Here is a 900,810-nt window from a genome sequence, read left to right as displayed (position 1 = left end):
GGGCCTTCGTGGTCAACGACTTCTCCGTCCAGTACGTGGCGATGCATTCCAATTCGGCGACGCCGCTCGCCTACCGCATCACCGCGGTGTGGGGCAGCCATGAGGGTTCGCTGCTGCTGTGGGGGCTGACACTCGCTTTGTGGACGGTGGCGGTCACCGTGTTCTCGCGCCATCTGCCGGAAGCCTTCGTCGCCCGCGTGCTCGGCGTGCTGGGCTGCATCAGCGTCGGCTTTCTCGCGTTCACGCTGATTACTTCCAACCCGTTCGAACGCCTGCTGCCGGGCGCGCCGGAAGGCCGCGACCTCAATCCGCTGCTGCAGGATCCGGGCATGATCATCCACCCGCCGTTGCTCTACATGGGCTATGTCGGCTTCTCGGTGGCCTTCGCCTTCGCCATCGCCGCGCTGCTTACCGGCCGGCTCGATGCCGCCTGGGCGCGCTGGTCGCGGCCGTGGACCACGGTGGCGTGGGTCTTCCTCACCGCCGGCATCGCCGTGGGTTCGGGCTGGGCCTATTACGAGCTCGGCTGGGGCGGCTGGTGGTTCTGGGATCCGGTGGAAAACGCCTCCTTCATGCCCTGGCTGCTCGGCACTGCGCTGATCCACTCGCTCGCGGTCACCGAAAAGCGCGGCGCCTTCCGCAGCTGGACGGTGCTGCTGGCGATCGGCGCCTTCTCGCTGTCGCTGCTGGGCACCTTCCTGGTCCGCTCCGGCGTGCTCACCAGCGTGCATGCCTTCGCCACCGATCCGCGCCGCGGCCTCTTCGTGCTCGCCTTCCTCGTCACCGTGATCGGCGTGTCGCTGCTGCTCTATGCCTGGCGCGCGCCCAAGCTGGCGGGCGGTGGCCGCTTCGGCCTGGTGTCGCGCGACACCTCGCTGCTCGGCAACAACGTGCTGCTCTCGGTGGTGTCCGCCTCGGTGCTGCTCGGCACGCTCTATCCGCTCTTCCTCGACGCGCTCGGTCTCGGCAAGATCTCGGTCGGCCCGCCGTACTTCGAGGCGGTGTTCGTACCGCTGATGACACCGGTGGTGGTGCTGATGATGTTCGGCCCCTTCCTGCGCTGGAAGAACGACGACCTCGGCGCGGCGGTGCGCAAGGTGGCGCCGGCTTTCGTCGCCAGCGCGGCGATCGGGCTGGGCAGCGCCTTCGCGCTCGGCCATGTTACCTGGCGGACCGTGCTGGGCCTGGCGCTGGCCGCCTGGGTGGTGCTCGCCAGCCTGCAGCTGTTGGCGGCGCGCCTCAGGGAGCGGGCCGGGGCGGCGATGACCTCGCGCCTGGCGACCATCCCGACGGCCTGGTGGGGGATGTGGCTGGCCCACCTCGGCGTTGGCGTGTTCATCATTGGCGTCACCCTGGTCGGCAGCCTCGAGCAGAATCTCGACCTCAAGATGAAGGCGGGCGAGAAGGCCGAATTCGTCGGCTACACGCTGGCCTTCCGCGGCGTGCAGGATGCGCCCGGCCCCAATTACGATGCCTCTCGCGCCACCATTGAGCTGTCGCGCGGCGGCGTGCCGCTGTCCACGCTGGAGCCGGAGAAGCGGCTCTACCTCGCCCAGCAGATGCCGATGACCGAGGCCGCGCTAGACGTCGGCCTGTTCCGCGACATCTACGTCTCGCTCGGCGAGCAGCTGAAGGATGGCAGCTGGATCGTCAGCCTGCATTACAAGCCTTTCATCAGCTGGATCTGGGCGGGCTGCGTGCTGATGGTGCTGGGCGGCATCTGCGCCGCGGCCGACCGCCGCTACCGCAAGCTGGCCGAACGCCACGCCGCAGCGGCCGCTGCCGGTCAGCCGGCTTGAAGAACCCCCTGCTGGAATCCCGATGAAAGCGAAGTTCCTCGTTCCCCTGATCCTGTTCCTGGTACTGGCCGGCTTCCTCGCCTTCGGCCTCACCCTCAATCCGCGTGAAGTGCCGTCGCCGCTGCTCGACAAGCCGGCGCCTGCCTTCCGCCTTGCCCGCCTCGACCAGCCGGCGCAGAGCTTCGCACTGGAGGAGATGCGCGGCCAGGTGTGGCTGCTCAATGTGTGGGCGTCGTGGTGCGTAGCCTGTCGCCAGGAGCACCCGGTGCTGGTCGATCTCGCCAAACGCAACATCGCCCCCATCGTCGGCCTCAACTACAAGGAGGTGCGCGGCGACGGCGAGATCGATGCGCGCGACATGCCGCTCGACACCGAGACCGGCATGGCGATCGAGCGCGCGCGCGGCTGGCTCGCGGCCCACGGCGATCCCTACACCCTGTCGGTGCTCGACATCGACGGGCGCGTCGGCATCGACTTCGGCGTCTATGGCGTGCCCGAGACCTTCCTGATCGATCAGCGCGGCAACATCCGCTACAAGCACATCGGTCCGATCACCCCGGAAAGCGTGGAGAAGATCTTCGCGCCGCGCATCGAGGAGCTGAAGCGTGCCGGCTGATTTCCTGGTGTTGCCGCTGCGCGCCCGCCGCGCGCTGACGATCTGCGCCACCGTTCTCGGCGTTGCCGGCGGCGTGCCGGCGCAGGCCGAGGCCGAGGCGCCCGCCGCCCGTCCGGTGGTCGAAGACCCGGTGCTGGAAGCGCGCGTGCTGGAGCTGTCGCACAAGCTGCGCTGTCTGGTGTGCCAGAACCAGTCGATCGCCGAATCGCACGCGCCGCTGGCGGTGGACCTGCGCAACCAGGTGCGCGAGCAGTTCGTCGCCGGCCGCGACGAGAACCAGATTGTCGATTACCTCGTCGCCCGCTACGGCGATTTCGTGCTCTACGAGCCACCCTTCAAGCTCACCACCCTGGTGCTGTGGCTGGGGCCGCTGCTGCTGCTGGTCGCCGGCGCCGGCTGGCTCGCCTTCCGCCTGCGCCGCCGTGCCGCCGAAGCCGTCACCACCTTGTCCGAGGCGGAGCACGCCCGTGCCCGCGCGCTGCTCGAAGGCGGCGCACCGTCATCATCCGAGGAAAACCGTTCGTGAGTGTCTATCTGCCTTTCGTGGTGCTGGCCGGGCTATTGGTCGCCGCCGCCCTGCTGCTGGTGCTGCCGCCCCTGTTCGGCGCCGGCCTGCAGCGCCGCCGCCGCGCCATCGACGTGAGCGCCGATGCCGGTCAGGCGGCGACCGCGCTGACGGTGCTGCGCGAGCAGCTCGCCGATCTCGACGCCGACCATGCTGCCGGCCGTATCGATGCCGACACCTATGCGCGCAGCCGCGACGAGCTCGAGCGACGCGCGTTGGACGAGGGCGAGGCGGCCAGCGAGCGCGTCGAAGCGCACCCGGCGCGCAGCTGGGCGGTGGCGGTCGCGGTCTCGGTACCGCTGCTGGCGCTCGGCATCTACCTGGTGCTCGGCAATCCTGACGGGCTGGATCCGCAGAAGGTGGCCGGCCAGCAGGGCTTCAGCCGCGAACAGGTGGCCGAGATGGTCGGCGGGCTCGCCGACCGCCTGGAGAAGGAACCGGACAATGCCGAAGGCTGGATGATGCTGGCGCGGTCCTACCTGGTGCTGGAGGATTTCCCCAAGGCCGCGGCCGCTTACGAGCGACTTTCCGCACTGCGCCCCGACGACGCCGACATCCTCGCCGACTGGGCCGACGCGGTCGCTGCCCAGCACGGCAGCGTGTCCGGTCCGGCCGAGCTCATCGTCGCCAAGGTGCTGGCGGTTGATCCCGAACATGTGAAGGGTCTGCTGCTGGCCGGCAGCGCCGCCTTCGAGCGCAAGGACTACGCCGCCGCGTCGGCGCAATGGGAGCGCATCCTCGTTCGCATTCCGCCGCAGGAAGAAGCGGCGAGCGCACTGCGCGCCGGCATCAACGAGGCGCGTGCCAAGGGCGGTCTGCCGCCGCTGGCCGAAGCCCCGGCGGCCCCGCCGATGTCACAGGCGGTCGCAGCGGCCGACGGTGGCCTGACGCTGAGCGGTCGGCTCGAACTCGCGCCCGCGCTGCGCGAACGCCTGGGCGCCGACGACACCGTGTTCGTCTTCGTGCGCGGCGGCGCCGGCGGTCCGCCGCTGGCCGCACTGCGTTTCAAGGGTAGCGAGCTGCCGCGCGAATTCAGCTTCGACGGTGTGCCGCGCATGGGCGGCGACGGTCCGCTGCCGTCCCAGGTGACGCTGGCGGCGCGGGTATCGAAGAGCGGCGAGGTGAACGCCCGCGCGGGCGACCTGGAAGGCCGCGTCGACGGCCTGGCGCCGGGCGCCAACGGCGTGGCGCTGGTGATAGACAAGGTGCGCGAGTAAGCGGGGCTGCCGTCTGGCGCCATGAACGCGGAGTCCGAAGGCCGGAATGCGGCGGTGCCGGACTGCAATCGCTGCGCCGCCTACTTCATCACCCACGACCCGGCCTTTCCCTACGGTTGCCGGGCGATGGGTTTCAGCAGCCGCCGTCTGCCCTGCCGCGAGGTGCTGGCGGCCTCGGGCGTCGCCTGCCGCTACTACCGGCCCAGGGCGGCGGGTGTTCAGCCGAGGTAGTCGACCTTCACCCGCTTGACGTTGCACAGCAGCTCGTAGGCGATGGTGCCGGCCGCGGCGGCGACGCGGTTGACCGGCACCTGCCTGCCCCACAGTTCGACCCGGCTGCCGATGCCGGCTTCGGGCAGGTCGGTGAGGTCGACGGTCAGCATGTCCATCGACACCCGTCCCACCAGGCGGCTGGGCCGGCCATCCACCGCGACCGGCGTGCCGTCCGGCGCGCTGCGCGGGTAGCCGTCGGCATAACCCATCGCCACCAGGCCGATGCGGCTCGGCCGCTGCGCCATGAAGCGGGCGCCGTAGCCGAGCGGCGCGCCTGCGGCGAGTTCGCGTACCGCGATCACCGCGCTTTCCAGTGTCATGACCGGCTGCAGGCCGTTGCCTTCGTCCGGCATCGGGTCGGCGCCGTAGAGCAGGATGCCGGGCCGTGCCCAGTCGCGGTGGGCATCGGGCCAGCCCAGCACAGCGGCGGAGTTGGCCAGGCTGCGTGGGCCGGGCAGATCGCGGGTGGCGGCGTCGAAGTCGGCCAGCTGGTCGGCGGTAGCGATGACCTGGGGCTCGTCGGCGCGGGCGAAGTGCGTCATCAGCGTGATTTCGCCGACCTTGCCGCTGTCGCGCAGGCGCTGCCAGGCGGCGCCGACCGCGTCGCCGACGAAACCGGCGCGGTTCATGCCGCTGTTCACCTTCAGCCAGACGTCGAGCGGACGCGTGAGCTGCGCCTGCTCGATCATCTCGACCTGGGCGGCATGATGCACCACCGGCCACAGCGCGTATTGCTCCGCCTGCGCCAGCTCGGCGGCGTCGAACACGCCCTCGAGCAGCACGATGGGTTGGGTGATGCCGGCCGCGCGCAGCTCCAGCGCTTCGTCGAGGAAGGCCACCGCGAAGCCGTCGGCCTCGGCCGCCAGCGCGTGGGCGCAACGCACCGCGCCGTGACCGTAGGCATTGGCCTTGACCACGGCGAGGGCGCGGCCGCCGTGGCGGCTGCGGGCGAGACGATAGTTGTGGCGGAGGGCTTGGAGGTCGATCAGGGCGGTGGCGGGACGCATGCGGATTCGGTCGGGTGGGGCGAAGTAAGGTGGCGGCGGGCGATGAATGCCAGCCGTCCGGGTCAGGCGGCCGGCGACAGGTCCAGCCCGGCGGCGCGGCCGGATGCCACTTTGCCATAACGCGCCAGCGCGAGGTCGTCGTGGCGGATGGCCGGCTGCTTGCCGGTGACGAGATCGGCGAGCAGCTGGCCGGTGCCGCAGGCCATGGTCCAGCCCAGCGTGCCGTGGCCGGTGTTGATGAAGAGTTCCGGGTAGGGCGTGGCGCCGACGATGGGCGTGCCGTCCGGCGTCATCGGCCGCAGCCCGGTCCAGAACTCGGCGCGGGCGAGGTCGCCGCTGCCGGGGAAGAGATCATTGGTAACCATTTCCAGGGTGGCGCGGCGGCGCGGATCGAGGCGCAGGTCGAAACCGCCGATCTCCGCCATGCCGCCGACGCGGATGCGGTCGTCGAAGCGGGTGACGGCAATCTTGTAGGTTTCGTCGAGCACGGTGGACACCGGTGCCGCGGCGGCATCGACCAGCGGCACCGTGAGCGAGTAACCCTTGAGCGGATAGACCGGGAGGTCGAGACCGAGCGCGCCCGCCATCCGGCGCGAATAGCTGCCGAAGGCGAGCACGTAGCGGTCCGCCGTCAGCACCTGCGCCCCGGCTCCGTCGCCGACCCGGATGCCGCTGACGCGGCCGTTGCCGGCCAGGATTTCGCGCACATCCACGCCGAAGCGGAAATCGACGCCGAGGGCGCGCGCCTGCTCGGCCAGCCGGTTGGTGAACAGGTGGCAGTCGCCGGTTTCGTCGTTGGGCAGGCGCAGACCGCCAGCGAGCGTGTCGCGGCGGCCTGCGAGCGCGGGTTCCGCCTCGGCCAGACGGGCACGGTCGAGCAGCTCGAAGGGCACACCGCACTCGTCCAATACCGCAATGTCGCGCGCGGCAGCGTCGAACTGGGCCTGGCTGCGGAACAGCTGCAGGGTGCCGCGGCTGCGCTCCTCATAGGCGATACCGGTGTCGGCGCGCAGCTGGCGCAGACAGTCGCGGCTGTACTCGGCCAGCCGCATCATGCGGCCCTTGTTCTCGGCGTAGCGGTCGGCACGGCAGTGCGACAGCATCGCCAGCATCCAGCGCAGCTGGAACAGCGTGCCGTCGGGCCGGATGGCCAGCGGCGCATGGCGCTGGAACAGCCATTTCAGCGCCTTCAGCGGAATGCCCGGCGCCGCCCACGGTGTGGAGTAGCCCGGCGAGACCTGACCGGCGTTGGCGTAGCTGGTTTCGAGCGCCGGCGCAGGCTGGCGGTCGAGCACCGTGACCTGGGCGCCGTTGCGGGCGAGGTACCAGGCCGTGGTGGTGCCGATGACGCCGCTACCGAGTACGATGATGTGCATGACGGGCTCCGAGCTGAATCGTAGTGATTAGGTGAACTCTAGCCTGCAATAAGTAGTATTTTTCACTTAATGAGATCGTAGTAATGGTGAAAAACTTTGAAGTGAGTGCTGACGAGCGGGTTTCCCGGCGAAATCGCCGATATCGTTGCCGTAAGCCTGCTGAGCATCGCCCGGCGGGCGGAGGGCGGTCATGAAATCCGGTACTGACCTTACCCCCGTGCTCGACCGCCTCGACTACCGCATTCTCGACATCCTGCAGAAGGAAGGCCGCCTGCCGATGACGGAACTCGCCCAGCGCGTCGGGCTGTCGGCCACGCCCTGCACCGAGCGCGTGCGCCGGCTGGAACGCAGCGGCGTCATCACCGGCTATCACGCACGGGTCAATCCCCACGCCCTCGGCAAGAGCCTGCTGGTGTTCGTCGAGATCAAGCTGTCGGCCAAGTCGGGCGATGTCTTCGACCGGGTGAAGAAGGAGATGCTGTTCGTGCCGGAGGTGATGGAGTGCCATCTGGTGTCGGGCGACTTCGACTACCTGATCAAGGCCCGCATCGGTGAGATGGCCGAATACCGCCGCCTGCTCGGCGACATCCTGCTCAAGCTGCCCTCCGCGGCCGAGTCCCGCAGCTACGTGGTGATGGAGGAGGTCAAGGAAAGTCTCTACATCCCCGTGGACGGCTGACCGGACTGGCCCCCTCTGGCGGCTGTTCGCATAGCGGGCGGGGGCACAAGCAGTCCCCGGCGCCGGGCCGTCCCAAGGCGGGGACTGGCCCCCTCGGGGGGCTGCTCGCGTGGCGGGTGGGGGCACAAGCAGTCCCCGGTGCCGGGCCGTCCCAAGGCGGGGACTGGCCCCCTCGGGGGGCTGCTCGCGTGGCGGGTGGGGGCACAAGCAGTCCCCGGCGCCGGGCCGTCCCAAGGCGGGGACTGGCCCCCTCGGGGGGCTGCTCGCGTAGCGGGTGGGGGCACAAGCAGTCCCCGGCGCCGGGCCGTCCCAAGGCGGGGACTGGCCCCCTCGGGGGGCTGCTCGCGCAGCGGGTGGGGGCACAAGCAGTCCCCGGCGCCGGGCCGTCCCAAGGCGGGGACTGGCCCCCTCGGGGGGCTGCTCGCGCAGCGGGCGGGGGCACAACATTCCGCTGTATTGAGCCCTGCGGTATAGTTCCGCGGCTTGAACACACTGCTGCCGGAGGGGGCATGATGAAGCCGATCACCGCAATCCAGCCCTCCCTTGCCGGGACGCTGCGCGCCAGCCTGATAGCGGTTGCGGCCGTTCTTGCGCTGGGCGCCTGCAAGACTACCGAGACGACGCTCGCCAGCCCGTTGCAGCAGGGCTATACCTGCTGCAACCTGCGCTACGACGGCGATTGGATCAGCGACTCCAACTACGCCAACCTGCCGATGATTCCCGCCGGCACGCCGATCAAGGTGCTGAGCTATGGCCGCGACCGCGCCCACGTCGATCTCGGCGGCAAACCTTTCCGCCTCGGTCACGACTACGGCCGGGCGGAGGAGAGCACCGAGCGCTGGGTGTCGAAGCTCGTCGTCACTGCCGATCCGAAGCTGCAGCTGGCGGCCTATCCGCGGCAGATCCAGGCGGCCATCCGCGCCGGGCAGGTGATGAAGGGCATGACGCGCGAGCAGGTCATCATGTCGGTGGGCTATCCGCTGACGAGCGAGAACCGCAGTCTCGATGCCCCGGTGTGGCGCCTGTGGTGGTCCAGCTTCGGCGAGTACCAGGTCGAGTGGGACAAGCAGGGCCGGGTGAAGGACATCACCGGCCATCCTGAAACCTTGAAGATGATGGTGTACAAGCCGTGAATACCGCGCACGAAGCAATCGATAAGCCGTTTTCCCGCGTTGCCGGCGACGCATCCGCCGTAGTGGCCGAGCGCAACTGCGACGTGCTGGTGATCGGCGGCGGTCCGGCGGGCTCCACCGTGGCCACCCTGCTGGCCGAGCGTGGCCACCGCGTCACCCTGCTGGAGAAGGATCACCATCCCCGCTTCCACATCGGCGAATCGCTGCTGCCGGCCAACCTCCGCCTGTTCGAGCAGCTCGGCGTGGCCGACGAGATGCGGGCGATCGGCATCGAGAAGCACGCTGCCGAATTCGTTTCGCCCCACCACGAAGGCACGCAGCGCTTCAGCTTCGCCGAAGCCTGGGACAAGTCCATGCCCTACGCCTACCAGGTGCGGCGCTCGGAGTTCGATCATATCTTGATCCGCAACGCGGCCAGGAAGGGGGCCGAGGTGATCGAGGGCTGCAAGGTCAAGGAGGTGGAGTTCCACGCCGACGGCGCCAGTGTGCTCGCCGAAGGCGAGGACGGCGGCCTGGAGCGCTGGCAGGCGCGCTTCGTGGTCGATGCCTCCGGCCGTGACACCTTCCTCGCCAACCGCATGCGCGCCAAGCAGCGCAACCCGCATCACAACAGTTCGGCGCTGTACGGCCATTTCGCCGGTGCCCGGCGCCACTGCGGCACCGCCGAGGGCAACATCAGCATCTACTGGTTCGAGCACGGCTGGTTCTGGTTCATCCCGCTGGCCGACGGTACCACCAGCGTCGGCGCCGTGACCTGGCCCTACTACATGAAGCAGCGCAAGGGGCGCAGCCTCGAGGCCTTCCTGCAGGACACCATCGCGCTGTGCCCGCCGCTCGCCGAGCGGCTGAAGGATTCCAGTCTGGTAGCCGAAGTGCACGCCACCGGCAACTTCTCCTACACCACCGATCACACCCACGGCGACCACTACATCCTGCTCGGCGACGCCTACGCCTTCATCGACCCGGTGTTCTCCTCCGGCGTGATGCTGGCCATGCAGAGCGCCTTTTTCGGTGCCGATGCGGTCGATACCTGCCTGCGCCAGCCGGCGCAGAAGCGCGCCGCGCTCGCCCGCTTCGACAAGGGCGTGCGGCACGGCCCGCGCGAGTTCTCGTGGTTCATCTACCGCATGACCAACCCGACCATGCGCGATCTCTTCATGGGGCCGCGCAACCCGCTGCGGGTCAAGGACGCGCTGATCTCGCTGCTGGCTGGCGACATCTACGGCAAGACACCGATCTGGGCTTCGCTCGCCGCGTTCAAGGTGATCTACTACGCTTCGGCACTGCGCCACCTGCCGCGCACGCTGGCCGCCCTGCGCCGCCGCAAGCAGAATATCCGTCCGGTCGACGACCAGGAAATGGCGCCCCACGCATGACGCTTGCTGCAGGGCTGGAGCTTTACTGGCAGGCGCCCGCGGATGCGATGGCCGGCGCGCAATGCCTGGGGGTGATGCGCTTCGGCGGTGCCGGCGCCGTGCTGCCCGCCAATCTGCCCTGCCTGCAGGTCGACACGCCGACCCTGCAGCCGGTGCCGTGCTGGCAGGCGGCGTGGACCACCGATGCCGCGCTCGAATCGGGCATTCACGGCGAGGTGCGTTACCGCCGGGGCGGCGGCCTGCTGTTCGGCGTGCTGCGGGTGCGGGAAGCGGAATTCGCCGGCGAGGATGTCGCCGGTGCGCTGCAGCGCGCGGCGGCCCACGCCTATCGCCAGCTTTTCGCCGCGGTCGATGCGCTGGGCCATCCGGGTCTGCTGCGGGTGTGGAACTACCTGCCGCGCATCAACGCGATCGAGCACGGCAGCGAGCGCTATCGCCAGTTCAACGCCGGTCGCCAGGATGCCTTCGCCGCTTGCGGTCGCGCGCTCAGCGGCGAGGTGCCGGCGGCCTGTGCGCTCGGCAGCGCCGGCGGCGATCTCGTCCTCGCCTTCCTGGCCAGCACCGGGCGGCCGCGCGCGGTGGAAAATCCGCGCCAGGTCAGCGCCTACGACTACCCTGTCGACTACGGCCCCCGCAGCCCGACCTTCTCGCGCGCCGCACTCCTGCAACACGGCGGCGCTACACTGCTGTTCGTGTCGGGCACCGCCAGCATCGTCGGCCACCGCACGGTGCACCTGGGCGACGTGCGCGCGCAGACGCGCGAAACGCTCGCCAACATCGAAGCGGTACTCGACGAGGCCGCCCGCGTCGGCGGCGGTCCGCGCCTGCCGGCGGCCGCGCTTGGCTACATCGCGTATGTGCGCCATACGGCCGACCTGCCGGCGGTGCGCGCCGAGGTCGACACACATCTGGGTGAGCAGGCCCGCGTCGTTTACGTGCAGGCCGATGTTTGTCGCGCCGACCTGCTCGTCGAGATCGAGGCGAGTGGCGGCCACCCCATCCAAGGATGCGATTGATGATTTTCCGTGATCCGCTGCGGCGCCTTGCCGTTCTTGCCGCTGTCGTCACCGGCCTGTGCGGTGCAAGCGCCGCCCGGGCCGAGGAGAAACCGCTGTGGGAGCTCGGCGTCGGCGTCGGTGCGCTGTCCTTCCCCGACTACCGCGGTTCCGATCGCCAGCGCATGCACGCGATCGCGGTGCCGTACTTCATCTACCGTGGCGAATTCCTGCGCGCCGACCGCGACGGCATCCGCGGTGTGTTCTTCGATACCGACCGGGTCGAACTCAACCTCAGCCTGGCGGCCTCGCTGCCGGTGGACAGCAGCGGCAACAGTGCCCGCCGCGGCATGCCCGACCTCCAGCCGACGGTGGAGATCGGCCCGTCGCTCGAGATCAACCTGTGGCGCGCGGCCGACCACAACGCCCGAGTTGACCTGCGCATGCCGCTGCGCGTCGGCTACGCGGTGAAGGGCTCGGTGAAGCCGGTGGGCGTCACCTTCTCGCCCTTCATCAACCTCGACGTCGACCCCTTCGGCAACTCCGGCTGGAACCTCGGCATGATGGCCGGGCCGATCTACGCCAATGCCCGCCAGCACCGCTATTTCTACGACGTCGATCCCGAGTACGCCCTGCCCGATCGCCCGGCCTACAAGGCTTCGGGCGGCTACTCCGGCACCCAGTTCATCGCGGCGCTGTCCAAGCGCTTCAACGGCTACTGGGTGGGCAGCTTCGTGCGTTACGACACCCTGCGCGGCGCAGCCTTCGCCGACAGCCCGCTGGTCGAGCGCGAACGCGCCTGGGCGGCCGGCCTGGCGATTGCCTGGGTGCTCGGTGAGTCGTCGCAGAAGGTCGAGGTGAAGGACTGAGTCCCGGAGCGTTGCCGATGCGTCGCAGGCTTCCTGTCGTCTACGAGTATTTCTGTCTCTATGCCGGACTCGGCAGCCTGGGGCTGATGTGTCTCGCCTGGTCGCCCTTCGCCGCGTTGCTTTACCTGCTGCTGCCGGAGGCGACCGGGCGTCGTGTCGGCCGCCTCGCGATCACCCTGGTATTCCGCAGCTACATCTGGCAGCTGTCGGCGCTCGGCGCCTGCCGTTTCGACATCCGCGAGCTTGATGCGCTACGCGACCAGGGGCCGATGATCCTGGCGCCCAACCACCCCTGCCTGCTCGACGCGGTGATGGTGATCTCGCGTCTGCCCAACGTCGCCTGCATCATGAAGGCCGCGCTGCTGAAGAACATCTTCCTCGGAGGCGGGGCGCGGCTGGCGCGCTACATTCCCAACGAAAAACCGCTGCAGATGGTCTATGCCGCCTGCGACGACCTCGCCCGCGGCAGCCAGCTGCTGATTTTCCCGGAAGGCACGCGCACGGTGCGGGCGCCGGTCAATCCCATCCTGCCCAGCGTGGCGCTGATCGCGCGCCGCGCCAAGGTGCCGGTGCAGACCATCATCATCGAGACCGATTCGGCCTATCTCGCCAAGGGCTGGCCGCTGTTCCGCCGCCCGGCAATGCCCATCCACTACCGCATCCGCCTCGGCCGCCGGTTCGATCCACCCAAGGACGCGAGCGTGTTCAGCGCCGAGCTCGAAAGCTATTTCGCCGAAGAGCTCGCACGGGCACAATTCGTCCCCCCGCCGTTCCCGGCGGCTGCCGCCGACGCTTCCGCGGCCTGATTCCGACCGACCGCTGCCGCATGCCCTCTTCGCTGTCTTCCGCGCCTTCCGCCACCCACGCGGTGCTGATCCCGAGCTACAACCCCGGGCCCAAGGTCTTCGACACGGTGCGTGCCGCGCGCGCGCAGTGGAATCCGGTGTGGGTGGTGGTCGACGGCAGCACCGACGGCACCGCCGCGCAACTGCTCGACCAGGCGAAGACCGATGCCGGCCTGCGCGTTTTCGTGCTGCCGGAGAACCGCGGCAAGGGCGCGGCGGTGCTGTTCGGCCTCGACGAAGCCGCGCGCGCCGGCTACACCCACGTGCTGACGATGGACTCCGACGGCCAACACCCGGCCGAACTCATTCCGCGCTTCATGCAGGCATCGGCTGCCGAACCGGCGGCGATGATCCTCGGCAAGCCGGTGTTCGACGCCAGCGCACCGTTGCTGCGGGTGCGCGGCCGCAAGGTGTCCAACGCCTGGGCCAATCTCGAGACGCTGTGGATGGGCATCGGCGATTCGCTCTACGGCTTCCGGGTCTATCCGGTGGCGCCCCTGCGCCGGGTAATGCGCGGCCAGCGCTGGATGCGCCGCTTCGACTTCGACCCGGAGGCGGTGGTGCGGCTGGCCTGGCGCGGCGTGCGGCCGGTCAATCTCGATGCGCCGGTGAAGTACTTCCGTGCCGACGAGGGCGGCGTGTCGCACTTCAACTACTGGCGCGACAACGTCTTGCTGACCTGGATGCACAGCCGGCTGTTCGCCGGCTTCGTGCTGCGCCTGCCGCTGCTGATGTGGCGGCGACTGACGCGCGGTCATCGACCGGGCTGCTGAAGACGTCGGCGCCAGGTCCGCGGCGGAAGTGAGCCGAGGACCGTGGCGCCTGTTTCAGCGCCGGCTCAAAGCCCCAGCATCAGCTTGAGGTTCTGCACCGCGGCCCCGCTCGCGCCCTTGCCGAGGTTGTCCAGCCGCGCGATCAGCACCGCGTGGCGGTATTTCTCGTTGGCGAAGACGCGGATCTCGAGCTTGTTGGTGTCGTTGAGCGCGAGCGCGTCGAGTTTGCCGTCCGCGGTGGCGGGCAGGACCTGCACGAAGCGTTCCGGCGTGTTGCTCTTCGCGTAGTGCGCTTCGTAGGCCGCCTGCAGGTCAGCGGCGCGCGGCTTGCCGGGCAGGGCGTCGAGGTGCAGGGGCAGGTTCACCAGCATGCCTTGCTTGAAGTTGCCGACCGCGGGCATGAACAGCGGGCGGCAGTCGAGGCCGGTGTACTTCATGATCTCGGGGACGTGCTTGTGCTCGAGGCCGAGCGCATAGGCCTCGTGCAGCGGCGCGGTGCCGGCCTCGTAGGCCTCGATCATGCTGCGCCCGCCGCCGGAGTAGCCGCTGACCGAAGGCAGCGATAGCGCGAAATCCGCCGGCAGCAGACCGGCGTCGATCAGCGGGCGGATCAGCGCGATGGCACCGGTGGCGTAGCAGCCGGGGTTGGCGACGCGCTCGGCACGGGCCACGGCTTCGGCCTGGCCGGCAGCGAGTTCGGGAAAGCCGTACACCCAGCCCGGCACCACCCGGTGCGCGGTGGAAGCGTCGATGATGCGCGGCCGTTTGCCCGGCAGCGCGTCGATCAGCGCCACCGATGCGCGCGCGGCGTCGTCGTGCAGGCAGAGAATGACCAGATCGACGCCGGCCATCAGTTCGCGCTTGGCGGCGATGTCCTTGCGCAGCTCGGGTGCGATGGACACGAGTTCGACCTGCGGCATCTGCTGCAGCCGTTCGCGGATCTGCAGACCGGTGGTACCGGCTTCTCCGTCGATGAAGACCTTGGGCATGTCTGTTCCTGAAAGAAGGGGCCGGCCGACGCCCGTGGGCCGGGCGTCGTTCAAGCCGTATGTTGTGGGTCGTCGGGATCTATCATTCTAGCCGCTGCGGGGCCGGCCCGAGCTTCACTCCCGCACCACGCCGGGTAGCTGGTGGCCGATCTTCGGCAGCCACCAGCGCAGGCAGGGCGTCGTGACCACCGTGCTGAAGATCGCCATGATCACCAGCATGGTGAACATCTCCCTGGAAATCACGCCGAGGTCGTAGCCGACGTTGATTACCACCAGTTCCATCAGCGCGCGGGTGTTCATCATCACGCCGAGGATGCCCGCTTCGTGGTGGCCCAGCCCGCAGCGCCGCGCCGCGAGGTAGGAGCCGCCGAACTTGCCGACGGTGGCGAGCGCGATCACCAGCGCGCACCAAGCCCAGTCGGCGAGGCTGTCGAGGCTGCCGACATCGGTGCGCAGGCCGGTGTAGGTGAAGAAGATGGGCAGGAAGAACACCGTGACGAAATGGCCGACGCGGGTATTCCAGGCTTCACGCAGGCCGTGCTCGTCGTGCAGGATCACGCCCATCATGAAGCCGCCGAAGATGGCGAAGATGCCGAGCTGGTAGGTGGTCATGCCGGCGGCGAAGATGAGTGCCAGCACTGCGCCCATCAGGTTGGGCGACAGCCGTCCGCGCCCCGGCTGAGTGAGGCGGACCATGCGCTTGGCGAGCGGGCGCACGACCAGCCAGCTGAAGATGAAGAAGGCGATCACCAGCACCACCTTGCCGGCGAAGGCCATCGGCTCGAAGTGCGCCACCGCCAACGTCGATACCAGCGCCAGCAGCAGCCAGCCGACCACGTCGTTGATCGCCGCGGCGCTGATCGCGATCACGCCGATCGCCGTCCGGGTGAGCTGGAACTCGATCATGATGCGGCCGAGGATGGGCAGTGCGGTGATGGAGAACGCGGTGGCGACGAACAACCCGCTGGCGAGCGGTTCGATGCCGGCCGGCATCAGCGGTGTGGCGTACCAGCCGAGGCCGAAACCGAAGGCGAAGGGCAGAGCGAGCCCGGCGCTCGCCACCCAGGCCACGGTGCGGCGGTGCTTGCGGTCGGTGAGGTGGCCGAAGTCGAATTCGAGGCCGATCTGGAACATCAGCAGCAACAGACCGATCTGCGACAGGATCTGCATCGGCTCGGGTGGGGCGCTGCGGAACACCTGGCCAAAGAGGTCGGGCGCGAGCCAACCGAACAGCGAGGGTCCGAGCAGGATGCCGGTTACGATCTCACCGACTGCCGAGGATTGCCCCATGCGGGTGGCGATCTCACCGCCGGCACGCGCGGCGAGGATGATGATGGCGAGCTGCAGCAGGGTGAAAAAGAGCAGCGCCTCGGTCTTGTGCACGCTGACCGCGTGCAGGGCATTGGCCGAAGTGCTCATCAGATCATGCCGCCATTGATCGAGATCACCTGGCCAGTGATGTAGCCGGCCTGTTCCGAGGCGAGGAAGCCGACCAGGTCGGCCACTTCCTGCGGCCGCCCGGCACGCTTCATCGGCACCAGCCGGGCGATCGCCTCCTTGTCGAACACGCCGTCGCTCATCGCGGTGTCGATCAGGCCGGGCGCCACCGCGTTTACCGTGATGCCGCGGCTGGCGAGTTCCAGCGCCAGCGCCTTGGTGGCCGAGTGCAGCGCGCCCTTGGCCGCCGCGTAGTTTACCTGGCCACGGTTACCGGCCAGCGCCGCCACCGAGCTGATGTTGATGATGCGCCCCCAGCGGCTGCGGATCATCGGCAGCGTCAGTGGCTGGGTGACGTTGAAGAAACCGTTGAGGTTCACGTCGATCACCCGCTGCCATTGCAGCGCGGTCATGCCGGGAAAGACCGCGTCGTCATGGACGCCGGCATTGTTGACCAGCACCTGCAGCGGGCCGGCGGCGAGGATGGCATCCAGCGCGGTTGAGGTAGCGGCGGCGTCAGTGATGTCGAAGGCGATCGCAGTCGCCTTGCCGCCGGCGCTGCAGATCTCGGCGGCGACCGCTGCGGCGGTGTCGAGGTGGCGGTTGGCGTGCACCAGCATGTCGTAGCCGTCGGCAGCCAGGCGCTGGCAGATGGCACGGCCGATCCCGCCGCTGCCGCCGGTAACCAGAGCGCGTTTGTTCATCGTCGGAAGATCCTTCAGGGAGATTCGGTAGGGGCGGCGCCGAGCACCACCGAGACGCGGCCGGACAGCAGGCGGCAGTCGCCGGCGGACAGGGTGAAGGCGTAGAGCAGGGTGCGGTCGTCGCCGGACAGGCGCTCGGCGTCCACGACGAGATCGGCGGCGATGTCGTCGAGCCGGCCCACCTGGCAGGCCACGCCGCGGGCACTGCCGAGGAAGCCGGGTGCGGGTGCGCTATCGGCATCCGCCAGCAGCGCGCCGTGCACGGCAACCGCCTGCGCGGCGTACTCGATGCCGGTGAGTGCGCCCAGCCGGCCGCCGCTGCGCAGCGGGTTGTCGGCAGCTCGATGGCTCTTGGCGATGCAGCGGATGCGCTCGGCATCCCAGCTGGCGACCGCGTCGAGCAGGCACATGCTGCCCTGGTGCGGGATGCGCGCGGCGATCCAGGCGTGGTCGAGCGCCGCCGCGCTCACTGCGCACTCTTCGCGCTACGCGCTGTCCCGCCAGGCGGGAGCGAGCCCTCCTTGGGGCGGCCTTGCGGAGTGCTCATGGCGTGACGTCGAGCGCCAGCTGCAGCGCGTCGAGGTATTCCAGGGTGCAGCGGCCCGGGCCGGCGCGGGCGATGCGTTCGAGCAGGGGCAGCGCGCGGGCGCCGGGCACGCCGGTGCGCAGCGCCTCCAGGCCGGGGTCGGCGAGCCGGTCGGCGGGGGCATCGGTGAAGCCGCCCAGGGCGACGCGCGGGCCCTTGCCGGCGGCGGTATCCGGCACCAGCAGCAGGGCCAGGCCGAAGGCGTCGACCATGGGGCGTGCGGCATCGAGTGGCGCCGGATAGGGGTGATCGTAGACGATGAGCAGCACCGGCCCGGCGCCGCAGGCAAGCTGGGCGAGCGCTTCGAGCAGGCCGGCGGCAAAGCTGCCGTCGTAGGCGGAGACGATGGTCGAGGCCGCCATCGCGCCGGTGGCGATGCCCCAGTAGCCGGAGGCGGCGTTGTTCACCGAGTTGTGGAAGCGGGTTGGCGAGATCGCGCGGTCGTCGGACGCCAGCACTTCGCAGATCGCATGGCAGTTGGCGCCGTCGCCACCGGACGACGCGAACACCGTGGCGAGCGTGGCGGCGTCCGCACCTGCGGCTTCGACCGCCTGCAGGCCGACGCCGATGGCGAGCTTGACCACGTTGCCGACACGGCGGCGTTCTGCCGGCGGCAGCAGGGACGGGCTGGGAATGCGGGTGGGCGCGCTGGTCCAGGCGGCCTCGCCGGCGAGCACGGTGCGGGCGCCGGCCCAGTCGTCGAAACCGGGGCCGATCAGGCCGATGCCGGCAATGCGGGCGGCGAGCGGGGGCAGGGAAGAGGAAGCGGTCATGGGGTTCATCCGGCGCGCGACAGCACCAGGCTGCAGTTGGTACCGCCGAAGCCGAGCGCGTTGCTCAGCACATGGCGCAGTGGCGCCGGCCGCGGGCGCACTTGGTAGGCGAGGCCGATGGCGGGGTCGAGCGCCTCGGTGCCGGGGCTGCCCGGCATCAGTCCGTCGGCGAGGGCGATCGCACAGAACACCGCCTCCAGACCGCCGGCGGCGCCCAGCGTGTGGCCGGTGGCACCCTTGGTGGAACTGGCCGGCGTGGCACTGCCGAACAGCTCCTGCACCGCCTGGCCCTCGGCGGCATCGTTGCTCGGCGTGGCGGTGCCGTGCAGGTTGATGTAGTCGATGTCGGCAGCCTGCAGCCCGGCACCGGCAAGCGCCTGCTCCATCGCCATGCGCGCCCCCAGACCTTGCGGATGCGGTGAGGACATATGGTGGGCGTCGCTCGATTCGCCGCTGCCGGTCAGCAGTACCGCGTCCGCATCGAGGCTGGCCGGGGCGCGTTCGAGCAGGGCGAAGGCTGCCGCCTCGCCGACCGAGATCCCGCTGCGCGCAGCATCGTAGGGGCGACAGGGCGTCTTCGACACCAGTTCGAGCGAGTTGAAACCGTACAGGGTGGTGAGGCAGAGCGAGTCGACCCCGCCGACCACGGCGGCGTCGATCACGCCGGTTTCGATCAGCCGCGCCGCGCTGGCAAAGACCTTGGCGCTCGACGAGCAGGCGGTGGAAGTCACCCAGGCCGGGCCATTGGCGCCGACCACATGGCGCACGAACTCGGCGACCGAGAAGATGTTGTGGCTGCCGCGATAGTGGAAGGCGGCAGGCAGCGCGCCGGTGTGCGGGTCGCGCGCGCGGTAGGCGAGTTCGGTTTCGAGGATGCCGGAGGTGCTGGTGCCCAGCAGCACTGCCACCCGGTGGGCGCCGTAGCGTGCCACGGCGTCGAGCGCGGCATCGACGAAGCCGTCCTGCAGCAGGCCGAGCAGGGCCAGCCGGTTGTTGCGGCAATCGTAGTCGGCCAGCACCGGCGACAGCACCACCTCTTCGAGATGGGGGACGCGACCGATCCAGGTGTCCAGCGCCACCGTTTCGAAGTCGCACGGCGTCAGTCCGCTGCGGCCGGCAGCGAGCGCTTCGCGCGTGGCGGCGAGGCCGGTGCCGATGCAGCTGGTCGCGGTGTAGCGGGAGATCAGGAGAGGCTGCAGACGAGGCTTCAAACGCACGTATCCAGTGAAATTTCACCGGATTCTAACAAACTTGGCACGGCGCCCCGGCTATGCGGTTTGACAGTTTTCCGGCGGGCACCCTAGTATCCTGCGCGTTCGACGGGGTTTTTTGCCATTGTCCTTGCGGCCGTGTTTCCGGCGCCCTGTCCTGCCTCTCCAGCAAGCCCTTCCCACGCCACCTTCACGCCACCGGTCATGCTCCTCCGCGCCTGCATCCTGCTTGCTGCCCTGATCCCGCTGGCTCCGGTCCATGCCCAGTCGACCGCCCGGCTTACCTATCTGGAAGGCCAGGTGCACGTGATCCGCGACACGCGCGTGCTGGCAGCTGCGCCAGGGCTGGCGGTGGCCGAAGCGGACATGGTGGAGACGGCGCCCGGCGCCTATGCGCTGCTGGAGTTTCCCGACGGACTGCGGCTAGGCGTCGGTGCCGGCTCCCGCCTGATGTTGCGTACCCTGACGCCGCGCGGCAAGGACGGCGTGCGCGAGCTGGCGCTGCTGGGCGGCTGGATCAAGGCGCAGTCCACGTTGCCCGCCGGGGCGCGCGACTACCGTGTGGCCGGCCCGGCCTTGGCGCTGCAGTGGCGCGAGGCGAGCTTCATCCTGCAGGTGGGCGCCAGCGAGAGCGCCGCCTTCGTCGAGACCGGTAGGCTGCGGGCGACGGCGTTCGACGCCCGTGGGCGCGCCGCGGCGCCCACCGAAGTCGGCGGCGGCCGCTTCATCGCCCTGGGCAGCGATCGCAGCCTGGCGAGCCGTGAGCGACCGGGTGCCGCCTTCGTCGAGGCAATGCCGCGCCCCTTTCGCGATCCGCTGCCGCCCTTGCTGGCCCGGTTCGGCGATCGCCAGATCGATGGCCGCAATCTGGGCGAAGCCGATTACGCCATGGTGGCGCCCTGGCTGCAGGGGCCGCAGACCTGGCGCAGCGGCCTGGTGGCGCGTTTCACCCCGCGCGTCCGCGATCCGGCCTTCCGCCAGGGCTTGATCGACAATCTGAAAGCGCATCCCGAGTGGGAGCGGGTGCTGTTTCCCGAGCGCTTCCTGCCACGTGCTCAGCATGCGCCGCCCGCCCGTCCCTAGACCGGCTCGCCGGCCCATGCCGCGCGCCGCCACCGCACAACGACACTTCGAGGTTCCTGCATGAAACTGATCGTCAAGTTCAATCTGGCGCTGAGCCTGGTCATCCTGATCGGCCTCGCCGCCGCCGGCTACGTATCGCACGAGCTGCTGCAGCGCAATGCGCGCGAGGAGATCCTGCAGAACGCCCGCATCATGATGCAGGGTTCGCTGGCGGCGCGCGGCTACACCATCAGCCAGATCAACCCGCTGCTGCAGAACCAGCTCAATTACGAGTTCCTGCCGCAAACGGTGGCAGCCTACGCGGCCACCGAGTACTTCAACGAGCTGCGCAAGGAGTACCCCGACTACACCTACAAGGAAGCCACGCTCAACCCGACCAATCCGCGCGACCGTGCCGCGGACTGGGAGGCCGACATCGTGAACACCTTCCGCAACAACAGCAGCCAGACCGAGATCATGGGCGAGCGCGATACGCCTTCCGGGCGCACACTCTTTCTCGCGCGGCCGATCCAGATCAAGGACCCTGCCTGCCTGCGCTGCCACAGCGTGCCCGATGCCGCGCCGGCTTCGATGATCTCCCGCTACGGCACCGCCAATGGCTTCGGCTGGCAGCACAACGAGATCGTCGGCGCGCAGGTGGTGTCCGTGCCGATGGCCCTGCCCATCCAGCGTGCCGACGCCACCTTCCGCGTCTTCATGACCCTGCTGGTGGCGCTGGTGGCCTTCATCTTCGTGCTGCTCAACATCCTGCTGATCACCCTGGTGGTGCGACCGGTCAAGCGTCTGGCCAGCATCGCCGACCGTGTCAGCCTGGGCGAGATGGATGTCGAGGAATTCCCGGTCAGGGGCCGCGACGAGATTTCCACCCTGGCCGAATCCTTCGGGCGCATGCGCAAGAGCCTGGTGCATGCGCTGAAGATGCTGGAATCCTGAGGCCTCTTCGATGAACGCACCGCGCCGCCTCGGCAAGTACGAAATCCTTGGCGTCCTCGGCAGGGGCGGCATGGGCACGGTCTACAAGGCGCACGATCCTTCCATCGACCGCAGCGTGGCGCTGAAGACCATACGCCGCGAACTGATGGAGGGCGGCAGTGCCGGCATGGTCGAACGCTTCCGCAACGAGGCGCGCGCCGCCGGCCGGCTCAATCATCCCGGCATCGTGGCGATCTACGATTTCGGCGAGGACGCCGACGTCGCCTACATCGCCATGGAATATGTCGACGGCTGCGGCCTCGGCCAGTTCATGAAGCACGACGCGCGCATGCCCATCGGCGACGTGGTCAGCATCATGGTGCAGCTGCTCGAGGCGCTGGACTACGTGCACCAGCGCGGCGTGATCCATCGCGACATCAAGGCCGCAAACCTGCTGATCACCGGCAGCGGCAAGCTTAAGATCACCGACTTCGGCATCGCCCGCATCGACACCACCAACCTGACCCAGGTCGGCTCCATCATCGGCACCCCGAATGCCATGGCGCCGGAGCAGTTCCTCGGCCTGGCGGTGGACCACCGCGCCGATCTGTTCGCCGCCGGCGTGGTGTTCTACGAACTGCTCACCGGCAAGCGCCCCTTCAGCGGCAGCATGGACGCGATGGCCTATCAGGTGTGCAACGTGCTGCAGCCGCCGCCATCCTCGCATGTGGCGGGCCTGTCCACCTTGTTCGACGTCATTTGCGCACGGGCGCTGGCCAAGCGTGCCGACGACCGCTACGCCGATGCCGCGGCCTTCCGGGCCGCGCTGAGCGAGGCCTATGAGCAGACCTTCCGCACCCCGCCCAGCCCGGTGGTGTCCGAGGAGACCGTGGTGATGACCGCCGAGGCGCTGCGGGCCAGCCTGGCGGCCATGCAGCAGGGGCAGGCGGCCGGGCCGGCTGCGACCCCGGTGCCGGCCACCGCTGCAGTCGGCAGTCCGACGCAGTGGCAGGAAGACACGCTGAAGACGGTGGAACGTCAGCTTGCGGCCTATATCGGTCCGCTGGCGCGGGTGATCGTGCGCAAGGCGGCCAATACCGCCGCCGACCTCGGCGAGCTCTACAGCCAGATCGCCGACAAGCTCGACACCGACGAGGCGCGCCGCGGTTTCCGCGACGGCCTGACGCGCCTCGGGCTCAGGTCGCCGGCCGCCAGCCCGACGACCGCGGCAAGCAGCCCGGCAACCAGCGCCAGCCCGGCGCCTGCCACGCGTGTCGGCGTCACCGCCGGGGACATCGAGCAGGCCACGCGGGCCCTCGCCCGCCAGCTCGGCCCTATCGCCGGCGTGCTGGTCAAGAAGGCGGCGCGCGACGCCGCAGACCTTGCCGCGCTGCACGCGACGCTGGCCGGCCACATAGACGACGCGGCGGCGCGCAGCCGTTTTCTCGCCGATCTCGCCAAGCGCTAGCGACGGAGCTCAATCGCTCCGGGGTGTGGGCCAAGGACGGCGGGGCCGGCTCGATCGCACCGCCGGGGCTTCTCTGCCGGGGGCGTCTTCGGAAGCGCCGGCCTCAGTGGCCGCGCGCCTTGACCGCAGTACACAGCAAACCGGGGACGGGCTTGCCGCCTTCGGTGCGCAACTCCACCTCGGCGCCGGCGATCTCGCCGAAGCCCGCCTCGGCGAGCGCGCGGGTGACGTAGGCCGGGCGGTGGACGTAGCGCCCGTGGGGCGCGAGCAGGTAGCCGCGGCCGTCGTCAGCGCTGGCGTCGGCCGCCATCTCGACGGTGAAGACCAGTGCGCCGCCGGCCCTCAAGGCCTGCAGGGCGCCGGCGAAGACAGCTTCGAGCGCACCGAAGTAGCACAGGGTGTCGGCCGACACGATCAGGTCGTAGCTGCCGGCGGGGGCCTGCTGCAGGAAGGCGGTCAGTTCGGCTTTCAGTAACTGGTCGTAGACGCCGCGGCCTTCGGCCTTGAACAGCATGGGCTGCGACAGGTCGATGCCGATCAGGCTGCGCGCGTGGGACGCGAGCAGCGGTCCGCACAGGCCGGTGCCGCAGCCGGCGTCGAGTACGTCGAGCTGGCGGCCGCCTTCGCCGTACAGGGCGGCGACCGCGTCCGCCACCAGTTGCGGAGCGCGGTAGGTGAGCGCCGCGAGCTTGGCGTCGAAACTGTCGGCAAAACCGTCGAACACGCTTTCCACGTAGATGTCGGCGGCGCGCTCGGGCACGTCCTGGCCGGTGCAGGCGGCGAGGTGGTGACGCGCGGTGGGGTTGTCCGGTTCCTCGGCCAGCCAGGCGCGGTAGAAGTCGGCCGCCTCCTCGTAGCGGCCGAGCATGTAGTAGGCGTAGCCGAGCATCTTGCGCGCCGCCGGGTTGGCCGGCATCAGCGCGATGGTCTCGCAGTAGTGGCGCACCGCTTCCTCGACGCGGCCGAGGCCGGCGAGCAGGTTGCCGAGGTTGTTGTGGGCGTCGATGTTCTTCGGGTCGCGCGCCAGCACCTGGCGGTAGGCGGCTTCCGCCTCCGCCACGCGGCCCTGCGAACGGCGCAGCACGCCGAGGTTGTTGCGCACCAGCGGTTCGTCCGGCGCGAGGCGGATGCATTGCTCGTAGGCTTCGCCGGCGTCGTCGAAGTAGCCGAGGTCGAGCAGGATGTTGCCGAGGTTGTTCCACACGCCCGGCGCATCCGGTCGCAGCGCCAGGCTGCGCCGCATCAGCGCGATCGATTCCTCGATGTGGCCACGCTGGTGGCGGGCGATGCCGAGGAAGTTGAGCGCATCGGGGTGGTCGGGCGCAACTTCGAGCACGCGGCGGTACAGGGTCTCGGCGGCGTCGAGCTCGCCGATGCGGTGCAGGCGGGTGGCGTAGGCGACGGCGTCGTCTATCGTCATCTCGGTGGGCATGGGCTGCTGGTCGGAGGTGTCTGTCATGGTGTGTTCTGTGCGGCGGAGGAGGTCAGCGGCGCCGGACCTGGCGGGTGGCAAGGTCCAGGCTGTAGCGGCGGTCGAGTTCGTCGACGATCTCCAGCGTCCTGCCACCCGCGCCGGCCTTCATGCGGAGGATGAAGATGTCCTGGACGTCCTCTTCCAGACGGGGTTCGTACTGCGTTTCGTAGATGCGCTGCAGCCACAGCTCGCTGCCGGTCCTGATGTCGATGGCGGCGACGTAGCCGCCTTCCTGCGGCAGACCGCGGGCGCGGGTGGCGAGCACCGCTTCGTAGCGGATGCCGGCCACCGTCACCGGCCGCACCGGGGCCGGCGCGACGCGCTTGGCAGCCGGTGCGTCGGCGGCCGCGAGCGGACTGGCGCCGACGCCGGCCAGCAGGCACAGCAGCAGGGCAAGGCCGAGGGCTGGGCGGGTAGGGTGCATGGGGGCTCAGCGTTGCGTCACGCTGCGGGTGGCCGGGTCTACGGCGAAGCGGCGGCCCTGCTCGTCGAGCACCGTCAGCTTGCCGCGCGGCCCGGCCTTGAGTTCCTCGATGAAGAGATCCTGCACGTCCTCTTCGAGGTCGTCGCGGTAGTCGATGGCGTAGATGCGCAGCAGCCACAGTGCCGCACCGGTAGCGGCGTCGAAGGCCTCGATGTAGCCGCCGTTCTGGCCGAGGCCGCGCTCCCGTCCCCAGTGCACGGCCTCGAAGCGCAGGCCGCCCAACGTGACCGGTTCCACCTCGGGAGGGCCGACCCGCTTGGGGGCGGGCAGGCCGGATTCGTCGTCGATCATGTTGCGGTCTCCTTACCTTTGCCTACTTCAGCACCTTGCTGCGGTCGGACGTCGACAGGTAGCCGGCGAGGTCGAGCGCGAAGTAGCCCCAGCTGTCGGCATTCTCTATCGCCTTGGCGTAGGGCAGGGTCGTCTTGGACGGTTTGAGGCCGCTGCTGTCGTAGCGGTGGTCGCGGGTGCTGACCTCGTGGTGGGAGAATTCGTGGATGATGGTTTCCGCGCACAGCCACATCTTGCCGGTGTTGCCGGTGAGGCGGGTGAAGGCGCCCTCCAGGTAGATGACCGGGAAGCCGCCGCCCTCGCCACCGCGGAAGGCCGCGCCGAAGTACTTGTTGCGGGTCTTGATCCAGTCTACGTAGTCGGTGAAGACCAGCTTGTCCGACGCGCAGGCCACCGCGATCTTCTGGAAACCGGCGAGCAGCTTGGCTCGCGCGCTGGCCAGTTCGGCGTCGCCGCTGTCCTCGTCGAGGAACCAGCGCTTCACCATGGCATCGGTGTCGGCGGCCTTGCCGGTGGTGCCGCTCAGCTTGGCCTTGGCGTCCTCGGAGATCTTCAGCGCCACCGCCAGCGCGGAGGCCATCCACTGCATCTCGGTGGAGGAGAAGATCTTGCGCTCGTTGTTGAGCTTGGCCTCGACCGCCTTGGCGTCGCCTGCGATCTCGTCGAAGATGCCCTTGGTGTAGGCCTTGGGCGGCGAATAGACCCACACGCTCTGCGCACCCTTCTTGCTGATGCGATAGACGTGGCGGACCATCTTCAGCGCGGCGGCGCGCTCGGCCAGCGTGCCGGCCGAGGCCGGGTTGGTGGCCGCTTCGACGATCACCGCGCCGATCCGCTTGTTCCACTTCGACAGCTCGCGCAGCCGCTTGCGGACCCGTTCCGGATCCTGCGCGCGGGCCACGTCGAAGCCGTCGGCGCCGAACAAGGCCTTCACCTTGCATTCCGAGTTGAGGAAGGCTTGCCAGTCCTTGTCGAAGTCCTGGTTGGCGAGAACGTCCTTCGCCTTGGTATAGATCTCGGTGAACTTGCCCACCGGTTGTCTCCTGGAGCCCGGCTCAGCCGAACACGTAGTGGAAGTCGGCGTTGTCGACGCCGACGCTGACGCGCGCGATCGGCTCGCCGCCTATCATCCGCTCGAGGAAGGCGCGCGACAGGTCGGGCAGCATGGTGTTGGTGAGGATGGCGTCGATCATGCGGCCACCGGATTCGGTCTCGGTGCAGCGGCTGACCACCAGCTTGACCACTTCGTCGCTGTACTCGAAGGGCACCTTGTGGTGCTCCTCGATGCGCTTCTTGATGCGGCCCAGCTGCAGCTGCACGATCTTGCCCAGCATCTCGTCGGACAGCGGGTAGTAGGGGATCGTGACGAGGCGGCCGAGCAGCGCCGGCGGGAAGATCTTCAGCAGCGGTTCGCGCAGGGCCTTGGCCAGACCGTCCGGTTCGGGCAGCAGGTCCGGGTCCTTGCACATGCCGGCGATCAGGTCGGTGCCGGCGTTGGTGGTGAGCAGGATCAGGGTGTTCTTGAAGTTGATGTAGCGGCCTTCGCCGTCTTCCATGAAGCCCTTGTCGAAGACCTGGAAGAAGATCTCGTGCACGTCCGGGTGGGCCTTCTCGACCTCGTCGAGCAGTACCACGCTGTAGGGCTTGCGCCGCACCGCTTCGGTCAGCACGCCGCCTTCGCCGTAGCCGACGTAGCCCGGCGGCGCCCCCTTGAGCGTAGACACCGTGTGTGCTTCCTGGAACTCGCTCATGTTGATGGTGATGAGGTTCTGCTCGCCGCCGTAGAGCGCTTCGGCCAGCGCCAGCGCGGTTTCGGTCTTGCCGACGCCGGATGTGCCGGCCAGCATGAACACCCCGATCGGCTTGTTGGGGTTGTCCAGCCCGGCGCGCGAGGTCTGGATGCGCTTGGCGATCATCTCCATGGCGTGGTCCTGGCCGATGACGCGCTTGCCGAGGTTGTCGGCGAGCTTGAGGATGGTCTCGACCTCGTTGCGGGCCATGCGTCCGACCGGGATGCCGGTCCAGTCGGCTACCACCGAGGCCACGGCCTGGTAATCCACCGTGGGCAGGATCAGCGGGTCTTCACCCTGCAGCGCGGCGAGCCGGCCTTGCACATCGACCAGCTCGGCCAGCAGCTGCTCGCGGCTTTCCTCCGGCTGGGCAGCGACCGCTTCGCCGCCGGCCGGCGCGGCGGCGTCCGCGGCGGCCTCCAGCTTGCTGCCGGTGCCTTCCACCGGCTTGTTGCCGGCGCGCAGCTTGCCGCGCAGCGCCAGCAGGCGGTCGACCAGGGCCTTTTCTTCCTGCCAGCGCTGTTCGAGCGCGGCCAGGCGTTCGCGTTCGGCCGCGAGCAGGCTGTTGCAGTGCGCCTCGCGCTCGGCGGTGTCGAAACCGATTGCTTTCTCGCGGTCTATGATCGCCAGCTCGGTTTCCAGCGATTCGATGCGGCGCTGACTGTCGTCCACCTCGGCCGGGGTCGCGTGCAGGCTGATCGCCACCCGTGCGCAGGCGGTGTCGAGCAGGCTCACCGCCTTGTCCGGCAGCTGGCGCGCCGGGATGTATCGGTGCGACAGCTTGACCGCGGCTTCCAGCGCCTCGTCGAGGATCTGCACCTTGTGGTGCTTCTCCATCATGGTGGCGACGCCGCGCAGCATCAGCACGCCCTTTTCCTCGGACGGCTCGTCGACCTGCACCACCTGGAAGCGGCGGGTGAGTGCCGGGTCCTTTTCGAAGTACTTCTTGTACTCGGCGAAGGTGGTGGCGGCCACGGTGCGCAGGGTGCCGCGTGCCAGCGCCGGCTTGAGCAGGTTGGCGGCATCGCCGGTGCCGGCCGCGCCGCCGGCGCCAACCAGGGTGTGGGCTTCGTCGATGAACAGGATGATGGGCTTGGGCGAGGCCTGGACTTCCTCGATCACCGAGCGCAGGCGCTGTTCGAATTCGCCCTTCATGCTGGCGCCGGCCTGCAGCAGGCCGATGTCCAGCGTCAGCAGGCTGACGTCCTTGAGCGCCGGCGGCACGTCGCCCTTGACGATGCGCTGGGCGAAGCCCTCCACCACCGCGGTCTTGCCGACGCCGGCCTCGCCGGTGAGGATGGGGTTGTTCTGGCGGCGGCGCATCAGGATGTCGATGACCTGGCGGATCTCCTCGTCGCGGCCGACGATGGGGTCCATCTTGCCGGAGCGGGCCTGCTCGGTGAGGTCCACGGTGAACTTCTTCAGCGCCTCCTGCTTGCCCATCTGCGCCGGTGCGATCGCGCCGCTTTCTTCGCCGGGCTGGCTGCCGGAGCCGTCGCGCGCGGCGAGCTGGTCTTCCGGCGAGCCGGCGACGATCTTGGGAAACTCGTCGGTGAGCACGTCGGGGCGCACGCGTTCGAACTGGCGCGAGATCGCCATCAGCGCATTGCGCAGCGAGGGCGTCTTGAGCATGCCGACCAGCAGGTAGCCGCTGCGGATCTGGCGGTCGCCGAACATCAGCGAGCCATATACCCAGCCGCGCTCGACCGCGGTGTCGAGATTGGCGGACAGGTCGGAGATCGAGGTCGAGCCGCGCGGCAGGCGGTCGAGCGCCGTGGTCATGTCTGCGGCGAGTCGTGCGGCGTCGATCTCGAAATGGCGCACGATGCGATGCAGGTCGGTGTCTTCATTCTGCAGCAGCTGCTGCAGCCAGTGCTCCAGCTCCACATAGGGATTGCCGCGCAGCTTGCAGAACACCGTGGCGCCTTCCATCGCCTTGTAGGCCAGGCTGTTGAGTTTGCCGAACGAGGCTACCCGACTGATTTCGCTCATGCGTGTCTCTCTCTTCGTAGGTGGCCGTTGTCGGCCGCGGGTGGTGTCAGGACGTGTGAATAAATCTACTGCGCGGGTCGATTGCTGCGTTGCTCATTCGCTCACTCCTCGCCTATCTGTCTGATATGTCTCGTCGTTCGCGAACTCGCGCCTTGCACTCGACCCTGCTCGCTACGATTCCTTCACACGTTCTCAGGCATGCGGGTGTGCTCCCGCACGGGTATCGCTTGCGCGGCCGGCAACCAGGCGTTCGGCATCGAGCACCAGGTCGTCGGCATCGCGGTCGGTCTTGCGCGTGCCCAGCCAGCTGGTCCAGCCCAGGCGGGCGCCGCGGGCGAGCCGCAGGGCTGGCACGTCGTCGTGTTTCAGCTTGAGGCGGACGTCCCAGCCGAGCTCGCCGTTGGTGTAGAAGCGCACCCAGTCGGCCAGCCGCGGCAGTGCATCGCCGCCGGGCAGGAAGGCCTCGTACTGCAGCAGGGTCATCGGGCCGATGTGCAGGCGGAACTTGCTCTGCCTGTCCCACACCCGGCGGCCGAGCACGGTGTCGGTGCCGAGCCGGTTGCGGCCGAGGCGCGAGTGATCGCGTTCGCGCAGCGGCATCCAGTGACCGACATACTGCTCGACCTCCACCGGCAACTCGAAATAGCTCCCCAGCACCGCATGCAGGCCCTCGGCGTTGCGCACCTGGCGGGCGAGCAGGCCGGCATGGAAGCGCTTGGCGTTGTCCGGCACGTGGTCGCGCTGCTGCAGGCCGGGCTGGCCGATGCCGATCAGCGAGCCGACGTAGGCGGCGAAGCGGTCCTGCTGCGGGCGGTCGAGGCTGACCGTGGGCTGGGCCTGCGCCCAGGCACGGTAGAACAGCGCCAGGAAACGGTGGTGGATGAGGTCGAGGAAGCGGGCGAAGGTCTCGTCGCCGTGGTGCAGCTGGCGGTGGCGGGCGTACTCGGTGAGGTGTAGCGGCAGCGGGCCGTTGGGGCCGAGCAGGCCGAAGAAGCGCACTTCCAGCCGGGGCGGCGCGCCTTCCCTGCCGGTCTTGAAGGCCGACAGGCTGGCCGGTGCGAACGACAGCGAGGGGTCCTGGCCGAGCCGCACCGGTTCGTCCTGCGGCCGCAGTGCGCCCGCCCAGCGCGGTTTGTCCGGAAAGGCGCATTCGATGCGGCGCATCGCCTGCAGGAAGTCGAAGGCCCAGGGCTCGCGTGCGAGCGCGTCGAACAGGGCTACAGGATCGCGCGTTTGCCGCATCGCGGTTCCCAACGCATGATGAGGCCGCGCGTCAGCGAGCGCAGCGCGGTCTGGGTGAAGCTGTTGAGCGAGGCGTGGCGCGCCAGGAAGTGTTCCATGACGCTGCCGAACACGAAGGCGCCGCCGCCCTCGAAGGCGGTCTCATCCACCTCCAGCGCGATCTCCAGGCCGCGGCCGAAGCAGATCGGGCCGGGGAAGGGCAGGCGGGCCACCACCGGCAGCACCCGGACCGACTTCAGGCCCTCGACCTGGCGGCGCATGCCGGCGTCGGCGCTGGTGGCATAGAGCTCCAGCATCTCGCGCAGCGCGCCGGCGCCCTCGTGCGCGTCGGCATCGACCAGCGAGAAATGGTTGAGCGCGAGGTGGCTGATCAGCCGCCAGGCGGTCGAGCCTTCGGCCAGCATGCCGTAAGGCCGCGACGGGCCGCGCACGCAACGGATGGCCTCGACCGGCGCGGCGATGTCGAGCGAGAAGTCGGTCTGGCCGCCGCCCAGGGGCATCAGGATGGGCAGGTCGCGGTTGGTGCACATGGCCTGTATCGACAGCTGTCGCAGGTCGGCGCGGTAGGGTGCTTCGCGCGGGTCGACCAGCGACAGGAAGACCTCGCTGCCGATGTAGCCGGTGCGCGGACCGTTGCGCTTCTGTTTTTCCGACAGCAGGCGCGGCTCGCGCCGGCAGCTGTAGTAGGCCTGGCCGTTGCCAACGTCGGAGTGGAAATCGGCGTAGAAGGGCAGGAAGCGCTGCTCCTCGCGCGAGCCGTGGAAGTGGCCGAGCACCTCGGTCAGTTCGTAGATCTCGTAGTCCATCGGCCGGGTGCGGTCGGCGACGACGTGGAACTCGTGGCTGCTGTCGTTGATGTGGATGCGGTCGGCACGCTTGGGGAAGAGGTTGATCGCCGGCGTGCAGTGGAGCAGGAAATTGGCGGCATCGACCACGCTCTCCAGCACCGCGTCGCCCTGTCCGAACAGCAGGATCAGTTCGATTTCCTCGTCGGCCTGGGCGAGCGCCGGGGCGAGCCCGCCGACATCGAAGAACAGGAAGCGCTCGGGGAAGGAGAAATACTCCTGTACCAGCCGGTAGCCGCCGAAGCCGCGGTTGCCGGTGGGCAGCAGCGCCTGATTGTCGTCGTAGCCGGTGAGGCGGACCTGGTCGGGTGGGATGAAGTGCTGCCAGGGCGCCTTGCCGCCGGTGGGCTGCACCAGTGCGCCGAGCATAGCGGTGCCGATCAGCTCGCACAGCCGGTAGGCGACCTCCTGGGCACCGCCGAGGTGCAGGTTGAGGGTGTCGAGCGAGAGCTGGCTGAATTTCAGCCCGCCGGTGGTCCGCAAGGTGAACCGCACGCCGCCACGCACCCGGCCGGCCAGCGGCAGCTTAGCCAGCGGCAGGTCGGCGGCGAAGCTGAAGTAGCGCGCCTGGGTGAGTTCGATCGGCCACAGCTGGATTTCGTGCGCGGTGCGGAATTCGCAGGCGGCGCTGTCGCCCTTGCCGAGCGGGCTGCGGAAGGGGGCGCCCCGCGGCAGGGTGAAGCCGCGTGCGAGGTTGGTTTCGCCCGGCACAGGTCGGAATTGCGCCACCAGCATGGCTGGCGTCGGTGCCAGGTAGTGCGGGTGCAGCATCTCCAGCAGGCGCTGGGTGAAGCGAGGGAATTCGGCATCGAGCTTGAGCTGGACGCGTGCGGCCAGGAAACCGGCGCCTTCGAGCAGGCGCTCGACGTAGGGGTCGGCCACCTCGATGCCGTCCATGCCGAGGCGGGCGGCGATCTTGGGGAACTGGCGTGCGAACTCCGCACCCATCTCGCGCAGGTGCTGGAGTTCGAGGTTGTAGTAGCGCAGCAGCCGCGGGTCCATGTCAGTAAGCGCCGTGCCGCCCCAAGCGTACCGACGCCCCCTTGGGCAGGAGCGAACGTAGTGAGCGTGGGGCTTGTTTCATATGGCCTCAGTAGCCGCCGAGGTCGCGCACTTCGACCAGGCCGCTTTCGAGGTCGAGTTCTGTCCGCAGCAGCAGCTCCAGCGGCACCGGCTGCGCCCAGATCTGCGCCGAGATGCGCACGCTGATGACGTTGTGCCAGTCGAGCACGTTCTCCAGCTGCTCGGTGCTCACCTGCAGGGTGCCGGGGATGATGCGCGGCTCGAACCGGATCAGCGAGTCGCGGATGGCGCGCTCGAGGTCGGTGATGTCGAGCGAGGACGCGGTTTCGCCCGAAAAGCAGGGCATGCCGTAGTTCACCACCGAGTTCTCGACTTCCGGCCAGGCAGCGATGCCGTCGCGCGCCGGCGGGCGCATTGCGTTGAGCAGCCAGCTGAGGTCGCGCAGCACCGCCTCGCGCAGCTGGTGGCGGTTGAGTACGCGGGCCTCCTTCGCTTCGGTGCGCTGGTCGGGGGCGTCGTCGCGCAGGCGGTCGAGCAGCGCTGGCTGCAGGCGGTCGAGTGGCAGCAGGTCAGCCATCGAGTGCGGCCGGCATCGTATCGGCGTTGTCGCCAGCGTTGAACTCGATGCGGCGGATGTCGAGCAGCGCGAACTCGCCGGCGTCGGTGGTGAGCAGGCGCTGGCCGATACCGCGGTAGTCGCCGTCGTGCTCCAGCCATTCGGTCCGGCGGGCGAGCTTGATGGCGCCGTCGGCCACGCTCTCGGAGCCCGGATAGCGCGTCGGAATCACGCCGACGGCCTCGCCGCCGTTGGTGAACAGGAAGTGCGCGGGTGCCCACACGAAGTCGCGCAGGTCGGCCGGCGCCTCGATGTCGACGCTGGCGAGGCGCGAGAACGGGATCCAGTAGTAGCGGCCGTTGATGACCGCCTCGCACACCGGTCCGAGGCGGGCGTCGGCATCGGCCAGCCACTCGAAGGGGGCACCGTCGAGGCGGCCGGCACTGGCCGGCGCCAGTTCGAAGGCCTGTTCGCGCAGGCGCAGCGCGGCGGCGTGGTCGCCGCGGCCGGCGGTGAGCAGCGATTCGAGCAGCAGCGCCAGCCATTGCTCCGGCTCGCCGAACAGCAGCGGCACCCGTTTGCCGGCGAAGACCTCGGCACGCAGCAACTCGCAGCGCAGGGTTTCGCGGTACATCTGGGCCATCGCCAGGGTCGAGGCGTCGAGTTCGGTGGCGACGTTGAGCTGGTTGAGCGCGCGTTCCCACTGGCCGAGCACGGCCAGCAGCTGGAACAGGAACACGCGCAGCTTGGCGTCGGCCGGCTGGGCGCGGATGGCAGCCTGCAGCTGGCTGAGCGCGGTATCCGGGTCGCCGGCGCGCAGGCTGGCTTCGGCGTCGGCGACGTTCTTGGCGGTGACGGACATGCCGGCGGTCTCCTGGTCGTGGGTTCAGCTATTGGGGGTGACGTCGGTCTCGAAGCGCGACACTGCATTACCGCCGCCGCTGCTTTCCTGGCCGCGGTATTCGATGGCGATCTTCTGGAAGGAGATGGCTACCTGTTCGCGCACCGGATCGTCACCGCCGCCGGTGCCGGACAGCTCGACCGAGCGGATACGGGCGTTTTCCATGGTGATGACGAGGAATTCGACGGCCTTGGCGCCGCCGGCCTTGCGCGCGGTGAGTACCGCGCGCTTGATCTGTTCGTTGGACCGCAGGGCCACCAGCAGCGCGGTGCTGGCGCGGTCGAAGCTCTTGGAGACGATGAGTTCGCTGACGGAAACCTGGCTGGCGCCGCCGGTGCGCCCGCCCGCGGTGGCGGTGGCGCTGGCGTTGCCCTGCATGCCCCAGGTCCAGGAATGGATGTCGATCTCGTCCTTGTGCTGCGTGTCCTGGGCCTCGCCCTTGATCGGGCCCATGCGCGCACCTTCGATTTTCAGAAACATGTCGCCGGAGGCCATGACGGATTCCTGTCGCGGGGATGGTCAGCGGGAAAGCGGGAATGCGGAAAAACCGGATGAAGCCGCGGCGCGGCGCCTTGCGGGCCGCGCCGCCGGTCGGCATCAGCCGACTTCGCCGTGGTTCTCGGCGATGTTCCAGCTGGCGGTCTTGGTGGTGCCCTTGCCGCCGGTCGGGGACTGCTCGGTGTACTCGTACTTGAACTCGGCGAAGTTCAGCGTGACGTTCTCGGTCAGGCGATCCTCGCCGCCGCTGCCGCCGGTGCTGACGGAAGTGATGATGACTTCCTTCATCGTGATCTTGATGTACTCGAGCGGGGTCTTGCCGGCCTTGCGCACGGTCAGCACGGCCTGGTCGAAATGTTCGCCGCTGCAGCAGGCCTGGATCATGGCGTGGCTGGAGGCATCGATGTACTTGGTGAAGGAAATGTCCTGCACGCTCACCTTGCCCGAGCCGCCGCCGCCGCCGATGTGGGTAGTACCGGACTGGCTCAGGCCCCAGCTCCAGGCGAGGACGTCGACAGACTCCTTGTGGGTCTTGTCAACGGACTCGCCCTTGATGCTGCCGAGCTTCAGAAACATATCGACTGCCATGGTGATCTCCTATCTGTCTTGGATGGTGCGGGTAACGCCGGGCGGGGCCCGGCGGGTTGGTACGTTCTTGGTGGCGGATCATGCGCCCTTGGTGGAGGGCAGCTTGGATACCAGACGCAGCGACACGGTGAGGCCTTCGAGCTGGTAGTGCGGACGCAGGAAGAACTTCGACGAGTAGAAGCCCGGGTTGCCTTCGACTTCCTCGACCACGACCTCGGCCGCGGCCAGTGGACGGCGGGCCTTGGTGGCTTCGGAGGAGTGGGCCGGATCGCCGTCGACGTAGTTCATGATCCAGTCCTGCAGCCAGCGCTGCATGTCGTCGCGCTCCTTGAAGGAGCCGATCTTGTCGCGGACGATGCACTTCAGGTAATGGGCGAAGCGGCAGGTGGCGAACAGGTAGGGCAGGCGGGCGCCGAGGTTGGCGTTGGCAGTGGCGTCGGGATCGTCATACTCGGCCGGCTTGTGCAGCGACTGGGCACCGATGAAGGCGGCGAAGTCGGAATTCTTCTTGTGCACCAGCGGCATGAAGCCGTTCTTGGCGAGTTCGGCCTCGCGGCGGTCGGAGATGGCGATCTCGGTCGGGCACTTCATGTCCACGCCGCCGTCGTCGGTCGGGAAGCTGTGCACCGGCAGGCCTTCGACCGCGCCGCCGGACTCGATGCCGCGGATGCGCGAACACCAGCCGTATTCCTTGAACGAGCGGTTGATGTTCACCGCCATCGCATAGGCGGCGTTGGCCCAGGTGTACTTGCTGTGGTCGGCGGCGCCGGTGTCTTCCTCGAAGTCGAACTCCTCGACCGGGTTGGTCTTGGCGCCGTAGGGCACGCGGCTGAGGAAGCGCGGCATCGCCAGACCGATGTACTTGGAATCGTCGGACTCGCGCAGCGAGCGCCACGCGGCGTATTCCGGCGTGGTGAAGATCTTGGTCAGGTCGCGCGGGTTGGCGAGTTCCTGCCACGAATCCATCTGCATGATGGTGGGCGAGGCGCCGGTGATGAAGGGGGTGTGCGCGGCGGCGCTGACCTTGGCCATTTCGCCCAGCAGCTCGACATCGGGCGGGCTCTGGTCGAAGTGGTAGTCGCCCACCAGGCAGCCATAGGGTTCGCCGCCGAACTGGCCGTATTCTTCTTCATAGACGCGCTTGAACAGCGGCGACTGATCCCAGGCGGTGCCCTTGTAGCGCTTCAGCGTCTTGCCGAGTTCGCTCTTGGTGATGTTGAAGACGCGGATCTTCAGCATCTCGTCGGTTTCGGTGTTGTTCACCAGGTAGTGCAGGCCGCGCCAGGCACCTTCCAGCTTCTGAAAGTCTTCGTGGTGCATGATCTGGTTGATCTGCTCGGTGAGCTTCTGGTCGAGCGCAGCGATGATGGCCTCGATCGACTTGACCACGTCCGCGCCGATCAGCGTGGTCTGCGCCAGGGCCTGTTCGGCCAGCGTGCGCACCGCGCTCTCGACGGCACTGCGGGCTTCGTCGGTCTTGGGCTTGAATTCCTGGCGCAGCAGCGATTCGAATTCGCCGCCTTCAATTGCCAGGCCGGCGGCCTGGGCTTCGTTCTGGGCTTGCGTGTCAGCCATGCTGGACTCCTCGACTTCGAGTGTGGGCTGGTGATGGGGCAGGTTGGGGTGAGGGCGGACGGCTTATTCGGCCGCCTTGTCCTCGGGCTTGGGCGCGGCGGCCAGGGTCTGCAGCAGGGCCGGGTCCTGCAGCACCTTGGCGATCAGTTCCTCGGCGCCGGTCTTGCCGTCCATGTAGGTGATCAGGTTGGAGAGCTGCTGGCGGGCGGTGAGCAGCTTGTTGAGCGCATCGACCTTGCGCGCGACGGCGGCCGGCGAGAAGTCGTCCATGCTCTCGAAGGTGAGTTCGACGCTGAGGTTGCCTTCGCCGGTCAGCGTGTTCGGCACCTGGAATGCGGCGCGCGGCTTCATCGACTTCATGCGGCTGTCGAAGTTGTCGACGTCGATCTCGAGAAACTTGCGGTCGGCGACCGGGGCCAGCGGCTCGGCCGGCTTGCCGGAAAGGTCGGACAGCACACCCATGACGAAGGGAAGCTGAACCTTCTTTTCGGCGCCGTAGAGTTCGACGTCGTACTCGATCTGGACGCGCGGGGCGCGGTTGCGCGCAATGAATTTCTGACTGCTGCTCGACATGGTGATCCTCCGTCAGGAAAGGGTGGAGTCCGTGACTGCGTGTGGCGGGTCGTGTTGGAAGGGCGGATTGCCCGGGGTCTTATTGTTCCTGCTCGGGGTGGAGCTGGCCGCCGACCATGCGTTCGGCCTGATCGAGGGCGTCCGGCGCGAGTTCGACGATGGCTTCGAGGAAGTTCATGTTCATCACTCGCTGGGCGCGACGCAGCAGCCACTGCGCCGGATTGGTCGGCTCGGTACGTTCAAGATAGGCGACAAGTCGGTCGATTGTTGCAATCACGTCGGCGCGCGAGCGGATTTCGCCGGGCGCCGACGGTCCCGCAGCCGTGGCCGCGGCGGCCGGGCTGCCGTCTTCGGCGGACTCGCCGCCCGCATCCGCCGCGGCTTCGGCCGGCGCGACGGTGGCGAGGGCCTGCTGCACCGCGTACAGGATGTTCTGCAGCGGCTTGAAGTCGATGCTGGCGCTCGCGCCGACCTGGTCCTGCAGGTAGCCGGACAGCTGGCGCACCAGGGCGAGGCTTTCGGTGATGGCAAGGGCGAGGCCGGGGTCGGCGCCGATCGCTTCGGCCAGCATGCCGCTGACCTGCGATTCGGAATACACCTGTTCGCCGTCGCGGGCGCCGAGCTTGCCCTGGGCGACCTCGATGTCGCGCACCGTCAGCACGCCCGACTGGCGCGAGCGCAGCAGCCAGCTGGCGCGCAGGTCGGCAACGAGCGCCTCGTTGGCGACCAGCGGCGCGAGGGCATTGACCCGCATCGTCGGATCGTCGTTGTCGTCGGCGTCGAGTTCGGGATGGACGTGCGCCCAGTGCTGTTCCAGCAGGCCGACGATGAGCCGCAGGCCGAGGTGGATGCCGCCGAAACCCTCGGTGCGCAACAGTGCACGGGTGTAGTAGACCGCCACGCGGACGTCGCGGCTGCGTTCGAGCAGGCCTTCGGCGAGGCGGCGTACCTCGGGCCAGTCGGGCCCCTGGCCTTCGATCGTGACGCGGTTGCCGCTGTCGCCGGTGAATTCCTGTCCGGCTTGCTGGCGCGCCGCTTCTTCGAGCTGCAGGAAGTCGGCGTCGTATTCGAGGTTGGGGCCGCAGGGCTGGTCGTCGCCCAGCGGGGTCAGCAGCGTGTCGAGATCGATATCCAGCGACATGTTCGAGGTTCCGGGGTTGCGGGCAGCGCAGCGGCCGGAGGGGCGGCTGTCCGAAATGGATCGATATAGTAAATGAATAAACCGATGCTTCATCCGGTCGCGCCAAAAAATCTAGCGGATGGCGGGCGGGGCGCGGTATCGGGTATTCCCCGCGCCCCGCAACGGTGCATCCGGCGATACTGCAAAGCGGTTGCCCGGAAATGCCGGCTTGATTGACAATCCTGCACCGAATAGAAAGTCGGCAAGGAGATCCAACTTGAATGTCCACGCCCCCCTGTTGCGCGCGAGCGCCGTTGCGCTCGTGTCGGCGTGCCTGCTTGCCGCCTGTTCCAAGGCCGCGGTGGCGCCGCCCAAGCCGGACCCCACCCTGGTGGGCGTCGGCCTGAGCGCGGCGGCGCGGGTCAACGTCGATGCGCGCGGCCGCGCCACCCCGGTGGTGGTGCGCACCTACGTGCTGAAGAACGCTTCCGCCTTCGAGGCGGCCGATTTCTTCTCGCTCTACGAGCGCGACCAGCAGGTGCTGGGCGATGCCGTGATCTCGCGCGAGGAAGTGGTGCTCAAACCGGGCGAGACGCGCACACTGGATATCCGCGAAGCCGAAGGCGGCAAGGTGGTGGCCGTGCTCGCTGCCTTCCGCGAGGTCGACCGCGCGGTGTGGCGTGCGAGCGCGCCCATCGTCGCCAACCGGACCAACCGGATCGCCGTCAGCCTGCAGGACAACCGCGTGACCGTCGCCGCCACGCTCGCGCCGCCCGCGACGCCCGCCAAGAAAGCCGACTAATACCGAATAGACGCGCATCGCCGCGCAGCCGAGGAATACACCGTCCATGTCCTGGTTCAGCAAGGTAGTCTGGTCCGAGGGGCTGTTCCTGCGCCCGCAGCATTTCCAGCAGCAGGACAGGCATGCCGAATGGCGTGCCGAAGCGCATCGCCGCCAGCTCCAGCCCAATGGCTGGGGTTTCTCCAGCCTCGAAATCGACGACGCCGCGCTGGCCATCGGCAAGGTGGTGCTGCGTGCGGCCAGCGGCATCCTGCCGGACGGCACGCCCTTCGACTTCCCCACGGCCCACGAAGGGCCGCTCGCGTTCGACTTCCCGGCCGACGCCAAGGATGCGCTGGTGGTGCTGACCTTGCCGCTGCAGCGTCCGCTGATGCCCGAGTACGACATCAACGGCGACGACGACGCGCTGGCGCGCTATGGCGTGACCGACGCCGCGCTGCCGGATGCGGCGGGGGGCGGCGGTGCGGCCGAGATCGTGCAGGTCGGCCGGCCGCGGCTGGCACTCGGGCTGGCCAACGAATTTTCCGACGCCTTCGTGCGGGTCGGCGTGCTGCGGGTCACCGAACGGCGCCCCGACGGCAGCCTGCTGATCGACCGCGGCTACATTCCGCCAGTGCTGGCCTGCGCTGCCGCGCCGCAGCTCACGTCCATGCTGCGCGAAGTGCTCGGCCTGCTCGGTCAGCGCGGCGAGGCGCTCGCCGGCCGCATGAGCCAGGCCGGCACCGGCGGCGTCGCGGAGATCGCCGATTTCCTCTTCCTGCTGGCGGTCAATCGCCACCTGCCGGTGGTGGCGCACCTCGAGCAGCTGCGCCCGTTGCACCCCGAGCGCCTCTACAGCCAGTTGCTCACGCTGATGGGCGAACTGGCCAGTCTCACGGCGTCCGGCCGCAGGCCGCCGGCCTTGCCGGCCTACCGCCACGATGCGCTGCAGGACAGTTTCGATCCGCTGATGCGCGAGATCCGCCGCAGCCTGTCGGCCATCCTCGAACAGAATGCGGTGCAGATCCCGCTGCAGGACCACAAGCAGGGGCGCTACGTCGGCATCGTCGCCGACCGCGGCCTGCTGCGGCAGGCCGGTTTCGTGCTCGCGGTGGGCGCGCAGATGCCGGCCGAGGCGGTGCGCACCCGCTTCCCGACCCAGGCCAAGCTCGGCCCGGTGGAAAAGATCCGCGAACTGGTCAACCTGCAGCTGCCGGGCATCGCGCTGCGGCCGCTACCGGTGGCGCCGCGGCAGATTCCCTTCCACGCCGGCTTCACCTACTTCGAACTCGACAACAGCGGCGACCTGTGGAAACAGCTCGACAGTTCCGGCGGCCTGGGCATGTACGTGACTGGCGATTTCCCCGGGCTGGAAGTGTCGCTGTGGGCGATCCGCGCATGAGCCCGCGAACCGACCGTGCGCCCTTGTGTGCGACGCCGGGCCGCTGCCCGTGCCTGCTTTGAAGGCGGAATGAACGATGACGAATGACGATCCTTTCGGCCAGCCGCCGGGCGACCGCACGCTGGTGATTCCCAACCCGGGCGCGCGCGCCGCAAGGCCGGCGCCGGCGGCGCCCGCCCAGGGTTTCAGCTTCGAGCGGGTCGAACTGTCGGCGCTGGACTGGACGGCCGGCCTCAACCCGCTGGTGGCAGCGGCCAATCCGCTGCTCAACCTGGTGCCGCAGCTGCGCCAGGCCCACCACCCCGATCCTGCCGGCCTGCGCGAAACCCTGGCGCGGGCGGTGCAGGCTTTCGAGGCCAAGGCGCGCGAGGTGGGCGTGCTCAACGAACACGTCGTCGGCGCCCGTTACGCCTTGTGCACCTTCCTCGACGAGACCGCCGCCAATACGCCCTGGGGTGAGAAGATCTGGGCCCAGAAGAGCCTGCTGGTCCAGTTCCACAACGAGGCCTGGGGCGGCGAGAAGTTCTTCCAGTTGCTGGGCAAGCTGGCCGAGCAGCCGGGCAGCCACCGCAATCTGCTCGAACTCTTCTACATCATCCTCGCGCTCGGCTTCGAAGGCCGCTACCGCGTGCTGCAGAACGGCCGCGCCCAGCTCGACGCGGTGCGCGAGCGGCTTGCCCAGATGATCGTCAAGGAACGCGGCGAGCCGGTGCGCGAGCTGTCGCCGCAATGGCAGACCACCGCGACCACTGCGCGGCCCTTGCGCGATTCGGTGCCGATCTGGGCGGTGGCGGCGATCGCCGCGCTGCTGCTGGCGCTGGTCTACCTCGGCGCGTCGTATGCGCTCAACCGCCATTCCGATCCGGCCTTCGCGCAGATCCTCGGCCTCAAGGTGCCGCCGCCGGCGCCACTTGCCCAGCCCGCCGTCGCCGCCGCGCCGGCCCGGGTGCCCGACCGGTTGCAGGGTTTCCTTGCCGCCGAGATCCGCGAAGGCCTCGTGGTGGTGCGGGATCTGCCTGACCGCAGCGTGGTGCTGATCCAGGGCGACGGCCTGTTCGAACCGGCCAGCGCGACGCTGGCGCCACGGGTGCTGCCGCTGATGGGGCGCATCGGCGAGGCGGTGGCGCGGGTCAAGGGCTCGGTGCTGGTGCGCGGCCATTCGGACGACCGCCCGATCCGCTCGGCGCGCTTCCCGTCCAACTGGCATCTGTCGCAGGCGCGGGCGGATTCGGTCGCCGCGGTGCTGGCGCCCAGGCTGGGCGGCGCGCGTGTCGAGACCGAGGGCCGCGCCGAGAGCGAACCGGTGGCGCCGAACGACACCCCGGAAGGGCGCGCGCGCAACCGCCGCGTCGAGATCATCGTGTTCCCGGCCGCGGGCAACTGAGCGCCGCGGCGCCATCGATACAGGGCTACGCATGAAAGCCGTCTTCAAGTTCCTCTTCCACCCGGTGCTGCTCGGCCTCCTCGGGCTGATCGCGCTGGCGCTGGTGATCTGGTTCGTCGGGCCGTTGATCGCGGTGGCCGGCTGGGCGCCGCTGGAATCCGCGCTGGCGCGCCTGATCCTGATCGGCCTGGTGCTCGCCTTCGTGGTGTTCCGCCTGGTGTGGGGCAAGCTCAAGGCGAAGAAGCAGAACGCCCAGCTGGTCGAAGGCCTGGTCAAGGCCGACGACGGCGGTGCCGGCAAATCGGCCACGCCGGACGAGGTGGACACCCTGCGCAAGCGCTTCGAAGAGGCGCTGCGGGTGCTGAAGGACAGCCAGGCCGCGGCGCATGCGAAACAGGGCGGGCTGGCGCGGCTGCTGTCGGCCGGCTCCGGGCGCTACCTGTACGAGCTGCCCTGGTACGTCTTCATCGGTGCGCCCGGTTCGGGCAAGACCACCGCGCTGATCAACTCCGGCCTGCATTTCCCGCTCGCCGAGAAGCTTGGCATCCACCAGCTCAAGGGTGTGGGCGGCACGCGCAACTGCGACTGGTGGTTCACCGACGACGCGGTGTTGATCGATACCGCCGGCCGCTATACCACCCAGGATTCCGACCAGAGCAGCGACCGCGGCGCCTGGCAGGGCTTCCTCGGCCTGTTGAAGCGCCACCGCCCGCGCCAGCCGCTCAACGGCGTGCTGCTCACCGTCAGCCTGGGCGATCTGCTGTCGCAGGATGCCGATGCCGCCGAACGTCATGCCGCCGCGCTGCGCGCCCGCGTGCAGGAGCTGTACGAGCAGCTCAACGTGCGCCTGCCGATCTACGTGCTGGTCACCAAGGCCGACCTGATCGCCGGCTTCAACGAGTTCTTCAACGATTTCGGCAAGGAGGCGCGTGACCAGGTATGGGGCGTCACCTTCCCGCAGCAGGGCGATTCCGCCGGCGCGCTGCAGGCGCTGCCGGGCGAACTCGGCCGCCTGCGCGAGCGGGTGCTCAACCTGTTGCCGGTGCGCCTGCGCGATGAGCGCGATCTCGCCCGCCGTGGCGCGATTGCTGCTTTCGACCAGCAGCTTGCCGCCGCCAACCGCCTGCTCGGCGCCTTCCTCGGCAAGGTGTTCGCGCCTTCCGGTTTCGACCACGCGCTGATGCTGCGCGGCGTGTATTTCACCAGCGGAACCCAGGAAGGCAGCCCGATCGACCGCGTGATGTCCTCGCTCGGCGCCGCCTTTGGCTTGGAGCGCCGGCTGATCCCGCCGCAGACCGGCAGCGGCAAGAGCTACTTCATCACCCGGCTGCTGCGCGAGGTGGTGTTCGCCGAGCAGCGCCTGGGCGGTACCAACCTCAAGTGGGAGCGGCGCCGTGGCCTGGTGCGGTTGGCGGCCTTCGCCGGCATCGGCGTGCTGACCGTCGGCCTGGCGGTGGCGTGGGCGTTGAGCTATCACAACAACGACGCCTACATCGACGCCGTCGGCGAGCGCGTCAAGGTGGTCCAGCCCATGGTGGCCGATGCCCGCGTCGCCGCCTCGGACGACGTGGTCGGCATCCTGCCGGTGCTGGACGCGGTGCGCACCGTATCGCATACCGACGCGCGACCGCAGGGCGAGGCGCCGCTGGCCATGACCTTCGGCCTCTACCAGGGCGACAAGCTCGACGCCGCTGCGCAGCAGGCCTACCGTGGCATGCTGCGCGACGTGCTGCTGCCGCGCATCGCACTGCGGGTGGAGAAGCAGCTGCGCAACCTCGATGCCAGCAATCTCGAATTCGCCTACGAGGCGCTCAAGAGCTACATCATGCTGCACGAGGCCGCGCACTTCGACGCCGAGGCGCTCAAGGCCTGGATCAGCCTGGACTGGGAACTCAACCTGCCGCGCGACACCACGACCGAGCAGCGTGCCGCGCTCGCGGGCTACCTCGACGCCCTGTTCAAGGACGGCGCCGTGGTGTCGCCACTGCCTGCCGATGCCGAGCTGATCGCACGCGTGCGCAACCAGCTGCTGCGCTACACCCTGCCCGACCGCATCTACAGCCGCCTGAAGCGCCAGGGCGTGGGCAGCGAGTTCCCCGAGTTCACCATCGAGCGCGCGGTCGGTCCGTCGGCGACGCTGGTCTTCGTCAGGAAGAGCGGCCAGCCGCTGACCCGCGGCGTGCCCGGTCTCTACAGCTTCGACGGTTATCACAAGGGCTTCGATCCGCAGGTCGAGCGCGTCTCGCGCCATCTCGCCGAGGAAGAACCCTGGGTGCTCGGCACCACGTCGGCCAAGGCGGACGCCGCCGGCGCCAAGCAGGTGGCGGACGAGGTGCGCCGGCTCTATCTCACCGACTACGCCCGGGTGTGGGAAGCCTTCATCGACGACGTTGCGGTGCAGCGTGCGGGCAGCCTGCAGCAGAGCATCCAGGTGGCGCGGGTGCTGTCGGCGGCCGATTCGCCGCTGCCCAAGCTGATGAAGGCGATGTCGCGCGAGACCACGCTGATCGTCGCCACCGACGACAAGTCGGTGATCGACAAGGCCCAACAGCGTGTTGCCGAGGCCAGGACGGAACTTGGCCGCATGATCTTCGGCGCCAACCAGCCCGGCCAGGCGGTGGTGCCGGCAGGCGGCATCGAGCGCATCGTGGACGACCGCTTCGTGCCCTTGCGCCAGCTCGTCACCGGCGACGGCAGTGCGGCGCCGATCAACGCGGTGGTGCAGTTGCTGAACGACGTCTATGTGAACCTTTCGGCCACCGAGACCGCGCTGCGCGACAAGGTGGCTCCGCCGCCGTCCGACGCCTCGGCGCGGGTCAAGGCGGAAAGCGCGCGCATGCCGGAGCCGGTGCGTTCCATGCTGCAGCAGCTTTCCGCCGCGGGTACCGGTCAGGCGCTGAGTTCGCTGCGCGAGTCCTTGTCCTCGGCGGTGGCGACCCAGGTCGGCCAGTTCTGCAGCCAGGCGACCGACGGCCGCTACCCCTTCGTGCGTAGCAGCGCACGCGACGTCACCCGCGACGACTTCGCTGCGTTGTTCGCGCCCGGCGGCAAGTTCGACGCCTTCTTCAACCAGAACCTGGCGCAGTACGTCGATACCGGCACGTCGCCGTGGAGCTTCCGCAAGGTCCAGGAACAGTCGCTCGGCGCGCCCGGCAACCTGGCTCAGTTCCAGCGCGCCGCGGTGATCCGCGACGTCTTCTTCCGCAGCGGCAGCAACCTGCGGCTGGAGTTCAAGGCGGTCGAGATGGACCCGGCGATCACTCACTTCACCCTCGATGTCGACGGCCAGCTGGTGAACTACGCCCACGGCCCGCAGGTGCCGCAGTCGGTGCAGTGGCCGGGGCCCAAGGGTGGCCTGCAGGTGCGGGTGCAGATCACCCCGCCGGGGCAGAGCGGCACCTCCGGCATCGCCACCGACGGCCCCTGGGCGCTGTTCCGCATGCTCGACAAGGCCAACATCACACCCACCGCGCTGCCCGAGAAGTTCCGCGCCACCTTCGTCATCGACGGCCGGGCGGCGGTGTTCGAGGTGACCACCAACAGCGTGCAGAACCCCTTCCGCCTGCGCGAGCTGGTGGACTTCCGCTGCCCGGGCGGGCTCTGATCGTGCTGCCCGGCGATAGCGCTCCAGGCTGGTATGGCAAGCTGCCGGCGCTCGGCGATTTCGCCAGCCGGCGTTTGCCTCAGGCTTTCGTCGCCGCCTGGGATGCCTGGCTGCAGCGCGGCATGGCCTACAGCCAGGAACATCTCGGCAGCGCCTGGCTGGATGCTTTCCTCACCGCCCCGGTGTGGGGGTTCGTGCTTGGCGAGCGCACACTGGAGACCCAGACCTGGGCCGGTATTGTGTTGCCCTCGGTGGATCGCGTCGGCCGCTATTTCCCCCTGACCCTGTGCGCCCCGCTGCCTGGTTTCAGCTTCGGCAGCGATGCGCTGACCGCGCTGGAGCGCTGGATGGATTCGCTCGAGGAGGCAGCGCGCGGCGGCCTCGATCCGCAGGCGACGGTCGACGGCTTCGAGGCCGGGCTGGTAGCTTGTCCGCCACCGCTCTTTCCGGCGCCGCAGGCTTGCGGCCTCGGCGAGGCTCTGCTGCGCGGCGACGCCTTCGTTCGCCTGGAGCGGCCCGGTGCGCGCGGCCTGCGCGATCTCGGCGGCGATGCCGCGGCGCGTACCATGGACATGCTGTTTGCACCCTATACCCTGTGGTGGTGCCGGGGCGGCGACGGCACTGCGGGCGGTTTTGCCTGCCACGGCATGCCGAGCGCCGCGGTGTTCGCCCGCATGCTGCAGTACGCACCTGGCCAGGTGTGACCCAACGACAGGAATCCAAGACCGGTGTCCGACACGAAAGACGATGACAAGACGGTGGTGCTGGGCGGCGCGAGTGCCGCCGCAGCGGCGCCCCAGGCCCAGGAAAACCCGCATAACGCGCTGCCGGTGGGCGCGCGCCTGGGCGAATTCGAGATCATCGGTCTGGTGGGCGAGGGCGGTTTCGGCATCGTCTACCTCGCCCAGGACCACTCGCTGGAACGCAAGGTCGCGCTCAAGGAATACATGCCGGCCTCGCTGGCGGCGCGCACCGCCAGCGCCACCGTGTCGGTGCGCTCCGAGCGTCACCGCGAGACCTTCGAGATCGGCCGCCGCAGCTTCGTGAACGAGGCCCGCCTGCTCGCCCAGTTCGACCACCCCGCGCTGGTCAAGGTCTACCGCTTCTGGGAGGCCAACGGCACCGCCTACATGGCCATGCCCTACTACGACGGCCGCACCCTGCGCGATGCGCTCAAGGCGCGCGGCGAGGTGCCCGACGAGAGCTGGATACGCAAGATCCTGGCGCCGGTGATCGACGCGCTCGAACTGATCCACCGCGAAAGCTGCTTCCATCGCGACGTTGCCCCCGACAACATCATGCTGCTGCGCGACGACCGCCCGGTGCTGCTCGACTTCGGCGCGGCGCGGCGGGTGATCGGCGACATGACCCAGGCGCTCACGGTCATCCTCAAGCCGGGCTACGCGCCGATCGAGCAGTACGCAGAGATGCCCGGTATGCAGCAGGGGCCGTGGACCGACGTCTATGCGCTGGCAGCGGTGATCTACTTCATGATCACCGGCAAGACGCCGCCGCCCTCGGTCGGCCGCATGATGCAGGACAGCTACCAGCCGCTCGCCACCCTGGCCGCAGGCCGCTACAGCGACCGCTTCCTGCGCGGCGTCGATCGTTGTCTCGCGGTCAAGGCGGAGGATAGGCCGCAGAGCATGGCGGAGATGCGGGAGGCGCTGGGCTGGGGCCTGGATTCGCCCCTGTTCGCACCGCCCGGCGCGACCACCGCGGCGGCGTCGACCGTCGTCGCCGGCACCGCGCGTCCGGCCGCCGCCGCTTCACCGGCGGTCGGCAAACCCGGCAGCGGTACCCGCAATCTGGTGATCGGCGGTGCCGCGGTGGCCCTGGCGGCAACCGTCGGCGGCGCTTACTGGCTGCTGCGCGGCAGTGCGCCGGCACCGGAGCCGACGCCGGTAGTCGCGCCCCAGGCGCCGGTGGCGGCGGCCCCGTCCCCACCGCCGCCCGTGCAGGCGACCGCGCCGACGCTGCCGCGGCCGGCCGCGCCGACGCTGGCGGAAACCTTCCAGGCGGTGCTGGCCCATGCCGACCCCGGTATGACGCCGCGCCTGGAGGCGCCCGCCACCGTCACTGTCGGCCAGGATCAGCTCAAGCTCTCGCTCGACAGCAAGATCGCCGGCCATCTCTATCTGTTCCTGTGGGACAGCGGCGACGACATGGTGTATCGCCTCTTCCCCAACGATGCCGACGCCGACAGCACGCTGGGCGTGGGCAGCACCTTCCATGTGCCGCGGCCGCATCTGCGCATGCCGTGGGTCTTTCCGGCACAGGAGCCGGCGGGCGAATGGCGGGTGCTGGCGGTAGTGTCGGAGCAGTTGCGGGATTTCGACCGTGCCGCGCTCAAGCGCGACGGCGACCTGCTGTCGTCCAGCCGGGCGGAGTTCGAGGCAGTGCTGGCGGGTGGCGGTGATATCGGCGCCTTGCTCGGCACGCCGCGTTGCGTGGCAGGGGAGCCCTGCTCCGGTCGCTACGGCGCCAAGCTCGCAACCATCCGCGAGTTGCTGCCGCCCGCACCCAAGCCCGAAGTCGCCAAACCGGCGCCCCGTGCACCGGCGCCTGCCCAGGCGGCCGATGCCGGTCGCGCCGAACCGGTGCCGCAGCGCCCCTCGGCGCCTGCGGCCAAGCCCGCGCCCAAGGACAGCGACACGCTCAAGGCAGAGCGCGAATACATGCAGCAGCTCAACAAGGACCTGGACCGCCTGCTGCAGGGGCAGCCTGCCAACTGAGGTGGTCGCTGCGGCAGCCGGGGCCGGCCGCCGCGTCCGGGCGTCAGAACCAGTAGCTGCCGGACAGGGTGATGCTGTTGGTTTCGCGCCCGTGCAGGTAGCGCAGGCCGAAGCGGGCGTAGCTCTTGGCCACGTCGCCGCCGCGGTTGGTGCCGATCGAGATGCCGATCTCCTGGGTGTTGTCGACGAAGAACTCGGTGCCGCCGGTGTAGCGCGTATCGACCAGCGAGTACTCCAGGGATAGCGGCAGGCCCATGAGCTTGACCGGCTGCGCCAGCATCACGCCGTTGCGCAGCGACCAGGTCTTGATCTTGGGGTCGAAGGAGTAATCGCCGACCGAGAGCTTGGTGGTCTTGTAGTAGCCGGCCATGTTGCCGATCACCAGATCGAGGCCGTCGAGCGGGATGTGATAGGTGCTGGATACGCCTACCGAATACATGCCGGCGACCGAGGCGAGGTCGGCCGAACCCGTCACCGCGTAGCGCAGGCTGGGGGTCAGGGCCCAGCGGCTGGTGACCGGCATGCGGAAGGCCGCGCCGACCCCGCCGTGATAGGCCTCTGCGCCGCCTATCTTCACCAGTGTGAGCGATCCGGACAGCGTGAACATCTGGCCCGGCGTCGAATCGGATCGCCACACCCGCGAGAACGGCAGGTTGGTCACCTCGCCGTCCCGGCCGTCCACCGTCATGCTGCCGTAGGAGGCCCCGATCGAGAAGGTCGGGCTGTCGGCGTTGCTGCCGCCGATTTCGCGCAGGGTGTCGGACATCGCCGCGTCGAAGTCGGCCGCCGCCGCGCTCGGGATCAGGCCGCCGGGGCCGGCGATCGGACTGGTGGCGGAATGCTCGGCCTGGTACTTGATGATCTCCGACATGACTCCGCTCTTCTTCAGGTACTCCACCAGCAGGTCGGCCGACTCGTCGCGGGTGGTGCCGGCAAAGGCCTCGCTGATGCCCAGTGCCGGAATGCTGAAGTTCAGCACGGTACTCTCGAAATCGAACTGCAGCGTGACCGGGACGCCGTTGAAGTCGATATTCGCCTCGGCGAAGGCGATGTCCGTGTAGCTCGGCACCAGTTGCTGGAAGGTGGCGTCGTTGAGCAGGTCGAAGAAATCCTCGGCCGTGTCTTCGCAGCGCTGGCCGGTATCGGTGCCACTGGTGGAAATCACATTCAGGGACAGGCCGAAGTTCTTGTCCGAGCAGGCGGCGTGGCCGGCGGCGGGCAGAATGGCCGCGGCGGCCAGGGCGGAGGCGACGAGCAGGCGGGTCGGAGGTGTCATGGCGGGCCTTCGTGGCTGGCGAAAAAAAGCCCGGTCTGCGGGGGACCGGGCGGTTTGGGGGGCGGAACCGGTCAGACTTCGACGCGGCTCTGGTTCTTGGCTTCGATGGTGATGCGCTGGACGTTGGCCGGCACACGCGGATCGGCCACGCGGCTGTGGCGCACCTTGCCCTTGCCGGAGCTTTCCATGGTTTCCATCAGCGTCACCTTGGCGGCGCTGGCGTCGCCCTTGCCGGGCGCGGTGGCCACCGTCATGTCTATGGTCTCGCCGCGCTCGCTGGCCGTCTTGCGGGCGTATTCCTCCAGCTTGCGCACCGCCTCGCGCCCTTCCGGCGTGTCGACCTGACTGAGGGGGATATCGACCGAAACCGACTTGAACGCGGCCACCGTGTCGGTCTTGTTGGCCTTGGTGTCGACCACCTTCACCTGCTGGGTCTCGACCGGCGACACCGTGGCGCCCTTGACCATGGTGGTGGCTTCGGTGGCGCGCTTGGCCTCCTCGATTTCGGCGTTGCGCGCCTTCATGTAGCCGACGATGCCGCCCACCAGCGCGCCGGCGGCGCAGCCACTGCCGGCATCGTTGTTGGTGAGGGACGCCAGCGCGGCGCCGGCGGCGCAGCCGATCGCGGCGCCGATGCCGGCGCTCTGGGTCTTGTCGTCCAGGGTGGCGCAGCCGTTCAGCATCAGTGCTGCGCACAGGGGAAGCAATGCAATCCGGGTATTCATGGTGTTTGTCCTGTCGTGCTCAAGGGTGATTCAGGGCAGCAATACGGTGACTTCGTGTTCCGCCTTGTGCACCTGCACCGCGATCGCAGTGTAGTTGTCGCTGTGTTGATTGTCATGCGCTTCGACTATCGCGGCCATCCGCTCCAGCCAGTCGGAGCACGAGCTCGCGGTGCCGAGCTCGGCGGCCATGCGCGGCTCGTCCACGTACTCCCACCAGCCGTCGCTGCAGATCAGGAAGGCGTCGCCCGGGCCGATCGCGACCGGCGCGCCCGAAACGCTGAGGGCGAGGTCGTCGGCATTGCCGATGGCCGAGGTCAGCAGGCTGCGCTGCGGATGGCTGCGGATCATGTCCACGCTGCCGTAGCCGGCGTCGATCATGCTCTGCACCAGGCTGTGATCGCGCGTCTGGTGCACCAGCTCGCGGTTGCGGAAGAGGTAGATGCGGGTGTCGCCCACGTGCGACCACACCGCTTCGCCGCGCGTGGCGTCGATCAGCAGCACGGCGGCGGTGGCGTGCATGTTGTCGCCTTCCGGGTTGGCGTTCTTCTCGGCCATGACCGCGGCCTGGGCGGTCTCGAGCAGGGCGACGGCTTCGGTCTCGCCGACCGCGGGATGGCTGGAGAAGCGCTCCAGCACGGTGCTGACCACGATCTGGGCGGCACGGTCGCCGCTGCCGTGGCCGCCGGCGCCGTCCGAGACGACCCAGCAGCAGCCCTCCTCGGAAGTCCAGTAGCCGCAGGCGTCCTCATTGCGCTTGCGGCGGCCGATGCGGGAAATGTAGGCGGTGTGGAGGTCGAGCATGGTGTTCTCGTTGTGGGCTCGCTGGGGGCGGCCGATCAGCCGCGGTCGCGCTGCAGTTGGTCGATCTGGGCCTCGTAGGCCTTGAGGAACTCGCGGCCGAACAGGGAGTGGAAGTCGTCCTCCGCCTCGCGCGAGATGTCGCTGTAGCGCTGCTCGTAGAGATCCCACAGCTTGGCCTTGCGGTTGGCCGGCAGCACGCTGTCGAGCAGGCTCTTGCTGGTGAGGCGGGCTTCGAGTTCGGCCGGGGTGAAGCGGCCGAGCACGCTGGCGAGTGCGGCGCGCATGCCGGCGATGAAGCCGATCTGGTGCGCGCGCAGGTCGTCGTAGGCATCGCGCATGGCCTCGTCCGGCTGCATGAAGCCGCTGCCCTGCGGCAGCAGCAGCTGCATCAGGGCGAAATCGACGTCGGGGGAGAACTTCAGCGGATTGTTGTTCTTGCTGACGATCATGGTGACGTCGGCACGCACCTCGCGCTTGGTGGCGGCGCGCGCGATCAGCAGCTCCACCGTGCCCTGCACTGCCTCGCGCAGCATGCGGCCGATGTGCTCCATCAGTTCCGGCGTCAGTCCGCCGGCCGGGCTGAGCCGGGGCAGGCCGATGCCGCGGGCGAAGGCGGCGAGCAGCGCGTCGCCGTCGGCCGACGGCGCGTAGGCGGGTGGGGTCGGCGATGGTGCAGGCGGGGGCGTTGGCGTCGCCGCGGCCGCCGGTGGATTGATGCTGACGCTGGCGCGTGGTGCCGGGGGCGGCACAAGCTGGGTCAGCGCCTCGCGTACTTCGGGCGCGGCTGGGCTGGGGGCCGGCGCCGACTGCACCGGCGCTGCGGGTGTTGCCCACGACACGACGCCGCCCTGCGGTGCCGCGGGCGTCTTCGGCGGCAGCGGTGCGGCGGCCGGATTCACCGTCGTCGGCGGGCCATCGTCGATCAGGCGCGGTGGCGTGAAGGCGTCGCGCAGCAAGGGCGAGTCGTTGCGCACCGCATCCTGGCCGGGGGCGGGTGCCACGCCGCCGAGTAGGGCGAGCGGATCTTCGCTGCCGCCGGCGATCGGTGCCGGGGCATGGGCCGGGTCGGCCAGCGGCGAACCGGCAAAGGGGTCGTGTCCGGCGCCGGCCTGATCGAGACCGAACAGCGCGTCGAGCGAGCTGGCCTCGGCTGGCTGGGCGAGGCCGCCGATGCCAAGCGGATCGGCCGGATTGTTGTCCGGCGCCCGGGGAGCAGGGCGGGCAGGCGGTGGCGGCGCGAAGGCGGCGAAGGGGTCGTCATGCGCCGCGGCAGGCGGCGTCGCGGGTGCCGGTGTCGGCGCCGTCACCGGCGCGGCCGGCACAAAGACGGCGAAGGGGTCGTCGTCGCGTGCTGCCGGCGCGGGGCTGAAGGGTGCCGGGGCGGGAGGCGTGCCGAACTCGGCGGGCGGTGCGCCGGCTGGCAGCGACAGGTCGAGTTCCAGGCCGAGGCCGAGCGGATCGCCCTGCGGCGGGAGGTTGGGATGGGTTTCGTTGCCGAAGCGCGAGGTTTCGCGCAGCACTTCCACGCGCAGGGTGTAGTCGGCAATGCCGATCTCGTCGCCGTCGCGCAGGGTGGCGCTGGCACCCTTGCCGAGCGGCCGGCCGTTGAGCTGGGTGGGATTGCCGCCATGGTCGACGAGTACGTAGCGGGTACCGTCGTATTGCACCTGCGCCTGCATCCGCGAAATGTGGCGGCCGGGGTCGGGCAGGGTCAGTGCGTTGCTGTCGTCGCGGCCTATGGTGCCGCCGCGCTCGTCGAAATCTTGGGCGAGGGGGCTGGCCGGCGGAAAGCCGTTCACCTGGATCACACTGATGCGTAACACTGCTTTCTCCATTCGTTCAGATGACCGGCGGCGGGGCCATCAGGCGTGCGCCGGCGAGGGCGGCGCGCATGCCGAAATCCCAGCGCGCGGCCAGATCCATGGTGGCCTGTGCGGCCGAGGACAGCGTGGCCGACACTTCATGGCCCCGGCACCAGCGGCGTCCGGCCGACCACTGTTCGCGGTGCCGGCTCCACAGCTGGCGGGCGCGTTCGGCATCGGGCAGCCAGACGTCGTCGGCGAACTCGCGTTCGAAATCGTCGGCGTCGGCGCTGATCGGCAGCGTCTGGCGTTGCGCGTCGACCTCCAGCCCGGTGAGGCGGCTGAAGGCGGTGCCGGCCGCGGCGGCGGTGAGCGGTTCGGCGGCGGCCATCATTGTGATCAGCGGCTCTATCCCGTCCGGATGGCCGGCGCGGCCGAGCAGGGCGCAGCGGCGCGGCGCGGTCTGGGCGGCCAGCAGCGCGGTCCAGGGCGCTGTCGCAGCGGTGTCGCCGACCGCCGCCCAGAAATCGAGCCCGACCGGATCGCCGGCTTCGGCCAGCTGGCGTGCCGCCTGCGCGACCCAGGCTTCGCCGCGCCAGCTGGCGGCGGCGAGGACGGCGCCGCGCAGCTCGGCCTGCGGTCGGCGCAGGGCTTCGCGATAGGGTGGCGGCGAGCTGGTGGCGGAGTCGATCAGTGTCAGTGCGCGCCAGGCGAGGCCGGCGACGGCCGGTGCTTCGGCCTGCAGCAGCCGGGCCAGCGCGGCGTCGTCGGCGGCGAGACGGCGCTGGGTCGCGAGCGCGGCGGCCGCGGCGGCCGCACGCGCCGGATCGTCACCGGTCAGGGCGCTGCGCAGGGCGGCTTCGGTGTGGGTCTGGGGGGCCGCACCGAGCGCGTCGCGCAGGCCGTCGAGCCGGCTGCCGGTGGCGCTGCGGAAGCTGTCGACCACCATGGCGGCCTGTGCCGGTTCGCCGCCGCGCAGCAGGGCGCAGGCGATGGCGAAGACCTCGTCGCGGTCGTCGGATGCGAGCCACTCGCCGAGCAGCGCCGGCAGTTCGCGGCCGGCGACCAGCATGCCCTGCAGGTGGGCGTCGATGCGTTCGTGCAGGTGCTGGAGGTCGCGCAGCGTCAGCGTCTCGGAATGCACCGCGGCACGGCGTCGGCTCCACAGGTAGGCGAGTTCTTCGGCGTGGGTGAGCGCGAGTTCCGGCATGAAGTGCCGGTGGCGGTGCAGTGGAGCGATTGCGACCATGGGCGTCAGTTGATGGCGACGTTGCCGGCGCGGATACGCTGGGTGCCCCTGGCGCGCAGCAGCACGTCGTCGCCGCGCAGCATCAGTTTGCCGTCGGCGGCGCGCAGGTCGATGGAGACATCGCCGCACTTGAGTGTCAGCACCTCGGTGGCTTCCAGCGTCAGGCGCGCCTGCGGTTGCGCGTCGCGATAGGGGCCGATGCGGCCGAGCACCACGCCCGGCCCGGCGCCGCCCGGCGGCAGCACCAGCACGCTGTCGCCGACGTCGAGCGGCTTGCCTTCCAGGCACAGGCAGCGCCAGGGGTCGCGGCCGGCGACCGCGACCAGCAGCCAGCCGTCGCTTTCGATGGCGAGCAGTTGCCCGCGCACGGGGCCGGCGGCCGGGTCGGCGCCGGCGGTGGGCTGGTTGTCGGCCAGCAGGGCAACTCGGTGCGTGCTCATCGCGGGTCTCCCGGGGGCGTGATCAGAATGTCCATTCGTCGGCGGGGACGAAGCGCAAGGTGTCGATGTTGGCGGCCATGAGCGTGGTGCCGAGCGTGGCTGTCATCACCGAGCCGCCGGCGTTGGCGCCGGGATTGCCGGCGCGCGGGCCGGACAGCGGTGTGTAGGACCACCGGTCGCTGCCCCTGCCGCGTACCACCTTCTTGCGGCCGACGTCGTCCTTGTCGGGCAGGCTGGTCGATGCCGAGCCCCACAGGTTGAGACCGTTGCCGTCCACCGGGAGCTTGCCCGGCAGCCACACGCCGTTGTCGAGTTCCTTGATCAGGCCGATTGCAACCAGTTCGCCCAGCTGAGTCATCGTGTCACCCGCAGATGTTCTTCTTGTTGTGCCACAGCGGGTCGCCCATGCGGCAGACGTTCTTGCCGTCCAGCATGACGTCGAAGGAGTACATCAGGAACTCGCACTCCTGCTTGAAGGTGCCGGAGATCACGCCACCTGCGGTGCCCGGCTCGTCGCCCGCGCTCATCATGTACTTGGCGCCCTTCACCATCACCATGCTGCCGTCGGCCTTGACGGTGGTGGTGCCGGCGGTGGTGTCCGACGACTTGCCGATGTTGGGGTAGGGGATGGGAATGGGGCCGCCGGGCGAGGGCGTGTTGCAGACGTCGGGGAAGACCATGCTCACGCCGTTGCTGGTCTTGTGCGCGAATCCCTTGATGTTGTGGACGGTGCAGGGCATGGCGGGCTCCGGTGGGGTCAGCCGGCGACGGCGGCGAGCAGGGCCGCGGCGCGGTCGCCGCGGTCGGACGAAGCATAGACCAGGCAGGGGCCCGGTCGGTAGCCGCCGGCCAGTCCGTGGGCGGCAAGCGCCGCCAGCAGCGGGCCGTGGGCGGCGCCGAGATCGCCGCAGCATTCGGCCGGGTGCTCCATCAGCATGGCGTCGGCGAAGTGCGCCGCATTGCGCAGGCGCGCGACGCTGAATTCACGCGCCCAGTAGCGCTCGCCGTTGAAGGACGAATAGGTACATGCCACCGGCGCCGGGGGCGTGATCTGCGCGAACAGGCCGCCGACTGTTGCCGCCAGCCCTTCGCCGAGGTAGGGCGCTTCGGCGTAGAGGTGGCCCGGCTCGAAACCGTTTGCCGCACCGGCGACCGTAGCCAGCGCCTTTCCACCGCAGCCGGGCGCGGCGAGCAGCAGGAAGGCCGCGCCTTCGCCCGGGCGGAATCCGTCGCCGTTGGCGGTGCTGCCGATGCGGCCGTCCATGGCCAGGGTGTCGAGCACGTAGAGGTCGAGCAGGCTGTCCACGCCGCCCACCAGGATGTAGCGGGTTTCGCCTGCTGCCAGCCGTGCGGCTGCCTGTCGCAGCGCCATCAGCCCGGCGGCGCGGCCGCGGGTGACGGCGACGCTGTGCGCGAGGTCCAGCGGAGCCGCGCTTTGCAGCGCCAGGCGGCGGAGGAAGTCGGCGGGTGCGATGGCTTGCAGCGCGTGGTGCTCGGGCAGGCCCAGCAGCAGCGGCACCGGGCCGGTATCGTCCGGCAGGACGGCCAGCGTCTCCGCCAGTGCGGCGTGGGCGAGCCGCAGCATGCGTGCCTCGCGCGGCTGCAGACCGGCCGCGGCCAGCGCCGGTGCGAGCGCGGGCAGGCCGTCGTCGGGCACGCTGCCGGCGACGAAGGCCTCGCCGCGGCGGTCGCGCATGGCGATTTCGCGCAGGCGGGCGACGCGCGCCCGTGCCGCCGCGGCGGTCTCGGCCAGGCCGAGTCCGATCGGGGTGATGCAGCCGGCGCCGAGGATCACGATCGTCATGGTGCCGGTATGGCGCTAGTCGAGCGATTCGAAACGGATGTCGCCGTAGCCGGCGGCGGCGATGTGGCGCTGCAGACGTTCGCTGACGATCATGCAGTCGGTGTCCTCATCGGCGACGAAGAGGTCGAGGTCGGGCACGCGGGCGGGGTCGATGACCAGCCTGTCTATGATGTTCATGCCGTCGCCGAGCGAGCGGATCTCCGACCTCGCCATGTCCACGCAGGCGACGCGGCCGACGATGTTGAGCAGCAGGTAATCGTGGATGACCCGGTTGTTCACATCGTCGTGCATCTCGACCGGACTGGCCTCGACGTTGGCGACGCCGGCGGCAAGCAGGGTGGCGTGGAAGGAGCGGGTGCCGATCCAGGCGGGCGACTCGAAAAAGGTGGGCAGCTTGCCGTTCGGCAGCTCGGGGTCGAGCTGGACCACCAGCGGCGGCACGAAGTCGGCGTCGAAGCGGTGGCCGGTCTTGAACTCGGTCATGAAGTGGCTGACCGCGTAGAGCCCCGCCCCGTTGGGGTCGATGAGGCGGCTCATTCTGAAGTACGTCACGTCGGGTCCTCGTATGCTCACGCGGTAAAGCCGCCGGCCTGGGCGAATTCGGCCGCGATGCGCGACACGAAGATCCGGCAGCAGTTGATGTCCTGTTCCAGCAAGGCCGAGGCCTTGTCGACGTAGCGCACCATGTTGTCGCGCGGGGGCAGCTTGTCGGCCTGCTTCTTACCCTTGCAGTCCTCGCAGGGTGGCTGCTTCTTGTAGTGCGAAACGGCGTGGTTCGCGATCTTGTCCAGGTACTTCTTGACGCATTCCTTGTAGGCGCATTCGCCGATGCCATAGGTGTTCGAGCTGCTGTGCTTGCCCTGGTGCATCTGGATTTGCGCGAGCTGCATGACCTTGAACATCAGCGAGCGGTTGTGGCCGATCTGCGCTGGCGTGGCGGCGGCGGTATGCCATTCGGCCAGGCTGGAGGCGTAGGGCATCCACTTGCCGTTGTTGCGGTGGTCGACGTCGTAGCGGGTGTCGCCGTAGATCACGCTACCTTCCTTGAGCCACTGCGCCACGCGGTGGCTCTTCAGCGTGAGGTGCGGGATCAGGTGGTGGGCTTGCGAGGGCCAGCAGGAGGCGGAAAGATCCGCTTCCCGGGCGGCGTTCTTCGGCTGGTTGCCCATGTTACGACCGAGCGTCGCGGCGTCGCCGTCGAGATTGGCCTTCCACTGCTTCTGGTCGGGCTGGAATTCGCACTTGCCGTCCTTCTCGTCGGCCGACAGCATGGCGACCAGCACGGCCTCACCGACCTGGGTCATCGGCCTGCTCCTTGTCGAGTCTGGCAGCCACCGTAACCTGGCGCAGCCGCGGGAGTTTCTTGTCCACCGCCAGTCGGGCCCGCCATACCATCTGCAGGCGGCCTTGGTCGGGCTCGATCAGCACGGTGTCGAGCAGCGGTCGCGCGGGGATCTGGCGGCCGTCGAAATCCCACTGCAGCGCGATCACCAGCCGCGGCAGCGTGAAGCGCAGCGGCGCGCCGGCGGTGCAGCCGGTGATGTCCACCGCTTCGCCGCCGACGAGGTGTTCCGGCGCGACCAGGCCGGGCGCGGCGACGTTGAAGAAGCGGGGGTCGAAGTCCTGCGGCAGGTAGGGCGCGCGCCCGGCCTGCCAGGCTGCGTCATAGGTGCCCGCCCAGCCGAGGCGCGGCTGCCAGCCAGCCGCAACCGGCGCGCAGCCGGCGGGCGGCGGACGGTCCGCCGGGGTGACGATCAGTGCGTCCGGGTCTTCGATGTTGGGCAGCGCCCGGCCGGCGATGTCGGTCTCGGCGCTACCGACGAAACCGCGGCCGACGGGGTTGCGCGGGTCGTATTCCGGCGCCGCGCCGTCGGCCGCCGCGGCGCAGCCGCCGAACGCCAGTTCCCAGCGCAGCGGCATGCGCTCGAAGGGCTCCGCGGCGGAGATCGCCCAGCCCTGTTCGGTGCGCACCCAGCGACGGTCGCCGAACACCTGCAGCTGGCGCCGCAGCGGACCGACGCGGATATCCACCGCCATGCTGCGCACCGGCCCCGACGGCGCGACGGCACGGCCGAGCAGCAGCACGTCGGTGCCCGGCTTGGCGAGGGTGAGGTCGGCGGCGGCGCGCACGCTGCTGGTGTCCGGGTCGCCCCAATAGACATCCGCGGCGAGGAAGTTGGCCTGGCGCCCGGCCAGCCGCGGCACGCCCGACGAAAGGTCGAAGCTGGCCTTGACGGCGGCATAGGCGCACTCCACGCCATCCGGGTCGGCGAAGACCGAGAGCACGGCGGGAAGGGGTGTGGGGTTGACGACCTGCAGCATGGCGGCGATCAGTTCTGGGCGATCTTGGCGCCCTTGATCACCACGTCGGCGGCAGCCTTGATGCCGATCTTGCCGCTGCCGTCGATGGTGATGTCCTTGCCCTTGATGGTGATCGTGCCGTTCTTCTTCATCGTGATGCTGGCGTTGCCGGTCTTGATGGTGATCTCGTCGCCGGCCTCGATCACCAGGGTCTTGCCGATCTGCAGCTTGTCGTCGGTGCCGATACTGGTATTGCGCCCCTTGCCCACATCGAGCTGCTGGTTGGCGCCGACGGTGACGGTGTGGTCCTTGCCGATGTCGTAGACCTCGTTGCCACCCACCGCCATGTCGCGGTCTGCACCAACCGATACCGATTCGTTCTGGCCCACGCTCTCGGCGCGGTTGCCACCCACCGAGACGGTTTCGTTGGCGCCCACCGATTCGGTGCGGTTGTTGCCGATGCTGATGGTTTCGTTGTTGCCGACCGATTCCTTGCGGTCGTTGCCGACGGTGACCGTCTCGTTGTGGTCGATGTTCTTGGTGCGATCGTTGCCCACCCAGTGGGTCTCGTCGTTCTCGACCTCGATGTCCTGGTTCTTCTCGGCGTGGATGAAGAGCTGTTCATCGCCCTTCTTGTCCTCGAAGCGGATCTCGTTGAAGTTCTCGGTGCCGCCGGCGAGCGTGGAGCGCGTCTTGATGCCGGTCTGGGTCATGTTGGCCGGCAGCTCGTAGGGCGGCATCTGCTCGGCGTTGTACACCCGGCCGGTGATGATGGGCTGGTCGGGGTCGCCTTCGAGGAATTCGACGATCACTTCCTGGCCGATGCGCGGGATGGCGATGAAGCCCCAGTTCTTGCCGGCCCACGGGTGCGACACGCGGATCCAGCACGAGCTGTGTTCGTCCTTCTTGCCGTAGCGGTCCCAGTGGAACTGCACCTTCACCCGGCCGTACTGGTCGGTGTGGATCTCGTCGCCGGCTGGGCCGACTACCACCGCGGTCTGCGGCCCCTTGACCCGCGGCCGCGGGGTGAGCCGTGGCGGGCGGTAGTCCTGACGGCTGCTGAGCGCGGTGAAGCGGCAGTCGAACAGGCTGCCGGCGGCGGCGGTGGATTCGTGGCCTTCGGCGACGACGCGCAACTGGGCGGCGGTGATGAGGTATTCGCGGTTCTGGTCACGCCGCACGTGGCCGGCGAGCTTGAACAGGTGGCCGACCGCCAACCCGCGTGCGCTGGTCTGCGCCTGGGCCAGCTCGAACTGGGCGTGCTGTTCGTCGATACGCACCTGCGCGTAGTGGCGGCCGTCGCCGGCCTGGTCGAATTCGCCGGGGTAATCGAACACCTCGTGCTTGCCTTCGTCGTGTTCGCGCGGCACCACCGCCGAGGCTTCCAGCCGCACCGAGGGCTTGGTGAAGTCGTAGTCGCGCAGCATGACCTTGCCGGGCATCACCTGACGCTCGAAGGCCCAGCTGCTGACGAAGCCCAGCTCGTCGGCGCCGCCCTGGCGGTTCTCGACGAATTCGATTTCAGCGTAGTCGGCGACGCTGCTGTGGGCGGCGTAGGCGTCGGCCAGCACCAGCGTGTTCTTGTTCTCGTCGTGCTCGAAGAAGTAGTAGATGCCTTCTTCTTCCAGCAGTCGGCTGACGAAGTCGAGGTCGGTCTCGCGGTACTGCACGCAGTAGTCGCGCTTGCGGTACTGGCCGCTCAGGGCGATGCGGAAGTCGGCGACGCCGTGGTCGGCGAAGACCTGCTTGACGATGTCGGGCACCGTCATCGCCTGGAAGATGCGGCAGTCGGCGGTGCGGCTGAGGAACCACGGCCATGGGCGCAGGCTGGCGCGGTAGGTCTGGAAGCGGCCCAGCGTGCCGGTGTGGGCGAAGCGGATGACGTAGCCGCTGAAGAAGCGCTTGCCGCCGGTGGGCAGCATCAGGCGCAGGCTGACCTGCTTGCCCAGGATGGCGTCGAGGTCGATGTCGGTCTTGTCCGACAGGCAGTCGATCTCGTATTCACTGACGCGCGACAGGGCTTCGGCGGCTTCCAGCGCATGGAATACCAGCACGTTGTCGCCCAGCGGGGTGATCAGCTCGAATTGGGTTTGATCTGCCACGGTCGTCGCCTGATAGGGTGGGCCGCGCCGCCGCGGCCGAAATGACGTTGCATTTTATGGCAGATCGGCAAGGCCGGGGGCATGCGGATTGCGGCTGCCCGGCGCGGGTGCCCACGCGCGGCGCCGGCAGCAGCCGGCGACGCATGCTCAGAGCAGGTGTGGCGGGACGATGCCGTGGCGCTTCATCTGGCGATAGACGGTGGCGCGGCAGATGCCGAGCTCGGCGGCTGCCGCGGTGATGTTCCAGTGATGGCGGCGCAGTGCGCTTTCCAGTTCGCTGCGGGCGGCGTCCCTGGCTGGCGCGGCGGGGGCTGCGACGGGCTCTTGGGCGGTCGCCGGACGCGACGGCGGTTCGGCGGCCGGTGTCGCCGCCATCAGCTCGGCGGGCAGATCCTGCGGCAGGATGCGTTCGCCGTCGCACACCGCCAGCGCGAAGCGCAGCACGTTGCGCAGCTGGCGCACGTTGCCCGGCCAGTCGTAGGCGAGCAGCAAGCCGCGCGCGGCGGGGTCGAGCGCGGCGGTGGTGCCCATCTCGGCACCTTCGGCGGCGAGCAGGCGGGCGATCAGGTAGTCGCGATCGCGCCGTTCGCGCAGCGGCGGCAGGTAGAGGATGGCGCCGCACAGGCGGTAGTAGAGATCTTCGCGGAAGCTGCCTTCGGCAATCAGCTTGCGCAGGTCGCGGTGCGAGGCGGCGACCACGGTGAGGTTCACCGGCACCGGTTTCTCGGCGCCCAGCGGCAGCACCTCGCGCTCGGCCAGCACGCGCAGCAGCCGGGTCTGCAGGTGCAGCGGCATGTCGCCGATCTCGTCGAGGAACAGCGTGCCGCCGTCGGCCTGCTGGATCAGCCCGCGCATGCCCTTGCTGCGGCCGCCGGTGAAGGTGCCGGCGGTGTAGCCGAAGAGTTCGCTCTCGATCAGCGACTCCGGAATCGCCGCGCAATTGACCGCGACGAAGGGTCGGGCGGCGCGGCTGCTCGATTCGTGCAGCGCCTTGGCCAGCACCTCCTTGCCGGTGCCGGTTTCGCCGTGCACCAGGATGTTCACCGGCCGGTTCACCAGGCGTGCGGCCTGGCCGATCAGGCGCTGCATCTGCGGATCGTCGCCGGCCAGGCGTTCGAGCGCCGGCGCCGCCGGGGTGGCGACCGCGGCGGGCATGGCGTGCTGCGGTGTCACCCGCGGCGGCAGCACCGCGCCGTAATAGACCTCGCCGCTGCTGGTGGACAGCGCGGTGCGGTCGGCGGAAAAACCGGCGCGGGCGATGCGCCAGATGGCGTCCATGCCCTCGCGGAAGACCTCGCCCAGCGGCCGGCCGATCAGGGTGTCGGCGGCGGCGCCGTCGAGCGGCCGCAGTGCGCGGCGGGCGCCGCTGTTGGTGCCGACGATGAGGCCGTCGGCATCGAAGGCGAGCATGATCTCGCCCGACACGTCCACCATGGACCAGGCCGAACCCAGCCGCAGCACCCAGCGGTCGCGGAAGTAGCGCAGGAAGTTGGCGTCTTCGACCATCTGCGCAAACATCGTGGTCAGCTGCAGCGCCAGGTGCTGGCTGTCGCGCGGCGAGGGCGAGGTCAGCGCCGAGACGTCGAGCACGCCGAGGAAGCCGCCGGTCGGGTCGAACAGCGGTGCGGCGTTGCAGGTCAGGCTGATGTGGGTGGCGTCGAAGTGGTCGGCGTGGTGTACGGTGATGGGCGCCTTCTCGACGATGCAGGTGCCGACCGCGCAGGTGCCGGCACGGGCCTCGCTCCAGTCGGCGCCGAGATAGAGCCCGGACTGCTTGAGTTCGCGCGCCCAGGCGTCGTTGCCGATGAAGTCCACGGCGATGCCGTGCGCATCGGTCAGCAGCAGCACGTAGCCGATGCCGGCCATGCGCTTGTAGAGCTGTTCCATGCCGGTGCGGGCGACGCCGAGGAATTCCTCGATCTGGTCCTGGTGCTCGCGCAGGCGTGCATGCTCGACGATGTGGGCGCGCGTCGGACGGCAGGGGTCGAGCCCGTAGTCGCGGATGCAGCGCACCCAGGAACTCTGGATTCGGTCGGTGGCGGGAGCGCCCGCCTGCGATACGGCGAGCACATGGTCGATGTGTTCCCGCTGGGATTGCGCCAGCATCTCGTCTCCTCCTGCCGGTTGGCCGCCATCGCCGGATGTCGATGTAGCGATGCCGCGCGGACGCGGACCGTGTGTCGGTCTCTGCATGTCTTGGTCGAAGGTTAATCCACCCTGGCCGCCGGCTCAATCGAAAAGGGCGGGGTGGCCCTTCGGCACACCCCGCAAAGCGCCTGGAGGAGGGAGTCAGGCAAGGCGGGACGGCGGGTGAGCGCCGTCCGATACTTTCAGCTTATTTGTCGGGAAAGCGCGGGTCCCACAGCTTGCGCTTCAGGTCCTTCTCGTGCGCCATGCCCTTGGGCGCGCTCACGAGTTCCAGCTGCATGCCCCAGGGCGCGAGGAAGTACACCCAGGTGAGGCCGGCGGCGGGGCCTTCGGTGAAGGTGCTGGGCTTATCCAGCACCTGCACGCCCTTGGCCTTGAGGTAGGCCACCGCGGCGTCCATGTCGTCCACGTAGAAGGCGAGGTGGTGGCCGCCGATGTCGCTGTTGCGCGGGCCGCGGCGGTTCTGGTCGGGTGCGGTGTATTCGAACACTTCCAGGTTGGTGCCGTTGCCGCAGCGGACCATCTGGAAGTCGCTGATGGCGGCGCGCGGATGGACGTTGAGATGGCGCGCCATCCAGTCGTCCTCGAACTTGAAGGCACCGAAGGTGAAGGACGGTTCGCAGGCCAGCACGTCCTTGAAGAAGGCCACCGCCTCCTTCATGTTCGGCACGGTGATGCCGATGTGCTGCATGCCGCGCATGCCGGGAATCGGGGCGGCCTGGGCGGGCGCCGCGGCCGTCGCCAGGGTGGCGGCGCAGACGGTGGTGGCGAGCAGGCGGTGGAGCAGGGGGCGTAGCGTCATGGGTGTCTCCTTTGTTGTCGTGTGTGGCGGATCAGAGTTCGCGGCGCTGCATTGCGCCGGCGATGTATTCGGCCTGGCGCACCGCCAGCGCGACGATGGTCAGCGTCGGGTTGGCGGCCGAGCTGGACGTGAACTGGCTGCCGTCGGACACGAACAGGTTCTTGATGTCGTGCGCCTGGCCCCACTTGTTGAGCACTCCGTCGCGGGCGTTGGCGCTCATGCGGTTGGTGCCCATGTTGTGGCTGGCCGGGTAGGGCGGCATGTCGATCACCCGGGTCGCGCCTACTGCTTCCGAAACCTTGCGCCACTGCGCCAGGCCGTGGCGGCGCATCGCCGCGTCGTTGGTGTGGTCGGTCTTGGTGACGATGGGGATGGGCAGGCCGTACTGGTCCTTCTCGGTCGGGTGCAGGGTGATGCCGTTCTCTTCCTGCGGCATGTCCTCGCCGCACACCCACACGCAGCTCATGTGGTCGTACTGCTCCAGCGCCGAGGTCACCTCGCGGCCCCAGCCGCCGGGCTTCATGAAGGCGGCGGTGAAGGGCAGGTGCAGCGCCAGGCCTTCGAGGTGGTAGCCGCCGAGGAAGCCGCGGTCCGGGTTCAATTGCGCCTCGTCGGAGATCACCGCGGCGATGTCGAAGCCGCGGTACATGTACACCGGCCCCTTGTGGATCGCGATCGCGGCGGCGGTGGTGTGGTTCATGTAGTTCTTGCCGACCTGGCCGGAGGAGTTCGCCAGGCCGTTGGGGAACATGCTGGAGGCGGAGTTGAGCAGCAGCCGCGGCGACTCGATTGAGTTGCCGGCGACGCACACCACCCGCGCCTTCTGCAGGTGCTGGCGGCCGTCCTTGTCGGCATACAGCACGCCGCTGACCTTGCCCGACTTGTCGTGCTCGATCTTCAGCACCATGCTCTGCGGCCGCAGCTCGGCGCGGCCGGTCTCGATGGCGCGCGGAATCTCCGAGTACAGCGTCGACCACTTGGCGCCGATCTTGCAGCCCTGCATGCAGAAACCGATCTGCTGACAGGCCGGGCGGCCGTCATTGACGCGGGTGTTGGAGGCGACCGGGCGGCTGATGTCGGTGTAGCCCACCTTCTTCGCGCCGGCGGCGATCACCTTGTAGTGGTTGTTGGGCGGCATCTCCGGCAGGCCGCTGGCCTTGGTGCCGGCCACGCCCATCTTGCGTTCGGCGATGTCGTAATAAGGCGCCAGTTCCTCGTAGCTGATCGGCCAGTCGAGCACGTTGGCGCCCTTGACCTCGCCGTAGGTGCTCTTGATGCGGAAGTCGTGCGGCAGGAAGCGCAGCGCCAGCCCCGAGAAGTGCATGGTCGAGCCGCCCACGCCCTTGACGATCCAGGCCGGCAGGTTGGGATAGGTCTCGGTGTGGTGCCAGCCGCCGGCGGAAATCCGCTTGTCCAGCCACGAGATCTTCTTGAACATCGCCCATTCGTCGTTCTCGAAATCGGCCTGGGTGTAGTGCTTGCCGGCTTCGAGGATGACCACGTTCACGCCGCGTTTGGTCAGTTCGTCGGCCAGCGTGCCGCCACCGGCGCCGGAGCCGACGATCACCACCACGCTGTCGTCGTCCAGCGAGAATTTCGCGCTCATGTTTGTCTCCTAGATGTTCTTGTGCGTTGGCGAGGCGGCTCAGGCGCCTTCCAGCCAGTCGATGTCGTCGAAGCCGCGGTTGATGTAGCCACCCTTCTCCCAGGACGAGCCCTCGTAGCCGAACAGCGGCCACACCGCCTTGTTGTCGTAGAAGCCGGTCACCAGGTGGCCCTTCACCTTCTGGAAGAAGGCGCCGTGCTCGATCACGTAGAGCAGGCTGAGGCGGTCGCTTTCCTTGTCGAGATCGGCGTAGGCCTTCTTGAAGCGCAGCTTCGCCAGGCGGTCGAGCGCGGCCGTGCCCTCGGTCAGTAGGGCCTTCAGTTTGTCGTCCTGGGCGGCCTGCGCCTCCAGCGGTTCGAGCGCCTGCAGGTAGTAGCGGTCGGAGATGCGGTCGTGCGGGAAGATGTCGCGCGCCAGCACCAGCAGGGTCTTGCCGGTGGCGGCACCGAGCACCTTGAAGCTGGCGGCCAGCGCCTCGCGCGCCGGGGTCATCAGGGTGGCGGTGGACAGTGCGCCGACGCCGAGGGCGGCCATGCCGCCGCCCTTGAGGAAGCCGCGGCGGCTCAGCGTGATGCGCTTCTCGACGACGCGCATCGGCGCGCGCGGGGTTTCGTTGCTCATGGTTGTCTCCTTGCTGTTATGGCGGCCGTGCGGCCTTTCTCTGTGCGGGATCGGGAATGCGGTGTTCAGGCGCGGTCGTCCTCCTCCAGCTCGCCGAGCACGTCGGCCAGCATCTGCTGCAGGCCGTCGGCCAGGGTTTCGATGTGCATCGCGGTGCCGAGCAGTTCGGCGCACGATGTGGTGGCGGCGTCCAGCCGGGCGATGTCGTCCGTCGGGCGGCCCAGCGCATCGCACAGCAGCGACCATTCCGGGCGGTAGAGCAGGGTGCCGGTGGTGAGCAGCACGCCGTGCTGGCGCCGCAGCTGGGCCAGCCCGACCAGCTTGCGGCCGTCGGCGATCACCTCCCACGGCGACAGGCCGCCGAAGCAGGCCCAGCCGAGCGCCGGGTCGCTGGTGCGGCGGGCGAGTTCGTCCGGCGCCAGCGCGTGCGCCGGTACGCCGCAGTCGCGCAGCAGGCCGGCGTGCAGCACGCCCAGCCAGCGGTAGCTGCTGACGGTGCCGCCGGCGAGCAGGCGGTGGTCCGGCGGCAGCACCACCGAGGACGACAGCATCCACGGCCCGGTCAGCACCGCGCCGCCGCCGGCGCGGCGCTGGACCAGCTCGCAGTCGGTGCGCGCCGCCCGCGCCGCTTCCTCGTGCAGCGCCGCCTGCGCGCAGCCGAACACCACGCCCGGCGCCGGGTAGGTCCACACCCGTACCCGCGGCGCCGTCACCGGCGCGGCGAGCTGGCGGGTGTTCCAGTCCTGCTCGGCGGCGGCGCGCGCCAGCGTCAGCGCGCTGCCGCCGGCCACTGGGCGGCGGCCATGGATCGAAGGGGCGAGGGCGGCGGCGGGCATCAGTCGAACTCCGCCTGTTCCAGCCGGCGTGCGATCTCGCCGAGGAAGAGCGCCGCCGGGTAGCCGTCCACCGCGCGGTGGTCGAACACCAGCGTCAGGTTGACCACCGGCGCGGCGACGATGGCGCCGTCCTTCACCACCGCCTGCTGGCGGGTGCGGCCGACGCCGAGGATGGCCACCTGCGGCGGGTTGATGATGGGGCTGAAGCGGTCCACCGGCGTGCTGCCGAGATTGGTCACGGTGAAGGTGCCGCGCTGGTAGGCGCCGCCGGTAAGCGCGCCGGCGCGGGCGCCCTCGGCGAGCTGGCGGGTTTCCGCCGCCAGCGCCGCCACCGGTTTGGTATCCGCCTGGCGGATCACCGGCACCATCAGGCCGTCGTCGAGCGCCACCGCGACGCCGATATTGATGTCGTCGACCAGCTCGACTTCCTTCTCGCGCATCAGTGCGTTCAGCCGCGGATGGGCGCGCAGCGCCTGCGCCACCGCATGCAGCACGAAGGCATTGACGCTGAGCTTGTCGCCGGCGGCGGCGCGCTCGGCGCGCAGCGCTTCGACGCGGCTCAGATCCACGTCCACCGAGTGCGCCACCCGCGGCACCTGCCAGCCCTGGCCCATGTTGCGGGCGATGGCGCCGCGCAGGCCGGTGAGCAGCACGGTGCGGCGTTCCGGCGCCGCCGCGGCGGAGGCGGCTGCGGCCGCCACGCTCGCAGCCATGGCTCAGGCCTCCAGCAGCGCGATCACCGCGCCGCGGCCGAAGGTGTCCTGCTCGGCCACGTTGAGCTTGGCGATGCGGCCGGCGGACGGCGCGAAGATCTCGTGGCTGGTCTTCACCAGCTCGGCCACCGCCAGCACCTGGCCCGCGGCCACGCTGTCGCCTTCCTTCACCTGCCATTCCTGCAGCAGGGCTTCGGTGCCTTCATCGACATCGGCCCACACCGCGTCGTCGAGGATGATTTCGGTCATGTTGTGTCTCCTGGGGAGTGATGGATTTGGGGTAATTCGGTTGGGGGCGCGCTGGTTTGTGCTCCCTCCCCTTCAAGGGGGTGAAGCAGGGGTTTCGGCAAGCGTCGCTTGCCGCCTGCGGAACGACGGAGCGAAGCGGAGGCTCCCGGGCTGGCCTGTCTTGCTCCGCCCCCCTTGAAGGGGGAGGAACAAAACGCGGCCTGCGCCTACTGGTCGAGCTTGAAAGTCATCAGCCCGCGCACGCTGGCCACGATGTTCTCCACCTGCGGGATCGCGAAGTTCTCCAGCGGGCGGCTGAAGGGGATCGGCACGTCGGGCACCGCGAGGCGGCGGACCGGGGCCTTGAGGCGGACGGTGTCGATGTTCTCGGCCACCAGCGCGGCGATCTCGCCGGAGAGGCCGTAGCTCAGGTAGTCCTCGTCAGCGACCAGCAGGCGGCCGGTGCGCTTGACGGACTTCAGCACCGCGGCGCGGTCGAGCGGAACCAGGGTGCGCAGGTCGAGCACCTCGGCGGAGATGCCCTCCTCGGCCAGCTTGTCGGCTGCCAGCACCGACTTCTGCACCATCTGCGACAGGGTCACGATGGTGACGTCGCTGCCTTCGCGCACCACCCGCGCCTGGCCGAAGGGGATGGTGTATTGCTCCTCCGGCACCTCGTTGGTGCTGCCCTCGAAGTAGGACATCCAGCTCAAGCCCATGATGCCCTTGTGGTACAGGAAGACCACCGGGTTGTCGTCGCGGATCGCGCTCGTCATCAGGCCCTTGGCGTCATAGGCGTTGGACGGCACCACCACCTTGAGGCCGGGGACGTGGGCGAAGATCGAGTACAGGCACTGCGAGTGCTGGGCGGCGTCGTTGTAGCCGCCGCCGATGCCGGTGGTGATGACCAGCGGGTACTTGCAGGCGCCGCCCGACATGTAGTGGTTCTTGGCGATGTGGTTGTAGATCTGGTCGAAGCAGACGCCGAAGAAATCGACGAACATCAGCTCCGAGATCGGCCGCAGGCCCTCGGCGGCGGCACCCAGTGCGGCGCCCATGAAGCCGGTTTCCGAGATCGGCGTGTCCATCACCCGCTCCGGGCCGAACTTGTCGAGCAGCCCGGTGGTGGCGCTGAAGATGCCGCCGTACTTGCCGACGTCCTCGCCCATGACGAAGACGCGCGGGTCGCGCTCCATCTCCTGCGCGGTCGCTTCCGAGATCGCCTGCGCCATGGTCAGGCGGCGGGTGGTCGTTGTCGTGCTCATGCGTGTCTCCTTGTTCTCATTCGGCGAAGACGTGCAGCAGCGCGTCCTGCGGTTCCGGATAGGGGCTGTTGCGGCCGAAGTCGTAGGCGGCCTGGACGCGCGCCGAAACCCGGGCGCGCAGCGCGGCGTCGGCTTCGTCGTCGAGCAGGTCGCGGCTGCGCAGCAGCGCGCCGAGCGCCGGGATGGGATCGTGCTGGCGCAGCTCCTTGGCCTCGCCCTTGGGGCGGTAGGTTTCCGGGTCGCCCTGGAAGTGGCCGAAGTAGCGGTCGGTCTTGACCTCGATCAGGGTCGGGCCCTCGCCGCGGCGGGCGCGCGCCACTGCCACGCCCGCGGCTTCGAACACCGCCACCGCGTCGTTCTTTTCCACCAGCACGCCGGGCATGCCGTAGGCGACGGCACGGTCGGCGTTCGACGCGATGGCGGTCGAGGCGGACTTCTCCACCGAAATGCCGTACTTGTTGTCCTCGACCACGAACACCACCGGCAGCTTCCACAACGCGGCGAGGTTGAGCGCCTCGTGGAAGGCGCCCTGGTTGGCCGCGCCCTCGCCGAAGAAGGCGATCGCCACCGCGTCGGTGCCCAGCTTCTTCGCCGCCAGCGCGGCGCCGCAGGCCTGCGGCGCGCCGGCGCCGACGATGCCGCTGCAGGAGAACTTCACCGCGGGGTCGAACAGGTGCATGTGGCCGCCCTTGCCGCGGCCCAGGCCGGTGGCCTTGCCGTACATCTCGGCGGTCATCGCGTTCAGGTCGACATCCTTGGCGATGGCGAAGTGGTGCGGGCGGTGGGCGCCGACCACGGTGTCGTCGCGGCGCAGGTGAGCGCACACGCCGACCGCCACCGGTTCCTGGCCGGCGGCCAGGTGCATCTCGCCCGGCACCGGCCCGGCGCCGATGTCGAAGGCCAGCCCCTTCTGGACCTTGGGCGGGAGCTTGGCCTCGAGATAGACCTTGGCCATGGTTTCCTCGTACTCCCGGATCTCGACCATCTTTTCGTACATCCACAGCAGCTGTTCGGCTGTCGCTTCCATCGCTGGATTCCTCCTCGTTCATGGGGTGGCACCTGCCGCCCGCCGGCGGCTGTTGCCCGGTCTTACGCGGCGGCGGTGCTCGCAGTCCTCATCGCAAGAGCGGTGCCATGTGCGGCGAAATGCCGCGGATCGGGAAAATAATGTTTCGGAACAGTAGCTTGGCGATATGCCCGGGGGTGAGGGACGGTGCCGGCGGGCGTTGCAGCGGCCGCTGCGACTGTCGCAGCGCGAGCGACAGCTGTCGCAGGGCGCGCGCAACAGCTGCGCGCCGGCCGCGACACGACGAAAGTCATAAGTCATTGATTTGGAACGGTGCCCCGTGGTGGCACCGAAAGTGCAATGGAGCTGCCTCGAGGAGCCGCGGGCAGATTCCGACCGGACCGGCGCGCGGCCCCCTCGATCTCAAACAAATGCAGGGACAAGAGGAGACATTCCATGCACAACAACACCCCTCGTCCGCGTGGTGCCGCACCGCGCGTCCTTCCGCTGGCCGCGCTGTGTGCCGGGCTGGCGCTGGCGCAGCCGGCACTGGCCCAGGTCACGCTCGACGTGATCGGCCCGCACGAGTACGACCTGCCGGTCGGCTTCAAGCCCTTCAACGTGTTCGTGCAGTACGCCACCTTCCAGGACGGCCGCAAGGCCTGGGACGGTAGCGGCGACAAGCGCAGCGCGGCGGCCAAGACGCAGACCATCGTCGGCCTGTCGAAGTACGTGCGCTTCTGGTCGCCGGAATCGCGGCCGGACATCGGTCTTGCCTACGAGGTGATCCTGCCCGAGGTCGGCATCCGCAACGACGCCACCAACAGCTCCAACAGCGGCCTCGGCGACCCGCTCACCGGCCCGGCGATCTGGTACAAGCCGACGCCCAATTCCACCCTCGGTTTCCAGACCTTCTTCCAGATCCCGGTGGGCAACAAGGATGTCGGCGGCGGCGACGTGTGGAAGAACCTCTCCAGCCTGTTCTGGGACATCCAGTTCGAGCGCTTCAGCTACACCGCGGATGCCGGCTTCGTGTTCTTCGGCGAATCGAATGCGGCCGATGCCCGCCCGGCGACGCTGTTCCACACCAACCAGCGCCTCGGCTACAAGCTCAACGACAGCATCGAGCCCTTCATCGCGCTCGACTACGAGCGCCAGGGTTCGTGGACCAACCGCGCCACCGGCGTGAAGGTGGCCGCCAGCCGCGAGACCACCGCCGGCATCGGCGTGATGTTCAGCTACTTCGGCAACCAGTCGCTCACCCTGCGCTACTCGCGCGGCATCAGCGGCGAGGACCACGGCGCCACCGACAGCTTCAACCTGAAGTACGCCTACGCGTGGTGATGCGCGCCCTCCCGAACCGTCATCAGGAAAACACCATGAACAAGATGTCGACCGCCAGCGCGCTGCTGGCCACGTTCGCCGCGGCCCTGCTGCAGGCTGTCCCCGCCCAGGCCCAGAGCGGCCCCGGCTACGAAGACCCGGACAACTGGCCGCAGTACCACCGCAGCTACAACGCCTGGCGCTTCAGCCCGCTCAGCGCCATCAACAAGGACAACGTCAAGCGCCTCAAGGTGGCCTGGGTGCACCAGCCGGGCAACATCACCCACGGCCTGCAGGCCACGCCCATCGTCATCGACGGCGTGCTGTACTACGTGTCGGCCAACAACAACGTGTGGGCGGTGGATGCCGCGACCGGGGCCACGCTGTGGCACTACGAGCCCAAGCTCAGCCCGCTCGCCAAGCAGAGCTTCTACGCGGCCGCGAGCCGCGGCGTCACCGTCGGCCGCGGCAAGGTCTACCTCGGCACGCTCGACGGCCGCTTCGTCGCACTCGACCAGAAGACCGGCAAGGAACTGTGGTCCACCCAGCTGTCCGACCTCAAGACCCAGTACGGCGCGCTGTTCTCGGCGCCGCCGCAGCTCGCCGGCAACGTGCTGTTCGGCGGCACCACCGGCGGCGACCAGCCGATCATGGGCAAGATCTACGCGGTGGATGCCGACAGCGGCAAGCCGGTGTGGACCTTCGACATCCTCAAGGACGACCCCGCGAGCTGGCCGGGCGACAGCCGCAAGGCCGGCGGCGGCAGCGCCTGGATGCCGGGCACCTACGATCCGCGCAGCGACACCATCTACATCGGCACCTCCAACGCTGCGCCCGACTACTTCAACGCCGAGCGCAAGGGCGACAACAAGTACACCGCCAGCCTGCTCGCGCTCGACCCCAAGAGCGGCAAGCTGAAGTGGGCACGCCAGGAAGTGCCGCACGACTCGTGGGATTTCGATTCCGCCTACGAGGCGCTGATGGTGAAGAAGGACGGCAAGGACGTGATCGTGCACCTCAACAAGGGCGGCTTCGTCTTCGTCATGGACAAGGACGACGGCAACCTGCACAACGTCTGGCAGTTCGCCCAGAACGTGAATTGGGTCAAGGGCATCGACCCCAAGAGCGGCAAGCTGATCGACCCGGTCTACCCGGAGGCCGGCAAGCGCAAGCTGTTCTGCCCCAACCTGCTCGGCGCGCGCAGCTGGAACCACGGCGCCTACAACCCGGAGACCGGGCTGTGGTACTCGCATGCGATGGAGGTGTGCAACGAGGTGGTAGCGGGCAAGGACGACCCCGCCAACCTGGTGGCGATGTCCGCGTTGTCGCTCGGCATCGAGGAGATCAAGCTGGTGCCGCCGCCGGCTGACAAGCCGCACGGCCGGCTCGATGCGCGCGACCCGCTGACCGGCAAGGTGAAGTGGAGCCTGCGTTACGACATACCGCCGCTGTCCAGCGTACTGACCACCGCCGGCGGGCTGGTGTTCACCGGCGACCTGCACGGCCACATCTACGCCTACGACGCCGACGACGGCAAGGAGCTGTGGCGCTTCAACGCCGGTTCCGGCCTGCGTGGCGGGCCGGTGAGCTACGCCGCCGGCGGCCGCCAGTACATCGTCGTGCCGACCGGGCTGGGCTCGCACGCGCCGGGCTTCCTCGCCGGCGCCTTCCCCGAGATCAAGGACCTGCCCGGCGGCGCGGCGCTGATCGCCTTCTCCGTCGATTGATCCTGACCGCCGCCGCGCTGCGGGGAGGTGGCGCGGCGGCGGCGCACTGGAGTTCCATCATGAAGATCGCTCATATCCTGCCGGCCGCGCTGTTGTTCGCCGCCGGCCTCTGCCACGCGGTGGCGCCGCCGCCCAAGCCGGCCGGCGCAGCGACCGCCGCTGCCGCCGCACCCTTCGATCTGGCCGACGCGGCCCGCATCACCGCCGGCGGCAAGCGCTTCAACAAGACCTGCGCCGGCTACTGCCATGGCTTCGAGGGCGTCGGCGGCCGCGCGCCCGACTTCAAGGGCCGTGACGACCTGGTGCCGGCGCAGGTGTTCGAGACCATCAGCCAGGGCCGCGAAGGCGCCGAGGTGATGCCGCCGTGGGGCGAGGCTTTCAGCGCCGAGCAGATCTGGGAGCTGGTCGCCTACCTGATGCACCTGGGGCGGCAGCAGCCGTGACAGCGTTCAGGCTGGCGGGCCGAGCAGGGCCGCCGCGCGGTTCGACGTCACCAGGATCAGCTTCATCGTCGCCCGCGTCGCGCCGACGAAGAGCTTGCGCATCGTCAGTTCGTCGAGGGTGTCGAAGTCGATCTCGGTGAAGATCACGCAGGGCGCAGCCTGGCCCTTGAAGCGGTAGACCGAGTCGAGCAGCAGGTCGCCCTCGCTGTACTCGGCCTCGCCGAACAGGTCGTAGCGGCCGTGGAAGGCGCGCAGCCGGTGCGGGCCGAGGTGGCCGAGGTTGCTGAAGCGCGAATGCTCGCGGCCGCGGAAGGTCAGCAGCACGATCATGTCGCGGCGAAAACCGAGGCCGATGGCGCGGGTGATCGCGCGGCGGGTGGCGTCGAGCAGGCCGGCATCGCCAGCCTCGTCGTCCCAGCTGAGCAGCTCGGGCTCGCTGTCGGTCAGCGGGCTGCCGGCGCGCACCGGTGCCGGCAGCGGCAGCCGGGCGTTGAGCAGCGCGAGTACGTCGGCGGGGGTACGGTAGTTGGTGTCGGCAGTGAGCCCGACCCAGCCGGGCAGCGCCACCGGCTCGCGGCCGTAGAGGTTCTGCAGTGGGTCTTCCAGCCACCAGGCGCGGCCGTCCGGCTTGAGCAACGCGAGCAGGGTGTCGCGCCAGCTCTCGAAGAAGTCCTGGCCCTCGTCCACGATCAATTCGTCGAAGCCGGCAGCGGGGGCACCGCCGCCTGCCACCAGCGCGGCGAAGTCGGTCTCCATGCGGCGGAAGCGGTCGGACGCGGAGAAATCCGGCGGCCGTCCGGCGGCGCGCAGGCTGCGGTCGCACAGCTGGTGGTAGGTGGCGACCTCGCCGCCGGCCGGCACGATGCGGGCGATATGGTCGGCCAGCGGCCGGTTGTAGCAGACGTAGAGCGGCCGCCGCCCGGCCTCGAGCGCATCGACGAAGGCGGCGAGCGCGAGCTGGGTCTTGCCGCTGCCGGCGGTGGCGGTGATGCGCAAGCGGTGCGGCGTGACCGTGATGCGCCGCGCCCATTCCGCCAGCCCGCCCGACAGTCGGGTGGTGAGGTCGTCGGCTTGGCCCGCCAGCGCCTGCACGTCGGGCACCAGTTCCAGCAGGTCGGCGAAGAAGCGCTGCAGCGCCGCCAGCCGCGCGGGCGGCGCCGGCGCGTCGTCGGCCGGGCCGGCGAGTGCGCGCACGATGTCGACCAGTTCGCTGCGGCGGCCGGCGTCCACGATGCGCGCCGGATCGAGGCCGGCGGTGCCGGGCTGGCGCACCGTGTAGTCGGGGCAGTAAAAGAGGGTGTCGAGTTGCGGCTCACCGCCGTCGAGCAGCGGCCGCAGGCGGGCGCGCAGCGCCTCGGCATCGTGCGCCAGCGCCACCGCCACCTCGCGATTGCGGCGCTTGCCCGGCCGCAGCAGGCCGGCGGGGGTCTCGTCGAGAAAGCCGGAATGCTGCTCAATCAGCAGCACCCGTCCGCCGGGGCCGAGCACCGCGAAGCCGATCTCGCCGAACACGGTGCGGTTGCCTTCGGCGCGCGTCCAGTGCAGGCCGTGATAGACCGCGTAGTCGTCGGGCAGGCCTTCGGCCAGGCGCGCCAGCGTGGCGAGTTCGCGCTGCTGCGCGCCGCTCGCCTGCAGTTGTCGCCAGCCTTCGGGGTGGATGCGGGCCATGGGAATGTTGCACTGCGGCTGTCGGGAGATGCGCCGCAGTTCTACGGCAAAGTGGCGCAATTCGCAATTCATGCGCACATCCTGGCGCATGAGCAGGCTGCGACCGCCTGCCTCGATGCGCTATGCTCGCCAGCCCAGGAGCGCGCCGGAGGGCCGGCCGTCCTGCGGTCCGGAACCCTTCGCATGGAAACCCTGAAGGCCTTCGTCACCCTGCTCGCGCTGATCAACCCGGCCGGGGCGATTCCGCTCTTCCTCAGCCTCACCGCCAGCCAGAGCCCGGGCCAGGTGAAGCGCACGGTGAAGACCGCCTCCATCGCCACCGCGGTGGTGATCGCGATCGCGGCGCTGTTCGGCGAGATCCTGCTGCGCATCCTCGGCATCTCGATCGCCTCGCTGCAGGTGGGCGGCGGCATCCTGCTGTTCGGCATCGCGCTCAAGATGTTCAACGCCGAACTCGGCGGCGCCCGCAGCACGCCGGAGGAGGCCGACGAGGCCGCAGAGCGCAACAGCATCGCAGTGGTGCCGCTGACCATCCCGATGCTGGCGGGGCCGGGCACGGTGAGCACCGTCATCATCTACGCCGAACGCGCGCGCGAGTGGTGGGAGGTCGTGGCGCTGCTGGCGATCGGCGCGGTAATCGGTGCGGTCGTGTGGGTGACGCTGAACCTGGCCGGGCCGATCAGCCGTCTCGCCGGCAAGACCGGCATCAACATCATGACCCGGGTGATGGGCCTGTTGCTGGCGGCGCTGGCGGTGGAGTTCATCGCGGTGGGCGTGCGCACGCTGGTGGCGGCATGAACCCCGACGACCTCGAAAAGCTGGTGCGCATGGAGATGCCCTACGGCAAGTACAAGGGCCGGCTGCTCGCCGATCTGCCGGGCCACTACCTCAACTGGTTCGCACGCGAGGGTTTTCCGCGCGGCGAACTCGGCCGCCTGCTGGCGCTGATGCACGAGATCGACCACAACGGCCTGTCGGCGCTGCTGGTGCCGTTGCGTGCCGGAGGTCGCGGGCGGGGCTGAGTCAGTGCGGCGAGTGCGCCCGTCCGGCGAGGCTCGCACTGGCGGCGCCGCCCCACAGCAGCGCCGGCAGCAGCGGCAGCAGCACCGCCCAGTCGGGCTGTTGGGGCAGGCCGGCGGCGTTGATGCCGATGCGGGTCAGGGTGGCGACGGCAAGCATCGCGTAGAGGCCGCCGGCCATCAGCGCGCGACGATCCTGGCCGCCGTGCCCCGGGCTGCGGCCGAGGCTGTCGGCGATGCCGAAGGCCAGCGTCAGCGCCACGCCCCAGCCGATGCCGCCGGTGGCCTGGCCGAACATCGCGCTGGCACTGCCGGGCAGCATGGCGTGGATCATCGCGGCGGCGGCCGCCACGGCGCAGCCAGCCAGCCACGCCCGGCGTGGGCCGAGCGCCCGGCGTAGCGGCGCGGCGAGCACGCAGCCGACGGCAACCCCGATCCAGAACAGCGGCATCAGCCAGACCAGATCGGCGGCGGGATGGTCGGCGAGGTAGCGCGGCGCGGCGGCGAGGTGGAAATGGAGCTGCGCCGCCAGCGCGGCGAACAGCAGCAGGGCGAAGAAGCGCGGTGCGCCGAAGGCTGGTGCCGGCGCGTCGGCGGTCGCGGTGGTGGCGGGCCGCAGCCGTTCCGCCCAGGCCAGTGGGAGCACCAGCGCCGCCAGCACCAGGCTGGAGAGCGCGAAGGGCAGTGCCGGCGTCACGCTCTTCAGGATGCTGCCCAGCCAGGGCGCGATGGCGCCTGCCAGGGCCATGCCCACCGTCGTCGCGGCGGCGATCCAGCCGACCTGCGACTGGGTCGCATGGCGCGACAGCATCGCGAACAGTGGTGCGCGCAGCGCGGCCGAACTCACCACCCACAGGGCGGTGAGCGCGAGCAGCAGACCGGCATGGGCCGCGCCCCACGGCAGGGCGACGAAGGCCGCGCAGGACAGCAGCGCCACGCCCGACAGCGCCGGCGCGATGCGCCCGTAGGCGGCAAGCCCGCGCGCCGCGGCGGCGCCGAAGACGAGGTCGAACACCGCGAACAGCGCCTGATCGGCGATCAGCACCCAGGGCACCGCCGCCTTGCCGATGCCGGCGGTTTCCAGCAGGCCGGGCAGGTAGATCGCATAGATCGTCCAGCTCGACGCGAACACGAACTGCATCAGCGCAAGATAGCCGCCAAGCGCTCGCGGCGTGGCGGTGCCGGTCATGCCGGCTTACTGCGGCGGGGCGGGTTCATGGCGGGCGGTTTCCTCTGGCGGCGGGGCGCCGGCGAGTGTAGCGGAAGCCGCCCGCCGGGCGCAGGCTCAGATCGCCGCGGCGACCGCCTTGCCGACTTCGGTGGTGTTCGCCGTGCCGCCCATGTCGGGCGTGCGCGGGCCTTCCACCAACACCGTCTCGATCGCCTTGACCATGGCGTCGTGGGCAGCGGTGTAGCGCGCGTCGCCGTTGCCGAGGAAGTCCAGCATCATCGCGCCCGACCAGATCATCGCCACCGGGTTGGCGATGTTGCGGCCATAGATGTCCGGCGCGGAACCATGCACCGGCTCGAACAGCGAGGGGAAGGTCCGGTCCGGATTGAGGTTGGCCGAGGGGGCGATGCCGATGGTGCCGGCGCAGGCCGGGCCGAGGTCGGAGAGGATGTCGCCGAACAGGTTGGAGGCCACCACCACGTCGAAGCGTTCCGGGCTGAGCACGAAGCGCGCGGTGAGGATGTCGATGTGGTACTGGTCCCACTTCACATCCGGGTAGGCCGCGCCCATCTGCTTAACCCGCTCGTCCCAGTAGGGCATGCTGATGGCGATGCCGTTGGACTTGGTGGCCGAGGTCAGGTGCTTCTTCGGCCGGCTCTGCGCCAGCTCGAAGGCGTACTTGAGGATGCGGTCCACGCCCTTGCGGGTGAAGATGGATTCCTGCAGCACGGTCTCGCGCTCGGTGCCTTCGTACATCTTGCCGCCCACCGCGGAATACTCGCCCTCGGTGTTCTCGCGCACCACGTAGAAGTCGATGTCGCCCACCTTCTTGTTGGCCAGCGGGCAGGGCACGCCGGGCATCAGCCGCACCGGGCGCAGGTTTACATACTGGTCGAAGTCGCGGCGGAACTTCAGCAGCGAGCCCCACAGCGAGACGTGATCCGGCACCAGTTCGGGCCAGCCGACCGCGCCGAAGAAGATGGCGTCGAAGCCTTTCAGCTGCTCGAACCAGTCGTCCGGCATCATCTTGCCGTGCTGCAGGTAGTAGTCGCAGTGGGCCCAGTCGAAGGCGGTGAATTCCAGCGCGATGTCGAATTTCGCGGCGGCCGCCTGCACGGCGCGCAGGCCTTCCGGCATCACTTCCTGGCCGATGCCGTCGCCGGCGATGACTGCGATGCGATGGGGGGTGGTCATGGGGCGTTCTCCTGGAGGGAGCGATTGACGAGCCGTCAGGATAGCGGACCGTTAAAACCTATAATCAGTCTATCCATGCATCAATAAACCATGATTCGTGAACAATAAGCCGCTGCTCGAAGACCTGCGCCTCTACTGCACCGTCGTCCGCCGTCGCGGCTTTGCTGCCAGCGCGCGCGAACTCGGCGTCTCCAATGCCTACGTCAGCAAGCGCATCGCGCTGCTCGAAGACGCACTCGGGGCGAAGCTGCTGCACCGGACAACCCGCAGCGTCAGCCTCACCGAGCAGGGCGAGGTGGTGCTGCAGTGGGCGCAGCGCATCGTCGACGACGTCGACCGGCTGGCCGAGGCGGTGTCGGCCGAGAAGATGGCGCCCGCCGGCTTGCTGCGGGTGTGCACGAGCTCCGGCTTCGGCCGCAACCGGGTCGGGCCGGCGCTGGCGGCGCTGGCCGAGCGCTATCCGGCGCTGGAGATTCAGCTTGAACTGCTGGACCGGCCGGTGGACCTGGTGGGCGAGGGCTTCCAGCTCGACATCCGCGTCGGCGCGGTGCGCGAGCCGGATCTGATCTCGCGCCGCATCGCCTGCAACGAACGCGTGCTGTGCGCGGCGCCGGCCTATCTCGCCCGCCACGGCACGCCGGCCCGCCTGGCCGAACTCGCGCAGCATCGCTGCATCGTCATCCGCGAACGCGACCAGGACTTCGGCCGGTGGACGCTGAGCGGGCCGGACGGGCCGGAGACGGTCAAGGTCGGCGGCCCGCTGTCGGCCAACAACGGCGAGGTGGTGCGCCAGTGGGCGCTGGCCGGCCACGGCATCATCCTGCGGTCGCGGTGGGACGTCGGCCCGGCGCTGGCGCGCGGCGAGCTGGCGCAGGTGCTGCCCGCCTACCGGCAGGAAGCCGACGTCTGGGCGGTGTATCCGTCGCGGTTGTCGAGTTCGGCCAAGGTCAGGGTGTGCGTGGAATTTCTGGAGGCGTGGCTGGGGACGGTCAGCGGTCCGGCGCCAGCGCCGTGAGTGCGGCTTGTGCGCGGGCTGCCAGCGCGGCGAGATCGCCGGCCATGCCGGGCATGCCGCGTGCAGCCGTCTGGTAGCGGGCGTGCACGGTGTCCCAGTGACGGGCGGGCAGTACGGCGCCAGCCGGGTGCAGGCCGAAGTGCGCAGCGAGCTCGCGGCCGAGCGCCAGTGCGGAGTCCAGCGCCGCGCCCGGCATGCTGTCGTGGACGCTGCAGTCCACCGTGTCCCTGCCGTGGCGGCGCATCAGCAGTTGCAGGGAGGCACCCGCCTGCAGGGCGAGGTAGCGCGCCAGCATCGCGTCGAGAAAGCGCGCGGTGGCGGCGGGTTGCGTGGGCGCGGCGGTGAGCTGGAAGCGGGCGATCAGCAGCGGCGGGCGCTGCTGTTCGAGCAGGGCGGTGGCGATCGCATGCAGCGAGATCAGTGCGGCCAGCGCCGCATGCGCCTGCGGGGTGGCGGCATAGCCCAGCCCGGCCAGCGCGGCCGGATCGAGTTCGTCCGGCTGCAGGCGCAGCGCGGCGAGCGGCCGGCACCAGTGGTCCGGCCACACCCGGTCGGGCAGCGGTGCGCCGGGTGCAGTGCCATCGCACTGGACGAATTCCGGCGTGACCACGCAGGCGCCGCGGCTGCCGCGGCTCCATGGCAGGCCGACCGCGATCGCGCCGGCCACGCTTTCCCACAGCGGCGGCTGCAGCAGGCGGTGGCGTGGCGCCGGGCGCAGCGCCTGGCCGTCCGGCGTCGGTTCCATGCTGTTGATCGCACCGTGGCGGTCGGTCGCGGTGGCGGTGAGCAGGCTGGCGAGCATGGCGTCGGCCAGCGCCGACGGCTCCTGCCAGGCGCCGCGCGGCTGCAGTGCGCCGGTCGTCGGGATGACCTCCGCGGGCAGATCCAGGATCAGCAGCAATCGTGTGCTCATGGCGCCGTCCGCAGCAGCAGGTCGTGGCGGCGGACCAGCGGCCGGGCGTCGATCCGGCGGGCGATGTCGACGATGCCGTGGTTGTCTTCCGGATAGCTAAAAGTCATGGTGTCGGCGTGCAGCGGCCAGCGCGCGGTGCATTCGGCCAGCAGCCAGGACAGCGCGCGATGGGCGCGCCAGCGCGGATGGCAGACCAGCCCCTGGATGTCGATATGGCGGTCGATGCGGCGGGCGATGAGGGCGCCGACCGGGTGGCCGTCGCGCCGCAGCACGCTCGATTCGTCCCAGGCGCGGGCTTCTGCCGGCGCGTCGCCGAGGTGCGTCAGCTGCGGCGGGATGTGGCCGAGCTCCTTGAGGAAGATGGCCGCCAGCAGCGGCAGTTCGCCGTCGCGCGGCGGACCGACCTGCCAGCCGCCGGCTTCCAGCGCCGCACCCCGTACGCCGAGGCCGAGGCCGCGCAGCGCGGCGAGCGTGCTGGTATGTACCGTGCGGTAGCTGCGCAGCGGCGTGAAGCCGCGGGCGCGAAGAGCGAAGTCGAAGGGCGCTTCCAGGGCGATCGCGTCGGTCAGCAGCGCCGGGCAGTCGAGCGCGGCGGCGCGCGCCGCGAGCGCGTCGACCAGCGGCCCGACCAAGGTGGCGTCGGCTTCGCCGCGCAGCCGCAGACCCCAGCAGGCGGGCAGCGCCGCCTGCGCTCGCGTCGGCTCCGGCCACAGCGTGGCGATCAGCCAGCGCGGGCTGGCTTCGGCGCTGTGGGCGCCGAGATACCAGGTCTGGCGGCTGCGCGACACCGGCGAGGCGAGCAGGCGCAGTATGCCTTCCGGAATATCCGGTTCGGCCAGGATCTCGACCGTCATCGGGCGGGCGGCAGCGCGGCGCTGCCGGCTCGGTCAGTGGAGGCGGGCGGCGCGGCGCTTGCGCAGGCTGGCGAGGCCGGTGGCGCCGAGCGCCAGCAGCGCCAGGCTGCCCGGTTCGGGTACGCCCTGCACATCCTGCGCGCTCGCCAGCGACAGCCGGCTGCCCGCTTCCACGCCCACGCCGGCGACCGACTCGTAGGCCCAGTCGCCGATGTCGAAGCTGCCGTCCGACACCGTGAGCTCGGCCCAGCCGTAGTGCCAGCCGTCGTCGAGGAAGCGGAAACCGAGATAGCCGGAGGTATCGCCGAGCCAGGCGCCGCCGCTGCCCGAGCCGGTCACCACCGGGTAGGAATAGCCGGGATAGGTCCAGCAACTGTAGCGCCCGCAACTGGTGTAGCCGGGCGTGTAGCCCATGTAGCCGCTCTGCCAGCGCTGGTAGAGCGTCTCGGTGCCGCTGCCGTAGCTTTCGCTGGCGTCGATCAGGGTACCGGCGGCAAGCGCCGCGCCGAAGATCAGCTCGGTCCCGGCACCGGTGCTCACCGCGGTCTGGTAGTCGTAGGCGGGGTAGTTGGTGTAGGAAGTGCCGTTGAAACCGAGATCGGCGTAGCCGATCTCGAGCAGGAAGCTGCCGGTGCGGAAGCCGGCGGCGTCGTTGCCGGTGATCAGCCCGGCGGTGGCGAGTTGGGGAAGGGCGAGCCCGCCGAGCGCTAGGCCGGCGGAGGCGATACGGGACAGCGGGACGGAAGAGTTCATCGGGTGCTCGGTAATTCGAAACAGGTAATGTTGGATGACGCAGGCAATTTCGAAGCTGAGGGTGTCATCCGCACCGGACCGCGTAAAGCGCTTGTTCGGCCGTGTGGTCGAATATTTCACACTCGGTCTTTCGATGTAGGCGCTGCAGCGGTGGCGGCCGCGGCGGATGACATCCGCGCCCCGCTCCGCCATCATTCACCGGCCTTCTTCCGCGCGCCGTCCATGTTCTCCATCGTCTTCTCCAACCGCTACGAAATCCTGCAGGCCATGCTGCTCGACCGGCTTGCCGCCGAGCGCCCCGGGCCGTTCGGCAGGCGCCAGGTGGTGGTGCCGAGCAGCGCGCTGCGGCGCCAGGTGGAGCTGGCGGTGGCCGATCATGAAGGCGTCTGCGCCAACGTCGATTTCGCCTACCTCGCGCAATGGCTGTGGACCCAGATCGGCCATGTGGTCGAGGTGCCGGCGCGCTCGCCCTTCGCGCCGGCGCTGCTGGCCTGGCGGATCCATGCCTTGATCGACCCGGCCGCCGACTGGCTGGCGATGCATCCGCGGCTGGCCAACTATCTCGCCGGGGCGGATGCGCGCATGCGCTTCGAGCTGGCCGAGCGCATCGCCCGCGTCTTCGACCACTACCTGACCTACCGGCCGCGCTGGCTGGAAAGCTGGGCGGCGGGCGAGCGCGCGCTGTCGGGCCAGGTCAGCGAGGCGGAAGGTGCCGACGAAGCCTGGCAGGCCGAGCTGTGGCGGCGTATCCGCGCCGGGCTGGACATCCGCCAGGAACATCCGGCGGCGTTGTTCCTGCGCCGGGTGGCGTCGATGAGCGAGGCCGAACTCGCCGCCACCGGGCTGCCGAAGACGGTGCACGTGTTCGGCCTGCCGGCGCTGCCGCCGCTCTATCTCGAGATCCTGCGCGAGCTGGCGCGGGTGGTGGATGTGCGGCTGTACTGCCTCAATCCCTGCCGCGAGTTCTGGTTCGAGATCGTCGATCCGCGCCGGCTGTCGTGGCTGGCCGCGCGCCAGGCCGACATGTTCCATGAGACCGGCAACCGCCTGCTCGCCGCCTGGGGCCAGCAGACCCAGGCCCACATCGGCCTGCTGTTCGAGGGCGAGCGCGAGGTGGTGGAGGAGGCGGTGTTCGCGCCCGACCCCGGTCGTCACCTGCTCGCCCGCCTGCACAACGCCATCCTCGACATGGTCGAGCTGGAGCCGGGCAGCGTCGAACTCGCCGCCAACGACCGCAGCATCGAGCTGCACGTCTGCCATTCGCGCACACGCGAGCTCGAAGTGCTGCACGACCGCCTGCTCGACCTGATGAAGGCGGCCGCCCGGCGCGGCGAACCGCTGCGGCCGGACGAAATCGTCGTGCTCACGCCCGACCTCGAAGCCACCGCGCCGCTGATCGAGGCGGTGTTCGGCACCGCCGCCCCCGCGCGCCGCATTCCCTGGCGCATCACCGGGCTGGGCGGCACCCGCGAGAACCCGGTGGCGGCGGCGCTCGACCGTCTGCTAACTCTGGTCGCCGGCCGCTTTCCCGCCAGCCGGGTGTTCGACCTGCTGCAGCAGCCGGTGGTGGCGGCGCGCTTCGGGCTGGGCGACAGCGAGCTGGAAACGGTGCATGAATGGATGCGCGCGGCCGGCATGCGCTGGGGGCTGGATGCGGCGCAGGTGGAGGACGAAAGCGGGGTGGCGGCGGAGGTCGAGCCGGTGCACACGCTCGAAGCCGGCCTCGACCGTCTCTTCCTTGCCTGGGCGGCGGGCGAGGCCGCCGATGCCGCGCCTTTCGCCGGCCGCATCGGTGCCGGCGCGCCGGAGGGCAACGGCGCGTTCGCGCTCGGCCGCTTCTGGCGCTATGTCGACACCCTGCGCAGCCTGCGCGACGGCCTGTTGCGGCCCCAGGATGCCGCCGGCTGGCGGCGCAATCTCGACGACGCGCTCGATCGCCTGGTCGGCGACGATCCCGCCTGGACGGAAGACCTGCGCGAGGTGCGCGAGGCGGTGGCCGCGCTCACCGCGGCGATGGCGGCCGCCGAACCCGCCACCGCTGCAACCGGGGGCGAGGCGCTGGCGATTCCGCTGGCGGTGGTGCACCCGGCGCTCGCTGGCCTGCTCGACGATCCGGCGCGCGGTGGCGTGCCCGGCGGCACCGTCACCTTCTCGGCGCTGTCCTCGCTGCGCGGCCTGCCTTACCGGGTGGTGTGCGTCATCGGGCTGGACCAGGGCCTCTTCCCCGGCAGCGAACGTCCGGCCGAGTTCGACCTGATGGCCGCGCGGCCGCAGCGCGGCGACCGCCAGCGCCGCCACGACGACCGCAACCTCTTCCTCGACGTGCTGCTGTCGGCGCGCGAGGTGCTGCACCTGTCCCACGTCGGGCGCAGCGTGCGCGACGGCTCGGCGCTGCCGCCTTCGGTGCTGGTGGACGAACTCTTCGACGTGCTGGCCGCGGCCTGCGCCGCAGACCCCGGCCAGCCGGACGCGCTGGCCGCCGCGCGGCGCCGGCTGACGGTGCAGCATCCGCTGCAGGCCTTCTCCGCCGACTACTTCCTGCCGACACCGGGCCGCGATCCGCGGCTGGTCAGCTACCACGAGGAATACGCCAGCGCGCTCGCCGCCCGGCTGGGCGCGCCCCTGCTCGGCACCGAGGACGAAGCGCCGCTGGCGCCGCCGGACGACGAAGCCGGCGATGGCGATGACGCCGCCGAGGCCAGCCACACGCCCTTCTTCGATGCACCGCTGCCGCGGCCGGGCGAGGAGTGGCGCGACGTCGGCCTGGCCCAGCTGATCCGCTTTTTCCGCAATCCGTGCCGCTACCTGCTGCGCGAACGCCTCGGCCTCGACCTGCCGGAAGGCGAGGAGGAACTGGAAGACGTCGAAGCCTTCGTGCCGGATTTCCTCACCCGCCAGGCTTTGGCCGGGCGGCTGCTGCCGGCCCTGCTGGCGGACGACGGCCTGACCGCGGATGCGCCCGGGCTGCTGGTCCTTGCCCGCGCCGGCGGCGAATACCCGGCCGGGGCGCTCGGCGAGGGCGCGCTGCAGCGCGAGCTCGGACAGCTGGCCGGCTTTGCCGCCGCCGTGCGCAGCGAGATCCCGGCCGAACCGCTGCCGCCGCATGTACCGCGCCTGGCATTCGACCTGGACGGCGAAGCGTGGACGCTCACCGCCGCCTTCGGCGACCTGCGCCCGCAGGGCCTGCTGCGCCACCGCTACGACGACAGCCGCCCGGTCGATTACCTCGCCGGCTGGCTGGCCCACCTCGCGCTGTGCGCCGCACCGGCCGCGGGCGTGGCCTGCGAGACCACCCTGCTGGCGCGCGACGGCCGCTGCCGTTACGTCTCCGTGCCGGCCGACCGCGCCCGTGCGCTGCTGGCCGACTGCCTGCGGCTCTACCGCGACGGCCTGTGCAGGCCGCTGCACTTCTTCCCGAAATCGGCCTGGGCCTATGCCGTCAATGGCGAGAGCCTCGGCAAGGCTTACGCCAGGTGGACCGGCGGCAACCGCCCTACCTTCGGCGAAGGCGCCGACCCGGCCTACCGGCTGGCCTTGCGCAGCGTGGCCGATCCGCTGGCCGAGGGCTTCGTCGAGCTGGCCGAGCGCGTGCTGCGGCCGCTGCTAGAGCACCTCGACGACGACCGTCTCGAGCACGCCGCCGCCGACAGTGTGAGCCCGGAGCCCGTATGAGCGCAGCGCCAGGAGCTTAGCCCAATGAGCGACAGCCGCACCGACACCGATTACTGCTGCCTGCGTTTGCGCATCGAGCAGGGCGTGGCCTTCGTCACCTTAGACCACCCGCCGCTCAACCTGCTGGACGCCGCGCTCACCCGCGAACTCGGCCGGCTGGGTAAGCAGCTCGCCGCCGACGACGCGGTACGGGTGATCGTGTTCGACAGCGCCGATCCGGATTTCTTCATCGCCCACTCCGACGTCACCGAGCTGCGTGCGCCCGATACCCCTGCGCCGCCGGAACGCGCTGCGGCGCCCGGGCCCTTCCACCGCATCGTCGACCGCTTCCGCAGCATGCCCAAGGTGACGATAGGCAAGCTCGAAGGCATCGCGCGCGGCGGCGGCAGCGAATTCCTGCTCGCGCTCGACATGCGTTTCGCCGCGCTCGGCAAGGCGGTGCTGGCGCAACCGGAAGTGGCCGCAGGGCTGCTGCCGGGTGGCGGCGGCACCCAGCGCCTGCCGCGGCTGATCGGCCGCGGCCGTGCGCTGGAGGTCATCCTCGGCTGCGCGGACTTCCCGGCCGAGCTGGCCGAACGCTGGGGCTATGTGAATCGCGCGCTGCCGCCGGCCGAACTCGGTCCCTTCGTCGACGCGCTGGCCCGGCGCATCGCGTCCTTCCCGCCCGAGGCGCTGGCGCTGGCCAAGGCCGCGGTGGATGCCGCCGGGCTGCCGCTGGACGCCGGCCTGGTGGAGGAGGAATACCTGTTCCGCCGGCTGCTGACGGGCGACGAGGCGAAGCAGCGCGCGGCGCGCTTCCTCGAACTCGGCGGCCAGACACGGGCGGTGGAGGCTGGCGACTTCGACGCGGTGCTGCTGGGGCAGGGCGAGCGCCCCGCGCGCTGAGTCCGCCGCCCGCGCCTGCCTCAGTGGTGGTGCAGGTCGCCGCCCGGAATCTGAGCCTGGACGCGCAGCACGAAAGGATCGCGCTCGCGGTCGCCGAGGTCGGCGAAATCGATCACTTCGTAGTCCGACTGGTCTTGCCGCGCCCACGGCGAGGCCGCGAGGGCGTGCGCCGCCTTCAGCACCGTCCGCTCGCGGTAGTCGGCGCGTTCGCGTTCCAGCACCGCCGGCAGGTTCAGATCCACCCGCCAGACCACGTCCAGCTTTTCGCCATTGGCGACGCCGCGGTAACGGCGGTAGGGATAGCCGTCGCGCCAGCCGGTCTCCTCCAGCGTCAGCGACTGCAGCACCGCGGGGTCGATCAGCAGCGCATGCTGCTGCCAGGACAGCGCGGCGTTGATCACCTTGAGGTCGTCGCTGCGGTATTCGATGCTGCGGCGGTCGGCGTGGAAGACCTTGAAGAAGAACTGCGTCCTGCCGTCGCGCTGCCAGCGTTCGCCGGTGCGCGCCTGCAGGTTCTCGATCTCGATGCGGTCGGCTTCGCGGAAGAAACGCCATTCGGCTTCGCCCGCCGGCGGATGCTCGTGGGCGTGGCCGCCTTCCTCGACGACGCGGCTGGTCACATAGCTGGCGGCGACGTCCGGCAGCGGCGCCGACAGGTTCAGCGGCGGCACTTCGCGGCCGATGGCGGCGGCGATGGCCGCAGCGCTGGCGGCGGGCGTCGCGCGCTCATGCGCATGGCCCGCGAGCGGGAGCAGCGCCGAACCGGCGAGCAGAAGGAGGAGCGGGGATTTCGGATTCATGGGCGGATGGGATGCGAGGAATGGGTTAGGGGTAGAAGCGGAAAAGGGAGGGGCACGCCGTGCCCCTCCCCGTGGCGGCGGGCGACCCCGGCTGCCGGGGCCACCCTTCCTGCCGTGGTCTGCGTTTAGCGACGGTCGTGGCCGTGGCCGTGACCGTGGCCGCGACCGCGTTCCTTGTCGAGGCCCAGCGCGTCGGCCATCACGTGGTAGATCACGTTCTGTTCCTGCGGGCCGCGGAACAGGTAGGCATTCGGGCCGCTGGCGTAGATCGCGACGTCTTCGCCGGCATGGGTTTCCGAGCCCATCGGCACGGTGGCTTCCTGCAGGTAGTTCGGGTTGGTGGTGTCCACCATCGACAGGTCGGGCCGCAGCGCGCTGCCGTCGTAGTGCGCCGCCACCGTGCCTTCGGTCGCCGCGACGAACTCCTTGCGCTGGAAGCCGCCGGTCCAGCCCGGGCCGTTGGCGTAGGACAGGGTGGTGTAGCTCAGGCCCAGCGCATCCTTGGAGGCGACGCCATCGACCGCGCTCTTGCCCAGGATGGGGTTGCCGCGCGACGGGTAGCCGGCGATGGTGAACACATGGCTGTGGTCGGCGGTGACGACGATCAGGGTGTCCTGGTCGTTGGTCAGGCGCTTGGCGACTTCGACGGCGTCGGACAGCGCCACGGTGTCGGTCAGCGCGCGATAGGCGTTGCCGGCGTGGTGGGCGTGGTCGATGCGGCCGGCTTCGACCATCAGGTAGAAACCCTTGTTGTTGTTGCGCAGCACCTTGATCGCCTTCTCGGTCATCTCGGCGAGCGAGGGTTCGCCGGCGACGTCATCCTTGCGGTCGGCTTCATAGCGCATGTGCGAGCGTTCGAAGAGGCCGAGCAGGTGCTTGGTCTGCTGCGGATTGACTGCGTCGAAGGCGGCCTTGTCCCAGACGTAGGCGGATTGCGCGTACTTCTTCGTCCATTCGGCGGTCAGGTCGCGGCCGTCCTTGCGGCGGCCCTTCTGGCTGGGGTATTCCGGGTCGGTCGCGGTGTTCGGCATGAAGTAGCTGCGGCCGCCGCCGAGCGCCACTTCCAGGCCGTCGCCGTAGGGGAATTCGAGCAGCTGACGGGCGATGTCGGCGACGGTGGCGCCGGCCGGCAGGTTGCTGTCGGCTTCCCAGTCGCGGTTGCCGACGTGGGCGTAGTTCACCGCCGGGGTGGCGTGGGTGATGCGGGCGGTGCTGACGATGCCGGTGGACATGCCGCGTTCCTCGGCCTGCTCGAGGATGGTCTTGACGCTCTTGGCGCGGGTCACCGCGGCGCTCGGCTCGTTGCGGTCTATGGATTGGTCGACCGAGATCGCGCCGTCGTTCGTCTTGATGCCGGCAACCATCGCGGTGGCGGTCGGCGCGGAATCCGAGGTCTGCTGGTTGGCGCTGGCGGTGACCGAGCTGCCCATGTGATCCAGCTTCTCGAAGCTGAGGCGGTTGAATTCGCCGTCGGTGTTGCGCATCTGGCCGTCGAGGATGCGGGCGGCGGTGACGGTGGACACGCCCATGCCGTCGCCGACGAAGAGGATCACGTTCTTGGCGCGGGCGCGGTTGGGCACGACGCGCTTGGAGCTTTCCACCGCGGCGCGGCCGGCGGCGAACCACTCGTCGGCGCTGGTCGGAACGGCATTGGTTTCGGCGGCGTGCGCCTGGGCGGTGCACAGGGCCAGCGCGATGCTGGCGGCGAGGATCTTGGGTTGCATGGTATGTGTTCTCCCTGAGGCGGATGGCGTTACATGAGCAGTGGTGCAGCCTGCAAGGGTGCCCTGTGCGCATGACGGCACGATGATGCTTTTGTTGCCGGTGGGCAGGCGACTATGCTCAAACCATCCCAAGCTCATCGGTCTGCCGCCATGATCCATCCCGCCCGCAGCCTCAGCGTCGCGATCGCACGCCCGCTGGCCGAAGTCGCCGCCTTTCTCGCCGAGCCGCGCAATTTCACGCAATGGGCCAGCGGCCTCGCGGGCGGCCTGCAGCCGCCATCCGCCAGTGCCGACGGCGACTGGCGGATGAACACGCCGGACGGCGAGCTGCGCATCCGCTTCAGTCCGCCCAATCCCTATGGTGTGGCCGACCACTGGGTGCAGCGGCCGGATGGCGGCATCGTCTACGTTCCGCTGCGCGTGGTGGCCAACGGCGACGGCAGCGAGGTCACGCTGACGCTGTTCCGCCTGCCCGGCATGGACGACGCCCGCTTCGCGGCCGACAGCGATTGGGTGCGGCGCGACCTCGACAGTCTCAGGCGGGTGCTGGAGGCGTAGCGGGTTCGGGAAGACAGCGACAGGGATAGTGCGCCAGCACCTGGTAGGCGCCATCCGTCCGGCTTTCCACCAGTGCATAGCCGTCGATGCGCCAGGCGATTGCCGGTGCCTGCGTCGGGACGCCGGCCTGCTGTGCGTGGCGGGCCAGCGTGACGTGCGGGCGGAAGGGGCGCGCTTCGGTGGGCAGGCCGAGGCGGTGCAACGCGTCGGCCAGCGCGGCGTGCAATGCCGGCAAGGCGCCCGGCACGGCAAGCGGTTCGATCACCGCGATGCCGCGCGGCCACAGCGCCGGCTGGCCGAAGGCGAGTTCGAAGCCGGTACAGGGCACCGCCAGCCCGGCCTGCAGTTGGGGCAGGCGCTCGCGCGCGACGTTGCCGATGAAGTGCAGGGTGAGGTGCAGCTTGTCGGTGCGGACCACGGCGGTGGGCCGCCCGCCCGCGCCACCATGCCACTGCCAGCCGTCGCGGTGGCGGGCGAGCAGGCGGCGCACGCCGGCGTCCGGCCACAGTGCAAGGAAGAGCCGCGCCTGAGCGGCGGCGTTCACCGTGGCGCCAGTCGCCATAGCGAAGTCAGCTCGGCGGCGCGCGCCGCGTGCAGCGGGTCGTCGGCGTCGGCGGCGCGCGGATGGCGCGGCCGGATGTCGAGGCGGTCGATCACCGTCAGACCGGCGGCCTCGAACAGCGCCAGCAGTTCGGCGCGGGAACGCAGGCCGAGGTGTTCGGCGAAGTCGGAGAGGATGAGCCAGCCCTCGCCGCCGGGCTCCAGGTGGGCCGCCAGCCCGGCGAGGAAACCGCGCAGCATGCGGCTGTCCGGATCGTAGATCGCGTACTCCACCGCGGCCGACGGCTTGCCCGGCAACCAGGGCGGGTTGCACACCACGAGCGGCGCGCGCCCCGGCGGGAAGAGGTCGGCCTGCAGCAGTTCGACGCGGTGGGCCAGCCCGAGGCGGCCGAGGTTGTCGGCGGCGCAGGCGAGCGCGCGCGGATCCTGGTCGGTGGCGATCACCCGGGCGACGCCGCGGCGGGCGAGCAGGGCCGCGATCACGCCGGTGCCGGTGCCGATGTCGAAGGCCAGCGTCTTCGCCGGCAGCGGCGCCTGCGCGACCAGATCGAGGTATTCGCCGCGCACCGGCGAGAACACGCCGTAGTGCGGATGGATGGTGGCGTCGAGGGCGGGAATCGGCACGCCCTTCTTGCGCCATTCGTGCGCGCCGACCAGCCCCAGCAGCTCGCGCAGCGACACCACGAAGGGCCCGGCGGCCGCGCCGTAGGCCTCGCTGCAGGCGGCGGCGAGATCGGGTGCGCGCCGCAGCGGGATGCGGTAGCCGTCGTCCACCGGGATCAGCAGCATGCCCAGGCTGCGGGCGCGCTGGGCCTGGGCGAGGCGATGCAGGTGGAAGGCCTCGGTGATCGGGGGCGCCGGCTTCGCGGCCTTGGCCGGTTTGGCCTTGCCCGGCTTGCGCACGACGCGCCGGCCCATCGCCTGAAGCAGCTGGCGGGCGTTGTTGAAATCGCCGCGCCACAGCAGCGCGGTGCCCTCGCAGGCCAGCCGCCAGGCGGCGTCGGCGGAAATGGTGTCGTCGGCAATCACCACCCGCCGGGGCGGCGGCGCGCCGTTTTCCGATTGCCAGGGCGCACTGCGCGCTTCGCCGTCCTCGGTCCAGTGCAGCAGGGGGCGGGCGGACGGCGGCGTGGCCGTGCCGGGGCAGGCGGTAAGCGACATGAAGGTGGGGCGCCGGAGCGGCGTAGCGGGATCGAGTGCGGATTCTACGGCGCGGGCCGGTGAAAGCCCACGCCGTCTGCGCTTACAGGTCGATGCGCAGCGACACCCAGTGGCGCAGTTCGACCACGCGGTCGGCGGGGTCGCCGCTGGCCTTGAATTCGCCGTGCTTGCCGTTGATCGACTGCGCGGTGTAGGCGATCTCGCCGCGCTGGCCGCCGATGTCGAAAGGGTAGCCGAGGCGCATGTCGAAGCGGCGGTAGAAGTCGACCGCAGAATTGCGCGTCCATTTCATGTGGTCGACCCAGTAGCCGGCCAGCGAGAAGTCGAGATTGCCGGGCAGCTTCTGCATCAGCAGCAGCGAAGTCGAGCGCTCCGGCGCCGACTGTTCGGTGTGGGCGTCGATGCGGCCGGCCTGCCTGGGGTCGTCGAGCGTGGTGATGCCGGGATAGTTGAGCGCGTCGGCCAGGTAGTCGGCCTTGATCCGTATCCACGACTGGCCGAGCAGGATGCGCGTGGTGTTGAAGGGCTGCCAGCGCCACTGGTATTCCACGCCTTCGATCTTCACCCGCTGGATGGGCGTGGTGTAGTAGGGGAAGGTGCAATGGTCCGGCGTCGGGATGTCGCACAGCGCCGGGTCGTCCAGCGTGCGGCGGATGGCCTGCATGCGGTTGGGAATGCGCTCGCGGAACAGACGCACGTCGAGGCTGCTGCGCAGCGCGGCCCACTCGCCGAGGTAGCCGAGTTCGACCGTGGTGATCTTCTCCTGCGGCATGTCGGCGTCGCCGTACAGGTCGAGGTAGCGGAAGCTCGGCAGCGGGCTGCCGTCGCTGGTGGCGTAGGGCGAGGCCTGGGTCTTGCCGACGTAATCCACCGTGGCGCCGCTGCGGTAGGCGCGCGAGGCACCGATGCGGATGGTGTTTTCCGGATTGAGGTGGAAGCTGGTGCTGATCCGGGGCGAGAAATTGCGCCCGGCCATCGAATCGTATTCGGTCGCGGCGCCGAGGTTGGTGGTAAGCCAGGTCGCCGGCTTCCATTCCAGGTTGCCGAAGATGCGCGCCACCCGGCGGTACACCGTGTCGCGGTCGGCCAGGTAGTGGTCGGAGCTCAGGCTGTCGAGCCGGTAGCTGCCGCCCCATACCAGGCGGGTCGACGCGCCCGGGGCGAAGCTGTGCTGGGCTTCGAGTTCGTGGCGGGTGCCGAGATCGCCCATCTCGTCGATGTCGAACAGCAGGGTGTCGTAGCGTTCGGTATGCGCATCCGAGCCACGGCTTTCGGTATAGGAGTAGCGCAGCTGGAAATCGGCGCCTTCCTCGAGCGCATGGCGCCACAGCGCCTGCAGGTAGGTGTCGGACTGGGTGAAGTCGCGCAGCGGATTCTCGGGGTCGTCGCCGCCGGTGAGCACGTCGTCCTCGCGCGCCAGCCGGCCGCGCTCGACTACCGCATCGACATGGCCCAGGCTCAGCTGCAGCTGGTCGCGGTTGGTCAGCCAGAGGTCGGTGCGCAGGTCCAGGAGCCTGGACTGGAAGGAGTCCTTCCAGTCGAACTGGTCGCGCAGGCCGTCGTCCTTCTTCGACTGGTAGGTCAGCCGGTAGTCGCCGGCCTCGCCCAGGCGGCCGCCGCGGCGCAGGGTGAGGTCGCGCACGCCCTGGTTGCCGATGTTGGTGCTGATCGAGGTGCCGCGCACCAGCGCCGGATCGACGGTGATGATGTTGATGACGCCGAGAAAGGCGTTGGAGCCGTAGGACACCGCGTTGCTGCCGCGTACTACCTCGATGCGTTCGATGTCTTCCAGCGCCACCGGCAGCGTCGCCCAGTTCACCCCGTTACGGAACAGCGGCGAATACTGCGAGCGGCCGTCGATCAGCACCTGCACCCGCGGCGAGAAGTCCTCGTCGGTGAGACCGTGGTAGGTGACGCGGGCGGCGTCGGTGTTGTTCGGATAGGTCTGGAAGCCGGGCACCAGGCGGAACACGTCGTTGAGGTCGCGCGCGCCGCTGGCCTTGATCATGTCGCGGTCGATCACGGTGACCGAGGCGGAGGCGTCGGCCAGGCGCTGCGGCAGGCGGCTGACGGTGGCGACGATGGGCAGTTCGCTGAAGAAGATGTCGTCGCTGCCGGCGGCCGCTGCGGCCCCCGGCAAGGCACCGAGCGATGCCAGCAGCAAGCCTGCCGGCGCAGCATGTTTGGACAGACCATGCCCGATTTTCGGGCGGCGACGGCGTGCGGCCACTGGCTGCATGGGATACCTGCTTGTTCTTATGACTAAAGTAAAAGCCGTGAGGGCCGGCCCGCACGGAAGTATCGGTGGCGCGCGGACGGTCGTCAATTGTCATTTTGCGGAGCAGGACCGGTCCCGCCCGACGCTTTTGTGCGGCCGCAACACGGTCAGTCCGGGACGTCGATGCGATCGCGGACGAGGTGTCGAAGCGTGGCGGCAAGGCCGTCCGTCAGGCGCCGAGGATGCGCCTGGCGGCCAGGTCGCCCCACCAGGCGGCCTCCTCGAACACCGAGTAGCCGGAAAGGTCGGAATGGGCGAACAGGATGGCGCCGTCGGCCTCGCGCAGGCGGGCGAGGCCGGGATCGGACAGGAAACCCGGCCGCGGCACCGCCATGCCGTGGCCGCGCACGGTGATCTCCAGCGCCACCGCGCGGCGCCACAGCTCGACCGGGTCGTATACCCGGTCGAGGTCGGTCATGACGGCTTCGAACAGGCTGCTCGCATCGGCAGCCTGCAGCCAGCGGCGCGCTTCGACCGCCGGCTGGTCGGCCAGGGCCCGGTAGAGCGTGAACACCGTGTGCACCGGCCGTGCCGCGCGCAGATCCTGATGGGTGGATACCACCCAGCCCAGCCCCCGGCCGCCGTGCACCACGTTGTCCCAGGCCAGCGGCACGCTGCCCTGCTCGCGCGGGAAACCCTTCAGCAGCAGGTTGCCCACCAGCCAAGGGGCCTGCTCCGGCAGCAGGGCGGGATCGAGGCCCGGCGTGTCGAGGTCGGGCAGCACCCGTGCCGCCACGTGCAGCGGCATGGCGCAGATCGCGCGCCGGGCGCGCAGCAGGAAGGCATGGCCCTGCGCATCCCGGCACAGCACTTCCACGCCCTTGGCATGCTGCCGCACCCGCAGGGCGGAAGCAGCCAGCGTCCGCCCGGCAGGCAGTCGCCCGCGCAGGCCGGCCGCCAGGCGCCCCAGACCCTCCGGCCAGGTCAGTACCGCGCCGTCCTCGCCGTTGGCGGCATGGCCGTCGCGGGCGGCGAAGTAGTGCAGGCCTATCCAGGCCGACACGGTGTCGATACCGGCGCCGAAATCGTCGCGGCAGACGTAGTCGAGGTAGGTCAGCAGGCTGGGCGCGGTGTAGCCCTCGGCCGCCAGCCAGGCGGCGAAGGTGTGGCGGTCGAGCGCGCGGGTGGCGGGGTCGGCCGAGGACAGCGCCATCGGCATCGCGAACAGGCGCCGGCCGTCGGCGCCGCGGGCGGCGCGCAACCGCGCGATGGTCGCCTCGAAGCGGTGGTGCTGGACGACTTCGGCGGCGGGGGCGGCGCTGCTCGGCAGCAGTTCCTCGTGCCAGGCGCCGTCGAACCACACCCGCTCGGCCGGCGCGTGCACCAGCGCGGCCTCGTCGTACTCCGGCCGTTCGGCCGCGGGATCGCCGCGCAGGAACCCGAGGTCGGCGAGGATCTCGCGCACGTGCATGGATTCGCGCGAGGGCAGTGGCAGGTAGTGGGCGCCGCGCGGCGCGCGCAGGATCTCGCCGCCGGCCTCGAAGTGGGTGCTGGCGGCGTTGCCGTCGGGTTCGGGGCCGGAGAGCAGCAGGAAATCGTGCCAGCCCTCGCGCGCCAGCCGCCAGGCGGCGGTCAGGCCGGCGATGCCGCCACCGAGGATGGCCACCTCGGTGTGGCGCACGTCCGTCGGTTCGGGCAGCGCTGCCCGGTCGCGCAGCGCATGGCCGAAATCCATGCCCGGGCGCAGCACGCGGATGTCCAGCCCCAGCGTGCGCAGGCGCGTCGGCGGCTGGCAGGCGGCCAGCGCGGGCAGGGCGAGCGCCGCGCTGCCCAGCCGCAGGAAGCTGCGTCGACGCATCAGCGGATCACCCGTCCCCAGTCCTGCTCGAAGTAATGCACCAGCGACTGCGAGTTGAGCCGGTTGGGCTCCACCGGCGGCGCGTCCATGTCGGGCGGGAAGCGGAACAGGTCGGCCATGGTGTCGGCATTCAGGTAACGGGTAGGCACTGGCAGCCGGCGCGGCGGGTTGAAGGCCGGCCGCTTGCCGGCGAGGATGAAGCCCCATTCGCCGAAGGAGGGCACGTAGGCGTGATAGGGCCAGGTGTTGAAGCCGGCCTCGCGCAGGGTGGCGTCCACGCACCAGAAGGCGTGCGGCGCGAAGTAGGGCGAGGTCGACTGCACCACCAGCAGCCCGCCTTCAGCGAGATGGCGCGACATCAGCCGGTACACCGGCACCGAGTACAGCTTGCCGAGGGCGAAATTGGACGGGTCGGGAAAGTCGGCGACGATCAGGTCGAAGACGCCGACATCGCCTTCCAGCCACTGCCCGGCGTCGGCATTGACCACGCTGACGCGGGCATCGCGCAGGGCGCCGCGGTTGAGCGCCGCCAGCGGCTCGGCGCTGGAGAACAGCCGGGTCATGTCCGGGTCGAGGTCCACCAGGGTGACCGCTTCCACCTGCGGATACTTCAGGATCTCGCGCACCGCCAAGCCGTCGCCGCCGCCCAGCACCAGCACCCGGCGCGCGCCCGGCAGGCTGGCCAGCGCCGGATGTACCAGGGCTTCGTGGTAGCGGTGCTCGTCCTGCGAGGAAAACTGCAGGTTGCCGTTGAGGTAGAGGCGGATGTCGTCCTTCCAGCGCGTCACCACCATGCGCTGGTAGTCGCTGCTGTGGGCATAGACCACGGTGTCGCCGTACAGGCCCTGCTCGGCGAAGCGGGTGATGCGGTCGGACAGCGCCAGCCCGCCGGCCAGCAGGATCATCAGCACGCCGCCGCGCAGCACCCGCCCCGACACCGCGCGCGGCGAACCATCCGCCAGTTCGCGGCGGAAGTGCCAGGTGGTCCACAAGGCCACCGCGACGTTGAGCAGGCCGAACAGGAAGGCGGTGCGCGCCAGCCCCAGGCGCGGCGCCAGCACCAGCGGGAACAGCAGCGACACCGCGAGCGCGCCGAGGTAGTCGAAGGTCAGCACCCGGCTGACCAGTTCGGCGAAGCTGGCGCGGCGGGCGTTGAGCACCCGCATCACCAGCGGGATCTCCATGCCGACGAAGACGCCGACCAGGAACACCACCACGTAGAGCACGCCGCGGAAGGGCGCGCTCATCCAGGTGAATACCAGGAACAGCAGGGTCGCCGACACCCCGCCGAGCAGGCCCACCGCCAGCTCGATGTCGATGAAGCGCGCCAGCACCGCCTCGTCCTTCACATAGCGCGACAGGTGGGCGCCTACGCCCATGGCGAACAGGTAGCAGCCGATGATGGAGGAGAACTGCAGCACGCTGTCGCCGAGCAGGTAGCTGGCAAGCGCGCCGGCCACCAGTTCGTAGGCCAGCCCGCAGGAGGCGACCACGAAGACCGACAGGATGAGGATGCGATCGTGCATGAATTGGCAACTGCGCTGGAAATCCGCCCCGCCGGCGGCGGATCTGCTTGAGGCGCGGGCGCGAATGCTGGCTAAATACCGCCTTTCCCGCCCAGACGGAAAAGGCCGCCCATGTTACCGTTCCTCAACTACGCCGCTTACCTACTTTCGGCCTTCGCGCTGCTCGGCGTTTTCGCCGTGGCCTATACGCGGCTCACGCCCTACGACGAGATCGGCCTGATCCGTGCGGGCAAGCTGGCGCCGGCGATCAGCCTGGGGGGCGCGCTGATCGGCTTTTCGCTGACGCTCGCCTCCAGCATCCAGCACAACGACACGCTGCTGATGTTCGCGGTGTGGGCGGCCAGCGCCATGGTGGTGCAGGCGCTGGCCTACGCCCTGCTGGCCCGCGCCATCCCGCGCATGGCCGAATGCCTGGCCGACGACAACGTCGCCATGGGCGCGCTGATGGGCTGCGTGTCGCTGGTCGTGGGCCTGATCAACGCCGCCTGCCTGTCCTGAGCCGTCCCCCCTTTACCGCCGCGCCCCGCCGGGCGCGCTTGTCCGCAGAGGAAACCGAGCCATGAGTCTCTCGTCCTTCATCAAGAAGCAGTTCATCGACATCCTGCACTGGACCGAGGAATCCGACGGCGTGCTGGCATGGCGCTTTCCGATGCAGGATTTCGAGATCCAGTACGGCGCCAGCCTGACGGTGCGCGAATCGCAGATGGCGGTGTTCGTGAACGAAGGCCAGATCGCCGACGTGTTCGGCCCCGGCATGTACAAGCTCACCACCCAGACGCTGCCGGTGCTGACCTACCTGAAGAACTGGGACAAGCTGTTCGAGTCGCCCTTCAAGTCCGACGTGTATTTCTTCAGCACCCGCCTGCAGCTCGGCCGCAAGTGGGGCACGCCGCAGCCGATCACCATCCGCGACCAGGATTTCGGCATGGTGCGGCTGCGCGCCTTCGGCATGTATTCCTACAAGCTGGCCGATCCGAAGAAGTTCTACAGCGAGATCTCCGGCACCCGCGAAAGCTATACCGTCGACGAGCTGGAGCAGCAGCTGCGCAACCTGGTGGTGGCCTCGATGAGCGCCACGCTGGGCGGTTCGGACCTGCCCTTCCTCGACATGGCGGCCAACCAGGTGCTGCTGGCCGACAGCATGAAGGCGCAGATGCTGCCCACCTTCGAACGCTACGGCCTGGCGCTGGACAACTTCGCGGTGGAGAACATCTCGCTGCCGGAAGAGCTGCAGAAGGCCATCGACACCCGCATCTCGATGGGCATGATGGGCGACCTCGGCAAATACACCCAGTACCAGGCGGCGAGTTCCATCCCGCTGGCGGCGCAGAACGAGGGCGGGCTGGCCGGCATCGGCGCCGGGCTGGCGGCCGGCGTCGGCGTGGGGCAGATGATGAGCGACGCCATGCGCCAGGCGATGCAGCCCGACGCGGCCGCCGCGCCCGCTCCCGCCCAGCCGCCTGCCGCCGCCGCGCCGGTGGCGGACGATCCCGCCGCCCGCCTGGAGAAGCTCAAGGGCCTGCTCGACAAGGGGCTGATCTCCGCCGCCGACTACGACAGCGCCAAGGCCGAGATCCTCAAGAAACTGATCGGCTGATTGCGCGCTACTTTCCGCCCATGCACCTGCCGACGCGCGCCCGCGGGCGCGCTGCCCTGAACCCGTTCGCGCCGCGCGCGCGCCACCACCGGCCGCGCGCCGACTGACACGCCCATGTATTCCACCGCCTGCCCGAGTTGCGGCGCCCCCGTCAGCTTCAAGTCCGCCGCCTCGGTGATGGCGGTGTGCGAGTACTGCCGCGCCACCCTGGTCCGCGAGGCCGACGCAGTGCGCGACATCGGCAAGATGTCGGCGGTGCTGGAAGACTATTCGCCGATACGCATCACCACCCAGGGCGTGTTCGAAGGGCGCAGTTTCGCCGTCGTCGGCCGCATCCAGCTGCGCTACGAGGCCGGCTACTGGAACGAATGGTACGTGCTGTTCGACGACGGTCAGGGCGGCTGGCTGTCGGACGCCAGCGGCCAGTACACCCTCACCGTGGATATCGGGCCGGCGTCCGATGCGCCGGTCTTCGAAGTGCTCAAGCCCGGCCAGCCCTACCTCCACGACGGCGAGGTCTTCACCGCCGCCGATATCCGCAGTGCGCAGTGCACCGGCGGCGAGGGCGAGCTGCCCTTCCGCGTCGGCGAAGGCTGGGAGGCGCGGGTGGCCGACTTCCGCCAGCGCCGCCGCTTCCTCACCCTCGACTACTCCGACGGCCTCACGCCGCTGCGCTACCTCGGCACGGCGGTGGATCTCGACAGCCTCAAATGCCAGCTGCTGCGCAGCGACGAGGAAATCGTGCATCGCGCCGGCCGCCTGCGCGGCCGGATCGCCAGCCTGGAATGCCCGGGCTGTGGCGGCCCGCTGGCCTATCCGGCGGGGGTCGCCACCCAGCTGGTGTGCCCCGCCTGCGGCACCCGCAGCGATCTCACCGGCGACCAGGCGGTGGTGCTCGGCAAGCAGCGCGAACTCAAGTCCCACACCGTCTCGCTGGAACTCGGCGCCCAGGCGCGCATCGGCGGCCAGTCCTACACCCTGATCGGCATGATGCGCTGCCAGGAGGCGGGCGAAACCGGGTTCTGGACCGAGTACCTGCTGTACAGCCCGCGCAAGGGCTTCCTGTGGCTGGTGGAAAGCGAGGACGGCTGGGAACGCGTGCAGGTGCTGGACGACTGGCCGGTGCCCGCGCCCAGCTCCAACAGCGCGGTGCGGCTGGGCGGTCAGAACTTCCAGAAGAAGGTCTCTTACCGCTCGGTGGTGCGCTATGCGGCCGGCGCCTTCAACTGGCAGGTCAAGGCCGGCGACACCGTCGGCATCACGGATTGGCAGGCCGGCCGCGACAAGCTCACCCAGGAGTTCAGCGACGCCGAACTGGTGTGGTCGCGCGCGGTGCCGGTCAGCCAGGGCGAGATCGACGGCTGGTTCGGCCGCACGTCGAAATCCGCCACCGGCGCCGCCAAGGCCGGGCCCAAGGGCGAAAGTGGCGGTGGCCTGGGCGTCATGGCCAAGTACTTCAGCGGCGCCTACCTGTTCTTCAACCTGCCGATCACCCTCTTCGCCGATGGCAGCTGGATTCTCACGCTCATCGGCCTCGCGCTGCTGTGGTGGCCGGTCATCTCCAACGCCAGCGGGAACGACTGAATGAAGCCCTGGCACTACTTCATCTACGGCACCGTGGTGCTTATCGTCACCACCCTGATCAACCTGGGCACAGCGGACGATACCGGCGGCAGCTCGGCGCGCGCCTGGAGCGGCGGCAGCGGTTCGTCCGGCTGGTCGTCCGGCGGTTCGCACAAATGAGCACGCCGCCCCGTCATCCGCACGGCCGTCATCTGCTGCTGGACCTCGCCGGCATCGTCCCGGCGCGCCTGACCGATCCGGCGCAGCTGGAGGCGGCTTTGCGCGACGCGGCGCGCCTGGCCGGCGCCACCGTCCTTTCCGCCCACTTCCACCATTTCGGCGAGGGCGGCGGCGTCACCGGCGTGCTGCTGCTGAGCGAATCCCACATCAGCATCCACACCTGGCCGGAACACGGCTTCGCCGCGGTGGACATCTTCATGTGCGGCGGCACCCGGCCGGAGCGGGCGGCGGAATCCATCGCCGCGGCGCTGGAAGCCGGGCACGCCCGGCAGCACGACATGCCCCGGGGCAAGCGCCCCGATGGCGCCGGCGATGGTGCGTAGCGCGCCGCCCCGCTAAGATCCGCGCCATGTCCGCCACGCCTGCCGTCGCCATCGAACCGCTGGACGTCTTCGCCTGCCCGCTCGATGGCGTGCGCTTGGTCGAGGCCTCGGCCGGCACCGGCAAGACCTGGAACATCTGCGGGCTCTACCTGCGGCTGCTGCTGGAGCACGATCTGGCGGTGGAATCGGTGCTGGTGGTCACCTTCACCAAGGCCGCCACCGCCGAGCTGTCCACCCGCATCCGCGACCGCATCGTCGATTGCCTGCGGGTGCTCGACGGCGCCGATCCCGGCGGCGATCCCTTCGTGCCCGGCCTGATCGCCTGCGTCGAGGCGGCCGGCGTCGGCGCGGATGTCATGGCCGAGCGTCTGCGCCGCGCGCTGCAGACCTTCGACGAGGCGGCGATCTTCACCATCCACGGCTTCTGCCAGCGCGCACTCGCCGACACGCCCTTCGCCGCCGGCCTGCCCTATGCGCTGGAGCTGGCCGAGGACGACAGCGCGCTGCGGCGTGAGGTGGCGCAGGACTTCTGGCGGCGCGAGATCGTCGGCGGCGCGGTGTCGCCGCTGCTTGCCGAGCTGTTGATCGAATACGGCGACAGCCCCGACGCCTGGGCGGAGCACCTCGGCCGCGACATGGGCAGGCCGCTCGCCGAGCGGCGCTGGGACGAGGCCGATGCGGCCGACCTCGCCGCGCTGCAGGCGGCACTGGCGGCGGCCTATGCCGAAGCGGTGCGCCACTGGCAGGGCGGCGAACGGGCTTGCGGCGCGGTGATGGATGCGCTCGATGTCCTCAACAAGACCAGCTACAAGCCGGACGCGGTGAGCAAGGCCCGCCGCCAGTGGCAGGATTGGCTGGGCTGCGCCGACCCGCGCCGGCCGCTGCCGGGCGACAAGGACAGCAAGCTCAGGCTGCTCGCGGCGGAAAACCTCGCCGGCCGGACCAGGAAGGGCAGCACGCCGCCGGCCGACCCCTTCTTCGCCGCTGCCGACGCGCTGCTCGCCGCGCGCGCGGCGGTGGACGGCGCGCTCGATGCCGCCCGCCTGCAGCTGCTGCGCCGCTTCCTGGAGGAAGGCGCGGACGAGCTGCGGCGCAGGAAGCGCGAGCGCCGCCAGATCGCCTTCGACGACATCCTGTGGAACGCCTACGCGGCGCTGACCGCCGGCGAGCAGCCCTGGCTCGCCGCGGCCCTGCACCAGCGCTACCCGGCGGCGCTGATCGACGAGTTCCAGGATACCGACCCGCTGCAGTTCGCCATCTTCGACCGCGTCTACAACGCCGAGGGCCGCCACGGCCGCCTCTTCCTGGTGGGCGACCCGAAGCAGGCCATCTACAGCTTCCGCAGCGCCGACCTGCACACCTACCTGATGGCGCGTGGCCGCGCCGATGCGCGCTACACCCTGGCCAGGAACCAGCGCTCGTCGCCGGCGCTGATCGAGGCCTGCAACCGCCTGTTCGGCGCCAATCCGGCGGTGTTCATGCTGGACGGGCTCGACTACCAGAAGGTCGGCGCCGGCGAACGGGTGCGCGCGCCGCTTGCCGACGCCACCGACGCCAGCGCGGCGGCGCTGCGGCTGTGGCGCATTCCCAAGGACGAGGCGCTGGAAGCCGCCGCCGAGGAAAGCGGCGAAGGCGGCGGCCACCGCCTGCCGCGCGCCCAGGCGCTGCAGCGCGCGGCGCTGGCGAGCGCGGCCGAGATCGCCCGTCTGCTCGCCGCCGGGGCGGCGGGCGAGATCCGCATCGGCGAGCGCGCGCTGGCGCCGGCCGACATCGCGGTGCTGGTGCGCAGCCACGGCCAGGGCGCACGCATGCGCCGCGCGCTGGCGGCCTTCGGCGTCGGCAGCGTCGAGCTGTCGCAGGCCAGCGTGTTCCATACCGAGGACGCCGAAGAGCTGGAGCGGGTGCTGATCGCCATCGCCGAGCCGGCGCGCGAACGCCGGGTGATGGCGGCGCTGGCCACCGCGGCGATGGGCCGCAGCGCCGCCGATCTCGCCGCGCTGGCCGCCGACGAGGCGGCCTTGCTCGGCGTGCTCGACCGCTTCGCCCACTGGCGCGAAACCTGGCTGGCACGCGGCTTCGGCGTGATGCTGCGGCGCTGGATGAACGACGAGGGCGTGGCTGCGCGCCTGCTCGCCCGGGCCGACGGCGAGCGCCGGCTGACCAATCTGATGCATCTGGCCGAACTGCTGCAGCAGGCCGCCGGCACCGCCTCGCCCGAGGTCCTGCTGCGCCTCCTCGCCACCCGCCGCGCCGGGGAGGGCGGCGGCGAGGCGGCGCAGCTGCGGCTGGAATCCGACCGCAACCTGGTGCAGATCGTCACCATCCACCGCGCCAAGGGCCTGGAATACGGCATCGTTTTCTGCCCCTTCCTGTTCGACGGCCATCCGCCGCGCGAGGCCGGCGGCCCGATGCGCGCCTGGCACGACGACCACGGCACGCTGGTGCTGGACTACCGGCCCGCGGCCGCCGGCGACGCCGCCATCGGCGCCCGTATCCGCGCCGAGCGCATGGCCGAGGATCTGCGGCTGGCCTACGTTGCGCTGACCCGCGCCGTCTATCGCTGCTACCTGGTGGTGGGCTGTTACGCCAAGCTCGCCTTCGGCAAGCCGGGCTACAGCGAAAGCGGCCGCAGCCTGCTCAACTGGATGGTGGCCGGCGCTGGCATGGACGCGGCGGCCTGGCGCGAGCACAAGATGAAGCCGGCCGAGATCGACGCGCGCTGGCGCACCCTGGTGGCGGCGAGCGGCGGCAACATGGTCCTGTCCGACCTGCCCGATGGCAGCGGTGTGCCGCTGCCATCGGCCGACAGCGGCGAGCTTGCGCCGCGCGTCGCCCGTCCGCCGCAGATCCCGGCGGGCTGGCGCATCGGGAGCTTTTCGGCGCTGATCTTCGGCGCCAGCCACGAGCAGGCGGCGCGCGACCACGACGCCCGCCAGTTGCCGGTCGAGGCCGACCTTGCCACCGAGCCGGTGCAGCCGCCGGCGGCCGACGACATCCTGCGCTTTCCGCGCGGTCCGGTGGCGGGCGACTGCCTGCACGCGGTGTTCGAGCGCATCGACTTCACCGACCCCGCCGGCTGGGACGCCGCCATCGATGCCGCGCTCGCCGACCATCCGCAGCGCGGCACCAGCATCGAACGCGACGGCCCGCGGCTGAAGGCGATGCTGCGCCGCATGCTGGCCGACGTGCTCAACACCCCGCTCACCGGCGGCAGCACGCCGGTGGCGCTGGCCGGGCTGCCGCTGGCGCGCCGGCTCACCGAACTCGGCTTCCACCTGCCGGCCCCGCAGCTCGGCGCCGATGCGCTCAACGCCTGGCTCGCCGCCCAGGGCTATCACGTGCCGCGGCTGGCCTTCGCCGAACTCGGCGGCTATCTCAAGGGTTACGTCGACCTGGTGTTCGAACACGACGGCCGCTACTGGGTGCTGGACTGGAAGTCCAACCACCTCGGCGAGTCGCCGGCCGACTACGCGCCGGACCGGCTCGAGGCGGCGATGCAGGCGCATGGTTACCACCTGCAGCACCTGCTCTACACCGTGGCGCTACACCGCTACCTGGCGCGCTGCCTGCCCGATTACGACTACGAGCGCCATTTCGGCGGCGTGCTCTACCTCTTCGTGCGCGGCGTGCGGCCGGACTGGCAGGCCGAGGGCATACCGGCCGGCGTCTTCCACCATCGCGCCGGCCGTGAAGTGGTGACGGCGCTGGACCGCCTGCTCGCCGGGGAGGGCGCGCAATGAAGGAACCGATGCGCACGCCGCGCGGGGGCGCGGCCGAACTGCCGCCGCAGCTCGATCTTGCGCTTGGTTTCGCCGAGCACCTGCAAGCCTGGGCGCAAGGGCTCGCGGCGCCGGCCGAGGCGCTGGCCGCCCTGCGCCACGCCGGGCGCCAGCTCGCGCTCGCCACCTCGGCCGGGCACGTCTGCCTGCCGCTGGCGATGCTGGAATCCGACGACGGGCCCATGGCACCGGCCGAAGACCTGCTGCCCGACTGGGCCGACGACGCGATGCCCGCACCCGGCGGCTTGCGCGCACGCCTGCTGGCCAGCGGCGTGGTGGTGGAAGCCGCGGCGCTGGCCGCGTCTGCGCGGGTTGCGCATCCGCTGGTGCTGGACGCGGCCGACCGGCTCTACCTGCGCCGCCATTACGATCTCGAAGCCAGGCTGGCCCGTGCGCTGCATGACCGCGCGGCGCCGCTGCCGGCGGTGGCGGACGACGCCCGCCTCGCCGCGGTGCTCGGCCCGCTCTTTCCCGCGCCGCCCGCGGCGGGCCGCCCCGACTGGCAGCGCATCGCCGTGGCCCTGGCCCTGCAACGCCGGCTGACGGTGATCAGCGGCGGCCCCGGCACCGGCAAGACCACCACCGTGGCCGCGCTGCTCGGCGCCCTGCTCGGCCTCCAGCCGGGGCTGCGCATCGCGCTCGCCGCGCCTACCGGCAAGGCGGCGGCGCGCATGCTGGAAGCGCTGCGCGGCCGCGCCGCCGGGCTGCCGCCGGCCCTGCGTGCCGGCCTGCCCGACCAGGCCCACACGGTGCACCGCCTGCTCGGCGTCACCGGCGAGGCCGGCCGCTTCCGCCATCACGCCGGCAACCCGCTGCCGGTCGATGTGCTGGTGGTGGACGAGGCTTCGATGCTGGATCTCGCGCTCGCCGCGCGTCTGGTCGACGCCCTGCCGCCCGAGGCCCGGCTGGTGTTGCTGGGCGACAAGGACCAGCTCGCCGCGGTGGAGGCGGGCGCGGTGTTCGCCGAACTGTCGGCCTCGCGGCGGTTGGTGCGCGCCGACATCGAGCGTCTCGCCGCGCTCACCGGCTGCGCGGCCGATGCGATGGCGGCCAGCCTGGCCGGCGACGCCGACCATGCCGGCGAGGCCAATCCGCTCGCCGGCAGCGTGGTGTGGCTGACCGAAAGCCACCGTTTTGCCGCCGACTCCGGCATCGGCCGCCTCGCCGCCGACATCAACGCCGGCCGCGGCGAGGCAGCGCTGGCCTGGCTGCGTGCCGGCGACGATGCTTCCGCCTGCTGGCTGGAGGACGCCGGGGCGAAGCCGGGGCCGGCCCTGTGGCAGGCGATGGAGGCCGGCTATGCCGACTATCTCGCGGTGCTGCGCGCGCCCGAGCCGAGGCCCGGCGGCCGCGCCGAGGTCCGTGCCGAGGCGCGCGTCGCCGCGGCCTTCGCCGCCTTCGACCGCTTCCGCGTGCTGGCGGCGGTGCACGAGGGGCCGCGCGGCCTCGCTGCGCTCAACGCCCATCTGGCGCGCTGGCTGCGCGCCGAACTGGCCCATCCGCTCGACCGCGGCGCCGCCTCGAAGTGGTATCCGGGGCGGCCGGTGATCGTGCTGCGCAACGATTACCTGCTCGGCCTCTACAACGGCGACATCGGGCTGTGCCTGCCCGACGCCGAGGGCGCGCTGGCGGTGTGGTTTCCGCTGCAGGGCGGCGGTTTCCGCGCCTTGCCGCCGCAGCGCCTGCCGGCCCACGACAGCGCCTTCGCGCTGACGGTGCACAAGAGCCAGGGCTCGGAATTCGACGCGGTGCTGGTGGTGCTGCCGGCGCAGTCTTCCCGGGTGCTGAGCCGCGAGCTGCTCTACACCGGCGTCACCCGCGCGGCCGGCCGCGTCATGCTGGCCGGCGACGGCGCGGTGTTTGCCGCGGCCTGCGCCCGGCCGACACGGCGTTTTTCCGGGCTGGGCGCGCGTCTGCGCGAATGCGCCGGGGCCGTCGTCGCCTCACCGTGAAATCCGTCGGGCGCAGCCGGAGCGCTGCCGCTAGAATCCTTTCACTTATAACGAAAGGACTATTCGTGGCATGCACATCCCGGCGTCGGACGACTCGCGCCTGAGCGCACAGCAGCTGTCGCTGTTCCCCTTGCCGGTGTTGCTCTTCGAGCCGCAGGGCTTGCGGATACGCGAAGTCAACGACGTCGCCCTGAGCTGGCTGGGTCATGATCGTGCGGCACTGCTGGAGCGAAGCATTCTCGACCTGCTTCGGCCGGACTACGTCGAACGTATGTTGTCCTACGCTGCCCGCTTCGCCGCGCAGGCGTGGACTTCGGGCGAATGGGTGGTGCTGCGCGCCGACGGTTCCAGTTTCGAGGCCCGCTCCTTCAGCCGTAGCGTGCTGTGGAACGGCGAGCCGCTGCGCCTGGCGGTGCTGGAGGATATTTCCGAGCCGCGCCGGCATCTGCGCGCGCTGCAGGAGAGCGAGCAGCAGTACCGCGCCACCATGGGCGCCGCGCTGGTGGGCGTGTTCGTGCTGCAGGATTTCCGCTTCCGCTACGTGAATCCGGCGCTGTGCCGCTACTTCGGCTACAGCGCGGAAGAGCTGGTCGGCTACCTCGGGCCGCTCGACCTGGTGGTGCCGGAAGAGCACGACTTCCTGCGTGACCAGATGCGCCGCCGCGCCGCGGGCGAACCCGGCGAGCCCTACGAGCTGACCGGCCTGCGCCGCGACGGCTCGCGTTTTCCGCTGATGATCTTCGGCGCGCCGTCCACCTGGCATGGTGAGCCGGCCTCGGTGGGCACGGTGTTCGATCTCAGCGAGATCAAGGCGGCCGAGGACCGCATCCGCCAGCTGGCCTATTTCGATCCGCTCACCGGCCTGCCCAACCGCAGCCTGCTGGAAGACCGCGCCGGCCAGGTGCTGCTGCGCGCCGGGCGCGACCGCCGGCCGGCGACCCTGATGTTCATCGATCTCGACCGCTTCAAGACGGTGAACGATTCGCTCGGCCACCTGATGGGCGACGCCCTGCTGCGCCAGGCCGGCCAGCGCCTGCGCGACAGCGTGCGCCAGTCCGACACGGTGGCGCGGCTGGGCGGCGACGAGTTCATCGTGCTGGCACCCGATACCGGGGCCGAGGGCGCGGTGCGGCTGGCCGAGAAGATCCTCGAGGTCTTTGCCGCCGCCTTCGACCTCGACGAGCGCGAGATCACCATCTCGCCCAGCATAGGCATCGCCCGCTACCCGGAGGACGGCAAGGATTTCCCCGGCCTGCTGCAGAGCGCGGACATTGCGATGTACCAGGCCAAGCGCGAGGGCCGCAACGCCTTCCGCCTGTTCTCGATCGAGATGAACGCGCCCATCCTCGAGACGCTGCTGCTCGAAACCCAGTTGCGGCGCGCGCTCGAATACGGCCAGCTGTCGCTCGCCTTCCAGCCTATGGTGGACATCGCCAGCGGCCGCATCGTCGGCGCCGAGGCGCTGCTGCGCTGGCAGCATCCGCAGCACGGCGAAATCTCGCCAGCCCGCTTCATCCCGGTGGCGGAAGAGTCCGGCCTCATCGTGCCGATCGGCGAATGGGTGCTGGAGCAGGCGGTGGCGCAGGCCCGGCGCTGGCGCGACGAAGGCCACCACAACCTGGTGATGGCGGTGAACCTGTCGGCGCTGCAGTTCGAGCGCCTTGACATCAGCGGCACCGTGCTCGATCTGCTCGACCGCCACGGCCTGCCGGGCGCGGCGCTCGAACTGGAGCTGACCGAGAGCGTGCTGATGCAGGATGCCGAGCGCGCGGTCGCGGCGATGGTGGATCTGGCCGCGCGTGGCGTGCGCCTGTCGGTGGACGATTTCGGCACCGGCTATTCCAGCCTCGCCTATCTCACCCGGCTGCCGCTCGCCAAGCTCAAGATCGACCGCTCTTTCATCCGCAATATCCCTTCCGATACCAGCGCCCGCAGCGTTGCCCGCACCATCCTCGATCTGGCCCGCTCGCTGGAGCTGGAGGTGATTGCCGAAGGCGTGGAGAACGAGGCCCAGCTGATGCTGCTGCAGGACTGGGGATGCGATCAGGCGCAGGGCTTCCTCTACAGCAGGCCGGTGGCGGCGCGCGCTTTCGAACGCCTGCTGAGGGACGGACAGGTGGCGCCGGCGCTCTGAGGCCGGTTCCGCATCAGCGCCGTGCGCGGCCCTGGGCCTGGCGCAGCAGGGCCGCGCAGGGGCTGGCGTCGTCGCCGCTCGGCACGACCAGCGCGAGCAGGCCGGCCACCGGCGCCACCGCGGCACCCAGCGCGAGCACGCCGGCGCTGCGCGCGATCAGCGGGCCGGGCTGCACGCCGGCGTCGGGCCGGGCGAAGCTGCCGCGCACGTAGAGCGGCGAGCGCAGCGACAACAGCCGTATGCCCCTGGACTGCGGCTGGATCTCGAGATCCAGCCGCTCGCTGGCGAAGTTGGCGGTGCCGGTGATGTCCACCCGCGCGTTTTCGGTGTCGAACAGGGCCAGGCGCGAGCGCGCCAGGCCGTCGCGCACGCCGAAATCCGCCAGCGCGCAGTTGATCTTCACCGTTTCGTCGCCGAACAGCTTGCCGATGATGTAGTTGCCGAGGTTGAGGCCGGCGATCTCCATCAGGCCGCGGCTGATCTGGCCCCGGCCGAGGACGAGGCGCAGGTCGCCGTCGGCGCTGCCGAGCAGGGCGGCGACCGAGCTGCCGTGGCCGGCCAGGGCGATCTCGCCGTGCAGTTCGCCCAGGCTGGTCTGCATCGGTTCGACGCCGGGCAGGAGCTGCTTGAGGTCGAGCCGCTGCGCCTTCATCTTCACCTCGCCCCGCAGCGGCGAGCTGCGCCCGTCCAGCCGCAGCTCGCCTTGCAGCGCTCCGCCGGCCATGCCGAGCTGCAGCGGTGCCAGGCTGAGCTGGCCGTCGCTGAGTTGCAGGTGGGTCTGCAGGCCGCTGAGCGGCAGGGCGTCCGGCCGTTCGATCTGTTCGCCGATCAGTCGCAGGTCGGCGTCCATCCGGCGCCAGCGTTCGGTGCGGAAGGGCGTGGCCGGCAGCACCCGGCCGGCGGGAGGCTTCACCGCAGCGGGGCCGTTGGCGCCGATCAGCGGCCCGAGGTCGGCCAGGCGCAGCAGGCGCGAGTGCAGCTCGCCGCTCAGCAGCGGTCGGGGCGAGGTGGCGGTGTAGCTCAGCGTGCCGCGGAGGTCGCTGCGGCCGATGCGTCCGCGGAAGTCGCGGTAGTGGAAGTGGGCGCCGCCCGCTTCGTGCAGTTGCGCGAGCAACTGGCCGCGGGTGCTGTAGGGGGGCGTGTCGGGTAGCGGCAGGCCGGTGAGTGCGTGGAGGTCGGCCAGGTTGGCGCCGCTCAGGTTCAGGTGCAGGTCGAGCGCGGCGAGCTTGCGCGGATCGACCAGGGTGCCGGCCACTGCGATGCGGGTGCGCCCGGCGCGTATGTCGGCCTGCAGCGGAAAGGCTTGGTCGCGGTCGTGCAGCGCGAGCAGCCCGCCCAGCTTGCCCTCGCCGGCAAAGGCCTGGTCGCGCAGGCGGCCGCTGGCCTGCCAGCCGAAGGCATAGGGCGCCGCCGCGCTGCCCGCATCCGCTTCGCCCTCGCGCGGCCCGATGATGTCGTCGAAGGAAAACGCGGTGGTGAGCGGGGTGATGGTGGCGTCCAGCGTCAGCGCATGCATGGCGTCGTTCAGCCGCAGGCGGCCCTGGTCGAAGGCGATCTCGCCGATGTCCAGCGTCCAGCGGCGGGCTTCCGGCTCGTCGTCCTGGTCCAGCTGCCAGGTGGCACGGCCGTCGGCGCGCCGCTCCAGCCAGGCCTCCGGCCGGTTCACGGTGATGCGGGCGATGCGGACCTGCCGCTGCAGCAACGGCAGCAGGTCGAGGCGGAAGCTCACCTGGCCGAAGCGGGCCAGTTCCGGGTCGGCGGCCCAGGCCGGGTTGCCGATGCGCAGTTGCGCCGCGTCCACCTGCAGGCCGGGCAGCCACCCGCGCCAACCGGCCAGGCCGGCATCGCGGCCCCAGTTCACTGCCAGCGCGCCGTCGATGGAAACGGGGCGGCCCAACGCCGCGGAGATCTGTTCGCCGAGCGCGGGGCGCAGCCGGTTCCAGTCCAGGGTCGCCACCACGGTCGCGGCGCCGCCCATCAGCATCAGCGGGGCCAGCAGCGCAGCGGCCAGCCATTTCGTTGTCCGGTTCAAATCGGCACGCTCCCTTCGCCGCCTTGCGGCGCCCGCGGGCGCCCGCTGGTCGGCGCGCCCATGCGTTTTCAATCGACTGGCCCTGCCGTCAATGATTCCCGCCGGGAGGTAAGCGGATGTGGCCAGGGTGCCGGCATTATTGTTGCTTTGAATATATAACGGTGTGCTTCGCCGCTTCGTCGCCGAGCGCTCCGCATCGATGCCAATGCCGGCTTTCATAAACAGATTGAACGAACGGGCCTGCGTCCGTTTGTCCGGAGGTTCGCGACGTGTTGTATACAAACAGACATAAAACAATCCAGGCAGGGCGTGCCCGGCGCCAGGCCGACGAGCCGCCCTGGCGCGATCGCCTGCCCGCGGACTGGCGCGAGATGGTGACGGTGCCGATCGCCTTCGAGGTGTTCCGCGATGCCGAGCTCGCCGCCGAGCGCTGCTTCGGCTACGACGCCGACCGCCAGCCTTGCTATTACGCCCATCGCTACCGCATCGACGAGCCGCGCTCCGACGATGGCGAGGAGTTCTACGCCAGCACCCTGCACGACGAATCGGTCGCTGCCTGGCTGCTGCGCGACGGCCGCTGGCTGATCCACCGCATCGTCCGCACCGACGAGCACGGCGACGGCCGCGCCTTCTATGGCTTCAGCGAAACCATGCCGCGCTGAGCGCGCCCTTCAACCGTGATGGAGTCCTTTGCCATGTTCCAAGCCCTGACTTTCCGACTCGCTCCCCGTCCGTTCCTGCCGCGGCCGCCGGCCTGGCGGCTGTGGCTGGCTGCGCTGCTGCTGTGCGCCGGCTGCGTCGTCCAGGCGATCGCAGCCGACAGCCTGATGATCGCCGCCGGTGCCGGCTACAAGCGTCCGGTCGGCGAACTCGCCGCTGCCTTCGAGCGTGCGTCCGGCCGCAAGGTCGAGCCCTTCTTCGGCAACATGGGCCAGGTGTTGAGCCAGGCGGCGCAGAGCGACAAGGTGGCGGTGGTGTTCGGCGACCTCGCCTTCCTCGAAGGCGCAACTCAGGTTGGCTTCGCCCGCTTCCTGCCGGCAGGCACCGGCAAGCTGGTGCTGGCCTGGCCCACCGGCCGGCAGGTCGCCAGCGCGGCAGCGATCGCCGATCCCTCCTTCGCCCGCATTGCGCTGCCGGACGTGCGCCACGCGGTGTATGGCAAGGCCGGCAGCGAATTCCTGCAGCACAGCGGGCTGGCCGACAGGCTGAAGGAGCGTCTGGTGACCGTCGCCACCGTGCCGCAGGTGTCGGCCTACCTGGTGAGCGGCGAGGTCGACGCCGGCTTCATCAACCTCACCGATGCGCTCGGAGTGCGCGATCGCATCGGCGGCTACATCGAGATCGATCCGGCGCTGTACGGCGAAATCCGCATCGTCGGCGGGGTGGTGGCGGGGCGTGAGTCACTGCCCGGGGTGGGCGAACTGGCCGCCTTCCTGCAGACCGCGGAGGCGCGCGCCATCCTGGCGAAGCACGGCCTGTGATGCTGTCGTCCGCCGACTTCGCCGCGGTGCTGGCCGAGCCGGTCGTGGCCCATGCGCTGCGCCTGACTGCCGAGGTGGCGCTGGCCACGCTGGCGCTGCACCTGGTGGCCGGGCTGGCGCTCGGTTACGCGCTGTCGCGGCCGCGCTGGTTCGGCCGCGGCGCGGTCGATGCGCTGGTGACGCTGCCGCTGGTGTTTCCGCCGGTGGCCACCGGCTTCGTGCTGTTGATGCTGCTCGGCCGCCGCGGCCCGGTCGGTGCCTGGCTGGCCGAGCGCTGGGCGGTGGAGGTGGTGTTCTCGTTCTGGGGCGTGTTGATCGCCTCCGTGCTGGCGGGCCTGCCGTTGGTGGTGAAGCCGGTGCAGTCGGCGCTGGAGGCGGTGTCCGCGCGGCTGGCCGAGGCGGCGCGGGTGTTGGGCAAGGGCGAAGTCGAGATCTTCCTGCGGGTGCTGCTGCCCAACATCCGCGGTGCGCTCGCCGCCGGACTGGTGCTGGGGCTGGGGCGCTCGCTCGGCGAGGTCGGCATCACCCTGATGCTGGGCGGCAATGTCGGCGGGCGGACCACCACGGTGTCGTTGGAGATCTTCAACGCGGTGAGCGGCGGCGAGTTCGAGCGCGCCGCGGTGCTGTCGCTGCTGCTCGGGCTGGTGTCGCTCGGCCTGTTCGGGCTGTTGAAGCGGCTGGGGGCGCTGTAGGGGGCCGCGGGTTCACGCCTCATGCGCGCTGTCACGGCCCGTGTGCGCCGGCGGGCCGGCCGGGGCCGTCGGTCGTGGCGGGTACAGGTAGCGCAGTGCGGGGGCCGCGGCCGCCCGGCCATGCAGCAGCCGCAGGCTGAGGATTTCGAACCAGCGCCACAACGCCATGTGTTCGGTGGTGCCCAGCCTGGCGTGATTCAGCGCCGCGCCGGCGCAATCCAGCCAAGCCTTGCGTTCCTTCTCGCCGCAGCGCCGGGCGTAGCCGTCGAGCAGCGGCCGCAGCAGGGCGGGGTTGGCTGCCGAGCCGTTGGCGAGCCGGATCAGGCTGGCGGCGCAGTCGCGCACTCTGGTCAGGCGACCGGCCGCGCTGTCTGGCAGGCCGGCGGCGAGCGGCCCGGCGGCCAGGCGCAGGTGCAGGTGACGCGCCAGCAGGATGAGCCGCGCGTGGTCGACCCGGTCGAGCGAGAGCGCGGGCAGGCGCGGCAGGGCGCTGTCGTCGGCCGCGCGGCGGCCGGGCAGGGGGCCGTGGTACTCACACATGCATGACTCCCGAAGTGTCGAAGGGGGGCCCTGAAATGCAAGGGGAATGCCATTCGGCCGGCTGCGTCCCGGCGCTTGCCGCCGCTGGGTCCGGACCGGGCGGGATGGCGGATTTGTGTCCAAGCTGACATTTATTATGTAGTTAAGTAAACAAAATGTCGTATTGAACTGAACTTGATTGCCTCGTTAAATCAGGGTTATCTGGAAGCATCCTCTTTTTATTAATGTAGGTATATATATTGCGATAGCAGCGCAGCGCCTGGTGGCGTCTTCCGGCGGGGCATGCAGCCCCGTCCTTTCAACCCAGGAGATCCTGTCCATGATTCAAGCGCCGACGCGCGCCGCGCAGTTGCAGTCCTGCCTTTCGACGTATCCGTCCGTCCCCGCCCGCCGTCATCCTGCACCGGCCGTGCTCGCCGTGCTGCTGGTCACGCTTTGCGGCGGCGCCCTGGCGGAGCAGACGCTGACCCCGGTGGTGGTCAGCGACACCGCCGAATCGCCGCAGTCGGCCTGGTTCGCACCCGGGTCCGGCACGCCGGCCACCGAGTACGTGGTGGGTGAGGAGGGCATTGCACTGTTCGGCGGCAAGGGGGCGAGCAATCCCTACTCGATGATCCAGGCGCTGCCCGGCGTGCAGATGCAGAGCATCGACGCCTGGGGGCTGGTCAACCAGCAAGGCGGCAACAAGGGCCTGCGGGTACGCGGCGAAACGGCTTCGCACGGTGCCAACGGTACGGTGGAAGGCGTGCCGCTCAACGGTCCCGGACCGGGGCCGGGCTATCTTTTCCTGCTCGACGCCGAGAACATCGCCAGCGTGTCGTTGATGCAGGGCGCGGTGCCGCCCGACCGCTTCAGCCTCTACGACGCCGTCGGCCAGCTCGACACCCGCATCCTGTGGCCCAGGGCGCAGTTCGGCGGCACGGTGTCGGTCGGCGTCGGCCAGGACAATTACCGCCGGCTCTTTGCCCGCGTCGACAGCGGCGCGCTGCCGGGCGGCACCGCCTTCTTCCTGTCGGCGTCGACCACCTCGGCCGACAAGTGGCGCGGCAGCGGCGAGTCGCCGGAACGGCGCGAAACCTTCGCCGCCGGCCTCACCCGGCAGCTGGGCGCACTCGACGTCAAGCTCCTCCTCGCCCACAACGAGATGGCGGCGGACAACTACAAGGGCCTGACTTACGCGCAGTCCAAGGACGAATCGCTGTTCGACGACATCGACTACGATCCGGTGCCCACCGGCAGCAGCGCCGCCGCCCGCACCAACTGGCAGGGATACAACCGCCAGTCCTTCAAGACCACCGCCTTTCTTGCCGAGATCGGCTACCCGCTGGGCGAGGACTCCCGTCTCGTCGCCAAACCCTTCTATGCGGAAGAGGAGGGCAGCTACTGGTACGCCAGCGGCAACGTGGTGCGCAAATGGATGATCGACCACAGCACCTATGGGCTGACCACCGAGCTGCAGACCAGGGCAGCCGATACCGCGCTGAAGTTCGGCTATGGCTTCGTGTCGATGGCGCCGCCGGGGCCGCCGACGCTGTGGAAGCAATACACCCCGACCGCGAGCGGCGGGTTGAACTTCGCCGGCTGGGCGATGCTCACCGACGTCACCCGCCGCCACGATCTGCACAACCTCTTCGCCGTCGCCGACCGCGACTTCGGCCCGCTGCATGTGAAGGTCGGGCTGCGCTACGTGAAGGACATCCTGCCCTCGATCGAGTACTACAACACCACCGGCGTCGGCGACGTGTCGCCCGGCGCTGCGCGCGACCAGTCGTCGGGCGTGATCGCCGCGCGCAGCGTGAAGAGTGCAGCCATCGAGGAATGGGCGCCCTATCTCGGCCTGCGCTACGCGCTGTCGCCCCATGTGGATATTAAGGCCTCGATCGGCAGCAATCTCGGCACGCCCGCTTTCGATGCCTTCCAGTCGGCGCCGGTCGCCGGGCTGTCCAAGCAGCAGGTGTGGGACAACAACGAACTGGAGATCGCCGACACCGTCGACCTCGGCGCACGGGTGCGCTTCGGGCGCGGCTACGTCGAGCCGGTGCTCTACTACACCCGCTATGACAACAAGGGCGTGGCCATCTACGACCCGCTGCTGAAGGCGTCTTACATCCAGAACGTCGGCAAGGCGCGGCAGTACGGCCTGCTGCTGGCGGGGGGTTGGGAAGTGCAGCGCGGCTTCAATCTCTTCGGCAGCCTGAGCTGGCTGCGCTCCGAGTTCACCGAAGACCTGCGCACCGCGGCGACCACCTACCGCAACACCCAGGGCAAGCAGCTACCCGATGTGCCGACGCTGACAGCCAGCCTCGGTGCGGCCTGGAGCTGGGGCAAGTTCACCCTGTCGCCGGTGGTGCATCACATGGGTACGCGCTATGCCAACGTCGAGCACACCCAGACCATGTCGGCCTACACCGTGACCAACGTCGACCTGTCCTGGCGCGACACCACGCCGTGGGGGGCGCTGAAGGCGACGCTGGCGGTGGTCAATCTCTTCGACGTGCGCTACATCGGCTACAACAACGCCAACGAAACCTCGGACGGCAGCAGCTTCTACCCCGGCGCGCCGCGCACGCTGATGGGCAAGCTGAGCGTCGACTTCTGAGGCCGCAGCTCATGGACAAGGTGATGACGAGGTGTCTGGCCCGGCTGCTGCCCGCGCTGGTGCTGCTGTGCGCGGCCGCAGCAGCGCAGGCGGCCGGGGCGGTGAAGGTGGTCGTGGTCGGCGGCATCCACATGAGCGGGGTGTGGGACGCCCTGCAGCCCCGGCTGGAGGCCGGCACCGGCCTGAAGATCGAGCTGGTCGGCGCTGCCAACAAGGAAGGCATCATCCCCGCTTTCGAGCGCGGCGACGCCGAACTGCTGCTGGTGCACGGCGGCAGCCAGACCTTCGCGCTGCAGGCGGCCGGCATCGGCGGTGCGATGCGGGTGTGGGGCTATAACGAGCATGCCGTCGTCGGGCCGGCGGAGGATCCGGCCGGCGTGCGCGAGGCGCCGGATGCGGTCGCCGCCTTCCGCCGCATTGCCGCGGCGCGGGTGCCTTTCGTCGCCTCGCGCGATCCGGGCAGTCACGAGATCGTGCAGCGCCTGTGGAAGGAGGCCGGCATCCGTGCCGATGCGATGTGGGTTCGGCTGGACGACAGCCTGCGGCCGCAGCAGGTGGTCGAACTGGCGGGGCGGCAGCGGGCCTACGTGGTGGTCGGTGCGATCCCGGTGGCCTTCGGCAAGATGCGGGGCGAGGGCATGGAGATCCTGCTGCGTGGCGATCCGCGCATGCGTCGGGCCTACGTGGCGCTGGAGCCGGGGTCGGCGCACCCGGCTTCGGCCGCGGCGCGCAAGCGCGCCCGCAGGCTGGCGGATTTCCTGGTGTCGCCTGCCGGCCAGGCCGCGCTGGCGGCGGCCGATGCGCAGGCCGGCGGGCCGTGGATCTACGGTCTTGCCGGTGCGCCGGCTGCGCTCAGCCTGCCTGCCGAATGAGCGTGGGGTCTGCGTCCGCGGGCGTTGCGATCCATTCGCCTGGCCGCAGTCGTACGGTCTCGCCCGGGGTCAGCGGCCGACCGCCTTCGGTGCGCACCAGTAAGGGCTGCCCGCCGCAGTCCACCCGGTAGCGCGCCTCGCCGTCGGTGCCAGTGACGCGGGCGAGCACGCGCGCGCTGAGGGCGGGGCCGCGCCCATCGCCGGTGGCGGCGGACTCGCCGCTGCTGCCGGACAGGCCGGCCGGCAGTGTGTCAGCAACGATGCGGCCGCCTTCCAGCACGACGGCGCGGTCGGCGAGCTTCTGCGCCTCGGCCGGGTCGTGGGTGACGAGCAGGGTGGTGGTGCCGTGGCGGGCGCGCAGCGCCAGCAGGGCGTCCTGCAGTTCCCGCCGCAAGCGGGTGTCCAGCGCCGACAGCGGTTCGTCGAGCAACAGCAGTTCCGGTTCGGCAGCGAGCGCACGGGCAAGCGCCAGGCGTTGCTGCTGTCCGCCCGACAGTTGTGCGGGGTGGCGGTCGGCGAGGCCGGCGAGGCCGACGAGATCGAGCAGGTCGTCGGCGCGGGCGGGTGGCCTGCCGCGCGGCAGCGCAAAGCGGAGATTGCCGCGCGCGCTCATGTTGGGAAATAGCGCGTAATCCTGGAACACCAGCCCGGCGCGGCGCTTGCGCGGCGGCAGCGCGATGCCGCGGGCGCTGTCCAGCCAGACGGTGCCGAAGGCCTGGATATGGCCGCTGTCGGCCGGAGCCAGGCCGGCGAGCATGCGCAGCAGGGTGGTCTTGCCACTGCCGGAAGGGCCGAGCAGCGCCACGCTTTCGCCCCTGGCGATGCGCAGGGAGACGTCCAGCGTCAGCTTGCCGTCGGCGCTGGCGAGCGCCTTGGTGAGGTGCAGCTGCAGGCAGTCGGACGCGGCATCGGCCGTGCCGCGATGGTCCGGCGCGCGGCCGAGCAGGCGGCGTAAGGCCAGGGCGGACTGCTGCAGCGGGAGCGGAAGGCTGTTGCGGATCGGCATGGGGCGGGGAGGGGGTTGCGCGTCCCGCCCTCATGCAGGGCCTGTGCCATCCCGGCAGACGCCGGGGCCGGGATCAGGTCAGGCCGACACGCCCAGGATGACGTTGGACGACTTGATCACGGCGGTGGCGGCGACGCCCGGCTTCAGGCCGAGTTCGGCAACCGCTTCCTTGGTGACCACCGACGAGATCTCGGTGCCGCCCGGCAGGACGAGGGTGACCTCGGCGTTCACCGCGCCGGGCTCGACCGACTTCACCGTTCCCGACAGGCAGTTGCGCGCCGACAGGCGGATGTCGTGGCTGTCGGTCATCAGCATCACCCAGGGGGCCTTGACCAGTGCGACCACGTCCTTGCCGGCGGTGAGCTCGAGCGTCTTCACGCTTTCCATGGTGACGATCGCCACCAGTTTGTCGCCGCCGCCGAGGGCGATGTCGACCTCGGCATTGACTGCGCCGGCCTGCAGCTTGCTGATGGTGCCTTTGAAGACGTTGCGGGCGCTGACTTTCATCGGGGTTCTCCAGAGAGTTGAATGCAGGGATTGGTACACGCTGTGTTGTTGACTACATATATTTGTGAGAAGACCTACAATCGTCTCCGGTGGAAACTATATCCGCCGTACTTCTATTGCTACAACCACAAGAAACTCGCTTCTGGCATAGAACTGGCTTTATATAAACGAGAGAACATAATGCCGACCCGAACCATGACTGCCACCCGTTTCCTCGCCCGCATGTCGCTCGAAACCGACGTCGGCACGGCGCTTTCCGACACACGCATCCGCCTGCTGGAAGAGATCGAGCGCAAGGGCTCGATCAACCAGGCGGCCAAGGCGGTACCGCTTTCGTACAAGGCGGCGTGGGACGCGGTCGACACCATGAACAACCTGGCGCCGGAGCCGCTGGTGATGCGGGTCACCGGTGGCCGCCAGGGCGGCGGCACCCAGCTCACCGAGTACGGCCGCCGCATCGTGGCGATGTACCGCGCGTTGGAAATCGAATACCAGGCCGCGCTCGACCGCCTGTCCGAGCGGCTCAACGACGTCGGCGCCGGCGACATCCACAGTTTCCAGAAACTGATGCACCGCATGAGCATGAAGACCAGCGCGCGCAACCAGTTTTCCGGCCCGATCACCGGCCTGCGCGACGGCGGCGTCGATTACGAGGTGCGCATCCGGCTCGACGCGCAGACCGAAATCGTCGCCATCATCACCAAGGCCAGCGCGGAGAACCTCGACCTCACCATCGGCAAGGAGGTGTTCGCGCTGGTGAAGTCGTCATCGGTGATGCTGGCGGTGGACCGCTCCATGAAGCTCACCGCACGCAACCAGTTGTGGGGTGAAGTTGCCGTCATTCACGAGGGGCCGGTGAACAACGAAGTCACGCTGGCGCTGCCCTCGGGGCGCAGCGTCACCTGCGTGGTCACCGGCGACAGCTGCGCCGCGCTCGGCATAGCGCCGGGCGTCGAGGCCTGCGCCTTCTTCAAGTCGTCGAGCGTGATCCTGGCCGCCTACGACTGAGCAAGCACTTTTCCACCTCACTTTGCTGGAGTGTCGCCATGCGCTGTTCGCTGTCCCGTCTGTTCCTTGTCCTCGGCGCCGGCTTCGTTGCCTGCACCGCGCAGGCTGCCGAAGTACAGGTCGCCGTTGCCGCCAACTTCACCGCACCGATGCAGGCCATTGCTGCAGCGTTCGAAAAGGACACCGGGCACAAGGCGGTGGTGGCCTTCGGCGCCACCGGCAAGTTCTACGCCCAGATCGTCAATGGCGCACCGTTCGAGGTCTTCCTCGCCGCGGACGACAACACGCCCGCCAAGCTCGAAGGCGAGGGCGGCACGGTGGCGGGCAGCCGCTTCACCTATGCGATCGGCAAGCTGGTGCTGTGGTCGGCGAAGGAGGGCTATGTCGATGCCGGCGGAGAGGTGCTGAAAAATGGCGGGTTCAAGCATCTGTCGCTCGCCAATCCCAAGACCGCACCCTACGGCGCGGCGGCGATGAGCACGCTGGCCAGGCTCGGCCTCGGCGACGGTCTGCAGGGCCGCATCGTGCAGGGCGAGAACATCACCCAGGCCCATCAGTTCGTTGCCACCGGCAACGCCGAGCTCGGCTTCGTCGCCTTGTCGCAGGTCTACAAGGACGGCAAGGTCAGCAGCGGTTCGGCCTGGATCGTGCCCGGCGAATACTACGAGCCGATCCGCCAGGACGCGGTGATTCTCGCCAAGGGCAAGGACAACCCGGCGGCGGCGGCGCTGGTGGCCTACCTGAAGGGGCCGAAGGCGGCGGCGGTGATCAAGTCCTACGGTTACGGGCTCTGAGCTTCCACAGGGGGCGCGCATGCAACTCGATGGTGTCGGACTCGATAGCGTCGACCTCGCGGCGATCTGGCTCACGCTCAAGCTTGCCACGGTGACGACGGTGTTGCTGCTGCTGATCGGTACGCCGATCGCGTGGTGGCTGGCGCGCACCCGGTCGCGGCTGAAAGGGCCGATCGGCGCGTTGGTGGCGCTGCCCCTGGTGCTGCCGCCCACCGTGCTCGGTTTCTACCTGCTGGTGGCGATGGGGCCCAACGGCTTCGTCGGCCAGCTCACCCAGAGCCTCGGCCTCGGTACGCTGCCCTTCACCTTCGCCGGCCTGGTGGTGGCTTCGGTGTTCTACTCGATGCCCTTCGTCGTCCAGCCGCTGCAGAACGCCTTCGAGGCGATCGGCGAGCGTCCGCTGGAGGCCGCCGCCACGTTGCGCGCGGGGCCGTGGGACAGCTTCTTCAGCGTGGTGCTGCCGCTGGCGCGGCCGGGTTTCGTCACCGCCGGCATCCTCGGGTTCGCCCACACCGTGGGCGAATTCGGCGTGGTGCTGATGATAGGCGGCAACATCCCCGAGAAGACGCGGGTGGTGTCGGTGCAGATCTACGATCACGTCGAAGCGCTGGAGTACGCGCAGGCACACTGGCTGGCCGGCGGCATGCTGGTGTTCTCCTTCCTGGTGTTGCTGGCGCTCTATACCAGCCGGCTCAAGCAGGGCTGGCGCGGATGACGACGAGCGGCGAGATCGACTTGATGAATGCGATGAGCGAACCTCTTGCACCAGCCACCGCGGAAGCGGCGGCGAGCGGCGGGATCCGGGCCTGCTTCCGGCTGGCCTACCCGGGCTTCACGCTGGACGTCGACCTGTCACTGCCCGGGCGCGGCGTGACCGCGCTGTTCGGCCACTCCGGCTCGGGCAAGACCACCTGCCTGCGCTGCGTCGCCGGGCTGGAGCGCGCCGGCAAGGGCCTGCTGGCGATCAACGGCGAGGTCTGGCAGGACTCCGCGCACGATGTGTTCGTGCCCACCCACAAGCGCGCGCTCGGTTACGTCTTCCAGGAGGCCAGCCTGTTCCCGCACCTGTCGGTGCGGCGCAACCTGGAATTCGGCCAGAAACGCATCGCCGCCGCCAGCCGGCGGGTGGCCTGGGATCAGGCGGTGGAGCTGCTCGGCATCTGCCATCTGCTAGACCGCATGCCGGATCGCTTGTCGGGCGGCGAGCGCCAGCGCGTCGGCATCGCCCGCGCGCTGCTCACCAGCCCGCGCCTGCTGCTGATGGACGAGCCGCTGGCCGCGCTCGATCTCAAGCGCAAGAACGAGATCCTGCCCTACCTCGAACGCCTGCACGACGAGCTCGACATCCCGGTGCTCTACGTCAGCCACGCGCCGGACGAAGTTGCGCGGCTGGCCGATCATGTCGTGCTGCTCGACCAGGGCAGGGTGGTCGCCCAGGGCGGCCTGCAACAGACCCTGGCGCGGCTGGACCTGCCGACCGCCTTCACCGAGGACGCCGGCGTGGTCATCGAGTCGGTGGTCGCCGAGCACGACGACGCCTACCACCTCACCCGGCTCGATTTCCCCGGCGGCGACGTGCTGGTGGCGCGGCGGCCCGAGCCGCCCGGCCACCGGCTGCGCTTCCGGGTGCACGCCCGCGACGTCAGCCTGGCCACCACCCGGGTCGAGGGCAGCAGCATCACCAATGCCCTGCTCGCCACGGTGCAGGAGGTGGCGGACGCCGACACGCCCGCCCACGTGCTGGTGCGGCTGGATGCCGACGGCACCCCGCTGATCGCGCGCATCACCCGGCGTTCGAGCGACCAGATCGGGGTGGTGCCGGGGCGCCGGATGTGGGCCCAGATCAAGGCGGTGGCGCTATTGGGTTAGGCCGCTGAACCCGGTCGTCCGGGCCGGGATGCATCGGTAAAGCGCGGCAGGTTTTCACCCGGGAAGCATCTCCGGGGTGTTCGGCCGTCTATCGTTATATAAACAAGTAAATAAAAGTGGAATAGAAAAGAAGACAACATGAAGCCTACCCCCATCCTCGCGGGCCTGCTGCTGGCCTGGGGCGGTGCCGCCGGTGCCGCCGAAACCGCTTCCTTCACGCTGGGCGAGATCAACGTGGTCGCGCCGGCCGAGGACGACAAGCTGCCCGGCACCAGCGTCATCGACAGCGCAGCGATGCGCGCCAACGACCGCGAAACCGTCGGAGCCGCGCTGGAGATGGCGCCCGGCGTCAATCTCAGCCGCGTCGGCGCGCGCAACGAACAGATGGTCCAGGTGCGCGGCTTCGACCTGCGTCAGGTGCCGGTCTTCGTCGACGGCATCCCGGTGTACGTGCCCTACGACGGCTATGTGGACCTCGGCCGCTTCACCACCTTCGATCTCGCCCGCATCGAGGTGGCCAAGGGCTTCAGCTCGCTGATCTACGGGCCCAACACCCTGGGCGGGGCGATCAACCTGATCAGCCGGCGGCCGTCCAGAGCTTTCGAAGGCGAGATCGGCGGCGGCATCGGGCTGGACCCGGACGGTGCGCGCAACAGCTATCGCCTCTACGGCAACGTCGGCCTGCTGCGCGAGACCTGGTACCTGCAGGCTGGCGCCTCGCTGCTCGACGAGGACTGGTTCCGTCTGCCGGACGGTTTCGATCCGGTATCGACCGAGGACGGCGGCAAGCGCGACAACAGCTACCGGCGCGACAGCAAGTTCAGCTTCAAGCTCGGCCTCACCCCCAACGCCACCGACGAGTATGTGCTCGGCTACGTCCGGCAGGACGGCAAGAAGGGCAATCCGCCCTATGCCGGCACGCTGTCCACCGCGCGTTACTGGCAATGGCCGTACTGGGACAAGACCAGCCTCTTCGTCGCCACCCACACCCAGTTCGGCGACCACGCGCTCAAGCTGCGCGCCTACCACGACACCTACGAGAACTCGCTGTTCGCCTACGACGACGCCAGCTACACCACGCAGAAGAAGAAATCCGCCTTCCGCAGCCGGTACGACGACTACACCAACGGCCTGTCGGTCGAGGGCGATCTCGCGCTCGGCACCGCCAACCGTTTGCGCCTGGCCTACCACTACAAGGAAGACGTGCATCGCGAGCACGACGCCGGCGAACCGGAGCAAAGCAATCGCGACGTCACGCAGTCGTTCGCGCTGGAAGACAGCTTCGCGCTGACCCGGCAGCTGACCCTGGTCGGCGGCCTCTCCTACGATTACCGCGAGGCCACCCGTGCCGAAAGTTACGACAGCTCGACCGGCCTGGTACGCCAGCCGGAAGGCGACAACGATGCGGTGAACGCGCTGTTCGGCGCCTTCTACACCCTGGACGACGGCGCCAGGCTGCGCGCTACGGTGGCGCGCAAGAGCCGCTTCGCCACCATCAAGGACCGCTATTCCTTCCGCTTCGGCACCGCGCTGCCCAATCCGGACCTCAAGACCGAGCGCGCCACCCACTACGAACTCGGCTACTCGGCGGCATTGGCGCCGGACTGGAAGTTCGACGCGGCGCTGTTCCGCAGCAACATCACCGACCTGATCCAGTCGGTGCGGGTCGATGCCGGCCTGTGCAGCAGCCCGCCGTGCTCGCAGATGCAGAACGTGGCGCGCGCCCGCGCCACCGGGCTGGAGTTCGCGGTCGATGGCCGCGTCGGCGCACTCAAGCTCGATGCCAACTACACCTGGCTCCACCGCGAGAACCTGGAGGATGCGACGGTCAAGCTCACCGACACGCCGCGCCACAAGTTCTTCGCCGCCGCCAGCTGGACGCAGGGCGCCTGGCAGTTCGGCGCCAGCCTGGAGGCCGCCTCGCGCCGCTACACCTCGAGCGACGGCAAGCAGGAAGCGGCCGGCTATGCGGTGGTCAATGCCAAGGCGGGCTACCGGCTGGCCAGCGGTCCGCTGATCGAAGCCGGCGTGCACAACCTCTTCGACCGTCTCTACGAGTACAGCGAAGGCTTCCCGGAGCCGGGCCGCAGCTATTTCGTGAATTTCAACCTGCCGCTTTGAGGAGTGCGCCATGACTGCCGAGCTGGATGACAAGGGCTACGGACGCCGCCGTTTGCTGCGGGGTATCGCGCGGGGCACCGCCCTGCTCGCGGTCGGGCGGCAGGCGCTGGCGGCCGCCCCGGCCCGGGTGACGGTGATGACCGCCTATCCGGAAGAAGTGATGGCGCGGGTCGAGGCGGCCTTCGAGCGCGCCCATCCGCAGTACCGGCTGCACCTGCTGTGGCGCATGCCGCACGACGCGCTCCCCTATCTGCGCCAGCCGGGGCAGGGCGGGGTGGATGTGTACTGGTCGGCGTCGCCGCGCACCTTCGACCAGCTGAAGGCCGCAGGCGCCTTCCAGCCGCTCGGCATCACTACCGCCGGCCTGCCGGACCGCATCGGCGGCAGCCTGCTGGCCGACCCCGACGGCTACTACCGCGCGACCGAGATGGCCGGCTTCGGCTTCGTCGCCAACCCGGACGCGCTCGCGGCGCTGGGCGTCGCGCCGCCGGACGATTGGCCAGCGCTGGCCGATCCGCGCCTGGCCGGCCGCATCGCCCTGCCCAATCCGGCGCGCGTCGGCTTCGCTCCGGTTCTGGTCGACATCGTGCTGCAGGCGTACGGCTGGGAGCGCGGCTGGGCGCTGTGGAGCGAGATCGCCGGCCTGTCGAACTGGGTGGGCCGCGGCGGCACATCGGTGAGCGACGAGGTGGTGAGCGGGCGCGCCGCAGTCGGCGTGTCGATCGACTTCTTCGTCGCGTCGGCGATGGCCAATGGCGCGCCGCTGCGCTTCATCTACCCGGCGCACGGCGGTATCAATCCGGCGCACGTTGCGATCACCGCTTCGTCCGCCAACCCCGAGGGCGCGCGCGCCTTCGCGGCCTTCGTGCTGTCCGGCCAAGGTCAGCGCATCCTCACCCATCCCGACATCCGCAAGCTGCCGGTGCGGCCCGAGGCCTACGCCGGCCTGCCGGCCGACTACCACCGGCCGTTCGAGGCGGCGGCGCGCGGCGCCTACGACTACGACAACAGTGCCGGCCGCGACCTGCTGGCGCTGGTGGCTTCGCTGTTCGAGCAGCAGTTCGTGATCGGTCACGAGACGCGCGCTGCGCTGTGGCGGCGGCTGCATGCCGCCGAGGGTGCGGGCAGGGAACTCGGCGTGGTGCGGCGGCAGCTGTGCGCACCGGCGTTGAGCGAAGCCGAAGCGGCGTCGCCCGCGCTGCTGGCCCGGTTCCGCGAACGACTCGAAGGCGCCGACGAAGCACCGCGTCAGGTGGAGATCGGCTGGCAGTTCGCCGCCGCCAGGGCGCAGGGCGCAGCGGCACGCCTGCTCGACGAGGCTGGCGCATGAGGCGGATGTGGGCCGTAGCGGCGCTGTTGATGGCGGGCGCAGGCGTACAGGCCGAGGTCACCGTGGCCGACCGCAGCCGGGACGCCTTCTCGCAGCCTCTGCCCGGCCTCGGCGCCGCAGAGCTGGAGCGCTTTGCCCGCGGTCGTGCCCTGTTCCGCCAGGCCTGGGTGATCGCGCCCTCGCGCGACGAGGCGGTCGATGGCCTCGGTCCGCTCTACAACCGCATCACCTGCGTCTCCTGCCACGCCCGCAACGGCCGCGGGCGCGCGCCCGACGGCCCGGACGAGCGCATGCAGTCGATGCTGCTGCGGCTCTCGGTGCCGGGCAAGGACGCCCACGGCGGGCCGCGGCCACACCCGCTGTATGGCGAACAGCTCAACGAGGAAGGCGTGCCCGGCGTGCCGGGCGAGGGCCGCGCCGCGGTGAGCTGGCGCGAACGCGAGGTGGTGCTGGCCGGGGGCGAGAAGGTGAGCCTGCGCAGCCCGCGCGTTGCGCTGCGCGAACTCGCTTACGGCGAGATCGGCAAGGTGGGGGGCGAGGTGCTGAGCTCGCTGCGCGTCGGTCCGCCGGTGTTCGGCCTTGGCCTGCTCGAAGCGGTGCCGGCGCAGACGCTGGAAGGACTGGCGCGGCAGGCCAAGCCGGACGGGGTCAAGGGCAGGGTGAACCGGGCGTGGAGCGTCGAGCGCCGGCGACTGGAGGCCGGCCGCTTCGGCCTCAAGGCCAACCAGCCCGACCTGCGCCAGCAGGTCGCCGGTGCCATGATAGGCGACCTGGGCATCACCTCCAGCCTGTTTCCTCAGCCGAACTGCATGCCGGCGCAGAGTGCGTGCAGCCAGGCGCCGGACGGCGGCCGGCCGGAACTGAGCGATGTGCAACTCGATGAACTGGAGTTCTATTTCGCCCATCTCGCGGTGCCGGCCCGGCGTGACATCGCCGACCCCGCCGTGCAGCAGGGCGAGGCGCTGTTCGGCCGTCTCGGTTGCGGCAACTGCCATCGGCCGACGCTGGAAACCGGCGTCCATCCCCGTTTTCCGCGGCTGTCGGGACGGACCATCGCGCCCTATACCGACCTGCTGGTGCACGACATGGGCGCGGGCCTGGCCGACGGCCGCCCCGACTACGCCGCCGGCGGACGCGACTGGCGTACGCCGCCGCTGTGGGGCATCGGCCTGGTGGAGTCGATCAACGAACACAGCCACTTCCTGCACGACGGCCGCGCCCGCAATCTCGCCGAGGCCATCCTGTGGCACGGCGGCGAGGCGCAGACGGCGCGCGATCGTTATGCGCGCCTGCCTCGGGCCGGGCGCGAGGCTGTGCTGGCCTTCCTGCGTTCGCTGTGACACATGTCGACACCGGGCCGAGCGCGTGGAATCGCGCGGTGGAGATCTACAATTGAAGCGAAATCGTCGTGAGGCTCGCCGCCATGTCCCGTTCTTCCCTGCTGGCGCTGTTCGCGTCCGCTGCCGTACTGTCCGCCTGTTCGACCGTAAACGAGCCGGGTATCGTCCAGAAATCCGAGGTGCCGAGCGTGTCCCGCAACGGGCAGTTCGATTTCACCCTTGCAAGCGGCAAGTACAACTGCGAGCACGGTTTGAGCGTCCACCTCGAGCGGGAAGTGCGCGACCGTGTGAATAGCCGCATCCAATTGGGCTGGAAGGGCGGGCGCTACCAGCTCGAACGCGATCCCTCGCACTCGGGCCTGCCCCGTTTCGAGGACAGCGCGAGCGGCCTGGTGTGGATAGACCTGCCGTGGAAGGGCTTGCTGCTGGACGGCAGAACGCACAAACCGCTCGCCAACGAGTGCCGCGCCGCCTGAAGCGGGCGCTGCACGGCGAGCCCGCAGGGCCGGTCCGATGTGCCGGCCCTTTCCGTTTCATGGCCAGCGTCGCGCCCGGCCTGCGGCAGGCTCGAACAGGGACAAGAGCACAGCTCAATGCTTGGGTTTGCGGAAGGTCCACCACGGCAGCAACTGGCGCATCGCCTGTACTTCGCCGCTCTGGGCCGGCCGGTAGCCGGGCAGGGCGGCGAGGCGCTGCTGCCATTCCGCGCTCCGCAGCACCTGCAGCAATGCGGCCACCGCCGGCTCGTCGAGCGCGGACTTGAGGCAGGCGAGGTGGTAGCGCTCTTCCACCAGCGGGACGAAGTCGAGGCCGTGGGCGAGCGCGGTGGCCTGGATGCCGAGGCCGGCATCGGCCTCGCCCGCCGCCACCGCCTGCGCGACCGCGGCGTGGGAAGGTTCGTCGCGGTCGTAGCCGGCCAGATCGGCCGGCGCCAAGCCTGCGCGGCGCAGCAATTCGTCGAGCAGTACCCGTGTGCCGGTGCCGAGCGCGCGGTTGGCGTAGCGTGCGCGTCGCTTGCAAACGTCTTCCAGACTGTACAGATGCAATGGATTGCCGCGCGCGAGGATGAGGCCCTGGCTGCGCCGCGCGAAGCCGATCAGCTTGTGCAGGCCGGGCTGCAGCAGCGGCTTGTAGGCGCGCTGGATCAGCGTGCCGGGGGCGGCGTCCTCCAGGGTGTGGAAGCCGGCCATCTGGCAGCGGCCCTCGTTGAGCGCGCGGATCGCATCGACGCTGCCGGTGAAGCGGATGTCCAGGTGCAGCGGCTGCGGCTGCGCGCGGGCATGTTCGCGCAGCGCGGCCAGCGCGTCGTCGTGGCTGGCGTAGAAGGTGAGCACATGGGCGCTGTCGTCGAAGGCGACGGCGAAGGCGCGATCGAGTTCGGCGCGCAAGGCTTCGATCTGCGGCTGCAGCCGTGCCTGGGCCTGGCGCTCTGCCCACAAAAGCTTGGTGCCGAACTCGGTCAGGCGGGCGGCCTGGCCCTTTTCCCACACCACCAGGGTATGGCCGAGTTCGCCCTCCCAGCGCTTGAGCTCCCCCCACACATGGCGGTAGGACAAGCCGAGTTCGCGCGCTGCCGCCGAGATCGAGCCCTGGTGGGCGAGTGCGTGCAGCAGATCGAGCAGGGGGTTGCGGATCAGCGCCTGGCCGCCGTCGCGCCCCAGCGTGTAGTGGAAATGGACCCTATGCACGGTGCTTCATATTGATGGATGTCGGTCGGGTCCGTACGTTACCGCACTTCCGGTGCGGCGGCCGAACTCTGCCGGGGCGGCCCGCCCGGACGCTTCCTCATGTGCCGCAGCAGCCGCGGCGCGCACTTACCGCCAGGAGTCCGCATGAAACTCACCGCCGTCGTCCCCACCCGTTCCATTCGCGGCTGGCTGCTTGCCGCCGCGCTGTCCTGCGCTTCGCTCGGTGCCGCCGCGCAGTCCATCGTGATGGCCTCGACCACCTCGACCGAGCAGTCCGGCCTGTTCTCGCATCTGCTGCCGGCCTTCACCAAGGCCACCGGCGTCGACGTGAAGGTGGTGGCGCTCGGCACCGGCCAGGCGCTCGATGTTGGCCGTCGCGGCGATGCCGACGTGCTGTTCGTACACGATGTCGCCGCCGAGGAGAAGTTCGTTGCCGAAGGCTACGGCGTGAAGCGCTTTCCGGTGATGTACAACGATTTCGTGCTGGTCGGCCCGGCCAGCGACCCGGCCGGCGTGGCCGGCAAGGACATCGTCGCCGGCCTCAGGAAACTGGCGGCGGGCAACGCGCTCTTCATCTCCCGTGGCGACAAGAGCGGCACCCACGCCGCCGAACTGCGCTACTGGAAGGCGGCTGGCCTGGAGGGCGACAAAGGCAGCGGCTACAAGGAATGCGGCTGCGGCATGGGGCCGGCGCTCAACATCGCCGCATCGTCCAACGGCGCCTATGTGCTGGCCGACCGTGGCACCTGGCTCAGCTTCAAGAACCGCGCCGACCTCAAGATCCTGGTCGAGGGCGACCGCCGCCTTTTCAACCAGTACGGCGTGATGGTGGTGAATCCGGCCAAGCACCCGCACGTGAAGGCTGCGGATGCGCAGAAGTTCGTGGACTGGGTCATCTCGCCGGCAGGCCAGAGCGCGATCGCCGCCTACAAGATCGGTGGCGAGCAGCTGTTCTTCCCCAACGCCAACGAGTGAGTCGGCGTGGCGGGCGGAAGCGTCCGGTTGGGCTCGGTTAAACTGGCGACTGCCCATCAAATCCGAGCGTTTCCGCCATGCTTCAGATCCACATCGTTCCTGTCACCCCTTTCGAACAGAACTGCAGCATCGTCTGGTGCGACCAGACGATGAAGGCCGCGGTGGTCGATCCCGGCGGCAATCTCGAGCGTATCCACGCGGCCGCCGAGAAGCTCGGCGTCACCATCGAGAAGATCCTGATCACCCACGGCCACATCGATCACGCCGGCGGCACCGCCAGGCTGGCGCGCGAGCTCGGCGTGCCGGTGGAAGGGCCGCAGCAGGAGGACCGCTTCTGGATCGTCGGCATGCCGCAGCAGAGCAAGATGTTCGGCTTCCCCGACGTCGAGGCCTTCGAGCCCGACCGCTGGCTGGCCGACGGCGATGTCGTGACGGTGGGCGGGGAAAGCCTGCAGGTCATCCATGCGCCCGGCCACACCCCCGGCCATGTGGTGTTCTTCCAGCCGGATGCGCGCCTGGCCATCGTCGGCGACGTGCTCTTCGCTGGCTCCATCGGCCGCACCGATTTCCCGCGCGGCAACCACGCCGAGCTGATTTCGTCGATCCGCGACAAGCTCTTCCCGCTCGGCGACGACGTCACCTTCATCCCCGGCCACGGCCCGACTTCGACCTTCGGCGACGAGCGCGCCACCAATCCCTACGTCGGCGACCACGCCTGACCGGGGCGCCGATACGCCCCGGGCGGCCGCGCTCAGCGCTGCTTGAGCGCGTCGCGGATTTCGCGCAGCAGCTTGACGTCTTCCGGTTCGGGCGCGGGTTCGGGCGCCGGCGCCGGCGGTTCGTCGCGCTTGAGCTTGTTGATGGCCTTGATGGCCACGAAGATCGCCAGGGCGATGATCAGGAAGTCGATGGTGGTGTTGATGAAGGCGCCGTATTTCACCAGCGGGGCACCGGCCTTCTCGGCCGCTTCCAGCGTGTCGTAACTCTGGCTGCCGAGATTGAGGTAGAGGTGGCGGAAATCGACGCCGCCGACCAGCCGGCCGACGACTGGCATCACGATGTCTTTGACCAGCGAATCGACGATCTTGCCGAAGGCGCCGCCGATGATGACACCGACCGCGAGGTCGATGACATTGCCACGCATGGCGAATTCCTTGAATTCCTTGATGAAGCTCATCGCATTCTCCTTGTTTTGAGGGGTGGGCCGGCATCGCCGCAGGACAGCCGCCTAGGCCTTCGTCGTGCTCGCCATGGTATCGGGATGCATCGGGCGCTGTCACCCGCAAAGCGCGGCTTTGCGCAGAATTAAAACGACCGTTTGAATCGTGTCGGTGACGTGCTAGATTTCCGGCGGTCGGTACCCGCCCGGTGCCTATCATCACGACAGAATCCGCCAGGAGACAGCATGCCCATCCCCACCGCCTTCCGCGGCCGCCTGCGGGTGCCCGCCATTGCCGCGCCGATGTTCCTCGTCTCCGGCCCCGAGCTGGTGATCGCCACCTGCAAGGCCGGTGTGGCCGGCAGCTTTCCGGCGCTCAACGCGCGTCCCGCCGCGCAACTCGACCAGTGGCTGGGCGAGATCGACGCCGCGCTCGCCGCGCATCGCGCGGAGCACCCCGACGCCGCCTGCGCGCCCTACGGCGTGAACCTCATCCTGCACCCGACCAACAAGCGCCTGGACGAAGACCTTGCGCTGCTGGTAAAGCACCGCGTGCCCTTCGTCATCACCAGCCTCGGCCATCCGGGCGAGGTGGTGAAGGCGGTGCACGGCTACGGCGGCCTGGTGTTCTCCGACGTGGTCCACGCCTACCACGCCAAGAAGGCGGCCGCCGCCGGCGTAGACGGCATCATCGCGGTGTGCGGCGGCGCCGGCGGCCATGCCGGCACCCAGAGCATGGTCAGCCTGATCCGCGAGATCCGCAGCTTCTGGGATGGCGTGCTGATCGCCGCCGGCAGCATCTCCGACGGTGCCGCCATCCGTGCTGCCGAGGTGCTGGGGGCGGACTTCGCCTACATGGGCACCCGCTTCATCGCCACCCGCGAGGCGCTGGCGCAGCCGGAATACAAGCAGATGCTGGTCGATTGCGGCGCGGCCGACATCGTCTATACCGACGCCATCTCCGGCACCAACGCCAACTTCATGTGGCCCAGCCTGGAGAAGGCGGGCTTCGAGCGCGCCCAGCTGGCCGCCGGTCACGGCAAGGGCAAGATCCACGACATGTCGGACGAGGCCCGCGCCTGGCGCGACGTGTGGAGCGCCGGCCACGGCGTGGCGAGCATCCACGACGTACCGGCGGTGGCAGACTTGGTGGACCGCCTCGCCGCCGAGTACCGCGCGGCTTGCGCCTTGCCGCCGAGCGCCGCGCTGGCGGGCTGAACTTCCGGGCCATGCTCGCCTTTCTCCAGGTGTTCACCAGCGGCGTCGCCACCGGCTGCGTCTACGGCCTGGTGGCCCTGTCCTTCGTCCTGATCTACAAGGCCACCGCGACGGTGAGCTTCATGCAGGGTGAATTGCTCATGGTGGGCGCCTTCGCCGCGGTGGCGCTGCATGCGCTGGGCTTGCCGCTGGCGCCGGCCGCGGTGCTGGCGGTGTGCGCCGTCGCCCTGCTCGGCGCCGGGCTGGAACGCGTCGCGCTGCGGCGTGCGCTCGGCCAGCCCCACCTTGTGGCGGTGCTGCTGACCTTCGGCCTCGGCCTGATGATGCGCGGCGCCGTCGCCACCGTGCCGGCGGCGACCCACGACATGTACCGCCTGCCGTGGGCGGATGCGGTGATCGACATCGGTCCGCTGGCGCTGGCGGCGAGCCATCTGCTGGTGATCGCCGCCACCGTGCTGCTCGCCGGCCTGCTCGCCGTCTTCTTCCGTTACAGCCGTGCCGGCCTGGCGCTGCGCGCCTGCGCCGAGGATGCCCGCATCGCCGCGCTGATGGGCGTGCCGGTGGCGGGCATGCACACGCTGGCGTGGGCGCTGGGTGCCGCTCTCGCGGCGGTGGCCGGCCTGCTGCTGGCGCCGATCACCTTCGTTCATCTCAACATGGGCCTGGTCGCGCTCAAGGCCTTTCCGGCGGCGGTACTGGGCGGGCTGGTGAGCCTGCCGGGCGCGCTCGCGGGCGGCGTCTTCCTCGGCGTGGTCGAGGCATGGGCCGGGCTGGTGCTGCCGGAGGGGGCCAAGGACGTGGTGCCCTACGTGCTGCTGATGCTGGCGCTGCTGTTCTTTCCCGAGGGCTTGGCCGCGGGGCGGCGGCGATGAAGCCGCTGGCTGCCACCGGCCTGTGGCTGGCGCTCGGCGGCGCGGCGCTGGCGATCCTGGGTGCCGACTACGCTTTGGGCCAGGCCACGCTGGTGGCGACCTATGCGATCGCGGGGCTGGGCGTGGTGATCGTCGTCGGTCAGGCGGGGCAGATAACGCTGGGCCAGGGCGCGCTGGTGGCACTCGGCGCCTATGCCGAGACCCTGCTCGCGATGCATGGCCTGCCGCCGTGGGCCTCGCTGCCGCTGGCGGTGGCGGCGGGCGTGGCCGGCGGCGCGCTCGCCGGCCTGCCGGCGCGGCGTCTTGGCGGGCTTTACCTCGGCATGAGCACGCTGGCTTTCGCCCTGATCGTCGAGGAAGTGCTGGTGCGCTGGGAGGCGCTCACCCGCGGCAGTGCCGGGCTGGCGGTGCCGGCGCTGGCCTGGGGCGGTTGGTCGGCCGACGATACGGCGGCGCAGCTGGGCGTCAGCCTGGCCGCGCTTGCGCTCGCCTGGCTGGCCTGCGCGCGCTGGCTGCACGGGCGCATCGGCCGGGCGTGGCGGGCGCTGCGCGAGGACGAGGAGGCGGCGGCGGCCTGCGGCATCGACCCGGCACCGGCCAAGATGCTGGCCTTTGCCGTCGGCGGCGGGCTGTCCGGCCTGGCCGGCGGGCTCTACGCGCACTGGATCGGCTACATCAGCCCGGAGCAGTTCGGCCTGCTGTTCTCGTTCGAGCTGCTGATGCTGGCCTTCATCGGCGGCGCGCGGCGGCTCGCCGGCGCCGCCTGGGGTGCGCTCGTGATCGTGGCGCTGCCGCAGGCGATCGCGGTGGCGCGCGACACGCTGCCGGGCGAATGGGGGCGCAGCGCCGGCGCCGAGACCGTGCTGTTCGGCGCGGTGATCGTCGCGGTGGTGCTGCTGCGACCGAACGGACTGGCCGGCGGCGGTCGCAGCACCTGAGCCGCGCCACGAGCGATCCGCTGCGGCCTGCCGGCGATTTGGCGGATAATTCCGCGCCTTCGATGTTGTCGTCCTTGCCGGAGGTTTCCATGCGCCTGTTCCGCCACCTGTTCAGCCTTGCCCTGTCGGGTTTCGTCGGCCTGGCGGCTGCCGCCACGCCAGGCGTGAGCGAGCGCGAGATCGTGCTCGGCAGCATCCAGGACCTGTCCGGCCCGATCGCGCTGCTCGGCACGCCGGTGCGCGACGGCATGCTGATGCGCATCGACGAGGTCAATGCGGCGGGCGGCGTGCATGGCCGCAAGCTGCGCCTGGTGGTGGAGGATGCCGGCTACGATCCCAAGCGCGGCGTGCTGGCGGCGCGCAAGCTGATCCAGCGCGACCGCGCCTTCGCCTTCCTCGCCGACATGGGCACGCCGGTGGTGATGGCGACCATGCCGCTGATCGTCGATGCCGGCCGGCTGCACCTTTTCCCCTTCTCGCCGCACGAATCCACCTACAGCCCGCTCCATCCGCTCAAGTTCCAGCTCTTCGCGCCCTACCAGGACTACATGGAGGCGGCGGTGCGCCACATGGTGAAGGAACGCGGCTACCAGCGCGCCTGCCTGCTCTACCAGGACGACGACTACGGCCTGGAAGTGTTGAAGGGTGTCGATGCCGGGCTGGCAAAGCTTGGCCGCAAGCTGGTCGAGAAAACCAGCTACAAGCGCGGCGCCAGCGACCTTTCCAGCCAGGTGGCGCGGCTGCGTGCGGCCGACTGCGACCTCGTGGTGCTCGCCACCGTGGTGCGCGAGACGATCGCGGCGATGAGCGAGGCGCGCAAGACCGGCTGGAAGGTGGACATGCTGGTCACCGCCTCGGGCTACTCGGCGCAGACCCACGAACTCGGCGGCGCCGCGGTCGAGGGTCTGTACGGCGTCAGCGTGCTGCCGCACCCCTACGCCGACGGCGCCGGTCGCGTGCTCGGGGACTGGATCGCCCGCTACCGCCAGCGCTACGGCGCCGAGCCCAACGTGTGGAGCGCGATGGGCTATTCCATCGCCGATCTCTTCATCCAGGCGGCGCAGGCGGCCGGTCGCGAGCTCACCACCGAGCGCTTCGTCGCCGCCATGGAAAAGCTCAACACCACGCGCGATTTCTTCGGCAGCCCGGAATACCGCTTCAGCGCCACCGACCACCTCGGCAACCGTCACGGCCGGCTGGCGCAGATCCGCGACGGTCGCTGGGTGATCCTGTCCGACTACCTGAAGTGATTGGCAGGGGCGGCCGACCCGACGCCGTTTCCGCTCAGTGGCCGAAGGCGGTGCAGATCGCCTCGACGTGGCGGTGGTCGGTGCCGCAGCAGCCGCCCACCACCGCCAGCGCCGGTAAGCGTGCGCGCAGGCCGCGGTAGCGCGCGCCGAGATCCTGCGGATCGCCTTCGTCCAACTCGGTGGCGGCGTCCAGCTCGGCATGGCTGCGACATGAGGCGTTGGCGCGCAGGCCGCGGATGCGCGTCGTCCAGCGCGCGTCGTCGGCGCCCTGGGTGTCGAGCACATGCTCGAAATGCGTCGGGTGGGCGCAGTTGATCATGTAGTAGTGCGGCCCGCCGGCGGTGGCGGCATCGGTCTCGCGGATGGCCTCGGCCAGCGGCTGGCCGGAGGGCAGATGGCCGTCGGTCTCCAGCGTGAAGGAGATCACCACCGGCATGGCGTGGGCCTGGGCGGCGCGCACCACACCGATCGCCTCTTCCACGTAGTTGAGCGTGAATGCCGACACCATGTCGGCGGCGGTGCCGGCGAAGGTGGCGATCTGGGCTGCGTGGTAGTCGGCGGCTTCGGCCGCGCTCATGCGGCTGTCGGCGATGTAGCCGTCGCCGCGCGGGCCGACGCAGGCGCTGATCACCATCGGCGAGTGCGGTGTCTCGTAGCGGGCGCGGATCTCTTCCATCAGGCCCACGCCGTCGCGGTTGATCGCCGCCAGCGCGGCGGCGTCGTAGCCCAGCCGCGCGCCCCAGTCGGCATTGGCCCGCCAGGTCGGGCTTTCCAGGACGAGGCCGCGCCGGTGGCGACCGGCCATCTCGGCGTAGCCGCGGTAGTAGTCGAACAGCTCGCGGCGGCCTTCTTCGTCGTCGATCAGCACGAAGGCGGCGAACAGCGGCAGTTCGACACCGCGGTGGTAGATCAGGGTCGTCTCCAGCCCGCCGTCGCTGATGAAGGCGGCGCCGGCGAGTTGGGGCAAGGCGTTGCGGTAGCGGCTCATGATGTCTCCTCGGTCGGGGTGAAATGCGCGGCGAGGCCGGTGCCGGCGTCGTCTAAGATGGGTGCCAGGGGCCTTTGCTTTCCGCCGCGCATGGCCACGAAGATAGGCCTTGTCGCGCGGGGCGACCAAAGCCGTTCCGGCAACAAGGTGGACGAATCTGCCATGACACCCGTCGAACCGATCCGCATCGCGATCCTGGCCATGGCCGAGACCACCGCGTCTACGGTCTACGGCATGTTCGACCTCTTCATGTCGGCCGGGCGCGACTGGCCGCTGGTGACGACGGGGCGTGCCGGAACGCCGCTGTTCGTGCCGGTGGTGGTGTCGCAGGACGGCCGGCCGATACGCGCCGCCAATGGCGTGACGATCGTGCCCGATCTCGCCTTTGCCGACTGCGCGGCGCCGGCGCTGGTGTGCGTGCCGGAACTCGCGGTGGCGCCGGGCGAGCCCATTGCCGGCCGCTTCACCGTGGAGCTGGCCTGGCTGCGCGCCTGCCATGCGCACGGCAGCCTGCTTGCCACCGCCTGCTCGGGCGCGGTGATGCTGGCCGAGGCGGGGTTGCTGGACGGCGAGAATGCGACCACCCACTGGGGCTTCTGCGAACATCTCGCCCGCCACTACCCGGCGGTGAAGGTGCATCCGCAGCGTGCGCTGGTCGCGGCGGGCGCGGGCCAGCGCCTGGTGATGGCCGGCGGCGGCACGTCCTGGCTGGATCTCGCGCTCTACCTGATCGCGCGGCTGGCGAGCGTGGACGAGGCGATGCATGTGGCGCGCCTCAACCTGATCGACTGGCATCACAGCGGCCAGCAACCCTTCGCCCGGCTGGCGCGTTCGCGCCAGGCCGAGGACGCGCTGATCGCCGACTGCCAGGCCTGGATCGCGGACAACTACCAGCGCCCCTCGCCGGTCGCGGCGATGGTGGCGCGCAGCGGCCTGCCGGAGCGTTCGTTCAAGCGCCGCTTCCAGCTCGCCACCGGCATGTCGCCGATCGAATACGTGCACACCCTGCGGCTGGAGGAAGCCAAGCAGATGCTGGAGGCGAGTGCGCTGGCGGTGGAGGCGGTGGCGCTGGAACTCGGCTACGAAGACGCCAGCTTCTTCAACCGGCTGTTCCGCCGCAGCGTCGGCCTGACGCCGGCGGCCTACCGCCGCCGCTTCGGCGGCATGCGCCAGGCCCTGCAGGCGGCGCCCCGCGTCTGATGTGGCGGCCGTAAACGGCAACGGGGCCGCACATGGCGACCCCGTTGTCGGCGGGCGGACGCAGGGCCTGGGCCCGGCGCCGCCCTGTGAGGCGAATCAGGCCGCCTGCTTGTTCAGACGGATGACCTTGGCGGCGGCGTCGGTCGCCGCGCTGACGTTGGCCTGGGCCAGCACGGCGGCCTGCTTGGCAGCCTCGCTGAGCTTGTCATAGGCGCTGCTGTTGGCGGCCAGCACCGACTTGATCGTTGCGAACACGCCTTCGGTGCCGGCCGGCGCCGACTTGGCGGCCTGTTCCAGCGAGCTGGCAACGGCCTTCTGCAGTTCGACGATCTGGCCTTCGGCCAGGGTGGCGACTTCCTTCTGGCCTTCGAGGGCGATCTCGTAGGCATTGCGGGCCAGCGCCACGCCGGCTTCGACGGCGGGCTGCAGCAGGGTGGCCTGGGCGTCGGCCAGTTCCTGCGGGGTCTTGGCGGCGAGCAGCGCGCGGGTGCTGGCGATGCTGTCTTCGAAGATGGCGCGGCTGGTGCCGATGTTGAGCGCGACCAGACGTTCGGCGCGCACCAGGGCGCTGGTGGCCAGCTTGGAGAAGAGCTCGAGGTTGGCCTTGGTGGTGGCGGCGAAGGATTCGGCGGTGAAGTATTGGTTCATGATCTTTGTCCGGGGTAGGCGATGCGGTGATGGAAGCGGAAGGGGTTTCGGGGTTTGTTGCAATGCAGCATTAAGGGCGATTGTACCGGGCAGCTGATCGTTGTCAATGATTTTGTGCAGTGCAGCATAAGATGGCGCAAGCTGGCATCGACGAAGGCCGGAAATGCGCTGCGCCAACGCGCCCGGCACTATCGGTTACCCTTGCGGCTTCGACAGCTTCCTGGTGTTTCTTCGCCGATGAGCGCTCCCAAGACCATCACCGTTGCCTTCACCGGCGCTTCCGGCCTGCCCTACGGCGTGCGCCTGGTGGAATGCCTGCTCGCCGCCGGCTGCCGGGTCTGGCTGCTGTACTCGCAGGTGGCGCAGATCGTCGCGCGCCAGGAGATGGGCTGGACCCTGCCGGGCCGCCCGGCCGAGGTCGAGGCCGAACTGGCCGTCCGCTTCAGCGCCACGCCCGGCCAGCTGCGGGTGTTCGGGCGCGAGGAATGGTTCGCACCGCCGGCTTCCGGCTCCAATCCGCCGGACGCGATGGTGGTCTGTCCCTGCACCATGGCGACGCTCGCGGCGGTGGCCGCCGGGCTGAGCCAGAGCCTGATCGAGCGCGCCGCCGACGTCGTCATCAAGGAAGGCCGCAAGCTGGTGCTGGTGCCGCGCGAGACGCCGTACTCGGCCATCCACCTCGAGAACATGCTCAAGCTGGCCCGCCTCGGGGTCTGCATCCTGCCGCCCAATCCGGGTTTCTATCATCACCCGCAGAAGGTGGAAGACCTGGTCGATTTCGTCGTCGCCCGCATTCTCGACCAGCTCGGCGTGGCGCACAGCCTGATGGCGCGCTGGGGCGAAGCGCCGGCCGATGGCATAGACTGAAACCGCGCCGACTGCGCACCGAACAATCCCGCCCCGACCCGCCGACATGACCGACGCCGTCCGCCTGCCGCTCTTCCCGCTCAATACCGTGCTTTTTCCCGATGGCCTGCTGCCGCTGCGGGTGTTCGAGGCGCGTTACATGGACATGGTGACGCGCTGTCTGCGCGAGGGCGCGAGCTTCGGCGTATGCCTGATCGCTGCCGGCCCGGAAGTGGGTGACGCCGCCATCCCCCACCCGGTGGGCACCGAGGCGCGCATCGAGCAGTGGGACATGACCGAACCGGGCGTGCTGTCCATCATGGTGCGCGGCGGCCGCCGCTTCCGCGTCGAAGACCACGAGGTCGAGCGCGACGGTCTGCTCAACGGCACGGTGCGTTGGTTGGCGGCGTTGCCGAGCGAGCCGGTGCCGGCCGATCAGGCCGAACTGCTGCCGCTGCTGCGGGCCATCGTCGGCGACCTCGGCGACCGCCTGCCCGAACCCCACCATTTCGACGATGCCGCCTGGGTCGGCGCGCGTTACGCCGAGCTGCTGCCCATCCCCATGGTGGCGCGGCAGAAGCTGCTGGAGCTGGACGACGTGGTGAGCCGGCTGGAGATCATCCAGCAGTTCCTGCAGCAGCGGGGCCTGCTCAAAACCATCAACTGAAGCGGCCGGCGCGGCGCTCAGCCGCCAAACAGGTCCGGCGCGACGAGGCCCTCGAGGATGCGCCGCACCGGCGTGGGCAGGGCCGCGCCGGCGATGTCGGCCAGGGCCAGCCAGCATTGCGCGCCGTCGTCCCGCGCGAGCGCCGTGTCGTCTTCGATGTCGATGCGCAGCGGCGCGATCTCCAGCACGAAGTGGGTGAACACATGGGTGAGCGGCGGCAGCGGCGCCATCGTGGCGGCCCGCAGGCCCAGTGTGCCGTGCATCCAGCTGCCGATGTTGGTGGCGTCCTGCGGAATCTCCGGCAGCGCCAGCAGGCCGCCCCAGATGCCGCTGGGCGGGCGGCGTTCCAGCAGCACCCTGCCGTTGCTCACCACCACCGCCATGCGGCTCTGCCGCCGCGGCACCGCCTTCTTCGGCCGTGCCACCGGCAGCTCGGCGATCCGGCCGGTGCTGCGCGCGACGCAGTCGGCCTCGAAAGGACAGCGCACGCAGGCTGGTTTGCCGCGGGTGCACACGGTGGCGCCGAGGTCCATCTGGGCCTGGATGTAGCGGCCGACTCCGGTGGCCGGCAGCAGGGATTCGGCCAGCGCCCATAGGCGGTTCTCCACCGCCTTCTCGCCGGGAAAGCCATCGATGCCGAAGGCGCGGCACAGCACCCGCTTGACGTTGCCGTCGAGAATGGCGGCACGCTCGCCGTAGGCGAAGGCGGCGATCGCGGCGGCGGTGGAGCGGCCGATGCCGGGCAGCTCGGCAATGGCCGCCGCGCTGCGCGGGAAGCTGCCGCCGTGGCGGCTGGCGATCTCGACGGCGGCGCGGTGCAGGTTGCGGGCACGGGCGTAGTAGCCCAGCCCGCTCCACAGCGCCATCACGTCTTCCACCGGCGCGGCGGCCAGGTCGGCGAGCGCCGGGAAGCGCTCGAGAAAGCGCTGGTAGTAGGGGATGACGGTGTCGACCTGGGTCTGCTGCAGCATGATCTCCGACAGCCAGATGCGATAGGGGTCGGAGCCGCCCTGCCAGGGCAGGTCGTGGCGGCCGTGGGCGCGCTGCCAGCGGATCAGGCGGTGGGCGAAGTCCTGCGGGCCGGTGTCGGGGGTGGTGTCGGGCTTGGGCGTGTTCATGTTTGGGGGCGGCAATTCAGGCTCGACGTTCGCCGCCTTCGCAGCGATAATCCGGCGCTATCCCGATTCTCGGCAATGTGCGGCTGCAGCATCCGGCTGCGTACCTGGCAGAACGATCCCATGTCCCACCAGAAATCGTCCCCCGCGGACTTCAGCCGCAACTTCCGCAACGCGCTCGGCATGTTCGCCACCGGCATCGCGGTGGTGACGACGCGCACGCCCGAGGGCGATCCGATCGGGCTGACGATCAACTCCTTCAACTCGGTGTCGCTCGAGCCGCCGCTGATCGTCTGGAGCCTGGCCAACCAGCTGCCCAGCCGGGCAATCTTCGAAAACTGCGAATACTACGCGATCAACGTGCTCGCCGAAGACCAGGAACCCTTGTCGCGCCTGTTCTCGACCCGTTCGGACGACAAGTTCGGCAGTCTCGACGTCGATACCGGCGTGGGCGGGATTCCGCTGCTGAAGGGCTGCTGCGCCCGCTTCGAATGCCGCAACACGGTGCGCCATCCGGGCGGCGACCACGTGGTGTTCCTGAGCGAAGTGCTGAATTTCGACCGTCAGTCGCTGCCGCCGCTGATCTACCACGGTGGCGCCTACCGCCGCCTGGCCTGATCCGCGCTGCCCGGCAGCGGCAGCTCGACGATGAAGATCGCGCCGCCCGCCGGATGGTTGCCGGCGGTGATGCGTCCGCCGTGGCGTTCGATGATGCCGTAGCTGATCGACAGCCCCAGCCCGGTACCCTTGCCCACCTGCTTGGTGGAGAAGAAGGGGTCGAAGACGTGGGCGAGATGCTTGTCGTCGATGCCGGGGCCGTTGTCGTGGAAGCTCACCCGCAGCAGGCCGGCGTTGCCGTCCGGCTCGGCGACGATATCCAGCCACTGTTCGGGCTGGTCGGCGGTGGCATCCCAGGCGTTCTGCACCAGGTTCATCATCACCTGCTGCATCTGGCCGGCCGAGCCCGTCATCGGGATCTTGCGCGGCATGCTGAAGCGCACGTGGAAGCTGTCGCGCGCACCGCGCTTCACCCAGCTCACCGCGCGCTCGATCACCGCGGCGAGGTCGAAGGACTCGTTCACCTCGCGGTCTATCGCCGAGAAACGCTTGAGGCCGTCGACGATGTCGCGGGTGCGCTCGGCGCCCTCGATGGTGCCGTCGATCAGCGCAGGGAGGTCGCCGAGCAGGCGGTCGATGCGTAGCCGCGCGCGCAATTGCGCGATGTGGTCGGCGCTGTCGCCGCCGTGGATGGCGCCCAGGTAGCTTTCCAGCCGGCCGGCGTAGCGCTTCAGGGCATGGACGTTGCCGAGGATGAAGCTGATCGGGTTGTTCAGCTCGTGGGCGACGCCCGCCACCAGGCGGCCGAGCGAGGCCATCTTCTCGGAATGCAGCAGTTGCTGCTGGGTGCGCTTGAGGTCGTCGTGGGCCTGGCGCAGCGCCTGGTAGGCGCGCCTGAGTTCGCCCACCGGGCGGCCAGTGACCACCATGCCCATCGACTTGCCGACGGCGTTGAAGCGCGGCGTGCAGTTGAGCGACACCGGCACCGCGCTGCCGTCGCGCGCGCGCAGCGGCAGCTCGCAGTCGTGCAGGGCCTGATCGCCGAAGACCGCGAACAGGTGGCGCAGCTGGGCACGCGCCTGGTCGTCGGCGAGCAGTTCGAATACCGAGGTGCCGCGCAGCGCGGCCAGGTCGCGGCCGGTGAAGTCCTCCAGCGAGCGGTTGACCTCCTCGATCGCGCCGTTACGGTCGCACACCACCAGTATGTCGGAGATCGAGGTCAGCACCGACAGGATGAACTGCTGGGATTCCTCCAGTTTGGCGTTTTTCTCCTCCAGCGCCACCTCGTACTGCAGCAAATCGGAATAGACCTCGTCCATCTTGTGGATGACGTCCATCCACACGTCCTCGCCGACGCCGACGAGCTCGCCGGGATGGCCGGTGTGCTGCAGCGGAGGGAGCGGATCGTGAGACTTGGGCTGGTCGGGCATGGCCGCGGAGCGGTGCTGAGCTGGCGTCAACCTAGCACAGGCGGGCGCTCGCGGGCGACCACTCGAGGCGGTCGCGACCGCCTTCCTTGGCGCGGTAGAGCGCGGCGTCGGCACGGTGCAGGAGCGCTTCGAGGTCGCGGTCGGTCGACTCGCGCACGCTCAAGCCGATGGAAACGGTGAAGTGCAGCGTCTGTCCGTCGTGCTCGACCGCGCAGTCGCGGAAGGCAGCGAGCAGCCGGTTGCCGACCTCGATCGCACCGTCGCGGCTCGTCTCCGGCAGCACGATGGCGAATTCCTCGCCGCCGAGACGGGCAAAGAGGTCGGAGCCGCGCAGCACCGCCTGTGGCACGGTGGCCAGCGCACGCAACACGGCATCGCCGCCGGCATGGCCGTAGCGGTCGTTGATCGCCTTGAAACGGTCCACGTCGAGCACCATCACCGCGAGGTCGCGCTGGTGGCGATGGGCCAGCGCGAACAGCGCGTCGCCCTCGCTCATGAAGGCGCGCCGGTTGCGCGCCCCGGTGAGCACATCGGTGTGGGCCAGCTGGTGCAGTTCCCGGGTACGCTCGCGCACGCGGTTTTCAAGGTTGCGGTTGGCGCTGGCGAGCGCTTCGAGCGCCTGGCGCCGGCGCTGCGCCTGCCGATAGGCGAACAGGCCGAGCACCGCCAGCGCGATGTTGCCGCCGAAGGCGATGACCATGAAGATCGGCAGATTGGTGTGCCAGGCCGCGAGCAGCGGCTTGGTCGGCAGGTCGGCGACGACGAAGAACTGGCCGTCCTTGGAGGCGGCGTAGGCGGCGATGCCCTTGCCGGGGCCGAGCAGGCGGCGATCGGTGACGGTGGCCCTGGCATCGTGATGGTCGTGATCGATCAGCTCCATGACCGGCAAGGGCGCATCCGGGCACGCCGCACGCGAAGGCAGGCAGGCGAGCGCGTGGCCGTCATTGCGGAAGATGCCGAGGACGAGGCCGTCCTGCGGTGCGGTGTCGGTCACCAGCTCCTGCAGGAAGCCGATGTCCAGTCCGCCGGCGATGACACCGATGAAGCGGCCGCCGTCATTGACGATGCGCCGGCTGATCGGCACCACCGCTTCGCCGGTCGTGCGGGTGGCGACCGGGCTGCCGATGAAGAGTTCGTGGTCCCAGTGCTCGGTCTGGGCGATGACGTAGTCGCGGTCGCCCAGTTCCAGTCGCGGCGGCGGATACAGGCGCGAACTCGTCATCAGCTGGCCTTCCGGGTTGAGGATGCTGAGCCAGACCAGGGTGGGCGTGATCGCCTGGCGGCGCAGCAGCAGGCGATGCAGGTAGAGGTCTTCGCGGCTCGGCGGCCGCTCGCGGGCGGCGACCACCTCGCTGACGCCGGACAGGGTGCGATCGAGCAGTTCGAACAGGTTGTCGGCACGGCGCAGCGCCACCGTGGCGGCCTGGGCGGCAGTTTCGCGGCCACGCTCCAGGGTGCGTTCGCGTTCGTTCCACAGCACCCAGGCGAGCAGGAGGTCGGTGACGAAGAGCAGAAAGGCGCCGGCCACCGCCCAACGCACTGCACTCAGTCCCCAGTTCGAAGCCGTCTTCTCCACCCGCCCCCCACTCCTGTCCATGCGCGAAAAACGGTGAACCTTAGCCAATCACCGGTACGGGGCCAAGGCAGTTTGACACGGACGACTATTGCGTAAGACATACTCTTAATGCACGGTGCATACCATGCACGGGTCGAATGAACGCACCACATGCTGCACTGCGAGCGGCTCCTCGTCGCCCCCGGCCGGCAGGCCGACCAGCGCCTGTTCCAGCGCACCTGGCGTTCCGGCCGCGTCACGCGGCGAAAAGTTCCAGGTGGTGGGGGCGATGATCTGATAGTTGGCGATGCGGCCATGGCGCACCACCAGCCAGTGGCCAAGTGCGCCGCGCGCAGCTTCCACCAGACCGACGCCCTGCGCCTCGTCCGGCAGTTCGCCCTGGGCGCAGAACGGGGCGCCCGGCTCGAACGCCCGCACCCAGGCTTCCATCGCCGGCAGCACGCGGGCGAACTCCAGCAGGCGGCCGAGTACGCGGGCGTAGACACTGCCGCCGTCGCGCACCACGAGCTCGCGCAGCAGCGGCTGGCCGTCCACCAGCTGGCGGGCCAGCGCGCCGCATTCCACCACTTCGCCGCCCAGCCGCGGCGCCTTGCACCAGCTGTAGGCGTCGGTCTTGTCGGCGTCCGGCCAGGTATGGCCCTGCCAGGGGTGACGGGCGGCGTCGGCGCGCAGCCAGGCGTGGCTGACGTCCTCGACGATCAGCGCCGGGTCGAACGCAGCGGGCTCGGCACCGGGCCGCCAGACGCCGCGGGCGAACAGTGCCTTATCGCCTTCGCCATAGGCACCGTAACTGAGGAAGACATCGGTGGCGCGCCCGATCCGCTGCAGTCCGAGGTCGCGCGCGATCTCGATGAAGAGGCGGAAGTCCGAGTGCTGTGGGGCGCGTGCGTCGGCCCAGGCATCGAGCGCGGCAACCGAGTCGAGCGCAGCGACGGCCTCCAGACTGTCACCGAACAGCCGGCGCTCCAGCCAGCCGCGGAACTCGCGCAGCAGCGCGAACAGGCGGATCTTCTCCGCTGCCGATACCGCCTTGGCCGAGCCGCCCGGTTGCAGCGACAGCGTGTGCGGCCATTTGCCGGCGAGCACGCCCATCAGCTGCAGGAAGGCGGCGCGCGCCGGCAGCGCGTCGGCCGCGGCGCTGCCCTCTACCGCCTTGAAGCGGGCATGTGCGGTGTCGAACCAGGGCCGGCCGCGGTAGGCGTCGCGGGCGAAGTCCGGCATGAAAAACAGGTAGAAATGGGTGAAGTGGTCGGCCAGGTTCTCGGCCGCCAGCACCACGTTGGCGGCGCGCTCGCCGTTGGCCGGCACCGTCAGCCCCATCACCTCGCGCAGCGCGGCCGCAGCCGCGGCCGATTGCGATACCGAGCAGATGCCGCAGATGCGCGGCACGAACACCAGCGCGTCGCGCGGATCCTTGCCGCCAAGGATCTGCTCGAAGCCGCGGAACAGCGGCGAATTCACCCGTGCCGCGGCCACGCGTCCGTCAGCGACGTCGAGCGTTACCTCGAGATCGCCCTCGACGCGATTGAAGGGGCCGACGACAACGCGCGTCATGACCACCTCGTCGTCGCCATGCGCCGGGCCGTCCCAAGTATGGCGAAGCCCCCTTGGGGGGGCGAGACCGGGGTTTCGCGGCGCACTGCGCCGTGCCGGTAGAGCGGGTCGGCAGTGCAAAGCCGACCCTCCGCGAACGCGGTGAGCGTGGGGGCTGTCGTCGCCATGCGCCGGGCCGTCCCAAGCATGGCGAAGCCCCCTTGGGGGGGCGAGACCGGGGTTTCGCGGCGCACTGCGCCGTGCCGGTAGAGCGGGTCGGCAGTGCAAAGCCGACCCTTCGCGAACGCGGTGAGCGTGGGGGCTGTCGTCGCCATGCGCCGGGCCGCCCCAAGCATGGCGAAGCCCCCTTGGGGGGGCGAGACCGGGGTTTCGCGGCGCACTGCGCCGTGCCGGTAGAGCGGGTCGGCAGTGCAAAGCCGACCCTTCGCGAACGCGGTGAGCGTGGGGGCTGTCGTCGCCATGCGCCGGGCCGTCCCAAGCATGGCGAAGCCCCCTTGGGGGGGCGAGACCGGGGTTTCGCGGCGCACTGCGCCGTGCCGGTAGAGCGGGTCGGCAGTGCAAAGCCGACCCTTCGCGAACGCGGTGAGCGTGGGGGCTGTCGTCGCCATGCGCCGGGCCGTCCCAAGTATGGCGAAGCCCCCTTGGGGGGCAGCGAACGCAGTGAGCGTGGGGGCTGTCATTTCAGCCCGGTGCGGCGGATCGCCGGGGTGATCTGCGGATGGTCGGCGGTGGCGTTCTCGCGCACCCGGCGCGGCGTCGCCGACTTGGACAGCGCGGCGAGCGCCACGAACCAGGCCTTGGGCATGTCCGACGGCAGTCCGATCGGGATGCCGGCGACCTTGGGCGTCTGCGCAAAGGGATGGCCGGGCGACTCGAAGCCCGGCTCGGTGCAGGAGATGCAGGCGTAGCCGCCGCTGGTGCACGAGCCGCTGCCGTTCCACGGCCGGATATTGCAGTCGGCGTGGGCCTGGGTGCCCTTGCAGCCCAGGTGTTCCATCATGCAGCCGAGGTCCGAGGCCTTCTCGGCGCTGGCCTTGAACTCGTAGAACTCGTTGCGGCTGCAGCCGTGGTGCACCAGCTGGTCGGCGTAGAAGCGCGGCCGGCCGAGGGCGTCGAGTTCGGCCGCGCCGAATTCGCCCAGTGCCAGTGCGAGCAGGGTGTCGACTACCCAGCCGGGGTGGGTCGGGCAGCCGGCGACGTTGATCACCGGCAGGCCGGCGGCGGAGCGGTAGTCGCGGCCGAGCAGACCGCCGGGCGTGTCGCCTTCGTACTGCAGGCCGCAGGCCTCGGTCGGGTTGATGCCACCGGCGCTGATCCCGCCCCAGGCTGCGCACGAGCCTATCGCCAGGGTGTGGCGGGCGCGCGCGGCAAGCGCATCCACCCAGTGGATCATCGGCTTGCCGCTGCCGGCCAGCACGTGGAAACGGCCGCTGCCATTGGGGCCGCGCAGCATCGCGCCTTCGATGCACAGCAGGTCGAGCGGGATGTCGCCGCGCGCGCAGGCGTCGAGCACCGCCAGCGCCTCGCCGCCGGTCTCCTCCGACAGCGAGGGGTGCCACAGGATGTGGATGCCGGCGTCGCGCAGCAGGCCGAGCAGGTCGCGCGCGTCGGAACACAGCAGCGACATGGTGCAGCCGCCGCAGCCGCCGGACTGGAGCCAGATCAGGTTCATGGGCGAGATTGAAGCACGGAAGCGTGGCTGGGGCGATCCCTCGATATGGTCGAGCGATGTTGCGCTGCAATACCCGATCCTGCACAGTGATGCACGTTTGCTTGTGCCCACCGGAGATTCGACATGACCGGCCTACCGCATTTCGAGCAGGATCTCGGCGACATCATCCACGAGCTCGCCGCCATGGCCGAGCTGTGCGGTGTCCGACTGCGCGATCCCGGCGTGATGGACGCGGTGCTGCAGAACGATGCGCTGATGCGGCACCAGAACGAGGTCGCCTTCGACAAAATGCGCGGCCTGCTGGTGCTGGCCTTCAGCACGGTGGAACGTTCCGCTGCCACCGAAGGCATTCACCTGACGGCGGAGTTCGTCCGCCGCGCGCTGGCCGAGATCGACGAGCGGCGCGATCGGCTCGGCGGTTGAACCGGGGCTTCAATCCCGTTCCAGCCCGTAGCGTGCCAGCTTGCTGCGCAGGCCGACACGTGACAGGCCGAGCTCCTTGGCAGCATGGGTCTTGTTCCAGCGGTGGCGGATCAGGCTTTCCTTGACGATGCGGGCTTCCAGCGCCTCCAGCCGGGTCTTGAGGTCGCCATCCAGGCCGGACAGCATGGACAGGGCCGGTTCGTCGCCGGCGTCGGCGGCGCGCAGTACCCGCGGGCTGAGGTGGGCGGCGGACAGGCGGTCGTCGTCGGCGAGCGCGATCATGCGCAGCACTTCGTTGCGCAATTCGCGCACGTTGCCCGGCCAGCGCCAGGTCTGCAGGCAGGCGATGACCTCGGCCGACAAGGGCTCGAAGCGGCGGCCGAGCGCGGCCTGGGTTTCGTCCAGCAGGGTTTGCGCGATCAGCGGGATGTCCATGGGGCGCTCGCGCAGCGGCGGCACCGCGATGGTAAGCGCCGCTAGCCGGTAGTACAGATCCTCGCGGAAACGGCCGTTGCGCACTTCTGCTTCGAGGTCGCGGTTGGTGGCGGCGATCACCCGCGCGTCCACCGGTATCGGCCGCGCCGCGCCCACCGGCCGCAGTTCGCCTTCCTGCAGCACGCGCAGCAGCTTCACCTGGAAGGCAGCGGAGGTTTCGCCGATCTCGTCGAGCAGCATGGTGCCGCCGTCGGCCTGCTTGAAGAGGCCGACGCGGTCTTCGAAGGCACCCGTGAAGGCGCCGCGCTTGTGGCCGAAGAGTTCGGATTCCAGCAGCTGGTCGGGCAGCGCGCCGCAGTTCTCCACCACGAAGGCCTCGCCGGCACGCGGGCTGTCGTAGTGCAGTGCGCGCGCGAGCAGTTCCTTGCCGGTGCCGGATTCGCCGGTGAGCAGCACCGGGATGTCGAGCGCGGCGAGCTTTTTCACCAGCGCGCACACCGCGTTCATCGGCGAGCCGGGCGCGCGCAGCACGGCGTCGAGCGCGAACTGCTGGCGCACGCTGGCGCGCCGGTGGCTGACCTGTTTTTCGAGCACCGGCGCGGCGGTGCGCAACTCCACCGCCAGGCGCTGGTTCTCGGCATGCAGCCGGGCCATCTCGGCTGCGGATTTCAGTGTCAACAGCAGCTGTTCCGGCTGCCAGGGCTTGAGCAGGTATTGGTAGATGCCGGCTTCGTTGATGCCGGCGATGATGTCTTCGGAATCGGTGTAGCCGGAGATGATGATGCGCACCGCGTCCGGCCAGCGCTCGCGCACCTGGCGCAGCAGGGCGACGCCGGAGCTGCCCGGCATGCGCTGGTCGCACAGCACGATCTGTATCCACTCGCGCTCGAGGATGGCGAGCGCGTCGTCGGCGCTGGACGCGGTGAAGACTTCGAAGTCTTCCTCCAGCGTGCGGCGCAGGGCTTCCTGCGAGCGGATCTCGTCGTCGACGACGAGGATGGACGGCAGTTCGGGCGGCAGCGGTGGCGTCATCGGTCGGCGCGGCTCAGCAGATGCGCGGCAGCGGTTCGCCCGACAGCCAGTCGAGCATGCGCATGCCGCCGAGCGCGGTGCGCAGCTGGACGAAGTGGTGCTCGTCGGCCGTCACCGTGCCGATACGGGCAGCGCCGGCACCGAGCGGATGGGCGCGCAGCGCGGCGAGTGCGGCGCCGGCGTGTTCCGGGTCGCATACCACGATGAGCTTGCCTTCGTTGGCGAGGTAGAGCGGGTCCAGGCCGAGCAGTTCGCAGGCCGCCTCGACCTGCGGATGTACCGGGATGGCGGCTTCCTCGATCAGCATGCCGGCGCCGGACTGGCGGGCGATCTCGTTGAGCGTGGTGGCCAGCCCGCCGCGGGTCGGGTCGCGCAGCACCCGGACCGCCTCGGCCGGCACCGCGCCGAACAGGCTTTCGACCAGGCAGGCGAGCGGGGCGCTGTCGGAACGGATCTCGCTGTCGAAGGCGAGCGATTCGCGCACAGCCAGGATGGCCATGCCGTGGTCGCCCATGCTGCCCGACACCAGCACCACGTCGCCCGGCCGCGCGCGGGCGCCGCCGGGAGCCCGGCCGGCCGGCAGCGCGCCGACGCCGGTGGTGGCGATGAAGACGCCGTCGCCCTTGCCCTGCTCGACCACCTTGGTGTCGCCGGTGACCACGGGCACGCCCACGGCGCGGCTGGCCGCGGCCATGGAGTCGACGATGCGCTTGAGCTCGGCGAGCGGATAGCCTTCTTCCAGGATGAAACTGGCCGAGAGATAGAGCGGACGCGCGCCCATCACCGCGAGGTCGTTCACCGTGCCGTGCACCGCCAGGCTGCCGATGTCGCCGCCGGGGAAAAACAGCGGCGAGACGACGTGGCCGTCGGCCGCCATCACCAAGCGTTCGCCCGGCGCCGGCGCGGGCAGTACCGCGCCGTCGTCGCCCTGGGCGAGCCAGGGATTGTCGAAGGCGCGGGCGAAGAGTTCGGACACGAGCTGCGCGGTGGCGCGGCCGCCGGCGCCGTGGTTCATGTCGACGCGGCCGCTCTTGAGGTCGAGCGGGCGGGTGTAGTTGGCTTTCATCGGATGCGTGTGGAGTGCGTCAGGCAGCAACGACCGCGACGTCGCGGAAGCGGCCGTAATTGTAGTGGGCGGCGCAGGCGCCTTCCGAGGACACCATGCACGAACCCATCGGCGTTTCCGGCGTGCACACCGTGCCGAACAGCTTGCAGTCGGCCGGGCGCTTCTCGCCGCGCAGGATGGTGCCGCACTCGCAGGCCTTGTGGTCGGCCACCGGGGCGTAGCTGAGGCCGAACTTCGCTTCGGCATCCCAGGCAGCAAATTCCGGACGGATCTGCAGCGCGGATTGCGGCAGGCTGCCCAGCCCGCGCCATTCGTAGCTGTCGCGCAGGCCGAACACCTCGGCCACCAGGGCCTGCGCCTTGCGGTTGCCGTCGCGGGTGACGGCGCGGGTGAATTCGTTCTCGATCTCGAAGCGGCCGTCGTTTACCTGGCGCACCAGCATCAGGATGGACTGCATCACGTCCAGCGGCTCGAAGCCGGCGATCACCACCGGCTTCTTGTATTGCGCGGCGACGAAGTCGTAGGGCCGGCTGCCGATCACGGTGGACACGTGCGCCGGGCCGACGAAGCCGTCGAGCTGCACGCCGTTGCCCTCAGGATGTTCGAGGATGGCGACGATCGCGGCCGGGGTCAGCACGTGGTTGCACAGCACGCTGAAGTTCTTCAGCCCGAGCGCCTGCGCCTGCTTGAGCACCAGCGCGGTGGGCGGCGTGGTGGTCTCGAAGCCGATGGCGAGGAATACCACCTCGCGCTGCGGTTCGCGCTGGGCCAGCGCCAGCGCGTCGGCGGCGGAATACACCATGCGGATGTCGGCACGGGATTTGTCCAGCCGGGCGCGCGCCTTCAGCAGCGACAGGCCGTCGGAGGCGGGCACGCGCAGGCAGTCGCCGTAGGTGCAGATCGTCACCGACTGCTTCATCGCCAGCCCGATCGCCATGTCGATGCGGCCCACCGGCAGCACGCAGACCGGGCAGCCGGGGCCGTGGATCATGCGCACGTTCTGCGGCAGCAGGTCGATCACGCCGTAGCGCGAGATGGCGTGGGTGTGGCCGCCGCAGAACTCCATGAAGGCGTAGTCGCGCGCCGGGTTGGCCTCGCGCCGGATCGCCTTGCCGATGCCGCGGGCGAGTTCGCCGTCGCGGAATTCGTCCACGTATTTCATGCCGTGCCCTCCAGCGAGGGCGTCAGGCCGGCCTCGGCGAACAGCGCCAGGGTGGCTTCGGCTTCCTCGCGGTCGAGCTTGGAGAGCGCGTAGCCGACATGGACGATGACGTAGTCGCCGACGGCGACCTCATCGACCAGGGCCAGCGAGATTTCCTTGGTGACGCCGCCGAGTTCGACGCGGGCGGTGTCGTTGGGCAGCAGTTCCGCCACGCGGGCGGGGACGGCGAGGCACATGCGTTCAGATTCCTTCGTTCAGCAGGTGGCGGGCGATGCGGGCCTGACCCAGCGCCAGGCCGCCGTCGTTGGGCGGTGCCTGGCGCGCTTCCAGCACCGTCAGGCCGCGCGCGGCCAGGCGGCGCGACAGGTCGCGCGACATCAGGCGGTTGAGGAAACAGCCGCCGGACAGCGCCACGGTGTGCACGCCGGCAATGTCGGCCGCGCGCAGGGTCCAGGCTTCGAGCGCGGCCGCCAGCGTGGCGTGGAACAGCGCCGCGCCGCGTGCGGCGTCGGTCTCGTCGGCCAGGGTGGCGAGCAGCGGCAGCAGGTCCAGCGTGCCGCCGTCGGTCCCGCCTTCGGCGATGCGCCAGCCGCCGGGCAGCGGCAGCACCGGGCCGAACCCGGCGGCGAGGCTTTCCAGCCGCATCGCCGCCTCGCCTTCGTAGCCCATCCGGCGGCAGACGCCGAGCAGGCCGGCGGCGGCGTCGAACCAGCGGCCGAGGCTGGTGGTCGGTGGGCAGCGGGTGCCGGCGGCGAGCAGATCAGCCATGCGCCAGGCGGCCGACTCGTCGTGGAAGCGGCTGGCGATCTCGTCGCCGCGGCCGAGGCGGTGGAGCACCGCCGCGGCCATGCGCCAGGGTTCGCGCGCGGCCTTGTCGGCGCCGGGCAGCGGCAGCGCGGCGAGGTGGCCGAGACGCTGGAAGCGCGGACCTTCCACCCGCAGCAGTTCGCCGCCCCAGGCATTGCCGTCGGTGCCGAGGCCGACACCGTCCAGCGCCAGGCCGAGCACCGGACCGTGGTGGTGGTGTTCGGCCTCCACCGCGGCGACGTGGGCGTGGTGGTGCTGGATGGCGAAGGCGGGGATGCCGAGCCGTTCGGCCAGCGCTTCGGCGGCGCGGGTGGACGGGAAATCCGGGTGCAGGTCGTGGGCAACGGCTTGCGGCGACAGGGCGAGGATGCGCTGCATGTGCTCGGCCACTTCGTCCAGCGCCTGACAGGCGCTCGCCGATTCGAGGTCGCCGATGTGCTGCGACAGGAAAGCCTCGTCGCCACGGGTGAGACAGAGCGTGTTCTTGAGCAGGCCGCCGAAAGCCAGCACCGCCGGCCCCTTGCAGCTGAGCTTGAGTGCGCGCGGCGTGTAGCCGCGCGAGCGGCGGATGAACTGCACGCCGCTGTCGTCGTAACGGGTGGCGGGCAGGCTGCGCATCACCGAGTCATCGCAGCGCACGACGATGTCGCGGTCGTGGATGAGGTAGGCGTCGGCGATGCCCATGAGCCGGCGGGTGGCCTCGCGGTTGCCGGTGACGAGCGGCTCGCCGCCGGGGTTGGCCGAGGTGCACACCAGCGCCAGATCGAGCGCCTTGTCCAGCCAGCCGGTGCCCGCCGGGCGGCCGGCGTAGTCGTGGAACAGCAGGTAGTGCAGCGGCGCGTAGGGCAGCATCAGCCCGACCGAGGACAGCGCCGGCGCCACGCCCCACAGTTCGCTGTCGACGCTGGCGCGCTTGTCGCACAGCACCACCGGGCGTTCGGCGCTGGCGAGCAGCTGCTCGTCGGCGCCGCTGAGCTTGGCCCAGTGGCGAGCGGATTCCAGGTTGGCGACCATCAGCGCGAAGGGCTTGTTCTCGCGCGACTTGCGCTCGCGCAGGCGCGACACCGCCTCCGGGTTGCGCGCGTCGCACATCAGGTGGAAGCCGCCCAGGCCCTTGACCGCGACGATCTCGCCGCACAGCAGGCGCAGCAGGGTGTCGGCCACCGGGTCGCGGGTGGCGACGGTGATGCCGAAGCCTTCCAGCAGGGTCAGCCGCGGGCCGCACACCGGACAGGCGTTGGGTTCGGCATGGAAGCGGCGGTCGGTCGGCGCGCTGTACTCGTCGGCGCAGTCGTCGCACAGCGCGAACGCCGCCATGCTGGTGTTCACCCTGTCGTAGGGCAGGCCGCGCGTCAGCGTATAGCGCGGGCCGCAGTGCGTACAGTTGATGAAGGGGTAGCGCCAGCGCCGTCCGGCGGGGTCGAACATCTCGTCGAGACAGGCCGGGCATACCGTGCTGTCGTGGCCGATGGCGGTGGTGACCTCGCCGCTGCGCGAGGCGGTGATGGTGAAGCCGCGGTCGGCCGGGTCGAACTCGCGCAGTTCGGATTCGAGGTGGTCGATGCGGGCGAGCGGCGGTGCTTCGCCGCGCAGGCGGGCGGCGAGCGCGGACAGGTTGCCGGGCGAGCCCTGGACTTCGATCTCGACGCCGCCGCCGTCGTTGCGCACCCAGCCGGAGAGGTCGAGTTCCTGCGCCAGCCGATAGACGAAGGGGCGGAAACCCACGCCCTGGACCACGCCGCGCACACGGAGGCGGCGCCGTTCGTGGCGGGAATGCTGGCGGGGGGAAGTGCCGGTGTCGTCGCTCATGATGGGCTCTCCGCGGGGCTGGCCGGCGCGCCGGCCTGGTGGTTGAGACCGGTCTGTATCCAGCCCAGCCAGTCTTCGAATCCGTGTTCGGTGGTGGACGACACCTGCAGCACCTGCAGCCGCGGATTGACGCGGCGGGCGTAGGCGATGGCGCGGTCGACATCGAAACTGAGGTAGGGCAGCAGGTCGACCTTGGAGAGCAGCATCAGGTCGGCGGCGGCGAACATGTCGGGGTACTTGAGCGGCTTGTCCTCGCCCTCGGTGACCGAGAGGATGACCACCTTGTGCGCTTCGCCGAGGTCGAAGGCGGCCGGGCAGACGAGGTTGCCGACGTTTTCGATCAGCAGCAGGCTGCGTTCGGCGATGGGCAGGCGCGCGAAGGCCTCGCCCACCATGTGGGCGTCGAGGTGGCAGCCCTTGCCGGTGTTGATCTGCAGCGCCGGGGCGCCGGTGGCGCGGATGCGTTCGGCGTCGAACTCGGTCTGCTGGTCGCCCTCGATCACCGCCACTGGCACGCGGCCGGCCAGGCGCTCTATGGTCTTCACCAGCAGCGTGGTCTTGCCCGAGCCGGGGCTGGAGACGAGGTTGAGCGCGAACACGCCGCGCGCGGCCAGCCAGCGGCGGTTGGCGGCGGCGAGCGCGTCGTTCTTGCCGAGGATGTCGCGTTCTATCTTCACCATCTGCTGCTGCGACAGGCCGGGAGCATGGGCGTGGGCCGGGCCCTGGCCGTAGTCGAGCGCGCCGGCGTTCGCGGCCGGCTGGTGGGCGTGGTGGTCGTGTTGCGGGTGATCGTGCGGTGGCGTGGCCGCGTCCAGCGGGCGGAAGGCGCGGGTGGCCGCGGCGTCGGCGGGCTTGCCCGTGCCGGCGCGTCGGGCCGGCTGGCCGTTGTATCGCAATTCGCCGCTGCCGCAGCCGCAGACCGTGCACATCTCGTTCCTTCTCCTCGTCAGGGCGCGGGCCGGTCGTCGGCCAGCGCCAGTTCCTTCACGCGCATCTCGGTGCCGCCGGTCGGCTGCACCTGGTAGCTGCCGCACTGCGGGCAGGCGTCGTAGCGCTGCGCGATCGGCACGGTGGCGGCGCACTGCATGCACCAGCCGGTGCCGGGCACCGTCTCGATGTCGATGCCGGCGCCGTCGGCCACGCTGTCCTTCAGGACCACGTCGAGGCAGAAGCGCAGCGCTTCGACCTCCACCGCGGCCAGCTCGCCGATTTCCAGCACCACCTTGTCGACCCGGCCGGCGCGGTGTTCGCGCGCGGCGTCCTCGACGATGCTGCGTATGCCTTCGGCGAGCGACATCTCATGCATGGGTGCTTTCCTCCAGCTCGACGCGGAAGCCGACGCAGGGGTCGAGCGCCAGGGCCAGTGCCTGCAGGCGCAGCCGGGCGGTGTCGGCCGAGGCCGTGCGCCAGCCGCCGCCTTCGCGCACGAAGGCACCACCGGGATGGAAATTCCATTCGGTGGGGGCGCAGATCGCGTAATCGGCGATGCGGTCGTTCTCGATACGCACCGCGTGCAGCAGCACGCCGCGGGCGGTCTCGACGCAGGCCAGGCCGAGGCCGGGTGCCGGCGAGACCGCATCGGCCAGCGCCGGCACTTCGGCAGCGAGCGGGCGCCGCAGCCGGCTGCCGCAGTCGGCGACGTCGAGCACCTTGGCGAACAGCCGGGCCGAGATGCGGTGGCCTTGGCCGAGCAGCAGCGCGACCAGCGGCGAGGCGGCGTGGCGGGCCAGCGGGCCGGTTTCGGCGGGGGCGTCGTCCAGCATCGGCTGGCGGCAGAATGCGGCGTCGGGCAGACCGCCGAGGTGTTCGATCCACTGTGCGGCGGTGAGCGCGGGCAGCAGCGGGCAGACGCCGCCGGCCGGCGCTTCCGCGGCGCCGATGCCTATCATCTCGGCGAGGATGGAGCCGAGGTCGCCGCCGGCCGCCGCATGGTCGACGAATTCGGCCAGGTTGCGCGGTTCGCGCAGGGCGCGGAAGAAGCCGGCCAGCAGTTCGCGCGCAACCAGGTCGAGCAGGTCGCCGCCGAGCGCGTAGGCGCTGTCGGCATCGAGCGGCCGGACCAGGCGGCGGTGCAGTTCGGCGTAGCGGTTGCGGCGCGGCTGCAGGCCGAACAGCGGCGGCCAGTCGAGCAGCAGGCGCCACAAGTGCTCGTGGGCGGCCTCCGCGGCGAGTTCGCGTTCGGTCGCGGCAGCGTCCGCTGCGCCCGGTTCGCCGAGCGCCGCCGCACAGGCGAGCCGGGCGGCAGTGCCTTGCGCGCAGCCGCACAGGGCGAACAGGCGCGGCACCAGCGCCACCGCTTCGGCCGGGCTGCGGCCTACCAGCAGTTGAGCCGCCTGCGGGCGGCGGTTGTCGGCGACTACGCGGCCGACCTGGCCACCGTCGAGGGTGGCGTGCAGCAGCAGGGCGGGATCGGCGGCGGCACCCATCAGCGCGCGCCGAACAGCGCACCGCGCAGGAAGGCGCGGCGGGACAGCGGTTGCGGGGCGGGCGCCGGGGTGGGCCGGCCTTCGAGACGGGCTGCCTCGCGATCCTCGCGGCCCTGGGCGGCGAGGCGCCCGGCGTCCGCTTCCAGCAGGGCGGCGAGTGCGGCGCGCGCAAAGGCGTCGGCCTCGTCCTGACTGGCGAACTCGAACACCGGCGAGGCCAGCGAACAGCTCTGGTAGGCGCCGAGCCCTTCTTCCCGGTTGCCGAGGAATTCATAGGTGCCGGACGGGAAGGCCCATTCCTGCGACTCGCCCACGCCGATCTCGCGGAAGCGTCCGCCGGGGCCGGGCAGCAAGACCAGGCTGATCGCCCACGGCGTCACCAGTACGCCCAGCCATTCGCCTTCCCAGACCTGCATCGCCGGCACTGCCACCGCCAGCGCCGGATTGCACAGCGGCAGGCCGGCCATGCGGGTGGCGGCGATGGCGGCGAAGCAGTCGTGCAAGGCCGCGACCCGGTCGGCGGGCGGCAGGGCGGGGGCGAAGGGGCGGGGCGCGGTGGCCGTGGCGTGGTTCATCGGTCGTCGGCGAGCACCATGAACTTGTGGCGGGGCGCGTCGCAGTTGGGGCAGTGCCAGTGCGCCGGCAGCGCCGCGAAGGGCGTGGCTGGCGGCACCTGGCCGAACTCGTCACCCGCGGCGGGATCGTAGACCCACCAGCAGATGCCGCACTCCAGCCGTGCGGCGGGATCGAGCTGGGCGTCGTTGCCCAGGTAGGAGCCTTCGAACATGACGGGCTGCCTCGGTCGGTTTATGTCTTAAAGGATAGCGCGGGGCTCACGCCTCGCACAGTGCCGCGGTCCATTCGGCCAGCCGCGCGATGCTGTCGGCGAAGTCGTCGGCCGCTGCCGGGGCCACGTCGGGCAGGGCGGTGACTTCGATGGTGTTGAGGATGAGCGTGTCGGCGCTGTTGAAATACTGCACCCACCAGGTGTTGGCGAGCGCGGTGGCGGTGATGCGGCAATTGCCGTAACCGCGCGACAGGATCACCGTGGGGCCGACGCCGAGCACCTCGACCAGCCAGGTGAGGTCGGCCGGGTTCATCGGCAGCAGGGTGAGGTTGACGATGTGGGCGGCGCTGCCGGCGCGGTGCTTGTCCACCGCGTGCAGCAGCTCGGCCAGCACCGCCGGCGCGTTCATCACGCCGACGGGCGGCGGCGGGGGCGTCAGCGCGGCGCGGGCGGCGGCGCGGCTGCGGGCGGCGACTTCGGCCGGCATCGCACAGGCCTCGATGCGGTCGGCCAGGCGGCGACCGGCGGCGTCGGTTTCGATCACCCGCCAGATGCCGGCGAACACGGTTTCCTGGATGCGCAGGGCGGGACTGCCGTCCACCCGCGCGCTGACCTCGCCCTGGCCGAGCGCGTCGTTGATCAGGGCCAGGCTGGTGCTGTCGAGCCCGCCGAGGTCGACGACCGGATGACCGGCGCTGCCGAAGGACCAGGCCCGCATCGCGGCCAGCAGGCCTTCGAGCGTGGCGACCGCGGTGGCGCGGGCGGCGGGGTCGATCTGGTCGGGCAGGCGCGGCGGCGCGAAGGTGTCCATGCCGCTGGGCATGGGCAGGTAGTCGAAATCCTCGTCCTCGGCGGGCTGCGAGCCGGCGCCGACGGCGACGACGGGAATGGGGAAGGCGTTGGCGGACCAGGCTTTCATGCGCGGCTCCGGGTCAGTGGCAGGTGGAGGAGGCGCCGGTGCCGCGCACCGGGATGCCGATGCCGGGCCGGCGGCCGGCGGGCGCATGGCGCATGGCGGCAACGGCTTCGACCAGCGGTTGCCAGTCGCGCATGCCCTCGATGGCACCGACGTAGTCGTGGTTGCCGCCGGCATTGTCGTCGCCGCGCAGGAAGAGCAGTGCCGGGTAGCGGCTGATGCCGAAGGTCGCGGCGATGTCGCGGCTCGCGTCCGGCGCGGCGACGCCGGCGCGCAGGCCGGGCACCGACTTCAGCACTTCCGGCAGCACCACCAGCATGTCCCAGGCTTCGGGGCAGCGCACCGGGTCGTCGGTGAGCAGCAGCACGCCGATGTCGGCGGCCCTGGCGAAGTCGACCAGGGTGTCGGTGGTAACGCGGCGGAAGCCGTCGCGCTCCACCAGGCGTTGCATGCCCTGCTCCAGGGCCGTGGCGGTCGTCATGTTTTTTGCGCCTTGAGGAAATCGGGGAGTTCGGGTTCGCGGTTCACCAGGTCGGCGAAGGCGGCGTCGAGATCGGGCGTTTCTCCCGCCATCAGCGCATCGAGCGCAGCCAGCGCAGCCAGCGACTGGCGCGCGCTGTCGGCGTCGATCACCTCGCGGGCGGCGCCGAGAAAGCTCATCAGCCAGGTGCCCGGCGGCTGCGCGCCGACCAGCAGCAGGTCGATCCAGACCTCGCTACCGTTGCGGTCGCGGCACAGCGCACGGCTGTCTTCGCTGCGCACGACCTGAACGGGGATGCCGACGCACATGGCTAGCGCTCCGGCATGAAGCGGACGTCGCCGATGCGGCAGGCGAGTTCCTCGGACGGACGGCCGTCTTCGTAACGGGCGAGTTCCAGCGCGGCGTCGGTGAGGCCGCCGCCGCTGGCGCTGCGCGGCGCCAGCGCAAAGCCCCATTGGCGCAGGCGTTCGGCGGCGATTGCCACTGCTTCGCCCACCCGCGCGCGCACTACCGGACGCAGGCTGCCGCCGAAATCTTCCAGTTCGACCGGCTGCACGCCGATCAGCAGCATGGATTGCGGGCACTGGCCGAGCAGGGCGGCGGAGGCGATCACTTCCTGGAAGCCGGTCTGGTGCAGGCTCATCTTCTTGGCGCCCATGAAGCGGGGCACCTCGTCGTCTTCCACCAGGCGCAGGCTGCCCGGTTCGAGGCCGTAATCGACCGCGTCGAACACGATCAGCCGGCGTGCGGCGGTGACATAGGGCAGCAGGTAGAGGCCCTGGGTGCCGCCGTCCATCACGGTGACCTGCGGCGGGACCGCCCAGGCGGCATCGAAGGCCTCGACGCAGCGCACGCCGAAACCCTCGTCGGCCCAGAGCAGGTTGCCGATGCCGAGGACGAGTGCGGAGTCGGAGGAGGAGGTCATGGCGTGGCGGGAAAGGTGTTACGGACCGCGTAACAGCAGCAGATAGCGTGCCAGTCGCCGGCGGTCTTTCCCGGGCTGTGTCGTATCAGTGCTTTGGCGCTGGATGCGCTTTGCCGAAAGCAATAGAGGTGGCTGGGCAGCGGATGATTTCCGTTTGCCGCTGGAAAGTTGATTTCCACCGCGGCCGTGGGGCTGCGCTGCGGCGCTGTGGTGCCGCGGCGTTCGTCCCGGAGGCGCGGGTGGCAGGACATTGGCGTGAATCGCGCAAGCCGGCTGTACGGCTTGCGACAAGTCCGCCCCGGGTTCGCCATCGAAAATTACTAAGGATCTGATAAAGCACAGGATTCATTGACCGCGTTCGACCCTGCGCAGCCTGGCACCAAATCTGCTGCATTGCGGAAATCGCGCCGTTCCGGCGTTCCCCGACGATGTGGAGGAAGCGGTGAAGCTGCAAATCGAACGCAATCACGTCGAGGCCATGGTCAAGGCCTTTCCGCGCCTGGCCTGGCTGCAGGATCAGTTGCGCCTGGGCAGCCGGGCCGAGGTGCCTTTCGCCCAGCTCGAGCATGCCGAGGTGCGCTTCCTCGGCGATCTCTACGGCGCCGGCGGCCCCACCCAGCGCGCCCGCGCCGCCCAGCTGGAAACCCTGCAGCAGGCCTTCAACGACGAGGGCTACCGCTTCGAGGACGACGATCTCGAAAGGGTGGTGCCGGAGGTGATCCGCTACCTCGCCGCCGGTGCCATCCGAGGCTGGCTGTTCACCGCGGCGCTCACCGGCAAGCCGCTGGCCTGGGCGGTGACGCGCATCGACTACACGCCGCCGGGCGGCGAGGAAAGCGCCAAGGTGCTGGTGGAACTGAAGTCCAACGCCAAGGCCAAGCTCGCCACCGCCAACATCCGCATCAACCCGAGCGACATCCCGGGGCGCACGATCTCGGAGATCTTCGCCACCAAGGGCTTCGTGCGCGAGACGCCGGCGCTGATCGCCGCCTACGATGAAGCCGCCGCCCGCTACTTCGACTGGCGTGCGCGCTGCGGCGAGCAGTTCTCCGGCAGCGGCGTTGGCTACTACGCCGAGAACCCCACCGCGACCCACCGCGACACCGACTGGTCGCGCAAGGACGTGATCGTGCTGTCCTCGGGTGGCGGCAAGGCCCGCCTGGTGAACGACGAGAGCATCCTCGCCGACCGCGTGCTGACGCTGGACACCCCGGGCGACATCCTCGAACGCTACCTGCGGCGCGCGTCCAAGAACGGCGACTTCAAGGTCGAGGCCGAGGTGCAGGCCATCCAGGAGAAGCTGCCCAAGGGCATGTTCACCCAGCTGCCGGTGCACTTCTACATCCTGATGTTCCACCTCGACCTGCATCACTACGTGTGGGTGCACGTCGATGATCTCGAACCCTACGAGTACAGCCCGGCGCTGAAACAGAAGCTGATCCTGCCGGAGGAGCAGACCGACCTGATCGACATCCTCACCGCCGAGATGGACGTGCTGATGGACGACATCGTCGCCGGCAAGTCGGGCGGCACCACGGTGCTGTGCGCCGGGCCTCCGGGGGTGGGCAAGACGCTGACCGCCGAGGTCTATTCCGAGATCATCCGGCGGCCGCTGTACCGGGTGCATTCCGGCCAGCTCGGCCTCAACGTCGCGGCGATGGAAACCGCGCTGAAGGAAGTGCTGACGCGCGCCCAGCGCTGGGGCGCGATCATGCTGATCGACGAGGCCGACGTGTATATCAAGCGCCGCGACGACAACATCTCGATGAATGCGGTGGTGGGCGTGTTCCTGCGCGTGCTGGAGTACTTCAACGGCCTGCTCTTCCTCACCACCAACCGGGTGGACGACATCGACGAGGCCATCGTCTCGCGCTGCATCGCGCTGATCCGCTACGAGCAGCCGGACGCCGAGGCGCGCGCGCGCATCTGGAAGGTGATGGCGGGGCAGTTCGCGCTCGCGCTCGACGACGGCATCATCGCCCGGCTGGTGGCGCGCTACCCGCAGGCTTCCGGGCGCGACATCAAGGGCCTGGCCAAGCTGGTGGCGAAGTACTGCAGCCGCAAGGCGGTGCCGCCCGACATGGCCGCCTTCGACCGCTGTGCGATGTTCCGTGCGCTGACGCCGGTCGAGTCCTGAGTCGGCGGTGGCGCCGGTGTGCCGCGAGGTGCGCCGGCGCTCAGCGGCCGCTCGCGATCGCCTGCTCGATCGCGGCGACGACCTCGGGTGCGTCCGGCTTGACCGAGCTCTCGAAGCTCGCGATCACCTGGCCCCTGCGGTCGACCACGTACTTGAAGAAGTTCCAGCGCGGCGCCTGCGACTGGCGGGCGAGCTCGCGGAACAGCGGGTGGGCTTCGCCGCCGCGCACATGGATGGGCGCGAACATGTCGAAGCTGACACCGAAGTTAACGAAGCAGACGTTCGCCGCCTTGGCTTCGTTGTCGGCCTCCTGGTTGAAGTCGTCCGACGAGAATCCGAGCACTTTCAGCCCCTTGCCGCGGTAGCGCTGGTGCATCGCCTCCAGCTCCTTGAACTGGCCGGTGTAGCCGCAGTGGCTGGCGGTGTTGACGATGAGCAGGGGCTGGCCGGCGTAGCGTTCGCGCAGATTGAGCGTTTCGGCGGCGTGCAGGCGGCGGAAGCTGTGGTCGAGCAGCGGACCGGCCGATGGCGCGGCTTGCGTGGCCGCCGCCGCGGCGGCATCGTTCGCCGCGCCGGCGGGCAGGGCGGCGCCCAGAGCGATCAGGCCGAGGGCAAGCAGGGTGGGCGTGTGCACGTCGAATCTCCGGCAGTGCCGCGCAAGCGGCGGGATGTGGCGGAGACAGGCCGGACGTGGCGAAAGTTCGCGCGGGGGTATGCTTCAGCCGGCGCTGCGCATCGCCTCGAAAGTGTCCCACTCGGCCTGCAGGGCGGTCCAGAAGCGGGGGTCGGTGCCGAAGAAGCGGCCGAGGCGGACCGCGGTGTCGGGCGAGATCGCGCGGCGCCCGCGCACCAGTTCATTGACGCGGCGGCGCGAGATGCCGAGGGCGCGCGCCAGTGCGTCCTGCGAGATGGCGGCGGGAATCAGGAAGCGGGTTTCGAGGAAGCGGCCGGGATGGATGGGGTGGCGGGTGCCGGCGGGCGGTGCCGTTGCGCGCCAGCGCGCCCGCCCCGGCACTTCGCCCGCCGGGGCGGGCGGCGCAGCCTGCGGCCGGGGCAGGGCCATGAGGCGTCAGTCCTTGAACATCCGCCAGCCGCTGACCATGGTGCTGATCAGGCTCTGGCGGCTCATGATGTCTTCGCGGATCGCCGCATACACATGCACGATCACGAAGCACAGCGTCACCCACATGCCCAGCCGGTGCAGGCTGTGCACCTGCATGCTGTTGCCGCCGAGCACGCCGATCACCCAGCCGAACATCGTGTCGGCCCAGCTGCCGACACCCAGGCCTTCGCCGTACAGCGCGAAGCCGGTGAGGATCATGTACACCGCGCCGATGGTGAAGAACAGGAACATCATCAGTTGCGCCAGCGGGTTGTGGCCGACGTACTTGTTGGGCTCCTTGACCAGGAACAGGTACCAGCGCAGTTCGTAGAACACCTCGCTCCACCATTTGCCGTCGAAGATGGGCAGCAGGAAGATCTGGCGGGCGTGGTGGTTGCCGACGATGGCCCAGTAGATGCGGCCGAGGAAGCCGATCGCGAACACGTAGGCGGCACTGAAGTGCAGGAAGCGGATCCAGCCCATCAGGTATTGCGCGCTGGTGTCGCCCGACAGCGCCGGCAGGGGTTTGCCGATGAAGTAGCCGGTGATGGCGAGTACGGTGATGGCGAGCGCGTTCACCCAGTGCCACAGGCGCAGCGGCGCTTCGTACACGTACACCGCCTTCACCATGCGCGCGCTGCGCTCGGCTTCGAATGCGTCTTGTTGAGCAAGCATTTGTATTACCTCCGAGGTGGCGGAAGGATGTGTGCGGATGAAGAGCGGCTGAAAAAGGAGGCGAGGTGGCAGGGGGCCGACGGCGGCCCATGAGGAGTGGGGAGGGAGGACGCTCCGCCTGTCGTAGGGGGTGCCGCCCTGCCTGTCCTCGCCCCGTCAATCAGCGCACTTTCACCTGGGCCATCTCCTGTCCGTCGGGGCTCATCACGTGGGTGGAGCAGGCCAGGCAGGGATCGAAGGAGTGCAGGGTGCGCAGGATCTCCAGCGGTTCGTCGGCCTTGGCCACCGGGGTGTTCATCAGGCTGGCCTCGAAGGCGCCGATCTGGCCCTTGTGGTCGCGCGGGCTGCCGTTCCAGGTGGTCGGTACCACCGCCTGGTAGTTGTCGATCTTGCCGTCCTTGATCTTGATCCAGTGGCCGAGCGCACCGCGCGGCGCTTCGGTGAAGCCCACGCCCTTGACCTCCTTCGGCCAGGTGGAGGGTTCCCACTTGTCGATGTTGGCGGTGGCGCTGTCGCCAGCCTTGATGTTGGCGATCAGCTTGTCGTAGAAGTAGGACATCTTGTGCGCCGCCCACGAGGCTTCCAGGCCGCGCGCCGCGGTGCGGCCCAGCGTGGAGAAGATCGCCTGCAGCGGCAGGCCGAGGTCCTTGAGCAGCTTGTCGACCGGCTCCTTGAATTCCGGATTGCCCTGCACGTAGCCGATGACGTAGCGCGCCAGCGGGCCGACTTCCATGGCGTGGCCGCGCCAGCGCGGCGACTTGATCCAGGAATACTTGCCTTCCTCGTCGAAGGACTGGACGTTGGTCTTGGTACCCTTGGTGTTCTTGCCGAGCACGAAGTTGGGTTCGGTGACGCCGTCCCAGGGGTGCAGGCCGCGGGTCTCGTCGGCGTACTTGTACCAGGAGTGGGAGACGAATTCCTGGATCTCCTCCGGATCGCGCAGGTCCACCTCGTGGATCTTGCTCAGGTCGCCGTTGATGATCGCGCCGCGCGGCAGCAGCAGGTTGGAGGCGCCGTAGTCGTTGGCGCGGTCCGGGATGTCGCCGTAGGACAGCAGTGACAGCGAGGAGATGCCGCCGCCGTAGGTCCAGTCCTTGTAGAAGGATGCGATGGCAACGAGGTCGGGCAGGTAGACCTGGTCGATGAACTCGATCGAGCGGTCGATGATGCTCTTGACCAGGTTGAGCCGCTCCATGTTGATCGCACCCACGGCGCCGACGCCGTCGAGGTTGATCGCGCACGGCATGCCGCCCACCAGCCAGTTCGGGTGCGGGTTCTTGCCGCCGAAGATGGTGTGGATCTTGACGATGTCCTTCTGGAAGTCGAGCGCTTCCAGGTAGTGGGTCACCGCCATCAGGTTGGCTTCCGGCGGCAGCTTGTAGGCCGGGTTGCCCCAGTAGCCGTTCATGAAGGGGCCGAGCTGGCCGGATTCGACGAACTTCTTCAGCCGGTTCTGGATGTCGCGGAAGTAACCGGGCGAGGAGTTCGGCCAGCTCGAGATGCTCTGCGCGAGTTCGGAGGTCTTCTTGGGGTCGGCCTTCAGCGCGCTGACCACGTCCACCCAGTCGAGCGCATGCAGGTGGTAGAAGTGCACCAGGTGGTCGTGCACCTGCAGCGTGAGCTGCATCAGGTTGCGGATGGAGTTGGCGTTTTCCGGGATGTCGATGCCGAGCGCGTCTTCCACCGCGCGCACGCTGGTCAGCGCGTGGGTGCCGGTGCACACGCCGCAGATGCGCTCGGTGAAGGCCCAGGCGTCGCGCGGGTCGCGGCCCTTGAGGATGACTTCGAGGCCGCGCCACATGGTGCCGGTGGACACCGCGTTGCGGATCACGTTGTTGCTGTCGAGGTTCACCTCGACGCGCATGTGGCCCTCGATCCGTGTGACCGGATCGACGACGACGCGCTTGCCGGTGTTGTCGAGCTTGAAGCCCTGAGTCTCGTACACGCCCATGATTACTGTTCCCCTTGCTTCACGTCGATGCCGGTCTTGCTGCGCGCGCGCGCCAGCGCGGTGACGGCCGCATGCGCGGCCACGCTCGCGCCGACCACCCCGGCGGCGGTGGCGCCGACCTTGTCGGCGTTGGCTTCGATGCCGAATTGCTTGATGTCGGTGACGCGGTCGTAGAAACCGCCCTTGTCCCAGAAACCATCTTCCGAGCAGCCGATGCAGCCGTGGCCCGACTGGATCGGGAAGGACACGCCCTCGTTCCAGCGCACGGTGGAGCAGGCGTTATAGGTGGTCGGACCCTTGCAGCCCATCTTGTAGAGGCAGTAGCCCTTGCGCGAGCCTTCGTCGTCCCAGGCCTCGGCGAACTGGCCGGCGTCGAAGTGGGGGCGGCGGTAGCATTTGTCGTGGATGCGCTGGCCGTAGAACATCTTCGGCCGGCCCATGCGGTCCAGCTCCGGCAGCTTGTCGAAGGTCAGCATGTAGGTGACCACCGCCGTCATCACCTCCGCGATCGGCGGGCAGCCCGGCACTTTGACGATGGGTTTGTCGGTGATGACCTTGTGCACCGGCGTGGCGCGGGTCGGGTTGGGCTTGGCGGCCTGCACGCAGCCCCACGAGGCACAGGAGCCCCAGGAAATGATCGCCTTGCAGTCGGCAGCGGTCTCGCGCAGCTTCTCGACGAAGGGGCGGCCGCCCTGGATGGCGAACATGCCGTCTTCGTTCAGCGGCGGGTTGCCTTCCACCGCGAGGATGTAGTTGCCTTTGTACTTCTTGCGGATCTCGTCGAGGATCGCCTCAGCCTGGTGGCCGGCGGCGGCCATCAGGGTGTCGTCGTAGTCGAGCGACAGCATCGACAGCACCACGTCCTTGGTCAGCGGGTGCGCCGAGCGGATGAAGGATTCCGAGCAACAGGTGCATTCCAGCCCGTGCAGCCACAGCACCGGGGTGCGCGGCTTGGTTTCCAGCGCATGGGCGATCTGCGGCGCAGCGGCCGAACCCAGGCCGAGCGAGGTGGCGGTGAGGCTGCAGAACTTGAGGAAGCTGCGCCGGGTGATACCCTGGCGGCGTAGTACGTCGTAAAAGGTTTCGGTCATTGTTGTACCCCCCTGCTTTCGTGCGTCCGCCGCTTCGTTGCGGCGGGCGTGGTGAGGGTCACAACAAGTTCCGTGCCACCGTGCGGTCTGCTCTTAAAGCGATGTTTTTTATGACTTATCGCATAGGGTCGAGATGCGGGGTGATAAGCGGCTTACCGGCCTGCTTGCCGGCTGGAAGGCGGCAAGCCGCCCGCAGGGCTCAGGCCGCGGTCAGTTCGGCAGCCAGCACGCGCACCAGCTCGGCCGCTGGCAGGGTGCGCGCCATCCCGGCGCCCTGGCCGGCCCACAGCGACATGTAGTCGGCCCTGCCCTGGCGGGCGGCGGCCTGACGCAGTTCGCCGGTCAGGGCGTTCTGCACCGGGTAGGGCGGCAGCTCGCTTTCCACGCCGCGCAGCTTCTCCATATAGGCATTGACCACGCCACGGGCGTGGCGGCCGGAGAAGGCTCGGGTCAACCGGGTGCCGTCGTCGTGCGCGGTGCGTACCGCGTCTTTCCAGACCTCTGGAATGCCGGATTCCGGGCAGCACAGGAAAGCGGTGCCCAACTGCGCAGCCTGGGCGCCGAGCAGCAGCGACGCGGCGATGGCGCGGCCGTCCATGATGCCGCCGGCGGCGATCACCGGGATGCGAACCGCGCGCGCGATCTGCGGCAGCAGTGCCATCAGGCCGATGCCGGACTGCTCCATGTCGCCGAGGAAGGTGCCGCGATGGCCGCCGGCTTCGTAGCCCTGCGCGCACACGTAGTCGGCGCCGGCCGCTTCCCAGGCGAGCGCCTCGGCAACGGTGGTGGCGGTGCCGATCACCTTGCTGCCGGCACGATGGAAGCGGGCCACGGTGGCGGTATCGAGGATGCCGAAGGTGAAGCTCACCACCGGCGGGGCGAGTTGGAGCGTCGCTTCGAGCTGGGTCTGCGGGTCTTCGCAGAAGCGTGCCGGTGTGTTGCCCGGCGGCAGGCCGAGTTCGGCGCGCAGCGGATCGAGCAGGGCGTGGGCGCGGGCGAGCTGGGCGGCGCTGACGGCCGGGGTGTCGAGCACGAAGAGGTTTACGTTGAAAGGACGGTCGGTGAGCGCGCGGATGCGCCCGACGGCATCCGCGATGGCCGAGGGTGCAAGGATGGCGGCAGCGAACGAACCGAGCGCGCCGGCATTGGACACCGCGGCGACCAGCTCCGGCGTGGTGGCCCCGCCGGCCATCGGTGCCTGGATGATCGGGTGCTCGATGCCGAGTGCGGCGGTGAAGGGCGTGGTGGCCTGCATGCGAATCTCCTGTTGGCGGCGGGCGCGGGCAGTGTAGGCTGTCGGGCCCCCTGACAACAACGGCGCTGCCGCCGTGGCCCGTGCATGAAGCTCTCCCGGATCTACCAGCCTCGCAATCCCCGTTTCTGGTTGATGGTGACGCTGAACCTGTTGTCGTCCCTGCTGGCCTGGGTGCTGCGCAGCTACCCGCTGTTGCCTTCGGTAACGCTGGTGGTGGCCGGATTCGCGCTGGCCAATGCGTTCATCGGTATCCGCCTGGCGGTGGCGCTGATGCGCGATCCCGATCCCGATCCGAACGCGGAGACGCAGGGCGAGCGCTGAGCTTTCCGGCAGGCAGGCGGGTGTGAACTAGAATGGAACTGCCTCGCCTGCGCCGCCAATACCGGGCACGTCAGCGCGTTGGCGCGGACCGCCGTGCGTCGGCATGGCGGCTTTCCAAGGCAGGGATGGGCGGACCATGGCGTGTCGCCGCATCCTCACCGGCCGGAAGCACTGCTCCTCGTCAGACGTTCCGGGTGCAGGCAAGCGATCGGAGGGCTGCCCCTTAACCTGTGTCGGCAGTGTGGTTTCAGTAGTCCGGCTGTAAGAATCAGGCGCGTTCTCCGACGAAGGCTGTACAGGCAAACCGCCTGTCGCCCCAGCAGACTCTCTCAGGAGAACGACCATGAAACACCTCAACCACACCCTGATGTCGACGGTTGCAGCCAGCGTCCTGCTCGGCATGTCTTTCGGCGCTGCGGCGGGCGACGCCGCGATGGGCGGTGCGACGAGCACGGCACCGGGTCTGTCGCAGGACCTGCGCGACAGCGTGTATCAGCTGGCACGCGACCATGAGGCCGACCGGACGATGGCGATGTCGGGCGAAAGCCGCATGGGCCAGGCCGGACGCGCCGGTCCCGAGCAGGTGCCGATGGGCAAGACGCACGCTGCGAATGCGGGCGATATCCGCTTCAGCATCTACGACCAGCCGCAGAGCGCGTCCTGGTAAGTGATGTGGCGACCCCGCCGCGTGCCGTTCAGTCGCGTCCCGCGATCGCGACCGGCGGCGCGGCAGGGGAGGCCAGCGCCAGCGCCGTGTTCGGCCAGGGCTGACCGAACATCGCCATGATGTCCAGGACCACCTTCCGGTGCCGCTCCGGGCAGGCGTCCAGCCAGGCTGCGAGATAGTCGCCGAAACGCTTGCCGGCGTCGTCGGCGTGGGCGTTGAGGAATCCGATTGCACCGAGCGCGTCGGGCGTCTGCTCGAACAGCGGCAGCAGCCGGTTGGCGATCACCTCGTTCTTGTCGCGCAGGTAGGGATCCGTCTCCAGCATCGCGTGGTTGGTCCTGAACCAGCTTGCCAGCGAGGTCGATGACGTCAGTTGGCGATGGGGTTCATTCACCAGGTAGGCGAGCAAGGCCTTGAGCGTGGCGTCGTAGCCGGCGAACTGCGGCGCGGGCGGTTGCCGCTCCCATCGCGTGGCGAGTTCGTTCAGGGTGTAGAGCGCGGCTGCCTCACAGACGCTTTCCTCGAACCACTGGTTGCGGTTCTCGACTTGGCCGTCGTGCGTGGGCGGCTTTTCATCGAAGTTGGAGTAGACGTGGCAGAGTTCGTGCGAGAACTGATAGACGAACTGGTGCCAGCGCGAATGGCGTGCGCTTAGCTGGATGACGTATTCGCCGTCGGAACCCTTGTCGTAGAAGGCCATCGGCCCGCCTTCACCGGGCACCACCCGTATTGCACCGAGCTGACGTTCGGGAAAGTGCGACGCGATGACCTCCGCCACGGCATCCAGTACCTGCTGCAGATCGGCCAGCGTGGTATTGCCCCAGCCGTGGGGCGCGATGCGTATCGGCGGATGAGCGCCGTGAGGCTGCCCCTGATCGGGATGGGCGCGGGCCGGCTTGGCCACGAGGATGAATGTCAGCAGAACGAGCAGATAGAACAGCCGCAACACGCCGCGCCGGCACACCAGGTACGCAGCAGCCAGGCTGCCGGGGATCGAGGGGTTTGGCCGCATGTGCCGGTACTCCGCCGAGGGTTGTCGAGCCATGGATGGCAACCCGGGTGGCCAGGCGGTGGAATACGCGTCCGGCTGCGGTGCTCAACGGCTATGTGCCGGATTCTACAGGGCGAATCCGCCTTGTAAAGCCCCTGCCGGAGGCCGGATCTGCCCGAAAATGCAGCTGGAAAGTGCGGGGAATGCGGTCTGGATGGAGCGGGCGAAGGGAACAGCACCCGGTCGCTAACTCGCTTATTACGAACGTCTTTTCCGATCCAAGCGTCACGGAATGGACTCGATTGTGGACTCAAGTCTTCGGCCTGGTCAACGCAGGCCGTTGCGGGTGATCCAAAGCGAGCCAAGCACATCCACCAACAGCCAGAGCATCGGATTTCATTCCGAAGTCTATCTGTCTACTGGCACACCGCGCCACAGGTCGCAACGGACAGGTGAGCTGCGTCCTCAAAGGACTGGCTCATCATCGACCGGCGCGGCCTCGTCTTTCACCCGCTCGATGAACCGCTTCATGGGCTCCGAGGGTTCGCCCTGGCGGCGCAGCAGGTAGGTGGAGAGCGTCGGTGGAATGCCGGCCAGGGGACGAATGGAGATGTCCGGGCGCTGTAGCGTCTGCACTTGCGAGGCGATGGCGAAGCCGATGCCGTAGCCGGCGCCGACCAGGGTCAGCATCACGCCCAGGCTGGTCACTTCATCGACCAGCTTGAGCGGCGTGCTCGCGTCCTGCAGCATCGTTTGAATCTGATGGCGGCAGCCCGATCCCGATTCGGGATGGCACAGAACCAGCGGGAATTTCAAGGCTTCGGCCAGTGGCACCTGCACGTGTGCCAGCAAGGGATGGCGTGCGGGCACGATCACCGACAGCGGATCGGTCCACACCGGCTCGGCGACGAGGCCATCATGCACCGCGTTTGACAACGCAAAGCCGATGTCCAGCAGATCGTTGTGCAGCATCTTGATCTGCTGCGCGAACGGCAGCTCGAAGACGCGAATCTCCAGCTCGGGCTCATCCTCGCGGCTGCGTGCCAGCAAGGTGGCAATGCGGGGCTGCGCCAGGCTGTCGCAGATGGCGATGCGCAGACTGCCCTGGTAGCCCTGTGCCGCCGCCTTGGCGCTCTTGACTGCCTGCTCCACGGTAGCCTGCACGCGCCGGCATTCGCCGAGGAACACTTGGCCGGCCCAGGTCAGCCGCGTCAGACGTGTGCTGCGGTCGAACAACTGTACGCCAAGCTGGTTTTCCAGGTCGCGCATCGCACGCGACACAGCCGATTGCTCGATGCCCAGACGCTCGGCTGCACGGGCCAGATGCAGTTCTTCCGCAACCGCGACGAAGTAACGCAGCAATCTGAAATCCAAGGCCGCCTCCTGCCTGTCTTGTTCTGGTTCGGCCGCTCCGGCGCCAGCACCTCCATCCACATCCCGTCAGCACCTCGTTTGTCGTTTTCAGAAGGCAAATGCACGGAAGTTGCGGAGTGGACTTCACGGGACCAGTTGGAGCCGGGGTAAGGGGGGGTGTGACGGGCGTCGAGGGTTGGAATCACATTGTCTCGTTCGGACTGTTCCGGACGTGGCGATTCGTGTGCCGGGCTCGAGGCCCCTCCAGGATGGCGACGATGTCCTGCCGCCCCAAAGTCTGCGCGAGCCAGAGTTCGTCATGTCCCTCCGCATCGAGCTGGTTCCGCTTCGCACCGCCGACGAGGAGATGCCGGACCACCGACGTGTGGCCCTTGTAGACGGCCCAAAACAAGGGCCACTCCCCGTCCTCGTTTCGCGCATCGGGACTGGCGCCGCGGCCGATCAGGAACGACACGATGTCGGCATGACCGTTGAAGGCGGCCCAGAAGAAGGGGGTCCATCCCCGACGATCGGGCAGGTCGACCGATGCACCACCTGCCAGTAGGCAGTCGACGACCGCCCATTGGCGATGATATGCCGCCAGGAAGATCAGGCTGCACCCCTCGACGTCCTGCCAGTTGGCGGGCAATCCGTCAGCCAGCCACCTCCGCACTTCCGCGACGTCGCCTTCTCGAACGGCGTCGAGCAGTGCAGGGACGACTCGGTCGCGCCAGGCTTCGTGATGGATGTCGTCATGCATCGTATCGGCCCTGACGAGACGAACCAAGGCTCCCCGGCCGTTGATCCATCGCAACGCCCGCCTGCGCCCTTCGAGACAAGCGCATCAATTGAATTCCATCCGGTCGAATGTTCATGAGTTGCGCTTCGGGATCGGTGCGTTGCAGTCCTTGAAGTTCACATACACTTTGTCACCGACCTGCAATTGCGCATCTGCAGGCAACTTTGCGGCGCGCGCGTACGGGTGGCCATTGCGCAGAAACGCAACCATCACGTACGGCGTGTCGCCTTCCGCGTCGGACGCCTCGGCCCTGCAGTCATAGAACGAAGGCCGCTTCAAGCTAGTCGCCAGCCCGATTTCGACAACAGTTCCTTTGCGCCACCCGTCCGCCTCGGAGTATTTCCCTTCCAGCACGGTGGGGCTCGCACATCCAGCCAGTCCACCGAGGGCCACGACGACCATTCCTGCAGCAAGAGTTTTCATTGAGTCACCTTTAGATCGCATGGGATGGCCACCCGCAGCGACGTGCTGCGGGCAGCCGGACGGCGTCACTTCAGCGTGAAGCGCGCGGTGGTGGAGGGTTTGCCCGGCAGCGTGACGACGGCCACCAGCTTGGTGCCGGCGCCCACCTTGAAGCTCCCCTTGGACTCCAACCGGTCGCCGGCAGGCTTGAGTTCGACTTCCTGCTTTTCGGTGCCGGTCAGGAGCGTGAGCTTCGCGCTGCCGTTGGCCACATCGACCGGCTTGCCGTGATCGCGCAGGTGCAGTTGGATGACGTCAGGCTTGGCGACGAGCTCGAGGTCGATATCCTTGACCTCGACCACCAGACCACCGTGCAGGGATTCATGTCCGTGGGCATGATCGTGCTTGTCCGCCGCGAAGGCAGGACCGACGGCCACCAGGGCAGCCAGGGCGATGAGCTTCGAGAGTTTCATGTTTTCTCCTTTCAGGATTCGATTGTGTAAGCGGATCAGCGTTAGAACGCTTCGGCATTGCGGTCGTTGAGCAGGCGCTCGACGTCGCGGCGGCCGAAGAGCCAGAACATCGCGGGGGTGAGGAAGGTATCGAGGAGCGTCGAGCTGATGAGCCCCGAGAAGATCACCACGGCGACCGGATGCAGGATCTCGGTACCGGGGCGCTCGGCCTCGAACAGCAACGGCGCCAGCGCAAAGGCGGTCACCAGCGCGGTCATCAGCACCGGCGATAGGCGTTCGAGTGAGCCGCGCAGGATCATCTTGTGATCGAAGTCTTCGCCTTCGATGCGCATCAGGTTGATGTAGTGGCTGACTTTCAGGATGCCGTTGCGCACCGAAATGCCCGCGAGCGTGATGAAGCCAATGAGCGCCGCGACCGACAGCGGCTGGCCTGAGATCCATAGGCCGATGACCGCCCCGACCAGCGCGAGCGGAATGTTGGCCATGATCAGCGCCGAGAGCCGTACCGACTTGTAGCGGCTGTAGAGCACGACGAACATCAGCACGAGCGACACGATTGAGAGCAGTCCCACGAGGCGCGACGCCTCTTCCTGCGCCTGGAACTGGCCACCGAGCGTGATGAAGTAGCCCTCCGGCAGCTTCATGTCGGCCACCACGGCGCGGATGTCCTCGACGATCTCCGAGAGCGGACGCTGCTGGGCGTTGGCCGACAGCACGATGCGGCGCTTGCCGTCGTCGCGGCTCACCTGGTTCGGCCCGTCGCCGTCCTCGATGGCGGCGACCTTCGACAGCGGGATGTGCCCGGTCGGCGTTTCGATGAGGATCTGCGCGAGCCCGTCGACCGAACGCGCCGATTCGGGCAGCCGCACGACCAGCGCGAAGCGCCGCCCACCTTCGACGATCTGCGTGACTTTCTCGCCTTCGACGAGGTTCTGCAGCGCGGCCAAGATCTGCGGCGCTGGCACCCCATAGCGGGCCGCCGCCGCATAGTCGACGCGCACCTTGATCTGCGGCGCGAGCACCTGCTTCTCGATTTCCAGGTCCGCGAGACCGGGAATACCGGCCAGCCGCGCCCGCAGCGCATCGGCCTGACCGCGCAGTGTGTCGAGATCCTCGCCGAAAATCTTGATCGCGATCTGCGAGCGCACGCCCGAGAGCATGTGATCGATGCGGTGCGAGATCGGCTGGCCGATCGCGATCGCAGCGGGCAGGTTAACGAGCCGGGCGCGGATGTCGGCGGCGATCTCCCCCATCGAACGGGTGAGTTCTGACGCCGGCTTGAGCCCGACATCGAGTTCGCTGACATGCACGCCTTCAGCATGTTCATCGAGTTCCGCACGTCCGCTGCGGCGACCAACGTGCGTGACCTCGGGCACCTGTTTCACCAGCACCTCCGCCTGTTGTGCAAGCGCGGTGGACTCGGCGAGCGTCACCCCCGGGTTGAGCCGCATGCCGATCAGCAGGGTGCCTTCGTTGAAGGGCGGCAGAAACGTGGTCGGAAAGAAGGGCACGGCGGCGGCCGCGACGATCACCGCGACTGTGCCGGCGAACACGGCAGCCCTGGGCCGCTCGAGGACAGCCTGCAGACCGTTGCGATAGCGCGCCTTGAGCCAGGCAAGTACGCGCGTGTCGCCATGGTCGAGGGACTTCATGCGCGGCAGCAGATAGAACGACAGCACCGGCGTGACCGTCACCGACACGACCAGCGACGCCAACGTCGAGACGATGAATGCCACGCCGAGCGGCACGAACAGCCGCCCCTCCATCCCGGGCAGCGCGAACAACGGCAGGAACACCAGCACGATGATGATCGTCGCGTAGAGGATGGCCGAGCGCACTTCCATCGTCGCATGCGCGACGAGCTCGATCGGGTGCAGGCGGTGATCGTGATGTTTCGTGCGATCCTCCTTCAACCGGCGCAACACATTCTCGACGCCCACCACCGCGTCGTCGACCAGACCACCGATCGCGATGGCGAGGCCGCCCAGCGTCATCGTGTTGATCGACAGGCCGAAATACTTGAACACCAGCGCCGTCATGAAGATCGACACCGGGATCGCAGTGAGCGCGATCACCGTCGGGCGCAGCGTCCCGAGGAAGAAGAACAGGATCGCCGCGACGAACACCGAGGCGCCGATCAGTTTGCCCTGCAGCGTGCCGATCGACGCCTCGATGAAGCTCGCCTGCCGGAAAGTCACCTGCGGCGCCTCCATGCCGGCAGGCAGCGATTTCTTCATCTCGTCGAGCGCGGCCTCGATCGAGCGGGTGAGGTGGATGGTGTCCGCGGTCGGCTGCTTCTGGATGCCGAGGATCACTGCCGGTTTGCCCTCGAAACCCGCGTCGCCGCGTCGCAGCGCCGGCGCGAAGGTCACGGCCGCGATCTGGCGCAGCAGGATCGGCTGACCGTCGCGCGCGGTAATCGCGAGATTCTTCAGATCCTCCAGGTTCGAGGTGCGTCCGAGGTTGCGGATCAGGTATTCGCGCCCGGTGAGTTCGAGGAAGCCCCCCGAGGTGTTCGACGAGAACCCGCGGATCGCCGCCTCCAGCTGTTCCAGCGAGATCTCCAGCTCCGCCATGCGACGCGTATCCGGCTGGACTTGGAACTGCCTCACTTCACCGCCGATCGGGATGACCTGCGCGATGCCGGGGATGGCCATCAGGCGCGGGCGCAGCACCCAGTCGGCGTATTCGCGCACCTGCATCGGCGAGATTTTCGCGGTGTCGATCGGGATCGCGATCTGCATGATCTCGCCCATCACGGAGCTGATCGGCCCCATGCGTGGAATCACGTCCGCCGGCAGTCCTTCTTCCATCGCCGACAGGCGCTCCGAGACCATCTGGCGGGCCCGGAAAATCTCCGTACTCCAGTCGAAGGTCACATAGACGAAGGACAGCCCAGCGCTGGAGATCGAGCGCACCGACTCCACGCCGGGCAGGCCGTTCATCGTCGTTTCGAGCGGGAAGGTGATGAGCTGTTCGACTTCCTCCGCCGCCATGCCGCCGGATTCGGTCATGATCGTGACCGTCGGCTTGTTGAGGTCCGGGAACACATCCACGGGCGTGCGCGTGAGCGTGAACGCGCCGTAGGCCATCAGAACCAAGCTGGCGATGATCACCAGCAGCCGGTTGCCGAGACTATTGTCGAGGAGCCACTTGAACATCGGTCGGGCTCCCCGTCAGCGGATCTGGTTGATCAGGGTGGCCGCGTTTGTGGCGACGCGCTCCCCGGCCGCGAGACCCGACGTCACGGCCACATTCGCCCCATCGAGCGGCGCGGTCGTGACGGTGCGCGGCTCGAAGCGCTCGGGCGCGGTCTTGACCCACACGATGGTCTGGTTCGCCGGATTCTTCAGCACCGATCCTGCAGGCACGCTGACGCCCTGCAGTGTGCTGCGCGTTTGCACGAACACCTCGACCGGTTGCCCGACAGCGAAACGCGCCAGGGAATCGCCCGCGGCGCCGAAAGCGAGCGGCAGCGCCTGCTCGCGCAGACTGCGCGCGGCGCCGAGGAAGTCGAGCGTCACACGTTGCTCGCCCACCGCGAGGCTCGCACCGGCGACATCGACGGCGGTGTCGGCATCGTAGGCCAGCGCCTCGACGCGCAGCCGCTTGGGGTCAACGATCTCGAACACCAGTTCGCGCGCGTCGACGACCTGGCCGGCGACCGCGTTGCTCGACGCGATCACGCCCGCGACAGGCGCCACGAGCGCATCGCGATTGCTGAGCCCCCCTCCCACCACCGTCACGCGGGCTGCGAGACTCGCGAGTTCGCTCTCGGCCGCTTCGATTTCCTTGCGCGGAACCGTATCGGCGAGCTCCTTGAGCCGCGTCACGCGCTTCTCCGCAAGCGCCTTGGCGGCCTGCAACTCGGCGAGCTGCGCCATCTGGTTCGAGCGCTCGATCTGTCCCGCCGACGGCACGACGTACGCGAGCACCTCGCCCTTCTTCACCGCCTGTCCGATCCCGGGCAAGCCGCGCGGTCCGGCTTCGAGACGGCCGGCGACCAGCGCCTGCACTTTTCCGCCCGCATTGGGGTCCATGACCACTTTGCCGGCGAGCGCTATTGTGCGCGGGAGCTCCCCCGCTTCGGTGACCAGCGTGCGCACGCCGATCTGGCGTTGTGCCGGCTTGGGCAGGAATACGCTGCCATCGGGCAAGCGTCGCGGACCGTTGCCTCCAACGGGCGCCGGGCCCTCGTCGCCGTGGTCGTGCCCGTCGCCGGCGAATGCGTTCCACGATGCACCCGCAGTGACGAGGCACAGCATGACCAGCAGAACTCTCGGCTTCATGCGACACCTCCGGCCGAACGATTACGAGCACTTCCCTTGCGCAGCACGAAGAAGCCGACGAGTCCGAGCGCGAGGACGCCGGCGCCCAGCCACCCTGCGTAGGGTGGCAAACCGGGCCCGGCCGTTTGGTCGTGCGCATCGGCGCCTTCGTCATGCAGATCCAGCTCGCCGGCAAGGAGGTCGGTGTCCTGTCCGGCCATGACCGTGGCCGTCACGGACACGACGCCCGGCTGGAGTGCTTCCTGCAGCGTGGCTTCAAATTCGCCGTCGGCATGGGCTTCGAGGGGGATCGCCTTGCCGTCGAGTTGCAGCTCCAGCGTCGCGTCCTTGACCGGGCTGTTGTCGGTGAAGCGGTCGAGATAGAGCGTGATGTTCTTGCCGTCGACGACGCCGACCAGTTCGAAGAGATCCGAGACGGCGGTGAATCGCGGCAGCGCCGGGCCTGCCACGGGTGCCGGGGCGTCACCGTGGTCGTGGCCTTCGCCGGCCAAGGCCAGGGGCGTGAAGCCCGCAAGGACGGCGGCAAGGCTCCACGCCGCCAAGGTAGGGGAAGCATTCATATTCGGGATCCTGGTGTTCATTCGGGAAGAAGGCCCATGGCCTGGCGCAGCGCGGACACGGCCGCGGCCAGTTCGATGCGGGTGCGCGCCACCTGACGCTCGGCTTCGGCGGCTTCGAGTTCGATGCGCAGGCGGGTCGGCAGATCGGTTTCGCCGAGGCGGAACGCCTTCTCGAAGAAGCCGCGCGCCTCGCGGGCCAACTGTGCGCGCTGTTCGGCTGAGGCGACCAGGGTGCGCGCCGATTCCACCCGGACGCGCGCCGTATCCACGTCGCTCGTCAGGCGTTCGCGTTCCAGCCGAAGCTGGGCTTCGGCTTCGATCGCTTCGGCACTGGCACTGGCGACGCGGGCGCGGTTGCGGGAATCGGACCCGAACGGAATACGCAGGCCGAGCGTCACCGTCTGTTGCCAGGATTCGCCGGATGCGCCGCGCTCGCGTGTCGTCGCCAGGTTCAGCTCGGGATTGGCCCGTCCCTGAATGCCGGCGAGCCTCATGCTGCGTTGTGCAACCTCGGCCCGATCACGCAGTTCGGCGACCGCCGGATGCCCCGCTTCCACGGTGGCGGGGGCGCCGGAAGGGGCGGGTTCCGGTTCCGCGACGGCGAGCCCTTCAGCGGCAAGCGCAGGAGTCACGCCTGTCAGGGCGCGCAACTGCTGCTCCGCACCCGCGAGCGCACCGCTGGCTTCGGCGAGCGACGCTTCGGCGGTCGCGAACGCTCCGTCCGCCTGATGCTGGTCGGCCCGTGCGAGATCGCCGGCCCGAACCCGTTTCGACACATCCGCAGCGAGTTCGCGGGCGCTGGCAAGCCGCTCGCGGGCGACCAGGACGTCGATCCGCGCACGCTGCCAATCCCAGTACGCGGTCCGCACCCCGGCGGCCGTGCGCAGTTGTGCCGCAAGCGCGCGGCTCGTACTCGCGCGCACTTCGGCATCGGCAAGGGCTGCGGTCGATGCGCGTTCGCCGGGCAACCACAGCGGCACCGCGAGGCCGATCTCGTATTCGCGGCTGCCGTCGTTGCGGTGGAGTTGGTCGGTCTTGCCCGACACTTCGAGTGCCGGCGGTTCGGCCGACCAGCTGTCCGCGCTCTCGCGTCGCGCCAGCGCCGCCGTCTGGCGCATGTCGAGCGACCGGGCTTCAGGCTGACGCGCCCACGCGGCGTCGAACGCCTGCCTGAGCGTCGCTACGACCGGTGATGCAGGGGGCGTGACCTGTGCCCACGCCCCGCCGGCCGCGAGTCCGAGCAGCAGCCCCGGCAGCCAGGTGATGCAAATTCTTCGAAACATCCAATTCTCCGTTGATGACGAGACACGGAAAATCGGCAAGGCGCGATCAGCTCGATCGCAATGGACGCACGGCAATACCGTTCAGAACGGTGAACTTGCCGGAAAGAAAGTGAAAGCGACCACCCTGCCGATCAGGCAGGGAGGCCCCATTTCGGGCGTTCGGGCTCGGAGGGATGTCCTGCGAGAAGCCCCATCGGAGTGGAGGCGATGGCGGGGGGCGTCAGAATGCCGTCCGAGGACGATCCAGCGTCGCTCGGCAGTGCGGTGCAACTCGCTGCCTGACAGAAGCTGCAATCGAAATCGGTTCCCGCTGCCTTCGATCCGGGCTCGTCGCCAGCCGCGGCCTGGTGCTGGTGGTCATGATGCCCCAGGTGGTTCGCCGCCGCGCCCGACTCGTGCTGGCAATAGGCGCTCACCGCGGCCCAACCCAGTTGGAGCGGCAGGAATACCATGAAGAGAATCGCAAGCCAGCGGCGCATGCGGCGAATTGTAGCGGCAAGAAGGTCGAAATAGAAAATGGGGCTGGACTGCAGAGGCCTCATGTCGAGACGGTGCGGGGCCTTGCCATGTCATGTGTTGCATGACATCCGGCCCGCGCGCATATCTCCAGCGTGTCAATTGTCCCCATAGAGTTCGTCCATGCGCGCCCGCTCCTCGGGCGTCATATTCACGAGTTCGTTGATCACCTCCTCACGCGTCTTGCCCGGGCCGGTGTCCCGGGCGGGAACCGGTAGGCCGCGCTGTAGATAGTCGTAGCTTCCATCCGCTTTCGCCTTCTCCAGTTCCTTCAGCACTTCGGCGCGCGTCTTGGTACTTGTGGAGTGGTCGGGATGAAAGGTGAAACCGGCTTCGTTGTTGGCGGGGTGCCACAGCGAACCGGCCAGGGCCGCGGTCGGCGCGGCGAGGACGGCGGCGAGCAAGGGCACGAGGGTGGCAGTACGGATCTTGGGCATGATGAGCTTCCTTTCGTCGATGCAAGGGACGGTCCGGCTCGGGCAACGGCCGTTGCAGTCCGGCCGGACACGGGGCGTACTGTAGAAAACCGTCCACGTCGAATCGCGAACAGCCCGATTACGAATTCGTAATGTCGCCGCACTGCGCTCTTCGCGATAATTCGCGCATGAAGATCCTGGTCGTCGAAGACGAGCCGAAGCTCGCCGAATACCTGCGCAAGGCGCTGACCGAAAACAGCTACGTTGTCGATGTCGCCCACAGTGGCACCGAGGGACGCTACCTGGCGATCGAGGGGCATTACGACCTCGTCCTGCTCGATGTCATGCTGCCGGGCCTGGACGGCTTCGCCGTCCTGCGCGAACTGCGACGCGACAAGCACGTACCTGTGCTGATGCTCACCGCGCGGGACAAGGTGGAGGATCGCGTGCAGGGGCTGCAGGCGGGTGCGGACGACTATCTGGTAAAACCTTTCGCTCTGTCCGAGCTGCTCGCACGGGTACAGGCGCTGTTACGGCGCGGCGCCATTCCGACGGCCGGTCAGGACCGCACGGTCCTCAGGCTGGCCGACCTCGAACTCGATCTGGTGCGGCGCAAGGCGTCGCGCTCCGGGCAGCGGCTCGATCTGACGGCCAAGGAATTCACACTCCTGACCTTGCTGTTGCGCCGGCACGGGCAGGTGCTGTCGCGCACCGCGCTGGCCGAGCAGGTGTGGGACATGAACTTCGAGAGCAACACGAACGTCGTGGAGGTTGCGGTACGCCGCTTGCGCAGCAAGCTCGACGACCCCTTCGCGAAGAAGTTGCTCCATACCGTGCGCGGCATGGGCTACGTCCTGGAAGACCGGGAACCCTGAGGATGCGCAATCCGCGTTCGCTCGGCCGCTGGCTGTCGTGGTGGCTCGCAGTGCAGACTTTCATCGGGCTCGGGGTCGTCTGCGTCGTCGTGTACGTGGCCACCAGCCTCAACTTCTCGGCGAAGCAGACCGAGGAGCTGCGGCACAAGCAGGACGTGATCCGCCACCTTGTCCGCGAGATCACGACGCCGGAGGAACTGCCGAGCCTGCGTCACAAACTCGACGATTTCTTCATCGGCCATGCCGATCTCAAACTGCGGCTGACCGTGGATGCCGAGGCGCTCCTCTACATGACGCCACCGGCCCCCGAGCCCGCCGCGAACCTGCGTCGGGTTGAATTCGAGATCCCTTCGCCGTGGTCGGGCACGACCGTGCTGCGTGCCGAATTGGCGCTCGACAGCAGTTCCGATGCCCGGCTGCTGAGGCAACTGGCGTGGACGCTACTGGCGAGTGCGTTGGCCGGCGCGGTGGTCGTCTCCGCGGGCGGTGCGTGGCTCGTGCGACGCGCACTGTTGCCCGTTCGCGACCTGGTTCGACAAGCCGCGGCACTCAGTCCGGAAAACGTCGGACAGCCGCTAGATGGTTCCGCGCAGGCACAGGAGCTGCAGCCGCTGGTCGCGCAGTTCAACGCGCTGCTCGTACGGCTGGATAACGCATACCGGCAACTGGAAGGCTTCAATGCGGACGTCGCCCATGAACTGCGCACGCCGCTGGCGACACTGATCGGCGAGACCGAACTCGCCCTGAGCCGCGAGCGCAGCATTCCCGAGCTACGGGACGTGCTGGGATCCAATCTCGAGGACCTGCACCGCCTGGCGGGTCTCGTCAATGACATGCTGTTCCTGTCGAAGGCCGATCGCGGCGAGCGAGCGCGCCGAAGCCCGGTCGGCAGCCTCGCTGCGCTTGCGGTCGAGGTCATCGAGTTCCACGATGCGGCACTGCAGGAGGCTGGCGTGAGCGTTCGCGTTTCCGGGGACAGCGGCGGCGACTTCGATGCGGGTTTGTTGCGGCGGGCGATATCGAACCTCCTCGCCAACGCAACGCGGTTTGCAGAGCGCGGGTCAATGATCGATCTGGACATCGGAGCGGACCCGTCGCGCCTCGTCCGCGTGTCCGTCAGCAACGTCGGCCCGGAGATTCCTGCGGAACATCTTCCACGCCTGTTCGACCGCTTCTATCGGGCGGATGGGGCACGCGAACACGGGAGCACCAATCACGGACTTGGATTGTCGATCGTCGCAGCAATCGCGCGCATGCATGGCGGCACCCCGTTTGTCCGCTCCACCGGTGGCACGACGACCGTCGGTTTCAGTATTTCCGTTTCGGGCGAAAGGCATTGACCCGTCCCCACGTGGCGGGTAGCGTGGGCAAGTTGGATCGTGGCTACGCCGATGGTGTGCGTGGCGCCCGCAGGGGACGAGTCCATCCGCGCGAGCGGCATCGCCGATACCTCGCGAGTCAGCCCCTGATACCTGCTCTACTCTTGGGAGATCCAAGTCGATGAACATCCACGAGCGCCCATCGGCGGATGACCTTTTCGGCATCAGCTGGATGCTGGTTTTGGTGGGTTGGTCGATCGCCGCCCTGTCGATGATCCGCGCGCTTTACCTGAGTGAATACCTACGAATTGAGCCCTGCGTCATTTGCTGGTATCTGCGCCTCTTCATGTTTCCGCTAACTCCGGTCCTCATGGTGGGGCTGTTCCTCTTCGACCGGCACGTCGTGTTCTATGCACTGCCTCTGGCGAGCGCCGGATGGCTCATCTCCGTTATCCATCTGCTGCAGACCTCAGTAACGACGCCGGTCGAGGCGGCCTCTTGCTCGCCGATCATGCCGTGTAGCGAGACGCAGATCATGTGGATGGGTTTCGTTGCGGTTCCGCTGCTGTGGGTGGCCGTCTTTTCGGTCATCAATGTGCTCCTGATCGCGGCACACTTCAGCCGCGCAACTTCCCGGGAGTATGCTGCCTAGTGCTCTCTTCGCCGAGCCTGCGATCGTTGGGCTGTCTGTCACGCGGTTCGACTACAGCCAACGTCAAGTTGTCTGCTGCGGATGTTGAGACCACGCGCGTCGGCCCCAGCAGAGTTCGTCGGCTCCGGGGAAATAGGCCCGACCGGAAACGATCGGGTTGAAGACGCGGCCGGCAGACTTCCCGCCACTCTCGCATCCTCACCGAGTCGGCTGCATCCACATGTAGTTCTGATGCTGCATCATATGGTCCATCATCTGCTGCTGCATGCCCATGTACCGATCCATCATGTACTGGCGCTGCTTCATCTGATCCGGGGTGAGCTTCGAATAGTAGTCCCCCATCCCGCGCCATCCCATCATGTGACCGCCCCTCATTGCGCCGCCCATCATCGGACCGCCCGCACAGCAACCCAACATGCCCGGCCCCCACATGCCGTGCATTGTTCCCATGCCGTTGCGCATCGTTTCCCAGTGCTCCTGAAGCAGCTTCTGTCGCTCCTGCGGATCCTGGGTCTGGCGGATCATCTCCATCTGCTCCTGCATCCGCTGCATGGTCTGCTGCATCTGCGCCATCTGCTTGTCGAACTCGGCGACTTCAGGCGCCTGCTGCTGCATTTGAGCGTCTTTCGCGGGCGGGGCCGCTGTCGGCTGCGCCATGCCCGGCGCGGCCGGAAGCACGGCGGCCATTATGGCTGCAATCAAGATCGTCTTTTTCATTTCGCATCCTCCTCGTCGACAGAAAGAACACCTTCGCACGTCTTCGCTCCGATCGCCGCAACACGCGGAGCCCATTTGCCATGCCCGGTATCGGCACGAAGCCGAACTTCGAAGCTTTCTTGCGTAATCATTCCAGATCTGATGCAGGAGGCTTTCCAAGCCCGCCTCATCGTCCGTCTTGCCGGGTTCGTGAGGCTTCCGTCAGCGCACTGTTTACCAACTGCTTGAGCGGTTCGTATCCAAAGCGCGGCAACGGCTGCCCATTCACGAAGAACTCAGGTGTCTTCGTGACGTTAAGCGCCTGCGCGTCAGCAAGATCCTGCTCGATGACGCGTGCGATTTCTGGCGCGGCCATATCCGCGCGCATTCGCGCAAGATCGAGCCCCAACCCTTCGAGATGCTTCCAAACGAGATCCACCTGCGCCGTATGATGGGGTGCCCACTCTGCCTGCGACGCGAGCAGTGCCTCGAGTGCCGGCCAGAGTTTGCCCTGCTTGCGCGCAGCCTCGAGCACGGCAACAACGTCTTCCGATCCCTCATGGAACGGCGCGTAACGCAGGACAAGGCGAATGTCGTTCGGGTTCGCCGCCATCATTTGCTTCACCAACGGATAGAAACTACGACAGGTTTCGCACGCGGGATCGAGAAATTCAACGATGACGACCTTCGCCTGCATGTTGCCAAGCGTCGGCGAATGCATCCGAATCAGGCGGTCTCGATTGCGATCGACCACTTGCTCCGTTTGCTCGGCCGTTTCAGCCTTGTGGTTCATCGTTGCGACGGCGAACACAAGCAGCAGTAGTACGACGGCGCCAAGAAACACGGTCTTTTGCTTCATTTAGAACTCCGAAGATAGGCCCAGATTAGCAAAGTGATGATGATCGAGAAGGCGATGACCGACAGCAGCGGGATCGTCAGGAAGCCGAACCATTCGATGACCGTCTGCGAGCACGGGACACCCTGCGCGCAGGGACGGACATCCTCAGGGATCACACCGGCGACGAGAAGTTGATGGAACACCGCGACCAATCCGCCAATGACGGCCAGCGGCAGGGAATAGCGAATAACTTTCCAGTCGAACGGAAACAGCCCCATTGGAAGAATCAGTGCGAGCGGAAACATGAAAATGCGTTGGTACCAGCACAGCGAGCAAGTCGGAAGCTTCATGATTTCACCGAAAAACAAGGCTCCAAGCGTCGATGCACTCGCGATTAGCCACGCGACGAAAATGATCGTCCAACCTGTTGTGGTTTCAGTGCTCGTCGAGTTGATTTCGGTTGTAGCCATTGATTGGTGACTCGGTGTAAAAGCAGTGGCGAGAGTGCCGCGCAAGTAAACGTCGGCCTGATATCTCGATCAGCCTGGTAGCGCGGTATGCGCGCTGTCAGTGCATACCCCCAAAGGGTGCCCCAAGACAGATCTACCCTGATTGAAGAGGCAAGGTCGATCGAGCGTAAAACCCATCGGAGGAAGTTTTCATCGTCGGCGAGTGAGATCAGGATGCCAGCGATGAGAACAGGATTACTCGCGTATCCGGTCAATCACGACCGCAACCGCTGTGGCGTTGGGCGCCACAGCGACAGTGCGGCCTTCCAGGTCGCCCGATCGGGGCGCAGCCTCGCTTAGCTTGGAGACGCGAGCACCAATCGAAACCCGATCGGGCACCGGCCCGTCCGACATCCGCTCCGCTTTCTCGAAGCTGAATTCCGCAGGAAGATCCGCCACGCGGTAGCGCAACGCCGCGAGCGGTTTCCCGCCCTGCGCCGGACGCACGAGAACAAAGACGGCATCATCGGCGGCAGCGCGCGAGGCAATCTCGGGCGCCAGAGTGACGCGTCCCTTGACCGTGAGTCCGGGTAGGGGAGTGCCGGCGGCGGCCTCTTTGCCCGCGCCGGCCTGCGGCAGGGCCTCGTGGTCGAGCGCAGGCATACCGCCCTTGATCCGCGCCTCGTTGATGCTCGCCCGGATCGAACGGGCGAACTCCTCGGCCGGTGGCACCTGCGCCAGGACCTGCTCCCAGTAAGCGGACGCCTTGACGAAATCCTGTTGCTGGAAAGCAGCAGTGCCAGCAAGCGCCAGCGCCTTCATGTGGTTCGGATCGAGCGCCAGCGCCCGCTTCACAAGCCGCTCGGCCTCGCCCGACACCTTGCGGCCCTGAGCCCCTGCGATCAGGTCACCCCACTCGGCGAACACGTCCGGATGCTCAGGCATGTTATGGCCGATCTTCTGATAGGTCGCCGTGGCCGTCCGGAAGTCCTGCATCATCGCGTAGGACCGCGCGAGCATCACCCAGCCCTCGGGGTTGTTCGGTTCACGCTCCAGCCGGATCGCGAGCTGCGAAACCATTTGCGCGATCTGCGCGGGCGTGATCTCGTGACCGCCTTCCGGCGCAGCAGTCTGAACCGGATCCAGTCCGTTCGGCTCCCCGAGTGTCAGGTAGATACCGGTCGCCAGCACTGGCACGGCAAGTGCCGATAGCAGCGCCCAAACCCGCGATGGACGTAGGTCCGTATGCGCTTCCGCAGCCTCGCCCTCCTCAAGCGCACGCTGCTCCAGCTCGCTGCGTGCCCGGTTGTATTCGGCTTCGTCGATATCACCCGCGGCGAATGCGTTCTCGATCTCGACGAGTTGTTCACGCAACACTACCAGTACGGTTTCGGCCTGGCGTTGCGCTTGTTGCGCATGCGCATGGATACGACCTGCCCCGAGCATAGGCGGCAGGACGAGCAGCAGGGCACCAGCGACCAGCGCGGCGGCCAGAATCAGGAAGACAGTCACGAGCGGGGCTCCTCGGGAGGCAATGGTGCGCCGTCGAGCAAAGCGCGGGCGCGGTTGCGTTGGTCGTTGTTGAGCGCGGCGGCTGCAGGCTCGTCGGCGCGCCTGCGCAGGCGCAGCGCGAGCCAGCCGGCACCGCTGAACAGCAGCAGGCCGGGGCCTACCCATAGCAGCAGGGTGATGCCGTTTACGGGAGGAAGATAAAGAACGAAATCGCCGTAGCGAGCCACCAGGTAATCGATCACCTGATCTTCGTTTTTCCCAGCCGCGAGCTGTTCACGCACCTGGTTGCGCAGGTCCACCGCCAGCGGCGCATTCGATTCGGCGATGGACTGGTTCTGACACACCAGGCAGCGAAGCTTGTGCGACAACTCGGTCACCCTCTCCTCAAGCACGGGGTCGGCTGCGAGGAGTTCCGCCGCTCCGCCGCGCTGCGGCGCTTGGGCGAGCACGCCCGGCGCCGCAGCGACCAGAAGGGCAAGGGACAAAAAAGTTCTGGTGTCAAGTCCTTCGTGCAAATCACGCAGAGCTTGAAACCGTATATGGGACAGTAGGTTAGCTCGTTTTCAGGCCACTTTGCGGAAGTGCGGCCTTGTGGGCTAGGAGCCACATAGGAGCGTCGGGAGGGAAAGCCGGATCGCGCTGGAGCGTGCGGGATTGCCGAGGAACGGCGGGCCTGTCGCACCATCATAGCCCAAGAGGCTTTGCGTGCGGCATCCAGAGAATGAAGAACGCGCAGCCTGGGGCTGCGCGTTCGACGGATGCCATTGGTACGCGACGCCATCATGTCGGCTTCGTTGGCGCGCTCCGTGTCGCCGTGCCCTTCCTGAATCCCCGATCCCCCGCCATGAACGCCTCCAGCATGTGCGGGATAAGCGTCGTTGCATCGACGGTCTCGCCATATGCCTGCGCGTGCAGCGCGGCATAGCGGTCGAGGGTGGCCCTCAGGCTGGCCGGGCAAGCGAAGGTCAGCTTGACGCTCTCGGTCTTGGGCAGTGGCCCGAGCCGCAGTTTCTTGGTCGTGCTCATTGCATCGCTCCCCGCTGGAAGAACATTGGCTGGTACGGACGCAGCACCAGATCGCGGTTGGCGATGATCCGCACCGGCAGGCCGGGCCGCTCGGTCAGCGTCGGCTGGATGTTCATGTTGCGCCGGGTCATCTCCTGCCCGACCTGGTTGATGCTGTCCTGTGCGCTGTCGCGCCCGGCGATCACGATGCGGTTGCCGTCCTGCCGGTTCTCCGGCGCGGCCAACTCGGCGCCGATGCCCAGCAGCGTCGTCAGCGCCGCACCGGCGACGATGCGGCTCCAGTGGTAGTCCACACCGTCTTCCAGGCCCGAATAGCCGGCCGGATCGGTGCCGACGAGGTTGTCCAGCGTCAGCGAGGACGTGTCCGGCAGGATGATGCGGTTCCAAACCACCTGCACCCGGCTCTGTCCATAGCTGACCTGGCTGTTGTAGCGGCCCAGGATGCGCGAGCCCTGCGGAATCAGCAGGAACTTGCCCGTGGCCGTGTCGTAGACCGGCTCCGTCACCGTGGCGATCACGTCGCCCGGAAGATCGGACTTGATGCCTGTCACCAGCGCGCCAGCGATCACCGTCCCGGCCATCACCTGATACGGCGAGGACGGCATTTTCAGATTCCCGGAATTGCGGGTTTCCGTAGAGCCGCCTTTCAGGAACGCCTCTTTCTGGTCTTGTCGATTCTGCACAGCGGTCGGGTCGGCGGGCTGGGCCGCCGTCGAGGCCGGCCCGGCGGCGAGCGGGTCGAAGCCCGCCAAGGCCGATGCTTGGCCAGCCGCAGCGACTTGCGCAGCCGCTGGCGCGGCGGTCTTGCCAGGCGTGCCCGAGCGGAAGAACACCGAGGAAGCTGCTGCCGCTTCAGCTTCCTTGCGCCGTGCATCCTCCGGGTCGTGGCCCGGCGGCGCGTAGGTGGGCGTCACCGGCTGCTGCGCCTTCACGATGGCCGGGCCAAGGTCGCCCGGCAGCGGCGGCCCCAGCTCGGGCACCTTTCGCGGCAGCTTGGAGTAATCCGAAGGCAGGCCATCCAGCCCCTCGGACTTCGAGACGCGATCGACGTTGTAAAGCTCGGTCTGCTCGCCTGCGCCGCGCCGGTGCGGCTGCAATGACCAGATCGTGGCCCCGAGCACGGCGACCGACAGGCCACCGGTGAGCATGGCCAGCGTGCGCCGGTTCAGGCGTGTGACCGGGCGCGGCTGGGCGCGCAGCGCCACCGCCTCGGGCGCGACCTTGCCCGCCTGCGGCGCAAAGTCAGGGGAATCGTCCTGGCTCATGCTCAGTTCCTCCGCGTGCCATCGGTACGTTCGATCCGCACCACATCGCCCTTGTCCCCGCCCAGGCGTAGTTCGGCGGCGCCGAACAGGCGATCCACGATGTAGTACGGCGGCCGGAAGCGGTAATTGACGAGTTGCCCATCGCCCTGGGCGCCGATGACGAACAGCGGCGGCAGTTCGCCTTGGGCGATGCCCGGCGGAAACTGGATATAGACCTTCTCGCCGTCATCGAAGGCGCGCAGCGGCTTCCAAGGCGGATTGCTGCCGCTGACCGCATAGCGGAACCGGATCTTCTCCAACGACAGCCCGGCATCGACCGGCGCGGCGGCGCTGGCCGCCTGCGCCTGGCGCTGCAAGGCCAGCATCTTGTCCTTCGGGTACTCCCAGGACACCGACGCCATCCACGTCTTTTCGGTAGACGTCAGCTCCAGCAGATAGGTGCGCCGGCTGGTCGTGATGACGAGATTGGTCTTCAGGCCCGAGCGGATCGGTTTGACCATCACATTGACGCGCAGCGCGTCAGCGCTGCCGCTCGATGTGTCCCCGACGATCCAGCGCACGGTATCGCCAGCGGCCACCGTCACCAGTTCCTCGCCGGGCTGGAGCGCGATCACCGTCACGCGGCCCACGGCCGCATAGACCTGATACAGCGCGCCATCGGTGAAGGGCCAGACCTGGATCGCGTTGACGTAGCCCTCGCGCGTGGGCGCAATGCGCGCCTCGGCGTTGGCGCGGGACACACGCACGGTTTCATCGGCGGGTTCCGGCGTGGGCTTGGCATCCGGCACAGGTTTCATCTGCGCCGGCATCGGCAGCACCTGCGGCACGGCCACCACTTCCACAGGCGCAGGCGGCTCCGGCAGCGGCTGCGCCTGCGCCGGCTCATCGAGCGAAATGGACGGCGGCGGCTTGCCCTGCGTGGCGCAGCCCGCGAGGGCAAGCAACATGATCGGCAAGGCGGATTTACGGAAAAGATCATTCATGGCTTTGCTCCTTCGTTTCCTTCCAGTTCGCGGCTCCACGACAGCCCGTTGACGTAGATACCCAGAGGGTTCTTGCGCACGCGCTGCTCGGTGCGCGGCGTCTGCTGCACGATGGAAACCACGGCGTTCCAGCGTTCGGTGCGATCCAGCGCGCCATTGACAAAGCGCGTCTCCGTCCAGCGCACGTTGAAAGACGTGTCGCTGGCGCGGGTCACGCTGGTGATCTGCACCGTCACCGACTCCTTGCCGATGCGCGCGAACGGATCGTTCACGCGGGCGTACTCGTTGAGCACCACGGCGCCCTTGTCAGTGGTGTAGTCGTAGGCATCCAGCCAGTTCTGCCGCACCACGATGGGGTCGATGGACAGCGAGCGCACCAGGCCGATGAAGCGGCCCAGGTGATAGGCCACCTGGGCATCGCTGGGCCGATACGGCGTAGCGGCTTCACCGACCGCGCGCACCTGGCCCGCGTTGTCCACCTCGATAACGTAGGGCGTGACGATGGACTGCGCCGAGCGCCAGACCAGCCCGCCCGCCATCAGCACGGCCAACGTGAGGCAGCCAAAGGCCATGAAGCGCCAGTTCTTGGCCTGCACGCGGGCCGAGCCGATACGGTCGTCCCAGACCTGCGCGGCGGATTGGTAGGGGGTGGCAGGCTGCGGCGTATCGGCGTAGCGCACCTGCGGTCTTTTGAATCGCATGAGGGTTCTCCTTGAAGATCAGGAATCGGAATCACGCAGGCTTGGCCCCTGGCTGGAGCTGCCGCCGTCGCCGCCGCGCAGCGTGTGGGCGGCGGTCGTGGCGGCATGGGTGAGCTGCTGCCTGCGGTGCAGGCGCTTGGCCCAAGCGGGTTGTGCGGTGGATGGGGCTGTGACGGGAGATTCGCTCGCAGCCCGTGCGGCACTGTCCCCCGACGCCGATCCGGCGTCATCAGGCCGGAAGGCGGCGGCGACGCGCTCCTTCATCGAGCGTGCGCCTTGGGCCACCTTCTGCCCGGCTGCCTGCGCGCCAGTCTTGGCGACATTGCCCACACCGGCGGCGGCGCCCTGGAGGCCGCCACCGGCCGAAGCGGAGCCCGCCTGATAGGCCGACTTGGCGCTGCTGGCGGTCGATGCCATCGAACGGGCGCCACTGACCCCTGCTTTGGCGGCTGCGGGCGCCATACGCGCTCCGGCCGCCACGGCGCCGCCGACACCCGTAGCAGCAGCGCCGACCGCAACGGCGGTTCCGGCTGCGCCGATGGCAGCACCGGCCATCGCGCCCGCGCCAAGCTGCGGGCCGCCGGACACCAGCCCGGTCGCAATGCCCGGCCCGAAGATGCCCAGGGCCAGCATGGACAGCGAGACCAGCATGATGACCAGCGCCCGGTCGATCGAAGGCTCCGAACCTGCCGGGATGTTGAACTCGGAGAACAGCCCCGAGCCGATACCGACGATGACGGCCAGTACCAGCACCTTGATGCCCGACGACACCACGTTGCCCAAGACCTTCTCGGCCAGGAATGCCGTCTTGTTCCAGAGGGCGAACGGCACCAGCACGAAGCCCGCCAGCGTGGTCAGCTTGAACTCGATCAGCGTCACGAAAAGCTGCACCGCCAGCACGAAGAAGCTGACGATGACCACCATCCATGCGAAGAACAGCACGACGATGGGCATGATGTGAATGAACACCTCGGGGAAGCCCGCCATCTCCTTGATCTGCTCAAGAATGGGCGCCCCGGCGTCGATGCCCACTTTGGCGAGCCGTCCCGGCTGCAAGAAGTTACCCATGCTCAGGGTCGAGCCGCTGGCCGTCAGGCCCAGCCCGGCGAACGAGCGGAACACGATGCTCGCCAAGGTGTTGAAGTTGCCGATGATGTAGGCGAAGGCACCGACGTACAGCACCTTGCGGATCAGCTTGGCGATCACGTCCTCGCCCTGGCCGCTGGCATGGCTCATGGCCCAGAACAGCCCGGCGAGCGTCATGTCGATGACGATCAGCGTGGCTGTGAGGAACGCCACCTCCCCGTGCAGCAGGCCGAAGCCCGAGTCGATGTAGCGCGAGAACACATCGAGGAAGCGATCAATGATCGAAATGTCATTCATGGCGAGTCCTCCTGCCCCGGCAAGGCCGCTGCCACCGCCTCGCCGTCTTCGGTGGGTTCATCGAAGCTGGCCGGAATCGGCGGCAATTCGGCCAGCGTCCGGTACTCATCAGGCCCGGCCTTGCCGGAGAAAAAGCGGCGCAGGTCGGCCTTGACCACCTGCGCGCATAACGCGCCGTCGAGCTGACCCGCGCGGCATTGCTCCTTGAGCAAGCGCAGCCGCGCCGGATGGGCCGAGAGTGCATCGACCGAAGGCACCTCCTGCTGGCCGCAACCGGCCAGCAAGAGCACGAGACCGCAGAAAGCAGGCGCGCGGGTCATGGCAACACCTGTCACCGGCCGTAGAAATCGACGGTCTGCGGCGTGTACGGCGTACCTTCACCCAGGAAACGCCGGTTCACCTCGCGGCCTCGCTCCACGGCGGCAGCCTGCCGCGCCAACTCCAGCGACGCGGCGCGATCCTGGGTGATGCTCAGGCGTTGCGTTTGGATGGACTGCTTGGCCTGCAAAGCCAGAAGCTGATTGGTGGCTTGCATGGCCTGCAAGGCGCCCACGGCCGATTGGCTCTTGCCCACGAGGTCGGCCAGCACGCCTTCGTCGTCGCTCAGGTTCTGCGACGCCTGGGCCTGCATCTGCATGGTGGTCTGCAAGCCGTTGAGCGTGTTCTTCCAGCGCTCCTGCGCGTCGCGGTACATCTGGTTGCCGCTGACGGTGGCGGCATATTGCTCGGGATACAGGCGCTGGAACTCCCGATCCAGATTCGTCACGTCGTAGGCCAGTCCTCTGGCCTGGGCGATCAGCCGCTGTGTGGTCGCCAGATTGGCGCGCAACTGGCCGACCACGCTGGACGGCAGGCTGGCGAGGTTGCGCGCCTGGTTCATCAGCATCTGCGCTTCGTTCTGGAGCTGCTGGATCTGGTTGTTGATCTGCTCCAGCGTGCGGATCGCGGTCAGCGTGTTCTGCACGAGGTTCGTGGGGTCGATCACGACCCATTGCGCATGGGCGGTGGCGGTGCAAAGCATGGCCGCGATGGCGGCGGCGATGAGACGTTTCTTCATGGCTGGTTCTCCAGGGGTTGGTCAGCGAGGGAACCCGGCGCGAGGCCGGGGAACGAGGGCAGCAGGTCGGCCGCCCAATCGAGGCCGCGATGGCGCAGCCAGGCGCCCGCGAAGCCGGGCACGCCGGCGTCGGCCAGCACCGCGTCCATGTCGCGCTGGTCTTGCGGCGTGGACGCGCCCGCGAAGGCCAGCGCCGCCGGCCCCAGGTCGAGGTCGAACAGGCGATTGCCGAGGCGCGATTGGTAGTAGTAGTCGCGCTTGGGCTGCGCGGTGGCGACGATCTCGATCTGCCGCCTGTTGAGGCCGAAGCCCTCGTAGATCGTGCGAATCTGCGGCTCGGTGGCCTGCGGGTTCGGCAGGAAGATGCGACTCGCGCAGCTCTCGATGATCGCGGGCGCGATGCTCGAATCCTTGATGTCGGCAAGGCTCTGCGTGGCGAAGATGACGCTGACGTTCTTTTTCCTGAGCGTCTTGAGCCACTGGCGGATACGCGCGGCAAACACCGGGTCATCGAGGAACAGCCACGCTTCATCGAGGATCAGCAGCGTGGGCGCCCCGTCGAAGCGTTCATCGAAGCGCGCAAAGAGGTAATGCAGCACCGCCATGACGGCGGCCTTGCTGTGCATCAGCTCCTCCATCTCGAAGCACTGCACGTCGGCCATGCCGAGCCGGTCATGGTCGGCGTCCAGCAGCTTGCCGTGGGCACCGCCCAGCACATAAGGCGACAACGCCTGCCGCAGCGTGTTCGATTGCAGCAGCACGGACAGCCCCGTCATCGTGCGCTGCTCCACCGGCGCACCGGCGAGGCTGCCGAGCGCCGACCAGATGGCGGCCTTCTCTTCGGGGCCGACGACCACGCCCTCATGCCGCAAGCGGCCTTCGATCCACTCTGCCACCCAGGTGCGGTAGCCCTCGCGGTCGATACGAGCCAAGGGCTGGAAAGCGATTTCGCCATCCATCCCGAGGTCGTAGTGCTCGCCGCCCAGGCCCAGGATGGTGGCGCGCATCGAGCGGCCCATGTCGAAGGCGAAGATGCGCGAGCCGCGATAGCGACGGAATTGCATCGCCAGGGTGGCGAGCAAGACCGACTTGCCCATGCCGGTCGGGCCTGCGACCAACGTGTGGCCCACGTCGCCGATGTGCGTCACCAGCCGGAACGGCGTGGCGCCATCGGTGCGCGTGACGATCAGCGGCGGGCCGTCAAGATGGGCATTGCGTTCGGGGCCGGCCCATACCGCCGACACCGGCATCATGTGCGCCAGGTTCAGCGTCGAGACGATGGGCTGGCGCACATTGGCGTAGGCATTGCCGGGGAGCGAGGACAGCCACGCATCCACGGCGTTCAAGGTTTCAGGGATCGTCACGAACCCGCGCCCTTGGATGGCCCGCTCCACCATCCGCAACTTCTCGTCGGCCACGGCCGGGTCGGCATCGAGCACTGTAACCGTGGCGGTGAGATAGCCGAAGGCGACTTGATCGCTGCCCAGCTCCTGCAAGGCGGCATCGGCGTCGGTGGCCTTGTTGCTCGCGTCGGTATCGACCAGCGGGCTTTCTTGCTGGAAGATCGTTTCGCGCAGCAGCGCGATGACGTTCTTCCTTTTCGCAAACCACTGGCGACGCAGGCGGACGAGTTCCTTTTCCGCTTCGGCTTTGTCGAGGCACAGGAACCGGGTTGACCAGCGATAGGCAAATCCAAGCCGGTTGAGGTCGTCCAGAATCCCCGGCCAGGTCGAGGGCGGAAATCCCCGCACCGACACCACGCGCAGGTGCCGGTCGCCCAGCATGGGCGCCAAGCCACCGACAAGTGCGGAGTCGGTCAGCAGCGCGTCGATGTGGAACGGCACTTCGGGCACGCCGACGCGGTAGCGCCGCGTCGAAATGGTGGCGTGCAGGTAGGTCAGCGTCTGGCTGTCATCCAGCCAGGCGATTTCCGGCATCACGCCGTCGAGCAGGTCAAAGATGCGATCCGTTTCTGCGGCGAAAGCTTGCAGCCGCTCGCGCCAGTCCACGCCGTCGGTAGGCCGGTTCTCGTACAGCATCCCCGCCGCGCGGGCGTGCGATTCCTCGGGCGGCAGGTACACCAGCGTCAGGTGATAGCCGCTCTCGAAGTGATTGCCCGAGTCCTCGAATGTGGCCCGGCGTTCCTCGTCCACCAGCCACGACAGCGGCTCGGGGAACGCCGAGTGCGGATAGTCGGCGGCGGCGCGGCGCTCGGCCTCGATGAACAGTGCCCAGCCCGAACCCAGGCGGCGCAGCGCGTTGTTCAAGCGCGCCGACGTGGCGATCAACTCGCCTTGCGTCGCGCTGTCGAGGTCAGGCCCGCGAAACCGGGCCGTGCGCTGGAAACTGCCGTCCTTGTTCAAGACGACGCCCGGTGCGATCAGCCCGGCCCAGGGCAACCAGTCAGCCAGCAAGGCCGGGCGCTGGCGATATTCGGCAAGGTTCAGCATGGCATTCCCCTCACACGTCCAGCAGCGGCCGGTGCTTGATATGGCGCGCGAACACGGCCATGAACTGCGGATCGACACGCGCACCCCAGACCGCCAGCGAATGGCCGACGATCCAGAGCACCACGCCTGGAATCCACATCTGTAAGCCCAGCCCGACAGCAGCGGCCAAGGTGCCGTTAGTGATGGCCACGGTGCGCGGCGCACCGCCCATCAGGATCGGCTCGGTCAACGACCGATGCAGCGGCACCTCGAAGCCGGGTATTCCATCGTGTGGGCCGTTCATACGACGGCCCCACCGGAGAAGCTGAAGAACGACAGGAAGAAGCTCGAAGCGGCGAACGCGATGGACAGGCCAAACACGATCTGGATCAGCTTGCGGAACCCGCCCGAGGTATCACCGAAGGCCAGCGCCAAGCCCGTAGCGATGATGATGATGACCGCGACGATGCGCGCCACCGGCCCCTGGATGGATTCGAGGATGGATTGCAGCGGCCCTTCCCAGGGCATCGAGGAACCGGCGGCCTGCGCAGTACCTGCGAGCAGCAGCATGAAGGCAGCGAGCATCAAGCCCTGCATGGCCGGGCGAGCCAGGCCATCCAGCCGTGCGGGCCGAGGAAGCGGATTTGCGGAAATACGGAAAGCATCAGCGTGCGTCATGGAAGTTCTCCAGAGTGGTCAGGGGACGGGGAGGAAAGGTCGGACTGCGACAGCAGCTCCGGGAATGGAGCCTCCAGCGCATCCGCCAGGTGGTAGCCCACGCCATCGAAGCCGATGACGCGGACGATGCTCTCGATGCGGCGCTTGCGCCCGCGCCCAGCGATGTGGATGACCACATTGACCGCTTCCGCGATCAGCGCACGGGGCGGGTTCACCGCCACTTCGAGGATCAGTTGCTCCAAACGCAGCAGCGCGCCCAGCGCGGAGCCGGCATGGATCGTGGCAATGCCGCCCGGATGGCCTGTACCCCACACCTTGATGAGATCCAGCGCTTCGGCGCCGCGTACCTCGCCGACGACGACGCGATCCGGGCGCAGGCGCATGGACGAGCGCACCAGCTCGGTCATCGACACCACGCCTGCGCGCGTGCGCAGCGGTACGTGGTCGCAGGCCGCGCATTGCAGCTCCACCGTGTCTTCAAGCACCAGCACGCGGTCGCCAGTGGCGGCGATCTCGGCGAGCAAGGCATTGGCGAGCGTGGTCTTGCCCGTGCTGGTGCCACCGGCAATCAGGATGTTCTGGCGCTCGCGCACGGCGCGCACCAGCAAGCCCGCCTGCGCGGCGGTCATCATTTCGTCCTCGATGTAGCGCGACAGCGGGATCACGCCAAAGGCGCGCTTGCGCAAAGCGAAGGCCGGCCCCGGCGCAGCGGGCGGCAGGATGCCCTCGAAGCGCTCGCCCGTCTCGGGCAGCTCCGCCGTCAGGAGCGGCTGGCCGCGATGCACCTCGGCGCCGACGTGGGCCGCGACCAGCCGGATGATTCGTTCGCCGTCGGCCTCGGACAGCTCCACACCCATCGGCGCGCGGCCCGACGAAAGCCGGTCGATCCACAAGGTGCGATCCGGGTTCAGCATGACTTCCACTACGTCGGGGTCTTCCAGCGCGGCGGCGATCAGTGGCCCCATCGCCGTGCGCAGCATCTGGATGCGGCGATCCAGTGAAACGGCGGTGAAGGAAGGAACGGCGCTCATGACGCGCGCTCCTGCGCGTCGTCCATGCGTGCCGGGTCTGGATGCAGTTCTTCCACCACGTCTCGCACCAGACTGCGACCGCGCAGCAAATGCCGCCCGAGTTGTTCGACGAACTGCTCGAAGCGCGCCTTGCCCTGGGCGCGCGCTGCGTCCTGATGCGCTTCGGGCACGGGCGTGCTCACCGTGAGGAAGTAGCGGATGAACAGTGCCAGCGTCTCGATCTGGATGTTCTGGTCGCGCTCCATGCGTTCGGCCTGCCGCGACAGGCGATCAAGCCGCTTGGCAATGGCCGCCTCGCGCTGGTCGGCGGCATCGGGCGACAGCCACGATGCGAGCGCCGCCGCGACGATGGACGACTTGGACACGCCCTTCTTGGCGGCCAGCTCATCGAGCCGCTTGGCGTGCTCCGGCTGGATGAACACGTTGAGGCGGTGTTGGGTCATAGGTCGATTCCGTCATCAGGGTCGAGGGATGCCAGCCGGGCCGTGCGTTGCAGGGCAGGGTCGAGCTGGCGAGGAAGGGGAAGCGGCAGGTCGTCGTCATCGAGCAACCCAAGGTCGGCCGCAGGCGCGGCCAGCTCGGGGTCGTAGGCGGCGATTTCGGAGAGTTCGGGCTGGCGACGCGGGCCGCCGTCATCGGCGCTGCCAAGGTCGCCAACGGTCTCCGCGACGAGAGGTGCCGGCACCGCAGGAATTGCCAGCCCGCTCCAGTCATCGGCGCGGGCCGGCGGCGCGTCGGCGTACTGCCCGTCCGCCAGCGTGGGCGGCGGCAGCACGCGGCGCTTGAAATTGGCGTCCGCGTAGTAGCGCAGCTTCTTCGCCTTGATGGGCGCCACGCTGGACACCATTACCACGGCCTCATCAGGCGGAAGCTGCATGACTTCGCCCGGCGTCAGCAGCGGACGCGCGGTTTCCTGGCGCGACACCATGAGGTGGCCCAGCCACGGCGCGAGCCGGTGGCCCGCGTAGTTGCGCTGCGCGCGCAGCTCGGTGGCGGTGCCCAGCGTCTCGGAGATCCGTTTGGCGGTGCGCTCGTCGTTCGTGGCGAACGTCACGCGCACATGGCAGTTGTCGAGGATGGAGTGGTTTTGCCCATACGCCTTGTCGATCTGGTTGAGCGACTGCGCGATGAGGAAGCTGCGGATGCCATAGCCCGCCATGAAGGCCAGCGCCGTCTCGAAGAAGTCCAGGCGCCCCAGCGCAGGGAACTCATCGAGCATCAGCAGCAGCTTGTGGCGGCGCTCGATGCCATCGGAGCCATCGAGCGACTCGGTGAGGCGCCGCCCGATCTGGTTGAGGATCAGGCGAATGAGCGGCTTCGTCCGCGATATGTCCGAAGGCGGCACCACCAGATACAGCGTAAGCGTCCGGTGCCAACCGTCTTGCGCAGCGCTCAGTCCGATGCGTTGATCTCGTCGGTGACCTCGCCGTCGCGCAATGCGCGGACGATGGCGGCATCGAGCCGGGTCAGGAGTTCGTAGAGGGTTTCGCCGTCGCGGCGCTGGAGCATGGCCAGGCAGTTGTGGTCGTCGTTGGCGATGGCGACGCAGCCGACGGGGTACAACTGCCCGAGGGTGATTTGCCCTTCGGTCTCGATCAGTGTGGTGACGTTGGGGAGGCCGGCCAGCGGATCGTCCGCCGGGACCGGTGCTATGCGGCTTCCCGGTTTGCTTCGACCGGGGCGAGTTCGACGTTCCATGGCAGCAATTCCTCGATGCGGTTGACCGGGTGCTCGGCGATGCGCGCGAGCACGTGGCGCAGGTAGGCCTCCGGATCCAGGTCGTTGAGCTTGGCCGTGCCGATCAGGCTGTAGATCGTAGCCGCGCGCTTGCCCCCGGCGTCCGAGCCGGCAAAGAGGTAGTTCTTGCGGCCGATCGCCACGGTACGCAAGGCCCGTTCGGCGGCATTGTTGTCGATCTCGATGCGCCCGTCGTCGGCGTAGCGGGTAAGCGCCGGCCAGCGCGTGAGCGCATAGCGGATCGCCTCGGCGAGCGCCGAGCGCTTCGAGATCTTGGTCAGCGTCTCCTCGAGCCACTCCTTGAGTGACGCGAGTAGCGGTGCGGTGCGCGCCTGGCGCACCTCGCGTCGCACGTCGGGCGGCTGGCCGCGGATGGCGGCCTCGACCTCGTAGAGCGCGCCGATGCGCGTGAGCGCCTCGGTGGCGATCGGCGAGGCATGCGCCTTGGCGAGCTCGTAGAACTTGCGACGGGCATGCGCCCAGCACGCGGCCTCGGCGATGTCTCCGTGGGCATACAGCGGCCCGTAGCCTGCGAAGGCGTCGGCTTGCAGGATGCCGCGGAACGCTTTCAGGTGCGCCTGGGGATGTTCGCCCCGCCGGTTCGGCGAGTAGGCGAACCACACGGCGGGTGCCGCTCGATCACCGGCCGGGCGATCGTCGCGCACGTAGGTCCATAGCCGCCCGTTGCGGGTCTTGCCCTCGCCGGGGGCGAGCACCGGCACCGGGGTGTCGTCGGCGTGGACCTTGGCGGCCGCGAGCACGTAACGGTTGAGCGCTTCGACCAGCGGGCGTAGCAGCGCGCTGCACTGGCCAACCCAGTCGGCGAGCGTCGAGCGTTCGAGCGTGACGCCCGCCCGGGCGTAGATGTCGCTCTGGCGGTAGAGCGGCAGGTGGTCGCAGTACTTGGCGGTGAGGACATGGGCGAGCAGTCCCGCCCCGGCCCGGCCGCGGGCAATCGGGCGGCTCGGTGCCGGCGCCTGGACGATCGCGTCGCAGTGAGCGCAGGCAAGCTTGGGTCGAACGTGGCGAACCACCCGGAAGTAGTCAGGCACGTACTCGAGCATTTCGCTCACGTCCTCGCCGAGCCGCTTCAACACGCCGCCGCAGTCCGGGCAGCAGGTCGCCTGCGGCGCATGCTCGAGCTGCTCGCGCGGCAGGCGCGCCGGCAGCGGCTCGCGCGCGGCGCGTTCGGATTCGGTGTCGGGGGTAATCGGGGAAACGGCGACGGCGCGCTCGGCGCGCACCGCCTCGAGCTCTTCGAGCGAGAGTTCCAGCTGGCCGATGGTCTCGTCGAGCTGCTCCGAGCGGCGGCCGAACTGCGCCCGGCGCAGCTTCGCGATGATGAAGTTCAGGCGCTCGATCTCGGCCTGCTGCGCCGCGACCATCGCCTTGAGCAGCGTGGCATCATCGGGCAGGGGCGAGGTCGAGTTCATGACGCGAGTCTACGCGAGTCCGCCCCGTGTGAACAGCCCTCTTGGCGCCCCTCCTATGCCGCGCATTCGGGTTGCCAGCTTCGCCGGGGGCGACGCCAGTCGATGCCTTCGAGCAGCATCGACAATTGCGCCGCGGTGAGATGGACTGCGCCTTCGGTGGCCTGCGGCCACACGAAGCGGCCGTGTTCGAGCCGCTTGGCGAACAGGCACACCCCGTCGCCGCTCCACCACAAGAGCTTCACCAGGTGGCCACGCTGGCCTCGGAAGATGAACACGTGCCCCGAGAACGGATTCTCACCCAGCGCGCCTTGCACCAGCGCGGCCAAGCCGTCCATGCCGCGGCGCATGTCGGTGACGCCGGCCACCAGCCAGATCCGGGTGCCGGCCGGCAGTCCGATCATGCCCGCGCGGCCAGACAGTCGAGCACCATCGCCAGCGTGCTACGGCGGACCGCGCCGCGCACGCGCACCGTGGCGCCGTTCAGGACGATCTCGATCTCCGTCGTCAGGCCGCTGGCGCCGGATGTTGCCTCCTGCGGTAGCGCCGGGGCGGTGGTGAGTACCGGCAACAGCAGGGGCAGTTCGGTCACAGCGTGTTCGTGCAGCGGCGTGCCAAACTTGCCAGCCCGGTAGTGGCGACGCCATTTGAACAGCAGATTGGCATTGACGCCGTGCTCCAGCGCGAGTTTGGCCACCGAGATGCCCGGCTCACACGCCAGGCCCGCGAGCCGCCGCTTGAAATCAACCGGATGATTCGGACATCCCTTACGGGTCACCCGGACTCTGCCGTTCGTAGCCACTTTGGTCCCCACCACTTCTTTGGTGGGCACCACTTTGGGCGACCTCAGTCAGCAGGGGAAGACGGTACAGAACGGACGCTTACGATACAGCGATACCGGATGCTCGGCCGCGATCAGGTCGGCGATGCGCCAATCGCACCGCGACGTGACTTGGGCCACCGTGGGATCGCGGTACAGGCCGAGGAACGACATGGCGGTGCTCAACACGCCGGAACGCTCGTTGTCCGATTTGTTGAGCACTTCGCGCGCAGCCGAGGCCACCACCGGATGAGGCCCATCGCCGAGGTGCGGCGTGGTCATCATCCGGTGCAGCGTCAACTCGAAGGGGCTGGCCGGGTCGGAGAGGAAGTTGGCGACGCCGCGCAGCGTCTTGTCTTCGCCCGCGTAGAGCACATGCAGGATGGCCCCGACCAGCAGCGCGTGCGAAGTCTTTTCCCAGTGATTGCGCTTCTCCAGCGCACCTTCGGGATCAACCAGAATGTCCGCGATGTTCTGCACGTCGCGCACCTCATGCGCGCCGTGTCGTACCTCCAGCAGCGGGTTGTAGGCCGCTGACTTCGCATCGGTGGGGTTGAACAGCAGGCAATGCGAGAAGCGCGAGCGCCAACCGGCGGTGATCTGCCAGTTCTCGCCTTTGATGTCGTGGATGACGGCGGATGCAGGCCAGGAAAGCAGCGTCGGCACCACGAGGCCCACGCCCTTGCCCGAGCGCGTAGGCGCGAAGGTCAGGACGTGTTCCGGGCCTTCATGCCGCAGGTACTGTTGGCGATGCAGGCCGAGGAACACGCCCGCAGGGTGGTCAAGGCCCGCCTTGTGAATGTCCTCCACATTGGCCCAGCGGGCCGAGCCATAGGTCGTGACCAGGCGCGACTGGCGCGAGCGCCAGATCGACATGCCGATGGCGACCACAACCGCCAGTAGGCCACTGCCGCCCGCGATGGCGCCGCCGGTATCGAACACGCGCGGCGCGTAGGCATCGAAGAAGAACCACCACTCGAACAACCGCCACGGGTGATAGACCGGTGTGTCCAGGAAATCGAACCACGGCGAGCCCAGGCGTAGTTGGTAGCCCAGGGCCGCCGCTGTCCATTGCGTGGCGCTCCACACCCCAGCGATCACGATGCCGAACACCACGGCAATCTGACCGAACAGCACGTTCGTTCCCTGCATCATCCAGCCTCCGATCGCAGCACAGGCATGTGCCGCCCTCGTGAGGATCAGTGCCGCTGGGCGTGCCGGTCAAAGACCGTTATCGGCAGGTTGATGCCGCAAAAAACATGGTTTCCGGCAGGGAAGAACTGGGGCGAAAGACCGCCACAATGAGCGCGCTGCTGCGCAGCGCGCAAAAAGGCGCAGGCACGCGCAGGTGCGTTGCGGCAAGCCGACCATCAGAACTTCGGCGGTTCCTTCGGTGGCGTATAAGGCACCTTGCCGTCGCCCAGGAAACGTCGGTTCGTCGCCTCGGCCACTCGGTTGCACAGCACGTCGCCCATCGTCGGACGATCCGTCTTGCACTGCTGGCGCAGTTCTCGCAAACGCACGGGGTCAGCAGCCAGTTCCTCCACGCTGGGCACGGCAGCGGGCTTGGACGGCTCAGACTTGCCGCAGGCGACCAGCAGAACTGCTAGCGACGACATAGCGATGATCTTGGATAGGTTCATGGCTTGAATCCTCCGAAGTGAAACGGGGCCAATGGCTAAGCGTCTCCCGGTCCCAGGGCTTCGACCCGCTCGATAAAGCGGGCTAGCGCCTGCGACGGCTCGGCGTCGCGGCGCAGCAGATAGGTAGTGAGCATGGGCGACTTTCCCGCGAGCGGTCGGCCCACCACGCCCGGCTCGCGGCTGGAAGCGATGTGCGCGGCGCCTGCGAGCCCTAGCGCCAAGCCGGCCGACACGAAAGTCATCATCACGTCGAACGTGGCGACGTACTGTTCGATCAAGGGCTCCCGGTCCTGCTTGCGCAGGATGCGGTCGATCTGCTTGGCATGGCCTTCGCAAACTGCCGGGTCGCCCAGCACCAGGGGATGTTGCAGCACTTCATCCAGCGGTACCCGCTTGTGGGCCAGTAGTTCATGGCGCGCGGGCATGGCGACCATCAGCTCATCCTCCCAGGCGGGTTCGATGATGATGCCGTCGCCCACCTCGTCGGCCATCGAGAAGCCCACGTCGTATAGATCGTCACGCAGGCCGCTGAGCTGCTGGGCCAGCGGCACCTCGAACAGGCGGATCTCGATCTCCGGGTCTTCCTCGCGGCAGCGCGCCAGCAGCGCCGGCAAGCGCGAGGGGGTGATGCCGTCGGACAGCGCCACGCGCAACCGGCCGTGAAAGCCATTGGCCGCTGCCTTCACGCTCTCACGCGCCTGGTCCAGCGCCAACAGCACGCGAGGCGCGTTCTCCATCAGCAGCTTGCCCGCAAGCGTCAGGCGCGTGCTGCGGCTGGTACGCACGAACAGTTGTGCGCCCAACTCTTCTTCCAATTCCCTGATGGCGCGCGACAGTGGTGACTGTTCGATATGCAGCCGCTCCGCAGCGCGGGCGAAGTGCAGCTCCTCGGCAACGGCCAGAAAGTACCGAAGGTGACGAAATTCCATGAGTCGATGTCCCTGTAAAGCTCGAAGGAGTCTGTCGTGGTGCCGTAACGGCGTTCATCGTTGTTCCTTTCAAGCGGTTACGCCCTCATGTGCGGGCTCTGCCGTGACATCCTCTTCTTGCTCGTCCGGGCGATGGGCCAGCCGATACAGAATCGGTAGCACCAGCAGCGTCAGCACGGTGGAAGACAAGATGCCTCCGATCACTACGGTAGCCAGCGGGCGTTGCACTTCCGCGCCTGTTCCCGTGGCAATCGCCATCGGGATGAAACCCAGCGACGCCACTAGGGCCGTCATCAGCACCGGCCGCAAGCGTGTCAGCGCGCCCTCGCGGATGGCTTCATCCAGCGGCGTTCCGTCCTCGCGCAAGCTGCGGATGTAGGAAATCATCACTAGGCCATTGAGCACGGCCACACCTGACAGCGCGATGAAGCCCACGGCAGCGGAAATCGACAGAGGAATGTCGCGCAGCCACAGCGCCAAGATGCCGCCGGTCAGCGCGAACGGAATGCCAGTAAAGACCAGCAAGCCGTCCTTGACGTTGCCGAACATGGCGAACAACAGCAGGAAGACCAGCAGCAGCGACACCGGCACGACGATCTGCAAACGCTGCGTGGCTGATTGCAGATTCTCGAAAGTGCCGCCCCAACTCGTCCAGTAGCCCGTGGGAATCTTGACCTGTGCCAGCGCCGCCTCGGCGTCGGCCACGAACGAGCCCACGTCACGGCCACGCACGTTGGCGCTCACCACGATGCGGCGCTTGCCGTTTTCGCGGCTGACCTGGTTGGGGCCGGGTGCCAGCTCGAAGCTCGCCACCTCGGCCAATTGGATGAAGTTCGTCCGTCCTTCGGCACTGCCGGTGCCACCCGTTCCGCGCGGCAGCGGAATCGGCAGGCGCTTCATGCTTTCCACGTCGTTGCGCAAGGACTCTGGCAGGCGAACCAGGATGTCGAAGCGGCGGTCGCCCTCGAACAGTGTGCCAGCCTCACGCCCGCCGATGGCGGTGGCCACGGCATCTTGGATGTCGGCCACGTTCAGCCCATAGCGCGAGGCTTTTTGGCGGTCGATATTCACGGTCAGCATGGGCAAACCGGTGGTTTGCTCCACCTTGACCTCGGACGCGCCGGGAATCTTCTGCAACATGGACGAGATCTCTTCACCCGTCTTATTCAGGACATCCATGTCGTCGCCAAAAATCTTCACCGCCACATCGCTACGGACCCCTGAAATGAGTTCGTTGAAGCGCAATTGGATAGGCTGCGAGAACTCGTAGTTGTTGCCCGGCACCTTGCCCACGACCTCCTGAATGGCCGCCAGCAATTCGTCGCGCGACTTGCGCGGCTCCGGCCACTCGGACACCGGCTTGAGCATGATGTAGCCGTCGGAAATGTTCGGCGGCATGGGGTCGGACGCGATTTCCGCCGTGCCGGTGCGCGCGAAAACGCGGTCGATCTCGGGGAACTTGGCCTTCAGCGTGGCTTCCAGTTGCTGCTGCATCGCAACCGATTGCGAAAGGCTGGTGCCCGGAATGCGCAGCGCCTGGATGGCGAAATCGCCTTCGTTCAGGCTGGGCACGAACTCGCTGCCCATTCGGGTGGCGATCAGGCCGCACAGCACCACTGCCACGGCGGCTGCCGCCAGCATCACTGCTTTGGCCGCCATCACGCGATCCAGCAGCGGGCCATACCAGCGCTTGGCCTGCACGACCAGGAAGTTTTCCGTCTCGCTGACCCGATGGCCGATGAACAGGGCGACCGCTGCCGGGATGAAAGTCACCGACAGGATCATGGCCCCCACGAGTGCAGCCACCACCGTGAACGCCATCGGGTGGAACATCTTCCCTTCCACCCCCGTCAGGGCGAAGATGGGCAGGTAGACCACCATGATGATGAGTTGCCCGAACAGCAGCGCGCGGCGTGATTCCTTCGATGCCAGGAACACCTCGTGAAAGCGTTCCGCCCGCGTCAACGGCCTGCCGTAGTGCGCCTGTGCATGGGCCAGGCGTCGCACGCAGTTCTCGACGATCACCACCGCTCCGTCGATGATGATGCCGAAGTCCAGCGCCCCGAGGCTCATCAGGTTGGCGCTCACCTTGTAATGCACCATGCCAGTGAAGGTGAACAGCATCGACAAAGGAATCACCGTCGCCGTGATGATGGCCGCGCGGATGTTGCCCAGGAACAGAAACAGGATCACGATCACCAGGATCGCGCCTTCCAGCAGATTCTTCTTCACCGTGGCGATAGCCTTGTCCACCAGCACGGTGCGGTCGTAGACCGTCACCGCATGCACGCCCTCGGGCAAGCTGCGGTTGATCTCCACCATCTTCTTGTCCACGGCCTGCGAAACCGTACGGCTGTTCTGACCGATGAGCATGAACACAGTGCCCAGCACCACCTCGCGACCGTTATCCGTGGCCGCGCCGGTGCGCAGTTCACGCCCCAGCCCCACGTCCGCCACGTCACGCACCCGTATCGGCACGCCGCCCGCACTGCTGAGGATAACGTTGCCAATGTCTTCCAGGGTCTTGACTTGTCCGGGCGCACGGATCAGGTACTGTTCGCCGCGCTTCTCGATATAGCCCGCACCCACGTTGCCGTTATTGCGATCCAGTGCCGTCACGATGTCTTGCAGGGTAACGCCGAGCGAAGCCAGGCGAGCGGGTATAGGTGCGATCTGATACTCCTTGGCATAACCGCCAATCGAGTTGATTTCAGTCACACCGGGCACGTTGCGCAACTGCGGCTTGATGATCCAATCCTGAATCTCGCGCAGGTCTGTTGCCGTGTAGGGCATCCCGTCGGGTTTCTTCGCACCGTCCTTCGCCTCGACCGTCCACAGGTAAATCTCCCCCAGGCCGGTGGAGATCGGCCCCAGCGCAGGCGTGATGCCGACCGGCAATTTATCCCGTGCTTCCTGGATGCGCTCGTTGACCAACTGGCGCGCAAAGTAAATGTCGGTGCCGTCCTTGAAGATCACGGTCACTTGCGAGAGGCCGTAGCGCGAAAGAGAGCGGGTTTGCTCCAGGTTGGGCAGGCCCGCCATCACGGTTTCAATGGGATAAGTCACCCGTTGCTCGGTCTCCAACGGTGAATAGCCCGGCGCCTGGGTATTGATCTGCACTTGGACGTTGGTGATGTCGGGTACGGCGTCGATGGGCAACTTCTGGTAGCTGAACACGCCGACGGCGGCCATGCCAATGGCGGCTAACAACACTAGCCATCGGTGCTCGATGGCCGCGCGAATAAGTTTTTCAAACATGGGCATAGCTCCGGCATCAATGGGTGTGCTCGGCAGAGGCTTTGCCGAGTTCAGACTTCACGACGAAACTGCCTGCGGCCGCATATGCCGCCCCTGCTTGAAGACCTTGCAGTACCTCGACCCGCTTGCCATCGCTGCGACCCAACTGCACAGGCTGGGCCACAAAGCCGTCCTTCACCTTGACGAAAACGACCGGCTTGTCCCTCACGCTCTGAATAGCGTCGCTAGCCACGCTGACTGGCACGGCGGTTTCGGACGCGATCACTTCCACATTGACGAACAGGCCGGGACGCCACGCGCCCTGGGGATTGGCCAAGACCACACGAGCCTTGGCCATGCGGGTTTGTTCGCCGATCAGCGCACCCACGAAAGTGATGGTCCCTTGCGCGCTGGCATCGAATGCCGTGGCTTTGATGCTGACCTTTTCACCCACTCTGACCAGCGGCAAATCCTTGGCGGGCACGTTGATCTCTGCCCAGACCTGGCCCAGGTCGGACACCGTGAACACGGCGGCGTCTTCCTTGACGGCCTCGCCCAGGCTGAGGTGCTTTTCAATCACCACGCCATCGAAGGGCGCACGCAGCTCGAAGCGGTTCAGCCCGCCCGAGGAACCTGGGGCCAAGCCCACGGCCGACAGCTTCTGCTGCGCGTTGGCCACGGCGACCTGCGCCTCGTTCAGCGCCTGGCCGGCTTGCAGGTAGTCCTGCTCGGCGGAAATCTTCTGTTCCCACAGCCGCTTCTCGCGTTCAAAAGTTGTCTGGGCCAATGCCCGCCGCTTTTGCGCCGTCTGCAACTCGCTGCGCTGCTCGGATGCGGCAGGGCTGGCGATAACGGCGAGCACCTGTCCCTTCTTGACCGTTTGCCCCAAACTGGCCTGCACACTTTCGACAACACCCGCAATGCGCGGAACAACGTGCGAGGTGCGGTCTTCATTCAGCCTAATCTCACCCGGCAATTGCAGGGCAGACTTGATGCTTGCAGCCCCTGCGGTGTCAATGCCGATGGATGCAGCCTTGATTTGCGCATCGCTGAGTTCGACTTTTCCTTCCTCCTGGCTGAAGCTGAACGTGAAAGGCGCGTTGGCCGTCTGAGCCACGATGCTGATCTCGAACGCATGAGGTTCCGGGACAATCTCTCGACTCAACAGGCTGTCCTTGTCGGGCGTGAAGTTGAGCGCCTGCTTCTCCCCAGTCAGGCGTGTAACGGTAGCGCTGACCTTGGCGGCGCTGCTGGCTAGCGCCTTTTCCTTTTCGTAGAGCCAGATTCGCAGGCGTGGTTCGCCGCCGTCCTCAGCGAGTAAGGCTTCCAATCCGAAATCCCCTTCTTTGAACAGCTTGCCGCCATGCGGCCCCTTGCTTGACCCCTCGTGGTGCTCGCCGTCCGCATGGCCTTTGTCGTCCTCGTGGGAGTCTGCGCCCGTCTTGCCATGATGCTCACCATCACTGTGGGCCTTGGCTTCAACGTGGCTGCCGTGACCCTCGCCCTCGGCGCTCTTATCCGTCTTGCCGCCGAGAATGGCGCTGCCCAGTCCTATGCCCACTGCGGCGATCACGGCGATGGCAAACCACTGCTTCTTGCCGACGTTCAGTTTGTTCGTTTCGGGTTTCATGTTCATTCCTTGTTTGCAGGCAGGGTGGTCGTGGATTCGGATGCGCCGATCACGCGATCCATGTCCGCCGCCGCGCGGTGCGCATCGGCGAGCGCCTTGAGGTACTGGGACTTGGCGGCAAAGTAGGTGCGTTGCGCGTCCAGCACTTCCAGGTAGTTGAACTTGCCGTAACCAAAGCCCACGGTGGCCGCGTCATAGGCGCTCTTGGCCCCTGGCAGCACCTCTCGCTGCAATATGTCGATCTCGCCGCGAACCGACGCCAGCCGCTCGCGGGCTTGCAACAGCTCTGTGTTGAGGCGCAGATTCAACGCCTGGAGTTCATCCCTCGCCTTGTCTTCACGCTTCAACGCTTCCAACAGATTGCCCTGATTGCGGTCGAACAAAGGCAGCGGCACGGAAATGCCGAGCATTAACTGATTGCGCGCTAACTCGTTCGGACGCTTCACGCCCAGGCTGACCGTGACATCGGGCGTCTGCTTGCTGCGCTCCACGTCGGCCAGCGACCGACGGCGTTCGATCTCCAACTGCGCCCGGCGCAATGCCGATGAGGCCGACAAGCGCTGCTGGATGTCATCCAGCGAAGGGACGTTGGGAAGATCGTCCACGCTGCCCGCTACCTGGGTGAAACGCGGCGGGTTGGCCCCGAGCAAACTGGCCAGCCGCGCGCGGGCACTGCGTTGTTCGCTCTGCGCCTGTGCCAGTTCAACCCGCACGCCGGCCTCGGCCACCCGAGCCTTGGTTTCTTCGACCGGGGACACCTTGCCCGCCGTCACGCGCTTGGCAACGGCATCCGTCGCTTGCCTGGCCAGGTCAACGCTGTCCTGGGCCAAGGCCGTGCGATCCTGGGCGGCCAGCGCCTCAAAGAAGGCGGCAACCACAGCGGCGCGAATTTCAACGCGCCGCGTGTTCAGTTCTTCAACTGCGACGTCACGCCCTCGCTCTGCCGCGGCAATGCGGGCAGCGCGCTTGCCCCCCAGCTCGATGGGCAGATTGATCTGGACGCTTTGCGTGCGGGTTGGCGTGCGTTGGTCTTCGAGCGAGTACGCCAGCTCGGGATTAGGACGTACTCGTCCCTGAATTACCTGGCCCTCCACCGCCTCGATTTCCCGTTGGGCGACAGTTAGGTCAAGATTCGCCTCCAAAGCCAGCGCGACGGCCTTTTGCAGAGTCAGGGGCGTTGCTGCTTCAATCTGCTCTACGCCGTTGGCGCTCTGCCCAAGAGCTGGTGCCGTCGGCAATAACTGAGCGAAAGCCGTCCCCGTCATGAGCGCAAGGAGCAAGCCTGCCGCAACCGCCCTCGCGTTGTAATTGTGAATATCCTTCAGCATCCGATTCTCCAGTGATTTGAAATACACAAGGGAATCGGCGGGGGGGCGATCCAGATGATCGCCAGCAACGTCATCACATCAGCCGCGCGAAGCCGGCTGGATACCGTAGCGCGCCATGCGCGACGGCAGGGGTGAGGACGAAGGGAAAGGAACGCGCTCCCCGCCGATCAGGCGAGGACACGCCACTGAGGGCGCTCTAAACGTTCAGGTGGAGGCGCAGCAAGGTGCTCCGGGGGATACCCCGTATCCAGGGACGGGCTGACCGGCGACGCCAGCTTGACATCCCCTGACAAGACCGAGAAGCACCCGGCATGACAGGACGCGCAATCAGGATCGCCACCCAGGGTCTTGGCCGGATCAGGGCTGGCATCCTGGCCGTCGGCCGCCTTGTGCTGATGCGCATGGTGGCCGAAGTGCTTGGCCGCAGCTCCGGTTTCATGCTGGCAATAACTGGCCACTGCCGCCCAACTGAATTGAAGCGGCAAGAACACCAGCAAGACGATGGCCAGCCATTTGCGCATAGGCGTAACAGTGTAGCAGCTACATGCTTTACTTTGCCACTCCTCGCTGCTTGGGTTTTCTCAGAGCCCCGTGCGCGTAGCGTGCCTCCTCTCAGGTTCATCCTGCATCAAATCAGAGCCGCTTCGATATTCGGCGAGTTGTGGCCGCTTTGACGACTGAGGCGACACGAGGGGGCGCCACAGCGCAGGGTACGGGCAACTGGAAGCCTTCAATGCTGATGTTGCGCATGAACTGTTCACGCCGTTGGCGACGTTGATGGGGGGCACTGAAGTTGCTTTGCGCAAAGCACGCGATGCCGACACGTTGCGAGATGTGTTGGGCTCGCACCTCGAAGATCTCCAGCGCATGTCGATGATCGTGCAGGACATGCTCTTTCTGTCGCAAGCCGACCGTGGGGCTGAGGCCCGCCGCGAGCATGTCGCCAGTCTGGCCGGCGTTGCGCGCGCGGTGGTGGAATTGCACGAGGCGGCCATTGAAGAGGCCGGGCTGAAGGTTCGTATCGACGGCGATGCCACCGGCTTGGCCGATGTGCGCCTGTTGCAGCGCGCGCTATCCAACCTGATCGGCAACGCAACCCGACACGCGCATCCGCACAGCACCGTTGTCGTGCAAATCGACCGGCTGGACGGCGAGATCGCCCTGCGGGTGGTGAACGAGGGGCAGACGATTTCAGCCGAGCATTTGCCCAATCTGTTCAACCGCTTCTACCGGGCAGATGCGGCGCGGTCGGATGCCGCCCGCAATCATGGACTGGGCTTGGCCATCGTGGCTGCCATCGCCCGCATGCACGGAGGGCGGACGATGGTCGATTCGAGCAACGGCATCACGTCTATCGGGCTCATGGTGCCCACCCCGCGCGCGCAATAGTCAACGGATCGGGCACCACCAACAGACTGGCTCCACTCGCCAATTACTTCTTCCAGCAGGAGAAGCGCCAGAAAGCCGACAAAGAACATCGCCGTCACCCAGGGGCGATCTGGCGTTTCGTGTGCTTCGATCAGCAGTTCTTCGGTCACGAGGTAGAGCAACGCAATCAGACCAAACGCGAAGAAGCCAGTCAGAAGAGGGTTGGGCAACAGCGCCACCGGCGCTCCAAGCAAGGCCCCGATCGGCAGCAAGAGCACGAGCGCGGCCGTGATCCAGACGACCCTGGCACGGGAGCGAACGCTCTCGCCGAGTTCCGTGGCCACTGTCAATCCCAGGAACAGAACCTCGATGGTCAGGGCGATGGTCAGAAGCAAGCCGACCTTTGGGCCAGCCGCAAACCCGATACCAAGCACCAAGCCATCAATCAGGATGTCGATGCCGATCACGGTCAGGAGACCGGCCGGCCCCTTCGCCAACGCTTCCAGATGCTTCACCAGCAGCATGGTGGCGACGCCGATTCCGCCGCCGATCATCGTCGCCCAAGGCGAGGCCCGGTGCATGATGTCGGGCAAGATTTCGCCGGCCGCCGCCGCGAACACGACGCCAGCGGCGAAATGCTGAATCGCGCTGACCAGTGTTGGCCCCGGCCGCACGTTCACCGCGACCGCAGCTCCGATGATGGCGGCCGCTGCCGGGATCAAGGTGTAGATCCAGGCCGAGATCACCATGACTTAAGTTACCGCGTTGCCGCACTGAGCACAGAATTTCGCGCCGATCGGAATGACGCTACTGCACTTCGTGCACGACGCTGGCACCAGCGATGTCCCGCACTGGCCGCAAAAGCGAGCGCCGTTCGGATTGATCGCTTTGCATTGCGGGCAAGTGATGCCGCTGGCCGAAGGCGCCGGATTGCGCCCCCAGTCGTGACTGCTGGGGCCACCGTGGCCATGGCTACTGCCATGCCCGTGGGAGCCGCCATGCCCCCCGCCGTGGCCGCCGCCATGCCCACCAAAAATTCGATCCAGGATTCCCATTTTCAACACTCCATATTCGGTTTTACTGACCCGCCTGCTGCCTGAGCAGCCTCAGCCCGTTGAAGACCACCAGCAAGCTCGCCCCCATGTCGGCGAACACGGCCATCCACATGGAGGCATCGTCGAAGATCGCCAGCAGCAGGAACACTAGCTTGATGCCCAGCGCGAGCGCGATGTTCTGCCATAGCACGGCGTGGGTGCGCCTGGACAGCCGGATCGTTTCGGGCAGGCGGCGTAGGTCGTCGTTCATGACCACCACGTCGGCGGCCTCCATCGCGGTGTGGGTGCCCGCGCCGCCCATAGCGAAGCCGATGTCAGCCTTCGCCAGCGCGGGGGCGTCGTTGATGCCGTCGCCGGTCATCGCCGTGACGCCCATGCGCTGCTGAAGCTCGCCGATGGCCTGCAACTTGTCCTCGGGCAGCAGGTTGCCACGCACCTCGGCGATGCCCGCCTGGGTGCCGACGGTTTGCGCCGTCGCCAGGTTATCGCCCGTCAACATCACCGGCGTCACGCCCAATGCCTTCAGGTCGGCCACGGCCTGCGCGGATGAGGATTTGATGGTGTCGGCTACTGCACAGATGGCCATGACCCGTTCGCTGCTGGCCAACAACGTGACGGTGCGGCCAGCTTGCTCATGCACTGCAAGGCGGGCTTCGAGGTCAGCCGAACACTGCCCGCGCTCTTCAATCCAGCGGTGGTTAGCCAGCACATAGGTATGGCCGTCGATCACCCCCTGCACGCCGCGCCCGGCAACAGCCTGAAACTCATCCACTTCTTGCGTGGCGGACGACACGCCATCTGCGATGGCCTTGGACACTGGATGATCCGACCGCGCTGCGAGGCTCTTGGCCAGCCCCTCCAGGGCTTGTTGGCCGAGTCCTGTGTCCACGGGCTCGAAGGCCACCAGCTTGGGCTTGCCTTCGGTGATGGTGCCGGTCTTGTCCAGCGCCACGGCCTTGATCTTGCGCGCCTCTTCCAGGTACACACCACCTTTGATCAGGATGCCTCGCCGCGCCCCAGCGGCCAAACCGCTGACGACGGTGACGGGCGTGGAAATCACCAAGGCGCAAGGGCAGGCGATGACCAGCAGCACCAGGGCCTTGTAGGCGGCCTGCATCCAGGTCAGCCCCATGAGCCAGGGCGCCAACAACGCAACGGCAACGGCCAGGACGAACACCGCAGGCGTGTAGACGGCGGCAAAGCGATCCACGAAACGCTGCGTGGGCGCACGGGAAGACTGGGCCTGCTCAACGGCGTGGATGATGCGCGCCAGCGTGCTGTCGGACGCGGGGGCCGTGACACGGATTTCCAACGCCGCAGCCTGATTGATGGTGCCGGCGAAGACTTCATCGCCGGGGCTCTTGTCCACCGGCAAGCTTTCGCCGGTCACGGGGGACTGGTCAATAGCGCTCTGACCTAGGCTCACGATGCCATCCAGCGGAACGCGCTCGCCAGGGCGAATACGCACGGTCATGCCCACAGTGACTTCCTTGACTCCCATGCGCACCCAATTGCCATCGTCTTGACGCACTTCAGCTTGCTCCGGCGCGAGCGCCAGCAGGCTCTTGATGGCGCCGCGCGCCCGATCCACGGCGCGGGCCTCGATGGCTTCCGCAATCGCATATAGGGCCATCACCATCGCCGCTTCGGGCCACTGGCCGATCAGGAAAGCGCCGGTCACGGCCACGGTCATCAGGGCATTGATGTTCAAGCGGCCCTGCCGCAGTGCAGCCAGCCCCTTGCCGTAAACCGAGAAACCCGACAGCGCGATGGCCGCCGCGGCCAGCGCCATTCCCAGCGCCTTGACAGGTACGCTGTCTGGAAAGGCGAATGCCAAGCCCTCGGCCGCCACAGCCAACCCCAGGGCGCCCAGCGACTTGCCCCATGTCGTCCAGAAGCCCGTTGGCGAGGCAACCGCAGCAGCCGACGAGCCTGTGTCGCCAAGAGGTTCCGGCTTGAAGCCTGCCTTGCGGATTGCGTCTAGCGCCTGCTGCAAGACAGGATCATCGGCGGCAATGGCCAACTCGCGTTCGCCCAGATTGAATTGCAGGCTACGAATTCCCGCCATGCCGTCCAACGCCCGGCGGATTTCCGACTCCTCCGAGGCACAGTCCATATTCGCAATGCGGAAGCGCTGGACATTCTTCGCGCCGAGGGGTTCTGGCTTGAAACCCGCTTTGCGGATCGCTTCTAGGGCCTCGGGCAGCGCGTGGTCATCGGCGGCAATGGCAAGCTCTCGATCCCCCAGGTTGAATCGCAGGCTGCGAATCCCCGCCATGCCTTCCAGCGCCCGGCGGATTTCCGACTCCTCTGAGGCACAGTCCATGTTTTCTATGCGAAAGCGTTGCGGCCCAATAGTCGTTGCATCAGACGCTGTTGGCTCGGGCGCCACAGGCACTGTTGCACAGCCACTCCCGCAGCAGGCAGCGTCGGCGTGTTGGCGTTGGTGGGCAGAGTTCATGAAATTCTCCTTTTCAGTCAGATTGGAAACCCTGTACCCACTACAGAGTCAAGCGCCTACAATGAGCCTTGGAGAAAAACCCGCGACCGCTGAAGATGAACTCATGAAAATCGGCGAACTGGCTAAGGCCGCACATACCCAGGTAGAGACGATCCGGTACTACGAGCGTGAAGGCTTGCTACCCGAAACGGCCCGTACGGATGGCAACTACCGCATGTACGCAGAAGAACACGTTGACCGGCTGTCCTTCATCCGGCACTGCCGGGGGTTGGACATGACGCTGGATGAAATCCGGGTTCTGTTGCGCTTCAAGGATGCACCGCACGAGAACTGCGCCCAGGTGAACGACCTGCTCGACGAGCACATCGACCATGTGGCTACCCGCATCAAGGAATTGAAAGCGTTGGAACGACAGCTCAAGACCTTGCGGGAACGCTGCCGTGAATCCCAGCAGGCCAGCCAGTGCGGCATCTTGACCGAGCTGTCCTCAGCATCGCGCCATCTGCACGAACCGGCGACGCGCAGGGGCCATGTTCATGGGGCACATAGCCTCAAGTGACTAGCCCAAAGAAACCCCAAGCCGACGCCCGATTTCCCATGAGGTCGTTCCGCCACGCACTGTCGCCGCAAGCGGCTGCCCCAACCGCTGCTCGATCACTGGCCTCCACGGTACCAGGCTGAAGCCCATGCCGTCGTCCAGCATCGCATACCGACCGCTGGCGAGCATGAGGCTGCGGCGGTAGATGCCGGCCACGCGCTGGCCGTCGGCCACCGGGCGGTGCTCCAGGCCGGTTTCGGCGGCGATGTCCTTGGCGGCCTGCGCCAGCTCGCGGCTGCGCAGCGTGCCCAGCAGGTTTCGGGCGAGGATCACGCGCTGCCCGCGCCGCTCGGCCAGTCCCTGTTCGGCCAGGAAGTCGGCGCGCTGCTGCATCGCCTGCTTGGCCTCGCCGCCAAAGCCGAGGTCGCCCAGGCCCGAGCCGCCGCCGATCAGTTGCTGGTCGAGCCAGGTAGCCCCGATGACGCGGGCCTGCCGCTCGATGGGCAGGTGCGATTTCAGTTCCACGGCCACGCCGCCCAGGCGCTGCGCGTCGTACTGATGGCCACGCTCGGGCAGATCGTCCGGCACCTTCCATAGCCCTTCGGCCACGCGCTCCACGATGCCGGCGCGGCGCAGGGCTTCGAGTCGGCGGATGTGGGCCGCGACGACTTCCTGCGGATCACGGCCCGGCACGGCCTGACCCTGCGCGACGGCCAGGTGATGGTCGGTGCGGTATAGGCCGCCGCTCGCCAGTGCGGTGATGTTCTTGTCGGCTGCGCGCACGTCGGCCGATCCCTTCACCTCCACTACGGCGCCGGCCGGATAGTTCGCCAGTTCATCGTGTGCGTTGAGCGCGACGTAGTGGGCCTTGCCGTCCACGCCGTCGATGACCAGATAGCCCCGGTCGCGCAGCTCGTCGGCCAGCCCCTTCGCTGCCACGCGGCCGAGAATGGTTCGGCCACCTCCATCAGCATCTTGGCCCGGCTCGAACACCGCCAGCTCGCGCGGCTCGCCGCGCATGGCCCGCTGCATGGTGCGGATGATGTCGCCACGCTCGCCCAGGGCGCGCAGGGTCTTTTCGGCATCGGCATGGACAGCCCAGGTGCCCGGCTGCATCTCGTCAGCCAGGCCCAGGAGCTGCAAGCGTTGCAGGCGGCCGATCAGCAGCAAGCGCTGGCGTTGCAGTCGGGGTTCATTGAGCCGTTCGACATGCACCAGGCCATCATCGCCGGCCTCGCGCTTCAAGGTGCGATCCAGGCTCGTCCACCGCTCCTGATCCACCTCGCGTCGCAAGGTCTGCTGGATCTCCAGTTCGGTGCGCGGCCCCAGCCGTTCGGTCGCCAGTTCGGCGGCACGATGGCGGAACCCGTCGGCGATGTAGTCGCCCGCGATGATGAGGTCTTTGCCGGTGTCGTCGCGCCCGCGCACGACGATGTGCGTATGCGGGTTGTCGGTGTTCCAGTGGTTGACGGCTACCCAATCGAGGCCCGTGCCCAGGTCGGCTTCCATGCGGCCCATCAGGTGCCGCGTGTAGGTGCGCAGGTCTTCCAGCTCCGCGCCGTCCTCCGGCGAGAGGATGAAGCGGAAATGGTGCCGATCGTCGGCGCAGCGTTCCTTGAAGGCGTCGAGGTCGGCGGCATCGGTCAGCGGCCCGTAGGCTTGGCCCGGCTCGCCATCGCGGCCCACGCCGTCGCGCTCGATGTAGCGCAGGTGCTTGGCGAGTGATTGCGGGCTGGCCCGTTGCTGGTTGACCAGCAACGTCTTGATGGTCACGCGCCGCGACATAGGCGTGAGCTTCGCGCCTGCGAAGCGTGCCGCCGTATGCCCGCGCCCTAGTCGAGAGCCGGGCCGCTGGCCAGCGCGTGCGCTGCTGCCGCCGGCTGCGGGACGGCGCATCGACGACTTGCCACTGCTGGCCTTGCCTGCCTGCTTGAGCACCCTGGAGACGAAGCCCTGGCCCCGGTTCTTCGGGGCACTGGGTCGGATGCGGAAATCGTCATCGCGGCGGTCGGTCATGGCTGCGCTCCCTGCAAGCTCTGGCGTGTCCGGGCGTGCGAAGCACGCGGGCACGCCTGCATCGGCGCGGGCCTCGCGCCCCACGCGGCACGGCGGCGAAGCCGCTCCGTGCCGCGCCACCCCCACGTGCAGACAGGCTTTCGACGCGGCCCCGTGCCGCGTCCTTTTGTCTTGCCTTCCGCCTTTGCCCCTCGCTGGCGCTCAGGGCAGCGGCGGCCCGGCGGCGCTGCTGCGCGAGCAGCCTGCGCGCCGGCGAACGCAGACACGGCCGCAGGCCGGGCGCGTTCGAGGCAAGACGCCTGCACGTTGGACTGCCGCACCGGAGGCAGCGCGAAGTGCGGTGCGAATGCACCCGCACTGCACGCGCGACGACACGGGGACGAACAGCAGAACGACACGCCCGATGGCACGATGATGCGCAGCGAATCGGCGGCGATCATGGGCGTGACTCCAGCCAGACCGGACGTGCAACGCCGATCACGGCGGCGGCGCTGACCGGCCCGAAATACCGGCTGTCGAATGACGCCGGGTTAGTCGCACTGAGCAAAAACAGCTCGCCAGGCCGAAGGCGGCGGCACTGCGGCCAGGATGGCAGCGGCCGGCCCCAGCGATCGGCAGACAGCACGGCGGCCGAAGGCACGCCGTCGATGCGGACTTTGCCGTCAGCGATGCACACCTCCTGCGGCGCGACCGCGCCCACGCGCTTGAGCAACGGGATGCGCGTCGGTAGGTAGCCGCGCTGCGCAGCGAGCGCGGCGGCCTCTGCGGGCAGCGGCACCAGCACGATGCTGCCCACGGACAACGGACGTGGCAGCGAGCTGGTGCGATGGTCAAGTGGATCGACGCGATACCAACCGACCGCCACGCTGTCGGACGGGTTGTAGGTCAGGCGCGGCAGTGGATGCACGAAAGACGCCCAGGCCAGCGCAGCGAGGCCGCAGGCGGACAGGCCCGCCAGCACGAGGCGAGCGCGCAGGCGCGAGCGAGAACGCGGCGTTGTGCCGGCGGTGGAAACAGCGGTCATGGCAGCGCCCTCCCGACCAGCCAGGCGGCGTGCCGCTCGGCGCTGTATTCGGGCAACGGCAAGCGCGCAGCGAGCCGGTTGCCCAGCGTGCGCCAGTACGCGGGCGAGGCGGTAGCGGGCGCGATGCCCAGCGCCTCGATAGCGGCGATGCGTTCCAGCACGGCGCGCACCTGGTTGTCGCCCTCGACGTGCAGCAGCAGGCGTGCACTCGGCTGAACGCCGGGGATGCGCTGCGCCGCATCGAGCGGCGTGCAAGCCTGCATCACCATGAGCTGCCAGCGGATCGTGCCGTAGTCGTTGGCCTGCCAGCGAATGCGGCAGAACATGGCGCCCGGCAGGAACACGGCGCAGCGCCGCCAGCGGTCGAGCTGGTGCGTGCGCGCAGGTTCGCCGAAGCGCAGGTAGAGCTTGAAGCGCGGTTCGATGTAGGCCAGCGCCACGCGCGTCAGCGGCGCGCTGGCAGGCTGGCCGGAAGGTGCTGCGAGCGCAGCCGTGGCCGCGAAGGCAACAGGCGCGGGGGCAGACGAAGCGGATGCAGTCATGGCGTGTTCTCCCTGCGGTGTTCTGGAAACTCCCGCTCCAGCAGGCCGCGCAGCAGGTCGGCCACGGTCACGCCCTGCGTGAAGGCCGACACCTTGATGCGCGCCCGCATGGCGGGCGTGATGTCGAGCGTGAGGCGGGCCGTATAGAGGTCGCCCTTGCCCAGCGCATCGGCGTCGCCCTGGCGAATCCACGCCTCGGCGTGCGGATTCGCGGGCGGACGCGCGCCGATGCCGACGCGCTTTACCGTGCGTTTGCTGTTCGGTGGCGGCTTCGCAGTCATGTCGGCCACCGCAGCAGTTCGTCCACCAGCGCAGTGATTTCGCGCGCGGCGGCGCTGTCCGGTGCCGTCTCGCGTGCCAGCCGGCCAGCGGCCACGCTGTCGGCGAACACGATGCGTTGATGTACTTCCGCGCGCAGCGCAGGAAGCGGCTGCTCAGCCAGCGCGCCGCGTGCTTCGCGTCCGATGACGGTGGTACTGACGCGCCGGTTGATGACGAAGGCCGCGCGCAGCGTAGGCCGAAAGACTTGCGCCTCGCGGATCAGCGCCACCATCTCAGCGCTGGCCCACAGGTCGTAGGGGCTGGGCTGCACCGGGATCAGCACGCGCTCGGCCGCCAGCAGCGCGGAGCGTGCCAAGGCGGCGATGCGCGGCGGGCCGTCGATGACGACGTGATCGGCCCGCCTGGCGAGTTCTGGTGCCTCCTGGTGCAGGGTTTCGCGTGCGAGGCCCACGGCGCTGAACAGCCTTGGCAAACCTTGCTGGCTGCGGCGCTGCGTCCAGTCCAGCGCGGAGCTTTGGGGGTCGGCGTCCAGCAGCACGACATGCTGGCCGCGCATCGCCAGCTCGCCGGCGATGTGGGTGGCGAGCGTGGTCTTGCCCACGCCGCCTTTCTGATTGAGCAGCGCGACGATCATGGCGCAGCCCTCCTTGCTGGAAAACCTGCCTTTGATCGGCCTGCAAAACCGGCTTGCCGGTGGCAAAAATCACTGGCCCGCGCGTGCCGTTTGGTGGTTGTCCACCGAAACGCCGCACTGCTACTACTAATGTTAGGAATTAAGTTAGATAAGTTAAGAGAGGCCGAAACCCGCGCCAGCATTGGGTTTGCGGCCGATTTTGTTGCCTGATAGCACGAGGATTCGTTGCCTGATAGCACGATACTTCTGTTGCCTGATAGCACGAGCCCGTCCACAGGCTTTGCCGCAGTTATCCCCGTGCCGTGGGCGGCACGGGCCGAAACGTCAGCAGCGGCGCGGCAGCAGTGCTGAGGTATTCGATGCCCAGGCGATAGCCGGGCAAGGCTTGCCGAGCCACCAGCGCCCGCAGGTCGGCGGCGAAGTCGTAGTACCGCGCCACGCTGCCCGATTTGCGGTACAGGTGCTGGAAGTCGAATTGCCAGCCCCCCGGCTGTCGCCCACCGTGCTTTCGCACCAGCCGGTACAGCCACCGCTCGATGCCGCCCGTGAGCCGGAAATACGCTGGGTCGATGGTCAGCACCAGGGCGGCATCCATCACGCCGGCATAGAACCAGTCTGGCAGGATCAGCTCCAGCCCCAAGGGCGTGCCCTTGGCATCGGCCAGTTCCTTCCACTCGTTGATCCACGAGAAGCGGTGCAGCCGCCTTCCTGTGGTCTCCCGAATGGATGTGGCCACCGTGGTCGACTGCAGCCGATCCAGCGCGGCCTTGAGACGCTGGTAATCGCGCAGCGACGTACCGCGCCCGATGAAGCGCAGGATCTCGTAGGGTGTGGCCTGCATCAGCCGCGACGGGCGCAGGCCCGCGTCGCGCGCTTCCACAATCTGGCTCGCAGCCCAGATCAGGATGTCCGCATCCCAGATCGTGGCGATGCCGTGCTCCTGTGTACCCTCCACGCGGATCGTCACCCCACTGGCTTGGAAGTCGATAGGCGCTACGCGCCGCGACTTCGCCAGCGAGAAGAACGGAAAGGCCATCAAGTCCTGGCTGTCGCGCGGTGCCATGTCGCCCGGCAGGGCGCGGAACAGGTCGAGCTGTTCGCGCTCTGGCACGGGCCGCTGCCGGGACGGCAGCGCAGGGCTGGACATGGCGAAGGCCACCCGCTCGCCAACGATCAGCGCGCACGGCTGTCCGCCGAGTGCTGCTCGGCGTATTCGGGATCGGACGTAGTTTCGTAGCTGCGCTCGGCGGCCCAGGCATCGAGGTCGGCCACGGCGTACATGACGCGGCGGCCGAACTTGCGGAACTTGGGGCCGCCACCCAGCACGCGCTGCTTTTCCAGTGTGCGCGGCGACAGCCGCAGGTAGTCGGCAGCTTCGTCGTTGGTGAGATAACGCTGCGGTTGCGCGGTAGCGGTCGAGGTGGTTGCGGGAGCGGCGGCAGGCCGCAAGGGAGCGGGACGCATGGTGAGAACCTCCATAGCTTTCAAAGCTCCGGCCACACAGCGCAACCGGATGGAGGCAGTCTCAGAAAACGAAGCTCTCCTGCTCAGGGTCGTTTTGCGTGGCCTTCAAAACGACCCTTCTCAAGCGGAGCAAGCTGTGCTAGGCGGCGATAGCCGCCGCGCATCAGCGCATCGCCGCGCCGCGTCAGGCGGCGCACCTTGGAGCGCAGGCCGCCGTCGCTGTACCAACCAGCCGCGGCATCCACGCCGAACAAACCTTCGGCCACGTCGCGCAAGGACGCGCCCGTCAGGGCCGCGTCGAGCGCCTGCAAGGTGTGCAGTTCCAGCAAGGCCGAATGCGATGGCCGGGGCCGCGCATCGGCCAGCGCCGCACCGGGCGCATGGCCGCGTGCAGGTGCGGCAGCACCGCCGTGATGGGCATAGGCGACAGCCATGCCGTCCTCCAGGCCGGGCGCCAGCGCGAAGCGCAGGCACTGGCCGGGGCTGCGCGCGATCAGCGCCAGTCGCTTGCCGTCGTGGAGCAGGTGTTTGTGGCCGGGGATGTTCCAGAAGTCGAATGCGGCGGCGTCGGGCGGCGGATCAGCATCAGGGTAGAGCTGCACCACACCAGTGTGGCCGGGCAGCCAGGCCGGGTGCGCGTCACGCGCATCCAGCGCCGGGTCTTCCAGCAGGCGCAAGCCCCAGCGATGCCCAGCATCAGAGCGACGCGCACGGCGCAGCCAGTCGAGCCGGTAATCAGGATGGCGGCGCAGGTACTCCCAGGCCAGTGCGAGCGTGTCCAGCCCCAGGACGTAGAGGTAAGCGGCCGTGGGATACCAGTGCGCGAAATGGTGAGGGCTGACCATGACGAAAGCTCCTGTCGAACAGCAGGAACGTCGCCACGGCGGCGAACATGCGGGAGCCTCAAATCAAGGTGGAAATCCGGTTAAGCTGTAACTTCTGGTGTCAAGACCGATAGGCTCCGGCGAGTTGCGAAATCCGTCTGAATGCGACGGCCGCCTGACCCAAAAATGTCACGCGGCATAAAACACCGTGCCGCAAGCCGCGCGAAAGATCGTGACTGTTTCAGTCACAGATATTCGGGTTTGAAGCAGAGTGCGAATTCAGATCGAAAAGGTCTGGAGCAAGACCGAAATAGTCTGAATGCGCCCGGCTTGGCCGGAGCGCGAACGGTTCAATCAACGATGGAACCGTTCTCCTGGGCCAGCCGCAGGTATTCCGACAACGGGCGCACTGCCTGGAAATACAAATCCCGCATCACGGGCTGTTTGTTCGGGCCGACGATGGAGGCCAGGTCGGACAGCTTGATGCGGCCCAGCTCTGGCATACCAATGCCCACGTCCATGATGCCGGTCGCCGTATCGTCATCGGCAGGATCGAGCGAGGCCAGCAGCCAGATGGCGTGCGCGTCGGGGGTGAACAGCCGCACGACCGGCAACGGGTCGTGCGGTTCACCGGCGGCGGCCCGCCGCCCGTTCTCCAGCAGCGCGGCGCGCTGCGCATCGGTGACGAGGGGAGCGTTCATCGTGGTGCTCCTGTTCCAACATGGATTGCCGGTTTTGCGCTTCCGCGCCGAAGCACGGATGCGTGTTCCACCAAAGCCTTGGAAACACGAAAGCGCAAAAACAGAATTGTAGAAATCTGGAAAGGCACGTAGGCGGTTCTCCGGTTCTGTCGGAATCCGCAAAAGCGGATTTCCGTAAAAGCACGAATAAGGCCAGAGCCGTGAAAGAGTTAAAGATAACGTGGTTTTAATTGTGCTGCGACTTGACGCTTCTGTCCATGCAGAAGCGATCCATCCAGCGCGGCCGGCCAGCGGGCGCCACCACCTTCGATGCCGAACTGGCGCAAGCCTTCGGCGCGGCGGTGCGCGCGTTGCGGACGGAGCGCGGCATCGCGCAGGAGTCGCTGGCGCACCTCGCGGGCATCGAGCGTTCGCACATGGGCAAGGTCGAGCGTGGCGAGCACATGCCCACGCTGGCGATCATCTTCAAGATCGCCAGCGCACTCGAATGCAGCACGGCAGTGCTGATGAGCAAGGCCGAAGAACTGCTGGCGGTAGCCCAGGCATAGCCGCCGAAGCCCCGCCATCATGGCGGGGCGTGCCAGGCCGATCCGGTGCCAGCCGGTTCGGCGGTATCGAGGGGCGCCAAGCACCGCGCGGCGGGGATGGGCCTGGCGCCGATCCCTTGGAGGCAAGCGAAGCGCGCAGCGCCGCAGGCGCGAAGGCGGCAGGGATTGGAGCCGAATGGCCGTGACGGCGTAGTCGGCACGGGGCGGAGCCCGCAAAGCCCGGTGGTGCGCAGCACCGACCCGCCCCGCATGTACCTCTACCAATTCAAGCCATTGCTTGGTAGCCAGGCAAGACACATCCCGCACACTGCCAAGCCATTCTGCTTGCCGATACAGCGCAGCATTCGCAACACAGCGCCCCGCCGCGTGGGCGGGGCGCTGGCGGCCGTCAGGCCGCCTGGGGCTTGCTGCGCGACCAGATCAGGTCGTGCGTGCCGTCCTCGTCTTCGATCAGGCGGGCGTAGACCGTGGCCGGGAACGAAGGATCGTCGAGGGTCACGGAGATGTACTCCCGCCCGGCCTCGCTGGTCTTCTTCCACGCCGCGCCGATGTCGTGGCTGGCGGCCTGCAGGCGGAAGTCAGGGGCCTTCTCGTTGTCGCCCTTGTCGTTGGGCACCAGCTTGACCTTGACGTTGAGCGTCAGGGTGCGAAGCGTGCCGGTGAAGCCGTCTTTGTCTGCGGTGAAGGTGCCGATGTTGGCCATGATGGATCTCCTTTTGGTGGAACAAGGTTCGCGCCCATCGCGTCCTTGTTGTGATCCGGCCGGCGGGGGACGGGCGGGCTGCACCGCTTGCGGTCGCAACGCAGTGGAGAGCCGGGAGGCGAAAAGAATTTGTCCCGCGAGGAATCTGCGCAGCAGAGGGGAAATTGTTTTCGCTGGACGGTTGCAGCCAGGAAGCCCGAGGCGCAGCCGCGCCCCCGCCAGGATTCACAACAACACAAGGACGCTTTGGGCCGAACCGCACCGAAAGGAGACAGGGCCGGCTCGGCATTCCCGCACGAAGGCTGCACCGGCTCGCTCCCAGACGCGGGCCAGGTCAATACCCCAACGACGGGCGAGAACGCCCCTGCCGCACTTTGCGGCGCTGGTCTTGAGGCGTGGCGTGGAAGTTCCATGGCGATGCCGGGCGGGATGTCCGTGAGCCGTCCTTCATGACGTGATGGGCACGAACCGCCAGCGTTGAGGACGGCACGCATTCGCACAACCTGCCGCAGCAAGTCTCAGCGTGTTCGCCAACGTACCGTCCACTGCGGCGGGGCGCTGGCCAAGCCGATCCGGCTTCGCCGGTTCGGCAGCATTGAGGGGCGCCAAGCATCGCGCGGCGGGGATAGCCCGCTGGGCTTTCTCCTGGAGGCAAGCGCAGCGCGCAGCGCCGCAGGCGCGAAGGCGTGAGGGATTGACGCCGAATGGCCGTGACGGCGAAGTCGGCACGGGGCGCAGCCCGAAAGCCCGGCGGCGCATTGCGCCGACACGCCCAGCCCATTCAGTACGCCATCATGAACAGCCTACAGATGCGGCTTGAGCCAGAGCCACAACGCCACCCCCATCGCCAGCCACAGCATCAAGATCATCACGGCCCCGAATCGGCTCCTTGGCTTGGCCCCTTCTGTTCGCATCCATTCATCGGCCTGCACACGGCACTCCGCCAGCACCTCGGACGGCAACAGCTTCACGGTCAGCCAGATCAGCACGGGCAACAGAATCACATCGTCCAGATAGCCCAGCACCGGGATGAAGTCTGGAATTAGGTCGATGGGACTCAGGGCATAGGCCACCACGAACAACCCCAGCGCCTTGGCATACCAAGGCGTGCGGGGATGCTTGCCGGCAAACCACAGCGTCACGCCATCGCGTTTGATGCGCTTGGCCCAAGTCTTCATGGTGGTGCTGATACTCATGCCGGAAAGTGTGGCATAGCAGAAATAGCCGATTGACCCGATCGGCACATACTGGCATCGCGCACCACCGCGATGCCTGCAACGCCGCCGCCCGAGCCAGAGCGAGGGCGGCGGCGTGATGTTCCGGCTGTTCGGCTTCAACACCGCGCCCAGGACGGAACGGCCTGGGCGCGGTGCTGACGATGGTTATTCCTTCGTCTCGATGATCCACCACACGGCGCGAGCCAAGGCGCGACCCGTGATGGGATGAATGTCGGTGAGGTCAGCGCGGGCCGACCAGCCCGAGGGCGGGCGGTAGCCGCGCACGTCGCCATCGCCGTGCCAGCGGCGGGCGCGTGTTGTGCCGGGGGCGTAGATCGCCGCCATGCGCTGGCGGCTGCTGGTGATGCGGGTCATGGGGGCTTCTCCTTTCGGCGAAGCGCCCCGGTCGAAGCCGGGGCGCTTGCCTTCGGCGCGGGTCAAGCGGCCAGCGCCTCGGCGGTTTCATCCGCCATTGCCTCGGCATCCTCCGGGGCGTCCTGCTCCGGGCCTTCCTCCTGCGCGCTTTCCTGCACTGCCTGCTGCGGGCCTGCGGCCTTGAAGATGGCAGGCATCCAGCCCGTGCCATCGGCCAGCCGCTCGGCTTCGCTGGCAATGTCGGCCTTCTTGAGCTTACCCAGCCGGGTGACGGATTCCGGCGCGAACTCGCCCACGGCCTCCAGAATCACGGCCTTGGAAACATGCTTGAAGTAGCCTTCGGCGGTCGGCTGCCACCATGCGGCCATGTCGAGGCCCACGGCCTGCGCCAGTTCTTCGCCGGGCTGGTGCGGCGTGGCGCGAGGCGTCACCACGTCCACCGTGGAAGCCACGCACACGGCCAGCAGCTTGACCAGCTCGTCTTGCGGCTTCGTCAGCAGCACGGCGAACAATTCGGCGCTGTCGTCCGGCAAGGCTTCGCCCGCTACCTGTTGCAGTTCGCGCAGCGCCACGGCGGCAGGCGATCCCGGCCAGTCCGGGGCCATGCCTTCCAGCCGGTCTTGCACTTTCAGGCCGACGCCCAGCGGCAGAGAATCACGGCTGCGGCCGTAGCGGCTTTCCTGCAAGGCGGTCTGCACCATGCCATGCACCACAGCTGCCAGCGCAGCTTGCGGATGCCGTGCGACTTCGATTTGCAGCGCGGCGGTGCGGTGGGCGCTCAAGCGTTGCGCCAGCCGGTCGGACATGGCGGCGGTCTTGGGCTGCCTGTCGTCGTCTCCGTCCTCGCCCTCGTCATCGTTCGCGGCGTCCGGGTCGCTGAAACCCTGGCGCAGCTTTTCCAGCGTGCGCAGCGCCTTGGCTTCGGCCTCGCGCATCAGGCCGCGATGAATCACGGCCTCGCCGTTGCGGTCGATGGTGACGATGGCACCGGCTGCGGCCTTCACGTTCGCGCCGTAGTCCTGCAAGCCATCTTCCAGCGCCTGCAACTGTTCGCCCACGGCTTCGCCTTCCTCCTGCAAGGCGTCGGCGTCGGCCTTGTCCTCGTCGTCGGCGTCCAGCGCGGCATCCACGGCTTCGGCCAGTTGGTGCATCCGGGCTTGCAGCTTCTCGATGCGTGCGGCTTCGCGCTTGTTCGGCTCGCGCCGCTCTCTCGGCGCACGCTGGAAAGCGTGCAGGTCGGCATGGGTCACGCCCGGCGTGGCATCCACCCAGGCCCAACCCTCGGCGCGGACAGTGGCGGCGATGCCCGCCAGCTTGTCTTGCGCCAGCCGTTCCAGCAGCGCGGCATCGGTCAGATACACACCCGCATCATCTTCCGCGAACAGGTCACGGCGCACGCCACCGCCTGCGGCCTCGTAGCTGTCCAGCCCGACAAAGCGCACCAGCGGATGCCGGCAGGCGTCGATTTCCCTTTCGGTCAGGCGTTCGCGCAAGTGGGATGGGTGGCGCTGCCACTGCGGTGCATCGTAGAACGCGGCTTCCTGCGCGGCGTGGTCATCGGTGATGGCAAGGGCCATCAACTGATCGAGCGTGACGGCATCGGCCCGGTAGTCGGCCATCAGGCGCGGCGAGACATTCGCCAGCTTCAAACGGCGCTGCACCACCAGCGGCGTAACGGAGAAATCCGCCGCAATGTCCTCGATGGGTCGGCCTTCGGCCACCAGCGCCGCGAAGGCTTCAAACTGGTCTGCCGGGTGCATGGCTTCGCGCTGCACGTTCTCGGTGAGGCTGGCCGTGCGGGCCGTGCCATCGGCCACCAGCAGGCAAGGCACCTCCCAATCCTTGGCGATGCGGTGTTTCTTCGCCAGCAGCTTCAACGCGGCGAGGCGACGGCCACCGGCCACAACTTCGTAATGCTCGCCATCGGCGGATGCGATCACGATCAGGTTTTGCAGCAGACCCACACGCTGGATGGATGCGGCCAGTTCGGGAATGGACATGCGCGGGGTCTTGCGCACGTTGCGGCCAGCGGGGCGCAGCACCAGCCGCGACAGCGGAACCAGAATCAGGTTCTTGGTCGGGTCGGCAGCTTCCAGCGGAATAGCTGCGGCGGTATTGACGGCGCGGGCTTCGGTTTGGGTGATGGCGTTCATGGTGACTCTCCAATCGAGTGAAACAAGGGAATGGAGGGGAAGCCGCCCCTCCGGCGGGGGAACGGTTCAGGCTTTCAACTGGCGCAGGCCATCGGCCAACATCCAGAGGGCGCGATTCAGGCGCACATCGGAATCAATGCCCTGCACGGGTCGGGTCTGCTGGCGGCGTCCGTTGGCGCTGCGGCCATGCAATCCGCCCTTGGTCAAGTTCTCCTGCGTGCGGTTGAACACGCTCCACAGGTCGGGGCGTCGGTCATCAAACCGGCGCGGCATCAGGATTTGCGACTCCGTGATGGGCGCGGGCTTGTTGTCCGTGGGGTCGTACTTGAGGGCCAGCGCGGAACGGGCGAACACTTCGGCTTCGCCTTCATCCAGCGTGATAGCGCGCATGGCATCGCGGGATTCCTTCACCCGCTCGAAGCCGCTCAACACCTCGAAAGCGCCTTCGATGACGGAACCGGCCACGTCGCCCTTATGGGGTACGCGCACGTCCGCCACGGTGTCGCCGCACACAAGGCCATTGCTGCACACGAACCGGAACATTCCGGCCAGCATCTGATAGCTGCTGGTGCCATCATGGGAGTTCAGCAGCACGATTTCGTTAGCCTCCGCGCCGTTGATCTGGCTGGCATGGCGCAGGCGCAGCATGTGCTTGGTGTGCTCGCGCTTGCCTTCATCGCGCACGCGGGTCTGCGTCACCATGAAGGGTTGAAACCCCTCCTTGCGAAGCTCGGTCAGAACTGCCGCCGTGGGGATATAGGCGTACCGCTCGGAGCGGCTTTGGTGCGGGGCATCCGCGAAGATGGACGGGGCTACCCTGCGAATCTGGTCATCGGACAGCGGGCAGTCGCTGCGCAGCGAAGGGGAACGGGAAGCGAAACGGGATGCGAGTTGCATGTCTTTCTCCTGAACAAAAAGGCCGTTGAAGAAAACCGCACACCGGATTCCTAGATTCGGAGCCCAGCCTTTCGGCTGTTCGGTGCGGTCGGCACGAGGAACCCGGTTGGCCCTGTTGCCACCGTCTTTCCTGAGTTCATCGCCCGCGACGGAAGGGAGCCCGTGGACGGGGGCCGTCAAGGAAACCAGCGCAGGGTTGGTGCGGCCCGCAGGCGCAGCCGAGGACACGGCCCTGCGCGCCTTGACGGCACCAGGCCGCGGGCTACAGTCGCGGACAAGGTGATGAAGTCAGGGAAGACGGCTGGACATGGCAACGGCCATCCCTGTGTGCCGACCGCACGCAAGCGAAGCGCGCAGGCCCGAAGCTGGAAGCCGGGCCGGAGGCGTCAGCCGAGCGGAGCGAGGGAACGATGGAAGCCCGACAGGGGCGAAACCCCGCAGGGGGTTCGATGCGAAGCACGACAGCGCGCCCGGCCTTCTCCCAGGTGGCCGGGGACGCCCAGCCTTCAAAGCCGAAGAAACAACAGAATCAGGACGAGCACACGCAAGGCATCGTGGATCTGCTGCGAATGCGGTCTGGCCGATCCGGCGCAGCCGGGTCGGCGGTCTTCGAGGGGCGCCAAGCCTGCGCGGCGGGGATAGCCCGCAGGGCTTTCCCCTGGAGTGCAAGCGCAGCGCGCAGCGCCGCAGGCGCGAAGGTATCGGCACCGGGCGCAGCAAGAAGAAAGGTGCGCCGCTCCCGAAGGAACGACGCACCGAAGGCAGCGCGGCGCGATCAGCTCGCCGCCGGCGCCGTCATCGACTGCAACTGCTCGATCACGCCAGGCTCAACGAACACGCAAGCCTGCTCGTCCGCGATCGGTACGTTGAACATCCGCGCGAACACCGTGCGCCGCAGATGGGCCAGTCGGCCCGTCCGATACGCCTGCTCGGGCTTCATGCGCCCGCCGGCCTGCGAACCGCTGCGCTGCGGATCGCATTCGACCAGCGCCACAAAGCCATCGTCGGCCAGCTTCTGATGCTTGGGGCACAGGCCCCAGCCGGTCGCCGTATGGCGCTCCATGCTCGCGCGCAGGCGCTTGTCCAGCAGGATGGCGCCGGTATCGAACGCCGTGCCGCAAACGAGGCAAACATGCTGTTCGAGTGAAACGTGTGATTTGTCGTTCATGACGGTCTCCGGTTGCACGGGCGGAATTGCCCGGAACCGTCGCCCTCACGGCGCAGCGCAAGCAGTCAAAGATCGAAGACGGCCGCCAGGCCGCAAGCGTGCCTGCACGCGCAGTCATTGACGGCGAGAACGCCGTGATACGGTGAAGGGACACAGCAAGACCGCTCCCTCAAACCACCCACGCACCCGGCTTTCGGCAAGCGGAGCGCGCAGGCCCGAGAGGGCCGGAGGCGTCAGGGATCAAAGCCGGATGGCCGCGATTCGGCACGAAGCGCGGGGCGCAGCCCGCGAGCCCGACGGCGGCACGCCGGGACGCCCGGTTATTGCTTGCGCTTCTTGGGAGGCACCGTCACGCGAGATTCGATCAGCCGCCGCGTGTTCTCCAGTTCCTTTTGCAGCACCTCGGCATCCGGCAGCACCATCTTGTAGTTCGCCGCCATCACCTTGTTGGGCAAGCCTTCCAGCGCGTACCGCGCCAAGGCGTGCCCCTTGTCGGCGCAGAGAATCAGGCCCACGGGCGGATTTTCCTCGGGGAACGTCCAGTGTTCCTTCGCATAGTTGCAATACAAGTGCATCTGGCCCACATCAGCATGGGTCAAAGCACCGAGCTTCAAGTCGATGATGACCAGGCAGCGCAAGCGCCGATGGAAAAACAGCAGATCGACGCGATACCACGTCTGGTCGATGCGCAAGCGGCGCTGCCGCCCGACGAAGGTGAAGCCGTCGCCCAACTCCAGCAGGAAATCTTCCAGCCGTCGAATCAAGGCTTGTTCGAGATCGGATTCCGAATACTCGTCCTTGAGATCAAGGAACTCCAGCACGAGCGGGTCTTTGATCGCATCATCGACCGTCACGGCATCATCCGGCTTCGGCACGGCGCTCTTGACCAGCATCGCCGCCTTGTTCTTCGACAGCGCCGTGCGCTCGTAGAACTGGCTGCCGATCTGCCGGTCGAGCTGGCGCACGCTCCAGCCGCCGCGCAGGGCTTCGGCTTCGTAGAACTGGCGCGCGTGGTCGTCCTTGACCATCAGCAGCCGCACATAGGCCGACCACGGCAAGGGGAAGACATGGGCCAGTTCGTCCAGCCGCCCAGGGCGGCCCTGCGCCAGCAGGAAATGCCCTTGCGACGGCGCTAGAGAAGATTCGCTAGACACTGTCTGGCGAATTGGCCGGGTCAGGAAGAACGACCGCATCTGCTGCAAGTTCGGGCGGCTGAACCCACGCCCGAACTGCGCAGTCAAGTCGGCAGACAGCCGTTCGATCAACTGCTCGCCGTACCCTGCGCGGCGCTTGCCCTGCTGCTCGGCCTCCACGATGCGGCGGCCGATTTCCCAATAGCTGGCCGTCATCAGCGCATTGACGCTGCGCGCTGTTGCACGGCGTGCAGCGTCAAGCAGTTCTACGATGCCGCCGTGGATGCCGGCGTAGCCGGCAGGCAAGGCGGCAGCCTTGGCCGCCACTGCGGGCGATTTTGTGCTGTTCATGCTGTCGCCTCCGCAGGCTGGCGCGCACCCGTGATGGCCTGCCGCCGGCTGGCCACCAGCTCGGCCGCATCGCGCACTGGCTTGTCCTCGGTGTGGACATAGTGCATGAACATCGCCACGGTCTTGTGGCCTGTCAGCTTCATGCCCACCTTGGTCGGCACGCCCGAATTGGCAATGTCGGTCGTCGATCGGTGGCGGATACCGTGTGTGCCGACATGAGCCACGCCCGTGGCCTTGAGCACCCGGCACCAGCCACCGTAGTGCTCGCCAAAGGTCAAATGCTTGTCCGGGTCGTTGGGCGACGGCAGGACGTAAGGGCAGCCTTCCCGGCGTGGTGCCGTCGCAAGCAGCCGATAGGCTTCCGCGCTCATGGGCTTGGAGAGGCCACCGGTCTTGCTGTCCGGCCACACCACGCGCCGGTTCTCCAAATCAACCCACTTCCATTCGAGGGTGCAGATTTCGGAGCGGCGGCCCGCGAACTCGAATTGCAGGCGAATCGCCAGCGGAATGACGTAGTTCTCCAGTCCTTCCGCCTCCAATTTCTCCAGATGGCGGAAGATCAGCGCCAGTTCGTCGTCCACGATGAGCCGGGTTTCCTTGCCGGGCGGGAACATCGGAACGTGGCGGCACGGGTTCGTGCCGTCGGGGCGGTAGCCCCACACCTCGGCCAGGTTGAACATCTTGCGCAGCACGCCGAATGTGTTGTTCGCCTCGGCGGGTTTGTAGGCCAACTTCTCCATCAGCCCGGCAACGTCAGGCCGCTTCACGTCCTGCACCTTCTTGCGCCCGAGCAGCGGAACAATGCAGCGATCAATAACGGCCTGGTAGCCGCGCCGCGTGCTGGGCTTGTTGCGCTTCTTGGAGTAGTCCTCCATGAACTTCTGGCACAGCGCCTCCACCGTGGGCGCCTTGCGCGCCTCGGCCTTGGCGCCGCCGGGATCGCCGCCCCGGCGAACTTCAGCCAGCCAGTCCTGCGCCATGACGCGGGCCTGCTCGACGGTCAGTTCCCCGAACAGGCCCAAGGCAGGTTTGCGACGCTCGCCCGCGTTCGTGCGGTACTGGAGCATGAATACCCGGCGGCCCGCCGGGGTAATCTTGCACAGGAAGCCGGGCACCACGGTGTCCCGCAGTTCGATGTCCTGCGCCTGGGGTTGCGCCGTCTCCACGGCGGTCTTGGTGAGCTTGATCTTGGCCACGATGACTCCTCGGAAAGACCCGGTTTCCAAGAGCCACATAGGGGCCGCGAGAGCGGAAGCCGGGTCAGGTTTCGGAAAGCACCGGCATATGATGGACGCGCGTAAGTTATTGATAAACCTGCTGTATCGGGCTTCAGCGCAGTCCAGCGAAATGTCGGGCTGGGGTCATCGTCAAACAAAAAAAGCGCCGGCACAGCAGAAACCGTCACTCGATGCATCAGATCAACCCGCACGCTTCAACTCCGCAATCTTGGGCAGGATCAGATCGCGCACCGCCTCGGGCGTCACAGGGCCGATGTGCTTGTAACGGATCATGCCCGCCTGGTCGATGAGAAAGGTTTCGGGCACGCCATATACGCCATAGTCGATGCCCACACGCCCGTCGGCATCCATTACCGACGTCGTGTACGGATCTCCGTGCTTACGCAACCAGCCGGTGGAGTCGTCGCGGCCGTCCTTGTAGTTAAGCCCAACGATCGGCACGACCTGTTGGCGCGCCAGGTCGAGCAGCACCGGGTGCTCTTGCAGACAGGCTGCACACCAGGACGCCCAGACGTTAAGGAGCCAAACTTTTCCGCGCATGTCGGCAAGGCTGATGTAACTGTCAGGGTTTTCAAGTTGCGGCAGGCGAAACTCGGGCGCCGGCTTGTCGATGAGCGGCGAAGGGACTAGACGCGGGTTCAGGGCGAGGCCTAACCCGAGAAAGCCAGCTAGCACTAGGAACAGCACCAGGGGAACGAGAAACTTGGCTTTCATGACGCGATTCAGGCTGTCTGACCGACGGCGGCGGACGACGCACTTCTCTCGGCCAGGCGGCGATAGCGGCCATCACTGGCGGCGAGGACTCCCCCCACTGCCATGAGAATGCAGCCGAGCCAGATCCAGCTGATGAAGGGTTTGTAGAAGAGATGGACGATCCAAGCGCCGTCCTCGAGTCGCTCACCGAGGGATATATACACATCCCGGAACGGACCAACGTCAATTGACACTTCGCTCATTGGCATCTGCTGCGCGTGATAGAGACGCTTTTCCGGGCGCAGTGTGGCGACGGGAGATGCGCCGCGGGTCAGTTCGACGGTGGCACGCGCAGCCGCATAGTTTGGCCCTGTCGCATCGACCACCTCGCGCAAAGTGAAGGTGTAGCCGGCAAGTAATGCGTGCTGCCCCGGATGCATCTTGAGGTCGGCACTCTGCTGAAGACCGCCCACCATCGTCACACCGACAATGAATACGCCAATCCCAAGGTGTGACATCCACATCCCCCACCACGCACGAGGAATCCCGCGCAGACGGACGGACGTAGCTGTACCCGGGCGATCAGCCAGCCGGCGCACAAGGATTTGAACGCTGCCGATGACCACCCACGCCGCCAACGACAGCCCGAGCACGGTGCGCCAGGTGGCGGGGCCAATGAGGAACGCGGCCACCGCACCAGCTACCACGCTCGCAACGAGCCCCGGCACGACCTGGTGCGCGACGCGCGAGCCCTCGTCGGTCTTCCAGCGGATGAAGGGACCGATCATCATCAGGATCACGACTGGCGCCATCAGCGGCACGAACACGGCCTCGAAATACGGCGGCCCGACGGAGATCTTGCCCAGGTTCAGCGCGTCGAGGAACAGCGGGTAGAGCGTACCCAGCAGCACCGAGGCGCACACCACCGACAACAGAACGTTGTTGCCCAGGAGCGAAGTGTCGCGCGAGACGAACGCGAAACTGCCCCCGCCGGCAAGCCGCGGCGCCCGCCATGCATAAAGGGTGAGCGAGATGCCGATCACCAGCACCAGAAGCGCGAGGATGAAAAGACCGCGCTTCGGATCGGTTGCGAACGCATGCACCGAGGTCAGCACCCCGGAGCGCACCAGGAAGGTACCCAGCAGCGACAGCGTAAAGGTTCCGATCGCCAACAGCACCGTCCAGCTGCGGAAGGCGCCACGCTTTTCGGTCACCGCCAACGAATGCATCAGCGCGGTGCCGAGCAGCCACGGCATGAAGGAGGAGTTCTCCACCGGATCCCAGAACCACCAGCCGCCCCAGCCGAGTTCATAGTAGGCCCAGCCCGAACCGACCGCGATGCCGGCGGTGAGGAACACCCAGGCAACGGTGGTCCAAGGACGCGACCAGACCGCCCAGGCGGCATCGAGGCGGCCGGTCAGCAGCGCCGCGATGGCGAAGGCGAAGGCGACCGAAAAGCCGACGTAGCCCATGTAGAGGAGCGGCGGATGGATGATCATCCCCGGGTCCTGCAGCAGCGGATTGAGGTCGCGCCCCTCGGGCACCGCCGGCAGCAGGCGGTCGAACGGGTTCGAGGTGATGAGGGTAAAGGAAAGGAAACCTACGCTCACCCAGCCCAGCACGCTCAAGACCCGCGCCATGAACGCTTCCGGCAGCTTGCTGCTAAAGATGGTCGCAGCGACGGTCCACAACGACAGGGTCAGCGCCCACAGCAGAAGCGAGCCCTCGTGGCTGCCCCACACGCCGGTGATGCGATAGATCATCGGCGTAGCCGTATTCGAATGCATCGCCACGTACTGCACCGAGAAATCGTTCTGCACGAACGCCCAGGGTAATCCCCCCGGCAAATAGGGGCGCTCAGAAGTAGAATTTTCTCGGATCGAGGGAGTTCTACAAGATGAAGACATCGAGGTTTTCAGACAGCCAGATCATCGCTGTGCTCAAGCAGGCGGAGGCTGGCAAGCCGGTTCCGGAGCTGTGCCGGGAGCACGGCATCAGCTCGGCGACGTTCTACAAGTGGCGGGCCAGGTTTGGTGGCATGGATGCGTCGCTGATGGCGCGGCTCAAGGAGCTCGAAGTGGAGAACGCTCGGCTCAAGAAGATGTATGCAGAAGAACGGCTCAAGGCGGAGATCGTGAAGGAGGCCCTCGAAAAAAAGTGGTGAAGCCATCTCGCCGGCGTGAGATGGCTTACCAGGCCGTGCAGCAGCGCGGCGCGAGCATACGCGTGGCGTGTGCGGCATTCGGGATCAGCGAAACCTGCTACCACTACCAGGCAAAGTGCTCGGCCGAGAATGCCGAGATCGCCGATCACTTGATCCGCCTGACCCACAACCAGCGCAACTGGGGCTTTGGCCTGTGCTTCTTGTACCTGCGAAACGTGAAGGGCTACCGCTGGAATCACAAGCGGGTGTATCGGATCTATCGCGAGCTCGAGCTCAATCTGCGCATCAAGCCGCGAAAGCGGATCGTGCGCGAGAAACCCGAACCGCTGGCGGTACCCAAGGCGATCAATCAGTGCTGGTCGATGGACTTCATGCACGATCAGCTGGCCGATGGGCGCAGTTTCCGACTGCTCAACATCATCGATGACTTCAACCGCGAAGCGCTCGCCATGGACATCGATCTGTCCTTGCCCGCCGAGCGGGTCGTGCGCGCGCTCGAACAGGTGATCGAATGGCGAGGCAAGCCAACGGCGATCCGCAGCGACAACGGACCGGAATATGTCGGCAAGACGCTGACCGAGTGGGCACAGAAGAACGGTGTTCAGCTCAATCACATCCAGCCCGGAAAGCCGCAGCAAAATGCCTACGTCGAGCGCTTTAACCGCACCGTACGCTACGACTGGCTCGGTCACTACCTGTTCGAGTCGATCGATGAGGTCCAGGATTACGCCACCCGCTGGCTCTGGCTCTACAATCACGAGCGCCCCAACATGGCCTTGGGCGGTATCACCCCAAAGCAGCGGCTGGCCATCGCCGCATAGCTCTACTTCTGGCTGCCCCTGAAAATGGGGGGATTACCGTGTGGCGCCGCTATTTCCCAGCAGGATAAGCAGGACGCCCATCACAATCGCCGAGTCGGCGAGGTTGAACGCTGGCCAGTGCAAGCTGCCCACGTAAAGGTCGAGATAATCGACCACTGCACCGCGCAATATCCGGTCGACCGCATTCCCCATGGCCCCCCCGAGGATCAAGCTGTAGCCGAGCGCAGTGCGCCCAGTGTCTTCCCCCCGCAGCAGTAGAAAGACCAAGCCAGCCGAGACAACAAGGGCCACGACCGTTAGGAAGTAGCGTTGCTCACCACCGGCATCGGCGAACAGACTGAACGCGGCGCCTTCGTTCAAGAGATGCACGAGATTGACGAACGGTGCGGCCGCCGCGCTTGCACCGTAGGGCAACCAGCTGGTGATCCATGCCTTGGCACCCTGATCGGCAAGGACAATGCCCGTGGCAAGGGCAAGCCAGCCCCACCGCGGGCCGCCGAAGGCAGCGGCGAGCCTTCCGTAATACTTCCTGGCACTCATTTACGCAGTAACCTTAAGCCGTTGAACACCACCAACAGACTTGCGCCCATGTCGGCGAATACGGCCATCCACATCGTGGCGTCCCCCGTGAAGGTCATCATGAGAAACACCGCCTTGACGCCGAGTGCGAGAACGATGTTCTGCGTCAACACTGCAGCAGTGGCGCGCGACAAGCGCACGAAGGTAGGGATCTTGCGCAGGTCGTCGTCCATCAGCGCCACGTCGGCCGTCTCGATAGCCGTGTCCGTACCGGCCGCCCCCATCGCGAATCCGATGTCCGCACGGGCCAACGCAGGGGCATCGTTGATGCCGTCGCCGACCATGCCGACCTTGCCACCCTTCCGGTGCGTCAGCAACGATTCGACAGTGCTGAGTTTGTCTTCGGGCAGCAGGTTGCCCCTCGCCTCGTCGATACCCACAGCGCTCGCGATCGATTCGGCGGTATGGACGTTATCGCCGGTGAGCATCAGCGTCTTGACGCCCAGGGAATGCAGATCGGCGATCGCCTGACGGCTCGTCTCGCGCAGCGTGTCGGCGACTGCGAAGATCGCCAGCACTCCGGTCTGGTCCGCCAACAACACCGCCGTCTTGCCCTGGCGCTCGAGTACGTCCAGCGTCTTTTCGATCTCGGGCGAGCACAGCCCGAGTTCCTCGACCAGTCGATGGTTGCCAAGTTGATAGATATGACCATCAATGCCGCCACGCACGCCACGGCCCGGAATGGCGGCGAAATCGGCGACCTCGCGCAACACCCATCCCATTTCAACCGCGGCACGGGCGATCGCCAGCGAGACCGGATGATCCGAGCGTGCGGCGAGACTTCCCGCCAGGATATGGGCCTCGTTCGCGTCGCCGCTCAGCACCATGAAGTCCGTCTGGGCGGGCTTGCCGTGCGTAATCGTGCCGGTCTTGTCGAGCGCCAGCGTGGCGAGCTTGCGCCCCTCTTCGAGATACACCCCGCCTTTCACCAGAATGCCCTTGCGGGCGGCCGCGGCGAGACCGCTGACGATCGTGACCGGCGTCGAGATCACCAAGGCACACGGACAGGCAATCACCAGCAGCACCAGCGCCTTGTAGATCCAGTCCATCCACGCGCCGTCGAATGCTAGCGGTGGCGCGATGGCCACCAGCAGCGCGACGGCGAACACGGCCGGCGTGTAAATCCGGGCGAACTGGTCGACGAAGCGCTGGGTGGGCGCGCGGCTGCCCTGGGCCGATTCGACTGCATGGATGATGCGGGCCAAGGTGGAATGGTTCGCCTCGGCCGTCACCTTGTATTCGAACGATCCCGCCTCGTTCACCGTGCCCGCGAACACGTTTTCGCCTTCGGACTTGTCCACCGGGAGGCTCTCGCCAGTGATGGGCGCCTGATTGACCGTCGAGCGTCCGTTGATCACCACGCCATCGAGCGCAATCCGCTCACCAGGGCGCACGCGCACCACTGCGTTCAAAGGCACCGCCTTGGCGGGCATGGTTACCCAGCTTCCATCGCCCTGACGGACGGTCGCAGTGTCGGGCGCGAGTTCCAGCAGGCCGCGAATCGCGTTGCGGGCCCGATCGAGCGATTTCGCTTCGATCATCTCGGCCAGCGTGAAGAGGAACATCACCATGGCCGCTTCCGGCCAGTGTCCGATGAGCATCGCGCCCGTCACGGCAATCGACATGAGCGCGTTGATGTTGAGATTGCGATGCCTGAGCGCGATCCAGCCTTTCTTGTAGGTCGCCAGACCGCCACTGAGAATCGACACCAGCGCGAGCGCCAGGACGGTCCAGTGGTCGCCGCCGTTGAGCCAATACACACCCTCGGCCAGCGTCGCAGTGATTCCGGCCAGCGCCATCGGCCACCAGTGGGTCTTCGGTGCGGGTTTGGTCGGCGGTACAGCGTTCTCCGTATCCCCCGTTTCGACCTTCGCTTCGAGACCAATGGCACTCAGGGCGCCGAGGACTGCGTCCAACGCCCCCGGACGATGCGTCACGCTCAGGCGACGCTGCATCAGGTTGAAGTCCAGCGCCGCCACTCCGGGCATGCCGGCGAGCGCGTTCCGGATCAACGCCTCCTCGGTCGGACAGTCCATGCCGGCGATCGTGAGCGTGGTGCGCAGCGGGGCACCGGTCACATCGATGCGTTGTGCCGACCCGCCGGCGGCTGGCAAGACTGCATCGACCGAGGCCGGCGAGTGGGGGCGATCGCTCACGTCCAACGTACGCCCGGTCTGAACGGGGTCGAGTCCCGTCACGCCGTCGAGGGGCTCCAGATTGTTGCGGATCAGCGCGGCATCGGTGGGGCAGTCCGCGCTGTCGATGCGGTATAGCTTCGCGTGGAGGGCGTCGGGGGAGGACTCACCGGACGGCTGGGGCACGGCGGAACACCCGCAACTGCCAACACTGCATTTACTCATGCTCGATTCTCTTGTCTGGACCTAACATCATTTAACAATCTGTAGTCACTACAGAGTCAAGCGCCTAAAATGCAGGCACGATCGTTGTCCCGGCCTGGAGGGCACGCAAGATGAAAATCGGTGAGCTGGCGAGAGTCACAGGCACCCCGGTGGAGACCATCCGCTACTACGAGCGCGAGGGGTTGCTGGCTGCCCCTCCACGTACTGAAGGGAACTTCCGCATTTACGACGAGAGTCACTTGGAGCGCTTGTCGTTCATCCGCCATTGCCGATCGCTGGACATGGCATTGGACGAGGTTCGCATCTTGCTGCGCTTCAAGGACGCGCCCGCCGAGAACTGTGGAGACGTAAATACGCTGCTCGACGCGCACATCGGTCACGTTACCGCCCGCATTAGCGAGCTTCGAGCGCTGGAGCGACAGCTCAAGAGCTTGCGCGAAAGGTGTAACGAGGCGCGGGACGCAGCCCACTGCGGCATTCTGAACGAATTGTCACAGCGCCCGCCTCAGGGGACGGCTATCGAGGGTGGGCACGTGCATGGTGTGCATGGAGGCACTCCGGCACGCAATGCCGAAAAATGATATTTGGATGGGCGCATGGAACCAATGGCACCGACCATACCGTCAAGCGGACAGATGAACTCGATTCGTAAGCGGATTGACCGAACTGGCTATACGTTTCTCGCGCTGGACACGGGCAACACGATGCAAGCAGACGGTCACCGGGATTGCAAATAGCACCAATTCGCACGTCGGGTTGGAAAGGGAGTCCGTGCCGCCGCAAAAGTCAAGAGCCGCCTGCACACTTGGTGTTACGCCCCATCAATTGGTGCAGTCGTCTCCTGAAATCGACATCCTTCGATGGTATCTCTTCAAAGCCTCATGCCCGTTCGGAACAGGCCCGTCGCCGACACCCGCGGAGCAGGCCGGCGCACATCCCCGGCATTGAATGCTGAGGGTCAGTGCCTGCTGCTGCCGTGCCAAGGCGGGCAGACCGGCGACGTGGCACAGGCGGTCCTCGGGTCTCCGTTGGGCGCGGCGCGCAGGTGCTCGCGCGTGCTGAAATCCGCGAGCGGTGCAGCCGACGACGACGCGCCGGCGTCAGGGCGTGCGTGCCGACGCAGTTTCATGGGGGTGTCTTTCGACTCACCCCGGTCGCCGCCCGGGTCGGTCATGAAGCCCAGTTCCAACGCCCCGGACTTCTGCGCAGCCGCCATCACCTGGGCGACGCGCTGGTGGGTCCACCCGGCGGTCGCCGCGGATGAAGTCCTCGGGCTGGGGCTGGCGCGACGCGGAGGCCTGCAGCCGCTGCGCGATCTGCTCGTCGCTCATGCGTTCGTCGTTCCAGAACACTCTGCCGTGGGGGGGACAGGTTCGCCACCTCGAGCTTGATCGGCTTGACTCCATTTAGACTCGGATGTTAATGCGAATTATTATTAATTGTCGGTGGTTTTGCCTGATAAGGCAACACCGATGGAATAACCCGGTCTTGTTTGGACACTCGGCGCCTTGTGCCGGCGGCGGAAGGCCGGATGGCGGCGACTGGTAAGCCTCTGTGACCGGTATCGTCACCGGGAAGCACTCATGCGGTTCCCTACGGTCAGAGGAATGGACTCCATCTTCTGGGGAAATACATGAACTTACGCCATCTTCGCTGTTTCATCGCCGTGGCCGAGGAGTTGCACTTTGGCCGGGCGGCGCGGCGACTGCATGTGGAGCAGTCGCCCCTGTCGCGCACGATTCGCCAACTTGAGGCGGACCTGGGCGTGACGCTGCTGGAGCGCACGCCGCGCGGCGTGCACCTGACCCCGCCCGGGCAGGTGTTCCTGGAGGAGGCCCGGCGCGTGCTGCTGACCCTTGAGCAAGCCCAGACCAAGGCGCGGGCGGTGGCGGCGGGACACCGGGGCACCTTGCGCATCGCCTTGGCCGGCGGCGTCGGGCGGACCCGCCTGTCGGCACTGCTCGCGCTGTGCCGGGAGGAGGCGCCGGAAGTGGGCATCCGGCTGTTCGAGGCGCGGCTGTCGGAGGTGGTGGGCGGACTGGGCAACGACCTGTACGACGCGGCCTTTGCGATGACCGGCGAGATGGAGGCCGGGATGGTCGCCAAGCCGGTGTGGCAAGATCCGCTGCTGGTGGCCGTACCCGCGCGGCACCCCTTGCTGGCGCACAAGCGGGTACCGCTGGAAGAGGTGGTGGGCTACCCGCTGGTGCTGTGTCACCCGCAGGTTGGTCAGGAGTGCAGCCGGCAATGCGAGCGCCTGCTGCGCCTGGTGGAGACACCGCCGGTCGTGGCCGAGTACGTGACGACCCACTCGCTGATGCTGGCCCTGGTGGCGGCCGGCTATGGCGTGGGATTTTCCACCGCGGCGCACGTGGTGGCATGCCGGCAGGCGGACGTGATCGTCCGGCCGCTGGATGAAGACTCGGCGGCGCTGACGACCTACCTGCTACATCCCGAGGGCGCGATGTCGGAGCCACTGCGCCACTTCATTGACCGTGCGCAGCGTGTCGGCCATATGCCATTGGATACGCAATGACTCGCATAAGGACTGCTTCAGGCGGGTTGGCCGATTCCATTTTGGTCAAAGCGCCAGACCTGTTTTGCTACAGCGGGACTCCATTGCCGCGGTGCCCTGGCGCGCTGCAGTCAGGCCTTGACTGTGCTTGCGATTGGCATTTGAAGATGAAAATCGCATGACCAGCGTGGCGCGTCACAGCGAAGACGCGCGGCGCAACAGTGCTTGCCGTATGCGCATCGGTTTTTGTGTATTGAGTTGATCGCGCTTTACTGGGCCCATTTCCTTGCAAAGACTTTGGCCTAGTTCTCCGGGGCAAGCGTGGCGCCCGCGAATGACGTTGGTGACGGCATGTTTCGCGACTTACGAATTGTGAGTGATGGGACCATGCCCGACAAGGCGCACATCTCGCAACGGTAAAGGCGGCATCACCGATGCCACGGTCTTCGCCGCCTCGCCACCTGCTCGTTTCGCCCGGAGGCTCCTGGACATCCGCGCACGCCGCCTGTACGGCGGGTGCGCGTGTGTGGACTCGGTGCGATGACGAATGGAGGCGCGCGATATGCCGAAGTCGAGCAGCCTGGCCGATGGCGCCAAGACCTACTACCGCCCGATCGAGGCGGCAATCCGCTGGAGCGGATTGCTGCGCTTCGAGCGGCGCATCCTGGCGACATTGGGACAGCGGCCGCTGCCGCAGCCAACGGAGTTTCCGCGCTGGCCGACGCTGCGGTTGAACGCCGAAAGAATCTTCGATGCGCTGGCTCACGGCGAGATGCCGTATGGCAAGGAGGGCTTGGTGCGGGACACGCAGGGCCTGGCGATGGACGACCCGTCGCTGACGGTGCGGCACGTCGATCTGAAAGCCTGGATGGCGCACTACTACCCCGGCGAGAAACCGGCGTTTCTGTTCGATGAGATCGAGCGTGCGCTTCACCCGGCGATCAGCCTGGACACAGTGGGCGCATTGCTGGTCGAGCGGGAAGCGATCAAGGCGCGGCTGGCGGAACACTTGGGCGTGCACGAGACGCTGCGCGCCGAGCATGAGGCGCTGCTGAAAACGCACGCCACCTGCGCGGCCGACACGGAGCGTGCGAACAGGCTGGGGCCGCGCAGCGAATCGACCTACCTGAACATCGTTGGCGGGTTACTGACGCTGCTGCTGGGCAAGTCGCCCAGCGGCATGCCGTATTCCAGCTTCCTGACGCAGGAGGCCATCATCAGCGCGATGGTGGCGCACCACGGCAACGCGATGGGCATCACCGAGCGCACCCTGCAGGCCAAGTTCGCACTGGCTCGGCGCAATCTGCAGAGCACGACTTCCTGAGCGATGCCAGACCGTATCTGCGGTCGCGGAAACCGCATTTGCGGTGTCTTTCTTCAACGCGGCGTTCTTAATTCGAGTCACGCCAATCAGCGCCACTGAGCGTTAAGGAGTGACCCTCATGCCTTCGCAGACCACCGCCACGGCGGCACCGACCGAGCACCGCATCCTGCGCCGCGCCGAGGTCGAAGCCAAGACCGGCTTCAAGCGCGCGCACATCTACAGCCTGATGAAGGAAGGCAAGTTCCCCAAGGCGCTGCGCCTGGGCGTGCGCGCGGTGGGCTGGGACTCGGTGGAGATCGAACAGTGGATCGCTGATCGCCTCAAAGAACGCGCCTGACGCTTCTTCTCGGTTCATGCCATTCGACGAGGAGAAGCTCATGCAGGTGGTGTCCATCATTTCGACCAAGGGCGGCGTGGGCAAGACCACGACGGCGGCCAACCTGGGCGGCTTCATCGCCGATGCCGGGCTGCGCGTGCTGCTGCTGGACCTGGACGTGCAGCCCACGCTGTCGAGCTACTTCACGCTGGACGTGCGCGCGCCCGGCGGCATCTACGAGATGCTGGCCTTCAACGAGCGGCGCATCGAGCAACTGGTGTCGCGCACCGCGATCGCGGGCCTGGACCTGGTGCTCTCCAACGACGACCGCGGCGAACTGAACACGCTGCTGCTGCACGCACCGGATGGGCGCCTGCGACTGCGCCATTTGCTTCCCGTCTTCCGCACGCAATATGACTTGCTGCTGATCGACACCCAGGGCGCGCGCAGCGTGTTGCTGGAGATGGCGGTGCTGGCGTCCGACCTGGCGCTGTCGCCGGTGACACCGGAAATCCTCGCGGCGCGCGAGCTGCGGCGCGGCACGCTGCAACTGATCGAGGACATCGCGCCGTATCGGCACCTGGGCATCGAACCGCCGCCGCTGCGCCTGCTCATCAACCGTGTGCATCCGGTGTCGTCGAACGCGCGGCTGGTCCAGCAGGCGCTGCGACAGGTGTTCCAAGAACAGGCCGGCGTGCAGGTCCTGGACATCGACGTGCCGGCTATCGAAGCCTATCCGCGCGCTGCGACACGAGGATTGCCGGTGCATCGGGTGGAGTACCGGCGGCCGGCTGGGCGCACGGCGCCCGCGGCGCTCGACACCATGCGCACGCTGGCCGGCGAGCTGTTCCCCGCGTGGCGGGAGCGCTTCGCGCTGGTCACCGGCCGGGCCGATGCGGGAGGGGCCAGCCATGGCGAGCGCACATGAACTGGCGCGCGGCCGTGAACGGCTACGCGCGCTGATCGAGTTCGCGCTGGGCGAAGGCTGGCGCGTGGTGCGCACCTCCGGCGGGCACCTGAAATTCACGAAACAAGGCTGCGCGTCGATCTACACCAGCTCGACTGCGAGCGACCACCGTGCCGACCGCAATGCCCGCGCGCAACTTCGCCGCGCCGACCGGCAGGCGCAGGAGAACGGCCGTGGCTGAGCTGACGCCGCAGGACATGGCTGCCAAGCTGCTGGCCACCGGCTTCGAGCGCAGCGGCCCTTCGGCCGCGACCTTGAGCGACCCCATCGCCGACACGCCGATGGTGGTGACGCTGGACCAGTTGCGGCCCTACGACCACGACCCGCGCGTGACGCGCAACCCGGCCTATGCGGAGATCAAGGCGTCCATCCGCGAACGCGGGCTGGACGCGCCCCCCGCGATCACGCGCAGGCCGGGCGAGGCGCACTACATCATTCGCAACGGCGGCAACACGCGGCTGGCGATCCTGCGCGAGTTGTGGAGCGAGACCAAGGAGGAACGCTTCTTCCGCATTGCGTGCCTGTTCCGCCCGTGGCCGGCGCGCGGCGAAATCGTGGCGCTGACCGGGCATCTGGCCGAGAACGAGCTGCGCGGCGGGCTGACCTTCATCGAGCGGGCGTTGGGCATCGAGAAGGCGCGCGAGTTCTACGAGCAGGAATGCGGCCAGGCGCTGTCACAGAGCGAACTCGCGCGGCGGCTGACGGCCGACGGCTATCCAGTGCCGCAGTCACACATCAGCCGCATGAACGATGCGGTGCGCTATCTGCTTCCGGCGATCCCGACGCTGTTGTACGGCGGATTGGGCCGGCATCAGGTGGACCGGCTCGCGGTGCTGCGCAAGGCGTGCGAGCGCACCTGGGAGCGGCGTGCGCTGGGCCGCACCGTGGCCGTGGACTTCGCCACCTTGTTTCAGGACGTGCTGACGCAGTTCGACACACAGCCAGACGACTTCTCGCCGCAGCGGGTGCAGGACGAGCTAGTGGGTCAGATGGCCGAGCTGCTGGAGGCGGACTACGACACGCTGGCGCTGGAGATCAACGACAGCGAAAGCCGCCAGCGTGCGCTGACCAGCGAACCGGCGGCGCCGACTCCACCTGCAGCGTCTGTCGTTCCTGCTGCTCCTCCCCCGCAGGTCTCCGCGTCTCAGCAGCCTCCCGTCTCATCTGTGCCGCGAGGCACCACGCCGGCCACGCCTTCGGCGCCAGCAGCGACACCGTCTGCATCGCCCGGAGCACCGGAGGAACAGCACGGGCAACACGACGAGCGCTTGCAGGGGCACATCGTGTCACCGGCCCCGACCACCGAGCGCCTGCAATCCATCCAGCGGATGGTCGCGGACCAGCTCGGCGACAAGCTGCCCGACTTCGAGGCCGATGCGCTGCGTGCGATCCCCGTGCAGGCCGGCGGGCTCTATCCCATCTCGGACGTCTGGTACATCGAGCCGGGGCTGGACGTGCCGGATCGTCTGCGTGTGCACATCGTGCAGTTCGCGCGCGAGATCGCCGGGGAAGCGGCGGTATCCGATCACATCGAGGCCAGCGATGGCGGCATCGGCTTCGTCTGCGTGGCGCCGGCCGTGGGCCAGGCGAAAGCGCTGCCGGCGTTCGCGCGGGCGGTGCTGACCCTGCTGCATGCGCTGAGTGCGGCGCCGCCCTCCACAAACGGATTGGACCGCGCGCGGCTGGCCGACGAGCTGGCTGCGTTGCTGCATGGCCACGGCGGCGCGGCCACACGCCTGAGCGATGCTGCGCTGGTGAAGCTGTTCCGTCTGCTGCGCCTGGCGCGCCGGCTGCTGGACCTGCAAGCCGGCGAACCGGGCCAGGAATCCTGAGCGCAGGAGGCTCCCGTATGTCGGCACCGCACCCGCTCAACCAGGCCGTGATCGCCCAGGCCCTGCATGACCTGCGCAACGGGCAGTTGCGCCGCTGCAAGGCGATGGGCTTCGGCGAGGAGGAGCTGGATGCGCTGAAGCACCCCGAACTCGTGAGCATGCTGGTGAATGCCACGGTGTCGTGGTGCTCGGTGTCGGTGAACCGGGAAGTGTTGAAGCGGCTGCTGAGCCAGGTGCACGACGTGGAGCGGGAGATCGCCACGGTGGACCGCATGCTGCGCCTGGGGGCGAGCACGGAGATGGTCAGCAAGTTCTACGGCCTCACGCATCAAGAAGTGGCGCTGCGCCGCGACATCCTCGGACTGCCCAAGCGCAAGGGCCGGCATCCGGTGCTCGACGAGGCGCAGGACGTGGCCCTGTGGGAACGCTGGAAGGCCGGCATCACGGAGCGGCACATCGCACTGAACGACGACATGGCGATGCTGGCGCTGACCATGGACCTGGCCGAGGCCATGACCCTGCCCATGTCGGTGATCTGGTCGGCGATACGGAACTGGGTCGACCAGGGGCTGGTGTAGGTCATGACGACGGGCGACGCTCCACGGCGTGATGGCCCGGTTGCGCTGTCGGCGTTGTTCGACGAGGCGCTGCGGCACCTTGAGCCGAAGGAACCGGCGCAGGGCACGGCGCCGAGCCAGGACGGTTTTCTCTACAGCGGCAACCGGCACGAGAGCGTGCCGCGCGCGCTGTTCCTCGACCGACGCCTGACGCCGCTGGAGCGCAATGCCTGGCAGGTGTTCCGCCTGCAGCTCAACGACGACGGCGTGACCGCCTTTCCCACCTACGACCAACTCCGCCCCTATCTGGCGTCCATGCCCTGTGCGGCGCAAGCCTCGCACGAGACCGTGGCGCGCGCCTTGACGCTGCTGCGGCTGACGCGCTGGCTCAGCCTGGTGCGGCGGCGGCGCGATCCCAAGACCGGCCGCATCCAGGGGAACCTCTACGTGCTGCACGACGAACCGCTGTCGCCCTTCGAGGCGATGCAGCTCGACCCCGACTATCTGGGCCTGGTGAGCCAAGCGCTCACGCACGCGGCGAAGGCGGTGCAGGTCGTGGGCATGAACACGCTGCGGGAGATCGCCGAAGACCCGCTGCTCAGCGGGCGCACGCTGCCGACCCGCCTGCAGGTGCTCGCGCAGCGCATGGCGCGGCATGGCTGGACGACGCCAGGTTATCCACAGAAGGGTGCGGACCACGAATCCGAAGAAGGCCAGGAAGCCCTGCTTCGGAATGGCGCGCGCCCGTCTTCGGAATCCGAAGCAGGGCCGAAACCCGCGCCGGACGGCTCTCTTCGGATTCCGAAGGAGGACCGTACAGTACGTAATGATCGTATAAATGAAGTACGTACAGTACCGCGCGCGAGGGCCTTGCAGAACCTGCGGCTGCCCGAGCGTTTCCTGCGCTTGAAGGACGAGCAGCAGGCCGGCGCGCTGGTGGCGCTGCAGCAGGTGGACGAGGCGCAGAGGCAGGCCGTTCTCGACGAGTGGGCGGCACGCTGCCACAACAGCGCGGTACGCAACCCGGCCGGCTACCTGTTTGGCATCATCCAGAAGGCGATCCGCGGGGAGTTCAAGGCCTGGGCCGGAGAAAGTGCATCGGCGGCGCCAGCGTCCCCGCCATCGTCACCACCGGCATCCCGTGCGGCTGACCCCGAGGTGGCACGTGCCTACCTGGCACAGCTCCGAGAAGCCTTGCGTGATCGCTGATGTTGACTATCCCCAGGGGATAGCTGGAACAGACACCTTTCCGCCGCGCTCGATTGTCGCCCGCCGAACGACAGGCGAAACTGTCGCCTGTGAATCAGACGAGGACAGCCACGCACGAGCCCGGCCGATGATGGACATGACGACTTCCCCCGTCACAAACGTACTGCAACCACTGCAGCGAGACGTTCAGCGCTTGCTGGGCAGATGCCTGTTGCGCCTTCAACAATACGAGCGCCTCATGAAAGCCATCGTGGCGCACCACGAGATTTCAGGCCCGGCGCATTCGCTGGAGGCCATTCGCACAGCGCGGATCGAAGATGCCGCGACCAAGACCCTGGGCACGTTGGTCGGACAACTGTTTGGTTCGTATGTGGTCACCGATGGAAATGGTGGCAAGGAACGCGACAACGATCTTCCCGGCGACGTGATTTCCTTTCGCACGCGCGTGCAACTGAGCCTGTCTGCGCAGGACTACGCCAAAACCCAGGCCGACCTCAAAGACCTGGTATCGCTGCGCAACACCCTGGTGCACCACTTCATCGACCAGCACGATCTATGGACCGTGGACGGGTGTCGCGCTGCACAGGACGAACTCGGTTCCGCCTACACGCGCATCGATCAACACTTTGAGCAGCTGCGCGGCTGGGCCGAGCACATGGATCAGGCGCGGCGCCTGGCAGCGGAGTTCGTCCAGTCGGATGTGTTCCAAGACCTGGTGGTCAATGGCATCGCGCCGGACGGCACGGTGGACTGGCCGGCCGCCGGCATCGTTCGCGCGCTGCGCGAGGCCGCCGCGCAGTTGGCCGTCGAGGGCTGGACACCCATTGCCGCCGCTGGCCGCTGGATCGCGGACCAGCATCCCGAGCAGCTTCCAGCCAAGTACGGCTGCAGCAGTTGGCGGCAGGTGGTGCACGAGTGCCGCCTGTTCGAGCTTCGCTACCGTGAGGTGGAGGGGCAACGGGCCGCCTGGTACAGACCTCGCGAGGCATAGCCCCGCAACGCGGTCTCACCTCCGCGCGAGCCGCGAACAACTCCGCCGAGCTATCCCCAGGGGATAGCCGGCACACACAGCCTTCCGTGCGGAACAAACCGGGCGCGCATGGGCTGCGGTTTGTTGACTGACAGCCTTCCGGCCGATGCCGATGCTGGCGACTCGCCCCTTCACCGCGAGTCGCTCCCATGGCCAACGAACGCACAGAACCCCTGCAACTGAATCTCGGATCGCTGCGCAGCGCGATGTCGCTGACGCTGCACACGCACCACGCTTCGCGCATCTGGCACGGCCGCGCGCCGACCGAGGGGCGCCCCGGCATCATCGGTCTCAACGGCTTCATCGGCGCCATGAACAAGATGAAGCGCGGCGCCGAGCAGGACGACCCGTACTCGGATTGGTGGATGTTGCGGATCGAGGACAAGCTCGCCGACACCAAGACCCGCCTGCAGACCCTGCGCGAACAGGTCGACCAGGCCCTGGCCGACGTGCCACCGGCGCTGTCGCTGGGCGAGAACATGAATGTGCAGCCGGTGAAGCTGCCGCTGTTCGTGAATGCACAGCTCGGCTTCATGGCGGTGTACCTGCTGGCTGACTACGACGACCTGGCGCGCAAACTCATCCTGGCGCACCACACGGCGCTGATCGACCGCAGCACCTTGGAGCGCTGGCTCAATGATGGCGCGCACGCGCTGCGCAGCCTGTTCTCGCTCGCCCAGCAGTACCGCTACTCGGGCACGACGCGCGACGACTTCGCGGCGAAGAACGCCGCGGCGCGAGCGGCGCTGGAGAAGTTCGGCGAGCTGCCGCAAGACGTGCTGGAAGGCACGCGCCGCTCGCGCTTCGCGCCACCGATCGCGCGGCGGACGACCAAGCCCGGCACGCCGCCTGCTGCGCCCGCCATCGAGCCCGATGCGCCGGCTCACACGGATGGCGCAGCCAATCCAGCGACGGGTAATGAGGGTGCTGACGCATGACGGCATCGCCCCCCATCGGTCACTCCACGCGCTTCGTGGCGCTGGAACAGGCGGACTTCCAGCGGCTGGAACAGGCAGGCTACCTAAAAGGCCTTTTACAGCCTTTTAAGGGTAAGGGGAGTCTGGAGACCTGGGCCAGCCAGTGCGCAGCGCTGCGCGACGACGTGATTGGCCTGGCGCAGCGGCGTGTGCTGCCCCAGGCACGCGCCTACCCCTTCAGCCTGCTCGACGTGCAACTGGCCCAGCAGGCCACTGGCGCAGGGACGACCTTCCTGCGCTGGCGCAACCTCGACCGTTCCTCCATGGGTGTGGCGTTGTGGGAGGCCCTGCTGGCCAACCCCGCGACGCCGGCCTCGCTGATCGACGAGCTGTACGCGATCGAACTGCAGCGCATCGTGCTGAACATGCAGATCAGCCTGATCCACAGCATCGCTCGCCAAGCCCTGGAATGCGCCAGCAAGGCCGCCCAGGCCGAAGCGGCTTACCTGCGGCGTGTCCACGGGCATACCGCGGCCGTTCCACCCACCACCAAGGAGTCACCATGAGCACGCACTTCGTCGGCGAGGGCAACATCGGTTCTGCGCCGGACTACCGCGAATTTCCGAACGGCAACGACGAGCCGCGCCGGCTGCTTCGCCTGAACGTCTACTTCGACAACCCGATCCCGAAGAAGGACGGCGAGTACGAAGATCGCGGCGGCTTCTGGGCGCCCGTGGAGCTGTGGCACCGCGACGCCGAGCACTGGAAGACGCTGTACCAGAAAGGTATGCGGGTGCTGGTCGAGGGCCGCACCGTGCGCGACGAATGGGAGGACGCCGACGAGAACGAGCGCGTGACGTTCAAGGTCGAGGCGCGGCGCGTGGGCATCCTGCCGTACCGCATCGAGTCGGTGGCGCTCAGCACCAAGCCGGCCGGCGGACAGTAATTCGCCCATCGCCGTTCCCCCGAGGGCGACTGTAGCAACCGTCATACGCCCGCGATGCACCAGCGAGCTATCCCCAGGGGATAGCTCCAAGGTCGTCCACGGAGTTCCAGCCGCCCTCCCGAAACGACGCTCTTGCTGCGCCAGCTCCTGCGATCTATGCACACCGCTGCGGCAACGGACCGCCTGCCGATCACAAAGCGGTGTCTGCATCAATCGGCTTCCTTGCTGCCGGCATCTCGTGGCCCCGCCAAGCTGACGCCCATCCGATGAACCGCACATTTCCAAGGAGGCTTCATGCGCGTGTTCCTGTGCGAGAAGCCGTCCCAGGGCAAGGACATCGCCCGTGTGCTGGGTGCCGGTCAACGCGGCAACGGCTGCTACAGCGGCGCGGGTGTCGTCGTGACCTGGTGCATCGGTCATCTGGTGGAAGCGGTTCCGCCCGAAGGCTACGGCGAACAATACAAGCGCTGGGCCATCGAGCAACTGCCCATTCTTCCTGAGCGTTGGCGTGTCGAGCCCAAGGCGGCGACCGCAGCGCAATTCAAGGTCGTGCAGCAGCTCGTCGCCAAGGCGGGCGAGCTGGTGATAGCGACCGACGCCGACCGCGAGGGCGAGATGATCGCCCGCGAGATCATCGACCTATGCGGCTACCGCGGGCCGATTCAGCGCCTGTGGCTGTCGGCGCTCAACGATGCGTCGATCCGCAAAGCGCTGGGTGCGCTCAAGCCGTCCGCCGAGACGCTGCCGCTGTACTTCTCCGCACTCGCCCGATCGCGCGCCGACTGGCTGATCGGGATGAACCTGAGCCGCTTGTTCACACTGCTGGGGCGCCAGGCCGGCTATACCGGCGTGCTGTCGGTGGGGCGCGTGCAGACGCCGACGCTGAAGCTGGTGGTGGATCGTGATCGCGAGATCGCGCGATTCGTCTCCATGCCGTATTGGGCCGTGGATGTGCTGCTATCCCATGCCGGCCAATCCTTCACCGCGAGCTGGATACCGCCCGAAGGCAGTACGGATGCAGCGGGTCGCTGCCTTCAGCAGCCGGTGGCGCAGCAGGCTGCGGATCGCATTCGCGCGGCACGCGATGCGCAGGTCGTGTCGGTGGACACCGAGCGCGTGCGCGAGGCACCGCCGCTGCCGTTCGACCTGGGCACGCTGCAGGAGGTGTGCTCCAAGCAGTTGGGCCTCGACGTGCAGGAGACGCTGGACATTGCCCAGGCGCTGTACGAGACGCACAAGGCGACAACGTATCCGCGCTCGGATTCGGGCTACCTGCCCGAGAGCATGCTGGCTGAGGTACCGACCGTACTCGACGGCCTGGTCAAGACCGACCCCAGCTTGCGGCCGCTGATCGAGCGCCTGGATCGCCAACAGCGTTCGCGTGCATGGAACGACGGCAAGGTGTCGGCTCACCACGGCATCATCCCGACGCTGGAGCCCACCAACCTATCGGCCATGAACGAGAAGGAACTCGCCGTCTACCGGCTGATCCGCGCCCATTACCTCGCGCAGTTCCTCCCGCACCATGAGTTCGACCGGACGGTAGCGCAGTTCTCGTGCAGCAGTCAGTCGCTGGCGGCCGTGGGCAAGCAGATCGCCGTCACCGGCTGGCGCGAGGTGCTGGCGACGCCAGGGCCGGACGATGCCGATGGCGAGGATGCGCAGCGCAGCCAGGTGCTGCCCGCCCTGCATGCGGGCTTGTCCTGCCCGGTCGGCAAGGTGGATCTCAAGGCGCTGAAGACGCTGCCGCCCAAGCCCTACACGCAGGGCGAGCTGATCAAGGCCATGAAGACCGTCGCCAAGTTCGTGACCGACCCGCGGCTGAAACAGAAGCTGCGAGATACCACCGGCATTGGCACCGAGGCGACACGCGCCAACATCATCAACGGTCTGATCGGTCGCGGCTACCTGGTCAAGAAAGGCCGCGCCGTCCGCGCTTCCAACGCGGCATTCACGCTCATCGACGCGGTGCCCTCGGCCATCGCCGACCCCGGCACCACGGCGGTGTGGGAGCAGGCGCTCGACATGATCGAGGCCGGCCAGATGGCGCTGGACACCTTCATCGAGAAGCAGTCCGTGTGGGTCGGCCAGCTCGTGCAGCAGTACCGCGGCGCAACGCTCTCGCTCAAGCTGCCGCCGGCGCCGGCCTGCCCGCAGTGCGGCGCACCGATGCAGCAGCGCACGGGCAAAAGCGGCGCGTTCTGGTCCTGCTCGCGCTACCCGGACTGCAAGGGCACGTTGCCGATCGAGTCCCCGACGGGCCGGCGCAGCGCACCGCGCAAGCGGCGCGCTGCCTCCAAGGCGTCCTGATCCTCGCTTCCCCCTGCCGCGCCGGCCCTTCACTGGCGGCGAGGCAAACGTCCCGCACCGCGCGGGACTCCAAAGCGCGCGTCTCCTTCTGCAACGGTGTGCGCGCCCCGTCTGCCCACCATCGGGCGACGGGGCGAGAAGGTCATTGCTCCACGAATCGCGCCCGCCGCCATTCCCTTGATCGGTGTGCCTTGCCTCGGCCACGAGGGGCTTCCTGACGCCTTGCCGCCGCGCGAGCCGTGAGGAGGCCCCTTGGGCCGAGGGTATTCCGTGCCGGTGCCCGCCGGCGGAACAACGGGCTCCCTTTGTGTGTGGATGCACGCCAGAGGTTTCCGGCCCCAGCCACGAAACGGGCCGGGTGCGATTGCTGACGCAGCGAACGGCTTTGACGACGGCCTGCGCTGACGCAGCCCACAGGTGGTTTTCCTTCCTCTCCAGCCGAAGGCCCGCGTGGCCTTCGGCGCCCTGGTCCTTGCCTTGTCCCGTGACGCGGGCCTGCCCTAAAGCGGGCCGTCCGCGATTCGGTTTTCCCTGCGACGGCAGCCATGCCTCGCGCCCATCCTCACGCCATGCGTTGCTGACAGTCGTCAGCGGCATGCCCTGGCAGTCTCGGTCTTCAAGACTGCAACGCGGTTCGCCGCGTTGACCGATCCAGTCCGCTTCGCATCGCCCACCGCGGACGCTCGCCGGCCTGGCGACGATGCACTTTTCTCAACCACCCGAGGGGAACCCCATCCCCTGCGGGATGCGTGCTCCCCGACCCACCAAGGAGCACGGCATGTCTGAACCTTCCGCATCTTCCTCTGCAACCGCAGTGCGCAGTGGTGCGCTGGCGCTGGCCTGGACCGGCAAGCGTTTGCCGCTACAGGTGCTGCGCAGCGCGGCCGGCCACTACATCGGCACGCAAGACGACGAAGGCCCGGTATCGCGGGAGTCCGTCGAGTATTTCCCGAACCACCTCGCAGCACAGCGCGCCCTGGATACCCATGCCTGGACACAGCGCGCTCACCCCTGATTCCCACCCTTCAAGGAGTTCTCTCATGAATCTGTCTTTACCCGAAGACGTGCTCGATCAGATGGCGCTGGAACAGGCGCACTTCGACGCTGCACCGCAGGCCTTCTTCGAGGCCTGGAAGCGCGGCGCGCAGATCGCCGGCCACGAGTGGTTCGGCGACGGCACACGCGAAGGTCTGCAGCGTGCCACCACTAAGTGGGACCTGCGGCCCAACATGCTGATGCTCAACGACGCCTTGGGCGTGCTGAGCAGCGGTCAACGCATGTTCCTGTCCGCGATGGTGAGCTTCTACAACTCCCGCGAGGGCGGCGCGATGCTCAAGCGTTGCGGCTTCGAGGGGCTGTCCGACTTCGGCGGCCTCGATCTGGAACGGCGCCAGGTCATCGCCGACCTCACGCTGCACTACAACGGCTGGTGAGCCGCGCCTGGCAACCCACCGTCTTTTCATCCCACCCCACGAGGGACATGCGTCCCCGTTCGGGGCTATGTCCCTCCTTCCTTTCGCAGGAGCGGCCATGTCCCGAATCAGCATCTTCCACTGAACTGCACCGCCCGCCATCAGGGCGGCCCGATGCCGCGGCCGGCTGACCGGCTGCCACTTCATCCACCTACTGGGGTTCAATCCCCGGCAGGGGATTGCCTCGGCCATCCTCTGCTGGAGGAATCCCATGTCTCATTCCAAAAACCCCTTCGTCCGCGGCTACGATGGCCTGTCCGTGCAGCGGCTGCTGGCGATTTCCTACGACGACGACTGCCCGCTGAGCTATCTGCCGCTGCACGTCTCGCAGTCGCACCTGCCGGACAGCCAGGTCGAGCGCCATGCCTGCGTCTTCTGCGACGACTTCGCGCTGATCACCGAGGGCCAGAACGTGCCGCCCGAGCTGGACGCGCAGTGCCCCAGCCACGGCATCGCCCGAAACCTCGTCTACGCCGTCATGGCCGAAGAAGCCGGCCAGCCGCTGCACGTCAGCGATACCTACTCCGAGGAAGCCGCGCGCGAGGTGGTACGCCGCCTGCGCTTCGAGACCGGGTTCTACAGCCGTGCTTGGGAAATCAGTTCGGCGCACATCACCGAGGAGGCCGGCCGCTATCTGGCCAACCTGGCGGACATCGCCACGCCTAGCGGTTTTCTGTTCGTCGCCTTCCGCATCCCGTACAGCCCAGCGATCGGTGTGAAGCTGATCGCCACCCCCTGGACGGATGCGAACCTGCAGCTTGTCGAGGACATTACTGCTGAAGAGCTGCGGCAGGAGCACTGGACCAGGGGCATGCCGGAGTCCCTCATGGAGGTATTGCACCTAGCTGCGCTCGCCGACGTTCGCATGCTGGTGTTCGATGCCGATGCGCCGGTGCTGGACGGATTGCCCTTGTATGACGACGAGTAGCACCTTCGAGCCCCATCCGGGGCTCTTCCTTTCATGGAAGGCGGTAACGACGTGTTGCCGATTTCCGGACGACGGACGTCCACGCGTGTCGCACGCTTCCCGCATGTTCGCTGGCGTTGCCCGCAGCATGCCCAGGCAGTCGAGACCTTCGAGACTGCGGTGCGGTTCGCCGCGCTGGTCGTTTCTTTCGCCGGACGCATGCCGCGTCCATCCACCTCACCCTCAAGGGACATACCTCCCTTGCGGGCGGGAGTCCCTTGGTTGCCACAAGGAGTCTCCCATGGATACCCAAGCCATCCGCGCACAGATGCCGACGCTCGTTAGCGGCCATGTGCCTTCCAACGTCCGCACCTTCAAGTTCAACATCTTCGACGGCCAGCCCAAGGTTTCGACGCTGGGCTTCCACATCGATCCCAAGCCCTTCGAGGGCAAGGTCATCGCCACCACCGACGAGGCCATCGTCGTCAAGACGGGGCGCGCTGAGTTCGCGGTGCTCGACCGGGCGCTCGTGACCGAGGTGCCCGACGAAGGCGCCAAGGTACAGGTCGAACCCTACGCCAGACGCCGCTTCGACGGCCTGCGCGCGGACACGCCCGAGGAAGAAACCGCATTCACTGCCGACGGCAAGCCGTACACGGTGCAGCGGTTCGTGCTCGGTTCCGCACCGGCGAAGCTGCCGATCCCCGAGCCCCGCTGCCCCGAGCTGCAGGAGCTGGTCGACCAACTTGAGCAGTTGCCCGCTCCCGATGGTTTCCGGCGCATCACCCACATGCTGGTGGATGCCGGTGCGCGGGACATCACCTGGGTCGATCCGGCGCCCGCCGACATCATCCGCACGCCGCCGGCCATCGGCTTTACCGTCGCCACGATGAAGTTCCAGGGTCGCGTCACCGTGCTGTATGAGCGTGGCCTCGACCTCTACGCGGTGGAGCTGCACCGCGACGGCGAGTTGATCGAACGGGTCGATGAGGTGTTCTTCGACACCCTCGGCGAGACGCTGGAACGGCTGATCGACGACGGGAGCTGGAGACGCATCCGCGTGCAGTGCCTGTCGGGTCGCAAGGCTGTCCGGCACTGACCTCCCAGCAGCTTCCCGCCCTCGCGGCGGGAAGCCTCTCTTTCTGCCTCCCTGGAGATCACACCCATGACTGTTCGATTCAAAGGCACGGAGCTGCGGCCCGTGCTCGCCGAAGCGGTGGCGAATCAATGCCGCGTCATCCTGGTCAAGGATCAGGGCGTGTACTTCCTGGCCGAACGCGGCGAGCGCCGGCTCGATGGTCGCCAGAAGACCATCGCCTATGCCGCCGGCTGCAACCCGGATGTCGATGCCTTCGACGACTGGTGGGAGTTGGCGCGCGCCGCGTTCGGCGGCGATGACTTTGGCGAGTTCTTCGATCCGCAGGAGGGCGTGTTTGCGCGCATCCTGCACAGCGAGGATGACCTCGACGTGTCCGCCACCGCGACACACCTGTCGCTGCAGGCGGTTCCTTCCACGCCCAGCGGTAACTGACCGCCCATCCCTGGCCCCCGCTCCCGGGGGCCTCTTTCTTCACGGCAATGCGGACAGCCGCGAGTGCCGATTGCCGCTCGCATGCGCACCGTCCTGGCGCCACGCTTCCGGCCATGTTCCGCTGACGTCCGTCAGCGACATGCCCAGGCAGCCACGATCTTCAAGGCTGCGACGCGGTTCCGACCGCGTTGATCACACCAGTTCGCACCGGCATCCATGCGCGAACAGCCATTGGTTCTCGATGGCGATGCCACCAAGCTGTTCCATCAACCCACGCGGGGGTTCCACACCTTCCCCGCCTGGGTCGGGTGTGTCTCCGCCTCATTGTTCCCAGGAGATTCACCATGACCACTTCCACCGAAAAATCCTACTTCGATCTGCACATCACCGGCCTCGGGTATCTCAATCGCATCCGCGAAGTGAAGCCCAAGAAAGGCGATGCGTTCCTGGCCTGCGACATCGCGGCCCTGAACGGTCCCAGCGATGACGTCTCGTACGTGCGTTTCGACACGCGCGTATCGGGATCGGAAGCGCAGCACCTGGTGCGCCGCTGCATTCAGGCGGTCGACGCCGAGAAGAAGGTGATGATCGGCTTCCGCCTGGGCGACCTGTGGACCGACACCTTCACCTACTCCAAGGGCAAGCGTGCCGGCGAGCAGGGTGTGAGCCTCAAGGCCCGCCTGCTGTTCGTCAGTTGGATCAAGGTCGACGGCAAGCTCGTCTACAAGGCCGAACCCAAGCCGACCGAGACCGACGAGCGGGACCCGGAAGTCCCTGTGACGTCCGACGCGCCCGCCGCGCAGCAAGCCTCGGCACTGGAGCCTTCCAAGCCCGTCGCCGATGCTGCCGACGACGCTGCCGATGCCCCCGCATTGGCCGTTGCCGAGTCGTTCTGATCCGCAAGGCCCCATCCCCGGGGCCTTGTCTTCTCTTCGTCAGCAGGAGACCTTCATGATCACCATCCCCGGCCAACTGGCCATCAAGACCATCCACGGCAGGAACGGCGACTTCAACGTCGGCCGCCTGGCGACCTCGATCGGCGAGTTCGTCGTGAAGAACGCCGAACTCGATCAGTACCGCGAGGGCAAGTATGACGGTGATTTCGTCATCGCCGAGATCCGTCCCTCCACGTACAACGCCAACGGTCGCATGGTCATCGAAATCCGCGCCCATCTGGGCGGGATGACGCTGTCCAACATCGACGCCCTGAGCCGCGACGAAGTCCGCCGGCTGAGTCCGCAGGAAGTCGATCCGATCGACGAGGAAGCGCAGACGCCCGCGCCGGCCGCGCCCAAGGTGCCGGCCAAGCCGAAGTCCCGCAACCCGCGCGATCCCCTGGTCGACACCACGCCGTTCGGCAGCGAGCCGGCCGCCGCATTCTCCGAGGCCTCGGCCGAGGCGGACGACGCGGCGCTGTTCGGTGCGCTCTGGCCGCTGGGCGAGATCGTCAAGCTCGACGCCACCGTCGATCGCCGCGTCCTGCGTCAGCAGCGCGACCGTCTTGGTGCATTGGGCTACGAGTTCGCTCCGCTGTCCCAGGACTGGCATCTCGCCCAAGGCTGATTCCAACCGCCGCGTCAGCGGCGTTCCACCACCCGCCGGGGCTCATCCCCGGTGGGGCGGGGCTCCGGTCTCTTATCCAAGGAGATCATAATGCAACTCGCGTCCCGCTTCGCCCATCGCTCCCCGGTGCTGCGGTCGAATCACCCGTTGTCGGATGACCAGATCCGCACCGTCGCACCCTCCATCTTCGCGGACACCCCGCACGAAAGCCGATCCGAGCGGTACAGCTACATCCCAACGGCGGCTGTGCTGACCGAACTGCGCAAGGAGGGCTTCCAGCCATTCATGGTGTGCCAGCCCCGCGTGCGCCAGGAGGACCGCCGCGACTACACCAAGCACATGCTGCGCCTTCGCCACGCAAGTCAGATCAACGGCGCCGAGGTGAACGAGATCATCCTGCTCAACTCGCACGACGGCACCAGCAGCTACCAGATGCTGGCCGGCATGTTCCGCTTCGTCTGCCAGAACGGTCTGGTGTGCGGCGACACTTTCGCCGACGTGCGCGTACCCCACAAGGGCAATGTCACCGACCACGTGATCGAGGGTGCCTACGAGGTGCTGCATGGATTCGAGCAGGTGCAGGATTCTCGCGACGCCATGCGTGCCATCACGCTCGACGATGGCGAGGCCGAGATCTTCGCCAGATCGGCCCTGGTCCTCAAGTACGACGAACCTGGCAAGACCCTGCCGATCACGGAAAGCCAGGTCCTGCACCCCCGTCGCTTCGACGACAACCTTGCGGACCTGTGGTCCACGTTCAACCGGGTCCAGGAGAACATCGTCAAAGGCGGCCTGACTGGCCGCAGTGCCAACGGGCGCCAGCAGCGCACCCGGCATGTCCAGGGCATCGACCAGAACGTCCGGCTCAACCGGGCACTCTGGCTGCTCGCGGAAGGCCTGCGCAAGCTGAAAGCCTGACCCCCAAGCGGATCGTGCCCGTCGCGGCAAGATCCGCTCGTTTTCTTTGCCGATTTGCGGGGTGGGCTCACGGTCTCAAAACGACCCAATCCAGCCGTCGGGCTCTTCGTGGTGCGAACGGCAAGTAACCGAGTGAAGCCGTCACCTCGCATGACATGTTGGGGGACGTGAAATTGGTGCTTCGTTCACGCGTCTGCCGTTCGGTCAAGGCCTTGGACTGACGAAACCCGGCCCGCCAACCCTGACCGTACCCTTTCATTCTTATGACTTAAACGTAATTGCAGGGTCACTGCCCTGTCAGTCGCTGGCTCCTATGATCGAGTCCATGGTTGCTCAAGCATGAGCAGCCAATCTGGACAAGGAGCCCATCATGAAAAAGTCGATCATCGCCGTTCTCGCCGTCTCGGCCATCAGCACCCTTGGATCTTCCGCTGCGTTCGCACACGAGGACTATTCCGAGGGCGGTGCGCTGCACTGGCTCGAGCATGTCCAGGCACGCGCTTCGAGCCCGACTGAGCGAGAGCTGGCCACATATGGCTACGCGAGCAACGCCACGCCCTCCCGCACCGTGATCGTCAATGCGGACACGCGCTACATCAACGTCACGCGGCTCGAGACGGTTGCCCTGAAGGTCGGTGACAAGACGATCAACTGGACCTTCGACACCCTCGGCACAAACAGCTTTCCGCTTTCGAAGGTGGTCCAAGGGGGCGACAAGGTGACTGTCTATCTCGAAGAAAGCCCCCTTTACCGCAGCGGCTCCTGATAGCACCAAGCTTCCCCAGGAACCAAGGCGGGTAAGGCATCGGGCAATCTTCTATGGAAGAGGCCTGATGCAATGTTCAGCAATTATTTGTAGTTGATTCAAGGAGACGAGCATGTTGAAGAAAGCACTGATGGTCGCGGCACTTGGGATTGCCACCACATCGGCCTTCGCGGTCGATGTCGAGCGGGTCGAAAAGTCCATTCCCCTGAAAGATGGTTCGACTGTCTACATATTCAAGGACGGGAAAATGGGGATGGAGGACAAGCTGGGACGTGCGGTGAGGATGAAGCAAGGCGAGGTCATGGAGACCAAGGATGGTCAGAAGATCATGATGCACGGCGACGAGGTCATGCGCCTCGACAGCGTTCTCCACAAGGATCACCGTAACTAAAGCTACCGGGTGATCGATTTCCGAAACGGCTCCTGCGGAGCCGTTTCTTTTTTGAAGCAGCGAAGCCACAAGGGGCGGATTGCGCGGTGCAGGTCGGCCTCGGTTGCCCGGGCTACCTCGCCATGCAATGAGAGAGCAATCCGATTGAAGGCGTTGACCACATCCGCATCAAAATGCTGCATGGCCTCTCGCTCAAGAATTGCGAGTGCCTCCGAGGGCGAAATCGCCGCCTTGTAGGGCCGAGCCGAGACCAGGGCGTCAAACACGTCCACAACCGCGAATATGCGTGCATGGAGCGATATTTCCTCGCCAGCAAGGCGGTCGGGATACCCCTTCCCGTCAATCCGCTCGTGATGATGACGAATGACCTCCGCTGCGCCCTCAAGCCAATGAATCCCGGCAATGATCTCGAGACCCATCAAGGTATGGGTCTTCATCACTTCGAACTCCTCAGCGGAAAGCCGCCCCGGCTTCTGGAGAATATGATCCGGAATGCCAATCTTTCCAACGTCGTGCAAGAAGGCACCGATGACGAGATGCGGGATCTCGTTCGGGGATACCCCCATCTCCTCCGCAAGCGCCGCTGCGTAGAGCGTGACCCGATAATTGTGGGCGTCCGTGTCGATGTCGCGCTTGGCGATTGACTTTCCCAACGCATGTACGAGGGAGAAGTTTGCATTCATGAGACGGTCGGACAAGGCCGTCGCATGCCCGAACATTGAGAGTAAAAGTGGGTACAAGGCGACCCCGGTCGCAAGCGCCGATACCGCTGCCATCAAGACCCCATTGCGGATCTGTTCCCGCTGATGCAACAGGACTTCCGGGGCGAGACGATAGAAACCCTCAATGTAGCCGACCAATCGGCCGTCGCCGCCTGCCAGTGGCAGAACCACCTGAATCAGGCCGTCCTGCGCTACGCTTATCCAGGTGCGACGGTAATCCCCCCGGCAAATAGGGGCGCTCAGAAGTAGAATTTTCTCGGATCGAGGGAGTTCTACAAGATGAAGACATCGAGGTTTTCAGACAGCCAGATCATCGCTGTGCTCAAGCAGGCGGAGGCTGGCAAGCCGGTTCCGGAGCTGTGCCGGGAGCACGGCATCAGCTCGGCGACGTTCTACAAGTGGCGGGCCAGGTTTGGTGGCATGGATGCGTCGCTGATGGCGCGGCTCAAGGAGCTCGAAGTGGAGAACGCTCGGCTCAAGAAGATGTATGCAGAAGAACGGCTCAAGGCGGAGATCGTGAAGGAGGCCCTCGAAAAAAAGTGGTGAAGCCATCTCGCCGGCGTGAGATGGCTTACCAGGCCGTGCAGCAGCGCGGCGCGAGCATACGCGTGGCGTGTGCGGCATTCGGGATCAGCGAAACCTGCTACCACTACCAGGCAAAGTGCTCGGCCGAGAATGCCGAGATCGCCGATCACTTGATCCGCCTGACCCACAACCAGCGCAACTGGGGCTTTGGCCTGTGCTTCTTGTACCTGCGAAACGTGAAGGGCTACCGCTGGAATCACAAGCGGGTGTATCGGATCTATCGCGAGCTCGAGCTCAATCTGCGCATCAAGCCGCGAAAGCGGATCGTGCGCGAGAAACCCGAACCGCTGGCGGTACCCAAGGCGATCAATCAGTGCTGGTCGATGGACTTCATGCACGATCAGCTGGCCGATGGGCGCAGTTTCCGACTGCTCAACATCATCGATGACTTCAACCGCGAAGCGCTCGCCATGGACATCGATCTGTCCTTGCCCGCCGAGCGGGTCGTGCGCGCGCTCGAACAGGTGATCGAATGGCGAGGCAAGCCAACGGCGATCCGCAGCGACAACGGACCGGAATATGTCGGCAAGACGCTGACCGAGTGGGCACAGAAGAACGGTGTTCAGCTCAATCACATCCAGCCCGGAAAGCCGCAGCAAAATGCCTACGTCGAGCGCTTTAACCGCACCGTACGCTACGACTGGCTCGGTCACTACCTGTTCGAGTCGATCGATGAGGTCCAGGATTACGCCACCCGCTGGCTCTGGCTCTACAATCACGAGCGCCCCAACATGGCCTTGGGCGGTATCACCCCAAAGCAGCGGCTGGCCATCGCCGCATAGCTCTACTTCTGGCTGCCCCTGAAAATGGGGGGATTACCCGACGACTTTCCCCCATCGGCGGCCATGTGGGTCGGGAAGGTAAGGTCGTCGTCGCGATGCGGTTCGAAGACTCGTCCCAGACCTCGTAAGCCCAATTTCCGCTTTGGTCGAACACGCGAATGCCGATGAAGTGACTGCCGTCGAGGAGGTCCCGCAAGTGCTTGTGCCCGGACTCTCCGGGCGACATTGCCTGCATTGCCGGTGACACAAAATGAGCGGCCGCCGCCTCAGCCGTCTCCAGCGCCGCCTGTTCCGCACGGCGTGCCTCGAACATGAAGGCAGCAGCCCCCGCCAGCAAGCAGATGACGAGCACTGCTGCGCCGAGCCGGCGGGCGAGGAGCCAACGCATCTGTTGTGCGGAATTGGGTAGCGGGTCCGTCACGCGCACTTCAAGGGCGCCTTTGTTGATGGGATGGACTCCCCCTCCTTTTCGGCGCCCAATTGGCGCCACCGGTGCTCATGGGGATGGGGATCGGTCTTCAGAAGGAGGAGTCCGTCATGGATGCTACTACCGTTGCCGTCGACTTGGCCAAGAGCGTCTTTCAACTCGCCGTCGCCGATTCTTCCTGGCGCGTGATCGAGAATCATCGGCTCACCCGAATCCAGTTCGAGCGCTGGTTCGCCAACCGCAATGTCTCGCTCGTCATCATCGAGGCCTGCGGTTCGGCGCATCACTGGGCACGCTGGCTCAATTCGCTCGGCATCGAGGTGCGGCTGCTGCCCGCAGCCTATATCCGCGCCTATGTCCGGCGTAACAAGACCGATGCGGCCGATGCCCGCGCCTTGCTCGAAGCGGCCCGCACGGCCGATATCGATCCGGTGCGCGTGAAGTCGGTCGAACAGCAGGCGCTGCAGGGGCTGCACCGGATTCGCTCGCTGTGGATGAGTACCCGCACTTCGCGCATCAACGCGCTGCGCGGCTTCTGCCGGGAGTTCGGCCTGAGCATCCCGCAAGGTGCGCGCACCGGTGTGGAGGCGATCAGCCGGGTGCTGGCCGATCCGCGTTCGCCAGTGCCGGCGCTCATTCGCGAAACCATGCGATTGCTGATCGAGGAGATCCGTTTGCTCGAACAGCGCATCGCGCAACTGGAGCGCGAATTCACCGCGCTGGTGCGGCAGAGTCCGGCGTGCACACAACTGATGTCGGTGCCGGGCATTGGCTTGCTGACCGCCACCGCGATGGTGGCCGCTACCGGCGGCGACGTGACCCACTTCAGGGATGCCCGCCATTTCGCGAGTTGGTTCGGACTGACCCCGAAGGAATATTCCTCGGGCAGCACCCGCAAGCTCGGCCGTATCTCGAAACGGGGCGATCGCTATTTGAGGATGCTGCTCACCCATGGCGCCCGCGCGGTGCTGAGGGCCGCAGCGCTGGCCCGCGACGCGAGCCGCCCCCTGGACGGCCTGCGCACCTGGGCGACCGAGGTGCAGCGCCGCAGCAATCACAACAAGGCCGCCTGCGCGCTCGCCAACAAGCTTGCCCGCATCTGCTACGCGGTCCTGCGCGACCACGCGGCCTACGGCAATCCGCAGCCGCGCCCCAACAAGAAGCTCGAACGCACCGCCTTCGCCATCGCCGCCTGATCGATCCACCCTTACTCCTCACCCTTGCGCCGAGACTGATCGCTCATCATGGCAAACCGGGTCACACCCACGCGACAGAACGCCGATAACTCTTCCGGCTCTCCTGCAGCCGCTTGTACCGATTGGCGCTTCGCGGGCAGATTCAATGTCGGCACGGGTCATTCAGAACCCACCACAGATGCCGGATATACGACTGCAGGTGATTCACCCCGGAAAGTCAAAAACACGGTCTGTCTTGATTTACGGGGGAGTCCATATAGGAGGGTTAGATGAAATTTCGGCAGAACCGTGGAACCACAACACCGTTACATGCGCGAAAAATGGCTACTCATTCTTGATCAGAATCGCCTTGACGGTGTCGATAGGTCCACCTCCCGCCATATGCCGGCCCGCGCGGGCCTCCACCGAGCCACCGCGGCAACCGTGGTTGCATGTCATGGCCCATCGCTTCATCAATACAGACCGGCAATAGCTGAACGGTATCGTCTTGATGTCGCATCCAACCGCCGCAGTAAGCAGACGGCAAGTGCAACGATCACCGTGTACATCAGAAATGCGTGGAGTCACAGCAACAAACGCCCCCCCGAATGTGCCACGCCACTTTGCACGGGGTCATTTCCCGTCCCGCGGGTGGTAGTGCTTGGGCTTGGCTTTCGCGGCCATGCCGTCATCGCCCTTGGCCTCCGCAGCTTTCGGCCGCACGCCGACTTTCTCCTGTACGTGGGAATGCCGCTTGGCGTCCGTCGAGTCAGCCTTTTCGACTTGTTCGGATTTGGCTTGGGACTCTTCCTCCGCAGTCGCCGCGATGGAATTGAACGAGAGCATGGCAAACGCCGCCAGGACCGCAAGAAGGGATTTCGATTTCATGGCATTTCTCCAATGAGCCGCAAAGAGTGACGGCAGGAACGTTGCGAGGGGATTCGTACAGAATTCTCTCGATGAATGTCCGTCTTAACGAGACCACGACCATGGTCTTTCGTATCTGTCAGATACCGTCGGGCCGGGATCGGTAGGCCGGGCACGCTACTTGAAGGTGAAGGATTTTCTTACCGCCTCACGCTGGAATCCGATGACGCACGCAGTCATCGACGCCCAACTGTCCAGACCGATTCGGCCAGCTGCGTTGATGAATCCAATGGTTTCGCCACGCAGGAGGGCGTCAAAGTCGGACTCGACCTGCGCGAGAAGCGCACGGGCAGAACGCATGCTCTCTTCGGTGAGCCGCTCACAGCACCCCAAGACAAGATTGGAGTGTTGCATGATCGCGTCAAACTGCTGTTGGCCAGTGATTATCATTTGATCTGCTGTGAGCATCTTCCTCTCCCTCTTTCGCGTCGCCCGCGTCCTTCAGCTAGTTTCAGAACGCTACGATGGGAAAAGTATAGTATTGTCACGCTGACGCGAGCATATCCGTGCGATTACATTGACGTAATCTACGAGTCACGAAAGCTATCAGTTTGAACGGGGCAGATCAGTCGAGCTAACCAATCAGCTGAAGTCGTGCAAGCAGATGCGTCCATCGGCAAACGCTAACAGGTCGATCATGCCTGCCCGCGGATTCATCGCCATCCCGTTGCTCGGCCTGCCGAGCCGGAGCGAGGGGTATGGAGGTCCGCACTCGGCCGCCTTGTCCTGACGAGTGTTGCATCGACCAGCAGGAACATTTCGTCGGTGCAAGCTACAGCTTCGGCATAATCAAGGTTCTTGGCTCGTGGCAGAACGCAAAGGTCGATCCGGTCGTCGGCAGTGCCCAGACCAACAAGCTGTGGAGCATCGGCGCCCAGATCGACGTTGGCCCCTCGAGCCACAGCTCGATCGGATATGCGAAGGCGGACGTCGGGCGGCGACGGCAAGGGCTATATCATCGCCTATGAGCACTCCCTGTCGAAGCGCACCCACCTCTACGCGGGGTACGTCCACGTCTTCAACGGTGATACGACGACGCGGTTCAACTTCCGCGAGAATCTGGCCATCACCGCCGGTAAGTCGGTGTCCACCGTCGAGTTTGGTGTGAGCCACATGTTCTGAGTTCCCTCGCCTGAACGATGCGGTCGTCGCAGCGACTGCATCGTTCAGCCCCACGGCAGCTCCACGCAGCCGCCGTGGGCGCATCCTCGGCCGGGTCGTGCATGGGGTCGTGAAGGTGCTCAAGGGCGAATGCTGGTCGCTCAGTGGCCCGCCGACTGAAGTCGGCCGGTCGGAAGGAGGCGCCGTCGAGGGTTGATATTCCGACTCATCCAACCCTGATAATCGGATTACATCATCATGACCGAGCTGTAATTGCCGGGTCACCGACCTGTCAGTAGTCGGCTCCTATGATGGGGTCCATGGTTACTCAAGCACGAGCAGCCAATCTGGACAACCGGACAAGGAGCCATCATGAAAAAGTCGATCATCGCCGTCCTCGCCGTCTCGGCCATCAGCACCCTTGGATCTTCCGCTGCGTTCGCACACGAGGACTATTCCGAGGGCGGTGCGCTGCACTGGCTCGAGCATGTCCAGGCACGCGCTTCGAGCCCGACTGAGCGAGAGCTGGCCACATATGGCTACGCGAGCAACGCCACGCCCTCCCGCACCGTGATCGTCAATGCGGACACGCGCTACATCAACGTCACGCGGCTCGAGACGGTTGCCCTGAAGGTCGGTGACAAGACGATCAACTGGACCTTCGACACCCTCGGCACAAACAGCTTTCCGCTTTCGAAGGTGGTCCAAGGGGGCGACAAGGTGACTGTCTATCTCGAAGAAAGCCCCCTTTACCGCAGCGGCTCCTGATAGCACCAAGCTTCCCCAGGAACCAAGGCGGGTAAGGCATCGGGCAATCTTCTATGGAAGAGGCCTGATGCAATGTTCAGCAATTATTTGTAGTTGATTCAAGGAGACGAGCATGTTGAAGAAAGCACTGATGGTCGCGGCACTTGGGATTGCCACCACATCGGCCTTCGCGGTCGATGTCGAGCGGGTCGAAAAGTCCATCCCCATGAAGGATGGCTCGACGGTCTACATCTTCAAGGATGGGAAAATGGGCATGGAGGACAAGATGGGCCGTGCGGTGAGGATGAAACACGGCGAAGTGATGGAGACCAAGGATGGACAGAAGATCATGATGCACGGCGACGAGGTCATGCGTCTCGACAGCATCCTTCGCCACGACACCCGTAACTGATTCGCACGTTTCAGGATGAACTTGCCCCCGGTGTCGATCCCGGGGGCTTTTCTGTCGACCTTTTTCAGGATCGGCGGGTTTGATTGATCAAACTCACTCTGCCCCGCGCGCATGCATGGTGCCCCAAACTCAAAGGCGCCTTGCTTGCAGGCAATGAGGAATCTGCGCGTCGGCATCTCCCTCTACTTCGCAAGCGGCGCTCTGGACCAAACGATCCGTCGAACTACCGCAGGCGAGGAATGAACGCCGGCGTGCGGTCGCGGTATGAGCGATAGGCATCACCGAATGCCTCGATCGCATCGAGTTCTTCCCGGCGGGCGAGCCTGGCGTACACGATCAACAGAACCGGGAACATGATCAGCGTGATCAAGGTCGGCCATTGCAGCAAAAAGCCGAACATGACCAGAACGAAAGCGACGTATTGCGGGTGTCGAATGCGTGCGTACGGGCCACTGTCGGCGACGCGGCGGGTGCGCTGAGCCTCGAGGAGTACGGGCCAGGCCTTTGCCAAGAGCCAGAAGCCACCGACGATGAACACCGTGCTCAAGAGGTGAAACGGGCCGAAGTGCGGGTTACTGCTCCATCCGAACATCACCTCCAAGAGGTGCCCCGAGTCGTGGGCAAAAAAATCGATTCCCGGAAATTTCGAAGACAGCCACCCCGAGAGCAGGTAGATCGTCAACGGAAAGCCGTACATCTCGGTGAAGAGCGCGAGGATGAAGGCCGAGTAAGCGCCCAAGGATCGCCAGTCCTGGCTTGTGCGGGGACGCGTGAAGCTGAATGCGAAGGCGATGAAGAACAGCGAGTTGATGATAACCAGTGACCACAAGCCGTAACTCGACGTCTCACTCATCTCGATCTCCCGTGGCATCACGCATCATGGTTACCTTGGTCTTCAGCCGGCGTTCGTTTTCTCTTGTGGCCGTGATCGCGATGCATGAAGACGTGCATCAGGGGGCACGCAAGCAAGATGAGCCACGGTAGGTAGCCGAGCACATGGAGCCGGTGCTCGGCGATAAGGAGAACGGCCGCCAGTACGACGAAGACCGGAAATACGCGGCGAACCCTTAAGTTCGATTCAGCCCGACCGGATGGACGGGGCTCGGCTTCCGTCTCGGCTTTCATGAGACAGCTCCTTGTGCGCAAACATCGACACGCTGACGCCGGCATGCCTCCCAACGAACGAAGTACCCGTCACGCAGTTCGTCTGCCCAGCTTTCCGTGCGGGCGGATTGAGGTCGATCAGATCCTTTTCCGTCCGAGGCGCAACGCGTTGCCGACCACGGACGCCGAACTGAAGCTCATCGCCAGGGCGGCAATCAGCGGTGAAAGAAGCAGCCCGAACGCTGGATAGAGCACCCCGGCTGCGATCGGCACACCCGCTGCGTTGTACAGGAAGGCGAACACGAGGTTCTGGTGCATGTTGCGCACGGTGGCGACGGAGATGCTGCGTGCGGTGGCGATGCCCCGGAGATCACCCTTGACCAAAGTCAGATGGGCACTGTTCATCGCGACGTCGGTCCCCGTGCCCATCGCGATACCCACATTCGCGCGCGCGAGCGCCGGCGCGTCGTTGATGCCGTCGCCGGCCATGGCGACGATGTGCCCCTCGGCCTGCAGTTTGCCGACGAGCTCATTCTTGTCGGCGGGCTTCACTTCGCCATAGACCTCGTCGATGCCCAGGCGGGCACCGACCGCACGCGCCGTGGTGAGCCCATCGCCCGTGGCCATGATGATCCTGAGCCCGCTCGCGCGCAGCGCATCGAGCGCTTCCGGGGTCGAAGCCTTGATCGGGTCGGCAACGGCGATGAGGCCGACGAGCACGCCGTCTGCGGCGAGGTACATCACGCTTGCGCCCTCCAAGCGCAAAGCCTCGGCGCGCTCCGCGAGCCCGCGCCAATCGATGCGCTCATCGTCCATCAGGGCGGTGTTCCCCAGAACCACACGTTGGCCATCGACTGTACCGCGCACGCCGATGCCGGAAGAGGATTCGAAGGTGTCCGGTGTGCTGAGCGCCAGACCGCGCGCGCGGGCCTCGGTCACGATGGCCTGGGCGAGTGGGTGCTCGCTGCCCTGATCGAGGCTGGCTGCGATGCGAAGCACGTCGGCCTCCGTCCCGCCCGGCGCCGACACCACGCTGTGGAAGGCGGGGCGCCCTTCGGTCAGCGTGCCGGTCTTGTCCACGATCAGGGTGTCGACCTTGCGCAGCGACTCGATCGCCGCCGCATCGCGAAACAGCACGCCCTGGGTGGCGGCCTTGCCAGTCGCCACCATCACCGACATCGGCGTGGCTAGGCCCAGTGCGCAGGGGCAGGCGATGATCAGCACCGCCACCGCGTTGATGAGGCCGTAGGCCCAGCTCGGCTGGGGTCCGAAGAGCCCCCACACCACGAAAGTCGTAAGGGCGATGAGCACGACGACGATGACGAACCAGCCCGCGACGACATCCGCCAGGCGTTGCATCGGCGCGCGCGAGCGCTGGGCCTGCGCGACCATCTGCACGATCTGCGACAGCATGGTCTGTGAGCCGATTTTCTCGGCGATCATGACCAGCGCCCCGCTGGTGTTGAGCGTCGCGCCGATCACCTTGTCGCCGGGGCGCTTGGTCACCGGGATCGGCTCGCCGGTCAGCATCGATTCATCGACCGCGCTCTCGCCTTCGGCAACGGAACCGTCGACCGGCACCTTTTCACCCGGACGAATGCGCAGCCGGTCGCCAGGATGGACGTGGGTCAGCGGGATATCCTCTTCAGTGCCATCCGCGCGAATGCGCCGCGCGGTCTTGGGCGCGAGGCCGAGCAGCGCCTTGATCGCGGCGCCCGTCTCCGATCGCGCCTTGAGCTCCAGCACCTGGCCCAAGAGCGTCAGCGAGATGATCACCGCTGCTGCCTCGAAGTACACCGCGACGTGTTCGCCCATGCGGAAAGAGGCCGGAAACACCTCCGGCGCAACCGTGGCGACGACGCTATACACATAGGCTGCCCCCGTCCCCAGCCCGATCAAGGTCCACATGTTCGGGCTGCGGTTGCCGATCGATTGGGCGCAGCGCACGAAGAACGGCCAACCGGACCAGAGCACGACCGGTGTCGCCAGGGCCAGCTCGACCCAGGGCCGCGCCGCACCCAGCATCGCATCGAAGAACCCACCAGACATGGCGATCGCGGTGACGATCACCGTCAGCGGCAGGGTCCACCAGAAGCGGCGGCGGAAATCGACGAGCTCGGGATTGTCCTCATCCTCAAGACCCGGCATCACCGGCTCGAGTGTCATACCGCATTTCGGGCAGGTGCCCGGTCCAATCTGGCGGATCTCCGGATGCATCGGGCAGGTGTACTCCGTGCCGGGCACCGGTGCGGGTTCCGTTGAAGGCTGACTTGTCTCCGGTGCCAGATACCGCGCCGGATCAGTCTCGAACTTGCCTTGGCACTTCGCACTGCAGAACCGGTATTCGTGTCCGGCGTGAATGACCCGATACGGAGAGTCGGGCTTTACCGTCATGCCGCAGACCGGATCGGTGTCATTGCCTGTCGATGCATGATCGTGGCGATGAGTGTGGCCGGAATGGCCACCCTGCGAATGTTCGTGGGTCATGATGCTTCTCCCCGGCGTTTGTTGTTATCGAATGCCGACCTTGCGCTGTTCACCACGGATGAATGCCGTGACATGAGCGACCTCGTCCGACGTCAGGCCGGGAACAGGTGCCATGTCGCCGAACTGCCAGTGGTGGGCGCGCACACCGTTCGCTACCGCCAACTGAAAGGCGATATCGGCGTGATGACTGGGTTCGTAGACCTTATGGAGCATGGGCGGCCCCTTGTCCGAGCCCTTGAGGTCGGTCCCATGGCAAGCGGCACAGTGCTGTGCGTAGAGTCCCTTTCCTTGCGCCGGATTGGGCATCAGCCCCGGAGAGGGCTGCGGGATCTTCCAGCCTTGCGCCGCTGCGCTCGAAATCAAGACGCCCGAAAGCGCCGCAATGACGACGCCACGGCCTAGGCACGCCTCTGTCATCGGCATCTCAGCGCTTCTCCGAGTCGGTGTCGTTACTGTGGTGCCCGCCGTGATGTCCGCCATGGCCAAACAAGTGCATCAGGGGACACAGCAACAGGATCAGATACACCCAGTTGCCCGACACATGCGCCCAGTGTTCGCGCAGCAGGAAGAACAGTGCGATCGCCGCCAGCATCAGGCCAGCGATGACGCCGGGGGAGCGATACCAGGCGACAGATCGAGGGTGTCCAGGATCATGAGCAGGCTTCGTGTTCATGGCTTCATACCTTGCGGGTCGGCGAACGGTGAACGGCTGCGGGCGGCTTCGAGCAGCACGGCGAGACCGGGGCATCCCGGTGGGCCCGCTCGTTCTCTCCACACCAATTCCTGAAGGATTGCCAGAGGGATTTCAGCCAGGCAAGCATCGCAACGCTCCTCGTCACGTTCAGCGGCAGCCTCGGGAACGGGGCCCTGGAAACAAGCCTACGCCCCCGATGCTGTCGCGCCGCTGACCGCTGCATTACAAGTTGGACACCGTCACTGGAACGTGCGCCGGCGCAGCCTCGGCCCCGCGGCGCAACTCCCACTGCTTGACCAGCGCATACAGCGCCGGAATCACCGCCAGCGTCAGCACGGTCGACGACACCATGCCGCCCACCATCGGCGCGGCGATGCGGCTCATCACCTCGGCGCCGGTGCCGGTGCTCCACATGATCGGCAGCAGGCCGGCCATGATCGCCACCACGGTCATCATCTTGGGCCGCACGCGCTCGACCGCGCCCTCCATGATCGCCGCGTAGAGCTCGGCGACGCCGGCCGCGCGGCCCTCGGCCTGGCAGCGCGCCTGCACCTCGCGCCAGGCGTGATCGAGGTAGATCAGCATGATCACGCCGGTCTCCGCCGCCACCCCGGCGAGCGCGATGAAGCCCACCGCCACCGCCACGCTCATCTGGTAGCCCAGCCACCACATCAGCCACACCCCGCCCACCAGCGCAAAGGGCACCGACAGCATCACGATCAGCGTCTCGGTGAGCCGGCGGAAGTTGAGGTAGAGCAGCACGAAGATGAGTGCGAGCGTCACCGGCACCACGATCTTCATCTTCTCCTTGGCGCGCTCCATGTTCTCGAACTGGCCGCTCCAGGTCGCGTAGTAGCCCTGCGGGAATTCGACCTCTTCGGCCACCGCCTGCTGCGCGCGCTTGACGAAGGCGCCGAGGTCGGGCTCGCGGGTGTCGACATACACATAGGCCGCAAGCAGCGCGTTCTCGGTGCGGATGCCGGGCGCGCCGCGCGTCAGCTTGACCTCGGCCACCTGGCCGAGCGGGATCGGGCCGTTCATGGTCGGCACATAGACGTCGGACGCGAGCCGCGCCGGGTCGTCGCGCAGGCCGCGCGCGTAACGCACCGCCACGCCGTAGCGCTCCAGGCCTTCGACCGTGGTCGTCACCATCTCGCCGCCGAGTGCGGTGGCGATCACGTCCTGCACCATGTCGATGGTGAGCCCGTAGCGCGCGAGCTGGTCGCGGCGCGGCACGATGTCCACGTAGTAGCCGCCGGCCACGCGCTCGGCGTAGGCGCTGCTCGCGCCCGGCACCTTGCGCACCGCTGCCTCCACCGCCTGCGCCACCTTCTCCAGCGTCTCCAGGTCCGTGCCGAACACCTTGACCCCCACCGGGGTGCGGATGCCGGTGCTGAGCATGTCGATGCGGGCCTTGATCGGCATGGTCCACGAGTTGGCCAGGCCGGGGAACTTGAGTGCGGCGTCCATCTCGGCAATGAGCTTGTCGGTGGTCATGCCCGGGCGCCACTGGTCCTGGGGCTTGAGGTTGATGACGGTCTCGAACATCTCGAGCGGCGCCGGGTCGGTCGCGGTGTTGGCGCGGCCGGCCTTGCCGTACACCGATTCGACCTCGGGGAAGGTCTTGATGATGCGGTTGGTGGTGGCGAGCAGGCGCCCGGCCTCGGTGACCGACATGCCGGGCAGCGCCGCCGGCATGTAGAACAGCGTGCCCTCGTTGAGGGTCGGCATGAACTCCGAGCCGATCTGGCGCGCGGGCACGAGGGTGGCGGCCATCGCCAGCACGGCGAGCACGAGCGTGAGGACCTTGAAGCGCAGCACGCCCTTGATGATCGGCCGGTACAACCAGATCAGCAGCCGGTTCACCGGGTTCTTCGCCTCGGGCAGGATACGCCCGCGCACGAAGAACAGCATCAGCACCGGCACCAGGGTCACCGACAGCAGCGCGGCGCCGGCCATGGCGAAGGTTTTGGTGAAGGCGAGCGGCGAGAACAGCCGCCCCTCCTGGCCTTCGAGCGCGAACACCGGCAGGAAGGACACGGTGATGATCAGCAGCGAGAAGAACAGCGCCGGCCCCACCTCCTTGCACGCGAGCACGATCGCGGCGCCGCGCGCCTTCTGGTCCGCCCCTGCGGGCAGGCGCTCGATGTGCTTGTGCGCGTTCTCGATCATCACGATCGCCGCGTCCACCATCGCCCCGATCGCGATCGCGATCCCGCCCAGGCTCATGATGTTGGAGCCCAGGCCGAGCGAACGCATGGCAATGAAGGCAAACAGGATGCCCAGCGGCAGCGTGATGATCGCCACCAGCGCGCTCCTCACATGGAGCAGGAAGATCACGCACACGGCAGCGACGATCAGGCTTTCCTCGAGCAGCGTCCATTGCAGGTTGCCGATCGCGCGCTCGATTAGTTCGGAGCGGTCGTAGACCGGCACGATCTCGGCGCCCGCCGGCAGCCCGGGGGTGATCTCGGCGATCTTGGCCTTGACGTTGGCGATCACGTCGAGCGCGTTCTGGCCGAAGCGCGCCATGACGATGCCGGAGGCGACCTCGCCTTCTCCGTTCAGCTCGGCGATGCCGCGCCGCTCGGCCGGCACCAGCTCGACGCGGGCCACGTCGCCCACGCGGACCGGCGTGCCGCGCTCGGCCTTGAGCACGATATCGGCGATGTCCTGCACGCTTTGCAGGTAGCCACGACCGCGCACCATATATTCCTTCTCGGCGAGCTCCACCACCCGCCCGCCGACGTCGCGGTTGGAGGCGCGGATCGCCTGTGTCACCTGATCAAGGGTGATGCCGTAGCCCGCGAGGCGCAGCGGATCGACGGTGACCTGGTACTCGCGCACGAAGCCGCCCAGGCTCGCGACCTCGGACACGCCCTGCGCCTTGGTGAGCTGGTAGCGCACGTACCAGTCCTGCAGGCTGCGGGTGTCGGCCAGGCTCATGTCCTTGCCCAGCACCGCATATTGATAGACCCAGCCGACGCCGGTGGCGTCCGGGCCAATCTGCGGCGCCACGCCCTGCGGCAGGCGGCTGGCGGCGGTGCTCAGGTACTCGAGCACGCGCGAGCGCGCCCAGTAGATGTCGGTGCCGTCCTCGAAGATCACATACACATAGGACGCGCCGAACATCGAGAAGCCGCGCACCACCTTCGCGCGCGGCACCGCCAGCATCGAGGTGGTGAGCGGATAGGTGACCTGATCCTCCACCACCTGCGGCGCCTGGCCGGGGTAATCGGTGTAGACGATCACCTGCACGTCGGACAGGTCGGGCAGCGCGTCGAGCGGCGTGTGCTTGACCGCGTAGAGGCCACCGCCAATCAGGAACAGCGTGGCCAGCAGGACGAGGAAGACGTTGCGTGCCGACCAGTCGATGACGCGGTCGAGCAGGCCGGGTGCTGCCGGTCTGGCTGCCGCGTCGGTTGGCACGACGTTCGAAGAGTCTGTCACAGGGGCATGCATCTCAGTGCCCCCCGTGACCGCCGGCGCTCGGTGCAGGCGCAGTGCCTGCAACCGGCTCGATGCCTGTGATGATGTACTCGCCTGGCTCACCCGCCTCGAAGACGAACCGCACCGGCGAGCCTGGGGCGATGCTCTTCACCAGCGCCGGATCGGCAATCTTGAAGTCCATGGTCATCGCCGGCCACTGGAGGGCCGGGATCTCGCCATGAGTCATCGTCACGCTGCCGCCTTCGGCGTCGAGCGCATCGAACGTCCCTTGCGCTTCGTAACGCGTCGGGCTCGCTTGGGGCTGCTCGCCGGCATCGGGCTCGACGAGGTTGGAGAGTGCCGCCTTGAGCTGGCTCTCCGAGTCGATCAGGAAGTTGGCCGAAACCACCACGCGATCGCCCGCCGCCACGCCGTCGAGCACCTCGACCACATCACGTCCGCGCTGGCCGAGCTTCACTGCCTGCGGCTTGAAGCGGCCTTCAGCGAGGGCGAGGAGAACGACCCGGCGCTCGCCATCATCGATGATCGCCGAGGTCGGCACGGTAACCTTTGGAGTGGCATCACCTGTCGCCAGCGCGATCTGGGCGAACATGCCCGGGCGCAACAGGCCTTCCGTGTTGTCCATTGCCAGCCGCACGCGGGTGCTGCGCGTCGCGGCGTCCAACGTCGGATAGAGATAATCGACCCGCGCCGCGAAGCTGCGACCAGGATAGGCCTCGAGCGCCACCTGCGCAGTCTGACCAACCTGCACGCGAGCGAGGTCCTGTTCATACACATCAGCAATGATCCACACTTTCGACAGGTCGGCGATGCGGAACAGTGCGTCTCCCGGCATGAAGCGTCCGCCTTCGATTGCCTCCTTCTCCAGCACCACGCCGCTCGCCGGGGCGTGGAACACCTGGCGCGCCCCCGCCTGGCCGGCGACCTGCAGGTTGCGAAGGCGCGCACGCGTCGCCTCGGCCAGGCGGCGGGCGGATTCGCTCGCGACTGGATCTTGCGACTCACTCTGGCTCGCCAGGCGCTCGGCAATGCGCAGTTCCTCGCCGGTGGATTGCAGCTCGGGGCTGTAGGCGGTGAAAAGTGGCTGGCCCTTTTTCACCGGATCGCCGACCGCATTCACATGCAGGCGCTCGATCCAGCCCTCGAAGCGCGGTGCCACCACCACCTGCCTGCGCTCGTCGAGCTCGATCCGGCCGCTCGCGCGCACCGCCGCATCCACGGCGCGCAGTTCGGCCTCTGCGGTCTTCACCCCCAGGGTCTGGATGCGCGCCGGGCTCACCACCACCGCGCCACTGTCGTCCGGCTTGTCGTCGGCATAGACGGGGATGTAGTCCATGCCCATCGAATCCTTCTTCGGCACGGGCGAGGTGTCGGGCAGGCCCATCGGGTTGCGGTAGTAGAGGATCTTGCGTTCGCCGTCGGCCGGGGCTGCGCTATCGCTTTGCGCCTGGCTTTCGGTGATCAGCGGAACTGGATTTCCAGCATTTTGCAGGTGCGCAATCCAGTACCCCGCACCTATGGCAATCGCCACGCCCGCAGCGATCGCCGTCATTCGAATGGCTGAGCTCACTTCAGATCCCCTGTCAGTTTCTTGATTTCTGTCAGCGCCAGGCGCGTGTCGAGCTCGGTCTTCAAGCGTTGAGTCCGGATGTCGATGAGCTGGCGCTCGGCTTCGATCACGCTGTCGAAGTCGACCTTGCCGCTGCTGAGCGCGGCCTGACTTGCATCCCGGGTGGCCTGGGCCTGCGGCAGCAGCGTATGTTCGAGCAGGCGCAAGGTCTCGCGGCCCTGCGCGTACATCGACCAGGCGATACCCAGTTCGCCGGATGCGCGCGCCTTGGCATCCTCCCGCCGCGCCTCGGCCGCCATCAGCATGTATTCGGCTTCGCGCTCCTTGGCGCGACGGCTGGACTGTTGCAGCGGGATCATCACCTCGAACATCACGTCCCAGGACGACTTACCTTCATCCGGGCGGTTGTTGCGCACACCGACGGCGAAGTCCGGCAGCCGGTCCTGATAGGTCCGTTCGCGCTCGGCACGCGCCACATCGATGCCGTAGGCGGCAGCATTCACTTCCGGGTTGGCGCTCGCCGCTGCCTCGAAAAGGGCGCCAGCGTCCAGATGCTCGGGCAAGGGGGCGGGATCTGCGGGTGTGGCGAGCGGCGCATCATGCGCCCGGCCGAGCAGGCCGTTGAGCCCCGCTGCCAGCCCCTTGCGCCGCTGTTCGACCTCCACGAGCGCGAGGCGCTGGGCAGTGATTTCGCGCTGCATGCGCAGCACCGCCTGCTGCGGCAGCAGACCCAGCTCGTAACGGGTGAGGCTCAGCGCCTCCAGGCTTTGCAGCAGGGTCAAGCCCTCGCGGTTGAGGACGAGTTCGCGGTCGGCGGCGTAGTAGCGCAACCACAGCGTCTCGATCTTTGCCGCGAGCTCAGCCCAGGAGGTATCGCGCATCGCATCAGCCTGGGTCGCCTGGGCTTCGGCGGCCTTCACCGCCAGCTCGCGCTTACCCCACCCGGGTAGCGGCTGGGTGATGCGGTAGCGGGTCTCGCCCACCTGGCCGGGCAGCAACGACGCCGAGCGCCCGCTCATGGTGTTGGTGGCGTCCATCAGCTCGACCTCGAACGTCGGGTCGGGCAGCGCACCGGCGGGCGTCACGCGCTCCTGCGCTGCGGACGCTTCCGCGCGGGCAGCGGCAAAGCCGGGGTTGCTGTGGCGCGCATATTCAATCAGCGCCTGGGGGCTCGAGCCGAGCGTTGGAGTGTCGGGCGAACCCTGTGTCCAGGCACTGCCACTTCCCAGCGTGAGCGCGACCACCAGTGCAAGCGCTGCAGGACGTAGCAGGTGAGATGAGGGTACTGCGAACGGGGATTTCATCGAGAAACGATTCCGGCAGGCGGTTAAGTGCATGCGCAGGCCCTTCGCCACCCGCCTCGTCGTTCAGCCACTCAGTGGGGCATCCCCACGGCTGGCCGGTCAGAGTGGAACGCGACGCACCTGCGGGATAGGCGTCACTGGGCGGGCTCGAGAGACGTCACGGTCAGCGCACCGCCGACCTTCTCGACCGCGAACCGGATCTTGTCGCCCGCCTTGACCTGATCAAGCATGCCCGGCTCGGCCGCGCGGAACACCATGGTCATCGCCGGCATGCCGAGCGACTCCAGGGGGCCATGGGCAATGGTCAGCTTGCCAGCCGACTTGTCGATCTTCTTGACCGTGCCCTCGGCCAGCTTGGCGTTGGCTTCGGCCGGGGCACTCGCCCCGCCGTGATGTGCATCGTGATCGGCCTGTGCGAACGCAAGCGGGGCGCCGCCGCCGAGCAAGGCCAGGAGCGCAGTGGTGATGAGGGTCTTTTTCATGATGGGCTTCTCCAAGGGTTCAAATTCTGTGTGAGTTCGAGAGTGAGCACGATTATGCGAAGCGCTCACCAACGGGACGCTGACGCACGGATTACATTTCTGTCAGCCGACCTTGATCGTGCCGATCATGCCGGCCTGGAAGTGGCCGGGAATCAGGCAGGCGAACTGGAAGTCCCCCGCACGGTTGAAGTGCCAGATCATTTCTCCGCGCCCACCTGGCGCGACATGCGACATCCACGGTTCGTCATGTTCCATCTCCGGGAAGCGCTGCATCATCTCCGCGTGCTCGGCAAGCGTCTTGGGCGTACCGACCACCATCTCGTGCATCACCGCGCCTCGATTTTCGTGGGTGAATCGGATCGTCTCGCCCAGACGCACCTCGATGCGGTCCGGAACGAAGCGCATCTCATCGGTCATCACGATGGCGATCGCGCGCGAGACGGCTTTCGCGTCCCCCGCAATCCCCCATTGCTGCTGCTCCTTGGGGGTATCGGACGCTGCTTTGTCGGCATGTTCGGCATTGCCATGGGCGAACGTGCTGCGGTGAACGGCAAGCACACCGGCGGCAAGGCTGGTGGCCAGAAATCGACGACGACTTTTCATGGGAATCTCCTTCTCTGTGGGTTGAATCTTGTTGGTGTTGTCGTGGGGGCTGATTACGAGGCGATCGACTTCAATGCCCCTGATGGCCGGCAGGCTTGCGAACCGTCATCTCGACCGATCGCGCAGGCTCGGTGCGCGGCATGCTCGAGGGTCCGGCTGCAGCACTGCGCGCCGGTTCGGGTAGCGCCGCGCCCGCCCACTCGTAGGCCACCGTCCCCTTCGGGTGCTTGAACCAGCCCGGGTCGCGGTAGTCGCCCCGCTGCTGCTCGCGGCGCACCTTGAGCACGGTGAACATGCCGCCCATCTCGACGGCGCCGAACGGCCCCTGCCCGGTCATCATCGGCAGGGTGTTGTCGGGCAGGGGCATCTCCATCTCGCCCATGTCGGCCATGCCGCGCTCGCCCATCAGCATGTAATCGGGCACCAGCTTCTGGATGCCCTCGACCAGGCCGCGATGGTCGACGCCGATCATGGTCGGCACGTCGTGGCCCATCGCATTCATGGTGTGGTGCGACTTGTGACAGTGCATCGCCCAGTCGCCCTCCTCGTCGGCGATGAACTCGATCTGGCGCATCTGGCCGACGGCGACGTCGGTGGTGACCTCGGGCCAGCGCGACTCCGGCCGCGTCGGCCCGCCGTCGGTGCCGGTAACCTCGAACTCGTGGCCGTGGATGTGGATCGGGTGGTTGGTCATGGTCAGGTTGCCGATGCGCACCCGCACCCGGTCGCCCTTCCTGACATTGAGCGAGTCGATGCCCGGAAAGGCGCGGCTGTTCCAGGTCCACAGGTTGAAGTCGAGCATCGTGTTGATCTTGGGCACGTAGCTGCCGGGCTCGATGTCGTAGGCGTTGAGCAGGAAGCAGAAGTCGCGGTCCACGCCCGCGATGTGCGGGTGCGGCGCGCGCGGATGCGTGACCCACATGCCCATCATGCCCATCGCCATCTGCACCATCTCGTCGGCGTGCGGGTGGTACATGAAGGTGCCGGGGCGGCGGGCGACGAACTCATAGACGAAGGTCTTGCCCGGCGGGATCTGCGGCTGGTTGAGGCCGCCGACCCCGTCCATGCCGTTGGGCAGGCGCTGGCCGTGCCAGTGGATGGTGGTGTGCTCGGGCAGGCGGTTGGTGACGAAGATGCGCACGCGGTCGCCCTCGACGACCTCGATCGTCGGCCCGGGCGACTGGCCGTTGTAGCCCCACAGCCGCGCCACCATGCCGGGGGCGATCTCGCGCTCGACCGGCTCGGCGACGAGGTGGAACTCCTTCACGCCGTTGCGCATGCGCCAGGGGGCGGTCCAGCCGTTCAAGGTGACGACCGGGTCGTAGGGGCGTCCGTCTGGTGGCGACAGTGGGGCCGCCGTTACGGCGCTGGTCTGGATCACGGGCTCGGGCAGCGCCGCGAGCGCGGCGCGGTTGACGGTTCCGGCAGCGGCCAGCAGGCCTGCCCCGGCGAGAAAGCTGCGTCGGGTGGTCATGATCGTCTCCGGATAGGTCAGTGGCCACCACCGGCTTGCGCCGGTGATGCGCTTGATTGAAGGCTGAGCGGCGCGATCGGCTGGCCGAGCAGGCTGGCCTTGAGCCCAGCCTCGGCGCGCCAGAAGTCGCGTTCGGCCTCGATCGCCTGCACCACGCTCGCCGACTGCGCGCGCGCGGCGGCAAGCAGCTCGAACACGCCGATCAGCATCCCGTTGTACTGGAGCACCGACTCTTCGGTGATGTTCTGACGCAGCGGGACCACCTCGTTGCGGTAGTGGCGCGCGAGATCGTATGCACTGCGATAGCCCTCGTAGGCTACCCGGACCTGGGAGCTGGCGTTACTGGCAAGCTCGAGCGTGCGATTGAAGGCCGCGAGATAGCGGGCCTCGCCGCCGGCGCGCGCCGCGTCGCCGAGGTCGAACAGCGGCAAGGGCAGCTCGAGCTCGAAGCCGCGCTGGGTCGATTCGCCGGTCTCGCTGTTGCGCACGCCGGCCACATGCAGGCCATTGACGACGCTGGTGACCCGCGTGAGGCCCAGGCTCTTCGCCGTCCGGTCGAGATCGGTGCGGGCGATGCGCACGTCGAGCCGGTTCTCCAGCAACGCCGCACCGGCGGTGGCTTCGTCCATCGGCGCCTCGGGCAAGGCCGGCAACTGATCGGGCAGACGCAGCGCCTGCGCCTGGCTCGGAGTGAGGCCCAGACGCTGGATCAGGGTTTCGCGTGCGGCGGTGGCGTTCTGGCGGGCGCGGATCAGGTTGGCCGTTTCCTCGGCGGCGAGCGCCTGTTCGCGCGCGCGCTGCAGGCGGCTGAAGTTGCCGGTGGCCTGCATCCGACGGGCGAGCTCGGCAGCGGTCCCGGCGGCCGTGGCCACCTCCTCGCGGTAGCGCGCGACCTGTCGCGCCGCGACCGCATCGACCCAGGCCTGGCGCACTTCAGTGACGGTGCTCAACAGCGCAATCGAGGACTGCAGCCGGGTCTGCTGCTGGCGGAACTCGGCCTGCTCCAGCCGCGCGGGCAGAAACAGCAGGTCGAACAGCGAGATGCCGAGCGAACGGCCGATGTCGAGTTCGCGCCCCTCGGCGCCCGAGCGAAACAACCGCTCGAAGGTGAACACCGGATTGCCGATGCGGGCCGAACCGGTCGCATCCGCCGAGGCCACGGCGGCTTCCGCCAGCAGGGACTGGAACGCCGGGCTGTAGCCCAGCGCGATGCGCACCGCGTCGTCGATCGCCAGCGGCTGTGCGAGCAGGCGATCGACCTCGGCGCGCATCGCCTCGCGCTCAGGGTCCGAGCGCAGCCAGCGCACCTCGCTACCCGTCTGCTCGCGCGCAAAGCGCTCGACCTCAGCGAAGTTCTCATCGATCGCAACGCTGGCGCACCCGGTCAGCACGGTGGCGGCCAGCAAGGATATGGGGAGACTGGCTCTCATCGCTCGCCCCCTTTCGAAGTCGGCGTGAGGTGGCCCATGTGCCCGCCGAGACGTCCAGCCTCGTCGTTGGCATCCTTCCACGACCGCAAGGGCTCATCGACACGGTAGGGCCGATATTCGTTCAGGGGCGAGCGATAGACCGGAAGGGGCTGAGGCTTGGGTTGCTCACTCGCTGGGGCAGTCTGGGTCGCGCCGAGCGCGGGGTCAGCGGGGCTTGATGGCGAGGAGGACTCGGCCTGCGCGCCCGACACGAGCGCCACGGCGACGGCCAATCCTCCACCGAGGTGGATGATTCGTCTCTGCATGGGGAATGTCTCTTTGTTGGTCTTGTGTTGAACCGGACGCAGAGCGACCGACGAACTCGCCGCTCCGCGTCTCAATGCTCAGTTGGGCATCGCCGGCTTGGCGGCCGGGTGCATCTTCATCATGTTCTGCATCATGCCCATGTGCTCTTGCATCATCTTCATGTGCTCCTGCATGAGCTTGGGATCCATCATCATGCCGCCCATGGGTCCAGCCCCGGGTCCAGGGCCACTACCCTTCATCATCGGACCAGCCCCCATCTGCCCCCCCATCATCGGGCAACCAGCGGGGGTGCCCTGCGATGCAGCCTCCAGGGCCTTGACCTGCTCTTCCATCAGGGCCATGCGACGTTCCGGGTTGGTCTCGGCACGGATCGACTTCATACGTTCCTGAAGCGCGGGGACACTCGCTGCGGGCGGCCAGGCCTGCGCCGGATCGGTCGTCTGAGCGACGACCGGGCTGCCATGCAGGGCTGCAGCCAGAGCGACGACGGGCATGAGCCCGGCGAGACGGTACAAACGCAGTTTCATGATCGATCTCCCATTGTTTGCGGGGTTCCGTCGCGGTACGGAACGCTGTGCCACGCAGAGCATCTTGCGCCCGCCTGCCTGTCGTTGGCCTGACCTGGAAATTACATTTCTGTAAGCCCGGGGGTTATCCAGCACCCCGGGCGCAAAATCGGGCACAGTCAGCACGAAGCGCGTAGGAGCGAAACAATGAAAATTCTGATCGTCGAAGACGAAGTGAAGACCGGCGACTACCTCCGCCAGGGGCTCACCGAAGCCGGGTTCGTCGTCGACCTTGCAAGAGATGGCCTCGATGGGCTCCACCTCGCACTCAATGGCGATTACGACCTCATCGTGCTGGATGTGATGCTTCCGTCGCTGGACGGCTGGGGCATCCTGCAAACACTGCGTCGCAGCAGTCGTGAGACCCCCGTGTTGTTTCTGACTGCCCGTGACCAAGTTGAGGATCGGGTCCGTGGTCTTGAGCTCGGCGCCGACGATTACCTGGTCAAGCCCTTCGCGTTTTCCGAGTTTCTCGCGCGGGTCCGCACCCTGCTGCGCAGGGGACGGGGTCATGAACCGGAGATCCTGCGCTCGGCAAACCTGGAACTCGATCTGCTTCGCCGCAGGGTGACGCGATGCGGGCAGCGTATCGATCTGACCGCCAAGGAGTTTGCCCTGCTGGAACTGCTGCTGCGCCGCAAAGGTGAAGTGTTGCCGCGCTCCCTGATCGCTTCGCAGGTGTGGGATATGAACTTCGACAGTGACACCAACGTGATCGAGGTCGCAGTGCGCAGGCTACGGGTGAAAGTCGACGACCCCTTCGAGCCCAAGCTGATCCGCACCGTGCGCGGCATGGGCTACGTGCTCGAAGCGATGGAGCCGAGCTAACGATGATCCGTATTCACTCGCTGACGGCGCGATTGGCAACGCTCTTTGCGGCCCTCACCGCAAGCCTGCTGGTGCTGGTAGCGGTACTGTTTGGCCGCATGCTGGACGCGCATTTCCAGGAGCTAGACCTGCACGAATTGCAGGGCAAGGCCGCACTCATACGCAACGCGCTGCAGGATGACACTGCGACTGGGGGGCGATCGGAACGCATCCAGGCACTCGCTCGCTCTTTCGTTGGACACGAGAGTGTGGGTGTCCTGCTTCGCGACGTCGAGGGACGCGTCATCCACGTTATCCACCCCGAGCACTTCACCGCTGCCCAGCGGGCTGGAGAACGACTTTCGGGCGGGCTGACTGACTGGACGGTCGACGGGCATCCACATCGAGGGGTTGAGGTCAGCATCACGCTACCGCCCCTCGAATCGAGGGACCAGTCGATCGAGGCGCTGGTCGCACTCGATCTGTCGCATCACGTCCATTTCCTCGCGTCGGTGCGAAATGCGACGTGGGCGGGCGTCGTCGTCGCAGCATTGGCGGCGGCGCTCTTCGGCTGGTTTGCTGCGCACCGTGGCCTCGCCCCGCTGCGCCAGGTCACCGAAACCGCCCGCAAGCTGTCTGCACGGCAACTGGCCGAGCGTCTCGCCATCGATGATGCACCGCTGGAGGTACGCGACCACATCGAAGCCTTCAATGGCATGCTCGCCCGGCTCGAGGCTGCTTTCCAGCGCCTCGGTGACTATTCGGCGGACATTGCCCACGAACTGCGTACGCCGATCTCGAACCTGATGACGCAGACCCAGGTGGCGCTGTCGCGGCCACGCACGAATGACGAATATCAGGACATCCTGGCGTCGAACCTCGAGGAATACGAGCGCATCGCACGCATGGTCAGCGACATGTTGTTTCTCGCCAAGGCCGAGGAGAACACCCTCGCGCATGCCGGCGAACCTGTCGACCTTGCCCTCGAGGCGGATGCGCTGATCGATTTCTACGAAGCCTTGGCCGAAGAGGGCCAAGTCCGCATCGTGCGCCAAGGCCAGGCGAGCGTTCAGGGTGATCGCCTGATGCTGCGGCGCGCCTTGTCGAACCTGATTTCGAATGCGCTTCGTCACACACCGAAAGAGGGACAGATCACGATCAGGATCGACGCGGACGCAGCCGGCGTAGGTCTCGCCGTGTGCAATGTCGGCGACCCCATCCCCGCCGATCAGATCGAGCGGATCTTCGAACGCTTCCATCGCGGTAGCGCCCAGCGCGAATCTCGCGGTGAAGGCGCAGGGCTCGGACTTGCGATCACGCGTTCCATCGTCCAGGCCCACGGGGGTCACATCACTGCGCGCTCCGCTGAAGGTGTCACCTGCTTCACGATCACCTTGCCTCGCAATGAAGCCTCATCACCTTCCTGATCCTGCAAAGTCGACCGGGGTCCCGGCTGTCTGACGGAAATGTAATTTTGAGGTCAGCTTCCCGTTGGGCTCAAAGTGCCAAACTATGCCTCGACGCCATCAACCGGAAGACGAACATGAAGACGAAAACTTTGCTCGGCGGGCTCGTGGCAAGCCTGATGATCGTGAGCGGCGCAGCGTTTGCGCAGGGGCCCGTACGCGTTGAGGTCTACAAGAGCGCTTACTGCGGGTGCTGCGGGAAATGGGTCGAGCACCTGAGAAAGAACGGCTTCGATGTCGTGACGAAAGACGTCGATGATGTCCCCGCAGCCCGCAAGGCACTGGGCATGCCGGACCAATACGGCTCGTGTCACACGGCCAAGGTAGGTTCCTATTCCGTCGAGGGGCACGTCCCTGCGGACGACATCCGACGGCTTCTCGCCGAGTCCCCAAAGGCAATCGGACTGGCTACGCCAGGCATGCCGCAGGGGTCGCCCGGCATGGAGACCTCGACCCCGCAACCCTATGAGACGCTTCTGGTCGGGCTTGACGGAAGCGCGAGGGTTTTTGCCCGACACTGACGGCAGAGCTGGTGAGTATCGACTTTATGAGCGCAGTGCCGGCCGATTTACGAACCACGCTGGCCTCAGCTCGCTCTAGGGCTGGTTTCGGATCTCACCGGTCGCTCGAATGACGACTCTGCTACTACCATGTGTGGCAGCAAATGGCCGAAGTCTGCCTTCGTCTCGCCCGGGTTGCCGAACCGTGCTACAGGGAACTGAAGGGAGGGTATTGCTGGCCACCGCCCTCCTCAGGGCATCGGGGCCAAGCGGGCAAACAAGGGCACACTGCAAAGCGGTTTTTCGCTACGGCTCATTGATCACCTGAAGCAATCTGCCCTCATGTCCGTCGGCGTTGCCGACAGCATGCCCAGGTAGCCAAGACCTTCAAGGCTACGGTGTGTTGCGACGCACAGGTCTTTCTCTTCGCCAAGCCGTTCCCGGCGCTTTCTTCCACCCCTGGGGCAGTCACAGCCCCGGCGGGCTGTGCTGCCTCCGATTCATTCGAGGACAACACCATGCCTGCCACCCATCCTTCCAAGACGCTGCATCGCATCGACGAATGCCCCGACCTGATGGCCGACGGCTGCATCGGTGACGAGAACGGCAACCTGATCTTTCTCTCCATCTGGGCACGTGACACTGCGGTCCAGGAATTCCTCGCCCGTCTGACCCTCGGCCGGGATGAACAGGGACTGGATCAGTTCCACGTCATCACCGAGCAGGACGCATCCATCCCGGTCTTCGTCGGCAACGTCGAGAACCTGGAAAAGCGCATCACCCGCGCCTATCGGCGAACGCTGTTCGGTTCGCTGACGAATGTGTGGCTGTTCGATCGTCGCTGCGTGAAGCCAGACAAGGCCAACGCCAGCGCGCTGGCGCTTCTGCCCAGGGATTCCGCTCACCGGCTCGACCGGCTGTGGACGCTGGTGCAGGACACCTGCCCGCTGCCACTGCTCGACCACTGGCGCGACACCGTGCTGGAGCTGTTGCAGACACGGCGGATGCTGACCGGTCTTCCCTTGGCCCTCGGGCCGCTGGAAGGCCATCGGCTGGCCCTCGATGTCCCGGCGCTGACGAAGGCGTTGGGCGAGCTGATCCGCAACGGCACCCTCGGCGCCACGCAGTACGAACTGGCCGCGAACGCACCGCTTCGGCGTGTGGCGTGAGCCATCCCCACGGGCATGCGCGCCGCGCGTGCCCGCCTTCCCTCATCCATCACCAGGAGAAATCCATGACACTCATGTTTCCGCGCCTGGCGCGCAATTTCATTCGTAACGGCTACTTCCCCACGGATGAACCCACGCTCGAAAGAGCGCTCGCCGCACTGGCGCCCGCCGACGGGCCGATGTGCATCCTCGATCCCTGCGCCGGCGAAGGCGTGGCGATTGCCGAAGCCGCCCACGCCCTCGGGCGCGAGCAGGTCCAGGCCTTCGCCGTCGAGTACGACGCCGAGCGTGCCCGCCACGCACGGCAACTGGTCGATCGCTGCATCCACGGTGACCTGATGGACACGCTGATCTCGCGCCAGTCCTTCGGGCTGCTGTGGCTGAACCCGCCGTATGGCGACCTGAGCAAGGACGTGAACGGCAACATCGGCTATCAGGGCCAGGGCCGTGCGCGGCTGGAAAAGCTGTTCTATCAGCGCGCGCTGCCGCTGCTGCAGTACGGCGGCGTGCTGATCTTCATCGTGCCGTCCTACGTGCTCGACGCCGAGCTGGTCGGATGGCTGACGCGCCACTTCGCCGACCTGCGCATCTACCGTGCGGTGGAAACGCAGTTCAAGCAGGTGGTGATCTTCGGTCGCAGGATTCGTCAGCGCGACCAGGCGTCGGAGTCGGTCAAGGCCATACGTGGTCTGCTGCTGCAGATCGGACAGGGCGACGCCGAAGCCGAGGAGCTGCCGCTTGAATGGCCGTTCCTGCCGTACACCGTCCCTGCCAGCCCGGCCGAGCCGGAGCACTTCTATCGCGTGACGATGGAGCCCGAGCAGTTCGCCGATGAAGTCGGCCGGCTGCAAGGACTCTGGCCGGCGCTCGATACCCACCTGGGCGCCGCGCAGCAGTCGCTGCGTCCGCCCGCGCGGGCCTTGTCGCACTGGCATCTCGCCCTGGCCCTGGCCGCAGGCGCGATCTCCGGCGTGGTGACGTCCAAGAGCGGGCGCGTGCTCGTCGTCAAAGGTGATACCCACAAGGAGAAGACCCTCCAGACGGAGTACACCGAACGCGACGACGGCTCCGTGGCCGAGACGCGCATCCTCACCGACAAGTTCGTGCCGGTCATTCGTGCATGGGATTTGACGCTGGGCTCGCCCACGTGGGGCGAAGTGCTGACCATCCGCTGATCGCTGTTCCCTGACGGTTCGCCGTCGCTTTCATCCACCCACCGGGGTCATGTCGCCCCGATGGGGTGCCGTGGCCCCTTCTTCCAGAAGGAGAAACCACCATGGCACTCGCAGTCCTCAACCTCGCGTCACAAGCACGCTTTTCGCCAGGGCAGGTGGTCATGACCGCCGGCGTCGACGAGCTGGTCCGACAGGGCCGGCTCAACCCCTCGCCGTACCTGCGCCGCCATCTTCATGGCGATTGGGGCGACCTGGACGACAGCGATCGACGGCAGAACGACGCCGCGCTGAAGTCCGGTGAGGATCGTCTGTTCTCGTCCTACCAGGTCACGCGCGACCTGAAGCTCTGGATCATCACCGAATGGGATCGCAGCGTCACCACACTGCTGTTGCCCAGCGAATACTGATCCGCATCCAGCGGCCTCGCGCCGCTTCTTTCTTCCGACCCAGGGGCATGTCACCGCCCCGTTGGGGAGGTGCATGCCCCATTGCTTTGGAGCATCACCATGTCCCTCAATCTCGAAACCGTTCCCGAAACCGCTATGCAGGGCGACCTGCTCGAAACGGCCGCTTCACCCCTCACCCTCAGCCTGCAGGACTTCGTATCGGAGTTCGGCGACGAGCTGCTCGATTCGCTCAACCGCGCCAATCCTCCGGTCTACACCGGCCAGGTGCGGGTGCATCGGCAACTGATCCTCGCCGCGCTCAAGCGCAAGCTGTTCCCGGCGCAAGCCGATGTGGTCCACGCCGTCACCGAGCTTTTGGTCGATCGTGGCGAACGCGCCGCGATCGTCAATGGCGAGATGGGCTGCGGCAAGACGACGGTGGGTATTGCCACCGCCGCCGTGCTCAATGCCGAAGGCTACCGCCGCACCCTGGTGCTCTCGCCACCCCACCTGGTCTACAAGTGGCGGCGCGAAATCCAGGAGACGGTGGCCGGCGCCAAGGTCTGGGTGCTCAATGGCCCGGACACGCTGGTCAAGCTGCTGAAACTGCGCGAGCAGTTGGGCGTGCCGGCTCAGGGCCAGGAGTTCTTCGTCCTGGGCCGCGTGCGGATGCGGATGGGGTTCCACTGGAAACCTGCCTTCGTTCGGCGGCGCACGCCTCACGGCGACGTGGGGGCCTGCCCGGATTGCGGGCATGTCATCACCGACCTCGACGGCGAGCCGATCAACCCGGTTGAGCTGGAAGCCGAGGAGTCCCGCCGCAAGTGCAGCCACTGCCGTGCACCGCTGTGGTCGTTGATCCGTCCCAGAGGTCTGTCCGCCAGCGACCAGTCCTCGACCGTGCTCAAGGCACTGAAGCGTATTCCAACCATCGGGGAAGTCACCGCGCAGAAGCTGATGCAGAAGTTCGGCGACGCCTTCCTCGCGTCGATGCTCGGGGACAACATCCACGAGTTCATCAACCTGATGGACGACCGCGGCGAGTTGGTCTTCTCGGATCGGCAAGCTCACCGGATGGAACGCGCGATGGCCAACATGGAGTTCGGCTTCGGCGAGGGCGGCTACCAGCCGTCCGAGTTCATCAAGAGGCAGCTTCCCCAAGGCACGTTCGACCTGCTCATCGCCGACGAGGCGCACGAGTACAAGAACGGCGGCTCTGCACAGGGCCAGGCCATGGGGGTGTTGGCGGCCAAGGCGCGCAAGACGCTGCTGCTCACCGGCACACTGATGGGCGGCTACGGCGACGACCTGTTCCACCTGCTGTTCCGAGCCCTGCCGGGGCGGATGATCGAAGACGGCTACCGGCCGACGAAGAGCGGCAGCATGACGTCGGCCGCAATGGCGTTCATGCGCGATCACGGTGTCTTGAAGGACATCTATTCCGAGAGCACTGGCACGGCGCACAAGACGGCCAAGGGCACCAAGGTATCGGTGCGCACGGTCAAGGCGCCGGGCTTCGGTCCGAAGGGCGTGCTGCGTTGCGTCCTGCCGTTCACGGTCTTCCTCAAGTTGAAGGACATCGGTGGCAACGTGCTGCCGCCCTATGACGAGGAGTTCCGCGAAGTCGCGATGGACACGGCGCAGGCCGCGGCCTACCGCGATCTGGCGGGTCGGCTGACCCAGGAGCTGAAGCAGGCCCTGGCGAAGCGCGACACGACGCTGCTCGGTGTAGTCCTCAACGTGCTGCTGGCCTGGCCGGACTGCTGCTTCCGGTCGGAAACGGTGGTGCATCCGCGCACGCGCAACACCTTGGCGTTCGTTCCGGCTCAGTTCAACGAGCTGGAGGTGATGCCCAAGGAACGCGAGCTGATCGAGATCTGCAAGCAGGAGAAGGCAGAAGGGCGCAAGACCCTGGTCTATTCGGTCTACACCGGCACGCGCGACACCACGTCGCGTTTGAAGGTGCTGCTGGAGCAGGAAGGCTTCAAGGTGGCGGTACTGCGCGCGAGCGTGGATGCCTCCCGCCGCGAGGACTGGATCGCCGAGCAGTTGGACCGTGGCATCGACGTGCTCATCACCAATCCCGAGCTGGTGAAAACCGGCCTGGACCTGCTGGAGTTCCCGACCATCGTGTTCCTCCAGAGCGGGTACAACGTGTATTCGCTGCAGCAGGCCGCCCGGCGCTCATGGCGCATCGGCCAGAAGCAGCCGGTGCGCGTGATCTACCTGGGCTATGCCAACTCCTCGCAGATGACCTGCCTGGGGTTGATGGCCCGGAAGATCATGGTCTCGCAGAGCACGTCGGGCGACGTGCCCGAGTCCGGACTCGATGTCCTGAACCAGGACGGCGACTCGGTAGAGGTGGCGCTGGCACGGCAGCTTGTCACGGTCTGATCCATGTGCCCATGCCGGTGGCCCCTCGGGGTCGCCGGCTTCTTTCCACGGCCCTTCGGGGCCGTTTTTCTTGGGCGTATGACAGTCCATGGCGCCGCCCGCCATGTATTCGGGCGGGCGTCAGTGCGTTTTGTTTGCTGCCCGCAGGCCAAGCGGCGGCGATGGTGAGCGCTCCGTGTTCCAGGGAAGCGCCCTCCATGCAACCATCCATCCGCGCTGTTCACCGCCTGGCCCTCGCCGCTGGCTTGCTGGCCGGCAGCCTGTTGGCCGCCGGCTGCGCCACGACCGCCGCGCCGTCTGCGCCAGCGGTGCCGGCCGCATCGCCAACCGCCGTCGCGCCGGAGCCGGGTTTCGTTCCGGTGGCCCGCTACGGCCGCTACACCCTGGTCGAGCTGGTGCCGGAGCCCGCGCAGCGTGATCTCTTGCAGCAGGCGGTGGAGGTCTCGATTCCGCCCATGCTCGATGCCAGCGTGGGCGACGCCATGCGCCATGTGCTCCTGCGCTCGGGCTACCGGCTCTGCGATGCGGCCGAGGCCGCCACGCTTTACGCGCTGCCGCTGCCTGCCGCACACCTGCGCCAGGGTCCGCTGATGCTGCGCGATGCCTTGCTGACCCTTGCCGGCCCCGCCTGGGAGCTGTCGGTCGATGACTTGACTCGCCAGGTCTGCTTCAGCCGGCGCGGTGCTCCCGCCTTCCTTTCCGCCAACCCGCCCGACACCGCCACGCCCGTGCCGGACGCCGACCGGCCCGAGGAGCTGCAGCCATGACCTTTCCCCAAGCGTCATCCGAGCGCGATTCCCGCACGCGCTGGCTCAAGATCTCCGCGGCCTTCTGGCTGCTGCTCATCAGTGCCGTGGCACTCATCAACAGCGTCGGCTTGTCGCGGCTCGCCGAACAGACCCAGAGCACCGCACAGGATGCGCAGGTCAATGCGCTGGTCCTGCGCGTGGCCGATCTCGAACAACAGGCCGATGCGGACAAGCGCCGGCCGGCGCCGATCAGCCAGGCCGAATTCGCCACCGCGCGGCAGGCGCTGGACGAGCGGATGACGCGCCTCGAAGAGGCCGACGAGACGAGGGCCTTGGCCGTCGACCTGCAGACGCTGCAGGCGCGCGTGAGCGGAATCGAAACCCGCCTGGAGAAGACCCGGCAGGTGGCATCCGCCGCTCGCGCGCGCGCTCCGGTTGCGACGAAGCCCAAGGTGCCGGAGCCGCCGTTCCGGGTGCTCGGCGTGGAGCTGCGGGGAGGCGAGCGCTTTCTGTCGATCACCTCCACCGCCGCGGCCTCGCTCGCGGGCGCCCGGCTGCTGCGTGAGGGCGATGCCGAGGGCGGCTGGCAACTGCAGTCCATCGAGGCGCAGGCGGGCGTGTTCCAGGTGAACGGCCAGACGCAGCGCATCGCGGTGCCGTAGGAGGTGTCATGACCCCCACGCTCACTTCGTTCGCTGCCCCCCGAGGGGGCTTCAGCCTCCTTGAGGCGGCTCGGCGGAGGCTGACCATGATCCTGCGTTCGTTGTTCGCTGCCGTCGTCCTGTTCGCCGCTTTCGGCGCATCCGCCCAGCCGGCCCCGGTGACGAACTCGCGCATGGTGCCCGCCCAGGTGCAGCCGGGCGCCGAGGCGGCGCTCGACGAGAGGCAGGCGCGGGAGTGGGGGCTTCAGCCCGAGGAGTGGGCGCGCTACCGGCAACTGATGCAGGGGCCGCTCGGCGTCTACTCCCCGAACCTCGACCCGCTCACGGCGCTGGGCATCGAGGCCCGCAGCGAGGAGGAGCGCAGGCGCTACGCAGAGTTGCAGGTGCAGGCCGAGGCTCGGCGCGTCAGCAAGACGCTGGCCTACCAGCGGGCCTACGACGCGGCGTGGCAGCGCCTGTTTCCTGGCCAGCCGCGCGTGAGCCTGCCCGGTGCCAAAGCGCCGGGTGCTGGCAACACCGGCTCCGGGCGCCTGGCGGTCTTCGTCAAGGCCGACTGCGCACCGTGCGCGCAGCGCGTGCAGCAGTTGCAGGCGGCCGGTACGGCCTTCGATCTCTACATGGTCGGCAGCCGTCAGGACGACGTGCGCATCCGGCAGTGGGCCACCCAGGCGGGCATCGACCCGGCCAGGGTGCGCGCCCGCACCATCACGCTCAACCACGATGCGGGGCGCTGGCTGTCGCTCGGCCTGCCCGGCGAGCTGCCGGCCGTGGTGCGCGAGGTGAACGGCCAATGGCAGCGGCAATAGGTGCTCCGGGCCGGGAGCGTCGGCCGTCCCGCGTCGCCATCCGCTGCGCCAGCGCCGTGCTGCTGCTCACCACCGTCGGCTGGGCGCTGGCCGCCCTGGCGCGGGAAGTCCCGCCGCCGGCCTATCAACTGGCGGCGCATCGTGCAGACGTGCCGGCGGCGGTGCTGTACGCGGTGGCCTTGCAGGAGAGCGGCGCCATGCTGCGCGGGCGCCTGATCCCCTGGCCGTGGACGCTCAACGTCGCCGGCTCGCCACAGCGCTACGCCACCCGCGTCGAGGCCTGCGCGGGGCTGCACCGTGCGCTCGCCCACACGCCGGCCAATCGCATCGACGCCGGCCTTGGCCAAGTCAATCTCGGCTACCACACGCATCGCTACACGCAGCCCTGCGAGCTGCTGGACCCGTACCGCAACCTCGCCATCGCTGCGGAAATCCTGCGCGAACAGCACACGCCGGGCGAGGACTGGCTGCTTGCCATCGGCCGCTACCACCGGCCCGCCGGCGGGGCACCCGCGGCGCGATACCGGCGCAGTGTGCATCGGCACCTGACCCGCGTGCTCGACCCCGACGTTCCCGTTCCAACTCTCCAGGCCACCACGCCATGAACCACACCGTCCTCATCGCCGCCATCGGGCTGCTGTCCACGACCACCATCTTCGCCCAGACCGTCTCCGGGCCGCTGATCGTCGTCGAAGACCGCGGCGGCGACTCCACGCTGCCGTACTACCAGTCGCTGAATCCTCAGCCGGATCAGGCCACGCCGCCGGCCCCGATGCCAGCCCCGCGCGTGGGCAACGCGGCCGACGCCGAAGCCGCCATGCTGCCGGTGCGCTCGACGCAACTGTCGCCGGGCGAGGTGCAGCGCCGCGTCATCCGGGCGCCGGGCCTGACGGCGCTGTTCCTGATCGGCGACGACGAGCGTTCGCGCGCCTGGCTGCTGCAGCGGCAGGCCGCGCTGCGCGAGCTGGGGGCCGTGGGCCTGGTGGTCAACGTGGAGTCGATGGCCGCGCTGACGGCGCTGCGCAGGCTGGCTCCTGGCCTGACCCTCTCGCCGGCCTCCGGCGACGACCTGGCCCAGCGCCTGGGCCTGCGCCACTACCCGGTGCTCATCACGTCCACCGGCGTCGAGCAGTAGGTGCACAAATGGCCCAACCGCACGCGGTCGAGGTGCTGCTGCGGCCAGCGGTGGAGCTTTACACCGTGGCGGTCTGCACCGGCGCCGCGATTCTGTGCCTGGTGGCACCGTGGTCGCTCGCGCTGAACCCGCTGCTCGGCTTGGGCTCGGCGCTGGCCTTCCTGACCTTCGGCGCGATTCGCCTGCGCGATGCCTGGGCGATCCTGCGTTATCGCCGCAACATCCGCCGCCTGCCGCGCTACGTGATGACCAGCCGCGACGTGCCGGTGAGTCAGCAACGGCTGTTCGTCGGCCGGGGCTTTCGCTGGGAGCAGCGGCACACGCACCGGCTGATGCAGACCTACCGGCCGGAGTTCCGCCGCTATGTCGAGCCGACGGCGATCTACCGGGCCGCCCGGCGGCTGGAGGAGCGGCTTGAGTTCGCACCGTTTCCCATCTCGACGCTGGCGCGCGCGCTGGCCTGGGACAGCCCGCTCAACCCCGCGCGGCCGCTGCCGCCGGTCGGCGGACTGCCGCGCCTGCATGGCATCGAGCCGCACGAGGTCGACGTCACCCTGCCGCTGGGCGAGCGCGTCGGCCACAGCCTGGTGCTGGGCACCACGCGCGTGGGCAAGACGCGGCTGGCCGAGCTGTTCATCACCCAGGACATCCGCCGCAAGGTCCGCGGCGAGCACGAGGTAGTGATCGTCTTCGACCCCAAGGGCGATGCGGACCTGTTGAAGCGCATGTACGTCGAGGCCAAGCGCGCCGGGCGCGAAGGCGAGTTCTACGTGTTCCATCTGGGCTGGCCGGACATCTCGGCGCGCTACAACGCCGTGGGCCGGTTCGGACGGATCTCCGAGGTGGCCACGCGCATCGCCGGGCAGCTCTCGGGCGAAGGTAACAGCGCCGCGTTCCGCGAATTCGCCTGGCGCTTCGTCAACATCATCGCGCGCGCCCTGGTGGAACTGGGACAGCGGCCGGACTACCTGCTGATCCAGCGCCACGTCATCAACATCGACGCGCTGTTCATCGAGTACGCCCAGCACTACTTCGCCAAGAACGAGCCGAAGGCCTGGGAGGTCATCGTCCAGCTCGAAGCCAAGCTGAACGACAAGAACATCCCGCGCAACATGATCGGGCGCGAGAAGCGCGTGGTGGCCCTCGAACAGTACCTGTCCCAAGTGCGCGTCTATGACCCCGTGCTCGACGGTCTGCGCAGCGCCGTGCGCTACGACCGGACGTACTTCGACAAGATCGTCGCTTCGCTGCTGCCGCTGCTGGAGAAGCTCACCACCGGCAAGATCGCGCAACTGCTCGCACCGAACTATTCCGATCTGTCCGACCCGCGGCCGATCTTCGACTGGATGCAGGTCATCCGCAAACGCGCGGTGGTCTACGTGGGGCTGGATGCGCTGTCCGACGCCGAAGTCGCGGCGGCGGTGGGCAACTCGATGTTCAGCGACCTGGTCTCGGTCGCCGGCCACATCTACAAGTTCGGCATCGACGACGGGCTGCCCGGCGCCGCGGCGGGCACCAAGATCCCGATCAACGTCCACGCCGACGAATTCAATGAACTCATGGGTGACGAGTTCATCCCGATGGTCAACAAGGGCGGCGGTGCCGGCGTGCAGGTGACGGCCTACACGCAGACCTTGAGCGACATCGAGGCGCGCATCGGCAACCGCGCCAAGGCCGGCCAAGTGGTCGGCAACTTCAACAACCTGTTCATGCTGCGCGTGCGCGAGACCGCCACCGCCGAGTTGCTGACGCGACAACTGCCCAAGGTCGAGGTGTACGCCACGGCACTGATGAGCGGCGCCACCGACAGCTCCGACCCGCACGGCAATACCGCCTTCACGTCCAACACCCAGGACCGAATCAGCAGCAACAGCGTGCCGCTGATCGAGCCGGCGCACGTGGTGGCGCTGCCCAAGGGCCAGTGCTTCGCGCTGACCGAGGGCGGCAACCTCTGGAAAGTCCGCATGCCGTTGCCGGCACCCGACCCCGACGAAGCCATGCCGAAGGATCTGCAGGAGCTGGCCGGCTACATGCGACAGCACTACGTCGAGGCAGGAGACTGGTGGGAGAACCAAGGCATCCCCGGCCTGCAGGACAAGGCGCTGCCCGACGACCTGCTGGACGACTTCAAGCAGATGGCCGCCGCTGAAGAGGCCGAAGCATGAGCGATCCGGCCGTCGCGGCCCAGCGCCAGCAGCAAAGACAGCAAGGCCTGATCGCCGGCCTGGTCACGCTGCCGTTCCGCTTCTTCGGCGTGCTGTGCGGCGCGCTGCTGCTGTGCATCCTGATCGAATGCGTCGGCATGTACTTCTTCTGGCCCGATCAGGGCTGGCGCCACGCGCAGGGCATGCTGCACTACGAGTTGGATCAGCTCTCCACGCATTTCACGCGCAGCGCGCTGGTGCAGGAGCCGGGGCGCACCGCGCACCGGCTGGTCGAGCTGGGCTACGACTGGCTGTTCGTGAAAAGCGGCCTGCTGGACTGGATACGCGATGCGTCGGCGCAGGCCAGCGCCGGCAGCCATCGCCCGACCAAGGATTTCCGCCACTACATCGGCTTGGTCTACGTGAACGTGGAAAGCTACCTGATCGCGGCGGCCTACACGACGCTGGTCTTCCTCGTGCGGCTGCTGGTGCTGTGCCTGACCCTGCCGCTGTTCCTGATGGCCGCCTTCGTCGGGCTGGTGGACGGCCTGGTGCGCCGGGACATCCGCCGCTTCGGCGCGGGACGCGAGTCGGGGTTCATCTATCACCGCGCCAGGGCCAGCCTGATCCCGCTGGCCGTACTGCCGTGGGTGACTTACCTGGCACTGCCGGTCAGCGTGAACCCGTTACTGATCCTGCTGCCCAGCGCGGTGCTGCTGGGGGTGGCCGTGTGCATCGCGGCGGCGACGTTCAAGAAGTATCTGTAGCTACTGCAGGAGTTCATTTATTCGCTCCTGGAAATACCTTGGGTATTTTTCCATCACCGCATTGGCTCCGTCCCGGTCTTGTTTCAGCGCCTTCACGAGATCGTTCTTTTGAGTCGCTGCCAAGTTCAAGGATGCGGCGAGGTCCTGAGAGATGACACGGTCCGAAAAGCCAAGCTCATAAAGGGCAATGGTGGTTTCCGTGGGCAGACCATATTTCAGGCGCTTTTGAAAAAGTTGCAGACGATTGATCAGCTCGCCGGTGCCATCTTGGTCGAGTGTTTCAATGAATTCACACACAGCGCCCACAACAAGCGCGCCGTCATAAGCGAGCGTCCCTTCGCAGACGTCGACGACATGATCGATCTTGAACTCCCTCCGGCGGGTGCCCCATATCATCTTGGCTTTTCGCTTACGGATGATTTTCAGGAGATCGCTGAAGGGCTTCCCACTGATCCATCCATGCACGATTTCTTTAAGCACCTCCGGTTTATCGAACTTGGTGAATACGCCACCGCTGATATGCCGGGTAAGCAATGGCCAGGCAAGATCGAGGGCTTCTGTTTCATCAACAATCGAAAGCAGGCTGTCAGCGTTGGAATGAACCCATCCCTCAATGGCTTGGGCATCCTGAACACCGTAAAGCGTCCTGCCGTAGATTCTACGGCGAGATGGATCGGTGATGTTTGCGGAAATGTTCCCAGCGAGAAGCTGAAACAACTCTCGGATATGTTCCTCTTTCTGTTCATCAGCCAGGAAGAAAGCAAGCGTCCCTTCGGCCAAGCGGGTCACATCAGCTTCCGAAAGACCATCCTCCGATTCCTCCCAATGGGATAATAGAAAGCTCTCGACGGCACAGATGAGGCTGACTCTCCAGGCGACTTGGCGCTCGACACCGTCTCGTGAGAATCCTTTGTCTCCATGTCGTGCGGCTATCCCGGCAGCCAGTTTGGCAACTTCATCAGGATCGTCGATATAGGCCTTGGCAAAATCCAGAGCCTCCATGGTGATGGTGTATTTCTCGTCATCACTCTTGATGGGGTCGAAGATCGATAGAAGATTGCTGATGCATGGCTCAGAATTGCGCGGCTCCAGAAGTTCTTTCACCTGATCCCAGCGCCATTTGTCGCTGCGAGCCTTTCGCTTGTCATAGATCACCGGATCTGCAAACAGGATACTGCCTTCGGTATGCATCCCGGCGCGACCCGCTCGACCAATGAGGTTGTGGAAATCGCGAACCTTTATACGCTCCATGCCCTGGTAGACACTGGTCACGATGAGGTATCGAATCGGAAGGTTTACGCCCTGCGCCAAGGTGGATGTGCAAACAACGAATCGCACAAGGCCGTCGCGCATGGCATGCTCCACCGCCAGTCGGATACCATGCGGTGTATTACCATGATGGGAAAAAATGCCGTGTGCCGCGCTCTGGGACGCTGGGGCGTCAGCGCCGAGATTCTCGACGTGCAGATGGGTCAGTCGCTCAACTTCCTGGGCGTCAGAAAAATCTGACGGCAAGGCCACGGATGCGCCTCGCTCGATAATATCGACGGCCTTTTCGCAGACGCTGGCCGCTGTCGACTTCCTTCCGCAGAAAACAGCGATACTGCCATTCGGGACCAATTTCAGACCAAGGTAAAGTGCGATAGCCTGCCCGTCAGTCTTTTCAGGAAAAAAACGGTCCGTCCTTTCCCGCTTCTTCCTCCCGAGATTGAATCTTTCAATCACCCTCGGAACGAAAAATTCGTTTTGTTCGGCGTCACGGCTGTCGACGTACTCGATCCTTCCCAACTGATCGAGCCAGCTCGCGAACCCGACCGACCTGAAAGTGGGAATCAGGGTTGTGCCTTCGACGACATTGGGCTCGCCGTTCAGCCATTCTCCGACAGCCTCGGCATTACTGATGACTGCTGAGATCAGCACCTTCTGGGCACCTTCGGGAATCATCGAGCGCAGCGATGTTAGGAGCAGCTCGTATGTGATGCCTCGGGTGCCGCTGTCGAATTGGTGGCCTTCATCAAAGACCAGCAGGCCAACGTGGGCAGCCAGCTCCGGAGCGTGCCGAAGGACGTAGAGCAGCTTCTCTGGGGTTATAACCAGGATCTGTTGGTGCCCCAGGAGTTCGGCAATCTCGAAGTCGGTCTGTAGGGCATCGGATAATTCATCCACCTTGGTGGGTTCGTTGTGGAATGCCTCGACGAGGCTGTTCTTGATCTCATGGCACAGCGCCCTGAACGGGGCGATGATGATGGCCAGTGCTACGCGGTCAGCCAGAAACGCGCTTCGAAGGATCAGTTCCGTTGCCTTGGTTTTGCCAGCGCTGGTGGGCATTTGAACGATGGCAGACTTGCCTTTGAGAACATCAGCCTTGCCCAAGAGGTGTTGCGCAGGCCAGAGTTCCTTGATGAACGAATCCTTTTGCAGCGCATGGAGCCATTTGTCGCGGGGCAGCCCGGAATATGACGGCAAAGCCTTCCAGGCGGAATTTTCGAGCTTTTTCCTCAGAACGGCCGCGATCACATCACCAAAAAGAAGCTGCCTGGGTGTACCGAATTCATAGACGGCGTCCCTCAGCTTCGTGGCCAAATCGAGAAGATTATCTTCGCCATTCCCATCCTCGAAAAACTGGAGAATCCATTTTGAAATCCCGTCGATGAATCCGCCGAATGGCCCCTCAGCTCCATCAAAATAGGTTCCCAGATCGGCCTGCAACAACCAGAGCAACAGGTTTTCCAAACCATCGCCATCCAGATCCGGGCAGTCGCCATCGATACGCTTCGCCAATACCGACGCGCTTCCGGGAAGATCGCACAGGTAATAGGAGGCGGAGCCAAGAAGTACGAGGTATGGATCAAGTGTCTCGTTCAGCTTTGATTGGAGGTAGGAGTCGAAAAAACGGGCAGAGAAAAGCAGATTGGTACTCAGCTCCGAGAGGGAGCCGGGATCTGGCTCCTCCCGGTTGATAGCGGCGGCAAGGTCGCCCAGCAAGCCAATCGAGATGGTGAAGAGCTTGGCCGGATCTTGGGTGATTTTGATGTGATGCTCTCCCGGAACACCATACTCGAGCATCTTGGCCTTTGACCGGGTAACGCCAAGCAGGAGTTGGGATTTCTGTTCAGGCCTCATCCGCAGCCCTCCTGTAGAGCTCGTGGACGAGTGCCATCATCTGATCCCCTTTGATAACCACTAACGCAAGGTCACCTGAATGCGGATGAGACGAGGCATCGGTCGAGGATGTCAGGTGGCCGTCAAAAAGTGGATTCTCAAAAAGCGCGACAGCCCCATAAACTTCCTTGTATGGGTGATCTACTTCGTTCTGGAACCGCTCAATTTTTTCGGCATCATTAAGATCATTCCGGCCATGCAGCCTTTGCTTGATGGCATTTAAAGACTCCGCCTTCCGTGCGATGTCTTTTGCCGAGCCATCTACCGCATCTTGAAGTCTCGCCTTGGCCTTCTTTCCTGAGAATTGCGCCTTCGCTTCAAAAATTGCCAGCCTATCCTTCGAAGAGGCTTGGCCATCCTTGACGATATGAAAGCCGATTATGTCGCTGCCTTTGGTAGACTCATTCCGAATGGTTTTGTCACCGTAGCGTGTGCGTGGAACCCAGTAGCCAAGTAGGTATTCAAGAAAATCGGCAACCAGCACTTCTCCAAAGTCGCCAGCGCGGATACTTGGTCCTGGTGCATCTTTTGGGTCCGGGAACTTTATGGTGTTGAGATACTCTCCGCGAGAACACTTGTACCCTCTGCGCCAATAATCGATTTCGCTGTCAAAGCAGTAGTGATTCCGGAAGTGTTTCGCCCATGCGGAGAGCACATCGTCGTCGTCCTGATGCTGCAACTCCCAGACTTCCACCTCCTTGCCGTCGGCGGTCTTCAGTCGTTCGCCGGTGTCGACGAGCCATTTGACGTGTTCCGAAGTCCAAGGCATTCACGTCCCATCCCTGATTTATGCCTTCGCAGCATCCGCCAGCACGTCGTCCACCGAACGCGCCACGACGTACTTCGCCGGATTCTCGCCAACCGCCAGCGCCTGAAAATGCGCCTCGCCGCAGGCGATCTTTGCGCGCTCCTTATTGCGCAGGTCGTCAGTGAACAGGCTGCCCTTGGTCTCCACCACGAAGTACAGTCGCTGCGCTCCACCTTCGTCCACTAGCACGGCCCAGTCCGGGTTGTAGGTTCCCAGCGGCGTGGGCACCTTGAACCAGCCCGGAAGCTTGGCGTAGAGCTTGATGGCGTCGTTCTTCTCCAGCGCGTCGGCGAAATCGCGCTCGGTGGTGGAGTCGTAGACCACGTGCTCGTAGATGGACTTGCCCGTGTCCATCAGCATGTTCTTCAGATAGCCGGTCAGCTCTTCCTGTTCGAACAGCTCCTGCGCATAGACGTGTTGGTCGCCCAGCTTTCGGTACTTGATGCCGTCGACCAAAGCCAGGCGCTTGCAACGGTTGATGGTCTCGGCGGTCAGCTCGATGAACTGCTGTGGGTTGCGCTTGAAGTCGTCCAGCCGCCCGCTGCCGCTCAGGATGGTGGCGATGCTCCGGCGGGTGAGCTGGGTGCGATCCTGGAGGTCGGTGAGCAGGTCCGGCAGTTCGATGTCCGTCTCGTCCAGGACGACGGTTGCCGCGCCCGCTTTCTCCGTGGCCTCCACACCTGCCTTGCCGATGGCGATGTCGGCCTTGCGCCATTGCAGCCGGGCCTTGGGGATGGTCGGGGCTTGCCGGAGCGAATCAATGCAGTTCTGAATCAGTGTGTCATTGTCGAACTGCACCCGGTAGGTCGTCTTGTGCTTGATGCGATCCCAAAGCTCCTTGAACTCGGGGCTGAGATAGATGCCCTTGCGCACGGCAACCTGCTTGCGCTCGTCGGCGTTCTTGATCTCTAGGCGGCCCGACACCTTGCGCAGTACCTCGGCGATCTGACTGCGCTGCGCGTCGAACTCTGCAGGCAGCGCCAGCGTTCCATCCTTCAGCGCCGTCTTCAGCGAGTCCTGCACCTTGCCCTTGGCGTCGATGTGGCCCGCAGCCTTCAGGTGCTCCCATAGCGCCTTCGACTGTTCGACACCCAGGGGCACGGTCTGGCCATCGGCCGCCGTCACGGCGATAGCAGCGAACTGGTGTTGCTCGACGATGCCGAAGCGAATGCCCGTGTCTGCCTCGATCTCCTTCTGCAGGTTCTCGGCGAACTGCTCGTAGTTCTCGGTGGCGATCACGGTCAGGGTGTTGACCTCGAAGCCGCGCACGCGCTCGCCGTTCTGGTTGACGGCGAGGCGCAGCCCCCGGCCGATGGTCTGCCGGCGTTCGCGCTCGGTCTGAATGTCGCGCAGTGTGCAGATCTGGAAGACATTGGGGTTGTCCCAGCCTTCCTTGAGCGCCGAGTGGGAAAAGATGAACTTGAGCGGCGTGTCGAAGGACAGAAGCTTTTCCTTCTCCTTCATGATCAGGTTGTAGGCACGCTCGGCGTTCTCGCGGTTGTTCGCGTTGTTTTCGCTGGTATCCGTCCAGCCGCCTTTCTTGTCGATGGAGAAATAGCCGTTGTGGACCTCTTCGGCGGCACTCGCCAGGTCGATCTCCTCGAACAGGCTCTGGTAAGCGGGGAGCTTGGCCGCACGGCGATACTCCTCCTCGAAGATGCGCGCGTAAGGCCCTTTGACGGGGTTGCCGTCCGAATCGTAGGAGCGGTACCTGGCCACCTCGTCGATGAAGAACAGCGACAGCACCTTGATCCCGAGCGGGCGCAGCCGTTTCTCCTTGTCGAGGTGCTCCTTGATGGTGCGGCGGATCATCTCGCGCTGCACGGCCAGGGCATCGACATCACCATGCGCTTGTCCCACCGTGAGAAAGGTTTCGCCGCCGGGGTAGCGCAACTCCAGAAACGCTTCGTCCTTGGCAGTACTGATCTCACCGACGCGAAAATCGGCGTAGATGGCGCGCTTGGCGACCTGTTCCAAGTCATCGCCATCGGAAACGGTGACTTCTTGCCGTTTCACGCCACTGGCGGTTGCCACATCGAGCTCCACGCGGGCGGAGATCGTCCCGCGGCGGTTGGCAACCGACACCAGCCGAACGAACGGTTTGTTGTGGGCGTTCTCAACGGTGGCCGATGCCACTTCGATCTGCTTGACCAGCTTGCGCTCGTAGGCATCCACGGCGTCGAGGCGGAACACCATGTGGTGCTTGTCCACATGGGTCGCGGAATAGCGCAGGGTGCACAGCGGATTCATCGCATCGAGTGCGGTCTTGCCTGCCCCGGTCAGACCGCCGTCCACGCTTTGCGGCTCGTCCACGATCACGACCGGCCGCGTCGCCTTGATCAGATCGATGGGCTTCTCGCCGCCGGTCTTCTCGCTGTCCTTGTAGAGGTTGTTAACGTCCTTCTTGTTGATGGCGCCGACCGTGACCACCATGACCTGGATGTTTGAGCTGGTGGCGAAGTTGCGCACCTGGCCGAGCTTGCTGGAGTCGTAGAGGAAGTAGTCGAAGGGCACGCCGGCATAGAGCCCCTTGAAGTGCTCCTCGGTGATCTGCAGGGTCTTGTAGACGCCCTCCTTGATCGCCACCGACGGCACCACGATGACGAACTTGGTGAATCCGTAGCGCTTGTTCAGCTCGAAGATGCTGCGCAGGTAAACGTAGGTCTTGCCGGTGCCGGTTTCCATTTCGACGGTGAAATCGCCCGAGACCAACGCGCCGGAAGGCGGCAATCCCCCACGCAACTGGATGTCGGCCAAGTTCTGGTGCAGCTCGTCGTCCAGCAATGTGAGGCGGTTGCCGACGCCCAGGTCCGATTCAGCCACGCCGAGCGTCATTTGCTGCGGCCCTGTGCCGGTGGCTGAATCGTCCGCAACGGGTGCCTTCATGGTCACCGTGAACTCGGTACGGCACACCTCCTGGCCGCGGAACAGATCGCAGACCGCCTCGATGGCCTGCAACTGGTAGTCGAGGTTGGGCTCGAAATGCAGTTTCATCGCCACGCCCTCACAGACTGCGCACGTTCTGGATGCCGTGCTGCTCCAGAATGGCGGCCAAGTTGGTCTTGGCCACGTCGTCGGCGAAGGCGCTGTCGCGGAACACGCAGGTTGCGTCGCCCACCGGCTGAAGTTCCTCGTGCCAGGCGACGATACCTTGCGCCAGCGGCTCCACATCGTCGCGGGTGATGTGCTCGGCCATGCAGGCCATCAGCACGCCGCCGCCCACCGAATGCACGTCGCGGCCCACGATCGAGCGCTTCTCAATCGGCACGCACAGGTCGAGGCCCAGCTTGAGCAGCAACTCGTAGAGCACGTCGGCTTCGCTGCGGCCTTCGACCAAATGTTCCTGGTGGGCGAACAGCGAGGCTTCTAGATCAGCCGGATTGGGATTCCAGGCGCGGATGTTGGAGGTGTCGAGTTTGAAGACGCGGAAGCCGACATCGCCTGAGAACAGCGAGTTCTCTGCCTTCACCTTGCTGCCCGCGCGCCGCATTCGCTCTGCGGTGATGTCGGCAATTGTCGAGTGGCCCCGAGCTGTCTTTTCTGGCAGTGGCTCTTGGAGCTGAACTGAAATACAGCGACGTGAGCCGGAGTCCTCGGCGTTTTGTTCAAGTGTGGCGTGAAACGTCGTACCAGAGCCTGCGAAGAAGTCCATTACGAGAGCCTCTTTCGGAGCCCCGATCTGAAGAATGCGCTTAATTAGCCTGACCGGCTTCGGCGTGATGAATAGGTCCTCTCCTGCATCGGCCTCCATAAGTTGCGAAAGCTCCTGCTTGGCATGTCTCGTGCTCCCTACGTCCTTCCAGGCCCAGTAAGTTTGTGGGACTACTCCGTCTTTCACTTCGGACAGAAAGCGCTTAATCCCTGGTCTGTTTTCGCCAGATGTTCCCCACCATATGCGTCCGTCGGCGTCCAACTCGCGAAACTTCTGCTCACTGACTCGCCAGTAGCTTCCAGCAGGTGGGCCGGAAATCACCTTGCCGGATGGCGTAGTTATGGGGTATCGCCCCTGTCCGTAAAAGTTTCGGGCTGCGAGATCCCCGAGGAGCCAAGGACCTCTCGGATCATTGTCCGGGTTCTTGTATCGGGCAACCATCTCGTCAGAACGTGGCAATGGGCAGGGCCGCCATACATCTGCGTTCTTGGCATAAATCACAATGTAGTCGTGGTCTTCGCTCAAGTGGACCGCTGAGTTCTTTGGACTGTCCATCTTGTGCCAAATCACATTCGCGATGAAGTTCTCTGGCCCGAACACCTCATCGAGGACATGCCGCAGATTGTGAATCTCCTGGTCAGCGATGCTGATGAAGACCGCCCCATCGTCCGCCATCAGCGCACGCGCGAGCCTCAACCGCGGATACATCATATTCAACCAGTCGGTGTGAAACCGCCCGCTGGCCTCAGTGTTGCTGCTGACCTTGCGCCCGCCTTCGGCTTGCCCAGTCAGCTCCAAATAGTTCTTGATGTTGTCCTGGAAGTTGTCCGGGTACACGAAGTCCTTGCCCGTGTTGTACGGCGGGTCGATGTAGATCAGCTTGACCTTGCCGGCATAGCTCTTCTGGAGGAGTTTGAGCACTTCGAGGTTGTCGCCCTCGATCATCAGGTTCTGCGTGGTGTCCCAGTCCACGCTCTCCTCGGGGCAGGGGCGCAGGGTGCCGGTCGAGGGGGTGAGCGCCAGTTGCCGCGCGCGCCGCTTGCCATGCCAGTTCAGGCCGTATTTCTCGTCAGCGTCGGTAACGGTGGCATCGCCGACCAGCGCCTTGAGCACGTCCACGTTCACCGCCGTGCCATTCTGCCCCTCGGTGATGAGTTCCGGGAACAGCGCCTTGAGTTGCTCGATGTTGCTGGCCACAAGGTCTGCGGACTGGGCCTCCGGGCTGGTCGCATCGATTTTCTGCATCTTTTTCTCCGCCATTCTTTCAATCTTCATAGCTGTTCGCGTGCTGCGGCCAATTCGACCAGCACGCGCTTGAGCGCGAGGTTGAGCTCAACCTGTCGCGCCAGTTGTTTTTCTTTGCCCGCCTGCGTGCGCAAGTGGGCCGCCTCGGACTCCAGCCGTGCGCATTCCTGCAGGGCAAGGCGGCGAGCTGCAGCCTGCTCCGGGCTGTCGGCCGCCTTGAACATCCCGGTCAACTTCGCCGCCAACAGCGCCTGCGCGCTGTCCATCCACCCCTGATACAAGGCGAAAAGCGAGGACCGAGGCTGGCGAGTCAAAGCGATGGCCTGAACGAATGCGGTCAGCGCATCGAGAGACGGCGCGTCCTCGGGCAACGACATGGACACCATGCCGCCGTCCAGCACCACTTTGCTCGCTTCGTTCTGTGCCCAGCGCTTATGTGCGAATGAGAGCGTCATGCTCTGCCCGGAGTACAGCAGCAACAGGACCGGATAGGGGACCGCGCGGTGCACCAGCTCGGCGAGGCGGGCAGCGTTCGCTGGCTTGGCTTTGTCTTGCCCGGGCTGGCTGCGCAGCGTCACGGCAAGCACCGCGATCTCCAGGTACACGCGCTGGTCGTCGCGATAGTCGGGCACGCCGATGGTGTTCGGCTTGAGTGCCGCGACCCACTGTATCTCCTCGACGGTATCGGCGATCAGTCGTTTGTCGGCGGCCGTGGGGGCTCCGTTCTCCAGCAGCAGCTTCTTCGGCACGCGCTGATCGACTCGGCAGCCGTCGGGCAGACCGAGCGAGGCGATGAATCCTGGTACGTCCAGCAGCATGGTTCGCATCACACCCTTGCACGAGCACGCGCCTGGACGCGGGCTTCAAGCACGGCGCGTACCTCGGCGTAGAGGTGGGCATTCGCCTGCTCGCGGTCGGCGAGCACCGCAGCAAGCGCATAGGGCTCTTCGCCATCGCGGCCGTTCGACCATGGGCTGTCCTGGCGAGTCACCACCACGAAGACCTTGTTGCCGTTCGCAAGCGCCTGTCTGAAGCTCCAGCGAGAAACCTGCAACGTGCCGTTCTTGCGTGCGTCGTTGGACAGCCAGCGACCGTTGCTGCGCTCTCCCATGCCTTGCTCACGGTTCCGACGGAAAGCCTGAGTGACCTCGTCCAGGCCACTCGCTGTTACCACGGAGAACCACAGCTTGCTCATGCGGTAGTCCAGCCGCGTGGTACGGACGGCTGGACTGTGCGCCAGGGCAACCGTTATCTCCCGCGTACGGCGACCGCCCGCCCAGAAGCTGTCAGGTAGCGGCAGCTCGAAAAAATGATGCTGGTCGTTGCCGATGCGCTCTTCGGTCAGCAAGGTGACGGTGTGGTCCAGCGAACGAAAGAGGGCAGCATCCTCGACACACCCATAGCCGATCAGACGCAGCAGCTTGTCGCGCCCTTCACCGTTGCCGTCGGGGTTGAGCAAGGTCTCGCAGGCTTGTGGCCAGCTGGCATGCGCGCCGATCAACGCACGCAACAGGTTCGGGGTGGCATTCGGCAGTTCGGCCAGGATCCTAGCCGCCTTATGCGCGACGACTGGGGCAGCATAGCTCGTCCCAATGTCCTCGCTGAACCCTGATCCGCCGGCAAAGCCGCCGTTGAGCGAGACCACGCCCAACCCTGCATGCCGCGGACGTGCAACCGCCCGCATCAGCGCGACATTGCCGGCATGCTCGACGACATCGGGTTTGATCGCGCCATTGATCGATAAGCCGCATCGCGTGAGCGGAAACGGCTGGTCAGTTCGCGCCAATGGTTGATCCTCAAGGGCGTTCGGATGCCGCTGCGCGTCCCTCGTCGCTTCGTTCTGCGCAATACCGCCTACCGTGAGCGCGTTCAGGGCAGTGGCCGGATCAAGCAAGCGCGCGGAGTCGGCAAGCAGATAGTCGGGATAGCGTTCTCGCGCGTCGTCTGGCAGCTCGGAAAGGTGCAGGTTGCCGGTGGGCACCACGAACAGGACACCAAGCTCTCGCGTCAGGCGATCCAGGGTGTAGGCCAGGCCGCGAACGTGGCGCCCGTCATAGACCTTGTTGAGATCGCCATAGCTCAGATTGAAGACACGACACCCGTACTGGCCGTGCAACTCGCGCACAGCCTCCTCCACCGCCTTCTCGACGAACTCGGTCTGGTCGTTGCCGTCGTCATTGAAGACCTTCCCGGAGAAGAGCCGGAGCTGCGGGACGAAGCGCCCGTCGCGGATCGCAGCCCCCACGTCCCCATACAGCGCCAAGCCGGCGACAAAAGTTCCGTGCCAGGGTTGATCGTCATGCGGGGTCCGATGGGGAGAAAGGTAGCCTTGTGCATCGCCCACTGCCGGCCCCAGCAAGGGGTGTCCAGGCGTCAGTCCCGAATCGAGTACCGCGACGGACGGAGCGCCGTCATCGGGAGGCAGGACTGCGGGAAACTGATTGATATCGGTGAGCAGCAGTTGGACGGCAATGCCGAGCCGCGGGGGAAGATCGACCGTGCGCACGTCGCGATGCCGCAGGACCCGATCCGCCTGCTCTCGCGTACAGCGCATCCGCACCATCAGGAGGGAAGGCTGCGTGAGGCTATCCAGCCGCTCTATGCCGTATTCCTGCAGCCAGCGGGAAAACGCCTCCATAAGCGCCTGGCGTCTGTCCTGCCGTTCCTGGGGCCACAGTTCCACATCAAGCGTGAAGAGTTCCTCGGCGGGAAACCCCTGCTCGCGCAGCGCTGCGCCAGTACGATCCTGGGGCGTCCAGTGGTCGAAGTCCTCGATGACGAACAGAAGCTCCTTGCGCGTCACCACGCCGTCGCGGGCGAGCGTACTGAGACGACTCTCGAACTCGGCGAGACCTTCTTCTGTGGCGAAGGCCAGCACGATCGACTCGTCTTCCTGGCTGACGATCTCAACACCGGGAATAGCGTCGAATGCAGGAACGCTCTTGTCGCCAGCACGCAGCTGAATCTTAAGGAGCTTTCGGTCGTCGAAACCACCTAGGTCTTCAGCGTCGATTCGCCCTCGCGCCACGACGAGCTTCTGTGCCAACATCGCGCCATGCGCTCGGGGGTCGGCCGGCGGCCGAACACCGGGATGTCGTCTTGGATGCCGTTCAGTCGACGGCGCCTCTCGCTGCAGGCGCAGGTGCTCGTAAGCCACGGTCTCTTACCCCCCAACTCAGCCCTTATGGCGGTATTCGCGAGCCAGCGCGGTATCGATGTGGGCCTTCTCGAGGAATTCCCGTCCGGACAGGATCATTTCCTTCACCGCCCGGCGCAGTACGCGCTCGATATCGGCATGGGACATTCCCTTGAACTGCGAGGCAACTTGGCCGTCGTCCGCCTCGAAATTTCGGCGAATGCCGGACAGCTTCAATGACAGCAGGCGTTTGATCTGCTCAAGACTGGGCAGCTCGAAACGCAAGATCTCGTCGAAACGCCGCCACACCGCCTTGTCCAGCAGGGACTCGTAGTTGGTCGTCGCGATGAGGATGCTCTCCCCACGGTAGCCGTCCATCATCTGCAGGACTGCGTTCACGGAGCGCTTCAGCTCGCCGTGATCGGCGCTGTCGCCACGATCCTTGGTCAGCGCATCGAATTCATCGAAGAGCGCCACCACCGGCTGACTCGCCACGTAGTCGAACACTTTGCGCAGATTGGCCGCCGTCTCACCCAGGAAGGACGAAATAAGCGAATCGAGCCGGACCAGAACCAGGGGCATCGACAAGCTGTGCGCGATGACCTCCGCAGCCAGCGTCTTGCCGCAACCCGGCGGCCCACAAAACAAGAGCTTCTGCGCGGGATGCATCCCGAAGGATCGCAACACATCGGCACGGTTGTGCTCCATCAGGATCTCATCCAGCGCCGACTTCGTAGCGTCAGAGAGGATGATGTCCTTTTCCTCTCGAATCACGGCACGCTCTTCGAGCAGCGCCAAACCATTGTCCTTGTTCGTCGGCAGATTGGTCACGGCATGCAGCCTGCGGGAGCCAGGACCGGGTTTGGCCTGATCGCCGTAAAGCAGGTGCTCGAGATCGTTGGCGAGCAGATGATGGTTCTTCTCGCGCTCTTCCTTGATGACCGCTTCGGAGGCGGAACGGAATCTGGCGAGATCCCCTTGTACGCCGGATTTGATCAGTTGCCTGAGCAATTTTCCGCTAGCCATAAATGTCCCCTAGATTCTTCAACGCATTCTCTCGGTAAGTTTCCTGTTCACTCTTGGGACAGCACTACCATGAATGCCAACACTTCAAAGTCATTGCTTCCGGCGAACTCGCCTTTGATGGCATGCGTGCCGCCCGGCGAAAACAGACTGGCCACTGCGCGTTCCTCGTTCTTGCCGACAACCGACGCTACGCTTGCTGCGAGCAGCTTTTGCGCATGGCGCATGTCTTCGCCGTGCTTGGTGGCCTTGTCGAAGCGGGCGCAGGCGCCAGCGTCGGGCAGGTCGCGACCCAGCGCCAGGCGCTTGAGCCGGTCGAGAATGCGTTTGGCCTGGGTGTAGGGCAGCAACACGGCACCGTCGTCGCCGACGTGGACGAGGTAATGGGGTGACAAGGGGTAGTCCGATTCCTTGGCTTTGTGTGCCGCCGGGCCCTCGGCGCGCAGGCAGAAGATCACACCAGGCGGAATGTCGGCGTCGATACTGGTGGTGACCGCGTAGGCCCCCAATGGCTGGTTATCCAGTTTGCCGGGATGCGCCTTGAGGTGCTGGGCCAGATCGATGCGGAAGTCCGTGAGCGTCAGGTCGGTAATTGATACGCCGGTGGACAGGTCTTCCAGGTCGATTACCGTGTCCTGCAGCTTGAGCAGCTGCTTGCGCCGGTACTCCAGATCGTTCATCGGGTTGCCGGACTGTTGCTCGATGAGGTTTTCCTCACCGGTGGCGGAGACGTCGAGCAGCACCATGCGGCCGCTGACGCGCTGTTCCAGATTGATGTATTCCTCCAGCTCCATGTTGGGCCAGAAGTTAACCAGCTGGATGCGTTCGTTGGGGGAGCCGATGCGGTCGATCCGACCGAAGCGCTGGATGATGCGCACCGGGTTCCAGTGGATGTCATAGTTGATCAGCCAGTCGCAGTCCTGCAGGTTCTGGCCTTCGGAAATGCAGTCGGTGGCGAAGAGCAGGTCCAGCTCGCCCTCGTCGGCCAAATCCGCTGGCCGCTCCTTGGAGCGCGGCGAGAACGCCGTAAGGATGGACGCCAGGTCCTTGCGCAGATGTGGCAGCGTGCTCTGATTTCGGCCCGCACCGGTAACGAGCGCCGACTCGATGCCGAGCGTGGCCTTCGCCCACGGCGCCAGTTGCGCGTAGAGGTATTCGGCGGTGTCCGCGAAGGCGGTGAAGACGATGAACTTGCGGTTGCCGGCATTGATCGGGTTGCGGCATTTGTCCTCGATCATGTTGCGCAAGGCGGCCAGCTTGGCGTCCCGAGCAGCATCGACCTGCTTGGCTGCGGCCAGCAGGGTGGCCAGACGGTTACGGTCTTCGATCAGGTCTTGTTTCCAACGGATGAGGTCGACGTCGCTGAGCAGTACCTTGACCTTGCGCCCGACCAGCAAGGTCTCGAAGGCGGGGTCATCGATGTCGACGTCGGCGATGTCGATTTCCTCGATGTCGGAAGCAGAAGCCTCGATGCGTGCGAGCGTGGTCTCCACGTCGCGAAGCTGGCGCTCGACGGTCAGGGTGAACGAGGACACCGCGCTTTCCATGCGCTTGAGCACGTTGACTCGCAGCAGGTGGATCAGGCTCTCTTCGCGGTCCACCTGACGGAAGAAGCTTTCGCCCCCGCGGATCTGAGTGCTGTACTTTGCGTCGTAGGCGGCTTGTTTGTGGGGCAGGACGTACCGCAATGGCGCATAGCTGGCCAGATTGAGCCGCCGAATTTCGAGGTTGATGTCCCGGATGCTGCGGAACTCGCCGGCACGGTCCACATCGGCCTTGATGTTGATCGGTGGCAGACGATCCGGGAAGCGGCCTGTCTCGCTGGTGCCGTAGTACTTCTCGATGTGCTTGCGCGAGCGGGCGATGGTGAGGTGATCCAGTAGGGTGAAATAGTCGAAGCCCAGCATCTCGACCAGCCTCGCGGGTGTCTTTTCGGACTCGTCGAGGTTCAACCAGCGGTTGAACTGGGTCTGCGCCTTGCGGGTGGTTGCCTCGATGCTGGCGATGCCGTGTTCCAGCAAGGCGGTGTCGTCGCCCTCCGTGACGAAGGCGATCTGGTTGCGCAGATCGGCCAGGCGGTTATTGACGGGCGTGGCCGACAGCATCAAGACCCGCGTCTTGACACCTTCCTTGATGATCCGTCGCATCAGACGGTCGTAGCGGGACTCCTTGCCCTTGTGCGTGGCCTTATTGCGGAAGTTGTGGGACTCATCGATCACCACGAGGTCGTAGTTGCCCCAGTTCACGTGCGACAGATCGATGTCGCCAGACGTGCCGCCGTCGCGCGAGAGATCGGTGTGGTTCAGGACATCGTAGTTGAGGCGGTCGGCCGCCAGGACGTTGCGCTTGTCGTTGGCCTTGTAGAGCGTCCAGTTGTCGCGCAGGCGCTTTGGCGCCAGTACCAGCACGCGATCGTTGCGCAGCTCGTGATACTTGATGATCGCCAGGGCCTCGAAGGTTTTCCCAAGGCCCACGCTGTCGGCGATGATGCAGCCGCCGAAGCGGTTGAGCTTGTCGATGGCGCCGACCACACCATCGCGCTGGAATTTGAAGAGCTTCTTCCACACCACCGTATTGCGGATACCCGTGGCGGACTTGACGATGCGCTCTTCGTCCATTTCGTCGCCACTGTCGCGAAAAAGGTGATGCAGGATGAGTGCATACAACGAGAAGGGGTCGCGGTGCTCGCCAATCGTGCGGAGAGCTTCGCGTAAAACTTCACGCCCACTGCTGGCGTCCGCAGAGTGAGTCCGCAGACCAGCCCATTGATGATCGAACCATCTGGCAAGTTGCGCGGCTTCATCGGCCGACTCGGAAGCCTGGATCAAGCTCAACGGGTTTCCCGGAGTCAAGCCGAGCCCATCGGTGCTGAAAGCAAAGGAACCGAGAACCACCTGCTCCGGCTGCTCTTGACCATTTCGTATGACTGCCGCCCCTTGCGGCACCGGGCCCGCAGCTCGCCGCAAGTCGACCTTGTCGCCGATCCATTTTGCACACTGGTTGGCTAGCCACCGGACCTGCAGGCGGTTGCGTGCGGCACGATCGCCTTCACCACCCAAGAACCCCAACTCCGTGTCGCCGGGAGGCAGAACGAGCTGGACGCGTTCCAGCGCCGTGAGCGCATCTCGCAGCTCGGCAAACGCGAAGAGGGAGAACGACGGGGTCACGCAGCCGAGCTGGTTGCCATGCTTTAAGTGGGGGCGCATTAGGTCGATGACGCGGTCTGCGCCCGTGTTGTGGATCAGTTTCATGACCGGCGCCCCCCTTTCAACAGATCATCCCCGCCTTGCTGCTGATCGCCCGACGACTGCTGTTTGATCCAGCCGTCGATGTCCGCACGGGAGAAGCGCCATATCCCGCCCACCTTAAAGGCCGGAATCTTCTTGGCTGCTGCCAAGCGATAGACCGTGCGCTTGCCCACCTTGAGGTAGGCAGCCACTTCATCGAGGGTCAATATCTGTCCGGGCTCGTCTTTCATTGCTTCCCCACCCGGTGAGGGTGGCACAGGCGGTAGTGACAATCCTGGCAAGTGTAGAGCAAACCAGTGCAATGCTGAACAGCTAAATGCGCAGTTCGCCGGCGCGAGGTCATCCAGTTCGTGAGGGGATAGCCCCACCACGGGGGCCAGCGCCACGTCGCGCCAAGCCGCCACCGCGGTGGCGACCTCGGCCAGCGGAGAGAAGTAGGCGCACCGCGCCAGCAGGGTTTCCACATCAGTGACCGGCCCGTCTTGCTCTAGCAGCCAGGTCCTGGACTCCCAGCCCTTGTCCGGAAACGGCGCTACGCCAACCATCGAGGCAAATCCGGTGCACCGCCCGTTCCGATTCTTTGCGGCACACCCAAGCTTCACGCCGCAGCATCTCGCCATCCAGACGACTGTGGAACGGCGTGATGACACCCCTTGGCAACCTGACGAGCGCCTGGCGCCGTGTGCCGGCCCTGGCCGTGGCGCTGACCATCGCGCTGGCCGGCGCATCGCCCGCATCGGCCGGCGATGCCAGCGCTGAACACGAGCAACTGGCGGCCCTTGCCCGCCAACTCAACCTGATCGACCGCCTCGCCGAGCACGCCGCCAATTCCGCTCTGCAGGAACGCGCCCGCTACCACTTCGACTACGCCCGACTGCGCGCAGACCTGAAGCGCGTTCGCGCCGGCCTGCAGGACTATCTCGTGCCCCAGCGCGCCCAGCCGCGCGATCCCGTCCCGCTGGCCGGCGACTACGTCCGCCGCGACCGCGCCGACGACGAGGCGCCGTCGCCATGACGCCCTCTGCCGACCAGGTCGCCGCCTTCCAGGCCAACGGCGGCTTTGCGCCTTCGGCCGTCGCTGCCGTGGTGCTGGGCTTCGTGTTCGCCGTATTGCTGCTGTGGGGCGTGTGGGCCATGCGCACCGCCTACGTCGGCTGGGCCGAGCACCGCATCACTGAACGTCAGTTCCTCGCCGTCGTCGTGCGCTTCGTGGCGATGTACCTGGTGCTGACCTTCTTCCTCCTCTCCTGACCGTCACGAAGGGCCATACGCCATGAACACGACACCGACACCCCATCGCATTCCATCCCGCATCGCCGCTCCGCTGCTGCCGCTCGCGCTCGCGGGCCTGCCGCTGTCGGCCTTCGCGCAGGGCCTGCCGACCATGGAAGACCCATCGCGCGGCCAGGGCAGCGGCATCCTGCAGACCTTGCAAAACTACGGCTACGACATCGTGCTGCTGATCGCGCTGCTCGTGGTCGCCTCGATGTTCGTCGGTGTCTGCTATCACGCCTACACACGCTACTCGGAGATCCACACCGGCCGCGCCACCTGGGGCCAGTTCGGCCTGACGGTCGCCGTGGGCGCGATCCTGTTGGTGGTCGGCATCTGGCTGCTCACCAAGGCCACCGGCGTGCTGTGAGGGCGGCAAGCGATGGCCGTCCCTCCGGAGACCCCGCGCGACACGCTGGTGATCTTCCTGCCGCACCGGCTGAACCGCCAGCCGGTGGTCGTGCGCGGGCTGACCGCCGACGAGTTGTGGATTTGCGCCGGCCTGTCGGCCGCCGCCGGGTTCGCGCTCGGCCTGCCGCTGGCCTGGCTCACGCACAGCATCGCCATGGTGCCCACGCTGATCGTCGCCGGCATCGCGTTGGGCGTCTTCGTCGGCGGCGGCTTCCTGCGCGCGCAGAAGCGCGGCCGGCCCGACACCTGGCTGTACCGGCAGCTCCAGTGGCGGTTGGCCCTGCGACATCCGGCGCTGGCAGCGCTCCTGGGCGGCCAGCGCCTCATCACCCGCTCGGGCTACTGGACTACCCGGCGCAATGCCCATCGAGGTGCGCCATGAGCGCGCCCGCACGGCCGCCCCAAGGGCGCGCGAACCTCCCTCGGGGAGGATGTCGCGTCAGCGACAGGAGGGTAGTTCAGTGAGCCGTTTCAAGAACGAGATTGCGCACCTGCAGGCGCACTTGAAGACGCTGCGTCTGGGGGCCGGCGCGTTGTTCGTGGTTGCGCTGCTGCTCGCCTTCGGCTGGTGGAGTGCGCCGAAGAGTCTCACCATCCATGTGCCGCCGGACCTGCGCTCGGGCAGCACGCGCAAGTGGTGGGACGTGCCGCCCGAGAGCGTGTATGCCTTCTCGTTCTACATCTGGCAGCAGGTGCAGCGCTGGCCCACGAACGGCGAAGAAGACTACCCGCGCAACCTGCGCGCGCTGTCGGCCTACTTCACGCCGAGCTGCCGGGCCTTCCTGCAACAGGACTACGAGTACCGGCGCGCCAGTGGCGAGCTGCGTCAGCGCGTGCGCGGCATCTACGAGATTCCCGGCCGCGGCTACGGCGATGATCCGGCCACGCGCGTCAAGGTGCTCTCCGACCGCGATTGGATCGTCACGCTCGACGTGAGCGCGGACGAATACTACGGCTCCGAGCAGGTCAAGCGCGCCCTGGTGCGCTACCCCATCAAGGTCGTCCGGCTGGACATCGACCCCGAGCGCAACCCCTTCGGCCTGGCGCTGGACTGCTACGCCAGCGCACCCCAGCGCATCGAACCGCCGCCGACGCCGACCCAGGCCGGCATGCCCGCCAGCGCCTCCGGCCATCTGCAGGGAGACTCCCCATGAAGCCCGTTGCCTTGTCGGCCCTGGCCGGCGTCCTGCTGATCCTCGGTCTCGTGCCGGCCAGCCAGGCCGTGGAAATCCTGCGCTGGGAGCGGCTGCCCCTGCCGGTGCCGCTGGTGGTCGGCCAGGAGCGCGTGGTCTTCATCGACCGCAATGTGCGCGTCGGCGTGCCGGCCAGCGTCGGCGATCACCTGCGCGTGCAGAGTGCGGGCGGCGCGATCTACGTGCGGGCGAGCGAGCCGATTCCGCCCACGCGGCTGCAACTGCAGGACGTGGAATCCGGCGCGCTGATCCTGCTCGACATCGCCGCCGAGCCGGCGAAGGACGGCCAGGCGCCGCTGGAGCCGGTGCGCATCGTGGAGGCGGAAGCCCCCGCGAAGCGCTACGGCGGCGGTGCAGCAAGTGGCGCGGACGAGCAGGCCGATGCGCCCACAGACAAATCCGTTCCCCGGCGCGAAACGCCGGTATCGGTCGTGCTGACGCGCCATGCCGCGCAGAACCTGTACGCGCCGCTGCGCACCGTCGAGCCGGTCGCCGGCATCGGGCGCGTGAACCTGCGCCGCGGCCTCGCGCTGGACACCTTGCTGCCGACGCTGCCGGTGCACGCGCGGGCATTGGCCGCGTGGCGCCTGGAAGACCAGTGGGTGACGGCCGTGCGGCTCACCAATATCTCGGCGCGCTGGCTCGACCTCGACCCGCGCGCCCTGCAGGGGAACTTCGTGGCGGCGACCTTCCAGCATCCGAACCTGGGGCCGGCCGGCACCCCGTCCGACACCACGGTGCTCTACCTGGTCACGCGCGGCCACGGCCTGGCCGAGGCGCTGCTGCCGGCGCTGAGCCCGATCGACGCCACCGTGAACCTGCCGCCGGCCGCCGCGGCCGGCTCGACCGGAGGAGCGCGCGATGAAGAGTAATCCGCTGCTCAAGTGGCTGCTGATCCCGATGGCGCTGCTGCTGGTGTTCGTCGGCATCAAGCTGTTCTCCGGCGCCCCGGGCGGCCAGACCGCCTCCAAGGGCGCGGCCAGTACGCTCACGCCCGACGAGATGAAAGCCCTGGGCATCGCAGGCGACACGCCGCGCGATACCGTCGCCACGCTGGTGGCCCAGGTGAAGCAGTTGCGCACCGAGCTGCAGAGCGCGCTCGGCGACAACAAGCAGCACAAGGCCGAGAACGAGCGTCTGCGTGCGCGGGAAAGCGCGATCGACCAACGCATTCAGAGCGCGCTGGAAGGCGAGCGCAACCGCCTGGAGCAGGAGCGCAATCAGGTGGCCAGCGACAGGCAGCAGACCCAGGGGTTGCTGCAGGATCTGCAGCGGCAACTGGACGGCCTTTCCGGCAAGGGTGGCCCGTCCGACCTGCCCGTCGGGCTGGGGCTGGAAGAGGGTGACGGCAAGCGCTTCAACCGCGGCACCAGTGGCACGCAGTGGGTCGAGCCCGACGATGCCAAGGTCGACGCCAAGAACGGCAACAAGGAGCCGAGCTTTCCCCTGAACTTCGGGCCGGCCCAGAAAAGCCTGTCGGCCGCAGTGGAATCCGTCGCCGACGTCGGCAGCCGCGCCGTGGGCGCATCTACGAAGGCCGTGTACACCGTGCCGTCGAACTCGACGCTCATGGGGTCGGTTGCCATGACGGCGCTGATCGGGCGCGTGCCGATCGATGGAACCGTCAACGACCCGTACCCGTTCAAGGTGCTGATCGGCCCGGATAACCTCACCGCCAACGGCATCGACATCCCTGACGTGGCCGGCGCCGTGGTCAGCGGCACGGCCTCGGGCGATTGGACGCTCTCGTGCGTGCGCGGGCAAATCCGCTCGGTCACGTTCGTGTTCGAGGACGGCACCATCCGCACGGTGCCGGAGGACAGTGGCAAGGGCGGTAGCGGCGGCAACTCGGGGCACAACGGCGCCAGCATCCAGGGCGGCCTAGGCTGGATCAGCGACCCCTACGGCATCCCCTGCGTCAGCGGCGAGAGGCGCAGCAATGCCCAGCAGTACCTGGGCAGCCAGGCGCTCATCACCGCGGCCGGCGCCGGCGCGGCCTCGCTCATCAAGTCCGACAACGGCAGCGTGGCCGTGGTCGCCAACAGCAACGGCTCGCTGGGCACCGTCGGCATCAGCGGCAACGAAGCGATGGGCCGCATCCTCGCGGGCGGTGTGCGCGACATGGCCGATTGGGTCAACAAGCTCTACGGCCAGGCCTTCGCGGCGGTCTACGTGCAGCCGGGCGCTAAGGTGGCCGTGCATCTGGAGCAGCCGCTCGACATCGACTACGACGCCAAGGGGCGCCGGGTCCACCACCGCACTGGAGAAACCCATGCCTCGGACCTGGATTGACGCGGCCGCCGTGCTGCTGGCGGCCACCCTGCTCGGCGGCTGCGCCACCAGCAAGGAGAAGCTGCTGCCGCACGGCGACAGCACCATGCTCGACATCTGGCACCAGGAGACCGGCGGCAGCGCGGGCGGCGGCCAGGCCGCGCGGCAACTGCTCGATGCGCGCCAGGGCCTGCGCCGGCCGCTGACCGAGGCGGATGTGCAGGCGGCGCCCGGCGTGCAGGCGCGCTACACCCGTACCGCGCAGAACGAGATTTACCGCCAGTTCCACCGTCTGCCGAACCCCGACCTGGTGATGTACGTGTTCCCGCACCTGGCGGGCACCGACCCGGTGCCGGTGCCCGGCTACAGCACGGTGTTCCCGCTCTACCAGCGCGTGCAGTACGCGATGCCGGGCGAGCGGGTGGAGGACTACTGATGGCCTGGTCGCTGCCGTGGTCACGCAAGCCCGACGCATCGCCTGCTGACGCCGTAGATGCGGCCGATGATGCCTGGGCACGGCACGTAACGGCGCTGGCGGCACAGGGTGTCGCCGAGCCGGGCAGCGCGCTCGGCCGGGGCCGGCGCAAGCCGGCCACCCAGGCCGATCACGATGCGCTCTATGGCGTCGCGCCGTCGTTCGCGGACCTGCTGCCCTGGGTCGAGTACCTGCCCGGCAGCAAGTGCATGTTGCTGGAAGATGGCCAGTCGGTGGCGACCTTCTTCGAACTGGCGCCGGTCGGCACCGAGGGCCGCGAGATGGCCTGGCTATGGCAGGCGCGCGATGCGCTGGAGAACGCCCTGCAGGACGCCTTCGACGAGTTGGACGACAACCCCTGGGTGGTGCAGCTCTACGCCCAGGACGAGGCCGACTGGGACAACTATCTGCGCTCCCTGGCGAACTATCTGCAGCCGCGTGCGCAGGGCAGCGCGTTCAGCGACTTCTACCTGCGCTTCTTCGCCCATCACCTGCGGGCCATCGCCAAGCCGGGTGGCCTGTTCGAGGACACCACGGTGACGCGCCTGCCGTGGCGCGGCCAAGTCCGGCGCGTGCGCATGGTGGTCTACCGCCGCACGTCCGCGGCCCCGACCCCACGGCGCGGCCAGTCTCCCGAGCAGGTGCTGACCACGATCTGCGACCGCCTCGTCGGCGGGCTGGCGAATGCCGGCGTGAAAGCCCGGCGTCTCGGCGCGGCGGACATTCACGCCTGGCTGCTGCGCTGGTTCAACCCGAATCCGACCCTGCTCGGCGCCACTGCCGAAGATCGGGAACGCTTCTACGCGCTGACCCGCTACCCGGAAGAGCGGGAGGAGGGCGAGATCGAACTCGCCAGCGGCACCGACTTCGCACAACGGCTGTTCTTTGGCCAGCCCCGTTCGGACGTGCCCAACGGCCTGTGGTTCCTCGACGGCATGCCGCATCGGGTGATCGTGATGGATCGCCTGCGCACGCCACCCGTGACGGGCCATCTGACGGGCGAGACGCGCAAAGGCGGCGACGCCATGAACGCGCTGTTCGACCAGATGCCCGAGGACACTGTGATGTGCCTGACGCTGGTCGCCACACCCCAGGACGTACTGGAGGCGCACCTCAACCACCTCGCCAGGAAGGCCGTCGGCGAGACCCTGGCCTCGGAGCAGACCCGCCAGGACGTGCAGCAGGCGCGCGGCCTGATCGGCAGCGCGCACAAGCTCTACCGCGGCGCGCTGGCGTTCTACCTGCGTGGCCGCGACCTGGCCCAGCTCGATGCGCGCGGCCTGCAGCTCGTCAACGTGATGCTCAACGCCGGCCTGCAACCGGTACGCGAAGAGGACGAGGTGGCGCCGCTGAACAGCTATCTGCGCTGGCTACCGTGCGTGTTCGATCCGGCTGCCGACAAGCGCCAGTGGTACACCCAGCTCATGTTCGCGCAGCACGCGGCGAACCTGGCGCCGGTCTGGGGCCGCAGCCAGGGCACGGGGCATCCGGGCATCACGTTCTTCAACCGCGGCGGCGGCCCGATCACCTTCGATCCGTTGAACCGCCTCGACCGGCAGATGAACGCGCATCTTTTCCTGTTCGGCCCCACGGGTTCGGGCAAGAGCGCGACGCTCAACAACATCCTGAATCAGGTGACGGCGATCTATCGGCCGCGCCTGTTCATCGTCGAGGCGGGCAACAGCTTCGGCTTGTTCGGCGACTTCGCGGCACGGCTGGGTCTCACCGTGCATCGGGTGAAGCTCGCGCCCGGCGCGGGCGTCAGTCTGGCTCCGTTCGCCGACGCCTGGCGCCTGGTCGATACGCCGAGCCAGGTACAGACGCTGGACGCCGATGCGCTCGACGAAGACCAGACCGATGCCGGCATGGCCGTGGAAGGCGATGAGCAGCGTGACGTGCTCGGTGAGCTGGAGATTACTGCACGACTGATGATCACCGGCGGCGAGGACAAGGAAGAAGCGCGCATGACGCGTGCCGACCGCAGCCTGATCCGCCAGTGCATTCTCGATGCAGCACAGTGCTGCGTAGCGGAGAAGCGCACAGTACTGACCCGCGACGTGCGCGACGCGCTGCGCGAGCGCGCCCGCGACGCCACGCTGCCGGAGATGCGGCGCGCACGGCTGCTGGAGATGGCCGACGCCATGGACATGTTCTGCCAGGGCGTGGACGGCGAGATGTTCGACTGGTCCGGCACGCCGTGGCCCGAGGCGGACATCACGATCGTGGACCTGGCCACCTTCGCGCGCGAGGGCTACAACGCCCAACTCTCGATTGCCTACATCTCGCTCATCAACACCGTCAACAACATCGCCGAGCGCGACCAGTTCCTGGGCCGTCCGATCATCAACGTGACGGACGAAGGCCACATCATCACGAAGAACCCGCTGCTCGCGCCCTACGTGGTCAAGATCACCAAGATGTGGCGCAAGCTCGGCGCCTGGTTCTGGCTCGCCACGCAGAACCTCGACGACTTGCCGAAGGCGGCCGAGCCCATGCTCAACATGATCGAGTGGTGGATCTGCCTGTCGATGCCACCCGATGAAGTGGAGAAGATCGCGCGCTTCCGCGAACTCAACGCTTCGCAGAAGGCGCTGATGCTCTCGGCGCGCAAGGAGGCCGGCAAGTTCAGCGAGGGCGTCATCCTGTCCAAGTCGATGGAGGTGCTGTTCCGCGCCGTGCCGCCCAGCCTCTACCTGGCGATGGCGATGACCGAGCCCGAGGAGAAGGCCGAACGCTTCCAGTTGATGCAGCAGCACGGCATCAGCGAACTGGATGCCGCCTTCCGCGTGGCCGAGAAGATCGACCGCGCGCGGGGCATCGAACCTCTGACGCTGGACACGCTGGCCTGACGGGAGCAACACGATGCGCATGCCTTCATTCGCCCGCCGTCATCCCTGGATCGGTCTGCTGATCGTGGTGACGATTGGGGTTGCCTCGTGGATGCTGCTGCGCGCGCCGCATCCGGCGACCGAGCCCATGTCCCTGGCCGCCGCCGGGTCCGAAGCGCCGAAACCGGCCGGCCCGCCCTGGCTGTATGGCCGTGCCGATGCGCGCTTCACGGTGGTCGGGTACGCCGACCTGGAGTGTCCGTACTGCCGGGCCTACTTCCCCGCGCTCAAGCGCTGGATCGACGCCCATCCCGAGGTGAACTGGCAGTGGCACCACCTGCCGCTGTCCATGCACGAGCCGGCCGCGACTGCCGGGGCACGCCTGGTCGAGTGCGCGGGCGAGACGGGCGGACATGCCACGTTCTGGCAGGCCGTGGCGTGGCTCTACTCGAACACCCGTGGCGACGGCCAGGGCCTGCCGGAGGGCCTGCGCTATCCCGACCTCACGCCAGCCATGCAGGGTTGTCTCGACAGCGAGCGCCCCGATGCCGTCATCCGTGCCCAGGCGGTGGAAGCCGCACAGCAGGGCATCGCGGCCACGCCGGCCCTGCAACTGCGCGACCGCGAGTCCGCCAAGACCCTCCTGCTGCACGGTCCCGTCGAAGGCGATGCCTTGCTGTCGGCCATCGACCTGCTCGCTGCCGGCAGCACGACCGCAGCCGAACCCGCCCATTCCCCAGACATGCCCGCCGGCGTTGCCGGTGACATGCCCAGGTAGCCATCGATCTTCAAGGCTGCGGCGCGGCTCGTCCGCGTTGATCGAAACCCGTTCGCATCGCATCCCTTGACGCGAACGGCCACCGCATCCGCGGTGGTGGATGCCCGCTCGTCACCTGTTCCATCCCCATCGTCCCCAGGAGGGTTTGCCCTCCAGGGGCAGGCGCCCTCCGATCTCATCCATTGGAGGTTCGCCATGTCTCTTGTCATCGCCGACTCCCGCCCGGAGTCGCTCACCCTGATCGCCGCCCAGCACGAAGACTGGATCATCCGGCAGGCCATCACCCTGCTGGAGAACCGCGTGTTCAAGGCCGGTCCAGCGCTGGGCAGTCCCGCCGCCGTGCGCGACTACCTGCGCCTGAAACTGGTCGCGGAGCCGAACGAAATCTTCGCCGTCGTGTTTCTCGACAACCAGCACCAGGTGCTCGCCTTCGAGCCGCTGTTCAAGGGCACGGTCGACCAGACTTCGGTGTATCCGAGGATGGTGGTTCAGCGTGCGCTGGCGCTCAACGCTTCGGCGCTGATCCTGGCGCATCAGCACCCCTCGGGGAACACCGAGCCCTCGGCCGCTGATCGTGCGATCACGGAGCGGCTGAAGAGCGCCCTGGCCACCGTCGATGTCCGGGTGCTGGACCACTTCATCGTTGGCAAGGGCAGCCCGTACTCGTTCGCCGAAGCCGGCTTGCTGTAGTCCGCAGGCGCCCCTTCCGGGGGCGCCTGCGTCTTGCCCCTATCCACACGAACTGCCATGGAAAGTTCCGGTTGCCACGTTCGCGATGCGCTCTGATGGTCGCGACTTCCGGAAGCTTGGAAGACTTGTGGGATAGGCGGCTGAACCGGCCTGTATCTGTTGAGAAGAACACCTTTACATGGCAGAATATGTAAATTTTCTAGTTGCCAACAACGCAAATGTCTGCCGTTACCGCCATCCAGTACACTCAGGATCAGATGCGCACGCTAACCGGCGTGTCCGTCGAAACGGTGCGGCATTGGCGCAAGACCGTGCCTTACTTGGCGTCCAAGACCGGGAAGGCCGCCCGTTTCACCTTCGCCGATCTCCTCGGCTTGGCCGTTACCAATGAGTTGGTCAGCTCGTTGGGAGTGCACATCGCCACCGTCAGCGTCGGCGTTGACGCGCTCTTTCGGTTGCTGGGCACGAGTAGCGCATTGGCGCTGAATGGGGCCGTGGCGTTCGTGACGCCCACTTCGGCGGCCCTGTGCGATATCGGCCCCGAGGGGATTGGGCCGGCGCCGACGCAACCGACTCTCGTCATCCCGCTCGATCCGTTGATCACGCGGCTTCAGCAGCACATGCTGCCGATCGTCCCGGCCCCGAGCCAGGCAGCGTTGCCGTTTCCGCCCGAAGCTATCCGGAGTAGGGCGTGAACACTGCCACACTGGAACAGGTGCTCGCCGCAACCGGCTACCTGCCGGACGGGCGACCCGCGCCCGGCCTTCGGTTGGGGGCTGAGGCGCAGTCCTCGCGCCACGGCCGCGTTTTTGTTCCGGACGCATTGTGGCGCAGCGCGTCGTCGTTGACCGTCTACTTCAAGTTTGAGCAAAGCGCGCCTGCAGACGATCTGGTCAGCCAGTGGCGACGAGAGGTCTGGAACGAGGGGTTCGCGCCGTTGCTGTGGGTGATCTCGCCGCAGCGTATCGACCTGTACAACGGTTTCGGCACGCCCGTGAAAGAAGGCGATGCCCAGAGACATTTGATTCGGCGTTTCGAGAACATCGAAGCTTCGCTTCATGAACTGGACGAGTTAGCCGGCCGACTGGCGATCGAGACGGGCCAGTTCTGGGTCCAGGTGCCGGCCATCGATCGCAAGACCAGCGTCGATCAGAAGCTCCTGTCCGACCTTGGATGTCTCGAACGCGATTTGGTCGCAGGCAATCTCGCGCGCGATGCGGCGCAGGCCTTGATCGGGCGCGTGATCTTCACCCAGTACCTGATTGACCGCGAGATCGTCAGTGCGGCGCGGTTGAAGCGGGTATGCGGCCGCACGGCGTTGCCGGCGATCCTGCGAGACCGGCCAGCGACCAACAAGCTGTTCGCATGGCTGGCCCAGACCTTCAACGGCGACATGTTTCCGCCCTCGTCGGTGAAAACGACACCAGCCGCTCACCATTTGACGCGGGTTGCGGAGTTCCTGGAGGCTGTCGATCCTGAAAGCGGGCAGCTCAGTTTCTTCCCCTACCAGTTCGACGTGATTCCGGTCGAGCTCATCAGCTCGATCTACGAGCAGTTTGCGCACGCTGAGCCGCGGACGGATGGAAAGCGCACAGAAGCGTTGCGAAACGGCGTGCACTACACGCGACTGTCCGTCGTCTCGCTGATCCTCGATGAGGTCATGGATGGCCTATCGGGACGGGAGTCGGTGCTGGATTTGACGTGCGGCTCCGGTGTTTTCCTGGTCGAAGCGCTGCGGCGCTTGGTTCATCTTCGCTCGCAAGGTCAGCCGCCCACGAGGGAACTGATCCGCTCGACGCTCTACGGGCAAGTCTATGGCGTGGACATTAGCGAAGCCGCGATTCGCGTCGCTGCGTTCAGCCTGTACCTGGCAGCGCTTGAGCTGGACCCTGACCCGCAGCCACCGCAGTCCCTGAAGTTCCAGCCATTGATCGGCAGGACATTGCTCGTCGGTGACGCTCGTACGGTCGAACGTGATGGAGATGGCAAGGCCGTGCTGGCGACGCCGACAGGACTGAAGCAGTTCGACCTGATCGTAGGCAATCCCCCTTGGAGCTTTAAAGGGCAGACAGGAACCGAAGCGCGGCGCAAGACCAGGGTTGCGGGCATTCCCGCGCAGCCGCGCGGAGAAGGTCTCGACTTCGTATTGCGGGCGGCAGAGTTTTCGCATGGGAAGACGCGTTTCGGCGTCATTCTCAGTGCGACGCCATTCTTCAGCCGCAGCGGGACGGGCATGGCGGCGGCGCAGCATGTCATGAGCACCTTGGCCCCTGTCACCTTGGTCAACCTGTCCAACCTATGCAGTTGGCTCTTTGCGACCGCAACGATGCCAGCGGTGGTCCTCTTTGCACGTCATCGGCCGACTCAGCGGGCGGATCAGATCACGGTCGTTCAGATTCCGTGGACGCCGAGTGGCGCAAGGACTCATTCGTTCGAAGTGGCGCCGAGTGACGTCATCAAGTTGAGCCTGGGTGAGATCGAGAGGCAACCACTGAAATTGAAGGCTGCTGCCGTAGGTCGTCGCCGCGATCTTCTCTTGTTGGAGGAGCTGACATCGGTGCATCAAGGCCTGGGCGAGCGACTGGCATCACTCGGCACAAAATTCCGCGATGGATTGACTCAAGGCAGTCCTGCGAACCAGACGCGCGATGCGCGTGAAATGAAAGGCTTGGAACTGCTGCAGGCCAACGACATGCAGCACTTTTGCATTCCCGACGATCTTCTGACGTACAACCGCTCGAAAGCACAGTGGCCACGCTCTCGCGACACCTACCGAGCCCCCCTGTTGATCGTCAAAGAGATGGTGGTGGGTCACCCGCGGGCTCTGGTTGCTGTGGCCGATCGAGACCTTGTCTTCACGGACTCTTATTTCGCCGCGTCACTGCCTTCAGGCCACAAGCAAACGGCGCATCTGCTCGCAGCGATCCTGAGTTCCGCGCTGGCATCGTGGTTCTTCGGTTTGACGGCCTCCGAGTTCGGCATCTACAAGCGAAAGCTGCTGATGCGCGACGTCGCCTTCCTGCCGGTGCCCGACTTCACATCTGCCGTGAGGTCGCAGGCTGGCCAGCGCTTGTTGGTGTTGGAGAAGGCGCTGCGCGAACGTGAAGTCGAGGCAGAAGAGTGGAACGCATTGGATGAGGCAGTCTTCGACCTGTACGAGCTGAACGATGCTGACCGAGTTGTTATTCGAGACGGGCTTCTACGCGCCGGGTGGCAATGGGAAAGCGGTCGCGAGTCGTCCATTTTCCCTTCGGACAGCCGTACTGAGGTCGCGGCGTATGCCAAGACGTTCCTGTCCGTTATCGAGGGTTGGCTTTCCGTTCGCAATAAGCGGCACATGCGCGCCGAAGTGCTCGACTTGCCAAGCAGTTCGGCCTTGCGCGTCGTGCGCTTTGTCTTGGAAGAGGGACCGGGCAATGCGAGCGTGAGCGTTGTGGCACCACAAGGCGAATTGGGTGACGTACTGGCACGTATCGGCAGGCGCCTGAAAGTCAAGATCGCGACCGCACTCAGTGCAGAGCGGGAATTGCGAGTACACGGACGCAACGAAGTCGTGATCATCAAGCCAGCAGCACGGCGCCACTGGATGGGCATAGCGGCATTGGAAGATGCCGACGCAGTGGTCGCGGAGAGCTTTTCAGGGGGCAAAGTTTGAGGATTCCCTATGAGACACCTCCCGCATTGGGCAGAGAGTTCATTGAACTGGGGCCTGAGGTCGTGGCGGTCATTCTGCTGACACTGGCCGCAGGTTGGCAGCGAGCATGCGCAGCCGAGGACGTGAATGCCAACGCTGGCGAGGTGCTCATGACGGAGCGCCTGCGCGATGGAATGCGTGGAGCGCTAAGAAACTCCCCATGGAAGCTGATCGTGCTGCCTGGAACTGAGTCGCGATCCAAAGCAAGCGTGGTGTTGCCGGACGGGCGCACCGATATTCCTCTGATGTTGATCGAAGTCTTCCTCCGCACGCAGGAGCATGACCCGCATGCAGTCATCGAATGCAAACGCATTGCCGGGTCGGACACCCACCTGTGCCGCGAGTACGTGGTCGAAGGCATGGATCGATTCGTCCGGGAGAAGTACGGAGAGAACCACGCAATCGGCTTCATGGTGGGCTATGTTCTCTCCGGCTCGCCTTCGGAATCCGCGGATGGCGTCAACGCTTACTTGAGACGAGTTTCGCGCTCAGACTGCCTCGCCCCGAGCGACATCAGTGACGGGACTTGGCAGAGCCTACATGCACGCTCCAAGCCGTCGATGCCGATTCGCTTACATCACGCGTTTCTTGGGTTCGCGGGCACCTCAGCGTCCCGCACCTGATCTCCGCCTCCGGCAGGAGGCAATCACAACGCTCACAACGGCATAGGGTATGAAACCGGCAGGGGCCGGATGCGGTTTCTTTGTCGCGCCACATCGGCACTTGAAGTCGACTGTGACCTTGATCGACTCCAAGGACGCCCGATATGCCGGTCCCCTTCTTCAAGGCTTCGCCCCGGCTGCCGACCATCAGCATTGCGCCCGGACTGTGGGCAGTGCTGTTCTTGTTCACCCAGACTGCAGCAGCCGATGTGCTCGTCGTCACCGACAGCCGTCATCCGGTGCAGGCCCCGGCCGGCGTGCGGATCATCGAGCTGGACCAGGCCACGCGCATCGAGGTCGAACTCGCCGCGCACCTGCCGGCCGACCCGCAACAGGCCGCAGCCGTGGTGCGGCAGCGGTTGCATGGCGGCGGCGAGGCCCTTCAGCGCCGCATCGGCCACGCCTATCAAGGTGTCGCGGATGCCTGGGGACTGGGCATCGCCAAGATTCCCGCCGTGGTGGTCGATCGACGCTACGTGGTCTACGGCGAGCCCGACGTGCCCCGCGCCGTCGCGCGCATCAACGCCTACCGGAGCACGCAGCCATGAGCCTCCTGCTGGCACGCCGGCGCCTGCGCGCCACCGCCGCCTCGCTGCTGCTGAGCGCGGCCACGTCGACGTTCGCCCTGGACACCGCCACCATCGTCTCGTCGGCGCTGTCCCCCGACTGCCTCGAATACCGCGTGGTCGGTATCTGCTACTGGCTGTACTGCACGCCCTTCGGCTGCTCGGTTCGCACCTCCGTCAAGGTGCGCCACTACGTCCCCGATGCGGTGGTGTCGAGCTACTCGAACACCGGCGAAAACCCGTGGCTGGAGGTCAGGGCGATGAGCATGCCCAACCCGACCGCCAAGGCTGGCGGTGACGGCACGACCAATCACGACAACGAGAACAACCTCGCCAAGTTCAAGAACGCCGATGTCATCGGCCATCCGGCCGGGCTGGTGTTCAGCCAGTTCGCCAGCGCCTCCGGCTACACCTGCGAAGGCGCTGGCACGGCCTTCATGCCGTATCTGCTGAGCACGCTCGACACGATCGCCTGGCGCTACAACATCCCGGAAGCGTTCTACCCCGAAGCGCTCATCCCCGGCCGGCGCGAAATCGGTACGCGCACCGGCCTGAACCTCTGGGGCAACGTGTATCCCCGCGGTGGCTTCCTGCACCAGACCGACGACCACAAGAGCGGCGCCGTGGTCGCGCAGCGCGCGGGCGACATCGTGACGCGCCGCAACCAGATTCACGTGTACCAGCCCCTGCTGGCCAGCGCCCGCGACGGCTACTGGCCGGCCGGCGCGCTGATGGAGACCGACGCATCGACGGGCAAGTGGCAGGAGCTGACGCCGACGCTCTCGAACAGTTGCGCGGTCTTCCCGCACAGCCGCACCCGCGTGCAGGCCCAGCAGGGCGACTACGCCTGGGCCTTGTGGCGGCCGTACTCCTGCTGCCTGCGCCGTGGCCAGGTCTTCCTCGGCAGCGTCGATTTCATGTGAGGAACCCACGATGAACGCCTCCCTCCCTGACTTCCTGCGCCGCGCGAAATCGCACCTGCGGGCCACGCTGCTCGTGGCGGCCATCACGCTGGTCGTCGGCGTCGTCTGGGCGCAGACCCGCATCGATCCCAATGGCGTGAACGTCAGCGGCAGCGTGATCGGCGACGACGTGCTCTACAGCATCGGCGGCGGCCGGGCCGTGTCGATGGGTGGTGCCGGCAACATGCAGAGCATCGGCGTGGGAATCGGCTGGAACAGCAACCTGATCTGCGGCGACATGAGCATCACCACGACACTGCAGAACCAGCTCAACGGCATCACCAACGGCTTCCAGGCGATCATGAGCAACGTGATCCAGAACGCCACCAGCGCCGTGGCCTCGCTGCCGGCGCTGATCATCCAGCGCGCCGACCCGGGGCTCTACAACCTGCTGACCAACGGCATCCTCCAGGCGCGCCTGGACTTCGACCGCTCGAAGATGACCTGCCGGGCCATCGCCAATCGCATGGCGGACATGGCCGGTGGCCAGGCCGGCTGGGACCAGCTCGCCGAGGGGATGGCGCTGCGGGATGCGGTCAGCAGCACCGACGCCGTCTCCGCCATCGAGCAGGCCGAGTCCAACAAAGGGAACAACGGCGTGCCCTGGGTCGGCGGCGGCAACGCGGGTGGCTCTGGCCAGAGTTCGATCAAGGTGGTCGGCGATGTGACGCGCGCGGGCTACAACCTGCTCAACGGGCGCAGCGCCACCGATACCTCGTCGATCGCGCGCAGCGCCTGCGGCAACCGCCTGACCTGCCAAACCTGGTCGTCGCCTGGCGCGGCCGCGGCCTTTGCGAATCGAGTTCTGGGCGAACGCGAGCAACGCACCTGCGAAAACTGCACGAAGACCCAGACCACGCCTGGCGTCGGGCTCACGCCAGTGATCCAGGAAGAGTACGAGACCAAGCTGCAGGTGCTGCAGGAGCTGGTGACGGGCGCCCGGCCGACGACGCTGGCCAATCTCGACGCAGCCGGCAGCAGCTCGCTGCCGATCACCCGCGGCGTGATCGAGGCCCTGCGTGACGAACCCGACCAGGACGTGCTGGGCCGGCGCCTCGCGTCCGAGGCGGCGCTGTCCAGCGTGCTGGAGAAGGCCCTGCTGCTGCAACGCACGTTGCTGACCGGCAAGAAGGAGCCGAACGTCGCCGCCAACGAGTTGGCCGTGCGGGCGGTCGAGCAGGAGAACAGCGCGCTGGAGCAGGAGATCAACAACCTCAAGACCGAACTGGAGCTGCGCCGCACGCTGGCCGGCAACTCGGCTATGGCGATCATCCAGCGCCACAGCACCCGCGCTGCCGGTTCGCGCGGCGTCTTCGAGGGCGACACCACACGCGACCGTCTGCGGGAAGTCCAGAAGCCGCGGAGCGGTACGCCATGAGCCGGCTAGCCTGGCTGCGGCTGCCATGGCTGTTCAACCGCCGCGTCGGCGTGGCGCTGCTGTGGACCTTGCTGGTGGCCGCCGCCGCCGTGGCGGTGAACATCGCCGGCATCCACGTGGTGGGCGGCGTCGAGGGCTGGCAGCACTGGCTGCAGGCGCACGCCGGCCACTTCTTCGTGTGGCGGCTGTGCCTCTACGGAGCGACGGCTTACGGCTGGTGGTGGATGCGTCGGCGCCTGTTGCGGCGGGAGCCGTCCCGCGAGACGCATCAGCGCCTGCTGCGCACGGAGATCGCGGCCGTGATCGCCGTGGTCGCGCTGGAAGCCAGCCAATTGTTGCAGCACGGCTGAGACCGGGAGGCAGGCATGACGCTCTACACCACGGACTACCTGGAGTATTACCTGACCCTGGTGGCTTGGGTGGTCAACAACGGCATCTGGAGCATTCTCGTGGCCAGCGGCGTGTTCGCGCTGCCGTTCGTGGCCATCGTGATCCAGGAATGGCTCAAGGCCCGCAGCGAAGGTGCGGACGAAGGCAACAAGGGCGTGCTGTCGTCGATGCGCATCGAGAACCGGGTGTGGGTGGCGATCGTGGTCATCATGTTCGCCGGCATTCCGTTCATCCCGGTGGATCTCGCCACGATCAGGTTCGACACCACGCGCTCCGCGCAATGCCAGGTCAACGTCCCGCTGCCCAACGACACGGGCTGGTCCAACGTCTACACGGCGCTCAACGACCAGAGCGCGCTGGTGCCGGTGTGGTGGTTCTTCATGCACGCGCTGTCGAAAGCCGTGACGGGCGCCGCGGTGGCGGCGATTCCCTGCGGCACGGACCTGCGCGAGATTCGCATGGATGTGGATGCCTCGCGCATCGACGATCCGGTGCTGGCACAGGAGGTCGCCGACTTCACGCACGACTGCTACGGGCCGTCGCGCGCCAAGCTGTTCATGAACCGGCCGACGCTCTCCGACGAGCAGATGAACGACGTCACCTGGATCGGGTCGAGTTACTTCCTCGACACGCCCGGCTTCTATGACACCTATCGCGCCAGGACCCCACGCACGGCCTGGCCCTACGACGCGACCCGCGATGCGGGGCTGGCACAGGTGGACAGCGGCGGCGGCTATCCGTCCTGCCGGCAGTGGTGGGCCGATGGCGGCCAGGGACTGCGCAGCCGGCTGCTGGCACAGGTCGACCCGGACCTGCTGACCCGCATCGGGCGCTGGGTGGGCTTCCTGTCGCAGAGCGAGGTCAATGACTCGGTGATCCGCGCCGTCGTCTCACCGCGGCAGCAGAAGATGAACCAGGGCGCCGTCTACACCGACTACGGCGGCCAGATCGACAAGACGCTGCCGAACATCGTCACGCGCGGCGCGAGCGACCTGGGGCTGACCGTCGGCTCGCTGGGCTTCTTTCCGGCGATGGACGTGGTGCGCCAAGCGCTGCCGATGGTGCTGACGATGCTCAAGATGGCGCTCGTCATCTGCATCCCGCTGGTGCTGCTGATCGGCACCTACGACCTGAAGACGGTGGTGACGGTGAGCTGCGTCCAGTTCGCGCTGTTCTTCGTGGACTTCTGGTTCCAGCTCGCGCGCTGGATCGACAGCACGATCCTGGACGCGCTCTACGGCTGGGGGTTTGGCGCGGACAGGCCGCACGCCAACTTCGACCCATTGATCGGCCTGAACAATGCGTTCGGTGACATGCTGCTGAACTTCGTCATGGCAACGATGTTCATCGTGTTGCCGACGTTCTGGGTCATGGCACTCGGATGGGCAGGCGTTCGCGCCGGAAACTTCCTGGGCGGTCTTATCACTGGCACGTCCGATGCGAAGTCGGCTGGGGGTAGTGGCTCTCGCCTTGCGATGACGGCTGTATCGAAAGGTGCTGCGAAGTAAGGAGCACTCTCTCGCGTTGATGCGGCAGCTACGGCTCGTCGGGATCGCCCATGTCGATCCGCCAGTCATCTTTGTCGTACAGGCCGACGCCCGAGTGTCCGTCTCTAAGTTCCGGCTGCTTCTCGTCGTCCTCGTCGGCGTTCCGCGCGAGCCATGCGGCGACCACCGCAAAGGCCAGCAGCAGGACGAGCCAGGATACGGTGTATAGCAGCATGCCAAGTACGGCCAGCTTGACGATCCAGAGCACCGCCGTCGCCGCGCCCGCGGGTACCCCGCGCGTCACCAGCCAGCCGGCGACACGCTGCTCGCGGCGGAGGTATCCACGCCAGGCACGGCCAGCCCCCCGGCCCAGCCGGTGGCTCCAGCGCCCGTTGTGCGTGTTGGTGCTCATGCTCATATGCCTCGGCTTCAGTGGTGCCTCACCTCGCGGAGCGGCCGGTCGTGGCCTGCCCTCCAGCATAGACCGCGATCAGGAGGGCGGGTTGCGGCCGGCAGAGCCGGGTTGGCTCGGGCCGCAGGTCGATTAGATTCTGAGCGATAAATTAAACCTTATGCTACTTTCCCTGCACGTTCTTGCAATGGCTCTAGGGGTTGATTGGATTCTGTGTTATTTTTATAGCATGAATGGAAATTCTCGGCACCAGGTAATCAAGCGACTGCAGGCGGGACTCCCCCGTGGGGCGCCGTTCGACCTTGCCACCCTGAGCCAGTTCGGGGTGTCGCCCCAGCTCGCCGCCCACTATGCCGACGGCGGGTGGCTCGTGCGCCTGGCCCATGGCGTCTATGCCTTCCCGAACGATGAGTTCGGGGTCTACGGTGCGCTGAAGTTCCTGCAACAGCGCGTGCCCGGCCTGCACGTCGGCGGCAAGAGCGCCCTGGCCCTGCAGGGGGTGCGGCACAACCTGGGCAGCCGGGAGGCGCTGGTGCTGTGGGGCGACGGTCGCTTCGCGTTGCCGGCCTGGTTCACTTCGCGCTTTCCGGCCCGCTACGTCCACGCCCGCCTGTTCGACTGGCCGGACACGGCGCTGGCCGGCAAGACCCTGACCACGCCGCCTGGCCTGCCCGAGGATCTGCGGGTGGCAGCCCCCGAGCGTGCCGTGCTGGAGCTGCTGTACGAAGCCGGCGTCAAGCAGAGCCTCGAAGAGGCCCGCAACCTCTTCGATGGACTGCGTTCCCCCCGCAAGGACTTGCTCGGGCAACTGCTGTCCTGCTGCGCCAGCGTGAAGGCCGTGCGCCTGTTCCTGACCTGGGCGCGCGAGACCAGCCTCGTGGACGTCGATGCCCTGCTGGAGCAGTACCCGGTTCGCACCGGCAGCAACACGCGCTGGATGAGCCGGCTCGATGACGGCACCTTGCTGAGCCTGAGACCTCATGGATAAGACCTACGCGGACACCGTTCGCCTGCTGCTGGCCGTCGCGCCCGACGTGTTCGCCAACGACATCTTCGCCATGAAGGGCGGCACGGCCATCAACCTCTTCGTGCGGGACATGCCGCGCCTGTCGGTGGACATCGACGTGGTGTACCTCCCGTGGCAGACGCCGCGCGACGAAGCGCTGCAAGCCATCAACCAGGAGCTGGCCGCCATCGCCGCGCGCGTTGCGCCACTGGGCGTGCAGACACGCCTGGTTCGCGCCAAGGACCTGGGAGACACCAAGCTGATCGTCGAGAACGACGCCAGCCAGGTGAAGATCGAGGTCAACGTCGTGTTCCGCGGCAGCGTGCTGCCCGTCGAGCGGCGGCCGCTGAGCGCCAAGACCAGCGATCTGTTCGGCGTCGAGTTCGAGCTGCCGGTTCTGGCACCGGACGAGCTGTACGCCAGCAAGCTGGTGGCCGCGCTGGATCGACAGCACCCCCGCGACCTGTTCGACGTGTGGCAGCTCTACGAATCGGGCGACATCAGCGACGGCATGGTCGAGTGCTTCGTGATCTATCTGGCGGGCCACAACCGGCCGCCCCACGAAGTGCTGTTCGGCAACGACAAGGACATCGCCGGCGAGTACGAGCGGGCCTTTGTCGGCATGACCGAAGTGGACTGCTCCCTGGAGACGCTGCTCGATGCTCGCGCCACGCTGCGGCGCGAGCTGCCACAGCGACTGAGCACCGCGCACAAGCAGTTTCTGAGCGGGCTGGTGCGCGCAGAACCGGACTGGTCGCTGGTGCAATGCCCGCACGCCGCGCAACTGCCGGCACTGCGCTGGAAGCTGAGCAATCTCGAAACCTTCCGCAAGCGCCGTCCCGACGACTTCGCAGCGCAATCCGCCGCCCTCGACACCGGCTTGGGCCAGAGCTGACGAACATCCTGCAGCGCCCCACTTGCCGGGATTGCCCCATGCCGCATTCATCGTGGCACCCGCGCAGCAGCGGCCCTATACCCAAAAGCTTCCGACAAAGGCCAAAGGGCTGGGAAGGGGCAAAGGAAGGGCGCCAAGGGGAAAGGCCCTATCCTGAAAAGGCCAAAAGGCGCCCCCGAGCAGCCCGTCATCCGGGGTTCGCCATGCTCTCGCTGTTCCAGCGCAAACGGGTGCCACCCACCGCCGGCACGCCGCCCACCTCCGCCATCGAAACTCCGAAAGGGTCGATGCGGCCGGAGTCGGCCGCATCGCTGCTGGCCACGCCGCGCCGGCAGAAACTGCTGGAACACATCTGGCAGCGCACATCGCTCTCGCGCCGGCAGTTCGCCACGCTCTACCTCGCCCCACTGGAGCGCTACGCCGAGCTGGTCCAGCAGTTCCCGGCCTCCGAGAACCACCACCACGCCTATCCGGGCGGCATGCTGGACCACGGCCTGGAGATCGTCGCCTATGCGCTGAAGCTGCGGCAGTCATACCTGCTGCCTGCGGGCGTCACGCCGGAGGCACAGGCGGCCCAGGCCGAAGCCTGGACCGCAGGCACGGCCTACGCGGCCCTGCTGCACGACATCGGCAAGATTGCGGTCGATCTGCACGTCGAACATGCCGACGGCAGCGTCTGGCATCCCTGGCACGGCCCGCTGCGAAAGCCCTACCGCTTCCGTTACCGAAAGGAGCGCGAGTACCGCCTGCACAGCGCCGCCACCGGGCTGCTCTACGCGCGCCTTCTCGATCGGGACATCTTCGACTGGCTCAGCGGCTATCCCGACCTCTGGGCCGCGCTGCTGTACGTGCTGGCCGGCCAGTACGAGCACGCCGGCACACTCGGCGAGCTGGTCGTGCAGGCCGACCAGGCATCGGTCGCCCAGGAACTCGGCGGCGATTCCAGCAAGGCGCTGGCGGCGCCCAAGCATGCGCTGCAACGCAAATTGCTCGACGGCTTGCGCTACCTGCTCAAGGAAGCGTTCAAGTTGAACCAGGCCGGCCCGGCGGACGGTTGGCTGACCCAAGACGCCTTGTGGCTGGTGAGCAAGACCGTCTCCGACAAGCTGCGCGCACATCTGCTGTCACAGGGCATCGACGGCATCCCGGCCAGCAATACGGCGGTGTTCAACGTGCTGCAGGATCACGGCATCGTGCAACCGACGCCGGATGGCAAGGCGATCTGGAAGGCTACCGTCACCAGCGACGCGGGCTGGTCGCACGCATTCACCTTCCTGAAACTCTCGCCAGCGATGATCTGGGATGCCGCCGACCGGCCGGCGCCGTTCGCAGGCCGTGTGCAGGTCGAAGAGGAACAAGCGGAGCCGACGCCACAGGCGCCGGCGGTGCCCGATGGGCCGCGCGCGGAAGGCATCGAAGCTGCATCCGCGAGCACGACGCCGATCGCATCCGCAGCCATGGACACCGGCGTGGCCGCGCTGCTCGACCTGCTGGGCGACACCGCTCCACCCACGGCACCGGAGATCCCGAGTTCCCCTGTTGCCGAGCCCGAGCCGGCCCCTTCGACCGTGCCCCCGCCGCAGATGGGCCTCGCGCCTTCCCAGGATCGCGCGGAGCCCTCCGGGGCGCACTTCATGGCCTGGCTGCGTCAGAGCATCCAGACGCGCAAGCTCATCATCAACGACGCCAAGGCCCTGGTGCATACCGTCGCCGGTACGACCTATCTCGTCAGCCCCGGCGTGTTCCAGCGCTACGCGCAGGAGTACCTTCAAGTCGCCGCGCTGGCCAAGCAGGAGAAGCTGGAGGGGTGGCAGTGGGTACAGAAGCGCTTTGAGAAGCTGGGGCAGCACCGCAAGCAGCCGAGCGGGCTGAACATCTGGACCTGCGAAGTCACGGGGCCGCGCAAGTCGCGCCGGCTGCACGGCTATCTGCTCGCCAGCCCGGAGGCGCTGTTCCGGGAGACGCCGCCAGACAACCCATACCTGCGGCTCCTCAACGAGGCCGCAAAGCGCGAAGATTCAGCCCTTGGGGGCAAGGACAACGACGATCAGGGGTAGGCGTGCGACCGCTGTGCGGGCCGGCTTCAATCTGCGGATGGAGCCGACTCTGCCAGCTTGGCTTCGGTCAGAGTCATCAAGTGGGCGGAACTGCATTTCAGCGCACGGGCAATCTTGAGGATGAGAGGGAGCGTGGGCACATGCTCGCCGCGCTCGATCTTGCCCATGTGCGACCGTTCGATGCCGGCCATGTGGGCCAGCGTTTCCTGAGCTATGCCCTGGTTGGTTCTTTCTTCCCGCACGGCAGCCCCAAACGCGATGGCTGGTTCCGCTTCGTAGGTAGTGGTGCCGGTGGGGCGGCCCCTTTGGATCGAACGCTTTGGCATTGCCAAGAGCGTCGAACACGGTCACGATTTAAACCACGTTAAACTTAACTCATCCAACGGCTTCGAGATCAGTTGCCACGAGTTCACCGCCTGGGGGAGCTGGACGGGGAATCGAGTGACATCACCGCCGAAATTCGCATGGCCGTCCTCGGCGAATGGGTGCCTCCCCAGCTCGCCGACGTGCTCGCTCTGCAGCGTGCCGAAGAGCCGGAGACTCATGCCGTCCTGGCCGGCTGGACAGATCCCGGTCGAGGCGCGGAGATGCCGGACGACGGCTTCGACTTCGCCTTGTCTGCGGTTGCCCGGCAGTGGCCTGGCTGGGTATGCGAACCGCTGTGGCATGACACGCTGGCGGTCGCCGTGGCCAAGCGCTCCCACCTGCTGGCCCACCGTGAAGTGCCGTGCGGGGAAGTGCTCAAGCAGCCCTTGATCTGCTCGCAGTCCACGGCCGATGAACCATGGCGCATGACCGTGCAGCGCGTGTTCGAGAACGCGCTGCAGGAGCGGGAGCAAACGGTGGAGACATTCGATGTGGTGATGACGCTGGTTGCCGCCGGGTACGGGATCACCATTGCGCCCGCCGCGAGACTGGCGAGCTACCTACGCCGAGGCATCGCCATGCGGCCGCTGGCCGGCGCACCAACGATCGTGATGGCTTATCTGCTCCGTCGCGAGGCTTCCTTGTCGGACACCCAGGCAAGATTCGCCCGCCGCGCGCGCTTGGTGTCCTGACGGACGCGCGGGGATCGCGGTTTCGCCACGATCCCGCATTCCTGCTGCTAGGCGGCCCCGACTCGCGGCGGGGTCCATTCGCTTTCCTTCACGGCTGTGCTCACGGCCATGACGAGCTTGTCGAGATTGCCGGCCGTCACGCCCTCCAGTGCCGAACGCCCCCGCAGCATCGAGCGCGGCTGTAGCAGTGCATGGTAGATCTGCCAAGGGTCCGCACCCCTGGTTAGCTTCAGGACGGACTGGATCAGCTCGTGCTTGAGTGGGTCGAGGTGCCAGTCCGGCACGCGCTGGCCGCGGTTGCCTACGTTCAACGCCAGCAAGTTGCCCGCCTTGATCTCGTAGCTGATCCACCTGCGGGATTTGCCTGCCATCTTGGCAAACGCAGCGACGGGAAGGTTGTGCGGCGCTTCGAAGACATCGAACAGTTCCATCCTCTCGCGCTGAATGTCCGAAGGCACCAGCGGCGCGGCCGATCGAGGGGGCGGAACCGCCGGCAGCCGATGTGCGGCGGCAGAAACCAACGGCATGGCGTCGCCCGGCTTCGTCACGAGCAGGATTGGCGAAGCGGCAACCGGCGCGGAGGGCGCGCTTGCGGTTTGCTCACTCGGAAACGCGGGCACGCCTTCCAGATGCACGGTGAGCGGCATGCTGGCCGCCTCGACCTGGTTCTGCTCGAAGAGGTCGAGCCGATCGGCCCAGTCCTGCATCATGCGGCGACGCTGCTCCACGTACTCGGCATGGTTGTAGGTCGCGCTGACCTTGTTGGGATCGACATGCGAGAGCTGTGCATCCACCCAGACCTTCGGGTAGCCGATCTCGTTGAGCGCAGTGGACATCGTGCCGCGGATACCGTGTCCGGTCAGGCGCTCCTGATAGCCCATGCGTTTGAGCGCACCATTGAGCGTGTTCTCGCTGATGCGCTTCTTCAAGTCGCTGTCGTGCCGGAACAGGTGGCGCTGGGCCGGCTTGAACTCATCCAGCAGGTGCCGGACGATCTCCATAGCCTGAATCGACAGCGGCACGATGTAGGGCGGGATGTCCTTCGGCTGCTGCCGCTTCTTGCGCATATCCAACTGGAGTTGCTTCACGACGTCGGGCGGGATGATCCACAACCCCCGGTCCAGATCAAATTGATCCGGCATCGCCTGTCGCAGCTCGCCGGTTCGCACGCCGGTCAGCAGCAATAGCCGCAGCCCGAGCTGGGTCTGCCGCCTGCCGCGATAGCTGCGCAGACGCTGCAACAGCTTCGGCAGCTCGGCCATGCGCAGGAACGGGTTGTGGTTGACGGGTGGCAGCGGCAGCGCCACCACATCGAGATCGGCGGCGGGGTTCTGCTCCAGGCCCGGCACGATCACCAGCGCGTAGCGGAACAGTTGGTTGAACCACGTTCTGACTTTCTCGGCGACGGAGAGCGCCTTGCGCTTCTCGATCTTGGCGATCACCTCCAACAGGTCGGGACGCTTGATCTCATAGACCGACCGCTTGCCCAAGGCGGGCAGCACATCCTTGTCGAAGATGCGCGGAAGTATCGAGAGGGTCGTCTGCCGGCCTTCCTTGAGGCTGAGCCCGCGATGCTTGAGCCACTTGCGATACACCGCATCGAAGGTGTTCTCGTCGGCGAGCCGGACAGCGGTGCGCTTCTGCTTGCGGTGAACGCGAGGATTGGTGCCTTTGGCTAGCAGGGCGCGCGCTTCGTCGCGCAGGCTGCGGGCCTCGCGAAGTGTCACCTCCGGGTAGGTGCCGAGCGACATCCGCTTCTGCTTGCCCGCCCAGTAGTAGCGGAAGTGCCAAGTCCTGCCCCCTGCAGCCGTGACGGCCAGGGAGAGGCCATCCAAGTCAGGGAGGGTGTATGCCTTGCCAGTTGCCTTGGCCTGCCGAACGGCCAGGTCTGAGAGTGCCATGCTCTTGCTCCTGAACATGAGTCAGGAACCAGATGCTGGTCACGTCGACCTCGCCCCTCCATCAACAATCCGGAATCAGCCGCACCCGCAAAAATGGACTTGTTTGTGGACTTAAAAGTCCCGGCTGTAGGCGGATCGCAGTGGACCACGGCAGAACGTCAAAGAGAGGAAAAGTCCTTGTGTGGCAACGACTTGCAGACTCTCTTGGACTTCTGCGGAAGTCCGCAGAATGATGCGGTGGAGCGGGCGAAGGGAGTCGAACCCTCGTCATCAGCTTGGGAAGCTGAGGTAATGCCGTTATACGACGCCCGCGCTGCAGGACGGCAAGCTTGCCGTCGCGAAAGAGGCGCCATTCTAATGGGCCCGGCGGTGCCGTGCAATGCGGGCCCGCAGCGGTCAGCCGGCAAGCCGCTCCACCGCTTCGCGCACCCGGGCCTGCTCGTCCATTTTCAGGATGCGCTGCACCCGCGGCGCGAGCTCGCCGAGGTCGGCGCGCAGCACCTGCTGCTTGATTTCCAGGATATGGCCGGGGTGCATCGAGAAGTTGCGCAGCCCCATGCCCAGCAGCAGCAGGGTGTAGGCAGGGTCGCCGGCCATTTCGCCGCACACCGAGACCGGCAGGCCGTAGCGCGCACCCGCCTGGATGGTGGCACCGATCAGCTTGAGCACCGCCGGATGCAAGGGGTCGTAAAGGTGCACCACCGCTTCGTCGGAGCGGTCGATGGCCAGCGTGTACTGGATCAGGTCGTTGGTGCCGATCGACAGGAAGGACAGCCGGCGGATGAACATGCCCAGCGCCAGCGCCGCGGCCGGTACCTCGATCATGCCGCCGACCGGCACCTGTTCGTCGAACTTGATGCGCTCGGCACGCAGCTCGGCCTTGGCCTTGTCGATCAGCTTCAGGGTCTGGTCGATCTCGTGGGCGTGGGCGAGCATCGGCACCATGATCTGCAGCCGGCCGTGCACCGAGGCGCGCAGCAGTGCGCGCAGCTGGGTGAGGAACATCTTCGGTTCGGCCAGCGAGTAGCGCACCGCACGCAGTCCGAGCGCCGGGTTGGGCTCGAAGCGCGAATGCGCGCCGTTGAGCGCCTTGTCGGCGCCGACGTCGAAGGTGCGTATCGTCACCGGCTTGCCGGGCACCGCCTTCAGCACCGCGCGGTAGGCTTCGTACTGTTCGTCCTCGTCGGGCAGGGTGTCGCGGCCGATGAAGAGGAACTCGGTGCGGTAGAGGCCGACGCCGTCGGCGTTGCAGGACTTCACCTGGGCGACGTCCTTGGGACCCTCGATGTTGGCGAGCAAGTGGATCTGCTCGCCGTCCAGCGTGGTGGCCGGGGTGTCGCGCAGGCGCTTGAGCTTGGAGCGCTCAAGTTCCAGCTCGGCGCGGCGCAGGCGGTATTCCTCGACGATGCTGTCGTCCGGCGCGACGATGATGACGCCTCGGGTGCCGTCGACGATCAGCAGTTCGTCGTCCTCGACGAGGTCGCGGATGTGGTGCAGGCCGACCACCGCCGGGATCGCCAGGCTGCGCGCGACGATGGCGGTGTGGCTGGTGGGGCCGCCGACGTCGGTGACGAAGCCCGAGATGTTGTGGTCGCGAAAACCGATGGTGTCGGCCGGCGACAGGTCGTGGGCGACCACGATGGTGCCCAGGCCGTCGCGGCGGCGCGGCGGCAGGTGGCCGGGATGGCCGAGCAGCACCTTCACCAAGCGCTCGACCACCTGGACGACGTCGGCCTGGCGTTCGCGCAGGTAGGGGTCCTCGATCTGGCGGAACTGCTCGACCAGCAGTTCCATCTGCTGCACCAGCGCCCATTCGGCGTTGCAGCGGCGCGATTCGATCAGCGCGTGCGCGGCCTCCACCAGCATCGGATCGGCCAGCATCATCAGCTGCAGATCGACGAAAGCGCCCACCTCGCTGTGGGCCTGGCCCAGCGTGGCGGCGGCCTTGAGTCCGATCAGCTCGCCCTGCACGGTGGCCACGGCGTCGGCCAGCCGCGCGGCCTCATCGGCCAGATGCTTCTGCGCGACGTGGTAGTGGTTGACCTCCAGCAGCGCGTGCGACACCAGATGGACGTGGCCGATGGCGATGCCTTGCGAGACCGGCAGGCCGTGCAGGGTGAAGGGCATGCCTCATTCCCCTTCGCCGAACTTGTCGGCGATCAGCGCCAGCAGCGCCTGCATGGCCGCATCGGCGTCGGTGCCGGCGGTCTCGATGGTGATGGTGGCCCCCCGCGCGGCCGCCAGCATCATTACGCCCATGATGCTCTTGGCGTTGACGCGACGGCCGTTGCGTTCCAGCCAGACTTCGGCGGGAAAGCTGCTGGCGAGCTGGGTGAGCTTGGCCGAGGCCCGCGCGTGCAGGCCGAGTTTATTGACGATTTCCGCTTCCGCTCTGGGCATTGCTGGCTCATTTGATGTGGATGACACCGTCGCAGCCGCCGGATACGGCACGCTGGACGAGCGTGGTTATGTCCTTCTCGCGATAGGTCAGTACCCGCAACAGCATGGGCAGGTTGACCCCCGCGATGCCTTCCACCCGGCCCGCTTGCAGCAGCTTGGTGGCAATATTCGACGGGGTGGCGCCGTAGATGTCGGTAAGGATGACGACGCCATCACCGGTGTCGGTCCAGTCAAGCATTTCACGTGCCACTGGCAACAGGTCGAGCGGATCGTCCTGGGCCGACACACCCAATTGCATGATCTGGACCGGCCGTTTGTTGAGCACATGGCAGGCGCACTGGATCAGTGCCTCGCCGAGCGTGCCGTGGGTGATGAGGAAGATGCCGATCATGGAAGCCCCGCGCTTTCGAACGATTGTAGCCGAAGCGGGGCGCAGGCTTCACGCTTGCCGGGAGGGCAGGACAAGCGCATGAGGGGAAGCTGCGGCGGGCGTCGCGTTCGACGCCGCGGAGGGAGGGCGGAACGGGTGCTGCCACGCCGCAGGTGGCAGCACCTGCAGGGCTTACTCCAGGCCCTGGCTGGAGAGGTATTCCTCGTAGGTGCCGCGGTAGTCGACGATGCTGCCGTCGAGCCTGATCTCGATGATGCGGGTGGCCAGCGAGGACACGAACTCGCGGTCGTGCGACACGAAGATCAGGGTGCCGGCGAACTTGTCGAGCCCGGTGTTGAGCGACTCGATCGATTCCATGTCGAGGTGGTTGGTCGGCTCGTCCATCAGCAGCACGTTGGGGCGCGACAGCATCAGCTTGCCGAACAGCATGCGGCCCTGTTCGCCGCCGGAGATGACCTTGACCGACTTCTTGACGTCATCGCCGGAGAACAGCAGGCGGCCCAGGGTGCCGCGCATCAGGGTCTCGTTGTCCTCGCCGGTGGCCGCCGCGGTGATGCGGGAATAGTCGGCGATCCACTCGGTCAGGCTGACGTCGCTGGCGAAGTCGGCGGAGTGGTCCTGCGCGTAGTAGCCCGGCTTGGCCTTTTCCGCCCATTTCACCGCACCCTTCTGCGGCTGCAGTTCGCCGACCAGCAGCTTCATCAGCGTGGTCTTGCCGACGCCGTTCTCGCCGATGATCGCCACCTTGTCGCCGGCGTCGAGTGCGATCGAGAACTTGTTGATGAGCGGCTTTTCCATGCCCTCGTAGGCGAAGCTGATGTTGTCCACCTCGCAGGCGAGGCGGTGCAGCTTGTCCTTCTCGTCGTAGTCGAAGCGGATCCACGGATACTGGCGGCTGGACGGCTTGACGTCCTCGGGCTTCAACTTGTCGATCAGCTTGAGGCGGCTGGTGGCCTGCTTCGCCTTGGACTTGTTGGCCGAGAAGCGGCGCACGAATTCCTGCAGGTCCTGGATCTTTTCCTTGGCGCGGGCATTGGCGGCGGACTGGCGTTCGCGCGCCATGGTCGACGCTTCCATGTAGTCGTCGTAGTTGCCCGGGTAGATGGTGATGGTGCCGTAGTCCAGGTCGGCCATGTGGGTACAGACCTGGTTCAGGAAGTGGCGGTCGTGGGAGATGATCACCATCGTGCAGTCGCGGTTGTTGAGCACGTCCTCCAGCCAGCGGATGGTGTTGATGTCGAGGTTGTTGGTCGGCTCGTCGAGCAGCAGGATCTCGGGATTGGCGAACAGCGCCTGACACAGCAGCACGCGCAGCTTCCAGCCGGGGGCGACGTTCTGCATCGGGCCGTTGTGCAGCTCGGTGGCGATGCCCACGCCGAGCAGTAGTTCGCCGGCGCGCGCTTCGGCGGTGTAGCCGTCGTATTCGCCGACCTTGCCTTCGAGCTCGGCGGCGTGCATGTAGTCGTCTTCGGTGGCTTCCGGGTTGGCGTAGATCGCGTCGCGTTCCTTGATCGCCGCCCACAGTTCCTCGTGGCCCATCATGACGACGTCGAGCACGCGCATGTCTTCATAGGCGAACTGGTCCTGGCGCAGGTAGGCCATGCGCTCGTGCGGATCCTTGGAGACATTGCCCGCGGAAGGCTCGAGGATCCCGCACAGGATCTTCATGAAGGTCGACTTGCCGGCGCCGTTGGCGCCGATCAGGCCGTAGCGGTTGCCGTCGCCGAACTTGACGGAGACGTTCTCGAACAGGGGCTTGGCCCCGAACTGCATGGTGATGTTGGCGGCGACGAGCACTGGGAATTCCGTTTTTCAGATAAAACAAAGCCTTGCATTATAGCGCAAGGCTTGCGCGAATTTTGGAACTTGTGTAAGGCGGGTAGAGCCTACAGCCACTTCTGCAGGAACAGCGCCTGACCGGCGGCCGGATCGAGCACATAAGGGCGAAAGCCGGCGTGCTCATAGGCGGCGAGCGCTGCGCGATTGTTGGACAGCACTTCCAGCGTGAGCTTGCAGCAGCCGAGCGCCCGTGCCGCGTCCTCCGCGGCGGAGAGCAGGGCCTGAGCGATGCCGCGGCCGCGCCGGTCGGCGTGGACGACGATGTCGTGCACATTGAGCAGCGGCTGTGCGGCGAAAGTGGAAAAACCTTCGAAGCAGTTGATCAGGCCGCAGGCCTCGTCGCCGTCGAAGGCCAGAAAGCCGACGAAGCCGGCACGGCCGGCGAGCCGTTCGACCAGGTGGGTGCGGGTTTCGGCTGTGAGCGGTTTGCCGCCGCCCATCGGATCGCGGGCGTAGTGGTCGAGGAGCGCGAGGAAGGCTGCCGCGTGAGCGGCGTCGGCCAGATCCAGGGGCGTGATGCGCAGGGGGGTGGTCATGGCGTCAGGCGGTGCTCGTTGCGGCTGCGAATTCGCAGCGGTTGCGGCCGCCGGCCTTGGCCCGGTAGAGCGCGTCGTCGGCGTGGTTGATGAGGCGCTGATAATCCGGGTGGCCGTCGTGCAGGGCGATGCCGATGCTGGTGGTGACCTGCAACTGGCGGCTGTCGGGCAGCAGGAAGTGCTCGTGCTGGACGCGGGCCCGTATCTTCTCGGCCACGCGGCTTGCATGCTGTGCGTCGACCTCGACCAGCAGCACGAGGAATTCCTCGCCGCCGTAGCGGAACACGAAGTCGCCCGAGCGCACGGTGTTGAGCAGCAGGCTGGCGATCTGCTGCAGCACCCGGTCGCCGGCGTCGTGACCGTACACGTCGTTGATCTGCTTGAAGTGGTCCACGTCGATCAGCAGCAGCGCGAAGGACTTGTGGTGGCTGCGCGCCAGTTCGGTCTCGCGCGTCAGGATGGCGGGCAGGAAGCGGCGGTTGAGCAACTGGGTGAGCGCATCCTTGCCGGATTCGAGATCGACGAAGCGCTCGAACATGGCCCCGATCAGGAACTTGAGCTGACCGAGCTCGGACTGCACCGCCTTGATCAGCCGCCGGCTCTCGCCGCGCTCGTCCATCGCCTCGAGCTGCAGCCGGCACAGCGGAATCAGGTCGTCGTCGAGGCGGCGCATGACGGCGCGGATGGACGGCAGTTCGGCCGAGCCGTCGAACACCGCGGTGGCCTTGTGCTGCAGCCACAGGCCGAAGGCGGATTCGGAGATCAGCGGCAGTTCGTCGCCGCTCTGTCCGGTCATCATCGCCTGCAGGAAACGGTTCTCCCAGTCGAGCAGCGAAGCGCGCTGACGCTCGCGTTCGAGCGACATGTTCTGGCCGTAGGAGAACACCCGGTAGGCCTCGTCGATGCGGGCCGCGCGCTCATGCGAGGCGACGTAGGCCGAGCTCATCACCTCGAAGGCGAGGTCGATCAGGTTGTCGACGTAGAGCACCGCGTCGACCAGCGCTTCGCGGTCCAGCCCGCTGTCGGGCAGGCGGTGGGCGATCTCGCCCTTGAGTACGCGGGCGCCGCGGGCGACCAGATTGACCGGCAGGTCCACGCGCGAATGCACCTCGCCGACGTGGCGCTGCATTGCCATCGCGGCGGTGAAGGCGGCGTGGTCGACGCAGGAAAACAGTGTCTCCAGCCAGCGCTGCATCGAAAAGCGCAGCCGCTCGTGTACCGCCTGGTGCGACAGGAAGGGGCGTGCGTCGTTGTCGGCCAACATGCGGACGTAGAAGGCGTCGGCCATGGCGGCGCGATGGCGCACAACCACGTCGCGTACCGCGGTGCGCAGTTCGGCCGATACGCTGTCGAAGAGCTTGAGCCAGTCGGCTTCGACCGTTTCCGATGGCGGGGGGCTGGCAGGTGGGGGCACGAAAGTGGGGAGCGCCGTGGAGAAGTCGTCATTGTGCCATGCGTCATCGCGACAAACGGCGTATGAGCGCGATGTGCGGCGGTTCCCGGAGGCCGCGAGCGTGCTTAGAATGCACGCACGTACCCTGTGGATGTCGCGATGCGCCGCGTACCCCTGAAGCAGTATCTGCTCGAAGCCGTCATCCGCGTTGCCCTGCCCTTGCTCGGCGTGGTGCTGCTGGTGGCAGGGCTGCTGGGCGTGGTGTCCTTCGGTGTGGTGCCGACGCTGGATGCGATGCGCAGCCGACAATGGACGCCGGTGGTGGCCACGCTGGACTGGGCCCGCATCGAGCCGGCCACCGTGGCGCGCAGCCGCCCGCTGCCGACGCTGGCGGTGCGCTACAGTTATCGCTACGGGGGGGTCGATTTCGTCGGCCGTCGCAACGACCTGCACTTCGGGCTGGATACGCCGTCGGCGGTGCAGGCGCGCCTGCGCCAGGTGGAGGATGGACGGGCCTTGACCGCCTGGGTCAATCCCGCGGCGCCCGAGCAGGCGATGCTGGACCGCTCGCTGCACTGGGGCGTACTGCTGCTTTCCATCCCGGCCGCCCTGGTGGCGCTCATCGGTGGCCTGCTGGTGTTCGGCGGCATGGTGGCGTGGAACGACTGGCGGCCGTTGTGGCGCCGCCAGCCCGAAGCCGTCGTCGTTGTCCCGGCCGATGAGGGCGATGCCGACGAGCTCGATACCCTCAAATGAAGCGCGCGATGTAGCAGGGTTGCTGCGGGGCCGCGCCCGGCGGCAAGGTCAGCCAGACCCGCCGCCCGCTTCCCGGCACCAGATCCAGCGGCTCGCCGTCCGCATTCTCCATGCGCGCGAGCACGGCTTCACGGTTGCCGTCGGGTTGCACGAACTCCAGCCGGTCGCCGACGGCAAAGCGGTTCTTCACTTCCACCTCGGCCAGGCCGCGCGCCGTATCGAAGCCGATCACCTCGCCGACCAGCAGGCTGCGGCCGGATTCGGAATGGCCGCGCAGGTAGTTCTGGTGCTCCGGGGTGTGATGGCGCTGGTAGAAGCCGTCGGTGTAACCGCGGTTGGCCAGTCCTTCGAGTTCACCCAGCAGGCGCAGGTCGAAGGGTCTGCCGGCCACCGCATCGTCGATCGCGCGGCGGTAGGCCTGGCTGCTGCGGGCGACGTACCAGGGGCTCTTGGTGCGGCCTTCGATCTTGAGCGAGTCCACGCCGATCTCCACCAGCCGGGCGATGTGCTCGACCGCGCGCAGGTCGCGCGAGTTGAGGATGTAGGTACCGTGCTCGTCTTCCTCGATCGGCATCAGCTCGCCCGGCCGGGTGCCTTCCTCCAGCAGCCAGACCTTGCTGCCCTCGCCGTGGCGGGTGCCGCCGCCGAGCGCGGTGCCGACGGTGCCGAAATCGGTGGGGTTGCCGAGCGGCTTGCTGCCGCAGGTCTGCACGTCGCCGGCGGCGTTTTCCTCGGTGGCGTGCAGCTTGTAGTCCCAGCGGCAGGAATTGGTGCAGGTGCCCTGGTTGGGGTCGCGGTGGTTGAAGTAGCCCGACAGCAGGCAGCGGCCGGAGTAGGCGATGCACAGCGCGCCATGCACGAAGACTTCCAGCTCCATCTCGGGGCAGGCGTCGCGGATCTCGGCAACCTCGTCGAGCGACAGCTCGCGCGACAGGATGATGCGTTTGACCCCCACCGACTGCCAGAAACGCACCGAGGCGTAGTTGGTGGTGTTGGCCTGCACCGACAGATGGATGTCCACCTCCGGCCAGCGCTCGCGCACCGTCATCATCAGGCCGGGGTCGGCCATGATCAGCGCGTCCGGTCCCATCTCGATCACCGGCGCCATGTCCTCTTCGAAGGTGCGGATCTTGGCGTTGTGCGGGTAGATGTTGGCGACCAGGAAGAAGGCCTTGCCGGCAGCGTGCGCTTCCTCGATGCCGGCGGCGAGCACGTCGAGCTTGCCGAAGCTGTTGTTGCGCACCCGCAGCGAGTAGCGCGGCTGGCCGGCATAGACGGCGTCGGCACCGTAGGCGAAAGCGGTGCGCATCATGTCGAGGGAGCCGGCCGGGGCGAGCAGTTCGGGGCGGCGGGGGGAAGAGGGGGTGGCGGACATCGGATTCGGTGGCGGGCAAAACGGCATTTTACGCGTCGGCCCGCCATGCCCGGCATCCGTTTGGGGGCCACGCCGGATTCCGCTGTCACGAAAGGCCAATGTGAAGCATGTGGATGCATGATCGGAGCGGGCGTTGCGCACTTGTCGCGGAAAGCCCGCGCCGTTCGGGTTGTCATGACATTTGCAGAAGCTTCGGTGGCGTGCGGCGGGCAAATCCGCTATAAGAGCCGCTTCCGGCGCCATGCCGGACAGCATTTATGCGGCGTCCGCGGGCGGACGTCCGGAATCGGGTAAAAGGGCGGTGCGGACCGGCATGAAAGAGGTCATCGGCAATTTCAGGATACTCGCGAAGGTCGGCGAAGGCGGCATGGGCAACGTGTTCCGCGGCCGCGACCTGATGCTGGAACGCGATGTCGCGATCAAGTCGCTGCGCCCCGAACTCGCCTGCTACGGCGAGGTCGTCGAGCGCTTCCGCACCGAGGCGATCGCGCTCGCCCGTCTGCAGCACCACAACATCGCCAACGTCTTCAGTTTCTTCGCCGAGGATGGCCAGTACTACATGGTGATGGAGTTCGTCGACGGCGAGCCGCTCAACCGCCTTGCCCGCCGCCGCGGCGCGCTGCCGTGGCGCGAGGCGGTCGGGCTGGTGGTGCAGGCCTTGCAGGGGCTCGAGCACGCCCACCACGCCGGCGTCGTGCACCGCGACATCAAACCGTCGAACATGATCGTCACCGCCGACGGCACCCTCAAGCTGATGGATTTCGGCATCGCCCGCATCCTCGAAAAGGTGGGGCTCACCCGCACCGGCTGCGTGGTCGGCACCTTGCTCTACGTGTCACCCGAGCAGGCCCGCGGCGGCGACGTCGATGCGCGCTCCGACCTCTACTCGGTGGCCGTGGTGCTGTACGAGCTGCTGACCGGGCGGGTGCCTTTCGACAGCGGCAGCGAGTTCGAGCTGATGCGGGCCCACATCGAACTGCCGCCGCCGCCGCCCTCTGGCCTGGTTGCCGGTCTGCCGCCGGCGCTGGAAGCGGTGATCCTGCGCGCGCTCGCCAAGTCGCCGGCCGACCGCTACCAGGGCGCGGAGGCTTTTCGTGCCGAACTCGAACAGCTGCTGGCCACCGCCGACAGCGGCGACGGTGCGCGCACCGTGCTGATCGATCTGCCGACGCTGCCGTCGGCGCCGGCCGCCAGGCGGACGGCGACCCACGGTGCCGCAGGGACGGCCGTGGCGGCACCGGCGGCGCGTTCCCGCGTACCCCTGATCCTGGCGGTTGCCGTGCTCGTGCTGGGAGCTGCCGCTTATGGCGGCTGGCGCTGGCTGAGTTCACAGACCACCGAACTGGCCTTGCCGGCCGTGACCGTGCCGCCGGCCCCGGCCGAGCCCGTCACGACCGCGGCGCCGGCCGCCGCGGAGGTGCCGGTGTCCGTTCAGCCGGAAGCCGCCGCTCCGGTGCAGCCTCCAGCGGCTCCTGCACCGGTGGAGGCTGCACCAGCGCCGCCCGTGGCCGCCGCCGTGGCACCGGCGGCGGTGCCCGAAACCAAGGCGCCGGCGCGTGCCGAGGCGCCGCGGCCGCCGCGCGTGGAGCGCACCGCACAGGCCGCTCCGCCGGTTACGGCACCTGCGGCCCGCAGCGCGCCGCCGCAACGCGACGGCCGCTGTGCGCGGCTTGTACAACAACTGAGTCTCGGCGAACGGCTTGCCGAGGCGGACATGGCTTACCTGAGGGTGAATTGTGGCAATTGAATCCTGGCGCAACTGGCGGGCGGTCGTGGCGCTCGCATCCCTGGTGCTGGCCGTGTCGGCCTGCAAGTCGACGCCCACGCGGGAAACGACCGAAGAGCTGGCGCTCGAGCCGGCGGTGAACGTGGTGGTGGACGACCTCCTCAAGCAGGCCGGCCCCTCCATCCTCGACCGCCTGGTCGCGCGGCAGGTCGCACTCGATCCCTTCCTCGACGGCGACAACGGGCAGCAGACCGTGGCGGCCAAGAAGGCCGAAGAACTGCTGCTTGCCCAGCTCACCGCCCGCCGCTCCCACCTGCGCGTGCTGCCCTTCCGCGGCAACGAGGTGAGCAAGGCCGAGTACCTCATCACCGGTTCGATCAAGCGCAGCAGTGCGCACGGCGGCTACATCCTGACGTCGTCGCTGACCGACCGCCGGGTGGGGCTGGTCATCGCCCAGGCGGCGGTGCCGGTGCAGCGCGCCTCGGTGGATGAAACACCGACCCGCTTCTTCGCCGAGAGCCCCTCGGTGGTGAAGGACCGCGTCACCGAGGGCTACCTGAAGACCGCGGAGACGCCGGCCGGCGGCAGCGCCGACCCGGTATACCTGAGCTCGGTACCGACCGCCGCGGTGCTGGCCGAAGCGCTGGAGGCCTACAACGCCGAGCAGTGGGAGAAGGCGCTGACCTACTACACCGAGGCGTCCAGCCGGCCCGACGGCGCGCAGTTGCGGGTGTTCAACGGCATCTACCTGTCGAATGTGCAGCTCGGCCGTCACGACGCCGCCGAACTGGCTTTCGCCCGCATCGTGGCGCTTGGTCTGGCCACCGACAACCTGGCGGTACGCATCCTGTTCAATCCGGGTGGCACCGAGTTCTGGCGCGATCCGCGCGTGAGCGGTGCCTATCCGATGTGGATACGCCAGATCGCCCGCGAGACCCAGGCTGGCGGTTACTGTCTGACCATCGTCGGCCACACCAGCCGTACCGGTGCCGAAGCGGTCAATGCGCGGCTGTCGCTGGCGCGCGCGCGGGTGATGCGCGAAGCCCTGCTGCGCGAGGTGCCCGCGCTCGGCAGTGCGCTGCGCATCGATGGCAAGGGTTCGTCCGAGAACATCGTCGGTTCCGGTACCGACGACGTGCGCGATTCGCTCGACCGCCGCGTCGAGTTCCGCGCCGTCAGCTGCGGCGCCTGAGTTGCGGCGCGCGCGTCAGCGCGCCAGCCAGGCCGCCGCGGCGCGACCGGCGCGATAGCCGGTGGCGAAGCAGGCGGTGAGCAGGTAGCCGCCGGTGGGCGCTTCCCAGTCGAGCATCTCGCCGGCGCAGAACACGCCCGGGCGGTTCTGCAGCATCAGGCCGTCGTCGAGCGCGGCGAAGTCCACCCCGCCAGCCACGCTGATCGCCTCGTCCAGCGGCCGTGCCGCCACCAGGCGCAGCGGCAGGGCCTTGATGGCGGCCGCCAGCCGCACCGGGTCGGCGAAGTCCGTCGCCGACAACACCTCCCGCAGCAAGCCCGCCTTGACGCCCTTGATGCCGGCCTGGCCCTGCAGATGGCTGGCCATGGAACGGTGGCCGCGCGGACGGCCTAGCTCGGCAGCAAGGCGTTCGCCGCTGCGGCCGGGGGCGAGATCGAGATGGATCGTCACTTCGCCGCGGGCCGCTATCGCGTCGCGCAGCGGTGCCGACAAGGCATAGATCAGGCTGCCTTCGACACCGTCGGCCGTGACGACGAACTCACCCTGGCGATCATGCACGCGGCCGTCGGCAGCGGTGAAGGACAGCCGCACCGGCTTCACCGGTTGGCCGGCATGGCGTTCCCTGAAATGCGTGCTCCAGCCGCGGCCGTCGCGGCCGCCGGCGGCAACGTCGAAGCCGCAGTTGGCCGGACGCAGCGGTGCCACCGCAACGCCGGCGTCGCGCAGCAGCGGCACCCATGCGCCGTCCGCGCCGAACTTGGCCCAGCTGCCGCCGCCCAGGGCCAGCACCACTGCGTCGGCATCCACCCGGTGCTCGCCCGCGGGGTTACGGAAACGCAGGGCGGTCGGGGCATCCTCCCAGCCCAGCCAGCGCTCGCGCACCGCGAAGCGCACCCCGGCGGCGCGCAGGCGGGCAAGCCAGGCGCGCAGCAAGGGCGCCGCCTTCATTTCGACCGGGAAGACGCGGCCGGAGCTGCCGACGAAGGTGTGGGCGCCGAGCGCGTCGGCCCAGTCGCGCAGCGCCTCCGGGCCGAAGTCGGCGATCAGCGGGGCGAGCGCGGCCTGACGGCTGCCGTAGCGGCCGAGAAAGGCGTCGCGCGGCTCCGCGTGGGTGAGGTTGAGGCCGCCGCGGCCTGCGAGCAGGAACTTGCGCCCGACCGAGGGCATGGCCTCATGTACGGTGACGCTGGCGCCGGCCGCCGCCAGCACCTCGGCCGCCATCAAACCGGCCGGACCGCCGCCGATCACGCTCGCCCGCTTGCCGGCGATGCGGGGGAGGCTGGGAGTGTCGGCCATGGCTGGGGTCCTTGCGGATAAGCTGGAAAGGGGCGCGATTGTACGGCGGCCCGTGGCCGGGATGCGCGCCGCGCGATCGCGGGCGGCCTTGCCCGCTTACTCGAACAGCTGGCGGAAGGCCGGCGGCACCGGGGCGATCCTGTGGGTGCCGTAGTCGAAGAACACGATGCCGCTCTTGCCGCGCGCCACCTCGCGCCCCGAGACCTGGTCGCGCATCCGCCACAGCAGGTCGCAACCGTACTTGTTGAAGTCGGTGGCGGTCATCGAGATGTCCATGATCTCGCCGTGGAAGGCTTCCGACTTGTACTGGACCGCCGCGTCGGCCAGGATGATGCCGACGCCTTCGACGTCCATCTCGGTGTAGCCGAGCGACTGGAAGTAGCGCACGCGCGCTTCGGTCACCAGGGTCAGCAGCAGCGCGTTGTCGACGTGACCGGAGTAGTTGATGTGGCTGAGGTAGACCGGGATGGCGGTGGAGAAGCCGAAGTGCTCGGGCAGGTCGATCTGGATGCGGGCCATGGCGGGGCGCGGACGGATGAAGTGAGGGGAGGCCAAGGGTAGCGCCCGTTGTGTCGTGCGCTCAAGTGCAGCCGCCGCCCCGATGGCATGCGCATCCGGGCGGCGGCGCGGAGTATGTCGTTCAGCTTGCGGCTGGAATGCGCAGGACCTGGCCGGGGTAGATCTTGTCGGGGTGCGTCAGCATGGGCCGGTTGGCCTCGAAGATCAGCGGGTACTTGCCGGCGTTGCCGTAGTGCGCCTTGGCGATCGCCGACAGCGTATCGCCGCGGACCACCGTGTAGAACACCGCGGCGGTTTCTTCCTTGGCCACGCTCAGGCGGTCTTCCACCTGGCTGACGCCCTGCACGTTGCCGGCGGCGAGCAGGATGCGCTCGCGGGTCGCCTGGTCGGCGGCGGTGCCGGCCACGGTGACGGTGGCCGAGCTGCCGTCGAAGCTCACCTCCAGGTCCGCCGGCGCCAGCTGCAGGGATGCGATGTAGTGCTTGATGGCCGCCGCGGCCTTGGTGTTGGCGGCAGCGATCTTGTCGGCGCTGCCCTGCGCGGCCTGGGCTTCGCCGCCACCGAAGAGTTTCTCGCCGGCTTCCTTGATGAAGGTGATGAGGCTCATGCGTGTCTCCCGATAAGGAAAGAAAGAGGCGCGGGCGACAGTACCCGTCATATGCCCCGCGGGGAATATTTGCACAAAAGCGTCGGCGCTGTCAGCGCGCCCTGCACCGGGCGGTCATCAGGACGGCGCATCCTTCGGTTAAACTGCCGGCCGATTTGTTCAATCCATGACAACGATAGGCGGGGGAAGAAATGTTCGATCAGGAAGACGGCGAACTCAACGTCGTGATCGGGGTGCTGTTCGGGGTGATCGCGCTGGTGATCGCCTTCGTCATCGGCCTGGGGACGTACAGCCTGCGCGCCAAGACGCCGGCAGCCGCCGCGCCGGCCGCGGCGGTGGAAGTGGGATTCGTGGAGATCGCCGAAGTCGGTGAAGCGCTGGTGAAGCTCTACTTCGAGGTCGGCGCGGCGGAGCTGCCGGCGACCTCGGGCGACGAGTTCGCCCGCGTCATCGCCGAGCTGCAGGCCCGGCCCGAAGCGGTGGTGCTGCTGTCCGGTTTCCATGACGAAACCGGCGGTGCCGACATCAATGCCGCACTGGCGCGGGACCGTGCGGTGGCTGTCCGTGCCGCGCTGATTGCTGCCGGCGTGCCGGCCGAACGGGTGCAGATGCGCCGTCCGGCGGTGACGCTGGGCAGCGGCGATGCTGCCGAGGCGCGCCGCGTCGAGATCCGCGTGCAGTAAGGCGTTCGGCCACACTGCGCGAGCCGGGCACTGCCCGGCTTTTTTTCGCGCGCGTGCGCTGCCGTTCAGTTGCGGACCGGCTGCCAATCGACGGTGGCCGGGCGGCCCGGCAGATCCAGCGTGGCTAGCGCCGGCGGGGTCCGGGCAACGATGCGGCCGGCGCGAACCACCGCCAGCCGGGTGGCGCGCAGCCGGATCGCCTCGATCGGGTCGCGCGCCTGCAGCAGCACCAGGTCGGCGCGGCAGCCGGGGGCGAGGCCGTAGCCTTCCAGGCCGAGGATGGCGGCCGGCGTTGCGGTGACCGCGCGGAAGCAGGCGCGCATCGCTTCCTGCCCGGTCATCTGCGCCACATGCAGGCCCATGTGGGCCACCTCCAGCATGTCGCCACTGCCCAGGCTGTACCACGGGTCCATCACGCAGTCGTGGCCGAAGGCCACCGGGATGCCGGCGGCGAGCAGTTCCGGCACCCGCGTCATGCCGCGCCGTTTGGGGTAAGTGTCGTGGCGGCCCTGCAGGGTGATGTTGATCAGCGGGTTGGCCACCGCGGCCACGCCGGCCTCGCGCAGCAGCGGTAGCAGCTTGGAGACGTAGTAGTTGTCCATCGAATGCATGGACGTGAGGTGCGAACCGGTGACGCGGCCCTGCAGGCCCAGCCGTTGCGCGTGGAAGGCCAGCGTCTCGATGTGGCGCGACAGCGGGTCGTCGGATTCGTCGCAGTGCATGTCCACCCGCAGACCGCGCTCGGCGGCGAGTTCGCACAGGATGCGCACCGATTCGGCGCCGTCGGCCATGGTGCGCTCGAAGTGCGGGATGCCGCCGACCACGTCCACGCCCATGTCGAGCGCGCGTTTCAGGTTTTCGAAGGCGCCGGGGCTGCGCAGCACGCCATCCTGCGGGAAAGCGACGAGCTGCAGGTCCAGCCAGGGCCGCACCTTTTCCTTCACGTGCAGCAGCGCCTCCACCGCCAGCAGGCGCGGATCGCACACGTCCACATGGCTGCGGATCGCCAGCAGGCCCTTGGCCACTGCCCAGTCGCAGTAGGCGAGCGCACGCTCGACCAGGGCCTCCTGGGTGAGCTGGGGCTTGAGTTCGCCCCACAGCGCGATGCCTTCGAGCAGGGTGCCGGAGGCGTTCACCCGCGGCAGGCCATAGGAGAGCGTGGCATCCATATGGAAATGCGCGTCGACGAAGGGTGGGCTGACGAGCTGGCCGGCGGCGTCCAGTGTCTGCGCCGCGTCGGCGGCGAGTGCCGCCTCGACGGCGACGATGCGGCCGCCGTGGATGCCGATGTCCAGCCCGCCGCGGCCGTCGGGCAGGGAACAGTTGCGGACGATGAGATCGAGCACGGGGGCTTCCTCCTGCTTGGGCGTTGGGGCGGCTGCGCTGCGGATCCGTCCGGCGTTGACCTCTATCAATGCCGCGTCAGCACACCGGCGGAGACTTGCAACTATTGAGCCAGCATGGCTCGTCAGCCGCAAGGAGTCAGGTCATGATCACCACCGCCATCTTTCCCGGACGTTACGTACAGGGTGAAGGCGCGCTCGCCACGCTCGGCGAGGAGGCCGCCCGCCTCGGCAGCAAGGTGCTGCTGGTGTGCGATCCCTATGTGCTGGAACACCTCGCCGACACCGTGCGCGAAGGCATCGGTCAGCAGCTTGCCGCGGTCGAAGTGCGGTTCGGCGGTGAGTGTTCCGACGAGGAAATCGCGCGCCTGGTCGCGCTCGCGCAGCGCGAAGGCGCCGACGTGGTGGCCGGCATCGGCGGCGGCAAGGCGCTCGACACTGCCAAGGCAGTTGCCTACGAACTGCAGGCACGCACGCTGATCGCGCCGACGCTTGCCTCTACCGATGCGCCCTGCAGCGCGCTGTCGGTGATCTACACCCGCGATGGCGCCTTCAAGCGCTACCTGGTGCTGCCGCACAACCCCGATACCGTGCTGGTGGATACCGGCGTCATCGTGCGGGCGCCGGTGCGGCTGCTGGTTGCGGGGATGGGCGACGCCTTTTCGACCTGGTTCGAGGCCGAAGACTGCCGTACCAAGCGCGGCGCCAACATGACTGGCCGCATTGGCCCGATGACCGCCTATGCACTCGCGCGGCTGTGCCACGAGACCCTGCTGGAGTACGGTCCGCTCGCCAAGCTGAGCGCCGAGCAGGGCGTGGTCACGCCGGCGCTGGAGCACGTCGTCGAAGCCAACACGCTGTTGTCGGGCCTCGGCTTCGAGAGCGGCGGGCTGGCCGCAGCGCACGCCATCCACAACGGCCTGACGGCGCTGCCGCAAAGCCACGGCGCCTGGCATGGCGAAAAGGTGGCGATCGGCGTGCAGGGGCTGATGTTCCTGGCCGATAAGAAGCCGGCGATGATAGACACCGTCTATGACTTCTGCCTGGCGGTCGGCCTGCCGGTGACGCTGGCCGAGATCGGCCTCGGCGGCGTGAGCGACGAGGAACTGCTGATTGCGGCGACTGCCGCCTGCGCGCCGGGCGAGACCATCCACAACGAACCGGCGGAAGTGTCGCCGCGGCGGGTACTGGCCGCGCTCAAGGTGGCCGACGCCGAAGGCCGCAGGCGCAAGGCGGCGCGTACCGCCGTCTAGCCCGGCGGGTTCAGGCCCGGGCGCCCAGTCCGTTGCGCGCCGGCTGCACGCGCAGCGGCCGACGGCTCCGGGTTATCCCCGCGAGCAGTAGCAGCGCGCCGAGCGCCAGTGCAAGGCTGCCCGGCTCCGGCACGGTGCGGCTGTCCGGCGGGAGGTCGGCGGCGAGCGGCTGCAGGTGGATCTCGCCGTACTGTGCGAGCGAATTCACCACCACGCTGCCTTCGATGTTGTTGTAGTTGGTCAGGGCCGCGTTGGGGGCGAGCACCGTGCCGCCGAACTGGCTGTGCAGCGTGATGTCGGTGGCGTTGTAGAAATTCCAGATGAGCCTGGAGCCCAGGGATTGCGCGCTGCCGGCGAGGAAGTTGGCAACGATGTCGACCACCAGTTCATCGACGTTGAAGACCACCACGTCCGCATCGCCGATGTCGAAGGAGAACTCGCCGGTCTTGAACCGCGTGGTGTCGATCGTGCTGAGGTCGAACACCGCCAGCCCGTCCGTATTGGCGACGGCGCGGAAGCTTGCCCGGTTGCCATTGACCGAGACCGTGCCGCCGGTGTCGGCCAGACCGGCGAGCTGCTGCGACAGGTTGCGCAGGGTGTCCTCGATGCCGTCGGGCGCGGCCTGCACGGTAGCGCTGCTGCTGAGTCCGCCGTTGAAGTTGCTGCCGGTGCTCGTGCCGCCGACGTAGGCGCTGCCGCCGTTGAAGTTCACATTGCTGGCGTTGCCACCGACATAGGCAGCGCCGCTGTTGATGTTGGCGGTGCTGAGGTTGCCGCCGACGCTGATGCCGCCGCCGTTCACATTCAGGTTGGAGGCGTTGCCGCGCACCACCAGGCCGGCGTAGGCCGAGACGGGCATGTCGTTCGGGTGTTGCACATAGTCGCCGCCCTGCAGGTTGCCGCCGATATAGCTGCGGCCATCCACGTGGGAACTCGATCTCGCGTCTTCGAAGACGACGAGGTTGAACTGCTGCAGCACCTCGCTGGCGATCAGTGGTGCGGCATGAGCGGTGGAGAACACGGCGGCGGCCATCAGGGCGGCGCAGGTGCGGAAGGCCCGGAAAAGTCGGGCGGAACGGGAGCCGACGGGCATCGTGAGTTCGTCTTCTTGTCGGGTGAGGGTTGGACGGCGGGGCAGGTGGGCCGTGTTTGCAACGCACAAATGTTACCGGCGGCGCGCCGCAGCGACCGTGCGGAAATGCACCACGTGTTGCACGGGCGCCGCGGCGGGCGCCCGCGGGCAGGATCAGCGCGTGCCGAACAGACGATCGCCGGCGTCGCCCAGGCCGGGCACGATGTAGCCGTGCTCGTCGAGATGGCTGTCGATCGCCGCGGCCGTCACCGGCACGTCGGGATGGTGGGCGGCGAGCGCCGCCAGCCCTTCCGGCGAGGCCAGCAGGCAGACCAGCTTGAGGCTGGTCACGCCTTCTTCCTTCAGCCGCGACAGCGCCGCGCAGGCGGAATTGCCGGTGGCGAGCATCGGGTCGACGACGATGACGTCGCGCTCCTCGACATCCTCCGGCAGCTTGAAGTAGTACTCCACCGGCTGCAGCGTGTGCGGGTCGCGGTAGAGGCCGATGTGACCGACGCGGGCGCCGGGCAGCAGGTCGATCATGCCGTCCAGCATGCCGTTGCCGGCGCGCAGGATGGACACCAGGCAGAGCTTCTTGCCGGCGATCATCGGCACCTTGCATTCGGCGATCGGCGTGGTGACGCTGACCAGCTCGGTGGCGAGGTCGCGGGTGACCTCGTAGGCCATCATCGAGGCGATCTCGCGCACCAGACGGCGGAAGTTGTCGGTGGTGGTGTCGGCGCTGCGCACGATGGACAGCTTGTGCTGCAGCAGCGGATGGTCGATCACGGTGACGGACGGATGCATGGCGTGCTCCCGGGGGTCAGAAAACCGTGCCGTCGCTGATGATGAGCAGCGGCGGCGGGCCGCCCGGCCGGCGTTCGGCGGCGATGCGCCGGCCGGCCGACCAGCTGCCGCCCTGCAGCACGCAGGGCAGCGGGAAGTCGGCGGCGGACAGGCCCAGTTCGGCGCGCACCGCCTCGGCCAGGCGGTCCAGCCCGATCACCGTGAGTGCGCGCCATTCGACGATGGCCGGCGCGTCCACCGTCCACGGCGTGGTGTGGAAGGCCGGATCGCGGGCGGCGATCACGCCGAAATCGAGCAGTAGGCCGCCGTTGCGGTATTCCGGCAGGCCGGTGAGGGTGTCCACGCCGGTGATGCGGAAACCGGCCTGCTGCAGCGGTTCGAGCAGCGAGTAGGCGAGCCACTGGGTGAGCTTGTGGAATGGCAGCAGGTCGCCGCCCGCATCCACCGCGCTGGCGGCGAGTGCCGGGTGGCGCCAGCAGTCGCCGAGCGATACGCCGTCCAGCGCGATGCGGCCCGGCCATACCGGGCCGAGCGCGCGCAGCAGCAGGGCGAGCAACTCGCCGGCGTCTATCGCACCGTCGCTGCTGCGGGCAGCGAGGTAATCGACGATGTTGCCCAGCCGTGCCGGCCGGCCGAACACGGCGGGCGTCGCCGCGATCACCTCGCCCAGCCGGCGCAGCAGCGCGGCGCGGCCGTCGAGGCCAACCAGCGGGTTGGCCGGGCTGGCCTGGAAGGCGGCGGCGAGGGTGGCGGTGTCCAGCCGCGCCAGCGCGGCGGCGTCGCAGCGCAGCGGCAGCGCCGGGTCGGCCGACAGGGTGCCGGCGGTGAATAGTTCGAAGCTCGCCACCCCCAGTCCTTCGGAGCGCGCCAGCGTGAGGTCGTGGGCGGCGTCGCGGTAGCGCCAGCCGGCGCCGGCGCCGGCATCCAGCAGCACGCTGGGGATCACCAGATCGAAGGCGACGCGGGCACGCTCCAGCGGCGCGCCATCCAGCCCAGCGGCCCCGGCAAGGGCTGTCCAGCGGTCGATGCCGCCGGCTTCGAAGTGGCGCCAGCGGCTGTGGTAGGGCACGGCGAGGTCGGGATAGTCGCGGCGTATGGTGTCGGCGACGTAGGCCGCGGCGGCGGGCAATTGTTCCGGGTGCCAGCTGAACAGCGGCGAGCGGCCGGCCTCGACGTGGCGCATCACCGCTGCGCAGCGCGCCCGCACCGCCTGGGCGTTGAGCAGTGCGGCGGCCGGGTGGTCGTCAGCGACCGGGGTGTGCCAGCCGGCGGCCGCGGCGGGCGGATTGGCAGTGGCGAGCGTCATTCGTGCAGCCCCCGGCCCTTGGCCAGCGCGAGTTCGGCCTCGGCCGGCGGCGCGTCGGCGCTGAAGTAGCCGGCGGCGACCTTGGCGTCGATCTCGACGCGGGCGTCGGCCGGGATCAGCGCGTCGGGGATCGCGACCCGCTCCACGACCTCGATGCCGGCCGCGGTGAGGGCGCCGTGCTTCATGTTGCTCATCGACGCCCAGCGGTCGATGCGGCGTATGCCGAGCCAGTGGAAGACGTCGGGCATCAGCTCCTGGAAGCGCATGTCCTGCACGCCGGCGACGCATTCGGTGCGCTCGAAGTAGGTTTCGGCGCGGTCGCCGCCCTTCTGGCGCTTCCTCGCGTTGTACACCAGGAACTTGGTGACCTCGCCGAGCGCACGGCCTTCCTTGCGGTTGTACACCACCAGGCCGACGCCGCCCTGCTGCGCCATCTCGATGCAGACCTCGATGCCGTGGGCGAGGTAGGGGCGGCAGGTGCAGATGTCGGAGCCGAACACGTCGGAGCCGTTGCATTCGTCGTGCACCCGGCAGGCGACCTTGGTTTCCGGCTGGCCGAGCTTGTCCACGTCGCCGAAGAAGTAGAGCGTCATGCCGCCGATGGGCGGCAGGAAGACCTTGAGGTCGGGCCGCGTCACCAGCTCGGGGAACATCCCGGCAGTCTGCTCGAAGAGCGCCCGGCGCAGGTCGGTTTCCTTGATGCCGAAGCGCTCGGCGATGCCCGGCAGGTACCACACCGGGTCGATCGCCGCCTTGGTCACGCGCACGTCGCCGTTGGCGGCCAGCACCTCGCCGTCGGCCTTCAGCCGGCCGGCGACGATCGCGGCCTGCAGTTCGGGCATGTTGATATGGGCGGTGGTCACCGCGATGCTCGGGCGGATGTCCATGCCGGCGGCGATCAGGTGGGCGAACTCCTCCGCCACCCGGTGGCCCCAGGGATCGAGCGACACGATCTTGCCCGGGTCGGCCCATTGCGGATGGGGGCCGATGCGTGCGGCCGGCGCGGTGTTGGTCAGGTCGGGGCGATGATCGCGGTGCAGTTGCCCGGCGGCCACCGCCAGCGCGCGGTACACCGAATAGGAGCCGGAATGGGTGCCGATGGCGTTGCGCTGCGCCGGCTGGGTGAGGCTGGCGATCAGCGGGCCGCGTTCGCGTGCGGTGGCGGCTCCCCAGTCTATTCCCGGCGCCAGGCCCGGTTTGCGGCGGGCATGGGAGGTAAGCATGATGTGCGATGCCATGGCGAACTCCTCGAACGGATGCAGGACGATCCGCGACGCGTGTTCACAGGCCGATGTTCCGGTGGTGTCCCGCTGCGCCGACCACGATAGCTTCACCCTGTGGCGAGCGAGATCCATGCCACGGTCGCGGCCGGCCTTTGCCGCGTTCTGCGGGTTGCAGCGCACCGGAATGGGGCGCTTGCGCTTGCCGCCCGCCGCGGCGTGTGCGCGCGTGGTGCGCTGAAACATCGCCCGTGCAGCATGCAGTGGGCGCCGCGAAGCCGGGGCGCGGCAAGCGCCGGCCGCGGGCGGGTGTGTGTTGCGTCACGGCGGCGCCATTGTTTTCGGCTCCGCGTGCGGAGCGCGCCGCGTCCCTGTACTGTCCAATCCTGCGTGAGCGCCGCCGATGGCATCGGCCTTGCAGAGAGATGATGCGGGCGGGAGACGTCCGGCCGGGGTCACACTTCAATTTCAGAGAGCGAGCGAAATGATGGATACCAACAAGCTCAAGGTCCGCAATTTTCCTTCCGCGCATGACGAAGCGGTCGCGCCCAAGCCTGCCACGCCCTACGACGGCCCCGGCAGCTCCTTCCGCATGGCCTTTACCGACAACGAGTTCCTGCTGCGCGACGAGCTGCGTCCGGTGCGGCTGCAGCTGGAACTGATGAAACCCGAACTGATCCAGCAGGACCAGGGTGTTGCCTCGACCATCGTCGTGTTCGGCAGCGCCCGCTTCAAACCCAGGGACGTGGCCGAGACCATGCTGGCCGATGCCGCGGCCAGCGGCGACGAGGCGGCGATCGCCCGGGCCGAGCGCACCCTGCGGATGTCGCACTACTACGAGCAGGCACGCCGCTTCGGCGAACTGGTCACGCGCGAATCCGATGCGCTCGGCGAGCCGGTGATCATTTCCACCGGCGGCGGCCCGGGCATCATGGAGGCCGGCAACCGCGGCGCCTACGAGGCCGGCGGGCGCAGCATGGGCATGAACATCTACCTGCCCTTCGAGGAGGCGCCCAATCCCTACATCACGCCCGAGCTGTGCTTCCAGTTTCACTACTTCGCCATCCGCAAGATGCACTTCCTGATGCGGGCGGTGGCGCTGGTGAGTTTCCCCGGCGGTTTCGGCACGCTGGACGAACTCTTCGAGGCGATGACGCTGACGCAGACGCGCAAGATCCGCCGCCGGCCCATCATCCTGTTCGGGCGCGAGTTCTGGGAGCGCCTGATCAACTTCGACGTGCTGGTGGAGGACGGCGTGATCAGTCCGGAAGACCTCGACCTGTTCCAGTACGTGGAAACCGCCGAGGAAGCCTGGGAGGCGATCAAGCTGGCCTACCGCATCGACGATCCCAAACTCACCGCCCGCCAGCTCAAGACGGTGTGAGTACGCCGCCGGCGCCGGCCGTTCAGGGCCGGCGTGCGGCGATGTCGGTCAGCAGGCTGCGCAGCAGGGCGCCTTGCTCCAGCCGGGTGGTCTGCATCCATTCCGCCACGGGCAGCGCGCGCGCCTCGGCGTCGAGCTGGGTCGCCCGGGCTTCGTCACCGAGGCCGACCGCCGCCTCCCACAGGATGGCGAGCTGCCAGTAGCGCGCCGCGGTCGCGCCCTCGTCGCGACATCGCGGCGCATCCATGGCGCCCGCATCGGCGGCGCGGCGCAGCAGTTCCCCGCGGATGCGCCGCGCCTGGACCAGGTCGGCGGTGGCTTCGTCGTGTGCGGCGCCATCGCCCCGGCGCAGCGCTTCGAGCGCCCGCACGTCGAACAGGAAGGCGAGGTTGATGCCGTTGTAGCCGTCCTGGCGCAGGAAGTAGCCGCGCTCGTAGGCGTTGATCGCCTCGTCCAGATCGGCCGGCTGGCGGTGCGCGTCCCACAGCCGCTTGTGAACCGCGCCCCACAGGCCGAGGGTTTCCGGATCGTTGGTGGTGGCCGGACCGAGTTCCAGCAGGATGCTGCGCGCCGCCTGCAATGCGGCTTCGGTCGTCGGTTGGCGCGATTTGTAGGTGGCGAAGGCGAGCTGCTGCAGCACGAAGGGATCGTTGGGGCGCTGCACCCGCACTTGTTCGAGCAGCATGCGCGCGGTGGCGAAGTCGCTCGGCTGGCCCGGCGGCGGATTGATGCAGGCGCGCGCCGCCTCGAGCAGGGCCTTGGCGGTGGGCGGCACGGCTTCCGGCGCGGCGGGAGGCGGAAGCGGCGAGCCCGGCAGCGGTACAGCCGGAGCTGGCGGCGGCGATGGCGGTGAGGCGAAGGGATCGGCCCCGGCTGGCGGCGGTGGGCTGCCGACCGGCTCCCGCGCGTCCGCCATGCGCGGCACCCCCCGCGGGGCGGGTTGCGGCGGCTGCAGTTCGGGCAGGAAGGTGTAGACCGGGCTGTCGGTGGCGTTGCCGGCGAGCAGTGCTTCGATCGCCTGCTGCAGTTCGGTGCGGAAGCGCTTGGCTTCCTTGTAGCCGACCTCTTCACCCAGATGGCGATAGCGGCGGATGGCGATGTGGCTGACGTCGAAGGGATTGCGGAACTGCTCCTCGGCGACGATCAGCGTGGCGCGCGGACGCAGGCCGTAGCGCACGCCGAGCTCGAAGGCGGCATTGACGTTGTAGGTGGAGAGATCGGCGATGACGAGGTCGGCCTCCAGCAGCATTTCGTACATCGGTTTGTCTATGGTGCCGCTGTGCACGATCTCGTCGGCGCGGACGCAGTCGAGCCCGGCCGCTTCCACCGCCTCGCGGATGATTTCGTAGGAGGCGTCGAGGTCGAGGATGCGGCCGTCGGTGTAGTCGGTCTTCTTGCCGAAGCCCTGGATCACGAAGCAGGTGCCCTTCATCGCTCGCCCCTCCGGAATGGCGCGGAACCCGGGTGGGCCTCAGGCGAAGCCCCGCAGGTGGTCGATGCTCACATGCGCTTCGGCATAGGTGCGGCCGACACGCTGGATGTCGTCGATGTGGGCGATGGAATCCAGCTGCTGCACGTGCTCCGCGGCAACGTCGGCCAGGCCGAGCGCGTCCAGGCCGGCGCGGCTGACGTCGGGGTCGTAGCGGACGTAACCGAACAGCTTGGTGCCGGTCCAGTTGGGCGCGCTGCCCGGCGTCATCACCATGTCGCCGAACTCGCGGTCGATGGCGGCGCCGTGGCGGCATTCGCCCAGGCTGCGGCAGGCCATGTCCCAGCCCGCGGAGGCGGCGTTCATCAAGGCCGACGGGATGTTCTTCGCATGGTCGAGCAGCCATTCGTCGTCGGCGCCGAGGCTGGGGCGGGCCTTGGCGGCGCTGCCGGTGCCGACCGAGACGATCATCAGCTTGTCCGCTCCGGTTTCCCAGTTGATCGCGTAGGGCCGGGTAGTCGCCATCTGGAAGGCGAGGAAGGCCGGGTTGTTGTAGGTGGTGACGCCGCCGTCGACGAAGACGAAGCGGTATTCGTCCGGCGTGCCCTCGGCGAAGGTCACCACCTCGGGCGGGAAGAAGGTGGGCGCGGCGGTGCTGGCGCGCACCAGCTGCCACAGCGGCAGGCGCAGGTTGCAGTCCTTGCGGGCGGGTTGGTTGTAGCGGGCGAAGGGATTGTTGGAGATCGGCCACGGCGAATCGGTACTGTGGTTGCGCATCACCAGCATCAGCAGGGTTTGCAGGCGGGCCGCGCCGAGCGTGGCATGGGCTTCGGCGGCTGCCGGCGTGTGCCCGAGCGCGCGGTCGAACTCGGTGCGCAGCTTGGCGGCGAGCGGCTCGTCCTCGTAGCTGTAGCGCAGGCGCTTGAAGAGCGAGGCCTTGTCGAACATCTGGGCGCCGCTGTCGATGTAGAAGCTGCGGATGCGGTCCATTTCCATGCCGCTGGCGATGCAGGTGGCGATCACCGCGCCGGTGCTGGTGCCGCAGACGAAGTCGAACCAGTCGGCCAGCACCAGGTCGGGCTTGTCCAGCCGCTTGCGCAGCGCCGCTTCCAGCCGGGCGAGGATTTCCACGCTGATCAGGCCAAGGATGCCGCCGCCGTCGCAGGCGAGGATCTTCTTGGGGCCGGGCTGCTGGATGCGGTCTATCAGGGGCTGGTTCATGCTGGCCTCCGTGTGGGTAGGGCGCGGGTCCGGTGCGGAATCGGCAGCTGTCCCCGCCTGTTCAGGGCGGGATGCGTATCACCTCGCCGCCGCGCCGCCGGGTTTCGGCCACCATGTGCGCGGTGCCGCCGGCGCCGTCGCCGCCTTCACCATTCCACAGGCAGACCAGTTTGAGCCGGTCGGCGCCCCAGGCGAGCGCGGTATCGAGCAGCCACAGGTTGCAGCGTTCGAAGGGGTTGGTGACAGCGGCGTCGCTGCCGCCGGCCGCCGGCTCCCGTGTCATGACGCGCGGCGGACGGTCGAGGCGGGCGCGCACGGCGTAGAAGCGCTCGCGCCAGTGTTCGCCGTGGGCGGCGGGCAGCACCGAGCGGCGCACGAATTCATCGACTTCGAAGGGCAGCAGCAGTTGCATGCGGACGCCGCGCTGAAGCGCGGCTTCGGCGAACAGCAGGTCGGCGCCGGCGGCGCCCTGGGTGTAGCCGATGTCGGCCGGCCCGGCGCCGAGCGCATCGAGCGCCTCGGCGATGCGGGCGGCGGCGTGCGCTTCGCGCGCCGGCGGAAAGCGGGGCGCCGGGCGATCCGGTGCGTCCATGATGTGGCCGCTGAACAGGAAGACCTGGCGTGGATGGAGGGGCGAGGGCGGGTGGTCGGAGACGGACATCGGCGCGGGGCTCCCGGTGGGGCGTCGGTCCGCGCCGCTGCGGGCGGGGCCGGGTCTCGTCTGAGTGTAGAAGATGGCGGCGGCTTATGGCAGCCGAGAACGGGTGAGCGCCGCTGCGTGCGGACCGGCAGCCCCGCGCTGCCGGCCGGCATGCCGTCGCCCGCGCCTTGCACGCGGGCGAGCTGGCGGACGCGGGGCGTCCGCCGGGAAAGCCTTATTCGGCTTCCATTTCGTCCAGCATTTCCACGTCTTCTTCGGTCATGTCGTGATCGTGCTCATGCTCGCCGCCGCCGGCGAGTTCGCCGAGCGCCAGCGGGTTGAAGGGCTTGCCGTTGATGGTGAGCTGGCCCTGGCGGAACACCAGCGCGGACTTCACCAGGCCAGCTTCCTGGGTGACATAGCCCTGCGCGGTGAGGCCGGCGAGCTGCTGGTTGAAGCGCGCGGCCTTGCGTGCCCCGACCTCTCCGTCGCCCTGCCAGGCGGTGAGCAGGCCGAGCGGCAGCGCGGCTTCGCCGCTGGCGTCGACCTTGCCGATCAGGGCGAAGGCGTTGGAGTAGTCCTCCGGCTTGATGTCGGCCAGCTTGATGCGCGCGGCGACGCGGGCTTCGCCGTGCGGGCTGTTGAAGCTGATGCGGTCGAGGCTGATCTCCGGCGAGTGCGACAGCAGCTCCATTGCCGGCCCGCTCAGCGCGCTCAGCGCCGCACCGGCAGCGTCGCCGGTGGAGGCCAGGGTGGGGTCGCCCGAGACCTTCATCAGTTCGCGGTAGAGCTTGGCGGTGGTGCGGGCGTGCAGGTGCTTGAGCGAGAGGTCGTAGTGGGCCGGGCCGTAGTCCTGGTCGCCGACCTTGACCACCGCCGCGCCGATGCGGGCGACGATGTCGAGGAATTCGCCGTTCACCGGGGCCTCGATGTCGTAGGCCAGCTGCTGCAGCAGCACCGGCATCGACGCTTCGTCGGCGCCGGCCTTGGGCTGGAAGCTCAGCTCGGCGGCGGACAGCTTCTGGGTGCCGGCGTAGAGCAGGGCGTCGTCGTCGAACACCCGCTGCTGCTTGCCTTCCAGCGCCAGGCCGGCGAGCACCAGGCGCATGCTGTCGTCCTCGATTTCGAGCTTGGGCGCGTTGCCCTGCAGGCTGTACTGCTTCAGGCCGGCGCTGAAGTCGAGGTCGAGCTTGACGCCGTCCCAGCTCACGCGGCTGGCCGAACCGTCGCCGTTGGCAGGCAGGGTCGTGGCGAAGGCCGGGCTGGTGAGCGTGCCGGTGCCGCCGCCGTCGAAGCGATACACCGTGTGCAGCTCGACCGGCTTGCGGTCGCCCAGCACGGTGGCGATCTCCTTGCGCGCGGCCTCGTCCAGCACCAGTTCACTGTCGGCCACTGCCGCGGCCAGGGTGGAAAAGCCGGGCAGCGGACCGTGCTTGATCCGGGTGAGTACCGTCAGCCGCAGGGGTTGGGCCGCTGCGCCTTGTTCGCCTTCGGCGGTGGCAGGGCGCGGATCGGCGAACTCGACGGTGACCGTTTCGGTGGCGCCGAACACGCCGCGGTCGTAGTTGCGCTCGACCACGCGCAGATAGGGCAGATCGGCAAGCTGGGCGTACTGCTCGTTCAGCGCGGTCTCGACGCGCTGGCCGAGATACCAGGCGGACGCGGGGTAGGCGAGGGCGACCGTGGCAGCGACCACGGCGATCCGGACGGGAGTATTCATACGGGGTGTGTTCCTGCGGGTAAGGGCGCCGGGCGCCATGTTCGACGACACGCGAGTATGCCGAATGCGCGTTGCCGCGTCGATCATGGCCTGCGCACCCTGCGCACCCTGCGCGACCGGCTGGTCGGGCGCATCCTGGTCGAGAACAGGCGCTACGCCGCCCGCTTCAGCGGAAGAAGCGGCCGAGCGCGCGGGCGACCCAGCCTTCCTTGCGGTCGTCGGTGGTGATGGCGTCCAGCTGCGGCTTGACCGAGCTGATGTAGTCGGCGTCGTCGCGCTTGATGTGGTTGATCAGCCAGGCGCTGAGCAGCTTGTGGGTTTCCTCGGCGACGTTCTCGCCGGCGTTGAAGCGGTCGCGGTATTCGTTCACCCGGCGCACGAAGAGTTCGTGCACTTTCCTGTGCGGCTTGACGAAGCGATAGCCGGCCTCTTCCTGCAGGCTCTCCTCGAAGGCGAAGTGCGACAGCGTGTAGTCGACCAGTTCGTCGAGCACCTTGCCGACCATGGTGCGATCCTGCTTGGCCTGCGCGCCTTCCATCTGGTTGATGTAATCGACGATGCGCCGGTGCTGCTGATCGATGACGGTGATTCCGGTATCGAGGTCGCTGGTCCACACGATGGCCACTCGGTGTTCTCCTGGAAGGGCGTGGTTCGAAGGTCGCGCCGCATTGCGGTACGCGTGACGATGCGGCAGATCCTGCTGCGCGATGACATTCGCGTTGCCTGCGAGTCGGCGGTGAAGCCCGGCATTATAGCGAAGTCATAATCGATGAATTATTTGAAATATTTTCGCATGCAGAAGTAATGGCAATGGCTGCCGCATGGCAAGAGTCGCAGCGTGGCGGGAGCTTGCGCGCCTTGACCGCGCCGGATGCGATGACCAGAATGCGCCGTTGCCGCTTCACCCCCGCCTGCCAGCCCGCCCCATGTCCGTTCCCTTTGCGTCCGCGCCGGCGCTGCCCGACGCCAATCCCCAGTTCGCGCTGGGATTGCGCGATGTCGTGTCGCTCGGCCAGGTGTTCACGCCGCCGGCGGTGGTCCAGGCGATGCTCGCACTGCGGCGCAGGAACGGGCGCGTGCTGGAGCCGTCCTGCGGCGACGGCGCCTTCAACCGTCATCTGCCCGGCGCGGTGGCGATCGAGCTCGATGCCGATCATTGCCCTGCGGGTGCGCTCAATCTCGATTTCTTCGCCTATCCGGACAGCGAACGCTTCGACACCGTGATTGGCAATCCGCCTTATGTCCGCTTCCAGGACATTCCGGCGGCGACCCGCAAGCTGCTCGGCGGCGGCCAGGCGGCCTGTCTCGACGGGCGCTCCAACCTCTACCTGTTCTTCGTCGAGAAGTGCATCCGGCACCTGGTGCCGGGCGGCGAGCTGATCTTCATCACGCCGCGCGACTTCCTCAAGGCGACCTCGGCGGTGAAGCTCAACCGCCTGCTCTACGAAGCCGGTTCGATCACCGATGCGATCGAGCTCGGCGATGCCCGCGTGTTCGACGGCGCGGTACCCAACTGCCTGATATGGCGTTTCGAGAAGGGCCGCAGCGAGCGGCACATGCGTTACGCCGAACTGGGTGCCGCGGACGATGCCGCGGCGGTGCTGGCGGCGCCGCGCTGGGAGACGCGCCACTTCCTCGAATGCGGCGGCCACCTGATGTTCGTGCGCGGCGACTATCCGCTGCGTCTGGCGGATGTGGCCTTCGTCAAGGTCGGCGCGGTGTCCGGCGCCGACGACCTCTACGCGGAGCCGGCGCTGGGCGGGCGCGATTTCGTCTGCTCCGCCACCGTGCGCAGCGGATGCACCCGGCGCATGCTGTGGGTCGAGCCGGGCGATCCGCCGCCACCGCCCTTGCTCGCCCACAAGACACGCCTGATCGGGCGCAAGGTGGCGCGTTTCGATGAGACCAACTGGTGGCACTGGGGGCGGATGCACTTCCGCAGCCCGGCGCCGCGGGTCTATGTAAACGGCAAGACGCGCGCCCCGCAGCCCTTCTTCATCCATCCGTGCACGGATTACGACGGGTCGGTGCTGGCGGTCTTTCCGCGTCGCGCGGACGTCGATCTGGACGCCTTCCGCGCAGCGCTCAACGCGGTGGACTGGGCCGATCTCGGCTTCGTCTGCGACGGCCGTTTCCTGTTCACCCAGCGCAGTCTGGAGCAGGCGCCGCTGCCGACGGAATTTTCCCGCTTCCTGCCTGCCGAACCCTGAGCCGGAACCGCCCGGAGGCGGCTTGAGGCTTTGGTGTAACATTCGGCGCAAACCATTTCCTGCCGCGGTATCCCTCGCCGCGATCCATTCCGAGACTCGCTCCCATGGTCCCTCACCTCACCACCGCGCTGACCGGCCCGCTGCTGGAACTGGAAAAGCAGTTCCTCGACCGCGCCACCGAAATCGAGAAGTGGTTCCGCATCCAGTGGCAGGATCACCTGCCGCCCTTCTACGGTTCCACCGACCTGCGCAATTCCGGCTTCAAGCTGGCCCCGGTCGACCTCAACCTTTTCCCCGGCGGTTTCAACAACCTCAACGACGCCTTCATGCCGCTGTGCGTGCAGGCGGCGCAGGCGGCGATCGAGCGCATCTGTCCCGACGCCAGCAAGCTGCTGCTGATCCCCGAGAACCACACCCGCAACCAGTTCTACCTGCAGAACGTGGCCAAGCTGGTGAGCATCCTCAAACTCACCGGGCTCAACGTGCGCATCGGCAGCCTGTTGCCCGACATCACCGAGCCGACCGTGCTGGAGCTGGACAACGGCGCCCGCCTCAAGCTCGAACCGCTGCGCCGCAGCGGCGGCCGTATCGGCCTGGACGGCTTCGACCCCTGCGCGGTGCTGCTCAACAATGACCTCTCCGCCGGCGTGCCGGCTGCGCTGCAGGGCCTGGACGAGCAATGGGTGATCCCGCCGCTGCACGCCGGCTGGCACTTCCGCCGCAAGTCGCGCCATGCCGCAGCCTACGATCGTGTCGCGCGCGAGTTCGCCGGGGCCATCGGCATCGACCCGTGGCGGATCAACCCGGAATTCGGCGTCTGCGGCCAGATCAATTTCCAGGAGCGCACCGGCGAGGAATGCCTGGCGGCGCAGGTGGACATGCTGCTCACCCGCATCCGCGCCAAGTACAAGGAATACGGCATCACCGACGAGCCCTTCGTGGTGGTCAAGGCCGATGCCGGCACCTACGGCATGGGCGTGATGACGGTCAAGGATCCGTCCGAGGTGGTCGGGCTCAACCGCCGCCAGCGCAACAAGATGGCGGTGGTGAAGGAGGGCCTGGAGGTGCACGAGGTCATCATCCAGGAGGGCGTGCATACCTTCGAGACGGTGGATGGCGCTGTCGCCGAGCCGGTGGTCTATATGATGGACCACTACGTGGTGGGCGGCTTCTACCGCGTGCACACCGAGCGCGGCCGCGACGAAAACCTCAACGCACCGGGCATGCTGTTCAAGCCGCTGGCCTTCGAGACCTGCTGCACGCTGCCCGATTCCGCCCAGGGGCCGGATGCGCCGCCCAACCGCTTCTACGCCTACGGCGTCGTGGCGCGCCTGGCGCTGCTGGCGGCTTCGGTGGAGATCGAGGAAACCGAGCCGGTCGAAACCGACGATCTCGCGGTCTGAGCGGCGCCCACGATCATGACCCAGAAGCTCAAGCTCGCCTTCATCGTCGATCCGCTCGACGCGCTCAAGGCCTACAAGGATTCCAGCATCGCGATGATGCGCGCCGCCGCCGCTCGCGGCCACCAGGTGTGGACCATCCAGCGCGAGGCGCTGGCGTGGCGCGACGGCGCGGTGTTCGCGCATGCCGTGCCGGTGACGCCGCTGCCGTCGGACGAGCCGTGGTACGCAGCGGGCGAGGCGCAGCGGTTGCCGCTCACCGCCTTCGACGCGGTGCTGATGCGCCAGGATCCGCCCTTCGACTTCGAATACGTCACCGCCACCTGGCTGCTGGAGGCCGCGGTCGCGGCCGGCGCACGCGTGTTCAACGACCCGCGCGCGATCCGCGACCACTCCGAGAAGCTCGCCATCACCGAATTCCCCCAATTCACCCCGACCTCGCTGGTGGCGCGCGACCCGGCCGACATCCACGCCTTCATCGACGAGCTCGGCGACGTCATCCTCAAGCCGCTCGACGGCATGGGCGGCAGCCAGATCTTCCGTGTCGGCGCCGCTGACCCCAACCGCAACGTCATCGTCGAGACGCTCACCCACGAGGGTACGCGCACCATCATGGCGCAGCGCTATCTGCCGGCCATCGTCGACGGCGACAAGCGGGTACTGATCGTCGGCGGCGAGGTCGTGCCTTACGCGCTCGCCCGCATCCCCAAGGCCGGCGAGACGCGCGGCAATCTGGCGGCCGGCGGGCGCGGCGTGGCCATGGCCATCACCGCGCGCGAGCGCGAGATCGCCGAATACCTGGCGCCCATCCTGTGGCAGCGCGGCCTGCTCATCGTCGGCCTGGACGTGATCGGCGGCCATCTCACCGAGATCAACGTCACCAGCCCCACCTGCATGGTCGAGATTGCCACCCAGGCCGGCTTCGATGTTGCCGCGCTGGTGGTGACCAAGCTCGAAGAGGCCTGCGCCGACTGATGGCCGCGCTGTTCGCCCGGCTGCGCACGGCCGGCCTGCTGCTGTGCCTGGCCGTGGCGCTGGCCGCGTGTTCGCGCGCCGAGGTCCGGCACAAGGAATCCTATGTCTTCGGCACCCGCGTCGACGTTGCGGTGTACGGCAACGACGCGGCCCAGGCCGACACCGCAATGGCGGCTGTGCTGGGCGAGTTCGACCGACTGCACCGCGCCTACCACGCCTGGGAACCGTCCGAACTGACCACGCTGAACGCAGCGCTGGCGCGCGGCGAAACCGTCACCGTGTCGGACGAGCTGGCCGCGATGCTGCGCGACGCCCAGCGCATCGCCGCGATCGGCGACCAGCTTTTCGACCCGGCGCTCGGCGGCCTGATCGAGCTGTGGGGATTTCACACCGATACCTTCGTGCCGCAGCGGCCCGATCCGGCCAGGGTCGCCGCGCTGCTTGCCGCCGCGCCGCGCATGAGCGATCTCGTCATCGACGGCAAGCGGGTGGCCAGCCGCAACCCGGCGGTGCAGCTCGACCTCGGCGGCTATGCCAAGGGCTACGCGCTCGACCGGGCGGCGACCATCCTGCGTCAGCAGGGTGTGGCCAATGCGTTGATCAACATCGGCGGCAACGTCATGGCGCTCGGCAAGAAGGGCGACCAGCCCTGGCGTGTCGGCATCCAGCACCCGCGTGAAGCCGGCCCGCTGGCGTCGCTGCCGCTCTACGACGGCGAGGCCATCGGCACCTCGGGCGACTACCAACGCTATTTCGAACTCGACGGCGAGCGCTACGCCCACCTGCTCGATCCGCGCACCGGCCAGCCGGCGCACGGCACCCAGTCGCTCACCGTGCTGATCACCCCGCGTGCCGACGCTGGCACATTGTCGGACGCCGCCAGCAAGCCCGCCTATATCGCCGGCGACGGCTGGCGCGAGCAGACCCGCCGCTTCGGCATCGACCATGCGCTGCGGGTGGCGGCGGACGGTCGTATCGAGGTCACGCGCGAACTGCGCGCCCGTCTGCAGCTGCCTTCCGGCGTCAAGATGGACGTGGTGGACTGAACCGCCCGCCGGCGCGCCTGCACCGCGCTGCGGTAAGGGCGGGAGCACGGCCCGCGGCGGCAGCGCCCGGACCTTGCCGGGCTGAAACTTTAGGCGCGGGGCGGCGCTCTCACCGGCCATGCGCGTCCCGCCTTTTTTCCGCCCCTCGCTCCGCCTGCGCTGGCTGCTGCCTTGCGTGCTGGCGGCAGTGCTGGCCGCTTGCGGCATGCGCTTTGCCTATTCCCATCTCGACTGGCTGCTGCCCTGGTACCTGAGCGACTACGTCACGCTCGACCGCGACCAGCGCAATCTGCTCGATGCCCGCCTCGCCGACCGCCTGGCCTGGCACTGCCGCCAGCAGCTCGGTCCCTATGCCGAACTGCTGCGGCGGGTCGAGGCCGACTTGCGGCGCGGCCGCATCGAAGCGGCCGAACTCGATGCCCATCTCACCCGCGCAGAAAGCCTGTGGCGCGAGCTGATGGTGGCCATCACTCCCGACGCCCGCGCCTTGCTCGAGTCGCTCAGCGACGAACAGACGGCCGAACTCGCCGCCGCCTTCCGGCGCCGCAACCGCGACGCGCGCGAGGACTTCCTCGACGGCAGCCCGGCCGAGCTGCGCGAGCGCCAGGTCGAACGCATGGAAAAGCGCCTGCGGCCCTGGCTGGGTCGCCTGCAGCCGGATCAGCGCCGTTTGATCGAGCAGTGGAGCGATGCGTTGACGCTGTCGACCGCACAGTGGCTGGCGCAGCGCGAGCGCTGGCAGGCGAACCTGCTGGCCACGCTCGGCCAGCGCCGCCAGCCCGCCGTCTTCGAGGCCCGCTTGCGTCCCTTGCTGGTCAGCCCCGATGCCGGGTGGCCGGCCGACTATCGTGCCCGGGTCGCGCACAACCGCAGCCAGACGGTGGCCCTGCTGGCGGGCCTGCTCAACAGCGCCACACCCGGCCAGCGCGAGCAGCTGTTCGGCGAGATCGACGCCTGGGCGCGTCAGTTCGAGCTGCGCGCCTGCGCACCGGCGGCGCTGCCGGCGCAGGCGGCGGCCCGCCCCTGAGCCCTCGCGCCGTCTTCCCGTTGCCGGCGCATGGTGGGAAGATGCGGACATGCCGTCCGGATCGGATCGAGGAGGCGCGCTCATGAAGTTCGCTGCGGATATCCCGGAGTCCCTCGACGGCCTGCGTGCCGCGATCACCGCCGCCTGCAGGCGTGACGAAGCGAGCTGCGTGGCCGCGCTGGCGGCCGAGCTGGAGCAGCGGCGCGTGGCCTTGCAGCTCGATCCGGCCGCGGTCGATGCGCGTGCCCGCGCGCTGGTGGCCGACGTGCGCCGCCGCCGCCACGGCGCCAGCGGCGTCGACCAGCTGATGCACGAGTTCTCGCTGTCCAGCCAGGAAGGCGTGGCGCTGATGTGCCTGGCCGAGGCCCTGCTGCGCATTCCCGACCGCGCCACCGCCGACCGCCTGATCCGCGACAAGATCGGCAAGGGCGACTGGCGCCCGCACCTGGGCCACAGCGGTTCGCTCTTCGTCAATGCCGCCACCTGGGGCTTGCTGATCACCGGCAGGCTGGTCGCTACCCGCAGCGAGCGCGCGCTCGGCGGGGCGCTCAGCCGCCTGCTTGCGCGCGGCGGCGAACCGGTGGTGAGACGCGGCGTCGACTTCGCGATGCGCCTGCTCGGCCAGCAGTTCGTCATGGGCGAAACCATAGACGCGGCCTTGCGCCGCAGCCGCGACAACGAGCTGCGCGGCTATGCCCATTCCTTCGACATGCTGGGCGAGGCGGCGCTCACGGCTTCCGACGCCGAGCGCTACACCCGTGCCTACGAGGATGCGATCCACGCTATCGGCGCGGCCAGCGCGGGGCGCGGCCCCTATGCCGGGCCGGGCATCTCGATCAAGCTGTCGGCGCTGCACCCGCGCTACTGTCGCGCCCAGCGCCGGCGGGTGCTGGCCGAACTGCTGCCGCAGCTGACCGCGCTGATGGGCCTGGCGCGCGGCTACGACATCGGCGTGAACATCGATGCCGAGGAATCGGACCGGCTGGAACTCTCGCTCGAACTGTTCGAGCGGCTTGTCGCCGATCCGGCGCTGGCGGGCTGGAACGGGCTGGGTTTCGTGGTCCAGGCCTACCAGAAGCGGGCGCCCGGCGTGATCGACTATCTGGTCGATCTGGCCCGCCGCAGCGACCGCCGGCTGATGATACGGCTGGTGAAGGGCGCCTACTGGGACAGCGAGATCAAGCGCGCCCAGATCGATGGGCTGGCCGGCTATCCGGTCTATACGCGCAAGCCGCATACGGACCTCGCCTACCTGGTCTGCGCCTGCCGCCTGCTGGCGGCAACCGAGGCGGTCTATCCGCAGTTCGCCACCCACAATGCCCACACCCTGGCGGCGGTGTACGAGATGGCGCTGGCGGCGGGCGCCGGCGGGCTCGGCCGCGAGTACGAGTTCCAGTGCCTGCACGGCATGGGCGAAAGCCTGTACGACAGCGTGGTCGGCCCGGCGCAGCTCGGCCGCCTGTGCCGCATCTACGCGCCGGTCGGCAGTCACCAGACCCTGCTGCCCTACCTGGTACGGCGGCTGCTGGAGAACGGTGCCAACACGTCCTTCGTCAATCGCATCGTCGACGAGCGGGTGCCGGTCGATGCGCTGGTTGCCGATCCGCTGGCCGTGGTTGCCGCCGAGGGCGGCGGGCCGCATCCGGCGATACCGCTGCCGGCGGCGCTGTACGGCGCCGCGCGGATCAACTCGGCGGGCCTGGACCTGGCGAGCGATGCCGTGCTCGCCACGCTGGAAACCGGTCTCGGCGCACTGGCCGAGCGCCACTGGTGGGCCAGCCCGCTGCTCGCCGCCGCCGGGCCCGATGAAGCGGCGTGCCGCCAGCGCGCGCGGCCGGTGACGAATCCGGCCGACAGCACGGAGGTCGTCGGCAGCGTGGTCGAAGCCGGCGCCGAGGAGGTGGCCGGCGCGATCGCGGCGGCGGTGGAGTACGCTCCGGCATGGTCCGCGGCGCCGGCCGTCCTGCGGGCGACCTGCCTGGAGCGCGCCGCCGAACTGTTCGAAGCACATCGCATCGACTTCGTCAGCCTGTGCGTGCGCGAGGCCGGCAAGACCTGGGGCAACGCCGTTGCCGAGCTGCGCGAGGCGGTCGATTTCTGCCGCTATTACGCCGCCCAGTCGCGCAGCCTGACGCCACCGGCGGGGGCCGCGCCGGGGCCGCTGGCCTGCATCAGCCCGTGGAATTTCCCGCTGGCCATCTTCGTCGGCCAGGTTGCGGCAGCCCTGGCCGCCGGCCGGCCGGTACTGGCCAAACCGGCGATGCAGACGCCGCTCACCGCGGCCCTGGCGGTCCGCCTGCTGCACGAGGCCGGCGTGCCGCGCGCCGCGCTGCAGCTGCTGCCCGGTCGCGGCGCCAGCGTGGGCGCTGCGCTGGTGGCGGACGAGCGTGTCGGCGGCGTGCTGTTTACCGGTTCCACCGAGGTGGCCCGCCAGCTCAACCGCAGCCTCGCGCGGCGGCCGGCGACAGCGCCGGAACCCTGCCTGATCGCCGAGACCGGCGGTCAGAACGCGATGATCGTCGATTCGTCCGCGCTGCCCGAGCAGGTGGTGCAGGACGTGCTGGTGTCCGCCTTCGACAGCGCCGGCCAGCGCTGCTCGGCCTTGCGGGTGCTGTGCCTGCAACGCGAGGTCGCCGACCGCCTGCAGGCGATGCTGGTCGAGGCGATGCAGGAACTGCGCATCGGCGACCCGGCGCGGCTGGATACCGACGTCGGTCCGGTGATCGACGCCGCTGCCGCTGCGGAGCTCGAAGCTCATGTGGCGCGGATGCAGGCGGCCGGGCGCCACGTCTTCCGGCTGCCGCTGCCCGCGGCTTGCGCTGGCGGAAGCTACGTGGCGCCGACCCTGATCGAGATCGATGCGCTCACCGACGTGCCGCGCGAGGTGTTCGGTCCCGTCCTGCATGTGTTGCGCTTCGAGGCTGTCGAGCTGGAAGGGCTGATCGCCGCGATCAACGCCACCGGCTACGGCCTGACCGGCGGCCTGCACGGCCGCATCGACGAGACCGTGGACCGCGTGGTCGCGGGTCTCCACGTCGGCAACCTCTACGTCAATCGCAACATGATAGGCGCGGTGGTCGGCGTCCAGCCTTTCGGTGGCGAAGGCCTGTCCGGCACGGGACCGAAGGCCGGCGGGCCGCTCTACCTGCATCGCCTGCTGGGCAGCGGCACGCTGTCGCCGGTCGCGCTGGGCGCGACTCCGCCAGAGCCGGCGGCCGACGGTGGCGCACTCGGCGTGCTGGCGCGCTGGGCGCAGGCCGAAGGCGAACACGCGCTGGTGCGCGCCTGCGCCTACTACGGCGCCAACAGCCTGAACGGCAGCCTGCTGACCCTGCCGGGGCCGACCGGCGAGCGCAATACGTTGCGCTTCGTCCCGCGCGGAGCGGTGTTGTGCGTGGCGTCGTCCGCGGCCGCGTTGCTGGAGCAACTGGCCGCGGTGCTGGCGACCGGCAACGCCGCCCTGTTCGAGGCGGGTGCGCCTGCCTACCAGGTGGCCGCCTGTCTGCCGGCGTTCTTGCCGGGCTGGCTGGGCGTGCGCGGCCATGCCGCCGAACCGGCGCTGGCCGCCGCGCTCTACGAGGGCACCCCCGACGGTGTCCAACGCCTGCGCACCCAGCTTGCCGAACGTCCGGGCGCGCTGCTGCCGGTGATCCTGCCGGGGGCGGACGGGCGCTACCCGCTGCACCGGCTGGTCACCGAGCGGGTGGTGAGCATCAACACGGCGGCCGCCGGCGGCAATGCCACGCTGATGACCCTGGGCTGACGATCGCCGGCCGGCGGGGCGGGCGGGCTTGTCGGGCGCATATACTGCGCACTCAGAACCACAAGAAACGGAGCGCGCCCCGATGCCCCCCAAGCAGCACCTCGACCGCCTTGCCATCGGCCTGATGATCCTGCTGTGCATGATCTGGGGCGTGCAGCAGGTCACCATCAAGATCGCCAATGCCGGCATCTCGCCGGTGCTCCAGGCCGGCTTGCGTTCCATCGGCGCCACCGTGCTGGTGTTCGCCTGGGCGAGGCTGCGCGGCGTCCGCCTGTTCGCGGCCGACCGCAGCCTGCGGCCCGGACTGGCGGCCGGCGTGCTGTTCGCGGTCGAATTCGCGCTGATCTTCTGGGCGCTCGAATACACCACGGCTTCGCGCGGCGTGATCTTCCTCTATACCGCGCCCTTCTTCGTCGCCCTCGGCGCGGTGTGGCTGCTGCCGCACGAACGCATGCGGCGCCCCCAGTGGGTGGGCATGGCGCTGGCGTTCTCGGGCATCGTCGTGCTGTTCGGCGAGAACCTGCTGCAGCCGGCCGGGCGCGCCTGGATCGGCGATCTGATGATGCTGGTGGCGGCGATGCTGTGGGCTGCGACCACGCTCACGGTGAAAGCGTCGGCACTGGCCACGGCGGCGGCGGAGAAGACCCTGCTCTATCAACTGGCGGTGTCGGCAGTGGTGTTGCCGCTGCTGTCCTTCGGCTTCGGCGAGGCGGGGGTGTTCGCGCCGAGCGCCGGCGTATGGGCCAGCCTCGCCTTTCAGACCGTCGTGGTGGCTGCCGCCAGCTATGTCAGCTGGTTCTGGCTGATCCGCCACTATCCGGCGACGCGGCTGTCGTCGTTCTCCTTCCTGACGCCGGTGTTCGGTGTGCTGGCCGGCGGCCTGCTGCTGGGCGAGGCGCTGACGCCGGCGGTATTCATCGCGCTCGCGCTGGTCGGTGCCGGCATCTGGATCGCTAACCGGCCCACCTAACCGGCCGCCGCGCCGGCGGCCTCCTTCACCCATTCGGCGAAGCGTGCCACCTCCGGCCGCAGCGGGCGGGGCGCGGGCACCAGCCAGAAGCCGCGTCCTTCCACGGTGAAGCGTTCGCTGCCGACCGCCATCAGGCGACCGTCCTCGAGCATGGGATCGACCAGCACCGCGCGGCCGAGCGCAACGCCCAGGCCGGTGGTTGCGGCGTGGATGAGCTGGTCGTAATGGCTGTAGCCGATGCGCGAACGCGGCCGCAGCGATTCCAGCCCGGCGGCCGCCAGCCAGTGATCCCAGCGTATCCAGGGAAAGCCGGGTTCGTCGTAGTCGAGCAGGGTGAGCTGAGGCAAGGTGGCGGCGTTCAGCGTCAGGCCGGTGGCGACCGAGGGGTGGGCGACCGGGAACAGGGTTTCGCCGAACAGCTTGACGGAGCCGGCCGGCGCATCGCGATCGGCGCAGTAGCGTAGCGCGAGGTCGATGTCTTCGCGGGCGAGATCGACCACGCGGTTGCCGGCGGCGATGCGCACCTCGGTGTCGGGGTGACGGGCCTGGAAGTCCCGCAGGCGCGGCACCAGCCACAGCGCCGAGATGCCGATCGACGCGGTGACCGTCACCGGCCGTGTGCCCGGCTGGCGCAATGCCGTCGCCAGCGTGCCGTATTCGTCCAGCCAGCCCTCGGCGGCGGCGGCCAGCCGGCTGCCGGCGGCGGTGAGCGCCAGGCTGCGCACGCCGCGTACGAACAAGGGCGTGCCCAGGGCGGTTTCCAGCGCCTGCACCTGGCGGCTGATCGCCGACTGGGTGAGGCAGAGTTCGTCGGCGGCGCGGGTGAAGGACAGGTGGCGGGCGGCGGCGACGAAGCCGCGCAACGGGTCCAGCGGCGGCAGCTGGAGGAGCGGGTTATGCATGCGTTTCTCGCATGAATGTGATGCGAATTGACCGTTTGTGACGAGCTTAGGCGATGACGATACTGCATTCAAGGCAGCAGGGGGTGAGGCAATGGGCGCCACCGCCTGCCGGCCGCGACCTGAAGGAGATCGTCATGGATGCGCAAAACGGGATCATCGAATACCAGCTGGCAGCGCGTGCGTCGGTGGTGCTGACGCGCGCGGCCGGGCTGGAGGTGCGCTGCCGCGCGGGCAGCGTCTGGCTCACCCAGTACGGCGACGATCGCGACATCGTCCTCCGTCCGGGCCAGTCCTTCGTGCTATCGCTGGCGACGGCGGTGGTGATGTCGTCGGCGCAGGGCGCAAGCCTCAGCGTGCAGCGGGTGGCGCCGGCCGCTGCCGCGGGTGCGCCGCGCAGCCTGCTGCGCCGGCTTGCGGGCTGGTTCGATCCGCGCGGCTGCAGCGCGGTGGCGCGACAGCTGCGTGGCCGCCTGGCGATGCTATAAACGGCGGACAGCACCGCGCCCACGGGTCTTCTATAGTGGCAAGGTCAGCCACCGCGGGAGCCCCCATGCAGCGTCCGGTCGTCGAGTTCTGGTTCGAGTTCGCCAGTACCTATTCCTACCTGGCCGTGATGCGTATCGAGCAGGCGGCCGACGAGGCGGGCGTGGATGTCGCCTGGCGGCCCTTCCTGCTCGGTCCGGTGTTCCTCGCGCTCGGCTGGAACGATTCGCCCTTCAACATCTATCCGCCCAAGGGGCGCTACATGTGGCGCGATCTGGCGCGGCTGGCGGACAAATACCGTTTGCCCTTCCGCATGCCGAGCCGCTTTCCGCGCAACGGCCTGCTGGCGGCGCGGGTCGCACTGGTGGGCGAGACCGAGACCTGGGTGGCCGCGTTCGCGCGCGCGGCGATGAAGGCCAATTTCGCCGAGGACCGCGAGATCGGCGAGCCCGGGGTGATACGCCAGATCCTGCAGGCGCAGGGCTTGCCGGCAGAAGACATCATGGCGCGGGCGCAGAGCGAGGATATCAAGGCCGCACTGCGCAGGCAGACCGAACGTGCGGCGGAACTGGGTCTGTTCGGCGCACCGAGCTTCCGCGTCGGCGACGAGCTGTTCTGGGGCAACGACAGGCTGGAAGACGCGCTTGCCTGGGCGCGTCGTCCGCCGCAGCCGGCAGCCTAGCGGCCGGAACTCTCGCGCGCTTTCTTTTCCTCGTATTCGCGCAGGCGCTCGTCGTAGCGGGCGCGGTCACGCGCGGCCTGTTCCGCGCGTGCGGCGGCTTCCGCCTCGGCGGCGCTGCGCTGGCCGGCGCGCTCGGCGTCGCGCGCGGCACGGGCGGCACGCGCCTCGGCTTCGGCGCGTTCGAGCGAGCTGGCACGCTCGCCGCGGGTGACTTCCGCTTCCGGCGTCGGTTGCACTACCGCTTTGTCGTCGGTCGAGGGGGCGGACGGCGACAGCGGGGCGTCGGTGGTACGGCGTCCCGTCTGGGCGGCGGCACGCTGGCGTTCGGCCAGATCGAGCTTGCGCGCTTCGGCTTCGAGCGCGCGGGCACGCTTGATCGTGGCCAACCGTTCCTGCTTGGCCTGGTCGATGCAACGGTTGACCAGGACATGGGCGTAGCACTTGGGTTCGGTGGCGAGGAAGGTGGCCTCGGCTTCGTCGCGCAGCGCCTTGGCTTCGTCCTTGAGGCGGCTGCTGCGTTCGGCGTCGGTGATGCCTGTGCTGGCCGCCGCGCTGTCGGCGGCGTGGACTGACGGGACAGCGAGGGCGAAGAGCAGGCAGAGCAGCGTGACGGCAGGACGTGCGGACATGCGAAATCGGGGTCGCGTGACGGGGATGCGTAGAATAACGCCTTTAGTCCCCAGCGCGGGTTTCCGTTCGTGATCAGTTTCCGCAACCTACGCCTGGCGCGCGGCGCCAGGACACTCATCGAAGGCGCCAGCCTGCAGATCCATCCCGGCTGGAAGGTCGGCCTGACCGGTGCCAACGGCAGCGGCAAATCCAGCCTGTTCGCCATGCTGCGCGACCAGCTCCATCCCGACCAGGGCGATCTCGACATGCCGCCGGGCTGGGTGATCGCCCACGTTGCCCAGGAAACCCCGGGCCTGCCGCAGCCGGCGATCGACTACGTGCTCGACGGCGACGCCGAACTGCGCCAGGTCGAGGCCGCGCTGGCGAAGGCGGAGGCGGAGCACGACGGCAGCCACATCGGCGAACTCCACGCCCGCCTGCACGAGATCGGCGGCTACGCGGCGCGCGCCCGCGCCGCGGCGCTGCTCGACGGCCTCGGTTTCCTGCCGGCCGACATCGAACGCCCGGTGGCGGATTTCTCCGGCGGCTGGCGCATGCGGCTCAATCTGGCGCAGGCGCTGATGTGCCGTTCCGACCTGCTGCTGCTCGACGAGCCGACCAACCACCTCGACCTCGACGCGGTGATCTGGCTCGAGGCCTGGCTGCGCGACTACCGCGGCACCCTGCTGCTGATCTCGCACGACCGCGAGTTCCTCGATGCCTGCGTCACCCACGTCGCCCACATCGAACAGCAGAAGCTCACGCTCTACACCGGCGGCTATTCGGATTTCGAGCGCCAGCGTGGCGAGCGCCTGATCCAGCAGCAATCGATGTTCGAGCGCCAGCAGCGCGAGATCGCGCACATGGAAGACTACATCCGCCGCTTCCGCGCCAAGGCTACCAAGGCGCGCCAGGCGCAGAGCCGGATCAAGGCGCTGGAGCGGATGGAGCGCATCGCCGCGGCGCACGTCGATACGCCGTTTTCCTTCAGCTTCCGCGACTGCCCGGCGGCGCCCGATCCGCTGCTGCAGATCGAGGACGGCGCGGTCGGCTACGGCGGGCGCACGGTGCTGGACCGCATCGTGCTGACGCTGCGCCCGGGCGAGCGCGTCGGCCTGCTCGGCCGCAACGGCGCCGGCAAATCGACGCTGATCAAGCTGCTGTCCGGGCAACTGGCCCTGAGCGCCGGCCGCCGGCTGGAAGGCAAGGGGCTGGCGACCGGCTATTTCGCCCAGCACCAGCTCGAAACCCTGCGCCCGGACGAATCCGCGCTGCAGCACATGACCCGGCTCGACCCGGCCGCGCGCGAGCAGGACCTGCGCGACTACCTCGGCGGCTTCGATTTCCGCGGCGACGGCGTCGGCGGCACCTCGACCCCGGCGACCACGCCCTGCGCGCCCTTTTCCGGCGGCGAGAAGTCGCGCCTGGCGCTGGCCTTGCTGATCTGGCGGCAGCCCAACCTGCTGCTGCTCGACGAACCGACCAACCACCTCGACCTCGAAATGCGCCACGCGCTGACCCTGGCGCTGCAGGACTACGAGGGCGCGATGGTGCTGGTGTCGCACGACCGCGCGCTGCTGCGCGCCACCTGCGACCGCTTCCTGCTGGTCGACGACGGACGCGTCCAGCCCTTCGACGGCGACCTCGACGACTACCGCGACTGGCTGGCCATGCGCCGCGCCGAAGCGGCCGCCGCGGCACAGTGCCCCGACCAGGCCGCCGACAAGGCGGCGCGCAAGGCCGACCGCGCCCAGGCCGCGGCCGACCGCCAGGCGCGGCTGGCGGCGCGTCGGCCGCTGGTGAAGGAACTCGACCAGATCGACAAGAAGCTCGCCGGCTGGAACGGCGAGAAGAAGCTGCTCGACGCGCGCCTGGCCGATCCGGCACTGTACAGCGGCGGCGACAGCGCCCAGCTGCAGACCCTGCTCAAGCGTCAGGCAGAACTCGCCGGCTGGATCGAGGAGGCGGAGCTGCGCTGGCTGGAGCTTTCCGAGACACTGGAGGGCATACCGGCCGACTGAGCGGCCTGGCACGCGCTCGCGCCAGCCCGGCGGGTCAGGTGGCGAGCCAGCGTGCCGGATCGATGTTCCAGGTCTCGAAGTCCTCGTAGCCGGCGATCCTGTCCTGCGAACGACGCAGGTCGACGATCTCCGGCGTCAGGTAGTGCCCCTTGGTGTGATGGATCACCTTCACCGTCGGCTGCAGCAGGTGGTCGGCGTGCTGCTCCTGAACCACCGCAAGCCGTCCGCTCTCCAGCCGCACCAGCGAGCCGCTGGGATAGATGCCGATGCTGCGGATGAAGGCCTGCACCAGTTCCGGCTTGAAGTGGAACTTGCTCCACTCGAGCAGCTTGCGCAGGGCTTCGGTGGGGGGCATGCCCTTGTGATAGACGCGGTTGGAGGTGAGGGCGTCGTAGACATCGACGATGGCGCCCATCTGGCCGTAGAGGCTGATCTCGTCGCCCTTGAGCTTGTTGGGGTAGCCGGTGCCGTCGTAGCGCTCGTGGTGCTGGGCGGCGACGTCGAGGGCGATGTCGCTCACTCCCGGCGTGTAGAGCAGGATGACCTTGCTCTGCACCACGTGGTTCTTCATCTTTTCGAACTCGGCATCGGTCAGCTTGGCCGGCTTGTTGAGGATGGCGTCGGGTACCTTGGCCTTGCCGACGTCGTGCAGCAGCGCGCCGATGGCGATCTCGCGGATGATCTCGCGCGGCAGCTCTAGTGCGCGCGCGAACGCGGTCATCAGCGCACACACCGACACCGAGTGCAGGAAGGTGTATTCGTCGTGGTGCTTGAGCCGCGCCAGCGGCAGCAGCGCGTCCTGCTGGCGGAAGATGGAGCTGACGATCTGCTCCACCAGCGGCTCGACCTGCTCCATCTCGATCTGCTTGCCCAGCCTCACGTCGCCCATCATGTTGCGCACGATGCGATGGGCGTCGCGGTGCAGGCCGCGGGCGCGCTGCATTTCGTCGGCCAGCGAGGCCGGCGAGAAGGCCGGTGCCGGCGCCGTGGCGATCGCCTCGATCTTCTCGTCGACCGCCAGCTCGGCTTCCTCGCGCGTCGGAGCGTCGGCAAGGTCCAGGCCGCGTTCGGTGTCGATGTAGACCTCGTGCACACCGATGTCGCGCACCCGCGCCACCGTCGCCGTATCCTGCACGGCGAAACGGTTGCGCACGAAGTTGTGTTCTATCCAGCCGCAGTTGAGGTCATGGATGAACATGCCGGGCTGCAGCTGCTCGATGGGGATGAGCTTGATCATGGAAGCGGGCGTTTTTCTGCGAAGTATGGTTGCTGGACGCCGCCTCGCCCAGTTTTGCGCGCGCGCTGTCGAGAACTCCGCCACGGCCGGCCTCAAATCGTGGCCGTGGCTGCTAAAATCCCGCCTTTGCCGTTTTCTCGCTCACAGGAGTGCCCGTGCGTATCGTCTGTCTCGACCTCGAAGGTGTGCTGGTTCCCGAAATCTGGATCGAATTCGCCGAGCGCACCGGCATTCCCGAACTGCGCCGCACCACGCGCGACGAGCCGAACTACGACACGCTGATGAAGTACCGGCTCGACATCCTGGCGGCGAAGAAGCTCGGCCTGCCCGACATCCAGGACGTGATCGCCAGCATGGGTCCGATGGCCGGCGCGCGCGAGTTCCTCGACGACCTGCGCAACACCTACCAGGTGGTCATCCTGTCCGACACCTTCTACGAGTTCGCCAAGCCGCTGATGGTGCAGCTGGGGCTGCCGACCCTGTTCTGCCACAGCCTCGAAGCCAACGACGAAGGCATCCTGGTGAACTACCACCTGCGCATGCCTGACCAGAAGCGCGAGGCGGTCAAGCGCTTCAAGGAACTCAACTTCAAGGTGGTCGCCGCCGGCGATTCCTACAACGACACCGCCATGCTGGGCGAAGCCCACGGCGGCATCCTGTTCCATCCGCCGGAAAACGTGATCCGCGAATTCCCCCAATACCCGGTGGTGCGCGACTACGCCGCGCTGCGCGCCGAGATCGACAAGGCTTTTGCCAAGGTCGAGTGACCTTGGCAAAAGCCCTTCGGCGAGTGTACGGCCCCTGCTCGCTGCACTCGCCGCCCCCCTAGGGGGCTCAGCCTCTCCAACGAACTCCGGCAGTATCCAGCCATGCACCGCGAACGTTTCTACACGCTCTCCGCCTCCTGTCCTGACCGCGTCGGCATCGTCGCGCGCGTGTCGGGTTTCATTGCCGAGCACCGCGGCTGGATCCTCGAGACCTCGCTGCATGCCGAGCCGCCCGCCGAGGGTGAAGCGGTCGGTCGCTATTTCATGCGCATCGAGATCCGCGCCGACTCGCTGCCTTTTCACCTCGCCGAGTTCCGCGAGCGCTTCCGGCCGATCGCCGAAGAGCTGGAAATGGACTGGCAGATCAACGATTCGGCGGTCAAGCGCCGTGTCGTGCTGCTGGTGAGCAAGCAGGAGCATTGCCTGTACGACCTGCTCGCGCGCTGGCAGTCGAAGGAGCTGGACATCGAGATCCCGTGCGTGATCTCCAACCACGACACCTTCCGCGGCTTCGTCGAGTGGCACGGCATCCCCTTCCATCATGTGCCGGTCGGCGCTGACAACAAGGCATCCGCCTACGCCGAAGTGCAGCGCATCTTCGAGGAAGTGCGCGGCGATACCATGGTGCTGGCGCGCTACATGCAGATCCTGTCGCCCGAGCTGTGTGCTGCCTACCCGGGCCAGATCATCAACATCCATCACAGCTTCCTGCCCAGCTTCGTCGGTGCCAGGCCCTACCACCAAGCCTACGCGAAGGGCGTGAAGCTGATCGGCGCGACCTGCCACTACGTCACCGCCGATCTCGACCAGGGGCCGATCATCGAGCAGGACGTGATCCGCATCGACCATTCCGATTCGGTCGAGGACATGGTCCGCTACGGTAAGGACATCGAGAAGACGGTGCTGGCGCGCGGCCTGCGCTACCACCTGGAAGACCGCGTGCTGGTGCACGGTAACAAGACCATCGTGTTCCGCTGAGGCGGTTTCCGTCGCAACACGAACGGGGCGCCGCGGCGCCCCGTTTTCATTGCTGTTGCCCGTCCGTAAACAAAAAAGGGCGCCCCGAAGGGCGCCCGATCTTGCGGGACCGGAGGAGAGGTCGGTCCCGGCTTGGCAAGGCTTAGTGGTGGTACGCGGTTTCGCCGTGGGCGGTGATGTCCAGGCCTTCGCGTTCCTCTTCTTCCGGCACCCGCAGACCGACGAACATGTCGGCGATCTTGTAGGCGATGAAGGCGACGACGGCGGACCAGACGATGGTGATGATCACCGAGTAGGTCTGGATCCACACCTGGCTGGCGATCGAGAAGGTCTCGGCACCGGTGCCGCCGAGCGACGGGGCGGTGAAGACACCGGTCAGGATCGCACCCAGGATGCCGCCGAGGCCATGCACGCCGAACACGTCGAGCGAGTCGTCCGCGCCGAGCATGCGCTTGAGGCCATTGACACCCCACAGGCAGATGAAGCCGGCGAGCAGGCCGATGATGATGGCGCCCATCGGGCCGACGGTACCGCAGGCCGGGGTGATCGCGACCAGACCGGCAACCGCGCCGGAAGCCGCACCCAGCATCGAGGGCTTGCCCTTGAACATCGCTTCGCCCAGCGACCAGGCCAGCACGGCGGCGGCAGTGGCGACCAGGGTGTTGATGAAGGCGAGCGCGGCACCCGCGGTGGCTTCCAGGTTGGAACCGGCGTTGAAGCCGAACCAGCCCACCCACAGCATCGAGGCGCCGACCATGGTCAGCGTCAGCGAATGCGGGGTCATGGATTCGCGACCGAAGCCGATGCGCTTGCCGACCATGTAGGAGCCCACCAGGCCAGCCACGCCGGCGTTGATGTGCACCACGGTACCGCCGGCGAAGTCGAGCGCGCCGTCACCCAGCAGGAAGCCGCCCGGGCCCCACACCATGTGGCAGATCGGCAGGTAGCAGAAGGTGAACCAGATCACCGAGAACAGCAGCACCGCCGAGAACTTGATGCGTTCGGCGAAGGAGCCGACGATCAGCGCGCAGGTGATGCCGGCGAAGGTGGCCTGGAAGGCGATGAAGGCGTACTCGGGCAGCTTCGCGTCGGCGCTGAAGGTGTCTGCGAGGGTGGTGTTGCTGACCCCGGACAGGAACAGCTTGTCGAGCGAGCCGATGAAGGGGCTGGCCTCGGTGAAGGCCAGGCTGTAGCCGTAGAAGGCCCACAGCACGGCGATCAGCGAGAACACCACCATCACCTGCATCAGCACCGACAGCATGTTCTTCGAGCGCACCAGGCCGCCGTAGAACAGTGCCAGGCCGGGCAGGGCCATGAACAGGACGAGCAGGGTGGCGGTCATGATCCAGGCGACGTCGCCCTTGTTGACCGTGGCGACGACTTCCTCGGCCGCGGCGGCCGGGGCTTCGGCAGCGGCCGGAGCGGCTTCAGCAGCCGCCGGCGCTTCCACAGCGGCGGGCGCAGTCGGCGCCGCCGTGTTTTCCTGGGCGATAACGCCGCCCGCAAAGCCGACGGTCAGCGCCGTCAGCAGAATCGCAAATAGTTTTTTCATTTTCTGAATTCTCCCTTACAGCGCGTCGGCCCCGGTTTCGCCGGTGCGGATGCGGATCGCCTGCTCCAGATCGAAAACGAAGATCTTGCCGTCACCGATCTTGCCGGTGGAGGCGGATTTCTCGATGGCCTCGATGGCCTGGTCGAGCAGATCGTCGCGGATGGCCGCTTCGATCTTCACCTTGGGCAGGAAGTCGACGACGTATTCGGCGCCGCGATAGAGCTCGGTGTGGCCCTTCTGGCGACCGAAGCCCTTGACCTCGGTGACGGTGATGCCCTGCACGCCGATCGCGGAAAGGGCTTCCCGCACCTCGTCGAGCTTGAAGGGCTTGATGATGGCTGTGATGAACTTCATGAGGTTCTCCATTTACTCGGCCGGAGCCTGGAGTGCTCCGTTACCGGCGATCGCAATCAGAACGACTTGCTGACGGACAGGATGTAGCGTGCGTCGGCGTCATAGTCGCTCTTGTCTTTCATGTCGGTATCGACGTAGTGCAGGCCGATGGCAACGCCGCTGAGGTTGTAGGTGGCGCCGACCTTCCAGTCGCTGTAGGACTTGGCCGGGCCGGTGATGGCCTGGTGTCCGTAGTGGGCGGACAGGGTCAGGTTGTCGACCACCTCGTAGGCGGCGGTCAGGTCGAAGTACTGGCTGCCTTTGGAATCGTCCGCGCCGAACAGGTTGGTGAAGGCGTGGGAGTACTTGAAGGACAGGAATTTCCAGGAGAAGCCGACATAGCCCTCGAGCGTGTTCGGGTTCTTCAGGCCGATGGTCGAGCGCCAGCCGGAATCGAATTCGCCCGGGTAGACGTACTGGAGCAGGCCCACGTCGATGCCGAAGTCGCCGAAGCTGTGCTTGTAACCGGCGTAGACGTCCAGTTCCAGGCTGTTGCCCGAGTTTTCATCGGTGCCGCGCTCGAGGTCGCTCAGCCAGGAGACGTTCGAGCCCCACACGCCGACATAGAGGCCGCTGTCGTGTGCATAGTCGAAGCCGCCCTGGAGGGCAGGCTTTTCGTCGGTCTGGCTGATGCCGCGGTAGGCATAGTCGGACACGAGGCCGACGTTGGCCACGATCGGGCTGGTCTCCTCCGCGTGGGCGGAACCCACGAACGGCAGCACGGCGACGAGGGCGGTAGCGAGGATGCTCTTGCGCATAGATATCTCCTGGTACGCATGGTGTTTTGGCAGCGCATCCAATGCATGGTCCGTGCCAGCTTCCCGAAAGCCGCACGGTTGCTGGGCGTGCGGGGAGGGCGCGTCACCGTTCCGGGGTTGCCGCGGTGATTTTCCAGGCAGATGAATGGCATGCACCATTTTCAGGCACTAAATTGGTGCATTTTTTTGTCGGGTAAGCACCAAAGGAAGCCACTGCACCAAGCTGGGCGGCTGCGCCCGGCCCGCATGGTAAAATTCCCGCCATTCCCTGCATCCAAAAGCAATTGCGGCCATGACGACTCCACGCTTCCTCGATGAAATCGGGGCGAAACTCTCCGAACTCGCCGCCAACAGTCCGGCGCGCGATATCGAAAAGAACATACGCGCCGTGCTGGGCAGTGCCTTCAGCCGCCTCGACCTGGTGACGCGGGAGGAATTCGAGGTGCAGCGCGAGATCCTCGCCCAGGCCCGACAGCGTCTCGTCGAGCTCGAAGCACGCGTCGCCGCACTCGAAGCCGACCGCGGCAAGCGCGACGAGGCCTGATGCTACGGGCTTCGGCCCGCCAGCTGCAATATCTTTTTGGCATATTCAGGATCTCCGTTACACTCGCCGGCTTTCCGGCCCGGAGATCCCATGTCGCTCGCCTTGGTTCGCGCCCGTGCGCTCGATGGACTGAACGCGCCCGAGGTGACGGTCGAGGTTCATCTGGCCAACGGCCTGCCGGCCTTCAATCTGGTCGGCCTGCCCGATACCGAGGTGCGCGAGGCGCGTGACCGCGTGCGCGCCGCCATCGTCACCTCCCAGTTCGAATTCCCGCAGCGCCGTATCACCGTCAATCTCGCGCCGGCGGATCTGCCCAAGGAGGGCGGCCGCTTCGACCTGCCGATCGCCATCGGCATCCTCGCCGCGTCCGGCCAGATCGATGCCGCCGATCTCGCCGGCTGCGAATTCTGCGGCGAACTCTCGCTCAACGGCGGGCTGCGCGCGGTGCGCGGCGTGCTGGCGGCAGCGCTGGCTGCGGCGCGTGCCGGCCATGCGCTCGTCCTGCCGCGGGCGAATGCCGACGAGGCTGCGCTGGCGCCGGGCGCTGGAGGTGGCGGCCGCGGGTGGGCACTCGCTGCTGATGTTCGGGCCACCCGGCACCGGCAAGTCGATGCTGGCGCAGCGCCTGCCCGGCCTGCTGCCGGCGATGAGTGAAACCGAGGCGCTGGAAAGCGCGGCCATCCACTCGCTGGAGGGTGGCTTCGACGCCAGTCGCTGGGGCCGGCGGCCGTTCCGCGCACCCCACCATTCGGCATCCGCCGCGGCGCTGGTCGGCGGCGGCGCCAATCCGCGTCCCGGTGAAATCTCGATGGCCCACCACGGCGTGCTGTTCCTCGACGAGCTGCCGGAGTTCGAACGCCGCGTGCTGGAGGCGCTGCGCGAACCGCTGGAAACCGGTTCGGTGACGGTGGCGCGCGCCCGGCGGCGGGTGGAGTTTCCTGCCCGTTTCCAGCTCGTTGCCGCGATGAATCCCTGTCCCTGCGGCTACCACGGCCACCCGCACAAGGCCTGCCGCTGCAGTCCGGAGCAGTTGGCGCGCTACCGTGCCCGTCTGTCCGGCCCGCTGCTCGATCGCGTCGACCTCACTGTCGAGGTGCCGGCGCTGCCGCATGCGGATCTGCTCGGCGCTGAGGCGGGCGAATCGAGCGCGGTGGTGCGGGCGCGGGTCGAAGCCGCACGGGCGATCCAGCTGGCGCGGCAGGGCGTTCCCAATGCGCGGCTGGACCCGGCCCGGGTTGCCACGCTGGCGCAGCCGGACGAGGCGGGTGCCCGCCTGCTCGCGCAGGCGATGGACAGGCTGAATCTCTCGGCGCGGGCGTATCATCGGGTGCTCAGAGTGGCGCGCACGCTGGCCGACCTGGCCGGAGCCGAGCGGCCCGGCGTGGTGCACATCGCGGAAGCGATCCAGTACCGTCGCAGCCTGGACGCGGGCTGACGGGTGCGCCAGGGGCGTGCCGCTTTGCCCCGACGAACCCGACCCTCAACAACAACAATGCCTTCGACTTCTCCCTGGCTGGCGATTATCCTCGCCGCCCTGGCCGCGATCGGCCCGTTCGCGATCGACGCCTACCTGCCGGCCTTTCCTGCCATGGCGGCGGCGCTCGGCGCCACCCAGATCGAGGTGCAGCAGACGCTGACCGCCTACATGAGCACCTTTGCCGTCATGGTGCTGTGGCACGGCGCACTGTCCGACCGCTTCGGCCGCCGTGCGGTACTGATCGCGTCGACGGTCATCTTCTCCGTGGCCTCGGTGCTGTGTGCGCTGGCGCAGTCGATCGAGTGGCTGTGGCTGGGGCGTGCGCTGCAGGGCCTGTGCGGCGGTGCCGGCATGGTGGTGGGGCGGGCCGTGGTGCGCGACGTCTATGATGGCGCCCACGCCCAGCGCTTGATGTCGCGGGTCATGACCATCTTCGCGGTGGCGCCGGCACTGGCGCCCATCGTGGGCGGGGGGCTGCTGGCGCTCGCCGGCTGGCGCTCGATCTTCTTCTTCCTGGCGCTGTTCGGCGCGGCGCTGACCTGGATGTGCTGGCGTTACTTGCCCGAAACCTTGCCGCGCGAGGCACGCCAGCCGCTGCATCCGGTCGGACTCGCCCGGGCCTACGGCAAGGTGCTGACGCACCCCGCCTTCCTGTTGATTGCCGGGGCCGGGGCGCTCAACTTCAACGCCTTCTTCATCTACGTGCTGTCGGCGCCGGTGTTCGTGATGACCCACCTCGGGCTGGGTTACGGCGAGTTCGGCTGGCTCTTCATCCCGACGGTGGGCGGCATGATGCTGGGCTCGGTGCTGTCGGGCAGGATGGCGGGGCGCTGGTCGCCGCGCCGCTGCATCGCGGTGGGCTTTGCCATCATGCTGGCCGCCGCGGCTGCCAACGTGCTGTGCGCTGTGCTGCTGCCGGCCGGTTTGCCGTGGTCGGTGGTACCGCTGCCGCTGTTCACCTTCGGCATGGCGTTGGCGATGCCGGCCTTCTCGCTGCTGGCGCTAAACCACTTCCCCGAGCGGCGGGGCATGGTGTCGAGCTGCCAGAGCTTCGTGCAGGTCGGACTGAATGCGGTGACCGCCGGGTTGATCGCACCGGCGATGTGGGGCAGCGTGCTCGGGCTGGCGACCGGCATGAGCCTGTTCCTGTCGCTGTCGCTGATGACCTTTTTGGCCGCCGGGCCGTCCCAAGGCCAAAAGCGCCCCCCTGGGGGGCAGCGATCCGCGTAGCGGGGAGCGTGGGGGTGCTTCGTTTCGGCCGCCGGGCCGTCCCAAGGCCAAAAGCGCCCCCCTGGGGGGCAGCGATCCGCGTAGCGGGGAGCGTGGGGGTGCTTCGTTTCGGCCGCCGGGCCGTCCCAAGGCCAAAAGCGCCCCCCTGGGGGGCAGCGATCCGCGTAGCGGGGAGCGTGGGGGTTCTTCGTTTTGGCCGCCGGGCCGTCCCAAGGCCAAAAGCGCCCCCCTGGGGGGCAGCGATCCGCGTAGCGGGGAGCGTGGGGGTGCTTCGTTTCGGCCGCCGGGCCGTCCCAAGGCCAAAAGCACCCCCCTGGGGGGCGGCGATCCGCGTAGCGGGGAGCGTGGGGGTTTTTCCCTCGCCAGTGTGCGGCGCGATCAGGCCGCTTCGCCGAGGTAGGCGGCGCGCACCTTGGTGTTGGCGAGCAGCTCGTTGCCGCTGCCGGTCAGCGTGATCTTGCCGGATTCCATCACGTAGCCGCGCTGGGCGAACTCCAGCGCGAGGTTGGCGTTCTGTTCGACCAGCAGGATGGTCACGCCTTCCCGGGCCACCGACTGCACCACCTCGAAGATCTTCTCCACCACCAGCGGCGCCAGCCCCATCGACGGTTCGTCGAGCAGCAGCAGCCGGGGCCGCGACAGCAGGGCGCGGCCGATCGCCACCATCTGCTGCTCGCCGCCGGACAGGGTGCCGGCCACCTGCGGCAGGCGTTCCTTGACCCGCGGCAGCATCGCATAGACCTTTTCGAGGTCGGCCTCGATGCCGTCCTTGTCCTTGCGGGTGTAGGCGCCCATGCGCAGGTTCTCTTCGACAGTCAGCCGGGTGAAGATGCCGCGTCCTTCCGGCACCAGGGCGATGCCGCGGCGCAGGCGCTTGTGTGCCGGTACGGCGTTGAGGCGTTCGCCGGCGTAATGGATGTCGCCGCCCGCCACCGGCAATACGCCGGCCACCGCATTGAGCGTGGTGGTCTTGCCGGCGCCGTTGGCGCCGATCAGGCAGACGAGCTCGCCGGTGTGGAGTTCGAGGTCTATGCCCTTGACCGCCTGGATGCCGCCGTAGGCGATCTGCAGACCCTTCAACTGCAGCAGCGGCGCTGCCGGACTAGTGTGCATGCTTGCCTCCACCGAGGTAGGCGGCGATCACCGCTTCGTTCTTCTGCACTTCGGCGGGTACGTCCTCGGCGATCTTGCGGCCGAAATCGAGTACCGCGACGCGGTCGCACAGGCCCATCACCAGTTTCACGTCGTGCTCGATCAGCAGCACGGTGACGCCGTCGCTGCGGATCTGCTCGATCAGGTGCTTGAGCTGGCCGGTTTCGGTGGCGTTCATGCCGGCGGCCGGTTCGTCCAGCGCCAGCAGCTGCGGTTCGGTGGCGAGCGCGCGGGCGATCTCCAGCCGGCGCTGGTCGCCGTAGGACAGGTTGCGCGACACGGTGTCGGCGAAGCGCTCGATACCGACATAGCGCAGCATCTCGTAGGCGCGCTCGGTGGTCAGGCGTTCCTCCTCGCGGGTGAAACGGTTCTGGGTGAGGATGCCCCACACGCCGGCCTTGGTGCGGATGTGGTGGCCGGCCATGACGTTCTCCAGCGCGGTGAGTTCGCGGAACAGCCGGATGTTCTGGAAGGTACGGGCGATGCCGCGGCCGACCACCTTGTGCGGCTTGCCGGCGGGCAGCTCGCTGCCGTTGAAGACGAACTCGCCGCCGTCCGCGGTGTAGGCGCCGGTCAGCACGTTGAAGAAGGTGGTCTTGCCGGCGCCGTTGGGGCCGATCAGTCCATAGACCTCGCCCTTGCGGATGGTGAGCGACACATCGGTGAGCGCCTGCAGGCCGCCGAAGCGCTTGCCGATGTTGCGGGCGTCGAGCAGCGTGATCATTTGGCGGCTCCGCGGTGCAGGTTCTCCGGGTGGGCGTAGCGGGCGCGCGCCGGGATCATGCCGGCCGGGCGCAGCAGCATCATCAGGATCATCGCCAGCGACAGCAGCAGCATGCGCAGCACTTCCGGGTCGAGCAGCACGTGGCCGAACACCGCCTGCTGCAGCGGCACCGCGATGTGGCGCAGGATCTCCGGCAGCAGCGCGAGCACGAAGGCGCCGATCACCGCGCCCGCGATGTTGCCCATGCCGCCGAACACCACCATCGTCAGCACCGCGATCGATTCCATCAGGCTGAAGCTCTCCGGGCTGACGAAGCCCTGGAAGGCCCCGAACAGGCAGCCGGAGACGCCGCCGAAGGTGGCGCCGAGCGCGAATGCGAGCAGCTTCATGTTGCGGGTATTGATGCCGATCGCCTTGGCGGCGAGTTCGTCGTCGCGCATCGCCGCCCAGGCACGGCCGATGCGCGAGATCTGCAGGCGGCGGATGAAGAGGATGGAGCCGGCGACGCAGGCGAGGAAGAAGTAGTAGTAGAGGAACAGCGAGTTGATCGCGAAGTTTTCGGTCACCTGGATGTTACGCGACAGATCCCAGCCGAACAGCACGACGGGGTCGATCATGTTGATGCCCTGCGGCCCGTTGGTGATGTTGATCGGGTAGTTCAGGTTGAGCATGAAGATGCGCACGATCTCGCCGAAGCCCAGCGTGACGATGGCGAGGTAGTCGCCGCGTAACCTCAGTACAGGAAAGCCCAGCATGATGCCGGCCAGCGCGGCAAAGCCGGCGCCGAGCGGCAGGATCAGCCAGAAGGGCAGGTGGATGTCGAAATGCGGCGAGGCGAGGAAGGCGAAGCTGTAGGCGCCGACCGCGTAGAAGGCGATGTAGCCGAGATCGAGCAGGCCGGCGAAGCCCACCACCAGGTTGAGCCCCAGCGCCAGCATCATGTAGAGCAGCGCGAAGTCGAGGATGCGCACCCAGCTGCGGCCGAACTGCCAGGCGATCAGCGGAGCGGTGATGGCGAGGATGAGGATGAGCCAGCGTGCGGCGGTCGGGTTGCGCTTGCCGAGGTAGGGAATGGCGGCGGCGAGTTCGTTCATCGTGTCAGCTCCTCATGCCCGGTCCGACACGCGTTCGCCCAGCAGCCCGGTCGGCCGGAAGATCAGTACCAGGCCGAGGATGAGGAAGGCGAAGATGTCCTGGTAGGACGAGTTGAGGAAGCCGAAGGTGAGGTGCTCGATGTAGCCGGCGCCGAAGGATTCCACCAGGCCGAGCACGATGCCGCCGAGCATGGCGCCGCCGAGGTTGCCGATGCCGCCCAGCACCGCGGCGGTGAAGGCCTTGAGCCCCGGCATGAAGCCCATGCCGTAGTGGGCGATGCCGTAGTTGCTGGCGTACATCACGCCGGCGACCGCGGCCAGTCCGGCGCCGATCACGAAGGTGAAGGCGATCACGCCGTTGGTGTCGACCCCCATCAGGCTGGCGGTGCGGTGGTTTTCGGCCGTGGCGCGCATCGCGCGGCCGACGCGGGTGCGGTTCACCAGCAGCGTCAGGCCGATCATCAGCAGCGCCGAGACGATCACGATGACGAGCTGCACCGGGGTGACGAACACGCCTTCTATCGGCTGCATCGGCGTGGTCGGGATCAGCTGCGGGAAGGTGTGGTAGTTGCGGCCCCAGATGATCATCGCGATCGTCTGCAGCAGGAAGGACATGCCGATCGCGGTGATCAGCGGCGCCAGCCGGGGTGCGTTGCGCAGCCGGCGGTAGGCCAGGCGTTCCATGGTGAAGCCGATCAGCATCGATACCGGTATCGCCACCATCAGGGCGATGGTCAGCATCGCCACCGGCGACATGCCGGGCGCCACGCCCATCAGGAGCAGCATGGTCTGCAGCGCCGTCATCGCGCCCACCATCAGCACGTCGCCGTGGGCGAAGTTGATGAGGCCGAGAATGCCGTAAACCATGGTGTAGCCGAGTGCGATCAGCGCATAGACGCTGCCGATCACCAGGCCGTTGATCATCTGCTGGATGAGGGTTTCCATCGTGCCCTTGCGCGCGGCGGGAAGCTTTCGGGGGATGCGGTGCTACGGCTTGCGGTGTGCGCCGGCGGCGGCCGGCGCACACCCTGCCGCGGGCGCCAGCGCCCGCGGCGTGCGCGCTTACAGCGGCGCCCAGTCGCCGTTCTTGAACTGGTACATGGTGATCGAGCCTTCCTTCAGGTCGCCCTTGTCGTCGAAGGAGATGTTGCCGATCACGCCCGGGAAGTTGACCTTCTTCAGCTCGGGGAGGTACTTCGCCGGCTCGGCCGAGCCCGCCTTCTGCATCGCGGTGATGATCGCGGTGGCGGCGTCGTAGGCGTAGGGCGAGTAGATCTGCACGTCGGCGTTGTAGCGCTTCTTGTAGCGTTCGCGGAAGTCGGCGCCGCCCGGCATCTTGTCGATCGGCAGGCCGGCCATCGAGCAGTAGGTGTTGGCGTTGATCGCGTCGCCGGCGAGCTTGATCATCTCGGGACTGCAGCCGCCGTCGCCGGTGAGGAATTTGGCCGAAATGCCCAGCTGCTTGATCTGGCGCAGCATCGGGCCGGCCTGGGCGTCCATGCCGCCGAAGAAGATCACGTCCGGGTTGGTGGCGCGGATCTTGGTGAGGATGGCGTTGAAGTCGGTGGCCTTGTCGGTGGTGAATTCGCGCGCCACGATCTGCGCGCCGGAGGACTTGGCGCCCTTTTCGGTCTCGTCGGCGAGCCCCTGGCCGTAGGCGGTGCGGTCGTCGATGATGGCGATCTTCTTCGCGCCCAGGTTGGTGGCAGCGAACTTGCCCAGCACCGAACCCTGCTGCACGTCGTTGGCGATGGTGCGGAACACGCCCTTGTAGCCCTGCTGGGTCAGCTTGGGATTGGTCGAGGCGGGCGTCACCTGGGCGATGCCGGCCTGGTCGTAGATGCGCGAGGCCGGGATCGAGGTGCCGGAGTTCAGGTGGCCGACCACCGCCTTGACGCCGGCGTCCACCAGGCGCTGGGCCACGGTGGTGCCGGTGCGCGGGTCGGCCTGGTCGTCTTCGCCCAGCAGCTCGAGCTTGACCTTCTTGCCGGCGATGGTGACGCCCTTGGCGTTGGCTTCCTCGATGGCGAGACGGGCGCCGTTTTCCAGGTCCTTGCCGAGGTGGGCGATGGTGCCGGTCAGCGGCGCAACCGCGCCGATCTTGACGACTTGTTCCTGGGCTTGGGCGGCGCTGATGCCGAGACCGATGATGGCGACTGCTACGACGGTTTTCTTCATACCTGATCCTCCAGCGAAACTGACTAAGGGTGTTTCGTGTTGTTGTTCCCGCCCCGCGGCCGCGCGTGTGCGGCGGGGCGGTCGGTACTGCCCGCGAGTCCGCTTTCCGCAGCGCCGGCCGACGTGTGCGGCGGGCTGCGCGAAAGTGGCGGTATTGTGCCCAAAAAACGGCGTCCGGCGGATTCCGCGAGCGTGCCGTCGCAGCGGGCGATCTTCGGCTGCCGTCTGCCGCAGGAAACATGCCAGAGGGCATGGTGCGCGCCGCCCGCCCGCCGGCGCACGCTCAGGCGGTGCCCGGCTCGCGCTTCCGCACAGCGGGTGGGCGTGTCGCACCGGGCCGGTGCGTGCGCCCCGGCAGCCGGATCAGTCGGCCAAGGTCCACTTGCCGTCGTGGAAGCGGTGCATGCTGACGCCGCCGTTGCGGATGTCGCCCTGCTGGTCGAAGGCGATCTCGCCGGTCACGCCCTTGAAGCTCACTTTCCGCAGTGCCGGCAGGTACTTGGCCGGCTCGCTGGAATCGGCCGCCTTCATCGCCTCGATCAGCGCGGTGGCGGCGTCGTAGCTGTAGGGCGCGTAGAGCAGCACGTCGGCCTTGTAGTGTTGCTTGAAGCGGGTGAGGAAATCGGCGCCGCCCGGCATCTTCGCCGGCGGCAGGCTGGCCTGCGAGCAATACACCTTGTCGCTCATGGCGTTGCCGGCCAGCTTGATCATCTCGCCGGTGCAAACACCGTCGCCGCCGAGGTAGGTGGCAGTGCTGCCGAGCTGGCGCAACTGGCGCAGCATCGGCGCGGCCTGGGCGTCCATGCCGCCGTAGAACACCGCGTCCGGCGCCTTGGCCTTGATCTTGGTGAGAATGGCGAGGAAGTCGGTGGATTTGTCGGTGGTGAATTCGCGCCCCACCACCTGTATGCCGCGCTGCTTGGCCGCATCGGCAAAGGCGTCGGCCAGGCCCTGGCCGTAGGCGGTACGGTCGTCGATGATCGCCACCTTGGCGGCTTTCAGCGTGTCGGCGGCGTACTTCGCCATCGCCTCGCCCTGCTGCAGGTCGTTGGCGATCACGCGGAAGGTCACCTTGTAGCCCTGGCGGGTGAGCTTGGGGCTGGTGGAGGAGGGCGTCACCACCGGCACGCCGGCCTGCTCGTACACCCGCGACGCCGGGATGGACGCGCCCGAGGTCACGTGGCCGACCACGCCTTTCACGCCGAGGTCGGTCAGCCGCTGCGCCACCGTGGTGGCGGTGCGCGGGTCGCCCTGGTCGTCCTCGCTCACCAGCTCGAATTTCACCTTCTGCCCGCCCAGGCTGACGCCCTTGGCGTTGGCGTCGTCGATGGCCAGCCTGGCGCCCATTTCGCCGTCCTTGCCGAAGTGGGCGATCGGGCCGGTGAGCGGTCCGGCGTGGCCTATCTTCACCACGGTCTGGGCAAGGGCGGCGCCGCTGCCGGCAAGGGCGAGGCTGGCGGCCAACAGGTATGCAACGGGCGTTTTCATGAGCGGTTCTCCGGTGCGTTGCAGATTGTCACCCGGCGCGATTGCGTTCCGCGCCGGGAACGGGGATTCTAGCCCGCGCCCGGTGCCGTAATCGCCGGAAGGGAGATGCTTCGATGAGACGCCTGCTGACGCTGCTCTGTTCCTTGCTCGCCGCCGTCGGTCTGCCGGCCTGCGACTACTTCAATGCGCGCGAACTCCGGCCGGGCGTGTCGACCGCGCTCGAAGTGCGCGACCGCTACGGCCCGCCGCAGATGGAATGGCACAACGACGACGGTTCCGTCACCTGGGAATACTCGCGCCAGCCGCAGGGCGCCGAGTGCTACATGATCACCATCGGCCCCGACCAGATCCTGCGCACGCTCGACCAGGTGTTGAACGAAGCCACTTTTGCCCGCGTCCAACCGGGCATGAGCGGAGACGAGGTGCGCCGCCTGCTCGGCAAGCCGGCCGCCAGCCAGTTCTTCCAGCTCAAGCAGGAAACGGTATGGGAATGGCTGATCGATCGCGGTTCCTCGGTCACCGAGCCAACCTATTTCACCGTGAGCTTCAACACCGATGGCCGCGTCACCGGCACCGGCCGCTATACCCGCATGCGAGGATGAGATGTCCAATCCGCAAGTCACCAGCGCCGTCCTGCGCCGCCTCGGCAGCGCCCTGCTGATCGCGTCCGCCCTGCTGCTGGGCGGTTGCGCCGCGTTCGCACCGCCGCGGCCCTACACCACCGAAGCCGAGGCGCTGGCCGACCGCGGCGAGCCGACCCGGCGCTGGGACAACGGCGACGGCACGACCACGCTGGAGTATGCCACCCAGCCCTACGGCGACACCTGCATCATGGTGCAGGTGGACGCCGGCGGCATCGTGCTGCGGCAGTGGGACGCGCTGGACTACAAGAACCTCGCCACGGTACAGAAGGGCATGAGCAAGGACGAAATCTCGCGTCTGCTCGGCGAACACCGTTCCGAGCAGACCTTCCGCCTGTCGGGCGAAGAGGTGTGGGACTGGAACGTCTACAACGACGGCCCCGGCATCGCCACCCTGTTCAACGTGCACTTCAAGGAAGACAAGGTGGTCCGCACCAGCCGCAGCTACGTGCACTACCCCGACAGCACCCTGTTCCCGCCCTGGGGCATGTATCCCTACGGCTACTACCCTTACGGCTATCCCTATTACCCGCCGCGGCTGCGGCCGGTGCCCCTGCGGCCCTGGCCGCGGCGGCTGCCGCCGGCGCCGTGGAACTAGCGGTATGGCCGCCACGCTGGCAAGCGTCTTTACGAGCCGTTAGAATGCCGCACCTGCCGAGGAGCGCTGCGACCCGACCAACGGGCCAGGCTCGGCAACCGAACAACGGCGCTCGCAAACCACCAGCCGGGTTTGCCGCGCCGTTTGCTTTTGCGTCCGCTACCCGCTGTGCATGAACCGTAACATCAGGCACCCGAGGTAGAACGATGCAAGCCGACCGCTCCGAAGAACTCCGCCAGCAACTCGCCCAGCGCATCCTCATCCTGGACGGCGCGATGGGCACCATGATCCAGCAGTACAAGCTGGGCGAAGCGGACTACCGCGGCACGCGCTTCCTCGAACACCCCAAGGATCTCAAGGGCAACAACGACCTGCTGGTGCTGACGCGCCCGGACGTGGTCGGCGAGATCCATCGCGCCTACCTCGAGGCCGGCGCCGACATCATCGAGACCTGCTCCTTCAACGCCACCCGCGTGTCGCAGGCGGAGTACGGGCTGGAAGCGGTCGCCTACGAACTCAACGTCGCCAGCGCCCGTCTGGTGCGCACCCTCTGCGACGAATACACCGCGCAGAACCCGGCCAAGCCGCGCTACTGTGCCGGCGTGCTGGGGCCGACTTCGCGCACGCTGTCGATCAGCCCGGACGTGAACGACCCCGGCTACCGCAACATCGAATTCGACGCGCTGGTCGACGACTACTACGACTCCGCCCGTGGCCTGATGGAAGGCGGCGCCGATCTGCTGCTGATCGAGACCATCTTCGACACGCTCAATGCCAAGGCTGCGGTGTTCGCGGTTGAGAAGCTGTTCGACGAGTGTGAGAAAAGCGGTGGCCACCGCCTGCCGGTGATGATCTCCGGCACCATCACCGACGCTTCCGGCCGCACGCTCTCGGGCCAGACCGCCGAAGCCTTCTGGAACTCGCTCGCGCATGCGCGGCCGATCTCCTTCGGCCTCAACTGCGCGCTCGGCGCCAAGGAGCTGCGCGCCTACGTCGAAGACCTCGCCAACGTCTGCGACACCCATGTTTCCGCCCACCCCAATGCCGGCCTGCCCAATCCGCTGGCGCCCACCGGTTACGACGAAACGCCGGAGCAACTGGCCGAGGCGGTGGTCGAATGGGCGCAGTCCGGCCTGGTGAACATCCTCGGCGGCTGCTGCGGCACCACCCCGGCCCACATCGCCGCGATCGCGCAGGCGGTGGCGAGCGTGCCGCCGCGCCGGGTGCCGGAAGTCGAGAAGAAGCTGCGTCTGTCGGGCCTGGAACCCTTCAACGTCGGCGCCGACAGCCTGTTCGTCAATGTGGGCGAGCGCACCAACGTCACCGGCTCCAAGGCCTTCGCCCGCATGATCCTCGAAGGCCGCTTCGACGATGCGCTGGCCGTCGCCCGTCAGCAGGTGGAAAACGGTGCCCAGGTCATCGACATCAACATGGACGAGGCGATGCTGGATTCGAAGGCGGCGATGGAGCGCTTCTGCAAGCTCATCGCTTCCGAGCCGGACATCTCGCGCGTGCCCATCATGCTCGATTCCTCCAAGTGGGAGATCATCGAGACCGGCCTCAAGTGCATCCAGGGCAAGGGCATCGTCAATTCGATCTCGATGAAGGAAGGCGAGGAGATCTTCCTGCGCCAGGCGCGGCTCGCCCGCCGCTACGGCGCCGCGGTGATCGTGATGGCCTTCGACGAGAAGGGCCAGGCCGACACCTACGCGCGCAAGATCGAGATCTGCGAACGCGCCTACACGCTGCTGGTGGGCATCGGCTTTCCGCCCGAAGACATCATCTTCGACCCCAACATCTTCGCCATCGCCACCGGCATCGAAGAACACGACAACTACGCGGTCGATTTCATCCAGAGCGTGGCCTGGATCAAGGCCAATCTGCCCTACGCCAAGACCTCGGGCGGCGTCTCCAACGTCAGCTTCAGCTTCCGCGGCAACGAGCCGGTGCGCGAGGCCATCCACACCGTCTTCCTGTACCACGCGATCAAGGCCGGGCTGACCATGGGCATCGTCAATGCCGGCCAGCTCGGCGTGTATGACGACCTCGACCCGGTGCTGCGCGAGAAGGTGGAAGACGTCGTCCTCAACCGCAAGCCGGGCGCGGGCGAAGCGCTGGTGGAACTGGCCCAGACGGTGAAGGAAGGCAAGGCCAAGGACACCGGCCCCGACCTCGCCTGGCGCGAATGGACGGTGGAAGAGCGCCTCAAGCACGCGCTGGTGAAGGGCATCACCGAGTTCGTCGTCGCCGACACCGAGGAAGTGCGCGCCCGGCTGGAGGCCGAAGGCAAGCCGCCGCTGGCGGTGATCGAAGGCCCGCTGATGGCCGGCATGGACGTGGTCGGCGACCTTTTCGGCGCCGGCAAGATGTTCCTGCCGCAGGTGGTGAAGTCCGCCCGCGTCATGAAGCAGGCGGTCGCCCACCTCATCCCCTACATCGAGGCCGAAAAGCTGCGCACCGGCGCCACCAGCAAGGGCCGTATCGTCATCGCCACGGTCAAGGGCGATGTGCACGACATCGGCAAGAACATCGTCGGCGTGGTGCTGGGCTGCAACGGCTACGAGGTGATCGACCTCGGCGTCATGGTGCCCACCGACAAGATCCTCAACGCCGCGCGCGAGCACGGCGCCCAGGCCATCGGGCTGTCCGGCCTCATCACGCCGTCGCTGGAAGAGATGAGCCACGTCGCCGCCGAGATGCAGCGCCAGGGCTTCGACGTGCCCTTGCTGATCGGCGGCGCCACCACCAGCCGCGCCCACACCGCGATCAAGATCGCGCCGCACTACAGCCAGCCGGTGGTCTACGTGCCGGACGCTTCCCGCGCGGTCGGCGTGGTTACCGCCCTGCTGTCGGAAGGCGGCGCCGATGCGTTCCGCGCTCAGCTCGCCGCCGACTACGACAAGATCCGCGCCCAGCACGCCAACAAGAAGGGCGTGCAACTGGTGAGCCTGGAAGCCGCGCGCGCCAATGCCTACGACCCGCTGTCGGTGGAAGGCTACGCGCCGGTCGAACCCAACACCCTGGGGGTGATGGCGCTCGACGTCGATCTCGACGAACTGCGCGACTACATCGACTGGGGCCCCTTCTTCCAGACCTGGGACCTGGCCGGCAGCTTCCCGAAGATTCTCGACGACGAGGTGGTCGGCGAGACCGCGCGCAACGTCTATCAGGACGCGCAGAACATGCTCGAAGACCTGATCGCCGGCGAATGGGTGCAGGCCAAGGCGGTGTTCGGCCTCTTCCCCGCCAACAGCGTGGGCGACGACATCGAGTTCTACGCCGACGAGTCGCGCAGCGAAACCATGATGAGCTGGCACGGCCTGCGCCAGCAGCACGAACGCCCCGCCGGCAAGCCGCACTGGTGTCTGGCCGACTTCGTCGCGCCCAAGGCCAGTGGCGTGCGCGACTGGTGCGGCGCCTTCGCCGTCACCGCCGGCCTCGGCATCGAGCACAAGCTCGCCGAGTTCGAGGCCGCCCACGACGACTACCACGCCATCATGCTCAAGAGCCTGGCCGACCGCCTCGCCGAAGCCACCGCCGAGTGGCTGCACGAGCGCGTGCGCAAGGAATACTGGGGCTACGCCGCCGACGAGGCGCTGGGCAACGAAGCGCTCATCAAGGAACAATACAAGGGCATCCGCCCCGCGCCCGGCTACCCCGCCTGCCCGGACCACACCGTGAAGGCGGCGCTGTTCCAACTGCTGGACGTGCCCACCAACGCCGGCATGGGGCTGACCGAAGCCATGGCGATGACCCCGGCGGCGAGCGTGTCCGGCTTCTACTTCGCCCACCCGGAAAGCCACTACTTCGCCATCAGCAAGATCGGCCGGGATCAGCTCGCCGACTGGGCGCAGCGCACCGGCCTTACCGAAGAGGCGGCGGCGCGCTGGCTGGCGCCGCTGCTGTAAGAGGCAGCACTGTCCCGCTGGAGGCTGCCCGTTCGATGGGCAGCCGTGGGCGGTGTTACCTTGACGTGTAGCCGGCCTCTCGCTGATGACGAATGGCGAGTACCAAAACCACGTCGCGTACTTCGTCGTAGTCGTACAGCGCGAGGTATCCCGTTCGGCCGCGCGAAATGACCAGTTCGCGCATGTCCTGCTCGGCGGGGCGCCCGATGAGCGGATGATTCCCGAGTGTCTGCATGGCTTCGGCAATCAACTCGGCGGTCGCCAGTGCAAGGGCCGGTTCCGTTTCGAGAAGAAAGTCGGTAAGCCGTTCGAGGTCCTGGAGCGCTCGCCGGGTGTAGATCAGTCGCGCCAAGGCTTGGCCTCGGGCTTGGAAACGACCTTCCCACTTGCGCGTGCCCGAATGTAGGCATGGACCTCGGCGGCAGCATAGCCCTCCCCGGATGCGAGCGTTTCGTCCCTCGATGCAAGTGCATCGGCAACGAAGGCCGCCCGCTTTTCCGCGGCGACTGCCGCTGCACGGATCGCTTCGACCATGAACGCATGGGGGGTGACACCCTGCTGCCTTGCAGCCGCAATGGCGAGCTGCTTCACATCCTCAGGGAGCTTCAACGAGGTTGTAGTCATGTCCGTACTCCAATATCGGGTGATATAAAAGTAACACCCGAAGGCCATGCAGGCCAGCGAATCAGAGTTGGTCCAGCGGGCTTGTCACGCCGCGACCGCCCTTGTTCAGCACGTGGGTGTAGATCATCGTGGTCGACACATCGGCATGGCCGAGCAGTTCCTGCACGGTACGGATGTCGTAGCCGCCTTCGAGCAGGTGGGTTGCGAAGGAGTGGCGCAGCGTGTGGACGCTGACGGGCTTGTGCAGTCCGGTGGCTTCAACCGCGCGCTTGATCGCACGCTGCAGGCGCCGCTCATAAAGGTGATGCCGCCGCCGGATGCCGGATACCGGATCGACCGCCAGATGGTCGGCCGGCCATAACCAGAACCACGGCCACGACATCGCCGCACGCGGATACTTGCGGGCGAGCGCGTCCGGCATCCAAATCCCAGGCACCTCCGCCTCCCGGTCGGCTTCCCACACCTTTCGTGCCGCTTGCAAGTGGTGGCGCAGTACCGGGCGCAGCGCCGTTGGCAGCATCACGCGGCGGTCCTTGCCGCCCTTGCCCTCGCGTACCGTGATCTCGTTCCGGTCGAAGTCGACATCCTTGACCCGCAGTCGGAGCCCCTCCATCAAGCGCATCCCAGTGCCGTAGAGCAAGCGCGCCACATCGCCCTCGGTGCCTTCCATCGCCCCCAGCAGATGCGCGACCTCGGTGCGCGACAACACTACCGGCACCCGTTCGCGTTTTTTCGGTCGGCCGATTTCCTGCATCCACGGCAAATCGATGCCGAGAACCTCCTTGTAGAGAAAGAGCAGGGCGGACAAGGCCTGATTGTGTGTGGATGGCGCGACCGAGCGCTCGCTGGCCAGCCAGTTCAGGAAGGCCTCGACCTCCACCGCCCCCATGTCACGCGGGTGACGCAGGCCTTGTTGACGGATGAAGAAGCGAGCCCAATAGACATAAGCCTGCTCCGTTCTTATGCTGTAGTGCTTGTAACGAACGGCAGCACGAACCTGGTCCAGCAGTCGCGGTGGTTGCGCCGGCGTGTTCTCCATGGCCATGACGTGTTTGAGTGCCTGTGGTTACTAGTAATGCATACAGCATAAGCGGTGGGCCCAATGATTTCAAATAGAAAAATCCGAAAGCGGCCACCGGTTTATGCGACAGACCTCTGGAATACACGTCAGACGTTGACGTCTACAACACGTTCGGCGTCATGACTCGACCCACCCCCACTCAGCCGCGCGATCTCTGGGAGAAAGATGGCTCCCTCCGCGACGTCTACGTGCTAGACACCACCTTCACCGACTGGACGTTGTTACTCTCGCTCGCAGAAAAATATGGCTATCAGTACTCGTACGCAGGTCAAGATCTTCCATTGCCCGAGGTGGAGAAAATCTTCACAGCACGTGACGGACCGCATCTCTTGAGCGTGAAACTCGGAAGGGTTACAGCAAACTGTCACTTCTTCGTTCCGGACGAAATCGAACTCGACTTCGATCCACGAGAAATCGAGAGCGATAGTGACCACTATGAAGTCCTTCAGTTTCTTGAAGCACTTGCGAAAGGTACGAACAAGAAGGTTTCTGTAACCGCCGAGAATGCCCAAGACATTCCGTATCTTTCGTACGATCCTTTGTCGCGTGATTGGGTAGTCTATGAACCGCCCGCTATACCCCAATGACGCCGAACCCATCATTCCACCGGACCTTGCGCATAAAGCCGCGCAAGGCCAGTGAATTCAAACTACAAGGGCTTCCCCATTAGTCAAGCAATAGCGCCCCCCTGCCCACGTAGCGGGCATTGATCCTCGTCTTTCGATACGACAGCACCGGGCAAGCAGCAAAGTGCGCAGAAACAACAAGGTGCGGACTGGCTAAACTACAAACGGTCATCGTTGCAGCCGTCGTTTGGCTGCGGACCCTGATGAAGGACGCACGCGGGGGACCCATTCGTTAGCCGGCACTCGTATGGCTGCCCTTGAATTAATCGGTCACTCCCCGCGCAGGTCCAGACCTGTTGTCATCAACGCTTGCCGTCACGCGGCGGTCAAATCGGTTCGTTCTGGTCGATGGGCTGCCGGGAGGGTTCAAGTCGGCAGTGCAAAGGCTTCGCCTCGTCGCAATACCGCCCACGCCATGCGCGCGTTCTTCGCGGCAATGGCGACCACCGCTTTCCAGTAGCCGCGTCGCTGCTCTACGGCCAGGGCCCAGCGGCTCAAGCCGTCCGTCTTGTTGCGGGCTGCGGCCAGCACGGCTCGGGCGCCCATGACGAGCAGGCTGCGCAGGTAGGCGTCGCCCGCCTTGGTGATGCGCCCGAGGCGGGCCTTGCCGCCAGAGCTGTACTGACCGGGGACCAGGCCGAGCCAAGCGGCGAACTGGCGGCCGCACTCGAAGTCGTGACCGTTGCCGATCAAGGCGACCAGGCAGGTGGCGGTGGTCTCGCCCACGCCGCTCAGCCGGGTCAGGCGCTGCGCCCGGATGTCCTGGCGGGCGATCTGGCGGATATGGCGGTCGTACTGCGCGATACGTTCATCGAGCCGATCGACTTCACCGAGTAGATCCCCGATGACCATGTTGGCCCAGCCGGGCAGATCTTCCAGGCACTGGCCGGCACGTCGACGGACGGTGGCCGCCTTGAGCGGCAGCACGATACCCAACTCGGCCAGCAGGCCGCGGATGCGGTTTATGGTGGCCGTGCGCTGCTCGACGAACCCCTGGCGGGCACGGTGCACCATCAGCTGAGATTGCTGGTCGAGCGTTTTGATTGGCACAAAGCGCATGTGCGGTCGTTGCACGGCCTCGCAGATCGCTGCGGCATCGGCCGCGTCGTTCTTGCTGCGCCGCCCGCTCATCCGGTAAGGCGTGACGAACTTCGGTGCGATCAGGCGCACCGTATGCCCTGCTGCCTGAAATAGCCGGGCCCAATGATGCGCGCCCGAGCATGCTTCCATGCCGATCACGCATGGCGGCAGCGTTGCGATGAGTTCATGCAGCTTCTCGCGCGGCACCGCCGGGCGCACCAATTCGGCGCGGCCAGCCTCATCCACGCCATGCACAGCGAATACACTCTTGGCGAGATCGATCCCAACGGTCAGAATGCTCATGGACTTTCCCCTCTCGGACAGATTGATGAGATTTCGCACTTCCCATCGTGGCACTCGCGTGCCAAGGGCCGCAATGCGGCAAGACCGGGACGGGGAAGTCCCTTTCATTCGTTAGGCATCATGCAGATACTCCTTCGCCGACACGCTGGATGGATGGGGCGCTTTGCTTCACTAGATGTTCTGGTTGACGAACAAAAGGTGTGCTCCATCGAGAGAAATGAAACGAAAGCGATCACCCTTCCCGATGACGGAGGCACGTTACGTGTCGAAATGCAGTCCGTTGTGGCAAGCACTAGCATTCGTATCGGACCAGAAAGCAATGGCGTCTTGTTTGAATGTGGCAGTTCTTGGTGGGTGCCTTTTGACTTCTTCAGTCTGTGCTACCTTGGCTTTCTCAAGAACCGAGTTTTCTATGTTCGGCCGGTTTCAGCCTAACCCGCCGCTCCAGAAGGACGCTCCGCCGGCAAGCCGGCTTCGCGCCCCGGAGCTTTCACGTTGGGCGTCTTCAACGCAGCACGACAATAAAATATGGAGAAAATGATGGCAAAAGGGTATTGGATCGTTCGCGTAGACGTCACGGACCAAGAGCAATTCAACAAGTATGCTGTTGCCAATGCCGACGCGCTTAAGAAGTACGGTGCCCGGTTCATTGTCCGTGCAGGTCAACATACCGTCCCAGAAGGGAGCACTAGGGCGCGTAATACGGTGGTCGAGTTCCCGTCTTATCAGGCGGCCATCGACTGCTGGAACTCACCCGAGTATCAGGCCGCGCTTAAGCTTCGCTTGCCTGCTTCAAGCATCGATCTCGTAATCATCGAGGGCTACGAAGGCCCCCAGCCATCGTGAGAGGAGGCCCTGTGTTCGTGGCGCTCGAGCGCGCGCCCAACAAGTTCTTCCACACGACGCCCAGGACATCGCGCCGCTGGCCCAAGCGTCTGCGGCCGGGCGCGTGGGAAGAAAGTCGTTAGACCGATTATGCAAAATGCCTTCGCTTTCACAGCTCACACAAGAATGACCACCCCAACAATTCATATCGTCTTTGGTACGCAAGGTGCCGGCAAGACAACTTATTCGCGTAAGCTCGCAAGTGAAGTCGGAGCGACTCGGTTCTCGATTGATGACTGGATGGGTGAATTGTTCGGCCCAGACGTGCCGAAGCCAATGAGCCTTCCTTGGATCATGGAACGGGTACAACGATGTGAGCACCGGATCTGGTCCATCGCGTCGGAGATCGTTGAATGCGGCGGAAGTGCCGTATTGGATCTTGGCTTCATGAAGGTCAGTGACAGAGCCCGATTCATCTCACTGGCTGAAACCAAAGCGCTACCTGTGCAAATGCATTACGTAGACGCACCGCACAGCCTGCGTCGCGCTCGCGTATTGTCCAGAAATTCGGAGAAGGGCGGGACTTTCTCCTTCGAAGTCACGCCTTCCATGTTCGACTTCATGGAAACGCAATTTGAGTCTCCAACCGAAGCTGAGTTGTCTAAATCCGTCGCAATCGACACTCAATGAAGGGCATCGCTCATGCTTTTCGACGCGAGGTCTAGCCCCGCGCTCAAGCTCGCTCCTTTCAGTCGCTGGACGCTGCGCGATAAAGGCGCGCAGCGCCGGTGACCTCTACGTCGGAAGCGGCATCGAACCCAACGACCATCTCAGCGCCTACAGCCAGTACCGCCTGGCGCGCCGGAAATCCTTCTTCCTTGCCCATCGAGGTGGAAATCGTGCCGAAGGGATATTGGGTCACCAGCTATCGATCAGTCACAGACGAGGCCGCACTCGCGCGCTACGCAGCGCTTGCGGGTCCGGCGATTGAAGCGTGTGGAGGGCGATTCCTTGCGCGGGGAGAGGCCGCACAGGCCTATGAAGACGGCGTTCATCAGCGCATTGTCATCATCGAGTTCGAAAGCGTGGAGCGTGCCATGGCCGCCTACCAAAGCCCGGAGTACCAGGCTGCGTTGGCGGTGCTGGGCAATTCCGCCGAGCGCGACGTCAGAATCGTGTCGGGCGTGTAGCTGATGCAGCGGCCTCACGCTGCATGCACGCCTGCGGACAACCCGCCACGTTGGCGGCAGAAGAATCACACAAGGAAGACGCATGCCCGAGTTCAAACAGGTCCGTAGTGTGCTGGCGGTCAAAGACCTGCCGGTCTCCGTTGCCTTCTACCGCGACAGCTTGGACTTCACGGTCGATCTTGAGGCCGACGGCTGGTGTTTTCTCTCCCGGGGCGGATTTCGTTTGATGCTGGGGCATTGCCCCGACGAGATTCCCGCCGGCCAGATCAAGGATCACTCGTATTTCGCCTATGTGGTGGTCGAGGGCGTCGATGCGCTTCACGAGGAGTTCCGGGCGCGTGGATTGGCATCGCTTCCGGCGCCGGAGAGCAAGCCGTGGGGGATGCGGGAGTTCATGGTGACCACGCCCGACGGGCATCGCATCATGTTTGCCGAAGACCTTGGGTCGGTTGGGTGAGCGGCCGCCCGGGCATGTACCCGGGCAGACCATTCCAGCAGGCCCGCGCCCCGGTCGTTGTCAGCGCCGCGCTTCCAGTATCAGGTTGAACGGGGTCTCGGCCGCGCGGCGGAAGTGGCTGAATCCGGCCTGGCGGAACACCGCCGCCAGCTGCGCTTCGCCGGCCTGGGCGCCGAGCACGAGTTCGCCGCCTTCCGAGATCGCGTGGGCGCAGCAGATGGTGCTGGAGGCGGCGTAGTACAGCCGCGCGACCGGCGACAGGTTGTGCTCGACGCGGTCGTGGGCGAAGGGTTCGACCAGCATTACCGTGCCGCCGGGGGCCAGCACTTCGGCGGCGTAGCGGGCGGCGGCGACCGGGTTGCCCATGTCGTGCAGGCAGTCGAAGAAGCAGATCAGCCCGTACTGGCGGGCGGGGTAGTCGGTCGCCCGGCTCACCTCGAAGCGCGCGCGTTCGCCGACGCCCGCCCTGGTCGCGTTGTGCCTGGCGGCGTCGATCGAGGCGGGGTGCGCGTCGTAGCCGTGGAAGCTCGAACGCGGGAACGCCTGCGCCATCAGCACGGTGGAGTGGCCGTGGCCGCAGCCGACGTCGGCCACGGCGATGCCGGCTTCCAGCCGTTCGACCACGCCGTCGAGCGCGGGCAGCCACTGTGGCACCAGGCTGGCGCGGTAGCCGTTCCGGTAGAAGGCGGCGACGCCGCATTGCAGGCGGCCGTCGTGCTCGCCCCAGGCCACGCCCTTGCCGGTGCGGAACGCCTCCAGGGTTTTCTCCTCGTCGAACCACATCGATGCCGGCACCTGCCAGGCGTGAGGGATGAACAGCGGGCTGTCCTCGTCGGCCAGCACCACGGCCTGCTCGGGCGAGAGTTCGTAGGTGTCGCTGACGGCGTGGTAATCCACATAGCCGCCGGCAGCCTGGGCGTTGAGCCATTCGCGCAGGTAGCGTTCGGCGCAGCCGCTGCGGGCGGCCAGTTCCGCGGCGCTGAGCGGGCCGGCGCCCGCCATGGCCTTGTAGAGGCCGAGCTTGCTGCCCAGGCTGACCATCACGCCGCCGTAGGCGGAAGAGAGGTCGCCCACGGCGCGGTTGACGAAAGATTCCAGCCTGGCTTGATCGATGGTGCTTGTGTGCATGATGGCGCTCCTTGCGGGTGGTTTCGCGTACCGGGTAGGTGGCGCCATGATCGGGATGGCGGGCCGTCTGCTGAAGAGCCGGGATGGCCTAGAATCGGTTCGTTCGTGCCACTGCAGCCTGCGCCATGACCACTCCGTCCAATCCCGCTCGATCGCGCCCCTGTCGGGTCAGCCTGGTGGCTTTCCCCGATGCGGTGGTGTCCACGCTGGCGGGCATCTTCGACGTGATGAACGGGATCGCGCTGATGGGCGCCACCCCGGCCGGTGCGCCGCCGCCTTTCCAGGTGGAGGTCGTGGGCGAGGCCACGGGGCCGCTGCCGCTGGCGAGCGGGGTGCCGTTCGAGGTGCAGCGCGCGATCGACGCCGTCGACAGCAGCGACATCGTGATCGTGCCGTCGCTGCTGTTGCGTTCGCCGGGCTGGGAGCAGGGCCGCTATCCCCGCCTGGTGGCCTGGCTGAGCGCGATGCATGCACGCGGCGCCGTGCTCTGCTCGGCCTGTTCGGGCGTCTTTTTGCTGGCCGAAACGGGGCTGTTCGACGGCAAGGATGCGACGGTGCATTTCGGCTATGCGCAGGCCTTCGCCGCGGCCTATCCCGCGGTGGCGATCCACCCGGAGCGGGTGCTGGTGATCTCGGGGCTGCACGAGGAGCTGGTCAGTTCGGGTGCCTCGACCAGCTGGCACGACTTGGTGCTCTACCTCATCGCGCGCTTCGCCGGCGCGACCGTTGCGCAGGAGGTGGCGCGCATGTTCGCGCTGCAATGGCACCAGGACGGTCTCACGCCCTACATGGTGTTCGAGGGCAGGGCCGACCACGGCGACGGCGAGATCCGCGGCGCGCAGCAGTGGCTGAGCGAGCACTTCTCGGTCGCCAATCCGGTGGAGGAGGTGATCAAGCGCTCCAGGCTTGCCGAGCGCACCTTCAAGCGGCGCTTCGCCAGTGCCACCGGCCTCACGCCCATCGCCTACGTCCAGCGCCTGCGCATCGAGGACGCCAAGCGCCGACTGGAGCGCACCGATGTGTCGATCGACGAGATCAGCTGGCGGGTGGGTTACGAAGATCCGGCCTTCTTCCGGCGGCTGTTCAGGCGCACCACCGGCCTCGCCCCGAGCGCGTATCGCCGGCGATTTCGCATTCCTGCCTATGCCCGGCCGTAGTTCGCGGGTGCGCGGCGGCGGTCCAGGTGCGCCACGGCTTGGCCTGCAGGCCCTATCTGGTTCATGATTCAGTTTGCGTACCGGCCTGCTTCCGGTCTGCCCAGTTCATACGTCAGATTTCAGAACAACAGCCATGGCGTTCCTCGAAACCAAGCTGCCTGCTCCCTTCGTCGCGCTGGCCATCGCCGCGGGCATGTGGCTGTACTGGCGCGACACGCAGGTCATGGCGTCCAGCTGGGATCTGCGCATTGCGGTGTCGGTGGCGATCTCGCAGTTCAGCGCCGCGCTGGTGCTGGCCGCCTTCGTTGCATTCCGGCGGGCGCACACCACCATCAACCCCATGCACCCGGAACGCGCTGCGGCGCTGGTGACGCACGGCATCTACCGCTTCACCCGCAATCCGATGTACCTGAGCCTGGTGCTGTTGCTGCTGGCCTACGCGATCCGCTTCGATGCCGTCGGTGCGCTGGGCGGGCCGGTGGTGTTCGCGGCCTACGTCACCCGCTTCCAGGTGCTGCCGGAGGAGCGGGCGCTGGAGGCGAAGTTCGGAATGCAGTACGCGGACTACTGCCGCCGGGTCCGCCGCTGGTTCTGAGTTCGTACCGCGCTGCCCGCTTCGCCAGCGTTCACAGCACGGCGTTGAACAGCTCCAGCTGCGGCGGGCCCATGTAGATTTCGCGCGGGCTCTTGCCGGCATTGGCGTGCGCCTTCATGAAGGCGTCGGATCGCGTCCAGTCTTCGAAGGCTTGTTCGGATTCCCACTCGGTGTGCGACGCGAACAGCGTGTACTCTTCGGTCTGCGGCCCCTGCAGCAGGTGGAAGCGGACGAAGCCCGGCACCTGGTCCAGATAGCTTTCTCGCTGGCGCCAGTGGGCGACGAAGGTTTCCTCGTGGCCGCGGGCAATTCTGAAGCGATTCATGGCAAGGAACATGCTTGTGGCTCCGTATGTCGACAGAGGCCGATTCTAGCCCTGCTCCGGCATTCCTGCCCGCGGCCGTGCCATGCAAGCCGCATGCAGCCAGCAGACAATTAAGTAGTTCGACCCGGCCAACCCCAACTTTCCGACCCACGCGGAGCCATCGCCATGCCCACCATCGAAATCACCGACCAGAACTTCAACGAGGTCATCGAGAACAACCCCATCGTCTTCCTCGACTTCTGGGCGACGTGGTGCGGCCCCTGCCGCAGTTTCGGCCCCATCTTCGAGGCGGCGGCCGAAGCGCATCCGGACATCGTGTTCGGCAAGATCGACACCGATGCCCAGCAGGAACTGGCGGCCACCTTCCAGATCCGCTCGGTGCCGACGCTGGCGGCGGTCCGCGACAACATCATGGTGTTCCGCGAATCCGGCGCACTGCCGGCGAGCGCGCTGCAGCAGGTGATCGACGGCGTGCGCACGCTGAACATGGACGAGATCCGCGCCGACATCGCCGCGCAACAGGCGGCCGGCCAGCAGCCCGGCTGAACCCTCAGGCGAGCGGCCAGGCGGCGCGGCTCGACAGCCGTTCCGCCCAGTCGGCCGCTTCCGCCTCGCCGCGGGCTTTGCGCAGCCAGACGTAGCCGTCGCGGGCGCACTGCTCGGTCAGGCGCTCGTCCTCGCCGGCGGCGCGCGCGAGCTGCTCCAGGCCGCGTTCGTCGCCGGCGCCCAGCAGCAGGCGGCCGTAGATCAGCCGCGCGCGCGGGAAGGGGCCGTCCGGGCGCGCGAGCAGGTATTCCAGCACCGGGCGGGCATCGCGGTCGCGCCCGCAACCCACCAGCGCCGTGCCGAGTTCCTGCAGCTCGAAGGGGCCGAGGCTGTCGAGCGGCCGCGCCGACAATTCCGCCACCCGCCGCCGGAACTCGCTCTGCTTGCCGTAGTGCGCCTGCCATTCGGCCCGCTCTTCCGCCCACCAGGCTTCGTCGAACTCGCGCGCAAGCACGTCGGCGAACTCGCGCAGCAGCATGTCGGCGGCGGTCTTCTCCACCGGCAGCGGCAGTGCCGGCTTGCGCTCGATGGCATCGAGCCGGTCGCGCAGGCAGGGATGGGTGTCGTGCAGGTCCGAGCGGCGCTGCAGCGCCTCGTCCAGCCGTTCGGTGGTACTCCACTCGCCGTAGTTGGCGGCAAAGGCGGCCTGCATCGCGGCGAAGGGCGGGAGCAGCGGGCTGGCGCGGTGGCTGGCCTGAGCATAGAGGCGCGGCCAGTAGTCTTCGGCGAACCAGCGGCCGAGCAGTTCGCCGCGGCACAGGCTGCTGGCGTTGGCGGTGCGTCCGGCGGCGTGGCTGGCGGCGGCGTCGGCCTGGTATTCGTCCTCGCGCGACAGCACGAAGGTATAGGCGTTGAAGTAGGGCGCGAAGCGCCGCAGGCCGGCGTGCAGCAGGCTGTCCAGCCAGTCGCCGTCGGTGCCCTGCACCTTGTCCATCAGCGCGCCGAAGGTGACGCGCTGGCGATATACCCAGGCGCTGACCTTGCCGTGGGCACCGGTGAGGTGGCCGTATTCGTGCGCCAGTGTGGCCGCCATTTCGCGGGTGGACATCGCCTGCAGGTAGGGCAGGCCGATGATGAGGTGGTTGCGATGGCCGCCGAACAGGCCGAAGCGCGGCACCTGGGCGATGGCCGCGTTGAACGAGCGATCTATCACCACGCGATGCAGCGGCGGCCCCTTGAGCTTGTCGCGCACCCGGTCGATCAGTTCGAACAGGCGCGGCGCTTCGTCGCGGCTGACCTCGCGGCCGGGAGGCGGCGGCAGGCGGGTGAGGAAGGCGCGCAGCACGGTGTAGAGGACGCCGAGCAGCCCCAGCCCCATGAGGCCGAGCTGGAACAGCAGCCAGGTGCTGCGGTTGTCGCGCACCAGATGGAAGACCAGCAGCGCGAGGCCGGCGACGAGCGCCAGGGTGGCGGCCAGGGTCAGGTAGGCGATGCCGCTGACGGCGAGCACCTTGCTGCGGAAGCGGGTGGGGTTGTCGTGTGCTTCGAGTTCGAGGCGACGGACGAGGTATTCGTATTGTTGATCGTCCATGGGATCTGGGCCGGCGGCGCTTGTTGTTTTGGCCGCAACATAGCCCAGGCCCATGCAGTCGTCGCGGGCAAAACTCACGGCATGCCGGCCGCAGGCGCCGCCGGCATGCCGCGCAGGGTTCAGCGCGTGGAGAGCAGCCCGAGGAAGCTCCACCAGGTTGCGCCAAAGAGCAGCAGCATCCCGTAGCCGACCGCGCTGATCCACAGCCCGAAGCGGGTGAACTGGCGGCTGGTGAAGGTCTCGGTGCCGAGGCAGACCATGTTCTGCGGCGCATTGACCGGCAGGATGAAGCCGAAGCTGACGACGAAGCCGAGCAGCATGGTCATGCCCATGACGTTGATGTCGCCGCCGAGGCGCTGCAGCACCGCGATGAGGATGGGGATCATGGCCGAGGTCAGCGCGGTGGCGCTGGCGAAGCCGAGATGGATGGCGATGAGGAAGGCCGACAGCGCGGCGAAGATCCAGAACGGGCTGAGGGTCTCCAGATGCAGGCTGGCCACCGCGATGTCGGCCAGCCACACCGCCGCCTTGGTCTGCAAGAGCGCCGAGCCGAGGCTGATGCCGACACCGAACACCACCAGCGTGCCCCAGGGCACCTTGGCCTGCACTTCCTTCCAGCTCATCACGCCGATGCCCGGCAGCAGCATGATGGCCAGCCCGACGAGGGTGGTGGAGGCGGTGTCGTAAGGGTGCAGCGTCTTCTCGGTGCTCCAGAAACCGAGCAGGGCCAGCGAGATCAGCAGCACCCGCCATTCCTTGCCGGTCATCGGTCCGAGCGTGGCGAGCGCCTGCTTCATCGCTTCGCGGCCACCCTCGATGCGTTCGGTCTCCGGCGGGAACAGCCAGCGCGCCAGGAAGTAGAGCGCGAAGGACATCGCCACCGCCCACGGCGCCCCCGCCACCAGCCAGTCCATCCAGCTGGGCGAATCGCCCAGCATCTGGCGCATGAAGCCGACGGTGAGCAGGTTCTGCGCCGCCGAGGTCTGGATGCCGACGTTCCACACGCTGGTGGCCTGGGCGATCATCATCATGACGGAGGCGGCGAACACCGAGCGCTTGTCCACGCCGAAGGCGCTGATGATGCCGGCCATGATGGGCACCACGCAGGCGGTGCGCGCGGTCGCCGACGGCACGATGAAGGACAGCAGGATGGTGACGACGATCGCGCCGATGAGGATGCGGCGCGAGCCGGTGCCGATCAGCGCCAGCGTGCGCAGCGCGATGCGGCGGTCCAGCCCGGTGGCGGTCATGGCCACCGAGATGAAGAGCGCGGCGCCGACCAGCGCCAGCGCCGAGTTGGCGAAGCCGGCCAGGCCCATCTGCAGCGCGCCGTTGGTGCCGAGCAGCACCGCCGGGTCCTTGGGCGAGGGCGCGGTGCCGAGCAGGAAGGCCATCAGCGCGACGATGACCACCGAGGACACCGCGTAGTCCAGCGCTTCGGTCAGCCACACGATGACGGCGAAGGCGAGTACCGCGAGGATGCGCTGGCCGGCCGGGCCGAGGCTCTCGGGCTGCGGCATCAGCAGGATGGCCAGCGCGGCGGCGACGCCGACCAGCAGGCCGACGGGCAGGTGGGGCAGGTGAGACAGGGGGGCGGATCCGGCAGCAGGGGTGGCGCTGCCGGGGCTGGGGCTTGTTGTTGTCATGAATAGGCTCCGGGTCGAGATCGCCGGCGGGGTGTCCGCCGGCCTCCGGAACCTTTCTAGCACTGCCCGAGGTGGGCAATGTTGATCGTGGTCAGCCGCCGCGCGATCGGGCGCGGCGCCGCGTTCAGCGGTAAAGCAGGACGTCCTCGCGCTGTGCTGTCCATGCGGTTTCGTCGGGCAGGGCGAAGGCATCGAGCGCGTCTGGCCCGGCGGCGGGGTCGTCCACCCAGCGGCGCAGCATCTCGCCGCCGTTGATCAGGTCGATGGCGAGGCGGTCGTGTTCGTATTCGTAGGCGAAGTCGCGCCACAGCGGGTAGTCGGGCTGCAGCCGGCGCAGCGCCTTGAAGGCGAGCGCCTGCAGCCGCCACGGCCGGAAGGCGGCGTGGTCGTAGTGCGCGGGGTCTTCGACATGGAACTGCACGCCGCTGCAGAGCTTGCCGGCGTGCTTGTGGAAGGTGGGCTCGAACCAGCATTCGCGCAACACGCAGCCGGCCAGCCAGTGCGGCGCAAAGGCGCGCATCTCCGCAATGACGGCGCGGGCGTCGATGTCGGGCGCGCCGAACAGCTCCAGCGGCCGGGTGGTGCCGCGGCCTTCGGACAGCGTGGTGCCTTCCAGCATCACCGTGCCGGCGTAGGCGCGCGCCATCGACAGGTTGGGCGCGTTGGGGCTGGGGTTGATCCAGCTGCGCTCGCCCAGCGGCCAGCCGAAGCCGGGCGCCGCTTCCGGCTGCCAGCCCTGCATGGTGACGACCTCGCAATCGACGTCGAGCTTGAGCGTAGCGATGAACCAGTGCGCGAGTTCGCCCATGGTCAGGCCGTGGCGCATCGGCAGCGGGCCGGCGCCGACGAAGCTCTCCCAGCCCGGCTGCAGCAGATTGCCTTCCACCGGCCGGCCGGCGGGGTTGGGACGGTCCAGCACCCACACCGTCTTGCCGTGCGCGGCGGCGGCTTCGAGCACGTAGCGCAGGGTGGTGATGAAAGTGTAGATGCGGCAGCCGAGATCCTGCAGATCGACCAGCAACACGTCGAAGCTGTCCATCATCGCGGCGGTGGGCCGGCGCACTTCGCCGTAGAGGCTGAACACCGGAATGCGGTGCAGCGGGTCGACGAAGTCGGGCGATTCCACCATGTTGTCCTGCTTGTCGCCGCGCAGGCCGTGCTGCGGGCCGAAGGCGGCCGACAGCCGGATGTCCGGCAGCGCGGCGAGCGCATCGAGCGAGTGGGTGAGCGCGCGCGTCACCGAGGCGGGGTGGGCGAGCAGGGCGACGCGGCGGCCGGCGAGCGGGCGGCGCAGCGCGGTGTCTTCGAGCAGGCGGTCGAGGCCGAACTGGATCATGGCGGTCAGAACGAAGAGACGGGGGCGGACACCTGCCAGCAAAAGCTGCGGGCGTCGTGGAAATCGGGCCGCTCGCCGGGATGCGCGAGCGCCCAGTAGGACAGCCGGCCGTCGGCGGCTTCGACCACGGTACTGAGGCCGACGCGCAGCCGCGAGACGGGCGTGTCGGGCGGCAGCGCCGCCGCGGGCAGGGTGGCGCTCAGCATCAGCAGGTCGCCGCTGCGCAGGATCTCGAGCTGCGGTGCGCCCGGCGGCGCATCGTCGATCCGTTCGCGGTAGGTGGAAAAGGCGTAAGCCGCCCACTGGCCGGACGGCGCAAAGTTGAACTCGCGGTAGGCGGGGGCATCCTCGCTGCCGATGAAGACCTCGAAACAGGTGTGGCCCCACAGCCGGTCGGCCGGCAAGGGCGTGTCGGCGTCGGCGATGCGCAACTGCGCCAGCGCGCCGCGCAGGTGGTAGTGCAGGGTCAGCCGGCCGTCGGCTTCGAGCGCGATGGCGACATGCAGGCGGATAACCGCCTCTTCCGGCGTATCGGGATGGCAGGCTAGGCGGGCGAGACCGACCGCGAGCGGCGGTATGGGCGGCAGCTGGTGCGGGGGCGGGATGAACGGAGCGGGCGTGCGGGTCACCGGCGGCGGGAATGCGGTCTTGGGGCGCCAAGCTTACCGCAGCGCGGCACCGCTGCGGGGCGCCGGCTTGCGGCGGCACGGCGCGCTGGCCAGAATCCCTTCTTCGCAAGCACGATGCCGCCCATGTCCGACACCTTCCCCATCCGTTACGTCGAGCCGGTGTTCCGGCCGCCGAGCGAAGCCGAATCGCTCATCCTGCCGGTCACCGACGGCTGTTCCTGGAACAAGTGCAGCTTCTGCGAGATGTACACCGCGCCGCAGAAGGCCTTTCGCGCCCGTGACGAGGCCGAGGTGATGGACGGCATCCGCCGGGTCGGCGAACGCTGGCCCGAGGTGCGCCGGGTGTTCCTGGCCGACGGCGACGCGCTGGTGCTGCCGACGCGCCGGCTGCTGGCCATCCTGGAAGCGATCCGGACCTACCTGCCGAACGTGCATCGGGTATCGAGCTACTGCCTGCCGCGCAACCTGCGGCGCAAGAGCGTGGCCGAGCTTGCCGAGCTGCACGCCGCCGGCCTCAAGCTGGCGTATGTCGGTGCGGAGTCCGGCGACGATACCGTGCTGGCGCGGGTGAACAAGGGCGAAACCTTCGATTCGACACGCGCAGCGCTCGACAAGCTGGGCGAGGCCGGCATCGGCCGTTCGGTGATGATCCTCAACGGCCTGGGCGGCGAGGCCTACAGCGCCCAGCACGCCGACAACTCCGCCCGGCTCGCCAATCTCACTCAGCCGGAGTACCTGTCGACGCTGGTGGTGAGCTTTCCCAAGGGCGAACAGCGTTTCCGCGCCGACTATCCGGAGTGGACGCCGCTGGCGCAGGCCGGCCTCTTCGCCGAGATGGAGCGCCTGATCGCCGGGCTCGAATTGCGGCGCACGGTGTTCCGCTCCGACCATGCCTCCAACTGGCTGGTGCTCAAGGGCACGCTGGGCGCCGACAAGGCCCGCCTGCTGGCGGAGATCCGGACGGCCATCGCCGCGCCGGCAGAGGCCCGGCTGCGGCCGGCCTGGGCGCGCGGGCTCTAGCCCGGTTACGCCTTATTACCGCCACCCCGGCCGTCGCGCGCTAGGCTGAAAACGTGGGTGCCGCGGCTGGCACCGCTTTCGAGGAGACGAACATGAACGCCAGGCTTGTTCGCCCCGTAAAGCCGGGGCAAGGGGCATTGCTCACGGCGCTGCTCGTTGGCGCAGCCCTGTTTGCCGCCGGCGCGCAGGCCGGGGTGGCCTCGACCAGCGAAGAAGTGGGATATGCGGTCGGTTCGACCATGCGCGATATCGGCCACGGTGCGCGCGACGTCGGCCGTGAGATCGGCCATGGCGCCGCGGATTTCGGTCGCGGCGTGGGCCATGCCGCCAAGGGCGCGGTCAAGGCGGTGGGCGAAGCCGGGCGTACCGTCGGCCATACGGCGCGCGACGGCAGCAAGGCGCTGGTCCGCGGCCTGAAAGGCGAGGGCGGCGACGAACGCTGATTGCTCGGCACGACGAGGGGACGACATGACGAATCACGCACTGCGGCTGGCCTTGTGCGCCGGCGCCTGTCTGCTTGCCAGCGCTGCGGCGCGCGCCGAGGCGGTCGAACCGGTCCGCCTCAACTGCGGGGGCATTGGCCAGGACGAATCCGAGGCGATGCGGGCCGAGGTCGGCAAGCACGCGCTCACCATCCTGTTCACCACGCCGGAAGGCCGCTACCTGAGCGACGTCCGCACCCGCGTGGAAGATCCGCTCAACGCCCGCCAGGCGGAGGCCCTGTGCGGCCCGATCGGCCAGGTCGACGTCGCCGAAGCCGGCCGCTACCGGGTGGTCGCCAGCTACGGCGGCCGCACCGAGACGCTGTGGTTCGATCTGAAGCCGGTGGGCGGCGCGCGTACGGTACTGCGCTGGACCGAGTAGGCGGTAAGCGCCGGCAGGCGGTACACTCCCGGGCTTTGATCTGCCGGACAGCCCCATGCCCGCAATTTCGCCGTCTGCCCCGTCCGCTTCCGCCCAGCCCGTCCAGCGCATCCTCACCGGGATCACCACCTCCGGCACGCCCCACCTCGGCAACTACGCCGGCGCGCTGCGCCCGGCCATCGAAGCCAGCCTGCGTGCCGACGCGGAGAGCTTCTATTTCCTCGCCGACTATCACGCGCTGATCAAGACCAACGATCCGGCGCGGGTGCAGCGTTCCACGCTGGAAATCGCCGCTACCTGGCTGGCCGCCGGGCTGGATACCGATCGCGTCTGGTTCTACCGGCAGTCGGACATCCCGGAAATCACCGAACTGACCTGGCTGCTGACCTGCGTCGCCGGCAAGGGCCTGCTCAATCGCGCCCACGCCTACAAGGCGGCGGTGGACAAGAACACCGCCGACGGCGAAGACCCGGACGCCGGCGTGAACATGGGACTCTTCATGTATCCGGTGCTGATGGCCGCCGACATCCTGATGTTCAAGGCGCACTCGGTGCCGGTTGGGCGCGACCAGATCCAGCACATCGAGATGGCGCGCGACATCGCGGCGCGCTTCAACCACCTCTATGGCGAGCACTTCGTGCTGCCCGAGGCGGCGATCGACGAGTCGGTGGCGACGCTGCCCGGCCTCGACGGCCGCAAGATGAGCAAGAGCTACGACAACACCATTCCGCTGTTCGCGCCGGCGGCCGAGCTGAAGAAGCTGATCTTTTCCATCGTCACCGATTCGAAGCTGCCCGGCGAGCCCAAGGAGACCGAAGGCTCGGCGCTGTTCCAGCTCTACCAGGCCTTCGCCACGCCGGAAGAGACCGAGACGATGCGCGCGGCCTTCGCCGGCGGCATCGCCTGGGGCGAGGCCAAGCAGGTGCTGTTCGAACGCATCGACCGCGCGGTGGCGCCGATGCGGGCCCGCTACGAAGAATTGATCGCCCAGCCGGCGCTGATCGAAGCCCGACTGCGCGAAGGCGCCGAGAAGGCGCGCGCGATCGCCACTCCCTTTCTTACCGAATTGCGCCACGCCGTCGGCCTGCGCCGGCTCGACACGGCGGTCGAGGCCCGTGCCGGCGTCAAGGCCAAGGCCGGCGCCTTGCCGCTGTTCAAGCAATACCGCGAGGCCGACGGCCGCTTCTACTTCAAGCTGGTCGACGGCCACGGCCACCTCATCCTGCAGAGCGTGGGTTTCGACTCGCCCAAGGGCGCAGGCCAGACCATTGCCCGGCTCAAGCAGGGCGAGGCGATGATGTCGGGGGCAGCGGACGTCGTGCTCGACGGCGCGGTGGTGGGCACCCTGGCCGATGGCCGCGACCAGGCCGCCTACGCCGCGGCCATCGCCGAGCTGGCTGCGGCGTGAGCGCCGGGGGCGACGCCCGCCAGTTCGCACCGGCGACGGCGCGCAACCGCGAATTCATCCTCGACGTGTTGCGGCGGGTGCTGCCGGCCGCCGGCACGGTGCTGGAGATCGGCAGCGGCAGTGGCGAGCACGCGGTGTATTTCGGCGCGGCGCTGCCGGCGCTGACCTGGCTGCCGAGCGAGGGCAATGCCGCCGCGCTCGATTCGATCCGCGCCTGGATCGCCCACGCTGGCGTCGCCAACGTTGCCGCGCCGCTGCTGCTGGATGCGACGGCACCGTCGTGGCCGCTGGCGCGCGCCGACGCCTTGGTCGCGATCAATGTCATCCACTATTCGCCGTGGGAGACCACCCCCGCGCTGCTGGCCGGTGCCGCGCGCCTGCTGCCGCCGGGCGGCGTGTTCTACTGCTATGGCCCGTACCGTCGTCATGGCGCGCACACCGCGCCTAGCAACGAAAGCTTCGACCAGTGGCTGAAGGAGCGCGATCCGCGCTTCGGCGTGCGCGACCTGGAAGTGGTGGAGGCCGAGGCGCAGGCCTGCGGCCTGTGCCTGGACGAAGTGATCGAGATGCCGGCCAACAATTTCAGCCTGGTGTTCCGCCGCGGCTGAGGCCGACGGCCGGCGTCAGCGGTGCGCCGGCGTGCACTGCGCCTTGAGCACGGCCGCTGCCGCCAGCATCAGCAGCGCCAGCAGCAGGCACAGCCACAGCGCCGCGCCCACCCCCCAGGCTTCGATTACCAGTGCGAACAGCAGCGGTGCCGCCGCCGAGACGAAGAAGCTCGGCGCCAGCAGGCGGCCGACCAGCGAACCGTAGGTGCTGGGATCGAACAGCACCAGCGGCAGCGTGCCGCGGGTGATGGTCAGCAGGCCGTTGCCGGCGCCGTAGAGAAAGGCGAAGGCCACCGCGGCTGCCAGCCAGTGGCCGCTGCCGAAGGCGGCGGCGAAGCTCGCTGGCAGTAGCGCGACGGCCAGCAGGTTGAGCGCCGGCGGGCTCAGCCGGCCGCCGGACAGGATCTCCGCCAGCCTTGCCAGCGACTGCCCGACGCCGCGCAGCGCGCCTATGCCCACCGCCACCGGTACGGCCACGCCGAGCGCGGTCAGCAGCGGAATCATGTGCGCCGACATCGCCGCCGCGAGAAAACCGGTGATGGTGAGGATGAGCGCGTAGAGTAGCGCCGCCGTGCGGGCGTCCCGCACCGGGGTGGCGAAGCCGGTGCCGGCTGCGGCGGAGGCGGGCGCCTGGTAGCGGCCGCGCGGCAGGGCGAGATGCAGCGGGATGGAGGCCAGCGCGATCGCGGCGAAGGCCAGCATTGCGCCGCGCCAGCCCCACAGTTCCGCCAGCGCATGGCCGAGCGGCCAGAACACGGTGGAGGCCAGCCCGCCCAGCAGGGTGATCTGCGCCATCGGCTTGCGTGCCGCCGGGCCGCCGGCGCGGGCCAGTGCGGCGAAGGCGGCGTCGTAGAGCGTGCACCGCATCGCCACGCCGAGCAGCAGCCAGGCGGCGTAATAGACGGCGATGTCGTGGGCGGCAGCCAGCAGCGTGCAGCCGCCGGCGCCGGCGAGCGAGCCGGCCACCAGTACCGGCCGGCCGCCGTGGCGCTCGATCAGGCGGCCGACCAGCGGCGAGATCGTCCCCATCACCACCAGTGCGGCGGAAAAGCCACCATGCACGCGGGCCAGGCTCCAGCCGAGGTCCGCGGCGATCAGGTCGCCGAAGCCGCCGATCAGGTAGTAGAACAGCCCCCAGCTGACGAGCTGGCCGAGGCCGAGACAGAACAGCGGCAGGCGACCGATCACGGATGGGTCCGGTCACCGTCGCCCAGTGCGCGCTGCATCTGCACGGTATCGACCCAGCGGCCGAACTTGTAGCCGACCGCGGTGAGCGTGCCGGCGTGGCGAAAGCCGAGGCTGGCGTGCAGGGCGATGGAGCCGGCATTGGCGCTGTCGCCTATCACCGCCACCAGCTGGCGCCACGGCCCGCGCCCGCAGCGCTCGATCAGCGCCGCCAGCAGGGCGCGGCCGACCCCGCCGCCGAGCGCGTCGTGGGCGACGTAGATGGAGTCTTCCAGCGTGTGGCGGTAGGCGGGGCGGGCGCGGTAGGGCGCGGCGTAGCTGTAGCCGACGACGCGGCCGCCGCGCTCGGCCACCAGCCAGGGCAGCCCCTGGTCGAGCAAGGCAGCGCGGCGCGCGGCCATCGCTGCGGCGTCGGGCGGGCTTTCCTCGAAGGTGGCGGCACTGGTGAGCACGTAGTGGCCGTAGATTGCGGCGACTGCGGCCATGTCGGCCTCGGCGGCATCACGGATGAGGAGCGGAGCGTGGGACATGACGAACGGGCAATGACGTTTGTTGGGTGCTGACAAACGCAGTATGGTGCCTGCTCCGGCAGGTGGACGAAAGCGTCGGCTATCCGCAAGCCCGGCGCTAAAGAATGGAGCGCCGCTGACGTTAATCCCGCACCGGTGCCAGGCGCGTACCGGGCAGCCCTTGCCGGGCGACGAAATCGAGAGGAATTCCCCAATGCGTTACCAACACCTTACCGTCGGCAAGCAGATCCTGCTGCCGGCGCTTGCCGTTCTGTTGCTCGTCTTCGCGCTGATGATAGGCCTCAGCGCGGTCATGGCCGAGCGTGCAGCCATCGCCCAGTCCGAGCTGGAACTGCAGAACGAAGTGAAGCTCATCGTCGGTGCGCTCGACAGCGAGTTCGAAAGCGTGAAGGTGCGCGGCGAACGCCAGTTGCGCTTCTTCGAGCAGTTCATCGGCGGCGTGCCGCAGCTGACCGCCGAGCCGGTGTCGACCGGCGGTGTCGAGCTGCCGGCGGTGGTCGCCGGCGGCGTCACCCTCAACGGCAACACCGCGCTGCTGGAGCGTTTCCGCACGCTGACCGGCGAAGATCCGGCGGTCCTGGTGATCCAGCAGGGCAAGGTCTATCGCGCCGCGACCTTGCTGAAGAAGGACGACAAGTCGATGACCGGCAGCGCCATGCCGGACGACGATCCGGTCACGCAGGCGGTGCTGCGCGGCGAGGCCCGCCAGGGCCTGGTGGTGCGCAACGGCGAATACAACCTCAGCAACATCAAGCCGCTGGTCGGCGCGGACGGCAAGCCCTATGGTGCGCTGTCGCTGCGCATCAACCTCAAGAGCGAGATCGAACGCGTCCGCGCCCTGTACGGCAGCGTCGTGGTCGGCCAGACCGGTTACATCGTGATCGTGCGCCCCACCGGCAACCCGGAAACCATAGGCGAATTCGTCGTCCATCCGCGCTTCGGCGGCAAAGTCATGGGCGAGATCCTGCAGGGCGAGGCGCGCCAGTCGGCGATCGAGAACACGGCATCGCAGGGCGGCACCCGTCGCTACATGTGGCTGGACGGCGACAAGCTGCGCGAACGCCTGGGCGTGGTCGGCTGGTCGAAGTCGTGGAACTTCCAGGTGACCGCCGGCAGCTGGACCGACGAATTCCTCGCCGAGAGCGTCCGCCTGCGCATGATCCTGGCCGGCGTCAGTGTGGCCGGCCTGGCGGTCATCGCGCTGGTGCTCGGCTGGCTGGTGCGCAGCCGGCTGGCGCCGCTCGGCCGGGTGGCGGACGCGGTGGTGCAGCTCGGGCGCGGCGACCTGCACGTGCAGGTGCCGCAGGCCGACGCCCGCAGCGACAACGAACTGATGCGCCTCGGCCATGCGCTCAACACCACCGTCGGCCAGGTGCGCGGCCTGGTGGACGAGATCGCGCGCGCGGCCGACGAGGTCGGCGGCTCGGCCCAGCGTCTGGACAAGGGCTCCAGCGGCCTGCTCGACAGCGCCAGCACGCAGTCGCAGGCGGCATCTGGCATGGCGGCCTCGGTCGAGGAGCTGTCGGTCAGCATCACCCATGTGGCCGACAACGCGCGCGAGGCGGCCAGGATGGGCGAGGAAGCGCTGGCCGGCAGCCACGAAGGCCATGAGGTGGTCGGCCGCACCGCGCGCGAGATGGAAACCATGGCCGAAGACATCCGCCGCAGCGCCGACACCGTGCTGGCGCTGGGCGAGCAGTCCAAGCAGATTTCCTCGGTGGTGGGCGTGATCCGCGAGATCGCGGAGCAGACCAACCTGCTGGCGCTCAATGCCGCGATCGAGGCGGCGCGTGCCGGCGAGCAGGGCCGCGGCTTCGCGGTGGTGGCGGACGAAGTGCGCAAGCTGGCCGAGCGGACCGCGACCTCGACGCAGGAGATCGCCGGCACCATCGCCGCCATCGTCAACGACACCCAGGCCGCGGCCGAACGCATGGAAAGCGTGCGCGACCGTGTCGGCGGCGGAGTCGAGCTGGCCCGTCAGGCCGGCTCGGCGCTGGAAGCGATCGACGAGCGTACCGGCCGCGCGGTGAGCGTGGTGCGCGATATCGCCGACAGCACGCAGGAGCAGAGCGCGGCCAGCCAGGAGATCGCCCGCGCGGTGGAGCGCATCGCGCAGATGGCGGAGGAAACCACCGCCATCGCCTCGCGCAACGCGGCCGATGTGACCCAGCTGCGCGGTGTCGCCGGCACGCTCAAGGACGCGCTGGGACGCTTCCGCCGCTGAGCGGTGCCGGGCGGTCTATTCGGCGCTGATGCTCAGTGCGACCTCGCCGATGCCCTCGAAGGCCGCATGGATGCGGTCGCCTGGCCGGGCTGCGTAGAGCCCGGTCCAGGTGCCGGTGGTGACGATGTCGCCGGCCTGCAGGCCGCCGGCGTACTGCCCGGCGGCGTGGCCGGCGAGCCAGGGCAACAGGTAGAGCGGATCGCCCAGCGGGTGGGCGGCGCGGGCGCGCAGCTGTTCGGCACCATTGACCGTCATCACCACTTCGCCGGCGGCGTAGCCGTCGGACCAGCCGTCGGCGACGCCGCTGCCGAGAATGAGCCAGCCGTTCATCTGCTGGTCGGCCAGCCGGAACAAGGGCGGCAGCGTCGGCCAGGCTTCGGCCCGGACATCGCAGATCTCGATGGCGGCCAACACCTCGCCGACGGCGGCGCGCGCTTCGGCCGCGCTGCAACCGGGCGCGAGCGGCCGCGCCAGGCGGACGGCCAGTTCGACCTCTACGCCGACCAGGGTGTGGCGGTCGCGCGGGCCGAGTTCGACCGGCGCCGTGCGCAGGGCGCGGTCGGCGATGGGGGAGGCGGTGGGCTCCGCAGTGCGGGTCGAAGCGCCCATCTTCCAGGCATGCGGGCGGCCTTCGGCGAACCAGCCGAGGGTGGCCGCGATCTCGCGCTGGACCGCGTAGGCGCCGGCTTCGTCGGCGGGGGCGAGCCGGGTGGCGGTGTCGGCCGTCAGCGGCCGGCCGCCGCGCCACGCTTCTGCCAGGGCGGCGGCGAGTGTTGTGTCGGTGGTCATCGTGCAGGTGTTTCCAGGGACGGGTCGGGGCAGGCGCCGCGGCAGGAAACGGCCCTTGCAGGCCCTGTCCATGCCACGACGCTCCGCAACGCAAGGTGGCGAATCTACCGTGCGGCGGGTCTGTCCTTCCGTATGGTACGCGCGCTGCCACCGTAGCGGATCGCCAGCCTGGCTGTGATGCTCAGCGTGTTCACGGCGTGCCCGCCGCGCTCGGCTGCATCGCTTGGACCGCATCGAGAAAGTCCTGCCCCCAGCGTGCGACGTCGTTGTGGCGGACGACGTCGAACAGTTCGCGCAGGCGGGCTTCGGCCTCGGCCCGCTTCATGGCGATGCCGAGGTAGAGTTTGGCGGTGAGATCGTCGAGATCGTGCGGGTTGGTGAGCAGCGCGCCGTGCAGTTCGGCGGCGGCGCCGGCAAATTCGGACAGCACCAGCACGCCGTGGCCGTCGGTCAGGCCCTGGGTGGCGACGTATTCCTTGGCAACCAGGTTGAGGCCGTCGCGCAGCGGGGTGATCCACATCACGTCGGCCATCGCGTACCAGGCCACCACCTCTTCGAAGGGCAGGGCGCGGAAAAAGAACTGCACCGGCGTCCAGCCGACGCGGGCGAAGCGGCCGTTCACGCTGCCGACGGCCTGCTCGATGCGGTTCTGCAGTTCGTCGTACACCGTCATTTCCTTGGCCGCCGGTACGCAGACGGCGAGCAGGGCGACCTTGCCCGTGAGTTCGGGATGGGCGTCCAGCAGGCGCTCGAAGGCGAGGATCTTCTCCAGCGTGCCCTTGGTGTAATCCAGCCGCTCGACCGACAGGATGACGCGCACGCCCGCCAGTTCGCTACGCAGCGCCGCCATGCGCGCAGCGGCGGCCGGGGTTTCCAGCACGGCCTGTACGCGGCCGAGGTCGAGCCCGACGGGATGGGCACCGAGGCCGATGCGACGGCCGTGCACTTCGATCGCGGTTGTCACCTCGTCCAGCCCGACGGCGCAACCGTAGGTGAGGTAGCGCGGCGCGCAGGCGCGGGTTTCCAGCACCTTCAGCGGTGCCACGCCGCGCGCCACGTCGACGAAGTTCTCCGCCTGGCGCGGGATGTGGAAACCGATGTAGTCGCACTGCAGCAGGCTGCCGACGATGTCGCGCCGCCACGGCAGCACGTTGAAGACGTCGGCCGAGGGGAAATAGGTGTGGTGGAAGAAGGCGATGCGCAGGTCGGGGCGCAGTTCGCGCAGGTAGGCCGGCACCATCCACAGGTTGTAGTCGTGTATCCACACCACTGCGCCCTCGGCGGCCTCCATCGCGGTGCGTTCGGCGAAGCGGCGGTTCACTGTCAGGAACACCGCCCAGTCATCCTCACGGAACACCGCGCGCTCCCAGAAGGTGTGCAGCGTCGGCCAGAAGGCTTCCTTGGAGAAGCGCTTGTAGAAGGTATCGACTTCGTCCTTGCTGAGTGCCACCCGGGCGGCGACCAGGCCCGGATAGCGGTCGGGGGCGACCGGGGTATGGGTTTCGAAGGGCGGGGCCTGCCCGGCGTCGTGGATCGACCAGGCCACCCACGAGCCCTTGCGACCGTCGCCGAAAAAGGACAGCAGCGTCGGGATGATGCCGTTGGGCGAACTCGGCTGCCGCCGCACGATGCGGCCGTCGACGGTGCTCTCCTCGTAGGGCAGTCGATGGTAGACCATCACCAGTTCCGATTTGCCCGGTGCCTTCATCGCGCGCAGCTCGGCCTCGACGCCGCCGGGGCCGAGAAAGCCGAAATGGGCGATGGCTTCGAGTATGCCGCCGCAGCCGGTGTGTTCGGCGTGCAGCACGCGGGCGCGGTCGCGGGTGGCATCGAGCAGCGCGGGTTCCGATTCGCCGACACAGACGCCGATGAAGCCGGCCTCGTACATCGACAGGTCGTTGAGGGTGTCGCCCGCCACCAGCACCTGGTCGCGGTCGAGGCCGAGGTGGGCGACCAGCGCGGCCAGCGTGCTGCCCTTGTTCACCCCGCGCGGGAGGACGTCGAGGTAGCGGTCGGCGGAATGGAGCAGATCGCAGCCCAGCGCGTCCACGGCCGCGAGCAGATCGGGCCCGATGGCATCGGCTGCACAGAAGTAGGAACAGCGCCGCTGCTGCGGAACCTCCTGGCGCACGAGTGCGGGAAAGGTGGCCATCGCCTCGGCCACGGCGCGTTCGCCCGGCCAGCGCGCGTCGATCTCGGCCTGCAGCGGCTGCACCGGCTGGCGGCTGCGGCCGTCGACAAGGGTTGCGCCGACGTCGCAGATGATGAAGTCGGGCACCGGGATGGTGGGATCGGACAGGATGGGCAGCACCACCTCCAGTCCGCGGCCGGTGACGAAGGCGAGCCTGATGTCGGGATGGGCGGTGATCAGTTGATAGAGGCGCTGGCGGTACTCGGGGTGGCCTGCAAGCAGGGTGCCGTCGAGATCGGTTGCGAGCAGCATGGGCGGGTCTCCTTTGCGGATGAGCGCCGACACGGATGCCGACTGTTGAGGTTCAACCATGCCCCGGCGGCGTTTCGGATTCCGCCGGGGTCATCATCTCCAGCACGGTGGGCGAGGTGCGCAGCATTGGCACGAAATGCGCCGCCTCCTCGACGATGTCGTCGCTGCCGTGGCGGGCCTGCCACAGGGCATAGGCGGCGAGCGGGCCGAGCATCGCGGTAAAGTGCAGCGGCAGCGCTGCCGGACCGAGCCAGCCCATGGCTGTGCCCGCCAGCAGCGGACCGATGGCGGCGCCGAAGCCGTGCAACAGCAGCAGTGCGGCACTGCCGGAGAGGATGTCCTGGTGGTGGAGGTGGTCGATGAGGTGGGCGACGGCGATCGGGTATACCGCGAAGGCTGCGGCGCCGAAGAGAAAGCCGCCGACCAGCGCGGCGGCGCCGAACAGGCCGAGTACTGCCCACAACAGGCCGGCGGCGGCCGCCGCGCCGGCCACCACGCCGAGCGCGCGGCGCCGGTCGACGGCGTCGGAATAGCGGCCGACCGGCCACTGCAGCAGTGCCCCGCCGAGGATGGCGAGCGTCATCAGCATCGCCACGTTGTTTTCGTCCAGGCCGATGCGGCCGCCGTATACCGCCGTCAAGCTCCAGAAGGCGCCCATGGCCAGACCGGACAGCAGGGCGCCTGCGCAGGCTATCGGCGCCGTCTGCCACAGGGCACGCAGGCCGAGCCGGGGCGTGGTGTGCAGCTCGGGCGGCGCCTGGCGGGTGGCCGCGACCGGCATCGAGGCCAGGCAGACGAAGATGGCCGCGACGGCGAACAGCTCGAATCCGGCCGGCGAACCCAGCCGCAGCAGTTGCTGTGCCAGCGCCAGCGCGCCGAGGTTCACCGCCATGTAGATGGCGAAGATCTGGCCGCGCCTGGCTGCCGGCGCCTGGCCGTTGAGCCAGCTTTCGATCACGGTGTAGAGACCGACCAGTGCGGTACCGGTCAGTATCCGCAGCGCGATCCATACCGGTGCGGACACCAGCAGTGCGTGCAGCAGCACGCAGGCGGCGACCGCGGCCGCGAACAGCGCGAACGCCCGCACATGGCCGATGCGGCGGATCAGCGGCGGCGCCAGCACCGTGCCGACGAGGAAGCCGACGAAATAGGCGGAGCCGATCAGACCCAGCGTCGCGTCGGCGTAGCCTTCGAGGCTGCCGCGCAGGGCCAGCAAGGTATTGAGCAGACCGGTGCCGAGCAGTAACAGGGCGATGCCGGCAAGGAGCGCGGCGATCGGGACGAGCAATGGAAGCATTGCGGAAGGCAGTCCTTGCGCCACCGATGAAGCAGGCGGGTAGATAGAACTGCAGGAAACAAATTTGTACAAATATTGTAGCGCACCAGGTCCGCCACGAGAACCCTGACGGGCGAATGCCGCCCGATGCTTGCCAGCCGCAGCGCTATTTGCTAAAAATCCGCCGTTCGCCGAGTGGGCGGACATCGATCCGACGCGGGGACGACCCCGCCGCCAGAATGTCGGTCACTCCGGGACGACCCGAGCCATCATTTTCGGAGTCCGCCATGTCCCGGAACGCTTCCGCCGCCCCGCGTCAGTCCGCGTCACCGTCACCCCTTCCGCAATCCGCCACGCCCCGGAATCCTGCCGTGCCCGCAGTGCCCAAGCTCCGTTCCTTCCGCGATCGCCTGCGTCAGATCGCACTGTTCGAAATCGGCGGCCTGTTGCTGATCTCGCCGCCCTTCGCCTGGGCGAGCGGCGTGCCGCTGGTCGAGTCGGCGGGGATGCTGGCGGTGCTGGCGCTGATCGCCGCGCTCTGGAACGGCGCCTTCAATACCTGTTTCGACTGGGTGGAAGGCCGTCTCACCGGGCGCACCGCCGACCGCCGGCCGTTGCGGCTGCGCTGCCTGCATGCGGTGTTTTTCGAAGGCGGTCTGCTGATGCTGACCCTGCCGGTGATCGTGCTGTGGAGCGGCCTGGCCTGGGTCGAGGCGCTGGTGGCCGACATCGGCCTGGCGCTGGCCTATACCGGCTATGCGCTGGTGTTCAACCTCGGCTACGACCGGATGTTCCCGATCGATCCGGCGCCGGCCGCCGGGCGCTGATGTGCGGGCGGCAGGCGGTGCGGGGGCTCAGGCCGTCGGTTGCTGCACGATCACGACCTGCGACGGCGTCGGCGCCGGGAAGCCGGCGGCAGCCAGCGCCTCGCGGATGACCCGGTTGCCGTCGAAATACACCTGCCAGTAGTGATCGTTATGGCAGAAGGGCCGCACCGCCAGCACCGGGCCGACCAGGTTGAAGTCCAGGATCTCGACCTCCGGCGCCGGTGTGGCGAGCACGTTGGGCACGGCGAGCAGTTTCTCGCGCAGCAACTGCATCGCCGCGAGGTGGTCGGCGCTGCCGGCGAGCTGGCATTTGAGTTCCACCCGGCGATAGGGGTTGGCGGTGAAGTTCTGGATGGTGTCGCCGAAGATCTTGCCGTTGCCGAGCAGGGTCATGACGTTGTCGGGCGTGTCGATCGCGGTGGCGAACAGGCCGATCTCGCGCACCGTGCCGACCACGCCCGCCGCGCTGATGAAGTCGCCCACCTTGAAGGGCCGCAGCACCACCAGGAAGATGCCGGCGGCGAGGTTGCCGAGCAGGCCGCCCCAGGCCGCGCCAATGGCCACGCCGATGCCGGCCACCAGGGCGGCGAAGGTGGTGGTCTGCACGCCGAAATAGCCGAGGATGGCGACCACCAGCACGATGTTCAGGGTGACCGCGAGGAAGTTGCCGACGTAGCGCATCAGCGTCGGATCGACCTTCTGCCGGCCCATCGCCTGTTGCAGCAGGCGGCCGGCGAGCCCGATCAACCAGCGGCCGGCGATCCAGAACACGATCGCACCGACGACCTTGAGGCCGATATCGGTGGCATAGGTCATGACGAGCTGGGTGTAGCTTTCCATCTGGTCCATGCGGAGTCCTCCCGGAGAATTGCTGATTGGATTTTTTCGGCCTGCGCATTCAGCCTAGACGCAGAATCCGCCCGCCGCATGAAACTTTCATGTCCGCCGCGACAGCGTGTCGCCGCGATTGCAATCTGCAGCCCGCCGGCCTATCTTCCCCCGCTTTGCCGCACCGGATTCCGCCTTGCCCGCCACGCAGCCCGTTCTCATCCACGACGCCGATCTCGCCCCGCTCAACACCTTTCGCCTGCCCGCGCGCGCCGACAGCCTGCTGCGGCTGGCGACGGCGGAGCAGCTCCATGCACTCATCCGGGCGCCCGGCTGGGGGCAGCAGCCGCGGCTGGTGCTCGGTGGCGGCAGCAACCTCATCCTCACCGGCGATTTCCCCGGTCTGGTACTCAAGGTCGAGATCGTCGGCCGCAGGCTGGTGGTGGAAACCGAGGGTGACGACGGCGGTGCCTGGATCGTCGAGGCGGGTGCCGGCGAGAACTGGCACGACTTCGTGCGCTGGACGCTGGCGCAGGGCTGGCCAGGGCTGGAGAACCTGTCGCTGATCCCCGGCACGGTCGGCGCCGCACCCATCCAGAACATCGGCGCCTATGGCGTCGAGATGATGGAGCGCTTCGATTCTCTCGATGCGGTCGATCTCGCCACCGGTGAGATGCGCGAGTTCAGCCTGGCCGATTGCGCTTTCGCTTATCGCGACAGCGTGTTCAAGCACCAGCCCGGGCGCTGGCTGGTAACCCACGTGCGCTTCCGCCTGCCGCGGCGCTGGCAGCCGGTCACCCACTACGCCGACGTCGCCGCCGAACTGGCTTCGCGCCGCATCGCCGAACCGGGCGCGCTCGACGTGTCGGACGCGGTGATCGCGATCCGCCGGCGCAAGCTGCCCGACCCGGCCGAGATCGGCAACGCCGGCAGCTTCTTCAAGAATCCGGTGGTGGATGCCGCCGTCTGGGCGCAACTCGCCGCGCAGCATCCGGCCATGCCGCACTACGCCCAGCCCGACGGCAGCATCAAGCTCGCCGCCGGCTGGCTGATCGACCAGGCCGGCTGGAAGGGGCGCGACCTCGGGCCGGTGGGCTGCTACGAGCGCCAGGCGCTGGTGCTGGTCAATCGCGGCGGCGCCAGCGGTGCGGATGTCGAACACATTGCCGCCGCTATCCGGGCCGATGTCGAAGCCCGTTTCGGCGTGCGCCTGGAGCCCGAGCCGGTTTTCGTCTGAACAGGAATTCCGCATGTCCGCACTGATCGCCTTCACCGATCCCGCGCCCGCCGCCGTCGAGGACCGTCCCGCCGCCGGGCGCGCCATAGGCCAGGCGCCGCGGCGCCTCACCGCCGAACGCTACGCCGCCGAGAATGGTGCGCTGTCCATCGGCGACTGGGCCTGCGAGCCCGGCGCCTGGCGCATCCGCTTCCATCCGGGCCGGCACGAGTTCTTCCACGTGCTGGAAGGCCGCATCCGCATCACCGACGAGGCCGGGACCGCGCGCGAGTTCGGTCCGGGCGATGCCTGCGTCATTCCGGCCGGCTTCGCGGGCGTGTTCGAGGTGTTGGAGGCGGTAAAGAAACGCTACGTGATGCTGGATCGGATCGCGTGATTGCCACAAGATCGAGGCATGGCGACCGGCATGAAGCACGCATCGGAATGTCGTTTGCCCCGCCTTACACCCGAGAACAGCGCCGCGGCGCAGACCAGGATTTCGTCATGATCACAAGATACGTGCTCGCCACTCTTGCCCTCTGTGCCGTCGTGCTTGGCATCCAGCCCGCAACTGCGGCGGAACCTGTCGATGCGGCCCAGATCCTGCAGCAGGGCGCCGCGACGCCGGCGCTGGCAGAAGAAGGCCGCGAGGCATCCTTCTTCTGCGCCAATTGCCACGGCGAAACCGGCAACAGCAAACACGGCGAAGTGCCCAATCTCGCCGGCCAGCACCCGGCCTATGTGCTCAAGCAGATCGATGCCTTCCTCACCGGCAAGCGCAAGGACGAATTCATGCAGGGCCTGATGAAGGTGCTGAGCGAGCGCGACAAGGCGGCGATTTCGCTCTACTACGCCGGCGCGGCGGTCAAGCCGGCGCTGGCCAAGGCGCCGGCCTCGGCGGCGCGCGGTGGCGAGCTCTACGCCAAGCATTGCGCCCGCTGCCACCAGGCCGACGCCCGCGGCGCCGAAACCTTCCCGCGCCTGGCCGGCCAGCAGCCGGAGTACCTGCGCCTCAGCCTCAAGCGCTATCTCGCCCAGTCGGGCGAACGCTTCTACGCGCCGATGACAGCGGCGGTGATGCAACTGGGCGAGCAGAACATCGACGCCGTCGTCGCTTATCTCGCCTCAAAGGAATGACGCAACCGACTGAGCGGAGCACCGAATGCAGATCGACCGCCTGGATCACCTTGTCCTCACCGTCGCCGACATCGAACGCACCTGCAATTTCTACAGCCGCGTGCTCGGTTTCGAGGTCGTCACCTTCGGCACAGCCGGCCGCAAGGCGCTCAACTTCGGTCGCCAGAAGATCAACCTGCACCAGGCCGGCAGGGAATTCGAGCCCAAGGCCCTGGCGCCGACGCCCGGCTCTGCCGACCTCTGCTTCATCGCCACGACCCCGCTGGAAGACGTGATCCGCGAACTCGAAGCAGCCGGTGTCGCGATCGAGGAAGGACCGGTGCAACGAACGGGGGCGACCGGACCGATACGCTCGGTGTACGTGCGCGACCCGGACCGGAATCTGATCGAGATTTCGAACTACCTGGGTTGATCGCGCTGACGGCGGGCGCGGACCGCTTGCCTCAGGCGCCCTTTGCTGCCCCGGTGTTGCCCAGTCTGCTCGAGATGCCCTCCGCGCAGGCCTTCACCTTGCGTGCTGTCGGGCCGTCCCAGGCCGGGTCGAAGGAGCCGGCCGGCCCCATTGCGGTGATCGCCAGCGCGAGGTTGCCGCTGTGGTCGAATACCGGTGCGGAAAACGCGTTGATGCCGGGGATGGGGTTGCCCAGGGCGCGGGCCATGCCGTGTTCGCGTACCTCTGCCAGCACCTCGTCCACATGACGTTGCGACATGCGCAGCGCCGGTTGCGGCGCGGCGGCGAGTTGGGCAAGTTCCTTGTCCACCAGGGGGCGGGTGATGCGCGCCGGCAGCAGGGCGGCGAAGACGCGACCGGTGGCCGACAGCAGCAGCGGCGTCATCACCGTGCCCGGCCGCATGTTCACATGGATGGGCTTGCTGCTTTCCTCGATGCGGACGATGGTGGGGCCGTGGTTACCCCACACCGCGATCGCGACGTTGAGCTGGATCTCGTCGGCCAGGCGCGAGATCTCGGCGGTGGCGGCCTTCAGCGGGTCGAGCCCATGCAGCGCGGTGAGTCCCATTTGCAGTGAGAAGGGCCCGAGGCCGTAACGGCCGGTGACGGGGTCCTGTTCTATCAGCCCGAGCTTGCCGAAGCTCACCAGGTAGGGATGGGCCTTGGCCGGCGGCATGCCGGCCTCGCGGGCGAGATCCTTCAGCATCATGGGCGCGCCGATGCGCACCAGCGCCTGCAGCAGCGCGCCGCCGACCTCTATCGACTGGATGCCGCGGCGTTCGTTGCCGCGTTCCTCGCTCGTTCCGTTGATTTCCGCTTCCACGCTTTTCTCCCTTGTGGCCGGGATCTTAGCAGCTTCACCCATGGCGTCCTCACGTCGCTCGTTTAAGGTCGTATTTGACAATAGCGAATCTATTGACGATTAACAAATCGACGTCTAGGATGCAGTCCATCCACCCAGATACCACAGACGAGAACCCCACATGAACACCAAAGCATTCGCCTCGCAGGCCGACCTCGAAGAAAAGAAGATCAGCTGGGACAAGCTGTCCGACAACGCCTATGCCTACACCGCCGAAGGCGACCCCAACACCGGCGTCATCATCGGCGACGACTCGGTGATGATCATCGACGCCACCGCCACCCCGGTGATGGCGCAGGGCGTGATCGCCAAGGTGCGCGAGATCACCGACAAGCCGATCAAGTACGTGGTGCTGACCCACTACCACGCGGTGCGCGTGCTCGGCGCCTCCGGTTACAAGGACGAAGGCCTGGAGCAGATCATCGCCAGCCAGGACACCTACGACCTCATCGTCGAGCGCGGCCAGCAGGACATGGATTCCGAGATCGGACGCTTCCCGCGCCTGTTCAACGCGGTGGAGAGCGTGCCCGGCCTGACCTGGCCCACCATCACCTTCCAGAAGGAAATGACCCTGTGGATGGGCAAGCTGGAGGTGAAGATCCTGCAGGTGGGCCGCGGCCACACCAAGGGCGACACCATCGTGTGGATCCCGTCGCAGAAGATCTGCTTCTCCGGCGACCTGGTCGAATACGACGCGGCTTGCTACACCGGCGACGCTTATCTCGCCGACTGGCCGCAGACGCTGGACAACCTCGCCGCGCTCGGCGCCGAAAAGCTGGTGCCCGGCCGCGGCCCCGCGCTGATGGACGCAGGCCAGGTGGAAAAGGGCCTGGCCTACACCAAGGCCTTCGTCAGCGCGCTGTACGGCAGCGCCCGGGAGGCGGTGGCGCAGGGCATGGACCTCAAGGCGACGATGGCGCTCACCCGCAAGAACATGGACCCGCAGTTCGGCCAGGTCTTCATCTACGAACACTGTCTGCCCTTCGACGTGACCCGCGCCCACGACGAAGCGAGCGGCATCCGCGATCCGCGCATCTGGACCGCCGAACGCGACCAGCAGATGTGGCACGCGCTGCAGGAATAAGCAGGACAGAGAGAAGCTGGCCGCCCCGCCCGGGGCTGGCGCAGAGGCTGGCGACACGCCCGCAGAACGGCGGCGCCGGCGATACACAAGACAGTAGGAGGAGACAGCCGTGCTGAGCACGTATCAATACCCGAAGTTCGAGTACCGGCAGCCGCCGGAAATCGCCGAGAACCGCGACGGCCACTACCCGGTGGTCATCGTCGGTGCCGGCCCGGTGGGGCTGGCCGCCGCCATCGACCTCGCCATCCAGGGCAAGCCGGTGCTGGTGCTGGACAACGACGACACCGTGTCGATCGGCTCGCGCGGCGTGTGCTACGCCAAGCGCGCGCTGGAGGTGCTGGACCGCCTCGGCTGCGGCGAGGAGATGGTGCGGAAGGGCGTGTCGTGGAACGTCGGCCGCACCTTCTTCCGCGAGGAAGAAGTGTTCAACTTCAACCTCTGCCCGCAGCCGGACCACCACCGCCCGGGCATGATCAACCTGCAGCAGTACTACCTCGAGGATTACCTGGTGCAGCGCGCACGCCAGCTGCCCAATCTCGAGCTGCGCTTCAGGAACAACGTGATCGCGGTCGCGCAGGACGGCGACAAGGCCACGCTGCGGGTGGAGACGCCGGACGGCGCCTACACGCTCAGCACCGACTGGCTGGTGGTGGCCGACGGCGCGCGCAGCCCGATCCGCCACATGATGGGGCTGGACATCGAAGGCAAGATCTTCATGGACCGCTTCCTGATCGCCGACGTGGTGATGAAGGCGGAATACCCCACCGAGCGCTGGTTCTGGTTCGATCCGCCCTTCCATCCCAACCAGTCGGTGCTGCTGCACCGCCAGGCCGACAACGTCTGGCGCATCGACTTCCAGCTCGGCTGGCAGGCCGATCCGGAAGAGGAGAAGAAGCCGGAGAACGTCATCCCGCGCATCAAGGCGATGCTCGGCGACGACCGTGAATTCGAGCTGGAATGGGTCAGCGTCTACACCTTCCAGTGTCGCCGCATGAACAGCTTCCACCACGGCCGGGTGCTGTTCGTCGGCGACGCCGCCCATCAGGTTTCGCCCTTCGGCGCGCGCGGAGCCAACTCCGGCATCCAGGACACCGACAACCTGGCGTGGAAGCTCAAGCTGGTGATGGACGGCAAGGCGCCGGCCACGCTGCTCGACACCTACACCGAGGAGCGCGGCTTCGCGGCGGACGAGAACATCATGAACTCGACCCGCTCGACCGACTTCATCACGCCCAAGAGCACGGTCAGCAAGACCTTCCGCAATGCGGTGCTGGGACTGGCGGAGCACCACGCCTTCGCCCGCGCGCTGGTCAATTCCGGGCGGCTGTCGGTGCCGAGCTTCCTCACCGAATCTCGCCTCAACACGCCGGATGCAGACAGCTTTGCCGGCGACATGGTGCCCGGCGCGCCGATGGACGACGCGCCGATCGAGAGCGCCAGCGGCACGCCTTGGCTGCTGGGCGAACTCGGCAACCGCTTCCAGCTGCTCTACTACACGGCGGACGCCGGCGCGCTCGACGACGCCACCGTGCAGATGCTCACCGGCCTGGCCGACGGCACGATCCCGGTGGAGGCGATCATCGTCGCGGAACGCGGCAGCGTGCCTGCCGGGCTGAAGACGCTGATCGACAGCAAGGGCCGCATCCGCGAGCGCTACGACCTCACCCCGGGCAGCGCCTATCTCGCCCGTCCCGACCAGCACGTCGCCGCCCGCTGGCGCAGCCTGGACGCCGCCCGCGTGCGCGCCGCGGTCGCCCGTGCCACCTGCAACGCCTGAAGGAGCCCGCCATGGCCTTGAATACCCAGCCCAATTTCGCCGAGCCCGGCAAGCGTTACTTCCGCGCCTTCAGTCCCGGCGACGATTTCTACGAAATGCTGATCGACACCCACCGCGACCTTACCGACGAGCAGAGCGCGATGGTCAATGCCCGCCTGATCCTGCTGCTCGCCAACCACGTCGGCGACATCTCGGTGCTGCGCGAGGCGATGCAGATCGCCCGCGAAGGCGTCTGAACAGATAAGGAGATCCACACCATGATCCGCAAGATCCACCACGTCGCCTACCGCTGCCGCGACGCCAAGGAAACCGTCGAGTGGTACGGCAAGTACCTGAAGATGAACTTCATCTTGGCGATCGCCGAGGACGAGGTCCCCTCCACCAAGGAGCCGGACCCTTACATGCACATCTTCCTCGACGCCGGCGGCGGCAACGTGCTCGCCTTCTTCGAGCTGCCGACCAAGCCGCCGATGGACCGCGACCGCAACACCCCGGCGTGGACCCAGCACCTCGCGCTCGAGGTCGGTTCGATGGAAGAGATGATGGAGGCCAAGGCCCGCCTGGAGGCCGACGGCATCGAGGTGGTCGGACCGACCGACCACACCCTGTTCAAGTCCATCTACTTCTTCGACCCCTCCGGCCATCGTCTGGAGCTGGCCTGCAACACCGCCACGCCGAAGATGAACAAGATGCTCGACGAGGTGAAGTGGGACATGCTCAACGAATGGGCGAAAACGAAGAAGGCGCCCAAGCACGCCGCGTGGATGCACGACGGCAGCTATCAGGATTGAGGATGCGCCGGGGCGGGCCGGTCCCGCCCCATGCCCCCGACAACGGAGAAGACGCACGATGAAACTCGCCACCCTCAAGCACGGCGGCCGCGACGGCACCCTGGTCGTCGTCAGCCGTGACCTCACCCGCTGCCAGACCGTCGCCGGCATCGCCCGCACGCTGCAGGCGGCGCTCGACGACTGGGACACGGTCGCCCCCGAGCTCGAGCTGGTCTATGACATGCTCAACGCCGGCCACGCCCGTCACGCCATGCCCTTCGATCCGGCGCACTGCCATTCGCCGCTGCCGCGCGCCTACCAGTGGGCCGACGGCTCCGCCTACATCAATCACGTCGAACTGGTGCGCAAGGCGCGCAACGCCCAGGTGCCGGCCTCGTTCTACACCGATCCGCTGATGTACCAGGGCGGCTCGGACAGTTTCATCGGTCCGCGCGACCGCATCGTCGCCGACGACGCCTGGGGCATCGATTTCGAGGCCGAGGTGGCGGTGGTCACCGGCGACGTGGCGATGGGCGCGACGCCCGCCGAGGCCGCGGCGGCGATCCGCCTGCTGATGCTGGTGAACGACGTCAGCCTGCGCAACCTGATTCCGGCCGAGCTCGAAAAAGGCTTCGGCTTCTTCCAGAGCAAGCCGGCTTCGGCCTTCAGCCCGGTGGCGGTGACGCCGGACGAGCTGGGCGCCGCCTGGGAGGGCGCCAAGGTCCACCTGCCGCTGCGGGTGGAACTCAACGGCGCCGCCTTCGGCTGCCCGAACGCCGGCCAGGACATGACCTTCGATTTCGGCCAGCTGGTGGCGCACGTGGCCAAGACGCGCGAACTCGAAGCCGGTTCCATCATCGGCTCCGGCACCGTGTCGAACAAGCAGGGCAATCTGTGGGGCTCGTCGGTCGCCAATGGTGGCGTCGGCTACTGTTGCCTGGCCGAATTGCGCATGTACGAGACCATCGAGCAGGGCAAGCCGGCGACCGCCTTCATGAAGGCCGGCGACCGGGTGCGCATCGAGATGCTGGACGCGCACGGTGGCAACATCTTCGGCACCATAGACAACACCGTGGTGCCGTTGAACGGCTGACGCACAGGTCCATACAAGAACAAGGAGGAGACACGATGCACAAGAAAATCGCCGCCACGCTGCTGGCCGCATCCGCGCTGTTCGGCACCGGCGCCGCCCAGGCCGAGGAGATCATCCTCAAGGTCGCGCACTTCTGGCCCTCGACCGCGCTGTCGCACCAGAAGGTGCTGCTGCCCTGGTGCGACAAGATCGCAAAAGAGTCGGCCAACCGCCTGAAGTGCCAGATCTATCCGGCGATGCAGCTCGGCGGTACGCCGCCCCAGCTCATCCAGCAGGCCGCCGACGGCGTGGCCGACATCGTGTGGACCCTGCCCGGCTACACCGCCGGCCGCTTCCCTGCGGTCGAGGTGTTCGAACTGCCCTTCATGTCGCGCAAGGCCGAAACCACCAGCCGTGCGCTGTGGGACTACGCCGAGAAGTACGCGCAGAAGGACTTCGCCATGGTCAAGCCGCTGGCCTTCCATGTGCATGACAACGGCTATGTGCATGGCAAGAAGCCGATCAGCACCATGGCCGACTTCCAGGGCATGAAGATGCGTGCGCCGACCCGGCTCACCAACAAGATGCTGGCCGCCTTCGGCGCCGCGCCGGTGGCGATGCCGCTGCCGGCGGTGACCGAGTCGATGTCCAAGGGCGTGATCGACGGCTATGTGCTGCCATGGGAGGTGATTCCCACGGTGAAGCTGCACGAACTCACCAAGTACCACTCGGAGACGCCGGCTTCCGAACCCGCGCTCTACACCGCGGTGTTCACCATCGCGATGAACAAGGCCAAGTACGCCAGCCTGCCCGACGACCTGAAAAAGGTGATCGACGCCAATTCGGGCGCCGAGTTCTCGGCCATGATCGGCCGGGTGTGGGACGAATCCGCGCCGGCCGCGCGTCAGCAGGCGGTCGCGAACGGCAACCAGTTCAACATGATCTCCAGTGCCGAACTCGCCAGCTGGCGCAAGGTGGGCGACAAGCTCGCCGCCGACTGGGTGGAAGAGATGACTGGCAAGGGTTACCCGGCGCAGGACATGCTGGATGGCGCGCGTGCCCTGATCGACAAGTACAGCAAGTAAGGCGCGGGCACCGGCGACGGTGTCATCGGCATTCGACGGGGTCCGGGCTTTTCCATGCCGGGCCCCGTTGCGTATGCTGGCGCTTCGCGTGTGCCGCGCGACTCCGACGAGGGACGACAAGAAGATGAAGCTCTACACCTACTTCCGCAGCTCGGCCGCCTTCCGCGTGCGGATCGCGCTCAATCTGAAGGGAATCGCCTACGACGCGGTGCCGGTGCACCTGGTGCGCGACGGCGGCGAGCAGCGCCAGGAGGGTTACCTGGCGGTGAACCCGGCCGCCCTGGTGCCGGCGCTGGCCGAAGACGGCCGCGTGCTGACCCAGTCGATGGCCATCATCGAATACATCGACGAAACGCATCCGGAGCCGCCGCTGCTGCCGGGCGCGCCGACCGACCGCGCACGCATCCGTGCCATTGCGCAGAGCATCGCCTGCGACATTCATCCGCTCAACAACCTGCGGGTGCTGCAATACCTCAGCCGCCAGCTGGGCATCGACGAGGCACGCCGCAACGCCTGGTATCGCCACTGGGTCGAAACCGGCCTCGCCGCGGTCGAAGCCATGCTGGCCGGTGATGCCCGCACCGGCGCCTTCTGCCACGGCGATACGCCGACGCTGGCCGACTGCTGTCTGGTGCCGCAGATCTTCAACGCGCGGCGCCTCGACTGCAATCTCGACGCGATGCCGACCGTGCTGCGTATTTCCGAGCGTTGCGAGGCGCTCGAAGCCTTCCGCCTCGCGGCGCCGGCCAACCAGCCCGACGCCGAGTAAGCCCGCAAGGCAAGGCCGCGCCGGCGCCGATGGGTGCCGCCGCGGCTGCCCGCCGCTGACTCAGGCGTGGGGGCCGCCGTAGCGTACGATGCCGGGCTCACCCGGGCCGAGCTTGACCTGATGCGTGCTGGAGCCGGTCGCGCTGCTCACCTGGACGGTGTATTCGCCGGCCGGCAGGGCGCCGACGCGGCTGCGGCCGTGAACCTGCGCCTGGACCAGGCGCTGGCCGTTGGTGGCGAAGATGCCGACGCGGATCTGTTCGGCCTCTTCATGGCCGCTGCCGGTCTGCACCGGGGTGACGATCAGCGGATACTGTTCGCCGCGGCTGCCGATGGCGGGGGCGGCGAGGGTGAGACCAAGCAATGTGGTAGCGATGGCGAGTGCTCCCGAAGACCGTGGCTGTGGGTCGCCCGACTTGGTGCTGCGCTTGGCGCGCGCGCGGGCGACGGCGGCGCGCGGTGCGATGGCCAGTGCGGTGGCTGCGGTGCGCAGGAAGTCGCGCACGATGGCCGGATCGAGGCGACCGCCGGTCGTGGCCGGAGCGGCGGTAGTGGGGTTCTCGGTGTGCGAAGGCGGGGTCGGCTTGCGGATTCTCATGTCTTAGTACGCTCGTCGGTCTGGTTCGCTATATGGGGACGGTCGGCGGTTTATCAACCCAGTTCGACCGGCACGAAAATGCGCGCATCATCACGCTGGACCAGCAGCGCGACATGCTTGCCGGCCTTTGAAATCAGAACCCGCAGCTGATCGACGCTCTCCACCGGCTGGCCGTTGAGCGACAGGATCAGGTCGCCGCGCTGGATACCGGCGCGGGCCGCGGGGCCGGCGACATCGGTCACCAGCAGCCCGCCGGGCAGGCCGGACTGGCGGCGTTCCTCGCCCGACAAGGCGCGCACCGCGAGGCCCAGCCGGCCCTGATCGGCCTTGTTGCCGGCGCTGGCGACCTGGGATTCGTCGGCGAACTCGCCGATCTTGACCTCCATGTCGCGGTTCTCGCCCTTGCGCCACACCTTGATGCGGGCGCTGTTGCCCGGCCGGAGCGCCGCCACCCGCGGCGGCAGCTCGGCGGAACTGCCGATCTTCTCGCCGTTGAGTTCGACGATGACGTCGCCCACCTTGAGGCCGGCCTTCTCGCCGGGGCCGCCGGGCTCCACCGAGGTCACCAGCGCGCCAATGGCGCTCTTGAGGCCGAAGGATTCCGCCAGCGCCTGGTTCATGTCCTGCACCGCCACGCCCATGCGGCCGCGGGTGACCTTGCCGTGGGCGATGATCTGGTCGCGGATGCCGGCGGCAACGTCGATCGGGATGGCGAACGACAAACCCTGGTAGCCGCCCGAGCGCGAGTAGATCTGCGAGTTGATGCCGACCACCTCGCCGGCGAGGTTGAGCAGCGGACCGCCGGAGTTGCCGGGGTTGATCGCCACGTCGGTCTGGATGAAGGGCACGTAGCCTTCGTTCGGCAGCGAGCGCGACTTGGCCGAGATGATGCCGGCGGTGACCGAGTTCTCGAAGCCGAAGGGCGCACCGATGGCGAGCACCCAGTCGCCGACGTGGGCCTTTTGCGGATCGCCCAGCGGAACCGTCGGAAGGTTCTTGGCCTCGATGCGCAGCACCGCGACGTCGGTCGGCTTGTCTACGCCCAGCACCTTGGCCTTGAACTCGCGCTTGTCGGTGAGTTTGACGGTGACTTCGTTGGCACCCTCCACCACGTGGGCGTTGGTCAGGATGATGCCGTCGGCGCTGACGATGAAGCCGGAGCCCTGGCCGCGGGTCGGTGCCTGGCCTTGCGGCGCCCCGAACTGCGGTCCGAAGCGGCGGAAGAATTCGTAGAAGGGATCGTCCGGGCTGAGTCCGCCGGGGGCGCCGTTGGCGGTACGCACCGTGCCCTGGGTGCTGATGTTCACCACCGCCGGGCCGACGCGCTGGATGATGCTGTCGAAGCTGGGCAGCACGATGCTGCCGGCCGGCACGCTGCGGGTGGCGGGTGCCTGCGCAAAGGCATCGGCGCCGAATGCGCCGGCCAGGGCGAGGATCAGGGCGGATGCGGCCGTGGTGGCGCGCAGGCTGAGGTCTTGCATGGCTCGGTCTCCTGGGGCTGGTGCTGCGGATCTGTCCGCTTGGCAGGCACCTTAAGAGAGACCGACTTAAGCGAGACTTAAGCTTCGTCGCGCGATGTGTTACCGAATGTCTCCGTGCCTGTAACACCCTCGCCGGCGCTCGCCAGCGGCAGGCCGACGCGCACCCGCAGACCGCCCGCCGGTGCCGTGTCCAGCGCCAGTATGGCGCCGTGGCGGTCGGCGATTGCCTTGACGATGGCGAGGCCGAGGCCGCTGCCCGGCTGGTCCTGCCCGGCGCGGCGGTAGAAGCGGTCGAGCACCCGCTCGCGTTCGTCGGCGGGAATGCCCGGACCGTTGTCCGCCACCTCCAGCCAGGCAAGGCCGTCCGCCGTCCAGCTGCTGACGTCGACCCGGCCGCCGGCCGGCGTGTAGCGGATGGCGTTGTCGATCAGGTTGCCGAGCAGGGTGCGCAGGGCGTCGCGATCGCCCGGCGCCGCGGTGCCGGCATCCAGCCGTTCGGCGCCGAGGTCTATGCCCTTGGCTTCGGCGAGCGGCTGCAGTTCGGCGATGACCAGGCCGGCGAGTTCCACCAGATCCACTTCAGCGGGCTCGGCGTGGGCGCTGCTGGCCTCGGCATCGGGCGCCTGGCGGGCCAGCGTCAGCAGCTGCTGGACGACGCGGGTGGCACGCTGCAGGCCCAGGCGCAGGTCGGCCAGCGCGGCGCGGCGCTCGGCGTCGTTGCCGGCGCGCTCGGTGAGCTGGATCTGCAACTGCAGTGCGGCGAGCGGAGTGCGCAGCTCATGGGCGGCGTCGGCGACGAAGGCGCGCTGGTTGGCCATGGCATGGTCGAGCCGGCCGAGCAGGCCGTTGAGCGCCTGCACCAGCGGCTGCGCTTCCTCCGGCACGCCGTCGACCGTGAGCGGCGCGAGGCTGTCCGGCCGGCGGGTGCCGACCGCCTTGGCCAGCCGTTCGAGCGGGCGCAGGCCGCGGCCGACCAGATACCAGATGAGGCCGGCGAGCAGGGGCAGGATCACCAGCAGCGGGGTGAGCGTACGCAGCGCGGCGGCCGCGGCGAGCCGGTTGCGGTGGGACATCGGCTGCGCCACCTGGACCACGCGGCTGCCGAGCACGATGGAGTAGGTGCGCCAGTTGCCCTCGGCCGTGGGCACCGTGGCGTAGCCGAGCTGGGCGCGGTCGGGCAGGGCGGTATGCGGGCGCGACAGGTAGAGGCGCAAGCCCTGCTCGTCCCAGATCTGGATCACCATGTCGAACAGCTGGTCGTCGGGGCCGAGGCCCGGCTCGGGCTGTGGGCCGGGCAGCGGCGCGCGCAGCGACAACGCGAGCTGGCGCAGGTGGTAGTCCATGATCTCGTCCAGCTCGCTGCGCGTCATCTGGTAGGTGGCGAGGCTGCCGAGCAGGAAGACCCCGAGCACCGCACCGAGCAGAGTGAGCAGCAGCTGCCGGCGCAGCGACATCCAGCCGCGGCGCGGTCTGTCCGTGCTTGCCGGGCTCATGCTTCCCTCGGCACGAACCAGCCGACGCCGCGCAGGTTGCGGATGCGGTCGGCGCCGAGCTTGCGGCGCAGGGCATGGATGTGCACCTCCACCGCGTTGCTCTCGACCTCTTCGCCCCAGCCGTACAGGCGTTCCTCGAGCTGGGCGCGCGACAGCGGTTTGCCCGGCTGTTCCAGCAGGGCCTGCAGCAGGGCGAACTCACGCGCCGACAGCCTCACCGGTTCGCCGTCCACGCTGACGGCATGGCTGGCCGGATCGACCACGATGCCGGCCTGGCGCACGATGGGCTCGGGCCGGCCGGCACGGCGGCGCAACAGCGCGCGCACGCGGGCAGCGAGTTCGTCGAGGTCGAAGGGTTTGACCAGATAGTCGTCGGCGCCGGCGTCCAGGCCGCGGATGCGTTCGGATACGGCGTCGCGCGCGGTCAGGACCAGCACCGGCAGCGGGTTGCCGGCGGCGCGCAGTTCGCCCAGTACGGTGAGACCGTCCTTGCCGGGCAGGCCGAGGTCGAGCAGCAGCAGGTCGTAGGGGGCCTCGCCACCGGCGGCCGGGGTGGCGAGCGCGAGCAGGCCGGCGGCGCCGTCGCGCACCCAGTCGACCGCGTAGCCTTCCTGGCGCAGGCCGCGCTGCACCGCGGCGCCTATCATCGGGTCGTCTTCGATCAGCAGCAGGCGCATGTCGCTCCGGAAATCACGTGCCCCGAGCGGGGCCGGGCTGCGATTCTAGCCCAGCGGCACGGGCAGGGTCAGGCGCGCCTCCAGGCCACCGCCGGCACGCGGCAGCAAATCCAGCCGGCCGCCGTGCAGGCGGCCAATGCGATCGGCGATCGCGAGGCCGAGCCCGGCACCGGGCGGGCCGTTGCGGGCACCGTCGCCGCGCACGAAGGGCCGTATCAGCGCGTCGGCCCGGTCCGGCGCGATGCCGGGGCCGCGGTCGAACACGCTGATGCGGATGCCGTCGGCGGCAGGTCCGGCCTCGATGCTGAAGTCGGGCGCACCGTGGCGGCGGGCGTTCTCGACGAGATTGACCAGCGCGCGCTGCATTGCGCGGGGACGCAGCGGCAGCCGCGGCAGTGGCGCGCAGCGGCAGGCGAACTCGCGGGTGGCGCCGGCGGTGTCGAGCACGTCGCGCAGCAAGGCATCGAGCGCGGTCGGCCGGGGCGCTTCGCCGTCGTCGCTGCGGGCGAAGTCGAGGAACTGATCGATGATGGCGTCGATCTGCCGGCAATGCCGCGCCATGTCGGCAGCCAGCCCGGGCGCCTCGGTGTCGCCGCTCAGCTCGACGGCGAGGCGTAGCTTGGCGAGCGGCGTGCGCAGATCGTGGGAAACGCCGGCCAGCATCAGCGTGCGTTCGCGTTCGGCGTCGGCCAGTGCCTCGGCCATGCGGTTGAAGCTGCGGGCGACGCTGCGGATCTCGCTCGGTCCGTCTTCGGCGAGCGGCGGCGGCCGGCCCCCTGCGCCCAGCGCCTGGGTGGCTGCGACGAGCTGGCGCAGCGGGCGGTCGATGCGGCGCTGGATCAGGAAGGCGCCGGTCACGGCCAGCGCAGCGCCGATCAGCCACGCCAGCAGCGCCGCGCCGGGCAGGCGCTGGCGGCGGTAGGGGCCATCGGCCGCGAGCCAGTGGTCGGCCCCGTCCAGGCGCAGGCGCACGTAAAGCATGCCGCCGGCTTCTTCGCGCCACAGGGCTTCGATGCCGTGCTGCGCCAGCCGGCGCGACGCCGCGCGGATGGCCAGGCGCTCCAGCGGCCGCAGCACGGCCGGTGTGCTCGAACCGGTGGCGGCTTGCTGGGCGGCGTTGTAGGCGGCGATGAAGGGTGGCCGTGCCGGTGGATCGATCGCGAGCAGGGCCTGCTCGACGGCATGGACAGTGTCGGCCGTGCTCTCGGCGTAACGGGCGTTGCGCGGTTGCAGGACGAACTGGTTGAAGACCAGCGCGCCGAGCAGCTGGCCGACGACGATGAGGGCTGCGAGCAGCAGCGCGTTGCGGCCGAAGAGACTGCGTGGATAAAACCTCATGTCGCGTCGGCGGCGAGCATGTAGCCTTTGCCGCGCACGGTGAGCAGCAGCCGCGGCTGCGCCGGATCGTCCTCGATGGCGCGGCGCAGCCGCAGGATGCGGACGTCGATGCTGCGGTCGTTGATCGTGGCGCCGGGGCCGTCGGCGAGTTGCACCAGACGGTCGCGTCCGAGCGGGCGGCCGCGGTTGGCGGCGAGTGCCGCCAGCAGGTCGAATTCGCCCGCAGCCAACGCGATCACGGCATCGCCGTCGAGCAGCCGGCGGCGGCCGGTGTCGAGACGGAAGCGGCCTATCGTGACCGAGGCGTCGGCATGGCGGCGGATCTGCGCGCCGAGCAGACGCTGGCGGCGGATCATGGCTTCGATGCGGGCGAGCAGTTCGCGCGGTTCGAAGGGTTTGGGCAGGTAGTCGTCGGCGCCGCTTTCGAGTTCGATGATGCGGTCTATAGGGTCGCCGCGGGCGGTCAGCATCAGGATGGGCACCGCATCGCCGGCGGTGCGCAGGCGCCGGCAGGCGGAGAGGCCGTCTTCGCCGGGCAGCATGAGGTCGAGGATGAGTACGTCGAAATGTTCGCGTGCCAGCAGCCGGTCCATCTCGCCGGCGTCGGCGGCCTGGCGCACGGTGTAGCCGCGGCTGCCGAGGTAGCGCGCAAGCAGCGCACGGAGCTCGGCTTCGTCATCCACCACCAGCAGCTTGCCTGCGTCTTCCATCCGGCGTCCCGTTCGTCGTCGTCCGTGTCCGCCGATATCTTAGCGGGCTGCCACGGTCGCCGGAGAAGACCGAACCATTACCGCCGGTTACGGCAGCCGTCCGCGTAGCCAGTGGTAACACGGTCGCCTTCTCGCGTAACCGAGGCACCTGCGGCACTGCCTAGAGTTTGCGTCAGGCGCCGCGCGGCGGTGCCGTCAGCAGACAAGGAGAAGGTCATGAGCATCAGCAGATCGGAATTTGGCCGCATCGTGGCAGTGGCGCTCGTCGTCGCGGCCGCGGGTGTCGGTACGCAATCCGTGGAGGCCGGAAGTTTCTCGCGTTCGCACCAGGCTAGCGGCCCCAACGGCGGCAGCGTGGCGCGCAGCCGGGTGGTGCAGGGCGACGGGGCGGGCAATCGCAGCGCGCTGCGCAACCGCAGCTGGACCACGCCGGCGGGTGGGAGCGGTGCACGCAGCGCCAGCAATGTGCGCAATGCGGACGGCAGCCTTGGTCACGACAGCAGCATCGCGGCCAGCAACGCGCGGGGCAGCGTCAGCAGCAGCGGCGGCTTCGACCGCAGCGCCGACGGCACCCTCACGCAGAGCCGCAACACCACGGTGACCAATGCCAACACCGGCAACTCGATGCAGTCGAGCAGCAGCTACAGCGCGGACGCGGGGCGTTCGCGCACGGTGAGCTGCTACGACGCCGGTGGCAACGCCATAAGCTGCCCGGCGCGTTGAGGAGGATAGGCGATGAAGACGACAAGGAGGGTGCGCGCGCTGGCGATACATGCGCTACTCGCGCTGCTGGCTCCGGCGCAGGCGGGCGCCGCCGATGCGGCGCAGAGCACGCGGATGCTGGAAGTCTTGCGCGAGCGTTTCGCCAAGGCCGACGCCGATCGCGATGGCGCGCTGAGCGAGGCCGAGGCGAAGGCCGGCATGCCCTACGTTCATCGCAATTTTGCCGAGATCGACGGCGTCGGCAGCGGTCGCGTCACGCTCGCTCAGATCGAGGCCTTCGCCGCCCGCAAGGCGGCGTCGCGCCAGCGTTGAATATCCGAGGGGCGTTCAGACGCCCCACACCACCGGCACGCCGGCGCGCTGCGACTGCTCGAGCATGTCGAGCAGCGGCCAGGCACGCTGGGCAAGGCTGACAGGGGCCGCCATGCCGGTGCGGCCAGCCTCGCGGTCGGCGGCTTCCTGTTCCTCGGTGGGGTGGGCATGGCGCGCGCGGTCTTCCTCGATCGCGCGGCGCAATCTGGCGATGGCGTCCGGCAACTGTTCGACGGTGACGATGCCCTTGGCGTCGTCCGCGTCCTTGCCGATGAGGGCGATCAGCTTTTTCGCGGCGTCGCCGAGCATCAGAACCTCGGCGGCGGCGTCGGACTTGAATGTGAACAGCATGTGCGTTGCTCCTTAGAGACCCTTGACGGCGTAGATGCCGGGGGCATTGCGCCAGTAGCCCTTGTAGTCCATGCCACAGCCGAACAGGAAGCGGTCGGCAATGTCCAGCCCGGTGAAGTCGGCGCGCATGCCGGGGTAGGCCTTGCGCTCGTGCACCTTGTGCACCAGCACCGCCGACAACACCTCGCGGGCGCCCTCGGCCTTCAGGTGTTCGATGATGGCGTTCAAAGTGTGGCCTTCGTCGAGGATGTCGTCGAGCACCAGCACGCTGCGACCGCGCAGGTCCTGGGTTGGCCGTACCCGCCAGTCGAGCAGCGTGCCCTGCAGCGCATGGCCGTAACGGCTGGCGTGCAGATAGGCGACTTCGAGCGGAAAGGGCAGGCGGGTCAGGATGCGGCCGGCGAGGATGAGGCCGCCGTTCATCACGGTGTAGACCAGTGGGTTGCTGTCGGCCAGCCGCCCGGTGATCTCCACTGCCATGCGGTCGAGCGCGGCCTCCACCGCGGTTTCGTCCGCAAGGCAGTCCGCCTCTTCGCGGGCGCGCTTGATTGCTGCCATGTCCATCGGCATCGCTGGCCTCTTTCGTTTCGGGAATCATGCCTTGCGGCAAACAGACACGATTGTAGACCAGCGGACAACGCCGGGCCTGCGCGGCGGCGGCTTGCGGGTAAACTGCATGCATTCCGCGTCCAGGAGCCATCATGCCGATCCACCAGATCAACCACCCGCTCGTCCGCCACAAGATCGGCCTGATGCGCGAGGCCGACATCAGCACCAAGAAGTTCCGCGAGCTCACTGCCGAGCTGGCGCGTCTGCTGGCCTACGAGGCCTGCAAGGATTTCCCGCTGGAAACGGTCACCATCGAAGGCTGGGCGGGGCCGGTCGAGATCGAGCAGATCAAGGGCAAGAAAGTCACGGTGGTGCCCATCCTGCGTGCCGGACTGGGCATGCTGGACGGCGTGCTCGACATGATCCCGAGCGCGAAGGTCAGCGTGGTCGGCATCGCCCGTGACGAGGAAACCCTGCAGCCGGCGCCTTATTTCGAGAAATTCGTCGGCCACCTCGGCGAGCGCATGGCGCTCATCATCGATCCGATGCTGGCCACCGGTGGCTCGCTGGCGGCCACCGTAGATATGCTCAAGCGCAAAGGCTGCGCGCAGATCCGCGCGCTGGTACTGGTGGCCGCCCCGGAGGGCATCGCGCTGATGGCCGAGCGGCATCCGGAAGTGGAGATCTACACCGCCAGCATCGACAGCCACCTCAACGAGCACGGCTACATCATCCCGGGCCTCGGCGACGCCGGCGACAAGATCTTCGGCACCAAGCACAACTGAGCATCCTTCTCCTCCGACCTGAGCGCCATGCCGTGACCTATCGTGCCGGCGGCGCAAGGAGTGCCGCATGCGTGAAATCCCCGTGACATCTCCGGAACCCCTCTGGCGCCAGGCGATCTCCGGCGCGCAGATTCTCTTCGTGGCCTTCGGCGCGCTGGTGCTGGTGCCGCTGCTCACCGGCCTCAACCCGAGCATGGCGCTGCTGGGCGCAGGCGTCGGCACGCTCCTGTTCCAGGCCGTCACCGGCCGCCAGGTGCCGATCTTTCTCGGTTCCAGCTTCGCCTTCATCGCCCCCATCATCTACAGCATGCAGACCTGGGGAGCATCGGCCACGCTGGGGGCGCTGGCCTGCGTGTCGCTGGTGTATTTCGTGTTCGCCGGACTGGTGTGGCGGCACGGTGCCGAGATCGTGCACCGCTTCATGCCGCCGGTGGTGATCGGGCCGATCATCATGATCATCGGTCTGGCGCTGGCCGCGGTGGCAGTCAACATGGCGATGGGCCGCAGCGGCGACGGCAAGCTCGTGCTGGTGCCCTACGGCACGGCGATGATCGTCGCCGGCGTGTCCTTCGGCGCGACGGTCGTGGCTGCCGTGTTCGCGCGCGGTTTCCTCAAGCTGGTGCCCATCCTGGTGGGCGTGGGCTCCGGCTACCTGGTGGCGGTGCTGATGGGCCTGGTCGATTTCGGCAGGATCGCCGCCGCGCCCTGGCTGGCGGTGCCGCAGTTCGTCACGCCCAGCTTCGAGTGGGCGGCCATCCTCTTCATGCTGCCGGTGGCACTGGCGCCGGCGATCGAGCACGTGGGCGACATCGTCGCCATCGGCGGTGTTACCGGCAAGGACTATACCGACAAGCCCGGCCTGCACCGCACGCTCTTCGGCGACGGTCTTGGCGTGCTGTTCGCCGGCATGGTGGGCGGCCCGCCGGTGACGACCTACTCCGAGGTGACCGGCGCGGTGACGCTGACGAAGAACTACAACCCGGCGATCATGACCTGGGCCGCGGTGTTTGCCATCGTCATGGCCTTCTTCGGCAAGTTCAACGCGCTGCTGCAGTCGATACCGGTGCCGGTGATGGGCGGCATCATGATGCTGCTGTTCGGGTCGGTGGCGGCCATCGGCCTGAAGACGCTGATTGCGGCGCGTACCGATCTCGACGAACCGCGCAACCTGGTGATCGTGTCGGCGGTGCTGGTGTTCGGCATCGGCGGGCTGGCGCTCAAGCTCGATAGCTTCAGCCTGCAGGGTGTGAGCCTGTGCGGGGTGGCGGCTATCCTGCTGAACCTGCTGCTGCCCGCGCGCGCCGCGCGCGATTGAGGCGGCTGCGCAGCAGCGCACCGAGACCGCGCAGCAGCGGCATGGCGAGGACGGCGGCGGAACTGCCGCCAGCGCCGCCGCGGGTGCGCCGGAACAGCACCCAGCCCAGCCAGGCGCGCTTGGCCAGCCGCCAGGCCAGGCGCGGCCGGCTGACCAGCACGAACACCACCACGCCGGTGACCAATGGCGCATGGGCACGCAGCCAGGCAAGTCCGTCGCGGGCCCGGTCGGCGACGTCGAGCACCGGTTCGATGCCTTGCAGGTGGCGCAGCATGTCCTCACGCTGCTGTTCGGCGCGGATCTGCAGCCGCTGCTTGCGCAGGGCGAACTCGACGAGCTTGGGATTCATTCGCGCCGCTGCAGCGCTTCGCGGTCGCGCGCGATTTCGGCCAGGCTGGCGGCGAAAAGGCGCGAGCCGCGGCGGATTTCGCGGGCGGCATTGCTGGCGGTGAAGAGACCTCCGCCGAGGCAGGCCGCGGTGGCCAGGCCGAGCGCAAGAAGGCGGTGTTCTTCCCAGAACAGCACGGTGAGGAAGGCAAGCAGGAAAACCAGCCCGAAACCGAGCAGCAGCGCGCACAGCAGGAGATTGAAAAGCAAGCCGCTGAGGCGCAGTTTTTCTTCCTGCACCTCGACGGCGAGCAATTCGATGCGGGTCTGCGCGATCTGCAGCCCGCCATCGATAAAACCGCGCAGGCTGTCGGCCAGCCGCGGCTTACGGCTTTCACTCATGGGTGTCAGCGGCGTCCGGCCAGCAACCCGAGGAGGAAGGCGACACCGGCGGCGACGCCGACCGATTGCCACGGATGGGCGTGTACATAGTCGTCGGTGGCATGGGCGGCCTTCTTGGTCTTCTCGACCACGGCGGCCTCCGCCTCGATCAGGCGTTCCTTGGCGATCGCCAAGCGTTCGCTCAATCGTACGCGCACGTCGCCCAGCTTGTCGCCAGCCTGTCCGGCGGTCAGCTTGAGCAGTTCCTCGGCGTCGGACACCACGACCTTGAGGTCGGACACCAGCTTGTCTTTCGAAGGATGGGTCGTATCGGTCATTTTTCTGCCTCCTGGACTGGGTCTATGACAAGCGCGCGTCGGCGCAGCCTTGAGTCAACGCTAATCCCATTCCGGCGTGAAGGCAAATGCGGCGCGCGGTGCGAGGTTCAGCCCGAAGGCGCATGGGGCGGTGCGATGCGGGGCAGCACCAGGGTGAAGCAGGTGCCGCTTTGCGGACCGTCGTGGGTGCTGGTGGCGTGAATCTGGCCGCCCAGCACCTCGCTGACGATCTGGTGCGTGACGTGCAGGCCCAGCCCGGTGCCGCCGGTGTGACGGCGGGTGGTGTAGAAGGGGTCGAAAATGTGGCGCAGGTTTTCCTCCGGAATGCCCACGCCGTTGTCGGCGAAGCTGATCCGTACCCGGTCTGGACCATCCGCCGCGCTGCGCAGCGTGATGGCGCCGGGGCGGCCATCCGGGAAGGCGTGGGTCAGCGCGTTGTCCACCAGGTTGGTGACGACCTGCCCGAGCGGGCCAGGGTAGCTTTCCATGTGCAGGCCTGGGGCGAGTTCGAGGGTGAGGGTGACCGGCGAAGCGGCGTCCCATTTGTGCAGGCGGTGATCGGCGTCGATGAGGACCTCGGCGAGATCGAAACCTCGGCGCTCCATCAAGGTACGGTCGATGGCGACCTGCTTGAAGCGCCGTACCAGGTCGGCGGCGCGGGCCACCGCGCGGTTGGCGAGGTCCAGTCCTTCGCGGCTGGAATCGAGGAAGGCGAGCAGGTCCGATTTGCGCAGACCGTCGTTGACGCGCCGCGCCAGCGTTTGGATGTCCTCGCGGGCGGTGCTCAGCGCCATCAGCGCGCTGCCGAGCGGCGTGTTGAGTTCGTGGGCGACGCCGGCCACCATCAAGCCGAGCGAAGAGAGCTTGTCGGCTCGCGCCAGTTCGGCCTGCAGCGCGCGCAGGTCGTCGATGTTCTTTTGCAGCGCGGCGTTGGCCATGGCCAGTTCCGCCCCACGCTCTTCGACCAGGTGCAGGGACCACGCCAGCTGGGCCGAGAGGCCGACCGTGACGAGCAGGGCCACGCCGGCCAGCGCGGCCAGGGTCAGCTTCCAGCGCGCCTCCGCCGCGGCCAAGGCATCGGCCGGAATGCGGACGATGAGCTGCCAGTCCTGGGTGCCGTCGGCACCGGGGTCGTCCACCGGATCGAAACGGGCGTAGGCCCAGACCCCGCTGTCGTCGCGGTGCAGGCCGTGGGTGTGCGCCTGCATCTGCCGCCACAGCGCAGGATGCTGGGTGGCGATGTTGCGTTCCGGGTGGCCGAGCAGCCAGCCCCAACGTTGCGTATGGTCCGGGTGCAGCAGCCAGCCGCCGCGGTTGTTGACGATGTAGCTGTCGAAGGCGAGCTGACGTCCGATGCCGGCCAGGCGTTCGAGCAGGCGTTCGGCCCGATAGTTGACGATGACGATGCCACGCGGCCGGCCGGCCTCGAACAGGGGGGTCGCCACCCGCAGCGTGGGCTGCGGTGAGCGCGTGACCGGGCCGTGCTCGACCTTGAGGTCCAGCTCGGAGATGTGCAGCTGGCCGTGGCCGAGCGCCATGGTGGTGGCGAAATAGGGGCGGTCGAGCTTGTTCTGCAAGGCATCGGGCGGCACGACCTCGAGCGCGTCGTCGCGCCTGTCGATGCGGATGCGCTCCTGCCCGTTCTCGTCCAGCCAGCGGACCTGGTCGTAGTAGCCGGTGTTGGCAGCGACGCTGTAGAGCAGCTTGACCGCCAGCGGATTGCCGTCCACGCCGCCGCCGGGCAGGTCGCCGAGCACCTGGGCAAGGAAGGTCACGTCCCGCCGCAGCGAGGCCATCGAGCGCACCAGGATCTGCGCACTCTGGCTGAGGAGGTCCGCCTGGGCGCTCAGCAGCGGCGCCTGCAGCGACTGGCGCAAGTCCTGCCAGACCAGCGGAACGCCGAGGCCGAAGAGCGCCAGCCAGGGCAGGAGCAGTACCAGCAGGCGATGGCGGATCAGCAGCAGCCGCTCGAGCGCAGCGCGCAGGGCCGCCGTCGACATCATTGCAGCGGAGTCTCCGCGTTGCCGGCGAGCCGTGCGATCAGCGCGTCCAGGGGTTCCGGGCGGGCGAAGAGGAAGCCCTGGGCATGATGGCAGCCGCGCAGCTTCAGCCAGTTCGCCTGGTCGGTGTTTTCCACGCCTTCGGCGATGACCCGCATGTCCAGCCGCCGGCCGAGGCCGATGATCATGTCGGCGATGGTCTGACGTTCGGGCGTGCTGCCTATCTCCTGCACGAAGCTGCGGTCGATCTTGAGCGTGTGGGCAGGCAGGGTGCGAAGGTAGGCGAGCGAGGAATAGCCGGTGCCGAAGTCGTCGATGGCGATGGGGAAGCCGGCATCGCGCAGGCGGTTGAGCATGTCGCCAGTCGCGTAGCGGTCGTCCATCGCGATCGACTCGGTGACTTCCAGCTCCAGCATGGCCGGGTCCAGCCGGTAGCGTGCGAGCAGGGAGGACAGCTCATCGAGCAGGCTGTTGCGGGCGAGCTGCAGTGCCGAGACGTTGACTGCAATCGGCAGGTTCGGGAAGCCGGCGGCTGCCAGCCGCGCCAGCGCCCGGCAGCCGAGTTCGACGATGCGCGCGCCCAGCGGCGCGATCAGGCCATTGGCTTCGGCCATGGGGATGAAGGCAGCGGGCGGGATCTGGCTGCCGTCGGGGCGGGTCCAGCGCGCGAGCGCCTCTGCGCCGACGATGCGGCCGTCGGCAAGGTCGTACTGCGGCTGCAGCGCGATGCCGATTTCGTCGCCACGCAGCGCCCGGTGCAACTCGCGCGACAGGGTGAAGCGCTGGTTGTGCGGTGTTTCCATGCCGCGCACGTACTGCGTCACCTGGCTCAGACCCTGGCGGCGGGTCTGCTTGAGCAGCAGGGATCCGGTGGCCATCGCCGCCTTGGCCGGGCCGTCGTAGTCGTCGAGGTCGATGCGCGCGGCGCCGATGCTGATGAAGGGCGCGACATCGGGCGCGTCCGGATCCTCCGACTCCAGCCGGTCGATGTGTTCGATGCCGAGCGCCGAGGCCGGACCGAGGATGGCGAAGGTGTCATCGTGCAGGCGCGCGACCAGCGCTGGCGGCGGGAAGCAGCGCTTGAGGCGATGCGCGATTTTGGCCAGCAGCAGTTCCCCCTGTTCGATGCCGAGCGACAGACAGCTCTCCGAGTACTGGTCGAGATCGACGAACAGCAGGGCGCGGTCGCGCGGCGGCGGCAGCGCCAGCACGCTGTCGAGCGCGCGCAGCATGGCGTTGCCGTTGGGGATGCCGAGCAGGGCGTCTTCGTAGGCCATGCGGTCCAGCTGGCTGACCAGCGAGACGTTGATCAGCCCGGAATTGATGTTGCTGGCAAAGACCCGCAGCAGCTCCAGTTCGGTGTCGTCCAGCTCCCGCCGGGTGGCGACGTAGGTTGCGCCGTGGGGGCCGTCGCCGTTGCCGGGAAAGTACAGCACCTGGCTCTCCGTGTCGGCGAAGGATGTCTTGGCCGACAAGGCGTGGCCGAGCATGCCGCGGATGCGGGCGTCGTCCAGTACCGCAAGCCGGTCGGCCACCAGATGGGAATAGCGGCCGGCTGCACCGACGATGACGGCCGATAGCGGATCGCTGCCCGGCATGTCCTGCACGCAGACCACCCCCTCCGGCGCGAGATGCAGCAGGCGGGCAAGCTCTTTCACCACCCGGCCGGAGAAATCGTGCAAGGTGCGCGAGGAGGTCAGGCTGTTGCTCGCCTCGACGATCATCTGCAGTCCGCGCCGCGCCCGGTTGAGTGCGCTGATCTGCTCCCAGGCCCGCAGCGCGCTGGTGACGATGCCGTGCAGGCGTTCGCGGCTGAGGTCGGTCTTGAGCCAGTAGTCGTTGATGTCGAGGCCGGCGAGCGAGGCCTGCATCGGTGCGACGCCCGGCTGGCCGGTGAGCAGGATGATGCGGATCTCGGCGTTGCCGATGAGCTCGCGGATGCTTTTCACCAGCCGCAGGCCGGCATCGTCCGATTCCATGACCACGTCGAGCAAAACCACCGCGATGTCGCGTTCGGCAGCGAGCAGGCCGGCGGCCTGATTGGCCGAGGCTGCGGTGAGCAGCTCGATCCGCTGGTCGCGATAGCGGTAGCCGGCGAGCGAGTAGCGCAGCGAGTCCTGAAAGGCGGGGTCGTCGTCCACCGACAGCACCCGCAGCAGCGGACCGCCGGTTGCCTCCTGCCCATGGGCGGCAGACGGAGCCGCTTCCTCTTCGGCGAAGGCGAAGACATCGTCGTGTGCCGGCGGGGTGGTGGCATGTGCATGCGGATCCATCCATCCTCCTTCGGCGCAGCAGCGCCGGCGGGCCGGCCGTCGCCGGATGTCAGTGGATATTCATATCGGGAAGATGCGACTCAATTTTTTATAGCACGCCGGCAATATGCCGGAAAGTTTCCGGTGGACCGGCTGGCCGCCCGCGAACGACCCGCCGGGGTGTCGCACTCAAAGGCTGAAGTCGTAATCGACGGTCAGCGGGGCGTGATCGGAAAAGCGCTGTTCCTTGTAGATCGCGGCTTCGCGTGCGGTGTCGGCAATGCCAGGGGTGGCGAGGTGGTAGTCGATCCTCCAGCCCACGTTCTTTGCCCAGGCCTGACCGCGGTTGGACCACCAGGTGTAGCTATCGCCGGTGGCGTCCGGGTACAGCCGGCGATAGACGTCCACCCAGCCGTGCTCGTCGAAGAGCTTGCCTATCCAGGCCCGCTCCTCCGGCAGGAAACCGGAGTTCTTCTGGTTGCTCTTCCAGTTCTTGAGGTCGATTTCCTTGTGGGCGATGTTCCAGTCGCCGCAGATCACCACCTCCTGGCCGCTGGCACGCAGTTCTGCCAGACGCGGCTGGAAGCGCTCCATGAAGCTGAACTTGGCCTGCTGGCGCTCCTCCGAGCTGGAGCCGGACGGCAGGTAGAGCGAGATCACAGAAAGTTTGCCGAAGTCGGCCTGCAGGTAGCGGCCCTCGGCGTCGATGTCGGCGATGCCCAGGCCTTCGACGATGCGGTCGGGCGTGTGGCGGCTGTAGATGCCGACGCCGCTGTAGCCCTTCTTCTCGGCGTAATGGAACCAGCCCTGGTAGCCGGCCGGTCCATGCATCGGGTCGCTGAGGTCGGCTGCTTGCGCCTTGAGTTCCTGGACGCATACCACGTCGGCATTCTGGGCGGGAAACCAGTCGAGGAAGCCCTTGGTGGTGGCGGACCGGATGCCGTTGAGGTTGGCGGAGATGATGCGTAACATGGTCGCGTTTTTTCCTTGAGCTTGCGGCGCGATCCCGGGCCGCCGATTGCGAGTAGATAAGTCGTGGAAGCACAACTCAGAGCACCGGATTTTAGCCGGGATTTCATCGCGCTCGCCTGCCGCAAGGGCGTGCTGCGCTTCGGTTCCTTCGTCACCAAGGCGGGACGCAACTCACCCTATTTCTTCAATGCCGGCCTGTTCGACGACGGTGCCTCGTTCCGCGAACTGTGCGGCTATTATGCGCGCGCCATCCGCAGTGCCGGCGTGGCCTGCGACATGCTGTTCGGCCCGGCCTACAAAGGCATTCCGCTGGTGGCGGGCACCGCGATCCGGTTGGCCGAGGAGGGCGTCGACCTGCCCTTCGCCTTCAATCGCAAGGAAGCCAAGGACCACGGCGAAGGCGGCACGCTGATCGGTGCGCCGCTCGCCGGGCGCGTGCTCATCCTCGACGACGTCATCTCGGCGGGTACCTCGGTGCGCGAGTCGGTCGAAATCATCCGTGCCGCAGGCGCCACGCCGGCCGGCGTGGTGATCGCGCTGGACCGCATGGAGCGCGGCAAGGGGGCGCTGTCGGCGGTGCAGGAAGTGCGCGAAAGCTTCGGCATCCCGGTGATCGCGGTGGCGACACTGGAAGATCTGATCGCCTATCTCGCGGACAGTCCCGAATTAGCGGCCAACCTCGACGCCGTGCGCGCCTACCGGGAGACCTATGGCATTGCGAGCACTCGTTAAGCTCGGCCTGGCGGGGGGGCTGTTGCTGGCACTCTCACCGGCTCAGGCAGCGAAGACCATCTATTGCTGCGATGTCGGCGGCCAGCCGGTGTGCAGCGACATGCTGCCGCCGGCCTGCTATGGCCAGGCCTATCGCGAGATCGGCCCGCAGGGCGTGATCCGCAAGAAGGTGCCGCCGCCGCCGAGCGCCGAGGAAATCGCCCGTCGCAACGCCGAGGCCGAGCGCCGCAAGGAAGAAGAGGCGCTTGCGGCCAAGAGCCGCCGGCTCGACCAGGCCCTGCTCGAGACCTACCAGAATGTCGACGACCTCGACCGACGCCGCGACCGTGCGCTGGCCGACGCCGATCGTTCGCTTGCCGATCTGCGTGTCCGCGAGGAAGACCTGATGGAGCGGCGCAAGCGCATCCTGCCGGATGCCGAGGGCAAGCGCGGCCAGCAGGTGACGCGTGCGCAGGCCGAGGCCTTGCGCGATCTCGACAGCGAACTCGCTTCGCACCGTTCGGTGATGGCGGCCAAGGTGCGCGAGCGCGAGGCGGTGCGTCAGCGCTACGAGGCGGACCGCGAGCGCTATCTGGAGCTGATGTCCTCCGCCAGACGGGCGCAACATTGAGCCGTTGAACCTGCTGCCGGCGGGCCGCGGCGGTCAGGGAGCCGTGATGAGCAATATGGAAACGACCCGGGTGGTCCGCGCCGCCTGTCCCCACGATTGTCCCGACACCTGCGCGATGGAAGTCACGGTGCAGGAGGGCCGCGCGGTCAAGCTGCGCGGCGCGGACGACCTGCCCTTCACCAACGGCGCGCTGTGCACCAAGGTCGCGTACTACCTCGAGCGGGTCTATTCCGAGCAGCGCCTGATGCATCCGATGCGCCGTATCGGCGCCAAAGGCGAGGGGCGCTTCGAGCGCATTACCTGGGACGACGCGCTCGACATCATCGCCGACAGGTTCCGCCGCATCGCCGCCGACGACCCGCGCGGCATCCTGCCCTACAGCTATGCCGGAACAATGGGGCTGGTGCAGAGCGAAAGCCTGGACCGGCGCTTTTTCAATCGGCTCGGCGCGTCCCGGCTGGACCGCACGATCTGCGCCTCGGCGGGCGCAATGGGCTGGAAGGCGACTGTGGGCGCCTCGATCGGCACCGATCCGGAAGCCGTCGCCGATGCCCGCCTCATCATCATCTGGGGCGGCAATCCGGTGGTGTCCAATGTGCATGGCTGGCGCTACATCCAGGAGGCCAAGCGGCGCGGTGCGAAGCTGGTGTGCATCGATCCGCGCCGCTCGGAGACCGCGGAGAAGTGCCACCTGCATCTCGCGCCGCTGCCTGGCACCGACGGTGCGCTGGCGCTGGCGATGATGCAGGTGCTGATCGCCGAGGATCTGCTCGACCGCGACTACATCGCCCGCCACACGCTGGGCTTCGACCAGCTCGCCGAGCGGGTGCGGACGTGCACCCCGGAGTGGGCGGCAGCACTCACCGGACTGCCGGCGTCCGCGATCCGCGAGCTTGCCCTCGACTACGGTCGCAGCACGCCGACGCTGATCCGGCTCAATTACGGCCTCAACCGCAGCGGCGGGGGCGGCATGGCGGTGCGCAACGTTGCCTGCCTGCCGGCGCTTACCGGCGCCTGGCGTCATCCAGCGGGCGGTGCGTTGCTGTCGACCTCGGGCAACTTTCCGGTCGATCGCCATGCGCTCGAACGGCCCGATCTCTACCCGGATGCTGCCACACGGCCGCCGCGGGCGATCAATATGTCGACCATCGGCGATGCGCTGCTCGAGACGCGCGACCCGCGGATAGACGCGATCTACGTCTACAACGCCAACCCGGTGGCGGTGGCGCCCGACAGCAACCGGGTGCGCGCCGGCTTTGCCCGCGACGACCTGTTCTGCGTGGTGCACGAGCTCTTCCAGACCGACACCGCCGACTACGCCGACATCCTGCTGCCTGCCACCAGCCAGCTCGAACACCGCGACGTCCACACTTCCTACGGCCACATCTACGCGGTAGCCAACCAGCCGGCGATCGCGCCGCTGGGCGAGGCCAAGCCGAACACCGAGGTCTTCCGCCTGCTGGCGGCACGTCTCGGTTTCGCGGATTCCGCCTTGTACGAATCGGACGAGGACATCGCCGCCGCCGCCTTCAAGCGCAATGATCCGCGCGCGCTCGGCCTGACGCCGGCCCAGCTGGCTGCACGCGGTTGGGCGCGCCTGAACCTGCCGCGGCCTTTCGCGCCCTTTGCCGATGGTGGATTCCGCACGCCTTCGGGCAAATGCGAGTTCCATTCGGAGTCCCTCGCCGCGCAGGGACTGGACCCACTGCCGGCGTGGCATCCGCCCTACGAATCGGTGGTCAGCAATCCGGCGCTGGCGGCGCGCTATCCGCTGGCGTTGATCTCGCCGCCGGCGCGCAACTTCCTCAATACCAGCTTCGCCAACCTGCCGCGCTTCGTCGCGCAGGAAGGCAGCCCCAAGCTGGAGCTGCATCCGGACGACGCTGGCGAGCGCGGCATTGTCGACGGCGATCGCGTCCGTATCCACAACGACCGCGGGGCTTTCCATGCGCGTGCGGTGGTGACCGACGGCGTGCGCCGTGGCGTGGCGGTGGCGCCGTCGATCTGGTGGCAGAAGCTCTCCGGCGATGGCGAAAACGCCAATGCGGTGACGTCCGCGGCATTGACCGACATGGGCGGCGGGCCGGTGTTCTACGACTGCCTGGTCGAGGTGACCCGGGTCGGCGAGCCGCCCGCCTAGTGTCGTCGGGCTGCCGGAGTAGACAATTGCGGATGTCCGGTACGACTGGCAGGCGGTGTGCGGCGTATCATCATGGCATTATCCGAACCGCGCTCCCGCCATGGACCACTCCGCCACGCTCGATGCCGTTGCCGCGCTGATCGCCGCTGCGCGACGCATCCTCTTCATCACCGGCGCCGGCATCTCGGCCGATTCCGGCCTGCCCACCTACCGCGGCATCGGCGGGCTGTACCACGAGCGCCTCACCGCCGAGGGCCTGACCATCGAGGAGGCGCTGTCCGGTCACATGATGGCGCATCGGCCCGACATCACCTGGAAATACATCGCCGAGATCGAGGCCAACTGCCGCGGCGCCCGGCCCAATGCCGCGCACCGCACGATCGCTGCACTGGAAGCGGAGAAGCCGGGTGTCTGGGTGCTGACGCAGAACGTCGATGGTCTGCATCGCGCCGCCGGCTCCGCGCACCTGATCGAGATCCACGGCACCGTTCACCATCTGCGCTGCACCGAGTGCAGCCACAACCGCATGGTGGAGGACTTCGCCGGCCTGGTGCTGCCACCGGCCTGCCCGGTATGCGGCGGGGTCCTGCGGCCGGACATCGTGCTGTTCGGCGAAATGCTGCCGACGCGCGAGATGGACCGGCTGGAACATCTGCTCGAAGCCGGTTTCGACCTGGTGGTGTCGATCGGCACCACCAGCGTTTTTCCCTACATTGCCGGTCCGGTGTGGTGGGCGCGGCAGGAGGGCGTGCCTACGGTGGAGATCAATCCGGGCGATACCGAAGTGAGTCACCTGGTGCAGCACCGCTTGCGCATGGGGGCGGCCGAGGCTTTCCTCGCCCTGTGGCAGCGCCTGCATCCCGAGGCGGCCTGAGCCGCGGCGGTCGGGGCGGGGGCGGCGCTGGTATCATGCCGCCGCTAACCCAAGGACGTCCCCCATGCACTTCATGACCGCCCTCCAGGCGGCGTGGCAGCAGCGCGACAGCCTGCTCTGCGTCGGCCTCGACCCCGATCCGGCCAAGTTCCCCGCCCATCTTCAGGGCCGTCCGGATGCGATCTTCGAATTCTGTGCGGCCATCGTCGATGCCACCGCCGACCTGGTGTGCTGCTTCAAGCCGCAGATCGCCTACTTCGCCGCACGCCGCGCCGAGGACCAGCTCGAAGCGCTGATCGACCACATCCACGCCTGCCACCCGAATGTTCCGGTGATCCTCGACGCCAAGCGCGGCGACATCGGCAGCACCGCCGAGCAGTACGCGGTGGAGGCCTTCGAGCGCTTCAAGGCGGACGCGATCACGGTCAATCCCTACATGGGCCGCGACTCGGTCGATCCCTACCTCGCCTACCCGGACAAGGGCGTGATCCTGCTGTGCCGCACCTCCAACCCGGGCGGTTCCGACCTGCAATTCCTCGACGTCGGCGGCGAGAAACTCTACGAACGCGTCGCCCGTCTGGTGGCCGAGGACTGGAACGCCAGCGGCAACTGCGGCCTGGTGGTGGGCGCCACCTTCCCGGCGGAGATCGCCCGCGTGCGCGCACTCACCGGCGACATGCCGCTGCTGGTGCCGGGCATCGGCGCCCAGGGCGGTGATATCGAGGCCACGGTGAAGGCCGGTCGCAGCGCCAGCGGCGGCGGGCTGATGATCAATTCCTCGCGCGCCATCCTGTATGCGGGCAAGGGCGAGGACTTCGCCGCCGCCGCGCGCGCGGCCGCGCTGCAGACGCGCGACGCGATCAACGCCTACCGCTGAGGCCGGCCGATGAAATACGAGGATCTGCGCGACTTCATCGCCCAGCTCGAAAGCCGCGGCGAACTCAAGCGCATCACCGCGCCGGTGGATACGCACCTGGAGATGACCGAGATCGCCGACCGCGTGTTGCGCGCCGGCGGCCCGGCACTGCTGTTCGAAAAGCCGGTCACCAGGGGCGTGCCGCAGGCCATTCCGGTGCTCGCCAACCTGTTCGGCACGCCGCAGCGGGTGGCGATGGGCATGGGCGAGGATGTGGCCGACGGCGACTGGAGCACGCCGCTGCGCGAGGTCGGCCGGCTGCTGTCCTTCCTCAAGGAACCGGAGCCGCCAAAGGGCCTGAAGGACGCCTGGGAGAAGTGGCCGGTGCTGAAACAGGTGCTCAACATGGCACCCAAGGAAGTGCGCTCGGCACCCTGCCAGCAGGTGGTGTGGGAGGGCGAGGAGGTGGATCTGGCCAAGCTGCCGATCCAGCACTGCTGGCCCGGCGATGCGGCCCCGCTGATCACCTGGGGCCTGGTGGTGACGCGCGGGCCGCACAAGAAGCGTCAGAACCTCGGCATCTACCGCCAGCAGGTGATCGGCCGCAACCGCGTGATCATGCGCTGGCTGGCACACCGCGGCGGCGCGCTGGATTTCCGCGAACACCAGCAGGCGCACCCGGGCGAGCCCTTCCCGGTGGCGGTGGTGCTGGGCTGCGACCCGGCGACCATCCTCGGCGCGGTCACGCCGGTGCCGGATACCATCTCCGAATACCAGTTCGCCGGCCTGCTGCGCGGCGCCAAGACCGAGCTGGTGAAGTGTCTCGGCTCCGACCTGCAGGTGCCGGCATCCAGCGAGATCGTGCTCGAAGGCGTGATCCAGCCGGACGACATGGCGCCGGAAGGCCCCTATGGCGACCACACCGGTTACTACAACGAAGTGGCCGACTTCCCGGTATTCACCATCGAACGCATCACGATGCGACGCGACCCGATCTACCACTCCACCTACACCGGCAAGCCGCCCGACGAGCCGGCAATGCTGGGGCTGGCGCTGAACGAGGTGTTCGTGCCGCTGCTGCAGAAGCAGTTTCCCGAGATCACCGATTTCTATCTGCCGCCGGAGGGTTGTTCGTACCGGCTGGCGGTGGTGAGCATGAAGAAGCAGTATCCGGGGCACGCCAAGCGGGTGATGTTCGGCATCTGGAGCTTCCTGCGCCAGTTCATGTACACCAAGTTCATCATCGTGGTGGATGATGACGTGAACATCCGCGACTGGAAGGAAGTGATCTGGGCGATGACCACCCGGGTGGATGCCACGCGCGACACCACGCTGGTCGATAACACGCCCATCGACTATCTCGACTTCGCCAGCCCGGTGGCCGGCCTCGGCTCCAAGATGGGCATCGATGCCACCAACAAGTGGCCGGGTGAAACGAATCGCGAATGGGGACGTCCCATCGTGATGGATGCGGCGGTCAGACGCCGCGTCGACGAAATGTGGGGGACACTCGGCTTGTAAGGCCGTATCGCGCCCTCACTTGAACCTGACCGGCCGCCAGCGAGGCGGCGGGCTGACTGCAGAGGAGCAGGCGCACAATGACATATCCCGACAGCACGGCGAACCACCTGGCCGGTCAACCGACCGGCAACCAGGTGACCCTGGCCCACCTGATCTACGCGCTGCATGCGTTCGCGGTGTTTTCCGCGGTGGTGGGCTCGGCGACCATCGTCTTCAGCTTCGTCGCCAGCCTGCCGTCGATCGCCGCGGTGGTGCTTAACTACTGGAATCAATCGGCGGTGCGCGGTACCTGGCTGGAAAGCCATTTCAGCTGGCAGATCCGCACTTTCTGGTTTGCCGTGCTGTGGATCGCGATCGCCGGCGTGATGGCGCTTACGGTGATCGGGATCCCGTTCGCGATCGTGCTGATCCTGCTGCTCGGCTTGTGGGTGCTCTACCGGGTGGTACGCGGCTGGTGGGCGCTCGGCCAGGCGCGCGCATTGCCGATGTCCTGAGGCCGCTGCGGTCGGCAGATTACGGCGGTGGCGCTGCCCACAGCCATTCGAGCAGGGCATCCTGGGCGGCCTGGCTGGCGGCCGCTTCCGGGTGGTTCACAATCATCACCACCACATGGCGGCGGCTGTTGCGGTCGAGCAGGTAGCCCGCCATTGCGCGCACGCCGTTGAGCGTGCCGGTCTTGATGTGGGCCTGGCCGTTGGCCGGGCTGCCGTTCAGGCGTTTGCGCGCGGTCCCGTCCACGCCGGCAAGCGGCAGGGCGGAGATGAACTCCGGCATCCATGGCCGGCGCCAGGCGGCCAGCAGCAGCGCACCCATGCTGTCGGCGCGGATGCGTTCGCTGCGCGACAGGCCGGCGCCGTTCTCGATGACCAGGCCGCTGGTGTCGATGCCGGCGGCGGCAAGCTGCGCTCTGGCGACCAGTATGCCGCCCTGGACTGCATCGGCAGCATCGGCTTGCTGCATGCCCAGGGTGGCGAGCAGCTGGCGGGCGATGAGATTGCTCGACCACTTGTTCATGTCGCGGACCACATCGGCGAGCGGACGCGAGTCGTCGGCCAGGCGGACGATGGCGTCGGCAGGCGTCACGCCGTTGCGCACTGCGCCGTCCACGCTGCCACCGAGTTCGCTCCACAGTGCACGGACCAGGGCAATGGCGTAATCCGGGGGCGCCAGCGGTGCGGCGCTCCAGTTGCGCGGGCCGCAGCTGGCCGGCAGGCTGCCGGTGAGTACCAGCCGCGGGCCGGGTTCGAGGCGGGCGTCGAGGTCGCGATACCAGACCTCGCAGGTGGTTTGCGAGGTCAGCAGGCGGTTGTCGATGACGAGGCCGGCCAGCGGCGGCTCGGCGATCACCGTGACCGGCGCATGGGCATCGCCCGCCGGAAAAAGGCCGAGCTGCAGGGTGTTGTAGTGCATCAGCAGGCCGTAGGGGCCGGCGTTGTAGGGCCGCAGGCCACGGCCGTCGAAGGCCTGCGGATCGTGCGGCGGCAAGGTGAGCACCGAGCCGTCGAGCACGATGTCGCCGGCGACACGGTAAATGCCGAGGCCGCGCAGCCGGCGCAGCAAACGGCGCAGGCGCTCTTCGTCGAACACCGGGTCGGCGCCGCCAAGGAGGTGGAGATCACCCCTGAGGACGCCGTGGTCGAGTTCACCGCGCGTTGCGATCCGGGTCTGCCAGGTAAAGGCCGGCCCCAGCCGGTCGAAGGCGGCGAAGGCGGTGACCAGCTTCATCGTGGAGGCCGGGTTCAGCGGGCGATTGGCATTGAGGCTGAGGGTGGGCTGGTGAGCGTCCACCGCTTGCGTCCAGATCGACACCGCGTCGGTGGGGATACGTGCGTTGTCGAGCGCGAGGCTTACACCTGGTGGCAGGCCGGCCGCGCTCGCCAGAGACAGGCCGGCGAGCAGGGCCAGGCCGGCGCCGATGTGGAGCAGCAGGTCGAAGGGCGTGGCGGAGCGGTGCTTGGGGCGATGCATGACGGGTCGGCTCGGGTTGGGTAATGCGTGGCGGCGTCGCGCGAGTAGAATCCTGCGCGATGTGCGGCAGCCATCATCGCCGATTCCGGCGCTACGTGTCCGCCCGACGGACCGGAGGAAAAGCAAGGACATGAGCGGCTTCGGGCACTACGAACGCGACGCGGTCGAACTGGAGCGCGAAATCCTCAAGCGCGGCTTCCTGCTCGATCTCGACTGGGACGATGAAGTCGCCTTGCGGACCATGGCGCGTGAGGCGCTGACCTGCACGCCGGAGTGCAACATGCAGATGCTGCGCGACCCCGATCCGAAGCGCCGCGCGCGGGCCGAACTCTACGCGCTGGCGATGCTGATGCTGGAAGTCATGCGGCAGAGCGCGGAAATCGGCGTGCATACCCACGGCGGCCCGGCCTGGAAGGCTTTCGGTCGTGCGCTGATCGAAGAGGCCGACCGGCTCGCGCGCGATGGGTCGCGCGCATAGTGGTGCCGGCCGCGGCAGCTTCGTCAGTCGTCGATACGGCGTTCGCCCGCGTAGAGCGCCGCGACCGTTTCACGTTCGCGCACCAGCAGGACTCGATCACCGTCCACGATCACTTCGGCCGCACGCGGCCGCGTGTTGTAGTTGGAACTCATCGTCATGCCGTAGGCGCCGGCCGATAGCAGCGCCACCAGGTCGCCCTCGCGCAACGCGAGCTGGCGGTCGTGGGCGAGGAAGTCGCCGCTTTCGCAGATCGGGCCGACGATCTCGTAGCACTGCGCCGCCACGCCGGCGGGGGTAACCGCAACCGCCTCGTGGTAGGCGTCGTAGAGCGCAGGCCGGGCGAGATCGTTCATCGCCGCATCGACGATGGCGAAGTTCTTCTCTTCACCGTGCTTGAGATATTCGACGCGGGTCAGCAGCAGGCCGGCGTTGCCGACCAGCGAGCGCCCGGGCTCGAAGCAGAGTTCTTCGTTGCGGCCCTCGAAAACCTTGAGCAGGGGGGCGAGGTATTCGGCCACGCTGGGCGGGGTTTCGTCGCGGTAGCGGATGCCGAGCCCGCCGCCGAGGTCGATGTGCTCGAGCGTGATGCCGTCGGCGGCAAGCTGGTCCACCAGCTCAAGGACCTTGGCTGCAGCTTCGGCGACCGGCGCAGGGTCGAGCAGCTGCGAGCCGATGTGGCAGGCGATGCCGCTGACCTTAAGATTGGGCAGGCTGGCGGCGCGGCGGTAGAGCGCGAGCGCCTCGCCGAAGGCGACGCCGAACTTGTTGCTCTTGAGACCGGTGGAAATATAGGGGTGGGTCTTCGGGTCGACGTCCGGATTGACGCGCAGGGCAATCGGCGCCTTGCGGCCGAGTTCGCCGGCAACCGCATCGAGGCGGTCGAGTTCGGCCGCCGATTCGATATTGAAGCAGCGGATGCCGGCCTCGAGCGCCTGGCGCATCTCGTCCCGGCTTTTGCCCACGCCGGAGAACACGACCTTGCCGGCATCGCCGCCGGCAGCCAGCACGCGTGCCAGTTCGCCACCCGAGACAATGTCGAAGCCTGCCCCCAGCCGGGCAAACACCGACAGGATGCCGAGATTGGAGTTGGCCTTGACTGCGTAGCACACCAGGCCGCGCCCACCCAGTGCGTTGCGCCAGCTTTCGAAGGCAGCGGTCAGGGCTGCGCGTGAATACACATAGGTGGGGGTGCCGAAGTCCGTGGCGATGTCGGCAAGCGCGACGTTTTCCAGCGTCAGGCCACGTTCGGCGGCGTATAGGGTCGGTGTGGGAAAGGGCGTGGTCGCGGCGGGGCTGCTCGTGCTCATTGCGTAGGGCTGCTGGTGTCGGTTTTGCTATGATCGGCGCCCGTTGTGGGCTGGGATTGCGGCTGGGTCCTGGTGCTGGTGACGGGCCGGGTTTTGGCGGGATCCGGAAGGTAGAGCGGTCCCTTGATGCCGCAACCGGACAGGAGCAGCGCGCCGGAGAGCGCGACTGCGGGAAGCATCGCTCGCATGGCCTTGGAATCGTAAGAAAACCGGAATCCTAACAGAAGGAGTCAGCATGGAAGAGTCGGCATTCAATGCATTGGCCGAAACCGAGCTCGACCGCATCGAGGCGGCGCTCGAGGCGTGTGGCGCCGAGATGGACATCGAGCCGAAGCCGGGCGGCATCCTCGAACTGGAGTTCGAGAACGGCAGCAAGGTCATCATCAATCGTCACAGCGCGGCGCGCGAGATCTGGGTAGCGGCCCGCTCCGGCGGTTTCCACTTCCGGCCCGAGGGAGGCGGCTGGGTGGCGGGCCGGGACGGGACCGAACTCTACGCCCTGCTCACCAGGGTGGTCAGCGAACAGAGCGGCGAGTCGGTGGTGGTGAAGCCGGTCAGCGGTTGATCGGCGTCGGTACCCGCTCGACCACCGGCGCGGGCGCCTGACGCGCCATCGGCGGTGCGGGCGGAATCGCCTCTTCCGGCGCTTCGAGTGCCGGCGAGCGATCCGAGAACAGGCTGGCGGGTAGCTCTTCCGGCGGGGGCGGGGCGACCGGCTTGTTCTCTTCGTAGATGTAGTCTTCGCGGCTGCCGTCGCCGGCGGTTATGTTGATCAGGCCGTCGGGGCGTGGCTGGGACTTTTCAGGCTGGGCCTGCAGGGCGGTGCGCATGTAGTTCACCCAGATCGGCAGGGCGGCGGCACCGCCGGTTTCGCCCCGGCCCATGTTCTTGGGCTGGCTGAAACCGACCCACGCGACTGCGACCAGATCCGGGTTGTAGCCGCAGAACCAGGCATCGAGATAGTCGTTGGTGGTACCGGTCTTGCCGGCCAGGTCGGCACGATTGAGCGAACGCGCACGGGTTGCGGTGCCGCGGCGTACCACGTCCTGCATCATCGAGTCCATCAGCCAGGCATTGCGCGGATCGATCACGCGGGGCGCACTTTCTCCCGCGATCGGCGGGTCGATCTTCGCCACCAGACGGCCGTTGCCGTCGTACATCTCCTTGACCACATAGGGCTCGACCCGGTAACCGCCGTTGGCGAACACCGCATAGCCGGAAGCCATCTCCCAGGGCGTCACCGAGCCGGCGCCGAGCGCCATGGTGAGGTAGGGCGGATGACGGGCGGGGTCGAAGCCGAAGCGGCCGACGTAGTCCTGCGCATAGCTCGGCGTGATGTTCTGCAGCAAGCGGATGGACACCATGTTCTTGGAGCGGGCGAGGGCGTCACGCAGCGTCATCAGTCCGTCGAACTTGCCGTCGTAGTTCTTCGGCTCCCAGGCCTGGGAGCCGGTCACGCCGGCGGGGAAGTAGAGCGGGGAGTCGTCCACCAGGCTGCCCGGTGCGTAGCCGCGCTCGAGCGCGGCCGAATAGATGAAGGGCTTGAAGCTCGAGCCGGGCTGGCGTTGGGCCTGCGTGACGTGATTGAACTTGTTGCGGTTGAAATCGAAACCGCCGATCAGGGCGCGGACGGCGCCGCTGTGGGTGTCCATGGACACGAGGGCGGCCTGGATTTCCGGCAGTTGCACGATCTCCCAGCCCTTCTCGCCGGTGTCACGGATACGGACGATCGCGCCAGGGCGCACGCGCCGCGATTGCGGGGCCTTGTCGTCCAGCATCGGTTGGACGAATTTCAGACCGTCGCCGGCGACGGTGATCGTCTCGCCGTGGCGGTAGACTTTTACGCGCTTTGCGGACGATTCGACCACGAGTGCGGCGATCAGGTCGTCGTGGTCGCCGTACTCGGCGAGCAGTTCGTCGAGCGCTTCCTCGTCGCGGGGAGGTGCCGGCAGTTCGACGAAAGCCTCGGGGCCACGGTAGCCGTGGCGGCGGTCGTAGTCCATCACGCCCTTGCGCAGCGCTGCATAGGCCGCCTCCTGGTCGGCACGGGTGATCGTCGTGACGATGCGGATGCCTAGCTGGTAGGCTTCCTCGCCGAACTGCTCGACCGCGATCTGGCGCGCCATCTCGGCGACGTAATCGCCATGGAGCACGGAGCCGTTTCGCGCGGCAGTCTGGCTCTGGGTGTGTTGCGGTGCCTTGAGCGCGGTCTGGTAGGCGGCTTCGTCGATGAAGCCGGATTCGAGCATGCGCCGCAGGACGTATTGCTGACGCAAGGTGGCGCGTGTGGGGTTTGCGACCGGGTTGTAGGCCGACGGCGCCTTGGGGAGCCCGGCCAGCATGGCAGCCTCGGCCAGGGTGATGTCGTTGAGTACCTTGCCATAGTAGGCGCGGGCGGCGGCAGAGAAACCGTAGGCACGCTGGCCGAGGTAGATCTGGTTGATGTAGAGCTCGAGGATCTGGTCCTTGGACAGGCTGCGCTCGATCTTCAGCGCGAGCAGGATCTCGTAAAGCTTGCGGTTGTAAGTCTTCTCACGGGTGAGGAAGAAATTGCGCGCGACCTGCATGGTGATCGTCGAGGCGCCCTGGCCGCGACCGCCGGTGGTGATGTTGGCCAGCGCCGCCCGCATGATGCCGATCACGTCGATTCCGGGGTGTTCATAGAAGCGCTCGTCCTCAGCGGCGAGAATGGCCTGCTTGAGGACCGGCGGCACCGTGTCGATGCGAACTACCGAACGGCGCTCCTCGCCGAACTCGCCTAGCAGATGTCCGTCGGCGGTGTAGACCCGCAGCGGAATGCGTGGCCGGTAGTCGGTGAGGGTGTCGAGGGAGGGCAGGTTCGGCCAGGCAAGGAGCGACACCGCGGCCAGGGTGGCGAGGCCGAGAATCACCAGTGCGGTCAGGGCTGCGAGCGGATAGAGAACCCAGCGCATCGGAATTCCCGAGATGAGGACAGGGCGGGCATTATACGGGTCGGCTTCGACCGGTCTCCAGCGCGGCGCTGTGTCGCCGTATGACCATGATGACTAAATGCATTTCGCTTTACACCACTCACCGTTGTTGCTAGGATTTGAGAGCCTTATTCAGCATCAGCGCCTAACATAAAGAAATTTAAGGATTTTCTTTGTGATTGAATTCTCCCTGTTCGGTTCGAAGGCGCGACAACTCGCAGGTCTCGATATCTCATCTTCATCGGTCAAGCTGGTTGAGCTGTCCGGTGGGGACAAGGAAGGTTACAAAATCGAGCGCTACGCGATCGAGCCGCTCCCGCGTGATGCTGTAGTCGACGGCAATATCGCCAATCTGGATGCCGTCAGCGAGGCCTTGCGGCGCGCATTGCGCCGCTTTGGTGGCGGGGTCAAGAACGTGGCCATGGCCCTGCCGGCCTCGTCCGTCATCACCAAGAAGATCATCCTCCCGGACGGCCTGCGCGAGCAGGAGATGGAGATGCAGGTCGAGTCCGAGGCCAATCAGTACATTCCCTTTGCGCTCGACGAGGTAAACCTCGATTTCCAGGTCATCGGCCCGGCTGCGTCCGGTGCGGGCGAAGTCGAGGTCATGATTGCCGCATCGCGCAAGGACAAGGTCGAGGATCGCGTGGCGACGGCACAGGCTGCCGGCTTGAAGGCGGTGGTCATCGACGTCGAATCGCTGGCGATCGAATCCGCGTTCGAGCTCGTCAGCCGGCAGTTGGTGCCGGCGGGTGGTGCCAAGGTCGTGGCATTGATCGACATCGGCGCGAGCGTGATGAACGTGACCGTGCTGCGTGGCGGTCAGCAGGTCTATTCACGCGAGCAGGCCTTCGGTGGCCATCAGCTGACTCAGGATATCGCCCGCCAGTACGGCATGAGTCTCGAAGAGGCGGAGGCCGCGAAGCGCTCTGGCAGCCTGCCTGAAGACTATGCGCGCGATCTGATGCGCCCGTTCATGGACAGTCTTGCGCTTGAAGTCTCGCGGGCGCTGCAATTCTTCTTTACGTCGACCCAGTTCAACCAGGTCGATCATCTTGTCCTTGCCGGCGGTTGTGCGGTCATGCCCGGGTTGGCGGATGTGGTCGCCGGGCGGACTCAGGTCGAAACGATCATTGCCAACCCGTTCGCGGGCATGGCGCTTTCGTCCAAGGTACGTCCCAAGAACCTGTTGGCTGATGCGCCGTCGCTCATGGTGGCGTGCGGGCTCGCCTTGCGGAGATTCGACGAATGATCCGGATCAATCTGCTGCCGCACCGGGAGGAGAAGCGGCGGGAGCGAAGACAGCAGTTTTTTGCCATCTCCGGTGCGATGGTCGTCGTCGGCGCGTTGATCGCCCTGTTGGTGCATACGGTCTTCACGGGCTATATCGAGCGCCAAGAGCGCAAGAATGCTTTCCTCAAGGCGGAAATCGCAAAGTTAGATTTGCAGATTGCAGAGATCAAGCGCCTGCGCGAGCAAATTGATGCCTTGCTGGTACGCAAGCAAGTGATCGAATCCCTGCAGGGGCGGCGTGCGGAAGCAGTGCATCTGTTCAACGAGCTGGCGCACCGTATGCCCGACGGTGTTTACCTGAAGTCGGTGAAGCAGGTGGATGGCCGAGTGACTCTGGTGGGGTATGCACAGTCCAATGCCCGCGTTTCCCATTTGATGCGGGGGCTTGACGAATCGCCGTTCTTCACCCAGCCGGGCTTGGTGGAGGTCAAGGCGGCAACCGTGGCAAACCGTCGCGTCAGTGAGTTCACGCTGGGTATCAGCATCGAGCGCCCGAAGGTCGAGGAGGCGCCGAAGGACAAAGCCCAGGGCAAAAAGGGAGTGAAGTCATGAAAGGCTCCGGTGCGCTTGGTAATGCCCGCGGCATCGACTTCCAGCGTCTTGCCCAGGACTTCAAGGGGCTCAATCCCAATGAGCCCGGAACATGGCCGCTGGCGCCGCGAGTGGCGGTTTTCGCCGGTTTGCTGACCTTGACCCTGGCCGCCGCATGGTGGTTCGACTGGCGCGAACAGGCCGAGACGTTGAAACAGCGCGAGGCTGAGGAGGTTCAGTTGCGCCAGGACTGGGTCGCGAAGAAGAAGGAGGCGGTCAATCTCGACGAGCACAAGCGGCAGCTGGCGGAGATCGACAGACAGTTCGGCGCGCTGCTCAAGCAGCTGCCAAATCGCGCCGAAATGGATTCTCTGCTGTCCGATATCAACCAGGCGGGGCTTGGTCGTGGCTTGCAGTTCGAATTGTTCAAGCCTGGTGCGGATCAGGTGAAGGACTTCTACGCGGAAATGCCGATCGATGTCGTCGTCACCGGCGGTTATCACGATCTCGGCGAGTTCGCCAGCGACGTTGCCCGCATGCCCCGAATTGTCACCTTGAACAACGTCGCGCTCGAAGCCACCAAGGACGGCAGGCTCAAGCTCAACGCCAAGGCAATAACCTATCGCTACCTCGATGAAGAGGAGCTTGCCCGCAGGCGGCAGGCGGAAAAAGCTGCGAAGGGGAAGAAGCGATGAGAGCGCTTTGGCTGGCGGTGTGCTGTACTTGCCTGGTCGCATGCTCCAGCGATCAGGAGAATATCCAGGCGTGGATGGATGAGCAGGCCAAGGGCATGCGCGGCACGGCAAAACCCTTGCCCGAAATCAAGCCTTTCCCGACCGTCGACTACGCTGCCACGGCAGCGGTGGAGCCCTTCACGACGGCACGGATCGAACCCGAGAAGAAAGGGGGGGCGGTTTGCGTCCCAATCTCGACCGCCGCCGCGAGCCGCTCGAGGCATATCCGCTCGAATCGCTGAAGATGGTCGGCGTGTTGATGCAGAACAAGGTGGTGCATGCCTTGGTGCAGGTGGACAAGAGTCTTTATCAGGTCAAGGTAGGCAACTACATGGGGCAGGATTTCGGTGTGGTCACCGCGATCAGCGAGTCGGAAGTGACGCTCAGGGAGCTTGTGGAAGACATGAACGGCGATTGGGTCGAGCGTACTAGCTCGCTGTTGTTGCAGGAGCGCCCGGAGGGCAGAAGATGAAGAACGGAATCAGCGCGCTGCTGCTCGCAGCGATTGTGGCCCTGGCTGCGCCCGTGGCGGACTCCCTGGCCCAGGACAACGCTCCGGCTCAACCCACCGGCAACCAGATTCAGGCGCTCGAAGTCGCGGAACAGGGCGGGAGCCTCTATGTACGGGTGGAACTCAAGGAGCCGCTGACTGCGGCTCCGGCGAGTTTCAGTGTCGCCAATCCGGCGCGCATCGCATTCGACTTCCCCGGCACAGTGAATGCGCTTGGGCGCAGTGTGCAGGACATTGGCCAGGGTGAGTTGCGCAGCGCCAACATCGTTCAGGCGGGCGATCGCACGCGCCTGGTGTTGAATCTGGTCAAGATGACGCCCTACCAGACGCGCCTCGATGGCCGCAACGTGGTCATCGCTCTTACGCCCGTCAACGAAGCAGCGGTGACTACGACCACGGCATCGCAGTCGTTCGCGAATTTTGCGGATTCCCGTGCGGTCGCTACCGACGGCAGCGCGATTCGCGATATCAATTTCCGTCGCGGCAAGGATGGCGAGGGGCGGGTGATCGTTCAGCTGTCCAGTGCGGACACCGGTATCGATATCCGTCAGCAGGGCGGCAAGCTGGTGGTCGAGTTCCTCAAGACCTCGCTGCCAGAGCATCTGCGCCGCCGTGCGGATGTCACCGACTTCGCCACGCCGATTACCGTGATGGAGTCCCAGCAGCAGGGTGACAAGGTTCGCCTCGTGGTGACGCCGACCGGGCAATGGGAGCACAACGCCTATCAGAGCGACAACCAGTTCGTGCTCGAGGTGAAGCGGGTCGTCGATGATCCGAACAAGCTGGTGCAGCGCGGTCAATATCAGGGAGAGAAGCTCTCGCTCAATTTCCAGAACATCGACGTCCGTTCGGTGCTCCAGGTCATCGCCGATTTCACCAATTTCAACATCATCACCTCCGATACGGTGCAAGGCAGTCTGACCCTGCGGCTCAAGGATGTTCCCTGGGATCAGGCGCTGGACATCATCCTCCAGGCCAAGGGCCTGGACATGCGCAAGAGCGGCAACGTCATCTGGATCGCACCCGGCGAGGAACTTGCCACCCGTGAAAAGCTGCAGCTCGAATCCAAGGCGCAGATCGGCGATCTCGAGCCGCTGCAGACCGAGAGCTTCCAGATCAACTATCACAAGGCCAAGGCAATCTTCGACTTCCTGAAGAGCAAGGACAATACGATGCTCTCCAAGCGGGGCAGCGTGGTGGTCGACGATCGCAGCAACAAGATCTTCGTGACCGACGTGGCTTCCCGTTTGGCGGCGCTGCGCCGCCTGGTCACGGAAATCGACATCGCGCCGCGGCAGGTTCTGATCGAGGCTCGGATCGTCGAGGCGAGCAAGGAGTTCGCCCGTGATCTGGGCGTTCGTCTGGGGTATGGCGACGCCAAGGACAGGAGCCTGGGTGGTGGCGCGCAGTTGGGTTTCGGGTCGTCAGAGTTCGTCAATTCGACTACGACCGACGGTGTGGTCAACTTCCAGCGCAATATCGGCGAGTCGGCTACGAGCGGGTCGGGCTTCTTGCCCAACGGCTTCGGCAATCTGAACCTGACCTTGTTCAACAGCAGCCTCACCCGCTTCCTCAACCTGGAGTTGTCTGCGCTGGAGTCCGATGGGCGCGGCCGGGTGGTGTCCAGCCCGCGCGTGCTGACTGCCAACCAGGTCGAGGCGTCGATCGAGCAGGGTACAGAAATTCCGTACCAGCAGGCGTCGAGTTCCGGTGCGACCAACGTGTCCTTCAAGAAGGCGGTGCTGTCGCTCAAGGTTAAGCCGCAGATCACGCCGGACGGTCGCCTGCAGCTGTCGATCGAGGTCAACAAGGATCGGCCGCTGTTCGAATCGGCCTTGCTGGGCGTGCCGCCGATCGAGACGAAGAACGTCAAGAGCGAGGTGCTCATCGACAACGGTGGCACGGTGGTGATCGGTGGCATCTACGAAGAAGAGGAAACCAGCAACGAAGACCGTGTTCCGGTCCTCGGCGAACTACCGGTCGTCGGTTTCCTCTTCCGTACGCGTAGCAAGATTTCGAACCGGAAGGAACTGCTGGTCTTCATTACTCCGAAGATCGTCTCGGATGCGCTGACGCTGAGGTAAGCCGGCAGCTTGCTGCTACAATCTTCGGGGCGGCCATTCCGGTGAGGATGGCCGCCCCGTGCATTTATGAACACCGGCGAGTTGCATGTGAGCTGCTTGATATTGATCGGCATGATGGGCGCCGGAAAGACGACTGTCGGGCGAGAACTCGCGAAGCGGCGCGGTGTGCGCTTCGTCGACTGTGACCATGAGATCGTGGCGCGTACAGGCGTCAGCATCCCCACCATTTTCGAGATCGAGGGCGAGGCGGGCTTCAGGCGCCGGGAGTCGCAAACCATAGACGAACTCACGCTGGAGCCCGAGCTTGTGCTTGCGACCGGCGGTGGCGTCGTTCTCGACCCATCCAACCGAGATCTGCTTGCCAGACGCGGCATCGTCATCTATCTGAATGTGCCGCCTCACGTCCTGTGGGAGCGCACCCGGCACGACCGCAATCGCCCCCTGCTTCAGGTCGAGAACCCGCGCTTGCGCATAGAGCAGCTCCACCGCGAGCGAGACCCCTTGTATCGCCAGGTCGCCGATATCGTCGTCGATGGCGGACGGGGTAATCCGGGGGCGATGGTGCGTCAGATCGAGAAAGCCTTGTCTACCTTCAAAAAGCCCATATGCGCACATTGAATGTCGCCCTGGGGGCGCGCAGCTACCCCATCCTGATCGAGCGGGGCCTGATCGACCGAGCGGAGCTTGTGCTGCCCCATCTGCGTACGCGGCGCGTTGCGGTGGTGACCAACGATGTCGTCGGGCCGCTCTATCTCGACCGCTTCTGCGCCGGCCTGCGGGCCAATGGGATCACGGTGTCGTCCGTCGTGTTACCCGACGGCGAAGCGCACAAGGACTGGCCAACGCTCAACCTGATCTTCGACATGCTGCTGGGCGAGCGCTGCGAGCGCTCCACCACCCTGATTGCACTCGGCGGTGGCGTGGTGGGGGACATGGGCGGTTTCGCCGCCGCGACATATCAGCGTGGCATGCCGTTCATCCAGGTGCCGACCACTTTGCTGTCCCAGGTGGATTCGTCTGTCGGCGGCAAGACCGCGATCAACCACCCGCTCGGCAAGAACATGGTCGGTGCCTTCTACCAGCCGAAGCTGGTGCTTGCCGACACCGCCACACTAGATACCCTGCCGGAGCGGGAGTTGTCGGCGGGCCTGGCCGAGGTCATCAAGTATGGCCTGATCCGCGATCCGGACTTCTTCGACTGGCTGGAGCGCAACGTCGAGCGCCTGCTCGAACGCGATGCCGAGGCGCTGGCGTATGCCATCGAACGATCCTGCCGGAACAAGGCAGAGGTGGTCGTTGCAGATGAAACCGAGCAGGGGGAGCGCGCCCTCCTCAATCTCGGCCATACCTTCGGTCATGCCATCGAAACCGGCTTGGGCTATGGCGAATGGCTGCATGGCGAGGCGGTTGCCGCCGGTACGATGATGGCAGCGGAGCTGTCGCGTCGCCTTGGTTGGCTGTCCGGCGCCGACGTCGAGCGCATCGACGCATTGTTCCTGCGGGCGGGGCTGCCCGTTCGTGGCCCGGATCTTGGCGTCGAGCGCTATCTCGATCTGATGGCGCACGACAAGAAGGTGGAGGCAGGTCGTTTGCGCCTGGTCCTGCTGCGGGCAATCGGCCAGGCCGTCATGCACGCCGAGTCGCCGCAGGCCGATATCATTGCGGCAATCGAGCGCTGCTGCGCGTGAGTGACGCGGTGCAGGGCGCCAGCTACGCCGTTACCGAGGCCTTGTCCCGCGGTCGTGTGCATGCCGAATCTCCGCCGGTCGGCCGTGGCGAGTTCCAGCGCGACCGGGATCGCATCGTCCATTCCACCGCTTTTCGTCGCCTCGAGTACAAGACCCAGGTCTTCGTGAACCACGAGGGTGACCTGTTCCGTACCCGTCTGACCCACAGCATCGAGGTCGCGCAGCTCACTCGCAGTGTCGCGCGGGCGCTCGGCCTGAACGAGGATCTGGCCGAGGCGATCGCGCTGGCTCACGATCTCGGTCATACACCCTTCGGGCATGCCGGCCAGGATGCACTGCACGCCTGCATGAAGGAACATGGCGGCTTTGAACACAACCTGCAGTCGCTGCGGACGGTCGAGTTGCTCGAAGATCGCTACGCAGCATTCGATGGCCTCAATCTCACCTTCGAAACCCGCGAAGGCATCCTCAAGCATTGCTCGCGTCCCAACGCCGAGAGGCTGGGCGATATCGGGCGGCGTTTCATCGATGGGACCCAGCCATCGCTCGAGGCGCAGCTTGCCAATCTTGCCGACGAGATCGCCTACAACAACCACGACGTCGATGACGGTCTGCGCTCGGGGCTGATCACGTTGGAGCAGTTGGATGGTGTTCCTATCTTCGCCAGCCACAGGCGCGAGGTCGAGCGCCGCTGGCCAGGCCTCGGCGGGCGCAAGCTGATCAGCGAGACGGTACGCGGCATGGTCAATGCGATGGCGCTCGACCTGATCGGGCAGACGCGTGCGAACATCGCCGCTGCCGGTGTCGTCACCCTGGACGACGTCCGCGCCGCGTCGCGGCTGGTGGCCTACTCGTCGGACCTCCAGCCGCGGATGCGCGAGCTCAAGGTCTTCCTGCGCGACAATCTCTACCACCACTATCAGGTGCTGAGGATGACGGACAAGGCCCGTCGCATCGTCGGCGACCTTTTCGGCGCCTTCATGGCCGATCCCCGGCTGCTGCCGCCGCAGTACCAGGAGAAAGCAAGGGGCGACAAGGCTCGCGCCATTGCCGACTATATCGCCGGGATGACAGACCGCTACGCGATGAAGGAACACCGCCGCCTCTTCGCGGTTGGCGAAATCCATTGAATCATCATAGTCTTACCGCAGCGCAAAAACTGCTTGAATCGTGCGTTTCGCGGGGGTATATTCGACCATCCGTTTGTTGTGTTCGTAGCGATCGAGCGCCCAAGGGCCGATCGTGCAGAGCCGGCGTGCCTACGCGCCCGGCTTTTTTGTGTCCGCACGTCCTGCGTGCGGCTTTGGCAAGCGGCGCACAATCGTACGATTGCGCCGCCCGACCTGCGCCGGAAACCTAGCCGGCGCGCGAGTTGTTTCGAGGAAGAACGAGATGGATCTCCCCCAGAAGCAGGGTTTGTACGACCCCGCCAACGAACACGATGCCTGTGGTGTGGGCTTCATTGCCCACATCAAGGGCCAGAAGAATCACGATATCGTCCTGCAGGGCCTCGAGATCCTGAAAAACCTGGACCACCGGGGTGCCGTCGGTGCAGACCCCTTGCAGGGCGACGGCGCCGGCATCCTGATCCAGCTTCCCGACGCGCTCTATCGCGACGAAATGGCCAAGCAGGGTGTCACCCTGCCGTCGCCGGGCAACTACGGCGTGGGCATGGTGTTCATGCCCAAGGAGCAGGCTTCGCGCATCGCCTGTGAAGAGGAAATGGAACGCGCCGCGCGCGCCGAGGGCCTGGCCGTGCTCGGCTGGCGCGACGTGCCGGTCAATCCCGACATGCCGATGTCGCCGACGGTCAAGGCCAAGGAACCGGTGATCCGCCAGTTCTTCGTCGGCCGTGGTCCCGACATCATGGTCACCGAGGCGCTCGAACGTAAGCTCTACGTCGCCCGCCGCCGTGCCGCCAACGCCATCAACGCGCTCAACCTCAAGCACGGCCAGGAGTTCTACGTCGTGTCGATGTCGGCGCGCACGGTCAACTACAAGGGCCTGCTGCTCGCCACCCAGGTCGGCGAGTACTACCTCGACCTGGTCGACCCGCGCACCGTGTCGGCGCTCGCCCTGGTGCACCAGCGCTTCTCGACCAACACCTTCCCGAAATGGAACCTGGCGCATCCGTTCCGCTACATCGCCCACAACGGCGAAATCAACACCGTGCGCGGCAACTACAACTGGATGCGCGCGCGCGAAAAGGGCGTGCATTCGCCGCTGCTGGGTGAAGACCTGCAGAAGATCTGGCCGCTGATCTACCCCGGGCAGTCCGATTCGGCCGCCTTCGACAACGCGCTCGAACTGCTGGTGATGAGCGGCTATTCGATGGCACACGCGGTGATGATGATGATTCCGGAAGCCTGGGAATCGCACACCCAGATGGACGAGAAGCGTCGCGCCTTCTACGAATACCACGCCGCCATGATGGAGCCGTGGGACGGGCCCGCCGCGGTCGCGTTCACCGACGGCCGCCAGATCGGCGCCACGCTGGACCGCAACGGCCTGCGCCCGGCGCGCTATCTGGTCACCGACGACGACTACGTGGTGATGGCGTCCGAATCCGGCGTGCTGCCGATCCCGGACAGCAAGATCGTCAAGAAGTGGCGTCTGCAGCCCGGCAAGATGTTCCTGATCGACATGGAACAGGGCCGCATCATCGACGACAAGGAAATCAAGGACAGCCTGGCCGCGGTCAAGCCCTATACCGACTGGCTGACCCGCATCAACATCAAGCTCGACGGCCTCGAAGCGCCCGCGGATGCCGCCGCGCCCGAATGCGCCGCGCCCATGCTCGACCGTCAGCAGGCCTTCGGCTACACCCAGGAAGACATCAAGTTCATCCTCGAGCCGATGGGCAAGTCGGGCGAGGAAGGCACCGGCTCGATGGGCAACGATTCGCCGCTGGCGGTGCTGTCGTCCAAGGAGAAGCCGCTCTACAACTACTTCCGTCAGCTCTTCGCGCAGGTCACCAACCCGCCGATCGACCCGATCCGCGAGCAACTGGTGATGTCGCTGGTGTCCTTCATCGGTCCCAAGCCCAACCTGCTCGAGATCAACGAGATCAACCCGCCGTTCCGCCTCGAAGTCACCCAGCCGGTGCTGGACTTCGGCGACATGGCGAAGATCCGCAACATCGCCCAGTACACCAAGAACAAGTTCCGCTCGGCCGAACTGGACATCTGCTATCCGGTGGCCTGGGGCAAGGAAGGCGTCGAGGCGCGCCTGGCCTCGCTGTGCGCGGATGCCGAAAGCGCGGTGCTCGGTGGCTACAGCATCCTCATCGTCTCCGACCGCAAGGTCGACGCCGAAAATGTCGCCATCCCGGCGCTGCTGGCGCTGTCCGCGATCCACCAGCACCTGGTCACCAAGGGCCTGCGCACCCGCGCCGGCCTGGTGGTGGAAACCGGTTCCGCCCGCGAAACCCACCACTTCGCGGTGCTCGCCGGCTACGGTGCCGAGGCCATTCACCCCTACCTCGCCCTCGAAAGCCTGCAGACCATGGCGGGCGGCGGCGAAGCGGGCGAAAAGTACATCAAGCACTTCGTCAAGGGTGTGGGCAAGGGCCTGATGAAGGTCATGTCCAAGATGGGCATCTCGACCTACATGTCCTACACCGGCGCGCAGATCTTCGAAGCCGTTGGCCTGCAGCAGGCGCTGTGCGACCGCTACTTCACCGGCACCACCAGTCAGGTCGAAGGCATCGGCGTGTTCGACGTGATGGAAGAAACCATCCGCCTGCACAAGAAAGCCTTCAGCCCGGATCCGGTGCTGGCCAACATGCTGGATGCCGGCGGCGAGTACGCCTTCCGCATCCGCGGCGAAGAGCACATGTGGACCCCGGACGCGATCGCCAAGCTGCAGCACTCGACACGCTCCGGCAAGTTCGACACCTACAAGGAATACGCCCGCATCATCAACGACCAGTCCAGGCGCCACATGACGCTGCGCGGCCTGTTCGAGATCAAGCCGGCGGGTCCCCCGGTGGCGCTCGACGAAGTCGAGTCGGCCAAGGAAATCGTCAAGCGCTTCGCCACCGGCGCGATGTCGCTCGGCTCGATCTCCACCGAAGCCCACACCACGCTCGCGATCGCGATGAACCGCATCGGCGGCAAGTCGAACACCGGCGAGGGCGGTGAAGATCCGATGCGCTTCAAGCCCATCACCCAGGCGATGAAACTGTCGCAGATCATCGGCGAGAGCCGGGTCGAGCGCGACATCGAGCTCGCCGCCGGCGATTCGCTGCGCTCCTCGATCAAGCAGGTCGCCTCGGGCCGCTTCGGCGTCACCACCGAGTACCTGGTCAATGCCGACCAGATCCAGATCAAGATGGCGCAGGGCGCCAAGCCGGGCGAAGGCGGTCAGTTGCCGGGACACAAGGTGTCCGAGTACATCGGCTACCTGCGCCACTCGGTGCCGGGCGTCGGCCTGATCTCGCCGCCGCCGCACCACGATATCTACTCGATCGAGGATCTGGCCCAGCTGATCCACGACCTGAAGAACGCCAACCCCAAGGCCGACATCTCGGTCAAGCTGGTGTCGGAAATCGGCATCGGCACGGTTGCGGCGGGCGTGGCCAAGGCCAAGGCCGACCACATCGTGGTTGCCGGCCATGACGGCGGCACCGGCGCTTCGCCGTGGTCGTCGATCAAGCACGCCGGTTCGCCGTGGGAGCTCGGCCTTGCCGAAACCCAGCAGACCCTGGTGCTCAACCGCCTGCGCAGCCGCATCCGCCTGCAGGTCGATGGCCAGATCAAGACCGGCCGCGACGTCGTCGTCGGCGCGCTGCTCGGCGCCGACGAGTTCGGCTTCGCCACCGCACCGCTGGTCGTCGAAGGCTGCATCATGATGCGCAAGTGCCACCTCAACACCTGCCCGGTGGGCGTGGCCACGCAGGATCCGGAACTGCGCAAGCGCTTCTCCGGCCAGCCGGAACACGTGGTCAACTTCTTCTTCTTCATCGCCGAAGAAGTGCGCGAACTGATGGCCCAGCTCGGTATCCGCAAGTTCGACGACCTCATTGGCCGTGCCGACCTGCTCGACATGAAGAAGGGCATCGAGCACTGGAAGGCCAAGGGTCTGGACTACTCGCGCGTGTTCTACCGCCCGAACGTGCCGGCCAGCGTGCCGCGCCTGCACACCGAGTTCCAGGACCACGGCCTGGAGAAGGCGCTCGACAACCAGCTCATCGAGCTGGCGATGCCGGCGCTGGAAAAGGGCGAGAAGGTCGACATCGACCTGCCGGTGCGCAACATCAACCGCACCGTCGGTGCGATGCTGTCGGGTCAGGTGGCGAGCCGCTACGGCCACGCCGGCCTGCCTACCGACACCATTCACGTCAAGCTGACCGGTACCGCTGGCCAGGCCTTCGGCGCCTTCCTGGCGCGTGGCGTGACGCTGGAGCTGGTCGGTGAAGGCAACGACTACGTCGGCAAGGGCCTGTCCGGTGGCCGCATCATCGTGCGTCCGCAGAGCGAGTTCCGCGGCAACACCAGCGACAACATCATCGTCGGCAACACCGTGCTCTACGGCGCGACCGAAGGCGAGGTCTACTTCGCCGGCGTCGGCGGCGAGCGCTTCGCGGTGCGTAACTCCGGCGCCACCGCGGTGGTGGAAGGCGTGGGCGACCACGGCTGCGAGTACATGACCGGCGGCACCGTGGTCGTGCTTGGCCAGACCGGCCGCAACTTCGCCGCCGGCATGTCGGGTGGCGTGGCTTACGTGCTGGATGAAGATGGCAGCTTCGGTGGCCGCTGCAACATGGCCCAGGTCGCGCTCGAGCCGGTGCCGGAAGAACTCGAAGCCCGCAAGGGTTCCGAGTCCGGCGACGAACTCGAATCGCACGGCCGGGTGGACATCGACCACCTCACCATGGGCGACGAGCTCATCCTCAAGGGTCTGATCGAGCGCCATGCCCGCTTCACCGGCAGCGCCCGTGCCCGCGAGATCATCGACAACTGGAGCACCTGGCGGACCAAGTTCGTCAAGGTGATGCCGCACGAATACCGTCGCGCGCTCGCCGAGATGGCCGAGCAGCGCCAGCAGCAACTGGAGGCCGCGTAAAAATGGGCAAGCCCACAGGTTTTCTGGAATACCAACGTCTTTCCGAGGCCTACGAGCCGGTTCCGGAGCGTCTGAAGAGCTACAAGGAGTTCGTCCTCACGCTGAGCGACGAGCAGGCGGCCATCCAGGGCGCGCGCTGCATGGACTGCGGCATCCCGTTCTGCAACAACGGTTGTCCGGTGAACAACATCATTCCGGACTGGAACGACCTGGTCTATCGCGGCAACTGGCGCGAAGCGATCGAGGTGCTGCATTCCACCAACAACTTCCCGGAGTTCACCGGGCGCATCTGTCCGGCGCCCTGTGAGGCCGCGTGTACGCTGAACATCAATTCGGACGCGGTCGGCATCAAGTCGATCGAGCACGCGATCATCGACAAGGCCTGGGCGCAGGGCTGGGTGCTGCCGCAGCCTGCCGCGGTCAAGACCGGCAAGAAGGTTGCCGTGGTCGGCTCCGGTCCGGCGGGTCTGGCTGCCGCGCAGCAACTGGCGCGCGCCGGCCACGAGGTCACCGTGTTCGAGAAGAACGACCGCATCGGCGGGCTGCTGCGCTACGGCATCCCCGACTTCAAGATGGAGAAGGGTCTGATCGACCGCCGCGTCGAGCAGATGCGGGCCGAAGGCGTGGTGTTCCGCACCAGCGTCGTCGTCGGCGCCAAGGATCTGCCCAAGGGCATCGTCAATGACGCCAAGGAAGTCGTCAGCGCCGAGCAGCTGCAGCAGGAGTTCGACGCGGTCGTGCTGGCCGGCGGTTCCGAAGTGCCGCGCGACCTGCCGGTGCCGGGGCGTGAACTCGACGGCGTGCATTTCGCGCTCGAATTCCTGATCCCGCAGAACAAGCAGGTCGCAGGCGATGCGCCCAACCCGATCTCCGCGGCCGGCAAGAACGTGGTGGTGATCGGCGGTGGCGACACGGGTTCCGACTGTGTCGGCACCAGCTACCGTCACGGCGCGACCTCGGTGACCCAGTTCGAGGTCATGCCGCAGCCGCCCGAGCAGGAGCACAAGCCGCTGACCTGGCCGTACTGGCCGATCAAGCTGCGCACCTCGTCCTCGCACCTCGAAGGCGAGACCCAGCGCGAGTACGCCATCGGCACCAAGGAGTTCGTCGGCAAGAACGGCAAGCTCACCGGCGTGCGTACCGTCAGCCTGGAGTGGAAGGACGGCCGCATGACCGAAGTCGCCGGCACCGAGAAGCTCTTCCCGGCCGAGCGCGTGTTCCTGGCCATGGGTTTCACCAACCCGGTCGGCGGCGTGCTCGAAGCCTTCGGCGTCGACAAGGATGCCCGCGGCAATGCCAAGGCGACCACCGACGGCGAAGGCAGCTACGCGACCAATGTCGCCAAGGTGTTCGCAGCCGGCGACATCCGCCGTGGCCAGTCGCTGGTCGTGTGGGCGATTCGCGAGGGCCGTCAGTGCGCCCGTGCGGTTGATGAGTTCCTGATGGGTTCCAGCCTGCTGCCGCGTTGATTGGCGAATCGCCCGCGCGGGGGCGAGTTGACGAGGACGGTCCGACCGGACCGTCCGGCGAGGGCCGTCAGTGCGCCCGTGCGGTCGATGAGTTCCTGATGGGTTCCAGCATCCTGCCGCGTTGAGCGGCGCTGGTCAGTACGAAGAGGGCGACCTGCGGGTCGCCCTTGTTTTTTGGAGGCGCGATGGAGATGGATGCTGGCGGCTGGATCGTCACCGCGATTGCCATCCTGTTGACCGGCATATCCAAGTCGGGCCTCGGCGGTGCGCTCGGCGGCCTGGCCGTGCCCTTCATGTCGATGTGGATCCCGCCGCGCGAAGCAGTGGCGGTGGTGTTGCCCATCCTGATCGCGATGGACATGGTCGGCATCCGCGCCTGGCGGGGCAAGGCCGACTGGCAGGAACTCAAGGTGCTGGTCCCGGCCGCGCTCACCGGCATCGCGCTGGGCGCGCTGGCCTTCGGTGTGATGTCCGACCGCATGGTGGTCGGCGCGCTCGGGTTGATCTCGGTCGTGTTCGCCGCCGATCGTCTGCTGCGAAAATCCAGCCGAGCGACTGTCGGGCCGACCGTGACGCCAGTGCCGCGCGCCTGGGCCGCCGTCTGCGGCGCCACCTCGGGCTTCACCAGTAGCTTGTCGCATGCCGGCGGGCCGCCGCTGCTGATCTACCTGCTTGGCCGCGGTTTGCCGCGCGAGCGTTTCGTGGCGACTTCGGTGTTCTTCTTCGCCACCATCAATCTCGCCAAGCTGCCCTTCTACCTCGGCCTGCAGCTCTTCAGCCACGACACCCTGCTGATGTCGGCGCTGCTGCTGCCGCTGGTGCCGGTCGGCGTGTGGCTGGGAATGCGTCTGCTCAGACGCATTCCCGAGCGGCCCTTCTACCTCTTTTCCACCGCAATGCTCGGCCTGTCAGGGCTCAAGCTGCTGTGGGATGCCGCGGCAGCTTGAGCCGCGGCCGGACTCACAACCCGAGCACCTCGACGGTGTAGCGCGCGATCATGCCTTCCTCGTTGGTCGGCATCACCGCCACCGCCGCCCGGCTGTCGGCGCTGTCGATACGGCTGGCGTTGCCGTCGTTGGCGGCCGCGTCGATGCTGATTCCCAGCCAGGCCGAAAGCTGCGCCACCTTTGCGCGCACCGGTGCGGCGTGCTCGCCGATACCGCCGGTGAACACCAGCGCATCCAGCCCGCCGGCAGCGGCGGCCAGCGAGCCGAGTTCGCGCGCGATGCGGTAGCAGTAGAGCTCCACCGCTTCGGCGGCCTCCGGCGCATCGGAGGCGAGCAGGGTGCGCATGTCCTGGCTGATGCCGGAGACGCCGAGCAGGCCCGACTCCTTGTAGAGCAGATGGGTCAGCGCCTTGGCGTCCATGCCCTTCTCGTCCATCAGGTAGAGCAGCACGCCGGGGTCCAGGCTGCCGGTGCGGGTGCCCATCACCAGGCCTTCGAGCGCGGTGAAGCCCATGGTGGAGGCGACGCTCTTGCCCTCGCGTAGCGCACACATCGACGAGCCGTTGCCGAGGTGGCAGATCACCACCGCACCATGCGCCTTGTCGCCGATCACCGCCGGCAGCTGGCGGGCGACATAGTCGTACGACAGGCCATGGAAACCGTAGCGTTTGACGCCCTCTGCGCTGAGCGCACGCGGCAGCGCGAAGGCCTGCGCGACCGGCGCCTGGCTCCGGTGGAAGGCGGTGTCGAAGCAGCCCACCTGCGGGATGTCGGGCGCGAGCGCGGCGATCGCCTGCACCGCGTTGAGGTTGTGCGGCTGGTGCAGCGGCGCCAGTGGCACCAGCTTCTGCAGCTGACGCAGGATGTGGCCGTAGAGTCGGACCGGCTCGCTGTACTTGTCGCCGCCGTGCACGATGCGGTGGCCGGCGGCAGCGATCTCCAGCGCCGGGTTGTGGGCGGCGAGCCAGTCGAGCAGGAAGGTAAGCGCATCGCGATGCTGTTCGCGGTGGTCGGACGCGGTGCTGGGCACGGCTTCCTTGAAGCGCTCGCCGGCGGCGGTCTTGGCGCTGAACTCGGGGGTGGCGCCGATGCCTTCGACCTGGCCGGACAGCGCCGGATGCTCGGCCAGCGCCGGTTCCAGCGGGAACAGCGCAAACTTCAGGCTGCTCGAGCCGGCATTGATGACGAGGACCGCCTTCACTTGTTGGCCTCGCGCTTCTTGTGCGCCATCAACTGCGCGATCGCGCACGAGGCGGCGCGGGTTTCGGCGGTGTCGGCGCGGCTGGTGAGCACGATGGGAACGCGCGCGCCCAGCACCACCCCGGCCATCAGCGCGTCGGCGAGGTATTCGAGCTGCTTGGCGACCATGTTGCCGGATTCGAGGTCGGGCACCACCAGGATGTCGGCGTTGCCTGCGACCGCGGAGCGGATACCCTTGGTCTTGGCGGCGACCAGCGACACCGCATTGTCGAAGGCCAGCGGGCCGTCGAGCAGGCCACCCTTGATCTGGCCGCGGTCAGCCATCTTGCACAGGGCGGCGGCGTCGATGGTGGAGCGCATCTTGGGATTCACCGTCTCGACCGCGGCGAGGATGGCGACCTTGGGTTCCGGCAGCCCGAGGATGTGCGCCAGGTCGATCGCGTTCTGGATGATGTGCACCTTGTCTTCCAGCGTCGGCTCGATGTTGATCGCGGCATCGGTGATCATCAGCGGGTGTGGATAGGTCGGCACGTCGGCGAGGAAGACGTGGCTGATGCGGCGCGAGGTGCGCAGGCCGTTGGTCTTGGAGACCACCTCGCTCATCAGCTCGTCGGTGTGCAGCGAACCCTTCATCAGCGCTTCGGCCTCGCCGTTGCGGCACAGCGCGACTGCGGTTTCGGCCGATGCGTGGCTGTGCGGCACATCGACGATGCGACAGCCCTTGAGGTCGTAGCCGTATTCTTCGGCCAGGGCGCGGATCTTGGCTTCGGGCCCCACCAGGATGGGGGCGACCAGACCAGCCTCCGCCGCCTGTACCGGACCGCCGAGGGATTCCTTGTCGCAGGGGTGCGCGACGGCGATCGGGATCGGCGACAGGCCCGAGGTGATCGACAGCAGGTGGCGGTAGCGCAGTTCGCGGTCCGAGATGGTGACTTCCGGCAGCACCACCCGGTTGCGTCTGATCTTTTCGGTCGGCGCGGCGACCTCGGCGGTGCCGTCGATGACCTTGAGGCCATCCTGGTTCAGCGCCAGGCAGTCGAACACGATGTGATGGTTGTGCTGGTACTTCTCGCGGCAGGTTACGGTGATGGTCAGCGTGTCGCCTATGGTCACCGGCCGCCAGAAGTTGAGGCTCTGCGACACGTAGATGGTGCCCGGGCCGGGGAATTCGGTGCCCAGCACGGTGGAGATCAACGTGCTGCCCCACATGCTGTGGCCGACGACTTCGCGGAACTGGCTGGAGTGGGCGAACTCCGGATCGACGTGGGTGGGATTGACGTCACCCGACATCGCCGCGAACAGGTGGATGTCCTCCGGACGCAGGGTGCGCAAGAGTTGCGCGAAGTCGCCGATCTGGATTTCGTCGAAAGTCCTGTTCTGGATCAACTGTTGAGCCGCATGCTCCATGTTCACTCCCGATAAACTGCGTTGCAATCAGGGGATTCTAGCGGCAGATAGATGAAATTCATCAGATCGCCGTCAAACATTTTTGCGGTGCATCAATGCGTTGCGCGCACGCCAATGCCATATGGCGGTGCAGCGAAGCGGGCAGGGGGCGCGTGCTAGAATTCCCGCCGGTCTGAATCGAAGCGGAATCCCCATGGAAGTCGTCATTCTCGCCGCCGGACAGGGCAAGCGCATGCGTTCGGTGCTGCCCAAGGTGCTGCAGCCCATCGCCGGCAAACCGATGCTCGCCCACGTGCTCGACGCCGCCCGCGCGCTCGCTGCGCGGCGCATCTGCGTGGTGTACGGGCACGGCGGCGAAGTGGTGCGCGAGCGCCTGGATGCCGCCGATCTCGCCTGGGCCAGGCAGGAGCCGCAGCTGGGCACCGGCCACGCGGTGCAGCAGGCCTTGCCCCACCTCACCGACGGCGATGTCGCCCTGGTGCTCTACGGCGACGTGCCGCTGATCGGGGTGCCGACGCTGCAGCGCCTGGCGGCGGCAGCGGCCGGCGAGCGCCTGGCACTGCTCACCGTGACGCTCGACCATCCCACCGGCTACGGCCGCATCCTGCGCGACGCCGGCGGCCGCGTCACCCGCATCGTCGAAGAGAAGGACGCCTCCGACGCCGAGCGCCAGGTGCGCGAGGTCAATACCGGCATCCTGGTCGCACCGGTCGCCTGCCTGCGCGACTGGCTGGGCCGCATCGGCAACGACAATGCGCAGGGCGAGTACTACCTCACCGACATCATCGGCATGGCCGTGGCCGCAGGCGTCGAGGTGGTGACGGTGCAGCCCGACGCGGTCAGCGAAACCCTGGGCGTGAACAGCAAACCGCAGCTCGCCGAACTCGAGCGCATCCACCAGCGCAACATCGCCCAGCGCCTGATGGATGACGGCGTGACCCTGATCGATCCGGCGCGCATCGACGTGCGCGGCGAACTGGTGTGCGGCCGCGACGTCGAGATCGACGTCAATTGCGTGTTCGAAGGCCGCGTCGAGCTGGCCGACGGCGTTCGCATCGGCGCCAACTGCGTGATCCGCGACGCCCGCATCGGTTCCGGCACCCGCATCGCCCCCTTCTCCCACATCGAACAGACCGTGATGGGCCCGGCCTGCGTGATCGGCCCCTACGCCCGCACCCGTCCCGGCACCGAGCTGGGCGAGGACGTGCACATCGGCAACTTCGTCGAGATCAAGAACAGCATCATCGCCGATCACTCCAAGGCCAATCACCTCGCCTATGTGGGCGATGCCGACGTCGGCCAGCGGGTCAACGTCGGCGCCGGCACCATCACCTGCAACTACGATGGCGCCAACAAGTTCCGCACGGTGATCGAGGACGACGTCTTCATCGGCTCCGACACCCAGCTGGTGGCGCCGGTGCGCGTCGGCCGCGGAGCCACGCTCGGTGCCGGCACCACGCTGACCAAGGACGCGCCGGCCGATCAGCTCACCGTGTCGCGCGCCAAGCAGATTTCGATTGCCGGCTGGAAGCGGCCGGTGAAAAAGCGCTGAGCAGCCCGCCAGCGCCCCAGCGTCCAACCAAGGAAACGCCGACATGTGTGGCATCGTCACCGCCATTGCAACCGACAACGTCGTCCCGATGCTGCTCGAGGGGCTGCGCAAACTGGAATACCGCGGCTACGATTCGGCCGGCATCGCGGTCCTCGGCAAGGGCCTGGTGCGCTTGCGCTCCACCGGCCGGGTCGCCGAACTCGCCTCGCTTGCCGACGCCCGCCAGCTGTCGGCCAACATCGGTATCGCCCACACCCGCTGGGCCACCCACGGCGTGCCCTGCGAGCGCAACGCCCACCCGCACATCTCCGGCGGGCTGGCGGTGGTGCATAACGGCATCATCGAGAACTTCGAGGCGATCAAGTCCAGGCTGCAGGCCGGCGGCTACGTGTTCGAGTCCGACACCGATACCGAGGCCATCGCCCATCTCATCCACGAAAAGCTTGCGAGTCACACCGACCTGTTCGAAGCCGTGCGGCTGGCGACCAACGAGCTGGTCGGCGCCTACGCCATCGGCGTGGTCGCCGAGGCCGACCCCTTCCGCGCCATCGTCGCGAGGCGCGGTTCGCCGCTGCTGCTCGGCGTGGGCGAGAACGGCACCTATGCCGCTTCCGATACCGCCGCGCTGCTGCAGGTCACGCGCAAGATCATCTACCTGGAAGACGGCGACCTCGCCGAGCTGCGGCTGGACGGCTACCGCGTGGTACGGCCGGACGGCAGTGCGGTCGAGCGCGAGATCCACATTTCCAGCCTGTCGGCGGATGCGGTCGAGCTCGGCCAGTTCCGCCACTACATGCAGAAGGAAATCTTCGAGCAGCCGCAGGCGCTGGGCAACACGCTGGAGATGATCGCCGGCGGCGGTTCGGTCACGCCGCAGATGTTCGGCACCCGCGCGCCCGACGTGCTCGGCGGTGCCCGCCGCGTGCTGGTGCTGGCCTGCGGCACCAGTTATCACGCTGGCCTGGTGGCGCGCTACTGGCTGGAGTCGGTGGCGAGGATACCCACCACGGTGGAGATCGCCAGCGAGTACCGCTACCGCGAATCGGTGCCCGATCCCGACACCCTGGTGGTGGTCATCTCCCAGTCCGGCGAAACCGCCGATACCCTCGCCGCGCTCAAGCATGCCAAGGGCCTGGGCATGGAGCGCACGCTGGCGATCTGCAACGTGCCGGAATCCGCCATCGTGCGCGAGACGGCGCTGCGCTTCATCACCCGCGCCGGCCCCGAAATCGGCGTGGCCTCCACCAAGGCCTTCACCACCCAGCTCGCCGCGCTCGCGCTGCTGACGCTCGCGCTCGCCAAGCTCAACGGCCGGCTGCCCGAGGCAGAGGAAAACCGTCACCTGATCGCGCTGCGTCACCTGCCGGTGGCGGTGCAGAAGGTGCTGGAGCTCGAAGCTGACATCGCCAAGTGGGCGCAGCGCTTTGCCGGCAAGCAGCACGCGCTCTTCCTCGGTCGCGGCAGCCATTGGCCGATCGCGATGGAAGGCGCGCTCAAGCTCAAGGAAATCTCCTACATCCACGCCGAGGCCTACGCCGCCGGCGAGCTCAAGCACGGCCCGCTGGCGCTGGTGGACAAGGAAATGCCGGTGATTGCGGTCGCCCCGGCCGACGAGCTGCTGGAAAAGCTCAAGTCCAACCTGCAGGAAGTCCGCGCCCGCGGCGGCGAGCTCTACGTGTTCGCCGACGCCGGCAGCGAGATCGCCGAATCCGAGGGCGTGCACATCCTGCAGCTGCCGGAACACTACGGCATGCTGTCGCCGGTGCTGCACGTGATCCCGCTGCAGCTGCTGTCCTACCACGCCGCGCTGGTGAAGGGGACGGACGTGGACAAGCCGCGGAATCTGGCGAAATCCGTCACCGTCGAGTAAACGGCCGGCACTGCTTGGTGCAGTGTTCCGCGCAACCGAGGTCGGACACTCGTTCCCCGTATGAAGACGCCCGGCCAGCCGGGCGTTTTGCCAGGTAATCCGGGAGAGGGTCGAGCCCTCGCCCTGACGTGAAGGCGCCGGGTGTCCGGCCTTCGCTGTCGTCAGCATGTGCCGGATGCGTCGCGCGGGGACGTTGCAGGAGGGCGCTGACGCGTATCGGCCGAGCCCCGCGCGGGCGGGCGTTTCCGCCGGGAACGCCCGCCCGCCGAAAACGTCGACCGTATAGCGGGCGCTTGCGGTTAGACTGCAGGCGTTCAACTGGACGGGGCCGCAGAGCCGCCGCCGCTTCAACCGGAGACAACCGATGTCCATACCCAAGCCCCAGGGCGGCCGTCGCGGCCCCCCCGCACCGGCGGTGCGGGCCCTGCGCGGCTGTCTCCTCTTCCTCGGCGACCATCTCGCACGCAGCGTCCGCGGCGTGCCCTGCGCGCCTCCCCCGCTCCGATAGATCCCGTCCCCGACCGACTGCCGCCACCGTGAGCGGCGGGTCTGCTTACGATCATCTATCGCAGGAGCACACACATGGCTGACCTTTTCGACAATCCCATGGGCCTCATGGGCTTCGAGTTCGTCGAGTTCGCATCGCCCACCGCCAACGTCCTCGAGCCGCTGTTCGAGAAAATGGGTTTCACCCGCGTCGCCGAGCACCGCTCGAAGGACGTCACCCTGTATCGCCAGGGCGACATCAACTTCATCGTCAACCGCGAGCCGCGCTGCATTCCGGCCTACTTCGCCGCCGAGCACGGCCCGTCGGCCTGCGGCATGGCCTTCCGCGTGCGCGATTCGCACAAGGCTTACCAGCGCGCGCTCGAACTCGGCGCCCAGCCGCTCGACCTGCCCACCGGGCCGATGGAGCTGCGCCTGCCGGCGATCCGCGGCATCGGCGGCGCGCCGCTCTACCTGATCGACCGCTTCGAGGACGGCGGCTCGATCTACGATATCGACTTCAAATTCATCGACGGCGTGGATCGCCACCCGGCCGGCTACGGCTTCAAGCTGATCGACCACCTCACCCACAACGTTTACCGCGGCCGCATGGCGCACTGGGGCGAGTTCTACGAGCGCATCTTCAACTTCCGCGAGATCCGCTACTTCGACATCAAGGGCGAATACACCGGCCTGACCTCGCGCGCGATGACCGCGCCCGACGGCAAGATCCGCATTCCGTTGAACGAGGAGTCGTCCAAGGGCAGCGGGCAGATCGAGGAATTCCTGATGAAGTTCAACGGCGAGGGCATCCAGCACGTGGCGCTGCTCACCGACGACCTGCTCGCCAGCGTGGACCAGCTGCGTGCGGCCGGCATCCCTCTGATGAGCGCGCCGCGCGACACCTACTACGAGATGCTGGACGAGCGCCTGCCCGGCCACGGCGAGGATCCGGCCGCGTTGCAGGCGCGCGGCATCCTGCTCGACGGCAGCACCGAGGGCGGCAACCGCCGCCTGTTGCTGCAGATCTTCTCGGAATGCCTGCTTGGCCCGGTGTTCTTCGAGTTCATCCAGCGCAAGGGCGACGACGGCTTCGGCGAGGGCAATTTCAAGGCCTTGTTCGAATCGCTCGAACGCGACCAGATCCGCCGCGGCGCGATCAGCGTGCCCTAAGGGGGCTCAAGAGAAAGCGCTCCCCGAGGGGAGCGCAAACCTCGCCCAAGCGAGGAGGCTTCGAACGCGGTCGGGCGTGCCCGTTGCGGGTCCGCTCAGCGCTTCATGACCTTCAGGGTCTGGATGGAGGTGTATTCCTCGAGGCCGTAGCGGCCGAACTCCACGCCGATGCCGGACTGCTTGATGCCGCCGAAGGGCGCGTCGGGCTGCACCGCGCCGTGCTCGTTCACCCAGGCGGTGCCGCATTCCAGCTGCAGCGCCACTTCGGCGGCGCGGGCGGCATCGTTCGACCAGACCGAACCGCCCAGGCCGTTGTCGTTGAGATTGGCGCGGGCGACCACCTCGGCGAGGTCGGTGTAGCGGATCACCGGCAGCACCGGGCCGAACTGCTCCTCGTCGACCACCCGCATGCCGTCGACGGCATCGGCGATCACGGTGGGCGGATAGAAGTAGCCGCCGCCGGCTTGCGGCTGGCCGCCCGACAGGATGCGGGCGCCGCGGGCGCGGGCGTCTTCCACCAGTTCGTGCACGTAGTTCAGCTGCGCGCGGTTCTGCACCGGGCCGAGCTGGGTATCCGACATCAGGCCGTTGCCGACCACCGTCCCGCGGGCGATGCGCGCCAACTCGGCCACCAGTTCCTCGTACAGACTGTCGGGCACGTAGAGGCGCTTGAGGCAGGCGCAGGTCTGGCCGTTGTTGTGGAAGGCCGCGCCGAACAGCCGCTGCGCGACTGCCTTCGGATCGACGTCGGGCAGCACGATGCCGGCGTCGTTGCCGCCCAGTTCCAGGGTGAGCCGCTTCAGGTTGCCGGAGGCGCTCTGCATGATCTTGCGGCCGGTCGGCGTCGAGCCGGTGAACACGATCTTGTTGATGTCCGGGTGGGCGGCGATGGTCGCGCCGATGTCGCGCTCGCCGGTGACGATATTGAGCACGCCCGGCGGCAGGATGGCGTTGGCGAGTTCGACGAAACGCAGGGTGGCGACGGGCGTCAGCTCGGAGGGCTTGATCACCACCGTGTTGCCCGCGCGCAGCGCCGGCATGATGTGCCAGATGGCGATCAGCAGCGGCCAGTTCCACGGCGTGATCGAACCGACCACGCCGAGCGGCTTGCGATGGACCTCGACGCGGGCGTCGTCGTTGTCCTGGATCACCTCCACCGGCAGCTTCAGCCCGGCAGTGACGCGGGTCCAGGCGATCGCGCCGCCGACTTCCATGCCGGCGCCGATGCCGTTGAGGCCGCTGAGCGGCTTGCCGGTTTCGCGGGTGAGCAGTTCCATCAGCTCGGGCATGTTGGCTTCGAGCGCGTCGGCGAGCGCATGGAGCAGGCGCTGGCGTTCGGCCTCAGGGCGGCGGCTCCAGGCCGGAAAGGCGGCGCGCGCCGCGGCGACCGCGCGGTCGACATGAGCGCTGCCGGCGGCCGGCACGGTGGCGAAGGGCTGGCCGCTGGCCGGGTCGACGACGCTCAGGTGGTGGTCGGTGGCGACGGGCTGGCCGTCGATGATCATGTTGAAGTCACGCATGGCAGGTCTCCTCCTGATGAATACGGACGGGTGTGAAAAGGGATGAGGCGCGCAAACCTGCGGGCGTGGCGCCGGGCCGCCGTAGCGCAGCGGCCCGGCCGGCAGATCAGAACACCTTGACCAGACGGGTCTGGATGCCGCGGGTGAGCGGGCCTTCGCGCACCTGGGTGTCGTGGCTGTACTGCAGCTGCAGCTGCCAGGTGGGGGCGAGGAAGGAAGCCCAGGTCAGCGTCAGGTTGCCGTTGTTCTTGGCGCCGGCCAGCGTCACGCCGTCCAGCTTTTCCTTGGCGCCCCAGTTGTGGCGGTAGGACAGGCCGAGGTGGGTGGCGTCCGACAGGTGGTAGCGCAGATGGGTGTGGATCTGGAACAGGGTGTCGCGGCGCACGTCGGTCTTGCGGTCGTCCTGGTAGAACTCGACCTCGCCGATCGCGTCCAGCGTCCACTTGGGTGCCAGCTTGCGCACGTAGCCGACCTGGAAGTCCGCCGCCCAGCGGTTCTGGCTGAGCGCGAAGCCTTCGTTCTTGTCGCTGCCGGTGGGCGCGGTGATGAACACCGACCAGCCGAGGTGTTCGCCGCGCTCGAAGTCGGCGGTGGTCCACAGCGTGCCGCCGAAGATCAGGTCGCCGATGCCCGAGGTGGTGCTGTCGGCAAGGCCGACGCGCTGGTGGCCGAAGGGCAGGATGACCTGCGGATCGACGATGTAGTCGCCCCACTTGGTGAAATGCACATAGCGCAGCAGGCCGGCGTCGAGTTCGAGGCCGAGGTCGTCCGTGAGCTTGTCGCCGCGGCTGTAGAGTTTGTCGGCGCTGTGATGCTGGTAGTACAGCACCATCAGGTCGGTGCCCGGCGGTGCGGCCTGGTAGTCGCCGCCATCCGGCTTGACATCGGCATGGGCGAGGCCGGCGCCGAGGGCAAGGGCGGCCGTCAGGCCGCGCAGGGTCTGTTTCATGGTGAGTCTCCGATTATGGTTTTTGTGGTGAAGCCGGGGCAGCGTCGCCGCCCCGGGTGAGGCGCGGATGTCAGGGCCGGGCGGCGCTGGCGGTTTCCTGGCGCAGGTCGTGGGCGCGCTTGATCAGGTACTGGTGGATGCGCGCGGCGTCGGCCTCGGACACCGTGCCGGCGAAGGGCGGCATGCCCTTGGCGGCGCGCGCGCCCATCAGCACGATGTCCTTGAACTGGGCGTGCTTCTTCGCGTCGAGGTAGCGCAGGTCGGGCAGCACGCCGCCGGAGATCGCGTTCAGCCCGTGGCAGCTGCCGCAGAAGCCGTTGTAGAGCGTGCGTCCGGCGGCGACCTCTTCGGCGGTGGCGGTCAGTGCCGGCGGTTGCGGTACGGCCAGCGGCGCCTGCTGCGGCGGCGGCAGGGTGGCCTTGCCGCCGAGCTTGTAGGTGAGCACGCGCGCTTCCGGCCTTACCTTGGCCTCTTGCGACAGCGGGCCGAGGATGAGCGGGAAGGTGCCGCCCCAGCCGGCCATGAAGGTGACGTACTGCTCGCCGCCCACCTCATAGGTGATCGGGCCGGCCATCACCCCGGTGTTTGCGGGTGCTTCCCACAGCAGCTTGCCGCTGTCGGCAGCGTAGGCGGTGACGCGGCCGTCGGCCGTGCCCTGGAACACCAGGTTGCCGGCGGTCGACAGCGTGCCGCCGTTGTAGATGGTGCGGTAGTCCTGGCTCCAGGCCGCCTTCTGCGTCACCGGGTTCCACGCCAGCAGCTTGCCCTTGAAGCTGGCCGCGATCTGCTTCACCACAGCCGGGTCTTCCGGCAGGTCGGGCACGTCCACGCCGAGGTTCACCACCGACTTGTGGGCGATGCGCTGCGGATCGGCGGGCGCCGACAGCATGCCGGCGCTTTCCTGCATCGGAATGTAGACCAGGCCGGTCTGCGGGTTGAAGGACATCGGGTGCCAGTTGTGCGCGCCGATGAAGGCGGGCGAGATCACCTTGGGGCCTTCCAGGTAGTTGGCCGCCTTCTCGTCCACCACCGGGCGGCCGGTCTCCATGTCGACATGGGTGGCCCAGTTCACCGGCGCGTACTTCTCGGCCGACAGCAGCTCGCCGCTGGCGCGGTCGAGCACGTAGAAGAAGCCGTTCTTGGGCGCCTGCATCAGCACCTTGCGGGTCTGGCCGGCGATCGGAAGTTCGGCGAGGATGATGTGCTGGGTGGCGGTGTAGTCCCACATGTCGCCCGGCGTGGTCTGGTAGTGCCAGACGTAGTCGCCGCTGTCGGGGCGCAGCGCGACGATGGACGACACGAACAGGTTGTCGCCCTTGCCTTCCGAGCGCGCCTTGCGGTTCCACCACGAGGCGTTGCCGGTGCCGATGTAGAGCAGGTCGAGCTCGGGGTCGTAGGCCATCGAATCCCACACCGTGCCGCCGCCCTGCTTCCAGTACTCGCTGCCGTGCCAGGTCTTGCGCGCGATCTCCATGGCGCGGTCGTCCTTCTCCTGCGCCGGGTCGCCGGGCACGGTGTAGAAGCGCCAGGCGAGCTTGCCGCTGTCGGCGTCGTAGGCGGAGATGTAGCCGCGTACGCCGTACTCGGCGCCGCCGTTGCCGATCAGCACCTTGCCCTTCACCACCCGCGGCGCACCGGTGATGGTGTAGCTGCGGCCGTGGTCGACCACGGTGTCTGTCTCCCACAGCTTGCGGCCGTCGCGCGCGTCGAGCGCGATCAGGCGGCCGTCGTAGGCGCCGACGTAGACCTTGCCCTGCCACACCGCGACGCCGCGGTTGACCACGTCGCAACAGCCTTCCGACAGGCGTATGCCCGGCACCTGCGGATCGAACTTCCACAGCGGCTTGCCGCTGCGCGCGTCGAATGCATGGACGATGCTCTTGGCGCCGGTGGTGTACATCACGCCGTCGACCACGATGGGCGTGGCCTCGATGCCGCGGTCGATGTCGAGCCTGGCGGTCCAGGCCAGGCCGAGCTGGCCGACGTTGCGGTCGTCGATGCGCTTGAGTGGGGAATAGCGCTGTTCGCTATAGGTGCGGCCGTGGCTCATCCAGTTGCCCGGTTCGCGGTCGGCCGCGACGATGCGGGCACCGTCGACCGCGGCGGGCGTGGCGGCCTGAGCGGCGGCGAGGGCGCCCGCAGCCAGTGGCAGCAGGCAGGCAGCGCTTGCCAGGCGCAGGGTGTACGGCAGGTTCATGGTGTCTCCCCATCTTTGTGTGTGGTGTGATGGGGAGTGTGGCAGCGCGGTCCGTGGCCGGCTTTAACCTCGGTGCACTGCGCTTTGTACCGGCGTGCACTTACGGGCGGCGCGCGGCGGTGTCAGTTGCGCTCCCGCCACTGGCGCGGGGTGAGCCCGAAGCGCGCCTTGAACAGACGGCTGAAGTGGGCGCTGTCGCAGAAGCCGCTTTCGAGCGCGATGTCGGTAATGGTGCGGTGGCGCCGGATCGGGTCGGCCAGCGCGCTGCGGCAGCATTCGAGGCGGGCTTCGAGGATGAAGCCGCCGGGCGTGAGGCCGATGGACTTGAACAGCAGGTAGAGCGCGCGGCGCGAGATGTTGAGCGCCGCGGCGAGGCGGTCGGGCGTCAGCCTCGCGTCGCTCAGGTGGGCGACGACATAGCGCCGCGCTTCTTCCAGCCGGCGCTCCAGCCGGCCGCCGCGCTCGCGCACGCAGGCCTGCTGCAGGATGGAGGCGGACAGCAGGCGGCCGGCGGCATCGACCACCGCCCTGGCTTCCGGCGACGGCGTGTCGGCGGGCTGGCCGAACAGCGACATCAGCGCAAACAGTGCGCCGCGCGAGCAGGCATCCGCGGCGAGGGGATAACCGCACAGCTGCTCGCTGTAGGGCTGCCACTCCTGGCAGGCGGCGTGCGGCAGCAGCAGCACGAGGAACTGGCTGTCGTCGCCGAGCTCGATCGCGTAGGGCCGAGTGGTGTCATAGACCGTCCAGCTGCCGGGTTCCAGCGTGGAGCGCTGGCTGCCCTGCTCGATCGCGCAACGGCCGCGCAGCAGCCAGAAGGTCTTGAAATAGCCCTGGTCCGAGCGCTCCGCCAGGCTGCGGGTGCGGGCCACCCGATGGGCCTGGCTGCGGACCATCGCCAGCCCGCTGGGCACCTGTTCGAGCACGTCGATCTGGGCCACGAAATCGTCGGACCGCAAGGCGGTGTGCTCGAGCGGGAGAAAACGCGAATTGACGGTGTCGGCCCAGGCCTTGGTCGACCGGATCGGGGGCGAAAGCGGCTGCGCCCCCAGCGCGAAGTGCGGGGTATTCATGCCTCTGTCTCCTGGTGGCGCGGTTCGGCGAAGGCCGACCGTGCTTCGTATGCCCGTTTGCTCCTGACCGGGGCGCGGGACGCGGAGCGTCCATTCTGCGCCGTGGTAGCGATGCCGGGTTGGCGGCAGATGATACGGGCGGTGGCAGGCAGTGCCAAGTTTGGGCGGCGGCCTGCGCACCGTTGCTAGACCAGCAGCTGGTAGTCGCCATCCTCCATCGACGCCACCGCGGCAAGCAGGGCGTCGATTGCCTTGGGCCGGACGAAGCCGACGCGCCAGGCCAGCGCCACCCGCCGCGAGGGCACCGGCGGGCGGAAGGGGATGACGCTGATCATGTCGTTGCTGTAGGGCTGGCGCAGCGCGCCCGCCGGCAGCACCGACACCCCCAGGCCCGATGCGACCATGCAGCGGATGGTGCCGATCGAATGGCCGAGGCGGACGTCGGAATCCGGCCGGCTCACCTGCGGACAGGCATCCAGCACCTGGTCGCGGAAACAGTTGCCGGCCTTGAGCAGCAGGACCTCGTCGCCCGTCACTTCCTCCGGGCCGATGTGCCCCCTTGCTTCCCAGGCGTGGCCGCGCGGCACCACCACCTTGAAGGCTTCGTCGTAGAGCGGGCGCGTCAGGATGCCGGGCACCTCGAAAGGCAATGCGACGATCGCGACGTCGATGTCGTTGCTGTCCAGCAGCTCGGCCAGCGCCGAGGTCATGTTCTCCTCGATCAGCAGGGGCATCGCCGGTGCGATGCCCCTGAGTGCGCGGATGAGCTGGGGGAGCAGGTATGGGCCGATGGTGTGGATCACGCCAAGGCGCAGCGGACCTTCGAGCTGGTCGCGGCCGCCCTGCGCGATCTGCCGTATCCGTTCCGCCTCCTGCAGCGTGCGCTGGGCCTGCTCCACCACCTGCAGGCCGATCGCGGTCGGGCTGACCTGCGACTTGCCGCGCTCGAACAGATGCACGCCCAGCTCGTCCTCGAAACGCGCGATGGCGACGCTGAGCGTGGGCTGGCTGACCGAACAGCGCTCCGCCGCGCGGCTGAAGCTTTTGTCCTGGGCGAGTGCCACGATGTAGCGCAACTCGGTGAGCTTCATGCTGATTCCCCCTCGATGCCGCGGTATTGCCAAGAGCTATAGACCCTATTTGCCAGGCGCATGAACAGGGTTGATCTGAGTCAATCCCGGGCCAACTGCGACGCGGAAAATCGTCCGCGACCACACGAGAAGGAGCACACGGAATGCATGCCCGACCGCTTGTACTGGCGACCGCCGTCGCCGCCGCCACCTGGGCCGCAGCCGCCGTTGCGGCCGGTTCGGACGAACCCATCCAGCCCGTCAAGCCACCGGCCAACATCAACCTCGGCCAGGCCGAACTGGGCAAGAAGCTCTACTTCGATCCCCGCCTTTCCAAATCCGGCTTCATCTCCTGCAACTCCTGCCACAACCTGTCGATGGGCGGCACCGACAACATCCCCACGTCCATCGGCGACAAGTGGCAGCAAGGCCCGATCAATGCGCCGACGGTGCTGAACTCCAGCCTCAACGTCGCCCAGTTCTGGGACGGCCGCGCGGCCGACCTCAAGGCGCAGGCCGGCGGCCCGATCGCCAATCCGGGCGAAATGGCCTTCACCCATACCCTGGCCATCGACGTGCTGCAGTCGATCCCGGGCTATGTGCGCGAATTCAGGCAGGTGTTCGGTGCCGATACCATCGACATCGACCAGGTGACCCAGGCCATCGCCGAGTTCGAGAAGACGCTGGTCACGCCGAACTCCCGTTTCGACCAATGGCTGCTGGGCAAGAAGGACGCGCTCTCCAGGGAGGAGCTCGAGGGCTATGCGCTGTTCAAGGACAGCGGTTGCGTTGCCTGTCACAACGGCGAGGCGGTGGGCGGCACCTCCTTCCAGAAGATGGGCATCGTCGAGCCGTACAAGGCCCGGAGCCCGGCCGAAGGCCGCAGCGCGGTCACCGGCAAGGATGCCGACCGCTTCAACTTCAAGGTGCCCACCCTGCGCAACGTCGAGCTGACCTACCCGTACTTCCACGACGGTGCCGCCAACACCCTGGGCCAGGCGGTCGATACCATGGGGCGCCTGCAGCTGGGCAAGAAGTTCACCGCCGAGGAGAACGCCAGGATCGTCGCCTACCTCAAGACCCTGACCGGCGACCAGCCCAGCTTCACGCTGCCCATCCTGCCGCCGTCGTCCGACGCGACGCCGCGGCCGACGCCGTTCGGCAAATAGGCGTAGTACGGCAACGGAAGTCCTTGCGCCCGGCCTCGCGCCGGGCGCCGTCGTTGACGCGCTCAGTCCCAGTCGGGCGCGAAGTCCGGGTTGGCCACCCGTTCGCCGCGGTCCAGTGCGGCGATCTCCGCCATCTCCGCCGCGCTCAAGCGCATGCGGTCGGCGGCGAGGTTGCCTGCCAGGTTGTCGCGCTTCGTGGAGGACGGAATCACCGCGTAGCCCTGCTGCAGCAGCCAGGCCAGCGCCACCTGTGCCGGCGTGGCGTCGTGCGCGGCGGCGATGCGCTGTACCACCGGCTCCGCCAGCACTTTCCCATAGGCGAGCGGCATGTAGGCGGTGAGGTGGATGCCTTGTGCGCGGGCGAATTCCGCGAGCTCGCGGTTCTGCAGCAGCGGGTGGAGTTCCACCTGGTTGGTGGCGATCTCGCCGGCGCCGAGCAGCGCGATGGCCTGCTGCAGGTGGGCGATGGTGAAGTTGGACACACCGATGAGTCGCGTCAGCCCGCGGCGCTTCGCTTCCCTCAGCGCCGCAAGGCTTTCGGCGAGCGGCACCGCGTCGCCGGGCGAAGGCCAGTGGATCAGCGTCAGGTCGACCTGTTCCAGGCGCAGCTTGGCGAGGCTGTCTTCCAGGCTGGGGATCAGCCTTTCGGCGGCGAGGTTCTCGGTCCAGATCTTGGTGGTGATGAAGAGCTGGTCGCGGGCGACGCCGCTCTCCGCGATCGCCTGGCCGACTTCGGCCTCGTTGGCGTAGATCTGCGCGGTGTCGATGTGGCGGTAGCCGAGTTCGAGGCCGCTGCGTACCGAGTCGATCACGGTCTGGCCCTGCAGGCGGAAGGTGCCGAGGCCGATGGCGGGCATGGGGATGGACATGGGGTGCTCCTGTTTGTGGTGATCAGTGGGCAGCCGCGGCAGCAGTGGCCGGGGCGAGTTCGTCGAAGTCCGGGTCGCGGCGGTCCAGCCGGCCGCTCCAGGCGGTGAGGGCGTAGGCGATCAGCACCACCAGCGCGCCTATCCAGGCGGTGTGGATGAGGCCGACATGGGCGACGATCAGCCCGCCGCCCCAGGCGCCGCCGGCGATGCCGAGGTTGAAGGCGGCGATGTTGAGGCCCGAGGCCACGTCCACCGCATGCGGGGTGTGGCGTTCGGCCTGCTGCACCACGTACACCTGCAGGCCGGGGACGTTGCCGAAGGCGACCGCGCCCCACAGCAGTACGGTGGCGACGGCCAGCCACGGGTTGGCGGCGGTCACGCTCAGCACCAGCAGCACCGCGGCGAGCAGCAGGAAGATCAGCTTGAGCGCGCCGATCGGGCCACGGCGGTCGGCCAGCTTGCCGCCCCAGATGTTGCCCACCGCCACCGACACGCCATACACCAGCAGCACCAGGCTGACGCTGCCGGCCGAGAAGCCGCTGATCTGCTGCAGGATGGGCGCGAGGAAGGTGAAGGCGACGAAGGAGCCGCCGTAGCCCACCGCCGTCATCGCATACACCAGCAGCAGGCGCGGCGCCTTCAGCACCGCCAGCTGGCGCAGCAGCGAGGCCGGCGGCGTGTGGCGGATGCCGCGCGGCACGAAGATCAGGCTGCCGATGAAGGCGAGCACGCCGAGCAGCGACACCGCCAGGAAGGTCTCGCGCCAGCCGAAGTGCTGGCCGATGAAGGTGCCCAGCGGCACGCCGGTGACCAGCGCCACGGTAAGGCCCGAGAACATCGTCGCGATCGCGCTCGCCGCCTTCTCCTTTGCCACCAGGCCGGTAGCGATGGTCGAGCCGATCGAGAAGAACACCCCGTGCGCCAGCCCGGTGACGATGCGCGCGGCGACCAGCGATTCGTAGCCCGGCGCCTGCCAGGCGAGCAGGTTGCCGACGGTGAACAGCGCCATCAGCCCGAGCAGCAACTGCTTGCGCGGCAAGCGGCCGGTGAGCGCGGTCAGCAGCGGCGCACCGACCGCGACGCCGAGCGCATAGAGGCTGACCAGCAGGCCCGCCGACGGCAGGCTGACGCCGAGGTCGGCGGCGATGGTGGGAATGAGGCCGACGATGACGAACTCCGTCGTGCCGATGGCGAAGGCGCTCAAGGTGAGCGCCAGCAAGGCGAGTGGCATGGGAAGACTCCGGTTGAGGGTTTGCAGGAGCGCAGTTTCCGCGCCAGACTCATGCAGAAAAACCGGGTCTGAAGCCAAAGATACTTGCTGGAGCGTCAATAATGAAAACCACCCTCGACGAACTGCTCGCGCTCACCCGCGTGGTCGACACCGGTTCCATCACCGCCGCCGCCGAACAGCTCGGCCAGACCACCTCGGGCGTCAGCCGTGCGCTCAGCCGGCTGGAGGAAAAGCTGGAAGTCACCCTGCTGCGGCGGACCACCCGCCGGCTGGAACTCACCGAGGAGGGCGCGACCTTTCTCGCCCAGGCGCGCCGCATCCTCGCCAGCGTCGAGGAAGCCGAAGAACAGATGGCGCTGCGCCGCCAGCAACCCGCCGGCCGGCTGCGGGTGAACGCCGCCTCGCCCTTCATGCTGCACGTCGTGGTTCCGCTGGTCGCGGGCTTCCGCGAGCGCTACCCGCAGATCGAGCTGGAGCTCAACACCAGCGACCAGATCATCGACCTGCTGGAACAGCGCACCGACGTCGCCATCCGCATCGGCGCGCTGCGCGACTCCACCCTGCACGCCCGCCCGCTCGGCGCCAACCGCCTGCGCGTACTCGCCAGCCCCGCCTACCTCGCCCGCCGCGGCACCCCGCAGAGCGTGGACGACCTCGCCGGCCACGAACTGCTCGGCTTCACCCAGCCGGACAGCCTCAACCAGTGGCCGCTGCGCACGGCCGACGGCGACACTTGGGCCATCACCCCCAGCCTGCGCGCCTCCAGCGGCGAAACCCTGCGCCAGCTCGCGCTGGAAGGCGGCGGCATCGTCTGCCTGGCCGATTTCATGACCGCGCACGACCGCGCCGAAGGCCGGCTGCTGCCGGTGCTGGAAGCGCACACCGTGGAGGTGAGACAGCCGGTGCATGCGGTGTATTACCGCAACACCGCGCTGGCGTCGCGCATTGGATGCTTTCTGGATTATGTGGGGGAGCGCATGCGGGCGTAGGGGGCCCTGGCGTCAATCGGCGTGTGACATTTTGATCGGCAGGTCAATGCCATTCGAATTAGGCTGTTCGCCGATCCGGTCGCACTCAGCCACGTCGTGCATCCAGCCCAGTCTTGGAGAGGGAGATGGTTACGCCACACCCACAACGCAACCTGCCCGGTGATTCATGTGATTGATGAGCTTGCTGAATTCGCGGTAGCTGTCGCAATCGACGTTGAAGCCGAGAGAGCTGCAAAGAGACATCGCTGGGTGCGCATCCTCCGCGCGTTCTCCGGTGCGCTTTTCCTCGCGGTGATCGCCTGTGCTGTCTGCCTCACGTTCATATATTGACGAGCAGCCGGTGCGTCGCTGGCTGATGGTCTGGTGATTACGTGGCCCGAAGGGCGCCAATGAATGGCGTGACGGTCTGGACGTGTCAAATTTTGGGGACCTGGATCACGGGCAGTGCTCTTTCAGTTCGAGCTTGGATTCAGGATATCTGGCGATATCGGGAGTTGCTGGTGGAAACTCAGAAGCAATCGGCGACGGCTACATGCAGCAAGTGTGGCGGCGCTTTGCGTGAAGGCATCAAGGGCGAGGCGAACACCACCGATGTGCTCGGTGCCGCGATTGTCGGCGTGCTGGTGCTCGGCTTCATCGCCTTGATCTTCTCCGGGGCGGGGCATCGAGGCGCGTATTTTCTTGTCCTGATCGCGGGTGTTGTCGCGTACGGACTCCATTCGATGATCGGATACACGAAGAGGCCAATCCTTCGCTGCGCCGATTGCGGCCAGGTTCAGGAGAACAGGACGCTTTAGATTCGGTTCCGGATTGGGTGACGGTCAGCGTTCGTTGCCGTGCAGGTCCGTGAGTCATCCTGCTGTCCTCCGTGCGAGTCGCGCCATTTGCGTTCCTCGGTGTTTACCGGATTGAAGTCGTGCGTCGTGTCCAGGTTGTTCCCGTCATCCTCGCCTTCACCGGCTTCCTCTCGCTCGTGTTGGCGATTGCGGCTTTGCTGCATCAGCCGTTTATCAAGATCCCCACCGAGGTGCAGCTTCGCGTGCTTGAACGCGAGCTCGCAACAAGTGTCCCGCCGGACAAGCGAGCGGCGGTCATGAGTAGCGTGTTGCGGATTGGAGGCGACGTCCGCGAGCTGAACGATACCTTGTCGTCTCTTCGCCGGATGGCGGTGGGGGGCTTCAGCGTGCTGGCGCTGTTGTGCTTCTACTGCTCCTTCATGGCCCGCAATTACGGCGAATTGCCTGGAAGCGCCGGGCGAGGACGCGAGGTCTAGCGGGAGACAGTCAATCCTGCCCGCCCGCGGCTAGCCCTTTCGCCAGCGCCTTGACCAGCTTCTCATAGTCATCCGGCTTTTCCTTCCTGAGAACGGCAAGGTCGGCCTCGATTCGCGCCACCCGGTTTTCGACCGAGCGTTCCTTGATCTGCCTGATCTCGTCGGCGAGCGTGGTGAAGTTTTGCAGCGCAGTGTGTGTCTTTGCGTCAGGGCGTTCATTCACCAGGACACACAGTGCCTCCATCATCCGGCCGATCTGGCGACCATAGCTGTGCTCGGCAAGAATGCGGCGTTCGGTGTCGGGGGCTTTGGAGTTGAATTCCGAGACGATGTAGGTGTTGCCGAAGCTCCATCCGGGAAGGATGGGTTGTGACAGGGCGTTCGGTGCGAACAGGCTGACGTATCTGGACACCGTATCGCTCATTCGGGCTGGCCATGCCGCGAGTAGCGAGGAGATGGATTCGGATGGGTCGGGCATGGGCATGACTCCGCGACGAGGTCGGTTGTGTACAGGGACGGTGCCTTAAGAGCATAGGCAGCGAGCCTGACAATGCCAGGTGGGCAAGGGGCACGATGGCGCACGTGCCGCGTTGCCGGTTCTGCCGCAGGGGCGCTTGCCGCCCCTGAGCCCTGTAACGGAATCGCCTCGTTGCGGGCACCCGGCCGGAACCGGGCGCTCCCCAGGGACGCGATCAGCGCAGCTTGGTTCCGTTTGCCACGTCGTACACCGAACCGTCTTCCAGGCTCACGCGGTAGATCTCGCGCAGCACGTTGCCGGAGAAGGCGAGTTCGACGATGGAGACGTTCTTGAACGAGGTGGTGATGCCGTCCGGCAGGACCTTGTTGAAGTCCGCCGCCACCTGGTTCATCGAGGCCTGCACTTGCGGGGTGAACAGCGCCATGCTGTACACCAGCGTGTTGTGGGGGTTGTGGGTGCGCAGTTCCTTGCCGTCCTTGACCACGTTCACGCCGCTCACGCCCACGGTCTGCACCAGCTCCTTGCCGGCGTCGCCCATCTTGGCGTAGACCGGGCCGGTGACGCGCGGCAGCGGGCCGTCGCGCAGCGGGGCGAAGGCGGCGGTGGCGCGGGTGTTGAAGGACATCATGTCTTCATAGGCGGCGCCGCTCTTGACGATGCCCAGGTCCAGCCACCAGGGGTGGCCGGCGCCCTTGGCGGCTTCGGTGGTGTAGAAGTTCTTCAGCACCACGCCGTTCAGCACCGGCGGCAGCTTGGGCAGCGCGGCCAGCATCTTCTGCGGGGTGGCCGGGTCGGCGCTGTGGATGTGCACCACGGTGACGTGCGGCAGATTGAAAGTGTTGGCTTCGGCGGTCAGGCCCAGGCGCAGCAGGTTCTGCTGCAGCGGGGTGGTGATCTTGGCGTCGAGCACGTCGGTGACGTCCTTGGGCAGGCGGTACACCAGGCCGTAGGTCTTCACATGCTCGCGGAATTCGGGTTTGCCGATGGCACTGTTGTCGATGCCGGCGCTGCCACCGGTCGGGCTGGTCGCACACGCGCCGAGAAAGGCTGCCGACAGCGCGGCGATGGAAAGGGTCCAGGTTCTGCGGTTCATTGGCGGTACTCCATTTCGTCGATTCGGCGAGGGGGATTCCTCGCGCCTTCGGGCATCAAGGCGGCATGGCCGCACCGTCACCCACCTGCGTCGCCTCCACTGCCGGCGTGGTCCGCGGCTGCGGCCCGCCGGTCTCGTCTACTGCTGGTCCTGTGCCTGCCCGTCGGCGGCCGGCAGCGCCGGCGGAGTGTCGGCGCCGGGCAGCGCGCTGTCGCTGTTGTCCTTGAGTGCCACACCGGTGAGGCCGAGGCGGCGCGCTTCCTGGCACAGCCACCACAGCCGGCGCGCGGCCTCGGCGTAGCCCAGGCCTTCCGGGCGGATGTTGGAGATGCAGTTGCGCTGGGCGTCGCTGCGGCCGGGCTGCGGCGCCCAGGTGAGATAGGCGCCGAGGCTGTCGGGCGAGGAAAGGCCGGGCCGTTCGCCGATCAGCATCGCCACCAGCCGCGCGCCGAGCGCCTGGCCGATCTCGTCGGCCAGCGCGACGCGGGCCTGGGTGGCGATCACCACCGGGCCGAGCGTCCAGCCGGCGGGCAGGCCGCGGCGGATTTCGGCGACGAGGGCGCGGGCGTTGCGCGCCACGGCGAGCGACGACAGGCCGTCGGCGATCACCAGCAGCAGGTCGCAGCCGCCGGCCGGGGCATGACGGCGCAGATGGGCGGTGCTGTCGTCGGCCAGCCGGCGGCCGAGATCGGGGCGGGCGAGATAGGTGGCACGATCGGGCGCGGCGCTGCGGACGAGCAGGGTGTCGAATCCGTCCGCCGCCAGTTCGGCCTGCAGCGCGGCGGTGTCGAGTGCGATGTGCACCGCGTCGCGCGCCTGCGCATGGGCGAGGCCGAAGCGCAGCACTTCGGCGGTGGGCAGGCTGGCGCCGGCGCGGCCGAGGGCGAGGCGGGCGGCGGTGTAGGCGCGCAGGTCGGTCCAGGGATCGGCGTCGAGGTGCGGCGGGATGTGCGGCTGGCTCATCGAAGTCTCCTTACGCGGCCAACCGGCGCAGGGCGGCGAGCGCCGGGTGCTGCGGGGAGACCGGTAGCGCACGGCCGGCGGCATCGACGAGCTGCATGCGCTGCAGCCAGTCTTCGAATTCGGGGGCGCGGCGCAGGCCCAGCGCCCGGCGCAGGTAGAGGCCGTCGTGGAAGGACGTGCTCTGGTAGTTGAGCATGATGTCGTCCGCGCCCGGCACGCCCATGATGAAGTTGATGCCCGCCACGCCGAGCAGGGTCAGCAGGCTGTCCATGTCGTCCTGGTCGGCTTCGGCGTGGTTGGTGTAGCAGACGTCGCAGCCCAGCGGCAGGCCGAGCAGCTTGCCGCAGAAGTGGTCTTCCAGACCGGCGCGGATGATCTGCTTGCCGTCGTAGAGGTATTCCGGGCCGATGAAGCCGACCACGGTGTTGGTGAGCAGCGGCTTGAATTCGCGGGCGACGGCGTAGGCGCGCGCTTCGCAGGTCTGCTGGTCGACGCCGTGGTGGGCGTTGGCCGACAGCGCGCTGCCCTGGCCGGTTTCGAAGTACATGACGTTGTCGCCGACGGTGCCGCGCTTCAAGGACAGCGCCGCCTCGCGCGCTTCGCGCAGGGTGGCGAGGCTGATGCCGAAGGCGGCGTTGGCGGCCTCGGTGCCGGCCACCGACTGGAAGACGAGATCGACCGGCGCGCCGCCTTCGATCATGTGCACGGTGTTGGTCACATGGGTGAGCACGCAGGATTGGGTGGGCAGGTCGAGCCGCGCGATCACCTCGTCCAGCATGTGCACCAGCCGCGTCAGCGCCGCGATGCTGTCGCTGGCCGGATTGACGCCGATCACCGCGTCGCCGGCGCCGTAGAGCAGGCCGTCGACGATGGCGGCGGCGATGCCGCGGGCGTCGTCGGTGGGGTGGTTGGGCTGCAGCCGCACCGACAGCCGGCCGGGCAGGCCGATGGTGTTGCGGAAGCGGGTGACGACGCGGCACTTCTTCGCCACCAGCACCAGGTCCTGGTTGCGCATCAGCTTGCTCACCGCCGCCGCCATCTCCGGCGTGAGGCCGGGGCGCAGCGCGGCGAGCGCGGCCTCGTCGGCGTGGTCGGAGAGCAGCCAGTCGCGGAAGTCGCCGACGGTGAGGTGGGCCACCGGGGCGAAGGCGGCGCGGTCGTGGCTGTCGATGATGAGGCGGGTGACTTCGTCGCTTTCGTAGGGGATCAGCGCTTCGTCGAGGAAGCGCGCCAGCGGCACCTCCGCCAGGCACATGCGCGCCGCCATGCGTTCCACCGCGCTGGCGGCGGCGATGCCGGCCAGTTGGTCGCCGGAGCGCGCCGGGCTGGCCTTGGCCATGAGTTCGCGCAGGTCGGCGAAGACCCAGGTGTGATGGTCGAGGGTGTGGGCGTAGCGCATGGCGGCGTTCTCCGTCTCAGGCGACGACGACCTCCGGCCCGGCCTTCTCGATCTCGGCCAGGGCGGAGAGCTTGCGGGCGCGGCCATCGGTCACCAGGGTGTCGATGCTGCCGACCGGGCAGTAGCTCACCCGGCTGCTCTCGCCGATCTTGCTGTGGTCGGCGAGGATGACCCGGTGGGCGGCGCGCTCGGCCATTGCGCGGGCGACGCCGGCTTCGCCGTGGTCGAAGCTGGTGGCGCCGTTGTGCGCATCGACCGCCACCGGCGACAGCAGCGCGAAGTCGGCGCGGTAGCGCTGGATCTCGCTCACCGTGGTCTCGCCGCAGGTGGCGGCGATGCCGGGCGCGAGCCGGCCGCCGAGCACGATGACTTCGTGGCGCTGGCCCATGCTCTCGCCGGCCTGCGCCATCCGTACCGCGATGTCCATGCTGTTGGTGACGATGGTCAGGCCGGACAGCGTCAGCAGTTCCTCGGTCAGCGCCAGCGTGGTGCTGCCGGCATCGAGGAAGAGCGTGTGGCCGGGCTGCAGCAGCTTGACCGCGGCGCGCGCGATGGCCTGCTTCTCCTTGGCGCGTACCTTCAACCGTTCGACAAACGGCGCCTCGCTGCGTGCGCTGTCCAGCACCACGCCGCCGTGCACCCGGCGCAGCCGCCCCATCGCCTCCAGCGCGATCACGTCGCGCCGCACCGTCTCGCGCGAGATGCCGAGTTCGCCGGAAATGCGCTCGGTCGACAGGCTCTTGAAGGTTTCGAGCAGGGCGCAGATGCGCTGGTAGCGTTCTTCTTGCAGCATTGGATAGGGTCTCCGGAATCCTTGTTATTTGATGGTGGCGCGCGCCGGGCGGGCAGATGTCAGCCGGTGCAGCAGCAGCGCGACGGTGCCGACCACCGCCATGATGCAGGTCGAGAAGGCGGCGGCCTGCGAGGTGAAGCCGGCCTCGTCCAGCCGCATCACGGTGACGGCCGATAGCGACAGCTCGGGCGTGACCAGGAAGATCACCGCCGACAGCGTCACCATCGAGCGCATGAAGAGGAAGGCGGCGACCGCCCACAGGGTGACGCGCAGCGCCGGCAGATGGACATCGGCGAGCAGGCGGCCGACGCCGCCGCCGAGCACCGCCACAGCCTCTTCCAGCTGGGCGGGCACGGCGCGCAGGCCGGTGGCCATCGCGACGTAGCCCTGGGTGTGGTAGTGGTAGAAATTGCACATCGCCAGCAGGAATACGCCGCCGTAGAGCGCGCCCCAGGGTAGGTCCGGCTGGTTGAAGGCGAACACGTAGGCCAGCCCCAGCACCAGCCCGGGCACGCCCACCGGCAGGGTGGCGAGCAGGGTCGCCAGCCGCGCCGGCCAGCCGGACAGCCGGCGCAGCGAGAAGGCGAGCAGGAAGAGCAGGCCGCTGCCGACCGCGGCGACGATCAGCGATACCGCGAGCGAGGCCCACAGGCTGTCGTAGCCGCCGGACACGGTGATGTCGTAGTGCTTGAAGGTGAGATCCAGCCGGTAGGGCCACAGCCGGATGAAACCGGCGATCACCACCGTGGCCACTACCGCGCAGATCGCGCCGGCGATGCCGAGGCAGGCCATCGCGTACAGCCCGTCGCGCCCGCGCGAGGCCTGCGGCCGTGGCGGCTGGGCGGATTCCGCGCCGATACCGGCCTGGCGCTGCGCCGCCACCCGTTCTATCCACACCGACAGCGCCGCCGGAAGCAACAGCAGCAGGCCGACCACCGCGCCGATGCCGAAGCGCATCTGGCCGCTGACCTGGTTGTAGATCTCGGTGGCCAGTACCGAGAAGTCGCCGCCGATGACCACCGCGTTGCCGAAGTCGGTGATGGTCACGGTGAACACCACGAAGGCGGCGCTGAGCAGGCCGTAGCGCATCGTCGGCAGGGTGATGTCGCGGAACTGGCGCCAGGGCGTGGCGCCCAGCACTTCGGCCGCCTCGTACTGACGCGCGTCGGCGCAGCGCAGCGCAGCGCGCAGGATCAGCACCGCCTGCGGCAGCGCATAGAGCACGTCGGCGATCAGCAGGCCGGAGAAACCGTAGATGTCGGGCCGGATGCCGAGCAGCTTGCCGACGATGCCGTTGCGGCCGAGGATGAAGATGAGGCCCAGCCCCAGCACCAGCGAGGGCGCCAGCATCGGCAGCGTCAGCGCGGTGGCGACCAGGCGGCGGCCGCGCATGCAGGTGCGCTCCATGCCGTAGGCGAGCACGAAGGCAAGCAGCAAGGTGATGGCGGTGGTCGCCAGCCCCAGCACCAGGCTGTTCTGCGTGGCCTGCCACACGCCGGGGGTATCGAGCAGCGCCAGATAGTTGGCGAAACCGATGCCGCCGTCTTCCTGCATCAGGCTGCGCCAGGCGACGAAGCCCATCGGCAGGGCGAAGAACAGCAGCAGCGCGGCCAGCGGCAGCCACAGGCAGGCGCGCAGCAGCCAGCGGTCGGGGGCGGCGAGGGGAAGGGCGTTCACTGGGCGACCCAGGCGCAATCCTGCGCGGCGATGTCCACCCACACCGCGTCGCCGGCCAGCAGGGCGGCGGTGGCGGGCACTTCGGCGAGCAGTTCGCGGCCGCGCCATTCCACCCGCGCGCGCTTGAAGTTGCCCATGAAGGCGACCTCGATGACGCGGCCGTCGCCTTCCGGCGCCCGCGTCAGCGCGATCCGCTCCGGCCGCACGCAGGCGGCGCCGTCCTTGCCGAGCTCGGCCGGCATGCCGGCCATCAGTGCCGGCGCAGCGTCGCACAGCCAGGCCGGCGTCAGCAGGTTGCCGTGGCCCATGAATTCGGCGACGAAGCGGGTGCGCGGTTGCTCGTAGAGTTCCTGCGGCGTACCGATCTGCTCGATACGGCCGCGGTTCATGCACACCACGCGGTCGGCCAGCACCATGGCCTCGTCCTGGTCGTGGGTCACCATCAGGGTGGGGATGCCGAGCTTGCGCTGCACCTCGCGCAGTTCGCCGCGCAGTTCCGCCCGCACCCGAGCGTCCAGCGCCGACAGCGGTTCGTCGAGCAGCAGCAGGGCGGGATCGACCGCCAGCGCGCGGGCGATCGCCACCCGCTGCTGCTGGCCGCCGGAGAGCTGGCCGGGGTAGCGCGCGCCGTAGTCGGCGAGCTTCACCGTGGCCAGCAGTCCGGCCACGCGCTGTGCGATCTGCGCCGGCGCCACGCCGCGGATGGCAAGGCCGTAGCCGACGTTCTGCGCTACCGTCATGTGCGGGAACAGCGAGTAGGACTGGAACACGATGCCGAAGCCGCGCTCGCGCGTCGGCACGGCGGCAAGGTCGCGCCCGTTCAGGCGGATGTCGCCGCGGTCGGCCGCCAGCAGGCCGGCGATGATGCGTAATAGCGTCGTCTTGCCGCAGCCGCTGGGGCCGAGCAGGCAGACGAACTCGGCACCGCCCACCGTGAGGTCGATGCGTTCGAGCGCGGCCTGGCCGGCGAAGCTTTTGTGCAGGTTGCGGATTTCCAGGGACATGGTGGGCGCTTCCGGGCGGGTTGAGCGTGGCGGGGGGCTAGGGCCGGACGAGGCTAGGCGCAGCCGTTCAGCGGCCGATCTCCTTCTGCCAGGTGGCGAGGATGCTGTCGCGTTCGCGCGCCGACCGGGCGAAATCGACCGGGTAGAGCACCCCGGAGAGATCGGCCGGCAGTCCGGCGGCGGTGGCCGCCTTCGAGCGCGGCGTGCCGGGGATGGTGACGATCTCCTTGTACTGCGTGTAGAGCCCGGCCGCCCTGGGCGACAGGGTCCAGTCGAGGAAGCGTCTGGCGTCGGCCTTGTTCTTCGAGGTCTTCATCAGGCCCGAGGCTTCGAGCTCGTAGCCGGCGCCGTCGGCCGGGATCACCATCTTCAGCGGATAGCCTTCCTCGATCGACTGCATCGCGGCGAAGGCGAGCGAGATGCCGATGGCGAATTCGCCGGAGCGCGCCGCCTTGCACGGCCGCGAGCCCGACTTGATGTACTGCGCGACGTTGCCGTCGAGCGCCTTCAGGTACTTCCAGCCGGCGTCGGCCCCCATGCCCTGGAGCAGCGCGGCGATCTGCAGGTAGCCGGTGCCGGAGGACACCGGGTTGGGCATTGCGATCTCGCCCTTGTAGACCGGCTTGGCGAGGTCCTGCCAAGAGGTCGGCAAGGGCAGCTTCTTCGCGGCCAGGATTTCGGTATTGACGCAGAAGGCGGCCATGTAGCCGGTGGGCGCGAACCACCTGCCGTCGGCCGCCTTGTCCTTGGTGGCCAGCGTCTCGCTGCCCTTGGCGGGGTAGGGCTCCAGCAGCTCGACGATGCGCGGATCGAGCAGGTTGGTCAGCGCCCAGCCCCAGATCACGTCGTGCCGCGGGTTTCCGGCTTCCGCCAGGATGCGGGCGCCGAGGTCGCCTGTGGACAGCCGCAGCACCTTGATGTCGATGTCGGGCAGGTCCTTCTTCGCCGCGGCGACGTAGGCCTTGATCTCGTCTTCTTCCAGTGCGGTGTAGGCGACCAGGGTGCCGGCAGCGGAGGGCAGGGTGGCCAGCCCGGTGAGCGCGGCGAGCGCAAGGCCGGCGTAGCGGGAAGGGGCAGGACGGTGGATGCGCATCTCGATTCCTCCGCAGCGGCAGGGCCGTTGTTCAAACTGGTGCAGGTCAGCGGTACGACACACCAAGCTTGTGCATTAATGGGTAAGTGTGCATAGTTGAGGCAATTTATAACACGTTTTTTTCGGGAATGTGACAGGAGTTGCCATGAATGCACAAAACAGCACAGATATCCTCGACATCTATCTGCCGCTGGCCCAGGCCCTCGCGGACGAGGCGCGCACGCTGGCGCTGCGCCGTTTCCGCACCCGGCTGGACGTGTCGATCAAGGCCGACGACAGCCCGGTCACCATCGCCGACCGCGAGATCGAGGCCGCCCTGCGGGCGCGCCTGGCGGTGGCCTGCCCGACCCACGGCATCTTCGGCGAGGAGCAGGGCCGCGAGCAGCTCGACGCCGACTATGTCTGGGTGATCGATCCGATCGACGGCACCAAGAGCTTCATCACCGGCTCACCGTTGTGGGGCACGCTGCTGGCCTTGCTGCACCGGGGGCGGCCGGTGCTGGGCATGATCGACATCCCCTTCACCGGCGAACGCTGGTGGGCGGCGGCCGGTGGCGCGGCGCAGTACCAGGGCGCGGCGACGCACGCCAGCGCCTGCGGGGCGCTGGCGGCGGCGCGGCTCTATGCCACCTCACCGGACCTGTTCGGCGATGGCGACAGGATGCGCTTCGAGCGGGTCGGCGCGGCGGTGGCGTTGCGCCGCTATGGCGGCGACTGCTATTCCTACGGCCTGCTCGCCAGCGGCCATGTGGATCTGGTAGTGGAGGCTGGCCTGCAGCCCTACGACTACCTGGCCATGGTGGCCATCATCGAGGGTGCAGGCGGCGTGGTCACCGACTGGCAGGGCCAGCCGCTCGGGCTGGAATCCGACGGCCGGGTGCTGGCCGCGGCGACGCCGGCGCTGCATGCGGCGGCGCTGGCCCTGCTGCAGGATTGAGCGGGAGCCGCGGCGGGCTGGCTCAGACCAGTCCGCCGTTGGCACGCAGCACCTGGCCGTTGACCCAGCCGCCGTCCGGCCCGGCGAGGAAAGCCACCGTGCCGGCGATGTCCTCCGGCGTGCCGAGGCGTTCGAGCGGCGTGGCGGCCACATGCCGGGCAATCTGTTCCTCGGTCTTGCCGTCGAGGAACAGTTCGGTCGCGACCGGTCCCGGCGCGATGGCGTTGACGGTGACGCCGCGGCCGCGCACTTCCTTCGCCAGCACCCGTACCAGCCCTTCCACGCCGGCCTTGGCGGCGATGTAGGCGCCGTAGCCGGGCAGGGCCGTGCCGATCACGCTGGTCGACAGCGCGATGATGCGGCCGCCGTCGGCGATGGCCCGCGCGGCGTGGCCGAGTACCAGATAGGCGCCGCGCAGGTTGGTGGCGACGATGCGGTCGAAGTCGGCCAGACGGCCATCGGCGATCGGCGCCAGCGCCATCACCCCGGCACTGTTGGCCACCACGTCGAGGCGACCCCAGGTCTCGCGGATGGTGGCGAACAGGGCGGCGACCTGATCCGGGTCGGCGATGTCCGCCTGTACCGCCAGCGCGCGGCCGCCGGTTGCGGCGATGGTGGCGACGACCTCGTCGGCGGCTGCGCGATTGCCCGCGTAATTGACTGCCAGCGCGTAACCATCGCGCGCCAGCCGCAGGGCGATGGCCCGGCCTATGCCGCGCGAAGCGCCGGTGACGAGGGCGACGCGTTGTTCCTTGGTATGCATGATGCTGCTCCGTGTTGGCGGGCCGCGGTCGCGTCCTGCGCCTTGCGGTGCATTGTGTTGATTGCCTGGCGGTCAATAAATCCGCAAGAATTGGCTGAAGTATCCAACTCTGGCCAACAATGGAAGTCCATGGACCGTTTCGAATCCCTGCGCCTTTTCACCCGCATCGTCGAACTCGGCAGCTTCACCCGGGCCGCCGGCGCGCTCGACATGCCGCGCGCGACCGCCACCTACGTCATCAAGGAACTCGAAGACCGGCTTGGCACGCGCCTGCTCGAGCGCACCACCCGGCAGGTGCGGCCGACGCTGGACGGCCAGGCCTTCTACGAACGCTGTGCCGCCATCCTCAATGACCTGGAGGAGGCCGAGGCCGCGCTCAGTCCGATGGCGGCCAATCCGCAGGGGGTGTTGCGGCTGGACCTGCACGGCGTCCATGCCAGCCGGATCATCCTGCCGCGCATCGCCGGGTTCCGCGCGCGTTATCCGCGCATCGAGCTGCGCATCAGCACCGGCGACCGCCTGGTCGACCTGGTGCGCGAAGGGGTGGATTGCGTGGTGCGCGCCGGCGTGCCGCGCGACTCCTCGCTGGTGGCGAGGCGCATCGCGGCCTTGCCGGAGGTGGTGTGCGCCAGCCCGGATTACCTTGCCCGCCGCGGTACGCCTCAGCGCCCGGACGAGCTGGGGCAGCACGAGGCGGTCGGCTTTTTCGCCAGCGACCACGACATCGCCTACCCCTTCCGCTTTCTCGTCGGCAGCAAGGTGGTGGAGTACAAGCTCGCCAGCAGCGTGTCGGTGAGCGACGCCGAGGCCTACACCGCCTGCGCCCTGCAAGGCTGCGGCCTGATCCAGGTGCCGCGCTTCCGGGTGGAGGAACACCTGCGCGCCGGGCAACTGGTCGAGGTGCTGGCCGACTGGCCGGCGCCGCTGCTGCCGATCTCGGTGCTTTACCCGCAGCACCGCCACCTGGCGCCGCGGGTGCGGGCTTTCGTCGATTGGGTGGCGGCGATCTATGTCGAGCGTTTCGGGCCGGTGCCGGTACACGCCTAGGCGTCGGCCCGACGACGCGCAGGCAGGCGCAATGGCACGGATGCTGCTGCACCTGCGGGACTGGCGGGGCGCGGAAGTGCGCGTCGTCGCGCCAGCTGGACCTTGCGCCGGATTTTCCCGTTCCGGCGACGCACCTCGACGGGGTGCGCCGCCGGGTCGGCGCACGCACTTGGTGCCGCGAGGCACCTGCGTCGGGCGGACCGGCAAGCGGACGATGGAGGTGTGCGATGCAGTTTGGAATCTTCGAGCGTGTAGTGCAGGCGTCGGCGCGGTGGTTTGCCGCCGCCAACGAGACGAGCGACGCGTCTTCGCCGCGCAAGGCGGAGACGGACGAGGAGGTGGCAGACGAGGTGGCGGCGCACGATCCGCGGCGCCCGCCGCAGGAGATCGATACCGCGCCCTTCTGCCTGCCACCCTTTCCACCCTGTTGAGCGGCGGCACGCCAGGCGGGCATCCTTCTTGCGCGGGCTCCGCGGTCTGAAGCGGAGCCCCGGATGTTTGCCGACCTTCATCATCTTTCCCACCATGCCGCCTGGCGGCGCCAGCTGGAAATGCTGCTGGAGTCCGCTGGCGAGGGCATCTACGGCATCGACCTGCGCGGGCGCTGCATCTTCATCAACAGCGCCGGCGCCGAGATGCTGGGCTATACGCCCGACGAAGTGCTCGGGCGCAACATGCACTACCTGATCCACCACTCGCACCCGGACAGCGCGCTGATGCCGGTGCACGATTGCCGCATTTTCAAGGCCTTCAAGGAGGGCCGCAGCTGCCGCGTGGAGGACGAGGTGCTGTGGCGGCGCGACGGCCACGCCTTTCCCGCCGAATACGCTTCGTATCCGATACGCGACGGCGAGCACGTGGTCGGTGCCGTCGTCACCTTCAACGACATCACCGAGCGCAAGCACACCGAGGCGGCATTGCGTGCGGCCCACTGCGAACTGGAGCGGCGGGTCGAGGAGCGCACCGCCGAGCTGTCGGCCGCCAACGGCCGGCTACGTCAGGCGAGCGACGCGCTGCGGCGACTCTCGGCCCACATGAATACGGTGCGGGAGGAAGAGCGGGCCCACATCGCGCGCGACATCCACGACGACCTCGGCGCCTCGCTGACCGCGATGCAGCTCGAGCTCAACTGGCTGCGCCAGCGTCTGTCCGGCGACGACAAGGTTTGCGCCCACATCGATGCCGCGCTCGACATCGGCCAGGGGGCGATGGGCGCGGTGCGCCGCATCCTCAACGACCTGCGCCCGGGCGTGCTCGACCACCTGGGCCTGTGGGCGGCGCTCGAATGCCTGCTGCAGGAGACCGACGGTCGCGGCGGGCTGCGTTGCACCGCGACCATCCCCGCCGACGTCGAGCGCTGCCGGCTGGGGCGCGAGGCGGAGATCGCGATCTACCGCGTCGCCCAGGAGGTGCTGACCAACGTCCAGCGCCATGCCGGCGCGCGGCGGGTGCGCCTGTTCGCGTGCGCGGACGGTCAGGATCTGGTGATCCGCATCGACGACGACGGCCGCGGCATGCAGGTGCCGGCCGCGCCGGTGAGCTTCGGCCTGCTCGGTATGCACGAGCGCGCCCGCGCCATCGGCGGGCGGCTGGAAATCGACAGCGCGCCGGGCTTTGGCACGACGGTCACGCTGACGCTGCCGGAGGTCGTGGCGTGAGCCCGGAACGCATCGACCTGCTCGTCGTCGACGACCACATGATCATCCGCCGCGGCCTTGTGCAGATCCTCTCGGAGGCCGACGGCATCGGTGAGCTGCGCGAGGCCGCCGACGGGCCGGCCGCGATGCGCGCGCTGCGCGAACGCCCGGTTGCCGTCGTGCTGCTCGACATCGCGCTTGGCGAACGCGACGGCATGGATGTGCTCAAGGCCATCCGCGCCGAGTTTCCCGCCGTCGGCGTGGTGATGCTGTCGGTCTATCCCGAGACCCAGTTCGGCGTGCGCGCGATCCGTGCCGGCGCCGGCGCCTATCTGAACAAGGGCTGTTCGCCCGACGAGCTGCTTGGTGCGATCCGCCGCGTCGCCGGGGGCGGCGTCTATGTCACCCCGGCCATCGCCGACCTGCTCGCCCGCAGCGTGCGCCGGGACGACGACCGTCCGCCGCACGAGTCGCTGTCGAACCGGGAGTTCCAGGTGCTGGAACTGCTCGCCGGGGGCCTTTCGGTGTCCGACATCGCCCAGCGCCTCAGCCTGTCCGGCAACACCATCTCGACCTATCGCGCGCGCATCTTCGACAAGCTCGGGGTGCGCAGCATCGTCGAACTGGCCAACTACGCCGCCCGCCACGATCTCGTGCGCTGAACGCCGCACCGCGGCACGGCGACACGGCTTTTGCCGACGCGTGTAGTGCTGGCACTACACGCGAATCACGACAACCGCGATACCGCCGCCGGCCGGTCGCGCGGAAGATGCCCCCACGCAATCACGAAGAGGGGGCGACGATGCGCAAAGCTGGATTCCGGCTCGGGGTGTATGTCTTCAAGGATGCCGAGGTCATCGACTACGCGGCGCCCTGCGGCGTGTTCTCGGTGGCGCGGCGCTTCGACCCCGAGCTCGACGTCTTCCTCGTCGCCGAGACGCTGCGCCCGGTGCAGACCCAGGCGGGCATCACCGTGCTGCCCAATTACGCGCTGGACGACCAGCCGGCGCTCGACGCCTTCCTGATACCCGGCGGCTTCGGCACCCGCCAGGAAATGCACAACCGCAAGCTGCACGACTACATCCGCGCCCTGCCGGACGACTGCCTGCTCACCAGCGTGTGCACCGGCTCGTGGATCTACGCCCGCATGGGCCTGCTCGACGGCATCGCCGCGACCAACCGCAAGGAGCCGGACCGGCTCGAAGCCTCGCACCTGGGCAAGACGCCGATCGACCGCCTGGCCGAGCTGGCGCCGGCCTGCCGGGTGAGCCGGGCGCGCGTGGTCGACGCCGGCCGCGTCGTCACCGCCGGCGGCATCAGCTCCGGCATGGAGCTGGGCCTGCACCTGCTGCGCCGCGCCGGCTACGACGACGCCTTCGTGCACGACGTCGCCCGCGTCATGGAATACCAGCGTGCCTGGGATCTCTACCGGCACGACATCGAATACGCCGCCCCGGCGGCTGTTCCCGCCCCCCTTCTGCAGTCCGCCTGAACCCGGCAAGAGGAGTCCGTACATGTCAGCTTTCCGCAATCCCTTCGATTACCGCGTGCGGCTGGACCGTCACGGCTGCAGTTGCGGCCGCCACGCCAGCCAGGCCGATCACGACCACGCCGAGGCGCTCGAGGCGCGCGAACTGCAGGACCGTGCCGTGGAAGGCGCGGTGATGCGCGCGCTGTTTCCGCAGGACGCGATGCGCCGCGGCTTCCTCAAGGCGGTCGGTGCCGGTACCGCGATGGCGGCGCTGTCCACGCTGTTCCCGATGGGACTCGCCAAGGAAGCCTTCGCCGCCGGCAGCGGCGCGCTGGAGAAGACCAAGCTCAAGGTCGGCTTCATCCCCATCACCTGTGCCACGCCCATCATCATGGCGCACCCGCTGGGCTTCTATTCCAAGTACGGCCTCGACGTCGAGGTGGTGAAGACCGCCGGCTGGGCGGTGATCCGCGACAAGGCGCTGGCCAAGGAGTACGACGCTGCCCACATGCTGTCGCCGATGCCGCTGGCGATCTCGATCGGTGCCGGCTCCAACCCCATCCCGTGGACCATGCCGGCGGTGGAGAACATCAACGGCCAGGCGATCACGCTGTCGATCAAGCACAAGGACAAGCGCGACCCGAAGGACTGGAAGGGCTTCAAGTTCGCCGTGCCCTTCGACTATTCGATGCACAACTACCTGCTGCGCTACTATCTGGCGGAGCATGGCCTGGACCCCGACCGCGACGTGCAGATCCGCGCGGTGCCGCCCCCGGAGATGGTCGCCAATCTGCGCGCCGACAACATCGACGGCTTCCTCGCCCCCGACCCGGTGAACCAGCGCGCGGTGTACGACGGCGTCGGCTTCATCCACCTGCTCTCCAAGGAGATCTGGGACGGCCATCCGTGCTGCGCCTTCTCCGCGAGCAAGGAGTTCGTCGCCCAGAACCCCAACACCTACGCGGCACTGCTGAAGTCCATCCTCGACGCCACCGCCTATGCGCGCAAGCAGGAAAACCGCAAGGAAATCGCCGCCGCCATTGCCCCGGCCAACTACCTCAACCAGCCGGTGACGGTGGTCGAGCAGGTGCTGACCGGCACCTATGCCGACGGCCTCGGTGGCGTGAAGAAGGACCCCAACCGCATCGACTTCGACCCCTTCCCCTACGACAGCTTCGCGGTGTGGATCCTCACCCAGATGAAGCGCTGGGGGCAGATCAAGGGCGACGTCGACTACGCCAAGGTCGCCAAAGAGGTCTTCCTCGCCACCGACGCGGCCAAGCTGATGAAGGAGCTGGGCATGCCCGCGGCCGATCCGGCCAAACCCATCGTGGTGATGGGCAAACCCTTCGATCCGAAGCAGCCGGCGGCCTACGTCGACAGCTTCGCAATCAAGCGGAGCTGAGCCATGAAAGCCTCCCGACCCTGGCTGGCGCCGCTGCTGTCGGCCATCTTCCTCGCCTTGTTCGTCGGCATCTGGTTCCTTGCCACCCAGAAGGGCATTGCCGAGGTGACGGTGGACCCGGAGTACGCCGCCCTGGTCGGGCAGGCTGCCGCCACCGGCACCAAGTCGGCGATGCCGACGCCCGGCGAGGTCGGCGCCAAGGTGTGGAGCCATCTGCGCGATCCCTTCTACGACCGCGGCACCAACGACAAGGGCATCGGTACCCAGCTGCTGTACTCCATCGGCCGCGTGCTGCTGGGCTTCGGCCTGGCGGCGCTGGTGGCGATTCCGCTGGGCTTCCTGATCGGCATGTCGCCGCTGGTGTACAAGGCGCTGGACCCTTTCATCCAGGTCCTGAAGCCGGTGTCGCCGCTCGCGTGGATGCCGCTCGCGCTCTACACCATCAAGGACTCCGACATCTCGGCGATCTTCGTGATCTTCGTTTGTTCGCTGTGGCCGATGCTGGTCAACACCGCCTTCGGCGTCGCCAGCGTACGGCGCGACTGGCTCAACGTCGCCCGCACACTGGAAGTGTCGAGGCTGCGCACCGCCTTCCAGGTCATCCTGCCGGCGGCCGCGCCCACCATCATGACCGGCATGCGCATCTCCATCGGCATCGCCTGGCTGGTCATCGTGGCGGCCGAGATGTTGGTCGGCGGTACCGGCATCGGCTACTTCGTCTGGAACGAGTGGAACAACCTGTCCATCGCCAACATCATCTGCGCCATCCTGTTCATCGGCCTGATCGGGATGCTGCTGGATACCCTGCTGGCCCGCCTCGCGCGTGCCGTCACCTACCGGGAATGAGCGCCATGACCCAAGCATTCCTCAAGGTCGAGGCGCTCGCCAAGCGCTATCCCGGCCCCGCCGGCAAGCCGGCCAGCACGGTGTTCGAGAACATCCACTTCGGCATCGCCAAGGGCGAGTTCGCCTGCATCATCGGCCATTCCGGCTGCGGCAAGACCACCATCCTCAACGTGCTCGCCGGCCTGGACGAGGCCAGCGAGGGCGTGGTCATCATGGACGGCCGCGAGGTGCGCGGCCCCTCCCTCGACCGCGGCGTGGTGTTCCAGGGGCACGCCTTGCTGCCCTGGCTCAGCACGCTGAAGAACGTGGAGTTCGGCGTGCGCTCGCGCTGGCCGGACTGGAGCGCGAAGCAGGTCGAGGAGCACAGCACGCGCTACCTGGAGATGGTCGGCCTCGGCCATGCGCTGCACAGGAAACCGGCGGAGCTGTCCGGCGGCATGAAGCAGCGCGTCGGCATCGCCCGCGCCTTCGCCATCCAGCCCAAGATGCTGCTGCTCGACGAGCCTTTCGGCGCGCTCGACGCGCTCACCCGCGGCACCATCCAGGACGAACTGCTTTCCATCGTCCAGGCCACCCACCAGACGGTGTTCATGATCACCCACGACGTCGATGAAGCCATCCTGCTCGCCGACAAGGTGATCCTGATGAGCAACGGCCCACATGCCCGCATCGCCGAAATCGTGGACATCACGATGCCGCGCACGCGCACCCGTGCCGACATGCACCACGACCCGCAGTACTACCGCATCCGCAACCACCTCGTGGATTTCCTGGTGAACCGTTCGCGCGACTACGCCGACGGGGCGCCGGCCGCGGCGGCGCATGATCCGCGCAATCCGCCGGTGGTCCGCCCCGGCCTGGAGGGCGGTGCCGAGGTGCTCACGCTTACCCCGGGGACGGCCAGGGCCGAACCCGCGCTTCAACCCCTGTCGTCCGTATCCGCCTGAAGGAGCCCCCCCATGACCCGTAACGAAGTCACCGCGCTGATCCTCGAATCCAAGCTCAAGCACAAGCTCAGCTGGGCGCAACTGGCCGAGGTCGTCGGCCACAGCAAGGAATGGACGACCGCCGCGCTGCTCGGCCAGATGACCCTGACCGAAACCCAGGCCAAGGCCGTCGGCGCCGCGCTGGAGCTGCCGGAAGACGCCATCGCCCAGCTGCAGGTGGTGCCCTACAAGGGTTCGCTGCCCACCGCCGTGCCCACCGATCCGCTGATCTACCGCTTCTACGAACTGATCAACGTCTATGGCACCACCTTCAAGGAGCTGATTCACGAGGAGTTCGGCGACGGCATCATGAGCGCCATCGACTTCAAGATGGATCTGAAGCGCGAGCCCAACGACGCCGGCGACCGCGTCAGCATCACCATGAGCGGCAAGTTCCTGCCCTACAAGACTTACTGAGCCGCCTGCCGTCGCAAGCGGCCGTCCCCGCCCCGCGTGCCGACCGGCCGTGGGGCCATCGAAGGGGGCGCTTTTGATTCTCTACCTGGATAAAGCCGCCACATTGGCCCGTGCCATGTGCAGCTTCCTGTAGCTATCGATCAGGCGCTGGTGCCTGTCGAGTCCGTCCAGTTCCATGCTCGTTGGCGTCAGGCCGTAAAAGCGCACGCTGCCATCCACGGACCCCATCACCGCGTCCATCCGCGGGTTGCCGAACATCCGGCGGAAATTGACCTCGTAATCGTCCAGTTCCAGCTCGTCGTCCAGCAGCACCTCCAGCACCACATTCAGGGCCTGATAGAACAATACGCGTTCGACCGTGTTCTCGTTGTATTGCAGGAAGGCTTCCACCTGTTCCTTCGCCGCTTCAAATTGCTGCAGGGCGAGATTGATCAGCAGTTTCAGCTCGAGGATCGTCAGCTGACCCCAGGCGGTATTTTCGTCGAACTCGATGCCGACCAAGGTAATGATGTCGGTGTAATCGTCGAGCTCACTGCCTTCCAGACGCTCAAGCAGTGCTTCCAGACCGGCATCGTCGAGGCGGTGCAGGTTCAGGATGTCGGTGCGAAACAACAAGGCCTTGTTGGTGTTATCCCAGATCAGGTCTTCCACCGGGTAGATTTCGGAATATCCCGGCACCAGGATGCGGCAGGCCGTTGCACCGAGCTGGTCATACACCGCCATGTAAACTTCTTTCCCCATGCCTTCGAGAATGCCGAACAGCGTTGCGGCTTCGTCAGCGTTGGAGTTTTCGCCCCGGCCCGAGAAATCCCACTCGACAAAATCGTAATCCGCCCTGGCGCTGAAGAAGCGCCACGACACCACGCCGCTGGAGTCGATGAAGTGTTCAACGAAGTTGTTCGGCTCAGTGACGGCGTTGCTTTCGAAGGTGGGCTGAGGCAAATCGTTCAGGCCTTCAAAACTGCGCCCCTGCAGCAACTCGGTAAGACTGCGCTCCAGCGCCACCTCCATGCTCGGGTGCGCCCCGAACGAGGCAAACACACCGCCAGTGCGCGGGTTCATCAAGGTGACGCACATCACCGGAAACTCCCCGCCCAGCGACGCATCCTTCACTAGTACGGGAAAGCCCTGTTTTTCCAGTTCGTCAATGCCGGCCACAATGCCGGGGTATTTCGCCAGCACTTCGGGCGGCACATCGGGCAGCGCGATTTCACCTTCCAGAATCTCGCGTTTTACCGCCCGCTCGAAGATCTCCGACAGGCATTGCACCTGCGCTTCGGCCAGCGTATTGCCGGCACTCATGCCATTGCTGAGGAACAGGTTGTCGATCAGGTTGGACGGGAAATACACCACCGCGCCGTCCGACTGACGCACATAGGGCAGCGAACAGATGCCGCGCTGCACGTTGCCGGAGTTGGTGTCGTACAAATGCGAGCCACGCAATTCGCCGTCGGGGTTGTAGATCTGCAGGCAGTACTCGTCGAGAATTCCAGCCGGCAGCGCATCCTTGGGGCCGGGCTTGAACCAGCGCTCATCCGGGTAGTGCACGAACGCCGCGTTGGCAAGGCCTTCACCCCAGAACTGGTCGTTGTAGAAATGATTGCAATTCAGTCGCTCGATAAATTCGCCCAAGGCCGACGCCAGGGCGCTTTCCTTGGTTGCTCCCTTGCCATTGGTAAAACACATCGGCGAGTGCGCGTCGCGGATATGCAGTGACCATACATTGGGAACGAGATTGCGCCACGAAGCGATTTCAATCTTGATGCCCAGGTCGGCCAATACTCCCGACATATTGGCGATGGTCTGCTCCAGCGGCAGATCCTTGCCCGCTATGTAGGTGCTTGCTTCCGGATCCGGATTCAGGGTCAGCAGGGCCTGAGCGTCGGCATCCAGATTCTCGACCTCCTCGATCACAAACTCAGGCCCGGTTTGCACCACCCGTTTTACCGTGCAACGCTCGATGGAGCGCAAAATGCCCTGGCGGTCCGTGGCGGAGATATCCTCCGGCAACTCGACCTGGATCTTGAAAATCTGCTTGTAGCGGTTTTCCGGATCAACAATATTGTTCTGCGACAGGCGGATGTTGTCGGTAGGGATATTGCGAGTGTCGCAATACAGCTTCACGAAGTAGGCCGCACACAAAGCCGACGAAGCCAGAAAGTAATCAAACGGGCCCGGCGCCGAGCCATCGCCCTTATAGCGGATAGGCTGATCGGCGATCACCGTGAAGTCATCGAACCTGGCTTCAAGACGAAGCTTGTCGAGAAAATTGACCTTGATTTCCATGGGGGAATCCTGAAATGGCGTTCAAACCGAATTGGCCGCCATTATCGCCGTTTTCCCCCGAGGAAGCCGTGCCTCGCGGCAGCCCGGGAATACAAGCGCTGGCACCTGCTGCCGCCATATGCCCTTGCGACAATTCCGTCATCCGCGGGGCAGCTTCACGCCGAAGCCTGTCACCCGAACGCGAACTGCTTCTGCGCCGGCTCTATGGCCGGACAGGGCGACTCGCCGCCATTCAGAAAAGCCCGGAGAGCGTGCTTCTATCAGATGGAAGCCGTGCGTTGGCAGTTGCGCATGCCGCCGCCGGGCGGCGCAGGTGGGCGATCAGGTCGGCGGCGATCGACACAGCGATCTCGGCGGGCGTGCGCGAGCCGATGTCCAGCCCGATCGGGCCGTGCAGGCGTGCTGCTTCCGCCGCGGTGACGCCGAACTCCAGCAGGCGCTGCCGCCGTGCCGCGTTGTTGGCCGCCGAGCCGACCGCGCCGACGTAGAAGGCGGGCGTCTTGAGCGCTTCCATCAGCGCGAGGTCGTCCAGTTTGGGGTCGTGGCTCAGCGCCAGCACCGCGCTGCGGGCGTCCGCCGCCTGCGCCACGATCCAGTCGTCCGGCATGGCGCGGCTCACCGGTGCGTCGGTCAGATCCCAGCCGTCGGCGTATTCGGCGCGCGGATCGCACAGCGCCACGCTGAAGCCGAGCGTGCCGAGCAATGGGGCGAGGTAGCAGCCGATCTCGCCGCCGCCGATCAGCAGCGCGCGGTAGCGCGGTCCGAGCGTGATAGCGAAGCCGCGGGCACGTTCTTCGAGTGGGCCGGCCTCGCCGACTTCGCGCAGGCGGGAGGCGCCGCTCGTCATGTCGACTTCGCGGCGCACCAGTTTCTGTTGGTGGAGCAGGTGCTGGATTTGCGCCAGCTGCTCCAGGTCGCAGCGCGGCTCTACCGCCACCCGCAAGGTGTTGCCGCAGGGCAGGCGGTAGCGCGCGCGTTCCCCGGCGTCGCGGCCGAACACCCGCAGCAGCGGTCGTTCGGCGCTGGCCAGCCAGCCGCCGCGCACCTCGTCCACCAGGTCGTCCTCGACGCAGCCGCCCGACACCGAGCCGACGATCCGGCCGTCGTCGCGGATCGCCGCCAGCGCGCCGGCCGGGCGCGGGCTGGCACCGTAGGTGGTGAGTACCGTCAGCAGCGCGAAGCGGTGTCCGGCAGCCGCCCAGGCCAGGCAGGCATCGATGACTTCGCCGTCGTTGCCGCGCATCGCCGCCGCCTCAGTGCGCCGCCGCGCGCAGCCGCCGCACGGTGGCGTCGAGACCTTGCCAGGCCGGCTTGTCCGGCGCGAAGCGCGCCCGCAGATAGGCGGCGAGTTCGGCCACCTGGCGGTCGTCCAGGCTGTCGGCGAAGCCGGGCATGTAGCCGAGTTCGCCGTGCGCCGGCGACTGGATGCCGTGCAGGATGATCTGCACCAGGTTGTCCGCATGCGGGCTGTGCAGGTTGGTGTTGAGCGCCAGCGCCGGCTTCACGCCGAACAGCGCCGGGCCGTCGTCCTGGTGGCAGGCGGAGCAGGCGCCGTCGTAGAGCGCTTCGGCCGGGCCGGCCAGCGTCACCGCCGCCTTTCTGGCCGCTTCCTGCATCGCATTGGCGTAGTCTGCGCTGGCTGCCGCGTCCGGTGCCTTGGCCTGGAAGCTGGCGAGGTAGCTGGCGATGGCACGGATGTCGCTGTCCGGCAGCGCGGCGAGCGATTCCACCACCGGTGCCATCGGCCCCGAGGCGACGCCGTGCAGAGGCGAATAGCCGTTGCGCAGATAGGCGTAGAGCTCGGTCTCGGTCCACGGCACCGGCGCTTGCGACAGCGCGGTGAGCGGCGGCGCTTCCCAGCCTTCGGCAAAACCGCCGCCGTAGCGGTGTTCGCCGGTCTTTTCCGCACCCAGCGCGTTGCGCGGCGTGTGACAGGCGCCACAGTGGCCGGCGCCTTCTACCAGGTAGGCGCCGCGGTTCCATTCGGCCGAGCGCGTCGGGTCCGGCTGGAAGACTTCGTTCTTGTGGAACAGCGTGTTCCAGCCGGCGAGCAGCGGCCGCAGGTTGTAGGGGAAGGCGAGTTCGGTTTTCGGTACCGCCGCCTTCACCGGCTGCTGCGCCATCAGGTATGCGTAGAGCGCCTGCATGTCGGCGTCGCTCATCCTGGCGAAGGCGGTGTAGGGGAAGGCGGGGTAGAGATGGCGGCCGTCGCGGTGGATGCCTTCGCGCATGGCGCGCTCGAAGGCGGCGTAGGACCAGTTGCCGATGCCGGTTTCCGGGTCGGGCGTGATGTTGGTGGTGTAGACGGTGCCGAAGGGGGTTTCCAGCGCCAGCCCGCCGGTGTTGGGGATGCCGTCGGCGGCAGTGTGGCAGACGGCGCAGTCGCCGGCGGCGGCCACCAGCCGGCCGCGTTCCAGCGTGGCGGCGGAGTAGAGGTCGGCCGGCGGTGGCGTGATCGGTGCGATCGGCGCGCGCAGCGGCATGGCAGTGGCGAGCAGGCCGGCGGCGGTTGCGGCGGCTGCGCCCAGCCAGCCGAGTTTGCGTTTGCTGGTGAGCGCGGCGGGTTTGCCGTCGCGTTCGGCGAGCGCGAGGCGGATGCGCTCGGCGGTGAAGGGCGGCGCATCCAGGCGCACGCCGGTGGCGTCGTGGATGGCGTTGGCCACCGCGGCGGCGGCGGGCAGCAGGGTGGCGCCGCTGGCGGCGAGCTGGGGCCGGGTGTCGCGCAGCGGCCCCGGGGGCGTGCCGGGCGCGGCGACCTCGTTACTGCCGGACACGACCGCGACGACGGCGGGCGCGGTATCGGTGGCGTTCGCCGTGGCGGGCCAGCGGTCGAAGCCGCCCGCCGTGTCCGTCAGCAGATGGCCGGTGGCGGTGGCGATGGCGGCGCGCAGGTCGGGCGTGTCCAGCACCGGGGTGTCGGCGATGTCGTTGCCGACCACGACGCGGCTCACGCTGACTTCGCCGCTGCGCGGATCGACTGCGACTTCGGCCAGCCAGGCCGACCAGGCGTCGCGCCGGCCGAGTTCGTCGCTGTCGATCACATGGGCGCAGGCGACGCCGCGGCCGCGCAGCAGGCCGTCGCCTGCAGGGACGCTGCCGGCGGCATCGGCCACCTTGCGCAGCAGCGCGGCGCCGCGTTCGTCGTCGAGATGGCGCAGGCGGTAGTCCGCCGGATCGCTGCCCAGGGTGCGCGCGGCCTCGTCGATGAAGGATTCCTGGGCGAAAACCTGCCCGGCCAGACTGGCGTCGCCGGCGTCGAGCCCGGCCGCGGCCTGCGGTGCGTGGCTGGCGAGCCGCAGGCTGGCGCTGCGGTAGGGCGGCATCAGCACCGTGGCCGGCAGCGCGACATCCTCGGTCGGGCTGGCGACGCCGGCGAGGCGTAGGGCCGGGCTCTGCGGCAGCTGTGCCGGCGGCAGGGTGGTGTAGCGGTAGGCGTCGAGCGCGCCGTCGATGTCGAGCGTGGCGTCGATGCGGTTGTGCTGGGCGTCGGCCAGCGCGGCGGCCCAGCGCAGGTCGGCGGCGGCGAGGCTGACCTGCACCGGGTGGCGCAGATGATGGGCGAGCAAGGCGGCATCGGCCGCGGCATGCTCCGCCCAGGGGCTGCGGCCGGCGACGAGGCGCGGGTCTTCGCTGGGGACGACCCTGATCTGCGCGACGGGCAGGCTGGTGAGGGCGGCGATGTCGTGGGCGAGGGCGCGCATCGAGCGCAGCGGGGCCCAGACTTGCAGCTGGCCGTGCTGAAGATGGGCAGTGGCGGTGGCGCCGGCGTCGTCGGCCGGCGGCAGGGTCGGCCAGCGGTAGCTGCGTTGCAGGCGCGTGCCGTCGTGCAGCGCGGCGCTGGTGTCGCCGCGTTCATGCACCACGGTTTCGGCGGCGGGCGCGGCGGCGGCGTCGGCCGGGCGCGGCGGTGCCCAGCGCACTTTCAGGCGGCGCGCGGCCTGGGCGGCGATGTCGGCGGTGGTGGCGACGACCGCGACGAAGTCGCCGCGCACCACCAGTTCCACCAGCCCGTCCATGCCGGCCAGCGAGGCGCGGTCCGCGACGAGCAGTCGCATCGGCCGGCCGTCCTGCAAAGGGGGGCGGACGACGCGTCCGTGCAGCAGTGCGCCGGCCTGATCGTCGCCGGGCGCTGGGGACGGTGAGGCATCGGGCAAGGCGATGCCGGCGACGGCGGGGGGCTGGGTACTCAAGGGGCGGGTTCTCTCGTCGGGGGCGGCGGTCCTCTGGTGGGTCCGTCCGTTCAAGGGCGTTCTGTTCCTCCCCTTGATGGGGAGGGCGTGCTTGCGTGGTGTTCTGCCAGTGACGCCATCAATCCGGTCATCCGGCCACTAGCCCGGCAAGGCTTCGGCGGTTTGGGAGGTGGCAGTCGCCCGTCCGGCCGCACGTCGCGCGGCTTCCAGTTCGACCGCGCGTCGTGCCGAAGCGAGGATTTCCAGGTGGGTGCCGCAACGGCACAGGTTGCCGCGCAGTTCGCGGCGGATGTCGTCCTCGGACGGCGAGGGATTGCGGTCGAGCAGCGCCCGCACGGTCATGATCATGCCGTTGAGGCAGTAGCCGCACTGGGCGCCCTGGCAGTCGATGAAGGCCTGTTGCACCGGATCGGGGCGGGCGAGATCGCCCAGGCCTTCCAGCGTGGTCACTTCGCGCGCGCCGATGCCGCCGACAGGGACGACGCAGGCGCGGGCGGCGACGCCATCGACCAGCACCGTACAGGCGCCGCATTCGCCGAGGCCGCAGCCGTACTTCGGGCCGTTGAGTTCGAGGTCGTTGCGCAGCACGTAGAGCAGCGGCGTGTCGGGTTCGACGCGTAGCGTGCGGACGCTGCCGTTGACCCGCAGGGCGATGTCTCGTGGGGCTGGCATGGCGATCTCCCGGTCAGTGACGGTCGGTGGGGGCGAGGACGGGGCGGCAGGATAACGCAGCCGCCCATCGTCGCCGCGCCGCGCCGGAGTACGGCGCGGCGGCTTGCGCTGCGCGAAGGCTCAGGCCGCAGCCTTGGAGTCCGGCTTGGCGGCCGCTTCGACCAGCGGCACGGTGAATACATCGTAGCCGAAGCACCATTCCGGATCTTCGTCGCGCATCAGCCAGGTGTTGTTGTGCGACACCAGTTGCACCTTGCCGGCGCGCTCGCTGCGGTTGGCCTGGTAGAGCGCGAAGGCGGTCTCGAAGTCGTCGAGGCCGACCTCGTCGAAACAGCGCAGCAGCATGCCGGCGTCCTCGATGGCCATCGCGGCGCCCTGCGCCATGTGCGGCTTCATCGGATGGCAGGCGTCGCCCAGCATCACCATGCGGCCGCGGCTCCATAGCGGCAGCGGTTCGCGTTCGAGCAGCGACCACTTGGTCACGCCCACCGTGTTGTCGATCAGCGCCTGCACCGCGGGGTGCCAGCCGGCGAAGGCTGCGCGCATCTCGTCATGGTCGCTCGGCAGCCAGCGGTGCTTGAGATCCCAGCCGTCCTGCGGCACGCCGGTGACGTAGTAGATCTCCTTCTTCGCCCGGTCGAGGTAGTACACCATCATGTGACGGTCTTCCGACCACCACTTGCAGCACAGGTCCTGGGTGTATTTCAGGGTGTCGGCGTTGGCCACCGCGCGGTGCGCGATGAAGCCGGTGTAGATCGGCAGCTCGGGCCCGAGCAGGGTTTCGCGCACCTTGGAATTGACCCCGTCGGCGCCGATCACGATGTCGGCGGTGGCGGTGCTGCCGTCGGCGAACTGCATCACTACCTCGCTGCCGGTGTCCTCGATGTGGGTCAGGTTCTTGTCGAAGGCCAGCGTGCCCGGCGCGATGGCGTCGACCATCAACGCATGGAAGTCGCCGCGATGCACGGTGAGGTAGGGCGCGCCGTAGCGCTTTTCGGCGTAGTCGCCCAGCGGGATGCGGGCCATCACGCTGCCGGTGTTCCATTCGCGGCTGTACCAGGCGTCCGGGTAGCAGCCGATGTCGCGCAGCGCCTGTTCCAGGCCGACCTTGCGCATCACCTTCATCAGGTTGGGGCCGAGGTGGATGCCCGCGCCCAGGCGCGAGAACTCCGGCGCCTGTTCATAGACGCGAACGTTGTAACCCGCCTGCTGCAGCAGCAGGGCGGCTGCGGCGCCGCCGAGGCCGGCGCCGATCACTGCGATTCGTTGTTGGGACTTCACCTTGTTTCTCCTGCTGTCGGGGTTGGAAGGCGCGGCTTCCTGCCGCTGTGATAATTGAGTGCATACACTATAAAAATAGATCGACGCAGGATGTCAACAACTGAATTGAAAGTGCCCCGTCGGCGTTCGGATGTTTCAGAAAAAGTCTTTATTTGTTCAGTACTAATGCACCAATTTCGGTTTCCGTCGCACGCAATCGGTGCATTGCTGGCAGCGCGATGCGCTTGTAGAAAAAAAGAATGTATGCACTATAATCGACTTGCCTGACGACAGCCTGGACGGGGTCGCGGGCGAGAGGTCGGGACGCACCGTTCCCCGCTATCGGCGCTTGCGCCGGGCAGGGGCGGGCGATCACACAAACAGCACCGACCCGGCGCAATGCGCACCCTCAACCCCAACAGATGGAGTTCCGACGTGAACAAGCCCTTCCGCATCGGCCAGATCGTGCCGAGCTCGAATACGACGATGGAAACCGAGATTCCCGCGATGCTCATGGCCCGCCAGACGGTGCGGCCGGAGCGTTTCACCTTCCACTCCAGCCGGATGCGGATGAAGACGGTGAAGAAGGAGGAACTCGCGGCGATGGACGCCGAATCCGACCGCTGCGCGGTGGAACTCTCCGACGCCCGCGTCGATGTGCTCGGCTACGCCTGCCTGGTGGCCATCATGTCGATGGGCAAGGGCTACCACTGCGTGTCCGAGAAGCGCTTGAAGGCGCATACCGCAGAGAACGGCGGCCTCGCCCCGGTGGTGACCAGCGCCGGGGCGCTGGTGGATGCGCTGCGCGTGATGGGCGCGAAGAAGATCGCGCTGGTGGCGCCCTACATGAAGCCGCTGACCGAGCTGGTGGTGGATTACATCGCCGACCAGGGCTTCGAGGTGATCGACTGGCGCGCGCTCGAAATCCCGGACAACCTCGAAGTCGGCCTGCACGATCCGGCCCGGCTGCCGGAAATCGTCGCCGGCATGAACTACCAGGACGCCGACGTCATCGTGCTGTCGGCCTGCGTGCAGATGCCCTCGCTGCCGGCGGTGCCCAAGGTCGAGGCGATGACGGGCAAGCCGGTGCTCACCGCCGCCATCGCCACCACCTACGCCATGCTCAAGGAGCTCAAGCTCGAGCCCTTCGTCCCCGGTGCCGGCGCGCTGCTGTCCGGCGCCTACTGAGGAGGCGGCCATGAGCAGCACCTTCCTCTACGGCGGCAACGTCTTTGCCAACGGCATCCGCCAGCACTACCTGCGCTACGGCGGCAGCGGCGAGGGCCGGGCGGAACGCCCGCCGGTCATCATCATCCCCGGCATCACCAGCCCGGCCATCACCTGGGGTTTTGTCGGCGAACGCTTCGGCAAGACTTTCGACACCTACATCCTCGACGTGCGCGGCCGCGGCCTGTCGGAAGCCTCGCCCACGCTCGACTACAGCCTGGACGCCCAGGCCGACGACGTGCTCGCCTTCGCCGCCGCGCTTGGCCTGACCGACTACGTCCTGGTCGGCCATTCGATGGGCGGGCGCATCGCCTTCCGCGCCGCACGCACCCGGCCGGCGGCGCTGGCCCGGGTGGTGGCGGTCGATCCGCCGGTGTCCGGCCCCGGCCGCCGGCCCTATCCGGCCAAGCTGCCGTGGTACGTGGACTCCATCGCGCTGGCGGCACGCGGCACCGACAAGGAAGGCATGCGCGCCTTCTGCCCGACCTGGACCGACGAGCAGCTGCAGCTGCGCGCAGAGTGGCTGCACACCTGCGACGAGCGCGCCATCCGCGAGAGCTTCGACGGCTTTCAGACCGACGACATCCACAAGGACCTGCGCGAGATCGCCGTGCCGACCCTGCTGCTGCTTGCCGGCCGCGGCGATGTGGTGCTGGACGAGGACGTGGCCGAGATCCGCACCTTGCTGCCCAGCGTGCTCAGCACCCGCGTGGCCAACGCCGGCCACATGATTCCCTGGGACGACGAGGAAGGCTTCTATCGCGCCTTCGGCGACTTCCTCGGCCATCCGGTCTGACCCCTCACGCCCCCAACTCGGAGAGAACACCATGGCAATCAGCGATCACGAACTGATCCGGGCCTGGCAGGAAGTGCTGAGCCTGTCGAAGCTGGAAGCGGGCCAGACCGTCACCGTGCTGACCAGCGCCGCCACCCATCCGCAGACCCTGTCGACCGCGCTCACCGCCGCCGCCATGATGGGCGCGGTGGTCAACCGGCTCGACCTGCAGCCGGTCAACGGCGAAAAAGCGCTGAGCCGCGATTCGCTCGCCTACCTCGGCACCACCCCGCTCACCGGCAACAAGGCGGCCATCGCCGCGCTCAAGGCGAGCGACCTGGTGCTGGACCTGATGACCCTGCTGTTCTCGCCCGAGCAGCACGAGATCCTCGCCGCCGGCACCAAGATCCTGCTCGCGGTCGAGCCGCCCGAGGTGCTCGCCCGCATGGTGCCCACGCTGGCCGACCGCGCCCGCGTGCTGCGCGCCACCGCGAAGATCGAGCAGGCCAGGGAAATGCGGGTGACGTCCGCCGCCGGCACCGAGCTGGTGTGCCCGCTGGGCGAATTCCCGGCCATCGCCGAATACGGCTTCTGCGACACGCCGGGGCGCTGGGACCACTGGCCGAGCGGCTTCGCGCTGACCTGGCCGAACGAGAAGCAGACCCAGGGCACCATCGTCATCGACCGCGGCGACATCCTGCTGCCGATGAAGCGCTACGTCGCCGAGCCGATCACCATCACGGTGAAGGACGGCTTTGCGCAGTCCATCACCGGCGGGACCGACGCCGAGCTGCTGGCCGAGTACATGGCCTCCTTCAAGGATCCGGAGGCCTACGCAATCTCCCACATCGGTTGGGGCCTGCAGCCGCGCGCGAGCTGGACCACGCTGGCGCTGTACGACCGCGAGGCCACCATAGGCATGGATGCGCGCGCCTTCGAGGGCAACTTCCTGTTCTCGCTCGGCCCCAACAACGAGGCCGGCGGCAGCCGCACCACCACCTGCCACATCGACATCCCGCTGCGCAAATGCACCGTGAGCCTGGACGGCGAGGACGTCGTCCGCCTCGGCAAGGTGCTGGACCAGGGCCAGGAGTAAGACCATGAGCGACGAAATCCGCACCTACGAGAAGCAGGGCTTCGGCAACACGCTGGAGCCGAAGCCGCCCTATGGCCTGCTCATCATCGACTTCGTGAACGGCTTCGCCGACCCTGAAGTGTTCGGTGGCGGCAACATCCCGCAGGCGATCGAACGCACCAAGGCCGCGCTGGCGCTGGCGCGCGAGCGCGGCTGGCCGGTGGCCCACAGCCGCATCGTCTTTGCCGACGACGCGGCCGACCGCAACATCTTCGCCATCAAGGTGCCGGGCATGGCCGGGTTGTCGGAAGACAACCCGAACAGCGCCATCGTGCCGGAACTGGCGCCGGCGCCCGGCGAACTGGTGGTGAGGAAGACCGTGCCGTCCGCCTTTTTCGCCACCGGGCTGGCGCCCTGGCTGACCCAGAAAGGCGTGCAGACCCTGCTGGTGGCCGGCTGCGTGACCAGCGGCTGCGTGCGCGCCAGCGTGGTCGATGCGATGTGCTGGGGTTTCCGTCCGCTGGTGCTGGAAGACTGCGTCGGCGATCGCGCGCTGGGGCCCCACGAGGCGAACCTGTTCGACATGCGGCAGAAGTACGCCGCGGTGATGACGCTGGACGAGGCGAAGGCGGTCATCGGCTGAGGCGCAATGCCCGTCTGGGCAGGCCGGTGGTCGCGTGTTCGCGGCCGCCGGTGGCGGAACGCCTAGAATGAAGGCCCGGTTGCCGCAGCCGCGGCCGGGTCCGTTACACGAGAACTTTCCATGATCGAACACGGCGCCACGCCCAAGGATCTCCGCCTCGCCCTGCTCGAGGCCGACGGCAGCCTGCTGGTGCTGCGTCCGCCGCAGGCCGCGCCGCGCCCGGCGCCCGGCCAGCCGGGCGTGGTTTCCGACTACGTTTCCGCCCTGCCGGACATCTTCCTCGCTCTGCGCGACGACGGCTCGGTGCTCGCCTTCAACGGCCATGTCGATCTCGGCACTGGCATCCGCACCGCGCTCGGCCAGCTGGTGGCCGAGGAGCTGGACCTGCCGATGGCGCAGGTCCAGGTGCTGCTCGGCCACACCGAGGCGGCGCCCAACCAGGGGCCGACCATCGCCAGCTCCACCATCCAGATCAGCGCCATGCCGCTGCGCCGCGCGGCGGCCCAGGCGCGTGCCTGGCTGGCGGCGCGCGCGGCCGACCGGCTGGGCGTGGCGGTGGCGGCGCTCGATGCCGCCGACGGCAGCTTCTTCGTGCGCGGGGAAGCGGCGCGGCGCATCGGCTACGGCGAACTGCTCGCCGGCGAGCGGGTGCGGCTGGCGCTGGCGACGGACTTTCCGCTCAAGCCGGCGGCAGATCATCGCCTTGTCGGGCGCAGCGCGCCACGGGTGGACATCCCGGCCAAGGCCACCGGCGCGCTCAGCTTCGTGCACGACATGCGGCTGCCCGGCATGCTGCACGGCCGGGTGATCCGCCCGCCCTATGCCGGCATCGACTGCGGCGATTTCGTCGGCCGCAGCCTGGTGAAGGTGCATGCGGACTCGATCCGCCACCTGCCCGGCATCGTCGATGTGGTGGTGATCGGCGACTTCGTCGGCGTGGTCGCCGAGCGCGAGGAGCAGGCGATCCGCGCGATGAAGGCGCTGAAGGTGGAATGGCAGCCGCTGAAGCTGCCGGTACTTGACGACATCGACGGCGCCATCCGCGCGATACCCGCAACCCGCCGGCCGCTCAAGGAAGAGGGCGACACCGACGCCGCGCTGGCCGGGGCTGCTACCGTGCTGGAGCGGCACTACGCCTGGCCCTACCAGATGCACGGCTCCATCGGCCCGTCGTGCGCGCTGGCGGACTGGCGCGCGGACGGCCTCACCGTGTGGTCCGGCACCCAGAATCCGCACATGCTGCGTGTCGACCTCGCCCGCCTGCTGAAGCGCGACGAGGGAGATATCGAGGTGGTGCGGATGGAGGCGGCCGGCTGCTACGGCCGCAACTGCGCCGACGACGTGGTCGCCGATGCCGCCCTGCTGTCGCGCGCGGTCGGCCGGCCGGTGCGGGTGCAGCTCAGCCGCGAACAGGAGCACGCCTGGGAGCCCAAGGGCGCCGGCCAGTTGATGGACGTGAAGGGCGCGCTCGCCGCCGACGGCAGCCTCGCCGCCTACGACTTCCTCACCCGCTATCCGTCCAACGACGCGCCGCTGCTGGCGCTGCTGCTCACCGGGGCGATCGAGCCGGCGCCGCGCATGCTGGAGATGGGCGACCGCACCGCGGTGCCGCCCTATGCCTATCCGAACATGCGCATCGCCTGCGACGACGTGCCCGCCATCGTGCGCGCCGGCTGGCTGCGCGGGGTGTCGGCGCTGCCCAATTCTTTCGCCCACGATTCCTTCATCGACGAACTGGCCGAGGCGGCCGGCGCCGACAAGGTGGATTTCCGCCTGCGTCACCTGCCGGACGCCCGCGCGGCCGACCTGCTGCGCGCGGTAGCGGAACGGGCGGACTGGCAGACAGGCCAGCGGGGCGGCCGCGGCCAACCGGGCGCCGACGGTCTGCTGCGCGGCCGCGGCGTCGCCTACGCACGCTACGTCCACAGCAAGTTTCCGGGCTTCGGCGCTGCCTGGTCGGCCTGGGTGATCGACGTCGCGGTCGATCCGGCGAGCGGCGCGCTCACGGTCGAGCGGCTGGTGGTGGGCCAGGACACCGGGATGATGGTGAACCCCGACGGCGTGCGCCACCAGATCCACGGCAACGTGCTGCAGACCCTGAGCCGCATGCTCAAGGAGGAAGTGCGCTTTGCGGAGGGGCGCGTCGCCGCACGCGAATGGGGCGCCTATCCCATCCTCGGTTTCGCCGAGGTGCCGCGGGTCGAGGTGCTGCTGATGCCGCGCCAGGACGAAGCGCCGCTCGGCGCCGGCGAATCTGCCTCGGTGCCGGGCGCAGCGGCGGTAGCCAACGCGCTGTTCGATGCCACCGGCGTGCGCTTCCGCCGGCCGCCCTTTACCCGCGCCTGCATCCGCGAGGCGCTGGGCTGATTCTTGCGTGGCTTTTCTCCCCGCCGGCGACCCGGTATTGCCGGTTCGCCGCGGTGAAACTGTTTCCAACCCCAAGTCGTACGACAGAGAGAGAAAAAAGGAGAAAACCATGAATCGCATCGCCGAGAACGCCCTGCTGGCGTTGGCGCTTGCGGTCGCGGCGGTGGTCGCGATCGCGGGCGGAAGCGGCGTGGCACAGGTCGGGGGCGCGCTGGCCGCGCTGTTGATCGTGCTGGCGCTGGGCTTGCGCAGGTCGGCGCCGGGCGGTGGCCGATCCGGGCTGGACGGCCGCGCCGGCGCGGCGCTTGCCGGCGCACTCGCCGCGCGCAACTGGCGCGAGGCGCAGATGCTGACCCGCGGTGCGGCGGCGGACAGCCTGGCGGCAGCCGTGGGCCAGGCGCTGCGTGCGTCTCAGGAAGAGATCGCCGGGTGCGAAGCGAGACTGGCCGAAGCCGAGCGGGCCTTGCGCGAGGCCCGCGCCCTTGCGCCGGTGACGCCCCGCATCGACGCCGCGCGGCGAGCGCTGGAAGGCCTCGGCAAGCGCGTCGAAGCGCTGTGCGTATCCCAGCGCGAGTTCTGCGAGCACCTCGGACGCGGCACCGGTGCCGCCGAGCGCGCGGCCGGGAACATCGCCACCTGCCAGCGCGCGGTGCAGGAGAGCGACGTGGCGCTGACGCAGCTGAGCGAGTACAGCGGACAGGTCGCATTGGTCTTCGCCGACCTCACCGAGCAGTCCAAGCGCATCGAGCACATCGTCTCGAGCATCCAGGAGATCGCCAGTCAGACCAATCTGCTGGCGCTCAATGCCGCCATCGAGGCCGCCCGCGCCGGCGAGGCCGGCCGTGGCTTCGCGGTGGTGGCGGACGAGGTGCGCAAGCTCGCCGAGCGGGCGGCGGTGTCGAGCAAGGAGATCGGTCAGATCGCGCAGGGGCTCAGCCAGACCGCGGCCAGTGCCGGCAGCCGGGTGGAGCAGGCCAGTTCCAGCGCCGAGCACGGCAAGAGCCGCATCGAGGTGGCCATCCGGATGATGGACGACGTCACCGAGGATGCGCGTGTGCGCATGGTGGTGCTGGAGAAATCCACCGAGTTCGCGGTGCGCCAGCGCGACGAGGGCGCCGACATCGTGCAGGGTTTCTCGACCGCGCTGGCCGAGCTGCGCACCGGCTGAAGTCCTTCGATCCGCGGCAGCCCCCGACGGGCGTCGCCGGGCCGCATGCAGCGGTCGGGCGGCGCCCGTCGGCGTCTATCGCGCGCCTGCGGCACCGCCGCCCGGGGCCCTCGCCCATTGCCTTGGGTGCGGTGGCTCAGTCGCCGTCCAGCGGTGTTGCCGTGTTCTCGTCGAAGCCGCCGATCTTGCGCAGCAGGAAGAGCAGGGCGACGCGCTCGGCCGGGTTGAGCGTGCCGAAGGTGGCTTCGGTGATCTGTTCGGCGAAGGGCACCATGCGGGTGACCAGTTCCAGCCCGTCGTCGGTCAGCGTTACCAGTACCTTGCGGCGGTCGAGCGGGTCGTGGGCGACGCTGAGCAGCTTGCGTGCTTTCAGCCGGTCGACGATGCCGCGCACCGTGGCCTGGTCGATGGCGCTGGCGCCGACGATGGTGCTGAGCGAGCAGGCGCCGTGGTCGCGCACCGCGCATAGCACCACGAACTGGGCGGCAGTGAGCTGCGAGTCCGGGATCTGTTGCTGGAAGATCGCCATGTGGCGCTGGTAGGCACGCCGCAGCAGATGGCCGACCTGTTCCGAGAAGTGATATTGCGCTTCGGCTCCGTTGTCCATGTAGGGGTCGTCTGGTGAGGTCGTATGGGGCAAAACGCGGCCTTTCTGTTGCTGTGCAACGTGCCCGCTCCGTGATGGGGAAGATGCTCGCGGCGTGCGCCGGGACGCCGAAGCATGGACGAAAACAGGCGTCCATTCAATATCTTGTTTGCACTGGCCACCGCGCGGCAGCACTCTGCCATCGAATCTAATTAAGTAAACACTGTATCAAATGCAGTGTAAGGGCCGATGGGGGCGCGATCTCCTGCGGCGGAAGGGGCACGGATTTTGTGCATTCCCAGGATCGGCGCTGATTCTCGGTCATTCATGAAGCTTATACGGAAATGCCGAATGAGTCCTCCGGGGTGCTGCAGACGCGTCGACAGTGGGCTCTGGCGATTCTTGTTCGCGCTGCGCTGCGGCAATGGCGGGATACCGCGAAAGGTTCAAGTTGGTGCGTGTAATGCACTGTTATGGTGAGAAAAATTAGCTGTTGTACGGTGCCTGTGCTTGGGGTAGATTGCGCAAAAAATGTAATAGGCACTACATGAAAATGTAGGACTGGTTACATGAAAAGAGATCCGGCAAAGCTGGACGAGGCCGTAACGGTGGCATCCAGGCCACCGCCGGCCAACCCCGACAGGAGTCGTCATGGCCCATCAGCTCCCGGCCGCGCGCGTCAAGGCGCCGGTCAGCACTCTGTTCGCTGCGCAGCCTTCGCACGTCTTCCGTTGCGGGTCGCTCGATCCGGATCCGACAAGCCGCATGGCCGCAACCCGGCACGGCGGCGCAATCCCCCGGTAGTACGCCCCCTTCCCCAACAGAGATACCCGTCAGGAGCATGACCATGAAGCTGAAATCCTCCGTCCTCGCCATTGCCCTTTCCGGCGTGCTTGGTGCCCACGCCAGCGCCTGGGCCGCCGACGTGATCAAGATCGGCGAAATCAACAGCTACAAGGCGCAGCCGGTGTTCCTCGACGCCTACAAGCGCGGCATGACCCTGGCGCTGGACGAGATCAACGCCGCCGGTGGGGTGAACGGCAAGAAGCTGGAAGTCATCACCCGCGACGACAACGCCAACCCGGGCGACGCGGTGCGCCTGGCCGAAGAGCTGCTGTCGCGCGAGGGCGTGGACCTGATCGCCGGCTCCTTCCTGTCCCACGTCGGCCTCGCGCTGGCGGACTACGCCCAGCAGCGCAAGGTCTTCTACCTCGGCACCGAGCCGCTGACCGACAAGATGGTGTGGGAGAACGGCAACCGCTACACCTACCGCATGCGCACCTCGACCTACATGCAGACCGCCATGCTGGCGGCCGAGGCGGCCAAGCTGAAGAAGAAGCGCTGGGCGCTGATCTATCCCAACTACGAATACGGCCAGTCCTCGATCGCGACCTTCAAGAAGCTGCTGAAGCAGGCCCAGCCCGACGTCGAGTTCGTCATCGAGCAGGCGCCGCCGCTGGGCAAGGTCGATGCCGGCAGCGTGGTGCAGGCGGTGGCCGATGCCAAGCCGGATGCGGTGTTCAACACCCTGTTCGGGCCCGACCTCGCCAAGTTCGTGCGCGAGGGCAACACCCGCGGCCTGTTCAAGAACATCCAGGTGATCAGCATGCTGACCGGCGAGCCGGAGTACCTCGACCCGCTGCGCGGCGAGGCGCCGGACGGTTGGATCGTCAGCGGCTACCCGCAGGATTCGCTGGAAACCCAGGAGCACAAGGCCTTCCGCAGTGCCTATGTGGCCAAGTTCAATGACTACCCGCGCCTGGGCGCGGTGGTGGGCTACAGCGCGATCAAGTCGCTCGCGGCCGGCATCAAGAAGGCGGGCGGCACCGACACCGAGAAGCTGATCGCCGCCTTCAAGGGCCTCAAGGTCGACACCCCCTTCGGCGAGATCGTCTATCGCCCGCAGGACAACCAGTCGACCATGGGCGCCTACATCGGCAAGCTCAAGAACACTGGCGACAAGGGCATCATGGTCGATTACCGCTATGTCGACGGCGCCACCGTGCAGCCTTCCGATGAAGACGTGAAGAAGATGCGCGGAGACAAATGATGAGCTCCTTCCTCGTTCAATTGCTGAACGGGTTGGCGGGCGCCTCGTCGCTGTTCCTGGTGGCGGCGGGGCTGTCGCTGATCTTCGGCGTCACGCGCATCGTCAACTTCGCCCACGGCTCGCTCTACATGCTGGGGGTGTATCTCGCCTACAGCCTGTCCGAGATCCTGGTGAGCGGTGTCGGCTTCTGGTTCTCGCTGGTGTTTTCGGCGGTGCTGGTGGGCTGCATCGGCGCACTGGTGGAAATCGTGCTGCTGCGGCGGATCTACAAGGCGCCGGAGCTCTTCCAGCTGCTTGCCACCTTCGCCCTGGTGCTGGTGATCAAGGACGCGGTGCTGTGGCTGTGGGGCCCGGAAGACCTGCTCGGCCGCCGCGCGCCCGGGCTGGAAGGCTCGATCGAGATCCTCGGCCGCAACTTCCCGACCTACGACCTGTTCCTGATCGTCATCGGCCCGGTGGTGCTGGCGCTGGTGTGGCTGCTGCTCACCCGCACGCGCTGGGGCACCCTGGTGCGCGCGGCGACGCAGGACCGCGAGATGCTGGCCGCGCTCGGCGTGCATCAGTCCTGGCTGATCACCGGCGTGTTCGCGCTCGGCGCCATGCTCGCCGGCCTCGGCGGCGCGCTGCAGCTGCCGCGCGAACCGGCCAACCTGGGCATGGACATGCTGAGCATCGGCGACGCCTTCGTGGTGGTGGTGGTGGGCGGCATGGGCTCGATCCCGGGTGCCTTCGTCGCCGCGCTCATCATCGCCGAGATCAAGGCCATCTGCATCTGGCTGGGCGACGTGAACTTCGGCCCCTTCAGCATCAGCTTCTCCAAGCTGACGCTGGTGGTCGAGTTCCTGGTGATGGCCATCGTGCTGGTGGTGCGCCCGTGGGGCCTGTTCGGTCGTCCGCAGGGTACGCCGCGCCACAGTGGTGCGCCCGAGGCGCCACTGCGTCCGGCGGGCAGGTCGCTGCGCCGCTTCGCCGTCGCACTGGTGGCCGGCATGCTGCTGCTGCCGCTGCTGCAGGGCCAGTTTCCCTACGCACTGGTGCTGTCGATCGACCTGCTGATCGCCGCGCTGTTCGCCACCAGCCTGCACTTCATCATGGGGCCGGGCGGCATGCATTCCTTCGGCCACGCGGCCTACTTCGGCCTCGGCGCCTACGCTGCCGCGCTGCTGATGAAGACCGCAGGACTGCCGATGGAAGCGGCGCTGGTGCTGGCACCGGTGGTGGCGGGCCTGGGCGCGCTGGTGTTCGGCTGGTTCAGCGTGCGTCTGTCGGGCGTCTATCTGGCGATGCTGACGCTGGCCTTCGGCCAGATCGTGTGGTCGGTGGCCTTCCAGTGGGACGACTTCACTGGCGGCTCCAACGGCATCATCGGCATCTGGCCGTCGGGCTGGGCGGCCAACCGGAGCGCTTTCTACTACCTGACCCTGGTGCTGGTGGCGGTCGGCCTGTTCGCCCTGCGCCGCATGCTGTTCTCGCCCTTCGGCTATGCGATGCGGGCCGGGCGCGATTCGGTGCTGCGTGCCGACGCCATCGGCATCGACGTCAAGCGCGTGCAGTGGATGGCCTTCGTCATCGCCGGCACCTTCGCCGGTGCTGCGGGTGCGCTCTTCGTGCTGTCCAAGGGCAGCATCTCGCCCGAGGTGCTGAACGTGACCAAGTCGGTCGACGGCCTGGTGATGGTGCTGCTCGGCGGCGTGCAGACGCTCACCGGCCCCATCGTCGGCGCGGTCAGCTTCACCTGGCTGCAGGATACGGTGGCGCGCTCCACCGACTACTGGCGCGCGCTGCTGGGCGCCATCGTGCTCTTCCTGGTGCTGGTGTTCCCGCAGGGTCTGTCCGGCTTCGTCCATGAGCTGACCGAGCGTTTCGGCCAGCGCAAGCGCCAACCCATGCTCACGCCGGAGGTCGCACGATGAGCCTGTTGCAAATACGCGGACTGCAGAAGTCCTTCGGCGGGGTGAAGGCGGTGGACGGCATCGATTTCGATGTCGCCGCCGGCGAACTGCTCGCCCTGATCGGCCCCAACGGTGCCGGCAAATCCACCACCTTCAACATGGTGAACGGCCAGCTGCGCGCGTCCGGCGGCTCGGTGAAGCTGGACGGCCGCGAGCTGGTCGGCCTCAAGCCGCGCGAGATCTGGAAGCTGGGCGTGGGCCGCACCTTCCAGATCGCCGAGACCTTCGCCTCGCTGACCGTGGTGGAAAACGTGCAGATGGCGCTGATCTCGGCGCGCGGCAAGCTGTACTCGCTGTGGTCGCGCGCGGCCGGCGAGTTCCGCAACGAGGCGCTGGAACTGCTCGAGCAGGTGGGTATGAAGGCCGACGCCGACCGCCCCTGCAGCGCGCTCGCCTACGGCGACGTCAAGCGGGTGGAACTGGCGATCGCACTCGCCAACGATCCCAAGCTGCTGCTGATGGACGAGCCCACCGCCGGCATGGCGCCCAAGGAGCGCAACGACCTGATGGCGCTGACCAAGCGCCTGGTGGTCGAACGCAAGCTGGCGGTGTTGTTCACCGAGCACAGCATGGACGTGGTCTTCGCCTACGCCGACCGCATGATTGTGCTCGCCCGCGGGCGGCTGATCGCGGCCGGGTCCGGCGAGGAGATCCGCAATCATCCCAAGGTGCAGGAAGTCTATTTCGGCAGCGGCAAGACCTTCGAGAAGCCGGCTGCCGCCAAGGAGGCCGCATGATCGACAGGGAACCGCCCGCTCCGCTGCTCACGGTGGAAGGGCTCAATGCCTGGTACGGCGCCGCCCACATCCTGTTCGACGTGGGTTTCGAGGTGAAGCGCGGCGAGGTGGTGGCGCTGATGGGGCGCAACGGCGCCGGCAAGTCCACCACCTTCAAGGCGCTGATGGGCCTGCTCGAACGCCGCAAGGGTAGCGTCAAGCTGATGGGGCAGGACATCTCCGGCCGCAGCCCGTCGCAGATCGCCCGCATGGGCCTGGGTTTCGTGCCGGAGGACCGCCGCATCTTCACCGACCTGACCATCGCCGAGAATCTGGAAGTCGGCCGCCAGGCGCCGCGGCGCTGGCCGGACGACAGTCCGGCGCCGGAATGGACGCCGGAGAAGCTCTACGCGCTCTTCCCCAACCTGCGGGAAATGGGGCCGGACCGTCCCGGCGGCCGCATGAGCGGCGGCGAGCAGCAGATGCTGACGGTGTCGCGCACGCTGATGGGCAACCCTTACCTGGTGCTGCTGGACGAACCCTCGGAAGGGGTGGCGCCGGTCATCGTCGAGCAGATGGCGCACATGATCCTGGCCTTGAAGGCGCAGGGCGTGAGCATCCTGCTGTCGGAGCAGAACGTGCATTTCGCCGAACTGGTGTCGGATCGCGCCTATGTGCTGGAGAAGGGGCAGATCCGCTTCTCCGGCACCATGGCCGAACTGGCGGAGAACGAGGACGTACGCCGTTCCTATCTGACCGTATGAGTGTCTGCGCGCGGTCCGGCCGGGCCGGTGCCGCGCGCGGGCCTGCTATGCTTGCGTCACCCGCGCATGCCGCTTGCACCGGCCGCGCGTGCCGCGACAGAGGAATCCAAGGATGAGCACTCAGAAGGCGCCGGCCCCCCGCCGCACCATCGCGAAGAAGCCCGCCGCCGAACGCACCGGCGTGCGCGAACGTTCCGCCCAGGCCACGCGCGACAACATCCTCAAGGCGGCGATCAAGGTCTTCGCCCGCCACGGCTTCGCCGGCGGCCGGGTGGAGCAGATCTCCAGCGCGGCGCGTTCCTACGACCGCATGATCTACTACTACTTCGGCAACAAGGAGCAGCTCTACGTCGAGGTGCTGGAAGAGGTCTACCGCCGCATGGACGAGGCCGAGCGCGCGCTCGACCTCGACGTCGGCCGCCCGCGCGAGGCGCTGGTCGAGGTGGTGCGCTTCGTCTGGAACTACTACCGCAAGAATCCCGAGCTCATCAGCCTGCTCAACAACGAGAACCTGCTGAAGGGCAAGCACATCAGCAAGTCGCAGCGGGCACGCGAGTATTCCTCGCCGGCGATCGCCATCCTCGACCGCATCCTCGCCCGCGGGGTGGCCGACGGCGTGTTCCGCACCGATCTGCGCGCGCGCGACCTCTACATCATGATCGCCTCGCTGGGCTACTTCTACCTGTCCAACCGCTACACGCTGTCGGCCTTCCTCGGCGAGAACCTGGACGGCGCCGAGGCGCTCGCGCACTGGGAGCAGTTCATCACCGACGCGGTGCTGCGGGTGGTGTGCGGCGATGCCGCCGGTGGCGTCGTGCCGCAGGCGCAGCTGAGCGCCGTGGCGGGCTGAACCCGCCGGCCGACTGCGGAATCGGTCACGATCGGCGGCAATCGGCGCGGGGATCATCCGCGCGGGCGGGCAGGCGTCACGGGCGGCGGTGGCGACTGCGGCTATGTTGCGGGCGTACCCCTATCCCGGTCCGTCGCATGCGCCCTCTCGCCCAGATCCGTCGCCGCTTCTTCCTGCTCGCTGCTGCACTGACGGCCGGTGTCTCGCTTGCATGGGCGGGCGATGCGCCGCCAGCGGACGATGCGCCTGCCTGGTCCGACGAACCGCCGGTGCTTGCGCGCCTGCTCGAGTCGGGCTATCGCGCCGAGCGCACCCGCCTGCCGGAACTGGCGGTAGCGCGTTACTGCGCGGCGGCGCGCGCGGGCAGCATCGAAGGCCAGTACCGTCTCGGCCGTCTCTATCTGACCGGGCGCGGCGTCACCCGCGAAGCCGCGGTGGCGGCGGCGCTGCTCGGCAGCGCGGCGCGCAACGGCCACGAACAGGCGGCAGCCCTGCTGGGCAGCGACCGGCTGGCGGCGGTCGAGCGCCTGCCCGACTGCATGCTCGACACCCGCGATGTCGCCCTTGCCGAGACCGACGAGGCGGTGCCGCACGAGGTGGTGGACCGCTACGTCCAGGCCTTGCCGGGCGACAAGCGCCGGAACGCGATGCTGGTGCAGAAGCTGGCGCCGCGCTTCGCGGTCGATCCGCGCCTGGCGCTGGCCATCGTCCGCACCGAGTCCAATTTCGACGCCGCCGCGGTGTCGCCGAAGAACGCCCAGGGCCTGATGCAGCTGATCCCGGAAACCGCAGAGCGTTTCGGCGTGCGCAACGCGCTCGACCCGGAGCAGAACGTGCGCGGCGGACTGGCCTATCTGCGCTGGCTGCTCAAGCAGTACGAGGGCGACGTGGCGCTGGCTTCGGCCGCCTACAACGCCGGCGAGGGCGCGGTGGCGCGCTTCGGCGGCGTGCCGCCCTACGCCGAAACGCAGGAATACGTGCGCCGTGTGCTCGCCTTCTACCGTTCCTCGCGCCATCGCCTGCCGGGTGCCGACCTCGCGGTGGCCGAACTGGCGGGACGCGGCTGATAACGCGCGTCAACCCGCCAGCAGCGCCTCGAAGGCCAGCGCCGACTGGCTGACCGGCCGCTGCGGCAGGCGCATGCGGTAGAGCTGGCGGCTATAGGGGCCGCCGCCGAGCGCGAAGCGGCGCACCCGGCCCAGCGCCAGCTGGTCGCGCGCGCAGATGCGCGGCACGAGGCCTAGCCCCATCCCGGCGGCCACGGCCTGCACGATGGCCTCGTTGCTCCCCACCTCCACCACCTGCGGCGCGACGATGCCGGCTTCGGCCAGGATGCGCTCCGCCGCTGCGCGGCTGCCGGAACCGCTTTCGCGCATCACCCAGGTGCGCGTTTCCGGCGCGGCGCTGTCGCCCGCCCCGCCCGGCGCTTCCCGTGGCGCGACCACGATCATCTCCTCGCTGCGCCACGGCCGGATCTCCACCCGCTTGTCGGCGACCTCGCCCTCGACCAGCGCCACGTCCACCCGGCAGTCGAGCAGCAGCTCGGTGATGCGGCGGGTGTTGGCGCTGAGCACGCTGATCTCTATGGCGGGATGGCGGGCGTGGAAGGCCACCAGGCAGGACGGCAGCCAGTAGGTGGCGATGGTGGTGCTGGCGCCGATCACCAGTCGGCCACGCTCCAGCGCGTAGTAGGACTTCACCGCCTCGTCGGCCTCGCGCTCGAGCGCGAAGATGGCGCGGCCATAGTCGTACAGGGCCTGACCGGGCGCGTTCGGCTGGAAGCGCTTGCCCTGGCGGTCGAGCAGCACGGTGTCGAGCTGGGTTTCGAGCTCCTTGACCGCCTTGGAAGTGGCCGGCTGGCTGATGCCGAGCTGGTCGGCCGCGCGCGAAAAGCTGCGGGCCTCGACCACGGTGACGAAGATGCGGAGCAGGTGCAGGTTCATGTATGAGCTGAAGTAATGAATGCCTAACTTGCATGCCATGTACGAATGGTAACGCGCTTCCTATCCTTATGCCGAACTACTGCTATCGATATACGGATATGAATATAAGCGCGGTACGGCCGGCTCCCGGCGTCCGATTCGGCCTTGCCGCCTGCGTGGCGATCACATTGTCGGCTGCGGCGCTGGCGGCGATTCCGGCGCTCGGCCGCCACGGCCTGGGCTGGCTGCCGCTGGCGGTGGCGCTTGGCATGCTGGTCGGCAACCTGTGGCCGGCGCTGCCGGAGCGCGGTCGCGCCGGGTTGGCGCTGGCGCGCGGGCCGCTGATGCGTGCCGGCATCGCGCTCTACGGCCTGCGCATCGGCCTCGACGAATTCGCCGCCGTGGGCTGGGGCGGTGCGGCGATGGCCCTGCTGATGGTCGCCTCCACCTTGCTGCTGGCGATGGCGCTTGGTCGCCGGCTCGGCCTGGATCGCCACAGCGCCCTGCTGATCGGCGCTGGCAGTGCGATCTGCGGTGCCGCAGCGGTGGCGGCTGCCGACGGCGTGCTCGGCGCGCGTGCCCGCCAGGTGGCGGCAGCGGTGGCGGCGGTGGTGCTGTTCGGCACGCTGGGCATGTACCTGCTGCCCTTGCTGTATCCGGCTCTGGATCTGTCCGGTGCCGACTTCGGCCTGTGGATAGGTCTGACGGTGCATGAACTCGGTCACGTGGTGGCGGCGGCAAGCGCGGTCGGGCCGGAGGCGGCGAGCGCCGCGCTGATCGAGAAGATGATGCGGGTGATGCTGCTGGCGCCGGCGGTGGTGTGGATCGCCTGGCTGGACGGCCGCAGCGGCGGCGGCGGACGGCTGCGGGTGCCTTTCTTCCTGTGGGCCTTCTTCGCCGCGATCGCGCTCAACGCCAGCGGCGTGCTGCCGGCTGCGGTGCAGCAGGCCGGTGCCGGGCTGGCACAGCTGCTGCTCGCGGCCGGACTCGCCGCGCTCGGCGCCGCGACCCGCTTTGCCGACGTCCGCGCGGCGGGCGGCCGGGTGTGGCTGCTGGCGGCGCTGCTGTGGGCCTACCTGCTGTTCGCCGGGTTGGGCATGGTGTATCTGCTGGCCCGGCTGGGCTGAGGCCGGCATGCACCGCGATGCGTCCGTGCTGTCGGGATTGCACCGAAGCCGGGCGTCTCGCGGTGGCGGGGATGCGGCGGCAAATCCAATCGAATCAATCGCTTGATCTTTAACTTCCGGGTGTGGGACGGTGGCTTGTCTTTTGCTTATCCTAACTTGTTATAACAAGTTGGTGCGCGCAGTGCCGATGATCGGGGCCGGGTACCGGCTGTGCCGTCGCCCGCTCGCCGCACCCTACACAACAAGGCCTGCTTTGAACGAAATCTCCCACTTCCTCGCCGCCCGCGACGCGCTTACCTGGGGCGTGGTGCTGCTCGCCGCGCTGGCCGGCGGCGCGCTGCGCGGACTCACCGGTTTCGGCTCGGCGCTGTTGATGGCGCCGCTGATGTCCATGGTGCTGAGCGCGCGCGAAACCATGTGCCTGGTCACCTTGCTGAACGCCTTGCCGATGGGGCGCGCCACGCTGGTCGCCGCAGGGCGCGCGATCGACCGCGAGGTGATGCTGCCGATGAGCATCGCCGCCTTCGTCGGTGTGCCCTGCGGCATCGCCCTGGTCGGCGCATTGCCGGCCCAGGCCTTCGGCATCGTCATCGGCGTGGCGGTGATCGCCAGCGCGCTGGCGCTGATGTCGGGCGTCGTGCTGGTCGGTGCGCGCTCGCTGCGGCTGTCCGTCGGCGTCGGCATGCTGAGCGGCGTGCTCACCGGTTTCGGCGGCGTCGGCGGTCCGCCCGCCATTCTGTACCTGCTTGGCGTGGAGCCGGACGGCCATCGCGCGCGCGCCAACTTCATCGTGTTCTTCGCCGCGCTCTATCCGGTGGCGGTGGCGGCGGTCGCGCTGCTGGGGCTGCTGTCGTGGGCCGACGTGATGCTCGGGCTGGTACTGGCGCCGCTTTTTCACCTCGGCGGCATCGGCGGGACGCGGCTTTACCGGCGTATCGGCAAGCGTCATTTCCGCCCCTTCGTGCTGGTGCTGCTGGTCGTTGCCGGGGTGATGGCGGCGTGGCCGCGCGGCGCGCAGGCGACGTCGTCCGGGGTGGTGCGCGCGGTGCATTCGAACTTGGTGCAGGGCGCACTTGTGCGGTGCGAAACCGCGCTGCCCGGCGTTGCGTCCGGCACGTCGAACTTTCAGAAAAACAAAGCAAAAACAATTGGTTGAAATGATTTTGTGCAGTGCGTGATAGTTGGCATCTGAATTGCTAGTCAGAACTCGTCATAACAGGTTGTGACGTCAGGAAGAACACACATGGCCCGTCCAAGAAAAAGCGCAGTCGAAAACCCGGCGGTGGTCGCCGACCACACGGTCACCGCGGTGTCGCCGGTGCCGTTGCACACCCAGATCCGCGAGGCCCTGCGCCGCAGCATCCTCGACGGCAGCTACCCGCCGCATTCGCAGATGCCGTCCGAGAGCCAGATGATGGAGCGCTTCGGCGTCAGCCGCATCACCATCCGCCAGGCGCTCGGCGACCTGCAGAAGGAGGGGCTGATCTTCAAGGTGATGGGCAAGGGCAGCTTCGTCGCCAAGCCCAAGGCCTTCCAGAGCCTGTCGCGGCTGCAGGGCTTCGGCGAGGCGATGTCGCCGTCCGGCTACGAGACCTATTCGATGCTGCTGAGTGCGCGCGAGGTGGAGGCCGGCCCGCTGGTGGCACAGCGCCTGAGCGTCGCCGAAGGCAGCACGGTGTTCGAGATCCAGCGCCTGCGCTACCTCAACCGCGAGCCCATCTCGGTGGACGTGAGCTACTTCCCGCTCGAGATCGGCCAGCGCCTGGCGCAGGAAGACCTCGCCACCCGCGACATCTTCGTCATCCTCGAGAACGACCTCGGCCACAACCTCACCCATGCCGACGTCCAGATCGAGGCCATCTCGGCCGAAGCCACGCTCGGCCGCCACCTCGGCATGGACGAGGGCTCGCCGCTGCTGCGCATCGAGCGCCTCACCTATGCCGGCGAGCGGCCGATCGACTTCGAGTTCCTCTATTACCGCGGCGATGCCTTCCAGTACCGCCTGCGGATAGACCGTAGCTGAGGGCCGGCACGAACCGGCCCCGGCAGTAGCACAGCAGCGCCAGGCAAGTACTCCCAACCCCACAGGAGCAATCATGAAGCGCATAGATCTGGAGTTCGACCTCGTCGTCATCGGCGGCGGCACCGGCGGGCCGATGGCCGCGGTCAAGGCCAAGGAGCAGAACCCGCAGCTGAAGGTGCTGCTGATCGACAAGGCCAACGTCAAGCGTTCCGGCGCCATCTCGATGGGCATGGACGGTCTCAACAACGCCGTCATCCCCGGCCACGCCACCCCCGAGCAGTACGTCAAGGAGATCACCATCGCCAACGACGGCATCGTCGACCAGGAGGCGGTGATGGCCTATGCCGCCAACAGCTTCGACATGATCCAGGAACTGGACCGCTGGGGCGTCAAGTTCGAGAAAGACGAAACCGGCGACTACGCGGTGCGCAAGGTTCACCACCTCGGCAGCTACGTGCTGCCGATGCCGGAAGGCCACCACATGAAGAAGATCCTCTACCGTCAGTTGAAGCGTGCGCGAGTGGAGGTGACCAACCGCGTGGTGGTGACCCGCCTGCTGACCGGCGCTGACGGCGAGGTCACCGGGGTGATGGGCTTCGACTGCCGCACCGCCGACTTCTACGTGATCCGCTGCAAGGCCGCGGTGATCAGCACCGGCGCCGCCGGCCGCATCGGCCTGCCGGCGTCCGGCTACCTGATGGGCACCTACGAGAACCCGACCAACTGCGGCGACGGCCACGCCATGGCCTTCCATGCGGGCGCCGATCTCGCCAACCTCGAGTGCTTCCAGATCAATCCGCTGATCAAGGACTACAACGGCCCGGCCTGCGCCTACGTCACCGGCCCCTTCGGCGGCTTCACCGCCAACTCCAAGGGCGAGCGCTTCATCGAGTGCGACTACTGGAGCGGCCAGATGATGATGGAGTTCTACAACGAACTCGAAGGCGGCAACGGCCCGGTCTTCCTCAAGCTCGACCACCTCGCCGAGGAGACCATCGGCGAGATCGAGCACATCCTGCACACCAACGAGCGCCCCAGCCGTGGCCGCTTCCACGAGAAGCGCGGCAACGACTACCGCAAGCAGATGGTCGAGATGCATATCTCGGAAATCGGCTTCTGCAGCGGCCACAGCGCCTCCGGCATCTGGACCAACGCCCGCGGCGAAACCTCGGTCAAGGGCCTGTACGCCGCCGGCGACTGCGCCAGCGTGCCGCACAACTACATGCTCGGTGCCTTCGTCTATGGCCGGCTGTGCGGCCAGAACGCCGCCGACTACTGTGCCGGCGTGGGCAGCGGCCGCATCGACGACGGCGCCATCGCCGCCGAGGAAGCCCGTATCCGCGCCCCGCTCGAACGCAGCGAAGGCCTCACCCCCTTCCAGATCGAATACAAGACGCGCCGCCTGGTGAACGACTACCTGCAGCCGCCCAAGATCACCCGCAAGTACGAAATCGGCCTGCGCCGCTTCGACGAAGTGCGCGAGGACGCCACCGCGATGATGGCGAGCAACCCGCACGAGCTGATGCGCGCGATGGAAGCGCACTCCATCCTCGATTGCGCCGAGATGGCGGCGCGCGCCTCGCTGTTCCGCACCGAGAGCCGCTGGGGCCTGTACCACTACAGCGTCGATCACCCCGAGCGCGACGACGCCGAGTGGTTCTGCCACACCCTGCTGAGCAAGAGCGCGCAGGGCCGCATGCAGCTGCGCAAGAAGGCAGTCGAGCCCTACATCGTGCCGATCGACGAGGAAGAGCGCACCGCCTACCAGCGCTTGCGCGTCGCCCGCAGCGCCGAAGCCGCCTGACCCCGACCGCAACGGAGGAAACCGACATGAGCATCGCCATCACCCTCACCCAGGCCCCCGTCTTCGTCGACGAGGACAAGTGCATCGCCGAGAAGGGCTGCACCGTGTGCGTCGACGTCTGCCCGCTCGACGTGCTCGCCATCGACATGGTCAAGAAGAAGGCTTTCATGAAGTTCGACGAATGCTGGTACTGCCTGCCTTGCGAAACCGACTGCCCGACCGATGCGGTCAAGGTCAGCATTCCCTACCTGTTGCGCTGAGGAGCGGCCCATGGACATCAACACCTTCTCCATCGCCGACCGCCTCGCCAGCGAGGATGCCGAAGTGCGCCGCCTGGCGGTGATAGACCTGCCCTACAGCGACGAGGACGACATCGTGCCGCTGCTGCTGCCGCGCCTGGCCGACACCGACGCCAGCGTGCGGACCGAGGCGGTGCGTGCGCTCGAAGGCTTCGAAGAGCCGGAAGTGGTCGCCGCACTGGCGCCCATGCTGCTCGACGCCGATGCCGGCGTGCGTGCCGCGGCCGGCGAAGTGCTGGCCGAACTGAAGCAGAGCGCTTCGGCCGGTCCGCTGCTGCCGCTGCTGCAGGGCCATGCCGCGGAAGTGCGCATGCTCGCCTTCCGCGCGGTGCGCGCGCTGCGGGTCGACGGCGCCTTCGCGCCGGCGATGGCGGCGCTGCGCGACCCCGATCCCGGCGTGCGGCGCGAGGCGGTCGGCGTGCTCGGCTACCTGCGCAAGCCGGAAGCGGTGGGCGATCTCGCCGAAGTCGCCGCCCACGATCCGGATACCGACGTACGTCGCATTGCGGTCGGCGCGCTCGGCTATGCCACCGAGATCAGCGTGCTGCCGGCGCTCACCCGGGCGCTCGGCGACGGTGCCTGGCAGGTGCGTGATGAAGCCGCCCAGACCATAGGCAAGCTCCGCTTCGGGCCGGCCATTCCCGATCTGGTCAAGGCGATGCAGGACGAATACTGGCAGGTGCGGGTCAAGGCGGCGCGCGCGCTCGGCCTGCTCAAGGCCGCGGCCGGCCTGCCGGCGCTGGTGGAGGCGCTGGCGCATCCGATCGGCAACCTGCGCAAGGAAGCGGCCATCGCGCTTGGCGAAATCGCCGATCCGCGCGCCATCCCGGCGCTGGAGAAGGCGCTCGACGATGCCGACCCGGATGTGCGCAAGCTGTCGCGGCTGGCGCTCACCGCGATCGGCCTGGCGCAGAAATAAGGGCGAGGAGAGCCGCCATGACCTATGTCGTTACCGAAGCCTGCGTGCGCTGCAAATACACCGACTGCGTCGCCGTCTGCCCGGTGGAGTGCTTCCACGAAGGGCCGAACTTCCTGGTGATCGACCCGGAGGCCTGCATCGACTGCGGCGTGTGCGTGCCGGAATGCCCGATCGGCGCGATCTACGCCGAAGGCGACCTGCCGCCGGACCAGCACGACTTCATCGCGCTCAACGCCCGCTTCGCCGCCGAATGGCCGGTGATCGAGGCCGCGCGCGAACCCTTGCCCGAGGCCGGGCAGTGGGCCGAGGTCAAGGACAAGCGCCAGCTCATCGAGTATCCGGCGCCGGCCTGAGCCGCCCGCAAACGCTTCCGACCCCGCATCCCCAGCCCCGTATCCCCAACGCAGCGCTCGAACGAAACGCCAACAGATCAACTGGACAAGGACGCAAATCATGAATGCACGTTCCAGAAGCACGGCTCGAGACAAGAACAACAAGATCGCCCGCCGACTCACCGCCGCCGCAGCGCTCGCCTGCTGCTGTGCCGCCTTTCCGGCCCTGGCCGAGGTGGTCACCGTCGGCATCGGCACGCAGAACACCACCACCAACACCGTGACCGGCGGCATCGTCATCAAGGAACTCGGCCTGCTCGAAAAGCACCTGCCCAAGACCGGCAAGTACAAGGACATCGAGTTCAAGATCGAATGGCAGAACTTCACCTCCGGCCCGCCGGTGACCAACGGCATGGTCGCCAACACCCTGCAGATCGGCATGATGGGCGACTACCCGCTGCTGGTGAACGGCGCCACCTTCCAGGCCATGCCGGAAACCAAGAGCCGGCTGATCGCGCTCATCGCCTATAACGCCGACGGCGCCGGCAACGGCCTGGTGGTGCACAAGGATTCGCCCTACTACGAGCTGGCCGACCTCAAGGGCAAGAAGGTGTCGGTGCCCTTCGGCTCGGCCGCGCACGGAATGCTGCTGAAGGCAATGGAGGACAAGGGCTGGAAGAGCGACTACTTCGAACTCTCAAGTCAGAGCCCGGAAGTGGGCACGTCCAGCCTGCAGGAAAAGCGCATCGACGGCCACGCCGACTTCGTGCCCTTCGCCGAGCTGCTGCCCTACCGCGGTTTCGCCCGCAAGATCTTCGACGGTGTCGAGACCAGGGTGCCGACCTTCCACGGCGTGGTGGTGCGCGACGACTTCGCCAAGAAGTATCCGGAGTTCGTCGTCGCCTACATCAAGGCGATGACCGAAGCCAACGACTGGGTGCGCAAGAACCCGGTCGAGGCCGCCGCCAAGATCGAGCAATGGACCCGCGTCGAGAAGGAAGTGGCCTACATGTTCCTCGGGCCGGGCGGGGTGCATACGCTGGACCCGACGATCAAGCCGAAGTGGGTCGAGACGGTGAAGTACGATCACGGCGTGCTGCAACGCATGGGCCGGGTCAAGGACTTCGACGCCGATGCCTGGGTGGATGAAACCTACGTCCGCCAGGCCTACAAGGAGCTCGGCCGCGACTACGACAAGCAGAAGGCGAGCTTCGCCAACTACGAGATCGCCGGCACCGACCCGCTGTGCGGCGGCGCCATCGACAAGCCGCGCGAGGCGGGCGAGGTGTGGATCGAAGGCGGCGGCATCACCGCCTACAAGTCGGCCGCCTGCACGCTGGGCGCGGTGCTCAAGGCCGGCAACGAAGGCAAGCAGGTGGCGGTGGCCTTCGTCTTCGACCGCGGCAGCAAGATCAAGCTCTTTGCCGACAAGGCCTTCTACGCCCTCGGCGGCAAGGGCGGCGCGACCGATATCGCGCCCTTCCTGCTGAAGAAGGATGCCGAAGCCCATGTCGCGGCCAACGGTGGCAAGGTCGGCCTCTACGCCGACGCGCTCGCCGCCGCGGGGAGGTGAGCGATGGCCAGCGCGATAAGCATGCGAGCCGTGCGCGACACGGACAGCCCGGGCGGCGGTGGCGCCTCCGGGCCCGCGCTGGCGGCGGTGCCGCCGCCGGCCCGGCGCGAGGAGGAGCCCGCTGCGGCTGCGGCGCCGCAGGCAGCGGCGCAGCGAGGCCGCCTCGCCACCCTGGTGCGCAGCCAGGCACCGGGGCTGCTGCTGGGCGTGGTGTCGATCGGCCTGCTGATCGGCTTCTGGTATCTGGCGACCGCCTACCGCTGGAACTTCTACATCCGCTTCACCAACGTGCCGACGCCGGGCGAGGTATTCGGCGAGGCGGTAAGGCTGTTCGGCGATCCGAAGTTCCTCACCAACATCGGCATCAGCCTGTGGCGCATCATGCTCGGCTTCTGCATCGCCACCGTGCTGGGGGTGACGCTGGGCCTGCTGTGCGGCCGCTACGCGCTGCTCAAGGGGCTGATGTTCCCGGCGCTGGAGGTGCTGCGGCCGATACCGGCGATCGCCTGGGTGCCGATCTCCATCATGCTGTGGCCCAGCACCGAGACCAGCATCGTCTTCATCACCTTCATCGGTGCCTTCTTTCCCATCCTGCTCAACACCCTGCACGGCGTGGCGGCGGTGGACAAGGTGCTGATCCGCGCGGCGCGCTGCCTCGGCGCCAGCGAGTACGCGCTGATGACGCAGGTGGTGCTGAAGGGCGCGCTGCCGCACATCTTCACCGGGCTGGCGGTGGGCATGGGCGTGGCCTGGGTGTCGCTGATCGCGGCGGAGATGATCTCCGGCCAGTTCGGCGTCGGCTACTTCACCTGGGAGGCCTATTCGCTGATCGAGTATCCGCACATCGTCATCGGCATGCTGGTGATCGGCGTGCTCGGCCTGGTATGCAGCGGCGGCATCCGCCTGCTGGCACGCATGGTCATGCCCTGGCAGGGCGTGGGCGGCAAGGAGAACGCATGATGGGCACGGCAGCTTCCACGGCGAGCGGACACATCGACATCCGCGACGTCACCGTCAGCTTCACCCAGAACGGCGCCAGCCTCGATGCGGTGCGGGGCATCTCGCTCGACGTCAAACCGGGCGAGTTCGTCTCCATCGTCGGGCCCTCGGGCTGCGGCAAATCGACCCTGCTCAACATCGTCGCCGGCTTTCTCAAGCCGAGCCGCGGCAGCGCCACGGTGGACGCTGCGGCCATCCGCGGCCCCGGCGCCGATCGCGGCGTGGTCTTCCAGCAGTACTCGCTGTTCCCCTGGCTGAAGGTGCGGGAGAACGTCGAGTTCGGCCTCAAGATGCAAGGCGTGGGCCGCAGCGAGCGCGAATCCAAGGCGCGCACGCTGCTCGGCCTGGCCGGCCTGCTGGCCTTCGAGAACCACTATCCCGACCAGCTCTCCGGCGGCATGAAGCAGCGCGTCGGCATCGTCCGCGCGCTCGCCACCGGGCCGCAGGTGCTGCTGATGGACGAGCCCTTCGGCGCGCTCGACGCCCAGACCCGGGTGGTGATGCAGGAGATCCTCACCAACATGTGGCAGCAGCTGCGGCTGTCGGTGCTCTTCATCACCCACGACATCGAGGAGTCCATCTTCCTGTCGGACAAGGTCTATGTGATGACGGCGCGGCCGGGCCGGATCAAGGCCGAGATCCCCATCCCGCTGCCGCGCCCGCGTACGGCGGAGATGACCTCCTCTCCGGAGTTCGTCGCCATCCACCAGCAGCTGAAGGCGCTGATCCGCGAGGAGAGCCTGGCTGCGATGGGCGGCGAGCTGAAGGACGGCGGCCTGGGGCGCGACTGGCATCTCGGTCCGGAAGGGGTGAGGGCGGCGTTATGAGTATGGACGCGCAAGCCTGCATGCCGGCGGGCATCACCGACCACCGCCTGTCCGGCGTCCTCTTCATCGCATGGGAGGACGGCGTCACCAGCGCCCTGCCGCACGGCTGGCTGCGCCAGCGCTGCCGTTGCGCCGCCTGCACCCAGCAGGCGCGCAGCGGCGGGCCGGAGCCGGAAGCGGCGGCGCTGGCCGGGATCCGCATGGTGGCGGACAAGGGGCTCAACCTGGTGTTCGCCGACGGTCACGAGCGCGGCATCTATCCCTGGACCTACCTGCGCGCGCTCGGCGACGAGCGCAGTGCAGCGGGTGCAGTCACCGGCTGAGCTGGTCAGCCGAATTCTCGAAGGAGCCCGACGGCGGCGCCGAGTGCCCCGTCGCGGCCCGCTATTACCCCTAATCCAGATGAAGAGGTGTTTCGGCCCATGAAGATCCTGGTGCCTGTGAAGCGCGTGGTCGACTACAACGTGAAGGTCCGCGTGAAGGCGGACGGCAGCGGTGTCGATCTGGCCAATGTGAAGATGAGCATGAACCCGTTCGACGAGATCGCGGTTGAAGAAGCGGTGCGTCTGAAGGAAGCGGGCGTGGCCACCGAGGTGGTGGCGGTGAGCTGCGGCGTTGGCGCCTGCCAGGAGACGCTGCGCGCGGCGATGGCGATCGGCGCGGACCGCGGCATCCTGGTGGAAACCGACGTCGAACTGCAGCCGCTGGCCGTCGCCAAACTCTTGAAGGCCTTGTGCGACAAGGAAGCGCCGACGCTGGTGATCTGCGGCAAGCAGGCGATCGACGACGACGCCAACCAGACCGGCCAGATGCTGGCTGCGTTGAAGGGCTGGCCGCAGGCGACCTTCGCCTCCAAGCTCACCCTCGCCGATGGCAAGGCCACGGTCACCCGCGAAATCGACGGCGGCCTCGAGACGGTGGCGATCAGCCTGCCGGCGGTGGTCACCACCGACCTGCGCCTGAACGAGCCGCGCTACGCGACGCTGCCCAACATCATGAAGGCGAAGAAGAAGCCGCTCGACACGGTGAAGCCGGCCGATCTGGGCGTCGATGTCGCGCCGCGGCTGACCACGCTCAAAGTGACCGAGCCTCCCAAGCGCAGCGCCGGGGTGCGGGTCGCCGATGTGGCCCAGCTGGTCGACAAACTGAAGAACGAAGCGAAGGTGCTCTGAGATGACAACCCCCACGCTTGCGGCTTGCGCCGCTGAATGCAGTGCCGGCTTTGCACAGCCGGCCCGTTACGCAGGCACGGCGCGAGGCGCCGCGAATGCCCTGCTTCACCCCCCCAAGGGGGTGTGCATCCTCCTTGGGACGGCCCGGCGGAGGATGCAATGATTCTTGTCCTTGCCGAACACGACAACCAAACGATCAAGGCCGCCACGCTCAACACGGTGACGGCTGCCGCCAAGATTGGCGGAATGTTGGCAACCGAGATCCACGTGCTGGTCGCTGGCAGCAACTGCGCCGCCGCGGCCGAAGCCGCAGCCAAGCTCGCCGGCGTCGCCAAGGTGCTGGTGGCCGATGCCCCGCAGCTGGACGCCCAGCTTGCCGAGAACGTCAGCGCGCTGCTCAAGAACCTTGCCGCCGACTACAGCCACGTGCTGGCCCCGGCCACCTCGGCGGGCAAGAACACGCTGCCGCGCGTGGCCGCGCTGCTCGACGTCGCCCAGATCAGCGACATCGTCGGGGTGGAAGCCGCCGATACCTTCGTGCGCCCGATCTACGCCGGCAACGCGCTGGCGACGGTCAAGAGCGCCGATGCGGTCAAGGTCATCACCGTGCGCACCACCGCCTTCGAAGCCGCAGCGGCGGAAGGCGGCGCGGCCGCGATCGAAGCGGTCGCCACCGCCGCCGATGCGGGCCGGTCGAGCCTGGTCGGCCGCGAGATCACCAAGAGCGCGCGGCCCGAACTCGGCGCCGCGAAGATCATCGTCTCCGGCGGCCGCGGCCTGGGCAGCGGCGAGAACTACACCAGGCTGCTCGAACCGCTCGCCGACAAGCTCGGCGCCGCGCTCGGCGCTTCCCGCGCCGCGGTCGATGCGGGCTACGTCCCCAACGACTACCAGGTCGGCCAGACCGGCAAGATCGTCGCACCGCAGCTCTACATCGCGATCGGCATCTCGGGCGCGATCCAGCACCTTGCCGGCATGAAGGAATCCAAGGTGATCGTGGCGATCAACAAGGACCCGGAGGCGCCCATCTTCCAGGTAGCGGATTACGGCCTGGTGGGCGATCTGTTCGAGGTGGTGCCGGAACTCGCCGCGCCTTAGGCGGGCCGCAACGGCGCGGCCGTGGAGTGCGTTGCCATGGCGGACGGATTTCGGGTGGCCTGGATATCTGTCGGGAGTAATATGGTGCGCCCCGCCGGCCGGATGCGTATCCAGCCGGCCCCCAGACGACCGAGCGGCCGACGATGGACAGTTCCGCCAAGGATGTGCCGAGCCTGCGGCAGCCGCCGCTTACCCGCTGCCCTGCTGGCAGCTGCGGGCGCGTGCCCTGCGTCGGCGCCGCATGCTGAGTCGTCCGGCTTTCCGGCCGCCCCTCGGGCAGCTTCTGGCGTCGCGCTGCGGTCCGGCGTTGCTGGCGCTATGCGGCCTGTTATTACTCCTGGCCTACGGCGGTGCGGCAGCTGCGCTGACGCTGGATCAGTCCTCCCCGGGGCCGCTGGGGCGCGCTGCCCAGCTGTTCGTCGAGGACGGAAGCCCGCTCCCGGTCGAGGCCGCGCTGGCGCTGCAGCGCCAGGGGCGGTTTCGGCCCGGCGAGGCGGCGGTGCCGAAATTCGGGATAGGTGCGCGGCCGGTATGGCTGCATCTGCAGGTGGACAACCGCGATGCCTCGCCACAGCCGCGCACGCTTGTGGTCGGCGTGCCGTGGATAGACCGGCTGGACGTCCATGTCCTGCGCGACGGGCAGCCGGTGGCGAGCTGGCGCGCGGGCGATGCCGAGGTGGACCGCCTGCATCCGGTGGCCGGTATCGGTTTCGTGTTCGAGCACGACTTCGCGCCCGGCGTCACCGAACTCCTGCTGCGTGCCGAGACCGACGATCCGCTGGTGTTGCCGGTGGAACTGCTCGCGCCGGCCGAGAGCGTGGCTGCGCTGCGCGGCAGCGACCATCGCTACGGCCTGCTGTACGGCTATTTTCTCGCGCTCATCGCCTACAACGCGATGCTCTACGTCGGCCTGCGCGAGCGCAGCCACCTCGACTATGCGATCTACCTCGGCGCCTTCGTCCTCACCAATCTGGCGTACTCCGGCCACGGCTATGCCTGGCTGTGGCCGGATTTCCCGGGGCTGCAGCGCTACGTGATCCTGGTGCTGATGGTGCTTTTCTGCTGTGCCGGCCTGCGTTTTGCGAGCCGTTTCCTCGAGTTGAAGCGGCGTGCCCCAGGCTTGCACCGCATGGCGAGGTGGATGGTGCGCTGCGGTCTGGGCCTGATCGCGCTGGCGGTGCTGGCGGGCTCCCAGGCTGCTGCGGCGCTGGTCGCCTTCGGTGGGGTGCTGGTGGTGTCCGTCACCATGGTGGGGCTGGGCGTCTGGAGCGTGGCGCGGGGCCAGGTGGCGGCGCGCTACTTCCTGGCCGCGGCGCTGGCGGCGATGGCGGGGGCGATGATCACCGCGATGGCGGTGTGGCGCGGGCTACCCTTTTCCAGTGTGGCCTTTCATGTGGCGGAGCTGGGCGTGGCCCTGGAAGGCACGCTGCTGGCGCTGGCGCTCGCCTACCGGATGCGCCAGCTCAGGCTTGCGCGGGCGCAGGCCGAGGCGCTGGCGCGGATCGATCCGCTCACCGGCCTGCTCAACCGGCGCGCCTTCATGGAGCAGGCGGCGCCGACCTGGAGCACCGCGGTGCGCAGTGCCCGTCCGCTGGCGGTGATGCTGGTCGATCTCGACCACTTCAAGCGCATCAACGACAGCCACGGCCACGCCGTCGGCGATCGCGTGCTGGTCGAGGTCGGTGCGACCCTGGCCGGGGTCTGCCGTGGGGGCGACCTCTGCGCGCGCTGGGGCGGCGAGGAATTCATCATCCTGCTGCCGGAAACCGGTGTCGAACAGGCGATGCATCTGGCCGAACGCCTGCGTCGGCGTATCGAGTCCCTGGTTGTCCATGAAGCCGGCCAGCGGGTGCCGCTGTCGGCCAGCATGGGCATCGCCGGGCGCGACCATCAGGCGGACCTGGAAGCGCTCATCCGCGAAGCCGACGGCTGGCTCTACCGTGCCAAGGAGACCGGCCGGGGGCGGGTCTGCGCGCCGCTGGCGCTGGGCTTCGAGATTGGCACCTGAGGGCCGACTGAGCGGCCGCGGCCCTCAGCCGTAGCGCCGCGACGCTTCCACCGCGAGGCCGGCGCCGATGCTGCCGTAGAGATCGCCTTCCACCGCACGTGCCAGCGGCAGCTCGGCGGCGATGCGGGCACGCAGCTGCGGCACGCCGCTGGCGCCGCCGGTGAAGTAGATGCTGTCCACCTGTTCGCGCGCCACGCCCGCTTGGCGCAGCAGGCCGTCCACCGTCGCAGCGACGCGCTCGACCAGATTGCGGGTGGCCAGGGTGAAGTCCTCGGCGGCGATGTCGTGGGTAAGGCCGGCTTCCAGGCGATCGAGCGTCAGCGCCGCCACAGGCGCGGTGGAGAGGTCGATCTTGGCCTGCTCCACCTGCAGCGCCAGCCAGTGGCCTTCGCGGTTGTTCACCAGGCGCGACAGGCGGTCCAGCTCGGTGCGGGCGGTGGCGTCACGGTAGATGTTCTGCAGATCGCTCCAGGCCTGGCGGGAGTAGGCGCTGTTGATGGTGTGCCAGGTGGCGAGCTGGAAGAACAGGCTGGACGGGATGTCGGCGCCGTTCTTCATCTTTCCGCGGTAGCCCAGCAGCGGCATCACGCATTCCAGGCTGAGCGCGCGGTCGAAGTCGGTGCCGCCGATGTGTACGCCGGCATTGCCCAGCAGGTCTTCGCGGCGGTCGGCGCTGCGGGCGCGTTCGGGCGACAGGCGCACCAGCGAGAAGTCGGCGGTGCCGCCGCCGATGTCGGCGATCAGCACCAGTTCTTCCCTGTCCAGCCCGAGTTCGTAGTGCAGCGCCGCGCCGATCGGCTCGAACTGGAAGCTCACTTCCTTGAAGCCGATGCGGCGGGCGATGTCTTCCAGCGTGTCCTGGGCGCGGCGGTCGGCGGTTTCGTCCTCATCGACGAAATGCACCGGACGGCCGAATACGGCGTGGTCGAAGCTGCGGCCGGCCTGGGCTTCGGCGCGCTTCTTCAGTTCGCCGATGAACTGGGCGAGCAATTCGCGGAAGGCGAGCGCGCGGCCGTGCACCTCGGTGTGGCCGTCGATCAGGCTGCTGCCGAGCAGGCTCTTCAGTGCGCGCATCAGCCGCCCTTCGTAGCCTTCGAGGTATTCGGCCAGCGCGGCCCGGCCGTAGCAGGTGCTGTCTTCGTCGGCATTGAAGAACACCGCCGAGGGCAGCGTCGGCTTGCCGTCTTCCAGCGTCAGCAAGGTGTTCTGGCCGGGGCGCAGCCAGCCGACGGTGGAGTTGGAGGTGCCGAAGTCGATGCCGCAGGCGCGGGCTGGTTGAGTGCTCATGCGGGCGGGGCGGTGTGCGGAAGGGCAGGGATGCTACGCCAGCGCACCGTCGCCGGCCAGTGCCGCGTGCGTGTTGCGGGGCCGCAGGGCGGCGGCGGGCTGGCGGGGCATCCCGGCAGATGCTTGAATGCCATGCAGGCGGTGCCTCGGGCGCCGCGACAATGCGGAGCATGGACGCATGGCCCGGCTGTTCGTTTCCTACCGTCGCGAAGACAGCGCCGGCCATGCCGGCCGGCTGGCCGATGCGCTGGAGCGCGCGTTCGGCGCCGACAGCGTGTTCCACGACGTGGACGATATTGCCCCGGGGGCCGAATTCGCCCGCGTCATCGAAGCCGGCCTGACGGACGTGGTGGCGGTGCTGGTGGTGATCGGCCCTGGCTGGTTGCAGGCAGCCGGCAAGGGCAGGCGGCGGCTGGACGAGGCGGACGACTTCGTGCGGCGTGAGATCGAACTGGCGCTGGCCGCCGACAAACCGCTGCTGCCAGTGCTGGTGGGTGCTGCGGCGATGCCGGCGGCGACGGATCTGCCGCCGAGCATACGGGCGCTCGCACAGCGCCAGGCCATCGCCCTGCGCGACACCACATGGGCCGACGACTTCGCCCGCCTGCGCGCAGCGCTGGCTCCGCTGCTGGCGGTGGGCGGTGCCGAGAACGCGCGGGTACGGCGGCTGGTGGCGCTTGCGCTTGCCGGCGTGCTGCTGGCGAGCGGCGGGCTGTTGTGGTGGCGCTGGCAGGCGCGCGCGCCGGTGCAGGACGATGCCGCCTTTGCCGGCAAATGGCAGGCGAGGGTGACCTACGGCTGGGGCGACAGCCACGACGAGCGTTTCGAACTCACGGTGCAGGCGGGCGAGGTCATCGGCCAGGCGAGTTTCCTCGGCGTGGCGCGCACCATCGTCGCCGGCCGGGTGACGGGGCAGCGCATCGATTTCGAAACCCGCAGCATGGAGGTGGTGGGCAGCGATCCGCCGCACGAACTCCAGCACCACTACCGCGGCCTGATGGCACCAGCGGACGCGCGCGGCGAGGGCGCCACGATGAACATGACGCTGGACATCCGCGGCAGCACCTACCCGAGCCCGCCGGTGAGTTTCATTGCCCGGCGGGCCGGGCAATAGGCCGAACGCCGGCGCGTTCAGACCCCGAGCGCGGCGGCGTGGTGGCGCAGGTGGTCGTCGATGAAGCTGGCGATGAAGTAGTAACTGTGGTCGTAGCCCGGCTGCAGGCGCAGCGTCAGCGGCTGGCCGGCGAGCGTGCAGGCGGTGCGCAGCTGTTCCGGGCGCAGTTGGGTGGCGAGGAAGCTGTCGGCATCGCCCTGATCGACCAGCAGCGGCAGGCGCTCGGCGGCGGCGGGGGCGGCGGCGATCAGCTCGCAGGCGTCCCATTCCTTCCAGCTTTCGCGGTCGTCGCCGAGGTAGCGGGTGAAGGCCTTCTCACCCCAGGGGCAGTCCGAGGGATGGACGATGGGCGCGAAGGCGGACACCGAGGCGTAGCGCCCCGGGTTCTTCAGCGCGCAGATCAGCGCGCCGTGACCGCCCATCGAATGGCCGCTGATCGCGCGCTTCGCGGTGACCGGAAAGCTGGCCTCGACCAGCGCCGGCAGTTCGCTCACCACGTAGTCGTACATGCGGTAGTGGCGGTCCCACGGCGCCTGGACGGCATTCACGTAGAAGCCGGCGCCGTGGCCGAAGTCCCAGGCGCCGTCCGGATCGCCCGGCACCTCGGCGCCGCGCGGACTGGTGTCGGGCGTAACGATGGCGATGCCGAGTTCGGCGGCGGCGCGCTGGGCGCCCGCCTTCTGCATGAAGTTCTCGTCGGTGCAGGTCAGGCCCGACAGCCAGTACAGCACCGGCACCGGGCGGTCCTCGGCCTGCGGCGGCAGATAGATGGCGAACACCATGTCGCAGCCGAGGATGGCCGAGCGGTGGCGGAAGCGCTTGTGCCAGCCGCCGAAGCTGCGGTTGGCGGCGATCTGTTCCAGAGAAGTGGATGGCGCCATGGCGGGGTCAGTAGATGATGACCGAACGGATGCTCTTGCCTTCGTGCATCAGGTCGAAGGCGTGGTTGATGTCCTCCAGCCCCATGCGGTGGGTGATGAAGGTGTCGAGCGGGATCTCGCCGCTCTGCGCCTTGGCGACATAGCCTGGCAGCTCGGTACGGCCGCGCACGCCGCCGAAGGCGGAGCCGCGCCACACCCGGCCGGTGACGAGCTGGAAGGGGCGGGTGGAGATCTCCTGGCCGGCGCCGGCGACGCCGATGATGATGGATTCGCCCCAGCCCTTGTGGCAGCACTCCAGCGCCGAGCGCATCACGTTGGTGTTGCCGATGCATTCGAAGGAGTAATCCACGCCGCCGTCGGTGAGATCGACGATGACCTCCTGGATCGGCCGGTCGTAGTCCTTCGGGTTGATGAAGTCGGTGGCTCCGAGCTGCCTGGCGATCTCGAACTTGGCCGGATTGACGTCGATCGCGACGATGCGCGAGGCCTTGGCCATGACCGCGCCGATGATGGCCGACAGGCCGATGCCGCCCAGCCCGAACACCGCCACGGTGGCGCCGGGTTCGACCTTGGCGGTGTTGAGCACCGCGCCGATGCCGGTGGTGACGCCGCAGCCGAGCAGGCAGACCTTGTCGAGCGGGGCGTCCTTCTGGATCTTCGCCACGCTGATCTCCGGCAGCACGGTGTATTCCGAGAAGGTGGAGGTGCCCATGTAGTGGAAGATGGGCTTGCCGTCCTTGGAGAAGCGGCTGGTGCCGTCCGGCATCAGGCCCTTGCCCTGGGTCGCGCGGATGGCCTGGCAGAGGTTGGTCTTGCCCGACAGGCAGAACTTGCATTTGCCGCATTCCGGGGTGTACAGCGGGATGACGTGGTCGCCGACCGCGACCGAGGTCACGCCTTCGCCCACCGCCTCGACGATGCCGCCGCCTTCATGGCCGAGGATGGAGGGGAAGATGCCTTCCGGATCGGCGCCCGACAGGGTAAAGGCGTCGGTGTGACAGACGCCGGTCGCGACGATGCGCACCAGCACCTCGCCGGCCTTGGGCGGGGCGACGTCCACTTCGGTGATTTCGAGCGGCTGGTTGGGGCCCCAGGCGACGGCGGCGCGGGATTTGATCATGTCGGGATCCTCGGTGAGATACGTGGCTAGCCGCGTATTCTAGAAAAACGGCTGCACGGGGATAATGCGCGCTTTGACAAAACATTATTGCCAATGAGCAACAATTCAGTCGGCGCGGGCCGCTGGGATGGCGTCGAAGCCTTCGTCGCAGTGGCCGACTGCGGCAGCTTCGGCGCCGCGGCCGAGCGGCTTGGGGTGTCGACCTCGCACGTCAGCCGCCAGATCGCACGTCTGGAGGAGCGGCTGCAGGCGCGCCTTTTCTACCGTAGCACGCGGCGCGTGAGCCTGACGGAGACCGGCCAGCTCTTCCTGCAGCACTGCAGCCGCCTCCAGGACGGCCTCGACGAGGCGCTGCATGCGGTGCAGGACCTCGGCGGCATGCCCAAGGGCCTGTTGCGCATGACCTGCGCGGTGACCTATGGCGAGCGTTTCATCGTGCCGCTGGTGAACGACTTCATCGAGCGCTACCCGGAGCTGCGGGTCGAGATCGAACTCGACAACCAGACGCTGGACATCGTGCGCGAGGGCTACGACCTCGCGATCCGCCTCGGCCGCTTGGCCGACTCCAGCCTGGTGGCGACGCGGATCGCGCCGCGGGTGATGTATCTGTGCGCGGCGCCGGCCTATCTCGAGCGCCATGGTGCGCCGGCCGCCCTGGCCGACCTCGCCGGCCATGACTGTCTGGTGGGGAGTTCGGATACCTGGGCCTTCCAGGACGAGGGCCGCGAACATTTCCTGCGGGTACAGGGCAACTGGCGCTGCAACAGTGGCCAGGCGGTGCTCGACGCCGCACTGCGCGGCTTCGGCCTGGCGCAGCTGCCCGACTACTACGTTCTCGAACATTTCAGGACTGGCCGCCTGCGGGCGCTGCTTACCGAATTCCAGCCGCCGCACACCGCGGTGTGGGCGCTGTTTCCGCAACAGCGCTACCTGTCGCCCAAGGTGCGGATGATGGTCGAGCATCTGCGTTTGGCGCTGGCGCAGCGGCCGGAGTACGCTTGACGCCCGCATATCCGGAGGCGCGACATGGTTGAACGGTGTGGCTGGGTCGGCGACGACCGGCTCTACGAGGCGTATCACGACGAAGAATGGGGCGTGCCGGTGCGCGATGCGCGCTCGCTGTTCGAATTCCTGTTGCTCGAAGGCGCGCAGGCGGGGCTGTCGTGGATCACGGTGCTGAAGAAGCGGGCGCGTTATCGCGAAGTGTTCGACGGTTTCGATCCGCTGGTGATCGCCGCTTACGATGAAGCGAAGAAGGCTGCGCTGCTCGCCGACGCCGGCATCATCCGCAACCGTGCCAAGGTCGACGCGGCAGTCATCAACGCGCGCGCCTGGCTGGCGATGCGGGATGCGGGCATCGACCCGGCGGACTGGCTGTGGGGTTTCGTCGACGGTCGGCCGCTGCAGCCGGGGCGGCAGAGTCTGGCCGAGGTGCCGGCTTCCACGCCTGAATCGGACGCGATGAGCAAGGCGCTGAAGGCGCGCGGCTTCAAGTTCGTCGGTTCGACCATCTGTTACGCCTTCATGCAGGCCGTCGGCATGGTGAACGACCATGTCGCCGGCTGTCATCGCTACCGTGCGCTGGGTGGGCCGGACTAGCCGCGGCGGGCACGCATGCAAGGCGCGGCGCGGGTTTGACGATGACGGCAGCGGAATGGAGTGTTAGCATCGCTTACCCGACCGATGGCCAGGGCCTTTGCTCGCCCACGGTTGCGACCTTTTCAACCCTTCCCGAACGAGGACTCGTGTGGATCAATCGGTCAGGACCGTTGTCTTTGCCGATCTGACGGGCAGCACCGGATTGTTCGAATCCGCCGGCAATGTCGTGGCCACCCACGTCGTCACCCGTTGCACGCAGGCTTTGGGTTCGCATCTCGCGCGGGCGGGCGGACGCGTGGTCAAGTTCCTCGGCGACGGCGTGCTGGCGCTGTTCGAGGATCCGCTGGCGGCGGTTGAGGCCTGTTCCCGCGCCCAGGACATCCTCCATGACCTCAGCGTCGGTCAGCGCATGACGCCGCTCGGAGTCAAGATCGGCCTCGACTGCGGTGCCATCGTCGAGCACGACGGCGACTGCTACGGCGACGCGGTCAATGTCGCCGCACGCCTGGCCGATCGTGCCCAGACCAACGAGATCCTGATCGCCGAGGCGGTCTTCGTGCGCTTGCCGGATGCGTTGCGGCTGGCCTGCAGCAGCCTCGACCGCATCATGATCAAGGGCAAGACCGAACCGCTGCGGGTATGGCGCATCGACTGGACGCGCACGGCGGAGAGCACGCTGACCGTCCCCATCGCCATGCTCGAAGCGCAGAGCCGGGCGCGCAGCGTCCAGCGCCTCGACCTCGACCGCCTCGATCAACATCTGGAACTCGTCCCGACCGACGGCCCGCTCGTCATCGGGCGCGGTGAAGGCGCCCGCTTCATCATCAACGACCCGCGCGTGTCGCGCCGTCATGCGCGCATCGAATGGACCAGCGGCCAGTGCGTGCTCACCGATTTCAGCAGCAACGGCACCTGGGTGCGTTTCGCCGGCTCGCCGGCGCCGGTCATGCTCAAGCGCGACAGTTGCATGCTGCACGGGCAGGGCGAAATCGGCCTTGGCGCCACCCACGAGGATTTCACCGCACCGACCCTGACCTTCCAGGTCATCAACGACGGCTGAGCAGAGCACGCCGGGCTGGCCGTCACCTGCGCAACGGAGGCCTGAAATGGAACGACCCCCACGCTCACTTCGTTCGCTGCCCCCCGAGGGGGCGCTCAGTGCCTTCGGGCGGCCGGGCGCCACTGAGATGAAACGACCCCCATGCTCACCTCGTTCGAGTAGGGCCGGCTTTGCACAGCCGGCCCGCTCGGCAGGCACGGCGCGGTACGCCGCGAAACCCCTGCCTCACCCCCCCGAGGGGGCGCTCAGTGGCTGCGGGTGGCCGGGCACCACCGAGATGAAAGCAGATTCCGGTTTTCTCGCCTGGGGGCGTCGGCTGGTATTGGCTTGCATGTTCGCGGCGGCGCCGCTGCAGGCGGCTGGGCCGAGCCCCGGCCGTTACGCCGGCGTGCTGCCCTGCGCCGACTGCGCCGGTATCGAGACCCGCCTCGACCTCGATGCCGATGGCAGTTTCAGCCTGCGCGAAAGCTACCGCGGCCGCAGCGCGGCGCCCTTCGACGACAGCGGCCGCTGGGCGATGAGCAGCGACGGGCGCACCCTGGTGCTGCGCGCCGGCAGCGACCTGCCACGCTACTTCGCGGTGACCGACGACGCCACCCTGGAAAAGCTCGACCTCGAAGGCCAGCCGATCGCCTCTTCGCTCGATTACCGGCTGCGTCGCGACGATGCGCTCGCGCCGCTGTTGCCGCGCGTGGCATCGGCCGGTGTGTTCCAGTACATGGCGGATGCCGCCAGCTTCACCGAATGTCGCTCGGGCCGTCGCCTGCCGGTGGCGATGGCCGAAGCCTACGGTGCGCTCGAAAAGGCTTATGTCGCGGCCCGCCGGACACCAGGCGAGGGTTTGATGATCCAGTTGCGCGGCCGGGTCGAGCTGCAGCACAGCGGCGACGACGGGCCCCGGCCCAGTCTGGTGGTGGAGTCCTTCGACGGGTTCGGCAGCGAAAACGCCTGCCCCGTGGTGGAGGTCAACGCGCCCTTCGTCGCCACTCGCTGGCGGCTCGCTCGCCTCGGCGACACGCCGGTGGCGCTGACCGAAACCCCGAACCAGCCGCATCTGGTGTTCGACGCACGCGGCCGGGTGATAGGCGCGACCGGCTGCAATCGCCTGGTGGCGCGCTACGAGCGCAAGGATGCGGGCCTGCGCATCGAATCTGCCATCTCCACCCGCATGGCCTGCGCGCAGGGGATGGAAATCGAACAGCAGATGCTCGCCGCGCTCGATGGCGTGCGCAACTGGCGCCTGGCAGGCGCCGTGCTAGAACTCGGTGACGAGAGCGGCCGCCTGCTCGGCCGTTTCGTTGCCGAGGCGGTCGAATGAGCGTATTCAGCGGCCGCCGGATGTGACAAGGCCCGCTCGGGGCGGGCCTGTCTGTTCGCCTCGTATCGACGGCGCGCGGGAAGGGAGGAGAGAACGCGCGCCGATGCTTTCAGCGATGGGCGAATCGCACTGCCGGGGGTTGGGCGTGATCGTCTAAAGCTGCTGCGCGCATTACCAGCAGAAGCGCTGCGCCGCTTCGGGGCTGGGCCGCGAGGCTGCAGGCTTCTTGAAGATGGCGCGGATGCGGGCCACCGTGCGCTGCAGACCGGCGGCGATCATGTCGCCGACGAGCTGATTGCGCTGTCGATAAGCGTCGCTGATGATGGCGCCGAGGTCGAGGTTGTCGTTCCGCATTTTTGGTGCTCCTGAGTAATCGGTCCGTCGTGTGGACGCTTTGCACTATAGTGACGGTGTTGCGGTGCAACAAACGATCTTTCGTCATCCGATAGAAGAGAAAAACTCATCCATATGGTTTATCGCCTGCCCCCGCTGACGGCCCTGCGTGCCTTCGAGGCAGCGGCCCGCCATCTCAGTTTCAAGCGGGCGGCGGAGGAACTTGCGGTGACGCCGACTGCAGTCAGTCACCAGATCCGCGGTCTGGAAGAAGCGCTGGGGGTGGCCTTGTTCCGTCGTCTGCCGCGCGCGCTGGCGCTGACTTCGGCGGGCGAAGCGATGCTGCCCAAGGTGACGGAGGGGCTGGACTGTTTCGCGGCGGCAGTTGAGCGGGTGAGGGCAGGATCGGCAGCGGATGGTGGCCGGCTGGAAGTGGTGGCGCCGCCGTCATTCGCGTCGCGCTGGCTGGTTCCGCGGCTGCATCGCTTCTACGCCGCATGGCCGGGAATCGAACTCCACCTCGCCAGTGCGCTGCGGGCAATCGACGGCGCCGCGGCACGCGAGGGCGGGATCGAGGACATGCGCGGCGGCCGCCCGCAGCTGTGGATACGCTTCGGACCCGGCCGCTACCCTGGCTTTCGCAGCGAGCTGCTGTTCCGTCCGGTCTATACCCCGGTGTGCAGTCCGCGCCTGCTGCGGGCCAAGCTGCCGCTGCGCCAGCCCTCCGATCTGCGCTACCACCACCTGATTCATGACGATACCGTCGAGGAAGGACATCTGCGCGCGACCTGGGCCGACTGGCTGGAGGCCGCCGCAGTGGAAAACGGCGCCGCGATCCCCGGACTGCACTTCGCCGATCCGGCGCTGGCGATCGCGGCGGCGATCGACGGCCTGGGCGTGGCGCTGGTGCCCAAACCCATGGTGACGGCGGAACTTGCCGATGGCCGCCTGGCGACGCCCTTCGAACAGGGCATCGTCGCGGCGGTGGGCTACTACCTGGTGATGCCGCCGGCGCTGGCCGATTCGCCGGCAGTGGCGGCCTTTCGCAACTGGCTGCTGGACGAGGTCGCGGTCGATGCCGGTGCGGAGCGGGCAGCCGGCTGAAGCGCGCAGCGGCGTCCGTCCGGACCTGCGCGTCAGGCAGTGACGGAGAGCAGGCTGCTGGCGGTGCTGGAGAAGCTGCTGTCACCGTAGGACGCAGCCAGTTCCATGATGCGCTTGAGCACCAGGCTGTCGCTGCTGGCGCTGGACGAGCTGCCGTCGGTGGCGCTGGTGGCGCTGGTGTTCTGCGATTCGTCGTAGGCGCGCGCTTCGCTGGCCGTGACGCGGCCGTCGCCGTTGGCATCGGCCTCGTCGAAGTTCTCGGCGATGCTGCTCATCAGGCCGGACATCTTGCTGTCGGTCGAGCCGATCTCGCTCGCCATGCTGCTCAGTTCGTCCGCAGTGTAGCCCTCGTCCTCGCCTGCGGGCGGCGGCGGAGGCGGCATGCCGCCCATCGCACCCATGCCACCCTGCTCCATCCGCATCTGGTGGAACTGGCTGTCGAGCTCGTCGGCCAGCTTCTGCAGGCTGGACGACATCTCGTCCTGGGTGAGCTTGCCGTCGGAGTCCGCGTCCAGCGCCTTGAACACTTCTTCCGCGCTGGCTGCATCGCTATCGTCGATCGACAGACTGCTGAAGGCGCTCTCGAAGTCGGCCTGTTCGAGGTAGCCCTTGCTGCTGGTGTCGAGCGCGGAGAATAGATCTTCCGACAGCCTGGAGGAGTCCGGGCGGCGGGCGGTGGTCGTCGTGGTGGCCCACGACGTATAGCTGCTGGTCGAACTGCTGATGGCACTGGTCATGACGGCTCTCCTGGTCGATGCGGACGCTTTCCCGCGCACAGCGGTCGGGAAAATGCCGTCAATCTAGGCCGCTGGTTTGGCTGCAGTTTGTCGGCTTGGTATCGCCGCGGATACATGAGGCCGTTGCCGGATGCTCAGGCCGCCGGCCGCGGTAGGCTGAGGCGGGCGATCAGGCCGCCGCTGGGCGCATTGCGCAGCGTGAGCTCGCCACCGTTGCGGCGTGCCGCATCACGTGCGATCGACAGCCCGAGGCCGACGCCGCCGGAGTCGCGGTTGCGCGAGGCGTCCAGCCGCACGAAAGGCTCCATCACCTGGGCGATGCGGTTTTCGGGGATGCCCGGCCCGGCGTCGCGGACCTCGATCGTCAGGCTGGCGGGGCTGTCGATCAGCGCGATGGTGGCGCGCTGGCCGTAGCGGAAGGCGTTGTCCACCAGGTTGTCGAGGCAGCGGCGCAGTGCGTGCGGCAGGCCTTCGATGGGCTTGGCGCTGCCCTCCACCGTGACTTCGCCGCCGCCGTCGCGCGCATCCTCCGCAACCGAATCGGCCAGCGCCTGAATGTCCAGCCGCTGCCACGGTTCGCTGTGGGCTTCGCCGCGCAGGTAGTTGAGGGTGGCATCCAGCATCGCCGCCATTTCGCCGATGTCGTCGCGCAGGCGCTGGTGGGTGTCGCGTTGGTGCGTGTCGGCTTCGCCGCCGGTGGCAAGCGTCTCGACGCGCAGCTTCATACGCGTGAGCGGGGTGCGCAGGTCGTGCGACACCGCTGCCAGAAAGCGTTCGCGCTCTTCCAGCTGGGCCCGGATGCGGTCCTGCATGCGGTTGAAGACACGGGCTGCGCGGCGCGCTTCGCGCGGTCCCTGTTCCTCGATGGGCGGGCTGCTGAGGTTGTCGCCAAGGCGTTCGGCGGCGCCGGCCAGTTGCTGGATGGGGCGTGCCAGCACGCGCGCCCCATACCAGGCCGCCACGGTGAGTGCGGCGATCTGGCTGGCGAGACCGAGCCACAGACCGAGCGGCGGTGGCCGGCGGCGCGGATCGGGCCGCGGTGGCGGCGGCATCGGCGCCACCGCGCCCGGCGCGGCGACCGCTGGCGGCGGAGCGAAGCGCGCGCCGTCGGGACCGGGTGAGGCTACGAACAGGAACAGCAGCGTGGATACAAGATGGCTGGCCAGCACGGCCAGGACGACCAGACCGAACAACCGGCCGAACAGGGTATCGGGCAGGAAGCGCTTCATTGGTGCAGTGGCGGTTCGCACCGAGCGCAATCCGGCTTCAACGGCTGACCTCGGCATCGAAGAGGTAGCCCTCGCCGCGTACGGTCTTGAGCAGCCTGGGCAGGCGCGGGTCGTCCTGAAGCTTCTGGCGCAGCCGCGAGACCAGCAGGTCTATGCTGCGGTCGAAGGCTTCGGCGGCACGGCCGCGTGCGGCGTCCAGCAGCTGGTCGCGGTTGAGCACGCAGCGCGGCCGTTCGATGAAGACCCACAGCAGGCGGAATTCGGCGTTCGACAGCGGGATCGCGAGCGCGCCGGGCGAGGTCAGCAGGCGTGTGAGCGGATTCAGCCGCCAGCCGGCAAAGGCGATCTCGCCGGCCTGTTCGGGTGCGGCGGCCGGCTGGCGGGCTGCGGCGGTGCGGCGCAGGATGGTGTGGATGCGGGCCACCAGCTCGCGCGGATCGAAGGGCTTGACGATGTAGTCGTCGGCACCGAGCTCCAGGCCGACGATGCGGTCGGCGATCTCGCCCCGCGCCGTCAGCATCACGATGGGCAGGTCCGAGCCGGCGCGCAGGTTGCGGCACAGGCTGAGGCCATCCTCGCCGGGCAGCATCAGGTCGAGGATGACCAGGTCGACGGGCTGGGCCGCGAGGGCGCTGCGCATCGAGGCCGCATCGCCCGCCTCCTGGCAGGTGAAACCGTAGCCGCCGAGGTAGTCGGCCAGCAGGCTGCGGATCTGGGGGTCGTCGTCGACGATGAGGATGCGGTGGGACATGGGGCCGGATGAGCAAAAGACGGTGAATTGTCTGTCATCGTCTTGTATCCTGCTTGTCTGATTTGTAGTCGTCCGGATACATGGCGCCCTGTCGGCGCGGTGCCGGTCTATAGTCGAAGGGCATGTGCGCGCAATATCGTGCGCCCGGCCGACTCGATAATCACTCGGGAGAAGAAGATGAAGAGCCAGCGTTCGAAGCAGCCTTTGCGCAACCGCAGTCTTGCCGTCGTCCTGGCGGCGAGCCTGCTCCTGCCGGCGGCGCCGGTCATGGCGCAGACCAACGATTCGCTCACCGGCGACCGTGGCGGAGACAAGGCGGTCGATCTGTTCATCGTGCGGCCGTTCAGCTTCGTCGGCTCGGTGCTCGGCACGGTGGGTTTCGTGCTGGCTTTGCCCTTCACCATCCCGAGCGGCACCGTCGGCGAAACCGGCCGCGACTGGGTGGTCGATCCGCTCGAATACACCTTCTACCGCCCGCTCGGCAATTTCGACCAGTGCGGTCGCGACAGCAACCCCTATTCCTGCGGCGGCGGCAGCAACTGATGCCCGCCCCGGCCGGCCGCGGCGCTCAGTAGGCGCCCGGCCAGCGGCCGAAAGCGAGCGCTGCCGCCAGCGCCAGGCCGTGCAGGTTGGCGGCCAGGATGGTGCGCTTGATTGCCGGCGCGAGTTCGGCCGGTTCGCCGGCGTGGGCGATCAGTTCGCGGGCTGCGGCGAACGAGAGCACCAGCGTCAGCGCCGCCGCCCCCGCCTTTTGCGGCAACCTGTCGGTTGCCACCATTGCCACCAGCCAGCCGTAAGCCAGGATGGCAATCAGCAGATACCCCCACTTTGCGACCGCCGGCCCGAGGCGCACCACCAGCGTGCGCTTGCCGGCGGCGGCATCGCCGTCGTGGTCCGGGAACTGGTTGATGAAGAGCAGGTTGGCCACCAGCAGCGCATAGGACAGTCCGGACGCCACCGGCAGGAAGCTGAAGGCGCCGCGCTGCACATAGTCGGTGCCGACGACCACCAGCAGCCAGCCGGCGGCGATCGCCAGTTCGCCCAGGCCACGGCTCATCAGCGCGAGCGGCGGAGCCGAGTAGGCCCAGCCGACGAAGAGTCCGCCCAGTCCGATCGCGATCAGACCGGGGCCGGCCTGCCAGGTCAGCCACAGGCCCGCCGGAATGACGGCGGCCAGCAGCGCGTAGCCGAAGCGACCGGTTTCGCGCGTGCTCAGGACGCCGTTCTGGATGAAGCGGCTGCCGCCGGTGAAGGGGAAAAGGCGGGCGGTGTTGGCCGCGTCGGCGCCGCTCAGTGCATCGTGGAAGTCGTTGATGACATTGACGCCGGCATGGGCGACCAGGGCGAACAGCACGGTGGCTGCTGCGGTCGTCGCATCCAGCCGCAGGCCGCTGCCCCAGGCGCCGGCAAGGCCGATCAGGCAGCCCACCAGCGTGACGGACAGGAAGGCGGGGCGGGTGGCGGCGAACAGGACGGCGGCGCGCGAGCGGCCGCTATCGGGCCGGGGCTCAGCGGGCATGGGCGAATCCGATGGCGGTAGCGACGGCGTCCGGATAGGCGGCGCCCCCCAAGGCCAGCAGGGCTGCGAGGCCCGCAAGGCGGAACAGGTGGACGAAGGCCGCCTTGGACGATTTGTGGCGGAACAGCCTTTGCGCAGCGAGTGCTCCCAGCCAGCCGCCCAGGAGGCCGGCGAGCTGAAGCTTGGCTTCCGGCACGCGCCATTCGTCGCGCTCGGCGCGGCGCTTGTCGGCGTAATACATGACGAAGGCGATGCAGCTCATGAAGGCGATGACACCCAGCAGCGGTATTGGCAGCCTGCCGTCGGCCACCAGCCACGAGGGCAGGCCGAGGTGGGCGCCGGCGAGCAGCGCGTCGGGCGTCCAGCCCAGCGGACGGCCTTGGCCGGCGCGCCGTGCGGCCGGCCTGCGATCCTGTGGCACGTCGGCGTAACGCAGCGCGACCGCACGGCGTTTGCCGTCGGCCGGCGGGGCCAGTTCGTAGCTGACGATGCGGCCGACCGCGGGCCGGTCGGCCGAGCCGCGCAGATCGGAGATGTGAAAGAAGTGGCGCTCGGCGCTGCCGTGAGTCACGACGAAACCGAAGCCGCGGTCATCGTTCCACTCGGTGATCCTGCCTTGCAGTCGCATGCCTGTCCTCGTGTCGGGAAATGCGGGGGCGCTACAGCAGCACGATGTCGAACTGTTCCTGCGTGTAGCTGGCTTCCGGATGCAGCGAGATCTTCTTGTCGATGAAGTCCGACAGCATCGCCAGCGACTGGCTTTCCTCGTCGAGGAAGAGATCGATGACGTTGGGGGCGGCGAGCACGCGGAATTCGCGCGCATTGAACTGGCGCGCCTCGCGCAGCAGTTCGCGCAGGATTTCGTAGGCTACCGTGCGCGCGGTCTTGACCTCGCCGCGGCCGCCGCAGGTGGGGCAGGGCTCGCACAACAGGTGGGCGAGCGACTCGCGGGTGCGTTTGCGCGTCATCTCCACCAGGCCGAGCGCGGTGAAGCCGTTGATGCTCATCTTGGTGTGGTCGCGTGCCAGCGCCTTGCGGAATTCGTCGAGCACCATCTCGCGGTGCTCGATGTTCTCCATGTCGATGAAGTCGATGATGATGATGCCGCCGAGGTTACGCAGGCGCAGCTGGCGGGCGATGGCCTGGGTGGCCTCGAGGTTGGTCTTGAAGATGGTGTCGTCGAAATTGCGCGCACCGACGAAGCCGCCGGTGTTCACATCCACCGTGGTCATCGCCTCGGTCTGGTCGATGATGAGGTAGCCGCCGGACTTGAGATCCACCCTGCGCGCCAGCGCCTTCTGGATTTCCTCTTCGACGTTGAAGAGGTCGAACAGCGGCCGCTCGCCAGTGTAGTGCTCGAGCAGCGGCAGCACCTTGGGGCTGTATTCGGCGGCGAAGGCTTCGAGCTTCTGGAAGTTCTCGCGCGAGTCCACGCGGATGCGGGTGGTCTCTTCATTGACCAGGTCGCGCAGCACGCGCTGGCCGAGCCCGAGGTCTTCATGCAGCAGCTTGGGCGGGAAAGCGCCGGTGCTGCTGTTGCGGATCTCGCTCCAGAGCTTGCGCAGGTAGGCGATGTCGGCGGCGAGCTCCTCGTCCGAGGCGGATTCGGCCATGGTGCGGACGATGAAGCCGCCGGGCTCGTCGGCCGGTACCAAACGGGTCAGGCGCTCGCGCAGGGCCTCGCGCTCGGCCTCGTTTTCGATGCGCTGGGAAATGCCGATGTGCTTTTCCTGGGGCAGGTATACCAGCAGCCGGCCGGCGATGCTGACCTGGGTGGACAGGCGCGCGCCCTTGGTGCCGATCGGATCCTTCAGCACCTGCACCAGCAGGCTCTGGCCTTCGGCGAGGATGCGCTCGATCGGCTTGGCGGCTTCGCCGTTCTGGCGGTCGCTCCAGATGTCGGCGACGTGCAGGAAGGCGGTGCGTTCCAGGCCGATCTCGATGAAGGCCGACTGCATGCCGGGCAGCACCCGCACCACCTTGCCGAGATAGATGTTGCCGACGATGCCGCGGCTGGCGGTGCGCTCGACGTGCAGTTCCTGCACGACGCCCTGTTCGACGATGGCGACCCGCGTTTCCTGCGGGGTGAAGTTGATGAGGAACTCGATGCTCATGGTGCGACACGTAATGGGAAATGCGCAATGACAGACCCGGCTGCCATTGCGCATGGCTCATCGCCATGCCTGCTCCGGCTACAGCAAGCGGAACCTGCCGCAGCGGTGGGCAGCTACAAAGGATAGCCGAAGGCTTCGAGCAACTGGGCGGTTTCGAACAGCGGCAGACCCATGATCCCGGAATAGCTGCCGCGGATCTCCTCGACGAAGATGGCGGCACGGCCCTGGATGCCGTAGGCGCCGGCCTTGTCCATGGGTTCGCCGGAGGCCACGTAGTAGCGGATGTCGTCTTCGCTGAGGGGGCGGAAGCGCACTTCGCTTACCGAAGTGAGGCTGCGGATGCGGTGGCCGTCGCTGACCGCTACCGCGGTCAGCACGCGGTGGCTGCGGCCGGACAGGCGGGCGAGGATGGCGCGCGCCTCGGCGGCGTCGGCGGGCTTGCCGACGATCTCGCCGTCGACTTCGAGCGTGGTGTCGGCCGAGAGGACCGGCTGGCGTGGCAGCTTGCGCCACAGCGTGCGGCGGAATCCGGCTTCCGCCTTGGTCAGCGCCAGGCGTTCGACGTAGTGTTCGACGCTCTCGTCGGCAAACGGCGTTTCGTCGACGTCGGCGTCGTCGCCACGTTCGCCGCTGCGGAAGGTGAGCACGTCGAAGGGCACGCCGATCTGGCGCAGCAGTTCGCGGCGGCGCGGGCTTTTCGAGGCGAGATAGATGCGGGGCGGGCTGGCAGCCATGATCGGGCGTCCGGTTGATGACACACAATTGTAACCGCGCGGCGGGGCGGGTTATCCCGGTTTCAGACTTCTTCGGCGGCCGGAATGTTCTGCGGCAGGGCGTCGACAAAGCCGAAGCGGGAGAAGTCGCGCACCCGCATCGGGTAAAGGACGCCGTCGAGGTGGTCGCATTCATGCTGCACGACGCGGGCGTGAAAGCCATCGACGGTGCGTTCGATGGGCTGGCCGTCGAGGTCGGCGCCGCTGTAGCGCAGTTGCTGCCAGCGCGGCACCCAGCCGCGCAGGCCGGGCACCGAAAGGCAGCCCTCCCAGCCTTCCTCGATCTCGTCGGACAAGGGCGTCAGCACCGGGTTGGCGAGCACGGTGAAGGGCACCGGCGGCGCGTCGGGGTAGCGTTCGCTGTGTTCGAAGCCGAAGATCACCAACCGCAGGTCCACGCCGATCTGTGGTGCGGCAAGCCCGACGCCGCCGGCTGCGCGCATGGTGTCGAGCATGTCGGCCACCAGTTCGCGCAGGGCGGCAGTGCCGAAGGCGGTGATCGGGCGGGCGCTGCGCAGCAGTCGCGGGTCGCCCATGCGCAGGATGTCGCGGACCATGGCGGTTCTCGGTAGGCGAGGCGGCGTGCGCTACTCGCGGTGATAGGGATGATTCTTCGTGACGCTCCAGGCGCGGTAGAGCGCTTCGGCCAGCAGCGGCCGTACCAGGGCGTGCGGCAGGGTCAGGCTGGACAGGCGCAGCGACTCGTTGGCGCTGGCTTTGAGTTCCGGGGCAAGTCCATCGGGGCCGCCGACGATGAAGGCGACGTCCTGGCCTTCGGCCTGCCAGGCTTCGAGGCGGCGGGCCAGCGCGACGGTGGTGAGGTCGGCACCGCGTTCATCGAGGATGAGGCGGCGGCAGCGCGGCGGCAAGGCGGCTTCGATGCGGGTGGCCTCGGCCGCCATCATCGCGTCCACCGTCTTGCCGGTGGTACGCGGTTCGGCTTTCACCTCGACCAGTTGCAGCGGCAGTTCGCGCGGCATGCGGCGCGCGAACTCGTCGAAACCGGCTTCCACCCACGCCGGCATGCGGTGGCCGACGGCGACGACGAGGAGCTTCATTCAGTGCGCGCCGAGCCTCAGTCGGCGACGCGGGCGTCGGCCGGCTTGCGGCGCGCGGTCGCGTGGTTCATCCACAGCTCTTCCAGGTTGTAGTAGCTGCGGACCGCCGGCTGCATGATGTGCACCACGATGTCACCGAGATCGACCAGCACCCATTCGCCGGTTTCCTCGCCTTCCACGCTGACGACCTGGCCACCGGCTTCCTTGACCTTGTCCTGCACGTTGCGCGACAGCGCGCGCGTCTGGCGTCCCGAATCGGCGCTGGCGACGACGATGCGATCGAACAGGGCGGTGAGCTTGGTGGTGTCGATGACTTCGATGTCGCGGGCCTTGATGTCTTCCAGGGCGCTCACGACGATTTCCTGCAGCTTGGGCGTATTCATTGGGGAGGGCGGTGGCCTTTCAGCGGTAGAGATGATGTAAATCAATATAGTCGAGAACGGAATCGGGCAGCAAATAGCGGGGGCTGCTGCCCATCCGGATCAGGTCGCGGATCTGCGAGGCGGAAATCGCCAGCGGCGTCATGTCGAAGGGGATGACTTTGCCAGCGGCGGCGGCGCGTAGCGCGGCAGGGTCGGTGGCGTGGCGGTCGCGGCAGGCGGCATCGAGTTCCGGCGACAGGATGGCCGGCCAGCGGCGGCCGTGCGGCGCGTAGCCGGGCCGGTTGGCAACGGCGATGTGGGCGAGCCCGAACAGTTCCTGCCAGCGATGCCAGCCCGGCAGGCCTTCGAAGGCGTCTGCGCCGAGAATGAGCACCAGCGGGCGGTCCGGTCCGAGTTCGGCACGCAGCCGCTCCAGCGTGAGCACGGTATAGCTCTTCCGGCTGGCGCGGACCTCGCTGTCGTCGATCTCGAGCGCGGGATTGCCGGCGACCGCGAGCCGCGCCATCGCCAGGCGGTCGTCGGCCGTCGAGCGTGGCGCGTCGCGGTGCGGTGGCTGGCCGGCGGGGATCATGCGCACCGCGTCGAGCGCGAGCGCTTCGCGCGCTTCTTCCGCCAGCCGCAGGTGGCCGAGGTGGATGGGGTCGAAGGTGCCGCCGAGCAGGCCGAGTGGCCCGGTGCCGCGCTCAGCTGCCGCCGTTGCCATTGCCGGGCGTGCCGAACACGTCGCGCGCGTTGCAGTAGAAGCTGGCGAAGACGATCGGGATCAGGATCAGGGGCAGCGGCACCGATACCAGCGTCGCCAGCGTCGGCGAAATCAGGCCGAGGGTGCCGACGATGATGCCGGGCAGCACCGCGCCGAACAGCATCAGCGCCAGCGCATAGGCGAGGAAAGGCCGCCAGTTGCGCAGGCAGGCGTGGAAGCTGAAGAACATCGCCTTGGGAGCGGTGAGCTTCCACCAGCCGGCCAGCAGCGGGGCGAACCAGTAGGCCATCATCACCGGCGTGGACAGGCCCAGCGCGATCAGCAGCGACAGCGTGAAGGCCGGGCTGGCCGCCGCCTCGCTGTCGATATTGCCGCCGGTCATCGCCTTGAGCAGGGTGCCGCCGTCGGCGAGCGAGGTCAGCACCAGCACCAGCAGGCTGGCGACGAGGTAGATCCCGCCTATGGTGACGAGGCTTTGCACATTGCCCTTGAAGCCGGAGAACAGGATGTCCGGCCCGACCTTGCGCCCCTCGTCCACCGCGCGGCAGCCGTTGAGCACGCCGAGCGACAGTACCGGCATCAGCAGCGAGGCGACCGGTTGGCCGATGAAGGGAAAGAGGCTCACCACGATGAGCGCGAGCAGGTAGCCGAAGGCGAGGAAACTGAGCAGCGCCGGGCTGCGGCGCCACAGTTGGAGGCCCTCGACGAGCCAAGCCCAGCCGCGCTGGGTCGGGAGTTGTTTTGCTTGCATGACGAAATTATGCGCGGGTATCGGTCGCGTCGGTAGCCGGGGCGGGCAGGGCGGGCGGCGGGGCGAAGATGTCCCGCCAGGCGGCATAGAGGGCACCGGCCAGCACCGGCACCAGCACCAGCATGCCCAGTCCGGCCGGCAGCATCGCTACCCACACCAGGACATAGAGCATGGCCGCCAGCAGGGCAAAGGTCAGCAGGTTGTGGAAGCAGGCCTGGGCGGACAGCTTCATCGCGTCCAGCGGCGCGACGTCCTGCAGCATGACCAGTGCCGGCGCGAACGACAATGCCATCATCAGCAGCGCCCACAGCACGGTAAAGACCAGCACGCCGAACATCACACCGCCGGTGGCGAGCCCCATACCGGCGAAGGCGCCGAACAGCATGCCGGTGAGTACCGCGCTGCCGCCGATGGCCGCGGCCACCAGCGCCGCGAGCAGGGTGCCGAGCAGGTGGAAACCGCCGACCAGCAGCAGATTGCCGGCGTGGCGGCGCAGACCGTCGAAGAGGTGGCCGACGCGCAGCGCTTCGCCGCGATCGAGCGCCTGCGCGCCGGCGACCAGACCGCCCACCAGCACCGGCAAGGCGACCGGCGCGGCGGCCCAGCCGAGGAAGGGCACGACGCCGAGTGCGGCCAGGATGACGATCAGGATCAGCGTCTGGGCCAGCCAGATCGCGGGGTTCCTGACGAACAGACTCCAGCCGGCCGACAGCCAGCGCAGGGCGTCGGCGGGCGTGACAGTGGCGGGCGGTGGCAGCGGGTGGTGGCGGTGGTGAGGCGGGTGGGTGGTCATCTGTGTGGGAGGGTGCGCGCGGGTCCGGGAGCCGGGCGGCGGAATGCCGATGCGGGCCGGGGCGCGCCGATGCTAGCCGATGGGGCGGGCGAGTTCAAAGCGATATTCATGCGCAGGCCAGCGCCGGGCTGGCAGCGATGCGCAGGCGCAGGATGTCGCGGTATTCGTCCGGGTTCTTGACCAGCACCATTTCGCCCTCGCGCGGCAGGTGGAAGTCGGCCGCGCGCGACAGCCAGAAGCGCAACGCGGCGGCGCGCAGCATGGTCGGCCAGGCGGTGTGTTCGGCGGCGGTGAAGGGGCGCTCGGCGTGGTAGGCGGCGAGCAGTGCGGCACAGCGGGTCCGGTCCAGTTCGCCGTCCGGCGTGGCGCACCAGTCGTTGACCGTGACCGCGACGTCGAACAGCAGCGCGTCGTGGCCGGCGAAGTAGAAGTCGATGACGCCGCCGATGTGCTCGCCGTCCCACAGCACGTTGTCGCGGAAGAGGTCGGCATGGATGGCGCCGGCCGGCAGGGCGGCAAAGTCGGTCTGCTGCTGGAAGGCGATCTCGGCGTCGAGCAGGGCGCGCTCGTCGGCCGGCAGGAAGTCGCGCACCGCGGCGGCGGTTGCGCGCCGCCAGGCCGGACCGCGCGGATTGTCCTGGCGGCGGCCGTAGGACAGCCCGGCCAGGTGCAGCCCGGCAAGCATGGCGCCGACCTTGGCGCAATGGGCGGTGTCGGGCGCCATTACCGAACGGCCGGGCAGTCGCATCACCAGGACCGCCGGACGCTCGCACAGGGTGTCGAGGTACTCGTTGTCGCGGTTGGCGATCGGTGCGGGCACCGGCAGGCCATGGCGGGCGAGGTGGGCCATCAGGTGCAGGTAGTAGGGCAACTCGGCGCGCGGAATGCTTTCGAACAGCGTCAGCACGTAGCGGCCCAGCGTGGTGGTGACGAAGAAGTTGCTGTTCTGCACGCCGGCAGAGATGCCCTTGAGCTCCACCAGGCGGCCGATGGCGTAGTTCTGCAGCCAGCCGGCGAGGGCGGCGTCGGGCACGGAGGTGAAGACGGACATGGGCGTGGGCTCCGGTAAGGCGTATGGCGTTCAGGCTGCGCCGACCGCCGCCTGCAGTGTGGCGTCGCGCTCCGCGGCCTGGCGCAGGATAGTCCATGCGGCAAGCTTGTCGGCCAGATTGCGGCCGGCGTGAGCGGGGCTGGTGGACGGCAGGCGCTGCAGTTTCAGTGTAGGCCGGTCGCCGGCGGTGGCGAGTCGCGCGCCGAAGTGGCGCCGGAATGCGTCCGCCGCCGTGCTGCCGTTGAAGAAAATGTATTCGAGCGCGGGGCAGGCCGCGATCAGCCCGGGGAGGTCGTTGGCGACCACGCTTTCGGGGGCGATCGCGCTGTCCAGGCTGCCGGGGCGGCGGCAGCTGGCAATGACGTCCCACAGAGCGATACGGGCATCGAGCAGGCGTTCCAGCCGCGCCGGGTAGGGCAGGGCCGGGCCGGCGCCGAAGAATTCGCCCATGATGGTCCAGAAGGCGTTGCGCGGATGCGCGTAGTACTGCGCGGCGCTCAGCGAGGCCACGCCCGGCATGCTGCCGAGCACCAGCACGCGCGCGTCCTCGCGCCACACCGGCGCGAAGCTGCGCACCTCGGGGCCGGCGGCGCTCACCAGCTCTTGATCACCCACATCGGGACGGACAGTGCGGGTGCGTCGTCGCGCACCATCCGGCCATCGCCGTTCCTGTCGATCAGGTAGTAGGGCACGCCGTGCGGCGGCGTCACCTTGACCATGTAGAGCTTGCCGCGGATGCGGTATTCGCTCACGGTGTCCTCGCCGCGCTTGACGATGGTGACCTGCGGCTCGTCGGTGTCGGTCATGCCCGGCGGCGGCGGGGGCGGTTCGGGGATCGGTTCGAGCTTGGGCGGTTGCTGGGCGAAAGCCGGCAGCGCGGCGGCCATCAGCAGGGCGATCAGGGTGCGACGCATGGCGATTCTCCTTGAGAGGGGCCGGATTCTAGCAGCGCGGGGCGGTCGAGCGCCCGGCTCGGGCCGGCAATGACTCAGAGGTTGAGCATCAGTTCGTGTTCTTCCGGCAGCGGCAGGAAGCCGCGGGTTTCGTAATGTTTGAAAATGGCTTCGACCACGTCTTCCGGCTTGTCGATCACCTGCACGAGTTCGAGGTCCTCGGGGTTGATCATGCGCTCGGCCACCAGGCGGTCGCGGAACCAGTCGAGCAGCCCCTTCCAGAACGGGCCATGGACCAGGATGATGGGGATCTTGCGGCTCTTGCCGGTCTGGATCAGCGTCATCGCTTCGAGCAGCTCATCCAGGGTGCCGAAGCCGCCGGGCATCACGACGTAGGCGGTGGCGAACTTCACGAACATGAACTTGCGCGCGAAGAAGTGCTGGAAGGTCTGCGAGATGTCCTGGTAGGGGTTGGCCTGCTGCTCCATGGGCAACTGGATGTTGAGGCCGATCGAGGGGCTCTTGCCGAAATAGGCCCCCTTGTTGGCAGCCTCCATGATGCCGGGGCCGCCGCCGGAGATTACCGAAAAACCGGCGTCCGACAGCAGGCGCGAGATCTTCTCCGTCAGCATGTAGTACATGTGGTCGGGCGGAATGCGCGCGCTGCCGAAGATGGAGACGGCGGGGCGGATGGCATTGAGGCGTTCGGTCGCCTCGACGAACTCTGCCATAATTCCAAAAATCCGCCAGGACTCGCGCGCATTGAAGCGTGGCGCGCTGCCGGGCACGCTGCGGGGGAGTTTTTCTTTCGCGGTCATCTGCTTCTCTAATCTAATTATTCTGGGCCGGTGCCGCCGCGACGCGTCTGCGCTCGTCATGCCGCACCAGCGTGCCCGCAAGGATTTCCAGGATGCCCACCCTGCTGCTCGTCGATGGCTCCAGCTATCTTTACCGCGCCTTCCATGCCTTGCCCGACCTGCGCAATTCGAAGGGCGAGCCCACCGGGGCGATCCGCGGTGTGTTATCGATGCTACGTCGGCTGGAGAGCGACTACAAGGCGGAGTATCGCGCCTGCGTGTTCGATGCCAAGGGCAAGACCTTCCGCGACGACTGGTATCCGGAATACAAATCGCACCGCCCGCCGATGCCCGACGACCTGCGCGTGCAGATCGAACCGCTGCATGAAGCGGTGCAGGCCGAGGGCTGGCCGCTGCTGTCGGTCGAGGGCGTCGAGGCCGACGACGTCATCGGCACGCTGACCCGCCAGGCGGTCGAGCGCGGCTGGGAGGTGGTGATCTCCACCGGCGACAAGGACCTCACCCAGCTGGTGCGTCCCGGCGTGCGCTGGGTCAACACCATGAACGAAGAAGTGCTGGACGAGGCTGGCGTGGCTGCCAAGTTCGGCGTGCCGCCGGAGCGCATCATCGACTACCTGGCGCTGGTCGGCGACACCGTCGACAATGTGCCCGGCGTGGAGAAGTGCGGCCCTAAGACCGCGGTGAAGTGGCTCACCGAGTACGGCACGCTCGACAACCTCGTCGCCAATGCCGACAAGGTGGGCGGCAAGGTGGGCGAGAACCTGCGCAAGCACCTGGACTTCCTGCCGCTAGGCAAACGCCTGGTGACGGTGGCGACCGACATCGAGCTGCCGCTGCAGCTCGAAGAATTGCCGGCGCGCGAGGACGACAAGGCCGCGTTGCGCGCGCTCTACGAGCGCTTCGAGTTCCGCGGCTGGCTGAAGGACCTCGCCGAGGGAGCGGCCTCCGCCGGCGAAGCGGCACCTGCGGTGGCCGAGGTGGAGGAAGACGATCCGCCCGCCGACCCCGCCGCGCATCGCGCCGGCTATCAGGCCATCCTCGACTGGCCGAGCTTCGACGCCTGGCTGGCGAAGCTGAACGCCGCCGAACTCACCGCCTTCGACACCGAGACCACCAGCCTGGACCCGATGGCGGCGCAGCTGGTCGGCATGTCCTTTTCCACGGTGAAGGGCGAGGCTGCCTACCTGCCGCTTGCCCATCGCGGCGCCGATGCGCCCGAGCAGCTGCCGCTGGCCGAGGTGCTGGCCAGGCTCAAGCCCTGGCTGGAATCCGCCGCGCACGCCAAGGTCGGCCAGAACCTCAAGTACGACGCCCATGTGCTGCTCAACCACGGCATCCGCCTGGGCGGCATCGCCCACGATACCCTGCTCGAATCCTATGTGCTGGAGTCCGACAGGACGCACGACATGGATTCGCTCGCCAAGCGCCACCTCGGCCTGACCACGATTCCGTACACCGAGGTCTGCGGCAAGGGCGCCAAGCAGATCGGCTTCGACGAGGTGGCGGTGGATCGCGCAACCGAATACGCCGCCGAGGACGCCGACATCACCCTGCGCCTGCACCGCAAACTGTGGCCGCAGGTGGAGGCGGCGCCGAGGCTGGCCGCGCTTTACCGCGAGATCGAACTGCCGACCATGGCGGTGCTGCTGGAGATGGAGCGCACCGGCGTGCTGATCGACCCCTTCCTGCTCGCGCAGCACGGCGAGGAACTCGGCCGCCGCCTGATGGAACTGGAGCGCGAGGCGCATCAACTGGCCGGCCAGCCCTTCAACCTCGGTTCGCCCAAGCAGCTCGGCGAGATCCTGTTCGGCAAGCTCGGGCTGCCGGTGGTGAAGAAGACCGCCACCGGTCAGCCCTCCACCGACGAGGACGTGCTCACCCAGCTCGCCGACGACTACCCGCTGCCCAAGCTGCTGCTGGAGCACCGCGGCCTCGCCAAGCTCAAGAGCACCTACGCCGACAAGCTGCCGCGCATGGTCAATCCGAAGACCGGCCGGGTGCACACCAACTTCTCGCAGGCCACCGCCGTCACCGGCCGGCTGGCAAGCACCGATCCCAATCTGCAGAACATCCCGATCCGCACTGCCGAGGGCCGCCGCATCCGCGCCGCCTTCATTGCCCCGCGCGACCACCTCATCGTCTCGGCCGACTACTCGCAGATCGAGTTGCGCATCATGGCCCACCTGTCGGGCGACGCCCGCTTGCTCGACGCCTTCGCCCGCGGCGAGGATGTGCACCGCGCCACCGCCGCCGAGGTGTTCGGCGTCGAGCCGGCGGAGGTCAGCAGCGAGCAGCGCCGCTACGCCAAGGTGATCAACTTCGGCCTGATCTACGGCATGAGCGCCCACGGCCTGGCCAGGAACCTCGGCATCGAGCGCGCCGCCGCGCAGGCCTGGATAGACCGCTACTTCGCCCGCTACCCCGGCGTGGCCGACTACATGGAGCGCATCAAGGCCGAGGCCAAGGACAAGGGCTACGTCGAAACGGTGTTCGGCCGCCGGCTGCACCTGCCGGACATCCGCGCCCAGCAGGTGGGGCGTCGCCAGGCCGCCGAGCGCGCCGCGATCAACGCGCCGATGCAGGGCACCGCGGCCGACCTGATCAAGAAGGCGATGATCGCGGCGCATGGCTGGCTGGCGGGCTCGGGCTTGAAGTCGCGGCTGGTGCTGCAGGTGCACGACGAATTGGTGCTGGAAGTGCCGCAGGGCGAGCTGGAGACGATGCGTGCGGAGCTGCCGCGGCTGATGGGCGGGGTCGCACAACTGGCGGTGCCGCTGCTGGTGGAGGTGGGCGCGGGGGCTAACTGGGACGAAGCACATTGACGGGGCAAGGCTGCGCCAGGAAATGCCGGGAACTGGTCACGCACCGTTGAATGAGTGCTTTGCTTCCAACGAGGACGCCCGGCATCCGGCAATTCGGCTCTACGACTTTCGGCCAGCTTATTGAAATTTTGCCGCAGTGCGATAATGCCGGACTCGCCCACGTAGCCATTCGCCCAGCCAACCGTGCCGACCCGTTCATCCCTTGCTGCTTCCCGCGGGCCAATAAGTGGCCCGGATTGTTCCAGGTGTCCGGCGGCTGTGTGGCGTGTTCCGGCTGACACCCTCGCGCAGCTGCAGCCGAACTGTGGCGTGCAGCCCCGAGATCATCGCTCGCGAGGTCCCGGCTCTTGACCCGGCCAACGCTTCCCTGAAATCCGGTTGAACACTCCGACCATACCACTCATTAACGAGTCATCCATGCTGCTTCCCGTCATCCTTTCGGGCGGCTCAGGCACCCGTCTGTGGCCGCTTTCCCGCGACAAGCACCCCAAGCAGCTCCTGGCGTTGACTGGTCAGCTCACCATGTTGCAGGAAACCGTCCGGCGTCTGGACGGCTTCGCCAGCGCAAGCACGGCTTGTGGCCCCGCCCTGATCGTCGCCAATGTGGAGCACCGTTTCATGGTGGCGGAACAGTTGCGTGCAACGGGCGTGGACGGCGCGCGGATCATTCTCGAACCCTGCGGGCGCAACACCGCGCCCGCACTGACACTGGCCGCGCTTGTCGCCGCGCGCAAGGAGGCAGATCCGATTCTCCTGGTCATGCCGGCCGATCACGTGGTCGATGATCGTGCAGCCTTTCACGCTGCGGTGGCGGTTGGTCTGGCAGCCGCCCGTGCCGGTGCGATCGTGACTTTCGGCATCGTGCCGACCCGCCCGGAGACAGGTTACGGCTATATCCGGACCGGCGCTCAGCGCGAGGACGGTGCCCTCGCGCTGAGCGCATTCGTCGAAAAACCCGACGCAGAGCGCGCGCAGCACTACGTGGCTTCCGGCGCGTATCTCTGGAACAGCGGCCTCTTCATGATGCGCGCGAGCGTCTGGCTAAAGGCGCTGGGCGTGCTCAATCCCGCGATGGCCGCAGCGTGTGTCGCGGCGTGCGCAGCCGCCGCGGACGAGACCGACTTCATCCGTATCGATGCCGACGCGTTTGCCAGCTGCCCGTCCGACTCCATCGACTATGCGGTCATGGAAAAGCTCGTCGGCGATGCCGGCCTCGGCGTCGATGGGGTCGTGGTGCCGATGTCTGCGGGCTGGTCCGACGTCGGGGCGTGGGATGCGCTCTGGGATGTCATGGAGAAGGACGATGCCGGCAATGCCACGCGCGGCGACGCCATCCTCGAAGACTGCTGCGACAGCCTGCTGTACGGCGGCGACAGGCTCGTCGCGGGCGTCGGGCTCAACAACGTCATCGTCGTCGAAACGGCGGATGCGGTGCTGGTTGCGGACAAATCGCGCACGCAGGATGTGAAGAAGATCGTTAACCGGCTGAAGGCCGAGGGGCGCTCGCTGGCCGACACACATCGCAAGGTCGTGCGTCCTTGGGGTTGGTACGACTCCATCGACTTCGGCGAACGCTTCCAGGTGAAGCGCATCGTCGTCAATCCCGGCGCCAAACTCAGCCTGCAAATGCATCACCATCGCGCGGAGCACTGGATCGTCGTCAAGGGCACGGCGGAAGTCACCAATGGCGACAAAGTGTTACTGCTGTCCGAGAACGAATCGACCTACATTCCGCTGGGTCACGTTCATCGACTGGCCAATCCGGGCAGGGTGCCGCTCGAGATCATCGAGGTGCAGTCGGGGAGTTATCTCGGGGAGGACGACATTGTCCGCTTCGAAGACACATACGGACGCGCCCCAAACTGACCACTCAGCGCCGGGGGTTCGCAGCAATGTGTGCGATCCTTGGCCGTGTGGCGATCAATGATTTTCAGTGGCTGCATTGCTCAAGAAAAGGAAGTGTTGTACCTCCAAGATGAATTCGACCACCCTAGATCTACAAACTGCTGAATCCGTGGATGCGTCCTGGCGTGGGCATACCGGGCGCACGGATATCCTGGTCGGCCTGAGCGCGTACCATGTCTGGCTGGCCCTGGGCTGGCACGACATACGTCAGCGTTACAGACGGTCTGTGCTTGGACCATTCTGGTTTACGCTCACCACCCTGATCATGGTGGGCGTGCTGGGGTTCCTGTACTCGGAACTGCTCCAGCAAGACATATCGGATTATCTGCCGTACCTGGGCGTCGGCCTTGTTGTCTGGCAGTTCATCAGTACAGCCGCAAATGAAGGCTGCATGACGATGATCAGCGCCGCATCCACCATAAAACAGATACGCATGCCGCTCAGCACGCATGTCTGCCGGATGGTGTGGCGGAATTTCATCATTCTCCTGCACAGCCTTCCGGTCGTTGTCCTGTTGATGCTCGCATTCGGACATTCCTTGACGGCAAAGATGCTTCTGCTTGTGCCGGGCCTGTTCTTGTTGCTGTTGAACGCCGTATGGGCCGGCATCGTGTTCGGCATTCTCTGTGCCCGTTTTCGCGATGTAGCTCCAATCATCGGGAATATTTTTCAGGTCGGCTTCTTTCTTACTCCTGTCATGTGGCGGGCATCGGATCTCAAAGAGCGTGCCTGGATTGCCGATTTCAATCCGTTCAACCACCTGATCGACATCGTGCGTTCGCCAATACTCGGAAGCGAATTGTCCATTTCGTCCTGGGGATGGTCGATCGGAATGCTCGTCTGCGGTTTTCTCTTGGCGCAATATTTGATGATCCGTTTCCGCGAACGTGTCGCATACTGGGTGTGAAATGGACGCAAGAATAGTATCCGATGGTGTATGTGTCGAATTTCCGATATTTGAGAACTCTCATCGTTCGCTAAAAAACACCGTTATCCACCTGACCACCGGTGGGCGTATCGGCGTCAATTCCGGCCAGCATCCAGTGGTCAGGGCGCTCAACGACATCAGCTTCGAAATTGGTCCGGGCGATCGCGTTGGACTGGTCGGTCACAACGGATCCGGGAAGACGACACTGCTTCGAGTGCTTTCCGGCATCTATGCGCCCGTCAAGGGCAGATTGCAGATTCAGGGCAAGGTCGCCTCGTTGCTGGACGTCTCCATGGGCCTGGATCCCGACGCCACTGGCTTCGAGAACATCTACCTTCGCGGCATCATGGATGGCCTGCTGCCAGCCGTGATCCGCAGCAAGATCGACGAAATAGCCGACTTCACCGGGCTGGGGGATTACCTCAATCTTCCCGTTCGGACGTACTCCAGTGGCATGCAGTTACGCTTGGCTTTTGCGATCTCCACCAGCGTTGAGGCCGACATCCTGATCATGGATGAATGGCTCAGCGTAGGGGATGCCGAGTTCAGCCAGAAAGCTGCGGCGCGCCTTGATGCGCTGGTCAGCAAGGCCGCCATCCTGGTTGTTGCCTCCCATTCCCCCGAGCTCATCACCCGCGTGTGCAATCGCCGGATCCATCTCGAGCATGGTGTGATCCTGAGCGACGAGAGACTCATCCCCGCTGGTGTTCACGCAGCCGCTGCAGCCTGACATGAAGATTCCTTCCAATCATCCCGCCCTGCTGGCGTCCGAACATCTGTTTTCCGTTCAGCCTTTCAGTTTCGTCAAGGGGCTGGTCAGTGCTGGCATCGCCTATCCCATAGCCGAGCGCTACGAAGAGCGTAAGGTCACCGTCAAGCTACGTGAACTGCGCCACCACTATCGCCTGCCCTTCCAGGAGCGCCTGACGCTGGTCCGGGATGCACTTGTAGACACTTTGCGCTTTGCCGGTGCGCAGGTGCCGTATTACCGCGATCTCTTTGCGCAGACGGGGTTCAATCCTGAGTCGGTGGCGAAGGATGTCCGCTACCTGAACGATCTGCCTTACCTCACCAAGGAAATCATGCGTGAGCAGGGCGAGCGCATGTATTCCCGCCCGCTGGCAGGTCTGCGTCATCACATGTGCAAGACTGGTGGCTCCACCGGCCTTTCCTGTCACATCGCCTACGATCAGACGGCTGCCGACTATTCTGCGGCGGTCACGCTGTATGCACGCGAGCGGGCAGGTAACTACAAATGGCGCTCCGAGCTGCATTTCGCCTGCCGCTTTCCCGACATGGTTGATCCGGGCTGGCCCGTCCGTGAAGACTTCAAATGCTTCGCGATGAACCGCAGCAATATCTTCTTCGATCGTCTGGACGACATCGGCCTGGCCGAAATATGGGAGACGCTGAAGCGCCGCAAACCCTACATGGTGCATGCGCACCCTTCCACGATCTACGCGCTGGCTTGCTACATCGAGCGGCAATACGGCAGCGCGAAGACGTTCGACGTTTTCGAGTCCAGCGGTGAATTGCTGGAGCCCTATCAGCGAGAGCAAATCGCTCGCGCCCTACGCTGTCGCGTGGTCGATCGCTATGGTCTGGCCGAACTGGGCGTGATGGCCTATGAACTGGATGGTGCCGAGAAAGGCTTGCAGGTGCTGGATTCCGAAGGCTGGCCCGAGAGTCGTGAGCTGGACAATGGCGAGCACGAGTTGGTGCTCACCGGTTTCCGCAATCGCCTCATGCCGCTCATTCGTTACGCCACGGGGGATCTGGCGCGTGTGGAACAACGCGAGGATGGCTTCTACCTCACCGACATCGTCGGCCGCATTCACGACATCGTCTACCTCTCCGGCATTGCGTATCCCACCCACACCATCCAGGACATGCTGGACCATCGCGTGGGCGGCATTCAGGAATTCCAGATCGACGTGCGGGGAGAAAAGCCCGTGCTGCGCATCGTGCCCGAGCCACATGCCGATCCGGCGCAGATCGCCGCGAAGATCGAGGGCTACTGGCCTGGTGCGCTCACCGTGGAATTCGTCGGTCATGACGCCTTCGTGCGCGTTGGCCATCGTGCCAAGTTCCGGCATGTGGTGACGGCATGATCCACGTTTTCGCTGCCCGGCCGGATGCAGAAGCGGCGGGTCTCGTCGTCGCCGCGCTCCGCCGCTCCGTCAGCCACGGGCTGGTTACCCCGGCAGCGCCTGCCGGTTTTCCCGAGGCCTCGATAGCTGTCTGCATTCACCCGGACGAACTGCGAGGCGAACAACTGTGGCGCTGGCTGCACGAGCAGCCTCGCAAATTGATCCTGTTCGGCCGCCTTCCGTCCTCCCTGCGCGTGCCGTTCGATGTCAAAGCCGTCGAATGGCCTGCGTCGACCGGGAGTTGGGCGCGTAGTGCGCCGGCGCCGGCTGGCGGCTGCGCCGAGAGCGCAGGGCGCATCGTCTATCGTCCGAAGGCTTCGGCTTTCGCTGCTGCGGGCTGGGAGCGGGCGCTGGAGCGTTTCGACTTCGCCGACGAATGGAACAACCTGGCCTATGGCGCGATTCGTGCGGATGGCGGCCTTTGGGCGCTGGCCGAGCCTCTGCAGGCTCCGGATGATTGCGGATTGGCCGACCTGGTCATCGAGGGCGAGGCCCGCCTGAGCTACTGCGCAATGTTCGAAGCGGGAGCATCCTCGGTACTGTGGTTCAACCGCCCGGTTGGCCCGATCGATTCTTTCGAATGGCGCCTGGTGGAACGTTTCCTGAGCAACTGGCGCAGCGATACGCAACCCTGTTGCCCGGTGATCAGCGAGATCCCCTGGGGACACGATTCCGCCATCACGATGCGTCTCGATTGCGACGAGGACATCACATCTGCCGCGCCCTTGTGGGGCGCCTATCGCCAGATGAATGTGCCGCTGTCGCTGGCCATCCATAGCAGCAATCTGCACGACGATACGCATTACGCCTTCCTGCGCGAGTTCAGTGGAGCGGGGGGAGCCTTGCTCTCCCACACCGCCACTCATGCGCCCAACTGGGGTGGCAGTTATGAGGCTGCGCTGGCTGAAGGAAGGGAGTCGCGTGCGCGGATCATGGCTGCTGCAGGGGTGTCGGTGGCCTATGGCGTTTCTCCATTCCACCAGTCTCCGCCTTATGCCCTTGCCGGCCTGTGCGATGCCGATTATCGGGGGTGCATCGGCGGCATCATCCGCAATGACCCCGAGTTTCTGCTCGCACGTGGCGGCGAACTGGCGGGTTTGCCGCGTGGTTTCATCGGCCACAGCCAGCAGACCATGTTGCATGGCGACTGCATGCTCGCCGAGGGCGATCCGTTGCGCATCTTCAAAGCGGCTTACGACCGCGCTTTCGAGACGCGCACGCTCTTCGGCTATCTCGATCATCCCTTCTCCGCACGCTATCAGTACGGCTGGTCCGACGAAGGCCAGCGTATCGACGCGCACGTGCGTTTGATACAGCACATCCGTGCCCGTGCAACCCGTCCGCTGTTCATGGATGAAATCCAGGCCATGGATTTCCTGCGCTCGCGGGCAGCAATCAAGCTTGCAGAAGACGTCGCAGGCCTGGTTTGTCACGCGGCCGATGCTCCAGAGGGCTTGGCCTTTGGCGTCGAGTTCCGGAACGCTCTCCAGCCGCTCGCCTGTGGGGCGAGGCTGGCATGAGAGTTCTTGTCGCTCTCGGCACGCGTCCGGAAGTCATCAAACTGGCGCCGGTGATTGCTGCGCTGCAGCGGCGAGCGGAGGTACGGGTCTGCGCGAGTGGTCAGCACCGTGAAATGCTGCAACAGGCGCTGGATGTCTTCGGTTTGCAGCCGGACATCATGCTTGATGCGATGGCCCCGGGGCGCTCGCTGAACGTTCTTGCCGCCCGCTTGATGGAAGGGCTGGATGGCGTGCTGGAACAGGAGCAGCCGGATTGGGTGCTGGTACAAGGCGACACCACCACGGCGTTTTGCGCCGGCCTTGCCGCCTTTCATCGCCAGATCAGGGTTGGCCATGTAGAAGCAGGGCTACGCACCGGCGATCTTGCCAGCCCCTTCCCTGAAGAAGCCAATCGCCGCCTCCTGGCGCGCATCGCCACGCTTCATTTTGCGCCGACTCAACTGGCGGCTGCGGCCCTGCGCGGCGAAGGGATCCCGGAGGGCTCCATTCGCGTCACCGGCAATACCGTTGTGGATGCCATAGCTCAGGCTCAATCAGCCTGGCCAGGTGGTGTGCCGGCGGGTTTGCCTGCGGAAATCCGGCAGAGGCTGGGGGCCGGTCCTGCGGTGCTGGTCACCTGTCATCGCAGGGAGAACTTCGGCAGCGTGCTCGAGGCCTTCTGCCACATGCTCGTGCGCCTGTGCGTGCAGTATCCGGATGTACAGTGGATTTTCCCGGTGCATCTCAATCCGGCTGTGCGCGAACCGGTTAACCGCCTGCTGGCCAGGCTGCCGAACCTGCTGTTGACCGAGCCCGTGGATTACCACTGCAGCCTCTATCTGATCAGCCGTGCCATCCTGGTCCTGAGTGATTCCGGCGGGATTCAGGAAGAGGCGCCCAGCTTCGGCACGCCCGTGGTGGTCATGCGCCAGCATACCGAACGTATCGAGGGCGTAATGGCCGGTTTCGCTACGCTCGCAGGGCAGGATCCAGCTGCCATCGAGGCCGCGGTGAATGCCTGGCTGAATGATGCCGACCGACGCACCGCCCTGCGCGCGCTTGCCAATCCCTATGGCGACGGTTGCGCATCCATGCGTATCGTTTCTGCCTTGTATGGCGAGCCACGCGAGGCCTTCCATGGCTGAACGTGAAGTCCTTGTTCCGCAGAGCTGTATCCTGTTCGCTACGGCCGATTGGGATGAACCCTACTGGACCAACAAACAGCACTGTGCGAAGTCACTGGCTGAGCTCGGCACCCGGGTGCTCTATGTGGAAAGCGTCGGCCTGCGCAGCCCCAAGGCTGGAAGCGCTAAGGACTGGGGGCGACTGTGGCAGCGCTTGCGCAAAGGGCTGTCGTCACTGATTTCCGGCGCGGTCGAACGTGCGCCAGGCATCTTCGTCCTCTCGCCGCTACTCGTCCCGGCAGGCCATCGCCATCCGGTCACACGCGCGCTCAACCGTTGGTTGCTCAAGGCTGCCATTGCCCGGACTGCCGGACAAAGGCATTTCCGGAAGCCCCTGATCTGGACTTACCACCCTTTCATGCTTGACGCGATCGAGGGTATGGATACCGGCTCCCTGCTCTATCACTGTGTGGATGATCTGGCTGCGGTGCCCGGCGTGGATGCCGAAGCCTTCCGCGCTGCCGAGCGGATACTGCTGCAACGTGCCGACGTTGCCTTTGCGACTGCGCCGTCCCTTGCCGAGCATTGCCGCCAACACAACGCGAACACGCATTTCCTGCCCAATGTGGTCGATGCCGAACACTTCGGCCGTGCGCTTGAGCCCGGCCCTATCCCGGAAGACCTCGCCTGCATTCCCGAGCCGCGCCTCTGCTACCACGGCGTGCTGTCCGATTTCAAGATCGATTTCCAGCTCCTGATCGATGCGGCACGCATGAAGCCCGAATGGAGCTGGGTCTTCATCGGCGAAGAACGCGAAGGCCAGAAAAGCCCGCTCGTGGCTGAACTGGCAAGGTTGCCCAATGTGCATTTCCTGGGCTACAGACCCTATGCCGTGCTGCCGGACTACCTGCGCGGAATGCAGGTGGGGTTGTTGCCCTCGTTGATCAACGACTACACACGCGGCATGTTTCCGATGAAGTACTACGAATATCTCGCGGCGGGGGTGCCGGTGGCAGCCACACCGCTCGACTTCCAGCGAGCCTGCCCAGGTGGGATCGCAAGTGGGGCGGGACCAGATGATTTCGTGCGAGCTCTTGGTGATCAGTTGTCAGGCGGGCGGTTCAGCAAAGAAGACGCCAGCGAACTCATTGGCGACAATACTTGGGGGTCGCGCTGTTTAAGCATGCTTGTCGAGGTGATGGGGCAAGGTTGCCTGAAGGCTTCGAACGAAAGGTTTCATGTGGGGCTAAAGCTTTGAATGGCTATCCGCGGCGCACGCGGAGAATTCGCCCGGATGAGAACGGATAGAAGAGAGGTATGGAATGAAACTGACTGCATCGATGTTTGCGATGGCGCATCCAGATGGCTGGCTGGATCGGATTGAAGCGGTAACCGAGGGGATACTGGTGGAGGGCTGGGCTTTTCAGCGTCACGATCAAGGGAGGTGCGATTTCCCGGTCGTAATCATTACGGCCGACTGGACGGAGGTTGCCCGGCTGGAGCTTGGTAATGTTGCGCGTCAGGACGTGGTCGACGCCTTTCCGGATTGCCGTCTGGAAGACAAGGCGGGATTTTCGATCCTCCTGCCCAGCGACGTGGTCGGCGAACGTGGCGTGGCGGCTATTCAGGTATTTGTACTGAATCCGAACGGCACGGTTTCTCCTTTGAAGAAAGGCTTCAAGACAGGGCTTCAGGTTGAATTGACCGGGCGCTGCAATCTGCGATGTCCTATGTGTCCCAGTGTTATCTATTCGGATTTTCACAAGAAGGAGCTGAGTGAAAGTGAAATTCCGGACCTCGTTGAGTTCCTTCAGGATCGGGATTTTATCTGTCTGGATGGGTTTGGAGAGTCCCTCCTGGCACCCGTCTTCAGTCCTTTGCTGGATGCGCTGCCTCGTGCTTCGGAAGTTGTGTTTCATACCAACGGATTGTTGCTCGACAAAAAAACAGATCAGATACTGAAGAATGCTCCACCAATTGCCTGGGTGGCCGTGAGTCTCGACTCACTCGATCCGGAAAAGTACTCGCGGCTTCGAGCCGGTAGTTCCTTGCAGAAAGTGTTGGGCAACCTACGAGAGTTCAAGAGAAAGCGCGATGAAATGGGTCTGGTTTATCCCGTCATCCGCTTGAACCTGACGTTGATGAGGGAGAACTATCTGGAGCTCGAAGATTTCGTTCGGCTTTCGTTGGATTTTGATGGTGTTGTTGAGTGCAACTGGTTGTACGACGTCGAACACCTGACGGATGGGGTGAATATCGAGGTCGGTGGGCAGGTGTTCGATTATGAGTCGAACAAACTCAAGCATGTCGCTCATGACGCCAACGAGCACATAGATGCGGCTTTTGATCTTGCGCGGCGACTCGGGGTAGAGATCGTTTTCAACTCCTACTTCAATGAGAGTCTTTCGGAGTCTCCTGATGAAGAGGGGTTTTCCGGTGCGATCAAGCGTTCCGTGTCAGAGTGCCCCCATTTGTGTGGCGATTTCATGCTTCAGGCCGACGGGAAGGTTCAGAACTGTGTTTGGCAGACTGCACCCTTGATGGACTGGCGTGAAGAGGGGATGGCGAATGTCAAATCACATCCCAGGGTGCAAGCTGTAAGGGAGATGGCTGCCGAAGACAGAATTCCGTACGAGTGTTCCGGCGCTGGATGTTCTTATGTCCGGCTGCGGAAGTCGGATGAAGGACGCACTCATGATATTCGGGTTGGCGGGTACAGCGGAGATCGTGTGACCGAAAAGAAAAAGATCAAGATCAAGTCGCTCTGAGTCCTGGGTTGTTGATCTCGGCCTGGAGTCGAATAGGCTGGTCTTATTAGCAATGCTTGTTGTGATCCGGTTGTGGCGTTTCTGCGTGCGCTGTCGCTTGAGTTGAGGCTGGGATGAAAGGGTTTGTCGATCAGATTGACGTAAGGGCCGTTCGCGGGTGGTGCATCTGCGATGTGGAGGTCGTGATAGATCGCCGTTTTGTAGTCGATCCTGCAAGATATTTCATTCGTTCCGATCTTGCCGATTCCGGTGTGGATGGCCGTGCGTTTGAGATCGACCTGGCTTCGGCACTCCCTGGATATACGCCGGTAGAAATCATTGTCCGGCCACGTGGACATCTTCATCCGCTGCCGGGAGGCTACCTCAGATTGGGCAGCTTGAAACCTTTTCAGTATGTCGGTAGCAACGCGCAGGCCCGAGTTCACAATGAACGCCTGATGGACGGGGCCACAAGGGGAGTCTGTCTGTTCACCTCACGGGCTGGAGGGACCATGTTGACGGATCTCATTCGCGCGCATCCCCGTGCATATGGCTTTGCGGAACCGATCGAAGGCTTCGTGCGTGGTGGGAAGGCAGCTTTCTCGGAATGGCTGGACGATTACTTTCTGCTGCCATCAGTCATCGAGTATCCGCACGAAGTGCCGGATCCCGCCTTGATGTTCATGACGACGAAGATCTATCGACACGATACTGACCTGTTCCCCATGTTCAATCGCTATGGGGTGAAATATCTTCGGTTATACCGGGAAAACGTCTTGAAACAGGCGGTGTCGGATCTGGTCGCCAGGAAGCTTTTCTCAGAAAACCGGAATTTCAATCTTGAGAGAAGTGAAGATGGCGGAAACAGGGCGCGCCGCGAGAAGATTCGCGTCGATCCGGGGGCGCTGCTGGCAAAGGTTGAGCGTTATCAGAAGGCGGAGCAGCTGGTGGATGACATGATTGCCACGTACGCGGAGGGGGCGGTCATGAGTATTTCCTATGAGCAACTGGTTTCAGGTGAGATCGGTTTGCGCAAGGTTTTCGAATATTTCGATCTTGAATGGGTTTCCGTGTCCTCGCGTCACGTCAAGGTCAATAGTGACGATCTATCTGAGGTAATCGATAACTTCGATGAGGTCGTGGATGTGGTGCGTCGCACAAGATTTGCCCATTTTTGTGATTAGTTTTTTGAAGTGCTTGTTTTGCTTCATGGCAAGGCATGGGCGCATACCTGGGTGAGCCTGGTTTGATGCACTTTCTTGCCGGTCTGGAATTTACGTCGATAGGATTCGATCCGGCCTTTTTCGCGAGCGTCCTGCGTGCGTTCGTGGAGAGGCTGGGGCGTTCTCAAATGCAGGATATGGACCTTCAGATGAGAGATTCCTTCGTGCATGTACGTGCTGCGTGTTAATCGTGTCTATTTCTGGTGATCGTTGGATGAGTAATATCCCTTCCGTTCCTCCTCATGTGCTGATGGTGACTCATGTGTTGCCGTATCCTCCCGCAGCGGGGAACGAAATACGCGTGCTCAGATTGTTGCGCTGGTTCGCGGGAAGGGGCTACCGCATCAGCCTGGTCATTAAGCCCATGGGGGTTCCCGAAGTTTCGAATGAGAGCGTCAGCTATCTCTCGTCACTGGTCGAGAATCTCTTCGTTTTCGACTCTCGTGTTACTTCTGATTGTGCGCAGGATGTTCGACTTCCGTCCGATGAGGTCGGAGTGGATCTTCGACTTGCGGAGATTCAGGAGATGTTCTGCCCGGTATGGTTCTCGTCGGAGGTCGGTAAGCTGATCGATTCGCTGAGACCCGACGTGGTGCTGTCGGAATATGCCTTGATGGGACGGGTTCTGGTCTCGAGCGAGTATTCCGGATTCCTGAAGATCATCGATTCAATCGAGCTTTTCAGTCGTCTCAGGGAGAACCTTGCCAGGCAAGGAGTTACAGAGAGCGCGGGGCTCGACCTTTCCGCTGATGAGGAGCGCTTCCTGCTGAAACGTGCGGACATCGTGCTTGCCATTCAGCATACGGAGTGTGATGCCTTGGCGGAGATGTTGCCGGACAGGCGGGTGCTGGTGACGGCAATGGATCTGGACATTCCGGAAGCGACACGCGGTGACTGTGTCGACGGGCGCGTGCTGATCGTCGGATCGGATAATCAGTTCAACGTGAATGGCACAAGGCATTTCCTGAGCCATGTCTGGCCACGCGTGAAGGCCGAAGTGCCGGCGGCCACGCTCCACGTTGTAGGAAAACTTTCTGGCTGCCTGGAGAGCACGGATCCGTCGGTGAAACTCCTCGGGTACGTGGATTCCATTGCGGACGAGTACCGCGATGCGTCCGTGGTCGTGAATCCGTGCCTGCATGGGACCGGGTTGAAAATCAAGACGATCGAGGCGCTTTCCTGGGGTAAGGCGCACGTCGGATGGCCGGTCTCGGCGGATGGTATTCTGGACCTTGGATCGTTGCCCTACGTGCTGGCACACGAGGAAGAGTCATTTGCCAAGGCAGTGTGCAGCTTGCTGGTGGATGACGCGATGCGGACGGCGCACGAAGAACGATCCCGCGCATTTGCGTTGGCTCATTTCTCGCCGGATGCCGTGTATGGTCCGCTGGCGGCGCTTATCGAGGCGCACGCCCGTAGCGACGATAGCCGTCGGAGCGGAGGGCAAAAGGGTAACCAACAGACACCGGAAGACGCCCCTGTGTTGGTCAGCACGTACGCCTGCGCCTCGCTTGGCAGGGACGGCGGATTACCGATTACTGTGCACGTGTTTGCCACGGGGCAGGTGGCGGGGCTAACCTGGTCCGGACCGGGTCTGCCCAGCCCCTTGGAGCCAGACGTCATTGCCGGCGGCATTGAAGGGATCAACCGGCGGCTGCATGAGTGCCTGGGGGATGGCGAAGCAGTGGTCCTGTTCGTCCCGGCCGGCACGCCGTTTTCCACGCAGGATGTGGTGGATCTGGTCGAGGCCATGGCGGCAGACCCTCTCTATGGTTTCGCGATGCCGAGGATCTCAATCGAAGCACAGGCCGATGAGGAGGCACGCATGCTTCCGCACCTGCCCGAATCCGAGCGACGGGTTGTTGAGGGAGCGCCGCTGCTCGTGCGAGCCGCAATATTCCGCGATTTCGGTTTGCTTGACGCACAGGCGGCCAATCTCGACTCCGCGCTCGCCCAGTTGTTCGCACGGGCCAATCGGCGTGGCATCAGTGCGCGCCTTGCCAACCGGGTGTTGATGCAAGCGGGCGCAACCGGGCTATCTGCATTGAGACTGACGCGGGCATCCGACCACGCGAAGGCGCTCTCCGCGCAGGCGGCTTTGCCCGAGATCCGGTTTGAGCGCTTGCTGAGGCATCGTGTTGCGCGCAAGGACATGCGCGACGTGCTCTTCGATATCAGGAATCTCGCAGCGGGCTTCAACGGTACCGCTCATCATGTGCTGGCTCTGATGGGGGCATTTTCACGGTTGGCTGCTTCACGGAGGATGCGTCTTCATTTCTGGGTATTGCCGGAATCGGCAGAATTCCATGATCTGTACGCGCGATTCCCCGGGGCCATCGTCCACCAGCTTGCGGCGGATCAGTGCTTCGACGCCAGTGTTCGCCTCACCCAGCCCTGGAGCCTGACGGAGCTGCGCGATCAGGCTTATGTTTCGACCGTCAATGTGTTTTCGGTGCTCGACACGATTGCGTGGGATTGCCATTACATCCGCATGCCGCACCTCGAGGGGGTGTGGCGGGCCATGGCGGATTACGCGGACGGCTTTGTCTTCATCAGCGAATTCACAAGACAACGTTTTCTGGCGCGATTCCCGGCGGCAACGGCGGCCGGTCAGAAGGTAGCGCATTGCTCCATGGATCCTGCGGAGTATTGGACTAAGGAGAGTGAAAACCTTGCGGTTCGAGGAGATCGGGCAGCAGACAGCGCACCGTATGTGCTGATTGTGGGCAACCGCTACTACCACAAGGGGCTGGCTGAAGTGGTTCCAGTCCTGTCGGCAGCGTTTCCGGATGTCCGCTTCAAGGTGCTTGGTGAGTGCAACGGCCATTTCCACAACGTGGAGCAGATATCCTCCGGCGGCCAGTCGGCGGAGGCCATGGCGAAGCTGTTCGGGCACTGCGTCTGTTTGGTTTTCCCGTCCTTCTATGAAGGGTTCGGCCTTCCGATTTTCGAAGCACTCGCGTTCGGCAAGCCTGTGCTGGCGCGGCACAGCGACTTGATCGACGAGCTCCGGGAGCGTATCGATCCCGTCCCGGATCTGATTCCGTTTGTCACGACGAACGAGTTGTTGCGCGAACTCAAGGATTTGCTTGCGCAGCAGGTCATGCTGGCGGCGAGAAGTAGTCCGGTGGCGCTGCCGAGGCATCCATATCGTTGGGAAGACTCGGCGTCCGACGTCCTCGATCTCGTCGACAACCTGCTTGCTCGTGCCGATCTTGAGCGGTGCCGCAAACGGCTTGAGTTCTTCTACCGGCTGGAGATGTTTGATCTGGAACGTGCAGGATGGGCGGATGGCACTCAGAACATGGTGAGTTTCGAAGTCGAGAAGGAAGAGTGAGCTTGCGTATCCTCAGCCTGTTCGTCCGTTATGGAGATGCCGACTACAAAGGCGCCTATCAGGCGCTGATGGATTTCTATGCCGGGATGCCCGAGGTGAGCGTGGAGTCGGTACTGATAGATACCGCCCTCGCTCACGATGTTAAAGCCTGGATTGGAAGGCGGACGCTGATGTTGGCCGGCGACAACCGGCGTAGGGAGTTCAGCGGCTGGGACACGGCGATAGAGCATTGCCGGAAGAGGTTTGCAGACTTCGATCTGGTTCACCTGGTGACATCCGCTTTCCAGAACGAATACAACGGGTTCTATCCGTTGATCTGCAGGGAAATGCTCGATTATGTGCAGGCAACGCCGCAGGTGATGCTTGCGCACGTCGATGCCTATCCCGAGCGGGTGAGGCTTTACGGGCGCAGCTTCCAGACTTGGGGATGTTCGAAGTTCCTGTTCGCACGGCCGGCAGATATTCTGGCTCTAGGAAGTCTGGTGGGGCCGTTTGACGAGCCGGACTTCTTTCCGGCAGGGCGGACTGAGCCTTTCAATGCGGATGCTCCGCTTTCGGAGAATTACGCGCGTTTCCTGCTGGATTGGCTCACGGGTAGCGGCCTGCCGCACGGTCAGTGGCATTCGGTGTTCCGCTATGCGGATGAAAATGTCCAGAAGTTTCGTGCGAAGGCATTGTCCATACTGGACGAGCATAATCTGTCGCTGCGAATCCGCGAGTCGGGCGTACGAATCGTCGATTACACATGGTGGCATGCCAATCGCCATCGCATCGGGGATCTCGTGCCTCCCGACGAATTGATCCAGGTGCAGGAGCGTAATCGTTATCTGTTCGGCTCTCCGATAGTTGAAGGGCAAGCGCTTCGTCAGGCACCGTTCCCGCAGAAGGCGGGAATTGCCGCCTTGCTTGAAGACGAAGATGATGAACTGTTCACGGGAGGGCTTGGCCGGGCGCTACTGGCGGGCGTAGCCATGCCGCATGAGCTGACGCCTGCAGGCGCATGCATTGCGCGTGCAGGCATGCTCATCAAGGTGGGCTATCGGTTTTCTGCACGCCAGTTGAAGTGGTTGGCCGAGGTCAGCGAGGAACTTGTCCAGGACGCTCCGCTGCCGATTACACGGGGTCTGCATGCTGTGTGGCTGGCGCGGGACGATCTGCATCGGTCGCTGAATCTTGACACTGCAGAAGGACGTGAGGCCTTGGTAGTCTGGTGGAGCCGTCAGCACCGGGAGGAAGTCGACCTGTGTGTGTTGATGCCAGAGCGGGTTCTGGGCGAACCGGCTGCAACGCTGGAACAGGATGCTCCGCTGCCGCTTACTCGCGGTCTGCATGCCGAATGGCTGTCACGGCCGGATTTACGACAGGCGCTGGATCTTGGCTCTGCCGAGGGGCGTAAGGCCCTGGTGGTTTGGTGGGTCAGGGAGAACACGCAGGACGCCGGGCTACGCTCGCTGATACCGGAGTCGGCTCTGAGTGAACCGGATGCACGGCTCGAACAGGATGCACCGCTGCCGCTCACTCGTGGTCTGCATGCCATGTGGCTGGCGCGGGATGATCTGCAACAGTCAATGGACCTCGGTACCGCCGAAGGGCGTAGGGCCCTGGTGGCCTGGTGGAGCCGGGAGCGCCGGAACGATCCCGCGCTGCGCGCGCTGATCGCGGAGTCGGTTCTGAGCGAACCGGATGCAAGGCTGGAGCAGGACGCGCCGCTGCCGCTCACTCGTGGTTTGCACGCTGAATGGCTGGCGCGGCATGATCTGCAACAGTCAATGGACCTCGGTACTGCCGAAGGGCGCAGGGCCCTGGTGGCCTGGTGGAGCCGGGAGCGCCGGAACGATCCCGCGCTGCGCGCGCTGATCGCGGAGTCGGTTCTGAGTGAACCGGATGCAAGGCTGGAGCAGGACGCGCCGCTGCCGCTCACTCGTGGTTTGCACGCTGAATGGCTGGCGCGGCACGATCTGCAACAGTCAATGGACCTCGGTACCGCCGAAGGGCGTAGGGCCCTGGTGGCCTGGTGGAGCCGGGAGCGCCGGAACGATCCCGCGCTGCGCGCGCTGATCGCGGAGTCGGTTCTGAGTGAACCGGATGCAAGGCTGGAGCAGGACGCGCCGCTGCCGCTCACTCGTGGTTTGCACGCTGAATGGCTGGCGCGTGAGGACCTGCAACGGGTTTTCGATCTGGCGGCAAAGGCGGGACGTGAAGCATTGTCAGTCTGGTGGTATGTGACACACCGGGACGATGCATTCATCCGCGAGCTCGTTCGGCTTGAAGTGATGGAAGAGGTGATGCCTCTGCTCGTGCAAGATGAAGGCCGCCCGATCACCCGAGCGGAGTATCTCCTCTGGATCTCCCGCGAGGACCTGCGTGTCGCGTTTGACGTCAAGCAACGCGTTGGACGCAAAGCGTACTCTGAATGGCTGCTTGGATACGGAGCCGGGGAGAGTACGGTGCAGGGGGAGCGAGACGCTGCTTCTTCGCCAACCGTGTCTTCCGGCCCGACCAAGGGGGCCGGTTTCGCCGAAGGTGGCGTCAACGTCATTGGCTATGGCAGGGGAGAATTCGGTATAGGCGAAGACGTGCGTATGGCTGTTCGTGCGCTTTCGTGTATCGATATCGGGACGTGTGTGCCCCGCATTCCGTTGCGGGTCGCCGCAAGGCAGGAGGATGTCAGCCTTCGAGCGTACGAGGTGCCCCGGCCGCTGTTCCGGACAAACCTGATCTGCATGCCTCATTACGAGACGTTGCGTCTGCTTGCAGCGACGGGACACAGTATTCTTGATGAACGCTACAACATCGGCTTCTGGCAATGGGAGCTACCCAGGTTTCCCGCGCCAATGCGCTGCGCGCTGGATCTTGTGGACGAAATCTGGTCGGCCTCGTCCTTTACCGCGGAAGCAATGCGTGCCGTAACCGACAAGCCCGTGATTCGCATGCCGATGGTGGCAACGCTGCCGGCGCCGGAAAGGAAGTGGAGCAGATCGGATTTTTGCTTGAATGAAGGTGAATTCATCTTTCTGACGGTTCTGGATGGCAACTCCAGTCTGAAACGGAAGAATCCCCTGGCGGCGGTTCGGGCGTTCACAGCCGCTTTCCCGAAAAGCAAGCACGTGCGCCTGGTAGTCAAGGCCATGAATGTGAGCGAAGCTCAGTTGGAATGGCGCAGCGTTGTCGAGCATGCGGCCAGGGATGACCGGATCAGCCTGATTGTCGAGACCATGACAAAGGACAAACTGCTGGGGCTGCAATCGGTGTGTGACTGCTTTGTCTCGCTGCACCGTTCGGAAGGTTTTGGCCGGAACATTGCCGAAGCAATGCTGTTGGGCAAGCCGGTCATCGTGTCGGATTATTCAGGCAATAGGGATTTCACGACCGAGAAGACGGCCTTCCTAGTGCAGGGGCGGACGATACCGCTTGCTCAAGGGGATTATGCCTTCGGCGAAGGGCAGGTTTGGTTTGATCCCGATGTAGGAGCCGCTGCCGAGGCATTCCACAGATGTCTTGACCAGGCGGAGTCCCGGATGTCGATCGCCGCGGCGGGCAGGGCGTTCGTTCATGCGCGATATTCACCGGAGGCTGTCGGTGCTGCGTATGCGAAACGACTTGCGCATGTGAACGCCTCGTAAGGCGAGATGCCGTGTCACGCCCTCGTGCCTTCAACGGTAGCCAGGGGCGGGACGCAGCTTCGGTTTCCGGTCGTCCGACTGGAGAAGGCAACTGAATACTTGGTTATTTGAATGAAAAAGCTGACTGTCCTGATAACGACCTATCACGAGGCGTTCGTGGTGCGAGGCGGGGGGGAGTATGAACTTCTTTCCATCGCGGATGGCTTGCGGCAATGCGGGATCATTGCGGACATCTATGGGCCGTACTCCCGGCCTCTTGAATTCTACGATGTTGTCCTGCATTTCTCCGTGCATGGCGGTGGCTTGTCGCTTTTGCGTCAGATAAAGCAGGCGGGAAAACCGGTGGTGCTGTGGCCGAATCTTTGGGCCGACGGGCTCGATGATGCGGCGGTCAGCGCGATTCGGGAGCATGTCGCGCTGGCGGACTATGTGACATTCAAGTCCGGTGCCGAGATGCGGAATTTCCTGTCGCTGGTCGACGTTCCGGAAGCCCGGATCGTCAAGTGCAAGGCCGTGGCGGACATGAGCCATCTGAAGCCGGTTCCGCGTGCTCTTTTCCCGGAGTTGTACGGGGTGCGGGATTACGCACTCTGGATCGGTCTGATCGAGCCGCGCAAGAACCAGCGCTCCATCATTGGCCCGTTGCGGGAAAGAGGCATTCCCCTTGTGCTCGTAGGCAAGTATCGCGATCGGGCGTACTACGAAAGCTGCCGGAAGGCCGGGGGCAGCGATGTGATGTTCATTGACAGCCTGCCGCAGCGTTCCGAAATCCTGCGTTCGGCATTCCAGAATGCGCTCTTTTACGCGGAATTGTCGCTTGAACCCGCAGGGCTGTCGGCGCTGGACGCAGGGTTGTCGGGCTGTCGCCTGCTGCTCAGCGATTCCGATTGGTCGCGGGAGCATTTCCTGGAGCATGCCGAGTACGTGGATCCGCGTTCGACTGACGACATAGCTGCCGGCATCGGCAGGGTGTTAGATCGCCCGGCCCGCAATGAGGAACTGTCATCTCACGTGTCCGGATATTGTTTCCCGAATGCAATGGTGCCACTCGTTGACGTCCTGAGAAGGGCTGTCGAATGATTGTTTATCTAGTCAGACATGGACTGTCGAAAGCCAATTTGGCGCGACTTGTGACAGGGACGCCGGCAGACGGACTCGTTGATGAAGGGCGTCGTCAAGCCGAGGTGTTGGGGGCGTGGTTGCGTGGTGCGGGGGTCGTGCCCGACCGCTATCTGGTGAGTCATTGGGGACGCGCCCGGCAGACCGCCGATTTGCTCTATCCTGGCGCGCCATGGGTCGTTGACGAGCGTCTTGGCGAGACGAACGCCGGATCTGCCGCCGACATGACGCTGGAGTCGTTCCTGGAGTCATGGCCGGACTTCTACAGTTCTCATCTCAACGGCTATCCGGCGGGGGAGTCACATCAGGACCTGCACGAACGGGTTGCCAACGCCTGGGCAGATCTTCGGAAGAGCGACGCAGATGTGGTTCTCGCGGTTACCCATTCCGGTCCGATCAGTTGTCTGCTGCAGCAGATGCTTGGTATCGGAATGGATCGGTTTCCGGCCTTCCTGCCGTCCCACGCCAGTGTTTCCATCCTTGAGTCAGGGGTGCCCTCGGGGAGTGGAGATCCGTCTTTCCGACTGAGAGGATTCTCGGCCGGTCCTTTGCCTTTTGTGCCAACTTCGGCGGCGGCGGTCAGATGAAGAACGAAGACCAGTGCCGTGTGCTTGTGCTGCATAGGGAGTCCCTCGTGGCGCCCGGGGCGCCATCTCTTTCCGTATCCGCCAGGTTGACCGAAGCGCTGGACTATCTCGGCAGCGAGTCCGGTCTGGAGCATTGTTCGGTATCAGAAAGCGATGCCTGTATTGAGCGTGCAGTTGCATGGTGTGACGTCGTGCTGCTCAGCAAGCATCGGTCGGCGAGAACCCTGGAGTTGGTTCGTCTGGCCCGCCAGCTTGGCAAGGGGGTCATCTACGACATAGACGACTGGATATTCTCCTTCCCGAGCTATAGCGGGGGCGCCTCCTGTGCCGCGGATAACCACTCGATCGAGATAATCAGGCTATGTGATTTTGTAACCGTCGCAAACCCGGAGTTGATGCGACGCGTTCCACTGGTCGTGCCGGACGCGAAGCTCGTGTATCTCCCGAATGGCATGTGGGTAGAGCGTTATGAGCGACGTGTTGATGGGCGTGGGTCGAGTGAGTGCTCCGGAAGGGTTCTATTTACCAATGCCGATTTTCTGAAGGTTCAGGAGTCCAAGGAGGCAATCCTCAGTGCTCTGAACGTATTCTTCATGCGTCATCCGGGGTGCGTGCTGGATTTTTTCGGAGATCCTTTTCCGGAAATGTTCTCGCTGCCGTTTCTGCATTTCACCAACAGAATGCCCTATCAGGAGTACATGAGGGCGATTGTGTCCGGTGACTACATGTTTGCCATTACGCCGCTTGGCGCTGCAGAGGATGCAGAGTCCGCGGATTTCAATGCGTGCAAGAATCCTTTCAAGTACATCAATTACGGGGTGGCACGGATACCCGGGATTTACTCGTCGGCGAAAATCTATCGGGACTGTGTAAGTCATGGAAGGACCGGATTGCTTGTCGAGAACACCTTCGAAGACTGGCTGAATGCGATGGAGGAGTATGCGGTTTCAAGCTCCCTGCGGAAGGCGGTCAGCGATGAGACCTATGATCATGTCTTGCGTGACTTCCATGTGAGAGACGGCGCTCGTGTCCTGTCCCGGTTGTTGCAACAACTGGCCAGCGGCCGCGACATTATTGCCACACAGCTCACATCAGATCTGGATGGCGTTCGCTAGACGCTCTCCTTTCTCTTGTGCGCCGTGTTCTTTGAGGTGTGCTGCAGGTGGGTTTGTTGGGTTCTCAGGTGGTGTGGAAGGCCCCCTTTTTTGCGTTCTCGCATGAAGATGCGGAGACCGCAGCATCCCTGAGCGTTTCCGCTGAAACATGACTGAAAATTGGTTTCGGAGCAGCCGTTGAAAATCGTCTTCAATACCTACCCATTTGCATTCGCTCCCCCTGGGGGCGGAGAAGTCCAGCTGCTGCAATACAGGCGCCATCTGGAGGACGCCGGGATCGATGTTTCACTTTTTGATCTGTGGCAAGGGGGAGCGCAGTTGGTGGAGGGTTCTGTCATGCATTTTTTCTCATGCATGCCGGGCTCCCTCCCGTTCCTGAGTTTCTGCGCCCGCAGAGGAATGCCGATCGTTGTTTCGCCTAACCTCTGGATTACCGAAGAAACGATGCATCAGTACCCGGTGGATGACATTCGCGGGGCACTGACTATTGCCGATGCCGTTGTCTGCAATTCCGACATGGAGTGCGAGCAGCTTTCCCGCACGTTTGGATTGAGACGAGGGAAATTCCACACCGTATACAACGGTGTGGATGCAGCGTACTTCATCCCGGTTGCCCCGGATGTTTTTCGCCAGGCGTTCGGCTTGAAAGGGAAATTCGTACTGAATGTTGCGAACATCGAGCGGCGGAAGAACCAGTTGGCGCTTGTCCGTGCGATGAAGAGTTTCCCGGATTTGAGGCTCGTGGTTCTTGGACACGTAAGAGACCAGGCTTACGCCAATCAGTGCGCAAGCGAGGGCGGTGAGCAATGGTTGCACGCCGGCAGCCTGCCGCATGGTTCGGAATTGCTACGTTCGGCCTTTGCTGCGTGCGAGTTGTTTGCGCTGCCCAGCACGCTTGAAACACCTGGATTGGCTGCGCTGGAGGCCGCCGCGTGTGGGCGTCCTGTGGTGGTCACGGCGGAAGGTTCCACGTCCGAGTATTTCGGGCAGGGCGCGATCTACGCCGATCCTGCCCGGGTTGATAGCATCGTTCAGGCCATCGATGCGGCCCTCGTTTCCCCACCGCCTTCGATGCAAGGCAGAGTCGAAAGCGCATTCGCGTGGCAACACGTTATCAAGAAACTTATCCCTGTCTACGAAAGCGTATTGGCGCAGCAGAAGGAGAAAGCTACTTATTTTGCCAGTCGGGAAATGACCGGCGAAGGCTTCAATGCGCCGGAACTTGATGACGAGGGGTGCTTCGTCTGGAGTCGGCGGGAGTCGACTCTGGTCGTGAAAGAAGGGCTTGTCACGTGGCGCTGGTGGGCCCCGTCGGATATCGAAGTGGATATTCGTCTCGACGGTGAGCTGTTTAGAGAGGCAGTCCGGGTGAGCACTCAGTGGGCACCCTTTGCGCTGGAACTGCCCCCCCGCATTGACGGTGCAAAGAGGAAACTTGGCATTCGTGTGCGTGGCGATGTAGTCGTCGAGGGAGAGCGGGAACTAGGAGTGCTGTTCCGTGACCTGTCGTGGCTGGGCGGGGCTGCGCCGTCGGCTGAGGAGTGCGAGGCGTAGTGTTTGGCGCGGAGGCTGGTGTCCTGGAAGGCGCAGGTGTTGAGGGGGGCTTTCATCCGGCAAAGTGTGGTGAGTGGGGCTGGCTCCTCTGGAGTGCCTTGGAGTTTTCATTGCGGTTGCTCGGTACTCTCACAGATATCGATGGCTTTGCGCTTGAAAATGCAAGCTGGTTATCAAGTCCTGCAGTGGCGGTGAACTGCTCTTTTCTACCGGATTGGATGTAGGCAATTCGGGGTTCGAGTTTTCGTTGCCGACCCAGGGGCAGGGTGCCTGGACTCGCCTGTGCTGTGAGGTGGAAGCGCAGGATGCGACGAATCAACCGGACCCACGGGATCTTGGTCTGGCCATCAGGCGGATACGCGTTCTTTGACGCATAGAATCAGGTGTATGAGATGAGAATTGTGCTGGATCTTCAGGGGGCGCAAACGGGGAGCCGGCTCCGTGGTATCGGACGGTATTCCATGGCGCTCGCGAAGGCGATGATCAGAAACGGTAAGGAGCACGAATTTTTTGTTGTTCTGAACGGTCTCTTCCCGGAAACGATAGGTTCGATTCGTGCCGAATTGGAAGGGCTTGTCCCGTTCGATAACATCAGGGTATGGGATGCCGCGGGGCCGGTTCATGCCATGGATCCGGCCAATGACTGGCGGAGGTTTGCTGCCGAGCTGACGCGGGAAGCATTCATACAGAGCCTGAATCCCGATTTTGTTCACATCAGCAGTCTGATGGAGGGGTTCGGGGATAACGGCGTGCATAGTATTGGCCGCGCGCCGCATCCGTTTCCGGTCGCTGTCACTTTCTACGATCTGATTCCATTGATCCAGAAGAGTGTCTACCTGGATATGGATCCTGCGTATCGCAGGCCATATTATGAAAAGCTGGACTACATGGAGAAGGCCGATCTACTGTTCGCGATTTCGGAATCGTCCAGGCAGGAGGCCATCGAGCACCTTCATGCATTTCCAGAGGATGTAATCAATATCGGCGCCGCCGTGGACGACGTGTTTCGTCGTGTTCCGGTGTCTGAAGAGACGCGACGGGCCGTGATGGAGAAATACGGCGTAGGCAGGGAATTCATCATGTATTCCGGCGCAACCGATGACCGTAAAAACCACCTTGGCCTGATAGAGGCATATTCCCTTTTGCCCTCGGAGATACGGCGAAAGTACCAGTTGGTTCTCGTGGGAGGATTGCCGCGAGATCACAAGGAGAAATTTCGGGCGTTCTCGCGTCTGAAGTTGGGTGATGAAGATGATGTAGTGATCACTGATCGTGTGACTGACGAAGAACTCCTGATCTTCTACAACCTCTGCTCTTTGTATGTCTTTCCGTCGTGGCACGAGGGGTTTGGTCTGCCTGCGCTCGAAGCCCTTGCTTGCGGGGCTCCGGTCATTGGTTCGAACAATACGAGCATCCCAGAGGTGCTGGGAAGGCAGGATGTGCTGTTTGATCCGTTCAGTCCCGTGGCCATTGCGGCCAAGATCGAGGAGGTCATCAGCGACCCCGATCTGCTGCAGGACTTACGGGCGCACGGTCCGGTTCAGGCTGGCAAGTTCTCGTGGGATGTGTCTGCAAAAAGGGCACTGGAGGGCATGGAGGCGTGGCATCGTTGCAGTGAGGGGCACTCGTCGCGAATCAACAGGTTTGTCGGGACCGAGTTCCCACCAAAATGGTTGTTCCCCAAAATCGAACGGTTGCCCGGGATTGAAGGGAACGAATGGTGCCTGGACATTCTGCGGGACCGGGTTGCACATAGCCGCTCCCGTTTTCCTCGGGCCCTGTTCGTGGATGTTTCAGAACTTGTTCAGCGGGACGGCAAGTCGGGCATACAACGGGTGGTCCGAAGCATCTTGAAGGCATTGTTCAGAAGGCCGCCGGAAGGGTTCGTGGTCAAGCCTGTCTATGCAACGACAGATGGTTTGGGATACCGGTATGCTGGCGAAATCTGGAAGCAGTATTGCCCGGAGGGGCTGGTAGAAGAGGGATGCATCGATTTCTGTTCGAGCGATGTGTTTTTCGGCCTGGACATGCAACATCATGTAATCCCGTATCAGTCCGCGTTCTACGGCGCCTTGCGAAAATTCGGCGTTCGGGTTTATTTCCTGATCCACGATCTTCTTCCGGTCTTGTCGCCGGAGTTTTTCCCTCCGGCGACGTATGAAGATCATCGTCGATGGCTGAAGGTGCTTTCCGAATCGGCTGACGGTCTGGTTTGTGTCTCCAGAACGGTTTCGGAGGAGCTGAAAGCCTGGTTGCAGGAGAATCCGCCGGCACGCGCGGAGCGCCTCCTGATCGGTTGGTCCCACAATGGCGCGGATATCGAGCAGTCCGTACCCACTTGCGGTCTTCCGGACGATGCCGGCCAGGTTCTTGAGGCGATCGCGGGGGCAATGAGCTTCCTGTCGGTGAGCACGATAGAGCCCAGAAAAGGACATGCCCAGATTCTGGACGCTGCGGATCTTCTGTGGGAGGCTGGTGAGGATGTGTGCCTTGTATTTGTCGGGAAGCAGGGCTGGAATGTCGAGGCGCTCGCCGGGCGGATCAAGAGCCACCGGCACTTCGGCAAGCGCCTGTTCTGGTTGAACGGCGTCAGTGACGAATATCTGGCCCAGGTGTATCGGAGTTCGAAGTGCTTGCTTGCCGCATCTCTGGGCGAAGGTTTCGGCTTGCCGATAGTCGAGGCCGCGATCAATCGCATCCCGATGATCGTTCGTGATATTCCCGTTCATCGGGAGGTGGCTGGCCACGGCGCGCGCTATTTCTCCGGGCTTGAAGGCGGTGATCTGGCCGCAGCAATGAGAAAATGGATTGCAGATTATCGGCGCAACCTTGTCTTGATGCCCGATGGAGTGAAGGTGATCGACTGGCAGCAGAGCACGGAGAACTTGATGAAAGTTATCCTGGGCGGCGAATGGTCGGATTCAGTTTGATGGTTATTTGAGGAAAAAGAGAATGAAAGCTGTGGTAACGGGGATTACTGGCCAGGATGGTGCCTATCTTGCTGAGCTCCTGCTGCAAAAGGGGTACGAGGTCTATGGCACCTTCCGTCGTACGAGCTCGGTGAATTTCTGGCGTATCGAGGAACTCGGCATCCAGAATCACCCCGACCTGCATCTGGTGGAGTACGACCTTACCGATCTGTCCTCCAGCATCCGCCTGCTGCAGACCAGCGGCGCGACCGAGGTCTATAACCTCGCTGCCCAGAGTTTCGTGGGCGTGTCTTTCGAGCAACCGATCACCACCGCGGAGATAACCGGCCTGGGCGCCGCCAACCTGCTGGAGGCGATTCGTATCGTCAATCCGAAGATCCGCTTCTACCAGGCGTCCACTTCCGAAATGTTCGGCAAGGTGCAGGCGATTCCCCAGACGGAGACCACCCCCTTCTACCCGCGTAGCCCCTACGGCGTGGCCAAGCTCTACGCGCACTGGATGACGGTGAACTACCGCGAGAGCTACGGGATCTTCGGCACCAGCGGCATCCTGTTCAACCACGAATCGCCGCTGCGCGGCCGCGAGTTCCTTACGCGCAAGGTGTCGGACAGCGTCGCCAAGATCAAGCTGGGCAAGTTGGATGTACTCGAACTCGGCAACCTGGATGCCAAGCGGGACTGGGGCTACGCAAAGGAGTACGTGGATGGCATGTGGCGGATGATGCAGGCCGACAAGCCCGACACTTATGTGTTGGCGACGAACCGGACCGAAACCGTGCGTGACTTCGTGACCATGGCGGGAAAGGCGGTGGGGTACGACTTGCAGTGGGAAGGCAAGGAGGAGAATGAGGTTGGTATCGACCGAATCTCCGGCCGTACGCTGGTGCGCGTGAATCCGAAGTTCTACCGCCCAGCCGAGGTCGACCTGCTGATCGGCAGCCCGGAAAAGGCCAGGCGCGAACTCGGCTGGGAGCCGAAGACAACCCTGGAGCAGCTTTGCCAGATGATGGTGGAGGCGGACGTTCGCCGTAACGAGCGCGGCTTCTCGTTCTGAGCGAGGGTGAGATGAAACGCGTGCTGATAACGGGCATCAAGGGCTTCACTGGCCGGTATGTCGCTGCCGAGCTCGAGCGGCACGGTTGGGAAGTGTGTGGCATCGGTTCGCACGAGGAAGCGGGCGATACCCGGTATCGGCGCGTTGATCTCTTGGATACGACTGGTCTGCGCACGGTGATCGCAGAGGTCCAGCCGGATGCGGTGGTGCACCTGGCGGCGATCGCGTTTGTCGGGCACGGCGATGCGGATGCGTTCTACACGGTAAACCTCATCGGCACGCGCAACCTGCTCGCCGCGCTGGCTGCGTGTGGCAAAACGCCGGAATGCGTGCTGTTGGCGAGCAGTGCCAATGTGTACGGCAACGCCACCGAAGGCGTACTCGGAGAGGCGGCCCCGGCCAATCCTGCCAACGATTACGCAGTTAGCAAGCTGGCCATGGAGTACATGGCCAGATTGTGGATGGACAAGCTGCCGATCGTAATCGCGCGGCCGTTCAACTACACCGGTGTGGGGCAGTCGGAATCCTTCCTGTTGCCCAAGATCGTCGGCCACTTCCGCCGCGGCGAGGAAGTGGTCGAGCTCGGCAATCTGGATGTTTGGCGGGACTTTTCCGATGTGCGGGCGGTGGCGGAAGCCTACCGTCGGCTGCTGGAGACTGCCCCGGCGGGTGCAACGGTGAATGTGTGCTCTGGGCGGACGCATTCCCTGCGGGAAGTGATCTCGATGGCGGAAGAAATTTGCGGACGTCCGATTAGCGTGCAGGTGAATCCGGCCTTTGTCCGTGCCAACGAGGTAAAGAGTCTGTGCGGCGATGCATCCAGGCTGAGGTCGATCATCGGCGACTGGACGACCCCTCCTCTGGTGGAGACCTTGCGCTGGATGCTGGCACAGTGAATTGTGCGCAGTGCCGCCGAGCCTTGGGCTTCGGGACAGAAGCAATGGCCTGTTCCGGGACGGTCGAGCCAAGGAGGAGTCTCCGGGTGGGGGAGGAATGATTTCGACCTCTTTACGCGTGCTTCACGTCTATCGGACCTATTTCCCCGACCCGCCGGGGGGGTTGCAGGAGGCCATTCGGCAGATCTGTGGGGCAACCCGGTCGTTCGGTATCGAGAACACGATTTTCACCCTGTCGCCTGCATCCGAGCCTTCGGTGCTGCAACGCCCGGAGGCGAGAGTCGTCCGGTGCCGTTCCTGGGCCGCTCCAGCGTCCTGTGATCTCGGTGGCCCCGCGGCGTTCACGCGGTTTCGGGAATTGGCCGACGAGGCTGACGTCGTTCACTACCATTTCCCCTGGCCATTTGCCGATGTGATGCACCTGGCGAAAGGGTGTTCGACGCCGTCGGTACTGACCTACCACTCCGATGTCGTGCGCCAGCGATTGCTCGGCGCCCTCTATCGCCCGCTGATGATGCGGATGCTGAGGTCCATGAGCGCGGTCGTGGCGACCTCGCCAGCCTATGCACGGACGAGCGAGGCGCTATCGGCGCCAGGCGTTCAGCGGTTGGTCAGGGTCGTTCCGCTCGGCATCGATGATCAGTCCTATCCGACGGACGGTGATGAGGGTGTCCTGGGCAGGTTGCGCATTTCCCAGGGCGAGCCGTACTTCCTGTTCATCGGCGTATTGCGCTATTACAAGGGCCTGCACTTTCTGATTGAAGCCGCGTCGCGAGTCGGTGCCAGGATCGTGATTGCCGGCTCCGGCCCGGAGGAAGCGGCGCTTCGTGCGCTGGCGGATACGCTCGGCGTGCGCAACGTTATTTTCGCGGGGCAGGTGTCCGTCGAGGAGAAGGTGGAGTTGCTGCGTCACTGCCGTGCTTTGGTACTTCCATCGCACCTGCGCTCGGAAGCCTTCGGCATGGTGTTGGTCGAAGCGGCAATGTCGGGGAAACCGATGATTTCATGTGAAATCGGGACTGGAACTTCGTTCGTCAATGCCGACGGCGAAACCGGGCTCGTGGTCGAGCCCGAGAAGCCTGCCGCGCTTGCGGATGCCATGAGTCGGCTGCTTGCCGATGAGGTGTTGGCGGCACGTATGGGGGTGGCGGCAAGGGAGCGTTACGAGCGGCTGTTCTCCGGTGAGGCGCTGGGGCGCGAGTACGCGGCGCTGTATCGGGAAGTCGCGGCACGTTGAGTTCGATGATCGAACGTATTTCTGCGGCCGCGGGCTGTATTTTGGTGACAGGCGGGGGGGGATTCATCGGTTCGGCCGTGCTTGCACGCCTGCAGCTCGGGCGAGTGCCTGCGGTCGGAGCGGCCCGCGGTGCCCAGCTTCCGCCCGGATGCGTGCGCGGCCCATCCCTGGAAGCCGGTGGGGCTTGGTCGTCACTGCTTGATGGTTGCGAGGCAGTGGTTCATACCGCCGCGCGGGTGCATGTGATGCACGATTCCGCCACCGACCCTTTGCATGCCTACCGGCAGGCGAATGTCGCCGGCACTTTGAGTCTTGCACGGCAGGCCGCAACAGCAGGGGTACGGCGTTTCGTGTTCATCAGTTCGATCAAGGTCAATGGCGAGCACACAGAGGTCGGCCGGCCGTTTGCGGCGGACGATGTTCCGGTGCCGCTGGATGCTTACGGCGTGTCGAAGAACGAGGCCGAACAGGGGCTCAGGGCGCTGGCCGCGGAGACCGGCATGGAAGTCGTCATCATCCGCCCGCCCCTGGTCTACGGCCCCGGCGTGAAGGCGAACTTCCTCAGCATGATGCATTGGCTGAAACGGGGCCTGCCTCTGCCCTTGGGGGCGGTGACGGACAACCGCCGCTCGCTGGTCGCGCTGGACAATCTGGTGGATCTGATCGTCACCTGCATCGATCATCCCGCCGCGGCGAACGAGACCTTCCTGGTGTCGGACGGCGAAGACGTGTCGACCGCCGATCTGCTCTCCCGCCTGGCGCGTGCGATGGGGGTGCCTGCGCGCCTGCTGCCCGTCCCGGTCTGGCTGCTGGAAGCGGGGGCCGCCGCGCTCGGCAGGCGCGCGATGATGCAGCGGCTGTGCGGCAGTCTGCAGGTGGATATCTCGAAAACGCGCGACCTGCTCGGCTGGCGTCCGCCCATCGGTGTCGATGAGGGCCTGCGGCGGACGGCCGCCGGATATCGCCGATGATGGGCTGGTATGTGCAATGCGGGCTAGCGCTTGCTGTCGCGCTGCTGTCCGGTCTGCTGGTCGGCGTGTTGCGCCGCTATGCCTTGGCGCGGAGCCTGATGGACGTGCCCAACGCACGCAGTTCGCACACTGCGCCGACGCCGCGTGGCGGTGGGGTGGCCATCGTGGTGAGCATGTCCCTGGCGCTGCTTGTGCTGAGTGCGATGGGGGTGATCGATGGGCATGCGCTGTGGGCCTTGGTTGGGGCGGGTGGGCTGGTGGCGCTGGTCGGTTTTCTCGACGACCATGGGCATGTCGCGGCCCGTTGGCGCTTGCTGGCCCATTTTGCCGCAGCGGCCTGGGCCTTGTACTGGCTGGGCGGCGTCCCCGCCCTGATGTTCATGGGGGTGACGGTCGGCGCGGGCTGGTTGTGGGCGGTGCTGGCGGCGGTCTACCTGGTCTGGCTGCTCAACCTATACAACTTCATGGATGGCATCGACGGCATTGCCGGGGTCGAGGCCGTCTGCGTCTGTGTCGGTGGCGCCTTGCTCTACATCCTGCACGGTCTGCCGGGCCTGGCCCTGCCGCCGTTGCTGCTGGCTGCCGCGGTGGGGGGCTTCCTGTACTGGAACTTCCCGCCGGCGAAAATCTTCATGGGCGATGCGGGCAGCGGTTTCCTCGGTATCGTGCTGGGCGTGATGTCGTTGCAGGCCGGCTGGGCGGCGCCGCAACTGTTCTGGGCATGGCTGATCCTGCTCGGTGTGTTCGTGGTCGATGCCACCTTCACCCTGTTGCGCCGCCTGCTGCGCGGCGAGCGGGTGTATGAAGCGCATCGCAGCCACGCTTACCAGTACGCCGCCCGCGAGCTTGGCAGCCATAGGCCGGTCACGCTCGCGGTGGGGGCGATCAATCTGGGCTGGTTGTTGCCGCTGGCGGTGTGGGTGGGCCTGGGTGGCATTGACGGCTTCGCCGGCATGGCGATCGCGTATGCGCCCTTGCTTGCGCTGGTACTCCGCTTCAATGCGGGGAAGCAGGAGGCTGCCTAGTCCGGGCGTTGCGGCAAGGCGACAGCGGTACCGTTCCGGGGCGGTAGAATCCGCTCCGAGTGAATCGCCTCACTGTCCCATGCGCCCGGCGGTGATGCGCAGCTACTGATGAAAACATATACGCGCCCGTTTCTCGTTTTTGCCTTCGACCTGTTTGCCGTCGTGCTCGCCTGGGGCGGCGGCATGCTGTTGCGCTTCAATTTCCAATGGCCGCCGGAGTACACCGGCAAGACGCTCGCAACCATCGCCGTACTGCTCTTTGTGCATGGCGCGGCATGTCGCTGGGCTGGACTGTATCGGGGCATGTGGGTGTTCGCGAGCCTGCCCGATCTGAAGCGGGTGTTCAAGGCCATCGGCGTTTCGACGGCTTTCGTCATGGCGCTGGTGGCGCTCGATCGCGGTTGGCCGGCCACGCCGCGTTCGATGTTGCTGCTCTATCCGATGATGTTGTTGATGATCATGGGGGGCGGGCGCGCTGCGTGGCGGATGTGGAAGGAACATCGCCTTTACGGCGGTCTGATCGCCGCCGGCAAGCCGGTGGTGGTGGTCGGGGCGGGAACCGGTGGTGCGATGCTGGTGCGTGAACTGCAGCGCAGCCCCGACTGGCGGGTGGTGGCGCTGGTCGATGACGATCCCGCCAAGTGGGGACGCGAGCTTTACGGTTATCGGGTGGCTGGCGCAATCGATGCGTTGCCGCAGGTGCTGGAGGATTACAAGGCCCACCACGTCATCCTGGCCATGCCCTCTGCGGCAGCCAAGGCATTGCAGCGCGCGGCGGACCTTGCTGTCAGGGCGGGGGCGCATGTGTTCAAAGTGCCCGGCCTGGAAGACCTGATGAGCGGCAAGGTGGCGGTCAGTGCGATGCGCCGCGTCGAGATCGAGGACTTGCTCGGCCGCGAGCCGGTGCGGATCGACAGCGCCCATGTGAAATCGATCATTGCCGACCGCACCGTGCTGATTACCGGTGCCGGCGGTTCGATCGGCAGCGAACTCTGCCGCCAGGTCGCACGCTTTGCGCCGGCGCGGCTGGTCCTCTTCGACGCCAACGAGTACGCCCTGTACACCATCGAGCAGTGGTTCGCCCTGCACCGGCCGGACATCCGTGTCATACCGTTGGCCGGCGACGTGCGCGACGCCGGGCGCCTGGACGAGGTGTTTGCCGGCTACCGCCCTCAGCTCGTGCTGCACGCCGCGGCCTACAAGCACGTGCCGCTGATGGAGATCGACAACGCCTGGCAGGCGGTGCGCAACAACGTGCTGGGTACGCTGCAGGTGGCCGAGCATGCGCAGCGCTACGGTGCCGAGCGTTTCGTGCTGATCTCCACCGACAAGGCGGTGAATCCCACCAATGTCATGGGGGCGACCAAGCGCCTGGCCGAGATGGTGTGCGAGGCGCTGCAGTGTGCGGGGCGGGAGCACGGTGCGACGACGCAGATCGAGATGGTGCGTTTCGGCAACGTGCTGGGCAGCACCGGCAGCGTGATTCCGAAGTTTGCGGAGCAGATTGCCCGTGGCGGCCCGGTGACGGTGACCCATCCGGAGATCAACCGCTATTTCATGTCCATCCCGGAGGCGGCGCAGCTTGTGCTGCAGGCGGCGGCGATGGGGCAGGGCGGCGAGGTCTTCGTGCTCGACATGGGCGAGCCGGTCAGGATCGTCGACCTCGCGCGCAACATGATCCGCCTGTCCGGTTACGACGCAGACGATATCCGCATCGAGTTCATTGGTTTGCGGCCTGGCGAAAAGCTCTACGAGGAACTCCTCGCCGACGACGAACACACCTGCCGGACGCCACACAGCAAGCTGCGCATCGCACGCTCGCGCCCGGTGGACGTCGGCTTCCTCGATGCCATGCGTGCCTGGCTGGCAACGCCCGGTCCGGTGGCCGACGACACCGTCCGGGCCAGCCTGAAGCGCTGGGTGCCCGAGTACACCCCGGACCAGCGCTACTAGCGTTCTGCGGCGGGCTGCCGTCCGACGCCGAGGGCGGTGGCCAGTTGTGCCACCGCCGCGCGCAGATCGCCGCTTGCGCCGGCGATGACCACGTCCGGGTGCTCCGGCGCTTCGTAGGGGCTGCCGATGCCGGTCATGTTCGGCAACTGGCCGCTCCTCGCCTTCTTGTAGAGCCCCTTGGGGTCGCGCCCTTCGCAGACTTCGAGCGGGGTATCGACGAACACCTCGACGAAGTGTTCCGTGCCGATCAGCTCGCGCGCCATGTCGCGCTCGCGGCGGAAGGGTGAGATGAAGGCCGTCATGACGATCAGCCCGGCATCCAGCATCAGGCGCGCCACTTCGGCGATGCGCCGGATGTTCTCGACGCGGTCGGCGTCGGTGAAGCCGAGATCCTTGTTGAGCCCCTGACGGACGTTGTCGCCGTCGAGGATGTAGGTGCGCAGCCCCTGCTCGTGCAGGGCGACTTCCAGGGCATTGGCGAGGGTGGATTTGCCCGAGCCCGACAGGCCGGTGAACCACACGACCTTGCCGGCATGGCCGTTGAGGCGCTCGCGATCCTTGCGGGCAACGGCCAGCGCCTGCTTGTGCACGTTCTGGGCGCGGCGCAGGCTGTGCCGGATCATGCCGGCCGCTACCGTAGCGCGGGTGTAGCGGTCGACCAGGATGAAGCCGCCCAGCGCGTGCGATGCCGTATAGGTGTCGAAGCAGAGCGCCTTGCTGGTGGCGAGATTGCACACGGCAATGTCGTCGAGTGCGAGCTTGCGGCTTGCTTCGTGGGCGAGGGTGTCGACGTCGATGCGGTGCTTGATCGCGGTGAGCGAGGCCTGCGCCCGCTGCGTGGCGAGTTCGATGTCGTAGCTGCGGCCGACCAGTCCGGCGTCTTCGTCCATCCACACCAGCGTGGCCTCGAACTGGTCGGTGGTCTCCAGCGGGGCTTGCGCCAGCGACAGGACGTCGCCGCGGGCGGCATCGATGGCTGCGTCCATGCGCAGGGTTACGGCGTCGCCGCGCCGCGCCACCGGTAGCGGGCCATCCATGGCGATGATCTCCGCGACGCGGGCGGTCTGGCCGGACGCGGTCACGCGGATCTGGTCGCCCACCCGGATCGAGCCCTCTGCCACCGTGCCGCTGAAGCCGGGGGCCTCCGTGCCCGGTTGGCCGATCCCTTGCACCGGAAAGACGAAGCGCGACGGGGGCGGCGCGGCGTCCAGGCTTTCCAGGCAGACGAGCAGGGTGGGGCCGTCGTACCAGGGCGTGCGCGCCGAACGCTGCACGAGGTTGTCGCCGTGTGCCGCGCTCAGGGGGATGGTCGTGACGGAGACGAAGTCGAGGGAAAGGGCAAAGGACGCGAAGGCGTGGCAGATGTCGTCGTAGCGGGCTCGATCGAAGCCGACGCTGTCCATCTTGTTGATCGCCAGCACCACGTGGCGAATGCCGGCGAGCGCGGCAATGAGGGCATGTCGCCGTGTCTGGGTGCGCAGTCCGGCGCATGCGTCGACCAGCAGCACCGCCGCGTCCGCCGTGGAGGCGGCGCTCAGGAGATCGCGGGTGTGCTGTGCCCGGCCGGGGGCGTCGGCGACGAGGTAGCTGCGCTGCCGGGTCGAGAAGCCGCGGCTGGCGGGATCGTTGGGGAGGCCTTGCTCGCGCTCGGCGCCGGCGTCTGCCAGCAGGCGATCGACGAGGGTGCTCTTGCCGTCGCCCTCGCTGCCGCAGGTAATGACATGGAGCGGGCCCGGTGACCCGTCGGCAGCGGAAAAGGCCGCGGGGGGGGATGTGTTCATCAGGGATGTCCTTCTTGCATCGTTCTTTCCAGGCGGCCCGCGGTGTCGTTTGCCGTCTGGCGGCGCGCAAGGTCGGGCGCATCACATGCAATGGTGGTGACGCGATCCGGGTGACTGTGGTTTCCGGCTTGGATTTAACCGCAAGGTGCTAGCATTTTGCGAATTCGTTTTCACGTTTTTGCAAAATACGACAGATGCTGCAACTAGATCAGCTGGTCCCCCCGGTGGCCGATATCGCCCGGGCAGCGGGGGAAGTCATCCTGGAAATCTACCAGGCCGCCGCACCCGACCCGGAAGGCGGTTTGCTGGCGTACAAGGCCGACGACAGCCCGTTGACGCGTGCCGATGTCGCGGCGCATGCGCTGATTGCGGCTCGCCTGAGTGCGCTCGATACGGTCTGGCCCGTGGTGTCGGAAGAGGATGTCGCATCGCTTGCGCACCGGCGCAGCCCCGGCACGTTCTGGCTGGTCGATCCGCTCGACGGCACCAAGGAGTTCCTCGCCCGCAACGGCGAGTTCACGGTGAACATCGCACTGGTGAGCGACGGTGTCGCGGTGCTCGGCGTCGTGTATGCACCGGTTCTCGACCAGCTGTACTGGGGCGGGCGTGGCGTGGCGGCATGTCGCGCCGACAATGGACGGGTGCTGCCCATCCGTGTCGCCGAACCGGTGCCGGACGGCGCGACCTGGCGGGTGGTGGCAAGCAAGAGCCACCTCAACGCCGAGACGTCCGCCTTCATCGCGAAACTGGGCACGCATGCGCTGGTGCAGGCGGGCAGCTCGCTCAAGCTCTGCCGGGTGGCCGAAGGGACGGCGGACGTCTATCCGCGCCTGGCGCCGACCTGCGAGTGGGATACCGCCGCTGCCCAGGCGGTGCTCGAGGCGGCCGGCGGCGTGGTCTGCGATGTCGGCGGGGCTGCACTGCGCTACGGCAAGACCGAACTGCTCAATCCGCACTTCATCGCTGCGTCGTCGCTCGCCGGCCTGCCGATTCCCGCATGATGGACGGCAGCTACGCTGCCGCCGGGGCGCTTACCGGCTTCTTCGTCGGCCTGACGGGGGTGGGCGGCGGTGCGCTGATGACGCCCATCCTGCTGCTGTTCTTCAATGTGCCGCCAGCGACGGCGATTGCCACCGATCTGTGGTTCGCCGCCATCACCAAGCTGGTGGGGGCGGCGATCCACAACGGTGCCGGGCAGGTCGACTGGCAGGTCGTGAAGCGCTTGTGGTGGGGCAGCCTGCCGGTGGCGGTGCTCGTGGTCGTCGTCGTCAGCCTGGGTGCCGATGTGCTGCGTGTGGAATGGTTGAGCCGGGCAGTGGGTGCCGTTGTGTTGATCACCGCCTTCGGTCTGTTGTTCGCACCGCGCTTGCAGGCCGTCGCACGCGGCCGGCGACTGGGACGTCCGGCGCGCTTCAAGGCCGTGCAGCCGGCGTTGACGGTGGCCGCGGGGGCGGTGCTGGGCCTGTTCGTCGCCCTGACCTCGGTCGGCGCGGGCGCGCTGGGCAGCGTCATGCTGCTCTACCTCTATCCGCTGCGCATGAAGCCGCACCGGCTGGTGGCGACCGACATCGTGCATGCGATTCCACTGGCGGTGGTGGCGGGCCTGGGTTACCTGATCGCGGGCATGGTCGACGGGTGGATGCTGGCCAGTCTGCTTGCCGGGTCCATTCCCGCCGTCATACTCGGGAGCATGCTTGCGACGCGGGTGTCGGCTCGGGGTGTTCAGCTTGCGCTGGCCGCCGTGTTGGCCGCGGCGGGAGCGAAGGTACTGCTGTAGCGGCTCGGCGATGAGGGCGGCCGGAGGGGCGATGGAAGGATAGCCCCTGATATTGTACGGAAAGGTATCCAAGCCGTTACAATTCAGGGTTTGCCTGTCCGATCTGCCCGTTCGCCCCGCGGGCTTCCCTTATGAGCAAGCCGACCCCCCACCTGGCCTATCGCCCCGATATCGACGGCTTGCGCGCGATTGCAGTTCTTTCCGTTGTCATCTTCCATGCGTTCCCGGCCAGCCTGCCGGGCGGTTTCGTCGGCGTGGACATCTTCTTCGTCATCTCCGGCTACCTGATCTCGTCCATCCTCTACAAAGCGCTCGCCGCCGACGGTTTCAGCTTCGCCGACTTCTATGCGCGGCGGGTGCGGCGCATCTTCCCGGCGTTGTTGCTGGTGGTGTTCGCGGTGCTGTTGATCGGCTGGACGGTGCTGTTCCCGGACGAGTATGCCCAGCTCGGCAAGCATGCCGCGGCCGGTCTCGGCTTCGTCGCCAACATCGTGCTGTGGCGGGAAACCGGCTATTTCGACAATGCGGCCGAGCTCAAGCCCTTCCTGCATCTGTGGTCGCTCGGCATCGAGGAGCAGTTCTACATCCTGTGGCCGGTGGTGGCGCTGCTGGCATGGCGTCTGCGCATCGACATGGGCCGGGTCATCGTCGCCCTGCTGGCGGCATCGCTGCTTGCCTGTGTGGCGCTCACCCTGTCGGACCGCGCGTCGAGCTACTTCCTGCCGCTGACCCGCGCCTGGGAACTGCTCGCCGGCGCACTGCTCGCCTGGCGCGGACACAGCGTCGGCGGATTGCCGGCCGTCGTCACCGGTCGTCCGGCGGACCGCATGGCGTATGCGGGGCTGGCGCTCCTGCTGCTCGCGCTCGTGTTCATCGACGAAGATTCCCATTTCCCGGGGGCCTGGGCGCTCCTGCCGGTGGTCGGTGCGGTGCTGCTGATGGCGGCCGGCCCGCAGGCGACGCTCAATCGTCATCTGTTGTCGAACCGGCTGCTGGTCGGTATCGGCCTGATCAGCTTTCCGCTTTACCTGTGGCACTGGCCCTTGTTGTCGCTGGCGCGCATCGTCTTTCCGGCACCGTCGGCCTGGTTGATCGGCGCCGCGGTGTGCCTGGCGGTCGCGCTGGCCTGGCTGACGTGGCGGCTGGTCGAACGGCCGCTCCGCCACGGCCGCGGGATGACAGTTGCGGCGCTGGCGGTGTCTGCCGTGCTGGTGGCGGGGCTGGGCGCGAGCGTGTCCAAGCGTGACGGCCTGCCTTTCCGGCTGAAGGATGCGCAGGCAGCCAAGGAGGCGGGTGCGCTCGAATGGACGGATGCGCTCGGTGCGGGCGAGGACTGTCGCCGGCTGCTGCCGGCGGGATTCCCCGGCACCTGTCTGGCCGGCGATGCGTCGCGCCCGGCCGACGCCATGCTGATCGGTGACAGCCACGCGAATCACTATTACTGGGGTCTGAGTTCGGAACTGGCGGCGATGGGCGTGAACCTGCTCCAGGTGGCCGAGGCCGGCTGTCCGCTGCTGTACGGCCTCGATGTGCACAAGAGCGATGCGCCATTGCATTGCCGCCAGATTGCGACCGCGGCGCTGGATCATGCGGTGAGCCGGCCCGAGGTGCATACCGTCTTCCTGAGCGCGCGCTGGGTTGCCGCGATGACGGGAACACAGCTCAAGGGGCTGGGTGACGAAGCCAGGCAGCTGCGGCCCCTGCTGGTCGAAGGCGGCAAGGAGATCGGCCGTGACGAGACCATCGCCCGCGCGCTGGATGGGACGCTGGCGCGTCTTGTTGCCGCCGGCAAACGGGTGGTGGTGCTGGAATCGGTGCCGGAGCTGGATTTCAACGCGCGCGAATGCATCGCGTGGACACCCAACCGCTTCGTCAGCCGGACGCCGCGCCCGGACTGTACCGTAGCCCGCGAGCTGATCGACGCCCGCGCCCGCGCCTACCGTCCCCGCCTGGCGGAGGTCTTCGCCCGCCACCCGCAGGTCGCGGTGCTGGATCCGCTGGGGCTGATGTGTGACGAGCGTGCCTGCTACGGCCGCCGCGACGGTGTGCTGCTCTACCGCGACGACGATCATCTCTCGCTGGACGGCTCGCACTGGCTGGCGCGCCAGTTGCGCCCGCAGCTGACGGCGCTGCTCGAGCGGCCGGTTGTGGCTGCCACCGGGCTGGCGATGACCGCCGCCGGTGAGGGCACGCAATGAGCCATCCCAACCCGCATCTCGCCTACCGCTCCGACATCGACGGCCTGCGAGCGGTCGCAGTCCTGTCGGTGGTGCTCTACCACGCCTTCCCGGCCTTGCTGCCGGGTGGTTTTGTCGGCGTGGACATCTTTTTCGTGATCTCCGGCTACCTGATCTCGTCCATCGTCTTCAAGGCGCTGGCCGGCGGCGAGTTCAGCTTTGCCGATTTTTACGTCCGCCGTGTGCGCCGCATCTTCCCGGCCTTGCTGCTGGTGATCGTGGTGTCGCTGGCGATAGGCTGGTCGGTGCTGCTGCCGGACGAGTACGCCCAGCTCGGCAAGCACGCAATGGCCGGCCTCGGCTTTGTCGCCAACCTGGTGTACTGGCAGGAGGCCGGCTATTTCGACACGGCGGCCGAGCTCAAGCCGCTGCTGCACCTGTGGTCGCTCGGCGTGGAAGAGCAGTTCTACATCGTCTGGCCGGTGGTGGCGGTGCTAGCCTGGCGGCTGGGGCGGCGCTTCTGGCGGGTGCTGGCGGGCCTGTTTGCCCTGTCGTTCGTGGTGAATGTCGTGTTTACGCCGCTGGCGCCGGTGGCCAGCTACTTCCTGCTGCCGGCGCGCGCCTGGGAACTGCTCGCCGGTGCGGCGCTGGCCTATCGCGTACATCGCAGCGGTCCGGTGTTCGCCAACGGGCGTCTGGCCAACCTCATGGCGCTGCTTGGCCTGGGGCTGATCCTCGCCGCCCTGCTGTTGGTGGACAAACACCGCGCCTTCCCGGGCTGGTGGGCCTTGCTGCCGGTGGGCGGTGCGGTACTGCTGATCGCAGTGGGCGATGCCGCGGCGATCAACCGCAGCGTGTTGTCGAGCAGGCTGGCGGTCTGGGTCGGCCTCATCAGCTTTCCGCTCTACCTGTGGCACTGGCCGCTGCTGGCCTTCGTCCGCATCGTGTCAGGGGAGGCCGTTTCGCACGGCGCCCTGCTGGCCGCCGTTGTGCTGGCGGTGGCCTGCGCCTGGGTCAGTTATCGCCTGGTCGAAACGCCGGTGCGGCGTGGCGGCAGTTGGCGGACGGTGGCGGCGCTGGTCACGCTCAGCCTGTTGGTGATGGGCAGCGCAGGCAACATCCTGGTGCGCGACGGCCTCGGTTTCCGCCTCAAGGACGCGCAGGCCAAGAGGGAGGCGCAGGCGCTGGACTGGCATGCAGGCCTGAAGGCCGGCCCTGATTGCGCGCCCCATCTGCCGGCCGGCCTGCCCGGACAGTGCCTGATCGCCGATCCGGCGCGGCCGCCGACGGCGATGATCATCGGCGACAGCCACGCCAATCACTATTACTGGGGGTTGAGCGAGAGCCTGCGCCAGCAAGGCGTGAACCTGGCACAGCTGGCCGACGGCGGCTGCGTGCCCCTGTATGGCATGTCCATCCTCAAGGAGGGGCGGCTGAACGACTGCCGCAAGGTGGTCAACGCGGCGATCGATCATGTGGTGGTCAACCCGGCAATCGAGACCGTTTTCCTCGGCGGACGCTGGATGGCTTACGCGTCGGGGCGTGAACTGCGCGATCCGGCGGATTACGTGTCGGACGAAACACTGGTGCTGCCGGATCGGAGCGGCAGCGCGGAAATGAGTCGCGCCCAGGTGTTCGAGGTGGCGCTGGAGGACACGCTGCGCCGGTTGACGGCGGCCGGCAAGCGGGTGGTCTTCCTGCACGCGGTGCCGGAGCTGCCCTTCAACGCCCGCGAGTGCGTGGCCTGGAATCCCAACCGCTTCGTCAGCCGTACGCCGCGGCCCGACTGCCGGGTGAGCCGGGCGCAGAGCGACGCCCGTGGCGCGGAGTTCCGGCCGCTGCTGGCGCGCATCCTGGCGAGGTATCCGCAGGTGGCGGTGTTCGACCCGGTGCCGTTGATGTGCGACGACGTGGCCTGCTATGGCCGGCGCGACGGCATGCTGCTCTATCGCGACGACGATCACCTGTCGCTCGACGGTTCCTACTGGCTGGGTCGCCGGATGGCCGCCCAGCTGCCGGATCTGCTCGCCAGCGAGGCGCAGCTTGCCGGCTCGGGAGCGGGAGCGCGCGGGTTATAATCCGCCGCTTGTTCCGCCCGGCGCCCCGGCTGCGCCGGGCGCTCCCGATCCTGAGGTTTTCCAGTGGCATTGACCATACTCGGCCTTTCCGGCGCGCTCACCCACGACCCCTCCGCCGCGCTCTACATCGACGGCAAGCTCGTCGCCGCGGCGGAAGAAGAACGCTTCGTGCGCGACAAGCACGCCAAGAACCGCATGCCCTACGAGGCGGCGCGCTTCTGTCTCGATTTCGCCGGCATCAAGCCCAAGGACGTGGACGTGGTCGCGATCCCGTTCGCGCCCATCAGCATCGCCGAGAAGGCGCGCTGGCACTACGCCAAGCGCTACTGGTACGCGCCCGACCGCGGGCTGGACGCCATTTTCGCCGGCAACCGCCGCTACTACCGCTACAAGCGCCGCATCGAGTGGTGCCTGCAGCAGCTCGGCTTCGACCTGAAGAAGGTCGAGATCGTCCCGGTCGAACACCACCTCGCCCACGCCTCCAGCGCCTATCACCTGTCCGGCTTCAAGCAGAAGACGGCGATCATGGGTATCGACGGCAAGGGCGAATACGCCACCACCTTCTTCGGCTGGGGCGAGAACGGCAAGATCCACAAGATCAAGGAGTTCTACGACCCGGATTCGCTCGGCGGCCTGTACGGCGCGCTCACCGAATACCTCGGCTTCGAGATGCTCGACGGCGAGTACAAGGTGATGGGCATGGCGCCCTACGGCGATGCGGAGAAATACGATTTCTCGCGTTTGGCCAAGTTCGAGAACGGCGAACTGGTGATCAACACCGACTACGCCAACGTGATCGGTTTCCGCCGCTACAAGGAAAAGGGCAAGGGCTATTACTTCTCGCCCAAGCTGATCGACTGGCTCGGCCCCAAGCGCGAGGGCGACATTGCCGACGACCCCTACATCCATTACGCCGCGAGCATGCAGAAGCTGTTCGAGGATCTCGCGCTGCAGATGATGGATTACTACCTCGGCGACATCCTGCGCGAGACCGGCAAGCTCGCCTTCGCCGGCGGCGGTGCGCTCAACGTCAAGCTCAACCAGAAGATCATCGCCCGCCCGGAAGTGAAGGAGCTGTTCGTGCAGCCGGCTTCCGGCGACTCCGGCACCGCGGTCGGCGCCGCGTCCTGGGTGTCGGAAGCGCGCGGCGTGGCGGTGGAGAAGATGGAGCACGTCTACCTCGGCCCCAGCTACAGCAACGAGGACGTGATCGCCGCCTGCGCCAAGCATCCGGCGCGGCCGCAGTGGCACAAGGTCGATGACGTGCCGCAGCGCATCGCCAGGATCCTCGCCGACGGCAATCCGGTGGCCTGGTTCCAGGGCCGCATGGAGTTCGGTCCGCGCGCGCTCGGCGGGCGCTCCATCCTCGGCTGCCCCAGCGCGCCGGGCGTGGCCGACCGCATCAACGAGCAGATCAAGTTCCGTGAGCGCTGGCGGCCGTTCTGCCCGAGCATGCTCGACCGCGTCGGCCCGCAGATGCTGCAGACCGCGCATCCCGCGCCCTTCATGACCTTCACCTTCGAGGTTGCCGAGGAGTGGAAGACGCGCGTGCCGGAAGTGGTGCACGAGGACGGCACCGCCCGCGCCCAGGTGTTGAAGCGCGAATACAACCCGCGCTACTACGACCTCATGGTCGAACTCGAAAAGCTCACCGGCAACGGCGTGGCGCTCAACACCTCGCTCAACCGCCGCGGCGAACCGATGATCTGCTCGCCCACCGATGCGCTCAACATGTTCTACGGCTCGGACCTCGAGTACCTGATCATGGAAGACATCCTGGTGGTCAAGCCGGGCGTGCAGCTGGAGGCCGGCGCCGCGGAGGCCAGCCTTGGCTGAGCCCCGCATCCTGCAGTTCTGCCACTGCCACTACGGCCCCTTTGCCGATGTGGCGCGGCAGTACGCGGTGCTGTTCCGCGACACGCCCTACAAGGTCACCACGGTCTACCTGACCGACCCGCCCAGCGACGAGGTGACCGCGCTGTCGGCCTCGGACGAGGTGATCTACCTCGACTACGACGGCAAGGATGTGCGCGGCCTCAAGCTCGACGCGATGCGCCGGCTGCGCGAGATCGTCGCCGCGCGCGACGTGCGCATGATCCTGGCGCACCGCTTCAAGCCCATCTTCATCTCGTGCTGGGCGACGAAATTGCCGGTGATCGGCGTGCATCACGCCTTCGGCGACTACGAGCGGCTGTCGCACCAGCTGTTCGCGCGCTGGTTCGGCAAACGTCTCGGCCTGCTCGGCGTGTCCGACGCAATCCGCGACGACATCCGCCGCGGTGTGCCGTCGTGGCCGGCGGACCGCATCGAAACCCTGCACAACCGGATCGACGTCGACGCGGTGCGCACCGAAGTACTGCCGCGCGCGGCGGCGCGTGAGCGCCTCGGCCTGCCGCAGGACGCCTATGTGATCGGCAACGTAGGCCGCCTGCATCCGGACAAGGATCAGGCCACACTGTTGCGCGCCTTCGCGCGTGCGCGGGGCTCGCTGCCCGCCGGCGCGCTGCTGGTCATCCTCGGCAAGGGGCGGCTGGAAGACAAGCTCAAGGCGCAGGCCGTCGAACTCGGCATCGCCGACGCGGTGCGCTTCCTCGGCCAGGTGCCGGAGGCGCGCCGGGCCTTCTCCGCCTTCGACCTGTTCGCGCTCAGTTCCGACCACGAGCCCTTCGGCATGGTGCTGCTGGAGGCGATGGCCGCCGGCGTGCCGGTGGTCGCCACCGACTGCGGCGGCGCGCCCGAGGTGGTGGGCGATGTCGGCAAGCTCTTCGCGCTTGGCGACGCCGCCGCGCTCGCCGGTCTGCTGACGGAGCACGCCGGCTGGAGCGAGGCGGCGCGCGCCGAGGTAGCCGGGCGCAGTCTGGCCCGCCTGCGCGCGCACTTTTCCGACGAGGCCGCGCGCCGGCGCTTTTTTGCGCTGCCCATGGTACGGGCCGCGCTGGGCGAGGTCGTGGGCGCATGAGTCAGGCCGGCGCGGCGCCCAGCATCTGCTTCGTCATCCCGTATTTCGGCAAGTGGCCGTTCTGGATGCCCTTCTTCCTCGCCGGCTGCCGCGCCAATCCGACGGTGGACTGGCTGTTGTTCTCCGACTGCGGAGAGTTGCCGGATTGCCCGCCCAATGTGCGTGTCGTCGCCACGTCCTACACGGACTACTGCGACCGGGTGTCGGCGCGCCTCGGCATCGACTTCCACCCGGCCAATCCCTACAAGCTGTGCGACCTCAAGCCGGCGCTCGGCTACATCCACGAGGTCGAGCTGGCCGGCTACGACTTCTGGGCCTTCGGCGATCTCGACCTGGTGTTCGGCGACCTGCGCGCCTACTTCACCGCCGAGCGGCTGGCGAAGAAGGACGTGTTCTCTACCCACGCCCGCCGCATCTCCGGCCACTGCTGCATCCTGCGCAACACCGCCGAGCTGCGCGAACTGTTCTTCCGCATGAAGGACTGGCGAACCCGGCTCGCCAACGGTCGCCACGAGGGCCTGGACGAGGGCGCCTTCAGCCGCATCTTCATCCGCCGCAAGAACTGGCCGGATGCGCTCGCGCGCCTGACCTGGCTGCTCAACCCCTGGTACCGCCGCGCCGAGTTCGTCGAGGCCTACAGCACGCCGGACGCCAAGGTGGCGTGGGTGGACGGCAGCCGCAACTTCCCGGCACGCTGGTTCTGGCGCCAAGGCGTGCTGACCAACGACCGCTGCAGCGGGCGTGCCTTCCCCTATGTGCATTTCCTGGTGTGGAAGGGGCGCGACTGGAAGCAGCTGGCGCCCGAGACCTTCGCCGACTACCCGCGCATTGCCCGCGAGCCGGCCTGGCAGGTGTCGGCGGACGGTTTTGCAGCGCTGACGAATGCGCTCTGACGGAGTCCCGATGAAGATCCTCTTCCTGGTGCAGAAGGACCAGCGCGTCATCCTCGACCGCCTCTACGAGGCCGTCGCCGCGCATACCGACTGCGATCTGCGCTGGCTCACCGACGAGGATCAGGCCGACCTGCGGCGCTACTTCCGCGAGCAGGTCGACACGGCGCGCTATGAGCGCATCGTGTTCTTCCTGCGCTTCAAGAAGGAGATCCGCCAGGTCGCTTTCATCCGTGGCGTGCCCAAGCTCGTCATCCTCGAGCATGACGCCTGGCAGAACTACTTCCCGTGCAAATACCGCGGCAAGTTCAGCGCGCACTACCACCGCCTGCCGGCGGCGCGGGTGCTGTGTTCCGGTTACCAGGTGACGCAGAAGCTGCGTGCCGAGGGCACCGACGCGGTGTTCGTGCCCAAGGGCTACGACCAGACCCTGCTGCGCAATCTCGGCAGTGCGCGCGACATCGAGCTCGGCTTCGTCGGCAGCACCAAGAGCGGCATCTATCGCGAGCGCAAGGCGATGCTGGACGAGATCGGCCGCCGCGAGCCGCTGATGACGGTGCGCACCGAATCCGGCGCCGACTACTGCGCGATGCTCAACCGCATCCGCTTCTTCGTCAGCGCCGACGTCGGCATGGGCGAGTACATGATCAAGAACTTCGAAGCCATGGCCTGCGGCTGCGTGCTCTTCGCCTACGACCAGGGCGAGGCCGAGAATCGCGCGCTCGGCTTCGAGGACATGAAGAACCTCGTGCTCTACCGCAGCGTGGACGAGTTGCAGGCCAAGCTCGCCCGCCTGCGCGCCGAGCCGGCGCTGGCCGAAAGCATCGCCGCCGCCGGCCAGGCCCTGGTCGAGCGCGAGTACAGCTTCGAGCGCATCGGCCAACGCATCGCCGCCGCGCTGCATCCGGCGCTGCGCCCGGCGCAGCCGCCCGGCCTGTGGGAAAGCCTGCGCCTCGCCCTGCGCTTCTGACTTCCGGAACCCTGCCCATGGACAAGGACGCCGCCCAGCCGCTGGTGACCGTCATCATCGCCTCGTACAACCACGCGCCCTACATCGAGGCTTCGATCGAAAGCGTGCTGGCGCAGAGCTGGCCGCAGATCGAGCTGCTGGTGATCGACGACGGTTCTACCGACGACAGCGTGGCCCGTATCCGCCGCCTGCAGGAACAGCACGGTTTCGACTTCCGCGAGCAGCGCAACAAGGGCCTCACCCGCACGCTCAATGAATCGATCGCGCGCGCCCGCGGCAGCCTGATCGCGCCCTTCGGTTCGGACGACATCATGCTGCCCGGGCGCATCGCGACCCAGGTCGCCTACCTGGCGGACAAGCCGGAAGTCGGCATCTGCGGCGGCAACATCGAATTCATCCATGCCGACGGTACGCCCTACCCGGATGCCGAGCAGAAGCAGCGCGACCTCGGTCCCCAGCACATCGACTTCGACGACGTCTTCCTCGACCGCAAGCCCATTCCGCCGACGGCGACGCTGATGTTCCGCAAGGAGGCGCTGGAAAAGGTGGGCGGCTTCAACCCGGAGATCCGCCTGGAAGACGTGTACATCTGGCTGCGGATCACCCATGCCGGCTACTACATCGACCGTATCCCGAAGTTGATGGCGCAGTACCGCAAGCATCCGACCAACACCTACAAGAACCTGCGCTTCATGGCCGACAGCCTGTTGCGCACCTATGCCGATTACGCCGACCATCCGGCCTACGCCCAGGTGCGCAACAGGCTGATCAATTCGCTGTTCGTGAAGGCGGCCGACCGCGACAAGGCGCTCGCGCGCGAGCTGCTCGGCAAGCTGCCGCTGTCCGGCTGGAACGGCAAGACCGTGCGCGGGCTGCTGCGCTACGCCTTCTCGTCCGTGGCCAAGGGCTGATTGCCGCGCCGGCGGGCATAGGCGAGGAAGTCGTCCAGCCGGTCCGAGCACAGCAGCGGCGAAATGCGGCGCACCTCGGCTTCCGGCCAGTTCCACCATGCGCTTTCCAGCAGCGCCGCGCGGGTCGCCTCGTCGAAGCGCCAGCGCACCACCCGCGCCGGGTTGCCGGCGACGATGGCATAGGGTTCGACATCGCGGGTGACGACGGCCTGCGCCGCCACCACCGCGCCGTGGCCGACGGTGACGCCGGACAGGATGGTGCAGCCCATGCCCAGCCAGACATCGCTGCCTATCACCACGTCGCCGCGGGTGCCGCCGTAGTCGGGAACATGGCGCGCTTCCTCGATGAAGCCGGGAAAGGGATAGCAGCTCACCCAGTCGGTACGATGGCCGCCGCCGAGCAGGATGTTCACGCCGTCGGCGATGGAGCAATAGGCGCCGATCTTCAGCGTGCTGCCCTCGTGCCAGTCGTGCACCCGGGGCATGCCGTAGGTGCCCAGCCCGATCTCGTAGTCCGGGTAGCGGGCGCGGAACTTCTCCTGGCCGCGGTAGAACTTCGGCGTGCGCTTGCGCCCGAAGCGGCGGTGCCACCAGGCCTTGAGGCCGCCGCGGGCCTCAGCCGGCGTGCTCATCGGTCTTCCGCGTGGCGATCGCGGCGGCAAGCAGGGAAAGCGGAATCCAGACCAGGAACCAGTGCTCCTTTGGCCGCGACAGGTAGGAAATCCCTTCGGTAAGGCTGGCGACCAGCCCGGATGCCACCGCCACCGCACAGATGAGCACGGCCGGGTCGCGCCGGTAGCGCCAGGCCGAGACGAAGGCCGCCGCGTACATCACCAGCCATAGTGCCAGGCCGACGATGCCCTGCTGCCGCAGCACGGCCAGCAGCATGTTGTGCGGGTTGGGGAACTTCTCGGCCACGCCCGGCACCTCGAGCATGATGTAGGCGTCGTAGCCGTAGCCCAGCCAGGGGCGCAGGCTGACTTCGCGCATCGTTTCCGCCCAGATCTGCGGCCGCAGCGACAGGCCGCGCTGGGTGAAGACATCGGGCACCAGCACCAGCACCAGCAGCGCAGCGGCGAGCAGGACAGCGCAGGCCATGGCGCCGCGGCGGTTGGCGGCCAGCACCGCCGCGGTGACGACGGCGGCGCCTGCTGCGGCCAGCCCGCCGCGTGAGGCGGTGGCGAGGATGACGGCACCGATCAGCGCGAGCGCGATCGCCTTCCAGGGGCGGCCGGCGTTGCCCTCCACGATCCAGGCGGCGATGCAGATCGCCATGAAGAACCCGAACACGTGGGCGGTGAGGATGGGGTTGGAGAGCGCGCGATAGCCTTCGAAACGGGCGGTCTGTTCGCCGACGAAAAGCACCAGCGATACCGCACCGACCAGGCAGGCGACGGCGGTTGCAAGCTGCAGCAAGGTCTTCATCCGCGCCCGGCTCGCCAGCGCGACCTGCGTCGTCGCGGCGAACAGCAACAGGAGGTACATGGGGCGCTTGAGCAGGGAGCCCAGCGATTTGTCGGTATCCGACCACGCGATGCTGAGCATCACATAGCCGGCGAAGGCGATGAAGGCGAGGAAGATGGGCGAGCGCAGCAGTGCGTCGCGGGCGTCGCGCTTGATCAGCAGCAGCAGGAAGGCGGGAAAGGCCACCAGCGCATAGAACAGGGTGTGGTATTCGGGGCGCTCTTCTGCCCACAGCATGCCGGTGAGCAGCACCAGCAGGCCGAGCGGCAGGATGCGGCTTTCCAGCCACTGCGCGGTGCGCAGGCGCAGTGGCGAAGGCTTGCCGCTGCGGGCGACCGGGTTCGGGTCTGTGGTGGTGGCGGGTTCTGTCATCAGGTTTCGTCTCGTGCTTGCGCTGCCGGAGGGTTGGCCATGTGTCGGCTGCCGGCAAGTCTGCGAGTGCTTCAAGGAGTTATCGCCAGGGCTTCATATGAGCCCGCGCTGGTGCAGGTGCTTGCGGATCCGCTTCCCGTCGCTGCCGAGCAGGCGGCGCAATACCGGTCCGTCCAGCCAGCGCGTCAGTTCGGTTGGGCTGCCGCTGTCGCTGTCGCGCTCGCGCAGGTTGGTCACGGCCTTTTCCCACCACACCGGCCCGCAGGCGCGGTCGAATTCGTTGGCATAAGGGTAGCAGCCGTAGAGCAGCTCGCGGCCGAACTGCTGCTGGGCGCCCGGCAGCAAGGCCGTGCCCAGCTTGATGCGCAGCCGGGTCGGCAGCGGCGGCCGCGGCAGTGCGTCGGTGACCGCCATGGTGTCGTCCAGCGCGGCCGGGCTGAGCGGCGCAGTGCGGTGCTTGGCCAGCCAGGCGTCGATCTTGGCGCGAAAGATCTGCTTGCGGCTCCAGTAGTGGTGGATTTCGGTCGGACATTCGGCGAGTGCCATGCGCGCTTCGTCGCGGGCCACCGCCAGCACGAACTCCTCCAGCGTGTAGGCGCCTTCGGCGAACGGAAAGAGTTCGTCCATCAGTTCGAGCGAGCGCTCGAGTACCGCGACGTCGGCACGGTCCAGCCCGATCACGCCGGAGTTGAGCAGCGCCATGTCGTCCGCGGCGAGGCCGCGCGCCTGCAGCCGCGCGGCGAGCGTGCGGTAGAGCGTCGCTTCAGACTGCGCGCCGTAGCGCCCGCCGATGCGGTTGCACAGCAGGGTGCCGGGCCGGACGTGCTCGAACAGCGCCAGCGGCGAGCGGTGGAAAAAGGTGTCGGTGTCGATCAGCACCACGCGCCCGGCGCTGGCGAGCGTGTCGCGCAGGACGACGTGCTTGGCACGGAAGTGGTAGCCGTGCGGTTCGCACCAGTGCCGCAGGGTCGCGGCGTCGAGCGGCATGATCGTGACCGGCAGGCCTTCATAGGGCGCGGGCGCGTCGGTGCAGACGCGGATCTCCAGGGCTGCGTCCGGCGTTTCGCGCAGGCGGGCAAAGGCACTGGCGATGCTGAACACCGCCTCGCGGTGGTAGGTGTCGGCGCCGTAGACGAGATAGAGCAGGGTAGCGGTCATCGCGACATCCTCAGGGCGAGAGCTGGTAGCCGGAGGCGCGGTTGTAGGCGGAGAAGAAGCTGCCGCCGGCGCACAGCCAGGCGGTTTCCTCGGGGTAGCGCAGCAGGTGCTTCATGTTGCGCGTACGCAGCAGGCGGCCGAGGCTGCGCCGGCGCGGGCTCATGTCGGCGAGGTCGATCAGGCCGAGCGCGCCGTCCGGCGTCAGCACGATGTTGCCCAGGTGCAGCGAGCGGAAATACACGCCGAGTCCGTGCAGGCGGGCGACGAATTCGCCCAGCGCCAGGCGCAGGCGTTCGGATGCGGCGGCGTCCGGGCCGTCCTTGACGATGTGGCGCAGGGTGCGGCCGGCGAGCGGGCGGTAGTGGATGGCGTCGCGGTCGATCGCGGCGATGCGGTAGAGCGCGATCAGCGTCGGACAGGGAACGCCGCGCTGCACCAGCGCATCGATGTTGTCGGCGAAGCGGCGGGCGTAGGGGTAGAAGGTTGCCGAGGTGAGCAGGCGCTTGCGCCGGAACAGCTTCACATAGGTGTCGTCCGGCAGCAGCAGCACCTTGTCGCCGTAGCGGTCGGCCTCGATGATGCGGGCGCCCTCGCGCAGTCTGAGATAGTCCTCGTGTGCCAGCGTGCGCATCGGTGCCTTCGTCTTCATGGGGCGCGATTCTATCGCGGCACCGCCACATTGGCGCGAACCTGTGCGTGGTAGCATCGCCCGTTTCTCAGATCGGGACCGTTCCATGTCCGCCGTCGATGCGCCGACCGCATCCAGCCTGAAGATCTATCTCCGCCTGCTGACCTATGTGCGCCCCTACATCGGTCAGTTCGCGCTCAGCATTGTCGGTTTCCTCATCTTCGCCTCGTCGCAGCCCATGCTGGCCGGCGTGCTGAAGTATTTCGTCGATGGCCTCAACGACGCCAGCGCCACGCCCTTCGCCGCGGTGCCGCTGCTGGAAGGCCTGCCGCTGATGACGGCGGTGCCGGTGCTGATCATCCTCATCGTCACCTGGCAGGGCTTCGGCTCCTACCTCGGCAACTACTTCCTCGCCCGCGTCTCGCTCGGGCTGGTGCAGGACCTGCGCCTGGCCCTGTTCGACAGCCTGCTCAGGCTGCCCAACCGCTACTTCGACCAGCACAACTCCGGCCACCTGATCTCGCGCATCACCTTCAACGTCACCATGGTGACCGGCGCCGCGACCGATGCGATCAAGGTGGTGATACGCGAAGGCTTCACCGTGGTCTTCCTGTTCGGCTACCTCCTGTGGATGAACTGGAAGTTGACCCTGGTGATGGTCGCCATCCTCCCGGTGATCGGCGTGCTGGTCGGCAGCGCCAGCCGCAAGTTCCGCAAGCAGGCCAAGAAGATCCAGGTGGCGATGGGCGACCTCACCCACGTCGCCTCGGAGACCATCCAGGGCTACCGGGTGGTGCGAAGCTTCGGCGGCGAGGATTACGAATCGCGCCGTTTCCGCGCCGCGAGCGAGGACAACACCGCCAAGCAGCTGCGCATGGTCAAGACTTCGTCCACCTACACGCCGACGCTGCAGTTCGTCACCTATAGCGCGATGGCGGTGGTGCTGTTCCTGGTGCTGTGGCTGCGCGGCGACGCCACTCCGGGCGATCTGGTCGCCTACATCTCCGCCGCGGGCCTGCTGCCCAAGCCCATCCGCCAGTTGTCCGAGGTGAGTTCCACCATCCAGCGCGGCGTCGCCGGCGCCGAGAGCATCTTCGAGCAGCTCGACGAGACGCCGGAAACCGACCGCGGCACGGTGGAGCGCGAACGGGTCGATGGCCGGCTGGAAGTGCGCAAGCTGAGCTTTCGCTACCCAGGCACCGACCGCCTGGTGCTCGACGACGTCACCTTCAGCGTCGAACCCGGTCAGATGGTGGCGCTGGTGGGCCGTTCGGGCAGCGGCAAATCCACGCTCGCCAACCTGGTGCCGCGCTTCTACCACCACGAGCAGGGCCAGATCCTGATCGACGGCGTCGACGTCGAGGACTACACGCTGCGCAACCTGCGCCGCCACATCGCGCTGGTGACCCAGCAGGTGACCTTGTTCAACGACACCGTGGCCGACAACATCGCTTACGGCGATCTCGCCGGGGTGCCGCGGGCCGACATCGAGGCCGCCGCCGAGGCCGCCTATGCGCGCGAATTCATCGACCGGCTGCCGCAGGGTTTCGACACCGTGGTCGGCGAGAACGGCGTGATGTTGTCGGGCGGCCAGCGCCAGCGCCTGGCGATCGCGCGCGCGCTGCTCAAGGACGCGCCCATCCTCATTCTCGACGAGGCCACCTCGGCGCTCGACACCGAATCCGAGCGCCACATCCAGGCCGCGCTCGACCGCGCCATGCGCGGGCGTACCACACTGGTGATCGCGCACCGGCTATCGACCATCGAGAAGGCCGACGTGATCATGGTGATGGATCAGGGCCGCATCGTCGAACGCGGCAGCCACGCCGAACTGCTCGCCGGCGGCGGCCACTATGCCCGCCTGCACGCGATGCAGTTCCGCGACGAGATGAGCGGCGAGGACGAGGCGCAGGCCGACATCGCCTGATACCGGACGACCGCGTCAGGCGGCGGGCGGCAGTTCGGCGTCCAGCCAGTGCTGCAAGGCGCTGTCCTGCGGCCAGTTGCGCAGCAGGCGGTGGCGGTCGCGGCGCCAGGCGCGGGCGTGGCTGGCGGCGCTGCGATGCTGGCGCATGGCGTCGAGATCGATCAGGTTGACCGCGCTGCCGTCCCACAGCAGGTTGGTGGCCTTGAGGTCGCCGTGGCTGATGCGCTCGCGATGGAGGGTGGCGAACAGCGTGCGCAGCGACGCGGCGATGGCAGGCGGCGGTTCGGCCGCGGGGTCGAGCAGGCTCAGCAGGTCGGTGCCGGCGCAGTAATCGTTCACCAGCCAGGCGCGGCCGCGCAAGGGCCCCCAGCGCTCCTCCACCAAGGCCAGCGGCGCCGGGGTGGGAATGCCGAACAGGCGCAGGCGGTGGCCCTCGCGCCACGAATGCCAGCCGCGGCTCGGACGCCACAGCCGCGACAAGGCATGGCGGGCACTCTTGAGGTTGTAGCGCTTGACCACCATCGGCCTGCCGTCGACGTCCACCCGGGCCACGGTGCAGGTGTTGCCGCGCTTGAGCAGCCGGCCGGCGTCGATCTGGCGGTCGGGGTCGGCGAGCAGCGCGGCGAGGCCGTCGGCCTGCGCGCGGACCACGGCAATGAAGCGGTCGAAACGCCGGCTGACCTTGAACAGCGAACAGTCGCGGCCGGTCTTGGCGAGGTAATCGCGCAGGCGCCAGGCGCGCTCCGCCTTCAGCGCACGGGCCAGCGCGGCGTCGCCGGGCGCCTGAGCATGGCTGCCGCGATAGGCCGCGAGCAGCGGCCCGGTGTGGCCGTCCCAGGTGCGCGGCAGCTGTGCCAGCAGCATGGCCAGATCGCGCGCCGCGGTCTTCTCGGCGAGGACGCCGGCGCCGTGACGGCGGACGGCATCGCCGTCTATCAGCAGCAGGCGGCCGTTGTGGCGCAGGAAGTTGCCGAAGTGGAGGTCGTCGTGGCTGAGCCCGGCGGCGTGGACGCGACCGAGCAGCGCGAAGGCCGGTATCAGTAGCGCTGTGGTGACGGCATCTCCAGGGGCGGCATCGGCCAGCGGCCGCCAGCCGTCGAGCAGGGTGTCGGCGCCGTCGAGGAAGTCGGTCAGCAAGGCGTGGCCGCCGGCGGCCAGCGCCTGCGCGGCCACCAGTGCCGGAGTCGGAATGCCGGCGGCAGCCAGCGCCGCGATGCCCTCGTGTTCGCGTTGCCAGTGGCGCGCGTTGTGCTTGTCGATGAAGAGCTTGATCAGGCGACGCGCGCCGTCCGCATCCATGCATTCGCCGACCACGCGCTTGCCCGGCAGCACCCGCAGCAGGCGCAGAACGAGCAGCTCGCTGCCGTCGCCGAGGCGGATGCGGAAGGGGGTGGGCGGCTTGCGGCCGGCGGCGCGCAGGGCGGCGGCGTCGAGCAGCGGGCCATCGCCGGCAGCCGTGTCGGCGAGCATTGCAGTCGTCATCAGCGGCCCGCCTTCTTGCGGCGACGGGCGAGCAGCCGGCGGATCAGCTTGCGGGCTGGGGCGTCCAGCGCGGGCTGGTCGAGGTAGCGCAGCAGGAAGCGCAGCCGTTCGCCGGTGCTCGGCTCGCTGCTGTGGCGGTCGAGGGTGTCGAGGTCGCGTGCCAGGGCGGCGCGGCCGAAGTGCAGCTTGCGCGTCTTCTCCAGGTCGATCAGGCAGGCGGCCGGGCCGTCGCCGGCACTGCCCGGTGCGCGCAGGAAGACGTGCTTGGGGTAGAGGCAGTTGTGCAGGTGGCCGGCGGCATGCAGGCGACGAACCAGGTCGGCGGTGGCGGCGATCAGCGCCTGACGAGTGGCGCGCGGCAGGGTCGGCCAGTCGCGCAGCCAGGCGTCGAGCGGCCGGTAGTCGTCGAGCGCGCGGGTGACGAGGATGGCGCACACCTTGCCACCGATGCGCCGTTGGCCGAAGACGGCAGCCTGCAGCGCCGGTACACCGTCTTCTGCGTAGCGCAGGATGTTGCGGAACTCGCGGGCGAAGGTCGCCTCGCCCAGCGGTTTCGACAGGCTGCGGCTGAGGTGGTCGATCTGGCGCTTGAGGTAGAAGGCGTGCTCCCGCCCCTCGGCATCGGCGAGAACCAGCCGGCTGACGCTGCTCCAGCCGCCGCGGCCGGTGTTGGGCGCGTCCACGCTGTCGAGTTCGAGCGCCCACAGCGCGGCGAAGCTGTCGAGGCGATGGCGGGTGAAGAGGGCGCGCAGGTCGGGCGCGAAGTAGTCCACCATCATTCCCGCCCTTCGAAGAAGCCGAGGATGCGTCGCAGCCTGCGCTTGTCGCCCGCGTCCAGCCGGGCCTTGCCGGCGTAGTCGAGATAGAAGCGCAGCCGCTGCGTGCGGCTGAGGTGGTACTTGGCGACCTTGTCGAGGCAGGCCAGGTCCTTGACGATGCGGTAGCGCAGGAAGGGCCCCCACCAGAATTCGCCGGCCGGGCAGTCGATCAGGTAGAGCCGCGGTTCGGCGCCGTCGTCGACCAGCAGGTTGCGCCATTTCAGATCGTTGTGGGTGAAGCGCCGGGCGTGCATGCGGCGGGTGATCTCCGCCAGTTGACGCGACACCGCGGCGACCCAGCGGCGATCGGCGAGGCGGGGATCCCTGTCCATGGCCATGCGGTTGAGGTCGGTGGTGCGCGCCAGTTCGGCGGTGATCAGTGCGCCGCGCCGGAAGCTGCCGCCTTGCCGTTCCAGCCCCCAGCCGACCAGCGTGGCGGTAGGGATGCCCCAGGCGGCGAAATGCTGCAGGTTCTCCCATTCGGCCTGCACCCGCGGCCGGCCCAGCCAGCGTCGCAGCGGATTCTTGCCGGCGCCGTGGTAGCGCTTGACGTAGTAGCGCCGGCTGCCCACCGCAACCCGCAGCACCTGGCTGAGCGGATCGCGCGCCACCGGTTCGCCGTCGAGCGCGAACACTGCGTCCAGCGAAGCGAAGGTCTGCGCTGCCGCATCGTCCAGCGCGGCGCGGGCGAGCGTCCATCCGGTCATCGTTGCAGCGCCGGGCGGTTGGCGAACTTGCGTTCGTAGCGACGTTTGAGGCGGGCCGCTTCGTGTTCCAGATGGCGCAGCAGCGCAGCCTCGCGCTGCAGGGTGGCGCGCAGCGGGCCGGGGAAGTAGTGGCGCAGGAAGCGCAGCTTGTCGCGCCGGGTCAGGCCGATGTCGAGCGCCGAAAAATACAGCGCAGACAGATCCTTGTCGCGCCAGCGCCGCGGTGTGGCCGGACGCATCTGGGCGCGGTGCAGGTCGATCAGCGCGAGCTGCGGCGCGCCGGACAGCCCGCCATCGGTGCGCAACAGGAAGTGGCAGAGGTAGAAGTCGCGGTGGTTCATGCCGCCTTCGTGGAGGCGGCGGGCGATGTCGGCGACCGCCGCGATCAGGGCGCGCTTGTGGGCAAGCGGCGGCGGTACATTGCGCCAGTCGCGGGTGTGGACGTCGAGGTCCACCGCCGGTTCGATCGCTGCGGTGACGAGGAAGGACTCGCGCCGTGCCGGGCCGCGGCCGCGTTCGCCGTAGGCGATGGCGGTCATGGTCGGCACGCCGAGCGCATGGCAGGTCTGGATCGCCAGCCATTCGTTGCCGGCGCCGAGCACAGGGCGGCGCAGGTGGATCAGTTCCTCGAGGATGCGGCCCCATCCGATGCCGCTCTGGTGCTTGAGGTAGTAGCCGCGGCCGCCGATTTCGAAGCGCAGCGTACGGCGGCCTTCGAGATCGCGCACCACGCTGCCTGTGGCGGCATCGCGGGCGAGTTCTGCCGCCGCGGCGAAGGCGTCGCGCTCGGCCCACAGCGTGGACAGCGGCGGGGTGAGCACCAGCCTGTTCATCCGCGCCGGCCCAGGATGATGTCTGCCGCGCGCTCGGGCAGGCTGTAGAGGTCGGCGCTGTCGGCAAAGGCCAGCGCATTGCGCTGCCAGTGGCTGCGCGCGTCGGCGTCGCTCAGCAGGCGGGCCAGCGCCTCGTCCAGCGAGGCCTGCACGAAGGGTTCGGGCACGATCAGACCGGCGTCTGCATCGTCGATGTAGTGGGCGTAGCCGCAGGTGGCGGTCGCGATCACCGGCAGGCCGGCCACCAGGGCTTCGAGCAGCACGGTGCCGGTGTTCTCGTGGCGGGCCGGGTGCAGCAGCGCGTCGGCGCCGAGCAGGAAGTCGGGTACGTCGTCACGGCCGCCGGGGATGAAGACGCGCTCGCCCATGCCGAGCTTGCGGGCCTGGTCGAGGAAGGGGCCGGGGTCGTCGGCGCCGATCGCCACCAGCCGGGTGCGGCGCTTGAGCGGCTCCGGCAGCGTAGCCAGCGCTGCGATGCTGCGGTCCAGGCCCTTGCGCGGAAAGTCCGAGCCGATCTGCACCAGCAGCAGCTCGCCGTCCTGCAGGCCGAACTCGGTGGCGAACCTGGCACGTGCCGCCGCGCGGCGTGCGGCGGCGTCCGGCGGCGCGCGGCGGTCGGGTGCGATGCCGGGCGGCAGCAGGTGGAAGCGCCGTGCCGGGGTGCCGTAGTACTTGGCGAAGAGCGGCTGCTGGGTGGTCGAGATCATCAGGATCTCGGTCCTGCCTTCGGGCGCGAATACCGCGTGCTCGTAGGCGGCGAAATGCCGATAGCGCGGACTGTAGCGGTAGAGCGGCTTGCGCAGCGTGCGCGCCTTGTGCTCGAAGCAGGGATCGGCCGCGTAATAGACGTCCAGCCCCGGCATCTTGTTGAAACCGACGACGCGGTCCACCGGCCGCTGCGCGATGTCGGCCTCCACCCAGCGGGTGAACTTGGCATAGCGGCGATGGTTGGCGTAGGACGTCACCGGCACTCTGACCAGCTCGAAGCCGGGCGGCACCTCGCCCTGCCATTCCAGCGCATAGACGCGGATGGCGTGGCCGCGCGCCTGGCAGGTGAGGGCAATGCGCAGGAAGTCGCGCTGCAGGCCGCCGTAGGGGAAGTACTTGTACAGGCAGAAGGCGAGTTGCATCAGGCGGCTGATCCAGATTTGGCGGCTTGGGCAAGCATGGTTTCCAGCACCGACCAGACCCGTGCCGGCGGCAGACGGGTGAAGCAGGGCGGCTGCTCCGGATGGAGGTCGAGCTCGAAGCGCTGTCGATCCCCGGCGGTCGGCTTGAAGTCGCAATGCCGCTTGAGGCAGGGCGAGCATGGGAAGTCGGCGGCGAGGTGGAGCTGGCGGCGGCCCCAGGCACCGGTATAGCCCAGGTTGGTAGGGCCGAACAGCGACACGGTGGGAATTTCGAGCGCGGCGGCGAGGTGGCCGAGGCCGGTATCCACCGCCACGCAGGCCGCGGCGCCGGCGAGTTCGGCGGCGATGTCGGTAAGCGTGAGCCGCGGCAGCACACGGACGTCGCCCAGGCCGGCTGCCAGGCGCTGGGCACGCTCGCCTTCGGCCGCGCTGCCCCACGGCAGGCGCACCTGCCAGCCGTGGGCGACGGCGAGTTCGGCAAGCTGGCGCCAGTAGGGCTCCGGCCAGTGCTTGGTGGGCCAGGTGGTGCCGTGCAGGAACACCAGGTAGGGACGTGAGCGGTCGGGCTGATAGGCGGTGCTGGCGAGCAGGCGGGTGCGGTCGAGACCGTAGCTGCCGGTGGCATCGGCGTCTTCTCCCAGCGTATAGCCCAGCGCCAGCGCGAACAGTTCGCGCACCCGCCGTACCGCATGGCGGCCCCAGGGCACGTTGTGGCGGTGGCGGTAGAACAGGCTGGCGGCCGCTTCGCGCGCCGAGCCGAAGCCCAGGCCGTGCACCGGCGAGCGCGCGTAGCGGCTGAGCCAGGCGCTCTTGAGCAGGCCCTGGGCGTCGATCACCGCGTCGTACTCGGTGTCCCCCATGGCATGGCGGAAGGCGTGCCATTCGCCGCTCTTGCGGGCGTGCCAGGGATGCTTGCGCCAGCGCCGCACGGCGACCGGGATGACGCGGTCCACCGCCGGGTGCCAGGCCGGGATCTCGGCGAAGGGTTCTTCCACTACCCAGTCGAAGCGGATGTCGGGGAAGACGCGCGCGGCGTCGGTCAGCGCCGGCAGGGTGTGGATGACATCGCCCAGCGACGAGGTCTTGATGACGAGTACCCGCATCCGGCGCTCAGGCTCCGTGCGCCGCGATGCGGCGTGCGCCGGCACCCAGGCCTTCGAGCGCGGCCAGCACGCTGGCCGGCGTGATGTCGGTCAGGCAGCGGGTGTGGCCGAGCGGGCAGGTACGCTGGAAACAGGGGGAGCAGTCGAGGCGCAGGTTGCGGATCGCCACCTTGTCCGACAGCGGCGGCGTGTGTTCCGGGCTCGACGAGCCATAGATCGCCACCAGCGGCACGCCCAGCGCGGCGGCCACATGCATCAGGCCGGAATCGTTGGTGACAGCGGCTTCCGCCAGCCCCAGCAGGTCGACCGCGTCGCCGAGCTGGGTGCGGCCGGCGAGGTCGATCACGCCCGGGTTGTCGGCGCAGATCGCTTCGGCAGCGGCCTTGTCCTTGGGCGAACCGGTGACCCACACCTGGTAGCCGCGGCCGACCAGTTCGCGCCCCAGCGCGGCGAAGTGCGGCAGCGGCCACTGCTTGGCCGGACCGTATTCGGCGCCGGGCATGAACACCACTGCCGGGCGGTCGGTGGCCAGTCCGAGACGTTCGCGCAGGCCGGCCTGGTTGGCGGCATCGGCGGCGAGCCGCGGCAGCGGGAAGGGTTCCGGCAGCGGCGAACCGGCCGGACGGCCCAGCGCGACGAAGCGCTGCACCGTCATCGGCAGGGCGGCTTCGTCGAGGCGACGGGCGTCGTTGAGCAGGCCGTAGCGCAGCTCGCCGACGAAGCCGGTGCGGCGCGGGATGCGGGCGAAAAAGGGCACCAGCGCCGACTTCAGCGAATTCGGCAGCACGATGGCCTGATCGTAGCCTTCGGCGGCGAGTTCGCGGCCGAGCCTCCAGCGCACGCCCAGCCCGAATTCGCCGTGGCCGATCGGCATCACCACGCCGCGGCGGACTTCCGGCATGCGCGCCAGGATGGGCAGCGACCAGGCCGGCGCGAGCACGTCTATGGTGGTTTCGGGCGCGTTGGGGCCGCCGCGCTGGAGCAGCGCGAACAGGCTTTGCGCCATCACCATGTCGCCGACCCAGGAAGGGCCGACGACCAGGATCTTGCGGGCCTGGCTCAACGCTTGTCCTGGCCGCGGCCGGCCAGCCAGCCGAGATAGGCGGGCACGCCGGTCTCGACGTCCATGAACGGGCGGTCGTAGCCGGCGGCGCGCAGCGCGCTCATGTCGGCTTCGGTGAAGCTCTGGTAGCGTCCCTTGAGGTGGTCCGGGAAGGGGATGTAGTCGATGCCGCCACGCTCGCGGGTGGCATCGTCGCCCTGGGCGCGGAACCACTTGATCGCGGCACGGGCGACGTCGTTGAAGCTCTGCGCGCGGCCGGTGCCGAGGTTGAAGATGCCCGACACCTGCGGGTTGTCCATCAGCCACAGGTTGACCGCGACGATGTCGTCGACATGGATGAAGTCGCGCCGCTGTTCGCCCGGACCGTAGCCGTCGGAACCTTCGAACAGCCGCACCCGGCCGGATTCGTGGAGCTGGTTGTTGAAGTGGAAGGCGACGCTCGCCATCGAGCCCTTGTGCTGTTCGCGCGGGCCGTAGACGTTGAAGTAGCGCAGGCCCACCACCTGGCTGTCGATGCCCTGCTGGGCGCGCAGATGGCAGTCGAACAGGAACTTGGAATAGGCGTACATGTTGAGCGGCTGCTCGAACTCGCGCGCTTCGCGGAAGACCGGGCCCATGCCGTACACCGAGGCCGACGAGGCGTAGATCAGCGGCACCTTGCGCGCCACGCACCAGGCCAGCAGGGCCTTGGTGTACTCGTAGTTGACCCGCATCACGAAGCGGCCGTCCCACTCGGTGGTGGAGGAGCAGGCGCCTTCGTGGAACACCGCGTCGACCTTGCCGAAATCCTCGCCAGCCTGGAGGCGGAGGAGAAAGTCGTCCATGTCCATGTAGTCGCGGATGTCGGCATCGGCCAGGTTGAGGCATTTGCGGCCGTCGCGCAGGTCGTCGACCACCAGGATGTCGGTGATGCCGCGGGCGTTGAGCCCCTGCACGATGTTGCTGCCGATGAAGCCGGCGCCGCCGGTAACGATGATCATCTTGGACTCCTCTTGCAGTGCGTCGGTGCGTCGCGCCGGGTCAGGCCGCGCGCAGGGCTTCGTTGAGTTCGCCGGCGCTCACGGTGGCGGTGCCGAGCTTGCCGACCACCACGCCGGCGGCGACATTGGCGAGCGCGGTGGCTTCGGCCAGCGGCAGGCCGCAGGCCAGGCCGGCGCCCAGTACCGCGACCACGGTGTCGCCGGCGCCGGTGACGTCGAACACGTCGCGCGCGCGGGTCGGCAGGTTGAGCGGCGCGTGGCCGCGTTCGAGCAGGGTCATGCCGCGCTCGGAGCGGGTCACCAGCAGGGCGTCGAGGTCGAGCGCGTCGCGCAGCGCCTCGCCGCGTGCCACCAGGGTGGTTTCGTCGGCGCAGTGGCCGACCACCGCCTCGAACTCGGCGAGGTTGGGGGTGATCACGGTGGCGCCGCAATAGCGGCCGAAATCGGTGCCCTTGGGGTCGACCACGACGGGCACCCGGCGTTCGCGCGCCACCCGGATCAGGCTGCCGACCTGGGCCAGCGTGCCCTTGCCGTAGTCGGACAGGACCACCGCGCCGCTCGCGGGCAGCGCCGCCTCGAAGGCTTCCTCGATGCCGGCGCATTCGAGCACGGCGAAGTTGTCCTCGAAGTCGAGCCGGATCAGCTGCTGGTGACGGCTGATGATGCGCAGCTTGGTGATGGTGGGGTGTTGCGGCGCCTCCTGCAGGCGGCAGACCACGCCGCCGGCCTCCAGCCGTTCGCGCAGCAGGCGGGCGGCTTCGTCGCGGCCCACCAGACCGACCAGTTCGGCACCGGCGCCGAGCGAGGCGGCGTTGAGCGCGACGTTGCCGGCGCCGCCGGCACGGAATTCGTCGCCCTCGACCTTGACCACCGGCACCGGCGCTTCCGGCGAGATGCGCGTGGTCGAGCCGTGCCAGTAGCGGTCGAGCATCACGTCGCCGACGACGAGGACGCGGCCACGGGCGAAATCGGGCAGGGTGGTGGGCGTGGAGGCGGACTGGGGCATCGGCAGGCGCGCTAGCGTGTTGAAAAGTCCGCGATTATCCCACGAAGGCAGGTGTCGCGGCGCTTCACGCCCGGCGGACGATGCGCTAGCGGTTGAACCACTTGAGCACGACGCCCCAGCTTTCGACGTCCAGCCGGGTGACGTGGCCGCATTCGAAGTCGAGCGCCAGCCAGCGCTCGGCGGGCAGGCCGAGCAGATGGCCGGCGATGGCGCGCAAAGGCCCGCCGTGGGCCACCACCACCACAGGCTGCTGCGGTTGGGTGGCGAGCAGGGCGTCGAGCCAGTGCAGCACGCGATTGGCCATTTCGCGCGCCGATTCGCCGCCGGGAGCGCGAAAGCCCATCGGATCGGCCGCCCATTCGTCGAGCGCGGTGCCGATCTCGGCGAAGAGCTGCCCCTCCCAGTCGCCGAAGTGGATCTCCTTCAGGCGCGCATCGAGCCGCGGCCGGCCGAGTGCGTCGGCCAGCAGCCGGGCGCGTTGCAGCGGGCTGGCGTGCAGGTCGAAGCGGACCGGCAGCAGCGGGCGCAGCCGGGCGGCGACGGTCGCCGCCGGTTCGGCCAGGCCGACGTCGCTCTGCCCGTAGCAGATGCCGGGCGGCACGTCGGGCTTGGGGTGGCGGATCAGGTGAAGTTCCATGCGCTGAGGATGGCGAGGTAGGTGGCGAGTTCGGCTGCCTGCTGGGTGGCACCGAGCAGGTCGCCGGTATAGCCGCCCAGCCGGCGCAGGAAGAGGCGGGCTGCGGCCACGCTGACGAGCGCGCAGGCCGCGAGCGCCGCCGCGGCCTGCAGCGGCGTCAGCAGGGCGAGCGGGGCGAGCCCGCAGACGATGGCGACCGCCAAGCCGGGGCGGTCCAGCGGCTGCGCCAGCGGGCGCGCCTTGGAGCTGTCGTCGGCGCGCGCATAGGGCAGGCGGTGCAGGATGGCGGTGGCGGCAAGGCGGGACAGCGGATGAGCGGCGAGCAGCGCCGCCGCCACCGCAGCGCTGCCGGCGGCGGCGATCTCCACCAGCGCCGCGACCTTGGCGAGCAGCATCAGCACCAGGCCGATGGTGCCGTAGCTGCCGATGCGCGAGTCCTTCATGATCGCCAGGATCTGCGCCTTGTCCCAGCCGCCGCCGAGGCCGTCGCAGGCGTCCGCCCAGCCGTCTTCGTGGAAGGCGCCGGTGAAGCGGATGGCGAGCGCCAGCGCCAGGATCACCGCCACCGTTGGTGGCAGCAGCAGTGCGCACAGCGCGTAGCCGGCGGCGGCCAGCGAGCCGACCGCCCAGCCGACCAGCGGGAAGTAGCGCGCGGACGCGGCCAGCCGCTCCGACGACCACGGCACCCAGGCCGGCACCGGCAGACGGGTGAAGTAGCCGAAGGCGGTGAAGAGGAGTTCGAGCTGGTGGCGCATGCGGCGCGCGGGGTCGTCAGGCCTTGTCGCTGACGCCGGCCGACTCGAAGCTGGCCATCTCGTTGAGGAAATTCACCGCCGCCTGCACCAGCGGCCAGGCGAGCGCGGCGCCGGTGCCTTCGCCCAGGCGCAGGTCGAGCTCCATCAGGGGTTCGACGCCGAGTGCTGCGAGCTGCACGCTGTGGCCGGGCTCGCGCGAGCGGTGGGCGAACACGCAGTAGGGCAGGATCTGCGGCGCGATGGCGTGGGCGGCGAGCAGCGCCGAGCTGACGATGAAACCGTCGATCAGCAGCAGCATGCCCTTCTCCGCAGCGCCCAGCATGGCGCCGGCCATCATCGCGATCTCGAAGCCGCCGTATTCGGCCAGCACCGCCAGCGGATCGGTGGGGCGGCCGCCGCGCGTCAGCGCCTGTTCCAGCAGCGCGCGCTTGCGGGCGAGGCCGGCATCGTCCAGCCCGGTGCCGCGCCCGGTGATGGTGGCGAGGTCGGCGCCTTTGGCCTCGCCGACCAGGCAGTGCGTGATGAGCGAGGCGGAGGCGGTGTTGCCTATGCCCATTTCGCCGAAGCCGACCGCGTTGCAGCCGTTGGCGGCGAGCGCATGGGCGAGTTCGCGGCCGCGGGCGAGCGCCGCGTCGCGCTCGGCGGCGCTCATCGCCGGCGCCTCGAGGTAGTTGGCGGTGCCGGGGGCGATCTTGGCGTCGATCAGGCCGGGCCGCTTGCCGAAGTCGTGGTTCACGCCGGCATCGACCACGGTGAGGCCGAGTTCCATCTGGCGGCAGAAGACATTGATCGCGGCGCCGCCGGCGAGGAAGTTCTCCACCATCTGCCAGGTCACGTCCTGCGGATAGGCCGACACGCCGGCGCGCGCGGCACCGTGGTCGCCGGCGAACACCAGGATGTGCGGCTGGTGCAATGCCGGGGTCTCGGTCTGCTGGACGAGGCCGATCTGCAGCGCCAGCGCCTCCAGCCGGCCGAGCGCGCCCACCGGCTTGGTCTTGCGGTCGATGCGTTGCTGGAGCCGCGCGCGGAGCGCGTCGTCGGGGGCGGTAAGGGCGAAATTCATCGTGTGTCCTGCGGTTGGCGGTGCGAACGAGGCATGCGGCCGGGCCGGAGGGGACCGGCGGGCTGGGGCCGAACGGTAGCAGATCGGGTCGGACGCCGCATCCGGGCAGGGCGGTGGCGGGCGATCCGCCCTGCGCCGCGCGCGGCGGTTGGAGCACCGCAACATTGCATCTATCATGCCCGCGCAGACCGGTCGAAAATCGCGCCAGTTCAGGGGCGGCGCGAGCTTGCGGCCGGAGTCGATCGAAAAGTACGGGGCCCAAGGGAGGCGTCGATGTCGGAAGCGGTCTATGCAGTGGTGTTTCGGGGCGAGATCCTCGATGGATACAGCCAGGAACAGGTCAAGGAAGGCTTCGGCCGGATGTTCGGACTGGGGGCGGACAAGCTCGAGCAGCTGTTCCTGCATCCCAAGGTGGTGCTCAAGAAGGGCCTGAACCGCGACGAGGCCGACCGCTACCGCGCGACGCTGGCGGGCATCGGTGCGGTGGTCAGCGTCGAGGCGCCGGCGGTGCAGCAGTACATGTCGTCGTCCGCAGCACCGGCTGCGGTGGATCCGGCGCTGGCGGCTTCGGCTGCGGTGACCCAGGTGGTACCGCGCCCGGCACCCGCGGCAGGGGACAACGTCTCCCCGACCATGGTCGTCCGGCCCGAGGACGCCGCGCGCAGCGCGCCGGAGGCGGTGACGGTGGTGGTGCCGCGCACGGCCGCGGCGGCGTCCGTTGCGGCGGACGCCATCGACCCGTCGGCCCAGACCATCGTGATCGCGCGGCCGCGCCCGGAGGCGGCGCCGGCAGCGGCGGGCGCCGGTGCGCCGCCAGCCGGGGCCGCGGTGCGCCCGGCTGCCGCGCGCCAGGCCGAACCGCGCTCGCTGCCGTTCGAATTCCATGGCGACGGTTTCGAGTTCTTCCGCATCTGGATCGTCAACCTGCTGCTGACCATCGTCACCCTCGGCATCTATTCGGCCTGGGCCAAGGTGCGCACCCAGCGCTACTTCTACGGCAACACCCGGCTGGACGGCAGCAGCTTCGACTACCTCGGCGATCCGCTCAAGATCCTCAAGGGTCGGCTCATCGCCTTCGTCTTCCTGGTGCTGTATTCCGGCTCGGACCTGGTGTCGCCCTTCCTCAGCGTGGTGGTGATGCTGCTCTTCCTCGCCGCGCTGCCCTGGATCATGGTCAAGGGTCTCAGCTTCCGTAACCACAACAGCGCCTGGCGCGGGGTGCGCTTCGGTTTCGACGGCAAGGTCGGCGAGGCGGCCATGGTCTTCCTGCTGTGGCCGCTGCTTGGTGCGATCACGCTCGGCGTGCTGATGCCGCTGGCCTTCCACAAGCAGCAGTGCTTCATCATCGGCAACAGCCGCTATGGCACCTGCCGCTTCGAGTTCGATGCCGGCGCCAAGGCCTTCTACTGGATGTTCCTCGGCGTGCTGGCGATCTTCATCGGCGGCGGGCTGGCGAGCGTGCTGCTCGGTTTCGTGTTCGGGCCGCTCGGCGCGCTGGCGATGGCGGCGACCTACCTGGCGGCCTTCGCCTGGTTCAACGTCAAGTTCGCCAATCTGCGCTACGGCCATACCGCGCTCGCCGGCAACCGCTTCCAGGCGGACTACGAGCTGGGCAGCTACGCCCGGCTGATGGCGGTGAACCTGCTCGGCATGGTGCTGACGCTGGGCTTGTTCTACCCGTGGGCCAAGGTGCGCAACGCGCGCTACGCCGCCGAACACATCGCGCTGGTGGCCGAGGACGATCTCGACGGCTTCGTGGCGGCGCGCCAGCAAGAGGTGTCGGCCACCGGCGGCGAGGTCGGCGATCTGTTCGACGTCGATTTCGGCATCTGAGCATGACAACGGCGATCGCCGGCATCTGGTTCAGCGGCGCAGGTTCGCGCCCGCAGCCGGCTACGCTGGCGCTCGCTGACGGCCGCGTCAGCGTGCTGGCCGACGGCGTGGTGCTGGCGGGACCGCTGGCACTGACCGAACTCGCGGTCAGCTCGCGCCTCGGCAGCACGCCGCGCTTCCTGCGTTTCCCCGGCGGCGCCACCTTCGAGACCGCCGACAACGACGGCGTGGATCGCCTGATCGCGCCGCTGCGCCCGCATCACGGCCTCATCCACCGGCTGGAATCCAGCCTGCGCTACGTGCTGCTCGGACTGGTCGTGACGGTGGCCTTCGTCTGGGGCGCGGTGCGCTACGGCATTCCGGCGCTGGCCGAGGTCACGGCGTTTTCATTGCCGGCCTCGCTCAACCAGCAGATCGGCGACGGTGCGCTGGAGCTGCTGGATGGCGAACTGCTGGCGCCGAGCGCGCTGGCTGCGGACGAACAGCGGCGGCTGCGGGCGCGCTTTGCCCCGCTGCTCGCTTCGGCCGGCCCGCTGCCGCTGCAGGTGGAGTTTCGCGATGCGGCGCGCAGTCTGGGCGCGAATGCGCTGGCGCTGCCCTCGGGTACCATCGTGTTCACCGATCAGCTGGTACGGCTGGCCGAGCGCGACGAGGAGTTGATGGCGGTGCTGGCCCACGAGATCGGTCACATCGAGCGCCGCCATGCGCTGCGCCAGGTGCTGCAGGCGTCGGCGCTCGGTCTGGTGGTGATGGCGGTGACCGGCGACGTGTCGTCGGTGTCGTCCGCGGTGGCGGCGATCCCGGTGCTGCTCACCCAGCTCGGCTATTCGCGCAGTTTCGAGTACGAGGCCGATCGTTACGGCGCCGCGCTGCTCGCCAGCCATGGCATCGGCGCCTCCCATCTCGGCACCATGCTGTCGCGGCTGGAGGGGGCGCGCGATTGCACCCGCCACGGCGGCTGCCGGAGTGCTGCCGGCGACTGGCAGGACTACCTCTCCACCCACCCGCCCACCGCCGAGCGGCTGCGCCAGCTCAACGCCCGCTGATCAGCCCTTCAGCACCAGCGGCAGGCCGGCGGCGACGAAGCTCACCCGCGGCACGCAGGCCGCCACCGCCTGGTTGAGGCGGCCGGCCTCGTCGCGGAACAGCCGGCCGAGCGGGGTTTCCGGCACCAGGCCGAGGCCGACTTCGTTGGCCACCAGCAGCACCCGGCCCGGCAGTTGCGGCAACACGGCCAGCAGGTCGTCGCGTTCGCTGCGAAAGCGCGGCAGCGCATCCGCACTCGCCGCCGGCGGCAGCAACTCGGCGCCGGCCAGCAGATTGGTCAGCCACAGCGTCAGGCAGTCGACGATCAGGCAGCGCTCGGCGGCGGCTTCGCGGCGCAGGGCGTCGGCCAGCGCCAGCGGTTCCTCCACCGTCCGCCAGCCGGCCGGGCGATCGGCCCGGTGGCGGCGGATGCGTTCGGACATCTCGTCGTCGCCGGCCTCGGCGGTCGCGATCACCGTGACCGCAAGCCCGCTTGCCAGCGCTATCTGCTCGGCGTGGCGGCTCTTGCCGGAACGGGCACCGCCCAGGATGAGTTCGCAGGTCATTGTGTTGATTTGATGTTTGTCGCAGGGTCGTCCCAAGACAAGACGGCTTCCTTGGGGGCAGCGGCCCGCGTAGCGGTGTTTTTTGCGCTGCACGAAAAGGGCCGGACAAGGTATCATCCGCGCCCACTGCCCCGGAAGGGGCGGCGTGTTTCAGGTGCCCGAAGGCGGTCCTCGCCCCAGGGTTAAACGGGAAACAGGTGAGCGTCTGCGGACGCGATGCCTGTGCTGCCCCCGCAACGGTAAGTGAGTAAGAGGCGCATCAAGCAGCCACTGGGTGATACACCCGGGAAGGCGATGCGCTGGGCCGGATCGACATCGGATCCGGCTACCCACGAGCCCGGATACCGGCCCGAACGCGAACTGGCGGATGTGTCGCGGGGTGGCGGCGAAGGGTGCAGTGTTGGGCTCCTCACGGTTTCTCCCGGCATGTCCTTATGCGATTGGGCCATGGCGTGCGGGGACGCGAGCCGTGGCTTGTGGGAGTATCCCGATGACCATCCGAATCTCCGCGCTCGCTGCGGCGTGCGCACTTGCCCATCCCCTGCTGGTTCAGGCCGGCGACGATCCGACCCTCGGCACCACCGTGGTGACCGCCACCCGCCAGCCGCAGAGCCTGTCCGACGCGCTGGCCGAGGTCGACGTGATCGACCGTGCCGAAATCGACAAGGCTGGCGGCAATACCAGTCTGGTGCAACTGCTGTCGGCACGCCCCGGCATCCAGGTCACCACCAACGGCGGCGCCGGTTCCAACAGCAGCGTCTTCATCCGCGGCACCACTTCCGGCCATGTGCTGGTGCTGATCGACGGCATGCGCGTCGGTTCGGCCACCTCAGGCTCGCCCACCCTGGAAATGATTCCGCTGGCGCTGATAGACCGTGTCGAGATCCTGCGCGGTCCGGCGAGCGCGCTCTACGGCTCCGATGCCATCGGCGGCGTCATCCAGATCTTCACCCGCAAGGGCGAGGAAGGCCTGCACCCGACTTTCAGCATCGGCGCCGGCACCGAGGACGCCCGCTCCTTGAGCGCGGGGCTGTCCGGCGGCGTGGATCGCCTGCGCTACAGCCTGACCGCCGGTCACGACCGCACCGACGGCATCAATGCCAAGCCGCTGTCCACCCGCGGCCGCGACGGCGACGACGACGGTTTCCGCAACGACTACTTCAGCGGGGCAGTTTCGCTCGGTTTCCGCGAGCGCGACGAAGTCGGGCTCAACGTCTTCCATTCCGACGGTCGCAACTGGTACGACGCCGGTCGCGCCTTCGATTCCTACCTCGACAAGCGCACCGACAGCGCCGGCGTGCACATGCGCAATCAGCTGACGCAGGACTGGGCCAGCACAGTCCGTGTCGGCTATAGCGCCGACACCTCGCGCACCCGTTCGACCGCCACCTCGGTGTCGGATTTCAACACCTACCAGAGCCAGTTCACCTGGCAGAACGACGTCGCGCTGGCCGGCGGTTCGCTGCTGGCCGCCTACGAGTTCCTCGAACAGAACGTCGCTACCGCCACGGCCTATGCGAAGACCAATCGCATCGTCAATTCGGTGTTGCTGGGCTGGGGTGGGGAGTTCGGCAAGCACCATGTGCAGGTCAATGCCCGCCGCGACCAGAACTCGCAGTACGGCGGCAAGACCACCGGTTCGGCCGCCTACGGCTACCAGTTCGCGCCGGAATGGCGGGTGCACGGCAGCATCGGCACCGCCTTCAAGGCGCCGAGCTTCAACGACCTGTACTATCCGCTCGACTGCGACCCGGTGTACGGCTGTTTCGGCGGCAACCCGGACCTCAAGCCGGAAGAAGCGCTCAACCGCGAGGTCGGCATCAGCTGGGAGCGCAAGGACTTCAGCTTCCGCGCCACCTATTTCAACAACCGGGTCAAGAACCTGATCGACTGGAGCACCGGTATCGCCAGCAATGTCGCCACCGCCGAACTCGAAGGCGTCGAACTCGGCATGACGGCGAGCGTGTATGGTTACCGCCTGCGCGCCAGCCTCGACTTCCTCGACGCCAAGGACAAGGACAGCGGCGACGACCTCGGCCGGCGTGCGCGCGAAAGCGGCTCGTTCGGCATCGAGCGCGACATCGGCGACTGGACGCTGGGCGCCGAGGTGGTCGGCCAGGGGCGCCGCTACGACAAGGTGCCCAACGTGGCATCGGGAAGGATGGGAGGCTATGCGCTGCTCAATGCCTATGCGCAATACGCGCTGGCGCGCGACTGGCGGATCGACGTGCGCGCCAACAACGTTCTCGACAAGGATTACGAGCTGGCCAAAGGCTACGGCACGCCGGGCATCAACGCCTTCGTCGCGCTGCGCTACGCGCCGCGCTGATCGCCGATGGCCGCCAGTCTGCCGCTGCCGCAGGGTCGTAGCGTGATGCCGGGCCGCACGCGCGCGCTCATGTTCGCCGCCGCGCTGCTGCCGGCGGCAGTACTGAGCTTCGCCTGGGCGCTGGTGGCGGGCGAGCTGCCGATCTCGGCTGCGGAGGTCGTCGCCGCGCTCGGCGGCAGCGACGGCATGGCGGCCCAGGTGGTGCGCGAACTGCGCCTGCCGCGCGCGGTGGCAACCTTCGCCTGCGGCGGGCTGCTGGCGCTGGCAGGCGGGTTGATGCAGGTGTTGCTGCGCAACCCGCTGGCCGATCCCTACATCCTCGGCATTTCCGGTGGCGCGGCCGTCGGCGCGCTGGCGGCGATCACAGCCGGCAGCGCGGCGCTGTGGATCGATGCCGGCGCGTTTGCCGGCGCGCTGGCGGCGATGCTGATGGTGTTCGGCCTGGCCCATGGCGACGGTAGCTGGACGCAGACCCGGCTGTTGCTCACCGGCGTCATCGTCGCCGCCGGCTGCGGTGCGGCGGTGACGCTGATGCTGGCGATGGCGCCGGAAACGCGGGTGCAGTCCATGCTCTTCTGGCTGATGGGCGACGCCAGCGGCGCGGCGCGGCCGTGGCCGGCGCTGGGTGTGCTGGTGGCCGGCCTGCTGCTGGTGGCGCCCCATGCGCGCGACCTCAATGTGCTCACCCGTGGCGAGCTCAATGCGCGCGCGCTGGGCGTGCGGGTCGACCGGCTGCGCCGGGTGCTCTACCTGTTCGCCTCGATGTTCACCGCGGTGGCGGTGACGCTGGTCGGTTCGGTCGGTTTCGTCGGCCTCATCGTGCCGCACCTGGTGAGGCTCGCACTCGGCAACGACCAGCGTGTGCTGCTGCCGGCGGCGGCGCTGTCCGGCGGCATCCTGCTGACGGTGGCCGACACCGCCGCGCGCACCGTGATGGCGCCGCAGCAGCTGCCGGTGGGTGTGCTGACCGCGCTGATCGGCGTACCGGTCTTTCTCTTCCTGCTCGCCCGTCATCCGCGCTGATGGTCGCACTGTCCACCCGAGCCGCCGACGCCGCGCTGCCCTTGCTCGAAGCCGAAGGGCTGGCGGTGCGCATCGCCGAGCGCTGGCTGTGTTGCGAGTTCAGCCTGGCCTTGCGCGGCGGCGAATGCCTGGCGCTGCTCGGACCCAACGGCGCCGGCAAGACCACGCTGCTCCACACCCTGGCCGGCCTGCGCGAACCCAGCGTCGGCCAGGTGCGGCTGGCGGGGCTGCCCTACGCTGCCTGGCCGGCGCTGGATGCGGCACGCTGCCGCGGCCTGCTGGTGCAACAGCAACCCGACCACTTTGCCGCCTCGGTGCTGGAGACGGTGCTGGTCGGGCGCCATCCGCACCTCGGCCGCTGGGGCTGGGAAAGCGCCGAGGACGAGGCCATCGCCCGCGCCGCGCTGGCCGAGTTCGGCATGGCCGGGATGGCGACGCGCGACATCCTCACGCTGTCGGGCGGCGAACGCCAAAGGGTGGCGCTGGCTGCGCTGCTGGCGCAGGCGCCGCAGCTCTTCCTGCTCGACGAACCGCTCAACCACCTCGACCTGCGTTACCAGATCGCCGTGCTGGAGCGTTTGCGCGCGCTGGCCGACAGCGGGCGCGGCGTGGTGATGGTGCTGCACGACATCAATCTCGCCGCCCGCTTCGCCGACCAGGTGATCCTGCTCGACGGCCGCGGTGGCGTCCATGCCGGCGACCGCGATACCGTATTGCGCGCCGACCTGCTCAGCCACGCCTTCGATCATCCCCTGCGCCGCATGGATGTGGACGGCCGGTCCTATTTCATACCCGAGTGAGCCGCGGCCCGGAGGCCGACGGCGCACCAGAACCCCCAATGGTGAAACGATCATGACGACATCCGAGCGCGATACCCGCCATAACGAACGCATGCAGCGCAAGAAGGCCGTGGTGGACGAGAAGATCGCCGCTGCCAAGGTCGAGCGCGGCGTGCTGCTGGTCAATACCGGCAACGGCAAGGGCAAGAGTTCAGCGGCCTTCGGGCTGGTGGTGCGCGCGCTCGGCCACGGCATGAAGGTGGGCGTGGTGCAGTTCATCAAGAGCCGCGGCGACACCGGCGAGGAAAAGGTGCTCGGCCACCTGCCCGGTGTGAGCTGGCACGTGATGGGCGAGGGTTTCACCTGGGAGACCCAGGACCGCGCCCGCGACGTCGCCACCGCCGAGGCCGCCTGGGATCAGGCCAGGGCCTTCCTCAGCGACCCGAGCATCGGCCTGGTGGTACTGGACGAACTGAACATCGCGCTCAAGTACCGCTATCTTGAAGTGAATACGGTGGTGGCCGATCTCCTCGCGCGGCCGACGGCGCAGCACGTCGTCGTGACCGGCCGTGCGGCGCCGCCCGAGCTGGTCGCCGCCGCAGACACCGTGACCGACATGACGCCGGTGAAACATGCCTTCGCGGCCGGGGTGAAGGCGATGCCCGGCATGGAGTGGTAGGCAATGACCCATCCGCGTATCCGCAGCCCCCGGCCCGGCCCGCTGCCGGGCCACGTCTACCTGGTCGGCGCCGGTCCGGGCGATCCCGAGCTGCTGACCCTGCGCGGCGCCCGCCTGGTGGAAGGCGCGGACGTGGTGGTGTACGACAACCTCGTCAGCCCGGCCATCGTCGAGCTGGCGCCGGCGCGCGCCGAACGCATCTACGTCGGCAAGAAGGCCTCCGATCACACCCTGCCGCAGGAAGACATCAACCGCCTGCTGGTCAAGCTCGCCGGCGAGGGCCGGCGAGTGGTTCGGCTGAAGGGGGGCGACCCCTTCATCTTCGGCCGCGGCGGCGAGGAGATGGAGGCGCTGGTGGCGGCCGGCATCACCGTCGAGGTGGTGCCCGGCGTCACCGCGGCGGCGGGTATTGCCGCCTACGCCGGCATTCCGCTCACCCACCGCGACCACGCGCAGTCGGTGGTGTTCACCACCGGTTTCCTCAAGGATGGCCTGCTCGACCTCGACTGGGACATGCTCGCCCGCCGCGGCCAGACCCTGGTGATCTACATGGGCATCTCGCGGCTGGCGGAAATCTGCGACCAACTCGTTGCCCACGGTCTGCCGCCGACGACGCCGGCCGGCGTGATCGAGCGCGGCACCACCGACGCCCAGCGCGTGGTCACCGCCGATCTGGCGACCCTGGCCGAGCGCGTGGCGCAGGCCGGCATCCGCCCGCCGGCCCTGACGGTAGTGGGCGACGTCGTCGGGCTGTATCCGCGCCTGGCCTGGTTTGCACCGGCGACCAGGGACGACGCGCCACACCCGCCGCATGCTGGCTGTACGGTGGTGCATGCGGGCGAAGCGAAGGGAGCGCAATCGTGAGCGCCGTGCGCCGCTGTCCGGCGCTTTTCGTCGCCGCGCCGGCCTCCGGCCAGGGCAAGACCACCGTCACCGCCGCGCTCGCCCGCCTGCACACCCGGCTCGGCCGCAAGGTGAGGGTGTTCAAGTGCGGCCCGGATTTCCTCGATCCGCAGATCCATGCCGTCGCCAGCGCCGCGCCGGTGTACAACGTGGATCTCGGCATGTGCGGCGAAGCCGACATCGCGCGCCGGCTGTACGAGGCCGCGGGCGAGGCCGACCTGATCCTGGTCGAAGGCGTGATGGGGCTCTACGACGGCACGCCCTCTGGCGCCGACATCGCCTGCCGTTTCGGCATCCCGGTGATGGCGGTGATCGACGCGCGCGCGATGGCCCAGACCTTCGGCGCCATCGCCCATGGCCTCGCCACCTTCCGCCCCGGCCTGCCCTTCGCCGGCACGCTCGCCAACCACGTCGGCAGCGAACGCCACGCCGACATGCTGCGCGAGGCTTTGCCGGCCGGCATGCGCTGGTTCGGCGCGGTGCTGCGCGATGCCGACGCCGCCCTGCCGGAGCGCCACCTCGGCTTGATGCAGGCGGCCGAAATCGAGGATCTCGGCGCGCGCCTGGATCGCATGGCCGACAGCCTCGGCCGTACCGGCGCTGCGGAACTGCCGGCCGCGGTGAGCTTCCCGGCGGCGCCGGGTGTCGCGGGAAAGCCGCTGCTCGCAGGTAGAACAATCGCCATCGCCCGCGACGCCGCCTACGGCTTCATCTACCCCGCAAACCTCGACTCCCTGCGCGAACTCGGCGCCGGGCTCGTCTTCTTTTCGCCGGTCGCCGGTGACGTGCTGCCGGTCTGCGATGCGGTCTGGCTGCCCGGCGGCTATCCCGAACTGCACGGCGAGGCGCTGGCCGCCAACACCGGTTTCTGGTCCGCATTGCGCGCCCATGCGGAAGCCGGCAAGCCGCTGCTGGCCGAATGCGGCGGCATGATGAGCCTGTTCGAAAGCGTGGTGGACAAGGCCGGGGTGGAGCGCCGCTTCGGCGGCCTGCTGCCCGGCCGCGCGGTGATGCAGAAGCGCCTTGCCGCGCTCGGCATGCAGGAGGCCGAACTGCCGGAGGGCAGGCTGACCGGCCACACCTTCCACTACTCGAAGAGCGAAACGCCGGTGGCGCCGCTGCTGCGGGCGCAGCGCCCCGATGGCGGCGAAGGCGAAGCGATCTACCGCGTCGGCCGGCTGACCGCGTCCTACGTGCATTTCTACTTTCCGTCCAATCCGCAGGCGGTGGCCCGGCTTTTCAGCCCGGCCTGACCACCCGCCCATCGGGCGGTCGAAGCGCAAAGCGCCGTACTAACCCTGTCTCCCGCGGATGCCTGTCGGCGACGACGGGGGCGAGCGGCTTCCCGAATGTGAGCCACAGCGGCGATGCAAGACGGCGGCATCCCCCATCACCGCTATAATCCGCCGCTGCCCATCACCCCGAGAGTCCACTGGTGTCCGACCGTCTCGCCGTCCTGCCGCAATACCTGCTGCCCAAGCGGGCCCTTACCGAACTCATGGGCAAGCTCGCCGGCGCCAAGGCGGGCGGGCTTACCACCGCCGTCGTCCGCTGGTTCATCGGCCGCTACGGCGTGAACATGGCCGAGGCCGCCAATCCGGACCCGGCTGCCTATGCCAGCTTCAATGAATTCTTCACCCGGCCGCTGAAGGAAGGCGCGCGCCCGCTTGCCGATGCGCCCCTCGTCTGCCCGGTCGACGGCGCGATCAGCCAGTTCGGCGCCATCGAGCGCGGCCAGATCTTCCAAGCCAAGGGTCACCGTTATTCGACCACCGCGATGGTCGGCGGCGACCGCGACCTCGCCGCCCTGTTCGACAACGGCCACTTCGCCACCCTCTACCTCAGCCCGCGCGACTACCACCGCATCCACATGCCCTGCGCCGGCCGGCTGCTGCGCATGATCCACGTGCCGGGCGAGCTGTTCTCGGTCAATCCCACCACCGCGCGCGGCGTACCCGGCCTCTTCGCGCGCAACGAACGCGTCGTCTGCGTGTTCGATTCCGGGCACGGGCCCTTTGCGCTGGTGCTGGTCGGCGCCACCATCGTCGGCAGCATGGCCACCGTCTGGCATGGGGTGGTCAATCCGCCACGCCCCGGGCAGATCCGCGACTGGCGCTACCCGGAAGGCCAGGTGGTGCTGCAACAGGGCGAGGAAATGGGCCGCTTCCTGCTCGGTTCCACCGTGGTGATGCTGTTTCCGCGCGGCGACCTGCGCTTCAACGCCGAGTGGGCGCCGGCGCGGGCGATCCGCCTGGGTGAGAAGATGGCCGATTTCGGCTGAGGCCGGCGCCGTGCGCTAGGGCGCAGTCAGACCGAAGCTCAGTATCGGCGGCTCCGCGTCCGCCGGCACCCGCCGCGTTTGCAGGAAGCCAAAGATCGAATCCACCGTGGCGACCTGGATCCGGCCCTGCCAGCGCAGTTCCGGCGGATGGTCGTCGAAGGAGATTGTGTCCTTCAGCATGCGGCCGCCCAGCCGCTTGACCCAGCCGATGTCCAGCGTGGTCGGCGTGTAGCCGGCCGACCGCAGCCAGCGCTGCGCGGTATCGCGCGACACCACCGTGCCTTCCGGCGCCATCGCCACCGCCAGTGTCTCGATGATCCAGCCGTTGCTGTTCTGGTACTTCGACGAGAAAGGATAGGCCGTCAACCGGTAATCGGCGCCGTGGGTCAGCAGCGCCGCTTCAGTGGTCAGCACCGGCAGCAGCCGGGTCTCGAGTGCCGGCGGCAGGCGGTAGGCCGCGCTGTGATAGGCGAACAGGTCGTCGCCGTAGAAGTTGGCCAGCCCCTGCGCATGGATCGCCGAGCGGGCGGTGCCGCATTCGTTGAGTTCGTGCACCACCGTCCAACGGCCGCGGGGATGGTCGCGCACCGCGAAGCCGGCATGCGACCAGGTCAGTCCGTAGTCGGAGAGGTCCTGTCCGATGCGGGCGAGCAGCACGACGCGGGCGTCGGTCTTGTCGAGTTCGGCGCGGGCGAGCTGGGCCAGCGCGAAAGCCCTGGAATACGTGATCGCGTCGTAGCGCCCCGCGCAAGACTGGCCGGCCTGCACCGCCGGCGCCAGTGCCACCAGCAGCGCGAGCGCACTCCGGCGTGCCACACGCCCGGGCTGCATCACGAACCCCCGAGGCGCTCGCTGTGGAGCAGGTCGGCGGTAGCGGGGGTGGGCACGAAAACACGATTGCGCGGGTCGCCCAGCGTGACCAGCAGCCCCGGCTGCAGGCGTTCGATGGTGACGACCTCGTCGACCTCGACGGCCTTGCCCTGGAGCGCCGCATTGGGGATCTCGAGCGTGACCAGCCGGTTGCCATCGTCCTGGATACGGACCTCGGTGGTGGTCGAACCGCGCGAGAGGCTCTTGACCGTGCCGCGCGACATTCTGCCGAGTTCTTCCGCGTAGTAGTGGGAGGCCATAACGCCGAGCACGCTCAGGGAAATAGGGACGATCACCGAATCCTGCATGGTGGAGTTGGCGCGGACGGCGGCAGGGGAGGCGACGAGGGCGAGCGCGAGCACGGCTGCCTTGAGGCGCAGGAGGGATGACGGCATTGGAGGGTCCTCGGATGAAGGTGTCAAAATATTACATTTGCATTTAGTTATGCGAAAGCAATTTTTCGTCCGCACAGGATGTCGTGCCTGTGGCCGCGCGGCGCTAACATGGGCCATCCGCATTGATGGTGCCGAAGACGATGACCTCCCCCGCCGCCCCTGCCTACACCGAACTTACTCGCCACTACCTCCGCCTCTACCGCTACGACCATCTCGCCGCCATCGTCGGCTGGGACCGCAACGCAATGATGCCGCCCAAGGGCAATGAGGCCCGCGCCGCGGCCGAGGCCGAACTGCATGCGCTGATCCACCGCAGCCGCACCGACCCGCGCCTGGCCGAGCTCATCGCCGCCGCCGAAGCGGAGCCATTGGACGAGGTCGAGCGCGCCAACCTGCGCGAGATCCGCCGTAACTGGCAGGACGCCAACGCGCTGCCGGAATCCTTGGTGGAGGCCAAGTCGCTGGCCGGCGCGCGCTGCGAGCACGCCTGGCGCAGCCAGCGCCCGGCCAACGACTGGCCGGGCTTCCTGGAGAACTTCCGCGAGGTGGTGCGCCTGTCGCGCGAGGAGGCGCGGCTGCTTTCCGAGCACACCGGCCTGTCGCGCTACGACGCGCTGATGGACCGCTTCGAGCCCGGCATGCGCGCGGTGGAGATCGAGCGCATCTTCGGCGACGTGCGCGGCTGGCTGCCCGACCTGATCGCGCGGGTGGGCGAAAAGCAGCGCGCCGAGCCGGTGATCGCCCCGGTCGGGCCTTTTCCGGTGGCGGCGCAGCGGGCGCTGAGCCTGGCGGTGATGGGGATGCTCGGTTTCGACTTCGAAGGCGGCCGGCTGGACGAGAGTGCCCATCCCTTTTCCGGCGGCGTGCCGGAGGACGTGCGCCTGACCACCCGCTACCACGAGGACGACTTCACCCGCGCGCTGCTCGGCACCATCCACGAGACCGGCCATGCGCGCTACGAACAGAACCTGCCGCGCGCCTGGTGCGGTCAGCCCCTCGGGCTGGCGCGCTCCTACGGCATCCACGAAAGCCAGAGCCTGTCCTTCGAGATGCAGCTCGCCCGCAGCCGCGGCTTCGTCGGCCTGCTGGCGCCGCTGCTGCGCGAGCACTTCGGCGACCAGCCCGCCTTCGACGCCGACAACCTCTACCGGCTATTCACCCGGGTGCAGCCGGGCTACATCCGCATCGCCGCGGACGAAGTGACGTATCCGGCGCACATCATCCTGCGCTTCGAGATCGAGCGCGCGCTGATCGAAGGCGAGATCGAGCCGGAGGACATCCCCGCGCTATGGAACGAGAAGATGCAGGCGCTGCTCGGACTGGACACCCGCGGCAACCATGCCGACGGCTGCCTGCAGGATGTGCACTGGACCGACGGCGCCTTCGGCTACTTCCCGAGCTACACCCTGGGCGCGATGTACGCCGCGCAGTGGTTCGCCGCTCTGCGCCGGGCTCGGCCCGAGCTGGATGCGTACATCGCGCAGGGCGATTTCGCTCCGGTGTTCGGCTGGCTGAACGACAACATCTGGTCGCAGGCCAGCCGCTGGGAGACGCCGGAACTGGTGCGGCGCGCCAGCGGCGAGGCGCTCAACCCGGCGTATTTCCGCGCCCACCTCGAGGCGCGCTATCTGGGCGAAGGCTAGCCTCAGCCCAGGGTCGCGTTGGCGAGCTTGGCACCGAAGCCGATGAAGAGCCCGCCGACGCTGCCGGAGGCCGCTGCGGCCAGCCGCTGCCGGCGGCGGAACAGCGCGGCCAGACGGACGCCGCCGAAGATCAGCGCCGACAGGTAGGCGGCGCTGCAGACCTGCACGATCACGCCGAGGATCAGGAAGGTGAGCGCGGGCCAGGCGTAGCCGGGGTCGACGAACTGCACGAAGAAAGACACGAAGAACAGGATGGCCTTCGGGTTCAGCAGGCTGATCAGCAGCGCGGTGCGGAAGGGGCGGGCGGCGTCCACCGGGCGTGGCGCGGCTTCTGCGGCGGCCGGTCGGCGCCAGCCGGCGACCGCCGCGCGCAGCAGGCCGACGCCCAGCCACGCCAGATAGGCCGCACCAGCGTATTTCACCGCCATGAACAGCGCCGGCGTGGTGTGCAGCAGCGAGGCCATGCCGGTGGCCGACAGCAGCATCAGCACGGTGTCGCCGACGAAGATGCCGCAGGCGCCGCGATAGCCGGCGGCGATGCCGTGGCGCGAGGCCACCGACATCACGTAGAGTGAATTCGGCCCCGGCAGCAGCACGATGACGATGGTGCCGAGGATGAAGGTCAGCGGATCGGTGATGCCGTAGAACATGGTTGCGCCCGCAGTGGTCTGGCCAGCAAGAGCGTGAGTCTACTGCGGGCGCGGCGCGCTTACATCAGCTTGATGCGGCGGGCCTGCTCGCGCAGCTCGGCGCGGAAGTCCGGGTGGGCGATCGCGATCAGCGCCTCGGCGCGCTGCTTGGCGCTCTTGCCGCGCAGCTGGGCCACGCCGTACTCGGTGACGACGTAGTTGATGTCGTTCTTGCCGGTGGTGACGTGGGTGCCGGGGGTGAGCGTGGGCACGATGCGCGAGATGGTGTCGTCCTTGGCGGTGGAGGGCAGCACGATGAAGGCCTTGCCGCCCTTGGAGCGGTTGGCCGCGCGCACGAAGTCCACCTGACCGCCGGTGCCGGAATAGGGCGCCGAACCCAGGCTTTCCGAGCCGCACTGGCCGAGCAGGTCGATCTGCAGCGTGGCGTTGATCGCGCACAGGTTGTCGTTGCGGGCGGCGATGTAGGGGTCGTTGGTGAAATCGACCGGGTGCATCTCCAGTGCCGGATTGCGGTGCAGGTGGCGGTAGAGCTTGCGCGAGCCGAGCGCGAAGGTCGCCACCATCTTGCCGGGCATGAAGTTCTTGCGGCGGTTGTTCACCGCGCCGGATTCGATCAGCGACAGGATGCCGTCGCCGATCATCTCGGTGTGGATGCCGAGGTCGTGCTTGTGCTGCAGCTGCATCACCACCGCGTCGGGAATGCCGCCGTAGCCGATCTGCAGCGTGGCGCCGTCGTCGATGAGGTCGGCAACGTACTTGCCGATGGCCTCCTGCACCGGGCCGATCTTGGGCAGACCGACCTCGAACAGCTCTTCCTCGCTCTCCACCAGGCCGGACACCTGCGAGATGTGCACATGGCAGTCGCCGTAGGCGAAGGGCACGTTCGGATTCACCTCGAGCAGGATCACCCGCGCCTTCTTCACCGCCGCCATGGTGTAGTCCGGCGCCAGCGATAGCGCGAAGTAGCCGTGCTCGTCCATCGGCGAGGCCATCGACACCACCACGTCGGCGGGGGTGAGGCCGCGGTCGATCAGCATCGGCAGCTCGGAGAAGTAGTTGGGCACGAAATCCACCCAGCCTTCCTGGCCGCCGGCGCGCGAGGCGCCGCCGAAGAAGTAGGCGGTGTGGCGGACGTTGGCGCGCGTCGCCGGGTCGTAATAGGCGTATTTGCGCAGCGGCAGGATCTGGCTGACGACGATGTCCTTGAGCGTACTGCGGCGCTCGGACAGCGCGTGCAGCAGCGTTGGCGGTTCGCCCACGCCGGTGGGCACCACCACGGTGTCGCCGTCGCGGATCAGGCCGGCCGCGTCGGCTGCGTTCATGCGTTTCTGGGCGTACTGGTCTTGCGGATTCATCCTCTTCCTCTCCGTGCTTATAGATGTTCTGTATTGACGGATAAGGATTATACGTAGCTTCCATACCAGTGCGTATGGAGTCAGATCAAAGTCATGGTTTGTTGTCGGAATTCTTTACATGCTGCGTCGCCGCAGTGGCACTTGTTCGATCAATTTCTCTTATCCATTTGCTTACAAAGAGAAAATATTTTCAGGCATGCCGTTTGCTTTCGTTCGCCCTCGGAATTTGTTGTTGCTATGAAAAAAGTAATAAGCAGATCGTTAAATTTATCGCGAAGAACTTTTTCACACTTCGCAAGGAAAAACATGAACCTGAAGAAGACCATGCTTGCGGCATCGACGGCCGCGATGATCCTCGGTGCGGCGCTCCCTGGCACTGCGAGCGCGGCGGCGTGCAGCGTGTCCGACGTGCAGGTGACCAGCGTCGGTCAGTTCAGCAGCACCAGCGCCGATGCCACCATGACCACGTACAACATCGCGCCGATGGACGCGGCGGCATGCGCCGGTGGTTACGACGGTAACGACATGCCCAAGCCGTCGATCAATCTGGGTTATGCCGGCGATGGCCTGCTCAACGGCGCCTTGCAGACGCGTACCGGCGAGGATCTCTTCCCCGGCGGCGCCTTCATCACCGACGAGTACCCGACCAGCGACCTGCGCGGCGACGGCACGGCGGACGATCCGGGCTGGGTCATGCTCGGCCGTATCGACCTCAACCGGGACGGCACCGGCACCTTCGTGCCGGAAGCGGTGGGCGGTGATACCAGCATCGTGCTGGCCAGCTTCTTCACCGTGACCAGCAACGGCGACGGCACCGGCACCTGGGCCTTCACGCCGGATGCGGCGGTCGCGTCGCGCACCGAAGCCCTGTTCGGGAAGAACTACTTCGACCAGTTCGCACTGGTCTTCAAGCAGGCCAGGGAGTTCGCGGCCTACGACTTCACCGCCGCGCAGTTCGGTGTTGCGCACCCGTCGGTCGACGTGCCGATCTTCCACTTCGGCGGCACTTTCGACATCTCCAAGACGCTGGGCCGCGGCCTGTCCCACGTCAGCCTGTGGGCGCGCGACCCCGCCAGCCTCAACACCGTGCCCGAACCCGGTGTCCTCGGGCTGCTCGGCCTGGCCGCGCTCGGCCTGGCCGGCGTTCGTCGCCGCTTCGCGTCGCGCTGAGCCGCGGCAGGCGGACAGCCCGGCGCCCGCCGCGGCTGTCCGGCCATCAGAGCGCGTGCAGTTGCAGCCAGCGTTCGAGCTCGGCTGCGGGGAGCGGCGGCGAGAACAGGTAGCCCTGGGCCACGTGGTAGCCCTGGTCCTTCAGTAGCTGGCGCTGCAGGCCGTCTTCCACCCCTTCGGCGACCACCGTGAGGCGCAGGCTTTCGCCGATGCGGATGACGGCGCTGGTCAGCGCGCGGGTGGCCTCATCGCTTTCCAGATCGCGCACGAAGCTCTTGTCCAGTTTCAGCTCGCTCACCGGCAGGCGGCGCAGGTAGCCAAGGCTGGAATAGCCGGTGCCGAAATCGTCCATGGCCAGGCGTACGCCCTGGGCGTGCACTTCGCCTATCGTCTTCATGGTGCTGGGGTTGGTGTCCATCAGTACGCTCTCGGTGATTTCCACCGTGAGGTCGGACGGGGCGAGCGCGTTGGCCGCCAGCGTGGCGGCGATCGTCTGCGGCAGCTCCAGATTGTGGAAGTTGGTGGGCGACAGGTTCACCGATACCGATGGCACGGCCAACCCGCGGCGGCGCCAGTCGGCAAGCTGGCGGCAGGCTTCGCGCAGGGCCCAGTTGCTGAGTTCGCCTATCAGCCCGCATTCCTCGGCCAGCGGAATGAAGCGGATCGGCGGGATGTTGCCGATCTGCGGATGCGTCCACCGCGCCAGCGCTTCCACGCCGTAGAGACGGCCGTCCTTGAGGTCGACCTGCGGCTGATAGTGCAGGTGCAGCTGCTCCTTGAGCAAGGCTTCGCGCAGCGCGGCCTCGAGGGCGAGGCGCTCCTGCGCGAGCACGTTCATCTCGTTGCTGAAGAAGCTGAAACGCCCGCGGCCGCTGCTCTTCGCCTGGTACATGGCGAGGTCGGCGCGGTGCAGCAGGGTGTCCATGTCGCGGCCGTTCTCGGGGAACAGGGCGATGCCCACGCTGGCCGAGGGCGTCAGCGAGATCTCGCCCAGGCGGCAGGGTGCCGACAGTGCCGTCTGCAACTGCTCGACCATGTCGGTGGCGCGCGTGGCGTCGCACTGGGTGAGGACGACCACGAATTCGTCGCCGGACAGGCGGCCGACGATGTCGGATTCGCGCACCTCGGCCTGCAGCCGGGCGGTGACCGTGCGCAGCAGTTCGTCACCGGCGGGATGGCCAAGGGAATCGTTCACCTGCTTGAAACGGTCGAGGTCGATGAAGAGGACGGCCAGGCCTTCGTGCGCATGGTTGGCGCGGGCGATCGCCTGGTCGGCCTGGACCTGGAGCAGGCTGCGGTTGGGCAGGCCGGTGAGTCCGTCGTAGAAGGCCAGCTGGCGGATGCGCGCCCGCGCCGCTTCGCGTTCGAGCGCGAGGGCACACAGATGCACGCTCACCTCCACCAGCTGCCTGTGCAGCGCGGTGGGGCCGCGGTGGTCGCGGTAGTAGAAGGCGAAGGTGCCGACCACGCGGCCGTCGCTGCCCTTGATCGGGCTGGACCAGCAGGCGACCAGCCCCAGCGGCAGCACCAGCTGCTTGTAATCCGCCCACAACGGATCGGTGGCGATGTCGGTTACCAGCACCGGCTCGCCACGAAAGGCGGCCGTGCCGCAGGAGCCGGCAACCGGTCCGATGGCGGCGCCGTCGAGCGCGCGCGAGTAGCTTTCCGGCAGGCGGGGCGCGGCCAGCGGGTGCAGCCGGCCGTCTTCATCGACCTGGAGTATGGTGGCGATCACTTCCGGCGCGATGCGCTCGACCTCACGGCAGATCAGCGTCATCACGTCGAAGAGGGGTTCTTCCCGCACCATCGCGGCGAGCACCTTGTGCTGCAGCACCTCGTGCATCTTGGTGTGGGTGATGTCGGTCAGCACCGTCACCGTATTGGTCAGCTTGCCGCCAGCGTCGATGACGGGGGTGATCAGCATCGAGCACCACTGCGGCCGGTTGTCCTTGTCGCAGACCAGTTCGTCGGAGCGGAAGCTGCGCCCGGCGGCGAGCTGGGCGTCGATGTCGTCGAAATGATTGCGCGGGCAGTGGGGCGAGGCGAACAGCAGTTCGCGGGGGGTGTGGCCGACCGCCTCGGCGGCGCTCCAGCCGAACTGGCGGGTAAAGCCGCTGTTCGCATGCACGATGCGTGCGGCCGCGTCGGTGATGATGACTGCGCTGTCGGCCTCGTTGAGGCCGAGCGACAGCAGGCGCTGCGCCTCGCGCCACTGACGTTGCTCGGTGACGTCCCGCACAAAAAAGGTATGGAGCGATTGCGCTGGCAGGGCCAGCCGCAGAACCGACAGCGCGCCCCACGCTGTCGTGCCGTCGGGGCGCACTATCGGCATCTCCAGCGGTTTGCCCGTCAGCGCGTCCAGGGCCGCCGCCATGTCGGCTGCCGGCACGCCGCCGTGAGGGGCGAGCAGGTCGTCGGGCAGCAGCTGCGCGACCGGCTGGCCGATGACGCTCTCGCGGGCCCGGCCCCACAGGCGTTCCGCGGCGGCATTGAAGTGCGATACCCGATGGCTGCCATCCACCATCACGACCGCGTCCGTCGTCTGTTCGAGGGTGTGGGCCAGTATCAGCGCTGCGTCCTGGGTATGGGTCATGGGTCGGCCGTCCTGCTGGGGATAAAGGCCCGGTCCGCCCGTTTCGGCGATACCCGAACCGCATGGCGGCTATGGTGCGCCGGAACGTCGGCGGCGTCACCTGCCAGGATCGGTCCGTGGGCGAGAGCCGCCGGCAGGGCTACGGCGTTGCCGCCGCCTGTTCCGGGTCTTGCCCGGGCGCTGTGCGAAGGGGGATGATGCGGCCGATTCCGACCGGCTGCTCGCGGTCGACACCCATCAATCGAACCACGGCGGAACGCCATGCACACACGAACCGGAGTCCTGCGGTGGAACAGATGCCAAGCTTGAGTGCCGGGCTCGGGCACGCTCTCGCGGCCACCAGCGGCATCGATTTCTCCGGCGCCGAGCTGCGGGCCATCGGTGGCGGCTGCATCCATCGCGCTTTCGAGGTTCTCGCCGGCGGTCGGCCCTACTTTCTCAAGCTGAATGCAGCGGCGGCGCTGCCGATGTTCGAGGCCGAAGCCGACGGCCTGGCCGCGCTGGCCGGCTGTGAGGCTTTCCGCGTGCCGCGCGTGCTGGGCTGCGGCAGCGCGGGCGACGAAGCCTTTCTGCTGCTCGAACACCTGAACCTGCGTCCGCTGGCGAGCGCCGAGGACGGACAGCGCTTCGGGCGCGCGCTGGCGCAGTTGCATCGCGATGCCGGCGAGCAATTCGGCTGGGCGCGCGACAACTTCATCGGCGCGAACCCGCAGACTAATGCCGTGCACGACGGCTGGGCGCGCTTCTTCGTCGACTGCCGGCTGCGGCCGCAACTGCGGATGGCGCGCGCCAGGGGTTACGGCGGCGCGCTGGGGCGGGACGCCGACCAGCTGCTGGAGCGCGTGCCGGCGATGTTCCTCGAATACTGCTCGCGCCCCAGCCTGCTGCACGGCGACCTGTGGAACGGCAACGCGGCGATGGATGCCGAGGGCAGGCCGGTGATCTTCGATCCGGCGGTCTATCGCGGCGACCGCGAAACCGACCTGGCGATGAGCGAACTCTTCGGCGGCTTTCCGGCGGCCTTCTATGCCGCCTACCGGACGGCCTGGCCCCTGGCCGAGGGGTACGAGCAGCGCAAGACGCTCTACAACCTCTACCACGTGCTCAACCACCTGAACCTCTTCGGCCGCGCCTACCTCGGGCAGGCAGAGCGGATGCTGCGCACGCTGGCGGACGAACTGCGCTGACTGACCGCGGGCCGCCGCCGTGCAACCGGCTGCGGGCGTGGCGGTCTGAGGACGACGCGGGCGCGCGCTTGCCGCCGGCCAACCGACACATGAGGACAGCAAACGATGAGCGAAGCGAGCTACACGCCCCCCAGGGTCTGGCAATGGGAAGCACCGAGCGGCGGTGCGTTCGCCAACATCAACCGGCCGGTCGCCGGCGCCACCCATGACGAGGCGCTGCCGGTGGGGCGGCATCCGCTGCAGCTCTACTCGCTGGCGACGCCCAACGGCGCCAAGGTCGCCATCCTGCTGGAAGAGCTGCTGGCGGCGGGGTTTGAAGGCGCGGAGTACGACGCCTGGCTGATCCGCATCAACCAGGGCGACCAGTTCGGCAGCGGCTTCGTCGAGGTGAATCCCAATTCCAAGATCCCTGCGCTGGTGGACCGCAGCACCAGCCCGCCGCAGCGCGTCTTCGAATCCGGCGCCATCCTGCTCTACCTCGCCGAAAAGTTCGGCGCCTTCCTGCCGCGTGATCCTGCCCGCCGTACCGAGTGCCTGTCCTGGCTGTTCTGGCAGATGGGCAGCGCGCCCTTCGTCGGCGGCGGCTTCGGCCATTTCTACGCCTATGCGCCGGAGAAATACGAGTACCCAATCAACCGCTACACCATGGAAGTGAAACGCCAGCTCGACGTGCTCGACCGCCAGCTGGCCGAGCACCGCTACGTGGCGGGTGAGGACTACACGATTGCCGACATCGCCGTCTGGCCGTGGTACGGCGGGCTGGTGCTCAACCAGGTGTACGGCGCGGCGGAGTTTCTCGACGCGCAGCGCTACCGCAACGTGCTGCGCTGGGCCGACGAGATTGCCACGCGGCCGGCGGTGCAGCGCGGCCGCATGGTCAACCGCACTTGGGGCGCGCCGGCGGAGCAGCTGCACGAGCGCCACGATGCCAGCGACTTCGCCTTGCGCACCGAGGACAAGCTCAACCCGGCGCAGGGCTGAAGCCGAGCCCGGCTACAATGCCCGGCCGCCCGCCGCCGCATGCGCAGCGCGCGGGCCGTTTCCGCCGACCGCCAGAGCCGCCATGACCGACCACACCGCGCCGCCCACGCTACGAGATCACCTGCTGAGCTTCGGCATCCGGCCCGCGGCATCCGGCGGCGCACCACAGGCCGGGCTGACGCCCAAGGATGCCAAGCGGCTGGCGCAACTCGGCAAGGCCCTCGCCCGCGCCCGGCCCAGGCAGGCGGACGTGGTCGCCTTCTACGAATTCGTGTCGCGGCCCGACATCGCCGCGCTCATCCACTCCGGCAAGGCCGACGCCATCCGCGCCACCGGCGAGTTCGTCGCCGCACGGCTGGCCGGCACCCGCATCCTCGACGTCGGCTGCAACATCGGCTACCTCACCAGCTGGTATGCGCGCTGCCGCCCGGCGGCGGAGGTGTGGGGCATCGACGCTTCGCCATCCTCCATCGACGTGGCGCGCCGTTTCGCCACCCGGCTGGGCCTCGCCAACCTGCGTTACGCCAGCAGCGACGGCCAGCGCTACCAGCCCACCGCCGCCTTCGACACCCTCGTCGACACCCAGGGCATGATAGACGCCGACATCGATCCCGCCCTGCTGCGGCGCATGTTTGGCTGGCTGCAGCCCGAAGGCCGGCTGCTGTGCGTGCCGGCGCTCGGCACCCTGGCGCGCTTCGAAAGCTTCCTCGACAGGCTCGATTTCGACGCGGTCGCCGTGCTCTCGCTCGACTGGCTGCCCTTCGTCGCGCAGGGCGAACGCGGCGTCTATCCGGCGCTGGTGATGGCGCACGCCGCCGGCGCCAGCGGTTTGCCGCGCGCCGCGCTGGTGGATGCCTACCAGCGCGGCGTGCTGGATTTCCGCCGCGGGCGTAGCCTCGCCTGAGCGTTCGATTCAAGGGCAGTCCGCAGGGACTGCCCTATTCCGTCGCGCCCCGGTCACCGTCGGCCCCGACCTCACCAACAAGGACGACGCGCTGGCGACAGTCCGAAGGCCCTGTGTGTAGCCAGCACTGCGTGACATGCGAGTGCGACCTGATTCGATCCCACTCGCGCAAGCACGGCGACAGGTGAATATTTCGATGCCTAAAGTGGGCAATTAGTACTTGAAACCGTGATCGGCACATACCGGGTATAAGTGGCTGATGAATATCTGATTTTCGTCAATGTGCAGCGTTGTTCCGACGCGCATCGTTTCACTGCATCTGGTTGATCCCGCCTTCCCCGGAGTTGCTGCCGTGCTCGGAGGGGAGGATTCCTGTAGCCGTCATCGCAGGGGCCGAAATGAGGCATTGGCTATGCTCCGTCATCGTGTTTGGCGCTGTCGTCATCGACCCGATGGCCTCGTGCCTTGCCCAGGACGCGACCACCGAAGCAACGTCGGCGGTCGCCGAGCGCGGCGCACAGGACGGGTTGCGGTGGGGGGCTTTCAGGCTCCTGCCAAGCCTGATTCTGTCGGTGACTGACGATGACAACATCTATGCTCGGCGCAGCGACGAATCCAGGGACACCGTCGTCACGCTGTCGCCGTCGCTCGCAGTGCAGTCGGACTGGCGCCAACACGCCTTGAAGTTCGACGTCGGCGCCGACATAGACCGTTATCAGCGCCATTCGAGCGAGGACGTAAATGACTACTGGTTTGGCGTGGAGGGAAGTCTTGATTTCGACGGTGATACCCGGCTTTTCGCCGGGCTGAGAACGGCACGCGATCATGAGGACCGGCTCTCGGCCAGCGCACCGAGTCCCGCTGAACAGACTCGCCCGGTACGCTACGAGCGACAGGAGGCACATGCGGGATTGTCTTCAGCCATCGGGGATTTCCGCCTGCGCCTCGGTGCGACCCTCGACCGCTTCAACTACGAAGATGGCGAATCTTCGGCCGGGCAAACCATCGACAACGATTACCGCGCGCATGCCTTGAGCGCCGTTGGGGCGCGGATCGGTTACGCGCTGTCCCCCGAGTACGAGGTGTTCATGCAGTACGCCACGGATCGGCGCCGGTATGACAAGCCGATCACGGGGCAACTGTTCAATCGGGACTCCTCTGGCCATCGGGCCGCAGCGGGGGTGCGCTTCACCCTTCCGCGTGCGCGTACGGTTGGTGAGGTCTTCGCTGGCCGGTTGCGGCAGGATTTTCACCACGATGATTTCGAGGACATCGACAAGCCCTACTTCGGCGCGTCATTCACCTGGTGGTCGAGCGCGCTCGTCAAGATTTCCGGGTCAATAGACCGGGTCGTCGAAGAGACCACTGTCAATCGCAACGGAGTCTTTGCGGCTGCTTCGGTCGATACCCGCTACGCGCTCGAGGTTGAGCGCAGGATCGACCACCGTATGACCGTTTTCGGGCGTGTATCGACTACTCGAAGCGAGTACCAGGGCTTCGATCGACGTGACAGGGTGATCGACGCCGGCGCGGGAGTTCGCTACTACCTGGAGCGAGATGTATTCATCGCCGCCGACCTGCGCCTGATCGATCGAAACTCGACGGACATCGATGCTCAGTATCGGCGCAGTCAGTTGATGTTCAGCTTCGGCTATACGCCCGGGATGCGGTGGGGCGAAGGCCCGCCGGCCGACGTCGCCGACACCGGTTGGTTGGTACAGGGGCCCTCGGGGGCCGTATTCCCGGGTGCCTATGCGCTTATCGGTCTGGGGCATGGCGCCCTGATCACCCGGACATCCGGTGCACGCAGAGGCGGTGGCAGCGATCTCAGTTCGTTCGCCGATTCCGGTGCAGGCCCCGGGGTTGCACTCGGTTACGGCCTTGAGCGCGATCGCTGGTATCTCGGCGGCGAACTCGGTTTGGAAGGTAACGACCTCGGCTGGGAAATGAGCAAGGACAAGGCCGACAGCCGCACCGTCAGCGGCAGCAAGGACGCGCAGTTCAGCCTGAGCATGCGTGTGGGGCGGGTGGTTGGCAACGGAGCCTTGATCTTCGCTCGGGCGGGCGCTGTTCGCGCGCGCTTCGATGACTACTTCCGGATCAACGCATCGGCGGATGGTGCCCATGACGACACGACGGCGCGGTGGGGCGCGCGCGTGGGCGTCGGAGCCGACGTCCCGGTCGATGAAAGTCTGTTCCTGCGTATGGAGTACGCGCGTACCCGCTTTCGCTCGTACGTGGTCGAGTACCTGGATGAGGGAACGCCCGGAGCAGACAGCTTCGACAATCAGGAGACCTGGTTCAGCGTAGGTCTCGGCTGGCGCTTCGATGCCCGCGCGGGCATGGTTGCGAGCAGCCCGGCTGCCGGTGGCTTTTACGTCGGCGCGCATGTCGGGCACGGCGGACTCGATTCGCATCTGAGCGGCTGGCACAGCGATGGTGGGGCGCTGCCGTTGTCACAACGCTTCACGGGTGACTTCGGCGGCCAAGGGCAATTGCTCGGCGTGTTTGCAGGGGTCGGCAAGAGTTTTGGCCGGTGGTACGCGGGCGTCGAATTCGAGATCGACGAGACGCGTGTCGACTGGACCCACGAACGCGATACCCGCGGGAGCGGCGGGCGCGACTTCGCCGTCGAGATGAAAGGCGATTACGGTGTGGCGCTGCGCGTCGGATACAGCCTGCAGAACGGCACCCTGATTTACGGCCGGGTTGGTGAAGTCCGCGGGCGCTTCGATACGCGGTGGGTGAAGGGTGGTAATCAGGACAATGACATCGATCGAAGCGATACCGTGCGTGGTCTGCGATACGGCCTTGGTGCGGAAGTGCCGCTCGGCAGTGCGACTTTCATCAGGCTCGACTATGTGATTACTCATTACCGCAGCTATCGCTTTACCACGCTGCATCAAAGTCCCGATCAGATGTCGTTTGCCAATAGCGATCATCTGTTCAGGCTTGGCTTCGGTGTTCGATTTTGATTTGCGCAGTCACCGCGTTGAAACCGGATCTTGATTGTTGTGTTCGATTTTCGATTGGAGACCTTGAAAGCGGATGGGGACTGAGTGGATATCGTTCGAGTCCTCTGACCGTTGATTGGCAGTGTCGCCGTCTTTGCGTGGGGAGATGATCATGATCAAGCGTCAAAACGGAATGAAGCGGTCCGTTGTCCTGTGCGTAGCAGCGGTCGCGGCCCTGGCTGCGTCGTCGATGCCGGGGTCCGGTTCGGACTCGACCTTCGGGTTCATACGCCATGCGCACGCAGCCGAGCAGGGGAGCGGGGCGGGCAGCGCGGGCGGGCAGCGCGGACAGGGCGGTCGGGCCGATCAAGCCGGCGGAGGGCATATGGGAGGCAAGGGTAGCTCGATCGACAAGAAGGTGTTCCGTACCTCGGTCGACGAGGATAGTGATCGCCCCCCCTGGGCCGGCGTCAAGGGCGGCAAGTCGGGTGGTGGGGGCAAGCCGTTCGGCGCAGGCACCAAGAAGGGGGATCTGTACGGTGACATGTACATTCTGCTGAGGGATGCCAACGGTGTTCCCATCCTGGTCGATGGATTGGAGCAAGTCGTTGCATTCGTCTATGCCGCAGACGGCACCCTCGTGCCGCTTCTCGATGGAAGTGGGAATCCGGTGGCCATTCCCTATACGGCCGAGGGTGATCTCGCTACAACGATTACGATAGGCACGACCACGTACGACGTGTATCCAGGCGAGGTCGACCTTGGTCGCTTGAGCGTCGGACGTTCTCCCTCGAAGGTACTCGACCATGCACTGAGTGAGGCGTTGAGCAAGCTGACTTCGGGAACCGTTACGCTCGACGCATCGGGCCGTCTGGTCGTCGATGGCGTACCAATCGATTCTCCGCTCGAAAATCTCGCGCTGTATGAAGTTTATATGCAGACCGGCACCTTGCCGGGCGTGACGCTGCCGGCCGGTTTCGATCCGGCGGCCTTGCTGGCTGCCGCGGCTGACAAGACGGGCGCGATCAGCGTGGATACCGTCGTCTATATGAACTCCATTCTGGGCATCAACACGACGGGCAGCTACTACGACTTCTCGACCTACGACTACGACCGTGTGGCCACTTGGGCGGACGTCAATGTCACCGTGCTTGTGTTGCAGCCGGATGGCTCATACCTGCCGACTTTGGTGAACGTGTACCAGACGCTTTTCAACAGCACGAGCTGGACGGATCCGACCACCGATGGTGGTGCGGACGACTTTGCCACCGCCGCGAACGACTACTTGCAGGTGCTTGAGTTCGTTCACGACAACGAAGTGCGTTGAGTCACGGGCGATGCCCAGCCGCGTGGCTGGACGTCGCCGGACTCGGCTAGCCGAAGGAGGACGCTGTGAGTCGTCAACCGATGAAAGCGAGCGGCGTATTTCTGTTTGCGTTGGCGGTCGTCTTGTGGGCGTCGGCGGGAGTCGCCAACGATCACGGCAGTAGCCACGACGGCGGGCATGAATCCGGAAAGGGCAGGGTGGCAAACCGAGGTGGCGGCGATCGTGGCAGCGCTCATAGCCGCGAAGTGCATAAAGATGGGAGCCATGGTAACGCGGACGGTCCTGGCGGTAGCTCGGCGCTGGAGCACAAGGTGTTTCGTGCCGATGGAGCCAGGGGAGGTCGGCATGACGATGACGACTCGCCGGCGCACCACGACGCTGGCGAGGTTGGCGCACGTTGAACTCTGTTCCGCCCGCGGACGGCAGAGCGCGGGCGGCTACTGATGAGGTGTTCTGCCTACTACCATTGCTGGAGATCGATATGAAACCGATGAAGATGTTGCCGGGGCTGATGGCCGCAATGCTGGTTGGTGCTGTCTGGGCCCAGGGTGGCAACCTGCCGCCGATCGCCGACGACGCGCCCATCTATGGCTCGCAGATGATGACGCAGCAGGAGCGTCTTGAGTATCGGGAGCGCATGCGTTCCGCAAACTCGCTGGAAGAGCGGGAGCGGATTCGCACGCAGCACCATGAGCAAATGAAAGCACGTGCCCGGGAGCGCGGAGTGACCCTTCCCGACGATCCCCCGATGCGGGGCGGTGGCATGGGGCCCGGTGGTGGTATGGGCCCTGGCGGTGGCATGGGCGGTGGGCGCGGCGGTGGAAGATAAGGGGATGTGGCCGTAGTGTCTCTCGGACGGGTTGCAGGGCCGGATTCAATTCTCCCGAAATCAGCAAAGCAATCATGATCCGGGCGAATCCGGCCGCCTTCATCGAATTGGCGGACAAGGGCACTCCGACTCTGGAGGACGGAGTTGCCGGTGACCTTGGGCACACTGGGGAGTGTATTCTGGAGAATTGTCGGCAGACATGGTGGTTGAAGGGGGCCCTGCCGCCTTGGGAACGTCCGCCATCCGACAGTCAAGCGGCCGCCCTTCACCTCAATCCCAGCTCAATGCCCCGCCCGTCTGATACTCCGTCACCCGCGTCTCGAAGAAATTCTTCTCCTTGCGCATGTTGGCCTGCTCGTCCAGCCAGGGCAGCACGTTTTCCGCGCCCGGATACGGTTCCGCCAGCCCCAGTTGCCGTGCCCGCCGGTTGGCGATGAAGCGGAACTGGGCCATGTGCTGGCTGGCGGAGTAGCCGAGGATGGGTTCGCGCAGCAGGTAGCCGGCGTAGGCGGCCTCGGCGCTTTCGGCCTCTTCCCACAGCCGCCCGATGGCTTGCGGGCCCAGCTCCAGTTCTTCCTCGGCGATCAGGGTGCGCACCACGCGGATGCCGAAGGCGCAGTGCAGCACTTCGTCGCGCATGATGTATTGCAGTTGCTCGGCGGTGCCCTTCATCAGGCCGCGGCGTTGCAGCGCGAAGATGGGGGTGAAGCCGTTGTAGAACCAGCAGCCTTCGAAGATGCCGGCGAAGAAGAGGTAGGAGAGGGCGAATTCGTGCAGGTTGTCGCGGTCGGTGAGGTCGAAGTCCGACCGCATCACCCGTTCCAGCCGGCTGTTGGCGAGCGCGATCTTGCCGTGGATCTCGGGGACGACGCGGTAGCGGTTGTAGATCTCCTGCTGATCGAGGCCGATGGTCTCGATGCAGTGCTGGTAGGTCCAGGTATGCAGCGCTTCTTCATACACTTGGCGGGCCTGGTAGATCTGCAGTTCGGGCGCGGTCATCTTCTCCATCACCGCCAGGCCGATGTTGCGCATGGCGAGGATGTCGGAGGTGGTGAGGTAGGACAGCACGTTCTCGAACACGTGGCGCTCGGCCGGGGTGAGCTTGTGGTGATAGTCGTGCACGTCCTGGGCCATGGAGATTTCCAGCGGCGTCCAGTGGTTGCGGTTGGCGTTGAGGAAGAATTCCCACGCCCAGGGGTATTTGAACGGGGCGAGTTGGTTGATGTCACCCTGGCCGTTGACCACGCGCTTGTCGGCGGCGCGCACCGGGGCGAGCGCGCCCGGCCGCGCGCCGGGGGCGATGAGGGCTGGGTTGCGGGCGGCGTCGGCGTCCAGGCCGGGACGGCCGCCGGCAAAGGCGGGCGCGGGCTGCGGGGTGGCGCGGGGCGCAGGGCTGTCCCAGTCGTTGAAGTTGAAGGCGCTCATTATTGGCAGGCCTCGCAGTCGGGATCGAGGATGGAGCAGGCCTTGGGGGCGATGCTGCCGTAGGTGGCGGGAGAGGCGGCGCCGCTGGCCTTGCCCGGCTGGGCGCTTTCGCTGCTGCTGCCGGCACCGGTCTTTTCCATCGCGGTGGCGCCTAGGGTGCGCAGGTAGTAGGTGGTCTTGAGGCCGCGCAGCCAGGCCAGGCGGTAGAGTTCGTCCAGCTTCTTGCCGGAGGCGCCGGCGACGTAGAGGTTGAGCGACTGGGCCTGGTCTATCCACTTCTGGCGGCGCGAGGCGGCTTCGATCAGCCAGCTGGGTTCGATTTCGAAGGCGGTGGCGTAGCGGGCCTTGATGTCGGCCGGGATGCGGTCGATGGGGCCGAGCGAGCCGTCGAAGTACTTGAGGTCGCCGACCATCACCTCGTCCCACAGGCCCAGGGTCTTGAGGTCGCGCACCAGGTGGGCGTTGACCACGGTGAATTCGCCGGAGAGGTTGGATTTCACATAGAGGTTCTGGTAGTCCGGCTCGATCGAGGCGGACACGCCGACGATGTTGGAGATGGTGGCGGTGGGGGCGATGGCGACGCAGTTGGAGTTGCGCATGCCGTACCGGCCGATGCGGGCGCGCAGGGCCTCCCAGTCCAGCGTCGCGGAGCGGTCGACTTCGACCAGCGAGCCGCCGCCCTCGCTCAGGCGGCCGCGGCCGTCGGCCAGCAGCTTGAGGCTGTCGAGCGGCAGGATGCCCTGATCCCACAGGCTGCCCTTGAAGGACGAATAGCGGCCGCGCTCTTCGGCCAGCTCGGTGGAGGCCCAGTAGGCGTGGTAGCACACCGCTTCCATCGAACGGTCGGCGAACTCCACCGCGGCATCCGACGCATAGGCCAGGCCCATCACATGCAGCGAGTCGGAGAAGCCCATGATGCCCAGCCCCACCGGACGATGGCGGACGTTGGCGGCGCGCGCCTTGGGCGTGGCGTAGTAGTTGATGTCGATGACGTTGTCGAGCATGCGCATGGCGGTGCGCACGGTGCGGCGCAGCTTGTCGGCGTCCAGGCGCCAACTGCCGTCGGCGTCGCGCAGCAGATGGGCAGGGAGGTTCACCGAACCGAGATTGCACACCGCGGTTTCGTCTTCCGAGGTGTTCAGCGTAATTTCGGTGCACAGGTTGGAGCTATGCACCACGCCCATGTGCTGCTGCGGCGAGCGCAGGTTGCAGGCGTCCTTGAAGGTGATCCAGGGGTGGCCGGTTTCGAACAGCATGGTCAGCATCTTGCGCCACAGCTGCACCGCCGGAATGCGCTTGAAGAGCTTGATCTCGCCGCGGCTGGCCTTGTCCTCGTAGGCGGCATAGGCGGCTTCGAAGTCCTGACCGTAGCGCTCGTGCAGGTCGGGTACGTCCACCGGCGAGAACAGCGTCCACTCGGCGTTCTCCATGACCCGCTTCATGAACAGGTCGGGAATCCAGTTGGCGGTGTTCATGTCGTGGGTGCGGCGGCGCTCGTCGCCGGTGTTCTTGCGCAGTTCGAGGAATTCCTCGATGTCCAGGTGCCAGCTCTCCAGGTAGGCGCAGACCGCGCCCTTGCGCTTGCCGCCCTGGTTCACCGCCACCGCGGTGTCGTTCACCACCTTGAGGAAGGGGATCACGCCCTGGCTCTTGCCGTTGGTGCCGCGGATCAGGCTGCCGAGCGCGCGCACCGGGGTCCAGTCGTTGCCCAGGCCGCCGGCGAATTTCTGCAGCAGGGCGTTTTCCTTGATGGACTGGTAGATGCCTTCGAGGTCGTCGGCGACCGTGGTGAGGTAGCAGGACGACAGCTGCGAGTGCCGGGTGCCGCTGTTGAACAGGGTCGGCGTGCTGCTCATGAAGTCGAAGGACGATAGCAGGTGGTAGAACTCGATGGCGCGCGCTTCGCGGTCAATCTCGTTGATCGCCAGGCCCATCGCCACGCGCATGAAGAAGGTCTGCGGCAGTTCGATGCGGACTTCGTCCACATGCAGGAAGTAGCGGTCGTAAAGGGTCTGCAGGCCGAGGTATTCGAACTGCTGGTCGCGCTCCGGCCGGAGTGCGGCGGCCAGCCGGGCGAGGTCGAACTCGGCCAGGCGCGGGTCGAGCAGGCCGGCCTGGATGCCGCGGCGGATGGCCTTGGGGAAGTAGTCGGCGTAGCCGAGCGCGGGGTCGGCCATCTCGGCCTGCGAGGTTTCGCGGCCCAGCACTTCCACCCGGATGGCGGCGAGCAGCAGGCGGGCGGCAACGTAGCCGTAGTCGGGTTCGCGCTCGATCAGCGTGCGCGCGGCCAGCACCAGCGACTGGCGCACCGCGGCGATGGGCACGCCGTCGTAGAGGTTGTGCATGGCGTGTTCCAGCACCGTCTCGGCGGACACATCGGCCAGCCCGGCGCAGGCTTCGCGGCACACCGCCTGCAGCGCGGCCACGTCGAGCGGACGGCGGCGGTCGCCGTCGATCACATGGATGGCGGTTTCAGCGGCGGCGTCGCCGGCATGCGCCGCCTTTTCCGCTGCGCGCTCGGCGGCGCGGCGTTCGCGGTAGAGCACGTAGGCGCGGGCGACGTCGTGTTCGCCGGAACGCATCAGCGCGAGTTCGACCTGGTCCTGGATGTCTTCGATGTGCAGCATGCCGCCGTCGGGCAGGCGGCGGGTGAGCGCCTGCACCACGGTGTCGGTGAGTTTGGCGACGAGGTCGCGGATGCGGGCGGAGGCAGCGCCCTGGCGGCCCTCCACCGCGAGGAAGGCCTTGGTCATCGCCACCGCGATCTTGCTCGGGTCGAAGCCGACCACCGCGCCGTTGCGGCGGATGGCCTGGAAGGCGGCTAGGGTGGGGTCGATGGGAAGTCGGTCCATGGGGTCTGTCCTCGGTCGTCGTTGCAAACGAAGCGGGGAAGACGCCGGAAAGGACGCGGGGCGGCCAGGCGAGGCCGGTGCCCGGACCCGCAGCAGGGATCGCCGAGTCGGCGACGGGAGCGGGGCCATGCCTTTCGTCGGAGACACCCCGCTCCAATCGGTAAAGGAAAAACGTCAGGGCAGGTCTCCTGGCTCGCGGTTCATCGCCTTGCGCCCGCCTTCCCGGAATCGTTCCAGTGGCATGCTTGGGCGCGAGACTCGTCGCTTACAGTTGCGGGGGCAGCCCCGGATTCCGCATCGCAGGATGCGTCACCGGATTCCCTTGCCCGGTGTTGCCGGGCAGCCGTGACGGGCCGAACCTTACGGGCTGGCGGTGTGGGTGTCAAGCCGGAAATTCGGTCATGGGTACGACATCTAGTTGATTTTGCCGGCAGCGTAACTAGATGTTGATGTCGGTGGGCCGTTACTTCAGGGACCCTTTCTCCATCTGCAGGAACACGTTATAGGCGTTGGCGCGGTTGGCTTCGCGGAAGGCGGGCAGGGCTTCCCAGCGCCGCCAGTCGGTTTCCGCATAGGCCTCGTCGAAGGATTTCAGCTCGCTCACCGCGCGGCCCATGGTGTCGCGCAGATAGCGCAGGTAGTCGCGCGTCAGCACCAGGTCGGCCTGCGGGTCGGTCGAGGCCGGGCCATGGCCGGGGACGACGACCTTCGCCCGGGCTTCGATCAGCCGCTCCAGCGCCTGCAGCCAGTGCGCGGTGTCGGCGTCGCCGACGAAGGGCACGCGGCCACGGAACAGCATGTCGCCAGCGAAGATCACCTTGTCCTCCACCACCTCCATGCTGAGGTCGTCGGGCGCGTGCGAGGGGCCGAGGTGGCGCAGCCGGATGGTGAGGCCGCCGTAGCGGAAGTCGGTGTCGCCTTCCAGCCAGAGGTCGGCCGGCATCAGCCGGGTGTTGGCGTCGACGAAGGGGAAGAGGTCGGCGCGGCGCTGGGCGAGGCGGGCCTGGGCCGCGTCCGAGGTGAGTGCGTCGCGGCCGGCCCGGTGTGCCCAGACCTCGGCGCCGATCGCCTTGAAGGCCTGCAGGCCGTAGTAGTGGTCGGCGTGGTAGTGGCTGACGATGACGCGGCGGATGGGGCGGTCGGTGAGCTTGCGGATCTCGGCGATCAGCTGTTCGCCCAGTGCCGGTGTGCCGAGCGCGTCGAACACGATCACGCCGTCGGCGGTGACGACGAAGCCGGCGTTGGACATGAAACCCTCGTTGGCCGAGGAGGCCATGCCGGCGGCGCCCATCACGTACCAGCTGTGCGGACCGAGCTGCTGCGGTTTCATGTCGGCGGCGCGCGCCGGGGCACACATCAGGCAGGCCAGGCCGATCAGCAGCGTCAGGAGCGGTTTCATGATGGGTCTCGCGTATTGGTATATGGCAATACGCTAAATCACGGGACCCCGGGTGTCGATCTGCGGCGCAGCATGCGGACGCGCTTCAGGGCGCTTCAGGGCGCTTCGGCGAGCAAGGCGCTGGCGATGCCGCCCAGCCGGCGCAGTGCGGCGTCCAGCTCCGGGGTATAGGGCTGACCGCAACCCAGGCGGATGAAGTGGTCGAAGCGCCCCGAGTTGGAGAACATCGCTCCCGGTGCGATGCGGATGCCGGCAGTCAGCGCTGCGTCGAACAGCCGCCGCGACGACAGCTGACCCGGCAGCTCTATCCATAGCATGACGCCGCCGTCGGGCAGGCTGAGCCGGGTGCCGGCCGGAAAGCTGGCGGCGATGGTGTCGGCCATGCGTTCGCGCTGCTCGCTCAGGTGTTCGCGCAGGCGCTGCAGGTGGCGGTCGTAGGCGCTGGTGGCCATGAACTCGGCGGCGGCGAGCTGCGACCATTCCTCGTTGTGGCGGCTCTGCGCGAACTTCAGCATCGCCACCCGCGCCTGCCAGCGCCCGGCCGCCATCCAGCCCAGCCGCATGCCGGGCGCCAGCGTCTTGTTGAGCGAGGCGCAGTGGATCACGCCGCCGCTGCGGTCCCAGGCCTTGAGCGCCTTGGGCGGGGTGGCGCGGCTGTGCATGTCGCGGTAGGGGTCGTCCTCGATCAGCGCGATGTCGTGCTGCTCGCACAAGGCCACCAGCACCGCCTTGCGGCTGTCCGGCATGATGGCGCCGAGCGGGTTCTGCAGGTTGGGCACCACCACCACCGCCTTGATCCCGCCGTAGCTGCGCAGCGCCAGTTCCAGCGCTTCCACCGAGATGCCGCTGCTCGGGCTGGTGGGGATTTCCAGCGCGCGCATGCCCAGGCTTTCCAGCACCTGCAGCAGGCCGAAGAAGGTGGGCGACTCCACTGCCACCGTGTCGCCGGGCTGGGCGACCGCGCGCAGCGCCAGATTCACCGCCTCGATCCCGCCGTGGGTGACGATGAGCTCGTCCGCGGTGACGCGGATGCCGGCATCGAGCGCGCGCCGCGCCAGCACCGCGCGGAAGTCGGGATTGCCGTTGGGCGAGCCGGGCGTGGTGAGCAGCTCCGGCTGGTGCCGCAGCGCGCGCAGCGCAGCATTCTTGAGCGCCTCGGTGGGGTAGAGCGCCGGGGTGGCGCTGGCACCGCCGAGATTGAGCGCATCCGGGTAGCGCAGACCCTGCGCGACGATGGCCGACACCGTGGCGTGGATGCCGACGAAGGCGGCCGGATCGGGCGTGCCCGCCGCGTCCGGCTCGGCCGCCGGCAGCACCGTGCGCAGCTTGCGCCGCACGAAATATCCGGAGCGCGGCCGCGCTTCCAGCCAGCCGCCGTCTTCCAGGTGGCGGCACAGCTGCAGCGCGGTCGACAGGCTTACCGCGTGGCGCTGCATCAGCGCCCGCACCGACGGCATGCGGTCGCCGGGGCGCAGCGTGCCATTCTCGATCGCGGCGCGATAGCCGGCCGCCAGCTGGCGGTAGAGTGGCTGGGTGGCTGCGGGCGGCGCGAGCGGGGTCGACAGGTCCATGGGCACGATGATGGCGCCGCCGGGCGCGCGGCGACAGATACAGAGTGGGGCGAAACGGGCCGCAACAGCGCGGGCGATTCCGCGTCTGTTGCGCTTCACATTGTAGTGGGCTGTGCCTGTTGCGCCCGGCGGGCGAACCCTAGTCTGGCGGCACGTCGATCACACCGGGCCGTCGCCCGGACAGGAGCCCACCATGTCTGCAAGCGAACGCCGTTTCGTCCGTAGTTCCACCGCCGCTTCGGCCACCCTTGTGGTCGATGTGACGCGCGCGGTCGCGACCGAGTTCGAGTGCCCCGCCGGCGCCCGCATCGTCGCGCTTGGCGGCGGGCTGGTGCTGGCCTATCGGGATGCGGACGGCAGCTTGCCGCTGCGCCGGGTGGCCCTCGCCGAAGGCGACAGCCATGTGCTGGCGGCTGCGGCTAGCGTCGCGCTGCAGGCGATGGGCGAGGCGGGGCAAGGTCTGGTCGTAGCGCCGCGCTCGTGGTGGGTGCGGCTAGGCGACTGGCTGATGGGTGTGCCGGCGGACGTGGCGGGCGGCGGGCGCTACGGGCTGGAGATGGTGGGCGCATCCGGTGCCGCGGAACCCGCCGGCGCCGCCTATTTGCTGAGTCGCCGCGCGGACGCGCGCTACGCGCAGCCGCGGGCGGGCGTTCGGCGGGCGGCTTGAGCGCGCTCAGCTGCCGCTGTCTTCCAGCCCCGGCCCTCGATGAAACACCAGCTCCTCCAACACCTCGCCGCCCACCAGATGGTGATCCACGATGCGCTGCATGTTCTCCGGGGTGACGTTGTAGTACCACACGCCATCCGGCTGCACGCACAGGATGGGCCCGCCCTTGCAGGCGGCGAAGCAGGATACCCGGGTCCGCTTCACGCGCAGCTCGCCTTGGTCCAGCCCGGCAGCCTTGAAGGTGGCGCCGAGGCTGTCGAACAGCGCCTGTGCCTCGCCGTCGGCGCTGCAGCGCGGGCCGGTGCACACCAGCAGGTGGCGGCGGTAGTGGCCGAGTTTGGGCTTCTCGACGGCAGCGACCGTTGCCGGGTCGATGGGGGGCGTGCTCATGCGGCGGATTCCTCTATGGTGTCGGCGGCCTCGGCGTCGGGTGCCTCGGCCAGCGCGGCGATAATGTAATCCAGCGGCAGGCGGTAGCGCTCGGCGAGCTGCGCCGGGGTTTCGCCGCTGGCGCGGATGGTTTCCAGCCAGCCATTGAGGCCGGTGGAGAGCGAACGTCCGGCCTGTTCGCCGCTGCGCGCGGCGCCGTCGCCGGCGACGTCGTACTTGTTGGCGTAGCCGCGCGGCGTGACCATCAGGCCGTCGCGCACGAAGGTGCTGCTGTTGCCGATCAGCACCGTGGTGAGCATGCCGATGTCGCATTCGGTCATCGTCGCCAGGGTGGTGAATTCTATGCGCTGCTTGGGCCGGTAGGCCGACTTGACGATGGCGACCGGCGTGTCCGGGTTGCGATGGCGCAGGAAGAGGCGCTGCGCCTCGACGATCTGGCGGGTGCGGCGGCCGCTCTTGGGGTTGTAGAGCGCGGTGACGAAGTCCGACGCCGCGGCGGCGTCGAGCCGGCGGGCGATCACTGGCCAGGGGGTCAGCAGGTCCGACAGCGAGATCGCGCAGAAATCGTGGGTGAGCGGCGCGCCGACCAGGGCGGCGCAGGTGTTGAGCGCCGAGGCGCCGGGGACGATCTCGACCTCGATCTCCGAATCCGGTGTCCACCCGGCTTGGAACAGCACCTCGAAGGTCGGCCCGGCCATGCCGTACACCCCGGCGTCGCCGGACGATACCAGCGCCACCTTCCTGCCCTGGCGGGCGCGGTCCAGCGCCTCGATGGCGCGGTCGAGTTCCTCGGTCATCGACTTCTTGATGACCTCCTTGCCTTCCAGCAGGTCGGCTACCAGGCGGATGTAGGTGACGTAGCCGATCACCGTGTCGGCTTCGGCGATGGCGGCGCGGGCGCGCGCGGTGAGGTGGTCGTGGCTGCCGGGGCCGAGGCCCACCAGCATGATCTTGCCCTTGTTCATTGCGGGATCCTCGCGAGGGAAATGGTGGCGTTCTTGCCGTCGGCGCCGCGCAGCTTGTGCTTTTCGACGACGAGGGCGGCGGGATTCGAAGCCTGGCCGGCGGCGAGCAGGGCGGCGGCTTCCGACACCGATGGGGTGCCGGTGTACTTGCGCACCGTCTCCGACGGGTTGGGCACCGCGACCCGCGCCAGTTCGGCCGCCGGGTAGAAATGGATGGACCAGCCGTGGCGGCGCGCGAGTTCGGCGAAGCCGGCTTCATCGGCCTTGAGCTCTATGCTCGCTACCGCGGCGATGTCGGCGACGCTGGCGCCGATCTGCGCCAGCGCTTCGTCCAGCGCCTGCTGCACGGTGGCGGTCGGCGTGCCGCGGTCGCAGCCGAGGCCGAGGGCGAGCTTCATCGCCTTGCTCACTGCGCGGCGGAGGGGGGCTGGGGCGGCCGGTAGATCACCGTCTTGCCGGCAAGCTGCGGTGCCAGCGCCGCCGGCAGCGGGCGGTGGCTGACCCACAGCACCGCGCCCCAGGCGGCGGGGTCGATGTCCTCGATGCGCCCGATCTCCAGCCGGATGTTGGCCGGCAGCGGGCCGCTGCGGCCGTTGGCGTGGCGCGGCCACCAGTCGCGGTTGCCGGCTTCCTGCACCAGCGCTACCGGCTCGTCGTTCACCACCGCGGCGCTGGCGCGCACGATCTCGTCGTGTGTCGCTTCGAAGGTCCAGCCGAGTTCGCGGCCGAGCAGATCCACCGCCAGGGTTTCGCGCGCGTCCGACGCGGTGGTCAGCACCGGCTGCGCACCCAGGGTTTCGGCGAGCACGCCGGCCAGCGCATTGGCGCCGCCGAGGTGGCCGGACAGCACTGGGATGGCATAGCGCGCCGCTTCGTCCAGCACCACCACGCCGGGGTCGGCGTCCTTGTTCTTGAGGTGCGGCGCGATCAACCGCACCACCGCGCCGAGCGAGACGATGGCGACGATGCCGTCGAAGGCGGCGAACAGCGCTGGAATCTGGTCGCCGGTCTTGCCGGCGTAGCAGGCGGCGGCGCCTGGGGCAGCTGCAGCGGCTTCGGCGCGGAACTTGTCGGGCGCGAACAGGGTGGCACCGGGCAGCGCGGCGACCACCTTGCCGGCCAGCGCGATGCCGTGGCGGGTGATGGAAACCACCGCGATGCGGTCGTTGGGGAAGGGCAGGTGTTGGGGCATGGTTTTCCTTGTTGTCCTTGTTTCAGGGCGTGGTCGCTAAGCAGCCATGGCGAGGGGGCATGCGTTGTTTTGCTCCCTCACCCCCTTGAAGGGGGAGGAACCGGGGACGTCGCCCCCGTCAATCAGCCGGGCTCCTCCTCTGCAACCACAACCGTCGGCTTCTTCCGGCACCCCCGCTGCAACGCCCCACGCATACGCCCCGGATTGCGCACCAGCAGCAGCGACAGGTAATTCACCTTCTCGCCGCGCAGGCTGGCGACGTCGTGCACCACCCGCTCCAGCGGCGAGCCGACCTTCTCGACGAAGCAGGCGTCAGAAAGCAGGCCGCGCGCGGCGAGCAGGTCGATCAGCTCGTCGAGCAGCGGCTTCACCTTGAGCAGGATCAGGGTGTCGAACTCGTCGAGCAGACGGGCGATGACGTCGATGCCGTAGGCGGCGGGGATCACCGCGAAGGTGTCGTCCTCTTCGGCGAGGGGGCGCTGCACCCGGGCCGCGGCGGCGGCGAAGGAGCTGATGCCGGGGATGGTGTCCACTTCCACCGCCGGCGCCAGCTCGCGCACGGTGCGGGCGAGGTGGCCGAAGGTGGAAAAGGTGGAGGCGTCGCCCTCCACCAGGAAGGTCAGGTCGCGGCCTTCGGCCAGCAGCGCCACCGTACGGGCTGCGGCGCGCGCCCAGGCGCGGGCGAGCGCGAGCGGATCGCGCGTCATCGGAAACACCAGCGCTTCGGCGTCGTCCGGCAGCGCGAGGCCGCCGCGGCGCACGATGTCGAGCGCGTAGGAGCCGCTTTCCGCCTTCTTTACCGGATAGGCCCAGCGCGCGCCCGACTGCAGCGCCGCCCAGCCGCGGCGGGTGATGAGGTCCGGATCGCCGGGGCCGAGCGAGACGCCGATCAGGCGACCGTAGCGTGCGGCGGTGAACGGGAGCGTGGCGTCAGTCATCGGTGTCTGCTTCCGTTTGGGCGACGCTCTTGCGCGCGCAGACGATCCACACGGGGTTCTGCGCGGCGAGCCGGTGCATGTCGAGGATGGGCTGGCTGCGCGCGGCGGATAGCTGGGTGACGTCCCAAACTGCGCCGGCCACCGCCAGTACCGTGGTCGCGGTGGCGAGGTTTTCGAGGGTGACGAAGTTCATCACCAGCCGGCCGTCGGGGCGCAGCCGCTGGAGAGCGAGGAGGATGAGTTCAGCCAGCTCGCCGCCGGAGCCGCCGATGAAGACCGCGTCCGGGTCGGGCCAGGTATCCAGTGCGGCCGGGGCCTTGGCGTGCGCCAGGGTGTAGTTGTCCGCGCGCAGGCGGCGGGCGTTTTCGCGCGCGTTGGCGGCATCGGCCTCGTTCTTCTCGATCGCCCACACGTGGCCGTGGCGGGCGATGCGGCTGGCTTCCAGCCCGACCGAGCCGGAGCCGGCGCCGATGTCCCAGACGATGCTGTCGGCGGCGAGCCCGAGCTTGGCGAGCGACACCGCGCGCGCTTCCAGCTTGGTGATCAGGCCTTTCTCCGGCTGGCGCTGGACGTAGTCGCCGTCGTCGAAACCGAACAGCGCACGCCGTTCGGCCGGCGTGCGTTCAATGACGACGATGTTGGGGTCGGGGAAGCGCATCGCCGCCGCGTCCGCGAGCGGGAGATCGGCGAACACCGCCTCGTCGGCCAGGCACAGGCGGGCGGCGACCGAGATGCGCGTGTCCTCGCCGTAGCCGGCGGCGAGCAGCGCGCGGGCGATGCGGTCGGGGCTGTTGTCGGGGCCGGTGAAGGCGGCGACGCGGGGATGTTCCGCCACCGCGCGCACCAACTTGTAGAGGCCGTGGTCCGGCGTGGCACCGGCGGCCCACTCGCCGGCGTCGGCGCTGTGGCAGGAGGCAATCGCGATGTCCTGCCAGGGCTTTTTCAGCCGCGCGCAGGCCAGCTGAATGGTTGACGGCGCCGGATGCACCGCGACCTGCGCGGCGCCGAGCTTGCCGATCAGGAAGGCGGCGATGCCGTGGCAGAGCGGATCGCCGGTGGCCAGCACCGCGACGGCGAGGCCGTCCGCCTGGGCGTCGCGCACCCAGCTGGGCACCTTCGACAGCGCGCCGTCCATGTCGCGCAGCACGGTGGATTCGGGCAGGAAGGGCGCGACCAGCGCCAGCGTACGCGCGGCGCCGATCACCATGCCGCAGCCGGCGAGGCGTTGGCGGGCGGCGTCGGCGAGGCCGGCCCAGCCGTCGTCGAGGATGCCGATGATGTGGAGGGTTTCAGTCTGCATCGGGGTCTGTATCGGGGAGCGTGGCGTAGTCCATGCCGGCCGGTGCGTCGTCATGCACGGTGACGATGGGCTTGCCCTCGAAGTTGCAGGCCATCACCGACAGCGTGTGCCGGCCCGGGTAGCGCTGGCGCAGGCTGGCGATGGCACGCTTGGCCAGGGCCCGGTGGAAGGCGACCGCGAGCCCGAGTTCGTCGAGCTTTTCGGCGGCGAAGCGGGCGGTTTCGGCGGCGCGGATCTCTTCCACCAGCGGCGGCGGCGCGCCGATCTCGATCGCGGCGCCGGCGATCAGCTCGCGGTCCACCTCTTCGCGCCAGGCGTGGGTCACCGACAGGCCCTGGGCGATCTTGGTGAGCTTGCCGACCATGGCGCCGACGATGATGTGCCGCATGCGCTGCTTCAACGCGGTGGTGAAGGCGGCCTTGACGAAGTCGCCCATTTGCACGAAGCAGGCTTCGTCCAGCGCGGGGAATTCGCGCATCGCGCACTTCTCGGTGCGCCCGCCGGTGGTGAATACCACGCTGCTGTGGCCCTGGTTGGCGGCGACGTCGACGGCCTGAATGACGCTGGCGCGGAAGGCCGCGGTGGAGTAGGGCCGCACGATGCCGGTGGTGCCGAGGATGGAGATGCCGCCGAGGATGCCGAGGCGGGCGTTGAGCGTCTTCTTCGCCATCTCCTCGCCGCCCGGCACCGAGATCGTCACTTCCAGGCTGTCGCCGGCGGCGAGCAGCGGTTTGCCGGCGGCGGCGACGTTGGCGGCGATGTTGGTGCGCGGCACCGGATTGATCGCCGGGCCGCCGACCTCCAGCCCCAGCCCCGGTTTGGTGACCACGCCGACGCCCGGCCCGCCCTTGAGGATGACCTCGCCGCCGCCGCCGGGGATGCGGCGCACGTCGGCGGTGAGGTGGGCGCCGTGGGTGGCGTCGGGGTCGTCGCCGGCGTCCTTGATGCTGACCGCGTGGGCGCGGTCGCCGTCCACACAGCCGTCGGCGATGGCGAAGCGCACGATCCGGGTGTTGGGCAGCACGCACTCCACCGTGTCCGGCACCGCGCCGCGCACCAGGCCGAGCGTGGCCGCGGCGGCGGCGGCCGCGGAGTTGGCGCCGGTGGAAAAGCCGCTGCGGTTGCCGCGGTCGCGCTTGGGGTCGCCCTTGCGGATCTTCTCCGCGACGGCGTGGCCGGCGGTCATCGGCTCAGCACCCTTCGCGCTGGCGCGCCTCGGCCAGCCCCAGCAGGGCGTGGATCGCCGCGACCACCAGCGTCGAGCCGCCCTTGCGGCCGCGGATCACGATCCACGGCACGTCATCGAGCTCGGCCATCAGGTCCTTGGATTCCGCCGCCGAGACGAAGCCCACCGGCATGCCGACCACCAGCGCCGGGCGCGCGCCGTCCTCGCGGATCAGCCGTACCAGCTCGATCAGCGCCGTGGGGGCATTGCCGATGCCGACGAGGGCGCCGTCGATCAGGCCCTGGCGGTGCGCCTTGCGCATCGCCTGCACCGCGCGCGTGGTCTCTTCCGCCTTGGCCTGCTCGATGACGTCGGCGTCGGAGATGAACTGGTGGGTGCGCATGCCGAAATGCGCCAGGCGCGACGCCGACAGGCCGACGCAGATCATCTCGACATCGGCCACCACCCGCGAGCCGCCGCCGAGGATGGCGGCGAGCCCGGCCTCGACCGCCGCCGGGTGGAAGTCGGTGAGGCCGTTGAACTCGAAGTCGGCATTGGCGTGGATCATGCGGCGCACGATCGGCCACTGCGCCGCGCTGTAGGCGTGGGCGCCGACCTCGGCGTCGATGATGGCGAAGGAGTCGTGCTCGATGGCGCGGCCGGCGGCGGTGAGCTGTTCGGTGACTGTATTGGCGGTGCTCATGCTTCAGGCGTGGGCGTGATCGTGGTGGTGGTGGCCGTCGTGACCGTGGTCATGGTCGTGATGGCCCTGATGCGCATGGCCGTGATCGCCATGGTCGTCATGCACATGGGTGTGGCTGTGGTCGTGCAGGTGTTCGGCCTCGGCGGCGAGCCGGTACTTGCAGCCGTCGCACTCCAGCAGCGGGCCTTCGGCGCAGTCGATGCCGCCGACGCGGGCGTCGAGCAGGTCGAAGACGCCCTTGTCGAAGCCGAAATGGCTGCCGAGCGCGAAGGCGATCTGCGGGTACTGGCGCTGCAGGCGCTCGACCTGGGCCTGGATGCGCTCGATCAGCACGCCGGTGAAGAGATACACCGGCACGATGCAGATCTGCGCCATGCCCAGCTTCACCTGGCGCTGGACGACGGTTTCCAGCCGCGGCCAGGTGATGCTGGTGAAGGCGAGGTCGACCAGTTCGTGGTCGCCCTCTTCGAAGATCCAGCGCGCCATCTTGGCGAGTTCGCCGTTGGCGCCGGCGTCCGACGAACCGCGGCCGAGCAGGATCACGCCGGTGGTCTGCGGGTCGGGCATCGCCAGCGACTTCATCAGGCGCTCGAGCTGGCCCTGCAGCACCGCGAAGATCTCGCGGCCCATGCCGAGGTGGCGCACGCAGGAAAAACCCACGCCGGGGTGGCGGGCGCGGGCGCGCTCGATCGCGGCCGGCAGTTCCATCTTGACGTGGCCGGCGGCGTTGAGGATGAAGGGGATGGCGACCACCTTGCGGGCGGCACGCGCGGCGCGGTCCAGGCCTTCGTCGAGCAACACTTCGGCGTGCTCGATGAAGCAGACCTCGATGCGCCAGGCCGGGTGGCGTTCGCGCCACTGGGCGGCGAAGTGCAGGATCTCCTTGTTGCCTTCGCGGTTGCGCGAACCGTGGCCGATCAGCAGCAGGGTGGTGTCGTTCATTGCGGTGCCTCGCTGGCGGGGGCCGCGTCCGCGGGCGCGGCGGCGCGGCGGAAGCGGTGGGTGAAGGCGGGGTCGTAGAGCTTGGAGCGGGCGATCCCGGGCCAGTCGCGGGCGCCCAGCGCCGGGCTGGCGATGATCATGGCCTGGCTGGCGATCTTCTCCGCCTGGCAGCGTTTCTTGATGTCGGCGAGCGTGCCGCGCACCACCTTTTCCTCGCCCGGCCAGCTCGCCTTCTGCACCACCACGATGGGCGCGTCCTCGGGCCAGCCGGCGGCGCGCAGCGCGCGCTGGACTTCGTGCAACAGGGTGATCGACAGGAACAGGCAGAGCGTCGTGCGGTGGGCGGCGAGGGCTTCGAGGTCCTCGCCCGGCGGCATCGGCGTGCGGCCGGCGACGCGGGTGAGGATCACCGTCTGCGTCACTTCCGGCAGGGTCAGGGTTTCGCCGGCGGCGGCGGCCGAGGCCATCGCCGACGACACGCCCGGCACTACCTTCCAGGCAATGCCGGCGGCGTCGAGCGGGCGCGTCATCTCGACCAGCGCGCCGTACAGGCCGGGGTCGCCGGTCTGCAGGCGGACCACCGTCTGATGGCGGCCGGTGGCCTCGACCAGCCAGACCGTCATCTCTTCCAGCGTCATGTCCTTGGAATCGCGGATGGTGCAGCCGGGCGGCGCGTACTGCGTCGCCGCCTGGTCCACCAGCGAGCCGGCGAACAGGATGGCGCCGGCCTGTTCGAGCAGGCGGCGCCCCTTGACGGTGATCAGGTCGGGGTCGCCGGGCCCGGCGCCGACGAACCAGATGGTGCCGGGCATGGCGCTCAGGCGGTGCGCAGCGTGGTGCACAGGCGCAGCGCCGGGTGGGCGGCGTGCGGGCGCAGCAGGCCGACCAGCGCGATCGTCACCAGCGGTTCGAGCAGCACCACCGGCAGGTAGTGGGCGGCGAAGCCGGCCCATTCCGCGAACGGCGTGGCGGTTTCGCCGATGCTGAGCCAGAAGCCCACCATCAGCGCGACGCCGGCGTAGTAGATGGCGTCGAGCTGGAGGATGTTGCGCACATTCAGGCCGTCGAGGCGCTTGCCGACGGTGTGGTGCAGCACCAGCAGCGGGACCGCCAGCGACAGGGTGTTTACGCCGAGATTCACCAGGTCGGCCGGTTCGAACAGGATGCCTTGCACCAGCAGGCCGACGGCGAAGCCGACCACGGTGGGAACGAAGCCGAGGATGAGGTAGATCGGCATCGCGCCGATGAAGTGCAGCTCCGACGGCCCGGCGGGCAGGTGGAAGCTCTGCATGAAGAGCGAGAAGAACAGCGCCGCGAGCAGGCTGCGGACGACGAGTTGCGGCTGACGGACGAACTGCAGCGCGTGCGCGCCGACCAGGCCGACGGCGGCGACGTTGGCGACGGCGACCTTGGCGGCGGAAACCAGACCGGGTTCGATATGCATGATGACTCCCCTCGAGTGCCAGACAATGGCGTGAAGCGGAGCGTGCAGGCGCATGCGCGGAACATGGCTGTGCGGCCATGAAAAACGAATGCGGTCATGCAATACGGATTCGGCTGGGCGAGCGGCCGCGTGGTGCTGAAAGCGGAAAAGGACGGCTGCCGTTGAACCAGTCGGATCGAACCCTCACCCCGGGATTCACACCTCTCGTTCGATCGGGCCGGTCTTCTGGCTCGCCTTCTTCCTCGTCCGCCGGCCTTCCCGAGCGCAGGGCTCAGTGGCGTGTGGCGGAGTCGTCAGGCTTACAGCAGCGGGGGCTGCGCCGGACTGGTCGGAAGCTGAACTTCCGACGTCACCGGACTTCCCGTTTCACCCTGTCATGCGGTCGCATTCCAGGGCACCCGGATCGAATGCAGCGCGAGGATAGTCGACGCGCACGGCAGCGCGCAAGCTGTCGTTACGTCAATTGAGTATGCAGAAAACGCTGGGCCGGGCTCAGGCGACGTCGGGCATCTTCGGCAGCGGCATGCCGATGTGGTAGCCCTGGACGTAGTCGATGCCCATCTCGCGCAGCATCTCGAGGATTTCCTCGGATTCGACGAACTCGGCGACGGTGAGGATGCCGATTTCCTTGCACAGGTTGGTGAGGTTGCGCACCAGCGCGCGGTCGATCGGCGATTCGACGATGCTGCGCACGAAAGCGCCGTCGATCTTGACGAACTCGAAGTGCAGCTCGCGCAGGTAGTGGAAGGAGTTGTAGCCGCTGCCGAAGTCGTCCAGCGCGAAGGCGAAGCCCTTCTTGCGCAGGTTCGCGAGGAATTTGCGCATGTTGGTCATGTCGCCGATGGCGTCGCGTTCGAGGATCTCGAACACCACCTGGCTGGGCGGGATGCCCAGTTCGTTGCACAGCTCTTCGGCATAGCCGAGGATGCCGCGGCCCTGGATCTCCTGCGCCGACAGGTTGATGAACACGCGCAGCGGCGGCGCCCCGCTGCGGGCGCGGGCGGCTGCGACTTCCAGCGTCTGGCGGATGATGACGCGGTCGAGCTCGCGGCCCAGGCCGTATTTCTCGATGGTGTCGATGAAGGCACCGGCGGCGATGGTCTCGCCGGTCTTCTCCTTCAGGCGGGCGACCGTCTCGCAGGCGAATGGCACCCCGGTGTGGCAATCGACGATGGGCTGGAAGTACGGAACCATGCGGTTCTCGCGCAGCGCCTCGCGCAGCTTCTCGGCGTAGTCGCGGGTCACGCGGGTGGCCTTGAGCTGGCCGGGCATCGACGCCAGCGTGCAGGCGCTGTCCTTGCCCAGCTCCTTGGCGCGGTACATCGCGATGTCCACCCCGGCCAGCAGGTCGTGCTCGGTGCGGGCGTCGCGCGGATAGACCACCACGCCGATCGAGGTGGTGATGTGGAAGCGCTTGCCGTTGGGGCTTTCGAAGCTGGTGCCGCGCAGCGCGGCACCGAGCTTCTCCGCCACCGCCACCGCGCCGTCGTTGCCGGTTTCCATCAGCATGATGGCGAACTCGTCGCCGCCGATGCGGGTGGCGAGATCGCCCTTGCGGATGTGGCCGCGCAGGATCTCGGCGACGCGCACCAGCACGCTGTCGCCGGTGGGATGGCCGTAGGAGTCGTTGACGTCCTTGAAGTCGTCGAGGTCGAGCAGCAGCAGGGCGAACTCGTGCTGGTGGCGCTCGGAACGGCCGATCTCGTACTCCAGCATGTTGTTGAAATGGCGCCGGTTGTAGAGGCCGGTGAGCGGGTCGTGCATCGAGTAGTACTCGAGCTCGGCCAGCGTGCGCGACAGCACCTTGCTGGAGCCGACCACCATCACCATCACCGCGAGGATGGAGCGGATCACGCTTTCCTCGCGCGGGTTGAGCTCCTGCGACGACAGGAAGGTGACGCCGAGCAGGCCGGCGAGCTGGGACGAGTGCTCCGGCACCCGCACGGTGATCATCTGTTCCGGCCGCACGGTGTGGATGCTGTTGCCGCGCTGGACCTGGAATTCCTCGTAATCGAGCGGCGAATCCGGCGGCAGGCCCAGGCTTTCGATCATGCGCCGGGCCAGCTGCTGGCGGGTGGCGATGCGGTACTCTTCGTCGCATTCGCCAAAGTAATAGACGTTGAGCATCAGCCCGTTCTCTTCGGCGAAGGCGACGAAAAAGAGGTCGAACGGGAAGATGGCGTGGAAATCGTTGAGGATGGCCTGGACGAAGGCCTTCCACTGGCCGATGCGCTCGTGCGACAGGATGATCTGTTCGAGCACCTGGCTCTGGCGTTCGAGCAGTTCGCGCTCCACCAGGGTGTTCGACAGCAGCGTGAACATGTCGTCGAACTCGTTGATGATGCCGCACAGCGAGCCGTGGCTGGCGTCCCACTGGCGGGTGCGCTCGGCCAGCAGCAGGTCGAAACTGTCGGACAGGCGCCCGCAGATGTCGCGCGCCTGGGTCATCAGCTCGACGAATTCGGGGTGCTTGCCGGTATCGATCGCGCCCGACAGGCGTTGGATGACGTCCGCGTGCATCTCGCGGGTCATCTTGCCCAGGGTCTCGCTGAAGTAGCGGGTGCGGGTCTGGTCTTCGAGCAGGCCGGCCAGATCGCCGATGACGCGCAGGCGGTGGGGCGTGAGGCTGGAGTCGCCCTGCGGGTTCGCGGAGGGGGTGAGTGCCATGCGCGTCTACGCCTTCCGGAAGCGTCCGCCGGCTTCGAGCAGGTCGATGCCGCACTTGAGGTCGCTCAGCCAGGCGAGGAAATCCTGCACCGCGCGGCCGCGGTAGATCGGGCCGTGCTGGGGGGCGAGCATGTCGATGTCGAGGTCGGCGATGGTGTCGAGCCAGCAGCGGATGGCATGGTTCGAGCCCATGTAGCGACGATGGAAGCCCTCGATGAAGGGCAGGTGGGTGGCGAAGTCGTCGACGAAGGCGTCGTCGCGGTCGTTGGGCAGCATCGCCGCGCCGATGTCGCCGGTGAAGAGGATGCGCGACACCGGGTCATAGACGTTGATCTGGCCTTCCGAATGCAGGAAGTGAGCCGGCACGATGCGCAGGTGGAAACCGGGCGCGACCTCGCATTCCATGCCTTCGTCGGGCACGCCGCGGAAGCGGCTCATGTCGCGCAGGCCGTAATGCGGCAGGAAGCGCATCCAGATGCTGGAAACGAAGACTTCGGCGGGCGTGAGCTCCAGCCAGGTCGACAGTCCGCCGACGATGTCCGGATCCTGGTGCGACAGCAGGATGGCGCGGATCTGTTCGGGTTTGGCATAGCGCAGCATTTCGGCGAGCACCCGCGGCATCACGCCGAAACCGCCTGGATCGAGCAGCACGCCGCTGCCGTCGCGGACGATCAGATACTGGTTGGAACGGACGCCGTCTTCCTCTCCAGGTTCGCTTTCGTTCAACAGGATGAACTTGTGCCCTACAGCGCCGAAAAGCTCGACGTTACGCATCCGACTTCTCCAAATTGGGTACCGGCGACAGCACGGCGCGATGGGTCTCGCGGGGGAGGGCGCAGTTTGCGGCTTCCTGGTGTTCGCGCCAATGGCGGAGCTCGACGGAAGATCGTAATACGGCTGTCAAAATCAAGGCGGAGACCATAGCGTGGAAATGGGATTTTTTCAAATGCGCGATGCCCGCCAGAGTGGCGAAATGCAAGGAACCGTGCGCTTCTTCGCAATTCCGGCGGACTCCGTCGTGTATCGCGTTCGGCATATGCAGGGGCGCCGTTCCGGCGTGCCGGGCGGAGGCGGAAATGCGGACATTCCCCGGTCGATGCCGTTGCACTTGTCGTGCAGCGCTCTCGGGTATGCTATCCGCCATGGAGCCGATCCCCGACGACCCCGCCTTGCGGCCTGATGGCGCAGGCGCCGACGATCCCGTCCCCCTCTACCTGAGGCGCACCTACTCGTGGGCCTACCTCGATCGCCGCACGCTGGGCTGGCTGGATCGCCCGTCCGTCGTGTCGGCGATCCTGTGGGGCAACGCGCACCGGCTGATGCAGGCGGCGGTGGCCGCGTTCCGGCCCGGTTCACGGGTGCTGCAGGCGGCCTGCGTCTACGGCGGGTTTTCCGCGATGCTGGCCCGCCGCGTCGGCAGCGAAGGGCGGCTGGAGGTGGTGGATGTCGCGCCGCTGCAGGTCGCCAATGCCCGCCGCAAGCTGGCCGGGCTGCCGCAGGCCAGTGTGCGGCGCGCCGATCTGGCCGGCGGGTGCCCGGGTTGGCGCGCTTACGACGGCGTGTGCTGCTTCTTCCTGCTGCACGAGGTTCCGGCGACTACCCGCAGCCGCATCGTCGGTCATCTGCTGGATGCCGTGGCGCCCGGAGGCAGGGTGGTCTTCGTCGACTACCACAGGCCACATGCCCGCCATCCGCTGCGCTGGCCGATGGCGGCGGTGTTCCGCTGGCTGGAACCCTATGCGGAGTCCCTGCTCGATACCGATATCGCCACGTTGTCCGCGCAATCCGCCGCGTTTTCCTGGCAGAAGCGGACGCTGTTCGGCGGGCTGTACCAGATCGTCATCGGCGACCGCCGCGACACCGAAGCGGCGGCTTGAGGCAGAGGGTGCAGGCCCGCGGCGCGCCGGGTACACTGGTGCGCCCCGACCCCGCCCAGCCCCAGTCGCCATGACCCCAGCCGAGCCGCACGCCTTTTCCTCCGCCGAGATCGACGCGGTGTACCGCGTCATCGCCGAGCGCCGCGACATGCGCCATTTTCGCCCCGGCGCCGTCGATCCGGCCGTGCTGCAGCGGCTGTTGTGGGCTGCCCACCATGCGCCCAGCGTCGGCTACATGCAGCCCTGGCGTTTCGTCCGCATCACCGATGCAGCCTTGCGCGAGCGCCTGCAGATCCTGGTGGAGGAGGAGCGCGTGGAGACGGCGCGGGCGCTCGGCGAGCGCGAGGACGAGTTCATGAGGCTCAAGGTCGAAGGCCTGCGCGAGGCCGGCGAGGTGATCGTGGTGGCGCTTACCGACCACCGCGAGCGCCACATCTTCGGGCGCCGCACCCTGCCCGAGATGGACCTGGCCTCGGTCGCCTGCGCCATCCAGAACATGTGGCTGGCGGCGCGCGCCGAGGGCCTGGGCATGGGCTGGGTGTCGATTTTCGATCCGGACAAGCTCGCCGGGCTGCTGGCGATGCCGCCGGGCGCGCGACCGGTGGCCATCCTCTGCATCGGCCACGTCGAGGCCTTCTATCCGAAGCCGATGCTGGAACTGGAACAATGGGCCGAGCGCCTGCCGCTCGACACCCTGCTCGGCGAAAATCGCTGGCCCGGGGCTTGACGCACCTGCGTCCGGGCGGTTACGGTTGATCCCATGAACGCGAACCCGGCCACCCAGGCCCTCTCCTCCTTCGCTCTCCTGCTCGCACCGGTGCTGCTCGCGCTGGGCCTGCTGCTGCGCTCCCCGCGCAGCTAAATCCTTCCCCCCTCCTGTCGTTTTCCTGTGCCGCCTTCCGGGCGAGGTCCGTTTGTCGACCTGTTCCGGCGGTGGCGATGCCGCGCCCCACGGAGTTCATCATGATCCTCGCCCTTCTCGACACGCTACGACTGCGACCCGGTTGCCGGACCACGACCTCGCGGCCGTCCGGTAGCCCCCGCGCCCATACCGCGCTGGCCGACGCCTCCCCGATTTGTGATGCCCGAACACGAAGGAAACGACCATGTTGAAGAACCCGCAGACCAAGTACCGTCCCGCCAACCCCTTTGCCGGCGTCGTGCCCGGCGGCCGCGGCCTCACCGACCGGACCTGGCCCGACAACACGATCACCCGCCCGCCGGTCTGGATGAGCACCGACCTGCGCGACGGCAACCAGGCGCTGTTCGAGCCGATGAACGGCGAGCGCAAGATGCGCATGTTCAAGATGCTGGTGGAGATCGGCCTCAAGGAGATCGAGGTCGCCTTTCCCGCCGCGTCGCAGACCGACTTCGACTTCGTGCGCGAACTCATCGAAGGCGGCCATATTCCCGACGACGTCACCATCGAGGTGCTCACCCAGGCGCGGCCGCACCTGATTGAGCGCACCTTTGAATCGGTGCGCGGCGCCAAGCGCGCCATCGTGCACGTCTATAGCGCGGTGGCGCCCAACTTCCGCCGCATCGTGTTCGACACCGACCGCGCCGGCACCAAGCAGATCGCGGTCGACAGTGCGCGCCACTTCCTCGAGATGGCGGCGCGCCATACCGGCACCGACTTCACCTTCCAGTACAGCCCGGAAGTGTTCTCCGGTACCGAACTCGACTTCGCGATCGAGGTCGCCAACGCGGTGATCGAGGTGTGGCAGCCGACGCCGCAGCAGAAATGCATCATCAACCTGCCGGCGACGGTGGAGATGAGCACCCCCAACGTCTATGCCGACCAGATCGAGTGGATGCACCGCCACCTCGCCCGGCGTGACAGCGTGCTGCTCTCGGTGCATCCGCACAACGACCGCGGCACCGCGGTGGCCGCCGCCGAGCTCGCGGTGATGGCGGGCGCCGACCGCGTCGAGGGCTGCCTGTTCGGCAACGGCGAGCGCACCGGCAACGTCGACCTCGTCACCCTGGCGCTCAATCTCTACAGCCAGGGCGTGCATCCGGGGCTGGACTTCTCGCGCATCAACGAGGTCGCGCGCACGGTGGAGCACTGCACCCAGTTGCCGATCCATCCGCGCCACCCCTATGTCGGCGATCTCGTGTTCACCGCGTTTTCCGGATCGCACCAGGATGCGATCAAGAAGGGCTTCGCCGTGCAGCAGCCGGATGCGGTGTGGGAGGTGCCCTATCTGCCGGTGGATCCGGCCGACCTCGGCCGCAGCTACGAATCCATCATCCGGGTGAACAGCCAGTCGGGCAAAGGCGGCATCGCCTACCTGCTCGAAGCCGAATACGGCCTGGTGATGCCGCGCCGCTTGCAGGTGGAGTTCTCGGCGGCGATCCAGCGCATCACCGACGAACGCGGCACCGAACTGAGCGCGGGCGACATCTGGCGGGCGTTCGAAGAGGAGTACCTCGCGGTGTCGGCGCCTTGGGCCTACGTCGAGCACCACCTTTCCGAGCACGGCGGCCAGCAGGGCATCAGCCTGACGGTGGAGGAAGAGGGCGTGCGCCGCGTGTTGCGCGGCGTCGGCAACGGCCCCATCGACGCCGCGCTGCATGCGCTCGACGCCGGCGCGGTGTTGCTCGGCTACGAGGAACGCGCGCTCGGCCAGGGCGGCGATGCACGCGCGGTGGCCTACATCGAGCTGGCCGACGGCGAGGGCGCTGGCAGCACCTTCGGTGTCGGCATCCACGCCAACATCGTCACCGCCTCGGTGCTCGCCATCGTGTCGGCGCTCGACCGGCTGGCACAGCGGCGTGAGCGCGCCGATGGCGTCGGCCGGCAGGTGGCAGTGACCCGCTGACGTGACTGCGGCCCCGTGAGGGGCCGCAGCGTTCTTCCGGGCAGGCATTCCCGGCGGGCGCCGGGAAAGGCTTCAGCGATTGCCGCCCGGCTTGGCGGAGAACAGCGCCGCGCGCTGCTGCGCGGGACGCCCGCCACGGTTGTTCTGGCCCTGGCCCTGGCGCGGCGCCGGCTGGGCGCGATTGCCGTTGACCTCGCTGCGGCGCGACGGGGCCGGCATGCGGTTGCCGTCGACGTCGGGGCGCTGCGGCGCGATCCGGTTGCCATCGACCTCCCTGTGCTGCGCCGGTTGGGCGCGATTGCCGTTGGGTTCGCCGCGGGGCTTGTCGTTGCGCGGCTTGCCGTTGCCCTGGCGTGCCGGCGTGGCCGGGCGGTCCTGCTGCGCGCGGCCGTCGCCGCCGCGGCGTCCCGGCGATTGCGTCTGCCCCTGGCCGCGTCCCTGGCCTTGAACACGCCCCTGGCCCTGACCTTGGCGACCGCGGCCGCGATCGTGACTGCCACGCTCCTCGCGCTCGTCGTCCGCACTGGTGTCGGGCACCGCCGAGGGCACGAAGCCTTCCGCGGTGGCGCGATCGATCTTGCGCCGGATCAGGCGTTCGATGGCCGTCAGCAGCTTCACTTCCTCGCCATCGACCAGCGAGATCGCATTGCCGTCGGCGCCGGCGCGGCCGGTGCGGCCGATGCGGTGCACATAGTCCTCCGGCACGTTGGGCAGCTCGAAATTGACCACCTGCGGCAACTGGTCGATGTCGAGGCCGCGCGCCGCGATGTCGGTCGCGACCAGCACCGGCAGCGAGCCGTCCTTGAACTGCGACAGCGCGCGGGTGCGTGCGCCCTGGCTCTTGTTGCCGTGGATGGCGGCGGCCGGGATGTCATGCTTGCCGAGGTATTCGGCGAGCTTGTTGGCGCCATGCTTGGTGCGGGTGAACACCAGCACCTGGAACCACTGCTTTTCCTTGATCAGCCAGGCCAGCAGTTCGCGCTTCTGCTTCTGGCCGATCATGTAGACCGTCTGGTCGACGCGCTCGGAAGCGGTATTGCGCGGCGCCACCTCGACGCAGCCCGGATTGTGCAGCAGGCCATTGGCGAGTTCGCGGATCTCGTCGGAAAAGGTCGCCGAGAACAGCAGGTTCTGGCGCTGCTTGGGCAGCAGCGCGAGGATCTTGCGGATGTCGCGGATGAAGCCCATGTCGAGCATGCGGTCGGCTTCGTCCAGCACCAGGATCTCGACGCCGGAGAGGTCCAGCGTCTTCTGGCCGACGTGGTCGAGCAGGCGGCCGGGGGTGGCGACCAGGATGTCGACCCGCTTCTTCAGCGCGCTGATCTGCGGATTGATGTTGACCCCGCCGAACATCACCATCGAGGTGAGCGCGAGGTGCTTGCCGTAGGTCTGCACCGATTCCTCCACCTGGGCGGCGAGTTCGCGGGTGGGGGTCAGGATCAGGCAGCGCGGCTTGCCGGCCGGGTGCGGATGCACATGGGTGGCGGCGAGCTTGTGCAGCACCGGCAGGGTGAAGCCGGCGGTCTTGCCGGTGCCGGTCTGCGCGGCGGCGAGCAGGTCGCCGCCCGCCAGCACCAGCGGGATTGCCTTGGCCTGGATCGGGGTCGGCGTGGTGTAGCCGGTGTCCGAAATGGCGCGCAGCAGGGGTTCGGCCAGCCCGAGGCTGGCGAAATCGAGTTCGGTGGTCATGAAGCTATGCTCTGGCGACGGCCTGTCGCTCGTAGCCGAGAGACACCAATCGAGGCGCGCGGGAAGTGGACCGGAAGGGTCGTTGCGGAAGCCGCGGCCGATTGGCCAGGCGCGCGGCGAAGCGCGGACTATAGACGGTTCCTGCCGAGAAAGCGAGACAAAGCCTCATAGCCACGCTTTGGACAGGGTTTATTGCTTTCGGACAATACCGTCCGTCACGTTGGCGCGCTATAGTCCCCGGCGGTTCATGGCTGCCGTGGAGCCGATGCCCATGAAGGAATCCCGCACCCCCGTCATTGTCCGCATGTTCGCATTGCGGCCGCGCCTTGCATGGCGCCTGGCCGGGGTGGCGCTCGTCGGAATCGGCACGGTTGCCTCGCTCGCCGTGCTGGCCTTCGCCATCATGGTGCTGGCCTTCTCGCGCAGTTGGGAAGCGCTCAACGAAGGCTTGCCGCTCACCGCTGGCGGCTGGAGTCTGCTCGCTGTCATCTGTGGCATCTCGAGCGGACGCATGGTGTTTCTGTTCGGGCTGTCGCCGTCTCCGGCGGGGGTGCGGGTGCCGCGTCTGGCGGCCGACGCCTTCTACCAGCTGGTCGATGACCTGGCCCGCCGCATCGGCGCCGCCCGTATCGACCGCGTCTGGGTCACCGGCGACATGAACGCGATGGTGATGCAACGGCCGCGCTGGGGTTGGGTCGGGCCGATCGAAACCCATCTGATGATAGGGCTGCCGCTGGTGCACAGCGTGTCGCGCAGCCAGCTGGCTGCGGTGCTGGCCCATGAATTCGCCCACCTCGCGCTGCAGCGTCACGGCGTCGGTGCCGTGGGAGCGCATTTGCGCGCCTGGTGGATGCGGGTGCTGGATCGGGGGTGCGAGGCCTTTCCCTCCATCGGGGGCTGGCTGGACCAGCGCCTGCGCCCTTTCTACCGCGACATGCTGCGGCTGACCCGCATCGAAGAGTTCGAGGCCGACCACATCGCGGCTCGGCTGGTGGGTGCCGGACTGCTCGGCGAAACCCTGGTCGAGCTCAGTCTCAAGGAGCGCTTCCTGCGCCAGGATTACTGGCCCAAGGTGATGGCTCAGAGCTCGGCGCAGGCCCGGCCGTCCATCCGTCCTTTCCGCGAGATGGGGCTCGGCGTCGAGACCGGCTTTTCCCGCCTCTCGCTGGCGGCGCTCGATATCGCGGCTTTTGCCGAGGAGGCCCCCGAGATGCTGCCCTTCCACCCGTCGCTGAAGGAACGCCTGCGTGCCTTGCGGGTGCCGCTGCGGGCGGCGGTGGCCGACCGGCCGTCGGCGGCACGCCACTACTTTGCGCCGCTGTTGCCCAGTCTCGCCTGGGTGTTCGATCGCGCCTGGTGGTTGGAGGTACGCAAGGCCTGGCGTTCGCAGCAGAGCCGCCAGGACGGGGTCTGATCGCCCTGGAGACGGTGTTCAGCGCGGTGTGTCCGTTGCACCGCGCCTGGCGCGCGCTTCCTCCAGTTGTTCGCAAAGGCGCTGGGCGCCATCGAGGATGCGCGGCGTGTGACGCTGGACGATTTCGGGCGGAATGAAGAACAGGTTGCCGGCCGCGTTGGCGGCAAGTGCCGGCCAGCGCTTCCACTGGTCCAGCCATTCCGGCCGTGATTCGCCCATGCCGCTGGCGACGATCACCTCCGGATTGGCGGCCAGCACGGCCTCCACGCCGACATGGGGCGCAAGCTGGGGCAGACCGGCGAAGACGTTGTCGCCGCCGCACAGCCGGATGACGTCCGAAATCAGGTGTGTGCCGTTGATGGTCATCAGCGGCTGATTCCAGATCTGGTAGAACATCCGCACCCTGGGGCGCTCCGCATAGCGCCTGCGCAAGTCGTCGCGGCGCTGGGCGAAATGGCTGGCTGCTTCTTCTGCAGCGGGGGCGGTGCCGGCCAGCTGACCGAGCGCGCGCAGGCTGTGGGCGACATCGTCGAGGTGGCGCGGCTCGTTCACGTACACCGGGATGCCGAGTGCAGTGAGACGGTCGAGATGGGCATTGCGGTTGCCGCTTTTCCAGGCAATCACGAGGTCGGGTTTGAGTGCTGCCACGGCTTCGAGATCCACGCTGGTGTAGCCGCCGACCTTGGGCAGCGCCTTCGCCGCCTCGGGGAAATCGCTGTAGCTGACCACGCCGACCACCTGCTTGCCGGCGCCGGCGGCGAACAGCAGCTCGGTCAGGTGGGGAGCGAGGCTGACGATGCGCTGCGCCGGTCGCGCCAGCACGACGCTGCGGCCGGTGTCGTCGGTGATGCGGATCTCGGCTCGCGCCGGCGATGCAGGGAGCAGGGCACCGAGCGTGGCAAGGACGGCGAGTGCGGCGCTGCTGCGGCGAAGGAGGTCGGGGCGAGGCGGTGGGGTCATCGGTGTTCGATCAGCGGACGTATTTCGTGCAGGGCGGTGGCGAGACGCTGCCAGTCCGCTTCGGTGGCCGGCAGGCCGAAGCGCAGGCTGGCCGGCGAGTCGAACAGGCGGACGAGGATGCCGCAGGCAGCGAGTGCCAGGTGCAGTTCGGCCGCGCGCGGATGCTGCACCCATTTGAACAGCGCCGGGCCGCGGCACTCGCCGAAACCGTGGTGTTCGAGCAGGCGCTGCAGGCGGTCGCCGGCGGCGGCGAGCTGCACCCGCATGCGGGCCTGCCAGGCATGGTCCGCCAGCGCCGCACGGCCGGCATGGCGGGCGGGGCCGCTCAGCGTCCAGGGGCCCAGGCGTTCGGCGAGCGCCTCGCGCAGCGGTCGCGGCGCAAGGACGAAGCCGATCCGCGCACCCGCGAGGCCGAAAAACTTGCCGATCGAGCGCAGCACCACCAGACCGGGCGCGCCTGCCAGCGTGGTCAGGCTGGCGGCGGGCGCGCTGTCGATGAAGGCTTCGTCCACCACCAGCCAGCCGCCGCGCGCAGCAAGGCGTGCGTGCCAGGCGTGCAGTTGCGCGGCGTCGAACAGCGTGCCGCTCGGGTTGTTGGGATGGACCAGAACGAGCACGTCGGTGTCGTCGAGCGCGCTGTCGATCTCGTCGGCGGTGTGGCAGCGCAGCTGGCGGCCGCGCCAGGCCTGCGGATGTTCGGCGTAAGTAGGGTCGAGCAGGCAGACCCGCTCACCCGGGATCAAGGCCGGGAGCGCCTGGATGGCTGGCTGCGAACCTGCTACCGGGAGCAACTGGTCGGTGCCGTAGTAGCGCGCGGCGGCAGCCTCGAGGCCGTCGTCCTCTTCCGGCAAGCGGTGCCAGGCACCAACCGGGACCGGCGGCACCGGGTAGGGCCAGGGATTGATGCCGGTCGACAGGTCGAGCCAGTCGGCCAGCGGGATGTCGAACTGCGCCGCCGCCCGGCGCAGGCGCCCGCCGTGCTCAAGCACCGAACTGCTCCAGCGCCACGGCGGCCAGTGCGGCCAGCGCCAGCCACAGCAGCATGCCGCGCTGGACCAGCGCGATCGCGGCGCGGATGGCGCCGGCGTCGGGCGCGGCACCCTCGCCCAGCGGCGGGCGGATTTCTTCCTTGCCGTGGTAGATCGCAGCGCCGCCCAGCGCCACGCCGAGCGCGCCGGCACCGGCGGCCATCACCGGGCCGGCGTTGGGGCTGTCCCAGGCCGGCGCCTGTTGCCGCCAGCAGTTCAGTGCGCAACGGGTGCGGCCGAGCAGCGCGTAGGTGAGCGCGGTGAGCCGGGCCGGGAGGGCGTTGAGGACGTCGTCGATGCGTGCGGCGGCCCAGCCGAAGGCGAGGTAGCGCGGCGTGCGGTAGCCCCACATTGCGTCCAGGGTATTGGCGAGGCGGAACAGCAGGGCACCGGCACCGCCGCCGACGAGGAACCAGAACAGGGTGCCGAACACCGCGTCGTTGCCGTTCTCCAGCACCGACTCGGTGCCGGCTCGGGCAACACCGGTGGCGTCGAGCGCGGTTGTGTCGCGGCTCACGATCCAGCCGACGCGGGTGCGTGCGGCACCGAGATCGCCGGCGGCCAGCGGCGCGGCGACCGCCTCGCCATGTTCGGCGAGGCTGCGCGCGCCCAGGGTGAAGTAGAGCAGGGCGACGTCGACCACCCAGTGCGCCTGCGGGTGTGCCGCGCGCAGCAGCCACGCCAGCGCCAGCCACGGCCCTACCGCCAGCAGCCAGGCGAGCGCGCCCGCTGCGCGTGAGTCGCCGATGCGCCGCACGCCGCGCTCGACCGCCTTCGCCCAGCGGCCGAAGCCCACCAGCGGGTGGAAGCGCGGCACCTCGCCGAACAGGCGATCACAGGCGATGCCGGCGGCGAGCTTGAGGACGAGCAGGGTGAACACGGACATCGGCAGAATCGGGCAGGCAGGTCGGGTGGGCGGATCGCGTGCCGGAGGATGGCGGACTGCGGCGCAGTCTGGGCGATAATCGCCGGCTTCGAACAAGGCGACGGATTTTACGCGATGTCCAAGGCTTACGCCCTGATGGTGCAGGGCACCACCTCCGATGCCGGCAAGAGCACCCTGGTGGCCGGGCTGGCGCGCGCGCTGGTGCGCCGCGGGGTGCGCGTCGCCCCTTTCAAGCCGCAGAACATGGCGCTCAACTCGGCGGTCACCGCCGACGGCGGCGAGATCGGCCGCGCCCAGGCGCTACAGGCGGTGGCCGCGCGCATCGCGCCGCACACCGACTTCAACCCGGTGCTGCTCAAGCCCTCGTCCGACATCGGCGCCCAGGTCATCATCCACGGCAAGGTCATGGCCAACCTGTCGGCGCGCGACTACCACGCCTACAAGCCGACCGCGATGGCGGCGGTGATGGCCTCCTTCGACCGCTTGCGCGACCAGTACGAGCACGTGCTGATCGAAGGCGCCGGCAGCCCGGCCGAGATCAACCTGCGCGACCGCGACATCGCCAACATGGGTTTCGCCGAGGCCGCCGACGTGCCGGTGGTGCTGGTGGCCGACATCGACCGCGGCGGCGTCTTCGCCCACCTGGTCGGCACGCTGGAACTGCTGTCGCCGTCGGAGCAGGCGCGGGTCAAGGGCTTCGTCATCAACCGCTTCCGCGGCGACATGAGCCTGCTGCAGTCCGGCCTCGACTGGCTGGAGCAGCGCACCGGCCGGCCGGTGTTCGGCGTGCTGCCCTATCTGCACGGCCTCTTCCTCGACGCCGAGGATGCGCTCGCCGATGGCCAGGTGGCGGCCGACCGCGACGGCGAGGTGCTGAAGGTGATCGCGCCGGTCTATCCGCGCATCTCCAACCACACCGACCTCGACGCGCTGCGCCTGCATCCGCAGGTGGATTTCCGCTGGGTGGGGCCGGGGCAGGCGATCCCGCCCGCCGATCTGGTCGTGTTGCCCGGCTCCAAGAGCGTGCAGGCCGACCTCGCCTGGCTGCGCGCGCAGGGTTGGGAACCGGCGCTGCGCCGCCACCTGCGCTACGGCGGCAAGGTGATCGGCATCTGCGGTGGCTTCCAGATGCTGGGCAGGACGCTGGCCGATCCGCACGGCCTCGAAGGCGCGCCGAGCATCGTCGCCGGGCTGGGCGTGCTCGACATCGAGACGGTGCTGGAGCGCGAGAAGCAGCTGGTGAACGTGGCCGGCCGGCTCTGCCTCGGCGGCGAGGCGGCGGTCGCCGGCTACGAGATCCACATGGGCGTGAGCCGTGGCGCCGACCTCGAGCGTCCGGCGGTGTTGCTCACGGATGGCCGCGCCGACGGCGCGCTGGCGGCCGACGGCCAGGTGCTCGGCACCTATCTGCATGGCCTGTTCGACACTCCGCAGGCGGTGGCGGCGCTGCTCGACTGGGCGGGGCTGAAAGGGGCGGCGGGCGTCGATCTCAACGCTCGCCGCGAGGCCGATCTCGATCGCCTCGCCGACGCGGTCGAGGCGCATATCGACATGGCGGCGCTGTTCGGCGCCGCGTGGCCGGACGCCGCTTAGCCGCGCAGCCGGCGCGCGATCTCGCTGACGCGCACGCCATAGAGGCGGGCGGTTTCGAGGTCGCCGACGGAGATCTCGTCCGCGCTCGCGTCCGACGGGCTCTGCACCAGCACGCCGACCGAGCCGCCGAGGTTGTTGGCGTCGTTGCGGCTCGCCGCCTTGCTGTTGGACGGCGGCTGGCCGAGGCTCACCCAGATGCCGCCATGTTGCGAGGCGAGCGTCTGCAGCGTGATCAGCGTGACCTGCTTGTCGCCGTTGAGGCTGGCGCTGTTGGTGAAGCCGCCGAAGACCTTGTCCTGCCAGGCGCGGGTGAACCACTTCTTCGAGGTGGCGTCGGCGAACTTCTTGAACTGCCAGGGCACGGTGCCCATGTAGGTCGGCGCGCCGAACAGGATGGCGTCGGCGGCGTCCAGCGTGTCCCACGCGGCTTCCGGGATGCTGCCTTCGGCGTCGACCGCGATCAGCTGGGCACGCGCGCCTTCGGCCACGCATTCGGCGACGCGCTTGGTGTGGCCGTAACCCGAGAAATACACAACGACGGATTGGGTCATTTCGAGACTCCTTGAGGATGAGGGGTGCTGGTCATTTCGCGGTACAAGGTATATTTTTGAAACCTGCACCACAAGAAGGTACCTTGAAGTCATCTGGTTACCCTGGAGATACCGTGAAAACCGCAGACGCTGTGCTGGACCCGCTGGCCGACGAGGACGGCGGCTTCGATGTTTACGCCAAGGACTGTCCGGCCCGCATGGTGCTGAACCGCTTGGCGGACAAATGGGCGTTGTTGATCGTCAAGCTGCTCAAGACCGGTCCGCTGCGCTTCAACCAGTTGCGGCGCGAGATCGAGGGCGTGTCGCAGAAGGCGCTGAGCCAGACCCTGCGCCGGCTGGAGCGCGACGGCCTGGTCGACCGCCGCGTGTTCGCGACGGTACCGGTGACCGTCGAGTACTCGCTGACCGAACTCGGGCGCACGCTGGCGGAGGCCTTCGAACCGCTGGCGGACTGGGCGCACAGCCACATCCGGGAGGTGCTGGCGGCGCAGAGCCGCTATGACTCGGTGAGCGAGGCGGCGTAGGGGGAGTGCGGCTCCCCCGCGAGAAGGCGTGGTTCCAGTGCCTCTCCCTTGAAGGGGGCGCGGAGCCTGGGGGGTCTGGTTCCTCCCCCTTCAAGGGGGAGCTTAGGAGGGGGATGGGGTGGGCGCTCGCATGGAGGCGGAACCCCATTCCCACCCCAACCCGGTAGCCAGTGCCAAGAGGCACTGTCGTTCGGCCGGCGGCGAGCAACGCTCGCCGAAACCCCGTCCTCACCCCCTTGAAGGGGAGGGGGAAAACAGACTCAGACCGGGCGTGGTCGCTTACCCCTCCCGCCTACATCGCCCCGTTCGGATTGCGGTGCGCCCAACCGGTGAGCTTGCGCTCGACCAGGGCGAAAAGCTCGTACATCACCACGCCCATCACGCCGATCACGATCAGCCCGGCGAACACCAGCGCCATGTCCATCGACGAACTCGCCGCCATCATCAGATAGCCGATGCCGAGGTTGGAGGCCACCGTTTCCGAGATCACCGAGCCGACGAAGGCGAGCGTGATCGCCACCTTGAGCGAGGCGAAGAAGTAGGGCATCGCGCGCGGCAGGCCGACCTTCTTCAGGATGTCCAGCCGTGACGCGCCGAGCGAGCGCAGCACGTCTTCCAGCTCCGGCTCCAGCGTCGCCAGGCCGGTGGCGACGTTGACCACCACCGGGAAGAAGGAGATGAGGAAGGCGGTGAGGATGGCCGGGATGGTGCCGATGCCGAACCACACCACCAGCACCGGCACGAAGGCGACCTTGGGAATGGAGTTGAAGCCCACCAGCAGCGGGTAGAGCGCCTTGTAGATCACCGGCGAGGAGCCGACCGCGGCGCCCAGCGCCAGGCCGAACACCACCGCGAGGCCGAAGCCGGCCATCGTGGTGAGGAAGGTCTGGGTGGCGTGCATCATGATCGGATCCCAGTGCGTGAGCGTGGAGGTCCACACCGCGCTCAACGAGGGAAAGAGGAATTCCGGCACCTTGAAGCCGACCACGACCGCTTCCCACAGCAGGCCGAGGAAGAGGATGACCAGCCAGGGCGCGAGCCGGATCAGGGTTTTCTGCGACAGCATCGGGTGTTCTCCGGATCAGGACGCGCGCACATGGCCGATGTGCTCGCGCAATTCATGCACATAGGCGGCGAAGGGCTCGGTGTAGGTCACGTCGAGTTCGCGCGGGCGCGGCAGGTCGATCTCGCGCTTGACCAGGATGCGGCCGGGGCGCTTGCTCATCACGTACACCGTGTCGGCGAGGAACACTGCCTCGCGCAGGTCGTGGGTCACCAGCACCACGGTGAAGGGCTCCTCCTGCCACAGGTCGCGCACCATGCACCACAGCTCCTCGCGGGTGAAGGCATCGAGCGCGCCGAAGGGCTCGTCCAGCATCAAGAGGCGCGGCTTGTGGATCAGCGCGCGGCAGATCGAGGCGCGCTGCTGCATGCCGCCGGACAGTTCCCAAGGGAACTTGTCCTCGAAGCCGGCCAGCCCGACGCGCTTCAGCAGCGCGCGTGCTTGCTCCTCGTACTCGGCGCGCTTTGCCCGCAGCGTCGAGCGGTAGGGCTCGACGATCTCCATCGGCAGCATCACGTTCTGCAGCGTGGTGCGCCAGGGCAGCAGGTTGGAGGCCTGGAAGGCCATGCCGACGCACTTCTGCGGGTCGCCGACCTCGCGGCCGTCTACATACACATAGCCCTTGGTGGGCGGCTTGAGCCCGGTGACCAGCTTCATCACGGTGGATTTGCCACAGCCGGAGGGGCCGACCAGGGCGATGAACTCGTTCTCGCGGACGGACAGGCTGACGTCCTCGATCGCAAACGGGCTGCCGGCCTGGTAGGCCAGGCTGACATTTTCGAAACGTACGAAATCCATGGTGTGTCGGCGGCGCGGTCCGTCGGTGGAGCCGCGCCGCGCGCTCCTTACTTGATGGCGCGGTCGGCTGCGGGCGGCAGGAAGGCGGAGGTGAACAGCGCCGCGGCATCCGGGGTGGCCGGCAGGCCGAAGGCGGTGGCGACTTCGGCCACCGAGCGCTTGAGGCGCGCGGCATCGACTGCGCCCAGGCCGATGGTCCGGGTTTCCGGCGTCACCACCACGGTGTCGATGGCGAGCTTGAGGCGACGGGTTTCGAGCGGCAGGTTGATCAGCGGGTCGCGCTCCTTGACGTAGGCGACGGCGGCCTCCGGGTTGGCGATGGTCTCCTTGAGCGCCTTGTTGAAGGCGCGCACGAAGCCCTCGACGGCCTTGGGCTGCTCGGCCAGCATCTTGGGGCTGGCGATGAGGGTGTTGCCGTAGAACTCGACACCGTGCTCCGGATACTTGAGCGCGACGATGTCCTCCGGCTTGACGCCGCGCGCTTCGAGGTTGAGCACGCTGGTGAAGTAGAAGCCGGTGATGCCGTCGACGTCGCCGCGGGCGAGCAGGGTTTCGCGGATGGCCGGTTCCACGGTCTGCCACTTCACCGCCTCGGTCGCCATGCCGTTGGCCTTGGCGAAGGCCGGCCAGGCCTTGCGTCCACCATCGAACACCGGTGCAGCCAGCGTCTTGCCGGCGAGGTCGGCGGGCTTGGTGACGCCGGATTTCTTCAACAGGAAGACCGCCGCCGGCGTCGAGTTGTAGGCCATATAGACGCCCTGGATCTTCGAGCCGGGCGTCTTCGCCTCGTATTCCACCAGGGTGTTGAAGTCGGCGAAGCCCATGTCGTAGGCGCCGGTGGCCACCCGGGTGAGGGCGCCGGCCGAGCCGTTGCCGGCGTCGATCTCGACGTCCAGGCCCTCGGCAGCGAAGTAGTTCTTGGCCTTGGCGAGCAGGAAGGGGGCGGCCGGGCCTTCGAAGCGCCAGTCGAGGGTGAACTTGATCTTCACCGGCTCGGCTGCCTGTGCGACGGGCGCGGCGAAGGCCAGCGCGGTCGCGGTGCACAGGAAGAGACGGCGGGAGAAAGAGGTCTTGCGGGTCATGACACGCTCCGTTGGCGGATTCGACGATTGAAGATGCGTGTCCGTGGCAAGCGACGTGCCATGCCGGATGCAAGCCATACAGCCGGGTTATGGGCTGCCGGCGGGTGAAAACCGGGACTGGCTGTCGTCCATTGGTGCGTGTTTTTGCAGCATCTGTATCAAGTATCTGATTGAAATATGATTTTTTATGCACCAGTGTTGTGCGCAGACTTGGGAAATGCGCCAATGAGGTGAATGATATTTGTATATATCGATGCTTGTATCTCTTTTATAAACAAAGGGATGGTGTTTTGGTATTTATATCCAAAGTGCAATATCGATTATTCGCCCGGGCCCGGCTTCGTCCTGTTAGGTTCTAAAAAAGCGCGCAGATCTTGTGCGCTGAAGCATCCCCAAATCACTTGATAGGAGCAGGACATGAAGCTTTCGATGCCGCGTTGCAAGACGCTCGTGACATGCTGTGCGCTGGCGCTCGTGCCGGTCGCTGCCCAGGCCGCAACCTGGAGCGACACCTTCATCGGCTACCGCTACGGCACCGATTTCCGCGAGCCGACCAACCGCAACGAGGTCGAAAAGCATGTGCTGCAGCTCACCCACGCCAGCGGCTACTCGGTCGGCCAGAACTTCGTGAACATCGACATGCTGCAGTCGGACGACAAGGACCCGGCCAGCGGCAGCGACAGCGGCGCCACCGAGTTCTACCTGACCTACCGCCACCAGGTGCATCTGGGCAAGCTGTTCGACAAGTCCCTCGCCTTCGGCCCGGTCAAGGAAGTCGCGCTCACCGCCGGCTTCGACCTCAACACCAAGAACACCCGCTTTGCGCCGCGCAAGCGCCTGCTGGTGGTCGGCCCGACGCTGAAGTTCGACGTGCCCGGCTTTCTCGATGTGAGCCTGCTCTACGGCAAGGAGTGGAACCACTGCGGCCTCGGTTCGCCCGCCTGCCCCAAGAGCGAGATCGCCTTCGATCCGCAATGGATGATCAGCGTGGCCTGGGGCATCCCCTTCGAGGCCGGTCCGGTGCCGTTGAAGTTCCAGGGTTTCCTCAACTACAACAGCGAGAAGGGCAAGGACTACGCCAACGTCAAGACCAAGCCCGAAACCCTGATGCGCACCTCGCTGATGGTCGACGTCGGCCAGATGGTGGCCGGCAAGAAGAACACCTTCCTGATGGGCGTGGGCTACGAGTACTGGAAGAACAAGTTCGGCAACCACGACTACGCCAACGGCAGCACCAAGCCCGGCATCGATACCAACGCGCCGACCTTCCAGATGGAGTGGCATTTCTGAGCGCAGCCGTCGGGACCGTGCGGACGTGTCCGCGCCCTGGGTCTGCCGCTGTCCGGTGGCAGGCCCGGTGCTACCGCGGTCAATCTGTGTGCATACCGGCCGTTCCTTCCTCTCCTGCGTGTGCTTCGGGGGGCTTGTAGCGAAGCTGACAGGCATCGGCGTTCGGCGCTAGACTGCCCCGCTTTCGCGTTTGCGCGCATGCGCGCAAACTGCCTCCGCCGTTCGCCCCCGAGGACACCGATGTCGAGTCTCAAGTATCCCCGCCTGCGCTATCTGCTCGCCGGCGTGGCGATGTTTTTCCTGTTCTTTGCGCTGCTGCGTGCCGGTTTCTACCTGTGGTCGTCGGAAGTGTCGATCGCCGACGGCGCGGATGCGGCGACCGTGTTGAAGACACTGGGCGTCGGCCTGCGTTTCGACCTCAGGCTGGCGATCCTGCTGATGCTGCCGCCGGCCGTCCTCCTGGTGCTGCCCCGCTTCAATGCGACGAGGACCACGGCCCTGCGCTGGTTGATGCGACTGTGGCTGGTATTCGCGGTGACAGCCGTGGCGCTCGTCTACATCGTCGATTTCGGCCATTACGCCTATCTCGGCCTGCGGGTGAATGCCAGCATCCTGCGCTTCATCGGCGATGCGCAGATCTCGGCTGACATGGTGTGGCAGACCTATCCGGTGGTGTCGATCATGCTCGGCTGGCTGGTGGGCTGCGTGCTGGTGATCGCCCTGCTGTTCCGTCTGGAGCGCCGTACCCTCGACCGCCGGCCGCAGCCGGCCGGCTTCGTGCGCAGCAGCCTGGCGCTGGCGCTGGCAGTGGTGCTCGGCTTCACGGGCATCCTCGGCCGGGCCGAGAACATCAATCTCGAGAACCCGGTGCCGCTGCGCTGGAGTGACGCCTTCTTTTCCGGCAGTACGCAGATCGGCGCGCTCGGCCTCAATCCGGTGGTATTCATCTGGGACACCTGGCGCACGCCTACCAACCGTTACGATCTCGACAGCGTCCGCAGCCATGCCGAGCAGGTCGCCGCCTACCTCGGTGCGACGCCCGAGATCGACGAGGCGCTGCCGCGCTTCGACCGCGAGCTGCCGGTGCAGGCGCATCGGCTGGCGGTGAAGCGCCCGCCCAACGTCGTATTCATCATGCTGGAGTCCTTCGGCAGCAGCGTCACCGGCATGCACGGCAACCCGCTCGACCCCAGCCCCAACCTGGATGCGCTGGCGCGCGACGGCTGGTTCCTGCGCAACTTCTACGTGCCGGTGACCGGCACCGCGAAGACGGTGTGGGCCAGCATCACCGGCATCCCCGACGTGTCGCGGGTCGAGAGCGCCACCCGCAACCCCTTCATCGTGCCGCAGCGTACCGTGCTCAACGCCTTCACCGGTCACGACAAGCACTATGCCATCGGCGGCAGCGCCGGCTGGGCCAACATGAGCGCGCTCATCAGCAGCAGCATCGAGGGCATCACGCTGCACGAGGAGGGCGAGTGGAAGTCGCCCAATGTCGACGTGTGGGGCGTATCCGACCTCGACCTGTTCAAGGAGGTCGATGCCATGCTGCGGGCGCAACCGAAGGATCGCCCCTTCTTCGCCATCGTCCAGACTGCCGGCAACCACCAGCCCTTCACGATTCCGCCCGACAGCGACGGCTTCGAGGTGAAGACCCTGCCGGAGGAGCAGATCCAGCAGGCCGGCTTCCGCAGCAATGCGCAGTACAACGCGGTGCGCCTGCTCGACTACAGCGTCGGCCGCTTCATCGAGATGGCCAAGCAGAGCGGCTACTACGACAACACCATCTTCGTGCTGTACGGCGACCACAACGGCCGCATCTCGACCCTGCCCTTCATGCCGCCGGCCTACGAGGCGCTCAACCTCGAAAGCCTGCATGTGCCGGGCATCATCCATGCGCCCAAGCTGATCGCGCCGCGCGTCACCGAGGAGGCGACCAGCCTGCTCGACCTGCTGCCGACGGTGGCCGGGCTGCTCGGCGTCGAGTACCGCAACACCACGATGGGGCGCGACATCCAGCTGCCGGCGCCGGAAGGCGAGCGCGCGGTGCCGGTGCTGCTGCGCGAAGGCACTTTCCCGCTGATCGGCGTGGTCACCCGCCACCACCTGCTGCGCATGAATGCCGACGGCAGCGAGGCCAGCATGCACGAGATCGCCTCGAAAACGCCGCTGGAGAACGTCGCCGCGCTGCATCCGGAAGAATTCGCCCGGCTGTCCGGCCTTGCCCGCGGCCTGCACGAAACCGCGCGGCTGATGCTCTACAGCAACAAGGTGGATGCACGCTGACCGGACCGCCGCCGCGGCCGGCGACGGCAGCGGCGGACGCCTACAATGCTTTCCATGAACGATACATCGACTTCCCTGCACGGCGCCGAAGCCTCGCCGCTCGGCAAGCCGGTCGCCTACCGCGACACCTACGCGCCCGAACTGCTGTTCCCGATCGCCCGCCAGCTCAAGCGCGACGAGATCGGCGTGCGCGCCGAGGCCTTGCCCTTCTGCGGCGAGGATCTGTGGAATGCCTACGAGCTGTCCTGGCTCAATCCGCGCGGCAAGCCGGTGGTGGCGCTGGCGCAGTTCCGGGTGCCGGCCGATACGCCACGCCTGGTCGAATCGAAGTCGCTCAAGCTCTATCTGAACAGCTTCAACCAGAGCCGTTTCGCCGATGCTGCCGGCGTGCGCGAGGCGATCGCGCGCGACCTGTCGGCCGCGGCCGGCGGTACCGTCGGCGTGGCGGTGTGGCCGCTTACCGGGCCCGAGGGCGAGCGGCCGCGGCGCGACTTTGCCTCGCCGCAAGGCATCTGCCTCGACGAGCTGGACATCGACATCGACAGCTACCAGCCCGACCCGACCCTGCTTGGCGCGGGCGAGGGGATCGTCAGCGAGACCCTGTACTCGCACCTGTTGAAGTCCAACTGCCTGGTTACTGGCCAGCCCGACTGGGGCATGGTGGTGGTGCGCTACACCGGCCCGGCCATCGACCGCGCCGGCCTGCTGCGCTACATCGTCTCTTTCCGCGAGCACAACGAATTCCACGAACAGTGCGTCGAGCGGGTGTTCTGCGACATCAGCGAACGCTGCCGGCCGCAGCGGCTGGCGGTGTGGGCGCGCTATACGCGGCGCGGCGGGCTCGACATCAATCCCTTCCGTGCCAGCGACGGTGAGCAGCGGCCGGACGAGGCGATGGAAATCCGGCAGTAGCGGGGCAGCGCAAACAGTCCTTCGCCCCGCTTTGGTGCGTTGACTGCGCAAGGCGCAGCGCTGACGTCGGCAATGCGCGTCGCATTGTGTCGGATGTGGCCGGGCCTGTAGTCGAATCAGTGGTTTGGCTAAAGATGTCGGATCTGGAACACCGCTTGCTATCGGATATGACATGAATGCCGTAAGCGATCTTTGCGCCCTGCAGTCCGGCCACGCCGGCTGGCAGGCGGCGCTTTTCCTGGGTTTCCAGCGCCGAGGGGGGCGGACGGTGCTGGCCGAGCGTCGTCATGTCGGTCCGCTGGTGGTGCAGCGCGCGCTCTATCCCGAAGGCGAGGCAGTGTGCCACACCATTGTGGTGCATCCGCCGGCCGGCATTGTCGGCGGCGACGCACTGCGCATCGATGTGGCGGTCGGCGACGGCGCCCACGCCCTGCTCACCACGCCCGGCGCCGGCAAGTGGTACCGCAGCGCCGGCGCGCGCGGAAGCCTGACCCAGCGCCTGGTCGTCGGCAGCGGCGCGGTGTGCGAGTGGTTGCCGCAGGAAAGCATCGTTTACGACGGCGCGGCGGGCGATCTCGTTACCGAGGTCGATATCGCCGGCGACGGCATCTTCATCGGCAGCGAGATGAACTGCTTCGGCCGCAGCGGTGCCGGCGAGCGCTTCACCCGGGGCGATTTCTCCATGCACACCCGCGTCCGCCGCGACGGCCGCAGCGTCTGGCTGGAGCGCGGACGCATCGACGGTGGCGGCGCCTTGCTCGATTCGCCGGTGGGCCTGGCCGGCTGGCCGGTCACCGCAACGCTGCTGGTTGCGGCGAAGACCGTGGACGCCGCGCTGCTTGCGGCCTGTCGCGACTGCGCACCCGAAGCGGGCGAGGGCGGCCTCAGCCTGCTGCCGGACCTGCTGGTGGCGCGCTACCGCGGCCCGGCCTGCGAACCCGGTCGCAACTGGTTCAACCGGCTGTGGTCGGTGCTGCGTCCGGCGCTGGCCGGTCGCGATGCCACGCTGCCGCGCATCTGGCACACCTGACACACGACGCGGGCTTGGCCGGCCCGCGAACAACAAGAGGACCAAGGATGGAACTGACGCCACGCGAGAAGGACAAGCTGCTGATCTTCACCGCCGGCCTGCTGGCCGAGCGCCGCAAAGCCCGCGGACTCAAGCTCAACTACCCGGAGGCGGTGGCCTACATCACCTGCGCCATCCTCGAGGGGGCGCGGGACGGCCGCAGCGTGGCCGAACTGATGAGCTACGGCGCCACCCTGCTGGCGCGCGAGGACGTGATGGACGGCATCGCCGAGATGATCCCCGAGATCCAGGTCGAGGCGACCTTTCCCGACGGGACCAAGCTGGTCACCGTGCACAACCCCATCGTTTGAGGCGCGAACATGATTCCAGGTGAAATCCTGCCGGCCGACGGCGACATCGAACTCAATGCCGGCCGCGCCACGCTGACGCTGTCGGTGACCAACACCGGCGACCGCCCGATCCAGGTCGGCTCGCACTACCACTTTGCCGAGACCAATGCCGCGCTCGCCTTCGACCGCGCGGCGGCGCGCGGCTTCCGCCTCAACATCGCCGCCGGCACCGCGGTGCGCTTCGAGCCGGGGCAGTCGCGCACCGTCGAACTGGTCGCGCTGGCTGGCGCACGCAAGGTCTATGGCTTCAACGGCGACGTGATGGGAGCGCTCTGACATGACCAGGATCACCCGACGCGCCTATGCCGAAATGTTCGGCCCCACCACCGGCGACAAGGTCCGCTTGGCCGACACCGAGCTGATCATCGAGGTCGAGAAGGACTACACGATCTACGGCGAGGAAGTGAAGTTCGGCGGCGGCAAGGTCATCCGCGACGGCATGGGCCAGGGCCAGCAGCTGGCTGCCGAGATTGCCGACACCCTCATCACCAACGCGCTGATCGTCGATGCCGTCACCGGTATCGTGAAGGCGGATGTCGGCCTCAAGGACGGCCGCATCTGGAAGATCGGCAAGGGCGGCAACCCGGACATCCAGCCGGGCGTCACCATTCCGGTCGGCGCCGGCACCGAGGTCATCGCCGGCGAAGGCATGATCCTCACCGCCGGCGGCATCGACAGCCACATCCACTGGATCTGCCCGCAGCAGATCGACGAGGCGCTGATGAGCGGCGTCACCACCATGCTGGGCGGCGGCACCGGCCCGGCCACCGGCACCTACGCCACCACCTGCACGCCAGGGCCATGGCACATCCACCGCATGCTGGAGGCCGCCGACGCCTTCCCGATGAACATGGGCTTCTTCGGCAAGGGCAACGCCAGCCTGCCGGGGCCGCTCAAGGAGCAGGTCGAGGCCGGCGTCATCGGCCTGAAGCTGCACGAGGACTGGGGCACCACCCCGGCGGCGATCGACAACTGCCTGACCGTGGCCGACGAGATGGACGTGCAGGTCGCCATCCACACCGACACGCTCAACGAATCCGGCTTCGTCGAGACCACGCTGGCCGCCTTCAAGGGCCGCACCATCCACACCTTCCATACCGAAGGTGCGGGCGGCGGCCACGCGCCGGACATCATCAAGGCGGTGGGGCAGGCCAACGTGCTGCCGTCCTCCACCAACCCGACCCGGCCCTACACGGTGAACACCATCGACGAGCATCTCGACATGCTGATGGTGTGCCATCACCTCGACCCGGCGATCGCCGAGGACGTCGCCTTCGCCGAATCGCGCATCCGGCGCGAGACCATCGCCGCCGAGGACATCCTGCACGACACCGGCGCATTTTCGATGATGTCTTCCGACTCCCAGGCGATGGGGCGGGTCGGTGAGGTCGTCATCCGCAGCTGGCAGACCGCGCACAAGATGAAGGTGCAGCGCGGCCCGCTGGAAGAGGACGCGGGCAAGGGCAACGACAACTTCCGCGTCAAACGCTACATCGCCAAGTACACCATCAACCCGGCCATCACCCACGGTATCGCCCACGTGGTCGGTTCGATCGAGGAAGGCAAGCTCGCCGACCTGGTGCTGTGGAAGCCGGCCTTCTTCGGCGTCAAGCCCAGCCTCATCCTCAAGGGCGGCATGATCGCCGCCGCCGCGATGGGCGACGCCAACGCCTCCATCCCGACGCCGCAGCCGGTGCATTACCGGCCGATGTTCGGCAGCTACGGCAAGGCGCTGAAGACCTCGGTGACCTTCGTGTCGCAGGCCGCGCTCGCCAACCCGGCGGTTGCCGCGCTGCAGCTGTCCAAGCCGCTGCTGGCGGTGCAGGGCTGCCGTAAGGTGCAGAAGGCCGACATGGTGCATAACGGCGCCACGCCGACGATAGACGTGGACCCTGAAACTTACGTGGTGCGTGCCGACGGCGAGCTGCTGGTGTGCGAACCGGCCAGCGAACTGCCGATGGCGCAGCGCTATTTCCTGTTCTGATCGCAAGGAGACACCGCCATGCTTGTCGCAGAACGCCCGGAAACCCCAGTCGAAGGCAAGACCATGCTCCTCATCGAATCGCTCTACGACGGCGTGCGCGCCGCCACCGACCAGCTCGAGCTCGACTTCGGCTACCGTACCAAGAGCCGCCTGCGTGCCCGGCTCGCCAGCGGCGACGAGGTCGGCCTCTTCCTGCCGCGCGGCACCATCCTGCGCGGCGGCCAGAAACTCCATGCGCGTGATGGCCGCATCGTCGAAGTCGTCGCCGCGCCGGAAGACCTGCTCGAAGTACGCTGCGCCGATGCCTTCGAACTCGCCCGCGCCGCCTACCACCTGGGCAACCGCCACGTCGCCGTCGAACTCGGCGAAGGCTGGCTGCGCATCCAGGCCGATCACGTGCTCGAAGGCATGCTGGTCGGCCTCGGCGCCGAGGTGCTGCCGCTGCGGGCGCCCTTCGAGCCGGAAGCCGGCGCCTATGCCCACGGTCATCAGCATCCCGGCGACGGCAGCGGTGCGCGCATCCACATGATGGACGGCCAGTGATCGCTACGCCGGGCAGCCTGCTGTCGCTGCTGCGCCTGCTGCAACTTGCCAGTCCGACCCTGCCGGTCGGCGCCTACACCTACTCGCAAGGTCTGGAATGGGCGGTCGAGTGCGGCGCGGTGAAGAACGAAGCCGACACGCGGCGCTGGATAGGCGACGTGCTCGATTGGAGTCTCGCCCGTTTCGAGGCGCCGCTGGTCGCGCGCCTGCTGGTGGCGTGGCGTGATGGCGACGACGGTGAAGTATCGCGCCTCAACGAGGATTTCCTCGCCAGCCGCGAGACCGCCGAACTGCGTGCCGAAACCGTGCAGATGGGCTATTCGCTGACCCGCTTGCTGTCCGATCTCGATGCCTACGCCGGTCTGTCCGGCTGGCGGGCGCGGCTGGCGGGGATCGAGGCACCGGCGTTCCCCGTGGCGTGGACGGCAGCCGCCGCTGCATGGCAGATTCCCGCCGACCAGGCGCTCGCCGCCTACCTGTGGGCGTGGCTGGAAAACCAGGTGATGGCGGCGGTGAAGGCGGTACCGCTCGGCCAGAGCGCAGGCCAGCGCCTGCTCGCCGAACTCGGCGCCGCGGTGCCGGCGCTGGTCGAGCGCGCGCAGCGCCTGCCGGAAGCCGAATGGAGCAATTTCACGCCCGGCCTGGCGATCGCGAGCAGCCGGCATGAAACGCAGTACACGAGGCTGTTCAGATCGTGAGGCAGGATCCGAATCCGCGCGGATGCCGAGCTGAACGTGTCGGGTATTCGCGGCGCCGGCGAGGACTGTCCGAGCGAAGCGAGTTCCGCAGCCGGCGGAAGGAATACCCGGCGCGGCCGGCGGTTGTGCGCACCGGTCTCCGGGCGTCCGAAACCCCCGCCGCAATGCGAATTGACGAACCAAACACATAGCCCGGGCGGCATTGGCCCGACCCGAAACCAGACTGACCCCGCATCCGGAGCAATACCTCGTGACCCAATCCCAAGCCCTGCGCGTCGGCATCGGCGGCCCCGTCGGATCCGGCAAGACCGCGCTCACCCTGGCGCTCTGCCGCGCCCTGCGCGACAAGTACAACATCGCCGTCGTCACCAACGACATCTATACCGCCGAGGACGCCCAGTTCCTGGTCCGCAACGAGGCGCTCGCCCCCGACCGCATCATCGGCGTCGAAACCGGCGGCTGTCCGCACACCGCCATTCGCGAGGATGCCTCGATCAACCTCGAGGCGGTCGACCGGCTCAACCAGCGCTTCCCCGGGCTGGAGATCATCTTCGTCGAATCCGGCGGCGACAATCTCGCGGCCACCTTCTCGCCCGAGCTCTCCGACCTCACCCTCTACGTCATCGACGTTTCCGCCGGCGACAAGATTCCGCGCAAGGGCGGACCCGGCATCACCAAGAGCGACCTGCTGGTGATCAACAAGATCGACCTCGCCCCCATGGTCGGCGCCTCGCTCGAGGTCATGGACCGCGACGCCAGGAAAATGCGCGGTGAACGCCCCTTCATCTTCTCCAACCTGAAGACCGGTCAGGGACTTGCCGACATCATTGCCTTCATCGAGCGGCAAGGACTGCTTGCGGGAGCTGCCGCCTGATCGGAGGAAGCCGCCCGGACGACGGCGGAACACGGCGGGGCAGTTCCTTTGCGCGCGCTGTGGCGCATTGCGCAACAAGCTGTTGCGCCGCGGCCCGCGCCGGTAGGCAAAGCGCGGGCCTTGGGAGTAGTATCCGGCCGTGTTTTCACACCACCGAGAGGAAGAGAATATGAAAGTGTTCGTCGCCGCCGCCGTCGCTGCGGGCCTTCTGTCCGCTGCACCCGCCTTCGCCTCCGCGGATCTGGCCAAGGCCAAGAACTGCCTGGCCTGTCACGCGGTAGACAAGAAGCTGGTCGGCCCCGCCTACAAGGAAGTCGCCGCGAAGTACGCCGGCCAGAAGGATGCCGCCGCGATGCTGGCCACCAAGGTGCAGAAGGGTGGTGTGGGTACGTGGGGCCAGGTGCCGATGCCCCCCAACCCGCAGGTCAATGCGGACGAAGCCAAGAAGCTGGTCGACTGGATTCTTACCCAGAAGTAATCCCCATCCGCCGGCCGCCGGCGGACGACCTCGCAACAAAAAGGCCAGCAGGAATGCTGGCCTTTTTGTTGGCGGTGCTCGTGCTCAATGCAGTGCGGCGGTCGGCGGTTCGTAGAGCCAGAGCGTGGCTTGGCTGGCAGGAGCCGGTCGGGCGTACAGGAAGCCCTGCATGATGTCGCAGCCGAGGGTGCGCAGGGTTTCCGCCTGTTCGGTGCGCTCCACGCCCTCTGCAATGAGTTGCAGGCCGAAGCCGCGGGCGATGCCGGTGATCGCCGAAATGATGGGGTTGGTGCTCGGGCCTTCCAGGTCGCGCACGAAGCTGCGGTCTATCTTGAGCGTGCTCACAGGGAACTTCTGCAGGTAGGCCAGCGCCGAGTAACCGGTGCCGAAATCGTCGATCGCCACGCTCAGGCCGGCCTCGCGCAACTGCCGTACCTTGGCGGCAACGCCGGCGGCATCCTGCATCATCATGCTTTCGGTGATTTCCAGCTCCAGCAGCGAGGGCGGCAGGCTGTAGCGATTGACGCAGTCGGTCACCATCGCCACCACGTCCTGGCTGTCGAAGTCGTGCGGCGACAGATTGAGCGACATCCGCAATTCGTCATGGCCGGCGGCACGCCAGCGCGCCAGCTGGCTGCAGGCCTGCTCCAGCACCCAGTGGCTGATGTCGCCGATCAGGCCCATTTCCTCGGCCACCGGGATGAAGGTGGCCGGGCTCACCAGACCCAGACCGGGATGCTTCCAGCGCAGCAGCGCCTCCATGCCCACCACACGGCGCTGGGCCAGGCTCACCTGCGGCTGGTAGTAGAGCTCGAACTCGCCGCGCTGCAGCGCGCTGCGCAGATCGTTCTCGAGAACGATGCGCTCGCGGTAGTGGGAGTTGAGCTCGGTGTCGAAGAAGCGGAAGGCGTTCTTGCCCGAACGCTTGACCTGGTACATCGCGATGTCGGCGTGCCGGGTGAGGTCCTCCGCGGTGTCGCCGTCGCGGGGGAACAGCGAAATGCCGATGCTCACCGTGGCGCGATAGTCGCCGTGATTGAGCGGGAAGGGCGAGGTCAGCGTGTCCAGGATCTTGCGCGCGATCACCTCGGCGTCCTCGGGCGAGGTGATGTCGGGGAGCAGCACGGTGAATTCGTCGCCGCCCAGCCGCGCCAGCGTGTCGCCGCGCCGCAGCGTGGCTCCCAGGCGCGAGGCGATGCCGCGCAGCAGCACGTCGCCCTCGGCATGGCCGAAGGTGTCGTTCACCAGCTTGAAGCGATCGACGTCGATGAACATCACCGCCAGCGCACCGGTGCGGCGCTGCGCCTGGGCGATCGCGAGTTCGAGGCGGTCCTTGAACAGCACGCGATTGGGCAGGCGGGTGAGCTGGTCGTGATAGGCCTGAAAGGAGATGATCTCCTCGGCCCGCTTGCGCTCCGAGATATCGCGTGCGACCCCGTACAGGCCGACGATCTTGCGGCCGTCCTCGCGTCCGGGCATGGGGATGCCGGTGAGCGACACGGTGATGCATTCGGGCGTGCCGTCGATGAGCTCATCACGGTTGCGGCGCAGGCGCAGTTCGACATTGAAGCTCTCGCCCGGCGGGGCGTCGCCCGGCGAATACAGCAGCGCAGCGATGCGGTCGACGTCCTCCGGCATCACCAGCGTGGTGAAGGGACGGCGCATCAGGGTGTTGCGCTCGTAGCCGAGCAGCGGCTTTACCCGCGGGTTGATATAGCTGAAGCGCCCTTCGGCATCGAGGGTGAAGATCAGGTCGGGCGAGCTTTCGACAAGGTAGCGGTGCAGGCGCTCGGAGGTGCGCAGGCGCTGGCTCATGGCGCGGTTGGCGCGTTCGAGTGCAGCCTTGTGCAATGCGCTCTCGACTGCCCGCTGCAACTGGGCAACGTGGTAAGGCTTGCGCACGTAGTCGTCGGCGCCGCGGCGCAATGCGCCGATCGCCGCATCGAGTGCGTCTTCGCCGCTGATCATGATCACGGCCTCTTCGCGCTGATGCTCGGCCAGCCAGTCGAGCACGACCAGACCGGTGGCATCCGGCAGGCGGTAGTCGAGCAGGACCAGATCGAAATGCTCGCTTTCGAGCATGGCGATCGCTCCGGCTACGGTATCGCACTCGCGGAATTGACGTCCTGCGCGCGCGAGGACATGAGGCAAGCTGTGCCGCAGGGCCGCATCGTCGTCGACGATGAGAATGCGACATGCCAGTTCGGGCACGAGCCCGGGCTCACCTGTCCGCGCCTGAAAAGGCTGCTCTCCTGGAATAACCATGACCCCCCTGAAGGTCGGGCTGTGTTATAGCTCTTTTGACATAATGCAACAGTCAGTCGCTTTGTTCCAGCGGAATGAAGAGCTGAAAGCTCGTGCCGCTGCCGCTCTGGCTCCGACAAAGGATAGATGCATTCCATTGCGTGAGAATGTCGCGCACCACGCTCAGTCCGACGCCCTGATGAGTCCCCCCCTTGGTGCTGGGGCGGGCGGAAAAAAGATCGTGCATGCGCTCCGGCGGCAGGCCCGGGCCGTTGTCGACGAGGCGGATCTCGATGCAGTTGCGACCGTTGGCGATGGCCTGTCCGGCCAGCGCGACCGATAGCCGACCGCCCGGTTGCAGGGCTTCGGCGGCATTGCGGAAGAGATTGAGCAAGACCTGCTTCAGCGCCGACGGCGGCATCGCCACCGGCGGCAGCTTGTTCGCAGCACGCAGCTCCAGGGTGATGCCCTTGCTGGCGAACAGCGAGTCGCCGTAAAGGGCGCGCATGTCGAGCAGCAACTCGGTCAGGTTGCAGCGCGCGAGTTCGGTTTCGTCGGTCGGCATGTCGCCGGCGCGGCGCAGCAGCTTGCCGATGCGGTCCAGTTCGGCGTTGAGCAGGCTCATCTCCTCGTGCATCGAGGTGTCGGCCGGGTGCTGCTGGCCGAGCAGGTCGAGCCGGCTGCGGATCACCGTCAGCGGATTGGTGGCCTCGTGGGCGATCCGCCTTACATGCTCGCGAAAGCGGTTCTGCAGTGCCGCTTCGCGTGCGGCGATGGTTTCCTGTTGGGCCTGCGAGGCACGCATGGCGCGGGCTGCGGCGCCGAGCAGTTCGGTCAGCATCCAGCGCTCGGAAGAAGCCAGATCCTGCTCGCGATCGAGGGCGACGATGGCCACGGCGAAGCCTGGGTTCAACGGCAGGGGCAGGCAGCACAATCCGCGCCGGCCGAGCCAGCGCACCATCTGCCAGTCGGCCATGCTGCGCCCCGGTCCGGGACCGCTGCCGAAATGGGCGGCCGGCCGGCCACTGCGGGCGCTGAGGGCGATGCAGCTGGCGGGGTCGTCTTCGGCGAGCTGCAATTCTTCCAGCAGTGCCGCGGCGGTGCTTGCCGCGCCGGTGATCAGCGGGCGCAGGCGGCCGTCGGCGTCGGCCGCGACCACCAGCGGTGTGGCACGCAGGCCGAGCAGCGGACAGGCGAGCGCGAGCCGGGCCGCCGTCTCGGCATCGGAAGAGTCCGCGAACGCGGACACCACCAGCCCGTGGATGGCGGCGGCGCGAAAGGGGTCGTCGGCGAGCGGCAGGCCGCTGGCCACCGGTGCCGGCAATGCCGCAGGGGCCGGGTAGCTGGCGTGGCCGGCTACGATGTAGCTGACGTCGGTGCGCAGGCTGCGGAGCGTGGCGGTGTCGAGCCCGGTGAGGCGGGCGATGGTGTCGAGCCGCTCGGTCCAGGCCGGGTCGGCGAGCTGATGGGCGGCATGGGCGAGGCGCAGCAGCGGATGGGCATTGAGCAGTTGCTCCTCGAGCAGCGGCCCCAGTTCCAGGGTGTCGCCGACCGTGGCCGAGAGGCCGCAATTGCGGGCGGCACGGGCAACGTACTGGCGGAAGTCGTCGGTTTGCAGCAGGCCGCCGTGCGGCGCCAGATCGGTGTCGGTGGCGGGCGACGGGCTGAGTGCGTCGGGCAGGCCAAAGCCGGCGGGGCTGAGCCACAGGCCGGTCAGGTAGGCTTCGTCCGGGCGCGGATAGTGGGTTTCGAGCGCCAGATGCAGCGCGCATTCGGCGGTCAGCAGCGCATGTGCGCCCTCGCCGCCGCTGCGGGCGGCGTCCAGCCCCCACAGCCAGGTGCGCAGCAGGTCGGCGCCGAGTGCTTCGAGGCGTTTGCGCAGGGCCACGTTGAGACCGTCGTCGAGATCGCCTTGCGCAAGCGGCGCGGCCGACAGCAAGGCGAGGCACAGCATCGGGTCGCGTGCCACCACCAGTGCCACTTCCGGCCAGTTCGTCGCAGCGGAGGCGAGCAGGCGCAGGATGGTCGCGCTGTTTTCGGGTCGGGGCCGGGGGCGAAAGGGCTTGGCGTTATCGGGCGTCATTGTGGCGCTGGGCGCGACGGTTCTTATTGCGACCGATTCTAGGGTGGCGATGTGGGTGTCAATGTGACCAAAGTCGCGTCTGTGGCGGCTGTATGCGGGAATTCGTCACGGCCGCCGGCAGATCGTGGTTCTACTTTAGTCGTATCTGCCCCCTCTCCGGGGGCGGGTCTCAGGCCTGCAGGCTGTCGGCGAAGCCGAGCGCGACGAGTTGGGCCCGGTTGATCTGCTCGTTGGGCAGATGCAGTTCGTCCGCCGCCTTGGTGAGCGCCGCACCGTCGAAGTTTTCGCACTGGCGCGCGAGCTTGAGGAAGGGGGCGAACTCGCCCTGCTCGTACAGCAGGGCTTCGGATACCGTGGGCGGCAGGTTCATCTCGTCCAGCAGGTTCTGCATCGAGGTGCCGAGCAGCACGTGCAACAGCGAGAAAGCGCCGGTGATGAAGAGGTTGTCGCGCTCGCTCTTGTCGAAGTAGGACGCACCGATTTCTTCCATGAAGCGGCCGCGTGCGATCGCCGTCTGCATCATTGCCGGCGCGCCGGGGTCGCGGCTGGCGGTGACCAGCAACAGCGACAGCCACTTGTTGAGCGCGGTGTAGCCGAGGATGCTGACCGCGTGGCGGAAGGACTGGATCTCGCACATCAGGCCGAAGCCGGCGGAATTGATGTAACGCAGCAGCTTGTAGGACAGCGCTACGTCCTGCTTGAGCACTGCCTCGATGTCGCGGATTTCGCCGTTGTTGCGTACCAGGTTGAGCAGCCGGACGATCTGCGCGTGGCCCGGCTGCAACTCCTTCGCCGGCGGATTGCCGTGCAGGAAGAACCAGCCGGAGGCGCCGTCGTAGCCGGCGGCGACCGCCTGGCGGAAGGCGTTTACGTCGGCCAGGCCCCAGGCCAGGGTGAGGCCGGGCGAGGCCGTCGGCGCCGCGTGCTTGCGCGCGTCCATCAGCACGAAGCGCCAGTCGGTGTCGGCGGGCAGGGCGGTGCCGGGGGTAAACCAGGGCAGGCAGAGGCTGATGCCGGCTTCGCGCAGCTTGGGCAGCAGGGCCTGGGTCTGCGGGTGGGCCAGTGCCTGCGCCGGGATCTCTATCATCGCGTTCGCCGGCACTTCCCAGGCCAACAGCTCGGGCGTGGGCACCAGCCGGCCGAGGCTGACGAACACCGGGTGGTGAGTGGGCCAGACGTCGGTCAGCGCATCCAGGGTTTCCACCACCGAGGCGATGTTCGGGCCGTGCGCGACAAGGCGGTTGGCGGTGATCGCCCGGCTCTTGTTGACGACGGGTTCGCGGGTCAGGATGGTGGTCTGCTGGCTCATGCGCGGCTCGGTTCGTGGCTCAATCCGCCGGGTTGGCGAACGTGAATGCGTCTGCAAAGAAGGCGTCGGCCGGCAGCCTGCGCTCGCCGGTGAAACTGGCCCGGGCGACGTCTATCATGGCCGGTGCGCCGCAGGCATAGACCTCGTGAGCCGAGAGGTCGGCGTAGTCTGCCAGTACCGCAGCATGCACCAGGCCGGTCCGCCCGGTCCAGGCGTCGTCGGCCTTCGCTTCCGACAGCACCGGAATATAGCGGAAGCCGGGCAGACTCGTCTCCCAGCCGCGCGCCACCGCATCCATGTAGAGGCCGGCGCGGTCGCGTGCGCCCCAGTAGAGCGTGATCGGCCGGCGGATGCCGGCGGCGATGCAGTGCTCGACGATGCCCTTCAGCGGTGCGAAGCCGGTGCCGCCTCCCACCATGACGATGGGGCGGTCGCTGTCCTCGCGCAGCCAGAAACTGCCGAGCGGGCCCTCGAAGCGCAGGATGTCGCGCACCTTCATGGTCTCGAACACCTGGCCGGTGAAACGGCCGCCATCGATGCGGCGCACGTGCAGTTCGATGTGCTCCGCCCCTTCGGGCGCGTTGGCGATCGAGAAGCTGCGGCGCTGGCCGTCGGCGAGCAGGATGTCGATGTACTGGCCGGCGTGGAACTGGAAGGGTTCGCTCGCAGGCAGCTTGAGTTCGACCACCATCACGTCGGGGGCAGCCAGTTCCAGCTTTTGTACGCGGCAAGGCAGCTTCTTGATCGGGATGTCGCCGACGCGGCTGACGTTGCGCGCTTCGAGCACCAGATCGGAACAGGCATGTGCGCGGCAGAACAGGGTCAGGCCGGCGGCTTCCTCGGCAGCGGTCAGGGCGCTGTCCGAATGCTTGCCGAGGCGCACTTCGCCGCTCACGAGCCTGCCCTTGCAGGCGCCGCAGGCGCCGTCGCGGCAGCTGTAGGGCAACAGCAGACCGGCGGCAAGCGCGGCCTCGAGTACGGTCTGGTCGTCGTCGGCGGTGAAGGTCTGGCCACCCGGCTGGAGCGAAATCTGATGCGGCATGGTGCGTGAGCTTGAGATAATGCAGTGATGAAAAGAATCCTGATTGTCGGTAGCGGCGACGTGGCCCGGCGCGCCATCCCGTGGCTGGCGCGCCGCTTTCGCGTCTACGCGCTGGTGCGTCGTGCCGAGGCTGCCGCCGGGTTGCGCGCGCTCGGCGCGCTGCCGCTGGTGGCCGACCTCGACGACCGTCGCAGCCTGCGGCGGCTGGCCGGCATCGCCGATGCCGTGTTGCACTTCGCGCCACCGCCCGCGCAGGGGGAGGGTGATCCCCGCACGGCCAGGCTGGTGGCTGCGCTGGCAAGCCGCGGGAGTCTACCACAGCACCTGATATACATAAGTACGACAGGGGTTTACGGCGATTGTGCCGGGGCGTGGGTCGACGAAACGCGGCCCTGTCGCCCGCAGTCGGCACGGGCCCGCCGGCGGGTCGATGCCGAGCGTCGGCTGCGCGCCTTCGGCCGGCGCTGCGCGGTGGCGGTGAGCGTACTGCGCGCGCCCGGTATCTACGCTGCCGACCGCCTGCCGCTCGACCGCCTGCGCCGTGGCGATCCGGTGCTCGCTGCCGGCGAGGACGTGCACACCAACCACATCCATGCCGACGATCTGGCCCGCGCGGCCTGCCTCGCGATTTTTCGTGCTGCGGCCGGGCGCGTCTACAACGCGGTCGACCAGTCGCAGCTGAAGATGGGCGACTACTTCGACGCGGTGGCGGATGCCTTCGGCCTGCCGCGGCCGCCGCGTTGCAGCCGCGCCGAAATCGCCACCCGGCTTTCACCGCTGACGCTGTCCTTCATGGCGGAGTCGCGCCGGCTCGACAATCGCCGCCTGCGCGAGGAACTGCGGCTGGCGCTGCGCTATCCCACCATTGCCGACGGCCTGCGTGCCGCCCGCCCGGCCTGAAGCCAGGCCGGATTTTCCCCAAGCCCCCCGGAGAAGTGATCGATGCTGGTCCTGAAATCGCTGCATATCGCCTTTGTCGTCAGCTGGTTCGCAGGGCTGTTCTACCTGCCGCGGCTCTTCGTCAATCATGCGATGGTCGATGACGCTGCAACGCGCGAACGGCTCGCGCTGATGGAGCACAAGCTCTACCGCTTCATGACGCCGCTCGGCATTCTCGCGGTCGGTCTCGGCCTGTGGCTGGCCTGGGGCTACGGCTTCGCCGGCGGCTGGCTGCATGCCAAGATCACGCTGACACTGGGGCTGGTCGCCTACCACCTCTACTGCGGCAGGCTGATGCGCGATTTCGCTGTCGGCCGCAACCGCCGCAGCCACGTCTGGTTCCGGGTGTTCAACGAGGTGCCGGTGCTGGTGCTGTTCGCCGTGGTGTTCCTGGCGGTGATGAAGCCTTTCTGAACGGGCTAAGGGCAAGGAGACAGCATGCAGCAAGAGAGTGCGACCACCATGGCAGCCGCCGAGGCGGGGGAGTTCAACTGGCAGGCGCATTCGGTCCTGATCGTCGACGACGAGGAGGGCATGCGCAACTTCCTCGAACGCACGCTCAAGCGGCGCTGCGGCATGGTCGAGGCGGCGGCCGACATCGTCCAGGCCGAAGCCTTGATGGCGCGGCTGCACTTCGACCTGCTCATCCTCGACATCGCGCTGCCGGGCAAGTCCGGCATCCAGTGGCTGCATGAACTGCGCGAACACGGCTTCGCCGGCGACGTCATCCTCATCACCGCCTTTGCCGACATGGACACCGCGATCGGTGCGTTGCGCGGCGGAGCATCCGACTTCATCCTCAAGCCCTTCCGCGTCGACCAGATCCTCAACTCGATCAAGCGCTGCTTCGAACGTGCCGGCCTCGCGCGCGAGAACTTCGTGCTGCGGCGCGAGCTGGCCGAACGCTCGTCCGACCTGCTCGGCCTGATCGGGCATTCGCCGGCCATCCAGCAGCTGCGCGGCCTGATCCGTCGTGTCGGGCAGATGCCGAGCACGGTGCTGCTGCTCGGCGAGTCCGGCTCCGGCAAGGAGGTGGTGGCGCGCGCGCTGCACCAGATGAGCCCGCGCGCGCAGCGTCCCTTCGTGCCGCTCAACTGCGCGGCGATCGCTTCCGAACTGATCGAGAGCGAACTCTTCGGCCATGTGAAGGGCGCCTTCACCGGTGCTTCCGAGACCCGCAACGGACTCTTCTACTACGCCCACGGCGGCACGCTCTTCCTCGACGAGATCAGCGAACTGCCGCTGGCGATGCAGACGCGGCTGCTGCGCGTGCTGGAGGAGCGCAAGCTGCGGCCGGTGGGCTCGGAGCGCGAGGTGCCGGTGGACGTGCGCATCATCGCGGCTTCCAATCGCGACCTGGCTGCCGAGGTGGCGGCCGGCCGTTTCCGCCAGGACCTCTACTTCCGCCTGGCGGTGGTCGAGCTGCGCATCCCGGCGCTGCGCGAGCGGGTCGAGGACATTCCCGACCTGGTCCAGCATTTCATGACCTTGCTGTCGGCCCAGCTCGGCGTGGCACCGCTGGCGCTGTCGCACGAGCTGGTGACCCGGCTGGCGGCCTATGCCTGGCCCGGCAATGTGCGCGAGCTGCGCAACCTCGTCGAGCGTTCGCTCATCCTCGGCGGCTTCCCCACGGCGATGCTGGCCGCTGCGCAGCGCGAGCCGGTCGCGCCGGCGGAACTCGACCTCACCCTGGAGGAGGTCGAGAAGCGTCACATCCTGCGCGTGGTCGAGGCCTGCGGCGGCAACAAGGCCGAGGCGGCGCGCCGGCTCGGGGTGTCGCGTAAGACGTTGGACCGCAAGTTCGCGGAGTGGGGCGAGAGACAGCCGGGTGACGAACCGGTGCGCGGCGTCACCCCGGCCTGACGCGGCCCGAATGAGGATGCCGCAGCGCCTGCGCGCCCTGTTCGCTCCGCCGCTGGCCTACTTCGGCGGTTCGGTCCGCGCCAAGCTGCTGTTCCTGGTGCTGGCGCCGCTGATGCTGGGCTTTCCCATCATCATGGGGCTGACCTGGTACTGGAGCCACACCTACTACCACAAGCTGCTGGTGTTCAAGGTCGACAGCGACCTGGTGATCGCCCACGAATACTTCGACCGCGTCATCGCCGATGTCGGCAACCGCGTCGAGGGGTTCGCCGAATCGCGCCGCCTGGCTGCGGCGCTGGGCGAGCGCCATGCGGACATCAACGCCTTGCTCGAGCGGGTACGCGGCGAGCGCGGGCTGGACTTCATCCACGTGCTCGATGTGAACGGCCGCGTGCGCCATGCCGCCGGCAGCCTGCCGGCCGGGGCGGAGCGTGGCCACTGGCCGGTGGTCACGCGGGCGATACGCGAAGGCAGCGCCAGCGCGGTCGAGGTGTTCGAGGCCGACGAGCTCGGTGCCATCGCGCCGGCCCTGCGGGAACGCGCCCGGCTCAACCTGCTCGACACGCCGCGTGCGCGCCGCGACCCGCGCAGCGAAGAGACGCGCGGCATGGTGATCCATGCCGCGGCGCCGGTGTACGACGGCACCGGCAACCTCGTCGCGGTGATCGAGGGCGGCGTGCTGCTCAACGGCAACCTGGATTTCGTCGATACCATCAACGCCATCGTCTATCGCGACGGTTCGCTGCCGTTGGGCAGCAAGGGCACGACCACGCTATTCCTCGGCGATGCCCGCATCGCCACCAACGTGCGCCTGTTCGCCGGAGAACGGGCGCTGGGCACCCGTGCCTCGGACGAAGTGCGCGCCCATGTGCTCGACCACGGCAAGACCTGGCTGGAGACCGCCTTCGTGGTGAACGACTGGTATGTATCGGGCTACGAGCCGGTGCTCGACAGCCGCGGCCGCCGCATCGGCATGCTCTACGTCGGTTTTCTCGAAGCGCCGTTCCGCATTGCCAAGACAGTGGCGCTGCTGGTGATCTTCTGTCTCTTCCTTGTAATCAGCCTGGCGGGCGCGGTGTGGTCGCTGCAGTGGGCGCGCAGCATCTTCCGGCCGATCGAGCGCATGCACGGCACCATAGGCCAGATCGAGGCCGGCGACGGCGGCGCGCGCGTCGGCCCGGTCGACAGCCGCGACGAGCTCGGCCTGCTGGCGCGCGAGTTCGACCGCCTGCTCGACGTGCTCGCGCAGAAGCGCGACCAGCTGGAGCAGCTCGCGGCCTCGCTGGACCGCAAGGTGATAGAGCGCACCCGCGACCTCGAGGCGGCCAATGAAGAACTGCGCGCCGCCCAGCGCCAGCTGGTGATGACCGAAAAACTGGCCGCGATCGGCGAACTCACCGCCGGCGTCGCCCACGAGATCAGCAATCCGGCCGCTGTCATCCAGGGCAACCTGGAGCTGCTGCGCGATGAGCTCGGCGCCCACGCCACCCCGGTGATGAACGAGATCCGCCTGATCGACGAGCAGGTGAACCGCATCCGGCTCATCGTCACCAAGCTGCTGCAGTTCGCGCGGCCGGGCGAATTCGCCGGCTACGCCGGGGCGGTGGACGTGAATGCGGTGCTGGCCGATTGCCTGGTGCTCACCCGCCAGCACCTCAGCAAGCACGGCGTCACGGTGCGCCATGAACCGCAGACCGCGCGCCACGTCGAAATCAACGAGCCCGAGCTGCAGCAGGTTTTCATCAACCTCATCGTCAATGCGGCGCAGGCGATGCCGGCCGGCGGTACGCTGACCCTGACCACCGCCGACTGGGACGAACGCAGCGAAACGGGTGTGGTGCCGCGCGGCGTCTGCGTTACCGTGCGCGACACCGGGCAGGGTATCCGTGCAGAGGATCTGGCGCGTATATTCGACCCCTTTTTCACCACCAAGAAGACGCAGGGCACCGGGCTGGGGCTGTCGATCAGCTACTCGCTGGTCGAACGCTACGGCGGCCGCATCAGCGTGGAAAGCACCCATGGCGAAGGCGCGGCCTTCACCGTATGGCTGCTGTCGGTGCCCGAGTATCGCAATGAAGCGGTCGAGCCCGCCCGCAACGGCGGGGCGTGATCGGAACGAAACGATGAAAGTGATTGGATTCGCCGGCTGGTCCGGCAGCGGCAAGACCACGCTGGTGGAACAGGTGGTCGCCATCCTCAGCGCACGCGGCCTTGCGGTGTCGCTGATCAAGCATGCACACCACAAGTTCGACATCGACCACGAGGGCAAGGATTCCTGGCGCCACCGTCATGCCGGCTGCCGCGAGGTGCTGATCAGCTCCGGCGTGCGCTGGTCGCTGATGCATGAGTTGCGCGGCGAGGAGGAAATGTCGCTGGAAGCGCTGCTGGCCAAGCTCTCGCCCTGCGACCTGGTGCTGGTGGAAGGCTTCAAGCGCGCCCGCATCCCCAAGATCGAGGTGCGCCGCACCGCAGTGCAGGAAGCCGCGTTCTACCCGGACGACCCCGACATCGTCGCAGTGGCCACCGATGTGCCGTTGCCGACGGCGCTGCCGCAACTGGACATCAACGATGCGGCGGCGGTGGCCACCTTCATCGAGCGCTTCTTCGCGCCGGTTGCGGTTGGCGCCTAGGTCTATTCCGTTGTCATCACCCGCCCCAGCGGGCTGAGGTCGTAGCCGCCCAGCCGCGCTGTCAGCGCCTGCATCTCGGCGCCGCCGTAGCAGGCGAGCAGCCGCTGGAACAGCTTGCGGAACAGGATCTCGCGCGGCAGGGCGAGATCGAAGGCCTCCCAGCCGAAGGACAGGAAGCCGAGGCCGAACTCGCTGGCGGCGGCGCGGGTGCCGGGTGCGCAGTCGGCCTCCTCGCGCGCTACCAGGCCGGCGGCCTCGCGCTCCGAGCGGGCCTCTGCCACCACGCTGCAGTCCTCGGGCCGGAAGCCGCGGCTGGCGAGCGCCGATTCCAGGAAGTGGCGCGAGCCGGCGCCGGCCTGCCGCATCGCCCACCGGTAGTCGAACGCGGCGAGCGTCTCGATGCCGTCTATCTCCAGCCCGCGCCGCAGGATCACGCCCTGTTCGCGGTGGGCCAGGCGCACCAGGGCCCAGTGCGGATGATGGGCGAAGCGGCGCAGCAGCATCGCGTGCTGGGTGGCGCTGTGTTCGACGCTGCCCCAGTGCAGCGCGCACACGTTGGCGCGGCGGCGGGCGAGCAGTTCCAGGCCGGGCAGGGTGCCGGTGGGGCTGTAGGCGACGTAGGCCTCGGCGCCGAGCTCCGGGGCCAGTGCGGCGACCGCGGCGGCGAGCACCGGATCGTCGCTGCCGGTGATCAGCAGACGGTCGGTCAGCGCCCCGCCGTGGGCCTGCTCATGCAGCCATTCGGCCAGCAGGGCGCGTGGAAACAGCCACTTGCCGCCGACGCGGGCGGCGGGGATCTCGCGGCTGTTGGCGAGTTCGTAGAGCTTCTTTTCGTTGAGCTGCAGGTAAGCGGCGGCCTGACGGGCGGTCAGGCAGGGGCTCTCCGCCGCGGTGTCGACCGCCGGCAGCCTGTCCGTCTCAGCCATGATGACCCGGCGCGGCGGGCAGTTCGCGTGCCGCCTCGGCCAGTTCGTCGCGGGTGTTGATGTTGCGGAAGGCTGCCTCCTCGTCGTCGAAGGCTACCTCCACCACTTTCAGGCTGCCGTACCAGCGGTCGATCTTGCGTCCGCCGCCTTCGAGAAAGGCGAGCAGGTGGTCGGCGAGGTCGCGGCGGCACAGGCAGAACACCGGGTGCGCCTGGTCGAAGGTCTTGGCGACGGCGAGGTCGGCGCCATGCCCGAGCAGTGCGGCCTTGAGCCGCGCCACCAGATCGGTCGGCAGGAAGGGCGAATCGCACGGGGCGGTCGCCACCAGCGGCTGGCGGGCGCGGGCGAGTGCGGCGTGCAGCCCGGCGAGCGGGCCGGCATAGCCGGGAATGTCGTCGCCGAACACCGGATGGCCGAAGGCGGCGTAGGCCTCGGCGTTCTGGTTGGCGTTGATGATGAGTTCGTCCACCTGCGGCGCAAGCCGCGCCAGCACATGCGCCGCCATCGGCCGGCCGGCGAGTTCGACCAGGCCCTTGTCCACGCCGCCCATGCGGCTGCCCTGGCCGCCGGCGAGCAGCACGCCGGTGATGCCGCTTTCGCTGGTCATGGTGTCGTTCGCCTTCATCGTGTGAAATGCTCCTCGCCGGAGAACAGCAGGTAATGCTTGCCCTGGGCGCGGCCTATCATGGTCATGCCGATCCTGCGCGCGATGTCCCAGCCCATCTGGGTGAGGCCGGAGCGCGACACCAGGAAGGGAATGCCCATCTGCGCGGTCTTGATGACCATCTCCGACGTCAGCCGGCCGGTGGTGTAGAAGATCTTGTCGCTGCCGTCCAGGCCGTCCAGCCACATCTGGCCGGCGATGGCGTCCACCGCGTTGTGGCGGCCGACGTCCTCGACGAACATCAGGATCTCGCAGCCGTCCGGCCTTGCCTGCGCCAGCGCGCAGCCATGCACCGCGCCGGCCTGCTTGTAGATGGATTCGTGCAGGCGCACCGCGTCCATCAGCGCGTAGAGCGTCGCCTGCGACATCTGGCGCGCGGCCGGCAGGCGGATGCTGTCGACCTCGTCCATCAGCCCGCCGAACACCGTGCCCTGGCCGCAGCCGGTGGTCACCGTGCGGCTGCCGAGGCGGGCGTCGGCGTCTTCGAGGCCGGCACGGGTGCTCACCGCCACCGCATCGACGTCCCAGTCGACCTGCACCGCGACGATGTCTTCGAGCTGGCGCACCAGGCGCTGGTTGCGCAGCCAGCCGATGGCCAGCGCTTCGGGCGCCGCGCCCAGCGTCATCAGGGTGACGATCTCGCGCTTGTCGACATAGAGCGTCAGCGGATGTTCGCCGGCGATGGCGGTGGGCACGGCTTCGCCGTGCTCGTTGGTCGCCGGGATGGTGACGGTGAGCGGTCGGCTGGCCTGGCTGAGCAGGGGGCGGTAGGGCGGCGTCGGCATGGGGTGGGCAGCAGATGAGGTGCGGCGGATTGTAGCGGCTTCCGTCGCGCCGGCCATGCGTCCTTGCCGCAAGCCGGCGGGGCGGTACGGCGGAAAGCGCGCTGTCGGCCGCTGGTGGGCTGACGTATGCTGTAAACAGACTCCGCCTTGCAGCAAGGACTTCTCCCTCATGAACCAGTTCCCCGTCGCCATCATCATGGAGCGCCGCCGCCTTCAGAACCGCTGGGTGGACGAAGCGTGGGAAGCGGTCGGCGTGGTGCCGGCCTTTGCCGGCGGCGCGGGTGCCGAGGGTGGCGCCGCGCCGCGCCGTATCCTCGCCGAAACCGACCGCGACCAGTGGCTGGTAGGTGGTTTCGTGCTGGAGCTGTTCCGCGACGAGGCCGACAACTACTTCCTCAACATGAGCTCCCCCGTTCCCAAGGTGTTCGTGATGTGGCGCAAGGAGGGCGAGATCGCCGCGCCGGTGTCGGTGTCGGCGAGCTACGGCGAGGCCGCGCGCTGGCTGGACTCCGGCGAACAGGTGGACGGCATTCCGATGTCGCGCGAGATCGCCGACTGGGTGGGCGATTTCGTCAATACGCACTACAAGCCGGCACCGCGCAAGAAGGTCCGCCGCAACGACCCGCTGGCGCAGGATCGCGAACGGGGCAGGGGGCAGTCATGAGCGGCGGGCGTTTCCTCGCGCGCTGGTCGCGCCTGAAGCGGACGGCCGAGAGCGCTCCGCCAGCGCCGGAAAAGGAACCCGTGGCGGCACCGCCTGCCGATGCCGCTTCGCGCGCGGAGGCCGAAACCGCGCCGCTGCCGGCGCCGGAATCGCTGACCCTCGAATCCGACTTCACCGCCTTCCTCAAGGAAGAGGTGGGCGAGGCGGTGCGCCGGCAGGCATTGAAGAAGCTTTTCAACGACCCGCATTTCAACGTGATGGACGGCTTGGACATCTACATCGACGACTACTCGGTGCCTGCCCCCATTCCGCCCGATGTGCTGGCCCGACTGCGCCACGCCCAGGAATTTCTTGCCGGGGCGGAGGACGAGGGCGAAGTCGCGGCCGACCCCGCCCGGCCTGTCGAGCCGCCGGCGGTGCCGGCACCGGACGTCGTCGCTGCGGAGGAGGCGGACGCCGCCGCTGCAGTGCCTTCCGCCGTCCAGCCGCCGGCTGCCGGGGCCGTCTCCGACGAGACCTGATTTGCGGCGGCGCAACATTTTGCGCGGATGAGACATATTGGCCCGGACTGGACAATCTGTCCTTGGTGTTCATTTGGTGCCTGCCAGATTCGGGAAATTGGTTCTTATCACGCCGAATTTTGCCGGGCAATCTGGCTCGCAGCCTGCTTTATCTAGTTCCAAAGTATTAATCAGGAACAGCGGGCCAGATGGGCACGACCGGCAAACAGATCAGACTTTGCGACTGCAACCATAGCTATTCCCTCGATGCGGCGGCACGGGCCTGTGCCGGCGGCGACGCCGCGCTGCCCGTTCACCACGCGCTGTGCGGACGCGAACTGCCCTTGCTGGAGGCCGATCTTGCGGCCGGCAAACAGGTGGCGGTGTCCTGTACGCAGGAACTCGCGCTGTTCGGCGAGCTGGCCGAGTCGGTCGGCGCTGCCGGGCAGGCGAGTTTCTTCAACCTGCGCGAAACCGCCGGCTGGTCGGCCGAAAGCACCCAGGCGACGCCCAAGCTGGCGGCGTTGATCGCCGCGGCGACCGCGTTGCCCGAGGTCGAGCCGGTGCAGGGCGTGCAGATTTCCGCCGGCCGGGCGCTGGCCATCGTCGGCGAAGCCGGTGTCGCACTCGGCTGGGCCGAGCGGCTGGCGGCGAGCTTCGAAGTCGCCGTGCTTATCACCGACCGCGCCGGCGACGCCGAACTCCCGGCCGGGAACGCCTATCCGGTATGGAGCGGGCAGCCGCAGTCGCTTACCGGCCACCTCGGCGCCTTCGATCTCGCCTGGACGCAGGAAAACCCGATCGACCTCGACCTGTGCGTGCGCTGCCATGCCTGCGTCAAGGCCTGTCCGGAAGGCGCCATCGGTTACGACCTGCAGGTCGACCTTGGCCGTTGTGCCGGCCATCGCGCCTGTGTCAGCGCCTGCGGCGAGATCGCCGCCATCGATTTCGCCCGTCGCGACACCGCGCGCAACGAACGCTTCGACCTGGTGCTGGATCTTTCCGCCGCCCCCTTGTTGAAGCGTGTCGAATACCCGGACGGCTACGCCGCTCCCGGTCGTGACCCCTTCGATCAGGCACTGGCGGTGCAGGCGCTGGGCGAATTCGTCGGCGAGTTCGAAAAGCCGCGCTATGTCGCCTTCGAAGCCGGTCTCTGCGCCCATAGCCGGGCGAAAAAGCCGGGCTGCAACAACTGCATCGAGGTCTGTTCCACCGAGGCGATCCGCTCCGCCGGCAACGTGATCGCGGTCGATCCCTATCTCTGCAAGGGCTGCGGCACCTGCAGCACGGTGTGCCCGTCGGGCGCGCTCGCATTCCAGTATCCGCGCGTCACCGATGTCGGCCTGCAGGTCAAGACCCTGCTTGCGGAATACACCGCGGCCGGCGGGCGCGATGCCTGTCTGCTGTTCCACGCCGGGGAGGCCGGCGGCAAGCTGATCGAGCGACTCGCCCGCCGCGGCCGCGGTCTGCCGGCGCGGGTGATTCCGGTCGAGGTCTGGAGTGCGGATGCGGTCGGGCTGGACCTGCTGCTCGGCAGCATCGCGCTTGGCGCCTGTCAGGCGGCGGTGCTCGCCGCCGGCAGCCACGACGCCGCGCCGCTGAAGGCGCAGGCCGGCCACGGCGCGGCCATCCTCGCCGGCCTCGGCTACGCCGGCGAACACCTGCGCGTCATCGACGCCATGGACACCGACGACTGGCGCCAGCTCGAAACCGCGCTGTGGGACTGGGCGCCGGCTGCCGGCGTGGCCCGCGCGGCGAGCTTCCGCCTGCTGCCGAAGAAGCGCGAAACCCTGGACCTGGCGCTGCGCCACCTGATCGCCGAGGCGCCCGCCGCACGCACCCTGAGCGGCCTGCCGGCGCAGATCGAACTCAAGGCCGGCGCACCCTTCGGCCAGGTGCTGGCCACCGAGGCCTGCACCTTGTGCATGGCCTGTACCGGGGCCTGTCCGGCCGGCGCGTTGCGCGCAGCCACCGACAGCTACCGCCTCGAGTTCGTCGAGAAGAACTGTCTGCAGTGCGGCCTGTGCGTGAGCTCCTGTCCGGAGTCCGCGCTCAGCCTCGAACCGCGGCTGCTGCTTGGCGACGAGCCGAAACGCGCCCGCGCGCTGCGCGAGGCCGATGTCTTCCACTGCACGAGTTGCGGCAAGCCGATGGGCGCCGCGCCCATCATCCAGGCGATGATCGCCCGCCTGTCCGGCCATTCCATGTTCGCCTCCGATGCCGAGCGTGCCCGCCTGTCCATGTGCGGCGACTGCCGGGTGATAGACATGATGAAGACCGAGAACAGCCTCAAGGCCTGGGACATGAAGGAATGAGGACGAGCCGCGCATGAATGCACCGATGACCCAATTGCAGTCCCTGCCCACCTGGAGCGAGGAAGACCGCGCCCGTGCCGACCACTACGCGCTGTTGGCGCGTCTGTTCTATGCACCGGCGGACGCCGCGCTGCTCGGTGCGATTGCGCAGTCGGCCCGCAGTCTTGGCCAGGGCGCTGGCGCCTTCCCGCAGGGCTGGGCCGAACTCGGCGCCGCCGCCGAGCGGCTCGGCGTGCAGGCGGTGGCCGATGAATTCGCCGCGTTGTTCATCAGCGTCTCCAAGCCGCTGGTGATGGTCAATGCCTCCTGGTACCTCACCGGCTTCCTGCAGGAAGAGCCGCTGGCCGAGCTGCGCGACGACCTCGCCGAACTCGGCCTCGGGCGGCGCGAGGGCGTGATGGAAACCGAGGACCACCTCGCCGCGCTCGCCGAAGTGATGCGCCACCTGGTGTTGACGGGGCCGGACGAGGCCGGGCTGGAGCGTCAGCGCCAGTTCTTCAGCCGTCACCTGGCGCCCTGGTACGGCCTGTTCGTCAACGCCCTGCTGATGGCGCCGGGGGCGGATTTCTATGCGAGGGCAGGCAGCCTGCTGCAGGCCTTCTTCGATATCGAGCGCCAGGCGTTCGACATGGTTTAGGCGGTAGCGGCGGCGCCATGCCTGCCGGGACGGCCTGATGATCTGAAAAATGCGGGAGAAGATCGAGATGAGCGAAAACAAGACCAAGCTGTCGCGGCGGCATTTCCTGCTGTCGCTCGGTGCGGGCGGCGCGGCCGGTGCCGCGGCCGTCGCCACGGTGGCAGGCGGTGCAGCGGCGCCGGCGGTAGAGCAGGCGGTGAAGGAAGCCGCCGCCGACAAGAGCGCCGGCACCAGCGAGCACGCGCGCAATTACTACCGTACCGCACGCATCTGAGGGGGACGACACGATGCTGACCAAGAAGAGTTCGACCGTCGCTGCAGGCAGCAGCCGCCGACTGCGCAGTTCCGCCGCCCGCAGCCTGGGCCAGACGATGGACCGCCGCGCCTTCCTCAAGCGCTCCGGCCTGGGCGTGGGCGCCGGCGCGATCGCCGCCCAGCTGCCCTACAACCTGATAGGCAGCGCCGACGCGGCCGCGCCCGCCGACAACCGCCTGGCCGGCGGCGATGCCGTCAAGCGCACGGTGTGCACCCACTGCTCGGTGGGTTGTGCGGTCGATGCGGTGGTGAAGAACGGCGTCTGGGTGCGACAGGAGGCTGTGTTCGATTCGCCGATCAACCTCGGCGCGCACTGCGCCAAGGGCGCCTCGGTGCGCGAGCACGGCCACGGCGAACACCGCCTGAAGTATCCGATGAAGCTGGTCGACGGCAAGTACCAGAAGATCAGCTGGGAGCAGGCGATCAGCGAGGTGGGCGACCGCTTGCTGAAGATCCGCGAGGAATCCGGCCCCGACGCGGTGTACTGGATCGGTTCGTCGAAGCACAACAACGAGCAGGCTTACCTGCTGCGCAAGTTCGTGTCCTTCTGGGGCACCAACAACTGCGACCACCAGGCACGCATCTGCCACTCCACCACGGTGGCGGGCGTCGCGAACACCTGGGGTTACGGTGCGATGACCAACTCCTACAACGACATGCAGAACGCCAAGGCGATGCTCTTCATCGGCTCCAATGCCGCCGAGGCGCACCCGGTGTCGCTGCTGCACATCCTGCACGCCAAGGAAAACGGCGCGAAGATGGTCGTGGTCGATCCGCGCTTCACCCGCACCGCCGCCAAGGCCGACTACTACGTGCGCATCCGTTCGGGTACCGACATCCCCTTCATCTGGGGCGTGCTGTACCACATCTTCAAGAACGGCTGGGAAGACAAGCAGTACATCCACGACCGCGTCTTCGGCCTCGAGAAGGTCAAGGAAGAAGTCATGAAGTGGACCCCGGACAAGGTCACCGAGGTCACCGGCATTGCCGAGGAGCAGGTGTTCAAGGTCGCCGAGACCATGGCCAAGAACCGCCCCTCCACCGTGGTGTGGTGCATGGGCCAGACCCAGCACACGGTCGGCAACGCCAACGTGCGCGCGATGTGCATCCTGCAGCTGGTGCTGGGCAACGTCGGCGTCTCCGGCGGCGGCACCAACATCTTCCGTGGCCACGACAACGTGCAGGGCGCGACCGACGTCGGCCCCAACCCGGATTCGCTGCCGGGCTACTACGGCCTGGCCGCGGGTTCGTGGAAGCACTGGGCGACGGTGTGGGGCGTGGATTACGAGTGGATCAAGGGCCGCTACGCCTCGCAGGCGATGATGGAGAAATCCGGCATCACCGTGTCGCGCTGGATCGACGGCGTGCTGGAGAACAACGAGCTGATCGACCAGGATTCCAACCTGCGCGCGGTGGTGTACTGGGGTCATGCGCCCAACTCGCAGACGCGCGGCGCCGAGATGGTCGAGGCGATGAAGAAGCTCGACACCCTGGTGGTGATCGATCCCTATCCGTCGGCCACCGCGGCGATGGCGGCGATGGTGAGGAAGGACGGCGTCTATCTGCTGCCGGCCGCCACCCAGTTCGAGACGGAAGGGTCCTGCACCGCCTCCAACCGTTCGCTGCAATGGCGCGAGAAGGTGATCGAGCCGTTGTTCGAGTCCAAGCCCGACCACACCATCATGTATGCCTTCGCCAAGAAGTTCGGCTGGGCCGACGAACTGGTGAAGAACGTCAAGCTCAAGAAGGACGCCCAGGGCTGGGATGAGCCGGACATCGAGGACATCCTGCGCGAGATCAACCGCGGCACCTGGACCATCGGTTACAGCGGCCAGTCGCCCGAACGGCTGAAGCTGCATATGAAGAACATGCACACCTTCGACGTGAAGACCCTGCGTGCGGTGGGCGGCCCCTGCGATGGCGACTATTTCGGTCTGCCCTGGCCCTGTTTCGGCAACCCGGAGATGAAGCACCCGGGTACGCCCAACCTGTACGACACATCCCGGCACGTGATGGAGGGCGGTGGCAACTTCCGCGCCAACTTCGGTGTGGAGAAGGACGGCGTGTCGCTGCTGGCCGAGGACGGTTCCGCCTCCAAGGGCGCCGACCTGCAGATGGGCTACCCCGAGTTCGATCACGTGCTGATGAAGAAGCTCGGCTGGTGGGACGAACTCACCGAGGACGAGAAGAAGGCGGCCGAGGGCAAGAACTGGAAGACCGACCTCTCCGGCGGGATCATCCGCGTGGTGATGAAGAACCACGGCTGCCACCCCTTCGGCAACGCCAAGGCGCGCGCGGTGGTGTGGAACTTCCCCGATCCGGTGCCGCTGCACCGCGAGCCGATCTACTCGCCGCGCCCCGACCTGGTCGAGAAGTACCCGACCCACGCCGACAAGATGGCCTTCTGGCGCCTGCCCACGCTCTACAAGTCGCTGCAGGACAAGGTCAAGGACATCTCCAGGGACTACCCGCTGGTGATGACCTCCGGCCGTCTGGTCGAGTACGAGGGCGGTGGCGAGGAAACCCGCTCCAACCCCTGGCTGGCCGAACTGCAGCAGGAGATGTTCGCCGAGGTGAACCCGAAGGACGCCAACAACGCCGGTTTCCGCAACGGCGACTACATCTGGGTCGAGACCCCGACCAAGGCCAAGCTCAAGGTGCGCGCCCAGGTCACCGAGCGCGTCGGCGCCGGTACCGTGTTCCTGCCCTTCCACTTCTCCGGCTGGTGGCAGGGCAAGGACATGCTCGAGTATTACCCGGAAGGCGCGGCGCCCATCGTGCGCGGCGAGGCGGTCAACACCGCCACCACCTACGGCTACGACTCGGTGACGATGATGCAGGAAACGAAAACCACCTTGTGCCGCGTGAGCAAGGCTTAAGGGCAGGAGAGAAAGAATATGGGACGCATGAAATTCCTGTGTGACGCCGAGCGCTGCATCGAATGCAACGGCTGCGTCACCGCCTGCAAGAACGAGAACGAGGTGCCCTGGGGCGTGAACCGCCGCCGGGTGGTGACGATGAACGACGGGGTACCGGGCGAGCGCTCGATCTCGGTGGCCTGCATGCACTGTTCGGATGCGCCGTGCATGGCCGTCTGCCCGACCGACTGCTTCTACAAGGCCGAGGGCGGCGTGGTACTGCATGACAAGGACCTGTGCATCGGTTGCGGCTACTGCTTCTACGCCTGCCCATTCGGCGCGCCGCAGTTCCCCAACGGCCCGGCCGCCTTCGGTGCGCGCGGCAAGATGGACAAATGCACCTTCTGTGCCGGCGGCCCGGAAGAGACCGGCTCCAAGGAAGAGTACGAGAAGTACGGCTCCAACCGCATCGCCGAAGGCAAGCTGCCGGCCTGTGCCGAGATGTGCTCGACCAAGGCCCTGCTCGCCGGCGATGCCGCGGTGGTGTCCGACATCTTCCGCGACCGCGTGTTGCGTCGTGGCAAGGGCCTCGAAGCCTGGGGCTGGATGACGGCCTACGGTGCCGAACAGCAAGGGGAGAAGAAATGAGCCCGCGCAGACTGATGGCACTCGTCGTCGCCGGTGCGCTCGCGGCCGGCCTGGCCGCTTGCGGTGAGAGCCCGCAGGTCGTGGCCTATAAGCAGGGCGAGTACCAGGGCAAGGCTGACGCCCAGCCGTGGGACAACCCGGTCTTCAAGGGCGACAAGGCCGAATGGGAAAAGGCGGTGAAGAACCGTGGCCGAAACCAGAACGAATACAACCGCACCCAGTAAGGAGGTCGCCATGACGACGAGCTTCATGCATCGCGGCGGCAAGCTGCTGCTGGCGCTGTTGTGCTGGGTCGCGGCACTGGTCGTCGCGTTCAGTCCGGCGCATGCGGCAGAGGGCGCCGCTGCCGAGCAGGTGGCGCAGCAGCAGGCGCAACCGCTCAACAACGCGCCGGTGTGGCGCGAGGTCCGCTCCGGCGAGGCGCATTTCACGGTCGCGCGCGGCCCCGAGGCCGGCGTGCTGATCCAGAGCGAAGGCAACACCTGGCGCGCGCTGCGCAACGGCCCGATCACCCAGATCGGCGGCTGGCTGCTGCTGATCGTGCCGACTGCCATCCTGCTGTTCTGGTTGGTGAAGGGCACGATGAAACTGCATGCCAAGCCGACCGGGCGCAAGTTGAAGCGCTTCTCCGGGCTGGAGCGCTTCGCCCACTGGGGCACCGCGGTCACCTTCCTGCTGCTGGCGGTCACCGGGCTCGCCATCCTGTTCGGCAAGCATGTGCTGGTGCCGGTGTTCGGCCACGAGTTCCTGTCCTGGGTGCTCACCATCGGCAAGCTGGTGCACAACTATGTCGGCCCGCTGTTCGGCCTGTTCGTGCTGCTGATGATCGCGATCTTCCTGCGCGACAACGTCTGGCAGGCCTGCGACGCGATCTGGATCCGTCGCGCCGGCGGCCTGCTCGGCGGCGACCATGTGCCGTCCAGCCGGTTCAATTTCGGCGAGAAGAGCTGGTTCTGGTTCGGCGTCACCTTCCTCGGCCTCACCGTCACCCTGTCGGGGCTGATGATGGACTTCCCCAACTTCGGCTGGACGCGCGGCGACATGCACATCGCCAACGTGATTCACGGCGTCGGGGCCATCGTGCTGCTGGCGGCTTCCTTCGGTCACATCTACATGGGCACCATCGGCGTCGAGGGCGCCTACCAGTCGATGAAGACCGGCTATGTGGACGAGACCTGGGCGAAGGAGCACCACGAGTTCTGGTACGACGACGTCAAGGCCGGCCGCAGCGGCCATCCGCAGGATTCAGTTTCCGGAGCACGCACATGAAGTCCTTCATCCGCATCACCCTGCTGGCGGCCGCGCTCGGTCTCGCCGCCGGGACGGCGTCCGCCAAGCTGCCGCCACCGTCCGAAGAAGCCAAGGCCAAGGCGGCCGAGGCCAAGCTCAAGGCCGACGAGGCTGCCAAGCTGGCGGCCGAGCAGCTCAATGCCGCGCAGGACCGCGTGGCCGCGGCGTGGAAGGCCAAGGCTGCCGCTAAATAGTGTTTGCCTGAAATCCGGGTCATCCTCCCTCCCTCCCCGACCCGGATTTGCTCCCCGCCCCGCCCGGCGCAAGCCCGGCGGGGCTTTTTCTTCCACCCCACACCGCCCGCTCGGTCTCGCTGCCGATAGGGGTGTTGCGGTGGCGCGCAGTACAATGCGCGGATTTTTCGTTCGGCCGAAAGTCTTATCGGCGGCCGGGCGGCGCGTTGTTCGCCGGGTGCAGGCGAAGGCGCTTTCCCCCTTACGCGGAGCCCTCACATGGCCGAAACCTTTTTCTCTCCCTGCCCGCGCGGCCTCGAAACGCTGCTGGCCGACGAGCTGCGCGCGCTCGGCGCCGAAGCGGCGGAGGCGGTGCACGGCGGGGTGAGCTGGCGCGGCGACTGGCTTGCCTGCTACCGCGCCAACCTCGAAAGCCGGCTCGCCACGCGGGTGCTGTGGCGGGTAGGCAGCAGCCGTTACCGTGCCGAGATCGACATCTACAAGCTCGCCTACAGCGTAACCTGGGCGAAGTGGTTCACCCCGGACGACACCATCCGCGTTTTCGTTACTGCACAGAAATCGCCGCTCAAGAGCCTGGAATTCATTACTCTGCGCATCAAGGATGCGGTGTGCGACCACTTCCGCACCATCACCGGCAAGCGGCCCAGCGTCGATACCGCCAACCCGGTGGTGCGCATCCACGCCTTCCTCACTGCCGATACCGCTACGCTCTACATCGACACCTCCGGCGAACCGCTCTACAAGCGCGGCTTCAAGCCGGCCGCGGTGGAGGCGCCGCTGAAGGAAAACCTCGCTGCCGGCATCCTCAGGCTGAGTGGCTGGCAGCCGGGCGAAGCCTTCGTCGACCCGATGTGCGGCAGCGGCACCTTTCTGCTCGAGGCGGCCCAGATCGCGCTCGACATCGCGCCCGGCCTTGGCCGCCGCTTTGCCTTCGAAGGTTTCAAGCATCTCGACCGCAGCGGCTGGGCCAGCGTGCGCGGCGCCGCCCAGGCGCGCCGGCAGCCGGCGCGCGCGCTCGACATCTTCGGTTCGGACATCGTCGGCGAACAGGTCAAGCGCAGCCGCAGCAACCTGGAGGCAGCCGATCTGGCCGACTGCGTCACGCTCGACCGTGCCGACCTGCTCGAGCGTGAGGCCCCTGCCGCCGAAGGCGTGATGGTGACCAACCCGCCCTACGGCGTGCGCATCGGCGAGGCCGAGGAACTGGCGGCCTTCTATCCCCAGCTGGGCGACGCCTTGAAGAAGCGTTGGAGCGGCTGGCGCTGCTACCTCTTCAGTGGAGACGCAGCGCTGCCCAAACTGATCGGGCTCAAGGCGAGCAAGCGCACGCCGCTGTTCAATGGGGCGCTGGAATGCCGGCTCTACGAGTACCGCATGGTGGCGGGCAGCGCCCGCAAACCGCACAAGGAAGACTCAAGTTCCTGAGAACAGTGCCGAGAATTCCCCCAAAGGGAATAGGGAGGAGTACAGCGTGGCGAAATACAAAGTGACGCCGACAGGGGTCGAGCGTCCGATGCGCGAGAGCGATTTCATCGTCTCGAAGACCGACCTGAAGGGCCGGATCACCTACTGCAACCGGATCTTCATCGAGTTCTCCGGGTATCCGGAGCACGAGTTGCTGGGCGCGCCGCACAACATCATCCGCCACCCGGACATGCCGCGCGGCGTGTTCAAGTACCTGTGGGACTGCCTGCAGGCCGAGCGCGAGTGTTTCGCCTACGTCAAGAACATGTCGCGCGACGGCGGCCACTATTGGGTGTTCGCCAACGTGACACCGTCCTACGACCAGAGCGGCCGTGTCGAAGGCTATTTCTCGGTGCGGCGCAAGCCCTCGGCCGAGGCGGTCAAGGTCTTCGGCCAGGTGTATCGCGACATGATCGCCGAGGAAGAACGCGCAGGTGCGCGCGACGCGGTGGGCGCCTCGCTTGCCCTGCTGACCAACCTGCTGACCGAGAAGGGCACCAGCTATGAAGAACTCGTCCTTTCTTTCTAAGGCGCGCGCGCAGATCCTGTTGCTCAACGTGCTGCTGCTGGTGGCGGGCGTCGTCACGCTGGCGCTCTACGGCTGGCAGCTGCGCGACCTGATCTGGGTCGGCCTGCTGTTGGCGGTCGGTTTCGGCAGCAGTCATCTCTATATGCGTCATGTCGAAACGACGCTGCGTCCGCTCAACGAGATCTCGCGGGTGGCGAAGCTGATCGCCGCCGGCCACGTCGGCGATCGCATCACCGGCATCGACCGCGTCGACGAGCTGGGTCAGGTCTGCTGGGACGTGAACGACATGCTCGACCAGCTCGAAACCTGCTTCCGCGAGCAGCGCACCGCGCTGGCCTATGCCGGTGAAGGCAAGTTCTTCCGCCGCGCGCAGCCGGTGGGGCTGCACGGCGTGTTCCGCGAGGCGCTCGAAGGGGCCAACCAGTCCTTCAAGGCGATGGAGCACACCTGGCGCGAGGACCGGCGCAACGCGCTGCTGTCGCGTACCGGCCAGCTCAACTCGGTGACGCTGCTGCAGAACATGCGCACCAACCAGCAGGACATGATCAACGTGGTGTCGGCCACCGAGGAGCTCGAACGTCTCGCCGGCCAGACCGCCGACGAGGCTGAGCGCAGCCAGCTTTCGATGCAGCAGGTGGCGCAGGATCTGGGCAGCATTGCCGACAAGGTCGAACGCGTCAGCAGCGAGATCGAGACGCTCAATTCCAGAAGCGGCGAGATCACGCATTCGGTGGAACTGATCAAGAGCATCGCCGACCAGACCAACCTGCTGGCACTCAACGCCGCGATCGAGGCGGCCCGCGCCGGCGAGCACGGCCGCGGCTTCGCGGTGGTCGCCGACGAGGTGAGGAAGCTCGCCGAGAACACCATCCGCGCGTCGTCGGAGATCGGTGGCGTGATGGGCGCGCTGCGCGAAGAGGCCGGCAACATGCTGCAGGATGCCGGCGAGATGAAGACCATGGCCACTGCCTCGCTCGCCAGCGTGGCCGAGCTCGAGCGCGCCTTCACCGCCTTTGCCGAATCGGCCCGCCAGTCGCTGGCCCGCATCGACTACGTGCACGACGTCAGCTTCACTTCGCTGGCCAAGGTCGACCACTTCGTCTTCAAGCAGAACGCTTACCTGACGCTGGATCTCGGCATCGATTCCGCCGAGGCGCAGGCGGCCCGCGAGGGCGAGCACGACTGCCGTTTCGGTAGCTGGCTGGCTTCGCCGGCGACCGCGAGCTTCGCCGGGCTGGAGGCTTTCCGCCGCATCGGCGAACCGCATGCCATGGTCCATCGCAAGGTGGCCGAAGCGGTGTCGCTGATGGCGCAGAACTGGGAAGCCAGTCCCAAGGTGCAGGACAGCATCTTCGCCGCCTTCCAGCAGGCCGAGAAGGCGAGCGACCAGGTCGTGGACCTGCTCGACCGTATGGTCAGGGAAAAGCACGGCGCGCTCGCCGGCGCCTGATGCCGCCGGGCCGGGGCCGCACTGCGGCGGTGCCGGCCCCGCCCTGGTTCAGACGATGTCGAGGTTCTGCACGCCCGAGACGAGATCCTTGTCGCCGAGCTTGCTGTTGAGCTTGATCTGCAGGCGCAGGTCGTTCACCGAGTCGGCGTTGCGCAACGCATCCTCGTAGCTGATCTTCTCTTCCTCGTAGAGGTCGAACAGCGCCTGGTCGAAGGTCTGCATGCCGAGCTCGCGCGAGCGCTTCATGATCTCCTTGATGCCCGGCACCTCGCCCTTGAAGATCAGGTCGGAGATCAGCGGCGAGTTGAGCATCACCTCCACCGCCGGCACCCGGCCCTTGCGTCCCTTCAACGGCAGCAAGCGCTGCGACACCATCGCCCGCAGGTTGAGCGAGAGATCCATCAGCAGCTGCTGGCGGCGGTCTTCCGGGAAGAAGTTGATGATGCGGTCGATCGCCTGGTTGGCGCTGTTGGCGTGCAGGGTGGCGAGGCAGAGGTGGCCGGTTTCGGCGAAGGCGATCGCGTAGTCCATCGTTTCGCGGTCGCGGATTTCGCCCATCAGGATCACGTCCGGCGCCTGCCGCAGGGTGTTCTTCAGTGCGGCTTCCCAGCTGTCGGTGTCGATGCCGATCTCACGCTGCGACACGATGCAGTTCTTGTGCGGATGGACGAATTCGATTGGGTCTTCGACCGTGATGATGTGGCCGTAGGAGTTCTCGTTGCGATAGTCGACCATCGCCGCCAGCGAGGTGGTCTTGCCGGTGCCGGTGCCGCCGACGAAGATGACCAGGCCGCGCTTGGTCATGCCGATGTCGCGCAGGACCGGCGGCAGGCCGAGTTCGTCGAGGGTGGGTATCTTCTGTGGGATGGTCCGCAGCACCAGCGCCACACGCCCCTGCTGGATGTAGGCGTTGGCGCGGAAGCGGCCGATGCCCGCCGGCGAAATCGCGAAGTTGCACTCCTTGGTGGCTTCGAACTCGGCCGACTGGCGGTCGTTCATGATCGCGCGTGCGAGCTCGGCGGTGTGCGGCGGCGCCAGTGCCTGATTGGACTGCGGCGTGATGCGGCCGTCGATCTTTATCGCCGGCGGGAAGCCGGCATTGATGAAGAGGTCGGAGCCGTTCTTCTGCAGCATCAGCCGCAGCAGATCGTGCATGAACTTGAGGGCCTGATCGCGTTCCATTGCTGACTCCTGACCGTAGTGCGTGCCTTGTGGCGTAGGTGGTTCGGTTGATGCCGGGTGTTATGCGTGGCGATGCCGCTGGCGGGCTGTCGGTGGCGCGAGGATCAGTTGAAGTTGTCCTTGTTCTGCGCCCGCACGCGCGCTTCTGCCGCCGAGACGATGTTGCGGCGGACGAGATCGGCCAGGCATTGGTCCAGTGTCTGCATGCCGACGTTCTGGCCGGTCTGGATGGCGGAGTACATCTGCGCGATCTTGTTTTCGCGGATCAGGTTGCGGATGGCCGGCGTGCCTATCATGATCTCGTGCGCCGCGACCCGGCCGGAGCCGTCCTTGGTCTTGAGCAGGGTCTGCGAGATGACTGCGCGCAGGGATTCCGACAGCATCGACCGCACCATGTCCTTTTCCGCCGCGGGGAAGACGTCGACGATACGGTCTATGGTCTTGGCCGCCGACGAGGTGTGCAGGGTGCCGAACACCAGGTGGCCGGTTTCGGCTGCGGTCAGCGCCAGGCGGATGGTTTCGAGGTCGCGCATTTCGCCGACCAGGATAACGTCCGGATCCTCGCGCAGCGAGGCGCGCAGCGCATTGTTGAAGGACGCGGTGTCGCGGTGCACCTCGCGCTGGTTGATCAGGCAGCGCTTGGATTCGTGCACGAATTCGATCGGATCCTCGACGGTGAGGATGTGGCCGTACTCGTTCTCGTTGATGTAGTCGATCATCGCCGCCAGCGTGGTCGACTTGCCCGAACCGGTCGGGCCGGTGACCAGCACGATGCCGCGCGGCTGATTCGAGATGTCTTTGAAGATCTTCGGGCAGTTGAGCTCTTCGAGCGTCAGCACCTTGGACGGAATCGTCCGGAATACCGCGCCCGCGCCGCGGTTCTGGTTGAAGGCATTGACCCGGAAGCGGGCCAGGTTGGGCACCGCGAACGAGAAGTCGCACTCCCAGGTTTCCTCGAACTGCTTGCGCTGCCCGTCGTTCATGATGTCGTACACCATGGCGTGCACGTCCTTGTGCTCCATGGGCGGCAGGTTGATGCGGCGCACGTCGCCATGCACGCGGATCATCGGCGGCAGGCCGGCCGAGAGGTGAAGGTCGGAGGCCTTGTTCTTGACCGCGAAGGCGAGCAGTTCGGTAATGTCCATGGATTCGAGTGTGGTGACGACGGACGAAAGGCGGCTGGAGCAGTGCGGAGCGGACAGGCCCGCGGCACGGGGCGGGATGGGGCCGGTGCTATACTTTCGGCGCATTGCTCCAAGGGACTGAGGCTGCGGCAATATGACATCAATCTCCGCCAACTTGCAAGCTGTGGGCGAGCGTATCGCCGAGGCCGCGCGTGCTGCAGGGCGTGATCCGGGCGAGGTCGGCTTGCTGGCGGTGAGCAAGACCTGGCCTGCCGAGGCGGTACGCGAGGCCGCGGCCGCGGGCCAGCGCGCTTTCGGCGAGAACTACGTGCAGGAGGGCGTCGCCAAGGCTGATGCGCTGGCGGCGCTCGGCCTCGAATGGCATTTCATCGGCCCCTTGCAGAGCAACAAGACGCGCCCGGTGGCGCAGTATTTTGCCTGGGTGCACAGCGTAGACCGCCTCAAGATCGCCCAACGCCTGGCCGAGCAGCGCGATGTGCATCTGCCGCCGCTCAATGTCTGCATCCAGGTGAACGTCAGCGGCGAGGGCAGCAAGAGCGGCGTCGCGCCGGCCGACCTGCCGGCACTGGCGCGCGCGGTGGCGGCCCTGCCGCGGCTGCGGCTGCGCGGCCTGATGTGCATCCCCGAACCGACCGGGGATGCTGCCCTGCAGCGCCGCCGATTCGCCGAGTTGCGCCGCCTGCGCGATGACCTGGCGGCCGACGGACTGGCGCTCGACACGCTGTCGATGGGCATGTCGCACGACATCGAGGCGGCGGTGGCCGAGGGCGCCACCATGGTCCGCGTCGGCACCGCCATCTTCGGCACCCGCGACCGCGCGCGCGAGGCCGTGGTCGCCGGTACCTGAGGCGTCAGCCTTGCGGCGCTCCGTCCCGATGCAAACTGCGCCGCAACGCTGACCCTTTACTTGTCTTCACGCTCACACCTGCTGGATACCTGACATGAAAATCACCTTCCTAGGCGGCGGCAACATGGCCGCAGCCCTGATCGGCGGCCTGGTCGCACGCGGCATCGAGGCCGCCGACCTGTGCGCGATCGACCTCAACGCCGACAGCCGTGCCCGGCTCGCCGAGCGCTTCGGCGTCCGCACCAGCGAAGCGGCCGATGCCGCCGCGCTCGCCTGCGACGTACTGGTGCTGGCGGTCAAGCCGCAGCAGATGAAGGCGGCGGTCGCGCCGCTGGCGGGGCAGCTTTCCGGCCAGCTGGTGGTCAGCATCGCCGCTGGCCTGCGCCTGGCCGACATCGGCCGCTGGCTGGGCAGCGGCGGCCAGCCCTATGTCCGCATGGTGCGCTGCATGCCCAACACGCCCGCATTGATCGGCGCCGGCATCACCGGGCTTTATGCCGATCCGGCGGTGGATGCCGCCGGGCGCGATGCTGCCGAGCGTGTGCTGGCCGCGGTCGGCAGCACGGTATGGATTGCCGATGAGGCGCAGATCGACGCAGTCACCGCGGTGTCGGGCAGCGGCCCGGCCTATGTGTTCCACTTCATCGAGGCGCTGGAGGCTGCTGGCCGGGCGCTCGGTTTCGACGAAGCCACTGCGCGCAAGCTGGCGATCGACACCACGCTGGGTGCGGCCAGGCTCGCCGCGGGCTCCGACGAACCGCCGGCAGTCCTGCGCGAGCGGGTGACCTCCAAGGGGGGCACCACGGCCGCAGCGCTGGCCAGCCTGGCGGCCTCCGGCTGGCACGACGCCATGGTGAAGGCGGTGGCGGCGGCCGAAGCGCGTGGCCGCGAACTCGGCGACGAGTTGGGCCGGAACTGAGCGGCCGGGACGGAACCGATGCTGACCAACATTCTCCTGCTCATCCTCGACACCGCGGCCGGCTTCATCACGCTGATGCTGCTGGCGCGCTTCTTCATGCAGTGGCAGCGCGTGTCTTTCCGCAACCAGATCGGTCAGTTCGTGGTGTCTACCACCGACTGGATCGTACGGCCGCTGCGCCGCCTGATTCCCGGACTGCTCGGGTTGGACATGGCCAGCCTGCTGCCGGCCTGGGCCTTCCAGACGCTGTTCGTGTTCGTGGAAATGGCGATACGCGGCGTGCCTCTCACCGGCAATGCGGTCGGCGTGCTGCTCGGCCTGTGGGGGTTGGGGCTGGTCGAATTGCTGCGGATGATCGTCTATCTGATCTTCGCCGTGGTGCTGGTGTCGGCGGTGCTGTCCTGGGTGGCGCCGCACTCGCCGGCGGGGCCGGTGTTCAATGCCTTGTCCGCGCCCTTCCTGCGGCCGTTTCGCCGCGTCGTGCCGACGGTGGCCAATGTCGACCTGTCGCCGCTGGTGCTGCTGCTGGTGCTGCAGATCCTGCTGATGCTGCTCGGCGGCCTGCGCGGCGGTTTTGCGCCACTGCTGTTCGGCAGCTGAACTTGACTGACTGGCTACGCGAGGGGGCTGACGGCAGCCTCACCCTGACCCTGCACATCCAGCCTGGTGCGAAGCAGACCGGTTTCGCCGGTCTGCACGGCGAGGCCATGAAGATCCGCCTCGCCGCGCCGCCGGTGGACGGCAAGGCCAACGCTGCCCTGTGTGCCTTCCTCGCTGAATTCTGCGGCGTACCGAAGTCGGCGGTGACGCTGGTCAGCGGCGATACCTCGCGTGCGAAGCGGGTACGCATAGAAAAGGCAACGCCCGGACTGGCCGGGCGTTTGCGTTCCATGGCGTGAAGGGCCACGGCGGCCGGAGCGTTTATCCGGCGTTGCCGTACATCACCTGGCCTTCGACCAGCGTGTAGCGCACCTGGCCGGGCAGTTCCAGGCCGAGGAAGGGCGTGTTCTTGCCCTGGCTCTTCAGGCTGTCGCGGCTGATCTTCACGTACGCCTGCGGGTCGAACACGCAGACGTCGGCACGCGCACCCACGGCCAGATGGCCCGCCTTGGTGATGCCGACGATGCGCGCGGCGTCGGCGGTGACACGGCCGAGCGCGGTCGGCAGCGGCACGCCGCTGTCCTTGGCCCACTTCAGTGTCAGCGGCAGCAGCAGTTCCAGCCCGGTGGCGCCGGCTTCCGATTCGCTGAAGGGGGTCAGCTTGCCGTCGTCGTCTACCGGCGTGTGGTCCGAGCACAGCGCGTTGATGCGGCCCTCGGCCAGCCCGCGGCACAGTGCCTCGCGGTCGCGCTGGCTGCGCAGCGGCGGCACAAGGTGGCAATTGGAGTTGAAGTAGCCGATGTCCATGTCGCACAGGTGTAGATGGTTGATCGACACGTCGCAGGTCACGTCCATGCCTTCGGCGCGCGCCTGGTCGATCAGCTTGAGACCGGCCGCGCTCGAGAGGCGGGTGATGTGCAGCCGGGCGCCGGTGGCCTGGGCGAGCTGCAGGTAGGTGTAGAGCGCCACGGTTTCGGCCGCCACCGGGATGCCGGGCAGGCCGAGGCGGCTGGCGAACTCGCCATCGTGGGCGTAGCCGCCACGGGCGAGGAAGGGAGCGATGGGCTGCAGCCAGACGCGGAAGCCGAAGGTGGCGGCATACTGCATCGCGCGCATCAGCACAGCGTTGTCCAGGATGGGCACGTTGGCCTGGCTGAAGGCGACGCAGCCGGCTTCGACAAGTTCGGCCATCTCGGACAGACGCTCGCCCTTGAGGCCGAGGGTGAGCGCGGCGACCGGATACACATGGGCCCGGTTCAGCTTCTTGGCCCGGTAGCAGAGCATTTCGACCAGGCCGGGTTCGTCCAGCGTCGGGTCGGTGTCGGGCGGGATGGCCAGGCTGGTGACGCCGCCGGCCATCGCCGCGTCCATTTCGGATTCCAGCGTGGCGCGGTACTCGAAACCCGGCTCGCGCAGGCGGGCGGCGAGGTCGATCAGGCCCGGCGCCACCACCAGGCCGCCGGCATCGATGCTGCGCTCGGCGGCGAAGCCGTCGGGCGCGCGACCGAGCGCGACGATCTTGCCGTCGGCAATGAACACGTCCTGAACGGCATCGACTTGGTTCGCCGGGTCGATCACCCGGCCGTTCGTGATCTGTATCTTCATCCGTGCTTCCTTAAATGTGCCGTCCCGCCCCGCGGTCGCGCCCCAAGGGCCGAGCGACCGTCGCCGGGGGCCGGCCGCGTGCTCAGTGGCTCGCCAGCATGCTCATCACGGCCATCCGTACCGCGATGCCGAAGGTGACCTGGGGCAGGATGACTGCCTGGGCGCCATCGGCGACGGCCGAATCGATCTCGACACCGCGGTTCATCGGCCCGGGGTGCATGACGATGGCGTCAGGCCGGGCGAGCGCGAGTTTCTCGGCGGTGAGACCCCAGATCTTGTAATACTCCTGCGGTGTCGGCAGCAGGGCGCCGTTCATGCGCTCGTTCTGCAGGCGCAGCATCATCACCACGTCGACATCCTTCAGGCCTTCGCGCATGTCGTGGAAAACGCGCACGCCCATGCGGTCGACTTCGGTCGGCAGCAGGGTCTTGGGGCCGATCACCCGCACCTCTGGCACGCCCAGCGTGGTGAGCGCGGCGATCTGAGAGCGGGCCACGCGCGAGTGCAGCACGTCGCCGACGATGGCGACCACCAGCCCGGAGAAGTCGCGCTTGTAGTGGCGGATGGTGTACATGTCCAGCAGGCCCTGCGTCGGGTGCGCGTGGCGGCCGTCGCCGGCATTGACCACATGGATGTGGTCGCGGCCGGTGGCCTGCAGGTGCTGGGCGATCAGGAAGGGCGCACCGCTGGCGGCGTGGCGGACGACGAACATGTCGGCCTGCATCGCGCACAGGTTGTCGACCGTGTCGAGCAGGCTTTCGCCCTTGTTCGAGGAACTGGTCGCGATGTTGAGGTTCACCACATCGGCCGACAGGCGCTTGGCAGCGATCTCGAAGGTCGTCCGGGTTCGCGTGGAGTTCTCGAAGAACAGGTTGAACACGCTCTTGCCGCGCAGCAAAGGCAGCTTCTTCACCTCGCGCTCGGCGACCTCGGTGAAGGGCGCGGCGGTGTCGAGGATGGCGGTGATGATGTCGCGCGGCAGGCCGTCCAGGGTGAGCAGGTGCTGCAGTTCGCCGTGGGCATTGAGTTGGGGATTACGCATCGATCAACCTCAGGTCGAGAGCGCCATCGGCAGTGCGTTCGAGTTGCAGGTTCTGCGAGGCGGGCAGGGCTTCGGGCAGGGTGAGGGCGCAGTAGCGCGCGGCGATCGGTAGCTCGCGGCCGCCGCGGTCGACCAGTACGGCGAGTTCGACGCAGGCCGGGCGGCCGAAATCGAACAGCTCGTTGAGTGCGGCGCGGGTGGTTCGCCCGGTGTAGAGCACGTCGTCGACGATGATTACCGGCGCGCCTTCGACCGAGAACGGGATCTCGGTGCGCTGAGGCTGCGGATGCAGACCCTTGGCGCCGAAGTCGTCGCGGTAGAAGGACACGTCGATCGCGCCCAGCGGCGGGCGGATGCCGAGCTCCGCGTGCAGGCGCTCGGCGAGCCACAGGCCGCCGGTATGGATGCCGACCAGCGCGGTCGCGGCCGTGATGTGGGGGCGCATCTGGTCGGCGAGTTGCCGTACCAGGGCTTCTGCGTCAGGCAGGTGCATGTGGGCTGGAGTCCAGGAAGTGTTGCAGGATCAGTTGGGCGGCGACGGCGTCGAGCACCGGCTTGCGTGCCTGCCAGCCGCTGTGGCCGGCTTCGCGCAGCAGGGTGTCGGCCGCCGCCGAGGAGAGCCTTTCGTCGATCAGGTGGACCGGCAGGCCGAAGCGGCCGTGCAGCTGGTTGGCGAAGCGCCGGCAGCGCGCGGCGAGCGGGTGTTCGAGTGCATGCTCGCGACCGTCGAGATGGCCCGGCAGGCCGACCACCAGCGCCACCGGCCGCCATTCGTCGAGCAGGCGGGCGATGGCGGCGAAGCGGGCGGCATTGGCTTCGTCGTGCAGCGTGAGGAGTGCGCCGGCCCGACGGGTTTCCAGTTCGCCCACGGCAATGCCGATGCGGGCCAAGCCGAAATCGAAACCGAGTACCGTGCCCCGCGCCGGCAGACTGGCGGCCGCGGCCGCCAAGGCTTCAGGCATGCCCCGCGACCTCGCTGAGCTTGGCGAAATCGACGCCCAGCTTCTGCATGGCGGCAACCAGGCGCTCTTCCGGCGGCAGGTCGAAGATGATGGCGAGATCGGCCGGCACGGTCAGCCAGGCGTTCTGCGCAAGTTCTTCTTCCAGCTGGCCCGCGGCCCAGCCGGCATAGCCGAGGCTGATCAGGACTTCGCGCGGTTCACCGGTGCTGCCGATGGCCTGCAGGATGTCGCGGCTGCTGGTCAGCGCGATCTCGTCGTTCACCCGCAGCGTCGAATGCCAGTCGCCGGCGGGCCGGTGCAGCACGAAGCCGCGATCGGTCTGTACCGGCCCGCCGAAATACACCGGCTGGCCGGAAAAGCCTTCGGCTTCGAGCGGAAGTTCGACGCGCTCGAACAGCGCTTCGAGCGTCATGTCGATGGGCCGATTGACGATCACCCCGAGCGCCCCCTGGTCGCTGTGTTCCGCGATGTAGGTCAGGGTGCGGGTGAAATGGGGATCGGCCATGTTGGGCATGGCGATCAGGAAGTGATGCGTGAGGTTGGCGGATCCGGTATCCATGCCTGCATTTTACGCGCTGAAACGGTGCCCCGCGAGGTCGCGTTTGCCGCATGCGATGGAACCGGGCCGGCGGCCTTCGATCATAATCGCGCCCCACCGACTCTGGATCGAAGCCATGTCCGCCGCCCTCGTCTGGTTCCGTCGCGATCTGCGCAGCGAGGACCACGCCGCGCTTTACCACGCGCTCAAACAGGCCGAGCGTGTTCATTGCGTTTTCGTCTTCGATACCGCCATCCTCGACCTCCTGCCGCAGCGGGCGGACCGGCGGGTGGAGTTCATCCTGGCCGCCGTCGGCGAGCTGGATGCGGCGCTCGATGCGATGTCGCAGGCGGCCGGGGGCGGGGGGAGCGGGCTGATCGTGCGCCACGGCCGCGCCGACGAGGAGATTCCGCGGCTTGCCCGCGAACTCGGCGTCGACGGCGTGTTCGCCAACCGCGACTACGAGCCGGAGGCGATCGCGCGCGACGGCAGGGTGGCCGGGCGGCTGGCGGCCGATGGCATCACCTTCGCCGACTTCAAGGATCAGGTGATCTTCGAGCGCGACGAACTGCTGACCCAGGCGGGCCAGCCCTTCAGCGTGTTCACGCCCTACAAGAATGCCTGGCTGCGCAAGCTCGACAGCTCCTACCTGCAGGCCTACCCGGTGGCGAAGCGGGCGCTCCGGCTGGCGCCAAGGCCCGCCGGGGCGAGCCTGCCGTCGCTGGCGGACCTCGGTTTCGAGACGACCAATCTTGCCGCGCTGCGCATGCCGCTCGGCATGTCCGGTGCACGGGCGCTGTTCGGCGAGTTCTGCGGGCGCATCGAACGCTATCGCGAGGCGCGGGACTTTCCGGCGGTGAAAGGGGTGTCCTATCTTTCCACCCATCTGCGCTTCGGCACGCTGTCGATCCGCGAACTTGCGGCCTACGCCTGGCACAAGGGCGGCGCCGGCGCGGAAACCTGGCTGTCGGAGCTGATCTGGCGCGATTTCTACCAGATGATCCTGTGGCACCACCCGCGCGTCGTCGAAGCGAGCTTCCGTCCCGAGTTCGACCACGTGCGCTGGGACGATGCCCCCGAATTGTTCGCCGCCTGGTGCGAGGGCCGCACCGGCTATCCCATCGTAGACGCGGCGATGCGCCAGCTGAACCAGACCGGCTACATGCACAACCGCTTGCGCATGATCGTCGCGTCCTTCCTGACCAAGGACCTCGGTGTCGACTGGCGCCTGGGCGAGCGCTACTTCGCGGCCAGCCTCAACGACTATGATCTCGCCGCCAACAATGGCGGCTGGCAATGGGCCGCATCCACCGGCTGCGATGCGCAGCCGTATTTCCGCATCTTCAATCCGGTGACGCAGTCGCAGAAGTTCGACCCCGAGGGGCGCTTCATCCGCCGTTATCTGCCGGAGCTGGAGCGGGTGCCCGACCGTCACCTTCATGCGCCCTGGCAGATGGGCGGCATCGAGCAGGCGGCGGCGCGGGTCCGCATCGGCATCGACTACCCGGCGCCGGTGGTAGACCACGCCCTTGCGCGCGAGCGTACGCTCGCGCGCTTTGCGGTCACCAAGGGCTAGATCGAACCGGCCGCGCTCAGACCTCGGTGCCGGCCACCGTCGTATAGCGCGCCAGCAGGGCCAGCAGTTCCTCTTCCTGATAGGGCTTGCCGAGGTAGTGGTTGGCGCCGACCTCCTCGGCGTAGCGGCGGTGCTTGTCCGCCAGCCGCGAGGTGATCATTATCACCGGCACCGCCTTGGCGCGTGCATCCGCGCGGATGTTGCGGACCAGGTCGAAGCCGTCCATGCGCGGCATCTCGATATCGGACAGCACTACGTCGGGGAGGGTGTCGATCAGCTTTTCGAGCGCGTCCACGCCGTCCTTGGCGGTGATCACACGATAGCCTTCGCGTTCGAGCAGGCGGCCGGTGATCTTGCGCACGGTCAGCGAATCGTCGACCACCATCACCGTAGGCTGGCGCACAGGCGCGGCGGGCACAGTGGCGGCACCGACGGCGGGGTAATCCGGCCGGCCGAGCTGCCGGCTGGCCAGGGCCACCGGGTTGAGGATGAGCACGATTTCGCCGTCGCCGAGCACCGTGGCGCCGGACATGCCGACGATGCGGGTGAGCTGCGGGCCGGCGTTCTTGACGACGATTTCCTGATTGCCGCGCAGCTCATCCACATGCAGCGCCAGCGTCTGGGCACCGGCGCGCAGCAGCAGGATCCAGTTGTAGCGCTGTTCCACCGGCTGGCTGAGCTGGTCGCCGAGCAGGCGCGGCAGGTAGCGGTAGTCGTAGCGCTGGCCCAGCCATTCGGTGCCGCCGTCGGCTATCAGCCCGGCGAGCGGTTCGGCCTTGAGCTCCATCACCTGCGCCACCATGCTGGACGGGATCGCGTAGCTGCGGCCACCGGCGCGCACCAGGAGAGCCTGGGTGACGGCGAGTGTGAGCGGCAGGTAGATGCGGAACGCCGCGCCCTTGCCAGGCTCGCTGGTGACGTCGATGCGGCCGCCGACCGAGGCGGTTTCGGCCTTGACCACGTCCATGCCGACGCCGCGGCCGGCCACCGCCGATACCGCGCCGGCGGTGGAGAAGCCGGGCACGAAGATGAGGTTGGTCAGGCGGCGTTCGTCGGCGGCCTCGTCCGCTGTGAGCAGGCCGTTTTCGCGCGCGCGTTCGGCGATGCGGGCGAAGTCGAGGCCGGCGCCGTCGTCGGCCAGCTCGATCGCGATTTCGTTACCCTCCTGGCTCACCGTCAGCGTGATCTGGCCGATCTCGGGCTTGCCGGCGGCGCGGCGCGCTTCCGGCGTTTCGATGCCGTGGGCGAGCGAATTGCGCAGCAGGTGTTCCAGTGGCGCGACCATGTGTTCCAGCACGCTGCGGTCGACTTCGATACGACCGCCGCGCAGGTCGAGGTTGGCGCGCTTGCCCAGATCCTTGGCGCCTTGACGGACCACACGGTAGAGGCGGTCGGCGAGACTGTCGAAGGGCAGCATGCGCACCCGCATGAGCGCCTGCTGCAGTTCGCGCGACAGTCGCGCCTGGCCGTGCAGGGCAATGTCGGCACCGTCCAGGTTCTTGAGCAGGTTCTGCTGGACGGTGGTGACGTCGTTCACGCTCTCGGCCATCATCCGGGTCAGTTCCTGCAACCGGGTGTAGCGGTCCATCTCGAGCGGGTCGAAGGCGGCGTGGTGGGTCTCGGCCTGGGCGATGCGTGACTGCATCTGCACCTCGGCCTGGATTTCGACTTCGCGCAACTGGTTGCGCAGACGGATGACGTTCTCGGTGAGATCGAGCAGCGAGCGCCGCAGCGTGCGCAGTTCGCCTTCGATGCGGGTGCGGGCGATGCCGATCTCGCCGGCCTCGTTCACGAAGCGGTCGACCGTGTCGGCACGTACCCGCAGCGTCGCCGAGGTGACCGCCTGTTCTCCTTCCGCGCCCATTTCCGGCGCTGGCGCGGCGGTCTCGGCGGCTTCCGCCGCGAGCGGCTCCGCCTGCCCGCCTGCGGCGATCAGGTCGATCATCTGCTCGGCGTGGTCGAGGCCGTGGGCGAGTTCTTCGAACAGGCTTTCGGCCGGCGTGCGGCCGGCTTTCGTCGCCGCCTCCAGGCGGGATTCGAGCTGGTGGACGTGTTCGCCCAGGGTCATCGCGCCGGTCATCCGGGCGCTGCCCTTCAGCGTGTGCAGCAGGCGGGCGAGGGCCTTGGCCGGATCGGCGGCTTCGGGCGCACCCTGCCAGGTGCGCAGCGTGCCGTGCAGCTGACTCATCAGGTCCGCCGCCTCTTCCAGGAAGATGGGCAGCAGCTGGATGTCGACGTCGTCATGCAGGGGCGGCGACGGTTCGGTAGCCGCCTCGGCACTGCCGGTCACGCTGTCGTCCGCGTGTTGTGCAGCGGCCGGCAGATCGAAGGTGGGCCCCACGATGTCGGCGAGTTCGAGCCGGCGGCCGATCTGTTCGAGCTGCTCGACCAGCTCCGGAACCGGCAGCGGCATGCGGCGCAAGGCAACCTCCGCGAGCATCGCCTCCAGGGTGTCGGCCGAGCTGGCAAAGAGCGCGACTTCGGCTTCGGCCGGGTGCTGGCCGAGATCGAACAGCCGCTCCTGGGCGTGTTCGAGTGCGCGTGCCAGCGCCTGCAGCGGGCTCAGGCGGGCGGTGCCGGAAATGCCGGCCAGGGTGTGCGCCGCGCGGATCGACGCCTCCTGCGGGAGCAGGGTCGGGTTGGCGGCGAGGCGGGCGGTGTCGCGGTGGAGCGCGGCGATGTGGTGGCGGGCCTCGGCCAGATAAAGGTCGAACAGCGGCCGCGAAATCTCGGCGTCGCCGATGCGGACCTGGTCGGAGATCGTGGGTGACAAACCGGCGAAGCCTTCCGCCGTATCGCCGGCTTCGACCACCAGTTCGTCCACCACCGGTGCGCTTTCCGCGGGCAGGGGGGCGGGCGGAGGTGCCGTGATCTCGTCGATGGCGGCGCCTTCGGCCCTGCTCTCGTCGATCACGGGGGCAGCACCGGTCGGGGGGGCGACCTCGGCAGCGGAACGATCCTCCTGCGCTGGCGCTTCGAAGGCGGCAGGCAGGTCGGGGACGGGTTCGAGCGCTTCCGGCAGATCGGGGATCTCGAACACCAGGTCTTCGGCAGGCAACTCCAGACTATCGTCGGCGGACGGAACGAGCTCCGTTGGCTGCAGTGTTTCCGTCGGCGTCGCGTCGTTGTCGGCGGCGAGCGCTTCGGTGCCCGATTCCAGCAACTCGTCGAGCGAGAAACTGGCGTCGAGATCGAGCAGGCTTTCGGCTGCCGGAGGCGCCAGATACGCGGCGTCGGGTGCTGCCGGTTCGTTGTCGATGCCTATCGGCAAGTCCAGGCCGCTGGTGGCGAGCAGATCCTCGACTTCAATGACCGGCGGCGGTTCGATATCGGCTGCCGGCACTTCGTCGGGCGCAATCAGCGACTGGAAATCGAGCGTAGTGCCGGTGACGACGTCGATGTCGAAACGGGCGGCCTCCTCCTCGTCCTCCAGGGCGAGGTCTTCCAGCGCGACCTCCTCCTGCGGCACGCCGACGGCGGCCACCTCGAAGGGAAGAATCTCGCCGGCCTCGGACAGCGCGAGGTCGGGAAAGTCGAGGGCGGTATCCGGCGCCGTGACGAGGTTGTCGGCGGCGGGCTCCGTTGCGCGCTCCGAGTCGGCCGCAGGTTCGACCACCGGGGTCGGGCTTTCGCGCAGGCGTTCGGCATCGGCCAGCAGTGCCGTCGCGTCACGGCCGAGCGGGCCGCCCCGCGTGAGCTGGACGACCCATTCGGCGAAGAGGTGATGGGCGGCGTCGATCAGGTGATGCAGTGCGGGAGTAGGTTGCCATTCGAGCTGCAGCCAGCGGTTGAGCGTCTGCTCCAGGCCCCAGGCCGCTTCGCCGAGTTCGCGCAGGCCGACCATGCGGCCGCTGCCCTTGAGCGTGTGGAAACCGCGCCGGATGGTGACCAGATGGTCGCGCTCGGCGGGTGCGGTGCGGGACAGTTCGAGATGCTCGCCGATAGAGGCGAGCACGTCGTGTGCCTCCTCGATGAAGATGTCGAGCAACTCGGCGTCGATCTCTGCTTCGCTCGCTTCCTCGATCAGTTTGCGCGTTTCGGGCGTCGGTTCGGGGATCGCCGCCGCCGGCGGCGCGCTGCGTTCGAACTCGTCGGCGAGGCTCGAGGCCGGTGTCGGCTCGACCACGGAAAGGGGCTCTGCTTCGAGCGCGGCAGTGTCGGGTTCCGGTAGCGCCTCGGCGGGCGGCGGTTCGAAGGCGACAGCTGCAGTGCCGGGCGCTTCGATCGTCCCTGCTTCGGTGGGGAGTGCAGTGGCCGGCGCAGGCGCCGGTTGCGGCGCTGCCGGCGCAGTGAAGGCTGCGGACTGCGGGGTGCCTTCGGTGTCGGCCTGCGCGGCCTCGGCCGCCGCTTCCGGATTCAGGAAGTGTTGCAGGCTGCGCCGCCCGCGCTGCAGGGACTCGACAAAGAAGCCGAGCGCCGAGAGCCGGTGGGCGAGGGGTTCGAATTCGGCGGTGTCGACGGGCGCGTCCGCCTCGGCGAAACGGGCGATGGCTGCGCTGGCTTCGTGGACGAGTGCGATCGCTTCCGATTCGCCAAGCAGGGTGAGCGCACCTTCGATCTGTGCCATCGGCGCCGCCAGCTGCTGCAGCGGTGCGCGCTTGTTCTGGTCGCGGAAATAGTCGTCGAGCGTCTGTTCGATCTGGGCGAGGCTGCCGCGGATCTCGCGCGACAGCTGGCCGATCGCTTCCTTTTCCTGGGAGCGCCGTGCAGCGGCGAGGCCCGGTGTCTGGTCGGCGGCAGCGAGGGCTTCGCCACGCTGGATGGCATCGAGGCGGCCGAGGGTGTCCTCCACCTGCAGCGCGAAATCGGCATTGGCGGTGCTGCGATCGAGCGCGGTCTCGGCGAGCAGCAGCGTGGTGGCGAATTCGAGAGCGATGCTTTCCGTGAAGCGCAGCGGATCCTTGCGCAGCCACTGGCTGAAGCGCTGCATGCCGGCGAGCAGGTGAACGAAGGCCGGGCGGCCGAGTTGGCCGGTCAGCGGCGCAAGTTCGGACAGCGCACTGTCGAAGCGCGCCAGCGCAACGGCCGTTCCGCCGCAGAAGTCGTCCCAGATGTCCCGCAGTTCGGCCAGGCGCGCGCGCATGTCCTGCAGCAGCGGGGCGAGCGGTACCTCGCTGACCTGCGCGCCCGCTTCCGGCAGCAGGGCGTCGAGCTGCCAGGTGGCACGCACTGCGCGTTGGTGCTCGGTGGTCGCGGGCGTGGTGGCGACGCGATACAATAGGTCGCGCATCAGCCGGTCGGGTACCGCGGCATTGCCGCCCATCAGCCGGCGCATCTGGGCGTCGAGCTGGGTGCACATGCGCTTGACGCTGGCATCTACTGTCAGGCTGCCGGCGATCAGCGCGTCGAAGAAGGCGAGGCTGGCCCACCACAGCGCGCGTGCAGGGGGGCTGGTCTGCAGTGCCTCGATGCCGCTGACGGCATCGCGCATCGCCTGGGCGCCTGCCGGGTTAGCCGGCGCCTTCAGCCATTCGAGCAGACCGCGTTCGAAGCGGGCACGCAGCGGACGCATCTGCGTCGGCGCGTCGGCCACCGCGGCGGGGTCGGCCGCGCGGCGCGGCGGTCGCAGCGTCAGGTCGGGAAAGAACAGGTCCGCCGGCGAGGGCGCGTCCTGGCCGCGGGCAGCGAGCAGCTCGGCATACAGTGCGGCGAGGCGCAGCGGCTGGTCGGGAATGCCGTGGGCGAGCTCGTCGAGATAATTGCCCAGCGCCGCCAGCGCGCGCTTGCTCAGATGCAGCGCGTCGGCTGTGAGCGCCGCTTCGCCGCGCGCCATCGCGCCGACGAGCTGGTCGAGCGCGTCGGCAAACTGGGTGATGCCGTCCAGCCCGACGATGGACAATGCCCCACGGGCCTGATGCAGGTGGGTCTGGGCGAAGGCGAGACGGGAAGTGTCGTGGTCGGCGCGTGCCGCTTCATCGAGCGCCTCGCCGGCGCGACCGAGGGCCGCGTCGATCTCGCTCTTGACCCAGGTGAGCGGACCGAGGTCCGCTTCGATGGCGTGCGTCATGGCGGCTTTCCTGGCTGCTGGTGCGACGGGAGGACTCAGACCTTGAAGCCGGAGACCGAACCCTTCAGTTCGACCGCGAGGTCGGCGAGCTGACCGATCGATACCGCGGTCTGCTTGGTGCCGAGAGTGGTCTGTTCGGTAATCGCGAGAATGTCCTTCATCGTGCCCGCGACGCGGATGGCGGTCGAGGCCTGCTGCTGCGTGTCGGTCGAGATCTGCTCGATGAGGCGCGCAGTCTCCATCGACACCTCGCCGATCTCGGCCAGCGCCTTGCCGGCGGCGTCGGACAGCTGGGCGCCCTCGACCACGTCGCGGGTGGCGTTTTCCATGGCGCCGACCGCGTCCTGCGTATCGGTCTGAATGGTCTTCACGATCGCCGAGATCTGCTTCGTTGCTTCCGCGGAGCGTTCCGCCAGGCGCTGCACTTCTTCCGCAACCACGGTGAAGCCGCGACCGGCTTCGCCGGCGGACGCGGCCTGGATCGCGGCGTTGAGCGCCAGCACGTTGGTCTGCTCGGTAATGTCCGAGATCAGTTCGACGATTTCGCCGATCTCCTGCGAGGATTCGCCGAGGCGCTTGATGCGCTTGGAGGTTTCCTGGATCTTCTCGCGGATGTCGTTCATGCCCTTGATGGTGTTCTCCACCGCGTCGGCCCCCTTGCGCGCCGAATCCAGCGAGCGGCGGGCAACCTGGGCGGACTGCAGGGCGAGTTCGGACGATTCGGTCATCGACTGTGCCATGCGCTGCACGGTGGCGCCGGCTTCCTCGATTTCGCGCGACTGACGTTCGGTCGCGCCGAGCAGTTCGGTCGAGGTTTTCTGCGCGGACTGCGTGGCGGCGGTCACGCGGACCGCAGCGTCGTTGATCCGGCGTACCAGCACCGAGAGTTCTTCGATGGTGTAGTTGACCGAGTCGGCGATGGCGCCGGTGATGTCTTCGGTCACCGTGGCGCGGATGGTGAGGTCGCCGTCGGCGAGGTCGCCCATCTCGTTCATCAGCCGCAGGATCGCCTGCTGCGTCAGGTTGCGCTCGTTTTCGGCCGTCTGGCGCTGACGTTCGGAGTCGGCCCGGCGTTGCGCGAGGTCGTCGTTGTAGACCTTGGCCATGCGGCCGAGGACGCCGAGGCCGAGGAGGGCGGTGACCGCGATCAGGGCCGAGATGAAATTGAAGCCGCGCGAGGCGCTGTTGAGCGCTTCGGTCAGGGCGCCGGTCTGTTGCAGCAGCGGCGACGAATCGCGGAAGATGCGGCTGCCCGCCTGTTTGGCCTGCACCAGCATCTGGATGTTGCCCAGCATGCCGGTCACCGCGGTCAGCGTGCCCTGGGCCGTTTCCTGCAGGGTGGCGATACGGCCGCGCAGGTCGTTGTCACCGCCCATGCGGGAGATCGTGTCGACCAGTTCGCGGAAGGTGTTGGTGTCCTTGCCGAGCACGAAGGCCGTTTCCGGATCGATGGCGTCGGCCACGAGCAGGGCATTGGCGTTCTTGGCGATGCGCTGGGTGAGCATCACCGCGTGGTTGGCGACGGCGATGTCGCGTGCTGCGGCGCCGGTCTGCAATTTGAGCGCGGCGATCTGCTCGGTGAGGTCGAGCAGCGCGGCGTTGCTCGAATTGATCGCGTCGACCGAGGCGTTCAGCGTCAGCAGGTTCTTTTCCTGGGCAAGCAGCTGGGTGGTGTCCCGCTCGGTCTTGCTCCAGGTTTCGGCCAGGGCCGCGATCTGCGGCTGGCTCGATGCGGGGACGGCAGGAACGCCGACGCCGTCGATCTCGCCGCCTTGTCCCAGCGCCTGAAGCAGGCTGGTGAAGCGGGCGCTGCCGTTACGGAGTTCGGCGAAAGAGGCAGTGTTGCCCTGCAGCGCCAGTTGTGCGGACTTCGCAATCTGCTGCGACAGCATCTGCATTTCGCCGGCCGCAGCCACGTAACTGGTGGCGTGGGCCGACTGGCGTCCTTGGTAGATCACCAGGCCGGCGGTGACTGCGACCAGACCGGCAAAGGCCAGGCCGAGAAGCCGGACCTGCTCGGCCATCGGCCGCTTGCCCGGCGCCTGCTTTGCCTTGGCCGTGGAAGAGGGCGCTGCCGGAGCTTCCATGATGGTGGTGTCGGAAACCATCTCGTCTGCTGCAAGCGTCTTCTTGCCGAGAGAGAGCTTGAATGCCATTTCGCGTGCTCCGCCGCTAAAGAGTATGTGTTGATGAGGCTGGCGCGGGTTCAGTCGATCCCCGCGTCCAGGAAGCCGGGATGGGCGAGCAGGGTCGGTACGTCCAGGCGCAGCCACAGACGGTTCTGCAGGTCGCGCAGTCGTGCCTTGACCCAGGGGCGCTCGTCACCCGGGCCGCTGTCGATTTCGAAATCTTCCTGACTGCGCAGCCCGGTGGCCCGCGATACCAGCAGGGCGGAATGCACCCCGTGGCGGACGCCGATCAGCAGCAGTCGGGCCTGGCCGGCTGCAACGACGGCGGGACCCTGGTGGAAGCTGGAAAGATCGACCACGCCGAACAGGGTGCCGCGCACATTGGCGAGACCGCGATACCAGGGGCGGGTGAGCGGCACCGGCGACAGCGGCGGTGGCGGCAGGATCTCGCCGGTTTCGGTAAGATCGATCAGCCAATTTTCATTGCCCGCTTGCAACCCCAGCAGGCCACGGCGCTCGCCCGTGCGGGCCTCGGACAGACGGCGGACAAGGTTTTCCTGGAATTCTCGAAGACTGATCCGCTTGGACATGGGCGGATCAGCCGATGGCCTTGATGCGCGCGAGCAGTTCGGTGTGCTCGACCGGCTTTACCAGGTAGTCGTAGGCCCCCTGGCGCATGCCCCAGATCTTGTCGGTTTCCAGCCCCTTGCTGGTGCACATGATGATGGGGATGTGGCGGGTGGCGTCGTCGCGCGAGATCGTGCGGGTGGCCTGATAGCCGTTCATGCCCGGCATGACCACGTCCATCAGGATGAGGTCGGGGCGTTCGCCCTTGCTCTTGGTGATGGCTTCCTCGCCGCTGTCGGCGGTGACCACTTCGTAGCCGTTGCGGGTCAGCAGTTCGGTCAGTGCGAGACGTTCGGTCGGCGAGTCGTCGACCACGAGTATCTTGTTGATCGGCATCGTGCGTGGCGTTCCGTCTACGGGTTCAGGCCGGCCGGCGGCCGGCGTAGGTGGCGACGGCCCTGAGCAGGCTGTCTTTGGTGAAGGGTTTGGTGAGGTACTCGTCCGACCCCACCATGCGGCCGCGGGCCCGGTCGAAGAGGCCGTCCTTGGACGAGAGCATGATCACCGGCGTCGACGACAGGCGCGGATTCTTCTTGATCAGCGCGCAGGTCTGATAGCCGTCGAGGCGGGGCATCATGATGTCGACGAAGATCACGTCGGGATGGTGGTCGGCGATCTTGGCGAGTGCGTCGAAACCGTCTTCGGCAAGCAGGACCTGGCAGCCGGACTGGCCGAGAAAGATCTCGGCGCTGCGGCGGATGGTGTTGCTGTCATCGATGACCATGACCTTGAGCCCGGTCAGATCCATGGTTCAACCCTCGGAGTGGCGGCCCGGCAGGCTCGCGGGCTCGTGGAACGCGTGCAGCATACAGGAAAGGCTGTCAGGCGCGCCGTGCGTGTCATATTTCCACGAGCTCGAAGTCTTCCTTGCGGGCTTCGCACTCCGGACAGGTCCAGTTGGGGGGGATGTCTTCCCAGCGCGTGCCGGGAGGAATGCCTTCATCGGGCAGGCCGGCGGCTTCGTCGTAGATGAAGCCGCAGATCAGGCACATGTAGGTCTTGTAGGGCGTGTCTGCCATCGTTCGGGTATGGAAGGTGGCGAAGTGTGCCGTCGCGATTGACGGTAGAATCCGGGGCATCTTACCGCATTTGAGTCCGCGCCAGAAGCGGCGCGGCTTCCCCCATGTCATGCCCATAGCCATGCCCGATACACCCCCTGTCGTCCTCTGCCTCGCCGCCGGCGATGCCACCGGGGGAGGCGGTCTGCCGTCGGACATCCTCACCCTGGCGAGCATGGGGTGCCACCCGCTGGCGATCCAGACCGCGGCGGTCGCGCGCGACACCCGCGGCGTCGAGGAAATCTGGCCGGTGGAGCCGGAGTCCCTCGCAGCCCAGGCGCGCGCCGTGCTGGAGGACATCCCGGTGCACGCCTTCAAGCTCGGTTTTTGCGGCAGTGTCGAGAACATCGCGGTGGTGGCGGAGATCCTGTCCGACTATCCGGAAGTGCCGTTGGTGGTGGAGCCGGCGCTCTATCCCGGCGTGGACGATCCGGCGGCGGAAGATGCGATCGCTGCATTGGTCGAGTTGGTGCTGCCGCAAACCTCGCTGCTGGTGGCGGGCGCGCACGAGGTGCTGCGGCTCGCCGGCCTCGATGTCGACGACGAGGACGAGGCCGATCCGTTGTCGGCGGAAGAGGCCGTGGCGCGGCTGGTGGCGGGCGGTGTCGAGTACGTGCTGCTCACCGGCGGCGGTGCGCAGGGGCCGCAGGTGGTGAATGTGCTGATCGGCGAGAGCGGTGTGGTCCGCACCGACGCCTGGGAACGCCTGCCGGGGCGCTTCCTTGGCGCCGGCTCGACCATCGCGGCCGCAGCCGCTGCCGCGCTTGCCCATGGCATGGCGATGCCGGAAGCGGTGCGGGAGGCCCAGGAGTTCGCCCAGCAGGCGCTCAAGCATGCCTACCGGCCGGGCATGGGGAGGGCGCTGCCGGACCGCTTCTTCTGGGCGCGTGCGCAGGGTGAAGAGCATGAGTGAGCGTGCGGTACGGGGGCTTTATCTGGTGACGCCGGACGAGGCCGACAGTGCTGATCTGCTCGCGGCGGTAGCCCGCGTGCTGCCGGCACGGCCTGCGCTGCTTCAGTACCGCAACAAGCTGGCGGACGCCGCACAGCGCCGCGACGAAGCGCTGGCGCTGGCGGTGCTGTGCCGCGAGGCCGGCGTCCGATTCGTCGTCAATGACGATCTGGCGCTGGCGCTGGCAGTCGGGGCCGACGGCGTGCACCTCGGTCGCGACGATGGCGATCCGGCGGCGGCGCGCGCGGCGCTCGGTCCGGGCCGTCTGCTTGGCGTGTCCTGCTACGGTGAATGGGCGCGTGCCGAGCGCGGCGCCGCGGCCGGTGCCGATTACCTCGCCTTCGGGGCGATGTTCGTGTCGCCTACCAAGCCGCAGGCAGTACGCGCCCCGCGCGAGCTGCTCGGGCGGGCACGACGCGAACTCGATCGCGCGGTGGCGGCCATCGGCGGCATCACGCTGGACAACGCCGGCGAGGTGATCGAGGCCGGGGCGGATCTCGTCGCGGTCATCTCCGACGTTTTCGCCGCGCCCGATCCGCTGGCGCGTGCCCTGGCCTATCGCCGGCTGTTCGACTGAGCGCTGTGGACCGCCGGGCGTCCGGCGCGCGACAATCCGGCCCTTCTTCATCGAACGCCGCCACCTTGCCGCCATGAACAGTCGAAACGAAGCCCTTTTCCAGCGCGCCCAGCGCACCATCCCCGGCGGGGTGAATTCCCCGGTCCGCGCCTTCCGTTCGGTGGGCGGCACGCCCCGTTTCATTGACCGTGCCGAGGGCGCCCGCGTATGGGATGCCGACGGCAAGGAATATCTGGACTACGTCGGCTCCTGGGGGCCGGCAATCGCCGGCCACGCCCATCCGGCCATCGTCGAGGCGGTGCGCGAGGCCGCGCTGCGCGGCCTGTCCTTCGGTGCGCCGACCGAAGGCGAGGTCGAGATGGCCGAGTTGCTGTGCGAATTGCTGCCGTCGATGGAGATGGTGCGCCTGGTCAGCTCCGGCACCGAGGCGACGATGAGCGCGATCCGCCTGGCGCGCGGCTTCACCGGGCGTGACGCGATCGTGAAGTTCGAAGGCTGCTATCACGGCCATGCCGACAGCCTGCTGGTAAAGGCCGGCTCCGGCCTGCTCACCTTCGGCAATCCGTCGTCGGGCGGGGTGCCGGCCGATTTTGCCAAGCACACCATCGTGCTCGACTACAACGACCTCGAGCAGGTCGAGGCGGTGTTCAAGGCGCGCGGGAACGAGATTGCCGCCATCATCGTCGAGCCGGTCGCCGGCAACATGAACCTGGTCAAGCCGCGCCCCGGCTTCCTCGAAGGACTGCGCCGGCTGTGTACCGAACACGGCGCGGTGCTGATCTTCGACGAGGTGATGACCGGGTTCCGCGTCGGGCCTCAGGGCGTGCAGGGGCTGTATGGCATCACGCCCGATCTCACCACGCTGGGCAAGGTCATCGGCGGCGGCATGCCGGTGGGCGCTTTCGGCGGTCGGCGCGACATCATGGAATGCATTGCGCCGCTCGGGTCCGTGTATCAGGCGGGCACCCTGTCCGGCAGCCCGGTGGCGGTGGCGGCCGGGCTGGCCTCGCTGCGCCTCACCCGCGAACCCGGTTTCTACGAGGCGCTGGCCGCCCGTACCAGCAAGCTGGTGGCCGGTCTGGTCGATGCCGCCCGCGACGCCGGCGTCGCCTTCAGTGCGGATGCGATCGGCGGTATGTTCGGGGTTTATTTCAGTGCTGCGGTGCCGGGCTCGTTCGCCGAGGTGATGGCGTCGGACCGCGAGGCCTTCAACCGCTTCTTCCACGCCATGCTGGAGGTCGGACACTACTTTGCGCCGTCCGCCTTCGAGGCCGGTTTCGTGTCGGCGGCCCATACCGATGCCGACATCGACGCTACCGTGGCCGCCGCACGCAGCTGTCTGCAGCGGGCTTGAGCACGCTTCCCCGGCATCTGGCGGTCGGTTTCGTCCCGCCGATGCCGCGAGTCCGCCTCAACCCGCGGTGCCGCTTGCCCGCCGGCGTCGGGCGCTGATCGCCAGCAGCCCGAGACCGGCGATCGCCAGGCTGGCGCCACCCGGTTCGGGCACGACGGTGACGGTCGCATAACCGCCGTCGCGCACGGTGTAGGCGAGCGGTGTGTTGGTGAAGGCGGTGCCGTCGCAACCCGGCCCGGTGTAGCCGGCCATGCCACAGACGATCTCGGCGACCATCAGTTCGTCGGGGGTGGTCTGCTGGTTGTAGATGCCGAGCGAGAACACGACCTTGGCGAGGTTTCCGAGATCGGTGCCGCCGGCATCGAACAGGTAACCGGGCAAGAGGCTTCCGGCGACCAGTGCTGCGTCCATGGTGACCAGCCCGTTGGCGGCGATGCCGCCGCCGAGGACGGAGAGAAGGGCAATCCGGGTGCCGTTGTCGGTGCCATAGTTGGCGACTGCGGTGCCGAAATCGAAGTTCGCGTCGGAATAGAGTTCGATGCTGCCCGACGTGAAGCTGAGGGCCGTCGGGTCGAGAAAGCTGCCGCTGCCTTGCACCGAGTAGCGGATGGTCAGGTCGTAGGGGCCTAGGGGTGTGCTGCCATCCGCCTGCACTGCACGGTAGGCGCCATGCTCGATGAAGGTGAAGGCGGCGGGGTTGGCGGCGTCCGGCAGGATCTGCACGAAGCCGACGCCTGCGACGTCCAGCAGCGAGGCTGCCGTCGCGTCGCCGGCGCCGGTGCCGGCGGTATTGATCAGCCACAGCGGTGCCGCCTGCGCGAGCTGGCCGCATGCCGCCAGCGCGATCGCGCATGCCCAGTTCTTCCTGCCGCGTGTCCTGGTGCTCCCATTCATTGCCGTTCTCCATGTTCCGGTCGTTTCGAGATCCGGCCAGCCGATGGACGCGCTCGCCAGAGGTATGACATAAATGCATTTGTCATTTGCCGGATTCTAGGCCGACATGCTGCGATGGGCTAGGGCGGTGTCATTGTTTTCAGCGTCTTGGGTCCTGTCGCAAATGCAACAATTGACTACATTCCGCAAACAGTTGCGCAAACATGCCTTGCGAAACTGCAGTCCTGACAAGACCTCTGCGGCGCCTCGGGGCGTCGCCGCCGGGCCCGAAAATCAAAGAGCACAGGGCCGGGTGAGGAGACAGGATCAACCAAAGGAGACTGGGGCATGTCCGAAACTCACGGGCAAGCGGCGCTCGATGCCGCACTCGATCCCTCGTGCGACACCTTCCCCCGCCTGCTGATGCATCACGCTCGTGTGCGGCCGCAGCGGCCGGCGATGCGCGAGAAGGAATACGGTATCTGGCAGACCTACAGTTGGGCGGAAGTGGCGCAGAACGTGCGGGCGATCGCCTGCGGCCTCGCCGAACTCGGCTTCAAGCGCGGCGACCGGCTGGCCATCATCGGCGACAACCGGCCGCGGCTGTACTGGTCGGTGGCCGCCTGCCAGTGCCTGGGCGGCATTCCGGTGATGCTCTACCAGGATGCGGTGGCGCAGGAAATGGCCTATGTGCTGCAGGACGCCGAGATCCGCTTCGCGGTGGTGGAGGATCAGGAGCAGGTCGACAAGATGCTCGAGATCCAGCCCGAGGTGCCCTTTCTCGAGCACGTGATCTACGACGATCCCCGCGGCCTGCGCCACTACACCCAGACCTTGCTGATGGGCCTGGACGAGTTGCAGGAGATGGGCCGCATCCACGACCGCAACCAGAGCGACTTCCTCGACGGCGAGATCGCCAAGGGCGCGCCCGACGACATCTCGGTGATGCTCTACACCTCGGGCACCACCGGCAAGCCCAAGGGCGTGTGTCAGACCCACCGCGCCTTCATCTCCGCCGCACGGGGGGCGATGCAGGTCGACGGCCTGACCGACCAGGAGGACATCCTGTCCTACCTGCCGATGGCCTGGGTGGGCGACCACCTGTTCTCCTTCGCCCAGGCCATGGTGGCCGGCTTCACCATCAACTGCCCGGAATCGGGCGAGACGGTGATGACCGACCTGCGCGAGATCGGCCCCACCTACTACTTCGCGCCGCCGCGGGTGTTCGAGAATCTGCTGACCCAGGTGATGATCCGCATGGAGGACGCCGGCGCGATCAAGCGCAAGCTGTTCCACCACTTCCTCGATGTCGCCCGCCGCTGCGGCGCCGACATCCTCGACGGCAGGCCAGTATCGGCCGGCGACCGCCTGCAGTACTGGCTGGGCAATCTGCTGGTGTATGGGCCGCTGAAGAACGTGCTCGGCATGAGCCGCATTCGCGTCGCCTACACCGCCGGCGCCGCGATCGGGCCGGACCTGTTCCGCTTCTACCGCTCCATCGGGGTGAACCTGAAGCAGTTCTACGGCCAGACCGAAACCTGCGCCTACGTCTGCCTGCAGCCCGACGGCCAGATCAAGTTCGACTCGGTCGGCCGTCCGGCGCCCTTCGTCGAGGTCAAGCTCGCCGACAACGGCGAGATCCTGGTCAAGGGGCCGATGCTGCTGAAGGCCTACTACAAGCGTCCGGACGCTACCGCCGAGTCGATCAACGCCGACGGCTACTTCATGACCGGCGACGCCGGCTTCTTCGACGAGGATGGCCACCTCAAGATCATCGACCGCGCCAAGGACGTCGGCAAGCTCAACGACGGTTCGATGTTCGCGCCCAACTACATCGAGAACAAGCTCAAGTTCTTCCAGCACATCAAGGAGGCGGTGACCTTCGGCAACGGCCGCGACTACGTCACCGCCTTCGTCAACATCGACCTCGAAGCTGTCGGCAACTGGGCGGAGCGCCGCGGCCTGGCCTATTCCGGCTACACCGACCTCGCCGGTCAGGACGCGGTGTATGCGCTGATCCGTGAATGTGTCGAACAGGTCAACGCCGACCTGGCTGCCGACCCCAAGATGGGCGGCTCGCAGATCAAGCGCTTCCTGGTGCTGCACAAGGAACTCGACGCCGACGACGGCGAGCTCACCCGCACCCGCAAGGTCCGCCGCAACTTCGTCGCCGAGAAGTACGCGGCGCTGGTCGAGGGGCTCTACGCCGGCAAGAAGAGCCAGTACATCGAGACCCAGGTGAAGTACGAGGACGGCCGCAGCGGCAAGGTGGCTGCCGACCTGCGCATCGAGGAGGCCAAGACCTTCTCGGCGCAGGCTGCGAAAAGGGCTGCATGAGGGGCCTCTCGAGCCCACGCAGCGCTGAGGAGGAGACAAATGATGATGAACGACATGCCGCAGCAGGTCGCCGCGCAAGACGGCGGCCGCCGCACCGGCGAGGTGATCCTCGATCTGCAGGGGATCTCGCTGTCCTTCGGCGGGGTGAAGGCGCTGACCAACATCAGCTTCGACGTCCGCGAGCATGAGATCCGCTCGATCATCGGCCCCAACGGGGCCGGCAAGAGTTCGATGCTCAACGTGATGAACGGCGTCTACCACCCGCAGGAAGGAAAGATCATGTTCCGCGGCGAGCAGCGCCAGAAGATGGAGCCGCACATGGCGGCCAAGCAGGGCATCGCTCGCACCTTCCAGAACATCGCCCTGTTCAAGGGCATGAGCGTGCTCGACAACATCATGACGGGGCGCAACCTCAAGATGCGCTGCAACCTGTTCGAGCATGCACTGTACTGGGGCCGTGCGCGCAAGGAAGAGATCGAGCAGCGCAGGAAGGTCGAGGAGGTGATCGACTTCCTGGAGATCCAGAGCATCCGCAAGACGCCGGTCGGCCGTCTGCCCTACGGCCTGCAGAAGCGAGTCGAACTGGGCCGTGCGCTCGCCGCCGAGCCCAGCCTGCTGCTCCTCGACGAGCCGATGGCGGGCATGAACGTCGAGGAAAAGCAGGACATGTGCCGCTTCATCCTGGATGTGAACGACCAGTTCGGCACCACCATCGTGCTGATCGAGCACGACATGGGGGTGGTCATGGATATTTCCGACCGCGTGGTGGTGCTCGATTACGGCAAGAAGATCGGCGACGGTCCGCCCGACGAAGTGAAGAACAACCCGGACGTGATCGCGGCTTACCTCGGCACCTCGCACTGAGTGCCGGAGCCGGAAGAAGGATGAGGAGACAGGGATGAGTTTCTTTTTCGAAGTGCTGATCGGCGGACTGCTGTCCGGGGTGCTCTACGCCCTGGTCGCGCTGGGTTTCGTGCTGATCTACAAGGCCTCGGGCGTGTTCAACTTTGCCCAGGGCGCAATGGTGTTCTTCGCCGCGCTGACCTTCGTCGGCTTCCAGCAGGTGCTGCCGGGCTGGACCGGCCTCGAGGCGGGCGGGCGCACTGTGTTCTGGCTGGCCTTCGTGCTGGCGCTGGCGTCCATGGTGGTGCTCGGTATCCTCACCGAGAAGGTGGTGCTGCGGCCGCTGGTGAACCAGCCGCATATCACGCTGTTCATGGCCACCATCGGCCTCACCTTCCTGGTCGAGGGCATTGCCCAGGCGATCTGGGGCGCCAACGTGCATGGGCTGGATCTGGGGATCGCCGACGAGCCGATCGAATGGGTGATGGACAGCGCCGACATCATCGTCTCCAAGTTCGACGTCTTCGCCGCGACGCTGGCCGGCGCCCTGGTCGCCTCGCTCGCGCTGTTCTTCCAGTACACCAAGGTCGGCCGGGCGTTGCGCGCGGTGGCGGACGACCACCAGGCGGCGCTGTCGATCGGCATCCCGTTGCAGCACATCTGGGCGATCGTGTGGGCGGTGGCGGGCTTTGTGGCCCTGGTCGCGGGCCTGATCTGGGGGGCACGCAGCGGGGTGCAGTTCGCGCTCACCTTCACTGCGCTGAAGGCATTGCCGGTGCTCATCCTCGGCGGTTTCACCTCGGTGCCGGGCGCCATCGTCGGAGGGCTGATCATCGGTGCTTCCGAGAAGCTGGCCGAAGTCTACGTCGGCCCGATGGTGGGCGGCGGCATCGAAGGCTGGTTCCCCTACGTGCTGGCGCTCGGCTTCCTGCTGGTGCGTCCGGAAGGCCTGTTCGGCGAGAAGCATATCGATCGGGTGTGAGCCCCCACGCTTGGGGCTGACGCCCCGGCGCTGCCCCCCGAGGGGGGTGGAGCGGGGAATTCGTGAAGCACTGCTTCGCGCCCGCGGAACGGGCCGGCTGTGCAAAGCCGGCCCCTCTCGCCCGCCTTGGGGCGGCCCGGCGGCGGGCGAGGTTCGGCCTCCACGCCAGGGACGGCCCCGATGCAGGACAACAGATTGGAGACAACGCATGCTTTACCGTGAAGCCGGCCAGTTCAAGGCCAGTTACCAGGAAGACCAGCAGATCTTCCCGATCCGCCAGGACCGGATGGGGTTCGCCGCCATCCTCGCCTTCTTCTTCCTGGTCGTGCCGATGATTGCCGACCAGTACTGGCTGCAGGCCATCCTGATCCCGGTGCTGATCTTCTCGCTGGCCGCGATCGGGCTCAACATCCTCACCGGCTACGCCGGCCAGCTTTCGCTCGGCTCGGCGGCCTTCATGGCGGTCGGGGCCTTCGGTGCCTACAACTTCATGCTGCGCATCGACGGCATGCCCTTCATCGTCGGCGTCGTGCTGGGCGGCCTGTGCGCCGCTGCGGTGGGGGTGGCCTTCGGTCTGCCGTCGCTGCGTATCAAGGGTTTCTACCTGGCGGTGGCGACACTGGCGGCGCAGTTCTTCATCGTCTGGGCGCTGGTGAAGTTTCCGTGGTTCTCGAACAACGCGTCCTCCGGCGTGATCACCGCGCAGCGGGTCGAGATCCTCGGCTACGCCTTCGATACCCCGGTAAGCAAGTACCTGCTGACACTCGCCATCGTCGCGGTGCTGGCGCTGCTGGCGAAGAACCTGGTGCGCAGCACCACCGGCCGCAGCTGGATGGCGGTGCGCGACATGGACGTGGCAGCCGAGGTCATCGGCATCCGGCCGATGCACGCCAAGCTCACCGCCTTCGCCGTGTCGTCCTTCTATTGCGGTGTGGCCGGTGCGCTCTACGCTTACACCTACCTCGGAACGGTCGAGCCCGAGGGTTTCAGCCTGGATCTGTCTTTCAAGATCCTGTTCATGATCATCATCGGCGGGGTCGGCTCCATCATGGGCTCCTTCCTCGGGGCGGCCTTCATCGTGCTGCTGCCGATCTTCCTCAACGTCGTGATGCACTCGGCCTTCGGCGGTTCGATGCCGGCCGGGCTAGGCTCCAACCTGGAGCTCATCATCTTCGGCGGCCTGATCATCTTCTTCCTGATCGTCGAACCGCACGGCCTGGCGCGCCTGTGGCAGCTCGGCAAGGAAAAGCTGCGGCTGTGGCCCTTCCCGCACTGACCGCAGACAGCAGGACCCGGGGCCGGCGTCGCGACGCCGGTCCGGCAAAGCGCAACACGCAGCACCACACACAAAAGAGGAGGCTCCACACATGGCATTCAAGAAAACCGCACTCATCGGCGCAGCGATCGCCGGACTGCTCGCCACCGGCTATGCCGCCGCGCAGGAACAGTTCATCGGTCTGCCGAGCTACCGCGTCGGCCCGTTCGGCTCCAACGGCGCATCGCTCTATGGCGGCTGGATCGACTACATGGCGATGGTCAACGAGCGCGATGGCGGCGTGAATGGCGTCAAGCTGACCTGGGAAGAATGCGAGACCGAATACAACAACGCCCGCGGCGTCGAGTGCTACGAGCGCCTGAAGGGCAAGGGTCCGACCGGCAACACCACCTTCCAGCCGCTGTCGACCGGCATCACCTATTCCGTGCTGGAGAAGGTCGCGCAGGACAAGATCCCGATGGTCACCATCGGCTACGGCCGCACCGACGCCGCCGATGGTCGCGTGTTCCCGTGGGTCTTCCCGATGATCTCGACCTACTGGACGCAGGCCTCCGCCATCGTCAATTACATCGGCCAGAAGGAAGGCGGCATGGCCAAGCTCAAGGGCAAGAAGATCGGCCTGCTCTACCACGACTCGGCCTACGGCAAGGAGTCGCACGCGATCATGGACAAGCTCGCCGAAAAGCATGGTTTCGAGCTGAGCAAGATCGCCGTGGCCAACCCGGGTAACGAGCAGCAGGCGCAGTGGCTGCAGATCCGCCAGTTGAAGCCCGACTACGTGGTGCTGTGGGGCTGGGGCGTGATGAACGCGACCGCGTTGCGCACCGCCGCCAAGACCGGCTATGCGCGCGAGAAGATCGTCGGCGTGTGGTGGTCCGGCTCGGAGGAGGACACCATTCCTGCGGGTGACGCGGCCAAGGGCTACACCGCCGCAGGCTTCAACGTCGCGGGCGCCAACTACCCGGTGGTGCAGGACATCCAGAAGCTCATCTACGCCAAGAACAAGGGCAACATGGAAGACAAAACCCGCGTCGGCAGCGTGCTCTACAACCGCGGCGTGGTGCACGGAATCATCACCGTCGAAGCCATCCGCAAGGCGCAGGAGAAGTACGGCAAGGGCAAGTCGATGACCGGCGAGCAGATGCGCTGGGGCTTCGAGAACCTGCATATCGACAACAAGCGCCTGGCCGAACTCGGCGCCGCCGGCTTCATGCCCGACCTCAACATCAGCTGCGCCGACCACGAAGGCGCCGGCAAGCTGAAGTTCCAGCAGTGGGACGGCGCCAAGTGGACGGTCGTGACCGACTGGATCGAAGGCGACCGTCCGCTGGTGCGGGGCATGATCGAGGAATCGGCCATGGCCTACGCCAAGGAAAAGGGCATCACCCCGCGCGACTGCAGCAAGGAACTGTAAGCCGCGGACGCTGCCGGGGTTTGCGCCCCGGCGGCGGGACAGGCTCCCCGCGCGAGCGGGGGTCTGCAGGGCGTTTGCGCGGTGCGCGCGAGCCCCCTGCAGACCCTCTGCCGGCCAGGCCGGGGAAGGAACGGAAACTCCGGGGACCGAGAAACAAGGCGAGAACCATGACCCACGCAGCCACTGCAAGCGCCGCCAGCAGCGCGGCGCCCTATCTCAGCATCAACAACGTCGAGGTCATCTACGACCACGTCATTCTCGTGCTCAAGGGCGTGTCGCTCGAAGTGCCGCAGGGCAGCATCGTCGCGCTGCTGGGCGCCAACGGCGCCGGCAAGTCGACCACGCTGAAGTCGATTTCCAACCTGCTGCGCGCCGAGCGCGGCGACGTCACCAAGGGCAGCATCGAATTCAAGGGCGCGCGGGTCGACCAGATGACGCCCAACGAACTGGTGAGGCGCGGCGTCATCCAGGTGATGGAGGGGCGCCACTGCTTCGGCCACCTCACCATCGAGGAGAACCTGCTCACCGGCGCCTATACCCGCAGCATCTCGCGCGCGGAGCTCAAGGACAACCTCGACAAGGTCTATCACTACTTCCCGCGCCTGAAGACGCGGCGCACCTCGCAGGCGGGCTACACCTCGGGCGGCGAACAGCAGATGTGCGCGATCGGCCGCGCGCTGATGGCCAAGCCGGAGATGATCCTGCTCGACGAGCCGTCGATGGGCCTGGCGCCGCAGATCGTCGAGGAAATCTTCGAGATCGTGAAGGACCTCAACAGCAAGGAACGGGTGAGCTTCCTGCTGGCCGAGCAGAACACGATGGTGGCGCTGCGCTATGCCGACTTCGGCTACATCATGGAGAACGGCCGCATCGTCATGGAAGGGGCGGCCAGGGAGCTGGCCGATAACGAGGACGTCAAGGAGTTCTACCTCGGCCTGTCCGGCGAGGGCCGCAAGAGCTTCCGCGAGGTCAAGCACTACCGCCGGCGCAAGCGCTGGCTGAGCTGAACCGACAACACCAGGGCGACGGCAGCCGTCGCAAGCGGCCCCGTCTTCGGCAGGCGCGGCCTGTCACCCGGCACAACGGATGCATCGATGACTTACTACGACGCCAGAGAAACCCGCGATCCCGCGGCGCGCGAGCAGGACCTGTTCTCCCGCCTGCCGGCGCAGATCGCCCATGCGCAGTCCCGCGCACCGGCCTTCGCCCGGCTGCTGGCCGGCGTCGATCCGGCCACGGTCACCAGTCGCGAGGCGCTGGCACGCCTGCCGGTGACGCGAAAGTCGGAACTGCTCGAGATGCAGAAGGCTGCGCGCCCTTTCGGCGGCTTTGCCGCAGTCGGCTGGGGCGGAACCTGTCTGCGGGTGTTCGCATCGCCGGGTCCCCTGTACGAACCGGAGAGCGCCCGGCCCGATTACTACCGCCTGGCGCGAGCTTTCCACGCCGCCGGCTTTCGCGCCGGCGACCTTGTACATAACACCTTCTCCTACCACTTCACGCCGGCCGGCGCGATGATGGAGACCGCCGCGCACGCGCTAGGCTGCACGGTGTTTCCGGCCGGCACCGGCCAGACCGAGCAGCAGGTCGCCGCGATCGCCGACCTCCAGCCCAACGCCTACGTCGGCACGCCGTCCTTCCTGCGCATCCTGCTCGACAAGGCGGAGGAACTGGGGGTGCGGCCGAGCTTCACCAAGGCCTTCGTCTCGGGTGAGGCGTTCCCGCCCAGCGTGCGCGAGGCCTTTGCTGCGCGCGGCATCACCGCCAGCCAGGCCTACGCCACCGCCGACATCGGCCTCATCGCCTACGAGACGCCGGCGCGTGAAGGCATGGTCGTGGACGAGGACGTGATCCTGGAGATCGTCCGTCCGGGCACCGGCGATCCGGTGGCAGCGGGCGAGGTCGGTGAAGTGGTGGTCACCACCTTCAATCCCGATTACCCGCTGATCCGCTTCGGCACCGGCGATCTGTCGGCGCTGCTGCCGGGCATGTCGCCCTGCGGCCGCAGCAACCTGCGGATAAAGGGCTGGATGGGACGTGCGGATCAGACCACCAAGATCAAGGGTATGTTTGTTCACCCGGGGCAGGTGGCCGACGTGGTGCGGCGTCACCCGCAGGTTGGCCGCGCGCGGCTGGTGGTGGAGAATCCTGGACTCAACGACCGCATGACCCTGCACTGCGAGACCACGGCGGGCAGCGAGACGCTGGCTGGCGCACTCGCCGCCAGCATCCGCGAACTCACCAAGCTGCGCGGCGAGGTGGTGTTCTGCGCGCCGGGCACGCTCGCCAACGACGGCAAGGTCATCGAGGATCTGCGTACCTACGAATAGCATCGGCTTGTGTGTGGGCAGCTGACCGGCCCGGTTTTCGGGCCGGCTTTTTTTGTCCGCTACGCCGGGAACCAGGCCATGACACAGACTGCTAGACCCAAGCCGCTCGCCGGCATCCGTATCCTCGATCTGACCCGCCTGCTGCCGGGGCCGCTTGCCACCCAGCATCTGGCCGACTACGGCGCGGAAGTCATCAAGCTGGAAGACACCGGCGCCGGCGACTACGCCCGCAGCATGGGGGCGATGGCGGGCGATACCAGCTATTTCTACCAGATCGTCAATCGCAACAAGCAGAGCCTGCGCCTCGACCTCAAGACGGCAGCAGGGCGGGCACTCTTCCTGCGTCTGGTGGAAACGGCGGATGCGCTGGTCGAGGGTTTCCGACCGGGCGTGATGGACAAGCTCGGGTTCGGTTACGAGGCGCTCGCGGCGATCAATCCGCGCCTTGTCTACTGCAGCATCAGCGGCTACGGGCAGACGGGGCCCTACGCCCAACGTGCCGGTCACGACATCAACTATATCGGCTATGCCGGCGTGCTCGATCAGATAGGCGGCGCCGGTTGCGCGCCGGCGATTCCCAACCTGCAGATCGGCGACCTGCTCGGCGGCACGATGTCGGCGGCGATGGGCGTGCTGGTGGCGCTGATCGACGCGCGCGGAAGCGGCCTTGGCCGCCACGTGGACGTCGCGATGACGGATGCGGCGCTTGCTCATGCGATCTTCCCCTTGGTCGAGGTGCTCGCCCACGGGCAAGTGAGGCCGCGTGGCGAAGATCTGCTCACGGGGGGCGTGCCCTGTTATGGCGTCTATGAGACTGCAGACGGCGGTCACATGGCAGTGGGGGCGCTGGAGGAAAAGTTCTGGCAACTGTTGTGCGACACCCTCGAACGGCCCGACCTGAAACCGGCGCATCTCGCGACAGGCGAGGTCGGTGCGCGGGCGCGTGCCGAACTCCAGGCCATTTTTCGCGGCCGCAGCCGGGCCGAATGGGCACGCTTGTTCGAGACCGTGGATTGCTGTGTCACCCCGGTGCTCAGGCTGGAGGAAAGCCTGGACGATCCGCAAGTGCGGGCGCGCGGCATGGTCGTGGAGGTGGGGGGCATACGCCAGTTCGCACCGCCGTTGCGCATGTCCGGCTTCGCCTTCGCGGCGACGGCCGCTCCGGCTGCCGGGGCCGATAGCGAGGCCATTCTGGCCGGACTGGGCGTGAGCCCCGACGAGATTGCCCGGCTGCGTGAAGACGGCGTGATCTGACGGCCGATCGCGAACACCCGCGACGGGCTGATGCTGCCGGACGTGCGCCGGGTCTCTACTTGTTTGCGGCGGGTCTGCGGCGCGGGGCTTCGGCCTTGGTGTCGCTGCCGGTGCTGCCCTTGTCGGCGGCCTGGGTGTCGGTCGCCGCTTCGCTGCCGGGCTGGGCGTTCATGAAGTTCCACGGCCACATCGCGGCGGCGGCCGCAAACGGATTGGCGTCCGCTGCGGTCGGTGCGTCCTGCGCTTGCCGTGCGTGCTGGCTCATCGCCTTCACCGCGGCGAGCGCAGCGCGCTGCATCTCCAGCCCCTGGGTGGTCATCTGCATCATGTTGAGGTTCATCTTCAGCCAGCCCTCGACCGCCTTGAGATCGGCGATGCGCTTGTCGAGTTCGTCAACATCCAGGGTCGGGGTCACCATGCCGGGCAACGAGAAACCCATGTTGTTCCACATGCCGCGCACGAACTCGAGGGGATCCTGGGCAGAATTCTCGTTGGACATCGGTGTGCTCCCGCTGGATGGTCGAGGCTTCATCTTAACCGATGCGCGCTGCATCCCGCATGGCGCAAGGCGCCATCCACGCTGTTTTTCCAGGCCAAGGACAGGTTTCGGCGTCAATCCTTGTGCAGCAGTCGATGGATGAGGGCGCGTAGTCGAGCGGGGCGAACCGGTTTGTGGAGCAGTGGCACGGCCGCATCCTGGGCAAGGCGCAGTGTTTCCGGTCCGGTGTCGCCGCTGATCAGGACGGCGGACATGTCGGTGCCAACCTGTTCGCGCAGTGCATAGATGATGTCCACGCCGTTGTGCGGTCCGTGCAGGCGGAAGTCGCTGATCAGGAGTTGCGGCCGGCTGCCGTTGTGCGCGAACGCCGCGAGCAACTCGGCCGGGGTTTCAGCGGAGACGACGGCGCAGCCCCAGGCCGTGAGCAGGCTTTCCATGCCGTCACGGGCGAGCGGATCGTCGTCGAGCAGCGCAACCAGCAGGCCGCTGAGGTCGCCGGGCGCGCGCGCGCCGTCGTCGCTCAGGGCGCCGGGCTGGGCCTGCACCAGCGGGACTTCAACGGCGAACACCGAGCCGCGTTGCGGCGCCGAGCGCAGGTCGAGGCCGTGGCCCATCAGGTCGATCAGGCGACGAACGATGGCCAGCCCCAGGCCCAGCCCCTTGTCGCGGGCGCGTTCGTCGTTGTCGAGCTGGACGAACTCCTGAAAGATGATTTCCTGGGCCTCGGGGGCGATGCCGATGCCGCTGTCGCGCACTTCCACCCGCAGCCGGCCATGCCGGCGCCGGCAGGCGACCAGTACGCGCCCACGGGTGGTGTAGCGCAGGGCATTGCTCACCAGATTGGTCAGGATGCGTTCGAACAGGACCGGATCACTTTCAACCCAGGCCTGGCAGGGGCGTACCTTGAGCTGTAGATCATGGTCTTCGGCCATGGGGCGCATCTGTGCAGCGATCCGATCGAGCAGCGGTTCCAGCGGAAAGGCGCGAATGCTTGGCTGCAGTACGCCGGCGTCCAGCTTGGAGATGTCGAGCAGGCTGTCGAGCAGGTTTTCCATGGCCTCCGCCGAGGCTGCAATGCGCTGCACCAGGCGGCGGCTGTCGGCCGTGTGCGATTGCTGGCCGAGTTCGGAGATGAAGAGACCGAGCGCGTGCATGGGTTGGCGCAGGTCGTGGCTGGCCGCGGCCAGGAAGCGCGACTTGGCGAGGTTGGCGCGTTCGGCCTCTTCCTTGCGGGCGCGCAGTTCGGCGGTGGCTTCCTCGATCTTGCGTGCCATCTCCTCATGCGACGTCGCCAGCCGCCACGCCATTTCATTGACACCGTCGGCCAGCGTGCGCAGGCTGCCGCCGCCGATCAGCGGGACACGCTCGTTGAGTCTGCCCTGGCCGATGCGGGTGACCGTTTCGGCAACGATGCGGATCGGGCCGCTGACGCCGCGGCTGAGATGGCTGGCGAGCAGCAGGCTGCCTACCAGCACCAGCAGGACCGACCCGGCACTGGTCCACAGCAATTCGTCGCGCCGGCTGTTGAGGCGTTTGAGCGAGAGTTCCAGCACCACGTTGCCGAGCGGCGCTCCGCCCAGTTGGGCGGCGGCGTCCGGGCTGACCGAGGTGAAGCCGTCGTCGAGTTCCAGCCGGCTGGGGCGGATCGGTTCGATCAGTCGAAGCGTGGGCCCCTGGATCAGGCTTAGCGGTTCGTCTACCGCATTGACCGGCAGCGGCGGCAACTGGCCGTCCATGATGCCGCTGCGTGCCAGCGCGTCGCCGTTGTGGCCGACGATGCTCACGCCGACCACGTCCTCTTCGGACAGGACCGCGCTGGCGAGCTGTTGCAGGGCGTCGCGGTTACCCGAGAACACCGCATACTCGCTCGCCGCGGCAAGCTGGCGGGCATAGGCCTGACCGCGGGCGGTGAGGGCAGCGTCGAGGTCGGCCAGGCGCGAGCGTGTGAAGGACACCGTGAGCACCAGCGCCAGCGCCAGCATCGGCAGCACCGCGGCGAGCATCACCCGGGCGCGCACGCCCCAGCGCAGCATCATGGCGTCGCTCCTTCCAGCCGACGAAGTTCGGCGGTGAGCTGTTCGCCGCTTTCCAGCGAGATGCCGAGCGAGCGGGCGACGTTTGCGTTGATCGCGACCTCGAACCGACGCGGTGCGCGTGGGGGCGGGAGGCCGTCGCCGCGGATCACCCGCAAGACCGCGTCGGCGGCCTGGCCGGCGATCTGCGCCGGAGTGGAGTAGAGCGCGAACAGCGCGCCCGCACGCACGTAGGCCGCCGAGAAGCCCACCACAGGCGAGCGGTGGCGGTACGCTGTGAGCAGCACATTCTGCACGGTGTAGCTGTTGAAGATCTGGGCGTCGGGAGTGGCGATCAGCACCGCCGGATCGGCGAGCACCTGTTGCAGGGCAGGGTAGAGGTCACGGTCGGCGGCGATGGTGGCTTCGCGAACTTCGATCTGGCGCTCGCGTGCGAGGTCGGCGAGGCGTCGCAGCGCTTTGTCGCCACCGGGGCTGCCGAGCAGGGCGATGCGCTTCCATTCCGGTAGCGCCAGGCGAATCAGCGCGAGCTGCCGTTCAGGCGGTTGGTCGAGGTAAATCGCCGACATGGTGGCGCCGGCGCGTGGCGGCGGCAGTTTCTCGTAACTGCTGGCCGGCAGCAGGATGTGCAGTACCGGCTGGCCGAGGCCCAGGCCCGCGACGACCCGGGCGGCCTGCGTTCCCACGGTCACGATCATGCGGCTGTCAGCGAGGGTGTCGGTCGAGGCCTGCTCCCAGTTGCGGATATCGACCTCCACGACAGGCATCGAGGCTTCAATCAGGCCGCGCAGGGTGCTTGTCGCCTCGGCGTAGGCCCCATCCGCAGTCGTGGTGACAATGACGATCCTGTTCGGTGCGGCGACCGCCAGATGCGCAAACAGCAGGAGCATGCCGGCGAGCATGCAGTTGCGGAGGAGGTCGAGCGCGCGCGCGATCATCCTTGCAGACTCAGGATCGCTGTCGTGGCGCGCGGGTCGGCACGCGCTGCGTTACCGCAGAGCGTGCCCGGCGGATTGGCTGCTTCGTGCCGCTGAGACAGGCGCAGTGCGCGGTGCGTGCTGACATGGATGACAAAGTGCTGAATGAATGGGCGGGATTTTCGCCGCTTTTGCCGGGCGCCGATAGTAGAGGATCGGGCGGGTGGTCTCTCGTGCTATGCTTCACGCATGCGCCGCAAGCGGTGCCAGAATACAACGGAGTGAGCAGTGACGAAGATCCTCATCGTTGAAGATCATGCCTTGGTGCGCGAAGCAATGGCGCAGACCTTGTCGCGCCTCGAGCCCGGCATCGAGTGCGTGGAGGCGAAGGGTGCCGACGATGCCTTGGCCAAGCTGGAGTCGGCAGCCGACTGGGACCTGGCGATCATCGATCTGATGCTGCCGGACATGAACGGTTTCTCCTTGCTCGCCGTTCTTGCCAAGCGTTTTCCCGACGTGCCGGCGATCGTGGTGTCGGCGATGGACGACGAGGCGTCGGTGAGGCGCGCGATCAAGGGCGGGGCTTCGGGCTTCGTGTCGAAGGCGAGTTCGGGTGAAACCATGCTGCAGGCCGTGCGCGTGGTGCTGGATGGCGGCGTGTGTACGCCGGAAGCGGCCACGCAGTCGCCCGGCCGGCGCGGTGGTGCGCCCGTGTCGGAACGTTTCGGCCTGACCGCAGCGCAGACACGCGTCCTCGAATTGCTTGCCCAGGGCAAGACCAACCGCGAAATCGCCGATCTGCTCGGGCTTTCCGAAGGCACGGTAAAGGTCCACATGTCGGCCATCTTCCGCGCGCTCGGCGTGTCCAACCGCGCCCAGGCACTGGTCGTGATCACGCGCCACGGCGTCCGCCTCTGACCGGCTCCGTGCCGGGCGGTCCGCTTGTTGTGGCGGTGCCGGCCCGGCGATCGACTCAGTGCGAGCGGCTGTGCCCGAGTCGCATCGGCATTTCGGCGGGCGACAGCCGCTCTTCTGCCTCCAGGTAATCGTCGCCGGCGCCTGTTTCGGCAAAGTCGATTTCCAGCACTTCCAGAACCTGACGGGCCAGTCCGCGGCAGGCATTGGCAAGCGGGGTGGGAAGTTGCTCCGGCACCTGCTTCTGCAGCAGCAGCTTGGACGACGACAGCGCACCGACCGGCTTCAGGATGCGGTGGCGATACGCGCCCATCAACTGCGCGACGTTGCGATCGGCAGCGTCGCGTTGCCAGGCGTTGTTCGGCCACTGCGAGGGCACCGCGTAGGCGCGCGGGAACATTTCGAGGTCGCGCAGCACGGTGCGGATGTCCTCGTGCGATTCGCGGAAGGGCAACAGCACGATGTCGGACAAGGCGTACAGCTTGCGGTCCATTTCGGTGCGGTTACCGCCGCCGTCGATGACCCCGACCCAGTCTTCGAGCGTACGCAGTTTGTCCACCACCTTGGTGAGCGCGTCGCGTGTACGGGCGTCGGCGGTGATGTACCGGCGCCCCTCGGGGGTCAGCGGTTCGCGGGATGTGTCGGTGAGTACGCAGGCGGAGCGCTGGCCCAGCAGTCCGAGGCCCTGGCACAGCATGTGCGAAAGGGTCGTCTTGCCGGTGCCGCCCTTGTTGCCGATCACGCAGATGATCTCAGCCATGAATCCTATCCTCAGCTCGCGGTGCAATGACCGCATGCATGCATTATTGCGTGCGGGGGGCAAGCGCTAGCGGTGGAAAAGCGGCGCTTCGTGCCGTCAATTCGCAGCTTGCCTGTCGCCAATGCGGTAGCCGTAAAGGCGTGTACCGCGCCGGTCGTCGATGTCGACGATGAAGTCCGCCGCGCGTTCCGGCACGGCGAAGCTGTTGCTCACCAGCAGTGCGCCGGGACGCAGCTCCCGGTTTGCCTTGTCCCAGACGGCTGCCATCGGCGCCGGGGACAGAAAGGCATACACCACATCGTAGTCGGCCCAGGGAATGGCGAACAGGTCGTCGCGCAGCCAGCGGAGGTTGGGAAGGCCGCGCGCGAGCAGCCTGCCGAGCAGCCAGGGGCCGGGCGCCGTCTCGACGCCGCAGAAGCGGCAGTCGGGGCGCTGGCGTGCGAGCGGACGTATCAGTGAGCCGGTACCGCTGCCGATGTCCAGTACGCTCAGCGCGCGACCGGCGGGAAGGAGCCTGGCGACGGCGGGAACGGTGCGGCGGTTGGTGAGGTAAAGTGGTGCCTGGGTACGGAAACTCGTCCAGTAGAAGACGAGGAGAACGATGAAGGCCGCAAGATAGGCCAGCGGCGGCAGGCCGAGGCCTTGGGACAGCAGCAGCAGCGGAAGGAAGGCGAGGTGCATCGGCAGCCACCAGCGATCGCTGCGCAATGCGCCGGCGACGGCAGCCGCGGCGAGCGCTTGCGCTGCTGCCAGCGGCCAGAGGCCGGCAGGCAGCAGGCCGCTCCGGCCTAAAACGAAGGCGGCCATGAAACCGGCAAGCTGGGCAAGCAGGGCCTTGAGGGCGGGCGGCAGTGGGCGATGCAAGGTGGCAGGACCGGCGGACGCGGAGCCGGCATCTTAGCTGCCCGAGCAGCCAGGCGCACGCCGGGGCCTGAACTCGGCGGCAGTCGCCTCAGGCGACTGCGCGTGCGGCGGTGTTGTTGTCCAGGGTGCGCCAGCGCGCCAGCAGCTGCGCCCGCCGGTTCGCCGCGTCCGCCATGTTGCGCGCCTTGACGTGGCCAAAGCCGCGGATGCCGTCGGGCAGGCCGGCGATCTCCAGGGCAAGCGCCAGACGCGGTTGTGACAGGGTTTCGAGCAGTTCGGCGATGTCACGCTCGTATTCGTCGATCAGGGCCCGCTCCGCGCGCCGTTCTGCGCTGCGGCCGAAGACATCCCAGCGGCTGCCGCGCAGGCGCTTGAGTTTCGCCAGCAGACGGAACACCTTGATCATGCCGGGACCGAACGCCTTCTTGGGAATGCGCCCCGTGAGCGGGTCCATGCGTGCCACCAGTGGAGGCGCAAGGTGGAAGCGTACTTCGAAGTTGCCCTCGAAAGTCTGGCCCACTTTTTCCCAGAAGTCGGAAGCGGTATAGAGCCGTGCGACCTCGTATTCGTCCTTGTAGGCAAGCAGCTTGAAGTAATTGTGGGCCACGGTCTCGGCGAGGCGGCTACCGCCTTCGCCGACACGCCTCGATTCGGTTTCCCGTACGCGTTCGACCAGGCGGCGATAGCGCTCGGCGTAGGCGGCGTCCTGGTAGTCGGTGAGTACGGCCATGCGGCGCGCGACGATCTCTTCCAGTGTCGGCGGGTGCAGCCGGACCGCCGTCGCGGGGTTGGCGTGGCGCTCTACCATGTCCAGGTCGAGGGCGGCGCGGCGGCCCCACAGGAAGGCTTTCCGGTTCATCTCCAGCGCGACGCCGTTGAGTTCGATGGCCTGCAGCAGCGCGTCCAGGCTGACAGGCACCAGCCCCTTCTGCCAGGCATAGCCGAGCAGGAAAAGGTTGCTGGCGATGGCGTCGCCCAGCAGTCGCGTCGCCAGTGCCTGGGCGTCGACGAAATCGCAAGCGGTGTCGCCGGTGGCTTCGCGGATGGCGGCCTCCATCTTGTCGAGGGGGAACTGCCAGTCCGGGTTGCGGGCGAAGTCGGAGGTCGGCGTTTCGGCAGTGTTCACCACCGCGCGCGTCTTGCCGGCCGCCATCTTCACGAGCGCCTCGACGCTGGCGCTGACGATGAGGTCGCCGCCGATCACCGCGTCGGCCTCGCCGGCGGCGATGCGCACCGCGTGCAGATCGTCGGGTCGGTCGGCGATGCGGATGTGGCTGAACACCGAACCGCCTTTCTGCGCGAGCCCGGTCATGTCGAGCACGGTGACGCCCTTGCCGTCAAGGTGGGCGGCCATGCCGATCAGGGCGCCGATGGTGACCACGCCGGTGCCGCCGACGCCGGTGACCATGATGCCGAAGGGCCTGGCAGTATCGGGTAGGGTCGGCAGCGGTAGTTCGCCGAAATGCGATTCATCGGCCTGCAGCGCCTGGCCCTTGCGCAGCCGGCCCCCTTCGATGGTGATGAAGGAGGGGCAGAAGCCGTTGAGGCAGGAGTAATCCTTGTTGCAGGACGACTGGTCGATCGCGCGCTTGCGGCCGAACTCGGTTTCCACCGGCAGGATGGACATGCAGTTCGACTGCACGCCGCAGTCGCCACAGCCCTCGCACACCGCTTCGTTGATGAAGACCCGCCGTGCCGGGTCGGGAAAGGCACCGCGCTTGCGGCGCCGGCGCTTCTCGGCGGCACAGGTCTGGTCGTAGATCAGCGCGGTGACGCCGCCGGATTCGCGCAGCTCGCGCTGGATCGCGTCCATCTCGTCGCGATGGCGGATCGGCACGTGCGGCAGGTCGGCCGGACCGTAGGCGCGTGGCGTGCCGTCGGTGACGACGACGATGTTGCGCGCGCCCTCGGCCTGCAACTGGCGCACGATCTTGGGTACCGTCAGCTCGCCATCTATCGGCTGGCCGCCGGTCATCGCCACCGCGTCGTTGAAGAGGATCTTGTAGGTGATGTTCACCTTGGCGGCGACGGCCTGGCGGATGGCGAGCAGGCCCGAGTGGAAGTAGGTGCCGTCGCCGAGGTTGGCGAAGATGTGCTTTTCGCTGGTGAAGGGGGCCTGACCGACCCAGGGCACGCCTTCGCCGCCCATCTGGGTGAAGGTGCCGGTGCGGCGGTCCGGCATCCAGGTCACCATGTAGTGGCAGCCTATCCCGGCGAGCGCGCGGCTGCCTTCCGGCACCCGGGTGGAGGTGTTGTGCGGGCAGCCGGAGCAGAAGGTGGGTACGCGATCGATTGCGAACACCCGGCTGGCAAGGGTGTGGTCCTTGGCTTCGAGAAAGGCGAGTCGTGCCTGGATGCGCTCGGAGACGAAGAAGCGTTCGATGCGGCCGGCGATGACGCGGGCGATCAATGCCGGATTGAGTTCTCCGGCGGCCGGCAGCAGCCAGTCGCCGTGGTCTATGGTGCCGTCGCCGCGGGCGATCCGCGCCCATTCGCCCTTCTCGTCGAACTTGCCGACGACACGTGGGCGCACGTCTTCGCGCCAGTTGTAGAGCTCTTCCTTCAGCTGGTATTCGAGCAGCTGGCGTTTCTCCTCGACCACCAGGATCTCGTCCAGGCCTTCGGCAAACTGGCGCACGCCATCGGATTCCAGCGGCCACACCATGCCGACCTTGTAGAGACGGATGCCGATCTCGGCCGCGAGGTCGTCGTCGATGCCGAGGTCGTCGAAGGCCTGGCGCACGTCGAGGTAGCTCTTGCCCGAGGTAATGATGCCCAGCCGCGGCGCCGGCGAATCGATCACCACCCGGTTGAGCCGGTTGGCCCGGGCATAGGCGAGCGCCGCGTAGAGCTTGAAGTGCAGCAGGCGCTTTTCCTGCACCAGCGGCGGATCGGGCCAGCGGATGTTGAGTCCGTCCGGCGGCAGCGGAAAGTCGGAAGGAAGCACCACCTGCACACGCTGCGGATCGACGTCCACCGATGCCGAGGTTTCCACCGTGTCGGCCAGCGCCTTGAAGGCCACCCAGCAGCCGGAGTAGCGCGACAGCGCGTAGCCGTGCACACCGAAGTCGATGTACTCCTGCACGCCGGCCGGCGCGAGCACCGGCATCATCATCGACTTGAAAAAGTGGTCGGTCTGGTGTGGCAAGGTGGACGACTTAGCCGCATGGTCGTCGCCGGCGATCACCAGTACGCCGCCGTGCTTCGAGCTGCCGGCAGCGTTGGCATGGCGGAAGACGTCGCCGCAGCGGTCCACGCCGGGGCCCTTGCCGTACCACATCGCGAACACGCCGTCGTACTGGGCGTGCGGCGACAGGTTCACCTGTTGCGTGCCCCATACGGCGGTCGCGGCGAGATCTTCATTGACCCCGGGCTGAAAGACGATGTTGTGACTGGCGAGGTGCTGCCTGGCCTTCCATAGTGTCTGGTCCAGTCCGCCCAGCGGCGAACCGCGGTAGCCCGAAACGAAACCTGCGGTGTGCAGGCCCGCGCCGGCGTCGCGCTCGGACTGGATCATCAGCAGCCGGACCAGCGCCTGGTAGCCGGTCAGATACACGCGGCCGCTGACGACCGTGTACTTGTCTTCCAGGCTGGCGGGGTGGGCAGCCGCGGACGCGGGCGACAGCTGCGCCGAGGTCGGTGCGGTGCGCGGATCGGCTTCGGCCATGCGAGTCTCCTGGTTCCACAAAAATCGTGTTCTTGAGGTGTGCTGCTGCGCCTTGTGGGCGCAGTGCGCATTCAGCGCCAGACGGATACTCCGGCAGTGCCGAAGACGTCGGCCCTATCGTCGTCGCTGCAGGTTGCGGACTCAATCCTTGGATACCCTAACGGTGAGGACGTTCGGATCAGGCTTCTGTCATGGGGATGACCTTGCCGGGATTGAACAGGTTCCGCGGGTCGAGCGCCTGCTTGATGAGGCGCATGGTGTCGACTGCGGCCGCGCCGTGCTCGGCGACCAGGAATTCCTGTTTGCCGATACCGATGCCGTGTTCGCCCGTGCAGGTGCCGCCCAGAGCGAGCGCACGCTCGACGATGCGATGGTTGAGTGCTTCGGCCCGCGCAATCTCGTCGGCGTTGTCGGGATCGACGAGGATGATGGTGTGGAAATTGCCGTCGCCGACGTGGCCGACGATGGGCGCAATGAAGCCCGAGGCAGCGATGTCGTCGCGGGTGCCGGCCACGCATTCCGCGAGCCGCGAGATCGGCACGCAGACGTCGGATGTGATGCCACGGCTGCCGGGGCGCAGGTTGAGACTGGCGAAATAGACGTCGTGCCTTGCGGCCCACAGCCGGCTGCGGTCCTCGGGTCGGCTGGCCCATTCGAAATCCATGCCGCCGTGGTCGTGCGCAAGAGCCTGGACGGTTTGCGCCTGCTCGTCGACGCTCGCCGGGCTGCCGTGAAACTCGAAGAACAGCATCGGCGCCTCGCGCAGCGTGGTCTTGCTGTAGCGGTTTATCGCGCTGACGGTCAGGGCGTCGACCAGTTCGATGCGCGCGACCGGCACGCCGAGCTGTATGGTCTGGATGACGGTCCGTACCGCACTGTCGATGTCGGCGAAGGCGCACACGGCACTCGACACCGCCTCGGGCAGCGGGTGCAGTCGCACCGTCAGTTCGGTGATGATGCCCAGCGTACCTTCCGAACCGACCAGCAGGCGGGTGAGGTCGTAGCCGGCGGACGACTTGCGCGCCCGTCCTCCGGTACGGATCACGCGGCCGTCGGCCATCACCGCAGTGAGACCGAGGACGTTCTCGCGCATGGTGCCGTAGCGCACCGCATTCGTGCCGGAGGCGCGCGTTGCGGCCATGCCGCCGAGGCTGGCGTCCGCACCCGGATCGATCGGAAAGAAGAGTCCGGTGCCGTGCAGTTCGGCATTCAGCTGCTTGCGGGTGAGGCCGGGTTGGACCATGGCATCCATGTCTTCGACGCGCACGGCCAGCAGTTTGTTCATCTCGGAAAAGTCGATGCTGATGCCGCCGCGGATCGCCAGGATGTGTCCCTCGAGGGAACTGCCGGCGCCGTAGGGAATAACCGGGACGTCGTGGGCCGCGCACAGTTTGACGATCTCGACCACCTCCACTGTGTCGTGCGGGAACACGACACCATCCGGAAGTGCGTCCGGGAAGTGCGACTCGTCGTGGCCGTGATGGGCACGTATCCCGTGTGAGGTGGTGAAGCGTGCGCCGAACCGGTCGGCGAGCGCGGCGACGAATGCCGCCGGCAGGGGCTTGCGGTTGGCGTCGTCGTTATCGGGAAGGGGCATGCCGGTCTCCTGGTGTTGTTCGTGACGGGGCTCGGGCCGGCGATTGTCGAGGGCAGACTGCTCCGCCGCAATCGGAAAACACACCCGCAACGAGATTAATTCAAGAAAGTGTTTGACAGCCTCTGGAAACGCCTCTATAGTGCGGCGCTTCTCGCAGGAGGGGTTCCCGAGCGGTCAAAGGGATCAGACTGTAAATCTGACGGCACTGCCTTCGAAGGTTCGAATCCTTCCCCCTCCACCAAATTTAGCGGTTGCGCTGCGGGTGGTTTGCAGCGCAGCGGATGATGCGAGTCGGCTGCGAGTCGGTGTCAAGTGTGTTTTGGCATTTGCGGGCGGGTGTAGCTCAATGGTAGAGCAGAAGCCTTCCAAGCTTACGACGAGGGTTCGATTCCCTTCACCCGCTCCAGGTTTGTGCAGTGTTGTGTGCAGTGCCCATGTAGCTCAGTGGTAGAGCACTCCCTTGGTAAGGGAGAGGCCACGTGTTCAATCCACGTCATGGGCACCATTCATTTTGCCTCGTCAGGCGTGACGGTTTCGGAACGGTCAGTCCGGAATTTCTGATTCTGATTAAAAGGTGTCGATATGGCTAAGGGTAAGTTCGAGCGGACGAAACCGCACGTAAACGTTGGTACGATCGGTCACGTTGACCACGGCAAGACGACGCTGACGGCGGCGATCACGACGATCCTGTCGAAGAAGTTCGGCGGCGAAGCGAAGGCCTACGATCAGATCGACGCGGCGCCGGAAGAAAAGGCGCGCGGCATCACCATCAACACCGCCCACGTCGAGTACGAAACCGCGACCCGTCACTACGCTCACGTCGACTGCCCGGGTCACGCGGACTATGTCAAGAACATGATCACTGGTGCCGCCCAGATGGACGGCGCGATTCTGGTGTGTTCGGCCGCTGACGGCCCGATGCCGCAGACCCGCGAGCACATCCTGCTGGCCCGTCAGGTCGGTGTGCCGTACATCATCGTCTTCCTGAACAAGTGCGACATGGTTGACGACGAAGAGCTGCTCGAGCTGGTCGAGATGGAAGTGCGCGAGCTGCTGTCGAAGTACGACTTTCCGGGTGACGACATTCCCATCGTCAAGGGTTCGGCGCTGAAGGCGCTCGAAGGCGACCAGTCCGACATCGGCGAGCCGGCGATCATGCGCCTGGCCGATGCGTTGGACAGCTACATCCCGACGCCGGAGCGCGCGATCGACAAGCCCTTCCTGCTGCCGATCGAAGACGTGTTCTCGATCTCGGGTCGCGGCACCGTGGTGACCGGTCGTGTCGAGCGTGGCATCGTCAAGGTCGGCGAAGAAATCGAGATCGTCGGCATCAAGCCCACCGTCAAGACCACCTGCACTGGCGTGGAAATGTTCCGCAAGCTGCTGGATCAGGGTCAGGCGGGCGACAACGTCGGCGTGTTGCTGCGCGGCACCAAGCGTGAAGACGTCGAGCGCGGCCAGGTGCTGTGCAAGCCGGGTTCGATCACCCCGCACACCCACTTCACCGGCGAGATCTACGTGCTGTCGAAGGAAGAGGGTGGTCGTCACACTCCGTTCTTCAACAACTACCGTCCGCAGTTCTACTTCCGTACCACCGACGTGACTGGTTCGATCTCGCTGCCGGAAGGTACCGAGATGGTCATGCCGGGCGACAACGTGTCGATCACCGTCAAGCTGATCGCCCCGATCGCCATGGAAGAAGGTCTGCGTTTCGCCATCCGTGAAGGTGGTCGTACCGTCGGCGCCGGTGTCGTCGCCAAGATCATCGAGTAAGCATCGATCTCATTGATCGGGAAGCGCACCTCAGCCGGGGTGCGCTTTGTAGTCTCTGCTGCAGGGGCATAGCTCAATTGGCAGAGCGTCGGTCTCCAAAACCGAAGGTTGGGGGTTCGATTCCCTCTGCCCCTGCCATATTTTCCGGAAGTCACGACCTAGATGGCCGATAAGTTGAAGTTTGCGCTGGCTTTGGCACTGGTTGCGGCCGGCGTGGTCGGCTTCTACCTGTTGTCCGAGCAGGCATTGGTGCTGCGTGTCCTGTCCGTGCTTGCCGGTCTGGCGGCGGGTCTGGTGGTGGCATGGTTCTCCGAGGCCGGGCGACGTTTTGTCGAGTTCGCGCGCGAGGCCGTTGTCGAGACCAAGAAGGTCGTATGGCCGAGCCGCAAGGAAACGGTTCAGACCACCGGCTTGGTATTCGCCTTCGTGGTCGTGATGGCGGTCTTTCTCTGGCTGACGGACAAGAGCCTGGAGTGGGTTCTGTATGACCTGATTCTGGGTTGGAAATAATCATGACCAAGCGCTGGTATGTCGTGCACGCCTATTCGGGCTTTGAAAAGTCCGTCCAGCGTGCGCTGGTTGATCGCGTCAATCGGTCGGGAATGCAGGATGCCTTCGGGCAGATTCTGGTGCCGGTCGAAGAAGTCGTGGAAATGAAAGGCGGTCAGAAGAGCATCACTGAGCGCAAGTTCTTCCCGGGCTACGTTCTTGTCGAGATGGAAATGAACGACGAGACCTGGCATCTGGTCAAGTCGACGCCCAAGGTCACGGGCTTTGTTGGTGGTACTGCCAACAAGCCGACGCCGATTTCCGAGAAGGAAGTCGAGAAGATCATGCAGCAGATGCAGGAAGGCGTGGACAAGCCGCGCCCGAAGGTGCTGTTCGAGACGGGCGAGGTGGTGCGCGTGAAAGAAGGTCCTTTCACCGATTTCCACGGTTCGGTCGAAGACGTCAATTACGAGAAGAGCAAATTGCGCGTGTCTGTGACCATCTTTGGTCGTGCGACCCCCGTAGAGCTGGATTTTGCCCAGGTCGAAAAGACCTGAGCTTTAAGGGCAGGCGCGTCGCGCCTGCCTTGCCCGTTTACGCGGGCGAAACGAGGAGCGCCGGAGGTCCGGTGCGCTTGCACTCAAAACAGGAGCTAGCCTAAATGGCAAAGAAAATCACTGGTTACATCAAGCTGCAGGTGCCGGCCGGCAAGGCCAACCCCAGCCCCCCGATCGGTCCGGCGCTGGGTCAGCGCGGTCTGAACATCATGGAATTCTGCAAGGCCTTCAACGCCAAGACCCAGGGTCTCGAGCCGGGCCTGCCGATTCCGGTGGTGATCACCGCCTACGCCGACAAGAGCTTCACGTTCATCATGAAGACTCCGCCGGCGACCATTCTGATCAAGAAGGCTGCCGGCATCCAGAAGGGTTCGCCGAAGCCGCACACCGACAAGGTGGGCTCGATCACCCGCGCCCAGGTCGAAGAGATCGCCAAGACCAAGATGCCTGACCTTACCGCTGCCGATATGGAAGCCGCCGTGCGTACCATCGCCGGTTCCGCCCGCAGCATGGGCATCACCGTGGAGGGCCTCTGATCATGGCAAAGATTTCCAAGCGTGTGCAGGCGCTGCGCGCCAAGATTGACCGTAACCGTACCTACCCCGTCGCGGAAGCGCTCGCGCTGGTGAAGGAATGTGCAACCGCCAAGTTCGACGAGTCCATCGACATCGCCGTGAACCTCGGCGTCGATGCGCGCAAGTCCGACCAGGTCGTGCGTGGCTCCGTGGTTCTGCCTGCCGGTACCGGCAAGACCGTTCGTGTCGCCGTGTTCGCCCAGGGCGACAAGGCTGAGGCTGCTCGTGCTGCCGGCGCCGACGTTGTCGGTTTCGACGATCTCGCCGAGCAGGTCAAGGGCGGCACGATCGATTTCGATCTGTGCATCGCCACCCCGGATGCCATGCGTGTCGTTGGCCAGTTGGGTCAGATCCTCGGTCCGCGTGGCCTGATGCCTAACCCCAAGGTTGGCACCGTCACCATGGACGTCACCACTGCGGTGAAGAACGCCAAGGCCGGTCAGGTGCAGTACCGGACCGATAAGGGTGGCCTGGTGCACGCCACCATCGGTCGCGCCTCCTTCGGCGTGGAAGCGCTGCAGCAGAACTTCAATGCATTGGTCGATGCTCTGGTGAAGGCCCGTCCGGCCGCCGCCAAGGGTGTCTATCTGCGTCGCATCGCCGTTTCCAGCACCATGGGAGCTGGCGTGCGCGTCGAACCGAGCACTGCCTCCGCCTGAGCGGAGGGAAAGAACTTTGGGACGCTCCCGCGCTTCGGTGCGGGGGTGGATCGTCAAAGACCGCAGGCGTGGTCGTGAGAGCGGCCACTTAATTGTTCGACAGACGACCTGCGCAGACGGTGTGCCCAGAACAGGATTTGGCTGAAGTACGGCCGCACTCCTGATCCAGGTCGCCGTGGGTGCGAACCGCTCCGTGTGGTTCGCGTGTGGACTTGAAAGGAGGAAAGACCCATGGGTCTCAATCTCGATGACAAGAAAGCCGTAGTGGCAGAGGTGTCGGCACAGGTTGCCAACGCACAGACCATCGCGGTGGCCGAGTATCGCGGCATTGCGGTGGGCGATCTCACCGTGCTGCGTGCCAAGGCCCGCGAATCTGGCGTTTACCTGCGTGTGCTGAAGAACACCCTGGTGCGTCGCGCGATCGCTGAAACCCCGTTTGCCGGTTTGGCGGACCAGCTGACCGGTCCGTTGATCTATGGCATTTCGGCCGATCCCGTCGCCGCTGCCAAGGTGCTCAACGACTTCGCCAAGGGTAACGACAAGCTGGTGCTGAAGGCCGGTTCCTATGCGGGCAAGACGCTCGACAAGGCAGCCGTGCAGGCGCTCGCCTCGATCCCGAGCCGCGAAGAACTGCTCGCCAAGCTGCTGGGTGTCATGCAGGCGCCGGTTTCCGGCTTCGCCGCTGCGCTCGCAGCCCTCGCCAAGAAGCGCGAGGAAGAGGCTGCCGCCTGATCCAGGCTGCTACCGTTTTCTGAAAAGTTTCGATTTTGGAGTGATTTGAAATGGCAATCAGCAAAGAAGACATCCTCGAAGCCGTTGGCTCGATGACCGTGATGGAACTGAACGACCTGGTCAAGGCGTTCGAAGAGAAGTTCGGCGTGTCCGCTGCCTCCATGGCCGTGGCCGCTCCGGGCGCCGGCGCTGCCGCTGCCGCGGTGGAAGAGAAGACCGAATTCGACGTCATCCTGACCGCCGCTGGCGAGAAGAAGGTCGAGGTCATCAAGGTCGTCCGTGCCGCCACCGGTCTGGGCCTGAAGGAAGCCAAGGACGTTGTCGACGGCGCTCCGAAGGCCGTGAAGGAAGGCGTCTCGAAGGCCGACGCCGATGCGCTGAAGAAGCAACTGGAAGACGCTGGCGCGAAGGTCGAGATCAAGTAACTCTCGCTTCCGCCGCGGGGCTGGCGCTCTCACGAGCGCCAGCCCTTTCGTGCTTTGTATCAAGCATGAAGCCAGAACGAAGCGTCCCCGCCCTGTCGGGCATTTCGTTCTGTCTTCCCGACGTTCGACCCCTAGTTCGACCTTCTAGCCGGAGCATTCATGGCGTATTCCTACACCGAAAAGAAGCGTATCCGCAAGAGCTTCGCCAAGCGCGCGGCCGTGCTCGATGCGCCTTTCCTGCTCGCCACCCAGATCGAGTCCTTCGCCTCGTTCCTGCAGGCCGAGACTCTGCCCGAGTCGCGCCTGAATCAGGGTCTGCAGGCTGCATTCTCCTCGATCTTCCCGATTTCGAGCCACAGCGGCAATGCCCGGCTCGAGTTCGTCCAGTACATGTTGGGCGAGCCGGCCTTCGACGTGAAGGAATGCCAACAGCGCGGCCTCACCTTTGCATCGCCACTGCGTGCCCGTGTCCGCCTGGTCATCATGGACCGCGAAGCGCCGAAGGAAACCATCAAGGAAGTGAAGGAGCAGGAAGTCTACATGGGCGAGATTCCGCTCATGACGACCACCGGCTCCTTCGTTATCAACGGTACCGAGCGCGTCATCGTTTCCCAGTTGCACCGCTCGCCGGGTGTGTTTTTCGAGCACGACCGCGGCAAGACCCATTCGTCGGGCAAGTTGCTGTTCTCGGCGCGCATCATCCCCTACCGTGGTTCGTGGCTGGACTTCGAATTCGATCCGAAGGATTACCTCTACTTCCGCGTAGACCGTCGCCGCAAGATGCCGGTCACCATCCTGCTGCGCGCCATCGGGATGACGCCGGAAGAGATCCTCGAGACCTTCCATGACTTCGATGCCTTCCACCTGTCCGGCGACAGCGTGCAGTTCGAACTCGTCCCTGATCGCCTGCGCGGCGAGGTCGCTCGCTTCGACATCGTGGATCCGAGTGGCAAGGTGATCGTGGCGCGCGACAAGCGCATCACCGCCAAGCATATCCGCGAACTCGACCAGGCCGGCGTCAAGACGATCTCCGTGCCGGACGACTTCGTACTCGGTCGCGTCATCGCGCGCAACGTCGTCGATGCGGAAACCGGCGAGCTGATCGCTCGCGCCAACGACGAAATCACCGAAGACCTGCTCGGCAAGCTGCGTGACGCCGGCGTGCGCGACGTGGCGACCCTGTACGTCAACGATCTGGATCGTGGCGCCTACATCTCGTCCACGCTGCGTATTGACGAAACCGCCGATCAGTGGGCGGCCAAGGTCGCAATCTACCGCATGATGCGTCCGGGCGAGCCGCCTACCGAGGAGGCCGTCGAAGCGCTGTTCCAGGGTCTGTTCTACGCGCCCGAGCGTTACGACCTGTCGACCGTCGGCCGCATGAAGTTCAACCGCCGTGCTTACCCTGAGAAGATCGACGACAAGGCGCCGGGCTGGCTGAAGCGCTTCTACGAGAAAGTCGGCCCGCACGGTGAGGAAGGTGAGGGCGTACTTGCCAACGAGGACATCCTGGCAGTGATCGGCGTGCTGGTCGAACTGCGCAACGGCCGTGGCGAGATCGACGACATCGATCACCTCGGCAACCGCCGTGTGCGTTCGGTCGGCGAACTTGCCGAGAACCAGTTCCGTGCCGGCCTGGTACGTGTCGAGCGCGCGGTCAAGGAACGCCTGTCGCAGGCCGAATCCGACAACCTGATGCCCCACGACCTGATCAATGCCAAGCCGATCTCGGCCGCGATCAAGGAGTTCTTCGGCTCTAGCCAGCTCTCCCAGTTCATGGACCAGACCAACCCGCTGTCCGAGATCACCCACAAGAGGCGTGTCTCGGCGCTCGGCCCGGGCGGTCTGACGCGCGAACGCGCTGGCTTCGAAGTCCGCGACGTGCATCCGACCCACTACGGCCGGGTGTGCCCGATCGAGACCCCGGAAGGTCCGAACATCGGCCTGATCAACTCGCTCGCCGTCTATGCGCGCACCAACCGCCACGGCTTCCTCGAGACGCCCTATCGCAAGGTGACCGACGGCAAGGTGACCGACCAGATCGACTTCCTGTCGGCGATCGAGGAAGGCCAGTACGTCATCGCACAGGCCAATGCCGAGATCGGCGGCGACGGCACCCTGGAAGGCGACCTCGTGTCCTGCCGCCACAAGGGCGAATTCATGCTGGCGACCGCTGACCAGGTCCAGTACATGGACGTGGCGCCGGGCCAGATCGTGTCGGTGGCGGCCTCGCTGATCCCCTTCTTGGAACACGACGATGCCAACCGTGCGCTGATGGGCGCCAACATGCAGCGTCAGGCGGTGCCCTGCCTGCGTCCGGAGAAGCCGCTGGTCGGTACCGGCATCGAGCGCACGGTGGCGGTCGACTCGGGTACCGCGGTGCAGGCGATGCGCGGCGGCGTCGTCGACTACGTGGATGCGCAGCGTGTCGTGGTGCGGGTGAACGACAACGAGACCCTCGCGGGCGAGGTCGGTGTCGACATCTACAACATGATCAAGTACACCCGTTCCAACCAGAACACCAACATCAACCAGCGTCCGGTGGTGAAGGTGGGCGATCTCATCGCCAAGGGCGACGTGATCGCGGACGGCGCCTCGACCGATCTCGGCGAACTGGCGCTGGGCCAGAACATGCTGGTCGCCTTCATGCCGTGGAACGGCTACAACTTCGAAGACTCGATCCTGATCTCCGAACGCGTGGTGGCGGACGACCGCTTCACCTCGATCCACGTCGAAGAACTCACCGTGGTTGCGCGTGACACCAAGCTCGGGCCCGAGGAAATCACCCGCGACATCGCCTCGCTCGGCGAAGCCCAGCTGTCCCGCCTGGACGAATCCGGCATCGTGTACATCGGCGCCGAGGTCGAAGCCGGCGACGTGCTGGTCGGCAAGGTCACGCCCAAGGGTGAGACCCAGCTGACGCCGGAAGAGAAGCTGCTGCGTGCGATCTTCGGCGAGAAGGCTTCGGACGTGAAGGACACCTCGCTGCGCGTGCCGTCCGGCATGACCGGCACCGTCATCGACGTGCAGGTGTTCACCCGCGAAGGCATCGAGCGCGACAAGCGCGCCCAGTCCATCATCGACGACCAGCTGCGCAGCTTCAAGACCGACCTGGCCGACCAGATGCGCATCGTGGAACGCGACGCCTTCGCCCGTATCCAGCGCATGATCGTCGGCCAGAAGGCCAACGGTGGTCCGAAGAAGCTCGCCAAGGGTGCGACGATCACCGCCGACTACCTGGAAACGCTGGAGTTCTACCACTGGTTCGACATCCGCATGGCGGACGAAGAACTGGCGATCCAGCTCGAAGCGGTGCGCGAGGGCCTAGAGAAGACCCGCAAGGACTTTGAGCAGGCTTTCGAGATCAAGAAGAAGAAGCTCACCCAGGGCGACGAACTGCCGCCGGGCGTGCAGAAGATGGTCAAGGTCTACCTTGCCGTCAAGCGTCGTCTGCAGCCGGGCGACAAGATGGCCGGTCGTCACGGTAACAAGGGTGTGGTTTCCAAGATCGTCCCAGTCGAAGACATGCCGTACATGGAAGACGGCACTCCGGTCGACATCGTGCTCAACCCGCTCGGCGTGCCGTCGCGGATGAACATCGGCCAGATTCTGGAAACGCACCTCGGCTGGGCGGCCAAGGGCCTGGGCCAGAAGATCGATCGTCTGCTACGCGCCAATGCTGCCGCGGGCGAGGTTCGCGGCCTGCTCGAGGAGATCTATAACGGAAGCGGCAAGCCCGAGGATTTCACTGGGTTCAGCGATACCGACGTGATGGAACTGGCCGCCAACCTGAAGAAGGGTGTGCCCTTCGCCACGCCGGTGTTCGATGGCGCGAAGGAAGAAGAGATCTCCAAGATGCTGGAACTGGCCGGACTGCCGGTCGGCGGTCAGGTCACGCTGTTCGATGGCCGCACCGGCGAAGCCTTCGAGCGCAAGGTGACGGTGGGTTACAAGCACGTGCTGAAGCTGCACCACCTGGTCGATGACAAGATGCACGCCCGTTCGACCGGCCCCTACTCGCTGGTGACCCAGCAGCCGCTGGGTGGTAAGGCCCAGTTCGGTGGCCAGCGCTTCGGTGAAATGGAAGTGTGGGCGCTGGAAGCTTACGGTGCCGCCTACACCCTGCAGGAGATGCTCACGGTCAAGTCCGACGATGTGACCGGCCGGACCAAGGTGTACGAAAACATCGTCAAGGGCGAGCACAAGATCGATTCCGGCATGCCGGAGTCCTTCAACGTGCTGGTAAAGGAAATCCGTTCGCTCGCGATCGACATCGATCTCGACCGCGAGTAAGCCGGACCCCGAACCCCCGCCTGCGATTGAACCCCAGGGGCGCGGCGTACGCCGCCGCGCCCAGGATGGAGTGATACATGAAGAGCCTGCTCGCTGACCTGTTCAAGCAAACCCTGCCGAACGAGGAAGAATTCGACGCGATCACCATCGGTCTCGCGTCGCCGGACAAGATCCGGTCGTGGTCCTACGGTGAGGTGAAGAAGCCCGAGACCATCAACTACCGCACCTTCAAGCCGGAGCGCGACGGCCTGTTCTGCGCCAAGATCTTCGGGCCGGTGAAGGATTACGAGTGCCTGTGCGGCAAGTACAAGCGCCTCAAGCACCGCGGCGTGATCTGCGAGAAGTGCGGCGTCGAAGTGACCCTGTCCAAGGTGCGCCGCGAGCGCATGGGCCACATCGAACTCGCCAGCCCGGTGGCCCACATCTGGTTCCTGAAGAGCCTGCCGAGCCGCCTGGGCATGGTGCTCGACATGACCCTGCGCGACATCGAGCGCGTGCTCTACTTCGAAGCCTTCGTCGTAGTTGAGCCGGGCATGACCCCGCTCAACCGCGCCCAGCTGCTGACCGAAGACGACTATCTCGCGAAGGTGGAGGAGTACGGTGACGACTTCGACGCCGTGATGGGTGCCGAGGGCATCCGCGAACTGCTGCGCACGCTGGACGTCAATCAGGAAATCGAGAAGCTGCGCTCGGATCTGGAAACCACCGGCTCCGAAGCCAAGATCAAGAAGTTCTCCAAGCGCCTCAAGGTGCTGGAGGCGTTCCAGCAGTCCGGCATCAAGCCGGAATGGATGATTCTGGAAGTGCTGCCCGTGCTGCCGCCGGACCTGCGTCCGCTGGTGCCGCTGGACGGCGGCCGCTTCGCGACTTCCGATCTGAACGACCTCTACCGTCGCGTCATCAACCGGAACAACCGCCTCAAGCGTCTGCTCGAACTGAAGGCGCCGGATATCATCGTCCGTAACGAAAAGCGCATGCTGCAGGAGTCGGTGGACTCGCTGCTCGACAACGGTCGTCGTGGCAAGGCGATGACCGGCGCCAACAAGCGTCCGCTGAAGTCGCTGGCCGACATGATCAAGGGCAAGGGCGGCCGTTTCCGTCAGAACCTGCTGGGCAAGCGCGTCGACTACTCGGGCCGCTCCGTCATTACCGTGGGTCCCCAGCTCAAGTTGCACCAGTGTGGCCTGCCCAAGCTGATGGCGCTCGAACTGTTCAAGCCCTTCATCTTCAACAAGCTTGAGCTGATGGGGCTGGCTACGACCATCAAGCAGGCCAAGAAGATGGTGGAGTCGCAGGAACCGGTGGTATGGGACATCCTCGAAGATGTCATCCGCGAGCATCCGGTGATGCTGAACCGCGCACCGACCCTGCACCGTCTCGGCATCCAGGCTTTCGAACCGGTGCTGATCGAGGGCAAGGCAATCCAACTCCACCCGCTGGTCTGCGTGGCCTTCAACGCCGACTTCGACGGCGACCAGATGGCAGTACACGTCCCGCTGTCGCTCGAAGCGCAGATGGAGGCCCGCACCCTGATGCTGGCCTCCAACAACGTACTGTCGCCCGCCAACGGCGAGCCGATCATCGTTCCGTCGCAGGACATCGTGCTGGGCCTCTACTACGCCAGCCGCGAGGGTGTGAACGTGCCGGGCGAGGGCATGCTGTTTACCGACGTGGGCGAAGTCAAGCGCGCCTACGAATCGGGCCAGATCTCCTTGCACGCCCGTGTGACGGTGCGCCTGAAGGAGGCCGACCTCGGTCCCAATGGCGAGCGCATCGAGAGGGTGTCGCGCTATAACACGACCGCCGGCCGCGCCATCCTGTCCGAGATTCTGCCTGCTGGCCTGCCCTTCAGCGTGATCGACAAGCCGCTGAAGAAGAAGGAAATCTCGAAGCTGATCAACGCGTCCTTCCGTCGCTGCGGTCTGCGCGCGACGGTGATTTTCGCCGACCAGCTGATGCAGTACGGCTACCGCCTGGCGACCCGTGCCGGTATCTCGATCGCGGTCAAGGACATGCTCGTTCCGGATCTGAAGGAAGACCTGATCCGTGCCGCCGAAGCCGAAGTCAAGGAGATCGCCCAGCAGTACACCTCCGGCCTGGTGACCGATGGCGAGCGCTACAACAAGGTCGTCGATATCTGGGGGCGCTGCGGCGACCAGGTGGCGAAGGCGATGATGGAGCAGCTTGGCCAGGAGCCTGTGGTCGACCGCAACGGCAACACCGTCAAGCAGGAAGCCTTCAACTCCATCTACATGATGGCCGACTCGGGCGCGCGGGGTTCCGCCGCCCAGATCCGCCAGCTGGCCGGGATGCGTGGTCTGATGGCGAAGCCGGACGGCTCCATCATCGAGACGCCGATCACGACCAACTTCCGTGAAGGCTTGAACGTTCTGCAGTACTTCATCTCGACCCACGGTGCGCGTAAAGGTCTGGCGGATACCGCGCTGAAAACCGCGAACTCCGGCTACCTGACCCGTCGTCTGGTCGACGTGACGCAGGACCTGGTCGTGATCGAGGACGACTGCGGTACGCGAGAAGGCTTCAACATGAAGGCCCTGATCGAGGGTGGCGAGGTCGTCGAGCCGCTGCGCGAGCGTATCCTCGGTCGCGTATGCGCCGAAGACGTCGTGAATCCCGACACGCAGGAGACGGCGATCGAAGCCGGTACCCTGCTGGACGAAGATGCGGTGGATCTGATTGAAAGCCTGGGCGTGGACGAGGTGAAGGTGCGCACGCCGCTCACCTGCGAAACACGTTACGGCCTGTGCGCCAAGTGCTATGGCCGTGACCTTGGTCGCGGCTCCATGGTCAACTCGGGCGAGGCAGTCGGCGTGATTGCAGCCCAGTCGATCGGCGAGCCGGGCACCCAGCTGACGATGCGTACCTTCCACGTCGGTGGCGCGGCGTCGCGGGCAGCGGCGGCCAGCGGTGTCGAGGCCAAGTCGACCGGTACCATCCGCTTCGCCGGCAACATGCGTTACGTTGCCAACGCCAAGGGCGAGAAGGTGGTGATCGCGCGTTCCGCCGAAGTGGTGGTGGCCGACGACATGGGCCGTGAGCGCGAACGCCACAAGCTGCCTTACGGCGCGATGCTGCAGGTAGATGACGGTGCTCAGGTCAAGGCCGGCGCCCAACTCGCGACCTGGGACCCGCATACCCGTCCCATCGTGACCGAATACTCCGGCACGGTGAAGTTCGAGAATGTCGAAGAAGGCGTGACGGTCGCCAAGCAGATCGACGAGGTCACCGGTCTGTCGACGCTGGTCGTGATCGATTCCAAGCGCCGCTCCTCGACCGGTGCAGCAAAGGGCGTGCGTCCGCAGGTGAAACTGCTCGATGAGAACGACGAGGAGGTCCGCATCGCTGGCACCGATCACGCCGTGGCCATCACCTTCCAGGTCGGTTCGCTGATCACCGTGAAGGACGGTCAGCAGGTCAGCGTCGGTGACATCCTTGCACGTATTCCGCAGGAGTCAGCGAAGACTCGCGACATCACCGGGGGTCTGCCGCGCGTCGCCGAGTTGTTCGAAGCTCGTTCGCCGAAGGATGCCGGCCTGTTGGCCGAGTACACCGGTACGGTTTCGTTCGGCAAGGACACCAAGGGCAAGCAGCGTCTGGTGATCACCGAGCCGGACGGCACGGTGCACGAGTTCCTGATCCCGAAGGACAAGCACCTCATGGTTCACGATGGCCAGGTGGTGAACAAGGGCGAACTCATCGTCGATGGTCCGGCCGATCCGCACGACATCCTGCGCCTGCAGGGTATCAACGAACTCGCACGCTACATCATCGACGAAGTGCAGGACGTCTATCGTCTGCAGGGCGTGAAGATCAACGACAAGCACATCGAAGTGATCGTGCGCCAGATGCTGCGGCGGGTGGTCATTACCGATCCGGGCGATACCAAGTTCATCCGGGAGGAGCAGGTCGAACGCTCCGAAGTGCTGGACGAAAACGATCGCATCGAGGCCGAAGGCAAGCTGCCGGCACAGTACGAAAACGTGCTGCTCGGCATCACCAAAGCATCGCTGTCGACCGATTCGTTCATCTCGGCGGCGTCCTTCCAGGAAACCACCCGCGTGTTGACCGAAGCGGCGATCATGGGCAAGCGCGACGAACTCCGTGGTCTGAAGGAGAACGTCATCGTTGGCCGCCTGATCCCGGCGGGAACGGGTCTGGCGTATCACCGCAGTCGCCGGTCGCAGTCGGCCGGCGACGATCTCGGCGCGGAGCATGCCTGGGCTCCCGTCGATGCCGTAGTCGAAGAGCAGCAGGACATCCAGGCGAGTTGACTTTCTGAGCGAACTCGGAATAAACTCCGGCCTCTTTTTGTGGACTGACCAATCGTAGTCAGTCGCAGCCGGAATAATCCGCCCGAGGCGGCCCGTGGTGGGCTGCCTCGGTTTTTTGGGAAATTCTTAAGCTATGCCAACAATCAATCAGCTTGTCCGCAAGCCGCGTCAGATGGACGTCGCCAAGAGCAAGGTTCCGGCGCTGGAAGCTTGCCCGCAGAAGCGCGGCGTGTGCACCCGTGTCTACACCACGACTCCGAAGAAGCCGAACTCCGCGCTGCGTAAAGTGGCCAAGGTTCGTCTGACCAATGGTTTCGAGGTCATCTCCTACATCGGTGGTGAAGGTCACAACCTTCAGGAGCACTCCGTGGTCCTGATCCGCGGTGGTCGTGTTAAAGACTTGCCGGGTGTGCGTTATCACATCGTTCGCGGCTCCCTCGATCTGCAGGGCGTCAAGGATCGGAAGCAGTCGCGCTCCAAGTACGGCGCCAAGCGTCCGAAGAAAGCCTGATTGTCGGCACAAAAAAATTCTTGAGAGGTTGTCATGCCGCGTCGTCGTGAAGTACCCAAGCGTGAGGTTCTCCCGGATCCGAAGTTCGGTTCCCAGGATGTGTCCAAGTTCATCAATGTGATCATGCAGTCCGGCAAGAAGTCGGTTGCCGAGCGCATCGTCTATGGCGCCTTCGATCACATCACCAGCAAGGGCAGCAAGGATCCGCTCGAAGTGTTCGCTGCTGCTGTTGCCAACGTGAAGCCGGTGGTGGAAGTCAAGAGCCGCCGCGTCGGTGGTGCCAACTATCAGGTTCCGGTCGAAGTGCGTCCGTCCCGCCGTATGGCGCTGTCGATGCGTTGGCTGCGCGAAGCGGCCCGCAAGCGTGCCGAGAAGTCCATGGCTCAGCGTCTTGCTGGCGAACTGCTCGAGGCGGCAGAAGGTCGTGGCGCCGCGATGAAGAAGCGCGAAGAAGTGCACCGGATGGCCGAAGCCAACAAGGCGTTCTCTCACTACCGCTTCTGATCCAGGCGATCGGCGGTAATTCGGGCCCTGCGAAGGGCTCGATTGTTTTGTAACGCAACAATCAGATCATCGCGTTTTCAACGTGATAACCGGAAGGCAGGAATAACATCGTGGCTCGCAAGACTCCTATCGAGCGCTACCGCAATATCGGTATCTCCGCTCACATCGACGCCGGCAAGACGACTACGACCGAGCGCATCCTCTATTACACCGGTGTGAACCACAAGATCGGTGAGGTGCATGACGGTGCGGCTACCATGGACTGGATGGCGCAAGAGCAGGAGCGTGGTATCACGATCACCTCTGCGGCGACGACCTGCTTCTGGAAGGGCATGGATCTGAACTTCCCCGAGCATCGTTTCAATATCATCGATACCCCGGGGCACGTCGATTTCACGATCGAAGTCGAGCGTTCGATGCGCGTGCTGGATGGCGCCTGCATGGTCTACTGCGCGGTAGGTGGTGTGCAGCCGCAGTCCGAGACGGTGTGGCGTCAGGCGACCAAGTACAAGGTTCCGCGTCTGGCCTTCGTCAATAAGATGGACCGCTCGGGTGCCAACTTCTACAAGGTCGTTGACCAGATGAAGATGCGCCTGAAGGCAAACCCAGTGCCCATCGTTTTGCCGATCGGCGCTGAGGATGGTTTCAAGGGTGTCGTCGATCTCATCAAGATGAAGGCGATCATCTGGGACGAGGCGTCCCAGGGCATGAAGTTCGAGTACCAGGATATCCCCGCCGAGCTTCAGGCAGATGCCGAAAGCTGGCGCGAGCAGATGGTCGAGGCAGCGGCCGAGGCGAACGAGGAGCTCATGAACGAGTACCTCGAGAATGGCGACCTGTCCGAAGACAAGATCAAGCTCGGTCTGCGTACGCGTACCATCGCCTGCGAGATTCAGCCGATGTTGTGTGGTACCGCGTTCAAGAATAAGGGTGTGCAGCGCATGCTCGACGCGGTCATCGAATTCCTGCCCTCGCCGGTCGATATTCCGCCGGTCGCCGGCGTCGATGACAACGATAAGGAAGTCACCCGCAAGGCTGATGACAGCGAAAAGTTCGCTGCGCTCGCGTTCAAGCTGATGACCGACCCGTTCGTTGGTCAGCTGACCTTTGTGCGCGTCTACTCCGGCGTGCTGAACTCCGGTGAGACCGTGCTGAATTCGGTCAAGAACAAAAAAGAGCGTATCGGTCGCATTCTGCAGATGCACGCCAACGAGCGTGAGGAAATCAAGGAAGTGCTGGCGGGCGACATCGCCGCTTGCGTGGGTCTTAAGGAAGTTACGACGGGTGAGACGCTGTGCGACCCGAGTGCGCCTGTGATTCTCGAGCGAATGATCTTCCCGGATCCGGTGATCCACGTTGCGGTCGAGCCGAAGACCAAGGGTGATCAGGAGAAGATGGGTATCGCGCTCGGCCGTCTGGCTGCCGAGGATCCGTCGTTCCGCGTCCGTACCGACGAAGAGTCCGGTCAGACCATCATCTCCGGTATGGGTGAGCTGCACCTCGAGATCATCGTCGATCGCATGAAGCGCGAATTCAACGTAGAAGCCAACGTCGGTGCGCCGCAGGTTGCCTATCGTGAAGCGATCCGCAAGGCCGTGGAGCAAGAGGGCAAGTTCGTCAAGCAATCCGGCGGTCGCGGTCAGTACGGCCATGTCTGGATCAAGCTCGAGCCGAACGAAACGGGCAAGGGTTACGAGTTCGTCGATGCGATCAAGGGCGGTGTTGTGCCGCGGGAGTACATCCCCGCGGTCGACAAGGGTCTGCAGGAAACCCTGCCGAACGGCGTTCTCGCCGGCTTCCCGGTCGTTGATGTGAAGGTTACCCTGTTCGACGGTTCTTACCACGACGTCGACTCGAATGAAAATGCCTTCAAGATGGCGGCGTCGATGGCGTTCAAGGATGCCATGCGCAAGGCGAGTCCGGTTCTGCTCGAGCCGATGATGGCCGTCGTCGTCGAGACGCCCGAAGACTACATGGGTAACGTGATGGGCGATCTCTCGGGTCGTCGCGGTATCGTCCAGGGGATGGATGACCTGCCTGGCGGCATGAAGGAGATCAAGGCGGAGGTGCCGTTGGCCGAGATGTTCGGTTACGCCACCCAGTTGCGCTCCCTGACTCAGGGTCGTGCGACCTACTCGATGGAATTCAAGCACTACTCCGAAGCGCCGAAGAGCGTCGCGGAGGCGGTGATCAGCAATCGCAAGTAATCAACCGAAACCTAACGAGGACAAGCAATGGCTAAGGGTAAGTTCGAGCGGACGAAACCGCACGTAAACGTTGGTACGATCGGTCACGTTGACCACGGCAAGACGACGCTGACGGCGGCGATCACGACGATCCTGTCGAAGAAGTTCGGCGGCGAAGCGAAGGCCTACGATCAGATCGACGCGGCGCCGGAAGAAAAGGCGCGCGGCATCACCATCAACACCGCCCACGTCGAGTACGAAACCGCGACCCGTCACTACGCTCACGTCGACTGCCCGGGTCACGCGGACTATGTCAAGAACATGATCACCGGTGCCGCCCAGATGGACGGCGCGATTCTGGTGTGTTCGGCCGCTGACGGCCCGATGCCGCAGACCCGCGAGCACATCCTGCTGGCCCGTCAGGTCGGTGTGCCGTACATCATCGTCTTCCTGAACAAGTGCGACATGGTCGACGACGAAGAGCTGCTCGAGCTGGTCGAGATGGAAGTGCGCGAGCTGCTGTCGAAGTACGACTTTCCGGGTGACGACATTCCCATCGTCAAGGGTTCGGCGCTGAAGGCGCTCGAAGGCGACCAGTCCGACATCGGCGAGCCGGCGATCATGCGCCTGGCCGATGCGTTGGACAGCTACATCCCGACGCCGGAGCGCGCGATCGACAAGCCCTTCCTGCTGCCGATCGAAGACGTGTTCTCGATCTCGGGTCGCGGCACCGTGGTGACCGGTCGTGTCGAGCGTGGCATCGTCAAGGTCGGCGAAGAAATCGAGATCGTCGGCATCAAGCCCACCGTCAAGACCACCTGCACTGGCGTGGAAATGTTCCGCAAGCTGCTGGATCAGGGTCAGGCGGGCGACAACGTCGGCGTGTTGCTGCGCGGCACCAAGCGTGAAGACGTCGAGCGCGGCCAGGTGCTGTGCAAGCCGGGTTCGATCACCCCGCACACCCACTTCACCGGCGAGATCTACGTGCTGTCGAAGGAAGAGGGTGGTCGTCACACTCCGTTCTTCAACAACTACCGTCCGCAGTTCTACTTCCGTACCACCGACGTGACTGGTTCGATCTCGCTGCCGGAAGGTACCGAGATGGTCATGCCGGGCGACAACGTGTCGATCACCGTCAAGCTGATCGCCCCGATCGCCATGGAAGAAGGTCTGCGTTTCGCCATCCGTGAAGGTGGTCGTACCGTCGGCGCCGGTGTCGTCGCCAAGATCATCGAGTAATACCTTCAACGGGCGGCGGAGGAATCCGCCGCCCAGCCGCTCTTTGGGAATCAGATCATGCAGAACCAGAAAATCCGTATCCGCCTCAAGGCCTTCGACTATCGTTTGATCGACCAGTCGGCGCTCGAAATCGTCGATACCGCCAAGCGGACCGGCGCCGTGGTGCGTGGCCCCGTGCCGCTGCCCACGCGCATCGAGCGCTTCAACCTGCTGCGTTCGCCGCACGTGAACAAGAGCTCGCGCGACCAAATGGAAATCCGCACCCATCAGCGTCTGATGGACATCATCGACCCGACGGACAAGACCGTCGATGCGCTGATGAAGCTGGATCTGCCTGCGGGTGTGGATGTCGAGATCAAGCTCCAGTAAGTCGATTCATCTGCTTGCGGGATTTTGAAAATGGCCGGTATAATCCGGCCTTTGTGCCTATTGGCGCATTAATTTGTGTTACCCCCGGTCAATCGCAACCGGGAATCAGGAGAAAAAAATGAGTCTAGGCCTTGTTGGTCGCAAGGTCGGCATGACTCGCATTTTCGCCGAGGATGGCAGGTCCATTCCGGTGACTGTGCTGGACGTGTCCGATAATCGCGTGACCCAGATCAAGACGCCTGAAACTGACGGTTATTCCGCGGTTCAGGTTGCTTTTGGCAAGCGTCGCGCCAGTCGCGTGGTGAAGCCGATCGCTGGTCATCTTGCTAAGGCGGGTGTCGAGCCGAGTCGGGTTCTCAAGGAGTTTCGCATCGAGCCTGAAGGCTTGGCGAATCTCAAGGCGGGTGATCTCGTCAGTGTCGAGATCTTTGCCGTCGGTCAGAAGGTTGATGTGACCGGTGTCTCCATCGGTAAGGGTTTTTCCGGTCCGATCAAGCGCCACAACTTCTCGTCCAACCGTGCTTCGCACGGTAACTCCGTTTCGCACAACTCTCCCGGCTCGATCGGTATGGCTCAGGATCCGGGTCGTGTCTTCCCTGGTAAGCGCATGGCTGGTCAATACGGTGCCGTGCAGCGTACTACCCTCGGTCTCGAGGTCGTGCGCGTCGATGCCGAACGTCAGCTGCTTCTCGTCAAGGGTGCCGTTCCGGGCTCCAAGGGCGGCGACGTCGTTGTGCGTCCTGCGATCAAGGCTTAAGGAGGCTGGGCGTAATGGAACTCAAACTCTTGAATGAACAGGGGCAGGCTGCGTCGACGCTGCAGGCGTCTGACGTGCTGTTTGCTCGTGAATACAACGAAGCTCTGATTCATCAGATCGTTACGGCCTATCTTGCCAATGCCCGCTCTGCCAATCGTGCGCAGAAGGGGCGTTCGGAGATCGCCAAGTCGACGCGCAAGCCCTTCCGTCAGAAGGGTACTGGTAACGCGCGTGCCGGTATGGCGTCCAGTCCTCTGTGGCGGGGTGGTGGCAAGATCTTCCCGAATAGCCCTGATGAGAATTTCTCTCAGAAGGTTAACCGGAAGATGTTCCGTGCTGGCGTGGCTTCCATCCTTTCCCAGCTTGCTCGCGAGGACCGCTTGGCCGTCGTCGATGACTTCAGTCTCGAGGCGCCGAAGACCCGGTTGTTGGTGCAGAAGCTGAAGGGGATGGGGCTGGAGTCCGCGCTCGTGATTACCGATGGTGTCGACGAGAATCTGTTCTTGTCGTCGCGCAACCTGCATACGGTGCTGGTGCTCGATGTGAACGAGACGGATCCTGTGTCGCTGGTGCGTTTCCCGAAGGTGCTGGTCACCAAGGGCGCGCTGGCCAAGATGGAGGAAGCGTGGCAATGAGCGCGATCAGCCAGGAACGTCTGCTGCAGGTGCTGCTCGCCCCGCAGATCTCCGAGAAGGCGACTTACGTCGCCGACAAGAATGAGCAAGTGGTTTTCAAGGTCGCCTCGAGCGCGACCAAGCCGGAAGTCAAGGCTGCCGTCGAGCTGTTGTTCAAGGTCGAAGTGAAGTCTGTTCAGATCTCGAACGTAAAGGGCAAGACCAAGCGCTTCGGCAAGATGATGGGCCGCCGCAAGGATTGGAAGAAGGCCTTCGTTTGCCTCAAGCCCGGCCAGGAAATCAACTTTGTGGCTGGGGAGTGATAGATCATGGCACTGGTAAAACTCAAGCCTACGTCTGCCGGTCGTCGTGCGATGGTCAAGGTGGTCAACCCTGATCTGTACAAGGGTCGTCCCCACGATGCACTGATCGAGAAGAAGTCGAGCAAGGCCGGTCGTAACAACAGCGGGCGTGTGACGGTTCGCCATCAGGGTGGCGGCCATAAGCAGCACTATCGCGTCATCGATTTTCGTCGCAACAAGGATGGAATTGTCGCCAAGGTTGAGCGCGTCGAGTACGACCCCAACCGTTCGGCCAACATCGCGCTGTTGTGCTACGCAGATGGCGAGCGTCGTTACATCATCGCTCCGCGCGGTCTCGAAGTTGGTCAGCAGATCGTCTCCGGCGCCGAGGCGCCGATCAAGGCTGGCAATGCGCTGCCGATCCGCAACATTCCGGTCGGTTCGACCATTCACTGCGTCGAAATGATGCCGGGCAAGGGTGCGCAGATCGCGCGCGCTGCCGGTACCTCGGTGCAACTTCTGGCGCGTGAGGGTGCTTACGCCCAGCTGCGCCTGCGTTCCGGCGAGATTCGCCGCGTGCACGTCGAGTGCCGCGCGACGATCGGCGAAGTCGGTAATGAAGAGCATAGTCTGCGCAAGATCGGCAAGGCCGGTGCGAACCGCTGGCGCGGCATTCGCCCCACCGTCCGCGGTGTGGCAATGAACCCAGTCGATCACCCGCACGGTGGTGGCGAAGGCCGCACCGGCGAGGGGCGTGTGCCCGTGAGCCCGTGGGGTACGCCTGCGAAGGGTTATCGCACCCGTCGCAACAAGCGCACCGACACGATGATCGTGCAGCGTCGTCATAAGCGTTAAGGGGTAACAGATGGCACGTTCTATCAAGAAAGGCCCGTTTATCGACGCTCACCTTCTGAAGAAGGTCGACGCCGCGCGGGCGAGCAACGACAAGCGCCCGATCAAGACCTGGTCGCGCCGCTCCACGGTTCTGCCGGACTTCGTCGGATTGACGATTGCGGTCCACAATGGCCGCCAGCACATTCCGGTCTATGTGTCCGAGAACATGGTCGGCCATAAGCTGGGTGAGTTTGCTCTGACGCGTACCTTCAAGGGTCATGCGGCAAGCAAGAAGGCCAAGAGGTAAGGGGGCATCATGGAAACCAAAGCAATTCTCCGTGGCGTCCGTCTCTCTGCACAGAAAGGTCGTCTTGTTGCCGATCTCGTTCGCGGCAAATCTGTCGAGCAGGCACTGAACATCCTGGCCTTTTCGCCGAAGAAGGGCGCGAAGATCATCCGCAAGGTGGTCGAATCGGCCATCGCCAATGCCGAGCACAACGACGGTGCGGATATTGACGCGCTGAAGGTCAAGACGATTTTCGTCGAAGAAGGCATGACGCTGAAGCGTTTCACCGCGCGCGCCAAGGGTCGCGGTAATCGCATTCTCAAGCCCACCTGCCACATCTTCGTGACTGTCGGCGAGTAAGGAGTAGATATGGGTCAGAAAATTCATCCCACTGGCTTCCGTCTCGCTGTCACGCGTGATTGGGGTTCGCGTTGGTTCGCTTCGAGCCGCGATTTCTCCAAGATGCTGCACGAAGATCTGAAGGTCCGTGATTATCTGAAGAAGCGTCTTGCGCACGCGTCGGTCGGGCGAGTCGTCATCGAGCGCCCCGCCAAGAATGCTCGAGTCACCTTGTACAGCGCCCGTCCCGGGGTTGTTATCGGCAAGAAAGGTGAGGACATCGAGGCGCTGAAGCGCGACCTGCAGAAGATCGTCGGCGTGCCCGTGCACGTCAACATCGAGGAAGTCCGCAAGCCGGAGATCGACGCCAAGCTGATCGCCGATTCGATCGCGCAGCAGCTTGAAAAGCGGATCATGTTCCGGCGCGCAATGAAGCGCGCGATGCAGAACGCCATGCGTCTGGGTGCACAAGGCATCAAGATCATGAGTTCGGGTCGTCTGAACGGCGCCGAAATCGCTCGTACGGAGTGGTACCGCGAAGGACGTGTGCCCCTGCACACCCTGCGCGCCAACATCGATTACGGCGTTTCCGAAGCCAAGACGACTTACGGCATCATCGGCATCAAGGTCTGGGTGTTCAAGGGCGAAATGCTGGGCCGCAACGAGCAACCCGTGGTTGCTGAGCCTGAAGCCGACAACCGTCGTGGTCGCCGTGGTGCCCCGCGAAATGAGGGCGGCGAAGGCCGTCCGGGTCGTCGACCCGCACGTCGCGGCGCCGGTGAAGGCCAGGGCCGACAAGAAGATAGCAGGAGTGAATGATGCTGCAGCCGTCGAGAAGGAAGTACCGCAAGGAGCAGAAAGGCCGTAACACCGGTCTGGCGACGCGCGGCGCCAAGGTCAGCTTCGGTGACTTCGGTTTGAAGGCGATCGGTCGTGGCCGTCTCACTGCCCGCCAGATCGAATCTGCCCGTCGTGCGATGACCCGTCACATCAAGCGTGGCGGCCGGATCTGGATCCGGATTTTCCCGGACAAGCCGATTTCGAAAAAGCCGGCTGAAGTCCGTATGGGTAACGGTAAGGGTAACCCCGAGTACTGGGTCGCGGAGATCCAGCCGGGCAAGGTGCTCTACGAAATGGATGGCGTGGACGAAGCGCTCGCCCGTGAAGCGTTCCGGCTGGCTGCAGCCAAGCTTCCGCTCGAGACCGTATTTGTTACTCGCCAGGTGGGGTAAGCATGAAAGCGAGTGATCTCCGCGCCAAGAGCGCAGATGAGTTGAACCAGGAGTTGCTTGAGCTGTTGAAGGCGCAGTTTTCGCTGCGCATGCAGCTTGCGACCCAGCAGTTGAGCAACACGAGTCAGATCGGGAAGGTGCGTCGCGATATCGCGCGTGTCCGTACTCTCCTGCGCGAAAAGGCGGGTCAGAAATGAGCGAGCAAGTCGAAAAGGTTCGCCGCGCGCTGATTGGGCGTGTGGTCAGCGACAAAATGCAGAAGACGGTGACGGTTTTGGTCGAGCGTCGGGTAAAGCACCCGTTGTACGGCAAGATCATTACCCGCTCTGCGAAGTATCACGCACATGTGGAAGATGGTTCGGCTACCCAGGGCGATCTGGTCGAGATTGAAGAATGTCGTCCGATCTCCCGCACGAAGACGTGGCGCGTCACGCGAGTAGTCGAGAAGGCTCGGATCATCTGATCCGGTAGGTAGCAGATTTTTGCTCAAACAGCTTGGCGCTTCGGCGTCAAGCTGTTATACTTTTAAATCTTTGCTCCGGTGCTCGCTCGGGGCATTCATCCCTGACGGGTTCCAAGACTGACCGCACGGCGGGATAAGTTGGAGATATATCCATGATTCAAATGCAGTCCAAGCTGGACGTTGCCGATAACACCGGTGCGCGATCGGTCATGTGCATCAAGGTGCTGGGTGGCTCCAAGCGTCGCTATGCTGGTATCGGCGACATCATCAAGGTCACCATCAAGGATGCGGCGCCTCGTGGTCGTGTCAAGAAAGGTGATGTCTACAATGCGGTCGTTGTGCGTACTGCCAAGGGCGTTCGTCGTCCGGATGGTTCGCTGGTCAAGTTCGACAACAACGCGGCCGTGCTCCTGAACAACAAGCTTGAGCCGATCGGTACTCGTATTTTCGGGCCGGTGACGCGCGAGCTGCGCTCCGAGCGGTTCATGAAGATCGTTTCGCTTGCGCCCGAAGTGCTCTGAGGAGTCTTTGAGATGAACAAGATCCGCAAGGGTGACGAAGTGGTGGTGCTTACCGGCAAGGACCGCGGTCGTCGTGGTGCCGTCCTGCGTCGCGTGGGTGATGAGCACTTGGTGGTTGAGGGTGTGAATCGGGTCAAGAAGCACGTTCGCCCGAATCCGCTCAAGGGTGAAGTGGGCGGTATCGTCGAGAAGGAGATGCCGATCCACGTGTCTAACGTCGCGCTGTTCAATCCCGCCTCGCAGAAGGCTGATCGCGTCGGGATCAAGGTGCTTGAGGATGGTCGCAAGGCGCGCTTCTTCAAGTCGAACGGTGAGCTGGTCGACGCTTAAGGAGTGGCAATGGCTCGCTTGCAACAGTTTTACAAGGATGAAGTGGTGCCGCAGCTGCTCAAGCAGTTCGGCTACAAGTCCGTGATGGAAGTGCCGCGCATCACCAAGATCACCCTGAACATGGGTGTGGGTGAGGCTGTGGGTGACAAGAAGGTTCTCGAGAATGCGATTGGTGACATGACCAAGATTGCTGGTCAGAAGCCGGTTGCCACGAAGGCTCGGAAGTCGATCGCGGGCTTCAAGATTCGCGAAGGTTATCCGATCGGTTGCATGGTGACCCTGCGTGGTCCGCGCATGTTCGAGTTCTTCGATCGTCTGGTTACCGTGGCGCTGCCGCGGGTGCGCGATTTTCGTGGTATCGCGTCCAAGGGCTTCGATGGTCGCGGCAACTACAACCTGGGCGTCAAAGAGCAGATCATTTTCCCCGAGATCGAGTACGACAAGATCGATGCGCTTCGCGGGATGAATATCAGCATTACGACCACGGCCAAGAGTGACGAAGAAGCTCGTGCTCTGCTCGCCGCGTTCAAGTTCCCGTTCAAGAATTGAGGGTGAAATGGCGAAACTCGCTCTGATCAATCGCGAAGAGAAGCGTCGCAAGCTGGTGGAGAAGTTCGCTGCCAAGCGGGCCGCGCTGGTCGCACAGGTCAAGGATACGAAGCTGTCGGAAGAGGAGCGCATGGCTGCTCGTCTGGCGCTGCAACAACTCCCGCGTAATGCCAATCCCACCCGGGGTCGCAATCGCTGCAGTCTGACGGGGCGTCCTCGCGGCGTGTTCCGCAAGTTCGGCCTGTGCCGTAACAAGCTGCGTGAGATCGCTTTCCGCGGCGAAGTGCCTGGCATGACCAAGGCGAGCTGGTAAGGAGAATTCGAAGATGAGTATGTCCGATCCGATCGCCGACATGCTGACGCGCATCCGCAATGGGCAGCAGGCCCAGAAGGCGAGCGTCACGATGCCTTCCTCGAAGGTGAAGGTTGCAATCGCGAAGGTGCTGCACGACGAAGGCTATATCGATGGCTTTTCCGTGCGCGATGCCGAAGGCAAGGCGGAACTCGACGTTGCGCTCAAGTACTACGCCGGTCGTCCGGTGATTGAGCGCATCGAGCGTGTGAGTCGTCCGGGGTTGCGCGTGTACAAGGGTAGCAACGACCTGCCGCGCGTTATGAATGGTCTCGGTGTGGCTATCGTTTCCACTCCGAAGGGTGTGATGACCGACCGTGCTGCACGCGCTAGCCGCGTTGGCGGTGAAGTCATCTGCCTGGTCGCCTAAGGGGGAGCCATGTCTCGTGTAGCTAAGAATCCGGTGGCGATTCCGAAGGGTGTCGAGGTCATGATCTCGCCGGCCGAGATCGCCATCAAAGGGCCGCTCGGTACGCTGCGCCGTGCCCAGCACCCGGCCGTGTCGATCGAGCAGGAAGGTGAAGCGATCGTCTGCAAGGCGCGTGAGGGGCAGGATAATGCCCGCGCGCTTTCGGGGACCGTGCGTGCGTTGATCAACAATATGGTGATCGGCGTTTCGAAAGGTTTCGAACGCAAGCTGCTGCTGGTCGGCGTGGGTTATCGTGCCCAGGCTCAAGGCGATAAGCTGAATCTCTCGCTGGGTTTCTCGCATCCGGTGGTTCATCAGATGCCTGCCGGTGTCAAGGTTGAAACCCCAACGCAAACCGAAATCGTGATCAAGGGCGTCGACAAGCAGCAGGTCGGCCAGGTCGCGGCTGAGGTGCGGGCCTACCGCGCTCCCGAGCCCTACAAGGGCAAGGGCGTCCGTTATTCGGACGAAGTGGTGGTGCTCAAAGAAACCAAGAAGAAGTAAGGCGGTTCGTCATGAACAAGAAAGAAACTCGTCTTCGCCGTGCGCGCAAAACCCGCGCCAAGCTCGCGGAGCTCAAGGCGGTGCGCCTCACCGTGTTCCGTACCAATTGCCACATCTACGCTCAGGTGATCTCGGGTTGCGGTTCCCGCGTCCTCGCCGCTGCGTCTACCGTGGAAACGGACGTGCGCTCTCAGGTTGCCAACGGCGGCAACAAGCAGGCAGCGGAAGTGGTCGGCAAGCTGATTGCCGAGCGCGCCAAGGCTGCCGGGATCGAGACGGTTGCGTTCGACCGCTCGGGCTTCCTGTATCACGGTCGCGTCAAGGCGCTGGCCGAGGCCGCCCGCGAAGGCGGCCTGAAGTTCTAAGCGAGGATACGAATGGCTAAGCAGCAAACCAAACGCGCGCAGGCCTCCGAGGAGCGTGATGACGGCCTGCGCGAGAAGATGGTCGCGATCAATCGCGTTACCAAGGTCGTGAAGGGTGGTCGTATCCTCGGCTTCGCCGCGCTGACCGTGGTTGGCGATGGTGACGGCGGTATCGGCATGGGCAAGGGCAAGTCCCGTGAAGTGCCGGTTGCTGTCCAGAAGGCGATGGACGAAGCCCGTCGCAAGATGGTCAAGGTCGCCCTCCGTGACGGCACGCTCCAGCACACTGTTGTTGGCAAGCATGGCGCCGCCTCGGTGCTGATGCAGCCCGCTCCCGGCGGTACCGGCATCATCGCTGGTGGCCCGATGCGTGCGGTGTTCGAGGTGATGGGTGTCACCGACATCATCTGCAAATGCATCGGTTCGACCAATCCCTACAACGTCGTGCGCGCGACGATCAACGGTCTGATGGCGGTCAATACGCCGGCCGAGATCGCTGCGAAGCGTGGCAAGACGATCGAAGAGATCCTGGGGTAAGTCATGTCCGACAAGAAGATCAAGGTCACGCTCGTGAAGAGTGTGATCGGAACCAAACAGTCTCATCGCGCCACCGTGCGCGGTCTCGGGTTGCGTCGTCTGAACCATACCGTCGAACTGGTCGATACGCCGGCCGTTCGTGGGATGGTTACCAAGGTGGCGTACCTGGTCAAGGTGGAGGCCTGATATGCGCCTGAATACCATTAAGCCGGGTGTCGGCTCGAAGTCGCCGGCCAAGCGTGTTGGTCGTGGCATGGGTAGCGGTCTGGGCAAGACTTGCGGTCGCGGTCACAAGGGTCAGAAGTCGCGCGCCGGCGGTTTTCACAAAGTCGGCTTCGAAGGCGGTCAGATGCCCTTGCAGCGTCGTCTGCCGAAGCGCGGTTTTGTGTCGTTGACTCGTGGGCGTAACGCGGAAGTTCGGCTCTCTGAACTTGCAGTGCTGCCTGTCGAGGATATCGATCTGCTGGTGCTCAAGCAGGCCGGGGTGATTCCGGCGGATTCACTTGCGGCGAAGGTCGTGTTGTCCGGTTCGATCTCCAAGAAGGTCGTCCTGCGTGGTATCGGCGCGACCGCGGGTGCTCGTGCAGCTATCGAAGCTGCCGGCGGCAGTTGCGGCGAGTAAGCCAAGGGTAGCGTTGTGGCCAATCCTCCTGCCGCTCTCGGGAATGCGGGTAAGTTCGGCGATCTGAAGCGTAGATTGCTGTTCTTGGTGGGTGCGTTGATCGTATATCGGATCGGCGCACACATCCCCGTCCCCGGTATCGATCCGGCTCGGCTCGCCGAGCTCTTCCAGTCGCAGGCCGGCGGGATTCTCGGCGTGTTCAACCTGTTTTCAGGTGGCGCACTGTCGAGATTCACGATCTTTGCGCTCGGGATCATGCCTTACATATCGGCGTCCATCATCATGCAGTTGATGACGGTGGCGGTGCCTCAGCTGGAGTCGCTCAAGAAGGAAGGTGAGGCCGGGCGGCGCAAGATTACCCAGTACACCCGCTATGGCACCTTGGTGTTGGCGGTGGCTCAGTCGCTCGGGATTGCCATCGCGCTCGAAGGACAGGCCGGCCTCGTACTGGATCCGGGTGTGATGTTCCGCTTCGTAACCCTGGCGACCCTGGTGACCGGGACGATGTTTCTGATGTGGCTCGGGGAGCAGATCACCGAGCGCGGCGTTGGGAACGGGATCTCAATCATCATCTTCGCAGGTATCGCGGCCGGGTTGCCTAGTTCGATTGGCGGGCTGTTTGAGCTGGTAAGAACCGGTGCGATGCATCCCTTCACGGCATTGCTGATCTGCGTCCTGGTTGTGCTGGTGACTGGTTTCGTCGTGTTCGTTGAGCGTGGTCAGCGGAAGATCTTGGTTAACTACGCGAAGCGTCAGGTCGGAAACAAGATTTACGGTGGCCAGAGTTCGCATCTGCCCTTGAAGCTGAACATGGCGGGCGTGATTCCTCCGATTTTCGCGTCGAGCATCATTTTGTTCCCGGCAACGCTGGGGCAGTGGTTTGGTTCGTCGGAGGGGATGTACTGGTTGCGGGATCTCGCCTCGACCTTGTCGCCTGGGCAACCCATCTACGTGATGTTGTATGCGCTTGCGATCGTGTTCTTCTGCTTCTTCTACACGGCGTTGGTGTTCAATGCACGGGAAACGGCGGATAACCTGAAGAAGAGTGGTGCCTTCGTGCCGGGTATCCGGCCGGGCGATCAAACGGCGCGCTATATCGACAAGATCCTGGTGCGGCTGACGCTGGCGGGTGCGGTGTACATCACGCTCGTTTGCCTGTTGCCGGAGTTTCTTATCCTGAAGTGGAATGTGCCGTTCTATTTCGGGGGTACGTCGTTGCTGATCATCGTCGTCGTCACGATGGATTTCATGGCTCAGGTGCAGGCCTACGTCATGTCTCACCAGTATGAGAGTCTGCTCAAGAAGGCCAACTTCAAGGGGGCGGGCCTCCCGATCAGGTGATTCATGGCGAAGGAAGATGTAATCGAGATGCAGGGGGAGGTCACCGAGAACCTGCCCAACGCAACGTTCAGGGTAAAGCTCGAGAACGGGCACATGGTTCTTGGGCATATCTCGGGGAAGATGCGGATGCATTACATCCGTATTCTTCCTGGTGACAAGGTGACGGTTCAATTGACGCCGTACGACCTGACCAAGGGCCGGATCGTGTTCCGGACCAAGTAAGAATTAGAGAAACAGGAGCAAGAGCATGAGAGTCCAGGCTTCCGTCAAGCGGATTTGCCGCAACTGCAAGATCATTCGTCGCAAGGGAGTGGTGCGCGTTATTTGCACTGATCCGCGACACAAACAGCGCCAGGGTTGAGTTTGTCGATTCCAGGCATTAGAATTTAATGTTTAGCGTTTTGGGGTAAACGGATGGCCCGTATTGCTGGGGTAAACATTCCCAACCACAAGCATGCCGAGATCGCGCTGACCGCCATCTATGGGATCGGCCGTTCGCGTGCTCAAAAGATTTGTGATGCTGCTGGCGTGGTTCGTTCGGTAAAGATCAAGGATCTGACCGAGTCCGACATGGAAAAGCTGCGTGACGAAGTGGGTCGGTTCGTCGTCGAAGGCGACCTGCGTCGCGAAGTCACGATGAACATCAAGCGTCTGATGGACCTCGGTTGCTACCGCGGCGTTCGTCATCGCCGTGGTCTGCCGCTCCGCGGTCAGCGCACCCGCACGAACGCCCGCACCCGCAAGGGACCGCGTAAGGCGATCGCTGGCAAGAAGTGATAGGAACGGATCATGGCTAAGACTGCAACGAAGGTTCGCAAGAAGATCAAGAAGAACGTCGCCGAGGGCATCGCCCACGTGCACGCCAGCTTCAACAATACGATCATCACCATCACCGATCGCCAGGGTAACGCCCTGTCGTGGGCAACTTCCGGTGGCGCCGGTTTCAAGGGCTCCCGCAAGAGCACCCCGTTCGCCGCGCAGGTTGCGGCTGAAGCCGCCGGCAAGGTGGCGCAGGAGTGTGGTGTGAAGAACCTGGAAGTGCGCATCAAGGGCCCCGGCCCGGGTCGCGAATCGGCTGTGCGCGCGCTGAATGCGCTGGGGATGAAGATTTCCAGCATTACGGATATCACCCCTATCCCGCACAACGGCTGCCGTCCGCCGAAGAAGCGTCGTATCTGACAAGGAGTTGAAACGTGGCTCGTAATCTCGATCCCAAGTGCCGTCAGTGCCGACGCGAGGGCGAAAAGTTGTTCCTGAAGGGTGAGAAGTGTTTCACCGACAAGTGCGCGATTGAACGCCGCGCCTACGCGCCAGGCCAGCATGGTCAGCGCTCCGGTCAGCGTCTGTCTGGCTATGGCGTGCAGCTGCGCGAGAAGCAGAAGATCCGCCGTCTCTATGGTGTGCTCGAGCGCCAGTTCCGCAAGGTGTATTCCGAAGCAGACCGCCGTCGGGGTCAGACCGGCGAGAACCTCCTGCAGTTGCTGGAAGGTCGCCTGGATTCGGTTGCCTACCGCATGGGTTTCGGTGCGTCGCGTGCCGAAGCGCGTCAGGTGGTCCGCCACAATGGCGTGCTGGTCAATGGCAAGCGTGTGAATATTCCCTCCTACACCGTTCGTCCCGGCGACGTGATCGAGCTGGTCGACCGCAACAAGGCGCATCTCCGCGTCAAGGCGGCGCTGGAAGCTGCCGAGTCGCGTGGCTTCCCGGAGTGGATCGAAGTCGACGCCAAGGCTGGTAAGGGCGTGTTCAAGGCCTATCCGCAACGTTCGGAACTGTCCTCGACGATTAACGAAGGCTTGGTGGTGGAACTCTACTCCCGTTAATCGGGCGTTGTTCTGCACCTGGTTCTGAGGAAATGCTGATGCAAAGCAACTCATTGCTGAAACCCCGCATCATCGACGTCCAGAGCATCTCGCCGGTCCAGGCCCGCGTGACGATGGAGCCGTTCGAGCGTGGTTTTGGTCACACGTTGGGGAATGCGCTGCGGCGCATTCTCCTTTCCTCGTTGCCCGGTCACGCGGCAACCGAGGTGTCGATCGAAGGGGTGCTTCATGAGTACTCAACGCTCGACGGCATGCGCGAAGACATCGTTGACCTGCTGCTGAACCTCAAGGGTGTGGTGCTGAAGCTGCATAATCGCGGCGAGGCAATGCTCACCCTGTCGAAGTCTGGCGAAGGCGTGGTAACCGCGGGTGATATCGAAGGCGGCCATGACGTCGAGATCATCAACCCGGAGCACGTGATCGCTCACCTCGCGCCGGGTGGCAAGCTCGACATGCAGATCAAGGTCGAGCAGGGCCGCGGTTATGTTCCCGGCAACTCCCGCCCGGTTTCCGCCGAGACCAAGACGATCGGTCGGATCATGCTGGACGCGTCGTTCAGCCCGGTTCGTCGTGTGAGCTATCTCGTCGAGAGCGCACGCGTCGAGCAGCGGACTGACCTCGATCGGCTGGTTATCGATATCGAGACCAACGGTGCTGTTGATCCGGAGGAGGCGATCCGCTATGCGGCACGCGTGCTCATGGATCAGCTGTCGGTGTTCGCGGATCTCGAAGGTACGCCGGTCGCGGTGGTGCCCGAGAAGACGCCGTCTATCGACCCGGTGCTGCTGCGCCCGGTGGACGATCTCGAACTCACGGTTCGTTCCGCGAACTGCTTGAAGGCCGAGAATATCTACTACATCGGCGATCTTATCCAGCGGACCGAAACCGAGCTGCTGAAGACGCCGAATCTTGGCCGGAAGTCGCTGAACGAAATCAAGGAAGTGTTGGCCTCCCGTGGGCTCACGCTGGGAATGAAACTGGAAAACTGGCCTCCGGCCGGGCTCGAGAAGCTCGGTTAAGCGGTGGCAGTGAAGTGAGGAATTGAAATGCGTCACCGTCACGGTCTTCGCAAGCTCAACCGGACTAGCAGCCACCGTCAGGCCATGTTCCGGAACATGGCGAATGCGCTGCTGCGCCACGAAGTCATCAAGACGACCCTGCCCAAGGCCAAGGAGCTGCGGCGCGTGGTCGAGCCGATGATCACGCTGGGTAAGAAGCCCAGCCTCGCTAATCGCCGTCTGGCTTTCGACCGTCTCCGCGATCGCGAGATGGTCGTCAAGCTCTTCGACGAGCTGGGTCCGCGTTTCGCGGCACGCAACGGCGGTTATCTGCGGATCCTGAAGTTTGGTTTCCGCGATGGTGACAATGCTCCGATGGCGCTCGTCGAGCTTCTGGACCGTCCGGAAGGCGAGGTCGCGGAACAGGAAGCTGTTGCTGCCTGAGGCGGCAGTGAAGCGTAGTTGAAAGAGGCCGGGGTTCCGGCCTTTTTTTCGTCTACAGGCTCGTGGTTGGCGATCATTGGGGGGCAGGATGAAGGCAGAGCAAGGCGTAGTGTTGGTGACGGGCGGGGCCGGGTATATCGGCGCCCATACAACGTTAGAGCTGCTTGCCGCGGGGCTGCGGGTAGTCGTGGTCGACAACTTGTCAAACGGTTCGCGTGAGGCCTTGTACAGGGTCGAGGGGCTCGCGAAGCGCAAGCTGGTCGGGGTGGTCGAGGCGGATGTCAGGGATCGAGGTGCAATGAAGGAGATATTCTCGGCGCACGATGTCAGCGCGGTGGTGCACTTCGCGGCGCTGAAGGCGGTCGGCGAGTCTGTCCTCAAGCCGCTCGAGTACTACGACAACAACGTCGGCGGGCTGCTTGTGCTGGTGGAGGCTATGCGCGACGCGGGAGTGAAGCGGCTGGTGTTCAGCTCGTCGGCGACGGTCTACGGCGATCCGGCGAGCGTACCGATAGACGAGAGTTTCCCGACCTCGGCGACCAACCCGTATGGACGCACCAAGCTGGTCTGCGAGGAAATCCTGGCGGATCTTGCGCACGCGGAGCCGGCATGGCGGATAGCGGCGCTGCGCTACTTCAATCCGGTGGGCGCGCATCCAAGCGGGCGTATCGGGGAGGACCCGGCAGGTGTGCCCAATAACCTGATGCCATACATCAGTCAGGTCGCCGTCGGGCGGCGCCCCGAGTTGCAGGTGTTCGGCGGGGATTACCCCACCTCTGACGGTACAGGGGTGCGCGACTACATTCACGTCGTCGATCTCGCGCTGGGCCATGTTCGCGCCCTGGAACGGATCGACGCGCTGAGCCCCTTCAGCACGATCAATCTCGGTACCGGCCGGGGCTATAGTGTGCTTGAACTGGTAAAAGCGTTCGAACTCGCTTGTGGCCGTCGCGTGCCTTACCGTGTTGTCGAGCGCCGGGCCGGCGACATTGCGGAATGCTGGGCCAATCCGGCAAAGGCACAAGCCTTGCTCGGATGGCGGGCGGTCCGCGGACTGGAGGAGATGTGCGCAGACGCCTGGCGCTGGCAGAGCGGTAATCCGGCGGGCTACGGCCGGGAGTGAGCGCGACCGGATGCTGGCCGGTCGCAGCGGTCAGTCAGGGCTACCAGTCCCGCTTGATGCGATTTCGATACTGGACGTCGTGCGGCAGTAATGGCTGCATGGCCTCGAGGTGGCCACGAATCAGGTCGGCAGCCTTGGCGAGGGTGGCAGCGTCGAGGTGAGGGAGTTCGCTCTGCCGCGCCGTCGAGCGCACGATCTGGTCGATGGCCTGTTTGCGTGTCCGTTCGTCTGGCGGAAGGAATACGCCGAGGCCGCATGACTGCAGGGTCTTCAGGAAACGCGTGCGACGCTCGATACGTTGCAGGAAGCCTTCCTGGGGCGAGCTGGGCTTGTCGGCCATGTGAGTGCGTCTCGTCGGTGGTTGTGAGCGGCGTCTATCGTGTTCCCGGCCGGGCACGGCCGCAAGCCCGTCGGCATCTGAATTTGTAAGTCGTTCGCTCAGCGTACGCCGAGCATCGCACCGAGGTATCGTCCGGTATGGCTGCCGGGATGGGCGGCTATCGCTTCCGGAGTGCCGGCACACACCACCGTACCGCCACCACCACCGCCCTCCGGCCCGAGGTCGACGATCCAGTCGGCCGTCTTGATCACGTCCAGATTGTGCTCGATGACGACCACGGTATTGCCGTGCTCCCGCAGGCGATGAAGCACGGTAAGCAACAGTTCGATATCCTGGAAATGCAGGCCGGTGGTCGGTTCGTCGAGGATATAGAGCGTGCGCCCGGTATCGCGCTTTGACAGTTCGAGTGCCAGCTTGACACGCTGGGCTTCCCCGCCGGACAACGTTGTCGCGCTCTGGCCTAGCCGGATGTAGCCGAGGCCGACGTCGATCAGGGTTTCGAGCTTGCGGGCAATCGCCGGCACCGGCCGGAAGAAGTCGAAGGCCTGCTCGACCGTCATTTCCAGCACCTCGTAGATGCTGCGGCCCTTGTAGCGGATCTCCAGCGTTTCTCGGTTATATCTGCGGCCGTGGCAGATGTCGCAGGGGACGTACATGTCCGGCAGGAAATGCATCTCGACCTTGATCAGGCCATCGCCCTGGCAGGCTTCGCAGCGGCCGCCCTTGACGTTGAAGGAGAAGCGGCCGGGGCCGTAACCCCGCGCCCGCGCCTCGGGCACGCCGGCGAAGAGCTCCCGGATGGGGGTGAGCAGGCCGGTGTAGGTTGCTGGATTGGAGCGGGGCGTGCGGCCGATCGGGGACTGGTCGACGTTGATGACCTTGTCGAAGGCGTCCAGCCCCTCGATGCTGTCGTAAGGCGCAGGCTCGGCGGCGGCGCCATGCAGTTGGCGTGCTGCGATCGGCGCGAGGGTCTCGTTGATGAGCGTAGACTTGCCTGACCCGGAAACGCCGGTAACGCAGATGAACAGTCCGACCGGCAACTCCAGCGTGACGTTGCGCAAGTTGTTGCCGCGCGCGCCTCGGAGCCGTAGCAGGCGTTCCGGAGAGGGCGCAATGCGCTCCGCAGGGATCGCGATCTGCTTCCGTCCGGCGAGATAGGCGCCGGTAATGGAAGCTTCGTCGGCAAATACCTCGGCCGGAGTACCGCAGGCGATGACATGCCCGCCGTGCTCGCCGGCGCCCGGCCCCATGTCCACCAGATAGTCGGCAGCACGGATGGCGTCCTCGTCGTGCTCGACCACGATGACGGTATTGCCAAGATCCCGCAGCTTGCACAGGGTGGCGAGCAGTCGGTCGTTGTCGCGCTGATGGAGGCCGATCGACGGTTCGTCGAGGACGTACATGACGCCGGTGAGCCCGGAGCCGATCTGGCTGGCCAGGCGGATGCGCTGGGCTTCGCCGCCGGACAGGGTGTCGGCCGAACGGTCGAGCGAGAGGTAGTCGAGCCCGACGTTGATGAGGAAGCTCAGGCGGTCGGCGATCTCCTTGACGATCTTGTCGGCAATCTGGGCGCGCTGGCCGCTGAGCTGCAGGTTTTCAAAGAAGGATCTGCATGCGCCCAGCGGCAAGCGACTGATGTCGGTCAGGTTGCGGTCGCCGATCAGCACGTGGCGCGCTTCGCTGCGCAGGCGGCTGCCCTCGCAGGCGGGGCAGGCACGGGTTGCGCGGTACTTGCTGAGCTCTTCGCGTACTGCCAGCGAGTCGGTCTCCTTGTAGCGCCGCTCGAGGTTGGGAATGATGCCTTCGAAGGGATGCTCTTTAAGTACCGTCCTGCCGTTGTCCGCCAGATAGCGGAATGCGATCTTCTCTCGTCCGGAGCCGTGCAGCACCGTCGCGCGGACCGCTTCAGGCAGCTGCTCGAAAGCGGACTCCAAGTCGAAACCATAATGATCGGCGAGGCTGGCCAGCATCTGGAAATAGAACTGGTTGCGACGATCCCAGCCACGGATTGCGCCGGCCGCGAGTGACAGATGCGGGTGTGCGACCACCCTTTCCGGGTCGAAGAAGTCGATCTTGCCGAGTCCGTCGCACTTGGGGCACGCCCCGGCGGGGTTGTTGAAGGAGAACAGTCGCGGTTCCAGTTCTGCGAGCGCGAAGCTGCATACCGGGCAGGCGAAGCGGGCGGAAAAGAGGTGCTCGGTACCGCCGTCCATCTCGACCGCGATAGCGCGACCGTCGGCATGGGTCAGCGCGGTCTCGAAGGATTCGGCCAGTCTGCCGCGCAGGTCGGCGCGTACCTTCAGCCGGTCTATCACCACCTGCACGTCGTGACGACGCCCCTTCTCGAGCGGCGCCATCGCGTCCAGTTCCATGACGACACCGTCTACCCGCACGCGGACAAAGCCCTGTGCCCGCAAGTCCGCAAAGAGATCCTGCTGCTCGCCCTTGCGGCCGCTCACCACCGGGGCGAGGATCATCAGCCGCGTCTCTTCGGGCAGTGCGAGCACATGGTCCACCATCTGTGACACGCTCTGGGCTTCCAGGGCGTGGGCCGGATGATCGGGGCAATGCGGTGTGCCGGCGCGCGCATACAGCAGGCGCAGGTAATCGTGGATTTCGGTGACGGTGCCGACGGTGGAGCGCGGATTGTGGCTGGTCGCCTTCTGCTCTATCGAGATTGCAGGCGACAGTCCCTCGATCAGATCGACGTCGGGCTTTTCCATCAGTTGCAGGAACTGCCGGGCGTAGGCCGACAAGGATTCGACGTAGCGTCGCTGTCCCTCGGCGTACAGCGTGTCGAAGGCCAGCGAGGATTTGCCCGAGCCTGACAAACCGGTGATGACGGTCAGCCGGTTGCGCGGCAGATCCAGGCTGATGTTCTTCAGATTGTGGGTGCGCGCGCCGCGAATGCGGATTTCGTCCATATCGGGTCGGGGCCGGAGGCTGGGAGCAACGCAAGACTATAAGAGAGAAGCCGGGCGCGGGCCAATGCTAGAATCCCGTCCTTGCCAGCCGAGACCCGTGGAAGCTTTACGAGCATGTCAGATTCAACGCGCGATCCGATGAGCCCTGCCGAACGTCGCGCGGGTATCAGCCTTGCCGCCATCTTTGCACTGCGCATGCTCGGGCTGTTCCTGATCCTGCCGGTGTTCGCCGTGCACGCACACCAGTTGCCCGGCGGGCAGGATCTCACCATGGTGGGTCTTGCCATTGGCGCCTACGGTTTCACCCAGGCCTGTCTGCAGATCGCTTTCGGCGCTGCGTCCGACCGCTTCGGGCGCAAACCGGTGATCCTGTTCGGACTCGTCCTCTTCGTCCTCGGCAGCGTGGTGGCGGCGCTGGCTTCCGACATCGGGGGCATCATCACCGGCCGTGTGCTGCAGGGCGCGGGGGCGATCTCCGCTGCGGTAACGGCGCTCGCCGCCGACCTCACCCGCGACCAGCACCGCACCAAGGTGATGGCGATGATAGGGTCCAGCATCGGTCTGGTGTTCGCCGGATCCATGGTGGCCGCCCCACTGCTTTACGCTGGCGTCGGCATGAGCGGCATCTTCTGGCTGACGGCTGCGCTGGCTGCCGGTGCGATCGGCGTGCTGTTGTGGGTGGTCCCGGTGGCGCCCCAGGTTCCGCGTGCCAATGGCGGGCGTTTCATCGATGTGCTGCGCGACGGCCAGCTGATGCGGCTCAATTTCGGTGTGTTTGCGCTTCACCTGATCCAGACCACCATGTGGGTGCTGGTGCCGTCCGGTCTGGTGGCAGGTGGTCTCGCACTGGAGGCGCACTGGAAGGTTTACCTGCCGGCGGTGCTGGTTTCCTTCGTGGTGATGGTGCCAGCGGTGATCATGGCCGAGCGCCGCAACCGGATGAAGGTGGTGTTCAATACCGCGGTGCTGTTGCTGGCGCTGGTGCAGCTTGGTATCTACCTGCTCGGCGACGGCCTTGTTCCGCTGGCGGTGATGTTGACCTTGTTCTTCATCGCCTTCAACGTACTGGAAGCGACCCAGCCGTCGTGGATCTCGCGGGTTGCGCCGCCGCATGCCAAGGGCACGGCGCTGGGTGTATACAACACGTTGCAGTCGATCGGGCTCTTCCTTGGCGGCGTGCTCGGCGGCTGGCTGGCACAGCATGTCGGCCGCGGTGCGGTGAGCCTGAGCTGCGCCGCGCTGGCACTGGCGTGGCTGGCCCTTGCCGCCACCATGAATCCGCCGCCGGTGCGTGCGGTGCCCGTGCCTGCCCGCGGCTGATCGAAATCCGGGCGGACGGCCTCCACTGCGAGTGCCGTACGCCTGCTTGTATTCAAAGGAGAACAGGATGGCATCCCTCAATAAAGTGATCCTGATCGGCAACCTCGGCGCCGATCCGGAAAGCCGCTTCGCCCCGTCGGGCGACGCGATCTGCAACATCCGTCTGGCGACCACCGAGAACTGGCGCGACAAGGCGACCGGCGAGCGGCGCGAGGCCACCGAATGGCACCGTGTGTCCTTCTACGGCAAGCTGGCTGAAATTGCCGGCCAGTATCTGCGCAAGGGCAGTCAGGTCTACATCGAAGGCAGCCTGCGCACCCGCAAGTGGCAGGACCAGAACGGCCAGGAGCGCTACACGACCGAGATCCGTGCCGACGAGATGAAGATGCTCGGCGGCCGCCGCGAAGGCGGCGACGCACCGATGCGCGGCGGCGACGACGGCGCATACAGCGCACCGGCGCAGCGCCCGCAGGCTGCGCCACAGCAGGCGCCGTCGCGTCCGGCGCCACAGCGCGATAGCGGTGGCTTCGGCGACTTCGACGACGACATCCCGTTCTGATCCGGTGCATGCTGCGGCCACAGGCTGCGGCATGCCATCAGGAAGGCGCGATCCTGACGTTCGCGCCTTTTTTTCGTTCACGGATCGGGCCCGTTGATGCCCGATTCATGCATATCGGATGGCGTGACAGCCGGTCTGCATTAAACTGCGGCCTTCCAGTGTCGTTGGCACGGCGCAGCCCTGGCCGTGCCCGGTCGTGCAGGGTGGGATTTTCGGAGGGGGTCGCGCGAAGTGAGACGTCGTCGTTTCCTGCAGTCGCTGCCGGCGCTTTCTGTCCCATGGCTGTCAGCCTGCCAACTGAGCGAAGAGCCGCTGCGCATTGGCGCCAACCTGTGGCCGGGCTATTCGCCTTTGCGCCTGGCCGAAGCCACCGGCGCGCTACCAGCGGACGCGGGAAGGGTGCTCGACTTCCCGAGTTCCTCGGCGGTGCTGACGGCCTTCCGCAATGGCGCGATCGATGCGGCGGCGCTGACCCTGGACGAGGTCATCCTGCTGGCGGCCAACCAGCAATCGCCACGCATCATCCTGGTGTTCGATTTTTCCGACGGTGCCGATGTCATCATCGCCCGCGCGGGGCTCAACCGTATCGATGAACTGCGCGGCAAGCGTATCGGTGTGGAAACCGAAGCCCTGGGCGCCTACATGGTCGGGCGTGCCCTGGCGCGTGATGGACTGGCGCTCGAGGAGGTCGAAATCGTGTCACTGCCGATGGACAGGCACGAGGCCGCTTTCGTCGGCGGCGAAGTCGATGCGCTGGTGACCTTCGAGCCCATACGGTCCAGCCTGCTGGCCCGTGGCGGGCGGCAGCTGTTCTCTTCGGCCGACATCCCGGGCGAAGTCGTCGACGTGCTGGTGGTACGGGACGAGGTGCTGCGCCGACGCCATGCCGACCTGCGCGCGGTGGTGCGTGCGTATTTCGCCGGGCGAACGCTGGCGATGGCCGAGCCGGACGAGGCGGTGCGCAGGCTCGGGGTACGTGCCGGCGGCGGACCGGAGAGCTATCGCGCCGCCATGTCCCTGATGCGGCTTCCCGACCGGCAGGGCAATCGCGAGCTGCTCGGGGTCGGGCCGCGGAGCCTGCACGAAACCTTGTCGCGCATGGCCGTGACGATGACGGAACTCAAGTTGATCGAGGGGCGCGTCTCGCTCGACGGTCTGCTTGTATCGGCGCTGGTAGAGGAGGTGTAGCGATGGTCAATTACCTGCCGCTGCGCCATTTGTTGCTCGGCATCCTGGTGGCCTTCGGGCTCCTCGTCGCGGCCGGCCAGTTCGCCTTCATGCTCCGTACCTACTACAACGACGGATTGTCCGAGGTAGAAGCCTTGGCCCGGCATTCCGGCAGCACGCTCGCGGCCAATCTGGAGGCGGCGCTGCGTGAGGGCGACGAGCGCTTCGTCGCCCACCTCGTGGTCCAGCAGATCACACTGCCCCATCTGGAGTACGCCGCTTTCGTCGGTGGCGACGATCGCGTGCGCGCCAGTTCCCGGCCGGGGCTGGAGGCGGGCTTCGTGCAGTCCGGCACGACGCCTCCACCGCCTGCGCTGGTGACTGCCGCCCGCCGTACGCTGGCCGGCCAGGTGGATGAGGACAGGCAGGGCGAGCGGCTGTGGGCGGTGTTCCCGGTGCGTCTGCCGGTCAGTGCCGGTGAGGCGCGCGCGCGCGAGGTCGGATACGCGGTGTTGATGATGGATACGCGCTCGCTGCGTCGCAGTGCCCTGCGCCAGGCCGTCGGCCAGGGGCTGATCGCGCTGGCGCCCATCCTCCTGCTGTCGGCGGGCATTGCGGTGCTGGTGAAATTTCTGCTCACCGACCGCATCGAGCAGTTGCTCGCCTATGCGCGTTCGCAGGCGCGCGGCAGCACGCTGGCACGCCCGGTCACTGGCAACGACGAGCTCGGCATGCTCGGCATCCAGCTATCCGCACTCATGAAGGAGGTGGTGGCGTCGAGGGACTATCACATCCGTCTGCTCGATCGCTTGCCCAACCCCATCTGGCGCACCGGCCCCGATGGCAGTGCGGACTACTTCAACCGGGCCTGGCTGGCTTTTACCGGGCGCGGCCTGGCCGAGGAGCGCGGCGACGGCTGGCTCGACAGCCTGCACCCGGCCGACCGCGACAGCTTCGTCCGCGCCTGTCGCGAGGCGATCGTCGAACGCGCCCCCTTTTCCATCGAGGCGCGCCTGTGTCGTCACGACGGCAGATACCACTGGCTGACGGTACATGGCGAGCCGGTCTTCGATCCCGAGGGGCGTCTGCAGGCATATATCGGTAGCTGCTTCGATGTCCAGCAGGAAAAGGACGCGGCTGCGGCCATTGCCGCCAGCGAGGCGCGCTTCCGCGGTCTGGTGGAGCGCACCCTGGTGGGCGTCTACCTAATCCGCGACGGCCGCATGCTTTATGCCAACCCGCGGCTGGCCGAGTGGTTCGGCTATCCGTCGGAGGACCTGGCCGGAATGCCGGTGGCCAATCTCGTGCATCCCGACGATCGCGCCATGGTGCGCGACAAGCTGATGCAACGCGAGCGTGGCGAGATCGACTTCGTTCAGTACACCTTCCGCGGCCTGCGGCGGGACGGCAGCGCCTTCCCGGTCGAGGTGTATGGCAACGGGATCGAGTACGAGGGCGAACGGGCCGTGATCGGTACCCTGATCGACCATACCCAGCGCGCCAAATACGAGGCGGCGCTCAAGGCGGCCGCCGAAGTCGTGGAGGCGAGCCCGACGGTGCTGTTCCGCTGGCTGGCGGAACCCGGTTGGCCGGTCGCCTATGTGTCCGAGAACGTCGACCGCTGGGGATACCGGGCGAGTGAGCTGCTGGCGGCCTCGTTCCACTTTTTCGACCTGTTGCACCCGGACGATCGTGAGCGCATCAGCGGGGAAGTCGCCGAATTCCTGGCCGAGGGCCGTAACGAGTACGCCCAGGAGTACCGCATCCGCGTTGCCGATGGCAGTTACATCTGGGTAGAGGATCTCACCGCGGTGCAGCGCGACGAGGCCGGCGGGATCCTGCACATCGAAGGTCTGCTGACAGACATCTCCGAGCGTCGGCGAGCCGAGGAGGAAGTTCGTGCGCTCAATGCCGAACTCGAAGCGCGTGTCGCCCAGCGCACCGCCCAGCTCGCAGCGCTCAACAAGGAACTGGAGACCTTCGCCTATTCGGTGTCGCACGATCTCAAGGCACCGCTGCGCGGTATCGACGGCTACAGCCATCTGCTGGTCGAGGACTATGCCGACCGGCTCGACGAGGAGGGACAGCTCTTCATCAAGCATATCCGCGCAGGTGTGAAACAGATGGCACGGCTGATCGACGACCTCCTTGCATACTCACGTGTGGAACGTCGCACACTGCAGTGCGCCGAGGTGAACCTGCTCGATATGGTGCGTGGCATACTCGCCGAGCGTGTCGCGGAACTCGAATCCAGCCCGGCCCGGATCGTGCTCGATGTCCCACCGCTGCGGCTGCGCGCGGATCCGGAGGGCCTGGCTCAGGCCTTGCGCAATCTGTTCGACAACGCACTGAAGTACTCTCGTGATGCCCAGCCCCCGGAGATATGCATTTCCGCGGTGGCAGAAGGCGAGCTGTGTCACATCCGCGTTCAAGACAACGGAATCGGTTTCGACATGAAGTTCCACGACCGCATCTTCGAGATATTCCAGCGCCTGCAGCGTTCGGAAGACTACGCCGGCACCGGCGTCGGCCTGGCCATCGTGCGCAAGGCGGTACAGCGCATGGGTGGGCGTGTATGGGCCGAGAGCGCCCCCGGGGAAGGTGCCTGTTTCCACCTGGAGCTGCCGCGATGAGCCCGTTTCCCGAGGCCGCGACAGCGGGCGCCTTGCCGAGTGAGCGATCCATCCTGCTGGTCGAGGATAATCCGGCCGATCTCGATCTGACCCTGCGCGCCTTCCGCCGCCGTCACCTGCTCAATCCCCTGCTGATCGCGCGTGATGGCCAGGAGGCGCTCGATTTCATCCCGCGCTGGAGTGCCGGCGAAGCCCTGCCGCTGGTCGTTCTGCTGGACCTCAAGCTGCCGAAGGTCCACGGCCTCGAGGTGCTGCGCGCATTCAAGGAGAATCCGCTGACGCGCAGCGTGCCGGTGGTGGTACTGACCACGTCGGACGAGGATGCCGACATCGAGTCCGCCTATTCGCTCGGCGCCAACTCGTACATCATCAAACCGGTCGATTTCGACAAGTTCACCCAGGTGGCGAGCCAGATCGAACTCTACTGGTGCGTTCTCAACAAACCGGCTCGCGTGTGAGCGGAGGTCAGTCCGTTTGCCGAAGAGAGCGCTCTACGTAGAAGACAATCCGGCCGATGCCGACCTGTTGCGGCGCAGTCTGGCGCGCAGCATGCCGTCGATGGCGCTGGAGGTCGCCGGCAGCATTGCCGAAGGCATCGGCAAGCTCGCAGGCGCCTCGGCGGTCGACGTGGTCTTGGCCGACCTGGCCCTGCCCGACGGCAGCGGCATGGATCTGCTCAACTGGGTGCGCGAGCGCAAGCTGCCCTTCGCCTTCATCGTGTTGACCGGCTCGGGCGACCAGGGCGCGGCGGTTGCTGCCCTTAAGGCCGGCGCTGACGACTACCTGGTCAAGGATGGCGATTACCTCGAACGTCTGCCGCACACCATCGTTGCCGCGGTCGAGCGCGGGCGCGCCGAACTGGCCAGCCGCAGCCGGCCGATCCGGGTGCTTTACGCCGAGCATCACCATTTCGACATCGACCTCACCCTGCGCCACCTCGCCCACGTCGCGCCCCATCTCAAGCTCGAAACGGTCGGGAGCGCCGAAGCGGTCCTGCAACGCCTGCCCAGCGGGCCCGAGTGCGCCTCCGATGTCGACGTGTTGCTGGTGGATTACCTGCTGCCCGGCTTGAATGCGCTCGATCTCACCAAGATCCTGCGCCAGCAGCGTCGCCTCGACATCCCCATCGTCATGGTCACCGGCCAGGGCAGCGAGGAAACCGCTGCGCAGGCCTTGCGCCTCGGCGTTTCGGACTACCTGGTCAAGCATGACAGCTACCTGCACGAACTGCCGGTCGTGCTCGACAAGGCCTTCCGGCAGGTCGAGCTGGTGCGCGAGCGGATGGCGCTGCGCACGATGACCGAGCGCCTGCAGGAGGTGCTCGAGTGCAGTCCCTCGGTGAACTACACGCTGGAGTTGCAGGACGGCGAGTGGAGGCCGACCTGGGTCAGCCACAACATCGAATCGCTCACCGGGTATTCGGTCGCGGAGGCGCTGGCGCCGGGCTGGTGGCAGCGCACCGTGCATGTCGACGACCGCGAACGCACGCTCGAAGGCATGGCGGTGCTCATCCGCGACGATCGATACGTACACGAGTACCGCGTCTGTCGCGCCGATGGCGTGGTGCGCTGGGTGCGCGACGAGCTGCGCGTACTGCGGGAGCCCGACGGCCAGTTGCGGCGCGTCGCCGGAGTCTGGATAGACATCACCGAGCAGCGCGCCGCCACCGAGCTGCTGCGCCTCAACGCGGCGGTGATCGAGAGCACCCACGACGGTGTCGTGCTCACCGACCTCGACGGGCTGATCGTGTCGGTCAATCGCGCCTTCACCGAGGTAACGGGTTACGAGCGCGACGAAGTCATCGGCCGCAACCCGCGCTTCATGCAGTCGGGGCGGCACGATCGCGGCTTCTACCATGCGATGTGGGCGGCGCTGGTGAAGACCGGCTACTGGCAGGGCGAGCTGTGGAACCGGCGCAAGAACGGCGAGCTGTTCCCCGAGTGGCTGACGCTCAATGCCGTGCGCAACGAGGCCGGGCAGGTGACCCACTACGTCGGTGTATTCACCGACATCAGCAAGCTCAAGCAGACCGAGGACCGCCTCAACTACCTTGCTCACCACGACCCGCTCACCGACCTGCCCAACCGGCTGCTGGTGCTGTCGCGGCTGGAGCACGCGCTCGAGGGCGCGCAGCGGCGCGGCCTGCGGGTTGCGGTGATGTTCCTCGACCTCGATCGCTTCAAGACGGTGAACGACAGCCTGGGCCATGCCGCCGGCGACGAACTGCTGCGTGCCGTGGCAGGGCGTCTGCGCGGCGCATTGCGCGAGGAAGACACCCTCGGCCGCCTCGGCGGCGACGAGTTCATGGTGCTGCTGGAGCATGTCGAAGCGCCGGCCGATGCCGCGGTGGTGGCCAGGCATCTGGTCGATGCCCTTGGGGCCCCCTTCGTGCTGTCGTCCGGGCACGAAGTCTTCATCCGCGCCAGCATAGGCATCAGCCTCTATCCCGACGACAGCGGCGATTTCCTCGAACTGGTGCGCAACGCCGATGCCGCGATGTATCGCGCCAAGGCGCAGGGGCGCAACACCTACGGCTTCTACACCGAAGACCTGATCCGTTCCGCGACCGAGCGTCTGGCGCTGGAAACGCGGCTGCGGCGTGCGCTGACGCACGACGAGTTCGTCGTGTACTACCAGCCGGTGCTGGCGGTGGCCGATGGTCGTCTGCTAGGCGCCGAGGCGCTGGTCCGCTGGCAGCCCATCGGCGAGCCGGTGATATCGCCCGCGGCCTTCATTCCGCTGGCCGAGGAAACCGGCCTGATCGTGCCGCTCGGCGAATGGGTGTTGCGCGAGTCCTGTCGCCAGGTCAGAAGCTGGCTCGATGCCGGCCATGCCTTCGGCCGGGTCGCGGTCAATCTCTCGGCCGAGCAGTTGCGCCGCCAGGACGTCGGCGGGATGCTGGAGGACGCGCTGGCGGCGACTGGATTGCGTCCCGCCCACCTGGAGCTGGAGATCACCGAGAGCAGCCTGATGGAAGAAGGCGAGAATGCGGTGGTGCTGCTCGGCAAGCTCAAGCAGCTCGGCGTCGCACTGGCGATCGACGATTTCGGCACCGGCTACTCCTCGTTGGCCTACCTCAAGCGTTTTGCGATCGACAAGCTGAAGATCGACCGCAGCTTCGTGCAGGACCTCGCCGACGACAACAACGACCTCGCCATCGCCTCGGCGATCGTGGCGATGGCGCGTGCACTCGATATCTCCGTCCAGGCCGAAGGGGTGGAGACCCCGGCCCAGCTCGGTTTGCTGCAAGGGCTTGCCTGCGGCTCCTACCAAGGCTATCTGTGCAGTCCGCCGCTACCCGCGGAAGAGTTCGAGGCCCGGTTCCTGAAGGGCTGCTGAGGCTCAGCGGTTGGCCAGCGCGCGCTGCATGCGCGCCAGGGCGGCATCCAGCGTCGCCCGCGGGCAACCGAAGTTGAGCCGCAGGAAGCCGGGCATGCCGAAGACACCACCGTCCGACAGGCCGACGCCGGCGGCCTCGAAGAAGGCGGCCGGGTCGGCAAGACCGGCGTCGCGGCAATCGATCCAGGCGAGGTAGGTGGCTTCGGGATGCGCCATGCGCAGGCCCGGCATGGCGGCGACCGCAGCCTCCACCCGGGCGCAGTTGCCGCGCAGATAGTCGAGCAGGGCAGTGCGCCACGGGCCGCCGTCGCGGTAGGCGGCTTCCGCCGCCACCAGGCCCATCACGTTCACGTGCGGCACGATGCCGCGCATCGCGCGCTGGTAACGCCGGCGCAGCCCGGCATCGGGGATGACGGCGAAGGCGCAGTACAGCGCCGGGATGTTCCAGGTTTTGGACGGCGCCATCAGCGTGATCGTGCGCCGCGCGATGCCTTCATCGAGTGCGGCGATCGGAATGTGCGGCGTCGTAGCGTCCAGCACCAGGCCGCAGTGGATTTCGTCGCTGCAGACGACGAGATCGCGGCTTTCCGCCAGATTGGCGATCCAGCGCAGCTCGGCGCGATCGAAGGCGCGCCCCACCGGATTGTGCGGATTGCACAGCATGAAGAGGCGGGTGCCGTCGTCGATCGCCGCCTCGACGGCCGGGCGATCCCATTCCCAGCGGCCTTGGCGTTCCACCAGCGGGCAGCTCACCAGACGGCGGTCGCTGTTTTCCGGGGCGCTCAGGAAGGGCGGGTAGACCGGCGTGGCGGTGAACACGCCGTCGCCGGACTCGCCGACCGCGCGGCAGGCGAGGTTGAAGCCGGTGACGACGCCCGGCAGCCACACCAGCCAGTCGGGCGAGATGCGCCAGCCGTGGTCGCGGGCGAGTCCTTCGACGACCGCGGCAGCCAGCGACGGACCGGCGTCGGTATAGCCGAAGATGCCGTGGGCCAGCCGGGCCTTGAGCGCATCGAGCACCGGCGGTGGGGCGGTGAAGTCCATGTCGGCCACCCACAGGGGCAGCACGTCGCGGCCGGCGTAGCGGCCCCATTTTTCGCCGGGAACGTCGCGGCGGTCGGGTTGTCGATCGAAGTCGAAGTGCATGGGTGTCGGCCAGGTCCGGGCTGAACAGGGTAAGCGACAGTGTAACGTGCGTTGTGCCACGGCAAGATCGGCCGACTTCGTGCATACAATGAAGCCAAACATCGGCGGTACGGGAGGAGACAAGGTGCAAGACGTGATCGCCCATCCAGATGGAATCTACGCGGTGGACTCCGGTTACGGACGTCGCCAGCTTGCGGCGATCCACCTGATCGTTCACCAGGGGCGTGTGGCCATCGTCGATACCGGCTGCAATGGCTCGGTGCCCAGGGTGCTGACTGCGCTCGCCAGCCTGGGCGTGGTGCCGGATGCGGTGGATTGGGTGATCCTCACCCACGTCCATCTCGACCATGCCGGCGGTGCCGGCAGCCTGCTGTGCGCGCTTCCCAGGGCGCGGCTGCTGGTCCACCCGCGCGGCATCCGGCACATGGCCGACCCGTCGCGGCTGTGGGAGGGGACTGCCGCTGTCTACGGCGCGGAGCACGCATTCGAGCTTTATGGCCGCTTGGTGCCGGTGCCGCGCGAGCGCATCGTCGCCGCGACCGACAATCTCGAGATCGATCTCGCCGGCCGCCGCCTGCGCGTGCTCGACACCCCGGGCCATGCGCGCCACCACATCTGCATCTGGGACGAAAGCGCGCGCGCCTTCTTCACGGGCGACACTTTCGGCCTGTCCTACCGCGAATTCGATGTCGACGGCCGCGCCTTCATCATGCCGACGACGACGCCCACCCAGTTCGATCCGGCAGCGATGCATGCGTCGATAGACCGCATGATGTGCTACCGGCCTGAAGCGCTCTATCTGACCCATTTCAGCCGCGTCACCGAGGTCGAACGGCTGGAGGCCGACATGCATCGGCTGATCGAGACCTTCGTCGCGGTCGCGCGCGCCGCGCGTGGCGAAGGCGTGGCGCGCCATGTCGAAATCATCGCCGGGCTGGAACAGGTGGTGCGCGAAGAGGCGGCGCGTCAGGGCTGGGCGCTCGGCGAGGAGGACAGCGTCGCCTTGATGCGGATGGACCTGGAGCTCAATGCGCAGGGGCTGGGCGTCTGGCTGGACAGCCTGCGCGTGCCGGAGCCGGAAACCGTGTGATGTGTCCCGGCCGGACGTCAATCCACCGTCACGTCCGGGTGTCGTTCGTTCAGGGCATGCAGCCTGGCGGCGGCGACCACGTCGCCCTGGCTGGCGGCCTTGGCGTACCAGTGCGCCGCCTGCGCAGGGTCGCGGGGCAGGCCGTAGCCGTTCTCGTACATGTTGCCGACCAGGTATTGCGCACCGGGGTCGCCGGCCTCGGCGGCGGCGCGATACCAGCGCGCGGCTTCCCGATAGTCCTGCGGTATGCCCTGGCCGGTGAAGAGCATCGAGGCGAGCGCGAGCTGGGCGCCCATGTGGCCCTGCTCGGCCGCCTTCCTGTACCAGGTGGCGGCGGTGGACGCCGAACGGTGGACGCCGTCGCCGTGGTCGTAGAGCAGGGCGAAATTGAACTGTGCCTGTGGCAAGCCGGCGCCGGCCGCGCGGCGCAGCCAGCGCCATACGCCGTTCGGCTCGGGCGACCGGGCTTCGCCGCGGTACAGCATCATCGCGTAGTTGAACTGGGCCAGGCGGTTGCCGGCACGGCCGGCGTTGGCGAAGAGTCGCGCGGCTTCGTCGAGCTGTCCGGCCTCGTAGGCGTCGACGCCTGCGTCCGCCAGCGCCGCCGCCGAGGTGGCCGCGGTAGCTGGGGCGGCGAAGGCTGCAAGAACGACGCAAAGCGCGCGCAACGGCGACATGGCGGCTCCGGATGGCTGCGAAAGCACCGGTTGGAACCCGCGGCTGCCGCGGAGTTCAGCGACAGCGGGCGCTGCTGCGGTAACATCGCGGCGCCCGTATCCGCCCTGTGCCTGCCGCGATGTCCCTGTCCATCTCTCCTGTTCCGAACACCTGCCTGCCGGCCACGCCGGAGGTCGATGCCGAACGCCGTTTCGGCGGCATCGCCCGCCTGTACGACGACAGCGCCCCAGTCCGGCTGGCGGCCTCGCACGTGTGCGTGATCGGCATCGGCGGCGTCGGCTCGTGGGCAGCGGAGGCGCTCGCGCGCAGCGGCGTTGGTCGGCTCACGCTGATCGATCTCGACCACGTCGCCGAATCCAACATCAACCGCCAGGCCCATGCGCTCGATGCCACGCTGGGCCAGGCCAAGGTGCAGGCGATGGCCGAACGCATCCACGGCATCAATCCGCAGGCCCGCGTCGGCACGGTGGAGGACTTCGTCACCCCCGACAATGTCGCCGACCTGCTGAAGGATTTCGATCTGGTGGTGGATGCGATCGACAACGTGCGGGCGAAGGTGGCGATTGCGGCCCATTGCCGGCGTCAGCGCCTGCCGCTGCTGATGGCCGGCGGTGCCGGCGGCAAGCGCGATCCGGCGCGCATCCGCGTCGCCGACCTCAGCGCGACCGAACAGGACCCGCTGTTGTCCAAGGTTCGCGCCACCCTGCGCCGCGAACATGGCTATCCGCGGGAGGCGGGCAAGAAGTTCGGCATCGAGGTGGTCTATTCGACCGAGCCGCTGCGTTATCCGCCGGCAAGCTGCGACAGTGGCCGCGGTCCGCAGGGGCTGGCATGTGCCGGCTTCGGCTCCAGCATGGCGGTGACGGCCAGCGTCGGCCTTTTTCTGGCAGCGCGTGCCATCGAGCGCTTGCTGCGTGTGCCGGTCCCGGCGCACGGGGAGGGAGGGGCGAAATGAGCGACAGCAATCCTGCAAGGGCTGCGGCAGCGCGCGATGCCGTCGTGCTGTTCGGCCACGGGGCACGCGACCCGCAGTGGGCCGGGCCGATGCAGCGCATTCGTGAGCGCATGCTGATGGCGGCGGATGCGCCGCGCGTGGAGCTCGCCTTTCTCGAATTGATGACTCCAACGCTCGGCGCCGCGATCGACGCGCTGGCTGCCGACGGCGTGCGACGCATCGTCGTGGTGCCGGTCTTTCTCGCCCAGGGGGGGCACCTCAAACGCGATGTGCCGGCGCTGGTCGAAGCGGCGGGCACGGCGCATCCCGAGTGCCGGATCGAACTGGTGCAGGCAGTGGGCGAGGCCGACACGGTGATCGCCGCGATTGCTGCCTATGCGGAGGCCTGCCGGACCGCTGACTGAGCCCGGTGCAAGGGGGGGGCGCATGCACGGTCGTGGGTAGGCGCTTGACTGATCTTAATATCAGAATATACTGATATACATCATGAGTCACAGTCCAATTTCCTTGGCGGCCCTGTTGCTTGGGTTCGCGGCTGCGGCGGCGCCGTTCGCGAATGCGCGTGCCGACCTGCCTACCGAACGGGTCGAGGCGCGCACGCTGGCGGCGACCCACATTGCCGAATCCACCATCGAAGCGGTGCGTCAGAGCACCCTGGCGGCACAGGTCGCCGGTCGCGTGGTCGAACTCGGCGCGGATGCCGGCGATCCGGTTCGTGCCGGCCAGATCCTGCTGCGCATCGATGCCGCCGAAGCGGGGCAGGCGGTGGCCGCTGCCGAGGCCGAAATGGCCAGGGCCGAAGCCGGCCTGACCGAGGCTCGCGCCAATCTGGCGCGCAGCCGCAGCCTGTTCGAACGGAAATTCGTCAGTCAGGCGGTGCTCGATCAATCGCAGGCAGCTTTCGAGGCCGCGGAGGCGCAGTTGCGCGCGGCGCGTGCCGGCCGTGGCCAGGCGGCGAGCGTGCGGGGGCACGCCACGGTGGCCGCGCCCTTTGCCGGGCTGGTCGCCGCACGCCATATCGAGTCCGGCGAGATGGCCCAGCCGGGACGGGAGCTGCTCACCTTGTACGATCCCGCCGCGCTGCGCGCGGTGGTCGACCTGCCGCAGCAGCGCCTGGCGGAACTCGGTACCGGACCCCTGAACGCGAAGATCGAACTGCCCGACCAACGGCGCTGGCTCGACGCCGCCGCGGTGACGGTGCTGCCGGCGGCCGATGCGCGTACGCACACCGTGCGCGTTCGCATCGATCTGCCCGCCGGCAGCGCGGGCGTCCTCCCCGGCAGCTTCGCCCGCGTGCATTTCCTGTCCGGCGCCAGCGCGCGCCTGACCGTGCCGGCCGCCGCGATCGTGCGGCGGGGCGAACTCACCGCCGTGTACGTGGCCGACGGCAAGGGCGGCTTCGCCCTGCGTCAGCTGCGGCTGGGCGAAACGCTGGCCGGTGACGGTGCCGGCCAGCGCGTCGAAGTGCTGGCCGGGCTGGCCGATGGGGAAACGGTGGCGCTCGATCCGGTGCAGGCGGGCATCGTCGCCCGTAGCGTAGCGAACCGGCAGACGAAGTGATGGAGCCGCGCTACGGTATCTCGGGTCGCATCGCCGCGGCCTTCCAGCGCAATGCGATCACGCCGCTGATCGCGCTGGTGCTGCTGCTCGCCGGTTTGTTCGCCACTCTGGTGACGCCCAGGGAGGAGGAGCCGCAGATCGATGTCACGATGGCCAACGTGCTGGTGCCTTTTCCCGGTGCTTCGGCGCGAGACGTCGAGGCGCTGGTGGCGCGACCGGCCGAGCAGGTGCTGTCGCGCATGGCGGGTGTCGAGCACGTGTATTCGGTGTCGCGGCCGGGCATGGCCGTCATCACCGTGCAGTTCGAGGTTGGTGTGCCCAACCAGACGGCGCTGGTGCGGCTTTACGACACGGTGCACTCCAACCGCGACTGGCTGTCGCCGCAGCTCGGCGTCGGCGAACCGGTGGTCAAGCCCAAGGGCATCGACGACGTGCCCATCCTCGCCTTCACCTTGTGGACGCCGGACGAGGCACGGGCCGCCTACGACATGCAGCAGGTGTCGCGCGCGATCGAACTGGAGCTGAAGCGCCTGCCCGGTACCCGCGAGGTCGGCACCATAGGCGGGCCGGGCCAAGTGCTGCGGGTGGACATGGACGTTGCGCGGATGAACGCGCACGGCGTCAGCGCGCAAGACCTGCGTTCTGCGCTGCAGCTCGCCAACGCCTCGCAGCCGGCAGGCAGCCTGGTGGCGGGCAATCGCGAGGTGCTGGTACAGACCGGCTCCTTCATCGAATCGGCCGAGGACGTGCGGCGGCTGGTGGTCGGCGTGGCCGACGGCAAGCCGGTATACCTGCGCGATGTGGCGTCGGTGCAGGACGGGCCGGACCAGCCTTCGCGCTACGTGTGGTTCGGTACCGGTGCGGCGGCCCTGCAGAAAGGTATCGCCGCGACCGGCAGTTATCCGGCGGTGACGCTGGCGCTGTCCAAGAAGCCGGGCGCCAATGCCGCCGACGTGGCCGATGCGGCTATCGCCCGCGTCGAATCGCTCAAGGGCAGCCTGATCCCCGACGGCGTCCAGCTCTCCATCACCCGTAACTACGGCGAGACCGCCAACGACAAGGCGCAGAAGCTGATCGGCAAGCTCGCCTTCGCCACTGCGGCGGTGGTGGCGCTGGTGTTCTTCGCGCTCGGCCGGCGCGAGGCAGTCATCGTCGGCGTGGCGGTGTCGCTGACGCTGGCGGCCACGCTCTTCGCCTCGTGGGCCTGGGGCTTCACGCTCAACCGGGTGAGCCTGTTCGCGCTGATCTTCTCCATCGGCATCCTGGTGGACGATGCCATCGTGGTGGTCGAGAACATCCATCGGTGGCATACGCTGGAGCCGGACACGCCCTTGTGGCAGCTGATCCCGAAGGCAGTGGATGAAGTCGGCGGTCCCACCATCCTCGCCACCTTCACCGTGATCGCGGCGCTCCTGCCCATGGCCTTCGTCACCGGACTGATGGGGCCTTACATGAGCCCCATCCCGATCAATGCCTCGATGGGGATGTTCATCTCGCTGGCGGTGGCCTTCGTGATCACGCCCTGGCTGGCGCAGCGCATGCTGAAGCACGTCGATGCGCACCATCACGAAGGGGACGACAAGCTCACCCGCCGGCTCGACGGCTTCTTCCGCCGCATCATGACGCCCTTGCTTGATGCCGGCCGCGGCGGCCGTGCGCGCATGAAGCTGTGGCTGGCGGTGGCGGCGCTGATCGTGGTGTCGCTGGCCCTGCCGGCGGTGCAGTGGGTGGTGATGAAGATGCTGCCCTTCGACAACAAGAGCGAGTTCCAGGTGGTGCTGGACATGCCGGTCGGCACCCCGGTGGAAGAGACCGCCCGCGTGCTGCGCGAGATCGGCGACCACCTCGGCGGGGTTGCCGAGGTCACCGATTGGCAGGCCTACGCCGGCACCGCCGCACCGATCAACTTCAACGGCCTGGTACGCCAGTACTACCTGCGCAGCAGCCCGGAGCAGGGCGACGTGCAGGTGAACCTGGTCGACAAGGCGCACCGCGACCGCAGCAGCCACGAGATCGCCGTTGCCGTGCGCGAGGCGGTGACCGCGATCGCGCGGCGCAGCGGCGGCAACGCGAAGGTGGTGGAGGTGCCGCCGGGGCCGCCGGTGCTGTCGCCCATCGTTGCCGAAATCTACGGCCCGGATTACGCCGCTCAGGCCGAAGTGGCGAAGCGGGTGCGCGCCGCCTTCGAAGCCACCCCCGACGTCGTCGGCGTGGACGACACGGTGGACGAGGCCGCGCCCAAGCTGCTGCTGCGGGTCGACCAGGCCAAGGCGGCGCGGCTGGGCGTGGCCCAGGCCGACATCGTCGACGTGTTGCGGCTGGGGCTGGCCGGCGAGAACGTTACCCCGGTGCATGGCGGCGACAACAAGTACGAGGTGCCGGTGCGCGTCCAGCTCCCGGCCAGCCGCCAGTCCGACATCGCCAACCTGCTGGCGATGAAGGTGCGCGCGCGCAGCGCCGAGGGCGGCGGCAGGCTGATTCCGGTCGGTGAACTGGTCGAGGTGCGCGAGACCGTGCGCGAACAGGTGATCTACCGCAAGGACCTGCTGCCGGTGATCTACGTCACCGGCGACATGGGCGGCCGGCTGGATTCGCCGCTCTACGGCATGTTCGACATCCGCTCGCGGGTGAGGGATATGGCGCTGACAGGCGCCCCCGGCCTCGCCGGCACCCTGGGCGAATGGTTCATCCGCGCGCCGGCGGATGCCTGGTCCGGCTACAGCCTGAAATGGGACGGCGAATGGCAGGTCACCTACGAGACCTTCCGCGACATGGGCGCAGCCTATGCCGTCGGCCTCATCCTGATCTACCTGCTGGTGGTGGCGCAGTTCCGCTCCTACCTGGTGCCGTTGATCATCATGGCGCCGATCCCGCTGACGCTGATCGGGGTGATGCCCGGTCATGCCCTGCTCGGCGCGCATTTCACCGCCACCTCGATGATAGGCATGATCGCGCTGGCCGGCATCATCGTGCGCAACTCCATCCTGCTGGTCGATTTCGTCAACCAGCAACTGCGCGAAGGCGTGGACTTCGCCGAGGCGGTGATACGCGCGGCGGCGGTGCGGGCCAAGCCCATCGGCCTGACTGCGCTGGCGGCGATGATAGGCGCGGTTTTCATCCTCGACGATCCCATCTTCAATGGCCTCGCGATCAGCCTGATCTTCGGGGTGTTCGTCTCCACCGTGCTCACCCTGGTGGTGATCCCGGTGCTTTATTTCGCCGCGATGCGGCGCCGCATCAGCCAGCTGCAAGGAGAACCCGCATGACCCTCACCACCAACCAGTACGTGCGCATCTTCGCCGGTGCCTTCGTGCTGATCTCGCTCGCGCTCGGCGTCGAGGCCTCGCCGCTTTTCGTCAGCAAGAACTTCCTCTGGTTCACCGTCTTCGTCGGCGCCAACCTGTTCCAGAGTGGCTTCACCGGCATCTGCCCGCTGGAGAGCATCCTGCGCCGGCTGGGCGTGAAGGACACGCCCGCCTGCAGTTGAAGGTGCAGGTCGAGCGCTTCGAACGCAGCCTGCGCACCCCCGCGGCGGCCCGTGAGCTTGCGCGCGAGGCGGCAGCGCGCTGCGCCGATCCGCTGCGCGTCGAGTGGGGCTTGCTCGAGCTGCTGATGAACGCGATCGAGCACGGCTTGCTGGCCATCGGCCATCGCGAGAAATGTGCCCTGATCGACGCCGGCCGGCTCGAGGCGGAGGTCGCCGACCGGCTGGCGCATCAGTCGCACGCAGCGGGCGTGGTCGCCTTCGCCGGGGTGCTGCGCGACGGGCGCTGGCATTTCGAGATCCACGATCCGGGCGGCGGTTTCGATCCGCAGCCGTGGCTGGCCGCGTCGGCCGGCGATCCGGTCCGGCGTGCCGGGCGCGGCATCCTGCTGGCGCGCTCTTTCGGGCTGGCGGATCTCGGCTATCGCGACGGCGGCCGCTGCGCCTGCTGTTCCGCACCCGCCGCGTGCTGAGTTGCACGCGCGCCACCGCGGCGGCGCGGTCATGCCCGGCGCTTGGCGATACAATCCGGGCCTGACCATCGCACCGGGCCGTCCTCATGAACGATCGCACCGCTCCTCCAGAACGCCGGCTGGACCGCCGCATCCCGCTCGGTTGCTCGGCGTCCATCCTGTTGCGCAGCGGCGAAGTGGTGCCGGCCGAATGCGTCGAGCTGAGCGTGAGCGGAATGACCCTGCGTGCCGCCTATGTGCCCGGCCAGCAGGAGGTGATCGAGGTGGCGGTGGCTTCGCCGAGCGACCGGGTAGACCGGCCGCCGCTGGTGACCAAGCTGCAGGTCAAGCGCTGCCACGCGCTGGGCGACGGACGTTACGAGATCGGCGGCGCCATCGTGCGCGTGGTGGGCTGAGCCAGGCGGTGGCCGCCGTCAGGCGGCACGGCGGGCGAACATCAGCCACAGCGCCAGCAGGGCGGCCGCGCTGAAGTTCAGCAAGGACCAGTTGGCCAGCGACAGGCCGAGGAAGGTCCAGTCGATCGCGCTGCAATCGCCCGCTCCGCGGAAGATCATCGGCAGCGCCGAGGTCAGCGGAAAACTCTCCAGCATGTATTCCAGCCCCGGGCCGCATTCCGGCAGCTCGGGCGGGTAGAGCTGCATCCAGGTCTGCCGTGCGGCCACGCCGGCGCCGGCCAGGGCGGTGAGCAGCATCAGCCCGCCGTAGACCCGGGTACCGCCGCTGCCCGGCCCATGCACCCCGGCGACCAGGGCAATGATGCCCACCAGCGCGAAGGCGTAGCGCTGCATGATGCACATCGGGCAGGGCTCCAGCCCCTGGAAGTGCTGCAGATAGAGGCCGAAGCCTAGCAAGACGGCGCAGTAGGCGAAGAGCGCGAGAAAAAGCGGGCGGGTGTTGCGGGGCAGGGCGGTCATCGGCTGGGTTTGTATGGTTTCGGGTTCGGTAGGCGCGGGCGGGATCGCCCGACGCGTGCGTCGCCGGATTGTAGGCGAGGCGCAGCCTTCGGTCCCGGCGAGCGGCGAAAGTTCCGCGCTCACGTCATGCGGACGGGGTGCCGTCCTCCTCCGGCAGTGCGGCCCGGAGCATGTCGATGAAGGCGCGCGTGCGTGCAGGCATCAGCTTGCGCCCGGGAAAGACCGCCCAGGCGGTGTTCGACGGCAGGCACCAGTCGGGCAGTACCCGGCGGAGTTCGCCGCTGCGCAGGTGTGCCGTCACGAAATAGTCCGGCACCGCGGCGATGCCGCTGCCGGCGCGGGCGAGGCGGACCAGCGTTTCCGGCGAATTCGCGGTGATGCGGCCTGGCGGCAGGCCCTCCCATTGCGCCTCGCCCGACAGCAGCTTCCAGCGTACCGGTTCGCCGTTGCGGCCGAGCAGTTGCAGGGCCTCGTGGCTCATCAGGTCGTCCGGCATCCGCGGCGTGCCGTGCTCGGCCAGGTAGTCGCCCGAGGCATAGAGCCCGTTGGGAAAGCTGCGCAGCCGGCGTGCGGCGAGCGAGGCGTCGTCCGGCAGGTCACCCATGCGGATGGCGAGGTCGAAGTTCTCGCCTATCAGGTCCACCCGCCGCGGCGACAGGTCCAGCTCCAGCGTGATCGCCGGATGCAGTGCGACGAAGGCGGCCAGCATGTCCACGAGCAGCAGGTTGGCGAAGTCGCTCGGCATCGACACCCGCAGCCGGCCGCTGGGCTGGGCCTGGCGGTACTGGGCGAGCGTGGACACGGCATCGACCTCGGCCGCGAGCTGGCGTGCGTGTTCGAGCAGATTGAGGCCGAAATCGGTGAGCGAAAGCCGGCGGGTGGTCCGTAGCATCAGACGCTCACCCAGTTTCTCCTCGAGCAGGGTGATGCGGCGGGACACGGTGGACTTGGGCAGGCCCAGCCGCTCGGCGGCACGGCTGAAGCTGCCGGTTTCGGCAACGCGGGCGAAGATCAGGAGGTCGTTGGCGTCGAATTGTTCCATTTGGAGAACAATGTAATCCGGTTGGCTGTCTTTTTAGCACGGATTGGTGGGAATAGAGTGTGCCCATCGCAGCACACAACCCAGCCGACAACCGAGAGGAAGCCAAAATGAACATCCTGCAAATCAACTCCAGTGCCCGCCGCGAAGGCGCCAACTCCACCCGCGTCGCCAACGACATCGTCGCCCGTCTGCGCGCCGACAATGCCCGCGCCGAACTCAAGGTGCGCGATCTCGCCGTGGAGGCGGTGCCGGTGCTCGACGAGGCGGCTCTCGGCGCGCTCTTCACGCCGGCCGAGCAACGCAACGCCGACCAGGCGGCGCGTGTGGCGCTGTACGACGCGTTGATCGCCGAAGTGCAGGCGGCCGACGTGCTGGTGCTCGGCGTGCCGATGTACAACTTCACCGTGACCGCGCAGCTGAAGAACTGGATCGACGCCATTGCCCGCGCCGGCGTCACCTTCCGTTACACCGAGACGGGGGCGGAAGGGCTGCTGAAGGGCAAGAAGGTGTACGTGGCGCTGGCGCGCGGCGGTATCTACCGCGGTTCCGAGCTCGACAGCCAGGTGCCCTACCTGAAGGCGGTGCTGGCCTTCCTCGGCATGACCGACGTGCATTTCATCTACGCCGAAGGCCTCAACATGGGGCCGGAAGCCGCCGCCAAGGGCTTTGCCCAGGCCGCGGCCGACATCGAGGCCGCGCTGGCCTGAACCTGAACGCGGCGGGTGCCGCAAGGCGCCCGCCGCAACGACCGGAGCAATCGACATGACGACTACCGCAACCCAGATCCGGCCCGAGACCGTGACCCGTCCCCGCGAGGTGGAGCGGCTGGTCGTCGGCAGGCCGACTTCCGACGGCGCCGGGGTGAAGCTGACCCGGGTGCTGACCCAGCCGCTGCAGCGCCGGCTCGACCCCTTCCTGATGCTCGACGCTTTCGGCAGCGACAATCCGGACGACTATATCGCCGGCTTTCCCGACCATCCGCACCGCGGCTTCGAGACCGTCACCTACATGATCGCCGGGCGCATGCGCCATCGCGACAGCGCCGGCCACGAAGGCCTGCTGCAGAACGGCGGGGTGCAGTGGATGACGGCCGGCCGCGGCGTGATCCACTCCGAGATCCCGGAGCAGGAAGACGGCGTGATGGAAGGCTTCCAGTTGTGGCTCAACCTGCCGGCACGCGACAAGATGAGCGCGCCCTGGTACCGCGATATCGCCGCGGCCGAGCTGCCCGTCTTCACGACTGAAGACGGCGTCGCGGTGACGGTGATCGCGGGCGGTAGCCACGGCGTCGAGGGTGCGGTGACGCGGGATGCGACGGCGCCGCTCTATCTCGACCTGCATCTGCCGGCCGGGGCGCGCTTCAGCCAGGCCCTGCCATCGGCGCACAACGCCTTCGTCTATGTGTATCGCGGCGCGGTGCGCATCGGCGAGACGCAGGTGCCGGTCCAGCGCATGGCCATCCTCGCCAACGCGGCCGAGCGCGACGGCGTGGTGATCGAGGCGCTGGAGGCCGACACCCGGGTGCTGCTGATCGCCGGCCAGCCGCTCGGGGAGCCGATCGCGCAGTACGGCCCCTTCGTGATGAACACAGAGCAGGAGATCTATGAGGCACTGGCGGATTTCCGCGAAGGCCGGCTCGGCACCGCCGCCTGAGGCGCCTGCCTGCATTCCTTGTCGGACGCCATCGAGGCCGTTTGTCGCACAAGCGACAAGCGGCCTTTTTCAATATGTTGATCTGTCGGTGTTTTTTCGATGGCACCCGGCTTGCTAAGCATGACAGGAACCCAACGTCTGCAAGGAGCCCGTCATGCCCAAGCCCAAGAAACACGTCCTCGTCTGCGTCCAGGGGCGTCCGCCCGGCCACCCGCGTGGCTCCTGTCAGCAAAAGGGTTGTGGCGAGATCCACCAGGCCTTCCTCGAAGCCTTCCAGGCGCGCAATCTGTGGAACGACTTCGCCGTCACCAACACCGGCTGCCTCGGCCCCTGCATGGCCGGCCCCAGCGTGCTGGTCTATCCCGAAGGCGTGATGTATGGCGGCGTGACCGCGGCCGATGTCGGCGCCATCATCGACGAACACCTGATCGGCGGCACGCCGGTCGAGCGGCTGAAGGTACCGGCCGAAGTCTGGGGTTGATCATGGAAGAAGCCGTCGAACTGCTGCCGGGCGAAATCGTCTTCGCCACCGAGGACATCTACAACGACGGCGGCGTGCCCGACGTCCCCGAAGGTGCGCTGCTGGCCGCTGCCGGTGCGCGCGGCGTCATCGTCAAGGTCGGCCACGTCGAGGCGATGCAGGATGTCGCCATTTACATCGTGCGCTTCCAGGGGGCGGACGAGGTGCTCGGCCCGCCGGTCGGTTGCCTCGGCGAAGAGCTGGTGCGCGAGGAAGCCGCGCCGGCCACCGCCAACTGAGGTCGCCAGCCTATGCGGATCGCCGTGGCCACCCACGATTTCGAACAGGTCTCCGGGCATGCCGGCAAGGCGCGCGAATGGCTGGTGTACGACTGCCAGCCGGGCGCGCCGCTGCCGGTGCCGCAACGGGTGAGCCTGGAGAAGTCGCAACTCTTCCACTACTTTGACGATGTCGGCCCGCATCCGCTGGATGGGGTGAAGCTGATCGTGGCAGGCAGTGCCGGGGATGGCTTCCTGCGCCATATGGGCAAGCGCGGCGCGGAAGTGCTGCTCACCGGCGAGTCCGACCCGCAGGTGGCCTTGCAGAAACTGATCGCCGGCGAAGCCCTGGCCGATACGCGCTTCGATCCGACCCGCGCCCTGTGCGCCTTGCGTGACCTCTTTTCGCGTCACTGACTGAAACGCCGGGTGGCATTGCGCCCCCGGCGATCCGCTCTGCCGGCCATCGGGAACCCTGCCATGCCACGCTCCGTCCTTGCCGATCACGAACTGGCCGCGCTGATGGCCGACGACGTCCCTTGCGGCGATCTCACCACCGATGCCCTGCGCATCGGCCCGCGCAGCGCGCAGCTGAGCTTCATCGCCCGCCAGCCGATGACCGTGTGCGGCGTGGAGGAGGCGGCGCGGATGTTCGAGCTCGCCGGCGCCGCGGTGAAGGTGGAGCTTTCCTCCGGCGACGTGCTCAGCTTCCAGTCGCCCATCCTCTCGGCCGAGGGCCAGGCCGAAGTGCTGCACAGCGTGTGGAAGACCGCGCAGGTGCTGATCGAATGGGCCAGCGGCATCGCCAGCAGCGCATCGGCTATCGTCGAGGCGGCGCAGCACGACGGCCGCCGCGTCCCGGTGGCCTGTACCCGCAAGACGGTGCCGGGCACCAAGGCGCTGTCGGTGAAGGCGGTGCGGTGCGCCGGCGCCAGCATGCACCGGCTGGGCCTGTCTGAAACCCTGCTGGTGTTCCCCGAGCACCGCCTGTATCTCGACGAAGCGCCAGCGGTCACCATTGCACGGCTGCGTGCGGCTGAAGCCGAAAAGCGCATCGTGGTGGAGGTCGGCTCGGTGGACGAGGCGCTGGTATGGACCGAGGCCGGCGCCGATGTCATCCAGCTCGAGAAGTTCCCGCCCGAGCGGGTGGCGGAGGTTCGCGCGGCCATCGCCCACAGTCGCCTGCGTCCGCTGCTCGCCGCGGCCGGCGGCATCAAGGCCGACAATGCCGGCGCCTACGTGGCGGCGGGGGCTGATGTGCTGGTGACGTCTGCGCCGTTTACTGCCGCGCCGCGGGATGTGAAAGTGACGTTCTTCCGGGATTGAGGATCGAACCCTCGTCTTCGAGGGAGTGCAGCAAGGGCTGCCACATTCGTCGTTTGCCGCCCGCTGAAGTACAGGAAACCGGAACCCTTCAGGGCGGGATGCTTTGCCCCTCCCCTTGAAAGGGGAGGAACAAAGTTCGTCTCACCCCTCGCGCGCCAGCGCTGCCAGCGCTGCCACCTGGGCGCGGATCGGTTCCGGCACCGCCTGTTCGCCCGCCAGCATGGCGCGGATGCAGGCGACGTTGTCGGCGATGGACGGGCTGTCGGGCAGGCCGGCCAGCGGCGGCGCGCCGCCTTCTTCGCCGATCACGCCGATCTGCGCGATGCCGTCGCGGAACACCTGCATTTCCGGCGTGCGCCGCGGATTCGCGTAGGCCTCGCCTTCGGTGCCGCGCAGCAGCATGGCGCGACCGCCGTCCTCGCGCAGGAATTCGCCCATGCGGTCGAGGTATTCGGGGTGCGTCACTGCCACCACCCGCACGCTATGGCCGCGGCAGGGGTCGATCAGCTTGGCCATGATGTGGCCGCTGCCGCGCAGCCCGAAGCGGGTGCGCAGCGCCAGCAGCTCGGCCATGCCGGGTAGCATCTGTTCGACACGCAGGCAGGCGAGGCGCGTCGTCGCCAGTTGGGCGGCGGCTCCGGCGGCATCGGCGGCCGGATGGATGGCGAGCGCCGCCAGCAGTTCGAAGGGGCTGACGCGGGATTCGAAATCGTGCCGGCCCTGGATCAGTACCGGTACGCCTTCGCGCGCCAGCAGCAGCGCCACCAGGGGCATCAGGTTGGGCTGGCGGCGCGCGCCGTTGTAGGTCGGCAGCACCACGCAACGCGGGCCCTCGGGCACGGCGACCTGGGCGGTGCGGGCGTCCATCGCGCGCTTGAAGCCGAGCAGTTCGGCAAGCGATTCGCTCTTGACCCGCAGCGCAATCAGGATGGCGCCGAGCTCGAGATCGGGCACGCGGCCGTCGAGTATGTCGCCGAACAGGCTTTCCGCCTGGGCAACGTCCAGCGGCCGGGCGCCCTTGGCGCCACGGGCGATTTCCTTGATGATTGGGGCGTAGCTCATGGCGGCATTATCCGCGCATGAGGAGCGGCCGGGAACCCGCGGCCGCAGCCTTTTTCCCCTCTTTCCCGTTTCTCCCGGAGCCTAGCGATTATGGAAGTCGGATTCATCGGACTCGGCCTGATGGGCCGCCCCATGGCCTTGAACCTGTTGAAGGCCGGCCACACGGTGCATGTGTGGAGCCGGCGGCGCGAATCGATGCAGCCGCTGCTCGAAGCCGGTGCCGGCGATTGTGCCAGCGCGGCGGATGTTGCGCGCCGCGCCGCGGTGACCATCAGCATGGTGGCCGACGCCCCCGACGTCGAGCAGGTCACGCTGGGCGAAGCCGGCGTCGCCAGCGCCGCGCGCGCCGGCCACATCCATGTGGACATGAGCACCATCGCGCCGGCCGCGGCGCAGGCGATTGCCGCCCGGCTGGCGGAGCGCGGCGTCACCATGCTGGACGCGCCGGTGTCCGGCGGCGAGGTCGGCGCGATTGCCGGCAGTCTGACCATCATGGTCGGTGGCGATGCGGCCGCCTTCGATACCGTGAAACCGGTGTTCGAGGCGATGGGCAAGTCGGTCAACCGCATTGGCGGCGCCGGCGCCGGCCAGGTCGCCAAGGCCTGCAACCAGATCCTCACCGGTGTGGGCGTGGCGGCGGTGGCCGAGGCGCTCAACTTCGCCACCCGGAGCGGCGTCGACGCCGGCAAGGTGCGCGAGGCCCTGCTCGGCGGTTTCGCCTATTCGCGCATCCTGGAGAACCACGGCCAGCGCATGCTGGACCGCAACTTCCGTCCCGGCTTCAAGGCCTGGATGCACCAGAAGGACATGCGCATCGTGATGGAAGAGGCACACCGGCTCGGCCTGGCACTACCTTCGTCAGCGGCGACCGCGCAGATGTTCAACGCCATGGTGGGCAGCGGCCTCGGCGAGGACGATTCGATCGCCATGCTGAAGCTGCTCGAACGCATGAGCGGCGGAGCGGGCGAATGAAGGTCGGCTTCGTTGGCCTGGGCGTGATGGGCCGGCCCATGGTCGGCCATCTGCTCGCGGCCGGGCACGAGGTGGCGGTGTGGGCACGGCGGCCCGCTGCCGCGCAGGCCCTGATCGCCGACGGCAGGTTCGCAGGCGTCGAACTGTGCACCACGCCGGCCGAACTGGCGGCGCGCAGCGAGGTGGTGATCAGCATGGTCACGGCCAGCAGCGACGTCGAGGCGCTGGCCTTCGGCGCCGACGGGCTGGCCGCCGGGTTCGCTCCGGGCGCGATCCATGCCGACATGAGCACCATCGCGCCCGCCACTGCGCGTGCGCTGGCGGCGCGTTACGCGGCGCAGGGCGTGGGCTGGCTGGATGCGCCGGTATCCGGCGGCGAGATCGGCGCGCGCGACGCGACGCTGGCGATCATGGCTGGCGGCGAGGCGGAAACCCTGGTGCGCGTGCAAGCGCTGTTCGCGGTGCTCGGCCGTACTGTGGTGCACATCGGCCCGGCCGGCGCCGGCCAGGTCGCCAAGGCCTGCAACCAGATGATCATGGTGTCGGCCATCCAGGCCTGCGCCGAGGCGATGCATCTCGCCAATGCCCATGGCGTCGACCTCGCCGCGGTGCGACGCGCGCTGATGGGCGGTTCTGCCGCCTCGCGGGTGATGGAGGTGATGGGCGAGCGCATGGTGCGACGCGACTTCCAGGCCGGCATCGAGGCGCGCCTGCACCACAAGGATTTCGCCATCCTGATGAACGAGGCGGTCGGGCTGGGCACGCCGCTGCCGATCGCGGCGCAGGTGTGGCAGCAGCTCAATGCGCTGATGGCGCAGGGTATGGGGCGGGACGACACCGCCAGCCTGCTGCGCGTGCTCGAAGGCGAATCGATGCGGGAGACGTGCGGCAATGCGTGACGGCCGCTGGTTGCTTGCCGCGCTGCTGGTGCTGCTGCTGCCCGGTTGCGCGGTGATTGCGGTGGCCGACGCGGTGGTGACCGTCGGCGCGACGGCGGTGAAGGCCGGCGCCGTCGTGGCGGGGGCCGCGGTGGATGTGGTCGGCGCCGGCATCGATGCGGCCACCGATGATGACGAGGACGAGGAGGACGAGGAGGAGGCCGGCCGCAAGGACGCCGGCGAGCAGTCCGGGCGCGGTCGTCCGGACTAGCGTCTGCCGTCCTCGTCGGCCCGCTGCGGCCGGCCGTACCAGCGGAAACGTTCGATCACCTCGTCCATTTCTTCGTCCGACAGCAGCACCGGTGCGCCGAACTGACAGGTGCGCCAGTACTGTTCGCACAGGGTTTCGAACTCGACCGCCTGCGCCAGCGCGTGGTCGAGATCGCGGCCGTACACCAGCATGCCGTGGTTGGCGAGCAGGCAGGCGCTGCGGCCCTGCAGCGCAGCGATGGCGGCAGCCGACAGCGCAGGCGTTCCGAAGGTGGCATAGCGCGCGCAGCGGATGTCGCGGCCGCCGAAGCGGGCGATCATGTAGTGGAAGGCCGGGATGTCGATACGCTGGCAGGCGAGCGCCGTGGCGAACGGCGAATGCGCGTGCAGCACCGCGCGCGCCTGCGGAAAGGCGGCATAGACGTCGCGGTGGATCTGCCATTCGGACGAGGGGGCGAGCGCCGGTGAGCCGGGCGCCGGGCTGCCGTCCATGTCCAGCGGCACCATGTCGTCGGCGTGGCAGGCCTCGGCGGCCAGGCCGCTCGGCGTGATCAGCAGGCCGTCGGCCAGCCGCACGCTGGCATTGCCCGAAGTGCCAACGTTGAGGCCTGCGCTGGTCATCGCCCGCGCGGTGGCAAGCAGCGGATGGCGGAGCAGGTCGGCATCGGTATTCATGATCCGGCTTCCGGGTAGAGGCTGTGCAGCGCGTTGGGCGGCGCGATGCCGCGTTCGGTGATGATGCCGGCGATGAGCCCTGCCGGCGTCACGTCGAAGGCGGGGTTCACCGCGGCGGTGGAATCCGGCGCGAGCTGCAGTTCGACCGGTTCGCCATCGGCCCCGGCGGCGCGGATACGGCAGACCTCGGCGGCTCCACGGTCCTCGATAGGGATGGCGGCGCCGTCTGCGCAGGCGAAGTCCAGCGTGGAATGCGGTGCGGCGATGTAGAAGGGCACGCCGGATGCGTGCGCCGCGAGTGCCTTGAGATAGGTGCCGACCTTGTTGGCGCTGTCGCCGTTGGCGGCGATGCGGTCGGCGCCGGTGATGACGATGTCCACCTCGCCGCGCATCAGCAGCAGGCCGGCGGCATTGTCGGCGATCAGCGTGTGCGGCACGCCGGCCTCGCTCAGTTCCCAGGCGGTGAGCAGGCCCTGGTTGCGCGGGCGGGTCTCGCTTACCCAGACTTCCACTGCGATGCCCGCTAGGTGCGCCGCATAGACGGGCGCCAGCGCGGTGCCAGCGCCGAGCGTGGCGAGCCAGCCGGCGTTGCAATGGGTCATCACCCGGACCTTGCCGCGACGCTCGGCGATGGCCTGCAGCAGCGGCAGGCCGTGAAGGCCGATCGCTTCGCAACAGGCGTCGTCGTCGGCGCAGATCGCGGCGGCTTCGGCCCAGGCCGCCTCGGCGCGCGCTGCGGGCGGCAACGGCTGCAGCCTTCCCTGCATGCGTGCCAGCGCCCACTGCAGGTTCACCGCAGTGGGCCGGGTGGCGGAAAGGCAGCGGTGGGCGTGGGCCAGCGCGGCGTCGGACGCATCGCCGCCGCCGAGCGCCAGCGCCACGCCATAGGCGGCGGTGCCGCCGATCAGCGGCGCGCCGCGCACCCACATCGCCCGGATGGCTTCGGCGGCATCGTCCAGCGTGCTCAGGCGGCGTTGCTCGCAGCGCCAGGGCAGGCGGGTCTGATCGAGGATGAGGACGCTGTCGCGGTCGCGGCACAGCGTGGGGACGGGCTGGGTAAAGCGGGTGGCGGTCATGATCGCGGCCGGGCTGCGGGAAGGGAGCCGAATGTGCCAGCGCCGCCGTCCCTTCGCAAGCGCCGGCGTCGTTTCGGGCGCAGGGGCTGCAGCGCATCGGCGCCGGCTCTGAGACAATGGCGGCCTGTTCCAGCCCGGTCTTCCCGCAGCCATGCCTCACTTCCCCGCCCAGATCCACTCGCGCCTGCCGCATGTCGGCACCACCATCTTCACCGTGATGTCGCGTCTCGCGCAGGAATGCGGTGCGATCAACCTGTCGCAGGGCTTCCCCGATTTCAACGCCGAAGACGTGCTGTTCGAACGCGTGGCCCACTGGATGAAGAGCGGCTACAACCAGTACGCGCCGATGGCCGGCGTGCTGCCGCTGCGCGAAGCCATCGTCGCCAAGGTCGCCGCACTCTACGGCACGGCCTACGACGCCGAAACCGAGGTGACCGTGACCGCCGGCGCCACCCAGGCCTTGTTCACCGCGATTGCGGCCTGCGTGCATCCGGGCGACGAGGTGATTGTGTTCGAGCCGGTGTACGACTCCTACGGCCCCGCGATCGAACTTGCCGGCGGCAAGATCGTGCGCATGCGGCTGGCCGCACCCGACTACCGGCCCGACTGGGCGGCGGTGGCGGCGGCGATCACGTCGCGCACCCGGATGATCATGATCAACTCGCCGCACAACCCCACCGCCACGGTGTGGTCGGCGGCGGACTACGACCACCTCGCCGGGCTGGTGCGCGGCAGCGGCATCATCGTGGTGTCGGACGAGGTCTACGAGCACATCGTGTTCGACGGCCAGCGCCACCTGAGCTGCGCCGGTCATGCGGAACTGGCGGCGCGCAGCATCGTGGTGTCCAGCTTCGGCAAGACCTATCACATCACCGGCTGGAAGGTCGGCTACGTGGTGGCGCCGCGCGAGTTGATGGCGGAATTCCGCAAGGTGCACCAGTTCAACGTGTTTACTGTGAACACGCCGGTGCAGTACGCGCTCGCCGACTACATGGCCGACGCCTCGCGCCACCTCGGCCTGGCGGCCTTCTACGAGGGCAAGCGCAATGTGTTCCGTGACGCGCTGGCCGCCTCCCGCTTCGAACTGCTGCCTTCGCGCGGCACCTATTTCCAGCTTGCCCGCTACGGCGCGATCTCGGACGAGCCGGACGTCGATTTCTGCAACCGCCTCACCCGCGAGGTCGGCGTGGCGGCGATTCCGGTGTCGGCCTTCTTCGCCGACGGTCGCGACGAACGGGTGATCCGGTTCTGCTTCGCCAAGAACGAAGCCACGCTCGCGGCGGCCTGCGAGCGGCTGATCAAGGTCTGATCCGGCCGGTCCGGGTGCTAAACTTCAGCGGCTCCATTTCATCCGTTACGGATTTTCCGCCGTGCGCAACCTGCTCCTTTTTGTATTGATCCTGGTCGGCATCTGGTGGCTGCGGCGCGTCCTCGGCCCCAAATCACGCGGCGGCGGTGCCGGCGCTTCGCGTGGCGGACAGGGCAAGGCGCCAGCCGGGGAGGGCGCGATGGAACGCATGGTCGAATGCGCCCACTGCGGCGTGCATGTGCCCGAGAGCGAAGGCGTGAGCGATGCGGGGCGCTTCTACTGCAGCGAGGCGCACCGGCGCCTGGGTCCGGGCCGGGGCCGCTGACATGGGCGGCAGCATGACCGCCGACATCGATCCTTCGCGCAGGCTGTCGCTGCGCTACTTCAATCTTTTCCGGTTGATCATTGGCGGGCTGTTCGTCGTCGTCGGCGATGAGCTCGACCTCGGCTCCGAACACCGGCTGGCCTACAACATCGCCGCCTTCGGCTACGTTGGCGCGGTGCTGGCCCTGGGTTTTCCGGACATGACGCGGCGCTTTGGCATCGACCGCGTGATCTTCATGCAGGGCGTCATCGACCTCTGCCTGCTGGCCACCATCATGTGGGCGAGCGGCGGCTATCGCAGCGGCATGCCGGTGCTGATGATGGTGATCCTGGCCGGCGCAGGTCTCGTCGCCGAAGGTCGCACGGTGCTGTTCTTTGCCGCGCTCACCACGGTGCTGGTGCTGGGCGAGAACGTCTGGCGCTACCTCAAGGCGGCGCAGCCGACCGACTTCTTCCAGGTCGGCATGGCCTGCATCGGCTTTTTCGGCATTGCCATCGTCGCCCGCCTGCTCGCGCTGCGCGCCAAGGCCAATGCCTCGCTCGCGGCCGAGCGCGGCCGGGCGCTGGCCAAGCAGCAGGCGGTGAACGAACGCATCATCCGCGACATGCAGGACGGCGTGATCGTGGTCGGCGAGGACGGCCGGGCGCGCCAGGCCAATCCGCAGGCCTCGGCCCTGCTCGGCCTGCAGGCGGTGGAAGGGCTGGCGCTGGTCGATGTCGATCCCGCCTTCGATACCCTGATCGCCTGCGGCGCCACGGTCGACAACCGCCTGCTGCGGCTGGGCCCGGGCGGGCGGCTGCTGCGCTGTCGCACCGTCTGCGGCGAGCCGGGCAGCGCCGCGGCGGGCGAAACCCTGGTGTATCTCACCGATTTCGAGGAAGTGCAGCGCCAGATGCAGCAGGTGAAGCTCGCCGCGCTCGGCCGGCTCACCGCCAGCATGGCGCACGAGATCCGCAATCCGCTGTCGGCCGTCACCCAGGCAGCCGAACTGCTGACCGAGGAAAAGCGCACCGACATGCAGCTGCGGCTGGCGCGCATCATCAACGACAACGCCCACCGCATCGAACGCATGATCCGCGACGTGCTCGCGCTCGGCCGCCGCGAGCATGCCGAACCGGAGGCCGTTGCCCTGGCCGCCTTCATCGACGAGCTGATCGACGCGCTGGCGCTGCGCGGCGAGGACGAGCGCGCCATCTTCGCGGTGGACGTGGCCGGATCGCTCACGCTGGCGGTCGATCGCGCGCATCTGCACCAGATACTCGACAACCTCCTCACCAACGCCCGCCGCTATTGCAGCGGCCAGCCGGCGGCAGTGCGCGTGCGCGCCGAACTGCTGCCGACGGGGCGGGTGGCCGTGCACGTGCAGGACGACGGCCCCGGCATCGACGACAACACCCGCGCCCACCTGTTCGAGCCCTTCTTCACCACGCACCCCAAGGGGACTGGCCTCGGGCTGTACATCGCCCGCGAACTCGCCGAGGCCAACGACGCCACGCTGGAACTACGGACGAGCGCCGCCGGCGCCCACTTCGTGCTTACCGGAAGCTGCCGACCATGAGCCAGATCGAACGCCGTACCCGCCCCAGTTCGAGCGAAGTGCTGGTGGTGGACGATGAAGAGGACATCCGCGAACTGATCGCGCTGTCGCTGCTCAGGCTGGGGCTGGCCTGCGACACCGCCGGCTCGGTGGCCGAGGCGAGGGCGCTGCTGGACAGCCGCCGCTACCGCCTGTGCCTGACCGACATGCGTCTGCCCGACGGCGACGGCCTCGAACTCGTCGAGACCATACAGGCACGCTACCCCGGCCTGCCGGTGGCGGTAATCACCGCCTTCGGCAGCATCGACACCGCGATCCGCGCGCTCAAGCTCGGCGCCTTCGACTTCGTCACCAAACCGGTGGAGCTGAAGGCCCTGCGCGAACTCGTGACCCACGCGCTGCGGCTCGACGCCAAGGCGGAGCCGGCCGAAGCATCGAACGGCCGCCGGCTCATCGGCAGCTCGGCGGCGCTGGCCCAGTTGCGGGTGCAGATCGCCAAGCTGGCGCGCAACCAGGCGCCGGTCTTCATCCACGGCGAATCCGGCACCGGCAAGGAAGTGATCGCCAACCTCATTCACGCGCAGGGCGCGCGCGCCGGCGGCCCTTTCGTGCCGGTGAATTGCGGCGCGATCTCGCCGGAGCTGATGGAAAGCGAATTCTTCGGCCATCGCAAGGGCAGTTTCACCGGCGCCAACACCGACAAGGAAGGCCTCTTCCAGGCGGCGAACGGCGGCACGCTCTTCCTGGACGAAGTGGGCGAACTGCCGCTCGCCATGCAGGTGAAGCTGCTGCGCGCCATCCAGGAAAGGGCGGTGCGCCCGGTCGGTGCCCATGCCGAGGTCACGGTCGACGTGCGCATCCTCTCGGCCTCGCACCGCGACCTCGCCCAACTCGTGGCCGAAGGCAAGTTCCGCCAGGATCTGTTCTTCCGCATCAACGTCATCACCCTGCGGGTGCCGCCGCTGCGCGAACGCATCGAGGACATTCCCGAGCTCGCCACCCACATCCTGCGCCGCCTGGCCGAACGCGAGGGCAGTGCGCCACGGCGGCTGTCGGCCGCGGCCATCGCCCGCCTGCAGCAATATGCCTTCCCCGGCAACGTGCGCGAGCTCGAAAACCTGCTGGAGCGCGCCTGCGCGCTGTGCGACGGGGATGAGATCGGCATGGACGACATCGAGCTCTATCCCACCGAAGGCATCACCCAGTCGCAGATCGCGTTCGACCCGAACCGGGAGCCCGCAGCGGACGATTGCGACGATGACGGCGGCGACGACGAGCGCATCCGCGTCCTGCGGGCGCTGGACGAAACCCGCTGGAACCGCTCGGCGGCGGCGCGCAAGCTGGGCATGACGCTGCGGCAACTGCGCTACCGCCTGCAGAAGTGGGGCATGGAATGAGCCGCGGGCGGCTTGCCTGCCACCATCGAGCAAACCTTGGGAGGCAGGAGGCGGGGCAGTCTTCGGTAACCTATTGCTGGCACGCTGTCGCCGTTGCACTATCTGCTTGTTGTCGATCTGGCGAAGGTGAAACAGATGGCGTATCGGTTCCCGCTTGGCGATGACGAGCTTGCCGCGTACTGCCGAGTGCACGGTATTCGTCGCCTGTCTCTCTTCGGCTCGACCCTGAAAGGCACGGCCCGTGCCCGACAGCGATGTCGATTTGCTGGTCGAATTCGACGTCGACAGGGTGCCGGGCTTGCTCGGCATGGCCGAGATCGAAGCGGAACTGTCGGACCTGCTCGGCAGGATAACGGTCGATTTGCGTACGCCGGGCGATCTCAGCCGATATTTCCGCGATGAGGTGATGCGTACCGCAGAGACACGGTATGCCGCCTGAGGATGAAGTCCGGCTCCGTCACATACTCGAAGCGGCCCTGACGGCGGTCGAGTTTGCCAGCGGACGTGCGCCGATGACCTTGCCACGGACCGGAAGCTGCTTTTTGCTGTCGTGCGAGCACTGGAAGTCGTCGGTGAAGCGGCCAGCAAGATTTCTGAGGCCACGCGGGCCGCACTGCCGCAGATACCGTGGCGCGCTGTCGTAGGGATGCGTAATCGCCTGATCCATGGTTACTTCGATATCGATACCGAGCTTGTGTGGCATACGGTTGTTGATGAGCCACCTGATTTGATCGTTCGGCTGCAACAACTGTTCGACGAGTAAGACCGGCTACGCCAACCCGTCGTCGAGCCATCCTGTGGCGAAACTTGAGGAAGTCGTTCCAGCGGTCCCCTGCAAACTGAGCATGACGCTGCGACAAAGCGCTACCGGCTGTAGAAGTGGGGGATGGAATAGGGCGGGGCCGGCGCGGCAAGGCTTGTCAATTCCATTGTCAAAAGTGGACAATGCCGCCCGTGCTCATGTCATGAGTTGACCTGGATAAGGCCTGCGGCGTGTCAAATTTCCTTGTTCATGCGGTTTTCATTGGGTTGGCACGCCTTCTGCTTTATGTTCTCCGAGCGTCGCAAAGTGTTGAGGCGCCGGGTCAATCCAGTCGGAGACTTCAAATGAAAAAGATTCAGAAGGGCTTTACCCTGATCGAACTGATGATCGTTGTTGCGATCATTGGCATTTTGGCGGCAATTGCGATTCCGCAGTTCAGCGAGTATCGCGCCCGCGCCAATGATTCGTCTGCTAATGCGGATACCAAGAACGCTGTTACTGGATTTGCTGCATCGCAATCCTAAGGATTAGGGAGATAGATCATGAAGAAAATTATTTCTATTCTGATTTTTGCGGGCCTTGCAGTTGCTACGGGCGCGGCATCCGCGGCCGCGACAGCGATCACAAGTGGCACTCCTATTGACACCACGGCATGTTCTCTGTTGCGTGATCGTGTTACTGTTAATTTATCTTCGGGTGTAGTTGCTGCCTATAATTGCGATACGACAGATAATATGATTGGTGTGGCCGCGTGCCACACGGCGGGTAGCCAGAAGCCGCAAACGATTGAGTGTGCGAGTACGCCGGACGCTCAAGGTAACCCCGTATGGAATGATGCCAGCTGTCCCGCTGTCGCGACTGATCCTCCGGCCACTTTCACTATCCAAGGCCGTCGAGTCTTCACTGGTTCGAGCGCCGGCGGTAACGTTGCTGCAGGTAACTTGGACTCAGATACTTGCAATCAAAGTGCTCTTGCTGGCCAGGCGATCATGGAGTAAACGCTATTTGTGATTTTGTGTAACGACTTATATGGGTCGTGCACATTACCGAAGCCGCTCAATTCATACTTTGGGCGGCTTCGTTTGTTTCTTGAGTTCCTTCGTTGATTATTTCGGGCAATACACAATGCTGAGGAGCGAATGGCCTAGGCTGCCTAGATCAACTATTCAATCATGACTCCATTTCCCGACTTTCACATAGCGCTTCGATTGGCGTTGCGAGTTCGTTTTTTTTCGATCTCGTTTTGGTTGCTTGTTGCTCTTGGCATCATCGTGTGGACTGCTTCTCAATTTAGCGGTCGCCAACCCGCGACAGTAGCGCTTGATGTTGGTCTGTCTGTGATTCGCTTGGCGTTGCCGATTGTTGCTGTTCTTCTGCTTCAGGAGCTGCTGTCTCAAGAATTTACCCGCAAACTTTTTCTGACCTCAATGACCTACCCGCGCGCGCGTCATTGGTTCTTGCTGGGGCGTTTTCTTGCTGCTTTCCTGCTCGTGCTGGTCCTGCTGTCGGTGCTTGCAGCATTATTGGCTGCGCTGGTAACGGTGATTGGCCAAGGCTACAAGCAGAGTACTCCGGTTGCGCTCGATCTTCGCTACGGCATAACGATCGCGTTCATCGCGGTTGATATCGGAGTGATAATGGCGATGGGCACCTTGCTGGCAGTCACCGCGGCAACGCCCAGTTTTGTGCTGATCGGTACCCTTGGTTTCATGTTGGTCGCCCGTTCGTTTTCCGCCATCGTAGCGCTGCTCTCACGTGACAGCACGCTGGTCGGAGATGCCGAAACCTATCGGTTATCACTCAATCTCCTCGGGTATTTCCTGCCGGATTTGGCAGCGTTGGATGTGCGGATGATCACGCTATATGGTCAGATGGCCTTTCTGCCGCCTGACTGGGTGGTTCGTTTGTCAGCAACCATTGCTTATGCCGTTGGGTTGATTGCGCTGGCTGTGTGGGCGCTCAATCGCAAGCGGTTTGCCTGAGCATGTATCTTATGGTCTCGCCGATTTTAGCCGTATTTGGCTTTGCCGTATTTATCGGTCTTTGGGTGTTCAAAATTGATAAAGTGCCGCGGCCTGAAGGGGTAGTGACTGACCGTGTCGTGATCTCAGCTCCTGTGCAATTGCTGCTGGCGGGCGGTGACCGGTTCTTGGCGGCCGATTTCGAGGCGATACGGTTAGCGGCGACTGGCGATGCGGCGCTTGCTGCGAACACCGACGACGCAGCCTTTCGCGTTAGGGCTCATCGCGTCGTGGCGCAGCTGAATTCATGTCACGAGGATAATTACTACGTTGGTAACGCCCTGTTGTCATGGGGGGGGGCGCCCGACGAAGGCAGCGATCTGCTGAAGCGGGCAATGGGTTGTCGAACATGGGACGAGTACGTTCCTTTCTTTTATGGGTTCAACGAGTTATTTTTCCACCGTAACCCGGTCGAAGCGCGGCGGGCGTTCGAGATCGCCGCGGAGCGTTCAATGACTAATTCGGCGACTTTTCGCCGGATGGCGATCATGATTGCGGTAGATGAGTTCGATGATCAACGTCTCGCCTTGGAGTACCTACTGAAGGAACGTGATGGGGCTTCCGACCCGCGATTGCGCGAAATGCTCGACAAGCGGGTGCAACGCCTGAAGGGGTTGCTGATACTGCGGGATGCACAGCATCGCTACGAAACGCAGTTCGGCCGCCAGCTCAAAGATCCGGCTGCGCTCATCAATTCTGGTGTGCTGGTTCGATTTCCCGACGATCCTTTGGCGATCGGCTACGCCTTCGATAATGGCCGGTTCATATTGCATAAGCTCCGCATCGCAGGTTTGGAGAGGTAGCAATGAGCGCAGCGCTCGAATTTTTCGCCGTTAGCAAGACGTTCCGTACGCCTCGCAATGTGGTGGAGGCACTGCGTAAAGTCGACTTTACAGTTGATGAAGGTGAGGTCTTCGGCTTCGTTGGCCCCAATGGCGCTGGCAAGTCCACCACCATCAAGGTTATGCTCGACATCATCGACGACTACGAGGGCGAGGTTCGCCTGTATGGCGTTTCCGCTCGCGACGCTGCGTCGCGCAAGGGCGTGGCCTACGTACCCGAGTCGCCCGCGCTCTATGAGCAGTTCACGCCGCTCGAAATCCTGCGTATGGCCTTGTCGATGTACGGCATCCGCCGCGACGACGAGGAGGTATGGTGCCGTCAGTGGTTGGAGCGTTTTTCCATCGGCCATGTGGCGGACCGCCGTATCCGTTTGCTATCGAAAGGCACGGTGCAGCGCGTCGCACTTGCGCATGCGATGGTCGTCAATCCGCGCTTGCTGGTCCTCGACGAGCCGCTGTCCGGGCTGGATCCGGTGGGGAGAAAAGATGTAGTCGATATCCTCTCTGACTACAAGCGCGAGGGCGGGGCGATCTTCTTCACTTCGCATGTGCTCCACGACGTGGAGCGCATTGCGGACCGGTTCGGCTTCATTCACAAGGGCGAACTGGTGACGATACGTTCGCCGCGGGAATTGGCAGCGGATCGGGCTGATCGTTATATCGTGCGGTATCGAGCCGACGCCAGCGTGGGGCGCGAAGCGGCCGCGGTACGGCAGGGCGAGTTCGAGGAAGAGCAGGATCAGGCAGCGCTGCCAGCGTTTCTCGCGCGGATTGCCGACAGCGGCGGGCATCTCCTGACCGTCAAGCCGGCGGTGTCGCTGGAAACCGTCTTCTTCAAGATACTGGAAGGGCAGGCCGTCGGCTGATAATGGCGTGCGACCGCTTTTGCCGCCCGGTTCGCGATGCGTGTTCTGGCGTAGCGACCTCCAGCATGATCATTCAGGGGGCGTGTAAGCATGTGCATCGCTATTGTTGATGTATATGCGTGTGTGGGCTAGGTCGCCAGCGACAGGCCAGAGTGGAGTGCGGCCATGACCACGACGAACAATCACGCAACTGTCACCAAGAAGGCTGCCAACGTTTCTCGGGCGGAAACGCTTCTGACAGAAGCCGAGGAACTGCGCATTAGCATATCCCAGGCGGCCGATGCTGGTTTGGCCAAGGCTATGGCGGAGAAGCGTGCAGCGCTCTTGCTACAGGGGGTGCGGAAGTCTTCGAGTGCTGGAGCGCGTATGTGGGGAACAATGGCTTGCCGTTGGAGAAGTACAAGGGCTTCTGATGTCTCGAACACCGTCTACAGGAATGCAGAGGGCGTTGGCTGCCTTGTTGACTTGCAGGCGGATGTCAGTCGCCATTTTGCAACGACTGTGGTCGTTGCTGCATGGATCTCCTGCTTCAGGGGCTCTGAGAAGCCGGCTCCAGTGCGCCGTTGAGGTCGTCGAGTGAGGGGCATGAAAGCGGAAACAGGTTGGCTGCCGGATTGCCGGCAAGTGCCGTCACCCAATTTCGATGTGCGCCCGGCCGGCGAGCTACCTTCGCTCATCGTTGTGCATGCCATCAGCCTTCCGCCCGACCAGTTCGGCGGGCCCGGCGTCGAGCAGCTTTTCACCAATACTCTCGATCCGGCCGAGCATCCTTACTACGCGGAGATATGTCATTTCCGCGTGTCCGCCCACTTTTTCATTCGCCGCGATGGCGAGGTGATCCAGTTCGTCTCGGCGGACGACCGGGCCTGGCATGCCGGGCTGTCGTGCTGGGAGGGGCGGGAGCGCTGCAACGATTTTTCCGTTGGAATCGAGTTGGAGGGCTGCGACACCGTGCCCTTCGAGCCGGTCCAGTACGAGCGCCTGGCAGGGCTTGTGAAGGCACTTTGCGAGCACTATCCGATCACCGCGATCGCGGGGCATTCCGATGTGGCGCCTGGCCGCAAGACCGATCCGGGGCCTTGCTTCGACTGGCTTCAATTACGCGGTTTGGTTGGGGTTGGATCAGGCTTGAAGTGGGCCTGTTTTGACAATAGTCAAACAAATCAATAGAATCCGCCCAGCTTCACGTTTTCGCTGCATTGCAGTATTCCTTTCAATTGAATTTGCGCCAGTGCGGCGCTGCCCGGCAGTAGGAGGGTGGCGCGGGAATCATGGCTGTTCGCACTGCGGGGCGAAGGATCTGGTTGCGGTCCTCCGCCTGAAAACCTACTGGCGACCGAGTACGACGACCCGGTGGTCGGGGCTTACCTGCCTCCTGCCGGAAGATGGCCCTGTGGAAGACCTCCGTGGGGTTGGCAAACTGCCTTACCGGGCAGCTGCGTGTCGTGTGCTCCGGCCACAGCATGGAGGACACCATGGATCACGCAACTCGTTTGGTCGCTCCGCTGCGTCGCGCGGGCGAGTTTCTGCTTCACTTCACTCACGGTAGTTTGTTGGTCGCTGGTCTGATTGCAGGCGCCGTTGTCGTCAGCGGCAAGTTGCCTGTGAAAGGTGCCGGCGCGTTCGATATGGTCGCCGCCGAGCAGGCGGATGTGGTCGATGCGTCAGCGGCGGTGCCGGTTGCTGCGCCAGTGGTGGCGCCGAAGCCGGTAGCCGTCGAGCTTGGCGATGACGATCTGTCCGGCGAGATGGCGCGCGTGCGCGACTGGGTGTCCCAGCAGTACCGGGTCTCCAGTCTGGTGCTCGAGCCCGTGCTGCTTGCCGCGCAGGAAGCCGGCCGCCACGCAGGTATCGATCCTTTGCTCATCGTGGCCGTGATGGCTGTGGAATCGCGCTTCAATCCCTTCGCCGAGAGCCAGTCGGGCGCGCAGGGGCTGATGCAGGTGATTCCGCGATTCCACATGGACAAGATTGGCAAGGCCAAGGGCGAGGATGCGCTGTTTGATCCGGAGCTCAATGTGCGCGTCGGTACGCTGGTGCTGCGCGAGGGGCTGCGCCGCTACGGCAGCCTGCAGGCTGCGCTGCAGTACTACGGCGGCGCGCTCTCCGACCCCGATGCAGGCTATGCGCGCAAGGTCATGGCGGTGAAAAAGCGCCTGATCTCGGCGGCGGGGCGCAAGGCCGGAACCGACGTCTGACTGTGCAAGCAGTGTCTTGGTCGCCTTGATGGGCGATCGGCTGTCTTGAATTCTTGATCGCGCGCGCGGACGTCGTCGGCTGACGTTCCGCGCGCTGTGCCGTTCAGGATGCCAGGATGTCTTTCAGCGCCGCGACCAGCGTTTGGCACTGCGCGTCGGTGCCGATGGTGATGCGCAGGAACTGCTCTATGCGGGGCTGGCGGAAGTGGCGCACGATGATGGCGCGTTGGCGCAGGGATGCGGCGAGTTCCGCCGCATCGCGTTGCGGGTGGCGGGCAAAGATGAAGTTGGCCGCCGAGGGCAGGACGTCGAAGCCGAGCGCGGCGAGGTCCGACACGACGCGTTCGCGGGTAGCGACGACCTTGCGGCAGCTGTCGACGAAGTAGTCGTCGTCTTCGACCGATGCGACCGCGCCGGCAATCGCCAGACGATCGAGCGGGTAGGAATTGAAGCTGTTCTTGACGCGCTCCAGGGCCTCGATCAGCGCCGCGTGACCGACGGCGAATCCTACCCGCAGGCCGGCAAGCGAGCGGCTCTTGGAGAAAGTCTGGATCACCAGCAGGTTGGGGTAGCGGTCCACCAGGGCGAGCGCGCTCTCTCCGCCGAAATCGACATAGGCCTCATCGACCACCACCACCGCGTCCGGGTTGCCGGCGACGATGCGCTCGATGTCGGCGAGCGGCAGCAGCCGGCCGGTCGGGGCGTTGGGGTTGGGGAAGATGATTGCGCCGGCCCGTTCTTCGCCTTGCGGCAGATAGTCTTCGGTGCGGATCGCAAAGTCGGCATCGAGCGGAATGGTGCGCGCGGCGATGTCGTAGAGGCCGCAATAGACCGGGTAGAAGCTGTAGGTGATGTCGGGGAACCACAGCGGGCGTTCGTGCCGGAGCAGGGCCATGAAAGCGTGTGCGAGCACTTCGTCCGAGCCGTTGCCGACGAAGATCTGTTCGGGCGTCACCTTGTAACGCCGGGCCAGGGCCTGCTTCAGCGCGTCAGCGTTCGGGTCCGGATAAAGCCGCAAGCCGTCCGAGGTGGCGGCGTGGATCGCTTCGAGTGCACGCGGCGACGGGCCGTATGGGTGTTCGTTGGTATTCAGCTTGACCAGGTTGTCGAGCTTGGGCTGTTCGCCCGGAACATAAGGGGTCAGGCCGTGGACGACGGCACTCCAGTAGCGGCTCATGCTTGGGTCTGGCGGATTTGGCTGGCGGTTGTCGAGGCTGTCCGGTGTTGCTGCCGGATCGTGCGGCGATGGTATCATGGGCCTCGATATTCACCTGCAGTCCAGTAATCAGCCATGCGGCAAGCCGACGTCACGCGCAACACCCTCGAAACCCGGATCACCGCCCGTATCGACCTGGACGGGACCGGCAAGGCCAATCTTGCAACCGGCGTGCCCTTTTTCGACCACATGCTCGACCAGATCGCCCGCCACGGTGCGATCGATCTCGACATCCGAGCCGAAGGCGATACCCACATCGACGACCACCACACCGTGGAGGATGTGGGCATCACCCTCGGGCAGGCTTTTGCCAAGGCGCTGGGCGACAAGAAGGGCATCCGCCGATACGGGCATGCCTATGTGCCGCTCGACGAAGCGCTGTCGCGCGTGGTGGTGGACTTCTCCGGGCGTCCCGGGCTGCATTACTTCGTGGAATACACCCGCGGCCGCATCGGCAATTTCGATGTCGATCTGGCGCGTGAGTTTTTCCAGGGTTTCGTCAATCATGCGGGTGTTACCCTGCACATCGACAACCTGCGTGGCGATAACGCGCATCACCAGTGTGAAACCATCTTCAAGGCTTTCGGCCGGGCGCTGCGCATGGCCGCCGAGCGTGACGAGCGTCTTGCCGGCGCGGTGCCTTCCACCAAGGGCGCGCTCTGACCGCCGCCGCGGCGAGAGGTTGCGCCGGCAGTTCCCTTATTCCTTACCGCAACTCTGAGCGAGCGTTTCCAAGATGACCGACGTGGCCATCATCGATTACGGCATGGGCAACCTGCGCTCGGTCGCGAAGGCGATCGAGCATGTGGCGCCGGGGCGTGAAATCGTCATCACTTCGGATCCCGCGGTGGTTGCTGCCGCGGGCCGGGTCGTGTTCCCCGGCCAGGGGGCGATGCCCGACTGCATGCGCGAACTCGATCAGCGCGGCTTGCGTCCGGCGGTGATTGCCGCTGCGGCAAGCAAGCCCTTTCTCGGCATCTGCATCGGCCAGCAGATGCTGTTTGCGCATTCGGCGGAAGGCGATGTTCCCGGGCTCGGCATCCTGCCGGGCGAAGTGGTACGTTTCCCCGACGAGCGCATGGTGGCAGCCGACGGCTGCCGCCTGAAAGTTCCGCACATGGGCTGGAACGAGGTGTGGCAGTCGAAGCCGCATCCGATGTGGGAAGGTATCGCCGACGGCGAGCGCTTCTACTTCGTGCACAGCTACTTCGTGATGCCGGCCGACGCCGGCGTGACCGCTGCACAGACCGACTACGGCCTGCGCTTTACCAGTGCGGTAGCGCGGGATAATATCTTTGCCGTTCAGTTCCACCCGGAAAAGAGTGCCCAGGCAGGCCTGCGGCTGCTCGAGAATTTCGTCCGCTGGGCGCCTTGACGCTGGCCCATCGCTTCCCTTCCCCTCACTGCCTCTGTCCCGGTATGTTGCTGATCCCCGCTATCGACCTCAAGGATGGTCAATGTGTTCGCCTGAAGCAGGGCGAAATGGACGACGCCACGGTGTTCTCCTCCGATCCGGCTGCGATGGCGCGGCACTGGATCGAACAGGGCGCACGTCGTCTCCATCTGGTCGACCTCAATGGCGCCTTTGCCGGCAAGCCCAAGAACGGTGCGGCTATCCGCGCCATCACCGATGAAGTCGGCGACGACATCCCGGTGCAGCTCGGTGGCGGCATCCGCGATCTCGACACCATCGAACACTACCTCGACAACGGCATTTCCTACGTCATCATCGGCACCGCCGCGGTGAAGAATCCAGGATTCCTGCACGACGCCTGCGGCGCCTTCCCGGGCCACATCATCGTCGGTCTCGACGCCAAGGATGGCAAGGTGGCGGTGGACGGCTGGTCCAAGATGACCGGGCACGATGTCGTCGACCTGGCGAAGAAGTTCGAGGATTACGGCGTCGAGTCGGTGATCTACACCGACATCGGTCGTGACGGCATGCTCTCCGGCGTCAACATCGAAGCCACGGTGCGCCTTGCGCGCGCGCTGCGGATCCCGGTGATCGCCAGCGGTGGCATCACCGACCTGCGCGATATCGATGCGCTGTGTGCGGTCGAGGAAGAAGGGGTCATCGGTGCGATCACCGGTCGGGCAATCTACGAAGGTTCGCTCGACCTCGCCGCCGCGCAGGCCCGTGCCGACGAGTTGGGTGCCCGCACCGCCGGGGGCGTCTGATGCTCGCCAAGCGCATCATCCCCTGCCTCGACGTCAATGCGGGGCGGGTGGTCAAGGGTGTGAATTTCGTCGAATTGCGCGATGCCGGCGATCCGGTCGAGATCGCGCGGCGCTATGACGACCAGGGCGCCGACGAGATCACTTTTCTCGACATCACGGCCAGTTCCGACGATCGCGACATCATCCTGCACGTTGTCGAGCAGGTGGCCGATCAGGTCTTCATTCCGCTCACCGTGGGTGGTGGCGTGCGTTCGGTCGATGATGTCCGGCGCCTGCTCAATGCGGGCGCGGACAAGGTCAGCATCAACACCGCCGCGGTGAACAACCCCCGGATCGTCGCCGACGCCAGCGGCAAGGTCGGCAGCCAGTGCATCGTCGTGGCCATCGACGCCAAGCAGACGGCGCCGGGCAAGTGGGAGGTCTTCACCCACGGCGGGCGTAACAACACCGGCCTGGATGCGGTCGAGTGGGCGCGCAAGGTCGAATCGCTTGGTGCCGGCGAGATTCTCCTTACCAGCATGGATCGCGACGGAACCAAGATCGGTTTCGACCTTGGCCTTACCCGCGCCGTGTCGGACGCGGTGCGCATCCCCGTGATTGCCAGCGGCGGCGTCGGTTCGCTCGAGCATCTTGCCGATGGTGTGTCGGAGGGGCGTGCAGATGCGGTACTGGCGGCGAGCATCTTCCATTTCGGCCAACACACCGTGCGCGAAGCCAAGGAGCTGATGCGGGCGCGGGGCATCGAGGTGCGACTGTGAGTGTGAGCACCAAGTGGCTCAATGAGGTCAAGTGGGACGAAAACGGACTGGTGCCGGTGATCGCGCAGGAGGCATCGAGCGGCGACGTGCTCATGTTCGCCTGGATGAACCGCGAGGCGCTGCAGCGCACCGCCGAGTCCGGGCACGCCATCTACTGGTCACGTTCGCGGCGTAAGCTGTGGCATAAGGGCGAGGAATCCGGTCATGTGCAGAAGGTGATCGAGATCCGCATCGATTGCGACAACGATGTCGTGCTGCTCAAGGTCGAGCAGATTGGCGGCATTGCCTGCCACACCGGACGTCACAGCTGTTTCTTCCAGAAGTTTCTCGCCGACGGCCGCTGGGAGGCCGTGGAGCCGGTACTGAAAGATCCGAAGGACATCTACTCATGATCGACATCGAAGTGCTGCACCGCGTGGCGGCGACGCTCGCCGAGCGGAAGAAGGCAGATCCCGACTCTTCCTACGTCTCCAGCCTGTACACCAAGGGCACCGACGCGATCTGCAAGAAGGTGGCGGAGGAGGCGGCCGAGACCATCATGGCGGCCAAGGACAAGGACATGCTCCACCTGGTCTGGGAAGTCACCGACCTCTGGTTCCACTCCATGGTGCTGCTGGCCCACCACGGTCTCTCAGTCGATGACGTGCTGGCCGAGTTCCGTCGCCGTGAAGGCGTGTCCGGCATCGACGAGAAGAAGTCGCGCGGCGCTCCCGCGGCCGGTTGAACGCAACTCGATGAGCGACTGCATCTTCTGCCGCATCGCGGCTGGCGAGATTCCGGCGAAGAAGGTGTACGAGGACGAGCTGGTGCTCGCCTTTCACGACGTCCGGCCGCAGGCGCCGGTGCACATCCTGGTGATCCCCAAGCAGCACATTCCATCGATGGCCGAGCTGGCGCCGGAACACGAGGCCATGATGGGCCGTCTGATGGTTACGGCCGGTCGAATCGCGGTCGAGCAGGGCTGCTCCAGCGGTTTTCGTACCATCGTGAACACCGGGCGGGTGGGTTTGCAGGAGGTGTATCATCTTCACCTACACATTTTGGGCGGGCCGGATCCCCTGCCGCCCATGCTGAAGCGTTAAGGAGAGCGGTATGGGTTCATTCAGCATCTGGCACTGGCTGATCGTTCTGGTCATCGTCATGCTGGTTTTCGGTACCAAGAAGCTGCGCAACATCGGACAGGATCTCGGGGGCGCGGTCAAAGGTTTCAAGGACGGCATGAAGGAAGCGGACTCCGCGGCTGACAGCGCATCGCAGCAGAAGATCGCCGGCGGGCAGACCCTCGAGGGTGAGGCCCGGGAAAAGGTCGAGAAGACCCACTCCTGAGGCAGGCTAGAGCGAAAAACCGGGGGCGCCCGCGCGGAGCGCCCCTTTGTTTTGTCGCCGGGCCACCCCAAGACAGAACGGCCCCCTCGGGGGGGTGGAGCGGGGGTTTCGCGGAGCATTGCTCCGTGCCCGCGGAACGGGCCGGCTGTGCAAAGCCGGCCCTCCTGCCGCGAAGCCGGGAGCGTGGGGACAACTGTGTAGCCGGGCCGTCCCAAGACAAAGCCGCCTCCTCGGGGGGCGGGGGTTTCGCGGAGCATTGCTCCGTGCCCGCGGAACGGGCCGGCTGTGCAGCGCCGGCCCTCCTGCCGCGCAGCCGGGAGCGTGGGGGCAATTTTGTCAGGCAAGGGAATATGTTCGATTTCGGTTTCTCTGAACTCGTCGTCATCGGGGTGGTGATGCTCATCGTGGTCGGTCCCGAGCGGCTGCCCAAGGTGGCGCGAACGGCAGGTCATCTGCTCGGTCGCCTGCAGCGCTACGTTTCGGACGTGAAGTCCGACATCCAGCGCGAGATGCAGCTGGAAGAGCTGAAGAAGCTGCAGCAGCAAGTCCAGCAGCAGGCGCAAAGCCTCGAGAGCTCGGTGCGTAGCGAGGTCGCGAGCGTCGAGTCCGAGCTTGGGCAGGCTGTAGGCGAAATCAAGGAAATTCCTGCCGCGGCGAGCGCCGGTGCCGCCGCAGTGTCTGCTGCGTCGAGCGATTCCGCTGCTCCGGTTGAGGATACAGGGGTCACCGATCCCGGGCCGCAGCTCGAACTCGGGCTGGATCAGACGCCCAAGCAGGCAGTGCCTGCGGACAAGGCATGAGTGTGGGCATGAGCGAACAGACTGAAACCTTCATCGCCCATCTGATCGAGCTGCGCGACCGCTTGTTGCGCGCCATCGTCGCGGTGGCGGTGGTATTCGTGTGTTTGATGCCCTGGGCTGGCCAGATCTATGATCTGCTCGCGCTGCCGATGATGCGCACGCTGCCCGAAGGGACGCACATGATCGCTACCGGCGTGGTCACGCCCTTCTTCGTCCCGGTGAAGGTGACCATGCTGGTCGCCTTCGTCGTGGCGCTGCCGGTGGTGCTCTACCAGGCCTGGGCTTTCATCGCACCGGGTCTGTATGCCCATGAGCGGCGCCTTGCCCTGCCGCTGGTGCTGGGCAGCACCTTGCTGTTCCTGATGGGCATGGCTTTTTGCTACTTCTTCGTGTTCGGCACGGTGTTCACGTTCATTGCCGAATTCGCGCCAAAGAGCATCGTGCCCGCGCCGGATATCGAGCAATACCTGTCTTTCGTGATGTCGATGTTCATCGCCTTCGGCATCACTTTCGAAGTCCCGATCGCCGTCATCCTGCTGGTCAAGGCCGGCGTGGTCGATATTGCCAAGCTGAAGGAGGTGCGGCCGTACGTGATCGTCGGGGCCTTCGTCGTCGCTGCGGTGGTAACGCCGCCGGACGTCGTCTCGCAGTTCATGCTGGCGGTGCCGATGTGCCTGCTCTACGAGCTGGGCATCATCCTCGCCCGCTTCGTTTCTCAGCCGGCGAGCCGCAGCATGGCGGTTGACAGCGCTGACGGCTCCTTGGGGCATGCCGAAGCGGAACGCGACGGCAAATAACCCCGGGTCTTTGCAACGACAAGAATCTTCGGCTCGCCTTCGGCGGGCCGATTTGCATTTGACGGTCAGTGCTTTTAACCGGCGCCCGGCGCGGCGGCTGGCGTGCTGATGATTCGTGCCGCGTGGTGGACAGTGCCCGGGGTCAGCGGGTTGTTGCCTGGGGTGTCGGGCGACGGCCAACCTCCACCGTCAGCTCGATTTCGTTCGCGGCGCGCTTGAGACGGAACTGCGCAGTGCGCCCCGGGGCGAGTGCGGCCACCTGCTCGAGCATGCCCTTCGGGTCCTGCACGCCGCGGCCATCGACTGCAACGAGCACGTCGCCCGGGCGGATGCCGGCGCGATCTGCCGGGCTGCCCCGCAGTACGCCCGAGATCAGCGCCCCGCTGGTGCCGCCCAGGCCGAAGGATTCCGCCAGCTCCGGCGTGATCTCCTGGATTTCGACGCCCACCCATCCGCGAGTGACTTCCCCCGCCGTGACAATCTGCTCGAGAACGTTGCGCGCGAGCGAGACCGGAATGGCGAAGCCGATGCCGAGCGAGCCGCCCGAGCGCGAGTAGATCGCGGTGTTGATCCCGACCAGATTGCCGGTGGCGTCGACCAGGGCGCCGCCGGAGTTGCCCGGATTGATCGCGGCATCGGTCTGGATGTAGTTCTCGAAGGTGTTGATGCCCAGGTGGGTGCGGCCGAGTGCCGAGACGATGCCCATGGTTACCGTCTGACCGACACCGAAGGGATTGCCGATAGCGAGCACCACATCGCCCACCTGGAGCGCGTCGCCTGTTGCAAAGGTGATTGCCGGCAGCTGGGCGTCGGTCTTCAGCTTGAGGACGGCGAGATCGGTTTCCGGGTCGCGCCCCACCAGGCGCGCGGCAAACTTGCGGCCGTCGTTGAGGGCGACTTCGATCTCGTCGGCGGCCTCGATCACGTGGTTGTTGGTCAGGACGAAGCCGTCGGGGCTGACGATTACGCCCGAGCCAAGTCCGGATGTGCGCTGGCTGCCGGCGTCCGGCCGTTCGCCGAAGAAGTGGCGGAACAGCGGATCGTCGAGCAGAGGATGGCGCGGACTGCGGATTTCCTTGCTGGTGTACACATGTACCACCGAAGGCAGCGAGCGCTGCGCAGCACCGGCGTAGGAGCCAGGCGCGGCGGCGGCGTCCTGCTCACGCTCCGGCGCTTCGAGGACGGCGACGACAGCAGCGGGGGTGGCGTTGCGCAACCATTCCGGTTTGAGGGTGTTGAGTACGAACAGCACCGCGACGCTGATGGTCACGGCCTGCGCGAAGATCAGCCACAGGCGGCGCATAATCTGGCTCAATGTAGGTGCGTGGGGCGATTTGCCGCCAGCGCTGCAGCGGTCGCATCGGCGCGACGGCTGTACGGAACAAGGGACGAGCGGGAGCGAAATTCGCATGCAACTCGGCGAGCTGCAAAGCTATCTGGATCAACTGTTCGAGGCCCCGCGGCTGCGGGATTATTGCCCAAACGGTTTGCAAGTGGAAGGCCGCCCCGAAGTGGGCAAGGTGCTGTGCGGCGTCACTGCCAGTCAGGCCTTGCTCGATCGGGCGGTCGCGGGCGGCTACGATGCGATTTTCGTGCACCACGGTTATTTCTGGCGTGGTGAAGACGGGCGCATCACCGGTTTCCGCAAGCGCCGGCTGGCGACCCTGCTCAAGCACGATATCAGCCTTTTCGCTTATCACCTGCCGTTGGACGTGCATCCCGAGCTGGGCAACAACGCTCAGCTGGGGCGCCTGATGGGGTGGGTGGCGGAGGGGCGTTTCGCCGACCAGGAGCTCGGCTGGATAGGGCGGGTGTCGGTGCCGAGCGAGCCGGCCGTGCAGGTGGCGCGTTCGCTGGCGGCGCGCCTCGGGCGCGATCCGTTGCTGTTCGGCGATGCCGACCGCCCGGTGCGCCGCATCGCATGGTGCACCGGTGGGGCGCAAGGCTATTTCGAACAGGCCATTCTCGCCGGCGCCGACCTGTATGTTTCCGGCGAGGTGTCCGAGCAAACGGTCCATCTCGCCCGCGAGTCGGGCATCCCCTACATTGCAGCCGGCCACCACGCCACCGAGCGCTACGGTGCCCGTGCGGTTGCGCACCATCTCCGCGGAAGCCTCGGCCTGAGCGCCGACTTCATCGACATCGACAACCCGGTGTGAGCGGCAACTGTCCGGCCGGGTGATTGAGCTCAGGCGGCTTGGCGTTCGCCTGGGGTCGGTGGAGGTGCTTCGGGTTCGACCCGATAGGGACCCAGGTGTTGTTCGAGGATGGCGGCGAGCAGCAGCAGTTCGTCGATGATGTTGAGCGGGAAGCCCTGGCGGGTGCCGTCACGGTTGTCCCGCAACAGGGTCTGAATATACGCTTGGCATTCTCGCGTGCCCCAGAGCTGCTGGAGGCGGGCGAGCACGTGCGGCAGCTTTTCCACCGAATCCGGCATCCGGCGGGCATCTTCGAAGTTGTCCCAGGTGACCGCCTTGACGTTGAATGTCTTGTTCAGTTGGCGGGCGAGGCCGTCGAACTCCGCACGCAGACCGGCTGCACGGTAGACCTCGAGGAGCTTCAGCCAGGGCGTGACCGCCTGCTTGGGGTTGTTGCGGATGAACTCGGCCAAGGTTTCCGCGGCGCCATGCACGCGGCCAAAGCTCATCATGATTTCGGCGAGTTCGATCGCCGAGTCGTGCTCTTCAACCTCGGCCTCGGCCGGGCTGAGCTGGGCCAGCGAGCGCGGGTCGAGCGAGCTGAGCGGCTTGTCGCCCATTTGCGAAGGCGCCTCGCTCATGGGCGCAAGGCTGGGGGGCGCAGTAGTGCGTGTCGTTGCTGGGGCGAAACTCTGTTCCGCCGGACGGGGCGTGGCGTAGGCGGCGTTGTCGGAACTGTCGCGGCGGCGGTTGCGGAGTAGCAGGGCCACCAGGCCGATGGTGAGGATCCCGAGGCCGCCGAGCAGGCCGAGGTCGCCGTAATTCCGCTCACCGGCAGCCGCCGTGGGGCTGCTTGCTGGCGGTGCCGCAGGTGCTTCGGCGGGTGCTGGGGGCGGCGTGATAGGCGGGGCTACCGCCACAGCGGGGGCGTCGGTGCCGGGTGCCGGGAGCTTGACGCCGAGTTGGGCGGCGCGCGCCTCGAGCTCGGTCTGGAGCTGTTCGAGTTCCTTGATGCGAGCGAGCAGCTCCATCTGCGCGACGATGGTGCGGTCGACCGCGTTGGCCAGTTCGCGTTCGCGCGCAGTCCAGCTTGGATCGTTTGCCGCCGGGGTGGGGGCGCTGCCTGCCGTCCGCTGGCTGCGGCTGGCGCCGGCCGGCTCGTCGGCAACGACCAGGCGATCCGGCTCTCGCCGCGGAGGCTCCGCGGGCGTGGTGCCGCGCGTTGCCGCCGCCTGCCGGGTCGGTGGGGCGGATTCGGCCGTGTCGCGGCGCGGCGCGCGCGCCGCGACACGGCGCATGTCCGGCATGACGAGCTCGGTGCCGGCGGGAAGGGCGGCACGCTGCGATGCGCGATCCGGGAACAATTGCGGGTTGGCGTTGGCCGCGGCGCTGGTGAAGCGCTGCCGGGCATCCGCATCGTCCGGATAAAGTGCCGACGCCAGCGATGCGAGCGATTCCCCGGGTGCGGTGGTCCAGCGGTTGGTCTGGGGCGCGCGTGGTGCGCGCGGCGTGGGCGCGCGTGCTGTGGCAGGGGCGGACCGTGGCGGTGTAACGGCCTGTGGCGGCACGACGGCCTCGGGGGCGCTCTCCGGGTAAGACAGCAGCAGGGTGTATTGCCGGCGCAGCCGCGAGTCGCAGACGTTCTCGACGTAGAGCTGGGCGGCCGGTTCCAGCATCGGGGCTGGCGAGCTGATGACGATGCGTGCATTCGGGCCGCTGCCGCTGCCGCTGATGCGCGCCTTCGCTATCGTGGGCAGCCCGCCGTCGGTATCCGCGGGTGTGACCACGCGCAGGCATTCGCCGGCGTCGTCGATGCGGCCGTCCAGGCTGAGGATCTCGATGCGCACCGGCTGGCCGACCGCGGAGATGGAAACGACTTCTCCGAGGACGACGGCCTGCGCCGCGGGACTGGAGACCAGGGTCAGGCCAGTGAGGAGTGCGGCGATGGGAGTCCGTCTGATTGTCATGTTCCGCTGGCCTGGCGGTCGCTGATGTCGATGCCGCCGTTTTTATCAGACTATCGGTTTGCATTCCAGCCATGTCGGGTGCTTGTGCAGGTGGAATGCTCGCTGGCGTGACGTAATCGACCGTCGGCGAGCCGCCGTATCGCCGTCGTGCGGCGCAGGGGAGGGCGAAAATCGCGGTAAGATGCGTCGTCTCCGTACTTTGCCGTATGTATCATGCCTTTGCCGCCACCATCCGTCGGCCGCCAGCGGGTCCATGTGCGGCGCATCGAACTCGAGGGGTTTCGCCGCGACGACGGCCTGCTCGAACTGGAGGCGTCCCTCGTCGATGTGAAGGACGTCGACTATCCGATCGCGTCCGGCCTCCGGCCTGCTGGCGAACCCATCCATTTCATGCGGGTGCGTGTCACGCTGGATCCGGCTTTTACCATCGTCGATGCCGCTGCCAGCTCCGAGCGAGTGCCTTATCCCGGCGGTTGCGAGGTGATAACGCCGGACTATCGGCGCTTGATCGGCCTGAACCTGGTCCGGGGCTTCCGCAAGACCGTCGGTGAAATGTTCGCCGACGTCCGTGGCTGCACCCACATTTCCGAGTTGCTGCTGTCGCTGCCGACGGCGGCGATCCAGACCTTCGCGACCTTCCGTCGCGACAACGAAGACACCGGCGAAAAGCCCTTCCAGCTCGATCGTTGCCATGCGCTCGAGACCTCGACCGAGACGGTGCGTCGCTACTATCCGCGCTGGTTCCGCAAGCCTCCGCAGGCCGATTGAGCGGATTGTGCAGTGCGCTAAACCGGACTTATGCCTGCCATAAAAACAGTTATAATCCCGCGATCTTGCGGTAACCACGCATTGCTGCGCGCGTGCCAATGGATGGGGTCGGGCGGCACGTCCGGCCGGCAGCGGTGTGCGCCGGACGAGGGAGACGGCGCCCGTCGCGGAGCGATGCTCCGAAGCGTCCCATCAACCTGCTCGCGGCGGCAAGGCACGCCGTGACTTCGATCGAAGGGCAACCATGAAGATTCATGAGTATCAGGCAAAAGAAGTACTGAGAAAGTACGGCGTCGTCACGCCGCGCGGCATCCACTGCACCAGCGTCGACGACGCTGTCAAGGCAGCGGAGCAGCTCGGCGGCAAGATCTGGGTGGTGAAGGCCCAGATCCACGCGGGCGGTCGCGGCAAGGGCGGCGGCGTGAAGGTTGCCAAGTCGCTGGACGAGGTGCGCCAGTACGCGTCCCAGATCCTCGGCATGCAGCTCGTCACCCACCAGACCGGCCCCGAAGGCCAGAAGGTGCGCAACCTCCTCATCGAGGAAGGTGCAGACATCCAGCACGAATACTATGTTGCCGCGCTGACCGACCGTGCCACCCAGAAGGTCGCCATGATGGCCTCCTCCGAAGGCGGCATGGACATCGAGGAAGTCGCGCACAACACCCCCGAGAAGATCATCAAGGTCTTCGTCGATCCGCTCGTCGGCCTGACCGACGCGCAGGCCACCGAACTGGCCAAGGGCATCGGCATGCCGGAAGGCTCGGTGGCGCAGGCCGTCGATACGCTGAAGAAGCTCTACACCTGCTACATGGAAACCGATGCCTCGCTGGCGGAAATCAATCCGCTCATCCACGAGGGCAACGGCACCGTCAAGGCACTCGACGCCAAGTTCAATTTCGACTCCAACGCGCTCTTCCGCCACCCGGAAATCGTCGCCTACCGCGATCTGGATGAAGAAGATGCCGACGAGATCGAAGCCTCCAAGTTCGACCTGGCCTACATCAGCCTCGACGGCAACATCGGCTGCCTGGTGAATGGTGCCGGTCTGGCCATGGCCACCATGGACACCATCAAGCTGTTCGGTGCCGAGCCGGCCAACTTCCTCGACGTCGGTGGCGGTGCCACCACCGAGAAGGTCACCGAAGCCTTCAAGATCATGCTCAAGAACCCCAAGGTCAAGGGCATCCTGGTCAACATCTTCGGCGGCATCATGCGCTGCGACACCATCGCCACCGGCGTGGTCGCCGCGGCCAAGGAAGTTCACCTCTCCGTCCCGCTCGTGGTGCGCATGAAGGGCACCAACGAGGAGCTCGGCAAGAAGATCCTCGCCGAGTCGGGTCTGCCGATCATCTCCGCCAATACCATGGCGGAAGCTGCCACTGCAATCGTGGCTGCGGTCAAGTAAGGAGAGTCTGAATGTCCATCCTGATCAACAAAGACACCAAGGTCATCACCCAGGGCATCACCGGGAAGACCGGTCAGTTCCACACCGAGAAGTGCCAGGAATACGCCAACGGCAAGAACTGCTTCGTTGCCGGCGTGAACCCGAAGAAGGCTGGCGAAAAGATTTTCGACATCCCCATCTACGCCTCGGTGAAGGAAGCCGCCGCCGAAACCGGCGCCACCGTCTCCGTCATCTACGTTCCGCCCGCCGGCGCTGCCGACGCCATCTGGGAAGCGGTCGAAGCCGACCTTGACCTGGCGATCTGCATCACCGAAGGCATCCCCGTCCGCGACATGCTGATGGTGCGCAACAAGATGAAGGCCAAGGAAGCCGCCGGCGGCAAGAAGACCCTGCTGCTGGGGCCGAACTGCCCGGGCCTGATCACGCCTGACGAGATCAAGATCGGCATCATGCCGGGTCACATCCACCGCAAGGGTCGTATCGGCGTTGTGTCGCGCTCCGGCACCCTGACCTACGAAGCCGTGGCGCAGCTCACCGAGCTGGGTCTGGGCCAGTCCTCGGCGGTCGGTATCGGTGGCGATCCGATCAACGGTCTGAAGCACATCGACGTCATGCAGATGTTCAACGACGATCCGGACACCGATGCGGTGATCATGATCGGCGAGATCGGCGGTCCGGACGAAGCCGAAGCGGCGCAGTGGTGCAAGGCCAACATGAAGAAGCCGATCGTCGGTTTCATCGCCGGCGTCACCGCGCCGGCCGGCAAGCGCATGGGCCACGCCGGTGCGCTGATTTCCGGTGGCGCCGACACCGCCGATGCCAAGCTCGCCATCATGGAAGAGTGCGGCTTCAAGGTGACGCGCAACCCGTCGGAAATGGCCAAGCTGCTGAAGGCGATGCTGTAATCGTTTTTGGCTGTAAGCCGTGAAAAAGCGCCGGCTTGCCCGGCGCTTTTTTGTCTACCGGGCAGGACGCGCGGCTAGAATGAATCGACCTTCCACCCTCGCGATGGTCCGCTTTTTCTGTGGCTGTGCCGATCTGCATGTCCGAGCCGACGTCATCCCTGCTGCGCTGTGCCAGTCGCTCGCATGTCGGCAGGGTGCGCCTGCGTAACGAGGATGCGCTGCGTGTCGATGCCGCGCACGGCTGGCTGGTACTCGCCGACGGCATGGGTGGCTACCAGGGGGGAGACGTCGCCGCCAACCTGGCGGTCGACGTGGTGTTGCGCAGCCTGCAGCGCGATGCGGGGGTGCCGCGTGATGCCGAGGCTGTCGCGAGGATTGCGCGTAGGGCGGCCGAAGACGCCAATGCCGAGATTCGGCGCGTCGGGGTCTTGCGTCCGGAGTTGGCGGGCATGGGGGCTACCCTCGTGGTCGGCGTTTTTCTCGCCGATAAGCTCGTCTGTGCGCACGTCGGCGATTCCCGCTTGTACCGCTATGCCGATGGGCGCCTGGATTTGCTCACGCGGGACCATACCCTGCTGCAGGAGCAGGTCGACGCCGGCATCATGCGTCCCGATGAGGCGCGACGTTCGCGCTATCGCGGCATGCTGACCCGCGGATTGGGGGTCGCGCCATTGCTTGATACAGATATCGCCATCCATCCTGTCCGGGAAGCTGATATCTTCCTGCTCTGCTCGGACGGCTTGACCGACATGCTCGATGACTGCGAAATTGCGGCGGCGCTGGGCGATGGTGGTGAACTGGACGAGATGGCGGATCGCCTGGTCGAGGCGGCGAACGACAACGGTGGTCGGGACAACATTTCCGTGATCCTTGCCCAGTGCGCCGGGGTGACGGATAACGATGACGGGTTCGCGTAGTGCGCGGATCGAATTGACGGGTACGGTAATGCCGAAGTTGATACTCAGCATGGACGGACTGGTGCTCAAGGAAATCGCCCTCAGCAAGGAGCGCACGTCGATCGGCCGCAAGGCGAACAACGACATCCAGATCGACAACCTCGCCATCAGCGGAAATCATGCCGTCATCACCTGCATTCTCAACGACGCCTTCCTCGAGGATCAGAGCAGCACCAACGGCACCTATGTGAACGGGCAGCCGATCAAGAAGTACGTGTTGCAGAACAACGACGTGATCGAACTCGGCAAGTACAGGCTGAAGTATCTGACCGACTCGGCGCAGGTCGGCCTGGCGACATCGGAGATGATAGATACCGCTGCCCTGAAGCCCTTCAGTGCCCCCTTCGATGCGCCCGAAGAGTCGGCCGGCTCGCGCCCGGCGCCAGCGCCGGGCAGTGCGGCCGGACAGCGTACGCAACTGCTCCGTCCGTCAGCGGAGGAGTCGGAGCCGCTGAAGTCCGACGCGCCGCCAGCGGCCGGTGCCGATCATCTAGGCGTGATCCAGGTGCTCAACGGTGCCAATGCCGGCCGCGAACTGGAGCTGTCGAAATCGCTCACCACGCTGGGCAAGCCGGGACGGCAGGTGGCGGTGATCACGCGCCGGCCGCACGGCTACTTCATCACCCATGTCGAGGGCGCCAGCTTTCCCATGGTCAACGGCCGCACGCTCGACGCGCAGGCGCATCGCCTGAATGATCACGACATCATCGAGATCGCAGGCGTCAAAATGGAGTTTTTCCTGCGCGTCTGAAGCGAGTCGGAGCTGCGTGATTTTTTGCACATGGCGTCGTCGGCGCGGGGTGCTAAGGTCCGCACGGTAAGCGCATGGGCGGGCCAGTGCGCTCCATGGAACAGGTGCCGGTCAGCAATTTCTCATGAAACTCAAGGTGCTAGGGTGCAGCGGCGGCATCGGTGGCGCGCAAGCGCGAACGACGTCCTTCCTGGTTGATGATGACATTCTCATCGACTGCGGCACCGGCGTGGGCGATCTGGAGTACGAGCAGCTCAAGCGTATCGACCATATCTTCATCACCCATGCACACCTCGACCACATCGCGTCCATTCCGCTGCTGATCGATTCGGTCGGTGAGGCGCGCGGCGTGCCGGTCACGGTCTATGGCTCGGCGGAAACCATCCGCATCCTGCGTTCGCACATCTTCAACTGGCTGATCTGGCCCGATTTTTCTGCGATTCCCGACCGCCATCGACCCTTCCTGCGCTTCCAGGTCATCAAGGTCGGAGAGTCGGTGCGGTTCGGCGCCGGCACGGTGACGGCGCTGCCGGCGCATCACACCGTACCGGCCGTGTCCTACTGTCTGGACAGCGGCAAAGGGCAGCTGCTCTATTCCGGCGACACGGCATACTGTCCGGAGCTGATCGCGGCGATCAACCATACCGAGCGGTTGCGTCACCTCATCATCGAGACCGCCTTCCCGAACGAGCAGCAGGGGCTGGCGCTGGCCTCGCGCCATCTGTGTCCCAGTTTGCTGACCGCCATGCTGGACGAGCTTACGGTGTCGCCCCAGGTGCACATCAGTCACTTGAAGCCGGGTGTCGATGACCGGATCATGGAGCAACTCGGTACTTATGCGGGGCGGCTGCAGCCGCAACGCCTCATGCAGGGCCAGGTGCTGGACTTCTGACCGGCCTGCCGGGGCAGGAGCAGGGACAGTGCGCTGCGGAGCCGCAAAGCTTACGCCCTGCCGTTAGAATGCGCGTTCCGCATTCATCTCACGCTGATACGAGACCCATGAGCGCATTGCCCGGAAAAGCGACGGCCGGTGGTGAGGTCGCCCGCCGCCTGGCCTTCTTCAAGGGGCTGCAGGCGATTACCACTCGCGTCCATGCGACGCAGGACATCGACGAGATCATCTTCGAGCTGTCGGCCGACATCTGCGCCCTGTTCGATGCCGAGCGCCTGTCCATCTACGTCGTCGAGGATCAGGGGGCGGTGATTGCCACCAAGGTCAAGACCGGCCTGCAGAGCGTGCAGAACATCCGCCTGCCGGTGGCCGAGAACAGCATCGCCGGCTATGTCGCGGTGTCCGGCAAGGTGCTCAACATCGCTGACGTATACGACGATGCCGAACTCAAGGCGATCTCGCCCAAGCTGGAATTCCGCCGCGAGGTTGACGAGGTGACCGGCTATCGCGCGCGCCAGATGCTGGTGGCGCCCATCGTCAACCCGGAAAACGGCAAGCTGCAAGGGGTGATACAGCTCATCAACCTCAGTATCGGCGGCGCCTTTTCCGGCTTTGCCGAAGAGGGCTTGCTTGGCCTGGCGCAGACCCTCGGGGTGGCCTTCGGTCGCCATACGCAGGCGCCGATGCAGCCACGTTCGCGTTTCGACGCGCTGGTGGCGGACGGTCGCATCACCGCGGAGGAATTGGGGAACGCTACGCGCAAGGCGCGCGAGAGCGGCGTGTCCGTCGAGCTGACCCTGATGTCGGAGTTCGGCCTGCGCGAGGCGGAGATCGGCGAGGCCGCAGCCCGCTTCTACGGCGTGGCCTACGAGCCCTATCGCCCGGATCGCGTCAAGCCGATGGATCTGCTGCGCAACATCAAGCGCGACTATGTGCAGCAGAGCCAGTGGCTGCCGCTGGAGGAGACAACCGAAGGCGTCGTCATCATGACGACCGATCCCGAGCAGGTGCGCGGCTCGCGCATCGCGCAGAACGTCTACCCGAAAAAGAAGCTGGCCTTCCGGGTGACGACGCGGGCGGAGTTCGAGCGCACCGTCAACCAGTTCTTCGAGGCGCAGCTCGACACCAGTTCGGTGAACGATCTCCTGTCGGGGCTGGACGACGACAGCGACGAGAGCAGCCTGTCGGACGACGTCAATGCCGCGGCGGACAACGAACTCGTCAAGCTGGTGAACAAGGTCATCATCGACGCCTACAAGCAGGGGGCCTCCGACATCCATGTCGAACCGCGTCCGGGCAAGGAAAAGACGCTGATCCGCTTCCGCAAGGATGGCACCCTGGTGCCTTACATCGAGGTGCCGGCGAGCTATCGAAACCCGCTCGTCACCCGCATCAAGATCATGTGCGACCTCGACATCTCCGAGCGGCGCCGGCCGCAGGACGGCAAGATCAAGTTCCGCAAGTACGCGCCGCTCGACATCGAGCTGCGGGTTGCCACCGTGCCGACGGCCGGCGGTACAGAAGACGTGGTGATGCGCATCCTGTCCAACAGCGAGCCCATCCCGCTTGGCGAACTGGCGTTGTCGCCGCGCAACCTCGAACGCCTGCGCGAGACCATCGTCAAGCCGTATGGCGTGTTCTTCGTGTGCGGTCCGACAGGCTCGGGCAAGACCACCACGCTGCACTCCATCCTCGGCTACATCAACACGCCCGAAACCAAGATCTGGACGATCGAGGATCCTGTCGAAATCACCCAGAAGGGCCTGCGGCAGGTGCAGGTGAACCGCAAGGCCGGGCTGGACTTCGCCACCATGATGCGGGCCTTTCTGCGTGCCGACCCCGACGTCATCATGGTCGGCGAAATGCGCGACCAGGAAACGATGTCGGTGGGGATCGAGGCGTCGCTCACCGGGCACCTGGTGTTGTCCACCCTGCACACCAACAGCGCGCCGGAGTCCGTCGTGCGCCTGCTGGACATGGGGATGGATCCGTTCAACTTCTCCGATGCCCTGCTCGGCGTGCTCGCTCAGCGCCTGGCCAAACGTTTGTGCCGGCACTGCAAGCAGGCCTACGAGCCGGAGCCGGCCGAGATCGACCACCTGCTCGACGAGTACTGCGCCGACATGCACCTGACGCCGGCTTTCGCCGCCGATCCAGATGCGGCCCGCGCCGAGATCCTTGCCCAGTGGCGTGCCCATCATGCGGACGTGGATGGCCGCTTCAAGCTGTTCCGCGCGGTGGGCTGCCCGGAGTGCAATCAGGGTTACCGTGGCCGGGTGGGGCTGCACGAACTGATGATAGGCAGCCCCGACATCAAGCGGGTGATCCAGGAGCGTGGCCACCTGGCGCAACTGTTGGCGGTGTCGCTGGCCGAGGGTATGCGCACCTTGCGCCAGGACGGGATCGAGAAGGTGCTCGGCGGCATCACCGACCTGAAACAGGTCCGCAAGGTCTGTCTGCGCTGAGGCCGGCGACGGCGGCCGGTCTGCGCAAGCAGCTGGCTGCCGGGTAAAATGCAGGGCTCGATCCCCTGGAGTCCTGCCTCATGTTCCGCATCGCCCCCAGCATCCTCTCCGCCAATTTCGCCAAGCTCGGCGAGGAGGTCAGTCAGGTCGTCGCCTCGGGTGCGGACTGGATCCACTTCGATGTGATGGATAACCACTACGTGCCCAATCTCACCATCGGGCCGCTGGTGTGCGAGGCGCTGCGCCCGGTGACGAGCGCGCCCATCGATGTACACCTGATGGTCAAGCCGGTCGACCGCATCATCCCGGATTTCGCCAAGGCCGGCGCCAACATCATCACCTTCCACCCCGAGGCGTCCGAGCATATCGATCGCAGCCTTGGCCTGATCCGCGATTCCGGCTGCCAGGCCGGACTAGTGTTCAACCCGGCGACGCCGCTGCACTATCTCGACCACGTCATGGACAAGCTCGACGTCGTGCTGCTGATGAGCGTGAACCCCGGCTTCGGCGGCCAGAAGTTCATCCCCGAAACCCTCAACAAGCTGCGTGCCGCGCGCGCCAGGCTGGACGCCTACGAGGCGCAGACCGGCCGTCGCATCCTGCTGGAGATCGACGGCGGCGTGAAAGTGGACAACATCGCCGAGATCGCCCGGGCGGGTGCCGACACCTTCGTGGCCGGTTCGGCCGTGTTCGGTGCCGGCAGGGAGGGCGATGCGAACCGCTACGACAGCGTGATCGGCGCGATGCGCGCCGAGCTCGCGACGCTGTCGGCGGAGTGAGCGGGAGCGGCCGGATGAACGCGCGATTCAACGCACGGGCGGTACTTTTCGATCTCGACGGAACTTTGCTCGACACCATCGGCGACCTGGCCGAGGCCGCCAATCGCATGCTGGCCGAGCTCGGGCGTCCGCTGCGGCCGCTCGCAGAAGTGCATAGCTTTGTCGGCAAGGGGCTGCCCAACCTCGTACGGCGCTGCCTCACCGAGAACGCGTCCGCGACCGAGGCCGAGATCGAGGCAGCGATCGGGGTTTTTCGCCGCCACTACACCACGGTGAACGGCCTGGGAACGCGCATCTACCCGGGCATCCTTGAAACCCTGGCCGAGATGCGGGCGCGCAAGCTGAAGCTGGCGGTGGTGACCAACAAGGCGGGCGATTTCACCAGGCCCTTGCTCGCGCATATGGGTATTGCTCATCACTTCGAGGCGGTGGTCAGCGGCGACACCCTGCCGGTGAAGAAACCCGATCCGGCGATGCTGTTCCACGCCTGCGAACTGCTCGGCGTACCGGCGGAGGAGGCGCTGATGATAGGCGACTCCGCCAACGATGCGCTCGCCGCGCGCGCGGCCGGCATGCCGGTGCTGCTCGTGACCTACGGCTACAGCGAGGGCATGCCGGTGGACACCATCGAATGCGATGGGCTACTATCGAACGCACTTCAGGCGCTGGACCATATCGTTGCGGCATGACCGCCGCCACAGCGCCTGCCTCCTGCGGTAGCGGACTCAGACCAGAAAGCATCGTGACTCTCGAACAGCGGTTCCCGGACAAGGATTTTGCGAACGCACAGCAACGCGCCGACTGGCGCGGCGGCTGGCGTTGGCCTGTGGGCCACTAATACGCATACCCCTTGCGGGTCGCCGGCTGCGCGGAACCAGCAACACCTCCGCGATTCCCAGGCCGGCCTCACCCGCCCAAGCAGTCGTCCGGATCCAACCGTCTTCGTGGAGCACCCATGCTCGAACAGGAATTCAATGCCCTCGCAGCCGAGGGCTACAACCGCATCCCGGTCACGCTCGAGACCTTCGCCGATCTCGACACGCCGCTCTCCATCTACCTGAAGCTCGCCAACGAGCCCTACACCTATCTGCTGGAATCGGTGCAGGGCGGCGAACGCTTCGGCCGCTATTCCTTCATCGGCCTCGCATCGCCGACCCGCATCGAGGTCTACGGCCGCTCGGCCCTGCTGCTCACCGGCAACCGCCTGGTCGAACGGCGCGATTACGGCGACCCGCTCAACTTCGTTGCCGAGTTCATGAACCGTATCAAGGTGCCGCCGCGCGAGCATCTGCCGCGCTTTGCCGGCGGGCTGGTGGGCTGCTTCGGCTACGACACGGTGCGCTACATCGAGCCGCGGCTGGCCAAGACGGAAAAGAGCGAC

844 protein-coding genes, 5 tRNA genes, 8 pseudogenes and 4 riboswitches (2 of these 861 cut by a window edge) are annotated in these 900,810 nt (G+C 67.1%); of the genes and pseudogenes, 473 read left to right on the top strand and 384 right to left on the bottom strand.

Translation table 11 applies throughout. The features are described 5' to 3' along the window. The 5 genes in view from CJ010_RS24705 to CJ010_RS24685 are tightly spaced (at most 22 nt apart) and all read left to right on the top strand, a layout consistent with a single transcriptional unit that may run on beyond the window. Positions 1-1,799 carry the 3' portion of a heme lyase CcmF/NrfE family subunit gene (locus tag CJ010_RS24705; RefSeq protein ID WP_141020446.1) on the top strand. The gene continues 175 nt to the left of window position 1, outside the view, so the window shows 1,799 of its 1,974 coding nt (coding positions 176-1,974); the start codon falls outside the window, past its left edge; its stop codon occupies positions 1,797-1,799. Between the two features lie 22 nt (positions 1,800-1,821). Next, on the top strand, positions 1,822-2,415 hold the full coding sequence (locus CJ010_RS24700; RefSeq protein ID WP_141020445.1) for a DsbE family thiol:disulfide interchange protein: 594 nt from the start codon (positions 1,822-1,824) through the stop codon (positions 2,413-2,415). Continuing rightward, positions 2,405-2,941, top strand: a complete 537-nt coding sequence (locus CJ010_RS24695; protein ID WP_371415678.1) for a cytochrome c-type biogenesis protein — start codon at positions 2,405-2,407, stop codon at positions 2,939-2,941. Before CJ010_RS24700 ends, CJ010_RS24695 begins: the two co-directional genes overlap by 11 nt. Then, positions 2,938-4,197, top strand: a complete 1,260-nt coding sequence (ccmI, locus tag CJ010_RS24690; protein WP_141020444.1) for a c-type cytochrome biogenesis protein CcmI — start codon at positions 2,938-2,940, stop codon at positions 4,195-4,197. The genes CJ010_RS24695 and ccmI (CJ010_RS24690) overlap by 4 nt, the downstream gene beginning before the upstream one ends. 21 nt (positions 4,198-4,218) lie before the next feature. Further along, positions 4,219-4,428, top strand: a complete 210-nt coding sequence (locus tag CJ010_RS24685; RefSeq protein WP_141020443.1) for a hypothetical protein — start codon at positions 4,219-4,221, stop codon at positions 4,426-4,428. On the opposite strand, the gene alr is transcribed toward CJ010_RS24685, so the two are convergent. Together alr and CJ010_RS24675 are read right to left on the bottom strand one after the other, a co-directional pair. Continuing rightward, entirely contained in the window at positions 4,416-5,477 is a 1,062-nt protein-coding gene (gene alr / locus CJ010_RS24680; protein WP_141020442.1) for an alanine racemase, read from the bottom strand. The genes CJ010_RS24685 and alr overlap by 13 nt on opposite strands. A gap of 62 nt (positions 5,478-5,539) precedes the next feature. Next, on the bottom strand, positions 5,540-6,853 hold the full coding sequence (locus CJ010_RS24675) for a D-amino acid dehydrogenase (protein WP_141020441.1): 1,314 nt from the start codon (positions 6,851-6,853) through the stop codon (positions 5,540-5,542). A gap of 190 nt (positions 6,854-7,043) precedes the next feature. On the opposite strand from CJ010_RS24675, the gene CJ010_RS24670 reads away from it, so the two are divergent. The 7 genes from CJ010_RS24670 (at position 7,044) to CJ010_RS24640 (ending at position 13,523) form a co-directional block, all read left to right on the top strand. Then, positions 7,044-7,532: a winged helix-turn-helix transcriptional regulator gene (locus tag CJ010_RS24670; RefSeq protein ID WP_141020440.1), complete on the top strand. Its 489-nt coding sequence runs from the start codon at positions 7,044-7,046 to the stop codon at positions 7,530-7,532. Positions 7,533-8,041: 509 nt separating this feature from the next. After that, positions 8,042-8,665 carry a hypothetical protein gene (locus CJ010_RS24665; protein WP_240794462.1) on the top strand — a complete coding sequence of 208 codons (624 nt, stop codon included), beginning with the start codon at positions 8,042-8,044 and terminating at the stop codon, positions 8,663-8,665. Continuing rightward, positions 8,662-10,041, top strand: coding sequence for an NAD(P)/FAD-dependent oxidoreductase (locus tag CJ010_RS24660; RefSeq protein ID WP_141020439.1), 1,380 nt, complete (start codon positions 8,662-8,664; stop codon positions 10,039-10,041). The genes CJ010_RS24665 and CJ010_RS24660 overlap by 4 nt, the downstream gene beginning before the upstream one ends. After that, a complete protein-coding gene (locus CJ010_RS24655; RefSeq protein ID WP_240794461.1) occupies positions 10,038-11,057 on the top strand; it encodes a hypothetical protein in 1,020 nt (339 codons plus the stop codon). The genes CJ010_RS24660 and CJ010_RS24655 overlap by 4 nt, the downstream gene beginning before the upstream one ends. Beyond that, positions 11,057-11,905 (top strand): MipA/OmpV family protein, encoded by an 849-nt coding sequence (locus CJ010_RS24650; RefSeq protein ID WP_141020438.1) that lies wholly within the window; start codon positions 11,057-11,059, stop codon positions 11,903-11,905. Before CJ010_RS24655 ends, CJ010_RS24650 begins: the two co-directional genes overlap by 1 nt. Positions 11,906-11,922: 17 nt before the next feature. Next, a complete protein-coding gene (locus tag CJ010_RS24645; RefSeq protein ID WP_141020437.1) occupies positions 11,923-12,711 on the top strand; it encodes a 1-acyl-sn-glycerol-3-phosphate acyltransferase in 789 nt (262 codons plus the stop codon). Between the two features lie 20 nt (positions 12,712-12,731). Continuing rightward, positions 12,732-13,523: a glycosyltransferase family 2 protein gene (locus CJ010_RS24640; RefSeq protein WP_141020436.1), complete on the top strand. Its 792-nt coding sequence runs from the start codon at positions 12,732-12,734 to the stop codon at positions 13,521-13,523. Positions 13,524-13,588: 65 nt separating this feature from the next. Here the strand turns inward: CJ010_RS24640 and argC are convergent, their stop codons facing one another. The 6 genes from argC to CJ010_RS24610 form a co-directional block, all read right to left on the bottom strand. Next, complete coding sequence (argC, locus tag CJ010_RS24635; protein ID WP_141020435.1) at positions 13,589-14,512, bottom strand: N-acetyl-gamma-glutamyl-phosphate reductase; 924 nt, start codon at positions 14,510-14,512, stop codon at positions 13,589-13,591. 114 nt (positions 14,513-14,626) lie between these two features. Continuing rightward, the gene (locus tag CJ010_RS24630; protein WP_141020434.1) at positions 14,627-15,931 is read right to left on the bottom strand and encodes a cation:proton antiporter; all 1,305 of its coding nucleotides are present in this window, start codon (positions 15,929-15,931) and stop codon (positions 14,627-14,629) included. Beyond that, positions 15,931-16,653: a 3-oxoacyl-ACP reductase FabG gene (fabG, locus tag CJ010_RS24625; protein WP_141020433.1), complete on the bottom strand. Its 723-nt coding sequence runs from the start codon at positions 16,651-16,653 to the stop codon at positions 15,931-15,933. The genes CJ010_RS24630 and fabG overlap by 1 nt, the downstream gene beginning before the upstream one ends. Positions 16,654-16,667: 14 nt before the next feature. Continuing rightward, the gene (locus CJ010_RS24620) at positions 16,668-17,123 is read right to left on the bottom strand and encodes a 3-hydroxylacyl-ACP dehydratase (protein WP_141020432.1); all 456 of its coding nucleotides are present in this window, start codon (positions 17,121-17,123) and stop codon (positions 16,668-16,670) included. A gap of 73 nt (positions 17,124-17,196) precedes the next feature. Next, complete coding sequence (locus CJ010_RS24615; RefSeq protein WP_141020431.1) at positions 17,197-18,012, bottom strand: beta-ketoacyl synthase chain length factor; 816 nt, start codon at positions 18,010-18,012, stop codon at positions 17,197-17,199. A gap of 5 nt (positions 18,013-18,017) precedes the next feature. After that, a complete protein-coding gene (locus tag CJ010_RS24610) occupies positions 18,018-19,229 on the bottom strand; it encodes a beta-ketoacyl-[acyl-carrier-protein] synthase family protein (protein ID WP_371415677.1) in 1,212 nt (403 codons plus the stop codon). A 198-nt stretch (positions 19,230-19,427) separates the two neighbouring features. Between CJ010_RS24610 and CJ010_RS24605 the strand changes: the two genes are divergently transcribed. The 3 genes from CJ010_RS24605 to CJ010_RS24595 are packed head-to-tail and all read left to right on the top strand — an operon-like array spanning position 19,428 to position 22,686. Then, positions 19,428-20,306 (top strand): FecR domain-containing protein, encoded by an 879-nt coding sequence (locus CJ010_RS24605; RefSeq protein WP_141020430.1) that lies wholly within the window; start codon positions 19,428-19,430, stop codon positions 20,304-20,306. A 60-nt stretch (positions 20,307-20,366) separates the two neighbouring features. Then, positions 20,367-21,239: a DUF3365 domain-containing protein gene (locus tag CJ010_RS24600; protein WP_141020429.1), complete on the top strand. Its 873-nt coding sequence runs from the start codon at positions 20,367-20,369 to the stop codon at positions 21,237-21,239. Between the two features lie 10 nt (positions 21,240-21,249). Next, complete coding sequence (locus CJ010_RS24595; RefSeq protein WP_141020428.1) at positions 21,250-22,686, top strand: serine/threonine-protein kinase; 1,437 nt, start codon at positions 21,250-21,252, stop codon at positions 22,684-22,686. 103 nt (positions 22,687-22,789) lie between these two features. On the opposite strand, the gene CJ010_RS24590 is transcribed toward CJ010_RS24595, so the two are convergent. The 14 genes from CJ010_RS24590 to tssA all read right to left on the bottom strand — a co-directional run bounded on the left by CJ010_RS24590 (position 22,790) and on the right by tssA (position 37,659). Then, positions 22,790-24,145, bottom strand: a complete 1,356-nt coding sequence (locus CJ010_RS24590) for a tetratricopeptide repeat protein (protein WP_141020427.1) — start codon at positions 24,143-24,145, stop codon at positions 22,790-22,792. A gap of 25 nt (positions 24,146-24,170) precedes the next feature. Beyond that, positions 24,171-24,584: a hypothetical protein gene (locus CJ010_RS24585; RefSeq protein WP_141020426.1), complete on the bottom strand. Its 414-nt coding sequence runs from the start codon at positions 24,582-24,584 to the stop codon at positions 24,171-24,173. 6 nt (positions 24,585-24,590) lie between these two features. Continuing rightward, on the bottom strand, positions 24,591-24,935 hold the full coding sequence (locus tag CJ010_RS24580) for a hypothetical protein (protein WP_141020425.1): 345 nt from the start codon (positions 24,933-24,935) through the stop codon (positions 24,591-24,593). A 22-nt stretch (positions 24,936-24,957) separates the two neighbouring features. Continuing rightward, a complete protein-coding gene (locus CJ010_RS24575) occupies positions 24,958-25,968 on the bottom strand; it encodes a M35 family metallo-endopeptidase (protein WP_141020424.1) in 1,011 nt (336 codons plus the stop codon). Between the two features lie 22 nt (positions 25,969-25,990). Beyond that, positions 25,991-28,717, bottom strand: a complete 2,727-nt coding sequence (gene tssH / locus CJ010_RS24570; protein WP_141020423.1) for a type VI secretion system ATPase TssH — start codon at positions 28,715-28,717, stop codon at positions 25,991-25,993. 192 nt (positions 28,718-28,909) lie between these two features. Further along, complete coding sequence (gene tssG / locus CJ010_RS24565) at positions 28,910-29,959, bottom strand: type VI secretion system baseplate subunit TssG (RefSeq protein ID WP_141020422.1); 1,050 nt, start codon at positions 29,957-29,959, stop codon at positions 28,910-28,912. After that, positions 29,935-31,806, bottom strand: coding sequence for a type VI secretion system baseplate subunit TssF (gene tssF, locus CJ010_RS24560; protein WP_141020421.1), 1,872 nt, complete (start codon positions 31,804-31,806; stop codon positions 29,935-29,937). The genes tssG and tssF overlap by 25 nt, the downstream gene beginning before the upstream one ends. Before the next feature lie 88 nt (positions 31,807-31,894). Then, the gene (gene tssE, locus CJ010_RS24555) at positions 31,895-32,404 is read right to left on the bottom strand and encodes a type VI secretion system baseplate subunit TssE (RefSeq protein WP_141020420.1); all 510 of its coding nucleotides are present in this window, start codon (positions 32,402-32,404) and stop codon (positions 31,895-31,897) included. Beyond that, positions 32,397-33,245 carry a type VI secretion system accessory protein TagJ gene (locus CJ010_RS24550; protein WP_141020419.1) on the bottom strand — a complete coding sequence of 283 codons (849 nt, stop codon included), beginning with the start codon at positions 33,243-33,245 and terminating at the stop codon, positions 32,397-32,399. The genes tssE and CJ010_RS24550 overlap by 8 nt, the downstream gene beginning before the upstream one ends. Positions 33,246-33,269: 24 nt before the next feature. Next, positions 33,270-33,779 carry a type VI secretion system tube protein Hcp gene (locus CJ010_RS24545; RefSeq protein WP_141020418.1) on the bottom strand — a complete coding sequence of 170 codons (510 nt, stop codon included), beginning with the start codon at positions 33,777-33,779 and terminating at the stop codon, positions 33,270-33,272. A 102-nt stretch (positions 33,780-33,881) separates the two neighbouring features. Then, the gene (locus CJ010_RS24540) at positions 33,882-34,370 is read right to left on the bottom strand and encodes a type VI secretion system tube protein Hcp (RefSeq protein WP_141020417.1); all 489 of its coding nucleotides are present in this window, start codon (positions 34,368-34,370) and stop codon (positions 33,882-33,884) included. A 78-nt stretch (positions 34,371-34,448) separates the two neighbouring features. Continuing rightward, positions 34,449-35,945: a type VI secretion system contractile sheath large subunit gene (gene tssC / locus CJ010_RS24535; protein ID WP_141020416.1), complete on the bottom strand. Its 1,497-nt coding sequence runs from the start codon at positions 35,943-35,945 to the stop codon at positions 34,449-34,451. A 63-nt stretch (positions 35,946-36,008) separates the two neighbouring features. Beyond that, positions 36,009-36,518 carry a type VI secretion system contractile sheath small subunit gene (gene tssB, locus CJ010_RS24530; protein WP_141020415.1) on the bottom strand — a complete coding sequence of 170 codons (510 nt, stop codon included), beginning with the start codon at positions 36,516-36,518 and terminating at the stop codon, positions 36,009-36,011. Positions 36,519-36,597: 79 nt separating this feature from the next. After that, a complete protein-coding gene (gene tssA, locus CJ010_RS24525; protein ID WP_168225021.1) occupies positions 36,598-37,659 on the bottom strand; it encodes a type VI secretion system protein TssA in 1,062 nt (353 codons plus the stop codon). Positions 37,660-37,915: 256 nt separating this feature from the next. On the opposite strand from tssA, the gene tssJ reads away from it, so the two are divergent. The 6 genes from tssJ to CJ010_RS24495 all read left to right on the top strand — a co-directional run bounded on the left by tssJ (position 37,916) and on the right by CJ010_RS24495 (position 47,544). Continuing rightward, positions 37,916-38,440: a type VI secretion system lipoprotein TssJ gene (gene tssJ, locus CJ010_RS24520; protein WP_168225020.1), complete on the top strand. Its 525-nt coding sequence runs from the start codon at positions 37,916-37,918 to the stop codon at positions 38,438-38,440. A gap of 46 nt (positions 38,441-38,486) precedes the next feature. Further along, positions 38,487-39,821: a type VI secretion system baseplate subunit TssK gene (gene tssK, locus CJ010_RS24515; RefSeq protein WP_141020412.1), complete on the top strand. Its 1,335-nt coding sequence runs from the start codon at positions 38,487-38,489 to the stop codon at positions 39,819-39,821. A 76-nt stretch (positions 39,822-39,897) separates the two neighbouring features. After that, complete coding sequence (locus CJ010_RS24510; protein WP_141020411.1) at positions 39,898-41,205, top strand: DotU family type VI secretion system protein; 1,308 nt, start codon at positions 39,898-39,900, stop codon at positions 41,203-41,205. A 31-nt stretch (positions 41,206-41,236) separates the two neighbouring features. Then, entirely contained in the window at positions 41,237-44,809 is a 3,573-nt protein-coding gene (gene tssM, locus CJ010_RS24505; RefSeq protein WP_141020410.1) for a type VI secretion system membrane subunit TssM, read from the top strand. 2 nt (positions 44,810-44,811) lie between these two features. After that, entirely contained in the window at positions 44,812-45,513 is a 702-nt protein-coding gene (gene tagF / locus CJ010_RS24500; RefSeq protein ID WP_168225019.1) for a type VI secretion system-associated protein TagF, read from the top strand. 24 nt (positions 45,514-45,537) lie between these two features. Then, positions 45,538-47,544, top strand: coding sequence for a serine/threonine-protein kinase (locus tag CJ010_RS24495; RefSeq protein WP_141020408.1), 2,007 nt, complete (start codon positions 45,538-45,540; stop codon positions 47,542-47,544). Positions 47,545-47,587: 43 nt separating this feature from the next. On the opposite strand, the gene CJ010_RS24490 is transcribed toward CJ010_RS24495, so the two are convergent. The 22 genes from CJ010_RS24490 to CJ010_RS24385 form a co-directional block, all read right to left on the bottom strand. Next, on the bottom strand, positions 47,588-48,820 hold the full coding sequence (locus tag CJ010_RS24490) for a hypothetical protein (protein WP_141020407.1): 1,233 nt from the start codon (positions 48,818-48,820) through the stop codon (positions 47,588-47,590). A gap of 71 nt (positions 48,821-48,891) precedes the next feature. Then, positions 48,892-49,545 carry a glycine zipper domain-containing protein gene (locus CJ010_RS24485; protein WP_141020406.1) on the bottom strand — a complete coding sequence of 218 codons (654 nt, stop codon included), beginning with the start codon at positions 49,543-49,545 and terminating at the stop codon, positions 48,892-48,894. Between the two features lie 30 nt (positions 49,546-49,575). Continuing rightward, on the bottom strand, positions 49,576-50,346 hold the full coding sequence (locus tag CJ010_RS24480; RefSeq protein ID WP_141020405.1) for a PP2C family serine/threonine-protein phosphatase: 771 nt from the start codon (positions 50,344-50,346) through the stop codon (positions 49,576-49,578). A 35-nt stretch (positions 50,347-50,381) separates the two neighbouring features. Then, entirely contained in the window at positions 50,382-52,169 is a 1,788-nt protein-coding gene (gene tagH, locus CJ010_RS24475) for a type VI secretion system-associated FHA domain protein TagH (RefSeq protein WP_168225018.1), read from the bottom strand. Positions 52,170-52,185: 16 nt separating this feature from the next. Next, positions 52,186-53,397, bottom strand: a complete 1,212-nt coding sequence (locus tag CJ010_RS24470; RefSeq protein ID WP_141020403.1) for a hypothetical protein — start codon at positions 53,395-53,397, stop codon at positions 52,186-52,188. 5 nt (positions 53,398-53,402) lie between these two features. Then, positions 53,403-53,837 (bottom strand): hypothetical protein, encoded by a 435-nt coding sequence (locus tag CJ010_RS24465; protein ID WP_141020402.1) that lies wholly within the window; start codon positions 53,835-53,837, stop codon positions 53,403-53,405. A gap of 22 nt (positions 53,838-53,859) precedes the next feature. Further along, a complete protein-coding gene (locus CJ010_RS24460; RefSeq protein WP_141020401.1) occupies positions 53,860-54,195 on the bottom strand; it encodes a hypothetical protein in 336 nt (111 codons plus the stop codon). Between the two features lie 4 nt (positions 54,196-54,199). Continuing rightward, complete coding sequence (locus tag CJ010_RS24455) at positions 54,200-54,577, bottom strand: DUF4150 domain-containing protein (protein ID WP_141020400.1); 378 nt, start codon at positions 54,575-54,577, stop codon at positions 54,200-54,202. A gap of 17 nt (positions 54,578-54,594) precedes the next feature. Beyond that, on the bottom strand, positions 54,595-55,641 hold the full coding sequence (locus CJ010_RS24450) for a beta-ketoacyl synthase N-terminal-like domain-containing protein (RefSeq protein WP_141020399.1): 1,047 nt from the start codon (positions 55,639-55,641) through the stop codon (positions 54,595-54,597). Positions 55,642-55,656: 15 nt separating this feature from the next. Continuing rightward, positions 55,657-56,193, bottom strand: a complete 537-nt coding sequence (locus CJ010_RS24445; protein WP_141020398.1) for an imm11 family protein — start codon at positions 56,191-56,193, stop codon at positions 55,657-55,659. A gap of 17 nt (positions 56,194-56,210) precedes the next feature. After that, positions 56,211-56,945 (bottom strand): AHH domain-containing protein, encoded by a 735-nt coding sequence (locus CJ010_RS24440; protein ID WP_141020397.1) that lies wholly within the window; start codon positions 56,943-56,945, stop codon positions 56,211-56,213. After that, positions 56,929-57,963, bottom strand: a complete 1,035-nt coding sequence (locus CJ010_RS24435; protein WP_141020396.1) for a DUF2169 domain-containing protein — start codon at positions 57,961-57,963, stop codon at positions 56,929-56,931. Before CJ010_RS24435 ends, CJ010_RS24440 begins: the two co-directional genes overlap by 17 nt. Positions 57,964-57,971: 8 nt before the next feature. Further along, the gene (locus CJ010_RS24430) at positions 57,972-60,044 is read right to left on the bottom strand and encodes a type VI secretion system Vgr family protein (RefSeq protein WP_141020395.1); all 2,073 of its coding nucleotides are present in this window, start codon (positions 60,042-60,044) and stop codon (positions 57,972-57,974) included. A 147-nt stretch (positions 60,045-60,191) separates the two neighbouring features. Continuing rightward, positions 60,192-62,150, bottom strand: coding sequence for a sigma-54-dependent Fis family transcriptional regulator (locus CJ010_RS24425; protein WP_141020394.1), 1,959 nt, complete (start codon positions 62,148-62,150; stop codon positions 60,192-60,194). A gap of 229 nt (positions 62,151-62,379) precedes the next feature. After that, positions 62,380-62,994, bottom strand: a complete 615-nt coding sequence (locus tag CJ010_RS24420) for a VOC family protein (RefSeq protein ID WP_141020393.1) — start codon at positions 62,992-62,994, stop codon at positions 62,380-62,382. A 31-nt stretch (positions 62,995-63,025) separates the two neighbouring features. After that, positions 63,026-64,600: a GMC family oxidoreductase gene (locus tag CJ010_RS24415; protein ID WP_141020392.1), complete on the bottom strand. Its 1,575-nt coding sequence runs from the start codon at positions 64,598-64,600 to the stop codon at positions 63,026-63,028. A gap of 39 nt (positions 64,601-64,639) precedes the next feature. Continuing rightward, entirely contained in the window at positions 64,640-65,221 is a 582-nt protein-coding gene (locus CJ010_RS24410) for a twin-arginine translocation signal domain-containing protein (protein ID WP_240794460.1), read from the bottom strand. 65 nt (positions 65,222-65,286) lie between these two features. Further along, on the bottom strand, positions 65,287-66,057 hold the full coding sequence (locus CJ010_RS24405) for a lipoate--protein ligase (RefSeq protein WP_141020391.1): 771 nt from the start codon (positions 66,055-66,057) through the stop codon (positions 65,287-65,289). Further along, positions 66,057-66,770 carry a dihydrolipoamide acetyltransferase family protein gene (locus CJ010_RS24400; RefSeq protein WP_141020390.1) on the bottom strand — a complete coding sequence of 238 codons (714 nt, stop codon included), beginning with the start codon at positions 66,768-66,770 and terminating at the stop codon, positions 66,057-66,059. The genes CJ010_RS24405 and CJ010_RS24400 overlap by 1 nt, the downstream gene beginning before the upstream one ends. A 3-nt stretch (positions 66,771-66,773) precedes the next feature. Continuing rightward, positions 66,774-67,019 carry a lipoyl domain-containing protein gene (locus CJ010_RS24395; RefSeq protein ID WP_141020389.1) on the bottom strand — a complete coding sequence of 82 codons (246 nt, stop codon included), beginning with the start codon at positions 67,017-67,019 and terminating at the stop codon, positions 66,774-66,776. Positions 67,020-67,225: 206 nt separating this feature from the next. Further along, complete coding sequence (locus CJ010_RS24390; RefSeq protein WP_141020388.1) at positions 67,226-68,263, bottom strand: alpha-ketoacid dehydrogenase subunit beta; 1,038 nt, start codon at positions 68,261-68,263, stop codon at positions 67,226-67,228. A 16-nt stretch (positions 68,264-68,279) separates the two neighbouring features. Beyond that, positions 68,280-69,290 (bottom strand): thiamine pyrophosphate-dependent dehydrogenase E1 component subunit alpha, encoded by a 1,011-nt coding sequence (locus CJ010_RS24385; protein WP_141020387.1) that lies wholly within the window; start codon positions 69,288-69,290, stop codon positions 68,280-68,282. A 435-nt stretch (positions 69,291-69,725) separates the two neighbouring features. Between CJ010_RS24385 and CJ010_RS24380 the strand changes: the two genes are divergently transcribed. From CJ010_RS24380 to CJ010_RS24370, 3 genes are read left to right on the top strand one after another with little or no spacing between them, the layout of a single operon-like run. Next, a complete protein-coding gene (locus tag CJ010_RS24380; RefSeq protein ID WP_141020386.1) occupies positions 69,726-70,613 on the top strand; it encodes a transporter in 888 nt (295 codons plus the stop codon). Positions 70,614-70,648: 35 nt separating this feature from the next. Then, complete coding sequence (locus CJ010_RS24375) at positions 70,649-72,319, top strand: PQQ-binding-like beta-propeller repeat protein (RefSeq protein ID WP_141020385.1); 1,671 nt, start codon at positions 70,649-70,651, stop codon at positions 72,317-72,319. A 59-nt stretch (positions 72,320-72,378) separates the two neighbouring features. Continuing rightward, positions 72,379-72,762: a cytochrome c gene (locus CJ010_RS24370; protein WP_141020384.1), complete on the top strand. Its 384-nt coding sequence runs from the start codon at positions 72,379-72,381 to the stop codon at positions 72,760-72,762. Positions 72,763-72,768: 6 nt separating this feature from the next. Here CJ010_RS24370 and CJ010_RS24365 read toward each other — a convergent pair whose 3' ends face one another. Next, the gene (locus CJ010_RS24365) at positions 72,769-74,430 is read right to left on the bottom strand and encodes an ATP-dependent helicase (RefSeq protein ID WP_141020844.1); all 1,662 of its coding nucleotides are present in this window, start codon (positions 74,428-74,430) and stop codon (positions 72,769-72,771) included. Between the two features lie 183 nt (positions 74,431-74,613). On the opposite strand from CJ010_RS24365, the gene CJ010_RS24360 reads away from it, so the two are divergent. Both CJ010_RS24360 and CJ010_RS24355 read left to right on the top strand, forming a co-directional pair. Beyond that, positions 74,614-75,228 (top strand): MarC family protein, encoded by a 615-nt coding sequence (locus tag CJ010_RS24360; protein ID WP_141020383.1) that lies wholly within the window; start codon positions 74,614-74,616, stop codon positions 75,226-75,228. Then, positions 75,225-75,452 carry a DUF3820 family protein gene (locus CJ010_RS24355; RefSeq protein ID WP_141020382.1) on the top strand — a complete coding sequence of 76 codons (228 nt, stop codon included), beginning with the start codon at positions 75,225-75,227 and terminating at the stop codon, positions 75,450-75,452. Before CJ010_RS24360 ends, CJ010_RS24355 begins: the two co-directional genes overlap by 4 nt. A gap of 1 nt (position 75,453) precedes the next feature. Here CJ010_RS24355 and CJ010_RS24350 read toward each other — a convergent pair whose 3' ends face one another. Both CJ010_RS24350 and CJ010_RS24345 read right to left on the bottom strand, forming a co-directional pair. Further along, entirely contained in the window at positions 75,454-76,638 is a 1,185-nt protein-coding gene (locus CJ010_RS24350; RefSeq protein ID WP_141020381.1) for an MFS transporter, read from the bottom strand. Between the two features lie 96 nt (positions 76,639-76,734). Next, a complete protein-coding gene (locus CJ010_RS24345) occupies positions 76,735-77,814 on the bottom strand; it encodes a tartrate dehydrogenase (protein ID WP_141020380.1) in 1,080 nt (359 codons plus the stop codon). A 97-nt stretch (positions 77,815-77,911) separates the two neighbouring features. Between CJ010_RS24345 and CJ010_RS24340 the strand changes: the two genes are divergently transcribed. Next, complete coding sequence (locus tag CJ010_RS24340; protein ID WP_141020379.1) at positions 77,912-78,829, top strand: LysR substrate-binding domain-containing protein; 918 nt, start codon at positions 77,912-77,914, stop codon at positions 78,827-78,829. Here CJ010_RS24340 and CJ010_RS24335 read toward each other — a convergent pair. The 3 genes from CJ010_RS24335 to CJ010_RS24325 are packed head-to-tail and all read right to left on the bottom strand — an operon-like array spanning position 78,804 to position 81,349. Then, positions 78,804-79,742, bottom strand: coding sequence for a hypothetical protein (locus CJ010_RS24335; RefSeq protein ID WP_141020378.1), 939 nt, complete (start codon positions 79,740-79,742; stop codon positions 78,804-78,806). The two genes, CJ010_RS24340 and CJ010_RS24335, sit on opposite strands and share 26 nt — an antisense overlap. After that, positions 79,739-80,596, bottom strand: a complete 858-nt coding sequence (locus CJ010_RS24330; RefSeq protein WP_141020377.1) for a hypothetical protein — start codon at positions 80,594-80,596, stop codon at positions 79,739-79,741. The genes CJ010_RS24335 and CJ010_RS24330 overlap by 4 nt, the downstream gene beginning before the upstream one ends. A 33-nt stretch (positions 80,597-80,629) precedes the next feature. Beyond that, complete coding sequence (locus tag CJ010_RS24325) at positions 80,630-81,349, bottom strand: PEP-CTERM sorting domain-containing protein (RefSeq protein WP_168225017.1); 720 nt, start codon at positions 81,347-81,349, stop codon at positions 80,630-80,632. 222 nt (positions 81,350-81,571) lie between these two features. Here CJ010_RS24325 and recC point away from each other — a divergent pair, with 222 nt between their 5' ends. Together recC and CJ010_RS24315 are read left to right on the top strand one after the other, a co-directional pair. Next, on the top strand, positions 81,572-85,021 hold the full coding sequence (gene recC, locus CJ010_RS24320) for an exodeoxyribonuclease V subunit gamma (protein WP_141020375.1): 3,450 nt from the start codon (positions 81,572-81,574) through the stop codon (positions 85,019-85,021). 24 nt (positions 85,022-85,045) lie between these two features. Continuing rightward, complete coding sequence (locus tag CJ010_RS24315) at positions 85,046-85,906, top strand: enoyl-CoA hydratase/isomerase family protein (protein WP_141020374.1); 861 nt, start codon at positions 85,046-85,048, stop codon at positions 85,904-85,906. A gap of 20 nt (positions 85,907-85,926) precedes the next feature. On the opposite strand, the gene CJ010_RS24310 is transcribed toward CJ010_RS24315, so the two are convergent. Continuing rightward, complete coding sequence (locus tag CJ010_RS24310) at positions 85,927-86,706, bottom strand: hypothetical protein (RefSeq protein WP_141020373.1); 780 nt, start codon at positions 86,704-86,706, stop codon at positions 85,927-85,929. Between the two features lie 125 nt (positions 86,707-86,831). After that, positions 86,832-88,430 carry an alkaline phosphatase gene (locus CJ010_RS24305; RefSeq protein WP_141020372.1) on the bottom strand — a complete coding sequence of 533 codons (1,599 nt, stop codon included), beginning with the start codon at positions 88,428-88,430 and terminating at the stop codon, positions 86,832-86,834. 150 nt (positions 88,431-88,580) lie between these two features. On the opposite strand from CJ010_RS24305, the gene CJ010_RS24300 reads away from it, so the two are divergent. Further along, positions 88,581-88,988, top strand: coding sequence for an SRPBCC family protein (locus tag CJ010_RS24300; RefSeq protein WP_141020371.1), 408 nt, complete (start codon positions 88,581-88,583; stop codon positions 88,986-88,988). On the opposite strand, the gene thpR is transcribed toward CJ010_RS24300, so the two are convergent. The 5 genes from thpR to CJ010_RS24275 form a co-directional block, all read right to left on the bottom strand. Beyond that, positions 88,966-89,550 carry an RNA 2',3'-cyclic phosphodiesterase gene (gene thpR / locus CJ010_RS24295; protein ID WP_141020370.1) on the bottom strand — a complete coding sequence of 195 codons (585 nt, stop codon included), beginning with the start codon at positions 89,548-89,550 and terminating at the stop codon, positions 88,966-88,968. The two genes, CJ010_RS24300 and thpR, sit on opposite strands and share 23 nt — an antisense overlap. Beyond that, positions 89,529-90,710 carry a class I SAM-dependent methyltransferase gene (locus CJ010_RS24290; RefSeq protein ID WP_141020369.1) on the bottom strand — a complete coding sequence of 394 codons (1,182 nt, stop codon included), beginning with the start codon at positions 90,708-90,710 and terminating at the stop codon, positions 89,529-89,531. The genes thpR and CJ010_RS24290 overlap by 22 nt, the downstream gene beginning before the upstream one ends. Positions 90,711-90,792: 82 nt before the next feature. Then, positions 90,793-92,949 carry a TonB-dependent siderophore receptor gene (locus CJ010_RS24285; RefSeq protein ID WP_141020368.1) on the bottom strand — a complete coding sequence of 719 codons (2,157 nt, stop codon included), beginning with the start codon at positions 92,947-92,949 and terminating at the stop codon, positions 90,793-90,795. A gap of 208 nt (positions 92,950-93,157) precedes the next feature. Then, the gene (locus CJ010_RS24280; protein ID WP_141020367.1) at positions 93,158-94,786 is read right to left on the bottom strand and encodes an FAD-dependent oxidoreductase; all 1,629 of its coding nucleotides are present in this window, start codon (positions 94,784-94,786) and stop codon (positions 93,158-93,160) included. Next, positions 94,786-96,312, bottom strand: coding sequence for a polyamine aminopropyltransferase (locus CJ010_RS24275; RefSeq protein WP_141020366.1), 1,527 nt, complete (start codon positions 96,310-96,312; stop codon positions 94,786-94,788). The genes CJ010_RS24280 and CJ010_RS24275 overlap by 1 nt, the downstream gene beginning before the upstream one ends. Before the next feature lie 111 nt (positions 96,313-96,423). On the opposite strand from CJ010_RS24275, the gene CJ010_RS24270 reads away from it, so the two are divergent. The 8 genes from CJ010_RS24270 (at position 96,424) to CJ010_RS24240 (ending at position 107,900) form a co-directional block, all read left to right on the top strand. Next, on the top strand, positions 96,424-96,810 hold the full coding sequence (locus CJ010_RS24270) for a DUF350 domain-containing protein (RefSeq protein WP_141020365.1): 387 nt from the start codon (positions 96,424-96,426) through the stop codon (positions 96,808-96,810). 61 nt (positions 96,811-96,871) lie between these two features. Continuing rightward, positions 96,872-97,909 carry an SPFH domain-containing protein gene (locus tag CJ010_RS24265; protein ID WP_141020364.1) on the top strand — a complete coding sequence of 346 codons (1,038 nt, stop codon included), beginning with the start codon at positions 96,872-96,874 and terminating at the stop codon, positions 97,907-97,909. Positions 97,910-98,023: 114 nt separating this feature from the next. Continuing rightward, entirely contained in the window at positions 98,024-99,493 is a 1,470-nt protein-coding gene (locus tag CJ010_RS24260) for a DUF4178 domain-containing protein (protein ID WP_141020363.1), read from the top strand. Next, the gene (locus tag CJ010_RS25230) at positions 99,494-99,652 is read left to right on the top strand and encodes a hypothetical protein (protein WP_168225016.1); all 159 of its coding nucleotides are present in this window, start codon (positions 99,494-99,496) and stop codon (positions 99,650-99,652) included. Beyond that, complete coding sequence (gene speD / locus CJ010_RS24255) at positions 99,649-100,035, top strand: adenosylmethionine decarboxylase (protein ID WP_141020362.1); 387 nt, start codon at positions 99,649-99,651, stop codon at positions 100,033-100,035. Before CJ010_RS25230 ends, speD begins: the two co-directional genes overlap by 4 nt. A 26-nt stretch (positions 100,036-100,061) precedes the next feature. Next, positions 100,062-103,775 (top strand): exodeoxyribonuclease V subunit beta, encoded by a 3,714-nt coding sequence (gene recB / locus CJ010_RS24250; protein ID WP_141020361.1) that lies wholly within the window; start codon positions 100,062-100,064, stop codon positions 103,773-103,775. Continuing rightward, entirely contained in the window at positions 103,772-105,766 is a 1,995-nt protein-coding gene (gene recD / locus CJ010_RS24245) for an exodeoxyribonuclease V subunit alpha (RefSeq protein ID WP_240794459.1), read from the top strand. The genes recB and recD overlap by 4 nt, the downstream gene beginning before the upstream one ends. Before the next feature lie 70 nt (positions 105,767-105,836). Beyond that, entirely contained in the window at positions 105,837-107,900 is a 2,064-nt protein-coding gene (locus CJ010_RS24240) for a bifunctional diguanylate cyclase/phosphodiesterase (protein WP_141020360.1), read from the top strand. 13 nt (positions 107,901-107,913) lie between these two features. On the opposite strand, the gene CJ010_RS24235 is transcribed toward CJ010_RS24240, so the two are convergent. After that, the gene (locus tag CJ010_RS24235; protein WP_141020359.1) at positions 107,914-109,932 is read right to left on the bottom strand and encodes an AsmA family protein; all 2,019 of its coding nucleotides are present in this window, start codon (positions 109,930-109,932) and stop codon (positions 107,914-107,916) included. 269 nt (positions 109,933-110,201) lie between these two features. Here CJ010_RS24235 and CJ010_RS24230 point away from each other — a divergent pair, with 269 nt between their 5' ends. From CJ010_RS24230 to CJ010_RS24220, 3 genes are read left to right on the top strand one after another with little or no spacing between them, the layout of a single operon-like run. After that, a complete protein-coding gene (locus CJ010_RS24230; RefSeq protein WP_141020358.1) occupies positions 110,202-110,594 on the top strand; it encodes a hypothetical protein in 393 nt (130 codons plus the stop codon). 33 nt (positions 110,595-110,627) lie between these two features. After that, on the top strand, positions 110,628-111,413 hold the full coding sequence (gene modA, locus CJ010_RS24225; RefSeq protein ID WP_141020357.1) for a molybdate ABC transporter substrate-binding protein: 786 nt from the start codon (positions 110,628-110,630) through the stop codon (positions 111,411-111,413). Continuing rightward, entirely contained in the window at positions 111,413-112,105 is a 693-nt protein-coding gene (locus tag CJ010_RS24220) for a molybdenum ABC transporter permease (protein ID WP_141020356.1), read from the top strand. Before modA (CJ010_RS24225) ends, CJ010_RS24220 begins: the two co-directional genes overlap by 1 nt. Positions 112,106-112,117: 12 nt before the next feature. On the opposite strand, the gene CJ010_RS24215 is transcribed toward CJ010_RS24220, so the two are convergent. Further along, positions 112,118-112,645, bottom strand: a complete 528-nt coding sequence (locus CJ010_RS24215; protein ID WP_141020355.1) for a hypothetical protein — start codon at positions 112,643-112,645, stop codon at positions 112,118-112,120. A 319-nt stretch (positions 112,646-112,964) separates the two neighbouring features. Here CJ010_RS24215 and CJ010_RS24210 point away from each other — a divergent pair, with 319 nt between their 5' ends. Together CJ010_RS24210 and CJ010_RS24205 are read left to right on the top strand one after the other, a co-directional pair. Next, entirely contained in the window at positions 112,965-115,244 is a 2,280-nt protein-coding gene (locus tag CJ010_RS24210) for a TonB-dependent receptor (protein WP_141020354.1), read from the top strand. Between the two features lie 23 nt (positions 115,245-115,267). Then, positions 115,268-116,116 carry a tungsten ABC transporter permease gene (locus tag CJ010_RS24205; RefSeq protein WP_240794458.1) on the top strand — a complete coding sequence of 283 codons (849 nt, stop codon included), beginning with the start codon at positions 115,268-115,270 and terminating at the stop codon, positions 116,114-116,116. Here the strand turns inward: CJ010_RS24205 and CJ010_RS24200 are convergent. Beyond that, the gene (locus CJ010_RS24200; protein ID WP_141020352.1) at positions 116,097-117,122 is read right to left on the bottom strand and encodes an ABC transporter ATP-binding protein; all 1,026 of its coding nucleotides are present in this window, start codon (positions 117,120-117,122) and stop codon (positions 116,097-116,099) included. The two genes, CJ010_RS24205 and CJ010_RS24200, sit on opposite strands and share 20 nt — an antisense overlap. A gap of 78 nt (positions 117,123-117,200) precedes the next feature. Beyond that, positions 117,201-117,629, bottom strand: a complete 429-nt coding sequence (locus CJ010_RS24195; RefSeq protein WP_141020351.1) for a molybdopterin-binding protein — start codon at positions 117,627-117,629, stop codon at positions 117,201-117,203. A 195-nt stretch (positions 117,630-117,824) separates the two neighbouring features. Between CJ010_RS24195 and CJ010_RS24190 the strand changes: the two genes are divergently transcribed. From CJ010_RS24190 to CJ010_RS24155, 8 genes are all read left to right on the top strand, one after another. Continuing rightward, positions 117,825-118,637, top strand: coding sequence for a TOBE domain-containing protein (locus tag CJ010_RS24190; RefSeq protein WP_141020350.1), 813 nt, complete (start codon positions 117,825-117,827; stop codon positions 118,635-118,637). A gap of 38 nt (positions 118,638-118,675) precedes the next feature. Beyond that, on the top strand, positions 118,676-119,431 hold the full coding sequence (gene modA / locus CJ010_RS24185) for a molybdate ABC transporter substrate-binding protein (RefSeq protein ID WP_141020349.1): 756 nt from the start codon (positions 118,676-118,678) through the stop codon (positions 119,429-119,431). A gap of 19 nt (positions 119,432-119,450) precedes the next feature. Next, positions 119,451-120,146, top strand: coding sequence for a molybdate ABC transporter permease subunit (gene modB, locus CJ010_RS24180; RefSeq protein ID WP_141020348.1), 696 nt, complete (start codon positions 119,451-119,453; stop codon positions 120,144-120,146). 23 nt (positions 120,147-120,169) lie between these two features. Then, positions 120,170-121,300, top strand: a complete 1,131-nt coding sequence (modC, locus tag CJ010_RS24175; RefSeq protein WP_141020842.1) for a molybdenum ABC transporter ATP-binding protein — start codon at positions 120,170-120,172, stop codon at positions 121,298-121,300. 138 nt (positions 121,301-121,438) lie between these two features. Further along, positions 121,439-123,421: a TonB-dependent siderophore receptor gene (locus CJ010_RS24170; protein ID WP_141020347.1), complete on the top strand. Its 1,983-nt coding sequence runs from the start codon at positions 121,439-121,441 to the stop codon at positions 123,419-123,421. A gap of 10 nt (positions 123,422-123,431) precedes the next feature. After that, positions 123,432-124,751 (top strand): ABC transporter substrate-binding protein, encoded by a 1,320-nt coding sequence (locus CJ010_RS24165; protein WP_141020346.1) that lies wholly within the window; start codon positions 123,432-123,434, stop codon positions 124,749-124,751. Further along, positions 124,748-126,091, top strand: a complete 1,344-nt coding sequence (locus CJ010_RS24160; protein ID WP_240794457.1) for a di-heme oxidoredictase family protein — start codon at positions 124,748-124,750, stop codon at positions 126,089-126,091. The genes CJ010_RS24165 and CJ010_RS24160 overlap by 4 nt, the downstream gene beginning before the upstream one ends. Before the next feature lie 83 nt (positions 126,092-126,174). Further along, positions 126,175-126,567, top strand: a complete 393-nt coding sequence (locus CJ010_RS24155; protein WP_141020345.1) for a hypothetical protein — start codon at positions 126,175-126,177, stop codon at positions 126,565-126,567. Positions 126,568-126,681: 114 nt separating this feature from the next. Here the strand turns inward: CJ010_RS24155 and CJ010_RS24150 are convergent, their stop codons facing one another. Next, positions 126,682-127,779, bottom strand: coding sequence for a substrate-binding domain-containing protein (locus CJ010_RS24150; RefSeq protein WP_141020344.1), 1,098 nt, complete (start codon positions 127,777-127,779; stop codon positions 126,682-126,684). A 144-nt stretch (positions 127,780-127,923) separates the two neighbouring features. Here CJ010_RS24150 and CJ010_RS24145 point away from each other — a divergent pair, with 144 nt between their 5' ends. After that, positions 127,924-128,754, top strand: coding sequence for a substrate-binding domain-containing protein (locus tag CJ010_RS24145; protein WP_141020343.1), 831 nt, complete (start codon positions 127,924-127,926; stop codon positions 128,752-128,754). Positions 128,755-128,831: 77 nt separating this feature from the next. Then, complete coding sequence (locus tag CJ010_RS24140) at positions 128,832-129,473, top strand: MBL fold metallo-hydrolase (protein ID WP_141020342.1); 642 nt, start codon at positions 128,832-128,834, stop codon at positions 129,471-129,473. Between the two features lie 32 nt (positions 129,474-129,505). On the opposite strand, the gene mscL is transcribed toward CJ010_RS24140, so the two are convergent. Then, positions 129,506-129,931, bottom strand: a complete 426-nt coding sequence (gene mscL, locus CJ010_RS24135) for a large conductance mechanosensitive channel protein MscL (RefSeq protein ID WP_141020341.1) — start codon at positions 129,929-129,931, stop codon at positions 129,506-129,508. Positions 129,932-130,159: 228 nt separating this feature from the next. On the opposite strand from mscL, the gene CJ010_RS24130 reads away from it, so the two are divergent. From CJ010_RS24130 to CJ010_RS24115, 4 genes are all read left to right on the top strand, one after another. Beyond that, a complete protein-coding gene (locus CJ010_RS24130; RefSeq protein WP_141020340.1) occupies positions 130,160-131,131 on the top strand; it encodes a nitronate monooxygenase family protein in 972 nt (323 codons plus the stop codon). An 11-nt stretch (positions 131,132-131,142) separates the two neighbouring features. Beyond that, positions 131,143-132,003, top strand: coding sequence for a branched-chain amino acid ABC transporter permease (locus tag CJ010_RS24125; protein WP_141020339.1), 861 nt, complete (start codon positions 131,143-131,145; stop codon positions 132,001-132,003). Further along, entirely contained in the window at positions 132,000-132,941 is a 942-nt protein-coding gene (locus tag CJ010_RS24120) for a branched-chain amino acid ABC transporter permease (protein WP_141020338.1), read from the top strand. Before CJ010_RS24125 ends, CJ010_RS24120 begins: the two co-directional genes overlap by 4 nt. 89 nt (positions 132,942-133,030) lie before the next feature. Beyond that, complete coding sequence (locus tag CJ010_RS24115; protein ID WP_141020337.1) at positions 133,031-134,191, top strand: ABC transporter substrate-binding protein; 1,161 nt, start codon at positions 133,031-133,033, stop codon at positions 134,189-134,191. Between the two features lie 34 nt (positions 134,192-134,225). On the opposite strand, the gene CJ010_RS24110 is transcribed toward CJ010_RS24115, so the two are convergent. Next, positions 134,226-135,179, bottom strand: a complete 954-nt coding sequence (locus CJ010_RS24110; protein ID WP_141020336.1) for a homocysteine S-methyltransferase family protein — start codon at positions 135,177-135,179, stop codon at positions 134,226-134,228. Between the two features lie 162 nt (positions 135,180-135,341). Between CJ010_RS24110 and CJ010_RS24105 the strand changes: the two genes are divergently transcribed. After that, on the top strand, positions 135,342-136,379 hold the full coding sequence (locus tag CJ010_RS24105; protein WP_141020335.1) for a GlxA family transcriptional regulator: 1,038 nt from the start codon (positions 135,342-135,344) through the stop codon (positions 136,377-136,379). Between the two features lie 96 nt (positions 136,380-136,475). Here CJ010_RS24105 and CJ010_RS24100 read toward each other — a convergent pair whose 3' ends face one another. Next, positions 136,476-137,027 carry a phasin family protein gene (locus tag CJ010_RS24100; protein WP_141020334.1) on the bottom strand — a complete coding sequence of 184 codons (552 nt, stop codon included), beginning with the start codon at positions 137,025-137,027 and terminating at the stop codon, positions 136,476-136,478. Between the two features lie 237 nt (positions 137,028-137,264). Here CJ010_RS24100 and CJ010_RS24095 point away from each other — a divergent pair, with 237 nt between their 5' ends. Together CJ010_RS24095 and CJ010_RS24090 are read left to right on the top strand one after the other, a co-directional pair. After that, a complete protein-coding gene (locus tag CJ010_RS24095; RefSeq protein WP_141020333.1) occupies positions 137,265-137,894 on the top strand; it encodes a flavin prenyltransferase UbiX in 630 nt (209 codons plus the stop codon). Between the two features lie 46 nt (positions 137,895-137,940). After that, positions 137,941-138,540, top strand: a complete 600-nt coding sequence (locus CJ010_RS24090; RefSeq protein WP_141020332.1) for an LON peptidase substrate-binding domain-containing protein — start codon at positions 137,941-137,943, stop codon at positions 138,538-138,540. A 17-nt stretch (positions 138,541-138,557) separates the two neighbouring features. On the opposite strand, the gene mutY is transcribed toward CJ010_RS24090, so the two are convergent. Next, positions 138,558-139,658, bottom strand: coding sequence for an A/G-specific adenine glycosylase (mutY, locus tag CJ010_RS24085; protein WP_141020331.1), 1,101 nt, complete (start codon positions 139,656-139,658; stop codon positions 138,558-138,560). A 120-nt stretch (positions 139,659-139,778) separates the two neighbouring features. Between mutY and CJ010_RS24080 the strand changes: the two genes are divergently transcribed. Then, positions 139,779-140,273: a flavin reductase family protein gene (locus tag CJ010_RS24080; protein ID WP_141020330.1), complete on the top strand. Its 495-nt coding sequence runs from the start codon at positions 139,779-139,781 to the stop codon at positions 140,271-140,273. Here the strand turns inward: CJ010_RS24080 and CJ010_RS24075 are convergent. The 4 genes from CJ010_RS24075 to CJ010_RS24060 form a co-directional block, all read right to left on the bottom strand. Beyond that, a complete protein-coding gene (locus CJ010_RS24075) occupies positions 140,255-141,643 on the bottom strand; it encodes a sensor histidine kinase (RefSeq protein ID WP_141020329.1) in 1,389 nt (462 codons plus the stop codon). The genes CJ010_RS24080 and CJ010_RS24075 overlap by 19 nt on opposite strands. Positions 141,644-141,674: 31 nt before the next feature. Then, the gene (locus tag CJ010_RS24070; protein WP_168225015.1) at positions 141,675-143,219 is read right to left on the bottom strand and encodes a diguanylate cyclase; all 1,545 of its coding nucleotides are present in this window, start codon (positions 143,217-143,219) and stop codon (positions 141,675-141,677) included. A gap of 105 nt (positions 143,220-143,324) precedes the next feature. After that, complete coding sequence (locus tag CJ010_RS24065; RefSeq protein ID WP_141020327.1) at positions 143,325-144,773, bottom strand: nickel-dependent hydrogenase large subunit; 1,449 nt, start codon at positions 144,771-144,773, stop codon at positions 143,325-143,327. 676 nt (positions 144,774-145,449) lie between these two features. Beyond that, entirely contained in the window at positions 145,450-146,445 is a 996-nt protein-coding gene (locus CJ010_RS24060; protein ID WP_141020326.1) for a HupU protein, read from the bottom strand. Positions 146,446-146,568: 123 nt separating this feature from the next. Here CJ010_RS24060 and CJ010_RS24055 point away from each other — a divergent pair, with 123 nt between their 5' ends. Then, complete coding sequence (locus CJ010_RS24055) at positions 146,569-146,868, top strand: hypothetical protein (RefSeq protein ID WP_141020325.1); 300 nt, start codon at positions 146,569-146,571, stop codon at positions 146,866-146,868. Between the two features lie 9 nt (positions 146,869-146,877). Here CJ010_RS24055 and CJ010_RS24050 read toward each other — a convergent pair whose 3' ends face one another. The 14 genes from CJ010_RS24050 to CJ010_RS23985 are packed head-to-tail and all read right to left on the bottom strand — an operon-like array spanning position 146,878 to position 158,714. Beyond that, positions 146,878-148,335: a sigma-54 dependent transcriptional regulator gene (locus CJ010_RS24050; protein ID WP_141020324.1), complete on the bottom strand. Its 1,458-nt coding sequence runs from the start codon at positions 148,333-148,335 to the stop codon at positions 146,878-146,880. A gap of 13 nt (positions 148,336-148,348) precedes the next feature. Beyond that, positions 148,349-149,401, bottom strand: coding sequence for a hydrogenase expression/formation protein HypE (gene hypE, locus CJ010_RS24045; RefSeq protein WP_141020323.1), 1,053 nt, complete (start codon positions 149,399-149,401; stop codon positions 148,349-148,351). A gap of 19 nt (positions 149,402-149,420) precedes the next feature. Then, on the bottom strand, positions 149,421-150,563 hold the full coding sequence (gene hypD, locus CJ010_RS24040; RefSeq protein ID WP_141020322.1) for a hydrogenase formation protein HypD: 1,143 nt from the start codon (positions 150,561-150,563) through the stop codon (positions 149,421-149,423). Beyond that, the gene (locus CJ010_RS24035; RefSeq protein WP_141020321.1) at positions 150,560-150,799 is read right to left on the bottom strand and encodes a HypC/HybG/HupF family hydrogenase formation chaperone; all 240 of its coding nucleotides are present in this window, start codon (positions 150,797-150,799) and stop codon (positions 150,560-150,562) included. The genes hypD and CJ010_RS24035 overlap by 4 nt, the downstream gene beginning before the upstream one ends. A 4-nt stretch (positions 150,800-150,803) precedes the next feature. Continuing rightward, positions 150,804-153,179, bottom strand: coding sequence for a carbamoyltransferase HypF (hypF, locus tag CJ010_RS24030; RefSeq protein WP_141020320.1), 2,376 nt, complete (start codon positions 153,177-153,179; stop codon positions 150,804-150,806). Further along, positions 153,176-154,108: a hydrogenase nickel incorporation protein HypB gene (gene hypB, locus CJ010_RS24025; protein ID WP_141020319.1), complete on the bottom strand. Its 933-nt coding sequence runs from the start codon at positions 154,106-154,108 to the stop codon at positions 153,176-153,178. The genes hypF and hypB overlap by 4 nt, the downstream gene beginning before the upstream one ends. 17 nt (positions 154,109-154,125) lie before the next feature. Continuing rightward, positions 154,126-154,485: a hydrogenase maturation nickel metallochaperone HypA gene (gene hypA / locus CJ010_RS24020; protein ID WP_141020318.1), complete on the bottom strand. Its 360-nt coding sequence runs from the start codon at positions 154,483-154,485 to the stop codon at positions 154,126-154,128. Further along, a complete protein-coding gene (locus tag CJ010_RS24015; protein WP_141020317.1) occupies positions 154,478-155,605 on the bottom strand; it encodes a nickel-dependent hydrogenase large subunit in 1,128 nt (375 codons plus the stop codon). The genes hypA and CJ010_RS24015 overlap by 8 nt, the downstream gene beginning before the upstream one ends. Beyond that, the gene (gene hybE / locus CJ010_RS24010) at positions 155,605-156,180 is read right to left on the bottom strand and encodes a [NiFe]-hydrogenase assembly chaperone HybE (RefSeq protein WP_141020316.1); all 576 of its coding nucleotides are present in this window, start codon (positions 156,178-156,180) and stop codon (positions 155,605-155,607) included. The genes CJ010_RS24015 and hybE overlap by 1 nt, the downstream gene beginning before the upstream one ends. Beyond that, a complete protein-coding gene (locus CJ010_RS24005; RefSeq protein WP_141020315.1) occupies positions 156,177-156,392 on the bottom strand; it encodes a rubredoxin in 216 nt (71 codons plus the stop codon). The genes hybE and CJ010_RS24005 overlap by 4 nt, the downstream gene beginning before the upstream one ends. A gap of 46 nt (positions 156,393-156,438) precedes the next feature. Beyond that, a complete protein-coding gene (locus tag CJ010_RS24000; RefSeq protein WP_141020314.1) occupies positions 156,439-157,311 on the bottom strand; it encodes a hydrogenase expression/formation protein in 873 nt (290 codons plus the stop codon). Positions 157,312-157,324: 13 nt separating this feature from the next. Then, positions 157,325-157,789: a hydrogenase gene (locus CJ010_RS23995; protein WP_141020313.1), complete on the bottom strand. Its 465-nt coding sequence runs from the start codon at positions 157,787-157,789 to the stop codon at positions 157,325-157,327. Then, positions 157,786-158,097 carry a HypC/HybG/HupF family hydrogenase formation chaperone gene (locus CJ010_RS23990; protein ID WP_141020312.1) on the bottom strand — a complete coding sequence of 104 codons (312 nt, stop codon included), beginning with the start codon at positions 158,095-158,097 and terminating at the stop codon, positions 157,786-157,788. Before CJ010_RS23990 ends, CJ010_RS23995 begins: the two co-directional genes overlap by 4 nt. Positions 158,098-158,099: 2 nt before the next feature. Continuing rightward, positions 158,100-158,714, bottom strand: coding sequence for a HyaD/HybD family hydrogenase maturation endopeptidase (locus CJ010_RS23985; RefSeq protein ID WP_141020311.1), 615 nt, complete (start codon positions 158,712-158,714; stop codon positions 158,100-158,102). Between the two features lie 442 nt (positions 158,715-159,156). On the opposite strand from CJ010_RS23985, the gene CJ010_RS23980 reads away from it, so the two are divergent. Next, on the top strand, positions 159,157-160,851 hold the full coding sequence (locus tag CJ010_RS23980; protein ID WP_141020310.1) for an ATP-binding protein: 1,695 nt from the start codon (positions 159,157-159,159) through the stop codon (positions 160,849-160,851). A gap of 40 nt (positions 160,852-160,891) precedes the next feature. Here CJ010_RS23980 and CJ010_RS23975 read toward each other — a convergent pair whose 3' ends face one another. The 6 genes from CJ010_RS23975 to CJ010_RS23950 all read right to left on the bottom strand — a co-directional run bounded on the left by CJ010_RS23975 (position 160,892) and on the right by CJ010_RS23950 (position 166,925). Further along, positions 160,892-161,485: a glutathione peroxidase gene (locus tag CJ010_RS23975; RefSeq protein WP_240794456.1), complete on the bottom strand. Its 594-nt coding sequence runs from the start codon at positions 161,483-161,485 to the stop codon at positions 160,892-160,894. A gap of 84 nt (positions 161,486-161,569) precedes the next feature. After that, on the bottom strand, positions 161,570-161,914 hold the full coding sequence (locus tag CJ010_RS23970; RefSeq protein ID WP_141020309.1) for a HigA family addiction module antitoxin: 345 nt from the start codon (positions 161,912-161,914) through the stop codon (positions 161,570-161,572). A 6-nt stretch (positions 161,915-161,920) separates the two neighbouring features. Further along, on the bottom strand, positions 161,921-162,628 hold the full coding sequence (cybH, locus tag CJ010_RS23965; RefSeq protein ID WP_141020308.1) for a Ni/Fe-hydrogenase, b-type cytochrome subunit: 708 nt from the start codon (positions 162,626-162,628) through the stop codon (positions 161,921-161,923). Positions 162,629-162,788: 160 nt separating this feature from the next. After that, the gene (locus CJ010_RS23960) at positions 162,789-164,579 is read right to left on the bottom strand and encodes a nickel-dependent hydrogenase large subunit (RefSeq protein ID WP_141020307.1); all 1,791 of its coding nucleotides are present in this window, start codon (positions 164,577-164,579) and stop codon (positions 162,789-162,791) included. A gap of 2 nt (positions 164,580-164,581) precedes the next feature. Beyond that, positions 164,582-165,670, bottom strand: coding sequence for a hydrogenase small subunit (locus tag CJ010_RS23955; protein ID WP_141020306.1), 1,089 nt, complete (start codon positions 165,668-165,670; stop codon positions 164,582-164,584). A 199-nt stretch (positions 165,671-165,869) separates the two neighbouring features. After that, the gene (locus CJ010_RS23950; protein ID WP_141020305.1) at positions 165,870-166,925 is read right to left on the bottom strand and encodes a nitronate monooxygenase family protein; all 1,056 of its coding nucleotides are present in this window, start codon (positions 166,923-166,925) and stop codon (positions 165,870-165,872) included. 84 nt (positions 166,926-167,009) lie between these two features. On the opposite strand from CJ010_RS23950, the gene CJ010_RS23945 reads away from it, so the two are divergent. Then, positions 167,010-167,246, top strand: a complete 237-nt coding sequence (locus CJ010_RS23945) for a hypothetical protein (protein WP_141020304.1) — start codon at positions 167,010-167,012, stop codon at positions 167,244-167,246. Between the two features lie 343 nt (positions 167,247-167,589). Next, on the top strand, positions 167,590-167,913 hold the full coding sequence (locus tag CJ010_RS23940; RefSeq protein WP_141020303.1) for a hypothetical protein: 324 nt from the start codon (positions 167,590-167,592) through the stop codon (positions 167,911-167,913). A gap of 28 nt (positions 167,914-167,941) precedes the next feature. Here the strand turns inward: CJ010_RS23940 and CJ010_RS23935 are convergent, their stop codons facing one another. The 11 genes from CJ010_RS23935 to CJ010_RS23885 all read right to left on the bottom strand — a co-directional run bounded on the left by CJ010_RS23935 (position 167,942) and on the right by CJ010_RS23885 (position 179,016). Continuing rightward, entirely contained in the window at positions 167,942-168,925 is a 984-nt protein-coding gene (locus tag CJ010_RS23935) for a hypothetical protein (protein ID WP_141020302.1), read from the bottom strand. A 444-nt stretch (positions 168,926-169,369) separates the two neighbouring features. Further along, positions 169,370-170,278, bottom strand: coding sequence for a LysR family transcriptional regulator (locus CJ010_RS23930; protein WP_141020839.1), 909 nt, complete (start codon positions 170,276-170,278; stop codon positions 169,370-169,372). A gap of 181 nt (positions 170,279-170,459) precedes the next feature. Next, positions 170,460-171,017, bottom strand: a complete 558-nt coding sequence (locus tag CJ010_RS23925; RefSeq protein ID WP_141020301.1) for an ankyrin repeat domain-containing protein — start codon at positions 171,015-171,017, stop codon at positions 170,460-170,462. Positions 171,018-171,128: 111 nt separating this feature from the next. Next, complete coding sequence (locus CJ010_RS23920) at positions 171,129-171,479, bottom strand: hypothetical protein (RefSeq protein WP_141020300.1); 351 nt, start codon at positions 171,477-171,479, stop codon at positions 171,129-171,131. Positions 171,480-171,544: 65 nt separating this feature from the next. Next, positions 171,545-171,931 (bottom strand): hypothetical protein, encoded by a 387-nt coding sequence (locus tag CJ010_RS23915; RefSeq protein ID WP_138860486.1) that lies wholly within the window; start codon positions 171,929-171,931, stop codon positions 171,545-171,547. A gap of 41 nt (positions 171,932-171,972) precedes the next feature. Next, the gene (locus CJ010_RS23910; protein ID WP_141020299.1) at positions 171,973-175,092 is read right to left on the bottom strand and encodes an efflux RND transporter permease subunit; all 3,120 of its coding nucleotides are present in this window, start codon (positions 175,090-175,092) and stop codon (positions 171,973-171,975) included. A gap of 15 nt (positions 175,093-175,107) precedes the next feature. Further along, the gene (locus CJ010_RS23905; protein WP_141020298.1) at positions 175,108-176,220 is read right to left on the bottom strand and encodes an efflux RND transporter periplasmic adaptor subunit; all 1,113 of its coding nucleotides are present in this window, start codon (positions 176,218-176,220) and stop codon (positions 175,108-175,110) included. Next, positions 176,217-176,780, bottom strand: coding sequence for a hypothetical protein (locus CJ010_RS23900; RefSeq protein WP_141020838.1), 564 nt, complete (start codon positions 176,778-176,780; stop codon positions 176,217-176,219). Before CJ010_RS23900 ends, CJ010_RS23905 begins: the two co-directional genes overlap by 4 nt. Before the next feature lie 17 nt (positions 176,781-176,797). Then, positions 176,798-178,063 carry a TolC family protein gene (locus CJ010_RS23895; protein ID WP_141020297.1) on the bottom strand — a complete coding sequence of 422 codons (1,266 nt, stop codon included), beginning with the start codon at positions 178,061-178,063 and terminating at the stop codon, positions 176,798-176,800. Between the two features lie 131 nt (positions 178,064-178,194). Next, on the bottom strand, positions 178,195-178,605 hold the full coding sequence (locus tag CJ010_RS23890) for a hypothetical protein (protein WP_240794454.1): 411 nt from the start codon (positions 178,603-178,605) through the stop codon (positions 178,195-178,197). 72 nt (positions 178,606-178,677) lie between these two features. Further along, positions 178,678-179,016 (bottom strand): DUF4148 domain-containing protein, encoded by a 339-nt coding sequence (locus CJ010_RS23885; RefSeq protein ID WP_141020296.1) that lies wholly within the window; start codon positions 179,014-179,016, stop codon positions 178,678-178,680. Between the two features lie 167 nt (positions 179,017-179,183). Between CJ010_RS23885 and CJ010_RS23880 the strand changes: the two genes are divergently transcribed. The 3 genes from CJ010_RS23880 to CJ010_RS23870 all read left to right on the top strand — a co-directional run bounded on the left by CJ010_RS23880 (position 179,184) and on the right by CJ010_RS23870 (position 181,841). After that, on the top strand, positions 179,184-179,870 hold the full coding sequence (locus CJ010_RS23880; protein ID WP_141020295.1) for a heavy metal response regulator transcription factor: 687 nt from the start codon (positions 179,184-179,186) through the stop codon (positions 179,868-179,870). Positions 179,871-179,872: 2 nt separating this feature from the next. Next, positions 179,873-181,210, top strand: coding sequence for a heavy metal sensor histidine kinase (locus CJ010_RS23875; protein ID WP_141020294.1), 1,338 nt, complete (start codon positions 179,873-179,875; stop codon positions 181,208-181,210). 160 nt (positions 181,211-181,370) lie between these two features. After that, on the top strand, positions 181,371-181,841 hold the full coding sequence (locus CJ010_RS23870; RefSeq protein ID WP_141020293.1) for a disulfide bond formation protein B: 471 nt from the start codon (positions 181,371-181,373) through the stop codon (positions 181,839-181,841). Positions 181,842-182,039: 198 nt separating this feature from the next. Here CJ010_RS23870 and CJ010_RS23865 read toward each other — a convergent pair whose 3' ends face one another. From CJ010_RS23865 to CJ010_RS23725, 29 genes and pseudogenes are all read right to left on the bottom strand, one after another. Continuing rightward, positions 182,040-182,558, bottom strand: a complete 519-nt coding sequence (locus CJ010_RS23865) for a hypothetical protein (RefSeq protein WP_141020292.1) — start codon at positions 182,556-182,558, stop codon at positions 182,040-182,042. A 166-nt stretch (positions 182,559-182,724) separates the two neighbouring features. Beyond that, on the bottom strand, positions 182,725-183,396 hold the full coding sequence (locus CJ010_RS23860; RefSeq protein WP_141020291.1) for a thioredoxin domain-containing protein: 672 nt from the start codon (positions 183,394-183,396) through the stop codon (positions 182,725-182,727). Continuing rightward, positions 183,393-183,845 carry a disulfide bond formation protein B gene (locus tag CJ010_RS23855; RefSeq protein ID WP_141020290.1) on the bottom strand — a complete coding sequence of 151 codons (453 nt, stop codon included), beginning with the start codon at positions 183,843-183,845 and terminating at the stop codon, positions 183,393-183,395. Before CJ010_RS23855 ends, CJ010_RS23860 begins: the two co-directional genes overlap by 4 nt. Positions 183,846-184,079: 234 nt before the next feature. Next, positions 184,080-185,336: a c-type cytochrome biogenesis protein CcmI gene (ccmI, locus tag CJ010_RS23850; RefSeq protein WP_141020289.1), complete on the bottom strand. Its 1,257-nt coding sequence runs from the start codon at positions 185,334-185,336 to the stop codon at positions 184,080-184,082. Beyond that, positions 185,333-185,821 carry a cytochrome c-type biogenesis protein gene (locus CJ010_RS23845; RefSeq protein ID WP_205754850.1) on the bottom strand — a complete coding sequence of 163 codons (489 nt, stop codon included), beginning with the start codon at positions 185,819-185,821 and terminating at the stop codon, positions 185,333-185,335. Before CJ010_RS23845 ends, ccmI (CJ010_RS23850) begins: the two co-directional genes overlap by 4 nt. 295 nt (positions 185,822-186,116) lie before the next feature. After that, positions 186,117-186,362 carry a DUF2274 domain-containing protein gene (locus CJ010_RS23840; protein ID WP_024537615.1) on the bottom strand — a complete coding sequence of 82 codons (246 nt, stop codon included), beginning with the start codon at positions 186,360-186,362 and terminating at the stop codon, positions 186,117-186,119. Then, entirely contained in the window at positions 186,359-187,627 is a 1,269-nt protein-coding gene (locus CJ010_RS23835; RefSeq protein WP_024537616.1) for a TrbI/VirB10 family protein, read from the bottom strand. The genes CJ010_RS23840 and CJ010_RS23835 overlap by 4 nt, the downstream gene beginning before the upstream one ends. A 2-nt stretch (positions 187,628-187,629) precedes the next feature. Beyond that, positions 187,630-188,610 (bottom strand): P-type conjugative transfer protein TrbG, encoded by a 981-nt coding sequence (trbG, locus tag CJ010_RS23830; RefSeq protein ID WP_024537617.1) that lies wholly within the window; start codon positions 188,608-188,610, stop codon positions 187,630-187,632. Beyond that, positions 188,607-189,311 carry a conjugal transfer protein TrbF gene (trbF, locus tag CJ010_RS23825; RefSeq protein ID WP_024537618.1) on the bottom strand — a complete coding sequence of 235 codons (705 nt, stop codon included), beginning with the start codon at positions 189,309-189,311 and terminating at the stop codon, positions 188,607-188,609. Before trbF ends, trbG begins: the two co-directional genes overlap by 4 nt. 18 nt (positions 189,312-189,329) lie before the next feature. Next, positions 189,330-190,694, bottom strand: a complete 1,365-nt coding sequence (gene trbL, locus CJ010_RS23820; protein ID WP_024537619.1) for a P-type conjugative transfer protein TrbL — start codon at positions 190,692-190,694, stop codon at positions 189,330-189,332. Then, a complete protein-coding gene (locus CJ010_RS23815) occupies positions 190,691-191,014 on the bottom strand; it encodes an EexN family lipoprotein (protein ID WP_009523295.1) in 324 nt (107 codons plus the stop codon). Before CJ010_RS23815 ends, trbL begins: the two co-directional genes overlap by 4 nt. Positions 191,015-191,025: 11 nt before the next feature. Next, the gene (gene trbJ / locus CJ010_RS23810) at positions 191,026-191,751 is read right to left on the bottom strand and encodes a P-type conjugative transfer protein TrbJ (protein ID WP_009523294.1); all 726 of its coding nucleotides are present in this window, start codon (positions 191,749-191,751) and stop codon (positions 191,026-191,028) included. Continuing rightward, positions 191,748-194,201: a conjugal transfer protein TrbE gene (gene trbE, locus CJ010_RS23805; RefSeq protein ID WP_108500079.1), complete on the bottom strand. Its 2,454-nt coding sequence runs from the start codon at positions 194,199-194,201 to the stop codon at positions 191,748-191,750. The genes trbJ and trbE overlap by 4 nt, the downstream gene beginning before the upstream one ends. Before the next feature lie 10 nt (positions 194,202-194,211). Beyond that, the gene (locus CJ010_RS23800; protein ID WP_009523292.1) at positions 194,212-194,484 is read right to left on the bottom strand and encodes a VirB3 family type IV secretion system protein; all 273 of its coding nucleotides are present in this window, start codon (positions 194,482-194,484) and stop codon (positions 194,212-194,214) included. Then, complete coding sequence (locus CJ010_RS23795) at positions 194,481-194,858, bottom strand: TrbC/VirB2 family protein (RefSeq protein WP_009523291.1); 378 nt, start codon at positions 194,856-194,858, stop codon at positions 194,481-194,483. Before CJ010_RS23795 ends, CJ010_RS23800 begins: the two co-directional genes overlap by 4 nt. Continuing rightward, on the bottom strand, positions 194,855-195,889 hold the full coding sequence (trbB, locus tag CJ010_RS23790; protein WP_024537621.1) for a P-type conjugative transfer ATPase TrbB: 1,035 nt from the start codon (positions 195,887-195,889) through the stop codon (positions 194,855-194,857). Before trbB ends, CJ010_RS23795 begins: the two co-directional genes overlap by 4 nt. After that, positions 195,886-196,332, bottom strand: a complete 447-nt coding sequence (locus CJ010_RS23785; RefSeq protein ID WP_009523289.1) for a ribbon-helix-helix protein, CopG family — start codon at positions 196,330-196,332, stop codon at positions 195,886-195,888. Before CJ010_RS23785 ends, trbB begins: the two co-directional genes overlap by 4 nt. Continuing rightward, positions 196,329-197,252, bottom strand: a pseudogene (locus tag CJ010_RS23780) (type IV secretory system conjugative DNA transfer family protein); the annotation flags it as partial. The gene CJ010_RS23785 and the pseudogene CJ010_RS23780, both read right to left, overlap by 4 nt. A gap of 29 nt (positions 197,253-197,281) precedes the next feature. Beyond that, positions 197,282-197,587, bottom strand: coding sequence for a hypothetical protein (locus tag CJ010_RS23775; RefSeq protein ID WP_141018895.1), 306 nt, complete (start codon positions 197,585-197,587; stop codon positions 197,282-197,284). Beyond that, a complete protein-coding gene (locus CJ010_RS23770; protein WP_141018894.1) occupies positions 197,539-199,059 on the bottom strand; it encodes an IS66 family transposase in 1,521 nt (506 codons plus the stop codon). The genes CJ010_RS23775 and CJ010_RS23770 overlap by 49 nt, the downstream gene beginning before the upstream one ends. Positions 199,060-199,112: 53 nt before the next feature. Next, the gene (gene tnpB, locus CJ010_RS23765; protein ID WP_141018893.1) at positions 199,113-199,460 is read right to left on the bottom strand and encodes an IS66 family insertion sequence element accessory protein TnpB; all 348 of its coding nucleotides are present in this window, start codon (positions 199,458-199,460) and stop codon (positions 199,113-199,115) included. Beyond that, on the bottom strand, positions 199,457-199,834 hold the full coding sequence (locus tag CJ010_RS23760) for a transposase (protein ID WP_205754796.1): 378 nt from the start codon (positions 199,832-199,834) through the stop codon (positions 199,457-199,459). Before CJ010_RS23760 ends, tnpB begins: the two co-directional genes overlap by 4 nt. Positions 199,835-199,942: 108 nt before the next feature. Next, positions 199,943-201,028, bottom strand: a pseudogene (traG, locus tag CJ010_RS23755) (IncP-type conjugal transfer protein TraG); the annotation flags it as partial. A gap of 218 nt (positions 201,029-201,246) precedes the next feature. Then, a complete protein-coding gene (locus CJ010_RS23750) occupies positions 201,247-201,519 on the bottom strand; it encodes an EexN family lipoprotein (RefSeq protein WP_009523287.1) in 273 nt (90 codons plus the stop codon). A 35-nt stretch (positions 201,520-201,554) separates the two neighbouring features. After that, entirely contained in the window at positions 201,555-202,448 is an 894-nt protein-coding gene (locus CJ010_RS23745) for a LysR substrate-binding domain-containing protein (protein WP_009523286.1), read from the bottom strand. 69 nt (positions 202,449-202,517) lie between these two features. Then, positions 202,518-205,706, bottom strand: coding sequence for a CusA/CzcA family heavy metal efflux RND transporter (locus CJ010_RS23740; RefSeq protein WP_059401155.1), 3,189 nt, complete (start codon positions 205,704-205,706; stop codon positions 202,518-202,520). A gap of 16 nt (positions 205,707-205,722) precedes the next feature. Beyond that, entirely contained in the window at positions 205,723-207,315 is a 1,593-nt protein-coding gene (locus tag CJ010_RS23735) for an efflux RND transporter periplasmic adaptor subunit (RefSeq protein ID WP_024537624.1), read from the bottom strand. A gap of 2 nt (positions 207,316-207,317) precedes the next feature. Beyond that, positions 207,318-208,643 (bottom strand): TolC family protein, encoded by a 1,326-nt coding sequence (locus CJ010_RS23730; RefSeq protein WP_024537625.1) that lies wholly within the window; start codon positions 208,641-208,643, stop codon positions 207,318-207,320. Positions 208,644-208,810: 167 nt separating this feature from the next. Then, positions 208,811-209,164, bottom strand: a complete 354-nt coding sequence (locus CJ010_RS23725; protein ID WP_083840419.1) for a hypothetical protein — start codon at positions 209,162-209,164, stop codon at positions 208,811-208,813. Between the two features lie 256 nt (positions 209,165-209,420). Between CJ010_RS23725 and CJ010_RS23720 the strand changes: the two genes are divergently transcribed. Next, positions 209,421-210,032 (top strand): ATP-binding protein, encoded by a 612-nt coding sequence (locus tag CJ010_RS23720; protein ID WP_240794453.1) that lies wholly within the window; start codon positions 209,421-209,423, stop codon positions 210,030-210,032. A 731-nt stretch (positions 210,033-210,763) separates the two neighbouring features. Here the strand turns inward: CJ010_RS23720 and CJ010_RS25775 are convergent. Further along, positions 210,764-211,066 (bottom strand): zinc ribbon domain-containing protein, encoded by a 303-nt coding sequence (locus CJ010_RS25775; RefSeq protein ID WP_082136747.1) that lies wholly within the window; start codon positions 211,064-211,066, stop codon positions 210,764-210,766. A 22-nt stretch (positions 211,067-211,088) separates the two neighbouring features. After that, a complete protein-coding gene (locus CJ010_RS23705) occupies positions 211,089-213,527 on the bottom strand; it encodes a heavy metal translocating P-type ATPase (protein ID WP_027477924.1) in 2,439 nt (812 codons plus the stop codon). A gap of 103 nt (positions 213,528-213,630) precedes the next feature. Here CJ010_RS23705 and cadR (CJ010_RS23700) point away from each other — a divergent pair, with 103 nt between their 5' ends. Further along, positions 213,631-214,086, top strand: coding sequence for a Cd(II)/Pb(II)-responsive transcriptional regulator (gene cadR / locus CJ010_RS23700; RefSeq protein ID WP_024537628.1), 456 nt, complete (start codon positions 213,631-213,633; stop codon positions 214,084-214,086). Here the strand turns inward: cadR (CJ010_RS23700) and CJ010_RS23695 are convergent, their stop codons facing one another. From CJ010_RS23695 to parA, 5 genes are all read right to left on the bottom strand, one after another. Beyond that, positions 214,087-216,081, bottom strand: a complete 1,995-nt coding sequence (locus CJ010_RS23695; RefSeq protein ID WP_024537629.1) for a relaxase/mobilization nuclease and DUF3363 domain-containing protein — start codon at positions 216,079-216,081, stop codon at positions 214,087-214,089. Positions 216,082-216,517: 436 nt separating this feature from the next. Continuing rightward, positions 216,518-217,105, bottom strand: coding sequence for a S26 family signal peptidase (locus CJ010_RS23685; RefSeq protein ID WP_027477923.1), 588 nt, complete (start codon positions 217,103-217,105; stop codon positions 216,518-216,520). Next, positions 217,102-217,647 carry a DUF2840 domain-containing protein gene (locus tag CJ010_RS23680; RefSeq protein ID WP_027477922.1) on the bottom strand — a complete coding sequence of 182 codons (546 nt, stop codon included), beginning with the start codon at positions 217,645-217,647 and terminating at the stop codon, positions 217,102-217,104. Before CJ010_RS23680 ends, CJ010_RS23685 begins: the two co-directional genes overlap by 4 nt. Continuing rightward, entirely contained in the window at positions 217,644-217,928 is a 285-nt protein-coding gene (locus tag CJ010_RS23675; RefSeq protein WP_009523273.1) for a hypothetical protein, read from the bottom strand. Before CJ010_RS23675 ends, CJ010_RS23680 begins: the two co-directional genes overlap by 4 nt. Beyond that, entirely contained in the window at positions 217,925-218,563 is a 639-nt protein-coding gene (gene parA / locus CJ010_RS23670) for a ParA family partition ATPase (protein WP_059400215.1), read from the bottom strand. Before parA ends, CJ010_RS23675 begins: the two co-directional genes overlap by 4 nt. Here parA and CJ010_RS25595 point away from each other — a divergent pair. Next, a complete protein-coding gene (locus tag CJ010_RS25595; protein ID WP_255581933.1) occupies positions 218,562-218,693 on the top strand; it encodes a hypothetical protein in 132 nt (43 codons plus the stop codon). The genes parA and CJ010_RS25595 overlap by 2 nt on opposite strands. 159 nt (positions 218,694-218,852) lie before the next feature. Here the strand turns inward: CJ010_RS25595 and CJ010_RS23660 are convergent, their stop codons facing one another. The 4 genes from CJ010_RS23660 to CJ010_RS23645 all read right to left on the bottom strand — a co-directional run bounded on the left by CJ010_RS23660 (position 218,853) and on the right by CJ010_RS23645 (position 221,552). After that, a complete protein-coding gene (locus tag CJ010_RS23660; protein WP_059400232.1) occupies positions 218,853-219,710 on the bottom strand; it encodes a replication initiator protein A in 858 nt (285 codons plus the stop codon). 26 nt (positions 219,711-219,736) lie between these two features. Further along, positions 219,737-220,027, bottom strand: coding sequence for an AlpA family transcriptional regulator (locus CJ010_RS23655; RefSeq protein WP_103245942.1), 291 nt, complete (start codon positions 220,025-220,027; stop codon positions 219,737-219,739). A gap of 83 nt (positions 220,028-220,110) precedes the next feature. Then, positions 220,111-220,872: a DUF2285 domain-containing protein gene (locus tag CJ010_RS23650; RefSeq protein WP_009523269.1), complete on the bottom strand. Its 762-nt coding sequence runs from the start codon at positions 220,870-220,872 to the stop codon at positions 220,111-220,113. A gap of 329 nt (positions 220,873-221,201) precedes the next feature. Further along, complete coding sequence (locus CJ010_RS23645) at positions 221,202-221,552, bottom strand: DUF2958 domain-containing protein (protein WP_009523268.1); 351 nt, start codon at positions 221,550-221,552, stop codon at positions 221,202-221,204. A gap of 257 nt (positions 221,553-221,809) precedes the next feature. Here CJ010_RS23645 and CJ010_RS23640 point away from each other — a divergent pair, with 257 nt between their 5' ends. Beyond that, positions 221,810-222,100, top strand: coding sequence for a helix-turn-helix domain-containing protein (locus tag CJ010_RS23640; RefSeq protein WP_009523267.1), 291 nt, complete (start codon positions 221,810-221,812; stop codon positions 222,098-222,100). A 388-nt stretch (positions 222,101-222,488) separates the two neighbouring features. On the opposite strand, the gene CJ010_RS23635 is transcribed toward CJ010_RS23640, so the two are convergent. The 10 genes and pseudogenes from CJ010_RS23635 to CJ010_RS23580 form a co-directional block, all read right to left on the bottom strand. After that, positions 222,489-222,803, bottom strand: coding sequence for a DUF736 domain-containing protein (locus CJ010_RS23635; RefSeq protein ID WP_009523266.1), 315 nt, complete (start codon positions 222,801-222,803; stop codon positions 222,489-222,491). A gap of 803 nt (positions 222,804-223,606) precedes the next feature. After that, a complete protein-coding gene (locus CJ010_RS23625; RefSeq protein ID WP_240794452.1) occupies positions 223,607-224,140 on the bottom strand; it encodes a DUF1232 domain-containing protein in 534 nt (177 codons plus the stop codon). A 45-nt stretch (positions 224,141-224,185) separates the two neighbouring features. Then, positions 224,186-224,395: a hypothetical protein gene (locus tag CJ010_RS23620; RefSeq protein WP_059400219.1), complete on the bottom strand. Its 210-nt coding sequence runs from the start codon at positions 224,393-224,395 to the stop codon at positions 224,186-224,188. A gap of 62 nt (positions 224,396-224,457) precedes the next feature. Further along, positions 224,458-226,548 (bottom strand): ParB/RepB/Spo0J family partition protein, encoded by a 2,091-nt coding sequence (locus CJ010_RS23615; protein WP_066788719.1) that lies wholly within the window; start codon positions 226,546-226,548, stop codon positions 224,458-224,460. A 66-nt stretch (positions 226,549-226,614) separates the two neighbouring features. Further along, positions 226,615-227,445, bottom strand: a complete 831-nt coding sequence (locus CJ010_RS23610) for a DUF932 domain-containing protein (RefSeq protein ID WP_103245943.1) — start codon at positions 227,443-227,445, stop codon at positions 226,615-226,617. Between the two features lie 775 nt (positions 227,446-228,220). Beyond that, positions 228,221-228,613 carry an ATPase gene (locus tag CJ010_RS23600; RefSeq protein ID WP_103245825.1) on the bottom strand — a complete coding sequence of 131 codons (393 nt, stop codon included), beginning with the start codon at positions 228,611-228,613 and terminating at the stop codon, positions 228,221-228,223. Between the two features lie 320 nt (positions 228,614-228,933). Further along, positions 228,934-230,097, bottom strand: coding sequence for a YhcG family protein (locus CJ010_RS23595; RefSeq protein WP_103245826.1), 1,164 nt, complete (start codon positions 230,095-230,097; stop codon positions 228,934-228,936). Beyond that, on the bottom strand, positions 230,094-231,293 hold the full coding sequence (locus tag CJ010_RS23590) for a site-specific integrase (RefSeq protein WP_103245827.1): 1,200 nt from the start codon (positions 231,291-231,293) through the stop codon (positions 230,094-230,096). The genes CJ010_RS23595 and CJ010_RS23590 overlap by 4 nt, the downstream gene beginning before the upstream one ends. Positions 231,294-231,515: 222 nt before the next feature. Then, complete coding sequence (locus tag CJ010_RS23585) at positions 231,516-232,049, bottom strand: DsbE family thiol:disulfide interchange protein (RefSeq protein WP_141020287.1); 534 nt, start codon at positions 232,047-232,049, stop codon at positions 231,516-231,518. A gap of 8 nt (positions 232,050-232,057) precedes the next feature. Then, positions 232,058-233,863 (bottom strand): annotated as a pseudogene (locus CJ010_RS23580) (heme lyase CcmF/NrfE family subunit); the annotation flags it as partial. Between the two features lie 62 nt (positions 233,864-233,925). Between CJ010_RS23580 and CJ010_RS23575 the strand changes: the two are divergent. After that, positions 233,926-235,013 (top strand): IS3 family transposase gene (locus tag CJ010_RS23575; protein WP_141016617.1). Its coding sequence is split into 2 segments (ribosomal slippage): positions 233,926-234,178 and positions 234,178-235,013, totalling 1,089 coding nucleotides; the frame shifts between segments, so codons are not numbered across the junction. A 33-nt stretch (positions 235,014-235,046) separates the two neighbouring features. On the opposite strand, the gene lspA is transcribed toward CJ010_RS23575, so the two are convergent. Together lspA and CJ010_RS23565 are read right to left on the bottom strand one after the other, a co-directional pair. Beyond that, on the bottom strand, positions 235,047-235,553 hold the full coding sequence (gene lspA / locus CJ010_RS23570; RefSeq protein ID WP_141020285.1) for a signal peptidase II: 507 nt from the start codon (positions 235,551-235,553) through the stop codon (positions 235,047-235,049). After that, positions 235,550-237,952 (bottom strand): heavy metal translocating P-type ATPase, encoded by a 2,403-nt coding sequence (locus CJ010_RS23565; RefSeq protein ID WP_141020284.1) that lies wholly within the window; start codon positions 237,950-237,952, stop codon positions 235,550-235,552. Before CJ010_RS23565 ends, lspA begins: the two co-directional genes overlap by 4 nt. A gap of 110 nt (positions 237,953-238,062) precedes the next feature. Between CJ010_RS23565 and cadR (CJ010_RS23560) the strand changes: the two genes are divergently transcribed. The 24 genes from cadR (CJ010_RS23560) to copK (CJ010_RS23430) all read left to right on the top strand — a co-directional run bounded on the left by cadR (CJ010_RS23560) (position 238,063) and on the right by copK (CJ010_RS23430) (position 259,423). Further along, the gene (gene cadR, locus CJ010_RS23560; protein WP_141020283.1) at positions 238,063-238,533 is read left to right on the top strand and encodes a Cd(II)/Pb(II)-responsive transcriptional regulator; all 471 of its coding nucleotides are present in this window, start codon (positions 238,063-238,065) and stop codon (positions 238,531-238,533) included. Positions 238,534-239,585: 1,052 nt separating this feature from the next. Further along, entirely contained in the window at positions 239,586-240,488 is a 903-nt protein-coding gene (locus CJ010_RS23550) for a LysR family transcriptional regulator (protein ID WP_141020281.1), read from the top strand. 541 nt (positions 240,489-241,029) lie between these two features. Then, positions 241,030-241,791: an ATP-binding protein gene (locus tag CJ010_RS23540; protein WP_168225054.1), complete on the top strand. Its 762-nt coding sequence runs from the start codon at positions 241,030-241,032 to the stop codon at positions 241,789-241,791. A 118-nt stretch (positions 241,792-241,909) separates the two neighbouring features. Further along, positions 241,910-242,128 carry an AlpA family transcriptional regulator gene (locus CJ010_RS23535; RefSeq protein ID WP_138860445.1) on the top strand — a complete coding sequence of 73 codons (219 nt, stop codon included), beginning with the start codon at positions 241,910-241,912 and terminating at the stop codon, positions 242,126-242,128. 40 nt (positions 242,129-242,168) lie between these two features. Next, positions 242,169-243,035 carry a ParA family protein gene (locus CJ010_RS23530; RefSeq protein WP_138860446.1) on the top strand — a complete coding sequence of 289 codons (867 nt, stop codon included), beginning with the start codon at positions 242,169-242,171 and terminating at the stop codon, positions 243,033-243,035. Beyond that, the gene (locus CJ010_RS23525; RefSeq protein ID WP_012584779.1) at positions 243,019-243,255 is read left to right on the top strand and encodes a hypothetical protein; all 237 of its coding nucleotides are present in this window, start codon (positions 243,019-243,021) and stop codon (positions 243,253-243,255) included. The genes CJ010_RS23530 and CJ010_RS23525 overlap by 17 nt, the downstream gene beginning before the upstream one ends. Then, positions 243,248-244,906, top strand: coding sequence for a ParB family protein (locus CJ010_RS23520; RefSeq protein WP_141020279.1), 1,659 nt, complete (start codon positions 243,248-243,250; stop codon positions 244,904-244,906). The genes CJ010_RS23525 and CJ010_RS23520 overlap by 8 nt, the downstream gene beginning before the upstream one ends. Before the next feature lie 17 nt (positions 244,907-244,923). Further along, positions 244,924-245,484: a DUF2857 domain-containing protein gene (locus tag CJ010_RS23515; protein WP_010792177.1), complete on the top strand. Its 561-nt coding sequence runs from the start codon at positions 244,924-244,926 to the stop codon at positions 245,482-245,484. Between the two features lie 3 nt (positions 245,485-245,487). Beyond that, positions 245,488-246,672, top strand: coding sequence for an STY4528 family pathogenicity island replication protein (locus CJ010_RS23510; protein ID WP_141020278.1), 1,185 nt, complete (start codon positions 245,488-245,490; stop codon positions 246,670-246,672). A gap of 238 nt (positions 246,673-246,910) precedes the next feature. Continuing rightward, positions 246,911-247,663 (top strand): OST-HTH/LOTUS domain-containing protein, encoded by a 753-nt coding sequence (locus CJ010_RS23505; protein ID WP_168225014.1) that lies wholly within the window; start codon positions 246,911-246,913, stop codon positions 247,661-247,663. 188 nt (positions 247,664-247,851) lie between these two features. After that, positions 247,852-248,640: a PFL_4669 family integrating conjugative element protein gene (locus tag CJ010_RS23500; RefSeq protein ID WP_033980479.1), complete on the top strand. Its 789-nt coding sequence runs from the start codon at positions 247,852-247,854 to the stop codon at positions 248,638-248,640. Then, entirely contained in the window at positions 248,637-249,185 is a 549-nt protein-coding gene (locus tag CJ010_RS23495) for a DUF3158 family protein (RefSeq protein ID WP_141020276.1), read from the top strand. The genes CJ010_RS23500 and CJ010_RS23495 overlap by 4 nt, the downstream gene beginning before the upstream one ends. Continuing rightward, positions 249,182-249,565, top strand: coding sequence for a single-stranded DNA-binding protein (locus CJ010_RS23490; RefSeq protein ID WP_003141056.1), 384 nt, complete (start codon positions 249,182-249,184; stop codon positions 249,563-249,565). The genes CJ010_RS23495 and CJ010_RS23490 overlap by 4 nt, the downstream gene beginning before the upstream one ends. Before the next feature lie 294 nt (positions 249,566-249,859). Then, positions 249,860-251,875: a DNA topoisomerase III gene (locus tag CJ010_RS23485; RefSeq protein ID WP_141020275.1), complete on the top strand. Its 2,016-nt coding sequence runs from the start codon at positions 249,860-249,862 to the stop codon at positions 251,873-251,875. Positions 251,876-252,653: 778 nt separating this feature from the next. Beyond that, on the top strand, positions 252,654-252,890 hold the full coding sequence (locus tag CJ010_RS23475) for a hypothetical protein (protein WP_013982118.1): 237 nt from the start codon (positions 252,654-252,656) through the stop codon (positions 252,888-252,890). Between the two features lie 25 nt (positions 252,891-252,915). Continuing rightward, positions 252,916-253,308: a hypothetical protein gene (locus CJ010_RS23470; RefSeq protein WP_003141051.1), complete on the top strand. Its 393-nt coding sequence runs from the start codon at positions 252,916-252,918 to the stop codon at positions 253,306-253,308. A 250-nt stretch (positions 253,309-253,558) separates the two neighbouring features. Then, the gene (locus CJ010_RS23465) at positions 253,559-254,275 is read left to right on the top strand and encodes an ABC transporter substrate-binding protein (RefSeq protein ID WP_141020274.1); all 717 of its coding nucleotides are present in this window, start codon (positions 253,559-253,561) and stop codon (positions 254,273-254,275) included. A gap of 280 nt (positions 254,276-254,555) precedes the next feature. Beyond that, positions 254,556-255,353, top strand: a complete 798-nt coding sequence (locus CJ010_RS23460; protein ID WP_108080543.1) for a GTPase — start codon at positions 254,556-254,558, stop codon at positions 255,351-255,353. Between the two features lie 66 nt (positions 255,354-255,419). Beyond that, the gene (locus CJ010_RS23455) at positions 255,420-255,785 is read left to right on the top strand and encodes a DUF3085 domain-containing protein (protein WP_108080544.1); all 366 of its coding nucleotides are present in this window, start codon (positions 255,420-255,422) and stop codon (positions 255,783-255,785) included. A gap of 344 nt (positions 255,786-256,129) precedes the next feature. After that, positions 256,130-256,681, top strand: coding sequence for an STY4534 family ICE replication protein (locus CJ010_RS23450; RefSeq protein WP_141020273.1), 552 nt, complete (start codon positions 256,130-256,132; stop codon positions 256,679-256,681). Between the two features lie 55 nt (positions 256,682-256,736). Continuing rightward, positions 256,737-257,348 (top strand): DUF3275 family protein, encoded by a 612-nt coding sequence (locus CJ010_RS23445; protein WP_034050582.1) that lies wholly within the window; start codon positions 256,737-256,739, stop codon positions 257,346-257,348. A gap of 90 nt (positions 257,349-257,438) precedes the next feature. Continuing rightward, on the top strand, positions 257,439-258,266 hold the full coding sequence (locus tag CJ010_RS23440; RefSeq protein ID WP_141020272.1) for a DUF932 domain-containing protein: 828 nt from the start codon (positions 257,439-257,441) through the stop codon (positions 258,264-258,266). Between the two features lie 370 nt (positions 258,267-258,636). Continuing rightward, complete coding sequence (locus tag CJ010_RS23435; RefSeq protein WP_043742024.1) at positions 258,637-259,032, top strand: CzcE family metal-binding protein; 396 nt, start codon at positions 258,637-258,639, stop codon at positions 259,030-259,032. 112 nt (positions 259,033-259,144) lie between these two features. Then, positions 259,145-259,423: a periplasmic Cu(I)/Cu(II)-binding protein CopK gene (gene copK / locus CJ010_RS23430; RefSeq protein ID WP_141020271.1), complete on the top strand. Its 279-nt coding sequence runs from the start codon at positions 259,145-259,147 to the stop codon at positions 259,421-259,423. A gap of 2 nt (positions 259,424-259,425) precedes the next feature. On the opposite strand, the gene CJ010_RS23425 is transcribed toward copK (CJ010_RS23430), so the two are convergent. Next, on the bottom strand, positions 259,426-260,283 hold the full coding sequence (locus CJ010_RS23425; protein ID WP_141020270.1) for an HD-GYP domain-containing protein: 858 nt from the start codon (positions 260,281-260,283) through the stop codon (positions 259,426-259,428). 141 nt (positions 260,284-260,424) lie between these two features. Here CJ010_RS23425 and CJ010_RS23420 point away from each other — a divergent pair. Beyond that, positions 260,425-261,512 (top strand): IS3 family transposase gene (locus CJ010_RS23420; RefSeq protein ID WP_141016617.1). Its coding sequence is split into 2 segments (ribosomal slippage): positions 260,425-260,677 and positions 260,677-261,512, totalling 1,089 coding nucleotides; the frame shifts between segments, so codons are not numbered across the junction. A gap of 537 nt (positions 261,513-262,049) precedes the next feature. Continuing rightward, positions 262,050-263,135, top strand: coding sequence for an IS110 family transposase (locus CJ010_RS23415; protein ID WP_141020269.1), 1,086 nt, complete (start codon positions 262,050-262,052; stop codon positions 263,133-263,135). Between the two features lie 612 nt (positions 263,136-263,747). Here the strand turns inward: CJ010_RS23415 and CJ010_RS23405 are convergent. Both CJ010_RS23405 and CJ010_RS23400 read right to left on the bottom strand, forming a co-directional pair. Next, positions 263,748-264,002, bottom strand: coding sequence for a hypothetical protein (locus CJ010_RS23405; protein ID WP_141020267.1), 255 nt, complete (start codon positions 264,000-264,002; stop codon positions 263,748-263,750). Between the two features lie 156 nt (positions 264,003-264,158). Further along, positions 264,159-264,449, bottom strand: coding sequence for a hypothetical protein (locus CJ010_RS23400; RefSeq protein WP_043742022.1), 291 nt, complete (start codon positions 264,447-264,449; stop codon positions 264,159-264,161). Positions 264,450-264,956: 507 nt separating this feature from the next. On the opposite strand from CJ010_RS23400, the gene CJ010_RS23395 reads away from it, so the two are divergent. From CJ010_RS23395 to copK (CJ010_RS23385), 3 genes are all read left to right on the top strand, one after another. Then, entirely contained in the window at positions 264,957-265,163 is a 207-nt protein-coding gene (locus tag CJ010_RS23395; protein WP_141020266.1) for a hypothetical protein, read from the top strand. 351 nt (positions 265,164-265,514) lie between these two features. Beyond that, positions 265,515-265,910, top strand: coding sequence for a CzcE family metal-binding protein (locus tag CJ010_RS23390; protein WP_043742024.1), 396 nt, complete (start codon positions 265,515-265,517; stop codon positions 265,908-265,910). Between the two features lie 112 nt (positions 265,911-266,022). Next, positions 266,023-266,301 carry a periplasmic Cu(I)/Cu(II)-binding protein CopK gene (gene copK, locus CJ010_RS23385; protein WP_004265708.1) on the top strand — a complete coding sequence of 93 codons (279 nt, stop codon included), beginning with the start codon at positions 266,023-266,025 and terminating at the stop codon, positions 266,299-266,301. A 223-nt stretch (positions 266,302-266,524) separates the two neighbouring features. On the opposite strand, the gene CJ010_RS23380 is transcribed toward copK (CJ010_RS23385), so the two are convergent. The 13 genes from CJ010_RS23380 to CJ010_RS23315 form a co-directional block, all read right to left on the bottom strand. Further along, positions 266,525-267,154, bottom strand: a complete 630-nt coding sequence (locus CJ010_RS23380) for an isoprenylcysteine carboxylmethyltransferase family protein (RefSeq protein ID WP_012586262.1) — start codon at positions 267,152-267,154, stop codon at positions 266,525-266,527. 17 nt (positions 267,155-267,171) lie between these two features. Beyond that, the gene (locus CJ010_RS23375; RefSeq protein WP_141020265.1) at positions 267,172-267,426 is read right to left on the bottom strand and encodes a DUF2933 domain-containing protein; all 255 of its coding nucleotides are present in this window, start codon (positions 267,424-267,426) and stop codon (positions 267,172-267,174) included. Positions 267,427-267,543: 117 nt separating this feature from the next. Then, on the bottom strand, positions 267,544-269,892 hold the full coding sequence (locus CJ010_RS23370) for a heavy metal translocating P-type ATPase (RefSeq protein WP_141020264.1): 2,349 nt from the start codon (positions 269,890-269,892) through the stop codon (positions 267,544-267,546). A gap of 24 nt (positions 269,893-269,916) precedes the next feature. Then, complete coding sequence (locus CJ010_RS23365; protein WP_141020263.1) at positions 269,917-270,315, bottom strand: c-type cytochrome; 399 nt, start codon at positions 270,313-270,315, stop codon at positions 269,917-269,919. A gap of 1 nt (position 270,316) precedes the next feature. Continuing rightward, entirely contained in the window at positions 270,317-270,565 is a 249-nt protein-coding gene (locus CJ010_RS23360; RefSeq protein WP_141020262.1) for a DUF2933 domain-containing protein, read from the bottom strand. 243 nt (positions 270,566-270,808) lie between these two features. Beyond that, on the bottom strand, positions 270,809-274,048 hold the full coding sequence (locus CJ010_RS23355; protein ID WP_305764618.1) for an efflux RND transporter permease subunit: 3,240 nt from the start codon (positions 274,046-274,048) through the stop codon (positions 270,809-270,811). Position 274,049: 1 nt separating this feature from the next. Continuing rightward, entirely contained in the window at positions 274,050-275,588 is a 1,539-nt protein-coding gene (locus CJ010_RS23350) for an efflux RND transporter periplasmic adaptor subunit (protein ID WP_141020835.1), read from the bottom strand. Positions 275,589-275,602: 14 nt separating this feature from the next. Continuing rightward, positions 275,603-276,910 (bottom strand): TolC family protein, encoded by a 1,308-nt coding sequence (locus CJ010_RS23345; protein WP_240794451.1) that lies wholly within the window; start codon positions 276,908-276,910, stop codon positions 275,603-275,605. A gap of 134 nt (positions 276,911-277,044) precedes the next feature. Further along, complete coding sequence (locus tag CJ010_RS23340) at positions 277,045-277,392, bottom strand: copper-binding protein (RefSeq protein ID WP_004357704.1); 348 nt, start codon at positions 277,390-277,392, stop codon at positions 277,045-277,047. 102 nt (positions 277,393-277,494) lie between these two features. Next, positions 277,495-277,995, bottom strand: coding sequence for a plastocyanin/azurin family copper-binding protein (locus CJ010_RS23335; protein WP_002943419.1), 501 nt, complete (start codon positions 277,993-277,995; stop codon positions 277,495-277,497). A gap of 70 nt (positions 277,996-278,065) precedes the next feature. After that, positions 278,066-279,469 carry a multicopper oxidase family protein gene (locus tag CJ010_RS23330; RefSeq protein WP_075146732.1) on the bottom strand — a complete coding sequence of 468 codons (1,404 nt, stop codon included), beginning with the start codon at positions 279,467-279,469 and terminating at the stop codon, positions 278,066-278,068. A 17-nt stretch (positions 279,470-279,486) separates the two neighbouring features. Then, positions 279,487-280,899 carry a TolC family protein gene (locus CJ010_RS23325; protein WP_075146731.1) on the bottom strand — a complete coding sequence of 471 codons (1,413 nt, stop codon included), beginning with the start codon at positions 280,897-280,899 and terminating at the stop codon, positions 279,487-279,489. 383 nt (positions 280,900-281,282) lie between these two features. Beyond that, entirely contained in the window at positions 281,283-281,732 is a 450-nt protein-coding gene (locus tag CJ010_RS23315) for a hypothetical protein (RefSeq protein ID WP_002943433.1), read from the bottom strand. A gap of 186 nt (positions 281,733-281,918) precedes the next feature. Here CJ010_RS23315 and CJ010_RS23310 point away from each other — a divergent pair, with 186 nt between their 5' ends. The 14 genes from CJ010_RS23310 to CJ010_RS23245 all read left to right on the top strand — a co-directional run bounded on the left by CJ010_RS23310 (position 281,919) and on the right by CJ010_RS23245 (position 295,931). Continuing rightward, positions 281,919-282,599, top strand: a complete 681-nt coding sequence (locus CJ010_RS23310; RefSeq protein ID WP_141020261.1) for a heavy metal response regulator transcription factor — start codon at positions 281,919-281,921, stop codon at positions 282,597-282,599. A 2-nt stretch (positions 282,600-282,601) separates the two neighbouring features. Beyond that, entirely contained in the window at positions 282,602-284,005 is a 1,404-nt protein-coding gene (locus tag CJ010_RS23305; protein WP_043742053.1) for a heavy metal sensor histidine kinase, read from the top strand. A 116-nt stretch (positions 284,006-284,121) separates the two neighbouring features. Then, the gene (locus CJ010_RS23300; protein WP_002943438.1) at positions 284,122-284,565 is read left to right on the top strand and encodes a DUF411 domain-containing protein; all 444 of its coding nucleotides are present in this window, start codon (positions 284,122-284,124) and stop codon (positions 284,563-284,565) included. Positions 284,566-285,062: 497 nt separating this feature from the next. After that, positions 285,063-285,713 (top strand): hypothetical protein, encoded by a 651-nt coding sequence (locus CJ010_RS23295; protein ID WP_034050599.1) that lies wholly within the window; start codon positions 285,063-285,065, stop codon positions 285,711-285,713. Between the two features lie 65 nt (positions 285,714-285,778). After that, positions 285,779-286,888 carry a DUF6094 domain-containing protein gene (locus CJ010_RS23290; protein ID WP_034050601.1) on the top strand — a complete coding sequence of 370 codons (1,110 nt, stop codon included), beginning with the start codon at positions 285,779-285,781 and terminating at the stop codon, positions 286,886-286,888. A gap of 101 nt (positions 286,889-286,989) precedes the next feature. Continuing rightward, positions 286,990-287,295, top strand: a complete 306-nt coding sequence (locus tag CJ010_RS23285) for a hypothetical protein (protein ID WP_023124349.1) — start codon at positions 286,990-286,992, stop codon at positions 287,293-287,295. A 99-nt stretch (positions 287,296-287,394) separates the two neighbouring features. Further along, positions 287,395-289,668, top strand: coding sequence for a helicase-related protein (locus tag CJ010_RS23280; protein ID WP_168225013.1), 2,274 nt, complete (start codon positions 287,395-287,397; stop codon positions 289,666-289,668). A gap of 197 nt (positions 289,669-289,865) precedes the next feature. Beyond that, positions 289,866-290,435, top strand: coding sequence for a PilL N-terminal domain-containing protein (locus CJ010_RS23275; protein WP_168225012.1), 570 nt, complete (start codon positions 289,866-289,868; stop codon positions 290,433-290,435). Continuing rightward, complete coding sequence (locus CJ010_RS23270; RefSeq protein ID WP_003294122.1) at positions 290,432-291,079, top strand: hypothetical protein; 648 nt, start codon at positions 290,432-290,434, stop codon at positions 291,077-291,079. Before CJ010_RS23275 ends, CJ010_RS23270 begins: the two co-directional genes overlap by 4 nt. Positions 291,080-291,165: 86 nt before the next feature. Then, on the top strand, positions 291,166-291,885 hold the full coding sequence (locus CJ010_RS23265) for a TIGR03759 family integrating conjugative element protein (RefSeq protein WP_141020258.1): 720 nt from the start codon (positions 291,166-291,168) through the stop codon (positions 291,883-291,885). Continuing rightward, entirely contained in the window at positions 291,870-292,490 is a 621-nt protein-coding gene (locus tag CJ010_RS23260; RefSeq protein ID WP_141020257.1) for a lytic transglycosylase domain-containing protein, read from the top strand. Before CJ010_RS23265 ends, CJ010_RS23260 begins: the two co-directional genes overlap by 16 nt. Then, the gene (locus CJ010_RS23255) at positions 292,487-293,020 is read left to right on the top strand and encodes an integrating conjugative element protein (RefSeq protein WP_141020256.1); all 534 of its coding nucleotides are present in this window, start codon (positions 292,487-292,489) and stop codon (positions 293,018-293,020) included. The genes CJ010_RS23260 and CJ010_RS23255 overlap by 4 nt, the downstream gene beginning before the upstream one ends. A gap of 8 nt (positions 293,021-293,028) precedes the next feature. Beyond that, positions 293,029-295,185, top strand: coding sequence for a type IV conjugative transfer system coupling protein TraD (gene traD, locus CJ010_RS23250; protein ID WP_141020255.1), 2,157 nt, complete (start codon positions 293,029-293,031; stop codon positions 295,183-295,185). Next, a complete protein-coding gene (locus tag CJ010_RS23245; RefSeq protein WP_141020254.1) occupies positions 295,182-295,931 on the top strand; it encodes a TIGR03747 family integrating conjugative element membrane protein in 750 nt (249 codons plus the stop codon). Before traD ends, CJ010_RS23245 begins: the two co-directional genes overlap by 4 nt. Here CJ010_RS23245 and CJ010_RS23240 read toward each other — a convergent pair whose 3' ends face one another. The 9 genes from CJ010_RS23240 to CJ010_RS25770 all read right to left on the bottom strand — a co-directional run bounded on the left by CJ010_RS23240 (position 295,932) and on the right by CJ010_RS25770 (position 312,435). Next, entirely contained in the window at positions 295,932-299,054 is a 3,123-nt protein-coding gene (locus CJ010_RS23240) for a DEAD/DEAH box helicase (protein WP_141020253.1), read from the bottom strand. After that, entirely contained in the window at positions 299,044-299,862 is an 819-nt protein-coding gene (locus tag CJ010_RS23235) for a Hachiman antiphage defense system protein HamA (protein ID WP_141020252.1), read from the bottom strand. Before CJ010_RS23235 ends, CJ010_RS23240 begins: the two co-directional genes overlap by 11 nt. An 18-nt stretch (positions 299,863-299,880) precedes the next feature. Beyond that, on the bottom strand, positions 299,881-302,895 hold the full coding sequence (locus CJ010_RS23230) for a type III restriction-modification system endonuclease (RefSeq protein WP_141020832.1): 3,015 nt from the start codon (positions 302,893-302,895) through the stop codon (positions 299,881-299,883). A gap of 10 nt (positions 302,896-302,905) precedes the next feature. Beyond that, positions 302,906-304,828 (bottom strand): site-specific DNA-methyltransferase, encoded by a 1,923-nt coding sequence (locus CJ010_RS23225; protein WP_240794450.1) that lies wholly within the window; start codon positions 304,826-304,828, stop codon positions 302,906-302,908. Then, positions 304,825-305,625 carry a DUF4391 domain-containing protein gene (locus CJ010_RS23220; protein ID WP_009618166.1) on the bottom strand — a complete coding sequence of 267 codons (801 nt, stop codon included), beginning with the start codon at positions 305,623-305,625 and terminating at the stop codon, positions 304,825-304,827. Before CJ010_RS23220 ends, CJ010_RS23225 begins: the two co-directional genes overlap by 4 nt. Then, positions 305,625-307,847 carry a S8 family peptidase gene (locus tag CJ010_RS23215; RefSeq protein ID WP_141020251.1) on the bottom strand — a complete coding sequence of 741 codons (2,223 nt, stop codon included), beginning with the start codon at positions 307,845-307,847 and terminating at the stop codon, positions 305,625-305,627. The genes CJ010_RS23220 and CJ010_RS23215 overlap by 1 nt, the downstream gene beginning before the upstream one ends. 126 nt (positions 307,848-307,973) lie before the next feature. Beyond that, on the bottom strand, positions 307,974-308,960 hold the full coding sequence (locus CJ010_RS23210) for an AAA family ATPase (RefSeq protein WP_141020250.1): 987 nt from the start codon (positions 308,958-308,960) through the stop codon (positions 307,974-307,976). Between the two features lie 47 nt (positions 308,961-309,007). Beyond that, positions 309,008-312,208, bottom strand: coding sequence for a helicase-related protein (locus CJ010_RS23205; RefSeq protein ID WP_141020249.1), 3,201 nt, complete (start codon positions 312,206-312,208; stop codon positions 309,008-309,010). Continuing rightward, positions 312,205-312,435: a helix-turn-helix domain-containing protein gene (locus CJ010_RS25770; RefSeq protein ID WP_043496594.1), complete on the bottom strand. Its 231-nt coding sequence runs from the start codon at positions 312,433-312,435 to the stop codon at positions 312,205-312,207. Before CJ010_RS25770 ends, CJ010_RS23205 begins: the two co-directional genes overlap by 4 nt. Before the next feature lie 413 nt (positions 312,436-312,848). Here CJ010_RS25770 and CJ010_RS23190 point away from each other — a divergent pair, with 413 nt between their 5' ends. The 19 genes from CJ010_RS23190 to CJ010_RS23100 all read left to right on the top strand — a co-directional run bounded on the left by CJ010_RS23190 (position 312,849) and on the right by CJ010_RS23100 (position 331,283). Then, on the top strand, positions 312,849-313,220 hold the full coding sequence (locus CJ010_RS23190; protein ID WP_141020248.1) for an RAQPRD family integrative conjugative element protein: 372 nt from the start codon (positions 312,849-312,851) through the stop codon (positions 313,218-313,220). Continuing rightward, the gene (locus CJ010_RS23185; RefSeq protein ID WP_003294214.1) at positions 313,217-313,456 is read left to right on the top strand and encodes a TIGR03758 family integrating conjugative element protein; all 240 of its coding nucleotides are present in this window, start codon (positions 313,217-313,219) and stop codon (positions 313,454-313,456) included. Before CJ010_RS23190 ends, CJ010_RS23185 begins: the two co-directional genes overlap by 4 nt. Positions 313,457-313,478: 22 nt before the next feature. Further along, entirely contained in the window at positions 313,479-313,847 is a 369-nt protein-coding gene (locus CJ010_RS23180) for a TIGR03745 family integrating conjugative element membrane protein (protein ID WP_141020247.1), read from the top strand. A 12-nt stretch (positions 313,848-313,859) separates the two neighbouring features. Then, on the top strand, positions 313,860-314,270 hold the full coding sequence (locus CJ010_RS23175; RefSeq protein WP_141020246.1) for a TIGR03750 family conjugal transfer protein: 411 nt from the start codon (positions 313,860-313,862) through the stop codon (positions 314,268-314,270). 79 nt (positions 314,271-314,349) lie between these two features. Next, positions 314,350-315,042: a PFL_4703 family integrating conjugative element protein gene (locus CJ010_RS23170; protein WP_141020245.1), complete on the top strand. Its 693-nt coding sequence runs from the start codon at positions 314,350-314,352 to the stop codon at positions 315,040-315,042. Then, entirely contained in the window at positions 315,039-315,953 is a 915-nt protein-coding gene (locus tag CJ010_RS23165; protein ID WP_141020244.1) for a TIGR03749 family integrating conjugative element protein, read from the top strand. The genes CJ010_RS23170 and CJ010_RS23165 overlap by 4 nt, the downstream gene beginning before the upstream one ends. Beyond that, positions 315,943-317,373 carry a TIGR03752 family integrating conjugative element protein gene (locus tag CJ010_RS23160; protein ID WP_141020243.1) on the top strand — a complete coding sequence of 477 codons (1,431 nt, stop codon included), beginning with the start codon at positions 315,943-315,945 and terminating at the stop codon, positions 317,371-317,373. Before CJ010_RS23165 ends, CJ010_RS23160 begins: the two co-directional genes overlap by 11 nt. Continuing rightward, complete coding sequence (locus tag CJ010_RS23155) at positions 317,354-317,788, top strand: TIGR03751 family conjugal transfer lipoprotein (protein ID WP_141020242.1); 435 nt, start codon at positions 317,354-317,356, stop codon at positions 317,786-317,788. Before CJ010_RS23160 ends, CJ010_RS23155 begins: the two co-directional genes overlap by 20 nt. Further along, positions 317,788-320,676, top strand: coding sequence for a conjugative transfer ATPase (locus CJ010_RS23150; RefSeq protein ID WP_141020241.1), 2,889 nt, complete (start codon positions 317,788-317,790; stop codon positions 320,674-320,676). Before CJ010_RS23155 ends, CJ010_RS23150 begins: the two co-directional genes overlap by 1 nt. Before the next feature lie 13 nt (positions 320,677-320,689). Then, positions 320,690-321,433, top strand: coding sequence for a thioredoxin domain-containing protein (locus CJ010_RS23145; protein WP_141020240.1), 744 nt, complete (start codon positions 320,690-320,692; stop codon positions 321,431-321,433). Between the two features lie 195 nt (positions 321,434-321,628). After that, positions 321,629-322,123, top strand: coding sequence for a DNA repair protein RadC (gene radC, locus CJ010_RS23140; RefSeq protein ID WP_141020239.1), 495 nt, complete (start codon positions 321,629-321,631; stop codon positions 322,121-322,123). Between the two features lie 218 nt (positions 322,124-322,341). Beyond that, entirely contained in the window at positions 322,342-322,818 is a 477-nt protein-coding gene (locus CJ010_RS23135; protein ID WP_141020238.1) for a MerR family transcriptional regulator, read from the top strand. Continuing rightward, a complete protein-coding gene (locus tag CJ010_RS23130) occupies positions 322,815-325,778 on the top strand; it encodes a class I SAM-dependent DNA methyltransferase (RefSeq protein WP_141020237.1) in 2,964 nt (987 codons plus the stop codon). The genes CJ010_RS23135 and CJ010_RS23130 overlap by 4 nt, the downstream gene beginning before the upstream one ends. A gap of 26 nt (positions 325,779-325,804) precedes the next feature. After that, complete coding sequence (locus tag CJ010_RS23125) at positions 325,805-326,440, top strand: hypothetical protein (protein ID WP_240794448.1); 636 nt, start codon at positions 325,805-325,807, stop codon at positions 326,438-326,440. Between the two features lie 143 nt (positions 326,441-326,583). After that, positions 326,584-327,027 (top strand): TIGR03757 family integrating conjugative element protein, encoded by a 444-nt coding sequence (locus CJ010_RS23120; protein ID WP_141020236.1) that lies wholly within the window; start codon positions 326,584-326,586, stop codon positions 327,025-327,027. After that, on the top strand, positions 327,024-327,968 hold the full coding sequence (locus CJ010_RS23115; protein ID WP_009521866.1) for a TIGR03756 family integrating conjugative element protein: 945 nt from the start codon (positions 327,024-327,026) through the stop codon (positions 327,966-327,968). Before CJ010_RS23120 ends, CJ010_RS23115 begins: the two co-directional genes overlap by 4 nt. Before the next feature lie 10 nt (positions 327,969-327,978). Further along, the gene (locus tag CJ010_RS23110; protein ID WP_141020235.1) at positions 327,979-329,385 is read left to right on the top strand and encodes an integrating conjugative element protein; all 1,407 of its coding nucleotides are present in this window, start codon (positions 327,979-327,981) and stop codon (positions 329,383-329,385) included. Beyond that, entirely contained in the window at positions 329,382-329,735 is a 354-nt protein-coding gene (locus tag CJ010_RS23105) for a hypothetical protein (RefSeq protein WP_141020234.1), read from the top strand. Before CJ010_RS23110 ends, CJ010_RS23105 begins: the two co-directional genes overlap by 4 nt. 15 nt (positions 329,736-329,750) lie before the next feature. Further along, positions 329,751-331,283: a conjugal transfer protein TraG N-terminal domain-containing protein gene (locus CJ010_RS23100; RefSeq protein ID WP_141020233.1), complete on the top strand. Its 1,533-nt coding sequence runs from the start codon at positions 329,751-329,753 to the stop codon at positions 331,281-331,283. Positions 331,284-331,311: 28 nt separating this feature from the next. On the opposite strand, the gene CJ010_RS23095 is transcribed toward CJ010_RS23100, so the two are convergent. Continuing rightward, positions 331,312-331,680: a DUF3742 family protein gene (locus CJ010_RS23095; protein ID WP_017462896.1), complete on the bottom strand. Its 369-nt coding sequence runs from the start codon at positions 331,678-331,680 to the stop codon at positions 331,312-331,314. Positions 331,681-331,903: 223 nt separating this feature from the next. Here CJ010_RS23095 and CJ010_RS23090 point away from each other — a divergent pair, with 223 nt between their 5' ends. The 3 genes from CJ010_RS23090 to mobH all read left to right on the top strand — a co-directional run bounded on the left by CJ010_RS23090 (position 331,904) and on the right by mobH (position 335,632). Continuing rightward, entirely contained in the window at positions 331,904-332,662 is a 759-nt protein-coding gene (locus CJ010_RS23090) for a type IV toxin-antitoxin system AbiEi family antitoxin domain-containing protein (RefSeq protein ID WP_017462895.1), read from the top strand. Then, the gene (locus CJ010_RS23085) at positions 332,655-333,575 is read left to right on the top strand and encodes a nucleotidyl transferase AbiEii/AbiGii toxin family protein (RefSeq protein WP_141020232.1); all 921 of its coding nucleotides are present in this window, start codon (positions 332,655-332,657) and stop codon (positions 333,573-333,575) included. Before CJ010_RS23090 ends, CJ010_RS23085 begins: the two co-directional genes overlap by 8 nt. Before the next feature lie 203 nt (positions 333,576-333,778). Further along, positions 333,779-335,632 (top strand): MobH family relaxase, encoded by a 1,854-nt coding sequence (gene mobH, locus CJ010_RS23080; protein ID WP_141020231.1) that lies wholly within the window; start codon positions 333,779-333,781, stop codon positions 335,630-335,632. Positions 335,633-335,658: 26 nt separating this feature from the next. Here mobH and CJ010_RS23075 read toward each other — a convergent pair whose 3' ends face one another. After that, a complete protein-coding gene (locus CJ010_RS23075; RefSeq protein ID WP_003282197.1) occupies positions 335,659-335,958 on the bottom strand; it encodes a helix-turn-helix domain-containing protein in 300 nt (99 codons plus the stop codon). A gap of 138 nt (positions 335,959-336,096) precedes the next feature. Here CJ010_RS23075 and CJ010_RS23070 point away from each other — a divergent pair, with 138 nt between their 5' ends. Then, complete coding sequence (locus tag CJ010_RS23070; protein WP_141020230.1) at positions 336,097-336,690, top strand: LysR substrate-binding domain-containing protein; 594 nt, start codon at positions 336,097-336,099, stop codon at positions 336,688-336,690. Between the two features lie 47 nt (positions 336,691-336,737). On the opposite strand, the gene CJ010_RS23065 is transcribed toward CJ010_RS23070, so the two are convergent. The 8 genes from CJ010_RS23065 to CJ010_RS23030 all read right to left on the bottom strand — a co-directional run bounded on the left by CJ010_RS23065 (position 336,738) and on the right by CJ010_RS23030 (position 345,171). Then, a complete protein-coding gene (locus tag CJ010_RS23065) occupies positions 336,738-338,591 on the bottom strand; it encodes an integrase arm-type DNA-binding domain-containing protein (RefSeq protein WP_138860711.1) in 1,854 nt (617 codons plus the stop codon). A gap of 238 nt (positions 338,592-338,829) precedes the next feature. Next, positions 338,830-338,903, bottom strand: a tRNA-Gly gene (locus CJ010_RS23060). An 84-nt stretch (positions 338,904-338,987) separates the two neighbouring features. Next, positions 338,988-340,718, bottom strand: a complete 1,731-nt coding sequence (gene ptsP, locus CJ010_RS23055; protein ID WP_141020229.1) for a phosphoenolpyruvate--protein phosphotransferase — start codon at positions 340,716-340,718, stop codon at positions 338,988-338,990. 3 nt (positions 340,719-340,721) lie between these two features. Further along, positions 340,722-340,991: an HPr family phosphocarrier protein gene (locus tag CJ010_RS23050; RefSeq protein WP_141020228.1), complete on the bottom strand. Its 270-nt coding sequence runs from the start codon at positions 340,989-340,991 to the stop codon at positions 340,722-340,724. Positions 340,992-340,998: 7 nt separating this feature from the next. Next, positions 340,999-341,382 (bottom strand): PTS sugar transporter subunit IIA, encoded by a 384-nt coding sequence (locus tag CJ010_RS23045; RefSeq protein ID WP_141020227.1) that lies wholly within the window; start codon positions 341,380-341,382, stop codon positions 340,999-341,001. Positions 341,383-341,553: 171 nt separating this feature from the next. Further along, positions 341,554-343,179 (bottom strand): ABC-F family ATPase, encoded by a 1,626-nt coding sequence (locus CJ010_RS23040; RefSeq protein WP_141020226.1) that lies wholly within the window; start codon positions 343,177-343,179, stop codon positions 341,554-341,556. An 89-nt stretch (positions 343,180-343,268) separates the two neighbouring features. After that, positions 343,269-343,757 carry a GNAT family N-acetyltransferase gene (locus tag CJ010_RS23035; protein ID WP_141020225.1) on the bottom strand — a complete coding sequence of 163 codons (489 nt, stop codon included), beginning with the start codon at positions 343,755-343,757 and terminating at the stop codon, positions 343,269-343,271. A gap of 4 nt (positions 343,758-343,761) precedes the next feature. Then, on the bottom strand, positions 343,762-345,171 hold the full coding sequence (locus CJ010_RS23030) for a diguanylate cyclase (protein ID WP_141020224.1): 1,410 nt from the start codon (positions 345,169-345,171) through the stop codon (positions 343,762-343,764). Positions 345,172-345,309: 138 nt separating this feature from the next. On the opposite strand from CJ010_RS23030, the gene CJ010_RS23025 reads away from it, so the two are divergent. Beyond that, complete coding sequence (locus CJ010_RS23025; protein ID WP_141020223.1) at positions 345,310-345,906, top strand: DUF3592 domain-containing protein; 597 nt, start codon at positions 345,310-345,312, stop codon at positions 345,904-345,906. Here the strand turns inward: CJ010_RS23025 and yegQ are convergent. After that, entirely contained in the window at positions 345,899-347,281 is a 1,383-nt protein-coding gene (gene yegQ / locus CJ010_RS23020) for a tRNA 5-hydroxyuridine modification protein YegQ (RefSeq protein ID WP_141020222.1), read from the bottom strand. The two genes, CJ010_RS23025 and yegQ, sit on opposite strands and share 8 nt — an antisense overlap. Positions 347,282-347,594: 313 nt before the next feature. On the opposite strand from yegQ, the gene CJ010_RS23015 reads away from it, so the two are divergent. Together CJ010_RS23015 and CJ010_RS23010 are read left to right on the top strand one after the other, a co-directional pair. Then, positions 347,595-349,028, top strand: coding sequence for a protein kinase (locus CJ010_RS23015; RefSeq protein ID WP_168225011.1), 1,434 nt, complete (start codon positions 347,595-347,597; stop codon positions 349,026-349,028). Further along, a complete protein-coding gene (locus CJ010_RS23010; protein WP_141020220.1) occupies positions 349,018-350,199 on the top strand; it encodes an OmpA family protein in 1,182 nt (393 codons plus the stop codon). Before CJ010_RS23015 ends, CJ010_RS23010 begins: the two co-directional genes overlap by 11 nt. A gap of 15 nt (positions 350,200-350,214) precedes the next feature. On the opposite strand, the gene CJ010_RS23005 is transcribed toward CJ010_RS23010, so the two are convergent. From CJ010_RS23005 to lysM, 3 genes are all read right to left on the bottom strand, one after another. Beyond that, complete coding sequence (locus CJ010_RS23005) at positions 350,215-351,495, bottom strand: TIGR03862 family flavoprotein (protein WP_141020219.1); 1,281 nt, start codon at positions 351,493-351,495, stop codon at positions 350,215-350,217. A 96-nt stretch (positions 351,496-351,591) separates the two neighbouring features. Beyond that, the gene (locus CJ010_RS23000; protein ID WP_141020218.1) at positions 351,592-352,014 is read right to left on the bottom strand and encodes a thioesterase family protein; all 423 of its coding nucleotides are present in this window, start codon (positions 352,012-352,014) and stop codon (positions 351,592-351,594) included. Between the two features lie 121 nt (positions 352,015-352,135). Next, the gene (gene lysM, locus CJ010_RS22995) at positions 352,136-352,621 is read right to left on the bottom strand and encodes a peptidoglycan-binding protein LysM (protein WP_141020217.1); all 486 of its coding nucleotides are present in this window, start codon (positions 352,619-352,621) and stop codon (positions 352,136-352,138) included. A 191-nt stretch (positions 352,622-352,812) separates the two neighbouring features. Between lysM and CJ010_RS22990 the strand changes: the two genes are divergently transcribed. Further along, the gene (locus CJ010_RS22990; protein ID WP_141020216.1) at positions 352,813-353,304 is read left to right on the top strand and encodes an OmpA family protein; all 492 of its coding nucleotides are present in this window, start codon (positions 352,813-352,815) and stop codon (positions 353,302-353,304) included. A 65-nt stretch (positions 353,305-353,369) separates the two neighbouring features. Here the strand turns inward: CJ010_RS22990 and CJ010_RS22985 are convergent, their stop codons facing one another. Next, the gene (locus CJ010_RS22985; protein WP_141020215.1) at positions 353,370-354,650 is read right to left on the bottom strand and encodes an amidohydrolase family protein; all 1,281 of its coding nucleotides are present in this window, start codon (positions 354,648-354,650) and stop codon (positions 353,370-353,372) included. A 143-nt stretch (positions 354,651-354,793) separates the two neighbouring features. On the opposite strand from CJ010_RS22985, the gene CJ010_RS22980 reads away from it, so the two are divergent. Then, complete coding sequence (locus CJ010_RS22980; RefSeq protein ID WP_141020214.1) at positions 354,794-355,900, top strand: glycerol dehydrogenase; 1,107 nt, start codon at positions 354,794-354,796, stop codon at positions 355,898-355,900. Positions 355,901-355,910: 10 nt separating this feature from the next. Here CJ010_RS22980 and CJ010_RS22975 read toward each other — a convergent pair whose 3' ends face one another. From CJ010_RS22975 to CJ010_RS22960, 4 genes are all read right to left on the bottom strand, one after another. Continuing rightward, positions 355,911-356,993 carry a choice-of-anchor A family protein gene (locus CJ010_RS22975; RefSeq protein ID WP_141020213.1) on the bottom strand — a complete coding sequence of 361 codons (1,083 nt, stop codon included), beginning with the start codon at positions 356,991-356,993 and terminating at the stop codon, positions 355,911-355,913. A 153-nt stretch (positions 356,994-357,146) separates the two neighbouring features. Next, positions 357,147-357,779, bottom strand: a complete 633-nt coding sequence (gene upp, locus CJ010_RS22970; protein ID WP_141020212.1) for a uracil phosphoribosyltransferase — start codon at positions 357,777-357,779, stop codon at positions 357,147-357,149. Positions 357,780-357,795: 16 nt separating this feature from the next. After that, positions 357,796-359,085 carry a URC4/urg3 family protein gene (locus tag CJ010_RS22965; RefSeq protein ID WP_141020211.1) on the bottom strand — a complete coding sequence of 430 codons (1,290 nt, stop codon included), beginning with the start codon at positions 359,083-359,085 and terminating at the stop codon, positions 357,796-357,798. After that, complete coding sequence (locus CJ010_RS22960; RefSeq protein WP_141020210.1) at positions 359,082-360,323, bottom strand: GTP cyclohydrolase II; 1,242 nt, start codon at positions 360,321-360,323, stop codon at positions 359,082-359,084. The genes CJ010_RS22965 and CJ010_RS22960 overlap by 4 nt, the downstream gene beginning before the upstream one ends. A 469-nt stretch (positions 360,324-360,792) precedes the next feature. Between CJ010_RS22960 and CJ010_RS22955 the strand changes: the two genes are divergently transcribed. Beyond that, positions 360,793-361,689 (top strand): TIGR00730 family Rossman fold protein, encoded by an 897-nt coding sequence (locus tag CJ010_RS22955; protein ID WP_371415717.1) that lies wholly within the window; start codon positions 360,793-360,795, stop codon positions 361,687-361,689. 22 nt (positions 361,690-361,711) lie between these two features. Here the strand turns inward: CJ010_RS22955 and CJ010_RS22950 are convergent, their stop codons facing one another. The 5 genes from CJ010_RS22950 to CJ010_RS22930 form a co-directional block, all read right to left on the bottom strand. Further along, entirely contained in the window at positions 361,712-363,121 is a 1,410-nt protein-coding gene (locus tag CJ010_RS22950; protein WP_141020208.1) for a tetratricopeptide repeat-containing protein, read from the bottom strand. A 39-nt stretch (positions 363,122-363,160) separates the two neighbouring features. Then, on the bottom strand, positions 363,161-364,339 hold the full coding sequence (locus CJ010_RS22945) for a patatin-like phospholipase family protein (RefSeq protein WP_141020207.1): 1,179 nt from the start codon (positions 364,337-364,339) through the stop codon (positions 363,161-363,163). A 61-nt stretch (positions 364,340-364,400) separates the two neighbouring features. Then, positions 364,401-365,000 (bottom strand): hypothetical protein, encoded by a 600-nt coding sequence (locus CJ010_RS22940; RefSeq protein ID WP_141020206.1) that lies wholly within the window; start codon positions 364,998-365,000, stop codon positions 364,401-364,403. A 214-nt stretch (positions 365,001-365,214) separates the two neighbouring features. Next, positions 365,215-366,699, bottom strand: coding sequence for a YdgA family protein (locus CJ010_RS22935; RefSeq protein WP_168225010.1), 1,485 nt, complete (start codon positions 366,697-366,699; stop codon positions 365,215-365,217). 166 nt (positions 366,700-366,865) lie between these two features. Continuing rightward, positions 366,866-367,324, bottom strand: a complete 459-nt coding sequence (locus CJ010_RS22930; protein ID WP_141020204.1) for a bacteriohemerythrin — start codon at positions 367,322-367,324, stop codon at positions 366,866-366,868. Between the two features lie 301 nt (positions 367,325-367,625). Here CJ010_RS22930 and CJ010_RS22925 point away from each other — a divergent pair, with 301 nt between their 5' ends. From CJ010_RS22925 to CJ010_RS22895, 7 genes are all read left to right on the top strand, one after another. Then, positions 367,626-368,909 carry a class I SAM-dependent methyltransferase gene (locus tag CJ010_RS22925; RefSeq protein WP_141020203.1) on the top strand — a complete coding sequence of 428 codons (1,284 nt, stop codon included), beginning with the start codon at positions 367,626-367,628 and terminating at the stop codon, positions 368,907-368,909. A 104-nt stretch (positions 368,910-369,013) separates the two neighbouring features. Beyond that, a complete protein-coding gene (gshA, locus tag CJ010_RS22920; RefSeq protein ID WP_141020202.1) occupies positions 369,014-370,312 on the top strand; it encodes a glutamate--cysteine ligase in 1,299 nt (432 codons plus the stop codon). A 15-nt stretch (positions 370,313-370,327) separates the two neighbouring features. Beyond that, entirely contained in the window at positions 370,328-371,284 is a 957-nt protein-coding gene (gene gshB, locus CJ010_RS22915; RefSeq protein WP_141020201.1) for a glutathione synthase, read from the top strand. Next, a complete protein-coding gene (locus CJ010_RS22910; protein WP_205754848.1) occupies positions 371,284-372,330 on the top strand; it encodes an FAD:protein FMN transferase in 1,047 nt (348 codons plus the stop codon). Before gshB ends, CJ010_RS22910 begins: the two co-directional genes overlap by 1 nt. A gap of 118 nt (positions 372,331-372,448) precedes the next feature. Then, a complete protein-coding gene (locus tag CJ010_RS22905) occupies positions 372,449-373,357 on the top strand; it encodes a DUF6279 family lipoprotein (protein WP_240794447.1) in 909 nt (302 codons plus the stop codon). An 82-nt stretch (positions 373,358-373,439) separates the two neighbouring features. Then, positions 373,440-377,120, top strand: coding sequence for a bifunctional proline dehydrogenase/L-glutamate gamma-semialdehyde dehydrogenase PutA (gene putA, locus CJ010_RS22900; protein ID WP_141020200.1), 3,681 nt, complete (start codon positions 373,440-373,442; stop codon positions 377,118-377,120). An 82-nt stretch (positions 377,121-377,202) separates the two neighbouring features. After that, entirely contained in the window at positions 377,203-378,090 is an 888-nt protein-coding gene (locus CJ010_RS22895) for a DMT family transporter (RefSeq protein WP_141020199.1), read from the top strand. Here the strand turns inward: CJ010_RS22895 and CJ010_RS22890 are convergent. After that, a complete protein-coding gene (locus CJ010_RS22890; protein ID WP_141020198.1) occupies positions 378,087-378,992 on the bottom strand; it encodes a LysR substrate-binding domain-containing protein in 906 nt (301 codons plus the stop codon). The genes CJ010_RS22895 and CJ010_RS22890 overlap by 4 nt on opposite strands. 134 nt (positions 378,993-379,126) lie before the next feature. Here CJ010_RS22890 and CJ010_RS22885 point away from each other — a divergent pair, with 134 nt between their 5' ends. Further along, positions 379,127-379,477, top strand: a complete 351-nt coding sequence (locus tag CJ010_RS22885) for a DUF2917 domain-containing protein (RefSeq protein WP_168225009.1) — start codon at positions 379,127-379,129, stop codon at positions 379,475-379,477. Between the two features lie 65 nt (positions 379,478-379,542). Beyond that, a complete protein-coding gene (locus CJ010_RS22880) occupies positions 379,543-380,157 on the top strand; it encodes a 2-hydroxychromene-2-carboxylate isomerase (protein WP_141020196.1) in 615 nt (204 codons plus the stop codon). Here the strand turns inward: CJ010_RS22880 and CJ010_RS22875 are convergent. Next, positions 380,154-380,786 carry a hypothetical protein gene (locus CJ010_RS22875; protein WP_141020195.1) on the bottom strand — a complete coding sequence of 211 codons (633 nt, stop codon included), beginning with the start codon at positions 380,784-380,786 and terminating at the stop codon, positions 380,154-380,156. The two genes, CJ010_RS22880 and CJ010_RS22875, sit on opposite strands and share 4 nt — an antisense overlap. 69 nt (positions 380,787-380,855) lie before the next feature. Here CJ010_RS22875 and CJ010_RS22870 point away from each other — a divergent pair, with 69 nt between their 5' ends. Then, the gene (locus tag CJ010_RS22870; protein WP_141020194.1) at positions 380,856-382,787 is read left to right on the top strand and encodes an ATP-binding cassette domain-containing protein; all 1,932 of its coding nucleotides are present in this window, start codon (positions 380,856-380,858) and stop codon (positions 382,785-382,787) included. A gap of 34 nt (positions 382,788-382,821) precedes the next feature. Here CJ010_RS22870 and CJ010_RS22865 read toward each other — a convergent pair whose 3' ends face one another. Beyond that, complete coding sequence (locus CJ010_RS22865; protein ID WP_141020193.1) at positions 382,822-384,024, bottom strand: HD-GYP domain-containing protein; 1,203 nt, start codon at positions 384,022-384,024, stop codon at positions 382,822-382,824. 155 nt (positions 384,025-384,179) lie between these two features. Here CJ010_RS22865 and thrH point away from each other — a divergent pair, with 155 nt between their 5' ends. After that, positions 384,180-384,791: a bifunctional phosphoserine phosphatase/homoserine phosphotransferase ThrH gene (gene thrH / locus CJ010_RS22860; RefSeq protein ID WP_141020192.1), complete on the top strand. Its 612-nt coding sequence runs from the start codon at positions 384,180-384,182 to the stop codon at positions 384,789-384,791. A gap of 102 nt (positions 384,792-384,893) precedes the next feature. Then, positions 384,894-385,769, top strand: coding sequence for a formyltetrahydrofolate deformylase (gene purU / locus CJ010_RS22855; protein WP_141020191.1), 876 nt, complete (start codon positions 384,894-384,896; stop codon positions 385,767-385,769). Positions 385,770-385,911: 142 nt separating this feature from the next. On the opposite strand, the gene CJ010_RS22850 is transcribed toward purU, so the two are convergent. The 3 genes from CJ010_RS22850 to CJ010_RS22840 are packed head-to-tail and all read right to left on the bottom strand — an operon-like array spanning position 385,912 to position 388,472. Further along, complete coding sequence (locus tag CJ010_RS22850) at positions 385,912-387,321, bottom strand: ammonium transporter (protein ID WP_205754847.1); 1,410 nt, start codon at positions 387,319-387,321, stop codon at positions 385,912-385,914. Between the two features lie 15 nt (positions 387,322-387,336). Next, a complete protein-coding gene (gene glnK / locus CJ010_RS22845; RefSeq protein ID WP_133592500.1) occupies positions 387,337-387,675 on the bottom strand; it encodes a P-II family nitrogen regulator in 339 nt (112 codons plus the stop codon). Between the two features lie 56 nt (positions 387,676-387,731). Next, on the bottom strand, positions 387,732-388,472 hold the full coding sequence (locus tag CJ010_RS22840) for a TorF family putative porin (protein WP_141020190.1): 741 nt from the start codon (positions 388,470-388,472) through the stop codon (positions 387,732-387,734). 292 nt (positions 388,473-388,764) lie between these two features. Here CJ010_RS22840 and CJ010_RS22835 point away from each other — a divergent pair, with 292 nt between their 5' ends. The 3 genes and pseudogenes from CJ010_RS22835 to CJ010_RS22825 all read left to right on the top strand — a co-directional run bounded on the left by CJ010_RS22835 (position 388,765) and on the right by CJ010_RS22825 (position 391,723). After that, positions 388,765-389,016, top strand: a complete 252-nt coding sequence (locus CJ010_RS22835; RefSeq protein WP_141020189.1) for an accessory factor UbiK family protein — start codon at positions 388,765-388,767, stop codon at positions 389,014-389,016. 90 nt (positions 389,017-389,106) lie between these two features. After that, a pseudogene (locus CJ010_RS22830) lies at positions 389,107-390,451 on the top strand (YifB family Mg chelatase-like AAA ATPase). A gap of 57 nt (positions 390,452-390,508) precedes the next feature. Next, positions 390,509-391,723: a multidrug effflux MFS transporter gene (locus CJ010_RS22825; RefSeq protein WP_141020188.1), complete on the top strand. Its 1,215-nt coding sequence runs from the start codon at positions 390,509-390,511 to the stop codon at positions 391,721-391,723. Positions 391,724-392,101: 378 nt separating this feature from the next. On the opposite strand, the gene CJ010_RS22820 is transcribed toward CJ010_RS22825, so the two are convergent. From CJ010_RS22820 to CJ010_RS22795, 6 genes are all read right to left on the bottom strand, one after another. Next, positions 392,102-392,836, bottom strand: coding sequence for an ABC transporter ATP-binding protein (locus CJ010_RS22820; RefSeq protein ID WP_141020187.1), 735 nt, complete (start codon positions 392,834-392,836; stop codon positions 392,102-392,104). Then, the gene (locus CJ010_RS22815) at positions 392,826-393,599 is read right to left on the bottom strand and encodes an ABC transporter ATP-binding protein (RefSeq protein ID WP_141020186.1); all 774 of its coding nucleotides are present in this window, start codon (positions 393,597-393,599) and stop codon (positions 392,826-392,828) included. Before CJ010_RS22815 ends, CJ010_RS22820 begins: the two co-directional genes overlap by 11 nt. Next, positions 393,596-394,693 (bottom strand): ABC transporter ATP-binding protein, encoded by a 1,098-nt coding sequence (locus CJ010_RS22810; protein WP_141020185.1) that lies wholly within the window; start codon positions 394,691-394,693, stop codon positions 393,596-393,598. Before CJ010_RS22810 ends, CJ010_RS22815 begins: the two co-directional genes overlap by 4 nt. A gap of 12 nt (positions 394,694-394,705) precedes the next feature. After that, positions 394,706-395,638: a branched-chain amino acid ABC transporter permease gene (locus CJ010_RS22805; RefSeq protein WP_141020184.1), complete on the bottom strand. Its 933-nt coding sequence runs from the start codon at positions 395,636-395,638 to the stop codon at positions 394,706-394,708. A 117-nt stretch (positions 395,639-395,755) separates the two neighbouring features. Next, positions 395,756-396,871: a branched-chain amino acid ABC transporter substrate-binding protein gene (locus tag CJ010_RS22800; RefSeq protein ID WP_141020182.1), complete on the bottom strand. Its 1,116-nt coding sequence runs from the start codon at positions 396,869-396,871 to the stop codon at positions 395,756-395,758. Positions 396,872-397,234: 363 nt separating this feature from the next. Next, positions 397,235-398,359, bottom strand: a complete 1,125-nt coding sequence (locus CJ010_RS22795; protein WP_141020181.1) for a branched-chain amino acid ABC transporter substrate-binding protein — start codon at positions 398,357-398,359, stop codon at positions 397,235-397,237. 113 nt (positions 398,360-398,472) lie between these two features. On the opposite strand from CJ010_RS22795, the gene bamE reads away from it, so the two are divergent. From bamE to metH, 3 genes are all read left to right on the top strand, one after another. Then, positions 398,473-398,961, top strand: a complete 489-nt coding sequence (gene bamE, locus CJ010_RS22790) for an outer membrane protein assembly factor BamE (protein WP_141020180.1) — start codon at positions 398,473-398,475, stop codon at positions 398,959-398,961. A gap of 1 nt (position 398,962) precedes the next feature. Continuing rightward, the gene (locus CJ010_RS22785; protein WP_141020178.1) at positions 398,963-399,598 is read left to right on the top strand and encodes an outer membrane protein assembly factor BamE; all 636 of its coding nucleotides are present in this window, start codon (positions 398,963-398,965) and stop codon (positions 399,596-399,598) included. Between the two features lie 52 nt (positions 399,599-399,650). Further along, a riboswitch (S-adenosyl-L-homocysteine riboswitch) is annotated at positions 399,651-399,719 on the top strand. A gap of 85 nt (positions 399,720-399,804) precedes the next feature. Next, complete coding sequence (gene metH / locus CJ010_RS22780) at positions 399,805-403,506, top strand: methionine synthase (RefSeq protein WP_141020177.1); 3,702 nt, start codon at positions 399,805-399,807, stop codon at positions 403,504-403,506. Positions 403,507-403,561: 55 nt separating this feature from the next. On the opposite strand, the gene CJ010_RS22775 is transcribed toward metH, so the two are convergent. The 3 genes from CJ010_RS22775 to CJ010_RS22765 all read right to left on the bottom strand — a co-directional run bounded on the left by CJ010_RS22775 (position 403,562) and on the right by CJ010_RS22765 (position 405,175). Continuing rightward, complete coding sequence (locus tag CJ010_RS22775) at positions 403,562-403,858, bottom strand: type II toxin-antitoxin system RelE/ParE family toxin (RefSeq protein WP_141020175.1); 297 nt, start codon at positions 403,856-403,858, stop codon at positions 403,562-403,564. Beyond that, positions 403,846-404,130: a hypothetical protein gene (locus CJ010_RS22770; RefSeq protein ID WP_141020174.1), complete on the bottom strand. Its 285-nt coding sequence runs from the start codon at positions 404,128-404,130 to the stop codon at positions 403,846-403,848. The genes CJ010_RS22775 and CJ010_RS22770 overlap by 13 nt, the downstream gene beginning before the upstream one ends. Before the next feature lie 61 nt (positions 404,131-404,191). Continuing rightward, positions 404,192-405,175 (bottom strand): integron integrase, encoded by a 984-nt coding sequence (locus tag CJ010_RS22765; protein ID WP_240794446.1) that lies wholly within the window; start codon positions 405,173-405,175, stop codon positions 404,192-404,194. 155 nt (positions 405,176-405,330) lie between these two features. On the opposite strand from CJ010_RS22765, the gene CJ010_RS22760 reads away from it, so the two are divergent. After that, positions 405,331-405,798 carry a hypothetical protein gene (locus tag CJ010_RS22760; RefSeq protein WP_141020173.1) on the top strand — a complete coding sequence of 156 codons (468 nt, stop codon included), beginning with the start codon at positions 405,331-405,333 and terminating at the stop codon, positions 405,796-405,798. Positions 405,799-406,203: 405 nt separating this feature from the next. Here the strand turns inward: CJ010_RS22760 and CJ010_RS22755 are convergent, their stop codons facing one another. After that, positions 406,204-407,220, bottom strand: a complete 1,017-nt coding sequence (locus CJ010_RS22755; protein ID WP_141020742.1) for an IS110 family transposase — start codon at positions 407,218-407,220, stop codon at positions 406,204-406,206. A 528-nt stretch (positions 407,221-407,748) separates the two neighbouring features. Here CJ010_RS22755 and CJ010_RS22750 point away from each other — a divergent pair. The 4 genes from CJ010_RS22750 (at position 407,749) to CJ010_RS22735 (ending at position 409,692) form a co-directional block, all read left to right on the top strand. Then, on the top strand, positions 407,749-408,066 hold the full coding sequence (locus tag CJ010_RS22750) for a DUF1330 domain-containing protein (RefSeq protein ID WP_240794445.1): 318 nt from the start codon (positions 407,749-407,751) through the stop codon (positions 408,064-408,066). Positions 408,067-408,231: 165 nt separating this feature from the next. After that, positions 408,232-408,735 (top strand): ATP-binding protein, encoded by a 504-nt coding sequence (locus CJ010_RS22745; protein WP_168225008.1) that lies wholly within the window; start codon positions 408,232-408,234, stop codon positions 408,733-408,735. Between the two features lie 188 nt (positions 408,736-408,923). Continuing rightward, entirely contained in the window at positions 408,924-409,235 is a 312-nt protein-coding gene (locus tag CJ010_RS22740; RefSeq protein WP_205754846.1) for a DUF1330 domain-containing protein, read from the top strand. 82 nt (positions 409,236-409,317) lie between these two features. Beyond that, positions 409,318-409,692, top strand: coding sequence for a VOC family protein (locus tag CJ010_RS22735; protein ID WP_141020171.1), 375 nt, complete (start codon positions 409,318-409,320; stop codon positions 409,690-409,692). A 60-nt stretch (positions 409,693-409,752) separates the two neighbouring features. On the opposite strand, the gene CJ010_RS22730 is transcribed toward CJ010_RS22735, so the two are convergent. Then, positions 409,753-410,820, bottom strand: a complete 1,068-nt coding sequence (locus tag CJ010_RS22730; RefSeq protein WP_141020170.1) for a class I SAM-dependent methyltransferase — start codon at positions 410,818-410,820, stop codon at positions 409,753-409,755. 125 nt (positions 410,821-410,945) lie between these two features. On the opposite strand from CJ010_RS22730, the gene CJ010_RS22725 reads away from it, so the two are divergent. Together CJ010_RS22725 and CJ010_RS22720 are read left to right on the top strand one after the other, a co-directional pair. Continuing rightward, a complete protein-coding gene (locus CJ010_RS22725; RefSeq protein WP_141020169.1) occupies positions 410,946-411,977 on the top strand; it encodes a GlxA family transcriptional regulator in 1,032 nt (343 codons plus the stop codon). A 133-nt stretch (positions 411,978-412,110) separates the two neighbouring features. Next, positions 412,111-412,572 carry an isoprenylcysteine carboxylmethyltransferase family protein gene (locus tag CJ010_RS22720; RefSeq protein WP_141020168.1) on the top strand — a complete coding sequence of 154 codons (462 nt, stop codon included), beginning with the start codon at positions 412,111-412,113 and terminating at the stop codon, positions 412,570-412,572. Positions 412,573-412,603: 31 nt separating this feature from the next. Here CJ010_RS22720 and CJ010_RS22715 read toward each other — a convergent pair whose 3' ends face one another. Then, positions 412,604-412,897 carry an antibiotic biosynthesis monooxygenase gene (locus CJ010_RS22715; protein WP_240794444.1) on the bottom strand — a complete coding sequence of 98 codons (294 nt, stop codon included), beginning with the start codon at positions 412,895-412,897 and terminating at the stop codon, positions 412,604-412,606. 165 nt (positions 412,898-413,062) lie between these two features. Between CJ010_RS22715 and trxA the strand changes: the two genes are divergently transcribed. Beyond that, positions 413,063-413,443 (top strand): thioredoxin, encoded by a 381-nt coding sequence (gene trxA / locus CJ010_RS22710; protein ID WP_141020166.1) that lies wholly within the window; start codon positions 413,063-413,065, stop codon positions 413,441-413,443. A 4-nt stretch (positions 413,444-413,447) separates the two neighbouring features. On the opposite strand, the gene CJ010_RS22705 is transcribed toward trxA, so the two are convergent. From CJ010_RS22705 to CJ010_RS22690, 4 genes are all read right to left on the bottom strand, one after another. After that, the gene (locus CJ010_RS22705) at positions 413,448-414,974 is read right to left on the bottom strand and encodes a M48 family metallopeptidase (protein ID WP_168225007.1); all 1,527 of its coding nucleotides are present in this window, start codon (positions 414,972-414,974) and stop codon (positions 413,448-413,450) included. Positions 414,975-415,093: 119 nt separating this feature from the next. Continuing rightward, positions 415,094-416,620 (bottom strand): DASS family sodium-coupled anion symporter, encoded by a 1,527-nt coding sequence (locus CJ010_RS22700; RefSeq protein ID WP_141020164.1) that lies wholly within the window; start codon positions 416,618-416,620, stop codon positions 415,094-415,096. A 124-nt stretch (positions 416,621-416,744) separates the two neighbouring features. Continuing rightward, positions 416,745-417,965: an exo-beta-N-acetylmuramidase NamZ domain-containing protein gene (locus CJ010_RS22695; RefSeq protein WP_141020824.1), complete on the bottom strand. Its 1,221-nt coding sequence runs from the start codon at positions 417,963-417,965 to the stop codon at positions 416,745-416,747. Then, on the bottom strand, positions 417,962-418,585 hold the full coding sequence (locus tag CJ010_RS22690) for a DOMON-like domain-containing protein (RefSeq protein WP_141020163.1): 624 nt from the start codon (positions 418,583-418,585) through the stop codon (positions 417,962-417,964). The genes CJ010_RS22695 and CJ010_RS22690 overlap by 4 nt, the downstream gene beginning before the upstream one ends. A 123-nt stretch (positions 418,586-418,708) precedes the next feature. Here CJ010_RS22690 and CJ010_RS22685 point away from each other — a divergent pair, with 123 nt between their 5' ends. From CJ010_RS22685 to CJ010_RS22665, 5 genes are all read left to right on the top strand, one after another. Continuing rightward, on the top strand, positions 418,709-419,605 hold the full coding sequence (locus CJ010_RS22685; RefSeq protein ID WP_141020162.1) for a radical SAM protein: 897 nt from the start codon (positions 418,709-418,711) through the stop codon (positions 419,603-419,605). A gap of 92 nt (positions 419,606-419,697) precedes the next feature. Beyond that, entirely contained in the window at positions 419,698-420,048 is a 351-nt protein-coding gene (locus CJ010_RS22680; RefSeq protein ID WP_141020161.1) for a hypothetical protein, read from the top strand. A gap of 25 nt (positions 420,049-420,073) precedes the next feature. Further along, positions 420,074-420,469 (top strand): hypothetical protein, encoded by a 396-nt coding sequence (locus CJ010_RS22675; protein ID WP_141020160.1) that lies wholly within the window; start codon positions 420,074-420,076, stop codon positions 420,467-420,469. A gap of 55 nt (positions 420,470-420,524) precedes the next feature. Continuing rightward, positions 420,525-421,877: a tryptophan--tRNA ligase gene (locus tag CJ010_RS22670; protein WP_141020159.1), complete on the top strand. Its 1,353-nt coding sequence runs from the start codon at positions 420,525-420,527 to the stop codon at positions 421,875-421,877. Next, positions 421,874-422,485, top strand: coding sequence for a DUF938 domain-containing protein (locus tag CJ010_RS22665; RefSeq protein ID WP_141020158.1), 612 nt, complete (start codon positions 421,874-421,876; stop codon positions 422,483-422,485). Before CJ010_RS22670 ends, CJ010_RS22665 begins: the two co-directional genes overlap by 4 nt. 15 nt (positions 422,486-422,500) lie before the next feature. Here CJ010_RS22665 and CJ010_RS22660 read toward each other — a convergent pair whose 3' ends face one another. Then, on the bottom strand, positions 422,501-423,673 hold the full coding sequence (locus CJ010_RS22660; protein ID WP_141020157.1) for an MFS transporter: 1,173 nt from the start codon (positions 423,671-423,673) through the stop codon (positions 422,501-422,503). Beyond that, positions 423,670-424,155 (bottom strand): GNAT family N-acetyltransferase, encoded by a 486-nt coding sequence (locus tag CJ010_RS22655; RefSeq protein ID WP_240794443.1) that lies wholly within the window; start codon positions 424,153-424,155, stop codon positions 423,670-423,672. The genes CJ010_RS22660 and CJ010_RS22655 overlap by 4 nt, the downstream gene beginning before the upstream one ends. Before the next feature lie 238 nt (positions 424,156-424,393). Here CJ010_RS22655 and CJ010_RS22650 point away from each other — a divergent pair, with 238 nt between their 5' ends. Next, complete coding sequence (locus CJ010_RS22650) at positions 424,394-426,424, top strand: methyl-accepting chemotaxis protein (protein WP_168225006.1); 2,031 nt, start codon at positions 424,394-424,396, stop codon at positions 426,422-426,424. A gap of 15 nt (positions 426,425-426,439) precedes the next feature. Here CJ010_RS22650 and CJ010_RS22645 read toward each other — a convergent pair whose 3' ends face one another. The 3 genes from CJ010_RS22645 to CJ010_RS22635 all read right to left on the bottom strand — a co-directional run bounded on the left by CJ010_RS22645 (position 426,440) and on the right by CJ010_RS22635 (position 430,953). Continuing rightward, the gene (locus CJ010_RS22645) at positions 426,440-427,213 is read right to left on the bottom strand and encodes a 2-keto-4-pentenoate hydratase (protein WP_168225005.1); all 774 of its coding nucleotides are present in this window, start codon (positions 427,211-427,213) and stop codon (positions 426,440-426,442) included. A gap of 190 nt (positions 427,214-427,403) precedes the next feature. After that, a complete protein-coding gene (gene ggpS / locus CJ010_RS22640) occupies positions 427,404-429,656 on the bottom strand; it encodes a glucosylglycerol-phosphate synthase (protein ID WP_141020153.1) in 2,253 nt (750 codons plus the stop codon). A 52-nt stretch (positions 429,657-429,708) separates the two neighbouring features. Further along, positions 429,709-430,953, bottom strand: a complete 1,245-nt coding sequence (locus CJ010_RS22635; RefSeq protein ID WP_141020152.1) for an MFS transporter — start codon at positions 430,951-430,953, stop codon at positions 429,709-429,711. Positions 430,954-431,303: 350 nt separating this feature from the next. Here CJ010_RS22635 and CJ010_RS22630 point away from each other — a divergent pair, with 350 nt between their 5' ends. Next, the gene (locus CJ010_RS22630) at positions 431,304-431,759 is read left to right on the top strand and encodes a PACE efflux transporter (protein WP_141020151.1); all 456 of its coding nucleotides are present in this window, start codon (positions 431,304-431,306) and stop codon (positions 431,757-431,759) included. 27 nt (positions 431,760-431,786) lie between these two features. Here CJ010_RS22630 and CJ010_RS22625 read toward each other — a convergent pair whose 3' ends face one another. Further along, positions 431,787-432,608, bottom strand: a complete 822-nt coding sequence (locus CJ010_RS22625; protein WP_141020150.1) for a mechanosensitive ion channel family protein — start codon at positions 432,606-432,608, stop codon at positions 431,787-431,789. A 175-nt stretch (positions 432,609-432,783) separates the two neighbouring features. Here CJ010_RS22625 and murB point away from each other — a divergent pair, with 175 nt between their 5' ends. The 4 genes from murB to CJ010_RS22605 all read left to right on the top strand — a co-directional run bounded on the left by murB (position 432,784) and on the right by CJ010_RS22605 (position 435,352). Further along, on the top strand, positions 432,784-433,824 hold the full coding sequence (murB, locus tag CJ010_RS22620; RefSeq protein WP_141020149.1) for a UDP-N-acetylmuramate dehydrogenase: 1,041 nt from the start codon (positions 432,784-432,786) through the stop codon (positions 433,822-433,824). Between the two features lie 13 nt (positions 433,825-433,837). After that, the gene (locus tag CJ010_RS22615) at positions 433,838-434,200 is read left to right on the top strand and encodes a cupin domain-containing protein (RefSeq protein ID WP_141020148.1); all 363 of its coding nucleotides are present in this window, start codon (positions 433,838-433,840) and stop codon (positions 434,198-434,200) included. A gap of 107 nt (positions 434,201-434,307) precedes the next feature. Next, entirely contained in the window at positions 434,308-434,940 is a 633-nt protein-coding gene (locus tag CJ010_RS22610) for a c-type cytochrome (RefSeq protein ID WP_141020147.1), read from the top strand. Between the two features lie 25 nt (positions 434,941-434,965). Continuing rightward, positions 434,966-435,352: a VOC family protein gene (locus tag CJ010_RS22605; protein WP_141020146.1), complete on the top strand. Its 387-nt coding sequence runs from the start codon at positions 434,966-434,968 to the stop codon at positions 435,350-435,352. A gap of 31 nt (positions 435,353-435,383) precedes the next feature. Here CJ010_RS22605 and CJ010_RS22600 read toward each other — a convergent pair whose 3' ends face one another. After that, positions 435,384-436,214, bottom strand: a complete 831-nt coding sequence (locus CJ010_RS22600) for an IclR family transcriptional regulator (RefSeq protein ID WP_141020145.1) — start codon at positions 436,212-436,214, stop codon at positions 435,384-435,386. Positions 436,215-436,374: 160 nt separating this feature from the next. Between CJ010_RS22600 and CJ010_RS22595 the strand changes: the two genes are divergently transcribed. The 7 genes from CJ010_RS22595 (at position 436,375) to maiA (ending at position 442,810) form a co-directional block, all read left to right on the top strand. Next, the gene (locus CJ010_RS22595) at positions 436,375-437,337 is read left to right on the top strand and encodes an MBL fold metallo-hydrolase (RefSeq protein ID WP_141020144.1); all 963 of its coding nucleotides are present in this window, start codon (positions 436,375-436,377) and stop codon (positions 437,335-437,337) included. 109 nt (positions 437,338-437,446) lie between these two features. Further along, positions 437,447-439,114: an FAD-dependent oxidoreductase gene (locus CJ010_RS22590; RefSeq protein ID WP_141020143.1), complete on the top strand. Its 1,668-nt coding sequence runs from the start codon at positions 437,447-437,449 to the stop codon at positions 439,112-439,114. Positions 439,115-439,125: 11 nt separating this feature from the next. Then, the gene (locus CJ010_RS22585; RefSeq protein WP_141020142.1) at positions 439,126-439,350 is read left to right on the top strand and encodes a DUF2783 domain-containing protein; all 225 of its coding nucleotides are present in this window, start codon (positions 439,126-439,128) and stop codon (positions 439,348-439,350) included. Between the two features lie 21 nt (positions 439,351-439,371). After that, on the top strand, positions 439,372-439,905 hold the full coding sequence (locus tag CJ010_RS22580; protein WP_141020141.1) for a VOC family protein: 534 nt from the start codon (positions 439,372-439,374) through the stop codon (positions 439,903-439,905). Positions 439,906-439,963: 58 nt separating this feature from the next. Then, positions 439,964-440,977 carry a fumarylacetoacetate hydrolase family protein gene (locus tag CJ010_RS22575; RefSeq protein WP_141020140.1) on the top strand — a complete coding sequence of 338 codons (1,014 nt, stop codon included), beginning with the start codon at positions 439,964-439,966 and terminating at the stop codon, positions 440,975-440,977. Positions 440,978-441,012: 35 nt separating this feature from the next. Then, the gene (locus CJ010_RS22570; protein WP_141020139.1) at positions 441,013-442,041 is read left to right on the top strand and encodes a TRAP transporter substrate-binding protein; all 1,029 of its coding nucleotides are present in this window, start codon (positions 441,013-441,015) and stop codon (positions 442,039-442,041) included. Positions 442,042-442,165: 124 nt separating this feature from the next. Then, a complete protein-coding gene (maiA, locus tag CJ010_RS22565; protein WP_141020138.1) occupies positions 442,166-442,810 on the top strand; it encodes a maleylacetoacetate isomerase in 645 nt (214 codons plus the stop codon). A 60-nt stretch (positions 442,811-442,870) separates the two neighbouring features. On the opposite strand, the gene CJ010_RS22560 is transcribed toward maiA, so the two are convergent. The 6 genes from CJ010_RS22560 to CJ010_RS22535 form a co-directional block, all read right to left on the bottom strand. Further along, entirely contained in the window at positions 442,871-443,407 is a 537-nt protein-coding gene (locus CJ010_RS22560) for a hypothetical protein (protein WP_141020137.1), read from the bottom strand. A gap of 53 nt (positions 443,408-443,460) precedes the next feature. Then, complete coding sequence (locus CJ010_RS22555) at positions 443,461-444,888, bottom strand: DegQ family serine endoprotease (RefSeq protein WP_141020136.1); 1,428 nt, start codon at positions 444,886-444,888, stop codon at positions 443,461-443,463. Between the two features lie 77 nt (positions 444,889-444,965). Then, the gene (locus CJ010_RS22550) at positions 444,966-446,381 is read right to left on the bottom strand and encodes an ATP-binding protein (RefSeq protein ID WP_240794442.1); all 1,416 of its coding nucleotides are present in this window, start codon (positions 446,379-446,381) and stop codon (positions 444,966-444,968) included. After that, entirely contained in the window at positions 446,378-447,058 is a 681-nt protein-coding gene (locus CJ010_RS22545; protein ID WP_141020135.1) for a response regulator transcription factor, read from the bottom strand. Before CJ010_RS22545 ends, CJ010_RS22550 begins: the two co-directional genes overlap by 4 nt. A 45-nt stretch (positions 447,059-447,103) precedes the next feature. Beyond that, positions 447,104-448,396, bottom strand: a complete 1,293-nt coding sequence (locus CJ010_RS22540) for an ATP-binding protein (RefSeq protein WP_141020134.1) — start codon at positions 448,394-448,396, stop codon at positions 447,104-447,106. Further along, positions 448,393-449,106, bottom strand: a complete 714-nt coding sequence (locus tag CJ010_RS22535) for a response regulator (protein WP_141020133.1) — start codon at positions 449,104-449,106, stop codon at positions 448,393-448,395. Before CJ010_RS22535 ends, CJ010_RS22540 begins: the two co-directional genes overlap by 4 nt. A 216-nt stretch (positions 449,107-449,322) precedes the next feature. On the opposite strand from CJ010_RS22535, the gene CJ010_RS22530 reads away from it, so the two are divergent. Together CJ010_RS22530 and CJ010_RS22525 are read left to right on the top strand one after the other, a co-directional pair. Further along, positions 449,323-449,829, top strand: a complete 507-nt coding sequence (locus tag CJ010_RS22530) for a hypothetical protein (RefSeq protein WP_141020132.1) — start codon at positions 449,323-449,325, stop codon at positions 449,827-449,829. 12 nt (positions 449,830-449,841) lie between these two features. Next, positions 449,842-450,141, top strand: coding sequence for an EF-hand domain-containing protein (locus tag CJ010_RS22525; RefSeq protein WP_141020131.1), 300 nt, complete (start codon positions 449,842-449,844; stop codon positions 450,139-450,141). A 15-nt stretch (positions 450,142-450,156) separates the two neighbouring features. Here the strand turns inward: CJ010_RS22525 and CJ010_RS22520 are convergent, their stop codons facing one another. Both CJ010_RS22520 and CJ010_RS22515 read right to left on the bottom strand, forming a co-directional pair. Then, positions 450,157-450,492, bottom strand: a complete 336-nt coding sequence (locus CJ010_RS22520; protein WP_141020130.1) for a DUF1840 domain-containing protein — start codon at positions 450,490-450,492, stop codon at positions 450,157-450,159. Positions 450,493-450,504: 12 nt separating this feature from the next. Then, positions 450,505-451,062, bottom strand: a complete 558-nt coding sequence (locus CJ010_RS22515; RefSeq protein ID WP_141020129.1) for a hypoxanthine-guanine phosphoribosyltransferase — start codon at positions 451,060-451,062, stop codon at positions 450,505-450,507. Positions 451,063-451,193: 131 nt separating this feature from the next. On the opposite strand from CJ010_RS22515, the gene upp (CJ010_RS22510) reads away from it, so the two are divergent. Both upp (CJ010_RS22510) and CJ010_RS22505 read left to right on the top strand, forming a co-directional pair. Beyond that, a complete protein-coding gene (upp, locus tag CJ010_RS22510) occupies positions 451,194-451,826 on the top strand; it encodes a uracil phosphoribosyltransferase (protein ID WP_141020128.1) in 633 nt (210 codons plus the stop codon). A gap of 67 nt (positions 451,827-451,893) precedes the next feature. Beyond that, positions 451,894-453,141: a uracil-xanthine permease family protein gene (locus tag CJ010_RS22505; RefSeq protein ID WP_141020127.1), complete on the top strand. Its 1,248-nt coding sequence runs from the start codon at positions 451,894-451,896 to the stop codon at positions 453,139-453,141. Here the strand turns inward: CJ010_RS22505 and CJ010_RS22500 are convergent. The 6 genes from CJ010_RS22500 to CJ010_RS22475 all read right to left on the bottom strand — a co-directional run bounded on the left by CJ010_RS22500 (position 453,095) and on the right by CJ010_RS22475 (position 459,411). Beyond that, a complete protein-coding gene (locus CJ010_RS22500; RefSeq protein WP_141020126.1) occupies positions 453,095-453,490 on the bottom strand; it encodes a YqjK-like family protein in 396 nt (131 codons plus the stop codon). The two genes, CJ010_RS22505 and CJ010_RS22500, sit on opposite strands and share 47 nt — an antisense overlap. Next, entirely contained in the window at positions 453,487-453,870 is a 384-nt protein-coding gene (locus CJ010_RS22495; protein WP_141020125.1) for a phage holin family protein, read from the bottom strand. The genes CJ010_RS22500 and CJ010_RS22495 overlap by 4 nt, the downstream gene beginning before the upstream one ends. 5 nt (positions 453,871-453,875) lie before the next feature. After that, positions 453,876-454,187: a YqjD family protein gene (locus tag CJ010_RS22490; RefSeq protein ID WP_141020124.1), complete on the bottom strand. Its 312-nt coding sequence runs from the start codon at positions 454,185-454,187 to the stop codon at positions 453,876-453,878. A 107-nt stretch (positions 454,188-454,294) separates the two neighbouring features. Next, on the bottom strand, positions 454,295-456,190 hold the full coding sequence (locus CJ010_RS22485; protein ID WP_141020123.1) for a sensor histidine kinase: 1,896 nt from the start codon (positions 456,188-456,190) through the stop codon (positions 454,295-454,297). Further along, positions 456,187-458,460 carry an EAL domain-containing protein gene (locus CJ010_RS22480; protein ID WP_141020122.1) on the bottom strand — a complete coding sequence of 758 codons (2,274 nt, stop codon included), beginning with the start codon at positions 458,458-458,460 and terminating at the stop codon, positions 456,187-456,189. Before CJ010_RS22480 ends, CJ010_RS22485 begins: the two co-directional genes overlap by 4 nt. Before the next feature lie 168 nt (positions 458,461-458,628). Next, positions 458,629-459,411 (bottom strand): exodeoxyribonuclease III, encoded by a 783-nt coding sequence (locus CJ010_RS22475; protein ID WP_141020121.1) that lies wholly within the window; start codon positions 459,409-459,411, stop codon positions 458,629-458,631. A 63-nt stretch (positions 459,412-459,474) separates the two neighbouring features. Here CJ010_RS22475 and pyrE point away from each other — a divergent pair, with 63 nt between their 5' ends. From pyrE to CJ010_RS22440, 7 genes are all read left to right on the top strand, one after another. After that, the gene (gene pyrE / locus CJ010_RS22470; RefSeq protein ID WP_141020120.1) at positions 459,475-460,143 is read left to right on the top strand and encodes an orotate phosphoribosyltransferase; all 669 of its coding nucleotides are present in this window, start codon (positions 459,475-459,477) and stop codon (positions 460,141-460,143) included. Beyond that, positions 460,121-460,753 carry a DUF4124 domain-containing protein gene (locus CJ010_RS22465; RefSeq protein ID WP_141020119.1) on the top strand — a complete coding sequence of 211 codons (633 nt, stop codon included), beginning with the start codon at positions 460,121-460,123 and terminating at the stop codon, positions 460,751-460,753. The genes pyrE and CJ010_RS22465 overlap by 23 nt, the downstream gene beginning before the upstream one ends. A gap of 55 nt (positions 460,754-460,808) precedes the next feature. Next, on the top strand, positions 460,809-462,893 hold the full coding sequence (locus tag CJ010_RS22460) for a molybdopterin-dependent oxidoreductase (RefSeq protein WP_141020822.1): 2,085 nt from the start codon (positions 460,809-460,811) through the stop codon (positions 462,891-462,893). A gap of 100 nt (positions 462,894-462,993) precedes the next feature. Beyond that, entirely contained in the window at positions 462,994-463,767 is a 774-nt protein-coding gene (locus CJ010_RS22455; protein ID WP_141020118.1) for an NAD-dependent deacylase, read from the top strand. A gap of 64 nt (positions 463,768-463,831) precedes the next feature. Next, positions 463,832-464,644 carry an orotidine-5'-phosphate decarboxylase gene (gene pyrF, locus CJ010_RS22450; RefSeq protein WP_141020117.1) on the top strand — a complete coding sequence of 271 codons (813 nt, stop codon included), beginning with the start codon at positions 463,832-463,834 and terminating at the stop codon, positions 464,642-464,644. Positions 464,645-464,653: 9 nt separating this feature from the next. Then, a complete protein-coding gene (ubiD, locus tag CJ010_RS22445; protein ID WP_141020116.1) occupies positions 464,654-466,144 on the top strand; it encodes a 4-hydroxy-3-polyprenylbenzoate decarboxylase in 1,491 nt (496 codons plus the stop codon). A 77-nt stretch (positions 466,145-466,221) separates the two neighbouring features. After that, positions 466,222-466,638 carry a hypothetical protein gene (locus tag CJ010_RS22440; RefSeq protein WP_141020115.1) on the top strand — a complete coding sequence of 139 codons (417 nt, stop codon included), beginning with the start codon at positions 466,222-466,224 and terminating at the stop codon, positions 466,636-466,638. 19 nt (positions 466,639-466,657) lie between these two features. Here the strand turns inward: CJ010_RS22440 and dacB are convergent, their stop codons facing one another. Next, the gene (gene dacB, locus CJ010_RS22435; RefSeq protein WP_141020114.1) at positions 466,658-468,112 is read right to left on the bottom strand and encodes a D-alanyl-D-alanine carboxypeptidase/D-alanyl-D-alanine-endopeptidase; all 1,455 of its coding nucleotides are present in this window, start codon (positions 468,110-468,112) and stop codon (positions 466,658-466,660) included. A 130-nt stretch (positions 468,113-468,242) separates the two neighbouring features. On the opposite strand from dacB, the gene CJ010_RS22430 reads away from it, so the two are divergent. Continuing rightward, the gene (locus tag CJ010_RS22430; protein ID WP_141020113.1) at positions 468,243-468,590 is read left to right on the top strand and encodes a hypothetical protein; all 348 of its coding nucleotides are present in this window, start codon (positions 468,243-468,245) and stop codon (positions 468,588-468,590) included. A gap of 23 nt (positions 468,591-468,613) precedes the next feature. Here the strand turns inward: CJ010_RS22430 and lysA are convergent, their stop codons facing one another. Together lysA and CJ010_RS22420 are read right to left on the bottom strand one after the other, a co-directional pair. Beyond that, the gene (lysA, locus tag CJ010_RS22425; protein ID WP_141020112.1) at positions 468,614-469,897 is read right to left on the bottom strand and encodes a diaminopimelate decarboxylase; all 1,284 of its coding nucleotides are present in this window, start codon (positions 469,895-469,897) and stop codon (positions 468,614-468,616) included. Continuing rightward, the gene (locus tag CJ010_RS22420) at positions 469,894-470,076 is read right to left on the bottom strand and encodes a lipoprotein (RefSeq protein ID WP_240794440.1); all 183 of its coding nucleotides are present in this window, start codon (positions 470,074-470,076) and stop codon (positions 469,894-469,896) included. The genes lysA and CJ010_RS22420 overlap by 4 nt, the downstream gene beginning before the upstream one ends. Before the next feature lie 56 nt (positions 470,077-470,132). On the opposite strand from CJ010_RS22420, the gene cyaY reads away from it, so the two are divergent. Beyond that, positions 470,133-470,462 carry an iron donor protein CyaY gene (cyaY, locus tag CJ010_RS22415; protein ID WP_141020110.1) on the top strand — a complete coding sequence of 110 codons (330 nt, stop codon included), beginning with the start codon at positions 470,133-470,135 and terminating at the stop codon, positions 470,460-470,462. Here the strand turns inward: cyaY and CJ010_RS22410 are convergent. After that, entirely contained in the window at positions 470,452-472,830 is a 2,379-nt protein-coding gene (locus CJ010_RS22410; RefSeq protein ID WP_141020109.1) for a penicillin-binding protein 1A, read from the bottom strand. The two genes, cyaY and CJ010_RS22410, sit on opposite strands and share 11 nt — an antisense overlap. Positions 472,831-473,023: 193 nt before the next feature. Here CJ010_RS22410 and CJ010_RS22405 point away from each other — a divergent pair, with 193 nt between their 5' ends. The 11 genes and pseudogenes from CJ010_RS22405 to CJ010_RS22355 all read left to right on the top strand — a co-directional run bounded on the left by CJ010_RS22405 (position 473,024) and on the right by CJ010_RS22355 (position 488,171). Then, positions 473,024-474,100, top strand: coding sequence for a pilus assembly protein PilM (locus CJ010_RS22405; RefSeq protein ID WP_141020108.1), 1,077 nt, complete (start codon positions 473,024-473,026; stop codon positions 474,098-474,100). After that, positions 474,097-474,693, top strand: a complete 597-nt coding sequence (locus CJ010_RS22400; protein ID WP_141020107.1) for a PilN domain-containing protein — start codon at positions 474,097-474,099, stop codon at positions 474,691-474,693. The genes CJ010_RS22405 and CJ010_RS22400 overlap by 4 nt, the downstream gene beginning before the upstream one ends. Further along, positions 474,690-475,367, top strand: a complete 678-nt coding sequence (locus CJ010_RS22395) for a type 4a pilus biogenesis protein PilO (protein WP_141020106.1) — start codon at positions 474,690-474,692, stop codon at positions 475,365-475,367. Before CJ010_RS22400 ends, CJ010_RS22395 begins: the two co-directional genes overlap by 4 nt. Continuing rightward, positions 475,364-475,878 (top strand): annotated as a pseudogene (locus tag CJ010_RS22390) (pilus assembly protein PilP). Before CJ010_RS22395 ends, CJ010_RS22390 begins: the two are co-directional and overlap by 4 nt. Then, positions 475,875-478,001 (top strand): type IV pilus secretin PilQ, encoded by a 2,127-nt coding sequence (gene pilQ, locus CJ010_RS22385; protein ID WP_141020105.1) that lies wholly within the window; start codon positions 475,875-475,877, stop codon positions 477,999-478,001. The pseudogene CJ010_RS22390 and the gene pilQ overlap by 4 nt, the downstream one beginning before the upstream one ends. A gap of 87 nt (positions 478,002-478,088) precedes the next feature. Beyond that, positions 478,089-478,619: a shikimate kinase gene (locus CJ010_RS22380; protein ID WP_141020821.1), complete on the top strand. Its 531-nt coding sequence runs from the start codon at positions 478,089-478,091 to the stop codon at positions 478,617-478,619. After that, positions 478,607-479,689 carry a 3-dehydroquinate synthase gene (aroB, locus tag CJ010_RS22375; RefSeq protein ID WP_141020104.1) on the top strand — a complete coding sequence of 361 codons (1,083 nt, stop codon included), beginning with the start codon at positions 478,607-478,609 and terminating at the stop codon, positions 479,687-479,689. Before CJ010_RS22380 ends, aroB begins: the two co-directional genes overlap by 13 nt. Beyond that, the gene (locus CJ010_RS22370) at positions 479,680-480,819 is read left to right on the top strand and encodes a deoxyguanosinetriphosphate triphosphohydrolase (RefSeq protein ID WP_205755016.1); all 1,140 of its coding nucleotides are present in this window, start codon (positions 479,680-479,682) and stop codon (positions 480,817-480,819) included. The genes aroB and CJ010_RS22370 overlap by 10 nt, the downstream gene beginning before the upstream one ends. A gap of 262 nt (positions 480,820-481,081) precedes the next feature. Further along, positions 481,082-485,755, top strand: a complete 4,674-nt coding sequence (gltB, locus tag CJ010_RS22365) for a glutamate synthase large subunit (protein ID WP_141020103.1) — start codon at positions 481,082-481,084, stop codon at positions 485,753-485,755. Between the two features lie 2 nt (positions 485,756-485,757). Next, entirely contained in the window at positions 485,758-487,224 is a 1,467-nt protein-coding gene (locus CJ010_RS22360; RefSeq protein ID WP_141020102.1) for a glutamate synthase subunit beta, read from the top strand. Positions 487,225-487,409: 185 nt separating this feature from the next. After that, a complete protein-coding gene (locus CJ010_RS22355) occupies positions 487,410-488,171 on the top strand; it encodes a sulfite exporter TauE/SafE family protein (protein ID WP_141020101.1) in 762 nt (253 codons plus the stop codon). Between the two features lie 13 nt (positions 488,172-488,184). Here the strand turns inward: CJ010_RS22355 and CJ010_RS22350 are convergent, their stop codons facing one another. Further along, positions 488,185-489,372: an acetate/propionate family kinase gene (locus CJ010_RS22350; RefSeq protein ID WP_141020100.1), complete on the bottom strand. Its 1,188-nt coding sequence runs from the start codon at positions 489,370-489,372 to the stop codon at positions 488,185-488,187. After that, positions 489,369-490,778 carry a bifunctional enoyl-CoA hydratase/phosphate acetyltransferase gene (locus tag CJ010_RS22345; protein ID WP_141020099.1) on the bottom strand — a complete coding sequence of 470 codons (1,410 nt, stop codon included), beginning with the start codon at positions 490,776-490,778 and terminating at the stop codon, positions 489,369-489,371. Before CJ010_RS22345 ends, CJ010_RS22350 begins: the two co-directional genes overlap by 4 nt. A gap of 193 nt (positions 490,779-490,971) precedes the next feature. On the opposite strand from CJ010_RS22345, the gene glmU reads away from it, so the two are divergent. From glmU to hppD, 3 genes are all read left to right on the top strand, one after another. Then, positions 490,972-492,330 carry a bifunctional UDP-N-acetylglucosamine diphosphorylase/glucosamine-1-phosphate N-acetyltransferase GlmU gene (glmU, locus tag CJ010_RS22340; protein WP_141020098.1) on the top strand — a complete coding sequence of 453 codons (1,359 nt, stop codon included), beginning with the start codon at positions 490,972-490,974 and terminating at the stop codon, positions 492,328-492,330. 43 nt (positions 492,331-492,373) lie between these two features. Further along, positions 492,374-494,200: a glutamine--fructose-6-phosphate transaminase (isomerizing) gene (glmS, locus tag CJ010_RS22335; protein ID WP_141020097.1), complete on the top strand. Its 1,827-nt coding sequence runs from the start codon at positions 492,374-492,376 to the stop codon at positions 494,198-494,200. Between the two features lie 582 nt (positions 494,201-494,782). Beyond that, positions 494,783-495,859, top strand: coding sequence for a 4-hydroxyphenylpyruvate dioxygenase (gene hppD, locus CJ010_RS22330; protein ID WP_141020096.1), 1,077 nt, complete (start codon positions 494,783-494,785; stop codon positions 495,857-495,859). A 95-nt stretch (positions 495,860-495,954) separates the two neighbouring features. Here hppD and CJ010_RS22325 read toward each other — a convergent pair whose 3' ends face one another. The 5 genes from CJ010_RS22325 to CJ010_RS22305 all read right to left on the bottom strand — a co-directional run bounded on the left by CJ010_RS22325 (position 495,955) and on the right by CJ010_RS22305 (position 502,689). Then, complete coding sequence (locus CJ010_RS22325; RefSeq protein WP_141020095.1) at positions 495,955-497,379, bottom strand: aldehyde dehydrogenase family protein; 1,425 nt, start codon at positions 497,377-497,379, stop codon at positions 495,955-495,957. 106 nt (positions 497,380-497,485) lie between these two features. Beyond that, positions 497,486-498,328, bottom strand: a complete 843-nt coding sequence (locus tag CJ010_RS22320; RefSeq protein ID WP_141020094.1) for a transporter — start codon at positions 498,326-498,328, stop codon at positions 497,486-497,488. 70 nt (positions 498,329-498,398) lie between these two features. After that, positions 498,399-500,525: a PQQ-dependent dehydrogenase, methanol/ethanol family gene (locus tag CJ010_RS22315; RefSeq protein WP_141020093.1), complete on the bottom strand. Its 2,127-nt coding sequence runs from the start codon at positions 500,523-500,525 to the stop codon at positions 498,399-498,401. Between the two features lie 122 nt (positions 500,526-500,647). After that, positions 500,648-501,598: a helix-turn-helix domain-containing protein gene (locus CJ010_RS22310; protein ID WP_141020092.1), complete on the bottom strand. Its 951-nt coding sequence runs from the start codon at positions 501,596-501,598 to the stop codon at positions 500,648-500,650. 185 nt (positions 501,599-501,783) lie between these two features. After that, entirely contained in the window at positions 501,784-502,689 is a 906-nt protein-coding gene (locus tag CJ010_RS22305; RefSeq protein WP_141020091.1) for a LysR substrate-binding domain-containing protein, read from the bottom strand. A 143-nt stretch (positions 502,690-502,832) separates the two neighbouring features. Here CJ010_RS22305 and CJ010_RS22300 point away from each other — a divergent pair, with 143 nt between their 5' ends. Next, entirely contained in the window at positions 502,833-503,837 is a 1,005-nt protein-coding gene (locus CJ010_RS22300; RefSeq protein ID WP_141020090.1) for a cytochrome-c peroxidase, read from the top strand. Between the two features lie 62 nt (positions 503,838-503,899). Here the strand turns inward: CJ010_RS22300 and dkgB are convergent, their stop codons facing one another. Both dkgB and CJ010_RS22290 read right to left on the bottom strand, forming a co-directional pair. Continuing rightward, on the bottom strand, positions 503,900-504,706 hold the full coding sequence (dkgB, locus tag CJ010_RS22295; RefSeq protein ID WP_141020089.1) for a 2,5-didehydrogluconate reductase DkgB: 807 nt from the start codon (positions 504,704-504,706) through the stop codon (positions 503,900-503,902). 22 nt (positions 504,707-504,728) lie between these two features. Next, a complete protein-coding gene (locus tag CJ010_RS22290; RefSeq protein WP_141020088.1) occupies positions 504,729-505,937 on the bottom strand; it encodes an MFS transporter in 1,209 nt (402 codons plus the stop codon). A 101-nt stretch (positions 505,938-506,038) separates the two neighbouring features. Between CJ010_RS22290 and CJ010_RS22285 the strand changes: the two genes are divergently transcribed. From CJ010_RS22285 to CJ010_RS22275, 3 genes are all read left to right on the top strand, one after another. Further along, positions 506,039-506,926: a LysR substrate-binding domain-containing protein gene (locus tag CJ010_RS22285; RefSeq protein ID WP_141020087.1), complete on the top strand. Its 888-nt coding sequence runs from the start codon at positions 506,039-506,041 to the stop codon at positions 506,924-506,926. Positions 506,927-507,315: 389 nt separating this feature from the next. Next, entirely contained in the window at positions 507,316-507,723 is a 408-nt protein-coding gene (locus tag CJ010_RS22280) for a hypothetical protein (RefSeq protein ID WP_141020086.1), read from the top strand. A 119-nt stretch (positions 507,724-507,842) separates the two neighbouring features. Further along, on the top strand, positions 507,843-508,199 hold the full coding sequence (locus CJ010_RS22275) for a hypothetical protein (protein WP_141020085.1): 357 nt from the start codon (positions 507,843-507,845) through the stop codon (positions 508,197-508,199). Positions 508,200-508,209: 10 nt separating this feature from the next. Here CJ010_RS22275 and CJ010_RS22270 read toward each other — a convergent pair whose 3' ends face one another. The 8 genes from CJ010_RS22270 to CJ010_RS22235 all read right to left on the bottom strand — a co-directional run bounded on the left by CJ010_RS22270 (position 508,210) and on the right by CJ010_RS22235 (position 516,699). After that, complete coding sequence (locus CJ010_RS22270; protein WP_141020084.1) at positions 508,210-508,677, bottom strand: hypothetical protein; 468 nt, start codon at positions 508,675-508,677, stop codon at positions 508,210-508,212. A 214-nt stretch (positions 508,678-508,891) separates the two neighbouring features. Next, positions 508,892-509,770, bottom strand: a complete 879-nt coding sequence (locus tag CJ010_RS22265) for a hypothetical protein (protein WP_141020083.1) — start codon at positions 509,768-509,770, stop codon at positions 508,892-508,894. 138 nt (positions 509,771-509,908) lie between these two features. Next, the gene (gene eutC, locus CJ010_RS22260; protein ID WP_141020082.1) at positions 509,909-510,733 is read right to left on the bottom strand and encodes an ethanolamine ammonia-lyase subunit EutC; all 825 of its coding nucleotides are present in this window, start codon (positions 510,731-510,733) and stop codon (positions 509,909-509,911) included. A 10-nt stretch (positions 510,734-510,743) separates the two neighbouring features. Then, positions 510,744-512,132, bottom strand: coding sequence for an ethanolamine ammonia-lyase subunit EutB (locus CJ010_RS22255; protein WP_141020081.1), 1,389 nt, complete (start codon positions 512,130-512,132; stop codon positions 510,744-510,746). 16 nt (positions 512,133-512,148) lie between these two features. After that, the gene (locus tag CJ010_RS22250) at positions 512,149-512,925 is read right to left on the bottom strand and encodes a DeoR/GlpR family DNA-binding transcription regulator (protein ID WP_141020080.1); all 777 of its coding nucleotides are present in this window, start codon (positions 512,923-512,925) and stop codon (positions 512,149-512,151) included. Between the two features lie 24 nt (positions 512,926-512,949). Continuing rightward, positions 512,950-514,602: an ABC transporter permease subunit gene (locus CJ010_RS22245; RefSeq protein ID WP_141020079.1), complete on the bottom strand. Its 1,653-nt coding sequence runs from the start codon at positions 514,600-514,602 to the stop codon at positions 512,950-512,952. After that, positions 514,599-515,606 carry an ABC transporter ATP-binding protein gene (locus tag CJ010_RS22240; protein ID WP_141020078.1) on the bottom strand — a complete coding sequence of 336 codons (1,008 nt, stop codon included), beginning with the start codon at positions 515,604-515,606 and terminating at the stop codon, positions 514,599-514,601. Before CJ010_RS22240 ends, CJ010_RS22245 begins: the two co-directional genes overlap by 4 nt. A 67-nt stretch (positions 515,607-515,673) precedes the next feature. Next, the gene (locus CJ010_RS22235) at positions 515,674-516,699 is read right to left on the bottom strand and encodes an ABC transporter substrate-binding protein (protein ID WP_141020077.1); all 1,026 of its coding nucleotides are present in this window, start codon (positions 516,697-516,699) and stop codon (positions 515,674-515,676) included. Between the two features lie 145 nt (positions 516,700-516,844). Here CJ010_RS22235 and hisN point away from each other — a divergent pair, with 145 nt between their 5' ends. Beyond that, a complete protein-coding gene (gene hisN / locus CJ010_RS22230) occupies positions 516,845-517,636 on the top strand; it encodes a histidinol-phosphatase (RefSeq protein ID WP_141020076.1) in 792 nt (263 codons plus the stop codon). A gap of 22 nt (positions 517,637-517,658) precedes the next feature. Here the strand turns inward: hisN and CJ010_RS22225 are convergent, their stop codons facing one another. Continuing rightward, complete coding sequence (locus tag CJ010_RS22225) at positions 517,659-518,399, bottom strand: SDR family oxidoreductase (RefSeq protein ID WP_141020075.1); 741 nt, start codon at positions 518,397-518,399, stop codon at positions 517,659-517,661. Between the two features lie 129 nt (positions 518,400-518,528). Between CJ010_RS22225 and CJ010_RS22220 the strand changes: the two genes are divergently transcribed. The 9 genes from CJ010_RS22220 to cynS all read left to right on the top strand — a co-directional run bounded on the left by CJ010_RS22220 (position 518,529) and on the right by cynS (position 526,208). Continuing rightward, positions 518,529-519,446, top strand: coding sequence for a LysR family transcriptional regulator (locus CJ010_RS22220; protein WP_141020074.1), 918 nt, complete (start codon positions 518,529-518,531; stop codon positions 519,444-519,446). A 227-nt stretch (positions 519,447-519,673) separates the two neighbouring features. After that, positions 519,674-519,877, top strand: a complete 204-nt coding sequence (locus CJ010_RS22215) for a hypothetical protein (protein WP_141020073.1) — start codon at positions 519,674-519,676, stop codon at positions 519,875-519,877. Positions 519,878-519,940: 63 nt separating this feature from the next. Continuing rightward, positions 519,941-521,104: a PAS domain-containing sensor histidine kinase gene (locus CJ010_RS22210; RefSeq protein ID WP_141020072.1), complete on the top strand. Its 1,164-nt coding sequence runs from the start codon at positions 519,941-519,943 to the stop codon at positions 521,102-521,104. After that, entirely contained in the window at positions 521,101-521,745 is a 645-nt protein-coding gene (locus CJ010_RS22205; RefSeq protein ID WP_141020071.1) for a response regulator transcription factor, read from the top strand. The genes CJ010_RS22210 and CJ010_RS22205 overlap by 4 nt, the downstream gene beginning before the upstream one ends. A gap of 140 nt (positions 521,746-521,885) precedes the next feature. Continuing rightward, positions 521,886-522,575: a DJ-1/PfpI family protein gene (locus tag CJ010_RS22200; protein WP_205754845.1), complete on the top strand. Its 690-nt coding sequence runs from the start codon at positions 521,886-521,888 to the stop codon at positions 522,573-522,575. 22 nt (positions 522,576-522,597) lie between these two features. Beyond that, entirely contained in the window at positions 522,598-523,959 is a 1,362-nt protein-coding gene (locus CJ010_RS22195; RefSeq protein WP_141020069.1) for a CmpA/NrtA family ABC transporter substrate-binding protein, read from the top strand. A gap of 3 nt (positions 523,960-523,962) precedes the next feature. Further along, positions 523,963-524,805: a nitrate ABC transporter permease gene (gene ntrB / locus CJ010_RS22190; RefSeq protein WP_141020068.1), complete on the top strand. Its 843-nt coding sequence runs from the start codon at positions 523,963-523,965 to the stop codon at positions 524,803-524,805. Between the two features lie 5 nt (positions 524,806-524,810). Next, entirely contained in the window at positions 524,811-525,752 is a 942-nt protein-coding gene (locus CJ010_RS22185) for an ABC transporter ATP-binding protein (RefSeq protein ID WP_141020067.1), read from the top strand. Positions 525,753-525,764: 12 nt separating this feature from the next. Next, positions 525,765-526,208: a cyanase gene (cynS, locus tag CJ010_RS22180; RefSeq protein WP_141020066.1), complete on the top strand. Its 444-nt coding sequence runs from the start codon at positions 525,765-525,767 to the stop codon at positions 526,206-526,208. A gap of 81 nt (positions 526,209-526,289) precedes the next feature. Here cynS and CJ010_RS22175 read toward each other — a convergent pair whose 3' ends face one another. The 5 genes from CJ010_RS22175 to CJ010_RS22155 all read right to left on the bottom strand — a co-directional run bounded on the left by CJ010_RS22175 (position 526,290) and on the right by CJ010_RS22155 (position 534,637). Continuing rightward, positions 526,290-528,494 carry an OsmC domain/YcaO domain-containing protein gene (locus tag CJ010_RS22175; protein ID WP_141020065.1) on the bottom strand — a complete coding sequence of 735 codons (2,205 nt, stop codon included), beginning with the start codon at positions 528,492-528,494 and terminating at the stop codon, positions 526,290-526,292. A gap of 232 nt (positions 528,495-528,726) precedes the next feature. Beyond that, positions 528,727-529,737: an XdhC family protein gene (locus tag CJ010_RS22170; protein WP_141020064.1), complete on the bottom strand. Its 1,011-nt coding sequence runs from the start codon at positions 529,735-529,737 to the stop codon at positions 528,727-528,729. Positions 529,738-529,747: 10 nt separating this feature from the next. Next, entirely contained in the window at positions 529,748-532,684 is a 2,937-nt protein-coding gene (locus CJ010_RS22165; protein WP_141020063.1) for a c-type cytochrome, read from the bottom strand. Between the two features lie 138 nt (positions 532,685-532,822). Beyond that, positions 532,823-533,356, bottom strand: a complete 534-nt coding sequence (locus CJ010_RS22160) for a (2Fe-2S)-binding protein (RefSeq protein ID WP_141020062.1) — start codon at positions 533,354-533,356, stop codon at positions 532,823-532,825. 120 nt (positions 533,357-533,476) lie between these two features. Beyond that, positions 533,477-534,637 (bottom strand): FAD-dependent monooxygenase, encoded by a 1,161-nt coding sequence (locus CJ010_RS22155; RefSeq protein WP_141020061.1) that lies wholly within the window; start codon positions 534,635-534,637, stop codon positions 533,477-533,479. 414 nt (positions 534,638-535,051) lie between these two features. On the opposite strand from CJ010_RS22155, the gene CJ010_RS22150 reads away from it, so the two are divergent. The 6 genes from CJ010_RS22150 (at position 535,052) to CJ010_RS25665 (ending at position 541,871) form a co-directional block, all read left to right on the top strand. Beyond that, positions 535,052-535,804, top strand: coding sequence for an Asp/Glu racemase (locus CJ010_RS22150; protein ID WP_141020060.1), 753 nt, complete (start codon positions 535,052-535,054; stop codon positions 535,802-535,804). Positions 535,805-535,814: 10 nt separating this feature from the next. Next, positions 535,815-536,639 (top strand): alpha/beta fold hydrolase, encoded by an 825-nt coding sequence (locus tag CJ010_RS22145; RefSeq protein WP_141020059.1) that lies wholly within the window; start codon positions 535,815-535,817, stop codon positions 536,637-536,639. 31 nt (positions 536,640-536,670) lie between these two features. Further along, positions 536,671-537,714 (top strand): 2,5-dihydroxypyridine 5,6-dioxygenase, encoded by a 1,044-nt coding sequence (locus CJ010_RS22140; RefSeq protein ID WP_141020058.1) that lies wholly within the window; start codon positions 536,671-536,673, stop codon positions 537,712-537,714. Between the two features lie 4 nt (positions 537,715-537,718). Beyond that, positions 537,719-538,336, top strand: a complete 618-nt coding sequence (locus CJ010_RS22135; RefSeq protein ID WP_141020057.1) for an isochorismatase family protein — start codon at positions 537,719-537,721, stop codon at positions 538,334-538,336. Positions 538,337-538,456: 120 nt separating this feature from the next. Then, positions 538,457-540,703, top strand: a complete 2,247-nt coding sequence (locus CJ010_RS22130) for a molybdopterin cofactor-binding domain-containing protein (RefSeq protein ID WP_141020056.1) — start codon at positions 538,457-538,459, stop codon at positions 540,701-540,703. 109 nt (positions 540,704-540,812) lie between these two features. Then, positions 540,813-541,871, top strand: coding sequence for a methyl-accepting chemotaxis protein (locus CJ010_RS25665; RefSeq protein WP_305764616.1), 1,059 nt, complete (start codon positions 540,813-540,815; stop codon positions 541,869-541,871). A 136-nt stretch (positions 541,872-542,007) separates the two neighbouring features. Here the strand turns inward: CJ010_RS25665 and CJ010_RS22120 are convergent, their stop codons facing one another. Continuing rightward, positions 542,008-542,478, bottom strand: a complete 471-nt coding sequence (locus tag CJ010_RS22120; RefSeq protein ID WP_141020055.1) for a MarR family winged helix-turn-helix transcriptional regulator — start codon at positions 542,476-542,478, stop codon at positions 542,008-542,010. A gap of 826 nt (positions 542,479-543,304) precedes the next feature. Between CJ010_RS22120 and CJ010_RS22115 the strand changes: the two genes are divergently transcribed. From CJ010_RS22115 to CJ010_RS22090, 6 genes are all read left to right on the top strand, one after another. Continuing rightward, entirely contained in the window at positions 543,305-544,507 is a 1,203-nt protein-coding gene (locus tag CJ010_RS22115; protein ID WP_205754843.1) for an ABC transporter substrate-binding protein, read from the top strand. Beyond that, on the top strand, positions 544,507-546,420 hold the full coding sequence (locus CJ010_RS22110) for an ABC transporter permease (protein WP_205754842.1): 1,914 nt from the start codon (positions 544,507-544,509) through the stop codon (positions 546,418-546,420). The genes CJ010_RS22115 and CJ010_RS22110 overlap by 1 nt, the downstream gene beginning before the upstream one ends. Further along, positions 546,417-547,196, top strand: coding sequence for an ABC transporter ATP-binding protein (locus CJ010_RS22105; protein WP_141020052.1), 780 nt, complete (start codon positions 546,417-546,419; stop codon positions 547,194-547,196). The genes CJ010_RS22110 and CJ010_RS22105 overlap by 4 nt, the downstream gene beginning before the upstream one ends. Beyond that, complete coding sequence (locus CJ010_RS22100; RefSeq protein WP_141020051.1) at positions 547,193-547,939, top strand: ABC transporter ATP-binding protein; 747 nt, start codon at positions 547,193-547,195, stop codon at positions 547,937-547,939. Before CJ010_RS22105 ends, CJ010_RS22100 begins: the two co-directional genes overlap by 4 nt. A gap of 112 nt (positions 547,940-548,051) precedes the next feature. Then, positions 548,052-548,789, top strand: coding sequence for a TetR family transcriptional regulator (locus CJ010_RS22095; RefSeq protein ID WP_141020050.1), 738 nt, complete (start codon positions 548,052-548,054; stop codon positions 548,787-548,789). A 137-nt stretch (positions 548,790-548,926) separates the two neighbouring features. Continuing rightward, complete coding sequence (locus CJ010_RS22090; RefSeq protein WP_141020049.1) at positions 548,927-549,856, top strand: transglycosylase SLT domain-containing protein; 930 nt, start codon at positions 548,927-548,929, stop codon at positions 549,854-549,856. 9 nt (positions 549,857-549,865) lie between these two features. Here the strand turns inward: CJ010_RS22090 and CJ010_RS22085 are convergent, their stop codons facing one another. Next, positions 549,866-550,732 carry a LysR family transcriptional regulator gene (locus CJ010_RS22085; protein ID WP_141020048.1) on the bottom strand — a complete coding sequence of 289 codons (867 nt, stop codon included), beginning with the start codon at positions 550,730-550,732 and terminating at the stop codon, positions 549,866-549,868. A 98-nt stretch (positions 550,733-550,830) separates the two neighbouring features. Here CJ010_RS22085 and CJ010_RS22080 point away from each other — a divergent pair, with 98 nt between their 5' ends. The 14 genes from CJ010_RS22080 to CJ010_RS22015 all read left to right on the top strand — a co-directional run bounded on the left by CJ010_RS22080 (position 550,831) and on the right by CJ010_RS22015 (position 564,892). Further along, on the top strand, positions 550,831-551,838 hold the full coding sequence (locus CJ010_RS22080) for a YeiH family protein (protein ID WP_141020047.1): 1,008 nt from the start codon (positions 550,831-550,833) through the stop codon (positions 551,836-551,838). A 253-nt stretch (positions 551,839-552,091) separates the two neighbouring features. Next, positions 552,092-552,994 (top strand): sulfite exporter TauE/SafE family protein, encoded by a 903-nt coding sequence (locus tag CJ010_RS22075; RefSeq protein WP_168225003.1) that lies wholly within the window; start codon positions 552,092-552,094, stop codon positions 552,992-552,994. An 87-nt stretch (positions 552,995-553,081) separates the two neighbouring features. Then, positions 553,082-553,861 (top strand): GntR family transcriptional regulator, encoded by a 780-nt coding sequence (locus CJ010_RS22070; protein ID WP_141020045.1) that lies wholly within the window; start codon positions 553,082-553,084, stop codon positions 553,859-553,861. Positions 553,862-553,934: 73 nt separating this feature from the next. Beyond that, entirely contained in the window at positions 553,935-555,665 is a 1,731-nt protein-coding gene (locus CJ010_RS22065; protein WP_141020044.1) for a fumarate reductase/succinate dehydrogenase flavoprotein subunit, read from the top strand. 26 nt (positions 555,666-555,691) lie between these two features. Continuing rightward, complete coding sequence (locus tag CJ010_RS22060; RefSeq protein WP_141020043.1) at positions 555,692-555,925, top strand: ferredoxin family protein; 234 nt, start codon at positions 555,692-555,694, stop codon at positions 555,923-555,925. A gap of 10 nt (positions 555,926-555,935) precedes the next feature. Then, positions 555,936-556,883, top strand: coding sequence for a HEAT repeat domain-containing protein (locus tag CJ010_RS22055; protein WP_141020042.1), 948 nt, complete (start codon positions 555,936-555,938; stop codon positions 556,881-556,883). A gap of 17 nt (positions 556,884-556,900) precedes the next feature. Then, positions 556,901-557,236, top strand: coding sequence for a ferredoxin FdxA (gene fdxA, locus CJ010_RS22050; RefSeq protein WP_141020041.1), 336 nt, complete (start codon positions 556,901-556,903; stop codon positions 557,234-557,236). Positions 557,237-557,336: 100 nt separating this feature from the next. Beyond that, entirely contained in the window at positions 557,337-558,788 is a 1,452-nt protein-coding gene (locus tag CJ010_RS22045; RefSeq protein ID WP_141020040.1) for an ABC transporter substrate-binding protein, read from the top strand. Between the two features lie 3 nt (positions 558,789-558,791). After that, the gene (locus CJ010_RS22040; RefSeq protein WP_141020039.1) at positions 558,792-559,748 is read left to right on the top strand and encodes an ABC transporter permease; all 957 of its coding nucleotides are present in this window, start codon (positions 558,792-558,794) and stop codon (positions 559,746-559,748) included. After that, complete coding sequence (locus CJ010_RS22035) at positions 559,745-560,614, top strand: ABC transporter ATP-binding protein (RefSeq protein ID WP_141020038.1); 870 nt, start codon at positions 559,745-559,747, stop codon at positions 560,612-560,614. Before CJ010_RS22040 ends, CJ010_RS22035 begins: the two co-directional genes overlap by 4 nt. Before the next feature lie 2 nt (positions 560,615-560,616). Further along, positions 560,617-560,937 (top strand): DUF971 domain-containing protein, encoded by a 321-nt coding sequence (locus CJ010_RS22030; RefSeq protein ID WP_205754841.1) that lies wholly within the window; start codon positions 560,617-560,619, stop codon positions 560,935-560,937. A gap of 99 nt (positions 560,938-561,036) precedes the next feature. Continuing rightward, a complete protein-coding gene (locus CJ010_RS22025; protein ID WP_141020037.1) occupies positions 561,037-561,786 on the top strand; it encodes an electron transfer flavoprotein subunit beta/FixA family protein in 750 nt (249 codons plus the stop codon). A gap of 159 nt (positions 561,787-561,945) precedes the next feature. Continuing rightward, positions 561,946-562,884, top strand: coding sequence for an electron transfer flavoprotein subunit alpha/FixB family protein (locus tag CJ010_RS22020; protein WP_141020036.1), 939 nt, complete (start codon positions 561,946-561,948; stop codon positions 562,882-562,884). A gap of 241 nt (positions 562,885-563,125) precedes the next feature. Further along, complete coding sequence (locus CJ010_RS22015) at positions 563,126-564,892, top strand: diguanylate cyclase (RefSeq protein ID WP_141020035.1); 1,767 nt, start codon at positions 563,126-563,128, stop codon at positions 564,890-564,892. A 24-nt stretch (positions 564,893-564,916) separates the two neighbouring features. On the opposite strand, the gene CJ010_RS22010 is transcribed toward CJ010_RS22015, so the two are convergent. Further along, positions 564,917-566,179: an Hsp70 family protein gene (locus CJ010_RS22010; protein ID WP_141020034.1), complete on the bottom strand. Its 1,263-nt coding sequence runs from the start codon at positions 566,177-566,179 to the stop codon at positions 564,917-564,919. A 178-nt stretch (positions 566,180-566,357) separates the two neighbouring features. Between CJ010_RS22010 and CJ010_RS22005 the strand changes: the two genes are divergently transcribed. Further along, positions 566,358-567,293: a toll/interleukin-1 receptor domain-containing protein gene (locus CJ010_RS22005; RefSeq protein ID WP_141020033.1), complete on the top strand. Its 936-nt coding sequence runs from the start codon at positions 566,358-566,360 to the stop codon at positions 567,291-567,293. A gap of 17 nt (positions 567,294-567,310) precedes the next feature. Here the strand turns inward: CJ010_RS22005 and fghA are convergent, their stop codons facing one another. Beyond that, positions 567,311-568,174 (bottom strand): S-formylglutathione hydrolase, encoded by an 864-nt coding sequence (fghA, locus tag CJ010_RS22000; RefSeq protein WP_141020032.1) that lies wholly within the window; start codon positions 568,172-568,174, stop codon positions 567,311-567,313. Positions 568,175-568,181: 7 nt separating this feature from the next. Continuing rightward, positions 568,182-569,294 (bottom strand): S-(hydroxymethyl)glutathione dehydrogenase/class III alcohol dehydrogenase, encoded by a 1,113-nt coding sequence (locus CJ010_RS21995; protein ID WP_141020031.1) that lies wholly within the window; start codon positions 569,292-569,294, stop codon positions 568,182-568,184. A gap of 93 nt (positions 569,295-569,387) precedes the next feature. Between CJ010_RS21995 and CJ010_RS21990 the strand changes: the two genes are divergently transcribed. From CJ010_RS21990 to CJ010_RS21975, 4 genes are all read left to right on the top strand, one after another. Then, on the top strand, positions 569,388-570,296 hold the full coding sequence (locus CJ010_RS21990; RefSeq protein WP_141020030.1) for a LysR substrate-binding domain-containing protein: 909 nt from the start codon (positions 569,388-569,390) through the stop codon (positions 570,294-570,296). Between the two features lie 24 nt (positions 570,297-570,320). After that, positions 570,321-570,893 (top strand): DNA-3-methyladenine glycosylase I, encoded by a 573-nt coding sequence (locus CJ010_RS21985; protein WP_141020029.1) that lies wholly within the window; start codon positions 570,321-570,323, stop codon positions 570,891-570,893. Between the two features lie 148 nt (positions 570,894-571,041). Then, entirely contained in the window at positions 571,042-571,953 is a 912-nt protein-coding gene (locus CJ010_RS21980; protein ID WP_141020028.1) for an adenylate/guanylate cyclase domain-containing protein, read from the top strand. 277 nt (positions 571,954-572,230) lie between these two features. After that, entirely contained in the window at positions 572,231-573,271 is a 1,041-nt protein-coding gene (locus CJ010_RS21975; RefSeq protein ID WP_168225002.1) for an META domain-containing protein, read from the top strand. A gap of 171 nt (positions 573,272-573,442) precedes the next feature. On the opposite strand, the gene CJ010_RS21970 is transcribed toward CJ010_RS21975, so the two are convergent. Continuing rightward, positions 573,443-573,625, bottom strand: coding sequence for a hypothetical protein (locus CJ010_RS21970; protein WP_141020026.1), 183 nt, complete (start codon positions 573,623-573,625; stop codon positions 573,443-573,445). A 114-nt stretch (positions 573,626-573,739) separates the two neighbouring features. On the opposite strand from CJ010_RS21970, the gene gcvA reads away from it, so the two are divergent. Further along, on the top strand, positions 573,740-574,708 hold the full coding sequence (gene gcvA, locus CJ010_RS21965) for a transcriptional regulator GcvA (RefSeq protein ID WP_141020025.1): 969 nt from the start codon (positions 573,740-573,742) through the stop codon (positions 574,706-574,708). 32 nt (positions 574,709-574,740) lie between these two features. Here the strand turns inward: gcvA and CJ010_RS21960 are convergent, their stop codons facing one another. The 3 genes from CJ010_RS21960 to CJ010_RS21950 all read right to left on the bottom strand — a co-directional run bounded on the left by CJ010_RS21960 (position 574,741) and on the right by CJ010_RS21950 (position 577,425). Next, positions 574,741-575,445, bottom strand: coding sequence for an EF-hand domain-containing protein (locus tag CJ010_RS21960; RefSeq protein WP_141020024.1), 705 nt, complete (start codon positions 575,443-575,445; stop codon positions 574,741-574,743). Positions 575,446-575,579: 134 nt separating this feature from the next. Next, entirely contained in the window at positions 575,580-576,695 is a 1,116-nt protein-coding gene (locus CJ010_RS21955; protein ID WP_240794438.1) for an ATP-binding protein, read from the bottom strand. Between the two features lie 16 nt (positions 576,696-576,711). Next, positions 576,712-577,425 carry a response regulator gene (locus tag CJ010_RS21950; RefSeq protein WP_141020023.1) on the bottom strand — a complete coding sequence of 238 codons (714 nt, stop codon included), beginning with the start codon at positions 577,423-577,425 and terminating at the stop codon, positions 576,712-576,714. Between the two features lie 177 nt (positions 577,426-577,602). Between CJ010_RS21950 and CJ010_RS21945 the strand changes: the two genes are divergently transcribed. Next, on the top strand, positions 577,603-577,968 hold the full coding sequence (locus CJ010_RS21945; RefSeq protein ID WP_141020022.1) for a hypothetical protein: 366 nt from the start codon (positions 577,603-577,605) through the stop codon (positions 577,966-577,968). A gap of 25 nt (positions 577,969-577,993) precedes the next feature. Here CJ010_RS21945 and CJ010_RS21940 read toward each other — a convergent pair whose 3' ends face one another. The 14 genes from CJ010_RS21940 to CJ010_RS21875 form a co-directional block, all read right to left on the bottom strand. Next, complete coding sequence (locus CJ010_RS21940; RefSeq protein WP_141020021.1) at positions 577,994-578,944, bottom strand: prenyltransferase; 951 nt, start codon at positions 578,942-578,944, stop codon at positions 577,994-577,996. Further along, a complete protein-coding gene (locus CJ010_RS21935; protein WP_141020020.1) occupies positions 578,934-579,572 on the bottom strand; it encodes a cold shock and DUF1294 domain-containing protein in 639 nt (212 codons plus the stop codon). Before CJ010_RS21935 ends, CJ010_RS21940 begins: the two co-directional genes overlap by 11 nt. A gap of 31 nt (positions 579,573-579,603) precedes the next feature. Further along, the gene (gene rng, locus CJ010_RS21930) at positions 579,604-581,058 is read right to left on the bottom strand and encodes a ribonuclease G (RefSeq protein WP_141020019.1); all 1,455 of its coding nucleotides are present in this window, start codon (positions 581,056-581,058) and stop codon (positions 579,604-579,606) included. 113 nt (positions 581,059-581,171) lie between these two features. Then, positions 581,172-581,792: a nucleoside triphosphate pyrophosphatase gene (locus tag CJ010_RS21925; protein ID WP_141020018.1), complete on the bottom strand. Its 621-nt coding sequence runs from the start codon at positions 581,790-581,792 to the stop codon at positions 581,172-581,174. A 62-nt stretch (positions 581,793-581,854) separates the two neighbouring features. Further along, positions 581,855-582,388, bottom strand: coding sequence for a peptide deformylase (gene def / locus CJ010_RS21920; RefSeq protein WP_141020017.1), 534 nt, complete (start codon positions 582,386-582,388; stop codon positions 581,855-581,857). 30 nt (positions 582,389-582,418) lie between these two features. Continuing rightward, the gene (gene rlmH / locus CJ010_RS21915) at positions 582,419-582,889 is read right to left on the bottom strand and encodes a 23S rRNA (pseudouridine(1915)-N(3))-methyltransferase RlmH (protein WP_141020016.1); all 471 of its coding nucleotides are present in this window, start codon (positions 582,887-582,889) and stop codon (positions 582,419-582,421) included. Positions 582,890-582,906: 17 nt separating this feature from the next. Then, the gene (gene rsfS / locus CJ010_RS21910) at positions 582,907-583,272 is read right to left on the bottom strand and encodes a ribosome silencing factor (protein ID WP_141020015.1); all 366 of its coding nucleotides are present in this window, start codon (positions 583,270-583,272) and stop codon (positions 582,907-582,909) included. A gap of 19 nt (positions 583,273-583,291) precedes the next feature. Beyond that, entirely contained in the window at positions 583,292-583,975 is a 684-nt protein-coding gene (nadD, locus tag CJ010_RS21905) for a nicotinate-nucleotide adenylyltransferase (RefSeq protein WP_141020014.1), read from the bottom strand. Next, positions 583,956-584,726 (bottom strand): BPSS1780 family membrane protein, encoded by a 771-nt coding sequence (locus tag CJ010_RS21900; RefSeq protein ID WP_141020013.1) that lies wholly within the window; start codon positions 584,724-584,726, stop codon positions 583,956-583,958. Before CJ010_RS21900 ends, nadD begins: the two co-directional genes overlap by 20 nt. Before the next feature lie 7 nt (positions 584,727-584,733). Next, a complete protein-coding gene (locus CJ010_RS21895; protein WP_141020012.1) occupies positions 584,734-585,519 on the bottom strand; it encodes a DUF2189 domain-containing protein in 786 nt (261 codons plus the stop codon). Between the two features lie 106 nt (positions 585,520-585,625). Then, the gene (locus tag CJ010_RS21890; RefSeq protein WP_141020011.1) at positions 585,626-586,570 is read right to left on the bottom strand and encodes a homoserine kinase; all 945 of its coding nucleotides are present in this window, start codon (positions 586,568-586,570) and stop codon (positions 585,626-585,628) included. A 30-nt stretch (positions 586,571-586,600) separates the two neighbouring features. Further along, a complete protein-coding gene (locus tag CJ010_RS21885; protein WP_141020817.1) occupies positions 586,601-587,170 on the bottom strand; it encodes a DNA-deoxyinosine glycosylase in 570 nt (189 codons plus the stop codon). Next, a complete protein-coding gene (locus CJ010_RS21880; protein WP_141020010.1) occupies positions 587,164-587,484 on the bottom strand; it encodes a DUF2782 domain-containing protein in 321 nt (106 codons plus the stop codon). The genes CJ010_RS21885 and CJ010_RS21880 overlap by 7 nt, the downstream gene beginning before the upstream one ends. 74 nt (positions 587,485-587,558) lie before the next feature. Beyond that, positions 587,559-588,281, bottom strand: a complete 723-nt coding sequence (locus CJ010_RS21875) for a TIGR00730 family Rossman fold protein (RefSeq protein WP_141020009.1) — start codon at positions 588,279-588,281, stop codon at positions 587,559-587,561. Positions 588,282-588,373: 92 nt separating this feature from the next. On the opposite strand from CJ010_RS21875, the gene polA reads away from it, so the two are divergent. The 10 genes from polA (at position 588,374) to CJ010_RS21825 (ending at position 602,640) form a co-directional block, all read left to right on the top strand. Then, positions 588,374-591,103, top strand: coding sequence for a DNA polymerase I (gene polA / locus CJ010_RS21870; RefSeq protein WP_141020008.1), 2,730 nt, complete (start codon positions 588,374-588,376; stop codon positions 591,101-591,103). A 417-nt stretch (positions 591,104-591,520) separates the two neighbouring features. After that, complete coding sequence (locus CJ010_RS21865; RefSeq protein ID WP_141020007.1) at positions 591,521-592,969, top strand: mannose-1-phosphate guanylyltransferase/mannose-6-phosphate isomerase; 1,449 nt, start codon at positions 591,521-591,523, stop codon at positions 592,967-592,969. A gap of 109 nt (positions 592,970-593,078) precedes the next feature. Then, positions 593,079-593,915, top strand: coding sequence for an ABC transporter permease (locus CJ010_RS21860; RefSeq protein WP_141020006.1), 837 nt, complete (start codon positions 593,079-593,081; stop codon positions 593,913-593,915). A 1-nt stretch (position 593,916) separates the two neighbouring features. Continuing rightward, on the top strand, positions 593,917-594,666 hold the full coding sequence (locus CJ010_RS21855) for an ABC transporter ATP-binding protein (protein ID WP_141020005.1): 750 nt from the start codon (positions 593,917-593,919) through the stop codon (positions 594,664-594,666). 1 nt (position 594,667) lies between these two features. Then, positions 594,668-596,047 carry a phenylacetate--CoA ligase family protein gene (locus CJ010_RS21850; RefSeq protein ID WP_205754840.1) on the top strand — a complete coding sequence of 460 codons (1,380 nt, stop codon included), beginning with the start codon at positions 594,668-594,670 and terminating at the stop codon, positions 596,045-596,047. Further along, a complete protein-coding gene (locus tag CJ010_RS21845; RefSeq protein ID WP_141020004.1) occupies positions 596,044-597,606 on the top strand; it encodes a polysaccharide deacetylase in 1,563 nt (520 codons plus the stop codon). The genes CJ010_RS21850 and CJ010_RS21845 overlap by 4 nt, the downstream gene beginning before the upstream one ends. Further along, positions 597,603-598,730 (top strand): non-hydrolyzing UDP-N-acetylglucosamine 2-epimerase, encoded by a 1,128-nt coding sequence (wecB, locus tag CJ010_RS21840; protein WP_141020003.1) that lies wholly within the window; start codon positions 597,603-597,605, stop codon positions 598,728-598,730. The genes CJ010_RS21845 and wecB overlap by 4 nt, the downstream gene beginning before the upstream one ends. Then, positions 598,723-599,967, top strand: a complete 1,245-nt coding sequence (locus tag CJ010_RS21835) for a glycosyltransferase (protein ID WP_141020002.1) — start codon at positions 598,723-598,725, stop codon at positions 599,965-599,967. The genes wecB and CJ010_RS21835 overlap by 8 nt, the downstream gene beginning before the upstream one ends. Positions 599,968-600,031: 64 nt before the next feature. After that, positions 600,032-601,477, top strand: a complete 1,446-nt coding sequence (locus tag CJ010_RS21830; protein WP_141020001.1) for a radical SAM protein — start codon at positions 600,032-600,034, stop codon at positions 601,475-601,477. A gap of 113 nt (positions 601,478-601,590) precedes the next feature. Continuing rightward, entirely contained in the window at positions 601,591-602,640 is a 1,050-nt protein-coding gene (locus CJ010_RS21825; RefSeq protein WP_141020000.1) for a hypothetical protein, read from the top strand. A 23-nt stretch (positions 602,641-602,663) separates the two neighbouring features. Here the strand turns inward: CJ010_RS21825 and CJ010_RS21820 are convergent, their stop codons facing one another. Then, positions 602,664-602,849 (bottom strand): hypothetical protein, encoded by a 186-nt coding sequence (locus tag CJ010_RS21820; protein ID WP_141019999.1) that lies wholly within the window; start codon positions 602,847-602,849, stop codon positions 602,664-602,666. Between the two features lie 44 nt (positions 602,850-602,893). Between CJ010_RS21820 and CJ010_RS21815 the strand changes: the two genes are divergently transcribed. The 13 genes from CJ010_RS21815 to CJ010_RS21755 all read left to right on the top strand — a co-directional run bounded on the left by CJ010_RS21815 (position 602,894) and on the right by CJ010_RS21755 (position 624,080). Then, on the top strand, positions 602,894-606,016 hold the full coding sequence (locus CJ010_RS21815; RefSeq protein WP_141019998.1) for a glycosyltransferase: 3,123 nt from the start codon (positions 602,894-602,896) through the stop codon (positions 606,014-606,016). A gap of 2 nt (positions 606,017-606,018) precedes the next feature. Beyond that, positions 606,019-609,639 carry a glycosyltransferase gene (locus CJ010_RS21810; RefSeq protein ID WP_168225001.1) on the top strand — a complete coding sequence of 1,207 codons (3,621 nt, stop codon included), beginning with the start codon at positions 606,019-606,021 and terminating at the stop codon, positions 609,637-609,639. 111 nt (positions 609,640-609,750) lie between these two features. After that, complete coding sequence (locus CJ010_RS21805) at positions 609,751-610,719, top strand: glycosyltransferase family 4 protein (RefSeq protein WP_141019996.1); 969 nt, start codon at positions 609,751-609,753, stop codon at positions 610,717-610,719. Continuing rightward, complete coding sequence (locus CJ010_RS21800; RefSeq protein WP_141019995.1) at positions 610,716-611,345, top strand: histidine phosphatase family protein; 630 nt, start codon at positions 610,716-610,718, stop codon at positions 611,343-611,345. Before CJ010_RS21805 ends, CJ010_RS21800 begins: the two co-directional genes overlap by 4 nt. Next, on the top strand, positions 611,342-612,460 hold the full coding sequence (locus CJ010_RS21795) for a glycosyltransferase (protein ID WP_141019994.1): 1,119 nt from the start codon (positions 611,342-611,344) through the stop codon (positions 612,458-612,460). The genes CJ010_RS21800 and CJ010_RS21795 overlap by 4 nt, the downstream gene beginning before the upstream one ends. 177 nt (positions 612,461-612,637) lie before the next feature. After that, a complete protein-coding gene (locus CJ010_RS21790; RefSeq protein ID WP_141019993.1) occupies positions 612,638-614,014 on the top strand; it encodes a glycosyltransferase family 4 protein in 1,377 nt (458 codons plus the stop codon). A 461-nt stretch (positions 614,015-614,475) separates the two neighbouring features. Then, positions 614,476-616,944, top strand: coding sequence for a glycosyltransferase family 1 protein (locus CJ010_RS21785; protein WP_168225000.1), 2,469 nt, complete (start codon positions 614,476-614,478; stop codon positions 616,942-616,944). Between the two features lie 22 nt (positions 616,945-616,966). Next, entirely contained in the window at positions 616,967-617,998 is a 1,032-nt protein-coding gene (gene gmd / locus CJ010_RS21780; protein WP_141019991.1) for a GDP-mannose 4,6-dehydratase, read from the top strand. 11 nt (positions 617,999-618,009) lie between these two features. Beyond that, positions 618,010-618,894, top strand: a complete 885-nt coding sequence (locus tag CJ010_RS21775) for a GDP-mannose 4,6-dehydratase (RefSeq protein ID WP_141019990.1) — start codon at positions 618,010-618,012, stop codon at positions 618,892-618,894. A gap of 97 nt (positions 618,895-618,991) precedes the next feature. Next, a complete protein-coding gene (locus tag CJ010_RS21770) occupies positions 618,992-620,131 on the top strand; it encodes a glycosyltransferase (protein ID WP_141019989.1) in 1,140 nt (379 codons plus the stop codon). 5 nt (positions 620,132-620,136) lie between these two features. Continuing rightward, positions 620,137-621,102, top strand: coding sequence for an SDR family oxidoreductase (locus CJ010_RS21765; RefSeq protein ID WP_141019988.1), 966 nt, complete (start codon positions 620,137-620,139; stop codon positions 621,100-621,102). Then, on the top strand, positions 621,099-622,127 hold the full coding sequence (locus CJ010_RS21760; RefSeq protein WP_240794437.1) for a glycosyltransferase family 4 protein: 1,029 nt from the start codon (positions 621,099-621,101) through the stop codon (positions 622,125-622,127). The genes CJ010_RS21765 and CJ010_RS21760 overlap by 4 nt, the downstream gene beginning before the upstream one ends. 108 nt (positions 622,128-622,235) lie before the next feature. After that, entirely contained in the window at positions 622,236-624,080 is a 1,845-nt protein-coding gene (locus CJ010_RS21755; RefSeq protein WP_168224999.1) for a nucleoside-diphosphate sugar epimerase/dehydratase, read from the top strand. Here the strand turns inward: CJ010_RS21755 and cysC are convergent. Next, the gene (gene cysC / locus CJ010_RS21750; RefSeq protein ID WP_141019987.1) at positions 624,077-625,861 is read right to left on the bottom strand and encodes an adenylyl-sulfate kinase; all 1,785 of its coding nucleotides are present in this window, start codon (positions 625,859-625,861) and stop codon (positions 624,077-624,079) included. The genes CJ010_RS21755 and cysC overlap by 4 nt on opposite strands. Before the next feature lie 194 nt (positions 625,862-626,055). On the opposite strand from cysC, the gene cysQ reads away from it, so the two are divergent. The 9 genes from cysQ (at position 626,056) to CJ010_RS21705 (ending at position 637,623) form a co-directional block, all read left to right on the top strand. Next, on the top strand, positions 626,056-626,862 hold the full coding sequence (cysQ, locus tag CJ010_RS21745) for a 3'(2'),5'-bisphosphate nucleotidase CysQ (protein ID WP_141019986.1): 807 nt from the start codon (positions 626,056-626,058) through the stop codon (positions 626,860-626,862). Next, positions 626,859-627,638, top strand: coding sequence for a sulfite exporter TauE/SafE family protein (locus CJ010_RS21740; RefSeq protein ID WP_141019985.1), 780 nt, complete (start codon positions 626,859-626,861; stop codon positions 627,636-627,638). Before cysQ ends, CJ010_RS21740 begins: the two co-directional genes overlap by 4 nt. A gap of 131 nt (positions 627,639-627,769) precedes the next feature. Beyond that, positions 627,770-629,836, top strand: a complete 2,067-nt coding sequence (locus CJ010_RS21735; protein WP_141019984.1) for an acyltransferase family protein — start codon at positions 627,770-627,772, stop codon at positions 629,834-629,836. Then, positions 629,833-631,893, top strand: a complete 2,061-nt coding sequence (locus tag CJ010_RS21730) for an acyltransferase family protein (RefSeq protein WP_141019983.1) — start codon at positions 629,833-629,835, stop codon at positions 631,891-631,893. The genes CJ010_RS21735 and CJ010_RS21730 overlap by 4 nt, the downstream gene beginning before the upstream one ends. A 63-nt stretch (positions 631,894-631,956) precedes the next feature. Next, positions 631,957-633,729, top strand: coding sequence for a carbamoyltransferase (locus tag CJ010_RS21725; RefSeq protein ID WP_141019982.1), 1,773 nt, complete (start codon positions 631,957-631,959; stop codon positions 633,727-633,729). Continuing rightward, positions 633,722-634,852 carry a glycosyltransferase gene (locus CJ010_RS21720; RefSeq protein WP_141019981.1) on the top strand — a complete coding sequence of 377 codons (1,131 nt, stop codon included), beginning with the start codon at positions 633,722-633,724 and terminating at the stop codon, positions 634,850-634,852. The genes CJ010_RS21725 and CJ010_RS21720 overlap by 8 nt, the downstream gene beginning before the upstream one ends. Beyond that, entirely contained in the window at positions 634,849-635,745 is an 897-nt protein-coding gene (locus CJ010_RS21715) for a DUF6625 family protein (RefSeq protein WP_141019980.1), read from the top strand. The genes CJ010_RS21720 and CJ010_RS21715 overlap by 4 nt, the downstream gene beginning before the upstream one ends. Before the next feature lie 10 nt (positions 635,746-635,755). Beyond that, on the top strand, positions 635,756-636,712 hold the full coding sequence (locus CJ010_RS21710; protein ID WP_141019979.1) for a glycosyltransferase: 957 nt from the start codon (positions 635,756-635,758) through the stop codon (positions 636,710-636,712). Between the two features lie 17 nt (positions 636,713-636,729). Continuing rightward, on the top strand, positions 636,730-637,623 hold the full coding sequence (locus tag CJ010_RS21705; protein WP_141019978.1) for a glycosyltransferase: 894 nt from the start codon (positions 636,730-636,732) through the stop codon (positions 637,621-637,623). Here CJ010_RS21705 and CJ010_RS25660 read toward each other — a convergent pair. The 4 genes from CJ010_RS25660 to CJ010_RS21685 all read right to left on the bottom strand — a co-directional run bounded on the left by CJ010_RS25660 (position 637,593) and on the right by CJ010_RS21685 (position 641,266). After that, positions 637,593-638,255 carry a CatB-related O-acetyltransferase gene (locus CJ010_RS25660; RefSeq protein WP_141019977.1) on the bottom strand — a complete coding sequence of 221 codons (663 nt, stop codon included), beginning with the start codon at positions 638,253-638,255 and terminating at the stop codon, positions 637,593-637,595. The two genes, CJ010_RS21705 and CJ010_RS25660, sit on opposite strands and share 31 nt — an antisense overlap. After that, entirely contained in the window at positions 638,239-639,459 is a 1,221-nt protein-coding gene (locus CJ010_RS21695) for an O-antigen ligase (protein ID WP_141019976.1), read from the bottom strand. Before CJ010_RS21695 ends, CJ010_RS25660 begins: the two co-directional genes overlap by 17 nt. Positions 639,460-639,552: 93 nt before the next feature. Further along, positions 639,553-640,617 (bottom strand): hypothetical protein, encoded by a 1,065-nt coding sequence (locus CJ010_RS21690; RefSeq protein WP_141019975.1) that lies wholly within the window; start codon positions 640,615-640,617, stop codon positions 639,553-639,555. Between the two features lie 10 nt (positions 640,618-640,627). Then, the gene (locus CJ010_RS21685) at positions 640,628-641,266 is read right to left on the bottom strand and encodes a lipopolysaccharide kinase InaA family protein (protein ID WP_205754839.1); all 639 of its coding nucleotides are present in this window, start codon (positions 641,264-641,266) and stop codon (positions 640,628-640,630) included. 85 nt (positions 641,267-641,351) lie between these two features. Here CJ010_RS21685 and msbA point away from each other — a divergent pair, with 85 nt between their 5' ends. Then, positions 641,352-643,172, top strand: a complete 1,821-nt coding sequence (gene msbA / locus CJ010_RS21680) for a lipid A export permease/ATP-binding protein MsbA (protein ID WP_141019974.1) — start codon at positions 641,352-641,354, stop codon at positions 643,170-643,172. A 15-nt stretch (positions 643,173-643,187) separates the two neighbouring features. Here the strand turns inward: msbA and CJ010_RS21675 are convergent, their stop codons facing one another. From CJ010_RS21675 to cobT, 12 genes are all read right to left on the bottom strand, one after another. Then, on the bottom strand, positions 643,188-644,654 hold the full coding sequence (locus tag CJ010_RS21675) for a lipopolysaccharide kinase InaA family protein (protein ID WP_141019973.1): 1,467 nt from the start codon (positions 644,652-644,654) through the stop codon (positions 643,188-643,190). After that, complete coding sequence (locus tag CJ010_RS21670; protein WP_205754838.1) at positions 644,654-645,433, bottom strand: lipopolysaccharide kinase InaA family protein; 780 nt, start codon at positions 645,431-645,433, stop codon at positions 644,654-644,656. Before CJ010_RS21670 ends, CJ010_RS21675 begins: the two co-directional genes overlap by 1 nt. Beyond that, the gene (locus CJ010_RS21665; RefSeq protein WP_141019972.1) at positions 645,430-646,179 is read right to left on the bottom strand and encodes a lipopolysaccharide kinase InaA family protein; all 750 of its coding nucleotides are present in this window, start codon (positions 646,177-646,179) and stop codon (positions 645,430-645,432) included. The genes CJ010_RS21670 and CJ010_RS21665 overlap by 4 nt, the downstream gene beginning before the upstream one ends. Continuing rightward, positions 646,176-647,012 carry a lipopolysaccharide core heptose(I) kinase RfaP gene (gene rfaP, locus CJ010_RS21660; protein ID WP_141019971.1) on the bottom strand — a complete coding sequence of 279 codons (837 nt, stop codon included), beginning with the start codon at positions 647,010-647,012 and terminating at the stop codon, positions 646,176-646,178. Before rfaP ends, CJ010_RS21665 begins: the two co-directional genes overlap by 4 nt. Then, positions 647,009-648,142 carry a glycosyltransferase family 4 protein gene (locus tag CJ010_RS21655; RefSeq protein WP_141019970.1) on the bottom strand — a complete coding sequence of 378 codons (1,134 nt, stop codon included), beginning with the start codon at positions 648,140-648,142 and terminating at the stop codon, positions 647,009-647,011. The genes rfaP and CJ010_RS21655 overlap by 4 nt, the downstream gene beginning before the upstream one ends. After that, positions 648,142-649,245, bottom strand: coding sequence for a lipopolysaccharide heptosyltransferase I (gene waaC, locus CJ010_RS21650; protein WP_141019969.1), 1,104 nt, complete (start codon positions 649,243-649,245; stop codon positions 648,142-648,144). Before waaC ends, CJ010_RS21655 begins: the two co-directional genes overlap by 1 nt. 7 nt (positions 649,246-649,252) lie before the next feature. Beyond that, on the bottom strand, positions 649,253-650,308 hold the full coding sequence (gene waaF, locus CJ010_RS21645) for a lipopolysaccharide heptosyltransferase II (protein WP_141019968.1): 1,056 nt from the start codon (positions 650,306-650,308) through the stop codon (positions 649,253-649,255). After that, entirely contained in the window at positions 650,305-651,288 is a 984-nt protein-coding gene (gene rfaD, locus CJ010_RS21640; protein WP_141019967.1) for an ADP-glyceromanno-heptose 6-epimerase, read from the bottom strand. The genes waaF and rfaD overlap by 4 nt, the downstream gene beginning before the upstream one ends. A gap of 40 nt (positions 651,289-651,328) precedes the next feature. Next, positions 651,329-652,294, bottom strand: coding sequence for a D-glycero-beta-D-manno-heptose-7-phosphate kinase (gene rfaE1 / locus CJ010_RS21635; RefSeq protein ID WP_141019966.1), 966 nt, complete (start codon positions 652,292-652,294; stop codon positions 651,329-651,331). A gap of 85 nt (positions 652,295-652,379) precedes the next feature. Beyond that, positions 652,380-652,931: an alpha-ribazole phosphatase family protein gene (gene cobC, locus CJ010_RS21630; protein WP_141019965.1), complete on the bottom strand. Its 552-nt coding sequence runs from the start codon at positions 652,929-652,931 to the stop codon at positions 652,380-652,382. Further along, on the bottom strand, positions 652,916-653,686 hold the full coding sequence (locus CJ010_RS21625; protein ID WP_141019964.1) for an adenosylcobinamide-GDP ribazoletransferase: 771 nt from the start codon (positions 653,684-653,686) through the stop codon (positions 652,916-652,918). Before CJ010_RS21625 ends, cobC begins: the two co-directional genes overlap by 16 nt. 16 nt (positions 653,687-653,702) lie before the next feature. After that, positions 653,703-654,749: a nicotinate-nucleotide--dimethylbenzimidazole phosphoribosyltransferase gene (gene cobT, locus CJ010_RS21620; RefSeq protein WP_141019963.1), complete on the bottom strand. Its 1,047-nt coding sequence runs from the start codon at positions 654,747-654,749 to the stop codon at positions 653,703-653,705. A 273-nt stretch (positions 654,750-655,022) separates the two neighbouring features. Between cobT and CJ010_RS21615 the strand changes: the two genes are divergently transcribed. Next, positions 655,023-656,582 (top strand): DUF898 family protein, encoded by a 1,560-nt coding sequence (locus tag CJ010_RS21615; protein ID WP_141019962.1) that lies wholly within the window; start codon positions 655,023-655,025, stop codon positions 656,580-656,582. Positions 656,583-656,584: 2 nt separating this feature from the next. Then, positions 656,585-657,628, top strand: coding sequence for a M48 family metallopeptidase (locus tag CJ010_RS21610; protein WP_141019961.1), 1,044 nt, complete (start codon positions 656,585-656,587; stop codon positions 657,626-657,628). Here the strand turns inward: CJ010_RS21610 and cobU are convergent, their stop codons facing one another. Continuing rightward, positions 657,629-658,174 (bottom strand): bifunctional adenosylcobinamide kinase/adenosylcobinamide-phosphate guanylyltransferase, encoded by a 546-nt coding sequence (cobU, locus tag CJ010_RS21605; protein ID WP_141019960.1) that lies wholly within the window; start codon positions 658,172-658,174, stop codon positions 657,629-657,631. Positions 658,175-658,309: 135 nt separating this feature from the next. Next, a riboswitch (cobalamin riboswitch) is annotated at positions 658,310-658,542 on the top strand. A 122-nt stretch (positions 658,543-658,664) separates the two neighbouring features. Between cobU and CJ010_RS21600 the strand changes: the two genes are divergently transcribed. From CJ010_RS21600 to asd, 7 genes are all read left to right on the top strand, one after another. Further along, positions 658,665-660,503 (top strand): TonB-dependent receptor domain-containing protein, encoded by a 1,839-nt coding sequence (locus CJ010_RS21600; RefSeq protein ID WP_141019959.1) that lies wholly within the window; start codon positions 658,665-658,667, stop codon positions 660,501-660,503. A gap of 6 nt (positions 660,504-660,509) precedes the next feature. Further along, on the top strand, positions 660,510-661,526 hold the full coding sequence (locus tag CJ010_RS21595) for an iron ABC transporter permease (protein WP_141019958.1): 1,017 nt from the start codon (positions 660,510-660,512) through the stop codon (positions 661,524-661,526). Continuing rightward, positions 661,526-662,326: an ABC transporter ATP-binding protein gene (locus tag CJ010_RS21590; protein WP_141019957.1), complete on the top strand. Its 801-nt coding sequence runs from the start codon at positions 661,526-661,528 to the stop codon at positions 662,324-662,326. The genes CJ010_RS21595 and CJ010_RS21590 overlap by 1 nt, the downstream gene beginning before the upstream one ends. 52 nt (positions 662,327-662,378) lie before the next feature. Further along, a complete protein-coding gene (gene cobO, locus CJ010_RS21585; RefSeq protein ID WP_205754837.1) occupies positions 662,379-662,984 on the top strand; it encodes a cob(I)yrinic acid a,c-diamide adenosyltransferase in 606 nt (201 codons plus the stop codon). A gap of 3 nt (positions 662,985-662,987) precedes the next feature. Beyond that, positions 662,988-663,848 carry a uroporphyrinogen-III C-methyltransferase gene (gene cobA / locus CJ010_RS21580; protein WP_141019956.1) on the top strand — a complete coding sequence of 287 codons (861 nt, stop codon included), beginning with the start codon at positions 662,988-662,990 and terminating at the stop codon, positions 663,846-663,848. Continuing rightward, complete coding sequence (locus CJ010_RS21575; protein WP_141019955.1) at positions 663,845-665,140, top strand: cobyrinate a,c-diamide synthase; 1,296 nt, start codon at positions 663,845-663,847, stop codon at positions 665,138-665,140. The genes cobA and CJ010_RS21575 overlap by 4 nt, the downstream gene beginning before the upstream one ends. Before the next feature lie 182 nt (positions 665,141-665,322). Continuing rightward, a complete protein-coding gene (gene asd, locus CJ010_RS21570; RefSeq protein ID WP_141019954.1) occupies positions 665,323-666,168 on the top strand; it encodes an archaetidylserine decarboxylase in 846 nt (281 codons plus the stop codon). Positions 666,169-666,183: 15 nt separating this feature from the next. Here the strand turns inward: asd and CJ010_RS21565 are convergent, their stop codons facing one another. Further along, a complete protein-coding gene (locus CJ010_RS21565) occupies positions 666,184-666,999 on the bottom strand; it encodes a DUF2145 domain-containing protein (protein ID WP_141019953.1) in 816 nt (271 codons plus the stop codon). Continuing rightward, on the bottom strand, positions 666,999-667,433 hold the full coding sequence (locus tag CJ010_RS21560) for a hypothetical protein (protein ID WP_141019952.1): 435 nt from the start codon (positions 667,431-667,433) through the stop codon (positions 666,999-667,001). The genes CJ010_RS21565 and CJ010_RS21560 overlap by 1 nt, the downstream gene beginning before the upstream one ends. A 140-nt stretch (positions 667,434-667,573) precedes the next feature. Here CJ010_RS21560 and CJ010_RS21555 point away from each other — a divergent pair, with 140 nt between their 5' ends. Then, positions 667,574-669,076 (top strand): carboxypeptidase M32, encoded by a 1,503-nt coding sequence (locus CJ010_RS21555; RefSeq protein ID WP_141019951.1) that lies wholly within the window; start codon positions 667,574-667,576, stop codon positions 669,074-669,076. A 2-nt stretch (positions 669,077-669,078) separates the two neighbouring features. Here the strand turns inward: CJ010_RS21555 and leuE are convergent, their stop codons facing one another. Then, positions 669,079-669,726, bottom strand: coding sequence for a leucine efflux protein LeuE (gene leuE / locus CJ010_RS21550; protein WP_141019950.1), 648 nt, complete (start codon positions 669,724-669,726; stop codon positions 669,079-669,081). A 59-nt stretch (positions 669,727-669,785) separates the two neighbouring features. Beyond that, positions 669,786-671,081, bottom strand: coding sequence for an acetyl-CoA hydrolase/transferase family protein (locus CJ010_RS21545; RefSeq protein ID WP_141019949.1), 1,296 nt, complete (start codon positions 671,079-671,081; stop codon positions 669,786-669,788). 306 nt (positions 671,082-671,387) lie between these two features. On the opposite strand from CJ010_RS21545, the gene CJ010_RS21540 reads away from it, so the two are divergent. After that, entirely contained in the window at positions 671,388-672,251 is an 864-nt protein-coding gene (locus CJ010_RS21540) for a PEP-CTERM sorting domain-containing protein (RefSeq protein ID WP_240794436.1), read from the top strand. A 46-nt stretch (positions 672,252-672,297) separates the two neighbouring features. Here CJ010_RS21540 and CJ010_RS21535 read toward each other — a convergent pair whose 3' ends face one another. Next, positions 672,298-674,844 (bottom strand): EAL domain-containing protein, encoded by a 2,547-nt coding sequence (locus CJ010_RS21535; protein ID WP_141019948.1) that lies wholly within the window; start codon positions 674,842-674,844, stop codon positions 672,298-672,300. Positions 674,845-675,140: 296 nt separating this feature from the next. Between CJ010_RS21535 and CJ010_RS21530 the strand changes: the two genes are divergently transcribed. The 6 genes from CJ010_RS21530 (at position 675,141) to CJ010_RS21505 (ending at position 683,026) form a co-directional block, all read left to right on the top strand. Beyond that, positions 675,141-676,031, top strand: coding sequence for a fructosamine kinase family protein (locus CJ010_RS21530; RefSeq protein ID WP_141020809.1), 891 nt, complete (start codon positions 675,141-675,143; stop codon positions 676,029-676,031). A 105-nt stretch (positions 676,032-676,136) separates the two neighbouring features. Then, positions 676,137-677,012 carry a glutathione-dependent disulfide-bond oxidoreductase gene (yghU, locus tag CJ010_RS21525; RefSeq protein WP_141019947.1) on the top strand — a complete coding sequence of 292 codons (876 nt, stop codon included), beginning with the start codon at positions 676,137-676,139 and terminating at the stop codon, positions 677,010-677,012. 82 nt (positions 677,013-677,094) lie between these two features. Further along, the gene (locus CJ010_RS21520) at positions 677,095-677,916 is read left to right on the top strand and encodes a trans-aconitate 2-methyltransferase (RefSeq protein ID WP_168224998.1); all 822 of its coding nucleotides are present in this window, start codon (positions 677,095-677,097) and stop codon (positions 677,914-677,916) included. A 398-nt stretch (positions 677,917-678,314) separates the two neighbouring features. Next, positions 678,315-680,891 carry an outer membrane beta-barrel protein gene (locus CJ010_RS21515; protein WP_141019945.1) on the top strand — a complete coding sequence of 859 codons (2,577 nt, stop codon included), beginning with the start codon at positions 678,315-678,317 and terminating at the stop codon, positions 680,889-680,891. Between the two features lie 151 nt (positions 680,892-681,042). Then, a complete protein-coding gene (locus tag CJ010_RS21510) occupies positions 681,043-682,197 on the top strand; it encodes a hypothetical protein (RefSeq protein ID WP_141019944.1) in 1,155 nt (384 codons plus the stop codon). Between the two features lie 481 nt (positions 682,198-682,678). Next, positions 682,679-683,026, top strand: coding sequence for a hypothetical protein (locus tag CJ010_RS21505; RefSeq protein WP_141019943.1), 348 nt, complete (start codon positions 682,679-682,681; stop codon positions 683,024-683,026). A gap of 270 nt (positions 683,027-683,296) precedes the next feature. On the opposite strand, the gene CJ010_RS21500 is transcribed toward CJ010_RS21505, so the two are convergent. The 4 genes from CJ010_RS21500 to CJ010_RS21485 all read right to left on the bottom strand — a co-directional run bounded on the left by CJ010_RS21500 (position 683,297) and on the right by CJ010_RS21485 (position 690,273). Further along, positions 683,297-684,451, bottom strand: a complete 1,155-nt coding sequence (locus tag CJ010_RS21500; protein WP_141019942.1) for a ribonucleotide-diphosphate reductase subunit beta — start codon at positions 684,449-684,451, stop codon at positions 683,297-683,299. Continuing rightward, the gene (locus tag CJ010_RS21495) at positions 684,451-687,303 is read right to left on the bottom strand and encodes a ribonucleoside-diphosphate reductase subunit alpha (RefSeq protein WP_141019941.1); all 2,853 of its coding nucleotides are present in this window, start codon (positions 687,301-687,303) and stop codon (positions 684,451-684,453) included. The genes CJ010_RS21500 and CJ010_RS21495 overlap by 1 nt, the downstream gene beginning before the upstream one ends. A gap of 160 nt (positions 687,304-687,463) precedes the next feature. Further along, positions 687,464-687,666, bottom strand: a riboswitch (cobalamin riboswitch). A 100-nt stretch (positions 687,667-687,766) separates the two neighbouring features. Continuing rightward, positions 687,767-688,702, bottom strand: coding sequence for an MBL fold metallo-hydrolase (locus CJ010_RS21490; RefSeq protein WP_141019940.1), 936 nt, complete (start codon positions 688,700-688,702; stop codon positions 687,767-687,769). A gap of 95 nt (positions 688,703-688,797) precedes the next feature. After that, the gene (locus CJ010_RS21485; RefSeq protein WP_240794435.1) at positions 688,798-690,273 is read right to left on the bottom strand and encodes a PLP-dependent aminotransferase family protein; all 1,476 of its coding nucleotides are present in this window, start codon (positions 690,271-690,273) and stop codon (positions 688,798-688,800) included. 193 nt (positions 690,274-690,466) lie between these two features. Between CJ010_RS21485 and CJ010_RS21480 the strand changes: the two genes are divergently transcribed. Further along, a complete protein-coding gene (locus CJ010_RS21480) occupies positions 690,467-690,940 on the top strand; it encodes a hypothetical protein (protein ID WP_141019939.1) in 474 nt (157 codons plus the stop codon). A gap of 6 nt (positions 690,941-690,946) precedes the next feature. On the opposite strand, the gene CJ010_RS21475 is transcribed toward CJ010_RS21480, so the two are convergent. The 13 genes from CJ010_RS21475 to CJ010_RS21420 all read right to left on the bottom strand — a co-directional run bounded on the left by CJ010_RS21475 (position 690,947) and on the right by CJ010_RS21420 (position 703,420). Continuing rightward, the gene (locus CJ010_RS21475; RefSeq protein ID WP_141019938.1) at positions 690,947-691,330 is read right to left on the bottom strand and encodes a ferredoxin; all 384 of its coding nucleotides are present in this window, start codon (positions 691,328-691,330) and stop codon (positions 690,947-690,949) included. Then, complete coding sequence (gene cobJ, locus CJ010_RS21470) at positions 691,327-692,295, bottom strand: precorrin-3B C(17)-methyltransferase (RefSeq protein WP_141019937.1); 969 nt, start codon at positions 692,293-692,295, stop codon at positions 691,327-691,329. The genes CJ010_RS21475 and cobJ overlap by 4 nt, the downstream gene beginning before the upstream one ends. Further along, positions 692,292-692,693, bottom strand: a complete 402-nt coding sequence (locus CJ010_RS25220) for a cobalamin biosynthesis protein (protein ID WP_168224996.1) — start codon at positions 692,691-692,693, stop codon at positions 692,292-692,294. Before CJ010_RS25220 ends, cobJ begins: the two co-directional genes overlap by 4 nt. Before the next feature lie 8 nt (positions 692,694-692,701). Then, positions 692,702-693,487 (bottom strand): cobalamin biosynthesis central domain-containing protein, encoded by a 786-nt coding sequence (locus tag CJ010_RS21465; RefSeq protein ID WP_168224995.1) that lies wholly within the window; start codon positions 693,485-693,487, stop codon positions 692,702-692,704. A gap of 122 nt (positions 693,488-693,609) precedes the next feature. Continuing rightward, a complete protein-coding gene (gene cobI, locus CJ010_RS21460; protein WP_141019936.1) occupies positions 693,610-694,425 on the bottom strand; it encodes a precorrin-2 C(20)-methyltransferase in 816 nt (271 codons plus the stop codon). After that, positions 694,418-695,725 (bottom strand): precorrin-6y C5,15-methyltransferase (decarboxylating) subunit CbiE, encoded by a 1,308-nt coding sequence (gene cbiE, locus CJ010_RS21455; RefSeq protein ID WP_141019935.1) that lies wholly within the window; start codon positions 695,723-695,725, stop codon positions 694,418-694,420. Before cbiE ends, cobI begins: the two co-directional genes overlap by 8 nt. Continuing rightward, positions 695,715-696,911: a cobalt-precorrin-5B (C(1))-methyltransferase gene (locus CJ010_RS21450; protein ID WP_141019934.1), complete on the bottom strand. Its 1,197-nt coding sequence runs from the start codon at positions 696,909-696,911 to the stop codon at positions 695,715-695,717. Before CJ010_RS21450 ends, cbiE begins: the two co-directional genes overlap by 11 nt. A gap of 4 nt (positions 696,912-696,915) precedes the next feature. After that, a complete protein-coding gene (locus CJ010_RS21445; RefSeq protein WP_141019933.1) occupies positions 696,916-697,593 on the bottom strand; it encodes a precorrin-8X methylmutase in 678 nt (225 codons plus the stop codon). A 3-nt stretch (positions 697,594-697,596) separates the two neighbouring features. Next, positions 697,597-698,535: a sirohydrochlorin chelatase gene (locus CJ010_RS21440; protein ID WP_141019932.1), complete on the bottom strand. Its 939-nt coding sequence runs from the start codon at positions 698,533-698,535 to the stop codon at positions 697,597-697,599. Continuing rightward, positions 698,532-699,347, bottom strand: a complete 816-nt coding sequence (cobM, locus tag CJ010_RS21435) for a precorrin-4 C(11)-methyltransferase (RefSeq protein ID WP_205754836.1) — start codon at positions 699,345-699,347, stop codon at positions 698,532-698,534. Before cobM ends, CJ010_RS21440 begins: the two co-directional genes overlap by 4 nt. Positions 699,348-699,352: 5 nt before the next feature. Beyond that, a complete protein-coding gene (locus tag CJ010_RS21430; RefSeq protein ID WP_141019931.1) occupies positions 699,353-699,979 on the bottom strand; it encodes an energy-coupling factor ABC transporter permease in 627 nt (208 codons plus the stop codon). Positions 699,980-700,176: 197 nt separating this feature from the next. Beyond that, a riboswitch (cobalamin riboswitch) is annotated at positions 700,177-700,396 on the bottom strand. 75 nt (positions 700,397-700,471) lie between these two features. After that, the gene (locus CJ010_RS21425; RefSeq protein WP_141019930.1) at positions 700,472-702,646 is read right to left on the bottom strand and encodes a bifunctional diguanylate cyclase/phosphodiesterase; all 2,175 of its coding nucleotides are present in this window, start codon (positions 702,644-702,646) and stop codon (positions 700,472-700,474) included. Between the two features lie 6 nt (positions 702,647-702,652). Beyond that, positions 702,653-703,420, bottom strand: coding sequence for an MBL fold metallo-hydrolase (locus tag CJ010_RS21420; protein WP_141019929.1), 768 nt, complete (start codon positions 703,418-703,420; stop codon positions 702,653-702,655). A 368-nt stretch (positions 703,421-703,788) separates the two neighbouring features. On the opposite strand from CJ010_RS21420, the gene rquA reads away from it, so the two are divergent. The 3 genes from rquA (at position 703,789) to leuA (ending at position 707,348) form a co-directional block, all read left to right on the top strand. Further along, a complete protein-coding gene (gene rquA / locus CJ010_RS21415; RefSeq protein WP_240794434.1) occupies positions 703,789-704,523 on the top strand; it encodes a rhodoquinone biosynthesis methyltransferase RquA in 735 nt (244 codons plus the stop codon). 70 nt (positions 704,524-704,593) lie between these two features. After that, positions 704,594-705,250 (top strand): 5,6-dimethylbenzimidazole synthase, encoded by a 657-nt coding sequence (bluB, locus tag CJ010_RS21410; RefSeq protein WP_141019927.1) that lies wholly within the window; start codon positions 704,594-704,596, stop codon positions 705,248-705,250. A 379-nt stretch (positions 705,251-705,629) separates the two neighbouring features. Further along, positions 705,630-707,348 carry a 2-isopropylmalate synthase gene (leuA, locus tag CJ010_RS21405; protein ID WP_141019926.1) on the top strand — a complete coding sequence of 573 codons (1,719 nt, stop codon included), beginning with the start codon at positions 705,630-705,632 and terminating at the stop codon, positions 707,346-707,348. Between the two features lie 72 nt (positions 707,349-707,420). Here the strand turns inward: leuA and CJ010_RS21400 are convergent, their stop codons facing one another. After that, on the bottom strand, positions 707,421-709,037 hold the full coding sequence (locus CJ010_RS21400; RefSeq protein WP_141019925.1) for a DEAD/DEAH box helicase: 1,617 nt from the start codon (positions 709,035-709,037) through the stop codon (positions 707,421-707,423). Positions 709,038-709,308: 271 nt separating this feature from the next. Here CJ010_RS21400 and CJ010_RS21395 point away from each other — a divergent pair, with 271 nt between their 5' ends. Beyond that, positions 709,309-710,451, top strand: coding sequence for a M48 family metallopeptidase (locus CJ010_RS21395; protein WP_141019924.1), 1,143 nt, complete (start codon positions 709,309-709,311; stop codon positions 710,449-710,451). A gap of 18 nt (positions 710,452-710,469) precedes the next feature. Here CJ010_RS21395 and CJ010_RS21390 read toward each other — a convergent pair whose 3' ends face one another. From CJ010_RS21390 to cbiB, 3 genes are read right to left on the bottom strand one after another with little or no spacing between them, the layout of a single operon-like run. Beyond that, entirely contained in the window at positions 710,470-711,411 is a 942-nt protein-coding gene (locus CJ010_RS21390) for a cobalamin-binding protein (RefSeq protein WP_141019923.1), read from the bottom strand. Beyond that, positions 711,408-712,400: a threonine-phosphate decarboxylase CobD gene (cobD, locus tag CJ010_RS21385; protein WP_141019922.1), complete on the bottom strand. Its 993-nt coding sequence runs from the start codon at positions 712,398-712,400 to the stop codon at positions 711,408-711,410. The genes CJ010_RS21390 and cobD overlap by 4 nt, the downstream gene beginning before the upstream one ends. Then, positions 712,393-713,325: an adenosylcobinamide-phosphate synthase CbiB gene (gene cbiB, locus CJ010_RS21380; RefSeq protein WP_205754835.1), complete on the bottom strand. Its 933-nt coding sequence runs from the start codon at positions 713,323-713,325 to the stop codon at positions 712,393-712,395. Before cbiB ends, cobD begins: the two co-directional genes overlap by 8 nt. Before the next feature lie 114 nt (positions 713,326-713,439). Here cbiB and CJ010_RS21375 point away from each other — a divergent pair, with 114 nt between their 5' ends. Beyond that, positions 713,440-714,918, top strand: a complete 1,479-nt coding sequence (locus CJ010_RS21375) for a cobyric acid synthase (RefSeq protein WP_141019921.1) — start codon at positions 713,440-713,442, stop codon at positions 714,916-714,918. On the opposite strand, the gene CJ010_RS21370 is transcribed toward CJ010_RS21375, so the two are convergent. Next, complete coding sequence (locus CJ010_RS21370) at positions 714,915-715,469, bottom strand: flavodoxin family protein (protein ID WP_141019920.1); 555 nt, start codon at positions 715,467-715,469, stop codon at positions 714,915-714,917. The two genes, CJ010_RS21375 and CJ010_RS21370, sit on opposite strands and share 4 nt — an antisense overlap. A gap of 113 nt (positions 715,470-715,582) precedes the next feature. Here CJ010_RS21370 and CJ010_RS21365 point away from each other — a divergent pair, with 113 nt between their 5' ends. Next, positions 715,583-715,993, top strand: a complete 411-nt coding sequence (locus CJ010_RS21365; protein ID WP_205754834.1) for a helix-turn-helix domain-containing protein — start codon at positions 715,583-715,585, stop codon at positions 715,991-715,993. Between the two features lie 292 nt (positions 715,994-716,285). Here CJ010_RS21365 and CJ010_RS21355 read toward each other — a convergent pair whose 3' ends face one another. Genes CJ010_RS21355 through CJ010_RS21345 form a run of 3 tightly spaced genes read right to left on the bottom strand, consistent with a single transcriptional unit; the run spans position 716,286 to position 718,936 of the window. Further along, positions 716,286-717,059 carry an ABC transporter permease gene (locus tag CJ010_RS21355; protein ID WP_141019918.1) on the bottom strand — a complete coding sequence of 258 codons (774 nt, stop codon included), beginning with the start codon at positions 717,057-717,059 and terminating at the stop codon, positions 716,286-716,288. Positions 717,060-717,074: 15 nt separating this feature from the next. Then, positions 717,075-717,854, bottom strand: a complete 780-nt coding sequence (locus tag CJ010_RS21350) for an ABC transporter ATP-binding protein (protein WP_141019917.1) — start codon at positions 717,852-717,854, stop codon at positions 717,075-717,077. Positions 717,855-717,901: 47 nt separating this feature from the next. Then, positions 717,902-718,936 carry an ABC transporter substrate-binding protein gene (locus CJ010_RS21345; RefSeq protein ID WP_141019916.1) on the bottom strand — a complete coding sequence of 345 codons (1,035 nt, stop codon included), beginning with the start codon at positions 718,934-718,936 and terminating at the stop codon, positions 717,902-717,904. A gap of 417 nt (positions 718,937-719,353) precedes the next feature. On the opposite strand from CJ010_RS21345, the gene CJ010_RS21340 reads away from it, so the two are divergent. The 11 genes from CJ010_RS21340 to CJ010_RS21290 all read left to right on the top strand — a co-directional run bounded on the left by CJ010_RS21340 (position 719,354) and on the right by CJ010_RS21290 (position 729,420). Continuing rightward, positions 719,354-720,226, top strand: coding sequence for an outer membrane protein OmpK (locus CJ010_RS21340; RefSeq protein WP_141019915.1), 873 nt, complete (start codon positions 719,354-719,356; stop codon positions 720,224-720,226). Between the two features lie 240 nt (positions 720,227-720,466). Further along, positions 720,467-722,512: an LTA synthase family protein gene (locus CJ010_RS21335; protein WP_141019914.1), complete on the top strand. Its 2,046-nt coding sequence runs from the start codon at positions 720,467-720,469 to the stop codon at positions 722,510-722,512. Positions 722,513-722,566: 54 nt separating this feature from the next. Continuing rightward, the gene (gene queF, locus CJ010_RS21330) at positions 722,567-723,424 is read left to right on the top strand and encodes an NADPH-dependent 7-cyano-7-deazaguanine reductase QueF (RefSeq protein WP_141019913.1); all 858 of its coding nucleotides are present in this window, start codon (positions 722,567-722,569) and stop codon (positions 723,422-723,424) included. 172 nt (positions 723,425-723,596) lie between these two features. Next, positions 723,597-724,454, top strand: a complete 858-nt coding sequence (locus CJ010_RS21325; protein WP_141019912.1) for an urease accessory protein UreD — start codon at positions 723,597-723,599, stop codon at positions 724,452-724,454. 47 nt (positions 724,455-724,501) lie between these two features. Next, positions 724,502-724,804: an urease subunit gamma gene (gene ureA / locus CJ010_RS21320; protein WP_141019911.1), complete on the top strand. Its 303-nt coding sequence runs from the start codon at positions 724,502-724,504 to the stop codon at positions 724,802-724,804. A gap of 9 nt (positions 724,805-724,813) precedes the next feature. Further along, positions 724,814-725,119 (top strand): urease subunit beta, encoded by a 306-nt coding sequence (locus tag CJ010_RS21315; protein WP_136383753.1) that lies wholly within the window; start codon positions 724,814-724,816, stop codon positions 725,117-725,119. A 1-nt stretch (position 725,120) separates the two neighbouring features. Next, positions 725,121-726,827 (top strand): urease subunit alpha, encoded by a 1,707-nt coding sequence (gene ureC / locus CJ010_RS21310; protein ID WP_141019910.1) that lies wholly within the window; start codon positions 725,121-725,123, stop codon positions 726,825-726,827. A gap of 63 nt (positions 726,828-726,890) precedes the next feature. Continuing rightward, entirely contained in the window at positions 726,891-727,370 is a 480-nt protein-coding gene (gene ureE, locus CJ010_RS21305; RefSeq protein ID WP_141020803.1) for an urease accessory protein UreE, read from the top strand. After that, on the top strand, positions 727,367-728,068 hold the full coding sequence (locus CJ010_RS21300; protein ID WP_240794433.1) for an urease accessory protein UreF: 702 nt from the start codon (positions 727,367-727,369) through the stop codon (positions 728,066-728,068). Before ureE ends, CJ010_RS21300 begins: the two co-directional genes overlap by 4 nt. A gap of 250 nt (positions 728,069-728,318) precedes the next feature. Next, entirely contained in the window at positions 728,319-728,942 is a 624-nt protein-coding gene (gene ureG, locus CJ010_RS21295; protein ID WP_141019909.1) for an urease accessory protein UreG, read from the top strand. 169 nt (positions 728,943-729,111) lie between these two features. Then, complete coding sequence (locus tag CJ010_RS21290; protein WP_141019908.1) at positions 729,112-729,420, top strand: c-type cytochrome; 309 nt, start codon at positions 729,112-729,114, stop codon at positions 729,418-729,420. Between the two features lie 84 nt (positions 729,421-729,504). Here CJ010_RS21290 and CJ010_RS21285 read toward each other — a convergent pair whose 3' ends face one another. The 4 genes from CJ010_RS21285 to CJ010_RS21270 form a co-directional block, all read right to left on the bottom strand. Next, positions 729,505-731,685, bottom strand: coding sequence for an EAL domain-containing protein (locus tag CJ010_RS21285; protein WP_141019907.1), 2,181 nt, complete (start codon positions 731,683-731,685; stop codon positions 729,505-729,507). Positions 731,686-731,737: 52 nt separating this feature from the next. Beyond that, complete coding sequence (locus CJ010_RS21280) at positions 731,738-733,747, bottom strand: ATP-binding protein (RefSeq protein WP_141019906.1); 2,010 nt, start codon at positions 733,745-733,747, stop codon at positions 731,738-731,740. A gap of 169 nt (positions 733,748-733,916) precedes the next feature. Continuing rightward, entirely contained in the window at positions 733,917-735,056 is a 1,140-nt protein-coding gene (locus tag CJ010_RS21275) for an EAL and HDOD domain-containing protein (RefSeq protein WP_141019905.1), read from the bottom strand. A 19-nt stretch (positions 735,057-735,075) separates the two neighbouring features. Beyond that, positions 735,076-736,098 carry a CDP-6-deoxy-delta-3,4-glucoseen reductase gene (locus tag CJ010_RS21270; protein ID WP_141019904.1) on the bottom strand — a complete coding sequence of 341 codons (1,023 nt, stop codon included), beginning with the start codon at positions 736,096-736,098 and terminating at the stop codon, positions 735,076-735,078. A gap of 27 nt (positions 736,099-736,125) precedes the next feature. Between CJ010_RS21270 and CJ010_RS21265 the strand changes: the two genes are divergently transcribed. From CJ010_RS21265 to mobB, 5 genes are read left to right on the top strand one after another with little or no spacing between them, the layout of a single operon-like run. Then, a complete protein-coding gene (locus CJ010_RS21265) occupies positions 736,126-736,998 on the top strand; it encodes an SDR family oxidoreductase (protein ID WP_141019903.1) in 873 nt (290 codons plus the stop codon). Between the two features lie 42 nt (positions 736,999-737,040). Beyond that, positions 737,041-737,451, top strand: coding sequence for a CopD family protein (locus tag CJ010_RS21260; RefSeq protein WP_141019902.1), 411 nt, complete (start codon positions 737,041-737,043; stop codon positions 737,449-737,451). 24 nt (positions 737,452-737,475) lie between these two features. After that, on the top strand, positions 737,476-738,900 hold the full coding sequence (locus CJ010_RS21255) for a sigma-54 dependent transcriptional regulator (protein WP_141019901.1): 1,425 nt from the start codon (positions 737,476-737,478) through the stop codon (positions 738,898-738,900). 10 nt (positions 738,901-738,910) lie between these two features. Then, positions 738,911-741,010 (top strand): HAMP domain-containing sensor histidine kinase, encoded by a 2,100-nt coding sequence (locus CJ010_RS21250; RefSeq protein WP_141019900.1) that lies wholly within the window; start codon positions 738,911-738,913, stop codon positions 741,008-741,010. 13 nt (positions 741,011-741,023) lie between these two features. Then, the gene (gene mobB / locus CJ010_RS21245; protein WP_141019899.1) at positions 741,024-741,530 is read left to right on the top strand and encodes a molybdopterin-guanine dinucleotide biosynthesis protein B; all 507 of its coding nucleotides are present in this window, start codon (positions 741,024-741,026) and stop codon (positions 741,528-741,530) included. Positions 741,531-741,532: 2 nt separating this feature from the next. Here the strand turns inward: mobB and CJ010_RS21240 are convergent, their stop codons facing one another. The 3 genes from CJ010_RS21240 to CJ010_RS21230 are packed head-to-tail and all read right to left on the bottom strand — an operon-like array spanning position 741,533 to position 743,905. Next, positions 741,533-742,456 (bottom strand): helix-turn-helix transcriptional regulator, encoded by a 924-nt coding sequence (locus CJ010_RS21240; protein WP_141019898.1) that lies wholly within the window; start codon positions 742,454-742,456, stop codon positions 741,533-741,535. Next, complete coding sequence (gene mobA / locus CJ010_RS21235; RefSeq protein ID WP_141019897.1) at positions 742,449-743,081, bottom strand: molybdenum cofactor guanylyltransferase MobA; 633 nt, start codon at positions 743,079-743,081, stop codon at positions 742,449-742,451. The genes CJ010_RS21240 and mobA overlap by 8 nt, the downstream gene beginning before the upstream one ends. After that, the gene (locus CJ010_RS21230) at positions 743,078-743,905 is read right to left on the bottom strand and encodes a formate dehydrogenase accessory sulfurtransferase FdhD (protein WP_141019896.1); all 828 of its coding nucleotides are present in this window, start codon (positions 743,903-743,905) and stop codon (positions 743,078-743,080) included. The genes mobA and CJ010_RS21230 overlap by 4 nt, the downstream gene beginning before the upstream one ends. A gap of 169 nt (positions 743,906-744,074) precedes the next feature. On the opposite strand from CJ010_RS21230, the gene CJ010_RS21225 reads away from it, so the two are divergent. The 15 genes and pseudogenes from CJ010_RS21225 (at position 744,075) to CJ010_RS25755 (ending at position 756,769) form a co-directional block, all read left to right on the top strand. Then, positions 744,075-744,569: a DUF3305 domain-containing protein gene (locus tag CJ010_RS21225; protein ID WP_141019895.1), complete on the top strand. Its 495-nt coding sequence runs from the start codon at positions 744,075-744,077 to the stop codon at positions 744,567-744,569. Next, positions 744,566-745,090 carry a DUF3306 domain-containing protein gene (locus CJ010_RS21220; protein ID WP_141019894.1) on the top strand — a complete coding sequence of 175 codons (525 nt, stop codon included), beginning with the start codon at positions 744,566-744,568 and terminating at the stop codon, positions 745,088-745,090. The genes CJ010_RS21225 and CJ010_RS21220 overlap by 4 nt, the downstream gene beginning before the upstream one ends. 188 nt (positions 745,091-745,278) lie before the next feature. Further along, positions 745,279-747,384, top strand: coding sequence for a 4Fe-4S binding protein (locus CJ010_RS21215; RefSeq protein WP_141019893.1), 2,106 nt, complete (start codon positions 745,279-745,281; stop codon positions 747,382-747,384). A 13-nt stretch (positions 747,385-747,397) separates the two neighbouring features. Then, positions 747,398-748,021: a molecular chaperone gene (locus tag CJ010_RS21210; RefSeq protein WP_141019892.1), complete on the top strand. Its 624-nt coding sequence runs from the start codon at positions 747,398-747,400 to the stop codon at positions 748,019-748,021. A gap of 67 nt (positions 748,022-748,088) precedes the next feature. Beyond that, positions 748,089-748,295 (top strand): hypothetical protein, encoded by a 207-nt coding sequence (locus CJ010_RS21205; RefSeq protein WP_141019891.1) that lies wholly within the window; start codon positions 748,089-748,091, stop codon positions 748,293-748,295. 13 nt (positions 748,296-748,308) lie between these two features. Continuing rightward, the gene (locus CJ010_RS21200) at positions 748,309-751,215 is read left to right on the top strand and encodes a formate dehydrogenase subunit alpha (RefSeq protein WP_141019890.1); all 2,907 of its coding nucleotides are present in this window, start codon (positions 748,309-748,311) and stop codon (positions 751,213-751,215) included. Positions 751,216-751,233: 18 nt separating this feature from the next. Then, positions 751,234-751,842 (top strand): formate dehydrogenase FDH3 subunit beta, encoded by a 609-nt coding sequence (gene fdh3B, locus CJ010_RS21195; protein WP_141019889.1) that lies wholly within the window; start codon positions 751,234-751,236, stop codon positions 751,840-751,842. Beyond that, on the top strand, positions 751,839-752,066 hold the full coding sequence (locus CJ010_RS21190) for a hypothetical protein (RefSeq protein WP_141019888.1): 228 nt from the start codon (positions 751,839-751,841) through the stop codon (positions 752,064-752,066). The genes fdh3B and CJ010_RS21190 overlap by 4 nt, the downstream gene beginning before the upstream one ends. A gap of 10 nt (positions 752,067-752,076) precedes the next feature. After that, positions 752,077-753,111, top strand: a complete 1,035-nt coding sequence (locus tag CJ010_RS21185) for a formate dehydrogenase subunit gamma (RefSeq protein WP_141019887.1) — start codon at positions 752,077-752,079, stop codon at positions 753,109-753,111. Next, positions 753,108-753,326 carry a hypothetical protein gene (locus CJ010_RS21180; protein WP_141019886.1) on the top strand — a complete coding sequence of 73 codons (219 nt, stop codon included), beginning with the start codon at positions 753,108-753,110 and terminating at the stop codon, positions 753,324-753,326. Before CJ010_RS21185 ends, CJ010_RS21180 begins: the two co-directional genes overlap by 4 nt. Before the next feature lie 258 nt (positions 753,327-753,584). Further along, positions 753,585-754,751 carry a class I SAM-dependent RNA methyltransferase gene (locus CJ010_RS21175; protein WP_141019885.1) on the top strand — a complete coding sequence of 389 codons (1,167 nt, stop codon included), beginning with the start codon at positions 753,585-753,587 and terminating at the stop codon, positions 754,749-754,751. A 46-nt stretch (positions 754,752-754,797) separates the two neighbouring features. Next, positions 754,798-755,319 carry a PAS domain-containing protein gene (locus tag CJ010_RS21170; RefSeq protein ID WP_141019884.1) on the top strand — a complete coding sequence of 174 codons (522 nt, stop codon included), beginning with the start codon at positions 754,798-754,800 and terminating at the stop codon, positions 755,317-755,319. After that, positions 755,294-755,563: pseudogene (locus CJ010_RS25765) on the top strand (hypothetical protein); the annotation flags it as partial. The gene CJ010_RS21170 and the pseudogene CJ010_RS25765, both read left to right, overlap by 26 nt. A gap of 42 nt (positions 755,564-755,605) precedes the next feature. Beyond that, positions 755,606-756,295, top strand: a pseudogene (locus CJ010_RS25760) (methyl-accepting chemotaxis protein); the annotation flags it as partial. Beyond that, positions 756,269-756,769, top strand: coding sequence for a CZB domain-containing protein (locus CJ010_RS25755; RefSeq protein ID WP_371415716.1), 501 nt, complete (start codon positions 756,269-756,271; stop codon positions 756,767-756,769). The pseudogene CJ010_RS25760 and the gene CJ010_RS25755, both read left to right, overlap by 27 nt. 48 nt (positions 756,770-756,817) lie before the next feature. Here the strand turns inward: CJ010_RS25755 and CJ010_RS21160 are convergent, their stop codons facing one another. Continuing rightward, positions 756,818-757,951, bottom strand: a complete 1,134-nt coding sequence (locus tag CJ010_RS21160; protein WP_141019882.1) for a PilT/PilU family type 4a pilus ATPase — start codon at positions 757,949-757,951, stop codon at positions 756,818-756,820. 104 nt (positions 757,952-758,055) lie between these two features. After that, positions 758,056-759,096, bottom strand: coding sequence for a type IV pilus twitching motility protein PilT (locus CJ010_RS21155; protein ID WP_141020802.1), 1,041 nt, complete (start codon positions 759,094-759,096; stop codon positions 758,056-758,058). Between the two features lie 133 nt (positions 759,097-759,229). Here CJ010_RS21155 and CJ010_RS21150 point away from each other — a divergent pair, with 133 nt between their 5' ends. The 4 genes from CJ010_RS21150 (at position 759,230) to CJ010_RS21135 (ending at position 761,761) form a co-directional block, all read left to right on the top strand. After that, on the top strand, positions 759,230-759,943 hold the full coding sequence (locus CJ010_RS21150; protein WP_141019881.1) for a YggS family pyridoxal phosphate-dependent enzyme: 714 nt from the start codon (positions 759,230-759,232) through the stop codon (positions 759,941-759,943). 94 nt (positions 759,944-760,037) lie between these two features. Continuing rightward, the gene (proC, locus tag CJ010_RS21145) at positions 760,038-760,862 is read left to right on the top strand and encodes a pyrroline-5-carboxylate reductase (protein ID WP_141019880.1); all 825 of its coding nucleotides are present in this window, start codon (positions 760,038-760,040) and stop codon (positions 760,860-760,862) included. Between the two features lie 18 nt (positions 760,863-760,880). After that, a complete protein-coding gene (locus tag CJ010_RS21140; protein WP_141019879.1) occupies positions 760,881-761,462 on the top strand; it encodes a YggT family protein in 582 nt (193 codons plus the stop codon). A 2-nt stretch (positions 761,463-761,464) separates the two neighbouring features. After that, on the top strand, positions 761,465-761,761 hold the full coding sequence (locus CJ010_RS21135) for a DUF167 domain-containing protein (RefSeq protein WP_141019878.1): 297 nt from the start codon (positions 761,465-761,467) through the stop codon (positions 761,759-761,761). A 22-nt stretch (positions 761,762-761,783) separates the two neighbouring features. On the opposite strand, the gene CJ010_RS21130 is transcribed toward CJ010_RS21135, so the two are convergent. From CJ010_RS21130 to CJ010_RS21110, 5 genes are all read right to left on the bottom strand, one after another. Beyond that, positions 761,784-763,067 (bottom strand): dihydroorotase, encoded by a 1,284-nt coding sequence (locus CJ010_RS21130; protein WP_141019877.1) that lies wholly within the window; start codon positions 763,065-763,067, stop codon positions 761,784-761,786. An 82-nt stretch (positions 763,068-763,149) separates the two neighbouring features. Then, a complete protein-coding gene (locus CJ010_RS21125; RefSeq protein WP_141019876.1) occupies positions 763,150-764,109 on the bottom strand; it encodes an aspartate carbamoyltransferase catalytic subunit in 960 nt (319 codons plus the stop codon). Beyond that, the gene (gene pyrR, locus CJ010_RS21120; RefSeq protein ID WP_141019875.1) at positions 764,102-764,602 is read right to left on the bottom strand and encodes a bifunctional pyr operon transcriptional regulator/uracil phosphoribosyltransferase PyrR; all 501 of its coding nucleotides are present in this window, start codon (positions 764,600-764,602) and stop codon (positions 764,102-764,104) included. The genes CJ010_RS21125 and pyrR overlap by 8 nt, the downstream gene beginning before the upstream one ends. Continuing rightward, positions 764,589-765,071, bottom strand: a complete 483-nt coding sequence (gene ruvX, locus CJ010_RS21115) for a Holliday junction resolvase RuvX (RefSeq protein WP_141019874.1) — start codon at positions 765,069-765,071, stop codon at positions 764,589-764,591. Before ruvX ends, pyrR begins: the two co-directional genes overlap by 14 nt. Then, positions 765,064-765,630, bottom strand: a complete 567-nt coding sequence (locus tag CJ010_RS21110) for a YqgE/AlgH family protein (RefSeq protein ID WP_141019873.1) — start codon at positions 765,628-765,630, stop codon at positions 765,064-765,066. Before CJ010_RS21110 ends, ruvX begins: the two co-directional genes overlap by 8 nt. Before the next feature lie 115 nt (positions 765,631-765,745). Between CJ010_RS21110 and CJ010_RS21105 the strand changes: the two genes are divergently transcribed. Next, positions 765,746-767,185, top strand: a complete 1,440-nt coding sequence (locus CJ010_RS21105; protein WP_141019872.1) for a deoxyribodipyrimidine photo-lyase — start codon at positions 765,746-765,748, stop codon at positions 767,183-767,185. A 16-nt stretch (positions 767,186-767,201) separates the two neighbouring features. Here CJ010_RS21105 and CJ010_RS21100 read toward each other — a convergent pair whose 3' ends face one another. The 6 genes from CJ010_RS21100 to CJ010_RS21075 form a co-directional block, all read right to left on the bottom strand. Continuing rightward, positions 767,202-773,192, bottom strand: coding sequence for an Hpt domain-containing protein (locus CJ010_RS21100; protein WP_141019871.1), 5,991 nt, complete (start codon positions 773,190-773,192; stop codon positions 767,202-767,204). Positions 773,193-773,227: 35 nt separating this feature from the next. Further along, positions 773,228-775,348 carry a methyl-accepting chemotaxis protein gene (locus CJ010_RS21095; protein ID WP_141019870.1) on the bottom strand — a complete coding sequence of 707 codons (2,121 nt, stop codon included), beginning with the start codon at positions 775,346-775,348 and terminating at the stop codon, positions 773,228-773,230. 50 nt (positions 775,349-775,398) lie between these two features. Next, positions 775,399-775,911, bottom strand: a complete 513-nt coding sequence (locus CJ010_RS21090) for a chemotaxis protein CheW (RefSeq protein WP_141019869.1) — start codon at positions 775,909-775,911, stop codon at positions 775,399-775,401. Positions 775,912-775,918: 7 nt separating this feature from the next. Then, positions 775,919-776,284 (bottom strand): PleD family two-component system response regulator, encoded by a 366-nt coding sequence (locus CJ010_RS21085; RefSeq protein ID WP_141019868.1) that lies wholly within the window; start codon positions 776,282-776,284, stop codon positions 775,919-775,921. 25 nt (positions 776,285-776,309) lie between these two features. Further along, on the bottom strand, positions 776,310-776,696 hold the full coding sequence (gene pilG / locus CJ010_RS21080) for a twitching motility response regulator PilG (protein ID WP_141019867.1): 387 nt from the start codon (positions 776,694-776,696) through the stop codon (positions 776,310-776,312). Positions 776,697-776,787: 91 nt separating this feature from the next. After that, a complete protein-coding gene (locus CJ010_RS21075) occupies positions 776,788-776,940 on the bottom strand; it encodes a rubredoxin (RefSeq protein WP_269147345.1) in 153 nt (50 codons plus the stop codon). A 136-nt stretch (positions 776,941-777,076) separates the two neighbouring features. Here CJ010_RS21075 and CJ010_RS21070 point away from each other — a divergent pair, with 136 nt between their 5' ends. The 3 genes from CJ010_RS21070 (at position 777,077) to hemL (ending at position 779,889) form a co-directional block, all read left to right on the top strand. Beyond that, positions 777,077-777,919, top strand: coding sequence for a PfkB family carbohydrate kinase (locus tag CJ010_RS21070; RefSeq protein WP_141019866.1), 843 nt, complete (start codon positions 777,077-777,079; stop codon positions 777,917-777,919). Next, positions 777,912-778,535, top strand: coding sequence for a thiamine phosphate synthase (thiE, locus tag CJ010_RS21065; protein WP_141019865.1), 624 nt, complete (start codon positions 777,912-777,914; stop codon positions 778,533-778,535). The genes CJ010_RS21070 and thiE overlap by 8 nt, the downstream gene beginning before the upstream one ends. A gap of 73 nt (positions 778,536-778,608) precedes the next feature. Beyond that, positions 778,609-779,889, top strand: coding sequence for a glutamate-1-semialdehyde 2,1-aminomutase (hemL, locus tag CJ010_RS21060; protein ID WP_141019864.1), 1,281 nt, complete (start codon positions 778,609-778,611; stop codon positions 779,887-779,889). Between the two features lie 57 nt (positions 779,890-779,946). Here hemL and pepA read toward each other — a convergent pair whose 3' ends face one another. Continuing rightward, positions 779,947-780,783: a flocculation-associated PEP-CTERM protein PepA gene (gene pepA / locus CJ010_RS21055; RefSeq protein WP_141019863.1), complete on the bottom strand. Its 837-nt coding sequence runs from the start codon at positions 780,781-780,783 to the stop codon at positions 779,947-779,949. 327 nt (positions 780,784-781,110) lie between these two features. On the opposite strand from pepA, the gene CJ010_RS21050 reads away from it, so the two are divergent. The 8 genes from CJ010_RS21050 (at position 781,111) to CJ010_RS21015 (ending at position 791,195) form a co-directional block, all read left to right on the top strand. Further along, positions 781,111-783,099, top strand: coding sequence for a long-chain fatty acid--CoA ligase (locus tag CJ010_RS21050; RefSeq protein ID WP_141019862.1), 1,989 nt, complete (start codon positions 781,111-781,113; stop codon positions 783,097-783,099). Positions 783,100-783,138: 39 nt separating this feature from the next. Beyond that, positions 783,139-783,963, top strand: a complete 825-nt coding sequence (locus CJ010_RS21045; RefSeq protein WP_141019861.1) for an ABC transporter ATP-binding protein — start codon at positions 783,139-783,141, stop codon at positions 783,961-783,963. 34 nt (positions 783,964-783,997) lie between these two features. Continuing rightward, positions 783,998-784,924 (top strand): branched-chain amino acid ABC transporter permease, encoded by a 927-nt coding sequence (locus CJ010_RS21040; protein WP_141019860.1) that lies wholly within the window; start codon positions 783,998-784,000, stop codon positions 784,922-784,924. A 208-nt stretch (positions 784,925-785,132) separates the two neighbouring features. After that, the gene (locus CJ010_RS21035) at positions 785,133-786,200 is read left to right on the top strand and encodes a branched-chain amino acid ABC transporter permease (RefSeq protein WP_141019859.1); all 1,068 of its coding nucleotides are present in this window, start codon (positions 785,133-785,135) and stop codon (positions 786,198-786,200) included. Between the two features lie 91 nt (positions 786,201-786,291). Beyond that, a complete protein-coding gene (locus CJ010_RS21030; RefSeq protein WP_141019858.1) occupies positions 786,292-787,614 on the top strand; it encodes an ABC transporter substrate-binding protein in 1,323 nt (440 codons plus the stop codon). A 167-nt stretch (positions 787,615-787,781) separates the two neighbouring features. Further along, a complete protein-coding gene (locus CJ010_RS21025; protein ID WP_141019857.1) occupies positions 787,782-788,621 on the top strand; it encodes an ABC transporter ATP-binding protein in 840 nt (279 codons plus the stop codon). 87 nt (positions 788,622-788,708) lie between these two features. Further along, positions 788,709-789,941: a phenylacetate--CoA ligase family protein gene (locus tag CJ010_RS21020; protein ID WP_141019856.1), complete on the top strand. Its 1,233-nt coding sequence runs from the start codon at positions 788,709-788,711 to the stop codon at positions 789,939-789,941. A gap of 78 nt (positions 789,942-790,019) precedes the next feature. Next, the gene (locus tag CJ010_RS21015) at positions 790,020-791,195 is read left to right on the top strand and encodes a CaiB/BaiF CoA-transferase family protein (protein WP_141019855.1); all 1,176 of its coding nucleotides are present in this window, start codon (positions 790,020-790,022) and stop codon (positions 791,193-791,195) included. A 55-nt stretch (positions 791,196-791,250) separates the two neighbouring features. Here the strand turns inward: CJ010_RS21015 and CJ010_RS21010 are convergent, their stop codons facing one another. The 3 genes from CJ010_RS21010 to CJ010_RS21000 all read right to left on the bottom strand — a co-directional run bounded on the left by CJ010_RS21010 (position 791,251) and on the right by CJ010_RS21000 (position 794,665). Continuing rightward, complete coding sequence (locus tag CJ010_RS21010) at positions 791,251-791,694, bottom strand: PhaM family polyhydroxyalkanoate granule multifunctional regulatory protein (protein ID WP_141019854.1); 444 nt, start codon at positions 791,692-791,694, stop codon at positions 791,251-791,253. Positions 791,695-791,807: 113 nt separating this feature from the next. Further along, positions 791,808-793,730 (bottom strand): ATP-binding protein, encoded by a 1,923-nt coding sequence (locus CJ010_RS21005; protein WP_141019853.1) that lies wholly within the window; start codon positions 793,728-793,730, stop codon positions 791,808-791,810. After that, positions 793,727-794,665 carry an ABC transporter substrate-binding protein gene (locus tag CJ010_RS21000; protein ID WP_141019852.1) on the bottom strand — a complete coding sequence of 313 codons (939 nt, stop codon included), beginning with the start codon at positions 794,663-794,665 and terminating at the stop codon, positions 793,727-793,729. Before CJ010_RS21000 ends, CJ010_RS21005 begins: the two co-directional genes overlap by 4 nt. 267 nt (positions 794,666-794,932) lie before the next feature. On the opposite strand from CJ010_RS21000, the gene CJ010_RS20995 reads away from it, so the two are divergent. Continuing rightward, positions 794,933-795,562, top strand: a complete 630-nt coding sequence (locus CJ010_RS20995) for a response regulator transcription factor (RefSeq protein ID WP_141019851.1) — start codon at positions 794,933-794,935, stop codon at positions 795,560-795,562. Positions 795,563-795,617: 55 nt separating this feature from the next. Here CJ010_RS20995 and CJ010_RS20990 read toward each other — a convergent pair whose 3' ends face one another. The 4 genes from CJ010_RS20990 to CJ010_RS20975 form a co-directional block, all read right to left on the bottom strand. After that, complete coding sequence (locus tag CJ010_RS20990) at positions 795,618-796,319, bottom strand: ParA family protein (RefSeq protein ID WP_141019850.1); 702 nt, start codon at positions 796,317-796,319, stop codon at positions 795,618-795,620. A 96-nt stretch (positions 796,320-796,415) separates the two neighbouring features. Further along, the gene (locus tag CJ010_RS20985; protein WP_141020801.1) at positions 796,416-797,171 is read right to left on the bottom strand and encodes a trans-aconitate 2-methyltransferase; all 756 of its coding nucleotides are present in this window, start codon (positions 797,169-797,171) and stop codon (positions 796,416-796,418) included. Positions 797,172-797,271: 100 nt separating this feature from the next. Beyond that, positions 797,272-800,850: an indolepyruvate ferredoxin oxidoreductase family protein gene (locus tag CJ010_RS20980; protein ID WP_141019849.1), complete on the bottom strand. Its 3,579-nt coding sequence runs from the start codon at positions 800,848-800,850 to the stop codon at positions 797,272-797,274. A gap of 178 nt (positions 800,851-801,028) precedes the next feature. Then, positions 801,029-802,447, bottom strand: a complete 1,419-nt coding sequence (locus tag CJ010_RS20975; protein WP_141019848.1) for an FAD-binding oxidoreductase — start codon at positions 802,445-802,447, stop codon at positions 801,029-801,031. A gap of 156 nt (positions 802,448-802,603) precedes the next feature. Here CJ010_RS20975 and CJ010_RS20970 point away from each other — a divergent pair. From CJ010_RS20970 to galE, 47 genes are all read left to right on the top strand, one after another. After that, positions 802,604-802,688 (top strand) — tRNA-Tyr (locus CJ010_RS20970). 91 nt (positions 802,689-802,779) lie between these two features. Next, positions 802,780-802,853: transfer RNA gene (locus CJ010_RS20965), tRNA-Gly, on the top strand. 24 nt (positions 802,854-802,877) lie between these two features. Then, positions 802,878-802,952: transfer RNA gene (locus tag CJ010_RS20960), tRNA-Thr, on the top strand. Between the two features lie 77 nt (positions 802,953-803,029). Further along, positions 803,030-804,220, top strand: a complete 1,191-nt coding sequence (gene tuf, locus CJ010_RS20955; protein ID WP_141019836.1) for an elongation factor Tu — start codon at positions 803,030-803,032, stop codon at positions 804,218-804,220. Between the two features lie 62 nt (positions 804,221-804,282). Further along, positions 804,283-804,358 (top strand) — tRNA-Trp (locus CJ010_RS20950). Between the two features lie 24 nt (positions 804,359-804,382). Continuing rightward, positions 804,383-804,730: a preprotein translocase subunit SecE gene (gene secE, locus CJ010_RS20945; RefSeq protein ID WP_141019847.1), complete on the top strand. Its 348-nt coding sequence runs from the start codon at positions 804,383-804,385 to the stop codon at positions 804,728-804,730. Between the two features lie 2 nt (positions 804,731-804,732). Then, positions 804,733-805,266: a transcription termination/antitermination protein NusG gene (gene nusG, locus CJ010_RS20940; RefSeq protein ID WP_141019846.1), complete on the top strand. Its 534-nt coding sequence runs from the start codon at positions 804,733-804,735 to the stop codon at positions 805,264-805,266. Positions 805,267-805,370: 104 nt separating this feature from the next. Beyond that, complete coding sequence (gene rplK, locus CJ010_RS20935) at positions 805,371-805,802, top strand: 50S ribosomal protein L11 (RefSeq protein WP_141019845.1); 432 nt, start codon at positions 805,371-805,373, stop codon at positions 805,800-805,802. A gap of 2 nt (positions 805,803-805,804) precedes the next feature. Beyond that, the gene (gene rplA, locus CJ010_RS20930; RefSeq protein ID WP_141019844.1) at positions 805,805-806,500 is read left to right on the top strand and encodes a 50S ribosomal protein L1; all 696 of its coding nucleotides are present in this window, start codon (positions 805,805-805,807) and stop codon (positions 806,498-806,500) included. 231 nt (positions 806,501-806,731) lie between these two features. After that, entirely contained in the window at positions 806,732-807,232 is a 501-nt protein-coding gene (gene rplJ / locus CJ010_RS20925) for a 50S ribosomal protein L10 (protein WP_141019843.1), read from the top strand. A 50-nt stretch (positions 807,233-807,282) separates the two neighbouring features. Beyond that, a complete protein-coding gene (rplL, locus tag CJ010_RS20920; RefSeq protein ID WP_141019842.1) occupies positions 807,283-807,657 on the top strand; it encodes a 50S ribosomal protein L7/L12 in 375 nt (124 codons plus the stop codon). Positions 807,658-807,816: 159 nt separating this feature from the next. Beyond that, on the top strand, positions 807,817-811,950 hold the full coding sequence (gene rpoB / locus CJ010_RS20915) for a DNA-directed RNA polymerase subunit beta (protein WP_141019841.1): 4,134 nt from the start codon (positions 807,817-807,819) through the stop codon (positions 811,948-811,950). Positions 811,951-812,027: 77 nt separating this feature from the next. Continuing rightward, positions 812,028-816,242 (top strand): DNA-directed RNA polymerase subunit beta', encoded by a 4,215-nt coding sequence (gene rpoC / locus CJ010_RS20910; protein ID WP_141019840.1) that lies wholly within the window; start codon positions 812,028-812,030, stop codon positions 816,240-816,242. A gap of 133 nt (positions 816,243-816,375) precedes the next feature. Beyond that, entirely contained in the window at positions 816,376-816,753 is a 378-nt protein-coding gene (gene rpsL / locus CJ010_RS20905; protein WP_141019839.1) for a 30S ribosomal protein S12, read from the top strand. Between the two features lie 33 nt (positions 816,754-816,786). After that, complete coding sequence (gene rpsG, locus CJ010_RS20900; RefSeq protein ID WP_141019838.1) at positions 816,787-817,257, top strand: 30S ribosomal protein S7; 471 nt, start codon at positions 816,787-816,789, stop codon at positions 817,255-817,257. 110 nt (positions 817,258-817,367) lie between these two features. Next, positions 817,368-819,464: an elongation factor G gene (gene fusA, locus CJ010_RS20895; protein ID WP_141019837.1), complete on the top strand. Its 2,097-nt coding sequence runs from the start codon at positions 817,368-817,370 to the stop codon at positions 819,462-819,464. A gap of 27 nt (positions 819,465-819,491) precedes the next feature. After that, a complete protein-coding gene (gene tuf / locus CJ010_RS20890) occupies positions 819,492-820,682 on the top strand; it encodes an elongation factor Tu (protein ID WP_141019836.1) in 1,191 nt (396 codons plus the stop codon). A gap of 57 nt (positions 820,683-820,739) precedes the next feature. Then, positions 820,740-821,051 (top strand): 30S ribosomal protein S10, encoded by a 312-nt coding sequence (rpsJ, locus tag CJ010_RS20885; RefSeq protein ID WP_141019835.1) that lies wholly within the window; start codon positions 820,740-820,742, stop codon positions 821,049-821,051. Positions 821,052-821,169: 118 nt separating this feature from the next. After that, positions 821,170-821,808 (top strand): 50S ribosomal protein L3, encoded by a 639-nt coding sequence (gene rplC, locus CJ010_RS20880; protein ID WP_141019834.1) that lies wholly within the window; start codon positions 821,170-821,172, stop codon positions 821,806-821,808. Between the two features lie 14 nt (positions 821,809-821,822). Further along, positions 821,823-822,443: a 50S ribosomal protein L4 gene (gene rplD, locus CJ010_RS20875; protein WP_141019833.1), complete on the top strand. Its 621-nt coding sequence runs from the start codon at positions 821,823-821,825 to the stop codon at positions 822,441-822,443. Positions 822,444-822,448: 5 nt separating this feature from the next. Next, positions 822,449-822,745 (top strand): 50S ribosomal protein L23, encoded by a 297-nt coding sequence (gene rplW, locus CJ010_RS20870; protein WP_371415715.1) that lies wholly within the window; start codon positions 822,449-822,451, stop codon positions 822,743-822,745. A 6-nt stretch (positions 822,746-822,751) separates the two neighbouring features. Beyond that, positions 822,752-823,579 (top strand): 50S ribosomal protein L2, encoded by an 828-nt coding sequence (gene rplB / locus CJ010_RS20865; RefSeq protein ID WP_141019831.1) that lies wholly within the window; start codon positions 822,752-822,754, stop codon positions 823,577-823,579. A gap of 10 nt (positions 823,580-823,589) precedes the next feature. Further along, complete coding sequence (rpsS, locus tag CJ010_RS20860; protein WP_011767136.1) at positions 823,590-823,865, top strand: 30S ribosomal protein S19; 276 nt, start codon at positions 823,590-823,592, stop codon at positions 823,863-823,865. A gap of 9 nt (positions 823,866-823,874) precedes the next feature. Further along, the gene (rplV, locus tag CJ010_RS20855) at positions 823,875-824,204 is read left to right on the top strand and encodes a 50S ribosomal protein L22 (protein ID WP_141019830.1); all 330 of its coding nucleotides are present in this window, start codon (positions 823,875-823,877) and stop codon (positions 824,202-824,204) included. 9 nt (positions 824,205-824,213) lie between these two features. Then, the gene (gene rpsC / locus CJ010_RS20850; RefSeq protein ID WP_141019829.1) at positions 824,214-825,002 is read left to right on the top strand and encodes a 30S ribosomal protein S3; all 789 of its coding nucleotides are present in this window, start codon (positions 824,214-824,216) and stop codon (positions 825,000-825,002) included. Then, positions 825,002-825,415 carry a 50S ribosomal protein L16 gene (gene rplP / locus CJ010_RS20845; RefSeq protein WP_141020800.1) on the top strand — a complete coding sequence of 138 codons (414 nt, stop codon included), beginning with the start codon at positions 825,002-825,004 and terminating at the stop codon, positions 825,413-825,415. Before rpsC ends, rplP begins: the two co-directional genes overlap by 1 nt. A gap of 2 nt (positions 825,416-825,417) precedes the next feature. After that, a complete protein-coding gene (rpmC, locus tag CJ010_RS20840; RefSeq protein ID WP_141019828.1) occupies positions 825,418-825,612 on the top strand; it encodes a 50S ribosomal protein L29 in 195 nt (64 codons plus the stop codon). Beyond that, positions 825,609-825,878: a 30S ribosomal protein S17 gene (gene rpsQ, locus CJ010_RS20835; RefSeq protein WP_141019827.1), complete on the top strand. Its 270-nt coding sequence runs from the start codon at positions 825,609-825,611 to the stop codon at positions 825,876-825,878. Before rpmC ends, rpsQ begins: the two co-directional genes overlap by 4 nt. 152 nt (positions 825,879-826,030) lie before the next feature. Beyond that, on the top strand, positions 826,031-826,399 hold the full coding sequence (rplN, locus tag CJ010_RS20830) for a 50S ribosomal protein L14 (protein WP_141019826.1): 369 nt from the start codon (positions 826,031-826,033) through the stop codon (positions 826,397-826,399). A gap of 12 nt (positions 826,400-826,411) precedes the next feature. After that, positions 826,412-826,729, top strand: coding sequence for a 50S ribosomal protein L24 (rplX, locus tag CJ010_RS20825; protein WP_141019825.1), 318 nt, complete (start codon positions 826,412-826,414; stop codon positions 826,727-826,729). 9 nt (positions 826,730-826,738) lie between these two features. Further along, a complete protein-coding gene (gene rplE / locus CJ010_RS20820) occupies positions 826,739-827,278 on the top strand; it encodes a 50S ribosomal protein L5 (RefSeq protein ID WP_141019824.1) in 540 nt (179 codons plus the stop codon). 7 nt (positions 827,279-827,285) lie between these two features. Then, entirely contained in the window at positions 827,286-827,591 is a 306-nt protein-coding gene (gene rpsN / locus CJ010_RS20815) for a 30S ribosomal protein S14 (protein WP_011767127.1), read from the top strand. Positions 827,592-827,604: 13 nt separating this feature from the next. After that, complete coding sequence (rpsH, locus tag CJ010_RS20810) at positions 827,605-828,000, top strand: 30S ribosomal protein S8 (RefSeq protein WP_141019823.1); 396 nt, start codon at positions 827,605-827,607, stop codon at positions 827,998-828,000. A 9-nt stretch (positions 828,001-828,009) separates the two neighbouring features. Further along, positions 828,010-828,543 (top strand): 50S ribosomal protein L6, encoded by a 534-nt coding sequence (gene rplF / locus CJ010_RS20805; protein ID WP_141019822.1) that lies wholly within the window; start codon positions 828,010-828,012, stop codon positions 828,541-828,543. A gap of 11 nt (positions 828,544-828,554) precedes the next feature. After that, positions 828,555-828,908 (top strand): 50S ribosomal protein L18, encoded by a 354-nt coding sequence (gene rplR, locus CJ010_RS20800; protein WP_141019821.1) that lies wholly within the window; start codon positions 828,555-828,557, stop codon positions 828,906-828,908. Positions 828,909-828,920: 12 nt separating this feature from the next. Beyond that, positions 828,921-829,445 (top strand): 30S ribosomal protein S5, encoded by a 525-nt coding sequence (gene rpsE, locus CJ010_RS20795; RefSeq protein ID WP_141019820.1) that lies wholly within the window; start codon positions 828,921-828,923, stop codon positions 829,443-829,445. A gap of 3 nt (positions 829,446-829,448) precedes the next feature. Beyond that, complete coding sequence (rpmD, locus tag CJ010_RS20790; protein ID WP_011767122.1) at positions 829,449-829,631, top strand: 50S ribosomal protein L30; 183 nt, start codon at positions 829,449-829,451, stop codon at positions 829,629-829,631. Between the two features lies 1 nt (position 829,632). Then, positions 829,633-830,067 carry a 50S ribosomal protein L15 gene (rplO, locus tag CJ010_RS20785; RefSeq protein ID WP_141019819.1) on the top strand — a complete coding sequence of 145 codons (435 nt, stop codon included), beginning with the start codon at positions 829,633-829,635 and terminating at the stop codon, positions 830,065-830,067. Positions 830,068-830,082: 15 nt separating this feature from the next. Further along, complete coding sequence (secY, locus tag CJ010_RS20780) at positions 830,083-831,408, top strand: preprotein translocase subunit SecY (RefSeq protein ID WP_141019818.1); 1,326 nt, start codon at positions 830,083-830,085, stop codon at positions 831,406-831,408. Positions 831,409-831,411: 3 nt separating this feature from the next. Then, positions 831,412-831,630: a translation initiation factor IF-1 gene (gene infA, locus CJ010_RS20775; protein WP_011767119.1), complete on the top strand. Its 219-nt coding sequence runs from the start codon at positions 831,412-831,414 to the stop codon at positions 831,628-831,630. 25 nt (positions 831,631-831,655) lie between these two features. Further along, entirely contained in the window at positions 831,656-831,769 is a 114-nt protein-coding gene (gene rpmJ, locus CJ010_RS20770; RefSeq protein WP_011767118.1) for a 50S ribosomal protein L36, read from the top strand. Between the two features lie 53 nt (positions 831,770-831,822). Further along, positions 831,823-832,185, top strand: a complete 363-nt coding sequence (rpsM, locus tag CJ010_RS20765; RefSeq protein WP_141019817.1) for a 30S ribosomal protein S13 — start codon at positions 831,823-831,825, stop codon at positions 832,183-832,185. Positions 832,186-832,197: 12 nt separating this feature from the next. Continuing rightward, on the top strand, positions 832,198-832,587 hold the full coding sequence (rpsK, locus tag CJ010_RS20760; RefSeq protein WP_011767116.1) for a 30S ribosomal protein S11: 390 nt from the start codon (positions 832,198-832,200) through the stop codon (positions 832,585-832,587). A gap of 14 nt (positions 832,588-832,601) precedes the next feature. After that, positions 832,602-833,231: a 30S ribosomal protein S4 gene (rpsD, locus tag CJ010_RS20755; protein WP_141019816.1), complete on the top strand. Its 630-nt coding sequence runs from the start codon at positions 832,602-832,604 to the stop codon at positions 833,229-833,231. Between the two features lie 32 nt (positions 833,232-833,263). Further along, positions 833,264-834,250: a DNA-directed RNA polymerase subunit alpha gene (rpoA, locus tag CJ010_RS20750; RefSeq protein WP_240794432.1), complete on the top strand. Its 987-nt coding sequence runs from the start codon at positions 833,264-833,266 to the stop codon at positions 834,248-834,250. Between the two features lie 27 nt (positions 834,251-834,277). Beyond that, positions 834,278-834,673, top strand: coding sequence for a 50S ribosomal protein L17 (gene rplQ, locus CJ010_RS20745; RefSeq protein ID WP_141019814.1), 396 nt, complete (start codon positions 834,278-834,280; stop codon positions 834,671-834,673). 88 nt (positions 834,674-834,761) lie between these two features. Next, complete coding sequence (gene galE / locus CJ010_RS20740; protein WP_141019813.1) at positions 834,762-835,796, top strand: UDP-glucose 4-epimerase GalE; 1,035 nt, start codon at positions 834,762-834,764, stop codon at positions 835,794-835,796. A gap of 40 nt (positions 835,797-835,836) precedes the next feature. Here the strand turns inward: galE and CJ010_RS20735 are convergent, their stop codons facing one another. Both CJ010_RS20735 and uvrA read right to left on the bottom strand, forming a co-directional pair. Next, the gene (locus CJ010_RS20735; protein ID WP_141019812.1) at positions 835,837-836,136 is read right to left on the bottom strand and encodes a hypothetical protein; all 300 of its coding nucleotides are present in this window, start codon (positions 836,134-836,136) and stop codon (positions 835,837-835,839) included. A 98-nt stretch (positions 836,137-836,234) separates the two neighbouring features. Further along, the gene (gene uvrA, locus CJ010_RS20730) at positions 836,235-839,060 is read right to left on the bottom strand and encodes an excinuclease ABC subunit UvrA (RefSeq protein WP_141019811.1); all 2,826 of its coding nucleotides are present in this window, start codon (positions 839,058-839,060) and stop codon (positions 836,235-836,237) included. 138 nt (positions 839,061-839,198) lie between these two features. Here uvrA and CJ010_RS20725 point away from each other — a divergent pair, with 138 nt between their 5' ends. The 6 genes from CJ010_RS20725 to CJ010_RS20700 all read left to right on the top strand — a co-directional run bounded on the left by CJ010_RS20725 (position 839,199) and on the right by CJ010_RS20700 (position 848,078). Beyond that, entirely contained in the window at positions 839,199-840,380 is a 1,182-nt protein-coding gene (locus tag CJ010_RS20725) for an MFS transporter (protein WP_141019810.1), read from the top strand. Positions 840,381-840,447: 67 nt separating this feature from the next. After that, positions 840,448-840,939 carry a single-stranded DNA-binding protein gene (gene ssb / locus CJ010_RS20720; RefSeq protein ID WP_141019809.1) on the top strand — a complete coding sequence of 164 codons (492 nt, stop codon included), beginning with the start codon at positions 840,448-840,450 and terminating at the stop codon, positions 840,937-840,939. A gap of 231 nt (positions 840,940-841,170) precedes the next feature. Continuing rightward, the gene (locus tag CJ010_RS20715) at positions 841,171-842,127 is read left to right on the top strand and encodes an ABC transporter substrate-binding protein (RefSeq protein ID WP_168224994.1); all 957 of its coding nucleotides are present in this window, start codon (positions 841,171-841,173) and stop codon (positions 842,125-842,127) included. A 2-nt stretch (positions 842,128-842,129) separates the two neighbouring features. Next, positions 842,130-844,739, top strand: a complete 2,610-nt coding sequence (locus CJ010_RS20710) for a PAS domain S-box protein (protein ID WP_141019807.1) — start codon at positions 842,130-842,132, stop codon at positions 844,737-844,739. Further along, positions 844,736-845,197 carry a response regulator gene (locus CJ010_RS20705; RefSeq protein WP_141019806.1) on the top strand — a complete coding sequence of 154 codons (462 nt, stop codon included), beginning with the start codon at positions 844,736-844,738 and terminating at the stop codon, positions 845,195-845,197. The genes CJ010_RS20710 and CJ010_RS20705 overlap by 4 nt, the downstream gene beginning before the upstream one ends. A 16-nt stretch (positions 845,198-845,213) precedes the next feature. Continuing rightward, a complete protein-coding gene (locus CJ010_RS20700; RefSeq protein ID WP_141019805.1) occupies positions 845,214-848,078 on the top strand; it encodes an EAL domain-containing protein in 2,865 nt (954 codons plus the stop codon). 3 nt (positions 848,079-848,081) lie between these two features. Here CJ010_RS20700 and CJ010_RS20695 read toward each other — a convergent pair whose 3' ends face one another. Beyond that, complete coding sequence (locus CJ010_RS20695; RefSeq protein ID WP_141019804.1) at positions 848,082-849,224, bottom strand: MalY/PatB family protein; 1,143 nt, start codon at positions 849,222-849,224, stop codon at positions 848,082-848,084. A gap of 124 nt (positions 849,225-849,348) precedes the next feature. Here CJ010_RS20695 and CJ010_RS20690 point away from each other — a divergent pair, with 124 nt between their 5' ends. Further along, positions 849,349-850,314, top strand: coding sequence for an MBL fold metallo-hydrolase (locus tag CJ010_RS20690; RefSeq protein ID WP_141019803.1), 966 nt, complete (start codon positions 849,349-849,351; stop codon positions 850,312-850,314). Between the two features lie 17 nt (positions 850,315-850,331). On the opposite strand, the gene CJ010_RS20685 is transcribed toward CJ010_RS20690, so the two are convergent. Next, positions 850,332-850,991 carry a tetratricopeptide repeat protein gene (locus tag CJ010_RS20685; protein WP_141019802.1) on the bottom strand — a complete coding sequence of 220 codons (660 nt, stop codon included), beginning with the start codon at positions 850,989-850,991 and terminating at the stop codon, positions 850,332-850,334. A gap of 119 nt (positions 850,992-851,110) precedes the next feature. Between CJ010_RS20685 and CJ010_RS20680 the strand changes: the two genes are divergently transcribed. The 7 genes from CJ010_RS20680 to CJ010_RS20650 all read left to right on the top strand — a co-directional run bounded on the left by CJ010_RS20680 (position 851,111) and on the right by CJ010_RS20650 (position 857,859). Continuing rightward, positions 851,111-851,947, top strand: a complete 837-nt coding sequence (locus CJ010_RS20680) for a ThiF family adenylyltransferase (protein ID WP_141019801.1) — start codon at positions 851,111-851,113, stop codon at positions 851,945-851,947. Further along, complete coding sequence (locus tag CJ010_RS20675) at positions 851,944-852,351, top strand: sirohydrochlorin chelatase (RefSeq protein WP_141019800.1); 408 nt, start codon at positions 851,944-851,946, stop codon at positions 852,349-852,351. The genes CJ010_RS20680 and CJ010_RS20675 overlap by 4 nt, the downstream gene beginning before the upstream one ends. Before the next feature lie 82 nt (positions 852,352-852,433). Then, positions 852,434-853,507 carry an efflux RND transporter periplasmic adaptor subunit gene (locus CJ010_RS20670; RefSeq protein WP_141019799.1) on the top strand — a complete coding sequence of 358 codons (1,074 nt, stop codon included), beginning with the start codon at positions 852,434-852,436 and terminating at the stop codon, positions 853,505-853,507. Further along, positions 853,507-856,773, top strand: a complete 3,267-nt coding sequence (locus CJ010_RS20665; protein WP_141019798.1) for an efflux RND transporter permease subunit — start codon at positions 853,507-853,509, stop codon at positions 856,771-856,773. Before CJ010_RS20670 ends, CJ010_RS20665 begins: the two co-directional genes overlap by 1 nt. Further along, the gene (locus tag CJ010_RS20660; RefSeq protein ID WP_141019797.1) at positions 856,770-856,994 is read left to right on the top strand and encodes a DUF2892 domain-containing protein; all 225 of its coding nucleotides are present in this window, start codon (positions 856,770-856,772) and stop codon (positions 856,992-856,994) included. Before CJ010_RS20665 ends, CJ010_RS20660 begins: the two co-directional genes overlap by 4 nt. Continuing rightward, positions 856,991-857,464 carry a hypothetical protein gene (locus CJ010_RS20655; RefSeq protein WP_205754832.1) on the top strand — a complete coding sequence of 158 codons (474 nt, stop codon included), beginning with the start codon at positions 856,991-856,993 and terminating at the stop codon, positions 857,462-857,464. Before CJ010_RS20660 ends, CJ010_RS20655 begins: the two co-directional genes overlap by 4 nt. Positions 857,465-857,550: 86 nt before the next feature. Continuing rightward, positions 857,551-857,859: a PilZ domain-containing protein gene (locus CJ010_RS20650; protein WP_141019795.1), complete on the top strand. Its 309-nt coding sequence runs from the start codon at positions 857,551-857,553 to the stop codon at positions 857,857-857,859. An 18-nt stretch (positions 857,860-857,877) separates the two neighbouring features. Here CJ010_RS20650 and CJ010_RS20645 read toward each other — a convergent pair whose 3' ends face one another. Both CJ010_RS20645 and CJ010_RS20640 read right to left on the bottom strand, forming a co-directional pair. Beyond that, positions 857,878-858,378, bottom strand: coding sequence for a disulfide bond formation protein B (locus CJ010_RS20645; RefSeq protein WP_141019794.1), 501 nt, complete (start codon positions 858,376-858,378; stop codon positions 857,878-857,880). 124 nt (positions 858,379-858,502) lie between these two features. After that, positions 858,503-859,420 (bottom strand): LysR family transcriptional regulator, encoded by a 918-nt coding sequence (locus CJ010_RS20640; protein WP_141019793.1) that lies wholly within the window; start codon positions 859,418-859,420, stop codon positions 858,503-858,505. A gap of 107 nt (positions 859,421-859,527) precedes the next feature. Here CJ010_RS20640 and CJ010_RS20635 point away from each other — a divergent pair, with 107 nt between their 5' ends. The 6 genes from CJ010_RS20635 to modD all read left to right on the top strand — a co-directional run bounded on the left by CJ010_RS20635 (position 859,528) and on the right by modD (position 863,137). After that, positions 859,528-860,127, top strand: a complete 600-nt coding sequence (locus CJ010_RS20635) for an FMN-dependent NADH-azoreductase (RefSeq protein ID WP_141019792.1) — start codon at positions 859,528-859,530, stop codon at positions 860,125-860,127. 55 nt (positions 860,128-860,182) lie between these two features. Then, complete coding sequence (locus CJ010_RS20630) at positions 860,183-861,073, top strand: pirin family protein (RefSeq protein WP_141019791.1); 891 nt, start codon at positions 860,183-860,185, stop codon at positions 861,071-861,073. Between the two features lie 154 nt (positions 861,074-861,227). After that, the gene (locus CJ010_RS20625) at positions 861,228-861,554 is read left to right on the top strand and encodes a ferredoxin (protein WP_141019790.1); all 327 of its coding nucleotides are present in this window, start codon (positions 861,228-861,230) and stop codon (positions 861,552-861,554) included. 2 nt (positions 861,555-861,556) lie between these two features. After that, positions 861,557-861,832 (top strand): nitrogen fixation protein NifZ, encoded by a 276-nt coding sequence (locus tag CJ010_RS20620; RefSeq protein WP_141019789.1) that lies wholly within the window; start codon positions 861,557-861,559, stop codon positions 861,830-861,832. A 12-nt stretch (positions 861,833-861,844) separates the two neighbouring features. After that, positions 861,845-862,228, top strand: coding sequence for a hypothetical protein (locus tag CJ010_RS20615; protein WP_141019788.1), 384 nt, complete (start codon positions 861,845-861,847; stop codon positions 862,226-862,228). 63 nt (positions 862,229-862,291) lie between these two features. Further along, the gene (gene modD, locus CJ010_RS20610; protein WP_141019787.1) at positions 862,292-863,137 is read left to right on the top strand and encodes a ModD protein; all 846 of its coding nucleotides are present in this window, start codon (positions 862,292-862,294) and stop codon (positions 863,135-863,137) included. Between the two features lie 141 nt (positions 863,138-863,278). Here the strand turns inward: modD and ybiB are convergent, their stop codons facing one another. Further along, positions 863,279-864,199 carry a DNA-binding protein YbiB gene (gene ybiB, locus CJ010_RS20605; RefSeq protein ID WP_141019786.1) on the bottom strand — a complete coding sequence of 307 codons (921 nt, stop codon included), beginning with the start codon at positions 864,197-864,199 and terminating at the stop codon, positions 863,279-863,281. 90 nt (positions 864,200-864,289) lie between these two features. On the opposite strand from ybiB, the gene CJ010_RS20600 reads away from it, so the two are divergent. The 3 genes from CJ010_RS20600 to CJ010_RS25215 are packed head-to-tail and all read left to right on the top strand — an operon-like array spanning position 864,290 to position 866,320. Then, on the top strand, positions 864,290-865,171 hold the full coding sequence (locus CJ010_RS20600) for an NAD(P)-dependent oxidoreductase (protein ID WP_141019785.1): 882 nt from the start codon (positions 864,290-864,292) through the stop codon (positions 865,169-865,171). Next, positions 865,168-866,070: an NAD(P)-dependent oxidoreductase gene (locus CJ010_RS20595; protein WP_141019784.1), complete on the top strand. Its 903-nt coding sequence runs from the start codon at positions 865,168-865,170 to the stop codon at positions 866,068-866,070. The genes CJ010_RS20600 and CJ010_RS20595 overlap by 4 nt, the downstream gene beginning before the upstream one ends. After that, positions 866,063-866,320: a hypothetical protein gene (locus CJ010_RS25215; RefSeq protein ID WP_168224875.1), complete on the top strand. Its 258-nt coding sequence runs from the start codon at positions 866,063-866,065 to the stop codon at positions 866,318-866,320. Before CJ010_RS20595 ends, CJ010_RS25215 begins: the two co-directional genes overlap by 8 nt. Here CJ010_RS25215 and CJ010_RS20585 read toward each other — a convergent pair. Continuing rightward, the gene (locus CJ010_RS20585) at positions 866,317-866,994 is read right to left on the bottom strand and encodes a class II aldolase/adducin family protein (RefSeq protein WP_141019783.1); all 678 of its coding nucleotides are present in this window, start codon (positions 866,992-866,994) and stop codon (positions 866,317-866,319) included. The genes CJ010_RS25215 and CJ010_RS20585 overlap by 4 nt on opposite strands. Beyond that, positions 866,991-868,070, bottom strand: a complete 1,080-nt coding sequence (gene mtnA / locus CJ010_RS20580; protein ID WP_141019782.1) for an S-methyl-5-thioribose-1-phosphate isomerase — start codon at positions 868,068-868,070, stop codon at positions 866,991-866,993. Before mtnA ends, CJ010_RS20585 begins: the two co-directional genes overlap by 4 nt. A 151-nt stretch (positions 868,071-868,221) precedes the next feature. Between mtnA and CJ010_RS20575 the strand changes: the two genes are divergently transcribed. The 14 genes and pseudogenes from CJ010_RS20575 (at position 868,222) to CJ010_RS20510 (ending at position 879,328) form a co-directional block, all read left to right on the top strand. Continuing rightward, complete coding sequence (locus CJ010_RS20575) at positions 868,222-869,379, top strand: pyridoxal phosphate-dependent aminotransferase (protein WP_141019781.1); 1,158 nt, start codon at positions 868,222-868,224, stop codon at positions 869,377-869,379. 61 nt (positions 869,380-869,440) lie between these two features. Beyond that, complete coding sequence (locus CJ010_RS20570) at positions 869,441-869,704, top strand: PP0621 family protein (protein WP_141019780.1); 264 nt, start codon at positions 869,441-869,443, stop codon at positions 869,702-869,704. 13 nt (positions 869,705-869,717) lie between these two features. Then, on the top strand, positions 869,718-871,262 hold the full coding sequence (locus CJ010_RS20565; protein ID WP_240794431.1) for a nitrogen regulation protein NR(II): 1,545 nt from the start codon (positions 869,718-869,720) through the stop codon (positions 871,260-871,262). After that, the gene (locus CJ010_RS20560; RefSeq protein WP_141019778.1) at positions 871,259-872,638 is read left to right on the top strand and encodes a sigma-54 dependent transcriptional regulator; all 1,380 of its coding nucleotides are present in this window, start codon (positions 871,259-871,261) and stop codon (positions 872,636-872,638) included. Before CJ010_RS20565 ends, CJ010_RS20560 begins: the two co-directional genes overlap by 4 nt. Before the next feature lie 241 nt (positions 872,639-872,879). After that, positions 872,880-873,077, top strand: a complete 198-nt coding sequence (locus tag CJ010_RS20555) for a nucleotidyltransferase family protein (protein WP_205754831.1) — start codon at positions 872,880-872,882, stop codon at positions 873,075-873,077. A 111-nt stretch (positions 873,078-873,188) separates the two neighbouring features. Next, positions 873,189-873,401: a DUF86 domain-containing protein gene (locus CJ010_RS25750; RefSeq protein WP_371415675.1), complete on the top strand. Its 213-nt coding sequence runs from the start codon at positions 873,189-873,191 to the stop codon at positions 873,399-873,401. Positions 873,402-873,745: 344 nt separating this feature from the next. Further along, positions 873,746-873,833 (top strand): annotated as a pseudogene (locus CJ010_RS25745) (prepilin-type N-terminal cleavage/methylation domain-containing protein); the annotation flags it as partial. Positions 873,834-873,943: 110 nt separating this feature from the next. Continuing rightward, the gene (locus tag CJ010_RS20540; protein ID WP_141019776.1) at positions 873,944-874,399 is read left to right on the top strand and encodes a hypothetical protein; all 456 of its coding nucleotides are present in this window, start codon (positions 873,944-873,946) and stop codon (positions 874,397-874,399) included. Between the two features lie 174 nt (positions 874,400-874,573). Then, positions 874,574-875,383 carry a hypothetical protein gene (locus CJ010_RS20535; protein ID WP_240794429.1) on the top strand — a complete coding sequence of 270 codons (810 nt, stop codon included), beginning with the start codon at positions 874,574-874,576 and terminating at the stop codon, positions 875,381-875,383. A gap of 2 nt (positions 875,384-875,385) precedes the next feature. Then, the gene (locus CJ010_RS20530) at positions 875,386-876,225 is read left to right on the top strand and encodes a hypothetical protein (RefSeq protein ID WP_205754830.1); all 840 of its coding nucleotides are present in this window, start codon (positions 875,386-875,388) and stop codon (positions 876,223-876,225) included. Between the two features lie 2 nt (positions 876,226-876,227). Then, positions 876,228-877,130, top strand: coding sequence for an ABC transporter ATP-binding protein (locus CJ010_RS20525; RefSeq protein ID WP_141019775.1), 903 nt, complete (start codon positions 876,228-876,230; stop codon positions 877,128-877,130). 165 nt (positions 877,131-877,295) lie between these two features. Continuing rightward, the gene (locus CJ010_RS25310; RefSeq protein ID WP_205754829.1) at positions 877,296-877,697 is read left to right on the top strand and encodes a type II toxin-antitoxin system CcdA family antitoxin; all 402 of its coding nucleotides are present in this window, start codon (positions 877,296-877,298) and stop codon (positions 877,695-877,697) included. Positions 877,698-877,715: 18 nt separating this feature from the next. Beyond that, positions 877,716-878,300 (top strand): 1,6-anhydro-N-acetylmuramyl-L-alanine amidase AmpD, encoded by a 585-nt coding sequence (gene ampD / locus CJ010_RS20515; protein ID WP_141019774.1) that lies wholly within the window; start codon positions 877,716-877,718, stop codon positions 878,298-878,300. A gap of 305 nt (positions 878,301-878,605) precedes the next feature. Then, on the top strand, positions 878,606-879,328 hold the full coding sequence (locus CJ010_RS20510; RefSeq protein ID WP_141019773.1) for a transglycosylase SLT domain-containing protein: 723 nt from the start codon (positions 878,606-878,608) through the stop codon (positions 879,326-879,328). Between the two features lie 103 nt (positions 879,329-879,431). Here the strand turns inward: CJ010_RS20510 and hisC are convergent, their stop codons facing one another. Beyond that, positions 879,432-880,505, bottom strand: a complete 1,074-nt coding sequence (gene hisC, locus CJ010_RS20505) for a histidinol-phosphate transaminase (protein ID WP_141019772.1) — start codon at positions 880,503-880,505, stop codon at positions 879,432-879,434. Between the two features lie 114 nt (positions 880,506-880,619). Here hisC and hisB point away from each other — a divergent pair, with 114 nt between their 5' ends. From hisB to tatC, 10 genes are all read left to right on the top strand, one after another. Continuing rightward, entirely contained in the window at positions 880,620-881,207 is a 588-nt protein-coding gene (hisB, locus tag CJ010_RS20500; RefSeq protein ID WP_141019771.1) for an imidazoleglycerol-phosphate dehydratase HisB, read from the top strand. A 73-nt stretch (positions 881,208-881,280) separates the two neighbouring features. Beyond that, positions 881,281-881,919: an imidazole glycerol phosphate synthase subunit HisH gene (gene hisH, locus CJ010_RS20495; RefSeq protein ID WP_141019770.1), complete on the top strand. Its 639-nt coding sequence runs from the start codon at positions 881,281-881,283 to the stop codon at positions 881,917-881,919. Positions 881,920-881,963: 44 nt separating this feature from the next. Next, positions 881,964-882,722, top strand: coding sequence for a 1-(5-phosphoribosyl)-5-[(5-phosphoribosylamino)methylideneamino]imidazole-4-carboxamide isomerase (gene hisA, locus CJ010_RS20490; protein ID WP_141019769.1), 759 nt, complete (start codon positions 881,964-881,966; stop codon positions 882,720-882,722). Then, positions 882,719-883,480: an imidazole glycerol phosphate synthase subunit HisF gene (gene hisF / locus CJ010_RS20485; RefSeq protein WP_205755006.1), complete on the top strand. Its 762-nt coding sequence runs from the start codon at positions 882,719-882,721 to the stop codon at positions 883,478-883,480. Before hisA ends, hisF begins: the two co-directional genes overlap by 4 nt. Further along, positions 883,477-883,872 (top strand): phosphoribosyl-AMP cyclohydrolase, encoded by a 396-nt coding sequence (hisI, locus tag CJ010_RS20480; RefSeq protein WP_141019767.1) that lies wholly within the window; start codon positions 883,477-883,479, stop codon positions 883,870-883,872. Before hisF ends, hisI begins: the two co-directional genes overlap by 4 nt. Next, entirely contained in the window at positions 883,869-884,204 is a 336-nt protein-coding gene (locus CJ010_RS20475) for a phosphoribosyl-ATP diphosphatase (protein ID WP_141019766.1), read from the top strand. Before hisI ends, CJ010_RS20475 begins: the two co-directional genes overlap by 4 nt. A gap of 10 nt (positions 884,205-884,214) precedes the next feature. Beyond that, the gene (locus tag CJ010_RS20470) at positions 884,215-884,562 is read left to right on the top strand and encodes a histidine triad nucleotide-binding protein (protein ID WP_141019765.1); all 348 of its coding nucleotides are present in this window, start codon (positions 884,215-884,217) and stop codon (positions 884,560-884,562) included. 10 nt (positions 884,563-884,572) lie between these two features. Further along, on the top strand, positions 884,573-884,806 hold the full coding sequence (gene tatA, locus CJ010_RS20465; RefSeq protein ID WP_141019764.1) for a Sec-independent protein translocase subunit TatA: 234 nt from the start codon (positions 884,573-884,575) through the stop codon (positions 884,804-884,806). 350 nt (positions 884,807-885,156) lie between these two features. Further along, positions 885,157-885,606: a Sec-independent protein translocase protein TatB gene (tatB, locus tag CJ010_RS20460; RefSeq protein ID WP_141019763.1), complete on the top strand. Its 450-nt coding sequence runs from the start codon at positions 885,157-885,159 to the stop codon at positions 885,604-885,606. Between the two features lie 8 nt (positions 885,607-885,614). Further along, positions 885,615-886,403 carry a twin-arginine translocase subunit TatC gene (tatC, locus tag CJ010_RS20455; RefSeq protein WP_168224993.1) on the top strand — a complete coding sequence of 263 codons (789 nt, stop codon included), beginning with the start codon at positions 885,615-885,617 and terminating at the stop codon, positions 886,401-886,403. A gap of 142 nt (positions 886,404-886,545) precedes the next feature. Here the strand turns inward: tatC and CJ010_RS20450 are convergent, their stop codons facing one another. Next, positions 886,546-887,706: a Do family serine endopeptidase gene (locus CJ010_RS20450; RefSeq protein ID WP_141020797.1), complete on the bottom strand. Its 1,161-nt coding sequence runs from the start codon at positions 887,704-887,706 to the stop codon at positions 886,546-886,548. 106 nt (positions 887,707-887,812) lie between these two features. On the opposite strand from CJ010_RS20450, the gene CJ010_RS20445 reads away from it, so the two are divergent. Next, entirely contained in the window at positions 887,813-888,562 is a 750-nt protein-coding gene (locus tag CJ010_RS20445; protein WP_141019762.1) for a Nif3-like dinuclear metal center hexameric protein, read from the top strand. Between the two features lie 29 nt (positions 888,563-888,591). Here CJ010_RS20445 and CJ010_RS20440 read toward each other — a convergent pair whose 3' ends face one another. Then, positions 888,592-890,508 carry a FimV family protein gene (locus CJ010_RS20440; RefSeq protein WP_141019761.1) on the bottom strand — a complete coding sequence of 639 codons (1,917 nt, stop codon included), beginning with the start codon at positions 890,506-890,508 and terminating at the stop codon, positions 888,592-888,594. Positions 890,509-890,721: 213 nt separating this feature from the next. Here CJ010_RS20440 and CJ010_RS20435 point away from each other — a divergent pair, with 213 nt between their 5' ends. The 10 genes from CJ010_RS20435 to trpE form a co-directional block, all read left to right on the top strand. Next, a complete protein-coding gene (locus CJ010_RS20435) occupies positions 890,722-891,276 on the top strand; it encodes a DUF2889 domain-containing protein (protein WP_141019760.1) in 555 nt (184 codons plus the stop codon). Positions 891,277-891,520: 244 nt separating this feature from the next. Continuing rightward, positions 891,521-892,681 (top strand): ADP-forming succinate--CoA ligase subunit beta, encoded by a 1,161-nt coding sequence (gene sucC / locus CJ010_RS20430; protein ID WP_141019759.1) that lies wholly within the window; start codon positions 891,521-891,523, stop codon positions 892,679-892,681. A gap of 11 nt (positions 892,682-892,692) precedes the next feature. After that, complete coding sequence (sucD, locus tag CJ010_RS20425) at positions 892,693-893,586, top strand: succinate--CoA ligase subunit alpha (RefSeq protein WP_141019758.1); 894 nt, start codon at positions 892,693-892,695, stop codon at positions 893,584-893,586. 137 nt (positions 893,587-893,723) lie between these two features. Beyond that, positions 893,724-894,503 (top strand): PP2C family serine/threonine-protein phosphatase, encoded by a 780-nt coding sequence (locus CJ010_RS20420; protein WP_141019757.1) that lies wholly within the window; start codon positions 893,724-893,726, stop codon positions 894,501-894,503. Between the two features lie 28 nt (positions 894,504-894,531). Continuing rightward, positions 894,532-895,293 carry an FHA domain-containing protein gene (locus tag CJ010_RS20415; protein ID WP_141019756.1) on the top strand — a complete coding sequence of 254 codons (762 nt, stop codon included), beginning with the start codon at positions 894,532-894,534 and terminating at the stop codon, positions 895,291-895,293. A gap of 124 nt (positions 895,294-895,417) precedes the next feature. After that, a complete protein-coding gene (locus CJ010_RS20410; protein ID WP_141019755.1) occupies positions 895,418-896,185 on the top strand; it encodes a 3',5'-cyclic-nucleotide phosphodiesterase in 768 nt (255 codons plus the stop codon). 107 nt (positions 896,186-896,292) lie between these two features. Continuing rightward, complete coding sequence (locus CJ010_RS20405) at positions 896,293-898,650, top strand: GspE/PulE family protein (RefSeq protein ID WP_141019754.1); 2,358 nt, start codon at positions 896,293-896,295, stop codon at positions 898,648-898,650. Between the two features lie 80 nt (positions 898,651-898,730). Next, positions 898,731-899,429, top strand: coding sequence for a ribulose-phosphate 3-epimerase (gene rpe / locus CJ010_RS20400; RefSeq protein WP_141019753.1), 699 nt, complete (start codon positions 898,731-898,733; stop codon positions 899,427-899,429). A 14-nt stretch (positions 899,430-899,443) separates the two neighbouring features. Beyond that, positions 899,444-900,118: a phosphoglycolate phosphatase gene (locus tag CJ010_RS20395; RefSeq protein WP_141019752.1), complete on the top strand. Its 675-nt coding sequence runs from the start codon at positions 899,444-899,446 to the stop codon at positions 900,116-900,118. A gap of 266 nt (positions 900,119-900,384) precedes the next feature. Further along, a protein-coding gene (trpE, locus tag CJ010_RS20390) for an anthranilate synthase component I (RefSeq protein ID WP_141019751.1) crosses the window boundary here: on the top strand, positions 900,385-900,810 show its 5' end (the start). It continues 1,047 nt past the right edge of the window; only the first 426 of its 1,473 coding nucleotides appear in the window; the start codon lies at positions 900,385-900,387; its stop codon lies off the right edge, out of view.

It is taken from the genome of Azoarcus sp. DD4 (assembly GCF_006496635.1).
Classification (GTDB): domain Bacteria; phylum Pseudomonadota; class Gammaproteobacteria; order Burkholderiales; family Rhodocyclaceae; genus Azoarcus.
Note: the sequence above shows the minus strand (reverse complement) of the source record. Positions and strands in the feature narration are given on the sequence as shown.

Excerpts from the sequence above, each read along its gene's own strand:
- CJ010_RS22755 (WP_141020742.1), bottom strand. The coding sequence starts at position 407,220 with ATGAGCATTCTGACCGTTGGGATCGATCTCGCCAAGAGTGTATTCGCT.
- CJ010_RS22980 (WP_141020214.1), top strand. The coding sequence starts at position 354,794 with ATGATCACCACCGCCATCTTTCCCGGACGTTACGTACAGGGTGAAGGC.
- CJ010_RS23295 (WP_034050599.1), top strand. The coding sequence starts at position 285,063 with ATGCCTGCCACCCATCCTTCCAAGACGCTGCATCGCATCGACGAATGC.
- CJ010_RS21230 (WP_141019896.1), bottom strand. The coding sequence starts at position 743,905 with ATGCCGACGCCGCCCTACCGCCCCCTGCTCAGCCAGGCCAGCCGACCG.
- CJ010_RS22655 (WP_240794443.1), bottom strand. The coding sequence starts at position 424,155 with ATGGCCGCAGTCGCCGCAATCTACGGCCACTACGTGCTCACCAGTGCC.
- CJ010_RS21690 (WP_141019975.1), bottom strand. The coding sequence starts at position 640,617 with ATGACCGCTACCCTGCTCTATCTCGTCTACGGCGCCGACACCTACCAC.
- CJ010_RS22975 (WP_141020213.1), bottom strand. The coding sequence starts at position 356,993 with ATGCCCGTCGGCTCCCGTTCCGCCCGACTTTTCCGGGCCTTCCGCACC.
- tssG (WP_141020422.1), bottom strand. The coding sequence starts at position 29,959 with ATGCGGCAAACGCGCGATCCTGTAGCCCTGTTCGACGCGCTCGCACGC.
- CJ010_RS23390 (WP_043742024.1), top strand. The coding sequence starts at position 265,515 with ATGAAAAAGTCGATCATCGCCGTCCTCGCCGTCTCGGCCATCAGCACC.
- CJ010_RS21240 (WP_141019898.1), bottom strand. The coding sequence starts at position 742,456 with ATGGCTGAGACGGACAGGCTGCCGGCGGTCGACACCGCGGCGGAGAGC.
- CJ010_RS21855 (WP_141020005.1), top strand. The coding sequence starts at position 593,917 with ATGGACGCAAGAATAGTATCCGATGGTGTATGTGTCGAATTTCCGATA.
- hypE (WP_141020323.1), bottom strand. The coding sequence starts at position 149,401 with ATGAAAGCCAACTACACCCGCCCGCTCGACCTCAAGAGCGGCCGCGTC.
- CJ010_RS23180 (WP_141020247.1), top strand. The coding sequence starts at position 313,479 with ATGAACACGACACCGACACCCCATCGCATTCCATCCCGCATCGCCGCT.
- CJ010_RS22215 (WP_141020073.1), top strand. The coding sequence starts at position 519,674 with ATGCAGTTTGGAATCTTCGAGCGTGTAGTGCAGGCGTCGGCGCGGTGG.
- CJ010_RS21260 (WP_141019902.1), top strand. The coding sequence starts at position 737,041 with ATGCTGGTCCTGAAATCGCTGCATATCGCCTTTGTCGTCAGCTGGTTC.
- upp (WP_141020128.1), top strand. The coding sequence starts at position 451,194 with ATGCCGATCCACCAGATCAACCACCCGCTCGTCCGCCACAAGATCGGC.
- CJ010_RS21815 (WP_141019998.1), top strand. The coding sequence starts at position 602,894 with ATGAGTAATATCCCTTCCGTTCCTCCTCATGTGCTGATGGTGACTCAT.
- CJ010_RS24355 (WP_141020382.1), top strand. The coding sequence starts at position 75,225 with ATGAACCCCGACGACCTCGAAAAGCTGGTGCGCATGGAGATGCCCTAC.
- eutC (WP_141020082.1), bottom strand. The coding sequence starts at position 510,733 with ATGAGCCAGCCGCACATCCCGCCGCACCTCGACGCCGATCCCTGGACC.
- CJ010_RS22475 (WP_141020121.1), bottom strand. The coding sequence starts at position 459,411 with ATGTTACGCATCATCTCCGCCAACCTCAACGGCATCCGGTCCGCCACC.
- CJ010_RS24005 (WP_141020315.1), bottom strand. The coding sequence starts at position 156,392 with ATGTTCGAAGGCTCCTACCTGGGCAACGACGCCCAGCTCGATCCCGCC.
- CJ010_RS22495 (WP_141020125.1), bottom strand. The coding sequence starts at position 453,870 with ATGAGTGAAAGCCGTAAGCCGCGGCTGGCCGACAGCCTGCGCGGTTTT.
- CJ010_RS23220 (WP_009618166.1), bottom strand. The coding sequence starts at position 305,625 with ATGCGAACCATGCTGCTGGACGTACCAGGATTCATCGCCTCGCTCGGT.
- yegQ (WP_141020222.1), bottom strand. The coding sequence starts at position 347,281 with ATGTCCGCCACCCCCTCTTCCCCCCGCCGCCCCGAACTGCTCGCCCCG.
- CJ010_RS22395 (WP_141020106.1), top strand. The coding sequence starts at position 474,690 with ATGAAAGGCTCCGGTGCGCTTGGTAATGCCCGCGGCATCGACTTCCAG.
- CJ010_RS20410 (WP_141019755.1), top strand. The coding sequence starts at position 895,418 with ATGAAACTCAAGGTGCTAGGGTGCAGCGGCGGCATCGGTGGCGCGCAA.
- CJ010_RS23505 (WP_168225014.1), top strand. The coding sequence starts at position 246,911 with ATGAAAGCCATCGTGGCGCACCACGAGATTTCAGGCCCGGCGCATTCG.
- CJ010_RS24685 (WP_141020443.1), top strand. The coding sequence starts at position 4,219 with ATGAACGCGGAGTCCGAAGGCCGGAATGCGGCGGTGCCGGACTGCAAT.
- CJ010_RS23955 (WP_141020306.1), bottom strand. The coding sequence starts at position 165,670 with ATGACCGAAACCTTTTACGACGTACTACGCCGCCAGGGTATCACCCGG.
- CJ010_RS22770 (WP_141020174.1), bottom strand. The coding sequence starts at position 404,130 with ATGACTACAACCTCGTTGAAGCTCCCTGAGGATGTGAAGCAGCTCGCC.
- CJ010_RS23460 (WP_108080543.1), top strand. The coding sequence starts at position 254,556 with ATGGATACCCAAGCCATCCGCGCACAGATGCCGACGCTCGTTAGCGGC.
- cbiB (WP_205754835.1), bottom strand. The coding sequence starts at position 713,325 with ATGTCCGTGTTCACCCTGCTCGTCCTCAAGCTCGCCGCCGGCATCGCC.
- CJ010_RS22095 (WP_141020050.1), top strand. The coding sequence starts at position 548,052 with ATGAGCACTCAGAAGGCGCCGGCCCCCCGCCGCACCATCGCGAAGAAG.
- CJ010_RS21075 (WP_269147345.1), bottom strand. The coding sequence starts at position 776,940 with ATGTGCCTGATCTGCGGCTTCATCTACGACGAAGCCGCCGGCCTGCCC.
- CJ010_RS23395 (WP_141020266.1), top strand. The coding sequence starts at position 264,957 with ATGCGAAGGCGGACGTCGGGCGGCGACGGCAAGGGCTATATCATCGCC.
- CJ010_RS24240 (WP_141020360.1), top strand. The coding sequence starts at position 105,837 with ATGCACATCCCGGCGTCGGACGACTCGCGCCTGAGCGCACAGCAGCTG.
- CJ010_RS23135 (WP_141020238.1), top strand. The coding sequence starts at position 322,342 with ATGTCTGCCGTTACCGCCATCCAGTACACTCAGGATCAGATGCGCACG.
- CJ010_RS24490 (WP_141020407.1), bottom strand. The coding sequence starts at position 48,820 with ATGACACCTCCGACCCGCCTGCTCGTCGCCTCCGCCCTGGCCGCCGCG.
- CJ010_RS22300 (WP_141020090.1), top strand. The coding sequence starts at position 502,833 with ATGCATGCCCGACCGCTTGTACTGGCGACCGCCGTCGCCGCCGCCACC.
- CJ010_RS22945 (WP_141020207.1), bottom strand. The coding sequence starts at position 364,339 with ATGAACCAGCCCCTGATAGACCGCATCCAGCAGCCCGGCCCCAAGAAG.
- fghA (WP_141020032.1), bottom strand. The coding sequence starts at position 568,174 with ATGGCGCCATCCACTTCTCTGGAACAGATCGCCGCCAACCGCAGCTTC.
- rfaE1 (WP_141019966.1), bottom strand. The coding sequence starts at position 652,294 with ATGCCCCAGTCCGCCTCCACGCCCACCACCCTGCCCGATTTCGCCCGT.
- CJ010_RS22255 (WP_141020081.1), bottom strand. The coding sequence starts at position 512,132 with ATGCGCTACGCCCACACCCTCGACCATCACACCTGGGTCTTCGCCGAC.
- hypF (WP_141020320.1), bottom strand. The coding sequence starts at position 153,179 with ATGAGCGACGACACCGGCACTTCCCCCCGCCAGCATTCCCGCCACGAA.
- CJ010_RS23340 (WP_004357704.1), bottom strand. The coding sequence starts at position 277,392 with ATGAAAAAGACCCTCATCACCACTGCGCTCCTGGCCTTGCTCGGCGGC.
- CJ010_RS23350 (WP_141020835.1), bottom strand. The coding sequence starts at position 275,588 with ATGACGGCGATCGCTGCGGGCGTGGCGATTGCCATAGGTGCGGGGTAC.
- CJ010_RS20415 (WP_141019756.1), top strand. The coding sequence starts at position 894,532 with ATGCCGAAGTTGATACTCAGCATGGACGGACTGGTGCTCAAGGAAATC.
- CJ010_RS24115 (WP_141020337.1), top strand. The coding sequence starts at position 133,031 with ATGCGCCTGTTCCGCCACCTGTTCAGCCTTGCCCTGTCGGGTTTCGTC.
- CJ010_RS22925 (WP_141020203.1), top strand. The coding sequence starts at position 367,626 with ATGTCCGTTCCCTTTGCGTCCGCGCCGGCGCTGCCCGACGCCAATCCC.
- CJ010_RS24595 (WP_141020428.1), top strand. The coding sequence starts at position 21,250 with ATGAACGCACCGCGCCGCCTCGGCAAGTACGAAATCCTTGGCGTCCTC.
- CJ010_RS21395 (WP_141019924.1), top strand. The coding sequence starts at position 709,309 with ATGAAGGAATCCCGCACCCCCGTCATTGTCCGCATGTTCGCATTGCGG.
- CJ010_RS23330 (WP_075146732.1), bottom strand. The coding sequence starts at position 279,469 with ATGACCACCCGACGCAGCTTTCTCGCCGGGGCAGGCCTGCTGGCCGCT.
- CJ010_RS21925 (WP_141020018.1), bottom strand. The coding sequence starts at position 581,792 with ATGGCTGCCAGCCCGCCCCGCATCTATCTCGCCTCGAAAAGCCCGCGC.
- CJ010_RS20535 (WP_240794429.1), top strand. The coding sequence starts at position 874,574 with ATGACTCCATTTCCCGACTTTCACATAGCGCTTCGATTGGCGTTGCGA.
- CJ010_RS21110 (WP_141019873.1), bottom strand. The coding sequence starts at position 765,630 with ATGGATACCGGATCCGCCAACCTCACGCATCACTTCCTGATCGCCATG.
- CJ010_RS23910 (WP_141020299.1), bottom strand. The coding sequence starts at position 175,092 with ATGTTCAAGTGGCTCCTCGACAATAGTCTCGGCAACCGGCTGCTGGTG.
- CJ010_RS20395 (WP_141019752.1), top strand. The coding sequence starts at position 899,444 with ATGAACGCGCGATTCAACGCACGGGCGGTACTTTTCGATCTCGACGGA.
- CJ010_RS21020 (WP_141019856.1), top strand. The coding sequence starts at position 788,709 with ATGACTTACTACGACGCCAGAGAAACCCGCGATCCCGCGGCGCGCGAG.
- CJ010_RS21350 (WP_141019917.1), bottom strand. The coding sequence starts at position 717,854 with ATGGATTTCGTACGTTTCGAAAATGTCAGCCTGGCCTACCAGGCCGGC.
- pilQ (WP_141020105.1), top strand. The coding sequence starts at position 475,875 with ATGAAGAACGGAATCAGCGCGCTGCTGCTCGCAGCGATTGTGGCCCTG.
- CJ010_RS21140 (WP_141019879.1), top strand. The coding sequence starts at position 760,881 with ATGCTGACCAACATTCTCCTGCTCATCCTCGACACCGCGGCCGGCTTC.
- CJ010_RS22010 (WP_141020034.1), bottom strand. The coding sequence starts at position 566,179 with ATGAGCACTCAACCAGCCCGCGCCTGCGGCATCGACTTCGGCACCTCC.
- CJ010_RS22615 (WP_141020148.1), top strand. The coding sequence starts at position 433,838 with ATGTCCGCACTGATCGCCTTCACCGATCCCGCGCCCGCCGCCGTCGAG.
- CJ010_RS23475 (WP_013982118.1), top strand. The coding sequence starts at position 252,654 with ATGTCTGAACCTTCCGCATCTTCCTCTGCAACCGCAGTGCGCAGTGGT.
- CJ010_RS24605 (WP_141020430.1), top strand. The coding sequence starts at position 19,428 with ATGCTCCTCCGCGCCTGCATCCTGCTTGCTGCCCTGATCCCGCTGGCT.
- CJ010_RS24130 (WP_141020340.1), top strand. The coding sequence starts at position 130,160 with ATGCCCATCCCCACCGCCTTCCGCGGCCGCCTGCGGGTGCCCGCCATT.
- CJ010_RS21045 (WP_141019861.1), top strand. The coding sequence starts at position 783,139 with ATGATGATGAACGACATGCCGCAGCAGGTCGCCGCGCAAGACGGCGGC.
- rpsN (WP_011767127.1), top strand. The coding sequence starts at position 827,286 with ATGGCGAAACTCGCTCTGATCAATCGCGAAGAGAAGCGTCGCAAGCTG.
- CJ010_RS24105 (WP_141020335.1), top strand. The coding sequence starts at position 135,342 with ATGACACCCGTCGAACCGATCCGCATCGCGATCCTGGCCATGGCCGAG.
- CJ010_RS21830 (WP_141020001.1), top strand. The coding sequence starts at position 600,032 with ATGAAACTGACTGCATCGATGTTTGCGATGGCGCATCCAGATGGCTGG.
- lysM (WP_141020217.1), bottom strand. The coding sequence starts at position 352,621 with ATGAGCCTCATCACCTTCATCAAGGAAGCCGGCGAGAAACTCTTCGGT.
- CJ010_RS23740 (WP_059401155.1), bottom strand. The coding sequence starts at position 205,706 with ATGTTTGAAAAACTTATTCGCGCGGCCATCGAGCACCGATGGCTAGTG.
- CJ010_RS22345 (WP_141020099.1), bottom strand. The coding sequence starts at position 490,778 with ATGGAGCATGCGGCTCAACAGTTGATCCAGAACAGGACTTTCGACGAA.
- CJ010_RS21175 (WP_141019885.1), top strand. The coding sequence starts at position 753,585 with ATGGCCGAAACCTTTTTCTCTCCCTGCCCGCGCGGCCTCGAAACGCTG.
- CJ010_RS21655 (WP_141019970.1), bottom strand. The coding sequence starts at position 648,142 with ATGCAACTCGCCTTCTGCCTGTACAAGTACTTCCCCTACGGCGGCCTG.
- CJ010_RS21190 (WP_141019888.1), top strand. The coding sequence starts at position 751,839 with ATGAGCCCGCGCAGACTGATGGCACTCGTCGTCGCCGGTGCGCTCGCG.
- ptsP (WP_141020229.1), bottom strand. The coding sequence starts at position 340,718 with ATGCCCTTCACCCTGCACGGCCTGCCGGTCTCGCAAGGCATCGCCATC.
- CJ010_RS23255 (WP_141020256.1), top strand. The coding sequence starts at position 292,487 with ATGAACCACACCGTCCTCATCGCCGCCATCGGGCTGCTGTCCACGACC.
- CJ010_RS21860 (WP_141020006.1), top strand. The coding sequence starts at position 593,079 with ATGAATTCGACCACCCTAGATCTACAAACTGCTGAATCCGTGGATGCG.
- CJ010_RS25230 (WP_168225016.1), top strand. The coding sequence starts at position 99,494 with ATGAAGCCCTGGCACTACTTCATCTACGGCACCGTGGTGCTTATCGTC.
- CJ010_RS21125 (WP_141019876.1), bottom strand. The coding sequence starts at position 764,109 with ATGCGTAATCCCCAACTCAATGCCCACGGCGAACTGCAGCACCTGCTC.
- CJ010_RS22760 (WP_141020173.1), top strand. The coding sequence starts at position 405,331 with ATGACTCGACCCACCCCCACTCAGCCGCGCGATCTCTGGGAGAAAGAT.
- hppD (WP_141020096.1), top strand. The coding sequence starts at position 494,783 with ATGGCTGACCTTTTCGACAATCCCATGGGCCTCATGGGCTTCGAGTTC.
- CJ010_RS20680 (WP_141019801.1), top strand. The coding sequence starts at position 851,111 with ATGTCCCTGTCCATCTCTCCTGTTCCGAACACCTGCCTGCCGGCCACG.
- CJ010_RS21255 (WP_141019901.1), top strand. The coding sequence starts at position 737,476 with ATGCAGCAAGAGAGTGCGACCACCATGGCAGCCGCCGAGGCGGGGGAG.
- rlmH (WP_141020016.1), bottom strand. The coding sequence starts at position 582,889 with ATGAAGCTCCTCGTCGTCGCCGTCGGCCACCGCATGCCGGCGTGGGTG.
- CJ010_RS20725 (WP_141019810.1), top strand. The coding sequence starts at position 839,199 with ATGAGCCCTGCCGAACGTCGCGCGGGTATCAGCCTTGCCGCCATCTTT.
- hemL (WP_141019864.1), top strand. The coding sequence starts at position 778,609 with ATGAACAGTCGAAACGAAGCCCTTTTCCAGCGCGCCCAGCGCACCATC.
- CJ010_RS22430 (WP_141020113.1), top strand. The coding sequence starts at position 468,243 with ATGAGCGGCTTCGGGCACTACGAACGCGACGCGGTCGAACTGGAGCGC.
- CJ010_RS23750 (WP_009523287.1), bottom strand. The coding sequence starts at position 201,519 with ATGAACCTATCCAAGATCATCGCTATGTCGTCGCTAGCAGTTCTGCTG.
- def (WP_141020017.1), bottom strand. The coding sequence starts at position 582,388 with ATGGTCCGCGACATCCTGCGCATGGGCGACCCGCGACTGCTGCGCAGC.
- CJ010_RS23600 (WP_103245825.1), bottom strand. The coding sequence starts at position 228,613 with ATGAACGACAAATCACACGTTTCACTCGAACAGCATGTTTGCCTCGTT.
- modB (WP_141020348.1), top strand. The coding sequence starts at position 119,451 with ATGCAACTCGATGGTGTCGGACTCGATAGCGTCGACCTCGCGGCGATC.
- leuA (WP_141019926.1), top strand. The coding sequence starts at position 705,630 with ATGTTGAAGAACCCGCAGACCAAGTACCGTCCCGCCAACCCCTTTGCC.
- tssB (WP_141020415.1), bottom strand. The coding sequence starts at position 36,518 with ATGTCGAGCAGCAGTCAGAAATTCATTGCGCGCAACCGCGCCCCGCGC.
- CJ010_RS24415 (WP_141020392.1), bottom strand. The coding sequence starts at position 64,600 with ATGAGCGCGAAATTCTCGCTGGACGACGACAGCGTGGTGGTGATCGTC.
- CJ010_RS23565 (WP_141020284.1), bottom strand. The coding sequence starts at position 237,952 with ATGAGTAAATGCAGTGTTGGCAGTTGCGGGTGTTCCGCCGTGCCCCAG.
- cobT (WP_141019963.1), bottom strand. The coding sequence starts at position 654,749 with ATGAATTTCGCCCTTACCGCCCCCGACGACGCGCTCCGCGCGCGGCTC.
- rng (WP_141020019.1), bottom strand. The coding sequence starts at position 581,058 with ATGAGCATCGAGTTCCTCATCAACTTCACCCCGCAGGAAACGCGGGTC.
- CJ010_RS20625 (WP_141019790.1), top strand. The coding sequence starts at position 861,228 with ATGCCCAAGCCCAAGAAACACGTCCTCGTCTGCGTCCAGGGGCGTCCG.
- cobO (WP_205754837.1), top strand. The coding sequence starts at position 662,379 with ATGACGACATCCGAGCGCGATACCCGCCATAACGAACGCATGCAGCGC.
- CJ010_RS22840 (WP_141020190.1), bottom strand. The coding sequence starts at position 388,472 with ATGCGCAAGAGCATCCTCGCTACCGCCCTCGTCGCCGTGCTGCCGTTC.
- wecB (WP_141020003.1), top strand. The coding sequence starts at position 597,603 with ATGAGAGTTCTTGTCGCTCTCGGCACGCGTCCGGAAGTCATCAAACTG.
- CJ010_RS22240 (WP_141020078.1), bottom strand. The coding sequence starts at position 515,606 with ATGTCCCTGGAAATCCGCAACCTGCACAAAAGCTTCGCCGGCCAGGCC.
- rplB (WP_141019831.1), top strand. The coding sequence starts at position 822,752 with ATGGCACTGGTAAAACTCAAGCCTACGTCTGCCGGTCGTCGTGCGATG.
- CJ010_RS22625 (WP_141020150.1), bottom strand. The coding sequence starts at position 432,608 with ATGGACCAGATGGAAAGCTACACCCAGCTCGTCATGACCTATGCCACC.
- CJ010_RS21795 (WP_141019994.1), top strand. The coding sequence starts at position 611,342 with ATGAAGAACGAAGACCAGTGCCGTGTGCTTGTGCTGCATAGGGAGTCC.
- rpsH (WP_141019823.1), top strand. The coding sequence starts at position 827,605 with ATGAGTATGTCCGATCCGATCGCCGACATGCTGACGCGCATCCGCAAT.
- dacB (WP_141020114.1), bottom strand. The coding sequence starts at position 468,112 with ATGCATCGCCCCAAGCACCGCTCCGCCACGCCCTTCGACCTGCTGCTC.
- CJ010_RS21370 (WP_141019920.1), bottom strand. The coding sequence starts at position 715,469 with ATGACCCAATCCGTCGTTGTGTATTTCTCGGGTTACGGCCACACCAAG.
- CJ010_RS23535 (WP_138860445.1), top strand. The coding sequence starts at position 241,910 with ATGCCTTCGCAGACCACCGCCACGGCGGCACCGACCGAGCACCGCATC.
- aroB (WP_141020104.1), top strand. The coding sequence starts at position 478,607 with ATGCGCACATTGAATGTCGCCCTGGGGGCGCGCAGCTACCCCATCCTG.
- cysC (WP_141019987.1), bottom strand. The coding sequence starts at position 625,861 with ATGAACACATCCCCCCCCGCGGCCTTTTCCGCTGCCGACGGGTCACCG.
- CJ010_RS24545 (WP_141020418.1), bottom strand. The coding sequence starts at position 33,779 with ATGGCCTCCGGCGACATGTTTCTGAAAATCGAAGGTGCGCGCATGGGC.
- rplR (WP_141019821.1), top strand. The coding sequence starts at position 828,555 with ATGAACAAGAAAGAAACTCGTCTTCGCCGTGCGCGCAAAACCCGCGCC.
- CJ010_RS20980 (WP_141019849.1), bottom strand. The coding sequence starts at position 800,850 with ATGGCCGAAGCCGATCCGCGCACCGCACCGACCTCGGCGCAGCTGTCG.
- CJ010_RS20670 (WP_141019799.1), top strand. The coding sequence starts at position 852,434 with ATGAGTCACAGTCCAATTTCCTTGGCGGCCCTGTTGCTTGGGTTCGCG.
- CJ010_RS21520 (WP_168224998.1), top strand. The coding sequence starts at position 677,095 with ATGACCGACCACACCGCGCCGCCCACGCTACGAGATCACCTGCTGAGC.
- CJ010_RS21090 (WP_141019869.1), bottom strand. The coding sequence starts at position 775,911 with ATGTCCAAGCGGATCAGTCTTCGAGAATTCCAGGAAAACCTTGTCCGC.
- CJ010_RS23090 (WP_017462895.1), top strand. The coding sequence starts at position 331,904 with ATGAATGGAAATTCTCGGCACCAGGTAATCAAGCGACTGCAGGCGGGA.
- CJ010_RS20620 (WP_141019789.1), top strand. The coding sequence starts at position 861,557 with ATGGAAGAAGCCGTCGAACTGCTGCCGGGCGAAATCGTCTTCGCCACC.
- CJ010_RS24440 (WP_141020397.1), bottom strand. The coding sequence starts at position 56,945 with ATGACCCAGGTCGGTGAGGCCGTGCTGGTCGCCATGCTGTCGGCCGAC.
- CJ010_RS21095 (WP_141019870.1), bottom strand. The coding sequence starts at position 775,348 with ATGGCATTCAAGCTCTCTCTCGGCAAGAAGACGCTTGCAGCAGACGAG.
- CJ010_RS22650 (WP_168225006.1), top strand. The coding sequence starts at position 424,394 with ATGCGTTACCAACACCTTACCGTCGGCAAGCAGATCCTGCTGCCGGCG.
- CJ010_RS23400 (WP_043742022.1), bottom strand. The coding sequence starts at position 264,449 with ATGCTCACAGCAGATCAAATGATAATCACTGGCCAACAGCAGTTTGAC.
- fdxA (WP_141020041.1), top strand. The coding sequence starts at position 556,901 with ATGACCTATGTCGTTACCGAAGCCTGCGTGCGCTGCAAATACACCGAC.
- CJ010_RS24205 (WP_240794458.1), top strand. The coding sequence starts at position 115,268 with ATGACGAGGTGTCTGGCCCGGCTGCTGCCCGCGCTGGTGCTGCTGTGC.
- CJ010_RS22185 (WP_141020067.1), top strand. The coding sequence starts at position 524,811 with ATGACCCAAGCATTCCTCAAGGTCGAGGCGCTCGCCAAGCGCTATCCC.
- CJ010_RS24700 (WP_141020445.1), top strand. The coding sequence starts at position 1,822 with ATGAAAGCGAAGTTCCTCGTTCCCCTGATCCTGTTCCTGGTACTGGCC.
- trxA (WP_141020166.1), top strand. The coding sequence starts at position 413,063 with ATGCCCACCATCGAAATCACCGACCAGAACTTCAACGAGGTCATCGAG.
- trbJ (WP_009523294.1), bottom strand. The coding sequence starts at position 191,751 with ATGAAGAAACGTCTCATCGCCGCCGCCATCGCGGCCATGCTTTGCACC.
- CJ010_RS20990 (WP_141019850.1), bottom strand. The coding sequence starts at position 796,319 with ATGGCTGAGATCATCTGCGTGATCGGCAACAAGGGCGGCACCGGCAAG.
- CJ010_RS20530 (WP_205754830.1), top strand. The coding sequence starts at position 875,386 with ATGTATCTTATGGTCTCGCCGATTTTAGCCGTATTTGGCTTTGCCGTA.
- CJ010_RS25215 (WP_168224875.1), top strand. The coding sequence starts at position 866,063 with ATGCGTGACGGCCGCTGGTTGCTTGCCGCGCTGCTGGTGCTGCTGCTG.
- CJ010_RS23870 (WP_141020293.1), top strand. The coding sequence starts at position 181,371 with ATGAACATCCACGAGCGCCCATCGGCGGATGACCTTTTCGGCATCAGC.
- CJ010_RS22530 (WP_141020132.1), top strand. The coding sequence starts at position 449,323 with ATGAGCATCAGCAGATCGGAATTTGGCCGCATCGTGGCAGTGGCGCTC.
- CJ010_RS21730 (WP_141019983.1), top strand. The coding sequence starts at position 629,833 with ATGAGCCATCCCAACCCGCATCTCGCCTACCGCTCCGACATCGACGGC.
- CJ010_RS22030 (WP_205754841.1), top strand. The coding sequence starts at position 560,617 with ATGGACGCGCAAGCCTGCATGCCGGCGGGCATCACCGACCACCGCCTG.
- CJ010_RS21465 (WP_168224995.1), bottom strand. The coding sequence starts at position 693,487 with ATGCCCCAACACCTGCCCTTCCCCAACGACCGCATCGCGGTGGTTTCC.
- infA (WP_011767119.1), top strand. The coding sequence starts at position 831,412 with ATGGCGAAGGAAGATGTAATCGAGATGCAGGGGGAGGTCACCGAGAAC.
- CJ010_RS20635 (WP_141019792.1), top strand. The coding sequence starts at position 859,528 with ATGAACATCCTGCAAATCAACTCCAGTGCCCGCCGCGAAGGCGCCAAC.
- CJ010_RS21990 (WP_141020030.1), top strand. The coding sequence starts at position 569,388 with ATGAGCAACAATTCAGTCGGCGCGGGCCGCTGGGATGGCGTCGAAGCC.
- bluB (WP_141019927.1), top strand. The coding sequence starts at position 704,594 with ATGACCCCAGCCGAGCCGCACGCCTTTTCCTCCGCCGAGATCGACGCG.
- cynS (WP_141020066.1), top strand. The coding sequence starts at position 525,765 with ATGACCCGTAACGAAGTCACCGCGCTGATCCTCGAATCCAAGCTCAAG.
- cobU (WP_141019960.1), bottom strand. The coding sequence starts at position 658,174 with ATGACCTGCGAACTCATCCTGGGCGGTGCCCGTTCCGGCAAGAGCCGC.
- tssF (WP_141020421.1), bottom strand. The coding sequence starts at position 31,806 with ATGGACCCGCGGCTGCTGCGCTACTACAACCTCGAACTCCAGCACCTG.
- queF (WP_141019913.1), top strand. The coding sequence starts at position 722,567 with ATGAACGATACATCGACTTCCCTGCACGGCGCCGAAGCCTCGCCGCTC.
- CJ010_RS24370 (WP_141020384.1), top strand. The coding sequence starts at position 72,379 with ATGAAGATCGCTCATATCCTGCCGGCCGCGCTGTTGTTCGCCGCCGGC.
- cobI (WP_141019936.1), bottom strand. The coding sequence starts at position 694,425 with ATGACTGACGCCACGCTCCCGTTCACCGCCGCACGCTACGGTCGCCTG.
- CJ010_RS23210 (WP_141020250.1), bottom strand. The coding sequence starts at position 308,960 with ATGGCTAGCGGAAAATTGCTCAGGCAACTGATCAAATCCGGCGTACAA.
- CJ010_RS22045 (WP_141020040.1), top strand. The coding sequence starts at position 557,337 with ATGAATGCACGTTCCAGAAGCACGGCTCGAGACAAGAACAACAAGATC.
- ureA (WP_141019911.1), top strand. The coding sequence starts at position 724,502 with ATGGAACTGACGCCACGCGAGAAGGACAAGCTGCTGATCTTCACCGCC.
- ubiD (WP_141020116.1), top strand. The coding sequence starts at position 464,654 with ATGAAATACGAGGATCTGCGCGACTTCATCGCCCAGCTCGAAAGCCGC.
- CJ010_RS21250 (WP_141019900.1), top strand. The coding sequence starts at position 738,911 with ATGAGGATGCCGCAGCGCCTGCGCGCCCTGTTCGCTCCGCCGCTGGCC.
- CJ010_RS22060 (WP_141020043.1), top strand. The coding sequence starts at position 555,692 with ATGAGCATCGCCATCACCCTCACCCAGGCCCCCGTCTTCGTCGACGAG.
- CJ010_RS22040 (WP_141020039.1), top strand. The coding sequence starts at position 558,792 with ATGGCCAGCGCGATAAGCATGCGAGCCGTGCGCGACACGGACAGCCCG.
- waaC (WP_141019969.1), bottom strand. The coding sequence starts at position 649,245 with ATGCGGGTACTCGTCATCAAGACCTCGTCGCTGGGCGATGTCATCCAC.
- msbA (WP_141019974.1), top strand. The coding sequence starts at position 641,352 with ATGTCCGCCGTCGATGCGCCGACCGCATCCAGCCTGAAGATCTATCTC.
- CJ010_RS23360 (WP_141020262.1), bottom strand. The coding sequence starts at position 270,565 with ATGAACACGAAGCCTGCTCATGATCCTGGACACCCTCGATCTGTCGCC.
- dkgB (WP_141020089.1), bottom strand. The coding sequence starts at position 504,706 with ATGTCCATCCCCATGCCCGCCATCGGCCTCGGCACCTTCCGCCTGCAG.
- CJ010_RS20510 (WP_141019773.1), top strand. The coding sequence starts at position 878,606 with ATGGATCACGCAACTCGTTTGGTCGCTCCGCTGCGTCGCGCGGGCGAG.
- CJ010_RS23240 (WP_141020253.1), bottom strand. The coding sequence starts at position 299,054 with ATGAGGCCTGAACAGAAATCCCAACTCCTGCTTGGCGTTACCCGGTCA.
- CJ010_RS22290 (WP_141020088.1), bottom strand. The coding sequence starts at position 505,937 with ATGCCACTCGCCTTGCTGGCGCTCACCTTGAGCGCCTTCGCCATCGGC.
- CJ010_RS22825 (WP_141020188.1), top strand. The coding sequence starts at position 390,509 with ATGCCTTCGACTTCTCCCTGGCTGGCGATTATCCTCGCCGCCCTGGCC.
- CJ010_RS20685 (WP_141019802.1), bottom strand. The coding sequence starts at position 850,991 with ATGTCGCCGTTGCGCGCGCTTTGCGTCGTTCTTGCAGCCTTCGCCGCC.
- CJ010_RS22460 (WP_141020822.1), top strand. The coding sequence starts at position 460,809 with ATGGAAACGACCCGGGTGGTCCGCGCCGCCTGTCCCCACGATTGTCCC.
- CJ010_RS23770 (WP_141018894.1), bottom strand. The coding sequence starts at position 199,059 with ATGAACTCGACCTCGCCCCTGCCCGATGATGCCACGCTGCTCAAGGCG.
- CJ010_RS21600 (WP_141019959.1), top strand. The coding sequence starts at position 658,665 with ATGACCATCCGAATCTCCGCGCTCGCTGCGGCGTGCGCACTTGCCCAT.
- CJ010_RS22715 (WP_240794444.1), bottom strand. The coding sequence starts at position 412,897 with ATGAATCGCTTCAGAATTGCCCGCGGCCACGAGGAAACCTTCGTCGCC.
- CJ010_RS23190 (WP_141020248.1), top strand. The coding sequence starts at position 312,849 with ATGACACCCCTTGGCAACCTGACGAGCGCCTGGCGCCGTGTGCCGGCC.
- CJ010_RS22730 (WP_141020170.1), bottom strand. The coding sequence starts at position 410,820 with ATGCACACAAGCACCATCGATCAAGCCAGGCTGGAATCTTTCGTCAAC.
- CJ010_RS24075 (WP_141020329.1), bottom strand. The coding sequence starts at position 141,643 with ATGCCCGACCAGCCCAAGTCTCACGATCCGCTCCCTCCGCTGCAGCAC.
- CJ010_RS22120 (WP_141020055.1), bottom strand. The coding sequence starts at position 542,478 with ATGGACAACGGAGCCGAAGCGCAATATCACTTCTCGGAACAGGTCGGC.
- CJ010_RS23025 (WP_141020223.1), top strand. The coding sequence starts at position 345,310 with ATGCGCCGCGTACCCCTGAAGCAGTATCTGCTCGAAGCCGTCATCCGC.
- CJ010_RS24060 (WP_141020326.1), bottom strand. The coding sequence starts at position 146,445 with ATGAACCTGATCTGGCTCCAGTCCGGCGGCTGCGGCGGCTGCACCATG.
- CJ010_RS21445 (WP_141019933.1), bottom strand. The coding sequence starts at position 697,593 with ATGAGCACCGCCAATACAGTCACCGAACAGCTCACCGCCGCCGGCCGC.
- mobH (WP_141020231.1), top strand. The coding sequence starts at position 333,779 with ATGCTCTCGCTGTTCCAGCGCAAACGGGTGCCACCCACCGCCGGCACG.
- CJ010_RS23595 (WP_103245826.1), bottom strand. The coding sequence starts at position 230,097 with ATGAACAGCACAAAATCGCCCGCAGTGGCGGCCAAGGCTGCCGCCTTG.
- CJ010_RS20470 (WP_141019765.1), top strand. The coding sequence starts at position 884,215 with ATGAGCGACTGCATCTTCTGCCGCATCGCGGCTGGCGAGATTCCGGCG.
- CJ010_RS22595 (WP_141020144.1), top strand. The coding sequence starts at position 436,375 with ATGAACACCAAAGCATTCGCCTCGCAGGCCGACCTCGAAGAAAAGAAG.
- CJ010_RS22580 (WP_141020141.1), top strand. The coding sequence starts at position 439,372 with ATGATCCGCAAGATCCACCACGTCGCCTACCGCTGCCGCGACGCCAAG.
- CJ010_RS23300 (WP_002943438.1), top strand. The coding sequence starts at position 284,122 with ATGAAGACGAAAACTTTGCTCGGCGGGCTCGTGGCAAGCCTGATGATC.
- CJ010_RS23940 (WP_141020303.1), top strand. The coding sequence starts at position 167,590 with ATGAAACACCTCAACCACACCCTGATGTCGACGGTTGCAGCCAGCGTC.
- CJ010_RS22560 (WP_141020137.1), bottom strand. The coding sequence starts at position 443,407 with ATGAGAATCCGCAAGCCGACCCCGCCTTCGCACACCGAGAACCCCACT.
- CJ010_RS21130 (WP_141019877.1), bottom strand. The coding sequence starts at position 763,067 with ATGAAGATACAGATCACGAACGGCCGGGTGATCGACCCGGCGAACCAA.
- CJ010_RS22080 (WP_141020047.1), top strand. The coding sequence starts at position 550,831 with ATGAATATAAGCGCGGTACGGCCGGCTCCCGGCGTCCGATTCGGCCTT.
- CJ010_RS21610 (WP_141019961.1), top strand. The coding sequence starts at position 656,585 with ATGACAACGGCGATCGCCGGCATCTGGTTCAGCGGCGCAGGTTCGCGC.
- CJ010_RS22575 (WP_141020140.1), top strand. The coding sequence starts at position 439,964 with ATGAAACTCGCCACCCTCAAGCACGGCGGCCGCGACGGCACCCTGGTC.
- CJ010_RS22315 (WP_141020093.1), bottom strand. The coding sequence starts at position 500,525 with ATGAACCTGCCGTACACCCTGCGCCTGGCAAGCGCTGCCTGCCTGCTG.
- CJ010_RS23995 (WP_141020313.1), bottom strand. The coding sequence starts at position 157,789 with ATGACGACCGCCACGGCCCTGGAGCAGGGCATGCAACGCCTGGTGGAG.
- CJ010_RS24260 (WP_141020363.1), top strand. The coding sequence starts at position 98,024 with ATGTATTCCACCGCCTGCCCGAGTTGCGGCGCCCCCGTCAGCTTCAAG.
- gltB (WP_141020103.1), top strand. The coding sequence starts at position 481,082 with ATGGATCTCCCCCAGAAGCAGGGTTTGTACGACCCCGCCAACGAACAC.
- rpmJ (WP_011767118.1), top strand. The coding sequence starts at position 831,656 with ATGAGAGTCCAGGCTTCCGTCAAGCGGATTTGCCGCAACTGCAAGATC.
- tatA (WP_141019764.1), top strand. The coding sequence starts at position 884,573 with ATGGGTTCATTCAGCATCTGGCACTGGCTGATCGTTCTGGTCATCGTC.
- CJ010_RS22990 (WP_141020216.1), top strand. The coding sequence starts at position 352,813 with ATGTTCGATCAGGAAGACGGCGAACTCAACGTCGTGATCGGGGTGCTG.
- CJ010_RS22360 (WP_141020102.1), top strand. The coding sequence starts at position 485,758 with ATGGGCAAGCCCACAGGTTTTCTGGAATACCAACGTCTTTCCGAGGCC.
- rplQ (WP_141019814.1), top strand. The coding sequence starts at position 834,278 with ATGCGTCACCGTCACGGTCTTCGCAAGCTCAACCGGACTAGCAGCCAC.
- CJ010_RS24140 (WP_141020342.1), top strand. The coding sequence starts at position 128,832 with ATGCTTCAGATCCACATCGTTCCTGTCACCCCTTTCGAACAGAACTGC.
- CJ010_RS22515 (WP_141020129.1), bottom strand. The coding sequence starts at position 451,062 with ATGCCGATGGACATGGCAGCAATCAAGCGCGCCCGCGAAGAGGCGGAC.
- CJ010_RS21945 (WP_141020022.1), top strand. The coding sequence starts at position 577,603 with ATGAAGAGCCAGCGTTCGAAGCAGCCTTTGCGCAACCGCAGTCTTGCC.
- CJ010_RS24315 (WP_141020374.1), top strand. The coding sequence starts at position 85,046 with ATGAGCGACAGCCGCACCGACACCGATTACTGCTGCCTGCGTTTGCGC.
- modA (WP_141020357.1), top strand. The coding sequence starts at position 110,628 with ATGTTCCAAGCCCTGACTTTCCGACTCGCTCCCCGTCCGTTCCTGCCG.
- CJ010_RS22585 (WP_141020142.1), top strand. The coding sequence starts at position 439,126 with ATGGCCTTGAATACCCAGCCCAATTTCGCCGAGCCCGGCAAGCGTTAC.
- CJ010_RS23285 (WP_023124349.1), top strand. The coding sequence starts at position 286,990 with ATGGCACTCGCAGTCCTCAACCTCGCGTCACAAGCACGCTTTTCGCCA.
- CJ010_RS21480 (WP_141019939.1), top strand. The coding sequence starts at position 690,467 with ATGTCTGCAAGCGAACGCCGTTTCGTCCGTAGTTCCACCGCCGCTTCG.
- CJ010_RS20565 (WP_240794431.1), top strand. The coding sequence starts at position 869,718 with ATGACCGCCGACATCGATCCTTCGCGCAGGCTGTCGCTGCGCTACTTC.
- bamE (WP_141020180.1), top strand. The coding sequence starts at position 398,473 with ATGAGACGCCTGCTGACGCTGCTCTGTTCCTTGCTCGCCGCCGTCGGT.
- CJ010_RS21315 (WP_136383753.1), top strand. The coding sequence starts at position 724,814 with ATGATTCCAGGTGAAATCCTGCCGGCCGACGGCGACATCGAACTCAAT.
- CJ010_RS21180 (WP_141019886.1), top strand. The coding sequence starts at position 753,108 with ATGAAGTCCTTCATCCGCATCACCCTGCTGGCGGCCGCGCTCGGTCTC.
- CJ010_RS23345 (WP_240794451.1), bottom strand. The coding sequence starts at position 276,910 with ATGAAATCCCCGTTCGCAGTACCCTCATCTCACCTGCTACGTCCTGCA.
- CJ010_RS24100 (WP_141020334.1), bottom strand. The coding sequence starts at position 137,027 with ATGAACCAATACTTCACCGCCGAATCCTTCGCCGCCACCACCAAGGCC.
- CJ010_RS23990 (WP_141020312.1), bottom strand. The coding sequence starts at position 158,097 with ATGTGCGTCGGCATCCCCGTTCAGGTCGTGCGCAGCGAAGACAGCCGT.
- tssH (WP_141020423.1), bottom strand. The coding sequence starts at position 28,717 with ATGAGCGAAATCAGTCGGGTAGCCTCGTTCGGCAAACTCAACAGCCTG.
- CJ010_RS25775 (WP_082136747.1), bottom strand. The coding sequence starts at position 211,066 with ATGGGAATCCTGGATCGAATTTTTGGTGGGCATGGCGGCGGCCACGGC.
- CJ010_RS23895 (WP_141020297.1), bottom strand. The coding sequence starts at position 178,063 with ATGTTTCGAAGAATTTGCATCACCTGGCTGCCGGGGCTGCTGCTCGGA.
- CJ010_RS22005 (WP_141020033.1), top strand. The coding sequence starts at position 566,358 with ATGGCCCGGCTGTTCGTTTCCTACCGTCGCGAAGACAGCGCCGGCCAT.
- CJ010_RS23680 (WP_027477922.1), bottom strand. The coding sequence starts at position 217,647 with ATGACTGCATCCGCTTCGTCTGCCCCCGCGCCTGTTGCCTTCGCGGCC.
- CJ010_RS23730 (WP_024537625.1), bottom strand. The coding sequence starts at position 208,643 with ATGCTGAAGGATATTCACAATTACAACGCGAGGGCGGTTGCGGCAGGC.
- rpsK (WP_011767116.1), top strand. The coding sequence starts at position 832,198 with ATGGCTAAGACTGCAACGAAGGTTCGCAAGAAGATCAAGAAGAACGTC.
- CJ010_RS22745 (WP_168225008.1), top strand. The coding sequence starts at position 408,232 with ATGACCACCCCAACAATTCATATCGTCTTTGGTACGCAAGGTGCCGGC.
- CJ010_RS23160 (WP_141020243.1), top strand. The coding sequence starts at position 315,943 with ATGAAGAGTAATCCGCTGCTCAAGTGGCTGCTGATCCCGATGGCGCTG.
- CJ010_RS21755 (WP_168224999.1), top strand. The coding sequence starts at position 622,236 with ATGAAAACATATACGCGCCCGTTTCTCGTTTTTGCCTTCGACCTGTTT.
- CJ010_RS20525 (WP_141019775.1), top strand. The coding sequence starts at position 876,228 with ATGAGCGCAGCGCTCGAATTTTTCGCCGTTAGCAAGACGTTCCGTACG.
- rplJ (WP_141019843.1), top strand. The coding sequence starts at position 806,732 with ATGGGTCTCAATCTCGATGACAAGAAAGCCGTAGTGGCAGAGGTGTCG.
- CJ010_RS22875 (WP_141020195.1), bottom strand. The coding sequence starts at position 380,786 with ATGTCCGCACGTCCTGCCGTCACGCTGCTCTGCCTGCTCTTCGCCCTC.
- CJ010_RS23435 (WP_043742024.1), top strand. The coding sequence starts at position 258,637 with ATGAAAAAGTCGATCATCGCCGTTCTCGCCGTCTCGGCCATCAGCACC.
- CJ010_RS22785 (WP_141020178.1), top strand. The coding sequence starts at position 398,963 with ATGTCCAATCCGCAAGTCACCAGCGCCGTCCTGCGCCGCCTCGGCAGC.
- CJ010_RS23685 (WP_027477923.1), bottom strand. The coding sequence starts at position 217,105 with ATGACCGCTGTTTCCACCGCCGGCACAACGCCGCGTTCTCGCTCGCGC.
- CJ010_RS21940 (WP_141020021.1), bottom strand. The coding sequence starts at position 578,944 with ATGCCCGCTGAGCCCCGGCCCGATAGCGGCCGCTCGCGCGCCGCCGTC.
- CJ010_RS21430 (WP_141019931.1), bottom strand. The coding sequence starts at position 699,979 with ATGCATATCGAACCCGGTCTGGTTTCCGCCGCCAAGGTCGCCGTCGCC.
- rplP (WP_141020800.1), top strand. The coding sequence starts at position 825,002 with ATGCTGCAGCCGTCGAGAAGGAAGTACCGCAAGGAGCAGAAAGGCCGT.
- mtnA (WP_141019782.1), bottom strand. The coding sequence starts at position 868,070 with ATGACCGCCACCCGCTTTACCCAGCCCGTCCCCACGCTGTGCCGCGAC.
- CJ010_RS20640 (WP_141019793.1), bottom strand. The coding sequence starts at position 859,420 with ATGGAACAATTCGACGCCAACGACCTCCTGATCTTCGCCCGCGTTGCC.
- CJ010_RS21000 (WP_141019852.1), bottom strand. The coding sequence starts at position 794,665 with ATGATCGCGCGCGCGCTCGACCTCCTCCGCAACTGCATGCTCGCCGGC.
- CJ010_RS22525 (WP_141020131.1), top strand. The coding sequence starts at position 449,842 with ATGAAGACGACAAGGAGGGTGCGCGCGCTGGCGATACATGCGCTACTC.
- CJ010_RS21420 (WP_141019929.1), bottom strand. The coding sequence starts at position 703,420 with ATGCGTAACGTCGAGCTTTTCGGCGCTGTAGGGCACAAGTTCATCCTG.
- CJ010_RS23720 (WP_240794453.1), top strand. The coding sequence starts at position 209,421 with ATGGGGGGCACTGAAGTTGCTTTGCGCAAAGCACGCGATGCCGACACG.
- CJ010_RS21895 (WP_141020012.1), bottom strand. The coding sequence starts at position 585,519 with ATGACCACCCACCCGCCTCACCACCGCCACCACCCGCTGCCACCGCCC.
- CJ010_RS22145 (WP_141020059.1), top strand. The coding sequence starts at position 535,815 with ATGAGCAGCACCTTCCTCTACGGCGGCAACGTCTTTGCCAACGGCATC.
- CJ010_RS24450 (WP_141020399.1), bottom strand. The coding sequence starts at position 55,641 with ATGACGATCGTGATCCTCGGCGCCGGCTGCATCACCCCGATCGGACTC.
- CJ010_RS23815 (WP_009523295.1), bottom strand. The coding sequence starts at position 191,014 with ATGACCCGCGCGCCTGCTTTCTGCGGTCTCGTGCTCTTGCTGGCCGGT.
- trbL (WP_024537619.1), bottom strand. The coding sequence starts at position 190,694 with ATGAATGACATTTCGATCATTGATCGCTTCCTCGATGTGTTCTCGCGC.
- trbB (WP_024537621.1), bottom strand. The coding sequence starts at position 195,889 with ATGAGCGCCGTTCCTTCCTTCACCGCCGTTTCACTGGATCGCCGCATC.
- CJ010_RS21560 (WP_141019952.1), bottom strand. The coding sequence starts at position 667,433 with ATGCCGTCATCCCTCCTGCGCCTCAAGGCAGCCGTGCTCGCGCTCGCC.
- CJ010_RS21390 (WP_141019923.1), bottom strand. The coding sequence starts at position 711,411 with ATGACCCCACCGCCTCGCCCCGACCTCCTTCGCCGCAGCAGCGCCGCA.
- rplD (WP_141019833.1), top strand. The coding sequence starts at position 821,823 with ATGGAACTCAAACTCTTGAATGAACAGGGGCAGGCTGCGTCGACGCTG.
- CJ010_RS22910 (WP_205754848.1), top strand. The coding sequence starts at position 371,284 with ATGGCCGCGCTGTTCGCCCGGCTGCGCACGGCCGGCCTGCTGCTGTGC.
- CJ010_RS23865 (WP_141020292.1), bottom strand. The coding sequence starts at position 182,558 with ATGAAAAAGACGATCTTGATTGCAGCCATAATGGCCGCCGTGCTTCCG.
- CJ010_RS20710 (WP_141019807.1), top strand. The coding sequence starts at position 842,130 with ATGGTCAATTACCTGCCGCTGCGCCATTTGTTGCTCGGCATCCTGGTG.
- CJ010_RS21820 (WP_141019999.1), bottom strand. The coding sequence starts at position 602,849 with ATGCACGAAGGAATCTCTCATCTGAAGGTCCATATCCTGCATTTGAGA.
- CJ010_RS24665 (WP_240794462.1), top strand. The coding sequence starts at position 8,042 with ATGATGAAGCCGATCACCGCAATCCAGCCCTCCCTTGCCGGGACGCTG.
- cybH (WP_141020308.1), bottom strand. The coding sequence starts at position 162,628 with ATGCTTGCTCAACAAGACGCATTCGAAGCCGAGCGCAGCGCGCGCATG.
- CJ010_RS24420 (WP_141020393.1), bottom strand. The coding sequence starts at position 62,994 with ATGACGCTACGCCCCCTGCTCCACCGCCTGCTCGCCACCACCGTCTGC.
- CJ010_RS22705 (WP_168225007.1), bottom strand. The coding sequence starts at position 414,974 with ATGGACGATCAACAATACGAATACCTCGTCCGTCGCCTCGAACTCGAA.
- nusG (WP_141019846.1), top strand. The coding sequence starts at position 804,733 with ATGACCAAGCGCTGGTATGTCGTGCACGCCTATTCGGGCTTTGAAAAG.
- rpsE (WP_141019820.1), top strand. The coding sequence starts at position 828,921 with ATGGCTAAGCAGCAAACCAAACGCGCGCAGGCCTCCGAGGAGCGTGAT.
- CJ010_RS22850 (WP_205754847.1), bottom strand. The coding sequence starts at position 387,321 with ATGAAAAAACTATTTGCGATTCTGCTGACGGCGCTGACCGTCGGCTTT.
- tnpB (WP_141018893.1), bottom strand. The coding sequence starts at position 199,460 with ATGATCGGACTGCCGGCCGGCACCCGGATCTGGCTGGTGGCCGGCGTC.
- glmS (WP_141020097.1), top strand. The coding sequence starts at position 492,374 with ATGTGTGGCATCGTCACCGCCATTGCAACCGACAACGTCGTCCCGATG.
- alr (WP_141020442.1), bottom strand. The coding sequence starts at position 5,477 with ATGCGTCCCGCCACCGCCCTGATCGACCTCCAAGCCCTCCGCCACAAC.
- CJ010_RS21510 (WP_141019944.1), top strand. The coding sequence starts at position 681,043 with ATGATCAAGCGTCAAAACGGAATGAAGCGGTCCGTTGTCCTGTGCGTA.
- CJ010_RS24675 (WP_141020441.1), bottom strand. The coding sequence starts at position 6,853 with ATGCACATCATCGTACTCGGTAGCGGCGTCATCGGCACCACCACGGCC.
- CJ010_RS24540 (WP_141020417.1), bottom strand. The coding sequence starts at position 34,370 with ATGGCAGTCGATATGTTTCTGAAGCTCGGCAGCATCAAGGGCGAGTCC.
- CJ010_RS22815 (WP_141020186.1), bottom strand. The coding sequence starts at position 393,599 with ATGATCACGCTGCTCGACGCCCGCAACATCGGCAAGCGCTTCGGCGGC.
- CJ010_RS24325 (WP_168225017.1), bottom strand. The coding sequence starts at position 81,349 with ATGAACTCTTCCGTCCCGCTGTCCCGTATCGCCTCCGCCGGCCTAGCG.
- rpsM (WP_141019817.1), top strand. The coding sequence starts at position 831,823 with ATGGCCCGTATTGCTGGGGTAAACATTCCCAACCACAAGCATGCCGAG.
- CJ010_RS21205 (WP_141019891.1), top strand. The coding sequence starts at position 748,089 with ATGAGCGAAAACAAGACCAAGCTGTCGCGGCGGCATTTCCTGCTGTCG.
- ruvX (WP_141019874.1), bottom strand. The coding sequence starts at position 765,071 with ATGCCTGAAGCCTTGGCGGCCGCGGCCGCCAGTCTGCCGGCGCGGGGC.
- CJ010_RS21225 (WP_141019895.1), top strand. The coding sequence starts at position 744,075 with ATGAACCAGTTCCCCGTCGCCATCATCATGGAGCGCCGCCGCCTTCAG.
- CJ010_RS24350 (WP_141020381.1), bottom strand. The coding sequence starts at position 76,638 with ATGACCGGCACCGCCACGCCGCGAGCGCTTGGCGGCTATCTTGCGCTG.
- CJ010_RS21040 (WP_141019860.1), top strand. The coding sequence starts at position 783,998 with ATGAGTTTCTTTTTCGAAGTGCTGATCGGCGGACTGCTGTCCGGGGTG.
- CJ010_RS21450 (WP_141019934.1), bottom strand. The coding sequence starts at position 696,911 with ATGACCGCCGGCCACGCCGTCGCGGAGAAGATCCGCAAGGGCGACCCC.
- CJ010_RS24300 (WP_141020371.1), top strand. The coding sequence starts at position 88,581 with ATGATCCATCCCGCCCGCAGCCTCAGCGTCGCGATCGCACGCCCGCTG.
- CJ010_RS23610 (WP_103245943.1), bottom strand. The coding sequence starts at position 227,445 with ATGCAACTCGCATCCCGTTTCGCTTCCCGTTCCCCTTCGCTGCGCAGC.
- CJ010_RS21160 (WP_141019882.1), bottom strand. The coding sequence starts at position 757,951 with ATGGAACGCGATCAGGCCCTCAAGTTCATGCACGATCTGCTGCGGCTG.
- CJ010_RS20600 (WP_141019785.1), top strand. The coding sequence starts at position 864,290 with ATGGAAGTCGGATTCATCGGACTCGGCCTGATGGGCCGCCCCATGGCC.
- CJ010_RS22880 (WP_141020196.1), top strand. The coding sequence starts at position 379,543 with ATGCAGCGTCCGGTCGTCGAGTTCTGGTTCGAGTTCGCCAGTACCTAT.
- CJ010_RS21555 (WP_141019951.1), top strand. The coding sequence starts at position 667,574 with ATGACCTCCCCCGCCGCCCCTGCCTACACCGAACTTACTCGCCACTAC.
- leuE (WP_141019950.1), bottom strand. The coding sequence starts at position 669,726 with ATGTTCTACGGCATCACCGATCCGCTGACCTTCATCCTCGGCACCATC.
- CJ010_RS24065 (WP_141020327.1), bottom strand. The coding sequence starts at position 144,773 with ATGACGCGCGTTGTCGTCGGCCCCTTCAATCGCGTCGAGGGCGATCTC.
- CJ010_RS24510 (WP_141020411.1), top strand. The coding sequence starts at position 39,898 with ATGACGAATGACGATCCTTTCGGCCAGCCGCCGGGCGACCGCACGCTG.
- CJ010_RS21595 (WP_141019958.1), top strand. The coding sequence starts at position 660,510 with ATGGCCGCCAGTCTGCCGCTGCCGCAGGGTCGTAGCGTGATGCCGGGC.
- CJ010_RS21500 (WP_141019942.1), bottom strand. The coding sequence starts at position 684,451 with ATGAGCGCCTTCAACTTCAACGACTGGGACAGCCCTGCGCCCCGCGCC.
- thpR (WP_141020370.1), bottom strand. The coding sequence starts at position 89,550 with ATGGCGACTGGCGCCACGGTGAACGCCGCCGCTCAGGCGCGGCTCTTC.
- CJ010_RS24050 (WP_141020324.1), bottom strand. The coding sequence starts at position 148,335 with ATGACGCCACCGCTGCCGCCCGAACTGCCGTCCATCCTCGTCGTCGAC.
- CJ010_RS23875 (WP_141020294.1), top strand. The coding sequence starts at position 179,873 with ATGCGCAATCCGCGTTCGCTCGGCCGCTGGCTGTCGTGGTGGCTCGCA.
- CJ010_RS21875 (WP_141020009.1), bottom strand. The coding sequence starts at position 588,281 with ATGACCGCGAAAGAAAAACTCCCCCGCAGCGTGCCCGGCAGCGCGCCA.
- cobJ (WP_141019937.1), bottom strand. The coding sequence starts at position 692,295 with ATGAACAAGGGCAAGATCATGCTGGTGGGCCTCGGCCCCGGCAGCCAC.
- CJ010_RS20660 (WP_141019797.1), top strand. The coding sequence starts at position 856,770 with ATGACCCTCACCACCAACCAGTACGTGCGCATCTTCGCCGGTGCCTTC.
- rfaD (WP_141019967.1), bottom strand. The coding sequence starts at position 651,288 with ATGATCATCGTTACCGGCGGCGCCGGCTTCATCGGCAGCAACATCGTG.
- CJ010_RS23100 (WP_141020233.1), top strand. The coding sequence starts at position 329,751 with ATGACGCTCTACACCACGGACTACCTGGAGTATTACCTGACCCTGGTG.
- CJ010_RS23380 (WP_012586262.1), bottom strand. The coding sequence starts at position 267,154 with ATGAGTGAGACGTCGAGTTACGGCTTGTGGTCACTGGTTATCATCAAC.
- CJ010_RS24580 (WP_141020425.1), bottom strand. The coding sequence starts at position 24,935 with ATGATCGACGACGAATCCGGCCTGCCCGCCCCCAAGCGGGTCGGCCCT.
- CJ010_RS24190 (WP_141020350.1), top strand. The coding sequence starts at position 117,825 with ATGACTGCCACCCGTTTCCTCGCCCGCATGTCGCTCGAAACCGACGTC.
- CJ010_RS23370 (WP_141020264.1), bottom strand. The coding sequence starts at position 269,892 with ATGACCCACGAACATTCGCAGGGTGGCCATTCCGGCCACACTCATCGC.
- CJ010_RS21030 (WP_141019858.1), top strand. The coding sequence starts at position 786,292 with ATGGCATTCAAGAAAACCGCACTCATCGGCGCAGCGATCGCCGGACTG.
- rplX (WP_141019825.1), top strand. The coding sequence starts at position 826,412 with ATGAACAAGATCCGCAAGGGTGACGAAGTGGTGGTGCTTACCGGCAAG.
- CJ010_RS21760 (WP_240794437.1), top strand. The coding sequence starts at position 621,099 with ATGATGGGCTGGTATGTGCAATGCGGGCTAGCGCTTGCTGTCGCGCTG.
- hisB (WP_141019771.1), top strand. The coding sequence starts at position 880,620 with ATGCGGCAAGCCGACGTCACGCGCAACACCCTCGAAACCCGGATCACC.
- CJ010_RS22645 (WP_168225005.1), bottom strand. The coding sequence starts at position 427,213 with ATGACCACCGACACAACACTCGCCGCCGCCCTGGCAGAAGCGTGGCGC.
- CJ010_RS24310 (WP_141020373.1), bottom strand. The coding sequence starts at position 86,706 with ATGAATCCGAAATCCCCGCTCCTCCTTCTGCTCGCCGGTTCGGCGCTG.
- CJ010_RS21765 (WP_141019988.1), top strand. The coding sequence starts at position 620,137 with ATGATCGAACGTATTTCTGCGGCCGCGGGCTGTATTTTGGTGACAGGC.
- CJ010_RS25220 (WP_168224996.1), bottom strand. The coding sequence starts at position 692,693 with ATGAAGCTCGCCCTCGGCCTCGGCTGCGACCGCGGCACGCCGACCGCC.
- CJ010_RS23585 (WP_141020287.1), bottom strand. The coding sequence starts at position 232,049 with ATGAAAGCCAAGTTTCTCGTTCCCCTGGTGCTGTTCCTAGTGCTAGCT.
- CJ010_RS21490 (WP_141019940.1), bottom strand. The coding sequence starts at position 688,702 with ATGAAACCGCTCCTGACGCTGCTGATCGGCCTGGCCTGCCTGATGTGT.
- CJ010_RS24435 (WP_141020396.1), bottom strand. The coding sequence starts at position 57,963 with ATGCTGCAGGTCGTCAACCCCACACCCCTTCCCGCCGTGCTCTCGGTC.
- CJ010_RS22085 (WP_141020048.1), bottom strand. The coding sequence starts at position 550,732 with ATGAACCTGCACCTGCTCCGCATCTTCGTCACCGTGGTCGAGGCCCGC.
- CJ010_RS22025 (WP_141020037.1), top strand. The coding sequence starts at position 561,037 with ATGAAGATCCTGGTGCCTGTGAAGCGCGTGGTCGACTACAACGTGAAG.
- CJ010_RS23620 (WP_059400219.1), bottom strand. The coding sequence starts at position 224,395 with ATGACCCGCATCACCAGCAGCCGCCAGCGCATGGCGGCGATCTACGCC.
- CJ010_RS22020 (WP_141020036.1), top strand. The coding sequence starts at position 561,946 with ATGATTCTTGTCCTTGCCGAACACGACAACCAAACGATCAAGGCCGCC.
- CJ010_RS22285 (WP_141020087.1), top strand. The coding sequence starts at position 506,039 with ATGAAAACCACCCTCGACGAACTGCTCGCGCTCACCCGCGTGGTCGAC.
- CJ010_RS22130 (WP_141020056.1), top strand. The coding sequence starts at position 538,457 with ATGATCGAACACGGCGCCACGCCCAAGGATCTCCGCCTCGCCCTGCTC.
- CJ010_RS22320 (WP_141020094.1), bottom strand. The coding sequence starts at position 498,328 with ATGAAACAGACCCTGCGCGGCCTGACGGCCGCCCTTGCCCTCGGCGCC.
- CJ010_RS22100 (WP_141020051.1), top strand. The coding sequence starts at position 547,193 with ATGATCGACAGGGAACCGCCCGCTCCGCTGCTCACGGTGGAAGGGCTC.
- CJ010_RS24360 (WP_141020383.1), top strand. The coding sequence starts at position 74,614 with ATGGAAACCCTGAAGGCCTTCGTCACCCTGCTCGCGCTGATCAACCCG.
- tssE (WP_141020420.1), bottom strand. The coding sequence starts at position 32,404 with ATGGCTGACCTGCTGCCACTCGACCGCCTGCAGCCAGCGCTGCTCGAC.
- CJ010_RS21675 (WP_141019973.1), bottom strand. The coding sequence starts at position 644,654 with ATGACGACTGCAATGCTCGCCGACACGGCTGCCGGCGATGGCCCGCTG.
- CJ010_RS22400 (WP_141020107.1), top strand. The coding sequence starts at position 474,097 with ATGATCCGGATCAATCTGCTGCCGCACCGGGAGGAGAAGCGGCGGGAG.
- CJ010_RS24285 (WP_141020368.1), bottom strand. The coding sequence starts at position 92,949 with ATGCAGCCAGTGGCCGCACGCCGTCGCCGCCCGAAAATCGGGCATGGT.
- CJ010_RS21285 (WP_141019907.1), bottom strand. The coding sequence starts at position 731,685 with ATGGTTATTCCAGGAGAGCAGCCTTTTCAGGCGCGGACAGGTGAGCCC.
- mutY (WP_141020331.1), bottom strand. The coding sequence starts at position 139,658 with ATGAACACGCCCAAGCCCGACACCACCCCCGACACCGGCCCGCAGGAC.
- CJ010_RS23695 (WP_024537629.1), bottom strand. The coding sequence starts at position 216,081 with ATGACCGACCGCCGCGATGACGATTTCCGCATCCGACCCAGTGCCCCG.
- CJ010_RS20445 (WP_141019762.1), top strand. The coding sequence starts at position 887,813 with ATGCAACTCGGCGAGCTGCAAAGCTATCTGGATCAACTGTTCGAGGCC.
- CJ010_RS22940 (WP_141020206.1), bottom strand. The coding sequence starts at position 365,000 with ATGTCCGTCTCCGACCACCCGCCCTCGCCCCTCCATCCACGCCAGGTC.
- CJ010_RS23835 (WP_024537616.1), bottom strand. The coding sequence starts at position 187,627 with ATGAGCCAGGACGATTCCCCTGACTTTGCGCCGCAGGCGGGCAAGGTC.
- CJ010_RS23885 (WP_141020296.1), bottom strand. The coding sequence starts at position 179,016 with ATGCCCAAGATCCGTACTGCCACCCTCGTGCCCTTGCTCGCCGCCGTC.
- rpoC (WP_141019840.1), top strand. The coding sequence starts at position 812,028 with ATGAAGAGCCTGCTCGCTGACCTGTTCAAGCAAACCCTGCCGAACGAG.
- cobA (WP_141019956.1), top strand. The coding sequence starts at position 662,988 with ATGACCCATCCGCGTATCCGCAGCCCCCGGCCCGGCCCGCTGCCGGGC.
- polA (WP_141020008.1), top strand. The coding sequence starts at position 588,374 with ATGCCCACCCTGCTGCTCGTCGATGGCTCCAGCTATCTTTACCGCGCC.
- CJ010_RS22160 (WP_141020062.1), bottom strand. The coding sequence starts at position 533,356 with ATGCCAGCCCCACGAGACATCGCCCTGCGGGTCAACGGCAGCGTCCGC.
- lysA (WP_141020112.1), bottom strand. The coding sequence starts at position 469,897 with ATGAGCACGAGCAGCCCCGCCGCGACCACGCCCTTTCCCACACCGACC.
- gshB (WP_141020201.1), top strand. The coding sequence starts at position 370,328 with ATGACCCAGAAGCTCAAGCTCGCCTTCATCGTCGATCCGCTCGACGCG.
- CJ010_RS22795 (WP_141020181.1), bottom strand. The coding sequence starts at position 398,359 with ATGAAAACGCCCGTTGCATACCTGTTGGCCGCCAGCCTCGCCCTTGCC.
- CJ010_RS24170 (WP_141020347.1), top strand. The coding sequence starts at position 121,439 with ATGAAGCCTACCCCCATCCTCGCGGGCCTGCTGCTGGCCTGGGGCGGT.
- CJ010_RS22550 (WP_240794442.1), bottom strand. The coding sequence starts at position 446,381 with ATGAGCCCGGCAAGCACGGACAGACCGCGCCGCGGCTGGATGTCGCTG.
- CJ010_RS23840 (WP_024537615.1), bottom strand. The coding sequence starts at position 186,362 with ATGAGCACGACCAAGAAACTGCGGCTCGGGCCACTGCCCAAGACCGAG.
- CJ010_RS23635 (WP_009523266.1), bottom strand. The coding sequence starts at position 222,803 with ATGGCCAACATCGGCACCTTCACCGCAGACAAAGACGGCTTCACCGGC.
- CJ010_RS21775 (WP_141019990.1), top strand. The coding sequence starts at position 618,010 with ATGAAACGCGTGCTGATAACGGGCATCAAGGGCTTCACTGGCCGGTAT.
- cadR (WP_141020283.1), top strand. The coding sequence starts at position 238,063 with ATGAAAATCGGTGAGCTGGCGAGAGTCACAGGCACCCCGGTGGAGACC.
- CJ010_RS23415 (WP_141020269.1), top strand. The coding sequence starts at position 262,050 with ATGGATGCTACTACCGTTGCCGTCGACTTGGCCAAGAGCGTCTTTCAA.
- CJ010_RS21950 (WP_141020023.1), bottom strand. The coding sequence starts at position 577,425 with ATGTCCCACCGCATCCTCATCGTCGACGACGACCCCCAGATCCGCAGC.
- rplK (WP_141019845.1), top strand. The coding sequence starts at position 805,371 with ATGGCAAAGAAAATCACTGGTTACATCAAGCTGCAGGTGCCGGCCGGC.
- CJ010_RS20975 (WP_141019848.1), bottom strand. The coding sequence starts at position 802,447 with ATGCCCCTTCCCGATAACGACGACGCCAACCGCAAGCCCCTGCCGGCG.
- CJ010_RS24220 (WP_141020356.1), top strand. The coding sequence starts at position 111,413 with ATGCTGTCGTCCGCCGACTTCGCCGCGGTGCTGGCCGAGCCGGTCGTG.
- CJ010_RS24120 (WP_141020338.1), top strand. The coding sequence starts at position 132,000 with ATGAAGCCGCTGGCTGCCACCGGCCTGTGGCTGGCGCTCGGCGGCGCG.
- CJ010_RS21440 (WP_141019932.1), bottom strand. The coding sequence starts at position 698,535 with ATGAACGACACCACCCTGCTGCTGATCGGCCACGGTTCGCGCAACCGC.
- CJ010_RS21715 (WP_141019980.1), top strand. The coding sequence starts at position 634,849 with ATGAGTCAGGCCGGCGCGGCGCCCAGCATCTGCTTCGTCATCCCGTAT.
- CJ010_RS21015 (WP_141019855.1), top strand. The coding sequence starts at position 790,020 with ATGACACAGACTGCTAGACCCAAGCCGCTCGCCGGCATCCGTATCCTC.
- modA (WP_141020349.1), top strand. The coding sequence starts at position 118,676 with ATGCGCTGTTCGCTGTCCCGTCTGTTCCTTGTCCTCGGCGCCGGCTTC.
- CJ010_RS23465 (WP_141020274.1), top strand. The coding sequence starts at position 253,559 with ATGTCTCATTCCAAAAACCCCTTCGTCCGCGGCTACGATGGCCTGTCC.
- CJ010_RS22265 (WP_141020083.1), bottom strand. The coding sequence starts at position 509,770 with ATGAACCGCAGAACCTGGACCCTTTCCATCGCCGCGCTGTCGGCAGCC.
- CJ010_RS22070 (WP_141020045.1), top strand. The coding sequence starts at position 553,082 with ATGGCCCGTCCAAGAAAAAGCGCAGTCGAAAACCCGGCGGTGGTCGCC.
- cobM (WP_205754836.1), bottom strand. The coding sequence starts at position 699,347 with ATGCCCGGCACCATCTGGTTCGTCGGCGCCGGGCCCGGCGACCCCGAC.
- rpmC (WP_141019828.1), top strand. The coding sequence starts at position 825,418 with ATGAAAGCGAGTGATCTCCGCGCCAAGAGCGCAGATGAGTTGAACCAG.
- CJ010_RS23540 (WP_168225054.1), top strand. The coding sequence starts at position 241,030 with ATGCCGAAGTCGAGCAGCCTGGCCGATGGCGCCAAGACCTACTACCGC.
- tssC (WP_141020416.1), bottom strand. The coding sequence starts at position 35,945 with ATGGCTGACACGCAAGCCCAGAACGAAGCCCAGGCCGCCGGCCTGGCA.
- CJ010_RS21400 (WP_141019925.1), bottom strand. The coding sequence starts at position 709,037 with ATGACCACCGAACTCGATTTCGCCAGCCTCGGGCTGGCCGAACCCCTG.
- CJ010_RS23105 (WP_141020234.1), top strand. The coding sequence starts at position 329,382 with ATGAGCCGGCTAGCCTGGCTGCGGCTGCCATGGCTGTTCAACCGCCGC.
- CJ010_RS24200 (WP_141020352.1), bottom strand. The coding sequence starts at position 117,122 with ATGCCGATCCGCAACAGCCTTCCGCTCCCGCTGCAGCAGTCCGCCCTG.
- thiE (WP_141019865.1), top strand. The coding sequence starts at position 777,912 with ATGAGTGAGCGTGCGGTACGGGGGCTTTATCTGGTGACGCCGGACGAG.
- CJ010_RS20695 (WP_141019804.1), bottom strand. The coding sequence starts at position 849,224 with ATGCACTTCGACTTCGATCGACAACCCGACCGCCGCGACGTTCCCGGC.
- ntrB (WP_141020068.1), top strand. The coding sequence starts at position 523,963 with ATGAAAGCCTCCCGACCCTGGCTGGCGCCGCTGCTGTCGGCCATCTTC.
- CJ010_RS24425 (WP_141020394.1), bottom strand. The coding sequence starts at position 62,150 with ATGCTGGCGCAATCCCAGCGGGAACACATCGACCATGTGCTCGCCGTA.
- CJ010_RS21935 (WP_141020020.1), bottom strand. The coding sequence starts at position 579,572 with ATGCGACTGCAAGGCAGGATCACCGAGTGGAACGATGACCGCGGCTTC.
- CJ010_RS23675 (WP_009523273.1), bottom strand. The coding sequence starts at position 217,928 with ATGACTGCGAAGCCGCCACCGAACAGCAAACGCACGGTAAAGCGCGTC.
- CJ010_RS24410 (WP_240794460.1), bottom strand. The coding sequence starts at position 65,221 with ATGAGCAACGAAACCCCGCGCGCGCCGATGCGCGTCGTCGAGAAGCGC.
- CJ010_RS22765 (WP_240794446.1), bottom strand. The coding sequence starts at position 405,175 with ATGGCCATGGAGAACACGCCGGCGCAACCACCGCGACTGCTGGACCAG.
- CJ010_RS24035 (WP_141020321.1), bottom strand. The coding sequence starts at position 150,799 with ATGTGCCTCGCCGTCCCCGCCCGCGTGGCGGAACTGCTGCCCAACGAC.
- CJ010_RS24015 (WP_141020317.1), bottom strand. The coding sequence starts at position 155,605 with ATGGGTGCCGCCGCCGATCCCGCCCTGCTGCTGCACGCCACCCTCGAC.
- CJ010_RS22735 (WP_141020171.1), top strand. The coding sequence starts at position 409,318 with ATGCCCGAGTTCAAACAGGTCCGTAGTGTGCTGGCGGTCAAAGACCTG.
- CJ010_RS24195 (WP_141020351.1), bottom strand. The coding sequence starts at position 117,629 with ATGAAAGTCAGCGCCCGCAACGTCTTCAAAGGCACCATCAGCAAGCTG.
- CJ010_RS23065 (WP_138860711.1), bottom strand. The coding sequence starts at position 338,591 with ATGGCACTCTCAGACCTGGCCGTTCGGCAGGCCAAGGCAACTGGCAAG.
- CJ010_RS23880 (WP_141020295.1), top strand. The coding sequence starts at position 179,184 with ATGAAGATCCTGGTCGTCGAAGACGAGCCGAAGCTCGCCGAATACCTG.
- CJ010_RS22635 (WP_141020152.1), bottom strand. The coding sequence starts at position 430,953 with ATGCTTCCATTGCTCGTCCCGATCGCCGCGCTCCTTGCCGGCATCGCC.
- CJ010_RS24125 (WP_141020339.1), top strand. The coding sequence starts at position 131,143 with ATGCTCGCCTTTCTCCAGGTGTTCACCAGCGGCGTCGCCACCGGCTGC.
- CJ010_RS23275 (WP_168225012.1), top strand. The coding sequence starts at position 289,866 with ATGCAACCATCCATCCGCGCTGTTCACCGCCTGGCCCTCGCCGCTGGC.
- CJ010_RS24395 (WP_141020389.1), bottom strand. The coding sequence starts at position 67,019 with ATGACCGAAATCATCCTCGACGACGCGGTGTGGGCCGATGTCGATGAA.
- CJ010_RS22955 (WP_371415717.1), top strand. The coding sequence starts at position 360,793 with ATGGATACCAACAAGCTCAAGGTCCGCAATTTTCCTTCCGCGCATGAC.
- CJ010_RS22490 (WP_141020124.1), bottom strand. The coding sequence starts at position 454,187 with ATGACCGATACGACCCATCCTTCGAAAGACAAGCTGGTGTCCGACCTC.
- tssA (WP_168225021.1), bottom strand. The coding sequence starts at position 37,659 with ATGTCGCTGGATATCGATCTCGACACGCTGCTGACCCCGCTGGGCGAC.
- CJ010_RS23120 (WP_141020236.1), top strand. The coding sequence starts at position 326,584 with ATGCCGGTCCCCTTCTTCAAGGCTTCGCCCCGGCTGCCGACCATCAGC.
- CJ010_RS24000 (WP_141020314.1), bottom strand. The coding sequence starts at position 157,311 with ATGAAAGCCTGGTCCGCCAACGCCTTCCCCATTCCCGTCGTCGCCGTC.
- rpoA (WP_240794432.1), top strand. The coding sequence starts at position 833,264 with ATGCTGATGCAAAGCAACTCATTGCTGAAACCCCGCATCATCGACGTC.
- CJ010_RS23225 (WP_240794450.1), bottom strand. The coding sequence starts at position 304,828 with ATGAAGATTGAAAGAATGGCGGAGAAAAAGATGCAGAAAATCGATGCG.
- CJ010_RS22520 (WP_141020130.1), bottom strand. The coding sequence starts at position 450,492 with ATGCTGTTCACATTCAAGTCCGACGCCGCCGCCGAGGTTCTGATGCTC.
- gmd (WP_141019991.1), top strand. The coding sequence starts at position 616,967 with ATGAAAGCTGTGGTAACGGGGATTACTGGCCAGGATGGTGCCTATCTT.
- CJ010_RS21975 (WP_168225002.1), top strand. The coding sequence starts at position 572,231 with ATGAAAGCAGATTCCGGTTTTCTCGCCTGGGGGCGTCGGCTGGTATTG.
- CJ010_RS21665 (WP_141019972.1), bottom strand. The coding sequence starts at position 646,179 with ATGACCGGATGGACGCTCGCCCGCGCCGCGCTGGACGATGCGGCAGCG.
- CJ010_RS22305 (WP_141020091.1), bottom strand. The coding sequence starts at position 502,689 with ATGAAGCTCACCGAGTTGCGCTACATCGTGGCACTCGCCCAGGACAAA.
- CJ010_RS23500 (WP_033980479.1), top strand. The coding sequence starts at position 247,852 with ATGGCCAACGAACGCACAGAACCCCTGCAACTGAATCTCGGATCGCTG.
- CJ010_RS21890 (WP_141020011.1), bottom strand. The coding sequence starts at position 586,570 with ATGTCCGTCTTCACCTCCGTGCCCGACGCCGCCCTCGCCGGCTGGCTG.
- CJ010_RS21425 (WP_141019930.1), bottom strand. The coding sequence starts at position 702,646 with ATGGCACTCACCCCCTCCGCGAACCCGCAGGGCGACTCCAGCCTCACG.
- CJ010_RS22065 (WP_141020044.1), top strand. The coding sequence starts at position 553,935 with ATGAAGCGCATAGATCTGGAGTTCGACCTCGTCGTCATCGGCGGCGGC.
- CJ010_RS21150 (WP_141019881.1), top strand. The coding sequence starts at position 759,230 with ATGACATCAATCTCCGCCAACTTGCAAGCTGTGGGCGAGCGTATCGCC.
- CJ010_RS23785 (WP_009523289.1), bottom strand. The coding sequence starts at position 196,332 with ATGACCCAACACCGCCTCAACGTGTTCATCCAGCCGGAGCACGCCAAG.
- CJ010_RS21735 (WP_141019984.1), top strand. The coding sequence starts at position 627,770 with ATGAGCAAGCCGACCCCCCACCTGGCCTATCGCCCCGATATCGACGGC.
- CJ010_RS22410 (WP_141020109.1), bottom strand. The coding sequence starts at position 472,830 with ATGCGCTGGGTTCTCTATCCGCTCGCAGCCCTGACCGCACTGGTGATT.
- CJ010_RS23795 (WP_009523291.1), bottom strand. The coding sequence starts at position 194,858 with ATGACGCACGCTGATGCTTTCCGTATTTCCGCAAATCCGCTTCCTCGG.
- CJ010_RS20440 (WP_141019761.1), bottom strand. The coding sequence starts at position 890,508 with ATGACAATCAGACGGACTCCCATCGCCGCACTCCTCACTGGCCTGACC.
- putA (WP_141020200.1), top strand. The coding sequence starts at position 373,440 with ATGAAGTTCGCTGCGGATATCCCGGAGTCCCTCGACGGCCTGCGTGCC.
- CJ010_RS21035 (WP_141019859.1), top strand. The coding sequence starts at position 785,133 with ATGCTTTACCGTGAAGCCGGCCAGTTCAAGGCCAGTTACCAGGAAGAC.
- CJ010_RS24080 (WP_141020330.1), top strand. The coding sequence starts at position 139,779 with ATGTCCCACCAGAAATCGTCCCCCGCGGACTTCAGCCGCAACTTCCGC.
- CJ010_RS20735 (WP_141019812.1), bottom strand. The coding sequence starts at position 836,136 with ATGGCCGACAAGCCCAGCTCGCCCCAGGAAGGCTTCCTGCAACGTATC.
- CJ010_RS25595 (WP_255581933.1), top strand. The coding sequence starts at position 218,562 with ATGGCGCAGCCCTCCTTGCTGGAAAACCTGCCTTTGATCGGCCTGCAA.
- rplL (WP_141019842.1), top strand. The coding sequence starts at position 807,283 with ATGGCAATCAGCAAAGAAGACATCCTCGAAGCCGTTGGCTCGATGACC.
- CJ010_RS23315 (WP_002943433.1), bottom strand. The coding sequence starts at position 281,732 with ATGAAACTGCGTTTGTACCGTCTCGCCGGGCTCATGCCCGTCGTCGCT.
- hypB (WP_141020319.1), bottom strand. The coding sequence starts at position 154,108 with ATGTGCACGGTCTGCGGCTGCGGCAGCGGCGAATTGCGATACAACGGC.
- rpsS (WP_011767136.1), top strand. The coding sequence starts at position 823,590 with ATGGCACGTTCTATCAAGAAAGGCCCGTTTATCGACGCTCACCTTCTG.
- CJ010_RS23405 (WP_141020267.1), bottom strand. The coding sequence starts at position 264,002 with ATGAAATCGAAATCCCTTCTTGCGGTCCTGGCGGCGTTTGCCATGCTC.
- CJ010_RS22250 (WP_141020080.1), bottom strand. The coding sequence starts at position 512,925 with ATGCTGCAAGAAGAACGCTACCAGCGCATCTGCGCCCTGCTCGAAACC.
- CJ010_RS20645 (WP_141019794.1), bottom strand. The coding sequence starts at position 858,378 with ATGACCGCCCTGCCCCGCAACACCCGCCCGCTTTTTCTCGCGCTCTTC.
- hisC (WP_141019772.1), bottom strand. The coding sequence starts at position 880,505 with ATGAGCCGCTACTGGAGTGCCGTCGTCCACGGCCTGACCCCTTATGTT.
- CJ010_RS23440 (WP_141020272.1), top strand. The coding sequence starts at position 257,439 with ATGCAACTCGCGTCCCGCTTCGCCCATCGCTCCCCGGTGCTGCGGTCG.
- CJ010_RS24110 (WP_141020336.1), bottom strand. The coding sequence starts at position 135,179 with ATGAGCCGCTACCGCAACGCCTTGCCCCAACTCGCCGGCGCCGCCTTC.
- CJ010_RS21495 (WP_141019941.1), bottom strand. The coding sequence starts at position 687,303 with ATGGACCGACTTCCCATCGACCCCACCCTAGCCGCCTTCCAGGCCATC.
- CJ010_RS23890 (WP_240794454.1), bottom strand. The coding sequence starts at position 178,605 with ATGAGGCCTCTGCAGTCCAGCCCCATTTTCTATTTCGACCTTCTTGCC.
- CJ010_RS23305 (WP_043742053.1), top strand. The coding sequence starts at position 282,602 with ATGATCCGTATTCACTCGCTGACGGCGCGATTGGCAACGCTCTTTGCG.
- CJ010_RS23985 (WP_141020311.1), bottom strand. The coding sequence starts at position 158,714 with ATGACCTCCTCCTCCGACTCCGCACTCGTCCTCGGCATCGGCAACCTG.
- CJ010_RS23860 (WP_141020291.1), bottom strand. The coding sequence starts at position 183,396 with ATGAAGCAAAAGACCGTGTTTCTTGGCGCCGTCGTACTACTGCTGCTT.
- CJ010_RS23270 (WP_003294122.1), top strand. The coding sequence starts at position 290,432 with ATGACCTTTCCCCAAGCGTCATCCGAGCGCGATTCCCGCACGCGCTGG.
- CJ010_RS21530 (WP_141020809.1), top strand. The coding sequence starts at position 675,141 with ATGCCAAGCTTGAGTGCCGGGCTCGGGCACGCTCTCGCGGCCACCAGC.
- CJ010_RS24145 (WP_141020343.1), top strand. The coding sequence starts at position 127,924 with ATGAAACTCACCGCCGTCGTCCCCACCCGTTCCATTCGCGGCTGGCTG.
- CJ010_RS21705 (WP_141019978.1), top strand. The coding sequence starts at position 636,730 with ATGGACAAGGACGCCGCCCAGCCGCTGGTGACCGTCATCATCGCCTCG.
- CJ010_RS20630 (WP_141019791.1), top strand. The coding sequence starts at position 860,183 with ATGACGACTACCGCAACCCAGATCCGGCCCGAGACCGTGACCCGTCCC.
- CJ010_RS22800 (WP_141020182.1), bottom strand. The coding sequence starts at position 396,871 with ATGAAGAAAACCGTCGTAGCAGTCGCCATCATCGGTCTCGGCATCAGC.
- CJ010_RS22535 (WP_141020133.1), bottom strand. The coding sequence starts at position 449,106 with ATGGAAGACGCAGGCAAGCTGCTGGTGGTGGATGACGAAGCCGAGCTC.
- CJ010_RS21825 (WP_141020000.1), top strand. The coding sequence starts at position 601,591 with ATGAAAGGGTTTGTCGATCAGATTGACGTAAGGGCCGTTCGCGGGTGG.
- fdh3B (WP_141019889.1), top strand. The coding sequence starts at position 751,234 with ATGGGACGCATGAAATTCCTGTGTGACGCCGAGCGCTGCATCGAATGC.
- cadR (WP_024537628.1), top strand. The coding sequence starts at position 213,631 with ATGAAAATCGGCGAACTGGCTAAGGCCGCACATACCCAGGTAGAGACG.
- CJ010_RS24305 (WP_141020372.1), bottom strand. The coding sequence starts at position 88,430 with ATGCAACCCAAGATCCTCGCCGCCAGCATCGCGCTGGCCCTGTGCACC.
- CJ010_RS23005 (WP_141020219.1), bottom strand. The coding sequence starts at position 351,495 with ATGGCCGACACTCCCAGCCTCCCCCGCATCGCCGGCAAGCGGGCGAGC.
- CJ010_RS23915 (WP_138860486.1), bottom strand. The coding sequence starts at position 171,931 with ATGAAACTCTCGAAGCTCATCGCCCTGGCTGCCCTGGTGGCCGTCGGT.
- CJ010_RS21220 (WP_141019894.1), top strand. The coding sequence starts at position 744,566 with ATGAGCGGCGGGCGTTTCCTCGCGCGCTGGTCGCGCCTGAAGCGGACG.
- CJ010_RS21995 (WP_141020031.1), bottom strand. The coding sequence starts at position 569,294 with ATGATCAAATCCCGCGCCGCCGTCGCCTGGGGCCCCAACCAGCCGCTC.
- CJ010_RS23970 (WP_141020309.1), bottom strand. The coding sequence starts at position 161,914 with ATGGCCCTGCCCCGGCCGCAGGCTGCGCCGCCCGCCCCGGCGGGCGAA.
- mobA (WP_141019897.1), bottom strand. The coding sequence starts at position 743,081 with ATGAAGGCGAACGACACCATGACCAGCGAAAGCGGCATCACCGGCGTG.
- CJ010_RS24485 (WP_141020406.1), bottom strand. The coding sequence starts at position 49,545 with ATGAATACCCGGATTGCATTGCTTCCCCTGTGCGCAGCACTGATGCTG.
- CJ010_RS22225 (WP_141020075.1), bottom strand. The coding sequence starts at position 518,399 with ATGCATACCAAGGAACAACGCGTCGCCCTCGTCACCGGCGCTTCGCGC.
- CJ010_RS24650 (WP_141020438.1), top strand. The coding sequence starts at position 11,057 with ATGATTTTCCGTGATCCGCTGCGGCGCCTTGCCGTTCTTGCCGCTGTC.
- CJ010_RS23145 (WP_141020240.1), top strand. The coding sequence starts at position 320,690 with ATGCGCATGCCTTCATTCGCCCGCCGTCATCCCTGGATCGGTCTGCTG.
- CJ010_RS21335 (WP_141019914.1), top strand. The coding sequence starts at position 720,467 with ATGTCGAGTCTCAAGTATCCCCGCCTGCGCTATCTGCTCGCCGGCGTG.
- CJ010_RS22500 (WP_141020126.1), bottom strand. The coding sequence starts at position 453,490 with ATGAATCCCAAGCTCGTCGAGTTCGCCCTGCGCAAGCAGCGGCTGCAG.
- CJ010_RS21340 (WP_141019915.1), top strand. The coding sequence starts at position 719,354 with ATGAAGCTTTCGATGCCGCGTTGCAAGACGCTCGTGACATGCTGTGCG.
- CJ010_RS23185 (WP_003294214.1), top strand. The coding sequence starts at position 313,217 with ATGACGCCCTCTGCCGACCAGGTCGCCGCCTTCCAGGCCAACGGCGGC.
- CJ010_RS21960 (WP_141020024.1), bottom strand. The coding sequence starts at position 575,445 with ATGACCAGTGCCATCAGCAGTTCGACCAGCAGCTATACGTCGTGGGCC.
- CJ010_RS23260 (WP_141020257.1), top strand. The coding sequence starts at position 291,870 with ATGGCAGCGGCAATAGGTGCTCCGGGCCGGGAGCGTCGGCCGTCCCGC.
- CJ010_RS23335 (WP_002943419.1), bottom strand. The coding sequence starts at position 277,995 with ATGAAAAGTCGTCGTCGATTTCTGGCCACCAGCCTTGCCGCCGGTGTG.
- CJ010_RS23355 (WP_305764618.1), bottom strand. The coding sequence starts at position 274,048 with ATGCATGCCCCTGTGACAGACTCTTCGAACGTCGTGCCAACCGACGCG.
- CJ010_RS23095 (WP_017462896.1), bottom strand. The coding sequence starts at position 331,680 with ATGAGCATGAGCACCAACACGCACAACGGGCGCTGGAGCCACCGGCTG.
- CJ010_RS24640 (WP_141020436.1), top strand. The coding sequence starts at position 12,732 with ATGCCCTCTTCGCTGTCTTCCGCGCCTTCCGCCACCCACGCGGTGCTG.
- CJ010_RS21800 (WP_141019995.1), top strand. The coding sequence starts at position 610,716 with ATGATTGTTTATCTAGTCAGACATGGACTGTCGAAAGCCAATTTGGCG.
- CJ010_RS22965 (WP_141020211.1), bottom strand. The coding sequence starts at position 359,085 with ATGACGCTCGCCACTGCCAATCCGCCCGCCGCGGCCGCCGGCTGGCAC.
- CJ010_RS23935 (WP_141020302.1), bottom strand. The coding sequence starts at position 168,925 with ATGCGGCCAAACCCCTCGATCCCCGGCAGCCTGGCTGCTGCGTACCTG.
- CJ010_RS21280 (WP_141019906.1), bottom strand. The coding sequence starts at position 733,747 with ATGACGCCCGATAACGCCAAGCCCTTTCGCCCCCGGCCCCGACCCGAA.
- CJ010_RS23800 (WP_009523292.1), bottom strand. The coding sequence starts at position 194,484 with ATGAACGGCCCACACGATGGAATACCCGGCTTCGAGGTGCCGCTGCAT.
- rplV (WP_141019830.1), top strand. The coding sequence starts at position 823,875 with ATGGAAACCAAAGCAATTCTCCGTGGCGTCCGTCTCTCTGCACAGAAA.
- CJ010_RS24090 (WP_141020332.1), top strand. The coding sequence starts at position 137,941 with ATGACCGACGCCGTCCGCCTGCCGCTCTTCCCGCTCAATACCGTGCTT.
- CJ010_RS22270 (WP_141020084.1), bottom strand. The coding sequence starts at position 508,677 with ATGCCCGACCCATCCGAATCCATCTCCTCGCTACTCGCGGCATGGCCA.
- rplE (WP_141019824.1), top strand. The coding sequence starts at position 826,739 with ATGGCTCGCTTGCAACAGTTTTACAAGGATGAAGTGGTGCCGCAGCTG.
- modD (WP_141019787.1), top strand. The coding sequence starts at position 862,292 with ATGCCACGCTCCGTCCTTGCCGATCACGAACTGGCCGCGCTGATGGCC.
- CJ010_RS23450 (WP_141020273.1), top strand. The coding sequence starts at position 256,130 with ATGACCACTTCCACCGAAAAATCCTACTTCGATCTGCACATCACCGGC.
- CJ010_RS24390 (WP_141020388.1), bottom strand. The coding sequence starts at position 68,263 with ATGAGCACGACAACGACCACCCGCCGCCTGACCATGGCGCAGGCGATC.
- CJ010_RS21685 (WP_205754839.1), bottom strand. The coding sequence starts at position 641,266 with ATGAAGACGAAGGCACCGATGCGCACGCTGGCACACGAGGACTATCTC.
- recD (WP_240794459.1), top strand. The coding sequence starts at position 103,772 with ATGAAGGAACCGATGCGCACGCCGCGCGGGGGCGCGGCCGAACTGCCG.
- CJ010_RS24380 (WP_141020386.1), top strand. The coding sequence starts at position 69,726 with ATGCACAACAACACCCCTCGTCCGCGTGGTGCCGCACCGCGCGTCCTT.
- CJ010_RS21025 (WP_141019857.1), top strand. The coding sequence starts at position 787,782 with ATGACCCACGCAGCCACTGCAAGCGCCGCCAGCAGCGCGGCGCCCTAT.
- CJ010_RS21835 (WP_141020002.1), top strand. The coding sequence starts at position 598,723 with ATGGCTGAACGTGAAGTCCTTGTTCCGCAGAGCTGTATCCTGTTCGCT.
- tatB (WP_141019763.1), top strand. The coding sequence starts at position 885,157 with ATGTTCGATTTCGGTTTCTCTGAACTCGTCGTCATCGGGGTGGTGATG.
- mobB (WP_141019899.1), top strand. The coding sequence starts at position 741,024 with ATGAAAGTGATTGGATTCGCCGGCTGGTCCGGCAGCGGCAAGACCACG.
- CJ010_RS20405 (WP_141019754.1), top strand. The coding sequence starts at position 896,293 with ATGAGCGCATTGCCCGGAAAAGCGACGGCCGGTGGTGAGGTCGCCCGC.
- CJ010_RS22485 (WP_141020123.1), bottom strand. The coding sequence starts at position 456,190 with ATGATGTCGACGGCGGCCCTGCGCGCTGCGCTCGAGCGGCTGCTGCTG.
- CJ010_RS21770 (WP_141019989.1), top strand. The coding sequence starts at position 618,992 with ATGATTTCGACCTCTTTACGCGTGCTTCACGTCTATCGGACCTATTTC.
- CJ010_RS23705 (WP_027477924.1), bottom strand. The coding sequence starts at position 213,527 with ATGAACTCTGCCCACCAACGCCAACACGCCGACGCTGCCTGCTGCGGG.
- CJ010_RS22170 (WP_141020064.1), bottom strand. The coding sequence starts at position 529,737 with ATGCGCGGCAACGACGGCGAAGTCATCGATGCCTGCCTGGCCTGGGCG.
- rplF (WP_141019822.1), top strand. The coding sequence starts at position 828,010 with ATGTCTCGTGTAGCTAAGAATCCGGTGGCGATTCCGAAGGGTGTCGAG.
- CJ010_RS21850 (WP_205754840.1), top strand. The coding sequence starts at position 594,668 with ATGAAGATTCCTTCCAATCATCCCGCCCTGCTGGCGTCCGAACATCTG.
- CJ010_RS21085 (WP_141019868.1), bottom strand. The coding sequence starts at position 776,284 with ATGCCGATCAACAAGATACTCGTGGTCGACGACTCGCCGACCGAACGT.
- CJ010_RS23265 (WP_141020258.1), top strand. The coding sequence starts at position 291,166 with ATGATCCTGCGTTCGTTGTTCGCTGCCGTCGTCCTGTTCGCCGCTTTC.
- rpsG (WP_141019838.1), top strand. The coding sequence starts at position 816,787 with ATGCCGCGTCGTCGTGAAGTACCCAAGCGTGAGGTTCTCCCGGATCCG.
- CJ010_RS24280 (WP_141020367.1), bottom strand. The coding sequence starts at position 94,786 with ATGCGTCGACGCAGCTTCCTGCGGCTGGGCAGCGCGGCGCTCGCCCTG.
- hybE (WP_141020316.1), bottom strand. The coding sequence starts at position 156,180 with ATGAACCACGCCACGGCCACCGCGCCCCGCCCCTTCGCCCCCGCCCTG.
- recC (WP_141020375.1), top strand. The coding sequence starts at position 81,572 with ATGTTCTCCATCGTCTTCTCCAACCGCTACGAAATCCTGCAGGCCATG.
- CJ010_RS21155 (WP_141020802.1), bottom strand. The coding sequence starts at position 759,096 with ATGGACATTACCGAACTGCTCGCCTTCGCGGTCAAGAACAAGGCCTCC.
- CJ010_RS21900 (WP_141020013.1), bottom strand. The coding sequence starts at position 584,726 with ATGCAAGCAAAACAACTCCCGACCCAGCGCGGCTGGGCTTGGCTCGTC.
- CJ010_RS24375 (WP_141020385.1), top strand. The coding sequence starts at position 70,649 with ATGAACAAGATGTCGACCGCCAGCGCGCTGCTGGCCACGTTCGCCGCG.
- CJ010_RS21345 (WP_141019916.1), bottom strand. The coding sequence starts at position 718,936 with ATGACCCGCAAGACCTCTTTCTCCCGCCGTCTCTTCCTGTGCACCGCG.
- CJ010_RS23855 (WP_141020290.1), bottom strand. The coding sequence starts at position 183,845 with ATGGCTACAACCGAAATCAACTCGACGAGCACTGAAACCACAACAGGT.
- upp (WP_141020212.1), bottom strand. The coding sequence starts at position 357,779 with ATGCATCCGTCCGTCACCGTGATCGACCATCCGCTGCTGCAGCACAAG.
- CJ010_RS24095 (WP_141020333.1), top strand. The coding sequence starts at position 137,265 with ATGAGCGCTCCCAAGACCATCACCGTTGCCTTCACCGGCGCTTCCGGC.
- CJ010_RS24470 (WP_141020403.1), bottom strand. The coding sequence starts at position 53,397 with ATGGTCGCAATCGCTCCACTGCACCGCCACCGGCACTTCATGCCGGAA.
- CJ010_RS23280 (WP_168225013.1), top strand. The coding sequence starts at position 287,395 with ATGTCCCTCAATCTCGAAACCGTTCCCGAAACCGCTATGCAGGGCGAC.
- CJ010_RS22105 (WP_141020052.1), top strand. The coding sequence starts at position 546,417 with ATGAGCCTGTTGCAAATACGCGGACTGCAGAAGTCCTTCGGCGGGGTG.
- CJ010_RS22545 (WP_141020135.1), bottom strand. The coding sequence starts at position 447,058 with ATGCGCCTGCTGCTGATCGAAGACGACCCGATGATAGGCGCCGCGGTG.
- CJ010_RS22310 (WP_141020092.1), bottom strand. The coding sequence starts at position 501,598 with ATGAATACCCCGCACTTCGCGCTGGGGGCGCAGCCGCTTTCGCCCCCG.
- CJ010_RS23000 (WP_141020218.1), bottom strand. The coding sequence starts at position 352,014 with ATGGCCCGCATCCAGATCGACCTGCCCGAGCACTTCGGCTTCTCCACC.
- CJ010_RS22540 (WP_141020134.1), bottom strand. The coding sequence starts at position 448,396 with ATGAGGTTTTATCCACGCAGTCTCTTCGGCCGCAACGCGCTGCTGCTC.
- CJ010_RS22605 (WP_141020146.1), top strand. The coding sequence starts at position 434,966 with ATGCAGATCGACCGCCTGGATCACCTTGTCCTCACCGTCGCCGACATC.
- CJ010_RS22505 (WP_141020127.1), top strand. The coding sequence starts at position 451,894 with ATGCGTGAAATCCCCGTGACATCTCCGGAACCCCTCTGGCGCCAGGCG.
- CJ010_RS21515 (WP_141019945.1), top strand. The coding sequence starts at position 678,315 with ATGAGGCATTGGCTATGCTCCGTCATCGTGTTTGGCGCTGTCGTCATC.
- CJ010_RS25755 (WP_371415716.1), top strand. The coding sequence starts at position 756,269 with ATGAAGACCATGGCCACTGCCTCGCTCGCCAGCGTGGCCGAGCTCGAG.
- glmU (WP_141020098.1), top strand. The coding sequence starts at position 490,972 with ATGGAAGTCGTCATTCTCGCCGCCGGACAGGGCAAGCGCATGCGTTCG.
- CJ010_RS23660 (WP_059400232.1), bottom strand. The coding sequence starts at position 219,710 with ATGTCCAGCCCTGCGCTGCCGTCCCGGCAGCGGCCCGTGCCAGAGCGC.
- CJ010_RS23645 (WP_009523268.1), bottom strand. The coding sequence starts at position 221,552 with ATGAACGCTCCCCTCGTCACCGATGCGCAGCGCGCCGCGCTGCTGGAG.
- tssK (WP_141020412.1), top strand. The coding sequence starts at position 38,487 with ATGTCCTGGTTCAGCAAGGTAGTCTGGTCCGAGGGGCTGTTCCTGCGC.
- ureE (WP_141020803.1), top strand. The coding sequence starts at position 726,891 with ATGCTCCTCATCGAATCGCTCTACGACGGCGTGCGCGCCGCCACCGAC.
- ssb (WP_141019809.1), top strand. The coding sequence starts at position 840,448 with ATGGCATCCCTCAATAAAGTGATCCTGATCGGCAACCTCGGCGCCGAT.
- CJ010_RS22890 (WP_141020198.1), bottom strand. The coding sequence starts at position 378,992 with ATGCATAACCCGCTCCTCCAGCTGCCGCCGCTGGACCCGTTGCGCGGC.
- CJ010_RS23920 (WP_141020300.1), bottom strand. The coding sequence starts at position 171,479 with ATGAAAACTCTTGCTGCAGGAATGGTCGTCGTGGCCCTCGGTGGACTG.
- CJ010_RS24600 (WP_141020429.1), top strand. The coding sequence starts at position 20,367 with ATGAAACTGATCGTCAAGTTCAATCTGGCGCTGAGCCTGGTCATCCTG.
- CJ010_RS22480 (WP_141020122.1), bottom strand. The coding sequence starts at position 458,460 with ATGGATCCGCATGCACATGCCACCACCCCGCCGGCACACGACGATGTC.
- traD (WP_141020255.1), top strand. The coding sequence starts at position 293,029 with ATGGCCCAACCGCACGCGGTCGAGGTGCTGCTGCGGCCAGCGGTGGAG.
- rpsQ (WP_141019827.1), top strand. The coding sequence starts at position 825,609 with ATGAGCGAGCAAGTCGAAAAGGTTCGCCGCGCGCTGATTGGGCGTGTG.
- CJ010_RS21005 (WP_141019853.1), bottom strand. The coding sequence starts at position 793,730 with ATGATGCTGCGCTGGGGCGTGCGCGCCCGGGTGATGCTCGCCGCGGTG.
- CJ010_RS21210 (WP_141019892.1), top strand. The coding sequence starts at position 747,398 with ATGAATGCACCGATGACCCAATTGCAGTCCCTGCCCACCTGGAGCGAG.
- CJ010_RS24405 (WP_141020391.1), bottom strand. The coding sequence starts at position 66,057 with ATGCCCGCCGCCGCCCTCGCCCCTTCGATCCATGGCCGCCGCCCAGTG.
- CJ010_RS21185 (WP_141019887.1), top strand. The coding sequence starts at position 752,077 with ATGACGACGAGCTTCATGCATCGCGGCGGCAAGCTGCTGCTGGCGCTG.
- gcvA (WP_141020025.1), top strand. The coding sequence starts at position 573,740 with ATGGTTTATCGCCTGCCCCCGCTGACGGCCCTGCGTGCCTTCGAGGCA.
- CJ010_RS23015 (WP_168225011.1), top strand. The coding sequence starts at position 347,595 with ATGAAAGAGGTCATCGGCAATTTCAGGATACTCGCGAAGGTCGGCGAA.
- CJ010_RS22960 (WP_141020210.1), bottom strand. The coding sequence starts at position 360,323 with ATGGCATCGCACATCATGCTTACCTCCCATGCCCGCCGCAAACCGGGC.
- CJ010_RS21865 (WP_141020007.1), top strand. The coding sequence starts at position 591,521 with ATGCTGCTTCCCGTCATCCTTTCGGGCGGCTCAGGCACCCGTCTGTGG.
- CJ010_RS20540 (WP_141019776.1), top strand. The coding sequence starts at position 873,944 with ATGAAGAAAATTATTTCTATTCTGATTTTTGCGGGCCTTGCAGTTGCT.
- CJ010_RS22885 (WP_168225009.1), top strand. The coding sequence starts at position 379,127 with ATGGATGCGCAAAACGGGATCATCGAATACCAGCTGGCAGCGCGTGCG.
- CJ010_RS22440 (WP_141020115.1), top strand. The coding sequence starts at position 466,222 with ATGACATATCCCGACAGCACGGCGAACCACCTGGCCGGTCAACCGACC.
- CJ010_RS23485 (WP_141020275.1), top strand. The coding sequence starts at position 249,860 with ATGCGCGTGTTCCTGTGCGAGAAGCCGTCCCAGGGCAAGGACATCGCC.
- CJ010_RS21325 (WP_141019912.1), top strand. The coding sequence starts at position 723,597 with ATGAATGCCGTAAGCGATCTTTGCGCCCTGCAGTCCGGCCACGCCGGC.
- CJ010_RS21565 (WP_141019953.1), bottom strand. The coding sequence starts at position 666,999 with ATGCAGCCCGGGCGTGTGGCACGCCGGAGTGCGCTCGCGCTGCTGGTG.
- CJ010_RS21475 (WP_141019938.1), bottom strand. The coding sequence starts at position 691,330 with ATGAGCACGCCCCCCATCGACCCGGCAACGGTCGCTGCCGTCGAGAAG.
- rpsL (WP_141019839.1), top strand. The coding sequence starts at position 816,376 with ATGCCAACAATCAATCAGCTTGTCCGCAAGCCGCGTCAGATGGACGTC.
- rpsJ (WP_141019835.1), top strand. The coding sequence starts at position 820,740 with ATGCAGAACCAGAAAATCCGTATCCGCCTCAAGGCCTTCGACTATCGT.
- glnK (WP_133592500.1), bottom strand. The coding sequence starts at position 387,675 with ATGAAGTTCATCACAGCCATCATCAAGCCCTTCAAGCTCGACGAGGTG.
- CJ010_RS22555 (WP_141020136.1), bottom strand. The coding sequence starts at position 444,888 with ATGCAAGACCTCAGCCTGCGCGCCACCACGGCCGCATCCGCCCTGATC.
- CJ010_RS21275 (WP_141019905.1), bottom strand. The coding sequence starts at position 735,056 with ATGAGCCAGCAGACCACCATCCTGACCCGCGAACCCGTCGTCAACAAG.
- CJ010_RS22835 (WP_141020189.1), top strand. The coding sequence starts at position 388,765 with ATGACGACTCCACGCTTCCTCGATGAAATCGGGGCGAAACTCTCCGAA.
- ampD (WP_141019774.1), top strand. The coding sequence starts at position 877,716 with ATGAAAGCGGAAACAGGTTGGCTGCCGGATTGCCGGCAAGTGCCGTCA.
- CJ010_RS23525 (WP_012584779.1), top strand. The coding sequence starts at position 243,019 with ATGGCGAGCGCACATGAACTGGCGCGCGGCCGTGAACGGCTACGCGCG.
- ggpS (WP_141020153.1), bottom strand. The coding sequence starts at position 429,656 with ATGCTGCTCGCAACCGATCTCGACGGCACCCTGCTTGCAGGCCACCCC.
- CJ010_RS21785 (WP_168225000.1), top strand. The coding sequence starts at position 614,476 with ATGGCGCTCGCGAAGGCGATGATCAGAAACGGTAAGGAGCACGAATTT.
- rquA (WP_240794434.1), top strand. The coding sequence starts at position 703,789 with ATGGAGCCGATCCCCGACGACCCCGCCTTGCGGCCTGATGGCGCAGGC.
- nadD (WP_141020014.1), bottom strand. The coding sequence starts at position 583,975 with ATGGCAACGGCGGCAGCTGAGCGCGGCACCGGGCCACTCGGCCTGCTC.
- CJ010_RS23490 (WP_003141056.1), top strand. The coding sequence starts at position 249,182 with ATGAGCACGCACTTCGTCGGCGAGGGCAACATCGGTTCTGCGCCGGAC.
- CJ010_RS23235 (WP_141020252.1), bottom strand. The coding sequence starts at position 299,862 with ATGCCTTGGACTTCGGAACACGTCAAATGGCTCGTCGACACCGGCGAA.
- CJ010_RS21215 (WP_141019893.1), top strand. The coding sequence starts at position 745,279 with ATGGGCACGACCGGCAAACAGATCAGACTTTGCGACTGCAACCATAGC.
- CJ010_RS20475 (WP_141019766.1), top strand. The coding sequence starts at position 883,869 with ATGATCGACATCGAAGTGCTGCACCGCGTGGCGGCGACGCTCGCCGAG.
- tssM (WP_141020410.1), top strand. The coding sequence starts at position 41,237 with ATGAAAGCCGTCTTCAAGTTCCTCTTCCACCCGGTGCTGCTCGGCCTC.
- CJ010_RS24055 (WP_141020325.1), top strand. The coding sequence starts at position 146,569 with ATGACCGGCCTACCGCATTTCGAGCAGGATCTCGGCGACATCATCCAC.
- rplN (WP_141019826.1), top strand. The coding sequence starts at position 826,031 with ATGATTCAAATGCAGTCCAAGCTGGACGTTGCCGATAACACCGGTGCG.
- CJ010_RS22675 (WP_141020160.1), top strand. The coding sequence starts at position 420,074 with ATGACGAATCACGCACTGCGGCTGGCCTTGTGCGCCGGCGCCTGTCTG.
- CJ010_RS23310 (WP_141020261.1), top strand. The coding sequence starts at position 281,919 with ATGAAAATTCTGATCGTCGAAGACGAAGTGAAGACCGGCGACTACCTC.
- CJ010_RS21695 (WP_141019976.1), bottom strand. The coding sequence starts at position 639,459 with ATGACAGAACCCGCCACCACCACAGACCCGAACCCGGTCGCCCGCAGC.
- CJ010_RS23515 (WP_010792177.1), top strand. The coding sequence starts at position 244,924 with ATGTCGGCACCGCACCCGCTCAACCAGGCCGTGATCGCCCAGGCCCTG.
- CJ010_RS22935 (WP_168225010.1), bottom strand. The coding sequence starts at position 366,699 with ATGAATACTCCCGTCCGGATCGCCGTGGTCGCTGCCACGGTCGCCCTC.
- CJ010_RS22135 (WP_141020057.1), top strand. The coding sequence starts at position 537,719 with ATGAGCGACGAAATCCGCACCTACGAGAAGCAGGGCTTCGGCAACACG.
- CJ010_RS22035 (WP_141020038.1), top strand. The coding sequence starts at position 559,745 with ATGATGGGCACGGCAGCTTCCACGGCGAGCGGACACATCGACATCCGC.
- cobC (WP_141019965.1), bottom strand. The coding sequence starts at position 652,931 with ATGGAACTTCACCTGATCCGCCACCCCAAGCCCGACGTGCCGCCCGGC.
- CJ010_RS23960 (WP_141020307.1), bottom strand. The coding sequence starts at position 164,579 with ATGGGCGTGTACGAGACTCAGGGCTTCAAGCTCGACAACACCGGCAAG.
- CJ010_RS21670 (WP_205754838.1), bottom strand. The coding sequence starts at position 645,433 with ATGATGGTGGACTACTTCGCGCCCGACCTGCGCGCCCTCTTCACCCGC.
- CJ010_RS24465 (WP_141020402.1), bottom strand. The coding sequence starts at position 53,837 with ATGAGCACGCACCGAGTTGCCCTGCTGGCCGACAACCAGCCCACCGCC.
- CJ010_RS23165 (WP_141020244.1), top strand. The coding sequence starts at position 315,039 with ATGAAGCCCGTTGCCTTGTCGGCCCTGGCCGGCGTCCTGCTGATCCTC.
- rpe (WP_141019753.1), top strand. The coding sequence starts at position 898,731 with ATGTTCCGCATCGCCCCCAGCATCCTCTCCGCCAATTTCGCCAAGCTC.
- CJ010_RS23650 (WP_009523269.1), bottom strand. The coding sequence starts at position 220,872 with ATGGTCAGCCCTCACCATTTCGCGCACTGGTATCCCACGGCCGCTTAC.
- CJ010_RS24460 (WP_141020401.1), bottom strand. The coding sequence starts at position 54,195 with ATGACTCAGCTGGGCGAACTGGTTGCAATCGGCCTGATCAAGGAACTC.
- CJ010_RS25310 (WP_205754829.1), top strand. The coding sequence starts at position 877,296 with ATGACCACGACGAACAATCACGCAACTGTCACCAAGAAGGCTGCCAAC.
- CJ010_RS21970 (WP_141020026.1), bottom strand. The coding sequence starts at position 573,625 with ATGCGGAACGACAACCTCGACCTCGGCGCCATCATCAGCGACGCTTAT.
- hisH (WP_141019770.1), top strand. The coding sequence starts at position 881,281 with ATGACCGACGTGGCCATCATCGATTACGGCATGGGCAACCTGCGCTCG.
- CJ010_RS24210 (WP_141020354.1), top strand. The coding sequence starts at position 112,965 with ATGATTCAAGCGCCGACGCGCGCCGCGCAGTTGCAGTCCTGCCTTTCG.
- CJ010_RS24345 (WP_141020380.1), bottom strand. The coding sequence starts at position 77,814 with ATGACCACCCCCCATCGCATCGCAGTCATCGCCGGCGACGGCATCGGC.
- CJ010_RS21590 (WP_141019957.1), top strand. The coding sequence starts at position 661,526 with ATGGTCGCACTGTCCACCCGAGCCGCCGACGCCGCGCTGCCCTTGCTC.
- CJ010_RS22235 (WP_141020077.1), bottom strand. The coding sequence starts at position 516,699 with ATGCGCATCCACCGTCCTGCCCCTTCCCGCTACGCCGGCCTTGCGCTC.
- CJ010_RS22455 (WP_141020118.1), top strand. The coding sequence starts at position 462,994 with ATGGACCACTCCGCCACGCTCGATGCCGTTGCCGCGCTGATCGCCGCT.
- CJ010_RS22570 (WP_141020139.1), top strand. The coding sequence starts at position 441,013 with ATGCACAAGAAAATCGCCGCCACGCTGCTGGCCGCATCCGCGCTGTTC.
- CJ010_RS24385 (WP_141020387.1), bottom strand. The coding sequence starts at position 69,290 with ATGGAAGCGACAGCCGAACAGCTGCTGTGGATGTACGAAAAGATGGTC.
- CJ010_RS21615 (WP_141019962.1), top strand. The coding sequence starts at position 655,023 with ATGTCGGAAGCGGTCTATGCAGTGGTGTTTCGGGGCGAGATCCTCGAT.
- tuf (WP_141019836.1), top strand. The coding sequence starts at position 803,030 with ATGGCTAAGGGTAAGTTCGAGCGGACGAAACCGCACGTAAACGTTGGT.
- yghU (WP_141019947.1), top strand. The coding sequence starts at position 676,137 with ATGAGCGAAGCGAGCTACACGCCCCCCAGGGTCTGGCAATGGGAAGCA.
- CJ010_RS24655 (WP_240794461.1), top strand. The coding sequence starts at position 10,038 with ATGACGCTTGCTGCAGGGCTGGAGCTTTACTGGCAGGCGCCCGCGGAT.
- CJ010_RS23155 (WP_141020242.1), top strand. The coding sequence starts at position 317,354 with ATGCCTCGGACCTGGATTGACGCGGCCGCCGTGCTGCTGGCGGCCACC.
- CJ010_RS22685 (WP_141020162.1), top strand. The coding sequence starts at position 418,709 with ATGTCCGACACCTTCCCCATCCGTTACGTCGAGCCGGTGTTCCGGCCG.
- sucC (WP_141019759.1), top strand. The coding sequence starts at position 891,521 with ATGAAGATTCATGAGTATCAGGCAAAAGAAGTACTGAGAAAGTACGGC.
- CJ010_RS24615 (WP_141020431.1), bottom strand. The coding sequence starts at position 18,012 with ATGACCGCTTCCTCTTCCCTGCCCCCGCTCGCCGCCCGCATTGCCGGC.
- CJ010_RS21050 (WP_141019862.1), top strand. The coding sequence starts at position 781,111 with ATGTCCGAAACTCACGGGCAAGCGGCGCTCGATGCCGCACTCGATCCC.
- CJ010_RS21290 (WP_141019908.1), top strand. The coding sequence starts at position 729,112 with ATGAAAGTGTTCGTCGCCGCCGCCGTCGCTGCGGGCCTTCTGTCCGCT.
- CJ010_RS23530 (WP_138860446.1), top strand. The coding sequence starts at position 242,169 with ATGCAGGTGGTGTCCATCATTTCGACCAAGGGCGGCGTGGGCAAGACC.
- CJ010_RS23455 (WP_108080544.1), top strand. The coding sequence starts at position 255,420 with ATGACTGTTCGATTCAAAGGCACGGAGCTGCGGCCCGTGCTCGCCGAA.
- rplO (WP_141019819.1), top strand. The coding sequence starts at position 829,633 with ATGCGCCTGAATACCATTAAGCCGGGTGTCGGCTCGAAGTCGCCGGCC.
- CJ010_RS23215 (WP_141020251.1), bottom strand. The coding sequence starts at position 307,847 with ATGTTGGCACAGAAGCTCGTCGTGGCGCGAGGGCGAATCGACGCTGAA.
- CJ010_RS20450 (WP_141020797.1), bottom strand. The coding sequence starts at position 887,706 with ATGCGCCGCCTGTGGCTGATCTTCGCGCAGGCCGTGACCATCAGCGTC.
- gshA (WP_141020202.1), top strand. The coding sequence starts at position 369,014 with ATGGTCCCTCACCTCACCACCGCGCTGACCGGCCCGCTGCTGGAACTG.
- argC (WP_141020435.1), bottom strand. The coding sequence starts at position 14,512 with ATGCCCAAGGTCTTCATCGACGGAGAAGCCGGTACCACCGGTCTGCAG.
- CJ010_RS21985 (WP_141020029.1), top strand. The coding sequence starts at position 570,321 with ATGGTTGAACGGTGTGGCTGGGTCGGCGACGACCGGCTCTACGAGGCG.
- CJ010_RS23745 (WP_009523286.1), bottom strand. The coding sequence starts at position 202,448 with ATGGAATTTCGTCACCTTCGGTACTTTCTGGCCGTTGCCGAGGAGCTG.
- ybiB (WP_141019786.1), bottom strand. The coding sequence starts at position 864,199 with ATGAGCTACGCCCCAATCATCAAGGAAATCGCCCGTGGCGCCAAGGGC.
- CJ010_RS22750 (WP_240794445.1), top strand. The coding sequence starts at position 407,749 with ATGGAGAAAATGATGGCAAAAGGGTATTGGATCGTTCGCGTAGACGTC.
- CJ010_RS24670 (WP_141020440.1), top strand. The coding sequence starts at position 7,044 with ATGAAATCCGGTACTGACCTTACCCCCGTGCTCGACCGCCTCGACTAC.
- rplA (WP_141019844.1), top strand. The coding sequence starts at position 805,805 with ATGGCAAAGATTTCCAAGCGTGTGCAGGCGCTGCGCGCCAAGATTGAC.
- CJ010_RS23615 (WP_066788719.1), bottom strand. The coding sequence starts at position 226,548 with ATGAACGCCATCACCCAAACCGAAGCCCGCGCCGTCAATACCGCCGCA.
- CJ010_RS23725 (WP_083840419.1), bottom strand. The coding sequence starts at position 209,164 with ATGCGCAAATGGCTGGCCATCGTCTTGCTGGTGTTCTTGCCGCTTCAA.
- CJ010_RS22805 (WP_141020184.1), bottom strand. The coding sequence starts at position 395,638 with ATGGAAACCCTCATCCAGCAGATGATCAACGGCCTGGTGATCGGCAGC.
- CJ010_RS23735 (WP_024537624.1), bottom strand. The coding sequence starts at position 207,315 with ATGAAACCCGAAACGAACAAACTGAACGTCGGCAAGAAGCAGTGGTTT.
- trbG (WP_024537617.1), bottom strand. The coding sequence starts at position 188,610 with ATGAATGATCTTTTCCGTAAATCCGCCTTGCCGATCATGTTGCTTGCC.
- CJ010_RS23175 (WP_141020246.1), top strand. The coding sequence starts at position 313,860 with ATGGCCGTCCCTCCGGAGACCCCGCGCGACACGCTGGTGATCTTCCTG.
- CJ010_RS22195 (WP_141020069.1), top strand. The coding sequence starts at position 522,598 with ATGTCAGCTTTCCGCAATCCCTTCGATTACCGCGTGCGGCTGGACCGT.
- CJ010_RS20650 (WP_141019795.1), top strand. The coding sequence starts at position 857,551 with ATGAACGATCGCACCGCTCCTCCAGAACGCCGGCTGGACCGCCGCATC.
- CJ010_RS24290 (WP_141020369.1), bottom strand. The coding sequence starts at position 90,710 with ATGTCGCTTACCGCCTGCCCCGGCACGGCCACGCCGCCGTCCGCCCGC.
- CJ010_RS22680 (WP_141020161.1), top strand. The coding sequence starts at position 419,698 with ATGAACGCCAGGCTTGTTCGCCCCGTAAAGCCGGGGCAAGGGGCATTG.
- CJ010_RS21505 (WP_141019943.1), top strand. The coding sequence starts at position 682,679 with ATGAAACCGATGAAGATGTTGCCGGGGCTGATGGCCGCAATGCTGGTT.
- CJ010_RS23075 (WP_003282197.1), bottom strand. The coding sequence starts at position 335,958 with ATGCCAAAGCGTTCGATCCAAAGGGGCCGCCCCACCGGCACCACTACC.
- CJ010_RS23245 (WP_141020254.1), top strand. The coding sequence starts at position 295,182 with ATGAGCGATCCGGCCGTCGCGGCCCAGCGCCAGCAGCAAAGACAGCAA.
- CJ010_RS23035 (WP_141020225.1), bottom strand. The coding sequence starts at position 343,757 with ATGACCACCCCCCTGCGCATCACGCCCCTGGATCTGGCCGACGCCGCT.
- CJ010_RS20435 (WP_141019760.1), top strand. The coding sequence starts at position 890,722 with ATGCCTTTGCCGCCACCATCCGTCGGCCGCCAGCGGGTCCATGTGCGG.
- CJ010_RS25665 (WP_305764616.1), top strand. The coding sequence starts at position 540,813 with ATGAATCGCATCGCCGAGAACGCCCTGCTGGCGTTGGCGCTTGCGGTC.
- CJ010_RS24455 (WP_141020400.1), bottom strand. The coding sequence starts at position 54,577 with ATGCCCTGCACCGTCCACAACATCAAGGGATTCGCGCACAAGACCAGC.
- cysQ (WP_141019986.1), top strand. The coding sequence starts at position 626,056 with ATGCTGCAACTAGATCAGCTGGTCCCCCCGGTGGCCGATATCGCCCGG.
- CJ010_RS23905 (WP_141020298.1), bottom strand. The coding sequence starts at position 176,220 with ATGAAGCCGAGAGTTCTGCTGGTCATGCTGTGCCTCGTCACTGCGGGT.
- hypD (WP_141020322.1), bottom strand. The coding sequence starts at position 150,563 with ATGAAATACGTGGACGAATTCCGCGACGGCGAACTCGCCCGCGGCATC.
- CJ010_RS23115 (WP_009521866.1), top strand. The coding sequence starts at position 327,024 with ATGAGCCTCCTGCTGGCACGCCGGCGCCTGCGCGCCACCGCCGCCTCG.
- CJ010_RS22055 (WP_141020042.1), top strand. The coding sequence starts at position 555,936 with ATGGACATCAACACCTTCTCCATCGCCGACCGCCTCGCCAGCGAGGAT.
- CJ010_RS22175 (WP_141020065.1), bottom strand. The coding sequence starts at position 528,494 with ATGGAAATCAAGGTCAATTTTCTCGACAAGCTTCGTCTTGAAGCCAGG.
- CJ010_RS21100 (WP_141019871.1), bottom strand. The coding sequence starts at position 773,192 with ATGACGCACGCCATCGAAGCGGACCTCGGTCCGCTCACCTGGGTCAAG.
- CJ010_RS23950 (WP_141020305.1), bottom strand. The coding sequence starts at position 166,925 with ATGCAGGCCACCACGCCCTTCACCGCCGCACTCGGCATCGAGCACCCG.
- rfaP (WP_141019971.1), bottom strand. The coding sequence starts at position 647,012 with ATGAACAGGCTGGTGCTCACCCCGCCGCTGTCCACGCTGTGGGCCGAG.
- CJ010_RS22670 (WP_141020159.1), top strand. The coding sequence starts at position 420,525 with ATGCCCGCAATTTCGCCGTCTGCCCCGTCCGCTTCCGCCCAGCCCGTC.
- CJ010_RS22725 (WP_141020169.1), top strand. The coding sequence starts at position 410,946 with ATGACCACTCCGTCCAATCCCGCTCGATCGCGCCCCTGTCGGGTCAGC.
- CJ010_RS23070 (WP_141020230.1), top strand. The coding sequence starts at position 336,097 with ATGGCCGTCCTCGGCGAATGGGTGCCTCCCCAGCTCGCCGACGTGCTC.
- CJ010_RS24590 (WP_141020427.1), bottom strand. The coding sequence starts at position 24,145 with ATGACAGACACCTCCGACCAGCAGCCCATGCCCACCGAGATGACGATA.
- CJ010_RS22210 (WP_141020072.1), top strand. The coding sequence starts at position 519,941 with ATGTTTGCCGACCTTCATCATCTTTCCCACCATGCCGCCTGGCGGCGC.
- purU (WP_141020191.1), top strand. The coding sequence starts at position 384,894 with ATGCACCGCGAACGTTTCTACACGCTCTCCGCCTCCTGTCCTGACCGC.
- CJ010_RS20675 (WP_141019800.1), top strand. The coding sequence starts at position 851,944 with ATGAGCGACAGCAATCCTGCAAGGGCTGCGGCAGCGCGCGATGCCGTC.
- CJ010_RS24550 (WP_141020419.1), bottom strand. The coding sequence starts at position 33,245 with ATGTCCGTCACCGCCAAGAACGTCGCCGACGCCGAAGCCAGCCTGCGC.
- CJ010_RS24160 (WP_240794457.1), top strand. The coding sequence starts at position 124,748 with ATGAGGCGGATGTGGGCCGTAGCGGCGCTGTTGATGGCGGGCGCAGGC.
- CJ010_RS21805 (WP_141019996.1), top strand. The coding sequence starts at position 609,751 with ATGAAAAAGCTGACTGTCCTGATAACGACCTATCACGAGGCGTTCGTG.
- CJ010_RS22115 (WP_205754843.1), top strand. The coding sequence starts at position 543,305 with ATGAAGCTGAAATCCTCCGTCCTCGCCATTGCCCTTTCCGGCGTGCTT.
- parA (WP_059400215.1), bottom strand. The coding sequence starts at position 218,563 with ATGATCGTCGCGCTGCTCAATCAGAAAGGCGGCGTGGGCAAGACCACG.
- CJ010_RS24335 (WP_141020378.1), bottom strand. The coding sequence starts at position 79,742 with ATGAGCACACGATTGCTGCTGATCCTGGATCTGCCCGCGGAGGTCATC.
- CJ010_RS21710 (WP_141019979.1), top strand. The coding sequence starts at position 635,756 with ATGAAGATCCTCTTCCTGGTGCAGAAGGACCAGCGCGTCATCCTCGAC.
- secE (WP_141019847.1), top strand. The coding sequence starts at position 804,383 with ATGGCCGATAAGTTGAAGTTTGCGCTGGCTTTGGCACTGGTTGCGGCC.
- CJ010_RS20420 (WP_141019757.1), top strand. The coding sequence starts at position 893,724 with ATGTCCGAGCCGACGTCATCCCTGCTGCGCTGTGCCAGTCGCTCGCAT.
- galE (WP_141019813.1), top strand. The coding sequence starts at position 834,762 with ATGAAGGCAGAGCAAGGCGTAGTGTTGGTGACGGGCGGGGCCGGGTAT.
- CJ010_RS24155 (WP_141020345.1), top strand. The coding sequence starts at position 126,175 with ATGTCCCGTTCTTCCCTGCTGGCGCTGTTCGCGTCCGCTGCCGTACTG.
- CJ010_RS23550 (WP_141020281.1), top strand. The coding sequence starts at position 239,586 with ATGAACTTACGCCATCTTCGCTGTTTCATCGCCGTGGCCGAGGAGTTG.
- modC (WP_141020842.1), top strand. The coding sequence starts at position 120,170 with ATGAATGCGATGAGCGAACCTCTTGCACCAGCCACCGCGGAAGCGGCG.
- rsfS (WP_141020015.1), bottom strand. The coding sequence starts at position 583,272 with ATGAATACGCCCAAGCTGCAGGAAATCGTCGTGAGCGCCCTGGAAGAC.
- CJ010_RS22325 (WP_141020095.1), bottom strand. The coding sequence starts at position 497,379 with ATGCGTGACTTCAACATGATCATCGACGGCCAGCCCGTCGCCACCGAC.
- CJ010_RS21845 (WP_141020004.1), top strand. The coding sequence starts at position 596,044 with ATGATCCACGTTTTCGCTGCCCGGCCGGATGCAGAAGCGGCGGGTCTC.
- fabG (WP_141020433.1), bottom strand. The coding sequence starts at position 16,653 with ATGAACAAACGCGCTCTGGTTACCGGCGGCAGCGGCGGGATCGGCCGT.
- CJ010_RS24215 (WP_141020355.1), bottom strand. The coding sequence starts at position 112,645 with ATGTGTGAGTACCACGGCCCCCTGCCCGGCCGCCGCGCGGCCGACGAC.
- CJ010_RS21270 (WP_141019904.1), bottom strand. The coding sequence starts at position 736,098 with ATGCCGCATCAGATTTCGCTCCAGCCGGGTGGCCAGACCTTCACCGCC.
- CJ010_RS23900 (WP_141020838.1), bottom strand. The coding sequence starts at position 176,780 with ATGAATGCTTCCCCTACCTTGGCGGCGTGGAGCCTTGCCGCCGTCCTT.
- CJ010_RS21010 (WP_141019854.1), bottom strand. The coding sequence starts at position 791,694 with ATGTCCAACGAGAATTCTGCCCAGGATCCCCTCGAGTTCGTGCGCGGC.
- trbE (WP_108500079.1), bottom strand. The coding sequence starts at position 194,201 with ATGCTGAACCTTGCCGAATATCGCCAGCGCCCGGCCTTGCTGGCTGAC.
- CJ010_RS20585 (WP_141019783.1), bottom strand. The coding sequence starts at position 866,994 with ATGAATACCGATGCCGACCTGCTCCGCCATCCGCTGCTTGCCACCGCG.
- CJ010_RS22905 (WP_240794447.1), top strand. The coding sequence starts at position 372,449 with ATGCGCGTCCCGCCTTTTTTCCGCCCCTCGCTCCGCCTGCGCTGGCTG.
- CJ010_RS22280 (WP_141020086.1), top strand. The coding sequence starts at position 507,316 with ATGAATGGCGTGACGGTCTGGACGTGTCAAATTTTGGGGACCTGGATC.
- CJ010_RS23510 (WP_141020278.1), top strand. The coding sequence starts at position 245,488 with ATGACGACGGGCGACGCTCCACGGCGTGATGGCCCGGTTGCGCTGTCG.
- CJ010_RS23290 (WP_034050601.1), top strand. The coding sequence starts at position 285,779 with ATGACACTCATGTTTCCGCGCCTGGCGCGCAATTTCATTCGTAACGGC.
- CJ010_RS22700 (WP_141020164.1), bottom strand. The coding sequence starts at position 416,620 with ATGACAACAACAAGCCCCAGCCCCGGCAGCGCCACCCCTGCTGCCGGA.
- CJ010_RS23495 (WP_141020276.1), top strand. The coding sequence starts at position 248,637 with ATGACGGCATCGCCCCCCATCGGTCACTCCACGCGCTTCGTGGCGCTG.
- CJ010_RS22355 (WP_141020101.1), top strand. The coding sequence starts at position 487,410 with ATGGAGATGGATGCTGGCGGCTGGATCGTCACCGCGATTGCCATCCTG.
- CJ010_RS23085 (WP_141020232.1), top strand. The coding sequence starts at position 332,655 with ATGGATAAGACCTACGCGGACACCGTTCGCCTGCTGCTGGCCGTCGCG.
- CJ010_RS23925 (WP_141020301.1), bottom strand. The coding sequence starts at position 171,017 with ATGCATGACGACATCCATCACGAAGCCTGGCGCGACCGAGTCGTCCCT.
- CJ010_RS22895 (WP_141020199.1), top strand. The coding sequence starts at position 377,203 with ATGCCCCCCAAGCAGCACCTCGACCGCCTTGCCATCGGCCTGATGATC.
- CJ010_RS24165 (WP_141020346.1), top strand. The coding sequence starts at position 123,432 with ATGACTGCCGAGCTGGATGACAAGGGCTACGGACGCCGCCGTTTGCTG.
- cbiE (WP_141019935.1), bottom strand. The coding sequence starts at position 695,725 with ATGCAGACTGAAACCCTCCACATCATCGGCATCCTCGACGACGGCTGG.
- pilG (WP_141019867.1), bottom strand. The coding sequence starts at position 776,696 with ATGGATCTGACCGGGCTCAAGGTCATGGTCATCGATGACAGCAACACC.
- CJ010_RS21200 (WP_141019890.1), top strand. The coding sequence starts at position 748,309 with ATGCTGACCAAGAAGAGTTCGACCGTCGCTGCAGGCAGCAGCCGCCGA.
- CJ010_RS22140 (WP_141020058.1), top strand. The coding sequence starts at position 536,671 with ATGGCAATCAGCGATCACGAACTGATCCGGGCCTGGCAGGAAGTGCTG.
- CJ010_RS23775 (WP_141018895.1), bottom strand. The coding sequence starts at position 197,587 with ATGGAACGTCGAACTCGCCCCGGTCGAAGCAAACCGGGAAGCCGCATA.
- CJ010_RS23470 (WP_003141051.1), top strand. The coding sequence starts at position 252,916 with ATGAATCTGTCTTTACCCGAAGACGTGCTCGATCAGATGGCGCTGGAA.
- CJ010_RS22465 (WP_141020119.1), top strand. The coding sequence starts at position 460,121 with ATGGCATTGCGAGCACTCGTTAAGCTCGGCCTGGCGGGGGGGCTGTTG.
- ureC (WP_141019910.1), top strand. The coding sequence starts at position 725,121 with ATGACCAGGATCACCCGACGCGCCTATGCCGAAATGTTCGGCCCCACC.
- CJ010_RS21545 (WP_141019949.1), bottom strand. The coding sequence starts at position 671,081 with ATGAATCCGCAAGACCAGTACGCCCAGAAACGCATGAACGCAGCCGAC.
- CJ010_RS23150 (WP_141020241.1), top strand. The coding sequence starts at position 317,788 with ATGGCCTGGTCGCTGCCGTGGTCACGCAAGCCCGACGCATCGCCTGCT.
- CJ010_RS20575 (WP_141019781.1), top strand. The coding sequence starts at position 868,222 with ATGCCTCACTTCCCCGCCCAGATCCACTCGCGCCTGCCGCATGTCGGC.
- CJ010_RS24265 (WP_141020364.1), top strand. The coding sequence starts at position 96,872 with ATGAGTCTCTCGTCCTTCATCAAGAAGCAGTTCATCGACATCCTGCAC.
- hisA (WP_141019769.1), top strand. The coding sequence starts at position 881,964 with ATGTTGCTGATCCCCGCTATCGACCTCAAGGATGGTCAATGTGTTCGC.
- CJ010_RS23325 (WP_075146731.1), bottom strand. The coding sequence starts at position 280,899 with ATGAGAGCCAGTCTCCCCATATCCTTGCTGGCCGCCACCGTGCTGACC.
- CJ010_RS22865 (WP_141020193.1), bottom strand. The coding sequence starts at position 384,024 with ATGATCAAGCTCATCCCCATCGAGCAGCTGCAGCCCGGCATGTTCATC.
- CJ010_RS23050 (WP_141020228.1), bottom strand. The coding sequence starts at position 340,991 with ATGCCCAGAGCGGAAGCGGAAATCGTCAATAAACTCGGCCTGCACGCG.
- CJ010_RS20615 (WP_141019788.1), top strand. The coding sequence starts at position 861,845 with ATGCGGATCGCCGTGGCCACCCACGATTTCGAACAGGTCTCCGGGCAT.
- CJ010_RS23045 (WP_141020227.1), bottom strand. The coding sequence starts at position 341,382 with ATGATCGGCATCTTCCTCATCACCCACGGCACGCTCGGCGAGGCACTG.
- CJ010_RS22015 (WP_141020035.1), top strand. The coding sequence starts at position 563,126 with ATGCTGAGTCGTCCGGCTTTCCGGCCGCCCCTCGGGCAGCTTCTGGCG.
- tatC (WP_168224993.1), top strand. The coding sequence starts at position 885,615 with ATGAGCGAACAGACTGAAACCTTCATCGCCCATCTGATCGAGCTGCGC.
- tuf (WP_141019836.1), top strand. The coding sequence starts at position 819,492 with ATGGCTAAGGGTAAGTTCGAGCGGACGAAACCGCACGTAAACGTTGGT.
- CJ010_RS23945 (WP_141020304.1), top strand. The coding sequence starts at position 167,010 with ATGAAGCTCTCCCGGATCTACCAGCCTCGCAATCCCCGTTTCTGGTTG.
- CJ010_RS21535 (WP_141019948.1), bottom strand. The coding sequence starts at position 674,844 with ATGACCCATACCCAGGACGCAGCGCTGATACTGGCCCACACCCTCGAA.
- CJ010_RS23365 (WP_141020263.1), bottom strand. The coding sequence starts at position 270,315 with ATGCCGATGACAGAGGCGTGCCTAGGCCGTGGCGTCGTCATTGCGGCG.
- CJ010_RS22420 (WP_240794440.1), bottom strand. The coding sequence starts at position 470,076 with ATGCTTCCCGCAGTCGCGCTCTCCGGCGCGCTGCTCCTGTCCGGTTGC.
- rpsC (WP_141019829.1), top strand. The coding sequence starts at position 824,214 with ATGGGTCAGAAAATTCATCCCACTGGCTTCCGTCTCGCTGTCACGCGT.
- copK (WP_141020271.1), top strand. The coding sequence starts at position 259,145 with ATGTTGAAGAAAGCACTGATGGTCGCGGCACTTGGGATTGCCACCACA.
- pyrR (WP_141019875.1), bottom strand. The coding sequence starts at position 764,602 with ATGCACCTGCCTGACGCAGAAGCCCTGGTACGGCAACTCGCCGACCAG.
- CJ010_RS23205 (WP_141020249.1), bottom strand. The coding sequence starts at position 312,208 with ATGAAACTGATCCACAACACGGGCGCAGACCGCGTCATCGACCTAATG.
- speD (WP_141020362.1), top strand. The coding sequence starts at position 99,649 with ATGAGCACGCCGCCCCGTCATCCGCACGGCCGTCATCTGCTGCTGGAC.
- CJ010_RS22610 (WP_141020147.1), top strand. The coding sequence starts at position 434,308 with ATGATCACAAGATACGTGCTCGCCACTCTTGCCCTCTGTGCCGTCGTG.
- rplC (WP_141019834.1), top strand. The coding sequence starts at position 821,170 with ATGAGTCTAGGCCTTGTTGGTCGCAAGGTCGGCATGACTCGCATTTTC.
- CJ010_RS20560 (WP_141019778.1), top strand. The coding sequence starts at position 871,259 with ATGAGCCAGATCGAACGCCGTACCCGCCCCAGTTCGAGCGAAGTGCTG.
- CJ010_RS21740 (WP_141019985.1), top strand. The coding sequence starts at position 626,859 with ATGATGGACGGCAGCTACGCTGCCGCCGGGGCGCTTACCGGCTTCTTC.
- CJ010_RS22200 (WP_205754845.1), top strand. The coding sequence starts at position 521,886 with ATGCGCAAAGCTGGATTCCGGCTCGGGGTGTATGTCTTCAAGGATGCC.
- CJ010_RS20665 (WP_141019798.1), top strand. The coding sequence starts at position 853,507 with ATGGAGCCGCGCTACGGTATCTCGGGTCGCATCGCCGCGGCCTTCCAG.
- hypA (WP_141020318.1), bottom strand. The coding sequence starts at position 154,485 with ATGCATGAGATGTCGCTCGCCGAAGGCATACGCAGCATCGTCGAGGAC.
- CJ010_RS21485 (WP_240794435.1), bottom strand. The coding sequence starts at position 690,273 with ATGGACCTGTCGACCCCGCTCGCGCCGCCCGCAGCCACCCAGCCACTC.
- CJ010_RS20595 (WP_141019784.1), top strand. The coding sequence starts at position 865,168 with ATGAAGGTCGGCTTCGTTGGCCTGGGCGTGATGGGCCGGCCCATGGTC.
- CJ010_RS23640 (WP_009523267.1), top strand. The coding sequence starts at position 221,810 with ATGCAGAAGCGATCCATCCAGCGCGGCCGGCCAGCGGGCGCCACCACC.
- CJ010_RS24330 (WP_141020377.1), bottom strand. The coding sequence starts at position 80,596 with ATGACGGTCGAGATCCTGGCCGAACCGGATATTCCGGAAGGCATACTG.
- CJ010_RS22220 (WP_141020074.1), top strand. The coding sequence starts at position 518,529 with ATGGACCGTTTCGAATCCCTGCGCCTTTTCACCCGCATCGTCGAACTC.
- proC (WP_141019880.1), top strand. The coding sequence starts at position 760,038 with ATGAAAATCACCTTCCTAGGCGGCGGCAACATGGCCGCAGCCCTGATC.
- CJ010_RS22820 (WP_141020187.1), bottom strand. The coding sequence starts at position 392,836 with ATGCACACTAGTCCGGCAGCGCCGCTGCTGCAGTTGAAGGGTCTGCAG.
- CJ010_RS21265 (WP_141019903.1), top strand. The coding sequence starts at position 736,126 with ATGAAAAGAATCCTGATTGTCGGTAGCGGCGACGTGGCCCGGCGCGCC.
- CJ010_RS21070 (WP_141019866.1), top strand. The coding sequence starts at position 777,077 with ATGCCCATAGCCATGCCCGATACACCCCCTGTCGTCCTCTGCCTCGCC.
- mscL (WP_141020341.1), bottom strand. The coding sequence starts at position 129,931 with ATGAGCTTCATCAAGGAATTCAAGGAATTCGCCATGCGTGGCAATGTC.
- maiA (WP_141020138.1), top strand. The coding sequence starts at position 442,166 with ATGAAGCTCTACACCTACTTCCGCAGCTCGGCCGCCTTCCGCGTGCGG.
- CJ010_RS22950 (WP_141020208.1), bottom strand. The coding sequence starts at position 363,121 with ATGAAGGGCACCTGCTTCGTGATCCAGGGCTTCGGCAAGAAGACCGAC.
- CJ010_RS25660 (WP_141019977.1), bottom strand. The coding sequence starts at position 638,255 with ATGAGCACGCCGGCTGAGGCCCGCGGCGGCCTCAAGGCCTGGTGGCAC.
- copK (WP_004265708.1), top strand. The coding sequence starts at position 266,023 with ATGTTGAAGAAAGCACTGATGGTCGCGGCACTTGGGATTGCCACCACA.
- CJ010_RS24400 (WP_141020390.1), bottom strand. The coding sequence starts at position 66,770 with ATGGCTGCGAGCGTGGCGGCCGCAGCCGCCTCCGCCGCGGCGGCGCCG.
- recB (WP_141020361.1), top strand. The coding sequence starts at position 100,062 with ATGTCCGCCACGCCTGCCGTCGCCATCGAACCGCTGGACGTCTTCGCC.
- CJ010_RS23230 (WP_141020832.1), bottom strand. The coding sequence starts at position 302,895 with ATGAAACTGCATTTCGAGCCCAACCTCGACTACCAGTTGCAGGCCATC.
- CJ010_RS20705 (WP_141019806.1), top strand. The coding sequence starts at position 844,736 with ATGAGCCCGTTTCCCGAGGCCGCGACAGCGGGCGCCTTGCCGAGTGAG.
- pepA (WP_141019863.1), bottom strand. The coding sequence starts at position 780,783 with ATGAATGGGAGCACCAGGACACGCGGCAGGAAGAACTGGGCATGCGCG.
- CJ010_RS24365 (WP_141020844.1), bottom strand. The coding sequence starts at position 74,430 with ATGGCCCGCATCCACCCCGAAGGCTGGCGACAACTGCAGGCGAGCGGC.
- CJ010_RS21540 (WP_240794436.1), top strand. The coding sequence starts at position 671,388 with ATGAACCTGAAGAAGACCATGCTTGCGGCATCGACGGCCGCGATGATC.
- CJ010_RS23445 (WP_034050582.1), top strand. The coding sequence starts at position 256,737 with ATGATCACCATCCCCGGCCAACTGGCCATCAAGACCATCCACGGCAGG.
- CJ010_RS24630 (WP_141020434.1), bottom strand. The coding sequence starts at position 15,931 with ATGAGCACTTCGGCCAATGCCCTGCACGCGGTCAGCGTGCACAAGACC.
- CJ010_RS21355 (WP_141019918.1), bottom strand. The coding sequence starts at position 717,059 with ATGCTGTCGCAGAAAACCCTGATCCGGCTCGCGCCCTGGCTGGTCATC.
- CJ010_RS21880 (WP_141020010.1), bottom strand. The coding sequence starts at position 587,484 with ATGCGTCGCACCCTGATCGCCCTGCTGATGGCCGCCGCGCTGCCGGCT.
- CJ010_RS22720 (WP_141020168.1), top strand. The coding sequence starts at position 412,111 with ATGGCGTTCCTCGAAACCAAGCTGCCTGCTCCCTTCGTCGCGCTGGCC.
- lspA (WP_141020285.1), bottom strand. The coding sequence starts at position 235,553 with ATGAGTGCCAGGAAGTATTACGGAAGGCTCGCCGCTGCCTTCGGCGGC.
- CJ010_RS25770 (WP_043496594.1), bottom strand. The coding sequence starts at position 312,435 with ATGAAAGACGAGCCCGGACAGATATTGACCCTCGATGAAGTGGCTGCC.
- CJ010_RS23375 (WP_141020265.1), bottom strand. The coding sequence starts at position 267,426 with ATGAAAGCCGAGACGGAAGCCGAGCCCCGTCCATCCGGTCGGGCTGAA.
- CJ010_RS24275 (WP_141020366.1), bottom strand. The coding sequence starts at position 96,312 with ATGCACGATCGCATCCTCATCCTGTCGGTCTTCGTGGTCGCCTCCTGC.
- CJ010_RS23655 (WP_103245942.1), bottom strand. The coding sequence starts at position 220,027 with ATGCGTCCCGCTCCCTTGCGGCCTGCCGCCGCTCCCGCAACCACCTCG.
- CJ010_RS24645 (WP_141020437.1), top strand. The coding sequence starts at position 11,923 with ATGCGTCGCAGGCTTCCTGTCGTCTACGAGTATTTCTGTCTCTATGCC.
- radC (WP_141020239.1), top strand. The coding sequence starts at position 321,629 with ATGTCTCTTGTCATCGCCGACTCCCGCCCGGAGTCGCTCACCCTGATC.
- CJ010_RS24585 (WP_141020426.1), bottom strand. The coding sequence starts at position 24,584 with ATGCACCCTACCCGCCCAGCCCTCGGCCTTGCCCTGCTGCTGTGCCTG.
- trbF (WP_024537618.1), bottom strand. The coding sequence starts at position 189,311 with ATGCGATTCAAAAGACCGCAGGTGCGCTACGCCGATACGCCGCAGCCT.
- hisN (WP_141020076.1), top strand. The coding sequence starts at position 516,845 with ATGAATGCACAAAACAGCACAGATATCCTCGACATCTATCTGCCGCTG.
- CJ010_RS21105 (WP_141019872.1), top strand. The coding sequence starts at position 765,746 with ATGTCCGCCGCCCTCGTCTGGTTCCGTCGCGATCTGCGCAGCGAGGAC.
- metH (WP_141020177.1), top strand. The coding sequence starts at position 399,805 with ATGCAAGCCGACCGCTCCGAAGAACTCCGCCAGCAACTCGCCCAGCGC.
- CJ010_RS23110 (WP_141020235.1), top strand. The coding sequence starts at position 327,979 with ATGAACGCCTCCCTCCCTGACTTCCTGCGCCGCGCGAAATCGCACCTG.
- rpmD (WP_011767122.1), top strand. The coding sequence starts at position 829,449 with ATGTCCGACAAGAAGATCAAGGTCACGCTCGTGAAGAGTGTGATCGGA.
- CJ010_RS21375 (WP_141019921.1), top strand. The coding sequence starts at position 713,440 with ATGTCCAAGGCTTACGCCCTGATGGTGCAGGGCACCACCTCCGATGCC.
- cyaY (WP_141020110.1), top strand. The coding sequence starts at position 470,133 with ATGGAAGAGTCGGCATTCAATGCATTGGCCGAAACCGAGCTCGACCGC.
- CJ010_RS24480 (WP_141020405.1), bottom strand. The coding sequence starts at position 50,346 with ATGCTCGACCTCCACACCGCCTACATTTCCCGCATCGGCCGCCGCAAG.
- sucD (WP_141019758.1), top strand. The coding sequence starts at position 892,693 with ATGTCCATCCTGATCAACAAAGACACCAAGGTCATCACCCAGGGCATC.
- CJ010_RS21625 (WP_141019964.1), bottom strand. The coding sequence starts at position 653,686 with ATGCGCCACCAGCTCGAACTCCTCTTCACCGCCTTCGGCTACTTCACC.
- uvrA (WP_141019811.1), bottom strand. The coding sequence starts at position 839,060 with ATGGACGAAATCCGCATTCGCGGCGCGCGCACCCACAATCTGAAGAAC.
- CJ010_RS22090 (WP_141020049.1), top strand. The coding sequence starts at position 548,927 with ATGCGCCCTCTCGCCCAGATCCGTCGCCGCTTCTTCCTGCTCGCTGCT.
- pyrF (WP_141020117.1), top strand. The coding sequence starts at position 463,832 with ATGCACTTCATGACCGCCCTCCAGGCGGCGTGGCAGCAGCGCGACAGC.
- CJ010_RS22110 (WP_205754842.1), top strand. The coding sequence starts at position 544,507 with ATGAGCTCCTTCCTCGTTCAATTGCTGAACGGGTTGGCGGGCGCCTCG.
- CJ010_RS24270 (WP_141020365.1), top strand. The coding sequence starts at position 96,424 with ATGTTACCGTTCCTCAACTACGCCGCTTACCTACTTTCGGCCTTCGCG.
- rpoB (WP_141019841.1), top strand. The coding sequence starts at position 807,817 with ATGGCGTATTCCTACACCGAAAAGAAGCGTATCCGCAAGAGCTTCGCC.
- CJ010_RS22810 (WP_141020185.1), bottom strand. The coding sequence starts at position 394,693 with ATGAACGAACTCGCCGCCGCCATTCCCTACCTCGGCAAGCGCAACCCG.